We start from the raw sequence: 726,654 nt of genomic DNA on the forward strand, positions 1-726,654 counted from the left end.
TCGACAGCCCCCCATCACAGGTCTCGAGTTTCTCCCGCCCGGAGCGCCGGAAAGCAGGTGGGATCGATCCCTTTCGCGACCAGACCGGCCTGCAAGCGCGTCCGGGGTTCGTCCCATGGCTCGTCGGTGAGCTTGAAGGCGCCCCAGTGCATGCCGATGGCGGCTCGTGCTTCAAGGTCCAGCATGATCTGGATCGCTTCCTCCGGATCGGTGTGCTGGGTGGCCATGAACCAGCGCGGATCATAGGCCCCGATCGGGATGATCGCGAGGTCCATGGCGCCGAAACGGTCGCGCATCCGCCGAAAGATGCCGCCAGTGCCATAGCCGGTATCGCCGGCGAAGTAGACGAGCCTGCCGGCCGCCTCGATCACGAAGCCCGCCCACAAGGCCATGCGCCGGTCGCGCCATCCGCGCGACGACCAGTGGAGTGCGGGCACGATATGCACCTCGAGGCCCGGCGCAACCTCGATGCTGTCGCCCCAGTCTCCCACGCCAAAGCGGGCGGCTGGAATGTGCTTGCGGACGATATGGTCGTTGCCCAGCGGCGTGACGATCAGCGGATGGTGACGACTGTGAAGCGCCTTGAGCGTCGCGATGTCGAGATGATCGTAGTGATTGTGGGAGAGCAAAACGGCGTCGAGCGGGGGAAGGTCCGCCAGCGCAACGCCGGGCGCGCAGATGCGTCGAGGCCCGGCGAACGAGAGCGGGCTGGCGCGATCGGACCAAACGGGGTCTGTGACGAGATTGTAGCCCCCGATCTGGATCAACAGGGTGGCATGGCCAACCATCGTCACACGCAGGCCGTCGACCCTTTCGTCCGGCGCGACAGGCTTCACCGCGACCGACTTGGGCCAGGGATTATCGGGGACGTTGCGCTTCCAACGCATCACGTCCCGCAGTGAGCGGTCCGTCTCTGGTTCGTCGCGCAAATTGTGAAAGCGGAGACCGTCGAAATGATCGGTGACGGGGCCGTTATAGTAGCGGTTCTTCGGCATGTGGTTCACCGACTCCCTATCCGGCGCCACTCAAATGGCGTTCGCCTCTGGCAGATCAAGTCCGGCTTGGGCTGGCTGGCACACCGAAGGCCGTTTACTCGGAACCTCCGGAGAACGCGACGGCACGGCACCTGCCTGATGGGTGCTGTTACGCTGTCACGCCCGCGAAAGCTGGCGGGGCAGGCTTGGAAAACGTGTATGTGATGCCTACGGCAATGATGCGCGCAGTGGGCATTGCGGCGAATCCAGGATGGAATGTTAGGGGCCGACATGGTGAAGCATATTTTCTGGATCATCCTCGCGATCATCGGCGCCGTCTGTCTCGGCATCGTCGCCACGGCACGCGGCGAGGCGGTCAACGCGCTCTGGATCGTCATCGCCGCGGTCAGCATCTTCCTCGTCGCCTATCGTTATTATGCGCTCTACATCGCCCGGCACGTCATGCGGCTCGATCCTGCTCGCGCCACGCCGGCCCAGTATCGGGGTGACGGGCTGGATTATGTCCCCACGGATCGCCGCGTCCTCTTTGGTCATCATTTCGCGGCCATTGCCGGCGCCGGCCCGCTGGTCGGCCCGGTGCTCGCGGCGCAAATGGGCTATCTGCCCGGCACGCTGTGGATCATCTTCGGCGTCGTGCTGGCCGGCGCGGTCCAGGATTTCATGGTGCTGTTCATCTCGATGCGGCGCGACGGAAAATCGCTCGGTGAACTGGTCCGCATGGAGATGGGGCCGGTCGCCGGCACGATCGCGCTGGCCGGCGCCTTTCTGATCATGGTCATCATCCTCGCGGTGCTCGCCCTCATCGTCGTGCGCGCACTGGCGGAGAGCCCCTGGGGTATGTTCACCGTCGCCGCCACCATTCCCCTCGCCCTCCTGATGGGCATCTACACACGCTGGATCCGCCCCGGTCGCATTGGCGAGGTCTCGCTGCTCGGTTTCGTGGGGCTGATACTCGCCATCATGTATGGGCAATCGGTTGCCGCTTCCCCCGTTTGGGGGCCGATCTTCACCTTCACGCCCACGCAGCTCTGCTGGATCCTCATCGGCTATGGCGCCGTCGCCTCCATCCTGCCGGTGTGGCTGCTGCTGGCGCCGCGCGATTATCTGTCGACCTTCCTCAAGATCGGCGCGATCGCGGCGCTGGCGATCGGCATCGTCGTCATGGCCCCGCCGCTGCGGATGCCGGCGCTGACCCAGTTCGTCGGCGGGGGCGGTCCGGTCTGGTCGGGTGGCCTCTTCCCCTTCCTGTTCATCACCATCGCCTGCGGCGCCGTCTCAGGCTTCCATGCGCTCATCTCCAGCGGCACGACGCCCAAGCTCATCGCGGCCGAAACCGATGCGCCCTTTATCGGCTATGGCGCGATGCTGATGGAAGCGTTCGTGGCGATCATGGCGCTGGTCGGCGCCTCGATCCTCGATCCGGGCATCTATTTCGCGATGAACAGTCCGGCCGCGATCACCGGCGGCGATCCCGTGAGCGCAGCGGCCGCGGTCACCGCCATGGGCTTTCCGGTCTCAGCCGACACATTGGCCCAGACCGCCCGCGATGTCGGTGAGCACAGCATCGTCTCGCGAACCGGTGGCGCGCCGACCCTCGCCGTCGCCATGGCCGAGATTTTCAGCCATGTCGTCGGCGGGCCGGCGATGAAGGCGTTCTGGTATCATTTCGCCATCTTGTTCGAGGCGCTGTTCATCCTGACGGCCGTCGATGCCGGGACGCGCGCCGGCCGCTTCATGCTGCAGGATCTGATCGGCCTTGCCGTCCCCTCATTCCGCGCGGGCAACGCCCTGCTGCCGGGGGTGATCGCGACCGGGCTGTGCGTGGCCTGCTGGGGCTTCTTCCTCTATCAAGGCGTCACGGATCCGCTGGGCGGGGTGAACACGCTCTGGCCGGTGTTCGGCATCTCCAACCAGATGCTGGCGGCCGTCGCGCTGATGCTTTCTACCGTGGTTCTGTTCCGCATGAAGCAGCACCGCTTCGCCTGGGTGACGGTGGTGCCCACACTCTGGCTGCTGGTCTGCACGCTGAGCGCCGGCGCGCTCAAGCTCCTGTCGAGCGATCCGGCCGTCGGCTTCCTCGCGCATGCCCGGCGCTTTTCGGATGCCGCCGCGCGGGGCGAAGTTCTGGCCCCGGCGAAATCGATGGCTGAGATGAACGCCATTATCTTCAATGATCGGATCGATGCCGGCCTTTGCGCGCTGTTCGTCGCTGTCGTGCTCTCGCTGCTCTTCTTCACCATCCGGACCTGTCTGGCGAGCCTGCGCAATCCCGAGCCGACGGCGCATGAAGCCCCGGCCCAGATGGTCCCTGCGGAATGAGCGGCCTGTGGCACCGGCTGCGCGCCACCGCGCGCCTGATGGTCGGGCAACCGCCTTATGAGGCCTATCTGGCCCATATGGCGCGTCACCATCCGCAGGCCAAACCGATGACGCGGACCGAGTTTTTCCGTAACCGTGAGCAGGCGCGCTATGGGGGCGCTGGCGGAGGCAAGTGCTGCTAGGTTATTCGGCGCCTATCTCGGAGCCAAAGCCTGCATCCCGCATCTGCTTTTCGTCGCGCTCGGCCTTTCGCTGGCCATCCTCAATATAATCGCGCTCGCGACCTTGTGGCTTATCGGTGTTCGGGACGACCGAGGGGTTGGACGGCTCGGGCCGGCCGTCCGGCATGGACCGATCCCGTTCCGGCTTTTGTCGAGGGTTGTGTTCTTCCATGTGTCTTCTCCGTTTCTGCTTGGGAAACGGAGGCCGCAGGAGCCAGTTCCGCGCGCGCGTTCAACGGTGCGGCTTCCTCCATCGCTCTTGCCGTGACTGGCTGCGATCACGCCCGCCACCTTCGTCAGTCGGCTCGACAACTGTAATTTACGACTCTGTAAACCCATTTCGCCATACCAGTTCGATGGACCGCTCCCACACGCCACCTCCCGCTTTCAGCGAGGTTGACCGACTGTCTGCTCTCCACAAACTGGAGATTCTCGATACCCCGCCCGAGCGCGACTTTGACGAGATTACCCGGCTGGCTGCCGCCGCGCTGGGTGTTGCGAGCTCCGCGATCAGCCTCATCGACGAAGAGAGGCAATGGTTCAAATCGCGGCACGGTATCCCATTTTCTGAAACACCCCGGAACATCGCTTTCTGCACTCACGCCGTCGCTTCGCGCGGCCTCCTCGTGGTTCCAGATGCCACGCAGGATGATCGGTTCAGCTCTAACCCGCTCGTAACGCAAGAGAGCGGAATACGCTTTTATGCCGGCATCCCCCTGATCGTGAGTTCGGGGCACTGTCTCGGCACTTTATGTGTGTTCGATCCCACCGCTCGTGATGGGCTGACCGCGCCGCAGGAAGCTGTGCTCCGGGATTTAGCCAAGCTTGCGACCGACCTGATCGAGTCCCGACGCTTCCGGAACATGGGAGAGATCGCCGCGAGGGTGGTTGACGCGACTTCGGACGCGGTGCTCGCGGCCGATCGCCACGGAACGATTGTCTACTGGAATCCGGCCGCCGAACGCATGTTTGGTCATGCGCGTGACGAGGCTCTCGGCAGGAATGTCGAGATCATCATCCCGCCGCGCCTTGCAGAAGGTCATCGGGACATTTTCGCGCGGGCCGCCGCGGGCGGTGCCACCAGAATTGTCGGAACGTTCGTTGAGCTCGTAGGCGGGCGGGCAGATGGCAGCGAGTTCCCGGTAGAACTGTCCTTAGCCCGTTGGGGCGCAGGACCGCCGGAGGGCGGCTTCGCGGCAATCATTCGAGACATCAGCGCGCGCAAGGTTTTGGAACGGGAGCGCGAGCAGACCCAGGCGTTTCTGGATACAGTCGTGACGAACCTGCCTGCGATGCTGTTCGTGAAGGACACGCAAACGCGCCAATATCTGATGATCAATCGCGCCGGTGAGGTTGCTATCGGTCGTCCCGCCCGCGATATCATCGGACAAACCGACAAGGATCTTTTTCCCGATTATGGGGAAGATTACGAGCGACGCGACAATGAGTCGATCGCGTCGCCTTCGGCCACGATCTTCGAAAGCGAGTTTGTCCGCGAAGATGGCGAGTCTGTCCATTTGCGGACGACCCGCACCCTGATCGACGGTCCGGACCGGCCGGGGCAATATCTCCTTGGTATATCTGAAGACGTGACCGCAACGCGACTGGCGGAGGCGGAAGTTCTCCGCCTGGCACATTATGACGCCCTCACCGGACTGCTCAATCGGGCGAGCTTCACCGACAAACTTCACCGTCTCGTCCGGGCAGGCGAGCCTTTTGCGATGCTCAGCATCGATCTTGACCGGTTCAAGGCGGTCAACGACCAGTTCGGGCACCCGGTAGGCGACGTGGTTCTCTCACAGGTTGGTGACAGGCTCCGGAGCGCGGTTCCCGCCCAAGGGTGGGTGGCGCGTATCGGCGGAGACGAATTCATCGCCATCCTTACTGGCGCGCGATTGCGCGAACGTGCCGACGACGTCGCTTCGGCTGTTCTGATGAGTATCTGCAAGCCGTTCCTGACCGATCGTGTGGTCGCACATGTCGGCGCCTCCATCGGCATTGTGCTCATGCCTGAAGATGGTCTGACAACCGAGCAGCTTCGGGAGAATGTCGATCTGGCGCTTTATCGCGCCAAGCAGATGGGAAGGGGCAAAGCCTGCTTCTTCAATGCCGAGATGGACGCCGCAGCGCAGGATCGCCGGAAGCTGGAGACCGAATTACGCGAAGCCATCGAGAAAGACAGGATCGAACTCGCCTATCAACCCGTCCTCTCCGCAAACTCCGGCCAGATCACCAGCGCCGAAGCGCTGGCCCGCTGGACACATCCCGAGCGCGGGCCGATCCGCCCTGACATCTTCATATCCCTCGCGGAGGAATGTGGGTTGATCGATCGCTTGGGCGAACAACTGCTGCGCCGCGCTTGTCGTGACGCGCAAGACTGGCCCGAACATGTGCGTGTCGCCATCAACCTTTCCCCCATGCAGTTTATTTCGGGGCGGCTTGTCGAAACAGTCCGGCGCGCCATGGATGATTCCGGCATTCGTGCCGACCGCGTCCAGCTCGAAGTCACAGAAGGCCTCGTCATCCGGGACGTTGAACGAACCTTCAAGCAGCTGGAGGAGCTGCGCGCACTCGGTATTCAAATCCTGATCGACGATTTTGGAGTGGGATACTCTTCCCTCAGCTACTTTCAGCGCTTCACATTCGACAAGGTCAAGATCGATAAATCATTCGTGGATGAGATCGCCACGTCCCGCGCGGCAAAGGCAATCGTGCAGGCGGTGGTTGGCCTTGGCCGTGCGCTGGACATGGGCATCGTGGCGGAGGGCATCGAGACTGAAGAACAAGTGCGTCTCCTGATTGAAAGCGGCTGCACGCACCTGCAAGGCTATTTATTGAGCAAGCCAGTCGGTGCGCGCACATTGCGCCAGATGCTGACGCACAGTCCCGATTTCGAGACCAAAGCTTTCAGAATGGCGTAACTTCTCTCTCCAATCGCGGTCGGCGTCCGTGCGGGCCACCTATTATGGCGAGAGTTCTTACGGCCCGCGCTCAATCCAGCTCGGACTGGCGCTTGCCTTGGGAGATGGTTGGCGTCGGCCAAGCGAAGTGCGGCCATATCGGCGCACTGCTGACCCGGCCGCAGTCGCGATAGGTGCTATGCGCGCAGGATCTTTTCCATCCCCCTGCCCCTTGCGAGTTCGTCGATCAGTTTATCGAGATAGCGGATTTCGCGCATGGTGCCCTCCTCGATCGTCTCGACGCGCACTCCGCAGACAACGCCGGTGATCAGGGAACGCGCGGGGTTCATGCAAGGGGCGGTTGCAAAGAAGTCCTCGAATGAGGTGCCGGCGGCCAGCACGCTATCGAGGGACTCTTGGCTGTGCCCCGTCAGCCAGCGCAAGATCTCGTCCACCTCTTCCTTTGTGCGCCCCTTCTTGGCTGCCTTGGCGACATAGAGAGGATAGACGCTTGCGACACTGACTGAATAGATACGATGCCCCGCCATCGGCCGCTCCATCACATGATCGTCCTCGAAGCATGAATAGAGGACCGGCGATAAGCAAGTGCTCGCGCCGGAATGACCGTTCCGTGGCAGAGAGGTGGTTGCGTCTCAACACCGTTCAAGCATCGCAAATTTTCGGTTCCTGACGTTGAGGGGCCTGCGATGTCCACACCGCGGCCACGACGGCGATCAGGCCGATGACTGCGGCGCCGGCCCCTGCCAGGGCGACGGCGCGATAGCCAAGTCCCGCAGCGATCACACCGCCACCGATGGCGGCGCCGATCGCGTTGCCGAGGTTGAAGGCACCGATGTTGACGGCCGACGCCAGATTGGGCGCATCCGCTGCGGCAGCCATCACCCGGACCTGAAGCGGCGGAACGAGCGCGAAACTTGCGACGCCCCAGAGAAAGATCAGGATGGCGGTTGGCGCGGCGAAGGGCATCAGGACCGCGAACGCAACCAGCACCAGCGCCAGCCCGGCGAGCGTCACCATCAATGTGCGATCGACCGAGCGATCCGCGAAGATGCCGCCCAGCCAGTTGCCCACCGTGAGCCCGACGCCATAGGTCACCAGCATCGCCGTCACGAAGCCGAGTGACGCATGCGTTTCTGCACGCAGGATGGGCGCGATATAGGTGAATACGGTGAACATGGCGCTCGATCCGATCACGGTCAGCGCCAAGGCGGCGAGCACCGGGCCGCGCTTCAGCACGCGCAGCTCGGCAACGGCATTGCCGCCTTGGGGTGCAGGCAAGATCGGCAGGGTCAGCCGCAGCGCGGCGATGGTGGCGACGCCCAGTCCGGCCATCCCCCAGAACGACATCCGCCAACCCAGATGCTCGCCCGCCCAGGTCGCGAGCGGGACGCCGACGACATTGGCGATGGTCAGCCCCATGAACATTGCCGCGACCGCGCCAGCCTTGCGCTCTGGCGGAACCAGGCCCGCGGCCACGATCGCCCCGACACCGAAGAACGCGCCGTGGTTGAGCGAGGTGACGAGCCGCGCCGCCAGCAGCATCCCGTATCCGGTCGAGATCGCAGCCAACAGGTTGCCGAGCGTGAAGATGCCGGCGAGCGCAATGAGCAGCGTGCGGCGCGGCACCCGGCCAGTGGTCAGGGTCATCAAAGGCGCACCCAACATCACGCCGAACGCATAGGCGCTGATGAGCAGGCCGGCGGTCGGGATCGACACGCCAAGATCGCCGGCGATGACCGGGAGCAGACCCATGGGTGCGAACTCGGTCACGCCGATGCCGAACGCACCGATCGCCAGTGCGATGATGCCGGGATTCAGTTTCAAAGGATTCACTCCCGTCAGACCATGGGGGGATTGAGCAGGGCAAAGCCGTCCTGCTGGCGGTAGGGCGTATGCGGATAGGGCGGCATGACGGCGCTGGCCGCATCCAGCGCGGCAATCTGTTCCGGCGTCAGAGCCCACCCGACCGCGCCCAGATTTTCACGCAACTGGGCCTCATTCCGGGCGCCGATGATGACGGAGGACACGGTCGGCCGCCCGAGCAGCCAATTGATCGCGACCTGCGGTACTGATCTGCCGGTTTCGGCTGCAACCGCCTCCAGCACGTCGATCACGCGATAGAGATGGTCCTCCGCAACCGGCGGCGCGAATTGCTCTGTCTCATTCAGGCGACTGCCCGGAGGGATCGGCCGGCCGCGCCCGATCTTCCCGGTCAGCCGTCCCCAGCCGAGCGGGCTCCACACCAGCGCGCCGATGCCCTGATCGGCGGCGAGCGGCATCAGATCCCACTCATAGGCGCGCCCGATCAACGAATAATAGACCTGATGGGCGACGAGGCGCGGCCAGCCATGGCGATCCGCCGCGGCCTGCGCCTTCATCACCTGCCAGCCAGGATAGTTGGAGACACCGGCATAGCGCAGCTTGCCCGCCGCAATCAGCATATCGAGCGTGCCCATGACCTCTTGTGCCGGGGTGGACGCATCGAGCGCATGGAGTTGCAGCAAGTCGATATAATCCGTGCCCAGACGCCGCAACGCATCCTCCACTGCGCGGATCAGCCGTGCCCGTGAGGCGCCCCAATCCTGCGGCCCTTCGCCCATCGGCAGGCCGGTCTTGGTGGAGATCATCAGGGCGTCGCGCCGCCCCTTGATTGCGGACCCCAGCACCTCTTCCGACGCGCCGTTCGAATAGACGTCGGCGGTGTCGAACAGGGTCACGCCCGCATCGAGACAGATATCGACCAGCCGCCGCGCTTCGGCAGCGTCGCTCTGTCCCCAGGCGCTGAACAACGGCCCCTTGCCGCCGAACGTCCCGGCGCCGAAACTCAGGGCCGACACGCGCAAACCCGAGCGCCCTAGTTGCCGATAATCCATGCTCGATCCTTCGATTGCGATTTCCACTCATAAATGGACCGCAGCGCCCCACTGTTGTAGTGCGCATTCGAGCCAAGGATCTTTGCTATGGACGCAAAAGTTATTGAGAGTGGCGATCGTGCGCGTGCCATGGAGATATTCGTCGCGGCGATCGATCGGGGCAGTTTTTCCGCCGCCGGCCGCGCGGTGGGTTTGACACCCTCGGCGGTGAGCCGCGCGGTCGACAGGATCGAGGCGCGACTGGGCGTCAGGCTCCTGCTCCGCTCGACCCGGGCGCTCACCCCGACGGCGGAAGGCCTCGCCTATCTCCAGGCTGCACGGCGCATCCTTGCCGATCTCGACGATAGCGAGCAGCAGATCGCCGATCAGGGCCTGCCGCGCGGACGCCTGCGGATCAGCGCAGCGCTGTCGCACGGGCGGTTGTGCGTGGTGCCGCTGCTCGGCCGCTTCGCGCAGGCTTATCCCCATATTCTGGTCGACATCGCGCTGACTGATGCGCTGGTCGATGTCGCGGCGGGGCAGGCCGATGTTGCGATCCGCTTCGGTCCGCTCGCCGACAGCGCCCTGACTGCGCGCAAGCTGGGTGAAAGCCGCCGCGTCATCATCGCCTCACCCGATTATCTGGCAGGGGCCGGGACCCCGCGCGTGCCGGAGGATCTGCATGGCCACAATTGCCTGAACTTCAACTTTCGCCGCAGTGAGCCAGTCTGGCCCTTCATGCGCGACGGGGAGGCGTTCTCCCTGGCGATGAAGGGGAGCATTGAAGCCAATAATGGCGAAACGCTCGGTCAACTCGCTGCGCAGGGCGTCGGCATCGCACGTGTTGGCGCCTTCAGCGTCGCGCAGGAGATCGCCAACGGCACGCTCGTGCCGCTGCTGGAAGACTACAACCCCGGTGACGTCGAGCAGATCAATGCGGTGTTCGTCGGCGGCGCCAATCTTCCGGCCCGCGTGCGGGTCTTTGTCGACTTTCTGATCGAGCACATACGTTAGGTTGCGCCTGTCGCCGTGATGGACGAGACGACCGTTGTGCTCGTGCTCACCCCCCGGGGAAACTGGTTGCCGATGGCGCCTATGATGCGGGACAGCGCTGCGGATCAGGCGCTCACTCCTTCCTTGCGCGGGCCGCGCCGCAAGAGATAGGCAGCGCCATGACCCAATCTCAGCTGGCCGATATTCTCATTGCACGACTGGTCCGTGACCATGGCGGCACTCGCCAACGCTGGCGCAAGGTCGTCGGTCCGATCCGGATTTACGATCTCAGGACCCATCCCCATTGCAACTGGATGGTCGATGCGACCGGTTCGACCTCCGACATCGCAAAGGTCGAGAGCCTGCTCGATGAACTGCGCCAGAACCACCCCATCCTCATGGCTGACCGTTGACGCTGCGTAGGGGCGCGCCGAGGGCCTAGACGCCCGGCGCGATCAGCACCTTGCACTGCTCGCCGCGCTGTTTGAGGGCCTCGAAGACCGTGGGCGTCTCAGCGAGCGCAATGGTGCTGGTGACCATCAGCCGGGGCGCGATGGCGCCCTGCTCCAGCGCGGCAAGGGCGGCCTCATATTCATGCACGGTGAAGAAGGCTGAGGTAACGAGGCGCACTTCCTTGCCGAGCATGGTGAAGGAGTTGAACGTGTCCGGCTTGGTGCACAGGCCCAGCAGCAGGATCGTGCCGCGCGGACGCACCTGGTCCACGGCTTGCGCGATCAGGCCGGGCACGCCGACGCATTCAAAGACGATGTCGGCCATGCCACCCAGACCCTGCACGGCACTTTCCACCGGGTTCTGCGGGTCCACCACGAACACGTCCGCGCCCATATCGTGCGCGCGCTGCTGCTGCGCGGTGGAGATATCCTGCACTGCCACCCTGGCGGCCCCGAGCCGCTTGGCCCAGAAGGCCACCGCAAGCCCGATCGGCCCTGCGCCCAACACCAGCACTTTGTCACCGGTTTTCAGGCCCGACAGGTTCACGCCGTGCAGGGCTACGGCCAGCGGCTCGATAATGGCGCCATCCACCAGCGTCAGCCCCGCAGGCAGGGGCACGCACTGGTTCGGGCGGGTGACGGCATATTCGGCATAGCCGCCGCCCTGCAGCCCGAATGACGCGCACCACTGCACTTCGCCCTTGCGGCAATGTTCGCAGTCGCCGCAGCTTTTGAGCGGGATGACCGAGACGAGCTCGCCGACCTTGCGCCCCTGCGTGTTCCGACCCAGCGCCACCACTTCGCCGGCGAACTCATGGCCCAGCACATCGCCATGCTTGCATCCATAAGCGGCATCCTGGGTCATATGCAGATCACTGCCGCAAATCCCGCAGCGCCCGACCTTGACCACCAGTTCACCCTCGCCCGGCGTCGGATCAGGAACATCCTCGAACGCCAGCGGCGTGTGGAGCGCCTGGAAAATAACGGCTTTCACAAATATGCCCTTTCGTCTCTCGCCGAGGCCCGTGCCCGAGGGAGATCTCTACCTGATCCGCCTCAATGCTGACACGGCCTAACCGACTGCTCGTATCCAATTAAACGCTAAGCCCGGAACGGACAGCGCTCGATCACATTGTTCTTGAAGATTTCGGGAGGATATATGCCATGACGAGCACGTCGCAGGGCGAAAATGGCGGCTCACCGCATTGGACGACATTCCTCAAGGAGTTCGCCAAGGCGCCCCTTTCCGTGGGATCGCCCATTGCAACCTCGACGGGCACCATCGAGCGCCAGCTAGCAGGGGTCGACTGGGCCAAAACGCGCCTGTTCGTCGAATATGGCCCCGGCACAGGTGAGTTTACCCGCTATATTCTTGCGCACCTCCCACGCGACGCTCAGCTGATCGCGATCGAAAGCGAGGACGGGCTTGCCGACCATCTTCGCCAGACGATCGATGATCCTCGCTTTACGGTCCATACTGGTTCAGCCCTCAAAGCTCAGACTATCCTCGGGCACGACGTGGTCGGGCGGGTAGACTATATTCTCTCTGGCCTCCCCTTCTCCGCGTTGGAGAAGTCCGACAGGGCGAGGATCGTGGAAGATGCAGCGCGCCTTCTCAACGATGACGGTGAGTTCCTCGCTTATCAGGTGCGTCGGACGATCGAACCCTCACTCCGCAAAGTCTTCACACGAGTGAAACGGCGCCGGCGCTGGCTCAACGTGCCGCCTTATCATCTCTATTGGTGTCGAGAGCCGAAGCGATCTCGCCCTTCGAACCGGGTGGATTGATCCGGCGTCGCTCCCCATCACAATTGCTCGATCGCGGCGTTAGGCGCTCCGGTCTGTGTATGCGATGGGCTAAGGCGGCAGCGTCTACCTCGCCGAGGCCCCCTGCCCTGTCGCCCCGCAGCGGGCCATCAGATACTCCATGATCGCGCTTGCGCGGGACGCCCCTATTCAGCAGCGATCGCGTCGATATCATGGGCCGGCTTTGCCGTCCTCAGTTGCATCATGTGCCGCCGGTAGGTCGCGAGCGCCTGGCCGACCACCTGATCCATATTATAATAGCGGTAGGTGGCGAGCCGTCCGACGAACAGGACATCGGGCGTGCCCAAAGCGAGCGCTTCATAGCGTTTGAACAGAGCGGCATTTTCCGGGCGCGGGATGGGGTAATAGGGGTCACCCTCCGCACTGGGATATTCGTAAGTGATGCTCGTGCGGACTGCGCTCTGGCCGGTCAGATGCTTATACTCGGTGATGCGCGTATAGGGCACGGCTTCGGACGGATAATTGATGACGGCGACCGGCTGCAGCCATTCGGTGTCGCGGGTCTCGTGCCGAAACTCAAGCGAGCGATAGGGCAGCTTGCCGTAGCGATGACCGAAATATTCATCGATTGGCCCCGTGAAGACCAGCCGGTCATACCGCACGCGGGCAGCAACCTCCTCGAAGGTGACGCCAAGCTCCACGTCAATCAGCGGATGGTCGAGCATGGCCGCGAACATCGCCGTATAGCCCTCGGCCGGCATCGCCTGGAAGCTGTCGGTGAAATAACGATCATCCGTATTTGTCCGCGTGGGCACGCGGGCTGTAACCGATTTGTCGAGTTCGGACGGGTCCATGCCCCATTGCTTGCGGGTATAGCCTTGGAAGAACGTCTCATAGAGATGGCGCCCCACCTTGGAGATGACCACGTCGGCCGATGTGCGGATCGTCTCTACCGGCTCCGCCTGGCTCTCAAGAAAGGCCTCCGCCTCTGCCTCGTCCGCCAATGCCAGCCCGTAGAGGCTGTTCAATGTGTCGCGGTTGATCGGCATCGGCACCTGCAGCCCATCGACGTCCGCCAGGACGCGATGCTCGTAAGGGTGCCAGCGCGTGAAGCGTGAGAGGAAGTCGACGATGTCCTGACTGTTCGTATGGAAAATATGGGGACCGTAGCGATGGACCAGAATGCCGGCCTCGTCATAATGGTCATAGGCATTGCCGGCGATATGGTCGCGCCGATCGATGACGAGGACGCGCTTGCCGCCGTCCGCCGCGAGGCGTTCCGCCATCACCGCGCCCGCAAAACCTGCGCCGACGACCAGATAATCGTAATGGCGGGTGGGGAGCGGCGTCATCACCTCCTCGATGAGCGCCGACATCGCGTCGACCACCTTGTCCCAGGAGAGATCGGCGAGACATGCGTCGGCGCTCGCCCTCCACGGGGCATCGGCAGGCGCACGGGCGCGAGAGAGCGCCCGCTCGCACGCAGCCACGAATGCCTCGGGATTGCCGGCGATCTCGACCGCGTCGAGCATGCCATAATGGCGCACGACATCGATGATCGGGGTGGAGACCACCGGCAGGCCCGCTGCAAGATATTCCGGGGTCTTGGTGGGAGAAATGAACTGCGTGGACGGATTGATGGCAAAGGGCATCAACGCGACGTCCCAGCCCCGCGCATAGTGCGGGAGCTCGCCATAGACTTTGCTTCCCAGATAGGCGATGTTGGGCCGCTGCGGCAGATCGGCGGGATCGATCTTGACCACGGGCCCCACGAGCACCAGCGACCAGTCGGGATGCGCATCGGCGATGGCGGCGAGCAGGGCGAGGTCCATCCGTTCGTCAATGACGCCGTAGAAGCCGAACCGCGGCCGCGCGAGAGCGGCCTGGTCGGAAGGATCCTCCCCCGGCAGGCGCGCCGCGGCAAAATGCGCGGCGTCGACGCTGGAGGGGAAGGCATGGACGGCAGGGTGGCGCGCGCGCTTCGCCTCGTAGAGACTGTAGCCGCCAGTGAAAACGAGATCGGCTCTCTCGAACAGCTCGGCTTCAAGTTCCGCCAGCTGGGGGGGCGCAAAGCGGAAATTCGCCAGCTCGTCCATACAGTCATAGATGGTGCAGGCCGCCTGGAGATGCCGCGAGAAGGGCAGCATCATCGGCGTATAGTACCATGTCACCAGCAGTTCGGCATGATCGCCCAGATGGGCGTCGAGCAGGTGCCGCAGGGTTGCTTGGCTTTCCGCATCCGTCAGGCCTTCCGGGAGGTGCGGTGTCGCGACGGTGATGTGCGGGGCGGGCGTCCTCAGCTCCAGCCAGGCATCAGCGGTCTCGCCGCTCACGAGCGGTTCCTCCCAGAAGGTGACCGGCTGACGATATGCGAAACGCGACATAAGATGTTGCGGGCGCTGGAACACGAAGTCCCAGCGCAGATGCGAGAAGCACATCAGCGTCATTATTTGTGGCTTTCGAGGCTAGAGCGGAATGAACCTGTATGGGCAACAATGCGCGCGCAGCGTCCTTGCTCCCGCTTATTTACCACGATTGATCGATATCAATACGATAGTGCCAGTAGGACTTTGATTGGAGGCGAACGGGGGGCCGGGTTGGTATATGCTCGGTGCACGGCCATCGCCGTATGAGGTTCCCTTGGACGCCGGATCGACCCAGCTTGCCCCTCTCGCCCTGTGGGGCGGCTGCGAATGCACGATCAATCGCGTCGGGGATGATTATCTCGATCAGTCGGCGCGAAGCGGGCACAGTGATCGACCCGAAGATCTGGATCGATTGGCCGGCTTGGGCGTGACGGCGCTGCGTTACCCTTTGCTGTGGGAGAGTTTTGCCCAAAGCGACCAGCGCGAGGCTCTTTGGGCGTGGCACGCCGACCGGCTAGGGCGGCTGCGCGCGCTTGGCATCCGCCCGATCCTCGGCCTGATCCATCATGGCAGCGGTCCCGCCCCCACCCACTTGCTGGACCCGGCATTTGCGGCGGGTCTTGCCGATCACGCGCGGGAGGCGGCCGAGCGGTTCCCCTGGGTCCAGGATTGGACGCCGGTCAACGAGCCTCTCACCACTGCGCGCTTTTCCGCCCTTTATGGTCATTGGTATCCCCATCTTCACGACGAGACGGCTTTCTGGACCGCGCTCCTCAACCAGATCGATGCCATTCGGGGGGCGATGGACGCGATCCGCACGATCATTCCCGCGGCGCGCCTCGTTCAAACGGAGGATCTGGGGCACACGGACGCGACACCGCAGCGGGCCGATCAGGCAGGCTTCGACAATCATCGCCGCTGGGCGACCTGGGACTTGCTGACCGGCCGCCTGATAGCGGGGCACGCGCTTTGGAATCACCTCGACGGACTGGGGCTGTCGGATCGTCTTCGTGACATCGCTTCCGCGCCATGCCCGCCGGCCATCATCGGCCTCAATCACTACCTCACCAGCGACCGCTTCCTCGACCACCAACTGGAGCGCCATCCCCCGGCCAGCCATGGCGCTTGTGCCCTCGGGCCGGTTGCCGACGTCGAAGCCGTCAGAGCCATAGCTCACCCGCCGGGCCTTGAAGGCGCCGTTCGCGCTGCCTGGGAACGCTATGAGGTGCCCATCGTGCTCACCGAGGTGCACAATGGTTGCACGCGCGAGGAGCAGATGCGCTGGCTCGATGAGGCCTGGACGACAGCCACGGCCCTCCGCGCGGACTGCATCTGCATCGAGGCAGTGACAGTCTGGAGCCTGTTCGGCGCGTTCGACTGGGACAGCCTGCTCACCAAAAAGGCCGGCCATTATGAGAGCGGCGTGTTCGACGTGCGGGGCCCCGAACCGCGAGAGACCGCTTTGGCGCCGATGATGCGCGCGTTGGCAGGAGGCGCAAGGCCGGATCACTCTGTCCTCCATGGACAGGGATGGTGGCGTCGACCCGGGCGACTCGCCCTGGCTATGACAGAGCCACGCGCGATCGATATGCCGCCGGCTCCAGAAGCGCGCCCGCTCTTGATCTTGGGCGCAACCGGAACCTTGGGCCAAGCCTTTGCGGGGGCCTGTTCGCTCCGTGATATCGATCATCGGCTGGTCGGACGAGACGTCATCGACCTGCACGATGCCGCCACGATTGCCGACGCGCTGGATCGGCTGCGGCCTTGGGCCGTCATCAACTGCGCCGGCTGGGTGCGGGTCGATGAAGCAGAGGGCAGCGCCGACGCCTGCCTTGCGACCAATTTCACAGGCTGCGTTGCCCTTGCAGCCGCCTGCGCGCAACGCGACATCCATTATAGCTGCTTCTCCAGCGACCTCGTCTTCGATGGCCATGGTCGGCGCGCTTATGTGGAGAGCGATGCGCCAGCGCCGCTCAACGTCTACGGAGACAGCAAGGCGCGCGCTGAGGCGGGTGTTCTGGCGGCTGGCGGGCGCGCCCTGGTCATCAGGACCGCATCCTTCTTCTCACCCTATGATCCGCACAATTTCGCCATGCATCTGGTGGCGGCGCTGCGGACCGAACGCATATTTCACGCCGTGGGGGACTGCATCACCTCGCCCACTTATGTGCCCGATCTCGTCCGCGCCACGCTCGACCTCGTGATCGACGACGAGTGCGGCATCTGGCACCTCACCAGCGACGGCGCTTTCTCCTGGGCGCAGTTTGCGCATGCCGTGGGCGAAAGGATGGAGCTGCCGACCGATCTGATCGAAACGGTCTCCATCGACGCGATGAACTGGCCGGCGCGGCGGCCCCGCCATGCGCCGATGAGCAGCGAGCGCGGCCTGATCATGCCCAGCCTGGCTTCGGCAATCGACCGCTTTGCCCTGCACCTCCGCTGAGGGCGCAGGTTCGTCGCCTCAGCCTAGGCCTTTTCGAGAACCGCCCGGATCTTGGCCGCGAGCTGCTCGACCGTGAAGGGCTTGCCGAGAAGCTCCACACCGGGATCGACAACGCCGTTGTGGACAACGGCGTTGCGCGTATAGCCGCTGGTATAGAGCACCTTCAGGTCCGGCCGGCGGCGGCACGCTTCATCGGCGAGTTTCCGTCCGTTGATGTCCGGCATGATGATGTCCGTGAACAAGAGCGTGATCTCCGGATGCTCGTCCAGCACGCGGAGCGCCGCATGTCCGCCATCCGCTTCCAGCACGCGATAGCCCAGTTCCACGAGCGCATCGACGCTGAAGCGGCGGACGGCGGCCTCATCCTCGACGACCAGAATGACCTCCTGCTCATCGCCCCTCGGCAGGTCGGCCCGTACCTGTTCGATCTCTCCGGCGACCTCGCCATAGAAGCGAGGGAGATAGATCTTGATCGTCGTCCCCTCGCCCGGCTCGGAATAGATTTTGATATGCCCGCCCGACTGCCGGACAAATCCGTACACCTGGCTCAGCCCCAGACCGGTGCCCTTGCCCACCGCCTTGGTGGTGAAGAAGGGATCGAACGCCTTGGCGATCACGTCGTCCGGCATGCCCGTGCCGGTATCGGTCACGGCGATCATCACATATTGGCCCGCCGGAACACCGAAATTCTCCGCGGCATAGCGATCATCGGCGTGCGTGTTTTGCGTTTCAATCGTCAGGTGTCCGCCATCCGGCATGGCATCGCGGGCATTGACCGCCAGATTGACGATCGCGTTTTCAAGCTGGTTGCGGTCGGCATGGGTGCGCCACACGCCCGCCGCCAGAACCGTTTCCAGCCGGACATCGCCGCCCAGCGAATGCAGCAGAAGCTCGGACATGCCCGAGACGAGCTTGTTGGGATCGAGCACCTCGGGATTGAGCGGCTGCTGGCGCGAAAATGCCAGGAGGCGATGGGTCAGGGTCGCAGCGCGTTCCGCGCCGTCGATCGCGGCATCGATATAGCGTTTCGCGCGCTCATCATCGGGCAGGACGCGTCGGCTCAACAGGTCGAGTGAGCCGATCACCACGGCCAGCATATTGTTGAAGTCATGCGCGATGCCGCCGGTCAATTGGCCGACAGCTTCCATTTTCTGTGCCTGACGCAAGGCCGCCTGCGCCTGCTCGCGCACCGCGACCTCCTCGGTCACGCGACGCTCGAGATGCTCGTTGAGCTCCCGCAGTTCCGCCTCGGCGCGCTTGCGCGCCGTCACGTCAATCGCTGTGCCGACGACGCGCAGGCACTGCCCGGCCTCGTCGAAGACCCCGCGTCCCTTGGCGGCGACCCAGCGCACCAGTCCATCTTCCTTGCCAATCGTTCGATATTCGACATCATAGATCGCGCGGACATTCGGGTCTGCGGCTGCCCGATAGGCTTCAGTGGTATGCGCGCGATCGTCGGGATGGAGGCCTTCGTAAAAATCCCGCATCGACACTTCGACATCGGGCGAGATGCCGAACACCCCTTTCACGATGGGCGGCCAGATCAGAACATCGTTGACCACGTCGACGTCCCAGAAGCCGACCTCGGCGGCATCCGTCGCGAGCCGCAGCCGCTCCTCGCTAATCGCAAGCTCGGCCCGGACGCGCATCCGCTCGGATAGATCGAGCATCGCCCCGATCATGCGCAAGGCCCGCCCCTGCGCATCCCGGATGATGTGGCCGCGATCGAAGACGTGGGCGTAGCTCCCGTCTCCACGCCTGAACCGATATTCCCCGCTCCAGCTGTCCGACGAGCCGTCGATCGCTGCGTGGATGGTCCTGTCCACCTCGTCCCGGTCGTCCGGGTGAATCTGCGCGATCCACCATGTCCCGTTATTCTCGATCTGGTCGGCCGGGTGACCATAAGCAATGGAGAGCGCGTCGTTCCAGGTCACATAGTCGGTGACGAAATCCCAATCCCAGATGGCGTCGTTCGTCGCCTTGCTCGCCAGGCGGTAGCGTTCTTCGACGGCGCGAATATCCTCAAGCCGGGTTCGCGCTTCATATTGTCGCCGGCGCGCCCGCAAGGCCGCCGTGGCGACGCTGACCAATGTGGTCGGGTGAAAGGGGCGTTCGAGAAAGGTCACGTTGCCGAGCAATTCGAGATGACGGCCGGCCGCCGGATTGCGCTCGATGCCGCCGCCGCGCTGGGTGAGCAGGACGAAGGGAAGATCGGACCATTCCTGCTGCGCCGCGATGAGCTCCACCAGCGGCCTCAGATCGGCCGCCTTGACCGCTTCGTCGGTCATCATCACGAACCCAAGGCCCTGTGCGAGACGCGCGACCAGCGCATCTAGCGACGGAACAATCTCGGTTTCAATGCCGGCCTGGTTGAGGATGGCGGCGGCGATCTCTGCATCCCGACCGTGAGGGGCGAGGATGACGGCACGCTCCGAAAAAGTGCGGTTCATCAGCCGCGCTTGTCCTGGCCGAGATCCATCAGATCGCCGGCACCGACCATCGTCGGGATGCCACGCAACACACCCTGAAAATGCGTCAGCGGCTCGCCGATGGTGATGCCTTGTGCGTCGATACGATATTCGCGGATCGTATTCTCATGGACGCCCGAGCGCTTCTTGACGATCGAGATGGCCCGCCGGACATGGCCCACCGCCTCGAAATAGCGCAGCAGCACGACCGTATCGGCCAGATAGGTGATGTCCACCGGCGCCTGCATGTCTCCCACCACACCATGCTGCGTGACGGTAAGGAACGTGCTGGCCCCGCGCCGATTGAGATATTGCAGCAGCTCGTGAATGTGGAGGACAAGCGCGCTCTCCTCGGGCATCGCCGCGCGATATCCATTGAGGCTGTCGATCACGACGGTGCGGATGCCATGCTCCTCGACGGTCGCGCGCACCCGATGCGCAAACTCGCCGGGCGACATTTCGGCTGCATCGACCTGCTCGATGACGAGCTTGCCGTCCGCGACCAGCCTGCTCACATCGATGCCAAGCCCCTTGGCCCGATCGGCCAGCAGGCCGAGTTCCTCATCGAAGACGAACATGGCCGCCGTCTCTCCGCGCGCGATGCACCCTTTCACGAGATTGAGCGCCAGAAGGGATTTGCCCGTTCCCGTCGGGCCGAGGATCAGCGTGCTGGTGCCGGAGTCAAAGCCCCCGCCGAGCAGGGCATTGAGTTCAGCGCTTTCCGTGGGCGCGGTGGCCCGCACGAAATCGGATTTATGCTCCAGCGACACCAGTCGCGGAAAAACCCGGACACCGCCGGTATCGATCACGAAATCATGATAGCCGCCGCGATAGCGCTGGCCGCGATATTTGAGCATCCGCAACCGGCGGCGTTCCGAACCGTAGATCGGTGCCAGCTCCTCAAGCCGCAACACGCCATGAGCGACGCTGTGCACCGTCTTGTCATTGGTGTCGGAGGTCAGATCGTCGAGCATCAGCACGGTTGCATTATGCTTGGCGAAATAGTGCTTCAGCGCCAGAATCTGGCGGCGGTAGCGCAGCGAGCTTTGCGCGAGCAGCCGGATTTCCGAGAGACTGTCGATCACTAACCGCTGCGGCTTGACCCGCTCGATCGCCTCGAGGATGCGCTTGGTGGTTTCGCCCAGTTCGAGGTCGGAGGAGTAGAGCAGGCTCTGCTGCTGATTCTCGTCCAGCAGCGTCTCGGGCGGTACGAGTTCGAAAATGTGGAAATGCTCGTTCAGTGCCCAGCCGTGCGAGGCAGCGGTCTCACGCAGTTCCTCCTCGGTTTCCGACAGGGTGATGTACAGCCCCCGCTCCCCGGCCTCTGCACCGTTCAGGAGGAACTGGCTTGCGATGGTCGTCTTGCCGGTGCCCGGATCGCCCTCGACGAGGAAAAGCCTGCCGCTGGCAAAGCCGCCCGCCGTTACATCATCAAGCCCCTCAATCCCACTCGACGCCTTCGCCGTCCGATCCATCCGCATATCTCCCTTCGCAAACGCCGGACCGTCTCCGCACGTCCACCGCTCCCGAAAAGAGCAAGCTGAAAACCCACGATAGAGGATTGCGATCCCTCCGTCTCTCAGGATTGCGCGGGCGCAACGCTTTAATTTGAAGTTGCGATGTTGGCCCTGCCCGCTGGGAACGCGCGAGGAACCCGAAAGCTGAAGCCCCCCTACCGTCGCGCCTCGAAGACCGACGCGCGGCGGGGCGTGAGCAGCTTTACCGGCGCGCCCAGTTCTCGCTCAAGCATGGCGAGCATCCACTGGCGGTGGCGCGCGAGATAATCCGCGAAACCGTCCGGCTTGGCCGGGTCGAATGTCGGCACCGCCCAATCGAGCGAGGGGGCCTTATAGTCAGCTTTCATCAGGCCGACCTCGTCGCGGGGCGGATCGACATGAGCGCCGAGATAGTCGTTGCCCGTGAAGCGAATGAACTGAGCCGGCGAGAAGCCGGCCGAGATCAGATAATCCGGCCCCTGGCGGCCGACCTCGCTGCCATAACGCGCCGTGCCCGCCACCGCGAAGCGATTGTTGCGGAAGCGCACGTCGCTCGCCCAGCCCTGCCACTCGGTGGCGACCACCATTTGGACGTCCTTGCCCTTCGCGACGTGGATCACATTCTTCTCGATCAAGGCGTCCGAAATCGTGCCTGACAGTTGGAAGATTCGCGTCCCGTCATTCTGGCTGACATTGTGACGCACCACGGTGCCACGATTGCCGATATTGTCCTTGTCATTGGCTTTGGGCGAGCAGATCAGCAGAAAGCCGCCGGCATTATCGTGGCTGTAATTGTACGCGATGGTCGTCCGGCGCGAGTTGAAGTCGGAATCGAAGCCCTGACCGTCATAGCGCGTGCGGGTGTAGGCAGCTTCATTGAGCTGGATGAGGCTGTGATCCGTGCTCCACTGCCAGATCCCGGCGCTGTATCCGGGCGCCCGGCCGGCGGCATAGCGAACGATATTGTGCTCGATCAGCGCGCCATCGGTGCCACGCGGCACGATGCCATCCCCGCCGATGTCCTCCAGATAATTGTCCCGGATCACGATGTCATAGCTTGGATACCAGCGCGCGGCAGTGACCTGATCGCTGATGCCGGCAATGCCGGAGCGGTCCACCCGCCAGATGATGTTGCGCTCGATCGCGAGGTCGTCGAAGCGGGTCGGAAAGCGGGGGCCGAGCGCCTGAAAGACGATGCCGCCATTGTCCTTGCGATCATTCGTGCCGCGCACATCATGGATGTACATGTCGCTGATGCGGATGCCGCGGACGACGCCGACATTTTCGGCCGACACGAGCACGCCATAGCGGGAGCCGGCAGGCGGGCCGTCATTGGTCAGTTCAAGGCCGCTCACCGTCACATAGCTTGCGTTCAGGATCGCGACCGCATGGGGCGAGACGCCGCCCGCATCGATGCGTGGGCGCGCGCCCGAACCGGTTGCGACGACCACAATGGGCGCCCCTCTGCTGCCCGATTGGGTGATGGTGAGCGGTTCTTTCCACACCGACCCCGCCGCCAGCAGAACCCTGTCGTCCGGCTTGAGTTTCACGTTGCCCAACCGGGCGAGCGACCGAAACGGCTGCGTTGCAACCCGACCGTCGAAACGATCGTCCCCCGTGATCGCGTTCACATGATAGGTCTCTGCTCTGGCATGGGCAGCGGTGAGGCTGAGCGCCACCGCGATGAGCTTGAGGCCTCTGCCCGGGCGCATGAAACGCAGGGCCCGGCCTTGCAGGCCAGCGCCGCGATTGCTGAGGTCTGGCGAAGGCCGGTGAACGTGGACGGAGCGGAGGGTCGGAAGCAGTGTGCTGAACATAGTGCGGCAGAGGGCCTTGAAGATCGAACAGTCCTCGCTCTAGCGGCAAGGGCATGAATGTCGAATGACCTGCTGCTCTTCAGGGGACATCGCGCGCGGTTGACTGTTGCAACTGACATAAAACTGTCACAATGGGCGCCACGCGCTCTGCTGAGGGGACAAACAATCAAACAGATTGCGGCACTACCCTATCGGGCTGAAGGCGATGCGCTGGATGCACCGATCCGGATTCTGCTCATCACCTCGCGCGAGACGAAGCGCTGGGTGATTCCCAAGGGCAATGGATCGGCGGGCAAGCTCCCGCATCAGGCGGCCGCGGCCGAAGCCGAGGAAGAAGCCGGCATCGTCGGGGCCGTCTGCCCGACGCCGTTGGGGACCTACCGCTACCGCAAAAGGCGGCGCAATGGCGCCAATTTGATGGTGGACGTCGAGGTGTTCCCGCTGGCGGTCAATCGGGAACTCACAGACTGGAAAGAGCAGCACGAGCGCGAGCGGCGGTGGTTCAGCCTCAGCGAGGCGGCCGATGCCGTCGACGAGCCGGATCTGAGCGATCTGATCCGATCCTTCGCAGCATCCGAGTTCAAGGCGGCGACACGGCGCCAATCGGTGATGGACACCGTTGCGCATACTTCAGGGATAAGCAGGATGTTTGGTTGGTTTCAGCGCCTTTTGCCCAAGCAGGGAAATTTCTTCGATCTGTTCGAAGCGCATGTCCAGACCGTGGTCGCCGGCGCCGACGCGCTGACCCGGCTGCTGCATGACGGGGACAGCCGCGATGACCATATTCGCGAGGTGATCGAGCGGGAAACCGATGCCGACGAGATCATCCGTGAGGTGCTTCACCTTGTCCGCAAGACGTTCCTCACGCCGTTCGACCGCAGCGCGATCATCAGCCTTGTGAGTTCGACCGACGATGCGATCGATGAGATGCAGTCGGCAGTGGCGGCCATCGACATCTATGACGTGCACGACTTCGATCAGGAAATGAAGGACATGGCGGCGATTATCGTCGACAGCACGCGCGTGCTGGCGGAAGCCATGCCGCTGCTGCGCAATGTCGCACAAAACGGCAAGCGCCTGCATGAACTGACCGAGCGGCTGGTGCGGATGGAAGGCCATGCCGACGCCATCCACAGCGAGGGGCTGAAGCAGGCCTATCGAAAGTTCCGGACGGCCGATCCCATGGCGTTCATCGTCCGGCGCGAGATCTACAAGCATCTGGAGCGGATCGTCGACGCGCTCGAGGATGTCGCGAATGCGATTGACGGCATCGTGATCGACCATAGCTGAGCGCACAGGGTCATGCACAACCTCGCTTTTCCGCTGCTGGTCGGCCTGATCGTCATCGCGCTCGCATTCGATTATCTCAACGGCTTGCACGATGCCGCCAACTCGATCGCGACCGTGGTGGCGACGCGCCTGCTCGGCCCGGTCGCGGCGGTGGTCTTCGCGGCCTTCTTCAATTTCGCGGCCTATTTTCTCATGCTGGCCTTCCCCAGCCTGCACAAGGTCGCCGAGACCATCGGCGCCGGCCTCGTCAGTCAGGATCTGATTACGCCGGCCGTCATCTTCGGCGCGCTGATCGGCGCCATGTTCTGGAATGTGGTGACGTGGCTCAAGGGCATTCCCTCCTCCAGCAGCCATGCCCTGATCGGCGGCCTCATCGGCGCGGGGATGGCCCATGCCGGCATCTCCGGCATCCAGTGGAGCGGCCTCAACAAGACGCTGATCGCCATCGTGCTCTCGCCCACGCTGGGCATGCTGCTCTCCATGCTGATCATGCTGGCGACGAGCTGGGTGTTCCGCCGGGCCACCGCTCGTGGCGCCGAGCATGCGTTTCGCTATCTGCACCTGTTGTCCTCGGCCGCCTATTCCGTCAGCCACGGCCTCAATGACGCGCAGAAGACCATGGGCATCATCACGGTGCTGCTCTATTCGACCGGCTATCTCACCGGCGAATTCGCGGTGCCGCACTGGGTGGCGATTGCCTGCTATATCGCGATCGCGCTGGGCACGCTGACGGGCGGCTGGAAGATCATCGAGACGATGGGCTCGCGGATCACCAAGCTCTCGCAGCACCAGGGATTCAGCGCCTCGCTTGGCGGCTCGATCATGGTGTTCACGGCCTCGCTGATGGGCATCCCCGTCTCGACCACCCACACGATTACCGGCTGCGTGATCGGGGCGGGCACCGCGCGACGGGCCTCCGCCGTGCGGTGGGGCGTGGCGCAGAGCGTCATGATCGCCTGGATCATCACCATCCCGGCGTCAGCGGTCGTCGGCGCAGCCTTCTATTTTCTGGCCCGGCTGTTCTGATCTTGCGGCCGTCGAGAGGGACTAGCCAAACACCGACGTTGCGGCCAGCTTGGCGGCTGGCACAGTGGCGCCTCTATGCCGGTATCGGCGCGGCTTCGTCCGCCGCACGCTCCATGCCCCTGCGCGCCCCTCCGATGGGCGCAACAAAAATCGCTTAACATATGTAAAGACAGGGAACAGTGCGCGTTGCCGTTGGTTAATCAGGCGAAGATTTCCTTTGACCTGAGGTAGATATGAGCCAATCGAATGCCCGGCATGCGACTTCTGCGGCGCTGGCTCTTGTCTTGGCAGGCGGTCGGGGCAGTCGCCTTCATGATCTGACCAGCGCGCTCGCCAAACCTGCTCTGCCGGTCGGCGATGTGGGCAGGCTCATCGATTTCACGCTGGCGAATGTCGCCAATTCCGGCATCCCCCGCGCATTGGTGCTCACCCAATATGAGCCCGACGCGCTGCATCGCCATTTGAACCAGACATGGCAGCGCTTTGGCGGCATCGAGCTAGACGTGCTCGACGGCAATGAATGCGGCCCCTTCAACGGAACGGCGGACGCGGTCGTCAAGATCAGCGACCAGATCGACCAGGAAGCGCCGGATCATGTCGTGGTCCTCGCGGGCGATCACCTTTACCAGATGGACTACCGGCCGTTCATCGAACGCCACATGCTGAGCAACGCGAAAGTGACGGTCGGCGCGGTGCACGTCCCGCTGGCCGACGCCGACCAATTCGGCGTCATGACGGCTGGCGCGGATGGCCTGATCACCGATTTCGCGGAGAAGCCGGCCTTGCCTGCGGAAGCGCCGGACCGTCCTGGTCATGCCTTTGCATCGATGGGCATCTATGTCTTCACCTGGCAGCTGCTGCGGCAGGTGCTGGCTGAACTGGCTCCGCTCCATGAGGATCTGGATTTCGGCAAGCATGTCCTGCCCCGGCTGGTGGCCGAGCGAGGCGCCTATGTCTACGCGCTGCCCGGGCGTGGGCAGGCCGCGCCCCTGTGGCGCGATCTCGGCACGGTGGATGCCTATCATGGCATTCATGCCGATATCGCCAGCGGCCGGGTCGCGCTCGATCCCTCTTGGCCGGTTGCCGGGCGGCGCGCCATTGGCCTGCCGGTGCGGTCGGCCCCGGTTTCCGACCGTCCGGCCTGGCCGGGCCATATGATCGGCCAGGGTGCCAGCGTCGGCGAGCGAGCCCAGCTTCGCAACGTCGTGGTGATGCCCGGCGCGCGCGTCGGCTCGGATGTGCACATCGACAATGCGATCGTGACCGGCGATGCCGTCATTCCCGACGGCTTCGATCTCTCCGCAGCGCTCAGGCAATGCGGCGAGGGCTGCCTTGTCTCGGAAGGCGGCATTCGCCTCCTGTCCGCGCAGGCGATGAGCCGGCTCGCCGGGGCGAAACGATCCGCCAAGCCCCATTATGCCTCGGCAGATGAGAGCCCCCGGAGAATGCTGGCGCCCGGACTTTGACCCAGGCAGACGATATCGGCCTGGAGCCAGACGCGACGCCTCTGGCCTTCGCAAAGCCGGACAGGCTGCACCATGAACTGGGCGCCGAATATACCGGCGAGGGCGTTCATTTTGCGATCTTTTCCGAGAATGCCGAGGCCATCGAACTCTCGCTCTTCTCGGACGATGGGGAAGAAGAGGTTCAACGGCTCGAACTGCCGCGACGCGAAGGCTCGATCCACTCGGGCTTTCTCCCCGGCCTCAAGCCCGGTCAACTCTATGGCTATCGCGCGCATGGCTCCTATGAGCCCGAGCAGGGCCATCGCTTCAACCCCAACAAGCTGCTGCTCGACCCTTATGCGCGGGAAGTGTCCGGCACGCTCAAATGGGACGATGCGCTGTGGGGCTATGATCTCCTGAGTGGCGACGATCTGACGTTCGACACGCGGGATTCGGCTCCGTTCATGGTCAAGAGCGTGGTGCAGAACCCCGATTTCGATTGGGAAGGGGACGCGGCGCTGCGTCTCCCATGGACCGAGACGATCATCTACGAAGCGCATGTGCGCGGCCTCACCATGACGCACCCCGATGTGCCCGAGGAGCTGCGCGGCACTTATGCCGGCATGGTGTGCGAGCCGATCCTCGACCATCTCCGCAAGCTCGGCGTCTCCGCCATCGAGCTGTTGCCCTGCCAGTTCTTCCTCGATGATCGCAGCCTGCTGGAACGCGGGCTCTCCAATTATTGGGGCTATCAGACGCTCGGCTATTTCGCCCCGGAAACCCGCTTCCTCCAGCAGGGCGAGGGCGTCCCCGGTGCCATTCGCCAGTTCAAGGAGATGGTGAAGCGCTTCCACCGGGTCGGCATCGAAGTGATCATGGATGTGGTCTACAACCACACCGCCGAAGGATCGGAACGCGGCCCGACGCTCTGCTTCCGGGGCCTCGACAATGCGGCTTATTATGTCCTGTCGCCGGACCATCCGCGATACTCGTTCGACCAGACCGGCACGGGGAACACGCTCTCTGTGGCGCACCCCATGGTGCTGCGGATGGTGCTCGATTCACTGCGCTACTGGGTGCAGGTCATGCATGTCGACGGGTTCCGCTTCGATCTCGCCTCGACGCTGGGACGGCAGGCGGCGGGGTTCGATCGGGAAGGGACATTCTTCGGCGCGATCCGGCAGGACCCCATCCTTGCGGGTGTAAAGTTGATCGCCGAGCCTTGGGACGTGGGGGAAGGCGGCTATCAGGTCGGCGGCTTCCCGGCGCCGTTCCGCGAATGGAACGACAAGTTCCGCGATACCGTGCGCGGGTTCTGGCGGGGGGATGGCGGCCTGGTCGGCGATCTGGCGGGGAGCCTGCTGGGCTCACCCGAGCAGTTCAACCATTCGGACCGGAGCCCCACCTCCTCGGTGAATTTCCTCGCCGCTCATGATGGCTTCACGCTGATGGACTGCGTGTCCTTCAACGACAAGCATAACGAGGCCAATGGCGAGAATGGCGCGGACGGCCATGATCATAATCTGTCCGCCAATATGGGCGTCGAAGGCGCGACGGACGACGCCGATATCCGCGCGGCACGCATCCAGCGCCGCCGGAACATGATCGCGACGATGCTGCTCAGCCAAGGCGTGCCGATGATCCTGAGCGGGGACGAAATCGGCAACAGCCAGCAGGGCAATAACAACGTCTATTGTCAGGACAATGAGACGGCCTGGATCACCTGGCCCGAGCGCGACGATGCGTTTCTCGATTTCGTGCAGCGGATGGTCCGCTTCCGCCTCGATCATCCGGTCCTTGCGCAGGAGACATTCCTGCTCGGCGATGCGGGGGACGATGGGCGAACGGAAGTCGCCTGGTATCAGCCCGACGGGCGCGAGATGGACGAGGCGGTGTGGGCGGAAACGGAATTGCGCGTCCTTGGTCTGTTCATCGACCACTCCGCGCGAGCGGCCTTCCTTGATGATGAGAATATCGGTGCGCTCTTCATCATCGTGAACGCAGGCGACGCGCTCGACTTCACCCTGCCCCACCCCAATGGCATCGCGCACTGGACGCGCGTCCTGGATACCGCCAGCGCCGATCCCTTCAGCGAAGAGCCGTGCGAGGGCGATGTCCTCGCCATCCCGGCCAACAGCGTGTGCGTCTACGCGCCGACCGCACAATGACCGGCCACCATTTCCGCAAAGGCTGGGGCGCAGAGCCCGAGGAAGACGGGCAATGGCGTTTCTCGCTCTGGTCGCCGGATCGCGAAGCAGTGGCAGTCGAGATCGACGGCGTATCGACGGCCTTGGCGCGGGGTGACCATGGCTGGTTCTCCGGCACCGCTGCGGCTCAACCTGGAGCCTCCTACGGCTTTCGCATCGGGGACAGGCTCTATCCCGACCCGGCAGCGCGGGCACAGATGGGCGATGTTCACGACCCCTCGCGCCTGGTCGACCCTCGCGCCTTCCAATGGTCCGCCGACTGGGCGGGTCTCCCCTGGCATCAGGCGGTCATCTATGAGCTTCATGTCGGGACCTTCACGCCCGAGGGCACATTTGCCGCCGCGCAAAGCGCGTTGCCGCGCCTGAAAAGCCTCGGCGTGACGGTCGTCGAGCTGATGCCGGTCGCCCAGTTCGAGGGCACGCGCGGCTGGGGATATGATGGTGTGCTGCTCTATGCGCCCCATCCTTGCTATGGCGGTGCGGACGGCCTCAAGCAGTTCGTGGATGCGGCGCACAAGCTCGGCATCGCGGTAATGCTCGACGTGGTGTACAACCATTTCGGCCCCTCGGGGAATTATCTGCCCGTCTGGTGCCCGTCCTTCTTCCACGCCTCGGCCCGCACGCCCTGGGGGGATGGCATCGCCTTCGATGTGCCCGCCGTTCGCGCTTTCTTCCTCGACAACGCATTGTTCTGGCTGGAGGAATATCAGCTCGACGGGCTGCGCCTGGACGCCGTTCACGCCATTGCCAACCAGACCACCGAGGACTTCCTAGAAGATTTGGGCAAGGCTGTTCGCGCGCGCGACTGGGGACGCCCGATCCACCTGGTGACCGAGGATGAACGCAATCTCGTCGACTATCTCGAGCCGGATGCGCCCTTCAATGCCAGCTGGAACGATGACTGGCACCACGCGATCCACTGCCTGCTGACCGGGGAAGACGAGAGTTATTATGCCCCCTTCGCCGTCGATCCGCTGGCGGACATCGAGCTAGCGCTGCGCGATGGATATGTCGAGCAGGGGCAGAAGCGGCCCCCGCATGAGCATTTGCGCGGCGAGCCATCCGCCCTGCTGCCCCGGACGGCGTTCATCAATTTCCTGGGCAATCACGATCAGGTCGGCAATCGCGCGCAGGGCGAGCGGTTGCATCATCTGGTGGCGGACCGCGCCGCGCTGCGAGTGGTGACGGCCCTGACGCTGCTGACGCCCTTCACGCCGATGCTGTTCATGGGCGATGAGTTTCTCACCGAAGCGCCGTTCCTGTTCTTCACGGATTTCACGGGCGATCTGGCTGAAGCGGTGCGCACGGGCCGGGCACGGGAGTTCGAGAAGTTCACATCCTTCGCCGGTACCGTGCCGGACCCCAATGACCCGCAAACGGCCGCCCGCTCGATGATCGGCCACGCGGCCAACGATGCGCAGCGCGAGCATGAAGCCTTTGTGCGCGATCTTCTCGCGCTGCGGGCGTTCCATATCACGCCGCTCCTTGCACAGACGGAACGGCCCAAGGCAGTCGTCCTGCGCGAAGGCGCGGCGTTCGATGCGCGGTGGGAATTTACCACTGCGGCCCTGCACGTCCGCTTGCTGCTTGGCGGCGAGGATTTTTCAACACCCACTGACCCCTTCTTCGTGGAGGCTGCGCAAGGAAGCGGCTTCGCTTTCGCCGCCGCCGTTCGAAAGGACCAATGACCATGCGCCATCCCAGCGCCCCCGGCCTCGTCGCGACGTACAGGATCCAGCTGCGGAACGGCGTCGATCTGGAGGCGGTCCGCGCGCGCATTCCCTGGCTGCAGGCGCTGGGCATCAGCCATATCTACCTCTCGCCGCTGTTCAGCGCCGCGAAGGGTTCCACCCATGGCTATGACGTGACCGATCCCAATCGGGTCGATCCGGTGCTCGGCGGTGACGAGGCCTTTCGCGCGCTGAGCGACGCGGCGCGCGCCGCGGGGCTGGGCATCGTTCTGGATATCGTACCCAATCATATGGCGTTCACGCCGGAAAATCCCTTCATCGCCGACATCATGCGGCATGGGCAGGAGAGCCGCTTTGCGCCCCTGTTCGATATCGACTGGGACCGTGGCCCGCTGCAATTCCCGGTTCTGGACGGGACGCCGGCCGATCTTCTGGACGCGGCGCAGCTGGCCTTCTCGCTCATCGGCAATGATCCGACCCTGCGCGTCTACGACAAGCATTACCCCCTGCGCGCAACACCGCTGACGGAGCGGCTGGCGGGCGGAGAAGGCTTGAACGAAGGCCTGCTGGCGCAGTTGCTCGATGAACAGCATTGGCAGATCGGCCATTGGCAGGATGATGGCGGCGACATCGTCCACCGGCGCTTCTTCAACGTCACCGATCTGATCGGGGTGCGACAGGAAGACCCCGAGGTCTTCGAGTTCACCCATCGCTGGATTGTGGAGCAGGTTCGAGCCGGGCGCGTCCAGGGCGTCCGCGTCGACCATATCGACGGGCTGGCCCGCCCGCTCAGCTACCTCCGCCGGCTGCGCGAGGCGCTGGGCTTCATTCCCATCTGGGTGGAGAAAATCGTCAAGGAGGGCGAGCCGCTGGCGCCTGGCTGGCCGGTCGAGGGCATGAGCGGTTATGAATTCATGGCGCCCGTGACCCAATTGCTGACCCCGCCGGAAGGCCTGGATGCCTTGGCAGCCGCAGCGCGCGGGCATGTGCCAACGGACTACGCCCTTGAGGTGCGCGGCGTTCGCCGGACGATGCTGTACACCGTCTTCACCCCCGAGCTCGACCGGGTGACCGATGCGGCCATCATGGCGCTGGCCGGATCGCCCGTCGCAGCGCCGGAAGTGCGCGCGGCCATCGTGCAGCTTGCGATGCACTGGCCGGTCTATCGCTCCTACGCCGCCGACGTGATGCCGCCGGGCGACTTATGCGCGCAGGCTCTGGCCGGTGCGCGTGGCGATCCGCACCCGAGCGGGATGCTGGGGCCCGTGTTCAGTCTGCTGTCCGCCCCGGACGATCCGCTGGCGCGCGCCTTTGCTGCCCGGTTCGAGCAACTGACCGGCGCGCTCACCGCGAAGTCCGAGGAGGATACCGTCTTTTATCGGTCCATCGCCTATCTGCCATATTGCGAGGTGGGCGCCGCCCCAGACCTCCAGCCGATCGACCTTGAGCGCTTTGCCGCGCGCATGAACGAGCGTGCATCCGAGACCCCCTGCGCGCTCAATGCCCTCTCTACCCATGACACCAAGCGCTCGGCTGATGCCAGGGCCGCGATCATCGCCTTGGCCGCCTTTCCGGAGCTGGGCGCGCCCCTCTACGGGGAGGCACTCGCACGGGCACAGGATCGGGCATTACCGCCGCGCTGGGGCATCTATGCCATCCAATGCGCGCTGATGATGCTCGATCAGCCGGATGCCGCGCAACGCATTGCAGACCACATCGCCAAGGCCATGCGGGAGGCGAAGCTCGAATCCAGCTATGAGGAGCCGGCGCTTGAGATGGAAAACGGCGTGACCGAGCTTGCGCTGTCCCTGATGGCCTCGCTTGAAGACGGCGCGCTGTGGTCGGACGACGAGCGACAGGCGTTCCTGCAGACGTGGGAAGCGCTCATGCTGGCGCAGACCGCCCTGCAGATCACCGCGCCCGGGGTGCCGGACATCTACCAGGGCACGGAAATCGTCGCGATTGCCCTGACCGACCCGGACAATCGCCAAGCCGTGGACTGGGACGCGATCGCCTCCGGCCCAGCCGGGCGCGATGCCCGCAAGCTAAAGCTGACACAGGACCTGCTCGCGCGCCGCCGGGAGGATGCAGAACTGTTCGCTATGGGCAGCTATCGGCTGGAGCGAACCCCGGAGGGGCTACGCGTCACCCGGACATGGCAAAACCGCGCGGTCACCATCGACATTCCCCTGCCCGACCTGATCGCCGGCCCCGATGCGGCGGCGCGAGGCGCGCATGATCGACCCCACGAAACGCAAGGAACCCAATATGGACGATGACCAGTATCAGACGATCAGTAAGCGGGCCTATGAGCTGTGGGAAGCCGAAGGCCGACCCCATGGGCGTGACCGCGAGCATTGGGAGCAGGTGGAACAGGAAGTCCTGAGCCAGCAGCAACAGCAGGCTGCCACCCCTGCCGATGATGCTGACCTATCCCTGCCGCAGGAGCAGAGCGAAACGATGGCTGCCGCCAGTTCCCCGGCTTCGACGGCGCTGCCGGCCAAAAAGGCATCGGCAGCTGGCCGCGCGAAGAAAGCCAAAACGCCCTGAGGCCGGGCGCTGTGCCTGACGATGACATTCTAGCCCTGGCGCACGCGGCAGGGCTCGCGATCCATTGGAAGGATGCCGACGGCCTCGCGCATAGCGTGTCGCAGGACACGCTTCGAGCGGCCCTGCAGGCACTGGGCTATGCCGCCGAGACGGATGCGCAGCGGGCGCAGGCTTGGGCCAAACTGTCTGAAGAGGCCGCGCGGAATCCCGACTTTCTGAGTGCGGATGCCGGCCAGCCCGTCCCTCTGCCGGATCGTCTGGCGGCTGAAGCCTTTGCAGAGGTCACCTCTGAGGATGGCAGCGCAGGGCGTGTCGCCATCCACGATGGTCAACTGCCGGCCTTCAACGCAATCGGCTATCATCGGGTCGACATCGCAGGCCATGTCTTTACCTTGGCGGTGGCGCCGACCCGATGCTGCGAGCTCGCAGACCCGGCCATTTGGGGGCCGGCGATCCAGATCCCCTCGCTGCGCAGCGAGGGGATGTATGGCATCTTTGAGGACCTGCGCGTGGCTGGCCTCGGCTTTGCAGAGCAAGGCGCTGATCTGCTGGCGATCAGTCCAGTCCATGCGCTGGTGCCGGGTTCCGCTCGCCATTTCAGCCCCTATGCGCCGTCCAGCCGCACCTATCTCAACACCCTGCTGGCCGATGCGCCTGTTTCGCCGCCCGATCATGCCAATGATGAACTGATCGACTGGACCGCAGCCAGGGATGCGGCGCTTCTCAAGCAGCGCGCCACCTTCGCGGCACTCGACGAGGAGGCCCAGCGCGCCGTCTGGAACGACGCGCAATCCGATCCGGCCCTGATCCGCCACGCGCTGTTCGACGCGCTCTCCATCGAGTTTCGCGGCCGCCCGTGGCAGCGCTGGCCGGCCGCGTTTCAAAACCCGCAAAGCCCGGCCGTCGACCATTTCGCCCGGAGCCACTGGCAGGAGGTGGCGGTTCACATTCTGGCGCAGACCCAGACCGACCGAATGCTGGGCAAAGTGCAGGCCTCGGCGCGCCAGGCGGGGATGCGCATCGGCCTGGTCGCCGACCTCGCCGTCGGGGTCGATCCCGGCGGGAGCGACGTCTGGAGCGATCCGGATGGCTTTCTGCGCGGCCTGACCATCGGCGCCCCGCCCGATCCGCTTGGTCCCAACGGGCAGAATTGGGGCCTTACCACCTATTCGCCGCACGCCCTGCGCGCGCAGGGGTTCCGCCCGTGGATCCGGATGATCCGGGCGGCCCTGCGCCATGCCGGCGGCCTTCGCATCGATCACGCGTTCGGACTGCGCCGCTTGTGGGTCATCCCCGAGGGCGCGCCCAGCACGGAGGGCGTCTATCTCGACTATCCGTTCGCCGATCTGCTGCGGATCCTGGCCATCGAAAGTCATCGCAGTCAGGCGCTCATCATTGCCGAAGATCTTGGGACCGCGCCCGAGAGCTTCATGGAGGTCATGGCCGCGCGGGGCATATTGGGCATGAGCGTGCTGTGGTTCGAGCGGGACGCCCACGGCAAATTCGCCGCCGCCTCGGCCTATCGCCCGCACAGCGTCGCGATGACCGGCACCCACGACACGCCCACCGTCGCCGGCTGGTGGCGCGCGCGCGATCTGGAATGGCGGCAGAGCCTGCAGCCCGAGACGCCCGCAGACCATGACCGGCGCGCGGAGGAGCGTGAGCATCTGTGGAACCTGCTGGCCGGCGCACCCGAGGCGCTTGCCAGCGTCTCGACCGACAGCGTGGTCGATGCAGCTCTCGCCCACATCGCCCAGGCGCCGACTCCGGTGAAGATCATCTCGATCGAGGATCTGCTGGGCCTTGAGGAGCAGCCCAACCTCCCCGGCACGCTCGACGAGCACCCCAATTGGCGCCGCCGCCTGCCCGCCCCGGTCGACGCCCTGCTCCGACGACCGGAGGTCGCGCGCCGCACGAAGATGCTGCGCGATCTTTGCGGGCGCAAGGCGGACACGTCCGTCGATGCCCCCATGTCGACCTGATGAAATTCGGGGATAGCGACCCCATATAGGACTTATCGCAGACACAGATGCGGGAGCAGGCGAGCATGGCCAATGGCTGGGCGCCCGACGGCGCCGTTCAGGATCAAATCGACGACAGCGTGAAAGACGCTCTGGCAACCGCCCGGGCCCGGATGCCATCGGGCCCCGGCACCCTGGCGTGCGAGGAATGCGGCGAGGAAATCCCCGAGGCGCGCAGAAAGGCGCTGCCTGGCGCGCGGACCTGCGTCGCCTGCCAGTCGGCACGCGACAGGCGCCCGTCGTTTTCCGCCATCAACCGACGCGGCAGCAAGGACAGCCAGTTGCGGTGAGGCCGCCTGCATGACGATGCTCGACCTGTTCGATACGCCCCTTGTGCCCGGCCTGAACGCACGCGCCGACATCATCGATGGCCGGGAGGAAGCCGCGCTGATCGAGCGGATCGACGCACTGGGCCTGGCGCCTTTCCGGTTCCAGCAGTGGACCGGCAAGCGCCTCACCCACTCCTTTGGATGGCGCTACGATTTCGAGACCGGCAGCTTCGGGACGACCGACCCCATACCCGACTGGCTGCTCCCGCTCAGAGCCCGCGCCGCCCGCTTCGCGGGGCTCGCTGCTGACGATCTCGTCCAGTCGCTGCTGACCCGCTATGACGCGGGGGCCGGCATCGGCTGGCACAGGGATCGGCCGGTGTTCGAGCATGTCGTAGGCATCTCGCTCGGCAGCGATGCGGTGCTGCGGCTGCGCCGGCGCCATTCGGGCGGCTTCGAACGCGCGAAGCTCGAACTGGCCCCGCGGTCGGTCTACCATCTGTCCGGCGAGGTCCGCCACGACTGGGAACACAGCATCGCGCCGATGACCCAGCCGCGCTGGTCGATCACCTTCCGCAGCCTATCCGACAAAGGGCGTAGGGGCTGAGCCAGCCTCCCAAAGCTAATGCAGGTCAACGCGCGTCGCTCTCCCAGCCGCCGCCCAGCACCTGATACAGAGTGACCAGGGCGTTGAGCTGATCGGAGCGCAGTTGCACCAGCGCGAGGTCGGCGGAGAGCAGGGCGCGCTGTGCATCGAGTTCTTCAAGATAGCTGCTGTAGCCCGCACGATAGCGATTGGTCGCATGACGCAATGCGTCGGCAATGGCTGCCCTCTGCGCCTCGGCGCTCGCGCGCTGCTGGCGGAGGCTGGCGACATTGCCCAGCGCATTCTCCACCTCACCGAACGCGGTCAGGGCCGTCTTGCGATAGGCAAGGGCGGCCTGATCGCGGCGGGCGGCGGCCGTTTCCACGCCGGCGCGCAAGCGCCCGCCCTCGAACAAGGGCGCCAGCACGCTGCCGCCGACGGACCAGATCGTCACCGGGTTCGCCAACGCGCTGCTGAAGATCGCGCCCGCCGCAGCAGACAGGCGAAGGCTCGGCAGGAACTGCTTGCGCGCGGCTGACAGGGTGGAATCCGATGCGGCCAGAGCGAACTCTGCCTGCGCGATGTCGGGACGGCGGCGCAGCAACTCGGACGGCAGCCCCTGATCGGGCACGGGCGGCGCGACGAGGGCGTCGAGCGATCCGCCGCGCTGGATCACGCCCGGCCCATCCCCGGTCAATAGGCGCAGAGCATTCTCCTGCCGCAGGATCGCCAGATCGACCTGCGGGAGGATGATGGCTGCGGCCTGATATTCCGCCTCGGCCTGGCGCAACTCCAGCTGGGAGGTGTAGCCGGCCTCGGCGCGGGAGCGGGCGATGCGAAGGCTTTCGGCCCGTGCCGTGATCGTCCGGCGGACGACGTCGCGACGCGCATCGAGGGCCAGCAGCGTGATGTAGCCCGATGCCGTGGCCGCGCCGACCGAAAGCGCCGTCGCATCACGGGCGGCCTGACTGGCCAACCAGGCCGATCTCGCCGCCGATGTCTGATCGTCGATCCTGCCGAACAGATCGATCTCATAAGCCACCTGCAGCGCAGGCTGGGCGCTGGTGCCCTCTGTCGCCTGGCCGAACGGGTTGAGCGATCGGCCGTGGGAGCCGGCGGCGGTCGCATCCAGCGTGGGGAAAAGCTGCGCGCGCGCCAGCCGCTCCTGCGCCCGCGCTTCGCGGACCCGCGCGGTGGCGATAGCAATGTCGACATTGTTGGCGATCGCGGTCTCGACCAGTTGGGCCAGCGCGGGATCATTGAACGCCCGCCACCAGCCGGCATTGACCGCTCCCTCTCCCGCCACGGCGTTTTGCCAGCCGGCAGGCGGCGTGACCGCAGCCGACGGGGGCAGCGGCGTCGGTGGCGCCATACAACCGGAGAGGCACACGACGCCCAGCAATGCGATGGCCGACCGCATCACCTGTGCCCTGCCGTATCGACCCTGGCCTGGACGGACATGCCCGGCCTCAGCCGTGCATAGAGCGGGTCCTTGGCATCCGGCGCGATCCGCACCGTGATCCGCTGGGGCACCTTCACGAAATTGCCGGTGGCATTGTCGGATCGGATCACCTGAAACTCATTGCCGGCGGCGGGCGCCAGCCGCTCGACTCTGCCGTGTATCACGGCCCCGTCGATCGCATCGACCCGCAGCCGCACGCTCTGGCCCGGCGCCATATGCGCCGTCTGTGCTTCCTTGAAGTTCGCCGCCACCCAGACGAAGGGCGGCACGAGGAATGTCAGCTGCGAGCCGGCCGTGACATATTGCCCCAGCCGCACGCCCACCTCGCCCAGCCGCCCATCCTGCGGGGCGCGAATGATCGTGTTGGCGAGATCGATCTCCGCGAGGCGCAGCGCCGCTTGCGCCGCATCGACATTGGCGCGCAGGCCACCGCGCCCGACCGTCACCGTGCGGACCTGCTCGCTCGCCACCTGCTGCTGCGCCTGCGCCTGCAGCACGGCCGCTTCCGCCTGCCGCAACGCCGCCAGAGTCTGGTCCCGCTCGCGCAGGGAGACGGAGCCCTGGCTGACGAGATCATTCACCCGGCGCATATCGGCCTGCGCGCGGGCCAGTTGCGCCTTGGCGTTGGCCACGCTGGCGGCTTGCCCCGCAAGCTGAGCCTGGCTGGACGCTTCGCTCTGGCTGCTGTTGGAAAGGTTAGCGCGCTGCGTGGCGAGTTGGGCCTGCGCCTGCGCCACTCTCTGGCGATAGATCCGGTCGTCGATCCGCGCGAGGACCTGCCCCTTGCGGACCTGCTCATAATCCTGAACCTGCACCTCCACTACATAGCCGTTCACCTGTGGCGCAATGACCGTGGTCTGGCCGCGCACATAGGCATTGTCCGTCGTCTGAACATCCGACGAGAAGGGCGGCAGGCCCCAGGCGTAAAGCACGATGAGAATGCCGACGACGATGAACAGGACGGCCAGCAGCGTCACCCTTCGGCCGGCTTGCGGGGGCGCCCAGCCGCGCTTCGGCGCGCTGGCCACGGGGGTGGTATCATTGGGCACTTCCACCGGATCTTCCAGACGGTCGGTCCGGTTCGATGGGCGCGGATGTTCGGCGGAGGTGTCACTCATGATTGGGCCCTGGTCCTCATTGCCGCCAAGGCCGCAAGCTCTTCGGCCAGGGGGGTAATGCCTTTGCGACGATAATAGATCCACCGCGCGCCAAGGTACACAAAGGCGAGCGTCGCCAGCGCACCGACCAGCATGAACACATCGTTGAACGCCAGGATATTGGCTTCCCGCGCTACCTGCTGGGAGAGGAGGATGCTGCCCTCCGCCTGACGCAAGGCCGGATCGCCCAGCGTCCGCGCATAGGCGCCGCCGAGCTGCTGGATGCGCTGCGCCACTTGCGGATCGGTGCCCACGAGCGACTGGACGAGCATTTCGGAATGGAAGCGCTCGCGAATGATCTGGAAGCTGCCCAACAGGGCCGCCCCGCCGATGCCGCCCAATTGCTGCGAAATGCCGAATACGGCCGAAAAGCTGACGATATGACTCGGCCCCTTGGCGAGCGCCTGCAGGATGCCCGCCATGAGCGTTGGCCCCATGAAATAGATCGCAGCGAAGGAAATCATCGCCTGCGTCACATAAAGCTGCGCCGGGCGCGTGAGATTGCTGGACTGGGTGTCGAAGAACGCGGCGAGGGCGATGAGTGCACAGGAGATGATCACAGGTTTAAGCAGGTCCGTCGGCTTGAGCGTTTTCAGGCTCACCGCCAGCCCGAATATGGTCGCCAGCGTGACCACCGTGTAGAAACCGATCAGCTGGTCCTGCCCCATGCCGAGCACGGTCAGCAGGCCGCTGGCGCCGACATTCTGCTCGCCGAGCAACACGCGCATGCTGGCGGCGATGACGGCGAACCGGATGATCGCCGCGCTGCCCATCCAGCGCGTGTTGAGCAGCGGATTGGCGCGGTTGTGCTCCACGATCACCGCTGCGCCGATCAGCAGGATCGCGCCCGCCAGCGCAAAGCCCAGCCACTGGGTCGACCACCAGACGATGCGGCCCTGCACGAGCACGGCGGAGAGCAGGGCTATGCCGGGGGCGAACAAGGCGAAGGTCAGGAAATCCAGCGGCTCAAAGGCGTCGATGCGCTCGCTTGGCGGCAGGCGCAGCAGCCACACCCCGGCGAGGCAGAGCAATGTGAGGCCGAACTCGAACAGGTACAGGTTCTGCACATCGCCATGGATGAGCAATGCCGGGGAAATCACCCGGGCGAGCGGGGTCGCGATCTGCGAGACGCCGACGCCCAACACCAGCCCGCCCAGCCGCGCCTCCGCCTTCATCGATTGCATGATGTAGAACAGCGCCATCGTCGAAAGCCCGCTCGCAACGATGCCGCTGCCCGCGCGCACAAAGAGTTCCAGACCATAGCTGTGCACGAAGAGTTGCAGCGTGTTGAGGACGAGAAAGCCGATCAGCACGATCCGCACAAAGCGCTGGATGCCGAATTGCTGGCGGAACTTGATGAGCAGCAGGCTCATGCAGACATTGGTCATCGTATAGGCGGCGGTCAGCCAGCCGGCCTCCACGCTGGTCAGCCCGAGCGCCCCCTGGATCTGGGGCAGGTTCGCCATCAGCAGCCCGTTGATGAAGCCACCCGTGAGGCCGAGCAGCACGCCGATCAGCAAATATCCCAGACGGCGCCGGCCTGGATGGTAGGGCGTCGCCGGAGACCCCGGCATCATCGGCCGCTCGTGCGGCTCGAACTGATATTCCGACTCTTCAGACCGTCTGCTCAACCACGGGCCTTTCCATGCCTGCCTCTATCCTCGGACGGATATCTGAAGACTGCAATGCAAAGTGTTCAGCGCGCGGATCGTTCCAGGGTCGGCGGTCTGTCGGCCAGTCCAGCGCGCTGCGGGGCCCAGACCTGCGCGATTCATATGCAAATACTATGCGGATCGCCTTTCCTGTCTCTCGAATTCAAATGCGGCTCTGCCTTATTTGACCTGCGGCACATGATTCGGCGCCGCATCTCCTGCGGTCTCCGACGTCGTGCAGGAGAACGATCATGCAGGATATGCTCTGGTTGGGGCTCACCCTCGGCTTGCTGGCCACAACGCTCGGTTACGCAGCGCTGTGCGACAAGGCGTAGGGAGGCGGCCATGACTATCGACCATTGGCTGGCCGCTGCGACCGCGGTCGGCCTGCTCTTCTATCTGGTGGCCGTGCTCGCACGCCCCGAACGCTTCTGATCGGGGAGCGACATCATGACAGTTCAGGGATGGACACTGATTCTCGCCTTTGTCGGCATATTGCTGGCACTGGCCAAACCCGTCGGCCTGTGGCTCTTCGCGCTCTATGAAGGGCGGCGGACGCCGCTCCATGGCCTGCTCGGGCCACTGGAGCGCGGCTTCTACCGGCTGGCGGGCATCGACCCGCAGGAAGAGCAGAGCTGGCGCCGCTATGCCGTGCACATGCTCCTGTTCAACACGGCGCTGCTGGTCTTCACTTATACGATCCTGCGCTTGCAGGGCGGCTTGCCCCTCAATCCGCTGGGGCATCCGGGCGTTAGCGAGCCGCTCGCCTTCAACACGGCGATCAGCTTTGCGACCAACACCAACTGGCAAAATTATGGCGGCGAGACGACCATGTCGACCCTCAGCCAGATGCTGGGCCTGACGATCCACAATTTCCTGTCGGCAGCGACCGGGATCGCGCTGGCCTTTGCGCTGTTCCGCGGATTCGCGCGGCGGGAGGCCCAAGGGATCGGCAATTTCTGGGCCGATGTGACGCGGGTGACGCTCTATCTGCTGCTGCCGCTCTGCTGCGTCATCGCGCTCTTCTATATCGCGAGCGGCGTGCCGCAAACGATGGCGGGGTCGGTCGATGTAACGACGCTGGAAGGTGCGAGGCAGACACTCGCGCTGGGGCCGGTCGCCTCGCAGGAAGCGATCAAGATGCTCGGCACCAATGGCGGCGGCTTCTTCAACACCAATTCCGCGCATCCGTTCGAGAACCCGACGGCGCTCGTCAACTTCGTCCAGATGGTCTCGATCTTCGTGATCGGGGTGGGCCTCACCTATACCTTCGGCAAGGCTGTCGGGAACAGTCGCCAGGGCTGGGCAATCCTTGCCGCCATGATGCTGCTCTTCCTGGCCGGAACGACGATCACCTACTGGCAGGAGGCAGCGGGCAACCCCATCCTGCACAGCCTCGGCATCGCCGGCGGCAATATGGAGGGCAAGGAAGTCCGCTTCGGCATCGCCGCCTCCGCGCTCTTTTCCGTCGTCACAACGGCGGCCTCCTGCGGCGCGGTCAATGCGATGCACGACAGCTACACCGCCCTTGGTGGCCTGATCCCGCTCTTCAACATGCAATTGGGTGAGGTGGTCGTCGGCGGCGTCGGCGCCGGCATCTATGGCTTTTTGCTGTTCGCGATCCTCGCGGTGTTCGTCGCAGGCCTGATGGTCGGGCGAACCCCGGAATATGTCGGCAAGAAGATCGAGGCTCGCGAGGTCAAGCTCGCCGTTCTCGCCATCGCGGTGTTGCCGCTCATGATCCTGGGCTTCACGGCCATCGCCTCGGTCACCGAGGCCGGGCTGGCCGGCCCGCTCAACAAGGGACCGCACGGCTTTTCCGAGATACTCTACGCCTTCACCAGCGCGGTGGCGAACAACGGATCGGCCTTTGCCGGCCTCTCGGCCAACACGCCTTTCTACAATGGCATGCTGGGCGTCGCCATCTGGGTCGGCCGCTTCTTCGTCATCGTGCCCATGCTGGCGATTGCCGGCGGGCTAGCGGCGAAGACCTACACGCCGGAGACGGCGGGCAGCTTTCCGACCACCGGGCCGCTTTGGACCGGCCTGCTGGTGGGAATCGTGCTGATCGTCGGCGGTCTCACCTTCTTGCCCAGCCTCGCCCTTGGTCCCATCGCCGATCATCTTGCGATGATCCGTGGCCAGCTTTTCTGATTGGAGCCCCTCCATGGCACGCCAAGCGTCCCCATCGCTCTTCACGGCCGACCTGATCGTCCCGGCGATCACGGACTCGGTCCGCAAACTGAACCCGCGCCAACTCATCCGCAATCCGGTGATGTTCACGACCGCCATCGTGGCGGTGCTCCTGACGGTGCTGCTCATCGTCGGTCAGGATGGCCTTGCCGCCAGCTTCAAGCTCCAGCTCGTCATCTGGCTGTGGCTGACCGTCCTGTTCGGCACCTTTGCCGAAGCGCTGGCCGAAGGTCGCGGCAAGGCGCAGGCGGCGTCCCTGCGGGCGACCAAGGCGGACCTCACCGCCCGCCGCCTGAAGAACGGCCAGGAGCCCGAGACCGTGCCGGCCAGCGCGCTGCGGGTCGGCGACACCGTGCTGGTCGGGACCGGCGATCTCATTCCATCGGATGGCGAGGTCGTCGCGGGCGTCGCCTCGGTCAACGAGGCCGCGATCACCGGCGAGTCCGCGCCGGTCATCCGGGAGGCGGGCGGAGACCGGTCGGCGGTGACGGCGGGCACGCGGGTCATCTCGGACGAAATCCAGGTGCGCGTCACCGTCAATCCCGGCCAGGGATTTCTCGACCGCATGATCGCGCTGGTGGAAGGCGCAGAACGGCAGAAGACGCCCAACGAAGTCGCCCTGACGCTGCTGCTGGTCGGCCTCACCATCATCTTCCTGATCGCGGTCGGCACCATTCCCAGTTTCGCCAGCTATGCCGGCGGCGCAATCCCGGTGTCGATCCTCGCGGCCCTTCTCATCACGCTCATTCCGACGACCATCGCCGCTTTGCTCTCGGCCATCGGCATCGCCGGCATGGACCGCCTCGTTCGCTTCAATGTGCTGGCCAAGTCCGGCCGGGCTGTTGAGGCGGCCGGCGATATCGACGTGTTGCTGCTCGACAAGACCGGCACGATCACCGTCGGCGACCGGCAGGCGACGTCATTCCGGCCGGTCGGCGGGGCGACGCCGGCCCAGTTGGCCGAAGCCGCCCTGCTGGCCAGTCTGGCCGATGAGACGCCGGAAGGCCGCTCGATCGTGGCGCTTGCGCGCGAGAATTTCGGTCAGGCAGCCCAAGCCCTGCCGGCTGATGCACAGGTGATCCCCTTCACCGCGCAAACCCGGATTTCCGGCGTGGTCACGGGCGGCACCACGGTCATCAAGGGCGCTGTCGATGCGGTCCTGAATGCCATGGCAGGCCCGGACAAAAGCGCCGCGGCGGCGGAACTGCGGCGCATCACCGACGAGATTGCCCGCGCCGGCGGCACGCCGCTGGCGGTCGCCAAGGATGGCCAGCTTCTGGGGGCGATCTTCCTCAAGGATGTCGTCAAGGCGGGCATCCGCGAGCGTTTCGGCGAACTGCGCAATATGGGCATCCGCACGGTGATGATTACCGGCGATAATCCGCTGACCGCCGCGTCGATCGCCGCCGAGGCTGGTGTCGACGATTTCCTGGCTCAGGCGACACCGGAGGACAAGCTGGCGCTGATCCGCAAGGAGCAGCAGGGTGGCCGCCTCGTCGCCATGTGCGGTGACGGCACCAACGATGCGCCCGCCCTGGCGCAGGCCGATGTCGGCGTCGCCATGAACACCGGCACGCAGGCGGCGCGCGAGGCAGGCAACATGGTCGATCTCGACAGCGACCCCACCAAGCTGATCGAGATCGTCGGCCTCGGCAAGCAGCTGCTGATGACCCGGGGGGCGCTCACCACTTTCTCCGTCGCCAATGATGTCGCCAAATATTTCGCGATCATCCCGGCCATGTTCGTGGTGCTTTATCCGGGGCTGGGCGTGCTCAACGTCATGGGCCTCGCGACGCCGCAGAGCGCCATCCTGTCAGCGATCATCTTCAACGCCCTCATCATCCCGCTGCTGGTGCCCCTCGCGCTCAAGGGGGTGACCTACAAGCCGATCGGCGCCGGTCCGCTGCTGGCGCGCAATCTCGCCATCTACGGCCTGGGCGGCCTGATCGCGCCCTTCGCCGGCATCAAGCTCATCGACCTGGCCGTCAACGGCCTTGGCCTCGCCTGAGGAACAGACGCATGAACAAGGACATTCTCACCGCGCTCAGACCGGCTTTGGTCATGACAGCGCTCTTCGCCCTCCTGCTGGGGCTGGCCTATCCGCTCGCGCTCACCGGCATCGGCCAGCTGATCTTTCCATCACAGGCCAATGGCAGCCTGATCGAACATTATGGCAAGCCGGTCGGCTCGCGCCTGATCGGGCAGGCCTTCACGGCGGATCGCTATTTCCACCCCCGCCCCTCGGCGGCGGGCGACGGCTATGATGGCATGGCATCCTCCGGCTCGAACCTCGGCCCGACCAGCCGCGCGCTCATCGACCGTGTGCAGGCGGACATAGCCACGCTGGAACGGACCAATCCCGGCAAGGCGGTGCCGGCCGATCTGGTCACGGCATCCGGCTCAGGCCTCGATCCGCACATCACCCCGCAGGCGGCCTACTATCAGGTGGACCGGATTGCCCGTGCGCGCGGCTGGGACGCAGCCAGGGTCCGGTCCCTCGTTGACCAGAGCATCGAACAACCGCTGCTCGGTGTTCTGGGTGAGCCGCGCGTCAATGTGCTGGAAATCAATCGACGTCTGGACGGAATCGGCGCTACCACGCCGTCATGAGCCATCCAGACCGCCGCGATCCGGAAGCCTTTCTGCGTCAGGCGACGCAGGAAGGTCGCGGCCGTCTCAAGATCTTCCTCGGGGCTGCTCCGGGCGTCGGCAAAACCTACGAGATGCTGACCGACGGCATGCAGCGGCTCAGGGCCGGGATCGACGTCGTGGTCGGCATCGTCGAAACCCATGGCCGCAAGGAGACCGAGGCGCTGCTGATCGGGCATGAGTTGATCCCCCGCCGCGCCGTCGAGCATAAGGGGCACCGGCTCGGCGAGATGGACATCGACGCCATCCTCGCGCGCCGCCCCCAGCTCGTGCTGGTGGATGAGCTGGCGCACAGCAATGCGCCGGGCAGCAGGCATCCCAAACGCTATCAGGATGTCGAAGAGCTGCTGGACGCGGGCATCGACGTCTATTCCACGGTCAATATCCAGCATGTCGAGAGCCTCAACGACGTCGTCGCCTCCTTCACCCGCGTCCATGTGCGCGAGACCGTGCCCGATTCCATCCTCGAAATGGCCGAGATCGAGGTGGTCGATATTCCGCCGGACGAACTGATCGAGCGCCTGAAAGATGGCAAGGTCTACATTCCGCAGGAAGCGAGCCGCGCGCTCAACCATTTCTTCTCAAAGTCCAACCTCGCAGCCCTGCGCGAGATGGCACTGCGCCGCGCCGCACAGGCCGTCGATGCCCAGATGCTCGATTATGTGCGCGCCCATGCCCTGGCCGGCAGCTTCGCGGCGGGCGAACGCGTTCTGGTCGCGATCAGCGAGGTCACCAGCGCGCAGGGCCTCGTCCGCGCGGCCAAGCGGCTCGCCGATGCGCTCAAGGCTCCCTGGTCCGCCGTCCATATCGAGACGCAGCGCAGCCTCTCCTTCACCCCCAAAGAGCGGGAGCAGCTGGCCGATACCATGGCGCTCGCATCGCGCCTCGGCGCCACGACTGCGACGATCCCTGCGACGTCCGTCGTCGAGGGGCTGAAAGATTATGTGGCCGACGCCCGCGCGACCCAGATCGTGATCGGCAAATCGGCGCGCCCCTGGTGGTTCGAGCTGCGCCATGGCTCCGTGGTCGACAAGCTGGTGCGCGAGATCGGCGATGTCGCGGTGCATGTCCTGCCCGGCGACGCCGCCACGCCCGGCCCGCATGCGGTGCGCCAGCGTTTTCGCCAGGGATGGGGCGAACCGTCCCACTATCTCTGGTCGGCGGTGACGATCGCCGCGATGACGGCACTCGGCAGGCTGCTCATCGAGGCGATCGACCTTAGCAATATCGCGCTCATGTACCTCGTGCCCGTCATGTTCGCCGCCGCCAGCTATGGCCTGCGGGCGGGGCTGGTCTCGGGCCTGCTTTCGAGCCTCGCCTATAACTTCTTCTTCCTGCCGCCGACCGGCACGCTGACGGTCAATAATCCCGAGAATGTCGTCAGCATCCTTGTGCTGCTGGGTGTGGCGATCGTGACCAGCCAGTTCGCCGCGCGCGTCCGCGCCCAGGCCGACCTTGCTCAGTCCAGCGCGCGCCAGAACGCGGCGCTCGCAGGGTTTTCGCGCCAGCTCACCGCCTCGGCGAGCCAGGAAGAGCTGATGCACGCCATCTGCGCGGAAGTCGGCCGCCTGCTCCAGCTGCGCACCGTGCTGCTGCTGCCATCGCCGGACGGGCCGCAATTGCGCGCGGCAGTGCCGCCGGAGGATCGGCTCGAACAGATCGAGAAGGCGGCCGCGCAATGGGCGATGGACAATGAGCAGCCGGCCGGGCGCGGATCGTCCACGCTTACCGCGTCGGACTGGCTGTTCCATCCGCTGCGGACCCAGCGGGGGGTGCTCGGCGTGCTGGGTCTGGCCCGGGAAGACGCCGGGCCGCCGCTGCGCTCCGATCAGGTTCCGCTCCTGATGAGCCTGCTCGATCAGGCCTCCATCGCCTTCGATCGCATGGCGCTGGAGCAGGAGATGCTGGATGCGCGGCAGATCAAGGAGCGCGACCGGCTGCGCGCGGCGCTGCTCTCCTCTGTCAGCCACGATTTACGGACACCGCTGACGACCATTCTCTCCGCGGTCCACGAGTTGAAACGCAAGCATCCCTCCGATCTGCTCGACACCGTCGATGCCGAAGCGCAAAGGCTCAACCGCTTCGTCGCCAACCTGCTGGACATGGCGCGGGTGGAGGCCGGCGCCTTGCCGCTCAAGGTCGAGCCGACCGACCTCTTTGATGCTGTCGCCGGCGCCGTGCATGATACGCGCCAGTCCCTGCAGGGTCATGCGGTCGAGGTGGAGATCGCACCCGACATTCCGCTGGTTCGTGTCGACCCGACGCTGCTGCATCACTGCCTCATCAACCTGCTGGACAATGCCGGTCGCTATGCTCATCCCGGAACGCCCGTGATCGTGCGCGGCCAGCGCCTGCCGGATGCGATCGCCCTGTCAGTGGTCGATGAAGGGCCGGGCATTCCGGCGGGCGCAGAAGCGCGGGTGTTCGACACCTTTACGCGGCTGGAAGGCTCCGACCGGGCCAAGCATGGCACCGGCCTTGGCCTCGCCATCGTGAAGGGCTTTGCCGAGGCCATGGGCCTGACGGTGTCCGCCGCCAACAATGTCGAGCCGCGCGGCGCCGCCTTCACGATCACGATCCCGCAGGCGCTGATCATCTCCGACGTCTCCCATGAGGATCTGCTATGAACGTCCGTCACAAGGTGCTGATCGTCGATGACGAGCCGCATATCCGCAAGCTCATCCACACCGCGCTGACTCGGGCCGATTACGCCGTCGTCGAAGCGGAGAATGCGCGCGAAGCGATGGAGCGGCTGAAGGCGGAGCGACCGGATATCAGCCTCCTCGATCTGGGACTGCCCGACCGCGACGGCCTCGAACTGGTGCCGCTGTTCAAGCAGCAGTCGGACACGACGCTGATCATCGTCTCGGCCCGCGACGCGACGGACCAGAAGGTCGCCGCGCTCGATCTGGGTGCGGACGATTATCTGACCAAGCCGTTCGATACCGACGAGCTGCTGGCGCGCGTTCGGGTGGCGCTGCGCAATCGCATGGCCAAGGATGGCGGCGTGTCCATGGTGCGGGCGGGCGATGTGGAAATCGACCTTCTCAACAGAATCGTGCTGAAGGCGGGGAAGGAAGTGCACCTGACGCCCAAGGAATATACCGTGCTCGCCCAGCTCGCCAAATTCCCCGGCCGCGTGATCACGCATCAGCAGATCATGGCCCATGCCTGGCCGCACGAAAAGGCCCATCATGTGGAGTATCTGCGCGTGCTCGTCCGCACGCTGCGCCAGAAGCTGGAAGCCGATCCCCAGCGCCCCCGGATCATCGGCAACGAGCTTGGCATCGGCTATCGCCTGCGCTTCAATGTCGAAGGCGAGACGGAAGAGTTCGCCGCAGGAGACACAGCGGCGAGGTTCGGCGGATAAGGAGCGGGCGAACCGCTGCCGGATCAATCCAGCGCGGCTGCCTCCCCGATCTGCGCCAGAGCTGCGGCTCGTTTGCGCTCACTGCATGGGCACAGCAGTGCATCGCCAATCAGCAGCAGACGTTCGTCGGGGCGGGAGACGCTCATGACAACCGTGACCAGCGTCTCCTCGCGCAGGCCGGCAGCTTATCAGATCGCGGCGGTATCACGCGTTGTGATTCCATCCACCCTCCTGGCCCGCCGCGCGCGGATCAACGCCCGGTCAACGGGCGCGTCTTGGCGTGGGAGCCGGGCCAGTCGAAGCCGTCTTGCGGCTCCGTCTTCGGCGCGACCGGCTCGAAAGACGTCGCGGCATTCACATCGCCGCCCCGGTAACGGGTGAGCATGGGATAGGCATAAAGCGGCCGATGGCGTACCACCCCATCGTCAAGGCGCGCGCTGGCCACCACGGTGTCCGGCGCCTTGCCTTCTTCCACCCACAGCACCACCGCGCCCAGGAAATCCTGATCATAGGGGATATAGCCGCCCGCGCAGTGATAACCGCCGGGCACGAGGAACATGCGGGCGAAGGCGCGGGCCGCGTCCAGGCCACCGGCGTGGTCGCGCACGGCCTGATAATAGTCGAGCATACCATAAGCGCCGGCGGCATTGTCCGCCACGCCCTGCCACATCAGCAGCTTGCCGCCGGCGTCGCGGAAGGCCGAGAGGTCCGGGTTGCCGGCATCGTAGAGTTCGCCCCCCTTGAGCAGCCGCTGCAGGCTTTCGCGGGAGAAGGTCCAGTCGCGCCAGGTGAAGTCGGCCGGGAGTTCGCCTTGCAGCAGCAGATATTGCAGGAAGGATTGTGCCGCGAACTTGCCCGTCTGCGTCGGCGCGCCGCGGCCAACCCAGCCCAGTTCGGCGCCATAAGGTGCGCCACCGGGGAAGAGGGACTGGCCATCGGCATCGGTCGGGCCGCGATAATAAGCGCGGGCCGCTACGACCTGATCGGCATTGAGGCAGTTAGCCTGCCCCGCCGCGCCCGGACGGCAGGCGAGCTTTGCCGGGTCGTATCGGCAGCGGCGCGGATCGTCGATCTGGCCGTCGGTGATGCCATCCAGCCCGTCGCAGGCCTTGATGACGGCGGCGCGCAGCAGTTCGACGGCCTGCGGCGTGAAAATCTCGCGCCCATCGGGATAAAGCCCCTGCTGCGCTTCCCACAGGAAGAGCTGCATCGCCGCCGGCATGGCGACCGACGAGCCGGCCACGACGCCATCGAAATCGTTCGGATAGCGCTGGACCTCCATCAAGGCTTCCCGCCCGCCGCCCGAGCAGCCGACGAAATAGCTGTAAGCCGGGGGCACGCCGTAAAATTGCGCGATGATCGCCTTGGAAGCGACGGCGACGGCGTGGGCCGCCTTGTGCGCGAACTGCTCGCGCAGTTCCGGCGCGCCGACCGCCCATGTGCCATCGCCGATGCCGGCGCTGTGATGGCCGCCATTGTTGAAGGCGACGGCAAAGCTGCCATCGGCGATATGGGCATTGCTGCAGAGCGGCGTCACCTCGCGGCCGATGACTCCGCACATGCCCCCGCAACCCCCTTGCAGAAACCGCCCGGCATAGCCGGCCATCGGCAGTCTCAGCTCAAACTCGGTCTGCGGCGCCGTATAGGCCTTGACGAGGCAGACGCCCGGTGTCGCCGCGCTGGCGCCTTCCACCGTTGCCGAGCGCACGCGATAGACAATGTCCTCCGCTTGCTGGGAAACCGGCTTGACGAGGTCGCTGCAGGGCATTTGCGGCGCACTGGCCGGGCGAGCCGGGAGCGTGAACGGCGTGGCCTCGCTCTTCGGTGCGGCCATGGCATGTGGCGCGCCGACAAGGGCCACCAGCACGAGCAGGAGGACAGCAAGCACGGTCTGCATGGCAGGACGAGCGGACGTCACAGCCCGGATGGGGAAGGCCTTAGGCATAGTGGGCAATCAGCGCCTGCTCGGCACCGAGCGGATCGGCGGTGGCTGCGTACTCCGTGTCGAACACCATGGTCATCCGCTGGTCCTGTCCATAAGCCGGCCAGAGCGGCAGGCAATCGCCATTCGGATCGCCGGTCCGCGCGAAATTGGCCCAATAGCGGCTCATGCCGTCGGCCAGATGCTGGGCATTCGCCATGCGCTCGCCGACGCTGCCATAGCTTTCCGTCACCATATCGAACACCATCGGCACCTCGATGCCGTGCGGACTGCGCATCCGCCCGCCCTGCGCAGGGGACTGCCAGTTGACGAGATAGGCATAGGCCGGCTTCGTCGCGCCCGCCGCGCGGGTTTCCGCGACGATGCGGGCATTGCGGCCCATGCCGGCCTCGGTCGTGATGGCGAAGAAGATGTCGCTCGCCGTGGCCTTGGGGTGCAGTTTGCGGAACCCTTCGATCAGCGGTGCAGGCGATGCCACGCGGCCTTCCAGCGCCGCCGGCAGACTTGTCCAGTCGAGATCGAAGGCGCCGGGCGGCGGGAACAGCACGGTGGTCTCCGCGCTGGTGTGGCCGACCATCACCGGAATGTCGGGCGAGACCGCCGGAAGATCGGGCGCGAACGGTGTCCGCGCCACGACAGTGCCATCGGCGACCAGCCCCGGCCCGCGCACGGGATTGCCGCCAGTGATCTCCTGCAGGCCAGCCAGCAACCGCTCGATGGGGATGGCGCGTAATGCCTCCACGTCCCCGGCCCGCACGCCCACGGCCTTGCACAGAGAGGCAGTGATGCGCTCCGCCTCGTCGCGCGCGACAGTGGTAGTGCCAAAGCCGCTCTGCAGGATCGCGCGATGGAACAGCCCCTTGGCCGCCGGCATCGCCATCAGCCCCGCAACCTTCAGGCCGCCGCCGGAGTGGCCGAAGATCGTCACATTCTGCGGATCGCCACCGAACGCGGCGATATTGTCGCGCACCCATTGCAGGGCGGCGACCATATCGAGCTGGCCGGGATTGGCGGCGACGCTGCGATCGCGGGTGAGATCCCCGAAATAGAGATAGCCGAACAGGTTGAGCCGGTGATTGACGGCCACGACGACAACGTCCTGCCGCGCCGCCAGATTGCGCCCGTCGGTGACCGGCGTCGCGCCCGAGCCCACCGCCAGGCCGCCGCCGTGCAGCCACACCATCACCGGGCGCTTCTTCCCGTCTGCAAGGCCGGGAGTCCAGACATTGAGCGCGAGGCAATCCTCGCCCGAGGCCTTGGGCTCACGCCAGGAGGAGAAACCTGGCCCGTCCGGCCCATCGGGCAGTTGCGGGCTGCGCAGGCCATAGTCGACCGCGTCGCGCACGCCGCTCCAAGCCTGGAGCGGCTGCGGGGCGGCAAATCGGTTCCGGCCCGCCGTCGAGGCGCCATAGGGAATGCCGCGGAATACATTGACGCCATATTCGCACCGCCCGCGCACCTGCCCGTGCGTGGTCGTTGCGATCGGTGCCGCTGCGGCCAGTGCGGGACGGGCAAGCAGTCCGCCCAGCCCCGCCGCACAGCTTATCGAAAAAGCCCGGCGGCTGATGCCTTTGGCCGGAAAAGCACCCTCGCGCATTGCGCCCTCTCCAGAAAAGAGAAAGCCCCGGCCGAGGTCGGGGCTTTCAGGATTTGATCAGAAGACGACCCGTGCGCCCATGCGGTAACGGCGCCCGACATTGTCGTAGTAGACGGCGTTGTTGTTGCCGTTCCAGTAGGGCGGCGGCATCACGTCGAACAGGTTGTAGACGTTGGCGAACAGCTCAACCTTCTTGCTGCCTTCGCTCATCAGGTCGAACGTCACGCCGACGTTCGTGTAGAAGCGCGACGGCACGCGGTTGGTGTTGATGCTGTTGGGCAGTGTGATGCTGTAACCGGCATCTTCCGGGCCGATCAGCGTCGCATCATATTTACCGCTCGAGAGATAGCGGCCCTGCAGGTTCACACCCAGGCGACCCATATCGAGGCTCACCATGCCATCAAGGATCCAAGACGGGATACCGGACGCGCTGTTGTCCCCGGCGCGATCGATGCCCGGCAGGGCGCTGTTGGTGAAGTCGATCGTGTGGGTGGCGAGCAACCGGAAATCGACCGAACGCTCACCGCCGAACGGCAGGTTGTACCCAGCCTCGAAGTCGACGCCGCGCAGCTGCTGACGATTGAGGTTCAGGAAGAGAACCGAAATCGTGTCCACGAAGTTGTTGGCGTCGCGCTGGACCAGCGAGCAGACATCGGCAGCACCCGTCGTGTTACAGGTGTTGAGGATGACCTGCGCCGACAGCGTGGCAATCGCATCGTTGATGCGGATGTTATAATAGTCGGCAGAGAAGCGCAGGCCCTGCAATGCGCCCTGCGGCTGCAGGGTAAAGCCAGCGGTGAACGTGTTGGCCGTTTCCGGACGCAGCCGGACATTGCCGCCGGTGAGCACGTTCATGAACTTCTCGGCGCCCTTGACCGTATCATAGAACACGCCGACCCCGCTGACGGGCGTCGTGAACAGCTCGGACGTGTTGGGCGCACGGAAGTCGCGCGAGTAGGTCGTCCGCAGCATCGCCCAGTTGACGGGCTTGTAGGTCGCGCCGACCTTCCACGTGGTGGCGTTGAACGTGTTGCTGCCCGCGGCGCCTTCATTCTTGTAATGAGCCTGGCGGATGGCACCGTTCAGGTCGAGCGAACCGACAGCGCTCTCGCGCAGCAGGGGCACGCCCAGCTCGACATAGCCTTCGACAACGCTGGTGTTACCGGCCGACGGCGTCTGGTTGAACACATAGAAGCCGTTGGCGGCCGAAATCGGATCGACCCTGATGTCGAGCGTGTTGCGACGCCCTTCCACACCGACCGCGAAGGCGACCGGGCCGGCCCAGGTCTCAAAAGGCGTGCCGTTGATGTTCACAGCGCCAGCAAGCTGGGTGTACTTGTTGTCCTGCCAGGTGGTGCCGAAGGCGTAGTTCTTCGCGGCCTGCGAATATTGGCCCTGACCCAGGATATTGAGCGCGACGCATGACGGATCGTTATTGTTCGGGTTGCTGTCCGCATTGATCCGGCAGATCGGGCCATTGGGGCCGGCCACCGCGTCGACGGCATTGGCGTAGCGCGCATTGATGCGATTGTTGATGGTGTTCTGCTTGTAAGCCGTCTCACCATATTGCGCATGAGCATCCCATGACCAGCCGCCGCCCAGATCGCCCTGTGCGCCGCCGACGATGCGATAGGTGTCACGGATCGACGTGCTGTCCATGCGGCCGAAGTCGACGCCGAGCTTACCAACGCTGATCGCGGCGATGCCGTTGTTCTGCATCGTGGTGCGGATGGAGGCGGGCAGGAAGGGATTGTCGACGGCAATGTTGGACGCCGCGCGAATTTCCGGGCCCCGCGTGAAGCCATCGACATGGCCGTAGCTGCCTTCGAGGAAGGCGGTGAAGGCTGGCGAGAACTCATATTCCAGATGCGCGAAGGTGTTGTAGCGCGTCACCGGGATGGAGAGGAGCGGATCGTCGAAGAAGGCGTTGAGGCCTTCGCCCGAGCCGCCCTGCTGGAAGAGACCGCTGGCGTTCTGGCCGTAGACGAACTGCGTGGGCGAGCCATTGGGGCCGAACTGAATGCCGTCCAGCACGCCGCCGCGCGCCGGCGTGGACGTGCCTGCGCCGTTGATGGTCGCGGTGATAAGGCCGCCCGGGGTCAGTGTCGCGGTGCGCATGCCGGTGATGATGTTGTGAGCGGGACGACCGCCGAGGCCCGGCACGTTGGTCAGGTCGCCCACTTCATTGCCGCAGAAATCGCGGGTGTAGCAGCCACCGGTGCCTTCGTCCTTGTTATACTCGGCGCCGAAGATGAAGCGACCGCGATCATCGGCGAAGCGCTTGCCCGCGCCGATCTGCCAGAAATACTGGTCGCCATCGCCGCGATCGGTCACGCCGTAGCCGGCCGTCGCCTTGAGGCCATCGAGACGCGTGTCGAGACGCAGGTTGATGACGCCCGAGACAGCGTCCGAACCATATGCAGCCGACGCGCCGCCGGTGACGATTTCCGTGCTGCGGATCAGCAGGGTCGGCATCATGTTGAGGTCGATGCTGCCGGTCGAGGTGCTGGGCGTGAAGCGCCGGCCATCGAGCAGCACCAGCGTGCGCGAGGCACCGAGACCGCGCAGATCCGAGATGCGGGCGCCGGCATTGGCCGGGAAGATGTTCTGCGTGTTCGGCGTGCTGGACGGCCGGAAGGACGGCAACTGGGCCAGCGCCTCACCGACGGTGGGCGACGCGATCTTTGCGATCCGGTCCGCATCCATCACCGTGACCGGCGTCGGCGCGGTAAAGCCGGTGGCGCTCAGGCGCGTGCCGGTAACCACGATGCTTTCGGCGTCGGTCTGATCGGCCTGGGGCGCGTCCTGCGCCATCGCCGGCACACTTGCCGCCACCGCGCAGATTGCTGCCGTGATCAGCAGAGAATCGCGCAATACACGCGTTTTGGCTGACACTCGCTCGTTCATAACATCCCCTCTTTCGGACAATTGCGCCCGCCTCCCTGGCGAGCATGCTCGATTCAATCGATTGCAGACCATTATCTGTCAAATGTTGTTGAGATGTCAATATATGATGTAGAAACTTCAACAAATAGCCCGCACGCTAGCGGCAGATTTTCGTGCTTTCCGTTGAAATCACGCCAATTTTCCGAGCCGGAACTTTCGGTCAACGGCCATTATTTGTCAGCGTAATTGGAGGCGGGACGGCATCAAGCTGTCACGATCACCGCCGAGCGGCCGGGATCGCTAATTCGTGCGTAGATAAAAGCCAACCCGGAGGCTCGCGGCCTCCGGGAATTTAGTAAGATACCCCTGCGTAGCTTATGCCGATCTCATTCCCACTCGATCGTGCCCGGCGGCTTGCTGGTATAGTCGTACACCACCCGGTTGATACCCTGCACCTCGTTGATGATCCGCGTCGCCACGCGGCTGAGGAAGGCGGCGTCGAAGGGGTAGATGTCGGCCGTCATGCCGTCGGTGGAGGTTACCGCGCGCAGGGCGAGGACATTGTCGTAGGTCCGCCCGTCGCCCATCACGCCGACGCTGCGCACCGGCAGCAGCACCGCGAAGGCCTGCCAGATCGCGTCATAGAGCCCGGCGTTGCGGATTTCCTCGAGGTAGATGGCGTCGGCCTTGCGCAGCACGTCGCAGCGCTCTTTGGTCACCTCGCCGGGGATGCGGATCGCGAGTCCGGGCCCGGGGAAGGGATGGCGGCCGACGAAGATGTCCGGCAGACCAAGCTCGCGGCCCAGATCGCGCACTTCATCCTTGAAGAGTTCGCGCAGCGGCTCAACCAGCTTCATGTTCATGCGCTCAGGCAGCCCGCCGACATTGTGGTGGCTCTTGATCGTCACGCTCGGCCCGCCGGTGAACGAGACGCTCTCAATCACGTCCGGGTAGAGCGTGCCCTGCGCGAGGAAATCCGCGCCGCCGATCTTGCGGGCTTCCTCCTCGAACAGGTCAATGAAGGCCTTGCCGATGAACTTGCGCTTGGCCTCCGGGTCGGTGACGCCGGCGAGGCCGCCGAGGAAGGTCTCACTGGCATCCACATGGACCAGCGGGATGTTGTAATGCCCCCGGAACAGGCTGACGACCTGTTCGGCCTCTGCATGGCGCATCAGGCCATGATCGACGAATACGCAGGTCAGCTGCTCCCCGATTGCCTCATGGATCAGCACCGCGGCAACCGCCGAATCCACGCCGCCGGACAGGCCGCAGATCACCCGGCCGGAGCCGACCTGCTCGCGGATTTCCTTGATCTTGGTCGCGCGGAATTCCGCCATCGTCCAGTCGCCCGCGCAGCCGCAGACATGGCGCACGAAATTGGCGATCAGCTTGCCTCCGTCCGGCGTATGCACCACCTCGGGGTGGAACTGCGTGCCATAATAGCGCTTCTCGTCATTGGCGATGAGCGCGAAAGGCGCGCCGTCCGATGTCGCGACGATGCGGAAGCCCGGCGCGAACTTCGTCACCTTGTCGCCATGGCTCATCCACACCTGATGGCGCTCGCCCGTCTCCCACAGTCCGTCGAACAGCACGCAGGGCTCGGTGACGGTAAGGAAGGCGCGGCCGAACTCGCCGCCCTCGCCCGTCTCATGGCCGGGCCGCACTTCACCACCGAGCTGATGGCTCATCACCTGCTGGCCATAGCAGATGCCGAGGATCGGCAGGCCGCTCTCGAACAGCTCCTGTGGCGCGCGCGGGCTCCCCTCGTCGCACACACTGGCGGGCGAACCGGAGAGAATGATGCCGCGCGGCTTCATCCGCTGGAAGGCGGCCAGCGCCTGCGTGAAGGGGGCGATCTCGGAATAGACCCCGGCTTCGCGCACGCGGCGCGCAATGAGCTGCGTCACCTGGCTGCCGAAGTCGACGATGAGGATGGAATCGGGGTGAGCTGAGGAATGTGCTGACATGGGCAGCGGATAAGACGGGCAGGCTGGCCTGTCCAGCCTGTCCGCAAGCCTCGTCAGCCGAAGGTGACGCCGTCCACCCGGCCATCGTCCCAGATGCAGCGGAAACTGCGCAGGCGGCCTTCGCCGGCCCTGAAGTTCGACCGCATGCTCAGCGTGCCGGTCACATCCCAGCCGGAACCGAACGGCCGCGCGCCGGTGATGTCCCGCACCTCGGCATAATTGCCGTCGCGCGAGGCCTGATCGCGCGCCGCGATGGCGCAAGCGTCGACCGCCGCGTCTTCATCGTCCAGCGCCTGACCGGCGGGGCGCCCATCATAGCCGTCGTCATAGCGGTCATTGCGATAGTCGCCGGCGCGGTCATCATAGCGCGGATCATAACCGCGATCGCCCGGGCGGCGCGTAGGATAGCGCTCCGCGTCGCGCTGCCTGGCAGCCGCCGTCGCGATCGCTGCGATCAGCCCGACACCGATGATCGCGCCGATGACGGCGCCGCTATTGTCATGGCCGCGATGATGGCGCGGATACCGATCCCAGCGGCCATCATAGCCGCGCGCAGAGGCGGGCGTCGCAGAGCCCATGACCATCGCCCCGGCCGCAGCGGCCAAGGCAAGTTTGGAGTGAACGTTCATCGGCGGATCGCTTCCTGGCAACACCGGCAACAGCATCGCCGGCCAGAGCGTTATCGCACCGGGCCGATGAGCGCGGGCTGAATAGCGACCGGGCCCACATTGGCGCTCTCTGTGGGCGCAGTGGAGAGGTTTGAGCGCGGCCGTAGCGTCAGGCCGGTCCAACAGGCCGCAAAGCTGTACATATCCGCATATTCGTCGACGATTTTGTCGGTCGGGCGATTGATGCCGTGGCCTGTGCCGGTATCCACGCGAATCAGCCTTGGCCTTCCGCCGAGCGGCGCCGCCTGCAGGGCTGCGGCATATTTGAAGCTGTGGCCGGGCACCACCCGGTCGTCGCTATCCGCCGTGGTCACGAGAATGGCGGGATAGTCCGCCTCACTGCGGATATTGTGATAGGGCGAGTAAGCAAGCAGCGTGCGGAAATCCGCCTCCCGGTCGGGCCGGCCATAATCGTCCACCCAAAAGGCGCCAGCCGTGAACTGGTCGAACCGCAGCATGTCCATCACGCCGACACCGGGCAGGGCGGCGGCGAACAGGTCGGGCCGCTGATTGACCACGGCCCCCACCAGCAGACCGCCATTGGAGCGCCCCTCGATGGCCAGCTGGTTGGCGCCGGTATAGCCCTGGGCTTTGAGATATTCGGCCGCTGCGATGAAATCATCGAAGGTCGTCTGCTTGTTGGCGCCCCGCCCGGCATCGTACCAGGCCTTGCCGAACTCCCCCCCGCCCCGCACGCCGGCAATGGCGAGCACGCCGCCCTGCTCGACCCAGGCAAAGCGGGTGGGCGAGAAGCTGGGCGTTTGCGCGACATTGAAGCCACCATAGCCATAGAGCAGCGTCGGCGCCGGCATGCCCGCGCGGGCGAGATCGCGCCGCCGCACGATGAACATCGGCACCGCCGTCCCATCGCGCGCGGGGTAGAAGACCTGCTCCGTCACATAATCCGCCGGATCGAAGCCGAGCGCGGAGCGAGCGAAGATGCTGGTTTCGCCGGTTTCGACATTGAAGCGGTAGATCGTCGGCGGCTGGGTAAAGCTGGAGAAGGCGTAGAAGGTTTCCGGATCGCCGGGCCGGCCGCTGAAGCCTGCGGCTGCGCCCAGCCCGGGCAGCGGCACATCGCCCTGACGCTTGCCGGCGAGATCCGTGATTTCGGCGACGATCCGCCCATCGACGATATAAGCCAGCACAAGCCGGCTGCCGATCATCGATCCCCCGGCCAGCGTCTGCGGCCGCTCCGCGACGACCTCGACCGGGCGGCGGCGCGGGTGGCCGGCATCGATGGTCACGATCCGTCCATTGGGGGCCCTTGCGTCCGTGCGGAAATAGAGCCGATCGCCAAGCTGGCCGATCATCTGCCACGCATTGCGCAATCCCCGCACCAGCGTCACGGGCCGGGCGTCCGGAACGGTCAGCGGGATCAGCACCAGTTCGGCGGTCTGTTCGGTCCCCATCTTCGAGCTGATCAGCAGCCAGCGGCCGTCCGCCGTCACCTCGGCGCGGTGAAGCAGCCGGGGCCGATCCGGCGTGGCATAGACCAGCCGGTCCTGCGCCTGCTCGGTGCCCAGCGTGTGAAACCAGACCTGCTGGTTCTCGAACGAGGGATCACGCCCGCCCTCGGTCGGCGCGGCAAAGCGCGCATAATAAAAGCCGTTGCCCTCGTGATTCCAGGCCAGCGCCGAATAGCGGACCCAGGCCACTTGGTCAGGCATCAGGGCGCCGCTCTCGACATCCAGCACCCGCACGGTCCGCCAGTCGCTGCCCCGCTCCTGAAGCGCCAGCAGCAGCGCGCGCCCGTCCCGCGAAGGCAGCCACTCGGCGAGCGCAACCGAGCCGTCGGTGGAGAGCCTGTTGGGATCGATCAGCAGACGCTCCGCCCCATTCACGCCCTCGCGCACATAGATGGGCGAGAAATTCTCGCCCTTGCTGCGCGTATAGAAATAGCGCTCGCCGGCCTTGCGCGGGTTCCCGAAGCGCTCAAAGCCATGCAGCGTCGCCATGCGGGCGCGCAACGCCTCCCGGCCCGGCAAGGATTTGAGGTAGCGGAAGGTCGTCTCATTCTCCGCCGCAATCCACGCCTGCACATCGGCATCGTGGCGCGGGTCGCCCTCCAGCCAGCGATAGGGATCGGCGACGGGCACCCCAAAATGCGTCTCGGTCAGGTCGAGGCGGCGGGCTTGCGGGTAGCGAAGCGCTGGCAGGCGGGGCGCCGGGCCGACCCGCAGCGCACCCGGCTTGGCAGCGGAATCCACGGCCCGACCCGCGGCTGCGTCCGTCGTGATGACGACGGCGGCGTCCTCGGCCGCAGCAGCGCCCGGCTGCGCCTGCGCAGGCAGGGCCAGGAAAGCCAGCAGCAGGGCGGCAACAGGCAGGCGAAAGGAAACGGCCAACATCCTCAATGCCCTTGGGAAAACGGGCTTGCGGCGCGCGATAGCCCTGCGGCAGCCAGTGTGCAATGGCGCAGGACAGCGGTGAACTCTCTGCGGGCTGGGGTGTTGTGTGAGGGGGGGACGGACACGGAGCACCAGCATGACCCTGAAGGCCCTCGCCCTCAACTGCACCCTGAAAGCCGATACCAGCGAACCCTCATCGACGGACGCGATGATCGCGGTTCTGGCGGACGCCTTCGCCGAACATGATGTGACACTGAGCGAAACCGTGCGCGTCGCCGCGCTCAACATCCTGCCCGGCGTCACCTCCGATGAAGGCAAGGGCGATGACTGGCCAGCCCTGCGCGCGAAGATCCTGGCACACGACATCCTGATCTTCGGCGGGCCGATCTGGATGGGGCAGATCTCCAGCATCGCCAAGCGCGTGCTGGAGCGGATGGATGCTTTTCTGAGCGAAACGGACGATGCGGGCCGGATGCCGAGCTACGGCAAAGTCGCCGTCGCCGCCATTGTCGGCAATGAGGATGGTGCCCATTTCTCCAGCGCGCAGCTCTTCCAGGCGATGAACGATGTCGGCTGGACGATCCCCGCCGTCGCCGCCTGCTATTGGGTGGGCGAGGCGATGGGGAGCACGGATTTCAAGGACCTCAAGTCGACACCCAAACCGGTGAGCAAGACGGCCGGTATGGTGGCATCCAATGCCGCGCACCTCGCGGGTCTCCTCAAGGACAGCCCCTACCCCGGCTGACCACGACCCCGGCTGAAAGGCCGGACGCCAGCCGCCAGCTCAGCCGGCATTCCAGCCGCGAGCGGCTTGCCACGCCGCCGCTCCTGCCGCACATTCGCGCGGGACAGGGAGCGGGGGCAAGGTGACACCATCATCGCAAGAGAGTGAACCAACCGGACAGGAGGGCGATGGCGACCCTGCCACGACCGCGCGCTCGCCTCTCAAGATCTGGGCATTGCGCGCGCTCGGCCTGGCCGGCGCAGCGCTGGTCTGGCTCGCGCTGGGCGATGCGCAGGGTCTGTCGCCGGAGGGCCGCTGGGTCGCCGCGGTCGCGACGTTGATGGCGCTCTGGTGGATCACCGAAGCCACGCCGATCGCCGTTACCGCGCTGCTGCCGATCCTGCTCTTCCCCATGGCGAGCGACCGCAGCGTGGCGCAGGTTGCCGCGCCCTATGCCAGCCCGATCATCTTCCTGTTCCTCGGCGGCTTTCTGCTCGCCATCGCCATGCAGAAATGGCAGCTCCACCGCCGCGTCGCGTTGCTCACGCTCCGCCGGGTCGGCACCAGCCCGCGCCAGATCGTGCTGGGTCTGATGCTGACGACGGGCTTTGTCTCCATGTGGGTCTCCAACACGGCGGCGACGCTCATGATGCTGCCGATTGCGTTCTCCGTTCTCACGCTGGTCTGTGATCGCCGCGACGAAACCGGGGCACTCGCCTGCGATGGCGCATCCGCCGTCGCGCCTAGGGAGCTCGCCAATTTCGGCGCCTGCCTGATGCTCGCCATTGCCTGGTCATCCAGCATGGGCGGCGTGGGCACGCTGCTCGGCAGCCCGCCCAATGCCATCGTGGCCGGCTATATCGAGAAGGAACTGGGCCGGCAGGTCGATTTCCTAAACTGGATGCTGGTCGGCGTGCCGATGGCCTTCAGCTTCATTCTCATTGCGTGGCTGCTGATGACGCGGGTCTTCTATCGGTTCACCTTCGGCGAGGTGCCGGGCGGCCGCGCGCTCATTGACCGGGAGCTGGCCGGTCTCGGCCGGTTCAGCCGCAGCGAATTACTGGTGACGCTCGTGTTCTGCTGCGCGGTCTTTTTCTGGGTCGTGCCCGGCGTGGTCGGCGCCATCCTCGGCAGCAAGGCCGATCTGGGCTGGTTCGGGCGCCTCGATGACAATGCCATTGCACTTGCCGCCGGCCTAGCGCTGTTCCTGCTGCCCGGCGAGGGCCGAGGGCAGATGCTGCTCGACTGGAAGGATGCCGAAAGTGGCGTGCCCTGGGGCGTGCTGGTGCTGTTCGGCGGCGGCCTGAGCCTTGCGGGGGAGGTTGTCGCCAGCGGACTCGATGGCTGGCTGGGCGCGCAAGTGAGCGGGCTTGGTACGCTGCCGATCCTGCTCCTCGTCATCGCCGTCGTGACGCTCATCGTCTTCCTGAGCGAAGTGACCAGCAACACCGCCACCGCCGCCACGTTCATTCCTGTGCTGGGCGCCGTGGCGCTCGGCATCGGGGCCGATCAGATGACCTTGCTCATCCCCGCAGCCTTCGCCGCCACGCTCGCCTTCATGCTGCCGGTCGGCACCCCGCCTAATGCCATCGTGTTCGGCACCGGGGCCGTCACCATGGGGCAGATGGTCCGCGGCGGGTTCATCCTGAACCTCGTCGGGATCGTGCTCATCACCTTCTTCTGCTGGCTGCTCGGCGGCGTCGCGCTCGGCCTGCGCCTCTAGCCGAAGGCGAGGCTGAGCTGGGGCGTCTCGTCCGGCTCTTCGCGCTCGGGATCGATGAGGTTTGAGAGCCCGAGCCCGAGCAGCCGCGCGCCGACCGGCAGCGGCAGTTGCGCGCGGAGCAGGTCGGCGCCGATCGCAAACAGATCCTCGGCATCGCCGGGTGGCGCGGGCAACGAGCGTGAGCGGGTGAGGATGCGAAAATCCCCCAGCTTGATCTTGAGCGTGACGGTGCGCCCCAAGGCCCGGCTCGCGGTGACCCGGCCCCACAGGCGCGCGGCGATCTTCTCAAGCTCCGCCAGCAACAGGCCTTCCGCGCCGATATCGCTGGCGAAGGTATCTTCCACGCTGATCGACTTGCGCGACTCCCGGTCGCGCACCGGGCGCTCGTCCAGCCCGCGCGCCGCACCGAAGTAAAAGGCCGCCGCCTTGCCGAAATGGCGCTGCAGCGCCGGCAGCGGCCACTCTTTGAGGTCCGCGCCGCTGTGAATGCCCAGCGCGGCCATGCGCCGCGCCGTCACCGGGCCGACGCCATGAATGCGCGACACCGGCATTGCGGCCATGAACGCCTCGGCCTCATCGGGCCGCACGACGCACAGGCCATCGGGCTTGTTCTGGTCCGATGCGAGCTTGGCGATCAGCTTGTTGCACGAAACGCCGGCCGAGGCGGTCAGTCCCGTCTCCTCGCGAATCATCCGCCGGATTTCCTGCGCGACATAAGTGGCCGAAGCGACGCCCGGCTTGTTGCGCGTCACATCGAGATAGGCCTCGTCCAGCGAGAGCGGCTGGATGATGTCGGTAAAGCGCTCGAAGATCGCGCGGATTTGCTGGGAGACGGCACGGTAGGCCTCGAAGCGCGGCCGCACGAAGATGAGGTCCGGGCAGAGCCGGCGCGCCTTGCCGCCCGGCATCGCCGAGCGCACGCCGAACACGCGCGCCTCGTAGCTCGCCGCCGCCACCACGCCACGCGGCCCGCCGCCGCCGACAGCCACCGGCAAGCCGCGCAGCGCCGGATCGTCGCGCTGCTCGACCGACGCGTAAAAGGCGTCCATATCGATATGGATGATCTTGCGATCCTGCTCGGGCGTCTGCGCCATGCTCCCTGTTATGCCATGGCAACCGCGCGAACGAAAGAGGAACGAAGCATGGACCTGAATGTCAGTGAGATCGATGGCGCCTGCCATTGCGGCACCGTGCGCTTTCATGTGCGCCTGAAGGACGGCCTGCGCTCGGCGCGCCGCTGCACCTGCTCATATTGCCGGATGCGCGGCGCCATCGCGGTCTCAGCCCGGATCGAAGACCTGCAAGTGACGGCGGGCGAAGAGTCGCTGCGCTCCTACACCTTCAACAGCGGAACCGCACAGCACCATTTCTGCGGAACCTGCGGCATCTACACCCACCACCGACGCCGCTCGAACCCCCATGAATATGGCGTCAATGTCGCCTGCCTGTCGGGCATCAGCCCGTTCGACTTTGCCGAGGTGATCGTGAATGACGGGGTGTCGCATCCCTCCGACACCGGCGTGTCACGGATCGCGGGCGTGCTGCGGTTCATCCCGGCGGACGGGGCCTAGCTCGGCGGCGTCGACGAACTTCAAGGTTGGTGGAACGGCGGCTATTGCGCTTTTTTACCAAAAGCTGCCTTTCCGCACACGACGTCGTTGCGGACGTTCTTGTGCCCTTACCTCGTCATTCCCGCGCACGCGGGAATCTAGTAGCACCGCTGCAATGAAGCGCACCATCGATCCCTATGTTTACCTGTTGGCGTCGCGTCGCAACGGCACGCTCTATGTTGGCGTTACGTCCAATCTGATGCAGCGCGTGGCGCAGCATCGTGAGGGAACCTTCGGCGGCTTTACGGCACAACATGGCGTCAAGGCGCTCGTCTGGTTCGAGCAACACGCTACAATGGAAAACGCGATCTTGCGCGAGAAGCAAATGAAGAAATGGCGACGATCCTGGAAAATCGATTTGATTGAAGAAACCAACCCGGACTGGAAGGATCTGGCAATCGGCCTTGGCTTTCTGCCGCTGGATTGACTGGATTCCCGCGTTCGCGGGAATGAAGGAAAGCGATGCATATAGCCTGCCCCCACGCCCATTTAGCCGTTAGTCGCGCATTCTGGGGCGCTTAATAGCGGACAATCTTTCAGCCGAAATCTATCCAAGCGTCCTAGGCACCACCGCCGAGCTTAAGTCCCTTCAGCGCCGCGAAGGGGCCGGCGTCTTCCTCGCTCAGCACGCCCAGCGCGCGCAGCTTGGCGTCGGCATCCGGCACGCGGGGATAGGGATCGAGGTTCAGGAACAGGGTCTGCGCGACCGTTTCGCCAAGATCGATTCGCTCGTCCTCCAGCGGGAGGATATCGCAATCCTCCTCGCGCAGTTCGATCTCTTCCGCGTCGCTCTCGCCGTTCTCGTCGAGGCCGCGCACGAATCGCACGTCCATCGGCACGTCGAGCTCTGCGGGGACATCCTCGTCGGTTGCGACGCAGGCCTGCACCAGCGACGCGCGCACGCGCCCGGTCACCCGGCAGCCACCGGCATCCGGCACGACATGCGCCTGCGCCTCCAGCCGATCGAGGCTGCGCAGGCCAAAGCGTCGCGCGAGCGCGGCCCGCTCTGCGGCATCGGCCTCGACGGTGCGGTCCCGACGCCCGTCGCCCAGTTCGTTGAGGCGCAGAATGCGCGAAAATTCCGGCGCGGCGCCAGACGTCGCTTCGCTCACGGCATCACCCCCGCAACTGGCCGGCCAACAGCGCGTCGCGGCTGCATGCGTTGATCGTCGCGGCCAGCATGCGCACCTGCGCTTCGACATAAGCCAGTGCATCCGCTGCCGGCGCCTCGCCACGATACAGGTTGCGCACCAGCGCCTCGCTCAGCGAAGCCTCGCCCTGCAAGCTCGCGCGATAGGCGGCAAGCCGGCCACCCAGCGCGCCGACCATGCGGCCGATCTGCTTGCCCACGACCACATCGCCAAAGCCGATCTGGCGGATCTGCCCATCCATATCGTCGATGAACAGCTCGGTCAGCCGCGCCGAATCGTTGGTCGCCTCCAGCGCCTCGAGTCGCAGCAGCACCAGCGAGAGCACCAGCGCCACCATGTCGAATCGGCCATCCAGCGTGTCCGCCACCTCGCCTTCCATATACCAATGCGGCTCCCGCGCCGTCGCGACGACGGCCTCGTACAGCGGGCGCAGATAGGCGCGATCATCCTTGCGGGAAAACAGATTGGATAAGAGGCTCATGCTCGGTTCAGCTTTGCGGCGGCACAGGAAAGCGCGGACGGGACCGATCAACCATTGGCCCGCGCCAGCACTTGCATATTGATTGCGGCGGCTGGCAATGCAATGGGCGGGTTAGGCGATGCGACGCTTTTTTGATTGGATGTCCGGTTTTTGACCGCATGATTGGCAGGAGACGAGAATGCAGCGTGGCTTGAGGCGGCCGTTTCTGGTCGTGGGCGCAGCGGCCGTCCTTCTGCTGGCGGGCGGCTGCACGCGCATTCGCGCGCATCAGGGCTTCATGATCGACGATCTGATCGTGAGTTCGGTGCTGCCGGGCGTGGACAACAAGGCGTCCGTGGAAGGCGCGCTGGGTCGTCCGACCTTCGTCTCCCAGTTCGGCCCGGAGCGCTGGTATTATGTGGCGCGCGACACCCGCGCGCTGGCGTTCGCCTCCCCGCGTCCGACCGCGCAGACGTTGGTGACCGTGCAGTTCGATGCCAATGGCAATGTCGCCACGATCGATCGCAACGCAACGCTCGATCAGGTCGCCAATATCTCGCCGACCGGCGCCACGACGCCGACGCTCGGCCGCAAGCGCAGCCTGTTCGATGAAATCTTCGGCAATATCGGCGCGGTTGGCGCTGGCGGGGCCGGAGCGGCAGGTCCGTCTCAGTAAATCAGCGCTGCAGGCCTGCCATCAGTCGGCGCCGGTTCGCGCGCCCGACGGACTGGTTTAGCTTGCATTAACCGCGCCATCGCTTCAAATCGTCCTATAGCGGGAGCGTGGTCATGCAGCATATTGGCGATCTGCAGCCGCTCGAGCGGACTTACGCGCGACGGACTGAGACAGTCGGCCATTACAAGGCCAGCCGGAGCCGCTGGCGATTCGCCATCGGGTCGCTGGAGATCGGCTTCGACCGCGCGAGCGAGCAGCTTCACGCGCGAAGCGGTGTGGATGCCCGGCCCGGCCTTACCCAAAAGCTCCTGATCGCGGCAGGCATGGTCAGCATCTCATTGCTGGTGATCGCCCTGGCCGGCTGGCTATGGTCGGCACGCGGGCCGATCTGGGGCGGTGAGACGGTATCGGCCGCGATCATCGATCATGCACCCCGCGCGACCGAAAGCGAAGATGCAGCGCCCGCCGGCCAGCAGCCGACCCTGATTCCCGCCGAACGCCCCGCGCCGTTTCTCACCGCCGTGATTGAAAAGCGCGCGACAGCACCCGCTTTTGCGCCGGCGAAACAGGCCACCGTGCCGATCGCGCAGGGCCAGGCGATTGCGCCCAAGTCCGATGAGGCGCCGACACTGCCCAGCGCCACCCCGGATGAGGCGATCGTGCAGTCCGGCAACTTCCTGCTGATCCCGGCCGTCGATCGCGCCGTGGGCCTCGCGCTGAAGAGCGGCGATGCGCAGAACTGGATGGCCGGCTCCTATCACGGCATCGTGGTGGTCGGCGACGCCGTGGCCCAAGATGGCAAATCCTGCCGGGACGGCACGATCCTGCTGCGCGACGGCACCATCAAGGGCCGCACCCAGACGTTCCAGCGCTGCCTGTAAGGCCAAGGGAGCGCTGCGCGGCGGTTCAGCCGGCGGCGCTCACCCGATCCCGATCACGATCAGCGTGCGATCCCGCCAGCAGCCAGAACGGCCAGCGTCACCAGCTCCGAGGCGGTCGAGGCCATCGTCGCCACCTGCACCGGCTGGTTCAGCCCGAGCAGCACCGGCCCGATGACCGAGTCGCCGCCCAGTTCCCGCAGCAGCTTGGCCGAGAGATTGGCCGACTGCAGGCCGGGCATGATCAGCACATTGGCTGGGCCGGACAGGCGGCAGAACGGATAATTCGCCATGACGCGCCGGTTGAGCGCCACGTCGGGCGCCATCTCGCCTTCATATTCGAAGTCCACCTCCATGCCGTCGAGGATCTGGACCGCGCCGCGAATATTATCGAGCCAGTTGCCGTGCGGATTGCCGAAGGTGGAGTAGGAGAGAAAAGCCACGCGCGGCTCATGCCCCATACGCCGGGCAAGCGCGGCGGATTCGATGGCGATATGCGCCAGTTCGGCGGAATTCGGCCGCTCGTTGACAGTGGTATCCGCCATGAACACGGTGTGGCTGCGCCCGACGAGGATGTGCATGCCGAACAGCGTGCGGTCCTCGGCGGGGTCGAGCACGCGGCGCAGTTCGCGCATCGTCTGCGCATAGGTGCGGGTGACGCCGGTGATCATCGCGTCCGCCTCGCCCATCTGCAGCAGCAGCGCGCCGAAGATGTTGCGGTCCCGGTTGACCATGCGCTCGCAATCGCGGCGCAGATAGCCCCGGCGCTGCAGGCGCTCGTACAGCATGTCGACCATGCGCGGCACGAGCGGCGAATTGACGCTGTTGTAGAGCTCGTAGCTCTCGGGGTCGCGCACGCCGAGATCGCGCAGGCGATCATAGACATCCTGCCGTCCGACCAGCACCGGCGTGCCATAGCCGCCATCGCGGAACTGGATCGCGGCGCGCAGCACCACTTCCTCTTCCGCCTCGGCAAAGACCACGCGCTTGGGGCTGGCCTTGGCGCCCTCATAAGCGAGGGTGAGAACGGAGGTGGTGGGATTGAGCCGCGCCCGCAGGGACTGGCGATAGGCGTCCATATCCTCGATAGGCCGCTGGGCGACGCCCGACTCCATCGCCGCCTGCGCCACCGCCGCTGGCACCACTTCCATCAGGCGCGGATCGAAGGGGGCAGGAATAATGTAATCGGCGCCGAAGCTGTGCTTGGTGCCATAAGCCAAAGCGACTTCCTCAGGCACCTGCTGACGGGCCAGTTCGGCAATGGCCTGCGCCGCCGCGATCTTCATCGCCTCGTTGATCGCCGTTGCGCGCACGTCCAGCGCGCCCCGGAAGATGAAGGGGAAGCCCAGCACATTGTTGACCTGATTGGGATAGTCCGAGCGGCCCGTGGCGATGATCGCATCCGGGCGCGCGGCCTTGGCCACCGGCGGCAGGATCTCCGGATCGGGATTGGCCATGGCGAAGAGGATCGGCCGCGGCTTCATCTCGTTGATCCATTCGGGCTTCAGCGCATCCTTGGCTGAAAGACCGAGGAAGATATCGGCATCCTTCAGCGCCTCGTGCAGGGTCCGCGCCTCGGTGCGGGCGGCATGGGCGGACTTGAACTGGTCCATGCCATGGGTGCGGCCCTGATAGATCACGCCCTCGCGGTCGCACATGATCACATTGTCATGCGCCACGCCCATCGCCTTGATCAGTTCGGTGCACGCGATCGCCGCCGCGCCGGCACCATTCACGACGACCTTGGTCTCGCGAATGTCGCGCCCGGTCAGGAAGCAGGCGTTGATGAGGCCAGCGGCGCAGATGATCGCGGTGCCATGCTGGTCGTCATGCATGACCGGAATGTTCATGCGCTCCTTGAGCGCTGCCTCGATCATGAAGCATTCGGGCGCCTTGATGTCCTCAAGGTTGATGCCGCCAAAGCTGGGCTCCAGCAGCGCCACCGCATCGATGAAGGCCTGCGGGTCTTCGGTGTTCAGCTCCAGATCGATGGCGTCCACATCGGCGAAGCGCTTGAACAGCACTGCCTTGCCTTCCATCACCGGCTTGGAGGCGAGCGCGCCGAGATTTCCCATGCCGAGGATCGCCGTGCCGTTGGAGATGACCGCGACCAGATTGCCCTTGGCGGTATAGTCATAGGCCTTGGCAGCATCATCAGCGATGGCCTGCACGGGCACGGCCACACCGGGCGAATAAGCCAGCGCCAGATCGCGCTGCGTCGCCATCGGCTTGGAGGCGATGATCTCGATCTTGCCGGGCCGCCCGAAGGAATGGAACAGCAGCGCCTCGCGCTCGGAGAATTCGATGGCGGCTTTATCGGTCATCAGCAGGGTTCCTCGGCAATTGGGAACGCCCTAGCGACTTTCCGCCCGGCTCCACAAGAGGCGAGGTACGAACAACCCCGTGGATGAAACGCCACCGCCGGCTTTTCGAGATCGAAAGCCCCTGCTAACGCAACCGCGTGAACAGTCTGCCAGCCAAATCCTCCAAAGCCAGCGCCGCATCCGGCGGCCCCACGCCGATGATGGCGCAATATCTGGCGCTCAAGGCGGAAGCCGGGGGCGACCTGCTCTTTTACCGCATGGGCGACTTCTTCGAGCTGTTCTTCGAGGACGCCAGGACCGCCGCCGCCGTGCTCGACATCGCGCTCACCACGCGCGGCGAACATGAGGGCGAGCCGATCCCGATGTGTGGGGTGCCGGTGCACAGCGCCGAGGGCTATCTGGCGCGACTCATCAAGGCCGGGCTGCGCGTTGCCATTGCCGAGCAGACCGAGACGCCCGAGCAGGCCAAGGCACGCGGATCGAAAGCGCTGGTCGGCCGTGCCATCGTGCGCTTCGTCACCGCCGGCACGCTGACCGAGGATGCGCTGCTGGACAGCCGCCGGGCCAATCTGCTCGCCGCCGTGGGCGAAGCCGCGGGCCATTATGCCGTAGCCGCCGCCGACATCTCCACCGGCCGGCTGGACGTGGTGGCGGTGGATGCCGGCGGCATCGAGGCGGAACTGGCGCGGATCAACGCGAGCGAAGTCATTGCGCGGCCGGGACTCGCCGACCGGCTGACCGGCGCCCTGCCCTTCGAGAATCGCGGCTTCGACAGCGCCCGGGCGGAAGCGGACATCTGCCGCCATTTCGGCGTGAAGACGGTGGAGAGCTTCGGCAGCTTCTCGCGCGCGGAGCTGTCCGCCCTCGGCGGCCTGCTCGGCTATCTGGAGCATGTCGGCAAGGGGCGCATGCCCTTCCTCGCCGCGCCGGTGCGGGCCGGCGCGCAGGATCACCTCGCCATCGACCCGGCGACGCGCGAGAGCCTGGAAATTGTGACGACGGCCAGCGGCCAGCGCGCCGGCAGCCTGCTCGCCACCGTGGACCGCACCGTGACGGGCGCCGGCGCCCGATTGCTCGCGGCGGACCTCTCCGCGCCTTTGATGGACCGCGCCAAGGTGGAAGCGCGGCTCGATCTGGTGCGCTGGTTCCATGATGACGGGCCGCTGCGCGAGTTGGTTCGCACGCGCCTGCGCGCCTTGCCGGATTTGAGCCGCGCGCTCGGCCGCGTCGCCATCGGCCGGGGCAGCCCGCGCGATCTGGGGCAATTGCGCGATGGCCTCGACGGCGGCCGTGCGCTGCGCGAGCGGCTGGGCGCGCTGCCCGACCGACCGCCCCTGCTCAACGATCTGCTGCCGGCGCTCGATGGTCATGGCGCGCTGGTCGATCAACTGGCGCGCGCCCTCGTGCCCGCCCCGCCGACGGAAGCGGCGCATGGCGGCTACATCGCCGATGGCTATGATGCCGCGCTGGACGAGTTGCGCCGCATGGCCGGCGACGGTCGCCGCGCCATTGCTGCGCTCGAAGCGCGCTATCGCGAGCAGACCGGCATCTCCGCGCTGAAGATTCGCCACAATGGCGTGCTCGGCTATCATGTCGAGGTGCCCGCCCGTCACGCCGACCAGCTCATGGCCAATGACAGCGGCTTCACCCATCGCCAGACGCTGGCGGGAGTCGTGCGGTTCAACTCGGTGGACCTGCACGAGCAGGCCAGCCGGGTCACGCAGGCCGGCGCCCATGCGCTGGCGGCCGAAGCGGCGCATTTCGAGGAACTGGTGACGCTGGTGATGGACAGCCGCACCGCCATCGCCCGCACAGCGGACGCCCTCGCCCGCATCGATGTGGCGGCGGCTCTGGCCGAGCGCGCTGTCGAAGGCGGCTGGAGCCGGCCGGTCTTCGCCGAAGAACCCTGCATCGCCATCGAGGGCGGGCGCCATCCGGTGGTGGAGGCCGCGCTGGCGAAGGACGGCACCAGCTTCGTCGCCAATGACTGCACGCTCACGCCGGACAACCGGCTGTGGCTGGTGACTGGCCCCAATATGGGCGGTAAATCGACCTTCCTGCGCCAGAATGCGCTCATCGTCATTCTCGCGCAGGCCGGCAGCTTCGTGCCCGCACGCGCCGCCCGCCTTGGGCTGGTCGACCGCCTGTTCAGCCGCGTCGGCGCCTCGGACAATCTGGCCCGCGGCCGCTCGACCTTCATGGTGGAGATGATCGAGACCGCCGCGATCCTCGCGCAGGCGACCGAGCGCAGCTTCGTGATCCTCGATGAAGTGGGGCGCGGCACGTCGACTTACGACGGCCTCGCCATCGCCTGGGCCGTGGTGGAAGCGATCCATGACAGCAATGCCTGCCGCTGCCTGTTCGCCACCCATTATCACGAGCTGACGCGCCTGGCCGAGCGTCTCGGCGCCCTTTCGCTCCACCATGTTCGCGCGCGGGAATGGAATGGCGATCTGGTGCTGCTGCACGAGCTGTCCGAAGGCCCGGCCGACCGCAGCTACGGCATCGCGGTGGCACGGCTTGCGGGCTTGCCCGCGCCGGTGTTGGCCCGCGCCAAGGCCGTGCTCGGCAAGCTGGAAGCAGGCAAGGCGCAGACCGGCGGAATCGCGGCGGGGCTCGATGACCTGCCGCTGTTCGCCGCAACGCTCTCCGCCGCACCGGAGGTCGCCACCGACCCGCTGCGCGACCGGCTGGACGCCATCGACGCGGACACGCTCAGTCCGCGCGAGGCGCTCGACCTCATCTACCAGCTCAAGCAGATCGCCACCGCGCCCACCGCCTGAGCCCGTCGATTTGCGCGCCATGCGGAGGTTGCACCTGCAACTGCGGCAAAGCGCGCTTATATGGCACCCATGAACAAGGTGCCCGATTCGCTGCCCGGCCGCCGTGCGATCATCGATCGCCGCCAGATTGCCGATGCGCTCACTGCCCAGCTAACCGAACTGAGCGATACCGCTGCGCGTCGGCAAGTGATCGTCGCGGCGTTGCGCGAGGCGCTTGCCATCGGCCGGGAAGAAGTCTCCCGCCGCCTTGCCCGCAACCCGACACGCGGGCGCGATGCCGTGACGGCGCAGGCCTTCCTGATGGACCAGATCATCCGCTTGCTCTTCGATGCGACGGTCAAGCACCTCTACCCGATCAGCAACCGCACGGCGTCCGAGCGGCTGACGGTGGTCGCAGTGGGCGGCTATGGGCGTGGCGAAATGGCGCCCTATAGCGATGTCGATATCGGCTTCCTCACGCCCTACAAGCCCACCGAATGGACCGAGCAGGTCATCGAGAGCATGCTTTACGCGCTGTGGGATCTGGGCCTCAAGGTCGGGCACAGCAGCCGCTCGATTGACGAGACGGTGCGTATGGCGAAGTCGGACCTCACCATCCGCACCGCCCTGCTGGAATCGCGCTTCGTGTGGGGCGACCGGGGCATCTATGATGAGTGCGTCGCCCGCTTCGACAAGGATGTGATGCAGGGCACCGCCAAGACCTTCGTCACCGAGAAGCTGGCCGAGCGGGATGCCCGGCACAAGCAGATGGGCGACAGCCGCTATGTCGTCGAGCCCAATATCAAGGAGGGCAAGGGCGGCCTGCGCGATCTGCACACGCTGTTCTGGATCGGCAAATATGTGAACCGGGTGCGCACCGTCGCGGAGCTGGTGGATGTGGGCCTGCTGACCCGCGCCGAGCTGTCCCAGTTCCAGCGGGCCGAGAATTTCCTCTGGGCCGTGCGCTGCCACATGCACGAAATCTCCCGGCGCGCGGAGGACCGCCTGACCTTCGATCTGCAGATCGAAGTCGCCGAGCGCATGGGCTTCTCGCCCAAGCGCGGGCGCTCCGCCGTCGAGCGGTTCATGCACCTCTATTTTTTGATGGCCAAGACGGTGGGCGACCTCACCGGCGTGTTCCTCGCCCACCTCGATGACAAGATGGCCAGCCGCGGCCGGCGCTACATCCCGGCGATGTTCAACCGCCCGCGCAAGCTTGATGGCTTCGTGCTGGAGCGGGGCCGGATCACCATTCCCGAGGATGATTTCTTCCGCGAGCAGCCGGTGCGGATGATCGAGATCTTCTCGCTGGCGGACAAGCACGGGTTGGAGATCCACCCGGATGCAATGCGCGCGCTCAACCGCGATTCGGTGTTGATTACCCGCAAGGAGCGGGAAGACCCGCAGGCCAATGCGCTGTTCATGAACGTGCTGACCTCGCCCCGCGACCCGGAAAAGGTGCTGCGCTGGATGAACGAGGCCGGGGTGTTCGGGCGCTTCGTGCCGGACTTCGGCCGCGTGGTCGCGCAGATGCAGTTCGACATGTACCACCATTATACGGTGGATGAGCACACCATCCGCGCAATCGGCCTGCTCTCCCAGATCGAAAAGGGCGAGTTCAAGGTCGATCATCCGCTAGCGAGCGCGATCATCGAGAAGATCATCTCCCGCCGCGTGCTCTATGTCGCGGTGCTGCTGCACGATATCGCCAAGGGGCGCGGCGGCGACCACAGCATTCTGGGCGCGGAGGTGGCGACCAAGCTCTGCCCGCGCCTGGGCCTCAGCGATGCCGAGACCGAGACCGTCGCCTGGTTGGTGCGCTATCATCTGCTGATGTCCGCCACCGCCTTCAAGCGCGACCTTTCGGACTTCAAGACCATCCTCGACTTCGCCGAAGTGGTGCAGAGCCCGGAGCGGCTGCGGCTGCTGGTGATCCTGACCATCGTCGACATCCGCGCGGTCGGACCGGGCGTGTGGAACAGCTGGAAGCGCCAGCTCCTCGCCGAGTTGTACGACTCCGCCGAAGAGGTCATCCGCCCCGGCCACAAGCAGCGGGGCCGTCAGGAGCGCATCGAGGAGAAGCGCGACGCGTTGCGCGCGAGCCTAGCGCTGGACGACAAGGCCTTCGACCGGCTGGTGAAGCGCTTCCCGCAATCCTACTGGATCGCCGAATCGCAGGACATCCTGGAGCGCAACGCGCGGCATCTGCTGGATGCCGGGCAGTCCGATCTCTCCATCGATGCCCGTTCCTATCCCGAGCGGGGCGCGACGCTGGTCACCGTCTATGCCTCGGACCACCCCGGGCTCTTCTACCGGATCGCCGGCGCGATTCATCTGGCCGGGGGCAACATCATCGATGCGCGCATCCACACCCTCAAGGATGGCACGGCGCTGGACAATTTCCTGGTGCAGGACCCGCTCGGCGGTCGCTTCGATGCGCCCGAGCAGTTGCAGCGGGTGAAGACCTACATCGAGGACGCGCTGCTCAACCGCCACAAGCTGATGCACAAGCTGGACGAGCGCCCGCTGGCCCGTCGGCGCGCCGAAGCCTTCCAGATCGTGCCGCAGGTGCTGATCGACAACAAGGCCTCCAACCGCTTCACCGTGGTGGAAGTCATGGCGCGCGACCGCCCTGCCCTGCTGCTCAGCCTCGCCTTTGCGCTGTTCCAGTCCAAGACCATGGTCCACAGCGCGCATGTCGCCACCTTCGGCGAGCGCGCCGTCGACACCTTCTATCTAACCGATCTTCTGGGCGGGAAGCTGGAGAGCAAGACCCGCCTCGCCACACTCGAACGGCGGCTGATCGAAGCGGCCGGCAATCAGGCCGGCGAATTGATCGACACCAACAGCTTTGCCATGGCCAACTGAGGCACGACCCATTGCGGGATGCGCGCCTCGGTGGCGCCTCAGTGAGAGAGCAGGATCGGGATCGGCGCCTTGGCCAGCAGCGTCCGCGTCGTGCCGCCGAACAACTGCTCGCGCAGGCGGCTGCGGCCATAGCAGCCCATCACCGCCCAGCTCGCGCCGGAGGACAGCATGGCCTCAATCAGTTGCTCGCTCACCGCGCCAGCCTTGGGCAGGCGCCGGCTGACGACCTTGCAGCCATGCCGATCGAGATAGGCGGCCGCCTCGTCCGGGTCGCCTTCCCCTTCGCCGATCGTCACCACCTCGACCTCGCTGGCCATGCGCAGGAGCGGAATGGCCGCCCGCAGCGCGGCATCGGCCGCGCGTGATCCATCCCAGGCAACCAGCGCCTTGCCGAAGAGATCCAAGCGCTTCTGCTCCGTCGGCACCAGCAGGACCGGCGCAGAGGTCAGCGCCGCGAGACGGGAGGCCGTGTCGCCGGTCTCGTTCACCGCGCCGAAGGCCTGCTTGCCCACGACGATCATGTCGACCAGCCGGACATTGTCCGTGATGCCTTCGTCGGACTGGCTCTGCACCCGCGCCCACTCATAGCTCACGCCTTCATTGGCGAGCCGGGGTTCGAGCGCCTCGATATTCTTGTCCTCCCGGTCGCGCTCATCCATCATCAGCACGCCGGTGCCGCCGCCCGCGCCAAAGCCGTCGGCGATCATGGGAATCTGGACGACATCGAGACACAGCAGATGCCCCTCGACCGCGCGCACAATGTCGAGCGCGGTTTGCAGGCGCGCTTCCTGACTCGGGTCGTCATGGATCAGAACCATCACCGTCTTCATGGCAGCCTCCTTGTTCACCGCATCGGGATTGTGTGAAACTGCTGCCATATTAATGCGATGGGGGCGAGGAGTCGTTGACCGGAGTCAAATCAGGCCCTTAGCTAAGGGGCTTGCGTCGGCGCGCGGCCGCGCTTATACGCCCGCGCTTCCATGTCCTATGGAAAACCGCAAGGACGGGCCGGCCAGTAAGGGCTGCCGTGTTCGTCCGTAATCGTCTGCGAGCATCCTCCGGGGTGCTTGCGCTAAGACAAAGGAGACGAAAATGCCCAAGCTCAAGACCAAGAGCGGTGTGAAGAAGCGCTTCAAATTCACCGCCACCGGCAAGGTCAAGCATGGTGTCGCCGGCAAGCGCCACCGCCTGATCAGCCACAACGCGAAGTATATTCGCCAGAATCGCGGTACGGAAGTTCTCTCCGACGCGGATGTCGCTCACGTGCGCCTCTGGGCGCCCTACGGCCTCAAGTAAGGAGCAGGCGACATGGCACGTGTCAAACGCGGTGTAACCACCAAGGCGAAGCACAAGAGGATTTTGGATCAGGCGAAGGGCTATTATGGCCGTCGCAAGAACACGATCCGCATCGCGCGTCAGGCTGTCGAAAAGGCTGGCCAGTACGCATATCGCGACCGCAAGGTGAAGAAGCGGAGCTTCCGCGCCCTGTGGATCCAGCGCATCAACGCAGCTGTCCGCATGGAAGGCCTGACCTATGGCCAGTTCATGCACGGGCTCAAGCTGGCGGGCGTCGAACTGGACCGGAAGGTTCTGGCCGACATCGCCATGCATGAAGGCGATGTGTTCAAGGGCATCATTGCCCAGGCGCGCGCGGCCCTGCCCGCAGCCTGAGCATCTGCACAATCATCGCGAAGAGGGCGTCGGATGCTTCCGGCGCCCTTTTTGTATCATTTCGGGACTCTCTGGAATTTTGGTTAACGCTTCGGAAACCTTTTCCGCACTGCAGCATTGCGAGTGCGTGGGACTATAAGTGGAGAACCAAATGAAGGGACTGCTATTGGGGGTCGCGGCGACGCTCGCCCTCCCGTCCGCTGCGCAGGCAGCAACGTTCATCAACGGCGATTTCGAGACCGGCAACGATCCAGGCACCTATTTCCTCCGCCTGGGCACCGACAGCACGGCCCTGACGGGTTGGACCATCACATCCGGCAATGTGGAGCTGATCGGCGGCTATTGGCAGTCCGGCAGCGGCAGCCGCAGTATCGATCTGAACGGCAGCGCCCAGGGCGCGATCGCACAGACGTTCGATACCATCGAAGGCATGACCTACAATGTCGACTTCCTGATGGCCGGCAATCCCGAAGGCGGGCCGGCGGTCAAGACGCTGGAAGTCGCCGCGACAGGCAATGACGGCCAGCTGTTCAGCTTCGACAATACCGGCTTCTCGAAGACCAACATGGGCTGGACCAACTACACCTACACCTTCACGGCCTCGGGCAATCTCACGACGCTCAGCTTTGCGTCGATGACCGACTCGCCTTGGACAGGCCCGGCGCTGGATGGCGTGACGGTTACCGCCATGAGCGCGGTGCCGGTGCCCGAGCCGACGACCTGGGCGCTGATGCTCGGCGGTTTCGCGCTGATCGGCAGCACGCTGCGTCGTCGTCAGTCGGTCGTTCAGTTCTCCTGATCAAAACCGGGTCGCAACCATCAAAGGAAAGGGCGTCGGCATGCCGGCGCCCTTTTCGTTTGCGGTGAATTAGGCTAGCGGACGCGGCCATGACCGACGTCACATCCCTCAAGGACGGCCTCATCGCCGACATCGCCGCCGCCGACACTCTCGATGCCGTGGAAGCGCTGCGCGTCAGCGCGCTGGGCAAGAGCGGCGCCATCACCGCCCTGCTCAAGACATTGGGGCGGATGAGCCCGGAAGAGCGCCAGCAGCAAGGCCCCGCGATCCACGACCTGCGCGAAAGCGTGACGAGCGCTATAGCCGCCCGCAAGACCGCGCTTGAAACGGCAGCGCTCGATGCCCGCCTCGCCTCCGAGACGCTGGACATGACGCTGCCGGTGGACCTGCCGCCGCCGGGCAGCATTCATCCCGTCAGCCAGGTGATGGACGAGCTGGCCGAGATCTTCGCCGACCTGGGCTTCGCGGTCGCTACCGGCCCGGAGATCGAGGATGACTGGCGCAACTTCACCGCGCTCAACATCCCCGAGACGCACCCCGCCCGCGCCATGCACGACACCTTCTACTTCGGCGACAATGCGCGCGCGACCGGCGGCGATGGCAACCCCGCCGCCATGTTGCTCCGCACCCACACCTCGCCGGTGCAGATCCGCACCATGACGAGCACGCCGCCGCCGATCCGCATCATCGCGCCTGGCCGCGTCTACCGCTCGGACAGCGACGCGACCCACACGCCGATGTTCCACCAGATCGAGGGTCTGGTGATCGACAAGGGTATTCACCTCGGGCACCTCAAATGGACGCTGGAGACCTTCCTCAAGGCGTTCTTCGAGCGTGAGGACATCGTCCTGCGCCTGCGCCCCAGCTACTTCCCCTTCACCGAGCCTTCGGTGGAAGTGGACGTGGGCTACACCATCGAGAAGGGCCAGCGCGTCATCGGCGGCAGCGGCGATGCGGAAAATGGCGGCTGGATGGAAGTGCTCGGCAGCGGCATGGTCCACCCCAATGTCATCCGCAATTGCGGGCTGGATCCCGCTGAGTGGCAGGGCTTCGCCTTCGGCACCGGGGTCGACCGCCTCGCCATGCTCAAATATGGCATGAACGACCTGCGCGCCTTCTTCGACGGCGATCTGCGCTGGCTGCGGCACTATGGCTTCTCGGCGCTCGATGTGCCCACGCTGAGCGGAGGAGTGGGCGCATGAGCCATTTCTTGCAATTTCGTGTTCCTGCGAAAGCAGGAACCCAGGGCGCAGCCGCCGTCCTTCGCCGCCCTGGGCTCCTGCCTTCGCGGGAGCACGGGTTTGATCTTACCGGCAATCCCGGAGCCCGCGCATGAAGTTCACCCTCTCCTGGCTCAAGGACCATCTCGACACCAGCGCCTCGCTGGAGGAAATCCTGCGCGCGCTCAACGACATCGGCCTTGAGGTCGAGGGCGTCGAAAACCCCGCCGAGAAGCTCGATGGCTTCCGCGTCGCCAAGGTGCTCACGGCCGCGCCGCATCCGCAGGCCGACAAGCTGCAGGTGCTGAGCGTCGATGCCGGCGACGGCGCGCTGCAGGTCGTCTGCGGCGCCCCCAATGCCCGCGCCGGTCTGGTCGGCGTGTTCGGCCTGCCCGGCGCGACCGTGCCGGCCAATGGCATGGTGCTGCGGGTCGCGGCCATTCGTGGCGTCGAATCCAACGGCATGATGTGCTCCACGCGCGAGCTGGAGCTGGGCGAAGATCATGAGGGCATCATCGAGTTGCCCGCCGACGCGCCCATCGGCACGCGCTTTGCCGACTATGCGCAGCTTGACGATCCGGTCATCGAGGTCTCGGTCACGCCCAACCGGCAGGATTGCATGGGTGTGCGCGGCATCGCGCGCGATCTCGCCGCCAAGGGCCTCGGCACGCTGCGGCCGCTCGATGACATCATCGGACAGCTCCCGGCGATCGACGCGCAGGGCGCAGGCCCGGACGTGCGCACGGACGATGCCGATGGCTGTCCGGCCTTTTATGCCCGCGCGGTGCGCGGCGTGCGCAACGGCGCCTCGCCGGAATGGCTGCAGCGACGCCTCAAGGCCGTCGGCCAGAAGCCGATCAGCGCGCTGGTGGACATCACCAACTTCGTCATGGTCGGCCTTGGCCGCCCGCTGCATGTCTATGACATGGCCCGCCTCGATGGCGGCCTCGTCGCGCGCAAGGCGAAGGCTGGTGAGCAGGTGCTCGCGCTCAACGGCAAGACCTATACGCTGGCCGAGGGCATGACGGTGATCGCGGACGCCTCCGCCGTTCACGATATCGGCGGCATCATGGGCGGCGAGCATAGCGGCGCGCAGGAGAGCACCACCGATGTGCTGATCGAATGCGCCTATTTCACGCCCGAGAGCATCGCGCGGACGGGGCAGGCGCTCAGCCTCACCTCCGATGCCCGCCAGCGCTTCGAGCGCGGGGTGGACCCGGCGTTCCTGGATGCGGGGCTGGACATCGCGACGCGGCTGGTCCTCGCCTTGTGCGGCGGCACGCCCACCGAGGCGACGCGCGCCGGCACTCCGCCGGCAGAGCCGCGCATCATCGAGGGCTATCGGCCCGACATGGTCGATGCGCTGGCCGGCATGACGGTGCGCGCGGAGCGCCAGCAAGCGATCCTCGCGGCGCTCGGCTTCACCGTGGAGGCTGGCGCGAGCTGGCGGATCACCATCCCGACATGGCGCCGCGATATCCACGGCACCGCCGACATCGTCGAGGAAGTCGTGCGGATCGAAGGGCTGGACAACGTCCCGTCCGTCCCCCTGCCCCGCACACCGGGCGTCGCCCGCCCGACCGCGACGCCACTGCAGCTTATCGAGCGGCGCGCCCGGCGCGCGGCCGCCGCGCGCGGCCTCAACGAAGCGATCAACTGGTCCTTCATTTCTGAAAGTGAAGCCGCGCCCTTTGGTGGCGGCGACTGGACGCTCGCCAACCCGATCAGCGAGGATATGAAGGTGATGCGGCCGACGCTGCTTGCCGGATTGCTCTCCGCCGCGCGACGCAATGCCGATCGTGGCGCATCCTCGATCCGCCTGTTCGAGATCGGCCGGCGGTATTTCCGCGCCGATGATGGCAGCAGCGACGAGAAGCTGACCCTCGGCATCCTGATGGCCGGCGAAAAAAGCCCGCGCGGCTGGCAGGGCGGCAAGGCCCGCCCGTTCGATGCCTTCGACATCAAGGCGGAGGTCATTGCGCTGCTGGCGGCCGCCGGTGCGCCTGCCGGACGCCTGCAGATGATGGGCGAGGCTGGCGATGCCTATCATCCCGGCCAGTCCGGCACGCTGCGCCTCGGCCCCAAAAATGTGCTTGCCGCTTATGGCGTGTTGCACCCCCGCCTCGCCCGCGCCTTCGATCTCGATGGCACGGTCGTCGCAGCGGAAATCCACCTCGATGCGATCCCGGTGCCGAAGAAGACCACATTCATGCGCACGGCCTATGCGCCGCCGGCCTTGCAGGCCGTCACGCGCGATTTTGCCTTCCTCGTGCCAGCCGATCTGGAAGCCGACGCGCTGGTGCGCGCCGTGCGGGGGGCGGACAAGAACGCCATCGTCGATGCGCGCCTGTTCGATCTCTTCGCCGGGCAGGGCGTGCCGGGAGGCCAGAAGAGCCTCGCGGTGGAAGTGACTCTGCAGCCCGGCGAGAAGAGCTTCACGGATGAAGAGCTGAAGGCCATCGCTGATCGCGTAGTGGCCGCAGCCACCAAACAGGGCGCGACTCTGCGCGGATAAGAACAAAGGAGCGGCGGAAACGGGGCGATCAGTCCGCTTTCCGCTTCTCCTCCTCGGCTGGAGCGGGCGCCGGCGGCACGGGCAGCTTGCAGCCTCGGCTGACCGCCAGGCCGCGCAGATAGCCCCGGCGCGCGACGCCACCGTTGATGGCAGCCTGCAGGCGACGCTCGGCGCCTGCCGCGCCGCTCACTTCGCGAACGAGACCCCGGAACGGAATGATCGAATTGACGATCGCCGCGCCACCCGCGGCCGCGAGATTGCCGAACTTGTTCTCATTGGCCTTGCTGTTGGCGTCAAAGTCCGGGCCCAGCACCGCATTCAGCTCGGCGATCTGGTCGATCACCGCGTGGCAGCCCTTGCCGGCCGGCGCATAAGGCTGCTCGACAGCGCGGGCCAGCACCTCGGGGATTTTCGTTTTCTCGATGCCCACGTCGCGCGCGGGCTGCGTCACGATCTCGCCCGCTTTCTGCGCCGTCTTGTCCTCCTTCTCGGGCTCCTCCTGCGCAAGGGCAGGAGCTGCCGCGAGGACGGCGCTGAGAAGGGCGGCGCGGATAAGCCTGTTCATGATGACCGTGTCTCCGACCGCAACTGCTGCGGTGCTTGCAGAATTGCGCTCCCTACCATCTGGTTCCCGCCGCTTTGCACGATCTCTGCCGGCGGATAGCCCCAAAAACAAGGTGGGCGCAGCCTTCGCCGCGCCCGCCCTTTTCATCTGACTGCCGGGCGTGTCACCACGCCCGTGGCAGGATCACTGATAGTTGACGCGCAGGCGCAGGCCGATCGTGCGCGGCGTCACCCGGATGCTGGAGGTGTTGAGCGTGAGCACAGCCCCATCATAATCGCCGAGATTTTCGCCGAACAGCGTCAGATCATAGGCCTTGTACCGCAGACCGATATTGGCGCTGTATACGCTATAGGCCTTCACATACTCGCCGTTGGTCTGCAGGCGGTTGCCATTGTAGGTCCATGCGACGTTGAACAGGCCGTTGAGGTCACCGCCAAGCGATGTCTCATAGGTCGCATCCACGCGGGCGTTTTCCTCGAGCGTGTTGACCAGCCGCGTACCGGGACGCAGGTAGGGCAGGCGCGCCTGCACGGCGAGATCGACCGTGTCATACTTGCCCTGGTTGATGTTCGCGACTGCGCTCAGCGTCAGCCCGTCCAGAGGCGTCCGCCAGCGCATCTCGATATCGACGCCCTTGCTGGTGCCGTCACCGAAGTTCGAGAAGCCAGAGACGTTCGCGTCCAGCGTCGGCGTCGGCGTCAGCATGTCCTCGAGCTTGTTGATGTAGAAGTTCAACCCGACGTTGAGCGTGCGATCGGGCGAGCGCCACTTGATGCCGGCCTCATAGTTGGTCGAGCTTTCGGGACGGGTCTGGGTGCCGGCAGGGATGCCGACGTCCGCAAGCAGGTCCGCCTGGATCTGCGACTGCACGATACCCGGACGGAAGCCGGTCGCCGCCGTGGCGAACACCGTAAGGTCATCATTGGGCACATAGGAGAGATTGACGCGCCAGGTCGTCACATTCTTCTTGTTCGTGTTCGTCGTGTTGGCGTCTTCGAACGTGCGCTTGTCATGATAATAGCGCAGGCCAACCCGGGGACGCAGCTTGCCATCGAACAGGTCGTAACCCAGTTCGCCATACACCGCCCAGTTCTTGGTGATGGTGTTGTTGTCGGCATTGGTGTCGATGCCCGCAACGGGAATGCGCAGATAGTTTTCCTGCGGGCCGCTGCCGTCCTGATAGGCGCCGCCGAGCAGCCAGTGGAACGGACCGTCGGTCGTGGAGTTGATCCGCACTTCCTGACTGAACATGTCCGGGAAGAACTGGCTGGAGAAGGCACCCGCCGGCGCGATCGGCACGTAAATGCCGAAATTGCCCTTGAGATAAGTGGTGGCGCTGGAGATCGAGAAGGTATCGAAGTCCAGGCCGGCCGACAGGCTGTAAAGCTTGAAGTCGCCATTGCCGAAGCTCGGCTGCGCCGCCGTGTTCGCGTAATAAGGCGGCTGGGTCGAGGCGAGACCGCCCAGAAACTGCTGGCGCGGACGGAAATGCCAGTACTGCGCGCGGATATTGAGGTTGTCGACCGGACGGAACAGCGCGACCACGCGAATGTCGTCGTCGCGCACCTCGTTCACGCCCTTGCGATCCGGCGTGCCGTCGAACGCACCATAATATTCGTCCGCCCAGCCCGGATTATAGGAGTGGCCACCGCTGACGCGGACAGCAAGTACGTCCTTGATGATCGGCACGGAGACGACGCCCGCGACGCCATAGTTGAGGCCACCGGCCCCGCGCGTCTGGGAGGCCTGCGCCTCGGCAGCGAACTTGATCTCGGTCAGGTCAGGATCGCGGGTGTGGAAGATGAACACACCGCCGGCCGAACCCTGGCCATAGAGCGTGCCCTGCGGACCGCGCAGAACCTCGACGCGGTCGAGGTCGAGGAAGCGGATCGGCGGCGCAATGCCGAAGTTGGTGACAACGAACGGCACGTCGTCGACATAATAGCCGATAGCCGAGTCGCCATTGGCAGCGCCGGCGCCGGCGCCGCGGATGCTGAACGAGCGCGAGGCGACCGACTGGCGCTGGCTCTCGGAAATACCCGGAATCGCCGTGGCGAGGTCCGCGATATTGTTGATGTTGCGTTCCTTGAGGTCTTCGCCGCTGAACGCCTGGATGGCGAGCGGCACTTCCTGCAGCGCCTGTACACCGGACTTCTGAGCGGTGACGATGATTTCGTCAGGCGCGGTATCAACACTGTTTGTGGTGGTCTGCTGTGCGCGAACTGGCGCTGCACCCATGACAGCCATCAGTGCCAAAACCGCAACACCGGCGTGAAGCCGCTTCATCATCCATCTCCTGCAAAAAACAAAATCGAGCAATCGATTGCATAGAGAGATGCATGACAATGTCCAACGCACGATGCGCGCGCAGACCAGTTTATGGCGGAGTGTTACCGAAATGCTACGGTCATCGGCGACGCGTGGCGTCCCGATTTACGTTTATCAACCGGCTTACAGTACAATCGATTACCGGCAGCTCGTCAACCCCCTTGGGGCAATCGGCGCTTGAAACCCCTGCGCAGCCCCCTTGCGCCGACAGGAAGGGTGCGCCTTATCCATGCCCTCACGCCGCACCAGCCCCACCGTAAGCCGTGCCTTGCAGGATCGCCGCCCCAGCCCCTATAGCAGCGCCACATTGCTGCCGGCCCGACCACGCCCGGCGCGCTCGCTCCCTGGATTAAGACGCTTGCTATGACGATCCCTTCCCGCCGCACGTTCGCGATCATCTCCCACCCGGACGCAGGCAAGACGACCCTCACGGAAAAGCTGCTGCTCGCCGGCGGCGCCATTCACCTCGCCGGCGAAGTGAAGGCGCGCGGGGCCAATCGTCGCGCGCGCTCGGACTGGATGAAGATCGAGCAGCAGCGCGGCATCTCGGTGACCAGCTCGGTCATGACCTTCGAGCGCACCCAGCCCGATGGCAGCGTGATCACTTTTAACCTGCTCGACACGCCGGGGCACGAGGACTTCTCGGAAGACACCTACCGCACCCTGACCGCCGTCGACAGCGCCGTGATGGTGATCGACGCCGCCAAGGGCATCGAGCCGCAGACGCGCAAGCTCTTCGAGGTGTGCCGCCTGCGCAACGTGCCCATCATCACCTTCGTCAACAAGGTGGACCGCGAGGGGCGCGACAGCTTCTCGCTGCTGGATGAAGTGGCCGACGCGCTCGCGCTGGATGTCTGCCCGATGAGCTGGCCCGTCGGCATGGGCGGCGAGTTTGAGGGCATCTACGATTTTGCCACCAATCGGCTCTACCAGCCGGTCGGCCCGAGCAAGGAATTTGACGGCAGCTTTACCCAGCTCACCGGCCTGGACGATGAGAAACTCGCGACCGTGCTCTCCGCCGCAGGTCTTGCGCGCCTGCGGGAAGAGGCCGAACTGGCGCAGGCTGGTTATGCCGCGTTCGACCTGACCGCCTATCGCCATGGCGACCTGACGCCGGTCTATTTCGGCTCCGCCCTCAAGCGCTTTGGCGTTGGCGAGTTGATCGACGCGCTGGCCGCCCATGCCCCGCCGCCGCGCACCCAGCCGGCCGAGCCCGCGCCGGTCGAGCCGGAACGCGGCGACGTGACCGGCTTCATCTTCAAGGTGCAGGCCAATATGGACCCGCAGCACCGCGACCGCATTGCCTTTATGCGCCTGTGCTCGGGCAAGTTCCGCCGCGGCATGAAGCTCACGCCCTCCGGCAGCGGGAAGCCCATCGCCGTCCACTCGCCGATCCTGTTCTTCGCGCAGGACCGCGAGATTGCCGACGAGGCTTTCCCCGGCGACATCATCGGCATCCCCAATCACGGCACGCTGCGGGTGGGCGACACGCTGAGCGAAAAGGCGGATGTGCGCTTTACCGGCCTGCCCAATTTCGCGCCGGAAATCCTGCGCCGCATCGCGCTCAAGGACCCGACCAAGACCAAGCAGTTGCGCAAGGCGCTGGACGATCTCTCCGAAGAGGGCGTGATCCAGGTTTTCTATCCCGAGATCGGGAGCCAGTGGATCATCGGCGTCGTCGGCCAGCTGCAGCTCGATGTGCTGATCAGCCGGCTGGAGGCGGAGTATAAGGTCGGCGCGGTGCTGGAGCCGGCGCCGTTCGACACGGCCCGCTGGCTGACCGGGGAGGCCAAGAAGCTGGAAGACTTCGCCAGTATCAACCGGACGAGCATGGCCAAGGATCGCGACGAGAACCCCGTCTTCCTCGCCAGATCGGCATGGGATGTGGGCTATCAGGCCGAGCGCAACCCGGACATCAGCTTCAGCGCCACACGCGAGCGCTGATCGGAGGGGTTAGCCCCGGCCTCCCTGCTCACTTACCCGACATCGCTCTTGATCAGCTTGAGTTCGGTCGGCTGGCCGCTATGCGTCATGCGCCCATCGATCTGGCCGCCGGTGGCGATGGTGATGCGCTCGTAGCTCACATCACCGGTGATCCGGGCGGTCGCCTCCACCACCAGCTCCTCTGCCGTGATCGATCCCTCGATCAGGCCGCCGATCCGGGCGCTCTTGGCCTTCACATGGCCAGCGATGCGGCTTTCGGCGCCCTGCACCAGCGCCGCGCAGGCAATGTCGCCCTCGATCGTTCCATCGATATGCAGATCCACGCTGGCTTCCAGATTGCCCGTGATCCTGACATCGCTGCCGAGGATCGAGAACGGCGTGTGCTTAGCCCCGGTTGCCACTGTCGGCGACGCGCCGCTTGGCCGTTTGCTGGACTTCGAGAACATCCCTGCGTGCCTCCAGAAAGGGACGCGGATTGACGGCCGCGCCATGGACATGGACTTCGAAATGCAAATGCGTGCCGGTCGAACGGCCCGTGGATCCCATGCGCGCGATCTGGGTGCCGCGTGCCACCTTCTGGCCCGGCTTGGCATTGAAGCCGGAGAGGTGCGCATAGAGCGTCGAGAGGCCCTTGCCATGGTCGACTTCCACGACATTGCCATAGCCATGCTTGGTGCCGACGAAGGTCACCGTGCCGGGCGCGGCGGCGAGGATGGGCTGACCCATGCGTCCCCGGAAATCGATGCCGCCATGGAACGCGAGGCTGCCGTTGAAGGGGTCACGCCGATAGCCATAGGAACTGGTGGTCATCGGCGCCGCCGTCGGCTTGCCGGAGGGGATCGCCGCCAGCGCGGCTTCCATGGTGTTGAGACGGGTCAGCAGCAGCGCGATATCTCGCAGCTCCGGCTGGTCGGCGACAATCGATGCGACGGGAATGAACGGACCGCCCTGCCCCCGCTCTCGCACCGCCATGCGGGCCGGATCGAGGCCGAAACTGCGGATCGCCTTTTCGACCGCCGCGAGGCGATGTTCGACCGCGCCAGCCAGGCGCGTCTCGAGCACTTCCTGATGACGCCGTAGCGCCTCCAGCCGCGAGGCCTCCGGGGACGCCGCGCTCAGCGGCTTGCTGACCTCCGGACCGTCAGCGGGCGCACCTGCGCCGCCCTCTTCGATCCCCGTGCCGAGGCTGGAGCGCAGCAGTTCATCGAGGGCCTTCTGCCGCTGCTCGATATCCTGAGCGATATCGTTCACCGACTCTCGATAGGCCTTCACCTTGGCCTGCTGGGAGAGAACCTCGGCCCGATCCCGCGCGACATGGCCGCGCTCGAGAAGCAGGCTGGCCTGATTCCACAGGATCGCGAATGTGCCGACGGCCCAGAGCAAAGCCAGCACTGCCAGCGCGCTGGCAGCGACGATCTGGAAGCGCGTGGAGATACGGATGAAGCGCACGCGTCCTCCGGTGCGGAGAAAAATCTCCCGCTCGGGCGCGAGAGACAGCAGACGTGCGATCACACCCCCGGAATTGGTTTTGTCAGCGGACAAGGATTGCTCTGTTCTATATCGTTTGAATTGCCACGGCGGCTACCAGAGCGCCCCTCCGCAAGCGAATCGCGGCGCCAAGCCCTGCGATGAGTCGAAAAGTGGACACGACGAGTCGATGAATGACAGTGGAACGGCGGCGCGTGTTCGGCGTTGGTTCGCGTCCGATTGCCACGAGACCGCCACCGGGCACTGCGTCGAGTCGCATCATTTTGCGATCTTCGTCACGCATGCCTACCAGAGCTTGTTGGCGCGATAAATTGCAGCCTTTCGAGAAACAGGCGACACCGGGCGTTGCCATGCACGAACAGCCTGTTTATAGGCCGCTCTCAGCCGGTACGGGACGCCACTTCCCCCGGTGAGCGCGGAGACGTGGGTGAGTGGCTGAAACCAGCGGTTTGCTAAACCGTCGTAGCCTTAAGGGGCTACCGAGGGTTCGAATCCCTCCGTCTCCGCCAGATCCTGAACCTCAGCGATCCCCCTCAACCTAACGCGAGTCCACAGCATTTGAGAAAACTGCGGTTTTCGTGAAATCGCGTGTCGCGCCAGTTCGTCAGAAACGCGTACAACCGAGCCGATTTTATGACCAATTTCATGACTTGATCCCGCGAGACCGCTCTCATAGCTGATAATGGGCTGCGCACTCGAACAAACTAAACGTCAAGCAGGTGGAGCGACTCACGAAGCCTGGAATCTATTCCGACGGCGGCGGTTTATATTTATGCCCGCTCCTTCCTCGTCCCGCGCTTTCGGAATACGATCGGTATCGCCGAGCAGGTCTCGTCCTGGAACTACCTCTACGCCTTCCTGGGCGCAGGAGAGCAGAATCCGGCGCTTCCGACCGGAATGCGATCGTCATGTTTCGCGCAGGCGCCAATCCCGACCTGAAAACGCAGAAGGCCGACACGTTCACATTCGGCCTCGATCTGACAACGGCCTTCATTCCGAACGTAATGATCAGGACGGGCTATTATCGCATCAAAATCGCGGGACGGGTCGTGACGCCATCGCAGGACGACAGCGTGTCGCTTCCCGAGCTTCAAGGGTTCAACATCCGCAATCCCACCCGCGCCCAGATCGAGAACATCATCAAAAATCCTGCCGTGTTCCGGTGGTTTACGGCCGATATCCCATTCATCGCTGACGGCGGAACGGAAATCTACAGCAGCGCGAACCAGATTCCCCAAGGCCTGCTCTCGCAGGTGCAAGCCGTGGCGGAAATTGGCCCGCAGAACTTCGCGGTGGAGAAAACCGACGGCATCGACCCCGATCTTAGCTATCGCACGCTGCTGTTGGGTGGCGATGCCTCGGTGCACCTCACCGGCCAATATATCCTCAATCTCGCGCTGGACGCCGGTGCCGGCAGCGCGGTCTCGCGGCTGGACGGCTATGCGCAGCCGGCCGCCCTCCAACTGAACAGGACCTTCATCTGGGGACGCGACGGCGTGTCGGTCGGCTCGGTCGTCAACTATGTCGACGGGCTCACCGATAATCGCCCCGGCCAGACCCCGCGCAAGGTCGCGACCTATACCACGGCGTCTCTATTCGTCGGCTTCGACCTCGGGCGCCTTACATCCACACCTGCGCTCGACCAGAGCGAGATGCAGCTTCTCATCGCCAACCTGTTCAATAACCGCCCGCCAAATATCGCAGACTCTGTGCTCGGCTATGACCCGTATAATAATTCTCCCAATCCGCGCACGATCGGCCTGGTGCTCACCAAGCAGTGTGACAGCTTTCAGCCATGTCGGTCGATCGCTGTTGCGGCGATGAATGGCAGCTTCCAGGGAGCCGTTTCTAGCGGAATGTCTGCGATGTTGGCGAAATTTCCGGTTCGCCGACAGCGGCAAGCCCTTCAACCGAAGCTGTGATTACGCTTGATCGCCACGTCCCGATGAGGGCTCATCCCGACGAAACGAGCGCTCAAGTCATTCCAGGATCTTTGAAATCAGCTAGGATCATCCTGTCATGAGGAGTGATACCTATGCATTTTGCCAAATTTGCCTTTGTCACCGCCGTCCTTGCCATGGCCGCCCCGACGTTTGCCCAAGCCGCCTTCGAAGGATCTGGCGAACACGGCGAACTCGACTGCGGCGGCGGAACCGCAACGATTTCGGGCGCAAGTAACCGGATGACGGTCACTGGTGGCTGCCAACAATTGGTAATTGAAGGCGCCGGCAATGAGGTTCGGGTCGATCTTGCCTCAAAAGGCGTGATCCGCATTGTTGGTGCCAGCAACCGCGTCCAGTGGACGACGCCCGACGGCAGCAAGGCGCAACTGCGGGTGAGCGGTGCAGACAATCAGGTATCGATGATACGGTAATCCTGAGATGGCCTAACAAGGCCGGAGCTTGGCACTTTGCCGGAACGAAAGCACATCAGTCCGGTTTTGTCGCCAAGGTCAGGGAGGGTGTGATGAAACTTGTCGTATGTGGCTGCCTTGCATTGGCGACGATTTCACTATCGGGATGCTCAATCGGAAGCAGCAATGAACAGGCTGCGGAACCTGGCGCAGAAAATAATGTTACGGGGGCGCCAACGCCAGCATTGGCGGCAGAAGCCAAAGGTCGCGTTATCCCGGTCAGCGCTCAAGGCGTAGCAGATGTAGGCTTGACTGTCCGCGTCAAGAGCGTCGAGCTCGGCGTAGATGCTACCATCCTCGATATCAGTGCCTCTTACGGCGGCACAGCCAGCGGTGATGTCGACCTTGCCTTTAGCCCCACATTCATCAGGGACGAGCAGGGCAACAAGCTGATGCTCAAGCGGATCGCCGGTAATGAGGATTTGAAAATTCGAGCGGGTGAACAGATGGATGGTCGTCTCGTCTTTCTCGGCGCAGTACCGCCCTCTGCCAAATCGATCACACTGGTCCTGAATGAGGGCAACGATGGGTCGGCGATCACGGGTCCGGGGCTCAATATCCCTATCAACCTGCAGGCAGGTGCGCAGTGACACGGCTGTATGGCGGTGGCTTCGCGATTATCGGAGCCGCCTTGGTGCTTTGTGCGTGCGATAAGGTCGATGCTCCACTGCCAAGCCTCAAAAATGAGATCGGTCATTTTCGTCCCGCGCAGAACGCGCCGGAATCCAGGTTTGGGCCAGCGGGTGAGAATAGTTCGGCTTTAGACAGCGATGCCAATAGCAACTTTACCCCCACATCTGCAGACGCCAGCGAGTTTAGACTGGCTGAAGTGCCCCCTAGTCGTTTGGAAGAGACGCGATCGCTGCTAACGGAACTGGACGCAAAAAAGGATGCCGATCAGGCGATCCGATTTTCTCTCCCGGCCGATATCCTGTTCGATTTTGATAAGGCGAGTTTGCGCCCCGATGCGCTGCAGCCACTGCGCAAGGCAAAGCAGTTGGTTGCTGCTTATCCCAAAGCGCCTGTCACCATCATCGGTTACACAGACGCCAAGGGAGATGACGCGTATAACGATCGCCTTTCCATGGCTCGCGCCAGGACAGTATCGGCCAGCCTGATGGAGGGGGACAATCGACACGCCATTGTAAAGGGCCTCGGAAAACGTGACCCCGTCGCACCCAACGCTCGCCCTGATGGCAACGACGATCCTGAAGGCCGTCAGCGCAATCGTAGAGTAGAGATCATTCTTTCACCAGTTTCGAAGGCGGAGAAAGGGTGAGCATGGCTCTGATGCAATGTCCTGAATGCAATCGCAGCGTCTCGACCCATGCTGCTGCATGCCCCGGTTGCGGATATCCGATCCGCGAGAGGAAGGCTGGAGAGGTCGATGGCAAGGTGGTCACAGGTTTAACTGCGTGGTTAGTCGGTCGTTGGATCGCACGAGCCATTTTTGCTGTTGTAGGCGTGATCGCGTTGTTCGCTTTTCTTGGGACGCGATAATCTCAACGGAGACGCCGCTTACTGGACAGTCTTCGTGCCGGATGGCTTCACGATTTCGGGCTTACAAAGATACAGGCGATCGATCCGGTACAGCAGGTCACCGTGCACAGCTCTACAGCCACCACGCCGCCGACGTTCCTCATCCCGAGATTTGCTTCGGATTAAGCGCGCGCTTTGCTCCTATGGTTCTTCCAGCATTCTAGCCTTGGCGCTTGCTCGTAACGGATACGTTTTTCAGGCATCACCATGACTTTTTCTCAAAAGGCCAGATTGATCGTCTGGAAAACACCTCAGAATAGAACTTGCGGGATGCGTTGAGGCCTCTGCCGACCAACATCTGCCCCTCGACGGCCGGTAGTGAACGGCAGCCGATGCCGCAGCCTGCCGCTCTCATAAGTCAGCAGGATCAGAATTGCTCACGACAAACGCGAGAGCCTGCAAGGCCTGCAGCGCCCGGCAAAGTGTCGGGTATTGACGTGGGCGGGGGGATCAAGGCGTTTCTGGGCATCCCTTACGGTGCGGACACGGGCGACGAAAACCGCTTCCTGCCACCCAAGCGCCAACGCCGTGGCGCGGCATTCGCCCGGCCGTGTGCCACGGGGACCGACCGAGTCGGCCAGGACAGGAGCTGCCTCAGGGCGTCGTTGAGGCTCGCTGGGTTGAGAGATCTGATCTATTGCTGCTCAATGACCGTCACCCGCGTGGGGGACGTGAATCCTAATTTGGCGATCCGTGATCCAGTGACGATGATCTGGTTGCCTGCCTGCTCGCTACTCGACCTAGTTGGACGGGCAGCCTGACCGGCGCGTTCCGTTGGCTGCGACGTGCTGTCCTGTGCGGCCGCAATTGACGGACATGCGATGATCAGCGCCATAACGGACGCTGCGCAATACGAGCGGTATTTCATAATCTCTCCCCATCCGGTAGCCGTTGCCTTCTTTTTAACTGCGCAACGTCGGGATATCGTTCTTAGGAACCAATGGATGCGTGTCTAATGCGCTCGCACTATCGATCTATGCAATCTCCGTATTGATGTTCTTTGTTGCCCGATGGCGGCTGATGCGAACACAGCGTCTTTGTCCAACCTTCGGATTTCTTAAGGCTAGCCGCCAGCGAGACACGGCATAACTTCAAATGTCTGCAGGCGGCCGTTCCAGTGCCTATGCGGGTCCTAGAAGCATGATGCCGGGGAAGGATGAGAAGAGGCGCACGTCCCACAATTTTTGCGCGGCAGCCTAGTGGCCTGGTTCCGACCGGTTGAGCCAATCAAGAATCTCGGCCCGATTTTCATCGAGGCGAGGCGGGACTTCGCCGACTTGAAGACCGGGTGTAAGGCGGAAGCCGGCACCGGGGTAGCGCACTGGTCCCGTAAGAGGTCCCTCGGGGATATCGAAGGATACAAGCGCATCCGGACGCGCCAGTTCGGCCGCTTCATCGACCCGGCGCACCATCCCGCAAGGGATGCCAGCTTCGCTCAATCCTGCTTCCCAGGCGGCCGCATCCCTTGTGGCGAACACCCTCTCCAGTTCCGCCTTCATGGCGTCGAAGTTGGCCCGCCGTGCTTCTGGCGTGGCGAACAGCGGATCAGTCAGCCAGTCCTCTCGTCCGGTGAACCGGGCAAGCGCGGCAAACTGGTTGGGCTGCACGACGCCGAGCGAAATCTGCCGCCCGTCCCTGGCTGTGAACAACGAAGCGGTGGGCAGGCCGCTATAGCCGGTATTGCCCATGCGGGACATCGCTTGCCCGGTCAGCAGATAGGGCGTCACGGCCGACGTCATGAAGGCCAGGCTGGCATCGAACATCGACACATCGATATAACTGCCGCCGCCGCCCTGCAGTCGCCGTACCAGTGCGGACAGGATGGCAAGTGCCGCGGTCTGGCCGGTCAGCGTATCGACAATGGGAAAACCGACGCGCACCGGCGGGTCACCCTCTTCGCCGCTCAGCATCATCATCCCGCTGGTCGCCTGCACGATATTGTCGATGGCCGGCCAGTCGCGTTGAGGACTGTCCTGCCCATAGCCGGACACCGAGCAAAAGATGATATCCGGCCGCAGTTCTCGAACTGCCTCGTAGCCAAGGCCGAGACGTGTGATGACGCCGGGCCGGAAGTTCTCCAGCATCACATCACACCGCGCCACGATCGCGTGGGCGATGTCGAGGTCGGCGGGATCCTTGAGATCCAGCATGATCGACTTCTTCCCTGCATTGGCCGCAATGAATGCAGGTGAGAGACCTTCAAAGCGCGGATCCGATCCGTAACTGCGGAAATTGTCGCCCTTGGGCGACTCGATCTTAATGACGTCGGCCCCCATCAGCCGCAACAGGTGCGACGCATAAGGCCCGGCCATCACATGGCTGAAATCGGCGATGCGGATGCCCGCAAGCGGTTGGGTCATGGTTTTTCCGGAAATTGTTTGCGAACGATCGTCCATGCGGGGTCTTTGCAAAGGCCGCAGGACGCCCCCTTGAAGAGTTGACCCGCCTTCGCGTCACGCTTGAGTTGCCAGTCGAGCCACGCCACCGCGATCCGGCCGTAGTCCCCGCCGTTCACCGCGCCGAACGTTCCGCCATGGCCCGTGTTCTTGTTGGCGTAGAAGACGGGCACATGATCAATGCGGCCCACATCGTCATTGCCGTTGGGATAGGCGATGTCGGTCGGTCCGCCCAAGATGTAGGCGACCGGTGTATGCAGCTTGCGCAGATCGTCCTTGGCGATCGAGACGCGGCTAAGGCCATTGCCTGGCCGGTTGTACACACCGCTGTTGAAGATAACGGCCGTGCGAATGCGCGGATCGGCAGCGGCGGCAAGCGCCTGCAGGCCACCGCAACTATGTCCCATCACCGCGATCTGCATGGTATCGATGTCGCGTCCGTAGGGGCTACCCTTCACCCAGTCGATTGCAGCGAGGAGCTGGTCCACTGAGGTTTCGTCCGCGGTTGCGGGTGGCGGCATGGGCGGCTCGGGTCCCCGCTCGGTCCCAGCGGTCGGTTGCGTCGATGGCTTCTCCCCTTTGGGCGCGCCATTGGCGATGACGATATAGCCATGGCTGGCGATCTCGCGCAGGAAGCCACTGGCCGACAGCCCGTCATTGCGGCAGCCACCATTACCCCACAGCACCAACGGCAGGCGTCTTTGTGGCAGCTTCGCCGGGCGATAGATGGTGTAGCCGGGCGCATCCGCTCGCCCTTCCGCAATCGCGGGCAGATCGCCTGTTCCGCCGGGAGCTCCGATGATGCCAGAAGGTATCTGGGCCGATGCGGAAGGGGCCTGCAGGATGGCAGCCAAAGCACAGAGCAGCGGCGCGACGTGCTTCATTGATTTCCTCCACACTGAATTTTGTCGCGACCCTGCACGGAAGCGCGTGCGGTGCGGAACGCCCTGAGACCATCAATGCCGAAGCGGGACAGCTCGCGGGCATTGCCCTCCGAATCGCGCAGATAGAGCGCATCAAACCGCGCCTGCTCCTGACGCGACACGCCATTGATCGTCACATGCTGGGCGCGCGCTTCTTCCAGTCCCTTTTCAAGCGCAGCATAGATCTCGCGCGCGAGCGCTGCTTCCCAGACCGCTTGCGACTCCTCGAGGATAGCCCGATCCTGCGCACTCAGCCGATTCCAGCGCTCCATCCCCATCGCCCGAGCAGGATAGGCGCCGCGTGGAATAGCGAGGTTGTTATAGTGGCGGGCGACCTCGGCGAAATGTAGCGACTTGAACGTGTCGCCAGGTGCGATGACGCCATCGATCACACCCTTCGCCATGGCCGAATAGACGTCAGCCATCGGCATGTTCACCGGATCGGCGCCGAGGGATTCGAGCACGCTCAGCAGCTCCGTCGGCGCGCGCAGACGCAGGCCGCGCAGATCGGCCAAGGAGTTCACCTGCCTGCTGGTGGTGACGACGCCGGCGAGCGATCCGCCCTGCACCGCCAGCACCTTGAGCCCTTCCAGCTCGTGGCCGATCTCGGGGTTCGCCGCCGCGATGCAACGATAGAGCGCAAGTTGGGATTCAATGCTGTCCGCACCGCCGTAGAAACCCGTCTGGATGCGGATGAGATGGGCGCCGCCGCGCGCGTAGATGGGCGTGATGAGCCCCACATCCGCGACACCGTGGCGCAGTTCCTCCATCGACATGTCGGACGAAAGCAGCGCCCCGGACCAGCTCGGCCGGATGCGGATGCGGCCGTGCGAGCGCTGCTCGACAAACGCCATCCACGCCTGATCCGCTTTGCTGAACGGATGATTGGGGCTGTAGGGCGTTGCATAAGTGAGTTCCGTTACGTCCTGCGGCACAGGCCGGGCGCAGGACGCCAGCAGCAGTAGTAGCGAAGGCAGGAACGCCCGCAGCCTCATGCAAGCCCCCGCTCGGCGAGGAAGCTGGCCACCGTCGCCACCATCCTGTCATGGTCCCAGTTCTTGGCATCCACCATGTCGGCATCAATGGTCAGCACCGGCACGCCTGCTGCCTCCAGCGACAGCGCGGTCAGCTTTGTGCCCGATTGCGAGAGGCGGTTGTCCGGCGGGAGCAACACAACGCAGGCGTCGATGCCGCAGCGCTCCGCCTCGCTGGTCATCCAGCCGTTCATCCAAGGCGGCAGGTGTAGCACTTCATTCATGGAGCAGATACGGCTGGCCAGCGCATCCATTGGCTCGCCCTGCAGTTCACGGATATATTGCGGCCCGGCGAACGGCATATACATCGACCAGACGAAGACTGCGCCGAGCCGTTCCTCCAGGGCCTGATAGAAGCCGGGGTCGTGCCACACACCCGCGCCGATCCACATGAGGCGGACCTTCTCGTTGCTGGCAGAGCCAGTACCATTTGCGATGCGCTCCATCACCTCGTCGCGGAAACGTTTGGCATGGGCGACCGCCCAATCCGATCCGCGATGCCATTGCGGGATCATCGTGTTGGGCATCTGCTCGGCGATCGACACGGGGCAAGGCCGCGCCCGGCCGATGGCCTGCGCCGCCTCCCAGATATAGCCCTCCTGCTCGTTGATCCGCTCCATCAGATAGTGGAGCTTCGCCTCGTCGAACTTTCGCCCGGTGCGGTTCTCCAGCAGGGCGATCAGATCACGCATCTCCGCGACCATCAGCGCGATACGATCGGCATCGTAGACCTGGCGCCAGTCGCCCCGGCTATGCTCGAACCAGCGCGGGTCCTTGTGCTCCCATGCCGGCGCCTCCATCGCAAAAAATTCGCTGCCTAGCGCCTGCGCCCATTGGCCGAAGACATGCTGAATGCAGTCGCAGGTCAGCCGCGCCACCAGCACAGTCGGCGTGGGCAGGCCTCCCCAAGGGGCGGTCTTAGGATCGTTCGCGAGCGTGCAGGCAAGGCCCAGCGAGCAATATTTGCAGCTATTCTCCGGATAGCCATGCCGGGCCATTACCTCAAAATACTGGTTCGAGAGCTGCTTTGCCGAAATATAGGCCGACCACCACTGGTTGGTGATGATCGGAATATCCATCACGTGGAAGATTTCGTGCGGCGTGTCGGCCTGCACGATGGCGAAAGGCTCGCCCTCATCCACGACCCGGCGCCGCAGATCCGCACCGAACTGCTTCTGATAGGCGCTGGCTGCTGCCGTGCAGGCCAGATCTTTGCGGCTGCGCTGCCCTGTTGCCCGCGTCGAGACATCCTGGCTCATTCAAAAACTCCTGCAGCGTCGAGCTGTGCGATGCGGGCCTCCGAGAGGCCGCAGAGGTCGCGGGCGATGGCGTGAGCATGCTCGCCCATGCGCGGCGCGCGGAACGGCTCCAAGCGATCATGCGAAAATTTGATGGGGGTTGCGATGTGGCCGAACGGCCCAAGCAGCGGGTGGTCAAGCGTCACCAACGCGCCGCGCCCGGCAAGTTGCGGATCGTGATCGATCATGTCTTCACAATCCTGCACCACACCGCAGGCGATGCCGGCGGCCTGAAGCTCGGCCATAATGGCATGGTCAGCGCGTTGCGCGACCCACGCCGCGACGTCGCCGCCGGCAATGGCGTGGAGTCTGGCAAGCTCTGCTTCGTCCCTCAGGCTGATCGCCACCCATCGATCCTCGCCCTGCGCCTGGAAGACATCCTGAGAGAAGACAGCGGGGTCCGCATTGCCCGAGCGCTGCGGGCGCTCGCCGCGCCGCGCCGCCGCCAGATAGTCCCGCATCTGTTGCACGCAGATCTCGTACATGGAGGCATCGATATGACAACCAAGCCCGGTTTCGCGGCGATGCTGCAGCGCCGCCGCCACTGATCCTGCCATGACGAACGGCACGATGACGTCGCCATAGGGCACCGCGCCGGGAATGACGGGATCGCGGTCCGGATAGCCGGTGAGGAAGGTCCGTCCCGAGAGTGCGCCACCGGTCCCGTCGACACCCCATTCCTGCGCCAGCGGACCGGTCTGGCCGAACACGCTGCCCGACACCATGACGATGCCCGGGTTGCGCGCCGCCAGTGCATCATAATCGAGGCCAAGCTTCTTCATCGTGCCGGGGGAGAAATTCTCGACCACCACATCGGCCCAGTCGATCAGCGGATCGATGAGTTCACGCGCCTCCGGTTTCTTCATGTTCAGCGAGAGGCTGCGTTTGGAGCTGTTGAGATGCGCGAACCAGGGCTTGTCGTCCCAATTGCCTGGGCTGGACGCGGAAACCTGCACGTCGAGACGGGCAAGATCAGGCCGCGTGCGGCTCTCGATCTTCACGATCTCCGCGCCAAGATCACCGAGCGTCTTGGTCGTGATCGATCCGACCAGAGCCCAGGCGAAATCCAGCACCCGAACGCCCGCCAGCGGCCCCGGCCGCTCGCCGGTGTGGATGGCGGGCGCGGCAATGGCAGCGCCCTTGCGGATCGTCGCGAAGCGCTCCGGCAGGCCCGAAGGCGTATCGAAGAAGTGGCGCGCCGCCAGATGCGGATCGGCCAGCACATCGCCCGGCTCGTTCGCCACGCAGGCATTGATGCCGCGCCTCAGCCCTTCGGTCGCGATCTCATGCTTGGTGCGCGAGAGGAAGAAGGCGGCGATCGCTGCCTCCCACAGCGCCCGCGTGTCGGCCGGCAGCGTAGAGCGATTGTAGCTCAGCCAGTCCGTGCCGTGCAGCGGATTGGGCACGCCGACGTCGTCCATCCAGTCCGAGAGGGCCTGATTGGCGGGCGCGCCGAGCCGCCCGGTCATCAGCGAGTGGAAGCACCAGCCGTCCGCCAGCCGCCAGATGGCCCGCACCGTGGCTTTGCCGTAAGCGAGCGCACCGCCCACGCGCGTGAGCTTGCGCCGGTCGAACTGCCAGCACAGCACGCCGTTGAAATTGCGACTGAAGGCAACCTGCTGGATGGAGACATCGACATGCTGCCCCTTGCCATGCGTGCCGCGCGAATAATGAGCGGCCATCGCCCCGGCTGCGGCCACCATGTCCGCATGGAAGGTGCAGGCGTCCCCCGCTTCCTTCACCGGTGCCAGACCCGGCTCGCCGGTCACGCGGAGGGCCCCTCCCATGGCGGAGGCCACCAGCTCGCCGCCTTTCCATTGCGACCGTGGACCACCCGAGCCGAAGGTGGTGACCGACACATGCACAGCCGTCTCCGGGATGGCGATGCCCCCCAGCCCTTCCAGCCCGATATCGTCGATGACGAACGATGCGCCCTCCACCGGACCGCCCAGCTCCGCCCCAATCGAAGCGAGGAATCGGGCCAGTGGCCGATCCGCCATGCCGCCAAGAATGGCGACGCGATGACCGGACAAGGGCATCATGCAGAAAGCTCCTTCAGAAATTTCGTGATCTCGGCGGTCGCGCCGTCCGTTCCGCGGCAGTCGCGCCGCGTCATGATGAGGTTGGGAATACCGGCCTGCGACAAGGCCTCACGCTGCGCGGGGAGATGCCAGATGCGCGCCTCGTCCTCCTCCGCAAACCACAGCACGACCGCCGAGGCGCCAAGCGCCCGCGCCTTGCCGACCAGATCCGATGCGCGATCGAAAAAGGCGCGGCCGCTCTGCGAGGCGGCATGGAGCTGATGCGCGATGGCAGTTATCGGATCGCCGCTCGCTTCCTCAATCGCCGCGCCCGGATCTTGCCAGGCGTCTGCAAGCGTCGGTCCCGATGCGGACCAGCGGGCCGCCTCGATGGCTGCGTGGAGACGGCGGTCAGGCGGCGGCGTGCCAGTCAGCAGGCAATGAGGCGCAGCCATGCCCGCCGTCCCGCTGGCCGATGCACGACGCCGGTTGGTTTCGGCGATGCCACGCTCCAGTGCATGGGCATCCAGCCCCAGCCGATCGGCAAGCTGGCGCACAGCCGCCACCATATGCGCGGCACTGCTCGGACGGGCGATCCGCGCCACGTCGAAAATCAGCGGCTCGGGGCCTTTGACCTCTCCCTGCCTGCGCAGCTCGCAGATGTAGTAATAGAGCCGCTGTGCCGCGTCGTCCGCGCGGGAGAAGATGACGGCGTCTAGACCATCCAGCGCCCCATCCGCCCAGTCCTGCACGATCGACCGCGCCCAGAGCGGAAACTTGCTTTCCAGCCAGCGGTCTGCGGTCGGCGTGGCGCGGTCGACATTCCAGGCCACAGGCCCGGAACAGGCGCCCGTCGCGGCGAGCAAGTCTTGCGGCAGATCGGGGCCGACATAAGCGATCATGGTCATTGTCCAAATACGGTAGGCAGCCACAGCACCATGGCCGGGAAGAGAATGATGAGCAGCAGGTGGATAAGATCGCTGGCAAGGAAGGGCATCACGCCCCGGAAGATGCGGCCGAGCGGCACATCCTTCGCCACGCCCTGAATCACGTAGAGGTTCATGCCGAGGGGCGGATGGACGAAGCCGATCTCCATCGCGCGGGTGATGAAGATGCCGAACCAGATGGGCGACATGCCCACGCTCTCGACGATCGGGAGCAGGATCGGCGTGGTGAGCAGCATCAGCGCGAGGCCATCCAGCACCGATCCGAGCAGCAGCAGCAGAACCGCCACGACGAGGAGCGTGGAGATGGTGCCGAGGCCCATCTGCGTCACGCTGCTGCCCACCGCCTCGGTGAGGCCGGTGACGCTGATAAAGACCGAGAAGGTGATCGCCCCGATGATGACGAGGAAGATGAGGCCCGCCGTGCGCAGCGTTTCCGAGAAGGCGCGGAACAGCACGTCCCGGTTCAGGCGGCCACGCCAGGCCGTGATGACCAGCGCGCCGGCCGTGCCGATGGATGAGGCCTCCGAGGGGCTGAACCAGCCCAGCACGATGCCGCCCAGCACCACAGCGACCAGCAGCAGCATGTCGGCGATCTTGAGCATCGCCCGGCCACGCTCGGGCCAGCTCGCGCGCACGCTGGCCGGCGCGATGGAGGGCTTCCAGCGGCAGAGCAGCCAGATGACCAGGCAATAGAAGAGCATCTGCGAGATGCCCGGGATCAGCGTCGCAGTGAACAGCTTGCCGATCGATTGCTCGGCAATGATGCCATAAACGATCAACGCGCCGGATGGCGGCAGCATCTGGCCCAGTGTGCCGCCCGCCGCGACCGTGCCGGTCGCCAGGGCGTCGGAATAGCCGCGCTGGCGCATTTCCGGCAGGGCGACGAGGCCGATGGTCGCCGCCGTCGCCAGGCTCGATCCGTTGATCGATCCGAAGCCGGCGCACCCGCCCACCGACGCATAAGCGAGGCCGCCGCGCCGGTGACCGATCATCTTGGCCGCGGCATCGAACAGGTCGCTGCTGGCATTGGCGGAAAAGAAGAGATGCGCCATCAGCATGAAGAGCGGCAGCGTCCCCAGCTCGTAGCGGGTCAGCGTCTCGACCACGACGACGCCCGCCTTGATGAGCGCCGCTTCCGGCCCCAGCACGATCATCAAGCCGCCTACGCCGACAAGGCCGAGCGACACGCCGATCGGCAAGCCGGCCATGAGAATGGTCAACAGAATCAGCAGGCCGATAAAGCCTGTCTCGGGTGTGGCGAACATCATGAGCGGGGCCGCTCGGCGAGCTGGCGGACCAGCAGGACAATGACGACAACAAGCGAGGCATTGAGGAAGGCGCGCATCCACCGCCATGGCACGCCGACCAGTTCGCTCACTTCCTGGCTATTCCAGAGATCGGACGCGAGCCAGCAGGAGCCGGCGAGCAACCCTGCATAGAAGACGATCGAGAGCGCCGTGCAGGTGCGCTCGGCAATGTCGCGCCGAACGCCCGTCAGCCGATCGAGGATCAGATGCACGCGGGCATGGTTCCGGGCGATCGTCGCCGCCACGAGCGCCAGCGCTCCGGCGACCAGAACCGCGACCTGAACCAGCTCGATCGCGCCCTTGAGCGGCAGGCCCGTGTGCCGCCCGATCACGGCGAGCAGGTTCAACAGCGCGGCCGCGATCAGGGCGCCCCCCCCGATCCAGACCATGGCAACCCTGGCAGAATTCATGCGCCAACCTCTTCGACGCGACCATCGGCCGCTATTGCGATGGCAGGCAGTCCCGCCTTTTGCGTGATACGCTCGACATAGGTCCGGATGTCCGCCGCGCGGGCTGGCGAAGCAAGCACGGGCCGCCCCGGCGCCTCGACATCGACGGGGATAATGCCCACGTCCATCGCGCCGCCACCATGGAGACGGATGGTGCCGAGAAAGGCGTTCACCGCTTCAGGATGAAAGGGCGCGAGCGTGTAGGCCGGGTCCGGCTCGAAACCGAAAAGCTTGCGCCGCCGATCCGCCCATTCCGCGCGTGCCGGATGATCCTGCGCCGGACTGAGCGCACTGGTGACGACGCAGCCATTGCCAAGTCCATGGAAGATCGGTTTCCCGCGATAAAATTCGATGCCGCGCACGATATGCGCATGGTGACCGATTACGACGTCCGCCCCCGCATCGATCGCAGCATGAGAAACCGCGCGTTCGTAAGGCGCGAGTTGCGCCGGTGTGTGAACGATACCCTTGTGGAGGGCCACGAGCACGATGTCCGCTTGCTGGCGCGCGGCCGCGATATCCTCCCGCAAGGTCGCGACGGCCTCTGCGGTCAGCGTGGTGAGCGCAGCCGCCGGCGCAATCGGCGCGCCGTCTGCCGTATCGACCCGCAGAAAGGCGCAGCCGGCAGTATCCTTACCGGCCCAACTGTTTTCCGGGCCAACACAATTATAGCTCAGCAGCGCGATCCGATGGCCACCGCGCGTCACGATCGCTGGCGCGCGGGCGGCTGCAAGCGTCAGCGCCGCGCCGGTGTGATGCACGCTTTGCGCATCGAGACCGGCCAGCGTGTCGGCAATGCCCTGCGAGCCGCAATCGGCGATGTGATTGCCGGCAAGACTAAGCATCCCGAACCCTGCCTGCGCGATGGCGGCAAGATTTTCGGGCGGCGCACCGGGGGCCGGCACGTCTCCCTTGAGTTCGGCGACACTCGCCGTGTGGGGCACTTCCAGATGCCCCACCGCGATGTCGGCCGCATGCAGGGCGGGGGCAATCCCGGCCAGCCAATAGGCGCCATCCGGCTCATCCAAAACCAGATCGCCTGCCAGCACAATCGAGATCGCCTCCTTCCCCACGCTAACTCAGCTCCCTTAGAAGGACTTGCGCACGCTGACGGCGAAGAGCCTCCCAATGGGATCGCTCGCCGTCGCGTCATAGCCACCGCCGCCATTGCCGTTGGGCGCCAGATTGACATAGGGGGGCGCAATATCGAAGACGTTGCGCACTTCCATCGCGAGCGTGAGCCCCTTCTCGAAGAAGCCGGTCGCCTGTGGATCCCCGATGCGCCACGTCAGCGTCAAGTCGACAGGGGTATAGCTCTTCACGGACTGCACCGGGTTGGAAAGGTTGTTGGTATATCCACCGACATGTGTGGCCAGAACACGCGCGCTCAGTGGCCCGTGATCCCAGGTGATGCTGGCCCGCGCCTTGAACTTGAGCGGATTGAAGATGACGTTGCGCCGGTCGACCAGCGGCGCGGCTGGCGTCACGGCGATGTTATACTTGGTGAGGTAGGTACCCGACACGTTAAAGAGCAGATGGTCGTCCGCACCGATGTCCGCTTTCCAGGTTCCGCTGAAGTCGATCCCGCGCGTGATCGACACGCCCAGATTCTGGCTGCGTCCGTCCACGAACAGCGTCACATTGGCCGGATCACCACCGGGGAAGGAACCTCCGGCCAGCGCGACGCCCTGGCTCAGCAACTGCTGCACCCGCGCCGCCGCCGCCGATCCACGCAGAATTATGCCCGTGCCGGCATACTGCGCCTCGTTACCCAGGATGGTGAGGTTGGAGAGGTTGGCCAGCACCTGATTCTCATATTTGACATCCCAATAGGTGACGCCGAAACTCAGATTCGATGTGGGCTCGAAGTCCAAGCCGACCGACCAGGTGGTCGCCGTCTCCGGCTTCAGGTCCAGATTGGGACCGGAAAGCGCATAGCCCTGCAGCGGCGCACCGCCCGCCGGGTTCTGGTAGCTCTGGCCGAATATGTTGTTCGAGTTGCCGTAGATCTCCGGGATAGTCGGCGCACGGAACGACGTGCCGTAGCTGCCGCGCAGCTTGACGCCGCGCACCGGCTGCCAGTTCAGGCCGAACTTGGGGTTGGTGGTGCTGCCCACGTCACTATACTTGTCGTGGCGCACGGCGGCATTGAGTTCCAGCCGCTCGAAACCGGGAACCGCGTTGTTGGCCCCGAAGATCGGGATGTAGAGTTCGCCATAGAAGGAGTCCACCTCGCGGCCGAAATGGCGGTAGGTAATCGGCGTCGTCGGCCCGCCGCGCGCGGAGCCGAGCGCGACGTTGAAGTCCTGCCGCTCATAACCCGCCGCCAGCTTCACGTCGCCGCCGGGCAGCGCGAAGAGCGAGCCGTTGAGGCGACCTTCATAGGTCTTGAGGTGGCCATTGGTTGGAGCCAGGAAGATCTGGTCGGCAATCCCGGCCAGCACTGCGGCGCTGGTGCGACCACGGCTGTACGGGTCAAACGCCGTCGCGGGGTTGCTACTGGCGAGCGCAGCGTTCAGCGCGGCGTTGTTGATGCCGTGATAAGAGCCTGAGAAATCATTGGTCTTGCCATAGCCGAACAGCACTTCGGCTTCCCAGTCATGGGGCAGCTTCGCACGGAGGCCGGGCGTGATTTGCCAGCTTTCCGCAGAACCGAACGAATCATTGATCGGCACGCTGTTGCCGAAATTATAGTCGAGCGTGTAGCTGGTTCCGCTGAATCCGGCCGGCCGCACGAAGAAGGCGTTCGTCTGCGGCACCGTCAGGCGCGCGTTGGAATAGGCGGAATTCCGGTAAAAATTGCGTTTTGAATAGAAGCCATCATAGAAGACGCTCAGCCAGTCGGTCAGGTCGAAGCGGCCCGTGCTATTGAATGAGTCGTAGCGCTGCTCCGGAATGAGATCCTGATTGTCCAGCTCATCACACCTGTTGAGCGTGCCCGCCGCCAGCGATCCTGCCGTCGCCTGCGTCACACCGCCCGGCGGAATGGCGTAGGTCGTACCGTTCGCATTGATGTTGCCCGGGGCGCACCGCACGATCCGGTAATCCCCGCCGCCGAAGCCCGTCTGGTTGCTGGTAAAGAAGCCGCGATCGTCGCCGCTCAGGTTCGAGCGCTCGACATGCTCGTAGGCGACCATGATCTGCCCGCGTTCAAACACCTTGCCGAGGGCCGCGCCCAGCGTCGTCTCATGGAAGTCGCCCCGTGACGATATGCCCGATCGCGCGAACACCTCGCCGCCGTCTAGGGACCGACGGGGGATAAGATTCACCACGCCTGCGACCGCATCCGAACCGTAGATGGCGGATGCGCCGTCGGCGACCACCTCGACCCGCTCGACACCCAGTGACGGAAGCACCGACGGATCGATCGAACGGCTGTTGTTGGTCACGCGGTGCCCGTCGATCATCACCAGTGTCGCATAAGGCCCAATGCCGCGCAGGTTCACCGAGTTGCCATAGGTGATGTTGCCGCTTCCGCCCGACTGGCCACGCGAATTTTCCGAGACGCCGAGGTCGAAGACCTGCGGAATTTCCTTAATCATGCGATCGACGGTGACCGCGCTCGAGGCCTCCATCTCGGCCCGGCCAAGTGTGGTGACGGTCGACCCGACCGGCGCTTCGCCACGCACGCGGCTGCCGGTGATGACGATGTCCGGCGCTGCCCCCTCCTCGTTCTGCGCCACCGCCATGGCGGGCAGAGCCAGTGCCATCAGGCTGCTGCTCAGCTTCAGTGCCGTTCCTAGAGTGATCCCGCCCTTATAATCCTTGCTCATCCCAACCTCCCTCGCCGCCCCTGCGGCTTTTATGTTTAATCGACGTCTCAGTTCGCGACCGGCAATTTGACCCAGGAGCCGCCCGCGCTGCCCCGCTCGACCGTGAAAACCGGGGCGGGAGTCTGTTGTATTTCCTTGAGATTGCGCTGGCGGGGGTCCGCACCGGCGATGGTGACGCGCAAACGGGCGCCAGCCGGCACGATCCGCGACACCGGCGTCAGATCGATCGCCAGATTGGCCTGCTGGCCGACCGGGAGAGGTGCTACATCCGCCTTGCGCCCTGAGTGCCAGGGCAGACCCATGACGTGATAGGGTGCCTTGCCAGTCTTGCGATGCGCGAGTGCCAGCCGGCCGAAGGCCACGACCTCCGCCTGTCCGTCGGCCGCCACTTGATCCAGATAGACGAAAACATCGGCATCGGGCTTGTCCGCCGAGACGCGCAGGTTCACGACGGGATAGCCGATCAGCTTGAGCGGCTCGTCCAGCGGGGCGCTGGTATAGCTCAGCCCCTTATCGTCCATGGGCTTGGCCCAGAAGGCAAAATAGTCTGCGCCCGGCAAGTCGTAGCGCACCGTGAACTTGTCCGCGCCCGCGCGATCCGGCTTTGCACCGAGCGTTCCGTCATTCACCGATCGCGCGGTGCCACTGCGACCGCCGTTCAGGAACCACTGCATTGGCGTGACCTTGGCACCCGGCAACGCGTCGGAGCGGGCATAGCCACCTTTCCCGTCCAATCCCTCGACCCAATAAGTCGCACGCGGCTCTTTCTCGATGCCGTTGTCCGCGCCTTTGAGATAATGATCGAAATAGCGCACGACTTCGCCAGTGAAGTCGAATCCAGGCGGCGGCACGCAGTGGCTGCCAGGCCCCGCGAGAAACTTCGATCCCTTGAGGTTCGCCGCGCTTAAGAGGGACTGGGCCGTTGGCTCGTCATGCCAGTTGCTCCAGAAATAAGTGGCGATGCCCGTCCGCTGGATCGCGTCGAGATAATTATAGACGCCGACTTCCTCCCAGAAGCGATTTCCAGTGAAAGAGGAAACGCTGTCGCGATAGGGCATACCATACCAGAGCGCGGCCATCGGCGTGTTCTGGGCATGCTGGGCAACGGCTGATTTAAGCTGTTGCCCGTCCGCGTCGCCATCGACCGGGACGCTCGCCAGATCGTCGCTCAATGGCTCGTCCGGCCGAGTGTTGAACTGTGCGGTGATACCGCCGCGCCGCACGAAAGCATATTTATCGAGGTCCGACGCGCCGATGAAAACCGCCTTGAGCGCCGGGGGCGTAGTGGTCGCGGTGTGAAATGTTGTGCCCCCCAGATAGGAGCATCCGATCATGCCGACTTTGCCGGTGGAAAAGGACTGACTTGCCAGCCACTCGACCAGATCATGGCCGTCTTTCGCCTCGGTGCGGTCCTGAAAACCCCGGCGCGCGCCAAAGGACGCGCCCTTGCCGCGAATATCGGCGACTGCGACCACGTAACCGGCCGAAATCAGCGAGCGGAGCGCCAGGCCGTCCTCCAGCGCGACTTCCCTGATCGCGCCGTCCTTATCCTTGAAACGAGCGCGATAGGGCGTGAACACGAAGATAACCGGAAGGCGCTTTTCTTCCACCTTGCCCTCACTAGCCGGTCGATAGATGTTGACGGCCAGCTTCGTCCCGTCCCGCACAGGCACGTAGAGCGAGCTACGCTGCACGTCTGCATAGTCTCTAGCCGGACCCGGCACGGCTGCCGTAACAGCAGCCAGCGCGCCGATCCATCCAACCGCCCGCATCCTTGCTCTCCTATTGTTGACAATTTCATCAGCGATCAACCCGCCGGATGCAATCAAAAAACAGATGACAATATTGTTGACAATATTGTCAGGAGATTAGACGCTATTCACATGAACGAGCAGTTGGACAAGCGGGCACCCTCGGCCGTCGAGGTCGCCGACTGGGTGCGTGACCGCATTCGCACGGGCCGTTTTGTGCCCGGCCAGCGGTTGGTCGAAGTGGACATTATCCGGCAAACCGGCGCTAGTCGGTCGAAGGTGCGCGAAGCGTTGCAGCGGCTGGAAGGCGAAGGTCTGGTGCTGATCGAGGAATTCCGCGGAGCATCCGTCCGAAGCACCAGCCTTGAGGAAGCTGCGCAAATTTATCGGGCGCGTCTTGCATTAGAAGGTATCTGCGCCGCCGACTTCACACGAAATGCTTCGGATGAGCAGAAGCACCAGTTGTGCATCGTCCAGGAGCAACTTGACAAATGCGTGAACGATCGGGCGCCGGATAAGTTTGGGCGACTGAATATCGAGTGGCATCGACTCATTGTGGAAGGCTCTGGCAACACGGTTATCGCCGAGTTGCTCAAACGCCTGAATGTTCCCATTCACCGAATGTTGTTCGAGAGTTTCTACGATGAGGAGCGCCTTCGTACCGCAAACGCGGACCACCAGAACATGCTGCGCCTCATTTTGGCCGGAGAGGCCGATGCGGCCGAAACGGCCATGCGCAGCCACATCGGTGACGGGTTCAAAACACTGTCAAAAATCGAGAGTGAATTTTATCGATGAGGTTCGTGAGAGCGGTGTTCATCGATTGTCAGGAACGGTGGCCACTGACAGAATCGGCCTAGCCCGCGATAAATCCGGGGCGCGCACCTCAGCGCTATTCCTCTGCGCCATCCTCGACCGCGCTTGAAGCGCTCGCGGCAGCGCGTGCATCGGCGAGCGCCTTCCTCGCCTTGCCAGCGAAGGAAGCCTTCGGGTCCAGCTTCAGGGATCTTTCCAGCAAGGCAATCGCTCGCGCATGATTGCGATCCCGACCTTGCTTCCCGTCCAACTCGGCCTTCCCAAGCATGAAGCAGCTTTCCGCCTCCCCGAGCCCGCAGGCCTTGTCGAACATGTCGAGCGCGCCGCTCCGGTCTTTACGGGCTCCCTGACCCCGGTGGATCATCATCGCGAAATTGCCGCAAGCGCTCGCGTCGCCAGCCTGACACGTCTTCTCGAACAATTCTGTAGCCCGCACATAGTCACGCGGCACGCCGAGGCCGTCCCGATAGAGAACGCCGAGATTATAGCATGATTTGTCAGCGCCCGCGTCGCAGCCCTGCCCGAAAAGGCGCGCGGCTTCGGCCTGATTCCGGCGCAGTCCCTTACCCAGCGAATAGGCAGCGCCGAGGTTCATGCATCCGTCGGGCGATCCCTTGTCGCAGGCTTCCCGGAAGAGAGCGGCGGCGCGGACGTCATCCTTCGTAACGCCATCCCCGCGAATGTAAGCGAGGCCGAGGTTCGAGCATCCGGTGGCATCGCCGCTCCGGCAGGCATAGGCGTAATAAGCGGTGGCTCGGTCCATGGACAGGGCAACGCCCTGCCCCTGCCCATAAGCGAAGCCGGCCATGGTGCAGCTTGCCATGTCACCAAGATTGCATGCCTTGCCCGCAAAATAGGTCGCCTGCACCAGATCGCGGCGGACACCCCGGCCTTCCCGGTAGCGCTCGCCCAGGTCGACGCAACTGTCCGCATCCTCTCCGTCGCAGCGCGTGACAAGGTCCGGCACGGACGTCGGCGCGTCCTCTTGTGACGGCTCCATTTCCGGTGGCGTTTGCGTTGCTGTCGCCGCCTCCTGCGCCTGCGCAGGAGGCGCCACGGCGGCGGTTAGCAGCGCGAGGACGACCATGGGCCGCAAGGTCGGCGTCATCCGCCTTGTCCCCCGGCCCCGTCCCGGACGAGCTGTGCGCGAAAGTGCAGCGATTGCGGCGTAGCCTCAAGCACGTCGATCATGAAATCGCCGATGTGAACCGTCTTTTGCGTTTGCGGAACGCGCATGGGCTGGCCAGAACCGGCATGGGCGAGGTCGTCAATGCTGTAGCCACGCTTCTCGAACACCAACTCGCCGTTCTGCACCCCCAGATAGGCAATGTCGTAAATCTGACCGACCACATCCGTGTCATAATCTGATCGTCCGTTCAAAGTGCGCTATGGCCGGCAATCAGTTGAACTCATCCGTGTCAGGATGTCTCCACATGCAGCTCTTCCAGCGCCTTGCGGAGCAGCACCACGGCCTCCATCAGCACCGCGGGATTGGCGGGGCCATCATGAGAGGCCAGGCGGCTGAGCAGATGCTCGACGCGCTTGAGCGACTGGGCGATCTTGGCGCGGTCGACACATTGCCCGTCCACGGTTGCGGCCCGGGCGCCCAGCGCCGAGAGCCGTTCTTCCAGTCGCATCCGCTGCGCAATCTCCCGCGTGAGCCGGTCTTTCAGCTCGCGCCGTTCCAGCGCGCCGGTGGACTGGCGCCGGTCCATTGACGCATATTCACTGCGCACGGCCCGGGTCGCGCGGGATGCCTGCAGCTGCTTTTCGATCCGCGCCTTGAGGGCGATGAAGTCGATGGGCTTTGGCACATAATCATTGGCGCCGGCTTCCAGAACATCGACGATCGTCGTGGCTTCGGTCCGCGCGGCCATGGATCGAGCCGCCCAGCCGTTCTATATTTTGCTTGCTGATCGCCAGACTCAGGCCCGTGCGTTGTGACGTACCCCTGATTTTCTTTACGAGCGATAGAGTCTGGTCCTGAGGACGGACAGACGATGAAGCGCGAGAGGTTTACAGAGAATAGATTATTGGGGGTGCGGAAGGAGGCGGAGGTGGACCCGAAGACCGCTGATCTTGCTCGGCGTCACGGCATTATCGGAAGCGACGATCTAGAACTGGAAGGCCAAGTATGGCGGGCTTGAGGTGTCCGACGCCCAGCGTCTGCGGGAGCTCGAGAGCGAGGACGCGAAGCGCAAACGGTTGCTGGCCGATGCGATGCTAGACAACGTAGCGCTGAAGGATCTGCTTTCAAAAAAGTGGTGACGCCGGCTGCGAATCGAGAAGCTGCCGCTCGTCTCCAGGCGTGCCGCGGGATGAGCGCGCGGGGGGCGTGCCGTATCATCAACGTCGATCGCACAAGCGTGCGTGACCGTTTCACCCCGAACGATGAAGGTGCGCTTCGTGAGAAGCTGCGCGGCTGACCAACGGCGCCGGTTCGGCTACCGCCGTCTGCATTTCTTGCTGCGCCAGGAGGGCGTGATGATCAACCGCAAGAAGATCCAGCGGCTATCATGAGGAAGGGCTTCAGTGAGGCGACGACGCAGCGGTAGACGCGCTGTCGACACGAGCGCGGCGGCTTCAGTGCCGGCACTTCCAAACAAGCGCTAGTGCCTCGACTTCGTTCACGACTAGATGGTTTCTGGAAGGCGGTTCCGGGTGCTCAACGTGGTCGATGATCTGACCAGAGAGTGCCTGGCAGCGGCGCCGGACACCTACATCTCCGAACATCGAGTCGTGCGCGGGCTGGCCCAGTTGATCGCCTAGCGGGGCAAGCCCGGCATGGTCGTCAGCGATAATCCAGCAATGCCGTCTTGGCGTGGTGCGGTCAGATATGGGGGGAGGTTCAAGCCCGATGTTTCCTGCGCTACAAGAGAAAATCCTGCGACCGCTCGCTCTCTTTATCTCGAGGGCAGCGACCCTCTCGCTGAGCGCATGGTGATCGAAGTCGAACAGAAGCCAGCGACATTCAGTGCGTTCGCGATGGGGCTTCTTGACACAATTGGAGGCCGATCAATCTCGCCATCCTGCGAAGCATTAGAGCAAGTGTCGGACTCACGGTTTACCCAGAAGAATGGACGCCCGTCGCGGGCTCGCCACGCGCGGTTTTACCCTAACGTCAGAGTTTCTTCTGATTTGGGTCAACCTTAGGTTCGCCCTTCAGCATAGGATCCCAATGCTCCGCGATCTTGCCGTTTTCGATCCGGAACATGTCGAACCAGGTCGTGTAATAGGTCTGCCCGTTCGCATCCTTTTCGGGGCGCACAAATGCAATGACCACCTTGTCCCGCTCCGCCGTGATGTCGACCATGGGGAGGCTCAATTTTGCCTCCACAGGCCGCTGCGGGCGCGAGGACCGGACATAATCCATCACGCCGGCCAAACCCTGGGCGGCATTGGGATTATGCTGAATGTAATCCTTCGCGATGAACTCGTGCGCGCGATCAACCTGACCAGCCACGAGCACGATCCGATACATGTCGTACACCAGCCGCTTGTTCCGCGCGAGCTTGGGGTCCTTGCTGGCGAGCAAGGCGGCGTGATCCGTAGGAACAGACGGCGCTGCTGCCGGCACTTCATGCGATGAGGGCGGGGCCACAGCCGGCGTAGAGTCCGGGGCCATGGCAAGAGCGGTAGCGAGCAGGATCGATATCATGGGAGAAGCCTAGCATGACAGAGGCGGAAAAAGGTAGGACTTTTAAGTGCCGCCAATCCCTCTCGGCTAGAGATCGGACGGCGAGGCAACACTTTGTTGTGAAACGACAATAATCTGCGCCAGCGGCGAACGATTTTACCATCTTTGGGCGAAAGCGGCTTTGCGCGGGGAGCGCCGACCTTAAAAACCAGAGTATTGATCAAGTGTCTCGCACTCGCTCCCGACGGCCCCGTCACGGCGACACCTTGAGAATTCCCGCGACTGCTCAGTCACGCAAGGCAGCCGCGACGGTTGCCAGTTCGGCGTGGTCGCTGCCGGTGTCGAGCCGGGTCTGATCGTCGTAGATCATGGTCGCAGGTCGGTCTCGATTTGCAGCCACCCAGCGCGGCAAACCCGGTCCGTTGGGGTCACCGGTCCCGGCAAATCGGGTCCAGGCGCCGGCCATGATATTGGACAGCTTCAGCGCGGCCGCGTCCCCTCCGGTCATCGTGGCGCAGCGTTCGGCATTGGCGAACGCGTAGGGAATATCCGCACAATGGAATGCGCGTGGCCGGCCATCCAGCACCGGCGCAGGGCGCGCGAACTGGTACAGCCATGCGCCTGCTCCGCCGATGGCGGCCTTGCGACGGGCAAATTCCATCGCGCTGAGGCGCAGCGGCGCGGTCGCGATGCGTGACCATAGATCGCAGGGCAAAGCATGCGGCGTGCGACCTTTGAAGGCCTCGATAATGCCGTCCGCACGATCGCCGAACAGGCCGGTGACCCGTTCCCGCAATTGCGCTGCCGATAAAGCCTCGAACGCCGGGTCGTTGATGCCGGTTGCGAATTCGTTGAGCGTGGTGCCGACGATCAGGGGCACATGCGCGGAATTCGCCAGCGCGCCATCGGAGAGCACGCCGCCGGGCAGAGTGGCCCCGCCGATAACCGGTCCGAACGAGAAGCGCGGCAAATTTCGCGGATCGATGGGGCTTCCCGCAAGCTTGGGATTGAGCCGCCGCGCTGCCGCATTCGATGCCGCAAGCAATTGCGGATAGGGCACATCCTGCACGGCGCGCGCCGACGTCCTCGCAATGCCCAGTTCCGCGAGCGTTGCGGCGGCCAGGCTCGCGGCCTCGTCTACCGTCACGCCGGTGGGGACATAGCCGCTCTGAACGATCGCCCGATGGAACAGCCCGCGCGCCTGAGGCATGGCCATCAGCGCCGCAACCTTGCGTCCGCCGCCCGACTGGCCGAACAGCGTGACGCGCGCCGGATCGCCGCCGAAGGCTGCAGTATTGTCGCGCACCCATTGCAGCGCGGCGACGATGTCGAGCAGACCGACATTGCCGGAGTCCGCGAAGGCGGAATCGAACGTCGACAGATCGAGAAACCCGAGCGCGTTGAGCCGATGGTTCAACGTGACCACCACCACGTCGTGCAGGTCGGCCAGATTATGGCCGTCGAAGGCGGGCAGGTCATGGCCCGATCCGGCGATGAACGCGCCGCCGTGCAGCCAGACCATCACGGGTCGGGGGCGACCGGCATCGCCGCGCGTCCAGATATTGAGCCGCAAGCAGTCTTCGCGCTCGTAGCTGTCATTCCATTGAAAAATGAACGCTTCTTCGTCATTGGCCCGCCCCGATCCGCGATCTTGCGGACAGACCGGCCCGAAGCTCAGTGCGCTGCGTACGCCCGACCACGGACGGGGCGGACGTGGCGGCAGGAAGCGATTTGGCCCGGCCGTGTCATCCGCATAAGGAACGCCCTTGAAGGTCAGGACGTCGCCTTGCCGATAGCCGGCCAACGTCCCCGATTGCGTTTCCACGCGTGCCGTATCCCGGCCTGCGGATACCGCCTGCCCGCCAGTGCGCGAGGGAGCAACAGCGGCGGCTGCCATGCGAGGGGTCTGGGTGCTGGCAGCGACGATTGCGGCGCCGCCCGTTAATATCGCTCTCCGACCGACTTTCACCCTGCCGCCTCCACCCTATTTCATCTTGTGGTTCTCGAGGCAGGGCAGAGGTCGCATCGCAACCGCCGCCCCGCCGCCGATCATCAGAACGAACGCTTCACAGTCAGGCGCCACTGCCGCGGCGCGGCCGGGAAGCCGTTCACCGTGCCATTGGTCGCACGGTTATCCAGATAAGCGTAGTAATAAAGCTTGTTCGTCAGGTTCATGACGTTCGCAATCACCTGCCAATCGCCGCCCGGAGCATCCCAGGTCAGGCCTGCATTGAGCAGCGTATAGGCGGGCACCTTGTTGAACGTCGTATTGGGGATCGACGTCTGGAAGCTGGACTGGAATGTCATGTCCAGTCGTGGCGTCAGAGTGCCGAAATTGGCCGTATCGATGCGATACTGGGCGCTCGCGCTGCCCTTCCAGTCGGAGATCAGCGGGAACTTGGAGTCCAGCGTGGTGCCGGCGCTGATCGCCGTCGCCTGCAGCGACTTGAAGCCGATGTTGATGTAGCCAACCGCCGCTTGCAGCGTGAGATTGCTGGTCGGGCGAGCGGTCAGTTCCAGTTCACCGCCCTTGGTCACCGCCTTGCCGACGTTCAGCAGCGCGCTGCACGGCTGTGCATAGCTTGCCAGAGGCACATCCGGGTAAGCCGGGTTGGCCGGGCACGCGCTGACCGGGAGCTGGAGATCGGTGTAGTTGCCATAGAAGAAGCTGCCGTTGACGCGCAGCTTGCGGTCGAACAGGTCGCTCTTGAAGCCAACCTCATAGGAGGTCAGCTTTTCGGGCGCGAACGGGATGACCTGATAGATATTGTAAGGCCGCGGGTTGATGCCGCCGCCCTTGAAGCCGGTCGCGACCGACGCGTAGGTCATGATCGTGGGGGTCCACTGATACTGCGCTGCAATGCGATAATCGACATTGTCGCCCTTGAAGGTGCCCGAGGCGCCATTCACCGGGCAGACCGCCACATTGACAATCGTCCCGCCCGCTTCGGGGCAGGGCAGATAGGGCGGGCCATCGGGATGGCCGCCGAGCTGCGTGCCCGGCACGCCGAGGCGGCCGAACTTGAAGGTCTTTTCCTGCTTCGAGTAACGCAGCCCGCCGATCAGTTGCAGCTTGTCGGTCACGCTCCAGTCGACGTTGCCGAACACGGCATAGGTCTTCGCCGGCACGCGATCCCGCCCGATGAAGTCGAAGGGCGGGATGTCGATGCGCGAATCCAGCGCAGTAAACTCATCCATGAAGAAGCCGCCGAGCGTCAGATTAACCGCATCCTGCATCAGGCTGGCATTGACGCGCAGCTCCTGCGTCACCTCGCGATAGGTCAGCGCATTGAAGCTCTGCGCCAGCGGGACAGGCGTCGCATCATTATCCTGCGAGAACTCCATCTTCTGCTTGCGATAGGCTGTGATCGACTTGAACGAGACATTCTCGGCAAGCTTGTAGTCGATCGTCAGGGAGACACCGCCGCCCTTGGTCGCCGAACGCGAATCCAGGCAATAGGCGCCCGAGCGGCTGCTCGGGGTCGGGTCGCAATAGGTAGCGTAGTTGGTATAGGGGCTCGTGCTGAAGCTGTCGCCAGCGAACGCCCCGAACGGGGAATAGCTGATGAATTGCGACGCGCCGGTCGCGGTGCCGACGCTGACGCCATTGATGCTATTCTTGGGCGTCAGGCTGTCATTGCGGGCATAAAGCAGCGTCTGCGGCGTCCCTTCCGACTTGTCGCTGACATAGTCCGCAGCAAGGTTGACCTCCAGCGCGTCAGTGGGCACCCAGCGCAGCTGGACGCGCCCGGCTGCCACGGCCTTCCCGCCTTCAGTGCCGAGCTTGCAGTTCGCATCACGCGCGAAGGAGGGAACCTGCGTACCCGGATGCGTGCAGGCATAATCGTACCGCGTGACATAGCCATCCTTGTGGTCGGTCACGCCGGTGATCCGCATGAACAGGCGATCGGGCACCAGCGTCATGTCCGCTGCCGCATTCACGCGCACATTATTGTAGCTTCCGTAAGAGAGCGAGATGAACCCGCTGCCATTGCCGGTCGGCTTCTTGGAATACAGCTTCACCGAGCCGCCGATCGAGTTCTGCCCGGCCAACGTGCCCTGCGGACCGCGCAGGACCTCGATGCGATCGAGGTCGACCAGATCGAAGTTGGCGCCAGCGATGGTGCCGTAATAGACGTCGTCGATATAGGTGCCGACGCCGGGCGACACGGCGGGATTGAAGTCCACCTGACCCACGCCGCGAATGAAGGACTGAACCGACGGACCGGCGCCAGCGGGAGCCGGCTGGAGCACGACGTTAGGGGCCTGGGCTGCGATATCGCTGACGGTGGTCAGCCCCTGCGCGGCGATCGTCTCAGCCGACAAGGCCGTGATCGCGAGCGGTGTTTTCTGGGCGCTCTGGCCACGGAACTGCGCGGTCACGACGATTTCGCTGATGCCGTCCTCGGTCTGCGCGGTCGGTTCCGCCTGATTGACGGGTGCCGTCGACGGAGCCGCCTCCTGCGCAAAGGCGGGTGCCGCACAAGCGATTGCCATCGCGCCGACCGCGACGGAGTTGCGCAACCAGGTCGCGCCGTTGATTTGCCAGATGCTCATGGTCTTCATTCTTTCCCTCCTAAAAGCACCGCTCTCGACGAGCGGGCCGAACCATTGAATTTCAATCGATTGCAAAACTGAACGAAAAAGAAGGCGCGCGGGGCGCCCGGAATTACTGCTTTGGTTTCAGGTCTTTGCTAGCACCAGTTGCGTGGCTGGCACCCATGTGCCATGCACCTGCGCGCGCAAGGGCAGCGGCACATGCACCTTGGCAACCGGCCCCGCCCCGACCGCGCCAGCATTGATGACCCAAAGCTGCGAGGCGAAGGCCTGATCGCCGACCTGGCGATCGACCACAGCAAGCAACCACCCGTCATGCCCCGGCGCGGCCGAGGGCACATGAACGGGCTCGCTGATTGCGTGACCGGGCGGCAGTGCGAGCGCGTCGAGCCCGCAATGCGCCACATCGATGCGGATAAGCATGTTGAAGGTCATGCCGACCGGGCCGCCGGGCAGCGGAGGCGGCCCATTCGGATTGACCGTCAGATACCAGCCGAAGCTGTACGGCAGGCCGGTATCGGCATCGCGAATGCGCGGCATGTCGCCCGGGGGGCCGAGCGGCCGCACCTCGTAGGAAGAGCCATCCTTGGTGAGGTCGAACGTCCAGCGTTCGAAGGCACCGCGGATTTCCTGCTGACCGCGCTGGATTCCGCCCGCTTCGCGCATGAACGGAAATGCGTTCGTGTCGGATACAAAGATATCGAGATGAACCCGATCGCCTTCATCGAAGGCGTTCATGATATGAAAAGCGGACGCGCCAGCCGCGCCTTCGAACCAGCGCATCGCAGTGACATCGCCATCGCGCGGCATGATTCCAACGCGGCAGGTCAGGTCCTGCTCATGCGCCCATTTCGGCCCGCCGGCGCGCAGCCGCTCAAGATCGGTGGTGGTCGGAAAAATCGGGAAAATCGCGCGGCTCTTCGTGATCGCAAAGTCATGGATCATGCCGCCATAGGGCTGGTCGAACCACTGCTCGCGAACGAGGTTGCCGTCGCGATCCGCAATCCCATAGGCGATCGCCCGCGAACATTCGCCATCGGCCTCATAGCCGAAGAAGAACAATTCGCCGGTCTCGGGATCGATCCGCGAATGGGCCGTCATCGTCTCCGACTTGAGGGCGCCGCCGAAATCCCAAGCACCAAGCGTGTCCAGAGTCGTTGGATCCACGCGATAGGCGCGGCCATCCTCCTTCGTCATGAACAGCCGGCCTGCATGCCAAAGCGGCGTCGTGTTCGCGACCGTGCGATCAACGCCCGCAACGCTGGGGTCATCGGTAAAGGGATTGCGATACTGGCCGAACAGCGCGCGCCGGGCTTCGCGCTCGGCCGCATAACGCGCGGTTTCGACATAGCGAATGTCATAATCCACAGCGCCGTGTTCGAACTTGAAACGCGCGATCATCCCGTCTCCCGACAGGATATGATCGTCATCGAACATGGGCGGGTGGGCCGGATCCGGGACCGCGCGAAAGAAGGCGCCTTCAATCTCGGACGGGATCTCGCCTTCCACCAGCAGGTTGCGGACAGACGCTTCGGTGCGAACAGGCGTATTAAGGCCCGTGAAATGAATGGTCTGAGGAAAAGCGGTCATGACAGGGCTCCGGCAGAGCTAATCCGCCGCAGTTGGTCCGCATCTAGCGAATCGCCGATTATCTGACCGTCCGCCATCCCAAGCCCCTCACATCTATGTCTTTTCAGCATCTTAAGATGCTTCAGCCCTATAAATATTCACCGTCCGGCCGATCGTCTGGCCACGACGCGCCGGCGCCGATACCAATATCGCGCGGGTGGAGATACAAAAAAACAGACAATTTAGGGAAACGTGCACAATGCTCATGGCATATACTGCGCTACAGCGGGCGCTACGGGCAGGGCGCTTTATGATTGGCAGGGCCCGGTAGCCCGCGTCGCAGGTCAGGTGCTGCGGATCAGGCCTTCCATCGCAGCGGATGCTTCCTCGGCCGCGCCTGCGGCGACGGCATCAAACAGCGCCCAATGTTCACGCACGGTTTCGCGCGGCGTGCTGCTGCCGCCCTGAAATTCGGTATACCACAGCACAAAAGTGCCAAGGCTGTTGCCCAGATTGACCAGCGGGGGATTGGCCGTCGCCTGCAACAGCACCTCATAGAACTGGCGGTTCGCCGCCTGTCCCTTCTCGCTTGTCAGGCCAAAACGTTCCATATCCTGCAAAGCCTCGCGCATTCTCGCGATCTGCTGGAGTGTGCGCCGCTGCGCCGCAAGGCTCGCAATTGCGGGCTCAATGATCAGCCGCATCTCGACCAACCCCTCGAGCACGGATGTGGAGGCGCCGCCCTCGAACATCCACTCCATCACGTCCGGGTCAAGCAACGCCCAGCGCGTGATGGGCATGACAACGGTGCCGGTGCGCTGGCGGGACTCAACCAGGCCCTTGGCGGCAAGCACACGGATCGCCTCACGGTAGGCGCTGCGGGAAACGCTCAGCTCATCGCTGGCATTGAGCTCGGTCGCGAGGATATCGCCGGGATGATGCTTGCCCGTTACGATCGCCACGCCGAGATCGTGCGCGATCCGACGGTGCAGGCTCGTTTTCTGCCGCTTCAGCTGCACCGGCCGGCGGCTCGCCTTGTTCGTTGCGGATTTTGTCATTGCCCACCCATGGTTGCGCCGAGTTTTGCACCGTCAGCTAGCCGGATTGCGGCCTTAAAGCCAGCACGGCGCGCACAAGCTGCCAGATTATGCAGCGAATTTATGCCTTTGCCGCTTGTGCGGAATGCGCCAGCACGACGAAGTCTCGGCCGATTTGCGATGGCGCGGCGGGGCCGGAACCGGGCGTCCCCGCGTTCGTCACGCTCTAAGAAGATTGGAATATGGGCTCTTAATAGCCGTTTTCCGCGGCGCGCGGCTGTCCGTGCAGGAACCAGACACGAAATTGGAGCCATCATGCCGTGGGTAAGACCGCCAATCTTGCCAATGATCTGTTTTTTTGCGACCAAGCTCCGCCTCACCGGTCCTCGACTGGTGTTTATGGTCTGACAATTCTGCGGTACCCGTGTTTCTGCATCCCCATCGTCAGCCTGCGAGAGCCTTCGGGCGATAGAGAGGAAGTCTATATGAGTAATGAGTCATTTTCGCGCCGCAGCCTGTTGTCTGCCGGCATCGGCGCTGCTGGTGTCGCCACTGCATTCCCGGCCATGGCCGCTGCCCAAACGAGCGCAGCGGCCGCGCGGCAGCAGCAGATCTCCGACATGACCGGAAAGGCGCTGACGCCGCCGAGCTTCGAATTCGCATTCGAAATCAAGATCGAGCTGGGCAAGCGCCTGCGTTACGGCCCGACCTTCTGGGGCATGGATCGCGGCTATGTCGGCGTTCTCGGCGGCACTGTGAAAGGCCCCAAGCTGAACGGCAAGATCATCCCGCACAGCGGTGGCGATTGGCCGACGGTGAAGCCGGACGACACGGTGCGGTTCGACGCCCGCTACCTGATCGAGGCCGATGACGGCACCATTATCGAGCTGCACAACACCGGCGTCCGCTATGGCAGCAAAGAGGTGCTGGAACGGATGCGCAAATATGAGCCCGTCGATCCTTCCGAATATTATATGGGCCTCACCCCGCGCTTCGATGCGCCGGTTGGCCCGCACGACTGGCTGAGCCGCACGATTTTCGTCGGCAAGGCGGACCGCCGCGAGTCACAATCCATCTTCACTTATTGGGCGATGGTGTAACAAGTCCTGCTGCCCCGGGGACTGTGATCGGCTGATGCCGTCGCGCACCCCGTGAGCGGCCATCCTTCTTCAGCGCGCCGGATGGCGAGATGCTCGGGATCAACCTCCTTCTAGGTGGAAGCGGAGCAAAAATAGCGGCTCCTCGTCATATAAGAGGAGCCGCTATTTGGCAGCCTATCGGCACGGACTGATGATCAATCCCGCCTAGGGAATATCGTGTCGCGCCAGCGTCCACTTGCTGTCAGCGCAAAGCGTACAATCCGCGCCCCGGAACACCTGGGCCGCCTTTTTGTCGCCCTGTAATTGCCATTGCAGCCAAGCGCCGGTCACCCGGCTATATTCGTCTTCATCCGGCGGCCCCCAATATTGCGCGGTATGGCCCGCGCCGGCACGATAGGCCCAGACCGCCGGCACAGAGCCCAGCCGGCTGAAATCATCCTTGCTGTTCGCATGGGCTCCATCGGACGGATCGCCGCTGAAATAGGCGATGGGCACTTTGACTCGCGCCAGATCGGCTTTGGTCACGCGCGCACCCGGCAGACCGCCCGGACCGGTGGACCAAACCCCGCTGTTGAGGATGACCGCTGTCGTCACCCGAGGATCGGCCACTGTCACTGCCAGCGCCTGCAGCCCGCCACAGGAATGACCCATCACGGCAACATGGCGCGTGTCGACCCGCTTGAAATAGGCGCTACCGCGACGCTGGCTCTCCGCCGCAGCCCAATCGATCGCCCTGCTCAGTTCCACGGATTCGGAAGGGCCAGGCGCGTTGAAATCGATCGGGCCCGTCGGCATGTAGGGCTCGGCATCATGATCCGTCTCGTATCGCGCATCGCCGATCTGCCCGACCGCAATCACCAAAAAGCCCCGCGATGCGATATCCGTCAGGAACCTGCGGTAGCGATTACCCACCGCCGCGCAGCCGCCATTCCCCCAGGCGACGATCGGCATACGGCCTTTGACGCCGTCAGGACGGTAAATGACGTGGTTGGGCAAGCTCGGCACCGTCTCCATCGTCACCGTGAACGGCCCGGTACGCGGCAAAAGCCTGACCGATTCAACAGGTGCCGTCGGAGTCGGGGCCGCGATAAGTGGAGCGGTCGAGTTCAGGCCCGCCGCGGCCACCGCGATCAGCGCATATCCCCCGACGCGGGGACCAAGCGACTTCAAGCCGATGTTAAGCGACAGTTTTCTAGACATTTGATGCGGTCCTTGCTGGGGCAGGCGCACGGCTGCCTGCGATTCACATCATGGGTACACAGCCCCTTGTTAGAGCCGCTTTCTGAAATTTCTCAGATGAAAGCAAGGAGAGCACCGTGATATGCGATCAAAGGTCAGACAATTTTTCGCCACTCACAAGGCGTCCGTGAGGAGATCAAGATATTCACGGTGCGCTCGGTCGTCTGACCAACAAGGAACAAGTGGTGCTTCCCCCGCCCGGGGCAGGGGCATGTCACTATGCTCGGCTACTGCGTCTCGTGCGTTCTTCTCGGTGAGAGAAAGACAACGTTGATGGAGCTTGAGCCTCGCTTTGCGTAGACGCGAACTTAAAATCCCAAAATAAATCGACAGCAGGCTGCGCGATTATGGTGTCGTCAAATCAACATCGTTGATCTGCCGAGCGGCGGAACTCTGCTAGACATAGCGACAGTCAACCAACGCTAGACCTAGCGACAGCCAACCAACAGAAAACCGGATTGGCCGCAACTCGAGATATGATTGGCGCGCGAAAAGTCTGATAATGCGGTACTCTTGCCGTGGAGCGACCCGGGATTTGCATCCCTCATCGGATAGATTATCTGGGCCATCAGCAAACGGGTCAAAGAAATGGGTTCGACAGTGGGCCTGGAGAGCCGCGGCCGCGGTACGCCGCGCAAAGGTCCCGCGCTGCTCTATGAGGCAGTGGGCAACCTGCGCGCCCACAGATCTTGCGGGGCCGTGCCAAACTGAACCCACGGTTAAGCATCTCGCCATTGATGTCGACACGGGGTGGCCCTGTCAGAACGAAACGAGATGACCTTCTCCGGTTCCTTTAAGGTGCACGGGACGCCGGCTCGTTGGGTTGAATGACGGACAGCTTACAAGGCAGATCCACGTTAAATTTACGCCCTTTTTTGAGAACGTAGCTGCCACTTAAGAGCCCGATTGCCGGATCGCCCGAGCCGCGAGGAAGAAGTGGAGCGCAGACCACACAGGCAGCAGAACGCTTGTCATGAGCGCATAACGAATGCCGCTTGTGGAGGCAGCGGTGCAGGCGCTTTGCACGGCGGCGACCGTGGAGACGGTTTTGCTGCCGCACAGTGCAGCATAATTTCCATCCGCAAAGAGCGCGTTGGCATAGAGATCGCTGATAAAACCGATGAGCGCGGGACCCAAGCCGACCCCAACCAAGGTGGTGACAAAGAAGAAGACGAACGCCGCCGTCGCGCGCATTCTCGGCCCCACCATATTCTGGAAGGCGACAAGCGTCGGCACATTGTGAAAGAAGGCCAGAACGGCGCCGCTGATGAGCAAAACGAGTGCCAGCATGGGATGCCCCACGCTATAGCCTGCCAGCGTAAACGGCGCGCCGATCAGCACGCCGAGCGCGGGGAGCAGCGCATACCATTGGGCGCCCCATCTCGAAATCAGGTCCACGCCAAATCCGGCGATGGCGAGGCCGAGCGTCGCCGCGATGCCGCTCTGGACCGCGTAGAACACGCCAACCTGGCTCAAACTCAAATCATGCACACGCATGAAGAAGGGCGCATAAAAGGCACCGGAGCCATACATGCCGAGCGTGACGAGAGCTAACCCGATCAGCATGTGGCGAAACTCGGGCCGGGCGGCCATCATCTTGAGCACCACCCGCAGCGGGGGTGGTTCGCTCTTTGCCTCTGCAAGATCCGGATCGGACAGGCCGCGTGGCGGCTCGCGCAGTGTTAGTCGGAAGAGAAGCGCCACGATGAGCCCGGGCGCTGCGATGCAGATGATCGCCGCGCGCCAGCCATAGGTCGATCCTATCCACCCCGCCGTGAGCGCACCGATCACGGAACCGACCGGGTTGCCGAGCTTCATGACGGTCATCACGGCCCCTCGCCGCTCCTTGGGAAAATGGTCCGCAAGGAGCGAAACCGCGGGCGCCTGCACGCCGGCCTCGCCGATGCCGACCCCCACGCGCAGCAAAAAGAGTTGCCAGAAATTTGCAGCCATGCCGCAGGCCACCGTCGCGGCCGAAAACAGGGCGACCGATATGGAGATGATATTGATCCGGCTGCGGCGCTCGGCCAGTCGCGCGATCGGCAATCCCATTGTGCTGTAGAGAATGGCGAAGCTGAGGCCGCTCAGGATGCCGAGCTGGAAATCGGAGAGACCCAGGTCGTCCTTGATCGCTTGGCCCAGCGTGGCAACGATGACCCGGTCGATGAAGCCGAACGCGCTGACAGCCATGGTAAGGGCGAGTAGCCACGCGCGATAACCAGGCCCGAACTGTGGCTTGCCTGCAGGCTTTGGAAGGCCTTCAGCCTGCATGATGTCACCCTCTCGATCTGGCGTGGTCGACGGACCGGACATGGCCTTGCTCCCCCTCTCGCGCGCGCTTATGCTTTCCAACAGCCGATGTTTTGCGGCTGCCTCGATCATGGCCGCGGACGGATGCCGCGTGCAAGATGTGCTCTCAGCAGCAGGACAGTTCCAGACGGTTATGCTGAACCGGATGAATCCCGCCGCATGAGCGGGCGGCGATAGGAAATATCGTCCCTGTCCCACCGCCCATTGCCCGGCGGGCTCGCGAGTTCGCGACGAGGGCCTGTCGGAACGGTCACGCCCATTTCCGGCAGGAATTCCCGCAGGGCAATCCGCCACTCACCATTGCGGCGCTCGAACTGGTCTATGTATCGGCCGCTGCCGATGTTCTGCAGGTCCTGTTTCTGGCGCAGCATGTAGATGACATAGCTGCTGACATGCGCCCGATCCCCCTCGAGATCGATGTTCACATTGGTGATGTGATGTTGATGGCAGACATAACGCTCTTCGTGCCGCTGGTTGCCCCAGTCGACGAACGCGTCCGTCGGCCCCGAAAAATCGTCGAGATAATTGATCTCCGCGTCCGGCCAGAAAGCACTGGCGATGACCGCATCGTCATGACGGTCGAGACCGCGGGTATAGCGGCGGAGGACTTCACGAATGTCTTCCATGTCGAGCAAGCGCTCGAGGCGCGTCTGAAGATCGGGGGCATCGATATTGGCCATCACGGCATCCTCTCTTTTCACATCAGCACCAGCGCTCGTCGTGTCGCGAGCATCCTGAAAGGCAGCCAAGCCAAGGCCACCTTCTGGAATTTAGTTATCACGTTAATTCAATGTGTCGCTGACGCCCTCAGGTGTCAAGCGGATATCGCGCGTGGCAGCGCCAAAGCCTGGGCCCGCCTCGCATGGACAGACATGCTTCGATCAATAGAATGAGATTCTCATAATTATAAACAAATATATCAACATTTTAGTGAGAAATCTCGCAGTTGTCCGAGCGCGATGACATCTCGACGGTTAGAGCTTTGGGGACGCTAAGATCACATCGGCCGGCGATCCTGCCTCCTCGACCAAGGCGATCAATCATGTTGCCGGCTTTCAGTTATCATGTTAACTCGATGCCAAGCCCGCAAAGCGAGTCGAGCGGGAGGGCTGTGGATGAGGGAGGATGTAAGGCCGTGCGACGGTCCGCTCTGAACGCGCAGACGCAAGGCCAGCTCTGGCCCTGTGACAGGCGGTGAGAAGCCGGAAAAGGCAAGTGTCGACATCATTGGTCATTCGGTGCTGCGCGGTTTCAGACGAAGACGCGAGAGCGATGGGGTGTGCGCGCGACGCCGGATTTCTGGCGCGCGCTTTCTAGAAATGGAGTGGTTGCGTGAATTCTGAATCCAGTTTGCAGGAGATGATCGATGAGCGTCTCATCACCAAGGTGCTCAGCCGCTATTGGCGCGGTGTCGATCGCTGCGACGTCGACCTCATCATGTCGGCCTTCCATTCCGACGCCATCGATCATCATGCCGGGCACGACCGGCTGGCGCATGATTTCGCAAAAGCCGCGGTCGATCGCATGCCGCAGGTCGCACCGGGCGGCACGCAGCACCATGTGACGAATATCTCGATCGAAGTGGATGGGGACACCGCCTGGTGCGAGGCCTATTACCATGCCATCCACAATGCCGACGCCCAGCTCAACCAGATGTTCGGGCGCTATGTCCACCGCTTCGAGCGCCGCGAGGGAGAATGGAAGATCGCGGAACGCTGGGCCGTTCTCGACTTTACCCACACCGGACCGCGCACGCCGTTCGGTTCCGAAAACAACCCGGCAACGCTGCGTGGGCGGGCCGACAAAACCGACATTTCCTACCAGCGGTTCAACTGAGCCGGGCCGAACCCGCGCCTGAGAACGACTTTGGGCGGTCGCGCTGAGAAAGACGATCGCCCACAGGACCGCCCGATCAAAGGGCGGCCGCACCGAAAAGAAAAACGAGAGGAGAGATGAGCATGACCAAGAAAGGAAAGGGCATCGTCTGCCGGACCAGTCTGTTCGCGCTGGGGATCGCCTTGGCGGGCGCCGCTGGCGCGCAGGCCCCGCAGGCTTCGACCAGCGGTCAGGCCGAGAGCGCGTCGACGGCCAGAGACGTCGAGACGATCATGGTGACCGCGCAGTTTCGTGAGCAGAACCTGCAGGACACGCCGCTGGCCATCACAGCTGTGTCCGGGGCGATGCTCGAAGCGCGCAGCCAGACCAGCATCGCGGATGTCGCCAATCAGGCGCCCTCGGTCACCCTCAAGCCGCAGGGCGCATCCTATGGCTCCTCGCTCGTCGGGAACATCCGTGGCGTTGGCCAGCAAGACTTCAGCGCTGCGCTGGAACCCGGCGTGGGCCTGTATGTCGACGACGTCTATTATGCGACGCTGACTGGTTCCATCCTCGACTTGCTCGACCTTGACCGGGTCGAAATCCTGCGCGGCCCGCAGGGCACGCTGGCCGGCAAAAACTCGATCGGCGGTGCGGTAAAGCTCTACTCGAGGCGGCCGACCGGATCGAACACCGGCTATGTGGCCGCGACCTATGGCAGCCGCAACCGGATCGACCTGCGTGGATCGGCCGACTTCAAGCTGACCGATACCATCAGCGCGCGGATCGCCGGCGTTTCCAAGAAGCAAGACGGCTATATCAAGCGGCTGGATTTTGGCTGCCTGTTCCCCGCTGGCGGCCCGACGACGGTCGTCAACAATGCTGGCGCGACGGTTCCGATCAATCCTGCAGGCGGCATCCCGCGCATGACGGCGTCCGACAACTGCGAACTCGGCCGCGAGGGTGGTGTGGGATACACGGCGGCGCGCGGCCAGCTGCGCTTTCAGCCAAGCAGCGACCTCGATATCAATATTGCCGTCGATTACACCAATGAGGACCGCGTCAATGCCGGCAACGTCCTGCTGGACCGGAGCATCGCCGGGGTTCGGCGCAGCCCGAATTTCACGGATCGGCTGCCCGGCAATCCGCGGGGCGCGACGGATATCAACCCCTTTGGTGGGGTCATTCCTTATGACGCCCGCTTCGTCTGCGGCAACTATTGCAATTACGCCACCTATATCGGCGCGCCGGACAGTTCGACGGGCCCTCAGGGCGCCTTCGCGAACACCGGGGGCGTGAGGGCCGGAACTTATTATGACGGCCGGCTCACCTATGAGGGTTGGGGCATCTCCGGGCAGATCGAATATGATCTGTCGGACGATCTGCAACTGGTCTCGATCACGGCCTACCGGGCCTATCATTCCAAATGGGATGCGGACGACGACCTCTCGCCGCTCGCACACCAGAACAATACCAGCAAGCTGCGTTACTGGCAGTTCACCCAAGAGCTGCGCCTCAACGGATCGTTCTTCGAGGATGCCCTCCAATATACAGTCGGCGGCTTCTACATGAAGCAGTTCTCGAGCATTCTCGCCGGTTCCGATATTCGCTACACGACCGATCCGGCCTTCTTCAACAACGATCCTACCGATGCCAACACCAAGGCGGCGTTTCTCCACCTTGCATGGAAGCCAGTCGATCGGCTGACCCTGTCGGCGGGCCTGCGCTATACCGATGAGTATAAGCGCTATGAATTCGGTCGCCGTCTGCCGGATGGCAGCCCCCTGCCCGCTGGCTCGGCGGTCGGTGCGCTGGATGGCCGCGTGGGCATCTATGATGGCCCGATCAGCACCAATTTCGATTACCGCCTGAATGCGCAATATGAGATTACGCCTGACATTTCGATTTATGGTCAGGTGGCGACAGGCATCAAGGGCGGCGGCATCAATCCCCGCCCCTTCAACTTCGCGCAGGTGCTGCCCTTCGGACCGGAGAAGCAGACGACATACGAACTCGGCTTCAAGAGCGACCTGTTCGACCGGCGGGTACGGCTCAACGCGGCCTTCTTCTTCTCCAAATATTCCGACATCCAGCTCAGCCTGTCGAACTGCATCGCCATCGTGGGCGCGGCGCTGGGCTCGCCTTGCAATCTCATCACCAACTCGGGCGACGCCGATGTGAAAGGGTTCGAGGTCGAGGCTTCGGTCCGGCCGGTCGAGGGCATGATGATCGATGGCGCCGTCAGCTTCGTCGATTTCGATTACACCAGTTTCCGCACCTTCGGGACGGCGACGGTCGGTGGCCCCGGCAACCCGGCAGGGCCGCAGTTCGGCGATTATCCGCTCTATACGCCACGCTGGAAGTGGAGCATCGGAGCGCAATATGAGATCGATCTTGGCGACGCGGGGTCACTGACGCCGCGCATCGACACCTCGTTCCAGGACGAGATCTACTTCGGCGTCAATCTGCCGACGAGCCTGATCGACAGCTACGTCGTCTCCAATGCCCGACTGACGTGGAGCAACGCAGATGGAGACCTGGACGTCTCGGCTGAAGTCACGAACCTGTTCGACAAATATTATCTGCTGACCGGCTTCGACCGGTCGAGCGGTGCGGCGGGCTTCTCCATCGCGCAACCCGGCCGTCCGCGGGAATGGGCCGTGACCGTGAAGAAGAGGTTCTGAGCCTGACCGATACGGGCAGAATGCGGGTGCGGCAGCCATGTCGCACCCGCATCCGCTCGCCCCGAGCCAGCCTGTAGAGGACGCCATTGTTCCGAGCCATCGCGTCGATGGCAAACTGGAGTTGAAGAATGACCGTTGATGTTTCGCCTCTTTATGCGCCCTTGCAGGTGAACGGGCTGACCCTGCCCAATCGTCTGGTCATGGCGCCGATGACCCGCGCCAAAAGCCCCGGTGGCATCCCGACCGATGAGGTCGCAGCCTATTATCGGCGGCGCGCGGAAGGCGGAACAGGTCTTCTGATCAGCGAGGGGACGGTCATCGATCGCCCCCTTTCGCGTAACAATGCCGACCTTCCCAGCATTCACGGTGATGGGCTGGCGGGCTGGCGCAAAGTGCTGGCAGAAGTGCATGACGCAGGCGGGCGGATGTGGAGCCAGTTGTGGCATGTCGGCGCCCTGCCGGACCCACGCGCGCCCGACTGGCCGAACAATTTCGAGGGGCCTTCCGGCCTCACCGCGCCAGACCAGCCGCTCGGCCACGCGATGACCGAGTCCGACATCGCCGATACGATCGCCTCTTTCGCGCGCGCCGCCGCGGATGCAAAGGCCGTCGGCTTCGACGGCATCGAGCTGCATGCCGCGCATGGCTATCTGATCGACCAGTTCTTCTGGGCCGGCACCAACCGCCGGGACGATCGTTGGGGTGGCCCCACGCTGGCCGAACGCGCGCGCTTTGCCGTGGAGATCGTCCAGGCCGTCCGCTCGGCTATTCCTGCAGATATGCCGCTCGGCATGCGCGTCTCTCAGTACAAGATCCAGGATTATGACACGCTGCTGGTCTCCAGCCCGTTCGAGGTCACGGACTGGCTCGGGCCGCTCGCGGATGCAGGCGTCGATATCTTCCATTGCTCCCAGCGCAATTTTACCGCGCCAGCGTTTCCCGGCAGCGATCTCAATCTGGCGGGATGGGCCAAAAAGGCGACAGGCAAGCCCAGCATCACGGTCGGGTCGATCGGGCTGGAAGAGAGTTTCTACGGGGACACTGCCGAGGCCGGCGTGGCGACTTTGCGGGAACTGGTCGAGCGCCTCGAGCGCGATGAGTTCGACCTTGTGGCCATCGGCCGGGCGATCCTGAGCGAACCGCAAATCTCAGAAAAAGTCCGCGAGGGACGGTTCGGCGAGATTACCCCGTTCACCCGCGAGGCCATTCTTCAGCTGCGTTAAGTCAGCACGCCGGGAGCGATCCGCCAAACCGTGGGCGGATCGCTTCGGGTGAGCCATTGCAAGGGGCTACTCGACGCCACTGATCGTCGCGGTCAACGCCCGAAGTTCGTTGATGAGACGCTCAAGCCTTTCCGCTCCAAAGCGCTCGGCATATTCCGCCATCACCCGCCTGACATCATAGGTCAGCGTCTTGACAAGTTCATGCCCGTCGGGCGTGAGAGCCACCAGAACGCGGCGCCGATTGTCCGTCTCGCGCGCCACAAGATTGCGCGCCTCAAGCTCCTTCAGGATGCGAGTGACGCTGGGCTTGTGCAGCTGACCAATTTCAGCGACCCGGCTTGCATCCGTGGGGCCGTGATCGTTAATGACCCGCATGACCCGACATTGCGGCTCGGTAATGTCATGCTCCCGCATCTTCGGCCGCATCGGCAGTATCACGGCTTCCTTGGCGCTCAACAGAACTGCTGAAAGCGTCTGCTCGTACTTCGGCAATTTAGGAGGCTTGCTCACATATTATCCCGGAATTGATGAAGTTGGATGGAATCATCGAGGGCGGCAAATATATCGTAACGTTCCAGCCAATGATAATGAGAACAATAGTACATGACCGGGGTGGCCGCCAGACCTCAAGGCCCGAGCATCAAACATCGTCGGCTGCTGAGCTGATGTCGAGAACCGCGCTGCTGAGCTAATGTTTGATATGCTGCATGACCGCGACCATGAGGAATGGCCCGACGCCCTTGGCATGACCAGACTCCGATTTAGGCGCATCGTTCGGCGGGAAGCCGGCATGAATTTCACGCAGCGTCGCCAACAGGCGCCTTTCCGTTCCGCCTTCCAAGCTGGCGGCGGGCGAGCCTATCACGTCCGTGGCGCTGGATCTGGGCGGTGACGCGCGCGCAATTTCTCTACGAGGTTAAAGCGCGTTCTAGGCGTGCCAGTCATCCCCTTGTCCAGAACAAGGCGTATGAACGCCGGTGCGTAGTTTCCACATGTGGCGCTCTCCCGCCGACCCCATACCCTGTTCAGTCGACTCGTGGGACCCTAGGATAGTGATATGAGTGGTACCAAATCCGGTCTTCAAATCCTTCTTTTCGAAACCGATACGCATTTCGCCGAGTGGCTGTCGCGTCAGGGAGCCGATGCCAAGGGTGCGTGGCTTCGGTTTGCGAAGCGGAAGTCGAGCCTTGTCACCTTAACCAAGGCAGAAGCGATCGACACCGCCATCTGCCACGGTTGGATCGACGGACAACTGGATAAGTATGACGAGCACAGTTGGCTGATCCGTTTCACGCCGCGCAAGCCTCGGAGCAAATGGTCTCAGGCAAATCGAACACGTGCACTTAGCCTCATCGCGGACGGCCTCATGGCTGCGCGCGGGATAGAAGAAGTAGAAGCGGCGAGAGCCGACGGACGATGGGATGCCGCCTATGCCTCTGCCAGCAAGGCTGAGGTGCCGCCCGACCTGCAAGACGCTCTCAACGCGAACACGAAGGCTGCTGCCTTTTTCGCGACGCTCGCGGGCGCGAACCGCTACGCCATCCTCTATAGAATCAGCACGGCTAAGCGGGCACAAACGCGTATGCGCAAAATCGCAGAATTCATCGCCATGCTGGAACGTGGTGAGACAATTTATGGATAGCTTGCCGGCTGCACACGGCAAGCTTTGGTGGGCAGAAATCGGACCGCAAAGGTCGGCTGTTGAACCGACCTCATGTAAAATACAGCACGCCGCTATGAACCGGGTGTCACGCTCGCCGCGCCAGGCGCCCTATATCAGTAACGCTTGCCTCGCTTTTCGAGAATGGCCTTGGTCGTAGTGTGGGTATTGCGCGGTGTCGGCGCAGGCATTTGCTGGATGCGCCGCACGTTGAGGCCGTGGCCCATCGCGCTCGTCACCAACTCTCCGTCACGCATCACGAAGCGTCCGCGCACCAATGTATGGATCGGGGCACCCTTGGTCTCGTAACCCTGGAAGGGCGTCGAGGAGCCCTTGGACTTGAGCAACGCGGAGTCGACCTTGACCGCCTTCTCCATGTCGACGACGACGATGTCCGCATCGGAGCCCGGCAGCAAGGCGCCTTTGCGCGGATAGAGGCCGAATGCCTTTGCTGGCGCCAGCGAGGTCATGCGGACATATTGCGTCAGCGTCATCCGACCATTGGCGATCTGGGTGAGCATCAGCGGCATCTGTGTCTGCACACCGGTAAAGCCGCAGTCGGCCCTCCAGATGTCATCATTATGCTTTTCTGCATGGCTGTGCGGCGCATGGTCGGTGGCGATCATGTCGATCGTGCCGTCCGCAACGCCCTGCCAGAGCTGCTCTTGATGGACCTTCTCGCGCACCGGCGGATTGACGCGGATGAGCGACTTCTTCTCGGTATAAGCGCGCTCGTCGAGCAGCAGATAATGGGGGCAGGTCTCGGCCGTGATGTCGACACCGCGGGCTTTCGCCTCGCGCAGCGGACGCAGTTCGTCGCCGGATGAGACGTGCAGGATGTGGATGCGCGCTCCGGTCCATTCCGCGAGAATGGCCGCTCGCGAGACCGCTTCCACCGCGACGACGGGCGGGCGGGCGTCGAGATGCGCCAGCGGGTCGCAGCAATCCTGCTCGCGCAGCTTCTTCGAGCGACGCGCCATGATCGAGGCATTCTCGGCGTGCAGCGCCACGCGATAGCCGTGCTTTGCGACGATCTCAAACCCTTCGAGGATCGCACCGCTCGGCGGGGATGGGAGGTTGCCGAAGGTGTTGCCCATGAAGCATTTGAAGCCGGCGACGCCGCCCTCGATCAGCGCCTCGAGCTGATCGAGATTATCCTCGCCGAGCAGGCCGTAGATGCCGAAGTCGACATAGGCCTTCTTGGCCGATTCCAGCTTCATGTTGAGTGCTTCCACCGTGCCCGTCGGCGGATTGGTGTTGGGCATCTCGAACACGGTCGTGACGCCGCCCATCGCAGCACTGGCCGTACCGGTCTCCCAGGTTTCCTTGTGCGTGTAGCCGGGATCGCGGAAATGCACATGCGCGTCGATGGCGCCGGGGAGAATGTGCTTGCCGGTCGCGTCGACCACCTCGGCGGCCTCGGGCATCGCCTCCTGCGCTCCGATGGCCAGGATGAGGCCGTCCTTGATCGCGATCGAGGCGGGGAACATGGCGCTGTCGGTGACGATTGTGGCGCCGTTGATGACGATATCGGCTTTCATGGCGGGTTCCATGGTTATGAGAGGATCAGAGAGCGGCCCAGCCACCATCGACGGGCAGGTCGATGCCGGTGATCTGGCGCGAAACGTCGGAGGCGAGGAACAGGCAGGCATTGGCCACGTCCTGCGCGCTGCTGATGCGGCGCAGCGCATATTCGGCAGCGTGCTCGGCGATGATTTCCTCTTCGCTGCGCCCGGCTGCCTCGGCCATACCCGGCATCACCTTGGTGCGGAAGCGCGGACCATCAACCATGCCGGGCGCGACGATATTCACGTTGATATTGTAAGGCCCAGCCTCGATCGCCGTCGACTTGGTGATGCCGCGCAAACCCCATTTGGAGGCGGAATAGGCCATGCGGCCGGCGCGTCCATGCATGCCGAAGGTGCCGCCGACATTCACGATCTTGCCATAACGCCGCGCGATCATGCCGGGCAGGACGGCCTTCATCATCAAAAAGCAGCCGCCCATGTTGAGCTTGATGATTTCATCGAAACCTTCCGGCGTGGTCTCCCAGGCGGTGTCGCCGACCGGCCCTGTGCCGCCAGCGACGTTGACCAGCACATCGACACGACCATGCGCCGTCTCGGCCTGGCTTACCGCGGCCTCGCAGTCGGAGGCGCTGGTGACGTCACAGCGGATGACGGTGACGGAGGCCTTCGGGCCGATCTCTTCCTTCAGGGTCTCCAGCGCGGTCATATCACGGCCAAGGATGACGATCTTGGCGCCTTCACTAGAAAAGGCCTGTGAAATTGCAGGACCCATACCTTTCCCGGCGCCTGTAATCATCACAACTTTACTATCGAGATCGAGATTCATTGCCCGCCCGTGACGTTATTGTTCGAAAATAGACCAGAATAAAAATTGATATTGACTTCTGATATTCGATTCGACTTTAAAGAGGTGCGTTTCGACCGAAGCCGACTTCAAAGACGATATTCGATACATCGGTGCATAAGGGATGTGCCGGTGACCAAGTGGTGCTAAACCAGGGGCATGGTGTAGCCGAAAATCGAACGGAGTCGCTGATGGCGCTACGCAACCAGAGGATCTGGCAGTATATCGATGAGGTCGCGCGCGTGGGTTCGGTCCGTCAGGCGGCCGAGCGGTTGAACGTGACGCCCTCCGCCCTGCTCCGCCGCATTCAGGACGTCGAGCATGACCTGAACGCCGTTATTTTCGAGCGACACACCTCTGGCGTCCGCCTCACTGCCGCCGGCGAAGTGCTGATCAGCTGGATACGGATGCAGACCTCCGAATTGCGGCGCGTCTACTCGCAGATCGAGGAGCTGGAAGGTTTGCAGCGGGGCGAGGTGCGCATTGCCTGCAGCCAGGCAGTCGCCCGCAGCTTCGTCCTGCGTCACATCGTCAGCTTTCGCGAAAAGCATCCCAATGTGAAGTTCAAGCTCTCTGTGACCGATCACAGCACGGCGGTGCGCGCGTTGATCGATTATGAAATGGATATCGTGCTGATCTTCCGTCCGCTTCGCTCGTCGGAGCTTCACCCGATCATGTCGATCGGTCAGGGCTTGGTGGCCGTCATGGCGGCGGACCATCCGCTCGCCCAGCATGAGGTGCTGCGTCTACGGCAATGCGCAGAATATGACGTCGCCATGCCGGACATGGCCTTTGGCGGGCGCGAAATCGTCGAGAACCGGCTGCTCTCAAGCTCGGCCAAGCTCAATGTAGCGGTGGAAGCCAACAGCTTCGACTTTCTGGGCGAACTGGTTGCCGGCGGCGATCTCATCACCTTTCAAATCGACATTGGTGCCGATGTCTGGCGCCATGATCCCCGGTTCGCGGTGCGCCGGATCAGCGACATCGACCGGACCTACGGGCCGCTGGTGCTGGGGCAGCTCAAGGGCCGCCCGTTGCCATTGGTCGCTGCGAAGTTTGCCGAGCAGATGGCGCGCGATCTCCATGAATGCCGTTCCCTGCCGACCCTGCCGGGGGCGGCGGAATGGTCCATGGATGAGGACGATGACGATGCCGCCCACGGGTTCACGCTCGACGCCTGACCGGCATGGCCGACCAGGCCGTTACTAGAGGGCCTGGCCGTAGATCGCCTTCGCGCTCTCGCGGGAAATCATGCCTTCATCCAGGTCGGCACGGACGCTGTCCGGCCTGCGCTGGGCTGGGTCGCCCAGGCCCGCGCCGCCGGGGATCTGCAGAACCAGCCGCTCGCCGGCGGGTATCGCCTGCAGGCCTTTGGCGCGCATCATTTTGCCGCCGGAGGTCGACACCGTGCCCGCCGCGCCGTCATGCCCGCCATCGCGGCCCCTGGCCGGGCGGTCAACCCGTTCGAACATCGCCAGCACCTCAAAGCTGCTGCCATCGCGCATCCCGACTTCCACGGTCTGCCCCAGGCCGCCCCGCAACGCGCCGGCCCCGCCGCTATCGGTGCGCAATTCCTTGCGCCAGATGACGATGGGCGCACCGCTCTCGGTCACCTCGACCGGCATGGCGCGTACACCGCTGGGGAAGGCAGTGCCAGAGAGGCCATCCTGCCCGGGTCGCGCGCCAGAGCCGCCGGAATTGAAGAAGATCGCATCAAATGGATCGCCCTGTCGGCCATTGCCTTCCGCCGGCAGCCGACCTCGCAATTGCACGGACCACAAACAGGACGAGCCCTCGGCCGGCACCCGGTCGGGGATGGCCTGCGAGAGGCAACCGAACACCACATCCGGCAGCATCTGCCCGATGACATGCCGCGCCGCGACCGGCCAGGGGCGCTGGACATTGAGGATGGAGCCTTCCGGTGCGGTGACCTCAAACGGCTCCAGCGCGCCGAAATTGTTCGGCACTTCCGGCGAGATCACGCAGCGCAGGCCGAACACGGTGTAAGCACGGCAATAATTCAGCACGACGTTGATGCCACGCGGCAGGCAGCCGTCCGTGCCCTCATAATCCATCGAGAGGGTGTCGCCATCGATGGTGAGCGTCCCGACGATGGTCACCGGCGCATCATAGCCATCGATCACCAGCGTGCTGGACCACTGGCCATCCGGCAGCTTGGCGATTTCCGCGCGCGTCGCCGCCAGCGAGCGCTCGATGATGTAGTCCGCGACCTGTGAAAGATCCGCCATGCCGAATTCCCCGAGCATGGCGCTCAGGCGACGGGCGGCAGCCTCGTTGCTAGTGATGTAGGAGAGCACGTCGCCCTTCACCTGCAGCGGCATCCGCACATTCTGGCAGAGAATGTCGATGAGATCCTGGTTGATACGCCCCGCGTCGGCCAGCTTCATCAACGGAATCTGCAAGCCTTCCTCGTAGATCGAGCGGCCATCCGGCCCCTGCCCAAGGCCGCCGATATCGACCTGATGGCAGCACACGCCGAACAGGCCAACGACCCGCCCCTCATGGAAAGCCGGGGAGACCACGGTGACGTCGTGGAGATGTCCCGCCGTCAGCCAGGGATCGTTGGTGATGAAATGGTCGCCCTGCTTCATCGTCGCGACCGGGAATTTGGCAAGGAAGTGCCGCACGCCTTCGGCCATGGAGTTCACATGCCCTGGCGTGCCCGTGACCGCTTCTGCCACCAGTCGTCCGTCCAGATCGAACAGCGCGGCGGAAAGATCGCCGGCATCGCGCACCGTGGTCGAGAAGGCTGTGCGCATCAGCGTCTGGGCCTGCTCTTCGACAATGGAGATCAGCCGCGTCCAGATCACCTGCATCCGCAGTTCGGTCAGCGCATCGCTCATCGGGCGTCTCCTGTCTCGCGGCGCGTCAGCACCAGATAGCCGCGCTCGTCCATTTGCCCGTCGAAACGGGGCGAGACCACGGTGGTCGTCTCACGCTCGGCGACCAGCGCCGGGCCGGAGAACCGCTCGCCGGGCTGCATCGTCTCTCGGGCGTAGAGCGCGAAATCCATCGCCTGACCGCTGGTGGGATCGACCACGCGCCGGCTGCCGACCGGCGTGGCAGTGCGGGTTGCGACCGCCGTGCCGGATGCTTCCGCGCGGAAGCCGCTCGCGCTCACATTGACGCGCCAGGTCAGCATTTCGATGGGAAGGTCGAGCACCATGCCGCCATATTGCGCGCGATAAGCCTGCTCGAAGCCAGCTTGGAGGACGGCGATGTCCGCCTCGCCGAGCCGGCGGGCCGGAATCTCGAACGGGATCTCATAGCCCTGCCCCTGATAGCGGGCGAAGCAGACGCGGCGTTCGCTCTGGTCCGCTCCGGTCGCGCCGGCGCTGACGAGGCCGCGCGCTTCGGCGGCCATTTCGTCCAGCAGAGCATTGAGGCGGGTCAGATCGGCCTGATCGAGCCGCATGGTGAGGCTGCGGGCAATCTCATAGGAAACCGGCGCGCGCAGGAAGCCGACCGCCGATCCGACGCCGGCGCCCGACGGGATGATCACGCGCCCGATGCCGAGCTTTTCGGCAAAGCTCACCGCATGGAGCGGCGCAGCGCCGCCGAAGGCGATCAGCGTGCGCTCGTCCAGCGTCATGCCCTGCTCGACGGCGTGGACACGCGCTGCGCTCGCCATTGTCTCATCGACAATCTCGCTGACGCCGACTGCCAGCGTCTCCGCCTTGCCATCCCACAGGCCGAGGCCGGCCAGCGCGGCGTTCGATTTTTCGGGGTGCAGCGTTACCTTGCCGCCGGCAAAGCGGCTGGGGTCGATGCGGCCGAGCGTGATATCCGCGTCGGTCACGGTCGGGCGCTCGCCGCCACGTCCATAAGCGGCCGGGCCGGGCTCCGATCCCGCGCTATGCGGCCCTACCGTCAGGCGCCCGGCGCTATCCACCGCGGCAATTGATCCACCGCCGGCACCGATCTCGACCATTTCCACTACGGGGATGCGCAACGGCAAGCCGCTTCCCTTGCGGAAGCGGTGGGCGCGTCCGACCTCGAACACCTGCGATGTCTGCGGCGCACCATCGTTGATGAGGCAGATCTTGGCGGTCGTGCCGCCCACGTCGAGTGCCAGCACGCGGTCCTCACCGCATTCGCTGGCCACGGACGCGGCGAAGATTGCGCCGCCCGCCGGGCCGCTCTCCACCAGCCGCACGGGAAACCGCGCGGCGATGTCCACGGTGGTCAGGCCGCCGGAAGACAGCATCAGGTAGAGCGGGCAGGCAAAGCCCATCTCCGTCAAACGCGTTTGCAGCCGGCGCAGATAGGCATCGACCAGCGGCTGCACATAGGCATTGGCCGTGGTGGTGGAGAAGCGCTCATATTCGCGCATCTCCGGCGAGACCTCGCTGGAGAGCGAGAGAGCCACACCCGGCATTTCATCGCGCAGAATTTCCGCCGCGCGCAGCTCGTGCGCCGGGTTCACATAGCTGTGCAGGAACGCGACGGCGACGCTTTCCACACCCTCGGCGCGGAATTGGGCAGCGGCGGCGCGCACGGCCTCTTCATCGAGCGGCAGCAGCACGTTGCCAAGCGCATCCATCCGCTCCGCCACGCCGAGCCGCCACTTGCGCGGCACCAGCGGATCGGGCTTCTCCATGCCGATATCATATTGGTCGAAGCGGCTTTCAGTGCCCAGCGCCAGCACGTCGCGGAACCCGTCGGTGGTCAACAGCGCAAGTTTGACACCGCGTCGTTCGATCAGGGCGTTGGTCGCCAGCGTCGTTCCGTGAACGACCAGCGAGACGTCCGCCGGCCCGATGCCGGCCTCATCCAGCAGCAGGCTCACCCCGTCGAGGAGAGCGCGCTCGGGCGCGTCATAGGTGGTCAGCAGCTTGGTCGAATGGCGACGATCGCCAACCTCCAGAACGACATCGGTGAAGGTTCCGCCGATATCGGCACCGATCTTCGCGCCGATTCCCGCAGCGGCCGGGGAGGCAGCCTCAGTTGTAGACGTCATGGGGGTTCTTGGAGAGCTGGCTGTAGAAACGGGCGAGGTGATCGGCAACGCGCACCGGCTGGTAGCTGGGGCCGTCTGCGCCAACGAGTTCCGGCAGCGGCGCTACCGTCACATTGCGGTCGGGATTGGCGAAATAGGGCACAGAAAAGCGCTCCACATCCGTGCGATTGCGCACGCGGTGATAGTTGGAGATGAAGCGGCCGTTCGACCACCACATCATCATGTCGCCCACATTGATCGTGAACGCGCCACGCAGCGGCGGCGCCTGAATCCATGCGCCGTCGCGCCGCTTGACCTCAAGGCCGCCGACCTCGCCCTGCGCCAGGATCGTGAACGGCCCTTCGTCGGTGTGCGAAATCATGTTTGACACGTCGCTGTCCGCCGCGTTCGGCAACACCGGATAATAGTTCATGCTCAACTGCGAGGGTGGATGCTTGAACCAGCCATCGAACCGATGCTCGTCCAGCCCCAGACCGATCGCAAAGGCACGCAGCAACTCGCGGCCAAGGGTCACCATGGCATCGAGATAGGTCTCACCAGCCGCCTGGAACTCCGGCATGTCAGCGGGCCAGCGATTGATTTGATCGAAGATGCGCGCATGCTCCATGTCTTCCGGATCGGCGGGCCACTCATGCTGCATCCGATATTGCTCGAACATGCGGGTGTTGCGGGAGAGCGGCTGTTGCGGGGGCATGGGTATGTAACCGCGATACCAGTCCGGTGTGGCGAATGCCTCAGCCCGCTCCGCCATGGGCTTTGCGAAGAAATCCGCAGCAGCTTTGAATACGGCGTCGATCACCGCCTGCGGGACACCATGGCCAGTCAGATAGAAGAAGCCGATATTCTCGCAGGCAAAGGCGATTTCTTCGGCGACAGCCTTGCGACCGGCCGGGTCGCCGGACAGGAAAGGCGCGAAATCCACGATGGGAATCTCGTCCAGCGACACGGCAGCTGCTGCTGCAATATCGTCCTCGCTTCTTTCGCTACGGCTCATATCTGAACACTCCAATGGCTGTCCGTGACTCGTTTAGGACAACGCGGATGGGGCTAGCGGTGCTTTTTAGGTACGGGCCTGTCGCCGAATGATCAACTTCCCGCGCAGCCGATTTGCGGTAGGCATGTAAAAGAAGTCCCCCTGCGGATGATGCCACGAATGACTAACATGAAGAATGCCCCCGATCTGACCGGAAAGACCGCTCTGGTGACCGGCGGCACGCGTGGCCTCGGCCTTGGCCTGGCACGGGCGCTGGGGCGGCAAGGTGCAAAGCTGGTTCTGGTCGGTCGCGATCCTGACACCGGAGCGAAGGCCGTCGCCGCGCTCGCCGCGGAAGGCATCGATGCACAGGCCGTTGCGGCAGATGTCTCCGACGGAGCCGGTTTGCGCGATGCCGTCGCACCACTTGGCGCCATAGATCTTCTGGTCTGCGTGGCCGGTGTGGGCGTGCCGCGCCGTCCCGTGTGGGAGGCGACACCGGAAGACTATCGCGCTTGCTTCGATATCAATGTGCTGGGCGTGATGAATGCCATGGCTGCCGTGATGCCCAGCATGGTGGAACGAGGCGAGGGCCGCGTGGTCACCATTGGCGGGACCTATGGCCATAAGGGCAACGCCGGCTTTGCCATATATTCGGCGTCCAAATGGGCTCTGCGCGGCCTCGTCAAATCCGCCGCGCTCGATGCCGCGCCTTATGGCGTGCGGGTCAACCTCATCTCTCCGGGCGGCGTGGAGGGCGAGCGCCTGTCGCGCATGTTCCGTGAATCCGCGCAGCGCAATGGCGAGCCGGAGGACGCGCCGCTCAAGCGCTTCCTCGCCACCACGGTGCTGGGCCGTCTCGTCACCGAGGAAGATGTCGCAGCGGCGCTCTTCCATCTTGTCGGGCCGGCAGGCAACATGATCACCGGGCAGGACATCGTCGTGGATGCCGGCACCGTCATCTAAAGGGGAAAGCAAGAGCATGGCCGATCTCAAGGGCTTCCATCGCGATACGCAGGCACTGCACGCCGGGCGCAATCCGGAAGCCAATTTTGGCGTCGTCAATCCGCCGGTCTACCACTGCTCCACGGTCCTGTTCGAGTCCGTGGATGCGCTGCTGGAAACGCGGCGGGACCGGGCTTCGGGCGCGTTCGAGGGCTTCACCTATGGACGCGAGGGCACCGCGACCACACGCGCGTTCGAGGATGCGATCACCCTGCTGGAAGGTGGCTATCGCGGCATCACGACGAGTTGCGGCCTCGGCGCGATCTGTGCTTCGCTCACGGCCTTCCTCTCCGCTGGAGATCATCTGCTGATCGTGGACAGCCTCTACGGCCCGGCGCGCGATTTCTGCGAAAGCTTTCTGCGCAAGTTCGGGGTCGAGGTGACCTACTACCGTCCGGACGTCGGCGCCGGCATTGTCGATCTCTTCCAGCCGAACACTCGCGTCGTCTATATGGAAAGCCCCGGCTCGCTCACCTTCGAGATGACGGATGTGCCCGCCATTACCAGAGAATGCCGTGCGCGCGGCATCTGGACGATCTTCGACAATACCTGGGGATCGCCGATCAATTTCCGGCCGCTCGAACATGGCGTGGACGTGTCGATCAACGCCGCGACCAAATATATTTCCGGCCATTCCGATCTGATGCTCGGCATCGCCGTGACGACCGAAGCGGCCTTCATTCCGGTCAAGAAAACGGCCTCTGCCTCGGGCTATTGCGGCGGGCCGGACGATATCTACATGGCCATGCGCGGTCTGCGCACCCTGCCACTGCGGATGAAGCAGCATCACGCCTCCGGTCTTGCCATCGCGCAATGGCTGCAGGCTCGGCCGGAGGTTCACCGGGTGATGCATCCCGCGCTCCCGGATGATCCCGGTCATGCGATCTGGAAACGCGACTATGACGGCGCTTCAGGCCTGTTCGGCTTCGTCCTGGAAGCATGCAGCGAGGCACAGTTCGCGGCTTTCATGGACCATATGGATCTCTTCAAGCTCGGCTATTCCTGGGGCGGCTATGAGAGCCTCGTGGTGCCGACCTATCCCAACACGCTGCGCTCGGCGACCGAGTGGTCCGCGCCTGGCCCGGCTGTGCGCATCCATGTCGGTCTCGAGGCGGTCGAGGATCTCATCGCCGATCTTGAGCGCGGCTTCGCCCGGCTTCATGCCGCAGCCTGATTTTGATGGAACACCCCATGACCCTGATCGACATTACCGCCGGCCCGTTCAGCTTCGTCGCCAAGCTGGAAGAAGAACTGGCGCCCGTAACCGCCGCGCGCTTCAAGGCAATGCTGCCTTATGACGAAAAGCTGATTCACGTCCGCTGGAGCGGTGAGGGCGTATGGATTCCGCTTGGCGATGCCACATACGATCTGCCCTGGGAGAACCCGACGCGCTATCCGGCGCCGGGCCAGTTCATCTTCTACCCCGGCGGCTACAGCGAATGCGAGATCCTGCTCGCTTATGGTGGCGTGGCCTTTGCCAGCAAGCTGGGGCCGCTGGCGGGCATCCATTTCCTCACGATCATCGAAGGACTGGAGCATCTGCCCGAACTCGGCCGCACCGTCTTGTGGGAAGGCGCCCAATCCGTCAGCTTCCGGGTGAGGGGCTGATCGCATGGCGCCGCGCATCGAAAAGCTCCTGATCGACGGCCAGTGGACGGAAGCGAGCGGCGGCGAGACGTTCGAGACGATCAACCCCGCCGACGGCAGCCTGCTGGCTCATATCGCGCGCGCTACGGCGCAGGATGTCGACCGCGCTGTCGCTGCTGCGCGCGCGGCGTTCGAGCAGGGGCCATGGTCGCGCTTCTCTCCCGCCGACCGACAGGCGTTATTGATGCGCCTCGCCGACCTGCTTGAGCGCGACGCCGAGCATTTCGCGCGGCTCGACACGCTGGAAATGGGCTCCCCCATCCGCCACACGCGCGGATCGGTGGCGATGCTCGTCGATCTGCTGCGCTATTTCGCCGGCATTGCCCGTTCGATCGAAGGTACGACCAACGCCCCTTCCGATCCCGGCTTGTTCGCCTGTACCGTCAAGGAGCCGGTCGGGGTTTGCGGCGCGATCATCCCCTGGAACGGCCCACTCTGGGCTTCCGTGCTCAAGCTTGGTCCAGTGCTCGCGAGTGGCTGCACGCTGGTTCTCAAGCCGGCCGAAGATGCCAGCCTCGCACCGCTGCGCCTTGCTGAGCTCGCGCTGGAAGCCGGCGTTCCGGATGGCGTGTTCAATGTGGTCACGGGCTTCGGCACGGAGGCCGGCGCCGCCCTCGCCACCCATCCGGGCGTCGACAAGATCGCCTTTACCGGCTCGGTCGAAACCGGCCAGCAGATCATTCGCGCCTCGGCTGGCAACCTCAAGCGCCTGTCGCTGGAGCTGGGGGGCAAGTCGCCCAACATCGTCTTTGCCGATGCCAATCTCGAAGCCGCAGCGCGGGCCGCAGTCGGTGCCGCCTTTGCCAATTCCGGCCAGGTGTGCAGCGCCGGCACAAGGCTGTTCGTCGAGCGCCCGGTGCATCGCGCGTTCGCCGCCGAGGTCGCGCGCATCGCGGCCGACCTCAAGATCGGCGATGGCCTCGATCCGCAGACCGATCTCGGCCCGCTCGTGTCGGCGCGGCAGCTAAGCCGGGTTTCTGCGCATATGGAGGATGCGCTGGCCGAGGGCGCGCAGGCCCTGTCCGGCGGCGCGCGACTCTCCGGCGCGGATTATGATCAGGGCTTTTTCTTCCCACCCACGGTGCTGGTCGATGCGCATGACGAGATGCGCGCGGTGCGGGAGGAGATTTTCGGCCCCATCCTTGCCACGCTCCCCTTCGACAGCGAGGATGAGGTCATCGCCCGCGCCAATGCCACGCAATTCGGCCTTGGCGCGGGTGTGTGGACGAGCAGCGTCGGGCGCGCGCATCGCCTGTCGCGCGCGCTCAAAGCCGGCTCGGTGTGGGTGAACTGCTATAACCGCATCGATCCTGCCGTGCCCTCCGGGGGCGTCAAGGCGAGCGGACAGGGCCGGGAATATGGCCGCCAGCATGTCGAGGAGCATTTCCAGCTCAAGTCCGTCTGGATCGATACGGCGGTCTGACGGTGCTGCAGGCCGTCCCCTCCTACCTTCGTAGCCATGGGACGCTTTCGCTGCGCTTCGAGCAACGCGCCGGCAAGACGGTGTTGCGCCGCCGGCAGGAGGGCGGCTGCCTGCGTGTGCGCGTGCCGCGCGGCCCGGCAGTCGAGGCGGTGGTCATTAACACATCCGGCGGCCTGTGCGGCGGAGACAGCATCGACCAGCGCGTGGCGTGGGCCGAGGATACCGCATCGCTGCTGACCACGCAGGCCGCCGAGAAGGTCTATGGCAGCACCGGCCCCGCCTGCACCGTTGCCACGCGCCTTCATGTCGGTCCCCGCGCCAGCGCAGAGTGGCTGCCGCAGGAAACCATCCTGTTCGATGGCGCCCGGCTGGAGCGCATGACCGACATCGCATTGGAGGCCGACGCTGCTTTGCTCTGGTGCGAATCCGTCGTGTTCGGCCGCCTCGCACGCGGCGAGCAGTGCTCGACGGGCCAGCTGCTCGATCGCGTTCGGGTCCGCCGCGGCGGCGCGCTGATCTATGCCGATGCTCTGGCCCTTGGCAAGGCGCCGGCTGCCCAGCTCAGTCGCCCGGCGTTGGGCAATGGCGCCCTTGCCAGCGCGGTGCTGCTGGCCATTGGCGGTGATGCGCTCACCCGCCTCGATGCGGTACGGGCCGCGCTGGAGGATCATCCCGATGTGCTGGCCGGCGCAAGCCTGTGGAACGGCATCCTTGCCGTCCGACTGCTCGCTCGGGATCCGCCGGCGCTGCGTCGCTGTCTGGCGGCATCGCTCAAATTGCTGCGGGGCCGGCCCGATCTGCCCGGTCTGTGGAGGTGCTGAGATGCAATTGACACCCAGAGAGAAGGACAAGCTGCTGCTCTCCGTCGCTGCCATGGTGGCGCGGCGGCGGCTGGAGCGCGGGGTGAAGCTCAATTATCCCGAGGCCATCGCCCTGATCAGCGACTTCGTGCTGGAAGGCGCGCGGGACGGCCGCAGCGTCGCCGATCTCATGGAGGCCGGCGCGCACGTTCTCACCCGTGAGCAGGTGATGCCGGGCATCGCCGAGATGATCCCTGATGTGCAGATCGAAGCGACTTTTCCCGACGGCACGAAACTGGTGACAGTCCATGACCCGATCCGCTGACGCCCCGGCCCACCCCCGCGCGCCGGCCGAGATGATTCCCGGCGAACTTCTCCCCGCCGATGGCGAATTGGAGCTGAATGCCGGTCGTCCCATGCTGCGGCTAACCGTCGCCAACACCGGCGACCGGCCGGTGCAGGTCGGCAGCCATTATCATTTTGCCGAGACCAATCCGGCGCTCGATTTCGACCGTGCTGCCGCGCGCGGGCACCGGCTGGATATTCCCTCCGGCACGGCGGTGCGCTTCGAGCCCGGGCAGAGCCGGGAGGTCGATCTGGTGCCGGTGGCCGGCGCGCGCACGGTCATCGGCTTTCGGCAGGACGTGATGGGAGCACTGGACTGATGGCATATCGCATGACCCGCGCGGCCTATGCCGACATGTATGGCCCCACCACCGGCGACCGCCTGCGCCTCGCCGATACCGATCTTGTCATCCGCATCGAACACGACCTCACCGCCTATGGCGAGGAGGTAAAGTTCGGCGGCGGCAAGGTTATCCGCGATGGCATGGGCCAGAGCCAGGTCACCCGCGCTTCCGGGGCAGCCGATACCGTCATCACCAATGCCGTGGTGCTGGACTGGACCGGCATCTACAAGGCGGACATTGCGCTGCGCGATGGGCGCATCGCCGCCATAGGCAAGGCCGGCAATCCGGACATCCAGCCGGGCGTCGATATCGTCATCGGCCCTGGCACGGAGATCATTGCAGGTGAGGGCAAGATCCTCACCGCTGGCGGCGTCGATGCCCATATTCACTTCATCTGCCCGCAGCAGGTGGAGGAGGCTATCGCCAGCGGCGTCACCACCATGATCGGCGGCGGCACCGGCCCGGCGACCGGCACCAACGCCACCACTTGCACCCCCGGCCCCTGGCATATCGAGCGGATGCTGATGGCCGCCGAGGGCTTGCCGGTGAACCTCGGCTTTGCCGGCAAGGGCAATGCCAGCCAGCCCGATGGCCTCATTGAGCAGATCCGCGCCGGCGCCTGCGCACTGAAGCTGCATGAGGACTGGGGCACCACGCCTGCGGCCATCGACTGCTGCCTGAGCGTCGCAGATGCGATGGACATTCAGGTGATGATTCACACCGACACGCTTAACGAGAGCGGATTCGTGGAGGATACGATCGCCGCCTTCGCCGGGCGCACGATCCACGCCTTCCACACCGAGGGTGCAGGCGGCGGCCACGCCCCGGACATCATCCGCCTCGCCGGGCTGGCGCATGTGATCCCGTCGTCAACGAACCCGACCATGCCCTTCACCGTCAACACCATCGACGAGCATCTCGACATGCTGATGGTGTGCCATCATCTCGATCCGTCGATCCCGGAGGATCTCGCCTTTGCCGAGAGCCGGATTCGCAAGGAGACGATTGCGGCCGAGGACATCCTGCACGACCTCGGCGCGCTTTCGATCATCTCGTCGGACAGTCAGGCAATGGGCCGCGTGGGCGAGGTCATCACCCGCACCTGGCAGACCGCGCACAAGATGAAACGCCAGCGCGGTCCGCTTACCGGCGACGATGCGCAGGCGGACAACGCACGGGCGAAGCGCTATGTCGCCAAATACACCATCAACCCTGCGCTGGCGCAGGGCCTCGCGCATGAGGTCGGCTCGGTCGAGGTCGGCAAGCTGGCCGATCTGGTGCTGTGGCATCCGGCGTTCTTCGGCGCCAAGCCAGAGTTGGTCATCAAGGGCGGCATGATCGTCCATGCGATGATGGGCGATGCCAATGCGTCGATCCCGACGCCGCAGCCGGTTCATGCCCGGCCGATGTTCGGCAGCTACGGCCGCGCCATGGCCGCAAGCTGCATCACCTTCGTGAGCGCCGCCTCACTGGACACCGATCCTGCGGCACGCCTCGGTCTCTCGCGGACGTTGAGCGCGGTGCGCGCCACCCGCAGCATCGGCAAGCGCGATATGAAACTCAACGATGCCCTGCCGCATATCGAGGTCAATCCCGAGACCTATGAGGTACGGGCGGATGGCGAATTGCTGGCCTGCGAGCCTGCGTACGAGTTGCCCCTCGCCCAACGCTACTTCCTCTATTGAAAGGGCCGGAACGCAATATGCTCCGTATCACCGCCATCCAGCCCGGCCACAGCCATGACGCCACCGACACGGTGCTGCTCGATCATGACCAGCGCCGCCGCCGCCGCATCGTCTATCGTACGCAGGCTGGCCGCGCGATCCTGCTCGATCAGCCCAATGTCGTCCATCTGCGCCATGGCGATGGGCTGCTGCTGGACGATGGCACGCTTGTCGCCGTCAAGGCACTGCCCGAGCGACTCACCGCCATCACCGCCCCGGACCTCCCCGCGCTGGTGCGCATCGCCTGGCATCTGGGCAACCGCCATCTGCCGACCCAACTCGATGGCGAACGGCTGCTGATCCGCGAGGATCATGTCATCGCCCATATGGTCGAGGGGCTGGGTGGCACGTGCCAGGCGGTCGAAGCCGCGTTCGATCCCGAAGGTGGCGCCTATGAGGGTGCGCCCGGCCATGCTCACGCCCACGATCACGGTCGCGATCATCACAGTCACGGGGATCACCACCACGACCATCACCATCATCACCGCCATGGATGACGGCGCGCTCTTCGATTTGCTGAGCTGGATGTCGCCCGCCTGGCCCATCGGCGCCTTCGCACATTCCGGCGGCATCGAGTGGGCTGTGGAGGCCGGGCATGTCACCAGCCGCGACGAGACGGTGGCGTGGATCGGCGACTTACTGGAGCACGGCCCGCTGTTCAACGAGGCGGTGTTTTTCCTCCACGCCCTTCGCGCCGCGCTGGCGGGTGATGTCGCACGGCTGACCGAAGTGGCCGAACTGGCGGTTGCCGCCCAGAGCGGCTTCGAGCGTCATCTGGAAACCACGGCGCAAGGTGCGGCCTTTCGCCGCATCGCGCTTCAGTCGACGCAGCCTTCCGCCTTTGCAGCGCTGATCGCCCATGTGCCGGATGGCGCGCTCGCCTATCCTGTAGCGGCGGGCTGCCTCTTCGGCTGCCAGGGCATATCGGAGCGGCATGGTCTTGTGGCCTATCTCCATGGCTGCGCCGCCAATCTCGTTTCCGCCGCCCAGCGGCTCGTGCCGCTCGGTCAGACCGATGGCCAGCAGGCTTTGCTGGCCTTGCGCGGACCGATCCGCGCAATGGCCGCAGAGGTGATCGCTCTGCCCGACGGCGATCCCTTCCTCGCCCTGCGCGGCTGCACGCTCGTCGCCGAGATCGGCTGCATGGCGCATGAAACCCAATATACGAGGCTGTTCAGGACATGACGACAATGGAACAGGATGGCGCCATGCAGGCGCAGACCACCGGCGCCCTGCGCGTCGGCATTGGCGGGCCGGTTGGCTCGGGCAAGACGGCGCTGATGGACGCGCTCTGCAAATCGCTGCGCGAGCGCTATCGGATCGCCGCCATCACCAACGACATCTACACGCGCGAGGATGCCGAGTTCCTCACCCGCGCCGGCTCGCTGGAGCCTGAACGCATTCTTGGCGTCGAGACCGGGGGCTGCCCGCATACCGCGATCCGCGAGGATGCTTCGATGAACCTGGCGGCGGTGGACACGCTGGAAAAGCGCTTCCCGGGCCTGCAACTGGTGCTGATCGAGAGCGGCGGTGACAATCTTGCCGCCACCTTCAGTCCCGAGCTGGCGGACCTGACGATCTACGTCATCGACGTGTCGGCGGGCGACAAGATCCCGCGCAAGGGCGGACCGGGCATCACCCGCTCGGACCTGCTCGTCATCAACAAAATCGATCTCGCGCCCCATGTCGGTGCCAGCCTTGAGGTGATGGACCGGGATGCGCGCAAGATGCGCGGACAGCGCCCGTTCGTCTTCGCTAATGTGCGGGCGGGCCAGGGCGTCGCGGAGATCGAGGCATTCATTATCGAACATGGAGGGCTGAACGGATGATCAGACATTGCAAAACGGCGCTCGTCGCCATGATCGCGCTGATGCTGCCGGCGGCGGCACAGGCACATCCCGGCCATGAGGTCGCCAGTCCGCTGGTCTCGGGCCTGCTGCATCCGCTCACCGGCGCCGATCACCTCGTCGCGATGGTCATGGTCGGACTGTGGGGCGGCATGTTGGCGGGCCGCGCGAAATGGGCCGCACCTGCCGCCTTCGTGGGCGCGATGGTGATCGGCTTTGGCTATGCGCTGCTCGGCCAACCAGCCGGCCTTGCCGAAGGCGGCATTCTGCTCTCCATCCTCCTGCTTGGTCTGGCGCTGGCCCTTCGACTGAAGGCCTCATGGGCTGTCGCGGCGGCAGTGACGGGTGCTTTCGGCTTTGTGCACGGCATGGCGCACGGTCTTGAGGCTCCGGCTGGGGACGTCGCCACGTTCGCGTTCGGCTTTATCGCGGCGACGGCCGCGCTGCACGCGCTGGGCGTGGTGATCGGAAGCCGCGTTCCCGCACAGGCCTTGCGGGCGATGGGTGCGGTGGGCGCCGGTTTCGCGGTGTTCCTGCTCGCGGCCTGATCGCGCTCAGGCGATCAGAGCCACTTCGGCACGTCGGGCTTTTCGAAGGCGATGAGGGCGTCGATCAGCGCGTCCGGCTCGCCTTCGACGACGATGCCGTTGCGATGCTCGGGCGGGAGGAATTTCTGCCCGATCATCGTGTCGATAAAGGTCATGAACGGCTCGTGGAAGCCGCCGACATTGTAGAGGCCGACCGGCTTGTCGATCTCGCCAAGCTGGTTGAGCGTCCAGGCCTCCATGAACTCCTCCAGCGTCCCGATGCCGCCCGGCAGGGCGATACAGGCATCCGCGACGCTGAGCATACGCTCCTTGCGCACCCGCATAGATTCCACAATCTCGTGCAGGGAGAGACTGGGGTGCAGGTGCCCCCGATCGAACAGCCGCTGGTTGATCACGCCGTGGACATGGCCGCCGCCCGCCAGCGCAGCATCGGCCAGGATGCCCATCAACCCCTTGTGCGTGCCGCCATAGACGATCCCGATGCCCCGTCGGGACAGCGCTGCGCCCAGATCGGCCGCCGCGCGTTCATAGGTGTCGCCAAGGCCCGGATTGGATCCGCAGAAGACGGCAACGGTACGGATGTCGCGCTTTGGCTGGCTCATTGATGTGCTCGCATGTTCGAATGGTCGATGCGCGAGCCTATGTTTCGAAATCCGTCACGGCAAGCGCTGATGGGTTCTGATTCCAGCAACGCAGCGGGCGCCAGTCGGCAACACGCGCGCGCGAGCGGTTGAGGCAAAACGGACGTGATCAGGGCACCAGCACCGCACAGACGACCCACGGGAAGCCAAGCATGACACCAGCACAGAATGATCTCATCACCCTGAGCGGCAAGGGTACGCCGCTCGGCGCGCTGCTGCGCCGCTACTGGCAGCCCATCGCGTTGCTGGAGGAACTGGAGGGACCCCGCCCGGCCAAGGCCGTGAAGGTGCTGGGGCAGGACATGGTGCTGTTCCGTGACGAGCAGGGTCGCCTCGGCCTGCTCGATCGCGATTGCCCGCATCGCGGCGCCGATCTCGCCTTCGGGCGGCTGGAAGATGGCGGCCTGCGCTGCCTGTTCCATGGCTGGCTGTTCGATGTCGATGGCAATTGCATCCAGACCCCTGGCGAGCCAGCCGGCTCCAGCCTGTGCAGCCGCGTCAAGCAGCGCAGCTACCCGGTGGTCGAGCGTGCCGGTATGATCTTCGGCTTTCTGGGCGAGGGCGATGCGCCGGCCTTCCCCGGGCTGGATTGCTTCGCCGCGCCGGACAGCCATGTCTTTGCCTTCAAAGGCTATCTGGATTGCAACTGGCTGCAGGCGCTGGAGGTCGGTGTCGACCCGGCTCATGCCAGCTTCCTCCACCGTTTCTTCGAGGATGAGGAGGCGGACGCTTATGGCAAGCAGTTCCGCGGCCGCTCGGCAGACAGCGACCTCACCATGATCCAGGTGCTGCGCGAGTTCGAAAACCCGGACATCACGATTACCAAGACGGATATCGGCTTCCGCCTCACCGCCTTGCGCTCGCTGCCCGAGGGCAAGACGCATGTGCGCATCACCAACCTGTTCTTTCCGCAGGCCTTCGTCATCCCGCTTTCGGAGACGATGACGATCACGCAATGGCATGTGCCGATCGATGATCACAGTTGCTATTGGTACGCCGCCTTCACCAGCTTCACCGATGCGGTGGACAAGGAAGAGATGCGCCGGCAGCGGCTCACGCTTTATGAGCTGCCGGACTACAAGCCCCGCCTCAATCGCCAGAACGACTATGGCTATGACGTGGTGGAGCAGCGCAGCCGCACCTATACGGGCATGGGCGAGGACATCAACGTGCACGACCAGTGGGCGGTGGAATCCATGGGCCGCATCCAGGATCGCACCCGCGAGCATCTCGGCACCACGGACAAGGGCATCGTCGCCTATCGCACCATGCTCATCCGCGAGATCGGCAAGCTGCAGAAGGGCGAGCGCCCCCTGCTCGATCTGACAGCGGAGGAAGCGCAGCAGGTGCGTGATCCGGGCACCGTCGATGGCGTCGCGCCCGCCGGTGCGGACCTTGAGGCCTACTGGCTCGAGGTGGACCGCCGCCGTCGCGATGCCGCACCCTGGGCCTCCCAGCCGGCTCCTGTTTCCGCAGAATGAGCGACTTCATCGCCACCCATGGCCTGTGGAGCAACGAAGCCCGTCGCCAGGCCGCCGATGTCCTCAAGCGCATCGAGGCCGACGGGATCAATACCGTCCGCCTCGTCTTTGCGGATATGCACGGGATCACGCGCGGCAAGACGTTGCTGGCCGGCTCCCTCGCGGGCGCCTTCGAGGATGGCTGCGCGATCACCTCGACGCTGCTGCTCAAGGATACATCGCACCGTACAGTGGTGCCGGTTTTCGCGGCCGGCGCCGGGATTGGCGATGCCGATCTGCAGGGCGGCGGCGATGTCATCATGGTGCCCGATCCGGCCACCTTCCGCGTTCTGCCCTGGGCACCCGGCACCGGCTGGATGCTGTGCGATCTCTATCATCATGATGGTCGCCCGGTCGTCGCCTCCACCCGCCGGCTCGCCCGCGCGGCGGTGGACCGGCTGGCGGCGCGCGGCTTTGACTATGTGAGCGGGCTCGAAGTGGAATTCTACCTCACCCGGCTGGAAGACGCGGCGCTCGCGCTGGGTGATGCCGGCCAGCCCGGCCGCCCCCCGCAGGTCTCGTTGCTCCATCAGGGCTATGCCTATCTCACCGAGCAGCGTTACGATCAGGTCGAGCCAATCGTCGAGATCCTGCGCGAAAACTGCCTCGCGCTCGGCCTGCCGCTGCATTCACTGGAAGTGGAGTTCGGCCCCAGCCAATGCGAGTTCGTCTTCAAGGCGGGCACCGGCATTGGCCCGGCGGACGACATGATTCTTTTCCGCAGCGCCGCCAAGCAGATCGCCCGGCGCCATGGCTATCATGTCAGCTTCATGTGTCGCCCCCAATTGCCCGAGGCGATGGCGAGCGGCTGGCACCTCCACCAGTCGCTGCGCAATATCCGCACCGGCGAGAATGCCTTCGCACCCTCGGACGGGTCGGATGGCCTTTCCGGCGTTGGCCAGCAATTCCTCGCCGGGCTGCTCGCCGGCGCAGCCGGGGCCGCGCCCTTCTCCACGCCCACCATCAATGGCTACAAGCGCTACCGGCCCAACAGCCTCGCCCCCGATCGCGTGGCCTGGGCGGAGGACAATCGCGGCGCCATGCTGCGCGTCCTCGCCAGAGGCGCCGCCAAGCTGCGCCGTATCGAGAACCGCGTGGGCGAGCCCGCTGCCAATCCCTATCTCTACCTCGCCTCGCAGATGGTCACCGGCCTTGCCGGAATCGAGGGCGGCATAGACCTGCCCCCGCCGGTGGACTCACCCTATGCTGCGCAGGTCGAAAAACTCCCCCAGACGCTCGACGCCGCGCTCGACCGGCTGGACACAGACCCCCTCCTGCGCGCCGCCTTCGGCAATGATTTCGTCGACCACTTCCTCCTCATCAAACGCGCCGAAGTCGCCCGCTACAACCAGACCGTGACGGACTGGGAACATCGCGAGTATTTCGACCTGTTTTGAGAGGGGGAAGCGGATCGACGGGACGGTATCCCTGCCGTCTATGCGTGAAACAGGTCGCCTGAAAAGCGTTCCTCGCAATGCACGTCCGGGTTTGCGAAACAAACCAAAAGGCGGAAACAGCTGGGTTCCCGCAGGAATGGTCTCTTGCCGATCTTCACCGTTCGTGCCGAGTAGAATCCGAGTATCGGCGCAGGCGCGTATCGAAGCATCGCAGAGCAGGGGCTGGTCCTTTGATACCTCGCTTCGACAGGCTCAGCCGCTACTCAGGCCCCCGGAATGCCGTCACTATGTTTGCCGTGTCCGATCAGCCCGCTTTTAAGCGTTCATGGGGGGCGGCGCCCGGCAAGTTTGAGATGGTTAAAGGACCTCACTGAACCGTCGGCTGATGCTTGATAACATGATGCAAAATGGGCAGGTAACCTTGGTCATCTAAAAGCCCGCTAGAACTGCCGATGATGGTCGGGGCGCTACATCGGGGGCATCTGGCCGTCCAACGCCTCACTCGATTCTGCTTCTCGGGAACAGTCCATTCATCAAGCCATTCACGGACTTCGCTTACATCAAATGTTGCGCAGCAGGAGAAGCAGCCAGCGTATTTGCTCGCTTCGACCTCGCGGCGGTTGCCAACGCTGTGTGCGACTGCTTCCGCCACAAGTTTTGCATCTGCGCTCTGCTTCATCGGAATACCATCGCGGAAATGACGAACGTCAGCAATGCCGTCGTTTCTGGACAGGCGGGTCTCCCGCCATACTTCTAATGAGGCGGCATCCGCCCGTCTCCTCCCATTCACCGGCCAAGCCGCAGCCCGCCAAAAAATGTGAACACCTCGGTGCAGATTGCGAACCCGGCTTGTGGGCACCGGGCGGCTCCTTATCCTGCCTTCTCATGCCGGAGCGCTCATCCGGCCGCATGATGAGGAACTGCCGATGCTGCCGCCGCGAACGCAAGGAAACTGGAGCACCATAGCGCTGGTCTATCTCATCGGCCTGATGAGCATGGCGCTGGTCGGCATTCTCTCTCCGTTGGCGCTGCGCATTACCGAGGCGATGGATGCGCCCGCTGCCGCGATTGGCCTCACCATTGCGCTCTTCTCCCTGCCCGCGACGATCGTGGCGACGGTGGGCGGCGGCATTGTCGATCGCCTTGGTCCGCGCCTGGTGCTGCTGCTCACCTCGCCGGTCTTCGTGCTGGCGGACGTAATCCTGTGGTTCGCGCAGGATATCTGGCTGTTCAACCTGGGCGTGCTGATGGCAGGCGTGGGATATCTCGGCATCCTGAACGGCGGCGCGGCGATGCTGATGGGCTCGCTGGAGGGCGGCACGCGCACCCGTGCGCTCACCTTGTGGTCTACTTATGCGCCGACCGGCTTTTCGCTCGGGCTGCTGATGGCAGCGCCATTCACCACCAGTGACAGCTGGCGGCTGGCGATTGCCTTCCACGGCGCGATCATGCTCGGATGCGCTGCGCTGGCCTTCATCCTCCCGCATGTCGCGGCAATCCGCAAGGAAGGGCAGAGCGGGCGTGAGAAGCTGGCTGCCCTGTTTGCCGGCCTGCGCCGTCCGCCGATTCTGATGCTCGGCTTTGCCATGGCGATGCCGGCGATGATCTCCTACGGCACCAGCCTTGCCGCGCCAACCTATCTGGCAAAGGTGCATGGCGTCTCGCTCGCCGCGTCGGCGAGCATCGTGGCCATTGCCAAGATCGCCGCGGTGCTGCTCGGCGGCACGATTACCGGTGCGCTGCTCTCGCGGGATTTCCCTATGCGGCGGCTGCTCGGCATCGTCGTGGTCATCGGTGTCGTCGCGCAGATCGCTTTGTTCCTGCCGTCCAGCCCGATGATCATCGCCATTGCGGGATTGATGGCTTGGCTGTTCGCTTATGGCGCCGCCACCGGCATCTGCATGGCGACTATGCCGGCGCTCGCGACCGGAACGGTCGGCGGCGGCACAGTGGCAGGTTCGGTCAACCAGTTCGTGTCGCTGGCCTCGTTCCTCACCCCCACCGTCTATTTCGCGCTGACGCACTGGTCAGGCTATGTCGGCGTCGCGATCGTCGGCCTGCTGGTCTGCTTCATTGCGTTGCCCCGCGTGCCGACGGCGCCCAAGGCGGCCGCGTCGGCGGCTTGATCACACCGCCGTGTCGCCGCCGTCCACCGGCAGGATGGCCCCGGTGAGATAACTGGCGGCGGGTGACGCGAGGAAGCAGACCAGCGCCGCAGCCTCCTGCGCTGAACCATGCCGCCGCAGCGGAATGCGCGCCTCGATCTGCGCGCGCTCATCGGCGGCATTTTCCCGCGTAGTCCAGTATGCGTCAGTCAGCGGCGTATCGAGCCAGCCTGGCAACACCGCATTCACGCGGATGCCGTCCGGCCCCAGTTCGGCAGCCAGGCTGCGCACCAGCCCCGCAACACCGGCCTTGGTCGCCTGATAGCCATGAGTGAAGGGCTGCCCGCGCAGTGTCGCAGTGGATGAGAGCAGGGTGATGCTCGCATTGGCCGATTGGCGCAGCGCCGAGAGCGCCGCCTGCACCGCGAGGAAAGGCAGGCGCAGGTTGATCGCTGCCGCCCGGTCCCACATCGCCGCGGTCCAGCGTTCGATGGGTGCACTCTCCATGGCGCTGGCGGCGATCACCAGCGCATCGAGCGTGGGGAGGTGGGTGAGCGCTTGCGCGACGGCGTAGACTGGAGCCTCACGGTCGGCGAGGTCGATGGCGACGTAGGGATAGACACCGTCAGGCGCCGCTCCTTCATCCGCCAGCGCCACCTGATGTCCAGCCCGCGCAAATTCCCCTGCAATCGTGCCGCCCAGTCCGCGCGTGCCGCCGATGATCATCATGCCCGCCATATCTGCGCACTCCCGCAACCGAAAGGCGTAGCCAAGCACGGCCGCGCGGTGCCGCCCATGGCCGGATCGGCAACGGGGGAGGCATCAAAAAGCAACTCTCGGCAACGCCCCGCGCGCGTAAAAGAGCAAATATGACCCAAGCCCTCTCCGCAGGGGCGTCCGCGCCCGCATTCGACCGCGCCAATCCGCGCGCCGTGCGGCGTGCGATCCGCGCGGGGGCATTCACCGATTTCACCAACCACGTCGCGCGCGACTTCATGCAGGGCAATCTTGTCGCCGTCCCGGCCGCCTATGCCGATGATTTCGAGGCCTATTGCCGCGCCAACGCCCAAGCGCTGCCGATCCTCGGCCGCAGCGAGCCGGGCGTCCGCGCGATCCCCGCGCTCGCCGACGATCTCGACATCGCCCGCGATACCGGCGGCTATATGGTGTTCCGCGATGGCGAGTTGGTCGAGACCCCGCGCGATGCCTCTGCCGTCTGGGCGGACGATCTCGTCGCCTTCGTGCTCGGCTGCTCCTTCTCCTTCGAAGCCATTCTTCAGCGCGCCGGCGTGCGTCTGCGCCACCTCGATGAGGGCAATGTCTCGGCCATGTACGAGACGGATCGCGAGACGACCCCCGTCGGCCCGTTCGGTGGGAAGCTCATTGTCTCCATGCGCGTGCTCAGCCCCGCCGATGCCATCCGCGCGACGCTGCTCAGCGCCCGCTATCCGCAATTCCATGGCGCGCCGGTTTCGCTCGGTCTGCCTGGCGATCTGGGGATCGCCGATCTTTCGCACAGCTATGGCGGCCACGGCCTCACGACCCTGAACCCCGGCGAGTTGCCGGTCTTCTGGGCGTGCGGCGCGACGGGCCAGAATGCCGTGCGCAACGCCCGTCTGCCGCTCTGCATCACGCACCACAAGGCGCACATGGTCGTCACAGACCTGCCGCTCCCCAAGGACTGACCCTCATGAACATCGATCAGATCGTCTCCGATTATTACGAAAACGGCTATGTCGTCCTGCCCGGCCTGCTGGCGGGTCCGGTGCTGGACAATCTGCGCGCGCTCACCGACCGCGTCGCCGCCAAGGCGGAGACGGTGGAGGCCGATGACGCCTGGTTCGATTTCGACACGGACGTTCAGGGCAACCGCACCATCCAGCGGATCAAGAAGCCCAACCGCATCGACCCCTATTATGCCGAGCAGGCGGGCAATGCGGATATTCTGGCGGTCCTCACCCGCATCATCGGCGCGAACGTGCGCCTCTCGCACACCAAGATCAACATGAAGTCCGCCAATGGCGGCGCCGCGCTGGAGTGGCACCAGGACTGGGCCTTCGCGCCGCACACCAACATGTCGACCTGCGTCGCCTCGGTGATGCTGGATGGCGCCAATGCCTCCAACGGCGCGATGCAAGTCATCCCCGGCAGCCACAAGGGGCCGCTGCTCGATCATCATGACGAGGAGGGCTATTTCTGCGGCGCGGTCGATCCAGCGGCCTTCGACATGGCGAAGGCAGTGCTGCTCGAAGGTCCGCCCGGAACCGTCAGCTTCCACCATCCCATGACGCTCCATGGCTCCAGCGTGAATCGCTCGGGCGATCCGCGCCGCATTCTCTTCTATGAATATGCCGCCAGCGATGCCTTCCCGCTCTTCTACAAGGTGGATTGGGACGAGTATGAATCCCGCCTCGTCTGCGGCCCCTCGACGCGAGAAGTGCGCTTCGAGCAGAATTATGTGCGCCTGCCCTTCCCTTCGCGCGCGGGCAGCTCGATCTACAAGATTCAGGCCGGCTCGAAGCGCAAATTCTTCGCGGACGCGCAGTGATGGCGAGCAAAAATCCCATCGCCTTCGTCACCGGCGCCAGCGCTGGCACCGGCCGGGAAATCGCGCTGGCGCTGGGCGCGCAGGGCTATGACGTCGCCATGGTCGCGCGGCGCACCGCCGCCATGGAGGAGGTCGCCGAGCAGATACGGGCGCAGGGCCGCCGGGCGCTGGTGCTGACGGCGGATGTGCGCGAGGCGCCCGCGCTGGAGACCGCGCTCGACAGCTTCCTGGGCTGGTCGCAAGGCGCAGTGGACGTCATCGTCAATGCGGCCGGCCACACCGGTCCGCTGTCGCCGCCCATCGGCGAGTTCGGTATTGAAGAGTTCGATAGCACCGTCGCCACGAATTTGCGCGCGCCGTTCATCGTCATGAGCCGCCTGCTGCCAGTGATGCGCGCGGCAGGGCATGGGCGCATCGTCAATATCGGCGGTAATCACGGGATGCGCGGCCGCGCCGGCCGCTCCAGCTATTCCGCCTCCAAATGGGGCCTGCGCGGCCTCACCCGCAGCGCCGCGCTGGAGGCCGGGCCCGATGGCGTCACGGTCAATTATATCGCCCCCGGCCCCATCGCCGTACCGCGCATGAAGGCCAATTGGCGCGCCATGGCCGAGCTGAAAGGCCTCTCGGAAGAAGAAGCGCTGCGCGCCTATGTGGCGGACATGGGCATCCCCCTTAACCGCCCGAGCGAAATGGCGGACGTCGTCGCCATGGTGCTTTACCTTGTGGGCGACGGCGGCCGCAACGTGACCGGTCAGGAACTGGTCGTGGACGGAGGCGCGACGCTTTGAGGCTTGGACCATCCGATCAATCGATGATGCAGTGAGTCCAGTTTGTCGATCATCCCGGCAGCGCTTTTGCAAGACTGAGTTCCAAACCGGACTGGACGCCCCGCCGTTCGTCCTGAGTAGCTGCTGAGCTTGTCGAAGCGGCGTATCGAAGGACCGCTACGCGCGCTGCGATGCTTCAATACGGCTCTTCGATCCGCACCTGCGGCGCTACTCAGACCCTACTCAGCACGAACGGGGAAGATCGGCAAAGAGCGCTCCCAACGACTTTTAGTGATAGCGCTAGCGTTCCGCGAGACCCAATAGCGGACAACCGGTCAGGCAAGGATTTGTCCTCGTCGGGCCAACCCCGTTGCCCCACCAGCACCTCCCCGGTGCCACAATCCCCCCGCGACACTATCCCGCAGCAGGTTAGAACGGCAGGATGCAGAAGGAGTGACTCCGCCGATGATGACCCGCCCTCTTCGCCCTGCGCCCTCGCACCGATCAGATCGATTGGTCCGCCTTGCGCTGTGGTCCGTACTGCCCCTGGTGGCGCTGGCCGGGCCGGCAATGGGACAGGAGGCTGCGCCCGCGCCTGAACACACGGCGCAGCACACTGCCAGCCCGGTTGATCTGGGCGACATCGATGGCGATGGCGGCGTTTCAGCTTTCTATCAATGGACCGGCGAAATCCCCGCACCTGGCCAGATGCTGCGGCAAGAGCCGTTGCCGGCGGACCGCAGGCAGCCGGAAAGCGGCCAAGCACTGCGCATTCTCTATTCCTCTACCAGCGGCGTGGGAGATCAAGGGCCGATCGTCGTTTCGGGCATGCTATTCCAGCCCAAGGGAAGCGCACCGAAGGGCGGTTGGCCGCTCGTCTCGTGGGCGCATGGCACGACCGGTTTTGCCGATGTCTGCGCGCCTTCGTGGAATGGCACGTCGCTGCGCGATCAGGGCTATCTGCAGCGCTGGCTGGAGGCGGGCTTTGCCGTCGTCGCGACCGACTATGAAGGGTTGGGGGCAGATGGCGTCCATCCCTATCTCATCTGGCGATCCGAAGGGCATGCCGTGCTGGACGCCGCCCGCGCCGCCTCCGCCGCTTATCCCGCTGTGCTGTCGCGCCGTGTGGTACTCGTCGGTCAGTCCCAGGGCTCGGGCGCGGCGATTGGCTCTGCCTATCTGGCAAAGAGCTATGCGCCACAGCTAGACCTGCTCGGCACCGTCGCGACCGGCCTCGTCATGACCTTCGATACGCCGGAGGCCGCCGGGCAGGCAGCAAAGGGCGAGAAGATGACCGATCCCCGTGCGATGGACCCGGGCTTTGCCATGCTGCGCATCGCCGGCACGGATCGCGCGCTCAATCCGCATCTGGATCCGGCCGATTTCGTCACGCCCGCGGGCTATCCGCTGCTGCGCCTTTCGCGGCGCGGTTGCCTGCGCGACCTGATGGCCAAGGCGGAGGAGATGGGGCTCAAGGACGGGCAGACGGTCTTCACAGCGGATCTCGCGCCGCTCGACAGCAAGATGGACGCCGCCTTCGCCTTTACCGATGGGCGCATCCCCGGCCCGCTGTTCGTCGGCACCGGCCTTGCCGACGACATGGCCGGCACGCAGGGACAGTATAACGCCGTGCGCGCCATGTGCGCGGCGGGGACACAGGTACATTGGCACACCTATCCGGGTGAGGACCACAGCACCGCCGTCACGGTTTCGGCTGCCGACTCCATCCCCTTCGCGCAGAATCTGCTCAAGGGCCATGTGCCAGCCTCTAACTGCGCAAGCATCCAGCACCCTGGGCCAGTCCAGCAGCGCAAGGGCGCTTATATCGACTGAGCGACGGGCGACTTCATAAGCCCTTTCCTCGGCGGGCGAGCGCGCTTTTGCGCGTGATTACTGCGCGCGCAATTTGGTGTAAGCCCAACCCTTAGCCCCCTCCAGTCAGGAGAGGCGTTGGGTGAAGGACAGTCTCGCGCCGGAACCGCCTCGGCTATACATCCCGTCCCGCCATTTCTGCCAGGCAAGCGCCCAGCGCGCCTGCGCCGATCAAGTCGGCCAGCGGCTTTCGCGCATAACAAAGCAGAACGGCGGAAGCATCGCTGCTCCCGCCGTCCGCGCGACCCGAAGGGCTATTTGCCCTTCGTCTCAAATCCTGTCGTCAGTAGCGATACTGGAAGGTCAGCCCCACCGTGCGCGGGCGGTAGGTCTGGTTGTAGTAGAGCGGCGAGCCTACCGAGTCGTGATTGCGTGCCAGCAGGTCGTTCGAGTTCAGCAGATTGTCCACGAAGACGGAAAGGTCCACGCCGCTGAACCGCGCGCCGGCACGGGCCGAGACGAAGTTGCGGCCGGGCAGGTCGGTCAGGCCGGCATCATAGCCATAGGTGCCGGGCACCGCGCCGCGGAAAGTGTGGCTGGCGAAGGAATATTCGCCACGCACATAGCCGTCCACACCTGCGCTGAGCTCCCGTTCGTAGCTGCCATAGACGCGGCCGGTCCAGGCCGGTCCGCCGATGTGCTGCCCGTCGGCCTTGAGCACCAGCCCATTGCCGCCGAGCACGTCGCTGTCATAGGTCAGATCGACATAGGCCACGTTGCCGCCAATGTTCAGGCCGCGGGCCGCGCGCAGATCCAGCGAGAGTTCGCCGCCCTTACCCGTCGCGTTGCCGAGATTGTAGATGAACGAGAAGGCGCAGGTCGGCAAACGCACGGATTGCTGGATGTTCTTCCACTTCATCACATAGGCACTGGCACCGACCTGGAGCGCACCGCCGAACAGCGAGTTCTTGGTGCCTGCCTGATAGGACCAGAGGTTATCCGACTCATAGGCAGTCGGGCTCTCGGTCAGGCCGAGCGTGGCAAGGTCGCCCGTGCACAGGTCGCTGACGATCTTCGCCTGAGCACCACCGGGGCGGAAACCCTTGGTCGCCGAGGCATAGATCATGTTGTTGGGCGCGAACTTGTAGGAGATGCCGAAGTTCGGCGTCCAGGCGTGTTCCTTCATGCTGGCCGTCGTGACGGTGCGCACGCCCCGTGAGGTCGGACCATCGGTGATGTTGGTGAAGTCGAAATCAACATGGCTGTAGCGGATCGCAGCGGTCAGCGTCAGCTTGTCGGTTGGCTTGAAGTCCAGGCTTGCGTAGCCGGCGATCTGTTCGTCCTTGGCATCGACCAGGTTCACATAGCTGTAGACGCCTTGATATTGCTGGAAGCCGTTCACCAGAACGCCAGGAATACGGCCAGAGCCAGTGTAGTTGGCGAATTCCTGTTTGCTCTTCGAGTAATAGACGCCGGCCGTCCAATCGAGCAGCGCGTTCTCGTAGGACTGCAGACGCGCTTCCTGAACGAAGTTCTTCTGACGCATGTTCAGGTATACGCCCATGTTGTTCAGGTCCTTGTTGGCGTAGGTGCCGAAAGGACTGCCCGAGCGCAGGACCGAGAAATAAGTCGCGTAGTTCAGCGTCTGCTTCTGCTTGCGATCGAAGTAGGACGTGTTGGTGATCAGGTCGATATTGGGCGCAACTTCCCATTCGACCTTCAGGGCCGGTAGGTAGAAGGTGTCCGTGCTCGGCTCGAGGGCGTAGACGCCGCTGTGATAATCATTTTCTGCGGCCAGGCCGTAGCCTTCCCAGAAGTCATCGCGCGAGCGGGTGTGGACGCGCTGATAATAGAAGCTCGGCGTGATGGTGAGCGTCTCGGTCGGCTTCATGCCCAAAGCAGCACGGAAGACGGCAGCGTTGCCGGAATTGATGTCCTTGGCCTTCACCACGTCGGTGCCGTGCACGACCTGATCGATGTAGCCGCCCGTGTCCTGATACCAGCCGCTGAGGCGGAAGGCGACCTTGTCGCTGATCGGCGCCCCGAAAGCGAGACCGGCCTCGTAGCTGGGCGAGCCCTCCTGCGTGAAGGAAACCTGCGCGCGGCTGTAAATTTTAAGCGAGTCATAGTTCGGTTCCGGCGTGATGAAGCGCACCGCGCCACCCTGCGCACTTGCGCCAAACAAGGTGCCCTGTGGGCCGTACAAAACCTCGACACGGTCGAGGTCGAAAATCCGGGGATAAGGGTTGCCACCATAATAGCCAACGTTGCGGATCTGGATCGGCGTTTCGTCGATGTAGATCGCGGTCGTGGCGGAGCCGACGTCCGAGGAGAGGCCGCGGATAGCGATGTTGCTGCCATTATTGGCGGTAGAACCGGCGCTCGACGTGAAGTTCAGCGCGGGGGTCAGCCGGGAGAGGTCGTCGATCGTGCGAACGCCCTGCTGGTCCATCAGGCGCTTGTCGTAGCTGGTGATCGAGAGGGGAACCTCGTTGATTGCCTGTTCGCGCCGCGTCGCGGTGACGACGATGACGCCCTGATCGTCAGCAGCCTCCGCTGCGGCAGCATCGGCGGCGTCGGCAGCATGCGCCGTGCCGATGCACGTGGCCAAGACAGCGGCTGCGCAGGATATGGAGAGCGCGCTGAATGTGCAGCGGCCGCTGCGTGTAGACCCGTTTTCGTTCTTGATGAGAGACATGACTCCGACCCCTTTTTCTCGATACTTGCGAGTAACCTCTCTTGCGCCACGCACCGTCCAGATGTCCTCGCGTGTAACCTCCCTGCTGTTGACCAGCATTTCTGGGCACCGCGTTCCCCGGCGCACACACATCAAGACAAAGTTTTGCCCGCTGCACCATTGCAAGAAGCGAACCGACCTGTTGCTAAATGTGTAAGAGGAGGGTCCGGCGTTGTTGCAAGCGGCGTCGAGCGATCTCTTTTTTGCACCGCCTGGAGCGTCCAGGCGCTTTAGAGTGATTGCAGATCAAGGCCGTTGGGTTTTGGGTGAGCACAGGCAGAATGGGAAACCCATCATGACACTGCGGACACTGCTGGCGGGACGCGTCCTTGTGGATGCGCAAGGCACGCTGCTCGGACCGAGCCGGATCAGCATCGGTACCGATGGACGGATCGCGGCTGTCGAGCCGGTGCCCGCGCAGTCGTTAAGTCCGGAGGAGGCCGGGCGCCTGATTATGCCCGCACTGTCCAACGCGCATGATCATGGCAGAGGCCTTCGGACCCTCGCCTTTGGCGCGCCCGATCAATCTCTGGAAAGCTGGTTGCCCGACCTGCGCCGCCACCCACGGGTCGATCCCTGGCTCAACGCTGTCGTGGCGCTTGGCAGGATTGCGTTGAGCGGTGTCGCCGCCGTCAACCATTGCCACAATACGCAGGACGGGCGCGCCTTGCTCGCTGAGGCGGAGGCTGTGTCGCGGGCCGCGCGCGATGTGGGAATCCGTGTCGGGTTTGGCTGGCCATTCTTTGACAGAAACCCCCAAGTCTACGGCGATCTGGGCCGTCTCGCCGCTTTCTATCCTGAAGAGCAGCGCGCGGGGATTCTCGCGTCCGCTGATGGAATGCGGGATTGTGCCACGAATTTCTCATGGTTCGAGCAGGCCAAGGCATTCGAGCACGACTATTTTACACTCCAGTATCATCCGGTGGCGCCGCAATGGGCAAAAACCGAGACGCTCGAGGCGATCGCGCGTGCATCAGCAGCGGACGGACGACGGGTGCACACCCATATGTTGGAAACCGAGCTTCAACGGGATTGGTCGCGGGCCAATTGTCCGGGGGGTGTCGTGAGCTGGCTAGACAGCCTGGGCCTGCTCAATGAGCAGCTCACTGTCGCACATGCAATCTGGCTCGATGATCGCGACATCGCGCTACTCGCCGAACGCGGCGTCATCGTGAGCGTCAACCTTTCCTCCAATCTGCGTCTCCGGTCGGGCATGCCGCAGATCGGCCGTCTGCTCGATGCTGGCGTGCGTGTCGCGTTCGGGCTGGATGGCATGGCTCTGGACGACGACGAGGATATGCTACGGGAGCTGAGGCTGGCATGGCATGTGGGCGCTCGCGAGACGAAGTGGGGCATGGGCCGGGACCCCGGCAAAATCCTGAAAGGCGTTTTCGACTGGGGGAGGCAGTCCATCCTCGGCGCTGCTTCGACGCCCGCCCATACGGTCGCAGCAGGCCAGGATGCGGATCTTTTGATCCTTCGCTTCGGCGTTCTGGCAGCCGATTGCATCATGCCTGATCCCGATCCTGTCCGCCTTGTGCTCGGACGGGCCAGAGCCGAGCATGTCGAATGCCTGCTCATCGGCGGTCGCTCCGTCGTTCAGGGAGGGCAATGCACCGGGATCGATCTGCGCGCACTTGAAGCGCGCCTCGTTGAGGAAGCGCGAGATGCCTTCGCCCGGTCAACGGCGTCTGAGCGAGACATCGCGCAGGCAAAGTCGGCCATAGGGCGCTACTATTGTTGCGAATAGATACATCGATGCTGGTTCAAGCGAGCCCTGCGGCAGCTTCGTCAATTATAGCTCACCGTAACGGCAAAGCTGCCGGCGTAATCTCCCGAGGCTGTGCTACTCGGCACCGTGAGAGTGCCCCCTACGCCCAACGTGAGGGAGCCCGATGTATTCAGTGTCTGTGCGCCGCTCGCGGATGGAGAAAGTGCAACGCTGAGCGTGCCCCCGCCGCTCCCGCTCATCGTCAGGCTGCCCGGCGTCGTGACCGTGATCGCCGTGCTTGCCTGTCCGCCAATGGAAAACTGCGCGCGACCGCTGGTGAGGCCGGGAAGCAGGACGGGGCTTCCCGTTCCGATGGACCGGGCACCATTCACGTTGCTGATCGAGACAGTGCCGCTGCCGCTCGCAGGCGGTCGGATCGCGCCGAACGCCAGATCGCTGCTCTTGGTGAGGGTCAGCGACTTGCGAATGGTCGCGATTGCGTTTCGGGACAGCGAAGATGCGGAGGGGACTGTCGGCGATTTCGCGACGCCCACGCCCCATGAGGCTGACGCGCTCGTACTGGTAGAGGCATTATCGCCAAGAATCGGCAGGGTCATTCCAACGAGGAAGGTGCGGCTGCTCGTTGAGGAGAAGCCGGTCAGGGGAAAGGTGATCGAGCCATCGGGATTCGTGGTGACAGCGCCCACCGTTCCAGTGCCGGAAGCCACGGTGAAGTTCTTCACTTTCTGAGCCCGGCCACTGATCGTCGTCAGCGAAAAGAGGCGGACGATCGCCGTCGCGCTCGTGCACGCGCTGCCGCCCGAGCACCGGATGGTGACGGTGGCGGCCGACTTGGTGCCCGAGGCGATATTTCCCCCGCTGCCCGCCGCCGAGGAGACCGCGCCGCTCGTCGTAATGGCGAAGTCGGTGTTGCCGCTCGCCGCCGCCGCCACATTGCCGAAGTTCGGCGTGTTCGTTGTGATAGTGTTGACTGTGAAAGACTGGGCCAACGCCGACCCTTGTGGAAGCGCCACCCAGAGCATTGCCGCACAAGTCGCTGCCAGTGTGCGCAGCCGCCGCACCGGCGCCGGCTGCTTGGTGGGCCAAGCGCTGCGCACCGCCCCAGATGCGGTCGCATGTCTCAATGCCTTGTCCCTTCGAAAATGACGGTTGCGTTCGCGTCCGGAGCCATGCCTCCCGCTTCCGGAATGATGACGGAGACCGGCGCGGCCATGGCCATGCCCAGCCGCCCGGCCTGCTCGCGATCGAGTTGCAGATCATAGGTGCCAGGAGGCAGGCTCTCGAAATAAATGCTGCCGTCGAACTCGGAAACCGCCTCCTTCCGCGTGCCATCCTCACCCACAAGCGCAGCGCGCACGGACGACAGGCCCACGAGCTTGCCAGTCGGTTGCCGCAAGACGATGTGGACAAGCGCTTCCCCTACCGGCTTGAACGGATAAGCCAGCACCGCCACCTTGCCCCGGACGGGCGCAAATTCCACAATCTGGGGCGGAACGGCGACATAGGGCAAATCCACATCATCCAACCCAATCGTGACTCGGGCGGAGGGGCCATATCCCAGGCCGGTCACCAGCGCTCGGCCGTTCGCGTCGGTGACTTCCTCCCTGGTCCCGCCTTTCAGCTTGAGCCCGGATACAGGCAATTCGCCCGGATCTCGTCGACCGTTGCCATCGGAATCGAAGAAACTTTCGAACGCCAGATTCCCACCCGATGCAGCCCCGGAGCGCCGCACAGCATAGCGCCTGCTCAATGGATTGGGTGCCAGACTGAAGCTTAGCTGGATGCCGACGCTCCAGTCCCCTCGGGGTCTGGAATAATCCGCGCTGAAGGTAAGATCGGCTATCGGCAAGCGGACACTCAATCCCGCTTCCGCCGTCGTATCCCAGGTCGTTACAAATGATTGTCCGGCCGCGAGCCGCAGGGAGGAGCCTTCTCCGACGCTTCGGTCGACAGCCAGGTTAAAGGATCGGGCCTGAAGAGAGGGCTGCACATCATAGTCAAACCCGCCGCGAACTTGCCAGTCATAGCCCGGATTGAGAGACGCCGAGACATTTCCGGTCAATCGGTTCTGAGCCCCTGGCCCGGTCACGCGGTTATAATCCCAGCTGGCAGAGACCAGCGCACGGGCAACGGGAAGCGACATGTTCAATGTCCCATACACGGCGCTCTGTCCGTCCACATAGGCGTCTTGACCGATCCGCAAGGCCACCGGAATGATCGAGCGGTTTCCGGCCTTCAAGCCAAAGTCGAAAGTTGCTTCGGTTCCAGATCGCAGAGCGCGCCCGTCACCACCATGGGGGGCGGCGTCATCGACAAAGCCATTTCGGAATTCGGCGCGTCGTATCGTCGATGCGATCCCGAACGGCTTGCCCGCGATGCCCACGGCAGCAGCATATCCGCTCAGACTGTCTCGCGCTGCATCGCCCTGAACAGCCAGGCCGAATACCGAACCTCGCACGCCGGCCGAGAGGAGGAAGCGCGCGGCATCCTGCGTGGACGAATAGCGCGCGAGACCGACCGCGCCTGTCCAGCTTTCGGAAAAGCCGTACAGCACATTCAGCGTACCGACGAGCCGCCCAGCGCCCACGGATGGCTCCTGCGAGCCCTCGAAGCCAACGAGGGTCTTGCCCTGCTCGCCAATGCCAAAGTCGATAATCAGTTCTCCGGGAGCGGCCTGTCCACTGCCGACGGAAATGACCCGGGTGGTCTCAGTGCGGCTGCCATTGGGGCCATAATCCACAATCCGGATGACGTTGAGGCCACGAACCAGGGGGACATCGTCGAATTCATAGCGTCCTTCGACCGCCGTCGACTGCGCACCGCTCAGGATGTCGTTCACATAGATCTGGACGTCATGCCCACGTGCGAGCTCGCCGCGAATATCGACACGTTCGAAGATGCTCGCCTGCTCCAAAGGCCGGGTTGAAAACGCAAAGCCACGCGCGGCAACACTTCTGGGGCCTAGTGCGAGGGCCGGCAGGAATGTGTCGCCCAAGGAAGCGCTGGTCGCCCGCAGGGGGCCCAGCAAGCCGCCCTTCGGCTCACGCCGCTCAAGAAGCAACCGCGCCAGAGCTGGCTTCCCACGATCGTCGGAGGCGAGATAACCTTGAAACCCGGCGTTCAAGAGTGCGGCCGAAGCCCGCACGTCGAACCGCCTTTGAAAGGGTTGCCCCCGCGTATCGCAGCCCAAATCCATCGTTACATCGAAGGCGGGAAAAGACAGCATGCCAGCTGGCGCCGCCACCGAAAGAACCGGCTCCAGGACAGCGCCAGAATGCGCGATGCCCTCTCCCTGCGCCATCCGCTCAGCCCGCATCTGCACGGGCAGCTTTTCTCGAGCCTCGAGATTGAGCGTCAATTCCGACACATCCAATGTCATTCGAACCGGGAGCAGCCGTTCCATCAGGGAAACGGTCAGGTATATGTCTCCGCTCTCTTGCAGCGCGTCACCCGGCTTCAGTATGATGCGCGCAGTGCCCGCCCGCGCCTCACCCAACGCAATATCAAGGAAGATGGACTGGCGAGCCTGGCCCACCTGCCCCGTCAATCTGCCATCTGCCGGTGAAACCTGAACATCCAGATCGAGAAGGCGCGTCAGCGCGCCGACGGGGATGAGAACGATATCGTCGCCCACCTGAAGTGCGGGAAGCGCATCCGATAAAGATGCCCGGTCAAGGACAACCTCAAGCAGCAAAAGTTGATTATCGTCAGCGGCCAGTTCGCCGCTGTCCGCCCAAAGAGGAGTAGGCTGAGCAGTGGCGATCATGAGCATCAGTCCAATCCACAGGCTACGGCAAGGAGATCTGGCTCTGCGCAAGTATCTTCCCCGGAGCTGTGTCTTGGTCGGTGAGCACAACGCTGATTTGCTCGCCTCGCTGCGGATGAGAGCGCAGAGCGATCTTCACCTGTCGCCGCTCTATCTCAGGATAGACACCGATCCCGCGCACGACACCTAACGGCTCGTCCTCACGGCGCGCCTTCGCCTTCCGGATTTCGATATCGCCGAAAAGGGAGTTCGGCCCACGCCTCACAAGATCAAAAGTGACGACCGGCGTAGGGCTGTTCAGCTCAGACCCCGGCCCAGGGCTCTCCATCGTGAACCGTGTGTTTTCGATCGCAGCCTCAACCTGGGGCGTGCCGATGCGCACGATTACAGGGATGGAAATCCCAAGAACAGATGCGATGCGGAACGAAACCGCACCGGGCTCAGCATTCGCAGCCTGATCGGCGGTTAGGCCCGTGTCAGGTGGCGGCACCGCCGTCACCGTCAGATGCGTGCGATATTCGCCGGCGGGCCAGTCGCCGGTGCCACCTGCACGAAGACGGATTGTCTGCCCCGTCCCCGGCTTGAGCAGCACGCGCCTTGGCGTGACCAGCATCATGGAACGCGCTGATTGAAGCTTGGCACTGAGGTCTCTCACCTCCGGCGCGCCGTCTGCTTCATCCGTTGGGCGGATCTGGCCGGTGGGCAACATGACCCGGTCGACAAAGCTGATGTCATACACCCCGGCGGCGGTGCCCTGATTGAAGAGGAATATGCTCGCCGTCCGCCCCAGCCTATCAAAGGTGATCCGCTTTGGATTGATGTTGAGGCTGGCGCTCCCGCCGGCCTGCTCTGTCGTCGCAGGCTGGGCAGAAGAGGAAGTGCCAAAAGCGGATGGGAAGGCGCCAGCGACCAACGCGATAGCGATAGCGACGCTTTTGCGTTGGTTCGCAGATCGCGTGACACACTTCACGACGCCTGGCAGAGTCATCACCGGCGTCTCCAGCTCATTCATATTGCGCCAGGACCAGCAAAGGCCCGCCGTCGGGCCCGTAGCTGTTGCGCAGCGCTTTCAAAAGAAACGGCGGAACAGACAGAAGCCCATCGCCGCTCAGCCGGCCCATGAGGACATCCTCGAACCCTGAGGGACCGGCTTCAAAGGACGGGAAATTATCATCGCTCAGCGTCGCAATCGGTACCCTGAGCGAACCCCCTGTACCTGGCTGGACGAATGCTTGTGAGACCAGGAGAGAAAACGTCTGGTTGCTGCCCCCGGCGATTTGAATAGGAGCGGCCATGGAAAGCCCGGCGTTTTGGTCGCTCTCGTTTGACTGCGGCCCTGGCGACAAGATCATGACCCGGAGGCTCGACTGAAGAACCAGCACCGGCTGCAGAACAATGTCCTTCGCCGATTGCGTGATCGAAGCTGGCTCCACGATCGAAACCTGGCCTTTCGCAGTCGCTTCCGCCGCGTTCGCCTGTGAGGCTGCAAGCGCCGCGCAAAGGCACAGCGCTCCCAGCGCAGGAGCGGTCGCCCGCAACAGGCGCACTCCCATCCGGATGGATGATGAGACCGTCACGAGACGCTCCTGCCACAGGTCAGTTGTAGGCGACGGTCGCCGTGAAGCTGCCCGAGTAATTGCCAGAGGCCTGCGTATTGGGCAGGGAGAAGCTACCGCCGACGCCGAAGGTCGCGGTGCCAGCTGTGCCGATGGAGCTGGACAATGTGCCCGTTGCGGCACTCGGCGTCAGCGTGACGGTGATCGTGCCGCCGGGCGTACCGGTCATGGAGAAGCTGGCGGGCACCGAGATCGAGAAAGTCTGCCCCCCTTCACCCGAGACCGTATAGGCGGCGCGCGACGTCGTGCCGCCAGCGGCAACGGCGTCGCCGGAACCAGACAGGCTGCGATTGCCCGTCGAGGCATCGACAGTGACCGTGTTGGTCCCTGCTACCGAGGGTTTCACGATCGTGCCGAACGCAAGGTCGCTGGTTTTTGCGATCGAAATCGGCTGAACAATCCGGGCTGTACCCGTGGTCGACACAGATGCTGAGGACTGAGCGTAGCTTGCCGCCGGGATGGAACCCAGAAGCGCAATTGTCGCGATAGACTTCAAGTTCACGAACATGACGATGTCTTTCTCTTACTTGATATGCACATGAATTTAATCGGAAAATATCAGACCCCACCCGCCTTGGAGGCCCTCGGGCGGCATCGTTTCGCGGATCTTGGGATTACAAGCGGGTGCATCTGGCGAGCCAGTCGCAAGCAACTGGATCACGTGATGATCGGTAAGGGTGCTTGCTGACCGTCGCCAAAGACGGGCCGTTGCCTGATGAGGGCGGAAAGGATCTGGAAGGCGCGAGGACGACAGGTCCACAATAGTTCTCCGTTTCGGTAACCCCGCTATCCCTGTGAGGGACCGGAGGCTTTGCGTCCCATCGTCGCCGATGGTTTGCCGTTTCGACCGAGAATCTCGGGCGCTATTAGGTAAATTTTGATTTAACTATTATACGCTACACAGTCAACGCCTATGTGGTGAACGACCAGATGGAGAATTGTGCGACTACTCCCATGTCGAACCGCAGATCGAGTAGCCCGATTAGGAGCGCGTTTGTTTTCAATGAAATAAACGCGAGGTTTGGATCATCAGAGCCTAAGCAACACGCCAATAACTTCGCGGACTGAAACGAACCGACGATGCGGTTAGCTCGCGCCAAACCGAATTCCATGAGGATGTATTTCGTTGCCGCCGCTATGATCCTGATGAATTACACATCCGGGCTAAATGCCAAGGCCCGTCTCGCGAAAAACGCCGCTTGGGCTCCTCTCCCCCCGCTTCGCTTGTCAGGGCGTGGAGCGCGCGACGCGGCCAAGCGTCGGTCCTCGTTTGAGCGTTTGCGGGGTGGGGTGCGGCCTCAGGATGTCGGCGCAATGCCGGAGAGCAACCGCCTCAACCGGCAGAGCGCACGAAATTCTGGCTGATCTGCTGGCCGGACCGCGCCAGTCTGCGTACCTCGGGCAGCCGGGACGCTTCATATCGCACGAGCGCGGCTTTGGGGTCGGTCCGCAAGGCCGCCGGGTCGAGGCAGCGCGCGAGGGTGAGAGCATCTTGCGCGGCGGTTGCAAAGCCATTGCCCGTCATTGGCGTGCAGACATGGGCAGCGTCGCCAACCAGACACATGCGGCCGGCGACGAGGCGGTCGGGACAATATTCCACGACCGGTGTGCCGAGCACCGCTTTGCGGGCGATACATTCCAGGATCGCATCGCGCCAGGGCGATGGCCAGTGCCGGCGCGCCAGTGCGGCCAGCTCATCGAACAGTGCATCCGGCATGTCGTTCGGGCGTAGCGAATGCCGCACCAGCGGGCCCTCGACCGCCCCTGTGCTGCGGAGGATTGCGTTATGTCCGGCGTCGTACCAGCCCCAGCCGACCCGGCGGCGGCCGCGCTCCGGACTGCCATCGGCGGCTGTCAGCGGAAAGCCGAGAAGCACATAGGGCCCGGACTCGAGAAACTCCAGATTGGGCGGATAGCGGACAGACAGCGCCGACTCTTCGGAAAAGCCGACCCAGGCCAGATACTCCGCGAAGACCGCATCGGGGCGCTCCGGACTGACCTGCCGCCGCACGACGCTCTGATAGCCGTCCGCGCCGACCAGCACCTTGCCGTCGAACCGCCGACCATCGGCGGTCCTTGCCCAGTCCCGATCCTCCGCCTCTCCCGTCGCTTCCACACAGGCGTTCTGCAGGACCACAATGCCCGCCCCGTCCGCCGCTGCGCGCAGACCGCGATAGACCGATTGCCATGCCTGGACGCCCGTCGCGAGCGCGCCCGTAGCGTGAGGACGCCCAGTCAACTGCTCGAGCAAGCCATAGCCGACCTGCAGCGCGGCCCCGGTGCGGTCGGTATCGGTCGAGCGCTCCAGGAGCGTGATCGAGAAGCCATGCCGCGACAGTGCGAGGCCGGTCATGAGGCCGGCAAGCGAGCCGCCGACGATCAGAATGTCGCTCATCCGCTCCGGGCTTGCCGACATCAGCTTTTCGGCGTCACCCAGACCTCGACGGGGGCGACGAACTTGCCGGGCGCCGGTTTGCCGACCTGCACGCGATCGATCGTCACCAGCTCGCCGCTTTCCAGATTAAAACTGGCCCAGGGCTTGGGCATGCGACCGAAGGTCATTTTCTGAACGGGTTGGCCGGTGGCCGAATTCATGATGGTTGCGATGACACTCATGGCCCAGCCGATAGCCATCACGGCGTGCCTCGGTCCAGCGATATTGATGGCCTGCCGACGCCGCGCGGGTACATCCGACGGGTTCGTTTGAAATTTCGCTTTTCCGGTGCGCGGATAGGTCCCGTATCTCGCGCCGACCCCGTCGTCCGGCCAAGCTAACGGGAAACTCGCTAGCCAATATAGTCTTGCGAGTGAAATTCGCTCGCGCCGGGGGCCGACCATCTGCCCATTTCAAAATACGAAAGATACGAAAGTAATTGACTTTCGTTGTCAGGCCCTGCGAAGGTCGCTCCATGGATATTGCGTATGATGTTCTGGTCGTTGGGGGAGGTATAAACGGCGCTGCGATTGCGCGCGATGCGGCGGGTCGTGGCGCGCGTGTCATGCTCGTCGAGCAGGACGATCTCGCCGCGCACACCTCCTCCGCCAGCACCAAGCTCATTCATGGCGGGCTGCGCTATCTCGAGCAATATGAGTTCCGGCTGGTCGCCAAGGCCCTGGCGGAGCGGGAACGGCTGATGCGTGCGGCGCCGCACCTCATCCGCCCGCTCGAGTTCGTATTGCCCCATGATCGCGGCATGCGGCCCATGTGGATGATGCGCATCGGCCTGTTTCTCTATGATCGGCTGGGCGGGCGCAGCAGCCTGCCCCACTCCCGGGCGATCAGGCTGGCCGGGGATGGCTATGGCAGCGCCATTCAATCTCGATTTGGCCGCGGCTATGTCTATGCCGATTGCTGGGGCGACGACAGCCGCCTCGTCGTCGCCAACGCGCAGGATGCCGCCGAGCATGGCGCGACGATCCTCACCCACACAAAATGCCTCGCCGCACAAAGGGATGAGCATGGCTGGCGCGTGTCCTTGCTGGGCACTGACGGCACGCCGTTCTCCGTGACCGCGCATGTGCTCGTCAACGCCACCGGTTCCTGGGCCGCTGATTTCCTGCCCGAGCGGGCCGGCGTTGCGGGCGCGGGCACATTGCGGCTGATCAAGGGTAGCCACATCGTCACCCGCAAGCTGTATGAGGGCGACCACGCCTATATCCTGCAGAATCCGGACAAGCGCATCGTCTTTGCCATTCCCTATGAAAACGACTTCACGCTGATCGGCACGACGGATGTGGAGTGGCAGGGCGCGCCGGACGTCGTGACGATTGACGCTGCCGAGACGGATTATCTCTGCAACTCCGTGAACCGCTGGTTCGCCACGCAGATCACGCCGCAGGATGTGATGTGGAGTTTCGCCGGCGTGCGCCCGCTCTATGACGACGCGACGACCAACGCGTCGGAGATCAGTCGCGACTACGTCCTCTCGCTGGATCATGCTTGGGGCGCGGCGCCGGTGATGAGCGTTTTTGGCGGCAAGATCACCACGCACCGCGCGCTGGCCGAAGAGGTGATGGACAAGCTCGCCCGGCACCTCCCGAACCTGCGACCGGCCTGGACAGCCACCGCTCCGCTGCCCGGCGGCGACTTGGGCGCGCGAGGGCTGGACGGCCTCATTGCCGACCTGCGGAAGAAGGTCGGTTTTCTGGGCGAAAGCACCATCCGCCGCCTGGCGGAGAGCTATGGCTCACGCATCTTCAAGCTGCTCGCAGACGTGAAGACGGCGGAGGACCTCGGCCAGCATTTCGGCGCCGGGCTCACGCAAGCCGAAGTGAATTATCTTCTCGCGCATGAATGGGCACGCTCGGTCGACGATATTGTCTGGCGTCGATCGAAACTTGGCCTGCATATGCGCAAGGAAGAGGTGGCGGCGCTGGAAGCCTATCTCGCGGATCATGCGAGGTTGGACGTCAACGCCGTCGGATAAATGACAATCGATAAACGTGGAGGGGCCAATGTCACCGGGGAAGGCATTTATTGGAGAACTGATCTCCGAATGCATTGCAGTGTTCATCATCATCACCATCGGCTGTTCTGCCGCCGCGATGTATTTTCTCTATGATCCAAGCCCTTACAGCACAGCCTATTTCGGGGTGTGCATCACCTGGGGCCTTGCCGTCACCATCGCCATCTATGTGACGGGCGCCGTCTCTGGGACGCACGCCAACCCGGCAGTCACCCTCGCGCTCATGATCTATCGCGGCTTCCCCGGGCGCAAGGTCGTGCCGTTCTGGCTGGCGCAAATCCTCGGCGCGTTTCTGGGTGCCGCCGTGGTCTACATGATGTTCTCGCCGGTGATCGATGCGTTCAACGCGACGCAGGGCGTGGAGCGGGCGGCCGGCGGCGCCGCCGGTGTGTTCTTCACCGCGCCGGGCGCGCACATCACACCGATCCGGGCGTTCTTCAACGAGATCGTGCTGACCGGCTTCCTGCTGCTCGGCATCTTCGCGATCACCGAGGAATATAACACGCAGGCGCCCGAGGCCAATTCGAGCGCGCTCATCATCGGCCTGCTGGTCGCCATGATCGGCGGCGGCGCGGGATATCTGGAAGGGTGGCCGATCAACCCCGCGCGTGATCTTGGTCCCCGCATCTTCGGCTATCTGGCTGGCTGGGGCGAATCCGCTTTCCCGGGGCCAGGCAATTATTGGTGGGTGCCTATCGCCGGCCCGTTCTGCGGCGGCGTGCTGGGCGCCAGCGTCTATCATTGGCTGATCCGGCCGTTCCTGCCCGCACGCCACAAGCGCGCCCTGCAGGAGACGATCCCCGCCGAGGCAGACGCGGCCAACTGACAATCGCGCCGCGCAGCCGGCGACCACAGGAGAGCAATCATGGCCCAGCCACCTTATATTCTCGCGATCGACCAGGGCACGACCTCGACGCGGTGCATCCTGTTCGATGCCGCCGCCAATCCGGTCGCTACGACGCAGCGCGAATTCAAGCAGCATTATCCCAATCTCGGCTGGGTGGAGCATGATCCCGAGGACATCTGGACCGACACCGTCGCCATGATGCGGGATGTGGTGGCCAAGGCCGGCGTCGATGTCGCGGATGTCGCCGCGATCGGCATCACCAACCAGCGGGAGACCGTTGTGGTGTGGGACCGGGCGACCGGCAAGCCCATCCACAACGCGATCGTCTGGCAGGACCGGCGGACCGCCGATGAATGCGCGCGGCTGAAGGACAGCGGCGCCGAAGAAATGGTCACCGCCAAGACCGGGCTGCTGATCGACCCCTATTTCTCGGCGACCAAGGCCGCGTGGATATTGGACGATGTCGCGGGCGCCCGCGCTGCCGCCGAGCGCGGCGAACTGGCGTTCGGTACGATCGACAGCTTCCTGCTCTGGCGGCTGACGGGCGGCGCGGTCCACGCAACCGACCCCACCAATGCAGGCCGCACCCTGCTGTTCAACATCATGGACCAGGCTTGGGACGATGAGTTGCTCAGCCTCTTCCGCGTGCCCGCCGCGATGCTACCGGAGGTTCGGGACAATAGCTGCATCTTCGGCCAGTGCGATGCCGACATTCTCGGCAAGGCCATCCCGGTCGCGGGGATGATCGGCGATCAGCAGTCCGCACTCTTCGGGCAGGGCTGCTTCCGCACCGGAATGGCGAAATCAACCTATGGCACGGGCTGCTTCGCGCTCATGAACATCGGCACGGAGCCCGTGCTCTCGAAAACGCGCATGCTCACCACCCCTGCCTATCGCTTGGCCGGAACGACGACCTATGCGCTCGAAGGCTCGATCTTCGTCGCCGGCGCGGCGGTCAAATGGCTGCGCGACGGGCTCAAGATCATCACCCATGCCTCGGAAACGGACGGCATGGCCACCCGCGTGCCGGACAGTCACGGCGTCTATATGGTGCCCGCCTTTGTCGGCCTGGGCGCGCCATATTGGGATCCGCACGCGCGGGGGCTGATCTGCGGTCTTACGCTGGATGCGACGGACGCACACCTGGCCCGCGCCGCGCTGGAATCCGTCGCCTATCAGACCATGGACCTGATCGACGCCATGAAGGCCGATGTCGGCGAAGGCGAAACCGCCTTGCGCGTCGATGGCGGCATGGCCGTCAATGACTGGCTCTGCCAGTTCCTCTCCGACGTGCTGGTCGCGCCGGTCGAGCGGCCCGCGATTGTCGAGACGACGGCACTGGGCGCGGCGTTCATGGCCGGGCTGGCGACCGGGGTCTGGAGCGGTCTGGATGACCTCGACCGGATCTGGACCCGCGAGCGGCGCTTCGAGCCCAAGATGCCGGAAGCGACCCGATCGACCGCGGTCGATGGTTGGCGCAAGGCGGTCGAACGCGCCATTTCCTGAGCCGCGCTTTCGCACCGCTGCTCCATGCCACGAAGGGCCGGCTGCGCAGCCATCACGGCCCGCCCGATGATGCCGCGCGCCGGGCTATAAGGACGCTTGCAACTCAAGGATCGAAGCGTCAGAACGCCGGCATGACGAGCGCATCCAACACCCGCCACCGCCAGATCCTGGATCTGGCGCGCCGCAATGGCAAGGTGACGGTCGAGGATCTCGTCGCCCGCATGAATGTGACGCCCCAAACCATTCGCAAGGATCTCAACGATCTGTGCGAGCGCGGTTATCTATCGCGCGTGCATGGCGGCGCCATTCTCGGCTCGGGCGTCGAGAATCTGGAATATGAGGCCCGCCGCCGCCTGTCCGTGGCCGAGAAAAAGGCAATCGGCAAGGAGGCTGCGGCCCGCATTCCCGATGGCGCCTCCCTGTTCATCAATATCGGCACCACGACCGAGGAAGTCGCCCGGGCCCTGGCTGGCCGCAGCAATCTGATGGTCCTCACCAACAATCTGAACGTGGTCGATATCCTCTGCCGTAACAGCGCGATCGACCTGATCGTCGTCGGCGGCCGGGTGCGTCATGCCGATCGGGCCGCGGTCGGCCCCACTGCGGTCGATTTCATTCGGAACTTCAAGGTGGATTTCGCGGTCATCGGCGCGTCCGCCATCGATGAGGATGGCTCGTTGCTGGATTTCGACCTGAACGAGGTGCAGGTCTCGCACGCCATCGTCGAGAACTCGCGCTCCGTCATCCTCGTCGCGGACAGCAGCAAGCTCACCCGCAGCGCGCCGGTCCGCATCGGCCACATCAGCGCCGTCGACATATTAGTGACCGACTATCTCGACAGCCCGGAACTCGCCGCAGTCTGCGCCGAGCATAATGTCGAGGTCGTCAACGCAATGCCCGAAAGCGCCACGACGGAGTAAGGCGCAGCGCAGGAGGTTCGTGGGGATCTTGAACCCCTCCTCCAAAGAGGAGGGGTTCAAGATCCCGCCTTAGCCCCTCACTGCCCGCGCGACGGCCGCTTCGACCACGGCGCGATGAGCTTCCACAACCGGTTCGAGCAGCGCGGCATCCACCTTGTCGATGGTATCGTCCTCAACATGGCACCAGCGATGGATGCCAAGGCCGGCGAAGGCATTCACATAGCCCCGGTCGATGATCGAAGACAGTTCGCCCGCGCCGCCGACGACTTCGATCGGCCGCTCATAACCCGCAAGCCCGCGAAACGCCTCAGTGGTCTCTTCCATCAAGCCCGGTGAGGTCATGAGGACGCGCTGCGGATCGGCGCAGGAGAGAAGCTGGTGATTGCGGCTCAGCACCTCATAGGCATCGCGGGTGGCCAGCCCGGCGCCCAGATGGGTCCAGATTTGTGTCTGGGCGGCCGGCGGCCCCTCGGAGAGAGAGTGGTGCGTGCCGGCGAAATCGAGCTCATGCCCGCCGGCGTTGATGGCGAAGAGGGAATGATCCGGGTAGCGGATCGCGGCCCAGCGACACAGCTCCAGAAAGGCGGCAGTCCCGGGCGCCCGCTCGCCGACGCTGACGCCCCAGCCCGAGCGGGGCGTGGAGAAAGCCAGCCACTTGGGGCCTGCCTCGCGTCGCGCGATGATATTGCTGCTGTGGCCGGTCGCGCTTTTCCCCGTGAGAATGAGGGTGAGGGGTCGGCGCGCGGCAACGGCCTCGGCGATGATCGGCAGGTCGCGCGGCGCCATCAGCGCGATGGGCACGTCGGCGATGGGCTTCAGCCGGGTGTTGAGCGCCACGATGCTGCCGGTCGGCCCGGTCGTCACGATGACGATCGCGGCCGGCTTATTGGGGATGACTCGATCTAGCATCGGCTTGACCTCGCCCGAGAAAATCGCCGCGTGGCGACCATAAGGCAGGACGACGATAGCGATCTTCCCGGCGACGCCCTGCGCCTCGAACGCGTCACGGACCAGAACGGCCGGGGCGGTAATGCCCTTCGCAGGCGTGGAGACGACGACCGGCTGGGCGGCCACCGCGACCCGCTTGTCCCCTGCGCGCAACTCCGTCACCGCCGGCTCGAATGTGGGAATTGGGAACTTGACCTCATCGACCTTGAAGCCGACCGTCGCGAGGCGCTTGCCGATCCACGCCGCGGTGGCAAGATCGCCCGCAGAGCCCGAGACCTTGCTGCCGAACGAGGCGTAGGTCTCCATGTCTTCACGCAGCTGCTTTTGCAGCGGAGACACAAAAGGCGCCGCGCCGGCGGGTGCCGGAGCGGATGCAGCCGAGGCCGGCGCTCCGCCAGCCCAGACGGCAACGCCCGCCAGCCCGACAGAAGCCTGAAGCATATCACGCCTGCTCTGCATCGATGTGTTCCTTCTATGGGTCGCCCGCAGGCGCTGGTTCAGTTGGCCGGGTCCGCCCGGTCCCAGGGCGCCACGGGCTGGGTGAAGGCGAGGAGATCTTCGATCAGCGCCTGCACCAGCGGCAGGCTCATTTTGACATTGGGAACCAGGGCTTTGAGCCAGAGAGATTTGACTGGAAAGTCCGGCAGCAACTGCACGAGCCGGCCAGCGCGCACGGCCTCGCGCGAGACGAACTCGCTCAGCATGACGATCCCCGCGCCCCTCAAAGCAGCATCGCGCAGGACGATGGCGGTGTTGACTGCAAAGCGCGAACTGACGTCCACCGCCAGATCGCCTGACTCGCTCTCGAAGACCCAGGTCCCGCCGATCGACTGCGAGTTGAGGCAATCATGCTCGACCAACTCGCGCGGATGCTTGGGGTGTCCCCTTCGGGCCAGATAGGACGGCGCGGCGCAGATCACCATCGGATGCTCGCACAGGGGAACATCCATCACCCCAGCATAAGAGGCGGCCATGGCGCCGATCGCCAGATCGAAGCCCTCCTCGATGGGGTTCACGGACCGATCGACCAGCATGAGATCGATGCTGACGCCGACATGGCTCTGCACGAAATCCGCGAAGAAGCGGCCGAAATAGCTGCTGGCCACCGTGGTCGGGCATTTGATCCGCAGATGCCCGTCCAGCGCCTGGCGGGATCGACGCGCGCCGGCGACGACATCGTCGGTCTGGCGCACCAGCGCGCGGACGCGCGGCAATTGTCGTTCGCCAAAGGCCGTCAGCTCGGCCTTGCGCGGCGTCCTGACGAACAGTACCGCGCCCAGTTCATCCTCCAGCCTCCCGATCCGCTTGGACATGACCGACGGGGCGATATTGAGCTTGCGCGCGGCAGCAGCGAGGCTGCCGCATTCAACCACGGCCAGAAAGGCGCGCATGTTGAGCAGCGTATCCATCAGGGCGCGCTCACGAATGGCCGCCCGCGCGTCATCATTTGAAAGTCACTCGCGCCACCGCAATCCCCTTCTCGCCGGAGACGGCATAATAGAGATAGATGCGGCCATCGTCGTTGAGAACGCCGGGATCACGCAAGGCATGCTCCGCGCCCGTCGCCATGCCCCCGCGCGAGGAGACCAAAGGCAGATTGGCGCCTTCATAGGCCTTTTCCGGGCGCATCACTTCCGTCGGCGTCGAAGCCGTCCACTCCGACCAGTCGGGCCGGAGATCGACGCTGGCATGGAGGATGCGTTCGGGCGAGTCCCCTACGTTGGTGTAGAAGACATGCAGCGTGTCGCCGATGCGCGTCACGCCGGCATGACGCATCTCATCGAGAATGCGCGGGCCGGCTTCGAACGGCGGCAGGAGCGACGTGGATCGGAAGAACTGGCCACTGCGCAGCCAAACCGGATAGGCGCTCGCCTTGTCGGCCATGCCCAGGCCGTAGCTGCTGCCCTTGTAGCTGAACACGCGAATATAGGGCGCCCCGAACGCGCCGGACGCAGCGGTAAAGCTCAGACCATCGGGCGAGGTCGCAACGAAGCTGCGCTGGGCATAGGGCCGGCCGCCATAGTCGCCGCCGGGAATCTCGGTGGCGCCATGATAATAGAGCACGATCCGCTTATTCTCTTCATCCACGACGGCATCGGGAGATGAGATGTGGTGCAGCGCCGAGGTCTGCTCCAGCCGTAAGGTCCCATCCTTATAGACGGTCCAGGGGCCTTCGGGCCGATCGGCATAAGCCAGGCGGATGTAGCCGCCGCGATGATGGCCGAAATACATATAATATTTGCCGAGCGGATTCTTGATCCAGCTCGGCACCCGGATCACCGACGGGCCGTTGATATTGTTGCCCAGATCGCCTTCCAGGCCCGGCATGTCCGGATAAATGACGGGGCCTGAGCCGATGCGCTCGGCCACCACGGCCGAGATCTTGACACTCTCGGTCGAGCGCGATGTCGGCGCCTGAGCCGTCGCGGGAGAGGCACCGACGAGGATCGGAGAGATCAGGAGGCTGGACAGCAGCCCGGCATATATTCGCTTCGTCCTGTTACCGCTGCGCATCTCTCTGATCCTCTCCATCGTCTCTATGGGCGCGTCAGGCCTGCCGGCTGGCCGCCTGCGCTGTCTGGCTCATCTCACCGGGCTGGTCATGCAGGAACACGCCCTGCCTGCGCAACTCTGCCTGCAGGCTGGCCACATCGAGCGCCCGCGGCTGGACGCCGGCGTTCACGCTGAGCGCGGCTGCGGCGCCAGCGGCCTGTCCGGTCAGCCAGCATTGCGGGATCTCGCGCATGAAGCCATGCGAGTTGGCATCGCAGCTGATGTGCTTGCCGCCCGCCAGCAAGCCATCGAGCTTGCGCGGCACCAGCGCGCCATAAGGCACCGAGATCACCGGATATTTGAGGCTGACCGACGGGCTGACCCCGACCTCGTCCGGGAGCGCAATGCCATCGGCCCACTGGCTGCGCAGGATCTTGCCCATGCCGGCCAGACGCCGTGTGTGCCGCACGCCAAGCTGCGAGCCGCTTTGCAGCATATAGCATTGCTCGAAGCCCGGCGCATGTTCGAGGAAGAACTCGCAATGCGTCTGCATGAAGCGGTGCGAGCGGATCTCCAGCTCGGTCTGGTCATCCACGTCCAGCGCGGACAGGCCGGACTGGCGCGGGCCGAGGAACAGCGCGATGTCGTTGCGCCAGGAGACATAAGGCGGCTGGAAGAAGCCGAGCCGCTCACGGCCCAGCTTGGCGAATTCGGCATATTGCTCGGGCTCATTGGCGCGGAAGGCCAGCCAGCGGTCCATGTCCACACCGCCCAGCATGAAGCCGGTGTTGGCGCTGTGGTGGACGTCGCCTTCCTCGATGTCGGTATCGAACTCGGCCCCGGCGCGCGCGAAGATGTCGCCATCGCCGGTGGTATCCACCACCACCTTGGCGCGCAGCGCCTGACGCCCGGCCTTGGATTCGAACACCACACCCTCGACCTTGCCATCGGCCACCATCGGCACCGCTGCCCAGCTGTGGAACACCAGCCGCACGCCGGCTGCCAGCAGCATCTCCTGGCTGATCAGCTTCAACCGCTCAGGATCGAGCGTGGGCGACCAGCAGACCGTGCCGTGGAACGCCGCAGTGCGCTGGCCCCAGTAGCTGGCCTTCTTGGGATCGCGCGAGCCCCAGTCGGCGCGCGGCGGCCCGGCGAGGCCCGCAGCGGGCAGGCGCCCCAGCACATCATTGGCAAAGCCCTGGATGACCTGCCGGCCGGTCCAGTCGGTCATCCGGTCGATCCAGATGACGAGGCCGCCGGTGGAAAGGCCGCCCAGATGATTGTAGCGCTCCATCAGCACCACATCGGCCCCGGCCTGCGCCGCCGCCCAGGCCGCCGCCGTGCCCGAAGGCCCGCCGCCGACCACCAGCACGTCGCAGCTGTGATACACCGGAATCTCGCGCGCAGGCTCGACCCAGGTCCCCGTGCCATTGGCCCGCGGCAGCACCCGACCACCCGTCTCGAACACGTCAGAGGCCAGAAAACGATCCTCCGACTGGCGAACTTCCTGAACTTTAGGTCTGTCCATAATCGGCGAACCATATCCTTTCTGGGGAGGGATGGCGCTGCGGGCGCCATCCCATGAGTGTTGGTGAAGCGCGGGCGCCCTTACATCTTGAACCGCAGGCCGACGCGGAATGCGCGCCCGACCTGATCGAACAAGGGCGATGCCTGGTCCGGGAAGGGCGGCGCGACATTGAAGATATTGTTCAGGCGAATGAACATCTCCCGGCTCCGATCGGCGTCCCGCGAGACATCGACCGTGAACGTCGCGTTGGTGTAGAAGGTGTTCTTCGTATCGTTGAAGTTGATGCTGTTCAGCGTGCCAGTCCCGACAACGAAATCATTGTCGATCTTGCCGCCCTGCAGCCAGCGCAGGTCCAGCGTGCTCGTCAGGCGGCCCAGTTCATGCGTAACGAGGCCGGACACGCGCCAGTGCGGCGTCACATATTCGCCCGCCCGTTCTTCCGTGCTGGCGGTGGACACGGCCGTGGTGGCCAATGTGTCCAGATATGTCCCCAGCAGGCGAATGGAGAGCGAGCCGGCACCCTGACCGAAGATATTCTCCAGCGAGGAGCGATAGGCGGCTTCGAAGTCGACACCCTTGGTCTTCAGGCGATCCAGATTCTCGAAGCGGACCGTCACACCGGTGATGTCGCCGGCCGGGGCACCGCCAGAGGTCGTGACAAGACCGCAGAAGTCGGAAATGCCGTCGACATAGCAGCGCTCAAGCACCTCGTTCGCCGAGATCGTCCCGATCACGCCCTTGATGTCGATATCGTAATAATCGACCGAGAGACGCAGGCCGTCCAGCCAGCGGGGCTGATAGACGATGCCCGCCGTGAGCGTATCGGCTTTTTCAGGATCGAGATTGGGATTGCCCAGAGATGCGACCTCGACCGTGTAGTTGGTCGACCGGCGCGGATCGCGAATGTTCTGGCGCGCCACCGTCGTCGGCGCGAACAGCTCGGCAAAATTGCCCGCCCGGATATCGCGGGACCGCGTGGCGCGAAGCCGCAGCTCGCTCGACAATTCCCACGTGCCGCCGACCTTCCAGGTCGTGACGCCACCCGATGTGCTGTAATCCGTGTAGCGCGCGGCGAGGTTGAGATCGAACGAGCGAATGAACGGCAGATCCTTCAACAGCGGGATCGCCAGTTCGCCGAACACTTCCTTCACATTGTAGCTGCCGGAGATCGGCTGGCGCGCGCCGCTCTGCCACTGGCCGGCCTGCGAAATGGCGTCCACCGTCGCATCGATCGACTCTTCGCGATACTCCGCGCCGAACGCGGCGTTGATCGGGCCGGCCCAGCCCTCGAACAGCGCACCATTAGCGCTGAACGCAGCGACTTGCTGCTTGGTGATGAGGTCGAAGCGCGACGTGCCTGTGATGTAGGCAATGGCTTCCTGCGAGGGCGATCCAAAGCCGAAGAGATTGAGCGGTGCGCACGCCGGGTCGTCATTGAGCGGATTGGCATCGGCATTCACGCGACAAACGATGTTGCTGCCGGAGCGCACGGCGTCGATCGCCTTGCGATAATTGATCATGTTGATCTGGCCGACATACTCCTGGACGAAGTGATTGCGGCCATATTGGTAATAAGCATCGAACGACCAGTCCCCGAGCGTGCCTTCCACGCCGACGACGCCGCGATAGACCGACGGCGAGCCGACATGTCCACGCACGGCGCCCAGGCCCTGCTCGCGCAGAGAGCGACCGAAGTTGAAGCAGGTCACGCCGGCGGCAAGCGCACGCGTGCGGAAGTCGTCGCTCAGATAGGGGTTGGTGATCGGCACCAGCACATTGCCGGTCTGCCCGCCGGGAATGGTGGTCGCCGAACAGGTGGGGTTGCCGGTGACGGAGCCCTGCTGACGCGGCTCGGCGAAATAACCATTGGTGATCGACCGCGCGAAGCTGCCTTCCGCGAACAGAGTGAGGTTGTCGACCACCTCATAGGAGACGCGGGCCATCGCCGAATAGCGCTCGACCGGCTGCTGGAGGTTGCCGCCGGGATTGATGATCTCGGTGTAGTTGCTCGTGCCGCCGATCATCCGGTTGCCGAAGACTTCGCCATAGCCGAACTGGCCGGTCTGCTGCCCCGGGAGGAAGGTCGTGCCACGCAGCGGGCCGCTGGTGATCAAGCCACCTTCCCACAGATCGGTGCGGCGCACGTCGTCCGCGTAGATGGTCGCAGGCAGGCCATTTTGCGCATAAGCCGAGTTGCCGGCGACGCCACGGCTCACCCAGGGGCGAGGGCGATAGGGCGTCTGGCCGATCCCCTCATTCTTGGAATATTCGCCGCCGATCAGAATATGGCCGCGCCCGCCGCCAAAGCTGGTTCCGGCCGCCAGCCCTGCCAGCACGTTCTGGGCATCGCCATATTGCGAAATGCCGCTCTGAACCGTGCCCTCGACGCCTTGGAGTTTGGACTTGAGAATGAGGTTGATCACGCCGGACACGGCGTCCGAGCCCCAGGATGCCGAAGCACCGCCGGTGACGACTTCCGTGCGTTCAATGAGAATGGCCGGGATCACGCCGAGGTCGACCGTGCCCTCCGGCGCGGTCGCGACATGGCGGCGGCCATCGACCAGCACCAGCGTGCGCTGCGCGCCGACATTGCGCAGATCGGCAACCACCGTCGCGGATGACAAGGCCCGCGCAAAGCCGTTGCCGGTCGTCGAAAAGGCCGGGATGAGGCGGAGCGCGTCATCGACCCGCGTCGGTGCCACGGACTGAATCTGCGCGGTGCTGATGACCGAGGTCGGCGTCGGCGCCGTGAAGCCGCTCGCCTGAATGCGTGAGCCGGTGACGACGATGTCCTGATCGGCCGCTGCGCCGGCAGAAGACGCCGCGCCGGCGACTTCCGGCTGCGCGCTCGTAACCTGGGCCGTCGCCGGCTCGGCGGTATCGTCGCTCACCTGCGCTAAGGCGCCGCTGAGGGGGCATACCATTGCCGCAATGCAAACGCCCAAATGGAACCGCGAACGGGCTGCGCTGATAGCTTTCATCTGATCCTCTCCCTGCTCAAGCTCTTATTGCGCATCGCCAGAACGAAGACCCGAACCAGCGGAGCTGGGTTCGACACGATTCCCGTCGGGGCCGAGCGCGATAGGATCTGCGGTACGCGCGAGAGGGCCAGATCAGAAGGCCATGTAGCTTTGGCGGTGCATTCTCGATTCGAGAACGCTCAAAGGTGCGTCGGCCTCCCGGGGCGGTCACCGCGAGCAAAAACATCTTCGTGAAGCGAGCGGCCTGCCGTTTCCGGCATGAAGTGCAGGGCAAGCAGCCCGACCAGACAGGCCAGCATCATATAGAAGGCCGGCATCAGCTCGTTCCCGGTCAGTGTGATCAGGCCGCTGCCGATGGCCGGCGCCGTGCCACCAAAGATGGAGGTGGAGACATTATAGGCGATGGCGAAGCCCGCGAACCGCGCGGCGGTTGGGAACAGCGCCGGGAATGTCGCCGAAATCGTCGCCAGCTGGGGCACATAGAGGAGGCCGAGGAGCACGAATGCAATCGTGGCGCCGAGGAAGCCCGTGCCCATGAGCAGATAAAGCGGCACAACACAGACCAGCAGGCCGATGAGCGAGAAGCGCCACATCGGTTTGCGCCCGATCCGGTCCGAGAGCGAGCCGGCAAAGGGCAGGAACAGCATCATGAACAGCATGCCGACAATCGGGACGATCAGCGCATGTTGCGCGGTGAGGCCGATGCGCCGCTCGAGATAGGTCGGCATGTAGCTGAGCAGCGTATAGTTGACGACATTGAGCGCGACGACCAGTCCGCCCACGACCAGCATCGGGCGCCAGTGGCTGTGCATGAGCTGGCGGAGCGAGACCGAAGGCCGCGCTTCGCTCTCATGGGCGCGAAAGACTGGCGTGTCCTCCATGCGCGAGCGCAAATACATGCCGACGAGCCCCATCGGCCCCGCCACCAGGAACGGAATACGCCAGCCCCATTCATACATTTGCGCCTCCCCGAGCAGCATCGAGAAGCTGAGCATGAGGATCGCGCCGAAGGAGAAGCCCGCCAGCGTGCCGAATTCGAGAAAGCTGCCGTAAAAGCCGCGCCTTTTGTCTGGCGCATATTCGGCCATGAAGGTCGCCGCGCCGCCATATTCGCCGCCGGTCGAAAAGCCCTGCACCATCCGCAGCAGGATGAGCAGCGCGGGCGCCCAGAGGCCGATGCTGGCATAGGACGGGATGAGCCCGACCGCGAGCGTGGCGCCCGACATCAGCAGAATGGTGAACGCGAGCACCGACTTGCGCCCCAGCCGGTCGCCCAGCGGTCCCCAGAACAGCCCGCCGAGCGGACGCACCAGAAAGGAGATGGCGAAGGTCGCGAGCGCGAACAGCACCGCATCATCCAGATCGCCCGGGAAGAGCGCAGCCGAGATATAGGTCACCCCATAGGCATAGATGCCGTAATCGAACCATTCGGTGGCGTTGCCTAATGCCGAAGCCGCGATCGCGCGGCGCAGCGTGGCAGTCTCGACCGGCTGGTCGGGGGAGGCTGATAGCGAGGAAGCGGTCATTCGGCGTGTCCGTCGACAGTGTTGGGGTCCAGCAGCGAGGCCATGGGCGTGGTACGCGGGACGATCTGGAAGTCCTGCTGATCCGGCGCTGGCACAGGCGGCGTCGAGGCCTGCCGCCAGAGGCCGAAAGCGAGCGTCAGGCCCGCGCACAGGGCGATGAAGAAGAACAGGCCGCCCACGGGCGCCGCGCTCATCAGCAGTGCCGCACCCAGCGGACCAGCAGCAGCACCGGCCGAGTAGAGCAGAACCAACCGCCCGCTCGCCGCGACGCGCTCGGCGGCCAGCAACCGATCGTTACAGTGCGCGACGCAGAGCGGATACAGCGCAAAGCTCAGCCCACCGAACAAGGCGCCGAGGACCAGCAGGTCCAGCCCGCGCGATGCCAGCATGGCGAGCATCAGGCTGACGACCAGCGTGGCGGTGAAGCAGCCGACGATCACGCGCCGCCGATCCAGCCGGTCGGACAGGCGGCCCAGCGGCCATTGCAGGGCCACGCCGCCGAGGATCACGATCATCATGAAGGTGGCCGTGGCGCTCAGGTCCAGCCCCAGCCGCCGTACATGGACTGCCGCCATGCCGTAAAAGGCGCCGAGCATCAGGCCGGTCGCCACCGCACCGACCGTGCCCAGCGGCGAGGCTGCGTAGAGTCCTCGTATCGTGAAGGCCTCTGCATCGACCGGCGCCGGCGCGCTGCTGCGGGTGAGGCAGAGCGGAATGATCGCCAGCGAGATGAGAATGGACGCGAGCAGAAACGGCGCGGCCGGCAGCGTACCACTGGCACCGAGCAGCAGCTGGCCCACTGCCTGCCCGAGATAGAGCGCGACCATATAGGCGGCGAGGATGCTGCCGCGCGTCTCCATCTCCGCCCGGTCGTTGAGCCAGCTTTCGAGGCAGATGAAGACCCCGGCCACGCACAGGCCGTCGATCAGGCGCAGGCCTGCCCAGAATGGCGCGGACTGGATCAGGGCATAAGAGAGCGTGCTCGCTGAAAGCAGCGAGACAAACACCGCAAAGGCGCGGATATGCCCCACCCGGCGAACGATCTCCCCGGCCCGCAGCGCGCCGACGACCAGCCCGGCGAAATAGGCCGTGGCCACCACGCCGATCACGATCGTGCCCGCCCCGGCCCGCTCCAGCCGCAGGCTGATCAGCGTCGACAAAAAGCCACTGCCCGCCATCAGCATGAAGATGGCGAGCAGGAGGCTGCGGACGGGCTGGATCGCGGCGAGCATCAGGGATGGAGCAGCGCGCGGATCACGCCGCGCGCCGGTCCTCCGTCAGGGCCGCGTCATCCTCCACCAAGGCGCGGTGGAGAGCGCCGACGGCGGTCTCATAATCCTCAACAGCGACGACGAACTGCACGTCGACATTGCGGATCTGGTGTTGCATCGCGATGATCGGCACGCCTTCATCCGCGAGCGCGCGCAAGGCATCGGCCAGCAGCCCCGCCCGCGAGATGTCGCTGCCGATCACCGAGACGATCGCCACCGGCTGGGCGGAGATCGCCGCATCGGGGTAGCGTCGCTGCAGATCCGCGATCACCCGCTTCACCGTTGGGGCGTCCGTCGAGAGATAATGGGTGATCGTGTTGGCGTTGGAGGCCTTGCTGACGATCCACGCGCCGTGGCGGGTCAACGCCTCGAGGATCGCGGCGTCATAGCCCTTCACCCCGACCATATCCTGCTCGAAGAACTGCAGGGCCTGCGCCTGGCGCACGCCGGTCACGATTTCAACGCGCGGCGTATCGGAGACATATTTGCCGCAGATGAGCGTGCCGCCATCCTCCCGGTCGAAGGTATTGCGCACGCGCAGCGGGATCTCCGTCTGGCGCAAGCCCCGCCCGGCGCCGGGGTGAATGGCCTCCATGCCCAGATTGGCGAGCTGATCGGCCACGTCATAATTGGTGCGGCCGATCTTGCGGGCCTTGTCCGTCCCGACGAGGCGCGGGTCGGCGCTCGAAAGGTGGAATTCCTTGTGGATTACCGCTTCGCGCGCGCCGGTCAGCACTGCGATGCGCGAGAAGGTCATTTCCGAATAGCCACGGGCATAGAGCCGCACCATGCCCTCGCTGCACCCGGCATAGCCGGTCACGATCGGCAGCGTGTTGCTGAGATCGATGGACGCGAACGCCTGCAGAATGCGCTCGTCCAGTTCGCGCATGTCCTGCTGGTCCCACAAGGTGAGATCGACGAACGCGGCGTTGACTCCCCGGTCGCGCAGCAGCAGCGCCGTCGAATGCGCGCTGTGCGCCTCGCCAAGGCCCGCCAGCAGTTCGCGCACTGTTACCAGTTGCTCCTTGAGACAGAAGCGGCCGTGGCTGCGCAGCCGCGCCAGATCATCGAGGCAGGCGGCGACTGTGGCAATCCGCATCTCGACAAAGGCGTCCGCTTCGGCGAGGCTTTCTTCGCGCACGAACATCCCGGCGTTTCGCGTCTTCATCGCGTCGCGCACCGCGTCCATGGCGTGGCACCAGCCATCGGCATCGTCATCCGCGACGAAGCGGGCATAGACTCCCGGCTCGCCGCTCTTCTTGTGTTCCAGCAGCAGGTCGGTCATGCCGGCATAGGCCGAGACGACGAAGATGCGGTTGTAGAGATCGGCGCCCTTGCGGCCGGCGATCAGCACATTGTCGAACAAAGTCGTCGTGGCGGCCATGGATGTACCGCCGATCTTTTCTACACTATGGCTCATGCCAGCGCCTCCTCCATCAACGGTCCCTCCACAGGCGTGATCGCCTGCGGCTCGCCCCGCGCGGCGATGAAGGCCGGGCGCGGCGTCTCGACGCCGAACGGCGCGACCAGCCGGTTGCAGACGGCATTGTAGACCAGAAAGGCATTGGCGCGCGGGAAGGGCGTGATGTTGCCATTCGACCCATGCATGATGTTGCAGTCGAAGATCACCACGGATCCGGGCTTGCCGGTCGGCGCGACGATGCCGAACGTGTCGGCCAGCTCGGCGAGATTGTCCTCGTCCGGCACGCCATATTCCTGCTTCTTGAGAGACTGGCGATAATGGTCCTGCGGCGTTTCACCGACGCAGGTGAGGAACTGGCGATGCGATCCGGGGATCAGCATCAGCGGGCCATTATGCGGCGTGTTTTCGGCCAGCAGCACGGACATGGACAGCGCCCGCATGCGCGGCATCCCGTCTTCCACATGCCAGGTCTCGAAATCGCTGTGCCAGTAGAATTCCTTGCCGCGAAAACCGGGCTTATAGTTGAGCCGCGACTGGTGGATGTACACCTCGTCGCCCAGCAGGAAGCGGGCGACCTCGGCCAGGCGCGCATCTGCGGCCAGCCGCCCGAGCACCGGGCTTTGCGCGTGGATGCGGAAGATGGAGCGGATCTCGCGGCTGCCCGGCTCGCTGATCACCGTTTCGTCTTCCAGCGCATCAGGATCGGCCAGCAGCTTGCCGGCGTGGCGCTGGAGGAACGCGACTTCCTCGTCGGAAAACAGGTCTTCCAGCACCAGATAGCCGTCGCGGTCGAAGCGCTCGGCCTGTGCGCGGCTGATGGGTGCGTCCTCGCTCCAGTCGCTGTGAACGACGGGGTCGAGGCGCGGCGAAAAGGCCGCCACGCTATCGTGGCGGGATGGGTAGAGGTCTTGCATGCTTCTCCCCCTTCTAATGGTTGAAAGGTGGTTCAGTCGGCGAGCGCGGGCTCGCGCGGGGCGCTGGTGTCGGCGGGATAGGCACCATGTTCGTCATGGACTTCCTTGCCGGTCACCGGCGGATTGAAGGTGCAGGCACACAATATGTCCGTCTCCGGACGCACGATGTGCCGGTCATGGTCGTTAAGGGCGTACATGACGCCGGGCGAGAGCTTGTGCGTCACGCCGGTACCCAGATCCTCGATGGTGCCGGTGCCCTTGAGGACCAGCACTGCCTCCAGATGGTTCTGGTAATGCATGTGCAGTTCCTCACCCGCGTGCATGGTGGTGACGTGGAAGGAAAAGCCCATATCGTCGTCCTTGAGCAGGAGGCGTGCGCTCTCCCACCCCTTGGACTTCACGTTGCGGTCCGTCTTGCGGATGTCCTGCAGCTTGCGAACGATCATATTGCGTATCTCCTCTTACTCTGCGGCGACGCCATAAGGGACGCTGAGCGCGGCCCGGATGCTCTCCTCGAGAATGTCGAGGCCGGCCGACAGCACGTCGTCCTCGATCACGAGAGGCGCGAGCACCTTCACGATCTCGTCATGCGCACCGCTGGTTTCGATGATGAGCCCCTGCGCAAAGCAGGCGGCGGTGATGGTTTCGGCGACCTCGCCCGATCCGACATCGATGCCGCGCATCATGCCGCGACCGCGGGTGGAAAGGCCATGTTCGGCGGCCATCGCCTCCAGCCGCCGCTCCAGCAGTGCGCCGCGCCGGGCGATGTCCTGCTGGAATGTGTCGTCGCTCCAGAAATGGCGAAGCGCGGCGGTGGCGGTCACGAAGGCATGGTTGTTGCCCCGGAAGGTGCCATTATGCTCGCCCGGCGACCATTGATCGAGCGCGGGGCTGAACAGAGTGAGCGCAAAGGGCAGGCCCATGCCGGAAAGCGATTTCGCCATCGTCACGATGTCCGGCGTGAAGCCCATGCCTTCGAAGCTGAAGAAGTTGCCGGTGCGCCCGCAGCCCGCCTGAATATCGTCGATAATCAGCAGCGCGCCGTGGCGCTTGGCGATCGCGGCGATCTTGCGCAGCCATTCCGCCGACGCGACATTGAGCCCGCCCTCGCCCTGCACCGTTTCCACCAGAATGGCAGCCGGCGCATCGAGGCCGCTCGACGGATCGGACAGGCGCCGTTCCAGCAGCTCGGCCGTGTCGACGTCAGGCCCATGATAGCCATCATAGGGCTCATGTGCGACATGGCTCAGCGGCACGCCGGCGCCGCCGCGCTTGGCGGCATTGCCGGTGCAGGCGAGCGCGCCCAGCGTCATGCCATGGAAGCCGTTGGTGAAAGCGATCACCATCTCGCGACCGGTAATCTTGCGGGCCAGCTTGATCGCCGCCTCGACCGCATTGGTACCGGTCGGCCCGGTGAACATGGCCCGATAATCCAGCCCGCGCGGGCGCAGAATGACCTCTTCCAGCGCAGCGAGAAAATCCGCCTTCGCATCGGTGTGCAGGTCTAGGCCATGGGTGATGCCGTCGCTGGCGACATAATCGACCAGAGCGCTTTTGAGCACCGGATGATTGTGGCCGTAGTTGAGCGTCGAGCAGCCCGACAGGAAGTCGAGATAGCGGCCGCCCTGATTGTCGTGCATCCAGACGCCCTGCGCGCGGTTGAACTGACGCGGCATGGAGCGTGCATAGCTGCGCACGCCGGATTCCCGCCGCTCGTAAATGGCGGTGTCGGGCTTGCGGGCCGTGGGATGAGGCAAGATGTTGGCGGTCATGCTGTCAGCGTTCCTTCTTCTGTTGCGGCTGCCAGATGAGGCAGCGGGCCGAGGCGCGCCTGCCACTCGGTGGCGTGCGCTCCGGCAAAATGTGGCTCGCGCTCAAAGCGCGCGGTCTTCTCGATGGGGACGTTCCACCGCCGCGCCAGTCCTTCGAACAGCGCCCAGGATGCGCGGTTGTCCTGCGTGATCGTGGTCGTGATGTGGGTCACACCATGCTGCTGCGGACGCGCCAGCAAGGCCTCGATCATCCGGCCTGCGAGGCCATGGCCCCGCATGGCGGCGGCGATGGCCACCTGCCAGACGAACAACGTCTCGGGCGATTGCGGCACGCGATAGCCAGACACCCAGCCCACCAGCGCGCCATCGCATTCCGCGACGGCACAGCTGTCGGCGAAATCGGTGCATTGCAGGAGGTTGCAATAGGCGGAGTTCGCATCCAGCGGCGGTGATGCGGCAATCAGGGCACTGACGGCAGGCCCGTCCGTGGCGGCGGGCTTTCGAAGCGAGATAGATCGCCCCTCGCGATCTAAAAAGTGCGCAGAAGCCCTTGGCGGCTCAAGAGCCGCTGTAGCTTGTCGATCAAAGATTGTTTATCTCCCGAATTATCTTTTCTGAGACGCGACGCTGCGCAGAGCGTCGTTCGGCGCCATATATGGCACTTATCTCGCTCACTTCAACCGGAAGAGGCAAATTTTAGTTCATCTGATAAAGCATATGCCCGCCCGCTCCCGTCGTTCCGCCGAATTGGCGTGGGACGCGCCTTGCGCTATCGACACGGCATGAGCCTCGATATTGCTTCGTCCACTTTGCGCGCCTTGCGACGGATTCTCCGCGCCACGGAGATCGGCAGCCGCCAGCTCGCCACGGCCACGGGCCTCACCCCCTCGCAACTGCTGGTGCTGCGGGAAATCGCCGCCGCCTCCTCCGCCACGCCAAGCGCAATTGCCCAATCGCTGCAGTTCAGCCAGGCCACCATCACGGCGATCGTAGACCGCCTTGCCGCCTTGGGCTTTGTCCAGCGGGAGCGCAGCGAACGCGACAAGCGCCAGTTCCATCTGCACGTTCTGGCGGCGGGAGAAACCGCTCTCGCAGAAGCGCCCGATCCCGTCCAGGCGACCTTTACCGAGCGCTTTTCAGCCCTGCCCGTCTGGGAACAGGCGATGGTCCTCGCCGCCACCGAGCGCCTTGCCATGTTGATGGACGCCGAACATATCGACGCAGCGCCTTTGCTCGACAGCGGCCCGATCGACCGGGCGCGGCCGCATTCATCCTGAGCGCTGATCCCGGCGCTTACAGAGCCTGCCGAACTTCCGCCATGGCGCGGGCGATGGCCGCCTTCAGCTCGCTCTGCGAGAACGGCTTGCCCAGCTTGAGGACGTTGAGGCCGCTATCCGTCGGCACCTCGCCATAGCCCGTGGCGAGGATGATCGGCAGGCGAATGTCCTCCGCCATCAGCTGCATGGCAAGCTGCACGCCGGTCATGTTCGGCATGGCCTGATCGGTGACGAGCAGGTCGATGCCCGGATTGTCCCGCAAGATCTTGAGTGCATCGGCCGCACAATCGGCTTCCCACACCTGATGGCCGAGATCTTCCAGGAACGCCGCCGTGTTCATCAGGATGAGCGGATCATCGTCCACGGCGAGAATTTTGAGCGGGCGAACCATGCCGTCCGCAGAAAGCGCCGGCTCCGCCTCCCGTGCGGGCCGGTTGGCGTCGTCGCTGGAGACGGGGAACCACAGCGCCGCCGTCGTCCCGATGCCGGGCGCGCTCGTCAGGGTGAAGGTGCCCCCGAGCTGGCGCACAAGGCCATGGATCATCGACAGGCCAAGACCCGTCCCCTTGCCGACGCCCTTGGTGGTGAAGAATGGCTCGGTCGCCCGCGCCAGCGTCTCGGCATCCATCCCCGTGCCCTGGTCTATGACCAGAATGCGCACATAGCTGCCCGGCGCCAGTTCGGCCGACTCGCCCGGCGCAATCCGCTTGGTATCCGTCTCGATCCGGATCGCGCCGCCATCGGGTGAGGCATCGCGCGCATTCACCAGCAGGTTGAGCAGCGCCATCTCGATCTGGTTGGGGTCGGCGACGATGAAGGGGCCGTCCGCAACGCCGTGAAATTCGAGCGGCCAGAGCGGACCCAGCGTCCGCTGCGCCAGCTCCTTGAGCCCGTCGAGCAGCAAGGAGACGTTGACCGGTTCGGGCGAGAGGTCCTGCCGCCGCGCAAAGGCCAGCATGCGCTGGGTCAGTGCGGCGCCACGCTCGGCGCCCTGCTGGGCATTGTCGAGGAGTCGCTTCGACATGGGGTCATCGGGAATCCGCTTGCCGAGCAGCGAGAGACTGCTCGTGATGGCCATCAGCAGATTGTTGAAATCATGCGCGACGCCGCCGGTCAGCTGGCCGATGGCTTCCATCTTCTGGCTCTGCCGCAGCGCCTCTCGCGCCGCTTCGAGTTCCGCATTGCGAGCCTTGGTTTCGCTCAGGTCACGGCCGACCGCGACGAAGTTCACGCCATCGGGCTCCGGCGCGACGGTCCACTCGATATGCTTCCAGCCGCCATCGCGCGTCGCAATGCGGTTCTCGAACCGCGTCGGCTCCCCGGTTTGGGCCATGCGCTCAATGGCTTCCAGCGTGGGCGGCATGTCTTCGGGATGCATGAAGGTCGCATAACCACGGGTGAGAAGCTCGGCTTCGGTCCAGCCCAGCACCTGCGTCCAGGCCGGGCTCACGGCGGACATCATGCCGGTGAAATCGGCGCGCGCGAGCATATCCTGCGACAAGGTCCACAGGCGGTCCCGCTCCGAGCGCGCGCGCTCCACAGCGACCTTCACGCGTTCGCCCACCTCCTGAACGAGCGTTTCTTCCTCCGCCGTCCAGACCCGCGGCGTGGCATTCTGGACCGCGAGCAGGCCCACCCACTGCTTCTCCTCGAACAGCACCACGTCCACGAAGGCGCCGACCTCGCGCGCGCCAAGGCCGGCCTTTGCCTCGGCGCTCAGGCGCGCGTCGGCCTGCACATCGCGCACCACCACGGGCGTGCCGACGCGATAGGCGTTCAGCAGATCCGGGCCGAAGGCTTCGAGCGAATGTTCGCCAACAATCGACCCGACACCGCGATGATGATCGCGCTCGACCGTCATTCGGCCGTTCGTGATTTCCGCGTAGAACACCCGGCTGGCCGAAAGATACGCGCCAAGGCGCTCCGCTGTCAGGGCGATGATGTCGGCGGGCGTGGTCAGAGGACGCAACGCGTCGGACAGCGACATCAGGAATGCGGTCTTGCGCTCAGCCGCGACGCGTTCGGTCGTTTCGGCGAGAATGCAGATGACGCCCGCCGGTTGGCCCTCCTCATCGAGCACCGGCGAATAATCGAGGTCCATCCACACCTGCTCGGGCCGGCCGTGGCGGTGCAGCGTTAATTCCTGGTCGCGATAATGGAGCGTCTTGCCGGCCAGGCCGACCTTCATGACATTGTCATTGAAGTCAGCGACCTCGCCCCATCCTTCCCGGACATTGGAGCCCAGAAGCTCGGGGTGGCGCCCGCCCGCGAAGCCGGAATAGGCGTCATTGTAAAGCATGACGCCCTCCTCGCCCCACAACATCACGATCGGCACCTGCGAGCGAAGCAGCAGCGAAACGGCGCATTTGAGACACGGCGCCCAGTCTTCGATCGGGCCGAGCGGCGTGGCGCTCCAGTCCCTGTCCCGGATCAACGCAGCGCATTCGCCCCCGCCAGCCAGGAAGGCAAGGTCGCCAGAGGCCAGATGTTGAGCGCGCGCAGGCATATTCTGGAGCATTCGTATCGAGATCCTATCGAGGGCCGCCTGCGAGATTTTGCCATCTGCGCCGATACGCCAAGGTCTGACGGTTTATCTCACCACCTACGGTCGCGAAATGCCATTTTGTACAGAGTCTGCTCGGCGCTTTCACCCAAAGACTAGCCTGTGCCCGCTCTGAAACAGGGAACAGGCTACAAACAGCAGAAATCTCGGGGCGTCTTGGAATGCAGAGGCGCCAAAAATGGCGGGCGCTGCGGCGTCATCCGACTCAGATGAGCTTGGACGGGAAGAAGTCTTAAGGGCGTACGCCCCACCCAGACTCAGTCCGCGTCGATCATGAACAGCGTGTTTTCCCGATATTTCGGGTCCATGCGGTCGAATAGCGGGTGGACATCGAACGTGGTCTCAAGAACGTCCAGTTCGCTCAGGCCCGCCAGATTATAGCTGCCGACCTTGGGTTCGCGCGGCTCGGCGCCGTCGCGGGTAATGGTGATGGCATCGATGAAGTAGCTGTCGTTGCGCTTGTAGAGCACATGCGGCGCGAGCACGAGCGCCAGCTTGTTGTAGCGGGCGGAAAGACAGCGACGCAGCGCGATCGCTTCAAAGATGCGACTATTGTCCATGGCCGGGCCATTGGCCGGTTTGTCGCCGATTATCAAGGCCCATGGCGTGTTTTGCCCGGCGGGCGCGTGGCGCGCCGTACAGCCCGCGCACCGTGCGCGCCTTCACGATGCGCAAAGGCGGCGGCGCGCATCCTCATATTCCGCGGCGAATCGCGCGATGAGTGTAGCGGCCGGCACCACGCCGGTGACCGCGCCAATGCCCTGGCCTGCGCCCCAAATGTCCTTCCACGCCTTGGCGCCTGTCGCTGCAGCGAAGTCCATCGCCGAGGGATCGCTGGCGGGCAGCGCATCCGGGTCCAGCCCCTGTGCGAGGATGGACGCGCGCAGATAATTGCCCGAGACGCCGGTGAAGTAATCCGAATAGACGATGTCCGCCGCCTGCCCGTCCACGATGCCCTGCTTGTAGGCGGCGCTGGCCCGCGCTTCCGCCGTGGCGATGAAGGCCGAGCCGATATAGGCAAAGTCCGCGCCCATCGCCTGCGCGGCAGCGATGCCGCTGCCCGTGGCGATGGCGCCGGACAGGGCGATCGGCCCGTCGAACCACGCCCGCGTCTCTGCCACCAGCGCGAAAGGCGACTGGCTGCCGGCATGGCCGCCTGCGCCCGCCGCCACCAGGATCAGGCCATCCGCGCCCTTTTCGACCGCCTTGTGAGCGAAGCGCTGATTGATGACGTCATGGAAGACGAGGCCGCCCCAGGCCTTCACCGCCGCATTCACCTCCTCATTGGCGCCCAGCGAGGTGATGATCAGCGGCACCTTGAAGCGGGCGCAGATCGCAAGATCCTCCATCAGGCGCGGGTTGGAGCGATGAACGATGAGATTGACGGCAAAGGGCGCGGCCGGCGCCTCGGGATGGGCAGCATCATGCGCCGCGAGTTCGGTGACGATGCGCTCCAGCCAGTCCTCGAGGCGGTCCGGCGCGCGCGCATTCAGCGACGGCATGGCACCGATGATGCCCGCCTTGCACTGCGCGATGACCAGATCGGGATTGGAGATGATGAACAGCGGCGCGCCGATGACGGGCAGACGCAAACCACGGCGAAGGCTCTCGGGAACGGACACCAGTTTCTCCTCTCCCGCCCGGCCTGACATGGCGACTTTCGCCCGTCAATGCCGGCGAAATTCGCATCGTTACCATTTCATTTACCATCTGCACGCTACCGCTACGGCAGAGCCAATCGAGGCCAAGGGGGTAAGCGGCATGGGACAGACAAGAACGATGCGGGCGGGTCTGACATGGGCAGCGCCGGATGTGACGAGCTTGCTGGCGCGGTTGTTCGACCGCACGAGTCGCGCGCAGGCATCGGTTCAGGGTCAGGCTGCACCCTCCGCATGGAGCCCGAGGCCGGCGCCTCGCCTCCGCATGAACGACGACCTGCCCGCCACTCCGGATGTGGCGGAGACAGCGCAGACGCCGCGCCGCCCAGCCCTCATGCTCGTCACCGAGACCAACGCGCTGCCCGCATGGGCGTCGTTCAGCGCGGTCATGCCGGCGCCACTTAGCGATCTGGAGGTCAGCGCGCTGGCCGCCGCGCACTGGCCCCGCGCCCGCCCGATAAGCGATGATGCAGCCATCCGCGTCGCCAGCGATGCGACGGAGGAGGACTCCGCCGCGATGCAGGCCGCGCTGAGCGAGGCGCTCGCCCGCCTGCGCGCACTGACCATCCAGTCCCGCCACTGACAAAGCCGCACCGCACGCCAGTCACCAGTCCTCGATCGTGAGGACCGCCAGCACCATCTCCACCCCGCCATCCTGCCCATCCATCACGGAATCGACCGCCAGATCGACGACGATGTGATGGACGAGAGTGATCTCGGCTTCCGGCAACGCCTTGGTCAGCGCCGTCGCCCTGTCCCACGCATCCGGACCGGGGAGGTGCAGCACGATCCGATGCTGCGCCCCAATGAACGTCGCACTGCACCAGGGGCGCTGTCCCCCATCCTCCACAGCACAGTCCGGACCGGCCAGCGCCTGCAGAGCCGCCAGCAGACGACCGTGACAATCGCGCCGCGTGCTGCGGGGCGGGGCAGCCTTGCGAGGCAAGGGGCTGGCCGTGCCCGCCAGACGAGCCGGCCTGGATCTCAAAAGCGCTCTCATTGCGCACCTTTTTCATAAATGTTCATGAAATGTTCTACGCGGCGCCGCGTGCGTTCGGAGGGTTCACGCCCCCGGCGCAGATCATGCACGAAACGGGGATCGCGCACGCATTCGCGACCGAAACGGGTTGCCGCCATGCCTGTACGGCGCAGGAATAACTCAATGGATCTCAGGACCGTCATCGCCAACCGAACCTCCTCACTGGACTCGACAATAGGAAGACCCCTAGGTTCTAAAGTTATTTCCTACTTGTCTAGGAAAATTCCTATGTGTAGTGTTCCGCAATGGACAGCGTCGATGCGAGAGCCAATCTAGAGCGGCTGATTCAGGAGCGTGGGGAAAGCTATGGCAGCATTTCCCGCCTGCTCGGTCGCAATCCGGCCTATATTCAGCAGTTCGTGAAGCGCGGCTCGCCCCGCAAGCTGGACGAGGCCGATCGCCAGCTGCTCGCCCGCTTCTTCGGCGTCGAGGAGGCGCTGCTCGGCGGCTCTTCAGTACTGACGCCCAACCCGATGAGACACAGCGCGCCCCTGCCGCGCGGTCTCATCGCGGTTCCTCGCCTCGCTCTCGGCGCTTCTGCCGGTGTCGGCGCGCTGGTCGAGGATGAGGCGGCAGCTGGCGCGCTGGCCTTCGACATGCGCTGGCTCAGAGCCCTGGGCGGCCAGCCCGATCAGCTCTCCATCATCCGCGTGGATGGCGAATCGATGGCCCCCACGCTCAGCGATGGCGACGACATCATGGTCGATCGGGCCGACGGCATCGATCGGCTTCGCGACGGCATTTATGTGTTGCGCATGGATGATGTGCTGATGGTCAAGCGCGTCGCGCTGGCGCCCCGCCGCGGGCTCTTCTCGATCCGCAGCGACAACCCGCTCTATCCCACATGGGAGGATGTCGACCCCGCCCTCGTCAATATCGTCGGTCGCGTGATCTGGGCCGGGCGCCGGGTGGGCTGATCGCCTCGCCGGCTATCCGGGGCGACCACGGCGCGCCAGCCGGCACGGCCTGATTTCGCTCGGCTCGACACGGCGTTCGCCGGGCTCGAAACGCGCCAGATAGCCGCCCGCCGCTGTCCGGCCTTCCATGCCGACGAAGCGGAAGCCGATCGCCTCGAACTCGCAGCGCAGCAGCGCCGGCGGCGTGCCATGATGCTCGGTCGGGCGGTCGATATCGACCACCACCACCTGCCCGCCGGGCTTGAGCGCCGGATAGAGCCGCCAGAGAAAGGCGTAGGGCTCGGCAATCTCATGATACATGTGCACCATCAGCACCCGGTCGAAGCTGTGCTCCGGCAGGCGCGGATCGTCCGGCGTGCCGAGCTTGACGCTGACATTGTCCCGGTTCTCGCGGGTCACGCGCTGGCCGAGCTGGTCGATCACCTCGGCGATGATGTCCTGCCCGAGCACGCGGCCCCTCGGCCCCACGCGTGTGGCGAGCCGCACGGTGTAATAGCCCTCGCCCGCGCCAATGTCCGCCACGGTCATGCCGGGCGCGATGCCGGCGCGGTCCATGATTTCCTCGGCCTCGTTGACCCGGTCGCGCGCCTCTTCCGTGGACCAGCGCGTCGAGATGATCGGCGCCACCGGCCGGTCGGCGCGGGGGAAGGCTTCGGCCGTGTCAGGCCGGCCACTGGACGCCGGCGCGAGCGAATCGCAGCCCGAGAGCAAGGCAGGGCCAAGCAGCAGGACCAGCGCGGCTGAGCGCCGCGCATCCCGCCCGCGCAGCATCAGTCGACATCCTCGACGTCGACCTTCTCCCCGGTCACCTTCTGGCTGAGCGCGGCCGCCATGAACGGATCGAGCGCGCCGTCCAGCACGTCATCCGGCGCGGTGGAGGTGACGCCGGTGCGCAGATCCTTCACCAGCTGATAGGGCTGCAGCACATAGGAGCGGATCTGGTGGCCCCAGCCGATCTCGGTCTTGGCCTGATAATCGGTGTTGGCTTCCGCCTCGCGCTTCTGCAACTCCGCCTCGTAGAGGCGCGCCTTGAGCATGTTCATCGCGGTGGCGCGGTTCTTGTGCTGGGAGCGGTCGTTCTGGCTCGCCACGATGATGCCGGAGGGCACGTGAGTGATGCGGACCGCGGAATCGGTGGTGTTAACGTGCTGGCCGCCCGCACCGGACGCGCGATAGGTATCGATCTTGAGGTCGCTTTCCTTGATCTCGATCTCGATATTGTCGTCGATCACCGGATAGACCCAGACCGAGCTGAACGAGGTGTGGCGCCGCGCGGAGCTATCATAGGGGCTGATCCGCACCAGCCGATGCACACCGCTTTCTGTCTTGGCATAGCCGTAGGCATTCTCGCCCTTGAGCAGCAGCGTGGCGGACTTGATGCCGGCCTGTTCACCCGCCTGATATTCGATCATCTCGACCTTGTAGCCGCGCTTCTCCGCCCAGCGCTGGTACATGCGCAGCAGCATCTCGGCCCAGTCCTGGCTCTCGGTGCCGCCGGCGCCGGCATGGATTTCCAGATAGGTGTCGTTGCCGTCCGCCTCGCCGGAGAGCAGCGCCGTCACCTTGTCGCGGTCGGCCCGCTCGGCCAGCGCGGCGAGGCCGGCAATGCCCTCATTGGCCATCTCCTCGTCGCCCTCGGCATCCGCCATGTCGATCAGCTCGACGGTATCGTTCATCTCGGATTCGATGGCGCGGGTGGCGTTGATGGCTGCGTCGAGCCGCTGGCGCTCGCGCATGACATCCTGCGCCGCCTTGGGGTCATCCCACAGGGTCGGATCCTCCACGCGCGCATTCAGCTCATCCAGGCGGCGCAGCGCGCGATCCCAGTCGAGGAACCGGCGCAGCAAATCCAGCGCTGCCTGAATGTGGTCGACATGGGCCTGCGCTTCGGCACGCATGAGAAATCTCCGTCAAGTCCGTGGCCAGATGGTGGGCCGAATGCAGCCCGATGCGACGCCGCTTCCCCCCGGTCAAGGGGCGAGAAGGCCGGCCTTGGCACAGCGGGCGGAAAGTTGCTCTCAGATCAACGACTGATCGGGCGGATCGGATGCGGCGGAATCGCCCTGCCGCGCGCGGCTGCGCTGCCGCCAACGATGGGCCACCCAGCCGCGCCAGCCGAGGTGGACGAGGCAAAAGCCCAGGATCGATGCCACGATGGCGAACAGCAGAAGCCCCAGCGCGGTGGGCGCCGCAAAATCCAGCGCGCGCGCGCCAATGGAGCGAATCATCGTGTCGCCGCTTGCCGAGAGACGGTCGCCAAGCACGCCATGCCCCAGCTTGTACGCCGCGAAATAAATGGGCGGAAAGGTCAACGGATTGGTAACCAGCGTTGCGCACGCGGCAGTCAATATGTTGGCCCGTGCGGAAAATGCCAGCATGGCCGCAACTGGCGTCTGCCCGAAGGGAATCAGGAAGCCCGCGAACAGACCCAGCGCGACCCCGCGCGCTGTCGACCGCCGGTTGAAATGCCACAGCAGCGGGTGCGCGATCCGGTGCGCGAACGGCTTCATCCACCGATTCGACAGCAGGCTTTCGCGGGTCGGCAGGCGGCCGATCAACCAGCGCTTCAAGACGGGTCCTCCATGACAGGCGACCTGTCTAACCCATCAAGGCTGAGCATCGCGTGAACGCGGCGCACAAGGACGGGACAAGTAACGGGCCAGACAAGCGATATAGGTCGCCGGGCCCGCGGCTCAATAGATGCCGCCCTGCTCCCCGGCGAAATCGCGGCTCACATCGCGGCGGGCCGCGGCCGGCTTGTCCTCGCGCGCGCGCTCTTCCAGCTCATCGCGCCGCATGGAAATGCGCGGCTCGGTTTCCGGCTTGAACGCTTCCCAGATGATCGCGGTGCGCGGATCGTCCGACGGCCAGCCGCCGTAGACGCGCTTGCCGCTGCGCCGGTCGACCCGCACCATGCGGACGCCCGCCGGCGCCACGAACGGCGTCTTGGGCATATCCTTGAGAATGGGCGCCATGGCCGACTTCCAGATCGGCGCCGCCAGTGTGCCGCCCTGGGCATAGCCGCCCATGTTGCGGGGCTGGTCGAAGCCGACATAGACGCCGGCGACGATGTCCGGCGATCCGCCCACGAACCAGACGTTGGTCGGGCCATTGGTGGTGCCGGTCTTGCCGAACAGCGGCCGGTCCAGATCGCGCAGGCTGGTCGCGGTGCCGCGCTGGATCACGCCTTCGGTGATGTGGACCATCTGATAGGCGGTCATCGGGTTCATCGCCTGCCGCCCGCCATGGGCGAAGCGCGGCATGGCCTTGCCGTTCCAGTCATCGGCATTGCAGCCCTGGCAGGGTTTCCAGTTGCGCGGCCAGATCACCTGGCCGTTCCGGTCCTGCACATAATCCATCACCTTGGGGGTGAGCTGGCGGCCGTGATTGGCGAGCATCGCATAGGCATTGACCATCTTCTCGACGGTCGTCTCGCCGGCGCCGAGCGCGAAGGCGAGATAGGGCTGGTAATCGCCAATGCCCATCGCCTTGATGGTGCGGACGACGCGGTCCATGCCGGTCTGCGCGGCCGTGCGCACCGTCATCAGGTTGCGCGATTGCTCGATGCCCCAGCGCATCGTCTGCGCGCCACCGCCCCCGCCGGAGAAGTTGCGGAAGCACTTCTGCCCGAGATTGGCGCCCTGCCACACGCAGAAGGGGCCATCGACGATGATCGAGGCGGGCGTCATGCCATTGTCGAGCGCGGCGGCATAAACGAACGGCTTGATGGTCGAGCCGGGCTGCCGCATCGCCTGCGTCACCCGGTTGTATGAAGACAGGCGCGCATCGAACCCGCCCTGCATGGCGAAGACTCGGCCGGTGTGGACGCCCTCGATCATGAAGCCGCCTGAGACGCCCGGAACGTTGCGCAGCGCATAGGCATTGCCTTCGGGCTTCACCGCGATGACATCGCCGGGCTTGAGCGAATCGAAGGTCGGCCGGCCATTGCGCCGGTCCGCGAGCAGGGCCGACGAGCGCGGCAATGTGCCGGTCTGGCCACCGGGCAGGCCGAGCGAGGCGCTGCTGCCGGACTTGTCCAGCACCACCGCGACGGTCCAGTCCGCATAATCAATGCCAAGATTGGACGCGGCGAGCTCGCTTTCCCAGCGATCCAGATTGTCGATCTTCGCGATCGGCCCGGACCAGCCCTTGCCCGAATCATAGCGCAGCAGGCCCTCGCGCAGCGCCCGTGCCGCCTGCTCCTGCATGAAGGGCGAGAGCGGCGAGCGCACCCACAGGCCGCCCGCATAAACGCTGTTGGGCCCATGCTCGGCGGCTTCCCCGAACTCGGCGATCAGGCGCCGGCGGATTTCCTCGATATAATAGCCGCCCACAGCACTGTAGCCGCTGCCGCGCTGCCGCACCGCACCCAGCGGCTGCGCACGCGCTTCCTCATATTGGCCCTGCGTGATGAAGCGGTTGCGCAGCATCTCGCCCAGCACCCAGTTCCGCCGTTCGAGCGCGCGATCCATGTGCACTTCCGGGCGATAGTTCGCCGGCCCTTTGGGCAGGATCGCGAGATAGGCCGCCTCATGCAGCTTGAGATCGCCGACATCCTTGTCGAAATAGGCGCGCGCCGCGGCCTGTACGCCATAAGCGTTGCGGCCAAGGAAGATCTGGTTGAGGTAAAGTTCGAGGATCTGCTGCTTGGTCAGCACGCTTTCCATGCGCCAGGCGAGGATCGCTTCCTTGAGCTTGCGCGTATAGCTCACCTCATTGCCGACTAGCAGGTTCTTGGCGACCTGCTGGGTGATCGTGGAGGTGCCGCGCGGCGTCTGCCCGCTCATCAGGCCCTGGAATGCGGCGCGGGCAAGCCCCGGATAATCCAGGCCGTGATGACTGAAGAACGTCCGGTCTTCCGCAGCCAGATAGGCATTCACCAGCATCGGCGGGAAATCGGAATATTGCAGCTGGACGCGACGCTCGCGGGCGAAGCTGTAGACGGGCTGGCCATCGATATCGCGCACCACCGTCGGCAGCGGCGGCTGGTAATCGAGCAGCGTGCGCGCATCCGGCAGATCGCGCGCGAACAGCAGCCAGAAGAGGAAAATCGCGCCAATGAAGGCCAGCAGCGCATAAGCCAGCCAGCGCCAGCGCCGCCGCTTCATCATGTCGCGCAGGCGCGCGCGCAAGGCGTCAAGACGCCCGCCCCGCTGCAACCGGAAGCTCGTCGCTTCGTTTGTCGCTTCTTCCATGCGCGCCACCTAGACCAATTCTGCCGCGTGAGGGAACCGATTTTGCGGCAGGGTGCGCGCAAATCTGGAATTCAGCGTTGCACCGATTGCCGCGCGAAATAGACCGAGACAGCGGCGGCAATGCCCTTGGCCAGTTGCAACCGCCCATCGCGCGTCGCCATCCAGCCGGCCTCGGCATTGTTGCTGACATAGCCGGTTTCCAGCAGCACCGAGGGCGTATCGGCCGATTTGAGCACCACCAACGAGGCCTGGCGGTGATAGGGCGTGCGGAAGCGGAAATGCGGCAGCCCCTCGCGATGCAGGATTTCGGCAAAGCGCGCCGAGGATTCCATCGTGTCCCGCCGCGTCAGATCGATCAGGATCGAGCTGACCGCCGTGCTGGCGCCCGAGAGGTCGACGCCATTGATGATATCCGTGCGGTTCTCGCGCGCCGCCAGCCGCGCCGCCTCGCGGTCGGACGCGACGTCGGACAGGGTGTAGACAGTCGCGCCGCGCGCCTCCCCGTCTTGCGCGGCGTCCGCGTGAATCGAAATAAACAGCCCGGCGCCCAGCTTGCTCGCGATGCTGTAGCGCTCCTGCAGGATGAGGAAGCGATCGTCCGACCGGGTCAGCGCAACGCGGATGCGGCCGGTCTTGAGCAGTTCGTCCCGCACGGCCTGAGCGATGGCCAGCGTCAGATCCTTCTCGCGAATATCGAGGCTGGCATTGTAGGCGCCGGGATCGTGCCCGCCATGGCCGGCGTCGATCACCACCAGCGGACGACGCGGGTCTTTCGGCCCTTCGATGGTCGGCAGGGGCACGGCCGGCGCAGCATCCGGAATGCGCACGACAAGGCGCGGCCCCTTGGGCGGGCGGCTCATATGGTTTGTGAGGTCGCCAGCGCCGGACGCAGGGGCCGAAGCCACAGGCACCTGCCCACCGTCCGACGGCGCGGCGAGGGTCAGCACAAGAGCAGAAAATGCGGTCAACAGGGCCATGGAAGGCGACTTTTGCCGCCCATGCGCCGCCAGCGCCAGCCAAAAGTTAACCGGCCGGCAAGGCTCTTGCGTGCAGGGTGCCGCCGCGCTGGCAAGCGGCCTGGCTTGGTCTGGCAGCGCGGGGCCTTCTGCTTTTCCACGTTGCTCTGCGGAGCAAGCCCTGCTAGCGCTTCGTTCTCCCGGACAACCCGCTGTGCCCGACTGGCGCGCGGTGGGGATTTTTCCGGTTAATCATCGCCTTCTGGGCGATCCGACAGGTTGATGTTGCATGGGGCATGGCTTGATGAGCTTGGAGCGCGCGAAAGCGGGCCTTCAGCCGCGAGCACTGTTCAAGCCGGTATCCGCAGGACGCGGACATGCCCAGGCGACAGACACGCAATCCTTTTTTGAAAACCGGGGTTTTCAGCGCCGCTGCCGTGTCGACACGACACGCAAGAGCGCGCCCCCCTACATGACACCGGGTCGCCATCCCCGCTTGCGGCGCATGGCGATGACCGGCTGGAGAGACTTTAATGACAATGCGTATGCTGATCGATGCGCGCCACCGGGAAGAAACCCGGGTCGCGGTCGTAACGGGGAACCGGATCGAGGAGTTTGATTTCGAGAGCGCTGAACACAAGCAGCTCAAGGGCAATATCTATCTCGCCAAGGTTACCAGAGTCGAACCCTCGCTACAGGCGGCGTTCGTCGATTACGGTGGCAATCGCCACGGTTTCCTCGCCTTTTCGGAAATCCACCCGGATTATTACCAGATCCCCCGCGAGGACCGTGAGGCGCTGCTGGCTGAAGAAGCCGCGCACGCTGCCGAAGAAGCCGCCCTGCGCGGCGATGTCGATGACGAGGATGATCATGGCGAGGACGGCGTAGAAGTCGTCGAGCGCCCCAATCTCGACGAAGACGAAGAGAGCGAAGGCGAAGCGCCGGCCCGCAAGCAGAACGGCAAGGGCAATGAGCAGGCCGCCGAGGAAGTGCGCCGCAAGCGCATGGCCCTGCGCCGTCGCTACAAGATTCAGGACGTCATCAAGCGCCGCCAGGTGCTGCTCGTCCAGATCGTGAAGGAAGAGCGCGGCAACAAGGGTGCGGCGCTGACCACCTATCTCAGCCTCGCCGGCCGCTATTGCGTGCTGATGCCCAACACCAGCCACGGCGGCGGCATCTCGCGCAAGATCAGCAACGGTGCGGATCGCAAGCGGTTGAAGTCCATCATCGCCGAAATGAAGCTGCCCAACACCATGGGCTGCATCGTGCGCACGGCGGGCCTCTCGCGCACCAAGACCGAGATCAAGCGCGACTTCGACTATCTCGCCCGCCTGTGGGACGAGATTCGCGAGAACACGCTCAGGGCCGCCGCGCCGGAGCTGATCCACAATGACAGCGATCTCATCAAGCGCGCGATCCGCGACATCTACCACCGCGATATCGAGGAAGTGATCGTCGAGGGCGATGAAGGCTATCGCCAGGCGAAGGACTTCATGAAGCTGCTGATGCCGAGCCATGCCCGGCGCGTGAAGCAATATGCCGATCCGGTCTCGCTGTTCCAGCGCTTCGGGGTCGAGGACCAGCTCGCCGCGATGTACAATCCGGTCGTCCAGCTCAAGTCGGGCGGCTATCTGGTGATCAACCCGACCGAGGCGCTGGTGTCGATCGACATCAACTCGGGCCGCTCGACGCGCGAGCACAGCATCGAGCAGACCGCCACGGCCACCAATCTGGAAGCTGCGCGCGAGATCGCCCGCCAGCTGCGCCTGCGCGACATGGCCGGCCTCGTCGTCATCGACTTCATCGACATGGAGCACAACTCCAACATCCGTAAGGTCGAGAAGGCGATGAAGGAGGCGCTCAAGGACGATCGCGCCCGCATCCAGGTCGGCCGCATTTCCGGCTTCGGCCTCATGGAAATGAGCCGCCAGCGCCTGCGCACCGGCGTGCTGGAAGCCTCGACCCGGCCCTGCCCGCATTGCGAAGGCACCGGTCTCGTCCGCACGGCATCGTCGGCGGGCCTCTCGGCCCTGCGCATGCTGGAAGAGGAAGCCGCACGCGGTCGCGGCAGCCAGATCACCCTGCGCGCCAGCCAGGAAGCGGCCTTCTACGTGCTCAACAACAAGCGCCGCGAACTCGATGAGATCGAGAACCGCTATGGCGTGACCATCCTCATCCTGCCCGATGGTGAGATCGAGGGCGCTCGCATGTCGGTCGAGGCCAGTGGCCCGCGCCCGACCATGCAGGTCAGCTATGCTCCCGTCATCACCGAAGAGGTGGAAGGCGAAGAGGATGAGATCGAGGACGTCGAGGAAGAGGAAGAGGTCGCTGAAGAGCGCCAGCCTCGCGCAGACGACGAAGGTGGCGAGGGACGCAAGCGCAAGCGCCGCCGTCGCGGCCGCCGTGGCCGGCGTGACCGGGACGACCAGTCGCCGCAGGATAGCGATGGTGCTGCGTCCGACGAGGATGATGACGCGCAGGCCGATGCCGATGAGCGCGATGACGAGCAGGCCGAAGCCGGCCCACCCGAATCGAGCGAGGCCGAAGGGTCTGATGAGGCACCGCGTCGCGGCCGCCGTGGTCGCCGTGGTGGTCGTCGCCGGCGGAGCGGACAGAGCGACGGTGCAGACAATGTTGCCGAAGCCCGCGAAGGCGAGACGGACGACGCAGCAGACGCCGCGCCGGTCGCATCGGTCGACGCAGCCGAGGCAATGCAGGAGACGGCCGAGCCCGCATCGCCCGAGCCTGCTGAGCAAGCGGAAGAAGCGCCCGCGCCCAAGCGCCGTCGTCGCACCCGCAAGGCTGCCGAAGCCACGGATGAAGCCGTGACGGTGGAAGTCTCGCCCGAACTGGCGGAGACCCCGACCGCCGAAGCGCCTGCTGCTGAAGCACCGACCGAGGCCGCCGAAGAGGCACCGGCTCCCAAGCGCCGCACGCGTCGCAAGACGACCAAGGCTGCGGAAACGCCCGCCGCGACCGAGGGTGAAGCCCAGCCCGAAGCTGAGGCAAGCACCGAGGCGGCAGAAGAGGCGCCCAAGGCCGCCCCCAAGCCGCGCGCGCGTCGCAAGCCCAAGACCGTCGAAGCAGCTACCGAGGCGCGCGAGACGCTGGTCGCGGATGCCGCCGACACGGCAACGGACGCTGATGCGTCGGCGCAAGCCGATGGCGACAGCGCTGAAACGCCCCGTCGCGGCTGGTGGCAGCGCACGTTCGGCGCGTGACGCACACCGCCCTGCGGTCTGAGAACCGGCATGATGGATCGTCCGATCCGTCATGCCGGGTTCAGGCTCGCCGGGCTAAGGGGCCGGTCATGGATCGGCCGCTCTCCCCTCCCCGGCAGCTTGCCGGCCAGCTCAAACCCCGTCATCCCCGCGAGGTGACTGCCGCGCCCTGGCTGATCGGCCGACTTCTCGCCGTTCTTGCGCTGCTGAGCCTGCTCGCCGCGCAGCCCGCGTTGGCCCAGTCCGTCCTGCGCGATGCCGAAACCGAAGCGCTGATGCGCGATGCCTCCGTCCCGATCATCCGGGCAGCCGGGCTCGATGAGCGCAATGTGCAGATGCTGGTGATCAACGATCCCAGCCTCAACGCCTTCGTCGCGGGCGGACAGATCGTCTGGTTCCACAGCGGCCTGATCGCGGAAGCCGATGACCTCAATCAGGTGCAGGGCGTGATGGCCCACGAGCTCGGCCATATCGAGGGCGGCCACATCGTGCGCTTTGCCGATGGCGCGCGGGAAGCGACCGGCATCCAGCTCGTCTCGCTGCTGCTCGGTGCGGCGGCGATGGCAGCGGGCGGGGGCGAGGCCGGCATGGGCATCATGGCGGCGGGTCAACAGGCCGCCATGGGCCGCTTCCTCACCTTCACCCGCACGCAGGAATCGAGCGCGGACGCCGCCGGCGCGCGCTATCTCAAGGCCGCCGGCATCAGCGGCAAGGGCAGCATCGCCTTCTTCCAGAAGCTGCAGAATCTCGAATATCGGCTGTATGTGCCGCAGGACACCTATGTCCGCACCCACCCGCTCTCGCGCGACCGCATCTCGGCCCTGACGGCGCTGTATGAGAATGATCCGGCCTGGAACAAGCCAACCGACCCGGCCTTGGAAGCGCGCTTCCAGCGTGTGCGCGCCAAGCTGATCGGCTTCGTCAGCGAGCCGGAAAAGACCCTCAAGCTTTATCCGCCCTCGGACCAGAGCCTGCCCGCCCATTATGCGCGGGCCTATGCCTATCATAAGAGCGCCTTCACCGAGAAAGCGCTGGCGGAAGTCGATACCCTGCTCAAGGCCGCGCCGCATGACCCGTATTTTCTGGAGCTGCAGGGCCAGGTCATGCTCGAATCCGGCAAGCCCGCCGATGCCATCCCGTCGCTGCGCGAGGCCGTGCAGCGCACCAATGGCGAGCCGCTGATCGCCGCGATGCTCGGCCATGCCCTCGTCGCGACCGAGGATGACAGCCATCTCGATGAGGCCGAGCGCGTGCTGCGCAACACGGTCGCGCGGGATCGGCAGAATCCGTTCGCCTGGTATTCGCTCGGCGTCGTCTATCAGCGCAAGGGCGACACCGCCCGCGCCGCGCTCGCCACGGCCGAGCGCTACTCGATGGAAGGGCAGGACGCACTCGCCCTGCGCCATGCCGATGTGGCACTGGCCGGCATCCAGCCCAACTCACCCGATTATCTGCGGGCGCAGGACATTGCGATGGCCAGCCGCGCCGCCATGGAAAGGACACGAAAGAAATGACGAACAAGGCAGGCGCGGGCGCGCTGTTCCGCGCAGCCGGGGTGATCGTGTCCGCGCTGGGCACCCGCACCGGCGAGCGCAAGCGCGGGCGGATGGTGATGCCGGCTATGGCCGTTGCGCTGCTCGCCGGCGGCGCGGCGGTGACCTATGCTGCGACCAATCAAAGCCCGGCCATGCCGACGGCGGACCGCGCCGCCATCGAATCGGTGGTGCGTGACTATATACTCGAGCATCCCGAGATCATTCCGCAGGCGATGGAACGGCTGAAAGCCAAGCAGACCGCCGGCACCGTCGATCAGAACCGGTCCGCGCTGGAAACGCCCTATCCGGGCGCATGGGAAGGCGCGGCCCAGCCCAAGGTCACCCTCGTCGCGTTCATGGACTATGCCTGCGGCTATTGCCGCGCCGCGCTGCCGCATATCGAGGAACTGGTGAAGGCCAATCCCGATCTGCGCGTGGTCTATCGCGAACTGCCGATCATTGCCGATGGCAGTGCCAATGCGGCGAAGGTCAGCCTGCTGGCCGCCAGCGAGAACAAGTTCATGGCCTTTCACAAGGCGATGTACGCGGCCGGCGGCGTCTCCTCGGACGCCATCCTCAAGGCCGCGCGCACGGCGGGGCTGGATGCCGACAAGGCGAAGGCCGCCATTGCGGCCAAGGGCGGCGATGATGAGTTCATGAGCAACATCCGCCTCGCCCAGGCCCTCGGCGCCGAGGGCACGCCTTTGTTCGTGGTGGGCGATCAGGTGTTCAACGGCCTGGTCGGCACCGAGACGCTACAGGCGGCCGTGGACAAGGCGCGCACCAAGGGCTGATTGACCAGAGACGGCTTGGGTCGGCGCCGTTCAGGACTCCAAGCCGGACGTTGGAGGCCCCCTCCGCTGCCAAGAGGGGGCCTCCCTTTGCACTGGCCTCCAATGCCCGGACGGTGGGACGAGAGGCGCGCAAAGTGACGGTCAGGACTTGGTCCTGATTCCGATCAGTGCGTAGAGCGGGCAGAAGCTTACGAACGCGGTGAGCAGCGGCACCAGGCCGATCCAGCCCCACGGCGTTCGCGGGCCGACAAAGACGAGCGCGATCAGCCCGAGGCCAATCAGGATCCGGATAATCCGGTCCAGTCGTCCGATGTTCGCAGCCATGGCCACAGCCCTCTCACAATTTCATCTGACGGTGATGCTAGGCGGGTCGCAGGCGCCTGACCTTGACGAAGATCAAACAGGCGCGATCTCAGTCGTTCAGGCTCAGTCCTGCAGGCGCAGCGCGTAGATTTTGGGCCAGTTCTTGCCGGTGACGTAGAGAAGCTGCGCCTTGGCATCCCACGCGATGCCGTTCAGCACGCCCTCGCCGCTCGCGCTCATATTCTTCGCCACCAGCGGTTGCAGGTTGATCCAGTCGTCGATCTTGCCGGTGGCCGGATCGATGCGGGCAATGAGCGGCGAGAACCAGATGTTCGCGTAGAGAACGTCGCCGACCTGCTCCAGCTCGTTGAGAAAGCGCACAGGCTCGCCTTCCCATGTGACGGTGACGCGGCGCTGCTCCTTGTAGCTCTCGGGATCGAGAAAGCGCAGGTCCGGCGTGCCATCGCTCATGATCAGCGCGTGGCCATCATGAGTGAGGCCCCAGCCCTCGCCCGTGTAGCCGAACGAGCCGATCGGCTTCAAATCCTTGCGGTTCCAGACGAAGCCGGTCTCGTCCTTCCAGGTGATGCTCACGATCCGGTCGCCCCAGATTGTGCTGCCCTCGCCGAACACATCGGCGCGCATGGGCCGCCGCTGCAGGATCTTGCCGTCACTCAGCCGCATGATCCGCACATCTGACTCGCCGACCTGCCCGGTGGTTTCGTAGATCAGCTCGCCATGGATGGTGAGGCCCTGGGTGAAGGCGCGGGTATCATGCGGCAGTTCGCGCACGATCTCCCATTTGATCTCCGCCTGCGCGGGCCCCGCGCTGAAGACGAGGACGAAGATCGCGACCAATAGCCGCTTCATTCGGCGTCTTCCGCGAGCGCGTCGGCCTGCCAGTCCGGCAGCGTGATCCCCTCGAGCGAATCGACCGGACGATGATCCACCGCGAGCCCCAAAGCCGGATAGGCAATGCGCAGCCGGGCCGGGTCGGACCGGTCAAGCGGCACCACCACGAGCCGCCGGTTCACCTTGTTGCGATAGTGCATCCGCGCGGTATTCTCCTGCCCGACATAGCAGCCCTTGCCATAATCCACGCCGTGCAGCTCTTCCGCGTTGCACTCCAGCCAGAGCGTCTTGTCGTCGCCCAGCTCCGCCACGCCTTCCGGCACGCCTTGGGCCAGCCGATGCGCGCGATACATGTCCGAAGCGTCGTCCTCCCCCGCTGGGGCCAGCCAGCGCCAGCCCAGTGCCGCGAGGCGGGGGTCGGTGGATGCGCCATCGACCGGATCGGCGGACCAGTGCGCGGCAAGCCCTTCCTCGATGCCGATGGTGACGGGGCGGCGCAGCCGGTACAGCGTCAGCCTGCGGGCCAGCGCCTCGACACGCGATGCCTCGCAATCAATCAGCACGTCCTCGCCGCCCGCCGGATCGGCCCAGAGCAGCATATCGTAGAGCGCCTTGCCCTGCGGCGTGAGCAGTCCGGCATAACGCGGCGCGCCCGGCTGCAGGCTCAGCACGTCCTGCGTGAGCAGGCCTTGCAGGAACGGCCGCGCCTCTGCTCCGCCGACACGAAGAATGGCCCGATCGCGCAGCGTGGTGGCGAGGGGCGGCGTGGCAAGGGGGGTGGTGGCGGACATGCGCTTTAGGTAGGGGGAGAGGAGCACCAAGCCAAGAGAGGTTCGCGCGATGGCCCAGACATTCGACCTGCTGCTGAAGGGCGGCACCGTCCACCTCCCGAGCGGCCCCGCACGCGTGGACGTGGGCGTCAATGCCGGCAGGATCGCCGCGATCGGCACCAGCCTTGGCGATGCGGGGGAAACGATCGACTGTACCGGCCTTGATGTGCTGCCGGGCGTGATCGACAGCCAGGTGCATTTCCGCGAACCCGGGCTGGAGCATAAGGAAGATCTCGAATCGGGCAGCCGGGCCGCGGTGCTGGGCGGCGTCACCGCCGTGTTCGAGATGCCGAACACCAATCCGAACACGGACACCGCCGAGCGCGTGGCCGACAAACTCAAGCGCGCCCATCACCGCATGTGGTGCGACCATGCCTTTTATGTGGGCGCCACCGGCGACAATGCCGAGCAACTCGGCGAGCTGGAGCGCATTCCGGGCACGGCGGGCGTCAAGATTTTCATGGGCGCTTCCACCGGCAGCCTGCTCGTCGCCGAGGACGAGGCCCTCGCGCGGGTGCTCGCCCATGGCCGCCGCCGCGTCGCCGTGCATTGCGAGGACGAGGCGCGGATGAATGCGCGCAAAGATGAGCGGATCGAGGGCGATCCGGCCAGCCACCCGGTCTGGCGCGACGATGAAAGCGCGATGATGGCCACCCGCCGCATCGTGAAGCTGGCGCGCGAAGCCGGGCGCCGCATCCATGTACTGCATGTCACCACGCCGGCCGAACTGGAATTTCTGAGCCAGCACAAGGACGTCGCGACGTGCGAGGTGACGCCCCAGCACCTCACGCTGGCCGGCGAGGATGCCTATCCGCGCCTCGGCACCTATGCGCAGATGAATCCGCCAATCCGCAGCGCCGCGCACCGCGAGGGACTGTGGCACTGGGTCGGCCAGGGCGTGCCCGATGTGCTCGGCTCCGACCATGCGCCGCACACCAAGGAAGAGAAGGCCAAGACCTACCCGGCCAGCCCGAGCGGCATGCCCGGCGTGCAGACTTTAGTGCCGCTGCTCCTCGATCATGTCGCAAACGGCCGCCTGACGCTCCAGCGCTTTATCGATCTGACCAGCGCCGGGCCGCAGCGCATTTTCGGTCTGGTCGGCAAGGGCCGCATCGCGACGGGCTATGATGCCGACTTCACCGTGGTCGACCTCAAGGCGCGCTGGACGATGGGCGCGGACTGGATGGCCTCGCGCTGCGGCTGGTCGCCGTTCGAGGGCATGAGCGTGACCGGCCGACCGGTCGGCACCATCGTGCGCGGCCATCGGGTGATGTGGGACAACCAGCTCGCCAATGAGGCGGTGGGCGAACCGGTGCGCTTCGAGGCGACCGAGTTCCCCGGCCACTGAGGCGAAGGCAAAAGGGGGAAGGCGGGGCGATGGCGACAACGCGGAGCACCACGAGACGCAAGGCGCCCCGGCGCAAGGGCCTGCGCTTTCCCGGCAATCCCACCAGCCTGCCGGGCAAGCTGTTCCGCTGGCTGCTGATGCTCATCCTCGCCTTCATCGGCATCTCGTTGCTGCAGGTGCTGGTCTATAAAGTCGTGCCGGTGCCGGTGACGATCACCATGCTGATGGACAAGAACGGCATCACCAAGGACTGGACGCCGCTGTCGGACATCGATCCGGACATGCCGCGTGCCGCCATTGCGGGCGAGGACGCCAAATTCTGCCAGCATCACGGCTTCGACACCGATGCCATCCGGCAGGCCATGCAACAGAACGCACGCGGCGGGCGCATTCGCGGCGGCTCCACGATCAGCCAGCAGACCGCCAAGAATGTGTTTCTCTGGCAGGGCGGCGGCTTCTTCCGCAAAGGACTGGAAGCCTGGTACACGGTGCTGATCGAGGCGATCTGGGGCAAGCGCCGGATCATGGAAGTCTATCTCAACGTCGCCGAGACGGGCATCGGCACCTACGGCGTGCAGGCCGGCGCAATCCGCTACTTCAACCATGGCGCAGACAGGATGAGCCGCACCGAGGCCGCCCGCATCGCCGCCGTCCTCCCCCTGCCCAAAAAGCGCGGCGCCATCGCCCCCACCGGCTTCACCCGCCGCCACGGCAACAACATCGCCCGCTGGATCGGCCATGTGAAAGCCGACGGACTGGATGCCTGCCTGGATCTGAACTGAGCGGGCAGACGCAGTTCCCGCACAAAGAGCAAATAAGCAGCCCAACAAAAAGGGCGGAGGCATCGCTGCCCCCGCCCTTCCGGTTTCTATTCGCGGCAGATCAGAAGCTGAAGCGCGCGCCGAGGCGGATCGCGTAAAGCGAGGAGCCGTTGGTCGTCACCAGTTCGTCCGCCAGCACCGTGTCGCTGCTCGGCTGCTCATATTTGTACTGAGCACAGCTGTTGGCGCCCACTGCCACGCAGCTCACCTTCGCAACGGTCTTGCGGAAGGGGAAGCTCGACCGAAGCTGCTGGCCCCATTTGTGGTTGAGCAGGTTCGTGAAGTTCTCGATGTCCGCAAACAGCGCGAAGCGCGTGCCCAGTGGCAGCGGCAGTTCCTGCTCCACATGAAGGTCGATGCGCGTGAACGCCTTCGAGCGGAAGGCATTGCGCGGCGCAACCTGCCCGCGATAGCCTGCCAGCCCAGAGGACTGGATGATGCTGTCGATCCGCGTCGCCGTCGCCGCGCTATCATAAATGACCTTCGGGTCGTTCACGCCGGTCGGCACGTAGAACAGATAGCGCTGTGCACTGCCGGCCGTGCCGAACACACCCGAGCGCCCCCCCGAGAGATCCTGCATCGTGTAGCTGTACCGGGCACCGGCACGGGTCGAGCCGAACAGGTCGATGCGCGTCTTGTAATCCCCGAAGAACGCGCGCTCGAACGACGCATTGTAGCGGAAGGCCCAAGTCACTTCGTCGTTCGAATGGCCAGGCCCGCTCAGATTGGCGTCATAAGCCGCGGTGTTGCCGTAGATCGAGCTTGCCTGAGAGGACGTGAGCGAGGTGTCGTCACGCACGTCCTGACGGGTATAGGCACCGCCGAGCGTCAGACCCCAGTCCCAGCTCTTCTCGGCGCGCAGGACGCCGATCCAGCCGCGACCATAATCGGTGTTGGTCAGGAGCAGGTCCTGGCCGGTATCGTTCGCGTTGCCGATCTTGCTGGTGTAGCGCTGACGGCCGTCCGGCGTGAGCGAGCCTGCAACGGGGATCGACCGCAGATCGATGACCTTCACCTGCGAACGCACTTTCGAATACAGCACATCGGCGCCGAAGCGCCAGCCGTCGCCGAGCGGACCCAGATCGGCCTCATAGTCCGCCGACAAGGTCGCGCGGAATTGGTTGGGTGCCTTGAAGTTCGGATCGATCGCATTGATCGACGTGGTCGCGTTCGGGTTCGCAGACAGACCGTTGGCTGCGGCGACCACCGCAGTGTTGGCAGCAGCGGGAATGTTGGTGAACGACGGGTTGTTGAGGATGGAGGACGCATTTGCGCTGTTGGCGCCGCTCGCGGAACCGTTAAGCTGGTAAATGCCGCCGTCCGTCTGGCGCGCCGTGATCGATGTGTTGATCACGCCGGTGTTGGAGAAGGAGTTGCCGATATAAACGTCCGGCGATCCGCCACCAAAGATGCCGCCACCACCGCGAATGGTGAGGCGCGGCGTTGCCTTGTAGGTGAAGCCAAGGCGGGGCTGCAGCAGGTCGATGCCACTGATGTTGCTGTTATTCGAGAAGCCGTAGCGCGGGTAGAAGTTGGGGTTTACCGCCGCAGTGCTCTTCATCCCGAACACATCCCAGCGCAGACCGACGCCGACCGAGAGCGTCTCGTTCACGCGCCAATCGTCCTGCAGACCGAAGGTGTACACATTGTAGGAGAAGCTGGCGGCGGCATCCGCGGGGTTAAGCGAAGCCGCGTTGTTGTAGCTGAAGCTCTGCGCCGTGCCGGCCTGGAAGTCGGCGATCGAGTCGAAATAATAGGTGCCCGCCGACGGATTGACGAACATGTTGAAGGACTTGGTGTGATTCCATTCCGCAAGAGCGCGGAGGTTGTGGTCGCCAGCCTTCAGCTTGGCGGAAACGGACCCGCCCCAGCTCTTGATGTTCAGCACATTCGACTGGCTCGGGCCGCCGGCGCCCAGGACGAACTGCGGCGTCCCAGTGGGGCACACGATGCTGGCCGCGGTCGTGGTAGCGCCATTCGTCGTGCGATCCGAGGTTGGCGCTGCGCAGACGGACATCTGGGCGCTGCGGCCCATCAGCGGGAACTGGCCGCTGTCATAGGTCTTGTAGAGAGCGCGGGTCTCGGTGGAGAAGCTATCCGACCAATCGGCATTCCAGGCCAGAATACCGGCCTTCAGTTCGTTGGGCTTGCGATAGGCGTTGGATTCGAGGCCAAGGTCACGGGTGCCGGTGGTCGAGCTGACGTTCAGCTCGTCCTTGGTGTAGAGGCCGGTCAGCGAGACGCGCTGAGTTTCGGAGAGGTTGGCGTCCAGCTTGCCGACGATGCGATCGTCCTTGTCGCCATCCGTGCGAAGGATGCCACCGGCATCGTAGTTGTAACGGCTCTGCGCGATGCCCACGATCTGCTGCAGGGCTGCATTCGTCGCGCCGATGACCGGCGTGCCAGCATTGTCTTCCTGCGTACCGAAGGCCACCGGACGGGCAGCGCGCACGCGCTCGGCGGAGACCATGAAGAACAGCTTGTCCTTGATGATCGGACCCGAGAGGGTTGCACCGAAGTCCTTGCTGGTGAAATCGGGCTGCGTGACGCGTCCGGCGGTGTTGAGGATATAGGGCTTGGTGCGCTTCCCGGTCAGCTCGTCCGAGCTGAAGGTGAAGAAGGCCGTGCCGTGGAATTCGTTGGTGCCCGACTTGAGGATCGCGTTCGAAACGCCGCCTTGGAAGAAGCCTTCGCGGATATCATAAGGCGCAACCTTGGTTTCGAACTGCCCGATGGAATCGAGCGGAACCGGACCACGACGTGACGGCAGCGCGTCCGGGTTGAGGCCGAAGCTGTCGGTGACCGGAACGCCGTCCACGGTGAAGCGGTTGAAGCGGGGATTCTGGCCCGCGAACGAAACCTGGCGACCGGTCGTCTGGCTGGTGTCGAGCGTCGCAAACGGGTCGCGCGCGGCAATGTCGCGGATATCGCGATTGACCGAAGCGATCTTGCCGATCTGCTCAGCAGTCATGACCATGGCGGGGCCCTGCGATACGTTGCCAGCGCCGCGGATGGCCGATGCGGTCACGACGATGGCGTCGCCTGAGGCCATCTCAATCGGCAGCGTGAAGGACTGGCCAACGACCGTGTACACGTCTGTCACGCGAACATCTTCGAAGCCGGATGCGGCGACCTCAACCGTGTAAGGCCCACCAATGCGCAGGCCGCTGGTCGAAAAGCTGCCGTCGGCGCCCGTCGTGGTGCGCGAGACGGTGCCCGAGGGGACGTGCGTCACGGTGACGGCGGCGCCGGCGACCGGCGCGCCTTCCGCCGTGACCGTACCGCGCACGGAAGAGGTGGTTTCCTGCGCATGGGCAGGGCTGAGCGCCACGCAGGTGGCGATGCTCGCGGCCGAGGCAGCGAGGAAGAAGCGGAAGTTGCGCATCGAAGATCCCCTTTAGATCATCACGAAAACTGGTCTTGAGCCGTCCTGATCACGGCTGCCTTCACCCCTCTGGGCTCGGACACATCCTCTCGCCTGGTCTGCGATCCTTATGTCATCGCCCGTGTCTGGCGGACGTGACTCAATTATGACGATGGCGGGTTCATACTGGCGACCTGCCCAGTCTCGCCATTGCGAAATGAGCGGTATGTATCCGGAAAAAGGAGGAAAATTCTCGAAGTCGCTCCTAATTCGGCAATAAAATCGCGCGATATCAATGACATATTGTGCAGTGCGGCATCCATGCAACGCTCGCGCAGAATCTTGCCATAAGATGAACGGATCGCCGGCCCGATCGACCGTCTGGGCTGCCGGCGGGGCTCAGTCGCGCGAGATGACCGGCCGCTGCAGAAGCGGACGCCATAAGGGCAGGATGAAAAACACGAGCAGCAGCCAGATCAGGCCGACCGCCCAGCCGCCCGCCACATCGATCGGCCAATGCACGCCGAGCCACACCCGGCTGGCGCCCGTAGCGAGAATCATCGCCGCGCAGATCCATGTCACCACCCGGCGCTGCGCCAACAGCGCGATCGCACCATAGAGCGCCATCGTACCTGCCGCATGGCCGCTGGGGAAGCTGGTGCCCACGGTCTCGATCACGCTCGCTGGCATATAGGGGATCATCATCATCGGGCGCGGCGCATTGAAGCCGAGCTTCACCACCCCGATGACGAGCGCGGTCCCCACGCCCGCGACCAGCAGCGGGATCAAGCGTTCGGGATGCCCCAGCTTGATGAAGACCAGCCCCACCGCCAGCACGATCAACGTGCGACCGCCGACCGCGCCCAGCCGGTCCAGCGCCACCCCGCCATGCGTCACAAGCCCCGCACCGCGCACGCCGTGCAGCTTGCCCGCCAATGCCATCAGCCGCTCATCGATGGGCGCGAACAGGCCGGTGGGCTGGAGAAAGCCGATGGCTGCGACCAGCAATGCCAGACCGAGCGCAAAACTGAGCGCGACGCCCGGAGTTGGCAGTTGCCGCATCCGCCTTTGGATCAGATGTGGAGCGCCCGCCCATAAGCGGCCAGCACGCTCTCGTGCATGGATTCGCTGATGGTCGGGTGCGGGAAGACCGTCTGCATGAAGTCCTGCTCCACCAGCTCGGCCGTCTTGCCGATGGTGTAGCCCTGGATCATCTCGGTCACCTCGGCGCCGACCATATGCGCGCCGAGCAGCTCGCCGGTCTTGGCGTCGAACACCGTCTTCACGAAGCCTTCCGCCTCGCCGAGCGCGATCGCCTTGCCATTGCCGATGAACGGGAAGGTGCCGACCTTCACGGTGTAGCCCGCATCCTTCGCCTTCGCCTCGGTCAGGCCCACGGAGGCGACCTGCGGCTGGCAATAGGTGCAGCCCGGAATGTTGAGCGGGTCCATCTCGTGCGGGTGGACATCCTTGTTGCCCAGCGCCTGCGCAATCGCCTCGGCGGCGGTCACGCCCTCATGGCTGGCCTTGTGCGCGAGCCATGGCGGCGCGGTGACATCGCCGATGGCCCAGATGCCATCGACGCCGGTGCGGCAGAGGCCATCGGTCTTGATATGGCCGCGCTCCAGCGTGACGCCCAGCGCCTCCAGCCCGATATTCTCGGTGTTCGGGACGATGCCGATGGCGACGATGCAATGACTGAACTCGCTGGTTTCGCTCTTGCCATCCTTGCCCTTGATGGCGGCGGTGACGCCCTTGTCGCTGGCCTTGAGGCTCTCCAGCGAGGCGCCGGTGACGATCTTCATGCCGCGCTTCACCAGCTGCTTTTCGAGGAATGCCGAGACGTCCTTGTCCTCGACGGGTACGATGCGATCCATCATCTCGACCACGGTCACATCCGCGCCCATGTCGTTATAGAAGCTCGCGAACTCGATGCCGATGGCGCCCGAGCCGATGACCAGCAGCTTGCCCGGCATTTCCGGCGGGGTCATCGCGGTGCGATAGGTCCAGATACGCTTGCCGTCCGCCGGCGCGAACGGCAGGTCGCGTGCCCGCGCACCAGTCGCCACGATGATGTGCTTGGCCGCCAAGTCGGTCTTCTTGCCGTCCTTGTCCGTGACCGAGAGCTTGCCCTTGCCGGTGATCGTGCCGCTGCCCATATGCACGGCAACCTTATTCTTCTTCATCAGGTGCGTGACGCCGGCATTGAGCTGCTTGGCGACACCGCGCGAGCGCTTCACCACCGCCTCGATGTCCGCGCTGATTTTCTCGGCGGCCAGGCCATAATCCTTGGCGTGGCTCATATAATGGAAGATCTCGGCCGAGCGCAGCAGCGCCTTGGTCGGGATGCAGCCCCAGTTGAGGCAAATACCGCCGAGCAGCTCGCGCTCCACAATGGCCGTCTTGAGGCCAAGCTGGCTCGCGCGGATCGCCGCGACATAGCCGCCGGGGCCGGAACCGAGAACGATGACGTCATAGGATTCAGACACGAAATGCTCCATCCATGATGCCCTCTCCCCTTGAGGGAGAGGGGTCTAAAATGACCGATTGCGCCTTCATTGCGCGTTCGCCAAGGGCGGCACCCTGCGGGGGCGGCGCACTTCGTCGATGGCGACGAAGATGAACCGGGCCTGCGTGACCTTGTAGGTTTCCTCGCTGTGCCGCGCGCGGCGCCAGGCTTCGACCTCAATGGTCATCGACGTGCTGCCCACCTTCACGAGCGTCGCGAAGACGGAGACCTCGTCCCCCACCAGCACCGGGCGGTGGAACTGCATGCCTTCCACGGCGATGGTGACAGCCCGCCCCTTGCTGTGCCGCGAGGCGACAAGCGCCGCCGCCATATCCATCTGGCCCATCAGCCAGCCGCCGAAAATGTCCCCATAGGGATTGGCATCGGCCGGCATGGCGGTGATCCGCGTCGCGGGCGCACCTTCCGGCAGGACATCCTCGTCAGCGGCCATGGTGCGCTTACGCCACCAGACCCAGCGGCGCCTCTACCAGTTCCTTGAACACCTTCATCAGCTCCGCGCCGTCCGCACCGTCGATGGCGCGATGGTCGAAGCTGCCGGTGGCGGACATCACGGTTGCGATACCAAGCGCATCATCAACGATATAGGGCCGCTTCTCGCCGGCGCCGATCGCCATGATCATCGCCTGCGGCGGATTGATCACCGCCTCGAACTGCTTGATGCCCATCATGCCCATGTTGGAGAGGCTGGCGGTGCCGCCGGTGAACTCTTCCGGCTTGAGCTTGCCTTCCTTGGCGCGGGTGGCGAGGTCCTTCATCGCGGTCGAGATGGCAGAGACGGACTTGGCGCCGGCATCGGTGATGATCGGCGTGATCAGTCCGCCCTCGATGGACACGGCCACCGAGATGTCGGCTCGGCTGAACTTGAGCAACTGGTCGCCGGCAAACTGCACATTGCACTTGGGCACAGCCAGCAGCGCCTTGGCCAGCGCCTTGATCAGCAGATCGTTGACCGAGAGCTTCACGCCCTGCGATTCGAGCGCCTTGTTCAGCTCGCCACGCAGCTTGAGCAGCGCGTCGAGGCGCACATCCACGGTAAGGTAGATGTGCGGCACCTGCTGCTTCGATTCGGTGAGGCGGCGCGCAATGGTCTTGCGCATGTTCGAGAGCTTCTCGACCTCGTGCGGAATGCCGAAATCCTGCGCGGCCGCGGCCACCGGGGCAGGCGCGGCCGAAGCCGACGCTGTGGGCGCCGCGGCCGGGCTCGCGGCCGGCTTGGGCGCGGTGCTGCCGGGCTTCACGCCCTCCAGATCGGCCTTCACGATGCGGCCATTGGGACCAGTACCGGAAACCGCGGCCAGATCGATGCCGCTGTTCGTGGCGATGCGGCGGGCAAGCGGGCTCGCCTTGACGCGATCTCCAGAGGAGGCAGCGGCCGGCGCAGCGGTCGATTTCGCGACTTCCGGCTCCGGCTTGGGGGCGCTGGCTGCTTCCGGCTTCTTCTCCGCAGCGGCGTCGGCCTTGGGTGCGGGCTTGGCTACAGCGGGCGCATCGCCGCTCGGCACCTCCTCGCCTTCCTCGACCAGAACCGCGATGACGGTGCCGACCTTCACATTGTCGGTCCCTTCGGCGACGAGGATCTTGCCGACGACCCCTTCGTCCACGGCTTCAAATTCCATGGTGGCCTTGTCGGTCTCGATTTCGGCGAGCAGATCGCCGGACGAGACGGTGTCGCCTTCCTTCACGAGCCATTTCGAAAGCGTGCCTTCCTCCATGGTCGGCGAGAGGGCGGGCATCTGGATATTGATCGCCATGGGGGCCAGGCTTTCCTGTTTTTCGGGTTGGACAATCACCGGCCACCTTCACGCTTTGCCCGTCGGGGTCAAGGCCATCCCTTGCATCCAGACCGAATTTCCCGCACCTACCGAGCCGGTTTCTTCGGGGGAGCAGGCGATGATGCGGACTTATCTCGTCGTGGTGGACGAAAGCAGCGAGGCGGAATCAGCCCTGCTGTTCGCCGCGCGCCGCGCTGCCAAGACGGGCGGCGGCGTGCATATGCTGGCGCTCGTGCCCAAGACCGAGTTCGTCCAATGGGGCGCCGTGCAGGCGACGATGGAGGAAGAAGCGCGCGCCCGCGCCGAGGCTCTCGCGGCCAGTGCCGCCGGCACGCTGATGGCGGAAGCCGGCATCCAGCCCGCGATCACGGTCAAGGTCGGTGATCCCGTAGCATCGGTGAAGGAGATGCTGGCCTCGGGCGAAACGGTCGCCGCGCTCGTACTCGGCGCCGCGCCCAAGGGCGCGCCCGGACCACTGGTGGCGCACTTTGCCGGCAATGATGCCGGCACCCTGCCCTGCCCGGTGATGATCATCCCCGGATCGCTGAGCCGCGAGGATATCGAACGGCTGAGTTAGGTCGGCCATCGTGTCCCTGCAGCGTGTTCCTGCGAAGGCAGGAACCCAGGGCGCAACCGACGAACCTCGCCGCCCTGGCTCCTGCCTTCGCAGGAGCACTGTTAATTTCATTACGACAATGAAAAGGGGCCGACCTTCGCCAGCCCCTCCTTCAAATCCGATTGCGGCCGGTTCAGCCCGGCTGGTTGGCCCGCTCGGCGCCATTGCCGTCCAGATTCTCCGCGACGAACGCCCAGTTGACGTGCTTCTTGAGGATCGTGTCCGCGAAGTTGGGGCGCGCGTTGCGATAATCGATGTAATAGGCATGCTCCCATACATCGAGGATGAACAGCGGCGTATCGCCATGCGCCACCGGGCAATCGGCGTCGTGATAGCTGGTCACTTCCAGCTTACCATCCTTGAGGATGAGGGCGGCCCAGCCGCTGGCGAAGTGGCCGACGGCTTCCGCCTTCAGCTTCTCGATCAGCGCGTCGGTCGAGCCGAAGCCTTCGTTGATGAGATCGGCCAGCTTGCCGCTCGGCTCCTGCGTCTCGGGCGAGAGGCACTGCCAGAAGAAGCTGTGGTTCCAGATCTGGCCGACCTGGTTGAACAGCCCGCCCTTGGAGGACTTGATCAGCTCGACCAGCGACTTGCCCTGCAGGGCCGGATCGGCGGCAACCAGCTCATTGGCCTTCGTCACATAGGCATTGTGGTGCTTGCCGTGATGATAGTCGAAGGTCTCGGCCGACATGTCATCGCCAAAGGCGGTCTTGGCATAGGGAAGGTCGGGCAGTGTGAATGCCATGGCGCTAATCTCCTCTTGGTGCATTAAAGTCGTTCTGCAGGCGAAACGCGCAGGCGCGCGATTCGTGTCGGTTGCCCGCAGCAGATGGCGCGTAGACCGGCAGCTTTCCAGTCATCTCTCCCGATCAGCGCCAAATATAATTTCGATATGACAGCGGCGCGACTTTGGCATAGCCTGTGCGATGGCCGATAACCGGCTTTAGGGGAGGGTGCGGTCAAAGCACCCGGCAAACGACTGGGGGAGCATCATGACGAAACTGTTCGGCAATCTGCATCTCGTCCTGCTGATCGGGGTTATTCTGACCCTGGCTGTCATTTACGGCATTGGCCCGAATGGCGAATCCGTCTCCGCCGCCTTGCGCTGGCTGCACACCTTCTTCGGCATTTTGTGGATCGGCCTGCTCTATTACTTCAACTTCGTGCAGATCCCGACCATGCCCAAGGTTCCGGCAGAGCTGAAGCCGGGCGTCTCCAAGTTCATTGCGCCCTCCGCGCTGTTCTTCTTCCGCTGGGCCGCAGCGCTGACCGTGCTGACCGGCCTGCTGGTGGCGTGGCGCACCGGCTATCTGCACGAGGCGTTCGCGTTCAAGGCGCCCTATCAATTGATTGGTCTGGGCATGTGGCTCGCCCTGATCATGGCGATCAACGTGTGGTTCGTGATCTGGCCGGCGCAGAAGAAAGCGCTGGGTCTGGTGGCCGCCGACGATGCGACCAAGGCCAGCGCCGCCACCCGCGCGATGATCTTCAGCCGCACCAACACGCTGCTGTCGATCCCGATGCTCTACTGCATGGTGAACTTCAACGGCGGCTGAGCGGCCGGCGCCCTGCGCGAGGCGGCAAGCGCCTCAAAGCAGGGCGTGTTTCTTCAGGCAGTGCCGCAACTGGTCGTAGGAGAGCCCGATCGCCTTGGCCGTTGCACGCTGGTTGAAGCGGTGGCGCTGGAGGGCATGGCGCAGGATCGCGGCCTCATGCGCGTCGACAGCGCCGCGAAAGTCGGCGACATCGTCCAGCGCGATCAGCAATCGCCCGTCCTCGACCGCGCCCTCCTCTGAAGGACCGGCAACAGGCGCCGCGGTGGCGGCAGCGGGTTTTCCCGGCATCGGCTGCGGCTTCCATGGCGAAGCAAAGGGATCGAGCTGGATCTCGTCGATCGGCCGATCCGGATCGGGCCAGCGATACACGGCGCGCTCGACCACATTGCGCAGCTCGCGCACATTGCCGGGCCAGCGATAGGCGTTGAGCGCCGTCATCATCCGCATGGAAAAGCCCGGCCATGACGACCAGCCGCATTCCGATGCCATCTTGCGCCCGAAATGCTCGACCAGAACGTCGACATCGCCCTCGCGCCCGCGCAGAGGCGGCAGGGTAATCACCTCGAAGCTCAGCCGGTCGAGCAGGTCGGCGCGGAACCGCCCGGCTTCCACGGCATCGGGCAGATGCTCGTTGGTCGCGCCAACGATCCGCACATCCACATTGAGCGGCCGCGAACTGCCGATGCGCGTCACCTCGCCATATTCCACGGCGCGCAGCAGACGCTCCTGCGCCGCCATGGAGAGCGTACCCAGTTCATCGAGGAACAATGTGCCGCCATCGGCCTCCTCGAAGCGACCGGCCCGCGCCCGTGTCGCGCCGGTGAAGGCCCCGGCCTCATGGCCGAACAGCTCGGCCTCGATCAGCGTCTCGGGCAAGGCGGCGCAGTTCATGATGATGAGCGGCCCATCCCAGCGCTGGGAGAGACGATGGATACGCTCGGCGATCAGCTCCTTGCCGGTGCCCCGCTCGCCGATGACCAGCACCGGGCGATTGAGATCGGCCGCGCGGCCGGCCTGCTCGACCGCATCCAGAAAAGCGAGGGATTCCCCGACAAAATGCGTCGTCTTTTCCATTCCCAACTTTTAGGGATATTTCCCAACTCATTGCAACAAGCAATGCTTCGCGCGCACCTCGGCCGGGAAGAGATTGGCGGAAATCCGGGCTTCTCAGAAATTGGCACGCCCCCTGCAACGCATTGGACAATCCGCCAATGAGCGGGATTTGAAGGCCCAACCAGGATCAGGAAGAGACCGCCATGTTGAACACGATCGACCGCTTCGGTGCTCAGACCGCCGCAGCATGTCTTACCCTCATTTTCAGCGCCATCATGGTGATCGGCGCTGTCGGCCCTGCTGTCACCGGCAACCCTGCCGCCACGACTGCAGCGGCTCTGGACAACACACCGGACAAGCCGTCACAATCCCTTGTGTGACGGCTTCAAGGTCGGGGCAGCACACCCCCGCTGCCCCGACCGAACCGCCTCAGTTGGAGTATGTACATGAGTATTTTCTCTCGCACCCGGGACATCATTGCCGCCAACGTGACCGATCTGCTCGATCGCGCCGAGGACCCGGCCAAGATGATCCGCATGATCATCCTCGAAATGGAGGAGACGCTGGTCGAGGTGCGTGCATCGGCAGCGCGGACCATCGCCGACCAGAAGGAGATGCGCCGCCACATTGCCAAGCTCGATGCCCTGCAGGAAAGCTGGGTCGAGAAGGCGCAGCTCGCCCTCTCCAAGGATCGCGAAGACCTTGCCAAGGCCGCGCTGGTCGAAAAGCAGAAGGCTGGCGACATGGCCGAGCAGCTGCGCGGGCAGATTGCCATGCTGGATGAGGCGCTGGCCGCATCCGAAGAAGACATCGCCAAGCTGCAGGCCAAGCTGCGCGAGGCGCGCGTCCGGCAGAACAGCCTCGTCGCCCGCATGGAGAGCGCACAGACGCGCCGGCGTGCGCGCGAGATGTACAATGGCGAGCGCGTGCAGGATGCCTTCTCCCGCTTCGAACTGCTGGAGCGCCGGGTCGATCTGGCCGAAGGCGAGGCCGATGCCATGGGTCTGGGCGGTCAGCCCAAGACGCTGGAGCAGGAGATCGCCGAACTTCAGTCCGCCGACAAGGTGGAAGCCGAACTCGCGGCGCTCAAGGCCGCGCAAGCCAGGAAGGATTGATCCATGGAGGACGTCTTTCTGCCCATCGTCATCTGCGGCATGCTGTTCATCGGCATGCCGTGGCTGATCTTCCACTATGTCACCAAGTGGAAGCAGGCGCCCAAGATCACCGATGAGGACGAACGGCTGCTCGATGAGATGCACATGCTCGCCCGTCGCCTGGAGGAACGCCTCCAGACGGTCGAGCGGATCATCGCCGCCGACAATCCCGATTTCCGTCCAGCCCGCCCGAGCGCGAGCGACGATCCCTATTTCGACAGGAGGAACTGAGATGTCCGCCCGCCGCACCAAATTCTACCTCGACAAGAAAAATGCCAAGGCCATGGGCGTGTGCGCCGGCATTGCCGACTATATGGGCATCGACGTGCTCTGGGTCCGCATTGGCGCCGTGCTCGTTACGCTGGCCGGCGGCTTCCCGTGGACGGTGATCGCCTATCTGCTCGCCGCATGGATGGCCGAACCCAAGCCGACCGGCCTCTATGCCGACCGGGAAGACGAGCGCTTCTGGCAGGGCGTGCGCACCAATCCGGCGCGCTCGACCCGCGATGTGCGCAGCAAGTTCCGCGACATCGACCGGCGCCTGTCCGACATCGAGACCTTCTACACTAGCCGCAACACCCGGCTCGCCGACGAGATCGACAGCCTGCGCTGACAAGACGCGCGATGCGAATGAGAGGCGCAACAGCGCTCGATTACAGGGAAATTTGAACCATGGATCCTATCACCGCAGACGCCGTCGTCGAATCGATGCCGCTCATCGTCGGCGCCAGTTCACTGATCGGCCTGCTGGCCATCGCTGGATGGGTCTTCAACACATGGCTGCGCGTCCGGCACGGCTATCCGCTCGAGAACAGCTGGGGCAAGGCCGTCTATCCGCAGAAGAATGAGGAGCTGAGCGAGCGCATCAAGCTGCTCAGCCAGGAGAATGCGCAACTGCGTGCCGAGCTTGGCGCGGTCAAGGATCGGCTGGCCAATGTGGAGCGCATCGTGACCGACAGCGCCCTTCACCTGACCAACGAGATCGAGAGCCTGCGCACCCCCTCCAACTGATCGCCATTCAACTGGCCGGGAGCCCATCATGCCTGCTTCAATGCTGTTATTCTTCATGATTGTCGTCGGCATCCCGGTCATCGGGGGCATCTGGAGCAAATATATGCGGCAGAAGATGAAGCTCCGCGAGCGCGAGTTGGACGTACTCGGCACACAGACCGCAGAAAAGGCCGCACAATATGCCGCGCAGGTCGAGCGGCTGGAGCAGCGGGTGCGCGTGCTGGAGCGGATCGTGACCGATCGCGGCGCCGCCCTTGCCCATGAAATCGACCAGCTCGGCGGCGCTGAATCCGCCCCTCACGAAATCCCCACGCGGACCGACCACTAAGACATCGACAGGAGGAGATAGAGTCATGACCGATCTTGACCTCGTGAAGCACGCCATGACCATGATAGCGCTAACTTTATCATTCGCACTTGTCGCCCTGGCCTCGCTCAAGGGCTGGAACGGATGGCTGGCGCTCAAGCGGGCAGAGCTGGACATGGCCGCCAGCCGCGCCGCCCCGCGCGCGCCGACCCCGGACGCACCCCTGGCCGGCGGGCTGATCGAGATGGCCGACCTCAAGGAGCGCATCCGCAAGCTGGAGGCCATCGCCGCCGGCATCGACGTCTGATCCGCAGAGTTTCACTGGCCTCCCGCGCGCCGCGACCTATATGGGCGGCATGACGACATTGCAGACCATCCAGGACGATTACGAACTGCTCGAAGGCGATGAGCGCTACCGGCTGCTGATCGACCTGGGCCGCGAACTGGAGCCGATGCCGGACGTGCTGAAGACGGACGCGACGCTCGTGCGGGGCTGCTCCGCCTCCGTCTGGGTCTACCCGACACGGCTGGACAATGGCGCGCTGCATTTCCTGGCGGACAGCAACGCTGCCATCACCAAGGGCATCATCGCCTTGGTCCTGCTCACTGTGCAGGACCGGATGCCGGCGGAGGTCGCGACGTTCGATATCGAACAGGCGCTGGCACCCTTCGACCTCAAGCGCCAGCTCTCGTCCAATCGCACCCAAGGGCTGCCGAACATGATCGCGCTGATCCGGGAAACGGCGACTCGCCTGCAGGCGGAGGATGCTGCGGGTTGAAAAGGGGGCGGTTGACAGGCTCACGTCAGAGCTTGCAGGTTGGGCGCCATACCGGTGAGCCGTTTTCACCGCAGCTTCATTCGCATGCGGCCTCCGCCACGAACAGGGCGGGCGCCAGAAGAAACAGGTGGCGCATTGATTGATCCCAAGCATTTCCGCGACGTTCTCGGCAGTTATCCCACCGGCGTATGCGTCATCACCTCAAACAATGCGGACGGCCAGCGCTGGGGCCTCGCGGTCGGCACCTTTTCCTCCATCTCGCTGGACCCGCCGCTGGTCGGCTTCCTGCCCGACAAGCGCTCGGGAAGCTGGGCCAATATCGCCACCACCGGCCGCTTCTGCGTGAATGTGCTGGGCAATGCGCAGCTGGAGACCTGCCGGCGATTCGCCTCGCGGCATGACGACAAGTTCGAGGGCATGGCCCATGGCACCAGCCCCGGCGGCCTGCCGATTCTCGATGGTGCGCTCGCATGGATCGAATGCGCGATTGAAAAGGTTGTCGAACTGGGCGACCATCTCCTCGTCGTCGGCGCGGTGCAGGCCATGGAGCGTGCGCCCGAGGGATCGCCGCTGATCTTCTATCGCGGTGGCTATCACCGGCTTGTCGATCTGGAAGAAGCCACCGCCTGACCGGCTCACGCCCGGCCGAACGGCAGGATCGCCTCCAGCTCCGGCAAAGACGGCTTGCCCGGCACCTGCCGGCCGCTACGCATCAGGAAGACATGGCGGACGATTTCTGCCTGCTGCTCGATCCCATAGCGCGCGAACGGCTTGCCCGGCTGGAAGTCGTAATCATAGCGGCAGAACGGGTGGCGCCGCACCAATAGGTTGGTCCCGGTCTGGTGCTGCCAGACATGCGTCATTTCGTGAATGAACAGGCCTTGCGCAGCCGGATCTCCAGCGCCGAAGCAATCGCAATAGCCGCGCCCCTGCGGATGAAAATGAATGTGCCCGCGCGGCGCCATGACGATGGCACGCGGCTGGAACGGCCACCATTTGCGGTTGCGAATTCGCACCTCCTCCAGCGCGATCGCATCGCCGAACATCCGCTCGACCAGCACGCGCTCCGGCTGGGACAGCGGCCGATCGACGGCGCCAACGTGCGGGGATGGGACGGCCATGCAGCCGAGATAGGCGCCCTTGCCTCACCGGCAAGGCCCGCCCGCCCCGGCGCATGCCCGCCGGCCGTCACTCGCTCTTGAGATCGAGAACCGAAACCGCCGCCAGAATGACGCCAAAGACCGCAACCATGCCGATGAAGGTCAGGACCGGCCACTGCATAAGAAGGTTCATCGCGAATGCTCCTGCAAAAGAATGTGATGAGCCCTCTTTTCACCGAACGGCACTGCCGACATTGATCGGCATCAAACCCGCGCGCGCGCCCCGTCCCGGCGGAATTTTTTACGGATGATCACAGCTCCCCTCTTCCCGTGCGCAAAAACCGACAATCTTGCCCAAGTCTGACAGGTCCATTCATCGGGCGGTCATCTGGGCTGACTTAGAAAAGCGATGTGGCGCGGGGACTGACCTCGGGATTCCCCCCTGTTGCCCGGGCTTCGCCCCGCACCACATGCGCAAAAATTTAGGCGCTTTCTTCGAGCCCCCGCTCCATGCCCCCCGGAGCGGGGGTTTTCGATGTCCGCGCGATCCGCCCGGCCTGGTGCCGCGGCACGCAGCCGCTCGAGTCAAAATAATCGCTTCGCGGCTTGGGTTCGGCGCCGAGGGCGGCTAGGGACTTTGGCCATGTCGACCAAGCAGACTCTCAAGATCGCCTCCTGGAATATCAACAGCGTCCGCGCCCGCCTCGAAATCGTCGAGCGCTTCCTCACCGAGTATCAGCCGGACGTTCTGTGCATGCAGGAGACCAAGGTCGTGGACGGCTCCTTCCCGGAGGGCCTGTTCCGCCGGCTCGGCTATAATCATCAGGTGCTGCACGGCCAGCCGATGCACCATGGCGTGGCCATCGTCAGCCGCATTCCGGTGCGTGAGGACGAGCGACTCGACTGGCAGGCCAATGGCGAGGCGCGCCACATCGGCGTGCGGCTGGAAAACGGGCTGCGCATCGAGAATGTCTACGTGCCCGCCGGCGGCGAAGAGCCGGACCGCACGATCAACCGCAAGTTCGGCCAGAAGCTCGATTTTCTGCAGCGTATGATCGATTGGTCCGGCAAGCTCGGCGGATCGACCCTGCTGCTCGGCGACTTCAACGTCGCGCCGCTGGAGTGCGATGTGTGGAGCCACAAGCAGCTCATCAACGTCGTCAGCCACACCCAGATCGAGCGCGACCTGCTCGGCCATCTCCAAAGCTCGCACAACTGGATCGACCTTGGCCGGCGCTTCGTGCCCGCGCCCGAGCGGCTCTACACCTGGTGGAGCTACCGCGCGCAGGATTGGGCGAAGTCTGATCGCGGCCGTCGGCTCGACCATATGTGGCTGAGCCCCGACCTCGCGGAGACGGCCGTGTCGCATCAGGTCGCCGAGGATTGCCGCAGCTGGACGCGCCCCTCGGACCATGCGCCGCTGATCACGGAATTCGCCTTCTGATGGGCGCGCGATAATGGACGGGCGCGCCGCGGCTCGCGCCATCGATGCCCTTCGGCGCGGCTGGCCTATCCGGCTGGTCGATGCAGGCGGCGCACTGACGCTGCTGCCTGTGGAAGGCGCGACGCCGACGAGCCTCTCCTCGTTCGACCCGGCGGCAGAGGCACCGCTGCTGCTCTCCGCCGCGCGGGCCGTCACGCTCAAGCTCGCCAACCAGCGGGAGGCGGCGGACCCGCAAGCGCCGGCGCTCATCGCCCGCGAGCGCTGGATCGATTCGCCGGCCGCCGCCATGGCCATTGCCGATCCCGTGCGCGATCTCGCGACGCCGCTCAAAGGCCCGTTCCGCGCCCTGCCGGTGCCGCACCCGGCCCTGGCCGCCGCAGCTCTCACCCTTGCGCGCCTCGCTGGCATGTTGCCCGCCTTCTTCATCGGCTCCGAGGATGCCGAGGCCGAGGTGCAGCTGAGCGCGGACGATATCGCCACTTATGCAGACCCGACCCGGCTTGCCATCGCCGCCCGCGCGCGGTTGCCCGTCGAAGCCAGCGTGGATGCGCAAATCGTCGCCTTCCGCTCCCCGGAAGACCCGCGCGAGCACATCGCCCTCGTCATCGGCGAGCGCGACGGCAGCGCCCCGGTCGTCCGCCTGCACAGCGAGTGCCTGACCGGCGACGTGCTCGGCTCGCTCAAATGCGATTGCGGCCCGCAATTGCACGGCGCGTTGCACGAGATCGCCCATGCGCGCTGGGGCGTGCTGCTCTACCTCCGGCAGGAGGGGCGCGGGATCGGCCTCATCAACAAGCTGCGGGCCTATCAGCTGCAGGATCAGGGCTTCGATACGGTGGACGCCAATGTCCGCCTGGGCTTCGCCATCGATGCGCGCGATTTCGGCGTCGCGGCACGCATGCTCGATCTGCTCGGCATCGACGAAATCCGGCTGCTCACCAACAATCCGGAGAAGGTCGCCGGCCTGGAATCGCAGGGCATCCGCGTGGCCGAACGGCTGCCGCTGGCTTTGCCCTCCAATCCCCATAATGAGCGCTATCTCGCCACCAAGCGGGACCGCACCGGCCATCAGTTGTGAGCGAAGCGCCAGCCATTCTGGTCGATGGCGAGGCGGGGCGCCTGACCATCGGCGACTGGTCCTGCGCCTGCGTCATCGGCAAGAGCGGGCTCATTGCTGCGGCGGACAAGCGCGAAGGCGACGGCGCCTCGCCCATCGGTGATTGGCCAGTGCGCGCCGCGCTGCTCCGCCCCGGCCGCATCGATGCCGCTCAGGCGCCCGCAATCCCGTGGCGCTGGGTCCGGCCGGACGATGGCTGGAGCGACGATCCCGCCGACCCGGCCTATAACCGCCCCGTCCACCTGCCGCGCCACACCAGCCACGAGCGGCTTGCGCGCGAGGATCAGGCCTATGACGTCATCATCGTCCTTGGCCATAATGATGCGCCGCCAGCGCCAGGCATGGGCAGCGCGATCTTCTTCCACCAATGGGTAATCGGCGAGAATGGCCAGCCCCGGGCGACGGAAGGCTGTGTCGCCATCGCCCCCGAGGATATGCGCGCCGTCCTTGGGCTGCTTCGCCCCGGCATGATGCTCCGCTTGCGATAACCCCTCCTGCCGCGTTCAACGGCTCGTCGCGAAACCGCCTTATGGTAAGCAGCGCTTAACCACAGTGGCCTCACCTGCCGGGACGACCACAAGGTGATTCATGAACGCATATCTCGAAGACGGGCGGACCGACGCAGCATGGCAAGCCATTTGCCGGTCCCAAGGCGTCATCGAATTCAGTCCGGAAGGCACCATCCTGTGGGCCAATGACGTGCTGCTCGAGACATTGGGCTACCGTCTCGATGAGGTGGTCGGCGAGCATCATCGCATCTTCTGCGCGCCATCCTTCGTGCGCTCCACTGACTATGCGGCCTTCTGGCGGACGCTGACCTCCGGCGAGTTCCACGCCGGCCGCTATGAGCGGCGCTCACGAGGCGGCGCCTCTGTCTATCTTCAGGCCACCTATAATCCCGTTGTCGATTGTCAGGGTAGACCGGTGCGCATCCTCAAGATCGCCTCCGACGTCACCCGGCAGGTCCAGCTCGAACAGGAAGTGCAGGCCCGCTATGAGGAAAGCCAGCGCTTGCAGGGTGAATTGCAGCGCGGCAATGCGCGGCTCCAGTCCACCATGGCCGAACTGGCTGCCATCGTGACCACGATCGGCGCCATCGCGAACCAGACCAACCTGCTGGCGCTCAACGCGCGCATCGAAGCCGCCCGCGCCGGCGAGGCCGGTCAGGGTTTCGCGGTCGTCGCCAATGAGGTGAAGAAGCTGGCTGGGGACACGCGCCTTGCGACGTCCCGCGCGGCGGACATGATGAAGCACAGCATCGCGCCCGGCATCGCCGCCTGAGCTACTCCGCCGCATCCTCCAGCGATGCGCTGGATTCGGATGCCGCCAATCCCGCCTCCGGGTTCATCCGCTCGGCCTGCTGGCGCATCCACATCTGCGCATAATGGCCGCCGAGCGCGAGCAATTGCGCGTGCGTGCCCTGCTCGACCACGCGGCCGTCATCCATCACGATGATGCTGTCGGCATGGACGATGGTCGAGAGCCGGTGCGCGACGATGATCGTCGTGCGCCGCGCGGCTACGTCATCGAGCACGGTCTGGATCGCCGCTTCCGTGCGGCTGTCGAGCGCACTGGTCGCCTCGTCGAGGACCAGGATCGGCGGGTCCTTGACCAGCGTGCGCGCGATGGCGACGCGCTGCTTCTCGCCACCGGAGAGCTTGAGGCCGCGCTCGCCCACCCGCGTGTCATAGCCCTTGGGCAGCGAGTCGATGAAGCGGTCGATCGCCGCCCCGCGCGCACCGGCCTCGATATCCGCCTGCGTCGCGCCGTCACGGCCATAAGCGATGTTGTAGCCGATGGTATCGTTGAACAGCACCATGTCCTGCGGCACGATGCCGATGGCGGCGCGCAGCGAGGTCTGTTGCACGCGGGCAATATCCTGTCCGTCGATGAGGATGCGGCCGCCCTGAATATCGTAGAAGCGGAAGAGCAGCCGCGCGATGGTCGACTTGCCCGCGCCGGAATGGCCGACCACCGCCAGCGTCGTACCCGCAGCGACATGGAAGCTCACGCCCTTGAGGATCGTCCGGTCGGGATCATAGCCGAACACCACGTCCTCGAAGCGGATATCGCCCGCCGTCACCGCCAGCGGCGGCGCATCGGGCACGTCCTTGATCTCGGTCTCGGTATCGATCAGGCGGAACATGGCCTCCATGTCGATGAGGCCCTGCCGGATCGTCCGATACACCATGCCGAGCAGATCGAGCGGGCGGAAAAGCTGCATCAGCAGCGCATTCACCAGCACCACATCGCCCGGCGTGAACCGGCCCTGCGCCCAGCCCCACACCGTGAACGCCATCGCGCCGCCCATCATCACATTGGTGATGAGCGCCTGGCCGATGTTGAGCATCGCAAGGCTGTTATTGCTCTTGGTCGCCGCGTTCATGTAGCTGCGCTGCGCTGCGCCATAGCGTGCCGCCTCGCGGTCTTCCGCCGTGAAATATTTGACCGTCTCGAAGTTCAGCAGGCTGTCCACGGCATGGGCCGTCGCCCCGGTATCGAGATCGACCATCTCCCGCCGCAGCGCGTTGCGCCATTCGGTGATCTTCTGCGTGAAGGCCGTGTAGAGCGCGATCATCACCAGCGTGCCCGCCACCAGCCCGAAGCCGAACTTGACCTGGAAGATGATGCACACCGCGATCAGCTCGATCGCCGTCGGGGCGATATTGAAGAGCAGGAAGTGCAGCATCGTCTCGATGGACGTGGTGCCCCGCTCGATGACCTTGGTGACGCCGCCGGTCTTGCGGTTGAGGTGGAAGCGCAACGAGAGATTGTGCAGGTGGCGCAGCGTCTGTTCGGCCATCAGTCGCTGGGCATTGCGCCCGACTCGCTCGAAGGCGACATTGCGCAGATTATCCGAGACGACGCCGCCAAAGCGCGCGCCGGCATAAGCCAGCACCAGCCCCAATGCGACGGCCACCCCCGCCTGCATCCCCGGCCCCATCCGGTCGATGATACCCTTATAGGCGAAGGGCATGACCAGGATGATCGCCTTGCCCAGCAACACCAGCACCAGCGCGACGATGATCCGCGCCTTGAGATTGGGCTCACCCGCCGGCCAGAGATAGGGCAGAAAACGCCGCAACGTCGCCCATGCAGGCGGCGTGGGCAGATCCTTATCCTGATTGTCCGGTGGCATGGATGCCAGTTAGGCGCGCGGCCACCGCTTGCCAAGGGTGGTGAGCTTTGCGCGCCCGATTACCCCCGTTGCGGCCTGCCGTGGCATCAGCCCTGTGGCGCGGAGGGCACGGGCTTTCGACCGATTGTCCACCAAACGCGATGCGGCGCCAGCAACGGCTCCCGAGGAAAGCGCTCAGCGAGCATCGCTGCGTGAGCCGAGTCGAAGGCCGCAGTGGCATCGGCCCCGAGGCTCGCCTTGATGCCCGCACTGGCTTTAATCCGCCCGCGCCATCCTTCATGACTGTAGGGCTGATCGATGTCGAAGGACGCCGTTTCGATTTCGCTGAAGCCAGCTCCGGCCAAATCCGTTAGCCATTGCGGGTAGACGCCGCTGCCCCCCGCGCCGGGCCACGCGGGATTGTGCGCCAGAATGAGGGCTTCGGTCGCCTCCACCACCGTTCCGGGCAACGGGAGCCAATCGAAATGAGCCAGGACCACCAAGCCGCCGGGCCGCAGCACCCTGCTCGCTTCCCGCGCAGCGCGCTCCCGGTCGAACCAGTGCCAGCATTGTCCAGCGGTTACGATGTCGAAAGCCCCATCGGCGAAAGGCAGCGCCTCGGCTGTCCCAACGACATAGTCGACCTCAAGCTTGGCAGCCCCATCCAGCGCGCCCGCCTCTGAGAGCAGAGCTTCGCTCGGATCGAGGCCGGTGACGGTCAGCCCCCTGAGCGCCAGGCCACGCGCCACGGACCCTGTGCCGGTGCCGATGTCCAGCGCACGCTGGCCGGGTTGCGTGGCAATTTGACCGGTCAGTCGATCGAAGAATGCGGGCGGGAAACCGGCGCGGTGGCGCCCATAATCCGCCGCAGCCCGCCCGAAATCGACCGCGCCCCCAAAACGGCGCAATTGTTCCGCTGTTTGTGCGCTCTTGTCTCTCAACTTCTGGACTCCGGTACCGGCACCAGCACCGGCATAGGGTCTCATCTTATCATCGCGCCGAGATCGCACGCAAAGATTCACCAACTCACGCCCGCGCGCTGAAGACGCTCCAGCCGGTCGCTTCGGCCAGCCGTTCGAGGGCACGTGTGCCGAGGTGGGAGTTGCCGCTTTCGTTGAGGCCGGGCGACCAGACGGCGATGCTCGCCTTGCCGGGCACGACCGCGAGAATGCCGCCGCCGACGCCGGATTTGCCCGGCATCCCGACCCGAAAGGCGAAGTCGCCGCTGGCGTCATAATGGCCGCAGGTCAGCATCAGCGCGTTGATACGGCGCGCGCGGCGGGGCGAGACCACGCGCCCACCCGCCGGCTGGCGTCCATCCAGCATGAGGAAGCGGCCGGCCTGCGCCAGTTGCACGCAATCCATGGCGATGGCGCATTGGTGGAAATAGCAGCCCGTCACCAGATCGACGGGATTGTGGATGTTACCGAAGGCCCGCATGTAATTGGCCAGCGCGATGTTCCGATAGCCGGTCTCCGCCTCGCCCCGCGCCACGCTTTCATCGATGGCGATGCTCTCGTCATCGGCCAGATAGCGCACGAAGCGCAGCAGCGCGCCGATGGATTCGCGCGGTTGATGGCCGGAGAGATTGACGTCCGCCACCACCAGCGCGCCGGCGTTGATGAACGGATTGCGCGGAATGCCCTGTTCGGCCTCAAGCTGGACGATGGAGTTGAAGGCATTGCCGGAAGGCTCGCGGCCGACGCGCTTCCAGAGCTGGTCCCCCACCTTGCCGAGCGCCATGGTGAGCGCGAACACCTTGGAGATGGACTGGATCGAAAAGCTGGTCCGCGCATCCCCGCCGATGGCGATGGTCCCGTCCGCGCCGACAATGGCCATGCCGAACTGGTCCGGGGACACGTTGGCAAGGCCGGGGATATAGGTCGCGACGGCGCCGCGATCCCGTTCGGCCGCCATGGCCGCGACGATCTCGTCGACGATTGTCTGCAGGTCGCCAGCCATCGGAGCGATCAATGGATGACGATATCGGCAGGCTCCGGCGGCAGCTCATCGCCTGAGGTGCTGGCGATCACCTGCGCCGCGACAAGATCGCCCACCACATTCACCGTGGTGCGACACATATCGAGGAAGCGGTCCACACCCAGCACGAGCCCGATGCCCGCCGGGGGCACGCCCACGCTGGCGAGGATGAGCGCGATTACCGGCAGCGTACCGGCCGGAACGCCCGCCGTGCCGATCCCGCCCATGATGCAGATGAGCATCACGACGAGCTGCTGGCCCAGCGTCAGATCGACGCCGAAAAACTGCGCGAGGAACAGCACCGTCACGCCCTCGAACATGGCTGAGCCATTCTGGTTGGCAGTGGCGCCGATGGTGAGCACGAAGCGGGCGATGGGGCGCGGGAGCTTCAGTCCCTCCTCGGCGACGCGCAGTGACGTGGGCAGGGTCGCGTTGGACGAGGCCGTGGCGAAAGCCATCACGCTGGCTTCCTGGGTCTCGCGGAAGAAGGCGATGGGGCTTTTGCCCGCGATGAACTTGAGGATGAGCGGAAACACGCCGAACATCTGCAGGCCGAGCGCCAGCAGCACGACAAAGACGAAGGCAGAGAGACGCCCGATCAGTTCCCAGCCGAACAGCGCGGCCAGATTGAACATGAAGCAGAAGATGGCGATGGGCGCGAGCTTGATGACAAGGCCGATGAGCCGCATCGAGACCTCGAAAATGCCTTCGAACCCGGCCTTGATCGTCGCGGTCTTCGCTGGATCGACCAGCAGGAAGCCGACGCCGAAGAAGAGCGCGAAGAACATCACCGCCAGAATGTCGTTCGCGCTCATCGCCGCGACGAAATTGGTCGGCACGATCGCCAGCACCGCCTCGACGCCGGTTTTGGACTCGCCGGCCTGCGCCACGATGGAGGCCGCCCCTTCCGAGGATTGCGCGATCATGCTCCGGGCCAGCGCCGGATCGATGCCGCCGCCCGGCTGGAGCAGATTGACGAGTGCCAGAGAGATGGCGACCGAAATGCTGGAAACGACGACCGTGTAGAGCAAGGTGCGCAGGCCCACGGTCTTGAGATGCCGCGCCTCACCCATATCCGCCACACCCACGATCAGGGCCGATACCAGCAGCGGAATGATGAGCATGAACAGCAGGCGCAGGAAGATCTGGCCGATGGGCTGCGTGACATAGGTGGTGACGATGGCCACCCAGGCCGCGTCCGCCGCGACGCTGTGGACGATCAGCCCCAGCGCCAGCCCCGCCAGGAACCCGCCGAGCATCCAGTATTGCAGGCGCGTTTCCTTGCGGTCTTCGCCCGCGCTGGCTTCGGTCATGCTCGATCCCCTTTTGGTGTTGCGAAGCAGGCTAACAGTGCGGGGAGCGCATCGCAAATACGCAAAAAGCCACTCAGCATCCCAGAAGATGCAACGCCACCTCGCGCTGATGCGGGGCACGGCGATGCTCGACCAGATAGATGCCCTGCCAGGTGCCGAGCGCGAGCCGCCCGCCGATCAGCGGCACGCTGAGCGAAACACCGGTCAGGACCGCCTTGACATGCGCCGGCATATCGTCCGGCCCTTCATCGTCATGCAGGTAGCGCTGGTCCTCGGGCGCCATCCGCGCCAGCCAGGCGAGCAGATCTTTCTGCACCGCCGGCGCGGCATTTTCCTGAATGGTGAGCGAGGCGGAGGTGTGGCGGCAGAAGACCGTAAGCAGGCCTTCGTCCATGCCCTGCGCCAAAGCCCAATGCGAAACCTCGCGGCTGATCTCCACCATGGCCTGCCCCGGCGTCGCGATGCGCAGGACCGTGCTGGCCTGCCGCAGATCAGCCATGACCGGCGGGCGCTAAGATCACGAGCAGCCTTCGACCCACTGGACCTGCTCCCACTGGCCGATGCGCCAGCTCTGCACGGTCTTGCCGTCCGTTTCCGCGATCAGCCCCGTCGGCGCATTGGCCCGATGGAACACCAGATAATGGCCGGTCGGGCCGGTATAGGGATGCGGCTGCACCTCGGCCGAACCGAGCCGCTTGATCGCCTCGGCTTCGCTCTGGCCCACGCGCAGGCCAAAGGGGCCCTCATGCTGCGCATCGGAGACATCGACCCGCACGACATGGTCGCCATCCAGCATCACCGCCGCGTCCGGCCAGCCCTTGAAATGCGCATAGGTGCAGGTCGAGCCCGGCATGGGATCATCCCGCCCAGCGACCGCAAGCCCTTGCGCGGCCAGATCGGCGAGGTTCGCGCCGATGCGGATCGGCCCGACCTGGTCGAGCGTCTCTGCCTGCGCCGGCTCCGCAGCCGCATTCGCCGCGGCGGCGCTGTCATTGGCCGGCACAGCGATGTTGCGACCCGCCTGCGCGCCATTGTCCGGATCGGCAGGCTGGGACTGACAGGCGGCAAGGCTTGCCAGAGCGAGGATTGCGAACGCCGCCCTCATCCGCACTGCGCCCGGTGGAGCAGCGCCTGATCGGCCAGCACCAGCGCCATCATCGCCTCGACCACAGGGACGCCGCGAATGCCGACGCAGGGATCATGGCGACCCTTGGTGCGGATGTCCGCTGCCGTCCCCTCGCGCGTCACGGTTTCCTGCGGAATGAGGATCGAGCTGGTCGGCTTGAAGGCCACCCGCACCCGGATCGGCTGACCGGTGGCGATGCCACCGGCGATGCCACCGGCATGATTGGCGAGGAACACGGGGCGCCCGTCATTGCCCGGGCGCATCGGGTCGGCATTCTCCTCGCCGCGCAGCCGCGCAGCCGCAAAGCCGTCGCCAATCTCCACGCCCTTGACCGCGTTGATGCTCATCATCGCCGCCGCCAGTTCGCTGTCCAGCTTGGCATAGAGCGGCGCGCCCCAGCCCGCGGGCACGCCCATGGCGACGCATTCGACCACGGCGCCGAGCGAGGAGCCATCCTTACGCGCCGCATCGACAAGCGCTTCCCACCGCGCGGCCGCAGCCGGGTCCGGGCAGAAGAAGGGATTGTTGCCGATCTCATTGGCATCGAATGCCGCAGGATCGATGGCGTCCCCGCCGATCTCGCTGACATAGCCAAGGATCTGGACTTGCGGCACGACCAGCCGTGCCACGGCGCCCGCCGCGACCCGGCTCGCCGTCTCGCGTGCCGAGGAGCGCCCGCCGCCGCGATAATCGCGCAGACCATATTTGGCATCATAGGCATAATCGGCATGGCCGGGCCGATAGGCCTGCGCGACCTCGGAATAGTCCTTGGAGCGCTGGTCAACATTCTCGATCATCAGGCTGATCGGGGTGCCGGTCGTCTTCCCCTCGAACACGCCGGAGAGGATGCGCACCTGATCCGGCTCCCGCCGCTGGGTGGTGAAGCGCGATGTGCCCGGGCGGCGCTTGTCCAGCCAGGGCTGCACATCGGCCTCGCTCAGCGTCAGTCCCGGGGGGCAGCCATCCACCACGGCGCCGATCGCCGGGCCATGGCTCTCGCCCCAGGTGGTGAAGCGGAAGACCCGCCCGAAACTATTGAAGCTCATGCCATTTCTTTCCAGCTCAGCCGCCAGGGCAGCGCAGACGGCTGCGCTGCCGCTCATCCCTTGTCGAGCGCGATATCCGGCGCGTCCTCGGCCTTCATGCCAATGACGTTATAGCCTGCATCGACATGATGGATCTCGCCGGTCACGCCGGAGGCAAGATCAGACAGCAGATACAGCCCGGCCCCGCCGACATCCTCGATGGTGACGTTGCGGCGCAGCGGCGAGTTCAGCTCGTTCCACTTGAGGATATAGCGGAAGTCGCCGATGCCCGATGCCGCGAGCGTCTTGATCGGCCCGGCCGAAATCGCGTTCACGCGGATGTTCTGCGGCCCCAGGTCCATGGCGAGATATTTGACGCTGGTTTCCAGCGCGGCCTTGGCGACGCCCATCACATTGTAATGCGGGATCACCTTCTCGGCGCCATAATAGGTCAGCGTGACGATCGACCCGCCTTCGCTCATCATCGGCACCGCGCGCTTCGTCACGGCGACGAGGCTGTAGGCCGAGACGTTCATCGTCAGCAGGAAGTTTTCCAGGCTGGTGTCGACATAGCCGCCGCGCAACTCGTTCTTGTCCGAGAAGCCGATGGCGTGGACCACGAAGTCGATGGTCGGCCAGCGCGCGGCCAGCCCCTCGAAGCAGGCATCGACAGACGCCATGTCCGACACGTCGCAGGGCAACAGAAAATCAGAGCCGACTTCCGCCGCCAGCGGGCGCACGCGCCGCTCCAGCGCCTCGCCCAGATAGGAGAAGGCCATTTGTGCGCCCTGCGCGTGAAGTGCCTTGGCAATACCCCAGGCCAGCGACTTGTCGTTGGCCAACCCCATGATGAGGCCGCGTTTGCCGGCCATAAGGCCTGTCATGATGTTGGATCCTCCGTCTCTTCCGCCGGTTCTTCCCCGTCCGGGAAATCAGCCAGCGCGGCGTTGAGTTCGGCGCCAATTACCACGCCAAGCCCAATGATGAAGAAAAAAATGAGCGTGATCATCGCGCCCGCCAGACCGCCATAGGTCAGGCTGTAGCTGGTGATGTTCGAGAAGAAGAGCGGCAGCAGCAACGAGGTGACGTACCACCAGCCCGCCGTGAACGCCGCGCCGGGCCATTTCGGGAAGCGCTTGGCGCGATAACGGCTCGGGGTCAGCGCCGCGAAGATGAAGTAAAGGGCAAGATAAAGGATGATCGCCGGCACGAAGCGGGTGGCCGTGAGAATGGCAAAAGCCTGGTCGCTGCCGGGCAGCAATTGCTCGACGATCGTCTCCGCCGCCACCAGCAGAACCTGCAGGGAAAGCGCCAGCAGCGCCCCGAACACGCTGAGCACGATGATCCCCATCGCGCGCAGCCGATAATGCCAGAAGGGCGATGTCGAGCGCGTGCCATAGGCCCTGCGGAGAATGTCGCGGATCGTCTCGATCAGACTGCCGACCGTCCACAGGCCGATGATCGCGCCCAGCCAGAGCAAGGGTCCGGTGCGCGCCTCCAGCACATCCACGATGGCCGGCCGCAGCACCTGCGCAACGCTCGGCGGCACCGTGAGCAGAAAGCCGTTCACCGTTTCGAGACCGGCGCGGGTGCGCCCGAGGATCTGCGCGATCGCCGCGGCAAGGATGAAGAAGGGGAAAACCGCGACCAGCGTCAGATAAGCGAGATTGCCGGCATGGATGAAGCCGTCATTATAAACGCCGACCGCGACGCGCTTGACCACGGCCAGGGCGCGGCTCGCCCAGCGACTCCGCTCGATTTCCGCGCGCAGGCGCTCGCCCCGATCGCGCAACCGGCGGCGACGCGCTTCAGGCGATTGCGGAGAGGGATTGGTCAGCACGCCCGATCTCTAGAACAAAGCGGCAGGCGAGGGAATCGCGCACATGCACCCCTCGCCCCCGGGCCGTAGCGCACGGCTTGCCCGCGCCGGGATCACACGCCCAGATGCGTCCGCAACGGCCGCGTGTCGCTCCAGCTCTCCACGAAAGACTTCAGCGCGGCATCATGGCCCGGCACGTCGATCATCAGCGTGACGAGCTGGTCACCGCGACCACCGCTTTTGCGATGGAAACCCTTGCCCTTGAGCCGCAGCGTCTGCCCGGAATGCGCGCCCGCCGGAACAGCGAGCATCACCGGCCCATCGACCGTGGGCACCTTGACACGCGCGCCGGCAACGGCCTCGTTAAGGCTGATCGGCAGGTCCAGCCGCACATTGTCGCCATCGCGCTTGTAGAAAGCGTGATCGCCGATCTCGATGGTGACGATGGCATCGCCCGCGCCCGCCGGTCCCGGCTGGCCCTTGCCGCCCAGCTTCATCTGGGTGCCGTTCTCGACACCGGCAGGGAGCTTGAGATCGATGGTCTTGCCATCGGCGAGCGTGATGCGTTGCGGCGCCAGCGTCGCGGCATCGACGAACGGCACGGACAGGCGATAGGTCATGTTGGCGCCCCGCTGCGGTGGCGGCGCACCGCGCCCGCCAAAGCCGAAGCCCCCGCCCGGTCGCCCGCGTCCACCGCTGAACAGCCCCTCGAAAATATCCGAGAAGTCCGCGCCGCCGGCCCCGAACTCAAAGCCTTCCGGCCCGCCGCCCTGCGAGCGGCCCCCGCCCTGTCCGCCAAAGCCGAAGGGATGCGTGGGGTTGCCGTCGGCATCGATCTCGCCCCGGTCGAACCGGGCACGCTTGTCCTTGTCGGACAGCAGATCATAGGCGCGCGTCACCTCGGAGAATTTCTCCGCGGCCTTGGGATTGTCCTTGTTCCGGTCCGGATGCAGCTCCTTGGCGAGCTTGCGATAGGCGGACTTGATCGCCGCCTCGTCCGCACTGCGGGGGACGCCCAGCAGCGAATAGGGATCAGCCATGTCGTTCTACCCACCCGTTCACGAAGATATCATGCCTCATGGCATTCATCTGGCGATTGCGGCGCGGCGCCGCAAGTGGGGATGCGCGTGCGGCTAGCGCGCGGCGACGCGTGCCGGCCCGTTCGGAAAGCGCTCGAACATCGCCTCGGCGAGGCGCGTGGCGATTGCCTGGTCGCTCCAGCGCGAATCGCCCTCGCGCGTCGCAATCTCGGCCCGGCCTTCCCACAGGGGCGCGCCGGTGGCCTTATCGAGGATGCGCGCTTCCATGCGGGTCGACACCAGCGCCTTGCGCGGTTTGGAGAGATCGATCGCGAGCGCCATGCCCATCGTCGATCCATAGGTGCCGGTTCCGACCATCATTTCGCCGCTCACCGGCTTGCGCTTGGTCTCCTCGGGCACCAGCACCTCGCGGCGGATGCGCAGTTCGGTCACCTGCCCGCTGTCGCCCTGCGAATGCGCCAGCGTATCATAGCCGGCCTTCACCAACTGATCGATCACCGCCGCTTCAAAGGGCGCGGTGCCCGCGACGTCATCCACCGCGCCGGTCAGCGTCGAAACCTGGACCGGCCCGCTGCCGAGCCGCGCAGCCCCGCCCTCGGCGGTGAACTGTGCGGCATCGACCTGCCCTTCGCGCGAGTCTCGACCGCTGCTCACCAGAGGCGCGCGCGGCGAATCGATGCGCGAGCCGCCCCAGCGATCCGGGCCGCGACCCCATTGGGCGACGCCCGGCGACGCGACCGCGAGGAGGGAGATGGCAGCGATGAAGCGGACAGGGACGGAGGCGTTCATGGTGGTCCTCTTGCGCAGAGCTTGTTTCCGCGCCAGCCCACCCAACTGGTCCAGCATCGGCGCGCATAGTCTATCGACCCACGCCTTGCCCCCATATGAATGGGCATCGCGCCTTCGGGGCAGGAAGCGACAGGAGAGTTTCCACGCGCGGCCGCACAGGCTAGGTGAAGCGCATGACGACACAAACCGCGACCTCATCCGAGCCAACCACGCTGACGGACGACCCCTTCGCCCTCTTCGCCCAATGGATGGCCGACGCCCGCGCCAGTGAGCCCAATGATCCCGAGGCCATGGCGCTCTCGACCGTCGATGCGCAGGGCCGACCCTCCACCCGCATGGTCTTGCTCAAGGGCTATGGACCGGAAGGCTTCACCTTCTACACCAATTTCGAGAGCCGCAAGGCCGGGGAACTGCTCGCCCATCCGGAGGCGGCCTTGCTGTTCCACTGGAAGTCGCTGCGGCGCCAGATCCGGATCGAGGGACCGGTTGGTCCGGTGGATGCCGCAACGGCGGACGCCTATTTCGCCTCGCGTCCGCGCGTGTCGCAGATCGGCGCCTGGGCATCCGACCAGTCCCGGCCGCTGGATGCGCGCGAGACCTTCGAGGATCGCATCAGGGAGGTCGAGGCGCGCTTCGCCGGCGTCGACGTGCCCCGCCCGCCGCACTGGTCGGGCTTCCGCCTTGCCCCCCGCGCAATCGAGTTCTGGCTGGACCGGGCTTTCCGCCTTCACGAGCGTCGCCGCTACGAGGCGGACGGCGCGGGTCGCTGGGCCGCGCAGATGCTCTATCCATGAGACATGGGCGGTGAGTGCGGCGACGCCTGCGGCGCGCGAGGATCATCTCGCCACGACTGGCGCGATCAATCGCAAGGCCGCGCTCGCCAGCGTCGCCGTGGCGCTCATTCTCGCGACGGCCAAGAGCTGGGCCGTGCTGCGCACCGAGTCCATCGCCATGCTGGGCTCGCTGGCCGACACCGGACTAGACCTGGTCGCCAGCCTCGTCACGCTCTTCGCCGTCCGCCTCGCCGCGCGGCCGGCGGATTACGACCACCGGTTCGGCCATGGCAAGGCGGAGGCTCTGGCCGCATTGTTTCAGGTCTCGCTGATCAGCGTTGCCGCTGTCCTCATCATCCTGCGCTCGGTCGAGCGGTTCGGCAGTGCCGGCACGCCCACGGCGATCGAATATGGCATCGGCGTCTCCGTCCTCGCCATCGCGCTGACCATCCTGCTCGTCAGCTATCAGGCACGCGCGATCCGGGCGACGGGATCGGTCGCGATCAGCGCGGACAGCCTGCATTATCGCAGTGACCTGCTGCTCAATGGCTCGGTCATCCTCGCGCTGGTTCTGGAAACGGCGATGCACCTGCGCGGCGCCGATGCGCTCTTCGGCCTCGGCATCGGCCTGTGGCTCGCCCTCAGTGCGGGACGGACGGCGATGCACGCCATTGGCGAGCTGATGGACAAGGAATGGCCGCTGGAAAAGCGCCAGCGCTTCCTCGACATTGCCGAACGGCACCCCGCCCTGCACGGCATCCACGATCTGCGGACCCGCAGCAGCGGATCGCATGACATTGCCCAGTTCCACATCTGGCTCGATCCGCATATGTCGCTGAAACAGGCGCATGACGTGATGGAGGACATCACCCGCGACCTGACCGCCGACTTCCCCGGCCTGGAGCTGATCATCCACCCTGACCCCGCCGACCAGCCGGAAGGCGGCGACCTGCTCACCCAGCAGGATGCCCGCACGGTGCTCGTCAACGAGGCCGCCGCGAGCGGCAAGGCGCCCGGGCCGGAGACGCCCGTCCCATGACGGCAGCGCCGATGATCCTCCCTTTCGTCCAGATCGATGCCTTTGCGCATGCGCCGTTCACCGGCAACCCCGCTGCCGTCATGCCGCTCGATGACTGGCTGGATGACGCTGTGCTGCAGGCCATCGCGCAGGAGAATAATCTTGCGGAGACGGCCTTCACCGTGCCGCTGCCGGCCGGCGCCGGCGCGGACTATGACTTGCGCTGGTTCACGCCGACCGTCGAAGTGGCGCTGTGCGGCCACGCCACGCTGGCGAGCGGCCATGCCCTGATGGGCGCTGCGCGACAGAGCCTGCGCTTCCGCACACAGCAGGCCGGGGATCTGGTGGTCGAACGCGCGACAAGCGATGAGAGCGACGCCTACCGGCTCGAACTGCCGGGCATGACCACCGCGCGGGCCGATCTGTCAGAGATCGCCGCCCTGCTCGGTGGCCCCGCGCCGCAGGAGATGCACGCCCGCGACGGCGGCTATCGCCTGCTCGTCTATGCGGACGAAGCGCAAGTGCGCACGCTGCGCCCCGACTTCGCGGCGCTCGGCAAGCTCGGCAATCTGCTCATCATCGCCACTGCGCCGGGCATCGAGACCGATGTCGTCAGCCGCGCTTTCGTGCCGGGCGCAGGGATCGACGAAGACCCGGTGACCGGCTCGGCTCATTGCCTGCTCACGCCTTATTGGAGCGACCGGCTCGGCCGCGACCGCTTCACCGCCTATCAGGCCAGCGCGCGCGGCGGCTATGTCGACTGCGAACGCGCCGGCGACCGCGTCATCCTCACCGGTCGCTGCCGCACGGTGATCGAGGGGCAGTTTTTGCTCTGAGCGCAATCCGCGTCACGAAAACCGCCGGACCAGCCGCGCCATGGCTTCGCGCAGGGCGTCCATGTCTTCCTCGCGGGTGATGCCGAGGCGGACGATGACCAGTCGCTGCTCGGGCGAAACGAGGACGAACTGGCCGCGCTCGCCCACCGCCGCCATCACGCCGGCGCTGGCCTGGCCCGGAAAGAGCGGCGAGGGGTCGCCGCCCCGGTTGAGCCAGAGATGTCCACCAAATGCGGCATGAGCTGGCGACGGCGCGGTCATGAAATCGAACCAGGGGTCGGCGATGAGCTGGCGCCCCGCGACATGGCCGCGCTGGCGGATGAGTTCGCCGATCGTCGCATAATCGCGCGCCGTCATATGCATCATCAGCGCGCCCTCGAGCGTCCCGCGCGCATCGAATTCCGGCACGAAGTCCTTGAGCCCGAGCGGTCGCGCGAAGCGGGCATCGAGAAACCGGGCCATGGCGGCGCGGCGGGCGAGCGGGTCCTGATTCGCGGTCAGCCTGTCGGTCATGATGCCGGTGAGGATCATGGTGCTGCCCGCGCTCGGGGCGAAGGTCGCGCCCGGGGCCTGCACCAGCGGCTTGGCCGCCGCGAACGCCGCCTGATCCGTGCTCCCCTCGCCGGCGAGCATGGCGAGCGTGTCGCTCGGCTCGCCCGGTTGCCAATCTTCGCGATATTGCAGGCCACTGCTCATCTGCAGCAGGTGCCGCAAGCTGATCGCGGCGCGCGGATCGCCGGTTTGTCGCCAGGCGGCGACGGGCGCCGGATCGTCCAGCGCCAGCAGACCGTCGGAGACCATCATGCCGGCGATGAGGCCGGTGACCGTGCGGGCAACTGACCAGCTCAAAAAGCGGCTCTGCGGCGTGAACCCATCGGCATAGCGCTCGGCGACAATCTCGCCCCCGCGCATCACGATGAGCGCGCGCGTCTCGCCCACGTCCGCGCCATCGCCGGGATCGAACAGCGGGTCCACCGCCTCGCGCAGCGCCATGGCGGAAAGGCCGGGGCTGTCCTTCAGCACGGCATAGCGGCTGGCCGGCACGTCCTGCGACGCCCCCGCCCCGGCGAGCATCAGGCTGGCGGCGGTGACGCACAGCCAGCGGGAAAGGCTTTTGATCTTCATGGCGCGCGGCCTTATCACGCAGCGCGATGAAAGGGGATAATCAGATGTGGGGGCAGCGCGATCCTCTCAAGCGCAAGGCCATGATGAAGCGCGCGAGCGGCTGGCTCGCCCTGCTACCGGTGGTTCTGGTCGCCTTCTGGGTCGCGGTGAGCTGGCCCGGCTGGCAGCGGGAGGCCGACCAGGCCGCCAGCCTCGCCGCGCGCCTGGGCTGCTCGTGCCGCTATGTCGAGAATCGCCCGCTCGAAAGCTGCCAGAGCGATCTCGCCGGCGTGCCGTGGATGGCGCTGGTGCGCTATGAGGATGCGCCCGAGGCCCGGCGCCTGACCGCCAAAATACCCATGCTGGCCACGCGATCCGCGCGACTCAAGCCCGGCTTCGGCTGCATGCCCGAGCGCTGAGGGGCGTAGGGTGGCCCGTCATATCTCCCCTCCTCTTCAGAGGAGGGACTAAGATAGATCAGTGCCTGCCGCGCAGCCGCTGGATGAGATGCACCACCGCCGCCACCACCAAGCCGACGAGGAAGCCGAACAGCGCCGCCAGCATCGCGCTGATCGTCCAGACAATCACCGGCGCGTGGCTCACCGCTTCGGCAATCGCATGTTGGCCATGAGGCAGCACAGCCAGCGGCGTGCCTTCCAGCCCGTGCAGAATGATCCCGCCGCCGACCCACAGCATCGCCACCATGCCGATCGATTCGAGCAGGCTCAGCACGCCCGGCATCATCCGCACCAACCCGCGACCCACCCGCTGGACCAAGGGGCCACCGGTCTTGGCGAAGTGCAGGCCGATATCGTCCAGCTTCACGATCAACCCGACCACACCATAGACCGCGACGGTGACCAGGAGGCCGACGACGGCGAGGACCAGCGCCTGCGTGAGCAGCGGCCGACTCGCCACGTCCGCCAGGGCAATCGCCATGATCTCGGCCGAGAGAATGAGGTCGGTGCGGATCGCGCCGGAGACCTTCGCCTTTTCCAGCGCCACGGCGTCGCCATCGGCGGGGAGCATGTCCTCCTCCTGCGCATGGCCGCCCCGCAGCATCTCGATGATCTTCTCGGCCCCCTCGAAGGCGAGGAAGGTGCCGCCGACCATCAGCAGCGGCGTGATCGCTTGCGGCAGAAACGCACTGAGCAGGAGCGCGAGCGGCAGAAGGATGATCAGCTTGTTGCGAATGGACCCGAGCGCGATGCGCCAGATCATCGGCAGCTCGCGCTGCGGCGAAAAGCCGGTGACGTAGGTCGGCGTCACGGCGGCATCGTCCACCACCACGCCGGCTGTCTTCACGCTGGCCCGGCCGGCAGCGGCCGTCACATCGTCGACGGATGCCGCGGCAAGGCGGGCGATGGCGGCGACGTCGTCAAGCAGGGCGGCGAGGCCGGAGGCCATAAGGGATGCTCCTCGTCAGGATAGTGCAGCCACCCTGCCTGATTTCCCGGAGGGCGGAAAGATCGGGCAGCGGGTCAGGCGGCAGGCTCGGGCGGCAACGACCAGTCGATCGCCCCCCGCCCCTGCGCGGTGAGAAACGCATTGGCCCGCGAGAAGTGCCGGCAGCCGAAAAATCCATTATGGGCGGAGAGCGGCGAGGGATGCGGCGCCTTCAGCACCAGATGCCGCCCCCCTGCGCTCACATCCTGCACGAACGCCGCTTTCTTCTGAGCGTAGGCCCCCCAGAGCAGGAAGGCGACGGGCTTGTCCTGCGCGGCGACGGCCGCGATCACCGCGTCCGTGAACCGCTCCCAGCCCTGATTGGCGTGGGCGCCGGCCTTCCCCATCTCGACGGTGAGCACGCTGTTGAGCAGCAGCACGCCCTGCTCCGCCCAATGGACGAGGTGACCATGGCCGGGCGGGGTAAAGTCCACATCGGTCCGCAGTTCCTTAAAGATGTTGACGAGGCTCGGCGGCGGTCGCACGCCCGGCTTCACCGAGAAGCACAGGCCATGCGCCTGCCCCGGCCCATGATAGGGATCCTGCCCGAGGATCACCACGCGCACATCCGGCAGGGGCGTGAGGGCGAGTGCGTTGAACCAGTCGCTGCCGCGCGGGAAGATGTGCGCCCCGGCCGCCTTGCGGGCCTGAAGAAAGGCCTTGAGCTGCGCCATGGAGGGCGCGGCGAACGCATCGGCCAGCGCCACCCGCCAGCTTTCATCGAGCGAGGCAGGGATGGAGGGCGGGGTTATGGCGGTGTCGGCATCGGCAGTCATTCGCCCGGCTTAGAGCATTTGCGGCGCCGGGCAAATCGGTCCGCATAGGCGCGAACGGCAGACAGCCGCTGCCGGTTGACACGCAAGGCGATGAAACGCATGGAATTTTCATGCGGATATGCATCAGGCATTTTTCCATCCGCCATCATGCGGGGCAGCTTCTCGCGGGCATCTAGCCCCGGGACCCGGTGCCGTGCGCGCCGGGCTCGGGGCCCTTTCGCCGAACCGCTGTGCGACGTTCCAGACGCGCACGCCCAACGCCCGAAAGTCCGCATGATGCCACGCCACTTCATCCCGTTCCGCCACCCATCCCGGGCCTGAGCAGAGCACGACCGCCGGCCTTCGCCGCGCGCCGAGTCCTGCTCGGCCCGGCAATGCTCGGTCGCTTCCTCTCTGTCTGCCCCACGCGCGCCCTGTCGGCGCCGTCCCGCCCCAGCCATCAAATTTAAGTCCAGAGAAGAAAGACCAAACATTGCTGAGAATTGACGATAAGCTTCGCCCGGTCCTGCATGACGTCATCCGCCGCAACGGCGGCGAGCCGGAATTTCATCAGGCGGTGACCGAGGTGCTGGAAAGTCTCGGCCGCGTCGTCGCAAAGCGGCCCCATTATTTGGACAATGCCCTGATCGAGCGGCTGTGCGAGCCCGAGCGGCAGATCATCTTCCGCGTGCCGTGGGTGGACGATAATGGCCAGGTGCAGATCAACCGCGGCTTCCGTGTCCAGTTCAATTCGGCACTCGGGCCCTACAAGGGCGGCATCCGCTTCCATCCCTCGGTCAATATCGGCATCATCAAGTTTCTCGGCTTCGAGCAGACCTTCAAGAACGCCCTCACCGGCATGCCGATCGGCGGCGGCAAGGGCGGATCGGACTTCAACCCCCGCGGGCGCTCGCAGGGCGAGATCATGCGCTTCTGCCAGTCGTTCATGACTGAGTTGTTCCGGCATCTGGGCGAATATACCGATGTGCCGGCCGGGGATATCGGCGTGGGCGGCCGCGAGGTCGGCTATATGTTCGGCCAGTATAAGCGGCTCACCAACCGCTATGAGGCCGGTGTGCTGACCGGCAAGGCGCTGTTCCACGGCGGCTCGCGCGCCCGCACGGAGGCCACCGGCTATGGCGCGACCTATTTCGTCCAGCGGATGCTGGCGACCCGCAAGCAGAGCTTCGATGGCAAGCGCGTGACCGTGTCCGGCTCGGGCAATGTCGCCATCTACACCATGGAAAAGGTCATCGAGTTCGGCGGCATCATCGCGGCCTGCTCGGACTCGAACGGCTATGTGATGGACGAGGACGGCATCGACCTCGAACTGGTCAAGGAAGTGAAGCTCGTCCGCCGCGACCGGATCAGCGACTATGTGCGCCTCAAGGGCGGCAAGAGCCACTATGTCGAGGGCGGCTCGGTCTGGGACGTGCCCTGCGACATCGCCATGCCATCCGCCACCCAGAACGAGCTGACCGGCAATGACGCCAAGACGCTGCTCAAAAATGGCGTCATCGCGGTGGGCGAAGGCGCCAACATGCCCTCCACCCCGGATGCGGTGCGGCTGTTCCAGGAAGCCGGCATCCTCTTTGCGCCCGGCAAGGCCGCGAACGCTGGCGGCGTCGCCACCTCCGCGCTGGAAATGCAGCAAAACGCCTCGCGCGATAGCTGGTCTTTCGAGAAGACGGAAAGCCGCCTCGCCTCGATCATGCACGACATTCACGATCGCTGTGCGGAAACCGCCGAGGAATATGGCGCCCCCGCCGACTATGTGCTGGGCGCCAACATCGCCGGCTTCGTCCGCGTGGCCGAGGCGATGGACGCGCTTGGGGTAATCTGACGCGCGGCGGACACAACAAAGGCCGCCGGAACACCGGCGGCCTTCGCATGTCTGATCCGATCAGCGCTGGTTCTGGCGTTGACCGCCGCCCTGCTGGTTCTGATCGTCCTGTCCGCCCTGCTGGCGACCGGACTTGTCCGTGTTGGACTGGTCCTGCTGGCCGCCTTGGCCGGGCTGGCGCTGTTGATCGTTCTGCTGGTTCTGGTTTGCCATGGTCCATCCTCTCTTGTCGCCCTTGATGGGCATGGGAGAGAAACGGATGGAAGAGCGGCCGGTGCCCGGCTTTGCGACGAATGCCGGAAAAGCGGACGAATTGAAAGGAGCGTCGGACGGGGCGGCTAGGCCGTCAGCCGATCTGCTTCCAGGCCGACGCGATTTCCGCGATGAAGCCGTGGGCACTTTCCATCAGGCTGGGATCATTGGCGACGGTCGCCTCCAGCGTCCGGCGGCGCGTCTCGCGGTAGATGGTCGCAAGGCTGATGGCGATCTCGCCGCCTTGATCGAAATCCAGGCTCGTCTCCAGCGCGTGGAGAACGGCGAGCGCGCGCGTCTGCCGGTCCAGGCATTTGTGGCGGTCGCCAGCCTTGAGCGCCAGTGCGGCGGTATCCAGCGCGAGCAGCAGCTCATCGAACAGGATGCGCACGAGCTGGTGCGGCGTGGCGCCCTCGACGCGGCTGCCGCTATCCACCGCCGCATAATGGCGAAGCGCGGCCATCGGCCTCATCGGATGCGAACCCATGTACATACAGCGTATCCCTTATTGGTGTGTCCAGCGTCTGCGTCCGGACCGTTAGTCGTTGTTCTGGCTCCAGATCTTGACCTGCTGCTCAAGATAGGATTGCGTGGCCTGGAACTGCAGCAGGCGCGTTTGCATCTTCGCGTAGGTCGCGGTGAGCTGGGTGCTGTAGGTGCTGCGCTGATCGCCCAGCTTCTCCAGCTCCTTCTCCAGCGCGGCCTTCTGCTTCCCGTAAATGGCTGCGGAACTGGCGAGCGGACCTTCGCTGCCGTTCACATAATCGGTGATGTCCTTGAGCGCGCCGGCAATGCCAGGCTGCGTCGCGCTGGGCACGGCGGGATTGAGCATCTGGGTGACGCCTTCCGGATCCGCCGCCAGCGCTGCTTCGAGCCGCTTGGTATCCAGCGTGAGCGTGCCGTTGCGCTCGGTGCGCACGCCCAGATCGCTCAGCGTGCGATAGGTGCCGCTATCGGTCAGGGGCTGGGAGACCAGGCCGGCGAGACGACGCGACAGATCCCGCACGCCAAAGTCGCCCGAGAGCAGGCCAGCCGTATCGCCCTGCGCGACCGTCGCGTCGTTGAGGGCGCCCTTGAGCTGATTATAGGCGGTGACGAACTCGCGAACGAGATCGCTCATAGTGCTGGTCGGCTGGTCTGTCGCGAGGGTGATCGTCTTGCCCGGCTCCGCCTTGTTGAGGTCGATCTGGATGTTGGGGATGGCGGTGGTGATCTTGTTCGAGCCGAACTCCATATCGACATTGTCGATGCGGATCAGCGCATTCGCGGCGACCTGGCTCTGCGTCAGCGTCCCGGCGGCGCCATCCCAGACGAAGCGCTGGAGATTGGCATCCGCATCGGCCTCGGCGGTGAGCGTGAAGGCCTTGGCGGTGCCGGTCTCGCCCTTGAGAACGAGGCGCGCGCCGGACTGATCGGTGACGATTGAAGCCGTCACGCCCGCATTCGCGGCATTGATGGCCGAGGCAAGGTCAGCCAGCGTGCCGGTGCCGCCGACGGTGATCATCGTCTCGGTGCTGCCTACGGTGAGCTTGAGCGTGCCGGTGCCAGCGACGGCGGCGCTATCGGCCAGCGCGGCGGACTGCAGCACCTGTCCGGCGGCAAGCTGGCGCACCTCAAGCTGCGCCGGCAGGCCCTTGGGCACGCCGCCCGGAATGAGCGAGACCGCCGCGATGGTCGGATCGTTGGAGACCGGATTGCCACGATAGCCGGTGCCCTGCAGCAGGTCGGTCAGGGCCTTGGAGAAGGTCTCGAGCGAGCTTTTGGCGGAGGCCAGCGCCGACACGCGGGCACTGGCGGTATCCAGCCGGGACTGGACGGCACTCTGGCGCGGCTGGAACGAGGCATTGGTGAGATCGGACACCATCTGGGTGATGTTGATCCCGGAGCCGATGCCCAGTGCGCTCGCAATATCCGTCGCCATATCCGTCGTCCTTTCAAGGCTTCAGAACGGCAGCGGCGAGCGCGGCTTTAGTGCCATGGGCAAAGAATCAGGGCAGGCGCATTCAGTCGTCGAACAGCGGCGCGCTTGGCGCCGGAACCCTCAGTGCGAGGCGGCTTCCACCATGAGCGAGGTGACCGATGCCTGCGCCGCCTGGGCCAGCCCGGCCTGTCGCGCCACCGCCTGCGCCACGTTGGCGACGAAGGTGACCATCTGCTCGTCGGTCGGCGGCATGGGGAGCATGACGACGGGGCTCGGCATCAATGCGACGATGGCCCGGTCGGCCAGTTCGACGCTCGATTCAGCATTGCGGGCCGAGGGCTGGATATGCGCCAGCACATCGGCAATCTCGGCATGGATGCGGGCATAATCGGCAGCGGCGGCGGAGCGTTCGCGATCCCGCAGCAAGGCGGCGCGGGAGGTCTCGCCCTCCGCCCCGCCATGCATGGCACGAGATTGGGAAACGGCAGGCACGGCCAAGGGGCTGCGCTCCGTTGCGCTGGTCACCGGGGTGACAGCCCCGGCGCGGGGCAAGAACTCGTTCATGACACATTGCCTTCTAATGTGTCCCCATCAACAAAAGACGGACGAGTTCGGCTAAGCTTTAATTCACGATATTGCGCCCATCCGCATCGAATCGCATCGCCTCGGGCAGATCGATGTGCGGACGGTCCATCTCGGTCGCCATGGCGTGCTCGATCCGGTAGACGAAGGCGAGGATGGCAGCGACGGCCATGAACAGCCGCTCGTCCACTTCCTGCCCGGCGCGCGAGGTGAAGTAGATGGCGCGGGTGAGCTCGGGATATTGCAGCACCGGCCGGCCCTGATCGGCCGCGAGCGTGCGGATCGCCGCGGCAATTTCGTCGGAACCGCGCGCCACAACGACAGGCGCCGCGTCGCGCCCCGGATGATAGCGCAGCGCGACGGCGAAGTGCGTCGGGTTGGTGAGCACCACCGTGGCCTCTTCCACCGCCTTGCGCACCGAGCCGTTGAGCGTCTCATATTGCCGCCGGCGGATCGCGCCCTTGAGCTCGGGCGAGCCTTCCGTCTCCTTATGCTCCTGCTTCACTTCCTGCTTGCTCATGTTGAGCCGCTTCATGCGCTGGAAGATCTGCGCCGGCACGTCGATGCCCGCGATGAGGAACAGGGCGGCCGCGAGCGCGAGCGTGACGACCACGAAGATGTGGCCCATCTCGCTCATCGCCGGCATCACCCCGGTCTTGGCCATGCCGTGAATGGCATCGAACTGCTGCCACAGCAGCACGCCGCCGATGCTACCGAGCAGCACCACCTTGGCGAGCGATTTGATCAGCTCGATGATGCCCTGCATGCCGAAGATGCGCTTGAGCCCGTTGATCGGGTTCATCCGCTCCGGCTTGGGCACGAGCGCGCCGGTGCGGAAGCCGAGCGAGCCCAGCACGGCAGGCGCGGCAATCGCCGCGACGACCGTCGCCAGCAGCACGCCCGCGAGCGGCAGCGCGATGATGGCAAGCAGATGATAGGCGCGCTGCTCCGGCGCGAAGCCCGCAATATCCCCCTGATCGAACCGCAGGGCTTCGGCGAGCATCAGGCGGATGGCGTCGATCAATGCCGGCCCGGCAATCGCGAGCCAGCCGACGCCGGCCATCACCACCATGGCGGTGGAGAGTTCGCGGGACTGGAGAATGTCGCCCTTGCTGGCCGCGTCCGTCAGACGCTTGGCTGTTGGCTTCTCGGTCTTTTCGCCGCCGCCGGAGGCCTCCTGCGCCATGGCTCAGCCGCCCGCCAGCAAGCGGCTCATGTCGAGCCCTTGGCGCAAGGCGTCGCTGATCGCTTCCCCCATAACCGGCGCGGCGATGGCGAGCAGTACGAGGCCAGCCAGCAGCGTCGCCGGCAAGCCGACCGCGAAGAGATTGAGCGACGGCGCGGTGCGCGCGAGCATTCCCATGACAAGCTGGACAAGAATGAGCGTGAAGGTGACCGGCAGGGCGATGATGACGCCCGAGGCAAACATGGTGCCGCCGAACTGCGCGATGCTTTCGAACGCGCTCGCCGGCATGAGATTGCCCGGCGGCAGCGCCTTGTAGCTCATTACGACATATTGGATCAGCAGCAGATGCCCATCCATGGCGAGCAGCAGGAAGGTGGCGATGATCGAGAGGAAGCGGCCGACGACCGGCGTCGGCTGGCCCGAGAGCGGATCGACCATGGAGGCAAAGCCGAGGCCCATGGCGTTGGCGATCGTCTCGCCGGCGATGAACGCCGCCGAATAGCCGATCTGCAAGGCGAAGCCGAGGCTGAGACCGGCGATCACTTCCGCCGCGACGAGGGCGATGCCGGCGATGCTCGCCAGCCCTTGCTCGGGCAGCGCAAAGGGGGCGCTGTTGAGCGCGGCAATGCCGATCGCGAGGCTGAGGATGATGCGCAGCTGCACCGGGACGGCAGCAGCACCGAAGATCGGCGCGGCGAGCAATGCGGCGCCGGGCCGGATCATCGCCAGCATCCAGAGCCACAGCTGCGCCTCGAGGCCCGCAAATGCCGGTGCGATCATCTGAGCAGGTCCGGAATCCGCTCGAAGATCTCGCGCGTGAAATCGGCGATGAGCATCAGGATCGCCCCGCCGAACAGCGCCAGCGTCACCGCGACGATGATGAGCTTGGGCACGAAGGAGAGCGTCGCCTCGTTGATCGAGGTCGCGGCCTGGATCATGCCGATGATGACGCCCGCCAGCAGGGCCGGGATCAGGATCGGCCCGGTCGCGAGCGCGGCAACCCACAGCGCCTGCTGGGCGAGGCCGACGAAGAAATCGCCATTTTCCATGCGATGTGCTCCCTTCCCTGCCCGCTCAGGTCGCGAACGAGCCGGCGAGGGAGCCCATCGTCAGCGCCCAGCCATCCACCAGCACGAACAGCAGCAGCTTGAACGGCATGGAGATGATGGTCGGCGAGAGCATCATCATACCGAGCGCCATCAGCGTGGAGGCGACAACGAGATCGATGATGAGGAAGGGCAGGAAGATCATGAAGCCGATCTGGAAGGCGGTCTTCAACTCGCTGGTGATGAAGGCCGGCAGCATGATCGAGAAGGGAATCTCCTCGGGCGAGCGGAAGGCCGGCACGTTGGCGAGGTTCTGGAACAGAGCGAGGTCGTTCTGGCGCGTCTGCTTGGCCATGAAGCCATGCAGCACCTTGCCCGAGCGGCTCACCGCTTCCTCGATGCTGATCTGACCCTCGCCATAAGGCGTGTAGGCGCTGGCGGTAATCTGGTCGATCGCCGGGCGCATCACGAACAGCGAGAGGAACAGCGCGAGGCCGACAAGCACCTGGTTCGGCGGCGTCTGCGCGAGGCCGAGCGCCTGACGGAGCAGCGAGAGCACGATGATGATGCGCGTGAAGCTGGTCATCATCAGCACCAGCGACGGCAGCACCGTCAGCAGGCTCATCAGGACAAGGATCTGCAGCGAGATGGAGAGCGGGCGGCCATCGCCCGAAACATCGTCGAGCGCGCGGGTCAGCCCGCCCGAGGCAGCGGCGGCACCTTGCGGCAGGGCACCGGTTGCCGGCGCCTGCACTTGCGGCGCGGGCGCGGCGGCGGGTGCAGCGGGTGCGGCTTGGGCGAAGGCGGGCTGCGTGAGGCTCAGCGTCGCTACAAGCAGCGCGCAGAACAGCGCAGCGCCGATCAGCAAACCCGTGCTCCTGCGAAGGCAGGAGCCCAGGGCAGCAAGGGACAACGACTGCGCCCTGGGCTCCTGCTTCCGCAGGAGCACTTGGGTGGTCGCCAGAATGGGGTCAACCATGGCGGGTTTCGCTCTCCGCGATCTTCTCGACCTTGCCGCGCGAGACCGAGAGCAGCAGGCGCTTGCCTTCGAACTCCACGACCGCGAGCTTGCCGAGCGTGCCCATGGGCAGCACATCGACCAGCTTGACCATCCGGTCGCGCTGGCCGGCGCCCAGCATGCCGGGCTGATATTTGCGCCACAGCCACAGCGCGCCATAGGCCATGCCGCCGACCAGCGGCAGCATGATGAGCAGCTTGAGGAAATACCAGGCGAGCGCGCTCATGCGCGGCGCTCGAGCCCGGCGAGGCGCGCCTCGGTGGAGGCGATCTCGACGATGCGCACGCCATAGCGGCCGTTCACCGTCACCACCTCGCCCCGGGCGACCAGCGTGCCGTTGACCATGATGTCCAGCAGATCGTCGGCCTGACGATCGAGCTGCACGACGCTGCCCTCGCCCAGATTCATGATCTCGGCCAGACGCAGCTGGGTGGCGCCGACCTCGACGGACATGCGCACCGGAATATCGGCCAGCAGGGCCATGTTGCGGCCCAGGCCCATGTCCACCGGTGCGGCGGCCTCAGCCCGGAGTGTTTCGCTCATCTCGCTCATTATGTTGGTCCTCAGGCCAGTTTTTCGATCATGAAGGCGGCGCTGCCGTCCTGTTCGCCCACGGTGCCCTGCGCGAACACGCGGTCACCGACGAGCAGCGGCAATTGCCGCGCGATGTGGATGGGGATGACGTCGCCGGGCTTCAGCGACATCAGCTCCGCCATTTTGAGATTGGGCCGCGCCAGCACCGTGCGGACGGGGAAGCGCACATCATCCAGCCGGGTGGCCAGACGGGTCCGCCAGACCGGATCGGCCGGCCGGGCCTCGTCCCCCGCCTTGGGCGATCCGACGATCTCCAGCCCGCCAAAGCCGGCCTTGGGATAAATGAACTCGATGATGCGCGGGCGATGATCGCCCATGTCGACCTCGAACCCCTGCACCACGATGGCCGTCTCACCGGGCATCAGCTGGGCATGGGCCGGATTGGTCTCACGGTTGATGAGCACCGGCTCCAGCGGGGCGATCTCGGCCCAGCATTCGACCAGCGCCGCGATGATGCCATCGGCAAGCCGGGCGCCGAGCCGCGTTTCCGTGGGCGTGAACTCGCGCTTGTCGCTGCTCGCGCGGTCGCCCTTGCCGCCATAGAAGCGGTCGACCAGCAGCGAGACCAGCGGCGCGTCGATGCGCAGCACCACTGGCCCCTTGATTGGGTGCAGGCGATAGAGCGAGAGGCTGGCGAACTCCGGAGCGCTCGCATCCCACATCATGAACATGGTTTCTTCGAGCGGCAGCGCGGTGACCAGCGGACGCGCGCCCCCATAGGGCTCGATGATCGCGCGCAACCGGCGGCTCACCCGCTCGCCGAGTTTTTCCAGTCCGCTGATCGCGGCGACCGGCTCACTGGTCTGTCGCCCGAGCGCGAAAGGCTGCACGTCATTCATCGTTCATTGTCCCCGTCCGACCCCCGTCGGACACGGCGCTACTGAATAACGAAATTGGTAAAATAAACGTTATCAATGCCGCCGTAGCCCGTCTTTTCCTTCAAAACATCGTTAATAACGGTCAGAAGTTTCGCCTGGAGCTTCTCCTTGCCCTGCGGGGTCGAGAGGTCGAGCTCCTGCTCCTGCGCCATCATCATCAGGATGGCCGAGCGGATCGGCAGCTCATGCGCCTGCACCGCCTCGATCACGCGCTGGTCGTAATAGGTCGACACGGCGATCGAGACCTGCGCGAAGGAGTCACTGTCCGCGAGGTTGGAGGTGAACGGCGCCGGGATCTGGAAATAGGTCGCCTGATAGGCCGAAGCATTGGCCGGGCGGGGCAGATCCACGCCCTTGCCCTCGCGCTCCGGCGCGTGCTGCTCGGCGGCCTTGGCGGCCCAGGTCTTGGCGACCTCCTCGGGCTTCTCGCCGGTCAGCACCAGCTGCGGGCGAAAGGCGTCTTCCGCCGGCCCGCTTTCCTTGTGCATGGAGCCAGCGGCGAAGAACCCCGCGGCCGCGCCACCGCCACCCAGCAGCGCCACGGCGCCAAGGATGATGATCAGCTTCTTCTTGCCGCCGCCCTTCTTCTTGGCGGCGCCGGCGTCCGGTGCATCACTCATCAATCGATCCCCTTAAGCAAAGCGCACATGCCCGTCGGCACTGTCGCGCGCGGCGACCCTGCTCTCATCGGGCTGGCGAGATTGTTCCCCGGCGACGCGCGGGAACGATGTCCCGCGATCGCCATCCTGTCCGCGCCCCTGCTGCTGCATCTGGCTCGCCAGATCGCGCTGGGCCTGGCCCTGGGCCTGATTTTGCGCCTGATTTTGGGCCTGGCTCTGCGCCTGACCCTGATCGCGCGCGGTATCCGAGGAGGCGCCGGCCTTCTCGACCGTGATCTGCCCGAGATGCAGGGTGGCAAGACGTGCATCGGCCTGCAGCGTGCCGCGCCCTTCGTTGAGGCGCCGTGCGGCCTCATCCGTTTCGGCCGTCAGGCGGATGTCCATGGCGCCGGCGCCCTGGAACACGTCGACCTCAAGCCGGCCCAGATGCGGCGGATTGAGCGAGAAGCGGCTATGACCGCCGCCTTCCGCCAGCCCGGCGATTTCCCGCGCCAGCCGGTCGATCCACTGGCCCGAAACGCCCATGTCGATGACCTGCGCGCCCAGTGCCGATGCGGCCGAAGGCGCCGCCTGGCCTGCGCCGCCACTGCTGCTGACAGCGCCGCTCTCGGTCGAGATGCCAACCGGCAAGTCGATGACGAAGCGCTGGGCCATGTCTGGAGACGGCGCTGCGGCCTTGCCGGTCGTGGCGCCCTGCGCCGCCAGAGCATCTGCCAGGCTGGCACCCTCCGCCTTTGGAGAGTCCGCCCCATCGGCCTTGGGGGCAGCGAGCGCCGCCACACCAGCGGCCACGGTCGCGCCATCCTGCGTTGAAGCGGCGGCCCGGCCTCCCTTGGGTCCGGTCCCGGCGGCGACGTGCGCAGCCATGGCCGGCATGCCGGGCGCGAGCGGGAAGGGAATGACCTGCGCCTGCAGCGGCTGCCCGGGCGCCGCAGCGTTGGTGGCGCCCTCATCCGTTGCGGCCGCGTCACCGGCCTCGGCGTCTGCATTCGGCTCGCCTTCGGTCAACGCCAGGGCGGCATCCTGGGGCGGCTGCGCTATCGCAGCGCCCTGCTGGGCCTGCTGCGCCTGCAGCTGAGCCGCGACGGTAACAGCCTGCTGGGGCTGGCTCGCGAACCGATCGGGCGCTGTCAAAGCCAGCTTTTCGCCGCCGACCAGCGCGAGGATATCGGCGCTGAAGCCTTCGTCCGGGGCACCGGCCGGTCCGGTCGTGGCAGTCCCGTCATTGTCGACGACAAGGCTGAGGCCCGCGCCCCCGGCCGCCGGAGCATTGCCGTTCAGCGCAGCCAGCTCGACAAGCGCAGCGAACTGCCCGCCCGTGGCGAGGCCCGGTTCCCCGGCCTTCGCATCGGCAGCCGGAGCGCGCCCCGTCATCATGCTGAAGAGCGACGTGATGTTGATCATTCTTCCAGTCCCCTGTTCTGCATCCGCCGGACGCGCGGCTGCGCGGCCAGCCGGGCTTCGCGCTGCGCTTCCCGTGCGGCCTTGGCCTTGTCCTTGAGGCGCTCGGCAATTTCGCGTTCACGATCCGCCACCACCCGTTCCGCATCGCGCGCGTCGATCCGCCGATTGGCATCGAACAGCGCGCCATCGAGCTGCCGGCCGGCGCGCTCCAGGCGGCTGGCCAGTTCGCGCCGCGCAGCGAAGAGTCCGCCGATCTGCTGCCCGCTCTGGCCGCACAGCTCTTCGCGCACCTGCGCGATGCGGCGGGCATTGCTGGCAATCTGGCTCGCCTCATCCTGCGCAAGCGTGAGCGCGGCGACGGCCTGATTGTGCTGCACGTCCCGCACCCGGACGAGGCGCTTGCGCGCGGCGACCAGGCGGCTCATGCGCCGAACTCCGCGATCAGCGCCGCGGCACTGGTGTCGACGTCAATCGTGGACTTGCTGCTCTGGCGCAGGAAGCCGAGCAATTGCTGCCGGCGTTCCACGGCCTCATCAATGGTCGGATCGTTGCCGGGGCGATAGGCGCCCATCAGGATGAGGTCGCGATTTTCCTCATAGGCCGCCCACAGCCGCCGATAATTGGCGGCGGCGCGCAGATGCTCGTCATCCACGATGTCCGCCATGACGCGCGAGAGCGAGCGCCCGACGTCGATGGCCGGGAAGATGCTCTGTTCGGAGAGGTGCCGCGAGAGCACGATATGCCCGTCGACAATGGCGCGCGCGGTGTCGACGATGGGGTCGTCGGTATCGTCGCCATCGGCCAGCACAGTGTAGATCGCGGTGATCGATCCGCCCGAGCGGCTGTCCACGCCGGCGCGCTCGACAAGGCGGGGGATGAGCGACAGCGCCGAGGGCGGATAGCCCTTCATCGCCGGCGGCTCGCCCAGCGACAGGCCGATCTCGCGCTGGGCATGGGCGCAGCGGGTGAGACTGTCGATGAGCAGCAGCACCTGCTTGCCCCGCGCGCGGAAATATTCGGCGATGGCGGTCGCGCGGGCAGCCGCGCGCAGGCGCAGCACCGGCGGATGATCGGCCGGCACGGCAACCACGACGCTCTTGTTCATGAGCGCGCCGCCGATCTTGGTCTCGAGGAAGTCGCTGACCTCGCGGCCGCGCTCGCCGATCAGGCCGGTGACGATCACGTCCGCCTCGGCGCCAGCAATCATCTGGCCCATCAGCACCGATTTACCGACGCCCGAACCGGCCATGATGGCGATACGCTGGCCGCGCCCGGCCGTGAGCAACGCATTCACCGCGCGCACACCGAGATCGAAGCGTTCCAGCACCCTGCCGCGATCCAGCACATTGCCGCGCACGCCGGCGAGCGGCCACTGGCCATTGGCAAGCACCGGCCCCTTGCGATCGAGCGGCTGTCCCATGGCATCGATGACGCGGCCGATCAGCCCCTCACCGACCTGCACCATGTTGGCGGCGCTGTCCGGCTCGACGCGCGCGCCATTTTCCAGCGGCGCATCCTGATCGAGCGGCACCAGCACGGCGCGACTGCCCCGGAAGCCGACGACCTCGGCGCGCACCGACGTGCCATCGGCCGCGCGAATGCGCGCGCCGGCGCCGATGGGGCGGGAAAAGCCGGTGACTTCCAGCATGCCGCCATCATGGCCAACCAGCCGGCCGACATGGCGCGGCGCCTGATTGGGCACCTGCATATGATCGAGCAAGCGCGTGGCGCGGGCGAGTTCCGCCTGGATCACAGCCGGCCCTCCATATCGTCCATCAGCGCCTTGAGGCGCGCAAGGCGCACGTCCGGGCCATCCTCGATCCAGCCCTCCGCCGTGGCGAGCCGGACCGATCCGCGCGGCACATCGGGGCTGGCCGCCAGCGAGAAGCGCAGCGGCTCGGCCTGCAGCAGCGGCAGATCCTCGGGATTGACCTCCAACCGGCCCTTGGCGTCGTCCGTGTCGATGCAGGCGGCAACCGCCTCGCAGCGCGCCCGGAGCACATCGGCATCGATCGGCACTTCACCCACAATCTGCCCGACCAGACGGATGACCGCCTGGGAGAGCAGCGTGGCGAATGCGCCTTCATCCACTTTGCCGAGCGCCAGAACAGCGGCAGCCAGCTCCCGCCGCGCCGCATCGTCCTGCTCGGCGGCTTCGCGCGTGATGCGCTCGCCTTCCTGAAAGCCCTGCACGAAGGCATCGCGCGCGGCTTCCTCGATGGGGTCGACCGGCGCCTGAGCGGCCAGCGTCTCATCATAGTCGCCGCCGGGCCCGCTTCCGCCGGGGAAGGTGACGTTCCAGGCCCGATGGCCCTGCTCCTCGGCATAGAGGTGGCGAAAGCCCCTGCCATCGCGCCCGACGCTGCCGAAATTGCCCCAGCTCTCCAGCGGCGCGGCGCCTCTGACGCTATCGGCCGACCAGATCCTAGACATAGTCGTCGCCCTTTCCGCCCAGCATGATTGCCCCTTCCTCGCCCATGCGGCGCGCCTCGGCGATGATCGCCTTCTGCGCTTCCATCACTTCAGCAAGGCGCATCGGGCCGCGCTCGTCCATCTCGTCCTGAATGGACTGGGCGGCGCGCTGCGACATGCAGCCCAGGATGCGGGTGCGCAGCGTGTCGCTCGCCCCCTTGAGCGCGACGACGAGAATGGCGTTGTCCACCGCCCGCATGAGCGTGCCGAGATCCTTGTCCGACAGGGCCTGCAGATTTTCGAAGACGAACATCTCGTCCTCGATGAGCTGCGCGACATTGCGGTCGCGCTTGTTCAGCGCCTTGATGATGCGCTGCTCATGATCCTTGCGGATGTTGTTCATGATCGCGGCGGCCTCGCTGGTGCCACCGCGCTTGGTGGTGCCAGCGGAGGAGCGGCCCTGCGCCGGGCGGGAGGCGATGAGCTGCTCCAGCTCGTCCAGCGCCTCGGTGCTCACCGGGCCGAGCGTGGCGACGCGATAGACGACATCGTCCTGCACCTCAGCCGGCAGCAGCTGCAGGGTCGCGGCGGCTACAGCCGGGTCCAGATGGGCCAGCACGATGGCCATGATCTGCGGATGCTCGGGCTCGATGATCGCGGCGATCTCGGCCGGCTCCATCCATTTGAGCATCGAGAGCTTGGTCGAGCGCGTCGGCGGCGTGATGCGCGCGAGCATATTGTCCGCGCGGTCCGGCCCGAGCGCCTTGTGCATGGCGCCGCGAATATGCTGCGTCGCCCCGTAGCCGATGGTGGTGCGACCGCGCGCCTTGGAGACGAACTGGTCCAGCGCGGCGTTCACCTCGTCCACCTCGACATCGGCGACGTCATACATGGCGTAGCCGAGCTGGCGCACCTCGTCCGGCTCCAGCCGGGAGAGGATCTGCGCGGCCTCGTCTTCCTCGAAGAGCATCAGCAGCACGGCGGCTGCGGCGCTGCCGGTGAGCGGGCGGGCGGCTTCGACCTCAGCCATCGGCCTTCACTCCATCCTTGAGGAGATCGCGAACGACGAGCGCAGCGCGATCGGGGTCCTGCTTCACAAAGTTGCGGATCAGCGTGGCACGGTCGCTATAGTCATGCGTGGCGCTGATCATATCGAGGGTCACCGGCTGGGCGGGGTCATGCACCGCCGCCGAGGCCCGGCCGATCTCGGCCTGGATTTCCGTGCCGATCTGCTGGCCGATCTGTGCATCGAGCACCTGGCGCTCCGCCTGCGCGGCGGACCAGCGCTTGAGCAGCGGACGGCCGATGCCGACCAGCAGCAGCAGCGCGACGAGCAGGGCCGAGACGTTACGGGCGAGCATTGCCACCCAGGCTTCCTGATACCAGGGCGTCGCATCGGTGGCGGCGTCCCCGGCGGCTTCGGCGAACTTGCGGGAGGAAATCGCCACCACGTCGCCGCGGGCCTGATCGAAGCCGATTGCGCCTTTGACCAGCGCCTCGAGCGCGGCAATCTCCTGCGGCGTGCGCGGCTTGCCATCGGTGCCCTGATCCAGCGCGACGGCGATCGACAAGCGCTGCACGGTGCCCACGGCGTCCCGCGTCACGGAGACTTCGCGGCCCAGTTCGAAGCTGCGGTTGAAGGTCTCGGTCGTCTTGAACGGCGGCATGCCGGGTGCGGGCGGCGTCTGCATGGCGTTGGCCTGGGCCTGCGCCTGTGTCGGCGGCGGGCCGCCCGGATCGGCGGGGTTAACCGGCGGATTGGGCTGCAGCGCGCCGGGGATGCCGCCCGGTGTGGCATTGGCATTGCCCTGCGCATCCGTGTTCCAGCTGCCGGTTTCGGCGCGCAGACGGGCTTCGTCCTGCGGATAGGTTTCGCGCGTGGCCTGCCGCTCGGCGAAGTTTACCTCGGCATGCACCTCGGTCGAGAACTTGCCGGCACCGATGATCGGCGTGAGCAGGGCGGTCACAGCCTGACGGTAGCGATCCTCGATGCGGCTCTGGATCTGGATCTGACGATCCGTCTCCGCGCCGGCCCCGGTCGCATTGCTGAGCAGGCGGCCATTCTGATCGACGACCGACACCGATTCCGGCGCCATGTCGCCCACGGAAGAGGCGACGAGATGGACGATGGCCTCGACCTGCCCTTCGGACAGCGAGCGACCATTAGCCAGCTGCAGCATCACGGATGCCGTCGGGCGGGAGCGCTCGCGCAGGAAGATGCTCGGCGCCTCGACCGCGAGGTGGACCCGCGCCTTGGTAACCGCATCGATCGCCTCGATGGTGCGGGCCAGATCCATCTCGCGCGCGCTGCGCAGTTTCTCGCCCTCGACGGCGCGGCTCGCGCCCATCGGCATGGAGTCGATCAGCGTGTCGCCGGTCGGCGCGCTGCGGGGCAGGCCCTCGGCGGCGAGCTTCATCTTGGCGTTGAAATAATCGGTCTCGGAGACGGTGATCGCACCGCTCGTCTGATCGAAATTATAGGCGATGCCGCTCTTGCCCAGCGCCTCGGCCACGGCGGCCTGGTCGGCCTCCGGCAAGCCCCGGAACAGGTCGCGCTGCGGCGGCTCGCGCAGTGCCAGCCAGGCCAGCGCGGCGAGCGCAGCAACAGTGATCAGGCCGATCATCGGCAGGCTGCGCTGCACGGCGGGTTGCTGAAGCAGGCCCGTGAGGCGCAGCTTCATGCCCTGCGCGCCGGCCGCAAAGCCCGCGCCAGACCCGGAGAGGGCGGGCAAGCCGGGCTGCATCGCTGCCTGGTTGCCAGTGGTGGTGGTGATGTTCGCGTCGCTCATCTCATTACACCGGCATGCTCATGATGTCCTTGTAGGCGGACAGGAGTTTGTTGCGGACCTGCAGGGTCGTCTCGAAGCCCACCGACGCCTGCTGGCGGGTCAGCATGACCGCCGCGATGTCCGTGGTCTCGCCGCGCTCATAAGCCGCGGTCGCGTCGCTCGACTGGGTCTGCAGCTTGTTCACGCCCTCGATGGCGCTGCGCATGGCGTCCGCGAAATCGGCGCCACCTGCAGGGCTGCTGGCGGGCGCGCCGCCGGTCGCGGCACCCGCGGCGCTTTTCGCGGCGTCCTGGATCGCGGAGTTACGCTGGAGAATGCTCTGGCGCAGGGCCAGCACGCTATCGACGGAAAGTCCCGACATGATGATGCCTCCTGCGCTCAGCTAGCCAGCGCGAGGTCACGCATTTCAGCGAGACGGTAGCGCAGGGTACGTTCGGAAATGCCAAGGATGCGAGCCGCGCGGGCGCGATGCCCGCCGGTGTCACGCAGGGCGAGGCGAATGGCGTCCATCGCCGAGGCGCGGGCGACATCCTGAAGACGAGCACGGGCCGGCAGCGGCGCGGGCTCGGCTGGAACGGGCGCGGGCATGGCGTTGCCGGCTAGGCTGAGATCGCTCACGTCGATCTGGTCGCCTTCCCGCAGCACGATGGCCCGCTGGAGGACATTGCCCAGCTCACGGGCATTGCCCGGCCAGCTGTGCGCACCAAGATGCGCCAGCGCTGCGGGCGTCGGCCAGGCGAAGCCGGACTGGCCGCCCTGATGGCGCAGCAGAAACGAGGCGGTGATCGCCGGAATGTCACCCGGACGGCTTGCGAGCGCGCTCAGGTGCAGCGGCATCACATTGAGCCGCCAGTAAAGGTCCGCGCGGAACCGACCGGCATCGGCCTCCGCCGAAAGATCGCGGTTGCAGGCGGCGACGACGCGCACATCGACCGGCACCGGATGCGTCGCGCCGACGGGAAGCACTTCGCCTTCCTGCAGCGCGCGCAGCAGCTTGGCCTGCAGGGCCAGCGGCAGTTCGGCGATTTCGTCGAGGAACAGCGTGCCGCCATTGGCAGCGAGGAACAGGCCGTCGGACGACGCGCCGGCCCCGGTGAAGCTGCCCTTCTTGTGACCGAAGAGCATGGCTTCCATCATGGTTTCCGGCAGCGCCGCGCAATTGACGGCGATGAAATCCTTGTCGGCGCGTGGGCTCATATCATGAAGGAAGCGCGCAATGCCCTCCTTGCCCGTGCCGGTCTCGCCCTGAACGAGCACCGTCGCATCACTGGCGGCGATCCGCTGGGCGAGGCGCATCAGCATGGCGCTGCTCTCGTCTCCCACCGCCGGCATCCGCGCCGGGCGGAGCAGTTCGGCGATCAGGGCAAAGGCCATCGCCTTGTCCGGTGCGCCGAAGGCAATGCGAGCGGGGAAGCCATTGGAGGCCGGCATGAAGCGCGGCGCGCCCTCGCGCCACTCGATCAGCAGGTCGCGACATGTGGCATCGGCAATTTCCTCGGCGAGGAGAATGCGCTGGATAGATTTACCACGCGGCGTGTCCGCGCCTACCGTTCGTACAGAAAAGCAGGCAGTATCGAGCCACGCGTCCAGATCCGGCAATAGCCGCTGTACGCGCTGACTCATGTCGACATGCAACATGCGTAAGCCCCCATTTTGGTCCAGTCCGGGCTCTTGCGAGCCACCCCCGTCTTGCCCGTTAAAAGTGATAAAAAATGCTTAGCATTCGGTTAACGACGGCGAACCATTGCCGCAGTGCGGCAGGATTTTGCCGACCGTCTGAAGGCGCGAAAATCATGTCGCGCATGACATGCAGAGCTCCACTTTCCCTCTCGACGAACCCGGCCCGGCGCGCTTTGTTACAAAATATATCGTTTTATTTCATAATATTAATCGGCGTCTTGGGGAAATTTGAGACGGTCACCTAAAGCTCCTGAGGCCTTATCCGTTCTGTGGTTTCGAGGCCGCCACCGCCAAAGGGCAGCGACCCTCAGTGAAGCGGGAAAGGAAACCACATGACTGTTATTGCATCCAACGTGTCCGCGATTCGGGCCCAGAATGCCTCGGCCACCGCGAATCAGGGCCTGTCGCAGGCCATGGAGCGCCTGTCCTCCGGCAAGCGCATCAACACCGCGAAGGACGACGCCGCCGGCCTCGCCATCGCCACCAAGATGACCGCCGAAGTCCGTGGCCTCGCTGCTGCACGCCGCAACGCCAATGACGGCCTCTCGCTGGCGCAGACCGCTGAAGGCGCGCTGGGCGACATCTCCAACATGCTGGTCCGCATGAAGGAACTGGCTGTGCAGTCCGCGAACGGCACGAACGACACCGCCGCCCGCGACAATCTGCAGGCGGAAGTCTCCGCGCTGATGACGCAGATCGGCAAGGTGCAGGGCCAGGAGTTCAACGGTGTGGCGCTGTTCAGCGCGACGGCTACCTCGATCCAGGTCGGCACCGGCTCGACCGACACTGTCTCGGTTGACACCTCGGCGGTGACGACGGCTCTGACGGCGCTCGCAACCGCTGCCCCGAACATCGGCGGCGCCGGCGCGACGGTGGGTGCGGCGATGACCGCCATCGACACCGCGATCGAAGCGGTTGCTACCGGCCGTGCCAATCTGGGTGCCACGCAGAGCCGTCTCGAATCGGCTGCCAGCAACCTGACCACCACGATCACCAACCTGTCCGACGCCCGTTCGCGGATCGAAGACGCCGACTTCTCCGAGGAATCGACGGCGCTCGCCAAGAACCAGATCCTCAGCCAGGCCTCCACGGCGATGCTCGCTCAGGCGAACCAGAGCCAGCAGGGCGTGCTCAGCCTGCTCCGCTAAGGGCAGCACCTAAGATCGGACGGCGAGGGTACTGGTCCACACTCGCCGGCCCGGTTGACCCCCGGCACCATAGAGTCCCCATCGTGCCGGGGGTCAGCATCCCCAACAGGGAATATCGAAACCCTTCGCTCCCCCGGGCGGAGGGTTTCTTCTCTTGTAGGCGAGCGGGGCGCCAGCCCCCGGCGGACAAGCGAGAGGTGTTGATCGGGCACGTGGAGCGCGCATGAAGGCGCCGCTCGCCAGCCTGATGCTCATGCGGACATGCAATGGGCGGAGGCCAGAAGGGGAGTGGCCAGCCATGATCCCTTCCATCGCACCACCACTCCGTTCGCTTCGAGCGAAGTCGAGAAGGGTGAAGCGTACCGTGTCTCGACTTCAGCCTTCGGCTGAAGTTTATCCTGAGCGCCCGCCCTGCGGGCAGTCGAAGGGCTCGACACGAACGGGAGGTTAGGCGGCGTGGACAAAATTCCGAGCTTGGGAAAACAGTGTCGGTTCCGCTCCGATCCAGCACGTGGCGTGCCAAGGCCCCACCTCCGTTCGTCCTGAGTAGCTGCTGAGCCTGTCGAAGCGGCGTACCGAAGGACCGCCCCGCCCATCCGGGCAGAGCGCTATTCCTCCGTGGTAATCAACACCGCTTCGCCAACCACCAGAAAGAGCAGGAACGGCGCCCAGGCCGCCAGCATCGGGGGATACACCCCCAGATTGCCCATGGAGAGGGCGAAATTGTCGGCCACGAAGAAGGCGAAGCCCAACGCCATGCCGATCACCGCGCGCACGAACAGCTTGCCGGAGCGTGCAATACCAAAAGCCGCGACGGAGCCCAGCAACGGCATCAGCAATGCCGACAAGGGCCCGCTGATCTTGTGCCAGAGCGACCCTTCGAGCGATGCAACCGGGCGCCCCGCCTCGCGCAAGGTATCGATCGCCTCGCTTAGGTCGGAGAAGGACATGGCATCCGGGTCCACCGAAGACAGCGTGAACTGGTCCGGCGTGATGCCCTTACCAACCATCATCCGGTCGACATGGCGGCTGACCCCGCGCACGACATCGAACACGCGGATATCCTCAAGCAGCCAGCCATCCGGGGTAAAGCGCCCGTGCTTGGCATAGACGATGGAGATCAGGGCATTGTTATGCCGGTCATAGACGTTCACATCCTGCAGCCGCACGGCATCGCCCCGGCCGGTGATCGTCCCGGCCCGGATGAGGTCATCCTCGTGCCGAACCCAGACATTGCCCTTCACGCCGGGATCGGAGGGAATGGGGCCGAACTTGGCGGCCTCCCAGGCAGTGAGCGTCGCGGTGGCGCGCACGACCACGCGTTCGTTGAACACATAGCTGATCGCAGCCACGGCAAGACTGGCCAGAATGAGCGGCGCGAGAATCTGGTGGGCCGAGAGCCCCCCGGACTTCATCGCCACCACCTCGCTATTGGCGTTGAGCGTCGCCAGCGTGATCAGCGTGCCGAGCAGCACCGAGAAGGGCAGGAAGCGGGAGATGATCTGCGGCGCGCGCAGGCTGACATATTGCCATAGCTGCGCATCGCCATTGCCGGGATAGGCCAGCACCTTGCCGGCCTCGCTCAGCAGATCGAGCATCTGCAGAATCAGCACCAGCATCGCCAGCATCGCCAGGCAACGCAGCAGGAAGGTCTTGCCCAGATACAGCGCCAGCGCGCGGGAAGGGAAGAAGTTGAGCAGCATGGCCTATCCCCGATGTGCCTTGCGGTAACGCCGGTCGCCAAACCATTTGAGCAGCGACTTGAACAGGCCGAGCAGCTTGGCGAACTGACGATCCAGCGCGCCGATGGGCTGGCCGCCGGGCACATAGGCGGTCTGATAATAGAGCCAGGCGATGATCCCGGCGAAAATGAGGAACGGTCCCCACAGGCCGAGGAACGGATCGATCCGGCCCAGTGCGCCCAGCGACTGCATCGTCTGGTTGATCTTGTGATAGGTGACGATGAAGACGATCGACAGGAAGACGCCGAGCGCGGAGGTCGAGCGTTTCGGCGGGATCGCGAAGGCAATCGCCGCGAGCGGCAGCAGCATCATCATTGCCACTTCCACCACGCGGAAATTGAAGTTCGACCAGGCCTGCGCCCGGCCGAGCGCCGTATCGCGGCTGAGGCCGGCGCGGAACAGCTCCGGCAGGCTCAGCTCCACATCGCCATCGCCCCGCATGCGGAACTCCTCGATCTTCGGCAGCGAGATCGGCAGATCATGGTTGGAGAAGGAGAGGATGCGCGGTTCGGTGAAGCTGGGCGAATTATGCACCAGCACGCCATCGGTAAGGCGCATGATGATGGTATCGGGATCGTCGGTGGCGAGGAACTGGCCCCGCGCGGCCGTGACCGCCAGCGACTGGCCGCCGTCACTGTCCATGCGGGCGAAGATGCCGCTCAGCTTCTTGCCTTCGTCCTCGCTCTCCTCGATGCGGATGGTGATGCCGTCGCCCAGCTTGGTGAACTCGCCGACCTTGATGGACGCGCCCAGCGCGCCCGAGCGCAGCTCGAACCGCAGCCGCTCATAGGCATATTTGCTGTCCGGCTGGATGAAGCCGACAATGGTCAGGTTCAGGATCGCCAGCGCGATGGCGTACATATACGGCACCTTGAGCAGGCGCGTATAGGAAAGGCCGACGCCGCGCAGAATATCCAGCTCGGAGGACAGAGCCAGCTTGCGGAAGGCGAGCAGGATGCCAAGCATCAGGCCGATGGGAATGCCAAGGCCGAGATATTCGGGCAGGAGATTGGCGAGCATCCGCCACACCACGCTCACCGGACCGCCTTCGGTCGCGACGAACACGAACAGCCGCTGCATCCGGTCCAGCACCAGAAGCATCGCCGCAACGATGAGGCTTGCGAAAAGCGGGACCGCGATCAGCCTCGCCATGTAGCGGTCCAGAGCGGTCAGCATGAGAGTCCGCAGGTTCCTTGAGCCGGTTCAGGTGGCCCGGCCGGAAGGTCCGGACACGGCAAGGCCGTAAGCGGGATGCGCCCGCGCCGCAACCTTAGAGTGTATGGACGCCCGCCAGATCATAGCGCCACGCGCCAGCCGGAGCCGGGAAGGCGCCCGGTCGTGCGACCAACGGACGGCTTGACCGGGCCCTGACAGGCCCGGTCGGTCGATCAGCCAGCGATGGCGCCCGTCATCCGGCCTGCCGTGGCGAACATCTCGAGTATCTGGCCGACCTGCTCGCTCGAATGCTCGGCACAGAGCGAGCAGCGCAGCAGGAAAGTGCCGGCCGGTGTCGCGGGCGGACGAGCCATGTTCACATAGAGTCCCAGCTCCAGCAGCGCCTGCCACATCGCCACGGCCTGCGTCTGGTCCGTAAGGATCACCGCAATGATCGCCGATTGCGGCGTCTTGGTGCCGAGCGTGAAGCCGAGATCGATGAGCCCCTTGTGCAGGCGGCGACTGTTTTCCCAAAGATGCGCGCGCTTCTCGCTGGCGTGCATCAGCTTGCGGATCGAGGTCGCGGCGGTGGCGACGACGCTCGGCGGCAGCGAAGCGGTGAACACATAAGGCCGGCAAACGAGGCGCATCACATCGAACTTGGGGTGATCCGAGACGCAGAAGCCGCCGACCGTGCCGACCGACTTGGAGAAGGTGCCGACGACGAAATCGATCTCCTTCTCGACGCCCTGCTCCTCATAGACGCCACGGCCATTGGGGCCGAAGAAGCCCATGCCATGCGCCTCATCGACGAGAATCATGCAATTGGGGTGCTTGCGGATCGCGGCAACCATGTCCGGCAGCGGCGCCACGTCGCCGAGCATCGAATAGACGCCTTCCAGCACGACCAGCTTGAGCGCATCGGCCGGCAGGCGCCCGAGGCGCTTGTCCAGATCCTCCACGCTGTTGTGGCGGAAGCGCACGATCTCGGCATTGCCGAGCGCGCAGCCATCATAGATGCTGGCATGGCTGTCGGCATCCAGCACGATATAATCGCCCTTGCCGGCCAGCGTGGAGATCATGCCGAGATTGGCCTGATAGCCGGTCGAGAACACCATGGCGTGCTTGGTGCCATAGAAGTCCTTGAGCGCATCCTCGCAGGCCTTGTGGGTCTGGTAGGTGCCGTTGAGCACGCGGCTGCCGGTGGTGCCGGATCCGAACTCGTCGAGCGCCTTCTTGCCCGCCGCCACCACATCCGGGTCGAAGGTCATGCCCATATAATTATAGGTGCCGAGCAGGATCGTCTCCTTGCCCTTGATCACCGCAAGCGTGGGCGACTTCACTTCGTCCATCACGATGGCGAAGGGATCGCGCACGCCGGTCGCCAGCAGCGCCTCGCGCTCGGCGATCAGGGGATCGAACTTGGAGAACAGGTCCTTGTCGGCCTCCGCCACGCGCATGGTGGTTTCCGCCCCGTCGATCACGCTCGCCATGGCTTCAGCCCTCCGCCTTCAGCTTCATCACCGCATCGACGAGCTGGCCGACCGTCTCGATCTCCGCCTGCATGTTCATGGTGATGATGATCTCGAACTCGTCCTCGATCGCGGCGACGAAATCCATGACGGTGAGGCTGTCCCACTCCAGGTCGCCGGCGAAGGTGGTGCTGTCGCTCAAGGCGACGCCCTTCTTGTTGAAGGGTTCGATCTGCGCTGCGATCTGCGCGTAGACGTCCTGACGGTCCGACATGGCTGCGACTTTCTTTCCGTAATAGCCCGATAAGGCCCTGTTGCGAGCCGAATGCCCGCTTCGCCCTGCCTATGGCAAGCGAATAAGGCGGGATTCGGGCATCAGCGCGGCAGCAGGCCCTTGTCGCGATAGGCCTGCGCGGTCATGGCAAGGCCGGCCTCGGTGGCAATGGCCGGGCGCCAGAGATCGACCGGCGGATGCAGCGCGGCCTTCGACACCCAATCGGCATGGCAGAAATAAGCGGCGCGGTCGGGCGTCAGGCGCGCCTTGTCGCCGCGCAGCAGCCGGTCGATGCGGGCGCCGAGGCGAACCAGGGCGGACGGCATGGAAATGGTCCGCACCGAGGCACGCCCCACGGCGCGGCCAATGGCCCGGGCGAAATCGACATGGCTCCAGCCCTCGGGCGTGCCATCGTCCACCTCATAGATTTTGCCCTGCGTCTCGCCGCACTGCTGCGTGCCGAGCCGCACCAGCAGCTCCGCCAGATCATCGACATGGATCGCCGAGAGACGCCCGCCCGGCGGCAGAAGCACAAAGCCGCGCGTCGCCATCTGGAACAGCTCCAGCAATTCGGCATCCCCCGGACCGTAGATCGCGGGCGGGCGGATCATCGTCCAGTCGAGCCCGCTTGCCTGCACATGCCGCTCCGCTTCCGCCTTCGACCATCCGTAATCGGAGAGCCCCGGCTCGCGCGCCGCGAGGCTGGAGACATGCACGAGCCGCACCACGCCCGCACGCTGCATGGCGGCGATAACGGCCGCGGTGCCGGTCGCATTGCCCGCCTCGAACCCGGCACGGGTCGGTGCATTGACTACGCCGGCGATGTGGATGACGGCATCCGCGCCGGCGACCAGCGCGTCGAGCGCGACGGCATCCTCCAGCGAGCCGGCAATCCAGCTTACGCCCTCGCGCGGCGGCTGGGGACGGCGGGTCAGCGCGCGCACGGCATGGCCGGCGGCCAGCGCCCTTTCCACCGTCGCCTTGCCGACAAAGCCGGTGGCGCCGGTGAGGGCCAGCGTGCTCAGAGCAGCACCATATAGCTGCGGTGGACCATCGCGGCACGCGGGGTGCCGCCGAGCAGGCCGGCGACCTCAGCGCTGCGCTTGCCGATGATCCGCTCGGCATCCTGGCTGTCATATTGCGCGAGGCCGCGCGCGATCACCGCGCCATCCGGCCCGGCGATGTCGATCACGTCGCCGCGTGCATAGCTGCCATGGGTGGCGGTGACGCCGGCCGGCAGCAGGCTGCGGCCCTTGCGCAGGGCTTCGCTTGCACCGGCATCCACGCTGAGCTTGCCCTTGACGGTGAGGCGCCCGGCGAGCCAGCCCTTCCGCCCGCCGCGCTTGGCCGAGGCGCGGAACAATGTGCCGCGTCCGCTGCTCTGCCAGTGGCCGAGTGGCGCATCGACGCGGCCGGAGATGATCGCCAGATGCGCACCGGCGCCGGTCGCGATCTGCGCGGCCTGCAGCTTGGAGATCATGCCGCCCGATCCCATGCCCGAGGCGCTGTTGCCATCGCCCATGGCCAGCACGGCCGCATCGATCCTCTCGACCAGCGGGATCAATATGGCATCCGGATTGCTGTGCGGGTTCGCCGTGTAGAGCCCGTCGATGTCCGAGAGCAGCACAACCGCATCGGCGCCTGCCGCCTGACCGATGCGCGCGGCCAACCGGTCATTGTCGCCGAAGCGGATTTCCTCGGTCGCAACGCTGTCATTCTCATTGACCACCGGCACCACGCCGAGGCCCGCAAGCCGGTCCAGCGTGGCGGAGGCATTGAGATAGCGGCGGCGATCCTCAAGGTCGCCCAGCGTCACCAGCATCTGCGCGGCGGGAATATCGTGCCCGGCAAGCAGGTCGGCCCAGACCTGACTGAGCGCGATCTGGCCGACGGCGGCCGCAGCCTGCGCATCCTCCAGCGTCGCACGACCGCCCTTGGCGAGGCCCAGACGGCGCGCGCCGAGCGCGATGGCGCCGGAGGACACGACGATGATCTCCTGCCCATCCGCGCGGCGGGCCGCGATCTCGTCGACAAGGCTGGTGAGCCAGTCGCGCCGCACGGAGCCGTCCGGGGCGACGAGCAGCGCCGAGCCGACCTTGATGACGATGCGCCGAATGGCGGCGGGCGGGAAACCGGTGAGGGCGTCAGTCATGATGAGCGGCATCCCCCACGCACTCTTCTCTCATGCCCAGAACAAACCCACCGTTCGTGTCGAGCGAAGTCGAGACACGCGAGGACAGTGCCAGCCGTGTCTCGACTTCGCTCGACACGAACGGCGCGGGGGACAGGGGAAAAGCCCCTCCTCTTCAGAGGAGGGGTTGGGGTGGTGTTGGGCGATGCCGCCTGAGCGCGACGCAAGCGATGCTGGCGCATCGCCACCCCCGCCCCCTCCTCTAAAGAGGAGGGGAGATACATCCTCAAATGGGGGACCATGGCTTGTCCTCCACCTCACCTTCCTGCGCGGCTTTCTCCTGGGCCTCGGCGCGATGCACCTCGCCCAGCATGGGCAGCACGGCGTCGAGCAGCGCCTCCATGCCCTCGCCGGTCGCGCCGGAGATGATGAACGCCTTGCCTGCGCCGGCCTTCTTCAGGTCCTTGGCGACATCTTCCATCAGCTCCTGCCCAAGCAGATCGCCCTTGTTGAGCGCGAGAAGCTGCGGCTTGTCCTCCAGCCCCTCGCCATAATTCTCCAGCTCGGTCTGCACGATGCGCCAGGCCTCGACCGGATCGTCCCCGGTCGCGTCGATGAGGTGGATGAGCACGCGGCAGCGCTCGATATGCCCAAGGAACCGGTCGCCAATCCCAGCGCCTTCCGAGGCACCCTCGATCAGCCCCGGAATATCGGCCAGCACGAATTCGCGCCCCTTGTGCAGCACCACGCCGAGCTGCGGCTTGGTGGTCGTGAAGGGATAGGCACCGACCTTGGCCTTGGTATTTGTCACCTGATTGATGAAGGTCGACTTGCCGGCATTGGGCAGTCCGACCAGCCCCACATCGGCCAGCAGCTTGAGGCGCAGCCACACCCAGCGCTCCTCGCCCGGCCAACCGGTGCCGTGCTGGCGCGGCGCCCGATTCGTGCTGGTCTTGAAGCTGGCATTGCCGCGCCCGCCATCGCCACCGCGCAGCAGGACGATGCGCTGGCCGGGCTCGGTAAAGTCGGCCAGCACCTCGCTATAGCCTTCTTCATCCGGCTCGGAGATGACCTGCGTGCCCACCGGCACCTTGATGACGAGATCGTCCCCACCCGCGCCGGTGCGGTCGCCACCCTCGCCATGGCCGCCGCGCGGCGCCTTGAAATGTTGGGTGTAGCGGAAGTCGATGAGCGTGTTGAGACCGGGCACCGCCTCGAAGATGATGTCGCCGCCCTTGCCGCCATTGCCGCCATTGGGGCCGCCATATTGAATATATTTCTCGCGCCGGAAGCTGACCGCTCCCGGCCCGCCCGCACCCGAGCGAATGAAAATCTTGGCCTGATCTAGGAAATGCATCGGCCGCCCATAAGGTGTTTGCCGGCAAAGGTGAAGCGCAGCCTCATACGGGCCCGCCTTCCCATGCTTCCATTTCTCCGGCGAGGCGTTACCTCAGCCGGGTTCGACTGGTGAAAGGCACGCGCGTGACCGTCATAGCAGCACGGCGATATCGCAATGGCGAGGTTGTGGGGGATGTCGACATCCACTGCCCCCGCCATGACCGGCTGCCGGCAGGCGAGTTCGTCTGGATCGGCCTGCATGAGCCGGATGCCGAAGAACTGGCCCAGGTCGGCACCTGTTTCGGCCTTCACCCGCTCGCGCAGGAAGACGCGCGCAAGGGCAAGCAATTGCCCAAGCTTGAGCTGTATGGTGACCAGCTCTTCCTGATCCTGCGCACGGCGCATCTGGAAGGCGACCTGATCGGCTATGGGGAGACCTCCGTCTTTCTCGGCGCGGACTTCATCGTCACCGTGCGCCACGGTTCGGCGCGAGCGCATTCGGAGCTGCGCGCGCGGCTGGAAAGCGCACCAGCCGCCCTGGCCCACGGCCCGGATTATGTGCTGCACGCGATCATGGACTTCATCGTCGACGGCTATTTTCCGGTCGTCGATGCGCTGGAGGAACAGGTGCTGGCGATGGAAGCCGCTGCCGGCGAGGCCTTCCTCGACTCAGACCAGATCCGCCAGATTTTCGCGACCCGCCGGGAGATCGTCCGCTTCCAGCGCATCCTCGGGGTGATGAGCGATGTTGCCGGGCGCATGGTCAATCATGTCCAGCCGAATATCGACGAGAACATGCTGCCCTATTTCCGCGACGTGTTGGATCATGTCCGGCGGGTCGAATATCGCGTCGCCGGGCTGCGCGACTATCTGACCTCCGTCGCGGAAACGAGCAGCCTGCTCGAACAGCGCCGGCAGGGCGACATCACGCGGATGCTAGCGGCGTGGGCCGCGATTCTGGCCGTGCCCACCGCCATTGCCGGCATCTACGGCATGAACTTCAGCAACATGCCCGAATTGCAGTGGCGCTATGGCTACTTCATCGTGCTGGGCGGCATCGGGATCATCTGCGCGCTGCTGTATCGGCGCTTCCGCAAGCTCGGCTGGCTGTAACCGGTCCGTGGCCGCGCTCGGCGTGAGCACGGCCACGGACTCGCAAATGGCGCGCGACTCTCAGGCCGCGACGGGCTCGCGATCCGCATAGATTTCCACCGCCACGTCCTCGCGCATGTCGCCTTCGCCGCCCTCTTCATAGAATTGGCACAGATCGGCGCGATTGCGGCCACGGCTGTGGCGCGGCTCGGGGCGGCCCGCCGGACGGAAGCCGAGCTTGCGCAACACCCGGCCGGACGCCGGATTGTCGGTGAAATGGCTGGCGCGAATGTTGCGCACGCCCGTCGCGCGGGCGATCTGCATCACGGCCGAAGCCGCTTCGGTCGCGAAACCCAGGCCCCAGTAAGGGCGCGCGATCCAGTAGCCCAACTCCAGCGCGCCATCGTCCTGCGTATGGATGCCGCAAGAGCCGATGAGACGCGGTATTCCCTGGGTGCGCTTCATCACCAGGAACTTGGGCTGTAGCGGATCGTGATCGCCGGCGAGGAAATCGACCGCATCGTCCAGCGTATAGGGCCAGGGCGCGCGGGCAAGATTCCGCACGATCGCTTCATCCGCGATGGCGGCATAGAGCGCCTGCGCATCTTCCGGCCAGCCGGGCCGCAGCAGCAAACGGGGGGTACGTGCAAACATGGTCTTGTCTCCGGTTCCGGGGCGCTCTGCCGCAGACAGATGACGCCTGTGAGACAGCCTTGCGAACGCTGCGAGCAACCGTGCTCCTGACGCGCCGAGGTCTATCGAGGTTCCAGGGAGAACAAGAAAAAAGGGAGGAGGGGCGATCCCTTCTCCCTTGGTTTCAGATGAACCGGCACCGGCTCACCAAGGGATCGTCCCGCTGGACGATCCCTGTCATGAATCGTCCGATTATTCGGCGGCTTCCGCCATCACGTCCACGGACACAAATTTGCGACCGAGCTTGCCGTCGTGGAACACCACGCGACCTTCGGTGAGCGCAAACAGGGTGTGGTCCTTGCCGATGCCGACATTGCGGCCCGGGTAGAACTTCGTGCCGCGCTGACGGACGAGAATATTGCCGCCGAGCACGCTCTGGCCGCCGAACTTCTTCACGCCAAGGCGCTTCGATTCTGAATCGCGACCGTTGCGCGATGAACCGCCAGCTTTTTTATGTGCCATGGTCTAAACTCCTCGAAACTTTCAGAGCATTTTCAGCAAAAGTGGAAACCGGTTTTGCGTCCGAAAATGCTCAATCAACCAAATTCAGGCTCAGGCTTCGGCGGCTGCCGGAGCGGCGTCGGCCTTCTTGGCGGCGGCCTTCTTCTTCGGCGCTTCGCCGCCGATCGCCACGATCCTGAGGATCGTGTGCTGCTGGCGATGGCCGTTGCGACGACGGTAATTGTGCCGGCGGCGCTTCTTGAAGACGATCACCTTCTCGCCCTTGGCCTGGGCAATGATCTCAGCCGAGACCGTGAGTCCCTTGCTGTCCTTGATTTCCGAGCCGTCACCCGCGAGCAGGACATCGTCCAGCGTGACGGTTTCGCCGGCTTCACCAGCGATCTTCTCGACGACGATCTTGTCTCCGGCGGCGACGCGATATTGCTTGCCGCCCGTACGCACGACAGCGAACATGGGCTTAACTTCCATCAATCAAATGCTTGGCGCGAACGGCATGGCACAGCCATTTGGAGCTGTCCGCGCGGGAATGTGGCCCCTTAGTGAGGGTCGCCGGACCTGTCAACGGAAAGACTCGGATTTTCGCCGCGCAACCTCACGCGCCGCGCCGTCAAACCTGCAACGGGCACCGCCTGCGCGCCATGGTTGAAGCGCTTCTCCCGCCACCCTAAATGAAAGGCATCATGCTGCGCCGACTCACCGCCTTTTTCGCCCTGATGATTCTGGGCTCCGCCGTCAACGCGCAGGCCGACCCGCGCGCCTTCCCGTCGCTCGCTAAGCGTCCGGTGGAAAGCCGCGATCGCACGGTGCCGCCGGCCCCGGCGATCAAGCCCGCCGCGACGGACCCGGCGCTCGCCACGCAGGTGGATCGCTTCACCCGCGATGCGGGCAGCGCCGACACGGCCTTTCAGAGCCTGCTCGCCGGCAGTCGCGCCAGCGTGGCAGCAGGGGCAGGCGCAGCGCCGAACAGCGAATCCTGGGTGACCGCCCAGACGGCGATCAGCGCGCTCGACAGTGCCCGTTATGAAAGCGTCGCCGCGCTCGCCGCGCTCGACACGCTGTTTGTCGAGCGGCAGGATGCCGAGGATGCCGCCCGCGTCGCCGCAGACCTTGCCGTCATCGATCCGGCCCGCCTGCGCGTGCTGGCAATGGTCGACGCGCAGAATGATGCGCTGGATGCCCTCAGGCGCCAGCTTCCGCAGCCTTGAGCGCGGCGGTGTGCAGCGCCGCCTCCTCGACATAGGCCTCCACGCCGCGCCGCATCCCGTGCAGGTCGGCCTCGCCCAGATCGCGCATATATTTGGCCGGTCGCCCGCTCCACAGCTGGCCTGCCGGCATGCGCTTGCCGGGCGTGAGCATCGCGCCTGCCGCGAGCATCGCATCCCCCTCGATGACGCATCCGTCCATCACGATGGCGCCCATGCCGACGAAAGCGCGATTATCCAGCGTGCAGCCGTGGATGATTGCCATATGCCCGATCAGCACATCGTCGCCGATGATCGCCGGATGGCCGCCATCGCCGAAATCGCTCTCGACATGGACAGTGCTGCCATCCTGAATGTTCGAGCGCGCGCCGACCCGAATGGCGTTGATGTCCGCCCGCAGCACGCAATTGTACCAAACGCTGGCCTGCGGGCCGATCTCGACGTCGCCGATGATGACGCAGCCCGGCGCCACAAAGGCGGTCTCGTGAATCTTCGGCGTCTTGCCGTTGAAGGGAAGAATAAGAGGCCTGGTCATGACTTGTCCTCGCTCAGCGCCGTCCAGTCCGCGCGCCGCATCTCATAGATGATCGTGGGGTTGTCGGCCGCCGGATAACGGCTGTCGACATAGTCCAGATCGGCACGGCGCCGCATCCCGAGCTTTTCCATCAGGCCCCAGGAGGGCGGATTGCTGAGCGAGGTCTGCGCGAAGACCGCCGGCAGATCCCACGGCCCGAACGCCCGCGCCAACATCGCGCGCGCAGCCTCCTGCGCATAGCCGTTGCGCCAGCAATCGTGCCGGATGATCCAGCCGATCTCCCACTGCCCGGCCAGCTCGTCGGGTGCTTCCGGCGAATCGATGACGCCAAGCCCGCAATCGCCCAGCAGCAGCCCATCGGCCTTGCGCTCGATCATCGCCAGCGAGATGCCCTTGGCTTCCCAATCGGCCGCGATCCGGGCGAAATTGTCCGCAATGGCCTCCGCAGGTCTGGGGCCGCCCAGACAGGCCCGCACTTCCGGCGTGTTCATGTGGGCAAGCCAGACCTGCTGATCGCCCGGCCGCTCGGTCCGCAGGATCAGCCGCTCGGTTTCAGCGATCATTCTGGCCATGGCGTTCCCTCACTGGCCCGCTCAGCCGCCCAGCAGCCGGGCGGCATGCAGCGCATGATAAGTGAGCACGCCCGTGCAGCCGGCCCGCTTGAAGCTCATCAGCGTTTCCATCACCAGCGCGTCGCGCTCGCCCGCGCCGACGGTCACAGCAGCCTCGATCATCGCATATTCACCGCTCACCTGATAGGCGAAGACCGGGATGTTGAAAGCATCCTTCACCCGCGCGACGATATCGAGATAGGGCAGGCCGGGCTTGACCATCACGCTGTCCGCGCCCTCGGCAATGTCCATCGCCACTTCGCGCAGCGCCTCGGCGCCATTGGCCGGGTCCATCTGGTAGCTCTTCTTGTCGCCCTTGAGGAGCCCGCCGGAGCCGACTGCATCGCGGAACGGGCCGTAGAAGGCGCTCGCATATTTGGCAGCGTAGGCCATGATCTGCACATTGGCGTGGCCATCGGCCTCCAGCGCCTCGCGAATCGCGCCGATGCGCCCGTCCATCATGTCGCTCGGCGCGATGATGTCCGCCCCGGCGGCGGCCTGATTGAGCGCCTGGCCGATCAGCATCTCCACCGTAGCATCGTTCACGACATAGCCGGCTTCATCGAGCAGGCCGTCCTGGCCGTGCGCGGTATAGGGGTCGAGCGCCACGTCGGTCAGCAGGCCGATCTCCGGCACGGCATCCTTGATCGCGCGGATCGCCTCGCACATCAGATTATCTGGATTGAGCGCCTCCACGCCATCGTCGCTGCGCCGGTCATGCGGGGTATTGGGGAACAGCGCGAGGCAGGGAATGCCCGCCGCCGCAGCCTCCCGCGCGCGCGCCACAGCCAGATCGACCGACCAGCGCGAGACGCCCGGCAGCGAGCCGACCGGCTCCTCGACCCCGCGCCCCGCCGTGATGAACAGCGGCCAGATGAAATCGGCCGGCGTCAGGCGATGCTCGGCATGAAGGCGCCGGCTCCAGGCGGCAGCGCGGGTACGGCGAAGGCGAAGCTCGGGATAGGCAGCGTGCGTCATGCCGGCGGGATAGGCCTCTCGCGCGCCCCGATCAATGGCTGCGGCGCCGCCCGCCCCTGAGAGACGGTGGGGCGCGCCCATCCACGTTCATTCCTTCGACAAATGATATTCAATCCGTTACGCCGTCGAAAACGGCCGATATCCGGCCAACAACAGGTCCAAGGGAGAGGCAGGCATGGCATCCACCGCCGCCACCACATTCAGCGCCGCGCTGGCCAGCAGGCCCGTGCGCAGGTTTCAGTGGATCACGGTCGGCATCTGCCTGCTCATCCTCGTCAGCGATGGCATCGACATGCAGCTGCTCGGCATCGTCGCGCCCCTGGTGATCGCCGATTTCGGCGTGGATCGCGGCACATTCGGCATTGCGATGAGCGCGGCGCTGATCGGCTTCGGTCTCGGCGGCTGGCTGGGCGGGATGCTGGGCGACAGGATCGGTCGGCGCTACGCCCTCGCCTTCGCCGCGATCATCTTCGGCCTTGGCACCATTGCGGCGGGCCAGGCCGGCAGCGTGACCAGCATGGCCCTGTGGCGCTTGGTGAGCGGCATCGGCTTTGGTGCAGCCTATTCCAACGCGCTGACCATGGCCAGCGAGTGGCTGCCGGACCGGCTGCGGCCGATCACGGTCAGCTCGCTCTCGGTCGGCACGCCGATTGGCGGCGCCGTGGTCGGCTGGGTCGCCCCGGCCCTGTCGGACCTTTATAGCTGGCGCTGGACCTTCATGGTCTTCGGCATCGCGACGCTTTTCCTCATCGTGCTGATTATCGCCGTGCTGCGCGACAGCCCTTCTTTCCTTATCGCGCGCGGCCGCAAGGCGGAGGCGCAGGCCGTTGCCCGCCGCGTGCTGGATGAAGACATCGATCTCATGCCCGAGCGCCATCGCGCGGATGATGGCGCCGGCGTCGCCATCGGTGTGCTCCATCGCAGCAACCTGCGGATGAACATCGGCGTCTGCACCTCCTTCACCGCCTGCGCCCTCGTCGCCTATGGCATCCTCAACTGGTCCACCACATTCCTGACCGCCGCCGGCTTCACCCTGCCGCAGGCGGGCAATGCCGTCTCGGTGGCGGGCATCACCTCCATGATCGCAGCGATTGCCGCCGGCTTCCTCAGCCGGCGGCTGGGCACCCGCACGGTAATGAGCGGCATCAGCATCGCGCTGTTCCTCTGCATCGTCACGCTCGGCTTTTTTGTCGAGACGCTCTCCCCGGTGCCGACCGAGACCGAGCGGCTGATCGTGGTCAGCCTGATCGGCGCCTCGGCGGCGGCCTTCAGCGGCGGCATCGCCACCATGTATGTCATCATGACCCATGGCTATCCACCCTCCTGCCGCTCGTCGGGAATCGGCTTCGGTATCTTCATGAGCCGGGTCGGCGCGGTGTCGGCCAGTGCGTTCGGCGGCGCGCTGCTGGAACTGGGCAATGGCAGCGTCATCCCCTTCTTCGCGGTGCTGGCAGTCGGCGCCATTCTCGTCTCGGCAGCCTCCTTCATCGTCGACCAGCATATGCCGCCCGCCGGGCGCCCCGTCCCGCTGCCGGCCTGAGCGGATCAAGCCGCGGGAACCTAATCTGCGCAGGTCCGCTTAAGGCGCATGCTGGCGCGCGCACCATTTGAGGATGTTCTGGAGGAGATCGCCTCGGGCGACCTCTCGTCGGGCTCCGGCACGGCCGCAGCCTGCGCGCTGGCGATGGGCATTGCCTGCCTGCGCAAGGCAATCGCGGTGAGCCTCCACCATCCTCCGGTCGACCCTGCCCTGCACGATTCGGCGGCGCGGCTGTGCGCCCTGCAGGATCGCGCGCTGGCCGCCGCCAAGGCGGACGCCGTCGGCTTTCCGCGCCTCGTCCGCGCCCGCCCGGAGGGCGAGAAAGCGCAGGCGGCGGACGATCTGGTGGCGCTTGCCGACCGCTTCACCTGGCTCTGCGCGCAACTCATGTCGGAAGCCGAGCGACTGGCGCCGCTGCTGCGCGCCAACATGGCCAATGACATCCTCGCCGCTCGCCGATTGGCCGACGCAGCCTCCGCGATCATGGAGGCCAATGGCTCGGAGAATGCAAGCGACGCAACCGAAGGCGCATAGCTCCCCTACCCAAGCGCCGCTGCGCTTGCTAATCGCGCGGCATGACAGATTTTCGCGATCCGCTGGACAGCATCAAGGACCACCCCTTCGATTCCGCGCTGTCCGAGCGATATCTGGTCTACGCGCTCTCCACGATCACCGCGCGCTCGCTGCCCGATCTGCGCGACGGCTTGAAGCCGGTCCACCGCCGTCTGCTGTGGGCAATGCGCCTCTTGCGGCTCGAACCGAGCGGGCCGGCGCCGGATATTCTGGTCGCCAATCCCGAGCGCAACACCACCAGCTACAAGAAATGCGCCCGCGTGGTGGGCGACGTCATCGGCAAATATCACCCGCATGGCGACGCCTCGGTCTATGACGCGATGGTCCGGCTGGCGCAGGACTTCTCCCTGCGCACCCCGCTGGTCGACGGGCAGGGCAATTTCGGCAATATCGATGGCGATAACGCCGCCGCCATGCGCTACACCGAGGCGCGACTGACGCAGGCCGCTGCCGATCTGATGGCCGGCCTCGACCATGGCACCGTCGATTTCCGCCCGACCTATAATGGCGAGGAGGAAGAGCCCGAGGTCTTCCCCGGCCTGTTCCCCAATCTGCTCGCCAATGGCGCCAGCGGCATCGCGGTGGGCATGGCGACCAGCATTCCGCCGCACAATGTCGCCGAGGTGATCGATGCGGCCACCCTGCTGATCGACCAGCCGGAAGCCGATCACGCCCAGCTCATGCAGTATATGAGAGGGCCGGATTTCCCGACCGGCGGCGTGCTCGTCGATCCGCCCTCGGTGATCTCGGACGCTTATGCGACCGGCCGGGGCAGCATGCGCCTGCGCGCACGCTGGCACCGCGAGGATGAAGGGCGCGGCACCTGGATCGCGGTGATCGACGAGATTCCCTATGGCGTTGCCAAGGGCAAGCTGATCGAGCAGATCGCCCAGCTCATCGCCGACAAGAAGCTGCCGATCCTCGCCGACGTGCGCGACGAGTCGGACGAGGTGCTGCGCATCGTGCTGGAGCCGCGCGCCCGCACGGTGGATCAGGACGTGCTGATGGACAGCCTGTTCCGCCTCACCGATCTGGAGAGCCGCTTCCCGCTCAACATGAACGTGCTGGATGCCAGCCACACGCCCCGCGTGATGGGCCTGCGCGATCTGCTGACCGAATGGCTCAAGCACCAGATCGAGGTGCTGGTCCGCCGCGCCCGGCACCGCATCGAACAGATCGACAACCGGCTGGAACTGCTCGACGGCTATATCATCGCCTATCTCAACCTCGACCGGGTGATCGAGATCATCCGCAGCGAGGATGAGCCCAAGCCGGTGATGATGGCGGAGTTCCAGCTGACCGACCGGCAGGCCGAGGCGATCCTCAACATGCGGCTGCGCTCGCTGCGCAAGCTGGAAGAAATGGAGTTGCGGCGCGAGCGCGACGACCTCGCCGCCGAACGCGAGGATCTGCACAAGCTCGTCGAATCGCCCGCCCGCCAGCGCACCCGCCTCAAGCGCGACCTCGCCGATCTGCGCAAGCGCTACACGCCGGAAAAGGGCATCGGCGCACGGCGAACCGGGCTCGAGCAGGCCGGGCCGGCGCGCGAAATTCCGCTCGAAGCGATGATCGAGCGCGAGCCGATTACCGTCATCATGTCCCAGCGCGGATGGATTCGCGCGATGAAGGGCCATGCCGACCTCACCGCGACCGATGCGCTCAAGTTCAAGGAAGGCGATGGCCCGGCCTATGCCTTCCACGCGCAGACCACCGACAAGCTGCTGCTCGCCGGATCGGATGGGCGCTTCTACACGCTGGGCGCGGACAAGCTGCCGGGCGGGCGCGGCTTCGGCGAGCCGGTGCGGCTGATGATCGATCTGGCCAATGAGACCGACATCGTCGCGCTGTTGCCGGCCAAGGCGGACGGCAAGCTGCTGCTCGCCGCCAGCGACGGGCGCGGCTTCATCGCCGCGATGAGCGAGATCATCGCCGAGACCCGCAAGGGCCGGCAAGTAGTGAACCTCAAGGCCGGCGCACAGCTCAAGGTGGTGCGGCCGGTGGCACCGGGGGCCGATTCGGTCGCTGTCATCGGCGAGAATCGCAAGCTGGTCATATTCTCGCTCGCCGAACTGCCGGAAATGGCGCGCGGACAGGGCGTCACCCTGCAGCGCTACAAGGATGGCGGCCTCTCCGACGCGATGACGCTCACGCTGGCGCAGGGCCTCTCCTGGACGATGGGCGGGGACAGCGGGCGGACTCGCACCGAAACCGACCTGCTCTCCTGGCGCGCGGCCCGCGGCGCTGCCGGGCGGATGCCGCCCAACGGCTTCCCCCGCGACAACCGATTCGACTGACCCCTCAGCGCACAAATCCTCCTTTTCCCGTCACGGGACGAGGGGGACTGTTGCAGCATCAACAAAAATAGGGGCTTGCGCCAGACTTTCAGCCTTAATTTACCATGGGCCGTTAACCCGGCGATCCATGACGGCAAGCGCAAAACGCGAGACGGAGCATGTAGAGGCAGCGGCACGCCCGCGGCCTGCGCCCTTTGACGCCTCCATGACAGCGCCCTTGCCGGCGGTCGACGACCTGCGCGGCTATACCGCCTTCCTCAAGGCGCTCCCTTATCCCGCCGCGCTGTTGACCCAATCCCCCTCAGGCCTGCACGTTCTGGTCGGCAATGCGGAGTTTTTCAGCTTCGTCGAGGATCAGGCCGCCAACGAATTGCTCGACTGCGAGGACAGCCAGCGCAGGCAGCGTAACTGGCGGCACCGCGCGCAGGCGATGTTCGATTCGCAGCGCCGCTCCGACCGCTTCGAGCTGGAATTTCATGACCGGCTCGGGCTGCGCGCCTACAGCTGCTCGCTGACCTGGGTGGAGGAAGACGATGCGCAGCCCGCCCGGCTGGTGCTCTTCACCGCCACGGACCGCACCAGCGAGCGCAATGCGGAAAGCACATTGCGCAAGGAGCTGATGACGGACAGCCTGACCTCGCTGCCCAACCGCATCGGCTTTGTGGAGCAGATCGAAGGCCTCGCCGAAAACGGCCGCCCGGCCGCGAGCAAGGCGACCTATGCGATCATCGGCTTCGATCTCGTGCGGTTCAGCCGCATCAACGAATCGCTGGGCGCCATGGCAGGTGACGAGCTGATCATCACCGTCGCGCGGCGCGTCAAATCCGTGCTGCGGGCGGGCGACGTGCTGGCCCGAATCGGCGGCAACGAGTTCGCCATCTTCGCCCATGTCGGCCATGGCCTGTCCGAAGTGCTGCAGATCGCCGAGCGCGTGCGCAAGGCCTTTGAGACACCGATCCGTCTCTCCACCTATCTCATCAACGTCGAGGTCGCGCTGGGCTGTGCGCTGGCGCAGGAAGACAGCGACGATATCGAGCGGCTGCTCCGGCAGGCGCAGGCGGCCGTGAAGCGCGCCAAGAAATCCGGCGCGCTGGAGGTCTACCGCGCCAATGTGCTCCGCGAGGCGCTCAAGCGCTTCACACTGGAGAACCGCCTGCGCGAGGCGATCGACAATGGCGAGCTGACCATGGTGTTCCAGCCGCTCATCAACCTGCAGACCGGCGCGGTGAAGGGCTTCGAGGCGCTCACCCGCTGGGAAGATTCGGTGCTGGGGCAGGTCTCCCCCAATGAGTTCATTCCTGTCGCCGAGGAATCGGGGCTGATCGTGCCGCTGGGGCGCTGGGCGATGTGCGAGTGCGTGCAGACCCTCGCGGATTGGGACAGGCGATTCGGGGAAACCCTGCCGATCACCATGAACGTCAACCTCTCACCGGTGCAGATGGTGCGCGACAATGTGCCCCGCGCGGTGGAAGAAGCGCTGCGCTATGCCGGCATTGCCGGCAACCGCCTGATCATCGAGCTGACCGAAAGCGCCCTGATCGCCGACCCGGACAAGACCCGGCAATTGCTCGGCGCGCTGCAGGCGATGGACGTGACGGTGGCGATGGACGATTTCGGCACCGGCTTTTCCAACCTCGCCAGCCTCCAGTCGCTCCCCATCGACGTGCTCAAGATCGACCGCAGCTTCGTGACGGACATGATCGGCGACGCCGACAAGATCGCCATCGTGCGCGCCATCGTCAGCCTTGCAGGCGCGCTGGGCATGGAAACCACCGCGGAAGGCATCGAGACGCCGGACATGGCCGATGCCCTGCGCAAGCTCGGCTGCCATTACGGTCAGGGCTATCACTTCGCCCGCCCCCTGCCGCCGCAGGAGGCCTTCCACTACTGGCTGGAGCGCAGCGCCGCCCCGACCATCTGACGCGCCATCTCGCGCGTCTCCTCCGGCGCGGGAAAGCCCCGGTCGATCCATGCCCTCTCCAGCGCCTGAAGCGTCCGCGCCACCTGCGGGCCAGCCGTCAGCCCCATCGCAATCAGATCGCCCCCCGAAAGCGGCAGGCGCGGCGCCTGCCAGCCGATCAGCGCGGGCGCGCAGTCGGGCGAAAAGGCCCGGCCCAGCAGCAGCTGATCGACCGCGCTGTCCTCGCCCAGCGCATAGGCCAGTGCCTGCGGAGTGGCCGCCGAGGCCAGCGTAGCCGCCGCACGCAAACGCTGCCGCGCCTTGTTGGAGAGGCGCAGCCGTGCACCGACCTGATCGGCCAGCGCGCCATCGGGCGGAAGCAGCGCCGCCAGACGACGCAAGCCGGCGGGCGCAATGCCCGTCGCCTGCTCGGCGGCGATCAGCGCGCGCAAGGCGGCCACGCCCTGCGCATCGATCTCCGGCAGCACGGACGCCAGCACTGCATCGCCCACCATCGCCGCGATCACGTCGGCCGGGTCGGGCAGACCGAGCAGCTTGAGCATCTCGTCCGCGACGCGCTCGCGAGAGAGCGCCATGAGGCTGGTCGCGTGCGCCACGCAGGCGCGATAATCCGGCGTGTCACGATCCAGCGTGCCGAACCGGGCCGTAAAGCGGAAATAGCGCAGGATGCGCAGATGATCCTCGGCGATTCGCTGATTGGGATCACCGATGAAGCGCACGCGGCGAGCCAGCAGATCGGCGCGCCCGTCGAAATAATCGGACAAGGCGCCACTGGCGGGATCGGCATAAAGCGCGTTCATCGTGAAGTCGCGGCGGCCCGCGTCATCTCGCCAATCCGTGCCGAAGGCGACCGTGGCCCGGCGCCCGTCGGTGGAAACATCCCGGCGCAATGTGGTGATCTCGATCGGGCGATGATCGAGAATGGCGGTGATCGTGCCATGCGCGATGCCGGTCGGCACGGCGCGCAGGCCAGCGGCCTTGACGCGCCGGACCACCTCCTCCGGCAGGTGGACGGTGGCGATGTCGATATCCTTAACCGCGATGCCCAGCAGGGCATCCCGCACCGCGCCGCCGACGAAACGCGCTTCGCCTTGGTCCGCGCCCAGCGCCTCACAGAGTGCCAACAGGCCCGGCCAAGCCCGCCACTCGGCATCGGGAAGCCGCTCGGGGAGGGGCGCGCTCATGCGGCCGCCTCGATGCGCCGGGCGAGGTTGACCAGCATCGCTGCCGTCACGCCCCAGATGCGGTGCTCCTGCCACAGAAACTCGTAATAGCTGCGGGTGCCGCCTTCCCAATCCACGGTGCGCAAGGCGCGGTTGGCGGGATCGAGCAGGAAATCGAGCGGCACCTCGAAGATGGCGTCAACCTCCGCCTCGGAAGGCCGCAACGCCAGATCGGGCGGGACGATGCCGACAATCGGCTCGATCTCGAACCCCGTGCCGGTGCGGAAGCGATCCGATCGGCCCATCACCTCCACCGCTTCGGGCGGCAGCGCGATTTCCTCATGCGCCTCGCGCAGCGCCGCCTCCACCGCGTCGCGATCACCCGGGTCCAGCCGGCCACCAGGGAAGGCGACCTGCCCGGCATGGGCGCGCAGCCCTGCGTGGCGCAGGGTGAATATCATGCCCGGATCGGGGCGGTCGGTTACGGCGATCAGCACCGCTGCCGGCGTGAACGGCCCCGCCGGCTCGGGCCGGTTGCGATACAGGAAGAAATCATGGGTATGCGCCGAGTCGAATTCCGGCCGCAAAGAGGCGGTCAGCCGGTCCCGCCAGCTCATGCTGCCGTCTCCAGCGCGTGAAAGACGCCGCCGCTCCACAGGCCCAGGGGATCGTGCCCCTCCGCAATGGCAAGATCGGCCAGCGCATAATAGACCGGGCGGATCAGCCGGGCCCGCAGCCCGGCCTCCAGCCCGAGCGCAGGACGCGGCCCGGCCGCATTCTCTTCCATCCCCAGCGGATGGGCGCCGTCCGCCGTGATCCACTGCCCGGTCGCTCCAATCCGAAACCGCAGCGTGCGCGCCTGCCCGTCCCCATCGCTTGCCATTTCCACCGCGAACAAAGGCGCGTCCTCGACCTCAATGTCGAGCATCTCGACCGGGGTCACCAGCACATGCCGCCCGTCCGGCTCGCGCCGCAACAGGCGCGCGAACAGGCTCACCAGTTCGGGGCGGCGGATCTCGCGCTCTTCATGAAACCAGCGGCCCTGCGCATCGATTCGCATGGCGCTGTGCCCGCAGCGCGTGGGCGACCAGTCCATGACCGGATAGGGGCGCGCCGGATCGGCATCCTGCGGGACGCCGACAATGGGCAGATCGGAACCGGGATCGAGAGGCGCAACCATGCGCTGCAGATAGGCAAGGCCAGCCGGCTTGGCAAAGGGCGTCTCGCACTGGTGCCACGCGGTGCTGACCGCGATCAGCGCGCTCAGACCGCCGGCGTGGCCGCCGCCCCCGCCACCAGGGCCGTGCCGCGCGGGCCAAGACTGCCAGCGGAGGGCAGCACCATGCCGGGCGCCGCGCGGGTCAGCAAGCGGTGCCGCTCGACCGGACCGGGCACGGCCCAATCCCCCGTTGCATCGGCCGTAAAGCCCCAGAAGCGGCCATAATATTCGGGATCGCCGATCATCACCAGCGGATCGCCCGGATGCAGATCGACGGTTTCGATCAGCCGGTCCATCAGCGCACGGCCGGTGCCATGGCGCTGCATCGCGGGGACCACCGCGACCGGCCCGACCATTATCAGCGGTGTCTCGCGACCGTCCGGGCCGTGCAGGGCCACCGGCCAGCTTTGCAGCGTGCCGATCAGTTGCCCGTCCGAATCGAAGGCGGCGAAGGAGAGGTCCGTGAACCAGGCCATGCCCAGGCGGATGCGATAGGCCGTGCGGCCGTGGCGCGCCGGGCCAAATGCCGCATCGAGCAGCGCGGTGATGGCCGCGTCTCCGGTTCCTGCCAGCTCGCCGATCCGTGTCACCGCTTGCCGTCCGCCTTCCGAGCGGGCAATAGCGCCCGAGGCGGCGGCCTTTAGCGCTTCACGCCCAAATGAAAAGGGTTATTCGAGGCTATGATGGCGGGACGCGAGGCGGGAATGCCAGGAACGGGAGGGCACAGCGCCAATCCGGCAAACGGCGTGAATCCCATGGATGACATGCTGCTGCTCGAGATTGAGGATCTTGAGGTGGATGTGCTGACCGGCATCTATTCCGAGGAAACCCATCTGCCGCAGCCGCTGCGAATCAGCATTCGCGCCCTGCTCGAGCATCGCAGCCATTACGAGCCGAATACGCCGCTCAGCACGTCCAAAAACTATATGGACCTCAAGCATGCGGCGACCACGGCGATCACCCGGGGCCAGCACTTCATGCTGGTCGAGGCCGTGGCCGATCACATCATCGACACCATCTTCCTGCAGGACCGCAAGGCGCGCCATGTGACGGTGAAGATCGTCAAGCTGGCCCTCTCCGAGCGGAACGAAAAGATCGGCATCACCCTCTCCCGCTGGCGGAAATAGGGTCCGCAGACCCACATCCCTCCGCCCCCCGTTCGTGTCGAGCGAAGTCGAGACACGAACGAAATGTGTGGGGGCGTGAAAACCTAACCCTTCTTCAGCCCAATCTCGCGCAGCCGTTCATGCAGATAATCATGCGCGCTGATCGGCGGTTCACGCAGCGGATTCTCCGCGCTCACGCATTGCGGCAGCGCCTCGATCATCACGTCCGGCTCCAGATGCAGGAAGAAAGGCATGGAATAGCGCGGGATGTGGCGGCGCTCGGGCGGGGGATTGACGACGCGGTGGCTGGTCGAGGGCAGCACATGATTGGTCAGCCGCTGCAGCATATCGCCGACATTGATGACCAGCGCGCCGGCCGGCGGCGTGGCCGGAATCCAATCACCCTCGCGCGTCAGCAGCTGCAGCCCGCCTTCCTCCGCGCCGAGCAGTAGGGTGATGAGGTTGATGTCCTCATGCGCGCCCGCGCGAATGCCGGGCGCCTGCGCGGAGACGGGCGGATAATGCAGCAGCCGCAGGATGGAATTGCCCTCGTCGATCTTGGCGTCGAACCAGTCGGGCGCCAGGCCGAGATGGCGCGCGACGCCGGAGAGGATGCGCGCGCCCACGGCATCGAACGCCGCGAACAGCGCTGTAAAAGTCTCCTCGAACCCCGCGATCTCGCCCGGCCAGATGTTGGGCGGCATATCCTCGGCGAGGGGATGACCGGCCGGCAGGGCGCGGCCGACATGCCAGAATTCCTTGAGGTCATTCTCGCTGGCGCCCTTGGCGACCTCTGTCCCGAACGCCGTGTAGCCGCGCTGTCCCGCGCCGCCGGGCACGAGATAGGCGCGCTTGACCGGATCGGGCAGCGCGAAGAACGCCTTTGCCAGCGTCCACCCCCGCGCCACGAGGTCCGGGTCCATCCCATGATCGGTGACGATGGCGAAGCCATATTCGCGGAAGCTGCTGCCGATCGCGTCGGCGAAATCCTGCGGCGAGAGGCGCGCGAGCGAGAGAGTGGGGACATGCCCCAGCGGATCGGATGACGTCATGACGGTCTCACTCGAACGTGAAATGATGATGCCTGACTAGGCGTTCGCGGCGCGGCTGTCACGCCGGGCCTGGCAGGCGGAAGGCCCTTGCACGCCGCGTACCGGCATGGAATGGCGCCCGGGCAGGCTGGCAAAGGAGGATCGATCGCCCATGCGCTACTGGCTGATGAAATCGGAGCCCGATGTGTTCTCCTGGGACGATCTGGTCGAGAAGGGTCGCGCCGAGTGGGACGGGGTGCGCAACCATGCCGCCAAGCTGAACATGAAGGCGATGGAGGTCGGTGACCAGGCGCTGTTTTATCACAGCAATATCGGCGTCGAATGCGTCGGCATCCTGGAGATCGTGCGCGGGGCCGAGCAGGACAGCACGGACGAGACCGGCAAGTGGTTCGCGGTGGAAGTCGCGCCGGTGCGCAAACTCGCCAAGCCGGTCACGCTCAAGCAGATCAAGGCCGATCCTGCATTTGCGAACATGGCTTTGGTGCGACAATCGCGCCTGTCCGTGTCGGCGGTGAGCGACGAGGAATTCCAGAGAATCGTTGATTTATCAGAGCAATGAGCATTTCCAATTGAATGCGCAGGCCACAACGATTGCAGTTTTTGCATCCATCACCCGGCCTTTGCAATTGAACTTTGCTGCGTTGCAACACAAATGGCCTCCAGAGACCCGGGCGCTGCGCCCGATCAATTCCGGGAGCCACGACATGACCATTCTCAAGAAGATTTTTGCTGCCTACATCTCTGCCGCTGCCATGAGCGTTCCGTTCGGCGGTCTGTAAGCAGCTGAGGCACGGCGCGACCCACTGAGGTCGCCTAGCTGCAAATCAAAAAGGCGACGCTGCAAGGCGTCGCCTTTTTTGTGCGCCTTTTTGCTGGCGAATCTGCGGGCGCTTCACTACAGCGCGGAACAATGATTGGACCGGCGCGGATTATCCCCGGACTTATCCACACTCATCCACAGTTTTGATCGCGGTCACCGCGTTGCAGCGGCGGATAATGCTTTGCACGACTCGATTCTCGTGAGACCATCAAGCCATAGAGAGACAGAAATATTCTGTTTAATCAGAATGTTGAGTCGATCTTACGGACCGAGACCTGCGCGCGGCAACGCGCTCGGCGGATTGGTTCGACCCGCCGCCAACCGCAGGATCACGCTTCCCCCGGGAACAGGATCGCGAGGCAGCGGGAAGGATGCAGGCTCTGCCGTCTAGGCATGATCCCACATCCGCAAAGGCCGCCACGGCTTGCCCTTCGGGCGAGCCTCGCGCGGTCGATCCGAAGGCGGCCTGCCGCAGCCGGATCAGCACGTCGGACTTCCGCAAGGAACAGGACGTGAGGCGCACGATCTGACGATCGAGAGCGTCGTGCCAGACGCTGGATGTCCCGGAGACGGGCTGGAAGGCGATGGCATCGTGGGGGCCGGTAGCGATGCCGGCCCCCATTTTCATGAGTCGCGCGCGGTAAAAACCCCGCGCCCCGGCCTTCGCTCAGGCCATCAGCGCCTCGGCCTCATCCAGCGTATCCGACAGGAGCTGGACGACGGCACGATAGGGCTCCGGCCCCGCCATGTTCAGCCCCGCGCGCTTGAGGATCTCGACCGGATAATCCGAGCCGCCGGCCTTGAGCACGGCCAGATAATTGTCCCGCGCCTTCGCCCCGCCGCGCTTGATCTCCCCCGCGAAATAGACGGCGGCGGAGAAGCAGGTGGCATATTGGTAGACATAGAAGCTGTTGTAGAAGTGCGGAATATAGGCCCACTCATTGCCATAGGCCGGCTCCATGCCGACCTTCGGCCCATGGTAGCGCGCCAGCAGATCGGTGTAGAGCGTGGTGAAGGCGCCACCCGACAGACCATCGCCCGCCTCGGCCCGGTCATGCGCCACCAGTTCGAACTCGGCGAACATCGTCTGGCGGAAGAAGGTGCCGCGAATATTCTCCATCCGCTGGCCGAGATAGAAGAGCTTCTCCTCGCGCGTCTTGGCCTGCGACTCCATATAATCGAGCAGCAGCAGCTCGTTCAGCGTCGAGGCGATCTCGGCGGTGAAGATCGGATAATCCGCTTTCTCGAAAGGTTGCGCGGCATTGGCGAGCAGGCTGTGCATGGCATGGCCCCACTCATGCGCATAGGTGCTCAGGCTCTCATATTCGTCACTCAGATTGAGCAGCAGATAGGGATGCACATCATAGGCGCTGGACTGCATATAGGCGCCCGGCCGCTTGCCGGTCCGTGGCCACGGGTCCATCCACCGCGCGGCCGTCGCGCGTGAGAGGGAGGCGGCATAATCGCGCCCCAGCGGCTGCACCGCCGCGAGCGTCAATCGGCGCATCTCGTCGAGCGAAAAGCGGCGCCCCGTTTCCACCAGCGGCGGGTAGATATCGTAATAATAGAGGTCCGGCAGCTTGAGCATCCGGCGGCGCAGCTCGAAATAGCGATGAAGCTGGGGCAGGCCCTTGTTGGTCTCCGCCACCAACGTGCGATAGACGGCCTCCGGCACATTCGATCCGGCGAGGGCCGATGCCAGCGCGGTGGGATATTTGCGCGCCTTTGCATCGAAGATATTGCCGCGGACCTGCGCCAGATAGGTCGCACCGAAGCTGTTGCGGAACTCCCCATAGGTCTTCCAGAAGGCATCGAACACCGCCTTGCGATCCGCCCGCTCGGGTGCCGCGCGGTGGACGGTATAGCCCTGATTGTCGAGCTTCACTTTCTCGCCGGTGGACAGGGTGATGCTGGGCCAGGGGATGTCCGAGCTGCGCAACTGGTCCGAAATGTCGCCCGGCGCCGAGAGCACGGATGTTGCGCTCGCCAGCAGCCCTTCGCCTTCCGGCGAGAGGGTATGCGGCGCGCGACGCAGCATGTCGGCCAGCGCATGATCGAACCGATCGCGCAACACGGCATTGCCGGCGATGAACTGCTTGATCTTCGCCTCGCCAATGCTGAGCACTTCCGGCGCGATCCAGGCGCTGGCCTCGCTGAACGCGGTGAACAGGTCAACCGCCTGCCCCTGCTTCTCCTGGTTCGCAGAGACGCGCACATCCTCGTCGGCACGCAGGCTGGCATAGACATAGACGCGCAGAATCTGCCGGTAGAGGTCGGACTGCATGGTGAAGGCCGCCGCGAGCGTCTCGGCACTTTCGCCGAGCCGTCCCTTATAGGCCGCCATGCCCTTGACCGCCTCGAGCGCGGAACGGCGGGCGCTGTCCCATGCGGCATCATCGGCATAAAGCGCGCTGAGATCCCAGGTGATATCCCGGTTGGAGGCGGTTTGCGCGGCGAGCGAGGCGGGCGCCAGCGCGGCGAGGCCGGCAATGGCGGCGGCGGCCACGGCTTCGCGGCGGGAAAGGTCGGTCATGCGGTCATCCTGATCGGGCGCCGCGGAACAGGCAGCGCCAGGTTGCGATGTCCTACTGTGTCGGCATTGCGCGCCGATGGGAAGATGCTTGTGCGAAACCGGCGGCGCCCGCACGGCCCGCCGTTGCCCAAAGGAAAAGGCCGCCGGTTTCCCGACGGCCTTCCCTGATACCAAAACGGTGAACTTCTTAGAAGTCCATGCCGCCCATGCCACCCATGCCGCCGGGCATGCCAGCCGGAGCCGAGGACTTGTCCTCGGGCAGCTCGGCAATGGTCGCCTCGGTGGTGATGAGCAGACCGGCAACCGAAGCCGCGTCCTGCAGAGCCGCGCGCACAACCTTGGTCGGGTCGATCACGCCGGCTTCCACCAGGTTCTCATAGACGTCGGTCGAAGCGTTGAAGCCCCGGGTCTCGTCATTTTCGCGCAGCAGGTTGCCAGCGACGACGGCACCGTCGAAGCCCGCATTCTGGGCGATCTGACGCAGCGGCGCTTCGATGGCCTTGCGGATGATGTCGATGCCGCGGGTCTGGTCGTCATTGACGCCCTTGAGGCCGGCCAGCGCCTTGGTGGCGTACAGCAGAGCCGTACCACCGCCGGGGACAATGCCTTCCTCGACAGCTGCGCGGGTTGCGTGCAGCGCATCGTCAACGCGATCCTTGCGCTCCTTCACCTCGACCTCGGACGCACCGCCAACCTTGATGACGGCCACGCCGCCAGCCAGCTTGGCCAGACGCTCCTGCAGCTTCTCGCGGTCATAGTCGGACGTGGTCGTCTCGATCTGCGCGCGGATCTGCTCGGTGCGGCCCTTGATGGCATCCGCATCGCCAGCGCCATCGACGATGGTGGTGTTGTCCTTGTCGATGGTGACGCGCTTGGCGGTGCCGAGCATGCCGACCGTGACGTTCTCGAGCTTGATGCCGAGATCTTCGGAGATCACCTCGCCCTTGGTGAGGACGGCGATGTCTTCCAGCATGGCCTTGCGACGGTCACCGAAGCCCGGCGCCTTCACGGCAGCGACCTTCAGGCCACCACGCAGCTTGTTGACGACGAGCGTGGCCAGAGCCTCACCCTCGATGTCCTCGGCGATGATGAGCAGCGGACGGCCCGACTGCACCACAGCCTCCAGGATGGGAAGCAGCGCCTGCAGCGAGGAGAGCTTCTTCTCGTGGATGAGGATGTAGGGGTCAGCCAGCTCGACCTGCATCTTCTCGGGGTTGGTGATGAAGTAGGGCGAGAGGTAGCCGCGGTCGAACTGCATGCCTTCCACGACGTCCAGCTCGAAATCGAGGCCCTTGGCTTCCTCGACCGTGATCACGCCTTCCTTGCCGACCTTTTCCATGGCCTCGGCGATCTTCTCGCCGACTTCGGTGTCGCCATTGGCCGAGATGATGCCGACCTGGGCGATTTCCTTGTTGCCGGAAACGGCCTTGGAGCGGGCCTTGAGGTCCTCGACAACCTTGGTCACAGCGAGGTCGATGCCGCGCTTAAGGTCCATCGGGTTCATGCCGGCCGCAACTGACTTCATGCCTTCGCGCACGATCGCCTGGGCGAGAACGGTCGCGGTGGTGGTGCCGTCACCGGCAATGTCGTTGGTCTTCGAGGCCACTTCGCGCACCATCTGGGCGCCCATGTTCTCGAACTTATCCTTGAGCTCGATTTCCTTGGCGACCGACACACCGTCCTTGGTGATGCGGGGGGCGCCGAAGCTCTTGTCGATCACGACGTTACGGCCCTTGGGACCGAGGGTGACCTTCACTGCATCGGCGAGAATGTCCACGCCGCGCAGGATGCGCTCACGGGCATCGCGGGAAAATTTGACGTCCTTGGCTGCCATGTTGCTAGTCCTTCCTTGAATTCAACGGAGTGCGAAAATCAGGCGATGACGCCCAGAATGTCGCTTTCCTTCATGATGAGCAGATCTTCACCGTCGACCTTGACCTCGGTGCCGGACCACTTGCCGAACAGCACGCGGTCACCGGCCTTGACGTCGAGCGGCGTCACCTTGCCGTCTTCCGCCTTGGCGCCCGTGCCCACAGAGACGATCTCGCCTTCCTGCGGCTTTTCCTTGGCGCTGTCGGGAATGATGATGCCACCGGCAGTCTTCTCATCGGCTTCGATGCGGCGAACGAGCACGCGATCGTGCAGCGGACGAAATCCCATTATCCAAGTCCTTTCCATAGCGGCGGGCGCTGTCGATGTCCGATGGATCGCCCGGCCGGCCCTTGCCGAAGCCTGCGCGCCCCCCGGATACCGACTCCGGCACCCCGCCTGTGAAACACTGTGTTAGCACTGTCAGCGAGTGAGTGCTAACGGCCGCCATATGGTTCGGTTCAACGCCGCGTCAAGGCGCGGTGCAGCAAAAAACTATTCGATCTTTCGCCCGCGCGGTGGACCGTTCGCCGTTCTCGGTCGTTGGACGATATCGCGTCGAAGGCGTCACGATCCATGGATGGAGGTCACTCATCGGCCCCAAGAACCGGCTGAACGCCCCTAAATGATATTGCGAACTAATCGCAAAGAAAAGCCGGAATCTGGCCCGATCGTCATTGAACGGTAAGGAAATTGGGCCTATGGGCGCCTCATCGACCACCGCGCAAAGAAGGAGACGCGCATGGCCCGGAAGAAGATCGCGCTTATTGGTGCCGGCAATATCGGCGGCACGCTTGCTCACCTCGCGGCTCTCAAAGGGCTTGGCGATATCGTCCTGTTCGACGTGGTCGAAGGGATTCCCCAGGGCAAGGCGCTCGATCTCTCGCAGTGCGGTCCGGTCGAAGGCTTCGACGCCAAGATCACCGGCTCCAACGACTATGCGGACATTGCCGGGGCCGACGTCATCATCGTCACCGCCGGCGTCGCCCGCAAGCCGGGCATGAGCCGTGACGACCTGCTCGGCATCAACCTCAAGGTCATGAAGGCCGTCGGCGAGGGCATTCGCGACAATGCGCCCGACGCGTTCGTGATCTGCATCACCAACCCGCTCGACGCGATGGTCTGGGCGCTGCGCGAATTCTCCGGCCTGCCGCACAACAAGGTCGTCGGCATGGCCGGCGTGCTCGATTCGGCCCGGTTCAGCCACTTCATCGCCGAAGAGTTCGAAGTGTCCGCCAAGGACGTCACGACCTTCGTGCTCGGCGGCCATGGCGATACCATGGTGCCGGTCGTGCAATATTCCACCGTCGCCGGCATCCCCGTGCCCGACCTCATCAAGCAGGGCCGCTCCACCAAGGAGCGTATCGATGCCATCGTGCAGCGCACCCGTTCGGGCGGCGGCGAGATCGTCGGCCTGCTCAAGACCGGCTCGGCTTATTATGCACCCGCGACCAGCGGCATCGCCATGGCGGAGGCCTATCTGGGCGACCAGAAGCGCCTGCTGCCCTGCGCCGCCTATGTCGAGGGCAAGTACGGCGTCGACGGCCTGTATGTCGGCGTGCCGGTGATCATCGGCAAGGACGGCATCGAGCAGATCGTCGAGATCGAGCTGGATGACGAAGCCAAGGGCAACCTCCAGGTCAGCGTCGATGCGGTCAAGGAACTGCTGGTGGCCTGCAAGGGCATCGATCCGAGCCTGGCCTAAGCGATGACGCGCATCGCTTGCTCCTCCTGTTCCCCGGCGAAGGCCGGGGCCCAGCAGCGGCCGTGATGCAATGACCTGCGCCGGCTATGTCTACATCATGGCAAGTCGGCGGAACGGGACGATTTATACCGGTGTGACGAGCGATCTGGTGAGACGGGTCACGCAGCATCGGACAGGAGAGATCAAGGGCTTCACCACCAAATATGGCTGCAAGCTGCTGGTTTGGTTCGAAGCCCATGACGATCTTCAGAACGCGCGACAGCGCGAACTGCGGATCATTGAAGAAATAAACCCGGACTGGAACGATCTGTTCGAGTCCATCTGTCAGAACTGGACCCCGGCCTTCGCCGGGGAACAAGGAAGCGAAGCGAGCCCATGAGCATCCTCGTCGACAAGAACACCAAGGTCATCACGCAGGGCATGACCGGCGCGACCGGCACGTTCCACACCGAACAGGCGCTGGCCTATGGCACGCAGATGGTCGGTGGCGTGACGCCGGGCAAAGGCGGCACCAGCCACATCGGCCTGCCGGTGTTCGACACGGTGGAAGAAGCCGTGGCCAAGACCGGCGCCACCGCGAGCGTCATCTACGTGCCGCCGCCATTCGCCGCGGACTCGATCCTTGAAGCGATCGACGCGGAAGTGCCGCTGATCGTCACGATCACCGAAGGCATTCCCGTGCTCGACATGGTGCGCGTGAAGCGTGCGCTCTCGGGCAGCAAGTCGCGCCTCATCGGCCCGAACTGCCCCGGCGTGCTGACGCCCGACGAGTGCAAGATCGGCATCATGCCCGGCTCCATCTTCCGCAAGGGCAGCGTGGGCGTGGTCTCGCGCTCGGGCACGCTCACCTATGAGGCGGTGTTCCAGACCTCCAATGCCGGCCTTGGCCAGACGACTGCCGTCGGCATCGGCGGCGATCCGGTCAACGGCACCAACTTCATCGACGTGCTGGAGCTTTTCCTCGCCGACGAGGCGACGCAGAGCATCATCATGATCGGCGAAATCGGCGGCGATGCCGAGGAGCAGGCCGCGCAGTTCCTGATCGACGAGGCCAAGAAGGGCCGCAAGAAGCCGATGGCCGGCTTCATCGCGGGCCGTACGGCGCCTCCGGGCCGCCGCATGGGCCATGCCGGTGCGATCGTCTCCGGCGGCAAGGGCGATGCGGAAAGCAAGATCGCGGCGATGGAAGCAGCGGGCATCAAGGTTGCGGCCAGCCCTTCGGAGCTGGGCACGACGCTGCTTGAAGTGCTCAAGGCGTAGGTGGTTAACAGCCGCTTCACCCGGGACGGCTTAAAAGGCCGGTCCGGGATGGCGGCACAGGCGTCTTCCGCCCGGCGGAGAGAGGCAAGGATCGAACCGATGGGTTACGAGAATCAGGAATTCAGCGGCGCGCAAGAGGCCGAACAAGGGCCGAGCTGGGCGCGCAAGGGCTGGCCGCTCGACAGCACGGACGATCTGACCGCCGCGCTCGACCCCACGCAGATGCAGGTGGCGATCAAGGCCGCCGCCGCCAAGAGCGGCGCGCCCGCCTCGCAGGCCGATGTCGCCAAGGCAGCCGCCGATTCGATCCGCGCGATGATGCTGATCCGCACCTATCGGGTGCGCGGCCATCTGGCGGCCAATCTCGATCCGCTCGGCCTGAGCCAGCGCGACCTGCCGGCCGACCTGACTCCGGAATATCATGGCTTCTCCGGCGCGGAGCAGGACCGCAAGGTCTATGTCGGCGGCGCCCTCGGCCTTGAGTGGACGACGATCCGCGAGCTGGTGGACATTCTGCGCGCCAATTACTGCGGCAATGTCGGCCTCGAATATATGCACATCTCCGATGTGGAGGAGCGCCGCTTCCTGCAGGACCGCATGGAAGGCAAGGACAAGGAAATCATCTTCACGCCCGAGGGCAAGAAGGCGATCCTCGCCAAGGTCATCCAGGCCGAGCAATATGAGAAGTTCCTGGGCCGCAAATATGTCGGCACCAAGCGCTTCGGCCTCGATGGCGGCGAGTCCATGATTCCGGCGCTCGAAGCCGTGATAAAATATGGCGGCCAGCTTGGCGTGCGCGAGATCGTGTACGGCATGGCCCATCGTGGTCGCCTCAATGTGCTGGCCAATGTGATGGCCAAGGGCTTCCGCGTGATCTTCCACGAGTTCTCGGGCGGCACCGCCAATCCCGAGGATGTCGGCGGCTCCGGCGATGTGAAATACCATCTCGGCACATCGACCGACCGTGATTTCGACGGCATCAATGTCCACATGTCGCTGGTGCCCAACCCCTCGCACCTGGAGACGGTCGACCCGATCGTGCTCGGCAAGGTGCGCGCGCAGCAGCTGTTCCGCGACGATATCGGCCCCGGCAAGCACAAGCAGGTGCTGCCCGTGCTCATCCATGGCGATGCGGCCTTCGCCGGCCAGGGCATCGTCTGGGAATGCTTCGGCTTCTCCGGCGTGCGCGGCTACAATACCGGCGGCTGCATCCACTTCGTCGTCAACAACCAGATCGGCTTCACCACCAGCCCGCAATTCTCGCGCGGTTCGCCCTATCCGAGCGATGTCGCCAAGGGCGTGCAGGCGCCGATCATTCATGTGAATGGCGATGATCCCGAAGCGGTGACCTTCGCCTGCAAGCTGGCGATCGAATATCGCCAGACCTTCCATCGCGACATCGTGATCGACATGTGGTGCTACCGCCGCTTCGGCCACAATGAGGGCGACGAGCCGAGCTTCACCCAGCCGCTCATGTATGCGCGCATCAAGCAGCATCCGCCGGTGAGCGAGGTCTATGCCTCGCGTCTGCGTGAAGAGGGCGTGGTGGACGATTCGTTCCTCTCCGCGCAGGTCGAGGGCTTCGTCGATCATCTCGAGGAAGAGTTTGAATCGGCCAAGACCTACAAGGCCAATCATGCCGACTGGTTTGCCGGTCGCTGGTCGGGCCTGCATCAGCCCGCCGACATCGAAACCGCGCGCAAGAATGTCGAAACTGCGGTGTCGCCCAAGCTATTCGAGAGCCTGGGCCGCACGCTGACGACGGTGCCCGAAGGCGTGAACGTCCACCGCACCTTGCGGCGCGTGCTCGATGCCAAGGCGGAGATGTTCAAGACCGGCGAGAATTTCGACTGGGCAACGGGCGAGGCCCTGGCCTTCGGTTCGCTGCTGTCGGAAGGCTATGGCGTGCGCCTGTCGGGTCAGGATTCGGGACGCGGCACGTTCAGCCAGCGTCACGCCGTCTGGGTGGATCAGGACAGCGAGAAGAAGTACATCCCGCTCTCCACCGTGCCGCATGGCCATTTCGAGGTCTATGACAGCCCGCTCTCCGAATATGGCGTGCTGGGCTTTGAATATGGCTATGCGATGGCGGACCCCAAGAGCCTGGTGCTGTGGGAAGCGCAGTTCGGCGATTTCGCCAATGGCGCGCAGATCATCATCGATCAGTATATCGCCTCGTCCGAGTCCAAGTGGCTGCGGGCCAATGGCCTCGTGCTGCTGCTGCCGCATGGCTATGAAGGGCAAGGGCCCGAGCACAGCTCCGCGCGCCTCGAGCGCTTCCTGCAGCTCTGCGCGGAAGGCAATATCCAGATCGCCAACTGCACCACGCCGGCCAACTATTTCCACATCCTGCGCCGGCAGATGCTGCGCCCGTTCCGCAAGCCACTGATCATCTTCACGCCCAAGTCGCTGCTGCGGCACAAGCTGGCGGTGAGCAAGGCCGAGGATTTCCAGGGCGATCGCCACTTCATGCGCATCCTCTCCGACCCCACACCGGCGGCGGACGCGCAGACGCGCCGGCTGGTGCTGTGCTCCGGCAAGGTCGCCTATGACCTCATGGAAGCGCGCGACGCCGCCGGTGACAAGGACGTGCAGATCGTCCGCATCGAGCAGCTCTATCCCTTCCCGACCGAGGCGCTCGCCACGCGCCTCAAGCGCATGACCGTGCTGGAGGAAGTGGTGTGGTGTCAGGAAGAGCCCCGCAACAATGGTGCGTGGTTCTTCGTGGAGCCCTATATCGAGGAGGCGCTCGATCAGGCCGGCAAGGCGCCGATGCGCGCCCGCTACGCAGGTCGCAAGGCTTCGGCCTCGCCTGCCACCGGCCTTGCCCGCCGTCACCAGGCCGAGCAGGGTGCGCTCATTGCGGACGCGCTCGGTCACAATGTGCGCACCGAGATCAAGCGCCAGAAGAAAGCATAGTCCGCGCAGGCCGCGCCGGGCAGGAGGAAAGACATGGCCACTGAAGTGAAAGTGCCGACTCTGGGTGAATCCGTCACGGAAGCGACGGTGGGCCAGTGGCTGAAGAAGCCCGGCGACGCGGTGAAGGCCGATGAGCCGATCGCCAGCCTGGAAACCGACAAGGTTGCGGTGGAAGTCCCCGCGCCGGTTGCCGGCGTGCTGGGCGAGCTGCTGGTGAAGGAAGGCGACACCGTGAATGTCGGCGCCGTCATCGCCACCGTGCAGGAAGGCGCGGCTGCGGCCAGCAAGCCCGCACCGGCCAAGGCGGAAGCCGCTGCGCCGGCCCCGGCCAAGACCGAGGCAGTCCCTGCACCGACGCCGACGCCCACACCCGCGCAGGCCGCGCATGAGGGCGACAGCACGCTTGGCGCCATCACCCTCTCGCCTGCCGTACGCCGGCTGGTGCTGGAGCATGGCCTCGACCCCAGCAAGATCAAGGGCACGGGCAAGGACGGGCGCCTGACCAAGGACGACGTGATGGCCGCCATCGCCGATGGCAGCGCCGTCGCGAGCGAGTCCGCCGTGGCCGCCGCCGCGCCGGCACCGGCGACCGGCAGCTCCGGCCCGTCGCGCCATCAGGAACGCGTGAAGATGACGCGCCTGCGCCAGACCGTCGCGCGGCGCCTCAAGGAAGCGCAGAACAACGCCGCGATCCTGACCACGTTCAACGATGTGGACATGAGCGCCGTCATCGCCGCGCGCGCCAAGTATAAGGATCTGTTCGAGAAGAAGCACGGCGTGCGGCTCGGCTTCATGGGCTTCTTCGTGAAGGCCGCGTGCATGGCGCTCAAGGATATTCCGGGCGTCAATGCGCAGATCGAGGGCGACGAGATCGTCTACAATGATTTCTGCGACATCTCGGTCGCGGTGTCGGCCCCCAACGGCCTCGTCGTGCCGGTCATCCGCAACGCCGAGACGATGAGCATTGCGGAGATCGAGAAGACGATCGCCGATTTCGGCAAGCGCGCCAAAGAAGGCACGCTGTCGATGGCGGACATGGCCGGCGGCACCTTCACCATCTCCAACGGCGGCGTGTTCGGCTCGCTCATGTCGACGCCGATCATCAACCCGCCGCAGTCCGGCGTGCTCGGCCTGCACCGCATCGAGGAGCGCGCCATGGTGGTCGACGGCCAGATCGTCGCACGCCCGATGATGTATCTGGCGCTGAGCTACGATCACCGCATGGTCGATGGCCGCGAGGCCGTGACCTTCCTCGTCGCCCTCAAGAACGCCATCGAGGACCCGACGCGGCTGCTCATCGATTTGTGAGGCAGGCAAACATCGCAAACTAGCCCGTGCTCCTGCGAAGGCAGGAGCCCATCGGCGGAGATGAAACGACGAAACGTGGCTTCCTATATCTGATGGCCAGCAAGCCTAATGGCACGCTGTACCTCGGAGTCACGAGCGACCTTGTCGCGCGATGCCATCAACATCGCGAGGGCCATGTCGAAGGGTTCAGCAAACGCTATGGTTGCCGGCTCCTTGTTTGGTACGCAGTATATGACGATCTGCAGGAAGCGCGGCTGCGCGAACTGCAGATGAAGAAATGGAAACGGGCCTGGAAAGTCCGCCTGATCAGGGAGAACAATCCCGAATGGCGCGATCTGTGGTCGGTGATTGCGACCTAGCCGTGGGTTCCTGCCTCCGCAGGAACACAAAGCGGTGACCGGTCAATGGAGCGAGTAATGGCAGACCAGTTCGACTATGACGTTCTCGTAATCGGCGCCGGGCCGGGCGGTTATGTGGCGGCGATCCGCGCCGCGCAGCTTGGGCTGAAGACCGCCTGCGCGGAAAGCCGGGAGACGCTGGGCGGCACCTGCCTCAATGTCGGCTGCATTCCCTCCAAGACGCTGCTGCACGCCTCGCACCTGTTCCATGAGGCCAAGGATGGCGTGCTGGCCAAGCACGGCATCAAGCTCGGCTCGGTATCGCTCGATCTGCCGGCGATGCTGGCGGACAAGGATGCGGCGGTGAAGGGCCTCACCGGCGGCATCGAGTTCCTGTTCAAGAAGAACAAGGTTGAATGGCTCAAGGGGCTCGCCAGCTTCAAGGACGCGCACAGCGTCGAGGTGGCCGGCAAGACCGTGACCGCCAAGAACATCGTCATCGCCACCGGCTCCAGCGTGACGCCGCTGCCCGGTGTCGAGATCGACAATGACAAGGGCGTGGTGGTCGATTCCACCGGCGCGCTGGCGCTCAAGAAGGTGCCGGATCATCTGGTGGTGATCGGCGGCGGCGTCATCGGTCTCGAACTGGGGTCGGTCTGGGGTCGCCTGGGCGCCAAGGTGACCGTGATCGAATATCTCGACCAGATCCTGCCCGGCATGGACGGCGAGGTGCGCAAGGAAGCCGCCAAGCTGTTCGCCAAGCAGGGTTTCGAGATCCGCACCGGCACCAAGGTGACCGGCGTTGCCGTCAAGGGCGGCAAGGCCAGCGTGACGGTCGAGCCGGCTGCCGGTGGCACCGCCGAGACGATCGAGGCCGATACGGTGCTGGTCGCCATCGGCCGCCGCCCGAACACGCAGGGCCTCGGCCTCGACAAGATCGGGCTGGAGCTGAACCAACGCGGCCAGATCGAGACCGGTCCCGATTTCTCCACCAAGGTCGATGGCGTGTGGGCCGTTGGCGACGTGATTCCCGGCCCCATGCTCGCGCACAAGGCCGAGGATGAAGGCATTGCCGTCGCCGAGAACATCGCCGGCATGACCGGCATCGTCAATCATGACGTCATCCCCAGCGTCGTCTATACCAGCCCGGAGATCGCCGGTGTCGGCCTCACCGAGGAAGCCGCCCGCGAGAAGGGCGAGGTCAAGGTCGGCAAGTTCCCGATGATGGCGAACAGCCGCGCCAAGGCGATCAGCGCGACCGACGGCTTCGTGAAGGTGATCGCCGATGCCGAGACCGACCGGGTGCTCGGCGTGTGGATCGTCGCCGATCCCGCCGGCACGATGATCGCCCAGGCCGCGCAGGCCATGGAGTTCGGCGCGACGTCAGAGGACATCGCCTACACCTGCCACGCCCACCCGACGCACAATGAGTCGGTGAAGGAAGCCGCGATGGCGGTACTCGGCAAGCCCATCCACATGTGACTTGGCGCCCTGACCGGCTTGTCCGGTCAGGAGCTTCCCCTTTGCCCGCGTGTACGCTTGTTCGCCAGCGAGGTTGAATGCTGGCGGAAGATTCGCGCACGTCTGGCGCTGCGCTGACGAGTCTTCCGCGGCTGAACCAGCCCCCTACTGCATCCCCGATGGCAGGATCGACGGCGATTCCCGTTGCGGCTGGGGCTGCGCGGGCGGTGCCTGACGCTGCTGCGGCGGCGGCCGTTGCTGGCCCGGCTGGGCGGGTGCCGGGCGCGCCGGGCGTTCGTCGCGGCCGAGGACTTCGTCGATCCAGCGCTGGTCGATCCGGCGCGGGGCTTCCGTGCCGCTGGTATCGCCCGGTGTCGCGCCTTCGGCGCCGCTGCTCTGGCCCTCGGCAGGCGGCAGCGGCAAGCCGTTCTCGTCGACCATCATGCCATTGTCGGGCGAGCCATAGGCCTCTTCGTCCGGTTCGAGCTGCCATTCGGGCAGCACCACCTCGGTCTCGAAATTCTCGACCGGGCGATTGGCCACGGCGGTGCGCATATAGGCCGCGAAGGCTCGTGCGGGCGCGCGCCCGCCGGCCAGGCCGCCCACGGTGCGATTGTCATCGCGGCCCATCCACACGCCGGTGGTGATGCCGCTGGAGAAGCCGACGAACCAGCCATCCTTGTTGCTGGTGGTCGTGCCGGTCTTGCCTGCGACAGGCCGGCCGATCTGGGCCGCGCGGCCCGTGCCGGTGTTCACCGCCGTCTGCATCAGATCGGTCATCCCCGCCGCGACCCAGGGCGCCACCAGCACGCGGCTGGTATCGTCCTCATGCTCATACAGGGTGGTGCCATCGGCCGTGGTTACCTTGAGGATGCCATAGGGCCGCACCGCCACGCCCTTGCGGGCAACCGATGCAAAAGCCTGCGTCATGTCGATGAGGTGGACCTCGGACGTGCCGAGCACCATCGAGGGGTGCGTGTTGATCGTCGTGGAAATGCCGAACCGGCGCGCCATGTCTGCAACAGTCGAGAAGCCCACTTCCATGCCCAGCTTGGCGGCAATGGTATTGATCGAATAGGCGAAGGCGGTGCGCACGTCGATCTCGCCGACATTGCGACGATTGTCATTGCGCGGCGACCAGCCGTTGATCGTCACCGGACTGTCCACCACCCGCGTCTCGGGCGTGTAGCCGGCTTCCAGCGCCGAGAGATAGACGAACAGCTTGAAGGCCGAGCCCGGCTGCCGCTGAGCGACGGTCGCGCGGTTATAGTTGGAGCTGACATAATCCAGCCCGCCGACCAGCGCCCGCACCGCGCCATCGCGGTCGAGGCTGACCAGCGCACCCTGCGCGCCGCCGGGGACATTGCCCTTGAGCGCCGCGACGGCGGCCCGCTGCATCCGGGGATCGAGCGTCGTGTAGACGTCGAGCGGCTGCTCACGCTCGTCGATCAGCGTATCGAGCTGCGGCAGCACCCAGTCGGTGAAGTAACGCACGCTGTCCTGCGCCTTCTCGGGCACCAGCCGCACGCTGTCGAGGTCGGCAGCGGCCCGCTCGGCGCTGGTAAGGTCGCCATTGGCCGCCATCACGTCCAGCACCACGCTGGCGCGGCCGGCGGCAGCATCGGCATCGGCCGTCGGCGAATAATGCGAGGGCGCCTTCACCAGCCCGGCGATGATCGCCGCTTCCTCGAGGCTGAGCGTCGTCGCGGGGTGATTGAAGAATTTGCGGCTCGCGGCATCCACGCCATAGGCGCCACCGCCGAAATAGACCTTGTTGAGGTACAGCTCCAGAATCTGGGACTTGCTGAACTTGCGCTCCATAGCGAGCGCCAGGATCATCTCGCGCAGCTTGCGGCCGGCGGAATAGCTGTTGTTGAGGAAGATGTTGCGCGCCAGCTGCTGGGTGATGGTCGACGCGCCCTGCAACCGCCGGCCCTCGCCACGGCGGACATAGCCTACCCAGGCCGCACGGGCGACGCCGATCGGATCGACACCGGGGTGCATGTAGAAGCGCTTGTCTTCCACCGAGACCAAAGCGCGGGTCATCACCTCGGGAATCTGCGAATGGTTGAGCCAGCGCCCATAGCTCGGCCCGAGCGAGACGAGCACCGAGCCGTCCGCGGCATGGACCCGGATCATCTGCCCATTGGGCGAGCTTTTGAGCGAGTCGAAGCTCGGCAGCGACTGCATCGCGATGACGACCGCGATCACCAGCGCGATCAGTCCCCCGATGGCGAGTGCGATGCCGACCTTGATCAGCCGGATGGTCCAGAGCCTGATCGAGCTCCCCGATTTTGCCTTGGCCATGCCTTGCCTTGTACCGCTCCGAACCGCTGCGTGCTGCAACTGTGCAGGACGCTACAAGCGTCCAGCGCCTTTACAAGCGCTGAATAGGATATCAATCGTCCTGTGCGGTGCCCTGCGGCTCGAAGTCCAGCGCGACGCTGTTCATGCAGTAGCGCAGGCCTTCCGGCCCCGGCCCGTCCGGAAAGACATGGCCCAGATGCCCGTCGCAGCGCGCGCAGCGCACCTCGACCCGGCGCATGCCGTGGCTCGTGTCGGTATATTCGCTGACCGCCTCATCTTCCAGCGGCGCGGTGAAGCTCGGCCAGCCCGAGCCGCTGTCATATTTGTGGCCACTGTCGAACAGCGGCAGGCCACAACCGGCGCAATGATAGATGCCGGCATCCTTGAGCTTGTCATAGGCGCCCGCAAAGGCGCGCTCGGTGCCATGCTCGCGCAGCACATGATATTGCTCGGGGGTCAGGCGCTCGCGCCACTCGGCATCGCTGAGGTTCATCTTGTCCATGCGCGGAATATCGGGTGCCTGCCCGGGCGCGTCAATGGCGCCGGATGGCGGATCGTGGGGCGTAGACAAACGCGCCGAATCTACGGGAGCAGACGCCCGCTTTTCAGCCCTTCTTTTCGTCATCCCGGACTTGATCCGGGATGACGTCGCTAATGACGAGATAGGGTCCATCGCCATCGCCTCGGAACTGTCCACGCCCCCTGGGGCCAATCGACATTCAGATGATGACGTGACGAAAATGACGGTTTTCCGTGACCCGGAGCGCAGCGTACGTCAGGTACGTGAGCACCGGAAGCACGGAAGGCCGCCATTTGCAGGCCGTCAGGGCTGAATGTCGATTGGCCCTAGCGCCCGCGTGCGCCGAGCCGTGCGACGTTGATCAACTCCTGCGCCAGCACCGTCTCGCCGATCTGGTGCGAAAGGCGGCTGGTCCGCTCGGCTTCGGCGAGGCGGTGAATGGCCTTGTCGAGCGCCTCCGCACTCCAGCGGCGCGCCACCTCCTCGTCGCCACGCCCGCCAAAGCGCGGCGCCTGTCCGCCCTGCGCCTGCGCAAAGCCGATGGCGCGTTGCAGGGTGAGGCGGGCAAGCCCCGCCAGCGAGCCGCCACTCTGGCGCAGCCGGGCCATCTCATGCTCGGTGGCGCGGACATTGCCGGAGAGCACGACCATCGCCGCCTTGAAGAGCTGCTGGTCGCCCCCCTCCGCGCCCAGCGCATCCAGCGCCTCGGGCGTCGCTGCCTTGGGCTCCTCGGGCGAGGCATCCAGATACAGCGCCAGCTTTTCGATCTCGCCAGCCAGCAGCCCCCGCTCGGCACCGGTGAGCGCAACCAGCCGCCGGGCCAGATCGCCGGGCAGTTCGAGACCCAGCTCGCGCGCCATGCTGACCGCCAGCGCATCGGCATTGCGGCCCTCCGGCGCATAGCTGACGATGGCCATCACCGCCTTGTCGCCCTCGCACAGCTTGAGCAGCTTGCTCGTCTTGCGCAGATTGCCCGCGATCATCACCACCGGATTGCCGGTCGCCGGCGCCTGCAGCAGAGCTTCGACCGCCGGCACGACTTCCTCACCCGCTGGCTGCACGCGCACCCAGCGCTTATCGCCGAACATGGAGATGGCGGCAGCTTCATCCGGCAGGCGCGCCGGGTCGCTGCGCAGCGTCGCCCCATCCAGGTCGATCCGTTCGGCACCCGCCCCCATGGCCTTGCCGACGCGGGCGCTGAGCGCTTCGCTGCCGGCTTCATCCGGCCCGTACAGCAGATAGAGGCGGATGTTCGGCGCGGGATCGTCCAGCGCCTTGAGCGCGGCCTGATTGTCCGCCCGCAGGCTCATTCGCGCGCGGCGAGCGCCACGCTGGCCAGCACGCGGTCGGCGACGATCTCGGTCAGTCGCTCCAGCGCGCTATCCTCGGCCGCAACCGTCGCATATTCGCTGGAGGCGACATCGATGCCCGCGTCCCAACTTGACGTCTCGTCGAGCACGGTCTTGCCATCCTGCGTATCGACCAGCTGATAGCGCGCGCGCAGGGTCCGGCGTTCGCGCGTCACCGTGTCATCGGCGCGGACGCCCAGACCCTCAATGCGATCATCGAGCTGCACCTTGAGCAGAAAGCGCGGGGCGGCATCGCCCATGGCGGCCAGCCGGTCGTTGAGCGCATTACGCATCAGCCAGCCGCTCTTGCCGGGGATCGGTTCCACCTGCACGCTCGCCAGCGCCTGCGCCGCAGCCCCGCTGCGCCCGCCCGCATACATGGGCTTCAATCCGCAGGCCGAGAGGCTGGCGGCAAGGGCGAGGCCCAATAGGAGGCGGCCTAAAGCGAGGCGGGGGAGAGCGCTGGTCATCAGATGACCAGATTGACCAGACGATCCGGAACCACAATCACTTTCTTCGGCGCCCGGCCTTCCAGCTGCCGCGCGACATTGGGCGCCGCGAGCGCAAGGCTCTCCAGCGTGGCCTTGTCCGTGCCCTTAGCGACGGTGATCGTATCGCGCAGCTTGCCCATCACCTGAATGGCGATGGTCACTTCGTCATCGACCAGCAAGGCCGGATCGACAGACGGCCACATGGCGTCGGCGATCAGGCCCTCATAGCCCATCTCGGCCCAGGCTTCCTCGGCGATGTGGGGCGTCATCGGCGCCACAAGCAGCGTCAGCGCGCGAATCGCCTCGGCGCGGGTGGCGGACGGCGCCGCCTTCTCGATGGCATTCGCCAGCTCGTAGATCTTGGCGACACCCTTGTTGAAGGCGAGCGCCTCGATGTCCCTGGCGACGCCGTCGACCGTCTGGTGCAGCTTGCGCTTGAGCGCCTTGTCCTCGCTGCCGTCGCCGGTTTCGCCGACCTGCCCGAAGATGCGCCACAAGCGATTGACGAAGCGCCACGAGCCCTCGATGCCGGCCTCGCTCCACGGCAGGTCGCGCTCGGGCGGCGAATCCGAGAGCATGAACCAGCGCACCGCGTCCGCGCCATAGCGCTCGATGATCTCGTCCGGGTCCACGACATTCTTCTTGGACTTGGACATCTTGATCACGCGGCCGATCTCCACCGGCGCGCCATCGGCGAGCAGCGTCGCGCCTTCGGCGGTGCGCGTCACTTCGCTGGGCGCATAGTAGAGCGGCGGCAGGCCTTCGCCCTGCTTGCGGGCATAGGTCTCATGCGTGACCATGCCCTGCGTAAACAGGCTCTCGAACGGCTCGGCAACGCTGATCTTGCCGATATGGGCCAGCGCGCGCGTCCAGAAGCGGGCATAGAGCAGATGCAGGATCGCATGCTCGATGCCACCGATATACTGGCCGACCGGCAGCCAGCTCTCGGCCTCGGCGCGGTCGAACGGCTGGTCATCGGGCTGGCTGGCGAAGCGGATGAAGTACCAGCTCGAATCCACGAAGGTATCGAGCGTGTCGGTCTCGCGCACGGCAGCCTTGCCGCATTTGGGGCAATCGACATGCTTCCACGTCGGGTGCCGGTCGAGCGGATTGCCGGGCACGTCGAAGCTCACATCCTCGGGCAGCACCACCGGCAACTGCGCCTTGGGGACGGGCACCACGCCGCAATCCGAGCAATGGATGAACGGGATCGGCGTGCCCCAGTAGCGCTGGCGCGAAACGCCCCAGTCGCGCAGGCGCCACACCGTCGTGCCCTTGCCCCAGCCCTCGGCCTCAGCGCGGCGGATGACTTCGGCCTTGGCGTCTTCCACGGCCATGCCATCCAGAAAGCGCGAGTTCACGAGGCGACCGGGGCCGGTATAGGCCTCGTCATGGATCGGCGCCTGCTCCTCGCCCTGCGGCGCGACCACGCGCTCGACCGGCAGCATATATTTGCGCGCGAAGTCGAGGTCGCGCTGGTCATGCGCCGGGCAGCCGAAGACGGCGCCGGTGCCATAATCCATCAGCACGAAATTGGCGACGAAAAGCGGCAGCTTCCAGTCCGGATCGAGCGGATGGACGACGCTCAGGCCCGTATCGAAGCCCTTCTTCTCCTGCGTCTCCAGGTCAGCCGCGGCGGTGCCCGACCGGCGGCATTCCTCGGCGAACGCCGCGAGATCGGCATTGTCCTGAGCGAGCGCCAGTGCAATCGGATGATCGGCGGCAATCGCCGCGAAGCTCGCGCCGAACAGCGTGTCCGGCCGCGTGGAGAAGACCTCCAGCTCCTCAATAAGCCCCTCCCCTTCAGGGGAGGGGTTGGGGTGGGGCTGGGTGCTCGCGCCGGGGCGCTCCGCGAGCGATGCTGACGCATCGCCCCCACCCCCGGCCCCTCCCCTGAAGGGGAGGGGTTGGGATAATCTGAACCGGAACTGCATGCCCTGCGACTTGCCGATCCAGTTCTCCTGCATCAGGCGAACCTTCTCGGGCCACTTGTCCAGCGTGCCCAGGCCGGCGAGCAGATCGTCGGCGAAGTCGGTGATGCGCAGGAACCACTGGTTGAGCTTGCGCTTCTCGACCAGCGCGCCCGAGCGCCAGCCGCGCCCGTCGATCACCTGCTCATTGGCGAGCACGGTCATGTCGACCGGGTCCCAGTTCACCGCGCTTTCCTTGCGGTAGACGAGGCCGGCCTCATACAGGTCGATGAACAGCGCCTGTTCCTGGCCGTAATAATCCGGCTCGCAGGTCGCCAGCTCGCGGCTCCAGTCGAGCGCGAAGCCCAGGCGCTTCAATTGCGCCTTCATCGAGGCGATGTTGTCGCGCGTCCAGCTGCCCGGATGGATCTTCTTTTCCATCGCGGCATTTTCGGCGGGCATGCCAAAGGCATCCCAGCCCATCGGGTGCAGCACATCATGGCCCTGCATCCGGCGGAAGCGGGCCAGCACGTCACCCATGGAATAGTTGCGCACATGGCCGATGTGGATGCGCCCGGAGGGGTAGGGGAACATCTCCAGCACATAGCTTCTCGGCGCGCCCTGACGGGTGCCGGCCTTGAAGCTCTCCCTGTCGTCCCACACGGCCTGCCAGCGGGCGTCAGCCTGCGCAGGGTTGAAGCGTCTGTCGCTCACTCTCGCCTCGTTCATCAATAGGGCCGGTCCGGCCCCGTGACGGGCGCCGAGGCCGGGCTTTGTCAGCCGCTGATCGCGCGGCGCCGCAGGTCGCGGGCACGCGTCAGGATGATTTCTTCAAGCTTCTGGGTCGTCGCCGCCTGCACCGGGGCATCGATCCACTGGCCGTTCTGCAGCATCTGGCGGCTGGCCGCCACGCGCAGGGCATCGGCGCGCAGATCCTGGTCGAGGATCGTCACCGTCAGCTTCATGCGCTCGTTCGTCGCGGCGGGATTGATGTACCAGTCGGTCAGGATCACGCCGCCGTTGGAATCGGTCTGGAGCAGGGGCATGAAGGACAGCGTCTCGAGGCTGGCGCGCCAGAGATAGCCGTTGATGCCGATGCTGGTCACGCGCGATGCGGCCAGATCGGCCTTCGGACGATCCTTTCCGCCACCGCAGGCCGCCAGCATCCCGCAGGCAAGCGCCAGCAGCAGGCCGCCCTTCAAAGTCTTGTGTCCGCTCAGAACCATGCGTTGCCTATCCCGTGATGTCCGGTGGTGACCGGGCTCCCTGTCGATCAGCCTCTATAGTGAGGCAGGGCGGCGGCACAAGTGGCGGATTGCGCGGGCTCTGCCGCTTGCGCCGCTCCCGGCATCGGCCCGGCGCAATTTCAGTTGCGATGGGTTGATTTTTGCAACCGTGTTGAACAATGGTCGTTTCACAAAGGGATTATAAGGGGATAACCGGCTCGCCGGTGGCCACTGTGGAGAATCGGTCACGCTTTCCAGCGAATCGTCTCTGCTTCTGGTCCGCGCTATCCCCTCATGATATAAGAACACAGGCCGGCCCTCGAAATGGAGTCGGCGCAGGGAGCGAACGGTGACGGTGAAGACGGGAAAGATCGCGTTGGCGGGGGCTTTGACAGCCGCCCTGTCGCTCGCCCTCACCCCGGCGCTTTCCGCTGTTCTCGGCGCGGAATCGAGGGGCCTGGATCAAAGCGGCGTGTCGCTGAAGATGCTGGGCAGCATCGGTTCGTTCACGCCGGTCACCCATGATGAGAAGCTGGCCAAGGCCTATGCCCAAGCCGCGCGCGAATCGCAGAGCAAGGGCTTCCGCTTCACGCCGACCAGCGGTTCGGCGGCCGGCAATCGCTCGCTGACCATTCTCGTCCGCACGCCCAACGCCATGGCCTCCGCGCTGGATGGCCGGTCCGAGCGGGTTCTGCCCAATCTCGGCGTCGCGCCTGTCGCATACCGGCTGGGCGTGACCAAGGGTCTCGCGCGGTTCACGCCGGGCACCCGCATCGAATCCTCCAGGCTCGACCCGATCATCGAGAAGTCGATCAGCGAGCCGGTCGCCAGCTTCACGCTGCGCCCGAAGCAGGAGCGCTTCTCGGCGAATGTCCAGCTTGAGCATCGCGAAGTCGCTGCCGCCTCCCCGGCTGAAGATACGCCGGCCACGCTTGGCGCCGAGCCCAGCTATGCCGTCGATCTGTCGAGCAGCTATTCGCTGACCCGCAACCTGAACCTGAAGGCTGGCGTACGCTATGCCGGGCCGAACAACCGGCTCGCGCCCACGGTGACCGATCAGGCGCAGGACAGCCAGGCCGTCTACGTCGGCACCACTTTCAAGTTCTAAACCCGCCTGCGCGCTATCTTTCGTTTGCGTGTGCGATAAGTCGTGCGCGCAAGCGCTGTGGCTCTCACGCGCCCGCCGTTTCGCCCCTCGATGATTGACACAGCAGCGCCCGGCGAGGCAGCACCGCGTTGCGGGCCGCCAACCGGCACTGCAACGGGGAGAGGGACTATGCGCACAAACCAGATCGCCCATCATCGTGGCGACCGCGCCCCAAGAAGCCGGTTCGGACGCGCGACAGGCATCGCCGCAATGGCCCTCGGCCTGCTTCTCTCGGCAGCACCGGCGCGGGCGGACTGGATCACCAGCTGGTCGGCCGCGCCTGTCCGGCCCCGCACGGATCTTGGCCCGCTCATGGCGCCGAGAAGCTATAACAACCAGACGCTGGTGCAGACGCTCCGTATCGCGGCGGGCGGCAAAAAGCTGCGACTGCGCCTGACCAATGCCTATGGCGAAAAGCCGCTGGAGATCGGCGGGGTGCGCATCGCCCTGCTCGATCCGCAAGGCGCCGAAGTGCAGGGCTCAGCCCGGATGCTGCGCTTCGGCGGCGCGGCGACAGCCCGCATCCCGGCGCGCGCGCCATTGCTGAGCGACACGGTCGATATGCCCGTGCCGGACCTCGCCCGCCTCTCCGTGCAGATCTATGTGCCGGGCGACACCGGCCCCTGCACCTGCCATGAAAGCGGGCTGGATACGCTGCGCGTCTCACCACCCGGCAATTATCTCGGCAAGCCCTTCGAGCCTGTGCAGCAAGGTCCGCATCGCCCCTTCCTCGCCGCCGTGGAGATCGATGCGCAGGACGGTGCCGGGACGATTGCCATGCTGGCCGATTCGATCACCGATGGCATCGGCTCCACGCCCGGCGCGAACCGGCGCTGGCCGGACTTCCTCGCCGCCCGTCTGCTGGCGGCGAATCCCGGCAAGTGGGGCATCGCCAATCAGGGCATCAGCGGCAATCGCGTGCTCAGCGATGGCTTTGGCGATAGCGCGCTGGCCCGGCTGGACCGCGACATCCTCGCCCTGCCCGGCATCCGCTATCTGATCGTGTTCGAGGGCGTGAACGATCTTGGCATCGCCTTTGGCGCCGAGCGCATGGCCCAGCAGGCTGGCCGGCCCAATGTCCTCGCCGATGGCACCAAGGTAACGCTGGAGACGATGCTGGCGGGCTATCGCCAGATCGCCGAGCGCGCACGGGCGCGCGGCATCACCGCGGTCGGCGCGACGATCGCCCCCTATAAGGGCGCGACCTACTGGACGCCGGAAGCCGAGACCGTGCGGCAAGGCATCAACGCCGCCATCCGCTCCGGTACGATCTTCGATGCCTGGCTGGATTTCGACGCCGCCTTTGCGGACCCGGCCAATCCGCAGCAGATGCGGCCCGGCTATCATATGGGCGACTTCCTGCACGGCACCGATGCGGGTTATGAGGCGCTGGCTGCGTCCATCGACCTCTCGCTGTTCAAATAGCGTCACCGCGCGGGCCACGTCTGGGCGTTAACCCGTCGATGGCCGCATAACCCACAGCCCCAAGGCGCCGCACCAAGGCGGCATGGTGCGGGTGGACCCCGCCAAGCGCGATCACCGGCAGAGTCGCCAGTCGTGCAAGCGCCGCAAAGCGCGCCGGGCCAAGCGGTCGCGCGCCGGGGTGCGAGCGCGTACGAAACAGCGGGGACAGCAGGACGACATCCGCACCGGCGCGCTGCGCCGCCCGCATTTCCTTATGGCCGTGCGCCGGCGCGCTATGCAGCCAGCGCGGGTCGCGCGGTCCTGCGGTCGGGCCATGATGGCCATCTGCCCCCCAGTGCCGGGCCATGTCCGCATCGCCGGCCAACAGAATGCGGCAATGACGCTTGTGCGCCGCCCGCCGCACCTGATTGAACAAGGCCCGCCGTGCGATGGGGTCGAGGCGATAATGGCGCAAGATGAGGGCCGACTGGCGCGGCAGACGCGCGATGGCGCGCAAAAGATCGTCCGTCGCCACGCGCTCGTCGCTCATCAGCCACACGGTCGGGAGCGGAGTGCGCGATTTGCCTTGGCCTGCGTGCATCGCGCCTTTTATAGCGGCGCCGATGAATGGGCAAAATAATCAGACGAGCGTCGACGGCACGGCCGAGAGCCGGTTGGCACATGTGCGGGATGCGATCAGCAGGGTCGAGCGTGTCGCAAGTCGTCCTGCGGGGTCGGTGACGCTGATCGCCGTCAGCAAGACGCATCCGGCCGAGGCGGTGCGCCCGCTCATCGAGGCCGGGCAGCGCGTGTTCGGCGAAAACCGCGTTCAGGAAGCGCAGGCCAAATGGCCGGCGCTGCGCGAGGCTTATCCCGACATCCGCCTCCACCTCGTCGGCCAGCTTCAGTCCAACAAGGCGGAGGATGCGGTCGCGTTGTTCGATGCCATTCATGGCGTCGACCGCGCCTCACTGATCGCGGCGCTAGCCAAGGCCATGGACAAGGCGGGCCGCCGGCCGGACTGCTTCCTGCAGGTCAATATCGGTGAGGAAGAGCAGAAAGGTGGCTGCGCCATCGCCGATGTGCCGGGCCTGCTGGCACAGGCGCGCGCGGCGGACCTGCCGGTCGTCGGGCTGATGTGCGTCCCCCCGGCGAACGTCGAAGCCGCGCCCTATTTCGCCCTGCTCGACAAGCTGGCCCGCGATCATGGATTGCCGGGCCGCTCCATGGGCATGTCCGGCGATTATGAGACGGCAGTGATGCTCGGCGCCACGCATGTGCGCGTGGGCACCGCTTTGTTCGGCACCCGCGACGCCATCTGAAGGCCGGCCGCGTTAGCCCGGCTTGCGCTGCGCTTTCACCGCGCCGGCCCACCATTCCAGCTCTTCCGCAAAGCCGGTGAAGCTGCGCACCAGCGCCGCGCCACCCGCGCCGCTTGGTTCGCCGGCCGCATCGAGACTGTCCGTGATCCCGCCGACCGCCACGCTGGCGGGAATCACGGCGATGCCCAGCGTCGTCAGCGTCGGATGCCAGGCATAGCTGGAGCGCGCGCCCGCCATCCGCCCTGCCGAATAGCTGACAATGCCGGCCGGCCGCCGCCGCCATTCCTGATAATAATGGTCGATGAGGTTCTTGAGGCCCGGCTGCAGACCGGAATTATACTCGCCGGTGACGAACACGAACCCATCGGCCGCGCTGATCTTGTCGGCCAGTGCCGTCATCTCGGCAGGGGCGGTGCCGGGCGCATAATCGGAGAGGCGCTTGTCCAGCATAGGCAGGCCAACCGCGCGCGCATCGATCAGTTCCACTTTATGGCCCCGTTCGGACAGCGTGCGCACGCAATAGTCCGCAAGCCTTATGCCGGCGCGCGCCTCCCGATAGGATCCATAGAAGACGAGAAGCGAAAGGCTCATATTGTCAGGCTCCGTGGCAATGTCGGCGCGAGCCTAGCAGCGTGTCGCGCTCCGTGCGACAGCAGGTTCGCCCGGCCAGCAGAGATGGAAAGCCCGCCGATCTGCGCTAAGGAAGGCGCATGACACCGCAGGATCTGCCCGTGCCCGTCGACGCGCTGCTCTCCGCCATGGGGCTGGTCGGCATCTTCGTGTTTGCAGCCTCGGGCGCGCTGGCGGCGGCGCGCCTCGGCCAGACCCTCGTCACCTTCGCCTTCTTTGCCATCGCCACCGGCGTTGGCGGCGGCACGGTGCGCGATCTGCTGATCGGCGCGCCGGTCTTCTGGATTCACGATGTGCGCCCTGCGCTCATCTGCCTCGGTGCATCGCTGGTGGTGTGGATGACGCCCGAGCGCTGGTGGAGCGAGCGCGCGCTCGACTGGCTGGACGCCGTGGGGCTGGTCGCCTTCGCCGTGTTCGGCACCGCCAAGGCCATGAGCCTCGACATCCCGCCCTTCATCAGCGCCCTGATGGGCATCATTACGGCCTGCGTCGGCGGCATCATCCGCGATCTGCTGGCCGGCCACCCCTCCATCGTGCTGCGCCCGGAAATCTATGTGACCGCCGCTGCCCTGTCGGCGGGCCTCTATGCGCTGCTGGCCAGCATCGGCATGGCTGCCCCCTGGGCCGCCGTTCTGGCTGTCCTCGCCGGCTTCATCCTGCGCGCTGTCGCCATCGCCCGGGGGCTTGCGCTCCCGCACTATCGCGCCGGTCGCAGCCCGGATCAGGCACGTGGCCCCTCGGGATAATGCGGCAGATCATCGGCCGATGTCAGCCAGCTCAGCGCGCTTGATGTCCAGATATGCTCGGTCGGTGGATAGCGCTCGGGTTCATCCAGGCTGCCAATGGCAAGGCCGATCACATTGGCCGAGGCGCGCTCCGAGAACAAAGTGGTGCCGCACGCGGTGCAGAAGCCGCGTCGCAAAGCCGCCGAGCTGTGATGCCATCCCACCGGACCTTCGATGCGGACGGCATCAAGCGGCACCAGCACCCGCGCATAAAGCGGTGCGCCAGTCGCTTTCTGGCAGAGCCGGCAATAGCAGGCGCGAATGTTGATCGGCGCCGCATCGGTCGCATAGCGGCAAGCGCCGCACAGGCAGCCGCCGGTGATCGCGTCCGCCATTCTCAGAGCGGCCGCTGCGCAGCACCAAGCAGGATGCCGAGCCAGCCGGCCTGCTCGCCCGACGTCATGGCGCTGGCGGGCGTAAAGGCGCGGCATTCCAGGCAGTCGGCGCGGATGGACGGCCCCTCGACCAGCCCCTTGAGATCACGCATGATCCGCACGGCAATCTGCCGCTGCTGCCGCGCCGCATAGCTCAGCAGATCGCGCGGCGCAGTGAGGGCCGGCGCTCTGGCCTCCCCGCTCAGGAACATGCCGAGGAACTGCGCCAGCGAATCCGGCTCGGGGTCGAAATAGCGCGCGCTTGCGGCGTCACCGCTCAGCTTGGCGCGCCGCGCGGCTTCCGCCACGGCATCCTCGACCCCGCCGAAGCGGTCGACGAGCTTGAGCTGATGCGCCATGCCGCCGGCCCACACCCGGCCCTGCGCGATCTCGTTGACGCGCTGCGGCGTCATCTTGCGATTGCTGGCGACCAGACCGATGAACTTGCCATAGATATCCTCCACGCTCGCCTGCGCCAGCGCGTTGAACTCCGGGCTCACCCCACCGATGACGTCCGGCTCGCCGGAGAGCGGCGTCGCCTTCACGCCGTCGCTGGTGATGCCGACCTTGGCGAGCGCATCCTCGAAGCTCGGCAATATGCCAAACACGCCGATCGACCCGGTGATCGTCGCCGGCTCGGCAAAGATCATGTCGCTGGCCGTACTGACCCAATAGCCGCCGCTGGCCGCGACATTGCCCATCGAGACGACGATCGGCAGGCCCTTGGCCCGCGCCTGCGCCAAAGCGAGGCGGATTTCCTCCGCCGCCGCCGCCGATCCGCCCGGCGAATCGACGCGCAGCACCAGTGCCTTCACCGAATCCTCGGCCACCGCGTCGTTGATGAGGCTGGCGACGCTGGTGCCCCCGGCTTGCCCGGGCGCCGCTTCGCCATCCACGATTTCTCCCGCGACGGTGACGACGCCGACCTGTCCGCCGCTGCCTTCCTTATGCTTGCGCAAATAGCCCTCGAACGGGATGGCGGCATAATCGCCCGGCCGCGGATCGCTCGCCTCCCCGACGATTTCGGCAACATGATTGCCGAACGTGACCGGATCGCCGAGCTTGTCGACCAGCCCCGCCGCCTGCGCCGCCTTGGCGGTATCGCCGCCATTGGCGCGCAGCAGCGCCAGCGGATCGGCCAGATAATCGCGCACCCGCGCCGCCGGACGCGCCTTGCCGACATGCTCCAGCCAGTCGGACCAGATCGCCGTCACCAGCGCCTCATTGGCGGCGCGCGCCTCGGGCGACTGTTCGGCCTGCGTATAGGGCTCCACCGCGCTCTTGAAGCTGCCGACGCGGTAAACATGCGCCTTCACCCCCAGCCGGTCGATCAGGCCCTTGAAGTAGAGATTGCTCCCGCCCGGCCCGGTCACCCCGACCATGCCGAGAGGATCGAGCCACACCTCGCTGGCATGGGCGGCCAGCATATAGCTGGCATCGTCATAATAAGAAGCGCGGGTGAGCACCGGCTTGCCCGCCGCGCGCACCTTGTCGAGCGCCTCGCCCACACGTTGCATGGCGACCTGCCCGCCGCCGCCAAAGCCATCCAGATCGAGCACCACGGCCTTGATCGCGCTGTCGCCCGCCGCTGCCTCGATGGCGCGCACCACATCGCGCAGGCGATATTCGCCCGACCCGCCGGTGCCCGCGACCATCGCATATTGATCGATCGGCCGCGGCTGCTCGACGATCGGCCTGTCCAGCGCCAGATAGAGCGCACCACTGGCCGGAAAGCTGTCTTCCATCCGCGCGGCCTTGAGGCCGGCGTAGAGCATCGCGAAGAAGAGGATGAGGAAGAGCAGGACCAGAGCGTCCTTCACCCCCATCATGATTTTCCAGGCAGTTTTCACAAGACTCAGCACGTTGGCGGCTCCTTTGCCGCTTCGCTAGCGCATCTTCCTGCCCGATGCACGTTCCCGTCAGATGCAGCACCTCTGGCGAGCACGCTCACAGGGCGCTCACTGAACAAGGGGTTGTTCTTTGCGGCTTGCGGGAATGTGGATATGCAACAGCCGGGTGGGGGGACGATATGTCAAGTTTTGCTGCATGGATTGGGGATCGGACCTATCGACAGGCGGGTCTTCTGGCCTTTCTGGTTTCTCTCGCGGCCGCGGTCCGGCTGTTCTGGATAGAGCATCCGGTTCTTTGGCAGGATGAGATCTTCACCTGGCTCTATACCCGCGAAACTTACGCCCACCACTTCTCGCTTCATCGCACCACCGATGTACATCCGCCGACCTTTACCGTCCTGCTCAAGGCCTGGATATCCGTATTCGGTGACAGCCGCACTGCGATGCGCGCGCTACCGGCGTTCATCGGTGCTCTTTCTGTGCCCGCACTCTTCCTGATTGCGCGGAACTGGCTCGGCCTGCCGGTAGCGATCCTCGCCGGACTGTTTTTCGTTTTTCACCCGCTGAATGTTCATTACACTCGGGAAATCCGCTTTTACGGCGTCATCGCCTTCGCAATGCTGTGGGCGACCTACTTCTATCTCGAGTTGCTCCGACAGCGCGACATGCCGAGGACGAGACAGTGGCGATGCGCCATTGGCTTTACACTCTTCCTCGCCCTTACATTTTACCTCCAATATGTCTCGCTGCTCTTCATGGTCCTCTTTGGCGCAGCAACGCTTGTGCTGCTGCTTTATGATCGCGACTGGCGACTGTTTTGGCTGCTGAGTGCCTGCATCGCCGTCGCGGCCTTGCTGTGCATTCCACAGTCGGTCCATTTTCTGGGCTACGCGATGACGGAAGGTGCGGTCCGCAACAGCTGGATCGCACCCACAGACGTGAAGGTTTTCTACGAACAGACGATGACGGCCATCGCCTTTCCGGCGCTCGCCAAGATCGTTGTTGTAAGTCTGTATGTCTTCGGGGCCCTGCAACTGTGGAAGCAATCCCCGCGGCTGTTCATCGTCATGATGACCTTTCTGGTGCTGGGGCCACTTCTCTTCGCCTTTGTCGGCGTCTTCAAGCCTATCTACCTCGCACGATCGTTCATGGGCGCTCTTGTGACGTTGCCGATTTTGCTCGCTTTTTCCGTGATGAGCCTGCCGCGCAGCTTGCGCCCGCTCGTGCTTCTCGTCCTCGCGATCGCTCATATCTGGGCGCTTCTGCCTGACTACCCTGCACAGCGCCTGCCCAACCCCGGAGAGGCGATTGCCGCTAAGGCTTCAGGCTGGCGCGGCGCGACCGTCTATTATGATGAGCAGCTCACGCGCGAGCTCGCCGCTTACCGACTCCCTGCCTCGACTTGGCATGTGCTTAGCCGGAGAAGCCCGGAGGCAGATGAAGTCGCAATTGCCAGTCAGCTTAGGCTGTGTGCCGATGCCATCAACAAGTGTCCGCCAACGATCCTGGTTTTTGAACAGCGTCCGCCGTTCGATTCCGATTTGGGCGAGGCTTGGAGCGCCATGGTTCCCCGGTTAGCGCGAATTAGCCCGGTCCGGGACGACCGGACCGAGGCTTACCACCGCTTCGTTAGGTTCGAATGACCTGCTGCGTTCAGCCCTTCTTCTTCCAGGTGAAGAAGGCGGACATCACGTAGTTCCACACCACGCTGACCAGAATGCCTGCCAGAGCGGACAGGGCCCAGTAGCCATTGTTGACGAACAGCCAATCTGCCACGCCGACATTCGCCGCAGCACCGAAGGCACAGACGAGGTTGAAGGTGATCCAGCCGCGCAGCAATCCCCAGCCCTGCAGGCGCTGGTCGCGGTAGGTGAACATGTTGTTGAGCAGGAAGTTGCTGGTGATCGCGACGAGCGTCGCTGCGGTCTGCGCCACCGCGAAGCTCATGCCCAGCGCCACGAACAGCAGCGTCAACACGGCAAAGTGGACGACCACACCCGTGCCGCCGACCATGGCGAAGCTCAGGAAGCGGACGGGCACGATATGGCCCACCGCCTTGTCCATGAGCAGCTGCACATATTCCCAGAGCACCAGGCTATCGAGCTTGCTCTCGCCGAACTGGCGCGTGCGGAAGGTGTAGGGCACTTCCGCGACGCGCAGCGGCGTCGGCGCGCTGGCCGCGATATCCAGCAGGATCTTGAAGCCCACCGTGGAGAGATTGGGCAGCGAGCGCATGAAGGCATCGCGCCGCATCATCATGAAGCCGCTCATCGGGTCGGAAATCGGCGTCTTGGTCAGCTTGAGCGCCAGCTTGGTGGCGAACTGGCTCATCCGCTGGCGGCTCTCGCTCCAGTCGCCCATGCCGCCGCCTTCGACATAGCGGCTGCCGACCATCAGATCGACATCGTCCGCCCTGATCCGCTCGAACATGGTCTTGAGCACGGATTCGTCATGCTGAAGATCGGCATCCATGATCGCCACATAAGGGGCGGACGTCGCAAGAATGCCCTCGACACAGGCGCTCGACAGGCCCCGGCGCCCAAAGCGATGGAGAATGCGCACGCGTGGATCGCGCTGAGCCAGCGCCCGCACCTTGCCAGAGGTATCGTCGGGCGAATTATCATCCACGAACACCAGCTCCCAGGCGACGCCGGGCAGGGCCTTGTCGACCAGATCGGCGAGCAGGGCCACATTCTGCGCTTCGTTGAAGGTCGGAACGACGATCGCAAGCTCGGCCGGAAGCATCTGCGCCGCGACCGGAGCTTCTGTCATGGTCTGGATGGTCACTCGGAAAGGTCCTCAATGGCTGGCGCGGCGGGTTGACGGGTCGGCGCGGATGCAGGGTCGGGATGATGGTACAGCGTACCGGTGAAGGCGAAATTACCGGGACGATCGATTGTTTCCGCCGGGCGCCATCCGGCCGCCGTCAGGGCGGGGACCAAATCTCTCGCCGGCGGGGGCGTCTCACCCCGCGCCAGGGCGCGCAGATCGTTGTGGCTTTTGAGTTCGACATGGCTGACCAGCAATGTCGCGCGGTCGGCCAGCGCCGTCAGCGGCTGCGGCGGCCCACCCGGGTCGCCGCCGCGCGTGATCCGAATCGCGGATTGCCCGTCCGCCGTCAGCAGCCATTGCGGCAGATCCTCGCGATGGGTGCGATAGAGCGGGAAATAGGCCCATGCCCAGGCATCGCCAACATGCAGCACAGCGAGCGGCTTCTCCGTCTTGGCCACCATGGCCTCCAGCGTGCGCGAAGGCCCGTGGATGAACCAGTCGGCCCGCACCAGGAACATGACCAGCGCCGCCGCACTGCCAATGACCAGCAGGACGGTGCCCGCGTGGCGAACCCAGTCGGCGATCCGCCCGCGCCTCGCGATGGCCCCATCAGCGGCAAGCGCGAGGATCACCGCGAGCGGCGCCAGCATCCAGATATTATAGCGCGGCGCGAGCGCATCGAATTGCGAGACCAGCAGCGCCGCCGCGATGGTCACGATCATGCCCGCAGCCAGCGCGAGGATCAGGCCGATGACCGGATCATGGCGGATGGCTGTTCCGCGTCTCGCGGCCTGTCCGCCAAGGCCGACTGCCGCGATGAGCAAAAGGATGGCACCGCCCGCAAGGCACAAGGCAGCCACCGGCAGATCGACCAAAGTCGCGCCACTCACCAGCATCTGCGCCAGAAAGGCTGCGATGTCGCCCAAACCGACCCCGCTGGCCGGCGCAGCGGAACCGGGCGCCGGCGAACTCAGATTGGCCGCACCCAGAACGAAGGGCGCAAGTCCTGCCCACAGCAGCAACAGCAGCGCATAGGCCAGCACCACCCGCACCGCGCCGCGCACGGTCCGCGCATCGATGAAGATCGCCAGCGTATAGGCCGATGTCGCGACGAGGCCGAAGAAATGCGTGTAGCCGCTCAGCACACCGAGCAGCACGAACAGGCCCAGCCGCCGCACGCTTTGCGCCACGTCGCCGCGAATCACCATCGCCGCCTGCCCACAGCTGATCGCGAGAAGGATGGGATAGGCGCGGATTTCGACGGCCATCGAGACCAGCCGGGGGGAAAGCACCAGCAGCAGCCCGGCAATCAGGGCCGCGCGCAACCCGTAGCGAGACGCCAGCGCGCGCATCAGGATCAGGATGCCGCCGGCGGTGATCGCCGCATGATAAAGCCGGAACGCCAGCTCATTGGCGCCCCACAGGTGCCAGCCGATCATATCGATAAAGTAGCTGAGCGGCGGCATCCGGTCATCCGGTACGCCGAACCCGGCATCATAGCCGCCGGCCAGCCAGGAGAGCAGCGCGCCCGGCGCGAGGGTGACGCCGGAAAGCTGGGTCGTCTCGTCGATCCAGATATTCTGGACACGCGCGAAGAGGAATGCCGCAATGGCAAAAATCACGAGGACGGGCGTGGCCGCAAGCCAAAGCCGTCCTGCACCGCTGGACCCCTGCTTCATTGATTCCCCACGTCCCACAGGCCCGCCGGCCCGCATATCAGATCATCATTCCGCCAGCCGCTAGCACCGGCAGCCTAATTTTACGTCAACTGGCGTGCGCGCCATGGCCGAGCGCGAGATACTCCAGCGACTGCATTTCCATCAGGCGGGAGACCGTCCGCTCGAACTCGAACTTGCCATCCCCCTGCGGATAGAGATGCTGCGGCAGGGCGTCCGCACCGGCGATCAGCTTGACCTTATGCTCGTACAGGGCGTCGATCAGCGTAACGAAACGCGCGGCCTCGTTGCGGTTTTCCGGCCCGAGCACCGGAATGCCGACGATGATGACGCTGTGGAAGCGCCGCGCAATGGCAAGATAATCCGCCGCGCCGCGCGCTTCTCCGCACAGGCGCTTGAAGGAAAACACCGCCACGCCCTTGAGGCTCTTGGGCACCTGCAGGCTGCGCCCGCCACCGACGCTCAATTCCTCGCTCGGCACATTGGCGCTGTCTTCGGGCGGATAATCCGTCAGGCGGAAGAAGATTTCGCGCAGCTTGGCGGTGGTCTCATCGCCATTGGGGGCATGCCAGATGTCCATGCCGCCCAGCCGATCCAGCCGATAATCGGTTGGCCCGTTGAGCGGCACCACGTCGAGCCGCGCCTTGAGCAGATCGATAAAGGGCAAGAACAGCTCGCGGTTGAGCCCATCCTTGTAGAGATCGTCCGGCGCGCGGTTGGAGGTGGCGACCAGCGTCACCCCGGCATCGAACAGCGCGGTGAACAGGCGGGACATGATGGCGGCATCCGCCATATTGTTGACCACCATTTCATCGAACAGCAGCACCTTGGCCTCGGCCGCGAGTTGCGCAGCGACAGGCGCAATCGGGTCGCCGCTCTCGCTCTCGCGCACCGCCCGCAGCCGCGCATGCACATCGAGCATGAACTCGTGGAAGTGGATGCGGCGCTTGGCGGGGCCATCCAGGCAATCGCGCATCAGGTCCATCAGCATGGACTTGCCGCGCCCGACGCCACCCCATAGGTACACGCCGCGGATCGGCTCCGGCGCCTTGCGAAGCATCCGCCAGAGCACGGAGCCTTTCTTCGGCGCGGCTTCCAGTTCCTGCTGCAGCCGGTCGAGCCGGATCGCGGCAGCGCGCTGATCCGGATCGGGTTTCAGCTCTCCAGCGGCGATAAGGTCGTCATAACAGGAGAGCAGGCCACTCATGCGTCGCGCGGGGAGGCCTCCGCCGGAGCGCTGTGCTGCACGCGCGGCTGCATGATCTCATATTTGGGCAGCGCCGGGTCGAAATAGTCCCAGGCCACGGCATCCTTCATGTAGATGACGCTTTGCGGCGAGACGCGGTCGGGCTCATCGAGAGACCCGGCCTGCACCATGATGAACTCGCCCGGCAGCGTGCCGGATGTGAAAATCCGTCCGCCGCATGTTCCGCAGAAATGCCGCGTCACATCCCCGCCGGTGTCGCCATGGTTGGTATAGGTCTTGGGCGTGCCCTCGATGGCGAGCTGGCTGTTATGAATGCCGATGATCGTGGTGTGGCCGGTGCCGGTCGCCTTCTGGCAATCCTTGCAGCAGCATTGGGACACCCACAGCGTCGGCCCGGTCAGCTTGTAGCGGAGCTCTCCGCACAAGCAGCCGCCATCCAGAACTTCGCCTTCCTTCACCATCGCCGATCTCCGAATTGTCGTTGTCTCGGTCGACTGTGACGTCAAATCGCGCGTTCGACCATCATCTTTCGCGTCTCGGCAATGGCCTTGGCGGGCGAGAGGCCCTTGGGGCACACATTGGCGCAGTTCATGATGGTGTGGCAGCGATAGAGGCGGAAGGGATCTTCCAGATCATCGAGCCGCTCGCCGGTCATCTCGTCGCGCGAGTCGGCCAGCCAGCGATAGGCCTGGAGCAGGATCGCCGGGCCAAGGAAGCGATCGGAATTCCACCAGTAGCTCGGGCAGCTGGAGGAGCAGCAGGCGCACAGGATGCACTCGTAGAGCCCATCCAGCTTCTCGCGATCCTCCGGGCTCTGCAGCCGCTCCTTGCCGCTCGGCGGCGGGGTGACGGTCTGCAGCCAGGGCTTGATCGAGCTGTATTGCGCATAGAAATGCGTGAAGTCCGGCACCAGATCCTTGATCACGTCCATATGCGGCAGCGGCGTGATGCGGACCTCGCCCTTGCAGTCCTCGATCGCGGTCGTGCAGGCGAGGCCGTTCTTGCCGTTGATGTTCATCGAGCAGGAGCCGCAAATGCCCTCGCGGCAGGAGCGGCGGAAAGTCAGCGACGAATCCTGCTCGCCCTTCATCTTGATGAGCGCATCGAGCACCATCGGCCCGCATTTATCGAGATCGATCTCGAACGTGTCGTAGCGGGGGTTCTCGCCGCTATCCGGATCGTAGCGATAGACCTTGAACTTCTTGACGTTCGTGGCGCCGTCCTGCGCCTTGTGCACGGTCCCGTTCTTGCGAACGACGCTGTTTGCGGGGAGGGAGAATTCGGCCATCGTTTGTTTCCTGCCGCCTGCTGGCTGATCGGGCGCTTGATGCCGCGCCGCAATAAAAGCAATGCGGCGTCCTAGCGCGTGTGTCCGCGCGGCTCAAGCACCGAGCGGAGGCCACGCGAAATTGCTTGTCACCGCCGCCACTCTGCATCCAAACACCCCGCCAGACGTTCCCGGCGAGCATGACGGTCACAATGAGCGACTCCCTCTTCATCTACAATGAGCGCAGCGGCACATGCGATCCTGCACTGGTGTCCGCGATCCAGGCCGCGTTCGCGCAGGCCGGACGGCCCATCGGCACCTCCCGGCCCATCGACGACGGCCCGCTGCCAAACGCCGCGCAGGCCCGTGAGCGCGGCATTGGCCTCGTCATCATACTCGGCGGGGATGGCTCGCTGGCCTCGACCGCGCAGGCGCTCGCCGGCTGGGAGGGCACACTGCTCGCGCTGCCCGGCGGCACGATGAACCTGCTGGCCCACCGGCTCCACGGCAATCTGGATCCGCTCGCCATCGCCAAGGCCTATCTGGCGGACAAGGGGACCGTGATGCCCGTGCCGGTGATCGAGGCAGACGGGATCACCGCCTATACGGGCATCATCGTCGGCCCCACGGCCGCATGGGGCAATGTGCGCGAGGCGCTGCGCAATCATGATCTCGCCGCGCTGGCTGAAAAGGTGCCGGAAGCCATTACCGCCACCTTCGAGGCCCCGGCCGTCTCGCTGGCCGGCGATCCGCGCGATTATCCCGCGATCTTCGTCGAGCCGGCCAAGCAAGGCCTGCATGCCTATGGCGTGCTTGCCCGCAATGCCGGCGAGCTGTTCGCGCATGGCTGGGCCTGGCTCTCGGGCGATTTCCGCAATGGGCCATCCGAATCGCTCGGCGCCGCCGATCATTTGGAGATAGAAAGCGCCGGCAAGACGCTGGACCTGCTCGTCGATGGCGAGAAGGCGACCACCAAAGCGCCCTTCAACCTCCGCAGCGCCCAATCGGGCGTGCGCTTCTTCGCCGCACAGGGGGACTCAGGCTGGCGCTGAGCCGCAGCGCCGCAGCGCCGCAGCGCCGCAGCGCCGCCGCCCGCTTGTACGACATTTCTCCCCCTCAAGCCTCGCGCCGGCCCCTTCCCACCAGCCCATGGACATGCTGAAATGCAGCCATGTCCATGCTCACGCGCCTGCTCACCGCCGCTCTGGCTTTCTCCGCGACAACCGCGCTGGCCGAACCGGCCGACCCCGCCGATCCCAATCTGCCGCGCCTCAAGAAGGTGCTCGCCGCCACGCCGCTGATCGACGGGCATAATGACTGGCCCGGCGCCATCGCCGGCCATGATGGCGATGCGCGCTGGTCGGTGGACCTCACCCGGCTGAACACAGAGGATTTCGATACCGACATCACCCGGCTGCGGCAGGGCATGGTCGGCGGACAATTCTGGTCCGTCTACGTCCCCGCGACGCTGCCGCCGCTGGAGCAGGTCAAGAAGACGCTGGAACAGATCGACCTCGTGAAATCCATCGTGCGCCGCTACCCGGCCGAGTTCACGCTCGCGCGCACCGCCGCGCAGGTCCGGGCCGCGCACAAGGCCGGGCGGATCGCCTCGCTGATCGGCGCGGAAGGCGGCGGCCAGATCGATGAGAGCTTCTCGGTCCTGCGCGCTTATGCCGAGCTGGGCGTGGGCTATCTCACCCTGACGCACAGCCGCACCATTGCCTGGGCGGACAGCGCCACCGACGATCCGGCCCATGGCGGGCTCACCCCCTTCGGCGTAGCGGTGGTGCGCGAGATGAACCGGCTGAACATGCTGGTCGATCTCAGCCATGTGAACGAGGATACAATGCTGGACGCGATCGCCGCCAGCCGCGCGCCGGTCATCTTCTCCCATTCCAGCGCACGGGCGCTGTGCGATCATCCCCGCAACGTCTCGGACAAGGTGCTCAAGGAAGTCGCGCGCACCGGCGGCATCGTCATGGTCGCCTTCGCGCCCAATTATATTTCGGAGGCGCGCCGGGTGTGGGGCGTGCAGCAGGGCGCCCAGCGCGCGCTCTACAACCAGCCGCCGCTCAACGGCCTCTATATCGGCCAGCCGGACCGGGCGAAGGCCGCCATGGAGGCTTGGCTCGCCGCCAATCCCGAGCCGCACGTGACGGTGCAGATGGTCGCCGACCATATCGATCATATCGCCAAGGTCGCCGGCTATGATCATGTCGGCCTGGGCGGCGATTATGATGGGTTGCCAGCCCTGCCGGACGGCATGACCGGCGTTGAAAGCTATCCGCCACTGCTGCTGGAACTGATGAAACGCGGCTGGAGCGATGCCAATATCGCCAAGCTGGCCGGCGGCAACATCCTGCGCGTCATGGAACAGGCCGAGAAGGTCGCGGCCTCGTTGAGGGACGAGCCGCCCGCCACCGGCACGCGCGAGGCGATGGACGCCGCGCCGAAGAGCTAAGCCACCCCCTCAATTCACTGGCGCGCGCCGCCTGTAACTCAGCGCTTCCGCGACATGCACCCGCCCCACGGTCTCCGCGCCCGCCAGATCGGCAATGGTGCGGGCGACCCTGAGCACGCGGGTATAGCCCCGCGCGCTGAGCTTCATCGCGGCGGCAGCCTGCGCCAGAAGATCGCGGCCCGGCGCGTCCGGCGCGGCATGGGCATCCAGCGCATCGCCAGTCAGTTCCGCATTGGTGCGCGCGCCCCCGCTTGATGCCGCGCGCGCGGTCTGGCGGGCCCGGGCCTGCGCGACGCGGGCGGCGACCTCCGCCGATCCCTCGACCGGCGGCGGCAGCAGCAGGTCCGCCGCCGAAACCGCGCCGACCTCCACATGCAGATCGATCCGGTCCAGCAGCGGCCCCGAAACCTTCGCCTGATAATCGCCCGCACAGCGTGGCGCCCGCGAGCAGGCCAAAGCGGGATCTGCGAGATGCCCGCAGCGGCAGGGGTTCATCGCGGCAATCAGCTGGACCCGCGCCGGGAAGGTCACATGCGCATTGGCGCGCGCCACGCTGACCTCGCCCGTCTCCAGCGGCTGCCGCAAACTATCCAGCACCGCGCGCTGAAATTCGGGCAGTTCGTCCAGAAACAGCACGCCCAGATGCGCGAGGCTGACTTCCCCCGGCTTCACCCGCAGCCCGCCCCCGACCAGCGCCGCCATGGAGGCACTGTGATGCGGCGCGCGATAGGGGCGGTTCTGGCTGATCCGCCCGCCCGACAGCGTGCCAGCCACGGAGGCTACCATGGAGACTTCCAGCGCTTCGGCCGGCGTGAGCGGCGGCAATATGCCGGGCAGGCAACTCGCCATCAGGGATTTGCCGGCTCCGGGCGGCCCGACCATCACCTCGTAAGGAACTTGAAGACCCGGTTGGGCCGCACTCTCGACGGGGGAACGTTCCCCTGCAGTGACACGGCCCCGGCGGGGCTCTTCAGGAGACCGAACGATGACCACAGACACCCAGAGCCGCCTCGCCGCGCTCCTAACGGAACCACCAGCCGGGCGCGTTTACAGCTACTCGCGCTTTTCCACGCCCGAGCAAGCCAAGGGTGATAGCTCACGCCGCCAAGCCGCCGCCGCAGAGCGTTGGGCAGCGCGCCGTGGGCTGGTGCTGGACAGCAGCCTAGCAATCCATGACGAGGGCGTTTCCGCGTTCCGTGGTGCCAACGCGGCGGACGGGGGGCTTGCCCGATTCTTGGAAGCCTGCCGCCGGGGGCTTATCGAGCCCAATTCCTTCCTGCTGGTGGAGAGCCTCGACCGCATCAGCCGAATGCCTCCCCGGAAGGCGCAAACCCTGTTCAACGAGATAGTGGACGCGGGCGTCACCATCGTCACGCTGAACGATGATCAGGAATACACTGCCGAGCGGATGGACAATGACCCCACGTCGCTCCTGATAGCCCTGATGGTGGCTTGGAGGGCTCATGAAGAGTCCAAGACGAAGGGGCGCCGGGTCGCGGCTGCATGGGCTGAGAAGCGCCGGAAGATTGCCGCAGGGGAGACAAAGCGGATGACAGCGCGCGGGCCGTCATGGCTGTTGCTGGATGGGGACTGGTGGAAGGAAGACCCTGCGAAGGCCAAAGTGGTCCGCCGGGTCTTCGCAATGACGCTGGCGGGGTTGGGCGAACACAGTATCGCCAAGACCTTGAATGGCGAAGGGGTGGCGGTCTTTGGACGCGGTAAGCAGTGGCACCGCTCAACAATCTGCAAGCTCCTGCGGAATCCTGCGGTGATCGGGACGCTTGTTCCGGGACATCTGGAGTTTGCCGGCGGCATCAAACGGCGCTGCATGGAATCCCCCGTCCCTCATGCCTTCCCTGCGGTAATCTCCGAAGCGGATTGGCTCGCCGTCCGTGCGATGAAGGATGGCACAGTTCGGCATGTTCGGGGGCGCCACTCCGCTGCCCCCGTCGCGCACTTGCTCGCTGGTCTGGCACGGTGCCCTGCCTGTGGCGCTGCCATGACCCGAGTTAACAAGGGGAGCAGTCCAAAGGGCGGTAAGCCCAAGCTGGTCTGCACAAAGGCCAAGGTGGGCGCCGGATGCTCATACGTGTCTGTGTCAATTGAGCGGGTGGAAGAGGCCATTAAAGCCCATTTGGGCGTGCTCTTGGACAGTGCTCCTTCGGGCGACGGACATTCATCTCTCGACCGTGACATTCGGCACATGGAAGGTGCCGTGTCCGCAACGCAAGACCTCTTGCAGGACCTCACATACACCTTCGACCGTTCCCCCTCATCAATCCTTGCGCAGAGGATTACGCGCGTTGAGGCGGAACTGCGCCTAATGCGGGCGGAGTTGGCTGAACTCGATGAGAGGCGGCAGATGACCGACAAGGGCCTTGTCCACGCTCGCCTAGGGGAGCTCTGGAGCCTTGTGCATCCCGATGGCCCGGAAGCGGAACCGGCAGACACCGGTAGGGTCAATGCGGCCCTGAAGGTGCTGTTCTTGGGCGTAGTGGTGGATTACCGCCAAGGGGGCCTGCGGTTCCTCTGGCGACAGGGCGGGGAAACCGGATTTCAGTATGCTTGGAACGATTGAGCGGCAGAGGCGGCGAGTGGAGAGCCCGCCGCCTCCCTATGCCTGCCAAGAGAGTTTTGCTGAACCCCCAGAGTGATACGGGCCGGGAGGAAGCTAGCACCATCCGGCATAGACGCTCACGCCGCGCCCGGTTGAAGGCCAGAAAATTCCCAAAGAGTGATCTCTTGCTCTCCATTTCGTGTGACAAGTTTCCAGCGGCTAAAGGCAGCGGCCCCTTCTTCACCTGCGGAGGGATAATCGCCCCAAAGGGGGATTGCTTTGATATCCTTGAAACCGTCGCTGAAATCCACAGTCATCAGATGCAACTTCCCGGCTTTAAGCATTAGCACGCCTGCCGGCCCTGTGTAGCGGACGGGGTCATATCGGGACGAGACATCGACGATAAATTCAAGGTGCTCGCTGGAAATGAGCAAGCCTTCGAGTAAGCGCCCTCGTGGAATCGCAAACGAGTTCATTGCGTGCGTGCCGTCAAGGTATGTCGCATAGGCGACCCCATCCCAGTCTACGACAATTGAAGACGGGACGGGGCCATGCAACTGCCACAGCAGGCCATTAGCTGGCCTACCGCCACCGACTTTTCGCGGCTCTAGGCGTGACACTGGGAGCTTCAGCGCATCCTGTTTGTTCGCTTCGCCGGTCATGGACATCCTTCCGTTTCGTTATGTGCCAGATGATACATCCCGGCATTATTAGGTCCACCCCTCCGAAGCGCCTGCGGGCTCGGGGGAAAACCTACCTCAATCTGCCGCGCCTCACAGTGCCTCACAATTAGGCCGCACTCTCGGACTAAGAACCCTTCCCGGTTCACAACCAGAGATACCTCTAGAGTATCCTCAGGACTCCCCCGGCCCCCTCAAGTCCACCTCCCAAATCTTCACAGCATCGGCCAGCCGCTTTCCTCACTTGGCGGCTGTTCAGTGCTGCGCGTCTGTCTTTGCTCCGGGTTGCGGGGCGGGAGCCGGACAGACGCAACCCCATCCCGGCACCAGTGCCGAGACAGCCGGGGCGCCCCGCCTCATTTCAACAACCCGCATAAGGTCAATTGAATGACAGACCCTAACTCCGATCCCTCCAATTTTCTCCCCAGCGATGAGGACATCCTGTCTCAAATCGACTCTGAGGACTTCATGAGCATCCCGAGCTCCGGCACTGTGATCGGAGACCCCTTCTTCCTGTCTCGTTTCCGCGCTCTGCCCACGAAGGTGGATGCTCTCCCACCGGAAGACCGTGACCCCATCATGACTCAAGTTAATCAGCTTCCCGAGTCCATCCGGGACGAAAAGGAAGCCGAGCTCGTGCAGCGCCGTCACCTTGAACTTGCCCGCGCTGCCCGCATTCGTCGTGGTCCCGCCGCTGGCTACAATGCTGTCTTTGAGGAGCAGTCCAGCTTGGCGGCAGAGGTCCGGCAGCTTCAGCGAGAGACGCAGAGGATTACGGAAGAGCTCGCCGTTGTGGCCGAGCGCGATCTTCAGACCGGCGCGGCAACCCTGAAGCATCCGAAGGGCAGCAAGACCTACAACGACTTGGACAATGCGCTCCAGCTTGCCCTGTCGAAAATCGACAGCCTCAGCGGCGGAGATGAGGCACAGCGCCGCATTGGCAAGGCCCGTCAGGTTGAGCTTGAGCGCCGCAAGGCCCGTCTCACCGAGGCATATATTGCTCAGGAGGCGACCCGGCGAGCCGAAGCCAAGCTGATCGACGAGCGTATCGAAAGCCTCGCATCGAGCCGCGCAAATCTCGGACGCTCTGCGGTCTAATCCGTGGTCATCTATCGCCCCGGTGTCGGGCGAATTTATTCGGGGCGAGAGAGCTTCTTCCGGCAATCTTCCGGCCCCTCCCCGGACCCTTACGAGGGCACCAGCGGAGTAGTCACGAGCAGCGTTGTCCTGGCCAACGGTATCACCGTGGAATCCTACGGGGCCACCTACACGCCCCAAGGCTATCCCCCGCTTGCCCCTGAGCAAGAGGAGGTCACCCCGGAAGCCACGCCTCAGCAATCCCAAACCGCCACGCCCAAGCTGGAACGGAACTGGCGCGACGGCTGCGGCTTAGCCCGCGAAGGCTAGCCGCCTTCATACACAAGGCCCGAGGGGCAGCTTCGGCTGTCCCCCGGTGCCCCTCAGCGCTCTTGGAGGAGCTCATGGCCAAACCCGGCCCCAAACCCAAAGCCCCGCCGGTCCCCGTCGCGGATGGCTTCAAGTTCTGTTTTCACTGCCGCACTGCGAAGCCCTGCGGGGAGTTCGCAACCGACCGCCGCGCGGGCGACCGTCTCAAGCACGTCTGCCGGTCCTGCGATGCCGAACGCCGCCGGGCCTTCCGCCTCTCCACCGAAGCATCCCGCCACCGTGCCGAGCAGGCCGCAAAGGCCGCTCGCCGCTCCATCTTCTCTAGAATGAAAGCGGACCTCGCCCCTTCACTAGGCGCAGGTCCGAACCTGTTATGTCGATCCCTACCCATTCCCGTGCCGCCGCTATCGCAGCCAAGTGCCGGGACTGCATTCATGACCCTCTCGCCGCCGGAACTTGGCGGGAGCAGGTGGCTTGCTGCGCAAGCTCCAATTGCCCGCTGCACTCTTTCCGGCCTCTCCCGGCTTCCTGCACAGGCAACCCGGACGCCCTGAAGGCGCTTCGGCAGCGCATTGAGCGGACAGACCGTGAGCCCGGCTAAGATGAAGCGGACCCGCAGAGGCCGGAGGGGCTCAAACAAGGCAAAAAACGCCCGGTCTCTGAGCGTAGAGGCGCCTTCGGCATCTTCAGGTGCTCAACTATCCCCCGGTCAACCGACGCCATCTTTTGGGCTCAGACAGCCCCTTTCTTCCACACAAGCCAAAGGCAATCCCATGCGTTTTCCATTCGCCATGGCAGCGGCAAAGTTGCCGCCTGAAGCCCGCCCACATTACGAGGCGGCTTTTAGCAACAGCCGGCATAGCCCTCCACTGTCGGAAATCGACCAGATAGCGGAACACGCGATTAACCGGGCGGCGCGCTCGGCGAAAGGGCGGCTTCGTTAATGAGCGAGCTAGTTGACCTCTTGACCTGCGATCCAGTCAAAGCCTGCGCTTTAATCTATGAAATCACGGGCTCACTCAGCGCGGAAACTCTTGATGCGATGTCCTTCGCCCACGGCTTAGCCCCCCAAGAATGCGTGGCGGCCTCACTGAGTATGTCGACACACGCTTGGGCGAGCCTCAGCGGCGGCCAGCCCGTCGCGATGCTCGGAGCCGCACCATCCGCAGTACCGGGTTGTGGGCTCGTATGGATGTTGGACACCGCAGCCTATCGGGAAGCTCCCCCGGTGCCTTCCGAAGCTTACAGGCAACTCATCGCCGAACTGCGCGAGACATATCAGACCCTCTGTGCAGTGGCGCAAAACTGCAACGCCATGAGCATCGATCTTCTCAAGAGTCTTGGGTTTGCTCTGCTGCTCGATAAGATCGGGCCATATGGAGAGAGCGAGTTCTTCTCGCTCTACTTTCTCCCAGAGTCGGGCGGATAACATGTGCGCACCATTAGCGCCGGCCATTGTCGCTGGCGTCGTAAGCGTTGTTGGAACAGCCGCAACAGTTATTGGGCAGATCAACACCGCGAAGGCCCAAACCGCCGCCATCAATCAGCAGCTTGAACAAGTTCAGGATGAGAACCGTCTCGCCGCATCGGCCGAAATGTTCGACCGAATGCGCGCCGCGCGCCGCGAGCAGGCCCGCATCCGGGTCGCCGCTGGCGAAGCCGGGCTAGGTCTCAACTCTGGTTCCGTGGGCCAACTCCTCATCGACAGCGCCATGCAGTCCGACCTCGCCAATCAGCGGTCGATTGCAAACCGCGAGAGCAGGGACGCCGCCGCCGTGGCCGAGGCTACTTCCCAAATGTCCTATGTGCAAAAGCCGACCGCGCTTGGTGCAGGCCTTCAGATCGCCTCAGCCGCATCGTCTGCGTGGGTCGACGTGTCGAAAGCAAAGGTCGCCGCCAAGCAAAAGTGACAAATCAGGCAAACCCTCACAGTGGCGGACGGGCGCCCGTCAACATCCGTTGAAGCAGTGGGCGGGCTGCTGTGGGGGATTGTTTCCCATTAGTCCCTTCCCAAACGTGGACGGTCGCTGCTCCTGCAAATTCCTCTTCCCTTTGCGTTATCCCAAATCATATGCTTGATTTCGTCGCATGTTGAACAAGAATACCAGCTTTATTATCGGCGCCGGCGGCAGCAGAGACTTCGGCTTCCCACTCGGAAGCGATTTGAGGGACCGTATTATCGAGGTGCTCTCATACGAAGAGCGGCGAACCGGTTTCGCCGACCGCGCGATTTCATCGATAACTGGTAATGTGTCGATGGCACAGGCAGGGCCTACTCAATGGCCGGTACGGCAAGACGCTTACCGAAAAGCTGCGGCGAAAATACGGAACGGCTTGCCTTTCGCCCGCAGCATCGACGGATTTTTGGATAGTTTGCGCGGCGAGCCAGACATCGAATTCTTAGCGAAATTGGCGATAGCCGCGGTCATCCTGAGGGCGGAAGCGTCATCCGCAATTGCCAACCCTGATTTGGCTGAGGGCCGCCATGTCGATTCGTTGAATCCTGACGTTGTTTCGCTGGCCGAGACTTGGCACGCTCAGCTGGGACAAATTCTGTTTGAGGGGCACACCCGCGATACTCTTGATGACGTATTTAAAAACGCATCTTTTATCGTTTTTAACTACGACAGGTGCCTAGAGGAGTTTCTCGCAACTTCATTGGCGCGCAGGTTCGCGATTGATCGCAGTCGCGCCATTGCGGTCGTAGCTTCCGCCCGGATTGTACACCCATATGGGTTAATGGGTGACCCGTGGAAAGAAGGCGAAAGTCATGTACCGTTTGGCGCCCTAGACGAGCCCGCAGTAGCGAGAAGCGTTGCAGGTATTCGGACATTCTCAGAGTCGTTGGAAGAAGCGACAGGAGAAGCCGTTAAGGACTGTATCGCCAAGGCAGAGACACTGGTTTTCTTGGGTTTCGGCTGGCTTCCTCAGAACATGGAGCTGCTGCGCTGTGACGGGCGCAAGTCTCATGCCCGAAGGGTCTTCGCTACCACGATGGGCATGCCCCCTGGGGAGATCGCCGTCGTGGGCAACCAGCTTGAGGTCGTGCTCGGGCGCTATCAGTACAGCGCGGCGCTGGTGGGCGACCGCCGCGAGAGCTTCGAACTCATACACGAGGGCGGCGATTGCAAATCTTTGATGACAAACTGCTGGCTACGTCTGACTGCCTCGCAATAGAAAACCAACTGCTGCATCGGCATGCAAAGGACGGGCTGTTAACGGCTCACCCCCCCGCCTGTTGCCTTTGGCAACACCCGGCATTCTGACAGACGCCTTGGAGGATAATACCATTGCCAGACTAAATACTCCTCCCGTCCCTCCCGGACAGAAATGGTGCCTCGGGTGCCAAGCGGCGCTCCCGCTCATAGCCTTCCCATCCAATCCACGCCGGCCCGACGGTCGCGAAGCAAGGTGCCGCCCTTGCCTGAAAGAGCAATGGAGATTGGCTCAGGAGCGCCGGGCGATTGTTCGGGATGCCGCCCATAGGATCATGGCCCGGCAAGCGCTGACGAGGCTTGCAGGCCAGAGGGTCTAGGATGGGACAAAAAATGCCCTCTTCTGGACCGTAGGAGAGCGAAAGAGGGCTGAGTCGACCTGGGGAGCCCGGAAGATAGAGACGCCAACTTTCTGTCCAATATACCCCACTTACACCATCCTAGAGCGGAAAGGCCCGTCCCCGTTCGCTGTAAGGATCATTAAACAGGGGTGTGCGTTTCGTCTCTGCTTGAAAAAGTGACGTCCAAGATGCGTCTGCCTGAAGCTTCGTTGGAGAGGGTCTTTTGCAGGTTTTTGAAATGCTTGGCTCCGATGACTTTAATATCGGACCACATGCTCTTGCGCTGTTCATCGCTTATCTGCTTGCGCTCCCTATCGGATGGCACCGAGAGAAGGAGGAGCGAAGCGCGGGCCTGCGAACATTCCCATTAGTTGCGCTGGCTACCTGCGGGATGATCCAGGCGTCTGAAACCCTAACCGCCAACAGCCCTGAGGCAATGGCCCGCATCGTAGAGGGTCTAATCACCGGTATGGGGTTCATAGGTGGGGGCGCCATACTCCGACTGAAGGACTCTGTTAAAGGCACAGCCACCGCCGCGAGCCTGTGGGTCACTGGCGCAATAGGCGCTTCTGTGGGCTTGGGAGCTTACGACGTGGCGCTTATGCTATCGCTCACCACGCTCGCTACCCTGTGGCTCCTATCGCCGCTCAAGCATCAGGAAAGCTCGCGAGAGGATGAAATTCAATAAATCCGTTTCCGCTTCCCGCGCGCGAGCCTGAAACGCTGCATGTTGCGAAGCATGGCCACACGGGAAGTCCGGTTAGTTTTGCCACAAATTTCCGAAGCCCCATACGTTACTGCGTTCCGCGCCGTTCCCCCCGTAGGGGGGTGAGGGGGCAGCTCGGCCACGTCCAAGTGTAGGTCGGCCCATCTGCGGAACCCGACGGCTAGTAGGAAAACAAAAGGGGACACCTAAACTGCGGCGGATATCTCTCATGCTCGCGAGACAGTCTGAGATACCCCAAAAAATACCCCATCGCGGCCCCTACAGCAGCGAAAGGCTCCTCCGGCAACCTGAGGGTGTTGGCGGAGACCGGAGGCGGGTTTTGGTGCCCGGATGAGTGCTTTTTCTCCACACGGTTGCGGCGCCTCGCGAGAAAAAGGAATGCCCCAGCTTCCAGAGGAAACCGGGGCAATCGATTAGGCCGCACTCTCGGACTAAAGGGTGGAAGATTTTCTTAGGATACTTAGGTATCCTTATGAACTCCGAAGGCTCCCGCAGGGGCTATCCCGTCCCCTCCTCCCTGTTTCTCTTTCAAATACCGTCTCAGATCGCGGATGCTGCGTAGGGTCTTCTGCCTCTCTGCGTAAAGGACACGCGCCCTCTGTTCCAACATGGGCAAAACCTGTTCTGGGTTCTGAGACCACCACGTCCTTACCGGACAGGTCGCTGCCCTGCGGACGCGACGACGCGAATCAGCCGCAACCCGGCGGCAGTGTTCGGCATATTCCTCGAGTTCCGGCTCTACATCAAACTTCCAACTCATCGGGGTCCCCCGCCTAGTTACTGAGGGGAGTTCAGTTAGAGGCTAGATCGGGGCACGTCACCAGAATTGAAATTCCGTTAGCCTGAGGGTTCAAAGAGTCTGGCGGATTTCCGCAGGTTCCGAATTAGAGCACGAGTCCAAGCGAGTCCTCTTTGCGGTGAACCGTTCCCATCTCCTTCCCATTTCTATGGCTCACAAGGTGTAAGTTAGGCGCTAGGCTCACAACATAGCTTGACAGGCTGATTGAGCCGGTCATATGAGCCAACTTGTCAGGACCTCTAACTTGTGAGCCAGTCATGTCGCACCGTATTGCCTATTACCGTGTCTCGACCGCAGACCAGTCGATAGAAGCTCAACGCTCGACAATGGGCGGGGGCTTCGATCAGGAGTTCACGGACGAAGGCGTGAGCGGCGGCATCATGGCCGCAGACCGTCCCGGCTTCGCTGCCATGCTGAAGAGCGTGAGGAGCGGAGACACCCTGCATGTCTATGCGGTGGACCGCCTCGGGCGTGACGCTATCGATGTTCAAGCCACTGTCCGGCGCCTGCTGGACGCTGGCGTGACTGTGGACGTTCACGGCATCGGCCCGATTGGCCGGGGGGTCGGGGAACTCATCCTAGCCGTCCTGGCGCAGGTGGCAGAGATGGAACGCCGCAGGATTGCAGAGCGTACCGAGGCAGGCCGGAAGGCAGCTCGAAGGGCTCTTGCGGAAACCGGCAGGACCCATCGGGGCAAAGAGAGCCTCGGCAGGCCATTTGCGAAGGATGCCGCAGAGGTCCGCAGGTGGCGGCAGGAGCGCGGGGCGTCCATTAAGGGGACTGCGGAGCACTTCGGGCTCAGTCTGGCGACCGTGAAGAGGTATTGCTCACAGCCCGGAGGGTAGAAGTCCTGGTTAACTCGTGCTTGCTAGATGCCCTGCTTTTTTTGACCCCCGCTCAGCGCTCTACAATCGCAACGTCGAAGACGTGCTGTTCGTCACCAACCGAAATCACCATTGTCGCTTTAGCCGTCCCTTTGATTTTTCGAGCCTTCTTAGGGAGCTCAAAAGTCACCAGTCCCCCAAAAGAACTCTCAGGGTCTACCGTAGTCGTCCGCACGAATGCGCGGAGACCTTCTAGATTGGCGGCATTAGTGGCGGCTAAGCGGTCGAAGAGCTGTTGGTTTTGGACATTTGCCGTAGCTTGCGCAGCATATGCCACTCCCGGATTGTAAGCGGTGTAGGTTCCGCTCCCGAAGCTGTTAATCGTCCCCGCTCTACTGAACGACGTTGCCGAGTATGAGGTTGAGCCGTAGCTTGTTCCGGCCTGTGAGGCTGCGAAACTGTTGGACGCCGCAGAGAGCCCGGTAGCAATGGCGGCCCACATCTGCCGACTCTTCTCCTCTTTTAACAACCTCTCGTAGGGAACAACGGCCACAGTTTCTCCGTCACTCATAGTGATTGCGACGTTTTCTGAGCCGAAATTGATTGGCGCACCGGCTGCGTTGAATATCAGCAGAGAGAAACTGCCACGTTTGCCAACCGGCTCCTCACTCTCAAAAACCCGCACACTACTATATGCGAGGGCACTCTCCACAGTTTCGACGCCTGCATCCATGCGCGAGCGTTGCGTTTCTCCCACGGGATTGAGGTCTAAGTAACGCTTCTTGGAATGAGCAGGGGCGACGGTCAGAGCCAACGCCGCAAGAGCAATAAACGTCTTTGAAATTTTCATGTTATATCCCCCCGGATAACTCCCGTTAACAATGGAGATAACGTTCGACATGGCAAGCGCTTATTGTAGCACGTCGACGTTAGAGTGCCCGCGACCTTCTGCCTCTGCGGCAACAATGGTGGCGTTATTAGCTATCTCCCTTGTGACGCTACCCACACCTTCGAGAGGGCACGGCGGCGGGTTAGCTGCGGACGGCTGCCATATGGACCGCAGCACCGGAACCCGGCATTGCCACAGAGGGTTAGCAGGTTCTGCACCGCTGCAATCTGCACACCCAGCTAGGCTCACGAGAAGTGACAATGGAACTGTCTATTATCCGAACTGCTCAGCGGCCAGGGCAGCCGGAGCAGCGCCGGTTTACCGAGGGCAGCCCGGATACGGCACGCACTTGGACCGTGATGGGGATGGTAAAGGATGCGAATGATTGCGGCGCCCATCGTCTTCAGCGGAGCTCTGGCTCTTGCAGCCTGTAGCAATTCCGACCGCTACGATGAGGGTTACGAGAAAGGCTTTGCTGACGCAGAGGCCGAAAGCCAGAGAAAAATTGAGTTGCTAGAGCGCGTCATTGAGGATGCTGAGTCAGAGGCCTCAAATGTTAGAAGTGCGTTCGACGACGCTCAAGCGGCGGCTGCTGAGGTGAAGGGTGAGGCGGAGCGTTTCAGCTACGAGGATTGGCAATATGTGGTCGGCTCCGTGCAGGGTTCGGCTTCCGAAGCGGAGGATGCAGTAGACCAAATCGGCGAGTCGCTCGGAAGCTTAGAGAGCACATTAGCTTCCTACTAGGAACTGCTTTGGTGCAACTTGTTTGTCTTAGCGCCGCACTTGACCCTCAGCGCTGCGGATGCCCCTAAGCTTTCCGGATCAGTTCTGAGGACCCCCGCCATCCTCTCAAGCTCCCCTTCCGCCACCTCAGCACCCCGGACCAACTCTTGCAGCCGCTCCATCGGCACCCCGGACTTCTTGCTCAGCTTCTCCATTGAAACGCACTGCTGCATCATCCAAGCATCAAGCCAGCCGGAGCCCGTGCCTATCATGCGGGCTACGGTGCAGTTTTCAGACCAGACAAGCGGCAGATGAACAATCGGTTGTTCGCACTTCCGACGCTTGGAGGGGCTCACGGCGTCTCAGGGAACAACGGCAGAGGCTCCGCGACGCGGGAGACTGTCACGGCCTGATCGATCCCGGACACCGTGAACCATTCAACGGGCCATTGGACTTCGACGCCTTGGCCTTGGGGCACCACGAGGCCGGCGCCAGCGGTCGCAACCTTGAATTGAGTTGGGGAAGGAGGTCCGGGGGAGACTTCAAGCAGCGTTCCGTCGCTGAGAGCAACGGCGGCGGGCCATTGAGGCACCTTGACGGAGCGGCTTACATCGCCTGCGAATGTGAGGGCGTCGGAAGCGGGCGAGAGTGCGATAGTGAGAGACATGGGGGGCTCCTCCTGAGTCGGAAGAGAATAGAACAAACAAGGAACATGGTCACGCGATGTTGCGCTCAACTCATCGCCATTAGCTGGCTGGGAAACGTGACGGCGAGGGAGAGCGCATCGTCCAAATCCGCCCTGAGCCACCGGTCATAGTCCTCCGGGTGCAAAATGACCGGGCAGGCTTTGGGGTGGACCGCTCCAACAATGTGAGCGGAAGGGTCTCCGTCGTATCCACAAGTGAGGAAGGAAAACACCGGGTCGCCCTCGGTGGGCCGCCAGATACCGGCGAAAGCGAAGATCGGCTCGGAAGGCACCCGGAACCAAAATGGCCGCTTCTTGCCGGTCTCAGGCATCGGGGCGGCCGACCATTCCTGAAACTCCGTCACAGGCACTAGACAGCGCCGCTTGGGACTGACCAGCGCGGACTTCCAAAATGGGCTTGTGTAGCTGCGAACGTTCGTGACCGGCTTGCCGTTGAACGGAAAGCCCCAGAGCATCGCGGACGTGACCCGTGCGCCGTCCTGCTCCCGAACCACTAAGCCGGGCTTGCCGGGGGCGACATAGTCCTTGTCCATCTGGACTTCAGAGCGAGGATCATTCGGGGCGTTGAAGTGCCTACTGACCTCTTCTCGGGAGGCCCGGAGATTGAAAAGGTTGCACATGAGAGCAATTTGCTCGCAGTCTCAATCGAATGCAAATTGCATCAAAATTCGTTTGCATCTTGCAAACTGTGGGAGTCTAAGGGTGACGGTCCGCCGCGAGGTGGTCAGACTATCCTACCCGGGCTCAACGGGACGGATACGACCGGCAGTGGGAACAAACATGCTCCCATTTGCCGAACCGAAAGCGCCAGTAATTGATGACTGACACAGCTTTCGGCCACGCGCAGATGATACGCATCGACTTTCTCCTGTGGGTCCGGGGTTAAAGCCCCGGGCTCCGGGACGCCCCATGCGCCCCGGGCGGCATCAGCACGCAGTGGGGCTTGGCAGAAGAAAGACGGCGGACCGTCGCGAGTCGTTATGACCTCCGTCGTCCGAATGTCGAGTCCCTATGCAAAATTTTCCACAGGAACATTGCCGGAACCCCCGAGCGCATGTTTCTCGACTACAGGACTTAAACTTCGCTTTATATCAGAAGCCGCTCCCCGGCCCCCGGTGCGAGGCAATCATGGCTGCGATTAACTTTGGACCGAACGCAAAATTACGAGACGATATTTAGGCGTGCACGGGCTCCAACTGCAATTGTGTGCCTGGATTGGCGGCTGCGGCGACTTTAGGATTTACCCGCCTCTCATTCGTGTTTCATTGCCCGAAACTAACCTTCGTCGCTATCAGTCGCTCGGGGCCATTGATGCTCAACCATTGGAGAGTGAAACGTGGAGCGCTTAGACGCGTGGTTAGCCAAGACGATCTTCTGGCCAATCATCATCAAGGTTTGTCAGGAAACCGGCTGCTCCAAATGGGCCTTCGGGCGCCTCTGCGCGTTTATTTGGATTTGCGGCGTGATCCTCACGACGAAAGAATGGACGTGGTTCTGGAGCATCTTCATTGCACTGATTGCCATCGGTGAGACTGTATCGGTCGGCCTGCGCAAAGACGCGCCCTACGGCCAAAGCGGTATCGCCCGTGCGGTCTTCTGGTTTTCGCTGGCTCTCGAATTGCCCTCGGTAGCGGCGGGGGATGGCCAACTGGCTCGCCCGGCTTCTACACTCGCTATGCTGTTCAGCCTCTATGCGGCAACGCTGCCCACGGTGCCCCCCAAACGGCGCAGGGAGGACAAGAAGGTGCTAGAAGCAAAAGCCTCAGCTTAGCTTGCCGTGGCCTTGGGGGAACAGTTAAGAAGAACCCGGCTGCATGTTTAGCACCAAGGCTGCCGCCGACCGGTCCAGCTCCTCGCAAGCCCCTCACCGACCATTACGCCCCCCAGAGACTGGCCGTCCCTCACAAGGACCCGCAGCTTTCTCCCGTAGCGGTCAACATCGCGCCCGTCGCTCGCCACCTGAGCCTCAAAGGGACCCGCGTTGACCAGCTCTGCCAGCCGCCGCGTCGCGCGGTTCCCCAGGTCCGCCTCAGCGTCACAGCGGGGTGGATGGGTCTCCGGTGCGTCGATGTCGGCCACCCTGATCTTCTCGCCGTTCATCCACAGCGTGTCACCATCGACCACACAGTTTAGCCCACCGCCCTCGTGGCACAGTGAGAAGGTCGCGGGGGCGGCGAGGGGCGCATGGGGCACCGCTGAAGGCTTTGAGGGGACATAGAGGCTTCCCACGCCCACGACGGCGCCTATGAGCGCTGCAGCGCCCAAGATCGCATAGGCCTTCACCTCAGAGCCCAATCAAACGCCGTAGCGCTTGTTGCCGCCGCTTGTGATGCAATACCGGCCCCCGCGAGGCCCTATGCACACCGTGCCACCACTACACGGGCAGCTCGATCCGCCGTAGACGCCGCTTCCGGTCGAACGACGAGTGGAGGACGCGCTGCGCTTCTTTTTCGGCCGCGAGAGCTTCGCTGACTGGTTAAACAATGAGTAGCTTCCCGCAGACCGTCGGTTCGACGATCTTGCGGCGGTGCTCCGCGTTCGTTGCGCGGATGAACTCGCCGCCGCAACGAAGCTCGTAGAGATGAACCGCGAGCTTACCCAGCAAGAGGGAGTAGCAAGCCGTGACCACCCCGCTCCGGCCTCCACCACGGACACTTCCTGACCCTGCCGGAGCTTCGCGACAATAGAGGCCTTGGCATCCGGGCCAGCCCGGCAGTTCACCGTCGTCCCATTGATGTAAGCCGCGCCTGCCGGCGATGTAACGGCGCACGTCGTCATAACCACGACAACGCGGGCAACTCGCAGCAGTAATGATTTCATGGAACATCCCCCGAGTTCAGGAAGACGATACATTCGAGCTTACATCGCCGCAACCTATGCCCTCTAGCGAGGAGGCTTCCGATAGCGAATGACGCATTCTATAAGGATTTCATTCTCAAACGCGATTAGTTCCTCCCAGGGTCTTGAAGTCCCCAACGGAACCAGATTATGCCCGCCAGCCGCCGCGATCTCCAGCGCCCGCTTGGCGACCTCCTGGCCCTTCACTTGCCGCAGATCCGGCCCCGGCACCGGCAGTTCGACCGTCCCGGGTGCCGGGCGCGGCAGCACCGTCGCGCCCTTGAGATGATTGATGAGACCGAGCAGATCCGGCGCGGCCAGCACGCCTTCCGAACCTGCCCAGGCAGCCTCCGACCCCTGCGCCGCCGGGCAGATCAGCGTCTTGTCCGCCTGCGCCGCATGGAGCGCGGCCAGCAGCACGCCCGGCACCGGCGCGATGCGCCCGTCCAACCCCAGCTCACCCACGACGAGATGATCGGCCAGTTGCTCGGCATCCACCACGCCCATCGCCCCCAGCAAGGCGAGCGCAATCGGCAGATCGTAATGCGAGCCTTCCTTGGGCAGGTCGGCCGGCGAAAGATTGACTGTGATGCGCTTGGGCGGCAGCGAGAGGCCAATGGCGGCGATGGCATTGCGCACGCGCTCGCGGCTTTCCGCCACGGCCTTGTCGGCCAGCCCGACGACGATGAAGTTCGGCAAGCCGGAGACAAGCTGGCACTGCACCTCGACAGGCCGGGCCTCCAGCCCGAGAAACGCCACCGTTTCCACCGTCGCAACCAAGCTTGCCCCCTCTTTGTTCCCCTCCCTGTCTATGTCGGGTCAGAGGGGCAAAGTCGAGCCGCTTTCGTTGGGCTGGTATCGAGCCGGCAAGTTGAACAGCGCCGCGAAGCGCGCCTCCAGCGCCGCATCGCCACTCACGCTGAGCTCGCCCGTCTCGGCAAGCTGGTCGACGGGCATCTTGCCGTAGAAGCGCTTGGCAAGGCCGCGCGCGCTACCCTCATAGGCGAAGTCCGGCGCCGAGACCTCGCCGGCTTCGACATGATAAAGCCCGCGATCCAGACTGGCGCGATAGGGCGTGCCGTCAATGCGAAAGCCGACCTGCAGCACCATCTCCGCCGCCGCTGCCCGATCCAGATTGATCTTGAAGGAGAGCATCATGGCCGTGCCGTTGAGCGGCAGCATCCGGTCATGCGTCGGCGAGCGATAGGCCCATTGCGCCATCGCCAGCACCATCGGCTCGGCCTCCTTGCCCCATGGCGTCAGGCCATAAACCTGCACATTGGCGGGCGGCGGCAAGCGCAGACGCTCGACAATGTGGCGCTCCTCCAGCTCTGTCAGGCGCTGGGTGAGCACATTGGCGCTCAGCCCCGGCAGGGCCGCGCGTAGATCGGAAAAGCGGCGCGGCCCCAGCAGCAATTCGCGGACGACAAGCAGCGCCCAGCGCTCGCCGACCAGATCGAGCCCGTGCGCAAGGCCGCAGGCATCATCAAATCGACGCTTTTGAGGGAGTTTCGACTCGTTAGTTATTTTTTCTAACTCCATGGTTGCAACATTTAAGTCTGTGGGTCAGGATCGTCAAGGCGAACCGAGTCGGTCGGCTCGCTACCGGAGAGGAAACGCGCTGCCCATGGAACGGATGATTTTCGTCAATCTGCCAGTGACCGATCTGTCGAGATCGATGCACTTCTATGAGGCGATCGGCGCCGTCAATGTGCCGGAGTTTACGGATGATAGCGCCGCCATGATGCGCTTTTCGGACGCGATCTGCGTCATGCTGCTCACCCGCCCGCGCTTCTCGAGCTACACCGACCGGGAGATCATCGACGCCCACCGCAGCGCGCAGGCGGCCTTTGCCCTGAGCGAGCAAAGCCGTGAGGCCGTGGACGATATGGTCCAGCGCGGCGCCGGCAGCGGCGGTCTCGCAGATCCCAACCCCATGCAAGACCATGGCTTCATGTACGCGCGCAGCATCGCCGATCCCGATGGGCACATCTGGGAGCCGGTATGGATGGACATGAGCGCAATGCCTGAGCCTGCCTAATTGCCACACGACGGAGACACGCCATGTCCTTTCAGGCCTATCTCGATACCATTCGGACAAAGACCGGCCAGTCGCCGGACGATCTGCGCGCCTATGCCGCCTTTCACGGCTTTCTCGATGACGAGAAGAGACTGAAGCCGGACGTGAAGGCCGCGACGCTGATCGCCAGTCTCAAGCGCGATTTCGATCTTGGCCGGGGCCACGCGATGGCCGTCTACGCCCTGCTCAAGGGCATTCGCAAGGAAGGCGATTGAGCGCGCCCATCGCCTCAGCGCATCCGATGAGAGGAGTTCACCATGCCGCAGAAGACTGATGCGCCGATCGAGGTCACTGCATTTTCATGGGTGCCGCCGTTCGCGCGCGGCCATGTCCGCGATCTGCGGGTGCGCTGGGCGCTGGAGGAGGCAGGCCTCGATTATCGCACCCGCCTGATCAGCGCCATCGACCGGCCGGCGGACTATTATCGCGAGCAGCCCTTCGGCCAGGTGCCGCACTATCGGGAGGGGGATGTCGCCCTGTTCGAGAGTGGCGCCATCGTCCTTCACATCGCCGAGAAGGACGAGCGGCTGATGCCGCGCGATCCCGTCGGGCGGGCGCGGGCGATCACATGGGCCGTCGCCGCACTCAACAGCATCGAGCCGGGCATCATGCACCTTGCCGACATCGACCTGTTCTGCGCCGGGCAGGAGTGGGCCAGGCTGCGACGAGCGGATGCGGTGAAGCAGGTCGAAGGCCGCCTAGACCGGCTGGCCACCGCGCTGGGCGACAAGCCCTGGCTGGAAGGGCGCTTTACGGCCGGCGACCTGATGATGGTCGAGGCGCTGCGCAATCTCACGCCGGATCGCCTCGCCATACCGGACGTGCTGACCGCCTATGTCGCGCGCGGCGAGGCCCGTCCCGCATTCAAGGCCGCCATGGCGGCGCAAATGGCCGACTTCATCCCCGATGAGGCGGTCCAATCAGAAGGAGTATCCGCATGACCTATATCGATGGCATTCTCGTGCCGGTAAAACCCGGCCGCAAGGCAGACTATCTGGAGATCGCCCGCCGGGTCGATCCACTCTTCATCGAATATGGCGCGCTGCGCGTGGTGGAGGGCTGGAATGACGATGTGCAGCCCGGCAAGACCAACGATCTGCGCACCGCCGTCCTGGCGGAAGAGGGCGAGGACGTCGTCTTCTCCTGGATCGAGTGGCCGGACAAGGCGACTCGCGATTCCGGCTGGCAGAAGCTGATGGCCGACGAGCGCATGGCGCACGCCCCGGAAGACAATCCAATGGTCGGCCCGCGCATGATCTACGGCGGCTTCGCCGTGATTCTGGACGAGCGCAAATAGCATTGGCGGGAGGAGGCGGCCCCATGACCAACAGGCATGGCGAATTCATCTGGTACGAGCTGATGACTTCCGATCTTGAGGCCGCCCGCGCCTTTTACAGCGCCGTGGTCGGCTGGCGCATCGCGGAGCGCAGCGACATGCCGGGCATGGACTATCGCATGATCCGCGCCGCCGATGGCGAGGTCGGGGGCATGATGGCGCTGGATGCCGAGATGATCGCCGGCGGCGGGCGCCCGATCTGGCTCGGCTATATCGGCGTCGATGATGTCGATGCGACAGCGGCGGCGATCCCGGCCATGGGCGGTCGCCTCTACGTACAGCCGCAGGACATCCCCGGTGTCGGCCGCTTCGCCATGGCGGCCGACCCGCATGGCGCGCCCTTCTACATCATGCGCGGCAGCGTCGAGGGCGGCGTCAGCCGCGCCTTCTCCCCGCAGGCGGTGGGCCATTGCAGCTGGAACGAGCTATCCACGCCGGACCAACCGGCAGCGCTGGCCTTCTATACAGGCCTGTTCGGCTGGACCAACCCCTCCGCCATGCCGATGGGGCCGATGGGCGACTATCGCTTCCTGTCCGTCGGCGATCTGCCCATCGGCGCCAGTCTGGAACAGAAAGACCAGCGGGCCGAATGGCGCTTCTATTTCCGCGTGCCGTCCATCCGCGCCGCGATGGAAGCAGCGGCAGCGCATTGCGGCACCATCACCACAGGCCCCCATGAGGTTCCCGGCGGTGACTGGGTCGTCATGGGCACCGATCCGCAGGGTGCGCGTTTTGCGCTTGTGGGCGGGCGATAAGGAGGAGCGAGCATGACCAGCGCGATCACGCCCTGCATCTGGATGGACGGCACCGCCGAGGAGGCCGCGACCTTCTACGTCTCGCTCTTCCCGGATTCCCGGATCGACCGGATCGTCCGCTATGTCGATGACTCGCCCTTCCCGCCCAGTTTCCCCGCCGGCACGGCCATGCTCGTGCTGTTCACGCTGGGCGGTCGTCCCTTCTCCGCATTGAACGGCGGGCCGATGTTTCCGCAGACCGAAGCCGTGTCGTTCGTCATCCCCGTGGATGATCAGGCCGAGCTGGACCGCGTCTGGACCGAACTCATCGCGGATGGCGGCGCGGAAAGCATGTGCGGCTGGTGCAAGGATCGCTTCGGCGTCTCCTGGCAGGTCGTGCCGCGCCGGGCGCTGGAGATGCAGGCCAGCGACGACGCAGACGCCGTCCGTCGCATGAGCAGCGCGCTCATGACCATGCACAAGATCGACATCGCCACGCTCGAAACCGCCTTTTCCGGAGACTGACCCCGTGAGTTACATCCTCTACGCCCATCCCTTTTCCAGCTACAGCTGGAAGGCGATGATCGCACTGCACGAGAAGGAACTGCCCTACACGCTGCGCAATGTCGAAGACGAAGGCGTGATGGACGCGCTGCGCGACCAGTGGCCGCTCGGCAAGTTCCCGGTGCTGGTGGATGAGGACACACCGGTGATCGAGGCGACGACGATCATCGAATATCTCGACCTGCGCCACTATGAGCGCGCGCCCTTGATTCCCGCCACTGCCCATGATGCGCTGGATGTGCGCTTCATGGACCGCGTGTTCGACAATCATGTGATGACGCCGGTTCAGGCGGCGGTGACCGAGGCCCTGCCCCACCTCATCGGCGCGAGCGATCCGGTGCGCACCCAGCGCGCGCGCGATGCGCTCGAGACCATTTATGGCTGGCTGGAAGCGCGGCTGACCGGGCATCTCTGGGCCTCGCCGCAAGGCTTCAGCATGGCGGATTGCGCCGCCGCGCCGGCTCTGTTCTATGCCGATTGGGTCCACGCCATTGGCGAGCGCTATCCGGAATTGCGCGCCTATCGCGGGCGGCTGAACGCGCGCCCGTCGGTTGCCCGCTGTATCGAGGGCGCAAGGCCCTATCGCCATTATTTCCCGCTTGGCGCGCCGGACCGGGATTGAAATCCTTAACCGACCGGGCCGGCTGCCGAGGGGTCACGCTCCCACGCTCCCCCGGCCTGTAGCCTGTAACGATCAGCGCTGGCTCGCGATCCGGGTTTCACCGCCCTTGCTGATCTGCACCGAGTCCCCCGCGCCTTCGATCCGCGCGCCGACATAGCTCAGCTCCTTCTCGGTCACGCAAACCCGGCGGGACATGCGCGTGCCGGTCGTCGCCTGCTGCTTGAAGCAATAGAAGGTCTGGTCGCCACGCTTCAGCACCTTGGCCGGGATCTGATAGGTGGCTTCGGCAGCAGGCGCGGCCAGCGCCGGCTGGGCCAGCGGCAGGATGGCGACGGCGGCAGCGGCGGCGATCAGATGAAATTTGCTCGACATGTTGGTTCTCCCTACTGAATTTTTTTCAGTCCCGAATGACTGACACACAAGGCATTGCACTTTGCGTGCCAAATCATAAAAACACGTTTTTTCAGTACTTTGTAAATCATGAGGCTCAGCGCCTTTAAAAGGCCCCTCCCACAGGTTGGTTATTCGTTCAGATAGTTGGTGAAATTCACCATCGCGCACCCCCGTCATATCGAGAGCACGCTATTTTGTTTGCGCTTCATCCGCTCTACGCTCACCACCGCGAACAGAATGGGGGGCGCACCCCCGTGAGGAGAGCCAGACGATGAGGATGACGAAGGCGGCGTCGAACGCGCCCGCCAAGGCCCGCGAGGCACGGCGCTGAATGGTCTGGCCGCACAGCTTCACCGATCTGCGTGACGCCGCCCGCCGCCGGTTACCGCGCTTCCTGTTCGATTATGTCGATGGCGGGAGCATCGACGAGCTGGCCCTGGCGCGCAACAGCGCCGCCGTTCGCGCCGTCACCTTGCGCCAGCAAGTGCTGAACGACGTCTCGGCATCCGATCTTTCGACCACTTTGTTCGGGCAAAAGCTCGCCATGCCCCTGATGCTCGCGCCGATCGGCATGGGCGGATTGCTGGCGCGGCGCGGCGAAGCGCAGGCGATTCGCGCTGCCCATGCCAACGGCGTGCCGATGGTCGCCTCGACCGTGACGGTCTGCTCGGCCGAGGAAATCGCCGGCACCGGCCTGCCCTTCTGGTTCCAGCTCTACATGGCCAAGGATCGCGCGTTCATCGCCGATCTGCTGGCCCGGGTGAAGGCACTGGGCTGCAACACGCTGTTCATGACCGTGGACCTGCCCCTGCCCGGCCCGCGCTGGCGCGACCAGCGCTCGGGCCTCTCGGGACCGCCCGGCCTGCGCGGTCAGGCCCGGCGCTGGCGTGAGATCCTTGCCCATCCCGGCTGGGCCTGGGATGTCGGCCTGCATGGCCGTCCGCATACGCTCGGCAATCTGGTGCCGATCATGAATGGCAAGGTGCGCATGGGCGATTTTCTGCGCTGGAGCGGCCAGAACTTCGATCCGTCCGTCACCTGGAAGGATCTGGCCTTCATCCGCGAGCATTGGTCCGGCACGCTCGTGCTCAAGGGCATCATGGACCCGGCCGACGCAGTCCGCGCGGCGGAGATCGGCGCGGATGGCATCGTCGTCTCCAACCATGGCGGCCGCCAGCTCGATGCCACGGTCGGCACCGCGCAGGCTCTGCCGGATATCGTGGCAGCGGTGGGTGATCGCCTCACCGTGCTGATCGATGGCGGCATCCGCAACGGCCTCGACGTGCTGCGCATGCTGGCGCTGGGTGCCAAGGGCGTCATGATCGGCCGCCCCTGGGCCTTCGCCCTCGCCGCCGGGGGAGAAGCCGCCGTCTCCCGCATGCTCGCACAATATGCGCTCGAACTGCGCTCCGGCCTCGCGCTAACCGGCTGCGCCCGCGTAGCGGACGCCGGGCCGCATTTGCTCGATCATCGGGGCGTAGGCGAACAACCTTAGGCAGCGTGGACAAATTCGAACGACAGCTATTCTCCGTGCCGATCGGGAGGCAGACTGTCAGGACATGACGACTTTTCGGACGTATGCCACTTTGAATTGATCCGGCGGTGAGTAGGGCGATCTAATGCTTCAAGCCCATATTTGTCTTAATAAGGCAAAGCCATATTGGGTTATTCACGCATATTGCCCTACAAAGTGAAACACCGCACCTAAAAGAGGATTTCCTTTTAATCGATCACCCCCATGAAAATATTCAAATGAGTTCAGTGATTCTCGGATTATTTCTTTTGTTTCTTCAATTGAATAATGAGAAAAAGGTCGTATTATTCTAATTTTCCATTCCATAACCGTGTTACTGTTTGGGTTGTTTTTACTAGAATTTTCAGAGGATGGTAATTTTTGGACTTCGTACTCACCATAAAATAGAGTGGAGCCTTGAAGTCCGACAAGTTCGAAATCGTAGTACCTTCGCCCAGAATACGTGATCTTGAGCTCCAAATTCCTCTCGGGGTCCCACGTCCGTTTTCTGTCGCTAACGAAGGTCAACTTTCAGCCTGCCTTGATCAATGGCGCTAAATCTAATCTTGCCTCGCTGCTCCTGGCGGCCGCAGGCCCCCATCGAGCGGCACATCCAATCCCTTTGCGCCGTTATCGGTCGATTCTCGGCGCTGGCATCGATAAGGTCAATGCCCGCCCGACAAACCAGCTATCGGGCGGGGCATTATAGACTGCCCAATAGCGGACAATCCGTGCGGGCCGAATTTGTCCACGCACTCTAGCCCCTCCTGTTGAGCTTCGCTTGCCTGCGGCTCAGAGGAGGGGTTGGAGTGGTGTTACCCCCGCGCAGTCATTCGCCGGCTATGCGATGCTGGCGCATCGCCACCATCCCCAGCCCCTCCTCTCAACAGGCGGGGAGATTCAGCCTCCCCGTCAGGCCGCCTGTTCAAGGGCGGTCGAGCCGCTTTCCAGCAACATCGTCGCAGCCGCGGTGTTGGAAATGGGGATGTGATAGTTCCGGCTGACCTCGGCCACATCCTCGCCCAAGGCCCCGCGCGCCGCGATCCAGTTGACGATCTCGATGCCCTGGCTGCCGGCTTCCTCAACGATATCCAGCGCGCTGATTTTCGTCAGCGCATCCGGATCGGGGCCGAGATTGTCCATGCAGAACTGGTCGTAGCGCTGGTTGATGAAGCCGGCGCGTTCCCCGTCCAGCTGGTGGGAGAGTCCGCCGGTGCCGAACACCACGATCCGCTCATCGCCCTGCCAGCTGCGCAGCGCCTTGCCGACCGCGCGACCCAGCGCCAGGCAGCGCTTGGGGCTCGGCAGCGGATGCTGCACGGTGTTGATGGCGATGGGCACGATGCGCACCGGCCACTGGCCGCCGCCGGGCCAGGACAGCTGGAACGGCACGACCAGCGCATGATCCACCAGCATCGACTGGCAGGTCGTGACGTCGAATTCGTCCTCCACCAGTCCCTCGATGATGTGCCAGGAGAGGGCAGCGTCGCCCTTGAACCCGTTCTGCACCGGCAGGCCCCAGCCTTCATCGGCATTGTGGTAGCTGTCCGCCGCGCCCACCGCGAAGGTCGGCATCTTGTCGAGGAAGAAGTTGAGGCCGTGGTCATTGTAGAAAACTACGGCAACGTCCGGTCTGGCGGTTGCAAGCCAGCGATGGATCGGCTTGAACCCATCGAAGAACGGGCTCCAATAAGGGTCCTGCTCCTGACCGCGCGCAATGGCGCCGCCGATTGCCGGCACGTGGCTGGTGAAGATACCACCGAGAATATGCGCCATGGCTCAGGCCTCCTCTTGCTGATGGGCTGCGTCGAGCAGCATTTGACGGAAAGCCTCGACACTCATGCCGGTCTGCTGCGCCCCCACATCCTGCACGTTGAGGCCATAGATGCCGGCCAGCTTGGCGAGATAATAGATGTTGCCGCCCGCCTCGATCATCTGGAGGACGTTGCGGGCGCGGACCGCCTCGCGCTGCTCTTCGGTCAGATGGAAGCGCTCGAAATAGGCTTCCTCGTCCGCCTGATAGGCGGCGCGATTGGCCGCATCGTTGAACGAAAAGCACATGGCGTTCAGCGCGAAGCCGCGCGCCGCCGCATCACCGTCGAAGACCGGCGTACCGGGAATGATTCGTTTGGCGGTCGTTCCCGCCTCGATCGTTTCGATCGCACCCATTGATCCATGCTCCTGCTTCAGGACTGGATCCGTCACTGCGCTCCCCGCGCTGGGCAGACATTGACCTTGATCAAGCAGGGGATGTTGATCGCGCGGGGGGTCGTCGTCGCAGCGGCCCTGCCGCTAGGACCGATCGACATTCAGATGATGGCGAGTCGAAAATGGGGGTTTTTCGCGACCCTTGAAACGAGCCGCGTGCCTCATTTCAACGCCGTGTACTCACGGTACATGAGCACCGGAAGCGCGAGAGGCCGCCAGCGCTGAATGTCGATCGGTCCTAGCGGGTCACCAGAAAGCGCGGCGATTAAGCTCGTGGCCGAAGGCAAGCAGGGCGACGCCGAGCAGCGTGTAAGGCGTCTCGCCGGCCCAGCCATGGGGCAGGCTGAGCGCCCCGGCCATGATGCCGAGGCCGAGCGCGCCGACCGCAACCGGCAGCGCCATGCCATGCTTGAGCGCGCCGTGGCCGAGCGCCAGTGCGCCGAGCACCATGGCGATCATCAGGCCGGCCTCATGGATGATCTCCGCCTCGAAAATGCCCGCGACAGAAGACAGCACGCCCACAGCAATCGCCGTCGTCAGGCAATGCACGGCGCACAGGCCGGACAGGCCGATGGCCAGCCGGTCGAGCTGTGGCATTGTCCACATCCGGGGTGCGGTGAGCGTTCTCATTGCAAGGGCCATACGCCCCCTCGCGGGAAGATACAACATATCCTTTGCCTCCGGGTGAGGCCTTTATGCGGGGGGCTTGCTTCCGCCGATCCCGCGGCGCATGGGGACCGGATGGCTGAACTTGCGCACTCGTCCTCGCCCGGTGCGCCCGCGGTCGGCGGGCGCCATCTTGGCCGTCCCGCCCCGCTGGCACGCTGGCTGTTCGTCGTCGCGGGCCTGATTCTCTTCATGGTGGCGGTGGGTGGCATCACCCGCCTGACCGAGTCGGGCCTCTCCATCACCGAGTGGAAGCCGGTGACCGGCACCCTGCCGCCCATGAACGAGGCGCAGTGGCAGGAAGAGTTCGACCAGTATCGCACCAGCTCACAATATGCGCTGATGAACAAGGGCATGACGCTCGAAGCGTTCAAACACATCTATTTCTGGGAATATTTCCACCGGCTGGTCGGCCGCATCATCGGCCTTGCCTATGCCGTGCCGCTGGCCTGGTTCGCGCTGCGTCGCGCTATTCCGCGCGGCTTCGGTGTCCGCTTGCTGGTGCTGCTGGCGCTGGGCGGCGCCCAGGGGGCCGTCGGCTGGCTGATGGTGAAGAGCGGCCTTGTCGACCGGGTGAACGTGCAGCCGGCGATGCTCGCCGCGCATCTGGGCATGGCACTGATCCTGCTCGGCGCCGTGGTGTGGACCGCCTGCGACTTCCTGCGGCTGGCCCGGCATGGTGCCGCCAATCCCGTCGGCGCCACCACTCCCGCCAGCCTCGCGCCGCGACGGGCCGTGCCGACATGGGCGGGCACCATCCCCGTGCTCATCCTCTTCATCCAGTTGCTGCTCGGTGCGCTCACCGCCGGTCTGCGCGCCGGCTATGTCTCCAACACATGGCCGATGATGAACGACCGCTTCGTCCCCGACGGAATCGCATGGTGGGGATCGCTGTGGATGACGCTGACCAGCGACCCGTTCCTCGTCCATTTCCTCCATCGCTGGTGGGCCATGGTCGCGGCGGGCGCCATGCTGTGGATGGCCGGGCGCCTTCATGCCCAGGGCGCGCTCCGCCTTTCTTATGCGCTGACCGGCGCCACGCTGGTGCAGGTGATGCTCGGCATCGGCACGGTGCTGACCGGCGTGTCGCTGCACATTGCCGTCACGCATCAGGTCATCGGCGCGCTGCTTCTCGCCATCGCGGTGGCCGGCGCGCATCGACTCGGCCAGCGGGATCGCGAATCGGATCTCGCGCCTGCGCGCGCATGAGCGAGATCGCTCTGGTCTACGTGCCTTATGGTTCGCGCGCGGAGGCTGAAGCGGCGGGCCACCAGATGGTGCAAGAGCGACTGGCCGCCTGCGCCAATGTGCTGGGCGAAGGCTGCTCGATCTATCCGTGGGACGGCGTTATCGAGCAGAGCGCCGAAACCGTGGTGCTGTTCAAGACCGCGCCGGACCGCTACGCGGCGCTCATGACCGCCATTGCGCAGGCCCATACCTATGATCTCCCCGCGATCCTCACCTGGGCCGCGCAGACCACCCCGGCCTATGCGGCATGGGTGCACGAAAAAACGCGGCCCGACGCCCGTCCGGACTGATAGGGTATCCTGATACCCGTCAGCAAGGGCGTGCTTTTTCTTGACTCTCCGCCCCCTCATCGCCATTGGAGCCGCACGGGCGGTGCCTTTTCCGGGGCGCCGCTGTTGTTATTTTCTGGATACTCATTCCTGGAGGCAAGAGGCCATGAAGGCGCTCATGAAGACCACCAAGCCGGCAACCCCGGCCACGGTCGAGAAGAAATGGTTGCTGATCGACGCCGAGGGTCTCGTCGTTGGTCGCGTCGCGAGCATCATCGCGAACATCCTGCGCGGCAAGCACAAGCCCAGCTTCACCCCCCATGTCGACTGCGGTGACAATGTCATCGTGATCAATGCCGACAAGGTGAAGTTCACCGGCAACAAGCTGACCGACAAGCGCTATTACAAGCACACCGGCTATGCCGGCGGCATCAAGGAGACCTCTCCGCAGAAGGTGCTCGAGGGTCGTTTCCCCGAGCGCGTGCTGGAGAAGGCCGTGGAGCGCATGATCCCGCGCGGTCCCCTCGGTCGTCAGCAGATGCGCAACCTGCGCGTCTTCGCGGGCAGCGAACATCCGCATGAAGCCCAGAACCCCGAAGTGCTCGATGTTGCGGCGATGAACCGCAAGAACAAGGTTGGTGCCTGATGTCCGATACCGTCAACTCGCTGTCCGATCTGCAGGACCTCACCCAGGGTAACGCCGATGCGCCCGCCGCCACCGACGCCGTGCAGGCACCGGTGAAGGTGTCGAACGCGCCGCTGCGCCAGCAGGAGCTGGACAAGCAGGGCCGCGCCTACGCCACCGGCCGTCGTAAGGATGCCGTCGCCCGCGTGTGGGTGAAGCCCGGCACCGGCAAGATCACGGTCAATGGCCGCGATCAGGAAACCTATTTCGCACGTCCCACGCTGCGTCTCGTCATCAACCAGCCCTTCACGGTCACCGACCGCACCGGCCAGTATGACGTGATCTGTACCGTGAAGGGTGGCGGTCTTTCCGGTCAGGCCGGCGCCGTGAAGCACGGCATCGCGCAGGCGCTCAGCAAATATGAGCCCACGCTGCGCGCCGCCGTGAAGGCAGAAGGCTTCCTCACGCGCGACCCGCGCGTCGTCGAGCGCAAGAAGTACGGCCGCGCCAAGGCTCGCCGCAGCTTCCAGTTCTCGAAGCGCTAAGAACGTCGGCGTCGTTTCGCGAGGCCGGACTATGGTCCGGCTCCGCGGACGCGCAGGAGGTTCAGAATTTCCCGTCCGGGACCGGAACAAGGGCTGCTCTTCAGGGCGGCCCTTTTCTTTTGGGCGCGTTGTGGGCGCAGCGCTCATGGATTCACGCGCGACGGCTTGACCTGCAACAGGGCTCACCTACCTTGAACTTGCGGGCCGGGCCTCTCTGGCGATCCCCTATGGATCGTGATGTCGGACCGCATCGAGTGCGCTCGGTGCCGGCTCCAGACTCACTGAAGACCTGCATCAGCCACCCGATCGACAATCGTTCCATCGGAGGTTTTTCATGACATCAGCCCAGTCCATGCCCTGCCCGGTTTGCCACGTGCCGCTCGTGATGAGCGAGCGCCAAGGCGTCGAAATCGATTATTGCCCCCAATGCCGCGGCGTGTGGCTGGACCGGGGCGAGCTGGACAAGATTATCGAGCGCGCCAGCGTAGAACTGGCGCCTGTCCCTCCGCCGCAGACCCGCGCCGAGCCTTATCCGCCTCAGTCTCAGGCTCACCAGCCGTACCGCGATGAGCGATATCGCGAGCAGGGCTATCGGGATGACGGCTACCGCTCGCATAAAGGCTATCCCAAGCGGAAGAAGTCGTTCCTCGAAGAGCTGTTCGACTGATCGAGGGTTTAGCTCTCACAAGCCGTCCACGCCCAGCCTCCGCTCGATGCCGATCCGGTCCAGAAACGCGGCATCGTGGCTCACGACGAGTAAGGCGCCGTCATAGTCGACGAGCGCCTGCTCAAGGAGCTCGATGCTCTCGATGTCGAGATGATTGGTCGGCTCATCGAGGATTAAAAGCTGCGGCGGCACCGGCCCGCTTGTGATCACGCACAGGGCGGCGCGCAGCCGCTCGCCACCGCTCAGCACCGCGACATCCTTCAGGGCATCGCGGTTGCGGAAGGCGAAGCGGGCCAGCGCCTCATGCGCCATGTGTGGGGTCATACCGGGATGCGCGGCCAGCATCGCGGCTTGCAGGGTCTGGCCGGGCCTCAGAAGGTCGGCATGCTGGTCGAGCAGCGCGATCCGGCCCGCCCCGCGATGGATGGTCCCCGCGCTCGGCTCGGCCCGCCCGATCGCCAGGGTCAGCAGGCTGGTCTTGCCACTGCCATTCGGCCCAGTGACCGCGACGCGCTCTGGCCCGGTCATGGCGAAGGACAGCGGGCCGAAGAGCCGGCGCCCGCCCCGGTCCAACACCACATCCTCAAACCGCAATACCGTGCGATTATGTGGGAGGCCGGCCGATGGCAGATGGATCTGAAGCGGCGTCAGAACCTCGACCTGCACGCGGGCGGCCTCCAGCGACTGGCTTGCCGCGCCGATCTGGCGCTCGGCCTGCTGACGCTCGCGCGCCCCGCTTTGCTCGGCCTGCTCGGCCCGCTTGCCGAGCAGAATGCGCGGCTGATCCCCCCGCGCCCGGGCAGTGCGCCCGGCTTTGTCCCGCCGGGCCTTGCGCTCGGCCTGAGCCTGCGCATCCCGCTGCTGCCGGGCGAGTGTGCGTTGGCTGCGATCCAGCGCGTCCTCGGCCCGTGCGCGCATCGCATCGCGACTCGCCACAAAGGCGCTCCACCCTCCGCGGACGCTGAAGGCCCCGACCGGCGAGAGCTGGACGATCCGGTCCATGCCTTCCAGCAGTGCGCGATCATGGCTGGCTACGAGCGCGCCGCCCGGCCAGCAGGCCAGCAACGCCGCCACCGCGGCCCGGCCGGCGTCATCGAGATTGTTGGTGGGTTCATCGAGCAGCAGCAGTTCGGGCTCTGCAAGCAGCATCGCCGCCAGCCCGACGCGGGTGCGTTCCCCACCCGACAGCGTCGCGCAATCGCGGTCCAGAGCCGTGCCGGTCAACCCGACGTCCGCCAGGGCCCGCTCAAGGCGCTCGGGCAGAGTCCAGTCCGCCTCCGCTGCATCCTCCAGCGATCCCTCGCCCCCGTCCAGGCGCGCGAGTCTCTCCAGCGCATCGGAAAGGCCGAGCGCTTGTGCAACGCTGCCGGCATCCAGCTGGATCTGCCGCAAGGTGCCGATGCGCCCGGTCCGGTGGATCGTCCCCGCCTGTGGCGCGCCGCCCTCGGCGATCATGGCGAGCAGGCTCGACTTGCCGGCGCCGTTGCGCCCGACAAGGCCGACCCGCTCCCGCCCGATGGCCAGAGTCAGGTCAGAGAAAAGCGCCGTCCCGTCAGGCCGGGCGAGCGTGACGTGATCGAGGGTGAGAAGAGCGGGATTCGGGCCGGGCATGGAACACCTGTGACGAAGGAACAATCGGGCGGATGTCCGGTGCCTTGTCCATGATGATGTGCTCCTGCTGGCGTTGAAGGTGCGATGTAAGCGCGATCGTGCGCGGAATCAAATCCGCCGCACCAAGCGCGCGACGAGAAGCATCGCGGCGGGAAAGCTGAGCGCCCACAAGGCACCCACCCAGATCAGCCACGGCCAAAACATCTGCAGCGCCAGCGCCGGCATGAGGAGGCCGTTGGCGAGCAAGGCTGCATGGGCCGCGCGACCGCCCCGCCCGGCTGGAAGCGCGAAGGCAGCCAGCAAGGTAGCGAGACTCATCAGAGCGTAGCCCAGCAGATCCACCGCGAAGAGGAAGCTACGATAGGGCAGGAAGAGAAAAGGCTCGATGCCTGCCGTATCGCCACTGGCCAGTCTCGGCCCGACGAAGGTGAGCTGAACGAAATAGACGAGGCCCGTGAGCGTGGCATACATGATCGCGAAGCCAAACGCGCTTTGACTGACGGCCCGGCGCCCCGGCGGCGCGAGCCGATGCCGGGCGGCCGTGAGGATCACGAAGGCTGGGCCGAGCAGCAGCGACGGCGTGAGCAGCAGCGCCAGCCCGCGCGGGGTGCTGGCAGCATTCGGGCCGCCGGCAGAGCCTAGCACGCCGAGCCATTCGAGCAGTTGCCCGCAGACATAGGCAAGGGCGAGCAATGCGCAGGCCAATGCCGCCGCATAAGCCAGCCGTGCGGCGATCGCGCAGTCCCGCTGCTCTGATGGATTGCCCATCGTCTGCCGCTCATCTTCCAACATGTGCAGAAGATAGGTTAGCCATCGCCGCCGGGCTTTGCGCGGGATCAACAGCATCCTCCATATTGCCCGCTGGCGGCGGGGGTGCTAACCGCCAACCTCATGCACACGCCGCCTGAAATCATTCACGTTCATGCTCGCCGAGTCTCCTGTGATGGCTCGGGCCACGGCATCCCCGCTGCGCTGGGGCATCCGCGCATCTTCCTGGAGATCGACGAGCATGGCTATGTCGATTGCGGCTATTGCGACAGGCGCTTCGTGCTGGCGGGTGGCCCGGCCGACACCCCGGACATTGTGAACAAGCCAGACATTTCGTCCGGCGCCAGCCTCTGAACGGCTGACGACCCACCCGGCGAAGACCGGGCCATCAACGGAGAGGATCGACCGCCCATGCCATTGCATCCCGTGCCGGTCGACGATCCCGCTGTCTGGACCAGTACCGAAATCGGTGGACGCGAGGGCTTCACCCATCGGCTTTCCCCTGCGCAACGCGACGCTATCGATCGCGCCGTGCTCCGCGTGCGCGGCCGAGTCGCGCATGACATCCGGCGCGAGGAATTCTCCTGCCCTGAAATCGACGCGCTGATGAAGGCAGCGCGCTGGCAGCTTTTCCATGGCTGCGGCGCGGTCATTCTCTCCGGGATCGATGCTGGCCGTTATGATCTGGCAGATCATGAGCGGCTCTATTGGGGGCTTGGCACCCATATCGGCACCGGCGTCGTGCAAAGCCCACGTGGCGACCATATCGCCCATGTCCAGAAGGAAGAGGGCGGGCCGCCGCGCGGTTACACGTCCGATCTGGAACTGCGCTCCCATACCGATTTTCACGAAGTGCTCTCGCTCTACGGCCTTCGTGCCTCGGCGCAGGGTGGCGAGAGTGGTGCTGTCAGCCTGCTCGCCATCCACAACATCATGGCCCGCGAGCGACCCGATCTTCTCGCCCGTCTGTACGAGGGCCATTATATCGACTGGCCGCAGCGGCCGCAGCCTCACGAAGAGGCGCTGCCTTTCTTCTGGACATTGGATGGCAAGACGAGCGGGTTCAACAACCGCGTGTTCCTGCGCCATGGCCGCGAGCCGGAGAAGCTGCCCGCTGCGTTCCGCGAGGCGCTCGCCCTGTTCGACGAGGTCGCGCTGCGGCCCGATGTCCGCACCGACTTCGTCCTCCAACCCGGCGAAATGTTCTTCTGGCACAATTTCCTCGTGCTGCACTCGCGCCAGCAATTCCACGACACGCCCGATGCGCGCCGCCTGCTGCTGCGCCTGTGGCTGAACATCCCGAACGGACGGCCGATCCATCCCGCCATGCGCAGCCTGACGACGGAGATTGATGCATATCATGGCGGGGTTGCGGTGCCGGCCTAGGAGGGACCGATCACCTTGGGAGGACGGCCCATGCCTCGTATCTTGCTCGCTCTTCTGTGTTTTCTCATCGCGATGCCGGCGCAGGCGAGCACGCCCTGGTCCCGCCCGGCGGCCACAACGCTGCTCGATTATGGCCGCAAGATTGACTCACATGGCCTCGATCCGCGTGATTATGAGCTGGACCGGTTGCGCGGCGCTCTCGAAGGCGGAGACCAGCGCGGCCTTGACATCGCTGCGACGCGCAGCTTTGCCTTGATAGCCCGCGACCTCGCCAATGGCCGGGTGCCTGCCGACCAGCGCCGCCTCTCCTATTTCCGCACCCCCAATCTCAGCCCGGACGCGGTGCTCGCCCTGATCGACCGCGCGCTGAGCAGCGGCGATATCGCTGCCGAGCTGGACCGGCTGGCCCCTGCCCATGCCGATTATCGCCGGCTCCGGGCCGCGCTGCTGAGCCTGCCGGCCGATGCCGTGGCGGACCGTGCCCGGCTGCGCGCCAATCTCGAGCGTTGGCGCTGGCTGCCCCGCGACATGGGGCCGCGTTATCTGATCGTGAACGTGCCGGAATATGTGGCGCAATTGGTCGATCGCGGTGCGGTGCTGGCCACGCACCGGGTGATCGTGGGCAAACCCGGCACGCCGACGCCCCAATTCACCACCACCGCCACTGGGGTCATCCTCAACCCGACGTGGACCGTGCCGCAGTCGATCGTGCGCGAGAGCGTCGGCGCGTTGATCCGCACGCGCCCGGCCACGGCCCGCGCGCGGGGCTATAGCTGGACCCAGCAGGGCGGCAGCCTGCAGGTCGTGCAGCAACCAGGCCCCGGCAATGCACTCGGGCAGATGAAGATCGACATGCCCAATCCGCTCGCCATCTTCCTGCACGATACGCCGAGCAAGAGCCTGTTCGAGAAGGAAGAGCGCACCTTCAGCCACGGCTGTGTGCGCACGGACCAACCGTTCGACCTCGCCGTGGCGATGCTCACCGGTACGGACTGGACGCGAGCGCGGATCGACGCTGCAGTCGCCGCCGGCACCACCGTGACGGCCAAGCTGTCCGCACCGATTCCGGTCTACATCGTCTACATGACAGCGCGTGCCGATGCGAAAGGCCGGCTCAACAGGTTCGATGATGTCTACGGGCTGGATGGCGACATTGCCGCAGCCCTCGGCGCCGGCAACCTCGCCGCGACCCGGCAACTCTCCAGCATGGGATGTCTGGCTGGCTAGGCGCCCCGTAACACGCTCGTCAGTGGCGGCGCCTTACACCTTGTCGGCGTAGAGCATCCGTCCGGGGCCGAGCCAGTCGAGCAGAGGGTTGATCTGCGTTTCGCTCACGGCAAAGCAGCCCTCGCTGCGCCCCAGCTTGCCGAGGCGCTTCACCATGTCGTCATTGCTGTACCAGGCGCCGTGAATCACGATGGCGCGCGATTCGGCATTGTCGTTGCTCGTCTCCAGCCCGATCAGCCGCTGCGAGCGTCCATGCTGGCCAGTATAATGAGCGCCGGTGAGATAGGCCCCGCGCGAGCTGGCGTTGGAGCCGGGCGCATTGCTGAAGCTGTGCAGGAAGCCGCTATGCGCCGGATCGGACCCACGCCCGTGCGCGACGGTCAGCAGCCGGTGGAGGCCGCTCTCGCGATCGACCAGCAACATCCGCGCGGCGGCCGAGGGCAGCGAGAAGTCCACGACGACGAACCGGTCGCGCAACTTGACGCTATACTGGTCCATGGCCGCTTCCGCCTTGGCAACGAGCTTGGCCCATTGCGGCGGCGTGCGCACGGCGGCGCGCACACTGGCAGGCACCAGAGCAGCCGATGCGGCCGCTCCAGCGAGCGTAAGAAACTGACGGCGATGCACAACGGACATGACGGCTCTTTTCGATCAATCGATGATTGCAACGCGCCCCGCATCCCGTCCCCACGGAGGCTTCGATAGATCGGAAAATAGGGGAAGAGCCCTCATTTGCCAAGTCCCGTGCGGTGCATCGTGCCTTTCGATGGCCGCACGTTGGGGAAGAAAACCCCACGACCTGACCACCCCGTGCTCCTGCGAAGGCAGGAGCCTAGGGCGCATGGGACCGCCTAAACCGCCCTGGGCTCCTGCCTTCGCAGGAGCACGTAGTGGGTGGGTGGAGAGCATTTGATCGCCTCAAACGGGCCGACGCGGGACATGATTATCTCGGCTGGCGGCGGCCCGTGACCAGCCGAGCCGGATGCACACCGCACCCAGCCCGCCTCTTCACCCCTTCATCCCTCGAGCTGCTTCTGCAGCGTGCGGATATCCGCATCCATCTCGGGATTATCGAGACGCATCGCCTCGATGGTCTTCACGGCGTGGATCACCGTGCTGTGGTCCCGTCCACCGAACACGCGGCCGATTTCCGGCAGCGAGCGCGGCGTGAGCTTCTTGGCCAGATACATCGCCACCTGACGCGGACGTGCAACCGCACGGGCGCGACGCTGTGAGCGCATTTCGGACTGGTCGATCCGGTAATGAGCCGCGCACAGCTTCTGGATCTCGTCGATGGTGATGCGCCGGTGGCTGGCTCGCAGCGATTCGGCCAACATCGACTGTGCCAGTTCGGTGGTGATCGCCTTGTCGACGAGCTGGGCATAAGCCACCAGCTTATTAAAGGCGCCCTCCAGCTCCCGAATGCTGGTGCGGATGGCCCCGGCGAGCAGGGCGATGACGTCGTCCGGCACCGCAATGTCCGCCACTGCTTCGCGCCGCGCTTCCAGAATTTTCATGCGCAGCTCGAGGCCTGCAGGCTGGATGTCGGCGACCAGCCCGCCGGCGAGGCGGGACAGGATGCGCGGATCGACCGAGCCAAGCTGCTGGGGCGGCCGATCGGCGGCGATCGCGATCCGCGCACCGGCATCGATGAGATCGTTGAGCGTATGGAGGAATTCCTCCTGTGTCGGCCCCTTGCCGGCGATGAACTGGATGTCGTCGACCAGCAGCATCCGTGCTTCGCGCAGCCGGGCCTTGAACGAGAAGGTGTCGTTGGCGCGAATCGCCGCCACGAACTCGTTCATGAACCGCTCGGCCGACATATAGAGGATCGCCCCCTCCCTCGGCGGCGCACCGGTGCTGCCGCCAAGCGTCTCGCCATAGGCCTGCGCAATGGCGTGGAGGAGGTGCGTTTTGCCAAAGCCGGTCGGGCCGTGGATGAACAGCGGATTGAAGGCCGGGCGGGTCGCGCCGGCCATGGCCTTGGCAGCCGACGCCGCCAGCACATTGCTCTCGTCCGTCATGAAGCCGGCGAAATCGTGACGCGGCTCGAAGCGTTGCGCAGCGCGCCGCCCCGCCGACTCGCGGTTGGTCGATGCGTCTTGCGAGGACGCAAGCGCCCGCGCCGACTGGCCCGGACGCGCCGTGCTCTCCTGTGGGCGGAAGCCGCGCGGGGTGACCGGCACCGTTTCAGGCGCTTCGCTGGCTCGAACGATGCGCAGGTCATGCACGCCGACCGGCGTCGTGCGCCAGGCCAGAGCAATACGGGTGGCGAAATTGCTGGAAACATAGCTCGCCGCGAATTCCGACGGCGCCTCGATATCGAGCGTGCCGGACTGGGCGCAGAAGCTGCCCAGCCGCAACGGCCGAATCCATTGATCGAACAGGCGAACCCCGACGGCCCTGCGCAGCCCCGCGCGGATCTCCGTCCATGCCTGTTCCAGCGCCTCGCGCTCGGGCTGCTCGCCGATGTCGGCTGGCCCGATGCCGTCGGCAACGCTGCTGAAATGTTGCTGATTCACGTGTTGCCCCATGTCTTCCCGATCCCCGATCGTCCTACTCCTCGCAGGTGATCTGCTGTCAGACGCTGGACGCGAAAATCCCTCGCGGGAGTGCCCCTCCCACGTCCAGTGTTCAACTCAGACCGCTGTATGACGTGGCTACGATTCGAGCCCCGCCGAGGGCAAGTTGTGGCAGTGCTCGCCCCCCCGATCAAGCACGCCCTCTGTCAAAAATCTGAAATAAAATGCTTGACCACGGAATCCCGACCGGAAGGACGGTTAAACAGATAAGGCACTGATATCTAGTATATTTTTTAGGCATCGGGAAGCCGGAATTTGCTGCGCCCGCTGCGAATCGTTGGGATTCCGAAGATCAGGTCGCGGCGCTCCTGCACCCCGAAAGTTTAACCGTTCGGACACCATTTGCGCTTGTCCTCTTCTTGTTCTCACGCGGCTCGCTCAGCGCGCTCCATCGGGTTCCATCGAGGCCTGCGACTCGGACGTCCAGCCACCGCCCAATGCCTTGTGGAGCGCAATCGCAGCCTGCACCGCCCCCGCCTGCGCGCGGTTCAGCTGCTGCATCGCGGACTGGCGCGCCAGAGCGGCCCGCGCCAGGGCGAGCCGGTCGTCCTCGCCAGCGGCCTGGCGGCGGGACACCAGCGCATAGGCAGCCTCTTCCCGCGCCAGCGTCTCGCGTGCTGCGATGAGCCCCTCCACGCTGCGGTCGAATCGATTGATCGAGTCTTCACTGTCCGCCAGCGCGCCGACCACGGCGCCATCATAGCGGGCCGCCGCTGCCTGCGCGCGCGCATCGGCCGCGCGCACCATCGCCCGCGCCCGCCCGCCGTTAAACAGCGGCCAGAACAGGCCGCCCCCGCCCTGCAGCCGGGTGCTGTCCCCGCTCACCAGATCGCCGATCGCGCGGGCCTGCTGGCCAACAGCCAGGCTGAGCGACAGGCGCGGGAAAAGATCGGCCCGCGCCACGCCGATGTCGGCCGTGGCTGCCGCCAGCTCCCGCTCGGCGCTGAGAATATCCGGCCGGCGCCGCAATAGCTCGGAGGGCAAGCCCGCCGCAATGGCCGGCGGCGGCGCAGGAATGGCGCCCGGCTGCTCCAGTTGCGGGACCAGCGCGGCGGGTTCCTTGCCGACCAGCCGCGCCACTTGCACCGCTGCGCTCCGCACGCCGGCCTGCGCCTGCGTCACCGCCAGCCGGGCGGTCTCGGCCTCGCCCCGCGCGCGGCCGGCATCGATGGCATTGGCTTCGCCAGCACGTTCCAGCAGCCCCGCCAGATCGGCAAGCTGCGTGCGCGCGGCAAGCATGTCCTGCGCGACCGCAAGATCCGCCTGCGCCTGCCGCAGACCGACATAGGCCCGCGCCAGCTCGGCGATCAATTGCATCCGCACCGCTTGCGCCGAGAGCGCCGCCGCCTCGCTACGCGCCTGCGCGGCCTCACTCTGGCGCGCCTGCCGGCCCCACAGATCAAGTTCCCAACTGGCGTCGAAGCCGACATCGAACAGCGGGAAGTCCCGCGCGAAACCGGGAATCTGGCCCACCGGCATCTGGCCATTCTCGCTCAGCACCACCTGATTGCCGCTCGCGCTCGTCGTTACCTGCGGCAGGCGCTCGCCGCGCACGGCATCGCGATTCGCCCGCGCCTCCGCCACCCGCGCCTGTGCCTCGCGCAGGTCCGGATTGCCGGCCAGCATCTGCTCGACCAGCCCGTTAAGCATGGGATCGTGCAACTGCTCCCACCACCGCTCGGCCTGCACGGCGCCCGTCCCAGCCTCGCCCAGCCAGCGATCCGCCAGTTGGGTCTGCGGCGGCGCATAGGCGGGACCGAGCGCACAGGCGGAGAGCAGCAGTGGTGCCAGCGCAGCGCCGGCGAGCGGAGGGAGAGAGGTAACACGCATGGACTTCACTCCATTCGGGCACGGAACAGCCAGGCCGCCGCACTCAGAGAGACGAGGGCTATGACGCCAAGCGGCCAGAGCTGATGGAACACGACGGCGGCGGGCATGGCCTTCAAGAACAGGCCCTGCACGATGATGAGGAAATAGCGGACCGGATCGGCGTGCGTAATGATCTGCAACCAGTCCGGCATATTCTCGATCGGCGCGGCATAGCCGGAGAGCAGGATGAGCGGCACGGTGACGATGAACGAGCCGAGAAACGCCTGCTGCTGCGTCATCGACATGGCCGAAACGAGCAGACCCAGGCCGATGAGGGCAAGCTGGTAGAACAGCATCGCAATGAGGAAGAGCAGGAAGGAGCCGGTGAAAGGCACCCCGAACGCCACCTGCGCCACCACCAGAAACAAGACGCCGTTGACCATGCCGACCAAGAGCGGCGGTACCATCATGCCGATGAGGATCTCATGTACCCGCATGGGCGAGACCATCAGCTGATCGAACGTCCCAAGTTCCCGCTCGCGCGCCACCGCCTGCGAGGTGATGGCGATGCCGGCTATCGAGATGATCAGCGCCACCAGTCCCGGCAGGGTGAACCACATATAATCGAGGCTGGGATTGTACCAATGCGTCACCGCGCTCCCGCCGGCCATGCGCGCACTGATCGGCGCCAGTTCCGCCCCATAGCCCGCCGCGATCTGGTTCACATAGCCCGCGACGATCTGTGCGGCATTGGACCGGCGGCCATCCAGCACCAGGCCCAGCGTGGCGCTTTGGCCTCGGGCCAGCCGCTGGTCGAAATCCTCCTGAATGACGAGCGCCGCAAGCACCTTTTGCTCGTCGATCGCCTCTTCCATCGCCGCCATGGAGGGCAGCACGATGACGTCCCGAAAGCGCGGACTGCCCTCGATCCGTTGGAGCAATTCCTGCGCATGGGCGCCGCCGGAGCGATCGACGAGGCCGATGTCGACATTCTTGACGTCCAGCGTGGTTGCGAAGGTGAAGATCAGCAACTGGATCAGCGGCGGCAGCACGAGCACGATGCGCGACTTGGGATCGCGCAGCAGCGCCCAGATCTCCTTGACGATCATCGCGCGCAGGCGGGTGAACCGGGCGGCCATCAGTCAAGGCTCCGCCGCGTGGCGCGGAAGCACAGGATGAAGAACAGGAGGCCAAAGCCCAGCATGATGAGGATGTTGGGCAGGATGATCGCCCAGATGTCCCCGGCCATGAACACGGTTTGCAGCGCTGGAATGAGGTAGCGCGCCGGCACGGCATAGGTCAGCGCCTGGATCGGCCAAGGCATCGACCCGATCTCGAAGATGAAGCCGGAGAGCAGGAAGGTGGGCAGGAAGGAGGCGAGCAACGCCACCTGACTGGCCACGAACTGGTTGCGCGTCGTCGCCGAGATGAACAGCCCCAGCCCCAGCGCCGGCAACAGGAAGGCAGCGGCGATGGCGAACAGGGCGAAGATCGATCCATGGAAGGGCAGGCCGAAGGCGGTCACCGCGATCACCGTACACAGCGCCATGGAGACCATGCCGAGCAGGAAATAGGGCAGCACCTTGGAGAGAATGAACTCAGTCATCCGCATCGGCGTGGCCAGCAGCGCCTCCATGGTGCCGCGCTCCCATTCACGCGCGACGACCAGCGCGGTGAGCAGCGTCCCGATCATCGTCATCACGATGGCGATGGCGCCGGGCACGAGGAAATAGCGGCTCTGCAGGCCCGGATTGAACCACATCCGTTGGGAGACATCGATGGGCGGCGCAGCCCCGCGCCCGAGGCGCATCCCCAGCTCGTCGGCCATCCATGTCTGGCGCACCCCCTCGGCATAGCTGGCGACGAAATTCGCCTGATTGGGCTGGGTGCCATCGGTGACGATCTGGATTGGTTGCGGTGTCCCGTGCGCCATGGCCCGGCCGAAATCGGGCGGAATGACGACGAAGCCGCGAATCGCACCCTGCTGCATCAGCGCGCGGGCGGGCAGCACGGCATTGAGCGGGGTGACCTGGAAATAGGGCGAATGGGCATAGGCCTGCGCCAGCCGCGCGGCCGGCGCGCTGTCATCCTGCACGACCAAAGCGATCTTGGTGTCGCGCGGATCAAGGGAAATCGCATAGCCAAAGAGGAAGAGCAGCAGCAGCGGCATCGCAAAGGCGATGAGGAAGGTCGAAGGATCGCGCCGGATCTGGGCATATTCCTTGACGATCAGCGCCAGCAGCCGACGGCGCGAAGAGCCTGCCATGGCGCCAGCACGCGCCTCCACCTGCGCCAGCGTCGGGTCGGGATCGGGCCTGCTCATGCCGCGGCCTCCGCGTCCCGATGGGCGTCGGACGCCTCGATGAGGGCGATGAACGCATCCTCCATCGTAGGATCATCCTTGCCGGTCAGCTCGCCGGCTTTCGCCTTAAGCGAATCAGGCGGACCGCTGGCGATCTGCTGTGCGCGATAGATGAGCGTGACATCGTCGCAATATTCGGCCTCATCCATGAAATGGGTGGTAACCAGCACAGTAACGCCGCGCCGGACGAGGCCGTTGATATGCGTCCAGAACTCGCGGCGCATCACCGGATCGACACCGGATGTCGGCTCATCGAGGAACAACACCGGCGGCTCGTGCATCACCGCGCAGGCCAGAGCGAGGCGCTGCTTGAAGCCGAGCGGCAGCGTCCCGGCATTGCGCTTGAGGTTGCCGCCCAGCTCGAAAATGTCGGTAACCCGCTCGATCGCCGCGCGCGCCTGCCCGCCGGACAGATCATAAGCGCCGGCGAAGAAGTCGAGATTCTGCGCGACCGACAGATCCCCATAGAGCGAGAATTTCTGCGCCATATAGCCCAGTGATCCGCGGGCCTGTGCGGCGGCCCGGCGCAAGTCGTGGCCGGCTACGGAGCCACTGCCCTCGCTGGGCGTGAGCAGGCCGCAGAGCATCTTGAACGTCGTCGATTTGCCGGCGCCATTTGGCCCCAGCAGGCCAAAAATCCGGCCACGCGGAACCGTGAAGCTCACATCACGCGCCGCCGTGAAGTCGCCAAATCTTTTGGTCAGACCCCTGGCTTCGATAGCGGGTGCCTCGCTGGCGGGAATCTCGCGATAGGCCGCTGCCAGCGCGCTGGTCCCTTCCGGCCCGCCCCCCAGCCGCTCGATGAACCCGTCCTCAAAGCGCGCGGGTGCACGCGACACCTGCGTTTCCGGCCCCATATCGAGCGCATCGGCATTGGGTACCGGATGGCCCTCGCCGATAAGCAGGCGGATCGCGCGGCCCTGCAAGGTGCCGTCGATCACGTCTGGCCGGTCGAGCGCGCGGGTGAGCGCCTGCCGCCGGCGCTCGGCAAAGCCGGTGACCCGAATCACGCGGTCGCTGATCGCATCGGTCAGCGTGGCCGGCGGGCCGGTGAACAGCGTCCGCCCCTCGCTCAGCAGATACACCGTGTCGCACATCTCGGCCTCGTCGAGATAAGCGGTGGACCAGAGCACGCCGATGCCCTCCTTGGTCAGCTCGGCCACCATGGCCCACAACTCGCGACGGCTGATCGGATCGACGCCCACGCCCGGCTCGTCCAGCAACAGCAATGGCGGCGTGCTCACCAGTGCGCAGGCCAGGCCCAGCTTCTGCTTCATGCCACCCGAGAGCTTGCCGGCCGGGCGCGCCTGAAAGCGGGCAAGGTCGGTGAATTCGAGGAGGCGCTTGAAGACGCTCTCCTGCGCATCGCGCGGCAGGCCCCGCACCTCGGCATAAAGGCCGAGATTCTCGCGCACGGTTAGGTCTTCATAGAGGCCGAAGCGCTGCGGCATGTAGCCGATCGAATCAAGGCGATCGGCAGGCGGCGCGCCGAGAATGGAAACGGTGCCTTCATCCGCCCGCATCAACCCGGCCAGCACGCGAATCAACGTTGTCTTGCCGGCACCATCCGGCCCCACCAGCCCGGTAACCTTGCCCGGCACCACAACCAAATCGACCCCGCCGAGCGCGCGCGTGTCGCCGAACGCTTTCACGATCCCCGTGGCCGTCGCAACCGGCTGGCCATCGCCAGCGACTGGCGCGAGGTCACTCATATCGGCCTACCGCCGTTATTCCGTCGCGATGGCGACGTCCCGCGCATGGTCAGCGCTTCGCTACAGGAGCGGCATCGGCGATGGAGACGCTCACCGGCTGGCCCTGCCGCAGCTTGCCGTCCGGATGATCCACGACGATCCGCAAGCGATAGACCAAGTCGGTGCGCAGGTCGCTCGTCTCCACCGTCTTGGGGGTGAATTCCGCGCGCGGCGAAATATAGCCGATGATGCCTGAATAAGATTTGGGGTTGCCGTCCGCCGTGATCGTGACCGTCATGCCCGGCGCGATCCGGCTGAGCTGGTTCTCGGCCACATAGGCTCGCACGCGCACAGGACGATCGATGGCCAGCGTGAAGACGGTTTCGCCCGGCGCCACGATCGCGCCGGGTTCGCGCGCGCGCGTCACCACCACACCATCCACGCTCGCGAGCAGGCGGGCGTCGTCGAGATCGGTGCCAACGCCCTTGCGCGCAGCCTCTGCGGCCTGCAGCGCCGCGCGCGCCGCCTCGACGTCTTCGCGCCGCGCGCCGGTGCGCACCAGGGTCAGCGCCGCCTGCGCCTCGGCGAGCTGGGCATTAGCGCGATCGCGCATGGCGACGGTCGATTCCCACACATCGCGGCTGATTGCGCCCGGGGCGACCAGCGGCTGCCGGCGTTCATAATCGCGCTGGGCATCGCGCGCCGCCGCCTGCGCTGCCGCAAAGCGAGCCTGCGCCTGAGCGACATCTTCCGGCCGACTGCCGCGCTGGAGCTTGAGCAGTTCCGCGCGAGCCTGCGCCACGCGCGCATCGGACTGGGCGACGGCGCTATCGATGGAGGCCCGGTCCAGCTCGGCCAGCAGCATGCCTTGCTTGACGCGCTGGCCTTCCTCGACCGGGATCTGCGCGATCCGTCCGCCGACCCGGAAGCCGAGATCCACTTCCCGAATGTCGACATTGCCATAGAGCGTCAGAGGCCCGTCATCCCGCCCCAGCAGCCCGAAGCCGCGCGTGCTCACGGCGGCGATCAGCAGCACGGCGACGATGATGAGCACGATCAGGCGCTGGCGGGTCATGGCGTCATTCCTCGGTGAGCAGGGTTTCGGCGGACTTGAGCAGGCTGGCGACCAGCGCTTCGCCCGTGGCGGAATCGAGATCGGGCACTTGCATGGTCCGCACCACGCAGGCGCGACCGAGGCGCAAAATCAGCGCCATGCCCATGATATGGAGGATCAGCGGGCGGCGCTCCGCTTCGGTGAGCGAGGGCCGTGCGACGGCGGAGAGCAGGATCGCGGTCTCCACAAGCGGCCCGATCAACCCATCGTAGAGTCGCGTGAAGGCCTCCGTCGGGTGCTGCTGCTCGCGGGCCACGAACTGCGCAAAGGTCGCCGAGCGCGACGAGAGCAGGAAGCGCGCCAGCGTCTCCAGCAGCGCCAGCATCTGTGTGCGGGCCTGCGCGGGCGTCTGCGGTGGCTGCTTCTCGATGATGGCGATCAGCGGTGCGTAGATACTGCCCACGACGGAGGCGATATGGTCGGCGCAGGCGAGGTAGAGCCCTTCCTTGGAGCCAAAATGATAGGTGATCGAGGACATCGCCGTCCCGCTGGCGCGGGCAATCTCGCGCGTGCTTGCCCCATCGAAGCCGAAGCGGCCGAATTGCTCCAAGGCAGCTTCGATAATCTGCAACGGAAGATCGCTTCTTGCAGGGGTTTCTGTGTCCACGGATGCGGCACCGACATCCGTTGCGAGCGCTTTCTTGCGCGTGCCGGTTACGGCCTCATGCATTTTCTTTGCCCGTCGTGGCGTGGCGGACGTGCTGGTGGCACGTCCCTGAACCGCTCGATCTCGAGATCCTTCGTCGAGCGGCGTTCAACGATGAGCAGCACAATGACGACGGAGACCGCATGAAGGATATTTGTTCGATCGAACGAACAATGTCAAATGGTGAGAGTAACCGTCAGGAAGGCTAGGTTGAACCGCTGCGACGCCCTAGCGATCCGTAGGAGCCTCCTCTTCGCGCCCCTCGACAGGTTGATCCAGCTTGGCCTTTGAATCCGGCGCATCCGTCTTGGCACGGGCCTGCCCCTTGCGGCGGCGCAGATTGGCCCGCAGCGCTTCGGCGAGCCGGCGTTGGCGGTCGGAGGGCGGGGTGCTCATCCTCTTGCTTTACGAATCCGGCTTTTGCGCTGCAAGTCGCCTTGACAAGGCCAGACGGTAAGGCCATAGGCGCGGCCTTGCTGACGCGGGGTACCCCTGCGAACGGCAGTGCTGCCGTAGCTCAGTGGTAGAGCGCATCCTTGGTAAGGCTGAGGTCGCGAGTTCAATCCTCGCCGGCAGCACCATTTTCCCCCATTCTGTTGTGAAGAACGCACAGCCGCTCCCCAAAGGGCGGTCGCGGGCCATGAGAAATCATCGACTTACAGCGTATGAGCGGCGCCGCAGACACACCTCACCCCGGTGAGTAAACGTGTAATCGACGTTTATTTGCCCCCTCCCCATCGCTCCCTACCTTTCAAGCACGGTTCAAAACATCTGAAAGGTATCCGTCATGAAGTCATCACTGCTTTACACCGCTGCGTTGCTGCTGAGCGGCGGCATTGCTGTGCCAGCCATGGCGCAGGACACCACAGCGCCGGCCACTGCACAGCCGGCGGCCCCCGCGTCGCCCGCCTCGCCCGCAGCGCCGGCTTCTCCTGCCACGCCGGCCGCACCGGCCACGGCAGCGGCTCCCACGAGCTTTACGGACGCGGAGCTGGTCGGCTTTGCCAAGGCCGCTATCCAGGCGGACAAGATCCAGAAGGACGCAACGGTCGCTGCCGACGCCAAGCAGGAGCAGATGCTCGCCGCCGTGCAGTCCAATGGCCTGACGCCGGCGCGCTACAACGAGATTGCCCAGGCGACCCGGACCAATCCGGATCTCGTGAAGAAGATCCAGGAACTGGCCTCGGCCGACATGGCGACCCAGCAGCCGGCCACCGCGAATCCCTAAGACGCGGCGCGCACAACGCTGAAACGAATTGGGCGGCTCCCTCAGGAGCCGCCCATTTTCATGCCCGGTTGTCCTGCGCCTTCACCCGCAATCGCCATGCATGAAGCAGGGGCTCGGTATAGCCGTTCGGTTGCGCGACGCCCTCGAACACCAAGGCCCGTGCGGCTTTCAGCGCAAGGCTCTCCGGATGGCCTGCCATCGGTCGGTAGAGCGGATCGCCGGCATTCTGCGCGTCGACCTTGGCCGCCATCTTCTCGAAGGCCGCATCGACCTGCGCTGGCGTACACACGCCATGGAGCAGCCAGTTGGCGATATGCTGGGAGGAAATGCGCAGCGTCGCGCGATCTTCCATCAGGCCGATGTCGTTGATGTCCGGCACCTTGGAACAGCCAACCCCCTGATCGATCCAGCGCACAACATAGCCGAGAATCCCCTGCGCATTATTCTCCAGCTCCTCGACGATCTCCTGCTCGGACCAGTTGGTGCCGGGCGAGAGTGGCACGGTGAGCAGGTCCGAAAGCGGCGCCACCGGCTCGTGTCCGCGCTCCTGCTGGCGCGCCGCGACATCGACGGTGTGATAATGCGTCGCGTGCAGCGTCGCCGCCGTCGGGGAGGGCACCCAGGCCGTGTTCGCCCCGCTCATGGGATGCGCGATCTTCTGCTCGAGCATGTCGGCCATCCGGTCCGGCGCCGCCCACATGCCCTTGCCGATCTGCGCCCGGCCGGAGAACCCACAGGCCAGACCGATCTGCACGTTGCGATCCTCATAGGCCTTGATCCAGGCGGCGCTCTTCATGTCGCCCTTGCGGATCATCGCCCCGGCCCGCATCGATGTGTGAATCTCATCGCCAGTCCGGTCGAGGAAGCCGGTGTTGATGAACACCACCCGATCCTTGACCGCCGCGATGCAGGCCATGAGGTTGGCAGACGTCCTCCGCTCCTCGTCCATTACGCCGACCTTGATGGTGTGCCGGTCCATGCCCAGCATATCCTCGATCGCATCGAACAGATCGTTGGTGAAGGCGCATTCCTCCGGCCCGTGCATCTTGGGCTTCACGATGTAGACGCTGCCGGCGAGACTGTTGCGCACCGGGCCGGCGCCCTTGAGATCGTGCAGGGCAATCAGGCTGGTGACGATGCCATCGAGAATGCCCTCGGGCGCCTCGGCACCATCGGGCAGCACAATCGCTGGCGTGGTCATCAGATGGCCGACATTGCGGACGAGCAGGAGGCTGCGTCCCTTGAGCGACCATTCCGACCCGTCGCGATCCTTGAAAACCCGGTCCTGGTTGAGCCTGCGCGTCTGCGTCTTGCCGCCTTTCTCGAACGTCGCAGAGAGGTCACCCTGCATCAGCCCGAGCCAGTTGGCATAGGCCGCCACCTTGTCCTCCGCATCCACCGCCGCGACCGAATCCTCCAGATCGACAATGGTCGAGAGCGCTGATTCGATCACTACGTCAGCGATGCCCGAGGGATCATCCTTGCCGATGGGGTGATTGCGATCGAACACCACCTCGATATGCAGGCCGTTCTTGCGGAACAGGCGGCCCTTGGGCGTCTGGCCGACATATTGGGTGCCATCCGCGATCGCGAAGCCCTTGGCGGGATCGCCCATGTCCGCCCAGCTTCCGGACACCAGCGGCACAGCCTGGTCGAGAAAGGCCTTGGCCCAGGCGATGACCTGCGCGCCGCGCTCGGGATCGTATCCGCCCGGCCTGGCCGTTCCCGGCAAGGCATCCGTGCCGTAGAGCGCATCGTACAGGCTACCCCAGCGCGCATTGGCCGCGTTGAGCAGGAAGCGGGCGTTGAGCACCGGCACCACCAATTGCGGACCGGCCAGCGTTGCGAGCTCGGCATCGACCTTTTGCGGATCGATGGTGAAGGGCGCCGGCTCTGGAACGAGATAACCAATCTCGCGCAGGAACGCCTCATAGGCCGGCTGATCGATCGGTTGGCCGGCCCGCGCCTCATGCCAGGCATCGATCTGCGCCTGAAGATCGTCGCGCTTCGCCAGCAACGCCCGATTGCGCGGTGCAAAATCGGCGAAGATCGCCGCCGTCCCGGCCCAAAAGGCTTGCGCAGTCAGCCCCGTACCCGGCAGCGCGCGCTGCTCGATGAAATCGGCCAGTTCCTGCGCCACCGAGAGCCCGGCGCGGTCCACCTTGTTCGTCATGCCTTGCATCCCCGCCGTTCAGCCCTGCGCCTTGAGGCCGGCCGCTGCCAGCCCGGCCAGCGCGGCCGCTTCGTCATTGTCCGATGTGTCGCCGGTCACCCCGACCGCGCCGATCGCCACGCCCTCATCGTCGACGATGATGACGCCACCGGCGGCCGGGATCACCGCATGCGGCGCGGAGGCCGCAAAAGCGCCGATGAACCAGGGCCGCTCCTGCGCCATGTCCCCCAGCTTGCGCGAGGAAACGCCCATGGCGAGCGCGCCGGCCGCCTTGCCCGTCGCCACCTGCGCGCGCGCGAAAGAAGCGCCATCGCCACGCTGAAAGGCGATCAAATGCCCGCCCGCATCCACGACGGCGGCGCTCAGCGGTTTGAACCCTGCGGCCTGCCCTTTCGCGAAGACGCCCTCGATGACCGCATTGGCCTGTTGCAAACTGATCCGGCTCATAAATCTGTTCCTTCCGCTCACGTGCGATCATCGGGATTTGGCTGTGCGTGGACATAGCCGGCCCGTTCAGTCGAGACCAGCAAAGTCCGCGTCGAATCAGCCGCGAAGCGCAACGCCTTGCTGGCGACAGGACATCGGTCACAGCAACTGCCGAAATGCCAACGCCCCGGTCACAAAGCGGTTCAGCATCGCGCCAAAACGCATTAAGGGGCGGCCCACACTCCGCACTCGCGATGAAATACGAGGGACGTCATGACCGATACCAAGCTGATCGCCACCATCGATGCCGCGTGGGAGGACCGCGCCAATATCGGCCTGTCCACCACTGGTGACGTCCGTGCGGCGGTGGAGAAGGCGCTGGCGCTGCTGGACAGCGGCGAGGCACGCGTTGCCGAGCCCACCGGGAATGGCTGGCAGGTCAATCAGTGGCTCAAGAAGGCCGTGCTGCTCTCCTTCCGCCTCAACGACAATGCGCTGATCGACAACGGGCCCGGCGCCGGCCACTGGTGGGACAAGGTGCCCTCCAAGTTCGCCAACTGGGGCGAGGCGGATTTCCGCGCCGCGGGCTTCCGCGCCGTGCCCGGTTCCATCGTCCGCGCCGGCAGCTATGTCGGCAAGAACGTCATCCTGATGCCCAGCTTCACCAATATCGGCGCGTTCGTGGGTGACGGCACGATGGTCGACACCTGGGTGACGGTGGGTAGCTGCGCGCAGATCGGCAAGAACGTCCACCTCTCCGGCGGCGTCGGCATTGGCGGCGTGCTGGAACCGCTGCAGGCGGATCCGGTGATCATCGAGGATGATTGCTTCATCGGCGCACGCTCGGAAGTCGTCGAGGGAGTCCGCATCGGCCAGGGCTCGGTGCTGTCGATGGGCGTGTTCATCGGCCAGTCGACCAAGATCGTCGATCGCGCCACCGGCAAGGTCTATATGGGCGAGGTGCCGCCCTATTCGGTGGTTGTGCCAGGCTCGCTCCCCGGCAAGCCGTTGCCGGACGGCACGCCCGGCCCGAGCCTCTATTGCGCCGTCATCGTCAAGACCGTCGACGCACAGACCCGCTCCAAGACGGGCATCAACGACCTGCTGCGCGACTGATCAGGAAGGGGGGCGGGGCCAGACCACGCCCCGCCTTCCCCTATTCCTCAGGCGGCTTTGAGCTGGCGCAAATCCCGTCCGCTCGGCTCCTGGAAAACCCGCAAATCGAAGGAGTCCAGCACGGCCAGCATATGGTCGAAGATGTCGGCCTGGATCGCCTCATAGGCCGCCCAAGCCGTGGTGGTAGTGAAGCAGTAGATTTCCAGCGGAATGCCCTGCGGCGTCGGGTCCAGTTGCCGCACCAGCAGCGTCATCTCCTTCGAGATGCGCGCATTGGCCCGCAGATAGGCGGCCATATAAGCCCGGAACGTCCCGAAATTGGTGACCCGCCGGCTGTTCACCGGATCGAGGCCGTCATCAGCGATGCGACTGTTCCATCGCTCCAGCTCCGCCTGCTTTTCCATCAAATAGTCGCCCAGCAGCGCAAAGCGGCGCAGGCTCTGCTCTTCCTGATCGGACAGAAACCGCACGCTGGTCTGGTCGATCATCAGCGAGCGCTTGATCCGCCGCCCGCCTGATTCGGACATGCCGCGCCAGTTCTTGAAGCTCTCCTCGATCAGCCGGTGGGTCGGGATGGTGGTGATCGTCTTGTCCCAGTTCTGCACCTTCACCGTGTGCAGCGCGATGTCGATCACGTCGCCATCAGCATTGAGCTGCGGCATCTCGATCCAGTCACCGACGCGCAACATGTCGTTGGAGGTCAGCTGGACGGACGCCACCAGCGACAGGATCGTATCCTTGAACACCAGCATGATGACTGCCGCCATGGCGCCAAGGCCGGACAGCAGCAGCAGCGGCGACTTGTCCATCAGCTGGGCGATCATCAGGATCGCCGCCGCCGCAAACAGCACGATCTTGAGAACCTGGATATAGCCCTTGATCGGCCGGTTCACGGCGTGCGGCCGCCGCTGGTAGAGATCGTTGACGAAGGTCAGTGCATGGCTGAGCGCCAGCACGATGGTGAGGATCACGAACGCGCCCGCCACATTCTGCACCACCGTCACCAGCGACGGCGGCAGATGCGGCACGGCCGCGATCCCGCGTGAGACGACCATAGCCGGGACGATATTGGTCAGCCGGGCCACCGCGCGGCCGAGCGCGGGCGTATCGTGCGGCAGGACGCGCAGCGCCATGCGCAGCAGGATCGACTTGAAGATGAAGTTCGCGAGCGCCGCGACCGCGATCAGGATTGCCAGCCCGGCGAGGCTTTCAGCCCAGGCCGGCAGACCGGCGAACCATCGATCGAGAAGGGGAATGGAAAAGGAAGGGTCGGTTGCCGTGGGAATAGAATCAATCATGACAAAGGGCGCGGCCGCGAGCGGGCCGGCGATAAGCTCCTGTTTTATCTCAAATTGGGCGGCCAACCTGCCTGCCTTTAGGCATGAAGTCAAACCAGCGGCCGGATTGCGCGGGCCGCTGGCTGCTCCCCCGATCTAGACCGGCGTTGAAATCTTCATGAGGACAAGGCCCGAAACAATCAGCCCGGCGGCGGTTAATCGCAGCACTGTAAGCGCCTCCCCAAAAAACGCGATGCCGACAGCGAATGCGCCGAGCGCGCCGATGCCCGTCCAGATCGTATAGGCCGTGCCGAGTGGCAAAACCTTCAGCGACCATGCCAGACAGGCAAAGCTGAGCAGCATCGCCGCGATCATGACGAAGGTGGGCCATAGCCGGGTGAAGCCATCCGACTGCTTCATGGCCGTCGCCCAGACGACCTCGAACAAACCCGCGATAAAAAGCGCAATCCACGCCATGACAGCCTCCTGAAAGCGCCGGGCCGTCCCGGTCTTGACGTCAGAGGCGGGAACGTGGTCGCCGCGGAGAAAATCTAGGAGCCGCACCACGCTCGATCAAGGGGTGCGGCTAGAGGGCGATCCGACCCTCAGCCGCCGCCGAGCAGGCGCTGGCGGAGGCGTTCCATGCCGATGGCGTCAATGGCGACTGCCCGATCGGGCGCCTTGAGCACCTCGGCCAGATAGCCAAGCGTCTGCGCCGCAAGATCGAACTGCTGCAAGGCGGTCGCCCGGCTCGTGACATCCACCGTTTCGACCAGTTGCGCGCCGAGGTCTTCGATCAGATGCCGCAGCACATCCAGTTCCTCGGCGATCCGCCGATCCAGCTCCGCAGTCGGGGCCGAGGCGCGGGGCGCCGTCCCAGCCGCAGCGAGCCGTGATGACGGCAGAGGCGCATCGGCGCGGGGCAGCCCGGTCTGACTTGCGGCAGCGATCCAATTGCCCTCGCGCCAGCCGGACACCGAAATCGTGCCCTCAAAGCGCACGCCGCAGCGATTCTTGTCCACCCAGATGACCGTGGCGCCCATCTCAAGCTGCAAGCGCCGCAAGATAAGGCCAGCACCGACCGGCGGCAGCGCAGCGCCTTCCAGCAATGCGCCGTGCTCGGAGAGATTGCGGATGCGCACCGGAGCGGCGATCCCCTCCGCCTCGATAGTCGCGGACAGGAGCAGATTCGTGCGGGAAGGCCGAGCGGCCGCTGGGTTGGACTGGTCTGCCGGCATCGGCACAATCGGCTTCCTATCCAAAAAACATTCTCTAGAACCGTCGCTCGGTCCGGCGTCCGTCCGACCTCCCGGACGTCTGCGGGGCTGAGGAAATCTCCCCGCAAATAGCAGGCTCGCTTGCCGGCGCAAATCCCATCCGTCGACTCGCGCCCCATGCCGAGTCCCGAAATGCGCCGAACGGGCCGCGTTGCAATTGATTAGCGCCGGCGCCGGCACGTGCCTATATCGACGCTATGGCACCACCCAGAAAGCCCACCCGTCCTCAGCCCGCCGGCCTGCCGACGCGCGAACAGATCCTCGATTTCATCAGCAATGCCGATCAGCCGGCAGGCAAGCGCGAGATCGCCAAGGCCTTCGGTCTGCGCGGCAACGAGAAAATCGCGCTCAAGGCCCTGCTGCGCGACATGGCCGATGAAGGCCTGCTCGAAACCGGCAAGGCGCGGGCCTTCAACCTGATGGGCGGCGTCCCCAAGGTCACCGTCCTGCGCGTGGTCGAGTCCGATGGCGGCCAGGTCATCGCCGTACCGGAGCGCTGGGAAGCCGAGGGCCACCCTATTCCCAAGCTGCGCGTCATCGAGCGCGGCAAGCGCGGCGCTCTGGGCGTTGGCGACCGGATTCTGGCGCGCACCGAGCAGGCCGGTCATGGCTGGGTCGCCCATCCGATGAAGAAGCTGGCCGGCGCGACCGAGCAGATGCTCGGCGTGGTGGCCAAGGACGAGCGCGGCAAGCTGATCCTGCGTCCCGTCGATAAACGCATCCGCTATGAGACGCCGATCAGCGACCAGGGCGATGCGCAGCCGGGCGATCTCGTGCTGGCCGAGAAGAGTGGCCGACCGCCGCGCGTCACGGCGCGGGTGACGGACGTGCTTGGCGACCCCTTCCAGCCGCGTAGCTTCAGCCTGATCGCCATTCACAAATATGGCATTCCCGACGTGTTTCCCGAGGAGGCCGAGGCCGAAGCCGCGAAGGTCCACGACCTGCCTCTCCACACCGATGCGCGCGAGGACCTGCGCGCCCTGCCCATCGTGGCGATCGATCCGGTCGATGCCCGCGATTTCGACGATGCCGTGTGGGCCGCGCCGGACGATGATCCGGCCAATGAAGGCGGCTTCAAGGCCATCGTCGCCATTGCAGACGTCTCTTATTATGTGCGCCCCGGCTCGGCGCTGGATCGCTCGGCGCGCAAGCGCGGCAACAGCGTCTATTTCCCCGACCGTGTCGTGCCGATGCTGCCGCACGCGCTCTCGTCGGACATGTGCTCGCTCAAGGCCGGCGAGGATCGCGCCGTACTGGCCTGCCACCTCGTCATCGGACCGGGCGGTGCGCTCAAATCCTGGCGCTTTACCCGCGCGATCATCCGTGTCGCCGCCAACATTCCCTATGAGATGGCGCAGGCCGCCATCGACCGCGTCGAAGGCAAGCCCGAGCGAACCTTCTCCGACACCCGGCTCGACACGGGCCTGATTGATCGCCTCAAAGGCGATGGGCTGATCGACGAGGCGCTGGTGCCGCTCTGGGCTTGCTGGCGGGCGCTCGCCAAGGCACGCGATGCCCGTGGTCCGCTCGATCTCGACCTGCCCGAGCGCCGGGTCGTGCTCGACGAGGAAGGTCGCATCGTCAGCATCGCCATCCGTGAACGGCTTGATGCACACCGGCTGATCGAGGATTTCATGGTCACCGCCAATGTCGCCGCAGCCAAGGCGCTGGAAGCCAAGAAGGCGCCGGTCATGTACCGGGTCCATGAGCCGCCCAGCCGGGAGAAGCTGACGACGCTCAAGGAGTATCTTGAAACCTACGGCATCAGCCTGGCGCTCGGGCAGGTGATCACCACCAAGACCTTCAACCGGCTGATCGAGCAGATTCCGGATGATGCCGCCGCGCGCCCGCAGATCATGGAGCAGATCCTGCGCAGCCAGACGCAGGCCTATTACGGCCCGCGCAATCTCGGCCATTTCGGCCTGTCGCTCGGCTCTTATGCGCACTTCACCTCACCGATCCGGCGCTATTCGGACCTTTTGGTGCATCGCTCGCTGGTCGGCGCCTATGGGCTGGAAATGCCAGCCCCGGCGGACAAGTCGCTCCCGCGCGAAACGCGGCTCTCTTCGGAAGACGTGGCCGATCTCGCGCCCATCGGCGAGCGGATCAGCCAATATGAGCGGCGGGCGATGGAAGCGGAACGCGAAACGGTCGACCGCTATGTCGCCGCATTTCTGGCGCAGCATGTCGGCGAGATCATGGCCTGCCGCATCACCGGTGTGCAGAGTTTCGGCTTCTTTGCCACCGTCGTCGAACTGGGCGGCGATGGCCTCGTGCCCGTCTCGACGCTCGGTGGCGAATATTTCCGCTATGACGAGGTACAGCAGGCGCTGATCGGCGAGGACAGCGGCGACCGCTATGCCATGGGCGATCGCATTGACCTGCGCATCGCCGAATCCGACCCGGTGAGCGGCGCGCTACGTTTCGAGATTCCGCACGGCGCCAGCCACATGCCCGAACGCAAGGACCGTCGCCGTCCCGGCAGTGCGCCCGTCCGCCGCACCGGACGCCCGCCGAACATCCGGCACACCGCGCGCCGCAAGGGGCCGGTCAAACGCCGCTGATCGCGCGGGACATTGGATAAAGGGGCGCTCCATCTAGGCGCGCCCCGTCGTTCATTCCTGCGCTGTCAGGTCAAAAGGCATAGAACAGAGAAAACTGCAGCACAGGGTAAACCTTGTACTTGTTGACCTCGTCGTTGACATCCGCCTGCTCCTTGAGCAACTGCTCCTGGAAAGCCGCGTTGGTCGCGAGGCTACCGGTGGCCCGCAGCGCATCCACGCGCGGCGTGCCCTGGAACATGGCGCCGGCGTCCACGCCGAACTTGATGCCGCGCGTCAGGCCACCCGCATAACCCACGGTCAGCAACGGCGCGAAGTCCTTGGCGCGGATCGTGCCGGAGAGCGTGCCGATCTCGCTCGGGGTATAAGTGACATCGCCGATGGTCACAGGCTCGGTCGGCGTCGCCGTAGCGCTGACCCGGTTCTTGGCGATGCGGAAACCACCGGAAAGCCGGAACCCGCCGCCGAACGGATAGACGTCCGCGACGGCGCCATAGGATTCGAGCTTCAGCTTGCCCTCATAGGTCAGGTCGTTGACGTCGATGTCATGGCTGAAATCGAAGAAGGACGCGCTGGCTCGTACGCCAAACGTGTCATTGATCCTCATCCCCACTTCCGGCCCGGCGCCGAGCGTGCCGGCGGTGACGCCAACCGAGTAACGCGCATCTTCTGCGAAGGCGGGCGACACCGCCAGAAGCGTGGCGGTGCTCAGTGCGAGACAGGTCTTCATCTTGATAGGCATTTTTGCTTTCCCCCCAAATGTCGTGAGGGCGCGCTCATGCCCGAGCCGGGTACAGGCGTCATATCCTGTCAGGGATATACGCCGCGGACGCGATCGCTGTGTTTCGGCGGCCGATTATTCGTGCTGCCGGCCGAAGTCAGGCGCGGCGTCGTCCTGCCCTTGCTCGATGATCGAGCGGCGGATCGCCCGCGTCTTGCTGAAATGCTCGAACAGCGCGTCGCCATCGCCCCAGCGAATGGCCCGTTGCAGTTGCGAGAGATCCTCCGAGAAGCGCTGAAGCATCTCCAGCACTGCATCCTTGTTGGTGAGGAAGACATCGCGCCACATGGTGGGATCGGATGCGGCGATGCGGGTGAAGTCGCGAAAGCCGCCGGCCGAATATTTGATGACCTCGCTGCGCGTCACGCTCTCCAGATCATTCGCCGTGCCAACGATCGTATAGGCGATGAGGTGCGGCAAATGGCTTGTGACGGCCAGGACCAGATCATGATGCGCGGCATCCATGATCTCGACATTGGCGCCCAGTCGCTGCCACAGCGCCTCGACCCGCGTGACCGCAACCGGATCGGTCCCGGCCGGCGGCGTGAGGATACACCAGCGGTTCCGGAACAGCGTCGCAAAGCCTGCCTCCGGGCCGCTATTCTCGGTGCCAGCAACCGGATGCGCGGGCACCAGCGTCACATCAGGCAGGACACGATGGATTTCGGCGATGATGCTGGCTTGTGAGGAGGCCACCTCCGAGAGGATGACATCGGCTGCCAGATCGTCACGGATCGCCTCGGCAACCGGCGCCATCGCGCCCGGCGGCACGCACAGCACCACCAGATCGGCGTCGATCACCGCCGCGCCGGGCGTGTCCGTCACATCGTCGCACAGGTCGATCCGCCGCGCGGTCTCCCGCACTTCCGGATTGGCATCATGCCCGACCACCCGCACGGTCGGCGCATAGGCCCGCAGGGCGCGCGCCAGCGACGATCCGATCAGGCCCAGCCCGATGATGGCAACGCGCGAAAAGGGCAGCATCAGGCGCCGACGATCCGGCGGAGTGCAGCGACGAGCCCCTTCATGTCTTCCGGCGTGCCGATGGTGATGCGCAGGGCATTGGGCAGATCCTGCCCCGGCAGCCAGCGCACGATGTAGCCGGCGTCCATCAGGTCCTTATAGGCCGTCTCGGCGCTCGTCTCGCCCTCGAACAGCACGAGGCTGAAATTGGCCTTGGACGGCACGGCGCGCAGCCCCTTGTTGCTAAGCGCCCCGATCTCCGTCTCGAACCAGGCGCGCCATTCGCTGTTGTGCGCGCGGCTCTTCTCCACAAAGTCCTGCGCCTCCAGCGCCGCGACCGCCGCGCGGGACGAGGCGATCGGGAAGGAGAAGGGCTGGCGGATACGATGCATCGCGTCGATCACCTCCGCACTGGCATAGCCCCAGCCGACCCGGCCGGCAGCAAGGCCGAAGATCTTGGAGAAGGTGCGCGTGACCAGCACATTGGGCGCGGTGCGGGCCAGTTCCAGCCCGCCATCGTCATCCTCGGCGTCGAGATATTCGCTATAGGCCTGATCCAGCACCAGCAGCACATGCGGCGGCAGTCCGGCATGCAGGCGGGCGATCTCCGCGCGAGGCGTGAACGTGCCGGTCGGGTTGTTCGGATTGGCGAGGAACACCAGGCGGGTGCGGTCCGTGACATGGGCGAGGATGGCATCGACATCCGTCGCATAATCCTTGTCCGCCACCTCGACGGGCACCGCGCCGACGCGCCGCGTCGCGATGGGGTAGACCGAGAAGCCATAGCGCATGAAGATGATCTCATCGCCCGCGCCCGCGAAGGTGCCGGCGGCCATGTGCAGCACTTCATCTGACCCCGTCCCGTAGATGATCCGTGCCGGGTCCAGCCCGTGCCGCTGCGCAATCGCTTCGCGCAGCTCAACCGCAGCGGAGTCGGGATAGCGCTCCAGGCAGTCGGCAGCGGAGCGGAATGCCGCGCGCACCGGCTCGGCCGTGCCGAAGGGATTTTCATTGGACGAAAGCTTCACGACCTCGCGGCCATCGTCCGCCTTCGACTTGCCCGGCACATAAGGCGCGATGGCCATGATCCAGTCCTTGGCGACGGGTGCGGCGGGCTTTTGGAGATCGTCTGTCATGGCGTGGCGCTTTAGCCCCGCTGCGCGCAATTGGCAAAGGCCTGTGCGATTAGCCCAAAGCTCCGCGATGATGCGCTCGACAGCCCCGCCCGGCAGGCCCGATTGACAATGCCCGTTCTTCGGCTCAAGCGCTGGATCATGTCCATGGAGAGTGCCATCGCTTCCACAGACCAGCGCTTCGGCCTGCGGCGGTCCATCCGGCTGGCAGGGCCGCTCCGGCTCGATAGCGGCGCTAGCCTGACGCCCGTTGAGATCGCTTACGAAACCTATGGCACATTGAACGCGCAGGGCAGCAATGCCGTGCTGATCTGCCATGCGCTGACCGGCGATCAGTTCGTGGCGTCGGAACATCCGGTGACAGGCAAGCCGGGCTGGTGGACGCGCGCCGTGGGGCCCGGCAAGCCCATTGACCCCGAGCGGCATTTCATCATTTGCGCCAATGTGTTGGGCAGTTGCCTCGGCTCTTCCGGCCCGGCCAGCATCGATCCTGCCACCGGTGCGCCTTTTGCGATGCGCTTTCCCGTCATCACCATCGCCGACATGGTCCGCGCACAGGCGATGCTGCTCGATCATCTGGGCGTGGCCCAGCTTGCCGCCGTGGTCGGCGGCTCGATGGGCGGGATGCAGGCGCTGGCGTGGCCGACCCTCTATCCCGAGCGCGTGCGCGCCGTGCTGGCGATTGCCACCACCGCCCGTCACAGCGCGCAAAACATCGCCTTTCACGAGGTCGGGCGCCAAGCGATCATGGCCGACCCGCGCTGGCGCGGCGGCGACTATTATGCGAGCGGCGAGCCCCCGGCTGCGGGCTTGGCGGTGGCACGCATGGCCGCGCACATCACCTATCTCTCCGAAGCCGGGCTGACCGAAAAGTTCGGGCGCAAGCTGCAGGCGCGGGAGGCGAAGACCTTCGGCTTCGATGCCGACTTCCAGGTCGAGAGCTATTTGCGCCACCAGGGCATCAGCTTCGTCGAGCGGTTCGACGCGAACAGCTATCTCTATATCACCCGGGCGACGGATTATTTCGATCTGGCGGAGGATCATGGCGGCAGTCTGGCCAATGCGTTCGCGCGGACGCAGGCGCGCTTCTGCATCATCAGTTTCGACACAGACTGGCTTTACCCAACGACAGAGTCCCGCAACATCGTGCACGCGCTCCATGCCGCCGGTCGGGCCGCAACCTTCGTCGAGCTTTCGAGCCCCTTCGGGCATGACAGCTTCCTGCTCGATGCGCCGGAGATGAATCGCGTGCTCGACGGCTTCCTGAGAGGCGGCGCGTGACCGGGATGCCCCATGACATCACATTGAGCGACGATCCGGCCCGGCTGGACCGCGCACGCATTCATGGCTGGCTAGCCTCGAGCTATTGGTCGCCCGGCATCGCCCGCGCGCTGGTGGACCGGGCCATTGACGGATCGCACTGCCTCGGCGCCTATCGCAACGGCACCCAAGTCGGCTTCGCCCGCATGATCACCGACCATGCCACCTTCGCCTGGCTGAGCGACGTCTGGATAGACGAGGCCGCGCGCGGGGCCGGCCTCGCACGCCGCATGGTCCAGTGGTTTCTCGATCATCCTGATTTCCAGGGCATCCGGCGTATCGGCCTCACCACGCTCGATGCGCATGGCGTCTATGCCCCGCTCGGTTTCCGCAGCCCGCGAAAGCCGGACCGCTACATGGAACGGCTCGACCCCGCCTTCGACACACTGCTGAACGGCGAAGAGACTTCACCGCATGACTGACGGCCTGCGTCCGGATCTTGCGCTGATCGCGCGCCATGTCACCACGGGTTCTCGGGTGCTGGACGTGGGGTGCGGCGATGGCGCCCTCATGGCGGCGATGCGCGACGGAGCACACGCGGATGTGCGCGGGCTGGAGATTGATCCGGCCAATGTCGCCGCAGCCGTCGGGCGCGGTCTGCCGGTTGTTCAGGGCGATGCCGACACCGACCTTGGCTATTATCCCGACAAGAGCTTCGATTTCGCGATCCTCAGTCAGACGCTCCAGACCACGCGGCGGCCAGACAAGGTGATCGAGCAACTGCTGCGCATCGGCAAACAGGCGTTCGTGTCCTTCCCCAATTTCGCGCACTGGCGCGGGCGCCTCTCGCTGATGTGGGGCGGGCGCATGCCGGTGACGCCGCTGCTGCCCGAGCGCTGGTACGAAACCCCCAACATCCATCACCTCACCATCGACGATTTTCGGGCGCTGGTGCGCGAGCGCGGCTGGACCATCGATGCCCAATGGTTCCTCAACCATGGCCGCACGACCGGATCGGCCAATGCCAATCTGTTCGCCGAACATGCCGTCTTCCTACTGCATGCGTGATGGGCGCCACACCACCCTTCCGAACCATGCTGCAGTGCAACAACGGGGTGGCCAGATCGCAGCAGGCGGTGCATAGGGCGTGCCACGAACAGAACAGCGAAACGACGACATGACTGCTGCGGCTAAGCCCTTTCCCATGAACGAACGTGAATTTGTCGGCCTGATGGCGTCGATCATGGCGCTCAATGCGCTCGCCATCGATGCGATGCTGCCGGCCTTCCCCGCGATTCGCGCGTCCCTGAACGTGGCCGACCCCAATTCGCTGCAATATATGATCACGGCCTATATGCTGGCCAATGCCGTCGGATCGCTGGTCGCCGGTCCGCTGGCCGACCGGTTCGGTCGCCGGCCGATGCTGCTGCTCAGCATTACCTTTTCAGCGCTCGGCGGCCTCGCCAGCGCGCTGGCGCCGACCTACGAGATGCTGCTCACGATGCGCGCGGTGCACGGCTTCTTTGCCGCGGGCCTGGGCGTGCTCGCCGTGTCCGTGATCCGCGATCGCTACTCGGGCGACACCATGGCGCGGCTGATGAGCGTGATCTTCATCATCTTCATGCTGGTGCCGGTCATCGCTCCCTCCGTAGGTCAATTGGTGCTGACCGTGGCATCTTGGCGCGAGATCTTCCTCGTCCTCGCAGCTTATGCCAGCATCGTACTGGTGTGGACATGGCGCCGGCTGCCGGAGACGCTCGATGAAGATCAGCGCCAGCGCATTTCCCTGCCGGTCATCGCCCGCAACTGGGCGGCGGTCGTCAAGGATCGTCAGGGCCTGGGCTATATGCTCGGCGCGGGGATCATGATGGGCGGCATGTTCGGCTTTCTGAACAGCGCGCAGCAGATCTTCTTCGACGTGTTCGACGCCGGGGCCTTCTTCCCGCTTGCCTTCGCCTGCGTGGCGGGGTCGATGGCGGTGGCGAACTTCTCGAACAGCCGCATCGTCGAGCGCTTCGGTGCGCGCAGGGTTTCGCACCTCGCGCTCATCTTCTTCATCGTCGTCAGCATTGCCCAGCTGCTGGCCAGCCAGATGCATCCCGAGCCGCTGCTGCTGTTCATGGTGCTGATCGCGCTCAACATGGGCATGGTCGGCTTTACCGGATCGAACTTCGGCTCGATCGCCATGGAGCCCTTCGGTCACATCGCCGGATCGGCCGCCAGCTTCCAGAGCTTTGCGCGCATGGCGATTGCGACGCTGATCGGGGCGGCGACCGGACAAAGGTTCGACGGCACCACCCAGCCACTGGCGGAAGGCTTCATGGCCACCGGGCTGGTCGCGCTCGTCTTCATCCTGCTTGCCGAACGCGGACGCCTCTTCACCCGCCCGCGTCGCAACGCCATGCGGCCCCCGCTGCCGCCGCGCTAAGTGGCGGCGGGCGGGCGCTCGGCGAGCTGCGCCGTCCTTCATTTCCTGAGTCTCTCACCCTATCTGAGGTGAAAGGCTGGCGCGTGCCCGCCTGCGGAGATCGTTCGTGCGCAAGGCAATTCTCGGCCGTTACGGCAACAATCAGGGTCACTGGGTCGGCGATGGCTTCCCGGTTCGCTCGCTCTTTTCCTATCATGACCTTGGGCAACAGATCAGCCCGTTCCTGCTGCTCGATTATGCCGGGCCGCATGCGTTCGAACCGACCCAGACCCGGCGGGGTGTGGGACAGCACCCCCATCGCGGATTCGAGACGGTCACCATCGTGTATGATGGCGAAGTGCAGCATCGCGATTCCACGGGCAATGGCGGCATCATCGGACCCGGCGATGTGCAATGGATGACGGCCGCTGGCGGCATTTTGCACGAGGAGTTCCATTCGCCCGCCTTCGCGCGCGCCGGCGGTCCGTTCCGGATCGTGCAGCTCTGGGTGAACCTCCCCGGCAAGGACAAGATGGGGCCGGCGGGTTATCAGGCGATTTCGGCCGAAGACATCCCCACCCTCGACCTCGGTGCTGATACGGGTACCGCACGCATCATCGCGGGCGTACTTGGCGACGCTCAGGGGCCGGCCCGCACCTTCACGCCCATCAACGTGTGGGATGTGCGGCTGAACGCAGGCGCGGACACGACGCTCGATCTGCCTGAGGGACACATTGCCCTGATCGTCGCGCTGAGCGGCCGGCTCACGATCAATGGCACTCAGCCGCTTGATGAGGCCGAGGTTCTGCTGCTGAGTCAAGACGGCAAGGATGTTCAAATCCAGGCCGCGGGCGAGTCGAGCCTGCTCGTCCTCACCGGTGAACCGATCGACGAACCGATTGTCGGCTACGGGCCCTTCGTGATGAACAGCGAAGCGGAAATCCACGCCGCGATCAATGATTTCAACAGCGGGCGGTTTGGCGCGTCCGTGTGATCGCCGGACAGGATGCTGGTGGGCGATGACGGGCTCGAACCGCCGACATTCTCGGTGTAAACGAGACGCTCTACCAACTGAGCTAATCGCCCCAGCAGCATCGTGACGGTTCGCCCGTCACAGGCGCCCCTTATCGGTCGCTATGGGGGCGGGTCAAGCTGTGCTTCAACGCGGCGGCGCCAGAAGCCCGCCCCTGCGGCGCACCTTGTCGACCCATTGCAGGGCCGCCTCCGCCGTCTCGTCGGTCAGGTCGATGAATACCCGCCGCCCATCGGTGGGATCAGCAAGCCGGACCAGGATTTTGCGCTCGGTCAGCTGCGTCATCCAGCGCAGCGCCGTGGTTGGCGGAACGGCAGCGGCAATGCAGAGGCTCGAAACCGAAACGCGCTGGCCGGCAAGGCGGGCCGCCAGCAGGTCCAGCAGCATGTCCCAGGCGGGATCGGCGAACAGGTCCGCCGGCAGAAACTCGTCGCGGAGCCGCCGCGCCCGGATGAGGGTGCGGATCTCCGCGGCACTGGCGCGGCTTTCGATCGGCGACCGCTCCGCCATGGCCGGCTGGGCTGGGAGCGCTGCGGCCTGAGGCTTTTGTGTGGAGGGCGGCGGGGAAAGCGCCTGTCCGCTTTGCGATGTCGAACCCGCTAGCGACGAGGCAGGCTTGGCGCTGCCGGACAGTCGCTCGAGCGTCTGGGCGAGCCGGCGGACTTCCTCGCTCAGTCTCTCCAGCCGAACGCCCTCCCCGTCCCCGGCGATATCGCGCATCGTCGCAGGCCCGGACGTCATTGGGCGCAGCCCGGCTGAGACGAGCATCGTGACGATGTCCGCAAGGCTGGGATCGCACAAGACCTCGGCCTCGACGCCTTCGAGAAGCGCAAAAGCGCGCTCGAGGGAAGCCAGATCGACGAGCACACAGACCCGGCGCCCCTTCAGCATAACTTGTGGCGCCAAGGGATGCTCCAGCCAGTCGTGGGCCTCCTCACCCCTTAGATCGAGCAGCAGCAGATCGGGCACGGTCGAGACCGCCGACCAAAGAAGGGCCGTGAGGCTTGTAGACCCGATGCATTGCAGTCCCGCGCGCTCTGCAGCCCGCGCCAAAAAGTCACCTGCCGGGCGATCCCCTCCCACCAGGACCGTGGGCTGCTCCAACGCTTCGCACAGCATCTGGTCGAGCCGGGGCGCAAAGCTTGCATCATAACGCGGGTTGTCATCGAAGCCTGTTAACATTTGGAGCCTCAATTGCTTGATCTGACACCAATATGCGCCATTCGCTTAACCTTTTGAACCAGTTTTGTTCCATTTTGGATGAATTGGCTGTCCCGCCACCAATCCAATCCTATCGGCACCGAGCCGGGGCGCCACGTCCGCGCTCTGATTGGCCCGGCCCGCGCTCGCGCTCCCGTTGACAGGTCGCATTGAACCGTTATGGCCCAACCGATCAAAACGCCCTGCGCTGCGACCGCACTGAACGGCTAGAACCATGCGGAGTGCCAGCCACTGATATTTTTCGAGGAGACCCGCTGATGACCGCGATCGGACAGGATACGCTTGGCACGCGCGACACACTGGATGTCGGTGGCAAGCGCTATGGCTATTACTCGCTGGCGAAGGCCGCCGCGAAGCTCGGCGATTGCTCGCGCCTTCCCTTCTCGATGAAGGTGCTGTTGGAGAACATGCTCCGCTTCGAGGATGGCGTCACTGTCACCACCAGCGATGCGCAGGCGGTGATCGACTGGCTCAAGAACCCCACGGCCTCCAGCAACGAGATCCAGTATCGCCCCGCGCGCGTGCTGATGCAGGATTTCACCGGCGTGCCCTGCGTTGTCGACCTCGCCGCGATGCGCGACGCGATGAACGCGCTCGGCGCGGACGCCAGCAAGATCAACCCGCAGGTGCCTGTCCACCTCGTCATCGATCACTCGGTCATGGTCGACGAGTTCGGCACGCCCAAGGCGTTCGAGGACAATGTCGCGCTGGAATATCAGCGCAACGCGGAGCGCTATGATTTCCTCAAATGGGGCTCCAAGAGCCTCGACAACTTCAAGGTCGTTCCTCCCGGCACCGGCATCTGCCACCAGGTCAATCTGGAGCATGTCGCGCAGGCCGTGTGGACCTCGGTCGATGCCAATGGCGAGACGGTGGCCTATCCGGACACCTGCGTCGGCACAGACAGCCACACGACGATGATCAATGGCCTGGGCGTGCTCGGCTGGGGCGTCGGCGGCATTGAGGCCGAGGCCGCGATGCTCGGCCAGCCGGTTTCCATGCTCATCCCTGAGGTCGTCGGCTTCAAGCTGACCGGCACGTTGGCCGAGGGCATCACCGCCACCGACCTCGTGCTCACAGTCACGCAGATGCTGCGCGCCAAGGGCGTGGTGGGCCGTTTCGTCGAGTTCTATGGCCCCGGCGTCAGCGCGCTCAGCCTCGCCGACCGTGCGACCATCGCCAACATGGCGCCGGAATATGGCGCGACCTGCGGCTTCTTCCCGATCGACGGCAAGACGCTCGATTACATGCGCCTCACCGGCCGTGACGAGGACCAGATCGCGCTGGTCGAGGCCTACGCCAAGGTGCAGGGCTTCTGGCTCGACCCCGAAGCTGCCGACCCGATCTTCACCGACACGCTGGAGCTGGACATGGGCTCGGTCGTGCCCAGCCTCGCCGGCCCCAAGCGCCCGCAGGACAAGGTGATCCTCACGCAGGTGGACGAGGTCTTCAACGCCGACCTCGCCAAGGTCTACAAGAAGGATGCCGCCGTGCGCGTGCCCGTCGAGGGCGCGGCGCATGACATTGGTGACGGCGACGTTGTGATTGCCGCGATCACCAGCTGCACCAACACCTCCAACCCGAGCGTACTCGTCGCCGCCGGTCTGGTCGCCAAGAAGGCCACCGAAAAAGGCCTCAAGCCCAAGCCGTGGGTGAAGACGAGCCTCGCTCCCGGCTCACAGGTGGTCACCGATTATCTCGAGAAGGCGGGCCTCCAGACCTATCTGGATGCCGTCGGCTTCAATCTCGTCGGTTATGGCTGCACGACCTGCATCGGCAACAGCGGCCCGCTCGCCGATCCGATCAGCAAGGCGATCAACGGCAACGACATCGTCGCGGCGTCAGTCCTCTCGGGCAACCGCAACTTCGAAGGCCGCGTGAGCCCGGATGTGCGCGCCAACTTCCTCGCCTCCCCGCCCCTCGTGGTTGCCTATGCGCTCAAGGGCACGGTCACGACCGATTTCGTCGAGACGCCGATCGGCCAGGGCAGCGATGGCACAGACGTCTATCTCAAGGACATCTGGCCCTCGAACGAGGAAGTCCGCTCGGTGATGGAAGGCGCGCTCACGCGCGACATGTTCCAGAGCCGCTATGCCGCCGTCTTCACCGGCGATGAGCGCTGGCAGGCGATCGACGTGACCGGCTCGGATACCTATGCGTGGCGCGCAGGCAGCACCTATGTCGCCAACCCGCCTTATTTTGAGGGCATGGAGATGACACCGGCGCCGGTCGCAGACATCATCGACGCCAAGCCGCTCGCCATCTTCGGCGACTCGATCACCACCGACCACATCTCCCCTGCAGGCTCGATCAAGGCAGCCAGCCCGGCCGGCCAGTGGTTGCAGGAGCGGCAGGTCGCCCCCGCCGACTTCAACAGCTACGGCTCGCGTCGCGGCCATCATGAAGTGATGATGCGCGGCACCTTCGCCAACATCCGCATCAAGAACCTGATGCTGGACGGCGTGGAAGGCGGCATGACCAGCTATGCCGGCGAAGTAATGCCGATCTATGACGCAGCCATGAAGCATGAGGCCGACGGCACGCCACTCGTCGTCATCGCCGGCAAGGAATATGGCACCGGCTCCTCGCGTGACTGGGCGGCCAAGGGTACGCGCCTGCTCGGCGTGCGTGCGGTCGTGGCCGAGAGCTTCGAGCGGATCCACCGCTCCAACCTCGTCGGCATGGGCGTACTGCCGCTGCAGTTCCCCGAGGGCACGAACCGCGAGACGCTGGGCCTCAAGGGCGACGAGAGCTTCACCATCCGCAACGTCGCCGGCCTCAAGCCGCGCCAGACAGTGACGGTAGAAGCGCGCCGCGCGGACGGCACCAGCTTCACCTTCGAGGCGCTGTGCCGCATCGATACGGTGAACGAGCTGGATTACTTCCTTAACGGCGGCATCCTGCCCTACGTGCTGCGCAAGCTCGCAGCCTGAGACGCAGATCGCCGGGCACGCTGACCCGGCCGACGATCAACATGAAGGGGCGATGGACGATAGTCTGTCGCCCCTTCTTCATGTGCCAGAGGCGGCGGTAGACGGCCCTCGCCGGGGTTGTGCTCCCCCTCCCCTCCGCTACACTCGTCGCGATCAGGAGAGACCATGACCCCCACCCTCAGAATAGACTTCGTATCCGACATTGCCTGTCCCTGGTGCGTGTTGGGCCTGCTCGGGCTTGAAGAGGCCATCGGTCGCCTGGCGGGTGACGTGGATGTCGATCTGCATTTCCAACCGTTCGAGCTCAGCCCAGATATGGCGCCGGAGGGACGCACTGTCGTCGATCATCTTGCGCAGGCTTATGGATCAACGCCCGACGAGATCCTCCAGCGCCGCGCCGTGGTGAGCGATCGCGCCGCCGCTTTGGGCTTCGACATGAAGACCTCGCTGGAGACGCGCGTCTACAACAGCTTCAATGCCCATCGCCTGATGCATTGGGCAGGGCTGCAGGGCCGGCAGCCGGCCCTCGCGCGCGCCTTGTTTGAGGCTTATCACAGCCGCAACGAGAATATCGCGACCGCTGCCGTGCTTCTCAACGCCGCCGAGCAAGCCGGACTGGACCGGGATGCCGCAAGCGCGGTGCTCGACTCGGATGAATATGCCAATGATGTGCGTCAGGCCGAATATCTCTGGCAGACCCGCGGCGTGACAGGCGTGCCGGCAGCGATCATCGACGGTCGCTACCTGATCTCCGGCGCGCAGCCCGCGGAAGCCTATGAGCACGCGTTGCGGCAGATCGCCGCACAGGCCCCATCAGACGGCAACCCGCCCGCCCCCGCATAAAAGATGGGGGCTGCGCGGGGCCGCGCCGCTTAGCCGGGCTTGCGGAACCGCAACGTCATGCGGTCGCTTTCGCCCACCGCCAGATATTTGTCCCGATCGACCGCGCCATTGCGCAGGGTCGGCGGCAGCGTCCAGACGCCGGTGGCCCAGTCCGCCGTGTCACGCGGGTTGGCGTTCACGTCAGAGCTTGCCTCCAGCACGAAGCCGGCATCCTCCGCCAGCTTGCGCACCGTCGAGACTTTCAGATAGCCGCTCGTCTTTTCGGCCGCGGTGTCGCGGTCTTCGGGCAGGCGATGATCGACCACCCCAAGCACGCCACCGGGCTTGAGCATCCGGAAGAACTGGCCGAAAATCTCGCCGCCATTGCCGCGCATGACCATATTGTGGACGTTGCGGAAGGTGAGCACGGTATCCGCCGCGCCATCCGGCACTTCGGTCAGCTCGACCAGCTTCACCCCGCCATAGAGCGCAGGATTGGACTCGATCAGCTTCTGTGTGGACTGGCGCCCCTGCCCGCCGGGCTGGACGCCATAATAGGTGCCGCCGCCCTTGGCCGCCAGAGGCACAAGAATCTCAAGATACCAGCCACCGGAGGGGAAATATTCGACGACGGTCTGATTGCCGCTCACGCCGAAGAAGCTCAGCGTTTCGGCCGGGTGGCGATATGTGTCGCGTGCAACATTGCTGGCTGTGCGGGTCGGCGCAGCCACGGCTGCGGCGATGTCCGGCTTGATGGCGACGGCTGCCTCGGTAGCCGCCAGTACCGGAGCGGTGGCGACGGCACCGCCAGCGAGCAGAAACGCACCGGCGAGCATGAGGGATGTCCTGAAAGGCATGGCGTGTCTCTCCGTGAGGGGGCGTTATGCGGCAAGATGTCGCAAGCCCGGACGGAGCGCAACCCAATGACGGACGAACACGCTGCCCTTAGAGGCAGGCTTCGAGCAACGCCTGGTCGAAGCCGAAGCCGCGCGCCTTCTCCAGCGTATAGGGACGCAGGCCCATCGAGCGATATTCGCCGATGATCCGCCCGTCCGCATCTTCATCCAGATATTCGAACTTGAACAGCTCCTGGGTGACGATCACGTCGCCCTCCATGCCGATCACCTCGGTGACGTTGGTCACCCGCCGTGAGCCATCGCGCAGGCGCTTCACCTGCACGATCAGGTCCACCGAATCGGCGATCTGCTTTGAAATGGCTTCCTTGGGGATCTTGATGTCGCCCATCAGGATCATGTTCTCCATACGGCCGAGGCACTCGCGCGGGCTGTTGGAGTGGAGCGTACACATGGAGCCATCATGGCCGGTGTTCATGGCTGCGAGCAGATCGAAACACTCCGCGCCACGAATTTCGCCCAGAATGATGCGGTCCGGGCGCATACGCAGGGCGTTCTTGACGAGATCGCCGATGGTGATCGCCCCCTGCCCTTCCAGATTCGGCGGCCGGGTTTCGAGCGGCAGCCAGTGCGGCTGCTGAAGACGCAGTTCCGCCGCGTCCTCGATGGTGATCACGCGCTCGCCCGGATCGATCATCTTGGAGAGGGCATTCAGCATCGTCGTCTTGCCCGAGCCGGTGCCGCCCGAAATCACGATGTTGAACCGGCAGGCTCCGGCGATCTTGAGCGCCGTTGCCATCTTGTCGGACATCGAGTCGCCCCGCGCCATGATGTCCAGCGTGATCGGCTTGGCGGCGAACTTACGAATCGAGATCGCCGTGCCGCGCAACGAGAGCGGCGGTACGATCACGTTGACGCGGCTACCGTCCGGCAGGCGGGCGTCCGCCAGCGGCGTGGTCTGATCGACCCGGCGGCCGACCTGATTCACGATGCGCTGGGCGATCTGGAACAGATGCTCCTCATCGCGGAAATGAATCTGCGCGAGCTGCAGCTTGCCCTTCTTCTCGATGTAGGTCTGGGCCGGGCCGTTGACCATGATGTCGCTGATATCCGGGTCGGCCAGCAACTCCTCGAGCGGCCCGAACCCGAGCAGCTCATCAACCAACACCTTCTCCAGTGCAAACTGCTCGCGCCGGTTGAGCGTGAGCTTGAGCTGCGCCAGCACCTCCATGATGATCGGCCGGAATTCCTCGGCCAGCTCATCCTTGGTCAGCGTCGCCGCCGCCTCCGGATCTACCCGCTCCAGCAAGCGCGGCAGCACCTGCTCCTTGATGCGATGGACGTTGGCCTCGAAACCCTGCGAATGATCGGTCTGCGCATGCTCGGAATTCATCCGCTCATTCAGGCGCCCGAGGGCATCGGCGTGGCGGTCGGGGGTGGAGCCTACGCCAGCAGGGGAAATATCTGGCGCGGCTGGTTCTAGCGGCGCGACGGCTGGACTGGCTGAGGGAACGCCCCCATGCATCGGCCGCGCAACCCCAAAGGACGACTTGGCGCCTAAACCGGTCTTTCGTCCAAATGCATTCATCGACAGGTCTGCTTTCAGCTGTCGTCGGCATGCGCCGACCATTGCGCTTGATTTACGCTCAGAACTGTTTGGAAAATGCTAAGAGGTGGTCGGATTTCGACCCAGGTGCAGTGAAACGGCGGTGCGGCGGGGGGGCGGGCAACGCCCAGACCTCCATTTCATAACGGGGCCGATGGGCCTCGTTCATTGGAAGCCTTGCGATCAAACGATAATTGCGCTGCAAGCCCTGCATGAGAATAGCGCGCGTCGCTTCGTTGTGCGGGCGCACGAGAGGGTTGTGTGACAACGCGATCACCGCCGGGCGACGTGAGAGAATTCGCCGCATTTCCTCGGAAGGATCGATTCCGATGGCGGGGCTTTCCAGCGAAAAGCTCATATGCTGCGGGAACAGCCTGCTCGTCACGTGACAGGCATCTGTGAGTGCGTACAGAACGGGCGGCCCTTCAAACAGGTAGAAGCAACCTCCATGGCGGGCACCGTCAATTGCCCTCGCAAGCTGCTCGATGTATCCTCTGCGCTCCAAAACACGAGAGCGATCTGGCCACCCGCTGATGAGTGCCGCCCAGATGATAAGGACCAAGAGCCAAAGGAAACCGGTCCCTTTGCGCGCGAATATGGGCGAAGCCAGCACGACCAGAGGTGGCAAGAGGGGCAACGCATAATGATCCCAGAAGTTGGGAATCATGAGAAACCCGCCCAGCGCAGCGAACATCCAACAGACCAGAAAGACAGCAACGGTCTTCTTGTCTGACGTACGGACGAGGTAATGCGCGCCTGCAACACTCATCAAAATCAACGGACAGAGAATAAGGCTAAGCCATTTGGCAACCTGGATTGTCACGTCGAGAGACTGAGGGGCTTTCAAGCCCACTGAGCGGATGGAGGCAAACCAATAGTCTTCGAATTTCCCGATCGCCGCAAAGCCAAAGAAGATCATGAGCGTTGGCGCAGCGCCGAGAAGCGCGAACTGGACGATCCTTACCCATCGGATTCGGCCCGAGGGGCTGGCCGGCCGGAGCGCATGGTAGGCTGCCACAATGCCCAGAAAAACGCCCTCGACGATCGCCGTCGGTTTCACGGTGATCGCAAGGCCGCACAAAAGCATCGCGATATACGCTCGGCGGATTGGCATTTCATCCGGACCCTGCCGGTCGGCTGAAGGCAGCAACAATGAAACGGCATGGATAATGAAGAGGTTGTAGAAGACCGGCGATTGGCCTCCTGCTCCGATCAACATCGGCAAGCAAGCGAGGTAAGCCACGCCGGCGAAGCAGGCAGGAATAGCCGGATAGAAGCGGCGGACGATACTGGAAATGGTGAGGGCGGTGCAGAAGGCAAAAAGCCCCGCAACCAGCTGGGTGGCCTCGATGCCATTTCCCGGAAGAAACGCGATCAGCCAGTAGATTATGAAAAGACCGAATGGCTTGCGGTCCCATACATCCACATAGGGAACTGCACCCTGATGCATCGCCTTTGCGAAAACGAGATAATAGTTCTCGTCTTCATGATAAGCGAGGTCGCCAAACCATGGAGCACGGGTCACGACGGTGGCCAAGAGCAAAGCCGCTCCGATCAGTATAGACTGATGCCGTCGGACGAACTGCGATATCTTCTTGGGGTATGTTGCTAAGCGCGATCGTTGCGCTGGAGCTTTTGACTGAACGCGCACATGCTGCATATCGCGAAACCCTGGCGGATTATCGCAACAGGCCGATACACCGCTGCATTGGCCTTGCAGCGAATACGGTTAAAAAACCGTATTGGGACTTTTGTCAGTTACTCTTACCCAGCCTTCTCAGCCAGCACCGTCAGGCCAGCTTCGCTCACTTCCGCAAAGCCGCCTTCGACCATGATCACGCGTGGCTCGGCGCCGTCGCGGTCGTAGACCTTGAGGGCGCCGTCCTTGACGGTGGACATGAAGGGCGCGTGGCCTTCCAGCACGCCGAATTCGCCCTCGGTGCCGGGCACGACGACCATGTGGACGTCCTGCGAGAGGACAAGCTTCTCAGGGGTCACGAGTTCGAAGTGCAGTGCCATGGTCGTCTCTCCCCCCTCACGTCGGAGGGGTAAAGGGTGGAATGGTCGCGCCGGCGGAACATGCCCGGCGCCGACCCTGTTTCGATTACACCCCGCGAAAGGGTGCCGGCGCCTCCCGCCATCGGCGAAAGGCGCTTCAAGCCGTCAGATCAGGCTGCTTCCGCTGCCAGCTTCTTGCCCTTCTCGATGGCTTCGTCGATGCCGCCGACCATGTAGAAGGCAGCCTCGGGCAGGTGATCGTACTCACCGTCGACCACGGCCTTGAAGCTCTTCACCGTGTCTTCGATCTGGACGAACTTGCCCGGAATGCCGGTGAACACCTCGGCGACGTGGAAGGGCTGCGAGAGGAAGCGCTGAATCTTGCGAGCACGGGCGACGGTCAGCTTATCCTCTTCGGACAGCTCGTCCATGCCCAGAATCGCGATGATGTCCTGCAGCGACTTGTACTTCTGCAGCGTCTCCTGAACGCGGCGGGCCGTGTCGTAATGCTCCTGGCCCACGACAGCGGCGGTCAGCACGCGGCTGGTCGAGTCGAGCGGGTCGACGGCCGGGTAGATGCCCAGCTCCGAGATCGCGCGGTTGAGCACAGTCGTGGCGTCAAGGTGGGCGAAGCTCGTGGCCGGCGCAGGGTCGGTCAAGTCGTCTGCCGGCACGTAAATGGCCTGCACCGAGGTGATCGAACCCTTGTTGGTGGAGGTGATGCGCTCCTGCAGCGCGCCCATGTCGGTCGCAAGCGTCGGCTGATAGCCCACGGCCGAAGGAATACGGCCGAGCAGAGCGGACACTTCCGAGCCGGCCTGCGTGAAGCGGAAGATGTTGTCGACGAAGAAGAGCACGTCCTGCCCTTCCTGGTCGCGGAAATATTCGGCGATCGTCAGGCCGGAAAGCGCAACGCGCGCGCGGGCGCCCGGCGGCTCGTTCATCTGGCCGAACACCAGCGCCACCTTGGAGCCTTCCGGCGTCGGGTTGCCGTCGGCATCCTTGGCGATAACGCCGGCATCCAGGAACTCGTGATAGAGATCGTTGCCCTCACGAGTCCGCTCGCCAACGCCAGCGAACACCGAGGTGCCGCCATGGCCCTTGGCGATGTTGTTGATCAGCTCCTGGATGAGCACGGTCTTGCCCACGCCGGCGCCGCCAAACAGGCCGATCTTGCCGCCCTTGGCATAAGGCGCGAGCAGATCGATGACCTTGATGCCCGTCGCCAGAATGCTGGTCTCGGTCGACTGGTCGACGAACTCCGGTGCCTTGGCGTGGATCGGCGCGGTGGTCGCGGCATTCACCGGGCCACGCTCGTCGATCGGCTCGCCGATCACGTTGAGAATGCGGCCGAGCGTCATCGGGCCGACCGGCACCGAGATCTGCGCGCCGGTATCCCTCACGTCCTGACCGCGGGTCAGACCGTCGGTCGCGTCCATGGCAATGGTGCGCACGGTGTTCTCGCCCAGATGCTGCGCCACTTCGAGCACCAGCCGCTGGCCGTTATTGTCCGTCTCGAGCGCCGAGAGAATCGCCGGGAGCCGATCCTCGAAGATCACGTCGACGACGGCGCCGATCACCTGGCTGATCTTGCCGACATTGTTGGTGGCTGCCATGTCTCTGCTTCCTTGCCTGCTTGTCCGTTAAAGCGCTTCTGCGCCCGAAATGATTTCCACCAGCTCGGTGGTGATCGCGGCCTGACGGCTGCGGTTGTACTCGATCGTCAGACGATTGATGAGATCGCCGGCGTTGCGCGTCGCATTGTCCATCGCGGTCATCGATGCGCCCTGCTCGCTGGCCATGTTCTCCAGCAACGCCTTGAAGATCTGGATGGTGATGTTGCGCGGCAAGAGATCCGCGAGGATCGCTTCCTCGTCCGGCTCATATTCGACGGCGGCGCCCGAAGAGGCAGGCGCATCCGCCGGCACAGCGACCGGGATAATCTGCTGCTCGGTCGGCGTCTGCACCAGCGGCGAGCGGAACGCGGCATAGAAGAGATGGGCCACGTCGAACTCGCCGGCGAAGAAGCGCTCGGAGATGTCCTGCGCCACGGCCTGGGCCTCGTCGAAACCGGGCGTGCGCACGTCCGTCGTATCGAACTGACCGGCGATGAGGCCGGGGAAGGTGCGCGCGATCACCGCGCGACCCTTGCGGCCGATGAGGTAGAACTTCACCGTCTTGCCCTGGGCAATCAGCGAGCGCGCCTTGGCGACAGCCGCCTTGACGATGTTGGCGTTGAAGGCACCCGCCAGACCCTTGTCGCCATTGGCCACAACGAGCAGATGCACGTCGTCCTTGCCCGTGCCCGCAAGCAGGCGCGGTGCGCTGTCGCCGGTCACCTTGCCAGCAAGACTGGCAACGACCTTCTCGAGCCGCTGGGCATAGGGGCGCCCGGCTTCGGCCGCCGCCTGCGCCTTGCGCAGCTTGGCCGCAGCGACCATCTGCTTGGCCTTGGTGATCTTCTGGGTCGACTTGACCGAGGCGATCCGACCCTTGAGTTCCTTGAGCGAAGCCACTGGCTCAACCTACCTTTTCATCGTCGTGCCGGTCATGCCGGCATCAGGTCCCCACCGGCTAGGCCGATGGGGATGCGAACCATCTCAGGCGAACGTCTTGCCGAATGCGTCCAGCACGTCCTTGACCTTGGCCTTCACGTCGTCGCCGAGGTCACGGCTGTCGCGAATCGCGGCCAGGATATCGGCATGGTGGGCGCGCATATGGGCCAGCATCGCCGCCTCGTAGCGGGTGACGTCGCTGGTCGCGATGCCATCGAGATAGCCATTGGTGCCGGCGAAGATCGACACGGTCTGCTCCTCGAAGGGCAGCGGCGAGAACTGCGGCTGCTTGAGCAGCTCCGTCAGGCGCGCACCGCGGTTCAGCAGCTTCTGCGTCGAGGCGTCGAGGTCCGAGCCGAACTGGGCGAACGCTGCCATTTCGCGATACTGGGCCAGCTCCAGCTTGATCGAGCCGGACACCTTCTTCATCGCCTTGGTCTGCGCCGCCGAACCCACGCGAGACACCGAGAGACCCACGTTAATGGCAGGACGGATGCCCTGATAGAACAGGTTCGTTTCGAGGAAGATCTGACCGTCGGTGATCGAGATCACGTTGGTCGGAATGTAGGCGGACACGTCGCCGGCCTGCGTCTCGATGATCGGCAGCGCGGTCAGCGAGCCGGCGCCATTGGCGTCGTTCATCTTGGCGGCACGCTCGAGCAGACGGCTGTGCAGATAGAACACGTCGCCCGGATAGGCTTCGCGGCCCGGCGGACGACGCAGCAGCAGCGACATCTGGCGATAGGCGACGGCCTGCTTGGAAAGGTCGTCGAACACGATCACGGCGTGCATGCCATTGTCGCGGAAATACTCGCCCATCGCGGCGCCGGTATAGGGCGCGAGGAACTGCAGCGGCGCCGGCTCGGACGCGGTGGCGGCGATGACGATGGAATATTCCATCGCGCCATTCTCTTCGAGCTGACGGACGATCTGCGCAACGGTCGAGCGCTTCTGGCCGACGGCGACGTAGATGCAGTAGAGCTTCTTGCTCTCGTCGGTGCCGGCGTTCGGGCCCTTCTGGTTGATGAAGGTATCGATCGCGACAGCGGTCTTGCCGGTCTGGCGGTCACCGATGATCAGCTCGCGCTGACCACGGCCGATCGGCACCAGCGCGTCAATGGCCTTGAGGCCGGTCTGCACCGGCTCATGCACCGACTTGCGGGGAATGATGCCCGGCGCCTTCACCTCGACGCGCGAACGCAGGTCCGACTGGATCGGGCCCTTGCCGTCGATGGGGTTGCCGAGGCCGTCGACCACGCGGCCGAGCAGGCCCTTGCCGACCGGAACGTCAACGATGGTGCCGGTCCGCTTGACGACGTCACCTTCCTTGATCTCGGCGTCCGAGCCGAAGATCACGACGCCGACATTGTCGGCTTCCAGGTTGAGGGCCATGCCCTGCACGCCGTTGGAGAACTCGACCATCTCACCGGCCTGAACCTTGTCGAGGCCGTGGATGCGCGCGATGCCGTCACCGACGCTGAGCACGGTGCCGACTTCGCTGACTTCCGCTTCGGCGCCGAAGTTGGCGATCTGGTCCTTGATGACCTTGGAGATTTCTGCGGCGTTGATATCCATGTTCAGCCTTTCATCGGATTCTTTGGCGCGTTAGCCGCGCATCGCCTGGGCGAGCTTGTTCAGTCGGGTACGGAGCGAGCTGTCGATCATCTGGCTGCCCATCTTGACGACGAGGCCACCCATGATTTCGGGATCGACGGTAAGATCAAGAGCCATGTCGCGGCCCGTGCGCGCCTTGAGCTGCCTGGCCAGCGCGTTCTGCTGGTCCTGGGTCAGCGGGAAGGCGGAGGTCACTTCCGCGCGCGTCTCGCCACGATGGGCGGAGAGCAGCGTGGAGAATGCCCGAATCACGGCAGGAATCTGCGAGAGGCGGCGATTCTGCGCCAGTACGCCCAGCGTCCGCTCCGTCAGCGAATCGAGCCCAAGGCTCTGCGCCACGGCCTTGATCGCCTTGGCGGCATTGTCGCGGCCGACCAGCGGGCTTTGCGTCAACGCCTTGAGATCATTCGATTCGGCCAGCGCGACCTTGAGAGTCTCAAGGCTTGCCGCCACCGAATCGAGCGCCCCCTTGTCCCGCGCCAGCTCAAAAAGCGCGAGCGCATAACGCCCCGCCAAGCTAGCCTGAATACCGCTGGAATGCTCCACGCGCGCCTTGCCTCTTGTCCGAATTGAATCGCGCCAGAAAAGGGGAGGTACGGCTGCACCCCCCTTGACACGGGGGGGCGGTTAGCAGGGGTCGCCCTGCGATGCAAGTCGGGAGGGACAGGCCGGGCACGGATGCGCCGGAAGGCGTGACGTCAGCGCAAAATGCGGTACAAACGCGACCCCGGCTGCTGCAGGCGGTCATCGGGGACCAGCCAAGGCGGCACCTGTCCATCCGTCAGACTGGCAGCAAGGCCGTGAGGCGCGGCCTTGAGATAATTGCGCGCCTCCGGCGCGGTCGGGCACAGCAGCAGATATTGCGCGGGTGTCGCCAGGACGATCGCGCGCGCGTTGTCGGGCGTAGCTGTGAAGGCGCGAATGACCGTCGCCATCGCGGCACTGTTCCGATGATAGCCCGCTGCGACGATCGAGAGATTGGTGCGATAGAGAATCAGCGGCCCCATATCGATCGGAGCGAAGATCTGGCCCGCACCCAGAGACTTGAACATCGGACTGGCGATGGCGGTCGGGCAGTCGCCATCCGTCCGCGCGTCGGTGCTGCCTTTATCGGGCGGGAACAGCATCTGGCCGAGCCCATAGGCGGGGAGTGCCGTCGAGAGGAGGAGGGTGCCCGCCATTGTGAGGCTCCAGCCGATTCGCGGCCGAAAACGATCGCGTTGGCCGGCGAGCAGAACAATGGCGGCGGCCATGCCGGGCAGGGCATAGAGCTCTGCCACCGCTGTCGCCCGCATCACGGTCATGCCGAGCAGCCAAGCGAAGGCGGCAGCCAGCGCCAAACCCAGCCACATCATCGCATCGGACGACCTGCGACAAGCCCAGGTTCGCCACATGGCGGCGATGACACCGGGGAGAGGGGCCAGAATCATCAAGGTCGCGAACGCGCCGCCCTGTCGCCAAAAGGGCAGGCCCTCGCGGACGCTATAATACCAGTAATCGCGCACCAGAGGGTCCAGCCCGGCAAATGGCCCAGCCAGACAGGCGGGCGCGATCAGGGCAACCGAAGCGGCGGCCCCGGCTCCGGCGACAATGAGCGGGACGAGGCGCGACGCTGGATTGGCGGGACGAAGCAGGCTGTCGATCAGGAAGAGCATTGCGCCCGCAATGAACAGCGCGGCGATGTAGGGCGCGGAGATCGCGTCGCAATGGCTCTCCACAAGCAGGCCAGCGCCGCGCGTGCCGAGAATCAGCAACAGGCTCGCGCCGATCAGCGCCGCCATGAACAGATGGATGCGCCGATCGCCGGTGCGCACAAACGCCAGCGCATAGAGGCCGGCGAACAGCGCCGCATAAGGCAGGCCCTCAATGGATACATGCATCCAGACCGCACAAGCAAGCGCGCATCCGACCGCAGGCCAGCGGCCGGGCCGGGTCCACGCCAGCAAGGCGCAGGCGGCCATCAGCAACTGCCAGCCATGATGATCGACCCGCATCGGCGCAAACTGCAGCCCGACCATGAGGCATGCGGGCAGCAGGGCGAGCATCAGCAATGCGACCTCCCGCCCGGCGATATCCCGGAGCAGCCGGCCCATGACGAGCATCAGGGCGAGACAGAGCAGGGCGGGCACCGCCACCAATGCGACGACTTCCGCCATGGGCTGGCCGACGAGGGGCCGAAGCAGCACGATCGCCAAAGCGATCGGCAGGTCCACCAGCCGGGACCAGTGCAGGTCCCCACCGGTCGGCAGGTTCATGCGATATTGGGTGACGTCGCTCCACGCCTGGCCATTCAGCCAGTCGCGGACCTGAACCATGCGCATGTAATTGTCCGGATCGCCGAGCGAACCCGCCCTCGTCTCGGTCCAATTGGGTATGGCGAGAAGGGCCATGGCGAAGAGCCAGATGAGCGGCACGTAACGGTAAAAGGGCTGGGCGCCCCCCATGCGCTGGCCCGAAACATCCCCGGCGGTCATGCGAAAACGATCGCCTTGCGCAGCATATAGGTCGCCTGGAAACTGACAGCGACCGCCAGCGCCTTGGCGAGCAGGGGCATGATCCCCAGCATCGCGCCGAGCGCCACGATACCGGTCGTCAGCGCCAGACCGATCAGCGCAGACCCCACGAACAGCGCCTTCTGACGAACGCGATCCGCGCCGCTCGCAGCGACGCCTTGCGCGAAGACAAGACGCGAGGAGATCAGCCAGTGCATGAGGATTCCGGCCATATAACCAAAAGCCGCCGCGGCGGCAGGGGCCATGCCCAGGTGCAGGCCAGCCATGAACAGCCCCACGTCCCCAGCCAGCGCGACGAGGCTGGCAAGACCATAACGCAGATAGGTGTGGCCGAGCAGCCCGGCCAGGAACGCGCCCATCACCCGATCACGCCACCATGCGGCGCCCGGCGGGCACGGCCCGCTGGCTCTCCAGCGCCGCACGCTCTCCCGCGCTCAGGGCGCCCTCATGGCCCGCTTCATGATATTCGGCATCCTCGTTGACGCCCCAGATATCGAACACCCGCTTGCCGGCGATGATGTTGCGCACGGTCAGCATGGCCGTCATCATCGCGTGATCCTGATTGTTATAGCGATGCATCCCGTTCCGCCCGATCAGGTGAAGCGTGGGATATTTGTCTTCCAGCTCGGCGCGAATGGCCGCGACATTCGCCGCATAAGCCTCGCCATAGACGGGATAGGCTTTCTCCTGACGCACCACAGCGCCGCCGACAACCTGATCGGCGCTGATGAGGCCCATCAGAACCATCTCCTCGGTCGCCAGCGCGATCAGCTCGTCATCGCTGGATGACCAGAGCCCGTCGCCCTCGAAGCAGAAATATTCCAGGCCCACGCAAGCGATATCGGGATCGGGCACCATTTCGGGTGACCAGCTGCGGAAATTCTGCACCCGGCCCACCTTCACGCGCGGATCGTGGATGTAGATCCAATTGTCCGGAAACAGGTCTTCGGAGCGGATCATCAGCGCGACCGTCAGAAAATCGCGATAGTTGAGCGCCAGCGCGTGCCCGAGCGTCTTGGGCACCGGATGGATGCGGCTCGCCAGCTCCCGCATCGGCGCGGAGCTGATCACATGGTCGGCACTGATCGCGACCGTATCGCCGGCCGCCCGCGTCGCGGTAACGCGCCACCGGCCTGTAACCTGATCGCGGTGAATCTGCTTGAGGGCATGGCCCATCAGCACATGATTGCCGCCTTCGACCACGCGATCGCGCGCCGCATCCCACATCATCCCGGGCCCGAGGCGCGGGTAGCGGAAATTCTCGAGCAGGGTCTTGGCACCCATGCCGTTGTTTGGCTTTTTGTTGAGGCCAAGGCTGCGCTTGAGGCCATCCAGCACCGCCTTGCCCAGGCTCAGGCCCTTGATGCGCTGCGCCGCCCAGTCGGCGGACATGGTATCGCACGGCATCCCCCACACCTTCTCGGTGTAGGTCTTGAAGAAGATGGAATAGAGCTTGCGACCGAACTGGTTGACCACCCAGTCCTCGAAGCTGCGCACCGGCTTGATCGGCGCGATCTTGGCCTTGGCGTAGCTCAGCATGCACAGGGTCGAGCGGATGATGCCGAGATTGCGCAGCGCCTCGAAGGCACGCAGCGGATAGCTGTAGAAGCGGCCCTGATAATAGATGCGGCTCATGCGGGGCCGCTCGATGAAATCATGGGGCAGGATCTCGTTCCACAGATCGACCACCTCCTGCGATTTCGAGAAGAAGCGGTGGCCGCCGATATCGAAGCGGAATCCCTCATGCTCGACCGTGCGGCTGATGCCCCCGACCTGCGCGGAATCCTTCTCGATCACCGTCACGCGCAGCCCCGCCTTGGTCAGCAGATAGGCAGCGGTCAGCCCGGCCGGGCCAGCACCAATGATGGCCACATCAACGGAATGGGCGGAATTCGACATTCAGGCAGGTCCCCCGGAACCGAACAGGTCGACTCCGGGAGTGAAGGATCTTGCCTAATATTCCATTAATCCACGCCGCTCGGTGCCTCAGCGCGCCGGGCGTTGCCGGTTGGCGACGAGGTGATCCACCACGGCCGGGTCTGCCAGCGTGGAGGTGTCGCCAAGCTGATCCACCGCGTCCTCGGCAATCTTGCGGAGAATCCGGCGCATGATCTTGCCCGAGCGGGTCTTGGGCAGGGCAGGGGCGAACTGGATCGCATCGGGCGTGGCGATCGGGCCGATCTCGTGACGCACCCATTGCACCAGCGCCTTGCGTAGTTCGTCATCGCCCTCGATGCCGACATTCAGCGTGACATAGGCGTAGATGCCCTGTCCCTTGATGTCGTGCGGCATGCCTACCACGGCCGCCTCGGCCACCTTGGCGTGCGCAACCAGTGCCGATTCGATCTCGGCCGTGCCCATGCGGTGGCCGGAGACATTGATGACGTCATCGACCCGGCCGGTGATCCAGTAATAGCCATCCTCATCGCGCCGGCAGCCATCGCCGGTGAAATATTTGCCGGGATAGGTGCTGAAATAGGTTTGGAAGAAGCGCTCATGATCGCCCCACACGGTGCGCATCTGGCCCGGCCAGCTCTCGGCAATCACCAGATTGCCCTCGCACGGGCCTTCGAGGACCTTGCCTTCGGTATCGACGATCTGCGGCACCACGCCGAAGAACGGCTTGGTGGCACTGCCGGGCTTGAGATCGATCGCGCCGGGAAGGGGCGTGATCATGTGGCCGCCGGTTTCGGTCTGCCACCAGGTGTCCATGATCGGGCAGCGCCCGTCACCCACGACGCGGTGATACCAGTCCCACGCCTCGGGATTGATCGGCTCGCCGACCGAACCGAGAATGCGCAGGCTCTTGCGGCTGGTCTTCTCCACCCAGGTATCGCCCTCGCGCATCAGGGCGCGGATCGCGGTCGGCGCGGCATAGAAGGTGCTGACGTTAAACTGATCGACCACCTGCCAGAACCGGCTGAAATCGGGATAATGCGGCACGCCCTCGAACATCACCGTCGTCGCGCCGTTGGCGAGCGGGCCGTAGACGATATAGCTGTGGCCGGTGACCCAGCCGATATCGGCGGCGCACCAATAGATATCGCCGGGGCGGTAATCGAACACATAATGATGCGTCATCGCCGCCCAGAGCAGATAGCCTGCGCTGGTATGCAGCACGCCCTTAGGCTTGCCGGTGGAGCCTGAGGTGTAGAGGATGAACAGCGGATCCTCGGCACCGATTTCCTCGGCCGGGCAATCGTCCGAGACGCTGTCGCGCAGCACGTCATACCAATGATCGCGGCCGTCTGTCATCGCAACGGCATTGCCGGTCCGGCGCACCACAATCACGGATTCCACGCAGGTGCAGTCGTCCAGCGCTTCATCCACATTGGTCTTGAGCGGGATCGTCTTGCCCCCCCGCACGCCCTCGTCGGCCGTGATCACCACCGTGGAATCGCAATCGGTGATACGCCCGGCCAGACTGTCGGGTGAGAAGCCACCGAACACCACCGAGTGGATGGCGCCGATGCGGGCACAGGCGAGCATCGCCATCGCCGCTTCCGGGATCATCGGCATGTAGATGGTGACCCGGTCGCCCTTGCGGACGCCCTGCGCCTTCAGCACATTTGCAAAGCGGCAAACTTCCCCGTGCAATTCGCGATAGGTGATCGTGCGGCTCTCATCGGGGTTGTCACCAGCCCAGAGGATCGCCGGGACATCGCCACGCTCCGTCAGATGCCGGTCGAGGCAATTGGCCGCGATGTTGAGCGTGCCGTCCGCAAACCATTTGGTACCAAAATCGGCTTCATGGAAGCTGGCGTCCTTGACCTGGGTGAAGTCCTTGATCCAGTCGAGCCGCGCCGCCTCCTTGCGCCAGAAGCTGTCCGGCTCTGCAATCGATTGCGTATAAAGGCGTGAATAATCATCACCGGTCACATAGGCGCGCTCGCGCCAATTCGCAGGCACAGGGTAGAGGGGCTGACTCACGCACTTCTCCAAAGACTGTTATGCGCCAACCTTAGCCGTTTTGCCGGCCATGCCAAGTCCATCGCGGGTGGCACGGAATGCCGGTCCAAGAAGCAGGCGCCCAGTCTCAGGCGTCGTTGCTCCACAGCAACTGGCCGTCCGGATCGGTGATCTGGGTCAGCCGGCGCGCTGCCCGCCGCGCAAGCCGCTGCACTTCGACCTTGCGCCGCGCGGGCGCCAGAGGCTCGCTGGGCGCGGGGCGAAGGATCTCGGCATCATATTGGTCGGCAACGATAAGTCCCGTGCGGCCCGGCCACAGCGCCTCGGACTCGAACAGGGTCAGATCAAAGCCGGCAGGCACGGCCCAGAAGTAGCGATCGCAATAATCGAAATAGTCCGGCCATTTGCCGTCCCCGAGCAGGTCGGCACGGCTGCATTTGATTTCGACGGCAATGATCTGGCCGCGGGCATCCACGGCCATGATGTCCAGCCGCCGACCATTGGGGAGCGGCACTTCGGAAATGCCGAAAATATCGTGGCGCGCAAAGAGACGCAGCACTCCGCGCGTGACGGCCAGCGCCGTTCCATCGGTCAATGCAGGATCGCAGGCGATCACAGGTTCAGGCGCAGGTTCAGGATGTGAGGCCATGTGGCGGGATTAGAACACAATGGGAACAACTGCAAGCCAAGCTCAAACGAGACGGGCCGGCCCAGCGCTCTGCTGACCCGGCCCGGCTTGTGATTGATTGGTTGGCTCAGCGGTAGAAGATATGACCGCCAATGCGCGTGAGGCGATCATGCTTCCAGTTCGGCGACACGCGCGCGGAATGGAAGAACAGGGCGCCTTCCACCGGATTGTCCCAGCTTCCGTCCAGCGCGATCTGGGCGATGGCGCGCGCGGTGCGCCACTGACCGGCATGGGTCGGCGTGGGCAGCTGGCCCTGACGGACGAAACTGAACTGACCCGGCTGCGTGACGACGCCGCACAGGCTGGTGGGGAAACGCCCGGACCGCGCCCGCTCGAGCACGACATTGGCAACGGCGAGCTGGCCGGTCAGGCTCTCGCTGCGCGCTTCATAATAAATGGTGGTGGCGAGACATTTCGCATCAGCGTCGGAAATCTCTTCGACATTGGCCTGCTGGACCAATTCGGCCAGCGAATCGACAGAGTCGGCAGAAGCGGCTTCGTTCGGAGCCGTCTCGGCATCGGGTTCAATCGTTGCGGGGGTCGTCAGGCTTGCAGCGACGACGGCGGGAACCTCGAGCATGGTCGAGAAACCTTGGCGGGCTGTTCCCTCAGGAGCAGCAGCCAGAGCGATTGTGGACGAGAGAAGTCCAACGGTCGCCACGATGGCGACCACGACACGATTGGGCATTCATTCTCAGTACTGTGCGGTGGGTCGGAGATCGGAATGCAGGTCGCATCTATCGTGCGACGCTCAGCGCTCCGGTCCGCCCCCCGTCTGCGTGTTTGCGATGACCTGTCCCCATGACGGCCACACGCAACCTGCGCGAGTTGGTGGGGCCTTTGGCCGCTCAGCCGGGAACTGTCAACTCGTGCACAGTATCTCGGCGGCGAGCCGTTCCCCGTCTGCGACATCCAGTTCCACGAACCAGATATCGGGGTCCACCCGGGTTCTTCTATCTATATATTGTGATATTTCAGATTCTTGGGTTAAATCCCGAGGCCCGCAGGGGGTGAGCGAAAGAGTCCCGTCAAGGGACGTAACACGCTCAAAAAGCCCGATTGTCCGGCCGCGATCCACCGCCTGCACGACGATGGTTCCGCTCAACGGCTCCCCCTTGTGAAGCACGGTGCCATGCCCCCCTTGCGCTTGGACACGGCGCAACAGAACCCCGATGAGGATCTGACTCGTCAGACGCGCGGTCACTGGTCTCCTGCTTCCGGGCGCACATAACCCGGCAGGCCAACCAGCGGGATGGTGGAGCGCATGAACGTGCCAGTACCGCGACCGACATCCTCACCCTCGGCATCAATAAGGCGCGCCTCGGCGACAAAAACGCGCCGCTTGCCGCTCAGCCATTTCCCTTCCGCTACGATCGGCCCAGCCTTGAGCGGGCGGGTGAACAGCAGGTTGAATGCGGTGGTGAGGAGGAAGCGATCCGTGACGAGGCTGTTGGCGGCATAAAAAGCCGCATCGTCCAGCATCTTGAAATACAGCGTGCCATGGGTGGCGCCTGCGGCATGGAAATAGTCCGGCGTCACGTCGATGACGATGCGCGCCTCGCCGGGGGCCGAGATATCCAGCCTTGAGGGGAATAATCCGTTGATCGGCGCCGAGGCATAGAGCCGTTCGAGCGCCCGGAAATGCGCGGCCTCGCCGGATGGCGGCGTGCCGTCAGGCTGCGTCACGCGACTCGCCGCCGGCGAGCAGGGCATAGAGCGCGGCGTCCGAGCCAACGCCACGAATGCGCGCAAGATGGCGCTCGTTACGCAGCAGGCGCGAGACGCGGGCCAAGGTCTTGAGATGTTCTGCGCCACTATCCTGCGGGGAGAGCAGCATGAATACGACATCCACGGGCACATCGTCGATCGCATCGAAGGGGATCGGCTCGGCGAGGAGGACCACGGCGCCATGGACGCTCTCAAGGCCTTCCAGCTTGGCGTGGGGAATCGCGATTCCGCCACCAAAGCCCGTCGAGCCAAGGCGCTCCCGCTCGGTGATGCGCTCGACAACCTCGGCGGCATCGAGCCCATAGGCATCGGCCGCCAACTGACCCAGCTTCAGGAAAAGCTGTTTCTTGTTAGGAAGGGCCACCGCGGACGAAACAGCGTTCGCCGCGAGCAAGTCGCTGAAATTATCCATGTTCAACCCGTGTCCTGCGGCCGACCTGGGGATTTCTGCGCCGGGGTGAAGTCCACCCATCATGGCCGCCTGGAGAAAACTTGGCCGGCTGATAGGCGCAAAGGCCATTCGGGTCAACAGGTTGCCGGGGACGGAGTCAGGGGAGGGAGGGCTGCGCATCGCGCGCAGCCCTCGAGCGCATTCAGGCGCGGGGCGGCTCCACCCAGCCGATGGTCCCGTCGGTGCGACGGTAGACCATGTTGAAGGTGGCCGTGCTGCTGTTGAGGAACATGAGCGCATTGGTGTTGCGCAGATCGAGCATCATCACCGCATCCGAGACGCTGGCGCGCGGAATATCCACGCGCATCTCCGCGATCACCACCGGTGCATCGACGTCCACTTCCTCTTCCGCTTCGCTGGACTGGAAGACGACATAATTGGCATCGTCGATGCCGGGCGCGTCACGCTGAGCTTCGGCGGCGAGCGCCTGGCTGTGGCGATCCTTCAACCGCCGCATGTAGCGGCGCAGCTGCTTTTCGATGCGTTCCGCGGCCTGATCGAAGCAGACATGGGCATCATGGGCCTCGCCCGCGCCCTTGAGGATCAGCCCTGCCATCACATGGCAGACGATGTCGCAGCGAAAGGCGCCATGAGGCGCGTTGCTGAACGTCACGCTGGAGGAGATGGTGCGCGAGAAATACTTGTCGGCGATCGCCTGCATCCGCTCGGCAACATGCGCCTGAAGCGCCTCGCCGGTGTCGACCTGATGACCCGATACGCGGATTTCCATCTGATTTCTCCTTCTTGTTGGACCTGATGGTCTGTGAACGTGGCGCGCCGCCTAGTGAGGATAATCCTCAGGCCGGGCGATCGAGCCACAAAGGGTGATCGATCTTTTCCAGAAACGCGGCATGACGCGCCAGTTCCTGCGCGCTCGGCGAAAACAGACGGGCCGGGCGGAACGGGCGGGCAGCCGGAATGGCCATGGATTGTGTGGTCGTCACGGTGACGGTGATCTGTTCTTCCGCCATCAAGGTGAGGCCGATCTGACGCCCGCCGGTCAGTTCGATATAGAGCTGCGCCAGCAATTCCGCGTCCAGCAACGCGCCATGCTTGATGCGGTGGCTGCGGTCGATCCCGTAGCGGCTGCACAGGGCATCAAGACTGTGCTTGGCACCGGGATGAAGAGTCCGGGCAATCGTCAGGCTGTCGATCATCCGTCCCATGTCGACGGTGGGATGGCCGCACCGCTCCAGCTCGGCATTGAGAAAGCCGAAATCGAACCGCGCATTGTGCGCGACCAGCATGGAATCGCCGAGAAACTCGAGCAACTCTGCGGCCTTGCTGCCGAACAAAGGCTTGTCGGAGAGAAAGCGCGCGGACAGCCCGTGAACCGCCTCGGCCGAGGCCGGCATATCGCGCTGGGGATTGAAATAGGCGTGGTAGGTCTCGCCGGTCGGGATGCGATTGATCAGCTCGACACAGCCGATTTCGACAAGACGGTCACCGCTGAGCGGATCGAAGCCGGTGGTTTCAGTATCGAAGACGATTTCACGCATCGTGGCATTTCACTCGTTGGGGAGGCATTATCGGACCAGCGCCGTGCGAAGGCAAGCAACGAGACGAAAAATCCGCGCTCTCATCCGCCATTTGGGCTGTGCTGTATCCAGCACCAGGTCAGCGCGGCGTCGCTTGATGTGGTCCGAGAGCTGACTGGCCTTGATGGCTTCAAAACGCTTTGCGGTCATGCCGGGCCGGCGAAGCACGCGCCTCCGCTGGAGAGACGGCGCGGCGGAAACGACGACGACCATGTCCATGTGCCGCTCGCCCCGCGTTTCGAACAGCAGCGGGATATCGAGAACGACCATCGGCCGGCTGCGATGACGGCGCAGAAACGCTGCGCGGGCGCCCGCAACGGCGGGATGGACGATCCGCTCCAGGGCCCGCATTTCCTCCGGCTGGCCGATCACCCGGGCACCAAGCATCCGGCGATCGACGCCAGCAGCGCTGGTGGTGCCGGGAAAGCGCGCTTCAATCGCCCCGAGTAGGGCGCCACCCGGTCCCTGCAACTGATGGACTGCGGCATCGGCATCGAACACCGGCACACCCGCTGCGCGAAACATGGCGGCCGCGGTCGACTTGCCCATGCCGATCGATCCGGTCAGTCCGATGCGGAATGGACGATGTCTCACGCGCAGACCCGACAAGCGGCGGTCAGGCAGGCACGAGCAGGCGTTCGCGCAGCTGCGCATCCAGCTCGCGCGGCGGCTGGGCATCGAAGAAGATGTCAAAGGCGAGCGCGGCCTGGCCGATCAGCATCTCCAGCCCATCGATGCACATGAGGTCGCGCTTGCGCGCTTGCGCCAGCAGCGGCGTTTCCAGCGGGGCATAGACGATGTCGTAGACCATTGCCTTATCCGGCAACGGTGACAGATCGGGCGTCCATGCCGGCTGCCCGACCATTCCGAGCGAGGTGGAATTGGCCAGCAGATCAGCTGCCGGCAGTGCCGCATCGAAGCCCTGCACGCGGCCAGCCAAACCCAGTCGATCCAGCAAAGCCTTCCCCTTGGCGGCATCGCGTGCCACGATCGTCAGGTCGGTCACGCCCACAGAGCGCAGGGCGAAGCCGATTGCCTGCGCCGCACCGCCGGTTCCGGCAAGAATCGCGCTGGTGCCGCTCCAGCCGCGTGCCAGCAAGGGTTGCAGAAAACCGCCCGCGTCGGTGTTGGTGCCGATCAGCGGCCCGCCGGTTTCGCAGGCCACCGTGTTGATGGCGCCGATGCGATCGCGCACGCCGCCGGGATCATCGACATAATCCAGCGCCGCGATCTTGTGCGGAATAGTGATGTTGCAGCCCAGCCAGTCCGGATCGGCCCGGCGCCTGAGGAAATAGCCGGCCAGTTCCTCCGGCGCGACCCGGGTCTTGCGATACTCCGCGTCGATGCCCAGCTCTTCCAGCCAGAAATTGTGGATGACCGGCGACTTGCTGTGCGCGATGGGGTCGCCGATCACCTCGGCATATGGTTTTCCCTGACTCATGCCGGCAAGATAGAGCGCACGCGCAAATAGTCGAGCAAAGGAAGCAGGGGCAGGCCCTGCACGGCAAAGAGGCTGCCGGAAATGCGCGAGAAAAGCTGCGCGCCCGGCCCCTCGATCCGATAGCAGCCGACACACCAGCGGCACTGCTCCCAGTCGAGGTCCAGATAATGGTCGATGAAAGCCGCGCTGAGCGGACGCATCTGGAGCGTGACGCTCTCGATCTGGCGCCATTGCGCCTGCCCGGCCTGCGCGATCACGGCCGCGCTGTGGAGCTTGTGCGCCCGGCCGCTCATCCGCGCGAGCAGATCGGCCGCGGCTTCCCGTGTCTCAACCTTGTCGATCAGGCTGCCATCATCCAGCTCCAGCGTCTGGTCGCAGCCCAGCACGAACGCGTCCGGATGTCGCATCGACGGGCGACGGCATTTCCATTCCCCCAGCGCGTCGGCCAGATCGCGGGCGTTCAGGCCTTCGCCGACCAGACTGGCCTTGATCGCATCCTCGTCGACACCGGCTGGAACCGTCTCAAATGGCACGGCAGCGTCGGCGAGCAGCCGCCGGCGACTCTCGCTTTGCGAGGCGAGCAGCAGAAGGGGCGTGCTCATACCGGCCCAAGCCCCGGCAAGCCGCTGTTGCTTTTCAGCCGTTCCTGATACAGGTTGACGATGGCTGCGGCAGTTTCTTCGATGGATCGGCGCGTGACATCGATGACCGGCCAACCCTGATCTGCAAACATGCGGCGGGCGTGTGCCACCTCGCCATTCACGCGTTCGAGATCAACATAGGCGGTTTCCGGCGCCTGATTGAGGGAGAGGAGCCGATTGCGCCGCACCTGCACCAGCCGCTCGGCGCCCGCGGTCAGGCCGACGACCATCGGATGCCGCAATTTGAACAGGCTCGGCGGGGGCGGGGATTCCAGCACCAGCGGGATATTGGCCGTCTTGTAGCCGCGATTGGCGAGATAAATGCTGGTCGGCGTTTTTGACGTGCGGGAGACGCCGGCAAGGACGATATCCGCCTCCTCCCAATTCTCCCAGCCGACCCCATCATCATGGGCGATGGTAAACTGGATGGCGTCGATCCGCGCGAAATAGGCTTCGTCAAGCACATGCTTGCGACCGGGACGATTGCGCATCTCTTGGCCCAGCAGATTGGACATGGCATCCGTCACCGGATCGAGCGGCGCGACATAGGGAATGCCGATGGCCCGGCAGCCATTTTCCAATCGACGACGCAAGGTAGGGTTGGCCAAGGTGAACAGTACCATGCCCGGATTGCGCGCCACTTCCTCCAAGATGCGCTCGAGATGCTGCTCGGAGCGCACCATCGGCCAGAAATGGCGGATCGTCTCGACATTCTCGAACTGGGCGAGCGCCGCCTTGCCGATATGCTCGAGCGTTTCGCCGGTGGAATCCGAAAGCAGATGCAGGTTCAGGCGGTCCATATCCACCGTTCATGTGGAACATTGCGCGATAACACAAGGGACAGAACTGTGGATAACTGCTTCCCCTCAATTCATGCCCACTCACCCTGTCGGAACCCGATCATCTATCCACAGCCGCAATGGGTTGCACACAGGCTGTGAATCATGGGGATGACGCCGGTGACTCGTCACGGCTTCACGGGTCGCCTGAGGTCAAGCTGTTGGCAAAAGGGTGATGAGCGAATAATGCCCGTTGTCCACTTCCCAACAGAATCCAACAACCTTCTCTTTTATATAAATAGGATATTGGTCTGTGCATGACTCGTCCGTGATCGATCCCGGTGTGACGGCACCGCTGCTGAGCGTCCTGCGCGGCGCTGTCCCGGCGCGTCCGCCCCTCTGGCTGATGCGTCAGGCCGGACGATATCTGCCGGAATATCGGGCTTTGCGTGCCGAGAAGGGCGGTTTCCTCGATCTTTGCTATGACAGCGAGGCAGCGGCCGAAGTCACCTTGCAGCCCATTCAGCGCTTCGGGTTCGATGGCGCGATCCTGTTTTCCGATATTCTGGTGGTCCCCCATGCTCTGGGTCAGGATCTCTGGTTTGAGGCCGGGGAAGGACCGCGCCTTGCCCCGCCGCTGGTCGAGGGCGAGCTGACAAGTCTCGTACCGGCACCGCAGCGGCTGGCGCCTGTCATTGACACGGTCAGGCGCGTGAGGGCCGCGCTGGCCCCGCAGACGACGTTTCTGGGCTTTGCGGGCAGTCCCTGGACGGTGGCGACCTATATGGTCGCCGGGCAGGGCAGCAAGGATCACGCGGCCGCCCGTCGCATGGCCTATCAGCAGCCGGCGAAGTTCGGCGCCATCATCGATGCCGTTATCGAAACGACGGTCGATTATCTCTCCGACCAGATCGCGGCCGGCGTGGATGCCGTGCAGCTTTTCGATAGCTGGGCCGGTTCGCTTAGCCCGGCACAGTTCCGCCAATGGGTGATCGCGCCCAACGCGCGTATCGTCAAAGCCTTGAAGCTGCGCCATCCCGATACGCCGATCATCGGCTTTCCAAAGGGGGCAGGGGCCAAACTCGTCGACTATGCGCAGGAAACCGGCGTCGATGCGCTGGGTCTCGATGAAACGCTCGATCCGGCCTGGGCGGCGCGTGAATTGCCCGCCCATCTGCCGCTGCAAGGCAATCTCGATCCGCTGGCGCTGATCGCGGGCGGCGAGACGCTGGATCGGGCGGTGGACGCCATTCTCGAGGCTCTGTCCGGCCGGCCGCACATCTTCAACCTGGGTCATGGCATCTTGCCAGACACGCCGATTGCCCATGTCGAGCAACTGGTGGCGCGCGTTCGCGGGTGATCGGCGGCTCTTGGAAAACGCAAACCAGCGCCTCGCACCCCGTTCCAATTCCTGGCTGGCTGGCCTAGAAGGCTTGGCGATCGCGCGCGGTTGTTGAAGCACGACGAAGAGGTTCAGTCTCCATGTCCATCCTGCCCGGCATTGGCTTTCTTGGCGCTGCTTATCCGTGGGTTCTTGCCGCACATGTGATCTTCGTCATCTTCCTGATGGCTAGCCTGTTCATGATCCCGCGCTACTTCATCTACCATCATCAGACCGAGCCCGGCTCGGCCGAGGATCAGGCGTGGATCGAGCGTGAGACGCGAATGAAGCGCATCATCATGAACCCCTCGATCGTGCTGGTCTGGGTGCTGGGCCTGCTGCTGGCCTTTCAGACCGGGGCCTGGAGCGAGGGCTGGTTCCACGCCAAGCTGCTGCTGGTGATCGTCCTCTCGGGCTTTCACGGCTGGATCGTCGGCTATTCCAAGAAGCTCGCTCGCGGCCTGCGCCCCTGGCCGGAAAAGCGCCTGCGCATGATCAACGAGGTGCCGGCGCTGCTCGTGACGCTGATCGTCATTCTGGTGATCGTCCGCCCGTTCTGAGCCGTGCGTTTCTGAGCGGTAGGGCGCCATCGCTCTGCGCTTGACTTGGAATCGGCCAGTGCGTAATTCGGGGCGTTCCCTTTACAGGCGCTGACCTATGCGCCTGATTGCCCTCTCCAGGCATTCCGGCACAGTCACATTCCCTTTATTTTCACTCCCGCCGTCGGACCCAATCCATGCATCTTAAAGATTTGAAGCGCAAAGCCCCGGCCGAGCTGGTCGCCATGGCCGAGGAACTCGGCGTTGAAGGTGCCTCGACGCTGCGCAAGCAGGACCTCATGTTCGCCATCCTGAAGGAGCAGGCGGAAAATGGCGAGCAGATCATGGGTCTGGGCACCATCGAGGTGCTGGCCGATGGCTTCGGCTTCCTGCGCAGCCCTGAGGCGAACTATCTGGCCGGCCCGGATGACATCTATGTCTCGCCCAATCAGGTCCGCAAATTCGGCCTGCGCACCGGTGACACGGTGGAAGGCGAGATCCGCGCACCCAAGGATGGTGAGCGCTATTTCGCGCTGACCAAGCTCGTCTCGGTCAATTTCGACGATCCCGATGTGGTCCGTCACCGCGTCAATTTCGACAATCTGACACCGCTTTATCCCGACGAGAAGCTGCGGCTCGACACGCTCGATCCCACGATCAAGGACAAGTCGGCCCGCGTCATCGACATCATCGCGCCGCAGGGCAAGGGCCAGCGCGCGCTCATCGTGGCGCCGCCGCGGACCGGCAAGACCGTTCTGCTGCAGAACATCGCCAAGGCGATCACCGACAATCATCCCGAGGTCTTCCTGCTGGTGCTGCTCATCGACGAGCGACCGGAGGAAGTCACGGACATGCAGCGCAGCGTGAAGGGCGAGGTGGTTTCCTCCACCTTCGATGAGCCCGCGACGCGCCACGTCCAGGTCGCCGAGATGGTGATCGAGAAGGCCAAGCGCCTTGTCGAGCACAAGAAGGATGTCGTCATCCTGCTCGATTCCATCACGCGCCTTGGCCGAGCCTATAACACCGTCGTGCCGAGCTCCGGCAAGGTGCTGACCGGCGGTGTCGATGCCAACGCCCTGCAGCGCCCGAAGCGCTTTTTCGGCGCGGCGCGGAACATCGAGGAGGGTGGCTCGTTGTCGATCATCGCCACGGCGCTCATCGATACGGGTAGCCGCATGGATGAAGTGATCTTCGAGGAGTTCAAGGGCACCGGTAACTCGGAAATCGTCCTGGATCGCAAGGTCTCGGACAAGCGCATCTTCCCGGCGCTGGATGTCGGCAAATCCGGCACCCGTAAGGAAGAGCTGCTGGTCGAGAAGGACAAGCTCTCCAAGATGTGGGTGCTGCGTCGTATTCTCATGCAGATGGGTACGATCGACGCGATGGAATTCCTGCTCGACAAGATGAAGGATTCCAAGACCAACGAAGACTTCTTCGCCACGATGAACCAGTAACGCATTTCAACAGGGGTTACGCGCTGCCATGGCTGAAATCTGGTCCCATATCGTCTCGGACGTCTCCACTCTGTTCTCGGGCGATATCAGCGCCTGGTCCGCGTTCGTCAAAGTTCTGCTGATCGACGTCGTCCTGGCCGGGGACAATGCCATCGTCATCGGCGCGCTTGCGGCGGGATTGCCGGCGCATCAGCGCCGAATGGTCATCTTCATCGGCATCATTGCCGCGCTGGTGCTGCGCATCGCCTTTGCGCTCGTGGTCACGCAGCTCATGCAGATCATCGGGCTGATTTTTGCTGGCGGCATCCTGCTCCTGTGGGTCTCCTGGAAAATGTACCGCGAGATCGTGCAGGGGGCAGGGCACAATGCCGGCTCGCCTGAGGTCGAGGGTGACGAGCATTCCGGGCTTCGTCCCGCGAAGAGCTTCATCGGCGCGGCCTGGGCTGTGGCGGTGGCAGACGTCTCCATGAGCCTCGACAATGTGCTGGCGGTGGCCGGTGCAGCCCGCGAGCACCCCGGCATATTGATGATCGGCCTGGTCTTTGCAGTCGCTCTGATGGGCATCGCTGCGAATATCATCGCGAAATATATCGAGCGCTATCGCTGGATTGCCTGGATCGGCTTGCTGGTCATTCTCTATGTGGCCGCAACGATGATCTACACCGGCATCACCGACAAGGATATCGGGCTGCTCCAGCTCTTCGCTTGAGCCAAGCGGCAAATCGCTAAACAGGAACCGGCAGCGCTCAGCAAAGGAGCGCTGCCGGTTTCCTTGTTTCTGGCTCACCAGTGCCGGGAGATAATCGCCGGGCGAGGGCAATTTGCTAGCGAAATGAGCTCCGATGCGGCATGTCAGACCCACCCTATCTGGCGCGGAGCCCTGCCATCATGAAGTTCAAGGTCGATGTTGAGTGCACCCCGGAAGAGGCACGGTCATTTCTCGGTCTGCCTGATCTGAAGCCGATCCATGATCTTTATATTCAGGCGGTGCTCGATACGATGAGCGGCCAGACCAACCTTGAGCAGATGGAGCGGATGTTTCGCAGTATGTCGCCGCTGGGAGATGCGGGCATGAAACTGTTTTCAAGCCTCATGGATATCGGTATGGGCGCGGCGGGCGCTGGCTCTCCTGCAAAATCCAAGAATGACGGCTGAGTTTTCACGTGGTTTGACGCTCGATGACGGATCGGGATACGATTTTTGCGCTCTCCAGCGGGCAGCTGCCCGCGGCAATTGCGATCATCCGGGTATCTGGGCCTCTTGCTCTTGAAGCTGCTCGCGCCATAACTGGCCGGGACGCACCAGCGGCTCGGCAAGCGACGTTGCGGCGATTTTTCGATCCGGCGAATGGCGACTTGCTCGATGAAGGTTTGCTGATTTGCTTTCCCGGGCCAAATACAGAGACCGGCGAAGACATGGCCGAATTCCAATGCCATGGCTCCCATGCGGTGGTGCGGGCGTTGGAAGCCGCTCTGGTTGCCATGCCGGGCTTTCGGCGGGCCGAGGCAGGCGAGTTTACCCGGCGCGCCTTTTTGAGCGGCAAGATGGATCTCGCCGGGATCGAAGGCTTAGGCGATTTGATCGCGGCAGAGACGGCGCTGCAACGGCGCGCTGCCATGGCGATGATGGGTGGAGCGTTCTCCCGCAAGATCGAATCCTGGACGACCGACCTTCGACTGCTCGCCGCACAGATCGAGGCTCAGCTCGATTTTTCCGATGAAGGGGACGTATCGGGCGCGGACCTCGCGCGCATCACAGCCGCAGCGATTGAGATCAGCGCAGACATGCGTACGGAACTGCAGCGTCCCTCGGCGGACCGATTACAAGATGGTATTCGCGTCGCCATCGGCGGTCCGCCCAATGCTGGCAAGTCGTCCCTGTTCAACCAGCTGGTTGGACGCGATGCTGCGATTGTCTCCCCTCATGCGGGAACGACCCGCGACGTGATCGAGGCGTCAGTCGCCCTCAATGGCATCGCATTCGTGTTATCTGACTCGGCGGGACTGCGCGAAGCCGGTGACGAGATCGAGCAGATCGGCATCGGACGCGCGGAAGTTCTTTTGGCCGAGGCTGACATCGTGCTGTGGCTAGGGCGGTCTGAAGACGCGCCCTCAGGTCAAGGGGCGTTGGTGCAGGTCGCAGCGAAAGCCGATCTTGCTCTCGCAGATCGCGAGGCGTCGAGCCTGTACGTGTCGAGTGTGACAGGTGAGGGGATTGATTCTCTCATTGAGGAGCTGTGTGCGCTGGCCAGCAGTATGTTGCCCGCGCCCGGCGACTATGCACTGTCACAGCGGCAACGAGCTGTCATAAAACGAGCGGGTGATGCTTTGGATGCCTGCGCTGGTGAGTCTGACGAAATCCTGGTTGCAGAAAATCTTCGTCAGGCGCTGGCCGCTCTGGATGAATTGACCGGACGCACCACGACTGAGCTGGTGTTGGACGAGGTGTTTCGCGGCTTCTGCATCGGCAAATAGAGCGGGTTGTTCCACGTGGAACGTCGGCCTGTCCGCAATGCTTTGACGCTCTTTGATGTGGCCGCTAGGGGCTGGGACATGAGCAAGCATGCGCAAGCCATGTTCGATGTCATCGTTGTCGGCGGTGGCCATGCCGGCACGGAAGCTGCGGCCGCAGCCGCGCGCCGCGGCGCGCGTGTCGCTTTGGTAACGGCCGATCCGAGCCGCATCGGGGAAATGTCCTGCAATCCTTCCATCGGCGGGTTGGGCAAGGGCCACCTCGTACGCGAAGTGGATGCCCTGGATGGGTTAATGGCGCGGGCCGCAGACAGCGCCGCCATCCATCGCCGAATGCTCAATGCCAGCAAGGGTGCCGCTGTTCGCGGCCCGCGTGTCCAGGCCGACCGCCGGAAGTACCGCGCAGCCATTCAGAGTATGATCGCGGCGCAACCGGGCCTCTCGGTCATTGGCGGTGAAGTGGCGGCATTGGATGTCGGTCCTGCCGGGGCTTTGAGCGGGGTCGTGCTCGCGGATGGACAGAAGCTGGGCGGACAGGCCGTTGTCCTCACAACCGGAACATTTCTGGGCGGCCTGATGTTCAGGGGCGCGGAGCGAGTTGTGGGTGGGCGGATCGGTGAGCATGCCGCGAGTGCCTTGGCTCAGCAGTTGCGAGACCTCGATCTACCAATGGGCCGCCTCAAGACGGGGACACCGGCCCGTCTGAACGGACGCACGATCGATTGGGCCCGGCTGGAAGAGCAGCCGTCAGATCTTGACGCCTGGTCGATGTCTCATCTAGGCTTCGGTGATAGCGAGCAGCCACCGCAGCTTCGCTGCGCCATCACTCGGACCAACGGCGAAACGCATCGCATCATCCGCGATAACCTCGGCCTCTCACCCTTGTTCTCGGGCGATATTGAGGGGCGGGGACCACGCTATTGTCCCTCAATCGAGGACAAGATTGTCCGCTTCGGAGACCGGGAGGGCCATCAGGTCTTCCTCGAGCCCGAGGGTCTGGATGATCATCTTGTCTATCCCAATGGCCTGAGTTCGTCCCTCCCTACGGACGTGCAAGTGGCGTTCCTCCGGTCCATGAAAGGGCTGGAACAAGTCGAGGTCGCCGTCCCCGGCTACGCGGTCGAGTATGACCATATCGACCCGCGCGCCTTGGATCGGACCCTTTCGCTCCGTGCCATGCCTGCGCTCTTTCTGGCCGGTCAGATCAATGGCACCACCGGCTATGAGGAGGCTGCGGCACAGGGGCTTGTGGCTGGAGCGAACGCTGCCGCTCATGCCTTAGGTCTTGAGCCGCTGCTGCTTGACCGGGCAGAAAGCTATATTGGCGTTCTTATCGACGATCTCTGCCTGCAGGGGATCACCGAACCCTACCGAATGCTGACCGCGCGCGCCGAATTCCGGCTGCGACTGCGTGCGGACAACGCTGCAACGCGCCTCACACCGACGGCCGTTCGGCTTGGTTTGGCAAGCGCAGCCCGAATGACTTGGTGGCATCAGCGAGAACAAGCACGCGTGGCGCTCGCTGGCGTGTTGGAGAAGCAAGTGTCCGGCACTGATTTACGCGCGGCAGGGGCAGATGTTCGCGACGACGGTGTCCGCAGATCCCTCGCTGAGTGGGCTCGTTTCCCGGCAGTGGCGCGCGGGCATCTTGCCAAATATGCGCCGGCCCTCGAAACGGGAAAAGACGGCCTTGTCGAAGAGCTTTTGCAGGACGCGATCTATGCGCCTTACGTCGAAAGGCAGGACGCGGAAGTGAGGGCCCTCCGCGCCAATGACGCCATTGCGCTGCCCGCCGACCTCGATTTTTCTGCGGTCGGCGGCTTGAGCACAGAGATGGTCGAACGGTTGACCCTTGCGCGCCCCGAGACGCTTGGTGGTGCCGCCCGGATCAGGGGAATTACGCCGGCAGCTTTGGCCGCGCTGCTCGTCGCAGCGCGGACGGGCCGCGCCGCATGACGGAGGAAGAGGCGCAAGCGTGGCTCTCCGATCAAGGCTGGTGGGATGGTCCAACCGGGGATAGGCTGCGGACTTTTGTGGCCCTCGTACTGGAAGAGGCCGACCGGCAGAACCTCATTTCTGTTGGGACCAAGGCATCCATTTGGGCGCGGCATATTGTAGACTCCGCCCAGTTGCTAACTCATGCGGTATCCGCTCAAACGCCCGCCGATGGGCTGTGGCTGGACCTCGGAACCGGCGCTGGGTTTCCGGGCCTGGTTATCGGCTGCTTGCGCGAGGCGCCGATTCGTCTCGTAGAGGTCCGTCCCTTACGAGTCGCTTTCCTCAAACGCTGTGCCGAGTCTCTCGGCCTCGATCATGTGGAAGTCTTACAATCCAAGGTGGAATCGGCCCGAATTGACCGGCCTGCTGCCATTATCAGCGCCCGTGCTTATGCGCCTTTGGATCGACTGCTCACCACAGCGCATCATTTGGCGGACGAAAACACCATCTGGCTGCTCCCCAAGGGCCGGAGCAGCGAGAAGGAACTGGAAATTGTCCGGCCGCACTGGCAAGCTGTGTTTCACGTGGAACAAAGCGTCACGGACGCCGAAAGCGCCATCCTAACAGTCCGCCAGCTGAAAAAACGTGTCCCGGTCCGAGCGACCGATAAAAAGCCGGGCAGTTCGGGACGGAATGGCAAGAGGCGCACGGCGATAGTGACGTCGGCGGGGCCAAAAGGACAGTCATGATCAGTATTGCAATCGCGAACCAGAAAGGCGGCGTTGGAAAAACCACCACGGCGATCAATCTCGCTACTGGCTTGGCTGCCACTGGTCACCGCACCCTGCTGATCGATCTCGATCCGCAGGGCAATGCTTCCACGGGGATGGGGGTCACAACGAAGGATCGCGCGCGGTCGAGCTACGATTTGCTGATGGGCGATTGTGATCTCGATGACGCTGTTATTCGCACAGTGGTGCCGGGCCTGGATCTCATTCCCGCCACGCAGGATCTCTCAGGGGCGGAGATCGAACTAATCGATGTCGAGCAACGAACTCACCGTCTCGCCAACGCTCTGAACAATGCGGAAGCCGGTCGTTGGGAAGTCTGCCTGATCGACTGCCCGCCGTCGCTCGGGTTGCTAACGGTCAATGCCATGGTCGCGGTGCAGTCGATCCTTGTGCCGCTGCAATGCGAGTTCTTTGCCCTTGAGGGCCTGTCGCAGCTCCTGCAGACCTTCGAGCGCATTCGGGCGCGGTTCAATCCGGACCTGTCAATCCTAGGCGTGGCGCTAACGATGTACGATCGCCGGAATCGGCTGACCGATCAGGTCGCGGACGATGTGCGGGCCTGTCTCGGCGACCTCGTGTTCAAGACGGTCATCCCGCGCAACGTGCGCCTCTCGGAAGCCCCCAGCCACGGGCTCCCCGCCCTTATCTACGACATGCGCTGTGCCGGATCGGAAGCCTATATGGCCCTCGCGCGCGAACTGATCGAGAAGCTTCCCAAGGAGACCGTAGCGGCATGAGCGACGCAGATGTATCCGGCAAGCCGCGCCGTCTGGGTCGCGGTCTTTCTGCCCTGCTCGGTGAAGTCGAACGCGACGTATCGGTGTCCGAAGAGGGCCGGGCCGGGGCGGATAGCGGGGCAGGCGATGCGGAGCGGCCCAAGGCCGTCCGCTTCCTTGAAATCGTGCGGGTGTCGCCTCATCCCGATCAGCCGCGGCGACATTTCGACGAAGGCGCGCTCTCTGAACTCGCAGACAGCATCCGTGAGCGGGGAATCATCCAGCCGATCGTCGTCCGTCCGCTTGGGAATGATCGCTATCAGATCGTCGCGGGTGAGCGGCGCTGGCGCGCTGCGCAAAAGGCGCAGCTTCACCAGATTCCGGCAATCGTCCGCGATTTCACCGAGGCAGAAACGCTCGAGATTGCGCTGGTTGAGAACATCCAGCGGGAGGAGCTGAACCCGATTGAGGAGGCGCAAGCCTATCAGCGCCTGATAAATCAGTTTCACCACACGCAGGACGCCTTGGCCCGGATCGTCGGCAAATCCCGCAGTCATATTGCGAACCTGATCAGGTTGCTGGATCTGCCGGAGCCTGTTCAGGAGCTGGTGATGACCGGGGCCCTGTCCATGGGCCACGGGCGCGCCCTTATCGGTTCCGCCGATTGCGCGGAACTGGCAAAAGATGTCGCCTCCAAGGGCCTGTCTGTTCGCGAAACCGAGCGCTTGGTTCGATTGGCACGTGAAGGAAAATCGGCGCCGCGTGCTGAGGCACGAGCTGATTATGGACGTGATCCCGATCTGATCGCCATGGAACAGCATCTGTCGGATCTGCTCGGCCTGCGCGTCGGCATCAATCATGAGGGCGGGAAAGGCACGCTGACCCTGCAATATTCCAGCCTCGAACAGCTGGACATGATCTGCCAGAAGCTGACCGGCGGCGGCTTCTAATCGCTTCCTTCGGGCGTCAGCGCCGCTTGGCCAGCGCGTCGAAAGCCTGAAGGTCGCGCAGAAGCGCTGGCAGGTCGCGCAACGGCACCATGTTCGGGCCGTCGCTCGGCGCGCGGTCAGGGTCTTCATGCGTTTCGATGAATATGGCCGCGACGCCGATTGCAACCGCAGCGCGCGCCAGCACGGGCACGAAGCGTCGTTCGCCGCCTGAGCTTTCTCCCCGTCCGCCCGGTTGCTGGACACTGTGGGTGGCGTCGAAAACGACCGGGCAGCCCGTCTCCGCCAGAAGCGGGAGCGCCCGCATGTCGCTGACCAAAGTGTTATAGCCAAAGCTCGCGCCGCGTTCGGTCAGCATGACCTGATCGTTTCCGGCGCTGCGCAGTTTGCGGACGACATTCGCCATGTCCCAAGGGGCCAGAAACTGGCCCTTCTTGACGTTGACGACGCGGCCTGTTGCGGCAGCAGCCAGCAAGAGATCGGTCTGGCGGCAGAGGAAGGCCGGAATCTGGAGGACATCCACCACCTCAGCGACTGGCGCGCATTGCGCCGCATCATGCACATCAGTGATCACCGGGCAGCCGAACTGCGCTTTCACCTCTGCAAACACATCCAGCGCTTGGGCTAGGCCGATGCCGCGCGGCGCATCCACGGAGGTGCGGTTCGCCTTGTCGAAGCTGCTCTTGTAGATGAGCGGCATTCCAAGCGCGCTGGTCATCTCGACAAGGGCCTGCGCCGTCTCCAGCGCATGCGCCCGCGATTCCATCGCGCATGGCCCGGCGATCAAGGCGAGAGGGCGGTCATTTGCGATGCGCATCTGCCCTATGGTGATGCTGCGCGGTGCTGTCTGTGTCATGCATTCCGCATAGCTGGACTGCGCGATCCCGCAAAGCCTGCGCAGCGCCCACGCATCACAGGGGAGGCTGGCCGTTTATCCCTTCTGCTCCCAGACAGGCGGCGAGACCCCTGCGATAATCTGGAAACCGCGGCTCCCAGCCGAGCAGGCGTTTCGCCTTGCCATTCGCGACACGCCGGTTCTCGCTATAGAAAGCCCGTGCGGCCGGAGACAGGCCCGCATCTTCCAAAGATTGCATGGGCGGGACAGGAAGGCCGAGGAGGACACAGCCGAACACAATGACGTCATTCTGCGAACAGGGCATGTCGTCGGCGAGATTATAAACGCCTGAGCGCCCGGCCATGCCGGCCAATATGCCAGACACGATATCCTCCACGTGGATTCGGCTAAATATCTGATCAGGGAGATCTATTTTGCGGGCCCGGCCCTCGCGAACACGATCCAGGGCACTGCGCCCCGGGCCGTAAATGCCGGGCAACCGAAACACCCGAACGCGCGCGCCAAGATTCTGCCACGCTAGATCAGCAGCGGCTCGAGCATTGCGCCGGCCTTTGCCGACGGGTGCACTTTCATCCACCCATGCGCCGCCGGTATCCCCATAGACCCCGGTCGACGACAGATAGCCGATCCAACCGGCAGGTGCTTCTTCCAGCAAGGCACCATAGTGCTGCAGCACTGGATCGCCTTCGTCCGTTGGAGGAACAGAGGACAGGATGTGGGTCGCCCGGCGCATGGCGTTTGTAACCGCCGCGTCGTCATCGAATGCGATCGTGCCGGCACGCCCGGTCGCCTCGACCGTCCAACCGCGCGATCGGAGCGCCTCGGCGAGCCGTGTAGCGGTGTAACCAAGTCCAAAGATCAGCATGTGGGGCATCAGGTCGAGTTCCGCATATGGCTGCCCCTAATGGGCAGCCCCCCAGCTCGATCCGGTGCCAATGTCCACGCCAAGCGGCACGGTGAGTGTAACGAGTGGCTCTGCGGCGCTGGCCATGACAGACCGGATGATCGGCGTGGCGGCCGCCACATCGTCTTCCGGCAGTTCGAACACCAGCTCGTCATGGACCTGCAGCAGCATCTTCACCCGGTCCAGCCCGGCATCGCGAAGAGCCGGACCCATGCGCACCATCGCGCGCTTGATGATGTCCGCGCTGGTCCCCTGAATAGGGGCGTTGATCGCGGCGCGCTCCGCGCCCTGGCGGACGTGCTGCACCGGCGACTTAATCTGGTTGAACCAGGTCTTGCGGCCGAACAGCGTGGTCGTGTGCCCCGTGGAACGCACCTCCTCCAGCGTCTCGTTGATATAGGCCGAGATACCGGGGAAGCGGTCGAAATAGCGGCTGATCATGGCCTGTGCTTCGTCCGCGTCGATCTCCAGACGGGCCGCCAGCCCCCAGCGAGAGATGCCATAGAGAATGGCGAAGTTGATGGTCTTGGCCCGCGCACGCGTCTCGCGGTTCATCTCGCCGAACAGCTCCTGGGCAGTCGCCGCGTGAATATCCTCGCCGCGCAGGAAGGCGTCCCGCAACTGCGGCACATCGGCCATGTGGGCCGCGAGGCGGAGTTCGATCTGGCTGTAGTCCGCAGCCAGGATCACATTGCCCTGTTCGGCAATGAAGGCATCGCGAATCTGGCGACCGGTTTCGGTGCGGATCGGGATGTTCTGTAGGTTCGGGTCGGTGGAGGAGAGGCGGCCGGTCTGCGCGCCGGTCAGCGAGTAGCTGGTGTGGACGCGACCGGTATCGCGGTTGATCTGGGCCTGCAGAGCGTCGGTATACGTCGATTTGAGCTTCGAAAGCTGGCGCCAGTCCAGCACCAGCCCGGCGATCTTGACGCCATCCGCCTTCATCCGCTCAAGCACGGTCACGTCCGTGGAATAAGCGCCGGACTTGCCCTTCTTGCCGCCCTTAAGACCCATTTTCTCGAACAGGATCGCGCCCAGCTGCTGGGTCGATCCGATGGCAAAGGGCTGGCCGGCCTCAGCGTGAATCTCTTCTTCCAGCCGCGCCATTTCCTGCGCGAAGCGGCCGGAGAGCCGGGAGAGATGATCGCGGTCTGCCTTGATGCCGCTGCGCTCCATGCCGGCGACCACCGGAATGAGCGGGCGGTCCACCAGCTCATAGACCCGCGTCGCGCCTTCCTGGGCGAGGCGGGGTTTGAACCGGGTCCACAGCCGCCATGTCACATCCGCATCCTCACCGCCATAGCGCGTGGCGGCATCGAGCGGCACCTGCGCAAAGCTGATCGCCTTCTTGCCGGTGCCGGTGACGTCCTTGAAGCTGATGCACGTATGCTCAAGCACCGCGTGCGCAACCTCATCCATGCCGTGACCGGCAAGGGACTGCCCGGCATCGAGATCGAAGCTCATCACCAGCGTGTCGTCGAAGGGCGCGACGGACAGCCCATGCCGGGCCAGCACGTTGAGATCATATTTGATGTTGTGGCCGATCTTCAGCACGCTCGCATCGGCAAACAACGGGCGAAGGCGCGCTATGGCGTCCGCCATGGGAATCTGTGGCGGCGCTTCGGCGAACATGTCGTCGCCGCTGCGGTGGCCCAGAGCGATATAACAGGCCGTGCCGGGGGCGGTGGCGAGGCAGATGCCGACCAGATTGGCAGCCATGCTATCGAGGGAATCCGTCTCCGTGTCGATGGCGATGATGCCGCTGGCGTAGGACTGCGCGATCCACGCATCCAGCCGCTCCAGCGTCGTCACCGTTTCGTAGCTCTCGCAGTTGATCGGGGGCAGGGGGACGAAATCCGGCGTCGTCGGGTCCAGCGCGGCGTCCACGACCGCCTCGGCGACGGGATCGGCGGTCTGCCGCCCCGGCGCATGGCTGGCCATGCGGGCCAGCAGCGCCTTGAAGCCCTGATCCTCAAGAAAAGCGCGCAGCGGCTCGGCGGGGATGCCGTCCAGCTTGAGATCATCGAGCGCGTGGGGCAGCGGCACTTCACAGTGGAGCGTCACCAGCTCCCGCGAGAGGCGGGCCAGATCGGCATGCTCGATGAGCCGCTCCTTAAGCTTGGAGGGCTTCATCTCCGGCGCTGCGGCCAGCACCGTATCCAGATCGCCATATTCCACAATGAGCTTCGCCGCGGTCTTTGCGCCGACGCCCGGCACGCCGGGCACATTGTCCACGCTGTCGCCCATCAGCGCGAGCACATCGCGCAACTGCCCGGGCGCGACGCCGAACTTCTCCTGCACATAATCGGGGCCGCGACGCTCATTTTTCATGGTGTCGAGCATGTCCACGCCCGGCTGAATGAGCTGGGCCAGATCCTTGTCGGAGGAGACGATCGTCACGTCCCAGCCCTGCGCCACCGCCTGACAGGTGTAGGTCGCGATGATATCGTCGGCCTCGAATCCCGCTTCCTCGATGCAGGGCAGCGAAAAGGCGCGGGTCGCCTCGCGGATCAGGGGAAACTGGGGGATCAGGTCTTCCGGCGGCGGCGGGCGATGGGCCTTGTATTGATCGTACAGATCGTTGCGGAAGGTGTGCGAGCCTTTGTCCAGGATCACCGCGAGATGGGTCGGCCCTTCCTCCTTGTCCAGCGCGTCGGCGAGCTTCCAGAGCATCGCCGTATAACCATATACCGCGCCGGCGGGTGTGCCATGGCGGTTGGTGAGCGGTGGAAGCTGGTGATAGGCGCGAAAGATGTAACTCGAGCCATCGACGAGATAGAGATGATTGCGGGAAGCCATGCGAAGCGGGATAGCGCGGCCACGGGCGGGAGGCCAGCGCCGATCAGGCTCCATCCACGGCGAGGCGCCCCAGAGCCGGGTCATCGGTGAAGAAGCCATCCACCCCAAGCGACAGGTAGCGCCGGATCTCTGCCACCGAGCCCGCCTCATGCCGGGCATTCTCGCCGCCGGGACCGCGCAGATCGCTCGGCAAGAAGCGGTTCTCGGGGCGGAAGGTATAGAGGTAGACGCGCAGCCCCGCGGCATGGGCATCGGCGACAAGGCGGGCCGGCTTGGCGAGGCGGCCTTCGGCGTCCAGCGGCATGACCGACCGCGAGGAGGGGCCGATGGCGTCGGCATAGCCGGCAATGGCGGCGAGCCCGGCTGGCGAGGCCATATCGCCATAGGTTGTCTTCAGTCCGTCGAGGGCGGCGTCGGCGGGCTGGCGGTCGAATGTCTCGAACAACTGGAGCAGCTGGATGTTCGTCGGCCGACCGATTTTCTGCCGAATGGCGCGCAGATTGGTGGTTTCGAACGACTGAATCACGATCGGGCAGCGGCGCGTATAATCGTGGCCGGCCAGCGCCCTGAGCAGGACGTCTTCAGGCGGCAGGCCGATGCTGGCGAAGCATGTGGAGTGCTTGATTTCCGGAATCAGGCCGATCGTCCTGCCTTGCGTGCCCGCCTGCGCCGCGACGAAGGCGATGATCTCGTCCAGCGTCGGGATGGGGAACTGGCCGTCGTAGCGTTGGCTTTCCGGGCGGATGGCACCCAATCGCTCCACGGCACGCAGGGTCTTGAGTTCCGCGAGCGAAAAATCCTCGGTGAACCAGCCGGTGACCGCCTCGCCATCGATCTGCTTTGTGGTCCGGCGGTCTGCAAATTCTGGGCGCTTTGCCACATCGGTGGTGCCGCCGATCTCGTTTTCATGCCGCGCAACGAGCACGCCGTCGCGGGTCATCACCAGGTCCGGCTCAATGAAATCCGCGCCGTCCGCAATAGCCCGGCCATAAGATTCCAGCGTATGCTCGGGCCGCAGGGCGCTCGCACCCCGGTGGGCGAACACGAGAGGCTGGTTGCCGTCGAGCGTCTGAGCGCGGCCGGCTTCCCTGCCGATAGCGGGTGTCGCCAACGCCGCGACGCCCAAGCCGATGGCATGCCTTCGGGTCAACATTCCACCTCCACCGCGAGAGTCAGGACGGGCACGAGCCTATGCGTCGTGCTGGCGCATCTTCGTGATAGGACGATGGCGCTCATTTTGCCTCCTGCCCTCGCGCCCGTTGCCTGATTGGACTTGCCGCGATAGGAGGCCCCCAAGAAAAATCCGGATCACATAATCGAAGGAGCCGGCCGTGGCAGGCCATAGCAAATTCAAGAACATCATGCACCGCAAGGGCGCGCAGGACAAGAAGCGCTCGGCCATGTTCTCCAAGCTCTCGCGCGAGATCACCGTCGCGGCCAAGATGGGCGCGCCGGACCCGGACATGAATCCGCGTCTGCGGCTGGCGATCAACGCGGCCAAGGCGCAGTCCATGCCCAAGGACAACATCCAGCGCGCGATCGACAAGGCGAGCAAGGGTGACGCGGAGAATTATGAAGAAGTGCGCTATGAAGGCTACGGCCCGGGTGGCGTGGCGATCATCGTCGAGGCGCTGACCGACAACCGCAATCGTACTGCGACCAATGTCCGGACGGCCTTCTCCAAGAATGGCGGCAATCTGGGCGCGTCCGGCGCGGTGAGCCACGGGTTCGATCGCATGGGCCTGATCACCTATCCGGCCTCCGTCGGCGATCCGGACGCGATCTTCGAGGCTGCGCTGGAAGCGGGCGCGGACGATGTGTCGTCGAACGACGATGAGCACGAGATCTGGACGGCCATGGATGCCCTGCACGAGGTCGCCAAGGCGCTGGAGGACAAGCTCGGCGCCGCAGCAAGCGCCAACCTCGCGTGGAAGCCGCAGACCACCGTGGAACTGGACGAGAGCAATGCCGGCACGCTGCTCAAGCTCGTCGACGCGCTGGACGATGACGACGACGTGCAGACCGTCTGGGGCAATTACGAGGTTCCCGACGACGTGATGGAAAAGCTGGGGTGATCGCCCGCATCTTGCGGTCATGATCATTCTGGGTCTCGACCCCGGCCTTGGCACCACGGGCTGGGGCCTGATCCGTGCGCAGGGCAATCGCCTGTCTCATATTGCCAATGGCCAGATCCGCACGGCAGCGAGCGATGCCTTGCCCGCCCGGCTGGTGGCGCTCGATGCGGCGCTGGCGGCACTGATCGCGGAACATCGGCCGGCGGAAGCGGCGGTCGAAGAGGTGTTCATCAACACCAACCCGCAATCGACCCTCAAGCTGGGGCAGGCGCGGGGTGTTATTTTGCTCGGCGCCGCGCGCACCGGCATACCGGTCGGCGAATATGCGGCCCGGCTCGTCAAAAAAGCCATTGTGGGCGTGGGCAATGCGAGCAAGGATCAGATCCATGCCATGGTGATGCGGTTGCTGCCGGGAACGAGCGTGGTCGGTCCTGATGCAGCGGATGCACTTGCCGTCGCCATCACCCATGCGCATCTTCGCGCCAGTCGGCGGCTCGAACGAGGCGAGTGAGGTCGGACAGCGGTCCCCGTGCGGGATGGCCGTCCTGTCGTTTTAGAAGGAGTTGGGCATGAAGTCGGCCCTCAGGCTTGGCGCAATGGCGATGATCGCGAGCGGCATCGGGGCTGCACCCGCAGCGGCCGAACTGCCGCCATCGGTCAAGGCCATGCTGGATGCCGCCATCGCAAGCGGGGATGCCGGGGCGCTCGCCACCGTCGCGCGCTTTGCCAAGCAGACGCATCCCGACAATGCCGCGGAGATCGACGAGAAGATTCAGGCGCACAAGGCCGCCATTGATGCCGAGCGGGAAGCGCGCCTCAGGCAAGCCAGCTTCTTTCACGCCTGGTCAGGCAGTGGCGAACTGGGTGGCTTTATCACCACCGGCAACACCGAAAGCTCCGGCATCAGCGCGGGCCTCTCGCTCGAACGGCGCGGGATCGACTGGTTGCACAAGTTCCGCGCCAATGTCGACTATCAGCGCAGCGATGGCGTCACGACGCGCAACCAGTGGCTGGCGAGTTATGAGCCCAACTTCACCCTGAACGACGCGATCTACGCTTATGGGCTTGCGACCTACGAGAAAGACCGGTTCCAGGGCTTTTCGGACCGCACGACCGCCTCAGGCGGTGTCGGTGTGCGGCTGGTGCGGCAGGCCGATTTCAGTCTGGACATCAAGGGCGGGCCGGCGTGGCGGCACACCGTCGGGATCGACGAGCCCGATACGACTGAACTCAACACGCTGGCCGCCGCCGATCTGCGCTGGCAGATTTCACGCGCCTTCGAGCTCAAGAACAATGCCCAGGCGGTGTGGAGCTCCGGCAATAGCAGCTATGCGAATACCACGGGCCTCACTGGCAAGCTCAACGGTTCGCTTTCCGCGCGCCTCTCTTATGCGGTGCGCCATGAGACGTCACCGCCCGCAGGCTCGGAGATGACGGATACGATCACGCGCGCGACGCTGGTCTACGATTTCTGACGCACGCCCGGCGTCTACAGCGTCAGGCCTTTCCCCAGAACATGAAGACGACGGCGCCAATGAGGCAGGCCAGCGCGCCGAAATGGCGCCAGTGGAGCGGTTCACCCAGAAAGGTGACCATGAAGACGCCGAAAACGGTCAGCGCGATGACTTCCTGCGTGATCTTGAGCTGGCCGGCGCTCCAGCCGCTGGCATAGCCGATGCGATTGGCCGGCACCGCAAAGCAATATTCGAAAAAGGCGATGCCCCAGCTGATCAGGATGACCAGGGCGAGCGGTTTGCTCATGCCGCCCTTGAGATGCCAGTACCAGGCCGTGGTCATCAGGATGTTGGAGGCGAGCAGCAGCGCGATCGTGGGCATGAAGCCCAAATGGCAGGTTCGCCGTGGGAAGGCGATGGGGAAAATACGCCGCTCGGGAGCGTGATTCTCACCGGTGGTGACTATCGCGCGACCATCGTGCTCCGCGCGATCCGAACGACCAGTGGGACCATGCCGGGATAGTTGGCCCGATCATAGGTCGACCCCGCGCCCAGATGCTGCGCGATCCGGCGATGGGCCTCGCCCAGCGCATGATAGGGCATGCTCGGCAGCAAATGGTGAAGCGCGTGATAGCGCAGACCGACCGGTGCCCAGAGCGCGGCCAGTGGGGCGGGTGGCGGCACATTGACGGAATCGAGGAACTGGCCGGTCACCGTCATCGTCTCGCCTTCATTCTCCCAGAGATGGGCGACCAGCGTGCGAAGCTGATTGGCGACCATCGCCACCGAGAGGATCGCAAGATAGGTGAGCAGCGGACGCCAGCCGAGCAGCGGCACGCTGGCGATGAGTGCCATCGACCAGAGGCTGGTCCCGGCTTCCTGCCAAGCCCACATCCGCGCAAAGTCACCCTCCGGCGCGCGGCGCCGATAACCGGGATTGATGGAGAGGGCCGAGTAGCGCTCCACGATGAACCGGCGCAGCGGCGGGATGACGAGGCTGAGCGGTGCCAGCACGCCGAAGCGGACGATGAACGCCACCGGGGCTAGAGCGGCCACGAGGATGAACAGCGGCAGGCTCCACGGCTTCATCAGCGCAAGCGGCAGATATTCGGGATCATCAATGGTGCCATAGCGCGTCTTCGCATGATGCTGGGTGTGCACGCCTTCATAGAGGAAGGAGGGGAACAGCAAGGGAATGCCGATCAGCAGGTTCCACGTGAAACGAAAGCCCGGCAGCGCACCTGCCCGGATATGCGTCAGTTCGTGAATGAAGCTCGTCGCGCGATACAATGCTAGGGCGGAAATCACGCCAGCGAGGGCCACGACCCAGCCTTGAGAGGCGAGCATGGCGAGCGCCATGGCGGCATAACCGATCAGTGCGGAGACCAGGAAATCGGGCCAGTAGATGCCGGGCCGCGCGGTTGCCAGATCGCGCGTCAAATCCACGGCGGCGCGGAGCATCGCCATATCATCGGGCGTGGTTGCCAACGCAGGGCCCGCTGCGGCGGGGGCCTTGCCGGCTGGCGCGGACGGCGCGGCGTCCAGTCTCTGGTCGATTGCGGTCATGCAAAGGGGTCCTATCGGTCGAATGAGCACAGATCATGGCAGCAATGTGATTTTGTTCTGCCGCCACGGCGCGCGGCTTGACAAATCCGCCGCCAGTTCCGCAGTGCTGTGCCCACTCATCAGCGCCTCATCAGCGAGGCGCGGGACAGGGGTATCGCCGTGACATCAGCCGATTTAGTGATCACTCCCGTCTCCGGCAAGGCCGACATGGCGGCCTTCATCGATTTGGCCTGGACCGTCTATGCCGATGATCCGCATTGGGTGCCGCCGCTGAAGGGCGAAGTGCGGGCACTTCTGACGCCCGGCAAGAACCCGTTCCACGAACATGCCGAGCATCAATATTTCCTCGCGCGGCGCGGTGGCAAGGTCGTCGGGCGCATCAGCGCGCATATCGATCATCTCGCCATTTCCATGCCCGCCGAGCAGGGCATGGGGCCGGGGACGGGCAATTTCGGCATGTTCGAGGCCATGGATGAAGCGACCGCGCACGCGCTGATCGCGACGGCGGAAGGCTGGCTGCGCGAGCGGGGGATGACCCAGGTGCTCGGCCCGATCTCGCTCTCCATCTGGGAGGAGCCGGGCCTTCTCGTGAAGGGCTTCGACCATTCGCCTACGGTGATGATGGGCCACAACAGGCCGGAATATCGCGCGTGGATCGAATCGGCCGGCTATGCCCATGCCAAGCAGCTCGATACCTATGAGCTCGACATCACGCAGGAATTTCCGCCGCTGATCCAGCGGATCGTCCAATCCGGCGAGCGCAACGAGCGCATTCGCATTCGCCATGTGGACAAGAGCGAGTTCGACCGGGATGCAGCGATCATCCTGCATATTCTCAACGATGCCTGGGGGCGCAACTGGGGCTTTGTGCCGATTACCGACCATGAGGTTGCGCATTTCGGCAAGGCGCTCAAGCCGCTGGTGTTCGAGGACCTGATTCGCATTGCCGAGCTGGATGGCGAGCCGGTGGCCTTCATGATGACGCTGCCGGACATGAACGAAGCGCTCGCCCGCCTCAACGGCACGCTCCTCCCCTTCGGCTGGGCAAAGCTGCTCTGGTGGCTGCGCAAGCCCAAGGTCCGCACCATGCGCGTGCCGCTGATGGGCGTGGTCCAGCGGCTCCAATCCTCGCGCATGGCGAGCCAGCTGGCCTTCATGATGATCGAATATATCCGCCGCGATGCCATCACCCATTATGGCGCGACGCGAGGGGAGATCGGCTGGATCCTCGATGATAATCAGGGCATGAAAGCCATTGCCGAGGCGATCGAGAGCCGCATTAACCGCAGCTATGTGATCTACCAGAAGCCGCTTTGACCGCTTCGCAAATCCGTACCGGCAACCCCTCTCTTGCGCGCAGGGGACTGCCGGGCCTAGGGACGGGCAAGGCCCTTATCGGAGACGCGCCATGTTGCGGCAACTGACCCCATCCCTATTCGTTGCCCCGCAGATCGATGCGGATGTCGTGGCGCAGGCTGCGGCGATGGGCATCTCGCTCATCGTGAACAACCGACCCGAGGGTGAGTCCGCAGACCAGACCTCCGGCGACACGATCGAGGCGGCGGCGCGGGCGGCGGGGCTCGATTATGTCGCCATTCCCGTCTCGCATAGCGGCTTTGCGCCCTGGCAGCTCGATGCGCTGGATGAGGCACTCGCGAAGAATGGCGAGGGCAAGGCGCTCTGTTATTGCCGCTCCGGCACCCGCAGCACGCTGCTTTGGGCCTTGGCGCGGGCGCGGGCGGGCGATTCGCCCGATGTCCTGGCCGAGCAGGCGGCCGCGGCGGGCTATGATCTCTCGCCTATTCGCGAGATGATGCACGCACTGGCCAACCAGAGGGGCTGACGGCCCCCTCCAGCACTCCTGTTCAGAACGCGAGGCGTAGCGCCGGCCAGAGCAGCATCAGCACGCCGATCATGCTGATGCCGAATACCATCGTCCGCACCACGGGAACCCCTGCAGCATAAAGCGGCAGATACACGATGCGCGCGCCGAGCCAGAGCGCGGCGCCAATGGCCGTCCACCGATCGAACAGGCCGAGCTGCGCATCGATGAGGATGGCGATGGCGACGATCGGAAAGGTCTCGAAATAATTTGCCTGCGCTCGCGCCAGCCGCCCGACGAGGGGCTTGGGCTCGGGCAGCGACTGATCGCGCGCGCCGACATTCCAGGCGGTGCCATATTGCGCGGTCTTGGCCCGCACGGCGGCGAAGATGTGAACGAGGGCCAGCAGGCAGCCCCAGGCCAGAATGATCAGTTCAATCGGCATCGTTCAGTCTCCTCATCGGGCGTCTTTCGCCGGACGAGGAATAGGACGGTCAGGCGCGAAATGAAATTGCCGTGTCCGGGAAGGCAATCGTCAGCTTGCGCGAGCCCGAAAAAAAAGGCCGGCGCTTTCACGCCGGCCCAGGGATGTTCGCAGGAGGAACAACGGACGGCGGGGACCTTTCGCCCCCGCCGAATTCGGATCAGTTGTAAGCGCGCTCGCCGTGCTCGCCGAGGTCGAGGCCTTCCTGCTCGACTTCGGTGCTCACCCGCAGGCCGGTGAGGGCCTTGGCGATGAACATGGCGATGACGGTGCCCACGGTGGCGATGACGATCGTGGCAAGCACGGCCGTGATCTGCGTGACCAGCTGGCCGCCCATCGCATAGTCGGTGCCACCAGGGCCGCCGAGCGAGGGCGAATAGACCACTGCGGTGCCGATGGCGCCGATGATGCCGCCCACGCCGTGGATGCCGAAGGCGTCCAGCGAGTCGTCATAACCCAGCGCCGGCTTCACCTTCGCGACGAAGAAGTAGCAGACGATGGAGGCAACGGCACCGAGAACGATGGCACCGAACGGACCGGAGTTGCCCGCAGCGGGTGTCACGGCGACGAGGCCGGCGATGATGCCCGAGCAGAAGCCGAGAGCCGAACCCTTGTGGCCCATCACGCGCTCGGTGAGCATCCAGAAGAGACCGGCCGAGGCGGTGGCGACGAAGGTGTTGATCATGGCGAGAGCCGCAGAGCCATTGGCCTCAAGCGCCGAACCGGCGTTGAAGCCGAACCAGCCGACCCACAGCAGGCCGGTGCCGACCATGGTCAGCGTCAGGCTGTGCGGGGGCATCGGCTCGCTGGGGAAGCCCTTGCGCTTGCCGAGGATGAGGGCGGCGACCAGTGCGGAAACGCCCGCATTGATGTGCACCACCGTACCGCCGGCGAAGTCCAGAGCACCCATGGCGAAGAACACGCCGCGCGCTTCCCAGACCATGTGGGCGACCGGGAAGTAGACGATGGTCAGCCACACGATGGCAAAGACCATGATGGCCGAGAACTTCATGCGCTCGACGATGCCGCCAAGCACGAGGGCGATGGTGATCGCGGCGAAGGTCATCTGGAAGCTGACGAACACATATTCCGAGATCACTTCAGACGTGAAGGTCGCGGCCGTCGAATCCGGCGTGATGCCAGCAAGGAAGAACTTGCCCCAGCTGATGAACTGATTGCCTTCAGGACCGAAGGCGAGGCCGTAGCCGTACATCACCCAGATGAGCATCGCGAGCGCCGCTACGGCGCCGATCTGCGTCATGGTGGCGATCATGTTCTTGGAACGCGTCAGGCCGCCGTAGAACAGGGCGAGGCCGGGCAGGATCATGAGGAGAACGAGGACGGTGGACGTCATCATCCATGCGTTGTTACCCGGATTGGGAACGGCAGGCGCGGCTTCCGCTGCGGCCTCCTGCGCCCATGCGGGCAAGGCGGCGAAGAGCGAAAGGCCCAGAGCCCCCGCCGCGCCGCAGAATGTCTTGAAAGGTGTCATGCGTTACCCCCTTTAACTTACAGCGCGGTTTCGCCGGTTTCGCCGGTGCGGATGCGGATGGCCTGTCCCACGTCGAGGACGAAGATCTTGCCATCGCCGATGGCGCCGCTGTTGGCGGCCTGCTGCACGGCTTCCACAACACGCGGCGCGAGGGCATCGTCACAGACGACCTCGACCTTGATCTTCGGGACCATGTTGGTGGAATATTCCGCACCGCGGTAGATTTCGGTCTGGCCCTTCTGGCGGCCAAAACCCTTCACTTCACTTACTGTCATGCCAGCTACGCCCAGCGCAGAGAGAGCTTCACGCACCTCGTCCAGCTTGAACGGCTTGATGATTGCCATAATGAGTTTCATCTCTTGCGCCCCCATTGGTTGCAGGGGAATGCCAAGCAAGAGCTGTGCCAAATCATAAACGAGGCGTTAAAGCGGTCGGCAGTCGGGCCTCGTTGAGGCGATTGCCTCAAATTGAGGCGGCATGTGTGAGCAGTGCTTAAAAAGTACGCACAGACCGTTCGCAGTTATCAGGTGGATAGGGCCTCGAGGCCCAGCGACGTCAGATCGAGCGAGAGCGCCCCTGCGGATAACTGCCCAGCAGACGGACCCATTTGCTGTGGAACGCGAGTTCCTCCAAAGCGCGGTCGACAGCGGGATCGCCGGGCATCCCCTCGATATCGGCGTAGAATTCCGTCGCCGAGAAGCTGGCGCCGCGCTGATAGCTCTCCAGCTTGGTCATATTGACCCCGTTGGTCGCAAACCCGCCCATTGCCTTGTAGAGCGCGGCGGGGATGTTCTTCACCTCGAAGAGGAAGCTCGTCATCACCGGCCCGTCACGCGAAGGCATGATCGCATCGCGGCCCAGCACGACGAAGCGCGTCATGTTGTCGCTGCTGTCCTCGATCTTCTCATCATGGATCGTGAGGCCATAGAGTCGCGCGGCGAGCGAGGGCGCGATCGCTGCTGCGCCGGGCTCGCGGACCTCGGCGACCAGCGCGGCCGCGCCGGCGGTGTCGGCATAAACGATCGGGCGGATGCCACGGCTGCGCAGATATTTACGGCACTGCCCCAGCGCCTGCACATGGCTGAGCGCGGTGACCGGCGGCGTCTCGTCCGCGCTCATCAGGCTGTGGTGGATCGGGAGGAAATATTCGTCGATGATCGACAGGCCGGATTCGGGCAGCAGGAAGTGCATGTCCGCAACCCGCCCGTGCAGCGAATTCTCGATGGGAATCATCGCGCGGTCGGCACGGCCATCGCGAACGGCATCCAGCGCGTCTTCGAAGCTGAAGCAGGGCAGGGGCAGGCCGTCCGGCGCAAAATCCATCACCGCCAGATGCGAATTGGCGCCCGGCGCGCCCTGAAAGCTGATCGCACGCTCAGGCGCGCGCGCGGCGGCGTCCGTCATCTCGGCGACAAGGCGCTGCGCGGGGAGCGGGTAAGTGTCCATGATGGCCGCTGCGCTTAGGGCTTTGGGCCTTGCCGCGCAAGGCGCCGGCACATGTGTCGCGACACAGGCCTTCCGACAGGCTTGCACCCGCGCAATGCAGTCATTAAGGGGAGCGCCGACGGGCACCGGCAGCGCCGCGATTGAGGAGGTCGCGCGTCGGGTAGATTTCTGGAGATTGAGGGCGCATGAGCGATCGTTTCAATACCATTGCAGGCTGGGCACTGTTTGGCGGCATCATTGCGCTTGGCAGCGGCATTGTGAGCAGCAAGCTGTTTCACGCCGAGCGTCCCGAGCCGATGGGCTACGCGATCGAGGGCGTTGAGGCGGAAGGCGAGGGCGGTGCGTCCGGTCCTTCGCTGAACACGCTGCTCGCCTCGGCGGACGTGGCAGCCGGTGAGAAGGTCTTCGCCAAGTGCGTGGCCTGCCACACGGTCAATCAGGGCGGCGCCAATGGCATCGGCCCCAACCTCTGGGCCATCGTTGGCGACCCGATCGGCCATGGCCGTGGCGGCTTCGCTTTCTCGGATGCACTCAAGAAGGTGGGCGGCAATTGGACCTTCGAGCAGCTGGATCACTGGCTGACCTCGCCGCGTTCCTTCGCCAACGGCACCAAGATGAGCTTCGCCGGTCTCAGCAAGCCTGAAGATCGCGCCAATCTGATCGCCTATCTCAACACGCAGGGCTCGAACCTGCCTCTCCCGGCTGCTGATGCACCGGCAGAGGCCGCTGCGGCAGAAGGTGGCGCCGACAATGCGGCTGCTGCAGACAATGCGGCGGAAGCGGGCACTGAGGGCGCTGCCGCCAACGCTGCGACGCCGCACGAATAATCTCATTAGCCAGAGCTCAGGCTTGGGTTCGCTCAAATATTCAAGCAGGCGCGGGGCAACCCGCGCCGCTTTTGTTATCGGACCCGCTGGTATCAGCGAGCCGGACGGGCGCGGACCTCAGCAGCCCGGCTGGCTATCCGCATAAAAGCTCTCGACCACGGCCCAGCCTTCTTCTGCCGTTTCGACCCAGCTGATCAGATCCAGATCGCGTGGGCTGATCACGCCTTCCTCGGCCAACGCCTCGAAATTCACGACGCGTGTCCAGAAGTCCTTGCCGAACAGTAGGATGGGGATGCGCTTCATCTTGCCAGTCTGCACCAGCGTGAGCAGCTCGAAAAATTCGTCGAACGTGCCGAAACCACCGGGGAACACTGCGAGCGCGCGAGCGCGCAGGGTGAAGTGCATCTTGCGCAGCGCGAAATAGTGGAACTGGAAGGATAAATCGGGCGTCACATAGGGGTTGGGCGCCTGCTCGTGCGGCAGCACGATATTGAGCCCGATGGTTTGCGCGCCGACGTCCGCCGCGCCCCGATTGGCCGCCTCCATGATAGAGGGGCCGCCGCCCGAACACACGACGAAGTGATGGCAGCCAGCTTCGTTCGGCGGACATTGCGCCGCGATTCGCGCCAGCTTGCGGGCTTCCTCATAATAACGCGCCTTTTCGGCGAGGCGCTCGGCGACTTTCCGGGCGCGCTCGTCGGGCGCGGCATCGATCAGCGCCTGCGCGGCCTCCGGCTCTGGAATGCGCGCCGAGCCATAGAAGACGAAGGTCGAGGCGATCTTTGCTTCATCGAGCAGCAGCTCCGGCTTCATCAATTCAAGCTGGAAGCGGACCGGCCGCAGGTCTTCCCGCAGCAGAAACTCGTTGTCCTGGAAGGCCAGCTTGTAGGATTTGCTTTCTGTCTGCGGGGTGGGGATGATCCGCTTGGCATCGATGGCTTCTTCGCGGGCACGGCGAAACTTGCTTTCGCGCACTGTAGGCTGGTCTGTCATCCAGTGGCGCTAGACGATTTCGGCGGAGAAGAAAACCGGCGGGTTCAGCGGCAAAAACTGCCCCGTCCGCCCATGTCGAAATGGAAATGGTCGCGGTGGGCGCTGTTATAGTCCGGGCCGAGCACGGTGCGGAATCGCTTGCACGCGCTCTGGTGGAGGACCCGCAGGAACTGGGCGTGGGCGCTCTCGCCCTGCCAATCGTTCACTAGGCTGATTCGGCGCCCGTCGGCCAGCACGAAGGCGGAAATGTCCACGGCATTGGCGTGCGCATGTTCGCTGCGCTTGCCGGCGATAGTCCCGCCAGTGCCACGGACATCGCGGCAGGCATAAGTGCCGAAGGTCTCGACGCGCACCACTTCGCTGCGCAGATAGAGTCGCGCGGCGGGGCGCACCGCATATTGCACCCAGGCCGCGAAATTGGCGGCAAGGGGGCAGGTCATCGGCCCCAGATTGGCCACCGGCGTGCCGATTTCCAGCAGGCGGATGGTATCGATTGTCGTGCAGCCGCCGCCGCGATCCTGATTGGGCAGCGGCTCGAAGCGGACCTTCGCGGTCGAGAGGCGCGCGGCGCACATGCGATAGCTCTCGCTGTTCGGCATTGTGCGTTGTGCGGGCGCTGCGGCCACCGGCGCCCTTACACCCGGGCGCGGGCTGGGGCGGTCGGCGCAGGCGGCAAGACTGGTGACCAGCAGCAGGCCGACCAGCCTGCGCATCCCCGCCCTCAATCCGACCGATGACGCCCAATGGACCATAGCGCCGTTTATCACGCATCGCAGCTGAACAAAACCTAGACAGTGCAAGGGGATGCCTCGACCGCCGCGCGCGGTCTGGCGCCTGTCCGCCGAGGCTCCGTTCACCCCGGGCACGGCACGCCGGTCCCGATCTTACATTGACACCTGTCTGCAAATCTCTATGGCCGCCGGCGGGCCACGCGGTCCCAACGCCGCGCGTGCTCTCTGCAAGGAGACGCATACCATGACTGACGTTACGAAGCCGGCGACCACGCCGGCCCGCCCCCATTTCTCGTCCGGCCCCTGCGCCAAGCCGCCCGGCTATGATCCGGCGAAGCTGGCCACCGAAGTGCTCGGACGCTCCCACCGCTCAAAGCTCGGCAAGGATCGCCTCGCTTATTGCATCGCCCTGATGCGCGAGCTGCTGAACCTGCCCGACACGCACCGCATCGGCATCGTGCCCGGCTCCGATACCGGCGCCTTCGAGATGGCAATGTGGACGATGCTGGGCGCTCGCCCCGTTACAACGCTCGCTTGGGAGAGCTTCGGTGAAGGTTGGGTCACCGATGCCGCCAAGCAGCTCAAGCTCGATCCGACGGTGCTGCGCGCCGATTATGGCCAGATCCCCGATCTGAATGCGGTCGACTGGTCGAATGACGTGCTCTTCACCTGGAATGGCACCACCTCGGGCGTGCGCGTTCCCAATGGCGACTGGATCGCCGACGACCGCGAGGGCCTCTCCTTCGCAGACGCCACCAGCGCAGTGTTCGCCTACGACCTGCCGTGGGACAAGATCGACGTGGCGACCTTCTCCTGGCAGAAGGTGCTGGGCGGTGAGGGCGGCCATGGCGTGCTGATCCTCGGCCCGCGTGCCGTCGAACGGCTTGAGCAGTACACGCCGAGCTGGCCGCTGCCTAAGGTGTTCCGCCTGATGTCCAAGGGCAAGCTGGCCGAGGGCGTGTTCAAGGGCGAGACGATCAACACGCCGTCCATGCTGGCGGTCGAAGATGCGATCTTCGCGCTCGAATGGTCCAAGACCATCGGTGGCGCCAAGGGCCTCATCGCCCGCGCGCAGGCCAATGCCGATGCGCTCAATGCCATTGTGGAATCGCGCGACTGGCTCGGGCACCTTGCCGCCGATCCGGCGACCCGCTCGATCACCAGCGTATGCCTCACCGTCGAGGGCGCCGATGCCGACTTCATCAAGAAGATGGCCTCGCTGCTCGAGAAGGCGGATGCCGCTTATGACGTCGCAGGTTATCGCGACGCCCCGGCTGGCCTGCGCATCTGGTGCGGTGCCACGGTCGACACCGCGGACATCGAGGCGCTCGGCCCCTGGCTCGACTGGGCCTATGCCGAGACCAAGGCCGCGCTGAGCGCGACTGCCGCCTGACCCCACTTTCCGGTGCTCCTGTGAAAACAGGAGCCCAGGGCTCAGCAGCACTGCCATCCCGCCCTGGGCCCCTGCTTTCGCAGGGGCACTGTCTCTCTTTGAAGGACAGTAAAATGACCAAGCCCAAAGTTCTCATTTCCGACAAGATGGACCCGCAGGCCGCGCAGATTTTCCGCGAGCGCGGGTGCGAGGTGGACGAGATCACCGGACTGAAGCCCGACGAGCTCAAGGAAATCATTGGCAAATATGATGGTCTGGCGATCCGCTCGGCCACCAAGGTGACCAAGGAGATCATCGACGCCGCGACCAATCTCAAGGTCATTGGCCGCGCCGGCATCGGCGTCGACAATGTCGATATTCCCTATGCCTCGGCCAAGGGCATCGTGGTGATGAACACGCCCTTCGGCAACTCGATCACCACCGCCGAACACGCCATCGCCCTCATGTTCGCCCTCGCGCGCCAGCTGCCGGAGGCCGATGCCTCCACGCAGGCCGGCAAGTGGGAGAAGAACCGCTTCATGGGCGTCGAGGTCACGGGCAAGACGCTTGGCTTGATCGGTGCCGGCAACATCGGATCCATCGTCGCCAGCCGCGCGTTGGGTCTCAAGATGAAGGTCGTTGCCTTCGACCCGTTCCTGACGCCCGAGCGCGCCATCGAAATGGGTGTGGAAAAAGCAGATCTGGACACGCTGCTGGCCAAGGCGGATTTCATCACGCTGCACACGCCGCTGACCGACCAGACCCGCAACATCCTCTCGGCCGAGAATCTGGCGAAGACCAAGAAGGGCGTGCGCATCATCAACTGCGCGCGCGGCGGCCTGATCGACGAGGCGGCGCTGAAGGCCGGTCTCGACAGCGGCCACATCGGCGGCGCGGCGCTGGACGTGTTCCAGACCGAGCCGGCAACGGACAGCCCGCTGTTCGGCACGCCCAACTTTATCTCGACCCCGCACCTCGGCGCGTCCACCAGCGAAGCGCAGGTGAACGTGGCGCTGCAGGTCGCCGAGCAGCTCAGCGACTATCTGCTGAGCGGCGGTGTCACCAACGCGCTCAACATGCCGAGCCTGTCGGCTGAGGAAGCGCCCAAGCTCAAGCCCTATATGGCGCTGGCCGAGAAGCTGGGCAGCCTGGTTGGCCAGCTTTCGCGTGACGTCATCCCCCGGATCTCGATCCACAGCGAGGGTGCGGCGGCCGAACTGAACCAGAAGCCGATCGTCTCGGCCGTTCTCGCCGGCTTCCTGCGCACGCAGACGGACACGGTGAACATGGTCAACGCACCCTTCCTCGCCCGCGAGCGCGGCATCGAGGTGCGCGAGATCAAGACCGAGCGCGAGGGCGACTACAGCACCCTGATCCGCGTCTCCGTGAAGACCTCGCAGGGCGAGCGGTCGGTGGCCGGCACGCTGTTCGGCAACGGCGCGCCGCGTCTGGTCGAGCTGTTCGGCATCAAGGTCGAGGCCGATCTCGATGGCACCATGCTCTACATCGCCAATGTCGATGCGCCGGGCTTCATCGGTGGCGTCGGTGGCATTCTTGGCGAGGCCAAGATCAACATCGGCACCTTCCACCTTGGCCGTCGCGAGGCTGGTGGCGAGGCGATCCTGCTACTCTCGGTCGACGAGACCGTGCCGCAGACGCTGGTCGACAAGATCTGCGCCCTGCCGAACGTGCACCGGGTCTGCCCGCTCAAGTTCTAAATCACGGCCCGGCCCGGCGTGTCATCACGTCGGGCCGGTGACCCATGTAATTTATCCTCGCTTGGCGAGCGGAATCGGCTAAATGCCGCGGCATGACTGAAGCCATCGCTCCCGGATTGCTGCCCGAAGGGCTTGCCGATCGTCTGCCGCCCAAGGCGGAGGCCTCCGCCCGCCTCGTGCGCGAAGTGCTCGATACCGTCGCATCGCATGGCTATCGGCGCGTGATGCCGGCCCTCGCCGAGTTCGAGGAAACGCTGGTCGCGCGCCTGCAGTCGGCCCGCGCCGAAGATCTGCTCCGCGCCGTCGATCCGCTCTCCCAGCGTAGCCTGGCGATCCGGCCGGACATGACCGCCCAGATTGGCCGCATCGCCGCCACCCGCATGGCTGCGACCCCGCGTCCGCTGCGCCTGTGCTATGGCGGACCGGTGATGAAGCTGCGGGCCGACCAGCTGCGGCCCGAGCGCGAGCGGATGCAGGTCGGCGCCGAGATCATCGGCACAGACAGCGTCGCGGCGGCAGTCGAAATCGTCAATGTCGCCATCGAAGCGCTGCAGCGCGCGGGTGTCAGCGGCATCACCATCGACTTCACCTTGCCCGATCTCGTGACGATGCTGGCCGATGGCCCGATGCCGCTCCCCCAGGGCGATGTCGAGGCGGTCCGCGACAGTCTCGACGCGAAGGATGCAGGCTCGCTAGCAGCTCTGGGCGAAGCAGCGCGGCCCTATCTGGCACTCATCGAGGCGACCGGGCCATTCCACCCCGCCATGGAGCGGCTGCAGGCCTTCAACGCGGGGCCGGCCAAAGGCAAGCTGGATAACCTCATTGCGGCACTGCGCGCGATTGCCAAGCCGATCGGCTGGGATATCACGCTGACGCTGGATCCGACCGAGCGCCACGGCTTTGAATATCAGAGCTGGTTCGGCTTTTCTGTCTTTGCCGAGGGCTTCATCGGCGAGATCGGCCGGGGCGGCAGCTATGCGGTGGCGGGCGCGGACGGCAAGGCTGAGCCGGCCATGGGCTTCTCGCTCTACCCTGATCCGCTCATCGATGCCGGGTTCGGCACCACCGCCGCGCAGCGGGCCTTTTTGCCGATCGGTCATGATGGTGCCCGGGCTGCCGCGCTCCGGGCGGAAGGCTGGGTGACCATCGCCGCGCTGGACGAGGCCGACGACCCACTGGCGCTGGGTTGCGAATCGATTCTGGACGGCACCGAGCTTCGGCGGTTGTAAGGTCCCGGCTCGCCCGCATGGGCAGCAGACTGGAAACACAGCGATTTTCCCTGCTAGGGCGTCAATGGAATGACGGACGTGGCAGAGGAGCCGATCGCTTGACCAACAAGACCTACGCGGTTTCGCGCAACCCCCTCTGGGTCAGCTGGCGGGAACGCTCGATTGCGACGGTGGATCACGACGCAATCCTGCGGAGGATCGTCGAGGAATCCGGCTGGTCGCCGCGCTACGTCTTCATGACGGTCATATCCGCCGGTATCGCCATTCTCGGACTGCTGCTGCCGTCCAGCGCGGTCCTCATCGGCGCCATGCTGCTGTCTCCGCTGATGATGCCGATCATCGGCCTGGGCTTTGCGCTCGCGACGCTGGACTTTGCGGAAATGCGCGCCTCCGGCTTCGCGCTGGCGGTCGGGGCGGTGATCGCCATTGCGTTCACCGCGCTGTTCGTCCTCGTTTCACCGGTGCAGACCGTGACGACGGAAATCGCGGCCCGCACCCGCCCCAACCTCTTCGATCTTCTCGTCGCATTCTTCTCGGCGCTCGCGGGCGGTTATGCACTTATTCGCGGGCGGGGCGAGACGGTCGTGGGCGTTGCCATCGCCATCGCCCTCATGCCGCCGCTGGCCGCCGTCGGCTTCGGCATTGCCACATGGAACTGGACCATCGCTGGCGGTGCTTTCCTGCTCTTCATGACCAACACGGTCACGATCACGCTCACGGCCGCATTCATGGCGCGGCTCTACGGCTTTGGTTCCCACCTCACCCCGGCCCATACCCGGCTGCAAAGCATCGTGATGGTGGTCTGCATGACGGCGCTCTCGGTGCCGCTGGCGCTTACCTTGCGGCACATCGCCTGGGAAACGCTGGCCGCCCGCCAGGTGCGGGACGTGATCCAGCGCCAGTTCCCCCAGACGGCACGCATCAGCGATCTGGAAACCGACTTCAACCGCCAGCCCATGCGGGTCGTCGCCACCGTGCTTACGCCCACTTATGCGAAGGATGCCGAGCGGGACACCGCGACCAGCCTGCGCGATGCGCTGCAGCGGGAGTTGGATGTCACCATCGACCAGATCCAGGTGGGGGCGGGCAATAGCGAGGCGGCTCAGGTGGCCGCCGCCCAGTCTCGCGAGCGCACGCAGAGCCTTGAGCGCTTTGCGACGACGGCCGTGGACCGGCTGGCCCTCGTCGCGGGCGTGTCCAGCGATGCGGTGCTGGTGGACCGCGGCCGGCGCCAGGCCACGGTCGCAGCCGAGCCGCTCACCGGCGCGTCGCTCGATTTGTACCGTCAGCTTGAACGGCGCGCATCCGCCGGCCTCGATGGCTGGACGCTGGTGCTGACGCCACCGCCCGCCCCGCTGCCGGTCATCGGCTTTTCGGGCGAGGCATTGACCCAGCAGGGCGCTGCCGACCTCGATCTGGCCGTGTGGGCGGCGCGGCGGGTGCCATTGGGCATCACCATTACGGGGCAGGCCACACGCGCCGAGATGGTGCGCGAGATCCTGCGCGCCCAACAAATTCCGGACCAGCGCCTGCTGATCGCGCCCAATGGCGATACAGATGTCCGCCTGAACTGGCGCCTGCCGGATTGATGCCGATCCGCTGCGAGCGGCGGTGGGTTACCAGTCGCTGCCCTCCGCCACCGCCTCTTGCTCCTCGGGCCGGGTTTCCCGTCCGAGCGCCGAATTGCGATGCGGGAAGCGGCCGAAGCGGGCGATGATCTCGCGGTGGGCCTCGGCGAATTTCAGATTATGTTCGAAGCCCGGCGCGCTGAACAGCGCCACGCACAAGTCCTGATCGGCCAAATACTCGCTGTGCATGAACGGCATGTAGAAGAAGGCGCGGGCGCCCGCCACAAATGCCTTGTCGAAGCCACGGTCCAGCGCCACGCGCGCGATCTCACGGGCGAGCGGATCGGTCGCGAAGGCGCGAGCCTCCTCTCGGAACATGTTGCGCGGAAACTGGTCGAACAGAATGAGCGCCGCCAGCGCCGTGTCGGCATCGGCCACGAACATATCGGCGGGTTTGTCGCGCTGCGCTTCCCAGAGCGAACGGAAGAGATGCGTCAGTCGCACATCCTCTTCCTCGCTCGAATCGAACCAGCCCTCCGGGCCGATCTCATTGAGCCAGTGATTGAGCACCGCCGGCACCCAGTCGGGATCGACATGCACCCGCGCCGGCTTGCGCTCGGGGAAATGGTCCTGCACGCGCAGCGGCAGGCCATCGATGCTTTGCGTCCGGGTTGAGATGCGCGCCAGCCGTTCCGGCGTTTCGTTCTGCTCATGATAACGAGAGAGCGTGTCGCGATCCTTCTCGTGCCGCATGAAGGGCACGCCCCAGCCGCAACTCTCCTGCACGCTCTCCACCGCGATCATGAAAATCTGTCGGGTACCGGGCAGGATGGTGAAGGGCCGCGAGGCGAAATCCCATTCATCATCCTGAGGCAGCACCGCCTTGCCTCGCCCATAGAGTCGCAGGATCAGCGGGGGCTGGTCGAACGCACAGAACATGATGGTGATGCGCCCGTCCGCTGAAAGATGGGCCTGGGTCTCGTTGCCGGATCCACCCACATCCAGATAGCCGACCAGATTGGGCCCCAGCACGCGGAAGCTGTCCATGCCCTTGGGACTGAGGTTGATCCGCGCGCCGTCCGCAGCGGTGGCGACAAAGAAGACCGGCTGTTTCTCGATGAAGCTGCGTTGCTTGTCGGAAATGGCAGTGAAGAATTCAGACATGGGGCCTCAGGTCTTGCTGGTCGGATGCGCACATTGACGCGCATGGTTCATGCGCATAGCTTGCGCATATGAAGCTTGATCCTATCGCGTCCGGCAAGCGCAAGCCAGTCAATCTCTCGCTCGATACTGGCGTGGTGGAGGCCGCGCGGGAGGCCGGGATCAATCTCTCCCAGACTTGCGAAGCAGCCCTGCGCGCGGCGGCGAAGGCAGAGCGCGAGCGGCGCTGGCAGGAGGAGAATCGCGGCGCCATTGAGGAGTGGAACGCCTGGGTGGCGGAGCACGGCCTGCCGCTGGCGAAATATCGCCAATTCTGATGGCGCAGTTCGATGTCTATCGCGTCGCGGGCGGCGCGCTCGTCGTCGACTGTCAAACCGACTCACTATCGCACTTCGCCACGCGGGTCGTTGTTCCGCTCGTGCGCAGCACAGACGCGCCCTCGCCGGCATCGCGGCTTCATCCCGTCGTGGAATTTGACAGCACGGCTTATGTCCTTGCCACACATCTTCTGACGGCCGTGCCGCTTTCCGACCTTCAACAGCGCGCCGGCTCCCTCGCGCAGTAGGAATACCGGATCAAGAACGCGCTCGACATGCTGTTGACCGGGGTGTGAGGGCGCCGTCTGGTCGTTCCGACTGGCGCCTCAGCCCCCGGTGCCGCCGACCGTCAGCCCTTCGAGCAGCAGCGTCGGCTGGCCCACGCCCGCGGGCACGCCCTGACCCGCCTTGCCGCACATGCCGATGCCTTCATCAAGTGCGAGGTCGTTGCCGATGCCGACGATGCGGTGCAGCGCGGCGGGGCCATCGCCGATCAGCGTTGCACCCTTGATGGGGTCGCCGATCCTGCCATTCTCCACCTTGTACGCCTCGGTGCAGGAGAAGACAAACTTGCCCGAGACGATGTCCACCTGCCCACCGCCAAAGCTGCGCGCGAAGATGCCGGTCTTCACGCGGCTGAGCAGCTCGGCGGGATCGTCGTTGCCCGCGCGCGCATAAGTGTTGGTCATGCGCGGCATCGGCGCATGGGCGTAGCTTTCGCGCCTGCCGTTGCCAGTGGGTGCCACGCCCATCAGCCGCGCATTGAGCCGGTCCTGCATGTAGCCGCGCAGAATGCCATCCTCGATCAGCACATTCTCCTGCGTCGGCGTGCCCTCATCGTCGATGCTCAGCGACCCGCGTCGCGCATCCATTGCGCCATTGTCGACGACGGTCACGCCCGGCGCCGCCACGCGCTCGCCGATCTTGCCCGAGAAGGCGCTGGTGCCCTTGCGGTTGAAATCGCCTTCCAGGCCATGACCGACCGCCTCGTGCAGCATCACGCCCGGCCAGCCGGGGCCAAGCAGCACGGTCATCTCGCCCACCGGCGCCGGCACTGAGCGAAGGTTGACCTGCGCCTGCTTGAGCGCCTCGTCGATCGCGCGCTGCCAGGTCGCCTCCTCGAACAGGGAATCGTAGAGATAGCGCCCGCCAATGCCAAAATAGCCGGTTTCGCGCCGGCCATTCTCTTCCATGATGATCGAGACGTTGAGGCGGACTAGGGGACGCACGTCGGTCGCCACGAAGCCGTCCGGCCGCACGATCTCAACGACCGACCAACTACCGGCCAGCACCGCAGAGACCTGCACCACGCGCGGATCGCGGTCCCGGGCTGCCGCGTCAATCTTGGCCATCAGGTCGACCTTCTGCGCGAAGGGGACGAGATCGAGCGGGTTGGCGTCGGTATAAAGATGCCGGTTGGTGCGCTGAGGCGGCGTTGTCATCGGCTCACGCGCCGGGTTGAGCAGCTGGAGCGTCTGCGCTGCCTTGCGGATCGCCCGCTCGCTGATGTCATTGGCGTGCGCGAAGCCGGTCATCTCGCCAGAGACGCCGCGCAGGCCAAATCCGGCATCGGTGGAATAATCCGCTGTCTTCAGCCGCCCATCATCGAAGCCGAAGCTCTCGGTCGCGACATATTGCAGGTAAAGCTCGCCATCCTCGCAGCCGGTAAGCGCCTCGGCGGTGAGCCGACGGGCGCTATCCGGGTCGAGAGACCCATCGCGATACAGGAAGGAACGCACGTCTGTGGTCTGGGGAGCAGCATCTGTCATGGCCATGATATAGGTCCTTTGGGGCACATCGCAAAGCCGCGCTGGAACCGGGACGTGCCGGTCGCCATTTAGAGGCCATGGCCGACTTCTCCTGGATTCGCGCAGAGGCGCATGGGTTGCATGTGGTGCCGGCCAAGGCGTGGGTTGATCCGGCCGATCCGGTGGAGACAGCCCTCGTCACGCATGGCCATGCCGATCATGCCCGGGGCGGCCATGGCCGCTGCATCGCGACGCCGGAGACGCTGGCCATCATGGACCTGCGTTACGGTCCGCCCGGCGCCGCGCAATCGGTGGCCTATGGCGAGACGATCAGCCTGCCGGGGAGCGTACAGGCGACATTCCTGCCGGCTGGGCATGTGCTCGGGTCCGCGCAAATCCTGTTTGAACATGCCGGCGAGCGGGTGATCGTCACTGGCGATTACAAGCGCCGGGCCGATCCGACCTGTCCGCCCTTTGAGGTTACGCCCTGCGATGTCTTCATCACCGAAGCCACCTTCGGCCTGCCGGTCTTCCGTCACCCGCCCATTGGCGAGGAAATCGGCAAGCTGCTCAAGGCCCGCGAGGCCAATCCCGAGCGCTGCATCCTTGTGGGGGCCTATGCGCTGGGTAAGGCTCAGCGGGTCATCGCTGAGCTGCGCCAGGCAGGTTATGTCGAGCCGATCTATCTGCACGGCGCGCTGGAGCGGATGTGCCGGTTGTATGAAGACCTCGGCGTCGATCTGGGCGAGCTGAGATTGATCGCCGGAATGCCCAAGGGTGCGCTGGCCGGGCAGATCATCCTGTGTCCGCCCTCGGCCCTCAACGATCGCTGGAGCCGTCGCCTGCCTGATCCGGTCACGGCCATGGCAAGCGGCTGGATGCGGGTGCGGCAGCGGGCGCGGCAGCGCAATGTCGAGCTGCCCCTGGTGATCTCCGACCATGCCGACTGGGCGGAACTGACGACCACGATTGCGGAGGTGAATCCGGCGCAAACCTGGATCACCCATGGCCGGGAGGATGCACTGCTGCGCTGGTGCGAACTCCATCAGCGCCGTGCCCGCGCGCTCGCCCTTGTCGGCTATGAGGATGAGGACGACTGATGGAGGCCTTCGCTGCCCTATTGGATGCGCTCGTCTACACCCGCTCGCGCAACGGCAAGCTCGCCCTGATCGCCGCCTATCTGCGCGAGACGCCCGATCCTGACCGGGGCTGGGCGCTGGCTGCGTTGACGGACGGCCTCGATTTTCCGGCGGTGAAGGCCGGCGCGATCCGTGCCTTGCTGATGGATCGCGTCGACCCGGTCTTGTTCAAGCTTAGCCGGGATTTCGTCGGCGATACGGCGGAGACGGCGAGCCTGCTCTGGCCGGACAATCCCGCTGCGCTCGATCCGCCGAGCCTGAGCGAAACGGTGGCGGCGCTGTCCGCCATGACCCGCCAGTCCGTCGCCCCCGCGCTGGCGCAGCTCATGGACCGGCTCGATGTGAATGGCCGCTATGCGCTCATCAAGATGGCGACGGGTGCGATGCGCATCGGCATTTCGGCGCGGCTCGCCAAGGTCGCCTTCGCGCAGGCGTTCGATGTGCCGGTGGACGATGTCGAGGAATATTGGCACGGCCAGACCCCGCCTTATGGCGCGCTGTTCGACTGGGCCGCGAAGGTTGGCCCTCCGCCGCGGGTCGACCATATCCCCACCTTCCGTCCCTTCATGCTGGCGCATCCGCTGGAGGATGATGTCATCGCGCGCGAAACGCTCGATATGGCCGACTATGGCGCGGAGTGGAAATGGGACGGCATCCGCGTGCAGATCGTCCATGTGCCGGAGTCGGATGGCGCGGGGCCGGGCGGGGATACGCGGCTCTTCTCACGCACCGGGGACGACATCACCGGCAGCTTCCCGGATATCGCGGCGGCATTTCGCGAGCCCGGCGTGCTCGATGGCGAACTGCTGGTCCGGGGCAGCCATCAGGGTGGCGAAGAGGGCGGGGCAGCGAGCTTCAACGCCTTGCAGCAGCGGCTGGGACGTAAAACCGTCTCGAAGGCGATGCTCACCGATTTTCCCGCCTTCGTCCGCCTCTACGACGTCTTGCTCTCCGACGGCGAGGATCACCGCGCGCTCAGTTGGGAGCAGCGCCGCGCCGTGCTGGAGGCGCTGCTCCCCCGGCTCGACCCCACCCGCTTCGACATTTCGCCGCTGATCGAGGCTGCAAGCCTTGCCGATCTTGCCGCCATTCGCGAGCGCGCACGCGATGATGCCATTGAGGGCGTGATGCTCAAGCGGCGGGATAGCCCTTATGTCGCCGGCCGCCGCACGGGCCTGTGGTACAAGTGGAAGCGCGATCCCCTACTCGCCGATTGCGTGCTGATGTATGCCCAGCGCGGCAGCGGCAAGCGCTCCTCCTTCTACAGCGATTTCACCTTCGGCTGCTGGGATGGCGATCCCGATGCCGGCGCTGAGTTGCTGCCTGTCGGCAAGGCCTATTTCGGCTTTACCGACGAGGAGCTTAAGTGGCTCGATTCCCACGTCCGTCGCCACACCCTCCATCGCTTCGGACCGGTGCGGGAGACGGATAAGAGCCTGGTCTTCGAAGTCGCGTTCGATTCGATCCATGAGAGCAAGCGCCACAAATCCGGCCTCGCCATGCGCTTCCCGCGCATCAGCCGCATCCGCAATGACAAGCCCGCCCATGAGGCTGACCGGATCGAAAGCTTGCGGGCGATGATCTCCGGCTAGGGGAGTCGGGAGGGCTTACCCGCCAATTTCGGCGATCAGTTTCTGCCCATCTTCCTCATCCCACTCCAGCGCACCGACGATGCGGGCGACTTCCTTGCCCGCGCCATCGTAGAGAATGGTCGTCGGCAGCGTGCCGGTGCCATAATGGAAGCCGAGCGCATTCTCCCGGTCCAGCCAGGTTTGCAGGGTGGAGAGCTTGCGCGCCGACCAGAAGGCGGGAACGCCATCCGGCTCCATGTCCTGAGAAACGGCGATCACTTTAACGCCCTTGCCCTCCGCAGCCTTGGCGGCGCGGTCGAGGGCAGGCAGTTCGGCCACGCAAGGCGCGCACCAGGTCGCCCAAAGATTGACCAGCATCGGCTTGCCCTGCGCAATGGCCTTGAGCGTCGCCGGTTTGCCCTCGATGGTGGTGAAGGGCTTGTCCGGCATCGCCTCGCCCTTGTGGCTGCGGTCAATGACATGGGAGAAGGTCTTGCCCGCGCTCCCCGGTGCGGCTTCGTCCGGGCTCACTTCATCGGGGGAGAGGGCATTGCCCACCGCGGCGGCGTTGCCGGCGCCTTGCGCGTTTTGAGCGGATTGCCTATCGCAGCCGCTCGCGGCCAGTGAGAGGCCGATCAGCATAGCAAGGGCAGAAATAGAGCGCATGGCAGACTCCGCAAGCAAGGGCGCGAACAGCATGTGGGGCGGTCGCTTCGCGGCCGGGCCGGCCGCCGTCATGCGCGAGATAAATGCCTCGCTTCCGTTCGACAAGCGCTTGTGGCGGCAGGACATTGCCGGCTCCATCGCGCACGCCCGGATGCTTGGCGCGCAAGGCATCCTTGCGCAGGACGAGGCGGCGACGATCATTGGCGGGCTGGAGGCGATCCAGGCCGAGTATGAAGCCGGTGATCTGCCCGAGGATCTCGACCTTGAGGACATTCATATGGCCACCGAGGCGCGGCTGGCCGAGAAGATCGGCCCCGTCGCCGGGCGGCTGCACACGGCGCGCTCGCGCAACGATCAGGTGGCGACCGATTTCCGCCTCTTCGTGCGCGATGCCATTGATGAGGTGGACGCCAGCCTCAAGGCGCTGCAGCGCGCGCTGATCGGGCGGGCCGGCGAGCATGCGCAGAGCGTCATGCCCGGTTTCACCCATTTGCAGAGCGCTCAGCCGGTGACGCTCGGCCATCACCTCATGGCCTATTATGAGATGATCGCGCGGGATCGCTCGCGCTTTGCCGATGCGCGCGCGCGGCTCAATCTCTCGCCACTCGGTGCGGCGGCGCTGGCGGGCACGGGCTTTCCGACCGATCGGCATATGACTGCGCGAGCGCTCGGCTTCGACGGGCCGACGCGCAACAGCCTCGACAGCGTTTCCGACCGGGATTTCGCGCTCGATTATCTCATGGCCGCCACCCAGTGCAGCCTGCACCTCTCGCGGCTGGCGGAAGAGTTCGTGATCTGGGCGAGCCAGCCCTTCGGCTTCATTTCGTTGCCCGACGCTTATTCCACCGGCAGCTCGATCATGCCGCAAAAGCGCAATCCCGATGCCGCCGAGCTGGTGCGCGGCCATTCCGGGCGGATCATGGGCTGCATGACGTCACTGTGCGTGACGATGAAGGGCCTGCCGCTCGCTTATTCCAAGGACATGCAGGACGATAAGCCGCCTTTGTTTGAGGCGCATGATCTGCTCGGCCTCTCCATCACCGCGATGACCGGCATGGTGGAGACGACGACCTTCCGCACCGAGCGCATGCGGGCGCTGGCCGAAAGCGGCTTCGCAACCGCCACTGACCTTGCCGACTGGCTGGTGCGGGAAGGCAATGTGCCGTTCCGCGAGGCGCATCACATCACCGGGCGTGCGGTCAAGGCAGCGGAAGAGGCGGGCGTGCAGCTCGCGGCGCTGCCGATCGAGACGCTCAAGGCCATCGATCCGCGGATCGACGAGCGCGTCTATGCGGTGCTGACGGTCGACGCCTCCGTCGCCAGCCGCAAGAGCTACGGGGGCACCGCACCCGATCAGGTGCGCGCGCGGATTGCCGAAGCGCAAACCGCGCTGGATGGAGAGACCGCTCGATGAAGGCGATGAATCACAAGATGTTGGCGCGCGCCGCTCTGGCGCTGCTCGTGGCGGCTGGTCTTTCGGGCTGCGGCTCGGTGAAGGATCTGCGCCCCAAGGAGGGCATGGGTCAGGTGCCCAAGGCCGCCGCCGCGCCCGAGCGGGAGACGCCCAAGCAGCTCATGACGCCATCCACCCAGGCAAAGCCTGACCGGCAGGCAGACCTGCTCGACCGCTCCATGGAGCGCGCGGAGGACCCGTTCGATCTGCCGCCGGGGCCGGAGAACGGGCGGAGTGGGGCGGAGTAATCTTGGTAATCTGACCTCCCGTTCGTGTCGAGCGAAGTCGAGACACGTTAGGACTGTCCTCGGTGTCTCGACTTCGCTCGACACGAACGGATGTTGGGACTTTTACCGCCCGCACCGCGCTTGTGCCCCGCCTGATGCGGGCATAGGACTGGGGCATGGATATTCAGATCACCCAAGCCGCCGCTACCCCGCCTGTCATCCGCCGCGAGGATTATCGCCCGCCGCTCTGGCAGGTGCCGCAGATCAGCCTCGACTTCGATCTCGATACCCGCGCCACCCGCGTCAAGGCCCGGCTTGAGGTCACCCGCGCCGGCGATCATGCCCAGCCGCTGCGACTGGATGGCGACGGGCTGACCCCGCTGCGGGTCGCCGTGGATGGCCGCACGCTCGACTCCTCCGACTGGCGGCAGGAGGATGGCGCGCTGCTGATCCCGCTGACCGGCGACAGCCACGTCGTCGAGACCGAGGTGGAGATCAATCCTGCGGCCAATACGCAGTTGATGGGGCTCTACGCCTCTGGGGGCCTGCTCTGCACCCAGTGCGAGCCGGAGGGCTTCCGTCGTATCACCTTCTTCCCGGACCGGCCGGATGTGCTCTCGCGTTATGATGTGACCTTACGCGCCGACAAGGCGACCTATCCCGTGCTGCTCGCCAATGGCGATCCTGTCGAGGCGGGCGATCTGGAGGGCGGGCGGCATTGGGCGCGCTGGACCGATCCGTTCCCCAAGCCGAGCTATCTATTCGCTTTGGTCGCCGGCGATCTCGCCTGCAATGCGGACAGTTTCACGACCATGAGCGGCCGGCCGGTGAAGCTCGGCATCTGGGTGGCGGAAAGCGATCTGCCGCGCACGGACCATGCGATGAAGGCGCTCAAGGATTCAATGGCGTGGGACGAGCGCGTCTATGGCCGCGAATATGATCTCGACGTGTTCAACATCGTGGCGGTGGCGGATTTCAACTTCGGCGCGATGGAGAATAAGGGCCTCAACATCTTCAACACGCGCTACATTCTGGCAGACCCGGAGACGGCGACCGACCCGGATTATGACGCCATCGAAGCGGTTGTGGCGCATGAATATTTCCACAACTGGTCCGGCGACCGGGTGACCTGCCGGGACTGGTTCCAGCTCTCCCTCAAGGAGGGCTTCACCGTCTATCGCGATCAGGAATTTTCTGCCGACATGGGCTCTGCGGCAGTCAAACGGATCGAGGATGTGCGCGTGCTGCGCGCGGCGCAGTTCCAGGAGGATGGCGGTCCGCTCGCCCATCCGGTGCGGCCAGAATCCTACATGGAGATCAGTAACTTCTATACGGCGACCGTTTATAACAAAGGCGCCGAGCTGATCCGCATGATGGCTAGGTTGCTAGGGCCGGAGCGGTTCCGCAAGGGCACCGACCTCTATTTCGACCGGCATGACGGGCAGGCGGCGACCTGCGAGGATTTCGTGCGGGCGATGGAAGATGGCGGCGGCATCGATCTTGCGCAGTTCCGGCTCTGGTACAGCCAGGCCGGCACCCCGCGCGTGACGGTCGAGACCGCGCATGATGCGACGAGTGGTACGGTGACGCTCACCTTGCGCCAGACCGTGCCGCCGACGCCGGGGCAGGGCGACAAGCAGCCCATGGCGATCCCATTCCTCTTCGCCTTGTTCGACCGGGAAAGGGGCGCCCATGCCGGCGAGGAGTTGGAGGTGCTGACGCAGGCGGAGACGGTCATCACGCGCACCGGCTTCGCGCAGCCGCCGGTGCTTTCGCTCAATCGCAGCTTCTCCGCGCCAATCGTGGTGGAAGCCGAGCAGAGCGCCCAGGATCTGGCCTTTCTCGCCGCGCGCGATGACGATGCGTTCAGCCGCTATGAGGCGTTGCAGCAGCTCATGATCAATGGCCTGCTCAGCCACATTGCGGGCGGACCGCTGGAGAGCGGCGTCATCATCGACTCGATCCGCCGGACGATCAGCGACGACACGCTGGACCGGGCGCTGATCGCCGAAGCGGTGAAGCTGCCAAGCGAGGCCTATCTCGGCGACCAGATGCAGGTCGTTGACCCCGACGCCATCCATGCGGCGCGCGAGGCGCTGCAGCACGAGATCGGCGCGCAACTGGAGCAGGACTGGCGTAGGCTCCATGCCGATTGCGCGCGTAACGGCTTCTCGCTCTCGGCGGATGCGCGCGCGGCCCGCAAGCTGCGCGGGGTTGCCTTGAGCTATCTGGTCGCATCAGGCGCATCGGATGGCCCGGCGCTTGCCTTCGCCCAGTTCGAGCAGGCGGATAATATGACCGAGCGCCAGGCCGCGCTGGCCGTTCTCGCCAACGGCACGGCGGCAGAGCGGGACGCAGCACTGGCGGCGTTCCACGCGCGCTATGCGGGTAATGCGCTGGTCATCGACAAGTGGTTCCAGACCCAGGCTTTGGCCTTCCATCCGGAGACGGTCGATAATGTCGCGGCGCTGAGCAGCCACCCCGACTTTACCCTGGCCAATCCGAACCGCGCCCGCGCGCTTTACAGCGCGTTTGCCGCCAATCAATGGGCGTTCCACCGGGCGGACGGCAAGGGCTATGAGATGGTGGCAGGCGCTATTATCGCGCTGGACAAGCTCAATCCGCAGACCGCCGCGCGGCTCGTGCCGCCACTTGGTCGCTGGCGCCGGTTCGATGCGCAGCGGGGTGCCGCCATGCGCGCGGCACTGGAGCGGATCATCGCCGAACCCGGCCTTTCGCGGGACGTAATGGAGCAGGCGACGAAGAGCCTCGCCTGAGCGGGATAGGACTTCAGCCGGGCGTCAGGTCCGGCTGGAGACCCAGGTCGCCACGGCATTGGCGACATCGTTGGCGGCAGCGCTGATCGCCGGGGCGACGCCATCTGCGTCGATGCGGCTCACCGGCGCGGAGGCGGTGAACCGCTGGCGCGTCACCGTCAGACCGTCCGGCGAGAGCATGGTCGCATCGAACGTGACGACCGCTTCCCGGCGCGTCGCATCAATGCCGAATTCGACCAGATCGCCATTGAGGATGTAGCCGGTGCGGGCGAGATACTGGCCGGGGTCGAGCACCAGGATATTGCTGCGGGACCGGATCGTCTCGGACAGCAGTGACTGGAATTGCCGGGCCGGCGTGTCGACCCAGATCGCATCCTTCACATAGGCAAAGCTGGTGCTGTTCTCGCGCACCGCCACGCGCGGGGTCGCGAGGGCCTTCGGCACGTTCGGCACATCGATGAACAGGGCGGATTCACTGGCACTGGACGCCGATACCCCGGCCGGCACCGTCGCCGTGCTGGCAATGGCGAGCAGCCGGTCGGGCGGCTCGGCACCGAACTTCACGCACCCGGCCGCCGAGATCAGCAGACCCGTGATCAGGGCCGCCCGCGCTGCCTTGCGCATCGCTGCTCCGCTAGTCGCCGGGGCTGTATGCACGTTCGCTCTGCTGTTCGTCATGGCTTGTAATCCGGCAATTTGGGCGAGCCGATCAAGGCGCCTGCACCCTGTTGTTCAACGGTATCCGTCACAGCCTGAAGCGAACGGGAGACCTGACGCAGATCGCGGACCAGCAAGCCGATTTGCGGCATGGTGTCGCGGGTGAAGGTCCGCATGCCAGGCTGTGCTTCCTTCAGCGTCGCATCCAGCGTTTCCAGAGTGGCGCCGGCATTGCGGATCGTCGTGCGCAGGTCGCGGATGAGGGGGCGACCCTCTTCATTCACCAGCGCATTGGTGTTGTTCGCGGCTTGGGCGAGCGATTCCGCAGCCTTGGAGGCATTTTCGAGCGTCAGCTTGGCTTGCGTGATGGTATCAGCCAGTTCCGGCCCACGCGCGGCGATGTCGCCGGTCAGCTTGTCGAGATTCTGCAGGATGCCGGCAATATGCTTCTGGTTGCGATCATCCAGCAGCTCGGTCAGTCGCTCGGTGAGCGTCGTCAGCCGCTCCAGCAGCATCGGGGCGCTGTTGAGCAGTTCGCCAAGCGCACCGGGTTTGGTCGGGATGACAGGCACGCCTTCCGGGCATACCGCCTGCGTATTGCGCTCCGGGCAGACAATCGGCGGAGCGCCGCGCACTGCCCCCTCAAGCTGAATTTCCGAGACGCCGGTAAAGCCCACGCCATTGATCGTCGCGGTCGTGCCTTGCAGGACGGGCGTCGTCCGGCTGACGACGATGCGCACGCGCACGAACTGGGGGTCTCGCTCCCAAAGCTCGATCGACTGGACCTGCCCCGAGGGCACGCCGGCATAAGTCACTGCAGAGCCGCGGGCGATGCCGCTCACCGACTGCTTGAAGAAGATGTCGTATTCCTTGCGATCGGATTCGCCGATGCGTGAGAACCAGAAGGCTGCCCCGACCGTCAAGGCCATCAGGAGCAGGACGACCGCGCCCACGAACACATTGTTGGATCGTGTTTCCATCTATTTCCTGCTTTCCCCCAACGGCTTTATGGCGCCGTGGTTCCACCCTGTCCATGTCTGCGGCCGATTGTGCATCACGCGCCTCTCATCTTGGCGCTCTGGCCATGGGCAACGCGCCCGCGCGGCCCGTTGAAATATTCCTGGATCCAGGGATGATCGAGCGCCAGCAACTCGTCGATCGTCCCGACCGCGATGACCTTTTGATCGGCGAGCACGGCAACGCGGTCGCAAATGGCGTGGAGCGTGTCGAGATCGTGGGTAATCAGGAACACGGTCAGGCCCAGCGTCTCCTGCAAGGCCCGCGTCTGCTCGTCGAAAGCCGCAGCACCGATTGGGTCGAGTCCCGCGGTCGGCTCATCGAGGAACAGCAGGGCCGGGTCCAGCGCGAGCGCGCGGGCAAGGCCGGCGCGCTTGCGCATCCCGCCGGAGAGCTCGGAGGGGAATTTCGGCCCCGCATTGTCCGGAAGGCCGGTCATCAGAATCTTGTAGGCGGCGATTTCCTCGCGCAACTGAACCGGCAGATCGGGATAATACTCCCGCAACGGCACCTGCACATTCTCGGAGACAGTCAGCGTGGAGAACAGCGCGCCGTTCTGGAACAGGATACCCCAGCGCTTGCGGATTGCCAGCAATTCCGGGTCCGCAGGGTCGCGGTCCAGCATTTGCTCGCCGAACACCTCGATGGAGCCGGCATAGGGGCTTTGCAGGCCGATGATCGAGCGCATCAGCACCGACTTGCCGGTGCCTGATCCACCCACGACGCCGAGAATCTCGCCGCGCCGCACGTCGAGGTCCAGCCCGTCATGCACGGTCTGGTCGCCGAAGCGATTGACCAGTCCCCGGATGGAGATGACCGGATCGTCGCTAGCGCTCATTTCCACCCCAGCCAGGTGAAGAACACCGCGAAGATGGCATCGAGCACGATGACGATGAAGATCGCCTGCACCACAGCGGCGGTGGTGCGCAGGCCGACTTCCTCGGCATTGCCGCGCACCTGCAGGCCCTGGAAGCAGCCTGCGATCGCGATGATCAGGCCAAAGACCGGCGCCTTGATAAGGCCGATATAAAGGTCGGTCAGCGGCACGACTTCACGCAGCCGCTGGAAGAAGGTGACGGGCGGAATATCGAGCGAGACCGCGCACAGGAAGGCACCGCCGATCACCGCCATGACCGAGGCATAGAAGCCGAGCAGCGGCATCATGATGACCGCGGCCATGATGCGCGGCATCACCAGCGCTTCCATGGGCGAGACGCCGATGGTGCGCATCGCGTCCACTTCTTCATTGAGCTGCATCGTGCCGATCTGCGCGGCAAAGGCCGATCCTGAGCGGCCGGCGACCATGATGGCCGTCATCAGCACGCCCAGTTCGCGGAAGGTCAGGCGCCCAACGAGATTGACGGTCAGCACTTCCATGCCGAACTGCTCGAGCTGCACCGACCCCTGCTGCGCGATCACGATGCCGACGAGGAAGCTCATCAGCCCGATGATGAAGAGCGCCGAGATTCCGACGACCTCGATACGCTGGACGACCGCGATCAGACGGATGCGAGACGGATGCCGCAGCAGCATGAACGATGTGATGACGACGGCGCCCAGAAAGCCGAGCAGGCCGATCATCGTGTTGAAGGTCATCCGGGTTGCAACACCCACTTCCTCAAGAATGCGCACGATCGGATGGGGCGGCACATTGCGCGTTTCCAGCGGTTGATCGTTGCGCGAGACGACGTCGATCAGCCGCATTGCGTCGTCACTGGCGCCGGTGATTTCCGCCTGCGTGCGTTTGGCGAGGCTGTGGACGATCCACGCGCCGATTGTGTCGATCTGGGTGACCTGCGTGAGGTCGATCCGGGCGACATCGCCCTCTATCGCCTCGGTGCGATTGGGCAGATCGCCAAGCTGGGCGAGCGCAAGGCTGCCGGTGAAGGCAACCGTCCGGCCTGTTGCATCGTTGCTCTCGATGAGGTCGGCAGATTGCGTCATCTGAGCCACAGTGGGCCAGTTTGCGTTGCACGGCAAGCCGAATTGGACCATCTGGCGGGCCGCAGCCCGAGAGTACAGGGAGACATTGAGCGGTGCAGAGGATCGCGATCTACGACATGGACCGCACGATCACGGTGCGCGGCACCTATGCGGCGTTTCTCACGCACATGGCTCTCTCGCTGGCGCCGTGGCGGCTGATTTTCATGCCTTTGGCGGGCTTCGTCATGCTCGGTTACGTGCTGCGGCTGGTCAATCGTGGCCGGGCGAAGGAACTCAATCAGGCGCTGCTGATCGGGCGACGGGTCAATCGCGAGAGGATCCGCCCGGCCGTGGAGGCCTATGCGGACAAGGTGATTGCGCGCAACATCCGCGCCGGCGCGCTGGCCCAGATCGCGCAGGATCGCGCCTCCGGCTGCCGGCTGGTGATCGCTTCGGCATCCTTCCGGCTTTATGTCGAGCCGATTGCGAAGAGGCTGGGCTTCGATGATGTGATTGCTACCGATCATTTCAGCCAAGGTGTCGACTACATCCGGGCACGCATTGCAGGAGAGAACTGCTATGACGTCGCAAAGTTGCGGATGATCGAGGCGTGGATGTCCCGCGAAGGGATTGCCCGGGCCGATGCGCACGTCCGCGCCTATAGCGATCACGTCACCGATGCACCGCTGTTGGGCTTTGCGGACGAGGGCTATGCGGCGAACCCCCATAGTGCCTTGGCGTCACTGGCGGCGGAAGAAGGCTGGCCCGTTCTGCACTGGTGAAGTTGCGCGGCGCGACGGGAATTGCGCCTACGCCGGTAACCCGATGAGCGAAATCTGCCGCCCATAGCCCGGCTCGCTAGCATGACAGGCGCGACGGTAGGAGAAGAAGCGCGCGGGCTGGCTGTACGTGTCCTCATCCAGCAAGGTGACCGTGCCGATGCCCGCCTGCGCCAGTCGCGCTCCGACATAGCCGGCGATGTCGAACTGCAGATGGCCAGGGCGGCCCTCGGAGAAAAAGCGCTCGTCATCCGGATCGCGTTCGAGGAACGGGCGCTCGAAACCGGCACTCACCTCATAGCTCGCCTTGCCGATGCATGGGCCGATGGCGCAGGCGATGGTGGCGCGTGTCGCGCCCAAGGACGTCATTGCGTCAATGGCCGCTTCCGCCACGCCGTGGAGCGCGCCTTTCCACCCCGCATGGGCCGCCCCCACGACACCATGGGTGGGATCGGCAAAGAGGATCGGCACGCAATCAGCAGTGAGGACGCCGAGCAGCAGCCCGGGGCGGGCTGTCACCAGCGCATCGGCTTCCGGTCGGGCGTCGAGCGGAAAGGCGTTGTCCGCAATGACGACGCGGGCGGAATGGACCTGATGAAGCGTTACCAGCTTCGATTGCGACAGCACGGCGTCGCGGGCCAGATCGCGATTTGTCAGGACGGCATCGCGTTCGTCATCCGAACCCAAGCCGACATTCAGTCCGGCGTGAACGCCGGTTGAGACGCCGCCCGTCCGCCCGAGAAAGCCATGGGGGACATCGCCCAGCGCGCCGGCGCGCAGCACTTCGATGCTCATGCGAACCCCGCCGATGCCGGCCAGTCCGGGTGACGCAAGGCGAGGGCCTTGAACAGCGTGCCCATCTGATCGGGCTCGACCAGCCGGTCGCGCGCGGCGCGGATATCCTCGGCACGCGCAGGATTTGCGCGGGTAAGCGTGGCTGCGCGCGCATCGATGCCCAGCGCCGTGAGCAGGGCGCCCTGCCCGATGCATGGTTGCGGCCGCAGCCCCTGCGCCCGGCCGACGGCGGCGATCATGCCGAAGTCGACATGGGCGGTCAGGTCGCGGGCGCCCGGCGCATCGAGCGGATCGGCAAAGCGGTGCTGGCTCATCGCTTGCAGCGTATCGCCCGATGCCGGTCCCTCATAGCCATAATCGATGGTCAGCAGCGCACCGCCCTGTCGGCAGAACCGCTCTGCGAGATCGGCGACGATGGCTTCGGCTGCAAAATTGCGCTCGACCATGGATCCCAAAGGCGCATCGCCGAGCGCAAGGGGAATGTGCTGGCTGCAATCCTCACCGCCAAGGATGAAAGCGGCGGGCTCGCGCTGCACGAAGCGTTCGCGCCAGCCCGCGCCGGTGCGCTGGAACTGGCGGATCGGCAGCGCATCGAAAAACTCGTTGGCGATGATAATGAGCGAGCGATCATCGGGCAGTGTCGCCACGCTGTCATGCCAGATCGCCCCCGGCACCGCGGCCTGCTGGCGTGCGCGCAGCGTGGGGCTGGTCTCGACAAAATGGACCGGCGGTGAGAGCCTGGCTTGGCCCATCGCTCGCAGGGCGTCGGCCGCAAGTGTCCCCCGGCCCGGTCCCAGCTCGACATAGGCGAACGAAACGCCGACGCCGGCGCGCAACACAAGATCGGCGACCCAAAGCCCGATCAGCTCGCCGAACATCTGGCTGATCTCCGGCGCTGTGATGAAGTCCCCGCGCGCGCCCAAGGGATCGCGCCCGGCATAATAAGCGGCATTGGCTGCCGCCATGAAGTCGTGGAGCGAAAGAGTGTCGCGGCCCTGCCAGATGTCAGGCGACACTGTCCTGCCCGGCAATCGGCTCGACGCGGGTCCGGCGGCCCTTCGCGGTCACCACCAGATAGAGGCCCAGCACCAGCATCGGCAGGGTCAGCCACTGGCCCATATGCAGGCCGGTGCGTTCCGCGAACTCCATCAACTGGGAATCCGCCTCGCGGTAGAACTCGACGAAGAAGCGGGCAGCGCCGTAGCAGAGCGCGGCAATGCCAAACAGCTTGCCGGGCTCGTAGCGGGCCTTGGTCTTCCAGAAGAAAAAGGCGAGGATCGCGAACATCAGCGGCCCTTCCAGCAGCGCTTCGTAGAGCTGGCTGGGATGCCGGGGCATGTCGCCTCCGCTGGGGAAAACGATACCCCATGGCACGGTGGTGACCTTGCCCCACAGTTCGCCATTCACGAAGTTGGCGAGACGGCCGAAGAACAACCCGAACGGCACGACGCAGGCGATATAGTCCGCCACCCGCAGGAAGGAGAGCTTCTCGCGCCGGGCCATCCACCAGATCGCGGCGATGACGCCTATGGTGCCGCCATGCAGCGACATGCCGCCTTCCCACAGCTTGAAGATGTCGATGGGGTTCTGGAGGATCGAGGGCTGATAGAAGAGAATATAGCCGAGCCGTCCGCCCACGATGATGCCGAGCGTGGCATTGAAGATGAAATCGTCGGCATGGCGCCGTGCCATGGGTGCTCCGGGCTGGCGGAGTAGCACCGTCAGATACCAGTAGCCGATCAGAATGCCGGCGAGATAGGCCAGACTATACCATTTGATCGCGAAGAAGCCGAGATCGAGGGCGACCGGATCGAGCCCGAGATTCTGGAAATAGATGGGCTGAGCAGCGGCCAGGACAGCAAGCGTCAAGTGTTTTCCCCGTCAGTTTTGCGCTGCATAGTGCAAGACGTCAGCAACACCAAGGCCGGAGAATGACAGGCCACGCTGCAAGCCATGTCCTCGGCATGGAAAGCACCCGTGGCGGCGGGCGCCTTCTACCGGCCCCGGGCATCGCGGATGCGGCCCGCGTCCATGCCAGCGAGTTGCCGCTTGAGGTCTTCGGGCGCCGGGGCGATCAGGAAGCCGAAGCTCACATTGCCCTCGCGCGTCTCCACGACATGATGCAGGCGATGCGCCTGCACGATGCGCTTCATGTACGGCGAGCGGGCCACGTAACGATGCTTTACCCGCTGGTGAACGATGATGTCGTGGAAGCCGAGGTAGATGGCGCCATAAGCGGCGATTCCGGCGCCGACAGCGGTCGCCCAGTTGCCCCAGCCCCATTGCACGCCGCCGAGCAGCATCAGGATCGAGGGCAGGGCGAAGATCACGAAATAGAGATCGTTGAGCTCCCAATTGCCCTTTCGCGGCCGATGGTGGCTGGCATGCAGAAACCAACCTGGGCCGTGCATCACCCAGCGGTGCATCACATAGGCAAAGCCCTCCATCAACGCGACAGTGAGGATGAAGAGAGCGACGAGGCTGAGGAACGACATGGTGCTCCCGCCTATAGGCTTGCGGGGACAGGCTGTGAAGCGAAAGGGCTGCCTTGTCTTGCGGGGAGCGCGCAGGTTAGCATGGCGTCATGATGACCCTCGCGTGCCTTCGCCGGCTGACGATGCCCGTCGCCTTGACCCTCCTGTCTGTAGCGGCGCTGGCCCCGGCCCACGCCCAGCGATCCGAAGCCGAGATTCAGGCGAAAATCGACGCCGAGCTGGAAGCGATCAATCGCACCGAGGCCGCCGCGCGGGCGGCCGAAGCGGCCGCGGCCCAGCGTAAGGCTGAGGAGGAGGCGGCCAAGGCGCGGGAGGTGGTCGAGACGCAGGTCTTTGAGACCGTGCCCGTCGTCCTGACGACCAGCGCCGGCACCGTCACCCTCGCGATCGAGACGGAGCGGGCGCCGGTGACTGCGGCCAATTTCCTCGCCTATGTCGATGGGAAGCGGCTCGATGGCACGCTCTTCTATCGCGCCTTCAAATGGGAGGATGGCACGCCCGGCGGATTCATCCAGGGCGGGACGCAGAACGATCCAAAGCGGATTCTCAAGCCCGTACCGCACGAGCCGACCAGCAAAACCGGGCTGAGCCACATCGAAGGCGTTATTTCCATGGCGCAAGGCGCGCCGGGGACGGCGACAGGCGATTTCTTCATCATCGTGGGCGACATGCGCGGCTTCGACGCGACGCAGGATCAGCCGGGTTTTGCCGCTTTCGGCCGGGTGATCGACGGCATGGATGTCATCCGAAGCATCTGGAATGCGCCGCGCAGCGCGACAAAGGGTGAAGGCGTGATGAAAGGCCAGATGCTTGAGCCTGCCATTCGTATCATTACGGCCCGGCGTGCCAAGGCCGACTGATCTTGGTTTGAGGTCGGTTGTAAGAGCATGGCCGAGCTTCACGCTCACAACAAAAAGGGGCCGCGACGGATGTCGCGACCCCTTTGTTCAGCCGTCTCCCCCCGGTGACGGCTGCACTTTATTCGATCAGAACGCTGCGCCGACCGAGAACACGACCGCTGCGTCGCTGCCGCGGATCTGGCCGGGCTCGTCGGTGTCGACATAGCGCACGCCGAAGGTCAGCTGCTTCCAGCTCGCGCTCACGCCAGCCGACCAGTCGAACACTTCGCCGTCAACGCCGCCGAGGAAGCTGTCGCTCGTTGCGTAGCCGATGCTGCCGTCAACAGTGAACGGCGTGCCAGGGATGGCGAGCGACGGAGCAGCCTTGATGTAGAAGGCGTCGTTCTTGCCGAGCGCGTCCTGCTTCCAGGCATAGTTGGCGGTCACTGCCAGGCCGACCGGGCCGAGCGTGGTCTTGACCGTGACATAAGGCTCGAAAAAGTCGGTCGCAACGTCGGTGACCGTGTCCTTCGGGTACAGATAGTAGAGCAGACCGGCGTCGACCGTCACGCCCGGAGCCAGCTCCGTGGAGTAGCCAGCGAAGAAGTCGAGCTCAGCGGTCGCGCCATTGCCAGCGCCGTCGAGATCCGGGAAGTCGACGTTCGAACCCCAGGTGCCGAAGTAGAAACCGCTGTCGTGCGTGACGGTGATGCCGGCCTGGATGGCAGCATTCTGCTTCGTCTGCGAGAAGCCGCGGAAGCGGTAGTCGGACACAACGGTGGCGGAGCCGGAAACGGTCAGGCCGCTGTCATCGTCCTGCGCGAGAGCAGGGGTGGCAGTGGCAAAAATAGCGAGGGCCGAGAGGCCCAGAATGGACTTACGCATGGGATTCCCCTTAACGAGATAAAAATGCGATCGTCCCTGCCTGCAGCGCCGGGCGATCGCTTCATTTTGGATCCGCATTTTGCTGCGGTTGAGCGGACTTGCCGGCAAGCCGCGATCCTGATGCCTCTGTCTTGTGCGACGCACAAGACAGAAACTGCACATATGTGTTGCGAACTCATGAAGTGTTGCAGCCGCGCCACGCTGGCTATTGACCAAAACCGTAGGGGAAGCAGGTGCATCTGGAGGTTTCGCCAGACTTGCTCAGGCGCGAAGTGCCCCCATGGGCGGTCAGCCAGGGTGCAGTGCAAGCGGCGGGCGACTCAAGGAGCGGTGTGGTGCTCCATCGCAAGCTGCCAACGCTCAAGCCCCTGTTCGAGGTCCGCGATGAGATCGTCAGGCTCTTCCAGCCCAACATTGATCCGCACCAGCAAACCCTTGGCCTCCCACTGTCGCGCCGTGCGCAGGCTGGCGGGATCGACTGGCAGGGCAAGGCTCTCGAACCCGCCCCAGCTATAGCCGATGCCGAACAACGTCAGCGCGTCGATAAAGGCCGCGCGGGCCAAGTCGTCGTTGCTCGCCAGTTCGAAAGCAAACAGGCCGGCGCTCCCGGCGAAATCGCGGCGCCACGCTGCATGGCCGGGGCAGGATGCCAAAGCCGGGTGCAGCACGCGCGCAACTTCGGGCCGCGCTTCCAGCCAGCGGGCCAGCGCCAGCGCGCTTTCGCCCTGATGCTTGAGGCGCACGGCCAGCGTCCGCATGCCGCGCAGCACCAGCCAGGCATCGTCCGGGCTGACGGTCTGGCCCAGCATGTGGCCGCGCTTGTGGATGGCGGGCCACAGCGCAGCATTTGCGGTGACGGACCCCATCATGACGTCACTATGGCCGCAAAGATACTTTGTGCAGGCGAGGATCGACACATCGACCCCCAGGCCGAGGGCCGGCAGCAGCAAGGGTGTCGCCCAGGTGTTGTCGATCAGCGTGATGATCCCGCGCGCCTTTGCCACCGCGACGATGGCGGGCACATCCTGCACCTCGAAGGTCAGGCTGCCGGGGCTTTCGAGGAAGATTGCCCGGGTTCGCTCGGTGCAAAGCGCAGCGATATCGGCGCCGATCAGCGGATCGTAATAGATCGTCCGCACGCCGAACTCGCGCAGCATTCCATCGCACATCGCGCGGGTCGGGCCGTAGACGCTGTCGACCATCAGCAGTTCGTCGCCGGGCTTCAGCACCGCGAGCAAAGCGCCGGCAATGGCGGCGACGCCCGAGGGGTAGAGCATCGTGCCGGCCGCTTCCGGCTCCAACTGGGTGATGGCCTCAGTCAACGACCAGCTCGTGGGCGCGCCACGCCGGCCATAATAGAGGCGGTGCGGATCGGCGGTCGAAGCGCTGCGCAGATGCGCCACGTCCTCATACAATATGGTGGATGCGCGCCAGACGGGTGGGTTGACGATCCCGCCGGGTTGCCCGGGCATCCCGGTCCATTCCGGGCGGCGACCGGCCTGGACCAGTCTTGTGCCGGGGCCAAGAGGTTTGCCGGTCTTTCCGTCGTCGTGGGTGCCGCTCATGCCGGGCCGACCGCCTTGGGCGTCGCAGGATCGGCACCCCATTCGGACCAGCTCCCGTCGTAAATCTGCACATCCTCCTTGCCCAGCAGTGCTGCGCCGAACACCAGATTGCAGGCGGTGACGCCGCTGCCACAGCTCATGATCAGCGGCTTGTCGAGGTCGACACCCGCATCGTCAAAGGCTTGGCGCAGCGCATTGCCCTGCTTCCAGCGTCCCTGTTCGTCCAGCAACAGGTTTGACGGCAGATTGGCCGAACCGGGGATATGGCCTTCCGCCATGCCGGGGCGCGGTTCGGCGGCATCGCCCCGGAACCGGTCGGCGCTGCGGGCATCCACGACTTGCGCGGCGCAACTCTTCAGATTGGCGAGCACATCGGCCTTGCTGGCAATCGCGCTGTCGTCGCGGGCGGCGGTGAAGGCACCGTTGTTCGACCTGGCTGCCTCGCCTGCTTCGGTCGGGCGGCCGTCGGCGGTCCAGCGCGCCAACCCGCCATCCAAGATGGCGACCTGACGCGCGCCGAAGATGCGCAGGAGCCACCACGCCCGGCCCGCGCTGCTCAATGGGCTATTGTCGTAGATGACGATGCGGTCGTCCTGCCCGATGCCGAGGGCGGCCATCCGCTCGGCGAACTGGGCGTGGGTCGGCACCATCGCGGGGCGCGGATCGCTCGCGTCGTTGAGCGTCGAGAGATCGAGGAACAAAGCGCCGGGAATATGCTGCGCCAGATACTCGGCCTTGGGGTCACGCGGCGTCCCCGGCAAGAACGCCGTGGCATCGAGGACCTTGAGGTCCGGGGCGCCGAGCGCCTTTGCGAGCCAATCGGTGGAAACCAGCATATCCATGGAGGCGCATCCTTGAGGTGGGTTGGTTGGCGCAAGGGGTTCGCGCCGGCCACGAATCATATTAAGGCGCGTGGCATGACACTCAAGCATCTCGGTCAGACAAGCGGCCTTCCGGCAAGCCCGGAGGAGGCCGTTCTCGATTATGTGCCCAACCCCCGCAAGGGCCGGCCCTATCTGGTGCGCTTCACCGCGCCGGAGTTCACATCGCTTTGCCCCGTCACCGGCCAGCCCGATTTCGCGCATCTGGTCATCGATTATGTGCCGGGCGAGACAATCGTGGAATCCAAGTCGCTCAAGCTGTTTCTTGGCAGTTTCCGCAATCATGCCGGTTTCCACGAAGATTGCACGGTCGGCATCGGTGAACGGCTGACGGCCGAAATGCAGCCGCTCTGGCTGCGCATCGGCGGCTATTGGTATCCGCGTGGTGGCATTCCCATCGATGTGTTCTGGCAGTCCGGCCCGCCGCTGGAGGGCGTATGGCTCCCCGCTCAGGATGTCCCCGGCTATCGCGGCCGGGGTTAAGCGGCCGCCGGGGCAAGCCCTTATTTAAGCAGTCCGCCCAACACGCCGCGCACGAGACGCCCGACCAGCCCGCCGCTGCTCTTGTGACTCGATCCACCCAGAATCGCCTTTCCGATCTCATTGGCGACCTGCCGGCCTACCGATGAAGCGGCCGAGCGCGTCGCGGACTGGATGGCGCGGTCGAGATTGCTCGGCTTGGCAGCTTCTCGTGCCTGAGCACGGGCTTCTGCCTCGCGCTGTTTGGCTTCCAGCCTGGCCTGCTGCGCGGCTGCCTTGTCCGCCTCGGCCTGTGCCTTGGCTGCGTCTGCGGCGGCAGCTGCCGCCTGCGTGCGAGCCAGCAGGATTTCCTCGGCGGATTCGCGATTGATCGCCTCGTCATATTTGCCGTCACAGGGCGAAATGGACTGGATGATCGCGCGCTCCTTGGGCTCTAGCACGCCCAACCGTGAGCGCGGTGGCGCGATCAGCGTCCGCTGGACCATAGAGGGCGCGCCATCTTCCTGCAGCAGGGAAACGAGCGCCTCGCCCACGCGCAGTTCGATGATCGCGGTTTCGACGTTCAGAGCGGGATTGGCGCGGAACGTCTCGGCGGCGGCCTTGATCGCCTTCTGCTCACGCGGGGTGAAGGCGCGCAGGGCATGTTGCACTCGGTTGCCGAGTTGCCCCGCCACATCCTCCGGCACGTCGATAGGGTTCTGCGTCACGAAATACACGCCCACGCCCTTGGAGCGGATCAGGCGCACAACCTGCTCGATCTTGTCGACCAGCGCCTTGGGCGCATCGTCGAACAGCAGATGCGCTTCATCGAAGAAGAAGACGAGCACGGGTTTTGCAGGGTCGCCGACTTCCGGCAGCGTCTCGAAGAGCTCGGACAGCAGCCAGAGCAGGAAGGTCGCATACAGCTTCGGGCTGCGCATCAGCTTGTCGGCGGCGAGGATGTTGATGAACCCGCGGCCCTTCTCATCGGTGCGGATCAGGTCGCTGATCTCCAGCGCGGGCTCGCCGAAGAATTTGTCGCCACCCTGCGATTCGAGCTGCAAAAGCTGGCGCTGGATGGCGCCCACGCTGGCCTTGGTCACATTTCCATAGCGGCTGGTGAGCATGTCGGCATTGTCAGCGCAATAAGCCAGCATCGCCTGCAGATCGCCCAGGTCGACCAGGAGCAGCCCTTCATCATCCGCATAGCGGAAGGCGATGGTCAGCACGCCTTCCTGCGTTTCGTTCAGCCCCATCAGCCGGGCGAGCAGCAACGGCCCCATTTCGGAAATGGTGGCGCGGACCGGATGGCCCTGTTCGCCATAAAGATCCCAGAAGATCGCCGGATTGTCCGAGAAGGCATAGTCAGCCATGCCGATTTCCTGCGCGCGGGCGATCAGCTTGTCGGCGTTCTTTGCCGTCGGCGAGCCAGCCATGGCGATGCCGGACAGGTCGCCCTTCACATCGGCAAGAAAGACCGGAACGCCCTGCGCCGAAAAGCTCTCGGCCAGCCCCTGCAGTGTCACCGTCTTGCCGGTTCCGGTCGCGCCGGCAATCAGGCCGTGCCGGTTGGCGCGACGCAGGACCAGACGCTGCGGTTCGCCGTCGAGACTTTGGCCAATGAAGATGCTCGTGTCGTCGCTCATGCCCGTTCTCCAACCACAGGCCAGAGGTAGCTTGGCAAGGGGAGCAAGAAAAGCGGCACAAACAGAAAAGGGCGCGAGGTCATCGCGCCCTTTCACTCTGTCGGGATGCCCGCTTTTACATGCCGCGCAGGCGGATCGGCACGAAGGCCGGCGGCGATCCGCGGCGGACCACCTGCAGGAGCACGGCGTTGCGGCCGGCATCCTTGGCGGCCTGCGCGGCCTTGCCCAGTTCCGCCTCGCTGGTGACCGGCTGGCCATTGGCCGTGGTAATGACGAAGCCACGGCGCAGCCCCTTCTGTCCGGCGTCGGTCGCGGGGTCGACAGCCGTCACCACCACGCCGCGCGTATCCGCCGGCACGCCAAGCTGGCGGGCGATGGCGGGCGTCAGCGACTGGACGGCGATGCCAAGCAATTGCTGCGAGGCTTCCTTGGTGGCCTGGGCATCCTGGTCCGAGAAATCGTCCTCGGCCGGCTGGCTGAAGTTGGCCAGTTCCTCTTCCGCCGGACGCTCCTCGATCGTCGCGCGAATGGTCATGCGCTTGCCATTGCGGATCAGCTCGATCGGCACGCTGGAGCCAACCGGCAGATTGGCGACGATGTAGGACAGCGTCTCGTCCGGGTTCACCTCGCGATCGTTGACCTTCACGATGACATCGCCAGCCTTGATGCCGGCCTTGTCGGCAGCGCGGCCCGGCTCGACGCCATGCACGAACTCGCCGCGGTTGCGGGGCAGGCCGAGCGAATCGGCCATGTCTTCGGAAAGCTGGCCGATCTGGATGCCGAGATAGCCGCGCGTGATCGTCTGGCCCTTCCGCAGCGTCTCAATGATCGGGACAGCCTGCTCGGCCGGGATCGCAAAGCCGATGCCGATGTTGCCGCCGGTGGGCGAGAGGATCTGGCTGTTGATGCCGATCACATTGCCGTTCATGTCGAACATCGGGCCGCCGCTATTGCCCTGGTTGATCGACGCGTCGGTCTGGATGAAGCGCTCGCCCCCGCCGGTGTTACGGTGGAGCGCCGAGATGATCCCGGCGGTGACCGTGCTGCCGATGCCGAAGGGATTGCCGATGGCGATCACCCAATCACCGACGCGGGCACGGGTCGAGTCGCCGAACTTCACGAAGGGCAGTGGCTTGGTGGTGGAGATCTTGAGCACGGCAAGGTCCGAGCGCGGATCGGTGCCGATCAGCTTGGCCTCATATTCCGTGCGGTCGGGGAGCGTGACGGTGATCGAGTCGACCCGTGCGCCCCGCGCACCCGGCGCGATCACATGATTGTTGGTGACCACATAACCATCTGCCGAGATGATGAAGCCCGAGCCGAGCGACTGCGCCTGGCGAGTCTGGGGCTGGTCGCCCGAGCCGAACAGGGCACCGAACGGCGTGCCTGCGAACGGGTTCTGCACCTGCACGCGCTGGCGGGTGGAAATATTCACCACGGCCGGCTGCAGGCGCTGCGCCATGTCGGCGAAGCTCATTGGCGCGCCGCGCGGCGCGGCTGCGGCCATATTCTCGTTCTGCGCGGTCTGCGCGACGACGGTGGATGAATTGGATGTCAGGGCAATGGCGGTGCCGCCGAGGAGGAGGGCTGCGGTAATAGCATAAGCGTAGCGCACGAAGATGTTCCTCTTCTCTTCATCTTTCGCCGGGCGTTCCGGAACGGAAGGCCCGGAGCCGGGGAGTGACCCACCGGCCATGGAATCGCCCGGATGAACGGGCATTGAATGGTCAGGGCGCGACGTAAAGACGCCGCGCCCTCAATCAGCCTTAGCGCCCCCGGAACTGGCGGAGATAGTCGTTGTCCGTGGACAGGACGGCGCTGGTTTCGCCCGGCGCCGTTTCGGCAAAGGTCGTCCGGTAGGACTGCATGGCGCGATAGAAATCGTAGAACTGCGCATCCTTGCCGAAGCTGGCGGCATAGACCTTGGCTGCGGCGGCATCGGCATCGGCGCGGATCAGCTGGGCGCGCCGGGCGCCTTCTGCGCGGATGGTCAGAGCCTCCTGCTCGCGCGCGGTGCGCATCCGCTGGAACGCGCTCTGCAGCGGCGTGCCGTCGGGCAGGTCAGCGCGCATGATCCGCACGTCGATGATCTCGGCGCCATACTGCCGCGCGACCCGGTTCAGGCTGGCGGTGATGTTGTTCATCACCTCGCTGCGTTCCGGGCTGAGCAACAGGTCGAAGCGGCGGCGGCCCAGCTCGTTACGCAGGGCCGAACCCAGGATCGGGCGCAGCGCGTCCTCAACTCGGGTCTCGCTACCGGCCGAGATGAACATGCGTCGGGGGTCGACGATGCGGTAGCGTGCAAAGGCATCGACCTGCAGACGCAGCTGATCGGTGGAGAGCACCTGCTGGCGCTCCATGGCGACCGACTGCACGCGCTTGTCGATCCACACGACCTGATCGACGAACGGCAGCCGGACCTTGAGGCCGGCACCGGTGTTCCCGAACACCTCATTGGGCTTGTAGGCATTGTAGATGCGGACCGGTTCGCCGAAGCGCAGCACGACGGCCTGCTTGGTTTCCGGGACGATCGAGAAGGTGCTGGCCAGCAGGATCAGGCCGACAGTCGCCAGAACGGCCAGCAGGATGGGGTTGCGCAAGGAGAGGTTCATTGTGCTCCTCCCTGCTGCTGGGCTTGCGGCTGTGCGGGCGTCTCCACACTCACATTCGCGCGGGGGCGAAGGGCTGGGAGCGGCAGATAGGGCGTCACACCGGGGGTTTCGACAATGGTCTTGTTCACGCCGGAGAGCACACTTTCCATGGTTTCATAATACATGCGGCGACGCGTCACGTCGGGTGCAAGGCGATATTCCTCATACACCTTGTCGAACGCGGCGGCCTCACCCTGTGAGCGGGCAGAGAGCTGCTGCGCATAGGCGCGGGCCTGATTGAGATAGGTTTCGGCTGCCTGCTGCGCCGCACTGACTTCCTTAAAGGCATCGTTCACGGCGGCTGGCGGATCGGCCTGCTTGATGGCGACGCCCTGAATGCGCACGCCCGCGCCGTAGCTGTCGAGAATCTGCTGCATCCGCTCCTGCACCTGTGCCTCGATCGCATTACGTCCGGCGCCGAGTGCGTCGGTCAGCGAGACCGTCGCCACCACTGCGCGCATGGCGGATTCGGAAACGGCGGTGATCGTTTCCTCGGGATTGGCGATCTGGAAGAGATATTGCTGCGGGTCGCGGATATTCCAGCGGACAGAATAGCCCAGATTGATGATGTTCTGGTCGCCGGTGAGAACCAGCTTCTCGGATTCATCGCCCGCCGAGCCGAGATCGACCGTGCGGATCTCTTCGACGTCGAGGATGGTCACATTTTCGAGCGGGGCGGGCAGCGACCAGTTGATGCCGGGGCCAAGGGTGCGGCTGTAGCTGCCCAGGATGGAGACGATGCCGCGCTCCTGCGGGCCGATCCTGTGAATGCTGGTGGTGGCAATCCACAGCACGACGATGGCGATGGCGGCATAGAACCAGATCGCGCGCCCGCCGGGGCTGCGTGGCGTGCCGCCACCCTGGCCGCCGAAGCTGTCCCGCGCGCGGCGCATCAACTCATCGATTGCGCTCGGGCCGCGCGAATCCGCGCCACCTCTGTCATCCCGGGGCGGTGGGGTCCACGGGTTGCGCGGACCTTCCTTGCCCTTGCCGGAAGACGGCTCCTCGCCCTGCGTGCCCCAAGGACCACCTTCGCTCATTGGCAAAGTCTGGCCGGGATTTTCCATCAATTCCTTACTCATGCCGTGGTTATAGGGACGGTCTTTGCGGAAATACAGGGCCGTGCTGCGATAATTGCCCCTTGGTGAGGGCGTATTCGGGCGCTCTTCGATTCACAAAACAGTCGGCATGTTCTAGAGCGCCCGCATGACTGACTCTCCGATCGATGATGCGTCCGCCCTTCCTCCCGCTCTCACCGCCCGGATCGAAGGCCTAGCCGCGGGCCGCGCCGGGGGACTTCGCCTGCGCGACAATGTCCTCAGCCTGGTGCTGGATGTGAGCGGGCTGGACGCGGAGCAGCGCGATTCCCTCGCCGCGCAGCTCGTCGCGGCGGGAACGAGCGAATTCGGTCTGGAGGATGTCCGGGTCGCGATGACGGCGGAACGCGCCGCGCGCCCCACGATCATTGCGGTGGGGTCGGGCAAGGGCGGCGTCGGCAAGTCGACGCTCTCGGTGAACCTCGCCGTCGCGCTCAAGGCGCTCGGCAAGCGTGTCGGCATGGTGGATGCGGACATTTATGGCCCGTCGCTGCCTCGTTTGCTGGACAGCGAGGATGCCAAACCCAAGGCGGAAGGCAACCGCCTGTTCCCGGTCCAGAACGCCTATGGCATCCCGATGCTGTCCATGGGGCATCTGGCCAAAAAGGGGCAGGCGATTGCCTGGCGTGGGCCGATGGCCGGCAATGCACTCGGGCAGTTGCTGGATGCGGACTGGCAGGGCATCGATCTTCTGGTGGTGGATTTGCCACCGGGCACAGGCGACGTGCAGCTTACCATGATCCAGCGCTACAAGCCTGCCGGGGCGGTGATCATCTCCACGCCGCAGGATCTGGCGCTGATCGACGCGACGCGCGCGGTGAGCTTCTTCGATCAGGCAAAGGTGCCGGTGATCGGCATGGTGGAAAATATGGCAGGCTATGTCTGCCCGCATTGCGGCGAGGTGTCCGATCCGTTCGGGTCCGGCGGAGCAGAAGCGAGCGCCGCGCAAATGGGCTTGCCGTTCCTCGGGCGCGTGCCGCTGGATATCGCAGTCCGCACCGCATCGGATGCCGGCAAACCGCCCGCTGCGGATGAGGGCGTGGCTGGCCAGCCGTTCCGCGCCATTGCCGAGCGCGTCGCCCGCTGGCTCGATCGAAACGGGTCGGGCGCTACGGCCGGTTGATGCGGACGCCGCGCAACAGGATGGGCAGCGGCGGCGGCGCAGAGAAGTCCGGCAAGGGGGTTCGTTCATCCATAAACCGCCGAACGCTCCTGATCGGGGCGGCGGCGGGCGGCGGACTGGCCCTGGCCTGGGGGCTCTGGCCGCGCGACTACGCGCAAACCGCGGATGCAACGGAGAGCGAGACCGCGTTCGGCGCGTTCCTGAAGATCGACCGGAATGGGCAGGTCATCGTCATGGTGCCGCAAGCTGAGCTGGGGCAGGGCGTCTTCACGCTGTTCGCGCAACTCGTTGCGGATGAACTCGGCGCTGACTGGCGCACCGTCGCGGTCCAGCCCGCCCCGCCCGGACCGCTTTACGCCAATCCCACGCTCCTGCGGCAATGGTTCTCCGGGCCGGTCACCGAGCAGTTCGGGGATTTCAGCGATCGGGCGATCGAGGAATATGCGCGTCGGTATAATCTGGTCCTGACGGGCGGGGCGACCTCGGTTGCCAATTTCCGCGACGCCTTGCGCGAGGCCGGTGCAACCGCGCGGGTGCTGCTCTGCATGGCGGCGGCCGATCGCTGGGGCGTCGGCTGGGAAAGCTGCGACATTGTCGCGGGGATTGTCAGCGATGGGACGAACAAGGCGCGGATCGGCGCGCTGGCCGAGGAGGCCGGCGCTTTCACGCCGCCCGAGGCGCTGCCCTTCCGGCCAGAAGGGCGCGAGGATGCCTTGATCGGCACCGAAGCGCCCCGGTTGGATGTGCCGGCGAAGATCGACGGATCGGCCAATTATGCGGCCGACATCCGGTTGCCGGACATGATCTACGCCTCGATTCGGCAGGGGCCTGTCAACGCCGTCGCGCTCGAATCGATCAACGAGGCGGCGGCGCGCGCGGTGCCTGGCATGATCGACATCGTGCGGGAGGCAGGCTGGGTCGCGGTGACCGGCCGTACCTGGTGGGCGGCGAATCAGGCGTTGAGCCGGCTCGATCCCGTGTTCCGGCTCGATGGGCCGGAGCTGGACGATGCAGTCATCGATACCGCGCTGGAAGCCGCGTTCGAGAGCGGCCAAGGCGGGCGCTATTTCCGCCGGGGTGATCTGGAGCCGGTCTTTGCCGGTGCGCAGGTCGTCAGCGCCGTCTACGATGTGGCGCCAGCGCTGCATCTCGCGCTCGAACCCATGGCGGCGACGGCGCGCGTACGGCCGGAGGGCGTGGAGCTGTGGATGCCGACGCAGGCCCCGACACTGGCCCGCGATGCCGTGGCAAAGGCACTGGGCGTGTCAGCCCGCGACGTGACCATTTATCCCTTGTTCGCGGGCGGCTCTTTCGGGCTGAAGATGGAGGTCGATGCCGGAGTCCAGGCAGCGCTCATCGCCCGCGCCGCCAATGCGCCGGTGCAACTCATGTGGTCCCGCGCGGAGGACATCATCCGCGATTATCCGCGGCCGCCGGCCCGCGCGCGGATGGTTGCCAAGCTGGGGCCGACCGGTCTGATCGAGGGCTGGTCCGCGAAGGTTGCGGCACCCGCCACGCTGGCCCAGCAGTGGCGACGGATCGCGCATGGGCGCACGCGCGCGCAAGCGCGGGCCGACACAGCAAACAAGGCCGATGCTCTGGCTGTCTCCGGCATGGACCTGCCCTATGCGATTCCCAATTTCGCGGTGGATCATTTCCCCGCCGACCTCGCGCTGGCGACGGGTCGCTGGCGAGGCAATGCGGACAGCTATGGCTGCTTCTTTTCCGAGAGCTTCATCGACGAACTGGCGGTGGTCTCGCAGGTCGAGCCGCTTTCCTTCCGGATGCAGTTGCTCGGCAACAATCCCCGTCTGGCGCAATGCCTCACCGCCGTCACCGCGCTTGGCGATTGGCAGGGCGGCGTGCCGGGCAGCGGTCAGGGCATCGCCTGCCACAGCATGGCTGGCGGCCACATCGCGGTGCTGGTGGAGGCCGGCTTGTCGCAGGGACGGGTCGCGGTGAAGAAAATCTGCGCGGTCGCCGATTGCGGGAAGCTGATCAATCCGGGGATCGCCCGTCAGCAGATCGAAGGGGGGCTGATCTTCGGCCTCGCCATGGCGCTCGGTGGCGCGCCGGCCTATGCCGGATCGTTGCCAGCCGGTCTGCAGCTTGGCGATTATGCCCTGCCGCGCATGGCGGATGTGGGGGAGGTGAGCGTGGAATTCATCGACAGCAGCGCGACCCAGTCCGGCCTTGGGGAAATCGGCGTGCCGGCGGTTGCGCCAGCGCTCGCCAGTGCGTTGGCGACGGTCACGGGGCGGCGCTACCGTCGCTTGCCGGTCATGGGAGAGGATGGATGAACGAATCGCAGATGACGGGCAGCGCCATTGGCGCCGGCGGGGGCCGGGTGGCCGTGCTGGTCGTCAATCTCGGCACCCCTGATGCGCCGACGCCCGCAGCGGTGAAGCGCTATCTGCGCGAGTTCCTGTCCGATCCGCGGGTCGTCGAGATTCCGCAGGCAGTCTGGCAGCCGATCTTGCGCGGTGTCGTGCTCAATGTGCGCCCGCGCAAGTCGGCGCATGCCTATCAGCAGGTGTGGACGGACGATGGCTCTCCGCTGGCGATGCACACGCGGGATACGGCGCGGGGCTTGCGGGTCATCTGGGAGGACGCGATCACGGTCGACTGGGCGATGCGCTATGGCGCGCCATCCATCGCCGACCGGCTGACCGCACTGAAAGAGAGCGGCCATGAGCGCATTCTCATCGCCCCGCTCTATCCCCAATATTGTGGCGCCACGACGGCGAGCGTGATGGATGCAGTCGGTCAGGCGTTGGAAGCGATGCGGTGGCAGCCCGCCATCCGCACCCTGCCGCCCTATTTCGACGATCCCGCCTATATCGAGGCATTGCGCGCCCGCACGCAAAGCCAGTTGGCGGCCCTGCCATTCGCCCCGGATCGCCTGCTGGTGAGCTTCCACGGCATGCCCAAGCGCACCCGCGAACTGGGCGATCCTTATTATGCGCAGTGCGTGGAGACGGCGCGTCTGCTCGGCGAGGCGCTCGGGCGTGAGATCATCGTCACCTTCCAGTCCCGCTTCGGCCCCGCCAAATGGCTGGAGCCGGCGACGGACACCGTGCTTGAGGGACTGCCCGGCCAGGGCGTGCGCTCGGTCGCGGTGATGACGCCCGGCTTCTCGGCGGACTGCCTGGAGACGCTCGAGGAAATCGCCCTGCGCGGCAAGGAGAGCTTCGTCGCCGCGGGTGGCGAGCATTTCGCCTTTTTGCCCTGTCTTAACGCTCAGGCGGACGCTATTGCCATGTATCGGCAGCTTCTCGGGCGAGAACTTGCCGGCTGGGTGGAGCCGTCCAGCATTTGACCGAACCCTTGATGACGCGCAGGAGAGGCATTGAATGAGCAGAGTAGCGATCGTGACCGGCGGAACCCGCGGCATCGGCGAAGCAATCAGTCTGGCACTGCGCGAAAAGGGGTTTGAGGTCGCTGCCAACTATGCGGGCAATAGCGAGCGCGCCAAGGCCTTCACGGACAAGACCGGCATTCGGTCCTACGCGTGGGACGTGGGTGACCATCAGGCCTGCCTCGATGGCTGCGCCCAGGTCGCGTCCGACCTTGGTCCGATCGACGTTGTCGTGAACAACGCCGGCATCACGCGAGACGGCGTGCTCATGAAGATGAGCTTCGAGGACTGGAACGAGGTGATGCGCATCAACCTCGGCGGCTGCTTCAACATGGCCAAGGCCACCTTTCCCGGCATGCGCGAGCGGGGCTGGGGTCGCATCGTCAACATCGGATCGATCAATGGGCAAGCCGGCCAATATGGCCAGGTGAACTATGCCGCCGCCAAGTCGGGCATCCACGGCTTCACCAAGGCGCTGGCGCAGGAAGGCGCCAAATATGGCGTCACCGTCAACGCGATCGCGCCGGGCTATATCGATACCGACATGGTCGCGGCCGTGCCGGCCGCAGTGCTGGAGAAGATCGTGGCGCGCATTCCCGTCGGGCGTCTGGGCCATGCGGAAGAGATCGCGCGCGGTGTGGCCTTCCTGTGCAGCGAGGATGCCGGGTTCGTGACCGGATCGACCCTGTCGATCAACGGCGGCCAGCACATGTATTGAGCCGGGCGGTGGAAGAGACGCCACCGCTTTATGCTGGCCCGGTCAAGCGCAGCATGACCATTGCCGGCCACACGACCTCGATCAGCCTGGAGCCTGTCTTCTGGCGGGCGCTGGAAGACAGCGCCCGCGCAGCGGACCTGCCGCTCAGCGCGCTGGTCGCCCGCATCGATGCCGAGCGGATTCAACAGAGCGAGCCACCCAATCTCGCCAGCGCGATCCGGTGCTGGTTGCTGGTGCGCGCAAGGTAAGCGCCGGGCGTTCCCGCGCTTGCCTAGCCTCAGGCGAGCAGGGTGCCAGCCAGGTCCTTGAGATCGGCCTCGGGCCGCGCGCCATAATGCGAGATGACCTCTGCAGCGGCGATGGCGCCGAGCGTGAGGCAGGTCGTCGGGTCCTGCCCACGCACATGGCCGGTCAGGAAGCCAGCGGCGAAGAGATCGCCCGCGCCGGTCGTGTCGATCACCCGCTCGACGGGCGCGGCTGCCACCTCATAGCGGGCGCCGTTCTGGATGGCGATGGCGCCCTTCTCGCTGCGGGTGACGATCAGCGTCGGCAGCTTGTCCGCAAAGCGCGCAATGGCCTTTTCGCAGTCCTGCGTTTGCGCCAGCGAGCAGATCTCGGTTTCGTTGGAGAAGAGAATGTCGATCATCCCGCCGTCGATCAGGCTGATGAAATCCTCGCGATGCCGCTCGATGACGAAGGCGTCGGACAGCGTGAAGGCCACCTCGCGGCCCGCCTCGCGCGCGGCGGCGATGGCATCGCGCATGGCGGCGCGGGGCTGCTCGGGGTCCCACAGATAGCCCTCAAGATAGAGGATGCGGGCCGAGCGAATCATGTCGAGATCGAGCGCGGCCGCGGGCAGGAACTGGGATGCGCCAAGGAAGGTGTTCATCGTGCGCTGAGCGTCGGGCGTCACCATGATGAGGCAGCGCGCCGTGGGCGGGCCATCGCTTGCCACCTCGGTTTCATAGCGAATGCCCAGTGCGCGAATATCATGCGCGAAGATGCGGCCGAGCTGGTCGTCGGCGACCTGGCCGATGAAGCCGCATTTGCCGCCCAGCGCGGCCATCCCGGCCAGGGTGTTGGCCGCCGACCCACCGGAAATCTCAAGGCCGCTCGCCATATCGGCATACAGCGCTTCGGCCTGCTCGGCATCGATAAGCTGCATCCCGCCCTTGGTGAGCGCGCGGCTGGCGATGAAGGCATCGTTTTCCTGGGAAATCACATCGACAATGGCATTGCCGATGGCGACGACATCAAGAACAGCTTCGGACAAGAGGCATTCCTTCATGAAGGATGAGGCAGGGCGGGAGAAAGCCCGTCCTTATCCGCCTGATCTCGCCCCGGCAAGCAGCGTGGGGCAGGGCATGAGGAACGCCGGCCGCTTGACCGCCGCGCGTGCTCGGGCAAAACCTGTCCCATGGTGTTTCCCGCCTTGCTGCGCGCCCTCCCGCAAATCCTGTTGCCCGGCATTCGCGCGGTGCTCTGGCAGAGTCTCGCCATCACCGTGGCGATCTTTGCGCTTATCGGCGCGGGCGTCTGGTTTGGATTGCGCCTGCTGCTGACCCGGACCGGCTGGCTGGATGCAGACGGTTTCGCCGGCGCAGCGCTCGCCGTCGCAATCGCGCTGGTCATCGGCTGGCTGCTGTTTCGCGCCGTGGCCATCGCCATCGTTGGACTCTATGCGGATCGCATCGTGGCGGTGGTCGAGCAGACGGACTATCCCACACGCCATGCGCAGGCGGCGGCCGTGCCTTTCGCCACTGGAATGCGGATCGCCTTGCGCTCGGCCGGCCGCGCGGTCGGCTGGAATCTGGCGGTGCTGCCGCTCTATGTAGCGCTGCTGGTCACAGGCGTCGGCGCGCCGATCCTGTTTCTCATCCTCAATGCCTATTTGCTCGGCCGCGATCTTGCCGAGCTGATCGAGGGCAGGCATCCGGGCCTCCCGGCATTCACGGCTGGTCAGCGCTGGCAGCTCGGCTTCGTTTCGGCGCTTCTATTCCTGCCACCCGTCGTGAACCTGTTGGCGCCGATCTGGAGCGTGGCTATGGCCGCACACATGTTTCATGCGCGGCGGAAGATCTGAACAGATGCTCTTGCGCTTTGGCTTTCCCCTGCTTGCCCTGCTGCTCTCCGGCTGCGGCGCGTCGCTGGTCCCGCAGACCGGCGGCCAAGCGCCCGCGGTCGGCTATGCCCCTGCCAAGCGGCCCCAGCCGGGCGGCATCGTCGGCGCGGATGCGCGAGGCCTGCAACGCCTCTTCGGGGAGCCTCGGCTGGACATTCGGGATCCTGCGGTGCGCAAGCTGCAGTTCGCCAATGGCCAGTGCGTGCTGGATGCCTATCTTTATCCCCCGGCCGCGAATCGGGAGCCCGTTGTGACGCATGTCGATGCACGCAACAGCGCGGGCGATGACATGGACGCCGCTGCCTGCGCAGGCCTGCTCCGCAGGCGGTAGGATGGCGCGCCGGGGCGCATCGATTGACTTCCCGATCAGGCAATGACAGCTTGCAGGCATGACTGAGCATGTTGGCCAGCCTTGTTGCCTGTCGGGCAACCGATCTTATCGAGGTCAGATCCTCACGGGACGATAGCCCCGGGAGTCGGCGCGTCTCGCCCCGACTGTCGGGGTGAATTCGCGCATCTTGCCCAGCGTCCCCCCTAGGTGGCGCTGGCCCTCCATCTTGAAAGATCCATCCATGACCAGCACACAGGCGGGCCGCAGGCCGGCCATCCATATGATCGACACCGAAGCCGATCGCCTGACCGAACTTGCGCTCGGCGCCGAAGACCGGTTTCCCGAGGTCAGCGCCTTGTTACTCGATGAAGTCGGGCGCGCGACGGTGAAGACCGCCAGCCAGATCGGCCCCGATGTCGTCAGGATGCAATCCACGGTGGCGTTCATCGACGAAGAAAGCGGCGCCGAACGGTCTGTCCAGCTCGTCTATCCCGGCGAGGCGGACATCAATGCCGGCCGCGTCTCCATCCTCACCCTGATCGGCGCGGCGCTGATCGGCCTGCGCGAGGGTCAGTCGATCAACTGGCCGGATCGCAGCGGCAAGCGGCGGCGGCTGCGCATCCAGTCCGTCAGCCACTGAAGCGCCATGTGGGCAGGCCGGGCGTCGGGACAGGGCGTCGGGACTTAGGGCGCTGTGCCTGGTCCCGCCGTCTTGGGCACCTGCCGCTCGCAGCGATAGACGAGGCGCTCGTTCGGGCTGGATGGCAGCCGCGCCTCGATCTCGCCCTGAATCTGCATCAGCTTGGCGAGCCGCTCTGGGTCGCTCGAGCAGCCGGACCAGCCGATCTTGTCCCGCAGCGCGCGCATCTCGGCGGCGCTCTGCGCGCTCACGAGATAGTTATCGGTGCGGTAGCGGCCGATACCGGGGTCGAAGCGCCGCACCGAAACAGCGGCCTCGTCAGCCGGCACGAGGGCGCGGGACCAGCCGGTCGCGCCATTCTGGAACTGGGTGCGCCCGTCGAGGCACCCCTGCGGCGTCCAAGTAAAGCTCAGGTCCGCCGTTTCCGAGACGGTCACCCGGCTCAGCCCTGGTTCGAGCCGGCATAGCCAGCGACCGCTTTCGGCCGACGCCGCGCCGTCCATGTCATTGCCGACCGCATTGCCGGCATCCGGCAGCGGCTCGGTCGGTGCGTCGGCGCTGTCGAAACTCGGTCGGAGCGCGAAGGTCAGCACTGCAGCCAGCAGCAGCACGCCTGCCGCCCCGCCAAAGCGCCGGGCGTGGCGGATGTTGCCGCGCGACTGGCCCAGTACCGCGGCACCACCGGTGAGCGCCGCAGCGGCGAGAAGCAGCGCGGCGATGGCGATCATGTTCTCGCGCCGGGCGATGACCTGCTGCTGGGCCTGCTCGCGCGCGGCGATGGCGCGTTCGCGGTCTTTCAGGGCGGCTTCGTTCTGCCGCCGCGCCGCCTCGGCCCGAGCGCGCTCGTCGGCGGCCTGCTGGGCCGCGTCGATTTCCGCCATGGATCGGCAGGTTTCGCTCGATCGGCGCACCTGAACATTGGCCTGCCGCAGAAAGCTCGCAATCTCGCGCGTCGATACCGCAAAGCCATATTCGGCGTCGCTGCCGTCCGAGAGCGAGCCAAAGCTGTTGATGCCGATGACGCGGCCGCAATCGTCCACCAGCGGCCCGCCACTGTTTCCCGCCGCCAGTGGCGCGGTGTGCAACACGGTGTCGAACTGGCGGGAGGCGCGCCCTGCCGAGACATTGCCAGAGGTGCGGACGGCGCTCATCGGGCGAATGATATCCTCAATGCTCATGCCCTGCGCGCGATCGACCGAGCCGGGATAGCCAATGGCGGTCACCCGCGTGCCGTCTTCCACCGGGCCGGCCAGGAAGGTCGCGATGGGGATCGACGGGGCATCGTCGACCGCCAGCAAGGCCAGATCATTGCCCGGCGAATAGGCCAGGATGCGGCCGCCATAGCTATTCGTGCCCTCGGAGGGGATGATGCCGATGACGATGTTGGATTCACTGCGGGCGAGTTCGACGACATGGGCGTTGGTGAGCACGCGGCCCGGCGCGATCATGACGCCGCTGCCATGGCCCACGAAATAGGCATTCTGGCCGTCCGTCGCCACCAGCGCCACCCGCACGACGCTGCGCGAGGCGGCGGCGATGTCCTGCACATCTGCCCGTGCCGGCGTCAGGGCAAGAGGCAGCAGCAGCGCAAGGGCGAGGACCGCTTTGAAGGAACCGAACAGTCCGGTGCGAGGCTTGATCATTGGGAACCTTTAACGCGCCCTTCGAGCTCTCGACAGAGGTTTTCACGGTCCAGGCGCTTTGAAAGCAATTTACGGGAAGCTTGCCCGCATTGCCGGTGCGACAAGGACCCGCCGCTGACCCCGCGCCTTGCGTGAGCATGACCGGCCCGCTTACATCGGATAGCCCCCGCTCGATTGCGGAAGAGACAGGAAAATTGTTATGCCCGCCACCGCGCCGGCCATTGATGAAGAGACGGCATGGGCGGCCTTCGCGGCGCGCGACCGCCGCATGGACGGGCGTTTCGTCGTCGCGGTCAAGACGACCGGCATCTATTGTCGCCCGAGCTGCCCTGCGCGCCGCCCCCGGCCGGAGCATGTCACGATCCTGCCCGATGGCGGCGCGGCGCGCGCGGAGGGTTATCGGCCCTGCCTGCGCTGCCGGCCGGACGATGTCGCGCCGGATCGCGCTGCCGTCACACGAGCGCTGGCATTGCTGGAAGCGGGTGATGTCATGCCGCCGCTGGCCGAATTGGCAGGCGCCGTCGGCTATGCGCCCCACCATTTCCAGCGCCTGTTCAAGCGGGCCGTCGGAGTCTCGCCCGCGGCCTACTGGCGCGGTTTGCGGGCGGACCGGCTGACGCGCGCGCTCCACCAGACTGAAAGGATCACAGATGCGATCTACGATGCCGGCTATGAAGCACCCAGCCGCGCTTATGCCGACGCGCGAGCGCGACTTGGCATGACACCGTCCGCCTGGCGCAATGGCGGCGCGGACGTGACGATTCGCTTCACGGTCACGGCGACCTCTCTGGGCGACATGCTGGTCGCGGCGACCGACAAGGGCCTGTGCCGGATCAGCTTCGACGAGCACGAAAGCGACCTGCGGCGGCATTTTCCGCGCGCGACGATCGTTGCTGGGGGTGCCGATTTTGCGGCATTGGTAGCGCAGGTCGTGGCGCTGGTCGACGATCCCACACGCGCGGTCGATCTGCCGGTCGATGTCGCCGGTACGGCATTTCAACAAGCGGTATGGGCGGCCTTACGGGCGATTCCCATTGGTGAAACGCGCACTTACACGCAGATCGCAGCAGCGGTCGGCAAGCCGGCTGCCGTCCGCGCGGCGGGGTCGGCCTGTGGTGATAACAAGCTGGCGGTGCTCATTCCCTGCCACCGGGTTCTGCGCAGCGATGGCGGATTGGGCGGTTATGCCTATGGGACGGATCGAAAGACGGTCCTCCTGGAGAAGGAAAAACGGCAGAAGTAGGACTTTACTGGGGGCACATGAGGATAGAGTCGGCCCCCAATAGATCAGTGGCGAAAAAACAATGAAAACTCATTACCTTACGCGCCGGCCGCCAAGTAAATTTTCCGTTCAACTTGTCGCCATTGCCTAACAACTGGCCGGATTCAGCCGGGGGACGCGAAACCAGCAGGCATGTTCGGCGGTTTTTTCCTCACTATGACACGTAACCATGAAACCCCTCGTACAGCGCTGACCGCGATTGCCGCCGTCTTGGCGCTTGGCTCCACCTCGGCTCTGGCGCAGGAGGCCGGAACCGCTCCACCCGCGGTCGATCCCGCAGGTAGTGAGATCGTGATTCCGGATGCGCAGCGTGCACCTACGGCGGTCCCGCTCCCGACAACCGCGCCGCCGCTGACGACCGTGGCTCCGATCGTCACGCAGAGCCCGGCAGCGCCTTCATCGAGCGCCTTGACGACCGCCCCCATCGTTGCTCCGGAAGCCACAACCGCGGGCACTGTTGATACCCCTTCCCAAGCGCGTCAGGCTGCCCCGTCATCCTCGGAAACGACCTCAGCGCCTGCCGAGCGCACATCGAGTGCCCGCGCGGAATCGACGCGTCCGACTGCGGCGCGTGAACCGGCTCCGCAGCGGGTCGCCAGCGATGCTGTTGCTCCGGCTGAAGCCCAACCTCAGGCGGTTGAGACAGCCCCTGCGACTACGGCGCCGATGGTCAATGAGACACCGCAACCCGCGCCGCTTGAAACCACCGGTGAGGCTGCTTCCAGCGATAACACCGCGATCATCATCGGCGGTGCTGGTGCGCTGGTGCTTCTCGGGGCCGGCTTCATGGCCTTCCGTCGCCGCAAGACCTATAATCGTGAGATCGAGGCAGATGCGATGGAGGGGGAGGTGATCCGTGAACCCGTCGTCACGCCGAAGCAGAATACGGTCGTGAATCCAGCCTCTGCACCTGCCGTAGCGCCCCGTGCACCGGTTGATTCTTCTGCTCCGATCATGCAGCGCTCCACTGTCGTCCGCGAGGGCGATCTGGAACAACAGGTGGCGGCGGCGCCGTCGCGGGAAAACCCGTTTCTTACCCGCAAGAATCGTCTGCGTCGTGCCAGCTTTCTGATGCGCCATGGCGCACTGCCTGAGGCTGCGCCGGCAACGGTGGACCGCCAGACTGCGGAGGCGGCAGCGCCCGCAACCCAGCCGCAAGCCCCTGCGCGTCAGACGGTTTATAGCTTCGGCGGGACGACCGTCCGCCCGACCCAAAAGCCGCGCACGACCTGATCTCCATCGGTCCGTAGATTCAGATGCAGCCGCTCTTCGTAACGAGGAGCGGCTGTTTCATTACAGCGCCGTTCGCAATCAGACGAAGCTGTAGGGATCGATATCCACGCTCACCCGCGTCGTAGACTTCCAATCGATCTGGCCCAGCCATTTGCGGACGATGGCCTGCAAATCCACCCCGCGCCGCGCGTGGACGAGCAATCGGAAGCGGTGTCGACCGCGCAGCACGGCCAGAGGCGCTTCGGCCGGCCCGTAAACATCCAGCCCCTCCTGATGCGGCGCGATCTTCCCGATTCTATGGGCCGTCTCACGGGCCAGCGCCCCATCGGTATCGCTGACGATGATTGCCGCGAAGCGCCCAAACGGCGGCGCGTTGGCGCTTCGCCGGTTTTCCGTCTCCATCGCGTAGAAACGCGCGCCATCACCATCGAGCAAGGCGCGGATCACCGGTGCCTCCGAGGCGCGGGTCTGGATGAAGACCCGTCCAGGCTTCTCGCCACGCCCCGCGCGCCCCGAGACCTGCATGATCTGTTGATAGGTGCGTTCAGCGGCGCGCAGGTCGCCGCCCTCCAGCCCAAGATCGGCATCGACCACGCCGACGAGCGTCAGTTCGGGGAAGTGATAGCCCTTGGTGACCAGTTGCGTGCCGATGATGATATCCACGGCCCCGCCCGCCACGTCCCGCACAAAGGCGGCCGCCCGGGCCGGGGACCATAAGGTGTCGGAGGTGACGATGGCGGTGCGTGCCTGCGGGAAGAGCAGCTTCACCTCGTCCGCAATGCGCTCGACACCGGGCCCACAGGCGACCAGCGCATCGCTCTCGTTGCATTCCGGGCAGGCGTCGGGCGTGGGGATGCTGTGGCCGCAATGATGGCAGGCGAGGCGCCGGGTCAGGCGATGCTCGACCATCCACGCGGTGCAGTGCGGGCACTGGAAGCGATGGCCGCAATGGCGGCACAGGGTGAGCGGGGCATAACCGCGCCGGTTGAGGAACAGCAAGGATTGCTCGCCGCGCTCCAGCGTCTCCGCCATGGCCTTGACCAGCGGCGGCGCGAGCCATCGCCCGCGGTCGGGCGGGTCGCGCGTCAGGTCGAGGCCGATGATCTCCGGCAGTTCGGCGCCGCCGAACCGGCTGGGCAGGGCAATCTCTTCATAGCGGCCCAGAGCGACCTGATGGCGCGTCTCGATGGCCGGCGTCGCCGAAGCGAGGATGATCGGGCAGCTCTCGAACATGCCGCGCATCACCGCGACGTCCCGCGCATGGTAGCGCACGCCTTCTTCCTGCTTGAAGCTGGTCTCATGAGCCTCATCCACGATGATGAGGCCGAGCTTGGGGTAAGGCAGGAACAGCGCCGAGCGCGCGCCCACCACGACCTGTGCCTCGCCCCGCGAGATCGCCCGCCAGGCGCGACGCCGGTCGGATTGCTTGAGGCCGGAATGCCAGGGCACCGGCTCACAGCCGAAGCGCGCGGTGAACCGGTCGAGAAACGGCTCGGTCAGGGCGATTTCGGGCAGCAGCACCAGCGCCTGCTTGCCCTGCCGCAGAGTCTCGGCCAGCGCCTCGAAATACACCTCCGTCTTGCCCGATCCGGTGACGCCATCAAGCAGCACGGTCTGGAAGGCATGGGCGCGAACATGCTCTGTCAGCCTGTCGGCCGCGGCCTGCTGGTCGGCGCTGAGCGTGACGGTCACGAAGTCGGGGTCCGGATCGGGATAGGGCTGATCGGTGGAGACTTCGACAGCCTCCAGCGCGCCCTGCTTCACCAGCCCGCGAATCACAGCGTCGCTCACCTCGCCAAGGGCGGCGAGTTCACGCACGAGCCCCTGTCGCTCGCCGATGCGTTCCAGCGCCTGCGCGCGCTGGGGCGTCAGCCGATCCGGCACGGCGCCGGTTGGACGATATTCCACCACTGTCTTCTCGCCATCCAGCGCGGACATGGAGGCGAGCGCCATGCGCAGCACGGCAGCGGGCGGGGCAAGGTAATAATCAGCCGTCCACTCGATGAGGCGGCGTAGCGAGGCAGGCAAGGGCGGCGCATCCAGCACGCCGGAAATCGGGCGCAGACGATTGTCGCCGACCGGCGCGACCTCCGGGAAGCGATCCGCTTCCCACACCACGCCGATCATCGGGCGCGGACCCAAAGGCGCGACCACGATCTGCCCCGGCTCCACGCTCATGCCATGCGGCACCCGGTAATCGAGCGGGCCGAGCGCGGCGTTGAGCAGAATGATCCGGGCGCGGGTCATGCCCCGGCCTTAGAGACTGTCTGGCTCGGAGGAAATGGCATCGTCGCTCTGCCTTGGCCCGTCCCGCGGCAGGCGGGCCTTACATCCGGGGGCGTGCGGCGCTATAGGCGGCGCCAATCTCTCCACAACCGGGAACCTCTGGCCATGAAATTCTTCGTCGATACCGCCGACACTGCCGACATTCGCGAGCTTGCCGCCACTGGCCTGCTAGACGGCGTGACGACCAATCCCAGCCTCATCCACAAATCGGGCCGCAAGTTCCTCGAGGTGGTGGAAGAAATCTGCGGGCTGGTCGATGGTCCCGTCTCGGCGGAAGTCGTGGCGCTCGATCATGAGACGATGATGAAGGAAGCCGCCGTGCTCCGGAAGATCGCCGAGAATATCTGCATCAAGGTGCCGCTCACCATCGATGGCCTCAAGACCTGCAAGGCGCTCACGCAGGATGGCTGCCAGGTCAATGTGACCCTGTGCTTCTCGGCCAATCAGGCCCTGCTGGCCGCCAAGGCCGGCGCGACGTTCATCTCGCCCTTCGTCGGGAGGCACGATGACAATGGCTTCGACGGCATGCGGCTGATCGAGGACATCCGGCTGATCTACGACAATTACGCCTTCGAGACGGAAATTCTCGCGGCTTCGCTGCGTCACCCCATCCATGTGCTCGAATGCGCGAAGATCGGTGCGGACGTGATTACGGCGCCGCCAGCGGTCATCAAGTCGCTGGTCAACCATGTGCTGACCGACAAGGGCCTCGCCGCTTTCGCTTCGGACTGGGAGAAGACGGGTCAGTCGATCCTCTGAGTCCTACGGCAGTCCAAAAAGAAGGGCCGCTGTCTCCCGGGAGGCAGCGGCCCTTTTCTTTGGCGCAAAGGCTGGTGCGATCTATCGCCCGAAACCCTTGGGCGCGGCATCCACCACAGTCGATCCGCTGGCGCCGACCTGCTGGACTTCCAGTGCGCGCTCGGCGATCCCGTCCCTGCCGAAGCGGAAGGCGCCGTCGATGCCGGCGAAGCCCTCGGCGTCGCGTAGCCGCGCCGCCGGGAAGGCGCTCCCGGGCTTCCAGTCCTGCGCGATCCGCACGGTGAGCAGCACCGAATCATAACCGAGCGACGCGAGGCGGTAGGGTGCCGTGCCGTAGGACGAGCGATATTTGGTCGCGAGCGTGCGATAGAGTCCGTCGGAAACGCCCGCATACCAGGCACCGCGCAGCGCCGTGCTGGCGGACAAACCTGATTCGGTCGCCCACAGTTCGGTGCCGAGAATACGCGTGTCCTTGGCGCCGGCGGTGCGCACCAGCGGCGCGGCCTGCAGCGCGATGCGACCGACATCGGCGATCAGTAGCGCATCATAGCTGGAACTGGCCGACAGGCGCTGCACTGCTGACTGCACTGAATTGGCCGAGCGATCGAACGTCTCCATCGCCACGACCGTGCCGCCAGCGGCTTTCACCTCGCTGAGGAAGGCCTTGCCGGCCCGCTCCCCATAAACGCCGCGCGGCACAAGCGCCGCGAAATCGCTGAGGCCCCGCGCCCTCGCAAAGCGCACGACGCGCGAGACCGATTGCTCCGGGCTGTAGCCGAGCAGATAGACGCCGTTGCCTGCGACGCTCTCGTCATTGGAATAGCTCAGCACCGGAATGTTGGCGGCGCGCGCAATCGGCGCGACGGCCCGCACCTCGTCCGCCGTCAGCGGGCCGAGGATGAGCTTGTTGCCCTCCGCCACGGCCTTGCGCGCCGCCTCGGCCGCGTTGCGCCCGGTGTCGTAGGTGGTGACGCGCAGCCGCTCGGTCTTGGTATCCAGCAGCGCCATGGTGGTGGCATTGGCCAGCGAGCGCCCAACGCCGGCATTGGTGCCACTCATCGGCACGAGCAGGGCGATGCGGTGACGCTCCGTATCGGTCGGCAGGCCCTGCGTCACATCCGGCTGCTGTGTCTTGGGCGGCGGAGCAGGCTGCTGCGCCGGTGGCACCACGCGGGTACAGGCCGCCAGCAGCATGGCGCCGATCAGCACAATGCCCTGCAGAATGCGACGGGGCGTCGGGGTGCCTCCAGCCGCGATGTCGAACCTCACTTGCCCCGCAAGGCTCCTCTCTGCCATGGCACACCTCATGTCCGCTTCACTTGAGCCTGGCCTATATATCGTTGCGGGACCGATCGGCAACTTGTCCGACCTGTCGCCCCGCGCTGCCGCCGTCCTCCAAGGCGCGGATGTGGTGGCCGTGGAGGACAGCCGGGTCAGTGCTAAATTGCTGCGCCACGCCGGGTCCGACCGGCCCATGATTCCCTACCATGACCACAGCGATGAGCGGGTTCGCGCCCGTCTGGTCGAGCGCATGGCGAGCGAAGCTGTAGCGCTGTTGTCGGACGCAGGAACGCCGCTCATCTCAGATCCTGGATACAAGCTGGTGCGAGACGCCCGTGCGGCAGGACGATCCGTGATTACGGTTCCCGGCCCCTGCGCGGCCATTGCGGCGATCACGCTCTCCGGCCTCCCCAGCGACCGCTTTCTGTTCATGGGCTTCCTGCCGCCCAAGACCAAGGCGCGGACCGACGCGCTGGCTGAGGTGGCCGGTCTGCGCGCGACGTTGGTCTTCTACGAGAGCGGGCCACGCTGCGCGGCGTCGCTGGCGGACATGGCGGCTGTGTTGGGTGATCGCCCGGCTGCGCTCTGTCGCGAGATCAGCAAGGCCTATGAGGAAAGCTTGACCGGCACGCTGACCGAAATCTCGGCGGCCTGCGCGCAGAAGGAGCCGCGCGGCGAGATTGTGCTGGTGGTCGGCCCGCCGGGCGAGCGCGCCGCGCCGGAAGCCGACGAGATCGATGCGGCGCTGCGCGAGGCGCTGGAGCGGCTCACTGTCTCGCAAGCGGCGGGAGAAGTCGCCCGCGCATTGGGGGCGGACCGCAAGGCGCTCTACGCGCGCGCCATGGAGCTCAAGGGAAAGTGAAAGGCAGCCCGCCCACGCCGGCGCGGCTCGCGGCGGAGAAGCGCGGCCGGCAGGGCGAGCGGATCGCCGGCTGGTGGCTGCGGCTCAAGGGCTGGACGATCCTCGCGCGGCGGGTGCGCACCCGCGCCGGCGAGATCGACCTGATCGCCCGGCGCGGCAAGATCGTCGCCTTTGTCGAGGTAAAGACGCGGGCCAGCGAGGCGCTGCTCGATGAAGCGATCGATGAGCGGCGGCTGGCGCGCGTCGCGGCGGCGGCGGAAGCGGTCGCCCATAATTGGCTGGGGCCGGATGACGACATGCGCATCGACGTGATGCTGCTTGCGCCGGGTCATCGGCCACGCCATCTGGAAAATGTCTGGCACGGCGGCTAGCGCCTGCGGTCCCGGTTGCGTCGCGTGTCAGCGTCTCGGTTCAGAACAAGAACAGGGCTTGAAGCAGCCCGAACGGTGGAAGGTAAGAACGGATGTCGCTCAAGGTCGCTCTGCAGATGGACCCGATGGAGTCGCTGAACATTGCCGGTGATTCAACCTTCCACATCATGATCGCCGCTCAAGCACGGGGGCACCGCCTCTACCATTATCGGACGGATGATTTGAGCTGGCGCGGCGGACGGCTCTATGCGCAGGCGCGTGAGGTGACGGTGCAGCGCGTCGAGGGCGATCATTATCGCTTCGGTGAGACGGTCCGGCTGGACCTCGGCCGCGATGTCGATGTGGTCTGGATGCGGCAGGACCCGCCGTTCGACCTCAATTATATCACCGCCACACATCTGCTGGAGCGAATCACAGGCGAGACGCTGGTGGTCAACGATCCGGTGGCCGTGCGCAACGCGCCGGAAAAGCTGTTCGTGCTGGATTTCGCGCGCTTCATGCCGCCCACGATGATCACGCGCAGCCTTGAGGAAACGCGCGACTTCCTTGCCGAGCATGGCGAGATCGTCGTGAAGCCGCTGTACGGCAATGCCGGCTCGGCCGTGTTTCGCATTGGCGCAGATGGGGCCAATCTCGCCGCTCTGGTGGAACTTTTCGGTGAGATGTGGGTCGAAAGCTTCATGGTGCAGGCTTTCCTCAAGGACGTGGCGCAGGGCGACAAGCGGATCGTCCTCGTCGATGGCGAAGTGGCCGGCGCGATCAATCGCATTCCGGGTAAGGGCGAGATCCGCTCTAACCTGGCCGCCGGCGGCACCGCCGCCAAGACCGAGCTGACGGCGGAGGAGCAGGAGATCTGCGCCGCCTTGGGGCCCGAGCTCAAGATGCGCGGCCTGCTGTTCGTCGGCATCGACGTCATTGGCGGCAAATGGCTGACCGAAATCAACGTGACGTCACCGACCGGTATTGTCGCCATCGATGCCTTCAACGGCACGGATACCGGCGGCATGATCTGGGATGCGGTCGAGCGCCGGCTGGCGGAGCGGGCGGCCTGAGGCTGCTGCAACAACCAGATGATCGACAAGTCGATGATGGGTGACGACAGATGAGCGATTGGGTCGTTCATCTGATCGATGCCGGCGGATATTGGGGCATCGCCCTGCTGATGGTGCTGGAAAATGTGTTTCCGCCCATTCCGTCCGAGTTGATCATGGGCATTGGCGGCATTCGCGTCGGCCAGGGGAAGATGGATGTGGTGCCCCTGCTGGCAGCGGGGACCATCGGCACCACCATCGGCAATCTGTTCTGGTATTATCTGGGGCTCTGCCTCGGCTATGCGCGACTGCGGCCCTTGGTCGAGCGCTATGGCCGCTGGGCGACGTTGCGGTGGCGGGAGGTCGAGTGGCTGGAGCGAACCTTTCTGCGCCATGGCGACAAGATCGTGTTCATCTTCCGCTTCATGCCGGTGTTCCGCACGATTGTGTCGCTGCCGGCGGGGCTGTTCGCCATGCCGTTCTGGCGCTTCGTCATCTGGACGACCGGCGGCGCGCTGATCTGGAACGTGATACTGGTGGGCGCGGGCTATTATCTTGGCGTGCGGTTCGCGCGCATCGATGATTATCTTGGCCCGCTGACCAATATCGCCGTGGCGTTTCTGGTCGTCGGCTATCTCTGGCGGCTGTTCACCTGGAAGAGCGAGCCGCGCGACCGGCCGTAATCATGTCTTATCCTTCCGCGCGGGGGTGCGCGTTGCGATAGACATCGAGCAGATGCGCCGCGTCGACCTGCGTGTAGATTTGCGTGGAGGACAGGCTGGCATGGCCAAGCAGTTCCTGCAGTGAGCGCAGGTCCGCGCCGCGCCCGAGCAAATGAGTGGCGAAGCTGTGGCGCAACGCATGCGGTGTCGTGCGGTCATGCAGGCCAAGGCGGCCGCGCGCGCCCTGCACAGCACGGCGAATCAGCGCCGGAGACAGCGGCCCGCCGCGTGCGCCCCGGAACAGCGGGGCATCCTTGCCCGTCGGATAGGGACAGAGCGCGATATAATCCTCGATTGCGCTGCGGACTTGCGGCAGCAGCGGCACCACCCGTGTCTTGCCGCGCTTGCCGAGCACCCGCAGCGTTTCACCCAGCGGCAGGGCATCGCCCGTCAGTCCCAAGGCTTCGCTGATGCGCAGGCCCGCGCCGTAGAGCAGCATCAGCACGGCCCAGTCGCGCGCGCCGATCCATCCGTCTCGCGCGGTTTCGGCAATGTCCTCGGCGAGCGCGACGGCTTCATCCGGGCTGATCGGTCGCGGTACGCCGGGCTTGACGCGCGGCCCGCGCATTACCGGAATCGTGGCGCCCTCGCCGCCCACGAACCGCAGAAAGGCGCGCAGGGCCGAGAGCTCCCGCGCGGCTGAGCTATTGCCAATGCCTTCCGCCCGGCGCGCCGCCAGATAGGCGCGCAGATCGCTTGTCGTCAGCTTGGTGATGGCGGCAGATGTTGGCGCGCGGCCGTCCATGTCCGCCATCCAGTCGAGCAGGCGTTCGGCGGTGGAGACATAGGCGCGCACGGTGTGAAGCGAGCGGCGCCGGCCTTCGGCGAGATGCCCGCGCCAGCCTTCCAGCAGCCCTGCCCGCGTTTCGCCGGTCATGACGGCACGGTGCTGGCGAGCAGCTCCTGCCAGATGTCCAGCAGATCGACCGGATACCAGGCCTCGTCATGGGCAGCGAGTTCCTGCGGCGCCCACCAGCGGTGCGAGAGCATGACGGCCTTTTCGAGATCGGTGTGACCCGCCGTATCGATTCGCGCCTCCGCGACGGGGACCGCGTAAAAGCGCTCCTCGGCATCGACGGGAATGCCCTCGAGCGTGACGAAGGTGACATGGCGCACCGCCACGAGCGGACCGGGTTCGAGGTCGAGCCCGGTCTCCTCGCGCAGTTCGCGCCGCGCGGCTTGCTCAAAGGTTTCGCCCCGGTCGACCGCGCCACCGGGCGTCACCCAGAAGGGTGGGCGATCATCGGGCGTGAAGCGGAAGAGCAGCAGCCGTCCTTGCGGATCGGTGACCAGCAGGCGGGCCGCCGGACGTTTCGCGCGAGGGGTCACGCCCGGCTCATTCACCCTGCTCATTCTCCGGGCGCGCGGGCTCGAATGGCGAGGGCATGCACCTTCTCACGCAGCAGATCGGCGAGCGCCGCGTTGACCATGCGCTGCCGCGCAACGCGCGATTGGCCGGTGAAGGAGTCGGCGACGATCTCCACGGTGAAGTGGCTTTCGCCGCTGCCATCATCGCCCATATGGCCGCGATGCTTGGCGCTGTCATTGATGACGGCGAGCTGTTGCGGGGACAGGGCATTTTCCAGCCGCTGTGCGATCTCTTGCCCGACCGGGCCTAGCGAAGCGTTGACCATGCGCCCTATATAGGCGTTTTGGTTCACGCAGCCACAGGGAAGAGACGGTCGTGTCAGGGTCGGGGTTCAATCAGGGTGCATCGCGCCGCCACACGCGCTTTCACGGCCGCGTGGAAGGCGAGGCGCGCCGCTGCTCGCACCCCGGCTGCATGGAAGCGGGCGAATTCCGTGCGCCGCCCGAGGAACGGCGCGGCGCACCCGATGGTCCGCCGCAATGGCGCTGGTTCTGCCTGGATCACATCCGCGCGTTCAACACCGAATATAATTACTTCAAGGGCATGAGCCCGGAGGAAATCACGCAGGCGCAGCGCCCTTATGGCGGCTGGGAGCGGGAGACGCGGGCCTTTTCGTCGGCCGCGGCCAGTGGCACGCCGCCGCCGCGCTGGGCGGATTTCTCCGATCCGCTCGATGCCATCGGCGCGCGCTTCAAGATGCGGGCAGCGGAAACCGCGCAACGGCAGGATGGCAAGCCGCTGTCCGGCGCGGATCGGTCTGCCCTTAAGACGCTTGGCCTTTCGACCGATGCCGACCGGCGCGCCTTGCGCACCCGCTATACCGAGTTGGTCCGCCGCTTTCATCCGGACCATAATGGCGGCGACCGCGCGCATGAGAAAGCGCTGCAAGACGTGATCGCGGCCTATTCCCATCTCCGCAAGGCGCCGGCCTTCGCCTGACGGACCTTGCCGCGCCCGGTCTGCGCTGCCATAGGCGCCGGCCCGCTTCCAGGAAGGTGATTGATATGGCGACCGGCACGCCGGCCCGCGCGATGGGCTTCGACTTCGGCACCACCAACAGCGTGGCCGCGATGGCCCAGGACGGCACGTCCCATATGCTGGAGTTCTCGGGCGACAAGGCGACAGGCGCCGTCTTCCGCTCGGCTCTGTGCTTCTGGGAATACGGCGACCGCCGGGCGGCGCTGGCGCGCGAGGCAGGGCCGTGGGCCATTGCGGAGTATCTGGAATTTCCGCAGGGCTCGCGCTTCATCCAGTCGTTCAAGTCGGTCGCCGCCAGCCCGCTGTTCGATCATGCCAGCATCTTCGACCAGCGTATGACCTTCGAGCAGTTGGGCGAGGCCTTTCTGGAGCGCATGGTCGCCCATGCCGGTGGCGCGCTCGGCTTCGGGCCGGATGAGCGGCCCGAACGGATCATCGTCGGCCGACCGGTGCGCTATGCCGGCTCGCGACCGGATGAGGCGCTGGCCCGCACGCGCTACGATGCCATGTTCCGCACCTTCGGCACCGATATCCATTATGTCTACGAACCGCTCGGCGCGGCGTTCAGCTTCGCCAGCCGCCTGTCGGAGCCGGCGACGGTTCTGGTCGCGGACTTTGGCGGCGGCACGAGCGATTTCTCCGTCGTGCGGATGCGTCCCGCCGGCGACGGGCGGCGCTGCGAGCCGCTCGGCCATGCCGGCATCGGCATTGCGGGCGACCGGTTCGATTACCGCATCGTCGATCATCTCGTGCTTCCCATACTTGGCAAGGGCAGCAGCTATCGCTCCTTCGACAAGGTCCTGGAAATTCCCCGCAGCCATTTCGCGGACTTTGCCGACTGGTCCCGACTCGCGCTGATGCGTAACCGGCGGACCATGGAAGAGCTGGCGCGGCTGCAGCGCGCTGCCGTCGATCCCGCTGCCATCGGGCGGATGATCGCCATCATCGAGCGGGAGCTCGGCTATGCGCTCTACGATGCAGTCGGCCAACTCAAGCGTGCGCTGTCGAGCGAGGATGAAGCGCATTTCCGTTTCGAGAGCGATGATCTGGTGATCGATGCCGATGTGACGCGCGCCCAGTTCGAGCGCTGGATCGCGCCGGATGTCGCGCGGATCGAGGAGACGGTCGATCAGGCCCTGGCAGACGCCGCATTGGGCGCCGGCCCCATCGACCGCGTGTTCCTCACAGGCGGATCGTCGCTCATCCCTGCGATTCGCGCCATATTCGAACGCCGGTTCGGTGCCGAGCGGATCGCGACCGGCGGAGAACTGACGTCCATCGCGCACGGTCTCGCGCTGATCGGGCTGGAGCACGATCCGGCGGAATGGGCGGTCTGCTCCGCCTGATGGAACCCTACCTTCTATCGACAGGGCGCGCGGCAATCGGTTAGGGGCTGTGTGACTCGCAGGAAGATGATGACTATGACCGATCTGCCCAACACCAATTCCGACATGCGCAGCGAGGTGCTGCTCGATGCGCCCGATCGCGTCGTGAGCGCGCGCGAGGTGTTCGGGGTCGATATCGACATGGAGATCCCCGCCTTTTCCGAAGCGGACGAGCGCGTTCCGGATACGGACCCCGCCTATGTGTTCGATCCGGACACGACGCTCGCGATCCTGGCCGGCTATGCCTATAATCGCCGGGTTATGGTGCAGGGCTATCACGGCACCGGCAAGTCGACTCACATCGAGCAGATCGCGGCTCGGCTCAACTGGCCCTGCATCCGCATCAACCTCGATGCGCATATCAGCCGCATCGATCTCGTCGGGCGTGACGCTATCGTCCTCAAGGACGGTCAGCAGGTCACCGAGTTCAAGGAGGGCCTGCTGCCCTGGGCCCTGCAGCGTCCGGTGGCGTTGGTGTTCGACGAATATGACGCCGGTCGGCCCGACGTGATGTTCGTCATCCAGCGCGTGCTGGAAGCCGACGGCAAGATGACCCTGCTCGACCAGAACCGGGTGATTCGTCCGAGCCCCTGGTTCCGCATGTTCGCCACCGCCAACACGGTCGGCCTGGGTGACACCACGGGCCTCTATCATGGCACCCAGCAGATCAACCAGGGCCAGATGGACCGCTGGAATCTGGTGGTGACGCTGAACTATCTGCCGGCCGAGACCGAAGCGCAGATCGTGCTCGCCAAGTCCGGCGAATATGATCATCCGGGCGGGCGCGAGGAAGTCGCCAAGATGATCCGCGTCGCGGAACTGACCCGTCAGGGCTTTATCAACGGGGATATTTCCACCGTGATGAGCCCGCGCACGGTGATCTCATGGGCGCAGAACACCCTCATCTTCAAGGATGTCGGCTTCGCCTTCCGCCTGTCGTTCCTAAACAAGTGCGACGAGGCGGAGCGGGCGCTGGTGGCGGAATATTACCAGCGCGTGTTCGGCAAGGATCTGCCGGAAAGCGTCGTCGGCAAGAGCGCCTGACGCGGCAAGGCGGCCCGAGCGCGGGCCGCCTTCGCGAATGGGTGATCAGGCGATGCGCGTGCGGGTCACCCGGTAGCGCAGGGCGACGCCGGCCAGCGCGAAGCCGGCAATCATCATGGCCCAGGTCGCCGGCTCCGGAATGGCGGGCGGCGGCGCCATCATCGCGCGCATCAGCGGGCCGGCGGTCTCCGTGTGCGACGCTGCCTGCGGCTCCGCGGCCTCGTCGAAATAGCTGCCCAGCACCGAATGGGTGAACTTGTAGGGTGCGCCTTCGAACACGGTTGGCGTCGGTTCAGTCACGGTCGCCATCGGCGTGGCAGGTGCCGGACTGGTGAAATAGCTGTCGAGCACGGAGTGGGTGAATTTGTACTGGCCGCCCTCGAAAACGCCTTGCGAATCCGCATAGTGGCCCAGCCAATTGTTGAGCTGGGCATAATTGTTGAAGTTGCGCACGCCATCCAGGCCCTTGAAGACCATCTGCTGGCTGCCGCCGCTGTTGATCGCAAAGCTGAAACCGCGCTGCGAGAAGCTGGCCTCCGTGTGCAGAATGCTGGTCAGCAGGGCGATGCGCGCATTGAGATTGACCGCCGCGCTGACGCTCTGGATCGGCAGGAGTGCGCCGCTCGTCAGCATCGCGGCAAGGCAGGCAGTCCGGATCATGGGCAATCGTCCTATCACAAAAAGCTGCGCGACCTGGCCGCTCCAGCACCGTCCCTTGAGGACGCTGATAGGCAGGCAGGCCGCGTTCGAAAATGGATTTAACCAAGAAATCCTAATAATTTGGGTGCTGTTCCACAGCGGCACAGCTGCACGCGCAAAGGTTGACGGGCTGAGATGGGCAGCTCTGCCAAAGGGCAGGAGGGTTGACAGGATCGGGGCACTGGACCAGCCCATTGTACATCATGGCTGACCGTTCCCCCCTCGACCGCTTCAAGGAAGTTCTCACCGGCGCCTCGCGCGCTGTCGCACATGATGCCGAGGTTGAGCTCGGCTTCACGCCCGATGCACCGCACCTCGCCGGCAAGCAGATCAAGGTGCCCACGCCGACGCGCAATCTGCCGGCGGATCAGGTCGCGCTCGCGCGCGGCTTTGCAGACAGCTTCGCGCTCAAGCTTCGCCACCATGATGCGCGACTCCATTCCGCGCGGGCGCCGAGCGAGCCAGCCGCGCGCGCCGTCTATGATGCCGTCGAGATGGTCCGCTATGAGGCGCTGGGCTCCAAGAACTACGCCGGCATGCGCGCCAATCTCGCTGCCGCGCTGGACATGCGCACCCATTCCGACCCGATCACGCGCGCGCAATCGGCCGATGAAGTGCCGGTGCAGGGCGCCGTTGCCTTGCTGCTGCGCGAGAAGCTGACCGGGGAAGCGCCGCCGCCCGAATCGCTCAAGGGCATCGAATTTCTGCGCGAGTGGATCGACGAGAAGGCCGCTGACGACTTTGAAGGCCTGTCTTTGTGCCTCGACGATCAGCAGGCCTTTCAGGACAAGGTGCTCTCGATGCTCCAGCATCTCGAGCTGGTGCGCGCGGAGGTTCCGCCCGAATCGCCCGATGAGGATGACGAGGACCAGGACGATCAATCCGAGCAGCAGGACGAGGACAAGGAAGAAGACGAGGGCGAGGAGGACGATCAGTCCCGCGCCGACACGCGCGGCGAGGATAAGGGCGAGCCGGGCGAGGAGATGTCCGAGGAGCGCGAGGAGCAGGACGGCGACTCGGACGAGGATGGCGATGGCGACGCGCAGGATGACGATGGCGCCATGCCCGTGCGCCCCAATCGCCCCTTGTCGGACCTGCCGCCGGACTTCGACTATCATGCCTATACCACGAAGTTCGACGAGGTGGTGACGGCGCTCGACCTGTGCGACGCCGATGAACTCGTGCGCCTGCGTGGTTTTCTTGACCAGCAGCTCGCCCCGTTCCAGGGGGCGGTCTCCAAGCTGGCGCACCGTCTGCAGCGGCGCCTGCAGGCCCAGCAGAACCGCAGCTGGGATTTCGACCAGGAGGAAGGCATGCTCGATGCCGCGCGGCTGGCGCGCGTTGTCGTCAATCCCGCGCACTCGCTCTCCTACAAGATGGAGCGGGACACCGATTTCCGCGATACGGTGGTGACGCTGCTGATCGACAATAGCGGCTCTATGCGGGGGCGCCCCATCGGCATCGCAGCGATCAGCGCGGATATCATGGCGCGCACGCTGGAGCGCTGCGGCGTGAAGACCGAAGTGCTGGGCTTCACCACGCGGGCGTGGAAAGGCGGGCAGAGTCGCGAACAATGGCTGGCCGCCGGGCGCCCGCCGCGGCCCGGTCGTCTCAACGATCTGCGCCACATCATCTACAAGAAGGCGGATGAGCCCTGGCGCCGTGCCAAGGCCAGCCTCGGCCTGATGATGCGCGAGGGGCTACTCAAGGAGAATATCGACGGCGAGGCGCTGCTCTGGGCGCACAACCGCCTGCTCGCCCGGTCCGAGGAGCGGCGCATCCTCATGGTGATTTCCGATGGCGCGCCGGTGGACGATTCGACGCTCTCGGTGAACAACGGAACCTATCTGGAGCGGCATTTGCGGCAAGTGATCGGCTGGATCGAAGGGCGCTCACCGGTCGAGCTGATCGCCATCGGCATCGGCCACGATGTCACCCGCTATTACAAGCGCGCCGTCACGATCATGGATGCCGAGCAACTGGGCGGTGCGATGGTGGAGCAGCTCGCGGCGTTGTTCGACAAGGATTAGCTTGGACGAGCCTTGCGTCGGCGAGCATTTCTTCGCCTGGGGAAGCTCCGATCATTACGCCGAAGCCGCCTTCACCGTTCGTGCTGAGTAGGCTCTGAGGAGCGCCGCAGGCGCATATCGAAGAGCCCTATCGAAGCATCGCAGCGTACGGGCCGGTCCTTCGATACGCTGCTTCGACAGGCTCAGCAGCTACTCAGGACGAACGGAGGGCTGCTCGAAGAGTTATCCTTGCCGACGCCGGCAATGGCGCCCATCAGGCGGCGCTGGAGGCAGGCCGGCCCAGCGTTCCCGCTCAGACCGGCCTGTCCTTATCACTTCAGCGCGGCGCAGGCTTCCTGGATGCGTGTGCAGGCCTTGCGCAGGATTTCTTCCGAGGTCGCGTAGCTTACGCGGAAGGCCGGAGCGAGGCCGAAGGCGCCACCGTGGACGGCTGCGACGCCCTTGCTCTCGAGGAAGTAGGTGATCAGGTCCTCGTCCGTGGCGATGGTCTTGCCCTCGGGCGTGGTCTTGCCGATGCAGCCGGCTGCATCGGGATAGACGTAGAAGGCGCCTTCGGGCGTCGGGCAGTTGAGGCCCGGCGCGTCGTTCAGCATTGCCACCACCAGATCGCGCCGCTTGCGGAATGCCTCGTTGCGCTCGATGAGGAAGCTCTGATCGCCATTCAGCGCGGCCGTCGCCGCGGCCTGGCTGATCGAGCAGGGGTTGGAGGTCGACTGCGACTGCAGCTTGGCCATCGCCTTGATGATCCACTGCGGACCACCGGCATAGCCGATGCGCCAGCCGGTCATCGAATAAGCCTTGGACACGCCGTTCACGGTCAGCGTGCGCTCGTAGAGATCCGGGCAGACCTGCGCGATCGTCTTGAACGGCGTCGGCGCGTACCAGACATGCTCGTACATGTCGTCGGTGAGGATCAGCACATGCGGGTGCTTGCGCAGCACCTCACCGAGCGCCATCAGCTCCTCGCCGGAATAGGCCGCGCCCGTCGGGTTGGAGGGCGAGTTGAGCAGAACCCAGCGCGTCTTGGGCGTGATCGCGGCGTCGAGCTGGGCGGGGGTGATCTTGTAAAGCTGGTCCGCGCCCGCCGCGATGATGACCGGCGTGCCGCCGGCAAAGTTCACGATGTCGGGATAGCTCACCCAATAAGGCGCCGGGATGATGACCTCGTCGCCGGCTTCCACCGTCGCGACCAGCGCGTTGAACAGGGTGTGCTTGCCGCCCGAGTTCACGCTGATCTCGCTCGTCTTGTAGGAGAGCTCGTTATCGCGCTTGAACTTGGCGGCGATCGCTTCCTTCAGCTCGGCGGTGCCGTCGACATTGGTATATTTGGTCTGGCCACCGCGGATCGCGGCGATGGCGGCATCCTTCACGAAATCGGGCGTGTCGAAGTCCGGCTCGCCGGCGGAAAGGCCGATGATGTCCTTGCCTTCCCGCTTGAGGGCAATGACCTTGTCGGTCATCGCGAGCGTGGCGCTGGGCTGAATACGGCCGAGGGCGGCGGAAGTCCGGGACATGGAAAGCTCCTGACAGTCAGGGATGATGCGCGTGGCGCCCGGGACGCTCCCGGACGGCGCGGTGCATAGTGCGCTCAGCCTTGCGGCGCAACCAGCCTCGCAGCCATCAGCCCGCGCGCAGCGTTGCCGACGAGGAAGCCGTCTGCCAGATCCTCGGGCCGGAGGTCCGCCTCCTGCGCCTTGCCCTGGTCGATCAGGCTCTGGCGCAGCACGCCCGGCAGCAGGCCGCGCGCAAGGGGCGGCGTCAGCAGGGTCTCGCCCCGCTGGAGGAACAGGTTGGTGAAGCAACCCTCCGTCAGATAGCCCGCTTCGTCGGTGAGCAGCACCTCGAACGTGCCCGATTGCCGCAGGGGCACCTCATAATGGCGCCGGTCCGTGGTCTTGTGCCGCACGCGAATATCGTCTCCGCCGAGCAGGCGGGGCGCGATGCTCACGGACGCCGGTCCCTCCAGCAAGGGCGGCATTTCGCGAACCTCGATACTGAGCGTGCCGATCCGGCCGAGCAGGATGCGCACGCGCCTCGGCTCGACAAAGCCGAAGGTCGCGGCCTGCAGTTCGTTGCGCAGCTCATGCCGGTCGAGAATGAAGCCAAGTTCGTGCGCGCTGCGTTCGAGTCGCCGGATGTGAAGGTCGAGAAGCGGCAGGCCGATCTCGGGATCGAAGGCCATGGTTTCGATGAGGTCGAAATGATGGGCCTTTGCGATCAAAGCACGTTCTCCTCAACGGCCAGAAACCGTCCCTTGTCGAGGCATTCCTGCCATTCTGCCTCGGGCTGGCTGTCCGCAACGATGCCGGAGCCCAGCCCCACGATGCCCGTCCGGGCGTCCTTCTCCAGCACGATGGTGCGGATGGCGACATTGAACCGTGCGGTACCGTCCGGTGCAATATGGCCGATGCTGCCCGTATAGAGTCCGCGCCCGAACCGTTCGACCTCGCGGATGATCTCCATGGCGCGCAGCTTGGGGGCGCCGGTGATCGATCCGCAGGGGAAGAGGGCGCGCAGCACCTCCGCCGGGCCAAGTTGCGGTTGCAGCCGGCCCTCGACGACGGAGATCATTTGATGGACGGTGGGATAATGCTCGACATGGAAGAGGGCGGGCACGGCGACGCTGCCTGGCTCCGTGACGCGCGAGATATCGTTGCGCAACAGGTCAACGATCATCAGATTTTCGGCGCGCTGCTTGGGGTCGCTGGCGAGGTCGCGCGCGGCGGCGGCATCGCGGGCCGGGTCGGCATCGCGCCGCGCAGTGCCCTTCATCGGCCGGGTCGTCACCATACCATCGGCCAGCGTGAAGAAGCTCTCGGGCGAGAAAGACAAGAGATGCCGGCCGTCATGGCGCAGCAAGGCGCCATGGCCGGCGGCGGCGCGGGGCCGGATGACGCGATAGGCGGCGAGGGGATCGCCATCGATGGCGACGCGCGCGGGGAAGGTCAGGTTCGCCTGATAGATGTCGCCAGCGCGGATATAGTCCAGCACCGTCCCGATGGCGCGGCCATAGTCCGCGCGCGAGATCATCGGCTCGATCGGGCCGATCGTGACGGGCGTCTCCGGCAACAGCGCATCCACGGCATCCGCCGCGATGAGCTGGGGCGCGTCGAACAAGGCGAACCAGAGCAAGGGCCCGGCATCGCCCTCGCGCGGCGCATAGCCGTTCAGCCGCGCCTCGAAGGCGTGGCCCGCCGCATAAGAGAGGTAGCCGGCGGCGTGGAGGCCGGTTTTGACGGCAGCGTCCACCCGCGCCAGCGCAGGCAACACATCGACCAGCCGATCGGCGCGGATGATCTCGACCGGGTCGCGGAATAGCATTGCGCTGCCCGATCCGTCTGCCCGCGCATCATCGAGCAGCACAAAGGGTGCGTCGGACGATATGGGCAGGGCGGGGCGAGTCATGGCGCCCTATTGGCAGCGTGATGGCATCAAGGCCAGCGTTTCAGCACCGTCAGACTCGGTGTAGAAGCTGGACAGGCGGCAGCGTCCAGGAGGTACGTCTCATGCAGGCTTTGATACATCTGGCTCTGGCGATGGGGAGCTTCGTTGGCACGCACCTTCTCCTGTCCCATCCCCTTCGTGCGCCTCTGGTGGCGCGGCTGGGCGAGCGGGGCTTTCTTGGCCTCTATACCCTCACCGCCTTTGCCACGCTGGGCTGGACGATCCTCGCTTTCCGGGCCGCGCCCGCAGCGCCGCTGCTGTGGATGGCGCCCATCGGCCTGTGGCACCTCGGCGGGCTAGTTATGGCGCTCGCCGGCGTCATGCTGGTCGGCTCGCTCATCTGCAATGCGGCGATGGTCGATCCCACCGGGCAGATGACCGCGCCCGAGCGCGCCCGGGGTGTCTATGCCGTAACGCGCCACCCGATGATGTGGAGCTTCATTCTCTGGGCGCTGGTTCACGCCACGCTCTGGCCATCCGGACGGACGCTGATCCTGAGTGGCGGCGTCGCCCTGCTCGCCTGTGTGGGTGCGCTGGGGCAGGACCGGAAGAAGGCTCGGCTCCTGGGTGCGCCATGGCGCCAGTGGCAGGCGCGCACGAGCTTTGTGCCATTCGTCCCGCTCCTGTCCGGGAAGGCGGAGTGGCACGCGCTGTGGCCGGGCGTCGTTCCGGTGCTCGGCGGCGTCATCCTCTGGCTCGGTGCCACCTGGGCGCATCCCTTGCTGGGCGGACCGTTCGTGCCGCCTTGGCTGTGGATTGGATGACACAGTCTCTCCCAAAATCGACGCGCCACCCCGGTTTGGGCCGGCCGGCACCGTCAATGTCGTGGATTGTCAGCCGCTGTTCGGCGCATGGGCGAATCCGTGTCATCGACTATCGCGGGAGCGGAAGGCGTATCATGTTCGGGTTTGGCAGGATCGCAGGCGCAATAGTGGCTCTGCTCGCGGCGCTGGGCCTTGCGCTGTTGTTGCGTTCCGCGCCCGAGGCGGCGCGCTGGTCGCTGATGATCTGCGTGATGGGCTTTGTCGGCGCCACCATGCGTCTGCGCCGACTCGACGCCGGTTTCTGATCTGCGGCCGTGGGAACTGCCCCGGCGCCCGATCAGTCGAACAGCGAGCTGACCGAGCTTTCGTCCGCAATCCGGCGGATCGCTTCACCGAGCAGCGGCGCAATCGGCAACTGACGGATCTTGGTCGAGGCCGCGACGGAGGGCGTGGCGAGAATCGAGTCGGTGATGACCAGCTCGCGCAGGGCCGAGCCTTCCACCCGCGCGACTGCGCCGCCCGAGAGCACGCCATGCGTCACATAAGCCACGACGTCGGTCGCGCCGGCATTCTTCAGCGCGGCGGCTGCGTTGCAGAGCGTGCCCGCCGAATCGACGATGTCGTCGATCAGGATGCAGAAGCGCCCCTTCACGTCACCGATGATGTTCATCACTTCCGATTCGCCGGCGCGCTCGCGGCGCTTGTCGACGATGGCGAGCGGCGCGTTATCGAGCCGCTTGGCCAGCGCGCGGGCACGCACCACGCCGCCGACGTCGGGCGAGACGACCATCAGATTCTCATTGGGGAACCGCGCCTGAATATCTGCGGACATCACCGGCGCGCCGAACAGATTGTCGGTCGGGATATCGAAGAAGCCCTGGATCTGCCCGGCATGGAGGTCGACCGAAAGAACGCGGTTGGCGCCGGCGGTGGTGATGAGGTTCGCCACCAGCTTGGCCGAGATCGGCGTGCGCGGGCCGGGCTTGCGGTCCTGCCGGGCATAGCCGAAATAGGGAACCACCGCCGTGATGCGCCGCGCCGAGGCGCGCTTGAGCGCATCGATCATGATCAGCAGTTCCATGAGATTGTCGTTCGCCGGATAGCTAGTCGACTGCACGACGAACACGTCCTCGCCGCGCACATTCTCATGAATCTCGACGAAGATTTCCTCGTCCGCAAAACGCCGCACGCTCGCATCGGTGAGCGGGAGCTCCACATAATCGGCAATCGCCTGGGCGAGCGGCATGTTGCCGTTGCCAGAGATGATCTTCATGTCGGGGTCCCCATGGCTGCGGTTGTCGCGGCCCCTCTAGCGAGCAGGTGCGCCGCTGAAAAGGCGCTTGTGACGGTTCGGGGACAAGGGATTGCGGTCAATGGTGCGGCGAGGCCGCATATCCGGCTCGGCGACGCCCTTGCTCCCGCCCCCGCCCGCCCATAAAGCGGCGCTATGACAGCCTCTCTCCGGATCGCCATGGCCCAGCTCAACCAGAGCATGGGTGATATCACGGGTAATGCAGAGGCCATGGTGGCCTGCCGAGAAAAGGCACGCGAGCAGGGCGCGGATCTGATCGTCTATCCCGAATTGCAGCTCATCGGCTATCCGCCCGAGGATCTGGTGCTCAAGCCCGCGCTGGCCGCGCGCGCGGAGACGGCGCTGCACCGGCTCGCCGAGGCGACGGCGGATGGTGGCCCGGCGATGCTTGTCGGCACGGTCATCGCCAACAACGGCCTGCTGTTCAATTGCGCGGCGCTGCTCGATGGCGGCAAGGTGGTCGCGATCCGCCAGAAGCGCGAGCTGCCCAATTACGGCACGTTTGACGAGAAGCGCCTGTTCGCTCCCGGGCCGCTGCCCGACCCGGTCGAGTTTCGGGGCGTGAAGCTCGGCCTGCCGATCTGCGAGGACATCTGGTTCCCCTTCGTCACCGGACATTTGGCGGAAAAGGGCGCGGAGCTGCTCATTTCGATCAATGGCAGTCCCTATGAGGTGGCCAAGGACGATTTCCGCGTCCGGGGCGTCTGCATGGAGCGCGTCAACGAGACGGGCTTGCCGCTCCTGTATCTCAACCGGGTCGGCGGGCAGGACGAGCTGGTGTTCGACGGGGCTTCCTTCGTGCTGAATGCGGACGGCGACATCGCCCAGATGCTGCCGGACTGGGAGGAAGCGCTGGTCATCACGCAGTGGGACCGGGGCGAGGATGGCCGTTGGTTCTGCAAGCCGGGCGAGGTGCACGCGCTGGATGCGCACCCGGCGGATATCTATCACGCGATGGTCGTGGGCCTGCGCGACTATGTGAATCGCAACCGCTTTCCCGGCGTGGTGCTGGGCCTTTCGGGCGGGATAGACAGCGCGCTTTCCGCAGCTGTGGCGGTGGATGCGCTGGGGGCGGATCGCGTCTGGTGCGTGATGATGCCGTCGCGCTTCACTGGCCAGGAAAGTCTGGACGATGCGGCGGAATGCGCACGGTTGCTCGGCTGCCGGCTCGATACCATCCCGATTTCCCCCGCCGTCGGCGCGTTCGAAGCCATGTTGGCGGAGGCGTTCACCGGGCGGACCGCGGATCTGACCGAGGAAAACATCCAGTCGCGTATTCGCGGCGTGACGCTGATGGCGCTCTCCAACAAGCTCGGCCACATGCTGCTCACCACCGGCAACAAGAGCGAGATGAGCGTGGGCTATGCGACCATTTATGGCGACATGGCCGGCGGCTATTCGGTGCTCAAGGATGCCTATAAGACGACCGTGTTCGATCTCTCGCGGTGGCGCAATGCGGAGAAGCCGGCGCTTGGGCTAGGGCCGGACGGGCCGGTGATGCCGGAACGCGTCATCACCAAGCCGCCCACCGCCGAATTGCGCGAGGACCAGAAGGATTCGGACAGCCTGCCGCCTTATGAGGTGTTGGATCCCATTCTCTACGGCCTGGTCGAACAGGAAAAGTCGGTCGATCAGCTTGCCGCCATGGGTTTCGATCGTGCGACCGTCGCCCGCATCGAGCGGCTGCTGTACGTGGCCGAATATAAGCGCCGGCAGGCGCCTCCGGGGGTGAAGCTGGGCGGCCGCAATTTCGGTCGCGACCGGCGTTATCCCATCACCAATGCTTTCCGGACCGCCTGAACCATGACCGTCATTACCCGTTTCGCGCCGTCGCCGACCGGCCATCTGCATGTCGGCAACATCCGCGCGGCGCTCCACAACTGGCTGTGGGCGCGCAAGATGGGCGGGCAGTGCCTGCTTCGCATCGATGACACCGATACCGCGCGCAGCGAGGAGCGCTTTGTCGAGGGCATCCGGGCCGATCTCGCCTGGCTCGGCCTCGCCATGGACGGTGAGGTGCGCCAGTCCGCGCGGTTCGACCTCTATGAGGAGAAGTTTGCGGCGCTGCGGGCCGCCGGGCGGGTCTATCCCTGCTTTGAGTCGGCGCAGGAGCTGGACTTGCGGCGCAAGATCCTGCTCGGGCGCGGTCTGCCCCCGGTCTATGATCGCGCCGCGCTGGCGCTAAGCGCGGACGAGATTGCGGCGAAGCAGGCGGCCGGCGAGCAGCCGCACTGGCGGTTCAAGCTGGATCATGATGCGCCGATCGAATGGGTCGACCTGATCCGGGGCGACCAGCATTTCGACCCCAAACTGCTCTCCGACCCGGTGATTCGCCGGGCGGACGGGAGCTGGCTCTATATGCTGCCCTCGGTGATCGACGATATCGACATGGGCGTCACCCATGTGTTGCGTGGCGAGGATCATGTCTCCAACACGGCGACGCAGTTGCAGATGTTTGTAGCCCTCGGCGCATCGCTGCCGCAGTTTGCCCATATGGCCCTGCTCACCGGTGCGGAAGGCAAGCTCTCCAAGCGACTCGGCGCGGTCGGCGTCGGCGATCTGCGGGAAGTGGGGGTCGAGGCGATCACCATCAGCGCGCTGCTGGCCCGGCTCGGCACCAGCGACCCGGTGGAGCCGGTCATCGACATGGCCCCGCTGATCGAGCGCTTCGATTTCGCGCATTTCGGGCGAGCGCCCGCCCGCTTCTCGGATGAAGAGCTGCTCGGCCTCAACGCCAAGATCGTCCACATGCTGCCCTATGAGGCGGTCGCCGATCGCCTCCCGGCGCAAATCGACGCTGCCGCGTGGCCGGTCGTGCAACCCAATCTCGAGACGGTGGCGGGGGCAGCGGACTGGGTTGCGGTGCTCAGCGGCGAGATCGCGCGGCCCGATCTCGATGCCGAAGACCACGCGTTCCTCGCTCAGGCTGCCGAGGTTGCAGCGAATATCGACTTTGCCGCCGATCCCTGGCGGGCGCTGACGAGCGCGCTCAAGCAGAGCAGTGGGCGCAAGGGCAAGGCGCTGTTCCTGCCGTTGCGCCTCGCCCTGACCGGCGTGGATCACGGCCCGGACATGGCCGCGCTGCTACCGCTGATCGGGCGGGATTGCGCGCTCGCCCGGCTGCGTGCTGCCGCCACCAGCTGAGCGATACTCGGCGCCGGTAACGCCCACCGGCGGCCGACCCATACGCACTCTGACACCCTATAAAAACCGCTTCGCCTGACCTCTATTTAGTGATAGTATAACATCACAAATAAAATCAGGAGAGGTGTCATGTCCCTTGTGTCGTCTCAATCATCCTATGCCCCCCAGAGCGGCTATGCGGCCCGGCGGTCACCGGGCGCGCTGGCAGCGGCCATTGCCTTTAATGGCGGGCTCATCGGGCTGTTGATCGCCTTGCCGGCCACACATTATTTGAGGCCCGCACCGACCCCTCCCATTGATGTGCGGTTCGTGCCGACCGCTCCGTTGCCGCCGCCCGTCACACCGGAGCCGGAGGCGAAAGTGGAGACTCAGCCGGCTCGCCCGCTCGATACGCCACGCGACCCGGTGAGGGTCGATCCGCAAATCAACCTCGGCACCATGACCGATTTGACGACGAAGCCCTACCCGCCTTTGCCTGACCCGGATGCCGGCAAGACCATCGTCACGCCGCCCGCTGCGCCAGTCATCGTGCCCGCTCAGCCGGATGCGCGGTTTGCTGACCGGTTTCGCCCGCCTTATCCCCCCGCCATGCAGCGCGAAGGGCGCGAGGGCAGCGTCACGGTGCGGGTCAGCATTGACGAGCGTGGACGGGTGACGGCTGTCGAGCAGGTGCGTGCGAGCGATCCGGCCTTCTTCGAGGCGGCCCAGCGCCACGCGCTGCGGGCTTGGCGTTTCCGCCCGGCGACGCGGGATGGCGTGCCGGTCGCGTCCGAGCAGGTGCTCACCTTGCGCTTCGAACTGGAGCGTTAAGCGGGGCGTCACGATGACGCGCTGCTTTTCAAGGCCATGGTGCCTCCCTATGTAGGCGCCATGGCCATTTTTCCCCGCCCGGTTTCTCCACGGAGTGCTGCGTCCGATCTGCGCGAGATGTTCGCACCCGATCGCCCGCACCGCTGGAGCATTCTTGCGCTCTCGGTGACGCTGACTGGCGTTCTGCTCTGGGGGTTCGCGATCGACTCGCGCAAGCCGGAGCAGGAACGGCAGATCATCTACATCGAGAATTGGGAAGCCAACCGGCCGGACAGTGCGATCATCCAGCGCCAGATCGAGGATTTCGCGCGGTATCGGGTGGCGCTTGAGAGCAAGCAGGGCGAGTTTCAGCGCCTCGCCGATAGTCTCGGTATCGACTGGCGCGAGGATGCCGCGCGCACCAAGCGCGAGCGCGAAGAACTGTTCGACGCGAAGGAAAAGGAGCTGCAGCAGAAGCTCGCCGCGGCTCTGGCCAAGGAAGGCGGCGTAGCGGGCAATACCGCGACGGCAACGCCCTGACTCTTCCGGGCGACAGCGCCTGGCTGATGGCAGCCATCGCCTTGTCCCACCGCTCGCGCGGTCGCACCGCGCCCAATCCCAATGTCGGATGCATAATGCTCGATGCCGCAGGCCGCGTCGTGGGGCGGGGCTGGACCCAGCCTGGCGGCCGCCCTCATGCCGAGGCGATGGCGCTGGCCATGGCGGGGGCATCGGCGCGGGGCGGCACGGCCTATGTCAGCCTGGAGCCCTGCGCGCACCAATCCGCGCGCGGCCCCTGCTGTTCCAATCTGCTGGTGGAGGCAGGCGTGCGCCGCGTCGTCGTGGCGACAGGCGATCCCGATCCACGGACCAACGGTCGCGGCATCGCGCGCTTGCGGGACGCAGGGCTGATCGTCGATACTCTGCCAAAGCTGGCGCCCGCGGCGCGGGCCGCAATGGCTGGCTTCTTCATGCGCCAGCAGGCCGGGCGTCCTCAGGTTACACTCAAGCTCGCCACCTCACTCGATGGCTGCATCGCGCTGGAAGACGGGACGAGCCAGTGGATTACCGGCCCGGCGGCGCGGGCGCACACGCATCTGGAGCGGGCGCGGCATGAGCTGATCCTGGTTGGGCGCGGCACGCTCACGCAGGATCAGCCCCGGCTGGACGTGCGCCTGCCCGGGCTGGAGGCGCGCTCGCCCGTCCGGGTGCTCCTAAGTCACAGCGGTGCGGCGCCAGATGGTTGGCTTGCGATCCAAACTCCGGCTCAAATCGCAGGCCTTCCCGGCGATCATCTGATGGTCGAGGGCGGCGCGCAAACGGCTGGCGCCTTTCTCGCGGCCGATCTGGTGGATCGCCTTCTGCTCTACCGCGCGCCGATCCTCATCGGGCGCGGCAAGGCGGCGCTGGGTGACATTGGCCTCGATCATCTGGCCGAGGCCCACGGTCGCTGGCGGCTGATCGATGCGCGCAATTTCGCGCCGGACCGGCTGGAGGTTTACGAACGCGTGCGGCCCGCATAGAGCAGCAGGCATGTTTACCGGCATCATCACCGACATCGGCACCATCCAGAGCGCGCAGCAGCGCGGCGACCTGCGGCTGGTCATCGGCTGCCATTACGACATGGAGGGCGTGGATATCGGCGCTTCCATTGCCTGTTCCGGCGTGTGCCTCACCGTGGTGGACAAGGGCGCCGACTGGTTCGCGGTCGATCTGTCGGCCGAGACCGTCTCGCGCACCGCGCAGGGCGCCTGGGCGGAAGGGCGGTTGCTCAATTTGGAGCGCGCGCTCAAGCTCGGGGATGAGCTGGGCGGGCACATCGTCACGGGTCATGTCGATGGCATCGGCGAAGTCGCAGACATCACAGCCGAAGGTGATTCGCACCGGGTTACCGTGCGGCTTCCGGCCGATCTTGCCCCCTATGTCGCGGCCAAGGGGTCGATCACGGTCGATGGCGTATCGTTAACCGTGAATTCCGTGGAAGACGGTCCGGAGGGGTCGACCTTCGGCCTCAACATCATTCCGCACACCTGGTCGGTGACAACCTTCGGCCAGCTCGCGCCGGGCCAGCCAGTGAATCTGGAAATCGACGTGCTGGCCCGATATCTGGCGCGCATGAAGGATCATCAGGCCCGCAGCTAAGGCGCAGTTGCCGAGAAATATTGGCAATCACATTACGATGTGATATTTGCCCTTCATGAGCAGCGAATTGATCGAAAACGTACGTAAGCTGGTGCGCGATGGCATTCTGTCCCGCTCCGGCCTCGCCCGTGCCGCCGGGCTCCATGCCAACAGCCTGCGTCGGCTGGATGAAGCCGACTGGAATCCGACGGCCGATACGCTGGGCAAGCTGGAAAGCTATCTGCTCGCCCGCGCGCACGGGACGGCCTTGGCCAGCGCCGAGGAGATCATCAACGAGGCGCGCAATGGCCGGATGTTCATTCTAGTCGACGACGAGGACCGCGAGAATGAGGGCGATCTGGTCATCCCCGCGCAGATGGCGACCCCGGATGCGATCAACTTCATGGCCACGCACGGCCGCGGCCTCATCTGTCTGGCGCTGACCCGTCAGCGCGTCGAGACGCTGGGCCTCAACCTGATGAGCGCCAGCAACGGCACCCGGCACGAGACCGCTTTCACGGTATCGATCGAGGCCCGCGAAGGCGTGACCACCGGAATCTCCGCAGCCGATCGTGCACGGACCGTTGCCGTGGCTATCGATGCCTCCAAGGGGCGCGAGGCCATCGTGACCCCGGGCCATGTTTTCCCGCTGATCGCACGCGATGGCGGGGTGCTCGTGCGCACCGGCCATACTGAGGCGGCGGTGGACGTCGCGCGGCTGGCGGGTCTCAATCCCTCCGGCGTGATCTGCGAGATCATGAAGGACGACGGGACCATGGCCCGCCTCGATGATCTCATCCCCTTCGCGCAGAAGCATCGCCTCAAGATCGGCACCATTCGCGATCTCATCGCCTATCGCCGCCGCAACGATCACATGCTGGAGCGGCGCGCAGAAGCCACGTTCACCAGCCGCTGGGGCGGCGAGTGGCGGGCGGTGACCTTCTTCAATCGCGCGACCGAGTCCGAGCAGGTCGCGCTCATCAAGGGGCATGTCACGCCCGAGCAGCCGACGCTCGTGCGCATGCATCAGGTATCCGTCTTCACCGATATTTTCGGGGAAGAAGGGCCGCGCGCCAGCCTGCTCTCCCGCGCGATGGAAATGATCGCCGAGGCAGGGGCCGGCGTCATCGTCGTCATCAATCGCCCGAGCGAAGACCGGTTCAGCCGGCAGATGAAGATCCGTACCGGTGAGGCGAGCCCTGCCGGCATGGACGAGCTACGCGATTATGGCGTCGGCGCGCAGATCCTGGCCGATCTCGGCGTGCATGACATGATCCTGCTCACCAACAGCCACCACAATCTGATCGCGCTGGACGGCTATGATCTGGCGGTTGTCGAGGAGCGGGCGATCACGGGCGTCTGACCATGGCGGGCGGAAGCGCTGCGGCAGTTCTGACCGGCCTTCTGCTGGCTTTGTTCTCGGCGCTCGCCTCGGCGGCGGCGCACGCGCTGCTCAAATCGGGCGAGAACAAGCTGGCGGTGCTGGCCTGGATTCGCTGCGTCGAATTCGTGCTCGCCCTGCCATTCGTGCTGTGGATCGGCCTGCCACCGGCGGTGCTCTGGCCCTGGCTGCTTGCTGCCGTCGTGGTTCATGCCATCTACCAGCTCGTCCTTTCCTGGTCCTATTCGGTCAGCGATTTCAATGCGGCCTATCCTATCGCTCGCGGCTTCGTGCCGGTGTTCACCGCCTTGCTCGGCATGGCACTGCTGGGGGACCGGCTGGACGGTTTTGTCCTGACTGGGATCGCGGTCGTGAGCGCCGGCATATTGGTGCTGGCGAGCGGCCGCTCCATTTCGCCAGCCGGCTTTGCCGCCGCCGCCATCGCCGGGCTGCTCACCACCTGTTACACGCTGGTCGATGCCAAGGGCGTGCGCGCCGCGCCGGATTCGCTGACTTTCATCGCCTGGTTCTTCCTGCTCGGCTCATTCCCCATGCCGGCGGCTCTGGCAGTGCGCCACGGTCGCAACGCCTTGTCCCTCATGATCCGCGACCGGGTCGCCGGGCTTCGGGCGGGGGTGATGGCCGTGGTTGCGTTTGCCCCGGCGCTGTTCGCGCTTGGTCTGGCGCCGGTGGGTGCGGTGGCGGCGGTGCGCGAATCGAGCATCGTCTTCGGGCTTGTGCTTGGCGCGTGGATGCTCAAGGAGAGGCTCGGCTGGCGCCGCCTGACGGGCGGTCTGCTGGTGATGGCGGGCACGCTCGCGGTGATTGCCGGCACGGCGTTCAGATAAACTCACGAACATATGTCTTGAAAGGAACCGACATGGCCAAGTTTCTGATCGTCGAAGCGCGCTTCTATGACCACCTCAACGATATGCTGATCGCCGGCGCGCGGGCGGCGCTGGAGGCGGCAGATCATCTGGTCGACGTGCTCACCGTGCCCGGCGCGCTGGAGATTCCGGCTGCCGTGTCGCTGGCCGCGGAGAGCGGGCGCTATGAAGGCTTCGTCGCCATCGGCGTCGTGATCCGTGGCGAAACCTATCATTTCGAGATCGTCTCCAACGAGAGCGCGCGTGGACTGATGGCGCTGACCATGGATGGCATCCCGATCGGCAATGGCATTCTGACCGTGGAAAACGAGGCGCAGGCGCTCGAACGCGCCGATCCGGCCCGCAAGAACAAGGGTGGCGAGGCCGCCGTTGCTGCGATCCGCATGCTGGAGATCGCCGAAGAGTATCGCTGAGACGGCCATCGCGATGGCGGCAGCGATTTCCTCCCGCGTGAAAATGCCGTAGAGTAGAGGCATGACCCTCGCGCCCTCCACCGCCGCGCCGCAGACCGCCGGTCTGCTGGCTGATGAGACCCTGGACGACCTGCGACTGCGGCTCGCGCCTTTGATCGCGGCCAATGCCGCCTTCGATGGCTGGTCCGATGCGGCTCTCGCGGTCGCAGCCGACACAGCTGGTGTGGATCGGGACGTGGCGGCGCTGGCTTTCTCCGGCGGCGCTCTGACCATGATCGATGCGTGGTTCGCCAGCGTCGATCAGGCCATGCTCGATGCCCTGCGGGCGGAGCGTCTGGCTGCGATGAAAATTCGCGAGCGGATTACGGCACTGGTCGAGGCCCGGCTTGCGGTGCTGGCGCCCAATCGCGAGGCGTTGCGCCGCGCTCAGGCCGTGCTGGCGATGCCGCTCAACCTGCGGCGGGCGACCCGGCTGGGCTGGCGCGCCGCCGATGCGATGTGGCGCGCCGCCGGGGACCGCGCGGTAGATTATAATCATTATTCCAAGCGCACCACGCTGGCAGGGGTCTATGCCGCGACCCTGCTCGTCTTCGTCAATGACGAGAGTGCGGATTATGCTGACACCCGCGCCTTTCTGGCGCGGCGGATCGAAGGGATCATGCGGTTCGAGAAAGCCAAGGGCCGGCTGACTGGGCAAACCGACCAGCATTTCAGCATGGCGCGTTTCCTGGGCCGGCTGCGCTATCGGGGGCGCTAAACGTCTGGCGTCCTGCCGATAAGCCACGGCCGCGCCAGCATCGCCTTGCTTCTCTCGGGCGATATTGATAGTCGTTCGCAAAACCACCAGAGATCGATATTGCGTTGCGCCTGACCTCCCTAGAACCCAATCGCCCCGCCTATGTCGACAGTGTCGACTGGAACGCCATATCCGAGATGGACGGTCGCCGCTTGCGTGAGCTCGGCCTGCATGAGGGCGCCAGCGTTGAACTGCTCCATCGCGCCGGATTTACCGGTCGCGGGGCTCATGCCTGCCGCATCGGGCGCATGATCGTCGCCATGAGGGCAGCGCATGCCGATGCCATCCATGTCCGTACTGCGGCTGACGCGGGTGAGGCAGCGGCGTGATGGATAATCGCTTCACCATCGCGCTGGTCGGCAACCCCAATGCCGGCAAGAGCGCGCTTTTCAATGCGCTGACCGGCGCGCACCAGAAGGTCGGCAATTATCCGGGCGTCACCGTCGAGCGCAAGCTCGGCAGGCTGGCGCTGCCGGACGGGCGGACGGCCGATCTCGTCGATCTTCCCGGCACCTATAGTCTCGATGCAAAGAGCCCGGACGAGCAGGTGACCCGCAACGTCGTGTTCGGCCATCAGGAAGGTGAACGGCGGCCGGACCTCCTCGTCATCGTCGTCGATGCCGCCAATCTCGACAATCACCTGCGCTTTGCGCTGGAATTGATCGCGCTCGGCTCGCCCTGCGTTCTGGCGCTGAACATGGTCGATCTGGCGACCCGCGACGGGCTCGAACTGGATGCGACGCAGCTTGCGGCCGACCTCGGCGTGCCGGTCATCCCGACCGTCGCCGTGCGCCGGCGCGGGCTGGATGATCTTAAGGCGGCCATGGTGGCGGCGGTGCCGGCCCATGCTCCCGCGCCAGCCGTCCTCGCAACGCACGCAGCGCGGGATGCCGATGATCTGCGTCGCGAAGCGCGCCGGATCGCCCAGCGCGCCATCGTCGCCGAAACGCCGACCCGCCGGATCACGGCACAGATCGACCGGATCGTGCTCCACCCGCTCCTGGGTCCGCTGATCCTGCTGGCGCTGCTGTTCGTCATCTTCCAGGCCGTGTTCGCCTGGTCCGAGGCGCCGATCGCAATGATCGAGGAAGCGTTCGCCTCTCTTCAGGCAGCGATGGAAGCGATCCTGCCCGAAGGCTTCGTGCGCGATCTCATCGTACAGGGCGTCATCAACGGCGTGGGGTCGGTGGTCGTCTTCCTGCCACAGATCCTCATTCTCTTCTTCTTCATCCTCATGCTGGAGGCGACGGGCTACATGACCCGCGCCGCCTTCCTGATGGATGGTCTGATGGCGCGGGTCGGCCTGTCCGGTCGCGCGTTCATTCCGCTGCTCTCCAGCTTCGCCTGCGCGATTCCCGGCATCATGGCGACGCGGACCATCTCGGACCCAAAGGATCGCCTCACGACCATCCTTATCGCGCCGCTGATGACCTGCTCGGCGCGTCTGCCGGTCTATACGCTGATCATCGCCGCCTTCATCCCCTCGACCACGGTCTGGGGCGGGGTTGGCCTGCAGGGTCTGGTGCTGTTTGCGCTCTATGTCTCCGGCATCATCGGCGCGGTCATCGTCGCGATGCTGCTGCGCATGGGCGTCATCAAGGGGCCGGGCGGCAGCTTCCTGATGGAATTGCCGAAATATCAGATGCCGATGCTGCGCGACGTCATCATCGGCCTGTGGCAGCGTGCGTGGATCTTCCTGCGCCGCGCCGGCACGATCATCTTCGGCACCACCATTGTCCTGTGGCTGCTGCTCTCCTTCCCCAAGCCGCCGGCGGGCAGTTCGGCCAGCCTGGTCGAGTATAGCGCGGCGGGGCGCATCGCGAGCGTGATCGAGCCGGTGCTGCGGCCGGTGGGGTTCAACCATGAAATCGCACTGGCGCTGATCCCGGCCATGGCAGCGCGTGAGGTCGCCGTGTCGGCGCTCGCGACGGCCAACGCCATCGAAGCGAGCGAGGATGAGGACGAGACCGCTCGCACCCTTGGCGAACGCTTGCAGGGGCGCTGGTCGCTGCCGACGGCGCTGGCCTTCCTCGCCTGGTTCGTGTTCGCTCCGCAATGCCTGTCGACCATCGCGGTTGCCCGCCGGGAGACCAATGGCTGGCGCTGGCCGCTTTTCATGACCGCTTATCTGTTCGGGCTGGCCTGGCTGGCCGCGGGCGCGACCTATTGGACGGCCGTCGCCTTCGGCCTTTAATCGACGCAAGGCACATGCAGAGCGGTATTGCGATCTGGACGAGACGCCGTTCAGCTTTATAAGCAGCCGTTCGATTTCCTATCCTCGTCGCGTTTTTCGGAGAGCTCCATGGCAGGCAGCGTCAACAAGGTCATTCTGGTCGGCAATCTCGGTGCCGATCCTGAAGTGAAGAGCTTCAGCAATGGCGGACGCATCTGCAATCTGCGCATCGCGACGTCGGAAAACTGGACCGATCGCGCCTCCGGCGAGCGCCGTGAGCGGACCGAATGGCACAGCGTCGTGATCCGCTCGGATGGCCTGATCGGCATTGCCGAAAAATATCTGCGCAAGGGCAAGAAGGTCTATCTCGAAGGCTCGCTGCAGACCCGCAAATGGCAGGACCAGAACGGGCAGGACCGCTATTCCACCGAGATCGTGCTCTCCGGCCCCGGCGCTGTGATGACGATGCTCGACGGCGGCCAAGGCGGCGGCGGTGGCGGCGGTCAGGGCGGTGGTGGCGGCAGCCGCAACGATAGCTGGGGCGGCGGTAACGACGACTTCGGCGGTGGTCGCTCCTCGTCTGGCGGCAGCGGCGCGCGCTCGAGCAGCGCGTTCGACGACGGGCTGGACGACGACGAAATTCCGTTCTGACGGTCGCCCGGCGCACAAGGCGCGCGGGTTCCTTGCAGCGATAAAGCTAGCGCCGGCAGTCTGAATGGACGTGCGGAGCGCTTCTGCGCGTGGGTCTGTCCGCGCCTGCGGCGTAAGCAGTTGGCCGCCAGGGGAGCGACCGCGCCGCCGATCACAGTGAGCATGTCAAAATCCCAGGGTCCGCGTCAGTTAAATAGAGTTTAACTATAGTCTTCAGCGCAATACCGCAGAGCAATTGCGACGCGCGATTAGCGATGCCGCGATGCGATAAGACAAATTCCGCTCCTTATCTTGGCGACTGCCCGGATTATTCCGGAATCACGAAATTTTCACGCGAACGTGGGTCAGCGTGAAATTTCTATTAATCCTTCATCTTTGCAATCGGCTCTCATTAACCTTGACGGGCTCGATTAACTATGCCCATTAACAGACCGATGAGATCGCCTTGATCTCGAAAGGGCAAACCGTCGGTAACGGCGGGACGCAAAGCCTCCGGTCCTGAGCCTTCAGGATAGCGGGGTTGCCGAAAGGTCGAACATGATACCGCGTGATCTTCCGGGCTCCCCCAGGAGCCTTCGAAAGCCGCCATGCTCCGTAGCGGAGATATGCGGGTTTTCCTTTGAATATCTTGAAAACAGGCGCGTTTTCGCGCGCCAAATGTGGCGCGCGCGATGGCGAGGCTTGGCGTCTCTCACATTCTTGTCACCGCAGAATGAGCGGGCCGGCACGGTGAGGCGGCCCTGCGGCGCCCTGCGATCACGGGCTTTGCAGCAAGAGCAAGAGGCGGGTCGGGCTTCAGCCGGTCAGGGACTTGGCCGCCAGCCTGTCACGGTTACCGACCGCCGCGCGACAACCGCTCTCGTTAAAGATTTCAGAGCCGCCTGACGGCGCTCGCACACCGCGATGCAGGGGGCTGCATCGTGGCGCTCAATCACTTTCCGATGGGGAACAAGGGGATCGGAATGACTATGACGACTCGTAGCTTATTGCTGGCCGCCATCGCGCTGGCGGGCACATCCGCGCATGCGCAGCAGACTGTCGATCCCGGAAGGGTCGACGAGCGTCTGCGCGGGCAGCCGGCCATGCCCTCGGTCTCGCCGGTGGAACTCCCGCAGGCGCCCACATCGGAGGCTGCGCCGGAGAGCACGGCGCCGCTCCGCCTCTCCCTCATCCGGTTCGAGGGAGCGACCGCGGTGCCGCTCGACGTTCTGAACGCTCTGGCCCAACCCTATCTCAACCGCGACATCACCTTGGCCGACCTTTTCCGGCTCGCGGAAGCGGTGACGACGGAATATCGGCGCCGGGGTTTCGTGCTGTCCCGCGCGGTGGTCGCGCCGCAGCGTATCGAAAACGGCGTTGCGACGATCAACATTGTCGAGGGCTTCATCGGTGACGTGCGCGTCGAGGGCGATCCCGGCGGCTATCGCCCGCTCCTCGAAGGCTATTTCGCGCCGGTGCGGGCCAAGCGGCCGACCTCGGGCGATGATCTCGCACGTGCGCTGCTGCTCGCACGCGACCTCAAAGGCGCCAGCGTGCGGGCCGTTCTGACCCCGTCGAGCGACGAAGGGGCCGCCGACCTCTCTCTCCTCGTCGCCCGGCAACCGATCGAGGCCTTCGTCGCGGTGGATAATCGCGGATCGCGTTGGCTCGGGCCAGTGCAACTCTTCGGAGGGCTGGTCTTCAACGATCTAGCGCAGCTGGGCGGACGCCTCGCCCTCACCGCGGTGGCCGCGCCCGACGAAAGCGGTGAACTGGCCTTCGTGTCTGGTGCCTATGATCAGCCGCTCGGCGGTTCCGGGCTGCGGATGAGCGGCTTTGCCAGCGTTGCGCGCACCAAGCCGGGCGACGAGCTGCGAGTGCTGGCCGTGAAGGGCAAGAGCTTCAGCTGGGGCCTTGCTCTCCAATACCCCTTGGTGCGCAGCCGGCAGACCAACGTTCTCGGGCGGTTCTCCTGGCAATCGCGGGAGAGCAGTTCCCGCAATCGCCTGATCGATCCGGTTTTCGATGACCGCATTCGGACCGTCACCGCCGAATTGCTGGGCAATCATGCCGACCGGCTGGGCGGCCAGACGACGCTGCGCGCCTCCGTGACGCAGGGGCTCGACGTTTTCGATGCGACAAGGCTGGGCGACCCCGCGAAATCACGGGGTACCGCATCGGCGATGTTCACCCGTCTCAATGGCGAAGTCACGCGGGTGCAGCCCCTCTATCGCGGCCTGCATCTTCTGCTCGGCGCCACGGGTCAGTGGTCGGCCGAAAGCCTGCTGGCCTCTGAGGAGTTCGGCTTGGGTGGCGCCCAATATGGCCGCGCCTATGATCCCTCCGAGATCACCGGGGACAAGGGCATCGCCGGCAAGGTGGAGCTTTTCTACACCATCGCCGCGCGCGGCATGGGGACGGTCGAACCCTATGTCTATTATGAAGGCGGCCGTGTCTGGCAGAACGATCTGCTGCCGGGCGAGCGCCCGCGCGCCGGATTGCGATCCTATGGCGTCGGCCTGCGGGCCGGCATTGCCGACCGTTTCAGCCTCTCGATGGAATACGCCAAGCCCGTCCGCCGCGCCGTGAGCGCAGAGGGCGACCGGGATGGCCGCATCTTCGTGTCCCTGAGCGCCGCTTACTGAGCCGGCGCGATCCTCGTCGCGCCGATCGTTCCGATTTCGTGGAGACCTGATATGAGCACGTCCACTCTCGCAGCACAGCCCGCCCTCTCACCCCTTCGCGGCCGCCGGACCGCGCTGCTGCTCTCGGCAGCCATTCTCGCGCTGGCCAGCGTACGCCCCTCTCTCGCGCAGGACGCCAATGCCCTGCCGACCGGCGGCGTGGTGGTCGGCGGCAGCGCCACCATCGGTGCGCCCGTTTCCTCCAGTCTGGCCATCACGCAGACCAGCGACCGCGCGCTGATCGAATGGAACAGCTTCGACATCGGCTCGAATGCGCAGGTCACCTTTTCGCAGCCGGGCGCCAGCGCCGTCGCGCTCAACCGTGTCGTTGGAGGCGATGCGCCGTCGCAGATCGCCGGGTCTCTCAATGCCAACGGCATCGTGGCGGTCATCAACAGCAATGGCGTGATGTTTGCCGGCACGGCCGACGTGAATGTCGGCGGCCTGATCGCCAGCAGCGCCAATGTGGTGGATGCCGATTTCATGAACGGCGGTCCGCTGGCCTTCACCGGCATGCAAGGCTCGACGGCCGAGATCGTGGTCAGCGCTGGCGCCAATATCAGCATTGCCGATCAGGGCCTTGCCGCGTTCTTCGCGCCGACCGTGCGCAATCAGGGCGTGATCTCGGCCCGGCTTGGCCGCGTCGTGCTCGCCTCGGGCAGCAGCGCCACACTGGATCTGGACGGCACGGGCTTTCTGGAGATCGGCCTTGGCGCAGACAATGCGCTGGTCGAGAACAGCGGCACGATTGCCGCGCGGGGCGGCCAGATCCTGCTCACCGCCCGGACAGCCGGAGCCCTGATCGATCAGGTGGTCAATAGCGGCACGCTCACGGCGTCCGGCATGACCTCCGAACCCGACGGAACGGTCGTGCTGTTCGCCCAAAGTGGCGATCTTGCGATGAGCGGAACCATCGATGCCGGTGCGGACGGTCTGGTCGGCGCCAGAGCGGCCGGTGTGATCGACGTCACCTCGGCCCTGTCCGTGTCTGGCGATTTGCTCGTGGAGGGCGCCCGCGTCGGCGGTGCCGGGCAGATCAATGTAGGCAACGGGGCGCTGGAAATGTCCCTCAACATCGGCGGTGCCGATGTGAGCGGCAATGGCGATGTGATCGGGGATGCGCTCGGCGTGATCGGCACCGTCGCCGGTGGCACGCTGCTGAACCTGGGTGAGGGCATCTACGCCGCCGGCGCGACCATTTCGCGCGACAATGTGACCATCAATGGTGGCGGTCTCGCGACCATCCGGCTTCCGCTGACGGGCGGGCAGATCAACGGCCTGACCGTCAATGCCGATGATGTGACGATTACCGGCATGCGGTTCATCGGTACGCTGCCCGAAGGCGCGACCGCATCGGGTTTTGATTGGGGAGGCTCGGTTACGCGTGGCATCGCGCTGCTCATTGGCGCAGACAACGCAACGATCGCCGGCAACAGCATCATTGGCGTGCGCAACGGTATTCTCGTCGATGGACGCAATGTCACCGATCTGCGGATCACCGGCAACCTGATCGACAACACGAAGAGCGGCATTTCCCTCCAATATGTCGATGGTTCCGCCCCCGGGTTCGTGATCAGCGGCAACAGCGCGGGTGCTTTCGGCAACGAGTGGGGCATGAACCTGCATCTGAACGGGGTGTGGAACGGCACCACGACCACGTCCGGAAACGGTCTGCTCGGCGCCAATATCTTTGTGGAGGAGCAGGCGCGACTGCTAGCGCTGAGCGGTGCCAATGGCGGCATGTCCGTGTTCAACCAGGCCTATACCGCCTCGAACCGGACGCATGTCACGGTCGCAACAAACGGTTCGGGAGGCGCTCAGGGATCGGCGGCGACGCCCCTGTCGTCGGTGCAGGCTGGCGTGAACGCCGTCGTGTCCGGGGGCACGGTGGAGGTGCGGGACGGCACCTACGATCTTGGCAGTTCGCAACTCGTCATCCGCAAGACACTGACCCTGACCGGCCAGTCTGAGAGCGGCGTGATCCTCGATGGGCGCGCGGTCAGCGGCAACGGGCTGGGGACGATCTCGGTCCTTGCCGATAATGTGTCTCTGTCGAATTTCACGCTATATGGCAGCACGCTCGCCGGCGGTAATTACGGCATCAAGGTCCAGCCCAATCCGGCAGGGCATGTCAGCACGCCGGGCGGAACGAGCGAGCGGGTCCATGACTTTGCGATCAGCAATGTGACGGTGCGCGGCTCGCGGCGAGCCGAACTGGACCTCAATGGCGTGGTCGGTGCTCGCATCACCAACTTCACCGCCGATGGCCGCAGCGTCGCCGACGACGCAATTCTCACGGAAGGGGCCGGTGTGCAGATCACCGATAGTGCCAATGTGGTGCTGAAGGGCGTGCATACCTTTGGCAATGATTGGGGCGGCGTCGCGCTGTATCAGAGCAACAAGAGCAGCGGCTATAATGGGCAGACGACGAACATCACCATCGATGCTGCTCTCAACAGCTTCGAAGAACAGCTGGGTCTGTTCAGCCAGCTTGAATCGACCACGCAGCAGTTCGGCCAGCTCAACCTCACCGGCTTCGATTATGCGGTGCGCAACAGCGATCATCGCAGCGATGATCTAGACCGGCAGTTCATTTTCTATCGCACCGACCTTGCGGATGCGCTCAGTTTCGCGCGGGACGTGGGCAATGCTGCGGCCAGTTCGATCGAGGGATACGGCCCGGGCGGCCTGACCAACATCTTCACCGTGGCCGAAGGCCTGTCGATCAACACCGCGATCGGCGATGCGCGGTCCGGCGCGACGGTGAATGTCGCCGCCGGCACCTATGAAGAGACCGCGGCCGTCACCAAGGCGCTGACCCTGAGTGGCGCGGGCATGGATGAGACGATCATCACCGGCGGGATGACGATCAGTGGCAGCCCGAGCGGACTGACCCTGCGGAACTTTGCGGTGCGGGGCTCGGCCGGCTCCGCCGTGATCAGCAACAGCGGGACGATCACCGGACTGACCCTGAGCGGCGTGCGGATCGACGGCGAAAATGTCGCTGGTCGCCACGGTTTCATCGGCGGGCAGATTGGTGGCGATATCGCGATTACCGGGTCGGAATTCCTCAATATCCGTGGTTGGGCAGCATTCGATACGCGCAGCGGCGCCGGCGGCGCCAATGACGGCGCACAGATTGGTAGTGTCGTGTTCAGCGGCAATCTGCTCGACCACACGGCAGGGCACATCGCCTTCCGGCAGCAGAGCGGCGACTTCGATTATCCGGATGTGACGATCGCTCAGAATATCGTGCGCAATGGCGGCGATTCGGACCTCTCGTTCGGCGCGATCTTCAAGGCGTTCCGCGCCGGAACCGTCAATTTCGTCGGCAACAGCGTCAGCGATGTCGGCGTGAGCAGTTGGACGCCCAGCGGCGAAGCCACCTACGGCGCCGTGCTGATGATGCGCGGCGTGGAGGCGCTGAACCTTACCGACAACATTTTCACCAACAACAATCAGGTTCTGGCTGTCGAGCCCGGCTTTGGCTTGCCGACGGCGACGACCATCACCGGCAACAGCTTCATCAACAATCGCTATGATTTCTACCTGCCGACCAATGTCGCCGGCGCGGGGACACTCAGCTTCGGCAGCGGCAACAATTTCGTCGCGGGTGACGCCACCGTGCAGCATATTGTGTGGCGCAGCGCGAATGATCTCGATCTGACCGGAGTCAGCTTCAACGGTGTGCTGGCGAGCGCATTGACGCTTGACCAGCTCTTCGCTGTCGAAGATCGGATTACCCATGGCGTGGACAATTCCGGCGCGGGTCTCGCCCATGTGGTGGCCGGTCAGCTCTTCGTCACCACCGCATCCGGCCCGGATGCCGTGCGGCGCGCCCTGGCGCTGGGCCAAGATGGCGATAGGCTGAACCTGTCGGCGGGCACCCACAGTCTCACCGACACGCTGTTTATCACAAAGGATATCGATGTGGTTGGCCAGGGCTCCGGGCTGACCGTGATCGATGCCAGCGGGCACGGCCATTACGGCATAAGGGTGAATGCCGACGATGTTGCATTGAGCGGCTTCGCGTTGCTCGGCTCACAAGCGAACACCAGCTCCACCTATGGGATCAAGGTTGAAAAGCGCGGCGATGCCGACTCCCGCAACACCGGCTTTGCGATTACTGATGTGGCGATCAGCGGATCGCACAAAACCGGTCTCGACCTGAACGCCGTCGTCGGCGCGACCATCGATGGAGTTTCGGTCAGCGGCGTCGTGGCCGGCAACGGCATTTCGATCACCGACAGCGCCAATGTCGTTGTGCGCAACAGCCAGACGGCCGGCAATGCCTGGGGTGGGCTGGCGCTCTATCAGGCCAACAACATCGACGGTGGTGGCAGTACCCAGCAACTCACCAATATCACGATCGAGGCGAGCAACAGCTTCGGTGAATCGAACGGCCTCTACCTGCAGAATTCTTCCACGATGACGGCGCCCGGTGTGATCAATATTCTGGGCTACGACTATATCGTCCGGAATGCCGAGCACCGGCAGGACGGCGCGCAGTTCACCTTCTTCCAGAAGAGCCGGCAGGACGCCTTCGACTATGCCGTCAACCTTGCAGCGGCAAACGCGAGCCTTGTTCAGGGCTGGTCTGGCACGGCGAGCAGCGGCACCTATTACGTCGGCGAGGGGCAGCTCGATGCTGGGGGGACGGCGATGCTCTCGCTCCAGTCGGCGCTCGACGGCTCCAGCATGGGTGATGCGATCTTCGTCGGCGCCGGCCGCTATAGCGAAGCGGCCAGCCTGTCCGGCTTGCGCGCGCTCATCTTCGAGGGCGCGACTTTGGACGGGATGACACTTGGCGGCGGCGCGGCCGGCAGCAGCATCAGGGGCTCGGTGACGGTGGGGCAGGGCGGCTTCACCGCCGCCGGTCTCCTCACCCTCTCCGGGGATATGGTGATTGGAGCGCCGGCGGGCACGATCAGCCTTGCCTCGGTCGACGGAAACCATGGGCTGAGCCTGAGCGGCAACACTGTCGCCATCGGAAGCGCGGCAATCGGTCGTCTGGACGCCACGGGCACGATGCTCTCGGCCTCCAACATCGCAACGACCGCCACCCAGACCTACACCGGCGCGACCAGCCTCTCCGGCACGTTCAGCACAGGCGGAGGCGCCTTCCGCGTGGATGGCGCGACCACGCTTGGTGGCGCAACCACGTTGGTGACGAACGGCGGAGCTGTCCGTCTGGGTGTCGTCAGCGGACCCCAGACGCTGGCCGTGGACGCCGGGGAAGGCCCGATCGAGCTGGGGTCGGTGAACGTCAGCAGCATCACGGCGACCGGGGGTCAGATCATGACCTCGGGCGCTGTCACGACGGGAGCGCAGAGCTACACCGGCGCGACGACGCTGGCCAGCACGTACAGCGCAACCAACTTCTCCGTGAACGGCGCCACGACGCTGGCCGGCGCCACCACGGTCGACGCGCTGACGGTGGCCAGTTTCCTCGGCATCAACGGCAGTGCAGGCGGTGGCCAGACGTTTACGCTGAATGCGAGCACGGCCGCTCTGGGCAATATCGGCCAGATCACCCGGCTTGGCGCAACGCGCGTGACCGGCAATCAGGTCGTGCTGAACGGCAGCAGCTACACGGCGAGCGGGCTGGCGTTCAGCGGAACGGCGAGCGGATCAGCGCTGCGCCTGACACAGGCGCTCACCCAGTTCGATGCGCGTCCGGGCGGGTCGATCGCGATCAGCCACAATCTGATCGGCACCGCCAATGCCGCGCAAAGCGTGGCGTTCCTCACCGGCACCGGTCTTGCGGGTGCCACAGGGGACGGTGACGTCAGTCTCGGCAATCTCGGCAGCGAAAGCATAAGGCTGGGCAGTCTGTCCGTCACGGGCGGGAACTTCTCCGCCGCAACCGTCAAGCTGGCGGGCGACTTCACCTCGCAATTGAGTGGCAACCAGCTGTTCAGCGCGAACACGCTGGATACGCTCGGCAATGTCAGCGCGTCGGTGACTGGCAGCGAAAGCGGCCCCATCGTGGCGGGCGGCTCCGTGGCGGTGAGCGCGGGCGGTTCGGGCACGGGCTCGATCATAGCGGGCGGCCCGGTGCAGCTTGCCTATACCAGCAATGTCTCGCGCGACGTCAGTTCGCAAAGCAGCGTCTCGCTCACCTCGAGCGGCAGCGTAGGTGGGTCCATCCAGGCGGCCGGGCCGGTGGCGCTGAGTGCGACGGGGCCGGTCAGCTCGTCCGTCACCTCCGGGGGCTCGGCGTCCATCGCCTCGCAGTCGGGCATATCGAGCACGGTCAATGCCGGCGGGGGGGTGAGCGTCTCGGCGGGGTCCGGCAATGTCAGCGGATCGATCAAGGCGACCGGGCCGGTCACCGTGCTGGCCAGTGCCGGGTCGATCAGCTCGCAGATCGTCACGGCGGGCAGCGCCTCGGTCACCTCGGGCACGGGCAGCATTTCCAGCGCGATCAACGCCGGTGGCGCCGTGTCGGTGGCGGCGCCCGGTGCGGTGACCAGCACCATCAGCTCGGGCGGCACGATCTCGCTGCAGTCGAACACGCCGCTCAACGTGCAGGTCAACGGCGGCGCGCTCGTCGTCGATGCGCCCGGCGGCACCATCGAGGGTGTGTTCAAGGAGATCAGCAGCAATGGCGACGGGTCGTTCGTGGTCAACGATCAGCCCGTGGTGGCTGGCGGCAAGATCAACCCGAACCAGATTATCACGGACACGTTCATCACGCCCGTCGGTGGCCAGGTGACCGGCACCGGCGAGATCATCCTGCCCGCCAATCTCACGCTGGGCGTAATCGCGCCCGCCAGCGCTGCGGTTGGGCCGGCGCGGCCTCCGATCGTCGTCAACACGGTCCAGCGGCTGGGCGAGCTGCTGCGGCAGGGCTACAGGGCGATCATCATCCAGATCGACGAGGGCCAGCAGGAGGTGGAGCGGGAGCTGGAACTGGCCAGCGCGCGCTAAGGATCAGCCTCGCCCCCGCTCGCCTAGATTTCCGCGATCTGCGCGCAGATCCGGTCGAGCGAGGCGGCTTCCCGCTCGACTTCCCGCAGGCCGATTTCCAGCGGGCAGTTCTTGATATCCCGGCAGTTCAGGATCTTGCCGGATGCGCCCTGTGCGCCGTCGATGATCAGCTGGCGGAACTGGGCGGTGCGCTGGAGGCTGCCATCGATGGTGGCGATTACCGCCAGCGCATCCTGATCGTGCCGGTCGCGCATGGCGACCAGCGCGCGCAGTTCGGCGAGCAGCTTTTGCAGCGTGGGGCGGGTTCGGCCACCCACGGAGCGCACATCGCCGAACGACTCGCGCATGGTCGAAACCTTGTCGGCGGTCGTCCGCTCAAGTTGGCCCCAGGCGAGAATCAGGCGACCGACCGCCTGCAGCAGCGCGGCATCGCCATCGGCAGGCGCAGTCGCAGGTCGTGCGCCGGGGAAAAGATCGGGCTGGTCTTCTGAAAGTGGTTCGCCGGTCGGCGTGGGAGAACCGACCGGCGTTCCTTGCTCGACACCGGCATTGTTGCCGGGCGAAGCAGAAGTTCGGTGGGAATCGGACACGTTGCTCATCCGTCAGGCAACAGCGCGCATCGGCATGATGGTGGGATCATCACAGCAGACACAATGGCATCTCGCCCAAGACCAGCGAACCGACTCTTCGTCCCACTCTCTTTGCGGAGTGTTAAGTGTACTATATGACTGATAGCGGCCGATAGTGCATCCGAAAATTGCGTTGAACCAAGGCGAACGCCAAAAAAATGCAACGTTGCGTGCAGGGGGCGGCGCTCAGAAATCAACGGCGATGCCCTTGCGCTCCCAATCGCCGAAGCGCGTCGGGTCCAGTCCTTCGTCAGAAGGGCGCGGCTGCGCCCGGGCTTCCTCCGGCTGGGGCACCGGCGGGCTTTTCGAAAGGTAGCTCGGCGGCTTGAGATGATCGGGGCGTTTTCCCACGCTTTAATGCTCCGTTTTCGTGCCGTGGCACGCGGTCCGTGACCTGATGATGCCATAGGCGGCATTTCCCGGCCACGTATCGACTTTAGCTGTTATAGGGCCAAGCCATGTCCCGCCCAACCGCCAAATCGCAGCACGTCCCTCAAAATGCCCAACCTGCCGGTCTCCCTGCCCGGCGAGCGGCGCTCAGCCTGCTCGATGCGGTGATCCGGCGGGGGCAGCCGCTCGAACAGGCGCTGGGGGCCGCGGCCCGCAACATCAGCCATCCGCCAGACCGCGCCTTGGCGCATGGCATCGCGGCCGGGGTGCTGCGTTACATGACGGAACTTGATGCGCTGATCGACAGCGCAACCGCCCGTCCGCTGCCCGTGGACGCGAAGGCGCGCATGGTGCTGCGGCTGGCACTGGCGCAGGCGCTGATCCTCGAAACACCACCTCATGCCGTGATTGCGACGTCCCTGCCCCTGGTCGATGGCGGGCCGCGCAAGCTCGTTCATGGCGTTCTTGGCACCTTGTTCCGGCGCCAGCTGGCCCTCCCCGAGGCGCCTCGCCTGCCGGACGAAGTTGAGGCGCGCTGGGGCGAGGCGTGGGGCGAAGAGGTCGTCGCCGCGGCGCGGCAGCTCATCGCGCACCGCCCCCCGCTCGATCTCACATTGCGCGATGCCGGAACGACTGACGAATGGACGGAGCGGCTTGGCGGCGTGTCACTCATGCCCGGCCACGTCCGTCTGGCTGCGGAGAGCGAGGTGACAGCCCTGCCCGGCTATGCCGAGGGGCAGTGGTGGGTGCAGGACCTCGCCGCCTCGCTGCCGGCCCGGTTGCTCGGGGCGGGGGAAGGCCGTTCCGTGCTCGATCTGTGCGCGGCGCCAGGCGGCAAGACCATGCAGCTTGCGGCTGCGGGCTGGCGCGTCACCGCCGTCGACCAGTCCCAGCGCCGGCTGGAGCGGATGCAGGCCAATCTTGCGCGCACCGGGCTTGAGGCAGCTGTGCTGCGCGCCGACCTCACAAATTGGGCGCCGGACGCGCCGGTGGACGCGATCCTGCTCGATGCGCCCTGTAGCGCGACCGGCATTTTCCGGCGCCACCCGGACGTGCTGCACCGCGTTGGCCCGCGACAGATTGCCGAGATGGCCGAAATCCAGGCGGCGCTTGTTGCGCGCGTGTCGAGTTGGCTGGAGCCCGGCGGCGTGCTGGTCTACGCCACCTGTTCGCTGGAGCCCGAGGAAGGCGAGGCGCAGATGGACACCCTGCGCGCGAACCATCCCGAGATGCTGCCACGGCCGATCGACACGGCCTTGCTGCCCGAGGGGCTCGTGGCGGACGGGCATGTGCTGCGTCTTCTCCCCGGCGCGTTGATGCCGGCGGGCGGGCTCGATGGATTCTTCATCGCCAGCCTGTCCCGCTCTGACTCGGTTTAGGGCACGCGCGGCGCAATCCATCCACAACTTTCGGCCTGTGGCAGTTGCACTGTCCAAATCGCAGGGTTAAGCGAAATTCATGATGCCATCCGTGCGTATTTCCCCGTCGATCCTCTCCGCTGACTTCGCGCGCCTGGGCGAGGAGGTCCGCGCGGTCGACGAGGCGGGTGCCGACTGGATCCATGTCGACGTGATGGACGGGCATTTCGTGCCCAACATCACCATCGGCCCGATGGTCGTGAAGGCGCTGCGGCCGCACACTCAAAAGCCGCTCGACGTGCACCTGATGATCTCGCCGGTGGACAGCTTCCTGGATGCGTTTGCGGAGGCCGGCGCGGATATCCTGACCGTGCATCCCGAGGCCGGGCCGCACATTCACCGCACGGTTCAGCGGATCAAGGCGCTGGGCAAGAAGGCGGGCGTTTCGCTCAATCCCGGCACGCCGGCCAAGATGCTGGACTATCTGCTCGAGGATCTCGATCTGGTCCTCATCATGAGCGTGAACCCCGGCTTTGGCGGCCAGAGCTTCATCGACAGCCAGCTTCGCAAGATTGAGGCTGTGCGCAAGGCCATCGACAAGACCGGCAAGGACATCGCGCTGGAAGTCGACGGCGGCGTGGATGCCGTTACCGCGCCGCGCGTCATTGCGGCGGGGGCCGATGTGCTGGTGGCGGGCACCGCGACCTTCCGGGGCGGACCAGCATCCTATGCCGACAACATCCGGATGCTGAGGGGCGGATGAGCGCCCGGCCGCTCCCCACGCCTACGCCGCCCCCGGAACCGCCGGTGGAAGACGGTATTGAGCGGGGCAAGCGGCTGATTCGCGTCTCGGATGATCGCGGTGTGTCGCTGACCGAGCGACTCGCCAATCATTTCTATCGCCTGAGCTGGGCGACGCCATTCCACAATATGCGGCTCAAGGGCAAATATCCGCTCAAGCTGCTCGCCGTGCCGGATGACGGCATTCCGGGCGACGCGCGGGCGGGCAAGGCGCTGCGGGCGGGCTATTTCCTGTTTCGCGGCCTCAAGCAGCCCGTGGCCACGCTGGACTGGCGCCGCATCGAGCAGCCGGCGGAGTTCGTGGATTATCTCCACAGCTTCCGCTGGATGCGCGATCTGGCGGCCGCCACCACGCGGGACAATGCGGTGCCCGTCGCCGAGGCGCAGATGCGGGCCTGGCTGACCGCCCATGCCGAAAAGCCGACGGACCCTGCCTGGCGTGCCGATAATGCCGGCTGGCGCATCCTGTATTGGACGGCCTATTCGCCGCTGATCCTCTCCAGCAACGATCTCGTCTACCGCAGCCTGGTGCTCAACAGCATCGCGCGCACGGCGCGTCATCTCGATCGCGGTGCCGACAAGGCGCCGCTGGGCCTGCCGCGCGTGATCGCCTGGACCGGCATCGTTGCGGCTGGCCTGTTGCTGCCCGGTGGCGATCCGCGAAGGATATTTGGCGAGGCCGGGCTGCGGCGGGCGCTGGAGACGGGCTTTTCGAGCGATGGCGGCATCATTTCCCGCTCGCCGCTGGAGCAGGTCGAGGCGATCACGCTGCTGGCGATGCTGCGCGCCGTCTACGACGTGCGCCGTGCCGACCTGCCGGCCTGGCTGGCTGAAACGATGGAGCGCATCGTCGCGGCCTTGCTCGGCATATTGCATGGCGATGGCGCGCCCGGAAGCTGGCAAGGCGGGGCGCCGCTCGATCCCGCACGAATCACCGCTATCGTCGCGGCCTCCGGCATCCGCGCCCGGCCGCTGCGGCAGGCACGCGACTGGGGCTATCAGCGGCTGAGCGGCGGCACGACTGTCGTTCAGGTCGATGCGGCCCCGCCGCCGGTGGCCCGGCTGGCCTCCAATGGCTGCGCCTCGACCACGGCGCTGGAAGTCTCGGATGGGCCGGTGCGGCTCATCGTCAATTGCGGCGGCGCGGCATTGGCGGGCGCGTCTCTCCCGGCTGATCTGACCCAGGGTCTGCGCACAACGGCGGCGCATTCCACGCTGGTGCTGGACGATACCAATTCCACCGCGATTCTTCCCGATGGCGCGCTCGGTAAGGGCGTGAGCGAAGTGGAGCTGGATCGGCAGGAGCATGAGCAGGGCAGCCGGCTCGAGATTGCGCATGATGGCTATGCGCGGCGCCTTGGCCATTTGCATCGGCGCACGCTGGTTCTCACGCATGAAGGGCGGGAGCTGCGCGGCGAGGACGTGCTGCTGCCCGGCAGCCGCCGCCGCAAGCCGGTCAGCTGCCCGCTCGCCATCCGCTTCCATCTCGGCCCGGATATCGAGCCGACGTTGACCGCCGATCGGCAGGGCGCCCTCTTGCGCTTGCCGAGCGGTGCCTTGTGGCAGTTCCGGGTCGGCGCCGGGGAACTCGCAGTGGAAGAAAGCCTCTGGGTGGACGGCGAAGGCAGGCCCCACCCCACGCAGCAACTCGTGGTGAGCGCCACCACGGGGCCGGGCGGAACAAGCATCGGCTGGCTGCTCAAGAAATCGGGATAAGGACAAGACAGATGCAGGATGTGACGATCCGGCGGGCACTCCTTTCGGTGTCCGACAAGACCGGGCTATTTGAGCTGGGCGCCGCGCTGGCGCGCCATGGCGTGGAACTGGTTTCCACCGGCGGCACGGCCAAGGCGCTGCGCGAGGCGGGGCTTGAGGTGCAGGATATTTCGGACCTCACCGGTTTTCCCGAGATGATGGACGGGCGCGTCAAGACGCTGCACCCCAAGGTCCATGGCGGCCTGCTCGCGGTGCGCGACAATGCCGAGCATGTTGCGGCCATGGAAGCGCATGAGATCGGCGCGATCGATCTCGTCGTGGTCAATCTCTATCCCTTCGCCGCCACCGTCGCCAAGGGCGCTGACCGCGACGAGGTGATCGAGAATATCGATATTGGCGGCCCTTCGATGGTCCGTTCTGCGGCCAAGAACCACGCCAGCGTGACGATCCTCACCGATCCGGCCGATTATGCGCGCCTGATCGAGGAGATGGACGAGAAGGGCGGCGCGACCAGTTATGATTTCCGGCGCCTCTGCGCCGCCAAGGCCTATGCCGCGACGGCGGAATATGATGCCATGATTGCCAGCTGGTTCGCCACGGTGGATCAGGGCGAGCCGTTCGCGCCCCGCATGGCGGTGCCGCTGCGTCTCGGCCAGTCGCTGCGTTATGGTGAAAACCCGCACCAGCAGGCCGCGCTGTATCTGCCGGCCTTCGCGCCCGAGGGCGGCCTTGCCGATCACCGGCAGGTGCAGGGCAAGGAGCTGAGCTACAATAATCTGGCCGATGCCGATGCGGCGATGGAGCTGGTCAGCGAGTTCCGCGACGGGCCGCCCACGGTGGTCATCATCAAGCACGCCAATCCCTGCGGCGTCGCCACCGGCGAGACGCTGATCGACGCCTATCGCGCCGCCTTCCAATGCGACACCGTCTCGGCCTTTGGCGGCATCATTGCAGTCAACCGGCCGCTCGACGGGCCGACCGCAGAAGCGATCACCGAGATCTTCACCGAAGTCGTCTGCGCACCGGATGCGGATGATGCGGCGCGCGCCGTGTTCGCGAAGAAGAAGAATTTGCGACTCATCCTCACCGGTCCGCTGCCCGATCCGGCACGCGCGGGCATGACGATGAAGTCCATCGCCGGCGGCATGCTGGTGCAGACGCGCGACAATGGCCGCATCAGCCGCAATGACCTCAAGGTGGTGACCAAGCGGGCGCCGACCGATCAGGAACTGACCGACTGTCTGTTCGCCTGGACCGTCGCCAAGCATGTCCGCTCCAATGCCATCGTCTATGCCAAGGATGGCGTGACCGCGGGCATCGGTGCCGGGCAGATGAACCGGCGGGATTCTTCCCGCATCGCGGCGATCCGCGCGCGCGAGGCGGCCGAGGCTGCGGGCTGGAGCGAGCCGCGCACTGTCGGCAGCGCCGTGGCGTCCGATGCCTTCTTCCCCTTCCCCGATGGCCTGCTCGCAGCGGCCGAGGCTGGCGCACGCGCGGTGATCCAGCCCGGCGGGTCGCTGGGCGACGACGCGGTGATCGCGGCGGCGGACGAGGCGGGTCTGGCGATGGTCTTCACCGGGATGCGTCACTTCCGCCACTAAGCTGTGCCGGCAGACGTAGGCATGCAGCCGGAGCGGGCCTCGGTCCGCCCGGTTCTGCGCGCCGGCGGGTTGATGCCGGGCGCCGCGATGTGACATGGTGCGGCTTCGCCCGCCCTGCCACTGCCCGGATCGATGCTCTTGTTTCTTCAGCCTGTCCCCGTCCTGCGCCTCAACCTCATCTTCCTCGCTCTCTTCTCCCTGCTGCTGGTCGCGCTGCCCGGCCCGGCACTTGCGCAAAGCGCGACCAAGCCGACGCCGGGCTTCGTGCGTGTGCGATTGGAGACGGACATGGGCAACATCGTGCTCGCTTTGAACGCCCGCCGCGCGCCCAAGACAGTCGCCAATTTCATGATCTATGTGGATGATGGCCGGCTGGACGGGACCAGCTTCTACCGCGCCTTCCGCCGCAAGAACGATCCCAAGTCGGGCTTCGTCCAGGGCGGGATCGATACCGAGGCGCGGCGGGTCTACTTCCCCACCGTGGAGCTGGAGCCGACCGACCAGACCGGCCTCAAGCATCTGGATGGCACCATTTCCATGGCGCGTCACAAGGAGCCGAATTCGGGCACCGGCAACTTCTCCATTCAGGTCGGCGCCAATCCCACGCTCGATGCAAGGCCGGGCTATGCGGGCTATGCCGCCTTCGGTCAGGTGGTCGCGGGCATGGATGTGGTGAAGCGCATCATGGCGCGCGACACCTGCTGCGGGCGCGGCGTGATGTTCGGCCAGATGATCAAGGACCGCGTCACGATCAAGCGCGCCGTGCGGCTCGATGGCACGGCCAAGCCAAGCGGCGTCGTGAAGCCCTGGCTGGTGAGCCCACGCGGCGCCGTCCGTTAAAAGGGGGAGGCGCTAGCGGCTGAGCAGCGTCCGGGCCTGTCCGGTCAGTTCCGCGACCATGGCGGCGGAAGGCGCGGCGGCCTGCCGGGCGCGGGCGATGAAGTCCGTGAACTTCTCCACCGCCACCTTGTTCTCCGCGAGCCAGCGATCGAGATGCTCCTCGCTCGTCTTCGCGCCGGCGCGGGCCAGGAAGCCGAGCCGCATCTGCTGCAATTCCCGCGCGCTGCCGGCAACCAGCAAGCGTTCCCACGGGTCGCTCGGCGTCATCTGGGCGGCGAGGGCCTGAAGCCAGTCGATGCCGAGCAGGCTGCCCAGCCGCGTGAAGGCGGCGGCAACGCTCAGCGCGTCCTGCGAGCCCTTCCGCGCCAGCAGGGCAAGGCCGATGGCGCCATCCATCTTCACCAGCATCACGGTCCGTTCGGCCAGTGCTTCCGGCACGCCGAGGCTGGTGAGCATGGCTCTCATGGCTTCGGCGGCCTTGAGCGGCTCGGGCTGTAGCAGACTGTCGACCTTGGTCTTGAGCGTGTCGATGGCGCCATCGAGCATCGCCATGGCTTTGTGCGGCGCGATGCCGGTCGGCAAGGAGCGGTGCGCATCGCCGATATGGCCTGCCATCGCGTTGGCGACGCTGCGGTAGAGGGCGAGCCGCGCCTGCTCGGAGAGATCGGCGCTATCGATATCGTCCCAAAGCTGCCGCACGCCGAACAGGCGCTCGGCGATCACGAAAGCATGGGCGATTTCATCGAGCGAGCAACTGGCTTCCTCGGTGAGGGCAAAGGGCAGAATCACGCCGAGGCGATTGACGATGCGGTTGGCGATCTTGGTCGCGATGATCTCGTCGCGCAGCTGGTGGGCGGCAATCGCATCCCCCTCGCGCTGCTGCATCAGGGGCGGGAAGGCACCGATCAGGTCGCTTTCCAGCGCGGGATCGCGGGCGAGGTCGCTTTTCTCGATGGCGTCCTGCAGCGTCAGCTTCGCGGTCGAGAACAGCACGGCCAGCTCGGGCCGTGTCAATCCCAACCCTTCGCTGGCGCGGCGCATCAGCTCCTCATCCGGGGCAAGACCCTCCACCTTGCGGTCGAGATGCCCGCCATCCTCCAGCGTGTGGATCAGGTGGACATAGGAGGCGAGGTCCGCGCTCCCCCCCTGCTCCGCAATGGAGAGGCCGAGCGCCTGCAGGCGGTTGTCTTCCAGAACGATGGCGGCGACCTCATCGGTCATGGCCCGCAGCAGATCGTTGCGCGCCTCCTGCGCAAGCCGCCCTTCGGCGACCTCCTTGTTGAGCGCGATCTTGATGTTCACCTCATTATCCGAGCAATCGACGCCCGCGCTATTGTCGATGAAGTCGGTATTGATCCGCCCGCCCTTGAGCGCATAGGCGATGCGCCCGGCCTGGGTGACGCCCAGATTGGCACCCTCACCGATTACCTTGGCGCGCACGTCCTCGCCATCCACCCGCAGGCGGTCGTTCGCGGTGTCGCCGACCTCGGCGTTGTTCTGGTTGGCGGCCTTGATGTAGGTGCCGATGCCGCCGAACCAGAGCAGATCGGTCTCCGCGCGCAGCAGCGCCGAGATCAGCGCCGCCGGCTCCATGGCCGTCTGGTCGGTGCCGACCAGCGCCTGCATCTGCGGGCTGAGCGGGATGCTCTTTTCGCTGCGGGCGAACACGCCGCCGCCTTCGCTGATCAGGCTTTCCTTGTAATCCGCCCAGCTTGAGCGGGGGAGCTTGAACAGGCGCTGGCGCTCCTTCCAGCTGGCGGATGCATCGGGGTCGGGATCGATGAAGATATGGCGATGATCGAACGCCGCGACCAGGCGGATGTTCTTGCTGAGCAGCATGCCGTTGCCGAACACGTCGCCGGACATGTCGCCCACGCCGATCACCCGCACCGGGTCCTTCTGCACATCGACGCCCATTTCCGCGAAATGGCGCTGCACGCTGATCCACGCCCCGCGCGCGGTGATGCCCATCGCCTTGTGATCATAGCCGTTGGAGCCGCCGCTGGCGAACGCATCGCCCAGCCAGAAATGATGATCGATGGCGATGGCATTGGCGACGTCCGAGAAACTCGCCGTGCCCTTGTCGGCCGCGACTACGAAATAGGGGTCAGCGCCGTCGCGGATGACCATGCCCTTTGGGTGCACGGTCTTGTTCTTGACGATATTATCAGTGACGGAGAGCAGGGCCCGGATGAACACGCGGTAGCTCTCGGTGCCTTCGGCCAGCCACGCATCGCGGTCGCTCGCCGGGTTGGGCAGCATCTTGGGGTAGAAGCCGCCTTTGGCGCCGGTCGGCACGATGACCGCATTCTTGACCCGCTGGGCTTTCATCAGCCCCAATATCTCGGTGCGGAAGTCATCGCGCCGGTCGGACCAGCGCAGCCCGCCGCGGGCGATGCGCCCGGTGCGCAGGTGGATGCCCTCTACGCGCGGCGAATAGACCCAGATCTCGCGCCAGGGCAGCGGCTTGGGTAGGCCGGGCACCAGCGCGCTGTCCAGCTTGAAAGCCAGCGCCTCCTGCGCGGCCGGGGTGAATGCATTGGTCCGCAGCGTGGCGTTGACCACCGCACGGTAGAGCCGCAGGATGCGGTCTTCATCGAGGCCTTTGACGCCTTCGAGTGCGGTGTCGATGGCGGCATTGATCGTCGCGGCGTCGTCAGCATCCTTGCCGCGCTCAGGATCGTGCAGCGCAAAGAACAGGTCCACGATCTGGCGGGCGATATGCGCCTCGCGCCGCAGCGTTTCGACGACGGTCAAAAGGCCGTAGGCAAGGCCGGTCTGGCGCAGATAGCGGAAGATGGCGCGCAGGAAGACGATGTCGCGCGGCCCCAGCTGCGCGGTAACGATGAGTTCGGCAAAGCGATCATTCTCCGCCCGGCCCTCCAGCACGGCATCGAGCGCCTCGCTGACAATTGCCGCGCGGTCGAGCACCTCGGCCGCCGGGCCGCCATCCTGCCGCTCCAGGGTGAAGCGCTGGATATGACCGAGCGACCCCTCCGTCCCCGCGCTGGTGCTGCGCTCCTCCAGCACCCGGAAGCCGAAATTCTCGAACGCCGGCACCGCTTCGGACAGAACGAGCGGTTCAAGCGAATAGATCTTCACCCGCAGCTGGTGGTCGCCATCCTGCGCGATGCGGTAGAAGCGCACGCTGCGATCATCGGGGCCGGTGAGTTGGTGCAGCGCCAGCACGTCCCGGGCGGCTTCGTCCGGCCCGGCGCTTTCCCGGTAGGACATCGGGAAGGTCGGCGCGTAGCGCTGGGCGAGCACGGCGGCGCGTGAACTTTCGCCCAGTTCGATGAGGCCCTGTTCCACGGCTGGCGTCCAGCCGCGCAGCAGTTGCGCGATCTGCAGGTCCAGCGCCTCGGCATCGGGCACCTGTCCTTCATCACGCAGGTCGAAGGTGAAGCGCACCAGCGCCAGACCGCTCTCTTCCAGCGCGATGGACCAGCCGAGCAGGCTGGCGTGCGCCGCCGAGGCGATCAGCGCGGAGATACCTTCGCGACGGCTGGTCGAGAGGTCGTCGCGCATCATCCAGACGAAGGCGAAGAGATGCCGCCCCAGCACATCGCTCACCAGCTCCAGCTTGGGGCGGGGCCGGTCGGCCAGCGACATGGCGGTGAGCGTGATGCGGTCCCGGTCCTGCGCGCTGAACGCCAGCATCAGGTCGTGCGGCAGGGCAGTGAGGGCGTGGACCAGCGATTTGCCGGCATGACCGGAGGGATTGTAGCCGAACCGCGCCATCAATCCCGAAAGCGTGTCGCGCAGGATGGGCACATCCTCTGGGGCGGTGGCGAGCGCCGCGCTCGTCCACAGACCGGCATGGATGGAAATGGCGGTGATCTTGCCCTCTTCCCGCACCGGCACGAGGAACAGGTCGATCAGCACATGGCGATGGACCTTCGCCATCATGTTGGATTTGAGGATCAGCGGCCCGGCATGGCCAGACTCGAACCAGGCCAGGGCGGCAGCGGCGGACTGGTCCGAAAGCACGGGGCTTTCGGCAGCCCGGCAAATGCCCTTGCGCCGGCTTGGCTGGGCATTCGGCGTCCAAAGCTCGTGCCCCAATTGGGTGAGATTGCCCTTGAGCAGCCAGCGCAGAAAGTCGCCGCCTTCGCCGGCGCCCAGGCGATTGGCATCGCCATTGAGCGCGTCGATCATCGCCCGCCAGTCGCTCACCGCCGCGCGGACGTGGCACAGGGTTTCCTCCAGCGCCCGGCAAAGCTCCCGCCGACCGCGCGCGTCTATGCGGTCGGTCTCGATATAAATCAGCGATTCGCGGACGGCGCCGTCCTCATCGCCAATGGCCAGCAACCCGCCGTCCTCGTTACGCCGCACCGGGAGAATCGGGTGGGCGAGCACGTGGATCACCAGATCGGCCTGGCTCAGGCAATTGCCGATGCTGTCGACAAGAAAGGGCATGTCGGCGTTGATGATGGCGATGCGCTGCCGCCGGCTCGCGGCGCCTGCACTGCGCTCATCGGTCAGGCTGTCGATGAGGATGGCGCTCTCGCCATCCTTGCGCATTGCGGCGGCTTCCAGCACGAAGCGCGCCGCCTCGTCCCATTGGTCCGGTTGGGGCGATTGTTGCTCGCTTTCGAGCACGCCCTTGGCCAGTGCCTCCGCGATGGCTGCTGTCAGCGCGTCGTCGCGATTGGTCTTGATGGTCATGGACATCCTCTTCCACTTGTGCCGGCCCTTGTCTGCCTAACGCACATCTGTGGAAGCAGTGTCGGGCCTGTGTGGTTAAACCCCGCCGGCAGGGTCCGCAACCGGACCATTGCTCGGCCTGCTTATGCTCCGCGCCTGCTCAGGATGCCGGAAGGGCCTTGGCTGCCTTCGCCAGAACCCGTTCGGCAAGCTGGTCGGCGCCATCGAGCGCTGCGACCATGGCAAGTGAGCCGTCGGCCTCTCGCCGCATGATCACCACGGCCAGCCCTTCGCCGTCCATGGCCAATTGATCGGCGGGGAGGGCAGGGGCCTGCTTCAGCACCCGGCGGGAGCGCATGATGGCCTTGTGCGGCTCTTTGGGAGCTTCATTGCGGCGCGCCGCGCGGACCTGCGCCACCACGCCCTTGAGGCCGCCCACCGTGGCATGAAGATGCGCGATCAGGGCGCCCGGCTGCATCCGCGCGTCGAGCGCAAACTGGATGGCGCAGACGAACTCGGCCAGGCGCGTCTTGTCATAGTGCGTGCCGAAGACCAGCTTCACCAGCGCCGTCAGCGGGCTGCGGGGCTGCACGGCTATGCCGGAGTCGGCGAGCAGCGCGGCATAATCCTCCGGCCGGGCGGCGGCGACCTGCGCCAGCGCATGCGCGAGCCCGACCGCGCGGTAGAGCGCGTGGCGTGTCCGCCCCTCCTGGGCATGGGCGGCCATGGCGGCATCGCGCGCCAGGGCCAGCATGTCGGCCAGCGCCGTGTCGTGGTCTGGCAGGGTGATCGTCTCGCTGGTCAGGTCCAGCGCATCGTCGGTCGGCACGTCTTCGGCGAAATCGGTCACGGACGCAGCCGCGATCGTCTGCGCGGAGGGGCCGTCGGCCCAGATGGCGGTGGCGTCGGTCGTCCTCACACGCGCCGGTGCGGCGGCTTCGGCCTGTGCGATGATGCTTTCGGTCAACGCATCCGTCGCGACCTCCTTCCAGTTGATCACGCCATAGACGAAGTCGATCGCGTCATCGCGGGTCGAGAACGGCATCATGATGCCGCGATACATGACCTCGACGCCGCGCTGGTTGGTGAACTCCGCCTCGAACCCGATCGGCGCGGCGTTGGCTACGATCTGCAGATAATGGTCGGTCAGGCGGGAGAGCAATGTGCGCGCCGGCACCTGGCTGGCCCGGCGCACGGAGGTGTCGATATCACACTGCGCGGCCAGAGCGGGGCCGATGAAGGCAATGGTCGGATCCTCGACGCCCGCCGTGAAGTCCAGCAGCACGCTGTGCGAGCCGAAATCCTGCAGTTCCTCGGGATTGAGATCCTCGATGCTCGGCAGCGACCGGTCGCGCAGCAGCGAAGACCAGTAATTATAGGCGCGGATGTGCATGCGCCGCTCATCGAAGCGGACGAGCGGAGGGGCATCCATGGCTTCGTCCAGCGTGGTGACCGCGTCGGCCTGGCTGTGATGTACGTCCATTCGAGGATTCGCCTGTGGTCACGTGCAAGGGGCGAACCCTGCGCCATGAAGGGTAAAGGCCGGGTAAAGGCACCAAATATCCCCACCGGCCCGCGCGATACCACAGGCGAAAACGCGATCGGCGCTTGCCATGCCCGGCACACGCTGATAAGCGCCCCGCCTGCATGATCGTGTGCCGCACTGGACACGCATCATGATGATCGCCGGTTTGCCGGCGAGCCGGAGCCGCTTTAGCTCAGCCGGTAGAGCATCGCATTCGTAATGCGAGGGTCAGGTGTTCGAGTCACCTAAGCGGCACCATTTTTCCCAACGGGTGATATCCCCAGCTGATCGCCACGCATCTGGGTCTGGCGACAGTCCGCTTGACTTGCTGGAAAATGTTCCTGAAATGTTCTCATCTCAAGGTGGAGGTGGGGCGAATGATCGAGTTATCGGAGGACGAATGGCGTCGTGCCTTTTCGACGTGGTTGCGCACCGGCAAAGTGTCTTCGGTGCCAAAAAACGATGCGATAGAGTGCAAGTTCAATCCTTTGCATGATCCGGAAGATGGCCGGTTCACTTTTGCCGGATCCGGAAATTATCATGGCAGAGGCCGGCCTGGGCCAGCGTCTCGTACGCCAGGAAACGTAAGTCGCGGCAATCTCCGTATCGCGCGGACACCGACACCAGAGACGTCATCGGCCAAGCAACCACAGGGTTTCGACAAAAGGCCGAACGGGGGCACGGGAAACGAGGCGCAGCCGAGGCCTGCTGGTTCGCCGCGCGAGCAGCCAAATCCCGTCGCCGAGTTTGTCGGCGGTGTCGGTGAAGGTCTTTATGGTGTGGCGAAAGAGACGGTGGAGGGGGTGCGCTCGGTCTTGACGACAAATCCGGTTACGACGGTTCGAAATGCCGGTCGCGGGATCGCCACCATGATCGATACGGCGATAGCAGCGGAGGATACGCCTGCTCATACTCAAATATCGCGCGCCGCCGACGCCGTCGCGAATGCTTCGGCGCGCGATATCGGCCGAGCAGCCGGATCGGCCGTTGGCAATGCCGCATTGGCAGTCGCGCCCAGCGCGGTGGTGGGCAAGGTTGCGGCGTTACGCCGTCTGCGCGGAACCGTACCTCGCCCACCTCATGAGCCGCCGCAGATCGGCTGGGTTAAGGAAAACCTCGGTCCCGAAACACGGGCGAAGCGCTATAATGATGCCGCGACGGGCGCTCGCCCCGGTCAGGCGCCCACGTTGATGCGGACGATGCCGGATGGCTCAAGACGGCCGGTCAAGTTCGATGGCGTGCAGGGGAATATGTGATCGACAGGAAATTCAAGGTCGTAGATGCCCCGCACGCCCGCGCTCAGCTATTGCGCCAATCAGAGGCTTTAGCGCATAATCGCTCCATCGGAACTTGGGAGTTCAAAATGAAGCTCAGCGTATTGCTGCGCTTAAGCTGTTTAAAAAAATGAAGATAACCAACATCAAGGTAAGGGTGGTCAAGCCATGATGGTTGAACAAATCGCCAGAATGGTCGCAGATTTTTTTCTGTTCTTGAATATGACTGATGAGGAATTGTTAGATCTTGATGTGTCTGTCCTCATGATGGAGGATATGGCAGCGAGGCTTCAAGATCTGGACAAAGCTTTTCTTCGAGAGCTGGTCGATGCATTTCCTGTGATCGCCTCAGAATATAGCGGCGAGGCCCACAAATTGGTGCTCGACATACCCTATAGCTTCTACCTTGAGGAAACGCTTGCCGCCGGCGATCCAGTGAGGCTGGCCGAACTGGAAGCGCTCCGCGACGCGAGGGATTAACGTCCGATTTTAGGGTGGGTTGTCTCACGGACCTTTCCAAGCTGCCCTATGACGCACGATCAATAGAAACTTCTCGGCGATTTGAGTGCCCATCTTTGTCGTCTGTGGCACCATTTTTCCCCAACGGCGGGTTTTGTGCGGTCGTCTCGGTCTGGCGGCTACTTCAACTTCCTTGCCTTTTTAGCGCTCGCCCTCGTCGAAGTGCTACGCCGCTCCCCAACCCGCTTGCTAAGCGCCTGTCCGGCTGGCAGGTTCGGCGGCACTCTATTCGACTGGGTGTTGGGGGAACGCGACGGACATGAGCCTGCATCAATCGCCTGCGCGCTATTCGCTTGCCGCGATTATTCTGCACTGGTTGCTTGCCGCTTTGCTGCTCTTTCAGGTGTCGCTGGGATGGCGCCTGGAGGATCTGACCGGCCTGCCGCAATTCGCGGCCTATCAGCTTCACAAGACCATCGGCATCAGCATCCTGCTGCTCAGCGTCGCGCGTCTGGTGATCCGTTTGCTGGTGCCGCGGCCCCGTCCGCTCAATACCAGCCTGTTGCTTGCGGCCCTCGCCGGCGGTGTCCATGCCCTGTTTTACGTGGTGATGATCCTCGGACCGCTCACGGGCTGGATCATCGTCTCGACCTCGGCGATCAAGGTGCCGACATTGCTGTTCCGCGTCATTCCATGGCCGCATCTGCCGGTGAGCGCTGCCCTGCACGACCCGGCGGAAGCCGTGCACAGCCTGCTTGGCTGGCTCCTGGCCGGGCTGGTGATCCTGCATGTCGCGGGAGCACTGCGGCACCACTTTTTGCGCAAGGACATTCTTGGCCGCATCGTGCCTAGTGCCTTGAGCAGACGGGGCGCGCTCAATGTGGTGGCGGCTCTCGCGATTGCGGGCGCGCTGACTGCCTTTGCACTGGCCTGGGTGCTGCCGTTCGGCGGCAAGGCCCCGGCGCAAGCGGCAGCCGGTCTTGCGGGCTCAAACGTGGCGGTCGCGGATAACGCGGGTGACCCTGTTGTCAACGCCAGCAACGCAGCCGAAGACGCGGTGGCGGTCAATCAGGCAGCGGCAGACCAGCCAGCCAAGGATGAGGCGCAGAAGGCCGTCGCCTGGACGGTGCAGCGCGGCGGCACGCTCAATTTCCGCACGGCCTATTCCGGCTCCGACATCGAAGGCGGCTTTGCACGCTGGGATGCCGACATTTTGTTCAGCCCGGATGATCTGCCCGCTTCGCGCATCGCCGTGACGGTCGATCTGGCATCGGTCGACAGTGCCGACAGCCAGCGCGACGAGATGCTGCGCGGCGACGAGTTCTTCGGCGTCGGGGCGCATCCGCGCGCGACGTTCCGGGCATCGCGCATCACGCATCGCGATGGCAATCGCTACCGCGCGGCGGGCACGCTCTCGCTCAACGGGCAGCAAAAGCCAGTGACGCTCGATTTCACGCTGGATATCGACGGAATGGTTGCGCGCGCCCGCGGCTCCACGCGCATCGACCGCACGGCCTTCGGCGTCGGAACCGGAGAATGGTCCGACACCAGTACGATTCCGGATGCCGTAACGATCAGCTTCAATTTTCAGGCAAAACGGGCGGAGTAAGCGGGAGCAGGGCGCGCTCGGGTCGCGCCTGGCCCTTACTTCTTCTTGCCGAAGTCTACCGTCACCACGTTGGAGCCGTCTTCGGCCTGGGCGACCGGCGTATCGTTCTCCGCCATCTCCATGGTTTCGACGGCCTCGCCGCTCTCCATCACCTGGAATTCCAGCGAGAAGTTGACGGCCGGGTCCACGAAGAAGCGCAGCGCCGCGAACGGAATCACCAGATGCGCCGGCACCTGATTGAAGGTGAGGCCGACCTCGAAGCTCGTATCGGTGACCTTGAGATCCCAGAATTTGTGCTGCAGCACGATCGTCATTTCGTCCGGGAAGCGCTCGGCCAGCCAGGTGGGAATACTCACCCCCGGCGCCTGCGTCTTGAACGTGATGTAGAAATGATGATTGCCCGGCAGGACGCCCGTCAGCGCAATATCCTGCAAAACACGCCCGGGAATCGCACGCAGCGCCTCCTGCACGATTTCATCATAGGGAATCAGGCTGTCTGCTGGCTCTTCCGTCATGGCCACAGTCCTAGCGCGGGGGGCTCGCCGGTCAAGCACAGAGCGTTACAGCCGTTAACGGTCGAGAAGCGCATTGCATGGTCCGTCGCGCGCGTTATAGGCCGCAACCATGCGTAGCGCGGAGATCAGGCGGAAAACCGGCGAGACCGATATCGAGGTGCGCGTCAATCTCGATGGGTCCGGCACTTATTCCATTTCGACCGGCATCGGGTTTCTTGACCATATGCTCGAGCAGCTCTCGCGCCATTCGCTCATCGATCTCACAGTGAAGGCGGTCGGCGATCTGCATATCGACCAGCACCACACCACCGAGGATACCGGCATCGCGGTTGGCGAGGCGATCGCCAAGGCGCTCGGTGACAAGCGCGGCATTGCCCGTTACGGCGAAGCGCATGCGCCGATGGACGAGACGCTGACCCGCGTCGCGCTCGACATTTCCGGTCGCCCCTGGCTGGTCTGGAAGGTGGAGATCCCCATGCACCGGCTGGGCGAGTGGGATACCGAGCTGATCGAGCACTGGTTCCAGAGCTTCGCGCAGTCGGCGGGGATCACCCTGCATGTCGAGAACCTTTATGGCAGCAACAATCACCACATCGTGGAAAGCTGCTTCAAGGCGCTCGCCCGCGCACTGCGGCAGGCGGTGGAGATTGATCCGCGCAAGAGCGATGCGATCCCCTCCACCAAGGGCACGCTGGGCGGCTGACACTCCATGACCATCGCGCTCATCGATTATGGCGCGGGGAACCTCCACTCCGTGCACAATGCGCTCCGGGCCGCCGGGGCGCACGGCGTCGTCATCACCGCCGATGCCGAGGTGGTGCGCCGGGCCGACCGAATCGTGCTGCCGGGTGTGGGCGCTTTCCGCGCCTGCATCGAGCCGTTGCGCGCGCTGCCGGGCATGATCGAGGCGATGCACGAGGCGGTGTTCGAGGTCGGGCGGCCGTTCCTCGGCATTTGCGTGGGCATGCAGTTGCTGGCAGATGCCGGCGAGGAGTTTGGGCGGCATGAGGGGCTGGGCTGGATTCCGGGCACGGTGCGACGCATCGAGCGCGACGATCCGGCGATCAAGATCCCGCATATGGGCTGGAACGATGTTGTCGGCGCGCGCGCCCATCCGCTGGTGGAGCCGGGTGAGGCCTATTTTCTGCACAGCTATCATTTCGAGGCGGCGAAGGCGGCGCATGTCGTCGCGACCACCGACCATGGCGGACCGCTGGTGGCGGCGGTCGGCAAGGACAATATTTTGGGCGTTCAGTTCCATCCGGAAAAGAGCCAGGCCTATGGCCTCGCGACCCTCGCCCGTTTTCTGGAGTGGGCGCCATGAGTGAAATTCCGCCGTTCATCGTTTTTCCCGCCATCGATCTCAAGGGCGGGCAGGTCGTCCGCCTGGCCGAGGGCGATATGGATCGGGCGACCGTCTATGGCGATGATCCCGCCGCGCAGGCGCTGATCTGGGCCGAGCAGGGCTCGGATTTCCTGCATGTGGTGGATCTGGACGGCAGCTTTGCCGGCCATGCCGTCAATGGCGCAGCGATTGCGTCCATCGTCCAGGCCTTCCCCGGCCATGTCCAGCTTGGCGGCGGCATTCGCGATCCGCAGGCGGTGCAGGGCTGGTTCGCGCTCGGCGTGTCGCGCGTCGTCATCGGCACGGCGGCGCTCAAGAATCCGCAGTTCGTCAAGGATATGGCGGCGGACTATCCCGGCGGCATCGTCGTTGCGGTGGACGCGCGCGACGGCATGATCGCGACCGACGGCTGGGCCGAGAAGTCTGACATGCCGGTGGTCGATCTCGCCCGCCGCTTCGAGGACGCGGGCGTCGCCTCGCTGCTGTTCACCGATGTGGGCCGCGACGGCCTGCTCAAGGGCGTGAACATCGATGCGACGGTCGAGCTGGCGCGGGCCGTGGACATTCCCGTGATCGCCAGTGGCGGCGTGGCGGATATCTCGGACATCCGCGTGCTCAGTCTCCATGCCGGCGACGGCGTCGAGGGCGTCGTGACCGGCCGGGCGCTTTACGATGGTCGGTTGGACCTGCGGGCCGCGATTGCTGTGGCGAATGCCGCGTGAATGTCACGCAGCTACCTCCCGTTCGTGTCGAGCGAAGTCGAGACACGCGAGGACAGTGCTGGCCGTGTCTCGACTTCGCTCGACACGAACGGATGTGAGGATTTAGTCCAGTGACCGTCCGCACCCGCATCATCCCCTGTCTCGATGTTGCCAATGGCCGTGTGGTCAAGGGCGTGAACTTCGTCGATCTGCGCGATGCCGGCGATCCGGTCGAGCAGGCCAAGGTCTATGATGCGGCCGGGGCGGATGAATTGTGCTTCCTTGATATCACCGCCAGCCACGAGGATCGCGGCACGCTGCTCGATATTGTCGCGCGCACGGCGGAAGTCTGCTTCATGCCGCTCACCGTCGGCGGTGGCGTGCGCAGCGCCGAGGATGCACGCGCGCTCCTGCTCGCTGGTGCGGACAAGGTCGCCGTGAACAGCGCCGCCGTGTCGCGTCCCGAGGTGGTGAGCGAGATTGCGGATCGGTTCGGCAGCCAGTGCATCGTGGCCTCCGTCGATGCGCGGCGGGTCGGTGAGGGCCGCTGGGAAATCTTCACCCATGGCGGCCGTCGCGCCACCGGCATCGACGCGCTGGCTCATGCCGCGCGGCTGGCGGCGCTGGGCGCAGGCGAGCTGCTCGTCACGTCGATGGATGGGGACGGCACCAAGCAGGGCTATGATCTCGCGCTGACCCGCGCCATTGCCGATGCGGTCACCGTGCCGGTCATCGCCAGCGGTGGCGTCGGCACGCTCGATCATCTGGTCGAGGGCGTGACGCAGGGCCATGCCAGCGCGGTGCTCGCGGCCTCCATCTTCCATTTCGGCCAGCACAGCGTGCGTGAGGCGCGGGCGGCATTGGCCGCTGCGGGCATTCCCGTCCGCCATCTCTGAGTGCGGCGTCAGCGGGAAAAGCCATTGACGCCCGGCGACGCAGCGGCAAGGACAAGCGCCATGGACAGCCTCTTCCGCCTCGAACAGACCATCCTCGCCCGGCGCGAGGCCGATCCCGACAGCTCCTATGTTGCCCGCCTGCGCGCCAAGGGGCTGGGCAAGATCGCGCAGAAATTCGGCGAGGAAGCCGTCGAGACGGTGATTGCCGCGCTGAGTGAGGACAAGGCGGCCCTGACGGGCGAAGCGGCCGACCTCTTGTTCCACCTGCTCGTCCTGCTCGCCGAGCGCGGCGTTACCCTTGCCGATGTCTGCGCCGAGCTGGACCGGCGCGAGGGCGTTTCTGGGCTGGACGAAAAGGCATCGCGCACAAAGGAGTGAGCCATGGCGATCGACCCGACCCTTCCCTATGACGAGAGCAATATCTTCGCGAAGATCCTGCGCGGAGACATCCCCTGCAACAAGGTGTTCGAGGACGATCATGTCCTCGCCTTTCACGACATCGCCCCCCAGGCGCCGACGCACATTCTCGTGATTCCCAAGGGCGCCTATGTGAGCTGGGATGATTTCTCGGCCCGTGCAAGTGAGGGCGAGATCGCGGCCTTCGTGCGCGCGGTCGGCGTGATTGCCCGCGAGGCGGGGCTGGTGGAGCCGGGCTATCGCCTGCTCGCCAATGTCGGCGCGCATGGCGGGCAGGAAGTGCCGCATCTGCACGTTCATCTGTTCGGCGGACGCGCGCTGGGGCCGATGCTGGCGCGCTGAGCGCGGTTTGCCTGCCCGCGACGCCTTCCCCTGTCGCAAGCCCCTTGCGCGTCGCCGATAAGCCTATAGGCTTGGCGGTCAGTTCAGGGGGAGCGGCTGCGGCCGCGCTGTATAGAGAGACGCGCATGATCTTTGGCCGCATCAAGCCACTCGACGCCATTCTCGCCACTGCCGAAAAGAAATCACTGCACCGATCGCTCGGGGCCTTCCAGCTGACCATGCTGGGTGTGGGCGCCGTGATCGGCACCGGCATTTTCGTGCTGACGGCGGAAGCGGCGCAGAAGGCGGGGCCGGGCATGATGCTCTCCTTCGTCATCGCTGGCTTCGTCTGCGCGGTCGCCGCCCTCTGCTATTCGGAAATGGCCTCGATGGTCCCGGTTTCGGGATCGGCCTACACATATAGCTATGCGGTGATGGGCGAGCTGATCGCCTGGATGGTCGGCTGGGCCTTGATCCTCGAATATGCCGTGGCGGCGGGGGCCGTCTCGGTCGGCTGGTCCGGCTATGTCGTCGGCCTGCTGGAACATGCGCTGGGCATCGACATTCCCAACATGCTGGTGCGCGGGCCGTTCGATGGCGGTCTTGTCAATCTGCCCGCCATGGGCATCGCCCTATTGGTCACCTGGCTGCTCGTCATCGGCACGCGTGAGAGCGCGATGGTCAATGCCGTGCTCGTGGTGATCAAGGTCGCGGCACTCACCTTGTTCATCGTGCTGGCGCTGCCAGTGATGAACATGGAGCAGTTCTCGCCGTTTGCGCCTTTGGGCTTCGGCGGCATCGGCGCGGCGGCGGCGTCGATCTTCTTTGCCTATGTGGGCTTCGATGCGGTCTCCACGGCGGCAGAGGAAACCAAGAATCCCCAGCGCAACATGCCGATCGGCCTCATTGGCTCGCTCACCATCTGCACGATTTTCTACCTGTTGGTTGCTGCCGGGGTTGTCGGCACGGTGGGCTCGCAGCCTTTGATGGGCCCGGCCGGGGAAGCGCTGGCGCCGGGCAGCAAGGCGCTGGCCGATCAGTGCGCGGCCATCGGCGATCAGGCAGTGGTCTGCTCGAAAGAAGCGCTGGCCTGGACGATGCGGGAGATCGGCTGGCCGCAGATCGGCAACCTCATCGGTTTGGCTGCTGGTCTTGCCCTGCCGTCGGTCATCCTCATGATGATGTTCGGCCAGACGCGCATCTTCTTCGTCATGAGCCGGGACGGGCTGCTGCCGGCGGTGTTCTCCAAGGTCCACCCCAAGTTCCACACGCCGCATGTCATCACGATCATCACCGGTGTGTTTGTGGCCGTGTTCGCGGCCTTCTTCCCGGTCGGCATTCTCGCCGACATTTCCAATTCCGGCACGCTGTTTGCCTTTGCCGCCGTCTCCATCGCCGTGCTCGTGCTGAGGCGGACGGACCCGACGCGCAAGCGGCCGTTCCGTACACCGGCCATCGCCATCACCGCGCCGGTCGCGATCCTCGGCTGCATCTACCTCTTCTTCAAACTCGGTATCGAGACGAAGCTGATGTTCGTGGCCTGGGCTGTAGTCGGTCTCGTCGTCTATTTCGCCTATAGCCGCTCGCGCAGCCATGTCGGGCGCGGCACCGTCGAGGTGCCTGAGGCCGATCCTGACGCGCCGCCGCAGCCCGTGCCGCCCATCGACTGACGGCACCGGTCAGCCGGGCCGCATCGATCATCTCAGGATTTGTTGCGCAGCCCCAGATCGTGCGCGAGAACATCCAGATTGGCGCCGGGGTGGATGATCAGCCATCGGTCCGGCTTGCTGGTGTCGACCACGGTCACCGCGCGCTTGGGGCAGATATCTAGGCAGCCGACCTCGAGAATGCCGGCACCGGCCTTGCGACCCTTGCCGAGTTGCAGATGCTTGCGCAGGGCCTTGCCGAGGGTCTTGTTCCCCTCCGGCCCAAAACCGCCGCCCTTGATCTTCTTTTCGCATTTGCGACAGACCAGCACCGCGTTGGACCAGCGACTGCTAACCTGACGGGCGCTCATGGCGCGGGCTTCCAGCTCTTGCGCTCCTCGGCCACGCGCAGCACGTCATAAGCGGCCTGGATGGCCTGAAAGCGCGTGGCGGCGTCGGCATCGCCGGGGCGCACATCCGGGTGGCATTCCTTGGCAAGTGCGCGCCAGCTCCGCTTCACCGCCTCGAAATCGGCATCGCTCTCCAGCCCCAGCACATCGAGCGCGCGCATCTCGTCGCGCGAGCGGGTGCCATCGCCGGGGCCGGCCCATTGATTATGGGCGCTGGTCCGATAGCCGGAGGCGTCACGCTGCTCATTGTGCATGCGCTCGTTGCGCTCTTCCTCGTCCAATCCCGCGAAATAATCCCAGCCCTTGTTATATTCGGCAGCATGAGCCTGGCAGAAATACCAGCGGTCCGGGCTGTTGGGGGATTTGGGCGCGGGGCAGTTGCCGGGCTGGTCGCAGCCATGCCGGTCGCACAGCCGAACGGCCTGCGCTTCCCGCGCGGAGCCATAGCTGCGCCAGCGGGGAAAGCCCCAGTCATTGTTCCGTCCGCTTCTGGCCATCCGATCTCACTTAGTGCGGGTTCGTGGTGAAATCCACCGTAGCGCGGTGAAAATGCGGGCATCGCGACGGTCGCGCCATTGCCCTGCAGGCGATCAGCAAAAATGCCAGGCGGTCTGTAAGCCGGGTTCTGTCCACCGCCGCCGTATCCCGTAAAGGGACGCGCATGCGGATGGGCGACCATTCCTCTAGGGCCATGCTCTCGCAGGGCCTCAAGCAACCAACCCGGGCGATCTCGGCCGAAACAAGCCTAGCAGGCCCGAGGACCTGCGCGCCGCCCCTATTCGGTCTTGCTCCCGGTGGGGTTTACCGTGCCGTCCGCCGTTGCCGGGGACGCGGTGCGCTCTTACCGCACCCTTTCACTGTTCACGCGGCCGAAGCCCAAGCCCGAAGGCGCACGTGACCTGCTCTCTGTTGCACTGTCCCTAACTCCCGCGAGGAGAGCCGCCGGACGTTATCCGGCACCGTTGTTTCGTGGAGCCCGGACTTTCCTCGCCGGACGCAAGCGCCCGCCGCGGCCGCCCGACCGCCTAGCGAACGGGGCTATAGGCGCAGGCGGGCGGAGAGTCATCAGTTCAGTTCACCTTCGCCCACTAAACTCAGGAAAAGAAAACTTTAAATTGGCGCAGACTGCCATCTGCGGAGTCACGTTAGAAAGGGCTAGGTTTTGTCGGCATGAGATGTCACTTCAGGATCTGGTGTTGGGACGAGAGGGGGAAGGGACAAATATGTCTATAGTTGTTGGACTGGCGCTGTTTACCGCTGCTGCCAGCACTGAAACAGCTGAGGCGGCTCAGGCACTTGCTACAATTCGGGAGCAGACCGCCCGCCTCGATCTTACGGCAGCGGCCAAAACAATGAACGCCGCAATCAGCGAGCGACTTCCGTCACCTGACTCCAAACAGCCCGATAGCATCCTCGACCGCATGACCATCGAGGCTGCTGCCGCTCAAAAGATTTTGCCGGCCGTCCGGACGATCATAGATCGGACGGTCAAAATCCCCTTGGCAGACGATGGCGCCCGTTATCGATTGATGCAGGCGCGTGCATCCGAAGTGAATGGCGACTTTAAGGGCGCCGAAGCGCTTTTTCGGGCCGTTGCCGACGAGACATCGGGCGACCTAGACGAACGGTGGCAGGCCCGCCTGGGCGTCGCGCGGCAGCTACTCATTACTGATCCGGCCGCTGCAATCACTTATCTGAAATCTTTTCAGCGGAGTGACTTACCGGCCAAATATCGTTGGGAGGCCGACCTGATCGAAGGCCGATCAGAAGCTATTGTTCACAGTGATGCGGTATCCGCAGACATCCTTCGACGAGCGTGGATTGGAGCCGTTGATGCGGCGCCCACAAGCGCTGCTCCAGCCCGCATTGCCGGGGACTTGGCCTTCTTGGCCGCTCGTTCGGCAAACCGCTCCAGCTACCTCGCGATGCTCGCGGTCGGGCATTCGCAAGTTACTTATGGATCCCCGCAAAATGCTGTTTTGGGCAACCTGCCAGTCTGTGGGGAAGCAGGCCTACGGCCGGAAGATGTGGTGATTGTCGAGCTTCTCCGGCAGCAACCGCAATTCAGAACGGATGTGGGGCTGGTATGGGCTAGCAGAGCAGGGATTGCGCAGCCATTTCTGGCGGCGTTGCTGCAAGCCGAATCCATAGACAGTCCGGCCCGTCAGATCAGCCATCTCGCCCTCCGGTGCAGGAGCTTGCCTGCCGCCTCGTATAAGGCGGGCAGAACTTTGGTAGATGAAATAGTTGCCTGGATGTCCGGCGCAGGCGTCTATTTACCGTGGGGGCAAACCGAGCAAGAGGATCTCCTGGAGAACCTGACGGAGCTTGGTCGACGAGAGGCGAAATATGGCGCGACTTCGATCATGCTACTTCCCCCTTTGATTAATATTGAGATCGCCAGCGAACCTGCCTTCTTCACCGCGGACAAGAACGCTCAATTGCGCTTGCTGGAACTTTCGCAACGCACCCTGTCCATCCTTGATAACAATGACGCACCCAAATCCTTCATAATGGCCTATCGACTGAAAATTCTAGGAATGTCAGTGGCTGCGCAAACTCGAACAGTTGAGCAGGCCGAGGTCGAGCTTTCCAGTATAATGGACGCCGCGGCCGCCGATTCCACCCTGCCCCTCGATTTGCTGTACGGGATGGCGGTGTCTCTAGACGATGCCCCCAACCTGTCGAGCACTATGAAGCGAGAGCTGCTGACCTCTACGCTCGCGGTGCTGCGGCGGCGCGTCGCGCCGACTGACCCGCGACGGCGAGCAGTCATTCTCCGCCTCGCTGGGCGAGAAAGAGAGCGGGGGGACATGAAAGCCGCGGCCACACTCTACGATGCGTTGAAGATCGCGCCGAATGCCTGCTTGAGACCTGACACTCGGCCGACGTTCGTGTCAGCGAACATTCAGTCGGAGGACTATCCATCCGACCTCACCTTTTCCGGGATCGTCGGCAATACAACGGTCGAATTCGACCTAAGCAGTGCCGGCCAACTTGAAAATCCCCGCATCCTCATGGCCGATCCCCCCTTTGCTTTCGACCATGTGGCAGCGGCACGGGTGCCAACGATCCGTTACGATATGCAAGGCGGCTCATCCTGCCGGTTCCAAGTTCAAGACGTTCGGTGGCAATTGCCCTACTGAGCATCCTGTGTCGCCCCACGCTCGCTGCGGTGCCGCGGTAAGAAAGCAAATATGGAGGGCGACACTGCAGTCGTTCTCGTCGGAATTGCAGATCCCCAAGCCATTTCGTGGTGGGGACCCCCTACTGCAGCGGCCAGGTCCAGATGATGAGCGGGGTACCGATGAGCACCACCAGCAGCGAGAGCGGTGCGCCCAGGCGGGCATAGTCGCCGAAGCGGTAGCCGCCGGGGCCAAGGACCAGCGTGTTGCACTGATGGCCGATGGGCGTGAGGAAGTCGCAGCCCGCGCCCACGGCGGTGGCGATGAGGAAGGCTTCTGGTCGGTAGCCGAGGTCATGCGCGAAGACGCCGGCGATGGGGGCCATCACCAGCACCGTCGCGGCATTGTTGAGGAACGGCGTCACGGCCATGGCCGCGACCAGAATGAGCGCGACGGCGCCCCAGGGGGGCAGGGCGGCGGCGACATGAGCGAGATTGGTGGCGATGACATCAGACGCGCCGGTGCTCCGGATGCTGTCGCTGACCGGGATGAGCGCGGCGAGCATGATGAGGATGGGCCACTCGACCGCATCATAGGCTTCCCGCACCGGCAGCGCGCCGCTGATGACTGTGAGCGCGGCGGCAGCGAAGAAGGCGATGGCCACCGGCACATAGCCGCTCGCCGTGGCGGTCATCGCAACCGCGAGGATGAGCAGCGGCAGCCAGCCGCGATGTGACTTGCCCAGCTTGACGCCCCGCTCCGCCAGCGGCAGCGCGCCGAGATCGCGCAGCCGCGCCGGCAGCAGGCCGAGGGGCCCCTGCAGCACGATGACATCGCCCGCACGCAGGCTGATCTCGCCCAGCTTGCGCCCGAGCATCTGCCCGGCGCGCGAGACGGCGATGAGATTAACGCCATAACGTTGCTGGAGGAGCAGCCGCTCCGCGCTCTGCCCGACCAGCGGGGACTCGGCCGTCACGACTGCCTCGGTGACGCCGATCTCGTCCCCTTCGCTGCCTTCGGGCAAATCGCGCGTCTCGCCGTCCAGCTCCAGCGCGTCGCGGGCGATGACCCGCTCCAGCGCATCCGGCTCGCCGTAGAGAATCAGCACGTCGCCTTCCTGCAGTCGCGCATTGCCCTGCGTCGAGAGCGGACGCCGGCCGCGCAGACGGCTGGTGATCTGCACCTCATGGTCGTGGCGCTTGAGGAAGGCGGCGATCGTCTCGCCGTCGGGCGGCGTGTCCTCGCGCACGGTTGCTTCGGTGACATAGCCGGAGATGTCCATGGCATCGCCCATGGTCGCCGCGCCGCGACGATCGCGCGGGAGCAGTCGGTAGCCGAAACGCAGGAACAGCAGGCCCACGATAAACAGGCCAAACCCGGTCGGGAAATAATCGAACATGCCAAAGGGCTCGCCGGTCATCTCCGTGCGCACGCGGCTGACGATGATGTTCGGCGAGGTGCCGACCAGCGTCATCAGCCCGCCCAGCAGCGAGGCGAAGGCCATGGGCATGAGGAAGACCGAGGGACTGGCGTTGTTGCGCTTGGCCATCTGGAAGGCGGCGGGCATCAGCATGGCAAGCGCGCCGACATTCTTGACCAGCGCCGAGGCCGTGCCGACCGTGGCGGTAAGCAGCAGCAGTTGCGAGCGGACATGGCGCACGCGGCCCGCGACGAATTTGAGGCCCACCTCGATCGCGCCGGAGCGCTGCACGGCGGCCGAAAGCACCAGCGCCGAGCCGACGATGATGACGATATCGTCCGAGAAGCCGGAAAAGGCGTCGGCCGGATCGACAATGCCGATCAGGACCGCGAAGAGCAGAACGATGACGGCCGTGACGTCATAGCGGAAGCGCCCCCAGAGGAAGAGCACCATCATGCCGGCAAGCGTGGCGATCGAGAGCCATTGCGGCCCGGTCATCGCGTTCTCCCCCCAAGCCCGTCGCGGCGCTGCGCGACCACCCTCGCTGTCATCATCCCCGCCAAACGCCCGAAATGGATTTCAGTGTGCGGGCGCTGAAAAATATTCCGGTCCGTCTTGTCCGATCGCGCTCAGTCGTCGCCGCGGGGTCTCGGCAGCAGCAGCGCGAGCAGGATGGCGCGGCATTCCCCGTCGATCACGCCGTCGATCAATTCCGGCCGGAAACGGCGCTGGAACGCCGTCACCGCGGCTTCCGGCTCCGCGATATCATAGCCGAATCGCTCGAGCGCGAGCATGAAGGCGCCGTCGCTCCAGAGTGGGTCCATGAGATTGCGGGTCGGGCGCGGCAGGGCGAGGCGCAGCCGGGCGAGCTTGCTCCAGGGGAACAGCTCGCCGGGGTCCTGCTTGCGTGCGGGCGCCACGTCGCTGTGGCCAACGACATTGCCGCGCGTGATGCGGTGGCGCTGCATGATGTCGTGGACGAGCGGGATCAGCGCATCGATCTGCGCCTGCGGGAAGGGCCGATAGCCCCATTCATGGCCGGGATTGACGATCTCGATGCCGATGCTCGCGGAATTGACGTCGGTGATGCCGCGCCACCAGGCCCGTCCGGCGTGCCAGGCCCGCTTGGTCTCGTCGACCATGCGGACCACCTTGCCCTCCTCTGTGACGACATAATGGGCAGAAACCTTGCTATCCGGATTGGCCATCCAGTTGATCGCGCTCTGGGCGTCCGGCATCCCCGTATAGTGCAGGACGAGGATGGAAACCGGGAGCGTTCGGTCGTCAAAATTGGGTGACGGCGTCTCGATCATGCAGAACTGGGCCACTTTCCTTGCGCATGCCGGCATGTTGCCGGACGGTGCGGTCAGCCCTGTCCTAGCTCAATGGCGGATGCGGAGGAAGCGCCGCCTGCAGGCAGCATCATGCGCGGTTGATCGGGCCGGGCTTCACGGGCCTGATAAAGGCAGCTGAGGCCCCGGCAGGCCAAAAAGCCGGCCTCAGCACAGGCCATTTCGCCTGCCCCGAGCGCGAGATAGCCGCCGGGCCGAATCCGGCTCGATAGCGTTTTCCATGCCCGGCGCTGCCTCTCTTCGGAAAAGTAGAAGAGCACGTTGCGGCACAGGATGAGATCGAAAGGGCCTGCGCCATGAGCGGGGTCGAGCAGATTGTCCTGCTGGAACACGATCATCTGCTGAAGCTCGCCGGCAATCTGCCATTCGTTGTCGACAGGATGGAACCAGCGCAGCAATTCGCTGATCGGCAGGCCGCGCTGCATGTCCATCTGCGAAAACCGCCCGCGCTTTGCCTTGGCGATCGCGAGGGCCGATACGTCCGTGGCGTGGATGCTGACCGTGCAATCGGCCAGCGCGGCCGAGCGGTGAACGATCATGGCCAGCGAATAGGCTTCCTGCCCGGTCGAGCATCCCCCGCACCAGATGCGCAGTCGCCGATCCGCGCGCGCCCGGGCGAGGTCGGGCAAGACGCTGTTTTCGATCGCGTGGAAGACGCTGACGTCCCGGAAGAACGAGCTTTCGTGATTGAGCAGGGCGTCGATCACTTCGGCCTGCAGGAGGCCGTGAGGCGCCCGATCGATCGCCTCCGCGAGCTCTTCCAGCGTGCTCAGCCCGTGTGCGCGGAGCAGCGGTCGCAGCGACGTTTCGATGCGCCATCGCCTTGCTTCCGAGAGCGTCTGCCCGGTCTCCCGGTGGAGCAATTCGGCGAGGCGACAGGCGGCGTTGGAAACTGGCTGCATGGTCATGCGCCTGCCTGCCATTGCTGCAGGATCAACTCGGCGATCTGAGCGGGGGGCAGAATGGCACTGGCGAGACCTCCCTTCACGACTGACCCGGGCATGCCCCATACCGCGCTCGACTGGTGGTCCTGCGCGATCAGCCAGCCGTCCGCGCCGACAATGGCTTGCGCGCCAGCCAGTCCGTCGCGTCCCATGCCGGAGAGGATGACGCCACAGGCGCCGCGTCCGTAAAAGCGCGCCAGGGCGGTGAACATCGGGTCGACCGCCGGGAAGCTTTCATGCAGGCAGCGCTGGGTGCTCAATCGCACCAGTATTTGCCCGCGCGCTCCTTTGCCGAGCGAAAGATGGGCAGTGCCGGGTGCCAGATGGATGGTGCCCGGCTGCACTGGCATGGCCTGTTCCGCCAGAACCACGGGCAGATGTGTGGCGCGGCGGAGCTGTTCTGCCAGCAGCGGCTGGAAGCTGGCAGGCAGATGCTGGGTAATGAAGATGGGAAAGGCCGGATTGTCCTCAAGGCCCTTGATGACCGAGAGGATCGCGCTGATCCCGCCGGTCGATCCGCCGATGGCCACGGCGCGCACGAGCGTACCGGGCGGCCGCAGGCGTGCGCTCGCCTCATCGAACCGTTCCGGCGTGCGGCTACGTTCAGCCGCTGGCGCCAGATGGGCCAGGCGATCGAGCAGATGTTCGACGAATTGCGGGCTGAAATGGCCGGCGCTGGGCTTGGCGACGACATCGCCGGCACCCAAGGCGAGCGCCTGCAGGGCGACCTCGCTGCCCTCGCTGCATGAACCGCTGAGCAGCACCACCTGCCGGCGCTGATCGGGGCCAAGCAGGTGGGGGAGCACCTGCAAGCCGTCGAGCTCGGGCATGTCGATATCGAGAAGCACCAAGTCCACCGACTTTCTGGCCACGAAAGCCAGAGCCTGCTTTCCGCTGGCGACCGTGCCGACCACGCGGAAGCGCGGATCTTCGCCGAGCACCCGGCCCAGCACGCGGCGGACGACCAGCGAATCATCGACGATCAGCACATCGATGGGCGAACCATCGGTTCCGGAGCTGGCATCGGACAGGAGGGCAGCGCACGCCATTCCCGGCGCTCCCGAGCCCCTAGAGAACCCCGACGATCTGGAGCTTGCTCTCCAGCGTGTCGCGATCGAAGGGCTTCATGACATATTCGTCGGCACCGGCATCGACGGCGGCGCGGATATGGTCCACGCCATTCTCGGTGGTGCAGAAGATCACCTTGGGCGGATGGGCGAAATTGCGGCGGGAGAGTTCCTTGAGGAATTCCAGGCCGCTCATCACCGGCATGTTCCAGTCGAGCAGCACCACGTCCGGCACCTGCCCTTCGCACATGTCGAGCGCTTCACGTCCGTCCTGCGCTTCGTGGACGTCGAGATCGAGGGATTCCAGAATGTGGCGTGCCACCTTTCGGATCACCTTGGAGTCATCGACAATGAGGCAGTTCGGCATGAGTCGCGACCCCTGATACTTGCTTGCCTACTAACCTACGGGCAGAGCGTGTCATTTTGGTAAATTCGTTAAATATCTCAGGCGGCCAGCGCGCCAGACGGGGCGTTGGTGAAATCGGCGAGCGTGAGCAGAAGATGGCTGCGGCCATCATAATCGACGAGGCCGGAAACGAACGGCCGCCAGGCAGGATCGATGCGGCCGCGCAACGGCTGCACGCCGCCCTGCGCCTGGCAGATATCGGTCACGGCATCGATGAGGAAACCATAGCTGTGCCCGGCAATGTCCGCGACAATCGCCAGCGGTGCGGTCTGTGCATCCGCCGCCGTGCCAAAGATGCGCGATTGCAGATCGATCACGGTGAGCACCCGGCTGCGCAGCGCCGCTAGCCCGCGCACATGCATAGGCGCCAATGGCACGGGTACGATATCCCCCAGCCGCACCACGGCTTCGATGGCACAGGCCCGCACGGTAATCGGGGCGCCCGCGATGGAGGCGAACAGGAACAGCGAGTCGGTCATGCGGCCTTCCGTGCGAAGCTGGAGATCGCCGCCATCAGCCCGGCGCGGTCATAGCGGTAGATGGAGGGCAGCGCGTCGGGGTCGGCGGGCAGTTGCGGCTGTTCCCGCAGGGCAAGCACTGGAACGCCCATGGGCGCTGGGGCGTGGCCGCTGCCACATAGTACGACATCGGGCGGCGCGTCGCCTGTGGCGCCCAGAACGACGTCATAGCCGGCCTGAACGAGCAGCGGCGCCAGGATGTTGCGCATCCACGGGTCTTCGACATCGGCGATCATGCAGCGCACGGCCTGCGCGGCGGCGCCAGAGGCCGGGCGGGCCGCGACCTCCTCGAACAGCGTGAACGGATCGACCAGCTCCAGTTGTCGCTCGCCGACCAGCACAAGGCCGGCGATCCGTCCCCGACCGATCGGCACGTCCAGCCGGGCGGGGATTTCCAGAATGTCCAGCACCTCTTCGATGAGGAAGATGAGCAGATCGCGCCCGTCATGCAGGCGCATGGCCTTGAGCACACCGGTCTCATCCGGGCGGACGTTGAGTGCCGGCAGCAGGCGCTCCTCGATCCGCGCGAATGCCCGTCCCTCCGAGCGCCCGATCTGCGCACAGTCCAGTTCCTCGACGCGCTCGACGATGGGCAGCGGCATCAGCCGTTCCACGCCATCCCGGTCGCGATAGAAGAGCACCTGCAAGGTATCGATGGCCTCGGTCGGTTCCTGGCTGTGATGATCCCGCCGCGCCTTGTCGGCATCGACCACGGGCAATTGCGCGATCTGGAAGAGCCCGGTGGCGTCGAGCAGCAGCATTGGCTGGCCGTTGTCGGGGAGCGTCATGCCCGCAAAAGCGCCGGCGGATGCGATCACCGGTGAGGCCGGGCGAATGACCAGTTCCTCATTGCTGTCGACGGTTTCGACACCCAGCACATAATTTTGGCCGGCCGAGGAGCGAATGACCATCAAGGTCCGCGGCCCGTTCGCTTCGGCCTGACGGGCAAGGCCCAGCACGTCCTCAAGCGCTACAACCGGATGACGCTCGCCGCGAATGGTCGCGATGCGTCCGCCGGCGACCTCCTCGATCGAGACCATGGCGCTGTTTTCGTGGATCAGCTCGACGACATTGCCACGCGGCATGGCGAAGGTCTGTCCGCCGCACCGCACGATCAGGCCGGGAATGATGGTCAGCGTCAGTGGCACGCGCATGGTGATCACCGTGCCGTCGCCAGGCGTCGTGGTGATGTCGATCACGCCGCCGATCTGCTCGATATTGGCCCGCACGACATCCATGCCGACGCCACGCCCGGAGATGGAAGTGACCTCCCGCGCCGTGCTGAGGCCGGGCAGGAAGATCAGGTTCAGCTTCTCGGCGTCGCTCATCCCGGCTGCCTCGGCAGCGGTGACAAGCCCGGCCGCGACTGCTCGATCGACCAGGGCGGCCCGGTCCATGCCGCGCCCGTCGTCGGCCACCTCGATGACGATCTGGTTGCCCGACTGCCGGGCGACGATGTTCAGCCGGCCGACCTCGGGCTTGTCGGCCGCGATGCGGTCCGCCGGTGGCTCAAGGCCGTGATCGAGCGCGTTGCGGACGATGTGGGTGAGCGGATCGGCGACCATCTCGATCATTTCGCGGTCCATCTCGACATCGCCGCCGTCGAGAGTCACGATCACCTTCTTGCCCAGTTCGCGGCTGAGGTCTCGCACCATGCGCGGGATGGCCGCATACAGGCGGTCGACCCGCTGCATCCGCGTCTTGCTGATCATGTCGCGCAGGTCCGCGACATTGGTCGACATCCGCTCGAAGCTGCTCTCCACATCCGGCGCGACACCATGGTCACGCATCCGGCGCGCCAGATCGTTGCGGGCGAGCACCATATCGGAGATGCCGTTCATCAGCTGATCGATGAGCGCCAGCGGCAGTCGAATCGTGCGCGGCGCTTTGTCGCGCGGTGGGGCGGTCGGTTGCTGCTGACTGGGCGTCGGGGGAGCGGGTGCCTCTAGCGAGTCCGCGCGCGGCGCGGGCGGTTCGCGGGGTGGGGCCGGCATCGTTGGGGCAGGCGCGATGGGGTGAAAGAGCTCAAAGCCGCCGGATCGGAGTGACAGGGCATCCAGCAGCCCGTCATCATCGGCTTCATCCGGGACGGGCTCGCCGCCCAAGCCCCGCGCCAGCGCGCCGATTCGGTCCATAACCGCCAGCACGGCCGTGACGGTGGCGGGATCGGCCAGCCGTTCGCCGCGCCGGATGGCTGCCAGCACGTCCTCGGCGCCATGCGCCAGCCGCTCGAAACGGGGGAGGTTCAGGAAGCCGCAGCTTCCCTTGACGGTGTGAAAAAACCGGAAAAACGCGTCGAGGCGGGACTTGTCGGTCGGGTCCGCTTCCCACGCGACGACTTCGCCGGAGAGGACCTCCAGCGTTTCAAGAGTTTCCGCAATGAACTCCCCGATGATCTCGTCCATGCCGCCGCCTGTGGTTAACGCGGCGACACCTTTGGGGCCAAGTCGTGAAAGCCCGGTTAAGACCTGCCGGTCGGGCTCTCACACAGGCGGGATCAAGCCGGCAGGCGCGCGCCGAACAGCAGGTGGGGCTCATCAGCGCCCGAGATCATCAGCTCGCCGCCCGCTTCGGTCGCCACCGTGCGGATCATCACGGCTGCGGCCGTGCGGGTGGTCAGATCGCCATGCCCTTCCAGCCCGGCGCGAATGGCGGGGTCGAAGGTGATGCGCGTGCCTTCGCCGCGCACCGCGATCTCGGTCGATCCGCCCTGCTGTTCCGCGCCGATGGCGATCACGCCGCCGCGCGGCAGGGCTTCGCCGGTCAACAGCACCAGATTGAGCAGCAGCTTGGCGGCCGGCTTGGAGAGGCTGTCCCCGGCGATCATCCAGTCGAGCGAGATCTTGCCGCCGGGCGGAAACATGCCTTCCACGGCAGAACGGATCTCATGCACGGGAATGGCCTCGCCATATCCGCCCCCGGCTCCGAAGGCCAAGCGGAAGAATTTGAGCTTGCCCGCCGTCGTCCGGGCGCTGTCCGCCAGCAGCGTGAGGCATTGCTCGCGCATCCGCGGGTCGGTCTCATCGGCAAGCAGCTCGATGCCGTTGTTGAGCGCGCCGACGGGGCTGAGCAGATCATGGCACAGGCGAGAGCAGAGCAGGCTGGCGAAATCGATGGAGTCGGACGCGGTGGATTTGACCAAGACGGGGATATCCTCTCTTCAGGCGATGGCCGTGCCCTCATGGCGCTGCGGGCGCGCGGGTGCAAGCCGCCCATGCGGCGAACCGACCAGTTCGACGGGATCGAAAACGCCATGGATGCGGCCTGACGCGACAACCTGCCAGGCCAGAAGGTCGCCGCGCGCGTCGAGGAGCAGCCAGATCTCGCCCGCTGCCCCCGCCATGGCCGCATCGACCGCCGAGGGGACGGCCTCGCCATGGGGATGCGAATGATAATGGCCGACAATGGCCGGTCCGCCCTGGCGCGCCTCGCGATGCGCGGCGATGAGCACGGCCGGATCGACTTCGAAGCGGTGCTCGGGCTGGTTTGCGACATTGGCGGCAGCGCGAAGTTCGGTGATGGCGATGTCGGTCGTCCCGCCGTCCGCGCCAGCCAGGCGCTGGCCCAGGAGGAGGCCGCAGCATTCTAGCGGGGCGGCAGCCTTCGCCTGCGCGCGGATCGCATCGCGCAGCGGTCTTGATATGTGCACGGCCATCCCCAGATATTAGGCCGTGGAAACGGGGGTTACCAGCATTACGGCGCTGATCACGCAGGCCGAGCACGGCATGAGACTGGATCGCGCGCTTGCGAGCGTGCTGCCAGACCTGTCGCGCGAGCGCGTGAAGGCGTTGATCCTGGCAGGTCAGGTGACCGGGCCGGACGGCCGCCCGGCGGCTGATCCAGCCTATAAGGTGAAGGCCGACATGGCCTTTGCCGTAGAGATCCCGGAGGCGACGCCCGCCGAGGCGCAGCCGCAGGCGATCGATCTGGTGATCGCCCATGAGGATGCGCATCTGATCGTGGTGGACAAGCCGGCTGGCATGGTCGTGCATCCCGCCGCCGGCAACCCGGATGGCACGCTGGTCAATGCCTTGCTCCACCATTGCGCCGGGCAGCTTTCCGGCATTGGCGGGGTGGCGCGGCCCGGCATCGTCCACCGCATCGACAAGGATACCTCGGGGCTTCTGGTCGTCGCCAAGACCGATCAGGCGCATGAAGGACTGGCCCGCCAGTTCAAGGACCACAGTATCGACCGGCGCTATCTCGCCATCGTGCAGGGGCGGCCTGCGCCGCCTTCCGGCAAAGTCGATCAGTGGATCGGCCGCTCGGATGCGGATCGCAAGAAGATGGCTGTGCAGCGCGAGGGGCGCGGCAAGCACGCCATCACCCATTATCGCACACTCGAGCGACTGGATCGGGCGGCGCTGATCGAGTGCCGGTTGGAGACGGGGCGGACCCATCAGGTGCGCGTGCACATGGCCCATCTCGGCCACCCGCTGCTGGGCGATCCTGTCTATGCCCGCGGTGGCGTCCACAAGGCGCTGCTCGCCGAACTTGGCTTTCATCGTCAGGCGCTTCATGCGGCCCGGCTGGGCTTCATCCACCCGGTCACAAGCCAGCCTCTCAGCTTTGAAAGCCCGATTACGGATGACATGCAGCAACTGTTCAGCCATCTTTGCGTATAAGGATGAGCGCGATGCCCCTTCTTGTTTGCGCGCTCCAGAAGGATGAAGTTTCGTGAGTAACGGCAGTAATCTCCCAGCAACGATCCCTGCGCTTGGCGGCGATGCAAGCCTGAACCGCTATCTCTCGGAGATTCGCAAGTTTCCGCTCCTCAAGCCCGAGGAGGAGTATATGCTCGCCAAGCGCTATCAGGAGCATGGCGATCCGGAAGCGGCGGCGCGGCTGGTGACGAGCCATCTGCGACTCGTGGCGAAGATCGCCATGGGCTATCGCGGCTATGGCCTGCCTGTCTCCGAGCTGATCTCCGAGGGCAATATTGGCCTGATGCAGGGCGTGAAGAAATTCGAGCCGGACCGGGGCTTTCGTCTCGCCACCTATGCGATGTGGTGGATTCGCGCGTCGATCCAGGAATTCATCCTGCGCTCGTGGAGCCTCGTGAAGATCGGCACCACGGCGGCGCAGAAGAAGCTGTTCTTCAACCTGCGGCGCATGAAGAACCAGATCGAAGCCTTCGAGGATGGCGATCTGCGCCCCGAGGATGTGACCAAGATCGCGACCGATCTCGGCGTCTCGGAAGATGACGTCATTTCCATGAACCGCCGCATGGCCATGGGCGGCGACACCTCGCTCAACGTTTCCATGAACGATGACGGCGAAGGGCAGTGGCAGGACTGGCTGGCGGACGAAGGGCCGTTGCAGGACGAGCGGATTGCCGACGCGCAGGAAAGCGACGTGCGGCACGACATGCTGCTCGATGCGATGGATGACCTCAATGACCGCGAACGGCATATCCTGCAGGAGCGGCGCCTCGCGGAGGAGCCCAAGACGCTCGAGGAACTCAGCCAAGTCTATGGCGTCAGCCGCGAGCGCGTGCGCCAGATCGAGGTTCGGGCGTTCGAGAAGCTGCAGCGCGCGATGCTTCGGATCGCCGGTGAAAAGCGCCTGATGACGGTAGCCGGCTGACGAGTCTGCGGATTGCGCTCGTCGCCTAGGCGAAGGGGCAGTCGTAACGGATAGGGGACGCGATGCAGCGCAAGCGTGCCTCTGGCTCGTGGATGGGATTGGCAGGCCGTAGCCCGCGGGCGCGGGTCTGGCGTGTTTTGGCGATCCTCTTTGTCTTGTTCGTCCTGCCTGTACTCATTGGTGCGGTGCTGTTTACCAGCAGCGCGCCCCTTGCCGACGCCCGCCCCACGCCAACGCCTCTGCAGGTCGGTGCCGGTCGGGCCGCAATCGAGCAGTTGCAGGCCAGCAGGCAGCGGCCCGGCGGTGTCAGCCTGCTTACGCTCACGCCCATCCATCTCGATGGCTTGAGTGCGCTCGCAACTCATGGCTTTCGCCCTGACCGGCTCACCCTCTACCTCCACGATGAGCGGCTCCATGTCGCCGCGAGCCATGCCCTGCCACTCGGGCGCTGGCTGAATGTCGGTCTGGTCGTAAGCGGCCCGAGTAACGGATTTCCCGAAGTAGAGGCGCGCATCGGCGCGGTCTCGTTGCCGGCATATCCGACTCGGCTGCTGCTGGAGGGGTTGCGTCAGCTGCTGCGTCTGCGCGGCGCCGTGATCCCGCCGTTCGACACGGTCGTGCAGCGCTTCTCCATCCGCAATGGCGCGGTGATGGCGGCGGTGCAGTTGCCGCCCAAGACCGGCCTGCTCGATCAGTTTACTGGCGGTGACGCGATCGACGGCGCGCAGGTGCTCGATCGCTATTGCGCGCTGGTGGCGCTGCAGGCGCGCCATCCGCAAAGCGACTTTGCCATACAGGTCCGCCGTGCGTTCCCGCCGAGCCAAACCGCAACGTCGGAAACGAATCGGGCGGGCTTTGTCGCGCTTGCGATGCTGGTGGTCGATCCGCGCGCCGGACAACTGGCCGGGCTGGAGCTGAGCGCCACGCGCCGCTGTCCGCCGCCTGCGACAGCAATCACGCTCCATGGCCGGGACGACATCCCCAAGCATTGGGCGCTGTCCGCCGCGCTGGCTGCGCAGACCGGTGTGCAGTTCTCATCCGCGATGGGCGAATGGAAGGAACTGGCGGACAGCCTGTCTGCCGCGTCGGCGTTCCAGACCGGCACCGCCTCTGGCTTCTCCTTCGTCGATCTGGCGGCGGACCGCTCCGGCTCCCAGATCGCGCAGGCCGCTGGCGATCCGCGCCGGGCGCAGGACGTGGCGCGACGCCTGGCGACCGCGACGCAGGAACGCCTGCTGCCGCCTGCTCTGCTTCAGAACGACGAGGGGCTGAGCGATGCCGCCTTCGCCGCGCGCTACGGCAGCGTCGAAGACCCGCGCTACACAAGGCTCGTTGCCGAGGTCGACCGGGCAGTGGTGCGGGATGGATTGCTGGCACAACCTGACTGAGCAAGCCCCGGCGCGGCCTCGCAGCGAACGCCCATTTGCCTGTTGCGCAAAAGCGGCTAGGGCGTGGACCATGCTCAATACAGTTCTCGTGATGATCGGCGGCGCCATCGGCGCGGCCCTGCGCTACCAGTTGGGACGCGCGAGCCTGCGCATCATGGGGCCGGGCTATCCCTGGGGCACGCTCGCCGCCAATGTGCTGGGCGGGCTGGCCATGGGCCTCGTCGCGGGCTGGCTGGCCGCGCGCTACCAGGGCCAGCAGGGCGAGCAACTCCGGCTGCTCGTGGCAGTCGGCCTTCTCGGCGGCTTCACGACCTTCTCCGCCTTCAGCCTGGAGACGATGCTGATGATCGAGCGCGGCGAAGCGATGAATGCGCTCGGCTATGTGCTGCTCTCCGTCGCCGCCTCCATCGGCGCGCTTGCGCTGGGGCTCACCCTCATGCGGAGTGCCACGGCATGAGCAAGACCGATCTCGCTGGCGTCCGCCAGTTCACCGTGCGTGCCGAGGATGACGGCATCCGCCTCGACCGCTGGTTCAAGCGCCACATGCCGGAAGTGAGCTTCGCCATCGTCTCGCGCTGGGCGCGGACGGGGCAATTGCGGGTCGATGGTGCTCGCGCGACACCGGGCGACCGCATTGCCGAGGGGCAGACCTTGCGCGTGCCCCCGCTCGATGTCGCTGCGGCAAAGGAAGCCGGCAAGGCACCACGCCCGCGACCCATCCTGACCGAGGATCAGATCAACTTTGCCGAGGGTTTGGTCATCCACCGCGACGCGCAGGCCATCGTCATCAACAAACCGCCGGGCCTTGCCACGCAGGGCGGCACCAAAACGCACGAGCATGTCGACGGACTGCTCGATGCTCTGATGTTCGAGCGCGACGACCGGCCGCGCCTCGTCCACCGGCTGGACAAGGACACCAGCGGTGCGCTGCTGCTCGCTCGCACCTCGCGCAGCGCGGCGCATTTCGCCAAGAGCTTCTCGTCCCGCACGGCGCGCAAGGTCTATTGGGCCATCGTGATGGGCGTGCCCTCCGTCTCGGACGGCTTCATCGACCTGCCGCTCGCCAAGCAGCCGGGCACCGGTGGCGAGAAGATGCATGTCGATGAGAAGGACGGCCTGCCCGCCCGCACGCGCTACCGGGTGATCGAGCGCGCCGGCAACCGCGCCGCCTGGGTGGAGCTGCAGCCGCACACCGGCCGCACCCATCAGCTGCGCGTCCATATGGCTGAGATCGGCCACCCGATCGTAGGCGACGGCAAATATGGCGGCAAGGAGGCGTTCCTCAGCGGATCGATCAGCCGCAAGATGCACCTGCACGCCCGGCGCATCCGCATCGACCATCCCGATGGCTCCCCGCTCGATGTGAAGGCCGAGCCGCCCTTCCATTTCGCTGAAACGCTGGCGAGCCTGGGCTTCGACGTGAACGAGGGCGATCTCTCGCTCGAGATCGACATCCAGCCGACCGCCTCCGACCGCAAGGCCGCCGACAAGCGTGCGTCGACCGCCCACGCCAAGGACATGCGCAAGGCCCGCCGTGGGGAACGCCGCTCCCGCAGCGCACCGGACAAGCCCGAGCGCTTCAAGGGCCCGCCCAAGCCGCGCGGCAAGGGCGGCAAGCCGGCGGGGCCGGCCGCGCGCCCGGGTGCCAAGCGGCCTACCGGCGGCGCAGGGTCGCGCAAGCCGGGGCGAGATTAAAGACAAAAGCCTTTATACCCTGAGACACCGCTGTCACCCCGGACTTGATCCGGGGTCCAGCTATCTTCCTTTTCGCCGTCACACTGCACTCAAGCTTTGATAGGTCCAACAAGAGCAGCGAGACCCCGGATCAAGTCCGGGGTGACGGTAGAGGAGGACTGGACAGTCAACCGTTTAGGCACATGCAGGATTCTGCACTGCGGTATCGCCTGTCTGCTGCCCTCCGCCCATCACCCCGCTTGATTTCGCAGGCGCACAATGACAAGGGCCTCTGCCATTGGAAAGGCGCAGGCCTTCCATTATATTCTTCATTCGACCGATCGAAAGGTCCGCCATGCGCACTCGCCTTTATCCGCTCAGCGAGCTGGAAGACATTCCCGGCACGACCGTGTTCAACGCCCGCCGTTCGCGTGAGGCCTATCACCTGCATAAATTCTGCATGTCGCTGATGGACGCGGGCAATCGCGCCGAATTCAAGGACCATGAGCGCGCCTATCTCGACAAGTTCAAGATGAGCGAAGAGCAGAAGCGCGCCGTGCAGGATCGCGATTTCAGCAAGCTCATCGATCTGGGCGGTAACATCTACTTCCTCGTCAAGCTCTCCAATACCGATGGCTGGAGCACGCAGCGTGCCGTGAGCTCGATGACCAACATGACGCCCGACGAATATGCCGCGATGATGCGGTCCGGCGGTCGCTCGCCGACTGGCCAGCGCTCCAAGCGGGAGGGCAACTGACATGGCACGGATCACTGCCGGCATTGCCACCAGCCACGTCCCCGCCATCGGCGCCGCCTTCGACACGGGGCGCTCGACGGACGATTACTGGAAGCCGATCTTCGATGGCTATGAGTGGGTGAAGACCTTCGAGCAGGAAGAAAAGCCCGACGTCGTCATCCTCTGCTACAACGATCATGCCTCCGCGATGATGCTGGACGTGGTGCCGACCTTCGCGCTCGGCATGGCCGAGGAGTTCGAGCCGGCCGACGAAGGCTGGGGCAAGCGCGAGGTTCCGGTTGTCGAGGGACATATCGAGCTGGCCGCGCACATGGCCGAGCAACTCGTCATCGACGAGTTCGACATGACCCTGATGAACAATATGGATGTGGACCATGGTTGCACGGTTCCGCTCAGCCTGATGTTCGGCAAGGTCGACAAATGGCCGTGCAAGGTCATTCCGCTTGCGGTGAACGTGACGCAGTTCCCGACGCCCTCGGGCGCGCGCTGTTGGGCGCTGGGTGAGGCGATCCGCTATGCGGTGGAGACCTATCCCGAGGATCTCAACGTACAGATCTGGGGCACTGGCGGCATGAGCCATCAGTTGCAGGGGCCGCGCGCCGGGCTGATCAATCCCGAGTTCGACAATGCCTTCCTGGACAAGCTCGTCGGCGAGACCGATGAGCTGCGCGCCATCACCCGGCTGGAATATCTGCGCGAGGCGGGCACTGAGGGCATTGAGCTCATCATGTGGCTCATCATGCGCGCCGCGCTCGGCACCGAGGTGGAGGCGTTGCATCGTTTCTATCATGTTCCGGCCTCCAACACCGCCGTCGGCCACATCGTGCTGCGGCCCAAGGAGATCGCGGAAGCGCCCGCCAAGGCGCTCGCCTGAGCGGCTTGGCCCTCTTCGCAGCATCCCAGGAAAGCCCGGCCTTGCGCCGGGCTTTTTCGTTTGTCGGCTCAGCGTGTCGGTTTGTCACATAAAGCTTCCTATATATAAAGAATCCTTTATATGAGGGTTTCGTACGGCGTGCGTTGCGCCGGTTGGAGCTGGAGACTGCCATGACGTCCAAACCCCCTTTCCGCGCCGACCATGTCGGCAGCTTCCTGCGTCCGCAGGCGCTTATCGAGGCCCGACACGATCATGCCGCCGGCAAGATCGACGCTGCCGCCCTGCGCGCGATCGAGGACAAGGCCATTGCCGATGTCGTGGCGTTTCAGGAGAGCGTCGGCGTCAAGGCGGTGACGGACGGCGAGTTCCGCCGCAAATTCTTCCACACCGACTTTCTGTTGCAGCTTGACGGCATCGAGGAGCAGGGCGGCATGGAAGTGCAGTTCCAGAATGCGATCGGCAAGGACGTGCATTTCGCGCCGCCCAAGATGGTGGTGACCGGCAAGATCGCCCACGCCAAGCCGATCCAGCGCGCGGATTACGAATATCTCGCCAGCGTGGTGAGCGAGACGCCCAAGGTCACCATTCCCTCGCCCACCATGCTGCATTTCCGCGCCGGGCGCGAAGGCATCAGCGAGGCGGTCTATCCCGACATGGCCGATTTCTTCGCGGACGTGGCATCGGCCTATCAGGAGGAGGTTGCCGACCTCGCCGATGCCGGCTGCCGCTATCTGCAGCTTGACGATACCAATATGGCCTATCTGTGCGATGACAAGCAGCGCGAGAATGCCCGCAAGCGCGGCCTCGATCCCGATGATCTGCCGCGCCATTATGCCAAGATGATCAACGATGCGCTGGCCACCGCGCCGGATGACATGTTTACGGCGATGCACCTGTGCCGGGGCAACTTCCGCTCCAGCTGGGCCGCCGAGGGTGGCTATGAGCCGGTCGCCGAGATCATGTTCAACGAGGTCGATATCGACTCCTTCCTCCTCGAATATGACGATGCGCGCTCGGGCGACTTCGCGCCGCTGCGCTTCTTGCCGAAGGGCAAGATCGTCGTGCTCGGCCTGATCACCACCAAGCTGGGTGAATTGGAGACCAAGGATGAGGTGAAGCGCCGGATCGACGACGCGACGAAATATGTCTCGCTCGACCAGCTTGCCCTGTCGCCGCAATGCGGCTTCGCCTCGACCGTCCACGGCAATGACATCGCCTTCGACCAGCAGAAGGCGAAGATGGAGCTGGTCGCCGAGGTGGCCCAGGAGGTCTGGGGCTGACGAGGACTAGACGCGCTCCTTCCCACCGCGCCGCGCGGGGGAGGGAGCGTCGCTCCTAAAGCGCCCGATCTGGCGGTAGCACCGCCGGGCCGGGCTCACGCAGATGCGGGTCCGGGTTCATGTGCAGGCGCGGTCCTTCGTCATCCCAGATGAAGCGCAGGTTGCGCACGCGGATCAGATAGCTGAGGCCAATCGCTGCGGAGAGAAAGCCGGCCGCGCCGCCCACGCCCATCGCAGCCCGCGCGCCATAGGTGTCGGCGACCCAGCCGATCAGCGGCGCACCGAGCGGCAGGCCGCCCAATGTGATCGCGACATAGATGGCCATCACCCGCCCGCGCATCGCCCGGTCCGTCGCCAACTGGACGAAGCCGTTGGATGAGGTGAGCGAAGTCTGTGCTGCCAGCCCCACGCCGATCAGCACCAGTCCAAACAGGATATAGCTCGGCGAGAGCGCGGCGGCAGTCATGAAGCAGCCGAACAGGAAGGTGCCAATGACCGCGTGATGCATCCGGGGCCGGTCGCGCCGGGCTGTGAGCAAGGCGCCGGTGACCGAGCCGATCGCCATGATGGAGGTCAGCAGGCCATATTCGCTGGCGCCCTTCTGATAGACGGTCGCCGCCATCACGCTGATAAAAATGCCGAAGTTCATGCCCAGCGTGCCGAAGAAGAACAGCATCAGGAACACGGTGCGAATGTCCGGTCGCCCGGCCACATAACGAAAGCCATCGAGCAGCCGGCTCACCCCGCGCGGCTGCGCCGCCGCATGGGCATGCCGTGTCACCCGCACATTGAGCAGGCCGGTGGTGACGATCAGGTAGGACAGGCCATTGATCACGAACACCCAGCCCGTGCCGACCAGCGCGATGCACAGGCCCGCCAGTGCCGGGCCGATCATGCGGGCGGTCTGGAAGGCCGTGCTGTTCATGGCCACCGCGTTGCCGATGATCTCGTCCCCCACCAGATCGGAGACGAAGCTGTGCCGCGCCGGCGCCTCGAACGCCATGCAGCACCCGAGCGCAAAGCCGAAGATGTAGACGTGCCAGAGCTCCGCCAGCCCCGAAATGATGAGCGCGCCAAGGCTGAGCGCCAGCAGGGTCTGGAAGCACTGGATCGTGATGAGCAGCTTGCGCCGGTCGACATGGTCGGCGACCGATCCGGTCACCGCCACAAGCAGCACCTGCGGCAGGAACTGCAGCGCGGTGAGAATGCCGACCGCGCCGGCGCTATGATCGGTTAGTTCGGTGAGCACCAACCATGTCTGGGCCGTGCCCTGCATCCAGGTGCCGATGTTGGAAAAGAGATTGGTGCTGACCCACAGCCGGAAGTTGCGGTTGGCGAGGGAGCGAAACATGCCATTGCCGCCTGACCTCATGCCGCCTCCTCTATCCTGTTCCGGCACAACGCCCGACGCGGCGCCTGGTCGCATGTTCATGCGGGTGAGCGACGCTGCTTGCCCGCGCAGTGGCCGGCCAGATGGCGCTAGTCCTCTTGTGCTGTCCGGGTCAACCGCACAACCGCCTTTATGGCGCCTGCCGGCCCTTGAACCCCTGCGCGACGACGAACCACTCCACCGACCCCTTCCGGCTGGACGGCGGCTTGGCGTGTTTGACGGTGCGAAAGGCCGCCTTGAGCTGTCGCAGCAGGCCATCATCCGTCCCGCCGGCAAAAACCTTTGCGACGAAGGCGCCGCCGGGCCGCAGGGTCTGCATCGCGAAATCGGCGGCCGCCTCGACCAGGCCCATGGTGCGCAGATGGTCCGTCTGCTGGTGGCCGACCGTATTGGCCGCCATGTCCGACAGGACCAGATCCGGCGCGGCGCCCAGCTCCGCGATCAGTTGATCGGGCGCTTCGTCTGCCATGAAGTCCATCTGGAGCAGGGTCACATCGGGCAGCGGCTCGATGGGCAAGAGGTCGATGCCCACGACCTTCGCTTTGGGCAGCACCTTTCGCACCGCCTGCGTCCAGCCGCCAGGCGCTGCGCCCAGATCGACGACATGGCGGACATCCTTGAGCAGGCCGAACTTCTCGTCCAGCTCCAGCAGCTTGTAGGCAGCGCGGCTGCGATAGCCCTCTGCCTTGGCCCGCTTCACATAGGGGTCGTTCAACTGGCGCTGCAGCCAGCGCGTCGATTGGGCCGTGCGCCCGCGTGCCGTGCGCACGCGCGTGCCGACAGATTTGTCACCTCTGGCCATTATCCCAGGTCCCGGCTTGAGGCGCTGTCCGTCAGCGCACGGAGAATCCCTTCGCGAATACCGCGGTCGGCGACGCCCAGCCGGTCTGCCGGCCAGATGTCGAGAATGCTTTCCAAGATGGCGCATCCCGCCACCACCAGATCGGCGCGCTCGTCGCCGATGCAGGGCTGGGCGATGCGCTCCGCTATGCTCATGGTGGAGAGCCGCCCAGCAATATCCCGCATGGCATCGGCCGGTACGGTCAGCCCGTCGATCGCCTTGCGATCATAGCGCGGCAGGCCCAGATGGACGCTGGCGAGCGTGGTGACAGTGCCGGACGTGCCGAGCAGGCGCACCGGCCCGGTCTTGGGCAGCCGCTCGGCAAAGGCGGCAAAAGCCTCGCGCATCCGCCGGAGCATTTCGGCATAGGCCGCGGCGCGCTCGCTGGCGGTGTCGCCATGGCCGGCCACGGCTTCCGCCAGCGACACGACGCCATGCGGGGCGCTGTGCCAGTCGACGATGCGCAACTGGTCGCCATCGCCATCGAGCAGCACCAGCTCGGTCGAGCCTCCGCCGATGTCGAAGATGAGCGCCGGGCCTTCGCCACGTTCCAGCAGCGCCTTACAGCCGAGGACCGCAAGCCGCGCTTCCTCGCGGGGCGAAATGATGTCGAGCATGATGCCGGTTTCGCGCTGCACCCGGTCGACAAAGGCGCGCCCGTTTTCTGCCTGCCGGCAGGCTTCGGTCGCAACAGAGCGCGCCAGGACCACGCGGCGGCGGCGCAGCTTCTCGGCGCAGACGGAGAGGGCGGACAAGGTGCGGTCGATCGCGGCGTCCGACAGGCGCCCGGTGGCGGAAAGGCCTTCGCCAAGGCGCACGATACGGGAAAAGGCGTCCACGATCACGAAGCGGTCGCCATCCGGCCGCGCAATGAGCAGGCGGCAATTGTTGGTGCCGAGGTCGAGCGCAGCGAGATTGCCGCGCGGCAGCGGACGATTGAAGGATCGCGCCTTCTGTTTCGCGCTCCCGGCGGACACTAGTGTGCCGGGCTCCTGCCCCATGCGCGGCGCGGGCGTCGCCTTATGCGCCATGACTTCTTGACCTTCTCTTCCGGCGGGACTTCCGCCGGGACTTGCTACCACGCTAGACGTGCGTGGCGGGCGACGCAAGGTGGCTGCCATGCTCCGAACGATGAGGGTGGAAAATCGCCTTGACCGCAGGCAGTCCGCGCCCTATCTGCGCCCGCTCTTGCCCCGTCGTCTAAAGGTAAGACTACGGACTCTGACTCCGTCAATCGAGGTTCGAATCCTCGCGGGGCATCCAGCTTTTCAGATCATCGCGACCGCGTCCGCCCCTTTCGGGGCGGTGCGGCCGGTCGCCGGTTTCGCGGCCGGATCAGCGCGGGCCGCGGGTTCCGCGCGGGTCGCGCCAGCGGAAGGTCGAATCGGCAATGGGCGCGCCATATTTCAGGTTGCTCAGGCGGATGTTGGTGCGGTTGCCCTGCGCATCCAGCGCCACCCAGCCATAGAGCGAGAGCCCGCCCGGCACGCCTGCCTTGCGCGTGAAGATGAGCGTGATGACGCCATATTCGGGGTGCTGGGGGTCACGCACTTCCACTGAGACGACGCGCGGATCGCCGGTATCGACGATCTTGCCATAGCGGGTGATGTCGCGCTTGGGGTCGAGCAATGCGCCGAGCGGTGAATTGCGGATCGGCCAGCGCTGCACCTGCGCAACCTGATAGTCGATCATGTAGAGCGAGCTGCCGTCGGCAACGATGAGCAGATCGCCGGCGCCATAATCGAAGCGGATCTTGCCCGGCTGCTTCCAGAGCAGCTTGCCGTTCTGCACCTGCCCGTTGCGGTCGGTCTGGGTGAAGTCGCCGCTCAGCGTGGTGATGCCGCGAACCGCCGTGCTGACGCTCGCCAGATCGCTCGACCGCGCGGCTTGCGCAGCAACCGGGCTCGCCGGCACCAAGGCCGGTGCCGCGAGCGCGCTGAGCATCAGAGAGAGCATGGCGGAACGCCGAGTGAATTTGGGAAGTCTGATCATCGCGCCCGGATAGGTCCCTGCCGTTGAATATCCACTGAATGCCGCGCGCCGCAGCGCGTTCCCGCGCCCGGGGGCGGGGCAACGGACCGCTCTTATTTGGGATTGCCCATTTCGTCGCGCAGCACTTCCCGGCGGCCGACATGGTTGGGCGCGCCGACCATGCCTTCATTTTCCATCCGCTCAATGAGGCGCGCCGCGCTGTTATAGCCGATCCGCATCTGGCGCTGGAGCCAGCTGGTCGAGGCCTTCTGGTTCTCGAACACGAGCTGGCAGGCCTTGCGGAACAGCTTGGCATCGGCGCTGTCATCCCCGAGATCGACGCCATCGAGCGCGAAGCTGCCATCTTCTGGCTCCTCGGTGACGGCGGAGATGTAATCCGGCTGGCCCTTGGAGCGCCAATGGTCGGCGACGCCGCGCACCTCATCATCGCTCACGAACGGCCCGTGGACGCGCATCAGGCCCTTGCCGCTCGCCATGTAGAGCATGTCGCCCTTGCCCAGCAGCTGCTCGGCGCCCTGCTCGCCCAGGATGGTGCGGCTGTCGATCTTCGAGGTGACGAAGAAGCTGATGCGGGTCGGCAGGTTCGCCTTGATGACGCCAGTGATGACGTCGACCGAGGGGCGCTGGGTCGCGAGGATGAGGTGGATGCCGGCGGCGCGCGCCTTCTGCGCGAGGCGCTGGATCAGGAATTCGACTTCCTTGCCGGCCGTCATCATCAGGTCGGCCAGCTCGTCGACCACCACCACGATCTGCGGCAGGGGCTGATAATCCAGCTCCTCCTCCTCGTAGATCGGCTGGCGGGTCTGTTCATCGAAACCGATTTGCACGCGGCGGCCCAGCGACTTGCCCTTGGCACGGGCGCCGCGGACTTTCTCATTATAGCCGGCGAGGTTGCGCACGCCGATGGAGGCCATCATGCGATAGCGATCCTCCATCTGCTCGACCGCCCATTTGAGCGCGCGGATGGCCTTGGCCGGCTCGGTGACGACCGGGGAGAGCAGATGCGGAATGTTGTCGTAGATGCTCAGTTCCAGCATCTTCGGGTCGATCATGATCAGGCGCAGATCGTCCGGCGTCATCCGGTAGAGCAGCGAGAGCAGCATGGTGTTGAGGCCGACCGACTTGCCCGAGCCGGTCGTACCCGCGACGAGCAGATGCGGCATGCCGGCGAGGTCGGCGATCACCGGCTCACCGAAGATGTTCTTGCCGAGGATGATGGGCAGGCCGCCCTTCTGCTCGGCGAACTGCTGGCTGGTGATGAGCTGGTGCAGCACCACGGATTCGCGGTCCGCATTGGGCAGCTCGATGCCGATCACCGTCCGCCCCGGAATGGTGGCGACGCGCGCCGAGAGCGCGGACATGTTGCGGGCGATGTCGTCGGCGAGCTGGATGACGCGGCTGGCCTTGATGCCGGGGGCTGGCTCAAGCTCATACATGGTGACGACGGGGCCGGGGCGCACCTCGGTGATCGCGCCCTTGACGTGGAAGTCATCGAGCACGCTTTCCAGCAGCCGCGCATTGCGCTCGAGGCCGGGCCGGTCGATCTTGCTGACCGCGCTGGCGGGCGCGGGCGACAGCAGGTCAGGGGATGGCAGCGCGCCATTGCCGAACAGGTCTTCCTGTCCCGAGACGGGGCCGAACGCCTTGGGAATGGCGGCGCTGCTCGGCGACTGGATGGTGATCGGCTGGCGGGGTGTGGTGTCCACCGGGCGGCGTGGTTCCGCCTCGCGCTCGGGATGCGGGTCGCGTTCGGGCTCGGCGACATCCAGGCTGCCAGCTTTCGCCGTGCGTAAGGAGCCAAGGCTGGAGAGCAGCGGCAGGGCAGGGCGGGCAAGATGCCAGAGCGGCTTTTCGAGCGCGAGGCTGCGGACCCACAGCCACAGCCCGCTGGCGATAAAGGCCGCAAGCAGCAGCCATTGCAGAATGAGGTCGGCGGTTTCGCCAAGGCGCGCCGTCAGGGCGGTGAGGCCGTGGGCGAACAGGAAGCCGATGACGCCGCCCCAGCGGGCCGGCAGCCCGACCAGCGGTTCGGGCTGGGCAATCCACAGGCCGGTGCCGATGAGCAGCAGGCCGCCGATGCATTTGGCGATCTGCCCCTGCCAGCCGCTCATGTCTGCATCGGCCCACAGGCGCCGCGCGAAGACGAGGATGAAGGGCAGCAACAGCAAGGCAGGCAGGCCGGCGAAGGTGAAGAGAATGTCCGCTGCCCAGGCACCGGCGGCGCCCATCAAATTGTGCGTCTCCGGACCGGCGGCGGTGTTCAGCGCTTGGTCGCTCACCTTGTAGCTGAGCAGCGCGAGCAGGAGGAACAGCGCCAGCGCGTACAGCCCGACCGAGCCAGCAAAGGTGCCGATGCGGATCAGGCTCCGGCGCAGCATCGCCTGCCATTCGGGGGTCCGATTCATCGGTGCCCGACTTGCCATTGCCACTCACTCCTTCGTCCGGCGCGGCGGGGTCACGCACGCGCCGTGCCCGAAATGTTCCGCGCGGCGACAATCCTCTTTCACGGACTCGGCGTCAAGAGTCCCCGGTTTTTCGGCATGCTGGGCGCGCTACGGCCGACGCCGAGACTGTCAGCCTCACCGGCGAGGCGGTTCCCCGGTGCGAATAGCGTTCCCGATTTCCAGCGTGTCGATCCGCAGCCGGCTGATGCGGGCCTGTCCGATGCGCAGCCGCCCGATGGCGAGCGCGCCGATGGCAATCGCGCCCATGGCGAGGGCGCCCAACGCGAAGGCGCCGACCGCAACTGCGCCGGTCGCGGAGGCCCCCGTCGCCGTCGCACCGGTCGCCACTGCACCCGTGGCGCTTGCGCCTGTGACGCGTGAGGCAGCCTGCGTCTGCGGCGCGCGCAGATCACGGCTCGGCGCGGAGGGGGCCATGTCGGGCCGGTCGGTCATTCGGCCGCTACGGCGCTGGCGTTGCCAGCATCGCTCATCTCGGCCTCCAGCTTGGCGGCCTCGATCTCGGCCGCCTTGGCTTCCACCAGCGAAACGATGTGGTCGATCATCTGGGCATCGTTGATGTGGTGATCGGTCACGCCGGAGAGGTAGACCATATGCTTGCCATTGCCGCCGCCGGTGAGGCCGATGTCCGTCTCCCGCGCTTCGCCGGGGCCATTGACCACGCAGCCCAGCACGGAAAGCGAGATTGGCGTATTGATGTGCTGAAGGCGGCTCTCCAGTGCCTCGACCGTGCGGATCACATCGAAGCCCTGCCTTGCGCAGCTTGGACAGGAGACGACACGGACACCGCGCGTGCGGATGCCGAGCGACTTGAGGATCTCATAGCCGACACGCACTTCCTCTTCCGGCTCGGCGGAGAGCGAGACGCGGATCGTGTCCCCGATGCCAGCCCAGAGCAGGTTGCCGATGCCGATGGCGCTCTTCACCGTGCCGCCGATCAGGCCGCCGGCTTCGGTGATGCCAAGGTGCAGCGGGCAGTCCACCGCGTCGGCAAGCTGCATATAGGCCGCGACGGCAAGGAACACGTCGCTCGCCTTCACCGCCACCTTATAGTCGTGGAAGTCTTGGTCCTGCAGCAGCTTGATATGGTCGAGCGCGCTCTCCACCAGCGCCTCGGGACAGGGCTCGCCATATTTTTCCAGCAGATCCTTTTCGAGGCTGCCGGCATTCACGCCGATGCGGATCGCACAGCCATTGGCCTTGGCGGCATCCACCACTTCCTTCACGCGCGCGGCAGAGCCGATATTGCCGGGGTTGATGCGCAGGCAGGCCGCGCCCGCATCGGCGGCTTCCAGCGCGCGTTTATAGTGGAAATGAATGTCCGCGATGATCGGCACCTTGGCCGCGCGGACGATCTGCTTCATCGCCGCCGTGCTCTCCACGTCCGGGCAGGAAACCCGGATGAGGTCGACACCGGCCTCCTCGCAGCGGCGGATCTGGTCGATCGTCGCCTTCGCATCGTGGGTCGGCGTGTTGGTCATCGTCTGCACGGTCACCGGCGCGCCGCCGCCGACCGGCACGTTGCCGACCATGATCTGGCGGCACTCGCGCCGCGCAATGTCGCGCCACGGGCGCAGGCCGGGATTATGCTCTGACATGATTGTCCTTGGAGAGGGGGCGTGTCCGGGGGTCGGTCATCATCCCGGCGCTTATAGCCCCGCTCTAGGGCAGAGGCGAGGGGGGATTGCGCGGATCAACCCGCCGCGGGGGCACGGGACGCACCCGTCGCAAGTCGCCATCATGGCGCGCGCGGTAAATCGTCCCGACAAGAGACAGATGCGCCGAGCCGTTGGCACAGGCAGGAACCCGCGAACGCGCGGGACGTTTTCATCGCCGGAAGGATCGTGACATGGCGCATTCACCTGTGCAGGCTTTGAGCTCTGCCGTTCGTCACCCGGGCATTCACGTCAAACCATTCGATGGCACGGCCATTGGCGCGCGCTATGAGCCAGGCAAGCTCAATCAGTGTCCCGATTGCGCCAGCACGCAATGGTATGTTGGACGCGTCAGCGCCCAATGCGCCGTCTGCGAAACGGCGCTGCCGCTCGCACAGGCCTGCTACCCGACCAGCCCACCGGTGTTCGTGACCCGCTTCGCCAAGCGAGCCAACAAAGCCTAGGCTTAGCCGCCGAAGGGCGGCTCGGGCAGACCCGGCACATCGACGGGGAAGCGGAAAATCGCGCCCGCATGCGGCTCGCGCGCCAGTGCCGTCTCGTCCAGCCCTGCCCGCGCCGTGGTGACATAAGCGGTGCACAGATCATCACCCCCAAATGCGATCATGGTCGGTCGGCTGACCGGCAGTGTCACCGTCTGCAGCAACTCGCCTTCGGGTGAAAGCCGCACCACCCGGCCACCCTCGAACAGGGCGCTCCAGTAACAACCCTCCGCATCGAACGATCCGCCATCGGGGCGCCCGGTGCCGTTCTCGAACTGGTGGAGGATGCGGCGGTTGGAGAGCGTGCCGCTCGCCGGATCGGCATCAAAGGCGCGCAGGGCGTGGCTGGGGGTGTCCGCGTGGCAGAAGGTCGTCCCCGACGCATTGAAGGCAGCCGCGTTGCAGGTGAGCATGCCGCCTTCGATCAGGTCGATCGCCCCATCCGTGCCGACGCGATAGAGCGCGGCATCATGCGCGCTCTTGGCCATGTTGACGCTGCCCACCCAGAACCGCCCGGCCGAATCCGTCCGCCCATCATTGAAGCGCAGGTCCGGCTTGTCCGCGAGAATCTGATCGCCAAAGGGCTGCGGCTCGGAGCCCCAGTCGGCCAGAATGGCGAGGCCGTCTTTCATCGCCAGCAGCAAGCCACCGGCTGCGCGGAAGGCGAAGCAGCCGACCGGCTGGGCGAAGGCGCGCATCTCGTCCGCGCCCGTTTCGGGGTCGAAGCGGTGCAGTTCGTTGCGCAGGATATCCACCCAATAGAGCTGGCGCTCGGCGGCGTGCCAGCGTGGCCCTTCGCCAAGTGCGGCGCGGGCATCGAGCGCGACCGATACGGCGGGCGAGGCTGCGGGGGCGGAGGGATGTGACGTCATGAACGATCTCCTGAGCCGGGATTCCCGGCGCTGACGGCGGAAAGGCCTATCAATCCTCGGCCGGGACGAGCCAGACGGTCAGCCCCGGCAGTTCGGGCGGGGCTTCTTCCGCGCTGAGCGGCAGGCGTTCCGCGTCGGCGCGGGCGCGGGCGAGAATGGCGGGCGGGGTGTCGGGGGCGAACAGGATGCGATCGGCCTGGCCCAGCGTGCGGGCCTCCCGAACCGTCAGGTCATCCGGGTCGTCCGAGCGCAAGGCGATGACATGCACGGCGCGCGAGGCGGGCGCGATGCGCGCTTCCAGCCACGGGTCTACCGCAGGCGTGCCGAAGGGGTCGAGCATGCCGCCCGGCGCCAGCGCCTCGCCAAGCGCGCGGCGGCGGTCGCGGGCATCGGGCCAGGCCTCCCGCATTGCGACCTTGGCGGCATTGAGCGCGCTGGCGAGGGCGCCGAGCCGGGCCGGGAGGATCGTCTCCAGCCGCTGGCGCAAGGCTGCGGCCAGCCCTGAGGAGGCGCCGCCCGTGGAAACGGCGATCAATACCGGATCGCGGTCGACAATGGCGGGGGTCGTGAAATCGCACAGCGCCGGCCGGTCGACGACATTGACCAGCAGTCCGCGCGCCTTGAGCCGGTCTGCGGCGGCTTGGGCGGCCGTCTCATCCTCCAGCGCCACGAAGGCGATGCGGGCAGTGGCATTCTCGTCCGCAACCGGCACGCCGCCGGCCCGCTCGATCAGCCGGCGCTTGGCGTCCGCGGCCTCCCCAGTGCCAAGCAGGATGACCGGCTGGCCCGACAGGATGACGAAGAGCGGAAGGCTGTGCATGGCGCTCTCCTAGCCGGTCCTGGCCCGTCCGTCTGCCCCTTGCGGTCGATGCTCAGTCCTTGAGAAAATCCGGCAGGCGCTCGGCGGCGATGATCGCCTCGGGCATGATGCGGTCGGCAACGACGGCGAATTGGTCGCCATCCACCATCACTTCGGGCACCAGCGCGCGCGAATTGTAGGTGCTCGCCATCGTTGCGCCATAGGCACCGGCGGTGCGGAAGATGCCGAGGTCGCCGGTCTTCACCACGTCGATATCGCGGGCCATGGCGAAGGTGTCGCCGCTCTCGCAGACCGGGCCAGCGATGTTGGCCACGATCCGCTCGCCGGTCGGCGCGACAGCCTCGAAGTCGTGGAAGGCATCGTACATGGCCGGCCGGGCGAGGTCGTTCATGGCCGCATCGACGATCACATAGGGGCGAATGACGCCGGGCTTCACCCAGATGACGCGGGTGAGCAGCACGCCGGCATTGCCGACGATCACGCGGCCCGGCTCGAAATAGAGCGTGACGTCCCAGCCCTTGGTCGCCCGTTCCACCATCGCGCCATAATCGGCGGGCGTCGGGGGTACCTTCGTGCGTTCATAGGGCACGCCGAGTCCACCACCCAGATCGATGCGGTCGATGGTGTGGCCAGCCGCGCGCAACTCGCCCATCAGCGCGCCGATCTTGCCATAGGCGGCTTCGAGCGGGGCGAGGTCGAACAACTGGCTGCCAATATGCGTGGCGATGCCGCGCAGGTTGAGGCCGGGCAGGGCGCAAAGCCGCTCGAAGATGCCGCCCGCCTGATCGATGGGAACGCCGAACTTGTTCTCCTTCATGCCGGTGGAGATCTTGGCGTGCGTGCCGGCATCGACATCCGGGTTGACGCGCAGCACGGCATCGGCGGTCTTGCCCATCGCGGCGGCGATCTCGGCGAGGACGGCGCCCTCCTCCTCCAGCTCGATGTTGAACTGGCCGATCCCGGCTTCCAGCGCCGCGCTCAGTTCAGCGCGAGTCTTGCCAACGCCGGAGAAGACGATGTCCTTGGCCGGCATGCCTGCCGCCAGCGCGCGCTGCATCTCGCCGCCCGAGACGATATCCGCGCCATAACCCTCGCGCGCCAGTACGCGCAGCACGGAGAGATTGGGGTTTGCCTTGATGGCAAAGGCGATGTGCTTGCGCGGCAGGCCGGCCAGCGCCTCGCGGAACACGCGGGCATGGCGCTCCAGCGTGGCGCGCGAATAGATGTAGACCGGTGTCCCGACGGCCTCGGCAATCGCCGCCATCTGCACGTCCTCGGCGTGCAGCACGCCATCCTTGTAAGCGAAATGATCCATGATCTGCGCCCCTAGAGGCTGGTGCGGCGGATGGAAACCGGCTTTTGCGTCTGGCGGGAGGGGTTATTGCCCCTTCGGTCATGGCCATGTTCATTGCACATGCAGCCAAGGGCAGGCATTGTTCCGGCTCTGGGGGCAGGAGAGTCTTGCCATGCTGATCCGTCAATCTGCCGACCTGACCGAAAACGACGTCACCGATGAAGCGCTGTATCTGCGCCGGCGCGAGTTCATTGCCGGTGTGGCCGGCATCGGCGCCGCCGGACTGATCGCACCGGCGGCGATGGCGGCGGATGCGCCGGCGACAGTCAAATTCTCATCCAACAAGATGAAGATCGACGAGACGCCGACGCCCTTTGCGGACGTCTCGACCTACAATAATTTTTACGAGTTCGGCACTGACAAGAGCGACCCGGCGGCCAATGCCGGCAGCCTGCGAATCGCGCCCTGGACCGTCGCCGTGGATGGCCTGTGCCAGAAGCCGCGTAAGTTCGATATTTCAGACATCGTGCGCCGCTTTCCGTTGGAAGAACGCATCTACCGGATGCGCTGCGTCGAGGCCTGGTCGATGGTCATTCCATGGATCGGCTTTCCTCTCTCCGCGCTGCTGCGCGAGGTGGAGCCACTCGGCAGCGCTAAATATGTGGCTTTCCAGACCCTCAACGATCCCAAGCAGATGCCCGGCCAGCGCCGGAACGTGATCGAATGGCCCTATCGCGAAGGCTTGCGGCTGGATGAGGCGATGAATCCCCTCACGCTGCTTTCGGTGGGCCTCTATGGCCGCCTGCTGCCCCGCCAGAACGGCGCGCCCATTCGTCTGGTCGTGCCGTGGAAATATGGCTTCAAGGGCATCAAGTCGATCGTGCGGATCACGCTAACCGACCGCCAGCCGCGCACCAGCTGGCAGATGCTCGCGCCCGACGAATATGGCTTTTACGGCAATGTGAACCCGGATGTGGATCATCCTCGCTGGTCGCAGGCGCGTGAGCGGCGCATCGGCGAGCTGCTGCGCCGCAAGACGCTGCCGTTCAATGGCTATGGCGATCAGGTTGCGAGTCTCTATCGCGGCATGAACCCCAAGAAGCTTTACTGACGGCATGACCAGGAAGACGCGCGATCGCCTGATCTCTGCGCTGGTCTGGCTGCTGTGCGTGGCGCCCCTGCTGCTGTTCGTCTGGCAGGGCCTGACCGGTGGACTCACGGCCAATCCCATCGAATATGTGTTGCGTGAGCTGGGCCTGTGGGGCCTGCGCTTCCTGTGCATTACGCTGGCGATCAGTCCACTGGCCAAGCTGCTCAAAATGCCGGCGCTGTTGCGCTATCGCCGCCGCATTGGCCTGTGGGCCTTTGCCTATGTGGCGCTGCATCTGATCATGTATGTGGCGGTGGACCAGCAGTTCGGCTGGTCGTTCATCGTCGCGGATATCGTCAAGCGGCCCTACATCACCATCGGCATGGCGGCCTTTGTGCTGCTGGTCCCGCTGGCGATCACCTCCGCCAATCGCATCCGGCGCAAAATGCGCGTGCGCGCATGGCGGCGCTTGCACCAGCTTGTCTACCTCATCGCGATCATGGGCGTGGTGCATTATTTCCTGCTGGTGAAGGCCGATACGCGCTCGCCGCTGATTTATGGGGGGATCGTGGCGGCACTGCTCGGCTGGCGAGCGGTCATGCGGTTGCGCGCAGGGCCTGCGCGGCCGGCTTCCGCAGCATCCCAGCTGGACCAGCCTGCCCCGAGCCTTTAGCGTCAGGCCCGTCATCAGGGGGATGGGCGCGACATGCCGTTTCGGTTCAGATCGTCCGATACATCCGTGGAGGAGGGTTTCCGCCGGATCGCCTGCGAGCGGCTGGATGAAGCGCTCGCTCTCATTCGCGGCGTTGAGGAGCCGCCCGCGCGGATCGTTCATCAGCTGCGGCGGACCTGCAAGGCGATGCGCGGCCTGCTGCGGCTCGTCCGCCCCGCCTTTCCAGCCTATCAAACCGAAAATGCCGCCTTCCGGGATATCGCAGCAATGCTTTCCGGCGCGCGGGACAGCGCGGTGCTGATCGAGACGCTGGATAGCTTGAACGATGCGGACGAGGCGCGCCAGGATTGGACGACGCTGCGGTCCCACTGGGCAGCGCCGGGGCATGATGCTACCGGGGCTATGGCCGAGCAGATCGAGGGATGTCGGGCGCCGTTTCTCGCCGCCCGCGTCCGCGCGCCGACATGGGCGCTCAGCGCGCGGGGCGAGGACGCGATCCTGCCGGGCTTGCGCAAGACGTACCGGCAGGCCCGGCAAGCGATGCGCGCGCTCGAGGCCGTCAGCGCAGGGCCCGCGGCTGCGCAAGCCAGTCATGCATGGCGCAAGCACGTCAAATATCACGGCCAGCATGTCCGCCTTCTGAGCCGGTTGAACCCGGACCTCGCGAAGCGGCGCCTCGCCAGGACCGATCGTCTCGGCGACCTACTGGGCGACCGGCACGATCTCGACATGCTGATCGCGCGCCTGCGTCAGGATGGTGGATTGCTGTCCGACCCCGCTGCGACGGCGCAACTCGCTGCCCTGACACACAAACGCTCCGCGGCTCTGGCCCGCAAGGCGGGCCGGCTTGGCGAGGCGTTGTTCGCGGAGAAACCCTCAGACTTTGCCGCGCACTGGGCCATGCCGCCGCACCGGCGCTAACCGTTCAGCTGTCGCCGCGGATGTCCGAGAGTTTGCGCTCCCATGCCAGCGCGTGATCGACGATGGTGTTGAGATCCGCATAAGCGGGTTGCCAAGGCAGCGTGGCCTTGATGCGGCTGTTATCGGAGATGAGCGCCGGCGGATCGCCAGCGCGCCGGCCTTCGATGCGGCGCTCCACCTTGCGATTCGTCACCCGGTCCACGGCGTCGAGCACGTCGAGCACCGAGAAGCCGCGACCATAGCCGCAGTTCATCGTCAGATTGCGCTCCGGCTCGGCCATGAGCGCTTCAAGCGCCAGCACATGGGCGGCGGCCAGATCGCTCACATGGATGTAATCGCGCACCCCGGTGCCATCCGGCGTATCGAAATCCGTGCCGAAGACCGCGACGCTCTCGCGCTTGCCCAGTGCCGCTTCCACCGCGACCTTGATGAGGTGGGTCGCACCCGCCGTCGATTGCCCGGAGCGGCCCTGCGGGTCCGCGCCGGCGACGTTGAAGTAGCGCAGCGCGCAGAAATTGAGTGGATGGGCCTCAGCGACGTCCGCCAGCATGATCTCGGTCATCAGCTTGGACATGCCGTAAGGGTTGATCGGCTGCTTGGGGCTGTCTTCGCGCACCGGGCTTTCCTTCGGAATACCGTAGGTGGCGGCGGTGGATGAGAAGATGAAGTGCGGCACGCCGGCCTGCACCGCGGCCTCAATGAGGGCGCGGCTGTTGGCGGTGTTGTTGCGATAATATTTGAGCGGATTCTCGACGGATTCAGGGACGATGATGGAGCCGGCGAAGTGCATGATGCCCTTGACGCCATGCTGCCGCAGCACGCCTTCCATGAATGCAGCGTCGCCGATATCGCCTTCCACGAACGCGGCTTTCTCATGCACGGCCCAGCGGAAGCCGGTGGTGAGATTGTCGACCACGACGACCGGCCATCCCCCATCAACCAGCGCCAGCACGGCGTGGCTGCCGATATAGCCGGCGCCGCCGGTGACGAGGATGGTGGGCTTGTCGGTCATCGGATTGTCCTTGCTGCGTGGGGCCGCCTTGCCACGAGCCTGTCGCGCTTGGAAGTGCCCTTTGCCGCTCTACACGAACTGCGCGACAACCGGCAGGACGATCATCAAGGCCAGGACGGTCAGCAGTGCCCGCAGCCAGTGCGGGCGGGCGCGATTCATGACCGCCCCGGCCGCTCGCTCAATGCCGCGACAGCCTTGCGGACATCCTGAGAGCGCCCGCGCGGTAGGATGACGATCTCGTCCCCCGATGCGATGACGATCAGGTCCTCCGCGCCGACGACGGTCACCGCCGGGCCATCGCTGCGGATCAGGCAGCCCTTGGCATCGATGGCATAGGCGGCGCCCTGCAGGGCATTGTCCGCCTCATCCTTGTCGGCGAGGTCGTAGAGCGCATCCCAACTCCCCACGTCGGACCAGCCCATGCTGACCGGGACGCAGGCGACCTTGTCCGCCCGTTCCATCACCGCATAATCGATCGAGTCGGACGGGCATTGCGCGAAGACCACAGCATCCGGCAGAATCGCGGCGCCCTGGCGGGTGGCTGCCGCCATCGCCGCGCGCGCAGCGGCCAGCATCGCCGGCTGGTGCGTCGCCAGTGCGGCCAGAAAGTCGCGTGCGCCAAACAGGAAGATGCCGGCGTTCCAAACATGCCCGCCCTGTGCGAGCATCTGTGCGGCGCGGGTTGCGTCAGGTTTTTCGACAAAGCGGCTGACGGTGTTGACGCCCGCAGCCAGTTCGTCCCCGAGCGCGATATAGCCAAAACCAGTTTCCGGTGCGGTCGGCTCGATACCGAAGGTCACGAGCCAGCCATCGGCGACCAGCGGCCGGGCGCGCTCGATGGCGGCATGGAAAGCCGGGACGTCAGCGATCACATGATCGCTCGGCATCACCAGCATAGCGCTGTCGCTCTCTTCCAGAGCCAACGCGGCCAGCGCGATGGCGGGCGCCGTGTTGCGGGCGCTCGGTTCGAGGATCAGCGTCTGCTCGGGCCCCGCCTGCTTGCGGATGATCTCGGCATGGGCCGCGTTGGCAACGACGATCGGCGGCGCGCTGTGTTCCAGATCGGCAATCCGGCCGAGCGTCAGCTCGAACATGGTTTCCGGCGCCGTGAGGGCAATGAACTGCTTGGGGCGCTCGTTGCGACTGACCGGCCAGAGCCGCGTGCCCGATCCTCCCGAGAGGATGACCGGCGTGATGATCTGGGCGGGCAATGTCGGTCTCCTGATAGCCGGTTCCACGATGGCGACTGTTGTCCTAGTGGCGCACGGGCCACGCGGCCGCAAGGCGAGCCGCGATGAAATGCCCGTTTAAAGCAACGCCTTCTTGATGGAGCAGGCCGCCGGGCCAAGAATGACGACGAACAGCGTCGGCAGGATGAACAGGATCAGCGGGATGGTCATGATGGCCGGCAGGCGCGCCGCTTTTTCCTCGGCGCGCATCATGCGCTCATGGCGGAATTCGGCGGAAAGGATACGCAGCGCAGAGGCCAGCGGCGTGCCGTATTTCTCGGTCTGGATCATCGTGGTGACGACACCCTTGAGCGCCTCGACATCCACCCGCTCGGCCAGATTCTCGAAGGCCATGCGCCGCTCGGTGAGGAAGGAGAGCTCGATGGAGGTGAGTTGAAATTCCTCGCCCAGTTCGGGATAGGCCGAGCCCAGTTCGCGGGCGACGCGCGCGAAGGCGGCGTCTACGGTCAGGCCGGCCTCGGCGCAGATCACCAGCAGATCGAGCGCATCGGGAATACCCTTGCGGATCGCATCGGAGCGCTTGGTGACCTTGTTGCCGACATAGAGGTCCGGCGCCTTGTAGCTGAGCAGCAGGGCCCCGGCGAAGGCGCCGAACTTCTTGAGCGGGCCCCAGTGCGGCCAGAGGTCAAGACCGTAGATCAGCAGAGCCGCCGAGCCGCCCACGGCGATCGGCAGCACCAGCCGCGCGAAGATGACCGCGATAGCATATTCCTTGGAGCGGATGCCGGCTTGGGCGAGCTTCTTCTGCGCATCCCGCAACTGATCGTCCTGCAGCACCTTGAGCGAGGACAGGAAGCGCTGCATCCAGTCCGTCGTGTCGCTCTGGTGGACGATCTTGGTCCGCCGCTTGGACGGGGCAACGATGATGCCGGCCTTGAGCTGCTCGCGGCGATCGTTCAGCGCCCGCAGTCGCCGACCCATCGGGTTGCGCACGGTCGTAGCGGCGTAGAGCGCGACCAGCACGGCGAAGGTCGCCATGGCGGCAAGCAAGGTGCCGAGATCGGCTGCGGTGAGGCCAAAGAGCGTGGCGCCGGTGGATTGCATGATCGCGCGCTCCCCTCAGATCTCGAAGCTGATCATCTTGGCCATGATGAACACACCGATGCTCATCCACATCATCGCGCCGATGGCGATGACCTGCATCAGGCTGAGGCCGAACACGCCATTGGGATCGCCGATGAAAAAGGCCGACATATATTTGAAGTTGATCCAGCTGATCAGCCCGAAGACGATGAAGGGCAGAGCGCCGATGATGTAGGCCGATGCCTTGGATTCGGACGACATGGCGCGAATCTTCAGCTTCATCTGCGCGCGCTGGCGCAGAACGTTGCTGAGGTTGGCGAGCGTTTCGGCCAGATTGCCGCCCGTCTCGCGCTGGATGTTGATGGTGATGCAGAAGAACTTGAATTCCGCCGTGCCGAGGCGGGCGGCGGTTTCCTGCAGCGCCTGGTCCATCGACTGGCCGATCTTGATCCGCTCGGTGATGAGCTTGAATTCCTCACCCACCGGCCCGGGGATTTCCTGGCTGACGACCATCATTGTCTCGCCCACCGGCAAGCCGGAACGCAGGCCGCGCACGAGCAGGTCGAGCGCGTCAGGGAAATTGGTAGTGAACTTGTTGACCCGCCGCGCAATCAGCCGACCGACGACGAAATGCGGAATCCCGAAGGCGATCGCAATCGCGACGAGCACCGACAGAAGAAACGAATAATCGCGCAGCACCATGATGGCGAGCACGCCAATCGCCAGCGCGACGGACGTCGTGACATATTGGCTGAGCGTCCATTTCTTGCCCGTCATGCGTAGCCGAGTGGCGAGCAATTCCGGGTTGGGAATCAGCGATGTGAACAGATGCCCCTGATCGAGCCCCCGCGCGGCAATCGCCTTGCGCATCCGCGCTTCGATCTGGTTGCTCTCGCTGCTCGCATGGCGCCCACGAATGGCGGCGATCCGGCGGCTTCCGACGCGGTCGGCGGACGGCCCGGAAAGGGCCATGACCAACAAGGCAATGGCCATCGCCGCGAGCAGGATCAGCAGGAGAAGCTGGCTATTCATCAGGGTCTCATCCAGTTACGTCTTGCTCGCAGGCGCTGGCATCGCGTCAGTCGTTGCCCGGCACAGAATCGGCATCCATCTTCTTCTTCGCCTTGCCCGGAATCTTCACCTCCAGCAGCCGGCCGATCAGTGATCCGCCGCTCTTGCCCTTTGCGCCCGTCTCGCCGAGGTCGGCCGAGTTCAGTCGGTCGCTCAGATCGAGCAAGGCCTGGCCCAGCTTGCTGGAGCGGCCGCTTTCCGCTGCCGTCTTGCCCAGCTTGGCCGCCTGGGCGGTGACCTTGGCGTCATAGGGCAGCACCACGTCGATGGCCCGCTCGATGCTCTGCTCGAAGTCCTTGCGGGTGATCTCCGCTATGCCGACCTGCACCTTGTTGGCGGCTACGATCACCTGCGATTGCGGGGCGTTCGTCTTGAGCCAGGAGAGGATGCGGATGGTATCGCGGGCCGCCGCGAGCGTGAAGTCGGTGACCAGCACGATGGCGCTGGATTCATGGATCAAATGCGGGTGCTGGACCAACATGCCACGCGGCATATCCACGAACGTCCATTCGAAAGCAGACCGCAGCTCTTCCTCCAGCTGGAAGTAAGCCGATCCGTCGGTCAGCAGTGGCTGGCTGATCGGCGCTTCGGCCGAGAGCACGGCCAGCGTTTCGCTGGCGCGGACCATCGCGCGCTCGATGAAGAGCCCGTCGATGCGGCTGGGATTTTCCACCGCATCAGTGAGGCCGCGCCCCGGTTCGAGATCGAGCGCGAGGGCGCCGGTGCCGAAATGCACGTCGAGATCGAGCAGGGCCGTCGAGCGCTTGCCGCGCGCGCTGGTGAGATAAGCGAGTGACGTGGCGACAGTGGAGGCGCCGACGCCCCCGCGCGCGCCAACGACAGACACCATCATGTGCGCCCGCTCGCTCGCCACCTCGGCCTTGGGCGTCAGGAAGACCGCCTGAGCGCCGGTGAGAATGTCGCGCATGGTGTCGACGGCGAGCGGTTTGAGCAGATAATCCTGCAGCCCGCTGGCGACGAGATCGCGGTACAGGCGCACGTCGTTCACCTGCCCCGAGGCAATCACCACCGTGCCCGGCTCGCACACCTCCGCCAGACTGTTGATGTCGGTGAGCGGGTCAGCCGATTCGGAGAGGTCGACGAAGAGAATGTTGGGGCTTGCAGACATCGAGAGCGACTGCACGGCATTGCGCAGCCCGCCCTTGTAGAGCTTTTCGGTGGGCCAACCCATCTCCTGCACCGCCGTCCGCAGTACCTCAAGGCTATGATCGTCGCAGACATAGGCGTGAAACGCATCGCGGCCATGCGGTCCGCCGGCTTTCCAGGGTGCGTTCATCTCACTTGCCTCCCACCGACATGCCCTGCAGGCCGCCGGCGCCCGTCGGGGCCGTCTCCTGATAGGTCTTGATGGCTTTGCTGTTCACGACGTTGGTGACGTCCAGACCGCCCTCGCGTCCTTCGACCAGGTCGCGTGGATCGGCGACCATGGCTGCGAGGTTGGTGGCCATGGCACAACCATAATTGTCGCTCAGGCCGCCACTCAAATTGGCTTCCGCCTTGTCCCGCCATGTCGGACAGCCCGGCACGCTGGCGACCGAGCGGCTGACCACGACGCGCAGGCCGCCGATGGGCGGTGCGCCTGCCGTCAGTGGCGCCTCGCCATCCACGAGCAGGCCGTAGCGCCCCACGACCTGCGTCACGCCATCGCGCAGCGCCAGAGAACCGCTGGTATCGCCGGCGAGCGTCACATGGTCGCCATAGCCAAGGCCGAGGGCGTTGAACCAGACGGTCAACCGGCGCTCGTCCATGCGGCTGAGCGTGCCTGCGCCGTCCGGGCTCAGGTCGAAGACGAAATCGGTGCGCTCGACGACCGGCTGATGCACTGGCTCGACCCCGCGATTGACCTCGCGGGAGCGGGCATTGGCGGACTGACCGATGAGGGCCAGTGCCATCAGGGTTGTGGTGCCGGCTGTGCGGAAGAAGCTTGTCTTGGTCATCTCTCGTCCTTCCACCTCAGAAGCTGAAGCCGGGTGCGGCATTGCCCGAGCGCGCGGCGACGCTGCCCTGCTCGACCGTCTTGGGGGGCAGGGCTTGCGGCGTGGGCCGGGCGTCGCCGGATCTGCCGTCCTGGATCTGCCCGCCCAGAATGCGTTGCGCGTCATCGGCATTGCGATAACCGTCAGTCGGCAGCGCGATCTGGCGCGCGTCGACCGGGCGCACGAGATAGGGCGTGACGATGATCACCAGCTCGGTTTCCTGACGCCGGTAGCTCTGCGACTTGAACAGATTGCCAAGAATGGGGATGTCGCCCAGGAACGGCGTCTTCTCGATCGTGTTGCCGCTCGCCGTGGAGAGCAGGCCGCCGATCATGAAGCTCTGGCCCGAGCCCAGTTCCACGGTCGTCTCCGCGCGGCGGGTCTGGATGCCGGGAATGTCGAACCCACTCACGCGCACCGCCGAGCTGCTGTCGAGCTGCGAGACCTCGGGCCGCACGCGCATCGAGATGCGGCCATTGGCAAGCACCGTGGGAGTGAATGCCAGACTGACGCCATATTGCTTATATTCGACGCTGACCTGCTGCTGGGTCGCGATGGGGATCGGCACCTCGCCACCCGCGAGAAAACTCGCCGTTTCGCCGGAGAGGGCCGTCAGGTTCGGATTGGCCAGCGTGACCGCCAGGCCCTGATTCTCTGCGAGATCAAGCGTGCTGAGCACGTTGAGGCCGAGCAGATTGCCCGCGAAGGCCATGGACGTGCCATTCTCGATGACGTTGAACTGGCCCGTCGCCAGCGAGCCGGGGTTGCCCCGGCCAATGCCGAACTGGAAGCCGCCCGTCGTATCCTGCGTAAGGATGTTAAAGCCGAGCGATTTCGTGAAGTTCTTGTTCACTTCCGCAATGCGGACCTGCAGGTTGACCTGCAGCGGCGTCGCGGTGCGCAGCCGGCTGACGACGTTGGTGTCGGCGCCCGAGAAGGCCTGGACGAGCCGCTGGACCTCCGCTGCGTCTTCCGGCGCTGCGACGGTGCCGGTGAGCAGCACCATGCCGTTCATGGTGTTCACCTGCACGTCCGATTCGGGCATGGCGAGGCGGAGCATCTGGTCGATGCTGGTGATGTTGTTCCCCACCCGCACGGCATTGGCGTAGAGCATCTTGCCGTCGCGCGCGGTGATGAACACGTTGGTTTCGCCCGATGCCTTTGCGATCAGATAGACCTGCCGCTGCGAGCGGACATGCACATCCACCACATTGGGGTTGGCGATCACCACGTCGGTGAGATTGGCCGGCAGGTTGATCACCCGGCTTTCGCCAACGGCCAGCAGCAGCGTGCCGTCGGTCTTGGGCGCCATGGTCGCCTGGGCATGAAGGGCCGGCGCCACGGTAGCGCTGACGGTCAGGGCGAGCGCGGTGGCAAGAACGCCGGTCGCGGTGCGCGCCATACGGAGCCTAGACGGGCTGCTCATCTCACTTGCTCCCCAGCTCGACATTGGTGACCGCCGTCCCCCGCGCCACGCGCACCATCGGACCATTGCCGGACGGCGCGCCCGAGGGATCGATGGGCTTGGCGGGAACCGTGCTGCGCTGATAGCGCGAGACGTCGGCACCGGTGGAATAGGTGGAGCGGCCATCGACCGGCCGCGCGGCGGTGATCAGCGTGTTGCCGCCATTCTCGGCATCCACCGCATCGATGTCGCCGGAGGCCAGCGCGGCTTCCAGCTCCTGCGTGTTGTCCGCCAGCGAGCGCAGCGCCAGCGACAGAGCGCCAACGGTCTGCGCGACGCTGATCTTTTCGGCCATGCGCGGCGTGACTTCCATGGTCACGTTGGAGAATGTCCGCACCACCGGATTGCCCGATTCGTCGAGGGCGTTGGTGCGTTGATCGGTCGCCAGCACGCGCAGGTTACGCAGGATGGTCTCGGAGACCTTGAGGGGCGGGCCGTCGCCGCCGCCGGGCACGCTCTGCGTGAGCACCAGGTCGACGCGATCGCCTGGGAAAACAAAACCGGCAACGCTGCTCTGCACGGAGACAGGCACTGTCACGGCGCGCATGCCGGGGCTGAGGGCTGCGGCGAGGAAGCCGCGGTCGCCCGGCTTGATCAGCGATCCCTGCGTGACCGGCTGGCCTGCCGCGATGGCGGTGCGCACGACCGCGCCGACCATCTGAGCCTCGTCGGCTTTCCCCTGAATATAATAGGCGTCCTCGACCAGTTCCTTGGGCCAGGGCTGGAAGCGATAGGCATCCGGCCCGACGATCGTCCCGACCGGCAGCGGCTTGGTGGCCACCAGCACATGCGGCATCTGCGCGGTATCGGGCATGGCCGATGCCGTTGCCTGTGGCGATCCCCCGCCGCTGGTGAACATGGATCGGGCGAGAAACGCCGCCGCCACCGCTATGATCAACGCGCCAGCAAGCAGCGCGATCTTCTTCGGTTCCATTTCGAAACTCGCCTCCAGTCGGCGGAGCCACCCCCGGCCCCAATCCGCGTGATCATTAAGTCAAATGGTTAAGATAGCGTTCGCCGAGAACCCAAAGGCCCGCGAGCGCGATGGCGACGCCGTAGGGGATCTCCGGCTGGCCGATTCGGCGCGTCGTCCGGTGGTGGACGACGGTCACGATGGTGACCAGGCCGCCGATCAGCGCCATGACGATGATGAGGGTCGACATTGCCGCCAGCGGAAGCCACAAGGCCAGCGCGCCAAGCATCTTGACGTCGCCCCCGCCCATCATGCCGAGCGCGAACAAGCCCGTGAACAGCAGGAAAACTGCGGCGGCCAGGCCGATTTGCAGCAGAACGTCAGGATAGAAGGACAGGCCATTGGCCCACCACCAGCAGGGCGCGAGCAGCGCGATGGCCAGATTGAGTCGGTTGGATATGATTCGGCTGCGCAGGTCCGTCGTCGCTCCCCATATGAGGAGCGAAGCCAGCATGGCGCTGAGCGCTGTCGATATCCAGACACCCGACATGATGGGGCACGACTAGAGTGTACGCCTTACCAAAGCGTAACCACTATCTGGGGCGTATTCCCTGGCTTTGCCGGCCTGCCCCCGATTCGGAGCGGCGCCGATGACCTCGGTCGATATCCTTATCGTCGGCGGCGGGATCGCCGGGTTCAGTCTGGCCGCAGGCATTGCCGGCAGCGCTCGGGTCATGCTCATCGAGCAGGAAGATCAGCCCGGCTATCACGCGTCCGGGCGGTCGGTGGCGTTCTGGGAAGAGACCTATGGTGGTCCCGGCGTACAGCCGTTGACCAGTGCGAGCGGGCCGATGCTGGCGCGGCCGGAACCGTCATTTTCCGAGCATGGCTTTCTCTCGCCGCGCGGCGCCATCCACCTTGGCCGCCATGATCAGCAGGGGCTTGCCGACCGCTTGATCGCCGATTTCGCGAGCAGCGACGTCCAGTTCACGCGACTCGGGCGTGAGGCGGTTGCCGAGGCCGTGCCGGGCATCCGTGACGAATGGACGATCGGTGTCGCGGCCCCCTCCTGTGCGGACATCGATACCGGAGGCCTGCTCGCTGCCTATCGGCGGGCTGCACGACGCGGCGGCGTGGCAGAGCGGTTGACGAATCGGCTGCTTTCAGCGCGCCGCGAGGGCGCGGGCTGGGCTGTGGAAACCAGCGACGGGCCGCTGTCGTGCGGCGTCATCGTCGATGCGGCCGGGGCCTGGGCCGATGATGTCGCCCGGCGTTGCGGCGTCGCGCCGCTGGGCATCACGCCCCTGCGCCGGACGGTCGTGCAACTGCGCTGCCCAACGGCGCCTGCGCACGTCCCGCTGGTCATTGCGCTGGATGGAAGCTTCTACTTCAAGTCGGAAGGGCAGGGGCGTTTGTGGGTGACCCCGCATGACGAAACGCCGGACGATGCACGCGACGTGGTGCCGGAAGAGCTGGATGTCGCGCGCGCGGTCGATCGGTTCATGCAGGTCACCGACTGGCCGGTCGCGGCCGTGGAGCATAAATGGGCAGGACTCCGCAGCTTCGCGCCCGACCGGCTGCCCGTCTATGGCTATGATGCGGATGCACCCGGTTTTTTCTGGTTCGCGGGGCAGGGCGGTTTCGGCATGCAGACGGCGCCGGCCGCAGCACAGATCGGCGCGGCCACCTTGCTCGGCGAGGCGCTGCCTACGGCGGTCCGACACATCGATGCATCCATCTACGCGCCAGACCGGTTCAGGTCGTCCCGCTGAAGCCGGATCTTATGGGCTCGGCTTCAGCCTGGGGGTTTATTTCAGCGTCTGGAGATAGGCGATGACGTCGGCGCGCTTGGCATCGTCGGCAATGCCCGCGAACGCCATCTTCGTGCCCGGCATTGCCTTCATCGGCGAGCGCAGATAGGTGTTCAGCGCAGATGCCGACCAGGTAATGCCGCTGCCCTTGACGGCCGGCGAGTAATTGAACCCGGCCAGCGTGCCCGCCTTGCGACCGACCACGCCGTGGAGCGACGGGCCAAGACCATTTTTGTCAGGCTCGACAGAGTGGCACACGCGGCATTGTGCGAACAGCTTGGCGCCATTGGCGGCGTCGCCCCCCGGCGCGGCGGCAGGGGCACTGGCGGGCGCCGATGTTGCGACCTTCGCGGGGGCCGGAGCGGCCGCTGCGGTTTCCTTGGGTGCTGCGGTTTCGGCGGCAGGCTTTGCCGCTGCAGCCTCTGTCGCCTCGGCAACCGGCGCGGGTGGGGCCGCCGCCTGATTGCTGGCTTCATTCATGACAGGGGTTTCCGCCGCGTTCACGGCGTTTTCCTGCATATTGTCAGCTTCGGAAACATTGTTCTGGGCCGGTTCGGCACTGCCGCCACAGGCCGAAAGAACGGCGAGGCAAGGGAGGATCAAGGCAGCATGAGCGCGAGTCGACAGCGCGCGAAGGGTGGACATTGCAGCAACTCCCAACAATCTTTTCTGTCGTCCTCTCCAACCCTCGCGGGCTTGTGCCCAAGCATCTGGCGTGGCGGACGAGCAGCGTCAACACTCAATTGTGCATTGCGATACGCCGGCCCGGCTAGGCGGCAATCCGGCCGGGCGTCAGCTCTCGGGTTGACAGGGGGCAAATGATCGGGCCTTTGGAACGACTTGCAATCAGGCGCGCCGGCCACGTGGGGGTTACTATTGGCTGAGAATTCTGAGGAACCGGCAGCCATTGTCCTGCCGACGATCACCGGTGGGAGCCGGCTGGATCGCGAATATGGGTTCACCTATCGCATGATCCTCGTTGCGCGCCGCTATCGCGCGATGCTGGACGAGCGCCTGCGTCCACTGGGCTATGGTTCGGCCCGCATGGAAGCGCTCTCGACGATCGCCCGGTCACCGGAACCGAGCGCCCAGATTGCCATCGCCAAGCGGATCGGCATTGAAGGGCCGACCCTGACGCGGATGCTCGATACACTGGAAGCCGATGGCCTGGTGGTGCGGTTGCAGGACCCCAGCGACCGGCGCACCAAGCTGATCCAGCTCACGCCGGCCGGGCAGGAAGCGCTGGATGAAATCATGGCGGTTGCCCACGCTTTCCGCGCGTCCGTACTGGAAGGGCTGAGCGACAAGGAGATCGATCAGGTCAATGTCGTCACCGACAAGCTCATGAGATTACTGTACGAATCTCCAATGGGCTGATTGCCCGTCGGGTCCGTCGCATCAGGCGCTGGACTTGGCCTGCCGCGCTAGATAGTTGCATTGCGAACGATCTAGGGAGAGCGATCCGCATGGCAACGGGGACGAACGAGCAGGCAGCGCACGGCGCGCCGCGCATTGTGCATCTCGACAAGATAACGATGGGCGGGTTCGAGATTCCCCGACCCGATATCGCGCATGAGTGGATCGAGCATGATTTCACCGAGCCGCAGGATGTGGCTGCCCGCCTCGCCGGCGCGCAGGTGGCGATCATCAACAAGGTGCGGCTGGACGCGGCCATGCTTGCCGCGCTGCCGGACCTCAAGCTCATTGCCGTGACGGCGACCGGGACGGACGTGGTCGACAGCGTCGCGGCCAAGGCCCGGGGCATCGAAGTGCGCAATGTGGTGGGTTACGCCGGCACATCCGTCGCCGAGCATGTGATGATGCTGATTCTCGCCCTCGCTCGCGGGCTGGTGCCGTTCCGCAATTCGGTTGTCGATGGCCAATGGGAGAACGGCCAGGCCTTCTGCGTCTTTGCTGCGCCCGTGCGGGATCTTGCCGGGCAGCGGCTCGGCCTGTTCGGCAGCGGCGCGATTGCGCAGGCCGTCGCCAGCCGCGCGCAGGCGATGGGCATGGATGTTGTGTTTGCCGGGCGCCAGGGGCAGCCGGCCGGTGAGGGGCGGCTGGCCTTCGAGGAGGTGCTGGCGACCAGCGACATCATCAGCCTGCATTGCCCGCTGACGGACGACACGCGGCACATGCTCAACGCGCAGACGCTGGCCGGCATGAAGGCCGGTGCCGTCATCATCAACACCGCGCGCGGCGCCCTGATCGATCTCGATGCGCTGGAGGACGCGCTGGCGTCAGGCCATATCGGCGGCGCCGGAATCGATGTGGCGCCGGTCGAGCCGCCGCCACCGGGCAGCCCCATTCTGCGCCTTGCTCAACGCGACAATGTGATCGTCACGCCGCATTCCGCATGGCTGAGCGCACAGGCGGTGACGGAAGTGGCGCGCCGCACCGGCGAGAATGTCGCAACCTTCTTGGCGGCGCGCTAAATGGCCATGAACCGGCGCGCTTTGCTGGAGGAGGCTTTTGCCGTCGCGGTTGCGGCGTGCAAGCGGCCCGAGACGATCATTGCGGCCCTGCCGCCCCGGCCCAAAGGGCGCGTGCTCGTCATCGCCGCAGGCAAGGGCGCCGTGCCGATGGCGCAGGCGGTGGAGCAGCACTGGCCGGATGCCACCGGCCTCGCCGTGACCCGCACCGGCTATGGCGGCCCGCTCACCCGCATCGAGCTGGTTGAAGCCAGCCATCCCGTGCCGGATGCGGCAGGTCTTGCGGCGGCGGAGCGCTGTCTCGCCCTGGCTGAAAGCGCGGGGGAAGGCGATCTGCTGCTGGTGCTCCTTTCGGGCGGGGCCTCGGCCCTGCTCGCAGCGCCATCCCCGCCGCTTGATCTCGCGGCCAAGCAGGCCGTAACCCGCGCGCTGGTGCGCTCCGGTGCGTCGATCGGGGAGATCAACATGGTGCGGCGCCACCTGTCGCGTATCAAGGGCGGGCGTCTCGCGGCGGCTGCCTGGCCGGCGCAGGTCGTGACCCTTGCCGTCTCGGATGTGGTCGGCGATGTGCCGCAGGACATCGGCTCCGGCCCGACCGTGGGCGATGAAAGCACGGTGGCGCAGGCACAAGCGGTGCTGGCGCGCTATAGCATCGCCGATCCGGGTGGCTGGAGCGAATCGATCAAGCCGGATGATCCCCGCCTGGCGGAGAGCCGGTTTGAGGTGGTCGTCCGCCCCGATGACGCGCTGGATGCCGCCGCCGCATTTTTGCAGGCGCAGGGTTATGAACCGGTCGTTCTCGATCGGGAGGCCCATGGCGATGCGCGCGAGGTCGCGCGCCGTCATGCCCAGGCCGCGATCCTGGCGCACAATCGCGCCCAACGCTGCGCGCTGCTCTCGGGCGGCGAATTGACGGTGACGGTTACCGGCCATGGGGTCGGTGGCCCCAATCAGGAATATGCGCTGGAGCTGGCCGGGCAGATCGCCGACCATCCCGGCGTCGCCGCGCTGGCCGCCGATACGGACGGGGTGGACGGCAACCGGGATGTCGCGGGCGCCTATGTCGATGGGGAGACCGGCTTTGCCCTGGACGAGGCGGGCATCGACGTTGAGGCGGTGCAGGCCGCCAACGATGCCGGGGGCGCTCTCGGTCAGGTGGGTGGGCTGTTCACGCCCGGGCCGACGCTCACCAACGTCAACGACTTGCGGATCATCCTGGTCGATCCTTGACGGCTCGGCATCACAAGCATTGAATTTGCAAATCATTTGAATCGGAATTAATAGAAGCTGCATAAACAGGTGAGACGGGAGAGGTGCTATGGACGTCAGGAGGCTGCATCCGATTTTTGGCGCCGAATTGTCCGGCCCCGACCTGTCGCAAGTCCCCGATCAGCCGCTGATCGATCTCGTCGAACGCCTGATGGACGAGCACGTCGTGCTGTGCATCCGCGACCAGGGGCATATCACGGATGAGGAGCATCTGCGCTTTGCCCGCGCCTTCGGCCCGCTCGAGCTGCCCGGCGTCTATCGGCCGGATGAGCCGCGCCGGATGGCCTATGGCCTCTACGATGCCTCCAATCTCGACGTGAACGGTGAGATCGTGGACCGCGAATCGCTGCGGGCCAAGTTCGCCAAGGGCAATGAGATTTTCCACGCGGACAGCAGCTTCAACGACATGCCGAGCAAATGGTCGATGCTGCGCGGTGTGATCGTTCCGCCGGAGCGCGGCGACACCGAGTTCGTGGATCTGCGCCATGTCTATGATGAACTTCCGCAGGCGATGAAGGATCGCATCGAGACGCTCGTTGCCGAGCACAGCTTTGCGGCCAGCCGCATCAAGGGCGGCGCCAGCCCCGAGGAAGCGGCCCGAATCCGCGAGATCATGCCGGGCGCGATGCAGCCAATGGTCCGAATCAGCCCCTCGGGTCGCAAGAGCCTGTTCGTGGGCAGCCATGCGTTCCGCGTCGAGGGGCTGAGCGATGCCGAGGGCACGGCCCTGATCGACGAATTGATCGCCTTCGCCAGTCAGGAGAAGTTTATCTACGCGCACAAATGGCGCCAGGGCGACCTGCTGATCTGGGACAATCGCTATGCGCTGCACCGCGGGACTGCGTTCGATTATGTGCGTTACAAGCGCGATTTGCGCCGCGCCAACGTCAATGAATATGGCGAGGAGCGCAGCGCGATCACCGCGCCGTTACGCGCCATTTCCAATTGAGGAGCGCCGGCCGGGTTGAACCGAAGGGCAAAGGCGACGGAAATGCTTGCATTGCTCCATGAAAAGCTGCAAGATAGTTAGGTAGCTAATTACATTGCTGAGGACCGAAGGCTGTCGGCACAAAGCCGTCCTCGTTTCATTCGGTCTTCAGGCGAGAGGAGCAGGCCCATGGATTATCCGCTGATCAGTTGTGACGATCACCTCGATCTCAATCAACTTCCTACCGATCTCTGGACGAGCCGGCTGCCCGACCATCTGAAGGATCGCGGCCCCAAGGTCGAGATGGTCGATGGCCGCGCCACCTGGATGAGTGACGGTAAAAGCCTGGGCGGCTGGTCGGGTGCGCCGAGCACGATGACCGGTCCCAAGCCGATCTTCACCGCCCTGGATCGCGGTGGCATTGTCGATCAGACCGAGCGTCGCCCTGCGGTCGCCGAACTGCGACTGGCCGACATGGATCGGGATGGCGTGTATGCGCATGTCATCTTCGGCCCGGTCACCTCACTCGATTTCGACGACAAGGAACTGCGCGACGCCTGCTACGGCGCCTATAATGAATGGCTCAAGGAGTTCTGCTCCGCGGCTCCCGACCGGCTGATCGGCGTGCCGATGCTGCCGCCCGAGCCGGAAGCGGCCGTCGCGATGTTGCAGAAGATCGTCGATCTGGGGGGGTTCAAGCAGGCCAATCTGCAGATCGCCATGGCCCAGCCGCGCCTTGAGGACGAGCGCTGGGAGCCGCTTTGGACCATGCTGGAGGAGAACAATATCATTCTCTCCTTCCACGTGACCGTGTTCCCGAGCGTCAGCCGCGCGTTCGACAAGTATAAGGGCAGCCCGGGCGCCACCTTCCTGCATGTGAAGATGTTCATCGAGCAGTTCATGGACCCGTTTGTGGACCTGTTTGCCTGGGGCATTCTCGAGCGTCATCCCGGCCTCAAGATCGTCATTGCAGAGAGCGGCATTGGCTGGCTGCCATGGGTGATCGAGGAACTGGATTATCGGCACTGGCGCCTGTGGGAAGCCGAAGAATTCTGGAACGCGCGCGGCGGCATTCCGCACAAGATGAAGCCGTCCGAGCTGTTCAAGCGGCAGGTCTACGGCACGTTCCAGCAGAGCCCCACGGCGATCGCGCTGCACAAGTTTTACGGTGAGGACAAGCTGCTGTGGGCGACGGACTATCCGCACCCGGACAGCATCTGGCCCAACAGCCGCAAGGTGCTGGCCGAGTTCACCGAAGGTGCCGATCCGGCGCTGGTGCGCAAGATTGCCTATGAGAATGCCGCCAAGCTCTATGGGCTGGACATTCCTGCCCGCGTGGACGCGATCGCCGCTGAGTAAGCGCGCAATTCGCTATGAGATAGGAAAAGGGAGGGCGCGCGCTCTCCCTTTTTTCATGGCCAGCCCGCGGTTGCGCTAGCTCTGCTGCGGCACCACGCGCGCGATGAACCGCGCAACCTCGCGCTCGATTTCCCTGTTCTCTGGTACCTCGCCCCAGCCGAACCCGGCGTGCGGCATTGCTTCCCACACGTGCAATTCGGCATCGACGCCCGCCTCTCGCAATTTGCGGTGGAAGAGCACGGAATTCGACAGGAAGAGATCGCGCGTTCCAGTCTGCACCAGTGTCGGCGGAAAGCCGCTGGTGAAATCGCCGAAGAGCGGGGAGAGATAGGGCTGCGTGAGGTCATGGCCGCTGGCGTAGAGCGCGTTGCACTCCGGCAGCCCGCGCTTGAGCACCACATCCAGCCCTTCATTGGTGAGGAAGCTGTCGCCCGACTCGGTCAGATCGACTTCGGGTGTCAGCAGTACGAGACCGGCGGGGAGCGGCAGGCCCTGATCGCGAATCATCAGCGTCACAGCTGCGGCGAGATTGCCGCCGGCGGAACTGCCGCCGATCACGATGCGGCGCGGATCGGTCCCGGCCAGCAACGCCCGATATACCGCAAGGCAATCCTCCGGCGCAGCCGGGTAAGGGTGGTCGGGCGGCATACGATAATCCACCGAGACGACCCGGCAGCCCAGCGCCGCTGCCTGCCGGGCACCGGTCGCCTTGGCGAATGCGCCACCGCCGAAAACAAACGCGCCGCCATGAATGAAGAGATAGACCGGACCATCATCAGCTGTTCCGGCGTGCGGCACGCAATCATGGCAGGGCACGCCGGCGATCTGCACGGTGTCGATGGTCACTGGTAGCGTGGCGAGCATGGCTTGCGCCATCGGCTCCCACATGGCGTTGCTGGCCGCCAGCCGTTCCCGCCAGCCTGCCAGATCGGTCGCGGCAGGCCAGTTCGTCGCCGGCGTGGCGGCGCCCTCGATCAGCGCTTGCCGGGCTTGCGGGCTGATCGTCCGGGGTGGCGGGATGTCCCGCGCTGGGAGTTTCACGCTGGTCTGGCCGTGCTCTTCATCCGCCATATTTCTCTCCCGCATCGACGCCGCCATCCGGTCAGACAGTGACGACGATCTTCCCGATTTGCTGGTTCGATTCCAGATAGCGATTGGCTTCCACGATCTCGCTGAACGGGAAGGTGCGCGCGATCACCGGTTTGAGCTTGCCCAGCTTCAATCCCAGCAGGATGTGCTCCTGCGCGCGCTTGTACCGCTCGGGGTGGTTCCAAATTTCCGAGGCGACCCAGCCGCGCATCGACAGGCCTTTGAACGCCATATTCCAGTGCGGATAGGGGGTCGGCTGTTCGGACAGGCCGCCATAGATGAACAGAATGCCGCGCTCGGCCATCGCGCTGGTGAGCGTCTGCACATAGGGCCCCTGCACCGGGTCGAACACCAGCCGCGCGCCTTTGCCGTCGGTGATCTGCATCACGGCCTCGACCAGATCCGTCTCCCCGGTCGCGATGACATGGGCGGCCCCGTGCGCCTTGAGCGCCTCGGCCTTGTCGCTGGTGCGCGTGGCCGCAATCGAGACGGCGCCGGCCCAGTTGGCGAGCTGGATCGCAGCGAGACCGACACTGCTGGAGGCTGCGGGGATGATGACATAATCGCCGATGCCGGCCTTGCCGACCTCGATGATCGCATAGGCCGTCATATACTGCATCCACACCGCCGCAGCCTGCGCGGCGCTGAGGCCGGGTGGTGCGTGCAGGAGGCAGCGGGCCGGCACGATCGCCTGCTCGGCCCAGACGCCATATTGGCCGAGCGGATACATGGGCAGGGCACAGACCCGATCACCGACGGCGAAGCCGGACACGCCTTCGCCCAGAGCTTCGATAATGCCGCAGGCCTCATAGCCGATCAGCGTCGGCAATGTCGGCTTGGTGGGATAGCGCCCTGCTCGAAACATCGCTTCGGAGCGGTTGAGGCCAATGGCTTCGACCCTGATCCGCACTTCACCAGGGCCGGGCGCGCCGACCGCGATCTCGTCAAAACGGAGCACGTCAGGAGGCCCCAGTTCATGTACGCGGACGACCTTTGCCATCTGTTCTCTCCTGTTGTGGTCAGCTCCGCCGTCTCAAAGCGGTTCGTCGAGCGGCTGCTGCTCGTCGTAGATCGGGTTGTACATGAGCGTTCCGAACTGGGCGACGAGGTTGGCGCGGGCCTCGTTCGGCGCTTCAACCGGAATGGCACGGACCAGCGCCTTGCTGCGCGCTTCGATCCCGCGCTGGAACTCCGGGTGGGTCATGATGAACAGGTCGCGGCGGCGGATACCGCGCAGCACGCGCTCGCCTACTTCCTCGCTGGACATGAAGAGGCTTGGGTCAAAGCCAGGTGCCGGCCGCGCATCCTTCTTCGCGCCGACGGCCTCGGGGGCCGGGGGCGGCGCATCGTTGCGCAGATGCTCGGGGCGGGTGGCGTTGGTCGTGCTGCCGAGCTGGGTCTGCACCGGGCCGGGGAAGAAGACCGAGGCGCCAAGCGCGGTGCCGCGCAGATCCGTCGCGAGGCTCTCGAACATGCCGGCGACGCAGAACTTGGCAGCGCAATAGAGCCCGGCATTGCCCACGGCAGAAAAGCCGCCGGTCGAGGATGTGACGACGATCTGCCCTTCCTCGCCATGCTTGAGCATCCGCGGCAGCATGGTGACGAGCCCGTTGACGACGCCGCCGACATTGACGGACATGTTGAAGTCCCAGTCCTTGTAGGTCGCCGTGAGCATCGAGCCGGTGACGCCCACGCCGGCATTGAGCGCCAGCACATGGATATTGCCGAACTGCGCCTCGGCTTCATCGGCGGCGCGTGCCCAGCCATCGCGGTCTGCGACATCCAGCTTGATGGCGTGAACGGCCAGATTGGTCTTGGCAAAGCCTTCCATCGCCTGATCGAGCGCGTCCTGACGGATGTCGGCGATAATGACCCGCATCCCCGCTTCGCCGAAGGCCTTTGCCATGCCCCAGCCCATGCCGCTTGCGCCGCCGGTGATGAAGGCCGTCTTGCCACTCACGTTCAACATCAGATCACCTCTCCTCAATCCGCCTGCTCATGCGGGATGGCACGGCCCTATCGAGATCAGAATGACTAAGTCCACAAAAAAGCGGCGGCGCGTGCGTGGCGTGACTGCGGTGCGCGACAGTCGATTAGGCGATAAGTCAGAGCAGAGGCGGGTCCGACCCTGCTCGCAGCAAGCCAGCGGTTTGTTGATTAGGTCTTTCCGCCGGATGCCGCGCGCGATCAGCGCACGCGGTTCACGCGCACAGCCGCCTGCCGCCCGACCTGCATCAGATAGCTGCCGAGCGCGCCCTTGCGGATGGTGACCGAGTCCTGGGGGGCGGGCGGCTGGAAGGCGGTCATCCGCTCGGTCATCCGCCAGACCGCGCCATCCCCGAGCGTGACCTGCCAGAGCCCCGGGCCGATCTCGCGCACGCTTGCCACGGTGGCGCTCGTTTCCTTGTCTTCCTGAGATGCGCGCGGCTGGCGCGTGGCGCGCTCCACCTGCTCGGCGCCGAAGCCGCTCGTTGCGGCCGGAGCGGGCGGGGCAGCCGGTGCGGGCGTAGGTGTGCGGCTCGCATTGCCGGAGCCGGCCGCGCCCGGCACAGGCGCGGGCGCAGAGGTGCCGCCTTGCGGCTGATTATACTGCGCCACCGAATCGTAGCAGGCGAGGCGGGCTTCCGTGGACCCAATTCTCGCGCAGGTCGCCAACTGGTCGTTCAGGCTGCCCTGCGCTTGGGCCACGCCGCTCAGCCCGGCTGCGACGATGATGAAGGCGCTGACTGCCGCCACGGATTTGCTGATCACCGGTCCTCTCGCTCCCACATATCTTGTCTTCTCGTGACGCGGTCGTCCGCGTGGCGAAAATCTTACTACGCCATCTATTGCGGGTCTAACGATTTTACGGATCGCTCGGGGATGACGATCATGTCTGATTATTTTGCATAAACATTGACCGCTGCTCGAAAATGCGATGAATCTGGCCGAATCACGCGAAAGGTGGGTCTTTGGGGATCGGTCATCATGAATAAGGGGCGCGCGGCGCTCGGTTCGGTCCGGGCGCGCATCAGCAGGGCTTCGATTATCAGCGCCGGGCTGGCCCTGTTGGGCCGGTCGGGCCTGGACGGCTGCACTCTGCAGGCCGTCGCTGCCGACCTTGAAGCCGATCCGGCCGAAATCGAAGAGCATTTCGCGAGCGACGATCAACTTCTGACGGCGTTGGCGCAGGATATGGTGCGTGCTGCCGAGGGCGGCGCGGCAGGCCCGGGCTGGCGCGGTCGCCTTGCCTTGCGCGCGCAGACCAGCCGGGTCGCTATGCTCTCCAGTCGCGATGGCGCCAGGCTGTTCGCGCATGTCGCCTCGCGCTTTCCTCTCGCGGTGGGGACGCCGGACGCGGTCGCACCCTTGTGCGAGGTCGGCCTCGCACTCGATGAAGCCCGCGTGATCGCGCAGGCGCTCGAGCATTTCGTGATCGGGTGGACGCTGGTCGAGCAGGCCCGTGCCGAACCATCGGGACCGGACAGTTCCTTCGATCGCCAGCTGGATGTCCTGCTCGACGGCATCGACGTCGACGCCCCGTCGCCGGCGCCCGGCCCGCGGGACGAGCGTCAGGCCCGGTTCCAGTCCAAGCTCTGGGTCTTTCTGCGCAATGCCCGCGAGAGCGCGAATATCTCCTTCGCCCGCACCGCGCATATCAACGAGCTGGACCGGCGGATCCTGCTGCTCCTTCATGTCCAAGGGGGCATGACCCTCGCGCAGATTTCCCTGGCCTGCGGTGTCGACAAGGCGCAGATCAGCCGTGCCATCAAGCGCATGGGCGAGGTCGCCCTGCTGCTGCGCAGCGGCATCCGCAGCCCCATCCGGCTCAGCCCGAGCGGCAAGCAGCTGGCGGATCGGCTGCAGCGCCATGCCGAGCTGCGCAATCGGGAGCTCACCTTCGGCATCAGCGATGAGGAACTTCAGACGCTCTCCGGAGTGCTGGACATGCTGCTGACCCGCGCCATTGCCCTGTTCGAGCAGGAGCGCAAGCAGGCGGCGAGCAATCAGCGGCCCGAGACCGTGGCATTTCAGGATCTCGTCGATGAAGGCCTGCCGGACGAAAACGGTGTCGCGGCGGACCGCTCACGCGTGTTGCCGCCGTTCGTCACTCTGTGCTCCTACATGCTGCGCGGCGGTGCCCTTGCCCATAAGCGCCAGACCAGCCTGTCGAATTTCGAGACCTGGGTCATGGCGGAAATCTGCCGCAATCCGCCGATCAGCTGGCCCCAGCTGGTGCTGGCATTGGCGCGCGACCAGAGCCAGGCGGGCCGCACCGTCAATCATCTCATCGAGATCGGCCTGATCGAGCGGACCGGACGCCCGGGACGCCGCCACGGCTTCTTCGGTCCGACCGAGAAGGGACGCGCGGTGAGCCAGATCATTGAGGAGACAGCGGTTCGGCGCAGCGAGTTCCTGTTTCAGGGCATCCCTGCCGACCAGCTCGACAGCTTCATGACGACATTCGATGCGCTGACGCACAATGCCGAAGTCCAGCTCGATCGGGAGCGGGCGATCCAGGAAATGGATCGGGATTGAAGGCCTCCGCCCGGCCTGAAATCGTTCAGGCCTAGTCGGGCAGCGGAATGAACTCGCGCTCGCCGGGCACGATGTCGAACCGGCCCTGTCGCCAGTCGTCCTTGGCCTGTTCGATGCGATCGCGGGAGCTGGACACGAAGTTCCAGTAGATGTGCCGTGGCCCATCCAATGGCTCGCCGCCGACCAGCATGATGCGGGTCGGGCCATTGGCGCGCAGGACGATCTCGCTGTCCGGCTTGAAGATCACCAGTTCGCCGGCGTTGAAACCGCCGCTCTGGCCTTCCACCGCCAGCCCGCCCGAGATGACATAGACCGCGCGTTCGATATGGTCGGTGCCCAGCCGGTAGCGCGCGCCGTCCTGGAGCGTGACGTCGGCGTAGAGCATGTCCGAGAAGGCCTGCACCGGCGAGGTCAGCCCGTCGCTGCTCCCAGCGACGACGCGGATGCGCACGCCCTCTGCCTCCGTTTCGGGAATCGTGTCGGCGGGGTGATGGAAGAAAGCCGGATCGACCTCCTCCTTCGCTTGCGGCAGCGCGACCCAGGTCTGGAGGCCGAACAACGGCCCGCCTGCGGCGCGGGTATCATCGGCGCTGCGCTCGGAATGGACGATGCCGCGCCCTGCCGTCATCCAGTTGACGGCGCCGGGGCGCACCGGCTGGACCTTGCCCAGCGAATCGCGGTGGAGGATTTCGCCCTCCAGCACATAGGTCACCGTGGCGAGGCCGATGTGCGGATGGGGGCGGACGTCCAGGCCCTCGCCGGCCGAGAAGGTCGTCGGGCCGAACTGATCGAAGAACACGAAGGGGCCGACCATCCGGCGATGGGCCGATGGCAGCGCGCGCCGGACCTGAAAGCCGTCGCCCAAATCGCGCACGGGCGGCAGGATGATCATGTCGACACTGTCGATGCCGGTCTGGCGCAAGGTCATCGGGTCTGCTCCTTCAGATAGACTTGTTCATATCCTTATGCAGAATGACCCGCTCCGTTCCCGGCCGTCTGCCGGCCCGTTCAGGCCAACCCGCTTAGGCCAGGCGGGTCATCCAGCCATGCTGGTCCAGCTTCTGGCCGAGCTGCACGCCGACCAGCGCCTCGCGCAGCGCGCGGGCCACCTCGCCGCCATCGCCATTGCCAATGATGAAATCGCCCTGGGTCGAGCGCACCTCGCCGATGGGCGTGATGACGGCAGCGGTTCCGCAGGCAAACGCTTCCTTCAGCTTGCCGCTCTTGGCATCGGTCATCCACTGCTCGAAACTGTAGGGCTCTTCCTTCACCGTGTAGCCGGCATCCTCCGCGACGAGCCGCAGCGAATCGCGGGTGACGCCTGGCAGAATCGAACCGTTGAGCGGCGGGGTGATGATCGTGCCGTCATTGAACACGAACATGATGTTCATGCCGCCCAGCTCCTCGATCCATTTGCGCTCGACCGCATCGAGGAACAGCACCTGGTCGCAGCCATGCTCGATGCCGACGGATTGCGGCTGCAGGCTCGCCGCATAATTGCCGCCGCACTTGGCAGCGCCGGTGCCCCCGGGCACCGCGCGGACATAATCATGGCTGACCCACAGCGTCACGGCCGACTTGCCGCTCTTGAAATAGCCGCCGACCGGGGACGCGATCACGCAATAGACATATTCGCGCGCCGGGCGGACGCCGAGAAACGCTTCGCTCGCGAACATGAAGGGGCGCAGGTACAGGCTGCCCTTGTCGGCATCCGGCACCCAGTCGATGTCTGCCGCGACCAGCTTGCGGATGCTCTCGACGAAGAGATCCTCCGGCAGATGGGGCATGGCGAGGCGGGTCGCGCTCTGGTTGAAGCGGGCGGCGTTGGCCTCCGGGCGGAAGCTTGCGACAGACCCGTCGGGCAGGCGATAAGCCTTGAGCCCCTCGAAAATCTCCTGCGCATAATGGAGCACGGCCGCTGCCGGATCGAGCGGAATCGGCTGGCGCGGACCCAGTACGGCATCATGCCAACCCTGCCCCTCGGTATAGCGGATCGTCACCATATGGTCGGTGAAGAGCGTGCCGAAACCGAGCGTGGCCATGGCGGCAACACGGTCCTCGGGCGAGGTGGGGGTGGCGAGCGGCTGGGTCGTGAAGTCCAACATGCGAAATCTGTCCATTGAGGCTGGATGGGTTCAGGTGGCGCAGGCGGTATCAGGATAAACGCAGGCTGTCATGCCCCCGCGCGTCCGCTGGTGGCATCGGTTGCCGCGCCGTTGCAGGTGCGCCGCGCTCAGCTCAGCTCAGCTCAGCCAGAACAGGGCAGCGCCCGCCAGCGAGGCAAGCAGGGACGCAAAGAGCGGGACGGATGCGACGATGCCATTGCGTCCCCCGGCCAGCACGAGCGCCATCACGCCTTTGACGGCGGTATTGGCGAAGACCGGCGCGGCGAGGATGAAGCCCGCCGTGGCATTGTCGAGCGTTTGTGCGGGCAGGCCGGCAAGGGTGAGCACCGCCGCGTCCACATCCATGAAGCCGGTGAGGCCGATGACAACCGCGATGCCCTGATCGCCCCAGACATCGAGCGCCCAGCGCGCGACCAGCGAGAAGACCGCAACGAAGGCCGCCAGCATCAGCGCCGGGCCGAAATCGAAGGGGTTGCCGAGCTTGACCGATGGCCCATCCGGCGAATCGTCACGGCGCCAGGCGATCAAGGCCATGATCGCCGAGACGACCAGCGCCGGGGCCAGCACCAGCGCGAGCGTGGGCAGGGCGCGGGGCACGAGGATGGCAGTCAACACCTGCACGCGCACGAACATGACGATGGTGGCGATGGCGATGCCGGCGGTCAGCACGCCGCGTAATTCCGGCTCGGTGCGCAGGCGGCGGGCGTACCAGGCCGTCACCGCCGTGGACGAGACGATGGCGCCGGTCAGCGCCATCATCAATACGCCCCGGCTGCTGCCGAACCGGCGCGCGACGACATAGCCAGCGAAGGAGAGCCCTGCGACCAGCACCACCACCATCCAGATCTGGCGGGGGTTCCAAGCGTCGTAAGGGCCATAATTGGCATCGGGCAGCAGTGGGAGGACGACGAGGGCGACCAGCGCGAAGCGGGCGACGCCCTCAATCTCGCCTTCCGTCAGCCCGCGCAGCAGGGCGTGCATCGAGTGGCGGGCGCTCAGCAGCACGAAGGCCGCGCCCGCTGCTGCCAGAGCGATGGCAGGTGAGAGCGCCACTGCGGCATAGCCAATGGCAAAGGTCAGGAGCGCCGCGACAATCGTGGTAGCGGAAAGCTGGTCGTCGCGAATCGCCTGACCGAAACCAATGAGCAGCGCGCCGACCACCCCCAGCGCCATGATCGCGGCGATCATCTCCGGCAGGAGCGCCGACAGGCCACCGGCAAAACCGATCAGGCCGAAGGTGCGAAACCCCGCCACCCGTTGCCCGGCCTGCTTGTCGCGCTGAGTCCAGCCTCGTTCGAGGCCGATCAGAAGGCCGGCGGCGAGAGCGGCGAGAAGCCCGAGCAGCGATGGAGATAGAGCAAGGCTCATGGTCAGAGCGTCAGCAGGCGGATGTCCGGCCCAGCCGCCGCGAGAAAGGCAATGGGGCCGGTGATCTCGACACGGGAGTCGAGGCTGTCCGCTGCCACGCCCGCCATGGCAAGGCCGCTCTGGCAGAGGCTGATCGCCACGCCTTCATCCAGCGCATCATCCAGCAACTGCGCGAGTGTCGGCTCCCCGGCTGCAGCCCAGGCGGCGTCCTGCGGCGCGCGGATCGGGGTGCGCAACAGGGCAGCCGCCTCGCCTTGCAGGAAGACGCGGGCCGCACTTCCCAAGGCGACCTCCGCCCGCGCGAGCGACAGGGCCGCGCGCAATCGGGAAGGATCGGCGCTGACGACGACGAGAGCGAGAGGCCGCCGCGCGCTCATGCGCAGGCCAGCGCGGCCTTGCAGGCCGGGTCCGGCGGAATGGCCATGGTCCGCAGGCGACGGGCCAGCAGATCGAAGACAATGAGCTTGCCGGTCGCCGCTTCACCGAAGGGCACGAGGGCGCGGATGACCTCCAGCGCCGCCATCGAGCCAATGATGCCGGTCAGCGCCCCAACAATGCCTTCCTCGGCGCAGGTGCGGGCGGGGTCGGTGCGGGTTTCCCCGACCAGGCAACGATAGCAGGGCTGTCCGTCCTCCCACCCTCGCCAGACCCCGATCTGCCCCTCGAACTGGCCGACAGCGGCGCTCACCAGCGGAATGCGCAGCCGGGTCGCGGCGTCCGAGACGGCGAGGCGCGTTTCGAAATTGTCGCAGCCATCCAGAATGATGTCGGCATCGCGCAGCAGCGTCGCGGCATTGTCGGCATCCAGCGCGGTGTTGATCGGAATGGCATGACAATCCGGGTTGAGCCGGCGCACGGCATCGCGCGCGGCTTCTGCCTTCGGGCGACCGATGTCGTCGCTGGCGAACAGGATCTGCCGCTGCAGGTTGGAGAGGCTCACCGTATCATGATCGATGATGCGCAGGGTGCCGATGCCGGCCGCAGCCAGATAAGCGATGGCCGGGCACCCGATGCCCCCCGCGCCGATGATCGCGATATGCGCTCCGGCCAGCCGTGCCTGCCCCGCGCCGCCGATCTCGCGCAGCACGATGTGGCGGGCATATCGCTCAAGCTGATCGTCGGTGAAGTCCATCAGTGCGGCTGTGCGTCAGACCGTGCGGACGCCGGTGGAACCGAAACCGCCCGCACCGCGCGCCGTATCATCGAGCGTCGCGACCTCGACCATGCGCGCGATCTGCACCGGCGCGACGATCAACTGGGCGATCCTGTCGCCGCGCTTGATCTCGAAATCATCCTCGCCAAGGTTGACCAGGATCACCTTCAATTCGCCGCGATAATCGCTGTCGATCGTGCCGGGGGTGTTGGGCAGCGTGATTCCATGCTTGAGCGCCAGCCCGGACCGGGGGCGCACCTGCACCTCGAACCCCTCGGGAATAGCAAGCGCGAGACCGGTGGCCACCGCATGGCGGGCCATGCTCGGCAGCATCACATCCTCGGCGGAGACCACGTCCATGCCGGCTGCGCCGGCGGTGGCGTAGCTGGGCAATGGCAGGTCTTCGCCATGGGGCAGGCGCTTCACCGCAATGTCAACGAGCGGCCAGTTCATCGGAAATCCTTTCAATCAGCCGCGTGGCGACAAGGGCTTTGGGCATGTCCGGCCAGTCTTCGACGCCCTGCGCCGTGACCAGATGGACGCTGTTATGCGATCCGCCCATGACATCGCCGGACACGTCATTGGCGACGATCCAGTCCGCGCCCTTGCGCTGGCGCTTGGCGATAGCGTGGTCGACGACAGTTTCGGTCTCGGCCGCGAAGCCGACGAGCAGGGCGGGGCGCTGGACGTGGCGCGCCAGCGTCGCGAGGATGTCCGGATTCTCGGCCAGCGCGAGCGGGGCAGGCGTGCCCGAGCCATCCTTCTTGATCTTCTGGCCGGCCTCGTCGGCGGCGCGCCAATCGGCCACTGCTGCGACCAATATGGCAATATCGGCTGGCAAGGCTCCCTCCACGGCGGCCTGCATCTCCCGCGCGGTCTGCACGTCCACCCGGGTGACGCCACGCGGCGTGGGCAGGCTGACCGGCCCTGCGACGAGCGTGACGCGCGCACCGGCCTGGGCGGCGGCGGCGGCAATCGCAAAGCCCTGCTGCCCGGACGACCGGTTGGCGATGTAGCGCACGGGGTCGATCGGTTCGTGTGTCGGCCCGGCGGTCACCAGCACATGGCGGCCAAGCAGATTGGCGTGGCTGAGATCGGGCGCATGGATCGTTCGGCTGGTGTCGGTCAGCAGCGCGGCCGGTGACGGCGCCTCTGCCAGCAGCCGCTCGATTTCCTGCACGATGGCGGCCGGCTCGGGCAGGCGACCCTTGCCCCACTCGTTGCAGGCCATGGCGCCGACGTCAGGCTCCATCACATGGATGCCATCGCCGCGCAGCGTGTCGAGGTTTCGCTGGGTGGCCTTGTGGTGCCACATCCGCACATTCATCGCGGGCACGGCGAGCACCGGCTTGTCGGTGGCGAGCAGCACGGTGGTGGCGAGATCGTCAGCGATGCCCGATGCCATCTTGGCGAGGATGTTGGCGGTCGCCGGCGCGACAACGATCAGGTCGGCCTCGCGGCTGAGCTGGATATGGCCGATCTCGCGCTCCTCCTTGAGGTCGAACATGTCGCCATAGACATGATCCTCGGTGAGCACGCCGAAGGAGAGCGGCGTCACGAACTGGGTGGCGGCGTCCGTCAGCACGGCGCGCACGGCGAGGCCCTTGCCCTTGAGCAGGCGCACCAGTTCCAGCGCCTTGTAGGCGGCGATCCCGCCGGAGACGATGAGGAGGATCCGCTGGGTCATGATGGTTCCATAGCGGCTGGGCGCCGGTCCGGCTAGCGGCTCGGCAGGGGCGGAATATCAGCCAAGGAGCGCCATGGCGCCGGCGCCGGCCGCCGCAGCGAGAATCGCCACGCCCGCATAGCGCCAGAACCAGCCGACCTTCACCTGCACCAGCTTCACCGCCGGCAGGGGCGGCGGGGGCGGGGCGCCACCCGGCTCGGGATAGGCTTCCTCCAGCCGCCGGACGAGGCCGGGCAGGCGGCGGATCGTGTCCACGGTTTCATGGATCGAATCGGCAAGCTTGGCTTCGGGGCCGAGTTCGTCGCGCAGCCAGCTCTTCACATAGGGGCCGGAAACGTCCCACATGTTGATCGTCGGGTCGAGCATGGTCGCCACGCCCTCGACCATCACCATCGTCTTTTGCAGCAGCAGCAGATGGGGCTGCGTCTGCATATCGAAATCGCGGGTGATGGCGAACAGGCCGTCCAGCATCTGGCCTACAGACAACTCGCTGACCGGCTTGCCGCGCATCGGTTCGCCGACGGCACGCAGGGCGGTCGCGAACTCGGCGACATTGTGGTGGGCCGGCACATATTGCGCTTCGAAATGGATTTCCGCCACGCGGCGATAGTTGCCGGTGATGAGGCCGTAAAGGATCTCGGCCAGCCACAGCCGCGCGCGCCGGTCGATCCGCCCCATGATGCCGAAGTCGATGGCGACGATGGTGCCGTCGGCCTGTACGAAGAGATTGCCCTGGTGCATGTCGGCATGGAAAAAGCCGTCGGCGATGGCCTGGCGCAGGAAGGTGTTGACGAGCCGCGCGGCCAGATCGCTCAGATCATGCCCGGCGGCGACCAGCGCCGCGCGGTCGCTGATCTTGATGCCGTCGATCCATTCGAGAGTCATCACCCGGCCGTTGGTGCGATCCCAGTCGATCTGCGGGATGCGATAGCGCGGCACGGCGGACATGGCCTCCGCCAGCTCCGATGCAGAGGCTGCCTCGCGGCGCAGGTCCAGCTCGCGCGCTGTCCAGCGCTTGAGATTGGCCACAACCAGACGCGGTCGGAGGCGCGAGGCCTCGCCGCCCAGTTGCTCCAGATGCGCCGCTGCCCATTCATAAGTGTCGATGTCGCGGTTGAACCGCTCCCGAATCCCCGGGCGGAGCACCTTGATGGCAACCGCGCGGCCGTCCGTCGTCACGGCACGATGCACCTGCGCGATGGAGGCAGCGCCGACGGCCTGCTCATCGACGCTGGCGTAGATCGAGTCGAGCGGTCGCCCGAAGCTGGCTTCGATCTCGGCGCGAATCGCGGAGAAGGGCATGGGCGGGAGCGCGTCCTGCAGCGACAGCAGATCGCGGGCAGCATCCTCACCGACCAGATCGGGGCGCGTCGCCAGCGACTGGCCGAGCTTGATCGCGGCCGGGCCAATAGCTTGAAACGCCTCCGCATAGCGCGGCTCCTTGGGCACGCGCGCACCGAGCCGCGCCAGCCGTGCGAGGCGGCGCACCGGGGCGGGCGTATTGCCATCCCGCTCGATACCGCGAAGGGCGCCATGCCGGGCGAGAGTCCGCCCCCATGACAGCAGGCGCCAGAGATGGGTGATATGCGCTGTCATGACCTTATCGCCCTGCGGAACGCACCATGGGACTGCTGCGCTGGCGAATCATATCTTCCACCCCGAGTGGATGGCGACGAGCCCGCCCATGATCGGCTCGGCCTTTGCCTGCACGAAGCCCGCCTCCTCGATCATGCCCTTGAACTTCGGCATGTCCGGGAAGCGGCGGATGGATTCGATGAGATAGCGATAGCTCTCCGCATCCCCGGCGATCATCTTGCCCAGCTTGGGCACCAGCTTGTGCGAATAGGCGTCGTACACATCGCCGAAGCCGGGCCAGGTGGTGCTGGAAAATTCCAGGCAGAAGAAGCGCCCGCCATATTTTAGCACGCGATGCGCCTCATGCAGCGCCGCCGGGATGTCAGTCACATTACGGATGCCGAACGCGATGGTGTAGGCATCGAAGCTGCGATCGCCGAAGACCAGCTGCTCGGCATTTTGCGGCTGCCAGACCAGTCCCTCGATGCCGCGCTTCTGCGCCCGCGTCATGCCGACGGCGAGCATATCCTCGTTGATGTCGCTCACCGTCACGCGCGCGCCATGCTTGGCCATGCGGAAGGCGATGTCGCCGGTGCCGCCCGCCATGTCGAGAATCGCCTCGTCCTTACGCGGCTTCACGCGGCGGACGAACTGGTCCTTCCACAGCCGATGCATCCCGCCGGACATCGCATCGTTCATGATGTCGTAGTTGCGGGCGACATTGGAGAAGACGTCGCCGACCAGCTTCGTCTTTTCCTCGGGGGCTACCTCACGATAGCCAAAGGACACTGTCTCGCTCATGGGGCCGGGCTCTAGCCGACTCTGCCGGTCGCGCAAAGGGCGAACCATGCCGGAGCGGCCGATGCCGCGCGGGATGGGCCGCCGTCAGCTCATGCCGGGTCGGCGAGCGGAACCGGCGCCAGGAAATCCGGCTTGCCGATCGCGATCCCACGTGTCCGCAGCAGCGCATAGGCCGTCGTTGCGTGGAACAGGAAGTTGGGCAGCATGAAGCCCGTGACATAATCCCGCCCGTGGAACCGATATCCCTGACCGTTCGGGAAGCGCAGCACGATCTCGCGGTCCTCGCTGCCGTCCAGTTGTGCGGGCGTCACGCTATGGACGAAGGCGATGGTCTTTGCGCACCGCTCCTGCAGGGCATCGAGGCTCGCCTCGGTATCGGGCATGGCGGGCGGCTCGATGCCGGCGAGACGGGCAATGCCGTTCTTGGCGCTGTCCGACGCCATCTGATATTGGGCGGTGAGCGGGCGCATATCCTCGATCAGCCGGGCGCCCAGCAGATCGGCCTCGGCAGCACGCACATCCGGGCGCGCGAGCCACCTCTCCATGTTGGTCAAGCTGTTGACGAGGAGAGGAACGGTGATCGCGTGCATGGTCAGGGTCATCAGCTCTCGCCTTTGCTGCCAGGGTGTTGGGCCAAGGTATTGGGCCGGGTGATTGGGATGTGCGCGCGCAGGCCGAAAGAGGCAAGGCGGCATTTCAAAACGCCTCGCCGCCGCGCATGCCCCTTGGGGTGAGCCGTGCTTGACCGGTTGGCGGCCTCTCTGTATAGGCCCGCCTGCCTCGCGGCCCGCAACCTGTGCTTTCACTAGGATTCGGTCGCTCGTCCGCTGGGTCATACAGAGCTTGAACATTGCCTATGCTCTTGCGGGGCCAGGGGGTCTTTACCGACCGCCGGGTCTCTTGTCGTTTGGAGGTCAGCCCCGGCTGGTCATCGGCCGACCCAGGACATGCAGATGGCAGAGTAACTGAAAAAAGGTGAAGGGCTTCATGCCAACGATCAACCAGCTGGTCCGCAAGGGCCGCGAGCCGCAGAAGGCCAAGAGCAAGGTCCCTGCGATGGAGCAGAACCCGCAGAAGCGCGGCGTCTGCACCCGTGTCTACACCGTGACCCCGAAGAAGCCGAACTCGGCTCTCCGCAAGGTCTGCAAGGTGCGCCTCACCAACAGCCGTGAGGTCATCAGCTACATTCCGGGCGAAGGCCACAACCTCCAGGAGCACAGCGTCGTGCTGATCCGTGGCGGCCGTGTGCGCGACCTTCCCGGTGTGCGCTATCACGTTCTTCGCGGCGTTCTGGATACCCAGGGCGTCAAGGACCGCAAGCAGAGCCGTTCCAAGTACGGCGCGAAGCGTCCGAAGTAAGCAGGGGAGAACAGAGATATGTCACGTCGTCGTCGCCCCGAAAAGCGCGTCATCCTGCCCGATCCCCAGTATGGCGATCAGGTTCTGTCCAAGTTCATGAACAGCGTCATGTATGACGGCAAGAAGGCTGTCGCTGAGCAGATTGTTTATGGCGCACTGGCCACCGTTGAAACCCGCGCCAAGAAGGATCCGATCTCGGTCTTTCATGACGCCCTCAACAATGTGAAGCCGGGCATCGAGGTCCGCAGCCGCCGCGTTGGCGGTGCGACCTATCAGGTGCCGGTGGAAGTCCGTCCCGAGCGCGCCCAGGCGCTGGCCATTCGCTGGCTCATCAATGCGGCGCGCAGCCGCAGCGAGACCACGATGGCGGCCCGCCTCTCCGGCGAGCTTCTGGACGCCGCGAACAACCGTGGCAATGCCGTGAAGAAGCGTGAAGACACGCACCGGATGGCCGAAGCCAACCGCGCCTTCTCGCATTACCGCTGGTAAGCACTATATTGGAAGCCGGGGCAGTCACAGGACTGTCCCGGCTTCCTGCACCACCGTTCGCTCGGGCCTGTCGAAGGGCTGTTCTTCCGTGAGGGGAGAAACGGGTCCCCGCCGAGCCAACCCGAACGGAGAGGAACCTTTCAGACCGCAGCCCCGCCGCACGCGGGCAATGGAGTAAAGATCATGGCCCGCAGCCACCCGCTCGAGCGTTACCGCAATTTCGGCATTATGGCGCACATCGACGCCGGCAAGACGACGACGACCGAGCGCATCCTCTATTACACCGGCAAGTCCTACAAGATCGGCGAAGTGCATGACGGCGCCGCCACGATGGACTGGATGGAGCAGGAGCAGGAGCGCGGCATCACGATCACGTCGGCTGCGACGACCTGCCTGTGGAAGGCCGATGAGGGCAAAGGCCCCGAGCATCGCCTGAACATCATCGACACCCCCGGCCACGTGGACTTCACCATCGAGGTGGAGCGCTCGCTGCGCGTGCTCGACGGCGCGGTTGCCGCGTTCGACGGCGTTGCCGGCGTGGAGCCGCAGTCGGAGACGGTGTGGCGTCAGGCCGACAAGTATGGCGTGCCCCGGATGTGCTTCATTAACAAGCTCGACCGCACGGGTGCCAATTTCTATTATTGCGTGCAGACGATCATCGATCGCCTGGGCGCGACCCCGGCCGTCCTGTATCTGCCCATCGGTGCGGAATCGGACTTCAAGGGTCTCGTCGACCTCGTGAACAACCGCGCGATCATCTGGAAGGATGAGAATCTGGGCGCTGAATTCTTCTATGAAGAAATTCCGGCCGACCTCGCCGACAAGGCTGCCGAGTATCGCGAGAAGCTGGTTGAGCTGGCTGTCGAGCAGGACGATGCCGCGATGGAAGCCTATCTCGAGGGTAACGAGCCCGACGTCGCGACGCTCAAGAAGTTGATCCGCAAGGGCACGCTGAACCAGAGCTTCGTGCCGGTGCTGTGCGGCTCGGCCTTCAAGAACAAGGGCGTGCAGGCGCTGCTGGACGCGGTCGTCGACTATCTGCCCAGCCCGCTGGACATTGAGGACGTGCAGGGCATCAACCCCGACACGGAAGAGCCGGACAGCCGCGCCACCAGCGACGAGGCGCCGTTCTCGGGTCTCGCGTTCAAGATCATGAACGATCCGTTCGTCGGCTCGCTCACCTTCCTGCGCGTCTATTCCGGCACGCTGAGCAAGGGCACCTATCTGAACTCCGTGAAGGACAAGAAGGAAAAGATCGGCCGTATGCTCCTGATGCATGCGAACAGCCGTGAGGACATCGATACGGCTTATGCCGGCGATATCGTCGCGCTGGCCGGCATGAAGGAAACGACGACCGGTGACACGCTGTGCGCCGAGCGTCAGCCGATCATCCTGGAACGCATGGAATTCCCCGAGCCGGTCATCGAGCTGTCCGTGGAACCCAAGACCAAGGCCGACCAGGAAAAGATGGGCGTCGCGCTCAACCGCCTGGCCGCCGAGGATCCGTCCTTCCGCGTTTCGACCGATCACGAATCGGGCCAGACCATCATCAAGGGCATGGGCGAACTTCACCTCGAAATCCTCGTCGACCGCATGAAGCGCGAGTTCAAGGTCGAGGCGAACGTCGGTGCGCCGCAGGTGGCCTATCGCGAGTATCTCAAGAAGGCCGTCGACGTCGATTATACCCACAAGAAGCAGTCGGGCGGCACCGGCCAGTTCGGCCGCATCAAGGTGAAGGTCACGCCGGGCGAGCGCGGTGCGGGCATCATCTTCAAGGACGAGATCAAGGGCGGTAATATTCCCAAGGAATATATTCCGGCGATCGAGAAGGGCATGCGCGAGACGGCGGCCACGGGTTCGCTCATCGGCTTCCCGATCATCGACTTCGAGATCAACCTGTATGACGGCGCCTATCACGACGTCGACTCGTCGGCGCTGGCATTCGAAATCACCGGTCGCGGTGCGATGCGTGAAGTCGCGCAGAAGGCCGGCATCACGCTGCTCGAGCCGGTGATGAAGGTCGAGGTGGTGACGCCTGAGGAATATCTGGGTGACGTCATCGGCGACATGAACTCGCGTCGTGGCCAGATCCAGGGCACCGACAGCCGCGGTAATGCGCAGGTTGTCGAGGCGATGGTCCCGCTGGCCAACATGTTCGGCTATGTGAACTCGCTCCGCTCGTTCACCCAGGGCCGCGCGAACTACTCCATGCAGTTCTCGCACTACGACGAGGTGCCGCAGAACGTTGCGGACGAGGTGAAGGCGAAGCTGGCCTAAGCCGGCACTTTCATCTGGATTTATGTAAATTTGCTGTTATGGGGGCGCCTTCGCGAGGCTTCCCCGAGCGGTTGAACCCAAGCTATTGAGCGAAAAGAGGTAGGAAATGGCTAAGGCTAAATTCGAGCGGAACAAGCCGCACTGCAATATCGGCACCATCGGTCACGTCGACCATGGCAAGACCACGCTGACCGCCGCCATCACCAAGGTGCTGGCCGAAACCGGTGGCGCCACGTTCACGGACTATGCCAACATCGACAAGGCTCCCGAGGAGCGCGAGCGCGGCATCACGATCTCGACCGCACACGTCGAGTATGAGACTGGCGCCCGTCACTATGCGCACGTCGACTGCCCGGGCCACGCTGACTATGTGAAGAACATGATCACCGGTGCCGCCCAGATGGACGGCGCGATCCTCGTGGTGAACGCTGCTGACGGCCCGATGCCGCAGACCCGCGAGCACATCCTGCTCGCCCGTCAGGTCGGCGTGCCGGCGCTCGTCGTGTATATGAACAAGGTCGACCAGGTCGACGACGAGGAGCTCCTCGAGCTCGTCGAGCTGGAAGTGCGCGAGCTGCTCTCCAGCTACGACTTCCCGGGTGACGATATCCCCATCGTCAAGGGTTCGGCTCTGGCTGCTCTCGAAGGCCGTGACGACGCGATCGGCAAGGATTCGATCAAGGCGCTCATGGATGCCGTCGACGCCTACATCCCGCAGCCGGCCCGTCCGGTTGACCGTCCGTTCCTGATGCCGATCGAAGACGTGTTCTCGATCTCGGGTCGCGGCACCGTGGTGACCGGCCGCGTCGAGACCGGCGTTGTGAAGGTTGGCGAGGAAGTCGAGATCATCGGCCTCAAGCCCACCAAGAAGACGACCGTCACCGGCGTGGAAATGTTCCGCAAGCTGCTCGATCAGGGTGAAGCCGGCGACAACATCGGCGCGCTGATCCGTGGCGTTGGCCGTGAAGAAGTCGAGCGTGGTCAGGTTCTGGCCAAGCCGGGTTCGGTCACGCCGCACACCGAGTTCGAAGCCGAGGTGTATGTGCTGTCGAAGGACGAAGGTGGCCGTCACACGCCGTTCTTCGCCAACTATCGTCCGCAGTTCTACTTCCGCACGACGGACGTGACCGGCGAGGTCGTCCTCCCCGAGGGCACCGAGATGGTCATGCCTGGCGACAACGTGAAGCTGGCCGTCAAGCTCATCGCGCCGATCGCGATGGACCCGGGCCTCCGCTTCGCTATTCGCGAAGGTGGCCGCACGGTCGGTTCTGGGGTTGTCGCGACGATCTCGAAGTAATATAGGCAGCGAGCCGCTCGGATCAGGTGATTCGAGCGGCCTGCTTTTTTCGCCGCTTCGCGCGCGCTCGTGAGTGCCAGAATGGCACCGGGGCCATCAGGGTGAAGCGGTTTTGTTTTGGCTCTTTCACATCGGTTAGTGGACATGGAAACGCAGAATATCCGTATTCGTCTCAAGGCATTCGATCATCGCGTGCTGGATCAGGCGACCGGCGACATCGCCGATACCGCTCGTCGTACGGGTGCTCTCATTCGCGGTCCCATTCCGCTGCCGACCCGCATCGAGAAGTTCACGGTCAACCGTGGGCCGCACATCGATAAGAAGAGCCGTGAACAGTTCGAGGTCCGCACCTACAAGCGCATGCTTGATATCGTGCAGCCGACCCCGCAGACCGTCGATGCGCTGATGAAGCTCGATCTGGCTGCCGGCGTGAACGTCGAGATCAAACTGGCCTGATGGCCGTAGCGGGGCGGCCTTCGGGTCGCCTTGCAGGACATTTGGATACCGCCGGCTTCGGCCGGGCAGCGTCCTCCGTCGTTTCCGCCTCGTTTGTCGAGGGTCCGGAAGCATCCAGCCCGGACGGGGGAACGCATCGCAAAATCGGGTTGGCTGCCTGGGTCTTAGGGCCCTGGCGGTTTTTTCGTTGGATAAGCCCCCGCATCATGCAGGGGCCTCTATTGGAGGATTGGATCATGCGTACCGGCGTGATCGCGAAGAAAGTGGGTATGACCCGCCTGTTCCAGGATGATGGCCGCCATGTGCCCGTCACCGTCCTGGCGCTCGAAGGCAACCAGGTCATTGCCCGTCGCGAAATGGATAAGGACGGCTATGTAGCCGTGCAGCTGGGTGCCGGCGTTGCGAAGGCGAAGAATGTTGCCAAGCCGCAGCGCGAGCACTTTGCCAAGGCTCAGGTGGAACCCAAGGCGCAGGTCGTCGAGTTCCGCGTGGCCGAGGACGCCCTGCTCGATGTCGGCGCGGAAATCGCTGCCGATCACTTCATCGCTGGTCAGCTCGTCGACGTGACGGGTCAGACGCAGGGCAAGGGCTTTGCCGGCGCCATGAAGCGCTGGGGCTTCGGCGGTATGCGTGCCACGCACGGTGTGTCGATCAGCCACCGTGCCCATGGTTCGACGGGTAACCGTCAGGATCCGGGCCGCGTGTTCAAGAACAAGAAGATGGCCGGCCACATGGGCGACCGTCAGCGCACGCAGCAGAACCTCGAGATCGTCCGCACGGACGTCGAGCGCGGCCTGCTGTTCGTGAAGGGCAGCGTGCCCGGCTCGAAGGGCGCCTGGCTTCTCGTCAAGGACGCCGTGAAGGTCGATCGTCCGGCTGATGTGCCGTACCCGGCCAGCATCAAGTCGGCTGCGAACAATAACGCCGAGGCTCCGGCCGATACGCCTGCGCAGGACGTCGCGGCGCCCGAGGCCACTGAAGGCCAGGAGGGCTAAGTCATGAAGATCAAGGTTCTCACTCTGGACGGCGGCAAGGCCTCCGGCGATGTCGAGCTGAATGACGATGTGTTCGGCCTCGAGCCGCGCGCGGACATTCTGCACCGTGTCGTCACCTGGCAGCTTGAAAAGCGCCGTGCCCCGGCATCGGCGACGCGCGAGCGTTCTGACGTTGCCCGCACGGGCAAGAAGTTCGGTCGCCAGAAGGGCGGCGGTACGGCTCGTCACGGCGATCGCCGCGCCCCGATCTTCATCGGTGGTGGTAAGGCGCACGGTCAGCGCGCCCGTACCTTTGGGCACTCGCTCAACAAGAAGGTGCGTGCACTGGGCCTCAAGATGGCGCTTTCGGCCAAGGCCAAGGGCGGCTCGCTCACGGTTCTGGACAATCTGGACGTCAAGGACGGCAAGACCAAGGAACTGGCGGGTCAGCTCGCCAAGCTCAACCTCGGCAAGGTGCTGTTCATCGACGGCGAGGCGACCAACCTCTCCTTCGCCAAGGCCTCGTCCAATCTCGTCGGTGTCAATGTGCTCCCCGCCATCGGTGCCAATGTCTACGATATCCTGCGTGCGGACAGCCTGGTGCTGACCCGTGCCGCGGTCGAGCAGCTGGAGGCGCGCTTCAATGGCTAAGAAGCAGGCAGCAGCGGTGGCCACGCGTCATTACGACGTGATTGTCGCCCCGCACATCACCGAAAAGGCGACGCTGGTCTCCGAGCACAACGCGGTTGTGTTCAAGGTCGCGCGTGACGCTTCGAAGCCCGAGATCAAGGCCGCTGTCGAGGCGCTGTTCAATGTCAGCGTCAAGTCGGTCAACACGATCGTCCAGAAGGGCAAGACCAAGCGCTGGAAGGGCAAGCCCTACACGCGCTCGGACGTGAAGAAGGCTGTCGTGACCCTGGCCGAAGGCCAGTCGATCGACATCACCACGGGCATTTGAGGGCGGACTGAACAATGGCACTCAAGCATTATAACCCGACGAGCCCGGCCCAGCGTGGCCTGATCCTCGTCGACCGGTCCGGCCTCCACAAGGGAAAGCCCGTCAAGGCGCTGACCGAAGGCAAGCGCAAGACCGGTGGCCGCAACAACAAGGGTCATGTGACCTCGCGCGGTATCGCCGGCGGTCACAAGCAGCGCTATCGCATCATCGACTTCAAGCGTCGCAAGTGGGACGTCGAAGGGACGGTGGAGCGTCTGGAATATGACCCCAACCGCACGGCGTTCATTGCGCTGGTCAGCTATGCCGATGGCGAGCAGGCTTACATCATCGCCCCGCAGCGTCTGGCTGTCGGCGACAAGGTGATCGCAGGCAAGAAGACCGACGTGAAGCCGGGCAACGCGATGGAACTGGGGCAGATGCCGGTCGGCACGATCATCCACAACATCGAGATGAAGCCGGGCAAGGGCGCTCAGATCGCACGCAGCGCGGGTACTTATGCCCAGCTCGTCGGTCGCGATCGCGGCATGGTCATCGTCCGTCTCGGCTCGGGTGAGCAGCGCTACATCCGCTCGGACTGCATGGCGACCATCGGTGCGGTGTCGAACCCCGACAACCAGAACCAGAACCTCGCCAAGGCCGGCCGCAGCCGCTGGCTCGGCCGTCGCCCGCTCACCCGCGGCGTCGCCAAGAACCCGGTCGACCACCCGCACGGCGGTGGTGAAGGCCGGACCTCGGGCGGCCGTCATCCGGTTACCCCGTGGGGCAAGCCGACCAAGGGTGCTCGTACCCGTCACAACAAGTCGACCGACAAGATGATCATCCGGTCGCGTCACGCCAAGAAGAAGAGGTAAGCGATGGCTCGCTCCGTCTGGAAGGGTCCCTTCGTGGACCTGCATCTGCTCAAGAAGGCAGAAACCGCGCAGGAGAACAACGGCCGTGGCGGTCCGATCAAGACCTGGTCGCGCCGCTCCACCATCCTGCCGCAGTTCGTTGGCCTGACGTTCAACGTCTACAATGGTCGCAAGCACGTTCCCGTTTCGGTGAACGAAGACATGGTCGGTCACAAGCTGGGTGAATTCGCGCCGACGCGCTACTTCCCCGGCCACGCCGCTGACAAGAAGGGCAAGCGCTGATGGGCAAGGCAAAAGCTCCCCGCCGCGTCTCGGACAATGAGGCGCTGGCCGTCGGCACGCAGATCCGCGGTTCGGCCCAGAAGCTGAACCTGGTCGCCGCGCTCATCCGTGGCCGCAAGGTCGAGGACGCGATGAACGTGCTCGCCTTCTCCAAGCGCGCGATGGCGGTCGATGTTCGCAAGGTGCTCGCCAGCGCGGTCGCCAATGCGGAGAACAACCACAATCTCGACGTCGACGCGCTCGTCGTCGCCGAGGCGAGTGTCGGCAAGTCGTTCACCATGAAGCGCTTCCATGCGCGTGGTCGCGGCAAGTCCACCCGCATCCTGAAGCCCTTCAGCCGCGTGCGCATCGTCGTGCGTGAAGCTGCGGAAGAGGAGGCCTGATCCATGGGTCACAAGAGCAATCCCATCGGTCTGCGCCTGCAGATCAACCGCACCTGGGACAGCCGCTGGTTCGCGGAAGGTCAGGACTATGGTCGCCTGCTGCTTGAGGATCTCAAGATCCGCAAGTATGTCATGAAGACGCTGCCCCAGGCCGCGATCTCCAAGGTGGTCATCGAGCGTCCGGCCAAGCTGTGCCGCGTGTCGATCTATGCAGCCCGTCCCGGTGTCATCATCGGCAAGAAGGGCGCGGACATCGAGAAGCTGCGCAAGAAGCTGAGCGCGATGACGTCCAGCGACGTGAGCCTGAACATCGTCGAGATCCGCAAGCCGGAAATCGACTCCAAGCTCGTCGCCCAGGGTGTTGCCGATCAGCTCGAGCGTCGTATCGCTTTCCGTCGCGCCATGAAGCGCGCCGTGCAGAGCGCGCTTCGTCTCGGCGCCGAGGGCATCAAGATCACCTGCGGCGGCCGTCTGGGCGGCGCGGAGATCGCCCGTGTCGAGTGGTATCGCGAAGGTCGCGTTCCGCTGCACACGCTGCGTGCGAACGTCGATTATGCAGAAGCCGAGGCCCACACGGCCTATGGCGTTTGCGGCATCAAGGTCTGGATCTTCAAGGGCGAGATCCTCGGCCACGATCCGATGGCGACCGACCGTCTCATGCTGGAGGCTCAGACCTCCGGTGTGCGTCCGGCTCGCTGAGAATTGAGAGCAAGGTAAAGCATCATGCTACAGCCGAAGAAAACCAAGTTCCGCAAGACCTTCAAGGGTCGCATCAAGGGCGATGCCAAGGGTGGAACGGACCTCAATTTCGGATCCTACGGCCTCAAGGCTCTGGAACCGGAGCGGGTCACCGCGCGCCAGATCGAAGCGGCTCGCCGCGCGATCACGCGTCACATCCGTCGTCAGGGCCGTCTCTGGATCCGCGTCTTCCCGGACGTGCCGGTGTCCAAGAAGCCTGCCGAAGTCCGTCAGGGTAAGGGCAAGGGTTCGATCGAATATTGGGCGGCGCGCGTAAAGCCCGGCCGCATCCTGTTCGAGCTGGACGGCGTGCCCGGTCCGCTGGCTGCGGAAGCATTCAGCCGCGCAGCGATGAAGCTGCCGATCAAGACGAAGGTGGTGGCGCGTCTCGGCGACACCTCGCATCTGGGAGCATGATGGTCATGACCAAGATTTCTGACCTCAAGGCGAAGAGCGACGATCAGCTTTCGACCGATCTGGGCGAGCTGAAGCGCGAGCAGTTCAACCTGCGCTTTCAGGCTGCGACCAACCAGCTTGAAAAGCCGAGCCGCGTGCGCGAAGTGCGTCGCGACATCGCGCGGATCAAAACCCTCCAGGCCGAGCGTTCGCGCTCGTCCGCGAAGTAAGAAGGAAACAGGCCCATGCCCAAGCGCGTGCTGACGGGAACGGTGGTTTCCGACAAGGGTGACAAGACGGTCGTCGTCAAGGTGGAGCGCAAGGTGAAGCACCCGCTCTACGGCAAGATCATCCGTCGCTCGAAGAAGTATCACGCCCACGACGATGCCAATGAGTATCACGAGGGTGAGACCGTCCGTATCGAGGAGACGGCGCCGATCTCGAAGCTGAAGACCTGGAAGGTCATCGCGCGGGTCGACACCCACAAGTCTCCCGAGCAGGTCGCTGCAGACGCAGCAGCCTGAGTAGGTCTCAAGGATTTAACGGAACCACCGGGCCAGACACAGGCTGTGTCCCGGCAGGCCAATTGAGAAGGAACCGGATCGATGATCCAGATGCAATCCAATCTTGATGTCGCTGACAACAGCGGCGCCAAGCGCGTCCAGTGCATCAAGGTGCTCGGCGGCTCGAAGCGTCGTTTTGCCAGCGTTGGCGACATCATCGTCGTCTCCGTGAAGGACGCCGCCCCCCGTGGCCGCGTGAAGAAGGGTGACGTTCACCGCGCCGTGATCGTGCGCACCGCCAAGGACGTTCGTCGTCCCGACGGCAGCGTCATTCGCTTCGACGGCAATGCGGCCGTGTTGGTCAACAAGAATGCGGAGCCGATTGGCACGCGTATCTTTGGCCCCGTGGTCCGCGAGCTGCGCGCGAAGAACTTCATGAAGATCATTTCGCTTGCTCCCGAGGTGCTGTGATGAGCGCTGCACGTATCAAGAAGGGTGACACGGTCGTCGTGCTCGCCGGCAAGGACAAGGGCCGTACCGGTTCCGTCCTCCAGGTGATGCCCAAGGATGACAAGGTGCTGGTCGACGGCATCAACGTTCACGCCCGCCACCGCAAGCCCGACCAGGCAAATCCGCAGGGCGGCATCGATCGCAAGCCGGCGCCGCTGCACATTTCCAATGTCGCACTGGCTGTCGACGGCAAGGCCACGCGCGTCCGCTTTGAGGACCGTGACGGCAAGAAGGTCCGCGTCGCGGTCAAGACCGGGGAGGTCATCTGATGGCTGACAAGTACATCCCGCGCTCGCGCAAGCTGTATGACGAGACCATCGTCAAGGCGCTGAGTGAGAAGTTCGGTTACAAGAACCACATGGAAATCCCCCGGATCGAGAAGATCACGCTCAACATGGGCGTGGGCGAGGCGACCCAGGACAAGAAGAAGGTCACGCAGGCGGCCGAGGAAATGGAACTGATTGCCGGCCAGAAGCCGGTCATCACCAAGGCGAAGAAGTCGATCGCGCAGTTCAAGCTGCGTGAAGGCATGCCCATCGGTGCGAAGGTGACCCTGCGTCGCGAGCGCATGTACGAGTTTCTCGATCGTCTCGTGACGATCGCGATGCCCCGCATCCGCGACTTCCGTGGTCTCAACCCGAAGAGCTTCGACGGCCGTGGCAACTATGCCTTCGGCATCAAGGAGCAGATCATCTTCCCCGAGATCAGCTATGACCGCGTCGACAAGGTGCGTGGCATGGACATCATCGTGACCACCACGGCCCGCACGGACGAAGAAGCGCGCGAACTGCTGCGTCTTTTCGGTTTCCCGTTCCCCGCCGAGGCGGAAAAAGAGGCTGCGTGAGCGTGGCCGGATCCAATTTCTAAGGAAGAGAGCTTAAGTCCATGGCGAAACTGAGTTCGATCAACAAGAACGAACGGCGCAAGAAGCTGGTGAAGAAGTACGCCGGCAAATATGCCCGTCTCAAGGCAGTGGCGAATGACACGTCGCTTGATGACAGCGAGCGTCTGATCGCGCGTCTCAAGCTGGCCGAGATCCCCCGCAACGGCAACCCGACCCGGGTGCGCAACCGCTGCGAGCTGACCGGTCGTCCCCGCGCTTACTATCGCAAGTTCCGGCTTTGCCGTGTTCAGCTGCGCGATCTGGCCAACAAGGGCCTGATCCCCGGCGTCACCAAGTCGAGCTGGTAAGGATTAAGAGATGGCACTGACCGATCCCCTGGGTGACCTGCTCACCCGCATCCGCAACGGCCAGCGGGCACGCAAGGACAGCGTGGTTTCGCCCGCGTCCAAGCTGCGTGCGCGTGTGCTCGACGTGCTTCAGCGCGAGGGTTACATCCGCGGCTATTCCGAAGAGCAGGTGGCTGGCCATGATGGCCTGCGCATCGAGCTGAAATATTTTGAAGGCGAGCCGGCGATCAAGCACGTCGCGCGCGTTTCCAAGCCTGGCCGTCGCGTCTATTCGGGCTCCAAGGAGCTTCCGGTGGTACGCAATGGCCTCGGTATCACCATCGTCTCGACGCCCCGTGGCGTGCTTTCGGATGCCGAAGCGCGTGCACAGAATGTCGGCGGCGAAGTGCTGGCGGAGGTGTTCTGATGAGCCGCATCGGCAAAAAGCCGGTCACGATCCCCAGCGGGGTGACGGCCACCATCGAGAACGGTCAGCTTTCCGTGAAGGGCCCCAAGGGCACGCTGGCGCTCCAGATGCGCGACGAGATCAGCTATGAGCTGGAAGACGGTGCGATTTCGATCAAGCCGGCCAACGCTACCAAGGCGGCTCGGGCATTCTGGGGCATGCAGCGCACGCTGGTCCAGAACCTCGTCACGGGCGTGACCGAGGGTTACACCAAGGTGCTCGAGATCACCGGCGTCGGCTATCGTGCCACGGCCCAGGGCAAGAACCTGAAGCTGCAGCTCGGCTACAGCCATGATGTCGATTTCCCGGTTCCGGCCGGGATCGAAATCAAGACCCCCGATAACACCACGGTGGAAATCAGCGGGATCGACAAGCAGCAGGTCGGCCAGGTCGCGGCGGAAATCCGTCGCTGGCGCAAGCCGGAGCCCTATAAGGGCAAGGGTATCAAGTATCGCGGCGAGTTTATCTTCCGCAAAGAAGGCAAGAAGAAGTAAGCCATGGCGAAACTCTCTCTCTTCGATCGTCGCGCCCGGCGCGTGCGTACCGCGATCAAGGCGCGGGCGGGTGGCAAGCCCCGTCTGTCCGTGCACCGTTCCGGCCGGCATATCTATGCGCAGGTCATCGACGACACGCAGGGCAAGACCCTGGCCGCAGCGTCGACCCTGGACAAGGACGTGCGTGGCAAGACCGGCGCCACCTCATCGGCTGCAGCCGATGTCGGCAAGCGCGTGGCCGAGGCTGCTGCCAAGGCCGGCGTTACCAAGGTCGTGTTCGATCGTGGTGGCTTCCTCTTTCATGGTCGCGTGAAAGCGCTGGCCGATGCCGCTCGTGAAGGCGGACTGGAGTTCTGATGATGGCAGACGAAAACACCACCGGTGAGGGCAATCAGCCCGAGGCTGTTCTCGCGCCCGAGACCACGCCCCAGGACGTGACGGGTGTGGCCGCCGAGCCGCAGCAGCAACAGCGCCGTGGCCGTGGCGGCCGCAGCGGTGGCGATCGGGATCGTGGCGGCCGTGGCCGTCGTGACGACCGTCGCGGTCGTGGCGGTGAGGACGACAATGGCGAGGAATTCGTCGAGAAGCTCGTCCACATCAACCGCGTCTCGAAGACCGTGAAGGGCGGCAAGCGCTTCGGCTTTGCGGCACTCGTGGTCGTGGGTGACGGCAAGGGCCGTGCCGGCTTCGGCCATGGCAAGGCTCGTGAGGTTCCCGAGGCGATCAGCAAGGCGACCGCCGCTGCCAAGAAGGCAATGGTTCGCGTTCCGCTCAAGGAAGGCCGCACGCTGCACCATGACGGTCGCGGGCACTTCGGCGCCGGCAAGGTGACCGTTCGTACCGCGCCGGCAGGCACCGGCATCATCGCCGGCGGTCCGATGCGCGCTGTGTTCGAGAGCCTTGGTGTGGCCGACGTGGTGACCAAGTCGGTCGGCACCTCGAACCCGTACAACATGATCCGGGCGACGTTCGCGGCTCTGACCGAGCAGACCAGCCCCAAGTCGGTCGCTCAGCGTCGCGGCAAGAAGGTCGCTGACCTGCTTCGTCGCGGTGGCGCCTCTGCCGAGGTCGCTGCGGCTGACGCCGAAGCGATTGCGGAGTAACTGACATGGCGAAGATCAAGCTGAAGCAGATCGGTTCCCCGATCCGCCGTCCGGCCTCTCAGGAGAAGATCCTGATCGGCCTCGGCCTGGGCAAGATGAACCGTGTCGTCGAACTCGAGGACACGCCGGAAGTGCGCGGCGCGATCCGCAAGCTGCCGCACATGGTGCAAATCGTCGAAGGCTGAAGCCTTTTACGACCGACATTGAAAACGGAGCGCGTAGCCTTGAAGGTTACGCGCTCCGTTTTCGTTTGTAGGTCTGCCGAAAGGTTTCTGGTTGAAGGCGGGTCAGTGACCGCGCGGGACGGCCGGGCGGGATGATGCTGCCGGAAGAGCCAGAGCGGATGCAGGTGCGCGCGGTTTGACATGCTGGGCCGGAGCGCTGCGGGGCGCGGGCGCCTTGGTCCGGATGCCCAGGGCCAGCGGGCCGACGACGGGCGTCTTGAGCAGAATGAGATGCAACGCCACCGGGCCGACCAGCCCGGCGAGGATTCCGACCGGCAGATGAATCGCGAGCGCGTCGATACCGACTGTGTGGAGCGCCATCCGCGCGGCGGCGGTGGCGAACACATGATAGAGATAGATGGTAAAGCTGAACTGCCCAACCTTGCGTGCATAGGGGTGGTGTGGCCAGCGCAGCAGAATGAGCAGGCTGACCGACATGCCCAGCAGCAGCGATGAGGCAATGCTCGTGTTCGGAGAGACGCCGAGCATCAGATAATCATAGAAGGCGCCACTGAAGGCAAGCAATGCAGCCACGGCGGCCAGCGGGACGATCAGCCGCCCATGCTGCGCGATCCACGCCCAGCTTCGATAGACGCACATGCCGAAGATGAAGAAGGGCGCCAGCAGGATCGCTTGGGGCAGTGCGAAAAGAGTCGGGATGGGCGGGGGCCACAAGGCAAGCAGCAAGGCGCCGGCGAACATTGGCCACTGCCCGCGATGATGGAGCGCGATGTCGATCAGGCCGACGACGATGAACAGCGCAAGGATTGCCTGCAAAAACCAGAAGTGGGCATAGGGGAAGATGGCCAAGCCCCAGAGAGCTTCGGGCGGGATGCCGAACCGCGAGCCTTGCATGTAGGCGACCGTTCCAAACAGGACGGCAGCGATCAGGCCAGGGAGTGCGATCCGCCGCGCCTTGCCGCGCAGAAAGTCGCGCATATGGCCTCGCGTGGGCGGGCGCAGGCAGTAGATGAAGCCGGCGACAAAGGCGAAGGCCGGCATCCGGAAGCTGGCGCCGAGATCGACGATGAACCGCGCGGGATGACCGTCCTCGATTCGCAGGCCGCTGTCGGTCTGGCCCACGACATGGAAGGCAACGAGGAGAACGGTCGCGATAATGCGCAACTCGTCAATGGAGCCGGGCGCGCTCGGGCGCGACTGATCACGAGCGTTAACCATGTAAAGCCCTAAAGCGAATGACTTTTAGAGCCTTCGCACCTGCAAAATTTGTGAATGCCGGGGTGCCGCTTAACCATGAGGCTTGTCACGCCGATAGCGCCGAGCCGTGTGCAGGACGCGAAGGACGGAGATCGGCCGAGACAGATTCTATGGGGTGACAAAGCAAAGTGCGGCGGCTATGGGCCGCACTTTCCACCAGCGCGACAACAGCGAAAGCGAGTGCACTATGAAGCTGAATGAACTCAAGGATAATACCGGCTCCCGCAAGGGCCGGATGCGCGTCGGCCGTGGTATCGGCTCGGGCAAGGGTAAGACTGCCGGTCGCGGCCAGAAGGGTGCCAAGGCACGTTCGGGCGTCGCCATTAACGGTTTCGAGGGCGGCCAGATGCCGCTCCACATGCGTCTGCCGAAGCGCGGCTTCAACAACATCTTCCGCAAGGACTATGCGGTCGTGAACCTCGGCATGGTCCAGAAGGCGATCGACGCCGGCAAGCTTGATGCGGCCGCGACCATCGACCAGGCGGCGCTGCGCGCGGCCGGCATTTCGCGCGGCGGCAAGCATGGCGTGCGTCTGCTCGCCAAGGGCGAGCTGACCACCAAGGCGAACTTCGCGGTGGCCGGCGCCTCCAGCGCTGCCATCGAGGCGGTCGAGAAGGCTGGCGGCAAGGTCGAGATTCTCGCCAAGGCTGCACCGGCCGAGGCCGCATAATCTCCTTGATCAGGAGACAGGCCTGACTGTGAGCTTGCATAGCCGACCCCTCCCGCCGATATGGGCGGGTGGGGTCGCTTGCATATGCCATCATATGGTCAGGCACCGCTATTCGACAGGCGCCGGTCAGACGTCTAAGGGATAAGGCTGTTCGTCCCCCAAATCCTGGGCGAGCATCATTTTTCGGGATTGCAAGCGATCATGGCATCACGCGCCGACCAAATGGCAGCCAATCTGAGCCTCGCTAACTTCGGCCAGGCTACAGAGCTCAAGAAGCGGATCTGGTTCACGGTGGGCGCGCTCATCGTCTTCCGCTTTTTCTCGTTCGTCCCGCTCCCCGGTGTCGATCCGACCGTGCTGGCCCAGCTCTATCAACAGACGCAGGGCGGCATTCTCGACATCTTCAATACCTTCTCCGGCGGCAGCCTGCAGCGCATGAGCCTCATCGCGCTCGGCATCATGCCCTATATTACTGCCTCCATCGTCGTGCAGCTCGGCTCGTCGCTCTCGCCCAAGCTGGCCGCGATCAAGAAGGAAGGCGAAGCCGGGCGCAAGAAGCTCAATCAGTATACCCGCTATGGCACGGTCGGCCTCACGGCGATCCAGGGCTATTTCATTGCCGTCGGGCTCGAAGCCTATGGCGCGCAATCCGGGCTGCAGGCCGTGGTCGATCCCGGCATGTTGTTCCGCATCAGCGCGGTCATCTCGCTGATCGGCGGCACGATGTTCCTGCTGTGGCTGGGTGAGCAGATCACCAGCCGCGGCATCGGCAACGGCATCTCGCTGATCATTATGGCTGGCATCGTCGCGCAGTTGCCGGTGACGCTCACCAACCTTTTCGAATCGGGCCGCACCGGTTCGATTTCGGGTCTGGTCATCCTCGGCATCATCATCGTCGGCCTCGGCCTCATCGCGGGCATCTGCTTCGTCGAGCGCGCCCAGCGCCGCGTGCTGATCCAGTATCCCAAGCGCCAGACCAAGCAGGGCGTGATGCAGGCGGACCGCAGCCACCTGCCGCTGAAGATCAACACTGCCGGTGTGATCCCGCCGATCTTCGCCTCGTCGCTGCTGCTGCTGCCGCTCACCATCACGCAGTTCTCCGGTGCGGGTGCCAATGCGTCGACCGGTGCGTGGGGCGACTTCGTGCTGTCGATCAACCAGTATCTGTCGCACGGCACGCCGCTCTACATGGCGCTCTACGGCGCAGGCATCATCTTCTTCTGCTTCTTCTACACCGCGGTGGTCTTCAACCCGGAAGAGACGGCGGAGAATCTCAAGCGCAACGGCGGTTTCATTCCGGGCATCCGTCCCGGCAAGAACACCGAGAACTATCTCGATTACGTGCTGACGCGGATCACGGTGATCGGTGCCATCTATCTGGCCCTGGTCTGCCTGATCCCCGAGTTCGCCATCGCCCGTGCCGGGATTCCGTTCTATCTCGGCGGCACGAGCCTGCTCATCGTCGTCAACGTGACCGTGGATACCGTCACGCAGATCCAGAGCCATCTCATCGCCCACCAGTATCGCGACCTCATCAAGAAGGCGCGTCTGAAAGGCCGGATGCGCTGAGCCGGCCGGGGTAACCCGGCCGCAGGCTTATCCTTCTTGTGAATTTTGGGGGAGTGACATGAACATCATCCTGCTGGGACCGCCCGGCGCCGGCAAGGGCACTCAGGCGCAGCGTCTGGTCGCTGCGCGTGGTATGGTTCAGCTGTCGACCGGCGACATGCTGCGGGCGGCGGTGAAGGCCGGCACCCCGGTGGGTCTCAAGGCGAAGGCGGTGATGGATGCCGGCGAGCTCGTCTCGGACGAGATCGTCTCGGGCATCATCGGTGAGGCGCTGGATCAGCTTGCACCGGATGTCGGCGTGATCTTCGATGGCTATCCGCGCACGGCGGCCCAGGCGGAGAGCCTGGATGTGCTGCTGGGCGCGCGCAATCGTCAGCTCGATCATGTCATTGAACTGGCGGTCGACGAGGATGCACTGGTCGACCGGATCACCGGCCGCTTCACTTGCGCAAGCTGCGGTGAAGGCTATCATGATCGGTATAAGACACCAAAGGTCGAGGGCGTTTGCGATCGGTGCGGGAGCACCGAGTTCAAGCGGCGGCCCGATGACAATGAGGAAACGGTGCGTACCCGCATGGCCGAGTATCGCGCGAAAACAGCGCCGATCCTGCCAATCTATGAGGAACGCAACATCGTCAGCCGGGTTGACGGCATGGCGGATATCGATGAGGTGTCGAACGCGATTGTGACCATTCTCGATCGCTGATCCTCCCCTCGTTCGCAAACGAGGCTGGTGCGCTGGGCGCAAATAGGACGGAGCGATAATGGTGATGGGGATCGAAGCGCGGGCGATAAGCCTTCTGGATGACGGAAGGCGCCGCTACGATCCGGTCAAGCCTGTCATCCGGTCTCATCTCGCTCGCCGCTTCCCTCGCCAGGCCCAGACGCGGATTCTGTTCATCTATGCCGATGACCAGATCGCCTGGCCGCAAATCTACCCTTTCTATCATGACGCGGATCGCTTTGACCGACAGGGCTATGCGTTCCGCGCCGTGCCCTATCCGGCGGAAAATGCGGAGCATCTGATCAAGGACGCGTCCGCCATCCTGATCCAATCCTTTTATGTGTTGCCGGATGGCGAGCTCGAGCGCGTATTGGAGCGGGTCAGGTCCGCCAATCCGCACGCGCCCATCACCTATCTCGACTGGTTCGCGCCGACCGATGTCCGCTTTGCCGACCGGGTCGCGGATTATGTCGATCTTTATGCCAAGAAATCGCTGATGCTGGACCGCGATCATTATCGTGTCCCTCAAGCAGCGCATACCAATCTGGCGGCCTATTATAGCGCCAAGGCCGGGCTGATTGTGGACGAGCCGAACTGGCGCTGTCGACCGGACATCGTCGATCGCCTCGTGCTGGCGCCGGCTTTTGCGACCGCGCCGGTGCTACTCAAGGCGTTCGAACAGCGTCAGGCGATCCCCAGCGGTCCCCGCCCCCTCGACGTTCATGCGCGCTTCGCGCTCGCACCTGCGCAGTTACACGCCGAGGGGAGGGTCGACGCGGGTGAGCGCACCCATTGGTATGTGATCATGCGCCGCGAGGCCGAGCAGGCCGTGCGAGCCCTCGCTGCGCGCCATCAGGTGGCGTGGCAGGGCCGGGTCGATCGGGCTGCGTTCATGAGCGAGATGGACCAGTCCCAGCTGTGCTTCAGCCCGTTCGGTTTTGGCGAGATTTGCTGGCGCGATCTGGAGGCGGTGCTAACCGGCGCCGTGCTGGTGAAGCCCGACATGAGCCATCTGGAAACCTTCTGCGACATCTACCGCGCCGGGGAAACCTATGTGCCGGTACGCTGGGATTTGTCGGACCTGGAGGACGTCGTCGCGGACTTGCTCAAGCGGCCCGACGAATGCCGGGCCATCGCGGAGCGCGCCTTCGTGGCGATCAAGAGTCACCTTGATGGCCCCAAGCTCGAAATGCTGCTGCAGCGATTGACGGCAGGGACCGCCTCGGCGGGCTAAGCCTGCCTTTTATTGCTCGGATAGTCCTGGCTGGGGCCTTTTGAACCGTCCCAGCTTGCGCAGGACGCCGCTGAAGATGGCGATCAGATCCGTTTCCGGTCCTGCAGGCCGTCCGCGCAGGATCCATAGCCCCAGATGGCAAGCGATGTAAGCCACCCCGCCCACCGCAATCGTCGCCAGCAGGCCGGACACGCTGTGCGCGACATGGGTGGGCAAGGCCATCTTGAAGGCGATCACTCCTGCGCACATGCCGCCCACGGCGACAAAGGTGCGCGCGCAGCCGAGAAACTGACGGCGGATGCTGACATGCACGATCTGCTTGGCGAGCAGCATGTTGAGCAGGACAGAGGCAAGGGTGGACAGCACGCGCGCCCCGAGCAGCCCCGTTATGCCGAACAGCAGAAGCCCGGTGATGATAAGCGGCACGCGGAATGCAAAGGTCATGAGATCGCGAACGAACAGCGCGCGGGTCGCGCCCATTGCCATCGCGAGCGGCGCGGTAGCGGTGACCAGATTCTCGAACGCGAAGGTAAAGGCCAGCACTTGCATGATCGGGATGATCTCGATCCATTTCGGGCCGAGCAACACATGAACGAACATGTCGGCAACCAGACCGAAGCCGGCGCCGGCCGGCACGCAGACCGCGAAAATGACGGTCAGCGTGCGCTGATAGGCTGCGGCGAGCCGGGCGGGATCATGCCGAACCGCGGTGAGACCGGGAAACAGCAGCCGGATGAGCGGCGTTGAGAGCTCGCGCGTGGGCATCCGCGCCTTCTCATCGGCATAGCTGTAAAATCCGACTTCGCGCTGCCCCAGAACACCGCCCAGCACGAGACTGTCGATGCGCGCGTTGACGGTCGTCAGCACGGAACTGAAGGTCATCCAGATCGAGAAGGACCAGATCTCGCGCACCTTCGAGAGCCTGAGGCGCGGCAGATAGGGCGCATAGAGATGCGTGACCACCACGCTGAGGAACTGCATCAGCACGATCGGGATCACGATCGCCCAATAGGTTTGGTACAGATAGGCGATCACGACCGAAGCGGTGACGGCCGCCACGCGCGTTACGACCCCGGCGATCGCGTCCGGCGCAAAGGAGAGCTGCTTCTGGATCATCGGCCAGCGGGCACTGTAGAAGCCGCTGATGAAAGCCTGCCCCGAAAGCGCAAGCATGATCGGCGCGAGGCGACTGTCGTCATACATGGCCGCGACCGGCCAGGCTGCCCCGGCCAGCAGCAGCGTCAGCATCATCGCACGGAGGAAGCCCAGCGTGAACGCGCTGTGGAAGTGATCGTCCTCGATATCGTTGATCTGGATGAGCGCCTCGGACAGCGGCATGGAGGTCAAGGCCGTCACCACCGCGCTGACCCCCAATGCAATGGCGACCAGGCCGAAATCTTCCGGCATCAGCAGGCGCGCCAGCACGATCGATGAGGCGAACGACACTGCGTTGATGATGACCTGCGAGGTCATCACCCAGCCGGCCCCCTTCACGAGTCGCGTGGTCACCGAGGATGTGGGAGCGCTTTGGGACATGAAAAAGGGGCTCTGATTCGGAAACGGGCGACAGGGCGGAGGCTGGAAGGCTCATAAGAACCCGCCAGGGGTTTTGATACTGTTAAAGAGGCGGTCCGTTCCGGCCTGCCGTTGACAGGGCACGAGCGTTGCAGTAACGACCACCGTTCCCAATGCGACGAGGTCAACGGCAGCGCGAGCGAGCGCTCGCCGTGCTTTGCGCGTCCGGGTTCAACGCTACGAGATAGGATGCCCGCCAGAGCATCCTGTGGAGCAGGAGGATATATGGCACGTATTGCGGGGGTCAACATCCCGACCAACAAGCGCGTGATCATCGCGCTGACCTACATCCATGGCATCGGTCCCCGGACCGCCGTGGGCATCGCCGACAAGCTCGGCATCGATCACAGCCGCCGGGTTCAGGACCTGACCGACGCGGAAGTGCTGCAGATCCGTGAGACGATCGACGCCGACCTGACGGTCGAGGGCGATCTGCGTCGCGAAACCGCGATGAACATCAAGCGCCTGATGGATCTGGCCTGCTATCGCGGCCTGCGTCATCGCAAGGGCCTGCCGGTCCGTGGCCAGCGCACGCATACCAATGCGCGCACCCGCAAGGGCAAGGCCAAGCCGATCGCCGGCAAGAAGAAGTAACGCAAGGCCGGATGGCGCGATGCTGGCATGGCTGCGGCCATGCCATCGCGAGCCGCCCGGCGCCGGAGCGATCCGGCTTCTTCTGTTCCGCCGGGCGCATGCGCTGAAACATCGCATCCGCACCCGCCAGAACAGTCCGGACCAGACGTCCCCCGCCGTAGCAGGCTCGCCCCAGTGGAGGCGCGCCGGACCCGGCAAGGCCCGCAAGGGCAGGGACGTGCAGGGGCAAGGCGCGACCACCGGACCATCCGGTCTTCGCTCTCCGCCCCGGCAGCGTGCAAACGCTCCGGTCCTGGTCCCGCATGGGATCGCCTCTTCCCACGGGCCTGCCGATCACTCGGCGCCCGAAGCGAGATGGGTGATCGACATGGGGACCGGCAAAGGGACGATGCTCCCGGCGCGGACAGGCATGGCAGGGTGTGTGCGACGCAGGAATTGCGAAACAGGCGCAGGCACCGGTTCAACCAGTTTCGAGTAGGAAAGTTAGTCAGATGGCACGGGAACCCCAGCGGCTTCGCAGGCGCGAGCGCAAGAATATCTCGGCAGGCGTCGCGCATGTGAACGCCAGCTTCAACAATACCATGATCACCATCACCGATGCGCAGGGTAATGCGATCAGCTGGTCCAGCGCCGGCATGATGGGCTTCAAGGGCAGCCGCAAGTCGACGCCTTATGCCGCGCAGGTCTGCGCCGAAGACGCCGGCCGCAAGGCTGCCGAGCATGGCGTGCGCACCCTCGAGGTGGAAGTCAAAGGCCCCGGTTCGGGCCGCGAATCGGCTCTGCGCGCGCTGCAGGCCGTCGGTTTTACCATCACGTCCATCCGTGACGTCACGCCGATCCCGCACAATGGCGTGCGGCCGAGCAAGCGCCGCCGCGTCTGATTCGGCCCGACGAGCAGGGCGGGGGTTTCTTTGCGGAAACCCCATCCCTGCCCGACCATTCCTTCTAAGGCCGGGGCCGGATCGCAGCTGCACTCCACCGTCCTCCGCCCAACTCCCAGGGGAAATACATGACTGTCAACATCCGGAACTGGCAGGAATTGAAGAAGCCCAATGGCCTCGAGATCAAGGCCGGGGGCGACCCGAAACGCCGCGCGACCTTCGTCGCCGAGCCGCTTGAGCGCGGCTTTGGCCTGACGCTGGGCAACGCGCTTCGCCGCGTGTTGCTCTCCTCGTTGCAGGGCGCCGCTGTCACCGCGATCAAGATCGAGAACGTGCTTCACGAATTCTCGAGCCTCGCCGGTGTGCGCGAAGACGTGACCGACATCGTGCTCAACGTGAAGCAGATCGCGCTCAAGATGGAGGGCGAAGGCCCCCGCCGTCTTCAGCTCAGCGCCACCGGGCCCACGACCGTCACCGCTGGTGACATCGTGGTGACCGGCGACATGGCCGTGATGAACAGCGATCTGGTGATCTGCCATCTGGACGAAGGCGCCAGCTTCAACATGGAGCTGACCGTCGACACCGGAAAGGGCTATGTGCCTGCCGTGAACAACCGCCCGGCCGATGCGCCGATCGGCCTCATCCCGGTGGATGCGCTCTACTCGCCCGTGCGCCAGGTGGCGTACAAGGTCGAGAACGCCCGTATCGGCCAGGAGCTGGACTATGACCGGCTCAACCTGACGGTCGAGACGGACGGCACCGTCAGCCCTGAGGACGCCGTGGCCTATGCCGCGCGCATCCTGCAGGACCAGCTGCAGCTCTTCGTCCACTTCGAGGACGCGCTGCCGACCGCCGGCCCGAGCACGGGTGCAGGCGCCGGTGCCGCGGCCGACGAAGGCGAGGGCGACGCCAACCAGATCAACCGCTATCTGCTCAAGAAGGTGGACGAACTGGAGCTCAGCGTGCGCAGCGCCAACTGCCTCAAGAACGATAACATCATCTACATCGGCGACCTCGTCCAGAAGACCGAGGCCGAGATGCTCCGCACGCCGAACTTCGGCCGCAAGAGCCTCAACGAGATCAAGGAAGTGCTCTCCAGCATGGGCCTGCGCCTCGGGATGGACATTCCGGGCTGGCCGCCGGAGAACATCGAAGAGATCGCCAAGAAGCTCGAGCAGGAACTGCTGGGCTGATCGGGCTACACCCGAGAAATCATGAAAGGCTCCGCCGAAAGGCGGGGCCTTTTTTATTCGTGCATTGAATTAGTGAGAAGGGCCTGCCTTCAGGCAGCCAGCAGCAGTTCGATCCGTTCAACCTGAGAAGCGAACTCGAAGCACAGTTGATCGCGTTCGTCATCCGGCAGCCAGCGCGCCATCTGTGGAAACACGACCTTATGATAAAGGAATGTGCGGGCGTCCCAAGGCGCTGTATCCTTGGCAGACCGCGCCGTCTCCAGAATTTCCGTCAGTTCCGCGCGAACCTGATCGCGGTCCGGTTCGTAAGAAACTGGCTTGCCGGCGTCTCCCATGTCGAAGCCGAGTTGTCTGGGGCCGCTGTCGAAAAGATCATTCACGCAAACCACCATTCATCGATTGCCGGACCAGTGGCCCTGATGCAAAGATACTAGTCAAGGGGACCTATGACGCAAGCTGAACGCATCAAAAAAGCTGTGGGTGAATTCGGTGTAGCAGCCAAGGCCAAGCTCAATCAGGGAGGTCAGCCGGAAGACCAGCTGCGCAATCCCATCGAGCAATTGTTCGCGGCTCTGTCGGCCGAATGCGGTCTTGCTAAGGGTGCGCTGGCGCTGATCGGTGAGAAATCCCTTTCGGATTTGCGTACCCGTCCCGATTTCGCTGTTCAGATCAACAAGGCGCTGATCGGATTCATCGAGGTCAAGGCCCCCGACAAGGGCGCCGATCCACGCAAGTTCAGAGACAAGCACGACAAGGAGCAATGGGACAAGCTCAAGTCGCTACCCAACCTTCTCTATATGAACGGCCATGCCCTTTCGCTCTGGCGGAACGGCCAACTGGTTGGCGAAATCGTCAGGCTCGATGGCGACATCGAAACCTCAGGTTCTGCGCTTGCGGCGCCTCTGTCCTTGCTTCCACTCATTCAGGATTTTCTGAGTTGGCAGCCGTTGCCGCCCCGAGGTCCAAAGGAACTGGCGGTGACTGCTGCCCGGCTTTGCCGCTATTTGCGCGACGAGGTGATCGAACAACTCGGCGTCAAGAACGCAAGATTGTCTGACCTCAAGGAGGACTGGAAAGCGCTGCTCTTCCCCGATGCCGACGATGCGAAATTTGCCGACGGTTATGCGCAGGCCGTCACCTTCGGCCTGCTCATGGCAAAATCCCGGAAGATCACCCTTGCTGACGGGCTGGACGATGTCGCGAAAGCGCTGGGCAAGACGGACACGTTGATCGGCACGGCGTTGCGCCTGTTGACCGAGCAGGACCTCTCCCTCGGCCCTTCGCTGGACACGATGGTGCGCGTGCTCGACGTGGTCGACTGGGCCGTGATTGCCAAGGGCGATGCGGAAGCCTGGCTGTATTTCTACGAGGACTTCCTCGAAGTCTATGACAACCGCCTGCGCAAGTTGACCGGCTCCTATTACACCCCGCCGCAGGTGGTGCAGACCATGGTCCGGCTGTGCGACGAAGCCCTGCGATCCTCCCAGCGGTTCGGGGTTTCAGAGGGTCTGGCCAGCAAGCAGGTCCACGTCGTCGATCCCGCGATGGGGTCGGGCACCTATCTGCTGGCAATCTTGCGGGCCATTGCCGAAAGCGTGGAGAAGAGCGAAGGCGACGGCGCGATTCCCGACGCCATCAGCGCGGCGGCCAAACGCCTCTATGGGTTTGAACTGCAATTCGGCGCCTATGCCGTTGCGGAGCTTCGCCTGCTTGCGGAAATGATCGCGCTGGAGGCGATTGGGACGCCGGGCCTGTTCGTGACCGATACACTCAGCGACCCATATGCCGATGTCGAATCTGGACAGGGCATTTACCGGGAAATCTCCCGCTCACGGGAGGCCGCCAACAAGGTCAAGCGTGAGCAGCCGATCACTGTGGTGATCGGTAATCCTCCCTATAAGGAGAAAGCCAAAGGCAAAGGCAGCTGGATCGAGAATGGCGGCAATCGCGCGGCCCCGTTCCAAGACTGGGTGCCGCCAGCCAGCTGGAAAGTCGGCACCCACGCCAAGCATCTGCGCAATCTCTATGTCTATTTCTGGCGCTGGGCAGCATGGAAGGTGTTCGAACAGGGCGCGGGCGGGCGAGACAGGCAGCCTCCCGTCGAGGAAAAGCTTGCCGGCATGGTGTGCTACATCACGGTCGCCGGCTTTTTGAATGGCCCTGGCTTCCAGAAGATGCGCAGCGATCTGCGCCGTGACTGCGACGAGATCTGGGTGATCGATTGTTCACCCGAGGGGCATCAGCCGGAAGTGGCGACGCGCATTTTTCAGGGCGTGCAGCATCCGGTCTGCATCGTATTGGCTTCCCGCTCGCCCGCGAACGATCCGGCGAAGCCCGCACGGGTCCGCTTCCGCGCCCTGCGAAAGGGGCGGCGGGACGAGAAGTTCAAGGAACTGGAGGCGCTCACGCTTGAGAGCAAGGGATGGAGCGACTGCCCCAGGGACTGGCGCGCGCCCTTCCTGCCGGATCATGCGGGAGGATGGGGCGATTTTGCGGCGCTCGATGCGGTGCTCGGCGATTGCGGATCGGGCGTGATGCCGGGGCGGACGTGGATCATCGCACCGGATGCCGAGACGCTCGAGGCGCGTTGGAAGCGGCTTATTGAAGAAAAATCTTCGGAAGAGCGGGCGAAACTGTTTCATCCGCACGAGGGCGGCGACAAGACAGTGAGCAAAGCGAGCACGAAAGGACTCACCGGCCATCATGGCGCATTGAGGTCTATCGAAGCGCTTTTGGCTGAGACAAAACACAATGCGACGAAAGCCCAGGCAGAGCAGCAGCTGCAAATTATCCAGCCAATGCATTACGGCTTTCGGTCATTCGATCGGCAGTGGATCATTCCGGACAATCGTCTGATCAACCGTGCCAACCCGAGCTTGTGGAACGCTTTTGGCAGAGACCAGGTTTTTCTAAGTGCACTCATGGCTCATAGCCCCAACGGGGGACCTTCAGTTTCGGTGACCGCTCTCATCCCCGACCTTCATCAATATAAAGGTTCATTTGGAGGGCGTGTCTTCGCGCTTTGGAAAGATGCGGCGGCAGCAGAAAGCAATGTCTCACCGCAGCTGCTGGCGATCCTCGCGAAAACCTACGGTACGGCAGTCGATCCGGCGGACGTCTTTGCCTATGTCGTCGCGCTCCTTGCTCATCCCGCATTTGTCGAGACGTTCAGGGCCGACCTGATCCGCCCCGGCCTGCGTGTGCCGATGACCGCCGACGCGGCCTTGTTCGCGCAGGCGGCGGCGCTGGGGCGCGAGGTGATCTGGCTGCATACATTCGGCGAGCGCTTTGCCGATGCGGATGCGGGACGCCCGGCTGGGCCGCCGCGCGTCGCGGTCAATCCGCCGATGGTCCCGAAGGAGGGCCGTATTCCGCCCACGCCCGAAGGTTTTCCGGACACTCTCGACTATGATGCGGGCAAGCGCCGGCTGCGCGTGGGCGGCGGGTTCATCGACAATGTGAGTCCGCAGGTCTGGGCTTATGAAGTCTCCGGCAAGCAGGTGCTGCGCCAGTGGTTCAGCTATCGCCGCAAGAACCGCGAGCGACCGCAGATCGGCGACAAGCGTCCGCCTTCGCCGCTGGGCGACATTCAGCCAGACCACTGGCTCCACGAATATACCAGCGAACTCATCAACGTGCTCAACGTGTTGACGCTGCTTGTGGAGCTGGAACCGAAGCAGGCTGCCCTGCTCAAGCGCGTGTGCGATGGACCGCTGATCCCGGCCGGCAAGCTGGCGCCCTGAGGGGGCGACCCGAAACGCCGCGCGACCTTGGTCGCCGAGCCGCTTGAGTGCGGCTTCGGCCCGACGCTGTGCGACACGCTTTCCCTTGACTCTTCGTCCCCAACCCGCTTTAGGGCGGCGCTTCAAGTCCTTCTTGCAGGAGGCCGGGTTTTGGCGGTGCCCGTTGTTCATCGCCTGGTACGGGGTGCCTTGCACGGCCCCATAACGAACGAAGGACTGGACTCATGCGTCACAGATATGGCGGCCGCAAGCTGCAGCGCACTTCCGCTCACCGCACCGCGATGTTCCGCAACATGGCGGCCGCGCTCATCAAGCACGAGCAGATTAAGACCACGCTGCCCAAGGCCAAGGAACTGCGCCCCTATGTCGAGAAGCTGATCACGCTCGCCAAGCGTGGGGGCCTATCCAACCGTCGTCTGGCCCATGCCCGCCTGCTCGACGACACGCAGCTGACCAAGCTGTTCGACGTGCTGGCCGAGCGCTACAAGGATCGCGCTGGCGGCTACACCCGCATCATCAAGGCAGACATCCGCGCGTCGGACGCCGTGCAGATGGCGATCATCGAGCTGGTCGACCGCGACGAGAGCGCCAAGGGCCAGGACAGCGGCCCGGTGCAGACCGCCGATGAGGACGAGCTGGAAGCCGCCTGAGGCTTCCACAGCCCGGCCTGACCGGACCAAGCATTTAAAAGGCCCCGCTGGCACGACCGGCGGGGCTTTTTGCTGTCTGCTGAGATGGGGGCGGGGGGACAGCGAGGCCGGCGATGCCGTGATCGCGCGGACCACACCCTACCCCGCGGCGAGGCCTCTCGGCCATGTCCCTATCGGTCAGAGGCTCTTGCGCTGTCGGCTTCCGCCATGGCCGAGCGCCGCGCTCATGCCGCGCGCGGCCTTGATCACGGCCGCGCTCAAGCTGGGCTGCATCTCGGCATCGTAGCGCACGGCGGGAATGGCGACGCCAAGGCTGCCGAAGATCTGGCCGCGCGCATTGAATACCGGCGCCGCCGTGCCATTGGTACCGAGCGCGCTGGGGCTGGTCGCCACGAAACAGCCCTGCTTGCGTACCCGCTCATTCTCGGTCTGCAGCAGCTCGTAGGTCATCGGCGGCGTGCCCGCCTCCAGCGGCGGCCCTTGCCGCTCGATCGCGATGCGCACATCGGCCTCGTCCAGCCAGGGCAGCATGGCGCGGCCGAGCGCGCCCCAGACGAGCGCGCGGGTCTTGTAGGTCTCCACGACATATTGGAGCGGGTGGAGCGCGTTGATTGTCTCGATGATCGAACAGCTATGCTCGTTCGGCAAATAGAGCGCGAAGGCACAGGTCTCCTGAAACGCATCCGACAGGTCGGCGAGGAACGGCCTTGCAATGGCGCCATAATCGAATTGCGCGGCGACCATGGAGGAGAGGCGCACCAGCTCGCGGCCGACGCGATAGCTGCCATGGCTCGACTTCTCGACAAAGTTCATCGCGCCGAGAGACTGGAGCAGGCGATAGGCGGTGCTGGTCGGGATGCCGACATCCTCGGCGAGATCGCGCGGGGTGAACTCGCCATGTTCGGCGACCGACTTGAGCGCCCGCAGCGCGCGCTCGATCGCGCCGGTCATTTCGGGAGCTTCACTGGCCTTTGCCATTACCACGCATCCTTCTCGCCGCGCCGGCCGTTTCCCGCCCGCTCCGCGCAGCCCAGCTTCGAAGGCTCTTAGGGAGTGGGCGGTAAATTCGCAATCACCGGACCCCGGTCGCGCGCAATGCCAATTTGCGGCGCGGCTTCAGGGGAAGTTCTTGCGTTGGACCGCCCAGCGCGGATCGGTGCAGAGCGTGCAGTCCGCGCCGACGAACCAGCGCGCGGCGCGCGGGTCGCCCTTGAGCTGCCAGTCCAGCCAGGCCAGCGCCACCGTGCCGTAAGCCCCGCCATTTTTGAGCAGGAAGGTGCCGGAATGAGCGACATCCTTGCGCACCGCGAGCATCGCCGGGATGCCGCTGATGCGCGAGAAGTCGTCCGTGCCGTTGGGCAGGGCGCTGTCCTTCTCGCCATGAATATAGGCAATGGTGCCGTGGATCGTCTCGAGGGATTTCTTGGTGATCTCGGGCGCGCCGGGCAGGCCGCCGGTGCCGATGTTCCACACGCCGCCGTTGAGCATCAGCGTGGTGGTGACGCGCGGATCGGTGGAAGACATCGCCAGCGCCTGCAGCGTGCCGCAACTATGGCCGGAAACGCCGATCTTGCTGGTATCGAGCCGGCCCTTGAGCGGGCTGCCCTCCTTGCTGTTCTGCGCCACTGCCCAGTCGATCGCCGCCTTCATCTCGTCCGGCAGCGTGCCGGTGGGGCCATCGAGCGGCGGCGGCGTCTCGGGCATGCCGAATTCGCGCGGCCAGCGCCCGAAATTATTCTCCTCGCCCTTGGGACCGATCTTGCCCAGCGCCACGACGAGATAGCCATGCGCGGCAATGTGATCGAGCATGTAGCGATAGGCATTGCCCTTGTCCGCGCAGCCGCCATTCGCCCAGATGAAGATAGGCAGCTTCTTGTCCCTGAGCGCGGTGAGATTGGCCGGCTGGTAGACGGTGTGGTGATCGAGGCCGTCGATCTCGTCGGTCATCGTTACCCGATAGGGGCCGGAGCCGCTGCTGGTGGAGGTGGTGGCCGGGGCCGCCGTGGCCAGCGCCGCACCGAGCGCGAGGGATATCAGGGCTTTGCTGCTGCTGTTCAACATTGCTGCCTCTCCGGCTTCATCGGGGGATTTGAGAAATGGCCGAGGCGGCGGCAGGGTGATGGCCATCCCGCCGCCGCCTGCCGGTTCGTCAGAAGGTGCGCTTGAGCGACAGCGACCACTCGCGCGGCATGCCGGGGTTGGCCGCCACGGTGCCCGAGTTGTTGTTGGGGCCGATGCCGGTCCAGTACAGCTTGTTGGTGATGTTGGTCACCTGCAGGGCAAGCTGCCAGTCGTCATCAGCCGAGTTCCAGGCGATGCGGCCGTTGAGCAGACCGTAGGAGGGCAGATAGGACAGCACGTTGTTCTGCACCGTCAGGGTCTGCTGCCGTGAGCGCCAGCTCCAGTCGAGGCGCGGCGTGATCGAACCGGTGGAACCGAGATCGAACTTATATTGCGCGCCGACGCTGATCTGCCGCTTGGGCGCATAGGGCAGCGTCATGCCGTACCGCAGGCCGGCGCCCAGGCCGCCCGACGGTGCCGTGCAGGTCGTCGGCGTGAGGGCCGGCGAGCAGCCCGACAGTTGGTCATATTTGAAGTCCAGCAGTGCCGCCGATGCATCGATGAGCAGATTGTCGACCGGCTCGAGCGACAGTTCGGCTTCCAGACCCTTGAGCGTCGCCTTGCCCGCGTTGACGAAGTAGGAGCAGGTCAGGTCGTTGGGCGAAATCGGGCAGCCCGCATTCGGCGCGGTCGTCACGCGGGAGAAGACGCTCGCGATGAAGTCCGAATATTTGTTGACGAATGCCGAGACGTTCAGCTGCGCGCGCCGATCGAAGAACCGCGACTTGAAGCCGATTTCATACGCCTTGAGGTTTTCGGGATCGAACGGAACCGCCTGCGCCGGTGTATAAGGACGGGGATTGATGCCGCCACCCTTGAAGCCGGTGGCGACGCTTGCATAGGTCATGATGTCCGGCGTCCACTGATATTGCAGCACAGCGCGCCAATCGACATTGTTGCCCTTGTAATCGCCCTCAGCGCCATTCAGTCCGCAGAACGCAACGTGGACGACGCCATAGTTCACGCCATTGACCGTGCAGGGGAAATAGGGCGCCGGGTTGCCGGCCTGCACGCCGGGACGACCGCCCCGGAAGAAGCGGAACGTCTTTTCCTCCTCGGAATAGCGGATGCCGCCGTTCAGCTCGAGCTTGTCGGTGATCCGCCAGGAGGCATTGGCGAAGGCCGCCCAGTTGGTGGCGGGGATTTCGTCATATTCGGTGAAGATCAGCAGGCCCTGGTTGATCGTGCCGCGATAAGTGCCGAAGCGATTGATGTAGAAGCCGCCCACGACCAGATCGACCTTGTTGTCGAACAGGCTGGAGGCAAGGCGTAGTTCCTGGCTGAACTGCCAGTTGGTCGCTTCATAATCGATCAGCGCGTTGCTGAGCGGTGTGGCATCGAAATCCTGCACCCAGTTGGCCGTGAAGCTGCGATAGGCGGTGATCGAGGTCAGCTTGAGATTGTCAGAGAAGCTGTAATCGATGTTGCCGCTGACGCCCCAGCCATTCACGCGGCTCTGCGACTTGAAGCAATAGGGCGCGGAGCCATCCACCGGCTGCGCATCGCAGTAGGTGGAGTAATTGACGTAGGGGCTCTTGGTGAAGCTGTCCCCCGCGACGCCCCAGGGCGAATAGGGCACGAACGGCGAGGTGCCGGTCGTGGGATTCCACAGGTTGAGGCCGTTTGTGGGGGCCGTGGAATACATGGGATAGTTGCGGCTGAGGTTCAGCCCCGTCGTGCCCGGCGTGTAGCTTGTCGCGTTGGCAGTGCCGACAAAGATCAGCGTCTGCGGCGCGGCCTCCGAATCGTCGCGGGTAATATCGCCACTGATGTTGATCTCCAGATCCTCGGTCGGCACCCAGCGCAGCGAGCCGCGCGCCGCGACATAGGATTTGCCACCCTCCGTGCCGAGCTGGCACTTGCGGCCATCGGCTTGCGAGGGAATGTTGTAGACCGCGTCCAGTTGCGGATGGGTACAGGCGAAGTCATAGACCTTCACATAACCATCCTGATTGCGCGACACGCCCGAGATGCGGGCGAACAGGCGATCCGGCACGATGGTGAAGTTGGCGGCAGCGCGCACGTCCACGCGATTGAGGCTGCCAACGGTCGCTTCCACGAAGCCGCCGTCATTGCCATCGGGCTTCTTGGTGTAGAGCTTGATGGCGCCACCGATGGAGTTCATGCCCGCCAGTGTGCCCTGCGGCCCGCGCAGCACTTCGACCCGCTCCAGATCGAGCAGATCGAGCACCGATCCGGTGAGCGTCGAATAATAGACGTCATTCACATACACGCCCACGCCCGGCTCGAAGGCGAGGCTGAAGTCGGCCTGGCCGATGCCGCGAATATGGGCCTGCAGCGACGGGCCCTGCGGATTGCTCTCGCGCAGGTTCACGTTCGGCGCCTTGGTGGCGATCTCGGTGATGCTGGTCTGGCCGCGTGCCTCAAGCTGCTGCGCGCTCAGCGCGGTGATGGCGATCGGCGTCGACTGCACGTTCTGCGAGCGGAACTGGGCGGTGACGATGATGTCTTCCGTCTTGCCGCCCTCTTGCGGGGCGGCATCCGTCTGTGCGGCGGCCGCGTTGGCGAACAGGCTGGCGGGCACGCACAATGCGGCGGCTAGGGTAATGCGTGATATGCCACCGAGGCGGACATGGCCACGCGCGCGTCCTTTCAGAAACTCGGAAATCATTGGCTCTCTCCCTCAACTCGAATTTTGAAAAAATCGGCTGTCTGGACTCAGAATTTTGTCATTTTACGTCGTCTGAAAACTGGCCTGGCCCGGTCGCTGCGGTCTGGCTTCGTGCTTGTGTTTGCGCGATTGCGTGAACCGGATCGGGCCTTGCTCCCCCTTCTTCCCCTCCTTCTTCAGTGTCTGGCGCGCACTCTCCGGCAGAGTCGCTCAGGCGACGATCCATAGGGTGTCGCGAGTGTCGTTACGTGCCTCCCCGCGCATGGCTGTCGCAGCGCAGATCGGCGGCTGGACCGGCGTCGGAGGCCTTGGGCCGTGAGGCTTGTGCGGGCCATGCGCAGAGCGGGCGGACCGCCGTCACGGTCCCGTTCGCGTCCGCATGCCGGGCGAAGATCGCGCCGGGCGCGGTGCCCTGCTCCACCCATGCCACCAGCGCCGCGAGCAGATCGCTCTCCGGCTTGCCGGTCGCGCTGCGGTCTTCCGATCCGCCGAAGCGGTCGGTGCCGGCCCCGCCCCGGCAGTGCTGCATGCCCGGGACCATGTAGAGCCGGGCGAAGGCGTCGCGGTCCTGCTCCGCCTCTGCGCCCATGCGCGCGAAGAGATCGAGCGTGGAGAGTGGCTGCACGGATGCATCGGCCCAGCCATGATAGAGGATCAGCTTGCCCCCGCGCGCCGCGAAGGTCCGCATGTCGGCGCTGCGGGCATCCATGGTTGCAAAGCTTTTGCGGGCGGCCGCGAGATCGGCGGCGAGATCGAAGCTTGCCGGGTCCCAGCCGGCGTCGCCCCGGCCTGCACTGTGACGCGCATGGCCGAACATCTGGACAGGCAGCGGTGGCAGGCCGCCGGGGCGGGCCGTGATGCCGGGCAGCAGACCGAAATCATGGGTCTTGCCACTGTTGTCGGTGAGCGGGGCAACGATGTTCGCGATGGTTTTGACGGCGGCGGGCGCAAGGCAGTCTTTGGATTGGCCTGGCTTGCAGGCGAGCTCCTCGACGCGGAAAGCGCAGCTGCGCGGATCGTCGATGATGCCATCGACCGCCCCGTCATCCCTATCGCAGCGCGCAATGGCGCGGCGGGAGACCAGATCCCAGTCCGCCGCGCTGATCGCGACGCCGTCGTTCTGCGTCTGGGCCAGATGCACATGCAGCAGCCGGGCGGCGAGCAGGGGCACGTCCAGACCCGGCGCGCCGATGAGCGCGCCGTCATAATCGCCGGGGTAGAGCTGTAGCTCGCGCAGGCCCTGCCGTCCCCCGCCGGAGCAGCCGAGAAAATAGGCGTGCGCGGCCGGCGCGCCGTAAAAGCCATCGATGATCGCCTTGGAGACCTGTGTCAGCCGGTGATAGGCGATATGGGCATAGGTTTCCGATTTGCGGGCATCGTCGATCCAGCGCTCGCCCTGGCGATGGCCGGTATCGCTGGAGGCAGCGGCAAAGCCCTGCTCCACGCCGCGCGCCATATCGGCATAATTATAATAGCCGGCCTCGCCGCCGACGCCGGTGCCGAGGAAGCGCCGATTCCAGTCGCGGGGAAGCCAGAGCTCGAAGCCGATGTCGCCGTCGATCATGCCGGCCAATCGGCAGAAGTCCGCTCGCACCGCTTCGCCTTTCGGCGATGTCGGCGAGGTGGGACTCTGCCAGTGCGAAGCGGGCGCCACCGTTTCGAGTGTGGTGAGCGTCACGTTGGCGGGCAGGAGGGCGCGGGCCGCTGCGCAGCGATCGGCAAAGGCCGGCGTTCCATTGGCGGCGAGCGCAACGGAGGCGCTGCCGAGCAGGCCCGCCAAAGCGAGGGTCTTGAAAGCTGTGAGGGATCGCGCCGCGATCACAGCACCGCCCAGTAGGAGAACACCGCGCGGTCGGCGCGGCGATCGATCTTGCCCACGAACATCGTGCGGCAGAGCCAGTCATGCGGGCCTTCCGGCGCATCGAACACCGGGCTGGCGCCGGCATAATAGTCCGCCGGGTCGACGGCCTCGTAATTCTGGAGCCGGGCCAGCACATCCTTGTTGCCATGCCGCACGCCGCGGTTCTGCAGCTCGATGATCGTGCCGTCATCCGCCTGGATCAGATAGCGCGCCTCGAACTTGACGGTGTGGTCGGTGCGGATGGTCGGCCAGTCGCCGCCGCTGTGCGGGACGACGATCCCATTCAGGCGCGGGCCGCGTACGATGCCGCTTTCCACGCCCACAAAGCCGCGCTCGGCACCCCAGAAGGTGGGGCCGTAGCGATAGCGCTTGGTCAGCTCGATCTCGATCTCGAAGGCGAAATCGAGCGCGGGCGGCTGGCGCTCGGGCGTTAGCGATCTACTCATTAGCGGCCCCTCCTCATCAGCGTATCCAAGGCCCGGGCGGGCGCGGTTCGCGTTCGCCGAGCTGCTCGGAGCCGAAGCGCGCCATGTAGCTGCGCTGCGCGGCCAGCGGATCGGATTCGAGCCGAACGGTCTTGCCGAAGCGCATCGTGGCCCGCAGCGAGGTTTCGTAGGGCAGCCACACCGGCATGTGCGGATTGTCCGGCCGGCCGGTCCGGGCGAAGGACGTCCATGCGCCGGACATGGCGGCACGCAGGGCATCGGCTTCGGGCGTCACCGTGCCGACGCCGGAATGTGCCTCGATATTGCCGAAGGTGAAGGCCAGCTCAATGCCATGGGGCGACACCCCGTGCAGACTGCCAATGTCAGTCGGCCAGTCGACCAGATAGAGATAGGCCGGTGCCCGCCCGAGCGCGGCCTTGCTTTCGGCCTGGATCGTCGCGTCGAGCAGATAGGACCGGTCGGTGGTCAGCCGTGCGAACAGCCGGGTGTTGCTATGGTCTGGGAACATGCCCCGCCAGGTCTCGATGGCCTTGGGCGCCTCGCCAGACGGGAAGAACCGCAGCGATTCCTCCAGCACCCGCGCATCGCTCATCGTGTCGTAGGAAGGCACATGGCCGAGGAATATCGTCGTTTCCTCGATCGTGGTGCCGAGCATCATCGGCACGTCGGCGCTGAGCAGCGGCGCGTGCGGCAGGAACGGGTGCTGGACCACGCTCAGCCCGTCCACGAAGGGACGGAACTGGCCGGTCTCGTTACGCACCTCGATGCCGGTGGCGGTCAGCGTGCGGGTCGGCACGTCCGCCAGCCGGCGCAGCCCGCCCTTGCGGATGCCCAGCTTGTGCAACAGGCGGTCGGCGCGGTCGAGCGAGATTTCTCGCGAGTCGAGCCGGATCCCGGGGCCGCTTTGCGAGATGGCGCGGTGGAACAGGCCCGAGGCCGACGGCATCGTCATCATCGCATTGATTTTGCGGCCGCCGCCCGAATGGCCGAAGATCATTACCCGGTCGGCATCGCCACCGAACTGGCCAATATTCTCGCGCACCCAGGCGAGGGCCAGCGCAATGTCGAGCGCGCCGGCATTGCCGGAGAGCGCATAGCGCTCATCACCCGCTTCCGAGAGATTGAGATAGCCATGGACGTTGAGGCGGTGGTTGATCGAGACCATCACGACGTCATGATTGCGCGCCAGCCAGGCGCCATTGCTGACGGGATCGTCCGAGCCACCGACTTCCCAGCCGCCGCCATGGACCCAGACCATCACCGGCTTGCTGCCGGTCAGCGAGCCGGTCCAGACATTGGCGACGAGGCAGTCTTCGGAATGCGTGGGCGTGTCGGGACCGCCGAGAAAGCCATGCTGCGGGCAGCGCGGCCCGTAGCGCGAGGCGTCGCGCACATCGCTCCAGGGCTTGCGTGGGACAGGCGGGAGGAAACGTGCGGCGCCCCCCGTCGGCTCGCCATAGGGAATTCCCTTGAACGCATAAACCGCGCCCTCGGTGATGCCCTGCACCTTGCCGGCCGATGTCGAAACAATGGGCCGCTCACCGACGGTGCCGATGGCGGCGAGCGAGGGCGCGGCGATCAATCCGACGCCAGCGCCGAGCAGGCCGCGCCGCGAGAAGGCCATGTGTGGCCGCTGTGACGCGCCGCCTGTGCGCGCGGTGGAGCACGGATCGCTCATCGCATCGCCTTCCGTGATCGAAAGGCGCGCTGAGACACGCGGATGCAGCCGGGATGCAGCATTGTCCTCTCCTGTGAACCAAGCTCCTGCCGCGACTCTTTCCTGAATCGTCTAGCAATCGTGAGATGAAACTTGCAAATTTGTTCATTCAGTGCAAGCTTGTTCCGTTCAATGAGAAAAAATTGCCGTTTCCCATTTCGTTGCGGAGCGGTTGAGCGGGGAAATGCGGATCGCCGAGTCGGGCCAGAGGTCTGAACCAGGGGGCCGCGCGGAGAGGGTGCGATTCGGTCCGGCGCGTGTGCGACGGCTGGCGACACCGGATCGGACGATCATGGGTCGGGGAGAGGTGAGAGGATGAAGATATCGCTAGTGCTGGGTGCCCTCCTGCTGGTGGGCGTGACCGCCGCGATCAGCTGGTGGCTCGGGATCAATCACGAGCGCAGGCGCGAGCAGGCCAATATCGAGATGGTGCTGGCGATGTGGGACGGCGTCATCAATCGCGCCGATCCCGATGCGGTGATGAAATATATCGATGAGGGTTACATTCAGCATAATCCCAATGTGCGGCAGGGCCGCGAGGGGGTGCTGGAGCTGATCTCGCTGATCCGCAATCCCCCGCCCGCGATGATCCCGCCCGGCAAGAAGACGCTGAAGAAGGCCATCGCGCAGGGCGACTATGTGGTGGTGATCTGGACCCAGCCGCAGCCCGATCCGCACAATCCCGGCGAGACCTACTCCGGCGAAGCCTTCGACATGTTCCGCATCGCCGATGGCAAGGTGGTCGAGCATTGGGACGATACCCGCAAGGCGCTGACACCCTGGCGGCGCTAGGCGCTGACCCCCAGTTCGGGCGCCCAAGACAAGATTTGAGACCTGAGGAGAGGAACGTTCATGGCCAGTTTCGCTGACGACCGCGCGGAAATCGAGGATCTGCAGGCGCGCTATCTGTTCGCGCTCGATTGGCAGGACCCGGATGGCTACGCCGGCACCTTCGCCGAGGAAGGCGTACTGGATTGGGCCGGTGGCATCGTGCGAGGGCGCGAGGCAATCCGTGAGGAATGCAAGGGCATGCGCACCTACTTCTCGGGGCGCGGCAAGGGCGAGGAGCCGACTCGCCCGCCGCGGCTGCGCCACTTCATCACCAACATCACCGTGAAAGTGGAGGGCGACAAGGCCTGGAGCCGCTCCTTCTGGTTCGAAATCGACAACGATACCCGCCTGCGCACGCCCTATGTCGGCGGCTACGGCCATTATGAAGACGAGTTGCGCCGCGTCGATGGCAAATGGCTCTTCACCTTCCGCAAGATCTGGAACGAGTGCATGGAGGACCGCGCCGCCGAATATGTGAACCCCGTCACGCAGATGGGTTGAGCAGTGTCCGGGCGTCCTGCCGTGCCGCCATCCGGTGTGTCGAGCCTGCTTGGCGCCATGCTGGGCCTTGCCCTGCTGGCGGCCTGCTCGAACGCGCCGCCCGGCAGCATGGCGGGACCGCCTCCGTTCGGTGCGGGCGACGATTGGGACAATCCGGGCGGGGACTGGGCGGAAAGCCGCTACTCCCGCCTCACCGACATCGACAAGACCAATGTGGGTAGGCTCGGCCTCGCCTGGGATTATGATCTCGGCACCACCCGCGTGCAGGAAGCGACGCCGGTCGTCATCGACGGGGTGATGTATACGTCTGGCAATCTCGGCCGGGCCTATGCGCTGGACGCGGCAACGGGCCGCCAACTCTGGGCCTTCTCGCCCGAGGTCGACATGCAGGTCAATCGCTACGCCTGTTGCGATCAGGCCAATCGCGGCGTGGCCGTGGCGGACGGGAAAGTGTTCGTCGCCGCGCTCGACGGATGGCTCTATGCGCTCGACCAGAAGACCGGCGCGGTCGTCTGGAAGGCCGACAGTTTTCTCGATCGCAATCGGGCCTATACCAGCACGGGCGCGCCGGAAGTGGCGGGCGACCTCGTCATCATCGGCAATGCCGGCGCGGAATATGACACGCGCGGCTATGTCATCGCGTTCGACATCCGCACCGGCAAGGAGGCCTGGCGCTTCTACACCATACCGCGCGATCCCGCGCTGGGGCCGCAGGAAAGCAAGGCGCTGGAGGCGGCGCTCAAGACCTGGAATCCGAAAAGCCGCTGGGATATCGGCGGCGGCGGCACGGCCTGGGATGCGATTACCTACGATCCCGAATTCGATCAGGTCATCATCGGCGTCGGCAATGGCGGGCCTTATGCGCAGGCGATCCGTTCGCCGGGCGGCGGGGATAATCTCTACCTGAGTTCGCTGGTCGCGCTCGACCGCAGGACGGGTGCGATGAAATGGCATTTTCAGGAAACGCCGGGCGACAACTGGGATTTCACCTCCGTCCAGCCGATGATCCTGACGCGCATGGCCGTGAACGGCGCCGAGCGCCCCGTGCTGCTGCACACGCCCAAGAACGGCTTTTTCTTCATGCTGGACCGGGAGACGGGCAAGCCGCTCGCTGTGCACAGGATGGTGCGCACAAGCTGGGCCTCGGGCTGGGACCTCAAGACCGGCAAGCCGATCGCGACGCCCGAATATTCGGACATCAACGCCGGCCCCAAGCTGGTCTTCCCGGCTCCGCCCGGTGCGCGCAACTGGTATGGCGCGGCTTATGATCCGCAGCGCAAGATGTACGTCGCCCATTTTCTCGACATGGGCAATCTCATCATGGTGCCGCCCGCCAATCTGACGATGCCGCGGCGCAAGCTGGCCCTGAACGCGGGCACGGAATCGATCTTCACGCCCTTTCTGGAGGCCGCGCTTCCGGGTCTGCCCAAGGATATGCAGAAGACCATCACCGATCTGCCGCAATGGCAATGGGTGAAGGACAAGCCCTGGGCGGCCGATGTGCGCGCCGTCGATCCGGTGACCGGCAGGACGATCTGGAGCTATCCGCGCGAGGACGGCTGGCAGGACCGCAGTGGCGTACTCACGACGCAGAGCGGCCTCACCATCTTCGGCACGCTGTCGGGCAAGTTGGTCATCCTGGATTCCGATACCGGCAAGGTGGTGCGCACGATCGACACCGGCCGCTCGATCCTCGCCGCGCCGATGACCTACCGGGTGAGGGGCATGCAATATATCGCGGTGCAGACCGGCTGGGGCGGGGGCGGCTGGGGCTTGGTCCCCGATTATTCCGCCGCCTATGCCAAAGGGAACGCCAATCGCATCCTGGTCTTTCGGCTGGATGGCGGACCAGTGCCGATCCCGCCGGACGTCCCGCCGGAGGGGCCGATCCCGGCCCCGCCCGTGCAGATCTCCGGTACCGATGCCGATCGGTTGGCGAAGGGGCGGGTGCTCTTCTCGAAAAACTGTTCGATCTGCCATTCCAACATGCCGCGCGCACCGCTGCCGAGCCTGACCCGCATGAGCGAGGGCGCGCATCAGGCGTTCGAGCAGATCGTGCTGGAAGGGCTGCTGCTGCCCAACGGAATGCCGCGCTGGGACGATCTGCTGACGCGCGCCGACGTGCAGGCGATCCATGCCCATCTGATCGATCTGCAGAGCAAGGCATACGCCCGGCAGCAGGCCGGAGCGCCACAGGAAACGCCGGTCTACTCCCGCATCACCACGGCCAACTGATGAGAGCATGAGCGAGATGGATAACCTATTCTCACTGTCTGGATTGATGTCGCTCTCGAGAGATGTGGAGAGGCGCGCCCTGAGGATGAGCATCCTTGTCTGCCCAGCCTCGGAAGCGGGTGGTCGCGTATGACTGCCGCAGCGACGGCCATGCCCGAGCAGGATGGCATCGACATTTTCGAATCGGCCCGGCTCAAGCCGCGCTACTGGCTGCTCGTCGTCCTGTTGATGACGCAGGGCCTGTTCGAGTTTTTCGATTTCTACATCATCGGCTTTCTGGTCAGCGTCATCGGGCCGGAATGGAACCTCACCTTCGGCCAGGTCTCTATCGTGCTGCTCTCGGCGGGCGTGGGCCAATTGGTGGGCGCGCTGCCCTTCGCCTGGTTCGCGGATCGTTACGGGCGCAAGCCGGCGCTGATTTCCGGCATCGTGCTCTATTCGTTGGCGGCCGGCTGCGCGGCCTTCGTGCCGGACGGGAGCTGGATGCTGTTCGCGTTCCTGCGCTTCATCGTCGGCGTGGGCTATGGCGGCACGCAGATCACCTTGCTGATCGAGATCGCGCCGACGCGCTGGCGTACCATGATCGCCAGTGCGAGCGGCCTGATCGCGCCCGGCGGGGTGTTGCTGGCCTCGTTGCTGGTCGCCAATTTCCTGCCGACCATCGGCTGGCGCGGCCTCGCCCTGCTCGGTTTCTTCCCGCTCGTTATCGCCTTCGCACTCTACTTCCTGGTGCCGGAATCGGTCCGCTGGCTGGTCTCCCAGGGCCGCGCGACCGAAGCGCATGATGTGCTCGCCAAATATGTCGATCTGCCCAAGGAGCAGATCCCGCTGCCGCGCGTGCCCAAGGAAGTGCGCCGCGCGCGCCTGCGCGACATCGCCTTGTATCCAGGTCGCTTCTGGCTGATCGTGGCGACCAGTTCGGGACTCGGCATCGCGGGCTTCGGCGTTGCCTTGTGGGGGCCAACGGTGCTCACCATGCTGCTCAAGATCCAGCCGGCCGAGGCGGCTGCCTATTTCGTATTCGTGAGCATCGCCGGCATCGCCGGCCGGGCGCTGTGGACGGTCACCCCGCACTTCATCGGTCGCTGGCGCTCCGCGCTCATCTGCCTGTTCGGAACGGCGGTGACGATCAGCGCGGCGGCCTTCCTGCACCCTTATTTCGTGGCCGGGGTGCCCGTGTTCCTGCTGTGCCTGATGTGCGGATCACTGTTCTACGATGGCGGGGCCTCCAACAGCTCGCCTTACGGGACGGAACTGTTCCCGGTCCGCCTCGCCGGGCTGGGCGGCGGCCTCGTCCAGATGGTCAGCGGCTTCGGAAAGCTGCTCGGACCCATCATTCTGGCGCTGATAGCCGGCAGCGGCAATCTGCTCTCGCCCCAGGCGACGGAAGCCGCGATCACGCCCGGCTTCCTCACGCTCGCCGCCTTTGCGGTCATTGGCTTCCTCGCCACCTCGATGCTGCGATACGAGACCCATGGCGTCCGCATGGTGACGGACGAGGATGATTTCGTTTCCGGCAAGGTCAACGCCAAGCCGCCGCCGCTCGCCTGAGCGCCGCCACCCGCCTCATCCACACACCCACATGCAAGGAACCGGTATGCAACCGCCTGAACTGGAATATGTCTTCACCATCGAGATCGATCTGAGCCCTCGCTTTCGTTACGGCCCGACCACGGACGGGCTGGAGCGCGGCTATGTCGGCGTGCTCGGTGGCCGCATCACCGGTCCGCGCCTCAATGGGCGCATCGTGCCCCACACCGGCGGCGATTGGCCCAGCATCCGCCCGGACCAGACCTGCGACTTCAACGCGCGTTACCTGATCGAGGCCGATGACGGCACGCTGATCCAGCTGCGCAACACCGGCGTGCGCCATGGCCCCAAGGAAGTGCTGGATCGCCTGCAGAATTATGAGCCGGTCGACCCCTCCGAATATTATATGCGGGTGACCCCGCAGTTCGATGCGCCGGAAGGGCCGCATGGCTGGCTCAGCCGGACCGTGTTCATCGGCAAGACGGATCGGCAGAAGACCAAGTCCGTGTTCAACTATTGGGCGGTGCTCTGAACATGGCGGAGTCCTCTGCAGGGCTGTTCCCCGTGGAGCGGGCGATCGCGCAGGGCGCGGTCGTCGATCCGGTGCAGGCCGGGAGCGCCGATCATATCGCGCTGACGGCGCGTAACCGGGCGTTGATGATCGACTTCGTGACGATCCTCTATGAACAGCGCGATCCCCGCCGGGCCTTTGAGCGATATGTCCATGAGGACTATATCCAGCACAACCCGATCATCGCCGATGGCCGCGAAAATGCGCTCAAATGGCTGGAGCCGGTCTTCTCCAAGCCGGGCACGGAGATTCAGGTCCGGCGGGTGCTGGTGGATGGCGACTACGCCACCGTGCAGATCATCGGACGGATGGGGCCGGAGGATGGCGGCAGTGCGGTCATGAACATCTTCCGCATCGAGGAAGGGCTGATCGTCGAGCATTGGGACGTGACGCAAGCGATGCCGGCGGAAACGGCAAGTGGGCGGCCTTTGGGATAAGAGGATACGACGTTTCCGTTCGTCATTCCCGCGAACGCGGGAATCTAGAACCCAGCCGAATTTCCATCGCGCCCCTGGATTCCCGCGTTCGCGGGAATGACGGAGGGAGCGGGCGGTGGCGCGACTTAGTCGGGCGCGCTAGGCTGGCGCCGAACGAACAACACAGGAGAGGCAAGCCATGGATCTGGGCATCAGGGGCCGCAAGGCGATCGTCAATGGCGCCAGCGCCGGCATGGGCAAGAGCGCGGCGATGGCGCTGGCCCGCGAGGGCGTGGACGTGTTCATCTCGGCGCGGGGCGAGGACCGGCTGATGCGCGCGGCGCAGGAGATTGCCGACGAGACCGGCGCGCGGGTCGTGCCAATCGTTGCCGATCATGCCAGCGCCGAGGGGCGCGAGCGCATCCTGGCGGCCTGCCCGGAGCCGGACATTCTCGTCGGCACCTGCGCCCCGCCGCCGATGACGCCGGACTATCGCGCAATTACCGATGAGCAATGGCAGAGCGCTATCGAGATTTCGCTGCTCTCGCCTATCGAGTTCATGCGCCGCGTGCTCGATGGCATGGTGGAGCGCCGATGGGGCCGGGTGGTGAATATCGCCACGGTGGCGGCGAAATATCCCGGCGAAATCCGGGCGCTTTCCGGCAGCACGCGGGCGGCGCTGGTGAACTACAGCGTCGCCGTGTCCAAGGTGGTGGCGAAGCACAATGTCGTCATCAACAACCTGCTGCCGGGCATGCACCACACCGCGACAGTCGAGGACCAGTTCAATGCCCGCGCGAAGGCCAAGGGCACGACCTATGAGGATGAGGTCGCCGAGTTCGTGCGGGACTGGCGGATCGCCAGCGGGCGCTTCGGCAATGCGGACGATGTCGGGGCGTTCGTGGCGATGTTCTGCAGCGAGTTTGCGAATTACACCACGGGCCAGAGCCTCACCATCGATGGCGGTGCCACGACCTCGACCTTTTAGAGGACGGCCGGTTGGTCGGGCGGATGATGAGACATATGATCCTCGTTCGCCCTGAGCCTGTCGAAGGGCTGTCCTTCTCTGCTCAGCCTTAAGGGTAGAAGAACGGGGCTTCGACAAGCTCAGCCCGAACGGCGTGGGGAGAGGCCGAACCGTGATTGGGGTTAAGGCATAGATCAGTCCGCTCGCCCACCGCACAGCGGGTGACGCGCGCCCGGCGATCTGCTATGGGCGCGCGCCATGACGAACCCCAATAGCCTCGATTACGAACGCCCGGTCATCACGCCGCCCGATGGCGAGAAGAAGGTGCTGCTGCACAGCTGTTGCGCGCCCTGCTCGGGCGAGGTGATGGAAGCGATGACCGCGAGCGGCATCGACTACACCATCTTCTTCTACAATCCGAACATCCACCCCAAGGAGGAATATCTGCTGCGCAAGGAGGAGAATATCCGCTTTGCCGAGCAGCATAATATTCCCTTCGTGGATGCGGACTATGACACGGTGAACTGGTTCAAGCGCGCCAAGGGCATGGAGAATGAGCCCGAGCGCGGCGCGCGTTGCACCATGTGCTTCGACATGCGTTTCGAGCGCACGGCGCTTTACGCGCATGAGCATGGCTTCCCGGTCATCACCTCCTCGCTTGGCATCTCGCGCTGGAAGAACATGAACCAGATTAATGATTGCGGGGAGCGCGCGGCGGCGCATTATCCCGGCATCAAATATTGGACGTTCAACTGGCGCAAGGGCGGTGGCGCGGCCCGGATGATCGAGATCAGCAAGCGTGAGCGCTTCTACCAGCAGGAATATTGCGGCTGCGTCTTCTCGCTGCGCGACACCAACGCGCACCGGGTCGCCCAAGGCCGTGAGGAAATCCGTATCGGCGAGCTGTATTATGGGGACGAGCCTTCCGCGCAGGGCTGAGCCGCGCGGGAGGGGTTTGACCACAAGAAACGGGACGCGTCCGTCCGGCCGCGCGTCTAGCTGATCGGCTCCACTTATGGAGCTGAATCATGACATTACTGGATCGCAAAGTCGCCATCATCACTGGCGCGAGTTCGGGGATCGGGCGCGCCGCTGCGCTGCTGTTCGCGCAACAGGGCGCGGCCGTCGTGCTGGTTGCCCGGCGCAAGGCGGCGCTTGAGAGCCTCGCCGAGTCCATCAGATCGCAGGGTGGTCGTGCGGCCATCGTCGCGGGCGACGTGCGCGATGAGGAGACGCACCGCCGAGCCGTCGCGGTCGCCTGTGAGACCTTCGGGGGGCTGCATATCGCGTTCAACAATGCCGGGCTTGTCGGGCCGATGCAGCCGCTGGCAGATCTCACGCCGGAGGATTGGTCGCAGGTGCTGGCGGTCAACCTGACGGCGGCCTTCCTTGGTGCCCGGGCGCAGATTCCAGCCATGCTCGATCAAGGCGGCGGCGCACTTGTTTTCACCGGCAGCTTCGTAGGCAACAGCGTAGGCTTGCCGGGCATGTCGGCTTATGGGGCGGCGAAGGCAGGGCTGCTTGGCCTCGTGCGCGGCATTACGGCCGATTATGGCGCGCAGAGGATCCGCGCGAACGCCTTATTGCCGGGCGGGACAGCGACCAGGATGGCAGGTGATGCCGATCAGCAGGCCTGGGCGGCAAGTCTTCATGCCATGAAGCGGATCGCCCAGCCGGAAGAAATCGCGCAGGCGGCGCTATTTTTGGCCAGCGACATGGCGAGCTTTGTGACTGGCTCGGCGCTGTGGGCGGATGGGGGCAACGCCGCCGTCAAATTGTGATGCTGGGGACGTTGGCAGTCGGCGGGCGGGCTCTTGAAAGATCGGGCGGCCGTATCAAGGCCGCCCGTGTCACTCTCGCTTAGTTGCCGTCGATCACTTCCTGCCCGGCCTGACCAACCGATTCGATGTCCTTGCCGGCGCCTTTGACGGTCGCGCAAGCCTGGAGTGCGAGGGCCGCGCCGAGCAGCAGAATCAATGTGCCGCGCTGTTTCATGATCGTCTTCCTTCTGTTTGTTCCGGGCGATGAAATGCTTGAGCGAGGGTTCGGTTGCGATTCCCGGTCGGCGGGCGCAGCTTGCAGGGAAGGTGTCAGGGAACGCGCGCCTCGTCGGGCCGTTCAGGAAGGTGAGACGGCTGCGCCTTGGCCGCGCCGGATAGCAACCAGATGAAAGGGTCAGTGATGAGCGGGAAGATCGATGTCGCGGTAATCGTGGGCAGTCTGCGCAAGGACTCGTATAACCGCAAGGCCGCCCTGGAGCTGGCACGCCTCGCCGATGACGATATGGTACTGCGGATCGTCGAGATCGGCGATTTGCCGCATTATGATGAAGATGCGGAGACCGACAGTCCGCCGGCAGCGTGGACGCGCTTTCGCAAGGAGATCGCCCCGGCCGACGCGTTGCTGTTCGTCACGCCCGAATATAACCGCTCGGTGCCGGGCGTGCTCAAGAACGCTATCGACGTTGGCTCGCGGCCCTATGGCCAGAGCGTGTGGATGGGTAAGCCCGCGGCGATCATGACCGTCTCGCCGGGAGCGCTTGGCGGGTTCGGCGCCAATCATCATCTGCGCCAGATGCTGGTCTTTCAGGACACGCCGATCCTCCAGCAGCCCGAGGCCTATGTCGGCAATGCGGCCAAGCTGTTCGAGGATGACGGCCGGCTGACGGACAAGAAGACGGAGGATTTTTTCCGCAGCTTCCTCGACGCATTTCGCAAGCTGATCGACCGGGCGGGCTGAGCGCCGCTCAGTTCACGATCGACTTGAGGCGCCGCCAGATTCGCGTGCGCAGCGGCGTGCGCGATTCGATGCTGAGGCCACGCGCACGAGCTGCCCGCATGAGATCGCGGGTCAGCGCGCGCAACTGGCGGTCGTTGAGTGCCGTCGACACCCGGTGGTGGCCCCCGCGCATGCCGCTTTCGGCGATATGCAGCGTCAGGATGACGCCATGGTCAGCGCCGCGCCGCTCCCAATCGATAAGCGCCCCGGAAATATACTCCTGCCGCCTGAAATCCTGTTCCGCCATGCCTTCCTCTGTTGCGCCCGGCTTGCGCGCCGTCCTGCTCGTGCAATCCCTGACCGCCGTTTCTTAACGTTTTGGAAAGGCCGGGCCGAGCCGTTGGCGCACCGGGCGTGCATTGTCTATTGCGCATTGCACAATATTCGCATTCACTGCGCGGATGCTCAAAGCTGCAGTCTATCATCGCACGGCCTATCACTACAGCAGGCCGATCCGTCTCGGGCCGCAGATCATCCGGCTTCGACCCGCGCCGCACAGTCGCACCAAGGTGCCGAACTATGCGCTGCGGATCGAGCCAGAGGGCCATTTCATCAACTGGCAGCAGGACCCGCACGGCAATTGGCAGGCGCGGCTGGTCTTTCCCGATCCGGTCGACCGGTTCGTGGTGGAAGTGGATCTGCTCGCCGATCTCGACGTCATCAATCCGTTCGATTTCTTCGTCGAGCCTTATGCCGAGGAGTATCCGTTCGCCTATGACGAGGCGCTGAAAACGGATCTGGCCGCCTATTTCGAGGTGGAGGCGCAGGGGCCACTGTTCGAGGCGCTGGTCGCGCAGCATGCGGGCCATCAGGGCCGCACCATCGATTTTCTGGTGGAGATCAATCGCCAGCTCGAACAGCGCATCGGCTATGTCATCCGCATGGAAACCGGGGTGCAGACCCCGGAAGAGACCCTGCAGATCGGCACCGGTTCCTGCCGGGACAGCGCCTGGCTGCTGGTGCAGCTGGTGCGGCGGCTGGGTTTCGCGGCGCGGTTCGTCTCGGGCTATTCGATCCAGCTCGTTGCGGATGTCGAGCCAGTGGAAGGCCCCAAGGGCGTGGCGCGCGACGTGGTCGATCTCCACGCCTGGGCGGAAGTCTATGTGCCGGGCGCTGGCTGGATCGCGCTGGATGCCACCTCCGGCATGTTCGCCGGGGAGGGGCATATCCCGCTCTGTGCATCGCCCCATTATCGCTCGGCTTCGCCCATCGAGGGGCTGGCGGAGCCGGCGGAAGTGGACTTCCGCTTCGAGATGCGCGTCTCGCGCATTGCCGAGGCGGTGCGGATCACCAAACCGTTCACCGATGAGCGCTGGGACGCCGTGCAGGGGCTGGGCGAACAGGTCGACGCCGACCTCGTCGCGCAGGATGTGCGGCTGACGACCGGCGGCGAGCCGACCTTCGTCGCCGAGAATGGCGGGCAGGAGGATGAGTGGAACGGCGGCGCCGTCGGCCCGACCAAGCAGGGCTATGCGGACAAGCTGGTGCGGGCGCTGCGGGAGAAATTCGCGCCGGGCGGGATGCTCCACCACGGTCAGGGCAAATGGTATCCCGGCGAGAGCCTGCCGCGCTGGGCCTATGCGGTCTACTGGCGCAAGGATGGCGTGCCAGTGTGGCGCGACCCGATGCTGATCGCGCGGGAGGAGGCGGAGGGAAAGCCGCTCGCGACCCCGGCGCTTGCCGCGCGCTTCCTCGCGACTATCGCCGCAGGCCTTGAGGTTCAGCCCGATTATGTCGCGCCGGTCTATGAGGATGAGCAGGAGTGGGCGCGCAAGGCGGAAGATTTGCCCGTCAATGTGACGCCCGACGATAACAAGCTCAGCGATGTCGAGGCGCGCGAGCGGATGAAGAAGGCGTTTGCGATGGGGCTGGTCGAGCCTGTCGGCTATGCCCTGCCCATCCAGCGCTGGCAGGCCGCGCAGACCAAGCCACGCTGGCAGAGCGAGGTCTGGGCGGTGCGCCGGGGCAAGCTCCATGCCGTGCCGGGCGACAGCTCGCTGGGCTATCGCTTGCCGCTGGGCTCGCTGCCCTTCGTGCCGCCGGCCGACTTCCCGTATATCCACCCGCGCGACACCAGCGAACCGCGCGAGCCGCTTGCGGATTATCATGTCCAGCGCGCGGAGCGGGCGCGCCGGCCGGATGTGCGCGAGCAGATGGTTGCCTCCCGCGCGGAGGCCGGCGGCGCGGCTGCGCAGGAGCGGGTGGAGCAGGAGATCATCGAGGGCGCGGTGCGCACGGCGATCACCGTTGAACCCAAGGCGCATTATCTCTCCGTCTTCCTGCCGCCGGTGCGCGAGTTGGAGGACTATCTGGAGCTGATCGCGCAGGTGGAGGCCGCAGCCTGCGCCATGCGCGTCGAAGTGCGGATTGAAGGCTACGCCCCGCCGCCCGATCCGCGCCTGCAGGTGCTCAAGATCACGCCCGATCCCGGCGTCATCGAGGTCAATGTGCAGCCGGTCGCGACATGGGGCGAGACGGTCGAACTGACCGAAACGCTCTACGATGTCGCGCGGGCGCTCAAGCTCACGGCCGACAAGTTCATGGTCGATGGGCGCGCGGTGGGGACGGGTGGCGGCAATCATCTCGTGCTCGGCGGGCCGAGCCTCACCGATTCACCGTTCATCCGCAGGCCGGACCTGCTCAAGAGCTTCGTGCTCTACTGGCAGCGCCATCCTTCGCTCAGCTATCTCTTTTCCGGTCTGTTTATTGGCCCCACCAGCCAGGCACCCCGAATCGACGAGGCGCGGCATGACGGGCTGTACGAGCTGGAGGTGGCGCTGGCGCAGGTGCCGAAACCGGGGGAAGGCGCCACGCCACCTCCCTGGCTGGTCGACCGGCTGTTCCGCAACCTGCTGGTGGACGTGACTGGCAATACGCACCGCACCGAGATCTGCATCGACAAGATGTTCTCGCCCGATGGACCGACCGGGCGGCTGGGGCTGGTCGAGTTCCGCGGCTTCGAGATGCCGCCGGACGCGCGGATGAGCCTGGCCCAGCAATTGCTGCTGCGCGCGCTCACCGCCTGGTTCTGGCGTGCGCCGCAGGAGGGCAATCTCGTGCGCTGGGGCACCCGCCTGCACGATCGCTTCATGCTGCCCCATTTCGTCTGGGAGGATTTTCTCGATGTGCTCGGCGACCTCCGCCGGGCCGGCTATGATTTCGATCCCAACTGGTTCGAGGCTCAGAAGCAGTTCCGCTTTCCTGTCCATGGCGCGGTACGGGCCGGCGGGCTGGAACTGGAGATTTCCCATGCGCTGGAGCCTTGGCATGTGCTGGGTGAAACCGGCGCGATCGGCGGGACCGTGCGCTATGTGGACAGTTCGACCGAGCGGCTGCAGGTGCGCGTCTCCGGGCTGGTCGAGGGGCGGCATGTCGTCGCCTGCAACGGGCGTCGGGTGCCATTGGCAGCCACTGGCGTGGCGGGCGAGGCCGTGGGCGGCGTGCGCTACAAGGCCTGGGCTCCCTCGGACTGTCTCCACCCGCGCCTGCCGGTCAATGCGCCCCTGACGTTCGACGTGTTCGACGCGTGGAGCGGCCGGTCGCTCGGCGGCTGCGTCTATCATGTGGCGCATCCGGGCGGACGCAATTATGACGACGTTCCGGTCAATGCCTATGAGGCGGAGGCGCGGCGCAAGGCGCGGTTCCAAGATCATGGCCATACGCCGGGCTCCATGGCGCTGCCGCCGGACGAGAAAACGGGGGAATTTCCATTGACGCTCGATCTGCGACGGCCCGCGACCCTTTGAATGCGTCGCTTGCCATGACTGCCGGGGAAGAGGACATCGGCCAGGCCCTCGCGCGCTATGCGCGGGAAGCTGGGCGCGGTGACCTCATGCTCGCGGCGCAGGGCGATCCTGCCATGGCGCATCGCTGGGAAGCGATGTTCGGTGCCATTGCCAGCGCCGCGCGGGGCGGCTTCGCCGGTCTGCAGGCCCGGGCCGACCAGCAGGTCGTCGATCTCGGCATGGCCTTTCGCCTGACTGGTGAGGTCGAGGAGCGCGTCTGGCCGCTCAGTCCCGTGCCGATGCTGATCCACGCGACGCAATGGCAGGGCATTGAGGCGGGTCTGGCGCAGCGGGCCGATCTGCTCGAGCATGTGCTCGATGATCTTTATGGCGCGTGCAGCCTTGTCGCCAGTGGCGAACTGCCGGCGGCGATCGTGGCCGGCGCGCCGGATTATTGGCGGCAGATGCGCGGCCTGCCGCCGCCGCGCGGCCACCGGCTGCAATTCTACGCGGTCGATCTGGCGCGCGGGCCGGATGGCGAATGGCGGGTGCTGGCCGATTATGTCCGCACGCCGGTCGGCGCGGGCTATGCGCTGGAGAACCGCCTCGCGATGACGCGCGCGACGGACGATGCGCTCGGCATCGTCAATTTCGTGCGGCTGGCGCCCTTCTTCTCCGATTTTCGGCAGGGCCTCGCCGCCATCTGCGCCCGGCCCGATCCGCGCATCGCGCTGCTGACGCAGGGGCGCTACAACCAGAGCTATGCCGAGCAAGCACACCTTGCGCGCTATCTTGGCATCCTGCTGGTCGAGGGGCAGGATCTTACTGTGCGCGACGGGCAGCTTTACGTCCGCACCGTCGAGGGTGTGAAGCGGGTCGATGGGCTGTGGCGGCGGATGGGCACGGACCTGCTCGATCCGCTGGCGTTCGATTCGCGCTCGACCATCGGCGTGCCGGATATTTTCGAGGCGATGCGCCACGGCGGCCTTGTCATCGCCAACTGGCCCGGCGCCGGGGTGCTGGAGACGCCAGCGCTCGCCGCGTTCCTGCCGCGCCTCTGCCGCAAGTTGCTCGGCGAGCCGCTGCGCATTCCCAATGTTGCGACATGGTGGTGCGGGCAAGCGAAGGAGCGCGCCCATGTCCGCGAGCAGGCGGACCGGCTGGCCATCGGCTCTGCCTTCGGCTTGCCGGTGCCGGCGATCCCCCATGGCCGCGCGCGCCTGGCCTCGCGCCTCAGCCCTGCCGAGAATGCCGCGTTCCTCGCCGAGCTGCAGCAGCGCCCGATGGATTATATCGGGCAGGAACTGGTGCAACTGTCCACCACGCCGGCGCTGGTCGATGGCGTGCTGCTGCCGCGCCCGTTCATCCTGCGCGCCTTCCTCGCCCGCGATGCGCATGGCCAGTGGCGCGCAATGCCGGGCGGGTTTGCGCGGCTCGCGGCCCATGACGACATGCGGGCGGTGCTGATGGGGCAGGGCGACATGTCCGCCGACGTCTGCATTGTCGCCGATGAGCCGCAGACGGCAGTGGTCACGCTCGACAGCGGCGCGCCGGTCGCCATTCGCCGCGTCGCCGGCACGCTGCCCAGCAAGGCGGCGGATAACTTCTTTTGGCTCGCGCGCTATCTGGAGCGTGGCGAAATGGTGCTGCGGATGATCCGCGTGCTGATCGGCGGCAGCATCGAAGGCGAGGCAGCCTCCGCGCTCGACCGCCCGACGCTCGGCCGCGTGGCCGATACGCTGGTTGCCTGGGGCAGCGCCCGCAAGGACAAGCTGGGTGAAGGCACCGGCAAGCTCTGCGTCCATGCGCTCAGCGATCCGGAGATGCCGGGTAGCGTCCAATCCCTGTTCGAGGCGGCCGAAGCGATTGGCCGGGGCCTGCGCGAGCGGCTGGCGGTGGATTTCTGGCGCTTGCTCAGCCGCCAGATCGACCGGGTGAGCGAAGCGCGCGAATCTCAGCTCATGGCCCATGTCGCGCGGCTGCTGGATCGTTGTGCGGCGCTCTCCGGCCTGTCTGCCGAGAATATGGTGCGCGGTGCGGGCTGGCGTTTCCTGGAGCTGGGCCGGCGGCTGGAGCGCGCCATCCACCTTTGCCGGCTGGCGCGCACCTTTGCCGGCGACGATGCCAATGGGCACGATCTCAATCTGTTTCTGGATCTGTGCGATTGCCAGATCAGCTATCGCACCCGCTACCTCTCCGGTCTGGCGCTGGCGCCGGTGCGCGACATGCTGCTGCTGGAGCCGGGCAATCCGCGCTCGCTTGCCTTTCAGGTCGATGCCATCCTCGATCATCTCCGCGCCTTGCCGACGCTGCGCGACGACGGGATGCCCGAGCCGCCGGTACAACTCGCTCTGGCGCTCTCTGCCCGTCTGCATGCCGCCTCGGCCGAGATGCTCACGGCGCGCGATCTGGAGGTCATCGAGACGGCGCTGCTCGATCTCTCCGACCGGATCGATGATCGCTTCTTCCTCAAGGGCGAGGATGCGCCGCGCGCCTCCGGCATGACGCGGCTGGCATAGATGAGGCGGATGTATAACAGGCGATGAGATATCGGGTCAGCCACATCATCCGCGTCGATTATGATCCGGCCGTGCGGCTGGCGCATTTCAATCTGCGGCTCGCGCCCATCGCATGGCCGGGTCAGCAGGTGCGGGACTATCGCCTCATCGTCGATCCAGTGCCCGACGTGCGCCAAGAGCGCGTCGGGGCCTATCCGTTCAACCTCACCCGCATCGAGATGCTCAAGCCGGTGGCCTCGCTGGAAGTGCGCTCCACCTTCATTGCCGATGTGAGCGAGGCCGAGCTGGATCTGCTTGGCGCCCAGATGAGCGTGACGAAGGTGGCGCAGGCGGCGCTAGCCGTCATGGATGTCGGGCCGATGTCCCCCGTGACCTATATCTTCCCATCCCGCTTGCTACCGCTCGTGCCGCAGATCGCCGCCTGGGCGCGGCCGCATCTGGCGCCCGATGCGGACTGCCTGAGCGCGGCACTGGCGCTGGCCCGGCACATTCAGGCGACCTTCCATTACGACACCAAGGCAACCGAAGCCGATACGCCGGTGGCCGAGGCCTTCTCCATCCGGCGCGGCGTCTGCCAGGATTTCGCGCACATCCTCATCGTCGCGCTGCGTGCCGCCGGTTTGCCGGCGGCTTATGTGAGCGGCTATCTGCGGACCGATCCGCCGCCGGGGCAAGCGCGGCTGGTCGGCGCGGACGCGATGCACGCCTGGGTGGCCTTGTGGTGCGGTCCCCTGCGCGGCTGGGTGGGGATCGATCCCACCAATGGCGTGCTCGCCAATGGCGATCATCTCGTCGTCGGCGTGGGCCGGGATTATTCGGACATCTCGCCCATCGACGGCGTGTTCGTCGGCGGCCATTCCCAGAAGACCTTCAATTCGGTGGACGTGTCACCCATGGACAGCCGCGCCACCACCGCCTGACCGTTGCACGGTCCAAGGCCTCCCTTATGAGCGACCTCTCCCGGTCGAGCGAACCTGATCCGATCGACGCATCGGCGCGGAACGTCGCTGCGCCCTGATCGTTAGCGTCGGTGAACAGGGAGATGCGTACATGGATGCCGGAGCCAGACTGACGATGCTCGCGCGCGCCGGCTTCGCGACCCGTGGCGCGCTTTACATCGTCATTGCCTTTCTCGTGTTGCGGGCCGGGCGGGCCGAGGATCCGTCGGGCGCCCTTGAATATCTCGGCGATGGCGGCGGCATGATTTTCCTTGGCCTGATGGCGGCGGGGTTGATCGGCTATGGGCTCTGGCGGCTGTCGGACGCCGCTTTCAACATCGAGCAGCATGATGATGATACCAAGGGCAAGATCAGCCGCGTCGGCGCGGCGGCGAGCGGCCTGATCCACCTGTTTCTGGCGTGGCAGGCGATCCGGTTGATGCAGGGCACCTCCGGTGGCTCGGGCGGCGGGACGGAGGAAGGCGCACAGAGCGCCCTCCAACTGCCCGGTGGCTTTATCCTGCTCATCATCGGCGGCCTGATCCTGATCGGTACGGGACTGTACCAGCTCGTCAAGGCCGCCAAGGGCAGCTATCTTAAGCATCTGGAACCGCAGGTCGCGCGCAAGGCCTGGGCGCAGTGGACCGGACGGTTGGGCTATGCCGCGCGCGGGGCAGTGTTTTTGATTACCGGCGGCTTTCTGATCTCTGCGGGGCTGGATTCTCAGGCAAGCGAGGCCGGCGGCATGTCGGACGCGCTCGCCTGGCTGACCAATCCCTGGGACATTCTGATTGCCATCGGCTTGCTCGGCTTTGGCATGTTCAGCCTGATCGAAGCACGTTACCGGCGCCTGCAGACCGTTTCGGCCGGCCCTTTGGCAAGCGGCGCGTCACGCTTCGGCTGGTGAGCGGGAGCCCAACGGTACATTGCACAGGCACCACCAAGCATTAAGCTGGCGGTGAACGATAAGGGGGATGTCATGACAGTTCAGCACCGCGAGGCGGATCCGGCGCCGCGCGAACGGCAAGGTCCGGGCGCGCGAATCGCCATGGCGACCGTGATCATTCTGGCGGTCGTGGGCACGGCGTGGCTGTTCGTCAAAATGTCCGGCCTGCTGCTGCTGGTCTTTGCGGCTTTGGTGCTGGCGGCCATTCTCGATGCCATAACCCGCGTCATCTGCCGCATCCCCGGGCTGCCGCGCGGACTGGGGCTGGCGCTTGCGGTGGTGACGCTGCTGGCGGTCATCACCGGCGCCTTCACGCTGTTCGGCACGCAGATCGTGGGTGAGTTCGACACCATCCGGGACAGCATCCCGCCCGCCATCGATCAGGTGCAGGCGCTGCTGGAGCGGTTTGGCCTCGGCGACGCCACCCGCGACCTGATCGAGCAGGGTCAGGGCGACCTTTCCAACCTTCTGTCTCAGGCCGGCGGTTATGCGCTCACGGCGGGCAACGGCATCGCCAATCTGGTGCTGCTGTTCGTCGGCGCCATCTTCATCGCCAGCGATCCCGCCGTCTATCGGCGCGGCCTCATCTTGCTGATGCCCCAGCGGGCCGAATCCCCGCTCGGCGAGGCACTCGATGATGCGGTGCGCGGCTTGCGAGGCTGGATGATGGGACAGGCTGTCTCGTCGGTGGTCGTGGCGGCGTTGACCTGGGCCGGGCTTGCGGCGTTGGGCGTGCCCGCAGCAGGCGGCCTTGGCATCATTGCGGGCCTGCTGGATGTGATCCCGATGATCGGCCCGATCATCGCGGGCGTGCCGGCCGTGTTGCTGGCCTTTACCGTGTCGCCGATGACTGCCCTGTGGACCACCCTGGTGTTCCTCGTCATCCAGCAGTTGCAGGGCAATTTCCTGCAGCCAATGATTCAGAAACAGGCCGTGGACGTGCCGCCCGCCGTGCTGCTCTTCGCGGTAGTGGCGGCCGGGCTTCTGTTCGGCTTCATGGGCATGCTGCTGGCTGCGCCGCTGACGGTGGTGGTCTTCGTGATGGTCCAGCGCATCTATGTGCGCACGCTGCTTGGGAAGAAGATCAAGATCGCCGGGCAGGACTGACGGGCGCGCGAGAGGCGCGGCTGATCATGAGGGACGGGCGGGGCCAGCCGCTCGTCCGGACAACAAAAAAGGCGCCGGAAAATCCGACGCCGTTCTTGTCTCGAAATCCGCGAGAGCGCTCAGGCCAGGCCGGCGACGCTCTTGGTCAGGCGGCTGAACTTGCGCGAGGCGGTGTTCTTGTGGAGCACGCCACGGGCCACGCCACGCGACAGCTCGGGCTGCGCGGCGGAAAGGGCTGCCTGCGCCGCCGACTTGTCACCCGCTGCGACCGCTGCTTCCACCTTCTTCACGAGGGTGCGGATGCGGCTCATGCGGCTACCGTTGATCTCGGCGCGACGTGCGTTGCGACGAATGCGCTTCTTTGCCTGCGGCGTATTGGCCATGAAATTCCTCGAACTCGAAACTGTTTTTGGGCGCGCGGCCCGACTCGCCAGGCGGAAGCCGCAGGCGCGCGAAGGCCGGGCCATTAGCCCTGATCCGGGACAGCGTCAACCGCCTTGTGGCGACGAAGCCGGCTTCTGCGTGCCTGCCGTATCCGTGCGCAAGCGCGCTTCCACCTCGCCGACCGGGACGGAAGCGGCATCCGGCAGGTCGTCTGGCTCCGTGATGGGGAGCGCGGCCTCATCCTGCCCGCGCATCCCGGCCACGATGTTCCAGGTGGCGATGAACAGGGCAGCGATGACCGGACCGATCACTAGCCCGCTGAAGCCGAACAGTTGCAGCCCGCCCAGCGTGGTGATGAGCACCAGATAGTCCGGCATCCTCGTATCCCGCCCGACAAGGATCGGCCGCAATAGATTGTCCACCATGCCGATGACGAAGATGCCGCAGAAGATGAGGATGAGCGCCTCGACCAGCGCGCCGCTGACCAGGAGATAGACCGCGACTGGCACCCAGACGATGCCAGTGCCCACGGCGGGCAGCAGCGAGAAGAAGCCCATCATCACGCCCCAGAGCAAGGCGCCTTCCACGCCCAGCAGCCAGAACACGACGCCGCCGATGAAGCCCTGCACAATGGCGACAATGATGCTGCCCTTCACGGTCGCGCGGATCACTAACACGAACTGGCGGAGCAGTTCGCGACGCGGCCCATCGCGCAGCGGCATGCGCTTGATCACGCTCTCGAGCAGCCGCTCGCCATCGCGGAGCAGGAAATAGGTGAGATAGAGCATCACCGTGAACGCGATGAACAGGCTGAACGCGCTCTGGCCGATGTTGACCGCCTGCGCCGCCACGAACTGGAAGATGTCTGCCGCCGCGTCGCGCAGCCGCTCTTGCGCCGCACTGAAATTGTCCAGCCCGTAACGCTGGAGCCAGCTTTCGGACCAAGCGGGCATGCTGGCGCGCAGGTCATCGAACAATTGCGCGAAGTTGATCTCGCCGGACTGGATGCGCGCGTAGAACACGCTCGCTTCCTGAATCAGCGCGATGGTGAGCAGCAGCGCCGGTACGATCACCAGTGCGATGATGAGCAGCAACGTCAGGCCGGCAGCGGCGCTGGGCCAGCGCGGCATGATGTCGCGAATCTCGCGATGCACCGGCTGGAACAGGATGGCGATGATCACGCCCCACAGGATCGCCTGGAAATAAGGCTCCAGAATGAACGCGAAGGCGACCGTGATGAGGATGACCAGCGCGAGAAAGGCGTGATCCTCGATCTTGCGGGGCGGTGGGCTGGCATCCATGCTGGGCGAATTCCGTTCAGTTCGTCTGGCGCGACCTCATCGCAAAAACAGCGCAAAGGCAATGTCGATCCGTTGAGGCCGGCAATTCCTCAGCGCGTGTTGACCCCGACGGCCTGGCTGATCGACGTGAACCCATCCCGGCGCAAGAGATCGGCGAGCCCGGCATTGATGCGCGCGGGCAGATACGGCCCCTCATAGACCATCGCCGAATAGAGCTGGATGAGGCTGGCGCCGGCGCGGATGCGGGCATAGGCCTGCTCGGCGGTACGGATGCCGCCGGCGCCGATCAACGGCAGCCGGTCGCCGAGGCGCTGGCGGAAATCGCGCAGGCGGCCAAGGGCCATATCATGCAGCGGTGCGCCGGACAGGCCACCCGATTCCCCGGCATTGGCGGAGCGGAGGGAGGCCGGACGGCTGATCGTGGTGTTCGTTACGATCAGTCCGTCGATGCGGTGCTGCAAAGCCAGTTCCGCGATGTCGTCGACGTCCGCCGGCTCGAGATCGGGTGCGATCTTGAGCAGCATCGGCGGCCCATCCTCTGCACGCGCGGCCATCACGCGGCCGAGCAGGGCGTCGAGCGCGCCCCGGTCCTGCAGGGCGCGCAGGCCGGGGGTATTGGGCGAGGACACATTGACGGTGAGGTAATGGCAATGGGGGCTCATGGCCCGCACGCCTTCCTCATAATCGGCAATGCGATCCTCGGTGTCCTTGTTGGCGCCGATATTGATGCCGATGATCAGCCCCCGTGGCTTGCCGCGTCGACCGAGCCGGGCGCAGGCCGCCGGTTGCCCGCCATTGTTGAACCCCAGCCGGTTGATGATGCCGCCATCCTCGACCAGCCGGAAAATGCGCGGGCGTGGATTGCCGACCTGTGGGCGTGGGGTCAGCGTCCCCAGTTCTCCAAAGCCGAAGCCCAGCGCGCCGACCCGGTCAATCACCTCGCCATTCTTGTCGAACCCGGCAGCGAGGCCGACGGGGCTGGCGAAGTCCAGTCCGAACAGCCGCTGGGCCAGAACTGGGTCCGGCTTGGGGGCGGAGGGCAAAGGCAGGCGCAGCGCGGCAAGGGCGAGCCCATGGGCGCGCTCCGCGTCGAGCGCGAACAGGAGAGGGCGGAGCTTCTGGTACATGCCGCGCGCTATGCCAGCGCTCGGTCAAGCGGTCAAAGGGCAGCGCGACGGAGCCGTGGCGTGGAATGTCCACCGGGCTACGATTCGCATTATCATGACGATTCCGTCCAATCCAAGCTGAACGAATCGCGTTACGGCGAGACTGCGACCCGAAGGGCTCTTGGTCATTTGGCTCAGAGACCTTGAACTTTAGCGGTCTGGCGGGTGATATTGCCTGCCGGGCCGCTTTTTTATTTGCCGCATCAGCGATTTGTGCGAAAGGTCGGTCAGGGTGGAGCACGCGATGGCGTGGCCTTGGCCCTGCCGAACTGCCAGTTCCGATCGAACATTTCGGCTCGTCTTTCCCTGGAGAGTGGTCAGGGTCGCGCGTGCGTCACAGATTCTCCGTTGCCGATACTGCGGACATGGTAGCGCTCAGCTACTTCGTTCCGCCTGTCGATCTGGCACATTATTTTGGCGCAATGTACTTGTTCACGGCGGACCAGCCGCGCGTGGCGGACCATACCCGTGCGGACTTCGCGCAAATTCGCTTCATGCTCGCCGGTTCGGGCGCCTATCGGTTCGTGGACGGGCACCGGGCGGAGACCCCTGAATGCTGCCTGCTCGGCGCGACCAGCGCGGCGACGCATTTCGATGTGCACGGGCCGCTGCAGGTGTTCGGCGTTTCCGTTCTACCGCTGGGCTGGGCGGCGCTGCGGGCGGGCGATGCGGATGCGGCATCCGATGATGTCGTCGATCTCGCTGCCCGGTTCGGCCCGGGCTGGACCGACATGCTCTCGGCGCTGCGGAGGATCGATGATCCCGGCAGCGCGGAAGATATCTTCTGGGCTTTCATCCGCGATCACCTTCATCCCGTCCCGGATGCGGAGCGCAGATTCATCGAGGTCGTGGATCGCTGGCTGGCAGACGAGCAGTCGCCCCGGGTCGAGGTGCTGCAGGAGACGACGGGCCTCTCCGCGCGCCAGCTGGCGCGCTGGTGCAATCGCCTATATGGCGCGCCGCCCAAATATCTGGCGCGCAAGTATCGCGCGCTGCGCTGTGCCCAGGTTCTCGCGCGCGAAGATCTGGAGTGGGCGGAAGTGAGTGGCGATGCCTTCTATGACCAATCGCATTTCATTCGCGAGATCAAGCATTTCACGGGTCTCACGCCCACGGAGCTGCGCGAGCGGGCCAGCATCGTGATTCGTCTCTCAATGAAGCGCGCGGAGCTGAAGGACGGGATCGCCAAGCTGAGTCAGATCAGCTGACTCGCCAGCCGCTGTCGCCTGCCCGCCCGTGATGGCGTAACAGAAGCGCCCGCGCTGCGAATTGCTCTGCTTTCGGGCTTGATTTCCGCCGAGCGTGGGCCCATTTGCGCAATCAGACCGATTTACTCCGATTTGAGAGTCGTTTGCAAACATGCGCCTGTCGAGCCTTGCCGATTATGCCGTGCTGATGATGCGGACCGCCGCCTCGCAGTGCGGTGGCGCGCGTGCGAATGCGGCGAGCCTCTCGGTCAAGGCCGGCATTCCGGTGCCGACGGGACAGAAGCTTGCGAGCCTGCTCGGACGGGCCGGACTGATCAAGGCGACGCGCGGCAGCGGCGGCGGCATCAAGCTGGCGCGCCCGGCAGCGGCGATCACGCTGGCCGACATCATCGAGGCGGTGGATGGCCCGATCGCGCTCACTGGCTGCCTCGAGCCGCACGGGGCGGAATGCTGCGCCCTCTCGCAGCCCTGTGACATCCGCCCGCACTGGATCGGCGTCAACGCGCTGGTCCGCGATGCGCTGGCGCATGTCACGCTGGCCCATCTCATCGCTTCCCCTGAAACGCTGCCGGTTGCGGCTTTCTCGCCTCCGGGCCTGACTGGCCCTGCAAGCGCAACCGCCATGGAGTCCGTGCAATGACTGCCCCGGTCGATACCCGCCCCAAGAATGAAGATGCGCTCGCCGCCGCCAAGAAGGTGAGCGACTATGAGTGGGGCTTCAGTTCGGACATCGAGCAGGAGTTCGCGCCCAAGGGCCTGAGCGAGGACACTGTCCGCTTCATCTCGGCCAAGAAGAACGAGCCGGAATGGATGCTGGAGTGGCGCCTCAAGGCCTATCGCCATTGGCTGACGATGGACTCGCCGGATTGGGCGAAGCTCAACGTGCCGCCGATCGATTATCAGGACGCCTATTATTATGCGGCGCCCAAAAAAAAGGTCGAACTGGGCAGCCTGGACGAGCTCGATCCGGAAATCCGCCGGACTTACGAGAAGCTCGGCATCCCCATCGAGGAGCAGAAGGTGCTCGCCAATGTCGCGGGCGCGCGCCGGGTTGCTGTGGATGCTGTGTTCGACAGCGTTTCCGTTGCGACCACCTTCCGCAAGGAACTGGAGGAAGCCGGCGTCATCTTCCGCTCGATCAGCGAGGCGATCCGCGAGTTCCCCGAGCTGGTGAAGAAGTGGCTGGGCAAGGTCGTGCCGATGCATGACAACTACTTCGCCACATTGAACTGCGCGGTCTTCTCGGATGGCACCTTTGTCTACATTCCGGAGGGCGTCCGCTGCCCGATGGAGCTCTCCACCTATTTCCGGATCAATGCCGAGAATACCGGCCAGTTCGAGCGCACGCTGATCGTCGCGGACAAGGGCAGCTATGTCTCCTATCTGGAAGGCTGCACCGCCCCGCAGCGCGACGAGAACCAGCTCCACGCTGCAGTGGTCGAGCTGGTCGCGCTCGATGATGCCGAGATCAAATATTCGACCGTGCAGAACTGGTATCCCGGCGATGCTGAGGGCAAGGGCGGCATCTACAATTTCGTCACCAAGCGCGCGCTCTGCCAGGGGCGCAACAGCAAGGTGAGCTGGACGCAGGTGGAAACCGGCAGCGCGATCACGTGGAAATATCCCAGCTGCGTGCTGAACGGCGAGAACAGCGTCGGCGAGTTCTACTCGGTGGCGGTGACCAACAATCGCCAGCAGGCCGATACCGGCACCAAGATGATCCACAACGGCAAGAACACCCGTTCGACGATCGTCTCCAAGGGCATCAGCGCCGGCAAGTCCAACGGCACCTATCGCGGCCTTGTGCGGATGAGCGCCAATGCGGAAGGCGCGCGCAACTTCACCCAGTGCGATTCGCTGCTGCTGGGTGACCAGTGCGGCGCCCACACCGTGCCCTATATCGAGGTGAAGAACCCGAGCGCCATCGTCGAGCATGAGGCGACGACGAGCAAGATCAGCGACGATCAGCTCTTCTACGCCCTGCAGCGCGGGCTGGATCAGGAAGCGGCGGTGAGCCTGATCGTCAACGGCTTCGCGAAGGATGTGCTCCAGCAACTGCCGATGGAATTCGCGGTGGAAGCACAGAAGCTGCTCGGGATTTCGTTGGAAGGTTCGGTGGGGTGACCTCTGCCCTGTCCTCCCACGTCATGCAGGACCTGATCCGGCATCCCGCTTCTTACGGCACGGCGCCGAACGGCAGCTGGACCCCGGATCAAGTCCGGAGCGATGAACATTAAACTCCCTCTCCCTGAGCGGGCTTTTACAGGAACGAGACTTTTGAGCGACGAAGACGATATCCAGGATGCCCTCGCCGATTTCGCGGAAGATGTCGGCAATGGCCAGTCGTGGACGGCGGCGATCCGCATCCTGACCGAGGATTACGAACTGGAAGAGGGCGAGCTTCAGCCGCGTGCCGTCCAGGATTTCGGCGATCTCGATGCCTATCAGGCGCAGTGCCGCGAGGCGCTGGCCAAGGGCGATGCGACGTTCACCGAGCGGCTGCGGACGGACAAGGCGTTCCACAAGGCCAAGGCGCCCAATCTCGCGCGCATGGGGCCGGTGAGCGAGTTCGTCGTTGGCTTGCTGGAAAAGGGCGCGCCGGAGCCGGGCGCCGACTGGTGGCCCTATATGCCGATCAAGCGGCACATCGACACGCTGTTTCCCGCCCCCGGCGACGTGCGCGACATGGCCTTCTGGACGGCCCGCACGCTCATCCGCCAGCACGAGCAGGAAGGCGCGCGCTGATGCTGACCATCGACAATCTCCACACCGAAATCGACGGCAAGGCCATCCTCAAGGGCCTTAGCCTCTCGATCAATGCGGGCGAGATCCACGCGATCATGGGGCCGAACGGCGCGGGCAAGTCCACGCTGGCCTATACGCTTGGCGGTCGGCCCGGTTATGAAGCCACGCAGGGCAGCGTCTCGTTCAACGGTGCCGATCTGCTCGACATGGAGCCGCATGAGCGCGCCGCAGCCGGCTTGTTCCTCGGCTTCCAATATCCGGTCGAGATTCCTGGCGTTTCCAATGTCCAGTTCCTGCGCGAGGCGCTGAACAGCCAGCGCCGCGTCCGCGGTGAAGAGCCGCTGTCCGCCGCCGATTTCCTGCGGCTGGCGCGCGAGAAGGCGGCGCTGCTCGGCATGGACATGGAGATGCTCAAGCGCCCGGTGAATGTGGGCTTTTCCGGCGGCGAGAAGAAGCGCGCCGAGATGGTCCATATGGGCATATTGGACCCCAAGCTGGCGATTCTCGACGAGACCGATTCCGGCCTCGATATCGATGCGCTCAAGACCGTGGGCGCAGGGATCAACGCGATCATGCGCGCGCCGGACAAGGCCGTGCTGCTCATCACCCATTATCAGCGCCTGCTCGATTATGTGCAGCCGGACTTCGTGCACGTGCTCGCCGCCGGCCGCATCGTGAAATCGGGCGGACCGGAACTGGCGCTGGCGCTGGAGAAGGACGGCTATGCCGAGGTGGTCGCCGCATGATTTTGATTGCTGCCTTGATGCTCGCGCAGAGCCCGGTTGTCGCGCCGCCAGTGCCGAGCGAGGCCACGCCCGCCGACGAGATCACCGTCATCGCGCAGCGCCTGCGCGGCGTCCAGGTGGGCGTCACCCGGGACGCGGCGGGCAAATATCATTGCGGATTGAGTGAATCGACCGGCGTGCGCAAGCTCGACGCGGCGCTGTGCAAGGCCACCACGCAATGCGTGCGCAAGGGCAAGGCGACGCAGGACGAGGTGCGTGCCTGTGTGGACAAGGCCCGGCCCTCGTTGGTCGCGCGCATTCGCGAGTATCTGTCGACCGAGCGGGCGAGAGGCGGCGCATGATGGCATCGGCAACGCTCCCCACGCGCCGCAACGAGGCCTGGCGCTATAGCGACCTCGATGCCGCGGCGCAGGTCTGGCCCGTGGGCGCCCCCGAGCGGATCGTCGTCGCGCCCGGCGAAGTGCGCACGCTGGCGCTGCTGCAGGATGGCGCGGACGGCGAGAGCATCGTGCGCGATCATTTGGTCGAGATCGGCGCGGGCGGGACGCTCAACGTCCATCTGCTGAACAGCGGCGGCACGCTGGGGCGGGTCACCTTCGACGTGACGATGGCGCGCCATGCGCATTTCGAGCTGAAGGCGGCGTTGATCGGTGGCGCCGCGCAGACCATCGAACTGGTGACCACGCTCAACCATGCTGAGCCGGAAGCGACCAGTGCACAGACCGTGCGGGCGATCGCGGCGGGCAAGGCGACGACCAATTATCTCGGGCAGATCCGCGTCGCGCGCGATGCACAGAAGACCGATGCCGCGCAGAGCTTCAAGGCGATGCTGCTCGGCCGTACCGCCACGGCCAATGCCAAGCCGGAGCTGGAGATCTTCGCCGATGACGTGAAGTGCGCCCATGGCGCCAGCATCGGCCAGCTTGATGCCGCTGCCCTGTTCTACATGGCTTCGCGCGGGATCGATCCGACAAGCGCCAAGGCGCTGTTGCTCGAAGCCTTCATCGCCGGGCTGTTCGACGACATGGCCGACGAGGCCGAGCGCGAGCGGTTCGCGACCGTGGCGCGGGCTAGGCTGGAGGCGCTGGGATGATGGGGCGTGCTGCTCTTCTGAATGGTTCGCTGACCTCTGCCATCCCCGTGCTCCTGCGAAGGCAGGAGCCTAGGGCGCAACCGGCTGCCCTTGCCGCCCTGGGCTCCTGCCTTCGCAGGAGCACGGGAAGGGACAGTGCTGGGTGTGTCTCGACTTCGCTCGACACGAACGGGAGGGTGGGCGTGATCGGGTTATTCCGGCCTCGGGTTCGCGCTCGCGCGCTCTATTTGGAGTTATCGGCGTGATGACGACCAAGACCCCGTTCGTGTCGAGCGAAGTCGAGACACCCTCCGCCGCAACCATGAACGCGCTCCACAGCCGCCGCACCGATTTCCCCGGCCTCGTCACCGCTGACGGCAAGCCCTGGCACTATCTCGATACCGCCGCCACGGCACAGAAGCCGCAGGCGGTGATCGACGCCACGGTGCGGGCAATGGGCGCAGACTATGCCACGGTCCATCGCGGCGTTTACGCCCGCTCGGCGGATATGACGCTGGCCTTCGAGGCCGCGCGCCGTCGCGTGGCGGAGTTCATCAACGCGCCGAGCGAGAATGAGATCGTGTTCGTGCGCGGCGCGACCGAGGGGATCAATCTCGTCGCGCAGAGTTGGGGCGGCGCCAATCTCAAGGCCGGCGACCGCATCCTGCTCTCGACGCTCGAGCATCACAGCAATATCGTGCCCTGGCAGCTCATTGCGCAGCGGACCGGTGCGCAAATCGACGTCGTGCCGCTGACGCCGGATGGTCGCATCGATCTGGATGCCATGGCGGCGATGCTCCGCCCGGAGCACAAGCTCGTGGCACTTGCGCATGTCTCCAATGTGCTCGGCAGCGTGCTGGACGTGCGGCGCGCGGCGGAGATTGCCCATGGCGCCGGGGCGCTGCTGCTGGTCGATGGCTGTCAGGCCGCACCGCGTCTCGCCATCGATGTGCAGGCGCTGGGATGCGATTTCTATCTCTTCTCCGGCCACAAGTTGTACGGCCCAACCGGCATCGGCGTGCTGTGGGCGCGGGGCGCAATCCTCGAGGCCATGCCGCCTTATCATGGCGGCGGCGCAATGATCGACAAGGTGACCTTCGCGCGCACCACTTATGCACCGCCCCCGGCGCGGTTCGAGGCAGGCACGCCCGCGATCATCGAGACGATCGGGCTGGCGGCGGCAATCGATTATGTCGAGGCGATCGGGCTCGATCGCATGGCTGCCCATGAGGATGCACTGGTCGCCCGCACGCGCGAGGCGTTGCGCGGCATCAACACCATCCGCCTGCTCGGGCCTGAGGATGCGGCGGGAATCGTGTCTTTCGTGATGGAGGGGGTTCATCCCCACGACATCGGCACTATCTTGGATGAGAGCGGCGTGGCGATCCGCGCGGGCCATCACTGCGCACAGCCGCTCATGGCGCATCTTGGCGTCGAGGCGACGGCGAGGGCCAGCTTCGGGATTTACAATGATGAAAGCGATATCGAGGCGCTGCTGCGTGGCCTCGATCGGGTCAGGACGATATTCGGATGAATGACGAGAGCAGAATCAGGACCGAGGAAGTCGAAGGCGTCGCTCCGCCGCCGCGCGCTCGCGTGAGCGATGTGGTGGAGGATGCTTCCGGCGTTGCGGAAAACGCCTCGGACAAGGTCGCCCGCAAGCGCGACTATCTGGAGGGCTTTCTCGCCCAGAAGCCCAGCGATGCGCCCGCCGGTGAGCCGGGCGGCGCGACCTATGATGCGGTGATCGATGCGCTCAAGAGCATCTTCGATCCGGAAATCCCCGTGAACATCTACGATCTCGGGCTGATCTACGGGGTCGAGGTGGGCGAGGACAATCATGTCGCCGTGACCATGACGCTGACGACGCCGCATTGCCCGGTCGCAGAATCGATGCCGGGCGAAGTGGAAATGCGCGTGGGATCGGTGCCCGGCGTCGGGCTGGTGGACGTCAATCTCGTCTGGGACCCACCGTGGGACCCGCAGAAGATGAGCGATGAAGCCAAGCTGGAACTGGGGATGCTGTAACGCTTCGCCAAAAGGAGACCTTTTGGCGAGTTGGGAACAATTCTTGTCCGTTCGCCCTGAGCTTGTCGAAGGGTTCTTCTTTTGAAGACTGCACGGACATTGAGTGAGAGTGAGACTGATGACCACGACCACCACCAAGCGCCCTCTGCCTGCCGCCGTTACGCTGACGCCGGCCGCCGAGCAGCGCGTCGCGGACCTGATGGCCAAGGCGCCTGAGGGCACGATGGGCGTCAAGCTCTCCACGCCGCGCCGGGGCTGCTCGGGGCTGGCCTATTCCGTCGACTATGTGAGCGAGGTCGCGCCGTTCGATGAGCGCATCGAGACGCCCGGCGGCCTGTTCTTCATCGATGCCGCCTCGGTGCTCTACCTCATCGGCTCGACCATGGACTGGGTGGAAGACGATTTCACCGCCGGCTTCGTGTTCAACAATCCCAACGCCAAGGGCGCCTGCGGCTGCGGCGAAAGCTTCACCGTCTGAAGGCGGGCAGTTCTCCCCTCTCGTCATTCCCGCGCACGCGGGAATCCAGGGGCGCAATCGCAGTTCGGCTGGGTTCTGGATTCCCGCGTGCGCGGGAATGACGGGAATAGGTAGGCTCTCGGTTTGGCTAGCCCGCCATTCGGCAGCAGTCGAGCCTCAGAACCCTACCGACCAACGCAGGGCGATGCCCAGTTCATCGGGTATGGCCGCGATGTTGCTGCCCTGCTCGCGCAGGAAGAGGTTGGCGCCCAGCCAGCCGGGGCCGATGCCGCGCCCATAGCTCAGCTCATAATCGCGCTGGCGGCCGCGCGGCACAAGGTTGAGCGGTACGCGCGCGTCGGTCGCCATTTCCTGCTCCCAGTCCCAGGTCTGCGGTACGATCAGCGTGAAGCGGCTGGCGATGACGCGCAGCGGCTGGGAGATGCGCAGACCCAGCAGATCGCCGGGCGCGAAGAGATCGCCACGGGCCAGATCGGCCGACCAGCTTTGGCTGACCAGCGATCCGCCTTCGCGCAAGGCTCCGCCGGCCGCGGCGCGGGTCCAGCCGCGCTGCCAGTTGGCCGAGAGGCGGACGGCGCCCGGCAGGTCGGCGCGCGCACCCAACCGCGTAAACAGGCTGCGCGCCGACTGCGCGCCGAAATTGGCGGAGAAGCGGGCGCCGAGCAGCGTGGCCTGCTCGTCCAGCATCGTCATCCCGGCAGTGAGGCCGATCGCCCCGCGCTGATAATCGAACGAGAGCGACGCCGCATGATAGGGCGTGGCGCGCCACTGCTCGGCATCCGCGAGAGCGGCACGTTGCATATCGCCCCGCTCGAACCCGCCGATGATGGTCAGCGCCGGTGACAGCTGCTGCGAGACGGTGAGGGCGGCTTGCGCCTGCCGATCGGCCTGATCGGCATCGAAGCCATGATCCGCCATCAGGAAGCTGGGGCCGGCACGGTCGGCGAGGCGTTGTTCCAGGGCGGCGATGCCCGTCCGCAGGCCAAACATCACGCGCGCGTGGGGCGCGATCTGCGCGCTCAGCGTACCGGAGAGCAGCCGGGTGCGGGCCTCGTCCGACTGACGGAACGCGAAGGGGTCGCGGGTGGTGGCGGCCTCGACCGTCGGGCGGAGATTGAGCGAAAGGCTGAGCGCCGGCGTCCCGAGGTTGAGATGGCGCTGGGCGGTGTCGAGCGCGGCGGCGAACTCCCGGCGCGGTGCAGGGCGAGCGAAGCGCGGGGTCAGGTCCACCCGATAGGCGCGCTGATAATCGTCCAGCGCAACCGCAGCCAGCGCGGCAGGCGCGGCGTCGCCCATCGGTGCGGACAGTATGCTGGTCGAAAGGGGTGAGAGCGCGATCTGTGTGCCGGCCATGCTGAGCGCGCCGACAGGCTGGAAGGCCTTGGCAATATCCAATATGCCCACGCCATAGCGCGCATCCGCGCCCGGCGCGCCGACATCGCGCGCGCTGTTCTTGAGCAGCGCAACGATCTGCGCGCTGGTGAGATTGGGGAAGGCATCCGCCAGCAGCGCAGCGGCGCCGGCCACCTGCGGCGCTGCAAACGACGTGCCGGAGTAGAGATAGTCGGTGCCGGCGTGGTCGAAGGACAGGACGCGACTGCCGAGCGCGGCGATGCTCACGCTCTCGAAGCCGGCCACACCGGCCGAGAAGCTGCTCACCGTATCATTGCTGTTTACCGATGGCGCGATGATGACGAGGCCGTTGCTGTAGGCCGGGTTGGCAAAGGATTGCGCCAGCTCGTCCGGCGCGGCCATCATGGGCTGGCCGTCCTCGTTATTGCCGGCGGAAATGACAATGATGATGCCGGCCTGGGTGGCGCGCTTCACCGCCTGCAGCAGATAATTGGGAGCCGCGCCGCCCCCGAGCGAGACGTTGATGATCCGTGCGCCATTGATCCTGGCATGGTCGATGGCGTTGGCAATGGCCGTGGTGCTGTGCTTGCAGCCATCGGCATCGCAGTCGGACTGGTCGTCGGTCCGCAGCGCCATCACGGTCGCGCCCCAGGCCATGCCCATCACGCGCCGGTTGTTGCGTCCGGCGGCCAGCACCGCCGAGACTGCCGTGCCATGGCCCTCCACATCCGTGTAGCTGCTGTTGCCGGCAAAGTCGGCGGAGGCGGCGCTGATCCGGCCGGTGAACTCGCCGGTCGGATCCGACAGGCCGCTGTCCACCACGCCGACCGTCACACCCGCGCCGCTGGCGCCCGCCTGATAGGCAGTGATCGCGCCATGATAAGGCAGGCCGGAGGAATTGCGGTATTCGCTGGTGTCGTAATTGACCGTGCTGGGTGTCGGCGCGGGCGTGGGTGCCGGGGCCGGAGTTGGGGTCGGTGTGGGAGCCGGGGCGGGTGAGGGTGTGGGCGTCGAATTGAGCGCGCCGCCGCCACCCCCGCAGCCGGCCAGCGTCAGCAGCGCCACTACCGAGCCAAAAGCGATCACATGCCGCATGATTGCAGGTTCCCCGTCCGCGCGACGATGCGCGCTGCGACACTAGCGGCGCCTGGTTAACGGGCTGTTTCGCAAAAACAGGGCTGCGAGGGGGCGGTTGCCAGCCTATCCAATCAGGCGACGAGATGATCCAGGCGTGGATTGCGCTCGATCAATTTCTGCAGACGCGCGGGCCGGTAGATCAGGCGCGAGAGAGAGAATCGAGGAGAGCGACGCATGGCCCATTTCCCCAACACGTTCGGTTTCACCGGTACACTTCGCCCGCTCCGTTTGCAGGGCGACATTCACGACGTCGAGATCGAGGGGGAAGTCCCCGCTGATCTGGATGGCGCCTTCCACCGCGTCCACCCGGACAATCAGTTCGCACCCAAATTCGAGGACGACCAGTTCTTCAATGGCGACGGCATGGTCAGCATGTTCCGGGTCAAGGATGGCAAGGTCGATTTCCGCCAGCGTTATGCGCAGACCGACAAGTGGAAGCTGGAGAACAAGGCCGGCAAGTCGCTGTTCGGCATGTACCGCAATCACCTGACCGACGATCCGAGCGTCGAAGGGCAGATTCGCGGCACCGCCAACACCAATGTGCTGGTCCATGCCGGCAAGCTCTACGCCATGAAGGAGGACAGCCCCTGCCTGCTCATGGACCCGAACACGCTGGAGACCCATGGCTACACCGACTTCGGCGGGCGGATCGACAGCAAGACCTTCTGCGCCCATCCGAAGATCGACCCGGCCACCGGCAATATGTGCGCCTTCTCCTACATGTCCAAAGGGCCGATGACCCATGACATGAGCTATATGGAAATCTCGCCAACCGGTGAGCTGCTGTTCGAGATTCCCTTCCAGAACAAATATCTGTGCATGATGCACGATTTCGGCGTGACGGAAGATTATGCGGTCTTCTCGGTCATGCCGCTGCTCACCAGTATGGAGCGGCTGGAAAAGCGCCTGCCCTATTTCGGGTTCGATACCACCCAGCCGGTCTGGCTTGCCGTGCTACCCCGGCAGGCCGGCGCCACGGCAGCGGATATGCGCTGGTTCAAGGCGCCGTCCAACTGCTTCGTGGGGCATGTGATGAATGCGTTCAACGAGGGCACGCGGATCTACTTCGATCATCCGGTCGCCGCCAACAACAGCTTCCCCTTCTTCCCGGATATTCACGGCGCGCCGTTCGACCCGATTGCGGGGCTCGGCTATCTCAGCCGCTGGAGCGTCGACATGGCGTCCAACAGTGACGAGTTCGAGAGCATCGAGAAGCTGACCAATCTCGCCGACGAGTTCCCCCGGATCGATGACCGCTACGCCACGCAGGCTTATCGCCATGGCTGGATGCTCGTGATGGATCGCGAGAAACCCTATGAAGGGCCGGGCGGGCCGTTCGTCGGCATGATCAACAGCCTGGCTCATATCGATCTGGCGACCGGGAGCACCAAGAGCTGGTGGCCCGGGCCGCAATGTGGCATCCAGGAGCCCTGCTTCGTTCCGAAATCGGCGGATGCGCCGGAAGGCGATGGCTATGTCATCGCGCTGGTCGACAATCACGTGACCAATTATTCGGAGCTGTGCTTCTTCGATGCCCAGCATGTCGATGAAGGGCCGATCGCCCGGGCTAAGCTACCGGTGCGTATCCGGCAGGGGTTGCACGGTAATTGGTCGACTGGGGCGCAGCTGGCGGGGATTTGAGGGCGAGGTTGCACTCCCTCTAAAAGCGTCCGTTCCAACACCCCGTTCGTGTCGAGCGAAGTCGAGACACGGGGGAATGCGCTGGGTGTGTCTCGACTTCGCTCGACACGAACGGGGAAGGGCATGGTCAGCCCTCCCCCGCCGCGTGACTAGAACGAGACCTTCACCGTCGCGCCCCAGGTGCGCGGGTCGCCGGGCAGGCCGGCGATCAGGCCGGTATTGCCGGGGCCGACGAACAGCTGCTCGTAATAGTTCTCGTTAAAAGCATTCCGCACCCATCCGAAGATGTCGAGGCCGGTATCCGTCCGGAAGCCCAGCCGGACGTTCGACAGGCTGTAGCCATCGATCCAGGTATAGGCCGAGGGCGAGGCGTTGGACGAGAAGTTGGAACGATAGCTGCCGTCGTAGCCGAGATACACCTCGCCGGTCTGGCCCAGCAGCGTTGCCGGCACATTGCCTTCCGCGCCGAAGGAGAGCGCCCACTTGGAGACGCCCGGCAGGCGCTGGCCGGAGATGTCGCAATTGGCCGGGCTGAAGCCACCGGGCGTGCCCGGCACGCTCGGCGCATTGCTCCCGGCCGCCGTGCCGCCAGAAAGCTCCGGCGGGCAGGGCGCGTCGACGAAGCGCCGATAGGTCGCGTCCGTGTAGGCGCCATTCACATAGGCATTGAAGCGCTGGCTCGGGCGCACCGAGAAGTCGACCTCCACGCCTTGCGAGCGGACCTTGTCGGCATTGGCGAGGTAACCGCGCAGCACCCCGAACTGGCCGTTGTTCACCGTGGCCTGATAGTCCTTGATGTCCGTGCGGAAGGCCGAGAGGTTGAGCGTCGCGCGGCGATCCCAGAACTGCGCCTTGATGCCGGCCTCGAAATGCTGGACCTGCTCGGGCCGGATCTGCCCGGCGGCGAGGATCGGATTGCCGGCGGCATCGGTGGGCAGGCCGTTCTGGTTGATGCCGACCGTCTTGAAGGTCTTGGCATAGGTCGCATAGGTCAGGATGTCCGGGGCGACGCGGTAGCTCACTGTGAGGTCGTAGCTGAAGTTCCAGTCGCTGGCCTCCGGCGCGCTGAGCTGCGGGGTAAAGACACCGAGCTGCGCCGCACGCACAGTGCCCGTGTCCGTCGCGAAGATTTCCACACCCTGCCCATCGAAGACGCGGCGCTGGTAGAAGCCTTCCTTCTTGTCATAGTTGAGGCGCAGGCCTGGCTGGATGGTCAGCGCGTCGGTGGCCTTCCACGCGAGCTGGCCGAACAGCGCCAGGCTGGTGCTCTTGAGATATTGCGTGTTGCGCGCGGTCAGCCCGTTCAGCACCGCCGGGTTGCTGGCGAGCGCACTGGTCGGGTTCAGCGTCCAGCGGCTGGATGCCGAACCATGCTGCTCGGTCCCCTGCGTGTCGATCCGCTGGTTGAACGCAAAGGCGCCGAGGACGAAATCGAACTGCTTGCCGCTGTAATTGTAGCGCAGTTCCTGCGTGTACTGATCCTGCTGGGAGGGGTTCTGGGAGAGCGTGACGATCGGCAGGCCCGTGAAATCGCGGTCGTTCTCCGGCTTCCAGTTCCAGCTGCGCCAGGCAGTCACGGAAGTCAGCGTGCCGGGGCCGACATCCCATTTCAACCGCAGGGCGACGCCGCCGATGACGTTGCCGGCATTGAGGCTGGCATCGAGATCGGTCAGGCGGTCAAAGCCATTGAGGCTGGGTGGCGTGTAGTTCTGCGCGGCAGCCAAGGCGGCGAACTGGCGATTGAGCGGGCGCTGGGTGGCGCCCGTGCGCACGAACACCGAGCCGCAGCAGGCTGCATCCTGCTCGCTATAGTCGCCAACAAGGGTGGCGCTGAAGGTATCGGTGGGCTTCCAGAGCAACTGCCCGCGCAGGCCGATATTGTCCTGGCTCTGAATCCACCGGTCGGTCGTGACATTATAGATCGTGCCGCGCCGGCTGGTGCTGGAGACGGCGATACGCGCGGCCAGTGTATCCGAGAGCGGGCCGGAAATGGCGGCCTTGGCCTGCTTGAAGTTCAGGCTGCCCACGCTGACCTCCGCTTTGCCCTCAAAATCGAAGGTCGGCTGGTTGGTGGTGATATTGATCGCGCCGGCGGTTGTGTTCTTGCCGTAAAGCGTGCCCTGCGGCCCGCGCAGCACTTCAATCTGCGCAACGTCGAGAAAGTCGAAGGTGGCCGAGGCCACGCGCGAATAATAGACGTCATCGACATAAATACCGACCCCCTGCTCGAAGCCGTCGCTGGTGAGGCCGAAGGGCACGCCGATGCCGCGGATGTTCACGGCCGTGTTGCGCGGGTTCGAGGAATAGAATTGCAGCGTGGGCGCAAGCTGCTGGAGACGGCCGACATTGAAGGCGCCGGTGCTGTCGAGCTGGGCGCCGCCGACCACGGAGACGGCAATGGGGATTTCCTGCGAGGTTTCGGAGCGCCGGCGCGCCGTCACCACGATATCCTGCGGGGCGCTGCGGTCTTCATGCGGGGCGGCCGTGCTGTGGGAGCCGGTCGCGGGCGCTGCGCCTGCGGTTTCGTCCGCTTGTGCGGTGCCATGAAAGAGAAGAGCTGCGGCGAGCGCGCTCAGCGAAAGAAGCGGTCTGTTGACCATGGTGAAATCCCCTTGTTTGAAAAAAGGGATGCCTCCAGTGGTCCGGTCAGCATCATGCTATGGGTCTGTTATCGCGCGGGCGGCCAGGCGGCCCGTCGGAAAGGGTTAGGCGGTCAGCCTGGTCTTCTCGGTCACCTCGATCTGGACGAGGCGGCCTTCGTGCACAGTCAGATGCACGGCGCCGAATTTGAGGCGGTCAAGATGCTGCCGAATCAGAGAAAGCGCGCTGCCATGGGGATCGTCCCCGCTCTGGGCAGCGGAATGGGGCGTGGGTGTGGACATCGGCCGTTCCTCCTGTTTTGCCGGGTCGGAGGCGTAAACTTAACTCAATCGGTTATATTGACAATAGGATTGCGATGAACATTTGCTTTTCCGCGAGGAACAGCAGCTTCCTCCTGGGCCGCCCAATCTTCGCTAAGGTCGGCGTGCAGGCATGAGCCCCTTCACAGACCGGCGTGCGAAGACCCAGCGGCCGTCCTCCCGCACCAGATCGTCCTCATAGGCGGCCATGAGCATGGGCGTGGGCCGGTTCCGCTCATCCGGCACGACGTAGAGGGACATGGACGTCGCCCTGGCGCTGTCCGAGCCGGTGAAGGTCACGACCTCGTTGAAGAACAGGTGATAATTCGGCTCTGCAAAGCCCATGGCATTGCCGGCGAAGACCTTACGCATCATCTCGCCGGCGGCCGGCCCCCGCGCTTCTGCGCTACCGCCGGCAGCATAGATGCCATCCTTACCGAACAGTCGCCCGAACCCCGCGAAGTCGCGCGCGTCGAGCGTGCTGCCATAAGCGACGAGCAGGGCGTGGATGGCGGCGCGATCAGCTGTCTCGTCGCGCTGGGCGCTGGCGGGGAGAGCGGCGCCGGCGAGCAGCGCGATCGCGGCGATGGGGCGCAACGCGATCATTGCGCGGCCTGACGCGCGCGGACGACCTTCATCCATTCCTCGGCCGTCGGCATCACCGGATAATCGACGCGGCGCCGGATCTTCCATTCGCCATTCTCGCGGATGAATTCGTCCTCATAACGGCCCGCGAGCGCCGGGACCGGCTCGCCATTCGGGCCGCGCCAGATGAGCAGGTGGCGCGAGTGCGCGGTCGCCCGGTCACCGTCGATGTCGATCTGGATGTTGGACGTGAGGTGATAGTTCTCGTTGTTCACGAAGCCCGCGGGCGGCGTGCCGTAGAGGTTGACGAGCAGCTGGCGGATTGTCGCGCGCCCCTTGTGGACGGCCTTGCCGTTCGCCCATTCGCCATCGGTGGCAAACAGATTCGCATAGGCCGCATAGTCGCGGGCATCCTGCGTGGCGGCATAATCGACGATGATGCGCCGGATCGCCAGCTCATCCTCCACCCGCTGCAGCCGTTGCTCGACGGTGAGCGGCGCTTTTGGCGTCTCCGCGAGGCTCGGCCCGCTCAGTCCGGCCATGGCCAGTAGGCCTGCAGCTATAATTGCATCACGCATCGCACTCTCCCTGTTCTATGCGCCCTTGCCGGGCATCATCGAGCGGAGGCTAATGGCCGAAGATGGAAATTTGAATGGATGCGCTGTCCTCAAGGCTGACGGCGATTGCTTAGCATGGTAGCGATTGCCAATCGCACGATCGTGTTAGAGGGAGAGGAGAGGGACTATGGACTATCGCTATCTAGGACGCAGCGCCCTCAAGGTGTCGCCGCTTTGCCTTGGGACCATGATGTTCGGCGGCGCGACGGACGAGCCCACGGCAACGCGGATCATCCACAAGGCGCGGGATCAAGGCATCAATTTTCTCGACACCGCCGATGGCTATAATGGCGGCCAGTCGGAGGAAGTGGTGGGCCGGGCGATCCGCGACCATCGGCATCATTGGGTCGTCGCCACCAAATTCGGCCATGCCTTCGGGAAGGGGCCGAATGAGGGCGGGCAGTCGCGCAAATGGATCGTGCAGGATGTCGAGGCGAGCCTCAAGCGGCTGGGCACCGATTATATCGACCTCCTTTATTTCCATAAGGCCGATCCTCACGCACCCTTCGAGGAAGGCCTGCGGGCGATCGACGATCTAATCGCGCAGGGGAAGCTGCGTTATTATGGCGTGTCGAACTTTCGCGGCTGGCGCATTGCCGAGATCTGCCGCGCGGCGGACGCCATCGGCATGGATCGGCCGATCGCCAGTCAGCCGCTCTATAATATGGTCGATCGCCTCGTTGAGGTGGAGCAGATGCCCGCCGCCGGCCATTATGGCCTGGGCGTGGTGCCCTACAGCCCGTTGGCCCGGGGCGTGCTGAGCGGCAAATATGCCGGTGACGGGCCGCCGCCGGCGGACTCTCGCGCCGCGCGGGGCGATGTCCGTCTCAAGCAGACCGAGTGGCGCACCGAATCGCTGGCCATTGCTGAGGCGGTGAATGCCCATGCCGCCGCCAAGGGCGTGAGCACCGTCGCCTTCGCTTTGGCCTGGGTGCTGCGCAACCGCTTCGTCAGCGCCGCGATTGCCGGTCCGCGCACCGAGGCGCAGTGGGATGCCTATCTCGATGCGCTGAGCGTGCCGATGGGCCCCGAGGACGAGGCCTTTGCCGACGCGTTGGTGGCTCCCGGTTATGCCTCCACCCATGGCTATACCGATCCGGCCTATCCCATCGAGGGCCGGCAGGTGCGGGACTGAGCATGGCCGCTGCGGCGGATATCTACGCGGCCCCGGCGGTATCGGTCGATGCGCTGCATGACCAGCTCTATCGCGGCGATATCGTCCGCTTCGGGGTGCTTCCGGCAATGCGCGCTCTGGCGGATCATGCCCGCGCCTTCGCGGAGCAGCACCTCGCCCCCCACGATCCGGAGCGCATTCACGAGGCGCTGGACAGGGTGGCGCTGGCGGAAACGCTGGACGCCGTGCAGCGCGCCTTCTCCAATGACGCGCAAGCCAAGCACTTATGGCGCGCGCTGTTCGAGGCGGTGGGATTGCAGGCCGAGGATTTGGCGCGGGACCGGCTGCTGCTGCGCTTCCAGCCGCCCGTGCCGGCGGATAACCAGCCGCACAACGCGCGCAGTACCGCGACGGTCGGCTTCCATCGCGATAGTTGGGGCACCAATCTGGCGGCGCAGGTCAACTGGTGGGCGCCGGTCTGGCCGATCACAAGCGGGCGGACCTTCGCGTTTCTGCCCGAATTGTTCGACCGGCCGATCCCCAATGACAGCGTCGATTTCGATCTCGCCGAAGCGATGGCCCGGCGGCGCACCGGCAGTGCCTCGGCCGATCGCGGGCGCATGGCGCCGCGCCCGCTCGTCCCCATCGATGCCGCCCAGGGCATGCCGGTGCTGATCGCGCCGGGCGAGATCATCGCCTTTTCGGCGCAGCACGCTCATGTCGGGGTGGAGAACCGGACCGGGCTGACGCGCATCTCGCTGGAGACGCGCACCGTGCGGATCAGCGATCATCTGGCAGGGCGCGGCGCGCCGAATGTCGATGGTCGTGCGCGCTGGATTGCCTATGCGCTGTTCCGGCGGCTCAGCGATGGCAGACCGCTGGCCGATGTGCTGGCCGTCAACCCGTTGATGCCCTTTGGCGAGGGGCCGAGCGTTTCCGGGATCTAGAGCCCGAGCACGGCCTTCACCGGCTCCACCTCATAACCCAGCGCCTCCGCGACGGCGGGGCAGGTGACCTTGCCGGCATGGACATTGAGGCCATTGGCCAGATGCGGATCACGGGCAAGCGCGGCGCGCCAGCCGAGATCGGCGATGCTGAGCGCATGGGGCAGGGTGACGTTGTTTAGCGCGTAGGTGCTCGTCCGCGCGACGGCACCGGGCATGTTGGCGACGCAATAATGCACGATGCCGTCCACGATGAAGGTCGGCTCGGCATGGGTGGTGGGCCGGCTGGTCTCGAAACAGCCGCCCTGATCGATCGCGACATCGACGAGCACTGCGCCGCTCTTCATGGACGAGAGCATGTCGCGTGAGACCAGCTTTGGCGCAGTGGCGCCGGGTACCAGCACCGCGCCGATCACCAGATCCGCATCGACAAGGCTTTCCGCAAGCGCCGCGCGGCCCGAGAAGCGGGTCTTCGCGCGCCCCTCGAAGTGGGTGCCGAGACGCTCCAGAACATCCGGGTTGCGGTCGAGAATCGTCACGTCGGCGCCCAATCCTGTGGCCATCTGCGCGGCATTGAAGCCGACCACGCCGCCCCCGAGAATGACCACCTTGGCCGGCAGGACGCCCGGCACGCCGCCGAGCAGAACGCCGCGCCCGCCATGCGCCTTCTCAAGCGCGGTCGCGCCGGCCTGTATGCTCATCCGCCCGGCCACCTGGCTCATCGGTTTGAGCAAGGGCAGCGTGCCGTTGGGCCCGGTCACCGTTTCATAGGCGATGGCCGTCACGCCGGAGCGAACCAAATCGGCAGTCTGGGCGGCATCGGGGGCGAGATGGAGATAGGTGTAGAGGATCTGCCCGGGCCAAAGCATCGCGCGCTCCTCTGCCTGCGGCTCCTTGACCTTGACGACCATCTCGCACTGCCCGAACACCGTCCGCGCATCAGGCTGAATGATCGCACCGGCGGCGCGATAATCCTCATCGCTGCTGCCGATGCCCAAACCGGCGGCCTGTTCGACCCAGACTTCATGGCCATGCGCCACCAGTTCCCGCACGCTCTCCGGGGTGAGGCCGACACGATATTCGTGGTTCTTGATTTCCCTGACTGTCCCGATGCGCATCGAATTTCTCCTGTCTTCTGCACATAGGAGAGGATGTGTTGGAGACAATGAGGCGGCGGGTCGCGCGGGGGCGACGATGCGCCGCCCGGATCTCAGGTGCCCCGCGCGTAGGCCCGCATGAAGATGTGCGTGAAGCGGAGTGCATAGACGTCAATCTCGGCGTCGTTCAGTCGCTCGAATCCCCAGATCGCCCGCATGTGCTGGCCGATGCAAAGGCCCATCAGGGCTTCCACCATGACTGCGGGGTCTTCCTCGATCAGCGCGCCGCTGGCGACCTGCCGGGCAAAGAAAGCCTGCAATGCGCCTTGGACGGGCCGCGCAGCCCGCTCGTGGAAAATCTTGCCGACCTCGGGAAAGCGCCCACTCTCCGCAACGACCAGCCGCCAGGTGGCCTGGCCGTCCGGCGACGTGATCTTGCGCAGGAAGGCGCGACAGAAGGCGATGAGGGTGCACTCAAGATCGGCTTTCGTTGCCAGCACATCCTGAATCTCGGCGCGAAACTGCAGGCTGACTTCCTCAACGACTGCCGCGAACAGGTCTTCCTTGGATCGGAAATAGCCCCACAACGTCGCTTTGGAGCCGCCAAGCGTCTTGAGCAGGCCGGACATCGACGTGCCGGCATAACCATGCTCCAGAAACGAGGTGCGCGCAGCGTCGACAATGGCCTGCCGACGGTCCTGCTTGCGGCTTTCCCGGCGGGTGACGGGGAGTGTTTCGGTATCCTGCTCCATAACCGTACTATACAGTACAGTTTTCTGTTGACAACCCCGTCGATGAGGATCAGAGCGCTGACTGTACCCAACAGTACGGTTTTCGACTCATGGCCACGACTTTCCTGTCTCGACGCGCTGGTGCCCTGCTCGCGATGCTGGCTCTCCCCGGCTGCGCGGCCGTCCCCCATATGGGACCGGCACCGGCGATCGCGCCGGCCGATCATTACGCGGCGAGCCAGAGCCTGACTCCCACCGCCCCGGGCGCGCCTTGGGTCAAGGCGGATTGGTGGACCAGCTATGGCGACCCGCAACTTGACGGGCTGATTCAGGAGGCGCTGGCCGGATCGCCGGATCTCGCGGTCGCGTTAGCGCGCGTCCGCCGAGCCGAGGCGATCGCCCAGCAGTCCGGCGCAGCCCGCTCACCCTCGCTCGATGTGTCGGCCGGCGGCTCCGCTGCCAAGCAAAGCTATAATAACGGCATTCCGCCGGCCTTCGTGCCGCAGGGCTGGAACAGCTCGGGCAATGTCCACGCCGCGCTCGGCTTCGATCTTGACCTCTGGGGTCGCAATCGCGCGGCCTATGCCGCTGCCCGCTCGGATGCCGAGGCGGCGCAGCTCGATTATCAGCAGGCAGCGCTGATGCTCTCCACAAATGTCGCGGATGCCTATGCCGATCTGGCGCGGCTGTACGCGCAGCGAGCGGTGCTGCAGACGGCGCTGGAGGTGCGCGAGAAGACGCAGGGCCTGGTGAGCGATCGCGTGACCTCCGGCCTCGATACTCAGGCAGAGCTCAAGCAGGCCAGCGCCGCCGTGCCCGCCGCCCGCAGCGATCTCGCCGCGACGGATGAGCAGATCGGACTGGCTCGCAACCGGCTGGCGGCCCTGCTCGGCGCCGGCCCCGATCGCGGTCTGGCGATCATGCCGCCGGCGGTGACCATCGCGGCGCGGGGCATTCCCGAGAATGTCACCACCGATCTGGTCGGTCGCCGGCCCGACATTGCCGCCGCGCGTGTGCGGGTGGAGGCCGAGGCGAGCCGCATCAAGGTTGCCCGTGCCGATTTCTATCCGGCTATCAACCTGTCCGCGATCTTCGGCTTTCAGTCGCTCGGGCTGTCCAACCTGTTCAAGAGCGGCTCCGACTATGGCAGTGTCGGTCCGGCGATCACCCTGCCGATCTTTCGCGGCGGCGCGCTGCAAGGGCAATATAAAGGCGCCCGCGCCGGCTATGACGAGGCCGTGGCGAGCTACGACCGGACAGTGACCGACGCCTATCGCGCCGTCGCAGATGCCGTCGTCAGCCAGCGCGCGCTTGCCGTTCAGCTCGACCAATCGCGCAAGTCGCTCGCGGATTTCGAAGCGGCTTATGCGATTGCCACGCAGCGTTACGAGGGTGGGCTCTCCACCTTTCTCGATGTGCTGACCGCGCAGGACCGTGCGCTGCAGGCCAAGCGCATCGTGGCTGATCTTCAGGCGCGGGCCTTCACGCTCGACGTCGCACTCGTCCGTGCGCTCGGCGGCGGATTTACCGATACGGGCACGGCTGCCCACATGATGCCCACCAAGGATGCTACCCATGGCTGAAGCTGACCCTCACTTCCCCGCGGCTACTGCAACGCAAACGTCGGACGCTGCGCCCTCCCGCAGTCGGCGCAAGACGGCCTTGCTCGCCATTGCCGGCGCGGTTCTGCTCGCGGGCATCGGCTATGGCGGATGGTATGCCGCCATCGGCAGCCATTATGTCGAGACCGACAATGCCTATGTCGGCGCGGATACCGCGCAGATCACCCCCATGGTCGGCGGGCAAGTCGCCGCCGTGCTCAAGACGGACACGGACAGCGTGAAGGCGGGCGATATCCTTGTCCGGCTCGACGATCGCGATGCGCAGATTGCCCTCGCCACCGCACAGGCCGAGCTGGCCAAGGCGCGCCGCCAGTTCGGGCAGGCGAGCGCGACCAGTAACGCGCTGTCCGATCAGGTTCTGGCCCGGGGCGCGGACATTCGCAGCACGCAGGCCCAACTCGTCGCGGCGCAGGCCTCGTTCGAGAAGGCGCAGGTGGATTATAGCCGGCGCAAGGCGCTCTCGGCCAACGGTGCGGTCTCCGGTGATGAACTGACGGCGGCGACCAATGCGCTGGCCAGCGCGCGCGCGGCGCTGGAGCAGGCCAAGGCCGCCATGGCGCAGGCCAGCGCGTCGCGCGGGGTTGCCGCGGGCAATCTCGCCGCCAATGATGCGTTGATTCAGGGCAGCACCGTGGAGACCAATCCGGATGTGCTCGCCGCAAAGGCGAAAGTGCGGCAGGCCGAGCTCGATCTTGAGCGAACCGTCATCCGCGCACCCATCGATGGCGTCATCGCCAACCGGACCGTGCAGGTCGGCCAGCGCATCGCGCCCGGCGCGACGGTGATGCGCGTGGTTCCGGTCGGTCAGGTCTATGTCGATGCCAATTTCAAGGAGAGCCAGCTCACCAAGGTGAAGCCGGGCCAGCCCGTCACACTGGTGTCCGATCTCTATGGCGGCAGCGTCGAATATCATGGCCGTGTCGTCGGCTTTTCGGGTGGCACCGGATCGGCCTTCGCGCTGATCCCCGCCCAGAATGCGACGGGCAACTGGATCAAGGTGGTGCAGCGCCTGCCAGTGCGCGTCGCGCTCGACGCCAAGGAGCTGGCCGCGCATCCGCTGCGGGTCGGGCTCTCGATGACCGCCGAGGTCGATACATCGGCGCATTGAGTGCGACCGGATAGGAAGGGCACAGGCATGGCCAGCAAAGCGGATGATTTCACGCCGCTCTCGGGCGCTGCGCTGGTGATTGCCGGCGCGGTGCTCGCGCTCAGCAATTTCATGATCGTGCTGGACACGACGATCGCCAATGTCTCGGTGGCGCACATCGCCGGCTCGCTCGGCATCTCGGCCTCGCAGGGCACATGGATCATTACGTCCTATGCGGTGGCGGAAGCGATCTGCGTGCCGCTGACCGGCTGGCTTGCGGGGCGTTTCGGCACCGTGCGCACCTTCACCTTCGGCATGATTGGCTTTGGCATCTTCTCGGTGCTCTGCGGCCTTTCGAGCAGCCTCGGGATGCTGGTCGCCTTCCGCATCGGGCAGGGGTTGTGCGGCGGGCCGCTGATGCCGCTCAGCCAGACCCTGCTGATGCGCATCTTCCCCAAGCATCTGCGCGGGCAGGCGATGGGCTTGTGGGCGATGACCACCGTGATCGCGCCGATTCTCGGCCCTATCCTGGGGGGAACCATCAGCGATAGCTGGTCCTGGCACTGGATTTTCTTCATCAATATTCCGGTCGCCGCGCTCTGCGCTTATGGCGCGACTCGCTTCCTGCGCCACGCGGAGACCAGGACCGAGAAGATGCGTGTCGACACGATCGGGCTGGCACTGCTGATCCTGTGGATCGGCGCGCTGCAGATCATCCTCGACATCGGCCGCGAGCATGATTGGTTCGGGGACAGCAAGATCGTGATCCTGGCGATCATCGCGCTGATCGGCTTCGCGCTGTTCCTCGCCTGGGAGCTGACCGAGGCGCAGCCCATCGTCAATCTGCGGGTGTTCCGGCATCGCGGCTTTTCCGCAGCGGTGCTCAGCCTGTCGCTCGCCTTCGGGACGATGTTCTCGGCGGTGGTGCTCATCCCGCAATGGCTGCAGACCGACCTTGGCTATACCGCCACCGATGCGGGCTATGTGACCGCCTTCATGGGCGTGGCTGCCGTCATCATGTCGCCCATCGTCGGCAAGCTCACCAACAAGGTCGATCCGCGCATTTTGGTGACATTCGGCATCCTGTGGCTCGGGCTCACGTCGCTGCTGCGCGCACACTGGACGTCGGGTGCGGACTTCTGGACGCTGGCCTTTCCGCAGCTGATGCAAGGCATTGGGATGCCCTTCTTCTTCATTCCGCTCACCACGATTGCGCTCTCGGCGGTAGACCCGGACGAGACCGCGTCGGCCGCAGGCGTGATGAGCTTCCTGCGCACGATGGCCGGCGCCATCGGCACCTCCGTCGCGACGACCATGTGGGCCAATAGTGCTGTGACGGCGCGCAGCGAGATGGTCGGCGCCATGAACAGCGAGGCGACGCGCGAGGCGCTGCAAGGCGCCGGCTTCTCGCTCGATCAGGTGCGCGGGATGATCGAGCAGACCGTCCAGCAGGAAAGCCTGACGGTGGCGATCAACCACATGTTCCTGCTGTCCGCGGCCGCCTTCGTGTTCGCTGCCGCAGCGGTATGGTTTGCGCCCCGGCCGAAAAGGGCCGTCGATCCGGGCGCGGCGCATTGATGGGTGCCCTCAGCCGACTCGATATCGAGCGGACCGAGGGTGCCTCATTCCAAGCTGGTTAGTGAGGATCCCTCAAACGTCGAGATTGGCGACGTTGAGGGCGTTGTCCTGGATGAACTCGCGGCGTGGCTCGACGATGTCGCCCATCAGGCGGGTGAAGATTTCGTCGGCGACGTCCGCCTGCTCGATCTCCACGCGGAGCATCGAGCGCACATTTGGGTCGAGCGTGGTTTCCCACAGCTGGTCGGCGTTCATCTCGCCAAGGCCCTTGTAGCGCTGGATCGAGAGGCCCTTGCGGCCGGCGGCCAGCACCGCGTCGAGCAGCTCGGACGGGCGGGTGATCCGCACGCCGCGCGCCTGCGTGGCGGCGGGCAGGGCGGTCTCTTCGCCGTCGCTGTCTTCCGTCTCGCTCTCGGCCTGCGCCTGCGCGGCGGCCGCGCGTGCGGCGAGCAGATGGCTTGGGCTGGCGTAGAGGCTCGCCTGCTCCTTGGTCAGCGTGTCCAGCTTGCGGGCTTCGGCGGAATTGAGGAAGGCCGGCTCGATGATGTGGTGATCGGTCACGCCGCGCACCAGCCGCTCGAGATGATAGCCGCCCTCGGCCGAGAGGCGGCCGGTCCAGCGGCCTTCCTCGTCGGTGCGGTCCAGCCATTCCGCCGCGCGGGCGAGCGCCTGCGCGCGGGCATCGTCGGAGAGATCGAAGGCCAGCGCGCCGGCCAGCGCCAGCGCCTCGACGATCGCACCGTCATAGCGACGCGGCACATAGCGCATCAGCGCGCGGCTGCGCCGGGCATGGTCGATGAGGTCGCGCAAATCTTGGCCTGAGCGGGTGCCGGTTTCCGTCTCCAGCACCAGCGTGTCGACGCCATTGTCGACCAAATACTGGTCGAGCGCGGCTTCGTCCTTGAGATAGACCTCGCTGCGCCCGCGCGTGGCTTTGTAGAGCGGCGGCTGGGCGATGTAGAGATGGCCGGCCTCGATGATCTGCGGCATCTGCCGATAGAAGAAGGTCAGCAGCAGCGTGCGGATGTGGGCGCCGTCCACGTCAGCGTCCGTCATGATGACGATCTTGTGGTAGCGCAGCTTCTCCAGATTGAAGTCGTCGCGAATGCCGGTGCCCATCGCCTGGATGAGCGTGCCGATCTCGCGCGAGGCCAGCATCCGGTCGAACCGGGCCCGCTCGACATTGAGGATCTTGCCGCGCAGGGGCAAGATCGCCTGGAAATGCCGGTCGCGGCCCTGCTTGGCCGAGCCACCGGCCGAATCGCCCTCGACGAGGAACAGCTCGGATTTGGCAGGATCGCGCTCCTGACAGTCGGCGAGCTTGCCGGGCAGGGAGGCGATGTCCATCACGCCCTTGCGGCGCGTCAGTTCGCGGGCCTTCTTGGCGGCCTCGCGCGCGGCGGCGGCATCGACCACCTTCTGGATGATCGACTTGGCGTGGCCGGGATTTTCCTCCAGCCACTCCTGCATCTTGTCGGCCATCAGGCTTTCAAGCGGCTGGCGCACCTCGGAGGAGACCAGCTTGTCCTTGGTCTGGCTGCTGAACTTGGGATCGGGCAGCTTGACCGAAACGATGGCGGTCAGCCCCTCGCGCATGTCCTCACCGGTAAGGCTGACCTTCTCTTTCTTGAGCAGGCCGGACTTGTCGCCATAGCTGTTGAGCGTGCGCGTCAGCGCGGCGCGGAAGGCGGCCAGATGGGTGCCGCCGTCCCGCTGCGGGATGTTGTTGGTAAAGCAGAGGACGTTCTCATAATAGCTGTCGTTCCACTCCAGCGCGACATCGATGCCGATGCCGTCCCGGTCCGCCGAGATGGCGATGGGGTCGGGCATCAGCGCGTTCTTGTTGCGATCGAGATATTTCACGAAGGCCGCGATGCCGCCCTCGTAGAACAGGTCGTGCTCCTTCACCTCTTCATGGCGCTTGTCGCGCAGCAGGATGCGCACGCCGGAGTTGAGGAAAGCCAGTTCGCGATAGCGATGCTCCAGCTTGTCGAAATCGAACTCGGTGACGTTCTTGAACGTGTCGGTTGAGGCGAGGAAGGTGACGCGCGTGCCCTTTTTGGGCTTGCCGTCGACCACGGGCGCATCGCCGCGCACCACGAGCGGGCCTTCCGCATCACCATAGCGGAAGCGCATCCAGTGCTCCTTGCCCTCGCGCCACACGGTCAGCTCCAGCCACTCGGACAGCGCATTGACCACCGAGACGCCGACGCCGTGCAGACCGCCGGACACCTTATAGGCATTGTCGTCGGAGGTGTTCTCGAACTTTCCGCCGGCGTGGAGCTGGGTCATGATGACCTCGGCCGCCGAAACGCCTTCCTCGCGGTGAATGTCCGTCGGGATGCCGCGACCATTATCCTCGACCGAAACGGAGCCGTCCGGGTTCAGCTCGATCAGCACCAGATCGCAATGTCCGGCCAGCGCCTCGTCAATGGCGTTGTCGCTCACCTCGAAGACCATGTGGTGCAGGCCGGAGCCGTCATCGGTATCGCCGATGTACATGCCGGGGCGCTTGCGCACGGCATCCAGGCCCTTCAGCACCTTGATGCTGTCGGCACCATAATCATTTGCGTTCTGAGCGGGGGTCGTATTGCTATTGTCCGTCATGCCCCAGCCTATAGGAAAAGGGGGCGACGAACGGAAGCGAAATGCTGTTTTTTCACCGTGCGGAAAGGGGCGCTCATGGCCCATTCAGGCAGAAGGGGGTAGAGCGGTAATCGGGCGCGGGAAATGGGAAACCGGAAAGGACGCAGGATGCGTTTCATGTCTCGCCTGTTCACAGGCATTATCGGGGTCGCGATGGTCGCTACGGTGCCCGCCGCTGCCCAATCGACTCGCGCAGCAGAGGCGCAGGCCAAGGCTGACGCCAAGCTCGCCAAGGCGCTGGAAGGGCGCACCGCGGGAGAACCGGTCCGGTGCATCAGCCTGAGCAGCGTGCGCTCGACGCAGATCATCGACAAGACGGCGATCATCTATGAGGTCGGCGGCAAGCTCTACGTCAACCGGCCGGTGAGCGGCGCCTCGTCTCTCGACGATGACGATATTCTCGTCACCAAGACGAGCAGCTCGCAGCTGTGCGATGTCGATATCGTACAGCTGGTGGATCGCGCCGGGCACTTCCCGCGCGGGTTCGTCAGCCTGGGCAAGTTCGTTCCCTATGAGAAGGTGAAGACCGCGAGCTGAACTCATTCCGACATAATCTCATAAAAAAGAGGCTCCCGGCGGTGCGCTGGGAGCCTCTTTTTGTATCTGCGGGGCCCGTGCAGCGGGCCAAACGATCAGGCGGCGCTCTTCGCGGCCTTGTTCTGCTGGTAGCGCTCAATGGCTTCCAGCGTGATCTGGCGGGCTTCCGCGCTGTTGCCCCATGTGCCGACACGCACCCACTTCTCGGCCTCGAGATCCTTATAGTGCGTGAAGAAGTGCTCGACCTGCTTGAACACGATGTCGGGAAGATGCTCCTTCTCGGTCACATTGGCGTAATAAGGGAAGGTCGCGTCGTCGGGGACGCAGAGCAGCTTTTCGTCACCGCCATGCTCATCCTCTAGGTTGAGGACGGCGATGGGGCGGGCGCGCACCACCGAGCCCGGGATGAAGGGCGAGCGGGCCACGACCAGCGCATCGAGCGGATCGCCATCGGGCGAGAGCGTGTGCGGAACGAAACCGTAATTTGCGGGGTAGCGCATCGGCGTGTGGAGGATGCGATCGACGAACAGGGCGCCCGATGCCTTGTCGAACTCATATTTCACCGGCTCGCCACCGGTCGGCACTTCGATGACGACATTGAGGCTTTCCGGCGGATTGCTGCCGACAGGAATCATATCGATGTTCATGGTTTTTCGCACCCACAGGTTAATTGACGGAAGTCTCGCCGGTCCGCGCTGTCAGCAGTCGGTCGAGACTGGTTGAACCCTCTTGTGATTTTTCGAGGCGCGGATAGCGCAGGCCGCCGGAATAATCGAGCGTGATCGTGCGATATCTTTTGTCCCGCCTCAGGGTCAGGACGAGCGGATGTTTTTGGGCCGTTGCCCGGACCCCCTCGCGGAAGACATCGGCGGAAAACTCGGTGTCGCCAACCGCCGTGATCGAATCGCCGACCGCGATGGCTGCCTTGAAGGCGGGGCTATCCCAGATGACGGAGCGCACGACACCATCTTCCCCGACGATCAGCCCGGGGCCGAAGCTCTGGTCGACATATTTGCCCACGGTCTCGGCGGCCCGAATCGTGGAGTTGGTGATAAGGCCGTAGGTCAGCTTGTAGCCGCCTAGGTCGAACCCGGCCTTGGTGACCTCGCTATTGGTCTGCTCTATCCGCTCGCGCAGTAGCCCGTCCCAATCATAAGCAACGACGCCGTTCAGCGTGTCGATGACATCCTGACGATTGTAGGTCAGCACGCCCCAGTCGCGATCGTTCACGCCGAAGAAGGCCTTGGCGAAATCATCGATGCCGCGCGCGCCGGCGGTTTCGCGGCGGATGATGGCATCCACTTCCAGCCAGATCATCAAGCCTTCATTATAATAGTCTTCCGGGCGCTGCCAGCTCGTCCAAGCCTTGGGGCGGCGGGCCGCGATGATCGGATCGTAGGTGGTGTCGATCACCGGGCGCCAGGTGCGGCCTTTGGTCGCGTCGAGCCGCGCCGCGATGGCGGCCAGCGCATCGAGCGTCTCGGCCTTGCTCAGCAGTCCCGCGCGGGCGGAGAGCACATAGCCCCAGAACTGGGTCTGGCCTTCATACACCCAGAGCAGGTCATCCTGCATGGGGGTGGCGAAATCGGGCGTCCAGAGCATCTCCGGGCGGCGATATTTGCCGTTCCAGCTATGGGTGAATTCGTGCGCGAGCAGGTCGCGGTCGCCCAGCGCAGCCTCCCATTGCGTGAAGTAGCCCAGCGAGACGCCATTTTCGCTGAGCCGGTGATGCTCCAGGCCGATGCCGCCCAGCTTGTCCGAGATGGAGAGCAGGAAATTATAGCGATCATAATGGCGCGCGCCGAACAGCGCGACCGCCTCATCGACAAGGCGGCGATGCAGGTTGATCTGCGGCTCGGTGGCTTTGAGCTCTTCCGGCGTATCGGCAAAGACGCTCAGCCGCACGTCCGGCGCCAGCGCGATCTCGCGGCTGTGGAGCCCTGCGAAGATCGGCGAATCGACCAACGTTTCGTAATCGGTCTCCTCGTAGCGGACCGTCTTGCCGTCGCGCTCACTGGCCAGCGCAGTCGCCGCGCTCCAGCCTTCCGGTAGCGTCACGCTGGCCTGAATCGGGATGCGGCGGGTGTAGAAGCCGGCCGGATAAAGCGAGACGCTGTCCCACTGCAGGTTGAGCAGCGAGTCCGTCATCACGATCCGGCCCTGATTGCCCGCGGTGGGCGCCAGAAACTGGAAATTGGCGATCACGGCGCCTGCCCCGTCCGGCACGGAGAGGTGAAAGGCGTAGACGTTGAGCGGGTCGCGCTTCCAGCGCAACGGCCGGCCGGCCGCCGTGGTGAAGCTCAGGCCCGCGATCTTCTCGATCTGCCCGCGTGGGGCGTGGTGGCCCGGCAGCCATTCCGGCAGGAGCAGGGTCAGCGGACCACCGGTCGACATGGGGATGGTCTCGCGGATGGTGATGATGCGCCGGTCCACATCGGTCGCATCCACCTCCAGCTTGAGCGTGCCGCTGGTCCAGGCGATGTCCCGCGCTTGCGGCACGGTGCTCAGGATCGGCAGCGCAGCGGGAGCGGAGCGCAGGGGCGGCGCGGCGGCATCCTGCGCGAAAAGTGCGCTTGCGGGCAGGGTCAGCAGAAGAAGGGCAGGCAGAAGGCAACGGCGCATCATGGCACTCCGGGAAAATAGATGCGACCAGCATGACAAGGGGGTGGCAAGGCGTCCACCCCCTCGGTCTATATCCTATGCTCGGCCCTCAGGCTGCGCGCGGCAGCTTGCTGGCGTCTGCCCAATTGCCATGCAGGCCGGAGCGGATGCGAATGGGCAGCTTGGCGCGGGCGATCGGCCCCGCGGGCAGGTTGAGCGCGTCGAGCACCACCAGGTCGGAATAGTTGGTGATGAGATTGTCCACGAGCGCGATGATGTAGCCATCGCCCTCCGGCGCATCGGCCGAGCGCGGCACGAAGCAGGGCTCCTGGATGATCGATTCCGGACCCGCCCACCAGCAATCCTCGGTGCGTGCGACGAGATCCCAATGGCCGATCTTGTTCATCTTGAAGCCGCTGGCGCGACCACGGAGGAAGTCCATCGGCATGTCCGGGTCCATCACCAGGCCCCAGCCGTGGCGATAGGGCTGGCCGACGAAGCGCTCGTCGATGCGGGGAAATTCGTCGATCCAGTCGGTGAGCTTCTCGATGCTCGCGAATTCTTCACCGTTGGAGGCCAGGTCGACCGTCCAGCGGGTCAGGAAGGGGCGCGCCGCGACCGGATCGAAGCTGTCGTCATGGATATCCGGGAAGAAGGGGAAGCTGTTCCCTTTCGCCTCGCAGGTGTCGAAGTGAATCTTGGTGCCATCCTGATAGGCGTTCATGACATGGCTGGCGAAACAGTTGTCGCGCTTGAACCAGCGAATGTCGGAGCCGTTAGCGCCGCGCTTCAGCACGCCGAGGTAGACCGGGAGCGTCTTGTCGAAGCCGAAATGCGGCTTGCCGGCCTTCAGCCGATCCCAATTGCCGGTGATCGGCACGATGTGGAAGATTACGTAATCCTGCGTCAGGCCGAAGTCGTGCATCATGCAATAATAAGGGACCTTGAAGAAGGTCTCGAACAGCACATTGCCCTGCGGGTCGATCTCGAAATAGCTGACATCGTCGGTCAGCACGCCGGTCGCGGCATAGCCATGGTTGCAGAAATTGCCGGTGACGGGGTCGATCTTGCCGTGGCCGGAGAAGGTCTGGTTTTTGATCTTGCCGTCAAAATTCGTGTAGCCCTCGGTTTCCAGGCTGAGCGGATCCATGATGAGGCAGGGGCTGTCCTCCTTCATTGCATAGAGCTTGCCAGCGTGGACCATGACGTTGGTGTTGGCCGTGCCGCGGATCATGCCCTTGACGCTCTCGTCATCGGTCAGCGGATTGCGATACATGCCGAACAGCGACTTGCCGGCGGCCCGCTCGGCCTTCCACTTGTCGGTCTGGGCGTAGCGCTGGCGGAAATCGACCTTGCCATCATGAAAGTGGAACAGGCTGACCATGCCGTCGCCATTGAAGAACTGATCGTTCTCGAACATCGGCGGGAATTGCGCATCGGGGTGGACGCGATGGAAGGTGCCATTGAGTTGCGCGGGGATTTCTCCCTCGACTTCCATATCCAGAATGTCGCCTTCGATGCGCAACGGGCGCAGCACGCCTGTCATGCCGGGCGTATTGGGGTAGTGGGCCATCCGACTCTCCTTGATTGATCTCTCAACAAGTCGAGTGAATGGCCGCTTTCGACAGGGGCGGCGTTGATCCGTGTCAAACCCTCAGCCTCGTCGCGCGCTTCGGAGGAAACGGACGGGGCGAACCTTATTCGCCGGGAAAGCGCTCGAAGCTCGGCAGGGCATCGAGCGTGGTCATCCAGTGCGGCCGCTCGGCGGTCTGGATCTGCACTTGCGGCGGCAGCGCCTCGGGATCGTCGAACGTGGCGGCCTGGATGTCGATCAGCCCGGGCAGCGCCTCCGGATTTGTGAAGAACACGCCCGTGCCGCAGACGGGGCAGAAGCTCCGGGTCACGGACGGGGAGGAATGATAATCGCTGACATTGCCATTCAGCACCGTCACCGCTTTCTCGGCAAAGGCGGCCCAGAGCACCATCGGCGCGCCGGACGATTTGCGGCAGTCCGCGCAATGGCAGAGCGCCACATGCTCGGGCGTTCCTGTTGCCCGGTAACGCACCGCGCCGCATTGACAACCGCCTTCGAAGCTGTCGCTCATCATCGTCTCCTCAAGCTCACGAAGGAACATAAAGAGAACAAGCTGCCCTTGCAAGCCGGTTTCCTTAAAGCGCGATTCCCGCTAGAGGCGCGGCCATGGCGAAAATCGAGACACCCCGGCCCGTTCGCGGCACTCAGGATATGATCGGCGACAGCGCGGACCGCTTCGCACATGTGGTCGAAACATTCGAGAAAGTCCGCAAGCTCTATGGCTTCCGGCGGATCGAGGTGCCGGTATTCGAGCAAACGGCGGTCTTCTCCCGCTCGCTGGGCGAAACCACCGATGTCGTCTCCAAGGAGATGTACAGCTTCGAGGATCGCGGCGGGGATTCGCTCACGCTGCGCCCGGAGTTCACCGCCGGCATCGCGCGGGCCTATATCACCGAGGGCTGGCAGCAATATGCGCCGCTCAAGGTTGCGACGCACGGGCCGCTGTTCCGCTATGAGCGGCCGCAAAAGGGACGCTATCGCCAGTTCCACCAGATCGATGCCGAGATCATCGGCGCGGCCGAGCCGCTGGCCGATGCCGAACTGCTGATCTTCGCCGATCAGTTGCTCAAGGAGCTGGGCATCAGCGAGGGCGTGACGCTGACGCTCAACACGTTGGGCGATGCCGCGAGCCGCGATGCGTGGCGCGCGGCGCTGGTTGCGCATTTCGAGGGGCACAAGGCGAGCCTGAGCGAAGACAGTCTGACCCGGCTCGAAAAGAACCCGATGCGCATCCTCGACAGCAAGGACCCGCGCGATCAGGCGGTCGTGGCGGACGCGCCGGATATCGACGCCTATCTGACCGAGGAGGCGCAGGCCTTCTTCGAGAAGGTGACCGACGGGCTGAAGGCGGCCGGCGTGGCGTGGACCCGCAATGCCCGGCTGGTGCGCGGGCTGGATTATTATCGGCACACCGCGTTCGAGTTCGTCACGGATCGGCTGGGCGCGCAGGGGACGGTGCTCGGCGGTGGACGCTATGACGGGCTGATCGAGACGCTGGGCGGGCCGGCGACCCCGGCGGTCGGTTGGGCGGCGGGGATTGAGCGGCTGGGGATGCTGCTGGGTGACAGTGGCTCGCAGAAGCTGGATGCCGTCATCGCTCTGGAGGATGATGGTCTGCTGAGCCTGGCCATGCGCGGCCTCACGGCTTTGCGCCAGGCTGGACACTCCGCTGACCTCGTAGCGACGGGCTCGGCTCGCAAACGCTTTGACAAGGCGGCGAAGATCGACGCGCATGCCCTTATATCCCTCGGGACGCGCGACGGTGCGATTTATCTCAATGTGCGCGGAGACGGCAGCGATACAGCAGCGCGTGCCGAAGCGATGATCAGGTCCATCGGATGATTGGTTGCACTGCTCCTTTCTCCCGTCACCCTGAACTTGTTTCAGGGTCCATGGAGCAGCGGCTCGGCCAGTCCCCACGTCACGGCGAGGTCGGCCCAGTCGGGATTGTTCGCTTCAATGAGGTTGATCTTCCAGGCGCGATGCCAGCGCTTGAGTTGCTTTTCGCGGCTGATCGCCCCGTCCATGGTCTCGAAGAACTCGGCATGGACGAGGCGGTAAACGCGGTAGCGCGAGGTGAAACCCGGACACTCGGCGGACCGGTGCTGCCCAATGCGGGCGGGGAGATCGGACGTCACGCCGACATACAAGGTTCCGCGTTTCTGGCTGGCGAGAATATAGGTGCACGGATTGCGACGTCGCATGCCCCCATCATTGCCGTGCCATGGATGCTGAAACAAGTTCAGCATGACGGGGGCAGGGCGCAGGCATGACCACCATCTCCCCCGATCGCATCGCTGCGATCCTCCGGCGGCAGGATGAGGTGCAGGCGCAGATGGCGCGGCCGGATCTTGATCCGGCGGAGTTCGTGCGGCTGTCCAAGGATTATGCCGAGTTGGAGCCGGTGGTGCAGGCCGCGCGAGCGGTGGTGGATTTGCGCGCCGAGCAGGGCGAGCTGGAGGCGATGCTTGCCGATCCCGAAATGAAGGCGATGGCGCAGGAGGAACTGGAGAGCCTGCGCGCGCGGCTCCCGCAGGCCGAACATGCGCTGGCCGTGGCGCTGCTCCCCAAGGATGCGGCGGATGCCCGCCCGGCGATGCTGGAGATTCGCGCCGGCACCGGCGGCGATGAGGCTGCGCTGTTCGCCGGCGATCTGTTCCGCATGTATCAGCGCTATGCCGAGACGCAGGGCTGGCGGGTCGAGATCATCTCGGCCAGCGCGTCCGAGGCGGGCGGCTTCAAGGAAGTGATCGCCAGCGTGACCGGCACTGGCGTGTTCGCGCGCATGAAGTTCGAGAGCGGCGTCCATCGCGTACAGCGCGTGCCGGTAACGGAGAGCGGCGGGCGCATCCACACCTCGGCGGCGACCGTGGCCGTGCTGCCCGAGGCCGAGGATGTCGACGTGCAGATCAATGAGGCGACGGACCTGCGGATCGACGTCTATCGCTCGTCCGGCTCGGGCGGGCAGCATGTGAACACGACCGACAGCGCCGTGCGCATCACCCATCTGCCGACCGGTCTCGTCGTGACGCAGCAGGACGAGAAGTCCCAGCACAAGAACAAGGCGAAGGCCATGAAGGTGCTGCGCACACGCCTCTATGAAGCCGAGCGCGAGCGGACGCAGGCCGAACATGCCGGCGCCCGCAAGGCGATGGTCGGCTCGGGCGACCGCTCGGAGCGTATCCGCACCTATAATTTCCCGCAGGGCCGCGTGACCGATCACCGCATCAACCTGACCCTGCATCGCCTGCCGGAAATTCTCGAAGGCCCCGGGCTGGACGAGGTGATCGCCGCGCTGATCGCTGAGGATGAGGCCGCGCGGCTGGCACAGCTCGACATGGCGGCGTGAGCGGCGGGGGTGTGTCGACCATGAAGCCGGGAGCGGGGGGCTGCTTTGCCCTGGGCTCCTGCCTTCGCAGGAGCACGAGCTTGTGAGCGGGCTGGGCGATTGGCTGCGGGCCGCCACGACCGCTCTGGGCGGGGTCAGCGATACGCCCCGGCTCGATGCTGAACTGCTTGCCGCGCACGCGCTGGCGATGAGCCGCGAGGAGATGATCCTCGCCCTGCCCCGGCTCTCCTGCCCCGAGGGCGCCGATGCGCTGCTCGCCCGGCGGCTGGCGCATGAGCCGATCGCCTACATTACCGGCACGCGGGATTTCTGGACGCTGACCCTGAAGGTCGCGCCGGGCGTGCTCGTGCCGCGACCGGACAGCGAGACCCTGATCGAGGCAGCGATCGCGCAGTTCGAGGGGAGGCGGGCGCCGGGTCGCATTCTTGATCTCGGCACCGGCTCGGGTGCGCTGCTTCTGGCGGCGCTGGATGTCTGGCGGGAGGCGAGCGGTGTGGGCATCGACGCCTGTGCGGCCGCGATCGAGATCGCACGGGCGAATGTCCGGCTTTGCGGGATGGAGGCGCGGGCGGAGATCCGCGCGGGGGACTGGGCCGAGGGGATCGACGAGCGCTTCAATCTTATCCTCTGCAACCCGCCTTATATCAGCACGTCCGCCATGCTGCCCCGGCAGGTGCGCGATCATGAGCCAGCCAGCGCCCTGTTCGCGGGAGCCGACGGGCTGGACGATTATCGGCGGCTTGCCGCGCAGACGGGCGACCGCCTCGCCGCAGGGGGCGCAGCGATCTTCGAGATCGGTTTCGACCAAGAGGAGACGGCCGGCGCACTGTTTCGGGAAGCCGGCTTCCATGTCGCGGTGCGCCGCGATCTGGCCGGGCGGGCGCGGGCGCTGGTGCTCACCAGGGCATAGGGCTGCGCTTTTTCACGGCTCCCAACGATTTTCGCTTGGTTTGATGCACGGGAACGACTATCTGCCAGTTTCAGGACCACTGTTGCAAACGCGCGAAGCGCTTGCGTGAGTGGTCTGCTCCCACAGTTTTGGCGGCGTTCTGGAATTGGAGCCGTTGGCCGAAGCGCGGGGCGAGAGCGGTGTCAAAACCGTTCCGCCAACGATGTGTTGTATAGCGCTTGGGGCCATTGATCGGGAACGCCGGGTTTTAGTCGAGAGCATAGGGACGAACCTTTGATCAATAATCGTCAGGCCGGTCGCCGTCGCGGTCGGAATAACCCGCGCCAAGGGGGCGGAGGCAATCGCGGTAACGGCGATTCGGGCAACCGGATCGACAGCCGCGCACGGGGCAATGCGCCTCAGCTTCTCGAAAAATATCGCAATCTGGCGCGCGACGCCCAAATGTCCGGCGATCGGGTGAACGCGGAATATTATCTGCAGTTCGCCGATCACTATTTTCGCGTCCTCGCCGACAACCGTGCGCGGCAGGAGGAGCAGCAGGGCCGCTTCCGTCGCAACGACGATGGCGATCAGGACAACAGCTTCGACAATGACGAGCTGATCGACGGCAGCGACGATGGCGACGAGTTCGCGCCGCGGCATCAGGACTTCCGTCAGCAGGACAATCGTAATCAGGACGAGCGCCCGCGCCGGGATCGTGGGCGGGACCGGGACGGTCAGGATCGCCCGGCACGGCAGGAGCCGCGTCAGGACCAGGGCGAGCGTGCGGAACGGGCAGAGCGGCCCGAGCGTGCTGAACGCCCGGAACGTGCCGAGCGCCCTGAACGTA

General features: G+C 65.0%; 674 protein-coding genes, 5 tRNA genes, 1 other RNA gene, 3 pseudogenes and 2 riboswitches (1 of these 685 running past the window's edge). Of the genes and pseudogenes, 335 read left to right on the forward strand and 348 right to left on the reverse strand.

Features of this window, described 5'->3' with window-relative positions:
- Window positions 1-14 precede the first annotated feature (14 nt).
- A complete protein-coding gene (locus M2337_RS01045) occupies window positions 15-995 on the reverse strand; it encodes an MBL fold metallo-hydrolase (RefSeq protein ID WP_264572308.1) in 981 nt (326 codons plus the stop codon).
- A gap of 270 nt (window positions 996-1,265) precedes the next feature.
- On the opposite strand from M2337_RS01045, the gene M2337_RS01050 reads away from it, so the two are divergent.
- Complete coding sequence (locus M2337_RS01050) at window positions 1,266-3,314, forward strand: carbon starvation CstA family protein (RefSeq protein WP_264571336.1); 2,049 nt, start codon at window positions 1,266-1,268, stop codon at window positions 3,312-3,314.
- A complete protein-coding gene (locus M2337_RS01055) occupies window positions 3,311-3,496 on the forward strand; it encodes a YbdD/YjiX family protein (RefSeq protein WP_264571337.1) in 186 nt (61 codons plus the stop codon). Before M2337_RS01050 ends, M2337_RS01055 begins: the two co-directional genes overlap by 4 nt.
- Before the next feature lies 1 nt (window position 3,497).
- On the opposite strand, the gene M2337_RS01060 is transcribed toward M2337_RS01055, so the two are convergent.
- Window positions 3,498-3,707, reverse strand: coding sequence for a hypothetical protein (locus tag M2337_RS01060; RefSeq protein ID WP_264571338.1), 210 nt, complete (start codon window positions 3,705-3,707; stop codon window positions 3,498-3,500).
- Window positions 3,708-3,891: 184 nt separating this feature from the next.
- On the opposite strand from M2337_RS01060, the gene M2337_RS01065 reads away from it, so the two are divergent.
- Window positions 3,892-6,456: an EAL domain-containing protein gene (locus M2337_RS01065; RefSeq protein ID WP_264571339.1), complete on the forward strand. Its 2,565-nt coding sequence runs from the start codon at window positions 3,892-3,894 to the stop codon at window positions 6,454-6,456.
- Between the two features lie 176 nt (window positions 6,457-6,632).
- Here the strand turns inward: M2337_RS01065 and M2337_RS01070 are convergent, their stop codons facing one another.
- The 3 genes from M2337_RS01070 to M2337_RS01080 all read right to left on the reverse strand — a co-directional run bounded on the left by M2337_RS01070 (window position 6,633) and on the right by M2337_RS01080 (window position 9,329).
- On the reverse strand, window positions 6,633-6,983 hold the full coding sequence (locus M2337_RS01070; RefSeq protein WP_264571340.1) for a DUF2200 domain-containing protein: 351 nt from the start codon (window positions 6,981-6,983) through the stop codon (window positions 6,633-6,635).
- 115 nt (window positions 6,984-7,098) lie between these two features.
- Entirely contained in the window at window positions 7,099-8,280 is a 1,182-nt protein-coding gene (locus M2337_RS01075; protein ID WP_264571341.1) for an MFS transporter, read from the reverse strand.
- A gap of 14 nt (window positions 8,281-8,294) precedes the next feature.
- Window positions 8,295-9,329, reverse strand: coding sequence for an aldo/keto reductase (locus tag M2337_RS01080; RefSeq protein WP_264571342.1), 1,035 nt, complete (start codon window positions 9,327-9,329; stop codon window positions 8,295-8,297).
- Window positions 9,330-9,416: 87 nt separating this feature from the next.
- On the opposite strand from M2337_RS01080, the gene M2337_RS01085 reads away from it, so the two are divergent.
- Together M2337_RS01085 and M2337_RS01090 are read left to right on the forward strand one after the other, a co-directional pair.
- On the forward strand, window positions 9,417-10,322 hold the full coding sequence (locus M2337_RS01085) for a LysR family transcriptional regulator (RefSeq protein ID WP_264571343.1): 906 nt from the start codon (window positions 9,417-9,419) through the stop codon (window positions 10,320-10,322).
- Between the two features lie 158 nt (window positions 10,323-10,480).
- Window positions 10,481-10,714 carry a hypothetical protein gene (locus M2337_RS01090; protein WP_264571344.1) on the forward strand — a complete coding sequence of 78 codons (234 nt, stop codon included), beginning with the start codon at window positions 10,481-10,483 and terminating at the stop codon, window positions 10,712-10,714.
- 25 nt (window positions 10,715-10,739) lie between these two features.
- On the opposite strand, the gene M2337_RS01095 is transcribed toward M2337_RS01090, so the two are convergent.
- Complete coding sequence (locus tag M2337_RS01095; RefSeq protein WP_264571345.1) at window positions 10,740-11,747, reverse strand: alcohol dehydrogenase catalytic domain-containing protein; 1,008 nt, start codon at window positions 11,745-11,747, stop codon at window positions 10,740-10,742.
- Between the two features lie 170 nt (window positions 11,748-11,917).
- On the opposite strand from M2337_RS01095, the gene M2337_RS01100 reads away from it, so the two are divergent.
- A complete protein-coding gene (locus M2337_RS01100) occupies window positions 11,918-12,541 on the forward strand; it encodes a class I SAM-dependent methyltransferase (RefSeq protein ID WP_264571346.1) in 624 nt (207 codons plus the stop codon).
- 164 nt (window positions 12,542-12,705) lie between these two features.
- Here M2337_RS01100 and glf read toward each other — a convergent pair whose 3' ends face one another.
- Window positions 12,706-14,967: a UDP-galactopyranose mutase gene (gene glf / locus M2337_RS01105; RefSeq protein WP_264571347.1), complete on the reverse strand. Its 2,262-nt coding sequence runs from the start codon at window positions 14,965-14,967 to the stop codon at window positions 12,706-12,708.
- Between the two features lie 193 nt (window positions 14,968-15,160).
- Between glf and M2337_RS01110 the strand changes: the two genes are divergently transcribed.
- A complete protein-coding gene (locus M2337_RS01110; protein WP_264571348.1) occupies window positions 15,161-17,329 on the forward strand; it encodes a sugar nucleotide-binding protein in 2,169 nt (722 codons plus the stop codon).
- Between the two features lie 23 nt (window positions 17,330-17,352).
- Here the strand turns inward: M2337_RS01110 and M2337_RS01115 are convergent, their stop codons facing one another.
- The 3 genes from M2337_RS01115 to M2337_RS01125 form a co-directional block, all read right to left on the reverse strand.
- Window positions 17,353-19,779: a PAS domain-containing sensor histidine kinase gene (locus M2337_RS01115; RefSeq protein ID WP_264571349.1), complete on the reverse strand. Its 2,427-nt coding sequence runs from the start codon at window positions 19,777-19,779 to the stop codon at window positions 17,353-17,355.
- The gene (locus M2337_RS01120) at window positions 19,779-21,272 is read right to left on the reverse strand and encodes an ATPase domain-containing protein (protein ID WP_264571350.1); all 1,494 of its coding nucleotides are present in this window, start codon (window positions 21,270-21,272) and stop codon (window positions 19,779-19,781) included. Before M2337_RS01120 ends, M2337_RS01115 begins: the two co-directional genes overlap by 1 nt.
- Before the next feature lie 197 nt (window positions 21,273-21,469).
- On the reverse strand, window positions 21,470-23,005 hold the full coding sequence (locus M2337_RS01125; RefSeq protein ID WP_264571351.1) for a right-handed parallel beta-helix repeat-containing protein: 1,536 nt from the start codon (window positions 23,003-23,005) through the stop codon (window positions 21,470-21,472).
- 270 nt (window positions 23,006-23,275) lie between these two features.
- Between M2337_RS01125 and M2337_RS01130 the strand changes: the two genes are divergently transcribed.
- The 10 genes from M2337_RS01130 (at window position 23,276) to M2337_RS01175 (ending at window position 36,216) form a co-directional block, all read left to right on the forward strand.
- Complete coding sequence (locus M2337_RS01130; protein WP_264572309.1) at window positions 23,276-24,400, forward strand: DUF47 family protein; 1,125 nt, start codon at window positions 23,276-23,278, stop codon at window positions 24,398-24,400.
- A 12-nt stretch (window positions 24,401-24,412) separates the two neighbouring features.
- Window positions 24,413-25,426: an inorganic phosphate transporter gene (locus M2337_RS01135; protein ID WP_181560695.1), complete on the forward strand. Its 1,014-nt coding sequence runs from the start codon at window positions 24,413-24,415 to the stop codon at window positions 25,424-25,426.
- Between the two features lie 233 nt (window positions 25,427-25,659).
- Entirely contained in the window at window positions 25,660-26,892 is a 1,233-nt protein-coding gene (locus M2337_RS01140; protein WP_264571352.1) for a glucose-1-phosphate adenylyltransferase family protein, read from the forward strand.
- Window positions 26,889-29,039, forward strand: a complete 2,151-nt coding sequence (glgX, locus tag M2337_RS01145; RefSeq protein WP_264571353.1) for a glycogen debranching protein GlgX — start codon at window positions 26,889-26,891, stop codon at window positions 29,037-29,039. The genes M2337_RS01140 and glgX overlap by 4 nt, the downstream gene beginning before the upstream one ends.
- Window positions 29,036-30,766, forward strand: coding sequence for a malto-oligosyltrehalose trehalohydrolase (treZ, locus tag M2337_RS01150; RefSeq protein WP_264571354.1), 1,731 nt, complete (start codon window positions 29,036-29,038; stop codon window positions 30,764-30,766). The genes glgX and treZ overlap by 4 nt, the downstream gene beginning before the upstream one ends.
- 2 nt (window positions 30,767-30,768) lie before the next feature.
- Window positions 30,769-33,048: a malto-oligosyltrehalose synthase gene (treY, locus tag M2337_RS01155; RefSeq protein ID WP_264571355.1), complete on the forward strand. Its 2,280-nt coding sequence runs from the start codon at window positions 30,769-30,771 to the stop codon at window positions 33,046-33,048.
- Window positions 33,038-33,319 (forward strand): DUF2934 domain-containing protein, encoded by a 282-nt coding sequence (locus M2337_RS01160; RefSeq protein WP_264571356.1) that lies wholly within the window; start codon window positions 33,038-33,040, stop codon window positions 33,317-33,319. Before treY ends, M2337_RS01160 begins: the two co-directional genes overlap by 11 nt.
- A gap of 11 nt (window positions 33,320-33,330) precedes the next feature.
- Window positions 33,331-35,301, forward strand: a complete 1,971-nt coding sequence (gene malQ, locus M2337_RS01165; RefSeq protein WP_264571357.1) for a 4-alpha-glucanotransferase — start codon at window positions 33,331-33,333, stop codon at window positions 35,299-35,301.
- 65 nt (window positions 35,302-35,366) lie between these two features.
- Window positions 35,367-35,630: a DksA/TraR family C4-type zinc finger protein gene (locus tag M2337_RS01170; protein ID WP_264571358.1), complete on the forward strand. Its 264-nt coding sequence runs from the start codon at window positions 35,367-35,369 to the stop codon at window positions 35,628-35,630.
- A gap of 16 nt (window positions 35,631-35,646) precedes the next feature.
- A complete protein-coding gene (locus M2337_RS01175) occupies window positions 35,647-36,216 on the forward strand; it encodes an alpha-ketoglutarate-dependent dioxygenase AlkB (protein WP_181561528.1) in 570 nt (189 codons plus the stop codon).
- Window positions 36,217-36,241: 25 nt separating this feature from the next.
- On the opposite strand, the gene M2337_RS01180 is transcribed toward M2337_RS01175, so the two are convergent.
- Genes M2337_RS01180 through M2337_RS01190 form a run of 3 tightly spaced genes read right to left on the reverse strand, consistent with a single transcriptional unit; the run spans window position 36,242 to window position 40,445 of the window.
- Entirely contained in the window at window positions 36,242-37,615 is a 1,374-nt protein-coding gene (locus M2337_RS01180; RefSeq protein WP_264571359.1) for an efflux transporter outer membrane subunit, read from the reverse strand.
- Window positions 37,615-38,775, reverse strand: coding sequence for an HlyD family secretion protein (locus tag M2337_RS01185; RefSeq protein WP_264571360.1), 1,161 nt, complete (start codon window positions 38,773-38,775; stop codon window positions 37,615-37,617). The genes M2337_RS01180 and M2337_RS01185 overlap by 1 nt, the downstream gene beginning before the upstream one ends.
- Complete coding sequence (locus M2337_RS01190) at window positions 38,772-40,445, reverse strand: MFS transporter (RefSeq protein ID WP_264571361.1); 1,674 nt, start codon at window positions 40,443-40,445, stop codon at window positions 38,772-38,774. Before M2337_RS01190 ends, M2337_RS01185 begins: the two co-directional genes overlap by 4 nt.
- Before the next feature lie 366 nt (window positions 40,446-40,811).
- Here M2337_RS01190 and M2337_RS01195 point away from each other — a divergent pair, with 366 nt between their 5' ends.
- Genes M2337_RS01195 through M2337_RS01220 form a run of 6 tightly spaced genes read left to right on the forward strand, consistent with a single transcriptional unit; the run spans window position 40,812 to window position 48,678 of the window.
- Entirely contained in the window at window positions 40,812-40,901 is a 90-nt protein-coding gene (locus M2337_RS01195; protein ID WP_181560703.1) for a potassium-transporting ATPase subunit F, read from the forward strand.
- 15 nt (window positions 40,902-40,916) lie between these two features.
- A complete protein-coding gene (kdpA, locus tag M2337_RS01200) occupies window positions 40,917-42,620 on the forward strand; it encodes a potassium-transporting ATPase subunit KdpA (protein ID WP_264571362.1) in 1,704 nt (567 codons plus the stop codon).
- Between the two features lie 13 nt (window positions 42,621-42,633).
- On the forward strand, window positions 42,634-44,667 hold the full coding sequence (gene kdpB / locus M2337_RS01205; RefSeq protein WP_264571363.1) for a potassium-transporting ATPase subunit KdpB: 2,034 nt from the start codon (window positions 42,634-42,636) through the stop codon (window positions 44,665-44,667).
- 11 nt (window positions 44,668-44,678) lie between these two features.
- On the forward strand, window positions 44,679-45,269 hold the full coding sequence (gene kdpC, locus M2337_RS01210) for a potassium-transporting ATPase subunit KdpC (protein WP_264571364.1): 591 nt from the start codon (window positions 44,679-44,681) through the stop codon (window positions 45,267-45,269).
- Window positions 45,266-47,935 (forward strand): sensor histidine kinase, encoded by a 2,670-nt coding sequence (locus M2337_RS01215; RefSeq protein WP_264571365.1) that lies wholly within the window; start codon window positions 45,266-45,268, stop codon window positions 47,933-47,935. Before kdpC ends, M2337_RS01215 begins: the two co-directional genes overlap by 4 nt.
- Entirely contained in the window at window positions 47,932-48,678 is a 747-nt protein-coding gene (locus M2337_RS01220) for a response regulator (RefSeq protein WP_264571366.1), read from the forward strand. The genes M2337_RS01215 and M2337_RS01220 overlap by 4 nt, the downstream gene beginning before the upstream one ends.
- A 23-nt stretch (window positions 48,679-48,701) precedes the next feature.
- Here M2337_RS01220 and M2337_RS01225 read toward each other — a convergent pair whose 3' ends face one another.
- The 7 genes from M2337_RS01225 to M2337_RS01255 all read right to left on the reverse strand — a co-directional run bounded on the left by M2337_RS01225 (window position 48,702) and on the right by M2337_RS01255 (window position 60,089).
- Complete coding sequence (locus tag M2337_RS01225; protein ID WP_264571367.1) at window positions 48,702-48,824, reverse strand: hypothetical protein; 123 nt, start codon at window positions 48,822-48,824, stop codon at window positions 48,702-48,704.
- Between the two features lie 104 nt (window positions 48,825-48,928).
- Window positions 48,929-50,623, reverse strand: coding sequence for a tannase/feruloyl esterase family alpha/beta hydrolase (locus M2337_RS01230; protein ID WP_264572310.1), 1,695 nt, complete (start codon window positions 50,621-50,623; stop codon window positions 48,929-48,931).
- Window positions 50,616-52,217 (reverse strand): carboxylesterase/lipase family protein, encoded by a 1,602-nt coding sequence (locus tag M2337_RS01235; RefSeq protein WP_264571368.1) that lies wholly within the window; start codon window positions 52,215-52,217, stop codon window positions 50,616-50,618. The genes M2337_RS01230 and M2337_RS01235 overlap by 8 nt, the downstream gene beginning before the upstream one ends.
- Before the next feature lie 57 nt (window positions 52,218-52,274).
- Window positions 52,275-55,112, reverse strand: a complete 2,838-nt coding sequence (locus M2337_RS01240; protein WP_264571369.1) for a TonB-dependent receptor domain-containing protein — start codon at window positions 55,110-55,112, stop codon at window positions 52,275-52,277.
- Between the two features lie 377 nt (window positions 55,113-55,489).
- Window positions 55,490-57,070, reverse strand: coding sequence for a glutamine-hydrolyzing GMP synthase (guaA, locus tag M2337_RS01245; protein WP_264571370.1), 1,581 nt, complete (start codon window positions 57,068-57,070; stop codon window positions 55,490-55,492).
- Window positions 57,071-57,123: 53 nt separating this feature from the next.
- Window positions 57,124-57,699 carry a hypothetical protein gene (locus M2337_RS01250; RefSeq protein WP_264571371.1) on the reverse strand — a complete coding sequence of 192 codons (576 nt, stop codon included), beginning with the start codon at window positions 57,697-57,699 and terminating at the stop codon, window positions 57,124-57,126.
- Window positions 57,700-57,749: 50 nt separating this feature from the next.
- Window positions 57,750-60,089 (reverse strand): prolyl oligopeptidase family serine peptidase, encoded by a 2,340-nt coding sequence (locus tag M2337_RS01255; RefSeq protein ID WP_264571372.1) that lies wholly within the window; start codon window positions 60,087-60,089, stop codon window positions 57,750-57,752.
- A 136-nt stretch (window positions 60,090-60,225) separates the two neighbouring features.
- On the opposite strand from M2337_RS01255, the gene M2337_RS01260 reads away from it, so the two are divergent.
- Window positions 60,226-60,834, forward strand: a complete 609-nt coding sequence (locus tag M2337_RS01260; RefSeq protein WP_264571373.1) for a flavodoxin family protein — start codon at window positions 60,226-60,228, stop codon at window positions 60,832-60,834.
- 121 nt (window positions 60,835-60,955) lie between these two features.
- The gene (locus tag M2337_RS01265) at window positions 60,956-62,536 is read left to right on the forward strand and encodes an SLC13 family permease (protein WP_264571374.1); all 1,581 of its coding nucleotides are present in this window, start codon (window positions 60,956-60,958) and stop codon (window positions 62,534-62,536) included.
- Here M2337_RS01265 and dinB read toward each other — a convergent pair.
- Window positions 62,533-63,630: a DNA polymerase IV gene (gene dinB, locus M2337_RS01270; RefSeq protein WP_264571375.1), complete on the reverse strand. Its 1,098-nt coding sequence runs from the start codon at window positions 63,628-63,630 to the stop codon at window positions 62,533-62,535. The two genes, M2337_RS01265 and dinB, sit on opposite strands and share 4 nt — an antisense overlap.
- 48 nt (window positions 63,631-63,678) lie before the next feature.
- Between dinB and M2337_RS01275 the strand changes: the two genes are divergently transcribed.
- Both M2337_RS01275 and M2337_RS01280 read left to right on the forward strand, forming a co-directional pair.
- On the forward strand, window positions 63,679-64,107 hold the full coding sequence (locus tag M2337_RS01275) for a GFA family protein (protein WP_264571376.1): 429 nt from the start codon (window positions 63,679-63,681) through the stop codon (window positions 64,105-64,107).
- 154 nt (window positions 64,108-64,261) lie between these two features.
- Window positions 64,262-64,573 (forward strand): GIY-YIG nuclease family protein, encoded by a 312-nt coding sequence (locus M2337_RS01280; protein WP_264571377.1) that lies wholly within the window; start codon window positions 64,262-64,264, stop codon window positions 64,571-64,573.
- Between the two features lie 133 nt (window positions 64,574-64,706).
- Here M2337_RS01280 and M2337_RS01285 read toward each other — a convergent pair whose 3' ends face one another.
- Window positions 64,707-65,258: a YceD family protein gene (locus M2337_RS01285; RefSeq protein WP_264571378.1), complete on the reverse strand. Its 552-nt coding sequence runs from the start codon at window positions 65,256-65,258 to the stop codon at window positions 64,707-64,709.
- A 4-nt stretch (window positions 65,259-65,262) separates the two neighbouring features.
- Complete coding sequence (locus M2337_RS01290) at window positions 65,263-65,778, reverse strand: ubiquinol-cytochrome C chaperone family protein (protein ID WP_264571379.1); 516 nt, start codon at window positions 65,776-65,778, stop codon at window positions 65,263-65,265.
- A gap of 178 nt (window positions 65,779-65,956) precedes the next feature.
- Here M2337_RS01290 and M2337_RS01295 point away from each other — a divergent pair, with 178 nt between their 5' ends.
- Complete coding sequence (locus M2337_RS01295; RefSeq protein WP_264571380.1) at window positions 65,957-66,433, forward strand: outer membrane protein assembly factor BamE; 477 nt, start codon at window positions 65,957-65,959, stop codon at window positions 66,431-66,433.
- A gap of 113 nt (window positions 66,434-66,546) precedes the next feature.
- Window positions 66,547-67,314 (forward strand): hypothetical protein, encoded by a 768-nt coding sequence (locus tag M2337_RS01300; RefSeq protein WP_264571381.1) that lies wholly within the window; start codon window positions 66,547-66,549, stop codon window positions 67,312-67,314.
- A gap of 59 nt (window positions 67,315-67,373) precedes the next feature.
- Here the strand turns inward: M2337_RS01300 and M2337_RS01305 are convergent, their stop codons facing one another.
- The gene (locus M2337_RS01305) at window positions 67,374-69,635 is read right to left on the reverse strand and encodes an NADP-dependent malic enzyme (protein ID WP_181560724.1); all 2,262 of its coding nucleotides are present in this window, start codon (window positions 69,633-69,635) and stop codon (window positions 67,374-67,376) included.
- 197 nt (window positions 69,636-69,832) lie between these two features.
- Between M2337_RS01305 and mutS the strand changes: the two genes are divergently transcribed.
- Window positions 69,833-72,418 carry a DNA mismatch repair protein MutS gene (mutS, locus tag M2337_RS01310; RefSeq protein WP_264572311.1) on the forward strand — a complete coding sequence of 862 codons (2,586 nt, stop codon included), beginning with the start codon at window positions 69,833-69,835 and terminating at the stop codon, window positions 72,416-72,418.
- 60 nt (window positions 72,419-72,478) lie between these two features.
- Window positions 72,479-75,265: a [protein-PII] uridylyltransferase gene (locus M2337_RS01315; protein WP_264571382.1), complete on the forward strand. Its 2,787-nt coding sequence runs from the start codon at window positions 72,479-72,481 to the stop codon at window positions 75,263-75,265.
- 38 nt (window positions 75,266-75,303) lie between these two features.
- Here the strand turns inward: M2337_RS01315 and M2337_RS01320 are convergent, their stop codons facing one another.
- The gene (locus M2337_RS01320; RefSeq protein ID WP_264571383.1) at window positions 75,304-76,095 is read right to left on the reverse strand and encodes a universal stress protein; all 792 of its coding nucleotides are present in this window, start codon (window positions 76,093-76,095) and stop codon (window positions 75,304-75,306) included.
- A gap of 262 nt (window positions 76,096-76,357) precedes the next feature.
- Between M2337_RS01320 and rpmI the strand changes: the two genes are divergently transcribed.
- The 5 genes from rpmI to pheT all read left to right on the forward strand — a co-directional run bounded on the left by rpmI (window position 76,358) and on the right by pheT (window position 81,470).
- Window positions 76,358-76,561: a 50S ribosomal protein L35 gene (gene rpmI, locus M2337_RS01325; protein WP_014078133.1), complete on the forward strand. Its 204-nt coding sequence runs from the start codon at window positions 76,358-76,360 to the stop codon at window positions 76,559-76,561.
- Window positions 76,562-76,573: 12 nt separating this feature from the next.
- Window positions 76,574-76,936, forward strand: a complete 363-nt coding sequence (gene rplT, locus M2337_RS01330) for a 50S ribosomal protein L20 (RefSeq protein WP_181560727.1) — start codon at window positions 76,574-76,576, stop codon at window positions 76,934-76,936.
- A 151-nt stretch (window positions 76,937-77,087) separates the two neighbouring features.
- The gene (locus M2337_RS01335) at window positions 77,088-77,735 is read left to right on the forward strand and encodes a choice-of-anchor C family PEP-CTERM protein (protein WP_264571384.1); all 648 of its coding nucleotides are present in this window, start codon (window positions 77,088-77,090) and stop codon (window positions 77,733-77,735) included.
- 89 nt (window positions 77,736-77,824) lie between these two features.
- A complete protein-coding gene (gene pheS, locus M2337_RS01340; RefSeq protein WP_264571385.1) occupies window positions 77,825-78,937 on the forward strand; it encodes a phenylalanine--tRNA ligase subunit alpha in 1,113 nt (370 codons plus the stop codon).
- Window positions 78,938-79,067: 130 nt separating this feature from the next.
- Window positions 79,068-81,470 carry a phenylalanine--tRNA ligase subunit beta gene (pheT, locus tag M2337_RS01345; RefSeq protein ID WP_264571386.1) on the forward strand — a complete coding sequence of 801 codons (2,403 nt, stop codon included), beginning with the start codon at window positions 79,068-79,070 and terminating at the stop codon, window positions 81,468-81,470.
- 28 nt (window positions 81,471-81,498) lie between these two features.
- Here the strand turns inward: pheT and M2337_RS01350 are convergent, their stop codons facing one another.
- Complete coding sequence (locus M2337_RS01350; RefSeq protein ID WP_264571387.1) at window positions 81,499-82,035, reverse strand: hypothetical protein; 537 nt, start codon at window positions 82,033-82,035, stop codon at window positions 81,499-81,501.
- A gap of 183 nt (window positions 82,036-82,218) precedes the next feature.
- Entirely contained in the window at window positions 82,219-84,321 is a 2,103-nt protein-coding gene (locus M2337_RS01355) for a TonB-dependent receptor (protein ID WP_264571388.1), read from the reverse strand.
- 405 nt (window positions 84,322-84,726) lie between these two features.
- Between M2337_RS01355 and M2337_RS01360 the strand changes: the two genes are divergently transcribed.
- Entirely contained in the window at window positions 84,727-86,307 is a 1,581-nt protein-coding gene (locus M2337_RS01360; RefSeq protein WP_264571389.1) for a peptide chain release factor 3, read from the forward strand.
- Between the two features lie 32 nt (window positions 86,308-86,339).
- On the opposite strand, the gene M2337_RS01365 is transcribed toward M2337_RS01360, so the two are convergent.
- Together M2337_RS01365 and M2337_RS01370 are read right to left on the reverse strand one after the other, a co-directional pair.
- Window positions 86,340-86,753 carry a bactofilin family protein gene (locus tag M2337_RS01365; RefSeq protein WP_264571390.1) on the reverse strand — a complete coding sequence of 138 codons (414 nt, stop codon included), beginning with the start codon at window positions 86,751-86,753 and terminating at the stop codon, window positions 86,340-86,342.
- A complete protein-coding gene (locus M2337_RS01370; protein ID WP_264571391.1) occupies window positions 86,692-87,849 on the reverse strand; it encodes a M23 family metallopeptidase in 1,158 nt (385 codons plus the stop codon). Before M2337_RS01370 ends, M2337_RS01365 begins: the two co-directional genes overlap by 62 nt.
- A 363-nt stretch (window positions 87,850-88,212) precedes the next feature.
- Here M2337_RS01370 and M2337_RS01375 point away from each other — a divergent pair.
- The 5 genes from M2337_RS01375 to M2337_RS01395 all read left to right on the forward strand — a co-directional run bounded on the left by M2337_RS01375 (window position 88,213) and on the right by M2337_RS01395 (window position 91,487).
- A tRNA-Ser gene (locus M2337_RS01375) sits at window positions 88,213-88,304 on the forward strand.
- A 210-nt stretch (window positions 88,305-88,514) separates the two neighbouring features.
- Window positions 88,515-89,717 carry a TonB-dependent receptor gene (locus tag M2337_RS01380; protein ID WP_264571392.1) on the forward strand — a complete coding sequence of 401 codons (1,203 nt, stop codon included), beginning with the start codon at window positions 88,515-88,517 and terminating at the stop codon, window positions 89,715-89,717.
- Between the two features lie 113 nt (window positions 89,718-89,830).
- Complete coding sequence (locus M2337_RS01385; RefSeq protein ID WP_264571393.1) at window positions 89,831-90,169, forward strand: DUF3060 domain-containing protein; 339 nt, start codon at window positions 89,831-89,833, stop codon at window positions 90,167-90,169.
- Between the two features lie 92 nt (window positions 90,170-90,261).
- Window positions 90,262-90,798: a hypothetical protein gene (locus tag M2337_RS01390; protein WP_264571394.1), complete on the forward strand. Its 537-nt coding sequence runs from the start codon at window positions 90,262-90,264 to the stop codon at window positions 90,796-90,798.
- A complete protein-coding gene (locus M2337_RS01395; RefSeq protein WP_264571395.1) occupies window positions 90,795-91,487 on the forward strand; it encodes an OmpA family protein in 693 nt (230 codons plus the stop codon). The genes M2337_RS01390 and M2337_RS01395 overlap by 4 nt, the downstream gene beginning before the upstream one ends.
- A 1,456-nt stretch (window positions 91,488-92,943) precedes the next feature.
- Here M2337_RS01395 and M2337_RS01400 read toward each other — a convergent pair.
- The 11 genes from M2337_RS01400 to M2337_RS01450 are packed head-to-tail and all read right to left on the reverse strand — an operon-like array spanning window position 92,944 to window position 107,667.
- Window positions 92,944-94,107, reverse strand: coding sequence for a CaiB/BaiF CoA transferase family protein (locus tag M2337_RS01400; protein ID WP_264571396.1), 1,164 nt, complete (start codon window positions 94,105-94,107; stop codon window positions 92,944-92,946).
- Entirely contained in the window at window positions 94,104-95,027 is a 924-nt protein-coding gene (locus tag M2337_RS01405; RefSeq protein WP_264571397.1) for a hypothetical protein, read from the reverse strand. The genes M2337_RS01400 and M2337_RS01405 overlap by 4 nt, the downstream gene beginning before the upstream one ends.
- Window positions 95,024-96,061: a TRAP transporter substrate-binding protein DctP gene (dctP, locus tag M2337_RS01410; protein ID WP_264571398.1), complete on the reverse strand. Its 1,038-nt coding sequence runs from the start codon at window positions 96,059-96,061 to the stop codon at window positions 95,024-95,026. The genes M2337_RS01405 and dctP overlap by 4 nt, the downstream gene beginning before the upstream one ends.
- Window positions 96,058-97,359 carry a 2-hydroxyacyl-CoA dehydratase subunit D gene (locus M2337_RS01415; RefSeq protein ID WP_264571399.1) on the reverse strand — a complete coding sequence of 434 codons (1,302 nt, stop codon included), beginning with the start codon at window positions 97,357-97,359 and terminating at the stop codon, window positions 96,058-96,060. The genes dctP and M2337_RS01415 overlap by 4 nt, the downstream gene beginning before the upstream one ends.
- Window positions 97,356-99,440: a CaiB/BaiF CoA-transferase family protein gene (locus M2337_RS01420; protein ID WP_264571400.1), complete on the reverse strand. Its 2,085-nt coding sequence runs from the start codon at window positions 99,438-99,440 to the stop codon at window positions 97,356-97,358. The genes M2337_RS01415 and M2337_RS01420 overlap by 4 nt, the downstream gene beginning before the upstream one ends.
- On the reverse strand, window positions 99,437-100,327 hold the full coding sequence (locus M2337_RS01425) for a hypothetical protein (RefSeq protein ID WP_264571401.1): 891 nt from the start codon (window positions 100,325-100,327) through the stop codon (window positions 99,437-99,439). Before M2337_RS01425 ends, M2337_RS01420 begins: the two co-directional genes overlap by 4 nt.
- Complete coding sequence (locus tag M2337_RS01430) at window positions 100,324-101,634, reverse strand: TRAP transporter large permease (protein WP_264571402.1); 1,311 nt, start codon at window positions 101,632-101,634, stop codon at window positions 100,324-100,326. Before M2337_RS01430 ends, M2337_RS01425 begins: the two co-directional genes overlap by 4 nt.
- Complete coding sequence (locus M2337_RS01435) at window positions 101,631-102,083, reverse strand: TRAP transporter small permease subunit (RefSeq protein ID WP_181560754.1); 453 nt, start codon at window positions 102,081-102,083, stop codon at window positions 101,631-101,633. The genes M2337_RS01430 and M2337_RS01435 overlap by 4 nt, the downstream gene beginning before the upstream one ends.
- Window positions 102,080-103,195 carry a CapA family protein gene (locus M2337_RS01440; RefSeq protein WP_264571403.1) on the reverse strand — a complete coding sequence of 372 codons (1,116 nt, stop codon included), beginning with the start codon at window positions 103,193-103,195 and terminating at the stop codon, window positions 102,080-102,082. Before M2337_RS01440 ends, M2337_RS01435 begins: the two co-directional genes overlap by 4 nt.
- A 15-nt stretch (window positions 103,196-103,210) precedes the next feature.
- A complete protein-coding gene (locus tag M2337_RS01445) occupies window positions 103,211-105,895 on the reverse strand; it encodes a TonB-dependent receptor domain-containing protein (protein WP_264571404.1) in 2,685 nt (894 codons plus the stop codon).
- A 47-nt stretch (window positions 105,896-105,942) separates the two neighbouring features.
- Complete coding sequence (locus M2337_RS01450; RefSeq protein WP_264571405.1) at window positions 105,943-107,667, reverse strand: CocE/NonD family hydrolase; 1,725 nt, start codon at window positions 107,665-107,667, stop codon at window positions 105,943-105,945.
- A gap of 111 nt (window positions 107,668-107,778) precedes the next feature.
- Here M2337_RS01450 and M2337_RS01455 point away from each other — a divergent pair, with 111 nt between their 5' ends.
- Window positions 107,779-108,444 (forward strand): GntR family transcriptional regulator, encoded by a 666-nt coding sequence (locus M2337_RS01455; protein WP_264571406.1) that lies wholly within the window; start codon window positions 107,779-107,781, stop codon window positions 108,442-108,444.
- Between the two features lie 94 nt (window positions 108,445-108,538).
- Here M2337_RS01455 and M2337_RS01460 read toward each other — a convergent pair whose 3' ends face one another.
- Genes M2337_RS01460 through M2337_RS01470 form a run of 3 tightly spaced genes read right to left on the reverse strand, consistent with a single transcriptional unit; the run spans window position 108,539 to window position 110,339 of the window.
- The gene (locus M2337_RS01460) at window positions 108,539-109,570 is read right to left on the reverse strand and encodes a tetratricopeptide repeat protein (RefSeq protein ID WP_264571407.1); all 1,032 of its coding nucleotides are present in this window, start codon (window positions 109,568-109,570) and stop codon (window positions 108,539-108,541) included.
- Window positions 109,567-109,842 carry a hypothetical protein gene (locus M2337_RS01465; RefSeq protein WP_264571408.1) on the reverse strand — a complete coding sequence of 92 codons (276 nt, stop codon included), beginning with the start codon at window positions 109,840-109,842 and terminating at the stop codon, window positions 109,567-109,569. The genes M2337_RS01460 and M2337_RS01465 overlap by 4 nt, the downstream gene beginning before the upstream one ends.
- A 38-nt stretch (window positions 109,843-109,880) precedes the next feature.
- A complete protein-coding gene (locus M2337_RS01470) occupies window positions 109,881-110,339 on the reverse strand; it encodes a hypothetical protein (RefSeq protein WP_264571409.1) in 459 nt (152 codons plus the stop codon).
- Between the two features lie 123 nt (window positions 110,340-110,462).
- On the opposite strand from M2337_RS01470, the pseudogene M2337_RS01475 reads away from it, so the two are divergent.
- A pseudogene (locus tag M2337_RS01475) lies at window positions 110,463-111,299 on the forward strand (transposase); the annotation flags it as partial.
- A gap of 284 nt (window positions 111,300-111,583) precedes the next feature.
- On the opposite strand, the gene M2337_RS01480 reads toward M2337_RS01475, so the two are convergent.
- The 5 genes from M2337_RS01480 to M2337_RS01500 form a co-directional block, all read right to left on the reverse strand.
- A complete protein-coding gene (locus M2337_RS01480; RefSeq protein WP_264571410.1) occupies window positions 111,584-112,120 on the reverse strand; it encodes an ester cyclase in 537 nt (178 codons plus the stop codon).
- Window positions 112,121-112,385: 265 nt separating this feature from the next.
- Window positions 112,386-113,996 (reverse strand): carboxylesterase/lipase family protein, encoded by a 1,611-nt coding sequence (locus tag M2337_RS01485; RefSeq protein ID WP_264571411.1) that lies wholly within the window; start codon window positions 113,994-113,996, stop codon window positions 112,386-112,388.
- A gap of 155 nt (window positions 113,997-114,151) precedes the next feature.
- On the reverse strand, window positions 114,152-116,665 hold the full coding sequence (locus tag M2337_RS01490) for a TonB-dependent receptor (RefSeq protein ID WP_264571412.1): 2,514 nt from the start codon (window positions 116,663-116,665) through the stop codon (window positions 114,152-114,154).
- A gap of 117 nt (window positions 116,666-116,782) precedes the next feature.
- Window positions 116,783-118,246: a carotenoid oxygenase family protein gene (locus tag M2337_RS01495; protein WP_264571413.1), complete on the reverse strand. Its 1,464-nt coding sequence runs from the start codon at window positions 118,244-118,246 to the stop codon at window positions 116,783-116,785.
- Window positions 118,247-118,569: 323 nt separating this feature from the next.
- Window positions 118,570-119,283 carry a FadR/GntR family transcriptional regulator gene (locus tag M2337_RS01500; RefSeq protein ID WP_181560778.1) on the reverse strand — a complete coding sequence of 238 codons (714 nt, stop codon included), beginning with the start codon at window positions 119,281-119,283 and terminating at the stop codon, window positions 118,570-118,572.
- A gap of 464 nt (window positions 119,284-119,747) precedes the next feature.
- Here M2337_RS01500 and M2337_RS01505 point away from each other — a divergent pair, with 464 nt between their 5' ends.
- Complete coding sequence (locus tag M2337_RS01505) at window positions 119,748-120,362, forward strand: DUF3237 family protein (RefSeq protein WP_181560779.1); 615 nt, start codon at window positions 119,748-119,750, stop codon at window positions 120,360-120,362.
- 204 nt (window positions 120,363-120,566) lie between these two features.
- Here M2337_RS01505 and M2337_RS01510 read toward each other — a convergent pair whose 3' ends face one another.
- The 3 genes from M2337_RS01510 to M2337_RS01520 all read right to left on the reverse strand — a co-directional run bounded on the left by M2337_RS01510 (window position 120,567) and on the right by M2337_RS01520 (window position 124,591).
- Complete coding sequence (locus tag M2337_RS01510) at window positions 120,567-121,562, reverse strand: dienelactone hydrolase family protein (RefSeq protein ID WP_264571414.1); 996 nt, start codon at window positions 121,560-121,562, stop codon at window positions 120,567-120,569.
- Between the two features lie 933 nt (window positions 121,563-122,495).
- On the reverse strand, window positions 122,496-123,914 hold the full coding sequence (locus M2337_RS01515) for a spinster family MFS transporter (RefSeq protein WP_264571415.1): 1,419 nt from the start codon (window positions 123,912-123,914) through the stop codon (window positions 122,496-122,498).
- A gap of 128 nt (window positions 123,915-124,042) precedes the next feature.
- Complete coding sequence (locus M2337_RS01520) at window positions 124,043-124,591, reverse strand: nuclear transport factor 2 family protein (RefSeq protein WP_264571416.1); 549 nt, start codon at window positions 124,589-124,591, stop codon at window positions 124,043-124,045.
- 652 nt (window positions 124,592-125,243) lie between these two features.
- Here M2337_RS01520 and M2337_RS01525 point away from each other — a divergent pair.
- The 3 genes from M2337_RS01525 to M2337_RS01535 all read left to right on the forward strand — a co-directional run bounded on the left by M2337_RS01525 (window position 125,244) and on the right by M2337_RS01535 (window position 129,633).
- Window positions 125,244-125,747 carry a nuclear transport factor 2 family protein gene (locus tag M2337_RS01525; protein WP_264571417.1) on the forward strand — a complete coding sequence of 168 codons (504 nt, stop codon included), beginning with the start codon at window positions 125,244-125,246 and terminating at the stop codon, window positions 125,745-125,747.
- A 122-nt stretch (window positions 125,748-125,869) separates the two neighbouring features.
- Window positions 125,870-128,410 (forward strand): TonB-dependent receptor, encoded by a 2,541-nt coding sequence (locus M2337_RS01530; RefSeq protein ID WP_264571418.1) that lies wholly within the window; start codon window positions 125,870-125,872, stop codon window positions 128,408-128,410.
- Between the two features lie 128 nt (window positions 128,411-128,538).
- Window positions 128,539-129,633: an NADH:flavin oxidoreductase gene (locus tag M2337_RS01535; protein WP_264571419.1), complete on the forward strand. Its 1,095-nt coding sequence runs from the start codon at window positions 128,539-128,541 to the stop codon at window positions 129,631-129,633.
- 66 nt (window positions 129,634-129,699) lie between these two features.
- On the opposite strand, the gene M2337_RS01540 is transcribed toward M2337_RS01535, so the two are convergent.
- Entirely contained in the window at window positions 129,700-130,143 is a 444-nt protein-coding gene (locus M2337_RS01540) for a MarR family winged helix-turn-helix transcriptional regulator (RefSeq protein ID WP_264571420.1), read from the reverse strand.
- A gap of 547 nt (window positions 130,144-130,690) precedes the next feature.
- Between M2337_RS01540 and M2337_RS01545 the strand changes: the two genes are divergently transcribed.
- On the forward strand, window positions 130,691-131,275 hold the full coding sequence (locus tag M2337_RS01545) for a YdeI/OmpD-associated family protein (RefSeq protein ID WP_264571421.1): 585 nt from the start codon (window positions 130,691-130,693) through the stop codon (window positions 131,273-131,275).
- Between the two features lie 134 nt (window positions 131,276-131,409).
- Here the strand turns inward: M2337_RS01545 and allB are convergent, their stop codons facing one another.
- Window positions 131,410-132,834 (reverse strand): allantoinase AllB, encoded by a 1,425-nt coding sequence (gene allB / locus M2337_RS01550; protein ID WP_264571422.1) that lies wholly within the window; start codon window positions 132,832-132,834, stop codon window positions 131,410-131,412.
- A gap of 25 nt (window positions 132,835-132,859) precedes the next feature.
- Entirely contained in the window at window positions 132,860-133,648 is a 789-nt protein-coding gene (locus M2337_RS01555; protein WP_264571423.1) for an SDR family NAD(P)-dependent oxidoreductase, read from the reverse strand.
- A 209-nt stretch (window positions 133,649-133,857) separates the two neighbouring features.
- Between M2337_RS01555 and M2337_RS01560 the strand changes: the two genes are divergently transcribed.
- The gene (locus M2337_RS01560) at window positions 133,858-134,847 is read left to right on the forward strand and encodes a LysR family transcriptional regulator (RefSeq protein WP_181560790.1); all 990 of its coding nucleotides are present in this window, start codon (window positions 133,858-133,860) and stop codon (window positions 134,845-134,847) included.
- A gap of 24 nt (window positions 134,848-134,871) precedes the next feature.
- Here the strand turns inward: M2337_RS01560 and M2337_RS01565 are convergent, their stop codons facing one another.
- The 3 genes from M2337_RS01565 to M2337_RS01575 are packed head-to-tail and all read right to left on the reverse strand — an operon-like array spanning window position 134,872 to window position 139,641.
- A complete protein-coding gene (locus M2337_RS01565; RefSeq protein ID WP_264571424.1) occupies window positions 134,872-136,530 on the reverse strand; it encodes a hydantoinase B/oxoprolinase family protein in 1,659 nt (552 codons plus the stop codon).
- On the reverse strand, window positions 136,527-138,647 hold the full coding sequence (locus tag M2337_RS01570) for a hydantoinase/oxoprolinase family protein (protein ID WP_264571425.1): 2,121 nt from the start codon (window positions 138,645-138,647) through the stop codon (window positions 136,527-136,529). The genes M2337_RS01565 and M2337_RS01570 overlap by 4 nt, the downstream gene beginning before the upstream one ends.
- Window positions 138,631-139,641, reverse strand: a complete 1,011-nt coding sequence (locus tag M2337_RS01575; RefSeq protein WP_264571426.1) for an isopenicillin N synthase family dioxygenase — start codon at window positions 139,639-139,641, stop codon at window positions 138,631-138,633. The genes M2337_RS01570 and M2337_RS01575 overlap by 17 nt, the downstream gene beginning before the upstream one ends.
- Before the next feature lie 159 nt (window positions 139,642-139,800).
- Here M2337_RS01575 and M2337_RS01580 point away from each other — a divergent pair, with 159 nt between their 5' ends.
- Genes M2337_RS01580 through M2337_RS01635 form a run of 12 tightly spaced genes read left to right on the forward strand, consistent with a single transcriptional unit; the run spans window position 139,801 to window position 149,303 of the window.
- Window positions 139,801-140,586: an SDR family NAD(P)-dependent oxidoreductase gene (locus tag M2337_RS01580; RefSeq protein WP_264571427.1), complete on the forward strand. Its 786-nt coding sequence runs from the start codon at window positions 139,801-139,803 to the stop codon at window positions 140,584-140,586.
- Between the two features lie 16 nt (window positions 140,587-140,602).
- Window positions 140,603-141,799, forward strand: coding sequence for a cystathionine beta-lyase (metC, locus tag M2337_RS01585; protein WP_264571428.1), 1,197 nt, complete (start codon window positions 140,603-140,605; stop codon window positions 141,797-141,799).
- A 17-nt stretch (window positions 141,800-141,816) separates the two neighbouring features.
- Window positions 141,817-142,233, forward strand: a complete 417-nt coding sequence (locus M2337_RS01590) for a DUF3830 family protein (protein WP_181560796.1) — start codon at window positions 141,817-141,819, stop codon at window positions 142,231-142,233.
- Between the two features lie 4 nt (window positions 142,234-142,237).
- Entirely contained in the window at window positions 142,238-143,695 is a 1,458-nt protein-coding gene (locus M2337_RS01595; RefSeq protein WP_264571429.1) for an aldehyde dehydrogenase family protein, read from the forward strand.
- 2 nt (window positions 143,696-143,697) lie between these two features.
- Window positions 143,698-144,516 carry an urease accessory protein UreD gene (locus tag M2337_RS01600; RefSeq protein WP_264571430.1) on the forward strand — a complete coding sequence of 273 codons (819 nt, stop codon included), beginning with the start codon at window positions 143,698-143,700 and terminating at the stop codon, window positions 144,514-144,516.
- 1 nt (window position 144,517) lies between these two features.
- Complete coding sequence (locus M2337_RS01605; protein ID WP_181560798.1) at window positions 144,518-144,820, forward strand: urease subunit gamma; 303 nt, start codon at window positions 144,518-144,520, stop codon at window positions 144,818-144,820.
- Between the two features lie 31 nt (window positions 144,821-144,851).
- Complete coding sequence (locus tag M2337_RS01610; protein ID WP_264572312.1) at window positions 144,852-145,160, forward strand: urease subunit beta; 309 nt, start codon at window positions 144,852-144,854, stop codon at window positions 145,158-145,160.
- Complete coding sequence (gene ureC, locus M2337_RS01615) at window positions 145,160-146,869, forward strand: urease subunit alpha (RefSeq protein ID WP_264571431.1); 1,710 nt, start codon at window positions 145,160-145,162, stop codon at window positions 146,867-146,869. Before M2337_RS01610 ends, ureC begins: the two co-directional genes overlap by 1 nt.
- A 17-nt stretch (window positions 146,870-146,886) precedes the next feature.
- A complete protein-coding gene (locus tag M2337_RS01620; protein ID WP_264571432.1) occupies window positions 146,887-147,405 on the forward strand; it encodes an urease accessory protein UreE in 519 nt (172 codons plus the stop codon).
- Complete coding sequence (locus M2337_RS01625) at window positions 147,320-148,093, forward strand: urease accessory protein UreF (RefSeq protein WP_264571433.1); 774 nt, start codon at window positions 147,320-147,322, stop codon at window positions 148,091-148,093. Before M2337_RS01620 ends, M2337_RS01625 begins: the two co-directional genes overlap by 86 nt.
- 5 nt (window positions 148,094-148,098) lie before the next feature.
- On the forward strand, window positions 148,099-148,737 hold the full coding sequence (ureG, locus tag M2337_RS01630) for an urease accessory protein UreG (RefSeq protein WP_264572313.1): 639 nt from the start codon (window positions 148,099-148,101) through the stop codon (window positions 148,735-148,737).
- Complete coding sequence (locus M2337_RS01635) at window positions 148,734-149,303, forward strand: HupE/UreJ family protein (protein WP_264571434.1); 570 nt, start codon at window positions 148,734-148,736, stop codon at window positions 149,301-149,303. Before ureG ends, M2337_RS01635 begins: the two co-directional genes overlap by 4 nt.
- A 14-nt stretch (window positions 149,304-149,317) precedes the next feature.
- Here the strand turns inward: M2337_RS01635 and M2337_RS01640 are convergent, their stop codons facing one another.
- Complete coding sequence (locus M2337_RS01640) at window positions 149,318-149,905, reverse strand: TIGR00730 family Rossman fold protein (protein WP_264571435.1); 588 nt, start codon at window positions 149,903-149,905, stop codon at window positions 149,318-149,320.
- A 191-nt stretch (window positions 149,906-150,096) separates the two neighbouring features.
- Between M2337_RS01640 and M2337_RS01645 the strand changes: the two genes are divergently transcribed.
- Together M2337_RS01645 and M2337_RS01650 are read left to right on the forward strand one after the other, a co-directional pair.
- On the forward strand, window positions 150,097-151,425 hold the full coding sequence (locus M2337_RS01645) for an aromatic ring-hydroxylating dioxygenase subunit alpha (RefSeq protein WP_264571436.1): 1,329 nt from the start codon (window positions 150,097-150,099) through the stop codon (window positions 151,423-151,425).
- Complete coding sequence (locus tag M2337_RS01650; protein ID WP_264571437.1) at window positions 151,422-152,861, forward strand: glutamine synthetase family protein; 1,440 nt, start codon at window positions 151,422-151,424, stop codon at window positions 152,859-152,861. Before M2337_RS01645 ends, M2337_RS01650 begins: the two co-directional genes overlap by 4 nt.
- Window positions 152,862-153,228: 367 nt before the next feature.
- Here M2337_RS01650 and M2337_RS01655 read toward each other — a convergent pair whose 3' ends face one another.
- The gene (locus M2337_RS01655; protein WP_264571438.1) at window positions 153,229-153,720 is read right to left on the reverse strand and encodes a hypothetical protein; all 492 of its coding nucleotides are present in this window, start codon (window positions 153,718-153,720) and stop codon (window positions 153,229-153,231) included.
- 67 nt (window positions 153,721-153,787) lie between these two features.
- On the opposite strand from M2337_RS01655, the gene M2337_RS01660 reads away from it, so the two are divergent.
- Window positions 153,788-154,987, forward strand: a complete 1,200-nt coding sequence (locus M2337_RS01660) for an MFS transporter (protein WP_264571439.1) — start codon at window positions 153,788-153,790, stop codon at window positions 154,985-154,987.
- On the opposite strand, the gene M2337_RS01665 is transcribed toward M2337_RS01660, so the two are convergent.
- Window positions 154,988-155,704, reverse strand: coding sequence for an SDR family NAD(P)-dependent oxidoreductase (locus M2337_RS01665; RefSeq protein WP_264571440.1), 717 nt, complete (start codon window positions 155,702-155,704; stop codon window positions 154,988-154,990).
- Between the two features lie 131 nt (window positions 155,705-155,835).
- Between M2337_RS01665 and M2337_RS01670 the strand changes: the two genes are divergently transcribed.
- The 4 genes from M2337_RS01670 to M2337_RS01685 all read left to right on the forward strand — a co-directional run bounded on the left by M2337_RS01670 (window position 155,836) and on the right by M2337_RS01685 (window position 160,114).
- Window positions 155,836-156,651 (forward strand): D-glutamate cyclase family protein, encoded by an 816-nt coding sequence (locus M2337_RS01670; protein WP_264571441.1) that lies wholly within the window; start codon window positions 155,836-155,838, stop codon window positions 156,649-156,651.
- A gap of 5 nt (window positions 156,652-156,656) precedes the next feature.
- Window positions 156,657-157,514, forward strand: a complete 858-nt coding sequence (locus M2337_RS01675; RefSeq protein WP_264571442.1) for a phytanoyl-CoA dioxygenase family protein — start codon at window positions 156,657-156,659, stop codon at window positions 157,512-157,514.
- A complete protein-coding gene (locus M2337_RS01680; protein ID WP_264571443.1) occupies window positions 157,514-158,302 on the forward strand; it encodes an SDR family NAD(P)-dependent oxidoreductase in 789 nt (262 codons plus the stop codon). Before M2337_RS01675 ends, M2337_RS01680 begins: the two co-directional genes overlap by 1 nt.
- 444 nt (window positions 158,303-158,746) lie before the next feature.
- On the forward strand, window positions 158,747-160,114 hold the full coding sequence (locus tag M2337_RS01685) for a lipase family protein (RefSeq protein WP_264571444.1): 1,368 nt from the start codon (window positions 158,747-158,749) through the stop codon (window positions 160,112-160,114).
- A 322-nt stretch (window positions 160,115-160,436) separates the two neighbouring features.
- On the opposite strand, the gene M2337_RS01690 is transcribed toward M2337_RS01685, so the two are convergent.
- Window positions 160,437-162,704, reverse strand: coding sequence for a TonB-dependent receptor (locus tag M2337_RS01690; protein WP_264588580.1), 2,268 nt, complete (start codon window positions 162,702-162,704; stop codon window positions 160,437-160,439).
- Between the two features lie 361 nt (window positions 162,705-163,065).
- Between M2337_RS01690 and M2337_RS01695 the strand changes: the two genes are divergently transcribed.
- The gene (locus tag M2337_RS01695; RefSeq protein WP_264571446.1) at window positions 163,066-164,580 is read left to right on the forward strand and encodes an amidohydrolase family protein; all 1,515 of its coding nucleotides are present in this window, start codon (window positions 163,066-163,068) and stop codon (window positions 164,578-164,580) included.
- A gap of 41 nt (window positions 164,581-164,621) precedes the next feature.
- Here M2337_RS01695 and M2337_RS01700 read toward each other — a convergent pair whose 3' ends face one another.
- From M2337_RS01700 to M2337_RS01730, 7 genes are all read right to left on the reverse strand, one after another.
- Entirely contained in the window at window positions 164,622-165,551 is a 930-nt protein-coding gene (locus tag M2337_RS01700; protein ID WP_264588581.1) for a DUF4402 domain-containing protein, read from the reverse strand.
- A 131-nt stretch (window positions 165,552-165,682) separates the two neighbouring features.
- Complete coding sequence (locus tag M2337_RS01705) at window positions 165,683-168,334, reverse strand: hypothetical protein (protein ID WP_264571448.1); 2,652 nt, start codon at window positions 168,332-168,334, stop codon at window positions 165,683-165,685.
- A gap of 16 nt (window positions 168,335-168,350) precedes the next feature.
- Window positions 168,351-169,340: a hypothetical protein gene (locus M2337_RS01710; RefSeq protein WP_264571449.1), complete on the reverse strand. Its 990-nt coding sequence runs from the start codon at window positions 169,338-169,340 to the stop codon at window positions 168,351-168,353.
- Window positions 169,333-169,905, reverse strand: coding sequence for a hypothetical protein (locus tag M2337_RS01715; RefSeq protein WP_264571450.1), 573 nt, complete (start codon window positions 169,903-169,905; stop codon window positions 169,333-169,335). Before M2337_RS01715 ends, M2337_RS01710 begins: the two co-directional genes overlap by 8 nt.
- Window positions 169,906-169,924: 19 nt before the next feature.
- Window positions 169,925-170,452 carry a DUF4402 domain-containing protein gene (locus M2337_RS01720; protein ID WP_264571451.1) on the reverse strand — a complete coding sequence of 176 codons (528 nt, stop codon included), beginning with the start codon at window positions 170,450-170,452 and terminating at the stop codon, window positions 169,925-169,927.
- Between the two features lie 265 nt (window positions 170,453-170,717).
- Window positions 170,718-170,794: riboswitch (cyclic di-GMP riboswitch) on the reverse strand.
- 483 nt (window positions 170,795-171,277) lie between these two features.
- Complete coding sequence (locus tag M2337_RS01725; RefSeq protein WP_264571452.1) at window positions 171,278-172,339, reverse strand: FAD-dependent monooxygenase; 1,062 nt, start codon at window positions 172,337-172,339, stop codon at window positions 171,278-171,280.
- Between the two features lie 20 nt (window positions 172,340-172,359).
- Window positions 172,360-172,560: a hypothetical protein gene (locus tag M2337_RS01730; protein WP_181561543.1), complete on the reverse strand. Its 201-nt coding sequence runs from the start codon at window positions 172,558-172,560 to the stop codon at window positions 172,360-172,362.
- Window positions 172,561-172,853: 293 nt separating this feature from the next.
- Between M2337_RS01730 and glpD the strand changes: the two genes are divergently transcribed.
- The 4 genes from glpD (at window position 172,854) to M2337_RS01750 (ending at window position 177,683) form a co-directional block, all read left to right on the forward strand.
- Window positions 172,854-174,371, forward strand: a complete 1,518-nt coding sequence (gene glpD / locus M2337_RS01735; protein WP_264571453.1) for a glycerol-3-phosphate dehydrogenase — start codon at window positions 172,854-172,856, stop codon at window positions 174,369-174,371.
- Window positions 174,372-174,399: 28 nt separating this feature from the next.
- The gene (locus M2337_RS01740; RefSeq protein ID WP_264571454.1) at window positions 174,400-175,236 is read left to right on the forward strand and encodes an MIP/aquaporin family protein; all 837 of its coding nucleotides are present in this window, start codon (window positions 174,400-174,402) and stop codon (window positions 175,234-175,236) included.
- Between the two features lie 39 nt (window positions 175,237-175,275).
- Window positions 175,276-176,763, forward strand: coding sequence for a glycerol kinase GlpK (gene glpK / locus M2337_RS01745; RefSeq protein WP_264571455.1), 1,488 nt, complete (start codon window positions 175,276-175,278; stop codon window positions 176,761-176,763).
- A gap of 131 nt (window positions 176,764-176,894) precedes the next feature.
- Window positions 176,895-177,683, forward strand: a complete 789-nt coding sequence (locus M2337_RS01750; RefSeq protein WP_264571456.1) for a DeoR/GlpR family DNA-binding transcription regulator — start codon at window positions 176,895-176,897, stop codon at window positions 177,681-177,683.
- A 69-nt stretch (window positions 177,684-177,752) separates the two neighbouring features.
- Here the strand turns inward: M2337_RS01750 and M2337_RS01755 are convergent, their stop codons facing one another.
- The 12 genes from M2337_RS01755 to ectA all read right to left on the reverse strand — a co-directional run bounded on the left by M2337_RS01755 (window position 177,753) and on the right by ectA (window position 193,051).
- Window positions 177,753-179,072: a hypothetical protein gene (locus M2337_RS01755; RefSeq protein ID WP_264571457.1), complete on the reverse strand. Its 1,320-nt coding sequence runs from the start codon at window positions 179,070-179,072 to the stop codon at window positions 177,753-177,755.
- 56 nt (window positions 179,073-179,128) lie between these two features.
- On the reverse strand, window positions 179,129-180,040 hold the full coding sequence (locus M2337_RS01760; protein ID WP_264571458.1) for a LysR family transcriptional regulator: 912 nt from the start codon (window positions 180,038-180,040) through the stop codon (window positions 179,129-179,131).
- A 34-nt stretch (window positions 180,041-180,074) separates the two neighbouring features.
- The gene (locus M2337_RS01765; RefSeq protein ID WP_264571459.1) at window positions 180,075-181,145 is read right to left on the reverse strand and encodes a hypothetical protein; all 1,071 of its coding nucleotides are present in this window, start codon (window positions 181,143-181,145) and stop codon (window positions 180,075-180,077) included.
- A 34-nt stretch (window positions 181,146-181,179) separates the two neighbouring features.
- Entirely contained in the window at window positions 181,180-182,652 is a 1,473-nt protein-coding gene (locus tag M2337_RS01770) for an FAD-dependent oxidoreductase (RefSeq protein ID WP_181560826.1), read from the reverse strand.
- 80 nt (window positions 182,653-182,732) lie between these two features.
- Window positions 182,733-185,543 carry a TonB-dependent receptor plug domain-containing protein gene (locus M2337_RS01775; protein ID WP_264571460.1) on the reverse strand — a complete coding sequence of 937 codons (2,811 nt, stop codon included), beginning with the start codon at window positions 185,541-185,543 and terminating at the stop codon, window positions 182,733-182,735.
- A 269-nt stretch (window positions 185,544-185,812) separates the two neighbouring features.
- Window positions 185,813-187,159, reverse strand: a complete 1,347-nt coding sequence (locus M2337_RS01780) for an MFS transporter (protein ID WP_264571461.1) — start codon at window positions 187,157-187,159, stop codon at window positions 185,813-185,815.
- The gene (locus tag M2337_RS01785) at window positions 187,156-188,391 is read right to left on the reverse strand and encodes an MFS transporter (RefSeq protein ID WP_264571462.1); all 1,236 of its coding nucleotides are present in this window, start codon (window positions 188,389-188,391) and stop codon (window positions 187,156-187,158) included. Before M2337_RS01785 ends, M2337_RS01780 begins: the two co-directional genes overlap by 4 nt.
- Before the next feature lie 22 nt (window positions 188,392-188,413).
- Entirely contained in the window at window positions 188,414-189,850 is a 1,437-nt protein-coding gene (locus M2337_RS01790) for an aspartate kinase (protein ID WP_264571463.1), read from the reverse strand.
- Entirely contained in the window at window positions 189,847-190,767 is a 921-nt protein-coding gene (gene thpD / locus M2337_RS01795; RefSeq protein WP_264571464.1) for an ectoine hydroxylase, read from the reverse strand. Before thpD ends, M2337_RS01790 begins: the two co-directional genes overlap by 4 nt.
- Before the next feature lie 32 nt (window positions 190,768-190,799).
- Complete coding sequence (locus M2337_RS01800) at window positions 190,800-191,213, reverse strand: ectoine synthase (protein ID WP_264571465.1); 414 nt, start codon at window positions 191,211-191,213, stop codon at window positions 190,800-190,802.
- A gap of 15 nt (window positions 191,214-191,228) precedes the next feature.
- Window positions 191,229-192,539, reverse strand: a complete 1,311-nt coding sequence (gene ectB / locus M2337_RS01805; protein WP_264571466.1) for a diaminobutyrate--2-oxoglutarate transaminase — start codon at window positions 192,537-192,539, stop codon at window positions 191,229-191,231.
- On the reverse strand, window positions 192,536-193,051 hold the full coding sequence (gene ectA, locus M2337_RS01810) for a diaminobutyrate acetyltransferase (protein ID WP_264572314.1): 516 nt from the start codon (window positions 193,049-193,051) through the stop codon (window positions 192,536-192,538). Before ectA ends, ectB begins: the two co-directional genes overlap by 4 nt.
- Before the next feature lie 270 nt (window positions 193,052-193,321).
- Between ectA and M2337_RS01815 the strand changes: the two genes are divergently transcribed.
- The gene (locus M2337_RS01815; RefSeq protein ID WP_264572315.1) at window positions 193,322-193,816 is read left to right on the forward strand and encodes a MarR family winged helix-turn-helix transcriptional regulator; all 495 of its coding nucleotides are present in this window, start codon (window positions 193,322-193,324) and stop codon (window positions 193,814-193,816) included.
- Window positions 193,817-193,832: 16 nt separating this feature from the next.
- On the opposite strand, the gene M2337_RS01820 is transcribed toward M2337_RS01815, so the two are convergent.
- From M2337_RS01820 to M2337_RS01830, 3 genes are all read right to left on the reverse strand, one after another.
- The gene (locus M2337_RS01820) at window positions 193,833-196,322 is read right to left on the reverse strand and encodes a PAS domain S-box protein (protein ID WP_264571467.1); all 2,490 of its coding nucleotides are present in this window, start codon (window positions 196,320-196,322) and stop codon (window positions 193,833-193,835) included.
- A 314-nt stretch (window positions 196,323-196,636) separates the two neighbouring features.
- Window positions 196,637-196,939: a hypothetical protein gene (locus tag M2337_RS01825; protein ID WP_181560836.1), complete on the reverse strand. Its 303-nt coding sequence runs from the start codon at window positions 196,937-196,939 to the stop codon at window positions 196,637-196,639.
- Between the two features lie 102 nt (window positions 196,940-197,041).
- On the reverse strand, window positions 197,042-198,001 hold the full coding sequence (locus M2337_RS01830) for an NAD(P)H-dependent flavin oxidoreductase (RefSeq protein WP_264571468.1): 960 nt from the start codon (window positions 197,999-198,001) through the stop codon (window positions 197,042-197,044).
- Window positions 198,002-198,140: 139 nt separating this feature from the next.
- Between M2337_RS01830 and M2337_RS01835 the strand changes: the two genes are divergently transcribed.
- The gene (locus tag M2337_RS01835; RefSeq protein ID WP_264571469.1) at window positions 198,141-198,620 is read left to right on the forward strand and encodes a hypothetical protein; all 480 of its coding nucleotides are present in this window, start codon (window positions 198,141-198,143) and stop codon (window positions 198,618-198,620) included.
- 21 nt (window positions 198,621-198,641) lie between these two features.
- Here the strand turns inward: M2337_RS01835 and M2337_RS01840 are convergent, their stop codons facing one another.
- Together M2337_RS01840 and M2337_RS01845 are read right to left on the reverse strand one after the other, a co-directional pair.
- Window positions 198,642-199,025: a hypothetical protein gene (locus M2337_RS01840; RefSeq protein WP_264571470.1), complete on the reverse strand. Its 384-nt coding sequence runs from the start codon at window positions 199,023-199,025 to the stop codon at window positions 198,642-198,644.
- Window positions 199,026-199,033: 8 nt separating this feature from the next.
- Complete coding sequence (locus M2337_RS01845; RefSeq protein ID WP_264572316.1) at window positions 199,034-199,219, reverse strand: hypothetical protein; 186 nt, start codon at window positions 199,217-199,219, stop codon at window positions 199,034-199,036.
- A gap of 102 nt (window positions 199,220-199,321) precedes the next feature.
- On the opposite strand from M2337_RS01845, the gene M2337_RS01850 reads away from it, so the two are divergent.
- Window positions 199,322-199,993, forward strand: coding sequence for a helix-turn-helix transcriptional regulator (locus M2337_RS01850; protein ID WP_264571471.1), 672 nt, complete (start codon window positions 199,322-199,324; stop codon window positions 199,991-199,993).
- Window positions 199,994-200,005: 12 nt separating this feature from the next.
- On the opposite strand, the gene M2337_RS01855 is transcribed toward M2337_RS01850, so the two are convergent.
- From M2337_RS01855 to M2337_RS01875, 5 genes are all read right to left on the reverse strand, one after another.
- A complete protein-coding gene (locus tag M2337_RS01855; protein ID WP_264571472.1) occupies window positions 200,006-200,764 on the reverse strand; it encodes a class I SAM-dependent methyltransferase in 759 nt (252 codons plus the stop codon).
- Window positions 200,764-201,891, reverse strand: a complete 1,128-nt coding sequence (prfB, locus tag M2337_RS01860) for a peptide chain release factor 2 (RefSeq protein ID WP_181560842.1) — start codon at window positions 201,889-201,891, stop codon at window positions 200,764-200,766. Before prfB ends, M2337_RS01855 begins: the two co-directional genes overlap by 1 nt.
- Before the next feature lie 120 nt (window positions 201,892-202,011).
- Complete coding sequence (locus M2337_RS01865; RefSeq protein ID WP_264571473.1) at window positions 202,012-202,563, reverse strand: DUF2062 domain-containing protein; 552 nt, start codon at window positions 202,561-202,563, stop codon at window positions 202,012-202,014.
- A gap of 123 nt (window positions 202,564-202,686) precedes the next feature.
- Entirely contained in the window at window positions 202,687-205,188 is a 2,502-nt protein-coding gene (locus M2337_RS01870) for a penicillin-binding protein 1A (protein WP_264571474.1), read from the reverse strand.
- A gap of 71 nt (window positions 205,189-205,259) precedes the next feature.
- The gene (locus tag M2337_RS01875; RefSeq protein WP_319799451.1) at window positions 205,260-206,165 is read right to left on the reverse strand and encodes an N-acetylmuramoyl-L-alanine amidase; all 906 of its coding nucleotides are present in this window, start codon (window positions 206,163-206,165) and stop codon (window positions 205,260-205,262) included.
- 512 nt (window positions 206,166-206,677) lie between these two features.
- Here M2337_RS01875 and M2337_RS01880 point away from each other — a divergent pair.
- The 3 genes from M2337_RS01880 (at window position 206,678) to M2337_RS01890 (ending at window position 211,694) form a co-directional block, all read left to right on the forward strand.
- On the forward strand, window positions 206,678-209,365 hold the full coding sequence (locus M2337_RS01880; protein WP_264571475.1) for an Rne/Rng family ribonuclease: 2,688 nt from the start codon (window positions 206,678-206,680) through the stop codon (window positions 209,363-209,365).
- Between the two features lie 89 nt (window positions 209,366-209,454).
- Window positions 209,455-210,879 carry a M48 family metalloprotease gene (locus M2337_RS01885; protein ID WP_264571476.1) on the forward strand — a complete coding sequence of 475 codons (1,425 nt, stop codon included), beginning with the start codon at window positions 209,455-209,457 and terminating at the stop codon, window positions 210,877-210,879.
- Window positions 210,880-210,971: 92 nt separating this feature from the next.
- Window positions 210,972-211,694, forward strand: a complete 723-nt coding sequence (locus M2337_RS01890) for a DsbA family protein (protein ID WP_413716128.1) — start codon at window positions 210,972-210,974, stop codon at window positions 211,692-211,694.
- A gap of 141 nt (window positions 211,695-211,835) precedes the next feature.
- Here the strand turns inward: M2337_RS01890 and M2337_RS01895 are convergent, their stop codons facing one another.
- The 3 genes from M2337_RS01895 to M2337_RS01905 all read right to left on the reverse strand — a co-directional run bounded on the left by M2337_RS01895 (window position 211,836) and on the right by M2337_RS01905 (window position 213,640).
- Window positions 211,836-212,018: a DUF2892 domain-containing protein gene (locus tag M2337_RS01895; protein ID WP_264571478.1), complete on the reverse strand. Its 183-nt coding sequence runs from the start codon at window positions 212,016-212,018 to the stop codon at window positions 211,836-211,838.
- A 102-nt stretch (window positions 212,019-212,120) separates the two neighbouring features.
- Complete coding sequence (locus M2337_RS01900; protein WP_264571479.1) at window positions 212,121-212,867, reverse strand: glutaminyl-peptide cyclotransferase; 747 nt, start codon at window positions 212,865-212,867, stop codon at window positions 212,121-212,123.
- Window positions 212,864-213,640, reverse strand: a complete 777-nt coding sequence (locus M2337_RS01905; protein ID WP_264571480.1) for a YgfZ/GcvT domain-containing protein — start codon at window positions 213,638-213,640, stop codon at window positions 212,864-212,866. The genes M2337_RS01900 and M2337_RS01905 overlap by 4 nt, the downstream gene beginning before the upstream one ends.
- A gap of 49 nt (window positions 213,641-213,689) precedes the next feature.
- On the opposite strand from M2337_RS01905, the gene M2337_RS01910 reads away from it, so the two are divergent.
- A complete protein-coding gene (locus M2337_RS01910) occupies window positions 213,690-215,027 on the forward strand; it encodes a dihydroorotase (protein WP_264571481.1) in 1,338 nt (445 codons plus the stop codon).
- Between the two features lie 29 nt (window positions 215,028-215,056).
- On the forward strand, window positions 215,057-215,809 hold the full coding sequence (gene mtgA, locus M2337_RS01915; RefSeq protein ID WP_264571482.1) for a monofunctional biosynthetic peptidoglycan transglycosylase: 753 nt from the start codon (window positions 215,057-215,059) through the stop codon (window positions 215,807-215,809).
- Between the two features lie 100 nt (window positions 215,810-215,909).
- On the opposite strand, the gene M2337_RS01920 is transcribed toward mtgA, so the two are convergent.
- The 5 genes from M2337_RS01920 to M2337_RS01940 all read right to left on the reverse strand — a co-directional run bounded on the left by M2337_RS01920 (window position 215,910) and on the right by M2337_RS01940 (window position 223,493).
- A complete protein-coding gene (locus M2337_RS01920) occupies window positions 215,910-219,233 on the reverse strand; it encodes a TonB-dependent receptor (protein WP_264571483.1) in 3,324 nt (1,107 codons plus the stop codon).
- A gap of 378 nt (window positions 219,234-219,611) precedes the next feature.
- Window positions 219,612-220,274 carry a phosphatase PAP2 family protein gene (locus M2337_RS01925; protein WP_264571484.1) on the reverse strand — a complete coding sequence of 221 codons (663 nt, stop codon included), beginning with the start codon at window positions 220,272-220,274 and terminating at the stop codon, window positions 219,612-219,614.
- Window positions 220,275-220,285: 11 nt separating this feature from the next.
- Window positions 220,286-221,701 carry a dihydrolipoyl dehydrogenase gene (gene lpdA / locus M2337_RS01930; protein ID WP_264571485.1) on the reverse strand — a complete coding sequence of 472 codons (1,416 nt, stop codon included), beginning with the start codon at window positions 221,699-221,701 and terminating at the stop codon, window positions 220,286-220,288.
- A gap of 66 nt (window positions 221,702-221,767) precedes the next feature.
- A complete protein-coding gene (locus M2337_RS01935) occupies window positions 221,768-222,172 on the reverse strand; it encodes an acyl-CoA thioesterase (protein ID WP_181560855.1) in 405 nt (134 codons plus the stop codon).
- 7 nt (window positions 222,173-222,179) lie between these two features.
- Window positions 222,180-223,493, reverse strand: coding sequence for a pyruvate dehydrogenase complex dihydrolipoamide acetyltransferase (locus tag M2337_RS01940; RefSeq protein WP_264571486.1), 1,314 nt, complete (start codon window positions 223,491-223,493; stop codon window positions 222,180-222,182).
- Between the two features lie 142 nt (window positions 223,494-223,635).
- Between M2337_RS01940 and M2337_RS01945 the strand changes: the two genes are divergently transcribed.
- A complete protein-coding gene (locus tag M2337_RS01945) occupies window positions 223,636-224,091 on the forward strand; it encodes a universal stress protein (protein WP_181561548.1) in 456 nt (151 codons plus the stop codon).
- Between the two features lie 172 nt (window positions 224,092-224,263).
- Here the strand turns inward: M2337_RS01945 and M2337_RS01950 are convergent, their stop codons facing one another.
- On the reverse strand, window positions 224,264-224,875 hold the full coding sequence (locus tag M2337_RS01950) for a superoxide dismutase (RefSeq protein WP_264571487.1): 612 nt from the start codon (window positions 224,873-224,875) through the stop codon (window positions 224,264-224,266).
- A gap of 247 nt (window positions 224,876-225,122) precedes the next feature.
- On the opposite strand from M2337_RS01950, the gene M2337_RS01955 reads away from it, so the two are divergent.
- Window positions 225,123-225,686: a urate hydroxylase PuuD gene (locus tag M2337_RS01955; protein WP_181560858.1), complete on the forward strand. Its 564-nt coding sequence runs from the start codon at window positions 225,123-225,125 to the stop codon at window positions 225,684-225,686.
- 33 nt (window positions 225,687-225,719) lie between these two features.
- Here M2337_RS01955 and pspF read toward each other — a convergent pair whose 3' ends face one another.
- Window positions 225,720-226,760, reverse strand: coding sequence for a phage shock protein operon transcriptional activator (pspF, locus tag M2337_RS01960; protein WP_264571488.1), 1,041 nt, complete (start codon window positions 226,758-226,760; stop codon window positions 225,720-225,722).
- Window positions 226,761-226,942: 182 nt separating this feature from the next.
- Here pspF and M2337_RS01965 point away from each other — a divergent pair, with 182 nt between their 5' ends.
- From M2337_RS01965 to M2337_RS02005, 9 genes are all read left to right on the forward strand, one after another.
- A complete protein-coding gene (locus tag M2337_RS01965) occupies window positions 226,943-227,119 on the forward strand; it encodes a hypothetical protein (RefSeq protein WP_181560860.1) in 177 nt (58 codons plus the stop codon).
- Window positions 227,120-227,185: 66 nt separating this feature from the next.
- Window positions 227,186-227,854, forward strand: coding sequence for a phage shock protein PspA (gene pspA / locus M2337_RS01970; protein WP_181560861.1), 669 nt, complete (start codon window positions 227,186-227,188; stop codon window positions 227,852-227,854).
- A gap of 3 nt (window positions 227,855-227,857) precedes the next feature.
- A complete protein-coding gene (gene pspB / locus M2337_RS01975; RefSeq protein WP_181560862.1) occupies window positions 227,858-228,124 on the forward strand; it encodes an envelope stress response membrane protein PspB in 267 nt (88 codons plus the stop codon).
- 1 nt (window position 228,125) lies between these two features.
- Window positions 228,126-228,506, forward strand: a complete 381-nt coding sequence (pspC, locus tag M2337_RS01980; protein ID WP_181560863.1) for an envelope stress response membrane protein PspC — start codon at window positions 228,126-228,128, stop codon at window positions 228,504-228,506.
- Between the two features lie 95 nt (window positions 228,507-228,601).
- Window positions 228,602-228,904 carry a cell division protein ZapB gene (locus M2337_RS01985; RefSeq protein ID WP_264572317.1) on the forward strand — a complete coding sequence of 101 codons (303 nt, stop codon included), beginning with the start codon at window positions 228,602-228,604 and terminating at the stop codon, window positions 228,902-228,904.
- 28 nt (window positions 228,905-228,932) lie between these two features.
- Window positions 228,933-229,232, forward strand: coding sequence for a hypothetical protein (locus M2337_RS01990; protein WP_181560864.1), 300 nt, complete (start codon window positions 228,933-228,935; stop codon window positions 229,230-229,232).
- Window positions 229,233-229,257: 25 nt separating this feature from the next.
- Window positions 229,258-229,518: a hypothetical protein gene (locus M2337_RS01995; protein ID WP_264571489.1), complete on the forward strand. Its 261-nt coding sequence runs from the start codon at window positions 229,258-229,260 to the stop codon at window positions 229,516-229,518.
- Window positions 229,519-229,558: 40 nt separating this feature from the next.
- Window positions 229,559-229,990, forward strand: coding sequence for a SufE family protein (locus M2337_RS02000; RefSeq protein ID WP_413716213.1), 432 nt, complete (start codon window positions 229,559-229,561; stop codon window positions 229,988-229,990).
- 135 nt (window positions 229,991-230,125) lie between these two features.
- Window positions 230,126-230,620, forward strand: a complete 495-nt coding sequence (locus tag M2337_RS02005; protein ID WP_264571491.1) for a flavin reductase family protein — start codon at window positions 230,126-230,128, stop codon at window positions 230,618-230,620.
- Between the two features lie 5 nt (window positions 230,621-230,625).
- On the opposite strand, the gene M2337_RS02010 is transcribed toward M2337_RS02005, so the two are convergent.
- A complete protein-coding gene (locus M2337_RS02010) occupies window positions 230,626-231,111 on the reverse strand; it encodes a vgr related protein (protein ID WP_413716214.1) in 486 nt (161 codons plus the stop codon).
- 622 nt (window positions 231,112-231,733) lie between these two features.
- Between M2337_RS02010 and M2337_RS02015 the strand changes: the two genes are divergently transcribed.
- From M2337_RS02015 to M2337_RS17255, 4 genes are all read left to right on the forward strand, one after another.
- The gene (locus tag M2337_RS02015) at window positions 231,734-232,534 is read left to right on the forward strand and encodes an exodeoxyribonuclease III (protein WP_181560868.1); all 801 of its coding nucleotides are present in this window, start codon (window positions 231,734-231,736) and stop codon (window positions 232,532-232,534) included.
- A 13-nt stretch (window positions 232,535-232,547) separates the two neighbouring features.
- A complete protein-coding gene (gene ribA, locus M2337_RS02020; protein ID WP_264571492.1) occupies window positions 232,548-233,612 on the forward strand; it encodes a GTP cyclohydrolase II in 1,065 nt (354 codons plus the stop codon).
- Window positions 233,609-234,139 (forward strand): L,D-transpeptidase family protein, encoded by a 531-nt coding sequence (locus M2337_RS02025; RefSeq protein WP_264571493.1) that lies wholly within the window; start codon window positions 233,609-233,611, stop codon window positions 234,137-234,139. Before ribA ends, M2337_RS02025 begins: the two co-directional genes overlap by 4 nt.
- A 100-nt stretch (window positions 234,140-234,239) precedes the next feature.
- A complete protein-coding gene (locus M2337_RS17255) occupies window positions 234,240-234,932 on the forward strand; it encodes a methyl-accepting chemotaxis protein (protein ID WP_319799452.1) in 693 nt (230 codons plus the stop codon).
- A gap of 1 nt (window position 234,933) precedes the next feature.
- Here the strand turns inward: M2337_RS17255 and M2337_RS02040 are convergent, their stop codons facing one another.
- From M2337_RS02040 to M2337_RS02090, 11 genes are all read right to left on the reverse strand, one after another.
- A complete protein-coding gene (locus M2337_RS02040; RefSeq protein ID WP_264571494.1) occupies window positions 234,934-236,790 on the reverse strand; it encodes an ABCB family ABC transporter ATP-binding protein/permease in 1,857 nt (618 codons plus the stop codon).
- An 86-nt stretch (window positions 236,791-236,876) separates the two neighbouring features.
- Window positions 236,877-237,677, reverse strand: coding sequence for a class I SAM-dependent methyltransferase (locus M2337_RS02045; RefSeq protein ID WP_264571495.1), 801 nt, complete (start codon window positions 237,675-237,677; stop codon window positions 236,877-236,879).
- A gap of 118 nt (window positions 237,678-237,795) precedes the next feature.
- Window positions 237,796-238,731, reverse strand: a complete 936-nt coding sequence (locus M2337_RS02050) for a glutaminase (protein WP_413716215.1) — start codon at window positions 238,729-238,731, stop codon at window positions 237,796-237,798.
- Window positions 238,732-238,739: 8 nt separating this feature from the next.
- Window positions 238,740-240,062 carry a dicarboxylate/amino acid:cation symporter gene (locus tag M2337_RS02055; protein WP_264571497.1) on the reverse strand — a complete coding sequence of 441 codons (1,323 nt, stop codon included), beginning with the start codon at window positions 240,060-240,062 and terminating at the stop codon, window positions 238,740-238,742.
- Window positions 240,063-240,135: 73 nt separating this feature from the next.
- Window positions 240,136-240,552, reverse strand: a complete 417-nt coding sequence (locus tag M2337_RS02060; RefSeq protein ID WP_264572319.1) for a secondary thiamine-phosphate synthase enzyme YjbQ — start codon at window positions 240,550-240,552, stop codon at window positions 240,136-240,138.
- Window positions 240,553-240,579: 27 nt separating this feature from the next.
- A complete protein-coding gene (locus tag M2337_RS02065; RefSeq protein ID WP_264571498.1) occupies window positions 240,580-241,167 on the reverse strand; it encodes a hypothetical protein in 588 nt (195 codons plus the stop codon).
- A complete protein-coding gene (aroC, locus tag M2337_RS02070; RefSeq protein WP_264571499.1) occupies window positions 241,164-242,234 on the reverse strand; it encodes a chorismate synthase in 1,071 nt (356 codons plus the stop codon). The genes M2337_RS02065 and aroC overlap by 4 nt, the downstream gene beginning before the upstream one ends.
- A 53-nt stretch (window positions 242,235-242,287) precedes the next feature.
- Window positions 242,288-243,097 (reverse strand): enoyl-ACP reductase FabI, encoded by an 810-nt coding sequence (gene fabI / locus M2337_RS02075; RefSeq protein WP_181560875.1) that lies wholly within the window; start codon window positions 243,095-243,097, stop codon window positions 242,288-242,290.
- Window positions 243,094-244,050, reverse strand: a complete 957-nt coding sequence (locus tag M2337_RS02080; protein ID WP_264572320.1) for a YihY/virulence factor BrkB family protein — start codon at window positions 244,048-244,050, stop codon at window positions 243,094-243,096. Before M2337_RS02080 ends, fabI begins: the two co-directional genes overlap by 4 nt.
- Window positions 244,051-244,145: 95 nt before the next feature.
- Window positions 244,146-245,072 carry a DnaJ C-terminal domain-containing protein gene (locus M2337_RS02085; protein WP_264571500.1) on the reverse strand — a complete coding sequence of 309 codons (927 nt, stop codon included), beginning with the start codon at window positions 245,070-245,072 and terminating at the stop codon, window positions 244,146-244,148.
- A 93-nt stretch (window positions 245,073-245,165) separates the two neighbouring features.
- Window positions 245,166-245,861 carry a DUF4136 domain-containing protein gene (locus tag M2337_RS02090; RefSeq protein ID WP_264571501.1) on the reverse strand — a complete coding sequence of 232 codons (696 nt, stop codon included), beginning with the start codon at window positions 245,859-245,861 and terminating at the stop codon, window positions 245,166-245,168.
- Window positions 245,862-246,034: 173 nt separating this feature from the next.
- On the opposite strand from M2337_RS02090, the gene pdxH reads away from it, so the two are divergent.
- From pdxH to M2337_RS02105, 3 genes are read left to right on the forward strand one after another with little or no spacing between them, the layout of a single operon-like run.
- Complete coding sequence (gene pdxH, locus M2337_RS02095; protein ID WP_264571502.1) at window positions 246,035-246,655, forward strand: pyridoxamine 5'-phosphate oxidase; 621 nt, start codon at window positions 246,035-246,037, stop codon at window positions 246,653-246,655.
- Window positions 246,656-246,665: 10 nt separating this feature from the next.
- Complete coding sequence (locus M2337_RS02100; protein ID WP_264571503.1) at window positions 246,666-247,673, forward strand: cation diffusion facilitator family transporter; 1,008 nt, start codon at window positions 246,666-246,668, stop codon at window positions 247,671-247,673.
- Window positions 247,670-248,488 (forward strand): PhzF family phenazine biosynthesis protein, encoded by an 819-nt coding sequence (locus M2337_RS02105; protein ID WP_264571504.1) that lies wholly within the window; start codon window positions 247,670-247,672, stop codon window positions 248,486-248,488. Before M2337_RS02100 ends, M2337_RS02105 begins: the two co-directional genes overlap by 4 nt.
- Window positions 248,489-248,500: 12 nt before the next feature.
- Here the strand turns inward: M2337_RS02105 and M2337_RS02110 are convergent, their stop codons facing one another.
- Window positions 248,501-249,613 (reverse strand): serine hydrolase domain-containing protein, encoded by a 1,113-nt coding sequence (locus M2337_RS02110; protein ID WP_264571505.1) that lies wholly within the window; start codon window positions 249,611-249,613, stop codon window positions 248,501-248,503.
- Between the two features lie 26 nt (window positions 249,614-249,639).
- On the opposite strand from M2337_RS02110, the gene M2337_RS02115 reads away from it, so the two are divergent.
- Complete coding sequence (locus M2337_RS02115) at window positions 249,640-250,011, forward strand: hypothetical protein (protein WP_264588582.1); 372 nt, start codon at window positions 249,640-249,642, stop codon at window positions 250,009-250,011.
- 58 nt (window positions 250,012-250,069) lie between these two features.
- Here the strand turns inward: M2337_RS02115 and M2337_RS02120 are convergent, their stop codons facing one another.
- From M2337_RS02120 to M2337_RS02130, 3 genes are all read right to left on the reverse strand, one after another.
- Window positions 250,070-250,999, reverse strand: a complete 930-nt coding sequence (locus M2337_RS02120; RefSeq protein WP_264571507.1) for a DUF808 domain-containing protein — start codon at window positions 250,997-250,999, stop codon at window positions 250,070-250,072.
- A gap of 74 nt (window positions 251,000-251,073) precedes the next feature.
- Window positions 251,074-251,814 carry a uracil-DNA glycosylase gene (gene ung, locus M2337_RS02125; RefSeq protein WP_264571508.1) on the reverse strand — a complete coding sequence of 247 codons (741 nt, stop codon included), beginning with the start codon at window positions 251,812-251,814 and terminating at the stop codon, window positions 251,074-251,076.
- Window positions 251,811-251,963 carry a hypothetical protein gene (locus tag M2337_RS02130; protein WP_264571509.1) on the reverse strand — a complete coding sequence of 51 codons (153 nt, stop codon included), beginning with the start codon at window positions 251,961-251,963 and terminating at the stop codon, window positions 251,811-251,813. The genes ung and M2337_RS02130 overlap by 4 nt, the downstream gene beginning before the upstream one ends.
- A gap of 323 nt (window positions 251,964-252,286) precedes the next feature.
- Here M2337_RS02130 and gdhA point away from each other — a divergent pair, with 323 nt between their 5' ends.
- Window positions 252,287-253,636 carry an NADP-specific glutamate dehydrogenase gene (gene gdhA / locus M2337_RS02135; protein WP_264571510.1) on the forward strand — a complete coding sequence of 450 codons (1,350 nt, stop codon included), beginning with the start codon at window positions 252,287-252,289 and terminating at the stop codon, window positions 253,634-253,636.
- A 60-nt stretch (window positions 253,637-253,696) separates the two neighbouring features.
- Here the strand turns inward: gdhA and M2337_RS02140 are convergent, their stop codons facing one another.
- The 20 genes from M2337_RS02140 to M2337_RS02235 all read right to left on the reverse strand — a co-directional run bounded on the left by M2337_RS02140 (window position 253,697) and on the right by M2337_RS02235 (window position 269,976).
- Window positions 253,697-253,849 carry a hypothetical protein gene (locus M2337_RS02140; RefSeq protein ID WP_264571511.1) on the reverse strand — a complete coding sequence of 51 codons (153 nt, stop codon included), beginning with the start codon at window positions 253,847-253,849 and terminating at the stop codon, window positions 253,697-253,699.
- Window positions 253,850-253,982: 133 nt separating this feature from the next.
- Window positions 253,983-254,351: a flagellar export chaperone FliS gene (fliS, locus tag M2337_RS02145; RefSeq protein ID WP_264571512.1), complete on the reverse strand. Its 369-nt coding sequence runs from the start codon at window positions 254,349-254,351 to the stop codon at window positions 253,983-253,985.
- Window positions 254,352-254,426: 75 nt separating this feature from the next.
- Window positions 254,427-255,809: a flagellar filament capping protein FliD gene (gene fliD, locus M2337_RS02150; RefSeq protein ID WP_264571513.1), complete on the reverse strand. Its 1,383-nt coding sequence runs from the start codon at window positions 255,807-255,809 to the stop codon at window positions 254,427-254,429.
- 120 nt (window positions 255,810-255,929) lie between these two features.
- Window positions 255,930-256,373, reverse strand: a complete 444-nt coding sequence (locus M2337_RS02155) for a hypothetical protein (RefSeq protein ID WP_181560888.1) — start codon at window positions 256,371-256,373, stop codon at window positions 255,930-255,932.
- A gap of 58 nt (window positions 256,374-256,431) precedes the next feature.
- Window positions 256,432-257,577: a flagellar biosynthesis protein FlhB gene (locus M2337_RS02160; protein WP_264571514.1), complete on the reverse strand. Its 1,146-nt coding sequence runs from the start codon at window positions 257,575-257,577 to the stop codon at window positions 256,432-256,434.
- A 3-nt stretch (window positions 257,578-257,580) separates the two neighbouring features.
- A complete protein-coding gene (gene fliR / locus M2337_RS02165; protein WP_181560890.1) occupies window positions 257,581-258,357 on the reverse strand; it encodes a flagellar biosynthetic protein FliR in 777 nt (258 codons plus the stop codon).
- On the reverse strand, window positions 258,354-258,626 hold the full coding sequence (gene fliQ, locus M2337_RS02170) for a flagellar biosynthesis protein FliQ (RefSeq protein ID WP_181560891.1): 273 nt from the start codon (window positions 258,624-258,626) through the stop codon (window positions 258,354-258,356). The genes fliR and fliQ overlap by 4 nt, the downstream gene beginning before the upstream one ends.
- 25 nt (window positions 258,627-258,651) lie before the next feature.
- Window positions 258,652-259,491: a flagellar type III secretion system pore protein FliP gene (gene fliP / locus M2337_RS02175; RefSeq protein ID WP_413716216.1), complete on the reverse strand. Its 840-nt coding sequence runs from the start codon at window positions 259,489-259,491 to the stop codon at window positions 258,652-258,654.
- Between the two features lie 103 nt (window positions 259,492-259,594).
- Window positions 259,595-259,867 carry a flagellar biosynthetic protein FliO gene (locus tag M2337_RS02180; protein WP_181560893.1) on the reverse strand — a complete coding sequence of 91 codons (273 nt, stop codon included), beginning with the start codon at window positions 259,865-259,867 and terminating at the stop codon, window positions 259,595-259,597.
- Complete coding sequence (fliN, locus tag M2337_RS02185) at window positions 259,864-260,193, reverse strand: flagellar motor switch protein FliN (protein ID WP_181560894.1); 330 nt, start codon at window positions 260,191-260,193, stop codon at window positions 259,864-259,866. The genes M2337_RS02180 and fliN overlap by 4 nt, the downstream gene beginning before the upstream one ends.
- A gap of 11 nt (window positions 260,194-260,204) precedes the next feature.
- Window positions 260,205-261,074 (reverse strand): flagellar motor switch protein FliM, encoded by an 870-nt coding sequence (locus M2337_RS02190; protein ID WP_181560895.1) that lies wholly within the window; start codon window positions 261,072-261,074, stop codon window positions 260,205-260,207.
- 38 nt (window positions 261,075-261,112) lie between these two features.
- Window positions 261,113-261,733: a flagellar basal body-associated protein FliL gene (gene fliL, locus M2337_RS02195; protein ID WP_264571515.1), complete on the reverse strand. Its 621-nt coding sequence runs from the start codon at window positions 261,731-261,733 to the stop codon at window positions 261,113-261,115.
- Between the two features lie 12 nt (window positions 261,734-261,745).
- A complete protein-coding gene (locus tag M2337_RS02200) occupies window positions 261,746-263,137 on the reverse strand; it encodes a flagellar hook-length control protein FliK (RefSeq protein ID WP_264571516.1) in 1,392 nt (463 codons plus the stop codon).
- Window positions 263,134-263,562: a hypothetical protein gene (locus tag M2337_RS02205; protein ID WP_264571517.1), complete on the reverse strand. Its 429-nt coding sequence runs from the start codon at window positions 263,560-263,562 to the stop codon at window positions 263,134-263,136. The genes M2337_RS02200 and M2337_RS02205 overlap by 4 nt, the downstream gene beginning before the upstream one ends.
- The gene (locus tag M2337_RS02210) at window positions 263,559-264,890 is read right to left on the reverse strand and encodes a FliI/YscN family ATPase (protein WP_181560899.1); all 1,332 of its coding nucleotides are present in this window, start codon (window positions 264,888-264,890) and stop codon (window positions 263,559-263,561) included. Before M2337_RS02210 ends, M2337_RS02205 begins: the two co-directional genes overlap by 4 nt.
- Window positions 264,887-265,570, reverse strand: a complete 684-nt coding sequence (locus M2337_RS02215) for a flagellar biosynthesis protein (RefSeq protein ID WP_264571518.1) — start codon at window positions 265,568-265,570, stop codon at window positions 264,887-264,889. The genes M2337_RS02210 and M2337_RS02215 overlap by 4 nt, the downstream gene beginning before the upstream one ends.
- Complete coding sequence (gene fliG / locus M2337_RS02220; RefSeq protein ID WP_264571519.1) at window positions 265,563-266,579, reverse strand: flagellar motor switch protein FliG; 1,017 nt, start codon at window positions 266,577-266,579, stop codon at window positions 265,563-265,565. Before fliG ends, M2337_RS02215 begins: the two co-directional genes overlap by 8 nt.
- Window positions 266,572-268,338, reverse strand: coding sequence for a flagellar basal-body MS-ring/collar protein FliF (fliF, locus tag M2337_RS02225; protein WP_264571520.1), 1,767 nt, complete (start codon window positions 268,336-268,338; stop codon window positions 266,572-266,574). The genes fliG and fliF overlap by 8 nt, the downstream gene beginning before the upstream one ends.
- A 4-nt stretch (window positions 268,339-268,342) precedes the next feature.
- Complete coding sequence (fliE, locus tag M2337_RS02230) at window positions 268,343-268,699, reverse strand: flagellar hook-basal body complex protein FliE (RefSeq protein WP_181560903.1); 357 nt, start codon at window positions 268,697-268,699, stop codon at window positions 268,343-268,345.
- A gap of 17 nt (window positions 268,700-268,716) precedes the next feature.
- A complete protein-coding gene (locus M2337_RS02235) occupies window positions 268,717-269,976 on the reverse strand; it encodes a sigma-54 interaction domain-containing protein (protein WP_264571521.1) in 1,260 nt (419 codons plus the stop codon).
- A gap of 374 nt (window positions 269,977-270,350) precedes the next feature.
- On the opposite strand from M2337_RS02235, the gene M2337_RS02240 reads away from it, so the two are divergent.
- Window positions 270,351-271,166 (forward strand): flagellin, encoded by an 816-nt coding sequence (locus tag M2337_RS02240; RefSeq protein WP_264571522.1) that lies wholly within the window; start codon window positions 270,351-270,353, stop codon window positions 271,164-271,166.
- Window positions 271,167-271,774: 608 nt separating this feature from the next.
- Here M2337_RS02240 and lptG read toward each other — a convergent pair.
- The 7 genes from lptG to obgE all read right to left on the reverse strand — a co-directional run bounded on the left by lptG (window position 271,775) and on the right by obgE (window position 279,297).
- Window positions 271,775-272,869 carry an LPS export ABC transporter permease LptG gene (gene lptG / locus M2337_RS02245; protein WP_264571523.1) on the reverse strand — a complete coding sequence of 365 codons (1,095 nt, stop codon included), beginning with the start codon at window positions 272,867-272,869 and terminating at the stop codon, window positions 271,775-271,777.
- Window positions 272,870-272,872: 3 nt separating this feature from the next.
- Window positions 272,873-274,084 carry an LptF/LptG family permease gene (locus M2337_RS02250; protein WP_264571524.1) on the reverse strand — a complete coding sequence of 404 codons (1,212 nt, stop codon included), beginning with the start codon at window positions 274,082-274,084 and terminating at the stop codon, window positions 272,873-272,875.
- Window positions 274,085-274,296: 212 nt separating this feature from the next.
- Complete coding sequence (gene spt, locus M2337_RS02255) at window positions 274,297-275,556, reverse strand: serine palmitoyltransferase (RefSeq protein ID WP_264571525.1); 1,260 nt, start codon at window positions 275,554-275,556, stop codon at window positions 274,297-274,299.
- 4 nt (window positions 275,557-275,560) lie between these two features.
- Window positions 275,561-275,809 carry an acyl carrier protein gene (locus M2337_RS02260; RefSeq protein WP_181560908.1) on the reverse strand — a complete coding sequence of 83 codons (249 nt, stop codon included), beginning with the start codon at window positions 275,807-275,809 and terminating at the stop codon, window positions 275,561-275,563.
- Window positions 275,810-275,910: 101 nt separating this feature from the next.
- Entirely contained in the window at window positions 275,911-276,834 is a 924-nt protein-coding gene (locus M2337_RS02265; protein ID WP_264572323.1) for an NAD-dependent epimerase/dehydratase family protein, read from the reverse strand.
- Window positions 276,831-277,961 carry a glutamate 5-kinase gene (gene proB, locus M2337_RS02270; RefSeq protein ID WP_264571526.1) on the reverse strand — a complete coding sequence of 377 codons (1,131 nt, stop codon included), beginning with the start codon at window positions 277,959-277,961 and terminating at the stop codon, window positions 276,831-276,833. Before proB ends, M2337_RS02265 begins: the two co-directional genes overlap by 4 nt.
- Before the next feature lie 265 nt (window positions 277,962-278,226).
- Entirely contained in the window at window positions 278,227-279,297 is a 1,071-nt protein-coding gene (obgE, locus tag M2337_RS02275; protein ID WP_264571527.1) for a GTPase ObgE, read from the reverse strand.
- A 125-nt stretch (window positions 279,298-279,422) separates the two neighbouring features.
- On the opposite strand from obgE, the gene M2337_RS02280 reads away from it, so the two are divergent.
- Window positions 279,423-280,391 carry a magnesium and cobalt transport protein CorA gene (locus M2337_RS02280; RefSeq protein ID WP_264571528.1) on the forward strand — a complete coding sequence of 323 codons (969 nt, stop codon included), beginning with the start codon at window positions 279,423-279,425 and terminating at the stop codon, window positions 280,389-280,391.
- 60 nt (window positions 280,392-280,451) lie between these two features.
- On the opposite strand, the gene M2337_RS02285 is transcribed toward M2337_RS02280, so the two are convergent.
- From M2337_RS02285 to rplU, 3 genes are all read right to left on the reverse strand, one after another.
- A complete protein-coding gene (locus M2337_RS02285; RefSeq protein WP_264571529.1) occupies window positions 280,452-281,024 on the reverse strand; it encodes a GNAT family N-acetyltransferase in 573 nt (190 codons plus the stop codon).
- 231 nt (window positions 281,025-281,255) lie between these two features.
- A complete protein-coding gene (gene rpmA, locus M2337_RS02290) occupies window positions 281,256-281,525 on the reverse strand; it encodes a 50S ribosomal protein L27 (RefSeq protein ID WP_181560913.1) in 270 nt (89 codons plus the stop codon).
- 90 nt (window positions 281,526-281,615) lie between these two features.
- A complete protein-coding gene (rplU, locus tag M2337_RS02295; RefSeq protein WP_264572324.1) occupies window positions 281,616-281,978 on the reverse strand; it encodes a 50S ribosomal protein L21 in 363 nt (120 codons plus the stop codon).
- A gap of 227 nt (window positions 281,979-282,205) precedes the next feature.
- Here rplU and M2337_RS02300 point away from each other — a divergent pair, with 227 nt between their 5' ends.
- On the forward strand, window positions 282,206-282,730 hold the full coding sequence (locus M2337_RS02300) for a hypothetical protein (RefSeq protein WP_264571530.1): 525 nt from the start codon (window positions 282,206-282,208) through the stop codon (window positions 282,728-282,730).
- On the opposite strand, the gene M2337_RS02305 is transcribed toward M2337_RS02300, so the two are convergent.
- The 3 genes from M2337_RS02305 to hemB are packed head-to-tail and all read right to left on the reverse strand — an operon-like array spanning window position 282,705 to window position 284,851.
- Entirely contained in the window at window positions 282,705-283,262 is a 558-nt protein-coding gene (locus tag M2337_RS02305) for a gamma carbonic anhydrase family protein (RefSeq protein WP_264571531.1), read from the reverse strand. The two genes, M2337_RS02300 and M2337_RS02305, sit on opposite strands and share 26 nt — an antisense overlap.
- On the reverse strand, window positions 283,259-283,834 hold the full coding sequence (locus tag M2337_RS02310) for a GNAT family N-acetyltransferase (protein ID WP_264571532.1): 576 nt from the start codon (window positions 283,832-283,834) through the stop codon (window positions 283,259-283,261). The genes M2337_RS02305 and M2337_RS02310 overlap by 4 nt, the downstream gene beginning before the upstream one ends.
- Before the next feature lie 21 nt (window positions 283,835-283,855).
- Window positions 283,856-284,851, reverse strand: a complete 996-nt coding sequence (gene hemB / locus M2337_RS02315; protein WP_264572325.1) for a porphobilinogen synthase — start codon at window positions 284,849-284,851, stop codon at window positions 283,856-283,858.
- A gap of 175 nt (window positions 284,852-285,026) precedes the next feature.
- Here hemB and M2337_RS02320 point away from each other — a divergent pair, with 175 nt between their 5' ends.
- The 4 genes from M2337_RS02320 to M2337_RS02335 all read left to right on the forward strand — a co-directional run bounded on the left by M2337_RS02320 (window position 285,027) and on the right by M2337_RS02335 (window position 291,179).
- Window positions 285,027-286,391 (forward strand): MFS transporter, encoded by a 1,365-nt coding sequence (locus M2337_RS02320; protein WP_264571533.1) that lies wholly within the window; start codon window positions 285,027-285,029, stop codon window positions 286,389-286,391.
- A gap of 48 nt (window positions 286,392-286,439) precedes the next feature.
- The gene (locus tag M2337_RS02325; protein ID WP_264571534.1) at window positions 286,440-286,925 is read left to right on the forward strand and encodes a cyclodeaminase/cyclohydrolase family protein; all 486 of its coding nucleotides are present in this window, start codon (window positions 286,440-286,442) and stop codon (window positions 286,923-286,925) included.
- A 41-nt stretch (window positions 286,926-286,966) separates the two neighbouring features.
- Complete coding sequence (gene parC, locus M2337_RS02330; RefSeq protein WP_264571535.1) at window positions 286,967-289,258, forward strand: DNA topoisomerase IV subunit A; 2,292 nt, start codon at window positions 286,967-286,969, stop codon at window positions 289,256-289,258.
- A gap of 205 nt (window positions 289,259-289,463) precedes the next feature.
- A complete protein-coding gene (locus M2337_RS02335; protein WP_264571536.1) occupies window positions 289,464-291,179 on the forward strand; it encodes a putative bifunctional diguanylate cyclase/phosphodiesterase in 1,716 nt (571 codons plus the stop codon).
- Here the strand turns inward: M2337_RS02335 and M2337_RS02340 are convergent.
- The 4 genes from M2337_RS02340 to M2337_RS02355 all read right to left on the reverse strand — a co-directional run bounded on the left by M2337_RS02340 (window position 291,143) and on the right by M2337_RS02355 (window position 294,151).
- Window positions 291,143-292,363, reverse strand: coding sequence for a CCA tRNA nucleotidyltransferase (locus tag M2337_RS02340; protein WP_264571537.1), 1,221 nt, complete (start codon window positions 292,361-292,363; stop codon window positions 291,143-291,145). The genes M2337_RS02335 and M2337_RS02340 overlap by 37 nt on opposite strands.
- Window positions 292,360-292,959 (reverse strand): CoA pyrophosphatase, encoded by a 600-nt coding sequence (locus M2337_RS02345; protein WP_264571538.1) that lies wholly within the window; start codon window positions 292,957-292,959, stop codon window positions 292,360-292,362. The genes M2337_RS02340 and M2337_RS02345 overlap by 4 nt, the downstream gene beginning before the upstream one ends.
- On the reverse strand, window positions 292,956-293,522 hold the full coding sequence (locus M2337_RS02350; RefSeq protein WP_264571539.1) for a DUF1285 domain-containing protein: 567 nt from the start codon (window positions 293,520-293,522) through the stop codon (window positions 292,956-292,958). Before M2337_RS02350 ends, M2337_RS02345 begins: the two co-directional genes overlap by 4 nt.
- Window positions 293,523-293,605: 83 nt before the next feature.
- Window positions 293,606-294,151, reverse strand: coding sequence for a GNAT family N-acetyltransferase (locus M2337_RS02355; RefSeq protein WP_264571540.1), 546 nt, complete (start codon window positions 294,149-294,151; stop codon window positions 293,606-293,608).
- A gap of 165 nt (window positions 294,152-294,316) precedes the next feature.
- Here M2337_RS02355 and M2337_RS02360 point away from each other — a divergent pair, with 165 nt between their 5' ends.
- Complete coding sequence (locus tag M2337_RS02360; protein WP_181560925.1) at window positions 294,317-294,688, forward strand: dihydroneopterin aldolase; 372 nt, start codon at window positions 294,317-294,319, stop codon at window positions 294,686-294,688.
- An 83-nt stretch (window positions 294,689-294,771) separates the two neighbouring features.
- Here the strand turns inward: M2337_RS02360 and M2337_RS02365 are convergent, their stop codons facing one another.
- Window positions 294,772-295,719: an isopenicillin N synthase family dioxygenase gene (locus M2337_RS02365; protein WP_264571541.1), complete on the reverse strand. Its 948-nt coding sequence runs from the start codon at window positions 295,717-295,719 to the stop codon at window positions 294,772-294,774.
- A 151-nt stretch (window positions 295,720-295,870) separates the two neighbouring features.
- Here M2337_RS02365 and M2337_RS02370 point away from each other — a divergent pair, with 151 nt between their 5' ends.
- Together M2337_RS02370 and M2337_RS02375 are read left to right on the forward strand one after the other, a co-directional pair.
- Window positions 295,871-296,278, forward strand: a complete 408-nt coding sequence (locus M2337_RS02370) for an EVE domain-containing protein (protein WP_264571542.1) — start codon at window positions 295,871-295,873, stop codon at window positions 296,276-296,278.
- A 10-nt stretch (window positions 296,279-296,288) separates the two neighbouring features.
- Window positions 296,289-296,498 carry a hypothetical protein gene (locus M2337_RS02375; RefSeq protein WP_264571543.1) on the forward strand — a complete coding sequence of 70 codons (210 nt, stop codon included), beginning with the start codon at window positions 296,289-296,291 and terminating at the stop codon, window positions 296,496-296,498.
- A gap of 708 nt (window positions 296,499-297,206) precedes the next feature.
- Here the strand turns inward: M2337_RS02375 and pepF are convergent.
- The 3 genes from pepF to groES all read right to left on the reverse strand — a co-directional run bounded on the left by pepF (window position 297,207) and on the right by groES (window position 301,232).
- Window positions 297,207-299,072, reverse strand: a complete 1,866-nt coding sequence (gene pepF / locus M2337_RS02380) for an oligoendopeptidase F (RefSeq protein WP_264571544.1) — start codon at window positions 299,070-299,072, stop codon at window positions 297,207-297,209.
- Window positions 299,073-299,259: 187 nt separating this feature from the next.
- On the reverse strand, window positions 299,260-300,906 hold the full coding sequence (gene groL / locus M2337_RS02385; RefSeq protein WP_181560931.1) for a chaperonin GroEL: 1,647 nt from the start codon (window positions 300,904-300,906) through the stop codon (window positions 299,260-299,262).
- Between the two features lie 38 nt (window positions 300,907-300,944).
- On the reverse strand, window positions 300,945-301,232 hold the full coding sequence (gene groES, locus M2337_RS02390) for a co-chaperone GroES (protein WP_181560932.1): 288 nt from the start codon (window positions 301,230-301,232) through the stop codon (window positions 300,945-300,947).
- Between the two features lie 451 nt (window positions 301,233-301,683).
- On the opposite strand from groES, the gene mdh reads away from it, so the two are divergent.
- The 7 genes from mdh to lpdA (M2337_RS02425) all read left to right on the forward strand — a co-directional run bounded on the left by mdh (window position 301,684) and on the right by lpdA (M2337_RS02425) (window position 309,953).
- Window positions 301,684-302,646 carry a malate dehydrogenase gene (gene mdh, locus M2337_RS02395; protein ID WP_264571545.1) on the forward strand — a complete coding sequence of 321 codons (963 nt, stop codon included), beginning with the start codon at window positions 301,684-301,686 and terminating at the stop codon, window positions 302,644-302,646.
- A gap of 70 nt (window positions 302,647-302,716) precedes the next feature.
- The gene (locus tag M2337_RS02400; protein ID WP_264571546.1) at window positions 302,717-303,025 is read left to right on the forward strand and encodes a GIY-YIG nuclease family protein; all 309 of its coding nucleotides are present in this window, start codon (window positions 302,717-302,719) and stop codon (window positions 303,023-303,025) included.
- Window positions 303,022-303,906 carry a succinate--CoA ligase subunit alpha gene (sucD, locus tag M2337_RS02405; RefSeq protein WP_181560935.1) on the forward strand — a complete coding sequence of 295 codons (885 nt, stop codon included), beginning with the start codon at window positions 303,022-303,024 and terminating at the stop codon, window positions 303,904-303,906. Before M2337_RS02400 ends, sucD begins: the two co-directional genes overlap by 4 nt.
- Window positions 303,907-304,005: 99 nt before the next feature.
- Window positions 304,006-306,825 (forward strand): 2-oxoglutarate dehydrogenase E1 component, encoded by a 2,820-nt coding sequence (locus tag M2337_RS02410; protein ID WP_264571547.1) that lies wholly within the window; start codon window positions 304,006-304,008, stop codon window positions 306,823-306,825.
- 33 nt (window positions 306,826-306,858) lie between these two features.
- On the forward strand, window positions 306,859-308,133 hold the full coding sequence (gene odhB / locus M2337_RS02415) for a 2-oxoglutarate dehydrogenase complex dihydrolipoyllysine-residue succinyltransferase (RefSeq protein WP_264571548.1): 1,275 nt from the start codon (window positions 306,859-306,861) through the stop codon (window positions 308,131-308,133).
- Between the two features lie 50 nt (window positions 308,134-308,183).
- Window positions 308,184-308,492, forward strand: coding sequence for a GIY-YIG nuclease family protein (locus tag M2337_RS02420; protein ID WP_264572326.1), 309 nt, complete (start codon window positions 308,184-308,186; stop codon window positions 308,490-308,492).
- Between the two features lie 57 nt (window positions 308,493-308,549).
- Window positions 308,550-309,953 (forward strand): dihydrolipoyl dehydrogenase, encoded by a 1,404-nt coding sequence (lpdA, locus tag M2337_RS02425; protein ID WP_264571549.1) that lies wholly within the window; start codon window positions 308,550-308,552, stop codon window positions 309,951-309,953.
- 144 nt (window positions 309,954-310,097) lie between these two features.
- On the opposite strand, the gene M2337_RS02430 is transcribed toward lpdA (M2337_RS02425), so the two are convergent.
- The 6 genes from M2337_RS02430 to M2337_RS02455 form a co-directional block, all read right to left on the reverse strand.
- Entirely contained in the window at window positions 310,098-312,239 is a 2,142-nt protein-coding gene (locus M2337_RS02430; protein ID WP_264571550.1) for a transglycosylase domain-containing protein, read from the reverse strand.
- A gap of 91 nt (window positions 312,240-312,330) precedes the next feature.
- A complete protein-coding gene (gene msrB / locus M2337_RS02435) occupies window positions 312,331-312,741 on the reverse strand; it encodes a peptide-methionine (R)-S-oxide reductase MsrB (RefSeq protein WP_264572327.1) in 411 nt (136 codons plus the stop codon).
- Between the two features lie 344 nt (window positions 312,742-313,085).
- On the reverse strand, window positions 313,086-314,069 hold the full coding sequence (locus tag M2337_RS02440; RefSeq protein WP_181560942.1) for a DNA polymerase III subunit delta: 984 nt from the start codon (window positions 314,067-314,069) through the stop codon (window positions 313,086-313,088).
- The gene (lptE, locus tag M2337_RS02445) at window positions 314,066-314,578 is read right to left on the reverse strand and encodes an LPS assembly lipoprotein LptE (protein ID WP_264571551.1); all 513 of its coding nucleotides are present in this window, start codon (window positions 314,576-314,578) and stop codon (window positions 314,066-314,068) included. The genes M2337_RS02440 and lptE overlap by 4 nt, the downstream gene beginning before the upstream one ends.
- On the reverse strand, window positions 314,578-317,223 hold the full coding sequence (gene leuS, locus M2337_RS02450) for a leucine--tRNA ligase (RefSeq protein WP_264571552.1): 2,646 nt from the start codon (window positions 317,221-317,223) through the stop codon (window positions 314,578-314,580). The genes lptE and leuS overlap by 1 nt, the downstream gene beginning before the upstream one ends.
- Window positions 317,224-317,285: 62 nt before the next feature.
- Window positions 317,286-317,735, reverse strand: coding sequence for a DUF3576 domain-containing protein (locus M2337_RS02455; RefSeq protein WP_413716217.1), 450 nt, complete (start codon window positions 317,733-317,735; stop codon window positions 317,286-317,288).
- Window positions 317,736-318,084: 349 nt separating this feature from the next.
- On the opposite strand from M2337_RS02455, the gene M2337_RS02460 reads away from it, so the two are divergent.
- Both M2337_RS02460 and M2337_RS02465 read left to right on the forward strand, forming a co-directional pair.
- A complete protein-coding gene (locus M2337_RS02460) occupies window positions 318,085-318,843 on the forward strand; it encodes a hypothetical protein (protein WP_264571553.1) in 759 nt (252 codons plus the stop codon).
- Between the two features lie 168 nt (window positions 318,844-319,011).
- A complete protein-coding gene (locus M2337_RS02465) occupies window positions 319,012-320,307 on the forward strand; it encodes an SGNH/GDSL hydrolase family protein (protein WP_264571554.1) in 1,296 nt (431 codons plus the stop codon).
- On the opposite strand, the gene M2337_RS02470 is transcribed toward M2337_RS02465, so the two are convergent.
- Window positions 320,300-320,887, reverse strand: a complete 588-nt coding sequence (locus tag M2337_RS02470; protein WP_264571555.1) for a thiamine phosphate synthase — start codon at window positions 320,885-320,887, stop codon at window positions 320,300-320,302. The two genes, M2337_RS02465 and M2337_RS02470, sit on opposite strands and share 8 nt — an antisense overlap.
- 22 nt (window positions 320,888-320,909) lie before the next feature.
- Between M2337_RS02470 and M2337_RS02475 the strand changes: the two genes are divergently transcribed.
- A complete protein-coding gene (locus tag M2337_RS02475; RefSeq protein ID WP_264571556.1) occupies window positions 320,910-321,608 on the forward strand; it encodes a YggS family pyridoxal phosphate-dependent enzyme in 699 nt (232 codons plus the stop codon).
- A 12-nt stretch (window positions 321,609-321,620) separates the two neighbouring features.
- Here M2337_RS02475 and M2337_RS02480 read toward each other — a convergent pair whose 3' ends face one another.
- Window positions 321,621-322,199, reverse strand: a complete 579-nt coding sequence (locus M2337_RS02480; protein WP_181560950.1) for an NADPH-dependent FMN reductase — start codon at window positions 322,197-322,199, stop codon at window positions 321,621-321,623.
- A 119-nt stretch (window positions 322,200-322,318) separates the two neighbouring features.
- Here M2337_RS02480 and M2337_RS02485 point away from each other — a divergent pair, with 119 nt between their 5' ends.
- Window positions 322,319-322,984, forward strand: a complete 666-nt coding sequence (locus M2337_RS02485; RefSeq protein ID WP_264571557.1) for a trimeric intracellular cation channel family protein — start codon at window positions 322,319-322,321, stop codon at window positions 322,982-322,984.
- Here M2337_RS02485 and M2337_RS02490 read toward each other — a convergent pair.
- Window positions 322,960-323,358 carry a GFA family protein gene (locus tag M2337_RS02490; protein WP_264571558.1) on the reverse strand — a complete coding sequence of 133 codons (399 nt, stop codon included), beginning with the start codon at window positions 323,356-323,358 and terminating at the stop codon, window positions 322,960-322,962. The two genes, M2337_RS02485 and M2337_RS02490, sit on opposite strands and share 25 nt — an antisense overlap.
- Before the next feature lie 2 nt (window positions 323,359-323,360).
- Window positions 323,361-325,256: a signal peptide peptidase SppA gene (gene sppA, locus M2337_RS02495; protein WP_413716240.1), complete on the reverse strand. Its 1,896-nt coding sequence runs from the start codon at window positions 325,254-325,256 to the stop codon at window positions 323,361-323,363.
- A gap of 170 nt (window positions 325,257-325,426) precedes the next feature.
- On the opposite strand from sppA, the gene M2337_RS02500 reads away from it, so the two are divergent.
- A complete protein-coding gene (locus M2337_RS02500; protein ID WP_264571560.1) occupies window positions 325,427-326,890 on the forward strand; it encodes a glycosyltransferase family 39 protein in 1,464 nt (487 codons plus the stop codon).
- Window positions 326,891-326,900: 10 nt separating this feature from the next.
- On the opposite strand, the gene M2337_RS02505 is transcribed toward M2337_RS02500, so the two are convergent.
- From M2337_RS02505 to M2337_RS02525, 5 genes are all read right to left on the reverse strand, one after another.
- On the reverse strand, window positions 326,901-328,034 hold the full coding sequence (locus M2337_RS02505) for a glycosyltransferase family 2 protein (protein WP_319799454.1): 1,134 nt from the start codon (window positions 328,032-328,034) through the stop codon (window positions 326,901-326,903).
- Window positions 328,031-329,698 (reverse strand): hypothetical protein, encoded by a 1,668-nt coding sequence (locus M2337_RS02510; RefSeq protein ID WP_264571561.1) that lies wholly within the window; start codon window positions 329,696-329,698, stop codon window positions 328,031-328,033. Before M2337_RS02510 ends, M2337_RS02505 begins: the two co-directional genes overlap by 4 nt.
- 85 nt (window positions 329,699-329,783) lie before the next feature.
- Window positions 329,784-330,902 carry a cell division protein ZapE gene (gene zapE / locus M2337_RS02515; RefSeq protein WP_264571562.1) on the reverse strand — a complete coding sequence of 373 codons (1,119 nt, stop codon included), beginning with the start codon at window positions 330,900-330,902 and terminating at the stop codon, window positions 329,784-329,786.
- A complete protein-coding gene (locus M2337_RS02520; protein ID WP_181560956.1) occupies window positions 330,899-331,363 on the reverse strand; it encodes a GFA family protein in 465 nt (154 codons plus the stop codon). The genes zapE and M2337_RS02520 overlap by 4 nt, the downstream gene beginning before the upstream one ends.
- Window positions 331,364-331,404: 41 nt before the next feature.
- Window positions 331,405-332,190, reverse strand: a complete 786-nt coding sequence (locus M2337_RS02525) for a succinate dehydrogenase iron-sulfur subunit (protein ID WP_264571563.1) — start codon at window positions 332,188-332,190, stop codon at window positions 331,405-331,407.
- 191 nt (window positions 332,191-332,381) lie between these two features.
- Between M2337_RS02525 and M2337_RS02530 the strand changes: the two genes are divergently transcribed.
- Window positions 332,382-333,221 carry a diacylglycerol/lipid kinase family protein gene (locus M2337_RS02530; protein WP_264571564.1) on the forward strand — a complete coding sequence of 280 codons (840 nt, stop codon included), beginning with the start codon at window positions 332,382-332,384 and terminating at the stop codon, window positions 333,219-333,221.
- 119 nt (window positions 333,222-333,340) lie between these two features.
- Window positions 333,341-334,630 carry a dipeptidase gene (locus M2337_RS02535; RefSeq protein ID WP_264571565.1) on the forward strand — a complete coding sequence of 430 codons (1,290 nt, stop codon included), beginning with the start codon at window positions 333,341-333,343 and terminating at the stop codon, window positions 334,628-334,630.
- A gap of 9 nt (window positions 334,631-334,639) precedes the next feature.
- Here the strand turns inward: M2337_RS02535 and M2337_RS02540 are convergent.
- A pseudogene (locus M2337_RS02540) lies at window positions 334,640-335,590 on the reverse strand (YifB family Mg chelatase-like AAA ATPase); the annotation flags it as partial.
- 25 nt (window positions 335,591-335,615) lie between these two features.
- Here M2337_RS02540 and M2337_RS02545 point away from each other — a divergent pair.
- Complete coding sequence (locus M2337_RS02545; RefSeq protein WP_264571566.1) at window positions 335,616-337,208, forward strand: recombinase family protein; 1,593 nt, start codon at window positions 335,616-335,618, stop codon at window positions 337,206-337,208.
- A gap of 116 nt (window positions 337,209-337,324) precedes the next feature.
- Here M2337_RS02545 and M2337_RS02550 read toward each other — a convergent pair whose 3' ends face one another.
- Window positions 337,325-337,849 carry a hypothetical protein gene (locus tag M2337_RS02550; protein ID WP_264571567.1) on the reverse strand — a complete coding sequence of 175 codons (525 nt, stop codon included), beginning with the start codon at window positions 337,847-337,849 and terminating at the stop codon, window positions 337,325-337,327.
- Window positions 337,850-338,254: 405 nt separating this feature from the next.
- Here M2337_RS02550 and M2337_RS02555 point away from each other — a divergent pair, with 405 nt between their 5' ends.
- From M2337_RS02555 to M2337_RS02580, 6 genes are all read left to right on the forward strand, one after another.
- Window positions 338,255-338,965: a hypothetical protein gene (locus tag M2337_RS02555; protein ID WP_264571568.1), complete on the forward strand. Its 711-nt coding sequence runs from the start codon at window positions 338,255-338,257 to the stop codon at window positions 338,963-338,965.
- Window positions 338,966-340,217: 1,252 nt separating this feature from the next.
- Window positions 340,218-340,703 (forward strand): hypothetical protein, encoded by a 486-nt coding sequence (locus M2337_RS02560; protein WP_264571569.1) that lies wholly within the window; start codon window positions 340,218-340,220, stop codon window positions 340,701-340,703.
- Between the two features lies 1 nt (window position 340,704).
- Window positions 340,705-341,184, forward strand: coding sequence for a hypothetical protein (locus tag M2337_RS02565; RefSeq protein ID WP_264588583.1), 480 nt, complete (start codon window positions 340,705-340,707; stop codon window positions 341,182-341,184).
- 178 nt (window positions 341,185-341,362) lie between these two features.
- The gene (locus tag M2337_RS02570) at window positions 341,363-342,451 is read left to right on the forward strand and encodes a hypothetical protein (protein ID WP_264571571.1); all 1,089 of its coding nucleotides are present in this window, start codon (window positions 341,363-341,365) and stop codon (window positions 342,449-342,451) included.
- Window positions 342,452-343,053: 602 nt separating this feature from the next.
- A complete protein-coding gene (locus M2337_RS02575) occupies window positions 343,054-343,518 on the forward strand; it encodes an MgtC/SapB family protein (protein ID WP_264571572.1) in 465 nt (154 codons plus the stop codon).
- Window positions 343,519-344,613: 1,095 nt separating this feature from the next.
- Complete coding sequence (locus M2337_RS02580) at window positions 344,614-345,201, forward strand: recombinase family protein (RefSeq protein WP_264571573.1); 588 nt, start codon at window positions 344,614-344,616, stop codon at window positions 345,199-345,201.
- A gap of 52 nt (window positions 345,202-345,253) precedes the next feature.
- Here the strand turns inward: M2337_RS02580 and M2337_RS02585 are convergent, their stop codons facing one another.
- Window positions 345,254-346,081, reverse strand: coding sequence for a hypothetical protein (locus M2337_RS02585; protein WP_264571574.1), 828 nt, complete (start codon window positions 346,079-346,081; stop codon window positions 345,254-345,256).
- Window positions 346,082-346,232: 151 nt separating this feature from the next.
- Here M2337_RS02585 and M2337_RS02590 point away from each other — a divergent pair, with 151 nt between their 5' ends.
- Together M2337_RS02590 and M2337_RS02595 are read left to right on the forward strand one after the other, a co-directional pair.
- A complete protein-coding gene (locus M2337_RS02590; protein WP_264571575.1) occupies window positions 346,233-346,454 on the forward strand; it encodes an excalibur calcium-binding domain-containing protein in 222 nt (73 codons plus the stop codon).
- Window positions 346,451-346,813 (forward strand): hypothetical protein, encoded by a 363-nt coding sequence (locus M2337_RS02595; protein WP_264571576.1) that lies wholly within the window; start codon window positions 346,451-346,453, stop codon window positions 346,811-346,813. Before M2337_RS02590 ends, M2337_RS02595 begins: the two co-directional genes overlap by 4 nt.
- Before the next feature lie 711 nt (window positions 346,814-347,524).
- Here the strand turns inward: M2337_RS02595 and M2337_RS02600 are convergent.
- Entirely contained in the window at window positions 347,525-348,118 is a 594-nt protein-coding gene (locus M2337_RS02600; RefSeq protein ID WP_264571577.1) for an SOS response-associated peptidase, read from the reverse strand.
- A gap of 716 nt (window positions 348,119-348,834) precedes the next feature.
- Here M2337_RS02600 and M2337_RS02605 point away from each other — a divergent pair.
- Complete coding sequence (locus M2337_RS02605; protein ID WP_264571578.1) at window positions 348,835-349,269, forward strand: hypothetical protein; 435 nt, start codon at window positions 348,835-348,837, stop codon at window positions 349,267-349,269.
- Between the two features lie 47 nt (window positions 349,270-349,316).
- Here the strand turns inward: M2337_RS02605 and M2337_RS02610 are convergent, their stop codons facing one another.
- From M2337_RS02610 to M2337_RS02620, 4 genes and pseudogenes are all read right to left on the reverse strand, one after another.
- Window positions 349,317-349,781: a thermonuclease family protein gene (locus tag M2337_RS02610; protein WP_264571579.1), complete on the reverse strand. Its 465-nt coding sequence runs from the start codon at window positions 349,779-349,781 to the stop codon at window positions 349,317-349,319.
- 12 nt (window positions 349,782-349,793) lie between these two features.
- Window positions 349,794-350,351, reverse strand: a complete 558-nt coding sequence (locus M2337_RS17280; RefSeq protein ID WP_413716218.1) for an SH3 domain-containing protein — start codon at window positions 350,349-350,351, stop codon at window positions 349,794-349,796.
- 87 nt (window positions 350,352-350,438) lie between these two features.
- Window positions 350,439-351,116 (reverse strand): annotated as a pseudogene (locus M2337_RS02615) (magnesium chelatase domain-containing protein); the annotation flags it as partial.
- A 39-nt stretch (window positions 351,117-351,155) separates the two neighbouring features.
- On the reverse strand, window positions 351,156-351,878 hold the full coding sequence (locus M2337_RS02620) for a winged helix-turn-helix transcriptional regulator (protein WP_264571580.1): 723 nt from the start codon (window positions 351,876-351,878) through the stop codon (window positions 351,156-351,158).
- Between the two features lie 85 nt (window positions 351,879-351,963).
- Between M2337_RS02620 and M2337_RS02625 the strand changes: the two genes are divergently transcribed.
- From M2337_RS02625 to M2337_RS02655, 7 genes are read left to right on the forward strand one after another with little or no spacing between them, the layout of a single operon-like run.
- Window positions 351,964-352,377 (forward strand): VOC family protein, encoded by a 414-nt coding sequence (locus M2337_RS02625; RefSeq protein WP_264571581.1) that lies wholly within the window; start codon window positions 351,964-351,966, stop codon window positions 352,375-352,377.
- Window positions 352,378-352,400: 23 nt separating this feature from the next.
- A complete protein-coding gene (locus M2337_RS02630) occupies window positions 352,401-352,631 on the forward strand; it encodes a DUF4287 domain-containing protein (protein ID WP_264571582.1) in 231 nt (76 codons plus the stop codon).
- 42 nt (window positions 352,632-352,673) lie between these two features.
- The gene (locus M2337_RS02635; RefSeq protein WP_264571583.1) at window positions 352,674-353,357 is read left to right on the forward strand and encodes a glutathione S-transferase family protein; all 684 of its coding nucleotides are present in this window, start codon (window positions 352,674-352,676) and stop codon (window positions 353,355-353,357) included.
- Window positions 353,354-353,713 (forward strand): DUF1428 domain-containing protein, encoded by a 360-nt coding sequence (locus M2337_RS02640; protein ID WP_264571584.1) that lies wholly within the window; start codon window positions 353,354-353,356, stop codon window positions 353,711-353,713. Before M2337_RS02635 ends, M2337_RS02640 begins: the two co-directional genes overlap by 4 nt.
- Window positions 353,714-353,736: 23 nt before the next feature.
- Window positions 353,737-354,507, forward strand: coding sequence for a VOC family protein (locus M2337_RS02645; protein WP_264571585.1), 771 nt, complete (start codon window positions 353,737-353,739; stop codon window positions 354,505-354,507).
- Window positions 354,508-354,519: 12 nt separating this feature from the next.
- Window positions 354,520-355,011, forward strand: coding sequence for a VOC family protein (locus M2337_RS02650; protein ID WP_264571586.1), 492 nt, complete (start codon window positions 354,520-354,522; stop codon window positions 355,009-355,011).
- 4 nt (window positions 355,012-355,015) lie between these two features.
- Window positions 355,016-355,672, forward strand: a complete 657-nt coding sequence (locus M2337_RS02655; protein ID WP_264571587.1) for a glutathione S-transferase family protein — start codon at window positions 355,016-355,018, stop codon at window positions 355,670-355,672.
- Window positions 355,673-355,744: 72 nt separating this feature from the next.
- Here the strand turns inward: M2337_RS02655 and M2337_RS02660 are convergent, their stop codons facing one another.
- Complete coding sequence (locus tag M2337_RS02660; RefSeq protein ID WP_264571588.1) at window positions 355,745-356,044, reverse strand: hypothetical protein; 300 nt, start codon at window positions 356,042-356,044, stop codon at window positions 355,745-355,747.
- 352 nt (window positions 356,045-356,396) lie between these two features.
- Here M2337_RS02660 and M2337_RS02665 point away from each other — a divergent pair, with 352 nt between their 5' ends.
- A complete protein-coding gene (locus M2337_RS02665) occupies window positions 356,397-357,560 on the forward strand; it encodes an L-lactate dehydrogenase (RefSeq protein ID WP_264571589.1) in 1,164 nt (387 codons plus the stop codon).
- Between the two features lie 930 nt (window positions 357,561-358,490).
- Here the strand turns inward: M2337_RS02665 and M2337_RS02670 are convergent.
- The 3 genes from M2337_RS02670 to M2337_RS02680 form a co-directional block, all read right to left on the reverse strand.
- Window positions 358,491-359,354, reverse strand: a complete 864-nt coding sequence (locus tag M2337_RS02670) for a class III extradiol dioxygenase family protein (RefSeq protein ID WP_264571590.1) — start codon at window positions 359,352-359,354, stop codon at window positions 358,491-358,493.
- Window positions 359,355-359,357: 3 nt separating this feature from the next.
- A complete protein-coding gene (locus M2337_RS02675) occupies window positions 359,358-359,747 on the reverse strand; it encodes a protocatechuate 4,5-dioxygenase subunit alpha (RefSeq protein ID WP_181560971.1) in 390 nt (129 codons plus the stop codon).
- A gap of 285 nt (window positions 359,748-360,032) precedes the next feature.
- The gene (locus tag M2337_RS02680) at window positions 360,033-360,383 is read right to left on the reverse strand and encodes a MerC domain-containing protein (protein ID WP_264571591.1); all 351 of its coding nucleotides are present in this window, start codon (window positions 360,381-360,383) and stop codon (window positions 360,033-360,035) included.
- A 144-nt stretch (window positions 360,384-360,527) separates the two neighbouring features.
- On the opposite strand from M2337_RS02680, the gene M2337_RS02685 reads away from it, so the two are divergent.
- From M2337_RS02685 to M2337_RS02705, 5 genes are all read left to right on the forward strand, one after another.
- Window positions 360,528-361,661, forward strand: a complete 1,134-nt coding sequence (locus M2337_RS02685; protein WP_264571592.1) for a COX15/CtaA family protein — start codon at window positions 360,528-360,530, stop codon at window positions 361,659-361,661.
- Window positions 361,658-361,990 carry a divalent-cation tolerance protein CutA gene (cutA, locus tag M2337_RS02690; RefSeq protein ID WP_264571593.1) on the forward strand — a complete coding sequence of 111 codons (333 nt, stop codon included), beginning with the start codon at window positions 361,658-361,660 and terminating at the stop codon, window positions 361,988-361,990. Before M2337_RS02685 ends, cutA begins: the two co-directional genes overlap by 4 nt.
- A gap of 145 nt (window positions 361,991-362,135) precedes the next feature.
- Entirely contained in the window at window positions 362,136-362,615 is a 480-nt protein-coding gene (rplM, locus tag M2337_RS02695; RefSeq protein ID WP_181560974.1) for a 50S ribosomal protein L13, read from the forward strand.
- Entirely contained in the window at window positions 362,615-363,139 is a 525-nt protein-coding gene (gene rpsI / locus M2337_RS02700) for a 30S ribosomal protein S9 (protein ID WP_264571594.1), read from the forward strand. The genes rplM and rpsI overlap by 1 nt, the downstream gene beginning before the upstream one ends.
- A gap of 334 nt (window positions 363,140-363,473) precedes the next feature.
- A complete protein-coding gene (locus tag M2337_RS02705) occupies window positions 363,474-363,806 on the forward strand; it encodes a zf-TFIIB domain-containing protein (RefSeq protein WP_264571595.1) in 333 nt (110 codons plus the stop codon).
- A 15-nt stretch (window positions 363,807-363,821) separates the two neighbouring features.
- Here M2337_RS02705 and M2337_RS02710 read toward each other — a convergent pair whose 3' ends face one another.
- Window positions 363,822-365,417: an ABC-F family ATP-binding cassette domain-containing protein gene (locus tag M2337_RS02710; protein ID WP_264571596.1), complete on the reverse strand. Its 1,596-nt coding sequence runs from the start codon at window positions 365,415-365,417 to the stop codon at window positions 363,822-363,824.
- Between the two features lie 108 nt (window positions 365,418-365,525).
- Complete coding sequence (locus M2337_RS02715; RefSeq protein ID WP_264571597.1) at window positions 365,526-366,185, reverse strand: hypothetical protein; 660 nt, start codon at window positions 366,183-366,185, stop codon at window positions 365,526-365,528.
- 123 nt (window positions 366,186-366,308) lie between these two features.
- On the opposite strand from M2337_RS02715, the gene M2337_RS02720 reads away from it, so the two are divergent.
- The 3 genes from M2337_RS02720 to M2337_RS02730 are packed head-to-tail and all read left to right on the forward strand — an operon-like array spanning window position 366,309 to window position 368,798.
- Window positions 366,309-366,539, forward strand: a complete 231-nt coding sequence (locus M2337_RS02720; RefSeq protein ID WP_181561563.1) for a zinc-finger domain-containing protein — start codon at window positions 366,309-366,311, stop codon at window positions 366,537-366,539.
- 57 nt (window positions 366,540-366,596) lie between these two features.
- On the forward strand, window positions 366,597-367,571 hold the full coding sequence (locus M2337_RS02725; RefSeq protein ID WP_264571598.1) for a TauD/TfdA family dioxygenase: 975 nt from the start codon (window positions 366,597-366,599) through the stop codon (window positions 367,569-367,571).
- A 30-nt stretch (window positions 367,572-367,601) separates the two neighbouring features.
- Window positions 367,602-368,798: a L,D-transpeptidase family protein gene (locus M2337_RS02730; RefSeq protein ID WP_264571599.1), complete on the forward strand. Its 1,197-nt coding sequence runs from the start codon at window positions 367,602-367,604 to the stop codon at window positions 368,796-368,798.
- Window positions 368,799-368,831: 33 nt separating this feature from the next.
- Here M2337_RS02730 and M2337_RS02735 read toward each other — a convergent pair whose 3' ends face one another.
- The 9 genes from M2337_RS02735 to M2337_RS02775 all read right to left on the reverse strand — a co-directional run bounded on the left by M2337_RS02735 (window position 368,832) and on the right by M2337_RS02775 (window position 379,398).
- Window positions 368,832-369,434, reverse strand: coding sequence for a murein L,D-transpeptidase catalytic domain family protein (locus M2337_RS02735; RefSeq protein ID WP_181560981.1), 603 nt, complete (start codon window positions 369,432-369,434; stop codon window positions 368,832-368,834).
- Between the two features lie 380 nt (window positions 369,435-369,814).
- A complete protein-coding gene (gene dnaA, locus M2337_RS02740; RefSeq protein WP_264571600.1) occupies window positions 369,815-371,332 on the reverse strand; it encodes a chromosomal replication initiator protein DnaA in 1,518 nt (505 codons plus the stop codon).
- 426 nt (window positions 371,333-371,758) lie between these two features.
- Window positions 371,759-373,210 carry an efflux transporter outer membrane subunit gene (locus tag M2337_RS02745; RefSeq protein ID WP_264571601.1) on the reverse strand — a complete coding sequence of 484 codons (1,452 nt, stop codon included), beginning with the start codon at window positions 373,208-373,210 and terminating at the stop codon, window positions 371,759-371,761.
- Window positions 373,211-373,215: 5 nt separating this feature from the next.
- Window positions 373,216-374,328: an ABC transporter permease gene (locus M2337_RS02750; protein WP_264571602.1), complete on the reverse strand. Its 1,113-nt coding sequence runs from the start codon at window positions 374,326-374,328 to the stop codon at window positions 373,216-373,218.
- Window positions 374,328-375,512, reverse strand: a complete 1,185-nt coding sequence (locus M2337_RS02755) for an ABC transporter permease (protein WP_264571603.1) — start codon at window positions 375,510-375,512, stop codon at window positions 374,328-374,330. The genes M2337_RS02750 and M2337_RS02755 overlap by 1 nt, the downstream gene beginning before the upstream one ends.
- Entirely contained in the window at window positions 375,509-377,263 is a 1,755-nt protein-coding gene (locus M2337_RS02760) for an ATP-binding cassette domain-containing protein (protein WP_264571604.1), read from the reverse strand. The genes M2337_RS02755 and M2337_RS02760 overlap by 4 nt, the downstream gene beginning before the upstream one ends.
- Before the next feature lie 49 nt (window positions 377,264-377,312).
- On the reverse strand, window positions 377,313-378,317 hold the full coding sequence (locus M2337_RS02765) for an HlyD family efflux transporter periplasmic adaptor subunit (protein WP_264571605.1): 1,005 nt from the start codon (window positions 378,315-378,317) through the stop codon (window positions 377,313-377,315).
- A gap of 4 nt (window positions 378,318-378,321) precedes the next feature.
- The gene (locus M2337_RS02770) at window positions 378,322-379,026 is read right to left on the reverse strand and encodes a CerR family C-terminal domain-containing protein (RefSeq protein ID WP_264571606.1); all 705 of its coding nucleotides are present in this window, start codon (window positions 379,024-379,026) and stop codon (window positions 378,322-378,324) included.
- 204 nt (window positions 379,027-379,230) lie between these two features.
- Complete coding sequence (locus tag M2337_RS02775) at window positions 379,231-379,398, reverse strand: hypothetical protein (protein ID WP_264571607.1); 168 nt, start codon at window positions 379,396-379,398, stop codon at window positions 379,231-379,233.
- 110 nt (window positions 379,399-379,508) lie between these two features.
- Between M2337_RS02775 and M2337_RS02780 the strand changes: the two genes are divergently transcribed.
- Both M2337_RS02780 and M2337_RS02785 read left to right on the forward strand, forming a co-directional pair.
- Window positions 379,509-379,583, forward strand: a tRNA-Thr gene (locus M2337_RS02780).
- Window positions 379,584-379,789: 206 nt separating this feature from the next.
- Window positions 379,790-380,230, forward strand: coding sequence for a DUF4168 domain-containing protein (locus M2337_RS02785; protein WP_264571608.1), 441 nt, complete (start codon window positions 379,790-379,792; stop codon window positions 380,228-380,230).
- A 58-nt stretch (window positions 380,231-380,288) separates the two neighbouring features.
- On the opposite strand, the gene M2337_RS02790 is transcribed toward M2337_RS02785, so the two are convergent.
- Entirely contained in the window at window positions 380,289-382,403 is a 2,115-nt protein-coding gene (locus M2337_RS02790; RefSeq protein ID WP_264571609.1) for a malate synthase G, read from the reverse strand.
- An 18-nt stretch (window positions 382,404-382,421) separates the two neighbouring features.
- Window positions 382,422-382,850 (reverse strand): GlcG/HbpS family heme-binding protein, encoded by a 429-nt coding sequence (locus M2337_RS02795; RefSeq protein ID WP_264571610.1) that lies wholly within the window; start codon window positions 382,848-382,850, stop codon window positions 382,422-382,424.
- A gap of 252 nt (window positions 382,851-383,102) precedes the next feature.
- Between M2337_RS02795 and dapD the strand changes: the two genes are divergently transcribed.
- On the forward strand, window positions 383,103-383,945 hold the full coding sequence (gene dapD, locus M2337_RS02800; protein WP_264571611.1) for a 2,3,4,5-tetrahydropyridine-2,6-dicarboxylate N-succinyltransferase: 843 nt from the start codon (window positions 383,103-383,105) through the stop codon (window positions 383,943-383,945).
- A 47-nt stretch (window positions 383,946-383,992) separates the two neighbouring features.
- Here dapD and M2337_RS02805 read toward each other — a convergent pair whose 3' ends face one another.
- The 3 genes from M2337_RS02805 to M2337_RS02815 form a co-directional block, all read right to left on the reverse strand.
- Entirely contained in the window at window positions 383,993-385,243 is a 1,251-nt protein-coding gene (locus M2337_RS02805; protein WP_264571612.1) for a mechanosensitive ion channel family protein, read from the reverse strand.
- Window positions 385,244-385,378: 135 nt separating this feature from the next.
- Window positions 385,379-385,699: a DMT family transporter gene (locus tag M2337_RS02810; protein ID WP_264571613.1), complete on the reverse strand. Its 321-nt coding sequence runs from the start codon at window positions 385,697-385,699 to the stop codon at window positions 385,379-385,381.
- Window positions 385,700-385,827: 128 nt separating this feature from the next.
- Entirely contained in the window at window positions 385,828-386,460 is a 633-nt protein-coding gene (locus M2337_RS02815) for a PilZ domain-containing protein (protein ID WP_264572330.1), read from the reverse strand.
- Window positions 386,461-386,696: 236 nt separating this feature from the next.
- On the opposite strand from M2337_RS02815, the gene M2337_RS02820 reads away from it, so the two are divergent.
- Window positions 386,697-389,063, forward strand: coding sequence for a ribonuclease R family protein (locus M2337_RS02820; protein WP_264571614.1), 2,367 nt, complete (start codon window positions 386,697-386,699; stop codon window positions 389,061-389,063).
- A gap of 70 nt (window positions 389,064-389,133) precedes the next feature.
- Here M2337_RS02820 and M2337_RS02825 read toward each other — a convergent pair whose 3' ends face one another.
- The 3 genes from M2337_RS02825 to hisC form a co-directional block, all read right to left on the reverse strand.
- Window positions 389,134-389,802, reverse strand: coding sequence for a hypothetical protein (locus M2337_RS02825; RefSeq protein WP_181560998.1), 669 nt, complete (start codon window positions 389,800-389,802; stop codon window positions 389,134-389,136).
- A 114-nt stretch (window positions 389,803-389,916) separates the two neighbouring features.
- On the reverse strand, window positions 389,917-390,825 hold the full coding sequence (locus tag M2337_RS02830) for a prephenate/arogenate dehydrogenase family protein (protein WP_264571615.1): 909 nt from the start codon (window positions 390,823-390,825) through the stop codon (window positions 389,917-389,919).
- Entirely contained in the window at window positions 390,825-391,940 is a 1,116-nt protein-coding gene (gene hisC / locus M2337_RS02835) for a histidinol-phosphate transaminase (RefSeq protein WP_181561000.1), read from the reverse strand. Before hisC ends, M2337_RS02830 begins: the two co-directional genes overlap by 1 nt.
- A 138-nt stretch (window positions 391,941-392,078) precedes the next feature.
- Here hisC and metX point away from each other — a divergent pair, with 138 nt between their 5' ends.
- The 5 genes from metX (at window position 392,079) to M2337_RS02860 (ending at window position 396,598) form a co-directional block, all read left to right on the forward strand.
- A complete protein-coding gene (gene metX, locus M2337_RS02840) occupies window positions 392,079-393,218 on the forward strand; it encodes a homoserine O-acetyltransferase MetX (RefSeq protein WP_181561001.1) in 1,140 nt (379 codons plus the stop codon).
- A 5-nt stretch (window positions 393,219-393,223) separates the two neighbouring features.
- The gene (locus tag M2337_RS02845) at window positions 393,224-393,679 is read left to right on the forward strand and encodes a GNAT family N-acetyltransferase (protein WP_264572331.1); all 456 of its coding nucleotides are present in this window, start codon (window positions 393,224-393,226) and stop codon (window positions 393,677-393,679) included.
- Window positions 393,672-394,265 (forward strand): methionine biosynthesis protein MetW, encoded by a 594-nt coding sequence (gene metW, locus M2337_RS02850; RefSeq protein ID WP_264571616.1) that lies wholly within the window; start codon window positions 393,672-393,674, stop codon window positions 394,263-394,265. The genes M2337_RS02845 and metW overlap by 8 nt, the downstream gene beginning before the upstream one ends.
- Window positions 394,266-394,401: 136 nt before the next feature.
- Entirely contained in the window at window positions 394,402-395,625 is a 1,224-nt protein-coding gene (locus tag M2337_RS02855) for a multidrug effflux MFS transporter (protein ID WP_264571617.1), read from the forward strand.
- 106 nt (window positions 395,626-395,731) lie between these two features.
- On the forward strand, window positions 395,732-396,598 hold the full coding sequence (locus M2337_RS02860) for a pirin family protein (RefSeq protein ID WP_264571618.1): 867 nt from the start codon (window positions 395,732-395,734) through the stop codon (window positions 396,596-396,598).
- Between the two features lie 16 nt (window positions 396,599-396,614).
- Here the strand turns inward: M2337_RS02860 and M2337_RS02865 are convergent.
- Both M2337_RS02865 and M2337_RS02870 read right to left on the reverse strand, forming a co-directional pair.
- A tRNA-Val gene (locus M2337_RS02865) sits at window positions 396,615-396,690 on the reverse strand.
- A 73-nt stretch (window positions 396,691-396,763) separates the two neighbouring features.
- Window positions 396,764-397,819 (reverse strand): MarR family transcriptional regulator, encoded by a 1,056-nt coding sequence (locus tag M2337_RS02870; protein ID WP_264571619.1) that lies wholly within the window; start codon window positions 397,817-397,819, stop codon window positions 396,764-396,766.
- 296 nt (window positions 397,820-398,115) lie between these two features.
- On the opposite strand from M2337_RS02870, the gene acnA reads away from it, so the two are divergent.
- On the forward strand, window positions 398,116-400,791 hold the full coding sequence (acnA, locus tag M2337_RS02875) for an aconitate hydratase AcnA (protein WP_181561050.1): 2,676 nt from the start codon (window positions 398,116-398,118) through the stop codon (window positions 400,789-400,791).
- Between the two features lie 165 nt (window positions 400,792-400,956).
- Window positions 400,957-401,634 (forward strand): DsbA family oxidoreductase, encoded by a 678-nt coding sequence (locus M2337_RS02880; RefSeq protein WP_264571620.1) that lies wholly within the window; start codon window positions 400,957-400,959, stop codon window positions 401,632-401,634.
- 29 nt (window positions 401,635-401,663) lie between these two features.
- On the opposite strand, the gene M2337_RS02885 is transcribed toward M2337_RS02880, so the two are convergent.
- From M2337_RS02885 to M2337_RS02995, 23 genes are all read right to left on the reverse strand, one after another.
- Window positions 401,664-402,470, reverse strand: coding sequence for a class I SAM-dependent methyltransferase (locus M2337_RS02885; protein ID WP_264571621.1), 807 nt, complete (start codon window positions 402,468-402,470; stop codon window positions 401,664-401,666).
- A gap of 88 nt (window positions 402,471-402,558) precedes the next feature.
- Window positions 402,559-404,055 carry a CpaF family protein gene (locus M2337_RS02890; protein WP_264571622.1) on the reverse strand — a complete coding sequence of 499 codons (1,497 nt, stop codon included), beginning with the start codon at window positions 404,053-404,055 and terminating at the stop codon, window positions 402,559-402,561.
- Window positions 404,056-404,113: 58 nt separating this feature from the next.
- Window positions 404,114-405,610, reverse strand: a complete 1,497-nt coding sequence (locus M2337_RS02895; protein ID WP_264571623.1) for a hypothetical protein — start codon at window positions 405,608-405,610, stop codon at window positions 404,114-404,116.
- A 227-nt stretch (window positions 405,611-405,837) separates the two neighbouring features.
- The gene (locus tag M2337_RS02900) at window positions 405,838-406,092 is read right to left on the reverse strand and encodes an ATP synthase F1 subunit epsilon (RefSeq protein WP_181561055.1); all 255 of its coding nucleotides are present in this window, start codon (window positions 406,090-406,092) and stop codon (window positions 405,838-405,840) included.
- A 149-nt stretch (window positions 406,093-406,241) separates the two neighbouring features.
- Window positions 406,242-407,687: a F0F1 ATP synthase subunit beta gene (gene atpD / locus M2337_RS02905; protein WP_264571624.1), complete on the reverse strand. Its 1,446-nt coding sequence runs from the start codon at window positions 407,685-407,687 to the stop codon at window positions 406,242-406,244.
- A 27-nt stretch (window positions 407,688-407,714) separates the two neighbouring features.
- Entirely contained in the window at window positions 407,715-408,587 is an 873-nt protein-coding gene (locus M2337_RS02910; RefSeq protein ID WP_264571625.1) for a F0F1 ATP synthase subunit gamma, read from the reverse strand.
- Between the two features lie 84 nt (window positions 408,588-408,671).
- The gene (gene atpA / locus M2337_RS02915) at window positions 408,672-410,201 is read right to left on the reverse strand and encodes a F0F1 ATP synthase subunit alpha (protein WP_181561058.1); all 1,530 of its coding nucleotides are present in this window, start codon (window positions 410,199-410,201) and stop codon (window positions 408,672-408,674) included.
- A gap of 30 nt (window positions 410,202-410,231) precedes the next feature.
- Window positions 410,232-410,786: a F0F1 ATP synthase subunit delta gene (locus M2337_RS02920; protein ID WP_264571626.1), complete on the reverse strand. Its 555-nt coding sequence runs from the start codon at window positions 410,784-410,786 to the stop codon at window positions 410,232-410,234.
- Window positions 410,787-410,938: 152 nt separating this feature from the next.
- Window positions 410,939-412,714 (reverse strand): hypothetical protein, encoded by a 1,776-nt coding sequence (locus tag M2337_RS02925; RefSeq protein ID WP_264571627.1) that lies wholly within the window; start codon window positions 412,712-412,714, stop codon window positions 410,939-410,941.
- Window positions 412,711-413,112 carry a GtrA family protein gene (locus M2337_RS02930; protein WP_264572332.1) on the reverse strand — a complete coding sequence of 134 codons (402 nt, stop codon included), beginning with the start codon at window positions 413,110-413,112 and terminating at the stop codon, window positions 412,711-412,713. Before M2337_RS02930 ends, M2337_RS02925 begins: the two co-directional genes overlap by 4 nt.
- Before the next feature lie 7 nt (window positions 413,113-413,119).
- A complete protein-coding gene (locus M2337_RS02935; RefSeq protein WP_264571628.1) occupies window positions 413,120-414,652 on the reverse strand; it encodes an NAD(P)/FAD-dependent oxidoreductase in 1,533 nt (510 codons plus the stop codon).
- Between the two features lie 87 nt (window positions 414,653-414,739).
- Window positions 414,740-416,683, reverse strand: coding sequence for an acetate--CoA ligase (gene acs / locus M2337_RS02940; protein WP_264571629.1), 1,944 nt, complete (start codon window positions 416,681-416,683; stop codon window positions 414,740-414,742).
- 106 nt (window positions 416,684-416,789) lie between these two features.
- Entirely contained in the window at window positions 416,790-417,311 is a 522-nt protein-coding gene (locus tag M2337_RS02945) for an MmcB family DNA repair protein (RefSeq protein WP_181561064.1), read from the reverse strand.
- Window positions 417,312-417,417: 106 nt separating this feature from the next.
- Entirely contained in the window at window positions 417,418-418,038 is a 621-nt protein-coding gene (locus tag M2337_RS02950; protein WP_264571630.1) for a cell wall hydrolase, read from the reverse strand.
- A gap of 174 nt (window positions 418,039-418,212) precedes the next feature.
- On the reverse strand, window positions 418,213-418,554 hold the full coding sequence (locus M2337_RS02955) for a DUF1491 family protein (protein WP_264571631.1): 342 nt from the start codon (window positions 418,552-418,554) through the stop codon (window positions 418,213-418,215).
- Window positions 418,551-419,063: a PaaI family thioesterase gene (locus M2337_RS02960; RefSeq protein WP_264571632.1), complete on the reverse strand. Its 513-nt coding sequence runs from the start codon at window positions 419,061-419,063 to the stop codon at window positions 418,551-418,553. Before M2337_RS02960 ends, M2337_RS02955 begins: the two co-directional genes overlap by 4 nt.
- On the reverse strand, window positions 419,023-419,490 hold the full coding sequence (locus tag M2337_RS02965; RefSeq protein ID WP_181561068.1) for a PTS sugar transporter subunit IIA: 468 nt from the start codon (window positions 419,488-419,490) through the stop codon (window positions 419,023-419,025). The genes M2337_RS02960 and M2337_RS02965 overlap by 41 nt, the downstream gene beginning before the upstream one ends.
- Before the next feature lie 181 nt (window positions 419,491-419,671).
- Window positions 419,672-420,259 (reverse strand): ribosome hibernation-promoting factor, HPF/YfiA family, encoded by a 588-nt coding sequence (hpf, locus tag M2337_RS02970; protein WP_181561069.1) that lies wholly within the window; start codon window positions 420,257-420,259, stop codon window positions 419,672-419,674.
- 67 nt (window positions 420,260-420,326) lie between these two features.
- Window positions 420,327-421,028 carry a DNA polymerase III subunit epsilon gene (gene dnaQ / locus M2337_RS02975; RefSeq protein WP_264571633.1) on the reverse strand — a complete coding sequence of 234 codons (702 nt, stop codon included), beginning with the start codon at window positions 421,026-421,028 and terminating at the stop codon, window positions 420,327-420,329.
- 27 nt (window positions 421,029-421,055) lie between these two features.
- Window positions 421,056-421,661, reverse strand: a complete 606-nt coding sequence (coaE, locus tag M2337_RS02980) for a dephospho-CoA kinase (RefSeq protein ID WP_264571634.1) — start codon at window positions 421,659-421,661, stop codon at window positions 421,056-421,058.
- Between the two features lie 22 nt (window positions 421,662-421,683).
- Entirely contained in the window at window positions 421,684-422,508 is an 825-nt protein-coding gene (locus M2337_RS02985) for a shikimate dehydrogenase family protein (RefSeq protein WP_181561071.1), read from the reverse strand.
- Window positions 422,505-423,110, reverse strand: a complete 606-nt coding sequence (locus tag M2337_RS02990; RefSeq protein WP_264571635.1) for a Maf family protein — start codon at window positions 423,108-423,110, stop codon at window positions 422,505-422,507. Before M2337_RS02990 ends, M2337_RS02985 begins: the two co-directional genes overlap by 4 nt.
- Window positions 423,107-423,949 carry a pyruvate, water dikinase regulatory protein gene (locus M2337_RS02995; RefSeq protein WP_264571636.1) on the reverse strand — a complete coding sequence of 281 codons (843 nt, stop codon included), beginning with the start codon at window positions 423,947-423,949 and terminating at the stop codon, window positions 423,107-423,109. The genes M2337_RS02990 and M2337_RS02995 overlap by 4 nt, the downstream gene beginning before the upstream one ends.
- A gap of 292 nt (window positions 423,950-424,241) precedes the next feature.
- Here M2337_RS02995 and hemE point away from each other — a divergent pair, with 292 nt between their 5' ends.
- From hemE to M2337_RS03045, 10 genes are all read left to right on the forward strand, one after another.
- A complete protein-coding gene (gene hemE, locus M2337_RS03000; RefSeq protein ID WP_413716219.1) occupies window positions 424,242-425,288 on the forward strand; it encodes a uroporphyrinogen decarboxylase in 1,047 nt (348 codons plus the stop codon).
- A 140-nt stretch (window positions 425,289-425,428) separates the two neighbouring features.
- A complete protein-coding gene (locus M2337_RS03005) occupies window positions 425,429-425,869 on the forward strand; it encodes a CopD family protein (protein WP_264572334.1) in 441 nt (146 codons plus the stop codon).
- 176 nt (window positions 425,870-426,045) lie between these two features.
- A complete protein-coding gene (gene rho, locus M2337_RS03010) occupies window positions 426,046-427,302 on the forward strand; it encodes a transcription termination factor Rho (RefSeq protein WP_181561074.1) in 1,257 nt (418 codons plus the stop codon).
- 28 nt (window positions 427,303-427,330) lie between these two features.
- A complete protein-coding gene (locus tag M2337_RS03015; protein WP_181561075.1) occupies window positions 427,331-428,011 on the forward strand; it encodes a YjbE family putative metal transport protein in 681 nt (226 codons plus the stop codon).
- Window positions 428,012-428,190: 179 nt separating this feature from the next.
- Window positions 428,191-428,457 (forward strand): DUF6489 family protein, encoded by a 267-nt coding sequence (locus M2337_RS03020; protein WP_264571637.1) that lies wholly within the window; start codon window positions 428,191-428,193, stop codon window positions 428,455-428,457.
- Between the two features lie 23 nt (window positions 428,458-428,480).
- Window positions 428,481-429,776, forward strand: a complete 1,296-nt coding sequence (gene mnmE, locus M2337_RS03025; RefSeq protein WP_264571638.1) for a tRNA uridine-5-carboxymethylaminomethyl(34) synthesis GTPase MnmE — start codon at window positions 428,481-428,483, stop codon at window positions 429,774-429,776.
- Between the two features lie 78 nt (window positions 429,777-429,854).
- Entirely contained in the window at window positions 429,855-431,729 is a 1,875-nt protein-coding gene (gene mnmG, locus M2337_RS03030) for a tRNA uridine-5-carboxymethylaminomethyl(34) synthesis enzyme MnmG (RefSeq protein ID WP_264571639.1), read from the forward strand.
- On the forward strand, window positions 431,726-432,460 hold the full coding sequence (rsmG, locus tag M2337_RS03035) for a 16S rRNA (guanine(527)-N(7))-methyltransferase RsmG (RefSeq protein WP_264571640.1): 735 nt from the start codon (window positions 431,726-431,728) through the stop codon (window positions 432,458-432,460). Before mnmG ends, rsmG begins: the two co-directional genes overlap by 4 nt.
- Complete coding sequence (locus tag M2337_RS03040; RefSeq protein ID WP_264571641.1) at window positions 432,457-433,239, forward strand: ParA family protein; 783 nt, start codon at window positions 432,457-432,459, stop codon at window positions 433,237-433,239. Before rsmG ends, M2337_RS03040 begins: the two co-directional genes overlap by 4 nt.
- Window positions 433,236-434,168, forward strand: a complete 933-nt coding sequence (locus tag M2337_RS03045) for a ParB/RepB/Spo0J family partition protein (protein WP_264571642.1) — start codon at window positions 433,236-433,238, stop codon at window positions 434,166-434,168. The genes M2337_RS03040 and M2337_RS03045 overlap by 4 nt, the downstream gene beginning before the upstream one ends.
- A gap of 16 nt (window positions 434,169-434,184) precedes the next feature.
- Here M2337_RS03045 and kdsA read toward each other — a convergent pair whose 3' ends face one another.
- From kdsA to M2337_RS03065, 4 genes are read right to left on the reverse strand one after another with little or no spacing between them, the layout of a single operon-like run.
- Window positions 434,185-435,021 (reverse strand): 3-deoxy-8-phosphooctulonate synthase, encoded by an 837-nt coding sequence (gene kdsA / locus M2337_RS03050; RefSeq protein WP_264571643.1) that lies wholly within the window; start codon window positions 435,019-435,021, stop codon window positions 434,185-434,187.
- Between the two features lie 55 nt (window positions 435,022-435,076).
- Window positions 435,077-435,895 (reverse strand): SDR family NAD(P)-dependent oxidoreductase, encoded by an 819-nt coding sequence (locus M2337_RS03055; protein ID WP_264571644.1) that lies wholly within the window; start codon window positions 435,893-435,895, stop codon window positions 435,077-435,079.
- A gap of 27 nt (window positions 435,896-435,922) precedes the next feature.
- Window positions 435,923-438,721: a DNA polymerase I gene (gene polA, locus M2337_RS03060; RefSeq protein ID WP_264572335.1), complete on the reverse strand. Its 2,799-nt coding sequence runs from the start codon at window positions 438,719-438,721 to the stop codon at window positions 435,923-435,925.
- 43 nt (window positions 438,722-438,764) lie between these two features.
- Window positions 438,765-439,874: a glycerophosphodiester phosphodiesterase gene (locus M2337_RS03065; protein ID WP_413716220.1), complete on the reverse strand. Its 1,110-nt coding sequence runs from the start codon at window positions 439,872-439,874 to the stop codon at window positions 438,765-438,767.
- A gap of 178 nt (window positions 439,875-440,052) precedes the next feature.
- Here M2337_RS03065 and M2337_RS03070 point away from each other — a divergent pair, with 178 nt between their 5' ends.
- The 3 genes from M2337_RS03070 to M2337_RS03080 are packed head-to-tail and all read left to right on the forward strand — an operon-like array spanning window position 440,053 to window position 442,271.
- The gene (locus M2337_RS03070; protein WP_181561084.1) at window positions 440,053-440,796 is read left to right on the forward strand and encodes a YebC/PmpR family DNA-binding transcriptional regulator; all 744 of its coding nucleotides are present in this window, start codon (window positions 440,053-440,055) and stop codon (window positions 440,794-440,796) included.
- Window positions 440,797-440,815: 19 nt separating this feature from the next.
- A complete protein-coding gene (gene ruvC / locus M2337_RS03075; RefSeq protein WP_181561085.1) occupies window positions 440,816-441,307 on the forward strand; it encodes a crossover junction endodeoxyribonuclease RuvC in 492 nt (163 codons plus the stop codon).
- 58 nt (window positions 441,308-441,365) lie between these two features.
- The gene (locus tag M2337_RS03080; protein WP_264571646.1) at window positions 441,366-442,271 is read left to right on the forward strand and encodes a YdiY family protein; all 906 of its coding nucleotides are present in this window, start codon (window positions 441,366-441,368) and stop codon (window positions 442,269-442,271) included.
- Between the two features lie 22 nt (window positions 442,272-442,293).
- Here M2337_RS03080 and M2337_RS03085 read toward each other — a convergent pair whose 3' ends face one another.
- Window positions 442,294-442,632: a DMT family protein gene (locus M2337_RS03085; RefSeq protein ID WP_264571647.1), complete on the reverse strand. Its 339-nt coding sequence runs from the start codon at window positions 442,630-442,632 to the stop codon at window positions 442,294-442,296.
- A gap of 80 nt (window positions 442,633-442,712) precedes the next feature.
- Entirely contained in the window at window positions 442,713-443,816 is a 1,104-nt protein-coding gene (locus M2337_RS03090; RefSeq protein ID WP_413716221.1) for a fatty acid desaturase family protein, read from the reverse strand.
- A gap of 207 nt (window positions 443,817-444,023) precedes the next feature.
- Between M2337_RS03090 and M2337_RS03095 the strand changes: the two genes are divergently transcribed.
- Complete coding sequence (locus M2337_RS03095) at window positions 444,024-445,133, forward strand: N-acetyltransferase (protein WP_413716241.1); 1,110 nt, start codon at window positions 444,024-444,026, stop codon at window positions 445,131-445,133.
- A 91-nt stretch (window positions 445,134-445,224) separates the two neighbouring features.
- Entirely contained in the window at window positions 445,225-445,659 is a 435-nt protein-coding gene (locus tag M2337_RS03100; protein ID WP_264571649.1) for a TIGR01244 family sulfur transferase, read from the forward strand.
- A gap of 22 nt (window positions 445,660-445,681) precedes the next feature.
- Here the strand turns inward: M2337_RS03100 and M2337_RS03105 are convergent, their stop codons facing one another.
- The 4 genes from M2337_RS03105 to M2337_RS03120 form a co-directional block, all read right to left on the reverse strand.
- Complete coding sequence (locus M2337_RS03105) at window positions 445,682-446,083, reverse strand: MAPEG family protein (protein WP_181561091.1); 402 nt, start codon at window positions 446,081-446,083, stop codon at window positions 445,682-445,684.
- 199 nt (window positions 446,084-446,282) lie between these two features.
- Window positions 446,283-447,614 carry an ammonium transporter gene (locus M2337_RS03110; protein ID WP_264571650.1) on the reverse strand — a complete coding sequence of 444 codons (1,332 nt, stop codon included), beginning with the start codon at window positions 447,612-447,614 and terminating at the stop codon, window positions 446,283-446,285.
- 17 nt (window positions 447,615-447,631) lie between these two features.
- Complete coding sequence (locus M2337_RS03115) at window positions 447,632-447,970, reverse strand: P-II family nitrogen regulator (RefSeq protein ID WP_181561093.1); 339 nt, start codon at window positions 447,968-447,970, stop codon at window positions 447,632-447,634.
- 199 nt (window positions 447,971-448,169) lie between these two features.
- Entirely contained in the window at window positions 448,170-449,060 is an 891-nt protein-coding gene (locus M2337_RS03120; protein ID WP_264571651.1) for a prephenate dehydratase, read from the reverse strand.
- A gap of 185 nt (window positions 449,061-449,245) precedes the next feature.
- Here M2337_RS03120 and M2337_RS03125 point away from each other — a divergent pair, with 185 nt between their 5' ends.
- Window positions 449,246-449,887 (forward strand): c-type cytochrome, encoded by a 642-nt coding sequence (locus tag M2337_RS03125; protein WP_264571652.1) that lies wholly within the window; start codon window positions 449,246-449,248, stop codon window positions 449,885-449,887.
- Between the two features lie 117 nt (window positions 449,888-450,004).
- Here the strand turns inward: M2337_RS03125 and M2337_RS03130 are convergent, their stop codons facing one another.
- Together M2337_RS03130 and M2337_RS03135 are read right to left on the reverse strand one after the other, a co-directional pair.
- Window positions 450,005-450,880: an LOG family protein gene (locus M2337_RS03130; RefSeq protein ID WP_264571653.1), complete on the reverse strand. Its 876-nt coding sequence runs from the start codon at window positions 450,878-450,880 to the stop codon at window positions 450,005-450,007.
- A 44-nt stretch (window positions 450,881-450,924) separates the two neighbouring features.
- Window positions 450,925-451,593, reverse strand: coding sequence for an extensin family protein (locus M2337_RS03135; protein WP_264571654.1), 669 nt, complete (start codon window positions 451,591-451,593; stop codon window positions 450,925-450,927).
- Between the two features lie 262 nt (window positions 451,594-451,855).
- Between M2337_RS03135 and M2337_RS03140 the strand changes: the two genes are divergently transcribed.
- From M2337_RS03140 to M2337_RS03155, 4 genes are all read left to right on the forward strand, one after another.
- Entirely contained in the window at window positions 451,856-453,004 is a 1,149-nt protein-coding gene (locus M2337_RS03140; RefSeq protein WP_264571655.1) for a phosphoserine transaminase, read from the forward strand.
- Window positions 453,005-453,117: 113 nt separating this feature from the next.
- Window positions 453,118-454,701: a phosphoglycerate dehydrogenase gene (gene serA, locus M2337_RS03145; RefSeq protein WP_264571656.1), complete on the forward strand. Its 1,584-nt coding sequence runs from the start codon at window positions 453,118-453,120 to the stop codon at window positions 454,699-454,701.
- Between the two features lie 92 nt (window positions 454,702-454,793).
- Window positions 454,794-455,930, forward strand: coding sequence for an ATP phosphoribosyltransferase regulatory subunit (locus tag M2337_RS03150; RefSeq protein ID WP_264571657.1), 1,137 nt, complete (start codon window positions 454,794-454,796; stop codon window positions 455,928-455,930).
- 98 nt (window positions 455,931-456,028) lie between these two features.
- Entirely contained in the window at window positions 456,029-457,519 is a 1,491-nt protein-coding gene (locus M2337_RS03155) for a DUF389 domain-containing protein (RefSeq protein ID WP_264571658.1), read from the forward strand.
- Between the two features lie 27 nt (window positions 457,520-457,546).
- On the opposite strand, the gene M2337_RS17260 is transcribed toward M2337_RS03155, so the two are convergent.
- On the reverse strand, window positions 457,547-458,662 hold the full coding sequence (locus M2337_RS17260) for a DUF924 family protein (RefSeq protein WP_319799455.1): 1,116 nt from the start codon (window positions 458,660-458,662) through the stop codon (window positions 457,547-457,549).
- A gap of 68 nt (window positions 458,663-458,730) precedes the next feature.
- Here M2337_RS17260 and M2337_RS03170 point away from each other — a divergent pair, with 68 nt between their 5' ends.
- On the forward strand, window positions 458,731-458,976 hold the full coding sequence (locus M2337_RS03170) for a type II toxin-antitoxin system CcdA family antitoxin (protein WP_264571659.1): 246 nt from the start codon (window positions 458,731-458,733) through the stop codon (window positions 458,974-458,976).
- Window positions 458,976-459,224 (forward strand): CcdB family protein, encoded by a 249-nt coding sequence (locus tag M2337_RS03175; RefSeq protein ID WP_264571660.1) that lies wholly within the window; start codon window positions 458,976-458,978, stop codon window positions 459,222-459,224. The genes M2337_RS03170 and M2337_RS03175 overlap by 1 nt, the downstream gene beginning before the upstream one ends.
- A gap of 78 nt (window positions 459,225-459,302) precedes the next feature.
- Here the strand turns inward: M2337_RS03175 and tldD are convergent, their stop codons facing one another.
- Entirely contained in the window at window positions 459,303-460,745 is a 1,443-nt protein-coding gene (gene tldD, locus M2337_RS03180; RefSeq protein ID WP_264572338.1) for a metalloprotease TldD, read from the reverse strand.
- 77 nt (window positions 460,746-460,822) lie between these two features.
- Here tldD and M2337_RS03185 point away from each other — a divergent pair, with 77 nt between their 5' ends.
- Window positions 460,823-461,824 carry a ligase-associated DNA damage response exonuclease gene (locus M2337_RS03185; RefSeq protein ID WP_264571661.1) on the forward strand — a complete coding sequence of 334 codons (1,002 nt, stop codon included), beginning with the start codon at window positions 460,823-460,825 and terminating at the stop codon, window positions 461,822-461,824.
- Entirely contained in the window at window positions 461,824-463,455 is a 1,632-nt protein-coding gene (locus M2337_RS03190) for a cisplatin damage response ATP-dependent DNA ligase (protein WP_264571662.1), read from the forward strand. The genes M2337_RS03185 and M2337_RS03190 overlap by 1 nt, the downstream gene beginning before the upstream one ends.
- A gap of 15 nt (window positions 463,456-463,470) precedes the next feature.
- Here M2337_RS03190 and M2337_RS03195 read toward each other — a convergent pair whose 3' ends face one another.
- Window positions 463,471-464,100 (reverse strand): TlpA family protein disulfide reductase, encoded by a 630-nt coding sequence (locus M2337_RS03195; RefSeq protein WP_264571663.1) that lies wholly within the window; start codon window positions 464,098-464,100, stop codon window positions 463,471-463,473.
- Window positions 464,101-464,131: 31 nt separating this feature from the next.
- Here M2337_RS03195 and argH point away from each other — a divergent pair, with 31 nt between their 5' ends.
- From argH to pepN, 3 genes are all read left to right on the forward strand, one after another.
- Complete coding sequence (gene argH, locus M2337_RS03200) at window positions 464,132-465,514, forward strand: argininosuccinate lyase (RefSeq protein WP_264572339.1); 1,383 nt, start codon at window positions 464,132-464,134, stop codon at window positions 465,512-465,514.
- Window positions 465,511-465,801 (forward strand): hypothetical protein, encoded by a 291-nt coding sequence (locus M2337_RS03205; RefSeq protein ID WP_264571664.1) that lies wholly within the window; start codon window positions 465,511-465,513, stop codon window positions 465,799-465,801. Before argH ends, M2337_RS03205 begins: the two co-directional genes overlap by 4 nt.
- 155 nt (window positions 465,802-465,956) lie before the next feature.
- On the forward strand, window positions 465,957-468,557 hold the full coding sequence (gene pepN / locus M2337_RS03210) for an aminopeptidase N (protein WP_264571665.1): 2,601 nt from the start codon (window positions 465,957-465,959) through the stop codon (window positions 468,555-468,557).
- Between the two features lie 24 nt (window positions 468,558-468,581).
- Here the strand turns inward: pepN and M2337_RS03215 are convergent, their stop codons facing one another.
- The 4 genes from M2337_RS03215 to M2337_RS03230 form a co-directional block, all read right to left on the reverse strand.
- Window positions 468,582-469,181: an ABC-type transport auxiliary lipoprotein family protein gene (locus tag M2337_RS03215; protein ID WP_264588584.1), complete on the reverse strand. Its 600-nt coding sequence runs from the start codon at window positions 469,179-469,181 to the stop codon at window positions 468,582-468,584.
- A 50-nt stretch (window positions 469,182-469,231) separates the two neighbouring features.
- On the reverse strand, window positions 469,232-470,194 hold the full coding sequence (locus M2337_RS03220; protein WP_264571667.1) for an MlaD family protein: 963 nt from the start codon (window positions 470,192-470,194) through the stop codon (window positions 469,232-469,234).
- A gap of 74 nt (window positions 470,195-470,268) precedes the next feature.
- Window positions 470,269-471,069, reverse strand: a complete 801-nt coding sequence (locus M2337_RS03225; protein WP_264571668.1) for an ABC transporter ATP-binding protein — start codon at window positions 471,067-471,069, stop codon at window positions 470,269-470,271.
- Entirely contained in the window at window positions 471,066-472,175 is a 1,110-nt protein-coding gene (locus M2337_RS03230) for an ABC transporter permease (protein ID WP_264571669.1), read from the reverse strand. Before M2337_RS03230 ends, M2337_RS03225 begins: the two co-directional genes overlap by 4 nt.
- Window positions 472,176-472,291: 116 nt before the next feature.
- On the opposite strand from M2337_RS03230, the gene M2337_RS03235 reads away from it, so the two are divergent.
- Complete coding sequence (locus tag M2337_RS03235) at window positions 472,292-472,936, forward strand: HAD family hydrolase (RefSeq protein WP_264572340.1); 645 nt, start codon at window positions 472,292-472,294, stop codon at window positions 472,934-472,936.
- A gap of 27 nt (window positions 472,937-472,963) precedes the next feature.
- Here the strand turns inward: M2337_RS03235 and pgeF are convergent, their stop codons facing one another.
- The 4 genes from pgeF to M2337_RS03255 all read right to left on the reverse strand — a co-directional run bounded on the left by pgeF (window position 472,964) and on the right by M2337_RS03255 (window position 476,223).
- The gene (gene pgeF / locus M2337_RS03240) at window positions 472,964-473,728 is read right to left on the reverse strand and encodes a peptidoglycan editing factor PgeF (protein ID WP_264571670.1); all 765 of its coding nucleotides are present in this window, start codon (window positions 473,726-473,728) and stop codon (window positions 472,964-472,966) included.
- Complete coding sequence (locus tag M2337_RS03245; protein ID WP_264571671.1) at window positions 473,725-474,744, reverse strand: class I SAM-dependent methyltransferase; 1,020 nt, start codon at window positions 474,742-474,744, stop codon at window positions 473,725-473,727. Before M2337_RS03245 ends, pgeF begins: the two co-directional genes overlap by 4 nt.
- A complete protein-coding gene (gene lgt, locus M2337_RS03250; RefSeq protein WP_264571672.1) occupies window positions 474,734-475,597 on the reverse strand; it encodes a prolipoprotein diacylglyceryl transferase in 864 nt (287 codons plus the stop codon). Before lgt ends, M2337_RS03245 begins: the two co-directional genes overlap by 11 nt.
- 125 nt (window positions 475,598-475,722) lie before the next feature.
- Window positions 475,723-476,223 carry a sterol desaturase family protein gene (locus M2337_RS03255; protein ID WP_264571673.1) on the reverse strand — a complete coding sequence of 167 codons (501 nt, stop codon included), beginning with the start codon at window positions 476,221-476,223 and terminating at the stop codon, window positions 475,723-475,725.
- Between the two features lie 314 nt (window positions 476,224-476,537).
- Between M2337_RS03255 and M2337_RS03260 the strand changes: the two genes are divergently transcribed.
- Window positions 476,538-477,083, forward strand: a complete 546-nt coding sequence (locus tag M2337_RS03260; RefSeq protein ID WP_264572341.1) for a peptidylprolyl isomerase — start codon at window positions 476,538-476,540, stop codon at window positions 477,081-477,083.
- Between the two features lie 126 nt (window positions 477,084-477,209).
- On the opposite strand, the gene M2337_RS03265 is transcribed toward M2337_RS03260, so the two are convergent.
- The 3 genes from M2337_RS03265 to sseA form a co-directional block, all read right to left on the reverse strand.
- Window positions 477,210-477,947, reverse strand: coding sequence for a TorF family putative porin (locus M2337_RS03265; protein WP_264571674.1), 738 nt, complete (start codon window positions 477,945-477,947; stop codon window positions 477,210-477,212).
- A 320-nt stretch (window positions 477,948-478,267) separates the two neighbouring features.
- Window positions 478,268-479,512: a cystathionine beta-lyase gene (gene metC / locus M2337_RS03270; protein WP_264571675.1), complete on the reverse strand. Its 1,245-nt coding sequence runs from the start codon at window positions 479,510-479,512 to the stop codon at window positions 478,268-478,270.
- A complete protein-coding gene (sseA, locus tag M2337_RS03275) occupies window positions 479,509-480,354 on the reverse strand; it encodes a 3-mercaptopyruvate sulfurtransferase (RefSeq protein ID WP_264571676.1) in 846 nt (281 codons plus the stop codon). The genes metC (M2337_RS03270) and sseA overlap by 4 nt, the downstream gene beginning before the upstream one ends.
- A 75-nt stretch (window positions 480,355-480,429) precedes the next feature.
- On the opposite strand from sseA, the gene queF reads away from it, so the two are divergent.
- The gene (gene queF / locus M2337_RS03280; protein ID WP_264571677.1) at window positions 480,430-480,876 is read left to right on the forward strand and encodes a preQ(1) synthase; all 447 of its coding nucleotides are present in this window, start codon (window positions 480,430-480,432) and stop codon (window positions 480,874-480,876) included.
- A 20-nt stretch (window positions 480,877-480,896) separates the two neighbouring features.
- Here the strand turns inward: queF and M2337_RS03285 are convergent, their stop codons facing one another.
- From M2337_RS03285 to hflK, 4 genes are all read right to left on the reverse strand, one after another.
- On the reverse strand, window positions 480,897-482,498 hold the full coding sequence (locus M2337_RS03285; RefSeq protein WP_264571678.1) for a DUF853 domain-containing protein: 1,602 nt from the start codon (window positions 482,496-482,498) through the stop codon (window positions 480,897-480,899).
- 115 nt (window positions 482,499-482,613) lie between these two features.
- Window positions 482,614-484,113: a DegQ family serine endoprotease gene (locus tag M2337_RS03290; protein WP_264571679.1), complete on the reverse strand. Its 1,500-nt coding sequence runs from the start codon at window positions 484,111-484,113 to the stop codon at window positions 482,614-482,616.
- Between the two features lie 151 nt (window positions 484,114-484,264).
- Complete coding sequence (hflC, locus tag M2337_RS03295; protein ID WP_264571680.1) at window positions 484,265-485,110, reverse strand: protease modulator HflC; 846 nt, start codon at window positions 485,108-485,110, stop codon at window positions 484,265-484,267.
- Window positions 485,107-486,231, reverse strand: coding sequence for an FtsH protease activity modulator HflK (gene hflK, locus M2337_RS03300; RefSeq protein ID WP_181561123.1), 1,125 nt, complete (start codon window positions 486,229-486,231; stop codon window positions 485,107-485,109). The genes hflC and hflK overlap by 4 nt, the downstream gene beginning before the upstream one ends.
- 124 nt (window positions 486,232-486,355) lie before the next feature.
- Between hflK and M2337_RS03305 the strand changes: the two genes are divergently transcribed.
- The 5 genes from M2337_RS03305 to M2337_RS03325 are packed head-to-tail and all read left to right on the forward strand — an operon-like array spanning window position 486,356 to window position 491,693.
- Entirely contained in the window at window positions 486,356-487,369 is a 1,014-nt protein-coding gene (locus M2337_RS03305; RefSeq protein ID WP_319799457.1) for an Mrp/NBP35 family ATP-binding protein, read from the forward strand.
- Window positions 487,370-487,389: 20 nt separating this feature from the next.
- Window positions 487,390-489,669, forward strand: a complete 2,280-nt coding sequence (locus M2337_RS03310) for a xanthine dehydrogenase family protein molybdopterin-binding subunit (RefSeq protein ID WP_264572343.1) — start codon at window positions 487,390-487,392, stop codon at window positions 489,667-489,669.
- Window positions 489,666-490,688: a ferrochelatase gene (hemH, locus tag M2337_RS03315; protein WP_264571681.1), complete on the forward strand. Its 1,023-nt coding sequence runs from the start codon at window positions 489,666-489,668 to the stop codon at window positions 490,686-490,688. Before M2337_RS03310 ends, hemH begins: the two co-directional genes overlap by 4 nt.
- Window positions 490,689-490,722: 34 nt before the next feature.
- Window positions 490,723-491,445 (forward strand): acetoacetyl-CoA reductase, encoded by a 723-nt coding sequence (phbB, locus tag M2337_RS03320; protein WP_181561125.1) that lies wholly within the window; start codon window positions 490,723-490,725, stop codon window positions 491,443-491,445.
- An 8-nt stretch (window positions 491,446-491,453) separates the two neighbouring features.
- Window positions 491,454-491,693 (forward strand): ribbon-helix-helix domain-containing protein, encoded by a 240-nt coding sequence (locus M2337_RS03325; RefSeq protein WP_264571682.1) that lies wholly within the window; start codon window positions 491,454-491,456, stop codon window positions 491,691-491,693.
- A 29-nt stretch (window positions 491,694-491,722) separates the two neighbouring features.
- On the opposite strand, the gene M2337_RS03330 is transcribed toward M2337_RS03325, so the two are convergent.
- Window positions 491,723-492,733, reverse strand: a complete 1,011-nt coding sequence (locus M2337_RS03330) for an adenosine kinase (RefSeq protein ID WP_413716222.1) — start codon at window positions 492,731-492,733, stop codon at window positions 491,723-491,725.
- 144 nt (window positions 492,734-492,877) lie between these two features.
- On the opposite strand from M2337_RS03330, the gene M2337_RS03335 reads away from it, so the two are divergent.
- From M2337_RS03335 to rnk, 3 genes are all read left to right on the forward strand, one after another.
- Complete coding sequence (locus M2337_RS03335; RefSeq protein WP_264588585.1) at window positions 492,878-493,528, forward strand: EI24 domain-containing protein; 651 nt, start codon at window positions 492,878-492,880, stop codon at window positions 493,526-493,528.
- 4 nt (window positions 493,529-493,532) lie between these two features.
- The gene (locus tag M2337_RS03340) at window positions 493,533-493,898 is read left to right on the forward strand and encodes a hypothetical protein (protein ID WP_264571685.1); all 366 of its coding nucleotides are present in this window, start codon (window positions 493,533-493,535) and stop codon (window positions 493,896-493,898) included.
- A 241-nt stretch (window positions 493,899-494,139) separates the two neighbouring features.
- Window positions 494,140-494,538, forward strand: a complete 399-nt coding sequence (gene rnk / locus M2337_RS03345) for a nucleoside diphosphate kinase regulator (RefSeq protein ID WP_264571686.1) — start codon at window positions 494,140-494,142, stop codon at window positions 494,536-494,538.
- A gap of 44 nt (window positions 494,539-494,582) precedes the next feature.
- Here rnk and M2337_RS03350 read toward each other — a convergent pair whose 3' ends face one another.
- Window positions 494,583-496,181, reverse strand: coding sequence for a S1C family serine protease (locus tag M2337_RS03350; RefSeq protein WP_264571687.1), 1,599 nt, complete (start codon window positions 496,179-496,181; stop codon window positions 494,583-494,585).
- A gap of 199 nt (window positions 496,182-496,380) precedes the next feature.
- Between M2337_RS03350 and ada the strand changes: the two genes are divergently transcribed.
- Both ada and M2337_RS03360 read left to right on the forward strand, forming a co-directional pair.
- Window positions 496,381-497,424, forward strand: a complete 1,044-nt coding sequence (gene ada, locus M2337_RS03355) for a bifunctional DNA-binding transcriptional regulator/O6-methylguanine-DNA methyltransferase Ada (RefSeq protein ID WP_264571688.1) — start codon at window positions 496,381-496,383, stop codon at window positions 497,422-497,424.
- 705 nt (window positions 497,425-498,129) lie between these two features.
- On the forward strand, window positions 498,130-498,696 hold the full coding sequence (locus M2337_RS03360) for an LPXTG cell wall anchor domain-containing protein (RefSeq protein ID WP_264571689.1): 567 nt from the start codon (window positions 498,130-498,132) through the stop codon (window positions 498,694-498,696).
- Between the two features lie 78 nt (window positions 498,697-498,774).
- Here the strand turns inward: M2337_RS03360 and M2337_RS03365 are convergent, their stop codons facing one another.
- Window positions 498,775-500,943 carry a primosomal protein N' gene (locus tag M2337_RS03365; protein WP_264571690.1) on the reverse strand — a complete coding sequence of 723 codons (2,169 nt, stop codon included), beginning with the start codon at window positions 500,941-500,943 and terminating at the stop codon, window positions 498,775-498,777.
- 144 nt (window positions 500,944-501,087) lie between these two features.
- On the opposite strand from M2337_RS03365, the gene fsa reads away from it, so the two are divergent.
- Window positions 501,088-501,741 (forward strand): fructose-6-phosphate aldolase, encoded by a 654-nt coding sequence (gene fsa, locus M2337_RS03370; protein WP_264571691.1) that lies wholly within the window; start codon window positions 501,088-501,090, stop codon window positions 501,739-501,741.
- 81 nt (window positions 501,742-501,822) lie between these two features.
- Here the strand turns inward: fsa and M2337_RS03375 are convergent, their stop codons facing one another.
- A complete protein-coding gene (locus M2337_RS03375) occupies window positions 501,823-503,037 on the reverse strand; it encodes a penicillin-binding protein activator (protein WP_413716223.1) in 1,215 nt (404 codons plus the stop codon).
- A gap of 10 nt (window positions 503,038-503,047) precedes the next feature.
- On the opposite strand from M2337_RS03375, the gene rsmI reads away from it, so the two are divergent.
- From rsmI to M2337_RS03395, 4 genes are all read left to right on the forward strand, one after another.
- A complete protein-coding gene (gene rsmI, locus M2337_RS03380; protein WP_264571692.1) occupies window positions 503,048-503,884 on the forward strand; it encodes a 16S rRNA (cytidine(1402)-2'-O)-methyltransferase in 837 nt (278 codons plus the stop codon).
- Window positions 503,881-504,255, forward strand: a complete 375-nt coding sequence (locus tag M2337_RS03385; RefSeq protein WP_264571693.1) for a YraN family protein — start codon at window positions 503,881-503,883, stop codon at window positions 504,253-504,255. The genes rsmI and M2337_RS03385 overlap by 4 nt, the downstream gene beginning before the upstream one ends.
- A 92-nt stretch (window positions 504,256-504,347) precedes the next feature.
- Window positions 504,348-505,307, forward strand: coding sequence for a glutathione synthase (gene gshB, locus M2337_RS03390; protein ID WP_264571694.1), 960 nt, complete (start codon window positions 504,348-504,350; stop codon window positions 505,305-505,307).
- 50 nt (window positions 505,308-505,357) lie between these two features.
- Window positions 505,358-505,969, forward strand: coding sequence for a DedA family protein (locus M2337_RS03395; protein WP_264571695.1), 612 nt, complete (start codon window positions 505,358-505,360; stop codon window positions 505,967-505,969).
- Between the two features lie 7 nt (window positions 505,970-505,976).
- Here the strand turns inward: M2337_RS03395 and M2337_RS03400 are convergent, their stop codons facing one another.
- The 3 genes from M2337_RS03400 to M2337_RS03410 are packed head-to-tail and all read right to left on the reverse strand — an operon-like array spanning window position 505,977 to window position 507,642.
- Complete coding sequence (locus M2337_RS03400) at window positions 505,977-506,885, reverse strand: tyrosine recombinase XerC (protein WP_264571696.1); 909 nt, start codon at window positions 506,883-506,885, stop codon at window positions 505,977-505,979.
- Window positions 506,882-507,337: an NUDIX hydrolase gene (locus M2337_RS03405; RefSeq protein ID WP_264571697.1), complete on the reverse strand. Its 456-nt coding sequence runs from the start codon at window positions 507,335-507,337 to the stop codon at window positions 506,882-506,884. The genes M2337_RS03400 and M2337_RS03405 overlap by 4 nt, the downstream gene beginning before the upstream one ends.
- Before the next feature lie 20 nt (window positions 507,338-507,357).
- A complete protein-coding gene (locus tag M2337_RS03410) occupies window positions 507,358-507,642 on the reverse strand; it encodes a BolA family protein (RefSeq protein ID WP_264571698.1) in 285 nt (94 codons plus the stop codon).
- Window positions 507,643-507,692: 50 nt separating this feature from the next.
- On the opposite strand from M2337_RS03410, the gene M2337_RS03415 reads away from it, so the two are divergent.
- From M2337_RS03415 to cobS, 3 genes are all read left to right on the forward strand, one after another.
- Window positions 507,693-508,316, forward strand: a complete 624-nt coding sequence (locus M2337_RS03415; protein ID WP_413716026.1) for a J domain-containing protein — start codon at window positions 507,693-507,695, stop codon at window positions 508,314-508,316.
- Window positions 508,317-508,381: 65 nt separating this feature from the next.
- A complete protein-coding gene (locus M2337_RS03420; protein WP_264571699.1) occupies window positions 508,382-509,701 on the forward strand; it encodes an Hsp70 family protein in 1,320 nt (439 codons plus the stop codon).
- A 75-nt stretch (window positions 509,702-509,776) separates the two neighbouring features.
- Window positions 509,777-510,784 carry a cobaltochelatase subunit CobS gene (gene cobS, locus M2337_RS03425; protein WP_264571700.1) on the forward strand — a complete coding sequence of 336 codons (1,008 nt, stop codon included), beginning with the start codon at window positions 509,777-509,779 and terminating at the stop codon, window positions 510,782-510,784.
- A gap of 45 nt (window positions 510,785-510,829) precedes the next feature.
- On the opposite strand, the gene M2337_RS03430 is transcribed toward cobS, so the two are convergent.
- A complete protein-coding gene (locus M2337_RS03430) occupies window positions 510,830-511,444 on the reverse strand; it encodes a PEPxxWA-CTERM sorting domain-containing protein (RefSeq protein ID WP_264571701.1) in 615 nt (204 codons plus the stop codon).
- 242 nt (window positions 511,445-511,686) lie between these two features.
- On the opposite strand from M2337_RS03430, the gene cobT reads away from it, so the two are divergent.
- Window positions 511,687-513,513, forward strand: a complete 1,827-nt coding sequence (gene cobT, locus M2337_RS03435; protein ID WP_264571702.1) for a cobaltochelatase subunit CobT — start codon at window positions 511,687-511,689, stop codon at window positions 513,511-513,513.
- Window positions 513,514-513,824: 311 nt separating this feature from the next.
- Here the strand turns inward: cobT and M2337_RS03440 are convergent, their stop codons facing one another.
- The 3 genes from M2337_RS03440 to pabB form a co-directional block, all read right to left on the reverse strand.
- Window positions 513,825-515,027: a pyridoxal phosphate-dependent aminotransferase gene (locus M2337_RS03440; protein WP_181561146.1), complete on the reverse strand. Its 1,203-nt coding sequence runs from the start codon at window positions 515,025-515,027 to the stop codon at window positions 513,825-513,827.
- Between the two features lie 74 nt (window positions 515,028-515,101).
- Window positions 515,102-515,695, reverse strand: coding sequence for an aminotransferase class IV (locus tag M2337_RS03445; protein WP_264572346.1), 594 nt, complete (start codon window positions 515,693-515,695; stop codon window positions 515,102-515,104).
- Window positions 515,696-515,730: 35 nt separating this feature from the next.
- Window positions 515,731-516,918 carry an aminodeoxychorismate synthase component I gene (pabB, locus tag M2337_RS03450; protein ID WP_264571703.1) on the reverse strand — a complete coding sequence of 396 codons (1,188 nt, stop codon included), beginning with the start codon at window positions 516,916-516,918 and terminating at the stop codon, window positions 515,731-515,733.
- 101 nt (window positions 516,919-517,019) lie between these two features.
- Between pabB and M2337_RS03455 the strand changes: the two genes are divergently transcribed.
- On the forward strand, window positions 517,020-517,721 hold the full coding sequence (locus tag M2337_RS03455) for an NnrU family protein (RefSeq protein ID WP_264571704.1): 702 nt from the start codon (window positions 517,020-517,022) through the stop codon (window positions 517,719-517,721).
- A gap of 134 nt (window positions 517,722-517,855) precedes the next feature.
- Window positions 517,856-518,026: a hypothetical protein gene (locus M2337_RS03460; protein ID WP_264571705.1), complete on the forward strand. Its 171-nt coding sequence runs from the start codon at window positions 517,856-517,858 to the stop codon at window positions 518,024-518,026.
- Window positions 518,027-518,058: 32 nt separating this feature from the next.
- On the opposite strand, the gene M2337_RS03465 is transcribed toward M2337_RS03460, so the two are convergent.
- Entirely contained in the window at window positions 518,059-518,994 is a 936-nt protein-coding gene (locus tag M2337_RS03465; protein WP_181561149.1) for a ribose-phosphate pyrophosphokinase, read from the reverse strand.
- Between the two features lie 174 nt (window positions 518,995-519,168).
- On the opposite strand from M2337_RS03465, the gene M2337_RS03470 reads away from it, so the two are divergent.
- From M2337_RS03470 to M2337_RS03540, 15 genes are all read left to right on the forward strand, one after another.
- Window positions 519,169-520,833, forward strand: coding sequence for an NAD+ synthase (locus M2337_RS03470; protein ID WP_264571706.1), 1,665 nt, complete (start codon window positions 519,169-519,171; stop codon window positions 520,831-520,833).
- A 3-nt stretch (window positions 520,834-520,836) separates the two neighbouring features.
- The gene (gene gltX, locus M2337_RS03475; RefSeq protein ID WP_264571707.1) at window positions 520,837-522,177 is read left to right on the forward strand and encodes a glutamate--tRNA ligase; all 1,341 of its coding nucleotides are present in this window, start codon (window positions 520,837-520,839) and stop codon (window positions 522,175-522,177) included.
- Between the two features lie 129 nt (window positions 522,178-522,306).
- Window positions 522,307-522,987, forward strand: a complete 681-nt coding sequence (locus M2337_RS03480; protein ID WP_181561152.1) for an energy transducer TonB — start codon at window positions 522,307-522,309, stop codon at window positions 522,985-522,987.
- A gap of 60 nt (window positions 522,988-523,047) precedes the next feature.
- Window positions 523,048-523,506: an OmpH family outer membrane protein gene (locus M2337_RS03485; protein WP_181561153.1), complete on the forward strand. Its 459-nt coding sequence runs from the start codon at window positions 523,048-523,050 to the stop codon at window positions 523,504-523,506.
- 26 nt (window positions 523,507-523,532) lie between these two features.
- Complete coding sequence (gene ribD, locus M2337_RS03490) at window positions 523,533-524,489, forward strand: bifunctional diaminohydroxyphosphoribosylaminopyrimidine deaminase/5-amino-6-(5-phosphoribosylamino)uracil reductase RibD (protein WP_264571708.1); 957 nt, start codon at window positions 523,533-523,535, stop codon at window positions 524,487-524,489.
- 10 nt (window positions 524,490-524,499) lie between these two features.
- Window positions 524,500-525,108, forward strand: coding sequence for a riboflavin synthase (locus M2337_RS03495; protein ID WP_264571709.1), 609 nt, complete (start codon window positions 524,500-524,502; stop codon window positions 525,106-525,108).
- Window positions 525,109-525,163: 55 nt separating this feature from the next.
- Window positions 525,164-526,450, forward strand: a complete 1,287-nt coding sequence (gene ribB / locus M2337_RS03500) for a 3,4-dihydroxy-2-butanone-4-phosphate synthase (RefSeq protein ID WP_264571710.1) — start codon at window positions 525,164-525,166, stop codon at window positions 526,448-526,450.
- A gap of 2 nt (window positions 526,451-526,452) precedes the next feature.
- Complete coding sequence (locus tag M2337_RS03505; protein WP_264571711.1) at window positions 526,453-527,316, forward strand: DMT family transporter; 864 nt, start codon at window positions 526,453-526,455, stop codon at window positions 527,314-527,316.
- Between the two features lie 32 nt (window positions 527,317-527,348).
- Window positions 527,349-527,768, forward strand: a complete 420-nt coding sequence (ribH, locus tag M2337_RS03510) for a 6,7-dimethyl-8-ribityllumazine synthase (RefSeq protein WP_264571712.1) — start codon at window positions 527,349-527,351, stop codon at window positions 527,766-527,768.
- A gap of 61 nt (window positions 527,769-527,829) precedes the next feature.
- Window positions 527,830-528,525 carry a COQ9 family protein gene (locus M2337_RS03515; RefSeq protein ID WP_264571713.1) on the forward strand — a complete coding sequence of 232 codons (696 nt, stop codon included), beginning with the start codon at window positions 527,830-527,832 and terminating at the stop codon, window positions 528,523-528,525.
- A gap of 104 nt (window positions 528,526-528,629) precedes the next feature.
- Entirely contained in the window at window positions 528,630-528,893 is a 264-nt protein-coding gene (locus M2337_RS03520) for a FeoA family protein (RefSeq protein WP_181561160.1), read from the forward strand.
- Complete coding sequence (gene feoB / locus M2337_RS03525) at window positions 528,893-530,758, forward strand: ferrous iron transporter B (protein ID WP_264571714.1); 1,866 nt, start codon at window positions 528,893-528,895, stop codon at window positions 530,756-530,758. The genes M2337_RS03520 and feoB overlap by 1 nt, the downstream gene beginning before the upstream one ends.
- Before the next feature lie 108 nt (window positions 530,759-530,866).
- Complete coding sequence (ssb, locus tag M2337_RS03530) at window positions 530,867-531,388, forward strand: single-stranded DNA-binding protein (RefSeq protein ID WP_264571715.1); 522 nt, start codon at window positions 530,867-530,869, stop codon at window positions 531,386-531,388.
- 448 nt (window positions 531,389-531,836) lie between these two features.
- Window positions 531,837-531,916: riboswitch (cyclic di-GMP riboswitch) on the forward strand.
- A 440-nt stretch (window positions 531,917-532,356) separates the two neighbouring features.
- A complete protein-coding gene (locus M2337_RS03535; protein WP_264571716.1) occupies window positions 532,357-534,012 on the forward strand; it encodes a ShlB/FhaC/HecB family hemolysin secretion/activation protein in 1,656 nt (551 codons plus the stop codon).
- 51 nt (window positions 534,013-534,063) lie between these two features.
- Window positions 534,064-540,984 (forward strand): filamentous hemagglutinin N-terminal domain-containing protein, encoded by a 6,921-nt coding sequence (locus tag M2337_RS03540; protein ID WP_264571717.1) that lies wholly within the window; start codon window positions 534,064-534,066, stop codon window positions 540,982-540,984.
- 23 nt (window positions 540,985-541,007) lie between these two features.
- Here the strand turns inward: M2337_RS03540 and M2337_RS03545 are convergent, their stop codons facing one another.
- Window positions 541,008-541,574, reverse strand: coding sequence for a hypothetical protein (locus tag M2337_RS03545; protein ID WP_181561165.1), 567 nt, complete (start codon window positions 541,572-541,574; stop codon window positions 541,008-541,010).
- Between the two features lie 225 nt (window positions 541,575-541,799).
- Window positions 541,800-541,964 (reverse strand): DUF1674 domain-containing protein, encoded by a 165-nt coding sequence (locus tag M2337_RS03550; RefSeq protein WP_264571718.1) that lies wholly within the window; start codon window positions 541,962-541,964, stop codon window positions 541,800-541,802.
- A gap of 107 nt (window positions 541,965-542,071) precedes the next feature.
- On the opposite strand from M2337_RS03550, the gene M2337_RS03555 reads away from it, so the two are divergent.
- The 5 genes from M2337_RS03555 to M2337_RS03575 all read left to right on the forward strand — a co-directional run bounded on the left by M2337_RS03555 (window position 542,072) and on the right by M2337_RS03575 (window position 548,319).
- A complete protein-coding gene (locus M2337_RS03555; RefSeq protein WP_264571719.1) occupies window positions 542,072-543,382 on the forward strand; it encodes an RsmB/NOP family class I SAM-dependent RNA methyltransferase in 1,311 nt (436 codons plus the stop codon).
- A 79-nt stretch (window positions 543,383-543,461) separates the two neighbouring features.
- The gene (gene rpe, locus M2337_RS03560; protein ID WP_181561168.1) at window positions 543,462-544,124 is read left to right on the forward strand and encodes a ribulose-phosphate 3-epimerase; all 663 of its coding nucleotides are present in this window, start codon (window positions 543,462-543,464) and stop codon (window positions 544,122-544,124) included.
- Complete coding sequence (locus tag M2337_RS03565) at window positions 544,121-545,878, forward strand: heparinase II/III family protein (protein WP_181561169.1); 1,758 nt, start codon at window positions 544,121-544,123, stop codon at window positions 545,876-545,878. Before rpe ends, M2337_RS03565 begins: the two co-directional genes overlap by 4 nt.
- A gap of 11 nt (window positions 545,879-545,889) precedes the next feature.
- The gene (gene purH, locus M2337_RS03570; RefSeq protein ID WP_264571720.1) at window positions 545,890-547,479 is read left to right on the forward strand and encodes a bifunctional phosphoribosylaminoimidazolecarboxamide formyltransferase/IMP cyclohydrolase; all 1,590 of its coding nucleotides are present in this window, start codon (window positions 545,890-545,892) and stop codon (window positions 547,477-547,479) included.
- Between the two features lie 138 nt (window positions 547,480-547,617).
- A complete protein-coding gene (locus M2337_RS03575; protein WP_413716224.1) occupies window positions 547,618-548,319 on the forward strand; it encodes a peptidylprolyl isomerase in 702 nt (233 codons plus the stop codon).
- A 12-nt stretch (window positions 548,320-548,331) separates the two neighbouring features.
- Here the strand turns inward: M2337_RS03575 and M2337_RS03580 are convergent, their stop codons facing one another.
- Window positions 548,332-552,987: an NAD-glutamate dehydrogenase gene (locus M2337_RS03580; protein ID WP_413716225.1), complete on the reverse strand. Its 4,656-nt coding sequence runs from the start codon at window positions 552,985-552,987 to the stop codon at window positions 548,332-548,334.
- Between the two features lie 139 nt (window positions 552,988-553,126).
- A complete protein-coding gene (locus tag M2337_RS03585; protein ID WP_264571722.1) occupies window positions 553,127-554,449 on the reverse strand; it encodes a hypothetical protein in 1,323 nt (440 codons plus the stop codon).
- A gap of 224 nt (window positions 554,450-554,673) precedes the next feature.
- On the opposite strand from M2337_RS03585, the gene M2337_RS03590 reads away from it, so the two are divergent.
- The 4 genes from M2337_RS03590 (at window position 554,674) to M2337_RS03605 (ending at window position 557,833) form a co-directional block, all read left to right on the forward strand.
- Window positions 554,674-554,749 (forward strand) — tRNA-Thr (locus tag M2337_RS03590).
- Window positions 554,750-554,868: 119 nt separating this feature from the next.
- Window positions 554,869-555,747 (forward strand): hypothetical protein, encoded by an 879-nt coding sequence (locus M2337_RS03595; RefSeq protein ID WP_264571723.1) that lies wholly within the window; start codon window positions 554,869-554,871, stop codon window positions 555,745-555,747.
- 186 nt (window positions 555,748-555,933) lie between these two features.
- Complete coding sequence (locus M2337_RS03600; RefSeq protein WP_264571724.1) at window positions 555,934-556,245, forward strand: hypothetical protein; 312 nt, start codon at window positions 555,934-555,936, stop codon at window positions 556,243-556,245.
- Window positions 556,246-556,543: 298 nt separating this feature from the next.
- Window positions 556,544-557,833, forward strand: a complete 1,290-nt coding sequence (locus tag M2337_RS03605) for a YceI family protein (RefSeq protein ID WP_264571725.1) — start codon at window positions 556,544-556,546, stop codon at window positions 557,831-557,833.
- Between the two features lie 35 nt (window positions 557,834-557,868).
- Here M2337_RS03605 and M2337_RS03610 read toward each other — a convergent pair whose 3' ends face one another.
- Entirely contained in the window at window positions 557,869-558,348 is a 480-nt protein-coding gene (locus M2337_RS03610) for an SspB family protein (RefSeq protein ID WP_181561177.1), read from the reverse strand.
- 109 nt (window positions 558,349-558,457) lie between these two features.
- On the opposite strand from M2337_RS03610, the gene hisB reads away from it, so the two are divergent.
- The 7 genes from hisB (at window position 558,458) to M2337_RS03645 (ending at window position 563,698) form a co-directional block, all read left to right on the forward strand.
- On the forward strand, window positions 558,458-559,051 hold the full coding sequence (gene hisB / locus M2337_RS03615) for an imidazoleglycerol-phosphate dehydratase HisB (protein WP_264571726.1): 594 nt from the start codon (window positions 558,458-558,460) through the stop codon (window positions 559,049-559,051).
- A 6-nt stretch (window positions 559,052-559,057) separates the two neighbouring features.
- Entirely contained in the window at window positions 559,058-559,672 is a 615-nt protein-coding gene (hisH, locus tag M2337_RS03620; protein WP_264571727.1) for an imidazole glycerol phosphate synthase subunit HisH, read from the forward strand.
- The gene (hisA, locus tag M2337_RS03625; protein ID WP_264571728.1) at window positions 559,669-560,415 is read left to right on the forward strand and encodes a 1-(5-phosphoribosyl)-5-[(5-phosphoribosylamino)methylideneamino]imidazole-4-carboxamide isomerase; all 747 of its coding nucleotides are present in this window, start codon (window positions 559,669-559,671) and stop codon (window positions 560,413-560,415) included. Before hisH ends, hisA begins: the two co-directional genes overlap by 4 nt.
- Window positions 560,416-560,525: 110 nt before the next feature.
- Window positions 560,526-561,290 (forward strand): imidazole glycerol phosphate synthase subunit HisF, encoded by a 765-nt coding sequence (hisF, locus tag M2337_RS03630; RefSeq protein ID WP_264571729.1) that lies wholly within the window; start codon window positions 560,526-560,528, stop codon window positions 561,288-561,290.
- 60 nt (window positions 561,291-561,350) lie between these two features.
- Window positions 561,351-561,668 (forward strand): phosphoribosyl-ATP diphosphatase, encoded by a 318-nt coding sequence (locus M2337_RS03635; protein WP_264571730.1) that lies wholly within the window; start codon window positions 561,351-561,353, stop codon window positions 561,666-561,668.
- 3 nt (window positions 561,669-561,671) lie between these two features.
- Complete coding sequence (locus tag M2337_RS03640) at window positions 561,672-562,049, forward strand: histidine triad nucleotide-binding protein (RefSeq protein ID WP_181561183.1); 378 nt, start codon at window positions 561,672-561,674, stop codon at window positions 562,047-562,049.
- A 125-nt stretch (window positions 562,050-562,174) separates the two neighbouring features.
- Window positions 562,175-563,698: an amino acid permease gene (locus M2337_RS03645; protein ID WP_264571731.1), complete on the forward strand. Its 1,524-nt coding sequence runs from the start codon at window positions 562,175-562,177 to the stop codon at window positions 563,696-563,698.
- A gap of 32 nt (window positions 563,699-563,730) precedes the next feature.
- Here M2337_RS03645 and M2337_RS03650 read toward each other — a convergent pair whose 3' ends face one another.
- From M2337_RS03650 to rnpB, 3 genes are all read right to left on the reverse strand, one after another.
- A complete protein-coding gene (locus M2337_RS03650) occupies window positions 563,731-564,045 on the reverse strand; it encodes a (2Fe-2S) ferredoxin domain-containing protein (RefSeq protein ID WP_264571732.1) in 315 nt (104 codons plus the stop codon).
- Window positions 564,042-564,581, reverse strand: coding sequence for a J domain-containing protein (locus tag M2337_RS03655; RefSeq protein WP_181561186.1), 540 nt, complete (start codon window positions 564,579-564,581; stop codon window positions 564,042-564,044). The genes M2337_RS03650 and M2337_RS03655 overlap by 4 nt, the downstream gene beginning before the upstream one ends.
- A gap of 101 nt (window positions 564,582-564,682) precedes the next feature.
- Window positions 564,683-565,113, reverse strand: an RNA gene (rnpB, locus tag M2337_RS03660) — RNase P RNA component class A.
- Between the two features lie 194 nt (window positions 565,114-565,307).
- On the opposite strand from rnpB, the gene M2337_RS03665 reads away from it, so the two are divergent.
- Window positions 565,308-567,230, forward strand: coding sequence for a hypothetical protein (locus tag M2337_RS03665; protein WP_264571733.1), 1,923 nt, complete (start codon window positions 565,308-565,310; stop codon window positions 567,228-567,230).
- A 121-nt stretch (window positions 567,231-567,351) separates the two neighbouring features.
- Here the strand turns inward: M2337_RS03665 and M2337_RS03670 are convergent, their stop codons facing one another.
- The 9 genes from M2337_RS03670 to M2337_RS03710 all read right to left on the reverse strand — a co-directional run bounded on the left by M2337_RS03670 (window position 567,352) and on the right by M2337_RS03710 (window position 576,571).
- Window positions 567,352-569,127: an SLC13 family permease gene (locus tag M2337_RS03670; protein WP_181561188.1), complete on the reverse strand. Its 1,776-nt coding sequence runs from the start codon at window positions 569,125-569,127 to the stop codon at window positions 567,352-567,354.
- Between the two features lie 131 nt (window positions 569,128-569,258).
- The gene (locus M2337_RS03675) at window positions 569,259-569,942 is read right to left on the reverse strand and encodes an N-acetylmuramoyl-L-alanine amidase (protein WP_264572348.1); all 684 of its coding nucleotides are present in this window, start codon (window positions 569,940-569,942) and stop codon (window positions 569,259-569,261) included.
- 53 nt (window positions 569,943-569,995) lie between these two features.
- The gene (locus M2337_RS03680) at window positions 569,996-570,889 is read right to left on the reverse strand and encodes a CheR family methyltransferase (RefSeq protein ID WP_264571734.1); all 894 of its coding nucleotides are present in this window, start codon (window positions 570,887-570,889) and stop codon (window positions 569,996-569,998) included.
- Window positions 570,886-571,974, reverse strand: coding sequence for a chemotaxis protein CheB (locus M2337_RS03685; RefSeq protein WP_264571735.1), 1,089 nt, complete (start codon window positions 571,972-571,974; stop codon window positions 570,886-570,888). Before M2337_RS03685 ends, M2337_RS03680 begins: the two co-directional genes overlap by 4 nt.
- Window positions 571,975-571,993: 19 nt before the next feature.
- Complete coding sequence (locus M2337_RS03690) at window positions 571,994-572,359, reverse strand: response regulator (protein ID WP_181561191.1); 366 nt, start codon at window positions 572,357-572,359, stop codon at window positions 571,994-571,996.
- A gap of 77 nt (window positions 572,360-572,436) precedes the next feature.
- Window positions 572,437-572,877 carry a chemotaxis protein CheW gene (locus M2337_RS03695; protein ID WP_264571736.1) on the reverse strand — a complete coding sequence of 147 codons (441 nt, stop codon included), beginning with the start codon at window positions 572,875-572,877 and terminating at the stop codon, window positions 572,437-572,439.
- Window positions 572,874-575,321, reverse strand: coding sequence for a chemotaxis protein CheA (locus M2337_RS03700; protein ID WP_264571737.1), 2,448 nt, complete (start codon window positions 575,319-575,321; stop codon window positions 572,874-572,876). The genes M2337_RS03695 and M2337_RS03700 overlap by 4 nt, the downstream gene beginning before the upstream one ends.
- Window positions 575,322-575,413: 92 nt before the next feature.
- The gene (locus M2337_RS03705) at window positions 575,414-576,067 is read right to left on the reverse strand and encodes a histidine phosphotransferase family protein (protein ID WP_181561590.1); all 654 of its coding nucleotides are present in this window, start codon (window positions 576,065-576,067) and stop codon (window positions 575,414-575,416) included.
- A gap of 9 nt (window positions 576,068-576,076) precedes the next feature.
- Window positions 576,077-576,571, reverse strand: a complete 495-nt coding sequence (locus M2337_RS03710) for a M67 family metallopeptidase (RefSeq protein WP_264571738.1) — start codon at window positions 576,569-576,571, stop codon at window positions 576,077-576,079.
- A 70-nt stretch (window positions 576,572-576,641) separates the two neighbouring features.
- Here M2337_RS03710 and M2337_RS03715 point away from each other — a divergent pair, with 70 nt between their 5' ends.
- The 8 genes from M2337_RS03715 (at window position 576,642) to M2337_RS03750 (ending at window position 584,475) form a co-directional block, all read left to right on the forward strand.
- On the forward strand, window positions 576,642-577,541 hold the full coding sequence (locus M2337_RS03715) for an RluA family pseudouridine synthase (protein WP_413716242.1): 900 nt from the start codon (window positions 576,642-576,644) through the stop codon (window positions 577,539-577,541).
- A 52-nt stretch (window positions 577,542-577,593) separates the two neighbouring features.
- Entirely contained in the window at window positions 577,594-578,502 is a 909-nt protein-coding gene (rpoH, locus tag M2337_RS03720; protein WP_181561196.1) for an RNA polymerase sigma factor RpoH, read from the forward strand.
- Window positions 578,503-578,639: 137 nt separating this feature from the next.
- Window positions 578,640-579,890 (forward strand): hypothetical protein, encoded by a 1,251-nt coding sequence (locus M2337_RS03725; protein WP_264571740.1) that lies wholly within the window; start codon window positions 578,640-578,642, stop codon window positions 579,888-579,890.
- Between the two features lie 70 nt (window positions 579,891-579,960).
- Complete coding sequence (gene crcB / locus M2337_RS03730; protein ID WP_264571741.1) at window positions 579,961-580,347, forward strand: fluoride efflux transporter CrcB; 387 nt, start codon at window positions 579,961-579,963, stop codon at window positions 580,345-580,347.
- Window positions 580,344-581,585 carry an RluA family pseudouridine synthase gene (locus M2337_RS03735; RefSeq protein ID WP_264571742.1) on the forward strand — a complete coding sequence of 414 codons (1,242 nt, stop codon included), beginning with the start codon at window positions 580,344-580,346 and terminating at the stop codon, window positions 581,583-581,585. The genes crcB and M2337_RS03735 overlap by 4 nt, the downstream gene beginning before the upstream one ends.
- A gap of 334 nt (window positions 581,586-581,919) precedes the next feature.
- Window positions 581,920-582,321 (forward strand): protocatechuate 4,5-dioxygenase subunit alpha, encoded by a 402-nt coding sequence (gene ligA, locus M2337_RS03740; protein ID WP_264571743.1) that lies wholly within the window; start codon window positions 581,920-581,922, stop codon window positions 582,319-582,321.
- Window position 582,322: 1 nt separating this feature from the next.
- Window positions 582,323-583,195, forward strand: a complete 873-nt coding sequence (locus tag M2337_RS03745) for a class III extradiol dioxygenase subunit beta (protein WP_264571744.1) — start codon at window positions 582,323-582,325, stop codon at window positions 583,193-583,195.
- A gap of 170 nt (window positions 583,196-583,365) precedes the next feature.
- The gene (locus M2337_RS03750; protein WP_264571745.1) at window positions 583,366-584,475 is read left to right on the forward strand and encodes a 5-methyltetrahydropteroyltriglutamate--homocysteine S-methyltransferase; all 1,110 of its coding nucleotides are present in this window, start codon (window positions 583,366-583,368) and stop codon (window positions 584,473-584,475) included.
- A 55-nt stretch (window positions 584,476-584,530) separates the two neighbouring features.
- Here M2337_RS03750 and M2337_RS03755 read toward each other — a convergent pair whose 3' ends face one another.
- From M2337_RS03755 to M2337_RS03765, 3 genes are all read right to left on the reverse strand, one after another.
- The gene (locus tag M2337_RS03755; protein ID WP_264571746.1) at window positions 584,531-585,826 is read right to left on the reverse strand and encodes an MFS transporter; all 1,296 of its coding nucleotides are present in this window, start codon (window positions 585,824-585,826) and stop codon (window positions 584,531-584,533) included.
- Between the two features lie 169 nt (window positions 585,827-585,995).
- On the reverse strand, window positions 585,996-586,667 hold the full coding sequence (locus M2337_RS03760) for an RlmE family RNA methyltransferase (RefSeq protein ID WP_264571747.1): 672 nt from the start codon (window positions 586,665-586,667) through the stop codon (window positions 585,996-585,998).
- Window positions 586,667-587,737 carry a Ppx/GppA phosphatase family protein gene (locus tag M2337_RS03765; RefSeq protein WP_264571748.1) on the reverse strand — a complete coding sequence of 357 codons (1,071 nt, stop codon included), beginning with the start codon at window positions 587,735-587,737 and terminating at the stop codon, window positions 586,667-586,669. The genes M2337_RS03760 and M2337_RS03765 overlap by 1 nt, the downstream gene beginning before the upstream one ends.
- Before the next feature lie 158 nt (window positions 587,738-587,895).
- Between M2337_RS03765 and M2337_RS03770 the strand changes: the two genes are divergently transcribed.
- Window positions 587,896-587,969 (forward strand) — tRNA-Gln (locus M2337_RS03770).
- Between the two features lie 72 nt (window positions 587,970-588,041).
- Here M2337_RS03770 and M2337_RS03775 read toward each other — a convergent pair.
- The 4 genes from M2337_RS03775 to ispG all read right to left on the reverse strand — a co-directional run bounded on the left by M2337_RS03775 (window position 588,042) and on the right by ispG (window position 592,758).
- On the reverse strand, window positions 588,042-588,650 hold the full coding sequence (locus M2337_RS03775; RefSeq protein ID WP_264571749.1) for a LolA family protein: 609 nt from the start codon (window positions 588,648-588,650) through the stop codon (window positions 588,042-588,044).
- A 140-nt stretch (window positions 588,651-588,790) separates the two neighbouring features.
- Window positions 588,791-591,121 (reverse strand): FtsK/SpoIIIE family DNA translocase, encoded by a 2,331-nt coding sequence (locus M2337_RS03780; RefSeq protein ID WP_264571750.1) that lies wholly within the window; start codon window positions 591,119-591,121, stop codon window positions 588,791-588,793.
- 156 nt (window positions 591,122-591,277) lie between these two features.
- Window positions 591,278-591,595, reverse strand: coding sequence for a hypothetical protein (locus tag M2337_RS03785; protein ID WP_264571751.1), 318 nt, complete (start codon window positions 591,593-591,595; stop codon window positions 591,278-591,280).
- Complete coding sequence (gene ispG, locus M2337_RS03790; RefSeq protein WP_264571752.1) at window positions 591,592-592,758, reverse strand: flavodoxin-dependent (E)-4-hydroxy-3-methylbut-2-enyl-diphosphate synthase; 1,167 nt, start codon at window positions 592,756-592,758, stop codon at window positions 591,592-591,594. The genes M2337_RS03785 and ispG overlap by 4 nt, the downstream gene beginning before the upstream one ends.
- Window positions 592,759-593,009: 251 nt before the next feature.
- On the opposite strand from ispG, the gene M2337_RS03795 reads away from it, so the two are divergent.
- Entirely contained in the window at window positions 593,010-593,279 is a 270-nt protein-coding gene (locus M2337_RS03795; RefSeq protein ID WP_264571753.1) for a hypothetical protein, read from the forward strand.
- A gap of 2 nt (window positions 593,280-593,281) precedes the next feature.
- Here the strand turns inward: M2337_RS03795 and M2337_RS03800 are convergent, their stop codons facing one another.
- The 3 genes from M2337_RS03800 to lysA are packed head-to-tail and all read right to left on the reverse strand — an operon-like array spanning window position 593,282 to window position 596,322.
- The gene (locus tag M2337_RS03800) at window positions 593,282-594,187 is read right to left on the reverse strand and encodes an SMP-30/gluconolactonase/LRE family protein (protein ID WP_264571754.1); all 906 of its coding nucleotides are present in this window, start codon (window positions 594,185-594,187) and stop codon (window positions 593,282-593,284) included.
- A 49-nt stretch (window positions 594,188-594,236) separates the two neighbouring features.
- Window positions 594,237-595,007, reverse strand: coding sequence for a siroheme synthase (locus tag M2337_RS03805; RefSeq protein ID WP_264571755.1), 771 nt, complete (start codon window positions 595,005-595,007; stop codon window positions 594,237-594,239).
- Window positions 595,008-595,059: 52 nt separating this feature from the next.
- Window positions 595,060-596,322 (reverse strand): diaminopimelate decarboxylase, encoded by a 1,263-nt coding sequence (lysA, locus tag M2337_RS03810; protein WP_264571756.1) that lies wholly within the window; start codon window positions 596,320-596,322, stop codon window positions 595,060-595,062.
- Between the two features lie 151 nt (window positions 596,323-596,473).
- Between lysA and msrP the strand changes: the two genes are divergently transcribed.
- From msrP to M2337_RS03825, 3 genes are read left to right on the forward strand one after another with little or no spacing between them, the layout of a single operon-like run.
- A complete protein-coding gene (gene msrP, locus M2337_RS03815) occupies window positions 596,474-597,412 on the forward strand; it encodes a protein-methionine-sulfoxide reductase catalytic subunit MsrP (protein ID WP_264571757.1) in 939 nt (312 codons plus the stop codon).
- 4 nt (window positions 597,413-597,416) lie between these two features.
- Entirely contained in the window at window positions 597,417-598,064 is a 648-nt protein-coding gene (locus tag M2337_RS03820; protein ID WP_264571758.1) for a sulfite oxidase heme-binding subunit YedZ, read from the forward strand.
- Between the two features lie 33 nt (window positions 598,065-598,097).
- Window positions 598,098-598,985, forward strand: coding sequence for a CHAD domain-containing protein (locus M2337_RS03825; protein ID WP_264571759.1), 888 nt, complete (start codon window positions 598,098-598,100; stop codon window positions 598,983-598,985).
- Window positions 598,986-598,989: 4 nt separating this feature from the next.
- On the opposite strand, the gene galE is transcribed toward M2337_RS03825, so the two are convergent.
- The 9 genes from galE to M2337_RS03870 all read right to left on the reverse strand — a co-directional run bounded on the left by galE (window position 598,990) and on the right by M2337_RS03870 (window position 608,266).
- Complete coding sequence (galE, locus tag M2337_RS03830; RefSeq protein ID WP_264571760.1) at window positions 598,990-599,997, reverse strand: UDP-glucose 4-epimerase GalE; 1,008 nt, start codon at window positions 599,995-599,997, stop codon at window positions 598,990-598,992.
- Between the two features lie 155 nt (window positions 599,998-600,152).
- Window positions 600,153-601,208 carry a mannose-1-phosphate guanylyltransferase/mannose-6-phosphate isomerase gene (locus M2337_RS03835; RefSeq protein ID WP_264571761.1) on the reverse strand — a complete coding sequence of 352 codons (1,056 nt, stop codon included), beginning with the start codon at window positions 601,206-601,208 and terminating at the stop codon, window positions 600,153-600,155.
- Window positions 601,209-601,304: 96 nt separating this feature from the next.
- On the reverse strand, window positions 601,305-602,291 hold the full coding sequence (locus tag M2337_RS03840) for a type II secretion system F family protein (protein ID WP_181561218.1): 987 nt from the start codon (window positions 602,289-602,291) through the stop codon (window positions 601,305-601,307).
- 15 nt (window positions 602,292-602,306) lie between these two features.
- Window positions 602,307-603,302: a type II secretion system F family protein gene (locus M2337_RS03845; RefSeq protein WP_264571762.1), complete on the reverse strand. Its 996-nt coding sequence runs from the start codon at window positions 603,300-603,302 to the stop codon at window positions 602,307-602,309.
- Between the two features lie 46 nt (window positions 603,303-603,348).
- A complete protein-coding gene (locus M2337_RS03850) occupies window positions 603,349-604,638 on the reverse strand; it encodes an AAA family ATPase (protein ID WP_264571763.1) in 1,290 nt (429 codons plus the stop codon).
- 1 nt (window position 604,639) lies between these two features.
- Window positions 604,640-605,299: a CpaD family pilus assembly protein gene (locus M2337_RS03855; RefSeq protein ID WP_264571764.1), complete on the reverse strand. Its 660-nt coding sequence runs from the start codon at window positions 605,297-605,299 to the stop codon at window positions 604,640-604,642.
- A 16-nt stretch (window positions 605,300-605,315) separates the two neighbouring features.
- The gene (locus M2337_RS03860; RefSeq protein WP_264571765.1) at window positions 605,316-606,764 is read right to left on the reverse strand and encodes a type II and III secretion system protein family protein; all 1,449 of its coding nucleotides are present in this window, start codon (window positions 606,762-606,764) and stop codon (window positions 605,316-605,318) included.
- Between the two features lies 1 nt (window position 606,765).
- Complete coding sequence (gene cpaB, locus M2337_RS03865; protein WP_181561222.1) at window positions 606,766-607,737, reverse strand: Flp pilus assembly protein CpaB; 972 nt, start codon at window positions 607,735-607,737, stop codon at window positions 606,766-606,768.
- A 55-nt stretch (window positions 607,738-607,792) separates the two neighbouring features.
- Window positions 607,793-608,266: a prepilin peptidase gene (locus M2337_RS03870; RefSeq protein ID WP_264571766.1), complete on the reverse strand. Its 474-nt coding sequence runs from the start codon at window positions 608,264-608,266 to the stop codon at window positions 607,793-607,795.
- A gap of 100 nt (window positions 608,267-608,366) precedes the next feature.
- On the opposite strand from M2337_RS03870, the gene M2337_RS03875 reads away from it, so the two are divergent.
- Window positions 608,367-609,488 carry an NAD(P)/FAD-dependent oxidoreductase gene (locus tag M2337_RS03875; RefSeq protein ID WP_264571767.1) on the forward strand — a complete coding sequence of 374 codons (1,122 nt, stop codon included), beginning with the start codon at window positions 608,367-608,369 and terminating at the stop codon, window positions 609,486-609,488.
- A gap of 36 nt (window positions 609,489-609,524) precedes the next feature.
- Here M2337_RS03875 and M2337_RS03880 read toward each other — a convergent pair whose 3' ends face one another.
- Window positions 609,525-610,172 (reverse strand): c-type cytochrome, encoded by a 648-nt coding sequence (locus M2337_RS03880; RefSeq protein ID WP_264571768.1) that lies wholly within the window; start codon window positions 610,170-610,172, stop codon window positions 609,525-609,527.
- 231 nt (window positions 610,173-610,403) lie between these two features.
- Here M2337_RS03880 and M2337_RS03885 point away from each other — a divergent pair, with 231 nt between their 5' ends.
- From M2337_RS03885 to M2337_RS03905, 5 genes are all read left to right on the forward strand, one after another.
- Window positions 610,404-610,904, forward strand: a complete 501-nt coding sequence (locus M2337_RS03885) for a MarR family winged helix-turn-helix transcriptional regulator (protein ID WP_181561226.1) — start codon at window positions 610,404-610,406, stop codon at window positions 610,902-610,904.
- A gap of 89 nt (window positions 610,905-610,993) precedes the next feature.
- Window positions 610,994-611,962, forward strand: a complete 969-nt coding sequence (locus M2337_RS03890; protein WP_264571769.1) for an NAD(P)-dependent oxidoreductase — start codon at window positions 610,994-610,996, stop codon at window positions 611,960-611,962.
- A complete protein-coding gene (locus M2337_RS03895) occupies window positions 611,963-613,189 on the forward strand; it encodes a glycerate kinase (RefSeq protein ID WP_264571770.1) in 1,227 nt (408 codons plus the stop codon). It begins immediately after the preceding gene.
- 88 nt (window positions 613,190-613,277) lie between these two features.
- On the forward strand, window positions 613,278-614,177 hold the full coding sequence (locus M2337_RS03900; RefSeq protein WP_264571771.1) for a TauD/TfdA dioxygenase family protein: 900 nt from the start codon (window positions 613,278-613,280) through the stop codon (window positions 614,175-614,177).
- Between the two features lie 168 nt (window positions 614,178-614,345).
- On the forward strand, window positions 614,346-615,515 hold the full coding sequence (locus tag M2337_RS03905) for an amidohydrolase family protein (RefSeq protein ID WP_264571772.1): 1,170 nt from the start codon (window positions 614,346-614,348) through the stop codon (window positions 615,513-615,515).
- A gap of 75 nt (window positions 615,516-615,590) precedes the next feature.
- On the opposite strand, the gene M2337_RS03910 is transcribed toward M2337_RS03905, so the two are convergent.
- From M2337_RS03910 to M2337_RS03925, 4 genes are all read right to left on the reverse strand, one after another.
- Window positions 615,591-616,586, reverse strand: coding sequence for an alpha/beta hydrolase (locus tag M2337_RS03910; protein ID WP_264571773.1), 996 nt, complete (start codon window positions 616,584-616,586; stop codon window positions 615,591-615,593).
- A gap of 31 nt (window positions 616,587-616,617) precedes the next feature.
- The gene (locus M2337_RS03915) at window positions 616,618-617,604 is read right to left on the reverse strand and encodes a zinc-dependent alcohol dehydrogenase family protein (protein ID WP_264571774.1); all 987 of its coding nucleotides are present in this window, start codon (window positions 617,602-617,604) and stop codon (window positions 616,618-616,620) included.
- 33 nt (window positions 617,605-617,637) lie between these two features.
- Window positions 617,638-618,573: an SDR family NAD(P)-dependent oxidoreductase gene (locus M2337_RS03920; RefSeq protein ID WP_181561233.1), complete on the reverse strand. Its 936-nt coding sequence runs from the start codon at window positions 618,571-618,573 to the stop codon at window positions 617,638-617,640.
- Window positions 618,574-618,791: 218 nt separating this feature from the next.
- A complete protein-coding gene (locus M2337_RS03925) occupies window positions 618,792-619,355 on the reverse strand; it encodes a hypothetical protein (RefSeq protein ID WP_264571775.1) in 564 nt (187 codons plus the stop codon).
- Window positions 619,356-619,571: 216 nt separating this feature from the next.
- Between M2337_RS03925 and M2337_RS03930 the strand changes: the two genes are divergently transcribed.
- On the forward strand, window positions 619,572-621,122 hold the full coding sequence (locus M2337_RS03930) for a winged helix-turn-helix transcriptional regulator (protein ID WP_181561235.1): 1,551 nt from the start codon (window positions 619,572-619,574) through the stop codon (window positions 621,120-621,122).
- 31 nt (window positions 621,123-621,153) lie between these two features.
- On the opposite strand, the gene M2337_RS03935 is transcribed toward M2337_RS03930, so the two are convergent.
- From M2337_RS03935 to M2337_RS03980, 10 genes are all read right to left on the reverse strand, one after another.
- On the reverse strand, window positions 621,154-622,050 hold the full coding sequence (locus M2337_RS03935; protein WP_264571776.1) for a pirin family protein: 897 nt from the start codon (window positions 622,048-622,050) through the stop codon (window positions 621,154-621,156).
- A gap of 94 nt (window positions 622,051-622,144) precedes the next feature.
- Window positions 622,145-623,242, reverse strand: coding sequence for a branched-chain amino acid aminotransferase (locus M2337_RS03940; protein WP_413716226.1), 1,098 nt, complete (start codon window positions 623,240-623,242; stop codon window positions 622,145-622,147).
- A gap of 123 nt (window positions 623,243-623,365) precedes the next feature.
- Entirely contained in the window at window positions 623,366-624,616 is a 1,251-nt protein-coding gene (locus tag M2337_RS03945) for an MgtC/SapB family protein (protein ID WP_264571778.1), read from the reverse strand.
- Window positions 624,617-624,618: 2 nt separating this feature from the next.
- Window positions 624,619-624,993 (reverse strand): DsrE family protein, encoded by a 375-nt coding sequence (locus tag M2337_RS03950; RefSeq protein WP_264571779.1) that lies wholly within the window; start codon window positions 624,991-624,993, stop codon window positions 624,619-624,621.
- Window positions 624,990-625,748 (reverse strand): HesA/MoeB/ThiF family protein, encoded by a 759-nt coding sequence (locus M2337_RS03955; RefSeq protein WP_264571780.1) that lies wholly within the window; start codon window positions 625,746-625,748, stop codon window positions 624,990-624,992. Before M2337_RS03955 ends, M2337_RS03950 begins: the two co-directional genes overlap by 4 nt.
- Window positions 625,749-625,763: 15 nt before the next feature.
- Window positions 625,764-626,222, reverse strand: a complete 459-nt coding sequence (gene dut / locus M2337_RS03960; RefSeq protein ID WP_264571781.1) for a dUTP diphosphatase — start codon at window positions 626,220-626,222, stop codon at window positions 625,764-625,766.
- A complete protein-coding gene (gene coaBC, locus M2337_RS03965; protein WP_264571782.1) occupies window positions 626,203-627,456 on the reverse strand; it encodes a bifunctional phosphopantothenoylcysteine decarboxylase/phosphopantothenate--cysteine ligase CoaBC in 1,254 nt (417 codons plus the stop codon). Before coaBC ends, dut begins: the two co-directional genes overlap by 20 nt.
- A 57-nt stretch (window positions 627,457-627,513) precedes the next feature.
- Window positions 627,514-629,052: a 2-polyprenylphenol 6-hydroxylase gene (gene ubiB, locus M2337_RS03970; RefSeq protein WP_264571783.1), complete on the reverse strand. Its 1,539-nt coding sequence runs from the start codon at window positions 629,050-629,052 to the stop codon at window positions 627,514-627,516.
- A gap of 48 nt (window positions 629,053-629,100) precedes the next feature.
- Window positions 629,101-629,832, reverse strand: a complete 732-nt coding sequence (locus tag M2337_RS03975) for a class I SAM-dependent methyltransferase (RefSeq protein ID WP_264571784.1) — start codon at window positions 629,830-629,832, stop codon at window positions 629,101-629,103.
- Window positions 629,833-629,921: 89 nt separating this feature from the next.
- The gene (locus M2337_RS03980) at window positions 629,922-630,434 is read right to left on the reverse strand and encodes a DUF1993 family protein (RefSeq protein ID WP_264571785.1); all 513 of its coding nucleotides are present in this window, start codon (window positions 630,432-630,434) and stop codon (window positions 629,922-629,924) included.
- Window positions 630,435-630,819: 385 nt separating this feature from the next.
- Between M2337_RS03980 and rpsL the strand changes: the two genes are divergently transcribed.
- From rpsL to rpmD, 24 genes are all read left to right on the forward strand, one after another.
- A complete protein-coding gene (gene rpsL, locus M2337_RS03985; RefSeq protein ID WP_181561246.1) occupies window positions 630,820-631,191 on the forward strand; it encodes a 30S ribosomal protein S12 in 372 nt (123 codons plus the stop codon).
- A gap of 18 nt (window positions 631,192-631,209) precedes the next feature.
- The gene (gene rpsG, locus M2337_RS03990; protein ID WP_181561247.1) at window positions 631,210-631,680 is read left to right on the forward strand and encodes a 30S ribosomal protein S7; all 471 of its coding nucleotides are present in this window, start codon (window positions 631,210-631,212) and stop codon (window positions 631,678-631,680) included.
- A gap of 183 nt (window positions 631,681-631,863) precedes the next feature.
- Window positions 631,864-633,957 (forward strand): elongation factor G, encoded by a 2,094-nt coding sequence (gene fusA, locus M2337_RS03995; protein WP_264571786.1) that lies wholly within the window; start codon window positions 631,864-631,866, stop codon window positions 633,955-633,957.
- A gap of 106 nt (window positions 633,958-634,063) precedes the next feature.
- The gene (gene tuf, locus M2337_RS04000) at window positions 634,064-635,254 is read left to right on the forward strand and encodes an elongation factor Tu (RefSeq protein ID WP_181561249.1); all 1,191 of its coding nucleotides are present in this window, start codon (window positions 634,064-634,066) and stop codon (window positions 635,252-635,254) included.
- 144 nt (window positions 635,255-635,398) lie between these two features.
- Window positions 635,399-635,710 (forward strand): 30S ribosomal protein S10, encoded by a 312-nt coding sequence (gene rpsJ / locus M2337_RS04005; RefSeq protein ID WP_014077880.1) that lies wholly within the window; start codon window positions 635,399-635,401, stop codon window positions 635,708-635,710.
- Between the two features lie 236 nt (window positions 635,711-635,946).
- A complete protein-coding gene (gene rplC, locus M2337_RS04010) occupies window positions 635,947-636,705 on the forward strand; it encodes a 50S ribosomal protein L3 (RefSeq protein ID WP_181561250.1) in 759 nt (252 codons plus the stop codon).
- 3 nt (window positions 636,706-636,708) lie between these two features.
- On the forward strand, window positions 636,709-637,335 hold the full coding sequence (gene rplD / locus M2337_RS04015; protein ID WP_264571787.1) for a 50S ribosomal protein L4: 627 nt from the start codon (window positions 636,709-636,711) through the stop codon (window positions 637,333-637,335).
- Window positions 637,328-637,642 (forward strand): 50S ribosomal protein L23, encoded by a 315-nt coding sequence (locus tag M2337_RS04020; RefSeq protein ID WP_181561252.1) that lies wholly within the window; start codon window positions 637,328-637,330, stop codon window positions 637,640-637,642. The genes rplD and M2337_RS04020 overlap by 8 nt, the downstream gene beginning before the upstream one ends.
- Window positions 637,643-637,656: 14 nt before the next feature.
- Window positions 637,657-638,493, forward strand: coding sequence for a 50S ribosomal protein L2 (gene rplB / locus M2337_RS04025; protein ID WP_181561253.1), 837 nt, complete (start codon window positions 637,657-637,659; stop codon window positions 638,491-638,493).
- Between the two features lie 3 nt (window positions 638,494-638,496).
- Entirely contained in the window at window positions 638,497-638,775 is a 279-nt protein-coding gene (gene rpsS, locus M2337_RS04030; RefSeq protein ID WP_181561254.1) for a 30S ribosomal protein S19, read from the forward strand.
- Window positions 638,775-639,158: a 50S ribosomal protein L22 gene (gene rplV, locus M2337_RS04035; RefSeq protein ID WP_181561255.1), complete on the forward strand. Its 384-nt coding sequence runs from the start codon at window positions 638,775-638,777 to the stop codon at window positions 639,156-639,158. Before rpsS ends, rplV begins: the two co-directional genes overlap by 1 nt.
- Before the next feature lie 3 nt (window positions 639,159-639,161).
- A complete protein-coding gene (gene rpsC / locus M2337_RS04040) occupies window positions 639,162-639,857 on the forward strand; it encodes a 30S ribosomal protein S3 (protein WP_181561256.1) in 696 nt (231 codons plus the stop codon).
- Between the two features lie 24 nt (window positions 639,858-639,881).
- The gene (gene rplP / locus M2337_RS04045; protein WP_181561257.1) at window positions 639,882-640,313 is read left to right on the forward strand and encodes a 50S ribosomal protein L16; all 432 of its coding nucleotides are present in this window, start codon (window positions 639,882-639,884) and stop codon (window positions 640,311-640,313) included.
- Window positions 640,314-640,318: 5 nt separating this feature from the next.
- Complete coding sequence (gene rpmC, locus M2337_RS04050; protein WP_181561258.1) at window positions 640,319-640,522, forward strand: 50S ribosomal protein L29; 204 nt, start codon at window positions 640,319-640,321, stop codon at window positions 640,520-640,522.
- A 15-nt stretch (window positions 640,523-640,537) separates the two neighbouring features.
- Entirely contained in the window at window positions 640,538-640,816 is a 279-nt protein-coding gene (gene rpsQ / locus M2337_RS04055; RefSeq protein ID WP_181561259.1) for a 30S ribosomal protein S17, read from the forward strand.
- Window positions 640,817-640,897: 81 nt separating this feature from the next.
- Window positions 640,898-641,266 (forward strand): 50S ribosomal protein L14, encoded by a 369-nt coding sequence (gene rplN, locus M2337_RS04060; RefSeq protein ID WP_014077869.1) that lies wholly within the window; start codon window positions 640,898-640,900, stop codon window positions 641,264-641,266.
- A complete protein-coding gene (rplX, locus tag M2337_RS04065) occupies window positions 641,266-641,574 on the forward strand; it encodes a 50S ribosomal protein L24 (protein WP_181561260.1) in 309 nt (102 codons plus the stop codon). Before rplN ends, rplX begins: the two co-directional genes overlap by 1 nt.
- Window positions 641,574-642,149 (forward strand): 50S ribosomal protein L5, encoded by a 576-nt coding sequence (gene rplE / locus M2337_RS04070; protein WP_181561261.1) that lies wholly within the window; start codon window positions 641,574-641,576, stop codon window positions 642,147-642,149. Before rplX ends, rplE begins: the two co-directional genes overlap by 1 nt.
- Window positions 642,150-642,190: 41 nt before the next feature.
- A complete protein-coding gene (rpsN, locus tag M2337_RS04075; protein ID WP_181561262.1) occupies window positions 642,191-642,496 on the forward strand; it encodes a 30S ribosomal protein S14 in 306 nt (101 codons plus the stop codon).
- A gap of 10 nt (window positions 642,497-642,506) precedes the next feature.
- Window positions 642,507-642,902 carry a 30S ribosomal protein S8 gene (rpsH, locus tag M2337_RS04080; protein WP_181561263.1) on the forward strand — a complete coding sequence of 132 codons (396 nt, stop codon included), beginning with the start codon at window positions 642,507-642,509 and terminating at the stop codon, window positions 642,900-642,902.
- The gene (rplF, locus tag M2337_RS04085; protein ID WP_181561264.1) at window positions 642,902-643,435 is read left to right on the forward strand and encodes a 50S ribosomal protein L6; all 534 of its coding nucleotides are present in this window, start codon (window positions 642,902-642,904) and stop codon (window positions 643,433-643,435) included. The genes rpsH and rplF overlap by 1 nt, the downstream gene beginning before the upstream one ends.
- A gap of 3 nt (window positions 643,436-643,438) precedes the next feature.
- A complete protein-coding gene (rplR, locus tag M2337_RS04090) occupies window positions 643,439-643,792 on the forward strand; it encodes a 50S ribosomal protein L18 (protein ID WP_181561265.1) in 354 nt (117 codons plus the stop codon).
- Between the two features lie 2 nt (window positions 643,793-643,794).
- Window positions 643,795-644,538 (forward strand): 30S ribosomal protein S5, encoded by a 744-nt coding sequence (gene rpsE, locus M2337_RS04095; protein ID WP_264572349.1) that lies wholly within the window; start codon window positions 643,795-643,797, stop codon window positions 644,536-644,538.
- 5 nt (window positions 644,539-644,543) lie between these two features.
- A complete protein-coding gene (gene rpmD / locus M2337_RS04100; protein ID WP_181561266.1) occupies window positions 644,544-644,723 on the forward strand; it encodes a 50S ribosomal protein L30 in 180 nt (59 codons plus the stop codon).
- Window positions 644,724-644,825: 102 nt separating this feature from the next.
- Here rpmD and M2337_RS04105 read toward each other — a convergent pair whose 3' ends face one another.
- The gene (locus M2337_RS04105) at window positions 644,826-645,941 is read right to left on the reverse strand and encodes an acyltransferase family protein (protein WP_264571788.1); all 1,116 of its coding nucleotides are present in this window, start codon (window positions 645,939-645,941) and stop codon (window positions 644,826-644,828) included.
- Window positions 645,942-646,167: 226 nt separating this feature from the next.
- Here M2337_RS04105 and rplO point away from each other — a divergent pair, with 226 nt between their 5' ends.
- The 4 genes from rplO (at window position 646,168) to M2337_RS04125 (ending at window position 650,177) form a co-directional block, all read left to right on the forward strand.
- Window positions 646,168-646,650, forward strand: a complete 483-nt coding sequence (rplO, locus tag M2337_RS04110; RefSeq protein WP_264571789.1) for a 50S ribosomal protein L15 — start codon at window positions 646,168-646,170, stop codon at window positions 646,648-646,650.
- A 201-nt stretch (window positions 646,651-646,851) separates the two neighbouring features.
- Window positions 646,852-648,219 carry a preprotein translocase subunit SecY gene (gene secY, locus M2337_RS04115; RefSeq protein ID WP_181558375.1) on the forward strand — a complete coding sequence of 456 codons (1,368 nt, stop codon included), beginning with the start codon at window positions 646,852-646,854 and terminating at the stop codon, window positions 648,217-648,219.
- A gap of 58 nt (window positions 648,220-648,277) precedes the next feature.
- A complete protein-coding gene (locus M2337_RS04120) occupies window positions 648,278-648,925 on the forward strand; it encodes an adenylate kinase (protein WP_181558376.1) in 648 nt (215 codons plus the stop codon).
- A gap of 58 nt (window positions 648,926-648,983) precedes the next feature.
- Window positions 648,984-650,177 (forward strand): glycosyltransferase, encoded by a 1,194-nt coding sequence (locus M2337_RS04125; protein WP_264571790.1) that lies wholly within the window; start codon window positions 648,984-648,986, stop codon window positions 650,175-650,177.
- 9 nt (window positions 650,178-650,186) lie between these two features.
- Here the strand turns inward: M2337_RS04125 and M2337_RS04130 are convergent, their stop codons facing one another.
- Window positions 650,187-651,686 carry a lipopolysaccharide biosynthesis protein gene (locus M2337_RS04130; RefSeq protein ID WP_264571791.1) on the reverse strand — a complete coding sequence of 500 codons (1,500 nt, stop codon included), beginning with the start codon at window positions 651,684-651,686 and terminating at the stop codon, window positions 650,187-650,189.
- Window positions 651,687-651,977: 291 nt separating this feature from the next.
- On the opposite strand from M2337_RS04130, the gene rpsM reads away from it, so the two are divergent.
- The 3 genes from rpsM (at window position 651,978) to M2337_RS04145 (ending at window position 654,420) form a co-directional block, all read left to right on the forward strand.
- Window positions 651,978-652,346 (forward strand): 30S ribosomal protein S13, encoded by a 369-nt coding sequence (rpsM, locus tag M2337_RS04135; RefSeq protein WP_181558379.1) that lies wholly within the window; start codon window positions 651,978-651,980, stop codon window positions 652,344-652,346.
- 491 nt (window positions 652,347-652,837) lie between these two features.
- On the forward strand, window positions 652,838-653,227 hold the full coding sequence (rpsK, locus tag M2337_RS04140) for a 30S ribosomal protein S11 (protein ID WP_014077853.1): 390 nt from the start codon (window positions 652,838-652,840) through the stop codon (window positions 653,225-653,227).
- 128 nt (window positions 653,228-653,355) lie between these two features.
- Window positions 653,356-654,420, forward strand: a complete 1,065-nt coding sequence (locus M2337_RS04145; RefSeq protein WP_181558380.1) for a DNA-directed RNA polymerase subunit alpha — start codon at window positions 653,356-653,358, stop codon at window positions 654,418-654,420.
- A gap of 89 nt (window positions 654,421-654,509) precedes the next feature.
- On the opposite strand, the gene M2337_RS04150 is transcribed toward M2337_RS04145, so the two are convergent.
- Entirely contained in the window at window positions 654,510-654,800 is a 291-nt protein-coding gene (locus M2337_RS04150) for a hypothetical protein (RefSeq protein ID WP_264571792.1), read from the reverse strand.
- Between the two features lie 66 nt (window positions 654,801-654,866).
- Between M2337_RS04150 and M2337_RS04155 the strand changes: the two genes are divergently transcribed.
- A complete protein-coding gene (locus tag M2337_RS04155; RefSeq protein ID WP_264571793.1) occupies window positions 654,867-658,163 on the forward strand; it encodes a type ISP restriction/modification enzyme in 3,297 nt (1,098 codons plus the stop codon).
- Between the two features lie 224 nt (window positions 658,164-658,387).
- On the forward strand, window positions 658,388-658,813 hold the full coding sequence (gene rplQ / locus M2337_RS04160) for a 50S ribosomal protein L17 (RefSeq protein WP_264571794.1): 426 nt from the start codon (window positions 658,388-658,390) through the stop codon (window positions 658,811-658,813).
- A 177-nt stretch (window positions 658,814-658,990) separates the two neighbouring features.
- Here the strand turns inward: rplQ and M2337_RS04165 are convergent, their stop codons facing one another.
- The 6 genes from M2337_RS04165 to M2337_RS04190 all read right to left on the reverse strand — a co-directional run bounded on the left by M2337_RS04165 (window position 658,991) and on the right by M2337_RS04190 (window position 667,551).
- Window positions 658,991-659,791 (reverse strand): IclR family transcriptional regulator, encoded by an 801-nt coding sequence (locus tag M2337_RS04165; RefSeq protein WP_181558382.1) that lies wholly within the window; start codon window positions 659,789-659,791, stop codon window positions 658,991-658,993.
- A gap of 138 nt (window positions 659,792-659,929) precedes the next feature.
- Complete coding sequence (locus M2337_RS04170) at window positions 659,930-660,874, reverse strand: hypothetical protein (protein WP_264571795.1); 945 nt, start codon at window positions 660,872-660,874, stop codon at window positions 659,930-659,932.
- Window positions 660,875-660,962: 88 nt separating this feature from the next.
- The gene (locus tag M2337_RS04175; RefSeq protein ID WP_264571796.1) at window positions 660,963-663,566 is read right to left on the reverse strand and encodes a TonB-dependent receptor; all 2,604 of its coding nucleotides are present in this window, start codon (window positions 663,564-663,566) and stop codon (window positions 660,963-660,965) included.
- A 244-nt stretch (window positions 663,567-663,810) separates the two neighbouring features.
- Window positions 663,811-665,346: a tannase/feruloyl esterase family alpha/beta hydrolase gene (locus M2337_RS04180; RefSeq protein ID WP_264588586.1), complete on the reverse strand. Its 1,536-nt coding sequence runs from the start codon at window positions 665,344-665,346 to the stop codon at window positions 663,811-663,813.
- Between the two features lie 38 nt (window positions 665,347-665,384).
- Window positions 665,385-665,873: a DUF3237 domain-containing protein gene (locus tag M2337_RS04185; protein WP_264571798.1), complete on the reverse strand. Its 489-nt coding sequence runs from the start codon at window positions 665,871-665,873 to the stop codon at window positions 665,385-665,387.
- Window positions 665,874-665,889: 16 nt separating this feature from the next.
- Window positions 665,890-667,551: a carboxylesterase/lipase family protein gene (locus M2337_RS04190; protein WP_264571799.1), complete on the reverse strand. Its 1,662-nt coding sequence runs from the start codon at window positions 667,549-667,551 to the stop codon at window positions 665,890-665,892.
- A gap of 354 nt (window positions 667,552-667,905) precedes the next feature.
- On the opposite strand from M2337_RS04190, the gene M2337_RS04195 reads away from it, so the two are divergent.
- From M2337_RS04195 to M2337_RS04235, 9 genes are all read left to right on the forward strand, one after another.
- A complete protein-coding gene (locus M2337_RS04195; RefSeq protein ID WP_264571800.1) occupies window positions 667,906-668,382 on the forward strand; it encodes a nuclear transport factor 2 family protein in 477 nt (158 codons plus the stop codon).
- A gap of 60 nt (window positions 668,383-668,442) precedes the next feature.
- Window positions 668,443-668,922, forward strand: coding sequence for a nuclear transport factor 2 family protein (locus M2337_RS04200; RefSeq protein WP_181558389.1), 480 nt, complete (start codon window positions 668,443-668,445; stop codon window positions 668,920-668,922).
- Between the two features lie 3 nt (window positions 668,923-668,925).
- The gene (locus M2337_RS04205; protein WP_264571801.1) at window positions 668,926-671,157 is read left to right on the forward strand and encodes a PQQ-dependent dehydrogenase, methanol/ethanol family; all 2,232 of its coding nucleotides are present in this window, start codon (window positions 668,926-668,928) and stop codon (window positions 671,155-671,157) included.
- Between the two features lie 129 nt (window positions 671,158-671,286).
- The gene (locus tag M2337_RS04210; protein ID WP_264571802.1) at window positions 671,287-672,708 is read left to right on the forward strand and encodes an MFS transporter; all 1,422 of its coding nucleotides are present in this window, start codon (window positions 671,287-671,289) and stop codon (window positions 672,706-672,708) included.
- A gap of 46 nt (window positions 672,709-672,754) precedes the next feature.
- The gene (locus M2337_RS04215) at window positions 672,755-673,219 is read left to right on the forward strand and encodes a DUF3237 domain-containing protein (RefSeq protein WP_181558391.1); all 465 of its coding nucleotides are present in this window, start codon (window positions 672,755-672,757) and stop codon (window positions 673,217-673,219) included.
- A 2-nt stretch (window positions 673,220-673,221) separates the two neighbouring features.
- Window positions 673,222-673,695, forward strand: a complete 474-nt coding sequence (locus M2337_RS04220; protein WP_264571803.1) for a nuclear transport factor 2 family protein — start codon at window positions 673,222-673,224, stop codon at window positions 673,693-673,695.
- 178 nt (window positions 673,696-673,873) lie between these two features.
- On the forward strand, window positions 673,874-674,662 hold the full coding sequence (locus M2337_RS04225; protein ID WP_264571804.1) for an SDR family oxidoreductase: 789 nt from the start codon (window positions 673,874-673,876) through the stop codon (window positions 674,660-674,662).
- A gap of 237 nt (window positions 674,663-674,899) precedes the next feature.
- Window positions 674,900-675,580 carry an epoxyqueuosine reductase QueH gene (locus tag M2337_RS04230; protein WP_264571805.1) on the forward strand — a complete coding sequence of 227 codons (681 nt, stop codon included), beginning with the start codon at window positions 674,900-674,902 and terminating at the stop codon, window positions 675,578-675,580.
- Window positions 675,581-675,669: 89 nt separating this feature from the next.
- Window positions 675,670-676,422 carry an SDR family oxidoreductase gene (locus M2337_RS04235; RefSeq protein ID WP_264571806.1) on the forward strand — a complete coding sequence of 251 codons (753 nt, stop codon included), beginning with the start codon at window positions 675,670-675,672 and terminating at the stop codon, window positions 676,420-676,422.
- Between the two features lie 79 nt (window positions 676,423-676,501).
- On the opposite strand, the gene M2337_RS04240 is transcribed toward M2337_RS04235, so the two are convergent.
- A complete protein-coding gene (locus tag M2337_RS04240) occupies window positions 676,502-676,636 on the reverse strand; it encodes an entericidin A/B family lipoprotein (protein WP_181558396.1) in 135 nt (44 codons plus the stop codon).
- 186 nt (window positions 676,637-676,822) lie between these two features.
- Here M2337_RS04240 and M2337_RS04245 point away from each other — a divergent pair, with 186 nt between their 5' ends.
- Window positions 676,823-677,380 (forward strand): NADPH-dependent FMN reductase, encoded by a 558-nt coding sequence (locus M2337_RS04245; RefSeq protein ID WP_264571807.1) that lies wholly within the window; start codon window positions 676,823-676,825, stop codon window positions 677,378-677,380.
- Between the two features lie 7 nt (window positions 677,381-677,387).
- On the opposite strand, the gene M2337_RS04250 is transcribed toward M2337_RS04245, so the two are convergent.
- On the reverse strand, window positions 677,388-677,666 hold the full coding sequence (locus M2337_RS04250; RefSeq protein ID WP_181558398.1) for a hypothetical protein: 279 nt from the start codon (window positions 677,664-677,666) through the stop codon (window positions 677,388-677,390).
- Window positions 677,667-677,820: 154 nt separating this feature from the next.
- Here M2337_RS04250 and M2337_RS04255 point away from each other — a divergent pair, with 154 nt between their 5' ends.
- The 5 genes from M2337_RS04255 to M2337_RS04275 all read left to right on the forward strand — a co-directional run bounded on the left by M2337_RS04255 (window position 677,821) and on the right by M2337_RS04275 (window position 686,654).
- Window positions 677,821-681,165 carry a DUF2126 domain-containing protein gene (locus tag M2337_RS04255; protein WP_264571808.1) on the forward strand — a complete coding sequence of 1,115 codons (3,345 nt, stop codon included), beginning with the start codon at window positions 677,821-677,823 and terminating at the stop codon, window positions 681,163-681,165.
- 14 nt (window positions 681,166-681,179) lie between these two features.
- The gene (locus M2337_RS04260; protein ID WP_264571809.1) at window positions 681,180-683,663 is read left to right on the forward strand and encodes a circularly permuted type 2 ATP-grasp protein; all 2,484 of its coding nucleotides are present in this window, start codon (window positions 681,180-681,182) and stop codon (window positions 683,661-683,663) included.
- 23 nt (window positions 683,664-683,686) lie between these two features.
- Window positions 683,687-684,583 (forward strand): transglutaminase family protein, encoded by an 897-nt coding sequence (locus M2337_RS04265; protein WP_264571810.1) that lies wholly within the window; start codon window positions 683,687-683,689, stop codon window positions 684,581-684,583.
- Window positions 684,584-684,713: 130 nt separating this feature from the next.
- A complete protein-coding gene (locus M2337_RS04270) occupies window positions 684,714-685,508 on the forward strand; it encodes a DUF1206 domain-containing protein (protein WP_264571811.1) in 795 nt (264 codons plus the stop codon).
- Window positions 685,509-685,580: 72 nt separating this feature from the next.
- Window positions 685,581-686,654, forward strand: a complete 1,074-nt coding sequence (locus tag M2337_RS04275) for an AI-2E family transporter (protein ID WP_264571812.1) — start codon at window positions 685,581-685,583, stop codon at window positions 686,652-686,654.
- A gap of 119 nt (window positions 686,655-686,773) precedes the next feature.
- Here M2337_RS04275 and rpsT read toward each other — a convergent pair whose 3' ends face one another.
- The 3 genes from rpsT to M2337_RS04290 all read right to left on the reverse strand — a co-directional run bounded on the left by rpsT (window position 686,774) and on the right by M2337_RS04290 (window position 689,466).
- Window positions 686,774-687,037, reverse strand: a complete 264-nt coding sequence (rpsT, locus tag M2337_RS04280; protein WP_181558404.1) for a 30S ribosomal protein S20 — start codon at window positions 687,035-687,037, stop codon at window positions 686,774-686,776.
- Window positions 687,038-687,142: 105 nt separating this feature from the next.
- Window positions 687,143-688,339, reverse strand: a complete 1,197-nt coding sequence (locus M2337_RS04285; RefSeq protein ID WP_264571813.1) for an AI-2E family transporter — start codon at window positions 688,337-688,339, stop codon at window positions 687,143-687,145.
- An 89-nt stretch (window positions 688,340-688,428) separates the two neighbouring features.
- On the reverse strand, window positions 688,429-689,466 hold the full coding sequence (locus tag M2337_RS04290) for a quinone-dependent dihydroorotate dehydrogenase (protein WP_264571814.1): 1,038 nt from the start codon (window positions 689,464-689,466) through the stop codon (window positions 688,429-688,431).
- Window positions 689,467-689,834: 368 nt separating this feature from the next.
- Here M2337_RS04290 and M2337_RS04295 point away from each other — a divergent pair, with 368 nt between their 5' ends.
- The 10 genes from M2337_RS04295 (at window position 689,835) to M2337_RS04340 (ending at window position 697,782) form a co-directional block, all read left to right on the forward strand.
- Window positions 689,835-690,713, forward strand: coding sequence for an AraC family transcriptional regulator (locus tag M2337_RS04295; RefSeq protein ID WP_264571815.1), 879 nt, complete (start codon window positions 689,835-689,837; stop codon window positions 690,711-690,713).
- A 151-nt stretch (window positions 690,714-690,864) separates the two neighbouring features.
- The gene (locus M2337_RS04300) at window positions 690,865-691,353 is read left to right on the forward strand and encodes an RrF2 family transcriptional regulator (protein ID WP_181558408.1); all 489 of its coding nucleotides are present in this window, start codon (window positions 690,865-690,867) and stop codon (window positions 691,351-691,353) included.
- On the forward strand, window positions 691,350-692,837 hold the full coding sequence (sufB, locus tag M2337_RS04305; RefSeq protein WP_181558409.1) for a Fe-S cluster assembly protein SufB: 1,488 nt from the start codon (window positions 691,350-691,352) through the stop codon (window positions 692,835-692,837). The genes M2337_RS04300 and sufB overlap by 4 nt, the downstream gene beginning before the upstream one ends.
- Window positions 692,838-692,990: 153 nt before the next feature.
- A complete protein-coding gene (locus M2337_RS04310) occupies window positions 692,991-693,458 on the forward strand; it encodes a hypothetical protein (protein ID WP_264571816.1) in 468 nt (155 codons plus the stop codon).
- A complete protein-coding gene (gene sufC, locus M2337_RS04315) occupies window positions 693,458-694,204 on the forward strand; it encodes a Fe-S cluster assembly ATPase SufC (protein WP_264571817.1) in 747 nt (248 codons plus the stop codon). The genes M2337_RS04310 and sufC overlap by 1 nt, the downstream gene beginning before the upstream one ends.
- Window positions 694,201-694,545 (forward strand): hypothetical protein, encoded by a 345-nt coding sequence (locus M2337_RS04320; RefSeq protein WP_264571818.1) that lies wholly within the window; start codon window positions 694,201-694,203, stop codon window positions 694,543-694,545. The genes sufC and M2337_RS04320 overlap by 4 nt, the downstream gene beginning before the upstream one ends.
- On the forward strand, window positions 694,545-695,297 hold the full coding sequence (locus M2337_RS04325) for a SufD family Fe-S cluster assembly protein (RefSeq protein ID WP_264572350.1): 753 nt from the start codon (window positions 694,545-694,547) through the stop codon (window positions 695,295-695,297). Before M2337_RS04320 ends, M2337_RS04325 begins: the two co-directional genes overlap by 1 nt.
- A gap of 301 nt (window positions 695,298-695,598) precedes the next feature.
- Entirely contained in the window at window positions 695,599-696,810 is a 1,212-nt protein-coding gene (locus tag M2337_RS04330; protein ID WP_264572351.1) for a cysteine desulfurase, read from the forward strand.
- The gene (locus M2337_RS04335) at window positions 696,807-697,304 is read left to right on the forward strand and encodes an SUF system Fe-S cluster assembly protein (protein WP_181558413.1); all 498 of its coding nucleotides are present in this window, start codon (window positions 696,807-696,809) and stop codon (window positions 697,302-697,304) included. Before M2337_RS04330 ends, M2337_RS04335 begins: the two co-directional genes overlap by 4 nt.
- Before the next feature lie 118 nt (window positions 697,305-697,422).
- A complete protein-coding gene (locus M2337_RS04340) occupies window positions 697,423-697,782 on the forward strand; it encodes a HesB/IscA family protein (RefSeq protein ID WP_181558414.1) in 360 nt (119 codons plus the stop codon).
- Window positions 697,783-697,938: 156 nt separating this feature from the next.
- Here the strand turns inward: M2337_RS04340 and M2337_RS04345 are convergent, their stop codons facing one another.
- A complete protein-coding gene (locus M2337_RS04345) occupies window positions 697,939-700,230 on the reverse strand; it encodes a S8 family serine peptidase (RefSeq protein ID WP_264571819.1) in 2,292 nt (763 codons plus the stop codon).
- A 216-nt stretch (window positions 700,231-700,446) separates the two neighbouring features.
- On the opposite strand from M2337_RS04345, the gene M2337_RS04350 reads away from it, so the two are divergent.
- Window positions 700,447-701,913: a carotenoid oxygenase family protein gene (locus M2337_RS04350; protein WP_264571820.1), complete on the forward strand. Its 1,467-nt coding sequence runs from the start codon at window positions 700,447-700,449 to the stop codon at window positions 701,911-701,913.
- A gap of 149 nt (window positions 701,914-702,062) precedes the next feature.
- Here the strand turns inward: M2337_RS04350 and M2337_RS04355 are convergent, their stop codons facing one another.
- The 4 genes from M2337_RS04355 to M2337_RS04370 all read right to left on the reverse strand — a co-directional run bounded on the left by M2337_RS04355 (window position 702,063) and on the right by M2337_RS04370 (window position 705,976).
- On the reverse strand, window positions 702,063-704,513 hold the full coding sequence (locus tag M2337_RS04355) for a TonB-dependent receptor (RefSeq protein WP_264571821.1): 2,451 nt from the start codon (window positions 704,511-704,513) through the stop codon (window positions 702,063-702,065).
- A 105-nt stretch (window positions 704,514-704,618) separates the two neighbouring features.
- Window positions 704,619-704,795 (reverse strand): YezD family protein, encoded by a 177-nt coding sequence (locus M2337_RS04360; protein ID WP_264571822.1) that lies wholly within the window; start codon window positions 704,793-704,795, stop codon window positions 704,619-704,621.
- A gap of 132 nt (window positions 704,796-704,927) precedes the next feature.
- Complete coding sequence (locus M2337_RS04365; RefSeq protein ID WP_264571823.1) at window positions 704,928-705,419, reverse strand: nuclear transport factor 2 family protein; 492 nt, start codon at window positions 705,417-705,419, stop codon at window positions 704,928-704,930.
- A complete protein-coding gene (locus tag M2337_RS04370) occupies window positions 705,416-705,976 on the reverse strand; it encodes a nuclear transport factor 2 family protein (protein ID WP_264571824.1) in 561 nt (186 codons plus the stop codon). Before M2337_RS04370 ends, M2337_RS04365 begins: the two co-directional genes overlap by 4 nt.
- A 166-nt stretch (window positions 705,977-706,142) precedes the next feature.
- Here M2337_RS04370 and M2337_RS04375 point away from each other — a divergent pair, with 166 nt between their 5' ends.
- Both M2337_RS04375 and M2337_RS04380 read left to right on the forward strand, forming a co-directional pair.
- Window positions 706,143-707,150, forward strand: coding sequence for an aldo/keto reductase (locus M2337_RS04375; RefSeq protein ID WP_264571825.1), 1,008 nt, complete (start codon window positions 706,143-706,145; stop codon window positions 707,148-707,150).
- A gap of 2 nt (window positions 707,151-707,152) precedes the next feature.
- A complete protein-coding gene (locus M2337_RS04380) occupies window positions 707,153-708,076 on the forward strand; it encodes a hypothetical protein (RefSeq protein ID WP_264571826.1) in 924 nt (307 codons plus the stop codon).
- Here M2337_RS04380 and ald read toward each other — a convergent pair.
- A complete protein-coding gene (gene ald / locus M2337_RS04385; RefSeq protein WP_264571827.1) occupies window positions 708,073-709,191 on the reverse strand; it encodes an alanine dehydrogenase in 1,119 nt (372 codons plus the stop codon). The two genes, M2337_RS04380 and ald, sit on opposite strands and share 4 nt — an antisense overlap.
- A 92-nt stretch (window positions 709,192-709,283) precedes the next feature.
- Complete coding sequence (locus tag M2337_RS04390; protein ID WP_264571828.1) at window positions 709,284-709,922, reverse strand: TetR/AcrR family transcriptional regulator; 639 nt, start codon at window positions 709,920-709,922, stop codon at window positions 709,284-709,286.
- Window positions 709,923-710,011: 89 nt separating this feature from the next.
- On the opposite strand from M2337_RS04390, the gene M2337_RS04395 reads away from it, so the two are divergent.
- From M2337_RS04395 to M2337_RS04405, 3 genes are read left to right on the forward strand one after another with little or no spacing between them, the layout of a single operon-like run.
- Complete coding sequence (locus tag M2337_RS04395) at window positions 710,012-711,484, forward strand: efflux transporter outer membrane subunit (protein WP_264571829.1); 1,473 nt, start codon at window positions 710,012-710,014, stop codon at window positions 711,482-711,484.
- Window positions 711,477-712,631, forward strand: a complete 1,155-nt coding sequence (locus tag M2337_RS04400; protein ID WP_264571830.1) for an HlyD family efflux transporter periplasmic adaptor subunit — start codon at window positions 711,477-711,479, stop codon at window positions 712,629-712,631. Before M2337_RS04395 ends, M2337_RS04400 begins: the two co-directional genes overlap by 8 nt.
- A 27-nt stretch (window positions 712,632-712,658) precedes the next feature.
- Complete coding sequence (locus tag M2337_RS04405) at window positions 712,659-714,188, forward strand: DHA2 family efflux MFS transporter permease subunit (protein ID WP_264571831.1); 1,530 nt, start codon at window positions 712,659-712,661, stop codon at window positions 714,186-714,188.
- Between the two features lie 72 nt (window positions 714,189-714,260).
- Here M2337_RS04405 and gyrB read toward each other — a convergent pair whose 3' ends face one another.
- A complete protein-coding gene (gene gyrB / locus M2337_RS04410) occupies window positions 714,261-716,795 on the reverse strand; it encodes a DNA topoisomerase (ATP-hydrolyzing) subunit B (protein WP_264571832.1) in 2,535 nt (844 codons plus the stop codon).
- 156 nt (window positions 716,796-716,951) lie between these two features.
- Here gyrB and M2337_RS04415 point away from each other — a divergent pair, with 156 nt between their 5' ends.
- Window positions 716,952-717,371: a hypothetical protein gene (locus M2337_RS04415; RefSeq protein WP_264572352.1), complete on the forward strand. Its 420-nt coding sequence runs from the start codon at window positions 716,952-716,954 to the stop codon at window positions 717,369-717,371.
- A gap of 95 nt (window positions 717,372-717,466) precedes the next feature.
- Here the strand turns inward: M2337_RS04415 and ppa are convergent, their stop codons facing one another.
- From ppa to M2337_RS04435, 4 genes are all read right to left on the reverse strand, one after another.
- The gene (gene ppa, locus M2337_RS04420) at window positions 717,467-718,018 is read right to left on the reverse strand and encodes an inorganic diphosphatase (RefSeq protein WP_181558429.1); all 552 of its coding nucleotides are present in this window, start codon (window positions 718,016-718,018) and stop codon (window positions 717,467-717,469) included.
- Between the two features lie 19 nt (window positions 718,019-718,037).
- Window positions 718,038-719,993, reverse strand: coding sequence for a M61 family metallopeptidase (locus tag M2337_RS04425; protein WP_264571833.1), 1,956 nt, complete (start codon window positions 719,991-719,993; stop codon window positions 718,038-718,040).
- Between the two features lie 88 nt (window positions 719,994-720,081).
- Entirely contained in the window at window positions 720,082-721,545 is a 1,464-nt protein-coding gene (locus tag M2337_RS04430; RefSeq protein ID WP_264571834.1) for a carotenoid oxygenase family protein, read from the reverse strand.
- A gap of 124 nt (window positions 721,546-721,669) precedes the next feature.
- The gene (locus M2337_RS04435) at window positions 721,670-722,077 is read right to left on the reverse strand and encodes a GFA family protein (protein ID WP_181558431.1); all 408 of its coding nucleotides are present in this window, start codon (window positions 722,075-722,077) and stop codon (window positions 721,670-721,672) included.
- Window positions 722,078-722,172: 95 nt separating this feature from the next.
- Here M2337_RS04435 and hisS point away from each other — a divergent pair, with 95 nt between their 5' ends.
- On the forward strand, window positions 722,173-723,408 hold the full coding sequence (gene hisS / locus M2337_RS04440; RefSeq protein WP_181558432.1) for a histidine--tRNA ligase: 1,236 nt from the start codon (window positions 722,173-722,175) through the stop codon (window positions 723,406-723,408).
- A 41-nt stretch (window positions 723,409-723,449) separates the two neighbouring features.
- On the opposite strand, the gene M2337_RS04445 is transcribed toward hisS, so the two are convergent.
- On the reverse strand, window positions 723,450-723,770 hold the full coding sequence (locus M2337_RS04445) for a GIY-YIG nuclease family protein (protein ID WP_264571835.1): 321 nt from the start codon (window positions 723,768-723,770) through the stop codon (window positions 723,450-723,452).
- Window positions 723,771-723,835: 65 nt separating this feature from the next.
- On the opposite strand from M2337_RS04445, the gene prfA reads away from it, so the two are divergent.
- The 3 genes from prfA to M2337_RS04460 form a co-directional block, all read left to right on the forward strand.
- Window positions 723,836-724,915 carry a peptide chain release factor 1 gene (prfA, locus tag M2337_RS04450; protein WP_181558434.1) on the forward strand — a complete coding sequence of 360 codons (1,080 nt, stop codon included), beginning with the start codon at window positions 723,836-723,838 and terminating at the stop codon, window positions 724,913-724,915.
- 82 nt (window positions 724,916-724,997) lie between these two features.
- Window positions 724,998-725,825 carry a peptide chain release factor N(5)-glutamine methyltransferase gene (prmC, locus tag M2337_RS04455; RefSeq protein WP_264571836.1) on the forward strand — a complete coding sequence of 276 codons (828 nt, stop codon included), beginning with the start codon at window positions 724,998-725,000 and terminating at the stop codon, window positions 725,823-725,825.
- Between the two features lie 273 nt (window positions 725,826-726,098).
- Window positions 726,099-726,654: the 5' portion of a DUF4167 domain-containing protein gene (locus tag M2337_RS04460; protein WP_264571837.1), read on the forward strand. The gene runs 230 nt beyond the window's last position; 556 of the gene's 786 nt are visible here — the first part of the coding sequence; it begins with the start codon at window positions 726,099-726,101; its stop codon lies off the right edge, out of view.

The sequence above is a fragment of the Sphingobium sp. B2D3A genome (genome assembly GCF_025961795.1).
Lineage (GTDB): Bacteria > Pseudomonadota > Alphaproteobacteria > Sphingomonadales > Sphingomonadaceae > Sphingobium.

Coding starts and splice junctions, on each gene's coding strand:
- M2337_RS01730 (WP_181561543.1), bottom strand. CDS start 172,560: ATGAGTGTCATCGCAACCATCATGAATTCGGCCACCGGCCAACCCGTT.
- M2337_RS02945 (WP_181561064.1), bottom strand. CDS start 417,311: ATGGCCTCACATCCTGAACCTGCGCCTGAACCTGTGATCGCCTGCGAT.
- M2337_RS02985 (WP_181561071.1), bottom strand. CDS start 422,508: ATGAGTCAGGGAAAACCATATGCCGAGGTGATCGGCGACCCCATCGCG.
- M2337_RS02805 (WP_264571612.1), bottom strand. CDS start 385,243: ATGATTGATTCTATTCCCACGGCAACCGACCCTTCCTTTTCCATTCCC.
- M2337_RS01160 (WP_264571356.1), top strand. CDS start 33,038: ATGGACGATGACCAGTATCAGACGATCAGTAAGCGGGCCTATGAGCTG.
- M2337_RS01680 (WP_264571443.1), top strand. CDS start 157,514: ATGGCGAGCAAAAATCCCATCGCCTTCGTCACCGGCGCCAGCGCTGGC.
- M2337_RS02995 (WP_264571636.1), bottom strand. CDS start 423,949: ATGGACCGCCTGAACCTGCATCTGCTTTCGGATTCCACCGGCGAAACG.
- fusA (WP_264571786.1), top strand. CDS start 631,864: ATGGCCCGCAGCCACCCGCTCGAGCGTTACCGCAATTTCGGCATTATG.
- glf (WP_264571347.1), bottom strand. CDS start 14,967: ATGACGCTGATGTGCTTCTCGCATCTGCGCTGGGACTTCGTGTTCCAG.
- M2337_RS01580 (WP_264571427.1), top strand. CDS start 139,801: ATGACTAACATGAAGAATGCCCCCGATCTGACCGGAAAGACCGCTCTG.
- M2337_RS03515 (WP_264571713.1), top strand. CDS start 527,830: ATGACCCTCGCGCCCTCCACCGCCGCGCCGCAGACCGCCGGTCTGCTG.
- M2337_RS04415 (WP_264572352.1), top strand. CDS start 716,952: ATGTCTCGCCTGTTCACAGGCATTATCGGGGTCGCGATGGTCGCTACG.
- rpmA (WP_181560913.1), bottom strand. CDS start 281,525: ATGGCACATAAAAAAGCTGGCGGTTCATCGCGCAACGGTCGCGATTCA.
- M2337_RS01965 (WP_181560860.1), top strand. CDS start 226,943: ATGTTGAACACGATCGACCGCTTCGGTGCTCAGACCGCCGCAGCATGT.
- hflC (WP_264571680.1), bottom strand. CDS start 485,110: ATGAACCTCTCCTTGCGCAACCCCATCCTGCTGGCCGTTCTGGCGACT.
- M2337_RS03055 (WP_264571644.1), bottom strand. CDS start 435,895: ATGCCCCACATGCTGATCTTTGGACTTGGTTACACCGCTACACGGCTC.
- ubiB (WP_264571783.1), bottom strand. CDS start 629,052: ATGACAGCGCATATCACCCATCTCTGGCGCCTGCTGTCATGGGGGCGG.
- M2337_RS02570 (WP_264571571.1), top strand. CDS start 341,363: ATGTTGAACAAGAATACCAGCTTTATTATCGGCGCCGGCGGCAGCAGA.
- rpe (WP_181561168.1), top strand. CDS start 543,462: ATGATGCCATCCGTGCGTATTTCCCCGTCGATCCTCTCCGCTGACTTC.
- M2337_RS02590 (WP_264571575.1), top strand. CDS start 346,233: ATGGACCGCAGCACCGGAACCCGGCATTGCCACAGAGGGTTAGCAGGT.
- fliN (WP_181560894.1), bottom strand. CDS start 260,193: ATGAGCGAGATGAGCGAAACACTCCGGGCTGAGGCCGCCGCACCGGTG.
- M2337_RS01785 (WP_264571462.1), bottom strand. CDS start 188,391: ATGCTCGCCGCGATCCAGCCCGTCCGCAGCCTCCTGCTCGCCATCTTC.
- M2337_RS04175 (WP_264571796.1), bottom strand. CDS start 663,566: ATGATTTCCGAGTTTCTGAAAGGACGCGCGCGTGGCCATGTCCGCCTC.
- M2337_RS03375 (WP_413716223.1), bottom strand. CDS start 503,037: ATGGCAGAGAGGAGCCTTGCGGGGCAAGTGAGGTTCGACATCGCGGCT.
- M2337_RS03650 (WP_264571732.1), bottom strand. CDS start 564,045: ATGAGCGCCCGTCAGGTTAGCAGTCGCTGGTCCAACGCGGTGCTGGTC.
- M2337_RS03230 (WP_264571669.1), bottom strand. CDS start 472,175: ATGACGCAATCTGCCGACCTCATCGAGAGCAACGATGCAACAGGCCGG.
- M2337_RS02775 (WP_264571607.1), bottom strand. CDS start 379,398: ATGAGCACCCCGCCCTCCGACCGCCAACGCCGGCTCGCCGAAGCGCTG.
- M2337_RS02885 (WP_264571621.1), bottom strand. CDS start 402,470: ATGCCTTTCAGGACATCCCTCATGCTCGCCGGTGCGTTTCTGCTCGCT.
- M2337_RS03045 (WP_264571642.1), top strand. CDS start 433,236: ATGAGCGACGCAGATGTATCCGGCAAGCCGCGCCGTCTGGGTCGCGGT.
- M2337_RS02015 (WP_181560868.1), top strand. CDS start 231,734: ATGTCGACCAAGCAGACTCTCAAGATCGCCTCCTGGAATATCAACAGC.
- M2337_RS02305 (WP_264571531.1), bottom strand. CDS start 283,262: ATGACCAGGCCTCTTATTCTTCCCTTCAACGGCAAGACGCCGAAGATT.
- ribA (WP_264571492.1), top strand. CDS start 232,548: ATGGACGGGCGCGCCGCGGCTCGCGCCATCGATGCCCTTCGGCGCGGC.
- M2337_RS03330 (WP_413716222.1), bottom strand. CDS start 492,733: ATGAAGGAATGCCTCTTGTCCGAAGCTGTTCTTGATGTCGTCGCCATC.
- M2337_RS02660 (WP_264571588.1), bottom strand. CDS start 356,044: ATGTCGAGCAAATTTCATCTGATCGCCGCCGCTGCCGCCGTCGCCATC.
- M2337_RS01065 (WP_264571339.1), top strand. CDS start 3,892: ATGGACCGCTCCCACACGCCACCTCCCGCTTTCAGCGAGGTTGACCGA.
- M2337_RS03930 (WP_181561235.1), top strand. CDS start 619,572: ATGAATAAGGGGCGCGCGGCGCTCGGTTCGGTCCGGGCGCGCATCAGC.
- M2337_RS01685 (WP_264571444.1), top strand. CDS start 158,747: ATGATGACCCGCCCTCTTCGCCCTGCGCCCTCGCACCGATCAGATCGA.
- M2337_RS03540 (WP_264571717.1), top strand. CDS start 534,064: ATGAGCACGTCCACTCTCGCAGCACAGCCCGCCCTCTCACCCCTTCGC.
- M2337_RS02470 (WP_264571555.1), bottom strand. CDS start 320,887: ATGCACGCAGGCCAAGGCAAATCGCGCACTCCGCTCCCGACCGTGTGG.
- M2337_RS03690 (WP_181561191.1), bottom strand. CDS start 572,359: ATGCCGAACTGCCTCATTGTCGATGACTCCAAGGTGATCCGAAAGGTG.
- M2337_RS01490 (WP_264571412.1), bottom strand. CDS start 116,665: ATGAAGACCATGAGCATCTGGCAAATCAACGGCGCGACCTGGTTGCGC.
- ligA (WP_264571743.1), top strand. CDS start 581,920: ATGCGCACTCGCCTTTATCCGCTCAGCGAGCTGGAAGACATTCCCGGC.
- M2337_RS03685 (WP_264571735.1), bottom strand. CDS start 571,974: ATGGCGTGCGCTGCCCTCCTGTCCGATGCCAGCTCCGGAACCGATGGT.
- M2337_RS01610 (WP_264572312.1), top strand. CDS start 144,852: ATGATTCCCGGCGAACTTCTCCCCGCCGATGGCGAATTGGAGCTGAAT.
- M2337_RS04395 (WP_264571829.1), top strand. CDS start 710,012: ATGGCCACGACTTTCCTGTCTCGACGCGCTGGTGCCCTGCTCGCGATG.
- pepN (WP_264571665.1), top strand. CDS start 465,957: ATGGATATTCAGATCACCCAAGCCGCCGCTACCCCGCCTGTCATCCGC.
- M2337_RS03955 (WP_264571780.1), bottom strand. CDS start 625,748: ATGGACTTCACCGACGATCAGCTTGAGCGATATGCCCGCCACATCGTG.
- M2337_RS04200 (WP_181558389.1), top strand. CDS start 668,443: ATGGCCAGTTTCGCTGACGACCGCGCGGAAATCGAGGATCTGCAGGCG.
- M2337_RS03785 (WP_264571751.1), bottom strand. CDS start 591,595: ATGACCGACCGGCCCGACATGGCCCCCTCCGCGCCGAGCCGTGATCTG.
- hflK (WP_181561123.1), bottom strand. CDS start 486,231: ATGAGTAAGGAATTGATGGAAAATCCCGGCCAGACTTTGCCAATGAGC.
- rnk (WP_264571686.1), top strand. CDS start 494,140: ATGACCAGCACACAGGCGGGCCGCAGGCCGGCCATCCATATGATCGAC.
- M2337_RS03305 (WP_319799457.1), top strand. CDS start 486,356: ATGACTGACTCTCCGATCGATGATGCGTCCGCCCTTCCTCCCGCTCTC.
- M2337_RS03195 (WP_264571663.1), bottom strand. CDS start 464,100: ATGCGCTCTATTTCTGCCCTTGCTATGCTGATCGGCCTCTCACTGGCC.
- M2337_RS03900 (WP_264571771.1), top strand. CDS start 613,278: ATGGACGTCAGGAGGCTGCATCCGATTTTTGGCGCCGAATTGTCCGGC.
- M2337_RS01590 (WP_181560796.1), top strand. CDS start 141,817: ATGACCCTGATCGACATTACCGCCGGCCCGTTCAGCTTCGTCGCCAAG.
- M2337_RS01560 (WP_181560790.1), top strand. CDS start 133,858: ATGGCGCTACGCAACCAGAGGATCTGGCAGTATATCGATGAGGTCGCG.
- M2337_RS02455 (WP_413716217.1), bottom strand. CDS start 317,735: ATGGTTCTGAGCGGACACAAGACTTTGAAGGGCGGCCTGCTGCTGGCG.
- M2337_RS02670 (WP_264571590.1), bottom strand. CDS start 359,354: ATGGCGCATATTCTCGGTGGTATCTTCACCAGCCACGTGCCGGCAATC.
- M2337_RS02925 (WP_264571627.1), bottom strand. CDS start 412,714: ATGACCGCCGGGGATGTTTCGGGCCAGCGCATGGGGGGCGCCCAGCCC.
- M2337_RS01825 (WP_181560836.1), bottom strand. CDS start 196,939: ATGGACAATAGTCGCATCTTTGAAGCGATCGCGCTGCGTCGCTGTCTT.
- prfB (WP_181560842.1), bottom strand. CDS start 201,891: ATGCGTGCCGAAGCGCAGGCCCATGTCGACCACATTCAGGCAGCGCTG.
- M2337_RS03185 (WP_264571661.1), top strand. CDS start 460,823: ATGGCCGACTTCTCCTGGATTCGCGCAGAGGCGCATGGGTTGCATGTG.
- M2337_RS03190 (WP_264571662.1), top strand. CDS start 461,824: ATGGAGGCCTTCGCTGCCCTATTGGATGCGCTCGTCTACACCCGCTCG.
- M2337_RS02360 (WP_181560925.1), top strand. CDS start 294,317: ATGGATGACATGCTGCTGCTCGAGATTGAGGATCTTGAGGTGGATGTG.
- M2337_RS03585 (WP_264571722.1), bottom strand. CDS start 554,449: ATGGACGTACATCACAGCCAGGCCGACGCGGTCACCACGCTGGACGAA.
- phbB (WP_181561125.1), top strand. CDS start 490,723: ATGAGCAGAGTAGCGATCGTGACCGGCGGAACCCGCGGCATCGGCGAA.
- M2337_RS01890 (WP_413716128.1), top strand. CDS start 210,972: ATGGTGATGCCGGCTATGGCCGTTGCGCTGCTCGCCGGCGGCGCGGCG.
- M2337_RS02240 (WP_264571522.1), top strand. CDS start 270,351: ATGACTGTTATTGCATCCAACGTGTCCGCGATTCGGGCCCAGAATGCC.
- M2337_RS01450 (WP_264571405.1), bottom strand. CDS start 107,667: ATGCGGGCGGTTGGATGGATCGGCGCGCTGGCTGCTGTTACGGCAGCC.
- M2337_RS04265 (WP_264571810.1), top strand. CDS start 683,687: ATGAGATATCGGGTCAGCCACATCATCCGCGTCGATTATGATCCGGCC.
- metC (WP_264571428.1), top strand. CDS start 140,603: ATGGCCGATCTCAAGGGCTTCCATCGCGATACGCAGGCACTGCACGCC.
- M2337_RS03020 (WP_264571637.1), top strand. CDS start 428,191: ATGAAGTTCAAGGTCGATGTTGAGTGCACCCCGGAAGAGGCACGGTCA.
- M2337_RS03215 (WP_264588584.1), bottom strand. CDS start 469,181: ATGCGCAAGGCAGCGCGGGCGGCCCTGATCACGGGTCTGCTGATCTCG.
- hisS (WP_181558432.1), top strand. CDS start 722,173: ATGGCGAAAATCGAGACACCCCGGCCCGTTCGCGGCACTCAGGATATG.
- coaBC (WP_264571782.1), bottom strand. CDS start 627,456: ATGACCCAGCGGATCCTCCTCATCGTCTCCGGCGGGATCGCCGCCTAC.
- cobS (WP_264571700.1), top strand. CDS start 509,777: ATGACCGATCTGCCCAACACCAATTCCGACATGCGCAGCGAGGTGCTG.
- fsa (WP_264571691.1), top strand. CDS start 501,088: ATGAAATTCTTCGTCGATACCGCCGACACTGCCGACATTCGCGAGCTT.
- mnmG (WP_264571639.1), top strand. CDS start 429,855: ATGAGCAAGCATGCGCAAGCCATGTTCGATGTCATCGTTGTCGGCGGT.
- M2337_RS03765 (WP_264571748.1), bottom strand. CDS start 587,737: ATGGCGCATAAGGCGACGCCCGCGCCGCGCATGGGGCAGGAGCCCGGC.
- rpsQ (WP_181561259.1), top strand. CDS start 640,538: ATGCCCAAGCGCGTGCTGACGGGAACGGTGGTTTCCGACAAGGGTGAC.
- M2337_RS04165 (WP_181558382.1), bottom strand. CDS start 659,791: ATGGCAAAGGCCAGTGAAGCTCCCGAAATGACCGGCGCGATCGAGCGC.
- prfA (WP_181558434.1), top strand. CDS start 723,836: ATGACCACCATCTCCCCCGATCGCATCGCTGCGATCCTCCGGCGGCAG.
- M2337_RS01605 (WP_181560798.1), top strand. CDS start 144,518: ATGCAATTGACACCCAGAGAGAAGGACAAGCTGCTGCTCTCCGTCGCT.
- metW (WP_264571616.1), top strand. CDS start 393,672: ATGACTGACGGCCTGCGTCCGGATCTTGCGCTGATCGCGCGCCATGTC.
- M2337_RS01790 (WP_264571463.1), bottom strand. CDS start 189,850: ATGAGCCATAGTGTAGAAAAGATCGGCGGTACATCCATGGCCGCCACG.
- lpdA (WP_264571549.1), top strand. CDS start 308,550: ATGGCAGACCAGTTCGACTATGACGTTCTCGTAATCGGCGCCGGGCCG.
- M2337_RS03825 (WP_264571759.1), top strand. CDS start 598,098: ATGCCGTTTCGGTTCAGATCGTCCGATACATCCGTGGAGGAGGGTTTC.
- M2337_RS01755 (WP_264571457.1), bottom strand. CDS start 179,072: ATGCTTCAGGCTTCTGTCGGGCTGGCGGGCGTTGCCGTCTGGGCTGGC.
- M2337_RS01185 (WP_264571360.1), bottom strand. CDS start 38,775: ATGAGTGACACCTCCGCCGAACATCCGCGCCCATCGAACCGGACCGAC.
- M2337_RS02990 (WP_264571635.1), bottom strand. CDS start 423,110: ATGAGCACGCCCCTTCTGCTGCTCGCCTCGCAAAGCGAGAGTCGCCGG.
- M2337_RS01885 (WP_264571476.1), top strand. CDS start 209,455: ATGGATCGGCCGCTCTCCCCTCCCCGGCAGCTTGCCGGCCAGCTCAAA.
- M2337_RS03440 (WP_181561146.1), bottom strand. CDS start 515,027: ATGTCCCGGACTTCCGCCGCCCTCGGCCGTATTCAGCCCAGCGCCACG.
- M2337_RS01135 (WP_181560695.1), top strand. CDS start 24,413: ATGCACAACCTCGCTTTTCCGCTGCTGGTCGGCCTGATCGTCATCGCG.
- M2337_RS03695 (WP_264571736.1), bottom strand. CDS start 572,877: ATGACCGACTCGCTGTTCCTGTTCGCCTCCATCGCGGGCGCCCCGATT.
- rpsG (WP_181561247.1), top strand. CDS start 631,210: ATGTCACGTCGTCGTCGCCCCGAAAAGCGCGTCATCCTGCCCGATCCC.
- M2337_RS01275 (WP_264571376.1), top strand. CDS start 63,679: ATGGACCTGAATGTCAGTGAGATCGATGGCGCCTGCCATTGCGGCACC.
- secY (WP_181558375.1), top strand. CDS start 646,852: ATGGCATCACGCGCCGACCAAATGGCAGCCAATCTGAGCCTCGCTAAC.
- M2337_RS02525 (WP_264571563.1), bottom strand. CDS start 332,190: ATGGCCGAATTCTCCCTCCCCGCAAACAGCGTCGTTCGCAAGAACGGG.
- msrP (WP_264571757.1), top strand. CDS start 596,474: ATGCTGATCCGTCAATCTGCCGACCTGACCGAAAACGACGTCACCGAT.
- M2337_RS02155 (WP_181560888.1), bottom strand. CDS start 256,373: ATGAACGAGTTCTTGCCCCGCGCCGGGGCTGTCACCCCGGTGACCAGC.
- M2337_RS01115 (WP_264571349.1), bottom strand. CDS start 19,779: ATGAACCGCACTTTTTCGGAGCGTGCCGTCATCCTCGCCCCTCACGGT.
- hisB (WP_264571726.1), top strand. CDS start 558,458: ATGCGTAGCGCGGAGATCAGGCGGAAAACCGGCGAGACCGATATCGAG.
- rpsL (WP_181561246.1), top strand. CDS start 630,820: ATGCCAACGATCAACCAGCTGGTCCGCAAGGGCCGCGAGCCGCAGAAG.
- M2337_RS04290 (WP_264571814.1), bottom strand. CDS start 689,466: ATGTACCAGAAGCTCCGCCCTCTCCTGTTCGCGCTCGACGCGGAGCGC.
- rplD (WP_264571787.1), top strand. CDS start 636,709: ATGAAGATCAAGGTTCTCACTCTGGACGGCGGCAAGGCCTCCGGCGAT.
- M2337_RS02370 (WP_264571542.1), top strand. CDS start 295,871: ATGCGCTACTGGCTGATGAAATCGGAGCCCGATGTGTTCTCCTGGGAC.
- M2337_RS04320 (WP_264571818.1), top strand. CDS start 694,201: ATGATTTTGATTGCTGCCTTGATGCTCGCGCAGAGCCCGGTTGTCGCG.
- M2337_RS03645 (WP_264571731.1), top strand. CDS start 562,175: ATGATCTTTGGCCGCATCAAGCCACTCGACGCCATTCTCGCCACTGCC.
- hisH (WP_264571727.1), top strand. CDS start 559,058: ATGACCATCGCGCTCATCGATTATGGCGCGGGGAACCTCCACTCCGTG.
- M2337_RS02760 (WP_264571604.1), bottom strand. CDS start 377,263: ATGAGTGACCTCGCGCCAGTCGCTGGCGATGGCCAGCCGGTTGCGACG.
- M2337_RS01480 (WP_264571410.1), bottom strand. CDS start 112,120: ATGATATCGATCCTGCTCGCTACCGCTCTTGCCATGGCCCCGGACTCT.
- M2337_RS01770 (WP_181560826.1), bottom strand. CDS start 182,652: ATGGACAGACCTAAAGTTCAGGAAGTTCGCCAGTCGGAGGATCGTTTT.
- M2337_RS02750 (WP_264571602.1), bottom strand. CDS start 374,328: ATGGCCGCCCGGTTCACCCGCCTGCGCGCGATGATCGTCAAGGAGATC.
- M2337_RS04380 (WP_264571826.1), top strand. CDS start 707,153: ATGGCCGCTGCGGCGGATATCTACGCGGCCCCGGCGGTATCGGTCGAT.
- M2337_RS03360 (WP_264571689.1), top strand. CDS start 498,130: ATGGTCAATGAGACACCGCAACCCGCGCCGCTTGAAACCACCGGTGAG.
- M2337_RS03745 (WP_264571744.1), top strand. CDS start 582,323: ATGGCACGGATCACTGCCGGCATTGCCACCAGCCACGTCCCCGCCATC.
- rplN (WP_014077869.1), top strand. CDS start 640,898: ATGATCCAGATGCAATCCAATCTTGATGTCGCTGACAACAGCGGCGCC.
- M2337_RS04145 (WP_181558380.1), top strand. CDS start 653,356: ATGACTGTCAACATCCGGAACTGGCAGGAATTGAAGAAGCCCAATGGC.
- pheS (WP_264571385.1), top strand. CDS start 77,825: ATGACCGACGTCACATCCCTCAAGGACGGCCTCATCGCCGACATCGCC.
- M2337_RS01505 (WP_181560779.1), top strand. CDS start 119,748: ATGAGTAATGAGTCATTTTCGCGCCGCAGCCTGTTGTCTGCCGGCATC.
- fliD (WP_264571513.1), bottom strand. CDS start 255,809: ATGGCGACGGATATTGCGAGCGCACTGGGCATCGGCTCCGGGATCAAC.
- gyrB (WP_264571832.1), bottom strand. CDS start 716,795: ATGACGGACAATAGCAATACGACCCCCGCTCAGAACGCAAATGATTAT.
- M2337_RS03680 (WP_264571734.1), bottom strand. CDS start 570,889: ATGACCATGCAGCCAGTTTCCAACGCCGCCTGTCGCCTCGCCGAATTG.
- M2337_RS03610 (WP_181561177.1), bottom strand. CDS start 558,348: ATGACGGAAGAGCCAGCAGACAGCCTGATTCCCTATGATGAAATCGTG.
- metC (WP_264571675.1), bottom strand. CDS start 479,512: ATGAGCGGCACCCACGACGACGGAAAGACCGGCAAACCTCTTGGCCCC.
- M2337_RS03905 (WP_264571772.1), top strand. CDS start 614,346: ATGGATTATCCGCTGATCAGTTGTGACGATCACCTCGATCTCAATCAA.
- M2337_RS01620 (WP_264571432.1), top strand. CDS start 146,887: ATGCTCCGTATCACCGCCATCCAGCCCGGCCACAGCCATGACGCCACC.
- M2337_RS04330 (WP_264572351.1), top strand. CDS start 695,599: ATGAACGCGCTCCACAGCCGCCGCACCGATTTCCCCGGCCTCGTCACC.
- M2337_RS02870 (WP_264571619.1), bottom strand. CDS start 397,819: ATGTTAACAGGCTTCGATGACAACCCGCGTTATGATGCAAGCTTTGCG.
- M2337_RS02930 (WP_264572332.1), bottom strand. CDS start 413,112: ATGGGCGCGTTCCTGGCCGGGCTGCTCGGCCACACCTATCTGCGTTAT.
- M2337_RS01070 (WP_264571340.1), bottom strand. CDS start 6,983: ATGGCGGGGCATCGTATCTATTCAGTCAGTGTCGCAAGCGTCTATCCT.
- M2337_RS01640 (WP_264571435.1), bottom strand. CDS start 149,905: ATGAGCCAGCCAAAGCGCGACATCCGTACCGTTGCCGTCTTCTGCGGA.
- M2337_RS03670 (WP_181561188.1), bottom strand. CDS start 569,127: ATGACCGGGCCGCAATGGCTCTCGATCGCCACGCTTGCCGGCATGATG.
- M2337_RS01710 (WP_264571449.1), bottom strand. CDS start 169,340: ATGAATGAGCTGGAGACGCCGGTGATGACTCTGCCAGGCGTCGTGAAG.
- M2337_RS04365 (WP_264571823.1), bottom strand. CDS start 705,419: ATGATCGCGTTGCGCCCCATCGCCGCGATCGCGCTGCTCGCCGGCGCC.
- M2337_RS02215 (WP_264571518.1), bottom strand. CDS start 265,570: ATGTCTAGGATCTGGTCGGCCGATAGCGTCAGAGGCGCCGCGCCGCTG.
- purH (WP_264571720.1), top strand. CDS start 545,890: ATGCAGGATGTGACGATCCGGCGGGCACTCCTTTCGGTGTCCGACAAG.
- M2337_RS01100 (WP_264571346.1), top strand. CDS start 11,918: ATGACGAGCACGTCGCAGGGCGAAAATGGCGGCTCACCGCATTGGACG.
- M2337_RS03710 (WP_264571738.1), bottom strand. CDS start 576,571: ATGGCCGTGCACATATCAAGACCGCTGCGCGATGCGATCCGCGCGCAG.
- zapE (WP_264571562.1), bottom strand. CDS start 330,902: ATGAGTGGCCTGCTCTCCTGTTATGACGACCTTATCGCCGCTGGAGAG.
- thpD (WP_264571464.1), bottom strand. CDS start 190,767: ATGCAAGACCTCTACCCATCCCGCCACGATAGCGTGGCGGCCTTTTCG.
- M2337_RS03480 (WP_181561152.1), top strand. CDS start 522,307: ATGTCCCTTGTGTCGTCTCAATCATCCTATGCCCCCCAGAGCGGCTAT.
- ispG (WP_264571752.1), bottom strand. CDS start 592,758: ATGTCAGAGCATAATCCCGGCCTGCGCCCGTGGCGCGACATTGCGCGG.
- metX (WP_181561001.1), top strand. CDS start 392,079: ATGTCCATGGAGAGTGCCATCGCTTCCACAGACCAGCGCTTCGGCCTG.
- M2337_RS01935 (WP_181560855.1), bottom strand. CDS start 222,172: ATGGCCGCTGACGAGGATGTCCTGCCGGAAGGTGCGCCCGCGACGCGG.
- pabB (WP_264571703.1), bottom strand. CDS start 516,918: ATGACTCGCCCCGCCCTGCCCATATCGTCCGACGCACCCTTTGTGCTG.
- M2337_RS03485 (WP_181561153.1), top strand. CDS start 523,048: ATGGCCATTTTTCCCCGCCCGGTTTCTCCACGGAGTGCTGCGTCCGAT.
- M2337_RS02635 (WP_264571583.1), top strand. CDS start 352,674: ATGCCGCAGAAGACTGATGCGCCGATCGAGGTCACTGCATTTTCATGG.
- rpmD (WP_181561266.1), top strand. CDS start 644,544: ATGGCGAAGATCAAGCTGAAGCAGATCGGTTCCCCGATCCGCCGTCCG.
- M2337_RS01925 (WP_264571484.1), bottom strand. CDS start 220,274: ATGCGGCAACTGCCAACTCCGGGCGTCGCGCTCAGTTTTGCGCTCGGT.
- M2337_RS03655 (WP_181561186.1), bottom strand. CDS start 564,581: ATGGCCAGAAGCGGACGGAACAATGACTGGGGCTTTCCCCGCTGGCGC.
- M2337_RS02730 (WP_264571599.1), top strand. CDS start 367,602: ATGCCTCGTATCTTGCTCGCTCTTCTGTGTTTTCTCATCGCGATGCCG.
- ribD (WP_264571708.1), top strand. CDS start 523,533: ATGGCAGCCATCGCCTTGTCCCACCGCTCGCGCGGTCGCACCGCGCCC.
- M2337_RS03805 (WP_264571755.1), bottom strand. CDS start 595,007: ATGCACAGCCTTCCGCTCTTCGTCATCCTGTCGGGCCAGCCGGTCATC.
- rsmG (WP_264571640.1), top strand. CDS start 431,726: ATGACGGAGGAAGAGGCGCAAGCGTGGCTCTCCGATCAAGGCTGGTGG.
- M2337_RS01855 (WP_264571472.1), bottom strand. CDS start 200,764: ATGCTGCGCGGGCGGGATGCGCGGCGCTCAGCCGCGCTGGTCCTGCTG.
- M2337_RS04335 (WP_181558413.1), top strand. CDS start 696,807: ATGAATGACGAGAGCAGAATCAGGACCGAGGAAGTCGAAGGCGTCGCT.
- M2337_RS03495 (WP_264571709.1), top strand. CDS start 524,500: ATGTTTACCGGCATCATCACCGACATCGGCACCATCCAGAGCGCGCAG.
- M2337_RS01880 (WP_264571475.1), top strand. CDS start 206,678: ATGACAATGCGTATGCTGATCGATGCGCGCCACCGGGAAGAAACCCGG.
- M2337_RS02480 (WP_181560950.1), bottom strand. CDS start 322,199: ATGAGCCTTTCGCTTCTCGTCTTCTATGGATCCTATCGGGAGGCGCGC.
- M2337_RS03420 (WP_264571699.1), top strand. CDS start 508,382: ATGGCGACCGGCACGCCGGCCCGCGCGATGGGCTTCGACTTCGGCACC.
- feoB (WP_264571714.1), top strand. CDS start 528,893: ATGGATAATCGCTTCACCATCGCGCTGGTCGGCAACCCCAATGCCGGC.
- M2337_RS04430 (WP_264571834.1), bottom strand. CDS start 721,545: ATGGCCCACTACCCCAATACGCCCGGCATGACAGGCGTGCTGCGCCCG.
- M2337_RS03795 (WP_264571753.1), top strand. CDS start 593,010: ATGGCGCATTCACCTGTGCAGGCTTTGAGCTCTGCCGTTCGTCACCCG.
- M2337_RS04185 (WP_264571798.1), bottom strand. CDS start 665,873: ATGAGTAGATCGCTAACGCCCGAGCGCCAGCCGCCCGCGCTCGATTTC.
- M2337_RS03595 (WP_264571723.1), top strand. CDS start 554,869: ATGATCGAGTTATCGGAGGACGAATGGCGTCGTGCCTTTTCGACGTGG.
- M2337_RS02745 (WP_264571601.1), bottom strand. CDS start 373,210: ATGCGTGTTACCTCTCTCCCTCCGCTCGCCGGCGCTGCGCTGGCACCA.
- kdpA (WP_264571362.1), top strand. CDS start 40,917: ATGACAGTTCAGGGATGGACACTGATTCTCGCCTTTGTCGGCATATTG.
- M2337_RS01920 (WP_264571483.1), bottom strand. CDS start 219,233: ATGCGCAACTTCCGCTTCTTCCTCGCTGCCTCGGCCGCGAGCATCGCC.
- serA (WP_264571656.1), top strand. CDS start 453,118: ATGACCAAGCCCAAAGTTCTCATTTCCGACAAGATGGACCCGCAGGCC.
- M2337_RS01545 (WP_264571421.1), top strand. CDS start 130,691: ATGAGTGGTACCAAATCCGGTCTTCAAATCCTTCTTTTCGAAACCGAT.
- M2337_RS03565 (WP_181561169.1), top strand. CDS start 544,121: ATGAGCGCCCGGCCGCTCCCCACGCCTACGCCGCCCCCGGAACCGCCG.
- M2337_RS01235 (WP_264571368.1), bottom strand. CDS start 52,217: ATGCGCGAGGGTGCTTTTCCGGCCAAAGGCATCAGCCGCCGGGCTTTT.
- M2337_RS03875 (WP_264571767.1), top strand. CDS start 608,367: ATGACCTCGGTCGATATCCTTATCGTCGGCGGCGGGATCGCCGGGTTC.
- M2337_RS03285 (WP_264571678.1), bottom strand. CDS start 482,498: ATGAGCGACGACACGAGCATCTTCATTGGCCAAAGTCTCGACGGCGAA.
- M2337_RS03890 (WP_264571769.1), top strand. CDS start 610,994: ATGGCAACGGGGACGAACGAGCAGGCAGCGCACGGCGCGCCGCGCATT.
- M2337_RS17255 (WP_319799452.1), top strand. CDS start 234,240: ATGAACGCATATCTCGAAGACGGGCGGACCGACGCAGCATGGCAAGCC.
- M2337_RS01350 (WP_264571387.1), bottom strand. CDS start 82,035: ATGAACAGGCTTATCCGCGCCGCCCTTCTCAGCGCCGTCCTCGCGGCA.
- M2337_RS03940 (WP_413716226.1), bottom strand. CDS start 623,242: ATGGACAGATTTCGCATGTTGGACTTCACGACCCAGCCGCTCGCCACC.
- M2337_RS03950 (WP_264571779.1), bottom strand. CDS start 624,993: ATGAGCGCGCGGCGGCCTCTCGCTCTCGTCGTCGTCAGCGCCGATCCT.
- M2337_RS02310 (WP_264571532.1), bottom strand. CDS start 283,834: ATGGCCAGAATGATCGCTGAAACCGAGCGGCTGATCCTGCGGACCGAG.
- M2337_RS03850 (WP_264571763.1), bottom strand. CDS start 604,638: ATGAACGCACCCTGGAAAGCCGGCGGACCGCATGGCCGCGATGCGTTT.
- rplM (WP_181560974.1), top strand. CDS start 362,136: ATGAAGGCGCTCATGAAGACCACCAAGCCGGCAACCCCGGCCACGGTC.
- M2337_RS04425 (WP_264571833.1), bottom strand. CDS start 719,993: ATGCGCCGTTGCCTTCTGCCTGCCCTTCTTCTGCTGACCCTGCCCGCA.
- dinB (WP_264571375.1), bottom strand. CDS start 63,630: ATGGCGCAGACGCCCGAGCAGGATCGCAAGATCATCCATATCGATATG.
- fliE (WP_181560903.1), bottom strand. CDS start 268,699: ATGTCGGGACTTTCCGTCGATAGCGTGCTGGCCCTGCGCCAGAGCATT.
- acnA (WP_181561050.1), top strand. CDS start 398,116: ATGACCGCGATCGGACAGGATACGCTTGGCACGCGCGACACACTGGAT.
- M2337_RS02090 (WP_264571501.1), bottom strand. CDS start 245,861: ATGAACGCCTCCGTCCCTGTCCGCTTCATCGCTGCCATCTCCCTCCTC.
- M2337_RS03910 (WP_264571773.1), bottom strand. CDS start 616,586: ATGGCGGATGAAGAGCACGGCCAGACCAGCGTGAAACTCCCAGCGCGG.
- M2337_RS02595 (WP_264571576.1), top strand. CDS start 346,451: ATGATTGCGGCGCCCATCGTCTTCAGCGGAGCTCTGGCTCTTGCAGCC.
- rsmI (WP_264571692.1), top strand. CDS start 503,048: ATGTCCGCTTCACTTGAGCCTGGCCTATATATCGTTGCGGGACCGATC.
- M2337_RS03945 (WP_264571778.1), bottom strand. CDS start 624,616: ATGAGCCTTGCTCTATCTCCATCGCTGCTCGGGCTTCTCGCCGCTCTC.
- M2337_RS03465 (WP_181561149.1), bottom strand. CDS start 518,994: ATGAAGATCATCTCTGGCAACGGCAACATGCCGCTCGCCCAGGCGATT.
- M2337_RS02735 (WP_181560981.1), bottom strand. CDS start 369,434: ATGTCCGTTGTGCATCGCCGTCAGTTTCTTACGCTCGCTGGAGCGGCC.
- rplE (WP_181561261.1), top strand. CDS start 641,574: ATGGCTGACAAGTACATCCCGCGCTCGCGCAAGCTGTATGACGAGACC.
- M2337_RS01765 (WP_264571459.1), bottom strand. CDS start 181,145: ATGCGCAGCGGTAACAGGACGAAGCGAATATATGCCGGGCTGCTGTCC.
- M2337_RS02545 (WP_264571566.1), top strand. CDS start 335,616: ATGACCACAGACACCCAGAGCCGCCTCGCCGCGCTCCTAACGGAACCA.
- M2337_RS04325 (WP_264572350.1), top strand. CDS start 694,545: ATGGCATCGGCAACGCTCCCCACGCGCCGCAACGAGGCCTGGCGCTAT.
- hisA (WP_264571728.1), top strand. CDS start 559,669: ATGAGTGAAATTCCGCCGTTCATCGTTTTTCCCGCCATCGATCTCAAG.
- M2337_RS04360 (WP_264571822.1), bottom strand. CDS start 704,795: ATGTCCACACCCACGCCCCATTCCGCTGCCCAGAGCGGGGACGATCCC.
- M2337_RS04240 (WP_181558396.1), bottom strand. CDS start 676,636: ATGAAACAGCGCGGCACATTGATTCTGCTGCTCGGCGCGGCCCTCGCA.
- lptE (WP_264571551.1), bottom strand. CDS start 314,578: ATGACCAGCGCTCTCCCCCGCCTCGCTTTAGGCCGCCTCCTATTGGGC.
- M2337_RS01125 (WP_264571351.1), bottom strand. CDS start 23,005: ATGCGCCCGGGCAGAGGCCTCAAGCTCATCGCGGTGGCGCTCAGCCTC.
- allB (WP_264571422.1), bottom strand. CDS start 132,834: ATGAAAGCCGATATCGTCATCAACGGCGCCACAATCGTCACCGACAGC.
- fabI (WP_181560875.1), bottom strand. CDS start 243,097: ATGACAGGCCTTATGGCCGGCAAACGCGGCCTCATCATGGGGTTGGCC.
- M2337_RS01760 (WP_264571458.1), bottom strand. CDS start 180,040: ATGGATACGCTGCTCAACATGCGCGCCTTTCTGGCCGTGGTTGAATGC.
- spt (WP_264571525.1), bottom strand. CDS start 275,556: ATGGCGAGCGTGATCGACGGGGCGGAAACCACCATGCGCGTGGCGGAG.
- M2337_RS02755 (WP_264571603.1), bottom strand. CDS start 375,512: ATGAGCAGGCCCGATCCCGACCCGACGCTGGCGCAGGTGGAGGCGCGT.
- crcB (WP_264571741.1), top strand. CDS start 579,961: ATGCTCAATACAGTTCTCGTGATGATCGGCGGCGCCATCGGCGCGGCC.
- M2337_RS01955 (WP_181560858.1), top strand. CDS start 225,123: ATGACGAAACTGTTCGGCAATCTGCATCTCGTCCTGCTGATCGGGGTT.
- M2337_RS02950 (WP_264571630.1), bottom strand. CDS start 418,038: ATGCCCAATCGTGTCGTGGTCGCCATCGTGGCGACCGTTGGACTTCTC.
- M2337_RS02650 (WP_264571586.1), top strand. CDS start 354,520: ATGACCAGCGCGATCACGCCCTGCATCTGGATGGACGGCACCGCCGAG.
- M2337_RS01660 (WP_264571439.1), top strand. CDS start 153,788: ATGCTGCCGCCGCGAACGCAAGGAAACTGGAGCACCATAGCGCTGGTC.
- rplX (WP_181561260.1), top strand. CDS start 641,266: ATGAGCGCTGCACGTATCAAGAAGGGTGACACGGTCGTCGTGCTCGCC.
- M2337_RS03845 (WP_264571762.1), bottom strand. CDS start 603,302: ATGAATAGCCAGCTTCTCCTGCTGATCCTGCTCGCGGCGATGGCCATT.
- pspC (WP_181560863.1), top strand. CDS start 228,126: ATGTCCGCCCGCCGCACCAAATTCTACCTCGACAAGAAAAATGCCAAG.
- M2337_RS01455 (WP_264571406.1), top strand. CDS start 107,779: ATGAACGAGCAGTTGGACAAGCGGGCACCCTCGGCCGTCGAGGTCGCC.
- M2337_RS03150 (WP_264571657.1), top strand. CDS start 454,794: ATGACTGAAGCCATCGCTCCCGGATTGCTGCCCGAAGGGCTTGCCGAT.
- dnaA (WP_264571600.1), bottom strand. CDS start 371,332: ATGGGGCAACACGTGAATCAGCAACATTTCAGCAGCGTTGCCGACGGC.
- pepF (WP_264571544.1), bottom strand. CDS start 299,072: ATGACCGACCTTTCCCGCCGCGAAGCCGTGGCCGCCGCCGCCATTGCC.
- M2337_RS03980 (WP_264571785.1), bottom strand. CDS start 630,434: ATGACCCTGACCATGCACGCGATCACCGTTCCTCTCCTCGTCAACAGC.
- M2337_RS02055 (WP_264571497.1), bottom strand. CDS start 240,062: ATGACCGAAGCCAGCGCGGGCGAAGACCGCAAGGAAACGCGCCTGCAA.
- M2337_RS03140 (WP_264571655.1), top strand. CDS start 451,856: ATGACTGACGTTACGAAGCCGGCGACCACGCCGGCCCGCCCCCATTTC.
- rpsK (WP_014077853.1), top strand. CDS start 652,838: ATGGCACGGGAACCCCAGCGGCTTCGCAGGCGCGAGCGCAAGAATATC.
- M2337_RS02235 (WP_264571521.1), bottom strand. CDS start 269,976: ATGTTGCATGTCGACATGAGTCAGCGCGTACAGCGGCTATTGCCGGAT.
- M2337_RS01045 (WP_264572308.1), bottom strand. CDS start 995: ATGCCGAAGAACCGCTACTATAACGGCCCCGTCACCGATCATTTCGAC.
- M2337_RS01565 (WP_264571424.1), bottom strand. CDS start 136,530: ATGAGCGATGCGCTGACCGAACTGCGGATGCAGGTGATCTGGACGCGG.
- M2337_RS04390 (WP_264571828.1), bottom strand. CDS start 709,922: ATGGAGCAGGATACCGAAACACTCCCCGTCACCCGCCGGGAAAGCCGC.
- M2337_RS01260 (WP_264571373.1), top strand. CDS start 60,226: ATGACCCTGAAGGCCCTCGCCCTCAACTGCACCCTGAAAGCCGATACC.
- rplC (WP_181561250.1), top strand. CDS start 635,947: ATGCGTACCGGCGTGATCGCGAAGAAAGTGGGTATGACCCGCCTGTTC.
- M2337_RS03400 (WP_264571696.1), bottom strand. CDS start 506,885: ATGACCGGCGAAACGCGGGCAGGGCTGCTGGAAGGCTGGCGCGGGCAT.
- M2337_RS03135 (WP_264571654.1), bottom strand. CDS start 451,593: ATGCGCAGGCTGGTCGGCCTGCTGCTGGTCACCAGTCTTGCCGCCTGC.
- M2337_RS04285 (WP_264571813.1), bottom strand. CDS start 688,339: ATGGATGCCAGCCCACCGCCCCGCAAGATCGAGGATCACGCCTTTCTC.
- rplF (WP_181561264.1), top strand. CDS start 642,902: ATGAGCCGCATCGGCAAAAAGCCGGTCACGATCCCCAGCGGGGTGACG.
- M2337_RS02785 (WP_264571608.1), top strand. CDS start 379,790: ATGAAGTCATCACTGCTTTACACCGCTGCGTTGCTGCTGAGCGGCGGC.
- M2337_RS01515 (WP_264571415.1), bottom strand. CDS start 123,914: ATGTCCGGTCCGTCGACCACGCCAGATCGAGAGGGTGACATCATGCAG.
- M2337_RS04300 (WP_181558408.1), top strand. CDS start 690,865: ATGCGCCTGTCGAGCCTTGCCGATTATGCCGTGCTGATGATGCGGACC.
- M2337_RS01845 (WP_264572316.1), bottom strand. CDS start 199,219: ATGACGGTCCTGAGATCCATTGAGTTATTCCTGCGCCGTACAGGCATG.
- rplQ (WP_264571794.1), top strand. CDS start 658,388: ATGCGTCACAGATATGGCGGCCGCAAGCTGCAGCGCACTTCCGCTCAC.
- M2337_RS02320 (WP_264571533.1), top strand. CDS start 285,027: ATGGCATCCACCGCCGCCACCACATTCAGCGCCGCGCTGGCCAGCAGG.
- M2337_RS01085 (WP_264571343.1), top strand. CDS start 9,417: ATGGACGCAAAAGTTATTGAGAGTGGCGATCGTGCGCGTGCCATGGAG.
- M2337_RS01080 (WP_264571342.1), bottom strand. CDS start 9,329: ATGGATTATCGGCAACTAGGGCGCTCGGGTTTGCGCGTGTCGGCCCTG.
- M2337_RS03640 (WP_181561183.1), top strand. CDS start 561,672: ATGGCGATCGACCCGACCCTTCCCTATGACGAGAGCAATATCTTCGCG.
- M2337_RS01320 (WP_264571383.1), bottom strand. CDS start 76,095: ATGAAGACGGTGATGGTTCTGATCCATGACGACCCGAGTCAGGAAGCG.
- M2337_RS03205 (WP_264571664.1), top strand. CDS start 465,511: ATGAAGGCGATGAATCACAAGATGTTGGCGCGCGCCGCTCTGGCGCTG.
- M2337_RS01365 (WP_264571390.1), bottom strand. CDS start 86,753: ATGTTCTCGAAGTCCAGCAAACGGCCAAGCGGCGCGTCGCCGACAGTG.
- pgeF (WP_264571670.1), bottom strand. CDS start 473,728: ATGAGCATCGAAGTGCTGCGCGCCGGCGCGCTGGGCGATGTCCCCCAT.
- M2337_RS01815 (WP_264572315.1), top strand. CDS start 193,322: ATGAGCCTCGATATTGCTTCGTCCACTTTGCGCGCCTTGCGACGGATT.
- gshB (WP_264571694.1), top strand. CDS start 504,348: ATGTCGCTCAAGGTCGCTCTGCAGATGGACCCGATGGAGTCGCTGAAC.
- M2337_RS02580 (WP_264571573.1), top strand. CDS start 344,614: ATGTCGCACCGTATTGCCTATTACCGTGTCTCGACCGCAGACCAGTCG.
- M2337_RS03110 (WP_264571650.1), bottom strand. CDS start 447,614: ATGACACCTTTCAAGACATTCTGCGGCGCGGCGGGGGCTCTGGGCCTT.
- M2337_RS01215 (WP_264571365.1), top strand. CDS start 45,266: ATGAGCCATCCAGACCGCCGCGATCCGGAAGCCTTTCTGCGTCAGGCG.
- M2337_RS04370 (WP_264571824.1), bottom strand. CDS start 705,976: ATGCGTGATGCAATTATAGCTGCAGGCCTACTGGCCATGGCCGGACTG.
- M2337_RS02600 (WP_264571577.1), bottom strand. CDS start 348,118: ATGTGCAACCTTTTCAATCTCCGGGCCTCCCGAGAAGAGGTCAGTAGG.
- M2337_RS04170 (WP_264571795.1), bottom strand. CDS start 660,874: ATGTTGAACAGCAGCAGCAAAGCCCTGATATCCCTCGCGCTCGGTGCG.
- rplO (WP_264571789.1), top strand. CDS start 646,168: ATGAAGCTGAATGAACTCAAGGATAATACCGGCTCCCGCAAGGGCCGG.
- M2337_RS02550 (WP_264571567.1), bottom strand. CDS start 337,849: ATGACCGGCGAAGCGAACAAACAGGATGCGCTGAAGCTCCCAGTGTCA.
- M2337_RS03920 (WP_181561233.1), bottom strand. CDS start 618,573: ATGTTGAACGTGAGTGGCAAGACGGCCTTCATCACCGGCGGCGCAAGC.
- M2337_RS01180 (WP_264571359.1), bottom strand. CDS start 37,615: ATGCGGTCGGCCATCGCATTGCTGGGCGTCGTGTGCCTCTCCGGTTGT.
- M2337_RS02645 (WP_264571585.1), top strand. CDS start 353,737: ATGACCAACAGGCATGGCGAATTCATCTGGTACGAGCTGATGACTTCC.
- M2337_RS01800 (WP_264571465.1), bottom strand. CDS start 191,213: ATGATCGTTCGCAAGCTGCAGGACATCCGCAAGACGGACCGCAACGTG.
- ureG (WP_264572313.1), top strand. CDS start 148,099: ATGGAACAGGATGGCGCCATGCAGGCGCAGACCACCGGCGCCCTGCGC.
- M2337_RS03175 (WP_264571660.1), top strand. CDS start 458,976: ATGGCGCAGTTCGATGTCTATCGCGTCGCGGGCGGCGCGCTCGTCGTC.
- rplV (WP_181561255.1), top strand. CDS start 638,775: ATGGGCAAGGCAAAAGCTCCCCGCCGCGTCTCGGACAATGAGGCGCTG.
- fliG (WP_264571519.1), bottom strand. CDS start 266,579: ATGGCTGAGGTCGAAGCCGCCCGCCCGCTCACCGGCAGCGCCGCAGCC.
- M2337_RS03265 (WP_264571674.1), bottom strand. CDS start 477,947: ATGCGTAAGTCCATTCTGGGCCTCTCGGCCCTCGCTATTTTTGCCACT.
- M2337_RS03915 (WP_264571774.1), bottom strand. CDS start 617,604: ATGGCAAAGGTCGTCCGCGTACATGAACTGGGGCCTCCTGACGTGCTC.
- M2337_RS01910 (WP_264571481.1), top strand. CDS start 213,690: ATGGCCCAGACATTCGACCTGCTGCTGAAGGGCGGCACCGTCCACCTC.
- M2337_RS03115 (WP_181561093.1), bottom strand. CDS start 447,970: ATGAAACTCATTATGGCAATCATCAAGCCGTTCAAGCTGGACGAGGTG.
- parC (WP_264571535.1), top strand. CDS start 286,967: ATGACAGATTTTCGCGATCCGCTGGACAGCATCAAGGACCACCCCTTC.
- M2337_RS03860 (WP_264571765.1), bottom strand. CDS start 606,764: ATGAGCAGCCCGTCTAGGCTCCGTATGGCGCGCACCGCGACCGGCGTT.
- rplR (WP_181561265.1), top strand. CDS start 643,439: ATGGCGAAACTCTCTCTCTTCGATCGTCGCGCCCGGCGCGTGCGTACC.
- M2337_RS01495 (WP_264571413.1), bottom strand. CDS start 118,246: ATGACCGCTTTTCCTCAGACCATTCATTTCACGGGCCTTAATACGCCT.
- M2337_RS04260 (WP_264571809.1), top strand. CDS start 681,180: ATGACTGCCGGGGAAGAGGACATCGGCCAGGCCCTCGCGCGCTATGCG.
- pdxH (WP_264571502.1), top strand. CDS start 246,035: ATGACGACACAAACCGCGACCTCATCCGAGCCAACCACGCTGACGGAC.
- M2337_RS01535 (WP_264571419.1), top strand. CDS start 128,539: ATGACCGTTGATGTTTCGCCTCTTTATGCGCCCTTGCAGGTGAACGGG.
- M2337_RS01445 (WP_264571404.1), bottom strand. CDS start 105,895: ATGAGCAAGGATTATAAGGGCGGGATCACTCTAGGAACGGCACTGAAG.
- M2337_RS01740 (WP_264571454.1), top strand. CDS start 174,400: ATGTCACCGGGGAAGGCATTTATTGGAGAACTGATCTCCGAATGCATT.
- M2337_RS01460 (WP_264571407.1), bottom strand. CDS start 109,570: ATGACGCCGACCTTGCGGCCCATGGTCGTCCTCGCGCTGCTAACCGCC.
- M2337_RS04245 (WP_264571807.1), top strand. CDS start 676,823: ATGAGCGGGAAGATCGATGTCGCGGTAATCGTGGGCAGTCTGCGCAAG.
- M2337_RS02820 (WP_264571614.1), top strand. CDS start 386,697: ATGGCACCACCCAGAAAGCCCACCCGTCCTCAGCCCGCCGGCCTGCCG.
- M2337_RS03015 (WP_181561075.1), top strand. CDS start 427,331: ATGGCTGAAATCTGGTCCCATATCGTCTCGGACGTCTCCACTCTGTTC.
- M2337_RS03635 (WP_264571730.1), top strand. CDS start 561,351: ATGGACAGCCTCTTCCGCCTCGAACAGACCATCCTCGCCCGGCGCGAG.
- M2337_RS02010 (WP_413716214.1), bottom strand. CDS start 231,111: ATGGCCGTCCCATCCCCGCACGTTGGCGCCGTCGATCGGCCGCTGTCC.
- M2337_RS01120 (WP_264571350.1), bottom strand. CDS start 21,272: ATGGATCGGACGGCGAAGGCGTCGAGTGGGATTGAGGGGCTTGATGAT.
- M2337_RS04400 (WP_264571830.1), top strand. CDS start 711,477: ATGGCTGAAGCTGACCCTCACTTCCCCGCGGCTACTGCAACGCAAACG.
- M2337_RS04020 (WP_181561252.1), top strand. CDS start 637,328: ATGGCTAAGAAGCAGGCAGCAGCGGTGGCCACGCGTCATTACGACGTG.
- M2337_RS04225 (WP_264571804.1), top strand. CDS start 673,874: ATGGATCTGGGCATCAGGGGCCGCAAGGCGATCGTCAATGGCGCCAGC.
- M2337_RS03820 (WP_264571758.1), top strand. CDS start 597,417: ATGACCAGGAAGACGCGCGATCGCCTGATCTCTGCGCTGGTCTGGCTG.
- M2337_RS03410 (WP_264571698.1), bottom strand. CDS start 507,642: ATGGTCAACGCTTCGCTAGGCCCGGTCGGGCAAGAGATCGCACAGCGG.
- M2337_RS01995 (WP_264571489.1), top strand. CDS start 229,258: ATGACCGATCTTGACCTCGTGAAGCACGCCATGACCATGATAGCGCTA.
- ruvC (WP_181561085.1), top strand. CDS start 440,816: ATGATCATTCTGGGTCTCGACCCCGGCCTTGGCACCACGGGCTGGGGC.
- M2337_RS01470 (WP_264571409.1), bottom strand. CDS start 110,339: ATGGCCGCGCGGACCGAAGCCACGACGATCGTCGATGTTCTGGAAGCC.
- M2337_RS03735 (WP_264571742.1), top strand. CDS start 580,344: ATGAGCAAGACCGATCTCGCTGGCGTCCGCCAGTTCACCGTGCGTGCC.
- rpsE (WP_264572349.1), top strand. CDS start 643,795: ATGGCAGACGAAAACACCACCGGTGAGGGCAATCAGCCCGAGGCTGTT.
- M2337_RS01635 (WP_264571434.1), top strand. CDS start 148,734: ATGATCAGACATTGCAAAACGGCGCTCGTCGCCATGATCGCGCTGATG.
- M2337_RS02900 (WP_181561055.1), bottom strand. CDS start 406,092: ATGGCACTGCACTTCGAACTCGTGACCCCTGAGAAGCTTGTCCTCTCG.
- M2337_RS03365 (WP_264571690.1), bottom strand. CDS start 500,943: ATGACCCGCGCCCGGATCATTCTGCTCAACGCCGCGCTCGGCCCGCTC.
- M2337_RS02490 (WP_264571558.1), bottom strand. CDS start 323,358: ATGGCGGACGCGATCACCGGCGGCTGCCTGTGCGGCGCTTGCCGCTAT.
- lysA (WP_264571756.1), bottom strand. CDS start 596,322: ATGGATCATTTCGCTTACAAGGATGGCGTGCTGCACGCCGAGGACGTG.
- sufB (WP_181558409.1), top strand. CDS start 691,350: ATGACTGCCCCGGTCGATACCCGCCCCAAGAATGAAGATGCGCTCGCC.
- aroC (WP_264571499.1), bottom strand. CDS start 242,234: ATGAGCTTCAATAGTTTCGGGCGGGTCTTCCGCTTCACCACCTGGGGC.
- M2337_RS01670 (WP_264571441.1), top strand. CDS start 155,836: ATGACCCAAGCCCTCTCCGCAGGGGCGTCCGCGCCCGCATTCGACCGC.
- M2337_RS02890 (WP_264571622.1), bottom strand. CDS start 404,055: ATGAATGCATTTGGACGAAAGACCGGTTTAGGCGCCAAGTCGTCCTTT.
- rplB (WP_181561253.1), top strand. CDS start 637,657: ATGGCACTCAAGCATTATAACCCGACGAGCCCGGCCCAGCGTGGCCTG.
- M2337_RS02530 (WP_264571564.1), top strand. CDS start 332,382: ATGAGCGACTCCCTCTTCATCTACAATGAGCGCAGCGGCACATGCGAT.
- M2337_RS03580 (WP_413716225.1), bottom strand. CDS start 552,987: ATGACCATCAAGACCAATCGCGACGACGCGCTGACAGCAGCCATCGCG.
- M2337_RS01990 (WP_181560864.1), top strand. CDS start 228,933: ATGCCTGCTTCAATGCTGTTATTCTTCATGATTGTCGTCGGCATCCCG.
- M2337_RS02665 (WP_264571589.1), top strand. CDS start 356,397: ATGGTCTGGCCGCACAGCTTCACCGATCTGCGTGACGCCGCCCGCCGC.
- M2337_RS02285 (WP_264571529.1), bottom strand. CDS start 281,024: ATGTTTGCACGTACCCCCCGTTTGCTGCTGCGGCCCGGCTGGCCGGAA.
- M2337_RS02810 (WP_264571613.1), bottom strand. CDS start 385,699: ATGGCGTGGATTGCGCTTTTTATCGCGGGTTTGTTCGAGGTCGTCTGG.
- M2337_RS01625 (WP_264571433.1), top strand. CDS start 147,320: ATGCTCACGCCCACGATCACGGTCGCGATCATCACAGTCACGGGGATC.
- atpD (WP_264571624.1), bottom strand. CDS start 407,687: ATGGCAGCCACCAACAATGTCGGCAAGATCAGCCAGGTGATCGGCGCC.
- M2337_RS03600 (WP_264571724.1), top strand. CDS start 555,934: ATGATGGTTGAACAAATCGCCAGAATGGTCGCAGATTTTTTTCTGTTC.
- M2337_RS02440 (WP_181560942.1), bottom strand. CDS start 314,069: ATGAGCCTGCGGGCGGACAATCAGGCCGCGCTCAAGGCGCTGGACGAT.
- M2337_RS04190 (WP_264571799.1), bottom strand. CDS start 667,551: ATGAGCGATCCGTGCTCCACCGCGCGCACAGGCGGCGCGTCACAGCGG.
- rpsJ (WP_014077880.1), top strand. CDS start 635,399: ATGGAAACGCAGAATATCCGTATTCGTCTCAAGGCATTCGATCATCGC.
- rplP (WP_181561257.1), top strand. CDS start 639,882: ATGCTACAGCCGAAGAAAACCAAGTTCCGCAAGACCTTCAAGGGTCGC.
- M2337_RS03350 (WP_264571687.1), bottom strand. CDS start 496,181: ATGATCAAGCCTCGCACCGGACTGTTCGGTTCCTTCAAAGCGGTCCTC.
- M2337_RS01850 (WP_264571471.1), top strand. CDS start 199,322: ATGGACAGCGTCGATGCGAGAGCCAATCTAGAGCGGCTGATTCAGGAG.
- M2337_RS02630 (WP_264571582.1), top strand. CDS start 352,401: ATGTCCTTTCAGGCCTATCTCGATACCATTCGGACAAAGACCGGCCAG.
- rpsN (WP_181561262.1), top strand. CDS start 642,191: ATGGCGAAACTGAGTTCGATCAACAAGAACGAACGGCGCAAGAAGCTG.
- fliS (WP_264571512.1), bottom strand. CDS start 254,351: ATGGCCGCGCTTCGCCATTATGCGGCGGTGGATAGCGGCAGCCGCGTC.
- M2337_RS02465 (WP_264571554.1), top strand. CDS start 319,012: ATGCGCACAAACCAGATCGCCCATCATCGTGGCGACCGCGCCCCAAGA.
- M2337_RS02765 (WP_264571605.1), bottom strand. CDS start 378,317: ATGACCCGCCAGCGCCTGATCGTGCTCATCATCGTCGCCGTGCTGCTG.
- M2337_RS02825 (WP_181560998.1), bottom strand. CDS start 389,802: ATGCCTATCAAGATGAAGACCTGTCTCGCACTGAGCACCGCCACGCTT.
- ureC (WP_264571431.1), top strand. CDS start 145,160: ATGGCATATCGCATGACCCGCGCGGCCTATGCCGACATGTATGGCCCC.
- M2337_RS01360 (WP_264571389.1), top strand. CDS start 84,727: ATGACGATCCCTTCCCGCCGCACGTTCGCGATCATCTCCCACCCGGAC.
- dnaQ (WP_264571633.1), bottom strand. CDS start 421,028: ATGCGTGAAATCGTCTTCGATACTGAAACCACCGGCTTCGATCCGCTC.
- M2337_RS02300 (WP_264571530.1), top strand. CDS start 282,206: ATGCTGCGCCGACTCACCGCCTTTTTCGCCCTGATGATTCTGGGCTCC.
- M2337_RS01420 (WP_264571400.1), bottom strand. CDS start 99,440: ATGATGCCCTTGTCCGGTCATCGCGTCGCCATTCTTGGCGGCATGGCG.
- M2337_RS01300 (WP_264571381.1), top strand. CDS start 66,547: ATGCAGCATATTGGCGATCTGCAGCCGCTCGAGCGGACTTACGCGCGA.
- M2337_RS01335 (WP_264571384.1), top strand. CDS start 77,088: ATGAAGGGACTGCTATTGGGGGTCGCGGCGACGCTCGCCCTCCCGTCC.
- M2337_RS02565 (WP_264588583.1), top strand. CDS start 340,705: ATGTGCGCACCATTAGCGCCGGCCATTGTCGCTGGCGTCGTAAGCGTT.
- tldD (WP_264572338.1), bottom strand. CDS start 460,745: ATGACAGATGCTGCTCCCCAGACCACAGACGTGCGTTCCTTCCTGTAT.
- M2337_RS03460 (WP_264571705.1), top strand. CDS start 517,856: ATGTTCGGGTTTGGCAGGATCGCAGGCGCAATAGTGGCTCTGCTCGCG.
- rpsI (WP_264571594.1), top strand. CDS start 362,615: ATGTCCGATACCGTCAACTCGCTGTCCGATCTGCAGGACCTCACCCAG.
- M2337_RS01595 (WP_264571429.1), top strand. CDS start 142,238: ATGGCGCCGCGCATCGAAAAGCTCCTGATCGACGGCCAGTGGACGGAA.
- M2337_RS02830 (WP_264571615.1), bottom strand. CDS start 390,825: ATGCTGCCCTTTTCGCGCGTTGCCATCATCGGGCTGGGCCTGATCGGA.
- treZ (WP_264571354.1), top strand. CDS start 29,036: ATGACCGGCCACCATTTCCGCAAAGGCTGGGGCGCAGAGCCCGAGGAA.
- M2337_RS03105 (WP_181561091.1), bottom strand. CDS start 446,083: ATGCCGATTGAACTGATCATTCTGGCCTGGGGCTGCCTGCTGGCCCTC.
- M2337_RS03090 (WP_413716221.1), bottom strand. CDS start 443,816: ATGACCGCAATCGACCAGAGACTGGACGCCGCGCCGTCCGCGCCAGCC.
- ectB (WP_264571466.1), bottom strand. CDS start 192,539: ATGACCGCCAACATCTTGCCTCATCCCACGGCCCGCAAGCCCGACACC.
- msrB (WP_264572327.1), bottom strand. CDS start 312,741: ATGGACAAGATGAACCTCAGCGATGCCGAGTGGCGCGAGCGCCTGACC.
- M2337_RS01875 (WP_319799451.1), bottom strand. CDS start 206,165: ATGGCCCTGTTGACCGCATTTTCTGCTCTTGTGCTGACCCTCGCCGCG.
- M2337_RS01315 (WP_264571382.1), top strand. CDS start 72,479: ATGGCACCCATGAACAAGGTGCCCGATTCGCTGCCCGGCCGCCGTGCG.
- M2337_RS03840 (WP_181561218.1), bottom strand. CDS start 602,291: ATGCAATCCACCGGCGCCACGCTCTTTGGCCTCACCGCAGCCGATCTC.
- fliF (WP_264571520.1), bottom strand. CDS start 268,338: ATGAGCGACGCGAACATCACCACCACCACTGGCAACCAGGCAGCGATG.
- M2337_RS03220 (WP_264571667.1), bottom strand. CDS start 470,194: ATGGAAACACGATCCAACAATGTGTTCGTGGGCGCGGTCGTCCTGCTC.
- rplU (WP_264572324.1), bottom strand. CDS start 281,978: ATGTTCGCTGTCGTGCGTACGGGCGGCAAGCAATATCGCGTCGCCGCC.
- argH (WP_264572339.1), top strand. CDS start 464,132: ATGTGGGGCGGTCGCTTCGCGGCCGGGCCGGCCGCCGTCATGCGCGAG.
- M2337_RS01230 (WP_264572310.1), bottom strand. CDS start 50,623: ATGCCTAAGGCCTTCCCCATCCGGGCTGTGACGTCCGCTCGTCCTGCC.
- M2337_RS02115 (WP_264588582.1), top strand. CDS start 249,640: ATGAAAGGGGATAATCAGATGTGGGGGCAGCGCGATCCTCTCAAGCGC.
- M2337_RS03775 (WP_264571749.1), bottom strand. CDS start 588,650: ATGCTCAGCGCGCTCGCGGCACCGGCCTTGGTGCCGGCGAGCCCGGTT.
- mtgA (WP_264571482.1), top strand. CDS start 215,057: ATGGCGACAACGCGGAGCACCACGAGACGCAAGGCGCCCCGGCGCAAG.
- dut (WP_264571781.1), bottom strand. CDS start 626,222: ATGAACTGGCCGCTCGTTGACATTGCGGTGAAGCGCCTGCCCCATGGC.
- M2337_RS01175 (WP_181561528.1), top strand. CDS start 35,647: ATGCTCGACCTGTTCGATACGCCCCTTGTGCCCGGCCTGAACGCACGC.
- M2337_RS02110 (WP_264571505.1), bottom strand. CDS start 249,613: ATGAAGATCAAAAGCCTTTCCCGCTGGCTGTGCGTCACCGCCGCCAGC.
- M2337_RS01510 (WP_264571414.1), bottom strand. CDS start 121,562: ATGTCTAGAAAACTGTCGCTTAACATCGGCTTGAAGTCGCTTGGTCCC.
- M2337_RS01530 (WP_264571418.1), top strand. CDS start 125,870: ATGACCAAGAAAGGAAAGGGCATCGTCTGCCGGACCAGTCTGTTCGCG.
- M2337_RS01780 (WP_264571461.1), bottom strand. CDS start 187,159: ATGACCGCTTCCTCGCTATCAGCCTCCCCCGACCAGCCGGTCGAGACT.
- rho (WP_181561074.1), top strand. CDS start 426,046: ATGCATCTTAAAGATTTGAAGCGCAAAGCCCCGGCCGAGCTGGTCGCC.
- M2337_RS03340 (WP_264571685.1), top strand. CDS start 493,533: ATGCTCTTGCGCTTTGGCTTTCCCCTGCTTGCCCTGCTGCTCTCCGGC.
- M2337_RS03555 (WP_264571719.1), top strand. CDS start 542,072: ATGTCCCGCCCAACCGCCAAATCGCAGCACGTCCCTCAAAATGCCCAA.
- M2337_RS03855 (WP_264571764.1), bottom strand. CDS start 605,299: ATGACCAAGACAAGCTTCTTCCGCACAGCCGGCACCACAACCCTGATG.
- M2337_RS02960 (WP_264571632.1), bottom strand. CDS start 419,063: ATGCCCTGCTCGCCGGCGGCGAGTCGCGTGACGCAGCCTGACGGCACG.
- M2337_RS03505 (WP_264571711.1), top strand. CDS start 526,453: ATGGCGGGCGGAAGCGCTGCGGCAGTTCTGACCGGCCTTCTGCTGGCT.
- M2337_RS02555 (WP_264571568.1), top strand. CDS start 338,255: ATGACAGACCCTAACTCCGATCCCTCCAATTTTCTCCCCAGCGATGAG.
- rpsC (WP_181561256.1), top strand. CDS start 639,162: ATGGGTCACAAGAGCAATCCCATCGGTCTGCGCCTGCAGATCAACCGC.
- M2337_RS04155 (WP_264571793.1), top strand. CDS start 654,867: ATGACGCAAGCTGAACGCATCAAAAAAGCTGTGGGTGAATTCGGTGTA.
- pspF (WP_264571488.1), bottom strand. CDS start 226,760: ATGGAAAAGACGACGCATTTTGTCGGGGAATCCCTCGCTTTTCTGGAT.
- mnmE (WP_264571638.1), top strand. CDS start 428,481: ATGACGGATCGGGATACGATTTTTGCGCTCTCCAGCGGGCAGCTGCCC.
- M2337_RS01820 (WP_264571467.1), bottom strand. CDS start 196,322: ATGCCTGCGCGCGCTCAACATCTGGCCTCTGGCGACCTTGCCTTCCTG.
- M2337_RS03755 (WP_264571746.1), bottom strand. CDS start 585,826: ATGTTTCGCTCCCTCGCCAACCGCAACTTCCGGCTGTGGGTCAGCACC.
- M2337_RS02325 (WP_264571534.1), top strand. CDS start 286,440: ATGCTGGCGCGCGCACCATTTGAGGATGTTCTGGAGGAGATCGCCTCG.
- M2337_RS03975 (WP_264571784.1), bottom strand. CDS start 629,832: ATGAGCGAGACAGTGTCCTTTGGCTATCGTGAGGTAGCCCCCGAGGAA.
- fliL (WP_264571515.1), bottom strand. CDS start 261,733: ATGAGTGATGCACCGGACGCCGGCGCCGCCAAGAAGAAGGGCGGCGGC.
- M2337_RS04435 (WP_181558431.1), bottom strand. CDS start 722,077: ATGAGCGACAGCTTCGAAGGCGGTTGTCAATGCGGCGCGGTGCGTTAC.
- M2337_RS17280 (WP_413716218.1), bottom strand. CDS start 350,351: ATGTATCGTCTTCCTGAACTCGGGGGATGTTCCATGAAATCATTACTG.
- M2337_RS03080 (WP_264571646.1), top strand. CDS start 441,366: ATGAAGTCGGCCCTCAGGCTTGGCGCAATGGCGATGATCGCGAGCGGC.
- M2337_RS04270 (WP_264571811.1), top strand. CDS start 684,714: ATGGATGCCGGAGCCAGACTGACGATGCTCGCGCGCGCCGGCTTCGCG.
- M2337_RS02365 (WP_264571541.1), bottom strand. CDS start 295,719: ATGACGTCATCCGATCCGCTGGGGCATGTCCCCACTCTCTCGCTCGCG.
- M2337_RS02845 (WP_264572331.1), top strand. CDS start 393,224: ATGCCCCATGACATCACATTGAGCGACGATCCGGCCCGGCTGGACCGC.
- M2337_RS02345 (WP_264571538.1), bottom strand. CDS start 292,959: ATGAGCTGGCGGGACCGGCTGACCGCCTCTTTGCGGCCGGAATTCGAC.
- M2337_RS04105 (WP_264571788.1), bottom strand. CDS start 645,941: ATGGTTAACGCTCGTGATCAGTCGCGCCCGAGCGCGCCCGGCTCCATT.
- M2337_RS02790 (WP_264571609.1), bottom strand. CDS start 382,403: ATGACGAACAAGGTGGACCGCGCCGGGCTCTCGGTGGCGCAGGAACTG.
- M2337_RS02040 (WP_264571494.1), bottom strand. CDS start 236,790: ATGCCACCGGACAATCAGGATAAGGATCTGCCCACGCCGCCTGCATGG.
- gltX (WP_264571707.1), top strand. CDS start 520,837: ATGACCGTCATTACCCGTTTCGCGCCGTCGCCGACCGGCCATCTGCAT.
- M2337_RS03225 (WP_264571668.1), bottom strand. CDS start 471,069: ATGAGCGCTAGCGACGATCCGGTCATCTCCATCCGGGGACTGGTCAAT.
- kdpC (WP_264571364.1), top strand. CDS start 44,679: ATGAACAAGGACATTCTCACCGCGCTCAGACCGGCTTTGGTCATGACA.
- sseA (WP_264571676.1), bottom strand. CDS start 480,354: ATGGATATGCTGGTTTCCACCGATTGGCTCGCAAAGGCGCTCGGCGCC.
- M2337_RS04210 (WP_264571802.1), top strand. CDS start 671,287: ATGACTGCCGCAGCGACGGCCATGCCCGAGCAGGATGGCATCGACATT.
- glpK (WP_264571455.1), top strand. CDS start 175,276: ATGGCCCAGCCACCTTATATTCTCGCGATCGACCAGGGCACGACCTCG.
- ung (WP_264571508.1), bottom strand. CDS start 251,814: ATGACTGCCGATGCCGACACCGCCATAACCCCGCCCTCCATCCCTGCC.
- M2337_RS02130 (WP_264571509.1), bottom strand. CDS start 251,963: ATGATGGCGGATGGAAAAATGCCTGATGCATATCCGCATGAAAATTCC.
- M2337_RS01060 (WP_264571338.1), bottom strand. CDS start 3,707: ATGGAAGAACACAACCCTCGACAAAAGCCGGAACGGGATCGGTCCATG.
- M2337_RS02350 (WP_264571539.1), bottom strand. CDS start 293,522: ATGGTTGCGCCTCTCGATCCCGGTTCCGATCTGCCCATTGTCGGCGTC.
- M2337_RS02585 (WP_264571574.1), bottom strand. CDS start 346,081: ATGTCGAACGTTATCTCCATTGTTAACGGGAGTTATCCGGGGGGATAT.
- M2337_RS03395 (WP_264571695.1), top strand. CDS start 505,358: ATGAGCGATTGGGTCGTTCATCTGATCGATGCCGGCGGATATTGGGGC.
- M2337_RS01170 (WP_264571358.1), top strand. CDS start 35,367: ATGGCCAATGGCTGGGCGCCCGACGGCGCCGTTCAGGATCAAATCGAC.
- fliQ (WP_181560891.1), bottom strand. CDS start 258,626: ATGGAAAATGGCGATTTCTTCGTCGGCCTCGCCCAGCAGGCGCTGTGG.
- M2337_RS01835 (WP_264571469.1), top strand. CDS start 198,141: ATGGGACAGACAAGAACGATGCGGGCGGGTCTGACATGGGCAGCGCCG.
- M2337_RS03310 (WP_264572343.1), top strand. CDS start 487,390: ATGGGCAGCGGCGGCGGCGCAGAGAAGTCCGGCAAGGGGGTTCGTTCA.
- M2337_RS03085 (WP_264571647.1), bottom strand. CDS start 442,632: ATGCCCACGATCGCGCTGCTGCTCGCCTCCAACATCCTGATGACCACG.
- cobT (WP_264571702.1), top strand. CDS start 511,687: ATGGCTGACCGTTCCCCCCTCGACCGCTTCAAGGAAGTTCTCACCGGC.
- M2337_RS02105 (WP_264571504.1), top strand. CDS start 247,670: ATGACGGCAGCGCCGATGATCCTCCCTTTCGTCCAGATCGATGCCTTT.
- M2337_RS02720 (WP_181561563.1), top strand. CDS start 366,309: ATGCACACGCCGCCTGAAATCATTCACGTTCATGCTCGCCGAGTCTCC.
- mutS (WP_264572311.1), top strand. CDS start 69,833: ATGATGGCGCAATATCTGGCGCTCAAGGCGGAAGCCGGGGGCGACCTG.
- M2337_RS04275 (WP_264571812.1), top strand. CDS start 685,581: ATGACAGTTCAGCACCGCGAGGCGGATCCGGCGCCGCGCGAACGGCAA.
- M2337_RS01400 (WP_264571396.1), bottom strand. CDS start 94,107: ATGACCCAACCGCTTGCGGGCATCCGCATCGCCGATTTCAGCCATGTG.
- M2337_RS01645 (WP_264571436.1), top strand. CDS start 150,097: ATGACACCAGCACAGAATGATCTCATCACCCTGAGCGGCAAGGGTACG.
- M2337_RS01050 (WP_264571336.1), top strand. CDS start 1,266: ATGGTGAAGCATATTTTCTGGATCATCCTCGCGATCATCGGCGCCGTC.
- rpmI (WP_014078133.1), top strand. CDS start 76,358: ATGCCCAAGCTCAAGACCAAGAGCGGTGTGAAGAAGCGCTTCAAATTC.
- M2337_RS01500 (WP_181560778.1), bottom strand. CDS start 119,283: ATGACAAAATCCGCAACGAACAAGGCGAGCCGCCGGCCGGTGCAGCTG.
- M2337_RS02620 (WP_264571580.1), bottom strand. CDS start 351,878: ATGGAGTTAGAAAAAATAACTAACGAGTCGAAACTCCCTCAAAAGCGT.
- M2337_RS01665 (WP_264571440.1), bottom strand. CDS start 155,704: ATGGCGGGCATGATGATCATCGGCGGCACGCGCGGACTGGGCGGCACG.
- M2337_RS01750 (WP_264571456.1), top strand. CDS start 176,895: ATGACGAGCGCATCCAACACCCGCCACCGCCAGATCCTGGATCTGGCG.
- M2337_RS03170 (WP_264571659.1), top strand. CDS start 458,731: ATGAAGCTTGATCCTATCGCGTCCGGCAAGCGCAAGCCAGTCAATCTC.
- ssb (WP_264571715.1), top strand. CDS start 530,867: ATGGCAGGCAGCGTCAACAAGGTCATTCTGGTCGGCAATCTCGGTGCC.
- M2337_RS02475 (WP_264571556.1), top strand. CDS start 320,910: ATGAATGGGCAAAATAATCAGACGAGCGTCGACGGCACGGCCGAGAGC.
- guaA (WP_264571370.1), bottom strand. CDS start 57,070: ATGTCAGCACATTCCTCAGCTCACCCCGATTCCATCCTCATCGTCGAC.
- M2337_RS01705 (WP_264571448.1), bottom strand. CDS start 168,334: ATGCTCATGATCGCCACTGCTCAGCCTACTCCTCTTTGGGCGGACAGC.
- M2337_RS03605 (WP_264571725.1), top strand. CDS start 556,544: ATGAGCCTGCATCAATCGCCTGCGCGCTATTCGCTTGCCGCGATTATT.
- M2337_RS04445 (WP_264571835.1), bottom strand. CDS start 723,770: ATGCGACGTCGCAATCCGTGCACCTATATTCTCGCCAGCCAGAAACGC.
- mdh (WP_264571545.1), top strand. CDS start 301,684: ATGGCCCGGAAGAAGATCGCGCTTATTGGTGCCGGCAATATCGGCGGC.
- odhB (WP_264571548.1), top strand. CDS start 306,859: ATGGCCACTGAAGTGAAAGTGCCGACTCTGGGTGAATCCGTCACGGAA.
- hisC (WP_181561000.1), bottom strand. CDS start 391,940: ATGACAGACGATCTCCAAAAGCCCGCCGCACCCGTCGCCAAGGACTGG.
- M2337_RS02880 (WP_264571620.1), top strand. CDS start 400,957: ATGACCCCCACCCTCAGAATAGACTTCGTATCCGACATTGCCTGTCCC.
- M2337_RS03065 (WP_413716220.1), bottom strand. CDS start 439,874: ATGTTGACCCGAAGGCATGCCATCGGCTTGGGCGTCGCGGCGTTGGCG.
- sufC (WP_264571817.1), top strand. CDS start 693,458: ATGCTGACCATCGACAATCTCCACACCGAAATCGACGGCAAGGCCATC.
- rplT (WP_181560727.1), top strand. CDS start 76,574: ATGGCACGTGTCAAACGCGGTGTAACCACCAAGGCGAAGCACAAGAGG.
- M2337_RS02485 (WP_264571557.1), top strand. CDS start 322,319: ATGACACCGCAGGATCTGCCCGTGCCCGTCGACGCGCTGCTCTCCGCC.
- ribH (WP_264571712.1), top strand. CDS start 527,349: ATGGCCAAGTTTCTGATCGTCGAAGCGCGCTTCTATGACCACCTCAAC.
- M2337_RS03800 (WP_264571754.1), bottom strand. CDS start 594,187: ATGACGTCACATCCCTCCGCCCCCGCAGCCTCGCCCGCCGTATCGGTC.
- M2337_RS04375 (WP_264571825.1), top strand. CDS start 706,143: ATGGACTATCGCTATCTAGGACGCAGCGCCCTCAAGGTGTCGCCGCTT.
- M2337_RS04195 (WP_264571800.1), top strand. CDS start 667,906: ATGAAGATATCGCTAGTGCTGGGTGCCCTCCTGCTGGTGGGCGTGACC.
- M2337_RS03750 (WP_264571745.1), top strand. CDS start 583,366: ATGACGTCCAAACCCCCTTTCCGCGCCGACCATGTCGGCAGCTTCCTG.
- M2337_RS02335 (WP_264571536.1), top strand. CDS start 289,464: ATGACAGCGCCCTTGCCGGCGGTCGACGACCTGCGCGGCTATACCGCC.
- atpA (WP_181561058.1), bottom strand. CDS start 410,201: ATGGATATCAACGCCGCAGAAATCTCCAAGGTCATCAAGGACCAGATC.
- M2337_RS02200 (WP_264571516.1), bottom strand. CDS start 263,137: ATGATCAACATCACGTCGCTCTTCAGCATGATGACGGGGCGCGCTCCG.
- M2337_RS01575 (WP_264571426.1), bottom strand. CDS start 139,641: ATGAGCCGTAGCGAAAGAAGCGAGGACGATATTGCAGCAGCAGCTGCC.
- M2337_RS03430 (WP_264571701.1), bottom strand. CDS start 511,444: ATGATCCGGACTGCCTGCCTTGCCGCGATGCTGACGAGCGGCGCACTC.
- M2337_RS02190 (WP_181560895.1), bottom strand. CDS start 261,074: ATGAATGACGTGCAGCCTTTCGCGCTCGGGCGACAGACCAGTGAGCCG.
- M2337_RS01250 (WP_264571371.1), bottom strand. CDS start 57,699: ATGAACGTTCACTCCAAACTTGCCTTGGCCGCTGCGGCCGGGGCGATG.
- M2337_RS01385 (WP_264571393.1), top strand. CDS start 89,831: ATGCATTTTGCCAAATTTGCCTTTGTCACCGCCGTCCTTGCCATGGCC.
- M2337_RS02180 (WP_181560893.1), bottom strand. CDS start 259,867: ATGAGCGCGCTCGCCTGGTATTTCCTCAAGCTGCTCATCATGCTGCCG.
- kdsA (WP_264571643.1), bottom strand. CDS start 435,021: ATGACACAGACAGCACCGCGCAGCATCACCATAGGGCAGATGCGCATC.
- M2337_RS02250 (WP_264571524.1), bottom strand. CDS start 274,084: ATGCTGACCGCTCTGGACCGCTACATGGCGAGGCTGATCGCGGTCCCG.
- M2337_RS02430 (WP_264571550.1), bottom strand. CDS start 312,239: ATGGCCAAGGCAAAATCGGGGAGCTCGATCAGGCTCTGGACCATCCGG.
- M2337_RS01220 (WP_264571366.1), top strand. CDS start 47,932: ATGAACGTCCGTCACAAGGTGCTGATCGTCGATGACGAGCCGCATATC.
- hemH (WP_264571681.1), top strand. CDS start 489,666: ATGAACGAATCGCAGATGACGGGCAGCGCCATTGGCGCCGGCGGGGGC.
- M2337_RS03130 (WP_264571653.1), bottom strand. CDS start 450,880: ATGACAGACCAGCCTACAGTGCGCGAAAGCAAGTTTCGCCGTGCCCGC.
- M2337_RS02680 (WP_264571591.1), bottom strand. CDS start 360,383: ATGCCACAGCTCGACCGGCTGGCCATCGGCCTGTCCGGCCTGTGCGCC.
- treY (WP_264571355.1), top strand. CDS start 30,769: ATGCGCCATCCCAGCGCCCCCGGCCTCGTCGCGACGTACAGGATCCAG.
- M2337_RS03675 (WP_264572348.1), bottom strand. CDS start 569,942: ATGATCGAGACGCCGTCACCCAATTTTGACGACCGAACGCTCCCGGTT.
- lptG (WP_264571523.1), bottom strand. CDS start 272,869: ATGCTGCTCAACTTCTTCCCTTCCCGCGCGCTGGCGCTGTATCTGGGC.
- kdpB (WP_264571363.1), top strand. CDS start 42,634: ATGGCACGCCAAGCGTCCCCATCGCTCTTCACGGCCGACCTGATCGTC.
- M2337_RS03470 (WP_264571706.1), top strand. CDS start 519,169: ATGACAGCCTCTCTCCGGATCGCCATGGCCCAGCTCAACCAGAGCATG.
- M2337_RS03760 (WP_264571747.1), bottom strand. CDS start 586,667: ATGGCCAGAGGTGACAAATCTGTCGGCACGCGCGTGCGCACGGCACGC.
- M2337_RS17260 (WP_319799455.1), bottom strand. CDS start 458,662: ATGTCTGAATTCTTCACTGCCATTTCCGACAAGCAACGCAGCTTCATC.
- M2337_RS02120 (WP_264571507.1), bottom strand. CDS start 250,999: ATGGCCTCCGGCCTCGCCGCCCTGCTTGACGACGTCGCCGCCATCGCC.
- M2337_RS01435 (WP_181560754.1), bottom strand. CDS start 102,083: ATGAATTCTGCCAGGGTTGCCATGGTCTGGATCGGGGGGGGCGCCCTG.
- galE (WP_264571760.1), bottom strand. CDS start 599,997: ATGACCGACAAGCCCACCATCCTCGTCACCGGCGGCGCCGGCTATATC.
- M2337_RS02855 (WP_264571617.1), top strand. CDS start 394,402: ATGAACGAACGTGAATTTGTCGGCCTGATGGCGTCGATCATGGCGCTC.
- M2337_RS02685 (WP_264571592.1), top strand. CDS start 360,528: ATGGCTGAACTTGCGCACTCGTCCTCGCCCGGTGCGCCCGCGGTCGGC.
- M2337_RS02560 (WP_264571569.1), top strand. CDS start 340,218: ATGAGCGAGCTAGTTGACCTCTTGACCTGCGATCCAGTCAAAGCCTGC.
- rpsH (WP_181561263.1), top strand. CDS start 642,507: ATGGCACTGACCGATCCCCTGGGTGACCTGCTCACCCGCATCCGCAAC.
- M2337_RS03935 (WP_264571776.1), bottom strand. CDS start 622,050: ATGACCTTGCGCCAGACCGGCATCGACAGTGTCGACATGATCATCCTG.
- M2337_RS01985 (WP_264572317.1), top strand. CDS start 228,602: ATGCCGCTCATCGTCGGCGCCAGTTCACTGATCGGCCTGCTGGCCATC.
- M2337_RS02050 (WP_413716215.1), bottom strand. CDS start 238,731: ATGGCTGGCGACCTGCAGACAATCGTCGACGAGATCGTCGCGGCCATG.
- M2337_RS02085 (WP_264571500.1), bottom strand. CDS start 245,072: ATGGCTGATCCCTATTCGCTGCTGGGCGTCCCCCGCAGTGCGGACGAG.
- M2337_RS02510 (WP_264571561.1), bottom strand. CDS start 329,698: ATGAAGCAGGGGTCCAGCGGTGCAGGACGGCTTTGGCTTGCGGCCACG.
- M2337_RS03780 (WP_264571750.1), bottom strand. CDS start 591,121: ATGGCAAGTCGGGCACCGATGAATCGGACCCCCGAATGGCAGGCGATG.
- M2337_RS03255 (WP_264571673.1), bottom strand. CDS start 476,223: ATGTCGTTCCTCAGCCTCGTCGCTCTCTTCATCCTCACTGTCGCGTTG.
- M2337_RS02410 (WP_264571547.1), top strand. CDS start 304,006: ATGGGTTACGAGAATCAGGAATTCAGCGGCGCGCAAGAGGCCGAACAA.
- tuf (WP_181561249.1), top strand. CDS start 634,064: ATGGCTAAGGCTAAATTCGAGCGGAACAAGCCGCACTGCAATATCGGC.
- M2337_RS01870 (WP_264571474.1), bottom strand. CDS start 205,188: ATGGAAGAAGCGACAAACGAAGCGACGAGCTTCCGGTTGCAGCGGGGC.
- pspA (WP_181560861.1), top strand. CDS start 227,186: ATGAGTATTTTCTCTCGCACCCGGGACATCATTGCCGCCAACGTGACC.
- M2337_RS02340 (WP_264571537.1), bottom strand. CDS start 292,363: ATGAGCGCGCCCCTCCCCGAGCGGCTTCCCGATGCCGAGTGGCGGGCT.
- cutA (WP_264571593.1), top strand. CDS start 361,658: ATGAGCGAGATCGCTCTGGTCTACGTGCCTTATGGTTCGCGCGCGGAG.
- fliR (WP_181560890.1), bottom strand. CDS start 258,357: ATGATCGCACCGGCATTTGCGGGCCTCGAGGCGCAGCTGTGGCTCTGG.
- M2337_RS03535 (WP_264571716.1), top strand. CDS start 532,357: ATGACGACTCGTAGCTTATTGCTGGCCGCCATCGCGCTGGCGGGCACA.
- M2337_RS03095 (WP_413716241.1), top strand. CDS start 444,024: ATGGCGGCCTTCATCGATTTGGCCTGGACCGTCTATGCCGATGATCCG.
- M2337_RS01255 (WP_264571372.1), bottom strand. CDS start 60,089: ATGTTGGCCGTTTCCTTTCGCCTGCCTGTTGCCGCCCTGCTGCTGGCT.
- M2337_RS03100 (WP_264571649.1), top strand. CDS start 445,225: ATGTTGCGGCAACTGACCCCATCCCTATTCGTTGCCCCGCAGATCGAT.
- M2337_RS02160 (WP_264571514.1), bottom strand. CDS start 257,577: ATGGCGCAGGAGGCCTCCGGCGGCGGCGAAAAGACCGAGAAGCCAACA.
- M2337_RS01280 (WP_264571377.1), top strand. CDS start 64,262: ATGAAGCGCACCATCGATCCCTATGTTTACCTGTTGGCGTCGCGTCGC.
- pspB (WP_181560862.1), top strand. CDS start 227,858: ATGGAGGACGTCTTTCTGCCCATCGTCATCTGCGGCATGCTGTTCATC.
- M2337_RS02815 (WP_264572330.1), bottom strand. CDS start 386,460: ATGCCGGCAGACCAGTCCAACCCAGCGGCCGCTCGGCCTTCCCGCACG.
- M2337_RS01650 (WP_264571437.1), top strand. CDS start 151,422: ATGAGCGACTTCATCGCCACCCATGGCCTGTGGAGCAACGAAGCCCGT.
- M2337_RS02400 (WP_264571546.1), top strand. CDS start 302,717: ATGACCTGCGCCGGCTATGTCTACATCATGGCAAGTCGGCGGAACGGG.
- M2337_RS02710 (WP_264571596.1), bottom strand. CDS start 365,417: ATGCCCGGCCCGAATCCCGCTCTTCTCACCCTCGATCACGTCACGCTC.
- M2337_RS02205 (WP_264571517.1), bottom strand. CDS start 263,562: ATGAGCCGCCTGGTCGCCGCGCGCAAGCGCCTCGTCCGGGTGCGGGAC.
- M2337_RS01940 (WP_264571486.1), bottom strand. CDS start 223,493: ATGGCGATCAATATCCAGATGCCCGCCCTCTCGCCGACCATGGAGGAA.
- M2337_RS01225 (WP_264571367.1), bottom strand. CDS start 48,824: ATGAGCGTCTCCCGCCCCGACGAACGTCTGCTGCTGATTGGCGATGCA.
- rpmC (WP_181561258.1), top strand. CDS start 640,319: ATGACCAAGATTTCTGACCTCAAGGCGAAGAGCGACGATCAGCTTTCG.
- M2337_RS02935 (WP_264571628.1), bottom strand. CDS start 414,652: ATGTCGAATTCCGCCCATTCCGTTGATGTGGCCATCATTGGTGCTGGC.
- ada (WP_264571688.1), top strand. CDS start 496,381: ATGCCCGCCACCGCGCCGGCCATTGATGAAGAGACGGCATGGGCGGCC.
- M2337_RS03125 (WP_264571652.1), top strand. CDS start 449,246: ATGAGCGATCGTTTCAATACCATTGCAGGCTGGGCACTGTTTGGCGGC.
- M2337_RS04230 (WP_264571805.1), top strand. CDS start 674,900: ATGACGAACCCCAATAGCCTCGATTACGAACGCCCGGTCATCACGCCG.
- cpaB (WP_181561222.1), bottom strand. CDS start 607,737: ATGGAACCGAAGAAGATCGCGCTGCTTGCTGGCGCGTTGATCATAGCG.
- M2337_RS03665 (WP_264571733.1), top strand. CDS start 565,308: ATGTCTATAGTTGTTGGACTGGCGCTGTTTACCGCTGCTGCCAGCACT.
- M2337_RS04215 (WP_181558391.1), top strand. CDS start 672,755: ATGCAACCGCCTGAACTGGAATATGTCTTCACCATCGAGATCGATCTG.
- M2337_RS01485 (WP_264571411.1), bottom strand. CDS start 113,996: ATGGCAGCCGCCGCTGTTGCTCCCTCGCGCACTGGCGGGCAGGCGGTA.
- M2337_RS02140 (WP_264571511.1), bottom strand. CDS start 253,849: ATGGCAAACCAGAACCAGCAGAACGATCAACAGCGCCAGCCCGGCCAA.
- M2337_RS02715 (WP_264571597.1), bottom strand. CDS start 366,185: ATGGGCAATCCATCAGAGCAGCGGGACTGCGCGATCGCCGCACGGCTG.
- M2337_RS04220 (WP_264571803.1), top strand. CDS start 673,222: ATGGCGGAGTCCTCTGCAGGGCTGTTCCCCGTGGAGCGGGCGATCGCG.
- M2337_RS01570 (WP_264571425.1), bottom strand. CDS start 138,647: ATGACGTCTACAACTGAGGCTGCCTCCCCGGCCGCTGCGGGAATCGGC.
- M2337_RS01725 (WP_264571452.1), bottom strand. CDS start 172,339: ATGAGCGACATTCTGATCGTCGGCGGCTCGCTTGCCGGCCTCATGACC.
- hemB (WP_264572325.1), bottom strand. CDS start 284,851: ATGACGCACGCTGCCTATCCCGAGCTTCGCCTTCGCCGTACCCGCGCT.
- M2337_RS01675 (WP_264571442.1), top strand. CDS start 156,657: ATGAACATCGATCAGATCGTCTCCGATTATTACGAAAACGGCTATGTC.
- M2337_RS02520 (WP_181560956.1), bottom strand. CDS start 331,363: ATGGTGAAGGAAGGCGAAGTTCTGGATGGCGGCTGCTTGTGCGGAGAG.
- M2337_RS03880 (WP_264571768.1), bottom strand. CDS start 610,172: ATGTCCACCCTTCGCGCGCTGTCGACTCGCGCTCATGCTGCCTTGATC.
- dapD (WP_264571611.1), top strand. CDS start 383,103: ATGACCGATACCAAGCTGATCGCCACCATCGATGCCGCGTGGGAGGAC.
- M2337_RS02625 (WP_264571581.1), top strand. CDS start 351,964: ATGGAACGGATGATTTTCGTCAATCTGCCAGTGACCGATCTGTCGAGA.
- M2337_RS03455 (WP_264571704.1), top strand. CDS start 517,020: ATGCAGGCTTTGATACATCTGGCTCTGGCGATGGGGAGCTTCGTTGGC.
- M2337_RS01090 (WP_264571344.1), top strand. CDS start 10,481: ATGACCCAATCTCAGCTGGCCGATATTCTCATTGCACGACTGGTCCGT.
- M2337_RS01430 (WP_264571402.1), bottom strand. CDS start 101,634: ATGATGTTCGCCACACCCGAGACAGGCTTTATCGGCCTGCTGATTCTG.
- M2337_RS04350 (WP_264571820.1), top strand. CDS start 700,447: ATGGCCCATTTCCCCAACACGTTCGGTTTCACCGGTACACTTCGCCCG.
- M2337_RS02675 (WP_181560971.1), bottom strand. CDS start 359,747: ATGGGTGCGATCGAAACGATCGAGGCGGGAACGACCGCCAAACGAATC.
- dctP (WP_264571398.1), bottom strand. CDS start 96,061: ATGAGGCTGCGGGCGTTCCTGCCTTCGCTACTACTGCTGCTGGCGTCC.
- M2337_RS01555 (WP_264571423.1), bottom strand. CDS start 133,648: ATGAATCTCGATCTCGATAGTAAAGTTGTGATGATTACAGGCGCCGGG.
- M2337_RS01895 (WP_264571478.1), bottom strand. CDS start 212,018: ATGGCTGCGAACATCGGACGACTGGACCGGATTATCCGGATCCTGATT.
- M2337_RS01305 (WP_181560724.1), bottom strand. CDS start 69,635: ATGACCGATAAAGCCGCCATCGAATTCTCCGAGCGCGAGGCGCTGCTG.
- rpsT (WP_181558404.1), bottom strand. CDS start 687,037: ATGGCCAATACGCCGCAGGCAAAGAAGCGCATTCGTCGCAACGCACGT.
- pheT (WP_264571386.1), top strand. CDS start 79,068: ATGAAGTTCACCCTCTCCTGGCTCAAGGACCATCTCGACACCAGCGCC.
- ald (WP_264571827.1), bottom strand. CDS start 709,191: ATGCGCATCGGGACAGTCAGGGAAATCAAGAACCACGAATATCGTGTC.
- M2337_RS03700 (WP_264571737.1), bottom strand. CDS start 575,321: ATGGACGAGATCATCGGGGAGTTCATTGCGGAAACTCTTGAAACGCTG.
- M2337_RS02705 (WP_264571595.1), top strand. CDS start 363,474: ATGACATCAGCCCAGTCCATGCCCTGCCCGGTTTGCCACGTGCCGCTC.
- queF (WP_264571677.1), top strand. CDS start 480,430: ATGACACTCAAGCATCTCGGTCAGACAAGCGGCCTTCCGGCAAGCCCG.
- M2337_RS04235 (WP_264571806.1), top strand. CDS start 675,670: ATGACATTACTGGATCGCAAAGTCGCCATCATCACTGGCGCGAGTTCG.
- M2337_RS01425 (WP_264571401.1), bottom strand. CDS start 100,327: ATGACCATGATCGCTTATGTCGGCCCCGATCTGCCGCAAGACTTGCTC.
- M2337_RS01520 (WP_264571416.1), bottom strand. CDS start 124,591: ATGGCCAATATCGATGCCCCCGATCTTCAGACGCGCCTCGAGCGCTTG.
- M2337_RS01900 (WP_264571479.1), bottom strand. CDS start 212,867: ATGAAGCGGCTATTGGTCGCGATCTTCGTCCTCGTCTTCAGCGCGGGG.
- M2337_RS03445 (WP_264572346.1), bottom strand. CDS start 515,695: ATGGCCTTCGATCCCGAGATCGGCCTGCCGCTTCTCGACCTTCACATC.
- M2337_RS03895 (WP_264571770.1), top strand. CDS start 611,963: ATGGCCATGAACCGGCGCGCTTTGCTGGAGGAGGCTTTTGCCGTCGCG.
- hpf (WP_181561069.1), bottom strand. CDS start 420,259: ATGGAAATCCGCGTATCGGGTCATCAGGTCGACACCGGCGAGGCGCTT.
- M2337_RS02640 (WP_264571584.1), top strand. CDS start 353,354: ATGACCTATATCGATGGCATTCTCGTGCCGGTAAAACCCGGCCGCAAG.
- M2337_RS02795 (WP_264571610.1), bottom strand. CDS start 382,850: ATGAGCCGGATCAGTTTGCAACAGGCCAATGCGGTCATCGAGGGCGTC.
- M2337_RS03040 (WP_264571641.1), top strand. CDS start 432,457: ATGATCAGTATTGCAATCGCGAACCAGAAAGGCGGCGTTGGAAAAACC.
- ppa (WP_181558429.1), bottom strand. CDS start 718,018: ATGAACATCGATATGATTCCTGTCGGCAGCAATCCGCCGGAAAGCCTC.
- M2337_RS01950 (WP_264571487.1), bottom strand. CDS start 224,875: ATGGCATTCACACTGCCCGACCTTCCCTATGCCAAGACCGCCTTTGGC.
- M2337_RS01295 (WP_264571380.1), top strand. CDS start 65,957: ATGCAGCGTGGCTTGAGGCGGCCGTTTCTGGTCGTGGGCGCAGCGGCC.
- glpD (WP_264571453.1), top strand. CDS start 172,854: ATGGATATTGCGTATGATGTTCTGGTCGTTGGGGGAGGTATAAACGGC.
- groL (WP_181560931.1), bottom strand. CDS start 300,906: ATGGCAGCCAAGGACGTCAAATTTTCCCGCGATGCCCGTGAGCGCATC.
- M2337_RS01140 (WP_264571352.1), top strand. CDS start 25,660: ATGAGCCAATCGAATGCCCGGCATGCGACTTCTGCGGCGCTGGCTCTT.
- M2337_RS03235 (WP_264572340.1), top strand. CDS start 472,292: ATGGACCGCACGATCACGGTGCGCGGCACCTATGCGGCGTTTCTCACG.
- M2337_RS01055 (WP_264571337.1), top strand. CDS start 3,311: ATGAGCGGCCTGTGGCACCGGCTGCGCGCCACCGCGCGCCTGATGGTC.
- rpsM (WP_181558379.1), top strand. CDS start 651,978: ATGGCACGTATTGCGGGGGTCAACATCCCGACCAACAAGCGCGTGATC.
- M2337_RS04250 (WP_181558398.1), bottom strand. CDS start 677,666: ATGGCGGAACAGGATTTCAGGCGGCAGGAGTATATTTCCGGGGCGCTT.
- M2337_RS02260 (WP_181560908.1), bottom strand. CDS start 275,809: ATGTCGGACCGTCAGGACGTCTACGCGCAGATCGCAGCGCAGATCGAA.
- sucD (WP_181560935.1), top strand. CDS start 303,022: ATGAGCATCCTCGTCGACAAGAACACCAAGGTCATCACGCAGGGCATG.
- M2337_RS04120 (WP_181558376.1), top strand. CDS start 648,278: ATGAACATCATCCTGCTGGGACCGCCCGGCGCCGGCAAGGGCACTCAG.
- M2337_RS04405 (WP_264571831.1), top strand. CDS start 712,659: ATGGCCAGCAAAGCGGATGATTTCACGCCGCTCTCGGGCGCTGCGCTG.
- M2337_RS02725 (WP_264571598.1), top strand. CDS start 366,597: ATGCCATTGCATCCCGTGCCGGTCGACGATCCCGCTGTCTGGACCAGT.
- M2337_RS04255 (WP_264571808.1), top strand. CDS start 677,821: ATGCTCAAAGCTGCAGTCTATCATCGCACGGCCTATCACTACAGCAGG.
- M2337_RS04125 (WP_264571790.1), top strand. CDS start 648,984: ATGGTGATGGGGATCGAAGCGCGGGCGATAAGCCTTCTGGATGACGGA.
- M2337_RS01390 (WP_264571394.1), top strand. CDS start 90,262: ATGAAACTTGTCGTATGTGGCTGCCTTGCATTGGCGACGATTTCACTA.
- M2337_RS03715 (WP_413716242.1), top strand. CDS start 576,642: ATGAGACTGGATCGCGCGCTTGCGAGCGTGCTGCCAGACCTGTCGCGC.
- ribB (WP_264571710.1), top strand. CDS start 525,164: ATGAGCAGCGAATTGATCGAAAACGTACGTAAGCTGGTGCGCGATGGC.
- M2337_RS02000 (WP_413716213.1), top strand. CDS start 229,559: ATGGGCGGCATGACGACATTGCAGACCATCCAGGACGATTACGAACTG.
- M2337_RS01195 (WP_181560703.1), top strand. CDS start 40,812: ATGACTATCGACCATTGGCTGGCCGCTGCGACCGCGGTCGGCCTGCTC.
- M2337_RS01945 (WP_181561548.1), top strand. CDS start 223,636: ATGCGGACTTATCTCGTCGTGGTGGACGAAAGCAGCGAGGCGGAATCA.
- M2337_RS01720 (WP_264571451.1), bottom strand. CDS start 170,452: ATGTTCGTGAACTTGAAGTCTATCGCGACAATTGCGCTTCTGGGTTCC.
- proB (WP_264571526.1), bottom strand. CDS start 277,961: ATGACTGACGCCCTCACCGGTTTCCCGCCCGCCGCCATTCGGCGCATC.
- M2337_RS03870 (WP_264571766.1), bottom strand. CDS start 608,266: ATGTCGGGTGTCTGGATATCGACAGCGCTCAGCGCCATGCTGGCTTCG.
- M2337_RS04340 (WP_181558414.1), top strand. CDS start 697,423: ATGACCACGACCACCACCAAGCGCCCTCTGCCTGCCGCCGTTACGCTG.
- M2337_RS01415 (WP_264571399.1), bottom strand. CDS start 97,359: ATGAGCCAGGATGTCTCGACGCGGGCAACAGGGCAGCGCAGCCGCAAA.
- M2337_RS02500 (WP_264571560.1), top strand. CDS start 325,427: ATGTCAAGTTTTGCTGCATGGATTGGGGATCGGACCTATCGACAGGCG.
- M2337_RS01905 (WP_264571480.1), bottom strand. CDS start 213,640: ATGTCCGCCACCACCCCCCTTGCCACGCCGCCCCTCGCCACCACGCTG.
- M2337_RS01405 (WP_264571397.1), bottom strand. CDS start 95,027: ATGAAGCACGTCGCGCCGCTGCTCTGTGCTTTGGCTGCCATCCTGCAG.
- M2337_RS02770 (WP_264571606.1), bottom strand. CDS start 379,026: ATGCATGAGGCCGTAACCGGCACGCGCAAGAAAGCGCTCGCAACGGAT.
- M2337_RS02065 (WP_264571498.1), bottom strand. CDS start 241,167: ATGAGGGCGGCGTTCGCAATCCTCGCTCTGGCAAGCCTTGCCGCCTGT.
- M2337_RS04345 (WP_264571819.1), bottom strand. CDS start 700,230: ATGCGGCATGTGATCGCTTTTGGCTCGGTAGTGGCGCTGCTGACGCTG.
- groES (WP_181560932.1), bottom strand. CDS start 301,232: ATGGGATTTCGTCCGCTGCACGATCGCGTGCTCGTTCGCCGCATCGAA.
- rpsS (WP_181561254.1), top strand. CDS start 638,497: ATGGCTCGCTCCGTCTGGAAGGGTCCCTTCGTGGACCTGCATCTGCTC.
- M2337_RS02965 (WP_181561068.1), bottom strand. CDS start 419,490: ATGGATAATTTCAGCGACTTGCTCGCGGCGAACGCTGTTTCGTCCGCG.
- M2337_RS01355 (WP_264571388.1), bottom strand. CDS start 84,321: ATGAAGCGGCTTCACGCCGGTGTTGCGGTTTTGGCACTGATGGCTGTC.
- M2337_RS04355 (WP_264571821.1), bottom strand. CDS start 704,513: ATGGTCAACAGACCGCTTCTTTCGCTGAGCGCGCTCGCCGCAGCTCTT.
- M2337_RS03120 (WP_264571651.1), bottom strand. CDS start 449,060: ATGGACACTTACCCGCTCCCCGCGCAGCGCCTTGTCGCCGAGATGACG.
- polA (WP_264572335.1), bottom strand. CDS start 438,721: ATGGCTTCCCGCAATCATCTCTATCTCGTCGATGGCTCGAGTTACATC.
- M2337_RS02535 (WP_264571565.1), top strand. CDS start 333,341: ATGTCCATGCTCACGCGCCTGCTCACCGCCGCTCTGGCTTTCTCCGCG.
- M2337_RS01290 (WP_264571379.1), bottom strand. CDS start 65,778: ATGAGCCTCTTATCCAATCTGTTTTCCCGCAAGGATGATCGCGCCTAT.
- obgE (WP_264571527.1), bottom strand. CDS start 279,297: ATGCATTTCCTAGATCAGGCCAAGATTTTCATTCGCTCGGGTGCGGGC.